Source organism: Actinoplanes sp. CA-030573 (assembly GCF_050951115.1).
Classification (GTDB): Bacteria; Actinomycetota; Actinomycetes; order Mycobacteriales; family Micromonosporaceae; genus Actinoplanes.
The window spans coordinates 7601916-8515613 of the sequence record NZ_CP192038.1 but is presented as its reverse complement, the minus strand read 5'-3'; the positions used below and the strand labels follow the sequence as shown (position 1 = coordinate 8515613).

At 71.5% G+C, this 913698-nt stretch carries 844 protein-coding genes, 7 tRNA genes, 16 pseudogenes and 4 riboswitches (2 of these 871 running past the window's edge); of the genes and pseudogenes, 469 read left to right on the top strand and 398 right to left on the bottom strand.

Annotated features, from left to right (window positions below):
* A protein-coding gene (locus tag ACQP2F_RS39290; protein WP_433307773.1) for an ATP-dependent helicase crosses the window boundary here: on the bottom strand, positions 1–2652 show its 5' portion. Its footprint begins 1872 nt before the window's first position; only the first 2652 of its 4524 coding nucleotides appear in the window; it begins with the start codon at positions 2650–2652; the stop codon falls past the left edge of the window.
* Positions 2653–2818: 166 nt separating this feature from the next.
* On the opposite strand from ACQP2F_RS39290, the gene ACQP2F_RS39285 reads away from it, so the two are divergent.
* The 6 genes from ACQP2F_RS39285 to ACQP2F_RS39260 all read left to right on the top strand — a co-directional run bounded on the left by ACQP2F_RS39285 (position 2819) and on the right by ACQP2F_RS39260 (position 9798).
* Positions 2819–3664 carry a DUF4397 domain-containing protein gene (locus tag ACQP2F_RS39285; RefSeq protein WP_433296783.1) on the top strand — a complete coding sequence of 282 codons (846 nt, stop codon included), beginning with the start codon at positions 2819–2821 and terminating at the stop codon, positions 3662–3664.
* An 11-nt stretch (positions 3665–3675) separates the two neighbouring features.
* Positions 3676–4557 carry a class F sortase gene (locus ACQP2F_RS39280; protein WP_433296781.1) on the top strand — a complete coding sequence of 294 codons (882 nt, stop codon included), beginning with the start codon at positions 3676–3678 and terminating at the stop codon, positions 4555–4557.
* Between the two features lie 78 nt (positions 4558–4635).
* Positions 4636–6309, top strand: coding sequence for a serine/threonine-protein kinase (locus ACQP2F_RS39275; protein ID WP_433296779.1), 1674 nt, complete (start codon positions 4636–4638; stop codon positions 6307–6309).
* A gap of 113 nt (positions 6310–6422) precedes the next feature.
* Entirely contained in the window at positions 6423–7709 is a 1287-nt protein-coding gene (locus ACQP2F_RS39270; protein WP_433296777.1) for a hemolysin family protein, read from the top strand.
* Positions 7706–8728: a hemolysin family protein gene (locus ACQP2F_RS39265; RefSeq protein ID WP_433296775.1), complete on the top strand. Its 1023-nt coding sequence runs from the start codon at positions 7706–7708 to the stop codon at positions 8726–8728. Before ACQP2F_RS39270 ends, ACQP2F_RS39265 begins: the two co-directional genes overlap by 4 nt.
* An 83-nt stretch (positions 8729–8811) precedes the next feature.
* Entirely contained in the window at positions 8812–9798 is a 987-nt protein-coding gene (locus tag ACQP2F_RS39260) for a sporulation protein (RefSeq protein WP_433296773.1), read from the top strand.
* A 165-nt stretch (positions 9799–9963) separates the two neighbouring features.
* Here ACQP2F_RS39260 and leuE read toward each other — a convergent pair whose 3' ends face one another.
* Both leuE and ACQP2F_RS39250 read right to left on the bottom strand, forming a co-directional pair.
* Positions 9964–10653 (bottom strand): leucine efflux protein LeuE, encoded by a 690-nt coding sequence (gene leuE / locus ACQP2F_RS39255; RefSeq protein ID WP_433296771.1) that lies wholly within the window; start codon positions 10651–10653, stop codon positions 9964–9966.
* Between the two features lie 10 nt (positions 10654–10663).
* Positions 10664–11926: a bifunctional pyridoxamine 5'-phosphate oxidase family protein/GNAT family N-acetyltransferase gene (locus ACQP2F_RS39250; RefSeq protein WP_433296769.1), complete on the bottom strand. Its 1263-nt coding sequence runs from the start codon at positions 11924–11926 to the stop codon at positions 10664–10666.
* A 51-nt stretch (positions 11927–11977) separates the two neighbouring features.
* Here ACQP2F_RS39250 and ACQP2F_RS39245 point away from each other — a divergent pair, with 51 nt between their 5' ends.
* The 8 genes and pseudogenes from ACQP2F_RS39245 to rny all read left to right on the top strand — a co-directional run bounded on the left by ACQP2F_RS39245 (position 11978) and on the right by rny (position 21039).
* The gene (locus tag ACQP2F_RS39245; protein WP_433296767.1) at positions 11978–13324 is read left to right on the top strand and encodes an aminotransferase class I/II-fold pyridoxal phosphate-dependent enzyme; all 1347 of its coding nucleotides are present in this window, start codon (positions 11978–11980) and stop codon (positions 13322–13324) included.
* Between the two features lie 41 nt (positions 13325–13365).
* On the top strand, positions 13366–14028 hold the full coding sequence (locus tag ACQP2F_RS39240) for a UdgX family uracil-DNA binding protein (RefSeq protein ID WP_433296764.1): 663 nt from the start codon (positions 13366–13368) through the stop codon (positions 14026–14028).
* A 36-nt stretch (positions 14029–14064) separates the two neighbouring features.
* The gene (locus ACQP2F_RS39235) at positions 14065–14265 is read left to right on the top strand and encodes a DUF3046 domain-containing protein (protein WP_433296762.1); all 201 of its coding nucleotides are present in this window, start codon (positions 14065–14067) and stop codon (positions 14263–14265) included.
* A 198-nt stretch (positions 14266–14463) separates the two neighbouring features.
* Positions 14464–15510, top strand: a complete 1047-nt coding sequence (gene recA, locus ACQP2F_RS39230) for a recombinase RecA (protein WP_030435981.1) — start codon at positions 14464–14466, stop codon at positions 15508–15510.
* Positions 15511–16306: 796 nt separating this feature from the next.
* Positions 16307–16672: a hypothetical protein gene (locus ACQP2F_RS39225; protein WP_433307962.1), complete on the top strand. Its 366-nt coding sequence runs from the start codon at positions 16307–16309 to the stop codon at positions 16670–16672.
* Positions 16564–17085, top strand: a pseudogene (locus tag ACQP2F_RS39220) (regulatory protein RecX); the annotation flags it as partial. The gene ACQP2F_RS39225 and the pseudogene ACQP2F_RS39220, both read left to right, overlap by 109 nt.
* Positions 17086–17175: 90 nt before the next feature.
* Entirely contained in the window at positions 17176–18939 is a 1764-nt protein-coding gene (locus ACQP2F_RS39215; RefSeq protein ID WP_433296759.1) for a hypothetical protein, read from the top strand.
* Positions 18940–19314: 375 nt separating this feature from the next.
* A complete protein-coding gene (gene rny, locus ACQP2F_RS39210; protein ID WP_433296757.1) occupies positions 19315–21039 on the top strand; it encodes a ribonuclease Y in 1725 nt (574 codons plus the stop codon).
* Positions 21040–21045: 6 nt separating this feature from the next.
* On the opposite strand, the gene ACQP2F_RS39205 is transcribed toward rny, so the two are convergent.
* Genes ACQP2F_RS39205 through ACQP2F_RS39190 form a run of 4 tightly spaced genes read right to left on the bottom strand, consistent with a single transcriptional unit; the run spans position 21046 to position 24307 of the window.
* Positions 21046–21909 (bottom strand): amino acid ABC transporter permease, encoded by an 864-nt coding sequence (locus ACQP2F_RS39205; RefSeq protein ID WP_433296755.1) that lies wholly within the window; start codon positions 21907–21909, stop codon positions 21046–21048.
* Positions 21906–22580 carry an amino acid ABC transporter permease gene (locus tag ACQP2F_RS39200; RefSeq protein ID WP_433307771.1) on the bottom strand — a complete coding sequence of 225 codons (675 nt, stop codon included), beginning with the start codon at positions 22578–22580 and terminating at the stop codon, positions 21906–21908. The genes ACQP2F_RS39205 and ACQP2F_RS39200 overlap by 4 nt, the downstream gene beginning before the upstream one ends.
* Positions 22581–22640: 60 nt before the next feature.
* Positions 22641–23510, bottom strand: a complete 870-nt coding sequence (locus ACQP2F_RS39195) for a glutamate ABC transporter substrate-binding protein (RefSeq protein ID WP_433296753.1) — start codon at positions 23508–23510, stop codon at positions 22641–22643.
* 53 nt (positions 23511–23563) lie between these two features.
* Entirely contained in the window at positions 23564–24307 is a 744-nt protein-coding gene (locus tag ACQP2F_RS39190; protein ID WP_433296751.1) for an amino acid ABC transporter ATP-binding protein, read from the bottom strand.
* A 140-nt stretch (positions 24308–24447) separates the two neighbouring features.
* On the opposite strand from ACQP2F_RS39190, the gene ACQP2F_RS39185 reads away from it, so the two are divergent.
* The 3 genes from ACQP2F_RS39185 to ACQP2F_RS39175 are packed head-to-tail and all read left to right on the top strand — an operon-like array spanning position 24448 to position 27403.
* A complete protein-coding gene (locus ACQP2F_RS39185) occupies positions 24448–24882 on the top strand; it encodes a hypothetical protein (protein ID WP_433296749.1) in 435 nt (144 codons plus the stop codon).
* Between the two features lie 20 nt (positions 24883–24902).
* Complete coding sequence (gene miaB, locus ACQP2F_RS39180) at positions 24903–26390, top strand: tRNA (N6-isopentenyl adenosine(37)-C2)-methylthiotransferase MiaB (protein WP_433296747.1); 1488 nt, start codon at positions 24903–24905, stop codon at positions 26388–26390.
* Positions 26391–26449: 59 nt separating this feature from the next.
* A complete protein-coding gene (locus tag ACQP2F_RS39175; RefSeq protein ID WP_433296745.1) occupies positions 26450–27403 on the top strand; it encodes a threonine ammonia-lyase in 954 nt (317 codons plus the stop codon).
* Here the strand turns inward: ACQP2F_RS39175 and ACQP2F_RS39170 are convergent.
* Positions 27377–28585 carry a DUF349 domain-containing protein gene (locus tag ACQP2F_RS39170; protein ID WP_433296743.1) on the bottom strand — a complete coding sequence of 403 codons (1209 nt, stop codon included), beginning with the start codon at positions 28583–28585 and terminating at the stop codon, positions 27377–27379. The genes ACQP2F_RS39175 and ACQP2F_RS39170 overlap by 27 nt on opposite strands.
* Positions 28586–28745: 160 nt before the next feature.
* Between ACQP2F_RS39170 and miaA the strand changes: the two genes are divergently transcribed.
* Positions 28746–29675: a tRNA (adenosine(37)-N6)-dimethylallyltransferase MiaA gene (gene miaA / locus ACQP2F_RS39165; protein WP_433296741.1), complete on the top strand. Its 930-nt coding sequence runs from the start codon at positions 28746–28748 to the stop codon at positions 29673–29675.
* Between the two features lie 8 nt (positions 29676–29683).
* The gene (dapF, locus tag ACQP2F_RS39160; RefSeq protein WP_433296739.1) at positions 29684–30517 is read left to right on the top strand and encodes a diaminopimelate epimerase; all 834 of its coding nucleotides are present in this window, start codon (positions 29684–29686) and stop codon (positions 30515–30517) included.
* Here the strand turns inward: dapF and ACQP2F_RS39155 are convergent.
* Complete coding sequence (locus tag ACQP2F_RS39155; protein WP_433296736.1) at positions 30514–31974, bottom strand: NAD-dependent malic enzyme; 1461 nt, start codon at positions 31972–31974, stop codon at positions 30514–30516. The genes dapF and ACQP2F_RS39155 overlap by 4 nt on opposite strands.
* A 172-nt stretch (positions 31975–32146) precedes the next feature.
* Here ACQP2F_RS39155 and hflX point away from each other — a divergent pair, with 172 nt between their 5' ends.
* Positions 32147–33568, top strand: coding sequence for a GTPase HflX (gene hflX / locus ACQP2F_RS39150; RefSeq protein WP_433296734.1), 1422 nt, complete (start codon positions 32147–32149; stop codon positions 33566–33568).
* A 71-nt stretch (positions 33569–33639) separates the two neighbouring features.
* Positions 33640–35559, top strand: a complete 1920-nt coding sequence (locus ACQP2F_RS39145) for a proline-rich domain-containing protein (protein WP_433296732.1) — start codon at positions 33640–33642, stop codon at positions 35557–35559.
* Positions 35560–35671: 112 nt separating this feature from the next.
* Here the strand turns inward: ACQP2F_RS39145 and lexA (ACQP2F_RS39140) are convergent, their stop codons facing one another.
* Positions 35672–36469: a transcriptional repressor LexA gene (gene lexA / locus ACQP2F_RS39140; RefSeq protein WP_433296730.1), complete on the bottom strand. Its 798-nt coding sequence runs from the start codon at positions 36467–36469 to the stop codon at positions 35672–35674.
* Positions 36470–36737: 268 nt separating this feature from the next.
* On the opposite strand from lexA (ACQP2F_RS39140), the gene ACQP2F_RS39135 reads away from it, so the two are divergent.
* The 7 genes from ACQP2F_RS39135 (at position 36738) to ACQP2F_RS39105 (ending at position 43325) form a co-directional block, all read left to right on the top strand.
* The gene (locus ACQP2F_RS39135) at positions 36738–37058 is read left to right on the top strand and encodes a LysM peptidoglycan-binding domain-containing protein (protein ID WP_433296728.1); all 321 of its coding nucleotides are present in this window, start codon (positions 36738–36740) and stop codon (positions 37056–37058) included.
* A gap of 338 nt (positions 37059–37396) precedes the next feature.
* Positions 37397–37846, top strand: coding sequence for a transcriptional regulator NrdR (gene nrdR, locus ACQP2F_RS39130; protein WP_433296726.1), 450 nt, complete (start codon positions 37397–37399; stop codon positions 37844–37846).
* 60 nt (positions 37847–37906) lie between these two features.
* Positions 37907–40801: a vitamin B12-dependent ribonucleotide reductase gene (locus ACQP2F_RS39125; RefSeq protein WP_433296724.1), complete on the top strand. Its 2895-nt coding sequence runs from the start codon at positions 37907–37909 to the stop codon at positions 40799–40801.
* A 272-nt stretch (positions 40802–41073) separates the two neighbouring features.
* On the top strand, positions 41074–41817 hold the full coding sequence (locus ACQP2F_RS39120) for a hypothetical protein (RefSeq protein ID WP_433296722.1): 744 nt from the start codon (positions 41074–41076) through the stop codon (positions 41815–41817).
* Positions 41814–42224 carry a phage holin family protein gene (locus tag ACQP2F_RS39115; protein ID WP_433296719.1) on the top strand — a complete coding sequence of 137 codons (411 nt, stop codon included), beginning with the start codon at positions 41814–41816 and terminating at the stop codon, positions 42222–42224. The genes ACQP2F_RS39120 and ACQP2F_RS39115 overlap by 4 nt, the downstream gene beginning before the upstream one ends.
* Entirely contained in the window at positions 42200–42799 is a 600-nt protein-coding gene (locus tag ACQP2F_RS39110; RefSeq protein WP_433296717.1) for a DUF3618 domain-containing protein, read from the top strand. Before ACQP2F_RS39115 ends, ACQP2F_RS39110 begins: the two co-directional genes overlap by 25 nt.
* A gap of 115 nt (positions 42800–42914) precedes the next feature.
* The gene (locus tag ACQP2F_RS39105; protein WP_433296715.1) at positions 42915–43325 is read left to right on the top strand and encodes an SRPBCC family protein; all 411 of its coding nucleotides are present in this window, start codon (positions 42915–42917) and stop codon (positions 43323–43325) included.
* Positions 43326–43332: 7 nt separating this feature from the next.
* Here the strand turns inward: ACQP2F_RS39105 and ACQP2F_RS39100 are convergent, their stop codons facing one another.
* Positions 43333–44235, bottom strand: coding sequence for an alpha/beta fold hydrolase (locus tag ACQP2F_RS39100; protein ID WP_433296713.1), 903 nt, complete (start codon positions 44233–44235; stop codon positions 43333–43335).
* Complete coding sequence (locus ACQP2F_RS39095) at positions 44232–44741, bottom strand: hypothetical protein (RefSeq protein ID WP_433296711.1); 510 nt, start codon at positions 44739–44741, stop codon at positions 44232–44234. Before ACQP2F_RS39095 ends, ACQP2F_RS39100 begins: the two co-directional genes overlap by 4 nt.
* A 103-nt stretch (positions 44742–44844) precedes the next feature.
* Between ACQP2F_RS39095 and ACQP2F_RS39090 the strand changes: the two genes are divergently transcribed.
* Positions 44845–45417, top strand: coding sequence for a hypothetical protein (locus ACQP2F_RS39090; RefSeq protein ID WP_433296709.1), 573 nt, complete (start codon positions 44845–44847; stop codon positions 45415–45417).
* Positions 45418–45430: 13 nt separating this feature from the next.
* Here ACQP2F_RS39090 and ACQP2F_RS39085 read toward each other — a convergent pair whose 3' ends face one another.
* A complete protein-coding gene (locus tag ACQP2F_RS39085) occupies positions 45431–46099 on the bottom strand; it encodes a metal-dependent transcriptional regulator (RefSeq protein ID WP_433296707.1) in 669 nt (222 codons plus the stop codon).
* Positions 46100–46253: 154 nt separating this feature from the next.
* Between ACQP2F_RS39085 and ACQP2F_RS39080 the strand changes: the two genes are divergently transcribed.
* From ACQP2F_RS39080 to dtd, 4 genes are all read left to right on the top strand, one after another.
* Entirely contained in the window at positions 46254–47438 is a 1185-nt protein-coding gene (locus ACQP2F_RS39080) for an acetoin utilization protein AcuC (RefSeq protein ID WP_433296705.1), read from the top strand.
* Between the two features lie 10 nt (positions 47439–47448).
* A complete protein-coding gene (locus tag ACQP2F_RS39075) occupies positions 47449–49995 on the top strand; it encodes a GNAT family N-acetyltransferase (RefSeq protein WP_433296703.1) in 2547 nt (848 codons plus the stop codon).
* A 124-nt stretch (positions 49996–50119) separates the two neighbouring features.
* Positions 50120–50470 (top strand): YrdB family protein, encoded by a 351-nt coding sequence (locus tag ACQP2F_RS39070; protein WP_433296701.1) that lies wholly within the window; start codon positions 50120–50122, stop codon positions 50468–50470.
* A 396-nt stretch (positions 50471–50866) separates the two neighbouring features.
* Positions 50867–51289 carry a D-aminoacyl-tRNA deacylase gene (gene dtd, locus ACQP2F_RS39065; protein WP_433307769.1) on the top strand — a complete coding sequence of 141 codons (423 nt, stop codon included), beginning with the start codon at positions 50867–50869 and terminating at the stop codon, positions 51287–51289.
* On the opposite strand, the gene ACQP2F_RS39060 is transcribed toward dtd, so the two are convergent.
* Positions 51286–52074 carry a sporulation protein gene (locus tag ACQP2F_RS39060; protein WP_433296699.1) on the bottom strand — a complete coding sequence of 263 codons (789 nt, stop codon included), beginning with the start codon at positions 52072–52074 and terminating at the stop codon, positions 51286–51288. The genes dtd and ACQP2F_RS39060 overlap by 4 nt on opposite strands.
* Positions 52075–52361: 287 nt before the next feature.
* On the opposite strand from ACQP2F_RS39060, the gene sigB reads away from it, so the two are divergent.
* Positions 52362–53318, top strand: coding sequence for an RNA polymerase sigma factor SigB (sigB, locus tag ACQP2F_RS39055; protein ID WP_433307767.1), 957 nt, complete (start codon positions 52362–52364; stop codon positions 53316–53318).
* A gap of 100 nt (positions 53319–53418) precedes the next feature.
* On the opposite strand, the gene ACQP2F_RS39050 is transcribed toward sigB, so the two are convergent.
* Together ACQP2F_RS39050 and ACQP2F_RS39045 are read right to left on the bottom strand one after the other, a co-directional pair.
* On the bottom strand, positions 53419–54165 hold the full coding sequence (locus ACQP2F_RS39050; RefSeq protein WP_433296697.1) for a phosphotransferase: 747 nt from the start codon (positions 54163–54165) through the stop codon (positions 53419–53421).
* A 177-nt stretch (positions 54166–54342) separates the two neighbouring features.
* On the bottom strand, positions 54343–54693 hold the full coding sequence (locus tag ACQP2F_RS39045; RefSeq protein ID WP_433296695.1) for a hypothetical protein: 351 nt from the start codon (positions 54691–54693) through the stop codon (positions 54343–54345).
* Positions 54694–54779: 86 nt separating this feature from the next.
* Between ACQP2F_RS39045 and ACQP2F_RS39040 the strand changes: the two genes are divergently transcribed.
* The gene (locus tag ACQP2F_RS39040; RefSeq protein WP_433296693.1) at positions 54780–55439 is read left to right on the top strand and encodes an HAD family hydrolase; all 660 of its coding nucleotides are present in this window, start codon (positions 54780–54782) and stop codon (positions 55437–55439) included.
* A 79-nt stretch (positions 55440–55518) separates the two neighbouring features.
* On the opposite strand, the gene ACQP2F_RS39035 is transcribed toward ACQP2F_RS39040, so the two are convergent.
* The gene (locus tag ACQP2F_RS39035) at positions 55519–57843 is read right to left on the bottom strand and encodes an FtsX-like permease family protein (RefSeq protein ID WP_433296691.1); all 2325 of its coding nucleotides are present in this window, start codon (positions 57841–57843) and stop codon (positions 55519–55521) included.
* Complete coding sequence (locus ACQP2F_RS39030) at positions 57837–58571, bottom strand: ABC transporter ATP-binding protein (RefSeq protein WP_433296689.1); 735 nt, start codon at positions 58569–58571, stop codon at positions 57837–57839. The genes ACQP2F_RS39035 and ACQP2F_RS39030 overlap by 7 nt, the downstream gene beginning before the upstream one ends.
* 121 nt (positions 58572–58692) lie before the next feature.
* Here ACQP2F_RS39030 and ACQP2F_RS39025 point away from each other — a divergent pair, with 121 nt between their 5' ends.
* The 16 genes from ACQP2F_RS39025 to ACQP2F_RS38950 all read left to right on the top strand — a co-directional run bounded on the left by ACQP2F_RS39025 (position 58693) and on the right by ACQP2F_RS38950 (position 73470).
* On the top strand, positions 58693–60003 hold the full coding sequence (locus ACQP2F_RS39025) for a sensor histidine kinase (protein ID WP_433296687.1): 1311 nt from the start codon (positions 58693–58695) through the stop codon (positions 60001–60003).
* Complete coding sequence (locus tag ACQP2F_RS39020; protein WP_433296685.1) at positions 60000–60677, top strand: response regulator; 678 nt, start codon at positions 60000–60002, stop codon at positions 60675–60677. Before ACQP2F_RS39025 ends, ACQP2F_RS39020 begins: the two co-directional genes overlap by 4 nt.
* 188 nt (positions 60678–60865) lie before the next feature.
* The gene (locus tag ACQP2F_RS39015; protein ID WP_433296683.1) at positions 60866–61435 is read left to right on the top strand and encodes an HhH-GPD-type base excision DNA repair protein; all 570 of its coding nucleotides are present in this window, start codon (positions 60866–60868) and stop codon (positions 61433–61435) included.
* A 240-nt stretch (positions 61436–61675) separates the two neighbouring features.
* Entirely contained in the window at positions 61676–63616 is a 1941-nt protein-coding gene (locus ACQP2F_RS39010) for a methyl-accepting chemotaxis protein (RefSeq protein ID WP_433296681.1), read from the top strand.
* A gap of 10 nt (positions 63617–63626) precedes the next feature.
* On the top strand, positions 63627–65213 hold the full coding sequence (locus tag ACQP2F_RS39005) for a chemotaxis protein CheW (protein WP_433296679.1): 1587 nt from the start codon (positions 63627–63629) through the stop codon (positions 65211–65213).
* Position 65214: 1 nt separating this feature from the next.
* Positions 65215–66246, top strand: coding sequence for a chemotaxis-specific protein-glutamate methyltransferase CheB (cheB, locus tag ACQP2F_RS39000; protein ID WP_433296677.1), 1032 nt, complete (start codon positions 65215–65217; stop codon positions 66244–66246).
* Between the two features lie 13 nt (positions 66247–66259).
* The gene (locus ACQP2F_RS38995; protein ID WP_433296675.1) at positions 66260–66862 is read left to right on the top strand and encodes a HEAT repeat domain-containing protein; all 603 of its coding nucleotides are present in this window, start codon (positions 66260–66262) and stop codon (positions 66860–66862) included.
* Positions 66859–67725: a CheR family methyltransferase gene (locus tag ACQP2F_RS38990; protein WP_433296673.1), complete on the top strand. Its 867-nt coding sequence runs from the start codon at positions 66859–66861 to the stop codon at positions 67723–67725. Before ACQP2F_RS38995 ends, ACQP2F_RS38990 begins: the two co-directional genes overlap by 4 nt.
* The gene (locus ACQP2F_RS38985) at positions 67725–68117 is read left to right on the top strand and encodes a response regulator (RefSeq protein ID WP_433296670.1); all 393 of its coding nucleotides are present in this window, start codon (positions 67725–67727) and stop codon (positions 68115–68117) included. The genes ACQP2F_RS38990 and ACQP2F_RS38985 overlap by 1 nt, the downstream gene beginning before the upstream one ends.
* A complete protein-coding gene (locus ACQP2F_RS38980) occupies positions 68114–70483 on the top strand; it encodes a chemotaxis protein CheA (protein ID WP_433296667.1) in 2370 nt (789 codons plus the stop codon). Before ACQP2F_RS38985 ends, ACQP2F_RS38980 begins: the two co-directional genes overlap by 4 nt.
* Positions 70464–70739, top strand: a complete 276-nt coding sequence (locus tag ACQP2F_RS38975) for a hypothetical protein (protein ID WP_433296665.1) — start codon at positions 70464–70466, stop codon at positions 70737–70739. Before ACQP2F_RS38980 ends, ACQP2F_RS38975 begins: the two co-directional genes overlap by 20 nt.
* Positions 70736–71107 carry a response regulator gene (locus ACQP2F_RS38970; protein WP_433296663.1) on the top strand — a complete coding sequence of 124 codons (372 nt, stop codon included), beginning with the start codon at positions 70736–70738 and terminating at the stop codon, positions 71105–71107. The genes ACQP2F_RS38975 and ACQP2F_RS38970 overlap by 4 nt, the downstream gene beginning before the upstream one ends.
* Before the next feature lie 27 nt (positions 71108–71134).
* The gene (locus ACQP2F_RS38965; RefSeq protein ID WP_433296661.1) at positions 71135–72184 is read left to right on the top strand and encodes a methyl-accepting chemotaxis protein; all 1050 of its coding nucleotides are present in this window, start codon (positions 71135–71137) and stop codon (positions 72182–72184) included.
* A 13-nt stretch (positions 72185–72197) separates the two neighbouring features.
* Positions 72198–72470, top strand: a complete 273-nt coding sequence (locus tag ACQP2F_RS38960) for a hypothetical protein (protein ID WP_433296659.1) — start codon at positions 72198–72200, stop codon at positions 72468–72470.
* On the top strand, positions 72467–72997 hold the full coding sequence (locus ACQP2F_RS38955; RefSeq protein ID WP_433296657.1) for a GAF domain-containing protein: 531 nt from the start codon (positions 72467–72469) through the stop codon (positions 72995–72997). The genes ACQP2F_RS38960 and ACQP2F_RS38955 overlap by 4 nt, the downstream gene beginning before the upstream one ends.
* Positions 72998–73041: 44 nt before the next feature.
* Complete coding sequence (locus ACQP2F_RS38950) at positions 73042–73470, top strand: DUF3099 domain-containing protein (RefSeq protein ID WP_433296655.1); 429 nt, start codon at positions 73042–73044, stop codon at positions 73468–73470.
* On the opposite strand, the gene ACQP2F_RS38945 is transcribed toward ACQP2F_RS38950, so the two are convergent.
* Together ACQP2F_RS38945 and ACQP2F_RS38940 are read right to left on the bottom strand one after the other, a co-directional pair.
* Complete coding sequence (locus tag ACQP2F_RS38945; protein ID WP_433296653.1) at positions 73467–74363, bottom strand: carbohydrate kinase family protein; 897 nt, start codon at positions 74361–74363, stop codon at positions 73467–73469. The genes ACQP2F_RS38950 and ACQP2F_RS38945 overlap by 4 nt on opposite strands.
* A 20-nt stretch (positions 74364–74383) precedes the next feature.
* Positions 74384–75328 (bottom strand): pseudouridine-5'-phosphate glycosidase, encoded by a 945-nt coding sequence (locus ACQP2F_RS38940; RefSeq protein WP_433296650.1) that lies wholly within the window; start codon positions 75326–75328, stop codon positions 74384–74386.
* Positions 75329–75465: 137 nt separating this feature from the next.
* On the opposite strand from ACQP2F_RS38940, the gene ACQP2F_RS38935 reads away from it, so the two are divergent.
* The 5 genes from ACQP2F_RS38935 (at position 75466) to ACQP2F_RS38915 (ending at position 78924) form a co-directional block, all read left to right on the top strand.
* Positions 75466–75690, top strand: coding sequence for a DUF3039 domain-containing protein (locus ACQP2F_RS38935; RefSeq protein WP_433307765.1), 225 nt, complete (start codon positions 75466–75468; stop codon positions 75688–75690).
* Positions 75657–76298 carry a trimeric intracellular cation channel family protein gene (locus ACQP2F_RS38930; RefSeq protein WP_433307763.1) on the top strand — a complete coding sequence of 214 codons (642 nt, stop codon included), beginning with the start codon at positions 75657–75659 and terminating at the stop codon, positions 76296–76298. The genes ACQP2F_RS38935 and ACQP2F_RS38930 overlap by 34 nt, the downstream gene beginning before the upstream one ends.
* A 44-nt stretch (positions 76299–76342) precedes the next feature.
* A complete protein-coding gene (locus tag ACQP2F_RS38925; RefSeq protein ID WP_433307761.1) occupies positions 76343–78073 on the top strand; it encodes a DEAD/DEAH box helicase in 1731 nt (576 codons plus the stop codon).
* A 117-nt stretch (positions 78074–78190) separates the two neighbouring features.
* Complete coding sequence (locus tag ACQP2F_RS38920; RefSeq protein WP_433296648.1) at positions 78191–78682, top strand: hypothetical protein; 492 nt, start codon at positions 78191–78193, stop codon at positions 78680–78682.
* Positions 78682–78924 (top strand): helix-turn-helix transcriptional regulator, encoded by a 243-nt coding sequence (locus ACQP2F_RS38915; protein WP_433296646.1) that lies wholly within the window; start codon positions 78682–78684, stop codon positions 78922–78924. The genes ACQP2F_RS38920 and ACQP2F_RS38915 overlap by 1 nt, the downstream gene beginning before the upstream one ends.
* Before the next feature lie 55 nt (positions 78925–78979).
* On the opposite strand, the gene ACQP2F_RS38910 is transcribed toward ACQP2F_RS38915, so the two are convergent.
* Both ACQP2F_RS38910 and ACQP2F_RS38905 read right to left on the bottom strand, forming a co-directional pair.
* A complete protein-coding gene (locus ACQP2F_RS38910; RefSeq protein WP_026205883.1) occupies positions 78980–79219 on the bottom strand; it encodes a DUF7455 domain-containing protein in 240 nt (79 codons plus the stop codon).
* Between the two features lie 241 nt (positions 79220–79460).
* Positions 79461–81032, bottom strand: a complete 1572-nt coding sequence (locus ACQP2F_RS38905) for an RNA polymerase sigma factor (protein ID WP_433296644.1) — start codon at positions 81030–81032, stop codon at positions 79461–79463.
* 231 nt (positions 81033–81263) lie between these two features.
* Here ACQP2F_RS38905 and ACQP2F_RS38900 point away from each other — a divergent pair, with 231 nt between their 5' ends.
* Positions 81264–82073: an inositol monophosphatase family protein gene (locus ACQP2F_RS38900; RefSeq protein ID WP_433296641.1), complete on the top strand. Its 810-nt coding sequence runs from the start codon at positions 81264–81266 to the stop codon at positions 82071–82073.
* On the opposite strand, the gene ACQP2F_RS38895 is transcribed toward ACQP2F_RS38900, so the two are convergent.
* On the bottom strand, positions 82070–82618 hold the full coding sequence (locus tag ACQP2F_RS38895; protein WP_433296638.1) for a LytR C-terminal domain-containing protein: 549 nt from the start codon (positions 82616–82618) through the stop codon (positions 82070–82072). The genes ACQP2F_RS38900 and ACQP2F_RS38895 overlap by 4 nt on opposite strands.
* Positions 82619–82960: 342 nt before the next feature.
* Here ACQP2F_RS38895 and ACQP2F_RS38890 point away from each other — a divergent pair, with 342 nt between their 5' ends.
* Positions 82961–83257, top strand: coding sequence for a DUF4193 domain-containing protein (locus ACQP2F_RS38890; RefSeq protein ID WP_433296636.1), 297 nt, complete (start codon positions 82961–82963; stop codon positions 83255–83257).
* A gap of 133 nt (positions 83258–83390) precedes the next feature.
* The gene (locus tag ACQP2F_RS38885; protein WP_433296634.1) at positions 83391–84245 is read left to right on the top strand and encodes a hypothetical protein; all 855 of its coding nucleotides are present in this window, start codon (positions 83391–83393) and stop codon (positions 84243–84245) included.
* On the opposite strand, the gene ACQP2F_RS38880 is transcribed toward ACQP2F_RS38885, so the two are convergent.
* Entirely contained in the window at positions 84205–84696 is a 492-nt protein-coding gene (locus tag ACQP2F_RS38880) for a DUF3093 domain-containing protein (protein WP_433296632.1), read from the bottom strand. The genes ACQP2F_RS38885 and ACQP2F_RS38880 overlap by 41 nt on opposite strands.
* Before the next feature lie 82 nt (positions 84697–84778).
* Here ACQP2F_RS38880 and dut point away from each other — a divergent pair, with 82 nt between their 5' ends.
* The 4 genes from dut (at position 84779) to ACQP2F_RS38860 (ending at position 87146) form a co-directional block, all read left to right on the top strand.
* Positions 84779–85261, top strand: coding sequence for a dUTP diphosphatase (gene dut, locus ACQP2F_RS38875; protein WP_433296629.1), 483 nt, complete (start codon positions 84779–84781; stop codon positions 85259–85261).
* Positions 85248–85922 carry a DUF3710 domain-containing protein gene (locus ACQP2F_RS38870; protein WP_433296627.1) on the top strand — a complete coding sequence of 225 codons (675 nt, stop codon included), beginning with the start codon at positions 85248–85250 and terminating at the stop codon, positions 85920–85922. The genes dut and ACQP2F_RS38870 overlap by 14 nt, the downstream gene beginning before the upstream one ends.
* 85 nt (positions 85923–86007) lie before the next feature.
* Positions 86008–86385 carry an OB-fold nucleic acid binding domain-containing protein gene (locus tag ACQP2F_RS38865; protein WP_433296625.1) on the top strand — a complete coding sequence of 126 codons (378 nt, stop codon included), beginning with the start codon at positions 86008–86010 and terminating at the stop codon, positions 86383–86385.
* The gene (locus tag ACQP2F_RS38860) at positions 86382–87146 is read left to right on the top strand and encodes a DUF3159 domain-containing protein (RefSeq protein WP_433296623.1); all 765 of its coding nucleotides are present in this window, start codon (positions 86382–86384) and stop codon (positions 87144–87146) included. The genes ACQP2F_RS38865 and ACQP2F_RS38860 overlap by 4 nt, the downstream gene beginning before the upstream one ends.
* A 17-nt stretch (positions 87147–87163) precedes the next feature.
* On the opposite strand, the gene ACQP2F_RS38855 is transcribed toward ACQP2F_RS38860, so the two are convergent.
* Positions 87164–87850: a potassium channel family protein gene (locus ACQP2F_RS38855; RefSeq protein ID WP_433307759.1), complete on the bottom strand. Its 687-nt coding sequence runs from the start codon at positions 87848–87850 to the stop codon at positions 87164–87166.
* Complete coding sequence (locus ACQP2F_RS38850) at positions 87847–88512, bottom strand: potassium channel family protein (protein ID WP_433296620.1); 666 nt, start codon at positions 88510–88512, stop codon at positions 87847–87849. Before ACQP2F_RS38850 ends, ACQP2F_RS38855 begins: the two co-directional genes overlap by 4 nt.
* A 113-nt stretch (positions 88513–88625) precedes the next feature.
* Between ACQP2F_RS38850 and ACQP2F_RS38845 the strand changes: the two genes are divergently transcribed.
* Complete coding sequence (locus ACQP2F_RS38845) at positions 88626–90653, top strand: APC family permease (RefSeq protein ID WP_433296618.1); 2028 nt, start codon at positions 88626–88628, stop codon at positions 90651–90653.
* On the top strand, positions 90650–91894 hold the full coding sequence (locus tag ACQP2F_RS38840) for a class I SAM-dependent RNA methyltransferase (protein WP_433296615.1): 1245 nt from the start codon (positions 90650–90652) through the stop codon (positions 91892–91894). The genes ACQP2F_RS38845 and ACQP2F_RS38840 overlap by 4 nt, the downstream gene beginning before the upstream one ends.
* On the opposite strand, the gene ACQP2F_RS38835 is transcribed toward ACQP2F_RS38840, so the two are convergent.
* Positions 91891–92751: a bifunctional 5,10-methylenetetrahydrofolate dehydrogenase/5,10-methenyltetrahydrofolate cyclohydrolase gene (locus tag ACQP2F_RS38835; protein ID WP_433296613.1), complete on the bottom strand. Its 861-nt coding sequence runs from the start codon at positions 92749–92751 to the stop codon at positions 91891–91893. The two genes, ACQP2F_RS38840 and ACQP2F_RS38835, sit on opposite strands and share 4 nt — an antisense overlap.
* Positions 92752–92765: 14 nt before the next feature.
* Positions 92766–92846, bottom strand: a riboswitch (ZMP/ZTP riboswitch).
* Between the two features lie 129 nt (positions 92847–92975).
* Here ACQP2F_RS38835 and dxs point away from each other — a divergent pair.
* The 6 genes from dxs to ACQP2F_RS38805 all read left to right on the top strand — a co-directional run bounded on the left by dxs (position 92976) and on the right by ACQP2F_RS38805 (position 100935).
* Entirely contained in the window at positions 92976–94898 is a 1923-nt protein-coding gene (gene dxs, locus ACQP2F_RS38830; protein WP_433296611.1) for a 1-deoxy-D-xylulose-5-phosphate synthase, read from the top strand.
* A 69-nt stretch (positions 94899–94967) separates the two neighbouring features.
* On the top strand, positions 94968–96284 hold the full coding sequence (locus ACQP2F_RS38825) for a PQQ-binding-like beta-propeller repeat protein (RefSeq protein WP_433296609.1): 1317 nt from the start codon (positions 94968–94970) through the stop codon (positions 96282–96284).
* A gap of 4 nt (positions 96285–96288) precedes the next feature.
* On the top strand, positions 96289–97650 hold the full coding sequence (locus ACQP2F_RS38820) for a PQQ-binding-like beta-propeller repeat protein (protein ID WP_433296607.1): 1362 nt from the start codon (positions 96289–96291) through the stop codon (positions 97648–97650).
* A gap of 7 nt (positions 97651–97657) precedes the next feature.
* Positions 97658–98956 carry a hypothetical protein gene (locus tag ACQP2F_RS38815; protein ID WP_433296605.1) on the top strand — a complete coding sequence of 433 codons (1299 nt, stop codon included), beginning with the start codon at positions 97658–97660 and terminating at the stop codon, positions 98954–98956.
* 72 nt (positions 98957–99028) lie between these two features.
* Entirely contained in the window at positions 99029–99703 is a 675-nt protein-coding gene (locus tag ACQP2F_RS38810) for a response regulator transcription factor (RefSeq protein WP_433296603.1), read from the top strand.
* Entirely contained in the window at positions 99700–100935 is a 1236-nt protein-coding gene (locus tag ACQP2F_RS38805) for a sensor histidine kinase (RefSeq protein WP_433296601.1), read from the top strand. Before ACQP2F_RS38810 ends, ACQP2F_RS38805 begins: the two co-directional genes overlap by 4 nt.
* A 106-nt stretch (positions 100936–101041) precedes the next feature.
* Here ACQP2F_RS38805 and ACQP2F_RS38800 read toward each other — a convergent pair whose 3' ends face one another.
* From ACQP2F_RS38800 to ACQP2F_RS38770, 7 genes are all read right to left on the bottom strand, one after another.
* Positions 101042–102184 (bottom strand): DUF2637 domain-containing protein, encoded by a 1143-nt coding sequence (locus ACQP2F_RS38800; protein WP_433296599.1) that lies wholly within the window; start codon positions 102182–102184, stop codon positions 101042–101044.
* A gap of 150 nt (positions 102185–102334) precedes the next feature.
* Positions 102335–103465 carry a hypothetical protein gene (locus tag ACQP2F_RS38795; RefSeq protein WP_433296597.1) on the bottom strand — a complete coding sequence of 377 codons (1131 nt, stop codon included), beginning with the start codon at positions 103463–103465 and terminating at the stop codon, positions 102335–102337.
* A 162-nt stretch (positions 103466–103627) separates the two neighbouring features.
* Entirely contained in the window at positions 103628–105691 is a 2064-nt protein-coding gene (locus ACQP2F_RS38790; RefSeq protein ID WP_433296594.1) for a 3-hydroxyacyl-CoA dehydrogenase NAD-binding domain-containing protein, read from the bottom strand.
* Entirely contained in the window at positions 105688–106878 is a 1191-nt protein-coding gene (locus tag ACQP2F_RS38785) for a thiolase family protein (protein ID WP_433296591.1), read from the bottom strand. Before ACQP2F_RS38785 ends, ACQP2F_RS38790 begins: the two co-directional genes overlap by 4 nt.
* A 145-nt stretch (positions 106879–107023) precedes the next feature.
* Complete coding sequence (locus ACQP2F_RS38780; RefSeq protein ID WP_433296589.1) at positions 107024–107395, bottom strand: hypothetical protein; 372 nt, start codon at positions 107393–107395, stop codon at positions 107024–107026.
* An 89-nt stretch (positions 107396–107484) separates the two neighbouring features.
* Entirely contained in the window at positions 107485–107769 is a 285-nt protein-coding gene (locus ACQP2F_RS38775; protein ID WP_433296586.1) for an acyltransferase family protein, read from the bottom strand.
* 51 nt (positions 107770–107820) lie between these two features.
* On the bottom strand, positions 107821–109134 hold the full coding sequence (locus ACQP2F_RS38770) for an HRDC domain-containing protein (RefSeq protein ID WP_433296584.1): 1314 nt from the start codon (positions 109132–109134) through the stop codon (positions 107821–107823).
* A 142-nt stretch (positions 109135–109276) separates the two neighbouring features.
* On the opposite strand from ACQP2F_RS38770, the gene ACQP2F_RS38765 reads away from it, so the two are divergent.
* Positions 109277–110206: a S1C family serine protease gene (locus ACQP2F_RS38765; RefSeq protein WP_433296582.1), complete on the top strand. Its 930-nt coding sequence runs from the start codon at positions 109277–109279 to the stop codon at positions 110204–110206.
* A 9-nt stretch (positions 110207–110215) separates the two neighbouring features.
* Here the strand turns inward: ACQP2F_RS38765 and ACQP2F_RS38760 are convergent, their stop codons facing one another.
* Positions 110216–110782 carry a DUF3000 domain-containing protein gene (locus ACQP2F_RS38760; protein ID WP_433296579.1) on the bottom strand — a complete coding sequence of 189 codons (567 nt, stop codon included), beginning with the start codon at positions 110780–110782 and terminating at the stop codon, positions 110216–110218.
* Between the two features lie 12 nt (positions 110783–110794).
* On the opposite strand from ACQP2F_RS38760, the gene hemE reads away from it, so the two are divergent.
* Genes hemE through hemQ form a run of 3 tightly spaced genes read left to right on the top strand, consistent with a single transcriptional unit; the run spans position 110795 to position 114104 of the window.
* Entirely contained in the window at positions 110795–111874 is a 1080-nt protein-coding gene (hemE, locus tag ACQP2F_RS38755; protein WP_433296577.1) for a uroporphyrinogen decarboxylase, read from the top strand.
* Positions 111875–111921: 47 nt separating this feature from the next.
* Positions 111922–113406 (top strand): protoporphyrinogen oxidase, encoded by a 1485-nt coding sequence (hemG, locus tag ACQP2F_RS38750; protein ID WP_433296575.1) that lies wholly within the window; start codon positions 111922–111924, stop codon positions 113404–113406.
* Complete coding sequence (hemQ, locus tag ACQP2F_RS38745) at positions 113403–114104, top strand: hydrogen peroxide-dependent heme synthase (RefSeq protein ID WP_433296572.1); 702 nt, start codon at positions 113403–113405, stop codon at positions 114102–114104. The genes hemG and hemQ overlap by 4 nt, the downstream gene beginning before the upstream one ends.
* Here the strand turns inward: hemQ and ACQP2F_RS38740 are convergent.
* The gene (locus ACQP2F_RS38740; protein WP_433296570.1) at positions 114076–114537 is read right to left on the bottom strand and encodes a GNAT family N-acetyltransferase; all 462 of its coding nucleotides are present in this window, start codon (positions 114535–114537) and stop codon (positions 114076–114078) included. The two genes, hemQ and ACQP2F_RS38740, sit on opposite strands and share 29 nt — an antisense overlap.
* 83 nt (positions 114538–114620) lie before the next feature.
* Here ACQP2F_RS38740 and ACQP2F_RS38735 point away from each other — a divergent pair, with 83 nt between their 5' ends.
* The 5 genes from ACQP2F_RS38735 (at position 114621) to ACQP2F_RS38715 (ending at position 117501) form a co-directional block, all read left to right on the top strand.
* Entirely contained in the window at positions 114621–114896 is a 276-nt protein-coding gene (locus tag ACQP2F_RS38735) for an isoamylase early set domain-containing protein (RefSeq protein ID WP_433296568.1), read from the top strand.
* 51 nt (positions 114897–114947) lie between these two features.
* Entirely contained in the window at positions 114948–115163 is a 216-nt protein-coding gene (locus ACQP2F_RS38730; RefSeq protein WP_433296566.1) for a hypothetical protein, read from the top strand.
* A 69-nt stretch (positions 115164–115232) separates the two neighbouring features.
* Positions 115233–116033, top strand: a complete 801-nt coding sequence (locus ACQP2F_RS38725; protein WP_433296564.1) for a thymidylate synthase — start codon at positions 115233–115235, stop codon at positions 116031–116033.
* The gene (locus tag ACQP2F_RS38720) at positions 116030–116500 is read left to right on the top strand and encodes a dihydrofolate reductase (RefSeq protein WP_433296562.1); all 471 of its coding nucleotides are present in this window, start codon (positions 116030–116032) and stop codon (positions 116498–116500) included. Before ACQP2F_RS38725 ends, ACQP2F_RS38720 begins: the two co-directional genes overlap by 4 nt.
* An 8-nt stretch (positions 116501–116508) precedes the next feature.
* Positions 116509–117501, top strand: a complete 993-nt coding sequence (locus ACQP2F_RS38715; protein WP_433296560.1) for a glycosyltransferase family 2 protein — start codon at positions 116509–116511, stop codon at positions 117499–117501.
* Here ACQP2F_RS38715 and msrB read toward each other — a convergent pair.
* Positions 117498–117906, bottom strand: a pseudogene (gene msrB / locus ACQP2F_RS38710) (peptide-methionine (R)-S-oxide reductase MsrB). The gene ACQP2F_RS38715 and the pseudogene msrB sit on opposite strands and share 4 nt — an antisense overlap.
* Positions 117907–117982: 76 nt before the next feature.
* Here msrB and ACQP2F_RS38705 point away from each other — a divergent pair.
* From ACQP2F_RS38705 to ligD (ACQP2F_RS38695), 3 genes are all read left to right on the top strand, one after another.
* Positions 117983–118477 carry a hypothetical protein gene (locus tag ACQP2F_RS38705; RefSeq protein ID WP_433296558.1) on the top strand — a complete coding sequence of 165 codons (495 nt, stop codon included), beginning with the start codon at positions 117983–117985 and terminating at the stop codon, positions 118475–118477.
* Positions 118478–118571: 94 nt separating this feature from the next.
* The gene (locus ACQP2F_RS38700; protein WP_433296556.1) at positions 118572–119114 is read left to right on the top strand and encodes a hypothetical protein; all 543 of its coding nucleotides are present in this window, start codon (positions 118572–118574) and stop codon (positions 119112–119114) included.
* Positions 119115–119210: 96 nt separating this feature from the next.
* Complete coding sequence (gene ligD / locus ACQP2F_RS38695) at positions 119211–120236, top strand: non-homologous end-joining DNA ligase (RefSeq protein ID WP_433296554.1); 1026 nt, start codon at positions 119211–119213, stop codon at positions 120234–120236.
* On the opposite strand, the gene ACQP2F_RS38690 is transcribed toward ligD (ACQP2F_RS38695), so the two are convergent.
* Positions 120233–120736 carry a GNAT family N-acetyltransferase gene (locus ACQP2F_RS38690; RefSeq protein WP_433296552.1) on the bottom strand — a complete coding sequence of 168 codons (504 nt, stop codon included), beginning with the start codon at positions 120734–120736 and terminating at the stop codon, positions 120233–120235. The two genes, ligD (ACQP2F_RS38695) and ACQP2F_RS38690, sit on opposite strands and share 4 nt — an antisense overlap.
* Between ACQP2F_RS38690 and ACQP2F_RS38685 the strand changes: the two genes are divergently transcribed.
* Positions 120735–121292 carry a potassium channel family protein gene (locus tag ACQP2F_RS38685; protein ID WP_433296549.1) on the top strand — a complete coding sequence of 186 codons (558 nt, stop codon included), beginning with the start codon at positions 120735–120737 and terminating at the stop codon, positions 121290–121292. The two genes, ACQP2F_RS38690 and ACQP2F_RS38685, sit on opposite strands and share 2 nt — an antisense overlap.
* Here ACQP2F_RS38685 and ACQP2F_RS38680 read toward each other — a convergent pair.
* Together ACQP2F_RS38680 and ACQP2F_RS38675 are read right to left on the bottom strand one after the other, a co-directional pair.
* Positions 121243–122811 (bottom strand): alpha/beta hydrolase, encoded by a 1569-nt coding sequence (locus ACQP2F_RS38680; RefSeq protein WP_433296546.1) that lies wholly within the window; start codon positions 122809–122811, stop codon positions 121243–121245. The two genes, ACQP2F_RS38685 and ACQP2F_RS38680, sit on opposite strands and share 50 nt — an antisense overlap.
* A gap of 66 nt (positions 122812–122877) precedes the next feature.
* A complete protein-coding gene (locus ACQP2F_RS38675) occupies positions 122878–123945 on the bottom strand; it encodes an ATP-dependent DNA ligase (RefSeq protein WP_433296544.1) in 1068 nt (355 codons plus the stop codon).
* An 80-nt stretch (positions 123946–124025) separates the two neighbouring features.
* Here ACQP2F_RS38675 and ACQP2F_RS38670 point away from each other — a divergent pair, with 80 nt between their 5' ends.
* Both ACQP2F_RS38670 and ACQP2F_RS38665 read left to right on the top strand, forming a co-directional pair.
* Positions 124026–124892, top strand: a complete 867-nt coding sequence (locus ACQP2F_RS38670; RefSeq protein ID WP_433296541.1) for a MerR family transcriptional regulator — start codon at positions 124026–124028, stop codon at positions 124890–124892.
* Positions 124893–124894: 2 nt separating this feature from the next.
* Positions 124895–125755, top strand: a complete 861-nt coding sequence (locus ACQP2F_RS38665; RefSeq protein ID WP_433296539.1) for a transglutaminase domain-containing protein — start codon at positions 124895–124897, stop codon at positions 125753–125755.
* A 130-nt stretch (positions 125756–125885) separates the two neighbouring features.
* Here ACQP2F_RS38665 and ACQP2F_RS38660 read toward each other — a convergent pair whose 3' ends face one another.
* From ACQP2F_RS38660 to ACQP2F_RS38650, 3 genes are all read right to left on the bottom strand, one after another.
* The gene (locus ACQP2F_RS38660) at positions 125886–126254 is read right to left on the bottom strand and encodes a DUF3037 domain-containing protein (protein ID WP_433296537.1); all 369 of its coding nucleotides are present in this window, start codon (positions 126252–126254) and stop codon (positions 125886–125888) included.
* Positions 126251–126973 carry a HipA family kinase gene (locus tag ACQP2F_RS38655; protein WP_433296535.1) on the bottom strand — a complete coding sequence of 241 codons (723 nt, stop codon included), beginning with the start codon at positions 126971–126973 and terminating at the stop codon, positions 126251–126253. The genes ACQP2F_RS38660 and ACQP2F_RS38655 overlap by 4 nt, the downstream gene beginning before the upstream one ends.
* Before the next feature lie 187 nt (positions 126974–127160).
* Positions 127161–127715 carry a hypothetical protein gene (locus ACQP2F_RS38650; protein WP_433296533.1) on the bottom strand — a complete coding sequence of 185 codons (555 nt, stop codon included), beginning with the start codon at positions 127713–127715 and terminating at the stop codon, positions 127161–127163.
* Between the two features lie 124 nt (positions 127716–127839).
* Between ACQP2F_RS38650 and ACQP2F_RS38645 the strand changes: the two genes are divergently transcribed.
* Positions 127840–128625 (top strand): ArsR/SmtB family transcription factor, encoded by a 786-nt coding sequence (locus tag ACQP2F_RS38645; protein WP_433296531.1) that lies wholly within the window; start codon positions 127840–127842, stop codon positions 128623–128625.
* 4 nt (positions 128626–128629) lie between these two features.
* On the opposite strand, the gene ACQP2F_RS38640 is transcribed toward ACQP2F_RS38645, so the two are convergent.
* On the bottom strand, positions 128630–129733 hold the full coding sequence (locus ACQP2F_RS38640; RefSeq protein WP_433296529.1) for an MBL fold metallo-hydrolase: 1104 nt from the start codon (positions 129731–129733) through the stop codon (positions 128630–128632).
* Positions 129734–129857: 124 nt separating this feature from the next.
* On the opposite strand from ACQP2F_RS38640, the gene ACQP2F_RS38635 reads away from it, so the two are divergent.
* The 3 genes from ACQP2F_RS38635 to ACQP2F_RS38625 are packed head-to-tail and all read left to right on the top strand — an operon-like array spanning position 129858 to position 132285.
* Complete coding sequence (locus tag ACQP2F_RS38635; protein WP_433307758.1) at positions 129858–130379, top strand: hypothetical protein; 522 nt, start codon at positions 129858–129860, stop codon at positions 130377–130379.
* An 11-nt stretch (positions 130380–130390) separates the two neighbouring features.
* Complete coding sequence (locus ACQP2F_RS38630; protein WP_433296527.1) at positions 130391–131851, top strand: deoxyguanosinetriphosphate triphosphohydrolase family protein; 1461 nt, start codon at positions 130391–130393, stop codon at positions 131849–131851.
* 35 nt (positions 131852–131886) lie between these two features.
* The gene (locus tag ACQP2F_RS38625) at positions 131887–132285 is read left to right on the top strand and encodes a DUF2809 domain-containing protein (protein WP_433296525.1); all 399 of its coding nucleotides are present in this window, start codon (positions 131887–131889) and stop codon (positions 132283–132285) included.
* Between the two features lie 21 nt (positions 132286–132306).
* Here the strand turns inward: ACQP2F_RS38625 and ACQP2F_RS38620 are convergent, their stop codons facing one another.
* The 4 genes from ACQP2F_RS38620 to ACQP2F_RS38605 all read right to left on the bottom strand — a co-directional run bounded on the left by ACQP2F_RS38620 (position 132307) and on the right by ACQP2F_RS38605 (position 135134).
* Positions 132307–132438, bottom strand: a complete 132-nt coding sequence (locus ACQP2F_RS38620; RefSeq protein WP_433296523.1) for a hypothetical protein — start codon at positions 132436–132438, stop codon at positions 132307–132309.
* Positions 132439–132586: 148 nt separating this feature from the next.
* Complete coding sequence (locus tag ACQP2F_RS38615; protein ID WP_433296520.1) at positions 132587–133573, bottom strand: tetratricopeptide repeat protein; 987 nt, start codon at positions 133571–133573, stop codon at positions 132587–132589.
* 60 nt (positions 133574–133633) lie between these two features.
* A complete protein-coding gene (locus ACQP2F_RS38610; protein WP_433296518.1) occupies positions 133634–134521 on the bottom strand; it encodes a diacylglycerol/lipid kinase family protein in 888 nt (295 codons plus the stop codon).
* Positions 134522–134555: 34 nt separating this feature from the next.
* Positions 134556–135134: a GAF domain-containing protein gene (locus ACQP2F_RS38605; RefSeq protein ID WP_433296516.1), complete on the bottom strand. Its 579-nt coding sequence runs from the start codon at positions 135132–135134 to the stop codon at positions 134556–134558.
* Between the two features lie 314 nt (positions 135135–135448).
* Here ACQP2F_RS38605 and ACQP2F_RS38600 point away from each other — a divergent pair, with 314 nt between their 5' ends.
* Positions 135449–135985, top strand: coding sequence for a DUF1697 domain-containing protein (locus ACQP2F_RS38600; RefSeq protein ID WP_433296514.1), 537 nt, complete (start codon positions 135449–135451; stop codon positions 135983–135985).
* Here ACQP2F_RS38600 and ACQP2F_RS38595 read toward each other — a convergent pair.
* Positions 135972–136451 carry a winged helix-turn-helix transcriptional regulator gene (locus ACQP2F_RS38595; protein WP_433296512.1) on the bottom strand — a complete coding sequence of 160 codons (480 nt, stop codon included), beginning with the start codon at positions 136449–136451 and terminating at the stop codon, positions 135972–135974. The genes ACQP2F_RS38600 and ACQP2F_RS38595 overlap by 14 nt on opposite strands.
* A gap of 90 nt (positions 136452–136541) precedes the next feature.
* Here ACQP2F_RS38595 and ACQP2F_RS38590 point away from each other — a divergent pair, with 90 nt between their 5' ends.
* Complete coding sequence (locus ACQP2F_RS38590; protein WP_433296510.1) at positions 136542–137087, top strand: pyridoxamine 5'-phosphate oxidase family protein; 546 nt, start codon at positions 136542–136544, stop codon at positions 137085–137087.
* A 15-nt stretch (positions 137088–137102) separates the two neighbouring features.
* Here ACQP2F_RS38590 and bioD read toward each other — a convergent pair whose 3' ends face one another.
* Together bioD and ACQP2F_RS38580 are read right to left on the bottom strand one after the other, a co-directional pair.
* On the bottom strand, positions 137103–137816 hold the full coding sequence (gene bioD, locus ACQP2F_RS38585) for a dethiobiotin synthase (protein ID WP_433307756.1): 714 nt from the start codon (positions 137814–137816) through the stop codon (positions 137103–137105).
* 626 nt (positions 137817–138442) lie between these two features.
* Complete coding sequence (locus ACQP2F_RS38580; protein ID WP_433296507.1) at positions 138443–139579, bottom strand: 8-amino-7-oxononanoate synthase; 1137 nt, start codon at positions 139577–139579, stop codon at positions 138443–138445.
* A 74-nt stretch (positions 139580–139653) separates the two neighbouring features.
* Between ACQP2F_RS38580 and bioB the strand changes: the two genes are divergently transcribed.
* A complete protein-coding gene (bioB, locus tag ACQP2F_RS38575) occupies positions 139654–140628 on the top strand; it encodes a biotin synthase BioB (protein WP_433296505.1) in 975 nt (324 codons plus the stop codon).
* Positions 140568–140855, top strand: a pseudogene (locus tag ACQP2F_RS38570) (hypothetical protein); the annotation flags it as partial. The gene bioB and the pseudogene ACQP2F_RS38570, both read left to right, overlap by 61 nt.
* On the opposite strand, the gene ACQP2F_RS38565 reads toward ACQP2F_RS38570, so the two are convergent.
* The gene (locus ACQP2F_RS38565; RefSeq protein ID WP_433296503.1) at positions 140794–141837 is read right to left on the bottom strand and encodes a GNAT family N-acetyltransferase; all 1044 of its coding nucleotides are present in this window, start codon (positions 141835–141837) and stop codon (positions 140794–140796) included. The pseudogene ACQP2F_RS38570 and the gene ACQP2F_RS38565 sit on opposite strands and share 62 nt — an antisense overlap.
* A gap of 94 nt (positions 141838–141931) precedes the next feature.
* Entirely contained in the window at positions 141932–142648 is a 717-nt protein-coding gene (locus ACQP2F_RS38560; protein ID WP_433296501.1) for an amino acid-binding protein, read from the bottom strand.
* A 249-nt stretch (positions 142649–142897) separates the two neighbouring features.
* On the opposite strand from ACQP2F_RS38560, the gene ACQP2F_RS38555 reads away from it, so the two are divergent.
* From ACQP2F_RS38555 to ACQP2F_RS38485, 15 genes are all read left to right on the top strand, one after another.
* A complete protein-coding gene (locus ACQP2F_RS38555; protein ID WP_433307754.1) occupies positions 142898–143644 on the top strand; it encodes a pyrimidine reductase family protein in 747 nt (248 codons plus the stop codon).
* A 100-nt stretch (positions 143645–143744) separates the two neighbouring features.
* Complete coding sequence (locus ACQP2F_RS38550; protein ID WP_433296499.1) at positions 143745–145490, top strand: ATP-binding protein; 1746 nt, start codon at positions 143745–143747, stop codon at positions 145488–145490.
* Positions 145491–145499: 9 nt separating this feature from the next.
* Positions 145500–146651 carry an exonuclease SbcCD subunit D gene (locus tag ACQP2F_RS38545; protein WP_433296497.1) on the top strand — a complete coding sequence of 384 codons (1152 nt, stop codon included), beginning with the start codon at positions 145500–145502 and terminating at the stop codon, positions 146649–146651.
* On the top strand, positions 146648–149134 hold the full coding sequence (locus ACQP2F_RS38540) for an AAA family ATPase (protein WP_433296494.1): 2487 nt from the start codon (positions 146648–146650) through the stop codon (positions 149132–149134). The genes ACQP2F_RS38545 and ACQP2F_RS38540 overlap by 4 nt, the downstream gene beginning before the upstream one ends.
* On the top strand, positions 149131–150093 hold the full coding sequence (locus ACQP2F_RS38535) for a hypothetical protein (protein WP_433296492.1): 963 nt from the start codon (positions 149131–149133) through the stop codon (positions 150091–150093). Before ACQP2F_RS38540 ends, ACQP2F_RS38535 begins: the two co-directional genes overlap by 4 nt.
* A 390-nt stretch (positions 150094–150483) precedes the next feature.
* Positions 150484–151158, top strand: coding sequence for a sigma-70 family RNA polymerase sigma factor (locus tag ACQP2F_RS38530; RefSeq protein WP_433296490.1), 675 nt, complete (start codon positions 150484–150486; stop codon positions 151156–151158).
* Entirely contained in the window at positions 151158–151931 is a 774-nt protein-coding gene (locus ACQP2F_RS38525) for a zf-HC2 domain-containing protein (protein ID WP_433296488.1), read from the top strand. Before ACQP2F_RS38530 ends, ACQP2F_RS38525 begins: the two co-directional genes overlap by 1 nt.
* Before the next feature lie 208 nt (positions 151932–152139).
* Positions 152140–152826 (top strand): COG4315 family predicted lipoprotein, encoded by a 687-nt coding sequence (locus ACQP2F_RS38520; protein WP_433307752.1) that lies wholly within the window; start codon positions 152140–152142, stop codon positions 152824–152826.
* Between the two features lie 101 nt (positions 152827–152927).
* Positions 152928–153653: a DUF4142 domain-containing protein gene (locus ACQP2F_RS38515; protein ID WP_433296486.1), complete on the top strand. Its 726-nt coding sequence runs from the start codon at positions 152928–152930 to the stop codon at positions 153651–153653.
* A gap of 48 nt (positions 153654–153701) precedes the next feature.
* Complete coding sequence (locus ACQP2F_RS38510) at positions 153702–154961, top strand: Pecanex-like protein 1 (RefSeq protein WP_433296483.1); 1260 nt, start codon at positions 153702–153704, stop codon at positions 154959–154961.
* Between the two features lie 239 nt (positions 154962–155200).
* Positions 155201–156097: a DNA-3-methyladenine glycosylase family protein gene (locus tag ACQP2F_RS38505; protein WP_433296480.1), complete on the top strand. Its 897-nt coding sequence runs from the start codon at positions 155201–155203 to the stop codon at positions 156095–156097.
* A gap of 67 nt (positions 156098–156164) precedes the next feature.
* Positions 156165–157451 carry a hemolysin family protein gene (locus tag ACQP2F_RS38500; RefSeq protein WP_433296478.1) on the top strand — a complete coding sequence of 429 codons (1287 nt, stop codon included), beginning with the start codon at positions 156165–156167 and terminating at the stop codon, positions 157449–157451.
* A gap of 221 nt (positions 157452–157672) precedes the next feature.
* Positions 157673–158428, top strand: a complete 756-nt coding sequence (locus ACQP2F_RS38495; RefSeq protein ID WP_433296476.1) for an ROK family protein — start codon at positions 157673–157675, stop codon at positions 158426–158428.
* Between the two features lies 1 nt (position 158429).
* Positions 158430–159158, top strand: coding sequence for an HAD family hydrolase (locus tag ACQP2F_RS38490; protein WP_433296474.1), 729 nt, complete (start codon positions 158430–158432; stop codon positions 159156–159158).
* A gap of 85 nt (positions 159159–159243) precedes the next feature.
* Positions 159244–159681: a nitroreductase/quinone reductase family protein gene (locus ACQP2F_RS38485; protein ID WP_433296472.1), complete on the top strand. Its 438-nt coding sequence runs from the start codon at positions 159244–159246 to the stop codon at positions 159679–159681.
* A 131-nt stretch (positions 159682–159812) separates the two neighbouring features.
* Here the strand turns inward: ACQP2F_RS38485 and ACQP2F_RS38480 are convergent, their stop codons facing one another.
* Positions 159813–160214, bottom strand: coding sequence for a hypothetical protein (locus tag ACQP2F_RS38480; RefSeq protein ID WP_433296470.1), 402 nt, complete (start codon positions 160212–160214; stop codon positions 159813–159815).
* A 76-nt stretch (positions 160215–160290) separates the two neighbouring features.
* Complete coding sequence (locus tag ACQP2F_RS38475; RefSeq protein ID WP_433296468.1) at positions 160291–160512, bottom strand: hypothetical protein; 222 nt, start codon at positions 160510–160512, stop codon at positions 160291–160293.
* 370 nt (positions 160513–160882) lie between these two features.
* Between ACQP2F_RS38475 and ACQP2F_RS38470 the strand changes: the two genes are divergently transcribed.
* The 3 genes from ACQP2F_RS38470 to ACQP2F_RS38460 are packed head-to-tail and all read left to right on the top strand — an operon-like array spanning position 160883 to position 162274.
* Complete coding sequence (locus tag ACQP2F_RS38470) at positions 160883–161095, top strand: hypothetical protein (RefSeq protein WP_433296466.1); 213 nt, start codon at positions 160883–160885, stop codon at positions 161093–161095.
* Positions 161096–161133: 38 nt separating this feature from the next.
* The gene (locus tag ACQP2F_RS38465) at positions 161134–162012 is read left to right on the top strand and encodes a helix-turn-helix domain-containing protein (protein ID WP_433296464.1); all 879 of its coding nucleotides are present in this window, start codon (positions 161134–161136) and stop codon (positions 162010–162012) included.
* 49 nt (positions 162013–162061) lie between these two features.
* On the top strand, positions 162062–162274 hold the full coding sequence (locus ACQP2F_RS38460; RefSeq protein WP_433296462.1) for a hypothetical protein: 213 nt from the start codon (positions 162062–162064) through the stop codon (positions 162272–162274).
* Positions 162275–162281: 7 nt separating this feature from the next.
* Here ACQP2F_RS38460 and ACQP2F_RS38455 read toward each other — a convergent pair whose 3' ends face one another.
* Both ACQP2F_RS38455 and ACQP2F_RS38450 read right to left on the bottom strand, forming a co-directional pair.
* Positions 162282–163367 (bottom strand): hypothetical protein, encoded by a 1086-nt coding sequence (locus ACQP2F_RS38455; RefSeq protein WP_433296460.1) that lies wholly within the window; start codon positions 163365–163367, stop codon positions 162282–162284.
* An 11-nt stretch (positions 163368–163378) separates the two neighbouring features.
* Positions 163379–164404 carry a helix-turn-helix domain-containing protein gene (locus ACQP2F_RS38450; RefSeq protein ID WP_433296458.1) on the bottom strand — a complete coding sequence of 342 codons (1026 nt, stop codon included), beginning with the start codon at positions 164402–164404 and terminating at the stop codon, positions 163379–163381.
* Positions 164405–164789: 385 nt separating this feature from the next.
* Between ACQP2F_RS38450 and ACQP2F_RS38445 the strand changes: the two genes are divergently transcribed.
* Genes ACQP2F_RS38445 through galE form a run of 3 tightly spaced genes read left to right on the top strand, consistent with a single transcriptional unit; the run spans position 164790 to position 166599 of the window.
* A complete protein-coding gene (locus ACQP2F_RS38445; RefSeq protein WP_433296456.1) occupies positions 164790–165020 on the top strand; it encodes a hypothetical protein in 231 nt (76 codons plus the stop codon).
* 55 nt (positions 165021–165075) lie between these two features.
* On the top strand, positions 165076–165573 hold the full coding sequence (locus ACQP2F_RS38440; protein WP_433296453.1) for a GNAT family N-acetyltransferase: 498 nt from the start codon (positions 165076–165078) through the stop codon (positions 165571–165573).
* Positions 165574–165582: 9 nt separating this feature from the next.
* The gene (gene galE / locus ACQP2F_RS38435) at positions 165583–166599 is read left to right on the top strand and encodes a UDP-glucose 4-epimerase GalE (RefSeq protein ID WP_433296451.1); all 1017 of its coding nucleotides are present in this window, start codon (positions 165583–165585) and stop codon (positions 166597–166599) included.
* On the opposite strand, the gene ACQP2F_RS38430 is transcribed toward galE, so the two are convergent.
* Positions 166540–167178 (bottom strand): class I SAM-dependent methyltransferase, encoded by a 639-nt coding sequence (locus tag ACQP2F_RS38430; RefSeq protein ID WP_433296449.1) that lies wholly within the window; start codon positions 167176–167178, stop codon positions 166540–166542. The genes galE and ACQP2F_RS38430 overlap by 60 nt on opposite strands.
* A 69-nt stretch (positions 167179–167247) precedes the next feature.
* Between ACQP2F_RS38430 and ACQP2F_RS38425 the strand changes: the two genes are divergently transcribed.
* Positions 167248–170208: a putative bifunctional diguanylate cyclase/phosphodiesterase gene (locus ACQP2F_RS38425; RefSeq protein ID WP_433296447.1), complete on the top strand. Its 2961-nt coding sequence runs from the start codon at positions 167248–167250 to the stop codon at positions 170206–170208.
* Between the two features lie 17 nt (positions 170209–170225).
* Positions 170226–171077, top strand: a complete 852-nt coding sequence (locus ACQP2F_RS38420; RefSeq protein WP_433296445.1) for an HAD family acid phosphatase — start codon at positions 170226–170228, stop codon at positions 171075–171077.
* Between the two features lie 92 nt (positions 171078–171169).
* Here ACQP2F_RS38420 and ACQP2F_RS38415 read toward each other — a convergent pair whose 3' ends face one another.
* From ACQP2F_RS38415 to ACQP2F_RS38405, 3 genes are all read right to left on the bottom strand, one after another.
* Positions 171170–172492 carry an MFS transporter gene (locus tag ACQP2F_RS38415; RefSeq protein WP_433296442.1) on the bottom strand — a complete coding sequence of 441 codons (1323 nt, stop codon included), beginning with the start codon at positions 172490–172492 and terminating at the stop codon, positions 171170–171172.
* 41 nt (positions 172493–172533) lie between these two features.
* A complete protein-coding gene (locus ACQP2F_RS38410) occupies positions 172534–173457 on the bottom strand; it encodes an SDR family NAD(P)-dependent oxidoreductase (protein WP_433296440.1) in 924 nt (307 codons plus the stop codon).
* A 72-nt stretch (positions 173458–173529) separates the two neighbouring features.
* Positions 173530–173874, bottom strand: a complete 345-nt coding sequence (locus ACQP2F_RS38405) for a histone-like nucleoid-structuring protein Lsr2 (protein WP_433296438.1) — start codon at positions 173872–173874, stop codon at positions 173530–173532.
* A 271-nt stretch (positions 173875–174145) separates the two neighbouring features.
* Here ACQP2F_RS38405 and ACQP2F_RS38400 point away from each other — a divergent pair, with 271 nt between their 5' ends.
* Entirely contained in the window at positions 174146–175276 is a 1131-nt protein-coding gene (locus ACQP2F_RS38400) for a GH12 family glycosyl hydrolase domain-containing protein (RefSeq protein WP_433296436.1), read from the top strand.
* A 79-nt stretch (positions 175277–175355) separates the two neighbouring features.
* Here the strand turns inward: ACQP2F_RS38400 and ACQP2F_RS38395 are convergent.
* Both ACQP2F_RS38395 and ACQP2F_RS38390 read right to left on the bottom strand, forming a co-directional pair.
* Positions 175356–176981: pseudogene (locus ACQP2F_RS38395) on the bottom strand (GMC oxidoreductase); the annotation flags it as partial.
* A gap of 208 nt (positions 176982–177189) precedes the next feature.
* Positions 177190–177413, bottom strand: a pseudogene (locus ACQP2F_RS38390) (winged helix-turn-helix transcriptional regulator); the annotation flags it as partial.
* Between the two features lie 10 nt (positions 177414–177423).
* Between ACQP2F_RS38390 and ACQP2F_RS38385 the strand changes: the two are divergent.
* Entirely contained in the window at positions 177424–177591 is a 168-nt protein-coding gene (locus tag ACQP2F_RS38385) for a hypothetical protein (RefSeq protein ID WP_433296434.1), read from the top strand.
* Positions 177592–177626: 35 nt separating this feature from the next.
* Positions 177627–178262 (top strand): hemerythrin domain-containing protein, encoded by a 636-nt coding sequence (locus ACQP2F_RS38380; protein ID WP_433296432.1) that lies wholly within the window; start codon positions 177627–177629, stop codon positions 178260–178262.
* On the opposite strand, the gene ACQP2F_RS38375 is transcribed toward ACQP2F_RS38380, so the two are convergent.
* The 4 genes from ACQP2F_RS38375 to ACQP2F_RS38360 are packed head-to-tail and all read right to left on the bottom strand — an operon-like array spanning position 178252 to position 183236.
* On the bottom strand, positions 178252–180960 hold the full coding sequence (locus ACQP2F_RS38375) for an ATP-binding protein (RefSeq protein ID WP_433296430.1): 2709 nt from the start codon (positions 180958–180960) through the stop codon (positions 178252–178254). The genes ACQP2F_RS38380 and ACQP2F_RS38375 overlap by 11 nt on opposite strands.
* Positions 180961–181386 carry an AfsR/SARP family transcriptional regulator gene (locus ACQP2F_RS38370; RefSeq protein WP_433296428.1) on the bottom strand — a complete coding sequence of 142 codons (426 nt, stop codon included), beginning with the start codon at positions 181384–181386 and terminating at the stop codon, positions 180961–180963.
* Complete coding sequence (locus tag ACQP2F_RS38365; protein WP_433296426.1) at positions 181387–182397, bottom strand: zinc-dependent alcohol dehydrogenase; 1011 nt, start codon at positions 182395–182397, stop codon at positions 181387–181389.
* Complete coding sequence (locus ACQP2F_RS38360; RefSeq protein WP_433296424.1) at positions 182394–183236, bottom strand: LuxR C-terminal-related transcriptional regulator; 843 nt, start codon at positions 183234–183236, stop codon at positions 182394–182396. Before ACQP2F_RS38360 ends, ACQP2F_RS38365 begins: the two co-directional genes overlap by 4 nt.
* Before the next feature lie 86 nt (positions 183237–183322).
* Between ACQP2F_RS38360 and ACQP2F_RS38355 the strand changes: the two genes are divergently transcribed.
* Positions 183323–184939: an AMP-binding protein gene (locus tag ACQP2F_RS38355; protein WP_433296422.1), complete on the top strand. Its 1617-nt coding sequence runs from the start codon at positions 183323–183325 to the stop codon at positions 184937–184939.
* A 121-nt stretch (positions 184940–185060) separates the two neighbouring features.
* Here the strand turns inward: ACQP2F_RS38355 and ACQP2F_RS38350 are convergent.
* The 4 genes and pseudogenes from ACQP2F_RS38350 to ACQP2F_RS38335 all read right to left on the bottom strand — a co-directional run bounded on the left by ACQP2F_RS38350 (position 185061) and on the right by ACQP2F_RS38335 (position 190134).
* A pseudogene (locus ACQP2F_RS38350) lies at positions 185061–186109 on the bottom strand (adenosine deaminase).
* A 54-nt stretch (positions 186110–186163) separates the two neighbouring features.
* Positions 186164–187765 carry an ArnT family glycosyltransferase gene (locus ACQP2F_RS38345; protein WP_433296420.1) on the bottom strand — a complete coding sequence of 534 codons (1602 nt, stop codon included), beginning with the start codon at positions 187763–187765 and terminating at the stop codon, positions 186164–186166.
* Positions 187766–187774: 9 nt separating this feature from the next.
* On the bottom strand, positions 187775–189442 hold the full coding sequence (locus tag ACQP2F_RS38340; protein ID WP_433296418.1) for an AMP-binding protein: 1668 nt from the start codon (positions 189440–189442) through the stop codon (positions 187775–187777).
* 83 nt (positions 189443–189525) lie between these two features.
* Positions 189526–190134, bottom strand: coding sequence for a hypothetical protein (locus tag ACQP2F_RS38335; protein WP_433296415.1), 609 nt, complete (start codon positions 190132–190134; stop codon positions 189526–189528).
* A 90-nt stretch (positions 190135–190224) separates the two neighbouring features.
* Between ACQP2F_RS38335 and ACQP2F_RS38330 the strand changes: the two genes are divergently transcribed.
* The 5 genes from ACQP2F_RS38330 to ACQP2F_RS38310 all read left to right on the top strand — a co-directional run bounded on the left by ACQP2F_RS38330 (position 190225) and on the right by ACQP2F_RS38310 (position 193922).
* Complete coding sequence (locus tag ACQP2F_RS38330; protein WP_433296413.1) at positions 190225–192189, top strand: TRAP transporter permease; 1965 nt, start codon at positions 190225–190227, stop codon at positions 192187–192189.
* 29 nt (positions 192190–192218) lie between these two features.
* Positions 192219–193187, top strand: coding sequence for a TAXI family TRAP transporter solute-binding subunit (locus tag ACQP2F_RS38325; RefSeq protein ID WP_433296411.1), 969 nt, complete (start codon positions 192219–192221; stop codon positions 193185–193187).
* A 300-nt stretch (positions 193188–193487) separates the two neighbouring features.
* Positions 193488–193560: transfer RNA gene (locus ACQP2F_RS38320), tRNA-Trp, on the top strand.
* 167 nt (positions 193561–193727) lie between these two features.
* Positions 193728–193800: transfer RNA gene (locus tag ACQP2F_RS38315), tRNA-Ala, on the top strand.
* A gap of 49 nt (positions 193801–193849) precedes the next feature.
* Positions 193850–193922 (top strand) — tRNA-Met (locus ACQP2F_RS38310).
* Between the two features lie 66 nt (positions 193923–193988).
* Here the strand turns inward: ACQP2F_RS38310 and ACQP2F_RS38305 are convergent.
* Complete coding sequence (locus tag ACQP2F_RS38305; protein WP_433296409.1) at positions 193989–194774, bottom strand: SDR family NAD(P)-dependent oxidoreductase; 786 nt, start codon at positions 194772–194774, stop codon at positions 193989–193991.
* An 85-nt stretch (positions 194775–194859) separates the two neighbouring features.
* Complete coding sequence (locus ACQP2F_RS38300; protein ID WP_433296407.1) at positions 194860–195870, bottom strand: fatty acid desaturase family protein; 1011 nt, start codon at positions 195868–195870, stop codon at positions 194860–194862.
* A 109-nt stretch (positions 195871–195979) separates the two neighbouring features.
* On the opposite strand from ACQP2F_RS38300, the gene ACQP2F_RS38295 reads away from it, so the two are divergent.
* Positions 195980–197266 (top strand): sensor histidine kinase, encoded by a 1287-nt coding sequence (locus ACQP2F_RS38295; RefSeq protein ID WP_433296404.1) that lies wholly within the window; start codon positions 195980–195982, stop codon positions 197264–197266.
* Positions 197218–197853 carry a response regulator transcription factor gene (locus tag ACQP2F_RS38290; RefSeq protein WP_433296402.1) on the top strand — a complete coding sequence of 212 codons (636 nt, stop codon included), beginning with the start codon at positions 197218–197220 and terminating at the stop codon, positions 197851–197853. The genes ACQP2F_RS38295 and ACQP2F_RS38290 overlap by 49 nt, the downstream gene beginning before the upstream one ends.
* Before the next feature lie 14 nt (positions 197854–197867).
* On the opposite strand, the gene ACQP2F_RS38285 is transcribed toward ACQP2F_RS38290, so the two are convergent.
* The gene (locus ACQP2F_RS38285) at positions 197868–198797 is read right to left on the bottom strand and encodes a DUF6282 family protein (protein WP_433296399.1); all 930 of its coding nucleotides are present in this window, start codon (positions 198795–198797) and stop codon (positions 197868–197870) included.
* Positions 198790–199449 (bottom strand): GntR family transcriptional regulator, encoded by a 660-nt coding sequence (locus ACQP2F_RS38280; protein WP_433296397.1) that lies wholly within the window; start codon positions 199447–199449, stop codon positions 198790–198792. Before ACQP2F_RS38280 ends, ACQP2F_RS38285 begins: the two co-directional genes overlap by 8 nt.
* 308 nt (positions 199450–199757) lie before the next feature.
* Between ACQP2F_RS38280 and ACQP2F_RS38275 the strand changes: the two genes are divergently transcribed.
* The 4 genes from ACQP2F_RS38275 (at position 199758) to ACQP2F_RS38260 (ending at position 203752) form a co-directional block, all read left to right on the top strand.
* Positions 199758–200792 carry an ABC transporter substrate-binding protein gene (locus tag ACQP2F_RS38275; protein ID WP_433296395.1) on the top strand — a complete coding sequence of 345 codons (1035 nt, stop codon included), beginning with the start codon at positions 199758–199760 and terminating at the stop codon, positions 200790–200792.
* 61 nt (positions 200793–200853) lie between these two features.
* Complete coding sequence (locus tag ACQP2F_RS38270) at positions 200854–201639, top strand: ABC transporter permease (RefSeq protein WP_433296393.1); 786 nt, start codon at positions 200854–200856, stop codon at positions 201637–201639.
* On the top strand, positions 201639–202412 hold the full coding sequence (locus ACQP2F_RS38265; protein ID WP_433296390.1) for an ABC transporter ATP-binding protein: 774 nt from the start codon (positions 201639–201641) through the stop codon (positions 202410–202412). Before ACQP2F_RS38270 ends, ACQP2F_RS38265 begins: the two co-directional genes overlap by 1 nt.
* Positions 202413–202732: 320 nt before the next feature.
* Complete coding sequence (locus ACQP2F_RS38260; RefSeq protein ID WP_433296388.1) at positions 202733–203752, top strand: TIR domain-containing protein; 1020 nt, start codon at positions 202733–202735, stop codon at positions 203750–203752.
* 87 nt (positions 203753–203839) lie between these two features.
* Here the strand turns inward: ACQP2F_RS38260 and ACQP2F_RS38255 are convergent, their stop codons facing one another.
* Complete coding sequence (locus ACQP2F_RS38255; RefSeq protein WP_433296386.1) at positions 203840–204877, bottom strand: YCF48-related protein; 1038 nt, start codon at positions 204875–204877, stop codon at positions 203840–203842.
* Between the two features lie 15 nt (positions 204878–204892).
* Entirely contained in the window at positions 204893–206617 is a 1725-nt protein-coding gene (locus tag ACQP2F_RS38250) for an alpha/beta hydrolase (protein ID WP_433296384.1), read from the bottom strand.
* A 191-nt stretch (positions 206618–206808) separates the two neighbouring features.
* On the opposite strand from ACQP2F_RS38250, the gene ACQP2F_RS38245 reads away from it, so the two are divergent.
* The 4 genes from ACQP2F_RS38245 to ACQP2F_RS38230 are packed head-to-tail and all read left to right on the top strand — an operon-like array spanning position 206809 to position 211772.
* Complete coding sequence (locus tag ACQP2F_RS38245) at positions 206809–208611, top strand: diguanylate cyclase domain-containing protein (RefSeq protein ID WP_433296381.1); 1803 nt, start codon at positions 206809–206811, stop codon at positions 208609–208611.
* Positions 208612–208659: 48 nt separating this feature from the next.
* The gene (locus tag ACQP2F_RS38240; RefSeq protein WP_433296379.1) at positions 208660–210384 is read left to right on the top strand and encodes an acyl-CoA dehydrogenase; all 1725 of its coding nucleotides are present in this window, start codon (positions 208660–208662) and stop codon (positions 210382–210384) included.
* Between the two features lie 9 nt (positions 210385–210393).
* Complete coding sequence (ligD, locus tag ACQP2F_RS38235; RefSeq protein WP_433296376.1) at positions 210394–211338, top strand: non-homologous end-joining DNA ligase; 945 nt, start codon at positions 210394–210396, stop codon at positions 211336–211338.
* The gene (locus ACQP2F_RS38230) at positions 211335–211772 is read left to right on the top strand and encodes a YdeI/OmpD-associated family protein (protein ID WP_433296374.1); all 438 of its coding nucleotides are present in this window, start codon (positions 211335–211337) and stop codon (positions 211770–211772) included. The genes ligD (ACQP2F_RS38235) and ACQP2F_RS38230 overlap by 4 nt, the downstream gene beginning before the upstream one ends.
* Here the strand turns inward: ACQP2F_RS38230 and ACQP2F_RS38225 are convergent.
* Positions 211757–212968: a hypothetical protein gene (locus tag ACQP2F_RS38225; protein WP_433296372.1), complete on the bottom strand. Its 1212-nt coding sequence runs from the start codon at positions 212966–212968 to the stop codon at positions 211757–211759. The genes ACQP2F_RS38230 and ACQP2F_RS38225 overlap by 16 nt on opposite strands.
* A gap of 164 nt (positions 212969–213132) precedes the next feature.
* Between ACQP2F_RS38225 and ACQP2F_RS38220 the strand changes: the two genes are divergently transcribed.
* Positions 213133–213837 (top strand): SemiSWEET transporter, encoded by a 705-nt coding sequence (locus ACQP2F_RS38220; protein WP_433296369.1) that lies wholly within the window; start codon positions 213133–213135, stop codon positions 213835–213837.
* Between the two features lie 2 nt (positions 213838–213839).
* On the opposite strand, the pseudogene ACQP2F_RS38215 reads toward ACQP2F_RS38220, so the two are convergent.
* Positions 213840–214559: pseudogene (locus ACQP2F_RS38215) on the bottom strand (lysozyme).
* Between the two features lie 48 nt (positions 214560–214607).
* Positions 214608–214733 (bottom strand): hypothetical protein, encoded by a 126-nt coding sequence (locus tag ACQP2F_RS38210; RefSeq protein ID WP_433296367.1) that lies wholly within the window; start codon positions 214731–214733, stop codon positions 214608–214610.
* Between the two features lie 93 nt (positions 214734–214826).
* On the opposite strand from ACQP2F_RS38210, the gene ACQP2F_RS38205 reads away from it, so the two are divergent.
* Genes ACQP2F_RS38205 through ACQP2F_RS38195 form a run of 3 tightly spaced genes read left to right on the top strand, consistent with a single transcriptional unit; the run spans position 214827 to position 218563 of the window.
* Positions 214827–215783 (top strand): GlxA family transcriptional regulator, encoded by a 957-nt coding sequence (locus ACQP2F_RS38205; protein WP_433296364.1) that lies wholly within the window; start codon positions 214827–214829, stop codon positions 215781–215783.
* A 30-nt stretch (positions 215784–215813) separates the two neighbouring features.
* Positions 215814–217184, top strand: coding sequence for a glucose-6-phosphate dehydrogenase (locus ACQP2F_RS38200; protein ID WP_433296362.1), 1371 nt, complete (start codon positions 215814–215816; stop codon positions 217182–217184).
* Positions 217181–218563 carry an MFS transporter gene (locus ACQP2F_RS38195; protein ID WP_433296360.1) on the top strand — a complete coding sequence of 461 codons (1383 nt, stop codon included), beginning with the start codon at positions 217181–217183 and terminating at the stop codon, positions 218561–218563. Before ACQP2F_RS38200 ends, ACQP2F_RS38195 begins: the two co-directional genes overlap by 4 nt.
* Positions 218564–218575: 12 nt before the next feature.
* Here the strand turns inward: ACQP2F_RS38195 and ACQP2F_RS38190 are convergent, their stop codons facing one another.
* The 5 genes from ACQP2F_RS38190 to cbiE are packed head-to-tail and all read right to left on the bottom strand — an operon-like array spanning position 218576 to position 222772.
* Positions 218576–219133: a hypothetical protein gene (locus tag ACQP2F_RS38190; RefSeq protein WP_433296358.1), complete on the bottom strand. Its 558-nt coding sequence runs from the start codon at positions 219131–219133 to the stop codon at positions 218576–218578.
* Positions 219130–220038: a hypothetical protein gene (locus ACQP2F_RS38185; RefSeq protein WP_433296355.1), complete on the bottom strand. Its 909-nt coding sequence runs from the start codon at positions 220036–220038 to the stop codon at positions 219130–219132. The genes ACQP2F_RS38190 and ACQP2F_RS38185 overlap by 4 nt, the downstream gene beginning before the upstream one ends.
* A gap of 18 nt (positions 220039–220056) precedes the next feature.
* The gene (locus ACQP2F_RS38180) at positions 220057–220830 is read right to left on the bottom strand and encodes a cobalt-precorrin-6A reductase (RefSeq protein WP_433296353.1); all 774 of its coding nucleotides are present in this window, start codon (positions 220828–220830) and stop codon (positions 220057–220059) included.
* Positions 220827–221570 carry a precorrin-4 C(11)-methyltransferase gene (gene cobM, locus ACQP2F_RS38175; protein ID WP_433296351.1) on the bottom strand — a complete coding sequence of 248 codons (744 nt, stop codon included), beginning with the start codon at positions 221568–221570 and terminating at the stop codon, positions 220827–220829. The genes ACQP2F_RS38180 and cobM overlap by 4 nt, the downstream gene beginning before the upstream one ends.
* Entirely contained in the window at positions 221567–222772 is a 1206-nt protein-coding gene (cbiE, locus tag ACQP2F_RS38170) for a precorrin-6y C5,15-methyltransferase (decarboxylating) subunit CbiE (protein ID WP_433296349.1), read from the bottom strand. The genes cobM and cbiE overlap by 4 nt, the downstream gene beginning before the upstream one ends.
* A gap of 184 nt (positions 222773–222956) precedes the next feature.
* Here cbiE and ACQP2F_RS38165 point away from each other — a divergent pair, with 184 nt between their 5' ends.
* The 3 genes from ACQP2F_RS38165 to ACQP2F_RS38155 are packed head-to-tail and all read left to right on the top strand — an operon-like array spanning position 222957 to position 226023.
* Complete coding sequence (locus ACQP2F_RS38165) at positions 222957–224756, top strand: ferredoxin reductase family protein (RefSeq protein WP_433296347.1); 1800 nt, start codon at positions 222957–222959, stop codon at positions 224754–224756.
* Between the two features lie 18 nt (positions 224757–224774).
* Positions 224775–225263: an FMN-binding protein gene (locus ACQP2F_RS38160; RefSeq protein WP_433296345.1), complete on the top strand. Its 489-nt coding sequence runs from the start codon at positions 224775–224777 to the stop codon at positions 225261–225263.
* 31 nt (positions 225264–225294) lie between these two features.
* A complete protein-coding gene (locus ACQP2F_RS38155; RefSeq protein WP_433307750.1) occupies positions 225295–226023 on the top strand; it encodes an FAD:protein FMN transferase in 729 nt (242 codons plus the stop codon).
* Positions 226024–226035: 12 nt separating this feature from the next.
* Here ACQP2F_RS38155 and ACQP2F_RS38150 read toward each other — a convergent pair whose 3' ends face one another.
* On the bottom strand, positions 226036–226620 hold the full coding sequence (locus ACQP2F_RS38150; protein WP_433296343.1) for a hypothetical protein: 585 nt from the start codon (positions 226618–226620) through the stop codon (positions 226036–226038).
* Positions 226621–226704: 84 nt separating this feature from the next.
* Between ACQP2F_RS38150 and ACQP2F_RS38145 the strand changes: the two genes are divergently transcribed.
* Together ACQP2F_RS38145 and ACQP2F_RS38140 are read left to right on the top strand one after the other, a co-directional pair.
* Positions 226705–227478, top strand: coding sequence for a cyclase family protein (locus ACQP2F_RS38145; RefSeq protein ID WP_433296341.1), 774 nt, complete (start codon positions 226705–226707; stop codon positions 227476–227478).
* Positions 227475–229421 carry a thiamine pyrophosphate-binding protein gene (locus ACQP2F_RS38140; protein ID WP_433296339.1) on the top strand — a complete coding sequence of 649 codons (1947 nt, stop codon included), beginning with the start codon at positions 227475–227477 and terminating at the stop codon, positions 229419–229421. The genes ACQP2F_RS38145 and ACQP2F_RS38140 overlap by 4 nt, the downstream gene beginning before the upstream one ends.
* A gap of 12 nt (positions 229422–229433) precedes the next feature.
* Here ACQP2F_RS38140 and ACQP2F_RS38135 read toward each other — a convergent pair whose 3' ends face one another.
* From ACQP2F_RS38135 to ACQP2F_RS38110, 6 genes are all read right to left on the bottom strand, one after another.
* On the bottom strand, positions 229434–230567 hold the full coding sequence (locus ACQP2F_RS38135) for an oxygenase MpaB family protein (protein ID WP_433296336.1): 1134 nt from the start codon (positions 230565–230567) through the stop codon (positions 229434–229436).
* Between the two features lie 41 nt (positions 230568–230608).
* Complete coding sequence (locus ACQP2F_RS38130; RefSeq protein WP_433296334.1) at positions 230609–231304, bottom strand: WXG100 family type VII secretion target; 696 nt, start codon at positions 231302–231304, stop codon at positions 230609–230611.
* A gap of 5 nt (positions 231305–231309) precedes the next feature.
* A complete protein-coding gene (locus ACQP2F_RS38125; RefSeq protein ID WP_433296332.1) occupies positions 231310–231621 on the bottom strand; it encodes a type VII secretion target in 312 nt (103 codons plus the stop codon).
* A gap of 122 nt (positions 231622–231743) precedes the next feature.
* Positions 231744–232844 (bottom strand): glycoside hydrolase family 11 protein, encoded by a 1101-nt coding sequence (locus ACQP2F_RS38120; protein WP_433296330.1) that lies wholly within the window; start codon positions 232842–232844, stop codon positions 231744–231746.
* A gap of 396 nt (positions 232845–233240) precedes the next feature.
* Entirely contained in the window at positions 233241–234245 is a 1005-nt protein-coding gene (locus tag ACQP2F_RS38115; RefSeq protein WP_433296328.1) for a nitronate monooxygenase, read from the bottom strand.
* Positions 234242–235180 carry a DUF2332 domain-containing protein gene (locus tag ACQP2F_RS38110; RefSeq protein WP_433296326.1) on the bottom strand — a complete coding sequence of 313 codons (939 nt, stop codon included), beginning with the start codon at positions 235178–235180 and terminating at the stop codon, positions 234242–234244. Before ACQP2F_RS38110 ends, ACQP2F_RS38115 begins: the two co-directional genes overlap by 4 nt.
* 65 nt (positions 235181–235245) lie before the next feature.
* Between ACQP2F_RS38110 and ppk2 the strand changes: the two genes are divergently transcribed.
* From ppk2 to ACQP2F_RS38095, 3 genes are all read left to right on the top strand, one after another.
* On the top strand, positions 235246–236043 hold the full coding sequence (gene ppk2, locus ACQP2F_RS38105; RefSeq protein WP_433296323.1) for a polyphosphate kinase 2: 798 nt from the start codon (positions 235246–235248) through the stop codon (positions 236041–236043).
* Between the two features lie 284 nt (positions 236044–236327).
* A complete protein-coding gene (locus tag ACQP2F_RS38100; protein ID WP_433296320.1) occupies positions 236328–237317 on the top strand; it encodes an ArsR/SmtB family transcription factor in 990 nt (329 codons plus the stop codon).
* Between the two features lie 51 nt (positions 237318–237368).
* Positions 237369–238019, top strand: coding sequence for a SanA/YdcF family protein (locus ACQP2F_RS38095; RefSeq protein ID WP_433296317.1), 651 nt, complete (start codon positions 237369–237371; stop codon positions 238017–238019).
* Here the strand turns inward: ACQP2F_RS38095 and ACQP2F_RS38090 are convergent.
* The 5 genes from ACQP2F_RS38090 to ACQP2F_RS38070 all read right to left on the bottom strand — a co-directional run bounded on the left by ACQP2F_RS38090 (position 237975) and on the right by ACQP2F_RS38070 (position 241206).
* A complete protein-coding gene (locus ACQP2F_RS38090) occupies positions 237975–238604 on the bottom strand; it encodes a hypothetical protein (RefSeq protein WP_433296315.1) in 630 nt (209 codons plus the stop codon). The two genes, ACQP2F_RS38095 and ACQP2F_RS38090, sit on opposite strands and share 45 nt — an antisense overlap.
* The gene (locus ACQP2F_RS38085) at positions 238601–239065 is read right to left on the bottom strand and encodes a hypothetical protein (RefSeq protein ID WP_433296313.1); all 465 of its coding nucleotides are present in this window, start codon (positions 239063–239065) and stop codon (positions 238601–238603) included. The genes ACQP2F_RS38090 and ACQP2F_RS38085 overlap by 4 nt, the downstream gene beginning before the upstream one ends.
* 92 nt (positions 239066–239157) lie before the next feature.
* A complete protein-coding gene (locus ACQP2F_RS38080; protein WP_433296311.1) occupies positions 239158–239709 on the bottom strand; it encodes a dihydrofolate reductase family protein in 552 nt (183 codons plus the stop codon).
* A gap of 80 nt (positions 239710–239789) precedes the next feature.
* Positions 239790–240689 (bottom strand): sigma-70 family RNA polymerase sigma factor, encoded by a 900-nt coding sequence (locus tag ACQP2F_RS38075; protein WP_433296308.1) that lies wholly within the window; start codon positions 240687–240689, stop codon positions 239790–239792.
* Between the two features lie 31 nt (positions 240690–240720).
* Positions 240721–241206, bottom strand: coding sequence for a DinB family protein (locus ACQP2F_RS38070; RefSeq protein ID WP_433296306.1), 486 nt, complete (start codon positions 241204–241206; stop codon positions 240721–240723).
* A gap of 162 nt (positions 241207–241368) precedes the next feature.
* Between ACQP2F_RS38070 and ACQP2F_RS38065 the strand changes: the two genes are divergently transcribed.
* Complete coding sequence (locus ACQP2F_RS38065) at positions 241369–244929, top strand: NB-ARC domain-containing protein (RefSeq protein WP_433296304.1); 3561 nt, start codon at positions 241369–241371, stop codon at positions 244927–244929.
* Between the two features lie 589 nt (positions 244930–245518).
* On the opposite strand, the gene ACQP2F_RS38060 is transcribed toward ACQP2F_RS38065, so the two are convergent.
* A complete protein-coding gene (locus ACQP2F_RS38060) occupies positions 245519–246904 on the bottom strand; it encodes a pyridoxal phosphate-dependent decarboxylase family protein (RefSeq protein ID WP_433296302.1) in 1386 nt (461 codons plus the stop codon).
* Positions 246905–247016: 112 nt separating this feature from the next.
* On the opposite strand from ACQP2F_RS38060, the gene ACQP2F_RS38055 reads away from it, so the two are divergent.
* On the top strand, positions 247017–247472 hold the full coding sequence (locus ACQP2F_RS38055) for a hypothetical protein (RefSeq protein WP_433296300.1): 456 nt from the start codon (positions 247017–247019) through the stop codon (positions 247470–247472).
* Positions 247473–247618: 146 nt separating this feature from the next.
* On the opposite strand, the gene ACQP2F_RS38050 is transcribed toward ACQP2F_RS38055, so the two are convergent.
* The 3 genes from ACQP2F_RS38050 to ACQP2F_RS38040 form a co-directional block, all read right to left on the bottom strand.
* Positions 247619–248419 (bottom strand): hypothetical protein, encoded by an 801-nt coding sequence (locus ACQP2F_RS38050; protein ID WP_433296298.1) that lies wholly within the window; start codon positions 248417–248419, stop codon positions 247619–247621.
* A 2-nt stretch (positions 248420–248421) separates the two neighbouring features.
* The gene (lysX, locus tag ACQP2F_RS38045) at positions 248422–251751 is read right to left on the bottom strand and encodes a bifunctional lysylphosphatidylglycerol synthetase/lysine--tRNA ligase LysX (RefSeq protein WP_433296296.1); all 3330 of its coding nucleotides are present in this window, start codon (positions 251749–251751) and stop codon (positions 248422–248424) included.
* A gap of 68 nt (positions 251752–251819) precedes the next feature.
* Complete coding sequence (locus ACQP2F_RS38040) at positions 251820–252620, bottom strand: LysR family transcriptional regulator (protein ID WP_433296294.1); 801 nt, start codon at positions 252618–252620, stop codon at positions 251820–251822.
* Between the two features lie 70 nt (positions 252621–252690).
* Here ACQP2F_RS38040 and pseI point away from each other — a divergent pair, with 70 nt between their 5' ends.
* From pseI to dhaK, 6 genes are all read left to right on the top strand, one after another.
* On the top strand, positions 252691–253740 hold the full coding sequence (gene pseI, locus ACQP2F_RS38035) for a pseudaminic acid synthase (RefSeq protein WP_433296292.1): 1050 nt from the start codon (positions 252691–252693) through the stop codon (positions 253738–253740).
* A 64-nt stretch (positions 253741–253804) separates the two neighbouring features.
* Positions 253805–254827, top strand: a complete 1023-nt coding sequence (locus tag ACQP2F_RS38030) for a LuxR C-terminal-related transcriptional regulator (protein WP_433296290.1) — start codon at positions 253805–253807, stop codon at positions 254825–254827.
* A gap of 20 nt (positions 254828–254847) precedes the next feature.
* Positions 254848–255708 carry a class II fructose-bisphosphate aldolase gene (locus ACQP2F_RS38025; RefSeq protein WP_433296288.1) on the top strand — a complete coding sequence of 287 codons (861 nt, stop codon included), beginning with the start codon at positions 254848–254850 and terminating at the stop codon, positions 255706–255708.
* Entirely contained in the window at positions 255705–256490 is a 786-nt protein-coding gene (locus tag ACQP2F_RS38020) for an HAD-IA family hydrolase (protein WP_433296286.1), read from the top strand. Before ACQP2F_RS38025 ends, ACQP2F_RS38020 begins: the two co-directional genes overlap by 4 nt.
* Entirely contained in the window at positions 256487–257122 is a 636-nt protein-coding gene (gene dhaL / locus ACQP2F_RS38015; protein ID WP_433296284.1) for a dihydroxyacetone kinase subunit DhaL, read from the top strand. The genes ACQP2F_RS38020 and dhaL overlap by 4 nt, the downstream gene beginning before the upstream one ends.
* The gene (gene dhaK, locus ACQP2F_RS38010; protein WP_433296281.1) at positions 257119–258114 is read left to right on the top strand and encodes a dihydroxyacetone kinase subunit DhaK; all 996 of its coding nucleotides are present in this window, start codon (positions 257119–257121) and stop codon (positions 258112–258114) included. Before dhaL ends, dhaK begins: the two co-directional genes overlap by 4 nt.
* A 73-nt stretch (positions 258115–258187) precedes the next feature.
* On the opposite strand, the gene ACQP2F_RS38005 is transcribed toward dhaK, so the two are convergent.
* The 3 genes from ACQP2F_RS38005 to ACQP2F_RS37995 all read right to left on the bottom strand — a co-directional run bounded on the left by ACQP2F_RS38005 (position 258188) and on the right by ACQP2F_RS37995 (position 259506).
* The gene (locus ACQP2F_RS38005) at positions 258188–258418 is read right to left on the bottom strand and encodes a hypothetical protein (RefSeq protein WP_433296279.1); all 231 of its coding nucleotides are present in this window, start codon (positions 258416–258418) and stop codon (positions 258188–258190) included.
* A 64-nt stretch (positions 258419–258482) separates the two neighbouring features.
* Positions 258483–258854, bottom strand: coding sequence for a hypothetical protein (locus ACQP2F_RS38000; protein ID WP_433296277.1), 372 nt, complete (start codon positions 258852–258854; stop codon positions 258483–258485).
* Between the two features lie 460 nt (positions 258855–259314).
* On the bottom strand, positions 259315–259506 hold the full coding sequence (locus ACQP2F_RS37995) for a hypothetical protein (protein WP_433296275.1): 192 nt from the start codon (positions 259504–259506) through the stop codon (positions 259315–259317).
* Positions 259507–259793: 287 nt separating this feature from the next.
* Here ACQP2F_RS37995 and ACQP2F_RS37990 point away from each other — a divergent pair, with 287 nt between their 5' ends.
* From ACQP2F_RS37990 to ACQP2F_RS37970, 5 genes are all read left to right on the top strand, one after another.
* Entirely contained in the window at positions 259794–260231 is a 438-nt protein-coding gene (locus tag ACQP2F_RS37990) for a DUF6196 family protein (protein WP_433296273.1), read from the top strand.
* 190 nt (positions 260232–260421) lie between these two features.
* Positions 260422–260736 (top strand): hypothetical protein, encoded by a 315-nt coding sequence (locus tag ACQP2F_RS37985; RefSeq protein ID WP_433296271.1) that lies wholly within the window; start codon positions 260422–260424, stop codon positions 260734–260736.
* Entirely contained in the window at positions 260733–264716 is a 3984-nt protein-coding gene (locus tag ACQP2F_RS37980) for a tetratricopeptide repeat protein (RefSeq protein WP_433296269.1), read from the top strand. Before ACQP2F_RS37985 ends, ACQP2F_RS37980 begins: the two co-directional genes overlap by 4 nt.
* A 46-nt stretch (positions 264717–264762) precedes the next feature.
* Positions 264763–264909: a hypothetical protein gene (locus tag ACQP2F_RS37975; RefSeq protein ID WP_433296266.1), complete on the top strand. Its 147-nt coding sequence runs from the start codon at positions 264763–264765 to the stop codon at positions 264907–264909.
* 213 nt (positions 264910–265122) lie between these two features.
* A complete protein-coding gene (locus ACQP2F_RS37970) occupies positions 265123–265320 on the top strand; it encodes a hypothetical protein (RefSeq protein ID WP_433296264.1) in 198 nt (65 codons plus the stop codon).
* A gap of 694 nt (positions 265321–266014) precedes the next feature.
* Here ACQP2F_RS37970 and ACQP2F_RS37965 read toward each other — a convergent pair.
* From ACQP2F_RS37965 to ACQP2F_RS37950, 4 genes are all read right to left on the bottom strand, one after another.
* Positions 266015–266491: a DUF488 domain-containing protein gene (locus ACQP2F_RS37965; protein ID WP_433296262.1), complete on the bottom strand. Its 477-nt coding sequence runs from the start codon at positions 266489–266491 to the stop codon at positions 266015–266017.
* Between the two features lie 82 nt (positions 266492–266573).
* Positions 266574–266648 (bottom strand) — tRNA-Val (locus ACQP2F_RS37960).
* 13 nt (positions 266649–266661) lie between these two features.
* Positions 266662–266732 (bottom strand) — tRNA-Cys (locus ACQP2F_RS37955).
* A 36-nt stretch (positions 266733–266768) separates the two neighbouring features.
* Positions 266769–266841 (bottom strand) — tRNA-Gly (locus ACQP2F_RS37950).
* Between the two features lie 173 nt (positions 266842–267014).
* Here ACQP2F_RS37950 and ACQP2F_RS37945 point away from each other — a divergent pair.
* Positions 267015–268208 carry a GNAT family N-acetyltransferase gene (locus ACQP2F_RS37945; protein WP_433296259.1) on the top strand — a complete coding sequence of 398 codons (1194 nt, stop codon included), beginning with the start codon at positions 267015–267017 and terminating at the stop codon, positions 268206–268208.
* Positions 268209–268723: 515 nt separating this feature from the next.
* On the opposite strand, the gene ACQP2F_RS37940 is transcribed toward ACQP2F_RS37945, so the two are convergent.
* Positions 268724–269320 carry a dihydrofolate reductase family protein gene (locus ACQP2F_RS37940; RefSeq protein WP_433296256.1) on the bottom strand — a complete coding sequence of 199 codons (597 nt, stop codon included), beginning with the start codon at positions 269318–269320 and terminating at the stop codon, positions 268724–268726.
* A 124-nt stretch (positions 269321–269444) separates the two neighbouring features.
* On the opposite strand from ACQP2F_RS37940, the gene ACQP2F_RS37935 reads away from it, so the two are divergent.
* Together ACQP2F_RS37935 and ACQP2F_RS37930 are read left to right on the top strand one after the other, a co-directional pair.
* Positions 269445–272327, top strand: coding sequence for an ATP-binding protein (locus tag ACQP2F_RS37935; protein WP_433296254.1), 2883 nt, complete (start codon positions 269445–269447; stop codon positions 272325–272327).
* A 96-nt stretch (positions 272328–272423) separates the two neighbouring features.
* Positions 272424–273059: a dihydrofolate reductase family protein gene (locus ACQP2F_RS37930; protein ID WP_433296252.1), complete on the top strand. Its 636-nt coding sequence runs from the start codon at positions 272424–272426 to the stop codon at positions 273057–273059.
* Between the two features lie 56 nt (positions 273060–273115).
* On the opposite strand, the gene ACQP2F_RS37925 is transcribed toward ACQP2F_RS37930, so the two are convergent.
* The 3 genes from ACQP2F_RS37925 to ACQP2F_RS37915 all read right to left on the bottom strand — a co-directional run bounded on the left by ACQP2F_RS37925 (position 273116) and on the right by ACQP2F_RS37915 (position 276580).
* On the bottom strand, positions 273116–273793 hold the full coding sequence (locus ACQP2F_RS37925; RefSeq protein WP_433296250.1) for a response regulator: 678 nt from the start codon (positions 273791–273793) through the stop codon (positions 273116–273118).
* Positions 273790–275814: a histidine kinase gene (locus tag ACQP2F_RS37920; protein ID WP_433296248.1), complete on the bottom strand. Its 2025-nt coding sequence runs from the start codon at positions 275812–275814 to the stop codon at positions 273790–273792. Before ACQP2F_RS37920 ends, ACQP2F_RS37925 begins: the two co-directional genes overlap by 4 nt.
* A gap of 82 nt (positions 275815–275896) precedes the next feature.
* Positions 275897–276580 carry a hypothetical protein gene (locus tag ACQP2F_RS37915; protein ID WP_433296246.1) on the bottom strand — a complete coding sequence of 228 codons (684 nt, stop codon included), beginning with the start codon at positions 276578–276580 and terminating at the stop codon, positions 275897–275899.
* Between the two features lie 337 nt (positions 276581–276917).
* Here ACQP2F_RS37915 and ACQP2F_RS37910 point away from each other — a divergent pair, with 337 nt between their 5' ends.
* Positions 276918–278384: an Ig-like domain-containing protein gene (locus ACQP2F_RS37910; protein WP_433296244.1), complete on the top strand. Its 1467-nt coding sequence runs from the start codon at positions 276918–276920 to the stop codon at positions 278382–278384.
* Positions 278385–278497: 113 nt separating this feature from the next.
* The gene (locus ACQP2F_RS37905) at positions 278498–278899 is read left to right on the top strand and encodes a hypothetical protein (RefSeq protein ID WP_433296242.1); all 402 of its coding nucleotides are present in this window, start codon (positions 278498–278500) and stop codon (positions 278897–278899) included.
* 115 nt (positions 278900–279014) lie between these two features.
* Here the strand turns inward: ACQP2F_RS37905 and ACQP2F_RS37900 are convergent, their stop codons facing one another.
* Positions 279015–279812 carry a hypothetical protein gene (locus ACQP2F_RS37900; protein ID WP_433296240.1) on the bottom strand — a complete coding sequence of 266 codons (798 nt, stop codon included), beginning with the start codon at positions 279810–279812 and terminating at the stop codon, positions 279015–279017.
* A gap of 459 nt (positions 279813–280271) precedes the next feature.
* Positions 280272–280724: an SRPBCC family protein gene (locus tag ACQP2F_RS37895; protein WP_433296238.1), complete on the bottom strand. Its 453-nt coding sequence runs from the start codon at positions 280722–280724 to the stop codon at positions 280272–280274.
* A 74-nt stretch (positions 280725–280798) separates the two neighbouring features.
* On the opposite strand from ACQP2F_RS37895, the gene ACQP2F_RS37890 reads away from it, so the two are divergent.
* Positions 280799–281446, top strand: coding sequence for a TetR family transcriptional regulator (locus ACQP2F_RS37890; protein ID WP_433296236.1), 648 nt, complete (start codon positions 280799–280801; stop codon positions 281444–281446).
* Positions 281447–281476: 30 nt separating this feature from the next.
* Here ACQP2F_RS37890 and ACQP2F_RS37885 read toward each other — a convergent pair whose 3' ends face one another.
* Together ACQP2F_RS37885 and ACQP2F_RS37880 are read right to left on the bottom strand one after the other, a co-directional pair.
* Positions 281477–281953, bottom strand: coding sequence for a DUF1990 family protein (locus ACQP2F_RS37885; RefSeq protein WP_433296234.1), 477 nt, complete (start codon positions 281951–281953; stop codon positions 281477–281479).
* A 177-nt stretch (positions 281954–282130) separates the two neighbouring features.
* Positions 282131–283705 carry a methyl-accepting chemotaxis protein gene (locus tag ACQP2F_RS37880; RefSeq protein WP_433296232.1) on the bottom strand — a complete coding sequence of 525 codons (1575 nt, stop codon included), beginning with the start codon at positions 283703–283705 and terminating at the stop codon, positions 282131–282133.
* A 115-nt stretch (positions 283706–283820) separates the two neighbouring features.
* Between ACQP2F_RS37880 and ACQP2F_RS37875 the strand changes: the two genes are divergently transcribed.
* Positions 283821–284666 (top strand): transporter substrate-binding domain-containing protein, encoded by an 846-nt coding sequence (locus ACQP2F_RS37875; RefSeq protein WP_433296230.1) that lies wholly within the window; start codon positions 283821–283823, stop codon positions 284664–284666.
* A gap of 101 nt (positions 284667–284767) precedes the next feature.
* On the opposite strand, the gene ACQP2F_RS37870 is transcribed toward ACQP2F_RS37875, so the two are convergent.
* Positions 284768–287188, bottom strand: coding sequence for a non-reducing end alpha-L-arabinofuranosidase family hydrolase (locus ACQP2F_RS37870; protein WP_433296228.1), 2421 nt, complete (start codon positions 287186–287188; stop codon positions 284768–284770).
* A gap of 493 nt (positions 287189–287681) precedes the next feature.
* Between ACQP2F_RS37870 and ACQP2F_RS37865 the strand changes: the two genes are divergently transcribed.
* Positions 287682–288509, top strand: a complete 828-nt coding sequence (locus tag ACQP2F_RS37865; protein WP_433296226.1) for a phosphotransferase family protein — start codon at positions 287682–287684, stop codon at positions 288507–288509.
* On the opposite strand, the gene ACQP2F_RS37860 is transcribed toward ACQP2F_RS37865, so the two are convergent.
* A complete protein-coding gene (locus ACQP2F_RS37860) occupies positions 288497–289450 on the bottom strand; it encodes a helix-turn-helix transcriptional regulator (protein ID WP_433296224.1) in 954 nt (317 codons plus the stop codon). The genes ACQP2F_RS37865 and ACQP2F_RS37860 overlap by 13 nt on opposite strands.
* A gap of 81 nt (positions 289451–289531) precedes the next feature.
* Between ACQP2F_RS37860 and ACQP2F_RS37855 the strand changes: the two genes are divergently transcribed.
* A complete protein-coding gene (locus tag ACQP2F_RS37855) occupies positions 289532–290464 on the top strand; it encodes an alpha/beta fold hydrolase (protein WP_433296222.1) in 933 nt (310 codons plus the stop codon).
* 60 nt (positions 290465–290524) lie between these two features.
* Complete coding sequence (gene codA / locus ACQP2F_RS37850; RefSeq protein WP_433296220.1) at positions 290525–291763, top strand: cytosine deaminase; 1239 nt, start codon at positions 290525–290527, stop codon at positions 291761–291763.
* Here codA and ACQP2F_RS37845 read toward each other — a convergent pair.
* Positions 291753–293174 carry a purine-cytosine permease family protein gene (locus ACQP2F_RS37845; RefSeq protein ID WP_433296218.1) on the bottom strand — a complete coding sequence of 474 codons (1422 nt, stop codon included), beginning with the start codon at positions 293172–293174 and terminating at the stop codon, positions 291753–291755. The two genes, codA and ACQP2F_RS37845, sit on opposite strands and share 11 nt — an antisense overlap.
* Positions 293175–293341: 167 nt before the next feature.
* On the opposite strand from ACQP2F_RS37845, the gene ACQP2F_RS37840 reads away from it, so the two are divergent.
* A complete protein-coding gene (locus ACQP2F_RS37840) occupies positions 293342–294304 on the top strand; it encodes an isopenicillin N synthase family dioxygenase (protein WP_433296215.1) in 963 nt (320 codons plus the stop codon).
* A gap of 144 nt (positions 294305–294448) precedes the next feature.
* On the opposite strand, the gene ACQP2F_RS37835 is transcribed toward ACQP2F_RS37840, so the two are convergent.
* Positions 294449–295390 (bottom strand): SDR family oxidoreductase, encoded by a 942-nt coding sequence (locus tag ACQP2F_RS37835; RefSeq protein ID WP_433296213.1) that lies wholly within the window; start codon positions 295388–295390, stop codon positions 294449–294451.
* A gap of 91 nt (positions 295391–295481) precedes the next feature.
* Here ACQP2F_RS37835 and ACQP2F_RS37830 point away from each other — a divergent pair, with 91 nt between their 5' ends.
* Entirely contained in the window at positions 295482–296162 is a 681-nt protein-coding gene (locus ACQP2F_RS37830) for a TetR/AcrR family transcriptional regulator (RefSeq protein ID WP_433296211.1), read from the top strand.
* A gap of 14 nt (positions 296163–296176) precedes the next feature.
* Positions 296177–296569 carry a VOC family protein gene (locus ACQP2F_RS37825; RefSeq protein WP_433296209.1) on the top strand — a complete coding sequence of 131 codons (393 nt, stop codon included), beginning with the start codon at positions 296177–296179 and terminating at the stop codon, positions 296567–296569.
* 66 nt (positions 296570–296635) lie between these two features.
* On the opposite strand, the gene ACQP2F_RS37820 is transcribed toward ACQP2F_RS37825, so the two are convergent.
* Positions 296636–297442: a transglutaminase-like domain-containing protein gene (locus ACQP2F_RS37820; protein ID WP_433296207.1), complete on the bottom strand. Its 807-nt coding sequence runs from the start codon at positions 297440–297442 to the stop codon at positions 296636–296638.
* 170 nt (positions 297443–297612) lie between these two features.
* Here ACQP2F_RS37820 and ACQP2F_RS37815 point away from each other — a divergent pair, with 170 nt between their 5' ends.
* The 7 genes from ACQP2F_RS37815 (at position 297613) to ACQP2F_RS37785 (ending at position 306162) form a co-directional block, all read left to right on the top strand.
* Positions 297613–298116 (top strand): SigE family RNA polymerase sigma factor, encoded by a 504-nt coding sequence (locus tag ACQP2F_RS37815; protein WP_433296204.1) that lies wholly within the window; start codon positions 297613–297615, stop codon positions 298114–298116.
* 9 nt (positions 298117–298125) lie between these two features.
* Positions 298126–299397, top strand: a complete 1272-nt coding sequence (locus tag ACQP2F_RS37810) for a hypothetical protein (RefSeq protein WP_433296202.1) — start codon at positions 298126–298128, stop codon at positions 299395–299397.
* A 95-nt stretch (positions 299398–299492) separates the two neighbouring features.
* A complete protein-coding gene (locus ACQP2F_RS37805) occupies positions 299493–299762 on the top strand; it encodes a YggT family protein (RefSeq protein ID WP_433296200.1) in 270 nt (89 codons plus the stop codon).
* Positions 299763–299838: 76 nt separating this feature from the next.
* Positions 299839–300954, top strand: a complete 1116-nt coding sequence (locus ACQP2F_RS37800) for a M24 family metallopeptidase (protein ID WP_433296198.1) — start codon at positions 299839–299841, stop codon at positions 300952–300954.
* Positions 300955–301026: 72 nt separating this feature from the next.
* Positions 301027–302100: a trypsin-like peptidase domain-containing protein gene (locus ACQP2F_RS37795; protein ID WP_433296196.1), complete on the top strand. Its 1074-nt coding sequence runs from the start codon at positions 301027–301029 to the stop codon at positions 302098–302100.
* A gap of 5 nt (positions 302101–302105) precedes the next feature.
* The gene (locus ACQP2F_RS37790; RefSeq protein WP_433296194.1) at positions 302106–305327 is read left to right on the top strand and encodes an AAA family ATPase; all 3222 of its coding nucleotides are present in this window, start codon (positions 302106–302108) and stop codon (positions 305325–305327) included.
* Between the two features lie 154 nt (positions 305328–305481).
* Positions 305482–306162, top strand: a complete 681-nt coding sequence (locus ACQP2F_RS37785) for a hypothetical protein (RefSeq protein WP_433296192.1) — start codon at positions 305482–305484, stop codon at positions 306160–306162.
* Positions 306163–306198: 36 nt separating this feature from the next.
* Here the strand turns inward: ACQP2F_RS37785 and ACQP2F_RS37780 are convergent, their stop codons facing one another.
* A complete protein-coding gene (locus ACQP2F_RS37780) occupies positions 306199–306906 on the bottom strand; it encodes an alpha/beta fold hydrolase (RefSeq protein WP_433296190.1) in 708 nt (235 codons plus the stop codon).
* A gap of 56 nt (positions 306907–306962) precedes the next feature.
* On the opposite strand from ACQP2F_RS37780, the gene ACQP2F_RS37775 reads away from it, so the two are divergent.
* On the top strand, positions 306963–307370 hold the full coding sequence (locus ACQP2F_RS37775) for a MarR family winged helix-turn-helix transcriptional regulator (protein ID WP_433296188.1): 408 nt from the start codon (positions 306963–306965) through the stop codon (positions 307368–307370).
* A 14-nt stretch (positions 307371–307384) separates the two neighbouring features.
* Here ACQP2F_RS37775 and ACQP2F_RS37770 read toward each other — a convergent pair whose 3' ends face one another.
* The 4 genes from ACQP2F_RS37770 to ACQP2F_RS37755 form a co-directional block, all read right to left on the bottom strand.
* Positions 307385–307999 (bottom strand): pyridoxal 5'-phosphate synthase, encoded by a 615-nt coding sequence (locus tag ACQP2F_RS37770; RefSeq protein ID WP_433296186.1) that lies wholly within the window; start codon positions 307997–307999, stop codon positions 307385–307387.
* Between the two features lie 41 nt (positions 308000–308040).
* Positions 308041–310116, bottom strand: coding sequence for an ArnT family glycosyltransferase (locus ACQP2F_RS37765; RefSeq protein WP_433296184.1), 2076 nt, complete (start codon positions 310114–310116; stop codon positions 308041–308043).
* A gap of 64 nt (positions 310117–310180) precedes the next feature.
* Positions 310181–311029 carry a class II fructose-bisphosphate aldolase gene (locus tag ACQP2F_RS37760; protein ID WP_433296182.1) on the bottom strand — a complete coding sequence of 283 codons (849 nt, stop codon included), beginning with the start codon at positions 311027–311029 and terminating at the stop codon, positions 310181–310183.
* Positions 311010–312032, bottom strand: a complete 1023-nt coding sequence (locus ACQP2F_RS37755) for a 1-phosphofructokinase family hexose kinase (protein ID WP_433296180.1) — start codon at positions 312030–312032, stop codon at positions 311010–311012. Before ACQP2F_RS37755 ends, ACQP2F_RS37760 begins: the two co-directional genes overlap by 20 nt.
* Positions 312033–312224: 192 nt before the next feature.
* Here ACQP2F_RS37755 and ACQP2F_RS37750 point away from each other — a divergent pair, with 192 nt between their 5' ends.
* On the top strand, positions 312225–313169 hold the full coding sequence (locus tag ACQP2F_RS37750) for a carbohydrate kinase family protein (protein ID WP_433296178.1): 945 nt from the start codon (positions 312225–312227) through the stop codon (positions 313167–313169).
* A 96-nt stretch (positions 313170–313265) separates the two neighbouring features.
* Here the strand turns inward: ACQP2F_RS37750 and ACQP2F_RS37745 are convergent, their stop codons facing one another.
* The 5 genes from ACQP2F_RS37745 to ACQP2F_RS37725 all read right to left on the bottom strand — a co-directional run bounded on the left by ACQP2F_RS37745 (position 313266) and on the right by ACQP2F_RS37725 (position 318625).
* Positions 313266–314087, bottom strand: a complete 822-nt coding sequence (locus tag ACQP2F_RS37745) for a carbohydrate ABC transporter permease (RefSeq protein WP_433296175.1) — start codon at positions 314085–314087, stop codon at positions 313266–313268.
* A 2-nt stretch (positions 314088–314089) separates the two neighbouring features.
* A complete protein-coding gene (locus tag ACQP2F_RS37740; protein WP_433296172.1) occupies positions 314090–315025 on the bottom strand; it encodes a carbohydrate ABC transporter permease in 936 nt (311 codons plus the stop codon).
* On the bottom strand, positions 315025–316344 hold the full coding sequence (locus ACQP2F_RS37735) for an ABC transporter substrate-binding protein (protein ID WP_433296170.1): 1320 nt from the start codon (positions 316342–316344) through the stop codon (positions 315025–315027). The genes ACQP2F_RS37740 and ACQP2F_RS37735 overlap by 1 nt, the downstream gene beginning before the upstream one ends.
* Before the next feature lie 33 nt (positions 316345–316377).
* The gene (locus ACQP2F_RS37730; protein WP_433296168.1) at positions 316378–317259 is read right to left on the bottom strand and encodes an SIS domain-containing protein; all 882 of its coding nucleotides are present in this window, start codon (positions 317257–317259) and stop codon (positions 316378–316380) included.
* Positions 317260–317332: 73 nt separating this feature from the next.
* The gene (locus ACQP2F_RS37725) at positions 317333–318625 is read right to left on the bottom strand and encodes an alpha-glucosidase/alpha-galactosidase (protein ID WP_433296166.1); all 1293 of its coding nucleotides are present in this window, start codon (positions 318623–318625) and stop codon (positions 317333–317335) included.
* Between the two features lie 106 nt (positions 318626–318731).
* On the opposite strand from ACQP2F_RS37725, the gene ACQP2F_RS37720 reads away from it, so the two are divergent.
* From ACQP2F_RS37720 to ACQP2F_RS37710, 3 genes are read left to right on the top strand one after another with little or no spacing between them, the layout of a single operon-like run.
* Positions 318732–319508: a DeoR/GlpR family DNA-binding transcription regulator gene (locus ACQP2F_RS37720; RefSeq protein WP_433296164.1), complete on the top strand. Its 777-nt coding sequence runs from the start codon at positions 318732–318734 to the stop codon at positions 319506–319508.
* A 10-nt stretch (positions 319509–319518) separates the two neighbouring features.
* A complete protein-coding gene (locus ACQP2F_RS37715) occupies positions 319519–320595 on the top strand; it encodes a sensor histidine kinase (RefSeq protein WP_433296162.1) in 1077 nt (358 codons plus the stop codon).
* Entirely contained in the window at positions 320592–321257 is a 666-nt protein-coding gene (locus ACQP2F_RS37710) for a response regulator (protein WP_433296160.1), read from the top strand. Before ACQP2F_RS37715 ends, ACQP2F_RS37710 begins: the two co-directional genes overlap by 4 nt.
* Positions 321258–322553: 1296 nt before the next feature.
* On the opposite strand, the gene ACQP2F_RS37705 is transcribed toward ACQP2F_RS37710, so the two are convergent.
* Positions 322554–323936, bottom strand: a complete 1383-nt coding sequence (locus ACQP2F_RS37705) for an acyltransferase family protein (RefSeq protein ID WP_433296158.1) — start codon at positions 323934–323936, stop codon at positions 322554–322556.
* Positions 323937–323974: 38 nt separating this feature from the next.
* The gene (locus ACQP2F_RS37700; RefSeq protein WP_433296156.1) at positions 323975–325483 is read right to left on the bottom strand and encodes a diguanylate cyclase domain-containing protein; all 1509 of its coding nucleotides are present in this window, start codon (positions 325481–325483) and stop codon (positions 323975–323977) included.
* A 123-nt stretch (positions 325484–325606) separates the two neighbouring features.
* Here ACQP2F_RS37700 and ACQP2F_RS37695 point away from each other — a divergent pair, with 123 nt between their 5' ends.
* Positions 325607–326659 carry a LacI family DNA-binding transcriptional regulator gene (locus tag ACQP2F_RS37695; RefSeq protein WP_433296154.1) on the top strand — a complete coding sequence of 351 codons (1053 nt, stop codon included), beginning with the start codon at positions 325607–325609 and terminating at the stop codon, positions 326657–326659.
* Between the two features lie 450 nt (positions 326660–327109).
* On the opposite strand, the gene ACQP2F_RS37690 is transcribed toward ACQP2F_RS37695, so the two are convergent.
* Positions 327110–328213 (bottom strand): alpha/beta fold hydrolase, encoded by a 1104-nt coding sequence (locus tag ACQP2F_RS37690; RefSeq protein ID WP_433296152.1) that lies wholly within the window; start codon positions 328211–328213, stop codon positions 327110–327112.
* A 566-nt stretch (positions 328214–328779) separates the two neighbouring features.
* Here ACQP2F_RS37690 and ACQP2F_RS37685 point away from each other — a divergent pair.
* The gene (locus ACQP2F_RS37685; RefSeq protein WP_433296150.1) at positions 328780–329331 is read left to right on the top strand and encodes a hypothetical protein; all 552 of its coding nucleotides are present in this window, start codon (positions 328780–328782) and stop codon (positions 329329–329331) included.
* 18 nt (positions 329332–329349) lie between these two features.
* Here ACQP2F_RS37685 and ACQP2F_RS37680 read toward each other — a convergent pair whose 3' ends face one another.
* The 3 genes from ACQP2F_RS37680 to ACQP2F_RS37670 are packed head-to-tail and all read right to left on the bottom strand — an operon-like array spanning position 329350 to position 332223.
* On the bottom strand, positions 329350–329964 hold the full coding sequence (locus ACQP2F_RS37680; protein ID WP_433296148.1) for a GNAT family N-acetyltransferase: 615 nt from the start codon (positions 329962–329964) through the stop codon (positions 329350–329352).
* Between the two features lie 22 nt (positions 329965–329986).
* Entirely contained in the window at positions 329987–331528 is a 1542-nt protein-coding gene (locus ACQP2F_RS37675; protein ID WP_433296146.1) for an APC family permease, read from the bottom strand.
* Between the two features lie 56 nt (positions 331529–331584).
* The gene (locus ACQP2F_RS37670) at positions 331585–332223 is read right to left on the bottom strand and encodes a GOLPH3/VPS74 family protein (RefSeq protein WP_433296144.1); all 639 of its coding nucleotides are present in this window, start codon (positions 332221–332223) and stop codon (positions 331585–331587) included.
* Positions 332224–332444: 221 nt separating this feature from the next.
* Between ACQP2F_RS37670 and ACQP2F_RS37665 the strand changes: the two genes are divergently transcribed.
* The 3 genes from ACQP2F_RS37665 to ACQP2F_RS37655 all read left to right on the top strand — a co-directional run bounded on the left by ACQP2F_RS37665 (position 332445) and on the right by ACQP2F_RS37655 (position 334796).
* Complete coding sequence (locus ACQP2F_RS37665; RefSeq protein ID WP_433296142.1) at positions 332445–333329, top strand: helix-turn-helix domain-containing protein; 885 nt, start codon at positions 332445–332447, stop codon at positions 333327–333329.
* Between the two features lie 41 nt (positions 333330–333370).
* Complete coding sequence (locus ACQP2F_RS37660) at positions 333371–333583, top strand: DUF397 domain-containing protein (RefSeq protein ID WP_433296140.1); 213 nt, start codon at positions 333371–333373, stop codon at positions 333581–333583.
* 196 nt (positions 333584–333779) lie between these two features.
* On the top strand, positions 333780–334796 hold the full coding sequence (locus tag ACQP2F_RS37655; RefSeq protein WP_433296138.1) for a LysR family transcriptional regulator: 1017 nt from the start codon (positions 333780–333782) through the stop codon (positions 334794–334796).
* Here the strand turns inward: ACQP2F_RS37655 and ACQP2F_RS37650 are convergent.
* The 6 genes from ACQP2F_RS37650 to ACQP2F_RS37625 all read right to left on the bottom strand — a co-directional run bounded on the left by ACQP2F_RS37650 (position 334793) and on the right by ACQP2F_RS37625 (position 339195).
* Positions 334793–335428 carry an HNH endonuclease family protein gene (locus ACQP2F_RS37650; RefSeq protein ID WP_433296136.1) on the bottom strand — a complete coding sequence of 212 codons (636 nt, stop codon included), beginning with the start codon at positions 335426–335428 and terminating at the stop codon, positions 334793–334795. The genes ACQP2F_RS37655 and ACQP2F_RS37650 overlap by 4 nt on opposite strands.
* A gap of 114 nt (positions 335429–335542) precedes the next feature.
* Positions 335543–336070: a YbhB/YbcL family Raf kinase inhibitor-like protein gene (locus tag ACQP2F_RS37645; protein ID WP_433296134.1), complete on the bottom strand. Its 528-nt coding sequence runs from the start codon at positions 336068–336070 to the stop codon at positions 335543–335545.
* 294 nt (positions 336071–336364) lie between these two features.
* On the bottom strand, positions 336365–336865 hold the full coding sequence (locus ACQP2F_RS37640) for a CAP domain-containing protein (protein ID WP_433296132.1): 501 nt from the start codon (positions 336863–336865) through the stop codon (positions 336365–336367).
* A gap of 113 nt (positions 336866–336978) precedes the next feature.
* On the bottom strand, positions 336979–337737 hold the full coding sequence (locus tag ACQP2F_RS37635; protein WP_433296130.1) for a M23 family metallopeptidase: 759 nt from the start codon (positions 337735–337737) through the stop codon (positions 336979–336981).
* Positions 337738–337825: 88 nt separating this feature from the next.
* Positions 337826–338956, bottom strand: coding sequence for an SPFH domain-containing protein (locus tag ACQP2F_RS37630; RefSeq protein WP_433296128.1), 1131 nt, complete (start codon positions 338954–338956; stop codon positions 337826–337828).
* Between the two features lie 17 nt (positions 338957–338973).
* Entirely contained in the window at positions 338974–339195 is a 222-nt protein-coding gene (locus tag ACQP2F_RS37625; RefSeq protein WP_433296126.1) for a hypothetical protein, read from the bottom strand.
* Between the two features lie 93 nt (positions 339196–339288).
* Here ACQP2F_RS37625 and ACQP2F_RS37620 point away from each other — a divergent pair, with 93 nt between their 5' ends.
* Positions 339289–341661, top strand: coding sequence for a hypothetical protein (locus ACQP2F_RS37620; protein ID WP_433296124.1), 2373 nt, complete (start codon positions 339289–339291; stop codon positions 341659–341661).
* Between the two features lie 23 nt (positions 341662–341684).
* On the opposite strand, the gene ACQP2F_RS37615 is transcribed toward ACQP2F_RS37620, so the two are convergent.
* Positions 341685–343682 (bottom strand): M4 family metallopeptidase, encoded by a 1998-nt coding sequence (locus ACQP2F_RS37615; RefSeq protein ID WP_433307749.1) that lies wholly within the window; start codon positions 343680–343682, stop codon positions 341685–341687.
* 289 nt (positions 343683–343971) lie between these two features.
* Here ACQP2F_RS37615 and ACQP2F_RS37610 point away from each other — a divergent pair, with 289 nt between their 5' ends.
* Positions 343972–344799: an LLM class flavin-dependent oxidoreductase gene (locus ACQP2F_RS37610; RefSeq protein WP_433296122.1), complete on the top strand. Its 828-nt coding sequence runs from the start codon at positions 343972–343974 to the stop codon at positions 344797–344799.
* Here the strand turns inward: ACQP2F_RS37610 and ACQP2F_RS37605 are convergent.
* The 3 genes from ACQP2F_RS37605 to ACQP2F_RS37595 form a co-directional block, all read right to left on the bottom strand.
* On the bottom strand, positions 344791–346206 hold the full coding sequence (locus tag ACQP2F_RS37605; RefSeq protein WP_433296120.1) for a sulfatase-like hydrolase/transferase: 1416 nt from the start codon (positions 346204–346206) through the stop codon (positions 344791–344793). The genes ACQP2F_RS37610 and ACQP2F_RS37605 overlap by 9 nt on opposite strands.
* 58 nt (positions 346207–346264) lie before the next feature.
* Positions 346265–347029 (bottom strand): polysaccharide lyase family 7 protein, encoded by a 765-nt coding sequence (locus ACQP2F_RS37600; protein WP_433296118.1) that lies wholly within the window; start codon positions 347027–347029, stop codon positions 346265–346267.
* A gap of 91 nt (positions 347030–347120) precedes the next feature.
* Complete coding sequence (locus ACQP2F_RS37595; protein ID WP_433296116.1) at positions 347121–347906, bottom strand: class I SAM-dependent methyltransferase; 786 nt, start codon at positions 347904–347906, stop codon at positions 347121–347123.
* Positions 347907–348058: 152 nt separating this feature from the next.
* Here ACQP2F_RS37595 and ACQP2F_RS37590 point away from each other — a divergent pair, with 152 nt between their 5' ends.
* Genes ACQP2F_RS37590 through ACQP2F_RS37575 form a run of 4 tightly spaced genes read left to right on the top strand, consistent with a single transcriptional unit; the run spans position 348059 to position 353266 of the window.
* On the top strand, positions 348059–350689 hold the full coding sequence (locus ACQP2F_RS37590) for a glycosyl hydrolase (RefSeq protein WP_433296114.1): 2631 nt from the start codon (positions 348059–348061) through the stop codon (positions 350687–350689).
* Between the two features lie 57 nt (positions 350690–350746).
* Positions 350747–351796: an alpha/beta fold hydrolase gene (locus tag ACQP2F_RS37585; protein ID WP_433296112.1), complete on the top strand. Its 1050-nt coding sequence runs from the start codon at positions 350747–350749 to the stop codon at positions 351794–351796.
* A gap of 31 nt (positions 351797–351827) precedes the next feature.
* Entirely contained in the window at positions 351828–352226 is a 399-nt protein-coding gene (locus ACQP2F_RS37580) for a PadR family transcriptional regulator (protein WP_433296110.1), read from the top strand.
* The gene (locus ACQP2F_RS37575; RefSeq protein ID WP_433296108.1) at positions 352223–353266 is read left to right on the top strand and encodes a hypothetical protein; all 1044 of its coding nucleotides are present in this window, start codon (positions 352223–352225) and stop codon (positions 353264–353266) included. The genes ACQP2F_RS37580 and ACQP2F_RS37575 overlap by 4 nt, the downstream gene beginning before the upstream one ends.
* Positions 353267–353312: 46 nt before the next feature.
* Here the strand turns inward: ACQP2F_RS37575 and ACQP2F_RS37570 are convergent, their stop codons facing one another.
* The 4 genes from ACQP2F_RS37570 to ACQP2F_RS37555 form a co-directional block, all read right to left on the bottom strand.
* Positions 353313–354500, bottom strand: a complete 1188-nt coding sequence (locus ACQP2F_RS37570) for an MFS transporter (protein ID WP_433296106.1) — start codon at positions 354498–354500, stop codon at positions 353313–353315.
* Positions 354501–354551: 51 nt separating this feature from the next.
* The gene (locus ACQP2F_RS37565) at positions 354552–355382 is read right to left on the bottom strand and encodes a siderophore-interacting protein (RefSeq protein WP_433296104.1); all 831 of its coding nucleotides are present in this window, start codon (positions 355380–355382) and stop codon (positions 354552–354554) included.
* Between the two features lie 93 nt (positions 355383–355475).
* Positions 355476–357026 carry a hypothetical protein gene (locus ACQP2F_RS37560; protein ID WP_433296102.1) on the bottom strand — a complete coding sequence of 517 codons (1551 nt, stop codon included), beginning with the start codon at positions 357024–357026 and terminating at the stop codon, positions 355476–355478.
* A gap of 357 nt (positions 357027–357383) precedes the next feature.
* The gene (locus ACQP2F_RS37555; protein ID WP_433296100.1) at positions 357384–358145 is read right to left on the bottom strand and encodes a glycerophosphodiester phosphodiesterase family protein; all 762 of its coding nucleotides are present in this window, start codon (positions 358143–358145) and stop codon (positions 357384–357386) included.
* Positions 358146–358306: 161 nt separating this feature from the next.
* On the opposite strand from ACQP2F_RS37555, the gene ACQP2F_RS37550 reads away from it, so the two are divergent.
* The 8 genes from ACQP2F_RS37550 to ACQP2F_RS37515 all read left to right on the top strand — a co-directional run bounded on the left by ACQP2F_RS37550 (position 358307) and on the right by ACQP2F_RS37515 (position 367865).
* On the top strand, positions 358307–359083 hold the full coding sequence (locus ACQP2F_RS37550; protein ID WP_433296098.1) for an L-type lectin-domain containing protein: 777 nt from the start codon (positions 358307–358309) through the stop codon (positions 359081–359083).
* A gap of 86 nt (positions 359084–359169) precedes the next feature.
* A complete protein-coding gene (locus tag ACQP2F_RS37545; RefSeq protein WP_433296096.1) occupies positions 359170–360015 on the top strand; it encodes a glycosyltransferase family 2 protein in 846 nt (281 codons plus the stop codon).
* Positions 360012–361136, top strand: coding sequence for a glycosyltransferase family 4 protein (locus tag ACQP2F_RS37540; RefSeq protein ID WP_433296094.1), 1125 nt, complete (start codon positions 360012–360014; stop codon positions 361134–361136). The genes ACQP2F_RS37545 and ACQP2F_RS37540 overlap by 4 nt, the downstream gene beginning before the upstream one ends.
* Complete coding sequence (locus ACQP2F_RS37535; RefSeq protein ID WP_433296092.1) at positions 361133–363055, top strand: hypothetical protein; 1923 nt, start codon at positions 361133–361135, stop codon at positions 363053–363055. The genes ACQP2F_RS37540 and ACQP2F_RS37535 overlap by 4 nt, the downstream gene beginning before the upstream one ends.
* On the top strand, positions 363052–363819 hold the full coding sequence (locus ACQP2F_RS37530) for a hypothetical protein (protein WP_433296090.1): 768 nt from the start codon (positions 363052–363054) through the stop codon (positions 363817–363819). Before ACQP2F_RS37535 ends, ACQP2F_RS37530 begins: the two co-directional genes overlap by 4 nt.
* Positions 363813–365279 (top strand): lipopolysaccharide biosynthesis protein, encoded by a 1467-nt coding sequence (locus tag ACQP2F_RS37525; RefSeq protein ID WP_433296088.1) that lies wholly within the window; start codon positions 363813–363815, stop codon positions 365277–365279. The genes ACQP2F_RS37530 and ACQP2F_RS37525 overlap by 7 nt, the downstream gene beginning before the upstream one ends.
* Positions 365276–366523 carry a glycosyltransferase family 4 protein gene (locus ACQP2F_RS37520; RefSeq protein ID WP_433296086.1) on the top strand — a complete coding sequence of 416 codons (1248 nt, stop codon included), beginning with the start codon at positions 365276–365278 and terminating at the stop codon, positions 366521–366523. Before ACQP2F_RS37525 ends, ACQP2F_RS37520 begins: the two co-directional genes overlap by 4 nt.
* Positions 366504–367865: a glycosyltransferase gene (locus ACQP2F_RS37515; protein WP_433296084.1), complete on the top strand. Its 1362-nt coding sequence runs from the start codon at positions 366504–366506 to the stop codon at positions 367863–367865. Before ACQP2F_RS37520 ends, ACQP2F_RS37515 begins: the two co-directional genes overlap by 20 nt.
* 340 nt (positions 367866–368205) lie before the next feature.
* Here the strand turns inward: ACQP2F_RS37515 and ACQP2F_RS37510 are convergent, their stop codons facing one another.
* From ACQP2F_RS37510 to ACQP2F_RS37495, 4 genes are all read right to left on the bottom strand, one after another.
* Entirely contained in the window at positions 368206–369795 is a 1590-nt protein-coding gene (locus tag ACQP2F_RS37510) for a cellulase family glycosylhydrolase (protein ID WP_433296082.1), read from the bottom strand.
* Between the two features lie 317 nt (positions 369796–370112).
* Positions 370113–371591, bottom strand: a complete 1479-nt coding sequence (locus ACQP2F_RS37505) for a precorrin-2 C(20)-methyltransferase (RefSeq protein WP_433296080.1) — start codon at positions 371589–371591, stop codon at positions 370113–370115.
* A 63-nt stretch (positions 371592–371654) separates the two neighbouring features.
* The gene (locus tag ACQP2F_RS37500; protein WP_433307747.1) at positions 371655–372272 is read right to left on the bottom strand and encodes a precorrin-8X methylmutase; all 618 of its coding nucleotides are present in this window, start codon (positions 372270–372272) and stop codon (positions 371655–371657) included.
* Positions 372262–373665 carry a precorrin-3B synthase gene (locus tag ACQP2F_RS37495; protein WP_433296078.1) on the bottom strand — a complete coding sequence of 468 codons (1404 nt, stop codon included), beginning with the start codon at positions 373663–373665 and terminating at the stop codon, positions 372262–372264. The genes ACQP2F_RS37500 and ACQP2F_RS37495 overlap by 11 nt, the downstream gene beginning before the upstream one ends.
* A 141-nt stretch (positions 373666–373806) precedes the next feature.
* A riboswitch (cobalamin riboswitch) is annotated at positions 373807–373878 on the top strand.
* Positions 373879–373930: 52 nt separating this feature from the next.
* On the opposite strand from ACQP2F_RS37495, the gene cobN reads away from it, so the two are divergent.
* A complete protein-coding gene (gene cobN, locus ACQP2F_RS37490) occupies positions 373931–377545 on the top strand; it encodes a cobaltochelatase subunit CobN (RefSeq protein WP_433296076.1) in 3615 nt (1204 codons plus the stop codon).
* Between the two features lie 400 nt (positions 377546–377945).
* Here the strand turns inward: cobN and ACQP2F_RS37485 are convergent.
* The 3 genes and pseudogenes from ACQP2F_RS37485 to ACQP2F_RS37475 form a co-directional block, all read right to left on the bottom strand.
* Positions 377946–378068 (bottom strand): annotated as a pseudogene (locus tag ACQP2F_RS37485) (IS30 family transposase); the annotation flags it as partial.
* A 104-nt stretch (positions 378069–378172) separates the two neighbouring features.
* Positions 378173–378919 carry a precorrin-6A synthase (deacetylating) gene (cobF, locus tag ACQP2F_RS37480; RefSeq protein ID WP_433296074.1) on the bottom strand — a complete coding sequence of 249 codons (747 nt, stop codon included), beginning with the start codon at positions 378917–378919 and terminating at the stop codon, positions 378173–378175.
* A 38-nt stretch (positions 378920–378957) separates the two neighbouring features.
* Positions 378958–379887: a GNAT family N-acetyltransferase gene (locus tag ACQP2F_RS37475; RefSeq protein WP_433296072.1), complete on the bottom strand. Its 930-nt coding sequence runs from the start codon at positions 379885–379887 to the stop codon at positions 378958–378960.
* 146 nt (positions 379888–380033) lie between these two features.
* Here ACQP2F_RS37475 and ACQP2F_RS37470 point away from each other — a divergent pair, with 146 nt between their 5' ends.
* From ACQP2F_RS37470 to ACQP2F_RS37435, 8 genes are all read left to right on the top strand, one after another.
* The gene (locus ACQP2F_RS37470; protein ID WP_433296070.1) at positions 380034–381428 is read left to right on the top strand and encodes an Hsp70 family protein; all 1395 of its coding nucleotides are present in this window, start codon (positions 380034–380036) and stop codon (positions 381426–381428) included.
* A 19-nt stretch (positions 381429–381447) separates the two neighbouring features.
* The gene (locus ACQP2F_RS37465) at positions 381448–382368 is read left to right on the top strand and encodes a TIGR03619 family F420-dependent LLM class oxidoreductase (RefSeq protein WP_433296068.1); all 921 of its coding nucleotides are present in this window, start codon (positions 381448–381450) and stop codon (positions 382366–382368) included.
* A gap of 575 nt (positions 382369–382943) precedes the next feature.
* Complete coding sequence (locus tag ACQP2F_RS37460; RefSeq protein ID WP_433296066.1) at positions 382944–383966, top strand: ABC transporter permease; 1023 nt, start codon at positions 382944–382946, stop codon at positions 383964–383966.
* A 32-nt stretch (positions 383967–383998) separates the two neighbouring features.
* Positions 383999–385741, top strand: a complete 1743-nt coding sequence (locus ACQP2F_RS37455; protein ID WP_433296064.1) for an ABC transporter substrate-binding protein — start codon at positions 383999–384001, stop codon at positions 385739–385741.
* Positions 385742–385883: 142 nt separating this feature from the next.
* Complete coding sequence (locus tag ACQP2F_RS37450) at positions 385884–386861, top strand: ABC transporter permease (RefSeq protein WP_433296062.1); 978 nt, start codon at positions 385884–385886, stop codon at positions 386859–386861.
* A gap of 59 nt (positions 386862–386920) precedes the next feature.
* Positions 386921–388009, top strand: coding sequence for an ABC transporter ATP-binding protein (locus ACQP2F_RS37445; protein WP_433296060.1), 1089 nt, complete (start codon positions 386921–386923; stop codon positions 388007–388009).
* A gap of 30 nt (positions 388010–388039) precedes the next feature.
* Positions 388040–389098 (top strand): ABC transporter ATP-binding protein, encoded by a 1059-nt coding sequence (locus ACQP2F_RS37440; protein ID WP_433296058.1) that lies wholly within the window; start codon positions 388040–388042, stop codon positions 389096–389098.
* 1 nt (position 389099) lies between these two features.
* On the top strand, positions 389100–389729 hold the full coding sequence (locus tag ACQP2F_RS37435) for a carbohydrate-binding protein (RefSeq protein ID WP_433296056.1): 630 nt from the start codon (positions 389100–389102) through the stop codon (positions 389727–389729).
* Here ACQP2F_RS37435 and ACQP2F_RS37430 read toward each other — a convergent pair.
* Together ACQP2F_RS37430 and ACQP2F_RS37425 are read right to left on the bottom strand one after the other, a co-directional pair.
* Positions 389704–390084: an Hsp20/alpha crystallin family protein gene (locus tag ACQP2F_RS37430; protein WP_433296054.1), complete on the bottom strand. Its 381-nt coding sequence runs from the start codon at positions 390082–390084 to the stop codon at positions 389704–389706. The two genes, ACQP2F_RS37435 and ACQP2F_RS37430, sit on opposite strands and share 26 nt — an antisense overlap.
* A gap of 147 nt (positions 390085–390231) precedes the next feature.
* Entirely contained in the window at positions 390232–392172 is a 1941-nt protein-coding gene (locus tag ACQP2F_RS37425; protein WP_433296052.1) for a S53 family peptidase, read from the bottom strand.
* Positions 392173–392619: 447 nt separating this feature from the next.
* On the opposite strand from ACQP2F_RS37425, the gene ACQP2F_RS37420 reads away from it, so the two are divergent.
* Positions 392620–392997: an STAS domain-containing protein gene (locus tag ACQP2F_RS37420; protein ID WP_433296050.1), complete on the top strand. Its 378-nt coding sequence runs from the start codon at positions 392620–392622 to the stop codon at positions 392995–392997.
* Between the two features lie 246 nt (positions 392998–393243).
* Here ACQP2F_RS37420 and ACQP2F_RS37415 read toward each other — a convergent pair whose 3' ends face one another.
* Positions 393244–393465, bottom strand: coding sequence for a hypothetical protein (locus ACQP2F_RS37415; protein ID WP_433296048.1), 222 nt, complete (start codon positions 393463–393465; stop codon positions 393244–393246).
* 135 nt (positions 393466–393600) lie between these two features.
* On the opposite strand from ACQP2F_RS37415, the gene ACQP2F_RS37410 reads away from it, so the two are divergent.
* The 3 genes from ACQP2F_RS37410 to dinB are packed head-to-tail and all read left to right on the top strand — an operon-like array spanning position 393601 to position 396775.
* Positions 393601–394569, top strand: a complete 969-nt coding sequence (locus ACQP2F_RS37410; protein WP_433296046.1) for an AraC family transcriptional regulator — start codon at positions 393601–393603, stop codon at positions 394567–394569.
* 13 nt (positions 394570–394582) lie between these two features.
* Entirely contained in the window at positions 394583–395551 is a 969-nt protein-coding gene (locus ACQP2F_RS37405; protein ID WP_433296044.1) for a helix-turn-helix domain-containing protein, read from the top strand.
* A gap of 39 nt (positions 395552–395590) precedes the next feature.
* On the top strand, positions 395591–396775 hold the full coding sequence (gene dinB, locus ACQP2F_RS37400; protein ID WP_433307745.1) for a DNA polymerase IV: 1185 nt from the start codon (positions 395591–395593) through the stop codon (positions 396773–396775).
* Between the two features lie 15 nt (positions 396776–396790).
* Here dinB and ACQP2F_RS37395 read toward each other — a convergent pair whose 3' ends face one another.
* Entirely contained in the window at positions 396791–399619 is a 2829-nt protein-coding gene (locus ACQP2F_RS37395) for a trypsin-like peptidase domain-containing protein (protein WP_433296042.1), read from the bottom strand.
* 2 nt (positions 399620–399621) lie between these two features.
* Complete coding sequence (locus tag ACQP2F_RS37390; protein ID WP_433296040.1) at positions 399622–399948, bottom strand: trypco2 family protein; 327 nt, start codon at positions 399946–399948, stop codon at positions 399622–399624.
* Positions 399949–400055: 107 nt separating this feature from the next.
* On the opposite strand from ACQP2F_RS37390, the gene ACQP2F_RS37385 reads away from it, so the two are divergent.
* Positions 400056–400367 (top strand): CU044_2847 family protein, encoded by a 312-nt coding sequence (locus ACQP2F_RS37385; protein ID WP_433296038.1) that lies wholly within the window; start codon positions 400056–400058, stop codon positions 400365–400367.
* On the opposite strand, the gene ACQP2F_RS37380 is transcribed toward ACQP2F_RS37385, so the two are convergent.
* Complete coding sequence (locus ACQP2F_RS37380; protein ID WP_433296036.1) at positions 400327–401499, bottom strand: MFS transporter; 1173 nt, start codon at positions 401497–401499, stop codon at positions 400327–400329. The two genes, ACQP2F_RS37385 and ACQP2F_RS37380, sit on opposite strands and share 41 nt — an antisense overlap.
* A gap of 315 nt (positions 401500–401814) precedes the next feature.
* On the opposite strand from ACQP2F_RS37380, the gene ACQP2F_RS37375 reads away from it, so the two are divergent.
* From ACQP2F_RS37375 to fxsT, 3 genes are all read left to right on the top strand, one after another.
* The gene (locus ACQP2F_RS37375) at positions 401815–403587 is read left to right on the top strand and encodes a discoidin domain-containing protein (protein ID WP_433296034.1); all 1773 of its coding nucleotides are present in this window, start codon (positions 401815–401817) and stop codon (positions 403585–403587) included.
* A 100-nt stretch (positions 403588–403687) separates the two neighbouring features.
* A complete protein-coding gene (locus ACQP2F_RS37370) occupies positions 403688–404734 on the top strand; it encodes a LacI family DNA-binding transcriptional regulator (protein ID WP_433296032.1) in 1047 nt (348 codons plus the stop codon).
* 204 nt (positions 404735–404938) lie between these two features.
* Positions 404939–409141 (top strand): FxSxx-COOH system tetratricopeptide repeat protein, encoded by a 4203-nt coding sequence (gene fxsT, locus ACQP2F_RS37365; RefSeq protein ID WP_433296030.1) that lies wholly within the window; start codon positions 404939–404941, stop codon positions 409139–409141.
* A 6-nt stretch (positions 409142–409147) separates the two neighbouring features.
* Here fxsT and ACQP2F_RS37360 read toward each other — a convergent pair whose 3' ends face one another.
* The 3 genes from ACQP2F_RS37360 to ACQP2F_RS37350 are packed head-to-tail and all read right to left on the bottom strand — an operon-like array spanning position 409148 to position 411776.
* Positions 409148–410404 (bottom strand): aKG-HExxH-type peptide beta-hydroxylase, encoded by a 1257-nt coding sequence (locus ACQP2F_RS37360; RefSeq protein ID WP_433296028.1) that lies wholly within the window; start codon positions 410402–410404, stop codon positions 409148–409150.
* The gene (locus tag ACQP2F_RS37355; protein WP_433296026.1) at positions 410401–411591 is read right to left on the bottom strand and encodes an FxsB family cyclophane-forming radical SAM/SPASM peptide maturase; all 1191 of its coding nucleotides are present in this window, start codon (positions 411589–411591) and stop codon (positions 410401–410403) included. Before ACQP2F_RS37355 ends, ACQP2F_RS37360 begins: the two co-directional genes overlap by 4 nt.
* Positions 411588–411776: a hypothetical protein gene (locus ACQP2F_RS37350; RefSeq protein ID WP_433296024.1), complete on the bottom strand. Its 189-nt coding sequence runs from the start codon at positions 411774–411776 to the stop codon at positions 411588–411590. Before ACQP2F_RS37350 ends, ACQP2F_RS37355 begins: the two co-directional genes overlap by 4 nt.
* 416 nt (positions 411777–412192) lie before the next feature.
* On the opposite strand from ACQP2F_RS37350, the gene ACQP2F_RS37345 reads away from it, so the two are divergent.
* Genes ACQP2F_RS37345 through ACQP2F_RS37335 form a run of 3 tightly spaced genes read left to right on the top strand, consistent with a single transcriptional unit; the run spans position 412193 to position 415169 of the window.
* Entirely contained in the window at positions 412193–413203 is a 1011-nt protein-coding gene (locus ACQP2F_RS37345; RefSeq protein ID WP_433296022.1) for an efflux RND transporter periplasmic adaptor subunit, read from the top strand.
* On the top strand, positions 413200–413892 hold the full coding sequence (locus ACQP2F_RS37340) for an ABC transporter ATP-binding protein (protein WP_433296020.1): 693 nt from the start codon (positions 413200–413202) through the stop codon (positions 413890–413892). The genes ACQP2F_RS37345 and ACQP2F_RS37340 overlap by 4 nt, the downstream gene beginning before the upstream one ends.
* A gap of 29 nt (positions 413893–413921) precedes the next feature.
* A complete protein-coding gene (locus tag ACQP2F_RS37335; RefSeq protein WP_433296018.1) occupies positions 413922–415169 on the top strand; it encodes an ABC transporter permease in 1248 nt (415 codons plus the stop codon).
* Positions 415170–415180: 11 nt separating this feature from the next.
* Here the strand turns inward: ACQP2F_RS37335 and ACQP2F_RS37330 are convergent, their stop codons facing one another.
* A complete protein-coding gene (locus tag ACQP2F_RS37330; RefSeq protein ID WP_433296016.1) occupies positions 415181–415819 on the bottom strand; it encodes a DUF2461 domain-containing protein in 639 nt (212 codons plus the stop codon).
* A gap of 227 nt (positions 415820–416046) precedes the next feature.
* Between ACQP2F_RS37330 and ACQP2F_RS37325 the strand changes: the two genes are divergently transcribed.
* Complete coding sequence (locus tag ACQP2F_RS37325; protein ID WP_433296014.1) at positions 416047–416424, top strand: hypothetical protein; 378 nt, start codon at positions 416047–416049, stop codon at positions 416422–416424.
* 203 nt (positions 416425–416627) lie between these two features.
* Here ACQP2F_RS37325 and ACQP2F_RS37320 read toward each other — a convergent pair whose 3' ends face one another.
* The 4 genes from ACQP2F_RS37320 to ACQP2F_RS37305 form a co-directional block, all read right to left on the bottom strand.
* On the bottom strand, positions 416628–416951 hold the full coding sequence (locus ACQP2F_RS37320) for a hypothetical protein (RefSeq protein ID WP_433296012.1): 324 nt from the start codon (positions 416949–416951) through the stop codon (positions 416628–416630).
* Positions 416952–417113: 162 nt separating this feature from the next.
* Positions 417114–418436, bottom strand: a complete 1323-nt coding sequence (locus ACQP2F_RS37315) for an MFS transporter (protein ID WP_433296010.1) — start codon at positions 418434–418436, stop codon at positions 417114–417116.
* Between the two features lie 165 nt (positions 418437–418601).
* The gene (locus tag ACQP2F_RS37310; RefSeq protein WP_433296008.1) at positions 418602–419690 is read right to left on the bottom strand and encodes a type III PLP-dependent enzyme; all 1089 of its coding nucleotides are present in this window, start codon (positions 419688–419690) and stop codon (positions 418602–418604) included.
* Positions 419691–419703: 13 nt separating this feature from the next.
* On the bottom strand, positions 419704–422436 hold the full coding sequence (locus ACQP2F_RS37305; RefSeq protein WP_433296006.1) for a putative bifunctional diguanylate cyclase/phosphodiesterase: 2733 nt from the start codon (positions 422434–422436) through the stop codon (positions 419704–419706).
* A gap of 172 nt (positions 422437–422608) precedes the next feature.
* On the opposite strand from ACQP2F_RS37305, the gene ACQP2F_RS37300 reads away from it, so the two are divergent.
* A complete protein-coding gene (locus tag ACQP2F_RS37300) occupies positions 422609–423397 on the top strand; it encodes a glycoside hydrolase domain-containing protein (RefSeq protein WP_433296004.1) in 789 nt (262 codons plus the stop codon).
* Entirely contained in the window at positions 423328–423861 is a 534-nt protein-coding gene (locus ACQP2F_RS37295; protein ID WP_433307743.1) for a hypothetical protein, read from the top strand. Before ACQP2F_RS37300 ends, ACQP2F_RS37295 begins: the two co-directional genes overlap by 70 nt.
* Here ACQP2F_RS37295 and ACQP2F_RS37290 read toward each other — a convergent pair.
* Complete coding sequence (locus ACQP2F_RS37290) at positions 423752–424171, bottom strand: PPOX class F420-dependent oxidoreductase (protein WP_433296002.1); 420 nt, start codon at positions 424169–424171, stop codon at positions 423752–423754. The two genes, ACQP2F_RS37295 and ACQP2F_RS37290, sit on opposite strands and share 110 nt — an antisense overlap.
* A 107-nt stretch (positions 424172–424278) precedes the next feature.
* On the opposite strand from ACQP2F_RS37290, the gene ACQP2F_RS37285 reads away from it, so the two are divergent.
* Positions 424279–425223, top strand: a complete 945-nt coding sequence (locus ACQP2F_RS37285; protein WP_433296000.1) for a hypothetical protein — start codon at positions 424279–424281, stop codon at positions 425221–425223.
* Here the strand turns inward: ACQP2F_RS37285 and ACQP2F_RS37280 are convergent.
* Positions 425203–425748: an AAA family ATPase gene (locus ACQP2F_RS37280; protein ID WP_433295998.1), complete on the bottom strand. Its 546-nt coding sequence runs from the start codon at positions 425746–425748 to the stop codon at positions 425203–425205. The genes ACQP2F_RS37285 and ACQP2F_RS37280 overlap by 21 nt on opposite strands.
* Positions 425749–425771: 23 nt before the next feature.
* Between ACQP2F_RS37280 and ACQP2F_RS37275 the strand changes: the two genes are divergently transcribed.
* Entirely contained in the window at positions 425772–426641 is an 870-nt protein-coding gene (locus ACQP2F_RS37275; protein WP_433295996.1) for a PhzF family phenazine biosynthesis protein, read from the top strand.
* Positions 426642–426658: 17 nt separating this feature from the next.
* On the opposite strand, the gene ACQP2F_RS37270 is transcribed toward ACQP2F_RS37275, so the two are convergent.
* A complete protein-coding gene (locus ACQP2F_RS37270; RefSeq protein WP_433295994.1) occupies positions 426659–427318 on the bottom strand; it encodes a response regulator transcription factor in 660 nt (219 codons plus the stop codon).
* Positions 427319–427329: 11 nt separating this feature from the next.
* On the bottom strand, positions 427330–428442 hold the full coding sequence (locus ACQP2F_RS37265) for a sensor histidine kinase (RefSeq protein ID WP_433295992.1): 1113 nt from the start codon (positions 428440–428442) through the stop codon (positions 427330–427332).
* 112 nt (positions 428443–428554) lie between these two features.
* Between ACQP2F_RS37265 and ACQP2F_RS37260 the strand changes: the two genes are divergently transcribed.
* Both ACQP2F_RS37260 and ACQP2F_RS37255 read left to right on the top strand, forming a co-directional pair.
* On the top strand, positions 428555–429082 hold the full coding sequence (locus tag ACQP2F_RS37260; RefSeq protein ID WP_433295990.1) for a hypothetical protein: 528 nt from the start codon (positions 428555–428557) through the stop codon (positions 429080–429082).
* A 57-nt stretch (positions 429083–429139) separates the two neighbouring features.
* Positions 429140–429883, top strand: a complete 744-nt coding sequence (locus ACQP2F_RS37255; RefSeq protein ID WP_433295988.1) for a DUF6082 family protein — start codon at positions 429140–429142, stop codon at positions 429881–429883.
* Here the strand turns inward: ACQP2F_RS37255 and ACQP2F_RS37250 are convergent.
* From ACQP2F_RS37250 to ACQP2F_RS37235, 4 genes are all read right to left on the bottom strand, one after another.
* The gene (locus ACQP2F_RS37250) at positions 429838–430032 is read right to left on the bottom strand and encodes a DUF397 domain-containing protein (protein WP_433295986.1); all 195 of its coding nucleotides are present in this window, start codon (positions 430030–430032) and stop codon (positions 429838–429840) included. The genes ACQP2F_RS37255 and ACQP2F_RS37250 overlap by 46 nt on opposite strands.
* A gap of 85 nt (positions 430033–430117) precedes the next feature.
* The gene (locus ACQP2F_RS37245; protein ID WP_433295984.1) at positions 430118–431095 is read right to left on the bottom strand and encodes a hypothetical protein; all 978 of its coding nucleotides are present in this window, start codon (positions 431093–431095) and stop codon (positions 430118–430120) included.
* Positions 431061–431579, bottom strand: coding sequence for a sigma factor-like helix-turn-helix DNA-binding protein (locus ACQP2F_RS37240; protein WP_433295982.1), 519 nt, complete (start codon positions 431577–431579; stop codon positions 431061–431063). Before ACQP2F_RS37240 ends, ACQP2F_RS37245 begins: the two co-directional genes overlap by 35 nt.
* A 314-nt stretch (positions 431580–431893) precedes the next feature.
* The gene (locus ACQP2F_RS37235; protein WP_433295980.1) at positions 431894–432850 is read right to left on the bottom strand and encodes a DNA polymerase domain-containing protein; all 957 of its coding nucleotides are present in this window, start codon (positions 432848–432850) and stop codon (positions 431894–431896) included.
* Positions 432851–432913: 63 nt separating this feature from the next.
* Here ACQP2F_RS37235 and ACQP2F_RS37230 point away from each other — a divergent pair, with 63 nt between their 5' ends.
* From ACQP2F_RS37230 to ACQP2F_RS37220, 3 genes are all read left to right on the top strand, one after another.
* Entirely contained in the window at positions 432914–433837 is a 924-nt protein-coding gene (locus tag ACQP2F_RS37230; protein ID WP_433307741.1) for a phosphotransferase family protein, read from the top strand.
* Positions 433838–433850: 13 nt separating this feature from the next.
* Entirely contained in the window at positions 433851–434798 is a 948-nt protein-coding gene (locus tag ACQP2F_RS37225; RefSeq protein WP_433295978.1) for a phosphotransferase, read from the top strand.
* Positions 434799–434893: 95 nt separating this feature from the next.
* Positions 434894–435325 carry a hypothetical protein gene (locus ACQP2F_RS37220; protein ID WP_433295976.1) on the top strand — a complete coding sequence of 144 codons (432 nt, stop codon included), beginning with the start codon at positions 434894–434896 and terminating at the stop codon, positions 435323–435325.
* Positions 435326–435337: 12 nt separating this feature from the next.
* Here the strand turns inward: ACQP2F_RS37220 and ACQP2F_RS37215 are convergent, their stop codons facing one another.
* The 7 genes from ACQP2F_RS37215 to ACQP2F_RS37185 all read right to left on the bottom strand — a co-directional run bounded on the left by ACQP2F_RS37215 (position 435338) and on the right by ACQP2F_RS37185 (position 441204).
* Positions 435338–435676, bottom strand: a complete 339-nt coding sequence (locus ACQP2F_RS37215) for a hypothetical protein (RefSeq protein ID WP_433295974.1) — start codon at positions 435674–435676, stop codon at positions 435338–435340.
* A gap of 99 nt (positions 435677–435775) precedes the next feature.
* The gene (locus tag ACQP2F_RS37210) at positions 435776–436660 is read right to left on the bottom strand and encodes a carbohydrate ABC transporter permease (RefSeq protein WP_433295972.1); all 885 of its coding nucleotides are present in this window, start codon (positions 436658–436660) and stop codon (positions 435776–435778) included.
* Positions 436657–437550 carry a carbohydrate ABC transporter permease gene (locus ACQP2F_RS37205; RefSeq protein ID WP_433295970.1) on the bottom strand — a complete coding sequence of 298 codons (894 nt, stop codon included), beginning with the start codon at positions 437548–437550 and terminating at the stop codon, positions 436657–436659. The genes ACQP2F_RS37210 and ACQP2F_RS37205 overlap by 4 nt, the downstream gene beginning before the upstream one ends.
* Positions 437551–437628: 78 nt before the next feature.
* The gene (locus ACQP2F_RS37200; RefSeq protein WP_433295968.1) at positions 437629–438897 is read right to left on the bottom strand and encodes an ABC transporter substrate-binding protein; all 1269 of its coding nucleotides are present in this window, start codon (positions 438895–438897) and stop codon (positions 437629–437631) included.
* Positions 438898–439017: 120 nt separating this feature from the next.
* Positions 439018–440034, bottom strand: coding sequence for a LacI family DNA-binding transcriptional regulator (locus ACQP2F_RS37195; protein WP_433295966.1), 1017 nt, complete (start codon positions 440032–440034; stop codon positions 439018–439020).
* Between the two features lie 67 nt (positions 440035–440101).
* Positions 440102–440929, bottom strand: coding sequence for a DUF1932 domain-containing protein (locus tag ACQP2F_RS37190; protein ID WP_433295964.1), 828 nt, complete (start codon positions 440927–440929; stop codon positions 440102–440104).
* A 26-nt stretch (positions 440930–440955) separates the two neighbouring features.
* Positions 440956–441204 (bottom strand): SCO4226 family nickel-binding protein, encoded by a 249-nt coding sequence (locus ACQP2F_RS37185; protein ID WP_433295962.1) that lies wholly within the window; start codon positions 441202–441204, stop codon positions 440956–440958.
* 118 nt (positions 441205–441322) lie between these two features.
* Here ACQP2F_RS37185 and ACQP2F_RS37180 point away from each other — a divergent pair, with 118 nt between their 5' ends.
* The 4 genes from ACQP2F_RS37180 (at position 441323) to ACQP2F_RS37165 (ending at position 447500) form a co-directional block, all read left to right on the top strand.
* Positions 441323–444130, top strand: coding sequence for an ATP-binding protein (locus ACQP2F_RS37180; protein ID WP_433295960.1), 2808 nt, complete (start codon positions 441323–441325; stop codon positions 444128–444130).
* Positions 444131–444207: 77 nt separating this feature from the next.
* The gene (locus ACQP2F_RS37175) at positions 444208–445005 is read left to right on the top strand and encodes a hypothetical protein (RefSeq protein ID WP_433295958.1); all 798 of its coding nucleotides are present in this window, start codon (positions 444208–444210) and stop codon (positions 445003–445005) included.
* Between the two features lie 67 nt (positions 445006–445072).
* Positions 445073–445420 (top strand): MmcQ/YjbR family DNA-binding protein, encoded by a 348-nt coding sequence (locus ACQP2F_RS37170; RefSeq protein WP_433295956.1) that lies wholly within the window; start codon positions 445073–445075, stop codon positions 445418–445420.
* A 130-nt stretch (positions 445421–445550) separates the two neighbouring features.
* Positions 445551–447500 (top strand): hypothetical protein, encoded by a 1950-nt coding sequence (locus tag ACQP2F_RS37165; protein ID WP_433295954.1) that lies wholly within the window; start codon positions 445551–445553, stop codon positions 447498–447500.
* 275 nt (positions 447501–447775) lie between these two features.
* On the opposite strand, the gene ACQP2F_RS37160 is transcribed toward ACQP2F_RS37165, so the two are convergent.
* Positions 447776–448594 carry an LLM class flavin-dependent oxidoreductase gene (locus ACQP2F_RS37160; RefSeq protein WP_433295952.1) on the bottom strand — a complete coding sequence of 273 codons (819 nt, stop codon included), beginning with the start codon at positions 448592–448594 and terminating at the stop codon, positions 447776–447778.
* A complete protein-coding gene (locus ACQP2F_RS37155) occupies positions 448591–449166 on the bottom strand; it encodes a TIGR03086 family metal-binding protein (protein WP_433295950.1) in 576 nt (191 codons plus the stop codon). Before ACQP2F_RS37155 ends, ACQP2F_RS37160 begins: the two co-directional genes overlap by 4 nt.
* A 45-nt stretch (positions 449167–449211) precedes the next feature.
* Here ACQP2F_RS37155 and ACQP2F_RS37150 point away from each other — a divergent pair, with 45 nt between their 5' ends.
* Positions 449212–449628: a MarR family winged helix-turn-helix transcriptional regulator gene (locus ACQP2F_RS37150; RefSeq protein ID WP_433295948.1), complete on the top strand. Its 417-nt coding sequence runs from the start codon at positions 449212–449214 to the stop codon at positions 449626–449628.
* Here the strand turns inward: ACQP2F_RS37150 and rnhA are convergent.
* Positions 449608–450063, bottom strand: a complete 456-nt coding sequence (rnhA, locus tag ACQP2F_RS37145) for a ribonuclease HI (protein WP_433295946.1) — start codon at positions 450061–450063, stop codon at positions 449608–449610. The genes ACQP2F_RS37150 and rnhA overlap by 21 nt on opposite strands.
* Positions 450064–450195: 132 nt before the next feature.
* Here rnhA and ACQP2F_RS37140 point away from each other — a divergent pair, with 132 nt between their 5' ends.
* The 6 genes from ACQP2F_RS37140 to ACQP2F_RS37115 all read left to right on the top strand — a co-directional run bounded on the left by ACQP2F_RS37140 (position 450196) and on the right by ACQP2F_RS37115 (position 455687).
* Positions 450196–451107 carry an ATP-binding cassette domain-containing protein gene (locus ACQP2F_RS37140; RefSeq protein ID WP_433295944.1) on the top strand — a complete coding sequence of 304 codons (912 nt, stop codon included), beginning with the start codon at positions 450196–450198 and terminating at the stop codon, positions 451105–451107.
* Positions 451104–451850 (top strand): ABC transporter permease, encoded by a 747-nt coding sequence (locus ACQP2F_RS37135; RefSeq protein WP_433295941.1) that lies wholly within the window; start codon positions 451104–451106, stop codon positions 451848–451850. The genes ACQP2F_RS37140 and ACQP2F_RS37135 overlap by 4 nt, the downstream gene beginning before the upstream one ends.
* Before the next feature lie 453 nt (positions 451851–452303).
* Positions 452304–453140: an ABC transporter ATP-binding protein gene (locus tag ACQP2F_RS37130; RefSeq protein WP_433295939.1), complete on the top strand. Its 837-nt coding sequence runs from the start codon at positions 452304–452306 to the stop codon at positions 453138–453140.
* On the top strand, positions 453137–453949 hold the full coding sequence (locus tag ACQP2F_RS37125; RefSeq protein ID WP_433295937.1) for an ABC transporter permease: 813 nt from the start codon (positions 453137–453139) through the stop codon (positions 453947–453949). The genes ACQP2F_RS37130 and ACQP2F_RS37125 overlap by 4 nt, the downstream gene beginning before the upstream one ends.
* The gene (locus ACQP2F_RS37120; protein ID WP_433295935.1) at positions 453946–455073 is read left to right on the top strand and encodes a sensor histidine kinase; all 1128 of its coding nucleotides are present in this window, start codon (positions 453946–453948) and stop codon (positions 455071–455073) included. The genes ACQP2F_RS37125 and ACQP2F_RS37120 overlap by 4 nt, the downstream gene beginning before the upstream one ends.
* Positions 455070–455687 (top strand): response regulator, encoded by a 618-nt coding sequence (locus ACQP2F_RS37115; protein WP_433295933.1) that lies wholly within the window; start codon positions 455070–455072, stop codon positions 455685–455687. The genes ACQP2F_RS37120 and ACQP2F_RS37115 overlap by 4 nt, the downstream gene beginning before the upstream one ends.
* 6 nt (positions 455688–455693) lie before the next feature.
* Here the strand turns inward: ACQP2F_RS37115 and ACQP2F_RS37110 are convergent, their stop codons facing one another.
* On the bottom strand, positions 455694–456542 hold the full coding sequence (locus ACQP2F_RS37110; protein ID WP_433295931.1) for an alpha/beta hydrolase: 849 nt from the start codon (positions 456540–456542) through the stop codon (positions 455694–455696).
* 190 nt (positions 456543–456732) lie between these two features.
* On the opposite strand from ACQP2F_RS37110, the gene ACQP2F_RS37105 reads away from it, so the two are divergent.
* The 6 genes from ACQP2F_RS37105 (at position 456733) to ACQP2F_RS37080 (ending at position 463259) form a co-directional block, all read left to right on the top strand.
* Positions 456733–457017: a hypothetical protein gene (locus ACQP2F_RS37105; RefSeq protein WP_433295929.1), complete on the top strand. Its 285-nt coding sequence runs from the start codon at positions 456733–456735 to the stop codon at positions 457015–457017.
* 1 nt (position 457018) lies between these two features.
* Positions 457019–457993, top strand: a complete 975-nt coding sequence (locus tag ACQP2F_RS37100; RefSeq protein WP_433295927.1) for an FAD:protein FMN transferase — start codon at positions 457019–457021, stop codon at positions 457991–457993.
* Positions 457994–458024: 31 nt separating this feature from the next.
* Positions 458025–458618 carry a ferric reductase-like transmembrane domain-containing protein gene (locus ACQP2F_RS37095; protein ID WP_433295925.1) on the top strand — a complete coding sequence of 198 codons (594 nt, stop codon included), beginning with the start codon at positions 458025–458027 and terminating at the stop codon, positions 458616–458618.
* Positions 458619–458667: 49 nt separating this feature from the next.
* Positions 458668–459870 carry an NADH-ubiquinone oxidoreductase-F iron-sulfur binding region domain-containing protein gene (locus ACQP2F_RS37090; protein WP_433295923.1) on the top strand — a complete coding sequence of 401 codons (1203 nt, stop codon included), beginning with the start codon at positions 458668–458670 and terminating at the stop codon, positions 459868–459870.
* Positions 459867–460076: a ferredoxin gene (locus ACQP2F_RS37085; RefSeq protein WP_433295921.1), complete on the top strand. Its 210-nt coding sequence runs from the start codon at positions 459867–459869 to the stop codon at positions 460074–460076. The genes ACQP2F_RS37090 and ACQP2F_RS37085 overlap by 4 nt, the downstream gene beginning before the upstream one ends.
* Positions 460077–460341: 265 nt before the next feature.
* Positions 460342–460421: riboswitch (cyclic di-GMP riboswitch) on the top strand.
* A gap of 15 nt (positions 460422–460436) precedes the next feature.
* Positions 460437–463259, top strand: coding sequence for a beta strand repeat-containing protein (locus ACQP2F_RS37080; RefSeq protein WP_433295919.1), 2823 nt, complete (start codon positions 460437–460439; stop codon positions 463257–463259).
* Positions 463260–463327: 68 nt separating this feature from the next.
* On the opposite strand, the gene ACQP2F_RS37075 is transcribed toward ACQP2F_RS37080, so the two are convergent.
* The 3 genes from ACQP2F_RS37075 to ACQP2F_RS37065 are packed head-to-tail and all read right to left on the bottom strand — an operon-like array spanning position 463328 to position 467669.
* Positions 463328–465289 carry an ABC transporter ATP-binding protein gene (locus tag ACQP2F_RS37075; protein ID WP_433295917.1) on the bottom strand — a complete coding sequence of 654 codons (1962 nt, stop codon included), beginning with the start codon at positions 465287–465289 and terminating at the stop codon, positions 463328–463330.
* Positions 465286–467022, bottom strand: a complete 1737-nt coding sequence (locus ACQP2F_RS37070) for an ABC transporter ATP-binding protein (protein ID WP_433295915.1) — start codon at positions 467020–467022, stop codon at positions 465286–465288. The genes ACQP2F_RS37075 and ACQP2F_RS37070 overlap by 4 nt, the downstream gene beginning before the upstream one ends.
* A gap of 2 nt (positions 467023–467024) precedes the next feature.
* Complete coding sequence (locus ACQP2F_RS37065; protein WP_433295913.1) at positions 467025–467669, bottom strand: TetR/AcrR family transcriptional regulator; 645 nt, start codon at positions 467667–467669, stop codon at positions 467025–467027.
* A 100-nt stretch (positions 467670–467769) separates the two neighbouring features.
* Between ACQP2F_RS37065 and ACQP2F_RS37060 the strand changes: the two genes are divergently transcribed.
* The 7 genes from ACQP2F_RS37060 to ACQP2F_RS37030 all read left to right on the top strand — a co-directional run bounded on the left by ACQP2F_RS37060 (position 467770) and on the right by ACQP2F_RS37030 (position 477738).
* Complete coding sequence (locus ACQP2F_RS37060) at positions 467770–470007, top strand: putative bifunctional diguanylate cyclase/phosphodiesterase (RefSeq protein ID WP_433295911.1); 2238 nt, start codon at positions 467770–467772, stop codon at positions 470005–470007.
* Positions 470008–470082: 75 nt separating this feature from the next.
* The gene (locus tag ACQP2F_RS37055) at positions 470083–471741 is read left to right on the top strand and encodes a sulfatase-like hydrolase/transferase (protein ID WP_433295909.1); all 1659 of its coding nucleotides are present in this window, start codon (positions 470083–470085) and stop codon (positions 471739–471741) included.
* 9 nt (positions 471742–471750) lie between these two features.
* Positions 471751–472290 carry a GNAT family N-acetyltransferase gene (locus ACQP2F_RS37050; protein ID WP_433295907.1) on the top strand — a complete coding sequence of 180 codons (540 nt, stop codon included), beginning with the start codon at positions 471751–471753 and terminating at the stop codon, positions 472288–472290.
* A gap of 76 nt (positions 472291–472366) precedes the next feature.
* Positions 472367–473611 (top strand): MFS transporter, encoded by a 1245-nt coding sequence (locus ACQP2F_RS37045; protein ID WP_433295905.1) that lies wholly within the window; start codon positions 472367–472369, stop codon positions 473609–473611.
* A gap of 888 nt (positions 473612–474499) precedes the next feature.
* On the top strand, positions 474500–475432 hold the full coding sequence (locus ACQP2F_RS37040) for a hypothetical protein (RefSeq protein ID WP_433295903.1): 933 nt from the start codon (positions 474500–474502) through the stop codon (positions 475430–475432).
* Positions 475429–476991, top strand: a complete 1563-nt coding sequence (locus ACQP2F_RS37035; protein ID WP_433295901.1) for a M16 family metallopeptidase — start codon at positions 475429–475431, stop codon at positions 476989–476991. The genes ACQP2F_RS37040 and ACQP2F_RS37035 overlap by 4 nt, the downstream gene beginning before the upstream one ends.
* Positions 476992–477000: 9 nt before the next feature.
* Positions 477001–477738, top strand: a complete 738-nt coding sequence (locus tag ACQP2F_RS37030; protein WP_433295899.1) for an adenosylcobinamide amidohydrolase — start codon at positions 477001–477003, stop codon at positions 477736–477738.
* Here ACQP2F_RS37030 and ACQP2F_RS37025 read toward each other — a convergent pair.
* Entirely contained in the window at positions 477647–478180 is a 534-nt protein-coding gene (locus tag ACQP2F_RS37025; protein ID WP_433295897.1) for a nitroreductase family deazaflavin-dependent oxidoreductase, read from the bottom strand. The two genes, ACQP2F_RS37030 and ACQP2F_RS37025, sit on opposite strands and share 92 nt — an antisense overlap.
* Before the next feature lie 62 nt (positions 478181–478242).
* Between ACQP2F_RS37025 and ACQP2F_RS37020 the strand changes: the two genes are divergently transcribed.
* Positions 478243–478914, top strand: a complete 672-nt coding sequence (locus ACQP2F_RS37020; RefSeq protein WP_433295895.1) for a TetR/AcrR family transcriptional regulator C-terminal domain-containing protein — start codon at positions 478243–478245, stop codon at positions 478912–478914.
* On the opposite strand, the gene ACQP2F_RS37015 is transcribed toward ACQP2F_RS37020, so the two are convergent.
* The 5 genes from ACQP2F_RS37015 to ACQP2F_RS36995 form a co-directional block, all read right to left on the bottom strand.
* Positions 478901–479485 (bottom strand): DUF1684 domain-containing protein, encoded by a 585-nt coding sequence (locus tag ACQP2F_RS37015; RefSeq protein WP_433295893.1) that lies wholly within the window; start codon positions 479483–479485, stop codon positions 478901–478903. The two genes, ACQP2F_RS37020 and ACQP2F_RS37015, sit on opposite strands and share 14 nt — an antisense overlap.
* 16 nt (positions 479486–479501) lie before the next feature.
* The gene (locus ACQP2F_RS37010) at positions 479502–480536 is read right to left on the bottom strand and encodes an ABC transporter ATP-binding protein (protein ID WP_433295891.1); all 1035 of its coding nucleotides are present in this window, start codon (positions 480534–480536) and stop codon (positions 479502–479504) included.
* Positions 480537–480603: 67 nt separating this feature from the next.
* Positions 480604–481392 carry an ABC transporter permease gene (locus ACQP2F_RS37005; RefSeq protein ID WP_433307739.1) on the bottom strand — a complete coding sequence of 263 codons (789 nt, stop codon included), beginning with the start codon at positions 481390–481392 and terminating at the stop codon, positions 480604–480606.
* Positions 481389–482159, bottom strand: a complete 771-nt coding sequence (modA, locus tag ACQP2F_RS37000) for a molybdate ABC transporter substrate-binding protein (protein ID WP_433295889.1) — start codon at positions 482157–482159, stop codon at positions 481389–481391. Before modA ends, ACQP2F_RS37005 begins: the two co-directional genes overlap by 4 nt.
* Entirely contained in the window at positions 482156–482554 is a 399-nt protein-coding gene (locus tag ACQP2F_RS36995) for a TOBE domain-containing protein (RefSeq protein ID WP_433295887.1), read from the bottom strand. Before ACQP2F_RS36995 ends, modA begins: the two co-directional genes overlap by 4 nt.
* Positions 482555–482655: 101 nt before the next feature.
* Between ACQP2F_RS36995 and ACQP2F_RS36990 the strand changes: the two genes are divergently transcribed.
* Positions 482656–483648, top strand: coding sequence for a methyltransferase domain-containing protein (locus ACQP2F_RS36990; RefSeq protein WP_433295885.1), 993 nt, complete (start codon positions 482656–482658; stop codon positions 483646–483648).
* Here the strand turns inward: ACQP2F_RS36990 and ACQP2F_RS36985 are convergent.
* The 4 genes from ACQP2F_RS36985 to ACQP2F_RS36970 form a co-directional block, all read right to left on the bottom strand.
* Positions 483585–484652, bottom strand: a complete 1068-nt coding sequence (locus tag ACQP2F_RS36985) for an NYN domain-containing protein (RefSeq protein WP_433295883.1) — start codon at positions 484650–484652, stop codon at positions 483585–483587. The genes ACQP2F_RS36990 and ACQP2F_RS36985 overlap by 64 nt on opposite strands.
* 808 nt (positions 484653–485460) lie before the next feature.
* Positions 485461–486384 carry a phosphotransferase gene (locus ACQP2F_RS36980; RefSeq protein WP_433295881.1) on the bottom strand — a complete coding sequence of 308 codons (924 nt, stop codon included), beginning with the start codon at positions 486382–486384 and terminating at the stop codon, positions 485461–485463.
* Between the two features lie 4 nt (positions 486385–486388).
* Entirely contained in the window at positions 486389–487189 is an 801-nt protein-coding gene (locus ACQP2F_RS36975) for a PrsW family intramembrane metalloprotease (RefSeq protein ID WP_433295879.1), read from the bottom strand.
* 18 nt (positions 487190–487207) lie between these two features.
* The gene (locus tag ACQP2F_RS36970) at positions 487208–488389 is read right to left on the bottom strand and encodes a multidrug effflux MFS transporter (RefSeq protein ID WP_433295877.1); all 1182 of its coding nucleotides are present in this window, start codon (positions 488387–488389) and stop codon (positions 487208–487210) included.
* Between the two features lie 238 nt (positions 488390–488627).
* Between ACQP2F_RS36970 and ACQP2F_RS36965 the strand changes: the two genes are divergently transcribed.
* Entirely contained in the window at positions 488628–489032 is a 405-nt protein-coding gene (locus ACQP2F_RS36965) for an MmcQ/YjbR family DNA-binding protein (RefSeq protein ID WP_433295875.1), read from the top strand.
* Between the two features lie 82 nt (positions 489033–489114).
* Positions 489115–489285 (top strand): hypothetical protein, encoded by a 171-nt coding sequence (locus tag ACQP2F_RS36960; RefSeq protein WP_433295873.1) that lies wholly within the window; start codon positions 489115–489117, stop codon positions 489283–489285.
* A gap of 217 nt (positions 489286–489502) precedes the next feature.
* Here the strand turns inward: ACQP2F_RS36960 and ACQP2F_RS36955 are convergent, their stop codons facing one another.
* The 3 genes from ACQP2F_RS36955 to ACQP2F_RS36945 form a co-directional block, all read right to left on the bottom strand.
* Positions 489503–489742, bottom strand: a complete 240-nt coding sequence (locus tag ACQP2F_RS36955) for a hypothetical protein (protein WP_433295871.1) — start codon at positions 489740–489742, stop codon at positions 489503–489505.
* A gap of 1043 nt (positions 489743–490785) precedes the next feature.
* On the bottom strand, positions 490786–492420 hold the full coding sequence (locus ACQP2F_RS36950) for a beta-1,3-glucanase family protein (RefSeq protein WP_433295869.1): 1635 nt from the start codon (positions 492418–492420) through the stop codon (positions 490786–490788).
* A 113-nt stretch (positions 492421–492533) separates the two neighbouring features.
* Entirely contained in the window at positions 492534–494042 is a 1509-nt protein-coding gene (locus tag ACQP2F_RS36945; protein ID WP_433295867.1) for a ricin-type beta-trefoil lectin domain protein, read from the bottom strand.
* Positions 494043–494265: 223 nt separating this feature from the next.
* Between ACQP2F_RS36945 and ACQP2F_RS36940 the strand changes: the two genes are divergently transcribed.
* Genes ACQP2F_RS36940 through ACQP2F_RS36920 form a run of 5 tightly spaced genes read left to right on the top strand, consistent with a single transcriptional unit; the run spans position 494266 to position 500047 of the window.
* Positions 494266–495423 (top strand): NAD(+)/NADH kinase, encoded by a 1158-nt coding sequence (locus ACQP2F_RS36940; protein ID WP_433295865.1) that lies wholly within the window; start codon positions 494266–494268, stop codon positions 495421–495423.
* 3 nt (positions 495424–495426) lie between these two features.
* Positions 495427–497085, top strand: coding sequence for an FAD-dependent oxidoreductase (locus tag ACQP2F_RS36935; protein WP_433295863.1), 1659 nt, complete (start codon positions 495427–495429; stop codon positions 497083–497085).
* Complete coding sequence (locus ACQP2F_RS36930; protein WP_433295861.1) at positions 497085–498548, top strand: ATP-binding protein; 1464 nt, start codon at positions 497085–497087, stop codon at positions 498546–498548. The genes ACQP2F_RS36935 and ACQP2F_RS36930 overlap by 1 nt, the downstream gene beginning before the upstream one ends.
* 42 nt (positions 498549–498590) lie before the next feature.
* Positions 498591–499349 carry a class I SAM-dependent methyltransferase gene (locus ACQP2F_RS36925; protein ID WP_433295859.1) on the top strand — a complete coding sequence of 253 codons (759 nt, stop codon included), beginning with the start codon at positions 498591–498593 and terminating at the stop codon, positions 499347–499349.
* Positions 499350–499384: 35 nt separating this feature from the next.
* On the top strand, positions 499385–500047 hold the full coding sequence (locus tag ACQP2F_RS36920) for a hypothetical protein (RefSeq protein WP_433295857.1): 663 nt from the start codon (positions 499385–499387) through the stop codon (positions 500045–500047).
* 19 nt (positions 500048–500066) lie between these two features.
* Here the strand turns inward: ACQP2F_RS36920 and ACQP2F_RS36915 are convergent, their stop codons facing one another.
* From ACQP2F_RS36915 to ACQP2F_RS36905, 3 genes are read right to left on the bottom strand one after another with little or no spacing between them, the layout of a single operon-like run.
* Complete coding sequence (locus ACQP2F_RS36915; RefSeq protein ID WP_433295855.1) at positions 500067–500567, bottom strand: mycothiol transferase; 501 nt, start codon at positions 500565–500567, stop codon at positions 500067–500069.
* Positions 500568–500572: 5 nt separating this feature from the next.
* Complete coding sequence (locus ACQP2F_RS36910) at positions 500573–501385, bottom strand: hypothetical protein (protein WP_433295853.1); 813 nt, start codon at positions 501383–501385, stop codon at positions 500573–500575.
* Positions 501386–501399: 14 nt separating this feature from the next.
* Positions 501400–502752 carry an MFS transporter gene (locus ACQP2F_RS36905; protein WP_433295851.1) on the bottom strand — a complete coding sequence of 451 codons (1353 nt, stop codon included), beginning with the start codon at positions 502750–502752 and terminating at the stop codon, positions 501400–501402.
* 116 nt (positions 502753–502868) lie between these two features.
* Here ACQP2F_RS36905 and ACQP2F_RS36900 point away from each other — a divergent pair, with 116 nt between their 5' ends.
* The 3 genes from ACQP2F_RS36900 (at position 502869) to ACQP2F_RS36890 (ending at position 505177) form a co-directional block, all read left to right on the top strand.
* Positions 502869–503549 (top strand): sigma-70 family RNA polymerase sigma factor, encoded by a 681-nt coding sequence (locus ACQP2F_RS36900; protein WP_433295849.1) that lies wholly within the window; start codon positions 502869–502871, stop codon positions 503547–503549.
* Positions 503486–503773, top strand: a complete 288-nt coding sequence (locus ACQP2F_RS36895) for a hypothetical protein (protein WP_433295847.1) — start codon at positions 503486–503488, stop codon at positions 503771–503773. Before ACQP2F_RS36900 ends, ACQP2F_RS36895 begins: the two co-directional genes overlap by 64 nt.
* Positions 503774–503884: 111 nt before the next feature.
* Positions 503885–505177 carry a calcium-binding protein gene (locus ACQP2F_RS36890; protein ID WP_433295845.1) on the top strand — a complete coding sequence of 431 codons (1293 nt, stop codon included), beginning with the start codon at positions 503885–503887 and terminating at the stop codon, positions 505175–505177.
* Here ACQP2F_RS36890 and ACQP2F_RS36885 read toward each other — a convergent pair.
* The gene (locus ACQP2F_RS36885) at positions 505171–506091 is read right to left on the bottom strand and encodes an LLM class flavin-dependent oxidoreductase (protein ID WP_433295843.1); all 921 of its coding nucleotides are present in this window, start codon (positions 506089–506091) and stop codon (positions 505171–505173) included. The two genes, ACQP2F_RS36890 and ACQP2F_RS36885, sit on opposite strands and share 7 nt — an antisense overlap.
* Before the next feature lie 94 nt (positions 506092–506185).
* On the opposite strand from ACQP2F_RS36885, the gene ACQP2F_RS36880 reads away from it, so the two are divergent.
* A complete protein-coding gene (locus ACQP2F_RS36880) occupies positions 506186–506746 on the top strand; it encodes a TetR/AcrR family transcriptional regulator (protein ID WP_433295841.1) in 561 nt (186 codons plus the stop codon).
* On the opposite strand, the gene ACQP2F_RS36875 is transcribed toward ACQP2F_RS36880, so the two are convergent.
* The 4 genes from ACQP2F_RS36875 to ACQP2F_RS36860 are packed head-to-tail and all read right to left on the bottom strand — an operon-like array spanning position 506732 to position 513934.
* Positions 506732–507784 carry a winged helix DNA-binding domain-containing protein gene (locus tag ACQP2F_RS36875; protein ID WP_433295839.1) on the bottom strand — a complete coding sequence of 351 codons (1053 nt, stop codon included), beginning with the start codon at positions 507782–507784 and terminating at the stop codon, positions 506732–506734. The genes ACQP2F_RS36880 and ACQP2F_RS36875 overlap by 15 nt on opposite strands.
* A 9-nt stretch (positions 507785–507793) precedes the next feature.
* On the bottom strand, positions 507794–509569 hold the full coding sequence (locus tag ACQP2F_RS36870; protein WP_433295837.1) for a S9 family peptidase: 1776 nt from the start codon (positions 509567–509569) through the stop codon (positions 507794–507796).
* Positions 509569–511335: an N-acetylglutaminylglutamine amidotransferase gene (locus tag ACQP2F_RS36865; RefSeq protein WP_433295835.1), complete on the bottom strand. Its 1767-nt coding sequence runs from the start codon at positions 511333–511335 to the stop codon at positions 509569–509571. Before ACQP2F_RS36865 ends, ACQP2F_RS36870 begins: the two co-directional genes overlap by 1 nt.
* A gap of 19 nt (positions 511336–511354) precedes the next feature.
* Positions 511355–513934: a glutamate--cysteine ligase gene (locus ACQP2F_RS36860; RefSeq protein ID WP_433295833.1), complete on the bottom strand. Its 2580-nt coding sequence runs from the start codon at positions 513932–513934 to the stop codon at positions 511355–511357.
* A gap of 215 nt (positions 513935–514149) precedes the next feature.
* Here ACQP2F_RS36860 and ACQP2F_RS36855 point away from each other — a divergent pair, with 215 nt between their 5' ends.
* Positions 514150–515226, top strand: a complete 1077-nt coding sequence (locus ACQP2F_RS36855) for an NAD-dependent epimerase/dehydratase family protein (protein WP_433295831.1) — start codon at positions 514150–514152, stop codon at positions 515224–515226.
* 1227 nt (positions 515227–516453) lie between these two features.
* Here the strand turns inward: ACQP2F_RS36855 and ACQP2F_RS36850 are convergent.
* Positions 516454–517281 (bottom strand): SDR family oxidoreductase, encoded by an 828-nt coding sequence (locus tag ACQP2F_RS36850; RefSeq protein ID WP_433295829.1) that lies wholly within the window; start codon positions 517279–517281, stop codon positions 516454–516456.
* 126 nt (positions 517282–517407) lie between these two features.
* Here ACQP2F_RS36850 and ACQP2F_RS36845 point away from each other — a divergent pair, with 126 nt between their 5' ends.
* Positions 517408–517977 (top strand): DUF4352 domain-containing protein, encoded by a 570-nt coding sequence (locus tag ACQP2F_RS36845; protein ID WP_433295827.1) that lies wholly within the window; start codon positions 517408–517410, stop codon positions 517975–517977.
* A gap of 150 nt (positions 517978–518127) precedes the next feature.
* On the opposite strand, the gene ACQP2F_RS36840 is transcribed toward ACQP2F_RS36845, so the two are convergent.
* Genes ACQP2F_RS36840 through ACQP2F_RS36820 form a run of 5 tightly spaced genes read right to left on the bottom strand, consistent with a single transcriptional unit; the run spans position 518128 to position 522470 of the window.
* Positions 518128–519510 carry an amidohydrolase family protein gene (locus ACQP2F_RS36840; RefSeq protein WP_433295825.1) on the bottom strand — a complete coding sequence of 461 codons (1383 nt, stop codon included), beginning with the start codon at positions 519508–519510 and terminating at the stop codon, positions 518128–518130.
* Positions 519507–520718, bottom strand: coding sequence for a kynureninase (gene kynU / locus ACQP2F_RS36835; protein ID WP_433295823.1), 1212 nt, complete (start codon positions 520716–520718; stop codon positions 519507–519509). The genes ACQP2F_RS36840 and kynU overlap by 4 nt, the downstream gene beginning before the upstream one ends.
* The gene (locus ACQP2F_RS36830) at positions 520708–521568 is read right to left on the bottom strand and encodes a tryptophan 2,3-dioxygenase (RefSeq protein WP_433295821.1); all 861 of its coding nucleotides are present in this window, start codon (positions 521566–521568) and stop codon (positions 520708–520710) included. The genes kynU and ACQP2F_RS36830 overlap by 11 nt, the downstream gene beginning before the upstream one ends.
* 22 nt (positions 521569–521590) lie before the next feature.
* The gene (locus ACQP2F_RS36825; RefSeq protein WP_433295819.1) at positions 521591–522007 is read right to left on the bottom strand and encodes a YchJ family protein; all 417 of its coding nucleotides are present in this window, start codon (positions 522005–522007) and stop codon (positions 521591–521593) included.
* A gap of 13 nt (positions 522008–522020) precedes the next feature.
* Positions 522021–522470, bottom strand: coding sequence for a methyl-accepting chemotaxis protein (locus ACQP2F_RS36820; RefSeq protein WP_433295817.1), 450 nt, complete (start codon positions 522468–522470; stop codon positions 522021–522023).
* A 255-nt stretch (positions 522471–522725) separates the two neighbouring features.
* Between ACQP2F_RS36820 and ACQP2F_RS36815 the strand changes: the two genes are divergently transcribed.
* From ACQP2F_RS36815 to ACQP2F_RS36790, 6 genes are all read left to right on the top strand, one after another.
* Positions 522726–523718 carry a LacI family DNA-binding transcriptional regulator gene (locus ACQP2F_RS36815; protein WP_433295815.1) on the top strand — a complete coding sequence of 331 codons (993 nt, stop codon included), beginning with the start codon at positions 522726–522728 and terminating at the stop codon, positions 523716–523718.
* Between the two features lie 237 nt (positions 523719–523955).
* Positions 523956–525338, top strand: coding sequence for an ABC transporter substrate-binding protein (locus ACQP2F_RS36810; RefSeq protein WP_433295813.1), 1383 nt, complete (start codon positions 523956–523958; stop codon positions 525336–525338).
* A 59-nt stretch (positions 525339–525397) separates the two neighbouring features.
* Positions 525398–526357, top strand: coding sequence for a carbohydrate ABC transporter permease (locus ACQP2F_RS36805; RefSeq protein WP_433295811.1), 960 nt, complete (start codon positions 525398–525400; stop codon positions 526355–526357).
* 4 nt (positions 526358–526361) lie between these two features.
* Positions 526362–527234, top strand: coding sequence for a carbohydrate ABC transporter permease (locus ACQP2F_RS36800; protein ID WP_433295809.1), 873 nt, complete (start codon positions 526362–526364; stop codon positions 527232–527234).
* A 78-nt stretch (positions 527235–527312) separates the two neighbouring features.
* Entirely contained in the window at positions 527313–528899 is a 1587-nt protein-coding gene (locus ACQP2F_RS36795) for a glycoside hydrolase family 13 protein (protein ID WP_433295807.1), read from the top strand.
* Between the two features lie 77 nt (positions 528900–528976).
* Positions 528977–532531, top strand: a complete 3555-nt coding sequence (locus ACQP2F_RS36790) for a discoidin domain-containing protein (protein WP_433295805.1) — start codon at positions 528977–528979, stop codon at positions 532529–532531.
* Between the two features lie 51 nt (positions 532532–532582).
* Here the strand turns inward: ACQP2F_RS36790 and ACQP2F_RS36785 are convergent, their stop codons facing one another.
* A complete protein-coding gene (locus tag ACQP2F_RS36785) occupies positions 532583–533404 on the bottom strand; it encodes a methyltransferase domain-containing protein (RefSeq protein ID WP_433295803.1) in 822 nt (273 codons plus the stop codon).
* Positions 533405–533508: 104 nt separating this feature from the next.
* On the opposite strand from ACQP2F_RS36785, the gene ACQP2F_RS36780 reads away from it, so the two are divergent.
* Entirely contained in the window at positions 533509–534387 is an 879-nt protein-coding gene (locus ACQP2F_RS36780) for an alpha/beta fold hydrolase (RefSeq protein WP_433295801.1), read from the top strand.
* Between the two features lie 4 nt (positions 534388–534391).
* Here the strand turns inward: ACQP2F_RS36780 and ACQP2F_RS36775 are convergent, their stop codons facing one another.
* The gene (locus tag ACQP2F_RS36775; protein WP_433295799.1) at positions 534392–535828 is read right to left on the bottom strand and encodes an MFS transporter; all 1437 of its coding nucleotides are present in this window, start codon (positions 535826–535828) and stop codon (positions 534392–534394) included.
* 74 nt (positions 535829–535902) lie between these two features.
* Between ACQP2F_RS36775 and ACQP2F_RS36770 the strand changes: the two genes are divergently transcribed.
* On the top strand, positions 535903–536460 hold the full coding sequence (locus ACQP2F_RS36770; protein ID WP_433295797.1) for a TetR/AcrR family transcriptional regulator: 558 nt from the start codon (positions 535903–535905) through the stop codon (positions 536458–536460).
* Between the two features lie 190 nt (positions 536461–536650).
* Here the strand turns inward: ACQP2F_RS36770 and ACQP2F_RS36765 are convergent, their stop codons facing one another.
* Entirely contained in the window at positions 536651–537682 is a 1032-nt protein-coding gene (locus ACQP2F_RS36765; RefSeq protein WP_433295795.1) for a Gfo/Idh/MocA family protein, read from the bottom strand.
* Between the two features lie 439 nt (positions 537683–538121).
* Positions 538122–538784: a YqeB family protein gene (locus ACQP2F_RS36760; protein WP_433295793.1), complete on the bottom strand. Its 663-nt coding sequence runs from the start codon at positions 538782–538784 to the stop codon at positions 538122–538124.
* A 108-nt stretch (positions 538785–538892) separates the two neighbouring features.
* Here ACQP2F_RS36760 and ACQP2F_RS36755 point away from each other — a divergent pair, with 108 nt between their 5' ends.
* Together ACQP2F_RS36755 and ACQP2F_RS36750 are read left to right on the top strand one after the other, a co-directional pair.
* Positions 538893–540344, top strand: coding sequence for a sensor histidine kinase (locus ACQP2F_RS36755; RefSeq protein ID WP_433295791.1), 1452 nt, complete (start codon positions 538893–538895; stop codon positions 540342–540344).
* Positions 540323–541033 carry a response regulator transcription factor gene (locus tag ACQP2F_RS36750; RefSeq protein ID WP_433295789.1) on the top strand — a complete coding sequence of 237 codons (711 nt, stop codon included), beginning with the start codon at positions 540323–540325 and terminating at the stop codon, positions 541031–541033. The genes ACQP2F_RS36755 and ACQP2F_RS36750 overlap by 22 nt, the downstream gene beginning before the upstream one ends.
* 330 nt (positions 541034–541363) lie before the next feature.
* On the opposite strand, the gene ACQP2F_RS36745 is transcribed toward ACQP2F_RS36750, so the two are convergent.
* The 4 genes from ACQP2F_RS36745 to ACQP2F_RS36730 all read right to left on the bottom strand — a co-directional run bounded on the left by ACQP2F_RS36745 (position 541364) and on the right by ACQP2F_RS36730 (position 546253).
* The gene (locus ACQP2F_RS36745; protein WP_433295787.1) at positions 541364–542842 is read right to left on the bottom strand and encodes a glycoside hydrolase family 130 protein; all 1479 of its coding nucleotides are present in this window, start codon (positions 542840–542842) and stop codon (positions 541364–541366) included.
* Positions 542843–542850: 8 nt separating this feature from the next.
* Entirely contained in the window at positions 542851–543933 is a 1083-nt protein-coding gene (locus ACQP2F_RS36740) for a glycosyltransferase (protein WP_433295785.1), read from the bottom strand.
* The gene (locus ACQP2F_RS36735) at positions 543930–545090 is read right to left on the bottom strand and encodes a glycosyltransferase (protein WP_433295783.1); all 1161 of its coding nucleotides are present in this window, start codon (positions 545088–545090) and stop codon (positions 543930–543932) included. Before ACQP2F_RS36735 ends, ACQP2F_RS36740 begins: the two co-directional genes overlap by 4 nt.
* A gap of 158 nt (positions 545091–545248) precedes the next feature.
* Entirely contained in the window at positions 545249–546253 is a 1005-nt protein-coding gene (locus tag ACQP2F_RS36730; RefSeq protein ID WP_433295781.1) for a glycosyltransferase family 4 protein, read from the bottom strand.
* An 82-nt stretch (positions 546254–546335) separates the two neighbouring features.
* Between ACQP2F_RS36730 and ACQP2F_RS36725 the strand changes: the two genes are divergently transcribed.
* Positions 546336–548030 carry an alpha-glucosidase gene (locus tag ACQP2F_RS36725; protein WP_433295779.1) on the top strand — a complete coding sequence of 565 codons (1695 nt, stop codon included), beginning with the start codon at positions 546336–546338 and terminating at the stop codon, positions 548028–548030.
* Here ACQP2F_RS36725 and ACQP2F_RS36720 read toward each other — a convergent pair.
* Positions 548012–548893 carry a TetR/AcrR family transcriptional regulator C-terminal domain-containing protein gene (locus tag ACQP2F_RS36720; protein WP_433295777.1) on the bottom strand — a complete coding sequence of 294 codons (882 nt, stop codon included), beginning with the start codon at positions 548891–548893 and terminating at the stop codon, positions 548012–548014. The two genes, ACQP2F_RS36725 and ACQP2F_RS36720, sit on opposite strands and share 19 nt — an antisense overlap.
* 115 nt (positions 548894–549008) lie before the next feature.
* On the opposite strand from ACQP2F_RS36720, the gene ACQP2F_RS36715 reads away from it, so the two are divergent.
* The gene (locus ACQP2F_RS36715; RefSeq protein ID WP_433295775.1) at positions 549009–550187 is read left to right on the top strand and encodes an FAD-dependent monooxygenase; all 1179 of its coding nucleotides are present in this window, start codon (positions 549009–549011) and stop codon (positions 550185–550187) included.
* Here the strand turns inward: ACQP2F_RS36715 and ACQP2F_RS36710 are convergent.
* Together ACQP2F_RS36710 and ACQP2F_RS36705 are read right to left on the bottom strand one after the other, a co-directional pair.
* The gene (locus tag ACQP2F_RS36710; RefSeq protein ID WP_433295773.1) at positions 550184–550549 is read right to left on the bottom strand and encodes a VOC family protein; all 366 of its coding nucleotides are present in this window, start codon (positions 550547–550549) and stop codon (positions 550184–550186) included. The two genes, ACQP2F_RS36715 and ACQP2F_RS36710, sit on opposite strands and share 4 nt — an antisense overlap.
* A gap of 40 nt (positions 550550–550589) precedes the next feature.
* Positions 550590–552377, bottom strand: a complete 1788-nt coding sequence (locus tag ACQP2F_RS36705; protein WP_433295771.1) for an N-acetylmuramoyl-L-alanine amidase — start codon at positions 552375–552377, stop codon at positions 550590–550592.
* Positions 552378–552735: 358 nt separating this feature from the next.
* On the opposite strand from ACQP2F_RS36705, the gene ACQP2F_RS36700 reads away from it, so the two are divergent.
* Complete coding sequence (locus ACQP2F_RS36700; protein WP_433295769.1) at positions 552736–555024, top strand: putative bifunctional diguanylate cyclase/phosphodiesterase; 2289 nt, start codon at positions 552736–552738, stop codon at positions 555022–555024.
* Between the two features lie 34 nt (positions 555025–555058).
* Here ACQP2F_RS36700 and ACQP2F_RS36695 read toward each other — a convergent pair whose 3' ends face one another.
* The 5 genes and pseudogenes from ACQP2F_RS36695 to ACQP2F_RS36675 form a co-directional block, all read right to left on the bottom strand.
* The gene (locus tag ACQP2F_RS36695; protein WP_433295766.1) at positions 555059–555481 is read right to left on the bottom strand and encodes a hypothetical protein; all 423 of its coding nucleotides are present in this window, start codon (positions 555479–555481) and stop codon (positions 555059–555061) included.
* A complete protein-coding gene (locus ACQP2F_RS36690; protein WP_433295764.1) occupies positions 555478–555726 on the bottom strand; it encodes a type II toxin-antitoxin system VapB family antitoxin in 249 nt (82 codons plus the stop codon). The genes ACQP2F_RS36695 and ACQP2F_RS36690 overlap by 4 nt, the downstream gene beginning before the upstream one ends.
* Positions 555727–555932: 206 nt before the next feature.
* The gene (locus tag ACQP2F_RS36685; RefSeq protein ID WP_433307959.1) at positions 555933–556136 is read right to left on the bottom strand and encodes a hypothetical protein; all 204 of its coding nucleotides are present in this window, start codon (positions 556134–556136) and stop codon (positions 555933–555935) included.
* A 142-nt stretch (positions 556137–556278) separates the two neighbouring features.
* Positions 556279–556407: pseudogene (locus tag ACQP2F_RS36680) on the bottom strand (IS481 family transposase); the annotation flags it as partial.
* Between the two features lie 22 nt (positions 556408–556429).
* Positions 556430–556789, bottom strand: a pseudogene (locus tag ACQP2F_RS36675) (DDE-type integrase/transposase/recombinase); the annotation flags it as partial.
* On the opposite strand from ACQP2F_RS36675, the gene ACQP2F_RS36670 reads away from it, so the two are divergent.
* Complete coding sequence (locus tag ACQP2F_RS36670) at positions 556767–556982, top strand: hypothetical protein (RefSeq protein WP_433307956.1); 216 nt, start codon at positions 556767–556769, stop codon at positions 556980–556982. The pseudogene ACQP2F_RS36675 and the gene ACQP2F_RS36670 sit on opposite strands and share 23 nt — an antisense overlap.
* Positions 556983–557502: 520 nt before the next feature.
* Here ACQP2F_RS36670 and ACQP2F_RS36665 read toward each other — a convergent pair.
* From ACQP2F_RS36665 to ACQP2F_RS36655, 3 genes are read right to left on the bottom strand one after another with little or no spacing between them, the layout of a single operon-like run.
* Positions 557503–557928: a type II toxin-antitoxin system VapC family toxin gene (locus ACQP2F_RS36665; RefSeq protein ID WP_433295762.1), complete on the bottom strand. Its 426-nt coding sequence runs from the start codon at positions 557926–557928 to the stop codon at positions 557503–557505.
* Positions 557928–558176: a FitA-like ribbon-helix-helix domain-containing protein gene (locus tag ACQP2F_RS36660; protein WP_433295760.1), complete on the bottom strand. Its 249-nt coding sequence runs from the start codon at positions 558174–558176 to the stop codon at positions 557928–557930. Before ACQP2F_RS36660 ends, ACQP2F_RS36665 begins: the two co-directional genes overlap by 1 nt.
* Positions 558177–558212: 36 nt before the next feature.
* Positions 558213–558872, bottom strand: a complete 660-nt coding sequence (locus ACQP2F_RS36655; protein WP_433295758.1) for a TetR/AcrR family transcriptional regulator — start codon at positions 558870–558872, stop codon at positions 558213–558215.
* 52 nt (positions 558873–558924) lie between these two features.
* Here ACQP2F_RS36655 and ACQP2F_RS36650 point away from each other — a divergent pair, with 52 nt between their 5' ends.
* Positions 558925–560472, top strand: a complete 1548-nt coding sequence (locus ACQP2F_RS36650) for a CocE/NonD family hydrolase (RefSeq protein ID WP_433295756.1) — start codon at positions 558925–558927, stop codon at positions 560470–560472.
* 58 nt (positions 560473–560530) lie between these two features.
* Entirely contained in the window at positions 560531–560677 is a 147-nt protein-coding gene (locus tag ACQP2F_RS36645) for a hypothetical protein (protein ID WP_433295754.1), read from the top strand.
* On the opposite strand, the gene ACQP2F_RS36640 is transcribed toward ACQP2F_RS36645, so the two are convergent.
* From ACQP2F_RS36640 to ACQP2F_RS36630, 3 genes are all read right to left on the bottom strand, one after another.
* Positions 560667–561590 (bottom strand): NADP-dependent oxidoreductase, encoded by a 924-nt coding sequence (locus ACQP2F_RS36640; protein ID WP_433295752.1) that lies wholly within the window; start codon positions 561588–561590, stop codon positions 560667–560669. The two genes, ACQP2F_RS36645 and ACQP2F_RS36640, sit on opposite strands and share 11 nt — an antisense overlap.
* A gap of 34 nt (positions 561591–561624) precedes the next feature.
* Positions 561625–562956, bottom strand: a complete 1332-nt coding sequence (locus ACQP2F_RS36635) for a serine hydrolase domain-containing protein (protein ID WP_433295750.1) — start codon at positions 562954–562956, stop codon at positions 561625–561627.
* Positions 562957–563055: 99 nt separating this feature from the next.
* Complete coding sequence (locus ACQP2F_RS36630; RefSeq protein ID WP_433295748.1) at positions 563056–563703, bottom strand: DUF4190 domain-containing protein; 648 nt, start codon at positions 563701–563703, stop codon at positions 563056–563058.
* Between the two features lie 142 nt (positions 563704–563845).
* Between ACQP2F_RS36630 and ACQP2F_RS36625 the strand changes: the two genes are divergently transcribed.
* The 6 genes from ACQP2F_RS36625 to ACQP2F_RS36600 are packed head-to-tail and all read left to right on the top strand — an operon-like array spanning position 563846 to position 568038.
* Positions 563846–564619, top strand: a complete 774-nt coding sequence (locus tag ACQP2F_RS36625) for a GNAT family N-acetyltransferase (RefSeq protein WP_433295746.1) — start codon at positions 563846–563848, stop codon at positions 564617–564619.
* Between the two features lie 42 nt (positions 564620–564661).
* A complete protein-coding gene (locus ACQP2F_RS36620; RefSeq protein ID WP_433295744.1) occupies positions 564662–565171 on the top strand; it encodes a hypothetical protein in 510 nt (169 codons plus the stop codon).
* Between the two features lie 49 nt (positions 565172–565220).
* The gene (gene lexA, locus ACQP2F_RS36615) at positions 565221–565862 is read left to right on the top strand and encodes a transcriptional repressor LexA (protein ID WP_433295742.1); all 642 of its coding nucleotides are present in this window, start codon (positions 565221–565223) and stop codon (positions 565860–565862) included.
* Between the two features lie 31 nt (positions 565863–565893).
* Complete coding sequence (locus ACQP2F_RS36610) at positions 565894–566481, top strand: hypothetical protein (RefSeq protein WP_433295740.1); 588 nt, start codon at positions 565894–565896, stop codon at positions 566479–566481.
* Positions 566471–567112 carry a bifunctional 4-hydroxy-2-oxoglutarate aldolase/2-dehydro-3-deoxy-phosphogluconate aldolase gene (locus ACQP2F_RS36605; protein WP_433295738.1) on the top strand — a complete coding sequence of 214 codons (642 nt, stop codon included), beginning with the start codon at positions 566471–566473 and terminating at the stop codon, positions 567110–567112. Before ACQP2F_RS36610 ends, ACQP2F_RS36605 begins: the two co-directional genes overlap by 11 nt.
* The gene (locus ACQP2F_RS36600; protein ID WP_433295736.1) at positions 567109–568038 is read left to right on the top strand and encodes a sugar kinase; all 930 of its coding nucleotides are present in this window, start codon (positions 567109–567111) and stop codon (positions 568036–568038) included. Before ACQP2F_RS36605 ends, ACQP2F_RS36600 begins: the two co-directional genes overlap by 4 nt.
* Here the strand turns inward: ACQP2F_RS36600 and ACQP2F_RS36595 are convergent.
* Positions 568028–569392: an alpha/beta hydrolase gene (locus ACQP2F_RS36595; RefSeq protein ID WP_433295734.1), complete on the bottom strand. Its 1365-nt coding sequence runs from the start codon at positions 569390–569392 to the stop codon at positions 568028–568030. The two genes, ACQP2F_RS36600 and ACQP2F_RS36595, sit on opposite strands and share 11 nt — an antisense overlap.
* Positions 569393–569546: 154 nt before the next feature.
* On the opposite strand from ACQP2F_RS36595, the gene ACQP2F_RS36590 reads away from it, so the two are divergent.
* The gene (locus ACQP2F_RS36590) at positions 569547–570131 is read left to right on the top strand and encodes a cysteine hydrolase family protein (RefSeq protein WP_433295732.1); all 585 of its coding nucleotides are present in this window, start codon (positions 569547–569549) and stop codon (positions 570129–570131) included.
* A 7-nt stretch (positions 570132–570138) separates the two neighbouring features.
* On the top strand, positions 570139–571050 hold the full coding sequence (locus ACQP2F_RS36585) for a GlxA family transcriptional regulator (protein ID WP_433295730.1): 912 nt from the start codon (positions 570139–570141) through the stop codon (positions 571048–571050).
* 56 nt (positions 571051–571106) lie between these two features.
* On the opposite strand, the pseudogene ACQP2F_RS36580 reads toward ACQP2F_RS36585, so the two are convergent.
* Positions 571107–571172, bottom strand: a pseudogene (locus ACQP2F_RS36580) (hypothetical protein); the annotation flags it as partial.
* Positions 571173–571266: 94 nt separating this feature from the next.
* Positions 571267–571557: pseudogene (locus ACQP2F_RS36575) on the bottom strand (IS110 family transposase); the annotation flags it as partial.
* Positions 571558–571825: 268 nt separating this feature from the next.
* On the opposite strand from ACQP2F_RS36575, the gene ACQP2F_RS36570 reads away from it, so the two are divergent.
* On the top strand, positions 571826–572182 hold the full coding sequence (locus ACQP2F_RS36570; RefSeq protein ID WP_433295728.1) for a VOC family protein: 357 nt from the start codon (positions 571826–571828) through the stop codon (positions 572180–572182).
* On the opposite strand, the gene ACQP2F_RS36565 is transcribed toward ACQP2F_RS36570, so the two are convergent.
* On the bottom strand, positions 572179–572754 hold the full coding sequence (locus tag ACQP2F_RS36565; protein ID WP_433295726.1) for an O-methyltransferase: 576 nt from the start codon (positions 572752–572754) through the stop codon (positions 572179–572181). The two genes, ACQP2F_RS36570 and ACQP2F_RS36565, sit on opposite strands and share 4 nt — an antisense overlap.
* Before the next feature lie 4 nt (positions 572755–572758).
* Positions 572759–573376, bottom strand: coding sequence for a nucleotidyltransferase family protein (locus tag ACQP2F_RS36560; protein WP_433295724.1), 618 nt, complete (start codon positions 573374–573376; stop codon positions 572759–572761).
* 127 nt (positions 573377–573503) lie between these two features.
* Here ACQP2F_RS36560 and ACQP2F_RS36555 point away from each other — a divergent pair, with 127 nt between their 5' ends.
* From ACQP2F_RS36555 to ACQP2F_RS36540, 4 genes are read left to right on the top strand one after another with little or no spacing between them, the layout of a single operon-like run.
* Positions 573504–574403, top strand: a complete 900-nt coding sequence (locus ACQP2F_RS36555; RefSeq protein ID WP_433295722.1) for a hypothetical protein — start codon at positions 573504–573506, stop codon at positions 574401–574403.
* A complete protein-coding gene (locus tag ACQP2F_RS36550) occupies positions 574400–574813 on the top strand; it encodes an ABA4-like family protein (RefSeq protein WP_433295720.1) in 414 nt (137 codons plus the stop codon). Before ACQP2F_RS36555 ends, ACQP2F_RS36550 begins: the two co-directional genes overlap by 4 nt.
* 5 nt (positions 574814–574818) lie before the next feature.
* Entirely contained in the window at positions 574819–576072 is a 1254-nt protein-coding gene (locus ACQP2F_RS36545; protein WP_433295718.1) for a sensor histidine kinase, read from the top strand.
* Complete coding sequence (locus ACQP2F_RS36540; RefSeq protein ID WP_433295716.1) at positions 576069–576695, top strand: response regulator transcription factor; 627 nt, start codon at positions 576069–576071, stop codon at positions 576693–576695. The genes ACQP2F_RS36545 and ACQP2F_RS36540 overlap by 4 nt, the downstream gene beginning before the upstream one ends.
* A gap of 103 nt (positions 576696–576798) precedes the next feature.
* Here ACQP2F_RS36540 and ACQP2F_RS36535 read toward each other — a convergent pair whose 3' ends face one another.
* Complete coding sequence (locus tag ACQP2F_RS36535; RefSeq protein WP_203382437.1) at positions 576799–576921, bottom strand: ribosomal protein bL36; 123 nt, start codon at positions 576919–576921, stop codon at positions 576799–576801.
* A gap of 83 nt (positions 576922–577004) precedes the next feature.
* On the opposite strand from ACQP2F_RS36535, the gene ACQP2F_RS36530 reads away from it, so the two are divergent.
* Positions 577005–578069 (top strand): epoxide hydrolase family protein, encoded by a 1065-nt coding sequence (locus tag ACQP2F_RS36530; protein ID WP_433295713.1) that lies wholly within the window; start codon positions 577005–577007, stop codon positions 578067–578069.
* Between the two features lie 28 nt (positions 578070–578097).
* The gene (locus ACQP2F_RS36525) at positions 578098–579726 is read left to right on the top strand and encodes a S8 family serine peptidase (RefSeq protein WP_433295711.1); all 1629 of its coding nucleotides are present in this window, start codon (positions 578098–578100) and stop codon (positions 579724–579726) included.
* 96 nt (positions 579727–579822) lie between these two features.
* Here the strand turns inward: ACQP2F_RS36525 and ACQP2F_RS36520 are convergent, their stop codons facing one another.
* From ACQP2F_RS36520 to ACQP2F_RS36505, 4 genes are read right to left on the bottom strand one after another with little or no spacing between them, the layout of a single operon-like run.
* A complete protein-coding gene (locus ACQP2F_RS36520) occupies positions 579823–580329 on the bottom strand; it encodes an NADPH-dependent FMN reductase (protein ID WP_433295709.1) in 507 nt (168 codons plus the stop codon).
* A complete protein-coding gene (locus ACQP2F_RS36515; protein ID WP_433295707.1) occupies positions 580326–581393 on the bottom strand; it encodes an LLM class flavin-dependent oxidoreductase in 1068 nt (355 codons plus the stop codon). Before ACQP2F_RS36515 ends, ACQP2F_RS36520 begins: the two co-directional genes overlap by 4 nt.
* Entirely contained in the window at positions 581394–581894 is a 501-nt protein-coding gene (locus ACQP2F_RS36510; RefSeq protein ID WP_433295705.1) for a flavin reductase family protein, read from the bottom strand. It abuts the gene before it with no gap.
* An 8-nt stretch (positions 581895–581902) separates the two neighbouring features.
* Positions 581903–582985 carry an LLM class flavin-dependent oxidoreductase gene (locus ACQP2F_RS36505; protein ID WP_433295703.1) on the bottom strand — a complete coding sequence of 361 codons (1083 nt, stop codon included), beginning with the start codon at positions 582983–582985 and terminating at the stop codon, positions 581903–581905.
* Positions 582986–583141: 156 nt separating this feature from the next.
* Between ACQP2F_RS36505 and ACQP2F_RS36500 the strand changes: the two genes are divergently transcribed.
* From ACQP2F_RS36500 to ACQP2F_RS36470, 7 genes are all read left to right on the top strand, one after another.
* A complete protein-coding gene (locus tag ACQP2F_RS36500; protein ID WP_433295701.1) occupies positions 583142–583978 on the top strand; it encodes an ABC transporter permease subunit in 837 nt (278 codons plus the stop codon).
* Positions 583975–584937 carry an ABC transporter substrate-binding protein gene (locus tag ACQP2F_RS36495; RefSeq protein ID WP_433295699.1) on the top strand — a complete coding sequence of 321 codons (963 nt, stop codon included), beginning with the start codon at positions 583975–583977 and terminating at the stop codon, positions 584935–584937. Before ACQP2F_RS36500 ends, ACQP2F_RS36495 begins: the two co-directional genes overlap by 4 nt.
* Positions 584934–585623, top strand: a complete 690-nt coding sequence (locus tag ACQP2F_RS36490) for an ABC transporter ATP-binding protein (protein WP_433295697.1) — start codon at positions 584934–584936, stop codon at positions 585621–585623. Before ACQP2F_RS36495 ends, ACQP2F_RS36490 begins: the two co-directional genes overlap by 4 nt.
* The gene (locus ACQP2F_RS36485) at positions 585620–586042 is read left to right on the top strand and encodes a cupin domain-containing protein (protein ID WP_433295695.1); all 423 of its coding nucleotides are present in this window, start codon (positions 585620–585622) and stop codon (positions 586040–586042) included. Before ACQP2F_RS36490 ends, ACQP2F_RS36485 begins: the two co-directional genes overlap by 4 nt.
* 43 nt (positions 586043–586085) lie before the next feature.
* Positions 586086–586592, top strand: a complete 507-nt coding sequence (locus ACQP2F_RS36480) for a winged helix-turn-helix domain-containing protein (protein WP_433295693.1) — start codon at positions 586086–586088, stop codon at positions 586590–586592.
* Entirely contained in the window at positions 586593–587870 is a 1278-nt protein-coding gene (locus ACQP2F_RS36475) for an FAD/NAD(P)-binding protein (RefSeq protein ID WP_433295691.1), read from the top strand.
* Between the two features lie 175 nt (positions 587871–588045).
* Positions 588046–589077, top strand: a complete 1032-nt coding sequence (locus tag ACQP2F_RS36470; protein WP_433295689.1) for a S1 family peptidase — start codon at positions 588046–588048, stop codon at positions 589075–589077.
* 374 nt (positions 589078–589451) lie between these two features.
* Here the strand turns inward: ACQP2F_RS36470 and ACQP2F_RS36465 are convergent, their stop codons facing one another.
* Complete coding sequence (locus tag ACQP2F_RS36465; RefSeq protein ID WP_433295687.1) at positions 589452–590324, bottom strand: hypothetical protein; 873 nt, start codon at positions 590322–590324, stop codon at positions 589452–589454.
* 202 nt (positions 590325–590526) lie between these two features.
* On the opposite strand from ACQP2F_RS36465, the gene ACQP2F_RS36460 reads away from it, so the two are divergent.
* Genes ACQP2F_RS36460 through ACQP2F_RS36450 form a run of 3 tightly spaced genes read left to right on the top strand, consistent with a single transcriptional unit; the run spans position 590527 to position 592800 of the window.
* Entirely contained in the window at positions 590527–591411 is an 885-nt protein-coding gene (locus ACQP2F_RS36460) for a serine hydrolase (protein ID WP_433295686.1), read from the top strand.
* The gene (locus ACQP2F_RS36455; RefSeq protein ID WP_433295684.1) at positions 591411–592292 is read left to right on the top strand and encodes a pyridoxal-phosphate dependent enzyme; all 882 of its coding nucleotides are present in this window, start codon (positions 591411–591413) and stop codon (positions 592290–592292) included. Before ACQP2F_RS36460 ends, ACQP2F_RS36455 begins: the two co-directional genes overlap by 1 nt.
* A 10-nt stretch (positions 592293–592302) precedes the next feature.
* A complete protein-coding gene (locus ACQP2F_RS36450; protein ID WP_433295682.1) occupies positions 592303–592800 on the top strand; it encodes an N-acetyltransferase family protein in 498 nt (165 codons plus the stop codon).
* Here the strand turns inward: ACQP2F_RS36450 and ACQP2F_RS36445 are convergent.
* Entirely contained in the window at positions 592797–593258 is a 462-nt protein-coding gene (locus ACQP2F_RS36445; protein ID WP_433295680.1) for a VOC family protein, read from the bottom strand. The two genes, ACQP2F_RS36450 and ACQP2F_RS36445, sit on opposite strands and share 4 nt — an antisense overlap.
* A complete protein-coding gene (locus tag ACQP2F_RS36440; RefSeq protein WP_433295678.1) occupies positions 593255–593791 on the bottom strand; it encodes a DinB family protein in 537 nt (178 codons plus the stop codon). The genes ACQP2F_RS36445 and ACQP2F_RS36440 overlap by 4 nt, the downstream gene beginning before the upstream one ends.
* A gap of 62 nt (positions 593792–593853) precedes the next feature.
* Between ACQP2F_RS36440 and ACQP2F_RS36435 the strand changes: the two genes are divergently transcribed.
* Positions 593854–594816, top strand: coding sequence for a helix-turn-helix transcriptional regulator (locus ACQP2F_RS36435; protein ID WP_433295676.1), 963 nt, complete (start codon positions 593854–593856; stop codon positions 594814–594816).
* A gap of 93 nt (positions 594817–594909) precedes the next feature.
* On the opposite strand, the gene ACQP2F_RS36430 is transcribed toward ACQP2F_RS36435, so the two are convergent.
* From ACQP2F_RS36430 to ACQP2F_RS36415, 4 genes are all read right to left on the bottom strand, one after another.
* A complete protein-coding gene (locus ACQP2F_RS36430; RefSeq protein WP_433295674.1) occupies positions 594910–595896 on the bottom strand; it encodes a glycoside hydrolase family 6 protein in 987 nt (328 codons plus the stop codon).
* A gap of 75 nt (positions 595897–595971) precedes the next feature.
* Positions 595972–596562 (bottom strand): DedA family protein, encoded by a 591-nt coding sequence (locus tag ACQP2F_RS36425; protein WP_433307737.1) that lies wholly within the window; start codon positions 596560–596562, stop codon positions 595972–595974.
* Entirely contained in the window at positions 596562–597338 is a 777-nt protein-coding gene (locus tag ACQP2F_RS36420) for an MBL fold metallo-hydrolase (RefSeq protein ID WP_433295672.1), read from the bottom strand. The genes ACQP2F_RS36425 and ACQP2F_RS36420 overlap by 1 nt, the downstream gene beginning before the upstream one ends.
* Positions 597335–597835 (bottom strand): DUF1990 family protein, encoded by a 501-nt coding sequence (locus ACQP2F_RS36415; RefSeq protein ID WP_433295670.1) that lies wholly within the window; start codon positions 597833–597835, stop codon positions 597335–597337. The genes ACQP2F_RS36420 and ACQP2F_RS36415 overlap by 4 nt, the downstream gene beginning before the upstream one ends.
* A gap of 6 nt (positions 597836–597841) precedes the next feature.
* Here ACQP2F_RS36415 and ACQP2F_RS36410 point away from each other — a divergent pair, with 6 nt between their 5' ends.
* Genes ACQP2F_RS36410 through ACQP2F_RS36390 form a run of 5 tightly spaced genes read left to right on the top strand, consistent with a single transcriptional unit; the run spans position 597842 to position 602884 of the window.
* Positions 597842–598828 carry a diacylglycerol/lipid kinase family protein gene (locus ACQP2F_RS36410; RefSeq protein ID WP_433295668.1) on the top strand — a complete coding sequence of 329 codons (987 nt, stop codon included), beginning with the start codon at positions 597842–597844 and terminating at the stop codon, positions 598826–598828.
* 32 nt (positions 598829–598860) lie between these two features.
* Positions 598861–599835 (top strand): YihY/virulence factor BrkB family protein, encoded by a 975-nt coding sequence (locus ACQP2F_RS36405; protein ID WP_433295666.1) that lies wholly within the window; start codon positions 598861–598863, stop codon positions 599833–599835.
* 9 nt (positions 599836–599844) lie between these two features.
* Positions 599845–601410, top strand: coding sequence for a phosphatase PAP2 family protein (locus ACQP2F_RS36400; RefSeq protein ID WP_433295664.1), 1566 nt, complete (start codon positions 599845–599847; stop codon positions 601408–601410).
* The gene (locus ACQP2F_RS36395; RefSeq protein ID WP_433295662.1) at positions 601313–601975 is read left to right on the top strand and encodes an endonuclease/exonuclease/phosphatase family protein; all 663 of its coding nucleotides are present in this window, start codon (positions 601313–601315) and stop codon (positions 601973–601975) included. Before ACQP2F_RS36400 ends, ACQP2F_RS36395 begins: the two co-directional genes overlap by 98 nt.
* Positions 601976–601984: 9 nt before the next feature.
* Entirely contained in the window at positions 601985–602884 is a 900-nt protein-coding gene (locus tag ACQP2F_RS36390; protein ID WP_433295660.1) for an aminotransferase class IV, read from the top strand.
* Here ACQP2F_RS36390 and ACQP2F_RS36385 read toward each other — a convergent pair.
* Positions 602881–606033 (bottom strand): NACHT domain-containing protein, encoded by a 3153-nt coding sequence (locus tag ACQP2F_RS36385; RefSeq protein WP_433295658.1) that lies wholly within the window; start codon positions 606031–606033, stop codon positions 602881–602883. The genes ACQP2F_RS36390 and ACQP2F_RS36385 overlap by 4 nt on opposite strands.
* Positions 606034–606075: 42 nt before the next feature.
* Here ACQP2F_RS36385 and ACQP2F_RS36380 point away from each other — a divergent pair, with 42 nt between their 5' ends.
* Complete coding sequence (locus tag ACQP2F_RS36380) at positions 606076–606588, top strand: DUF805 domain-containing protein (RefSeq protein WP_433295656.1); 513 nt, start codon at positions 606076–606078, stop codon at positions 606586–606588.
* A gap of 51 nt (positions 606589–606639) precedes the next feature.
* Here the strand turns inward: ACQP2F_RS36380 and ACQP2F_RS36375 are convergent, their stop codons facing one another.
* On the bottom strand, positions 606640–607983 hold the full coding sequence (locus ACQP2F_RS36375; protein WP_433295654.1) for an SGNH/GDSL hydrolase family protein: 1344 nt from the start codon (positions 607981–607983) through the stop codon (positions 606640–606642).
* Positions 607984–608156: 173 nt separating this feature from the next.
* On the opposite strand from ACQP2F_RS36375, the gene ACQP2F_RS36370 reads away from it, so the two are divergent.
* Both ACQP2F_RS36370 and ACQP2F_RS36365 read left to right on the top strand, forming a co-directional pair.
* Entirely contained in the window at positions 608157–609161 is a 1005-nt protein-coding gene (locus ACQP2F_RS36370) for a hypothetical protein (RefSeq protein ID WP_433295652.1), read from the top strand.
* Positions 609162–609298: 137 nt separating this feature from the next.
* Positions 609299–613912 (top strand): trypsin-like peptidase domain-containing protein, encoded by a 4614-nt coding sequence (locus ACQP2F_RS36365; RefSeq protein ID WP_433295650.1) that lies wholly within the window; start codon positions 609299–609301, stop codon positions 613910–613912.
* Here ACQP2F_RS36365 and ACQP2F_RS36360 read toward each other — a convergent pair.
* The 3 genes from ACQP2F_RS36360 to ACQP2F_RS36350 form a co-directional block, all read right to left on the bottom strand.
* Complete coding sequence (locus ACQP2F_RS36360; RefSeq protein WP_433295648.1) at positions 613907–614611, bottom strand: HAD family hydrolase; 705 nt, start codon at positions 614609–614611, stop codon at positions 613907–613909. The genes ACQP2F_RS36365 and ACQP2F_RS36360 overlap by 6 nt on opposite strands.
* Positions 614612–614630: 19 nt before the next feature.
* Entirely contained in the window at positions 614631–616214 is a 1584-nt protein-coding gene (locus ACQP2F_RS36355; RefSeq protein WP_433295646.1) for a GGDEF domain-containing protein, read from the bottom strand.
* Positions 616215–616316: 102 nt separating this feature from the next.
* Positions 616317–618191, bottom strand: a complete 1875-nt coding sequence (locus ACQP2F_RS36350; RefSeq protein WP_433295644.1) for a fibronectin type III domain-containing protein — start codon at positions 618189–618191, stop codon at positions 616317–616319.
* 131 nt (positions 618192–618322) lie between these two features.
* Between ACQP2F_RS36350 and ACQP2F_RS36345 the strand changes: the two genes are divergently transcribed.
* Positions 618323–619216, top strand: coding sequence for a hypothetical protein (locus ACQP2F_RS36345; RefSeq protein WP_433295642.1), 894 nt, complete (start codon positions 618323–618325; stop codon positions 619214–619216).
* A gap of 1 nt (position 619217) precedes the next feature.
* On the opposite strand, the gene ACQP2F_RS36340 is transcribed toward ACQP2F_RS36345, so the two are convergent.
* From ACQP2F_RS36340 to ACQP2F_RS36325, 4 genes are all read right to left on the bottom strand, one after another.
* The gene (locus ACQP2F_RS36340; protein ID WP_433295640.1) at positions 619218–619397 is read right to left on the bottom strand and encodes a DUF4236 domain-containing protein; all 180 of its coding nucleotides are present in this window, start codon (positions 619395–619397) and stop codon (positions 619218–619220) included.
* A gap of 76 nt (positions 619398–619473) precedes the next feature.
* Positions 619474–619929, bottom strand: coding sequence for an RrF2 family transcriptional regulator (locus ACQP2F_RS36335; protein ID WP_433295638.1), 456 nt, complete (start codon positions 619927–619929; stop codon positions 619474–619476).
* Between the two features lie 65 nt (positions 619930–619994).
* On the bottom strand, positions 619995–620846 hold the full coding sequence (locus ACQP2F_RS36330; RefSeq protein WP_433295636.1) for a helix-turn-helix transcriptional regulator: 852 nt from the start codon (positions 620844–620846) through the stop codon (positions 619995–619997).
* A gap of 196 nt (positions 620847–621042) precedes the next feature.
* Positions 621043–621474, bottom strand: a complete 432-nt coding sequence (locus ACQP2F_RS36325) for an SsgA family sporulation/cell division regulator (protein ID WP_020514863.1) — start codon at positions 621472–621474, stop codon at positions 621043–621045.
* A 309-nt stretch (positions 621475–621783) separates the two neighbouring features.
* Between ACQP2F_RS36325 and ACQP2F_RS36320 the strand changes: the two genes are divergently transcribed.
* The 3 genes from ACQP2F_RS36320 to ACQP2F_RS36310 all read left to right on the top strand — a co-directional run bounded on the left by ACQP2F_RS36320 (position 621784) and on the right by ACQP2F_RS36310 (position 623205).
* Positions 621784–622152, top strand: a complete 369-nt coding sequence (locus ACQP2F_RS36320) for a TIGR02611 family protein (RefSeq protein ID WP_433295633.1) — start codon at positions 621784–621786, stop codon at positions 622150–622152.
* A gap of 51 nt (positions 622153–622203) precedes the next feature.
* A tRNA-Val gene (locus ACQP2F_RS36315) sits at positions 622204–622275 on the top strand.
* A 249-nt stretch (positions 622276–622524) separates the two neighbouring features.
* Positions 622525–623205 (top strand): hypothetical protein, encoded by a 681-nt coding sequence (locus ACQP2F_RS36310; RefSeq protein WP_433295631.1) that lies wholly within the window; start codon positions 622525–622527, stop codon positions 623203–623205.
* Between the two features lie 56 nt (positions 623206–623261).
* Here the strand turns inward: ACQP2F_RS36310 and ACQP2F_RS36305 are convergent, their stop codons facing one another.
* The 7 genes from ACQP2F_RS36305 to ACQP2F_RS36275 form a co-directional block, all read right to left on the bottom strand.
* Positions 623262–623852 carry a DUF4304 domain-containing protein gene (locus ACQP2F_RS36305; RefSeq protein WP_433295629.1) on the bottom strand — a complete coding sequence of 197 codons (591 nt, stop codon included), beginning with the start codon at positions 623850–623852 and terminating at the stop codon, positions 623262–623264.
* Between the two features lie 41 nt (positions 623853–623893).
* On the bottom strand, positions 623894–624337 hold the full coding sequence (locus tag ACQP2F_RS36300) for a DUF6325 family protein (protein WP_433295627.1): 444 nt from the start codon (positions 624335–624337) through the stop codon (positions 623894–623896).
* Positions 624334–624567, bottom strand: a complete 234-nt coding sequence (locus ACQP2F_RS36295; protein WP_433295625.1) for an SHOCT domain-containing protein — start codon at positions 624565–624567, stop codon at positions 624334–624336. Before ACQP2F_RS36295 ends, ACQP2F_RS36300 begins: the two co-directional genes overlap by 4 nt.
* Positions 624568–624643: 76 nt before the next feature.
* On the bottom strand, positions 624644–625264 hold the full coding sequence (locus ACQP2F_RS36290) for a response regulator (protein ID WP_433307736.1): 621 nt from the start codon (positions 625262–625264) through the stop codon (positions 624644–624646).
* Between the two features lie 53 nt (positions 625265–625317).
* A complete protein-coding gene (locus tag ACQP2F_RS36285; protein ID WP_433295623.1) occupies positions 625318–626442 on the bottom strand; it encodes a sensor histidine kinase in 1125 nt (374 codons plus the stop codon).
* 197 nt (positions 626443–626639) lie between these two features.
* On the bottom strand, positions 626640–627614 hold the full coding sequence (locus ACQP2F_RS36280; RefSeq protein WP_433295621.1) for an anti-sigma factor RsbA family regulatory protein: 975 nt from the start codon (positions 627612–627614) through the stop codon (positions 626640–626642).
* Complete coding sequence (locus ACQP2F_RS36275; RefSeq protein WP_433295619.1) at positions 627614–628495, bottom strand: MEDS domain-containing protein; 882 nt, start codon at positions 628493–628495, stop codon at positions 627614–627616. Before ACQP2F_RS36275 ends, ACQP2F_RS36280 begins: the two co-directional genes overlap by 1 nt.
* Positions 628496–628689: 194 nt before the next feature.
* Here ACQP2F_RS36275 and ACQP2F_RS36270 point away from each other — a divergent pair, with 194 nt between their 5' ends.
* From ACQP2F_RS36270 to ACQP2F_RS36250, 5 genes are all read left to right on the top strand, one after another.
* Positions 628690–630096 carry an amino acid permease gene (locus ACQP2F_RS36270; protein WP_433295617.1) on the top strand — a complete coding sequence of 469 codons (1407 nt, stop codon included), beginning with the start codon at positions 628690–628692 and terminating at the stop codon, positions 630094–630096.
* A gap of 21 nt (positions 630097–630117) precedes the next feature.
* Positions 630118–631065 (top strand): carbamate kinase, encoded by a 948-nt coding sequence (gene arcC, locus ACQP2F_RS36265; RefSeq protein ID WP_433295615.1) that lies wholly within the window; start codon positions 630118–630120, stop codon positions 631063–631065.
* Between the two features lie 90 nt (positions 631066–631155).
* Positions 631156–632376, top strand: coding sequence for an arginine deiminase (locus tag ACQP2F_RS36260; RefSeq protein WP_433295613.1), 1221 nt, complete (start codon positions 631156–631158; stop codon positions 632374–632376).
* A 20-nt stretch (positions 632377–632396) separates the two neighbouring features.
* Positions 632397–633398 carry an ornithine carbamoyltransferase gene (gene argF, locus ACQP2F_RS36255; RefSeq protein ID WP_433295611.1) on the top strand — a complete coding sequence of 334 codons (1002 nt, stop codon included), beginning with the start codon at positions 632397–632399 and terminating at the stop codon, positions 633396–633398.
* 29 nt (positions 633399–633427) lie between these two features.
* Positions 633428–634729, top strand: a complete 1302-nt coding sequence (locus tag ACQP2F_RS36250) for an APC family permease (RefSeq protein ID WP_433295609.1) — start codon at positions 633428–633430, stop codon at positions 634727–634729.
* 57 nt (positions 634730–634786) lie between these two features.
* Here ACQP2F_RS36250 and ACQP2F_RS36245 read toward each other — a convergent pair whose 3' ends face one another.
* Genes ACQP2F_RS36245 through ACQP2F_RS36235 form a run of 3 tightly spaced genes read right to left on the bottom strand, consistent with a single transcriptional unit; the run spans position 634787 to position 638160 of the window.
* A complete protein-coding gene (locus tag ACQP2F_RS36245) occupies positions 634787–635470 on the bottom strand; it encodes a hypothetical protein (protein ID WP_433295607.1) in 684 nt (227 codons plus the stop codon).
* The gene (locus ACQP2F_RS36240) at positions 635467–635802 is read right to left on the bottom strand and encodes a hypothetical protein (protein WP_433295605.1); all 336 of its coding nucleotides are present in this window, start codon (positions 635800–635802) and stop codon (positions 635467–635469) included. The genes ACQP2F_RS36245 and ACQP2F_RS36240 overlap by 4 nt, the downstream gene beginning before the upstream one ends.
* Positions 635803–635805: 3 nt before the next feature.
* Positions 635806–638160 (bottom strand): glycoside hydrolase domain-containing protein, encoded by a 2355-nt coding sequence (locus tag ACQP2F_RS36235; RefSeq protein WP_433307735.1) that lies wholly within the window; start codon positions 638158–638160, stop codon positions 635806–635808.
* 184 nt (positions 638161–638344) lie between these two features.
* On the opposite strand from ACQP2F_RS36235, the gene ACQP2F_RS36230 reads away from it, so the two are divergent.
* The gene (locus ACQP2F_RS36230; protein WP_433295603.1) at positions 638345–638701 is read left to right on the top strand and encodes a VOC family protein; all 357 of its coding nucleotides are present in this window, start codon (positions 638345–638347) and stop codon (positions 638699–638701) included.
* Positions 638702–638771: 70 nt separating this feature from the next.
* Complete coding sequence (locus tag ACQP2F_RS36225) at positions 638772–639452, top strand: hypothetical protein (protein WP_433295601.1); 681 nt, start codon at positions 638772–638774, stop codon at positions 639450–639452.
* Between the two features lie 22 nt (positions 639453–639474).
* Here the strand turns inward: ACQP2F_RS36225 and ACQP2F_RS36220 are convergent, their stop codons facing one another.
* The 9 genes from ACQP2F_RS36220 to ACQP2F_RS36180 are packed head-to-tail and all read right to left on the bottom strand — an operon-like array spanning position 639475 to position 649993.
* Entirely contained in the window at positions 639475–640869 is a 1395-nt protein-coding gene (locus tag ACQP2F_RS36220) for a M1 family metallopeptidase (protein WP_433295599.1), read from the bottom strand.
* 46 nt (positions 640870–640915) lie between these two features.
* Positions 640916–642427, bottom strand: coding sequence for a hypothetical protein (locus ACQP2F_RS36215; RefSeq protein WP_433295597.1), 1512 nt, complete (start codon positions 642425–642427; stop codon positions 640916–640918).
* Positions 642424–644352, bottom strand: a complete 1929-nt coding sequence (locus ACQP2F_RS36210; protein WP_433295595.1) for an AAA family ATPase — start codon at positions 644350–644352, stop codon at positions 642424–642426. The genes ACQP2F_RS36215 and ACQP2F_RS36210 overlap by 4 nt, the downstream gene beginning before the upstream one ends.
* The gene (locus ACQP2F_RS36205) at positions 644340–645572 is read right to left on the bottom strand and encodes a hypothetical protein (protein WP_433295592.1); all 1233 of its coding nucleotides are present in this window, start codon (positions 645570–645572) and stop codon (positions 644340–644342) included. The genes ACQP2F_RS36210 and ACQP2F_RS36205 overlap by 13 nt, the downstream gene beginning before the upstream one ends.
* On the bottom strand, positions 645569–646201 hold the full coding sequence (locus tag ACQP2F_RS36200) for a 4Fe-4S single cluster domain-containing protein (protein ID WP_433295590.1): 633 nt from the start codon (positions 646199–646201) through the stop codon (positions 645569–645571). The genes ACQP2F_RS36205 and ACQP2F_RS36200 overlap by 4 nt, the downstream gene beginning before the upstream one ends.
* Position 646202: 1 nt before the next feature.
* Positions 646203–647486, bottom strand: a complete 1284-nt coding sequence (locus tag ACQP2F_RS36195; protein ID WP_433295588.1) for a protein kinase domain-containing protein — start codon at positions 647484–647486, stop codon at positions 646203–646205.
* Positions 647483–648310 (bottom strand): protein phosphatase 2C domain-containing protein, encoded by an 828-nt coding sequence (locus ACQP2F_RS36190; protein WP_433295586.1) that lies wholly within the window; start codon positions 648308–648310, stop codon positions 647483–647485. The genes ACQP2F_RS36195 and ACQP2F_RS36190 overlap by 4 nt, the downstream gene beginning before the upstream one ends.
* Positions 648300–649070: a vWA domain-containing protein gene (locus ACQP2F_RS36185; RefSeq protein ID WP_433295584.1), complete on the bottom strand. Its 771-nt coding sequence runs from the start codon at positions 649068–649070 to the stop codon at positions 648300–648302. Before ACQP2F_RS36185 ends, ACQP2F_RS36190 begins: the two co-directional genes overlap by 11 nt.
* Positions 649067–649993 (bottom strand): hypothetical protein, encoded by a 927-nt coding sequence (locus ACQP2F_RS36180; protein ID WP_433295582.1) that lies wholly within the window; start codon positions 649991–649993, stop codon positions 649067–649069. The genes ACQP2F_RS36185 and ACQP2F_RS36180 overlap by 4 nt, the downstream gene beginning before the upstream one ends.
* Before the next feature lie 261 nt (positions 649994–650254).
* Between ACQP2F_RS36180 and ACQP2F_RS36175 the strand changes: the two genes are divergently transcribed.
* On the top strand, positions 650255–653401 hold the full coding sequence (locus ACQP2F_RS36175; RefSeq protein WP_433295580.1) for a BTAD domain-containing putative transcriptional regulator: 3147 nt from the start codon (positions 650255–650257) through the stop codon (positions 653399–653401).
* A 659-nt stretch (positions 653402–654060) separates the two neighbouring features.
* Here ACQP2F_RS36175 and ACQP2F_RS36170 read toward each other — a convergent pair.
* Positions 654061–654978: a LysR family transcriptional regulator gene (locus ACQP2F_RS36170; RefSeq protein ID WP_433295578.1), complete on the bottom strand. Its 918-nt coding sequence runs from the start codon at positions 654976–654978 to the stop codon at positions 654061–654063.
* Between the two features lie 70 nt (positions 654979–655048).
* Here ACQP2F_RS36170 and ACQP2F_RS36165 point away from each other — a divergent pair, with 70 nt between their 5' ends.
* A complete protein-coding gene (locus ACQP2F_RS36165) occupies positions 655049–655879 on the top strand; it encodes an SDR family NAD(P)-dependent oxidoreductase (RefSeq protein WP_433295575.1) in 831 nt (276 codons plus the stop codon).
* A 50-nt stretch (positions 655880–655929) separates the two neighbouring features.
* On the opposite strand, the gene ACQP2F_RS36160 is transcribed toward ACQP2F_RS36165, so the two are convergent.
* Both ACQP2F_RS36160 and ACQP2F_RS36155 read right to left on the bottom strand, forming a co-directional pair.
* Positions 655930–657063: a CARDB domain-containing protein gene (locus ACQP2F_RS36160; RefSeq protein WP_433295573.1), complete on the bottom strand. Its 1134-nt coding sequence runs from the start codon at positions 657061–657063 to the stop codon at positions 655930–655932.
* Positions 657064–657076: 13 nt separating this feature from the next.
* Positions 657077–657727, bottom strand: a complete 651-nt coding sequence (locus ACQP2F_RS36155) for a hypothetical protein (RefSeq protein WP_433295571.1) — start codon at positions 657725–657727, stop codon at positions 657077–657079.
* A 168-nt stretch (positions 657728–657895) separates the two neighbouring features.
* Here ACQP2F_RS36155 and ACQP2F_RS36150 point away from each other — a divergent pair, with 168 nt between their 5' ends.
* Positions 657896–660829, top strand: a complete 2934-nt coding sequence (locus ACQP2F_RS36150; RefSeq protein WP_433295568.1) for a helix-turn-helix transcriptional regulator — start codon at positions 657896–657898, stop codon at positions 660827–660829.
* A gap of 7 nt (positions 660830–660836) precedes the next feature.
* Here the strand turns inward: ACQP2F_RS36150 and ACQP2F_RS36145 are convergent, their stop codons facing one another.
* Entirely contained in the window at positions 660837–661154 is a 318-nt protein-coding gene (locus ACQP2F_RS36145) for a DUF4242 domain-containing protein (protein ID WP_433295566.1), read from the bottom strand.
* A gap of 152 nt (positions 661155–661306) precedes the next feature.
* On the opposite strand from ACQP2F_RS36145, the gene ACQP2F_RS36140 reads away from it, so the two are divergent.
* From ACQP2F_RS36140 to ACQP2F_RS36120, 5 genes are all read left to right on the top strand, one after another.
* On the top strand, positions 661307–661723 hold the full coding sequence (locus tag ACQP2F_RS36140) for a histidine phosphatase family protein (protein WP_433295564.1): 417 nt from the start codon (positions 661307–661309) through the stop codon (positions 661721–661723).
* A complete protein-coding gene (locus tag ACQP2F_RS36135; RefSeq protein ID WP_433295562.1) occupies positions 661720–662784 on the top strand; it encodes a M4 family metallopeptidase in 1065 nt (354 codons plus the stop codon). Before ACQP2F_RS36140 ends, ACQP2F_RS36135 begins: the two co-directional genes overlap by 4 nt.
* Entirely contained in the window at positions 662785–663069 is a 285-nt protein-coding gene (locus tag ACQP2F_RS36130) for a protealysin inhibitor emfourin (protein WP_433295560.1), read from the top strand.
* Positions 663070–663177: 108 nt separating this feature from the next.
* Positions 663178–666267, top strand: a complete 3090-nt coding sequence (locus ACQP2F_RS36125; RefSeq protein ID WP_433295558.1) for a GH92 family glycosyl hydrolase — start codon at positions 663178–663180, stop codon at positions 666265–666267.
* 24 nt (positions 666268–666291) lie between these two features.
* Positions 666292–667353 carry a DUF2855 family protein gene (locus tag ACQP2F_RS36120; RefSeq protein ID WP_433295556.1) on the top strand — a complete coding sequence of 354 codons (1062 nt, stop codon included), beginning with the start codon at positions 666292–666294 and terminating at the stop codon, positions 667351–667353.
* Here the strand turns inward: ACQP2F_RS36120 and ACQP2F_RS36115 are convergent.
* Positions 667344–668330 carry an NAD(P)H-dependent flavin oxidoreductase gene (locus ACQP2F_RS36115; RefSeq protein WP_433295554.1) on the bottom strand — a complete coding sequence of 329 codons (987 nt, stop codon included), beginning with the start codon at positions 668328–668330 and terminating at the stop codon, positions 667344–667346. The genes ACQP2F_RS36120 and ACQP2F_RS36115 overlap by 10 nt on opposite strands.
* A gap of 125 nt (positions 668331–668455) precedes the next feature.
* On the opposite strand from ACQP2F_RS36115, the gene ACQP2F_RS36110 reads away from it, so the two are divergent.
* Together ACQP2F_RS36110 and ACQP2F_RS36105 are read left to right on the top strand one after the other, a co-directional pair.
* Positions 668456–669085 (top strand): TetR/AcrR family transcriptional regulator, encoded by a 630-nt coding sequence (locus ACQP2F_RS36110; RefSeq protein WP_433295552.1) that lies wholly within the window; start codon positions 668456–668458, stop codon positions 669083–669085.
* Positions 669082–669519 (top strand): acyl-CoA thioesterase, encoded by a 438-nt coding sequence (locus tag ACQP2F_RS36105; protein WP_433295550.1) that lies wholly within the window; start codon positions 669082–669084, stop codon positions 669517–669519. Before ACQP2F_RS36110 ends, ACQP2F_RS36105 begins: the two co-directional genes overlap by 4 nt.
* Before the next feature lie 61 nt (positions 669520–669580).
* Here the strand turns inward: ACQP2F_RS36105 and ACQP2F_RS36100 are convergent, their stop codons facing one another.
* Positions 669581–670882 carry a hypothetical protein gene (locus tag ACQP2F_RS36100; protein ID WP_433295548.1) on the bottom strand — a complete coding sequence of 434 codons (1302 nt, stop codon included), beginning with the start codon at positions 670880–670882 and terminating at the stop codon, positions 669581–669583.
* 236 nt (positions 670883–671118) lie between these two features.
* Here ACQP2F_RS36100 and ACQP2F_RS36095 point away from each other — a divergent pair, with 236 nt between their 5' ends.
* A complete protein-coding gene (locus ACQP2F_RS36095) occupies positions 671119–671943 on the top strand; it encodes an oxidoreductase (RefSeq protein ID WP_433295546.1) in 825 nt (274 codons plus the stop codon).
* Here ACQP2F_RS36095 and ACQP2F_RS36090 read toward each other — a convergent pair.
* Together ACQP2F_RS36090 and ACQP2F_RS36085 are read right to left on the bottom strand one after the other, a co-directional pair.
* Positions 671920–673545, bottom strand: coding sequence for a CocE/NonD family hydrolase (locus ACQP2F_RS36090; RefSeq protein WP_433295544.1), 1626 nt, complete (start codon positions 673543–673545; stop codon positions 671920–671922). The two genes, ACQP2F_RS36095 and ACQP2F_RS36090, sit on opposite strands and share 24 nt — an antisense overlap.
* Positions 673546–673570: 25 nt before the next feature.
* The gene (locus ACQP2F_RS36085; protein ID WP_433295542.1) at positions 673571–673942 is read right to left on the bottom strand and encodes a nuclear transport factor 2 family protein; all 372 of its coding nucleotides are present in this window, start codon (positions 673940–673942) and stop codon (positions 673571–673573) included.
* A gap of 55 nt (positions 673943–673997) precedes the next feature.
* Between ACQP2F_RS36085 and ACQP2F_RS36080 the strand changes: the two genes are divergently transcribed.
* The 4 genes from ACQP2F_RS36080 to thrS all read left to right on the top strand — a co-directional run bounded on the left by ACQP2F_RS36080 (position 673998) and on the right by thrS (position 678175).
* The gene (locus ACQP2F_RS36080) at positions 673998–674888 is read left to right on the top strand and encodes an RNA polymerase subunit sigma-70 (protein ID WP_433295540.1); all 891 of its coding nucleotides are present in this window, start codon (positions 673998–674000) and stop codon (positions 674886–674888) included.
* A gap of 35 nt (positions 674889–674923) precedes the next feature.
* Positions 674924–675244, top strand: a complete 321-nt coding sequence (locus ACQP2F_RS36075) for a hypothetical protein (protein WP_433295538.1) — start codon at positions 674924–674926, stop codon at positions 675242–675244.
* Positions 675241–676137 carry a hypothetical protein gene (locus ACQP2F_RS36070; RefSeq protein ID WP_433295536.1) on the top strand — a complete coding sequence of 299 codons (897 nt, stop codon included), beginning with the start codon at positions 675241–675243 and terminating at the stop codon, positions 676135–676137. The genes ACQP2F_RS36075 and ACQP2F_RS36070 overlap by 4 nt, the downstream gene beginning before the upstream one ends.
* Positions 676138–676198: 61 nt before the next feature.
* On the top strand, positions 676199–678175 hold the full coding sequence (thrS, locus tag ACQP2F_RS36065) for a threonine--tRNA ligase (protein WP_433295534.1): 1977 nt from the start codon (positions 676199–676201) through the stop codon (positions 678173–678175).
* 63 nt (positions 678176–678238) lie between these two features.
* Here the strand turns inward: thrS and ACQP2F_RS36060 are convergent, their stop codons facing one another.
* Both ACQP2F_RS36060 and ACQP2F_RS36055 read right to left on the bottom strand, forming a co-directional pair.
* Positions 678239–678736 (bottom strand): N-acetyltransferase family protein, encoded by a 498-nt coding sequence (locus ACQP2F_RS36060; protein ID WP_433295532.1) that lies wholly within the window; start codon positions 678734–678736, stop codon positions 678239–678241.
* Positions 678737–678760: 24 nt separating this feature from the next.
* Complete coding sequence (locus ACQP2F_RS36055) at positions 678761–679474, bottom strand: nicotinamide mononucleotide transporter family protein (protein WP_433295530.1); 714 nt, start codon at positions 679472–679474, stop codon at positions 678761–678763.
* Between the two features lie 43 nt (positions 679475–679517).
* Here ACQP2F_RS36055 and ACQP2F_RS36050 point away from each other — a divergent pair, with 43 nt between their 5' ends.
* From ACQP2F_RS36050 to ACQP2F_RS36035, 4 genes are read left to right on the top strand one after another with little or no spacing between them, the layout of a single operon-like run.
* Entirely contained in the window at positions 679518–680516 is a 999-nt protein-coding gene (locus tag ACQP2F_RS36050) for a magnesium transporter CorA family protein (protein WP_433295528.1), read from the top strand.
* Positions 680517–680553: 37 nt separating this feature from the next.
* On the top strand, positions 680554–683544 hold the full coding sequence (locus ACQP2F_RS36045) for an FtsX-like permease family protein (protein WP_433295526.1): 2991 nt from the start codon (positions 680554–680556) through the stop codon (positions 683542–683544).
* Entirely contained in the window at positions 683541–686546 is a 3006-nt protein-coding gene (locus tag ACQP2F_RS36040; RefSeq protein WP_433295524.1) for a hypothetical protein, read from the top strand. The genes ACQP2F_RS36045 and ACQP2F_RS36040 overlap by 4 nt, the downstream gene beginning before the upstream one ends.
* Positions 686547–686564: 18 nt before the next feature.
* The gene (locus ACQP2F_RS36035; RefSeq protein ID WP_433295522.1) at positions 686565–687218 is read left to right on the top strand and encodes an ABC transporter ATP-binding protein; all 654 of its coding nucleotides are present in this window, start codon (positions 686565–686567) and stop codon (positions 687216–687218) included.
* Between the two features lie 34 nt (positions 687219–687252).
* Here the strand turns inward: ACQP2F_RS36035 and ACQP2F_RS36030 are convergent, their stop codons facing one another.
* A complete protein-coding gene (locus tag ACQP2F_RS36030) occupies positions 687253–688095 on the bottom strand; it encodes an ABC transporter ATP-binding protein (RefSeq protein WP_433295520.1) in 843 nt (280 codons plus the stop codon).
* Positions 688096–688208: 113 nt separating this feature from the next.
* Between ACQP2F_RS36030 and ACQP2F_RS36025 the strand changes: the two genes are divergently transcribed.
* A complete protein-coding gene (locus tag ACQP2F_RS36025; RefSeq protein WP_433295518.1) occupies positions 688209–689147 on the top strand; it encodes a ribose-phosphate diphosphokinase in 939 nt (312 codons plus the stop codon).
* Between the two features lie 173 nt (positions 689148–689320).
* On the opposite strand, the gene ACQP2F_RS36020 is transcribed toward ACQP2F_RS36025, so the two are convergent.
* A complete protein-coding gene (locus ACQP2F_RS36020; RefSeq protein ID WP_433295516.1) occupies positions 689321–690415 on the bottom strand; it encodes a lytic polysaccharide monooxygenase auxiliary activity family 9 protein in 1095 nt (364 codons plus the stop codon).
* A gap of 242 nt (positions 690416–690657) precedes the next feature.
* On the opposite strand from ACQP2F_RS36020, the gene ACQP2F_RS36015 reads away from it, so the two are divergent.
* From ACQP2F_RS36015 to tuf, 8 genes are all read left to right on the top strand, one after another.
* The gene (locus tag ACQP2F_RS36015; protein ID WP_433295514.1) at positions 690658–691404 is read left to right on the top strand and encodes an SIR2 family NAD-dependent protein deacylase; all 747 of its coding nucleotides are present in this window, start codon (positions 690658–690660) and stop codon (positions 691402–691404) included.
* Positions 691401–691943, top strand: coding sequence for a GNAT family N-acetyltransferase (locus ACQP2F_RS36010; protein ID WP_433295512.1), 543 nt, complete (start codon positions 691401–691403; stop codon positions 691941–691943). Before ACQP2F_RS36015 ends, ACQP2F_RS36010 begins: the two co-directional genes overlap by 4 nt.
* Positions 691944–692010: 67 nt before the next feature.
* Entirely contained in the window at positions 692011–692748 is a 738-nt protein-coding gene (locus ACQP2F_RS36005) for a phosphodiesterase (RefSeq protein ID WP_433295510.1), read from the top strand.
* A gap of 72 nt (positions 692749–692820) precedes the next feature.
* The gene (locus tag ACQP2F_RS36000; protein WP_433295508.1) at positions 692821–694836 is read left to right on the top strand and encodes a hybrid sensor histidine kinase/response regulator; all 2016 of its coding nucleotides are present in this window, start codon (positions 692821–692823) and stop codon (positions 694834–694836) included.
* Between the two features lie 48 nt (positions 694837–694884).
* Positions 694885–695673, top strand: a complete 789-nt coding sequence (locus ACQP2F_RS35995) for a DUF998 domain-containing protein (RefSeq protein WP_433295506.1) — start codon at positions 694885–694887, stop codon at positions 695671–695673.
* Between the two features lie 144 nt (positions 695674–695817).
* Positions 695818–698499: a protein kinase domain-containing protein gene (locus ACQP2F_RS35990; protein ID WP_433295504.1), complete on the top strand. Its 2682-nt coding sequence runs from the start codon at positions 695818–695820 to the stop codon at positions 698497–698499.
* An 18-nt stretch (positions 698500–698517) separates the two neighbouring features.
* On the top strand, positions 698518–699267 hold the full coding sequence (locus ACQP2F_RS35985; RefSeq protein WP_433295502.1) for a L,D-transpeptidase family protein: 750 nt from the start codon (positions 698518–698520) through the stop codon (positions 699265–699267).
* Positions 699268–699508: 241 nt separating this feature from the next.
* On the top strand, positions 699509–700699 hold the full coding sequence (tuf, locus tag ACQP2F_RS35980) for an elongation factor Tu (RefSeq protein ID WP_433295500.1): 1191 nt from the start codon (positions 699509–699511) through the stop codon (positions 700697–700699).
* Positions 700700–700816: 117 nt separating this feature from the next.
* Here the strand turns inward: tuf and ACQP2F_RS35975 are convergent, their stop codons facing one another.
* Positions 700817–701779, bottom strand: a complete 963-nt coding sequence (locus ACQP2F_RS35975; protein ID WP_433295498.1) for a helix-turn-helix domain-containing protein — start codon at positions 701777–701779, stop codon at positions 700817–700819.
* A gap of 143 nt (positions 701780–701922) precedes the next feature.
* Here ACQP2F_RS35975 and ACQP2F_RS35970 point away from each other — a divergent pair, with 143 nt between their 5' ends.
* Positions 701923–702717, top strand: a complete 795-nt coding sequence (locus ACQP2F_RS35970; protein ID WP_433295496.1) for an alpha/beta hydrolase — start codon at positions 701923–701925, stop codon at positions 702715–702717.
* Positions 702718–703518: 801 nt separating this feature from the next.
* Here the strand turns inward: ACQP2F_RS35970 and ACQP2F_RS35965 are convergent.
* The gene (locus tag ACQP2F_RS35965; RefSeq protein WP_433295494.1) at positions 703519–705729 is read right to left on the bottom strand and encodes a carbohydrate-binding protein; all 2211 of its coding nucleotides are present in this window, start codon (positions 705727–705729) and stop codon (positions 703519–703521) included.
* A 131-nt stretch (positions 705730–705860) separates the two neighbouring features.
* Here ACQP2F_RS35965 and ACQP2F_RS35960 point away from each other — a divergent pair, with 131 nt between their 5' ends.
* Positions 705861–706304 carry a GNAT family N-acetyltransferase gene (locus tag ACQP2F_RS35960; RefSeq protein ID WP_433295492.1) on the top strand — a complete coding sequence of 148 codons (444 nt, stop codon included), beginning with the start codon at positions 705861–705863 and terminating at the stop codon, positions 706302–706304.
* Positions 706305–706392: 88 nt separating this feature from the next.
* On the opposite strand, the gene ACQP2F_RS35955 is transcribed toward ACQP2F_RS35960, so the two are convergent.
* Both ACQP2F_RS35955 and ACQP2F_RS35950 read right to left on the bottom strand, forming a co-directional pair.
* Entirely contained in the window at positions 706393–706809 is a 417-nt protein-coding gene (locus ACQP2F_RS35955; protein ID WP_433295490.1) for a PLD nuclease N-terminal domain-containing protein, read from the bottom strand.
* A 95-nt stretch (positions 706810–706904) separates the two neighbouring features.
* Positions 706905–707699 carry an SGNH/GDSL hydrolase family protein gene (locus tag ACQP2F_RS35950; RefSeq protein WP_433295488.1) on the bottom strand — a complete coding sequence of 265 codons (795 nt, stop codon included), beginning with the start codon at positions 707697–707699 and terminating at the stop codon, positions 706905–706907.
* Positions 707700–707935: 236 nt separating this feature from the next.
* Between ACQP2F_RS35950 and ACQP2F_RS35945 the strand changes: the two genes are divergently transcribed.
* Positions 707936–708319 (top strand): hypothetical protein, encoded by a 384-nt coding sequence (locus ACQP2F_RS35945; protein WP_433295486.1) that lies wholly within the window; start codon positions 707936–707938, stop codon positions 708317–708319.
* A gap of 139 nt (positions 708320–708458) precedes the next feature.
* Here ACQP2F_RS35945 and ACQP2F_RS35940 read toward each other — a convergent pair whose 3' ends face one another.
* From ACQP2F_RS35940 to ACQP2F_RS35920, 5 genes are read right to left on the bottom strand one after another with little or no spacing between them, the layout of a single operon-like run.
* Entirely contained in the window at positions 708459–710705 is a 2247-nt protein-coding gene (locus tag ACQP2F_RS35940; RefSeq protein WP_433295484.1) for an ATP-binding domain-containing protein, read from the bottom strand.
* A gap of 15 nt (positions 710706–710720) precedes the next feature.
* Positions 710721–711020 (bottom strand): DUF6510 family protein, encoded by a 300-nt coding sequence (locus ACQP2F_RS35935; protein ID WP_433295482.1) that lies wholly within the window; start codon positions 711018–711020, stop codon positions 710721–710723.
* A complete protein-coding gene (locus tag ACQP2F_RS35930) occupies positions 711017–711775 on the bottom strand; it encodes a ferredoxin reductase (protein ID WP_433295480.1) in 759 nt (252 codons plus the stop codon). The genes ACQP2F_RS35935 and ACQP2F_RS35930 overlap by 4 nt, the downstream gene beginning before the upstream one ends.
* The gene (locus ACQP2F_RS35925; RefSeq protein ID WP_433295478.1) at positions 711745–712344 is read right to left on the bottom strand and encodes a sulfite oxidase-like oxidoreductase; all 600 of its coding nucleotides are present in this window, start codon (positions 712342–712344) and stop codon (positions 711745–711747) included. The genes ACQP2F_RS35930 and ACQP2F_RS35925 overlap by 31 nt, the downstream gene beginning before the upstream one ends.
* Positions 712345–712387: 43 nt before the next feature.
* Positions 712388–714142, bottom strand: a complete 1755-nt coding sequence (locus ACQP2F_RS35920) for a S8 family serine peptidase (protein ID WP_433295476.1) — start codon at positions 714140–714142, stop codon at positions 712388–712390.
* A 90-nt stretch (positions 714143–714232) separates the two neighbouring features.
* Here ACQP2F_RS35920 and ACQP2F_RS35915 point away from each other — a divergent pair, with 90 nt between their 5' ends.
* The 3 genes from ACQP2F_RS35915 (at position 714233) to ACQP2F_RS35905 (ending at position 718268) form a co-directional block, all read left to right on the top strand.
* A complete protein-coding gene (locus ACQP2F_RS35915; RefSeq protein WP_433295474.1) occupies positions 714233–714946 on the top strand; it encodes a hypothetical protein in 714 nt (237 codons plus the stop codon).
* 103 nt (positions 714947–715049) lie between these two features.
* Positions 715050–715742, top strand: a complete 693-nt coding sequence (locus ACQP2F_RS35910; protein ID WP_433295472.1) for a hypothetical protein — start codon at positions 715050–715052, stop codon at positions 715740–715742.
* 243 nt (positions 715743–715985) lie between these two features.
* Positions 715986–718268, top strand: a complete 2283-nt coding sequence (locus ACQP2F_RS35905) for a beta strand repeat-containing protein (protein ID WP_433295471.1) — start codon at positions 715986–715988, stop codon at positions 718266–718268.
* Between the two features lie 964 nt (positions 718269–719232).
* On the opposite strand, the gene ACQP2F_RS35900 is transcribed toward ACQP2F_RS35905, so the two are convergent.
* Positions 719233–719961 (bottom strand): hypothetical protein, encoded by a 729-nt coding sequence (locus tag ACQP2F_RS35900; protein WP_433295469.1) that lies wholly within the window; start codon positions 719959–719961, stop codon positions 719233–719235.
* Between the two features lie 252 nt (positions 719962–720213).
* On the opposite strand from ACQP2F_RS35900, the gene ACQP2F_RS35895 reads away from it, so the two are divergent.
* From ACQP2F_RS35895 to ACQP2F_RS35885, 3 genes are all read left to right on the top strand, one after another.
* On the top strand, positions 720214–720504 hold the full coding sequence (locus tag ACQP2F_RS35895; RefSeq protein WP_433295467.1) for a DUF1540 domain-containing protein: 291 nt from the start codon (positions 720214–720216) through the stop codon (positions 720502–720504).
* Between the two features lie 346 nt (positions 720505–720850).
* Positions 720851–721252, top strand: coding sequence for a hypothetical protein (locus ACQP2F_RS35890; RefSeq protein ID WP_433295465.1), 402 nt, complete (start codon positions 720851–720853; stop codon positions 721250–721252).
* 3 nt (positions 721253–721255) lie between these two features.
* Entirely contained in the window at positions 721256–722704 is a 1449-nt protein-coding gene (locus tag ACQP2F_RS35885) for a multicopper oxidase family protein (RefSeq protein WP_433295463.1), read from the top strand.
* 3 nt (positions 722705–722707) lie between these two features.
* Here the strand turns inward: ACQP2F_RS35885 and ACQP2F_RS35880 are convergent, their stop codons facing one another.
* The 7 genes from ACQP2F_RS35880 to ACQP2F_RS35850 form a co-directional block, all read right to left on the bottom strand.
* On the bottom strand, positions 722708–723850 hold the full coding sequence (locus ACQP2F_RS35880; RefSeq protein ID WP_433295461.1) for a DUF5925 domain-containing protein: 1143 nt from the start codon (positions 723848–723850) through the stop codon (positions 722708–722710).
* A 102-nt stretch (positions 723851–723952) separates the two neighbouring features.
* On the bottom strand, positions 723953–724393 hold the full coding sequence (locus ACQP2F_RS35875; protein ID WP_433295459.1) for a nitroreductase family deazaflavin-dependent oxidoreductase: 441 nt from the start codon (positions 724391–724393) through the stop codon (positions 723953–723955).
* A gap of 51 nt (positions 724394–724444) precedes the next feature.
* Positions 724445–725260, bottom strand: a complete 816-nt coding sequence (locus ACQP2F_RS35870) for a class I SAM-dependent methyltransferase (RefSeq protein ID WP_433295457.1) — start codon at positions 725258–725260, stop codon at positions 724445–724447.
* An 11-nt stretch (positions 725261–725271) separates the two neighbouring features.
* Positions 725272–726462 carry a VWA domain-containing protein gene (locus ACQP2F_RS35865; protein WP_433295455.1) on the bottom strand — a complete coding sequence of 397 codons (1191 nt, stop codon included), beginning with the start codon at positions 726460–726462 and terminating at the stop codon, positions 725272–725274.
* Positions 726459–728945, bottom strand: a complete 2487-nt coding sequence (locus ACQP2F_RS35860; RefSeq protein ID WP_433295453.1) for a DUF5682 family protein — start codon at positions 728943–728945, stop codon at positions 726459–726461. The genes ACQP2F_RS35865 and ACQP2F_RS35860 overlap by 4 nt, the downstream gene beginning before the upstream one ends.
* The gene (locus ACQP2F_RS35855; protein ID WP_433295451.1) at positions 728938–729999 is read right to left on the bottom strand and encodes an ATP-binding protein; all 1062 of its coding nucleotides are present in this window, start codon (positions 729997–729999) and stop codon (positions 728938–728940) included. The genes ACQP2F_RS35860 and ACQP2F_RS35855 overlap by 8 nt, the downstream gene beginning before the upstream one ends.
* A complete protein-coding gene (locus ACQP2F_RS35850; protein ID WP_433295449.1) occupies positions 729996–732740 on the bottom strand; it encodes a DUF5691 domain-containing protein in 2745 nt (914 codons plus the stop codon). The genes ACQP2F_RS35855 and ACQP2F_RS35850 overlap by 4 nt, the downstream gene beginning before the upstream one ends.
* Before the next feature lie 69 nt (positions 732741–732809).
* Here ACQP2F_RS35850 and ACQP2F_RS35845 point away from each other — a divergent pair, with 69 nt between their 5' ends.
* Complete coding sequence (locus ACQP2F_RS35845) at positions 732810–733439, top strand: epimerase (protein ID WP_433295447.1); 630 nt, start codon at positions 732810–732812, stop codon at positions 733437–733439.
* On the opposite strand, the gene ACQP2F_RS35840 is transcribed toward ACQP2F_RS35845, so the two are convergent.
* Entirely contained in the window at positions 733432–734436 is a 1005-nt protein-coding gene (locus ACQP2F_RS35840; RefSeq protein WP_433295445.1) for a glutathione S-transferase family protein, read from the bottom strand. The two genes, ACQP2F_RS35845 and ACQP2F_RS35840, sit on opposite strands and share 8 nt — an antisense overlap.
* A 26-nt stretch (positions 734437–734462) precedes the next feature.
* Between ACQP2F_RS35840 and ACQP2F_RS35835 the strand changes: the two genes are divergently transcribed.
* Positions 734463–735563 (top strand): calcium:proton antiporter, encoded by a 1101-nt coding sequence (locus tag ACQP2F_RS35835; protein ID WP_433295443.1) that lies wholly within the window; start codon positions 734463–734465, stop codon positions 735561–735563.
* 111 nt (positions 735564–735674) lie between these two features.
* Here ACQP2F_RS35835 and ACQP2F_RS35830 read toward each other — a convergent pair whose 3' ends face one another.
* On the bottom strand, positions 735675–736703 hold the full coding sequence (locus tag ACQP2F_RS35830) for a LacI family DNA-binding transcriptional regulator (protein WP_433295441.1): 1029 nt from the start codon (positions 736701–736703) through the stop codon (positions 735675–735677).
* Between the two features lie 266 nt (positions 736704–736969).
* Here ACQP2F_RS35830 and ACQP2F_RS35825 point away from each other — a divergent pair, with 266 nt between their 5' ends.
* The 3 genes from ACQP2F_RS35825 (at position 736970) to ACQP2F_RS35815 (ending at position 739363) form a co-directional block, all read left to right on the top strand.
* Entirely contained in the window at positions 736970–738388 is a 1419-nt protein-coding gene (locus tag ACQP2F_RS35825) for a DUF1996 domain-containing protein (protein ID WP_433295439.1), read from the top strand.
* A 142-nt stretch (positions 738389–738530) separates the two neighbouring features.
* Positions 738531–738893, top strand: coding sequence for a metalloregulator ArsR/SmtB family transcription factor (locus ACQP2F_RS35820; RefSeq protein ID WP_433295437.1), 363 nt, complete (start codon positions 738531–738533; stop codon positions 738891–738893).
* Positions 738890–739363 carry an SRPBCC family protein gene (locus ACQP2F_RS35815; RefSeq protein ID WP_433295435.1) on the top strand — a complete coding sequence of 158 codons (474 nt, stop codon included), beginning with the start codon at positions 738890–738892 and terminating at the stop codon, positions 739361–739363. Before ACQP2F_RS35820 ends, ACQP2F_RS35815 begins: the two co-directional genes overlap by 4 nt.
* Positions 739364–739368: 5 nt before the next feature.
* Here the strand turns inward: ACQP2F_RS35815 and ACQP2F_RS35810 are convergent, their stop codons facing one another.
* On the bottom strand, positions 739369–739923 hold the full coding sequence (locus ACQP2F_RS35810; RefSeq protein ID WP_433307734.1) for a DUF305 domain-containing protein: 555 nt from the start codon (positions 739921–739923) through the stop codon (positions 739369–739371).
* Between the two features lie 141 nt (positions 739924–740064).
* A riboswitch (guanidine-III (ykkC-III) riboswitch) is annotated at positions 740065–740130 on the top strand.
* Positions 740131–740144: 14 nt separating this feature from the next.
* Here ACQP2F_RS35810 and ACQP2F_RS35805 point away from each other — a divergent pair.
* A complete protein-coding gene (locus tag ACQP2F_RS35805) occupies positions 740145–740459 on the top strand; it encodes a DMT family transporter (RefSeq protein ID WP_433295433.1) in 315 nt (104 codons plus the stop codon).
* 397 nt (positions 740460–740856) lie between these two features.
* Here the strand turns inward: ACQP2F_RS35805 and ACQP2F_RS35800 are convergent, their stop codons facing one another.
* From ACQP2F_RS35800 to ACQP2F_RS35785, 4 genes are all read right to left on the bottom strand, one after another.
* Positions 740857–741060: a hypothetical protein gene (locus ACQP2F_RS35800; protein ID WP_433295431.1), complete on the bottom strand. Its 204-nt coding sequence runs from the start codon at positions 741058–741060 to the stop codon at positions 740857–740859.
* 179 nt (positions 741061–741239) lie between these two features.
* The gene (locus ACQP2F_RS35795) at positions 741240–741998 is read right to left on the bottom strand and encodes an endonuclease/exonuclease/phosphatase family protein (protein WP_433295429.1); all 759 of its coding nucleotides are present in this window, start codon (positions 741996–741998) and stop codon (positions 741240–741242) included.
* Positions 741999–742011: 13 nt separating this feature from the next.
* Entirely contained in the window at positions 742012–742386 is a 375-nt protein-coding gene (locus ACQP2F_RS35790) for a VOC family protein (protein WP_433295427.1), read from the bottom strand.
* A gap of 73 nt (positions 742387–742459) precedes the next feature.
* Positions 742460–745843, bottom strand: a complete 3384-nt coding sequence (locus tag ACQP2F_RS35785; RefSeq protein WP_433307732.1) for a discoidin domain-containing protein — start codon at positions 745841–745843, stop codon at positions 742460–742462.
* 390 nt (positions 745844–746233) lie between these two features.
* Between ACQP2F_RS35785 and ACQP2F_RS35780 the strand changes: the two genes are divergently transcribed.
* From ACQP2F_RS35780 to ACQP2F_RS35770, 3 genes are read left to right on the top strand one after another with little or no spacing between them, the layout of a single operon-like run.
* Entirely contained in the window at positions 746234–746932 is a 699-nt protein-coding gene (locus tag ACQP2F_RS35780) for a response regulator transcription factor (protein WP_433307731.1), read from the top strand.
* On the top strand, positions 746925–748283 hold the full coding sequence (locus ACQP2F_RS35775; protein WP_433295425.1) for a sensor histidine kinase: 1359 nt from the start codon (positions 746925–746927) through the stop codon (positions 748281–748283). Before ACQP2F_RS35780 ends, ACQP2F_RS35775 begins: the two co-directional genes overlap by 8 nt.
* A 35-nt stretch (positions 748284–748318) precedes the next feature.
* Entirely contained in the window at positions 748319–748912 is a 594-nt protein-coding gene (locus tag ACQP2F_RS35770; RefSeq protein WP_433295423.1) for a hypothetical protein, read from the top strand.
* A gap of 114 nt (positions 748913–749026) precedes the next feature.
* Here the strand turns inward: ACQP2F_RS35770 and ACQP2F_RS35765 are convergent, their stop codons facing one another.
* Both ACQP2F_RS35765 and ACQP2F_RS35760 read right to left on the bottom strand, forming a co-directional pair.
* A complete protein-coding gene (locus ACQP2F_RS35765) occupies positions 749027–749803 on the bottom strand; it encodes a DUF5995 family protein (RefSeq protein ID WP_433295421.1) in 777 nt (258 codons plus the stop codon).
* A gap of 155 nt (positions 749804–749958) precedes the next feature.
* Positions 749959–752772, bottom strand: a complete 2814-nt coding sequence (locus ACQP2F_RS35760) for a helix-turn-helix transcriptional regulator (RefSeq protein ID WP_433295419.1) — start codon at positions 752770–752772, stop codon at positions 749959–749961.
* A 180-nt stretch (positions 752773–752952) separates the two neighbouring features.
* Between ACQP2F_RS35760 and ACQP2F_RS35755 the strand changes: the two genes are divergently transcribed.
* The 3 genes from ACQP2F_RS35755 to ACQP2F_RS35745 all read left to right on the top strand — a co-directional run bounded on the left by ACQP2F_RS35755 (position 752953) and on the right by ACQP2F_RS35745 (position 758280).
* Positions 752953–753558 carry an adenylate/guanylate cyclase domain-containing protein gene (locus ACQP2F_RS35755; protein WP_433295417.1) on the top strand — a complete coding sequence of 202 codons (606 nt, stop codon included), beginning with the start codon at positions 752953–752955 and terminating at the stop codon, positions 753556–753558.
* Positions 753559–753695: 137 nt separating this feature from the next.
* Positions 753696–755747, top strand: coding sequence for a DNA gyrase/topoisomerase IV subunit B (locus ACQP2F_RS35750; RefSeq protein WP_433295415.1), 2052 nt, complete (start codon positions 753696–753698; stop codon positions 755745–755747).
* Between the two features lie 13 nt (positions 755748–755760).
* Entirely contained in the window at positions 755761–758280 is a 2520-nt protein-coding gene (locus ACQP2F_RS35745) for a DNA gyrase/topoisomerase IV subunit A (RefSeq protein ID WP_433295413.1), read from the top strand.
* Between the two features lie 511 nt (positions 758281–758791).
* Here ACQP2F_RS35745 and ACQP2F_RS35740 read toward each other — a convergent pair.
* Both ACQP2F_RS35740 and ACQP2F_RS35735 read right to left on the bottom strand, forming a co-directional pair.
* Complete coding sequence (locus ACQP2F_RS35740; RefSeq protein WP_433295411.1) at positions 758792–759001, bottom strand: hypothetical protein; 210 nt, start codon at positions 758999–759001, stop codon at positions 758792–758794.
* Between the two features lie 64 nt (positions 759002–759065).
* Positions 759066–759887, bottom strand: a complete 822-nt coding sequence (locus tag ACQP2F_RS35735) for a class I SAM-dependent methyltransferase (RefSeq protein WP_433295409.1) — start codon at positions 759885–759887, stop codon at positions 759066–759068.
* A 110-nt stretch (positions 759888–759997) separates the two neighbouring features.
* Here ACQP2F_RS35735 and ACQP2F_RS35730 point away from each other — a divergent pair, with 110 nt between their 5' ends.
* Positions 759998–761434 carry an ROK family protein gene (locus tag ACQP2F_RS35730; RefSeq protein ID WP_433307729.1) on the top strand — a complete coding sequence of 479 codons (1437 nt, stop codon included), beginning with the start codon at positions 759998–760000 and terminating at the stop codon, positions 761432–761434.
* A 250-nt stretch (positions 761435–761684) separates the two neighbouring features.
* Here the strand turns inward: ACQP2F_RS35730 and ACQP2F_RS35725 are convergent, their stop codons facing one another.
* The 8 genes from ACQP2F_RS35725 to ACQP2F_RS35690 all read right to left on the bottom strand — a co-directional run bounded on the left by ACQP2F_RS35725 (position 761685) and on the right by ACQP2F_RS35690 (position 771218).
* The gene (locus tag ACQP2F_RS35725; protein ID WP_433295407.1) at positions 761685–763088 is read right to left on the bottom strand and encodes a GH1 family beta-glucosidase; all 1404 of its coding nucleotides are present in this window, start codon (positions 763086–763088) and stop codon (positions 761685–761687) included.
* 62 nt (positions 763089–763150) lie between these two features.
* A complete protein-coding gene (locus ACQP2F_RS35720) occupies positions 763151–764155 on the bottom strand; it encodes an ABC transporter ATP-binding protein (protein ID WP_433295405.1) in 1005 nt (334 codons plus the stop codon).
* The gene (locus ACQP2F_RS35715; protein ID WP_433295403.1) at positions 764155–765207 is read right to left on the bottom strand and encodes an ABC transporter permease; all 1053 of its coding nucleotides are present in this window, start codon (positions 765205–765207) and stop codon (positions 764155–764157) included. Before ACQP2F_RS35715 ends, ACQP2F_RS35720 begins: the two co-directional genes overlap by 1 nt.
* Position 765208: 1 nt before the next feature.
* Positions 765209–766189, bottom strand: a complete 981-nt coding sequence (locus ACQP2F_RS35710; RefSeq protein ID WP_433295401.1) for an ABC transporter permease — start codon at positions 766187–766189, stop codon at positions 765209–765211.
* On the bottom strand, positions 766186–767277 hold the full coding sequence (locus ACQP2F_RS35705; RefSeq protein WP_433295399.1) for an ABC transporter ATP-binding protein: 1092 nt from the start codon (positions 767275–767277) through the stop codon (positions 766186–766188). Before ACQP2F_RS35705 ends, ACQP2F_RS35710 begins: the two co-directional genes overlap by 4 nt.
* A gap of 63 nt (positions 767278–767340) precedes the next feature.
* Complete coding sequence (locus ACQP2F_RS35700) at positions 767341–769023, bottom strand: ABC transporter substrate-binding protein (RefSeq protein ID WP_433295397.1); 1683 nt, start codon at positions 769021–769023, stop codon at positions 767341–767343.
* 166 nt (positions 769024–769189) lie between these two features.
* A complete protein-coding gene (locus tag ACQP2F_RS35695) occupies positions 769190–770191 on the bottom strand; it encodes a LacI family DNA-binding transcriptional regulator (protein ID WP_433295395.1) in 1002 nt (333 codons plus the stop codon).
* A 181-nt stretch (positions 770192–770372) separates the two neighbouring features.
* The gene (locus tag ACQP2F_RS35690) at positions 770373–771218 is read right to left on the bottom strand and encodes an NAD-dependent protein deacetylase (RefSeq protein WP_433295393.1); all 846 of its coding nucleotides are present in this window, start codon (positions 771216–771218) and stop codon (positions 770373–770375) included.
* A gap of 95 nt (positions 771219–771313) precedes the next feature.
* Here ACQP2F_RS35690 and ACQP2F_RS35685 point away from each other — a divergent pair, with 95 nt between their 5' ends.
* From ACQP2F_RS35685 to ACQP2F_RS35675, 3 genes are all read left to right on the top strand, one after another.
* Positions 771314–771667 (top strand): hypothetical protein, encoded by a 354-nt coding sequence (locus ACQP2F_RS35685; protein ID WP_433295391.1) that lies wholly within the window; start codon positions 771314–771316, stop codon positions 771665–771667.
* Between the two features lie 182 nt (positions 771668–771849).
* Positions 771850–772563: a hypothetical protein gene (locus ACQP2F_RS35680; RefSeq protein WP_433295389.1), complete on the top strand. Its 714-nt coding sequence runs from the start codon at positions 771850–771852 to the stop codon at positions 772561–772563.
* Between the two features lie 148 nt (positions 772564–772711).
* A complete protein-coding gene (locus ACQP2F_RS35675) occupies positions 772712–773713 on the top strand; it encodes an App1 family protein (protein WP_433307727.1) in 1002 nt (333 codons plus the stop codon).
* Here the strand turns inward: ACQP2F_RS35675 and ACQP2F_RS35670 are convergent.
* Positions 773687–773854 (bottom strand): hypothetical protein, encoded by a 168-nt coding sequence (locus tag ACQP2F_RS35670; protein WP_433307954.1) that lies wholly within the window; start codon positions 773852–773854, stop codon positions 773687–773689. The genes ACQP2F_RS35675 and ACQP2F_RS35670 overlap by 27 nt on opposite strands.
* Before the next feature lie 41 nt (positions 773855–773895).
* Between ACQP2F_RS35670 and ACQP2F_RS35665 the strand changes: the two genes are divergently transcribed.
* Genes ACQP2F_RS35665 through ACQP2F_RS35655 form a run of 3 tightly spaced genes read left to right on the top strand, consistent with a single transcriptional unit; the run spans position 773896 to position 777802 of the window.
* Positions 773896–774549: a hypothetical protein gene (locus ACQP2F_RS35665; RefSeq protein ID WP_433295387.1), complete on the top strand. Its 654-nt coding sequence runs from the start codon at positions 773896–773898 to the stop codon at positions 774547–774549.
* Between the two features lie 15 nt (positions 774550–774564).
* Positions 774565–777255, top strand: a complete 2691-nt coding sequence (locus ACQP2F_RS35660; RefSeq protein ID WP_433295386.1) for an AAA family ATPase — start codon at positions 774565–774567, stop codon at positions 777253–777255.
* A gap of 34 nt (positions 777256–777289) precedes the next feature.
* On the top strand, positions 777290–777802 hold the full coding sequence (locus ACQP2F_RS35655; RefSeq protein ID WP_433295384.1) for a YceI family protein: 513 nt from the start codon (positions 777290–777292) through the stop codon (positions 777800–777802).
* Here the strand turns inward: ACQP2F_RS35655 and ACQP2F_RS35650 are convergent.
* Positions 777799–779409 carry a DEAD/DEAH box helicase gene (locus ACQP2F_RS35650; RefSeq protein WP_433295382.1) on the bottom strand — a complete coding sequence of 537 codons (1611 nt, stop codon included), beginning with the start codon at positions 779407–779409 and terminating at the stop codon, positions 777799–777801. The genes ACQP2F_RS35655 and ACQP2F_RS35650 overlap by 4 nt on opposite strands.
* 178 nt (positions 779410–779587) lie before the next feature.
* Between ACQP2F_RS35650 and ACQP2F_RS35645 the strand changes: the two genes are divergently transcribed.
* Positions 779588–780436, top strand: coding sequence for a sigma-70 family RNA polymerase sigma factor (locus ACQP2F_RS35645; RefSeq protein WP_433295380.1), 849 nt, complete (start codon positions 779588–779590; stop codon positions 780434–780436).
* Between the two features lie 46 nt (positions 780437–780482).
* Here ACQP2F_RS35645 and ACQP2F_RS35640 read toward each other — a convergent pair whose 3' ends face one another.
* A complete protein-coding gene (locus ACQP2F_RS35640; RefSeq protein ID WP_433295378.1) occupies positions 780483–781001 on the bottom strand; it encodes a hypothetical protein in 519 nt (172 codons plus the stop codon).
* Between the two features lie 161 nt (positions 781002–781162).
* Between ACQP2F_RS35640 and ACQP2F_RS35635 the strand changes: the two genes are divergently transcribed.
* The gene (locus ACQP2F_RS35635) at positions 781163–783487 is read left to right on the top strand and encodes a HelD family protein (RefSeq protein ID WP_433307725.1); all 2325 of its coding nucleotides are present in this window, start codon (positions 781163–781165) and stop codon (positions 783485–783487) included.
* 24 nt (positions 783488–783511) lie between these two features.
* A pseudogene (locus ACQP2F_RS35630) lies at positions 783512–783580 on the top strand (DUF1330 domain-containing protein); the annotation flags it as partial.
* A 65-nt stretch (positions 783581–783645) separates the two neighbouring features.
* On the opposite strand, the gene ACQP2F_RS35625 reads toward ACQP2F_RS35630, so the two are convergent.
* Complete coding sequence (locus ACQP2F_RS35625) at positions 783646–784557, bottom strand: sigma-70 family RNA polymerase sigma factor (protein ID WP_433295376.1); 912 nt, start codon at positions 784555–784557, stop codon at positions 783646–783648.
* A gap of 158 nt (positions 784558–784715) precedes the next feature.
* On the opposite strand from ACQP2F_RS35625, the gene ACQP2F_RS35620 reads away from it, so the two are divergent.
* A complete protein-coding gene (locus tag ACQP2F_RS35620; protein WP_433295375.1) occupies positions 784716–785216 on the top strand; it encodes a DUF456 domain-containing protein in 501 nt (166 codons plus the stop codon).
* Positions 785217–785279: 63 nt separating this feature from the next.
* Here the strand turns inward: ACQP2F_RS35620 and ACQP2F_RS35615 are convergent, their stop codons facing one another.
* Complete coding sequence (locus ACQP2F_RS35615; RefSeq protein ID WP_433295373.1) at positions 785280–786548, bottom strand: D-alanyl-D-alanine carboxypeptidase family protein; 1269 nt, start codon at positions 786546–786548, stop codon at positions 785280–785282.
* Entirely contained in the window at positions 786545–786973 is a 429-nt protein-coding gene (locus ACQP2F_RS35610; RefSeq protein WP_433295371.1) for a hypothetical protein, read from the bottom strand. Before ACQP2F_RS35610 ends, ACQP2F_RS35615 begins: the two co-directional genes overlap by 4 nt.
* A gap of 214 nt (positions 786974–787187) precedes the next feature.
* Between ACQP2F_RS35610 and ACQP2F_RS35605 the strand changes: the two genes are divergently transcribed.
* Positions 787188–787535, top strand: a complete 348-nt coding sequence (locus ACQP2F_RS35605; protein ID WP_433295369.1) for a histone-like nucleoid-structuring protein Lsr2 — start codon at positions 787188–787190, stop codon at positions 787533–787535.
* On the opposite strand, the gene ACQP2F_RS35600 is transcribed toward ACQP2F_RS35605, so the two are convergent.
* From ACQP2F_RS35600 to ACQP2F_RS35585, 4 genes are all read right to left on the bottom strand, one after another.
* Positions 787532–788413: an LLM class flavin-dependent oxidoreductase gene (locus tag ACQP2F_RS35600; RefSeq protein ID WP_433295367.1), complete on the bottom strand. Its 882-nt coding sequence runs from the start codon at positions 788411–788413 to the stop codon at positions 787532–787534. The genes ACQP2F_RS35605 and ACQP2F_RS35600 overlap by 4 nt on opposite strands.
* Before the next feature lie 15 nt (positions 788414–788428).
* Complete coding sequence (locus tag ACQP2F_RS35595; RefSeq protein WP_433295365.1) at positions 788429–788896, bottom strand: MarR family transcriptional regulator; 468 nt, start codon at positions 788894–788896, stop codon at positions 788429–788431.
* Between the two features lie 81 nt (positions 788897–788977).
* Positions 788978–790123 (bottom strand): PP2C family protein-serine/threonine phosphatase, encoded by a 1146-nt coding sequence (locus ACQP2F_RS35590; RefSeq protein WP_433295363.1) that lies wholly within the window; start codon positions 790121–790123, stop codon positions 788978–788980.
* 79 nt (positions 790124–790202) lie between these two features.
* Positions 790203–790595: an ATP-binding protein gene (locus tag ACQP2F_RS35585; RefSeq protein ID WP_433295361.1), complete on the bottom strand. Its 393-nt coding sequence runs from the start codon at positions 790593–790595 to the stop codon at positions 790203–790205.
* A 153-nt stretch (positions 790596–790748) separates the two neighbouring features.
* Between ACQP2F_RS35585 and ACQP2F_RS35580 the strand changes: the two genes are divergently transcribed.
* The gene (locus ACQP2F_RS35580; protein WP_433295359.1) at positions 790749–792578 is read left to right on the top strand and encodes a sigma-70 family RNA polymerase sigma factor; all 1830 of its coding nucleotides are present in this window, start codon (positions 790749–790751) and stop codon (positions 792576–792578) included.
* 10 nt (positions 792579–792588) lie between these two features.
* Positions 792589–793587, top strand: coding sequence for a glucose-6-phosphate dehydrogenase (coenzyme-F420) (gene fgd / locus ACQP2F_RS35575; RefSeq protein WP_433295357.1), 999 nt, complete (start codon positions 792589–792591; stop codon positions 793585–793587).
* Positions 793588–793605: 18 nt separating this feature from the next.
* Here fgd and ACQP2F_RS35570 read toward each other — a convergent pair whose 3' ends face one another.
* Positions 793606–795009 carry a glycosyltransferase gene (locus tag ACQP2F_RS35570; protein ID WP_433295355.1) on the bottom strand — a complete coding sequence of 468 codons (1404 nt, stop codon included), beginning with the start codon at positions 795007–795009 and terminating at the stop codon, positions 793606–793608.
* Between the two features lie 254 nt (positions 795010–795263).
* On the opposite strand from ACQP2F_RS35570, the gene ACQP2F_RS35565 reads away from it, so the two are divergent.
* The 3 genes from ACQP2F_RS35565 to ACQP2F_RS35555 are packed head-to-tail and all read left to right on the top strand — an operon-like array spanning position 795264 to position 797586.
* On the top strand, positions 795264–796130 hold the full coding sequence (locus tag ACQP2F_RS35565) for an LLM class F420-dependent oxidoreductase (protein WP_433295353.1): 867 nt from the start codon (positions 795264–795266) through the stop codon (positions 796128–796130).
* The gene (locus tag ACQP2F_RS35560; RefSeq protein WP_433295351.1) at positions 796127–796783 is read left to right on the top strand and encodes an HAD family hydrolase; all 657 of its coding nucleotides are present in this window, start codon (positions 796127–796129) and stop codon (positions 796781–796783) included. Before ACQP2F_RS35565 ends, ACQP2F_RS35560 begins: the two co-directional genes overlap by 4 nt.
* A complete protein-coding gene (locus ACQP2F_RS35555; RefSeq protein WP_433295349.1) occupies positions 796783–797586 on the top strand; it encodes an alpha/beta fold hydrolase in 804 nt (267 codons plus the stop codon). Before ACQP2F_RS35560 ends, ACQP2F_RS35555 begins: the two co-directional genes overlap by 1 nt.
* Here ACQP2F_RS35555 and ACQP2F_RS35550 read toward each other — a convergent pair.
* Positions 797572–798747, bottom strand: a complete 1176-nt coding sequence (locus ACQP2F_RS35550; protein WP_433295347.1) for an FAD-dependent monooxygenase — start codon at positions 798745–798747, stop codon at positions 797572–797574. The genes ACQP2F_RS35555 and ACQP2F_RS35550 overlap by 15 nt on opposite strands.
* An 80-nt stretch (positions 798748–798827) precedes the next feature.
* Here ACQP2F_RS35550 and ACQP2F_RS35545 point away from each other — a divergent pair, with 80 nt between their 5' ends.
* The 4 genes from ACQP2F_RS35545 to ACQP2F_RS35530 all read left to right on the top strand — a co-directional run bounded on the left by ACQP2F_RS35545 (position 798828) and on the right by ACQP2F_RS35530 (position 801871).
* Positions 798828–799508, top strand: coding sequence for a TetR/AcrR family transcriptional regulator (locus ACQP2F_RS35545; protein WP_433295345.1), 681 nt, complete (start codon positions 798828–798830; stop codon positions 799506–799508).
* Between the two features lie 50 nt (positions 799509–799558).
* Entirely contained in the window at positions 799559–801232 is a 1674-nt protein-coding gene (locus ACQP2F_RS35540) for a sodium:solute symporter family protein (protein WP_433295343.1), read from the top strand.
* A 13-nt stretch (positions 801233–801245) separates the two neighbouring features.
* Positions 801246–801527, top strand: a complete 282-nt coding sequence (locus ACQP2F_RS35535; protein ID WP_433295341.1) for a hypothetical protein — start codon at positions 801246–801248, stop codon at positions 801525–801527.
* 158 nt (positions 801528–801685) lie between these two features.
* On the top strand, positions 801686–801871 hold the full coding sequence (locus ACQP2F_RS35530) for a hypothetical protein (protein ID WP_433295339.1): 186 nt from the start codon (positions 801686–801688) through the stop codon (positions 801869–801871).
* Between the two features lie 53 nt (positions 801872–801924).
* On the opposite strand, the gene ACQP2F_RS35525 is transcribed toward ACQP2F_RS35530, so the two are convergent.
* Positions 801925–803058, bottom strand: coding sequence for a PQQ-dependent sugar dehydrogenase (locus tag ACQP2F_RS35525; protein WP_433295337.1), 1134 nt, complete (start codon positions 803056–803058; stop codon positions 801925–801927).
* A 77-nt stretch (positions 803059–803135) separates the two neighbouring features.
* Between ACQP2F_RS35525 and ACQP2F_RS35520 the strand changes: the two genes are divergently transcribed.
* From ACQP2F_RS35520 to ggt, 5 genes are all read left to right on the top strand, one after another.
* Positions 803136–804602: an alpha/beta hydrolase gene (locus tag ACQP2F_RS35520; RefSeq protein WP_433295335.1), complete on the top strand. Its 1467-nt coding sequence runs from the start codon at positions 803136–803138 to the stop codon at positions 804600–804602.
* Positions 804603–804758: 156 nt separating this feature from the next.
* Positions 804759–805826: an MFS transporter gene (locus tag ACQP2F_RS35515; RefSeq protein WP_433295333.1), complete on the top strand. Its 1068-nt coding sequence runs from the start codon at positions 804759–804761 to the stop codon at positions 805824–805826.
* A 53-nt stretch (positions 805827–805879) separates the two neighbouring features.
* Positions 805880–807658, top strand: a complete 1779-nt coding sequence (locus ACQP2F_RS35510; RefSeq protein WP_433295331.1) for an ABC transporter ATP-binding protein — start codon at positions 805880–805882, stop codon at positions 807656–807658.
* A 2-nt stretch (positions 807659–807660) separates the two neighbouring features.
* Positions 807661–809586: an ABC transporter ATP-binding protein gene (locus ACQP2F_RS35505; protein WP_433307724.1), complete on the top strand. Its 1926-nt coding sequence runs from the start codon at positions 807661–807663 to the stop codon at positions 809584–809586.
* A gap of 30 nt (positions 809587–809616) precedes the next feature.
* Positions 809617–811404 carry a gamma-glutamyltransferase gene (gene ggt / locus ACQP2F_RS35500; protein WP_433295329.1) on the top strand — a complete coding sequence of 596 codons (1788 nt, stop codon included), beginning with the start codon at positions 809617–809619 and terminating at the stop codon, positions 811402–811404.
* Between the two features lie 3 nt (positions 811405–811407).
* Here the strand turns inward: ggt and ACQP2F_RS35495 are convergent, their stop codons facing one another.
* Positions 811408–812307, bottom strand: a complete 900-nt coding sequence (locus tag ACQP2F_RS35495; RefSeq protein WP_433295327.1) for a hypothetical protein — start codon at positions 812305–812307, stop codon at positions 811408–811410.
* An 86-nt stretch (positions 812308–812393) separates the two neighbouring features.
* Here ACQP2F_RS35495 and ACQP2F_RS35490 point away from each other — a divergent pair, with 86 nt between their 5' ends.
* Genes ACQP2F_RS35490 through ACQP2F_RS35480 form a run of 3 tightly spaced genes read left to right on the top strand, consistent with a single transcriptional unit; the run spans position 812394 to position 815248 of the window.
* Positions 812394–812939 carry a winged helix-turn-helix domain-containing protein gene (locus ACQP2F_RS35490; protein ID WP_433295325.1) on the top strand — a complete coding sequence of 182 codons (546 nt, stop codon included), beginning with the start codon at positions 812394–812396 and terminating at the stop codon, positions 812937–812939.
* A complete protein-coding gene (locus ACQP2F_RS35485; RefSeq protein ID WP_433295323.1) occupies positions 812932–814206 on the top strand; it encodes an MFS transporter in 1275 nt (424 codons plus the stop codon). The genes ACQP2F_RS35490 and ACQP2F_RS35485 overlap by 8 nt, the downstream gene beginning before the upstream one ends.
* Positions 814207–814216: 10 nt before the next feature.
* A complete protein-coding gene (locus ACQP2F_RS35480) occupies positions 814217–815248 on the top strand; it encodes a pentapeptide repeat-containing protein (RefSeq protein WP_433295321.1) in 1032 nt (343 codons plus the stop codon).
* Between the two features lie 9 nt (positions 815249–815257).
* Here the strand turns inward: ACQP2F_RS35480 and ACQP2F_RS35475 are convergent, their stop codons facing one another.
* From ACQP2F_RS35475 to ACQP2F_RS35455, 5 genes are all read right to left on the bottom strand, one after another.
* Positions 815258–817384, bottom strand: a complete 2127-nt coding sequence (locus ACQP2F_RS35475) for an ATP-binding protein (RefSeq protein ID WP_433295319.1) — start codon at positions 817382–817384, stop codon at positions 815258–815260.
* A gap of 38 nt (positions 817385–817422) precedes the next feature.
* A complete protein-coding gene (gene trmB, locus ACQP2F_RS35470) occupies positions 817423–818100 on the bottom strand; it encodes a tRNA (guanosine(46)-N7)-methyltransferase TrmB (protein WP_433295317.1) in 678 nt (225 codons plus the stop codon).
* A 15-nt stretch (positions 818101–818115) separates the two neighbouring features.
* Positions 818116–818487, bottom strand: a complete 372-nt coding sequence (locus ACQP2F_RS35465; protein WP_433295315.1) for a hypothetical protein — start codon at positions 818485–818487, stop codon at positions 818116–818118.
* A 55-nt stretch (positions 818488–818542) separates the two neighbouring features.
* A complete protein-coding gene (locus ACQP2F_RS35460) occupies positions 818543–819487 on the bottom strand; it encodes a TolB family protein (RefSeq protein ID WP_433295313.1) in 945 nt (314 codons plus the stop codon).
* Between the two features lie 81 nt (positions 819488–819568).
* A complete protein-coding gene (locus tag ACQP2F_RS35455; RefSeq protein WP_433295311.1) occupies positions 819569–820213 on the bottom strand; it encodes a MerR family transcriptional regulator in 645 nt (214 codons plus the stop codon).
* 87 nt (positions 820214–820300) lie between these two features.
* Between ACQP2F_RS35455 and ACQP2F_RS35450 the strand changes: the two genes are divergently transcribed.
* Positions 820301–820783 (top strand): DUF4188 domain-containing protein, encoded by a 483-nt coding sequence (locus ACQP2F_RS35450; RefSeq protein WP_433295309.1) that lies wholly within the window; start codon positions 820301–820303, stop codon positions 820781–820783.
* A 236-nt stretch (positions 820784–821019) separates the two neighbouring features.
* On the opposite strand, the gene ACQP2F_RS35445 is transcribed toward ACQP2F_RS35450, so the two are convergent.
* The 3 genes from ACQP2F_RS35445 to ACQP2F_RS35435 all read right to left on the bottom strand — a co-directional run bounded on the left by ACQP2F_RS35445 (position 821020) and on the right by ACQP2F_RS35435 (position 823379).
* The gene (locus ACQP2F_RS35445) at positions 821020–822087 is read right to left on the bottom strand and encodes a hypothetical protein (protein WP_433295307.1); all 1068 of its coding nucleotides are present in this window, start codon (positions 822085–822087) and stop codon (positions 821020–821022) included.
* Positions 822084–822443 carry a PadR family transcriptional regulator gene (locus ACQP2F_RS35440; protein WP_433295305.1) on the bottom strand — a complete coding sequence of 120 codons (360 nt, stop codon included), beginning with the start codon at positions 822441–822443 and terminating at the stop codon, positions 822084–822086. The genes ACQP2F_RS35445 and ACQP2F_RS35440 overlap by 4 nt, the downstream gene beginning before the upstream one ends.
* A 288-nt stretch (positions 822444–822731) precedes the next feature.
* Positions 822732–823379: a hypothetical protein gene (locus ACQP2F_RS35435; protein WP_433307722.1), complete on the bottom strand. Its 648-nt coding sequence runs from the start codon at positions 823377–823379 to the stop codon at positions 822732–822734.
* 151 nt (positions 823380–823530) lie between these two features.
* Between ACQP2F_RS35435 and ACQP2F_RS35430 the strand changes: the two genes are divergently transcribed.
* Entirely contained in the window at positions 823531–824283 is a 753-nt protein-coding gene (locus tag ACQP2F_RS35430) for an alpha/beta hydrolase (RefSeq protein WP_433295303.1), read from the top strand.
* Here ACQP2F_RS35430 and ACQP2F_RS35425 read toward each other — a convergent pair.
* A complete protein-coding gene (locus tag ACQP2F_RS35425; RefSeq protein WP_433295301.1) occupies positions 824280–825185 on the bottom strand; it encodes a proteasome assembly chaperone family protein in 906 nt (301 codons plus the stop codon). The two genes, ACQP2F_RS35430 and ACQP2F_RS35425, sit on opposite strands and share 4 nt — an antisense overlap.
* A 197-nt stretch (positions 825186–825382) precedes the next feature.
* On the opposite strand from ACQP2F_RS35425, the gene ACQP2F_RS35420 reads away from it, so the two are divergent.
* Together ACQP2F_RS35420 and ACQP2F_RS35415 are read left to right on the top strand one after the other, a co-directional pair.
* Positions 825383–826009, top strand: a complete 627-nt coding sequence (locus ACQP2F_RS35420) for a hypothetical protein (RefSeq protein WP_433295299.1) — start codon at positions 825383–825385, stop codon at positions 826007–826009.
* Positions 826010–826100: 91 nt separating this feature from the next.
* Complete coding sequence (locus ACQP2F_RS35415) at positions 826101–826658, top strand: hypothetical protein (protein WP_433295297.1); 558 nt, start codon at positions 826101–826103, stop codon at positions 826656–826658.
* Here ACQP2F_RS35415 and ACQP2F_RS35410 read toward each other — a convergent pair.
* The 5 genes from ACQP2F_RS35410 to ACQP2F_RS35390 form a co-directional block, all read right to left on the bottom strand.
* Entirely contained in the window at positions 826585–827478 is an 894-nt protein-coding gene (locus ACQP2F_RS35410) for an NAD-dependent epimerase/dehydratase family protein (protein ID WP_433295295.1), read from the bottom strand. The two genes, ACQP2F_RS35415 and ACQP2F_RS35410, sit on opposite strands and share 74 nt — an antisense overlap.
* A gap of 68 nt (positions 827479–827546) precedes the next feature.
* Positions 827547–828755, bottom strand: a complete 1209-nt coding sequence (locus tag ACQP2F_RS35405) for a cytochrome P450 (protein ID WP_433307720.1) — start codon at positions 828753–828755, stop codon at positions 827547–827549.
* Positions 828756–828757: 2 nt separating this feature from the next.
* Positions 828758–830188: an AMP-binding protein gene (locus tag ACQP2F_RS35400; protein WP_433295293.1), complete on the bottom strand. Its 1431-nt coding sequence runs from the start codon at positions 830186–830188 to the stop codon at positions 828758–828760.
* The gene (locus ACQP2F_RS35395) at positions 830188–830904 is read right to left on the bottom strand and encodes a glycosyltransferase family 2 protein (RefSeq protein ID WP_433295291.1); all 717 of its coding nucleotides are present in this window, start codon (positions 830902–830904) and stop codon (positions 830188–830190) included. Before ACQP2F_RS35395 ends, ACQP2F_RS35400 begins: the two co-directional genes overlap by 1 nt.
* A complete protein-coding gene (locus tag ACQP2F_RS35390; RefSeq protein WP_433295289.1) occupies positions 830901–831896 on the bottom strand; it encodes a 3-oxoacyl-ACP synthase III family protein in 996 nt (331 codons plus the stop codon). The genes ACQP2F_RS35395 and ACQP2F_RS35390 overlap by 4 nt, the downstream gene beginning before the upstream one ends.
* A 78-nt stretch (positions 831897–831974) precedes the next feature.
* Here ACQP2F_RS35390 and ACQP2F_RS35385 point away from each other — a divergent pair, with 78 nt between their 5' ends.
* The 3 genes from ACQP2F_RS35385 to ACQP2F_RS35375 are packed head-to-tail and all read left to right on the top strand — an operon-like array spanning position 831975 to position 834739.
* The gene (locus ACQP2F_RS35385; RefSeq protein WP_433295287.1) at positions 831975–833540 is read left to right on the top strand and encodes a Na+/H+ antiporter; all 1566 of its coding nucleotides are present in this window, start codon (positions 831975–831977) and stop codon (positions 833538–833540) included.
* Positions 833537–833803, top strand: coding sequence for a UBP-type zinc finger domain-containing protein (locus ACQP2F_RS35380; protein WP_433295285.1), 267 nt, complete (start codon positions 833537–833539; stop codon positions 833801–833803). The genes ACQP2F_RS35385 and ACQP2F_RS35380 overlap by 4 nt, the downstream gene beginning before the upstream one ends.
* A 12-nt stretch (positions 833804–833815) precedes the next feature.
* Positions 833816–834739, top strand: coding sequence for a ketopantoate reductase family protein (locus ACQP2F_RS35375; RefSeq protein ID WP_433295283.1), 924 nt, complete (start codon positions 833816–833818; stop codon positions 834737–834739).
* A 15-nt stretch (positions 834740–834754) separates the two neighbouring features.
* Here the strand turns inward: ACQP2F_RS35375 and ACQP2F_RS35370 are convergent, their stop codons facing one another.
* The 3 genes from ACQP2F_RS35370 to ACQP2F_RS35360 all read right to left on the bottom strand — a co-directional run bounded on the left by ACQP2F_RS35370 (position 834755) and on the right by ACQP2F_RS35360 (position 838415).
* Complete coding sequence (locus ACQP2F_RS35370) at positions 834755–835381, bottom strand: DUF4360 domain-containing protein (protein WP_433295281.1); 627 nt, start codon at positions 835379–835381, stop codon at positions 834755–834757.
* A gap of 161 nt (positions 835382–835542) precedes the next feature.
* Positions 835543–836778: a glycosyltransferase family 4 protein gene (locus tag ACQP2F_RS35365; protein WP_433295279.1), complete on the bottom strand. Its 1236-nt coding sequence runs from the start codon at positions 836776–836778 to the stop codon at positions 835543–835545.
* A complete protein-coding gene (locus ACQP2F_RS35360; RefSeq protein ID WP_433295277.1) occupies positions 836766–838415 on the bottom strand; it encodes a glycogen debranching enzyme N-terminal domain-containing protein in 1650 nt (549 codons plus the stop codon). The genes ACQP2F_RS35365 and ACQP2F_RS35360 overlap by 13 nt, the downstream gene beginning before the upstream one ends.
* Positions 838416–838668: 253 nt before the next feature.
* Here ACQP2F_RS35360 and glgX point away from each other — a divergent pair, with 253 nt between their 5' ends.
* The 8 genes and pseudogenes from glgX (at position 838669) to ACQP2F_RS35320 (ending at position 850892) form a co-directional block, all read left to right on the top strand.
* Positions 838669–840780 carry a glycogen debranching protein GlgX gene (gene glgX, locus ACQP2F_RS35355; protein WP_433295275.1) on the top strand — a complete coding sequence of 704 codons (2112 nt, stop codon included), beginning with the start codon at positions 838669–838671 and terminating at the stop codon, positions 840778–840780.
* Positions 840781–843048 carry a malto-oligosyltrehalose synthase gene (treY, locus tag ACQP2F_RS35350; RefSeq protein WP_433295273.1) on the top strand — a complete coding sequence of 756 codons (2268 nt, stop codon included), beginning with the start codon at positions 840781–840783 and terminating at the stop codon, positions 843046–843048.
* Positions 843045–844772, top strand: a complete 1728-nt coding sequence (gene treZ / locus ACQP2F_RS35345; RefSeq protein WP_433295271.1) for a malto-oligosyltrehalose trehalohydrolase — start codon at positions 843045–843047, stop codon at positions 844770–844772. The genes treY and treZ overlap by 4 nt, the downstream gene beginning before the upstream one ends.
* A 196-nt stretch (positions 844773–844968) precedes the next feature.
* Positions 844969–845380 (top strand): annotated as a pseudogene (locus ACQP2F_RS35340) (transposase); the annotation flags it as partial.
* A gap of 156 nt (positions 845381–845536) precedes the next feature.
* Positions 845537–846646: a transporter substrate-binding domain-containing protein gene (locus ACQP2F_RS35335; protein WP_433295269.1), complete on the top strand. Its 1110-nt coding sequence runs from the start codon at positions 845537–845539 to the stop codon at positions 846644–846646.
* Entirely contained in the window at positions 846643–847665 is a 1023-nt protein-coding gene (locus ACQP2F_RS35330; RefSeq protein WP_433295267.1) for a hypothetical protein, read from the top strand. Before ACQP2F_RS35335 ends, ACQP2F_RS35330 begins: the two co-directional genes overlap by 4 nt.
* Before the next feature lie 81 nt (positions 847666–847746).
* On the top strand, positions 847747–848469 hold the full coding sequence (locus ACQP2F_RS35325; protein WP_433295265.1) for a PP2C family protein-serine/threonine phosphatase: 723 nt from the start codon (positions 847747–847749) through the stop codon (positions 848467–848469).
* 98 nt (positions 848470–848567) lie between these two features.
* Entirely contained in the window at positions 848568–850892 is a 2325-nt protein-coding gene (locus ACQP2F_RS35320; RefSeq protein ID WP_433295263.1) for a putative bifunctional diguanylate cyclase/phosphodiesterase, read from the top strand.
* A gap of 54 nt (positions 850893–850946) precedes the next feature.
* Here ACQP2F_RS35320 and ACQP2F_RS35315 read toward each other — a convergent pair whose 3' ends face one another.
* Both ACQP2F_RS35315 and ACQP2F_RS35310 read right to left on the bottom strand, forming a co-directional pair.
* Complete coding sequence (locus ACQP2F_RS35315; RefSeq protein WP_433295260.1) at positions 850947–851330, bottom strand: hypothetical protein; 384 nt, start codon at positions 851328–851330, stop codon at positions 850947–850949.
* 10 nt (positions 851331–851340) lie between these two features.
* Positions 851341–854031: an ATP-dependent RNA helicase gene (locus ACQP2F_RS35310; RefSeq protein WP_433307718.1), complete on the bottom strand. Its 2691-nt coding sequence runs from the start codon at positions 854029–854031 to the stop codon at positions 851341–851343.
* Positions 854032–854209: 178 nt separating this feature from the next.
* On the opposite strand from ACQP2F_RS35310, the gene uraD reads away from it, so the two are divergent.
* From uraD to ACQP2F_RS35275, 7 genes are all read left to right on the top strand, one after another.
* Entirely contained in the window at positions 854210–854716 is a 507-nt protein-coding gene (gene uraD / locus ACQP2F_RS35305) for a 2-oxo-4-hydroxy-4-carboxy-5-ureidoimidazoline decarboxylase (protein WP_433295258.1), read from the top strand.
* Complete coding sequence (gene uraH / locus ACQP2F_RS35300; RefSeq protein WP_433295256.1) at positions 854706–855068, top strand: hydroxyisourate hydrolase; 363 nt, start codon at positions 854706–854708, stop codon at positions 855066–855068. Before uraD ends, uraH begins: the two co-directional genes overlap by 11 nt.
* Position 855069: 1 nt before the next feature.
* On the top strand, positions 855070–855930 hold the full coding sequence (gene pucL, locus ACQP2F_RS35295) for a factor-independent urate hydroxylase (RefSeq protein WP_433295254.1): 861 nt from the start codon (positions 855070–855072) through the stop codon (positions 855928–855930).
* Positions 855927–857270, top strand: a complete 1344-nt coding sequence (locus ACQP2F_RS35290) for an 8-oxoguanine deaminase (RefSeq protein ID WP_433295252.1) — start codon at positions 855927–855929, stop codon at positions 857268–857270. The genes pucL and ACQP2F_RS35290 overlap by 4 nt, the downstream gene beginning before the upstream one ends.
* Before the next feature lie 164 nt (positions 857271–857434).
* The gene (locus tag ACQP2F_RS35285; RefSeq protein ID WP_433295250.1) at positions 857435–858916 is read left to right on the top strand and encodes a DUF1996 domain-containing protein; all 1482 of its coding nucleotides are present in this window, start codon (positions 857435–857437) and stop codon (positions 858914–858916) included.
* A 120-nt stretch (positions 858917–859036) separates the two neighbouring features.
* On the top strand, positions 859037–860584 hold the full coding sequence (aceB, locus tag ACQP2F_RS35280) for a malate synthase A (protein WP_433295248.1): 1548 nt from the start codon (positions 859037–859039) through the stop codon (positions 860582–860584).
* A 4-nt stretch (positions 860585–860588) separates the two neighbouring features.
* Positions 860589–861719 (top strand): DUF6986 family protein, encoded by a 1131-nt coding sequence (locus tag ACQP2F_RS35275; RefSeq protein WP_433295246.1) that lies wholly within the window; start codon positions 860589–860591, stop codon positions 861717–861719.
* 21 nt (positions 861720–861740) lie between these two features.
* On the opposite strand, the gene ACQP2F_RS35270 is transcribed toward ACQP2F_RS35275, so the two are convergent.
* Both ACQP2F_RS35270 and ACQP2F_RS35265 read right to left on the bottom strand, forming a co-directional pair.
* Entirely contained in the window at positions 861741–862298 is a 558-nt protein-coding gene (locus ACQP2F_RS35270; protein WP_433295244.1) for an RICIN domain-containing protein, read from the bottom strand.
* Between the two features lie 75 nt (positions 862299–862373).
* Complete coding sequence (locus ACQP2F_RS35265; RefSeq protein ID WP_433295242.1) at positions 862374–862640, bottom strand: helix-turn-helix domain-containing protein; 267 nt, start codon at positions 862638–862640, stop codon at positions 862374–862376.
* A gap of 37 nt (positions 862641–862677) precedes the next feature.
* Here ACQP2F_RS35265 and map point away from each other — a divergent pair, with 37 nt between their 5' ends.
* Positions 862678–863493, top strand: coding sequence for a type I methionyl aminopeptidase (map, locus tag ACQP2F_RS35260; RefSeq protein WP_433295240.1), 816 nt, complete (start codon positions 862678–862680; stop codon positions 863491–863493).
* A 24-nt stretch (positions 863494–863517) separates the two neighbouring features.
* Here map and alc read toward each other — a convergent pair whose 3' ends face one another.
* Both alc and allB read right to left on the bottom strand, forming a co-directional pair.
* Positions 863518–864507 (bottom strand): allantoicase, encoded by a 990-nt coding sequence (gene alc / locus ACQP2F_RS35255; RefSeq protein WP_433295238.1) that lies wholly within the window; start codon positions 864505–864507, stop codon positions 863518–863520.
* Between the two features lie 2 nt (positions 864508–864509).
* On the bottom strand, positions 864510–865820 hold the full coding sequence (allB, locus tag ACQP2F_RS35250) for an allantoinase AllB (RefSeq protein ID WP_433295236.1): 1311 nt from the start codon (positions 865818–865820) through the stop codon (positions 864510–864512).
* A gap of 62 nt (positions 865821–865882) precedes the next feature.
* On the opposite strand from allB, the gene ACQP2F_RS35245 reads away from it, so the two are divergent.
* The 5 genes from ACQP2F_RS35245 to ACQP2F_RS35225 all read left to right on the top strand — a co-directional run bounded on the left by ACQP2F_RS35245 (position 865883) and on the right by ACQP2F_RS35225 (position 869801).
* Entirely contained in the window at positions 865883–866269 is a 387-nt protein-coding gene (locus ACQP2F_RS35245) for a cupin domain-containing protein (protein WP_433295234.1), read from the top strand.
* Positions 866266–867441 (top strand): phosphotransferase family protein, encoded by a 1176-nt coding sequence (locus tag ACQP2F_RS35240; protein ID WP_433295232.1) that lies wholly within the window; start codon positions 866266–866268, stop codon positions 867439–867441. The genes ACQP2F_RS35245 and ACQP2F_RS35240 overlap by 4 nt, the downstream gene beginning before the upstream one ends.
* The gene (locus ACQP2F_RS35235) at positions 867438–868580 is read left to right on the top strand and encodes a protein-L-isoaspartate O-methyltransferase family protein (protein WP_433295230.1); all 1143 of its coding nucleotides are present in this window, start codon (positions 867438–867440) and stop codon (positions 868578–868580) included. The genes ACQP2F_RS35240 and ACQP2F_RS35235 overlap by 4 nt, the downstream gene beginning before the upstream one ends.
* A gap of 84 nt (positions 868581–868664) precedes the next feature.
* On the top strand, positions 868665–869192 hold the full coding sequence (locus ACQP2F_RS35230) for a DUF6817 domain-containing protein (protein ID WP_433295228.1): 528 nt from the start codon (positions 868665–868667) through the stop codon (positions 869190–869192).
* Between the two features lie 18 nt (positions 869193–869210).
* On the top strand, positions 869211–869801 hold the full coding sequence (locus ACQP2F_RS35225; protein WP_433295226.1) for an HAD family hydrolase: 591 nt from the start codon (positions 869211–869213) through the stop codon (positions 869799–869801).
* A 168-nt stretch (positions 869802–869969) separates the two neighbouring features.
* Here the strand turns inward: ACQP2F_RS35225 and ACQP2F_RS35220 are convergent, their stop codons facing one another.
* Complete coding sequence (locus ACQP2F_RS35220; protein WP_433295224.1) at positions 869970–870776, bottom strand: aminoglycoside N(3)-acetyltransferase; 807 nt, start codon at positions 870774–870776, stop codon at positions 869970–869972.
* Between the two features lie 59 nt (positions 870777–870835).
* A complete protein-coding gene (locus ACQP2F_RS35215) occupies positions 870836–872404 on the bottom strand; it encodes a phospholipase D family protein (RefSeq protein WP_433295222.1) in 1569 nt (522 codons plus the stop codon).
* A gap of 98 nt (positions 872405–872502) precedes the next feature.
* Between ACQP2F_RS35215 and ACQP2F_RS35210 the strand changes: the two genes are divergently transcribed.
* The gene (locus tag ACQP2F_RS35210; RefSeq protein WP_433295220.1) at positions 872503–872628 is read left to right on the top strand and encodes a hypothetical protein; all 126 of its coding nucleotides are present in this window, start codon (positions 872503–872505) and stop codon (positions 872626–872628) included.
* Here ACQP2F_RS35210 and ACQP2F_RS35205 read toward each other — a convergent pair.
* The 3 genes from ACQP2F_RS35205 to ACQP2F_RS35195 are packed head-to-tail and all read right to left on the bottom strand — an operon-like array spanning position 872618 to position 875357.
* Entirely contained in the window at positions 872618–873274 is a 657-nt protein-coding gene (locus ACQP2F_RS35205) for a class I SAM-dependent DNA methyltransferase (RefSeq protein ID WP_433295218.1), read from the bottom strand. The two genes, ACQP2F_RS35210 and ACQP2F_RS35205, sit on opposite strands and share 11 nt — an antisense overlap.
* Positions 873275–873303: 29 nt before the next feature.
* Positions 873304–874155 (bottom strand): NAD-dependent epimerase/dehydratase family protein, encoded by an 852-nt coding sequence (locus tag ACQP2F_RS35200; RefSeq protein ID WP_433295216.1) that lies wholly within the window; start codon positions 874153–874155, stop codon positions 873304–873306.
* Positions 874156–874160: 5 nt separating this feature from the next.
* Positions 874161–875357: an aminopeptidase gene (locus ACQP2F_RS35195; RefSeq protein WP_433295214.1), complete on the bottom strand. Its 1197-nt coding sequence runs from the start codon at positions 875355–875357 to the stop codon at positions 874161–874163.
* Positions 875358–875445: 88 nt separating this feature from the next.
* Here ACQP2F_RS35195 and ACQP2F_RS35190 point away from each other — a divergent pair, with 88 nt between their 5' ends.
* Positions 875446–876207 (top strand): alpha/beta fold hydrolase, encoded by a 762-nt coding sequence (locus tag ACQP2F_RS35190; RefSeq protein ID WP_433295212.1) that lies wholly within the window; start codon positions 875446–875448, stop codon positions 876205–876207.
* Here ACQP2F_RS35190 and ACQP2F_RS35185 read toward each other — a convergent pair.
* From ACQP2F_RS35185 to ACQP2F_RS35170, 4 genes are all read right to left on the bottom strand, one after another.
* The gene (locus ACQP2F_RS35185; RefSeq protein WP_433295210.1) at positions 876161–876970 is read right to left on the bottom strand and encodes a polysaccharide deacetylase family protein; all 810 of its coding nucleotides are present in this window, start codon (positions 876968–876970) and stop codon (positions 876161–876163) included. The two genes, ACQP2F_RS35190 and ACQP2F_RS35185, sit on opposite strands and share 47 nt — an antisense overlap.
* Positions 876971–877042: 72 nt before the next feature.
* Positions 877043–878008 (bottom strand): pirin family protein, encoded by a 966-nt coding sequence (locus tag ACQP2F_RS35180; protein ID WP_433295208.1) that lies wholly within the window; start codon positions 878006–878008, stop codon positions 877043–877045.
* A 1-nt stretch (position 878009) separates the two neighbouring features.
* Positions 878010–878450 (bottom strand): MarR family winged helix-turn-helix transcriptional regulator, encoded by a 441-nt coding sequence (locus tag ACQP2F_RS35175; protein ID WP_433295206.1) that lies wholly within the window; start codon positions 878448–878450, stop codon positions 878010–878012.
* 183 nt (positions 878451–878633) lie between these two features.
* Positions 878634–880028: an alpha/beta fold hydrolase gene (locus ACQP2F_RS35170; RefSeq protein ID WP_433295204.1), complete on the bottom strand. Its 1395-nt coding sequence runs from the start codon at positions 880026–880028 to the stop codon at positions 878634–878636.
* 61 nt (positions 880029–880089) lie between these two features.
* Here ACQP2F_RS35170 and ACQP2F_RS35165 point away from each other — a divergent pair, with 61 nt between their 5' ends.
* On the top strand, positions 880090–880554 hold the full coding sequence (locus tag ACQP2F_RS35165) for a GNAT family N-acetyltransferase (protein WP_433295202.1): 465 nt from the start codon (positions 880090–880092) through the stop codon (positions 880552–880554).
* A gap of 633 nt (positions 880555–881187) precedes the next feature.
* Positions 881188–884049: a discoidin domain-containing protein gene (locus ACQP2F_RS35160; RefSeq protein ID WP_433295200.1), complete on the top strand. Its 2862-nt coding sequence runs from the start codon at positions 881188–881190 to the stop codon at positions 884047–884049.
* A 120-nt stretch (positions 884050–884169) separates the two neighbouring features.
* On the opposite strand, the gene ACQP2F_RS35155 is transcribed toward ACQP2F_RS35160, so the two are convergent.
* The 3 genes from ACQP2F_RS35155 to ACQP2F_RS35145 form a co-directional block, all read right to left on the bottom strand.
* Positions 884170–884640 (bottom strand): hypothetical protein, encoded by a 471-nt coding sequence (locus ACQP2F_RS35155; RefSeq protein ID WP_433295198.1) that lies wholly within the window; start codon positions 884638–884640, stop codon positions 884170–884172.
* Positions 884641–884706: 66 nt separating this feature from the next.
* Complete coding sequence (locus ACQP2F_RS35150) at positions 884707–885945, bottom strand: enolase C-terminal domain-like protein (RefSeq protein WP_433295196.1); 1239 nt, start codon at positions 885943–885945, stop codon at positions 884707–884709.
* The gene (locus tag ACQP2F_RS35145) at positions 885942–886781 is read right to left on the bottom strand and encodes an NAD-dependent epimerase/dehydratase family protein (protein WP_433295194.1); all 840 of its coding nucleotides are present in this window, start codon (positions 886779–886781) and stop codon (positions 885942–885944) included. The genes ACQP2F_RS35150 and ACQP2F_RS35145 overlap by 4 nt, the downstream gene beginning before the upstream one ends.
* 44 nt (positions 886782–886825) lie before the next feature.
* Here ACQP2F_RS35145 and ACQP2F_RS35140 point away from each other — a divergent pair, with 44 nt between their 5' ends.
* Positions 886826–887212 carry a hypothetical protein gene (locus ACQP2F_RS35140; protein WP_433295192.1) on the top strand — a complete coding sequence of 129 codons (387 nt, stop codon included), beginning with the start codon at positions 886826–886828 and terminating at the stop codon, positions 887210–887212.
* Positions 887213–887247: 35 nt separating this feature from the next.
* Here the strand turns inward: ACQP2F_RS35140 and ACQP2F_RS35135 are convergent.
* The 5 genes and pseudogenes from ACQP2F_RS35135 to ACQP2F_RS35115 all read right to left on the bottom strand — a co-directional run.
* Positions 887248–887436: pseudogene (locus ACQP2F_RS35135) on the bottom strand (Clp protease N-terminal domain-containing protein); the annotation flags it as partial.
* A gap of 240 nt (positions 887437–887676) precedes the next feature.
* A pseudogene (locus ACQP2F_RS35130) lies at positions 887677–887814 on the bottom strand (Clp protease N-terminal domain-containing protein); the annotation flags it as partial.
* A gap of 1 nt (position 887815) precedes the next feature.
* Positions 887816–888052 (bottom strand): helix-turn-helix domain-containing protein, encoded by a 237-nt coding sequence (locus ACQP2F_RS35125; protein WP_433295190.1) that lies wholly within the window; start codon positions 888050–888052, stop codon positions 887816–887818.
* A 9-nt stretch (positions 888053–888061) separates the two neighbouring features.
* Complete coding sequence (locus ACQP2F_RS35120; protein ID WP_433295188.1) at positions 888062–888886, bottom strand: VOC family protein; 825 nt, start codon at positions 888884–888886, stop codon at positions 888062–888064.
* Between the two features lie 199 nt (positions 888887–889085).
* Entirely contained in the window at positions 889086–891188 is a 2103-nt protein-coding gene (locus tag ACQP2F_RS35115; RefSeq protein ID WP_433295186.1) for an ATP-binding SpoIIE family protein phosphatase, read from the bottom strand.
* A gap of 224 nt (positions 891189–891412) precedes the next feature.
* Here ACQP2F_RS35115 and ACQP2F_RS35110 point away from each other — a divergent pair, with 224 nt between their 5' ends.
* The gene (locus ACQP2F_RS35110; RefSeq protein ID WP_433295184.1) at positions 891413–892327 is read left to right on the top strand and encodes a mechanosensitive ion channel family protein; all 915 of its coding nucleotides are present in this window, start codon (positions 891413–891415) and stop codon (positions 892325–892327) included.
* A gap of 66 nt (positions 892328–892393) precedes the next feature.
* On the opposite strand, the gene ACQP2F_RS35105 is transcribed toward ACQP2F_RS35110, so the two are convergent.
* Complete coding sequence (locus ACQP2F_RS35105) at positions 892394–892747, bottom strand: DUF6401 family natural product biosynthesis protein (protein ID WP_433295182.1); 354 nt, start codon at positions 892745–892747, stop codon at positions 892394–892396.
* 89 nt (positions 892748–892836) lie between these two features.
* On the opposite strand from ACQP2F_RS35105, the gene ACQP2F_RS35100 reads away from it, so the two are divergent.
* The gene (locus tag ACQP2F_RS35100) at positions 892837–893241 is read left to right on the top strand and encodes a hypothetical protein (RefSeq protein ID WP_433295180.1); all 405 of its coding nucleotides are present in this window, start codon (positions 892837–892839) and stop codon (positions 893239–893241) included.
* Between the two features lie 3 nt (positions 893242–893244).
* Here the strand turns inward: ACQP2F_RS35100 and ACQP2F_RS35095 are convergent, their stop codons facing one another.
* Positions 893245–893445 carry a hypothetical protein gene (locus tag ACQP2F_RS35095; protein WP_433295178.1) on the bottom strand — a complete coding sequence of 67 codons (201 nt, stop codon included), beginning with the start codon at positions 893443–893445 and terminating at the stop codon, positions 893245–893247.
* 232 nt (positions 893446–893677) lie between these two features.
* On the opposite strand from ACQP2F_RS35095, the gene ACQP2F_RS35090 reads away from it, so the two are divergent.
* The 3 genes from ACQP2F_RS35090 to ACQP2F_RS35080 all read left to right on the top strand — a co-directional run bounded on the left by ACQP2F_RS35090 (position 893678) and on the right by ACQP2F_RS35080 (position 894907).
* The gene (locus tag ACQP2F_RS35090; RefSeq protein WP_433295176.1) at positions 893678–894235 is read left to right on the top strand and encodes a hypothetical protein; all 558 of its coding nucleotides are present in this window, start codon (positions 893678–893680) and stop codon (positions 894233–894235) included.
* A 241-nt stretch (positions 894236–894476) separates the two neighbouring features.
* The gene (locus ACQP2F_RS35085) at positions 894477–894779 is read left to right on the top strand and encodes a hypothetical protein (RefSeq protein ID WP_433295174.1); all 303 of its coding nucleotides are present in this window, start codon (positions 894477–894479) and stop codon (positions 894777–894779) included.
* On the top strand, positions 894755–894907 hold the full coding sequence (locus ACQP2F_RS35080; RefSeq protein ID WP_433295172.1) for a hypothetical protein: 153 nt from the start codon (positions 894755–894757) through the stop codon (positions 894905–894907). The genes ACQP2F_RS35085 and ACQP2F_RS35080 overlap by 25 nt, the downstream gene beginning before the upstream one ends.
* A gap of 115 nt (positions 894908–895022) precedes the next feature.
* Here ACQP2F_RS35080 and ACQP2F_RS35075 read toward each other — a convergent pair whose 3' ends face one another.
* Positions 895023–895484, bottom strand: a complete 462-nt coding sequence (locus ACQP2F_RS35075) for an SRPBCC family protein (RefSeq protein WP_433295170.1) — start codon at positions 895482–895484, stop codon at positions 895023–895025.
* A gap of 78 nt (positions 895485–895562) precedes the next feature.
* Between ACQP2F_RS35075 and ACQP2F_RS35070 the strand changes: the two genes are divergently transcribed.
* From ACQP2F_RS35070 to ACQP2F_RS35025, 10 genes are all read left to right on the top strand, one after another.
* Positions 895563–897161: a phytoene desaturase family protein gene (locus tag ACQP2F_RS35070; protein WP_433295168.1), complete on the top strand. Its 1599-nt coding sequence runs from the start codon at positions 895563–895565 to the stop codon at positions 897159–897161.
* Between the two features lie 62 nt (positions 897162–897223).
* Entirely contained in the window at positions 897224–898405 is a 1182-nt protein-coding gene (locus ACQP2F_RS35065; protein WP_433295166.1) for a glycosyltransferase, read from the top strand.
* Between the two features lie 81 nt (positions 898406–898486).
* On the top strand, positions 898487–899380 hold the full coding sequence (locus ACQP2F_RS35060; protein WP_433295164.1) for an ABC transporter ATP-binding protein: 894 nt from the start codon (positions 898487–898489) through the stop codon (positions 899378–899380).
* A gap of 1 nt (position 899381) precedes the next feature.
* The gene (locus ACQP2F_RS35055; RefSeq protein ID WP_433295162.1) at positions 899382–900116 is read left to right on the top strand and encodes an ABC transporter permease; all 735 of its coding nucleotides are present in this window, start codon (positions 899382–899384) and stop codon (positions 900114–900116) included.
* A 14-nt stretch (positions 900117–900130) separates the two neighbouring features.
* Positions 900131–901399, top strand: coding sequence for a sensor histidine kinase (locus ACQP2F_RS35050; RefSeq protein WP_433295160.1), 1269 nt, complete (start codon positions 900131–900133; stop codon positions 901397–901399).
* Positions 901396–902028 carry a response regulator gene (locus ACQP2F_RS35045; protein WP_433295158.1) on the top strand — a complete coding sequence of 211 codons (633 nt, stop codon included), beginning with the start codon at positions 901396–901398 and terminating at the stop codon, positions 902026–902028. The genes ACQP2F_RS35050 and ACQP2F_RS35045 overlap by 4 nt, the downstream gene beginning before the upstream one ends.
* A gap of 16 nt (positions 902029–902044) precedes the next feature.
* On the top strand, positions 902045–902971 hold the full coding sequence (locus ACQP2F_RS35040) for a hypothetical protein (RefSeq protein ID WP_433295156.1): 927 nt from the start codon (positions 902045–902047) through the stop codon (positions 902969–902971).
* 43 nt (positions 902972–903014) lie between these two features.
* Positions 903015–903518, top strand: a complete 504-nt coding sequence (locus ACQP2F_RS35035) for a hypothetical protein (RefSeq protein ID WP_433295154.1) — start codon at positions 903015–903017, stop codon at positions 903516–903518.
* A 53-nt stretch (positions 903519–903571) separates the two neighbouring features.
* On the top strand, positions 903572–904438 hold the full coding sequence (locus ACQP2F_RS35030) for a helix-turn-helix domain-containing protein (RefSeq protein WP_433295152.1): 867 nt from the start codon (positions 903572–903574) through the stop codon (positions 904436–904438).
* On the top strand, positions 904428–904856 hold the full coding sequence (locus tag ACQP2F_RS35025) for a VOC family protein (protein ID WP_433295150.1): 429 nt from the start codon (positions 904428–904430) through the stop codon (positions 904854–904856). The genes ACQP2F_RS35030 and ACQP2F_RS35025 overlap by 11 nt, the downstream gene beginning before the upstream one ends.
* Here the strand turns inward: ACQP2F_RS35025 and ACQP2F_RS35020 are convergent.
* A complete protein-coding gene (locus tag ACQP2F_RS35020) occupies positions 904843–906471 on the bottom strand; it encodes a RecQ family ATP-dependent DNA helicase (protein ID WP_433295148.1) in 1629 nt (542 codons plus the stop codon). The genes ACQP2F_RS35025 and ACQP2F_RS35020 overlap by 14 nt on opposite strands.
* 42 nt (positions 906472–906513) lie before the next feature.
* Complete coding sequence (locus tag ACQP2F_RS35015; RefSeq protein WP_433295146.1) at positions 906514–906654, bottom strand: hypothetical protein; 141 nt, start codon at positions 906652–906654, stop codon at positions 906514–906516.
* 147 nt (positions 906655–906801) lie between these two features.
* Here ACQP2F_RS35015 and ACQP2F_RS35010 point away from each other — a divergent pair, with 147 nt between their 5' ends.
* Positions 906802–908370, top strand: coding sequence for a glycoside hydrolase family 3 protein (locus ACQP2F_RS35010; protein ID WP_433295144.1), 1569 nt, complete (start codon positions 906802–906804; stop codon positions 908368–908370).
* A 19-nt stretch (positions 908371–908389) separates the two neighbouring features.
* Here the strand turns inward: ACQP2F_RS35010 and ACQP2F_RS35005 are convergent, their stop codons facing one another.
* Positions 908390–908677 carry a GNAT family N-acetyltransferase gene (locus ACQP2F_RS35005; protein ID WP_433295142.1) on the bottom strand — a complete coding sequence of 96 codons (288 nt, stop codon included), beginning with the start codon at positions 908675–908677 and terminating at the stop codon, positions 908390–908392.
* 39 nt (positions 908678–908716) lie between these two features.
* Between ACQP2F_RS35005 and ACQP2F_RS35000 the strand changes: the two genes are divergently transcribed.
* The 7 genes from ACQP2F_RS35000 to ACQP2F_RS34970 all read left to right on the top strand — a co-directional run bounded on the left by ACQP2F_RS35000 (position 908717) and on the right by ACQP2F_RS34970 (position 913099).
* Positions 908717–909055: a hypothetical protein gene (locus ACQP2F_RS35000; RefSeq protein WP_433295140.1), complete on the top strand. Its 339-nt coding sequence runs from the start codon at positions 908717–908719 to the stop codon at positions 909053–909055.
* Positions 909056–909091: 36 nt separating this feature from the next.
* On the top strand, positions 909092–909916 hold the full coding sequence (locus ACQP2F_RS34995; protein WP_433295138.1) for a DUF1206 domain-containing protein: 825 nt from the start codon (positions 909092–909094) through the stop codon (positions 909914–909916).
* A gap of 107 nt (positions 909917–910023) precedes the next feature.
* The gene (locus ACQP2F_RS34990; RefSeq protein WP_433295136.1) at positions 910024–911514 is read left to right on the top strand and encodes a mechanosensitive ion channel domain-containing protein; all 1491 of its coding nucleotides are present in this window, start codon (positions 910024–910026) and stop codon (positions 911512–911514) included.
* A 47-nt stretch (positions 911515–911561) separates the two neighbouring features.
* Positions 911562–911993, top strand: a complete 432-nt coding sequence (locus tag ACQP2F_RS34985; RefSeq protein WP_433295134.1) for a phage holin family protein — start codon at positions 911562–911564, stop codon at positions 911991–911993.
* Entirely contained in the window at positions 911990–912310 is a 321-nt protein-coding gene (locus tag ACQP2F_RS34980; protein ID WP_433295132.1) for a DUF3618 domain-containing protein, read from the top strand. Before ACQP2F_RS34985 ends, ACQP2F_RS34980 begins: the two co-directional genes overlap by 4 nt.
* On the top strand, positions 912307–912576 hold the full coding sequence (locus tag ACQP2F_RS34975) for a DUF4235 domain-containing protein (protein WP_433295130.1): 270 nt from the start codon (positions 912307–912309) through the stop codon (positions 912574–912576). The genes ACQP2F_RS34980 and ACQP2F_RS34975 overlap by 4 nt, the downstream gene beginning before the upstream one ends.
* Before the next feature lie 319 nt (positions 912577–912895).
* On the top strand, positions 912896–913099 hold the full coding sequence (locus tag ACQP2F_RS34970) for a cold-shock protein (protein ID WP_030440218.1): 204 nt from the start codon (positions 912896–912898) through the stop codon (positions 913097–913099).
* Between the two features lie 127 nt (positions 913100–913226).
* Here the strand turns inward: ACQP2F_RS34970 and ACQP2F_RS34965 are convergent, their stop codons facing one another.
* Both ACQP2F_RS34965 and ACQP2F_RS34960 read right to left on the bottom strand, forming a co-directional pair.
* Positions 913227–913457 (bottom strand): hypothetical protein, encoded by a 231-nt coding sequence (locus ACQP2F_RS34965; protein ID WP_433295128.1) that lies wholly within the window; start codon positions 913455–913457, stop codon positions 913227–913229.
* Positions 913451–913698 carry the end of an aldo/keto reductase gene (locus tag ACQP2F_RS34960; RefSeq protein ID WP_433295126.1) on the bottom strand. 730 nt of this gene lie beyond the right edge of the window, so only the last 248 of its 978 coding nucleotides appear in the window; its start codon lies off the right edge, out of view; the stop codon is at positions 913451–913453. The genes ACQP2F_RS34965 and ACQP2F_RS34960 overlap by 7 nt, the downstream gene beginning before the upstream one ends.

The following is a 913698-nucleotide window of genomic DNA, read 5'->3' as shown; positions in this document are numbered from 1 at the left end:
GAGCAGCGTCGAGTCGAGGGCCAGGGCCGCGGCCCGCCGCTCGGCCAGCGGCGCGTCACCCTCGTAGAGGAACGCGCCGACGTAACCGAACAGCAGCGAGCGGGCGAACGGCGACGGCCGCGGCGTCTCCACCTCGACCAGCCGCACCTTGCGCCCGGCCACCTCGCGCATGAGCCCGACCAGGCCGGGCACGTCGAACACGTCCTGCAGGCACTCCCGGGCCGCCTCGAGGGTGACCGGGAAATCGGCGAACTCGCGCGCCACGTCCAGCAGCTGGGCCGAGCGCTGCCGCTGCTGCCAGAGCGGCTGACGACGGCGCGGGTCGCGGCGGGGCAGCAGCAGCGACCGGGCCGCGCACTCGCGGAACCGGGACGCGAACAGCGCCGACGTGCCGACCGACTCCTCGACGATCTGAGCGATCTCCTCCGGGTCGAACGAGACCAGGTCGGCGCCGGGCGGCTCCTCGGCGGTGTCCGGCAACCGCACCACGATGCCGTCGTCGGAGGGCATGACCTGGCCGTCCACGCCGTACCGCTCGGACAGGCGGCGGGCGATCGCCAGGGACCAGGGCGCGTTGACCCGGGCGCCGAGCACGCAGTGCACGGTCATCCGCCAGTCGCCCAGCTCGTCGCGGAAGCGCTCGACCACCACCGTACGGTCGTCGGGGAGGTGGCGGGTCGCCTCCTGCTGCTCCCGGAGGTAGGCCACCAGGTTGTTCGCCGCCCACTCGTCGAGGCCGGACGACCGCAGCGTCTCGTTGGCCTTCGCGTCGCCGGCCCGGACCAGCGAGCGCAGCTGGGCCCCGATCGCGCGGCCGAGCTCGACCGGGCGGCCCAGCGAGTCGCCCTTCCAGAACGGCATGCGGGCCGGGGCGCCGGGCGCGGGGGTGACCAGCACCCGGTCGGGCGTGATGTCTTCGATGCGCCAGCTCGTCGAGCCGAGCAGGAAGACGTCGCCGACCCGCGACTCGTACACCATCTCCTCGTCGAGCTCGCCGACCCGGGCCGCCCGCTCGGCGCCGGCCAGGAACACGCCGAACATGCCGCGGTCGGGGATGGTGCCGCCGCTGGTCACGGCCAGCCGCTGGGCGCCGGGGCGGCCGGTCAGCACGTCGGTGCCGCGGTCCCACACCAGGCGCGGGCGCAGCTCGGCGAACGCGGTCGACGGGTAGCGGCCGGCCAGCATGTCGAGCACCGCGTGCAGCGCCGAGTCGGGCAGCTCGGCGAACGGTGCGGCCCGGCGGACCAGGGCGGCCAGCTCGTCGACCGGCCACGCGTCGAGCGCCACCATCGCCACGATCTGCTGGGCCAGCACGTCGAGCGGGTTGCGCGGGTAGCGCAGCTCCTCGATCGCACCGGCGCTCATCCGGTCGGCCACCACCGCGCAGGAGACCAGGTCGCCGCGGTGCTTCGGGAAGACCACCCCGCGCGAGACCGCGCCCACCTGGTGGCCGGCGCGGCCGATGCGCTGCAGCCCGGCCGCGACCGACGGCGGCGCCTCGATCTGCACCACCAGGTCGACCGCGCCCATGTCGATGCCCAGCTCGAGACTCGAGGTCGCGACCACGGCCGGGAGCCGGCCCGATTTCAGCGCCTCCTCGATCTGTTTGCGCTCCTCGCGGGAGACGCTGCCGTGGTGCGCGCGGGCGACCACCGGCGGGGCGCCCCCGGCCTGCCCGGCCTGGGCCATCACCTGGGCGGGCGGCTGGGTGACCGGCTCGAGGGCGACGCCGGCCCGCTCGGCCGCCAGCTCGTTGATGCGGGCGCAGAGCCGCTCGGCGCCGCGCCGCGAGTTAGTGAAGACGATCGTCGACCGGTGCTCCTGGATGAGGTCGAGCACCCGCTCCTCGACCGCCGGCCAGATCGACGGCGTGTGCCGTCCGCCGTTCGGGTCGTCGGGATCGACATCGGGCACCTCGTCGAGCCGGGTCATGTCCTCGACCGGCACCTCGACCGCCACCTCGATCGTCTTGGCGCTCGGCGGCTGGACGATCTCGACGTCGTGCGCGCCGCCGAGGAAGCGGGCGGTCTCGTCGATCGGGCGGACCGTCGCCGACAGGCCGATGCGCTGGGCCGGCCGGCCGAGCAGCCCGTCGAGCCGCTCGAGCGAGAGGGCCAGGTGGGCGCCGCGCTTGGTGGCCGCGACCGCATGCACCTCGTCGACGATCACCGTCTCGACGCCGCGCAGCGACTCGCGGGCGGCCGACGTGAGCAGCAGGAACAGCGACTCGGGGGTGGTGATCAGGATGTCCGGCGGGGTGCGGGCGAACAGCCGCCGCTCGTCGGCCGGGGTGTCGCCGGTGCGCATGCCGACCGTGATGTCGGGCGGCGGCACGCCGAGCCGCCCGGACGCCTGCCGGATGCCGGTGAGCGGGGCCCGCAGGTTGCGCTCGACGTCGACGGCGAGGGCCTTGAGCGGGCTCACGTAGAGCACACGGCAGCGGTGTTGCGGATCTTCCGGGACGGGCTCGTGGGCCAGCCGGTCGAGCGACCAGAGGAACGCCGCGAGCGTCTTGCCCGAGCCGGTCGGGGCGACGACCAGCGCGTTCCGCTTGGCGCCGATCGCCCGCCACGCGCCCGCCTGGGCGGCCGTGGGCGCGGCGAAGGCCGCCGTGAACCACTCCCTGGTGGCCTGGCCGAAATGCTCCAGCACGTCTCGCACCCGACCATCCTCTCTCGCGGGTACGACAAAAATCCGCATCGGTCAGTTGGGCACGTATGGGACATCCATCCAGCGGCATTTACTGACGCGGTGGACCATGGTGTCGTCCATGAACGAGGAATAGACGTAAGAGGCCCCTCATTCGACAGGAGGCTCCGTGTTCATCCGCGCATCACACGTCCGGCGCCTCACCAGCGCGGCCGTGATCCTGGCGGTCGTCACCCTCTTCCCGGCCCCGGCCCGCGCGGCCGGTGACGGCTACGTCCGTCTCGCCCACCTCTCCCCGGACACGCCGGCGGTGGACGTCTATCTGCGCTCCTCCGACAATGCCGTCAAACCGCAGACCTTCAAGGGCGTCGCGTACGGCGCGATGTCGTCCTACCTGCGGCTGCCGACCGGCACCTACCAGGTCGCGATGCGCAAGGCGGGCGCCCCGGCCAGCACCAAGCCGGTGATCACCACGCAGGTCGGCGTGCAGAACGGCAACGCCTACACGGTGGCCGGCGTGGGCCGGTTCGCCGATCTCGGGCTCCGCGTGCTCAACGACGACCTCAAGCTCCCCGACCCGGGCAAGTCCAAGGTCCGCATCATCCAGGCGTCGGTCAAGGCGCCGGTGCTCGACGTGGCCGGCAAGAACGGCAAGACCATCGCCGACGGCGTCGAGTTCGCCACCACCACCGGATACCGGGAGGTCAATCCCGGCAAGTGGAGCGTCCAGGTGGTGCCGACCGGTGGCGGCAAGACCAGCGTGCTGCCCTGCACCCTCGGCGCGGGCAGCGTCTACTCACTGGTCGTGCTCGACGATCGGAGCGGCGGCCTGAAACCCGAGCTGCACGTCGATGCCGAACGCCAGGGCACGGTGCCGCTGGGTGGCGTGGCGACCGGTGGCGGGGGCAGCCAGCCGGCTTCTCCGGTGCCGATGGCGCTTGTTCTCGCGGGCGCCGCGGCGGTGCTGACGGCCGGTCTCGTCCTGGTGCTGCGGCGCCGGCTGCGGGCGGCCTGAGCGGGTTGTCCATGGCGGAGGAGCTGATGGAGGAGCCGACCTTCGTGGGGGTGGCGCCGGTGCCGGGCGCGCTCTCGGTGCCCCGTCGTCCGCCGCCGGCGCCGGCGCGGTCGGTCGCGAGGGGCGTGGCGAACGTCGCGGTGGCGATCCGGCCGATCCGAGCTCCGGTTCCCGAGGAAAACCACAAGACCCCCGCGCCCGTACGCCGAAAAGCTCGTCTCGTTCCGTTCCTGCGCCGCGCCGCGTTGCCCGCCGGATCAGCGGTCCTCGCCGCCTTCGTCGTCGGCACCACCTACGTGGCCCTGGCCGGCCGCGCCACCGATGCCGGCGCCGGCGCCGATCCCGGCCTCGGACGGTGGGCGGCCTCGGCCGGCATCACACCACCGGCCGCGGTCGAGGGCGCCGGAAACGCGGGACGGCCGCCGGGAGACCCGTTCGCGAGCGCGGCGCAGACCGCCGCCGGCGTGCCCACCCGGGTGCGGGTGAGCGCGATCGGGCTCGACAGCCCGCTCGAGACGCTGCACATCGCCAAGGGCGCGCTGCAGCCGCCGACCCGCTTCGACCGAGCCGGCTGGTACGCCGACGGGACCGCACCGGGCGACACCGGTCCCGCGGTGATCGCCGGGCACGTCGACTCCAAGGCCGGTCCGGCGGTCTTCTACCGGCTGCGCGAGCTCACCACCGGTGACACGATCGAGGTGCTCCGCGGCGGCCGGACGCTGCGGTTCACGGTCACCCGCACGGCCTGGTACCCGAAGAGGTCCTTTCCGACCGAGGAGGTGTACGGCCCGACGCCCGACCGGCAGCTGCGGCTCATCACCTGCGGCGGCGTCTTCGACCACCGGCTGCGGTCCTACCAGGACAACCTGGTGGTCTACGCGGTGGCCGGGTGATCGTCGTTCCGCGAGGCGGGGCGGCTTGCTTATCCTGAGTTCGAGTCGACGGGTGGGGGCGGGATGGCGGTCAGACGCATGCTCATCGCCGGTCGGTATCGCCTGCTCGAGCCGGTGGGCTCCGGTGGCATGGGCCGGGTCTGGCTCGCGCGCGACGAGATGCTCGACCGCGACGTCGCGGTCAAGGAGTTCGTCCCGCCCGACTGGATGACCGACGACGAGCAGGCCCGGCTGCGCGACCGCACCCTGCGCGAGGCACGCAGCGCGGGCCGGCTCAACCACCCGCATGTGGTCCGGGTCTACGACGTCGTGCACGCCGACGGCCTGCCCTGGATCGTCATGGAGTACGTGCCGTCCCGCTCACTGCACCAGGTCATCAACGAGGACGGCCCCTACTCGCCGGTCGCCACCGCCCGCATCGGCCTCGCGGTGCTCGACGCGCTGAGCGCCGCGCACCGGGCCGGCGTGCTGCACCGCGACGTGAAGCCGCACAACGTGCTGATCGGCAACGACGGCCGCGTGGTGCTCACCGACTTCGGCCTGGCCACGTTCGTCGACGACGGCTCGGTCACCGGTCCGGGGCTGGTCGTCGGCTCACCGCAGTACGTCTCGCCCGAGCGGGCCCGCGACGGCGCGTCCACTATCGAGTCGGACATGTGGTCGCTCGGCGCCACACTTTACGCGGCGGTCGAGGGCCGTTCGCCGTACCAGCGGGAGACCGCGATGGCCACGCTGACGGCGCTGGCCACCGAGCCGCCGGACCCGCCGGAGAAGGCCGGCCCGCTCGGCGAGGTGCTGCTCGGCCTGCTGAAGCACGAGCCGGCCGAGCGGCTCACCGCCAGCGAGGTGGAGCGGCGGCTGCGCGGGCTGGTGGCGGCGGCGCCGGGTGGCGGCGGGGTGCCCTCGCCGCGGCGAGCCGCGCGGGTGGTGGCCTCGGTGGCGGCGATTCCCGCGGTCGTACGGACGGTGCCCGCGCAACGCGCCTCGTCGGAGCCGGTCTCGCCCGCGCCGCCGGCCCGGCCCGAGCCGCCTCGGCGCCCGCACCGGCGTCCCCGCTCGATGCTGGTCGCCCTCGGTCTCGCGGTGGTGGCGGTGGTCGGCGCCGCCGCCATCGTGGCGAGCTACCTGATCCAGCGCACCGACGTGCCGGCGACGGCCCGGCCGTCCACCGCCCGCTCGCCCGTGACCACCGCCCCGGCGCTGGTCACCGTCGGGTTCTCGCCCGCGCTCTGCGGTGGCCCGGCCCCGTCGGCGGCGCCCGCGCTGCCGCTCAAGGGCGCCGCCCGCGGCGTCAACGGCTGGAGCCTGATGGACGGCTGGTCCTACTTCTCGGACGGCTCCGGCTTCCACCTCGCGGTCCCGGACGGCTGGACCTACTCGCGGCTCGGCACGATGTACTGCTTCCGCGACCCGGCCGGCGACCGGGTGCTGAGCCTCGACACCGGGCGCAACCCGGCCGGCGACCCGGTGAAGGCGTGCCAGGCCGAGGCGGCGCGGCTGGTCAAGGCGGGCGCGCTGCCGGAGTACCAGCAGATCACCATCGAGAACCGGCCGCTGCTCAACAAGGCCGCCGACTGGGAGTACCGCTACCGGGGCGAATCGGACGCCCTCATGCACGCGAGGACCCGCTGGTTCGCCAGCAACGGGCGGGGCTTCGCGCTCAGCTGGGCCACCCGCGAGATCGACTGGACCGCCGACCTCAGCAAGATCAACATGATCCTGAGCACGTTCTACACCGATCGACCCAGTTAGTTCACAGCAACTACTCAGGCGGTGTTGTTACCGTCTGTATCCATGATCGGCAGTACCCGGCCGGGCTCGGCCCGGCCTCGTGTCTACCGTTGTCGTTCGAGACGGCTCCGGCCATGTTGATCCTCGTCGGCTTGGCGCTGGTTCTTCTCGTCACGGCCGTGACCGGCTATTTCGTGGCGCAAGAGTTCGGCTACGTGGCCGCCGACCGCGGCCGCCTCCGGGCCGACGCCGCCCGGGGCGACCAGGCCGCGGCCCGCGCCCTGCGGGTCACCGAGCGGCTCTCGTTCGTGCTGTCCGGCGCCCAGCTCGGCATCACCGTCACCGCCCTGCTCGTGGGTTACGTCGCCGAGCCGTTCCTGGGCGAGGGCTTGGCCGCGGTCTTCGGGGTGGCCGGCGTGCCCGAGGCGGTGAGCCTGCCGGTGTCGGTGACGCTCGCGCTGCTGATCGCGACCGTGGTGCAGATGGTGTTCGGCGAGCTCGCGCCCAAGAACCTCGCGATCGCCCGGCCCGAGGCGGTGGCCAAGGGGCTGAGCCGCTCGACGCTGCTGTACCTGGCCGCGTTCGGCCCGGTAATCCGGCTGTTCGACCGGGCCGCGTCGCGGCTGCTGCGGCGCATCGGCATCGAGCCGGTCGAGGAGCTGCCCGAGGGGGCGACGTCGGAGGATCTCGAGCAGATCATCTCGGCTTCGCGCGCGGACGGCCGGCTCTCCGGCGAGCTCTCGGCGCTGCTCGACCGCGGGCTGGACTTCCGGGGGCGTACGGCCGCGGAAGTCATGGTTCCCCGGGTCGACGTGCGGTTCGTCGACGCCTCCTCGCCCGCGGCCTCGGTGGTCGAGCTGCTCGACACCGGCCATTCCCGTTTCCCGGTCCGCGGCGCGACCTCCGACGAGATCCTCGGCATCGTCGCCATCGCCGACGTCCTCCCGGTGCCGCCGGCCGACCGCCTGACGACGCCGGTCTCCGCGCTGCTCCACGAGGCGATCATGGTGCCGTCGTCGCTGCGGCTGCCGGCCGTGCTCGAACGCCTGCGCGCCGGCCGCCGCCAGATGGCGTGCGTGGTCGACGAGTTCGGCGGCTTCGCCGGCATCATCACGCTCGAGGACGTCGCGGAGGAACTGGTCGGCCCGATCCGCGACGAGGACGACCTGCCCGAGCCGGCACCGGTCCGCCAGCCCGACGGCTCGTGGCTGGTGCCCGGCCGCTGGCGCCTCGACGAGATCACCGACGCGACCGGCGTCGACCTGCCGTCCTCCGACGACTACGACACCGTGTCCGGCCTGGTCCTGGCCCGTCTCGGCCGGGTGGCGAGGGCCGGTGACTCGGTGGTCCTCGACGACCTCTCCGTCCGGGTCGAGAGCGTCGACCGCCATGTCCCGCAGACGGTGAGGATCTCCCGATGAACCTCGTCTGGGCCGTGTTGCTGCTCGTCGGCAACGCGTTCTTCGTGGCCGCCGAGTTCGCGCTGGTCGCGAGCAAGAGCCACCGCCTCGAACAGGCCGCCGCCGCGGGCCGCCGCGCCGCCTCGGCCGCCCTGGCCGGCACCCGTGAGCTGCCGCTCATGCTGGCCGGCGCCCAGCTCGGCATCACGCTGTGCTCGCTGGGCCTGGGCGCGCTGGCCGAGCCGGCCATCGCGCACTGGCTGACGCCGCCGCTGCACGCGGTCGGCCTGCCCACGTTCGCGAGCCATGCGGTCGCGTTCGTGGTCGCGCTCGCCATCGTCACGTTCCTGCACCTGGTGGTCGGCGAGATGATGCCGAAGTCGTGGGCGATCACCGACCCCGAACGCTCGGCGACGTTGCTGGCGCTGCCGTTCCGCGCCTTCGCCCGCATCGTCGGCCCCGTGCTGCGCCTGCTGAACGCGCTGGCCAACGCGGTGTTGCGGCCGTTCGGCGTCCGCCCGCAGGACCAGCTGGCGGTCTCGCACGGCCCGGCCGAGATGCGCATGCTGCTGGACCGGTCGCGCGAGGAGGGCCTGCTCGAGGCCGAGCAGACCGAGCTGCTGACCAGCGTGCTCGGCCTCGAGGCGCTGACCGTCGGCGAGGTGGCGCTGCCGCTGACCGAGCTGGTCACCGTCGGCTCGTCGGCCTCGGCGGCCGAGGCCGAGCTGGCGTCGATGGGCAGCGGCCGTTCCCGCCTGGGCGTCACCGACCCGTCCGGGGCGGTGATCGGCGTCGTGCACATCCGCGAGATCGCCCGGGCCACGACCGCCGGCCGGGCGGTCACCGCCTCCGCGCTGATGGACGACGTCTTCGAGCTGTCGGCGTCGGACCGGGTCGTCGACGCGGTCGCCGCCATGCGGGCGGGCCGGGCCCAGCTGGCCCTGCTGCGCGACGGGGCCGGCTTCGTCGCCCTCGAGGACCTGCTCGAACAGGTGCTGGGCCGCTTCGACGACGAGACCGATCCCGTACCCGTCCCCTGATCTTCGCCGCCCGCCCGGATTTCCGCAGCCCGCTTGTTTCGACGTTTGCCTTTTCAAGTCTGCTTCCCGAGGAGGAACGACCGGTGGTCTTCAAGAAGATGATGCGCGCCTTCGGCGTCGGCGGCCCGTCCGTCGACACCGTCCTGGCCAACCCGAACACGCGCCCCGGCCTGACCCTGGACGGCCAGGTGCGCATCCTCGGCGGCGACCACGACGCCGCCATCGAGCAGGTGATCCTGGGCCTGGTGACCCGGGTCGAGCACGAGCACGGCGACGGTTTTGTGGAGTTCCACCGGGTCCCCGTGGCGGGCGCCTTCCAACTGCGCGCGGGCGAGCGGCGGGACCTGCCGTTCTCGTTCCCGGTGCCGTGGGAGACCCCGATCACCGACGTCTACGGCCGGCGTCTGCACGGCATGACGATGGGCCTGCGGACCGAGCTGATGGTGGCCAAGGCGGTCGACAAGGGAGACCTCGACCAGGTGGCCATCCATCCGCTGCCGGCCCAGGAGCGCATCCTGGACGCCTTCGCCCAGCTCGGCTTCCGCTTCGCCCGGGCCGACCTGGAGCACGGCGGCATCTACGGCGTACGCCAGCAGCTCCCCTTCTACCAGGAGATCGAGTTCTACCCGTCCCCCCAATTCGCGGGCGCCATCAACGAGGTCGAGGTGACCTTCATAGCCGACCCGTCGGGCGTGGAGGTGGTCCTGGAGTTCGACAAGCGCGGCGGTTTCCTGCAGCCCGGCCACGACGCCTACGGCCGTTTCCGCATAGCCCACACCGAGGTAGAGACGACCGACTGGACGGCGGTCGTCGCCCAGTGGGTGAGCGAGGCCGCCGGCCGCTACCAGGGCTTGCGCGGCGCCGCCGGCTTCGGCGCTCCCGGCGCATTCGCCGGGCACGGCGGTCACGCCCCGCACGGCTACGGCCACCACGGCCACTACCGCCGGGGATCCGGCATGGGCGCCATGGCGGCGGGCGTGGCCGGCGGCGTCCTGGGCGGCATGGCCCTGGGCGAGGTAGCCGAGGAGATCTTCGAAGACGACGGCGACAGCTTCGACTTCGACGAGTAACCCACCCGGCGGCGCAGACCGGTGGCGTTCCCTTCCTGCGGGGAGCGCCACCATCCGCCCAGCCGGACGCGCCGCTGCTTCTCCGCCCGGTACGCGCGTCCCGCCCGGGACGCGCGTACCGCCCGCGCCTCGGTGTCGGCGGTGAAGCTGTCCTCGCGCGGGCGGTCAGCTGATGCCGGCGGTGGCGAGCTTGATGCCGAAGCCGACGAAGACCGCGCCCACGCCCGTGGTCACGCCGGCCGCGAGTTTCCGACGCCGGCGGAACTGGCCCGCCAGGAACTTCCCGCCGAAGATCAGCGCCGTCAGATACAGCGAGCTGAACAACTGCACCACCGCGCCCAGCACCAGGAACGACAGGGCCGGATGCGCGTACCCCGGCTGGACGAACTGGATGAAGAACGACACGAAGAACAGAATCGCCTTCGGGTTGAGCAGGCTGATCACGGCGGCCCGCCGGAACGGATGCCGCATGTCGCCCATCCCGTCGTTCGCCGGGCCGGCCGCCGCGGCCCCGTCCTCGGTGGGAGCGCCCGCTGGCGGCGCGACGTGGCCCGACCGGATGCGCCGCCACGCGCCGCGGATGATGGTGAAGCCGATCCAGAACAGGTAACCGGCGCCCGCGTACTTGATGACCAGGAACAACGGCGGGTAGGTGCGCAACAGCGACGCCACCCCGGCCGCCGACAGCGTCATCAGCACGGCGTCGCCCAGGAACACCCCGCAGGCCGCCGTGTAGCCGGCCCGCACACCGCGTCGCGCGCCGACCGACAGCACGAAGATGGAGTTCGGCCCGGGGAGCAGGATGATCGCCACGGTGCCCAACACGTACGTCCAGAAATCGGTGATGCCCAGCACGGCGTCGACCTTAAGCCTTCGCCAGGGTGACCGGCCCACCCGCCGCCAGGCGTTCCCGAAGGCGCGCGGCGGCCGCCGGCCACTCCTCGGACGTCATCGCGAACACCACCGTGTCGCGCCAGGTGCCGTCCGGTCGCCGCCGCTGCTTGCGGATCATGCCGTCCCGGGTCGCGCCGAGCCGGGCGATCGCCCGCTGCGAGCGGTCGTTGCGGATGTCCGTGTACCAGAAGACCTTCTCCGCGCCGAGCGTCTCGAACGCGTGCTCCAGCAGCAGGAGCTTGGCCTCCGTGTTCACCCCCGTGCGCCACCACCGCCGGCCGACCATGGTGTGCCCGATGCCGAGCGACCGGTTGACCGGGTCGATGTCGTGATAGGAGGTCAGGCCGATCACCGTGCCGGTGACCGGGTCGACCTGTGCCCACGGGAGCTGGAACCCGGTCCACTGCCGCTCGTGCAGATCGGCGACGTGCGCGGCCATCTGCTCGCGGGTGCGGGCCTGCGGAAGCGGGAGATAGCGCCAGACCTCCTCGTCGGCCAGCGCCTCCAGCAGCCCGTCGACGTGTGCGTGGGTCAGCGGCTCGAGCCGCACGTGCCGGCCCTCCAGCACGACCGGCCGCGCCCAGGGCGACCCGCCGCCGGGCAGATAGGCCGGAGGGGCGGCGGTCACGCCCGCCGCGGTCGACGGCGGCCCGAACGCGCGGCCGACCGGCAGCACGCCCGCCCAGTGCGGGAGCGACAGGTCGTGCTCGTCGTCCTTCACCCCGCCCGCGCGCGAGCGCACCGACACCTCTTCCAGCGGCAGCGCGAGCACGGCGGTCTGCGCGAGCTCCTGCTTCGTCGGCGGCCGGCTCTCCGCGGCGCGCCCGGCACCGATCTTGTCGGCGAGCGCGCTCATCGCGGCCCGTTTCGCCTCGGCCGACAGCACCGGTCGCGCCACACCGTGAACGACCACCGACCGGTAGTTGGCGCTGTGGTGGAACTGCGATCGCGCGTACACGATCGCATCGAGAAGGGTGACGCTGACGCAGACCGGAACCCCGTCGCCGCGGGCCGTGAGGCCCATCCGCCCACCGCTCGAGCCGTGCAGATAGAGGGTGTCGCCCACGCGGACGTGCAGCGTGGGCAGCACGCGGGGCTCGCCGTCGACGACGAACGCGACGGAACAGTCGTAGGCCTCGTCCAGAATGGCGTGCGCCGCGGGCCGGTCGTAGGCCATGCGGTCGCGGTAACGGGTGGCGGTCGTGCGGTCGGTCTGGGGGTAGAGGTCGGACATCCCGGCTCCTCGCGCTTGCCTTTTCGCTTGTACTAGTACACGATGTCTGCTGTGCCAGCACATTATCAGGTCAGCGGCGACAGCGCCGCCTCGATTTCGCAGAGCATCGAGACCGGCGTTCTGCGGGGCGACTTCGTCTGGGGCTCGGCCCTGCCGGCGATCCGTGCCCTCGCCGCCGATCTCGGCGTCAGCCCCGCCACCGTCGCCAAGGCCTATCAGGAGCTGCGGCAACGCGGTGTGGTCGAGGCCGACGGCCGCCGGGGCACCCGGGTGCGATCACGCCCGGCCGTCGTCGGCGAGCGGTCCGCGATGCGCCTTCCCGTGCCCGCCGGAGTGCTCGATCTCTCATCCGGCGAGCCCGATCTGCGCCTGCTCCCGCCGACCGGCCCGGCCCTGCGCCGGGTGGCCGAGAGGATGGGGCGACCACAGGGGTACGCGTCGGCCATCGCCACGCCGGAGCTGATCGACCTGGCCCGGCCCCGTCTGGCCGCCGACGGCGTGCCGGTCGAGGGCGCCGCCTTCACCGCCACATCGGGCACGCTCGACGCCATCGAGCGCCTGCTCAGCGTCCATCTGCGTCCCGGCGACGCGGTGGCGGTGGAGGATCCGGGCTGGGCCAACCTCCTCGACCTGCTGGCCGTGCTGGGCCTGCGCGCGGTCCCGGTGGCCATCGACCAGGAAGGTCCCGATCCCGAGTCGCTGACCGAGGCCATCCGGGCCGGTGCGCGCGCCGTCGCGATCACCGTGCGCGCGCAGAATCCGACCGGCGCCGCGGTCTCGGCGACCCGGGCGGAGGCTCTTCGTGCCGTGCTGGCCGGTCATCCGGGCCTGCTGCTGATCGAGGATGATCACGCCGCCGAGCTGGCCTGCGTCCCGCTGCACTGCATCGGCCCGGTGACCGACTCGTGGGCGTTCATCCGCTCGGCGTCCAAGCCGTTCGGCCCCGATCTGCGCATCGCGGTGATGGCCGGCGACGAGACCACGATCGCCCGGGTGGTCGGGCGCATGCGTCTGGGCACCGGCTGGGTGTCCACGATCCTGCAGTGGGTGCTCGTCGATCTCTGGCGCGACAAACAGGTGACCGCGCAGGTTCGCGAGGCCGCGGAGGGTTACGCCCGGCGGCGCGGAGCTCTGTGCGGCGCACTCCAGGAGCGCGGGATCGAGGCCGAGGGGGCGACGGGCATCAATGCCTGGGTACGCGTACGCGACGAGACCCGCACGATCGGACTGCTGCGCGACGCCGGTTACGCCGTCGCCCCTGGCTCCCTCTTCCGGATCAACACACCTCCCGGGGTACGCATCACCGTCAGCCCCCTGGACGACGAGGACATCCCGGCCCTGGCCGAGGCGGTGGCGGCCGCGGCCCATCCCACCGGCGTCCCGGCCCCGTCCCGCTGACCGGTGTGCGTGGGTCCGGTCCATTCGGGTAAAACCATGGGATGCCTATGACGGATGCGCCCGTCGGCGCGCAGCAGTGGGTGCCCGAGCGGCCGCGCAGCATCGAGGAGCTGAAATCGGCGGCGGCCGGCTGCGAGGGCTGCGAGCTCTACCGGGACGCGACCCAGACGGTCTTCGGCCGCGGCGCCGAGCACGCGCGGATCGTCTTCGTCGGCGAGCAGCCGGGCGACGTCGAGGACCAGCGCGGGCTCCCGTTCGTCGGCCCGGCCGGGCGCCTCCTGCGCGAGGCGGTCGACGACGCCGGCATCGACCCGGCCGAGCTCTACATCACCAACGCGGTGAAGCACTTCCGGTTCGAGCTGCGCGGCAAGCGGCGCATCCACCAGACGCCCGGCCCGGCCCACATCACGGCCTGCCGCCCCTGGGTCGTCGCCGAGTTCTCGCTGCTCAAGCCGGAGCTGGTGGTGCTGCTCGGCGCGACCGCGGCCAAGGCGCTGCTCGGCCCGTCCTTCCGGGTCACGCAGCAGCGCGGCCGCCTGATGCCGTGGCCGGCCTCGGCCCAGCACCCGGAGGACTTCCCGGTGGCCGAGATCCAGGCGATGGCCACCATCCATCCGTCCGCCGTGCTGCGGGCCGACGACCGGGAGACGGCCTATCGCGGCCTGGTCGACGACCTGAAGGTGGCGGCCGCCGCGATTCGCTGAATGCCGTCGGCCGCCGCTGCTGAGTAGTGTCGTGGGGTGCGGTTGACGGATTTCTGGGCGCGGCTCGAGCAGGCATTCGGCGCGGGCTATGCGCGCAGCATCGCGGCGGACCATTCGTTCGGCGACCTCGGGAACCGGACGATCGATCAGGCCATTGCCGAGGGTGTCGATACGGCTACTATCTGGCGCGCGGTGGTCCAGGCATACCCCGATCGGGTGCCTTCCCGCCTGCGCTGACCACATTTTCGTACGCTTGTTCTGCGTGTCGCATCGATCTAGAACAGGTGTTCGGCTATTGTCCACAGCGGCCCGGTCATCCGCAGCTCACGGCAGGGCGGCGGATTTTTGTCATACCCACCGCCTACCTTGTAGCCCGTGGTGAACAGAGGCTCATCGGCGAAGACGCCTGCGAAGTCGAATACAGGGGTGGCGGACATGGTGGCAGGACCTGACCGAGACAAAGCGCTCGATCTGGCGTTGGCTCAGATCGACAAGCAGTTCGGCAAGGGCTCCGTGATGCGGCTAGGGGAGCGGCCGGTCATCCAGACCGCGATCATTCCCACCGGCTCCATCGCGCTCGACGTGGCGCTCGGCGTCGGCGGCCTGCCGCGCGGCCGCGTCATCGAGGTCTACGGGCCGGAGTCGAGCGGTAAGACGACGGTCGCGCTGCACGCGGTGGCCAACGCGCAGCGCAACGGCGGCATCGCGGCGTTCATCGACGCCGAGCACGCGCTCGACCCGGAATATGCGAAGGCCCTCGGCGTCGACACCGACGCCCTGCTGGTCTCCCAGCCCGACACCGGTGAGCAGGCGCTGGAGATCGCCGACATGCTGATCCGCTCGGGCGCGCTCGACATCATCGTCATCGACTCGGTGGCCGCGCTCGTGCCGCGGGCCGAGATCGAGGGCGAGATGGGCGACAGCCACGTCGGTCTCCAGGCCCGGCTCATGAGCCAGGCGCTCCGCAAGATCACCGGTATCCTCAACAACTCGGGTACCACGGCGATCTTCATCAACCAGCTCCGCGAGAAGATCGGCGTCATGTTCGGCTCGCCCGAGACGACGACCGGTGGCCGCGCGCTGAAGTTCTACGCGTCCGTGCGTCTCGACGTGCGCCGCATCGAGAGCCTCAAGGACGGCACCGACGTGGTCGGCAACCGCACTCGCGTCAAGGTCGTCAAGAACAAGGTGGCGGCCCCGTTCAAGCAGGCCGAGTTCGACATCATGTACGGCAAGGGCATCTCCCGCGAGGGCTCGCTCATCGATGTCGGGGTCGAGCAGAGCATCATCCGCAAGTCGGGCGCCTGGTACACGTACGACGGCGACCAGCTCGGCCAGGGCAAGGAGAAGGCGCGGGAGTTCCTCAAGGAAAACCCCGACGTCGCCGCCGAGATCGAGAAGAAGATCCTGGAGAAGCTCGGCGTGGGCCAGACCACCGGCGACGCCGCCGGCGGCCCCGAGCTCCCCCCGGTCGACTTCTGATCGAGGTAACCCCCGATGGCCGGACGGCGTGGCGCACGTTCCGGGCGGGGCTGGGACGCCATCCCACCCCGCCCGGCGCGCACCCCCGCCGATGAGCACCCGCCCGGCGAGGCACCCGGCGGCGAAGCGGAACGCGGCAACGTTCCCGCCCACCGCCGGCGCCCCTCGCCGGGCGGAAACCCCACCGACCCCACCGACCGCGTCGCCCGCGCCCCGCTCACTTGGGGGCGCTCGGTCGACGACTTCCTCCGGGAAAACTCACCCGAGTTGCTCGAGGAGACCTCACGCGCGGGCCGCTCCGACGCGGCCCCGAGTCGCTCCGACGCGGCCCCGAGCCGGCCCGACGCGGCCCCGAGCCGCCCCGACTGGGCCCCGATCCGTCCCGAAGCCGCCCCGAGCCGCTCCGACGCTGGCCCGAGGCACGCTGACGTCGACTCCCGGCGCACTGACGTCGACTCCCGGCGCACTGACGTCGACCCCGGGCGCATTGACGTTGGCCGGAGGCGCCCTGATGCCGGCCCGGGGCGCACTGACGTCGGGCTCGGGCACACCGATGCCGGCCGCAGGCGCAGCTCCGGCGGGTTTCCTACCGCCGACATCGCGGCCGACGACGAGTTCCTGCCGGCTGACTCCAGCGGCGACGACGATCCGCCGCGGGGGCGGTCCAGTTGGGCGCGGTCCGACGGTGACGGCGACGATTTTCACCGCGAGGAAGACGACTTTCACCGCGAGGAAGCAGAGCGCGGTGCGTCTGGGCGCTGGGGATCGGGGCGCGGGCGATCGGGACGCTGGGGCGGTGGTGATCGAGCCGGTGCGCGTGATGGTGCTGCCCGTGGTGATCGGGCCGGTGCGCGTGATGGTGCTGCCCGTGGTGATCGGGCCGGTGCGCGTGATGGTGCTGCCCGTGGTGATCGGGCCGGTGCGCGTGATGGTGCTGCCCGTGGTGATCGGGCCGGTGCGCGTGATCGTGCCGCCCGTGGTGATCGGGCCGGTGCGCGGGATCGTGCGGCCGGGGGCGTCGGCGGGCGGGCGCGGGCGCAGGCGGGGCAGAGTGAGAGTGAGCGCGCGCGGGAGATTTGTCTTCGGCAGCTTTCTGTGCGACCGCGGACGAGGGTCGAGCTGGCCAAGGCGCTCGCCAAGAAGGAGATCTCGGCTGAGGTGATCGCCGAGGTTCTCGATCGGTATGACGAGGTCGGGATCATCGATGACGCGGCGTTCGCCCGGGCGTGGGTGTCCAGCCGGCATCACGGGCGGGGGCTCGCTCGGCGTGCGCTGGCCAACGAGCTTCGGCAGCGCGGGGTGGATGCCGAGGTCGCGGGGGAGGCGCTCGAGACGCTCGACGACGAGGGGGAGGCGGCGACCGCTCGGGCGCTGGTTGATCGGAAGCTGCGGACGGCCCGGGGCGAGCCGGACGCGGTGTTCCGGCGGCTGGCCGGCATGCTGGCGCGGAAGGGCTATCCGGCCGGAGTGGCGATCCGGGCGGTCAAGGAGGCGCTCGCGGCGCGTGATGCCGAGGCGGCCGAGTTCGCCGAGCAGATCGATCCCGATGCCATGGCCGACGAGGAACAGTCATGATGCGTCTGAGCAGCTCTTCGGCGGGGAGCGCATCGATGTCCGGCTAACTAAGAGATCGACATTGGCCACTGGCTGCTAGCCTGAGGGGCCGTGACCGAGAACTCGCGCAACCAATTGCGGGGATACGGTTCCTTGCCGGAGGGCGTCGAACCGACCGAGCAGATCGCCGACCACCAAGCGGGCGGCGACCCGTCGAGCTTCGTGCCCGCACCGGTTTCCCCCGCGCACCACACCGTCCCCAGCCAGCCGTCGCCCGGGCGGCCGGCCCACCCCTGGAGTGCCCCGCCGGCGACGGTGTCGGGCCCCTACTTCGCGCCGCGACTGGCGCCTCCCGCCGGCGAAAGCCCCTGGGCGCAAGCGAGTCCGCGACCGGAGGCGGATCCGTGGGCCCCGCAGAGCGCCACGCCGTCGAGCGGTCCGCCGCAGGATCTCGACGGGTGGGGAGCGCAGGCGGCCCCGCCCGCGAACACCGATGACAAGTCGTGGGACGCCTATGTGGCCCAGCGCCCGGCCGCGGCCGCCGCCCAGTCGAGCGGCGCCTATGTGGCTGAGCGCCCGGCCGCGGCCGCCCAGTCGAGCGGCGCCGACAGCTGGGACGTGCTTCCCGAGCCGCCGACACCCGCGGAAGGCGCGGGCGAGCCCACCGAGTGGAACGTCCAGCCGGAAAACGCCGCCGCCGAATGGAACGCCCAGCCGCAGACCGGCAACGGTGCAGTCGACGGGCATGGGCAGCCGGGGAACGGCGGCGTTGCGGTGGAGTGGAGCGCTCAGCCGCACGACAGCGGCGGCCCAGTCGGAGGGCATGGGCAACCGGAGAACGGCGGCGCGGTCGAATGGAACGCCCAGCCGCACGACAGCGGCGGCGCCCTCGGATGGGTGGGGCAGCCGGAGAGTGGCGGCGCCGGCGGGTGGGACGCCTCGGCGCAGGCGGCCAACGCCAACGACGACCGGGATGGCGGCTATGACCCCTACGGTGCTGACTGGCCGGGGGCGGCGAGTGTGGCCGGGCCGGTCGAGGTTCGGCAACAACCCGAGGTTCGGCCACAACCCGAGGTCTATCCGGCTCGCGATCCCTACGGCCTGCCCGAGGGCGGCGCCCCGCGGATCGCGCCTACCCCGCCGCCTCCCGCGCCGACGCGGCTCTTCATGGGGCTTCTGATCGGTCTGCTCGCGGGTCTGCTTGTCTTCGGTACCGCGGCCTTCTTCCTCGGCCGCACGACGGCCGGCGGAAGCACGGCCGCGGCGAACAAGGGCGGAAGCACGACGACCGGCAAGGGCGGGAGCGCAGCGGCCGGCAAGGGCGGGAGCACGACGGCCGACAAAGGCGGAAGCACGACGGCCGGCAAGGACGCAAACACCGCCCAAGCGCTCGGCCTCTTCGAGCAGAACCAAGCGCGGCTCAACCAGAAGGACTTCAAGGGCACCCCGCTGGCGACGATCGCGCAGGGCTGGCTGCCCTACCTCTCCACCTGCGGACGCGGCACCCCGCGCGCCGGGGAGGGGGAGAAGCTGCGGGTCCGGTGCACGATCGACGGGATGAGCGCGCTCTTCATCGAGTACAAGTCGACGGCCGAGCGGGACAAGGCCCGCCGGAAGACCCAGGAGCAGGACGCCGCCGCCCTCGCGCCGGGTGCGCAGGCTCCTCGGCAGACGCGGACCCCGAGCGGCCGCACCACGGGCAACTACGTTGAGTACGCATACCGTTTGACCGAGGGTGGCGTCACCCGGACCGTCGCCGGGATCTGGTGGGATGACGCGCAAACGCCCATCGCCGGCTATCTCCTCGCGTACTGGAAAGATGGGGTCGGCGAACGCTGGGAGCCGATGCGCGATCTCTGGTCCCGGTACGCCTGAAATGCCCACCAAGTTCGTGAGCTGCGCGTAAGCGGGTCTGTGCCCTAAGTCCCATCCGCGACCAAATCATGGATCCTTGACCGAAGTGCCACTCGCGACCTAGCCTCGCGTTACAAAAGGTTTGTTCGACCATCGCATGCAACACGCACAACATAGATCGCATCACATTACGGCATCACTTGCGACCTCCTCCGTAACGGGAGGTCACCGCGACAAGGCCCGGGTCCGGCGCCCGAGCCATAACTGAAGACCAGGCGTGCCGGCTGATCGGCACGTCTCGGTTCGACGTTGCCTGCGTTTCCCAGCCTTGGTCGGGCATCCGCGGATTGCCTGCGCGCGCACAACGCGCGGGGCGGCGAAGGGAGACGCGGCGAGATGACCGCCCTGGACTGGGTGCTGGTGGTGGCGATCGTCGTTCTCGGCGCGCTCGTGGTGGCCGGCCTGGTGGTCGGCGCCCGGGCACTGCGCCAGATGCAGAGCGACCGCGCCGACGCCCAGGAGCGCGAGGACCAGGCGGTCGGCGCGGCCCAGGCCAAGGTCGCCGACGCCAATGCCAAAGCCGCGTCCGTACGCGCCGAGGCCGCCGCCGCCAAGGCCGAAGCGGCCGCCGCCCGCGCCGAGGCCCGCCGGGTCCTCGAGGCCGCGCACAGCGAGGCCGACACCATCCTCGAGCACGCCCACCGCCAGGCCGAGGCCGACGCCGAGCAGGTGCGGGCCGCCGCCCGGCGCTCCGGCGAACGCGAGGTCGCCCTCCTCAACGCCACCGTCAAGGAGCAGTCGGCCGAGGTCGAGCGCCGCGCCGCCCGGATCGACGAGCGTGAGCGCCTGCACGGCGACGAGGTCGAGCGGCTGGTCGAGCGCGAGCGCCGGCTGGTGGCCCAGGACGCCGATCTCGCCGTACGGGAAAACGCTCTCACCGCGAAGGAGGCGGCGCTCGCCGGGGTCGAGGAGGAGAAGCGGCGGGAGCTCGAGCGGATCGCCAAGCTCACCGCCGAGGCCGCCCGGGCCGAGCTGGTCGAGAACATCGAGGCCCAGGCCAAGCGCGAGGCCGCGATCATGGTCCGCGACATCGAGAACGAGGCCAAGAGCACGGCCGAGAACCGGGCCCGCCGCATCGTCGTCGACGCCATCCAGCGGATCGCCAGCGAGCAGACCGCGGAGAGCGTGGTCAGCGTCCTGCACCTGCCCAGCGACGAGATGAAGGGCCGGATCATCGGTCGTGAGGGCCGCAACATCCGCGCCTTCGAGTCGGTCACCGGCGTCAACCTGATCATCGACGACACCCCGGAAGCGGTGCTGCTCTCCTGCTTCGATCCGGTACGCCGGGAGGTCGGCCGCCTGACCCTGGAGAAGCTCGTCCTCGACGGCCGCATCCATCCGCACCGCATCGAGGAGGTCTACGACAGCGCCAAGAACGAGGTGGAGGTCCTCTGCGACCGGGCCGCCGAGGAGGCGCTCGTCGACGTCGGGATCACCGACATCCACCCCGAGCTGGCCAAGCTGCTCGGCCGGCTGCGCTACCGCACCAGCTACGGGCAGAACGTGCTCAAGCACCTGGTCGAGACCGCGCACATCGCCGGCATCATGGCGGCCGAGCTGGGCCTGGACGTTCCGTCGATGAAGCGGGCGGCCTTCCTGCACGACATCGGCAAGGCGCTCACCCACGAGGTCGAGGGCAGCCACGCGCTGATCGGGGCCGACCTGGCCCGCAAGTACGGCGAGTCGGAGGACGTGGTCCACGCGATCGAGGCGCACCACAACGAGGTGCCGCCGCAGACGATCGAGGCGGTGCTGACCCAGGCGGCGGACGCGTGCTCGGGCGGTCGTCCCGGTGCGCGACGGGAGAGCCTCGAGGCGTACGTCAAGCGCCTGGAGCGGATCGAGGAGATCGCGGCTGGGAAGACCGGGGTCGAGAAGGTCTTCGCCATGCAGGCCGGTCGCGAGATCCGGGTGATGGTCCGCCCCGAGGACATCGACGACATCGGGGCCGCGGTGCTGGCCCGCGACGTCGCCAAGCAGATCGAGGAAGAGCTCACCTACCCCGGCCAGATCCGGGTGACCGTGGTGCGCGAGTCGCGGGTCACCGAGCTCGCCCGCTGAGGCAGGCTACTGCTCGGTGGCCTCGACCAGCATCTGCGGCTGCGTGCGCCGCGGCGCCTTGCCGCTGCGCCGGGTCCGGCGCGAGAGGCAGCTCGCGACCGCGGTGAGCGTCGCGTTGATGATGATGTAGATGATCGCGGCCACGATCGCGGCTTGCACCACGTTGCCGAAGTTGGCCGCCACGTTGTTGACGCCCAGCTGCAGCAGCTCGCTGTAGGAGATGATGTAGCCCAGAGCGGTGTCCTTCACCAGGACCACGAGCTGGCTCACGATCACCGGGAGCATGGCCCGCGCGGCCTGGGGGATCAGGATCTGGCTCATCACCTGACCCTTGCGCATGCCGATCGCGTACGCCGCCTCGCTCTGACCCAGCGGCACCGCCCGCACGCCGGCCCGGAAGGCCTCGGCCAGCACCGATCCGTTGTACAGCGTCAGCGCGATCACGACCGCCCACAGCGGCGACATCGGCTTCTCGGTGACGAACGGGATGCCGAAGAAGATGAAAAACATCATCAGCAGCAGCGGTACGGCGCGGAAGAACTCGACCACGATGCCGGACGGGATGCGCACCCACCAGTGGTCGGAGAGCCGCCCGACGGCGAAGAGGATGCCGAACGCCAGCGACAGCACCATGCCGATCGCGGCCGCCACGAGGGTGCCCTTGAGGCCGGGCAGGATGTAGTCGGTCCAGGTGCTGCTCTGGGTGAACGGCTTCCACAGCACCGCCGCCCACTGGCCCTTGTCGTCGAACTTCTTGTAGATCCAGAAGAGCAGCGCCAGCAACACGATGCCGAAGACGACCGTGAGGATGCGGTTGCGGGCCCGGGCGCGCGGACCGGGGTGGTCGTAGAGGACGGCGTCGGTGCTCAACGCTTCACCGCCAGTCGGTTGGCCAGCCAGCCGAAGCCGTAGCCGGTCGGGATCAGGACGATGGCGAACGTGCCGGCGAAGACGAAGAAGATCTGGAAGACCGCGTTGCCGTTCGCGTTGATCAGGTCTTTCATCGCGTTCGACGACTCCATGAGGCCGATGGTCCCGACGATCGTGGAGTTCTTGGCGAGGGCGATGAAGATGCTGCCGAGCGGCGCGATCACGGCCCGGCCCGCCTGGGGCAGGACGATCATCGAGAGGGTCTGCCGGAAGGTCATGCCGATGGCCCGCGCCGCCTCGGCCTGGCCCGGCGGCACCGTGTTGATGCCGGACCGGATCGCCTCGCAGACGAACGCGGCGGTGTAGACCGACAGGCCGACCACGCCGAGCCAGTAGTTGTTCAGCTCGAGGTCGTCCGAGGGCGCGAAGCCCAGGGACGAGTAGAGGCCGAAGTAGCAGAAGAAGATGATCAGGGTGAGCGGCGTGTTCCGGAAGATGTTCACCCAAGCCGTGCCGAAACCGCGCAGCACCGGCACCGGGGACACCCGCATCGCCGCGAGCAGGGTGCCGAGCACGAGCGCGAAGACCGACGACGCGAGCGTGAGCTTCAGGATCCAGAGGAACCCGGTCACGTACACGTCGCGGTTGGACGGGTCGGAGAAGACTTCCATCGCCACCTCAGCAACACGAGCCGGCGGGGCCGTACCGGACGGCCCCGCCGGGAGAAGAAATCAGGCGCAGTTGGTCAGCTTGGAGGTGTCCAGCTCGGGCGCGGCCTTGCCGCTCTTGCCGAGCGTGTCGTCCCAGGCCTTCTTGTACGACCCGTCGGACGCCGCCGCCTTCAGGATCTCGTTGATCTTGTTGCAGCCGGCGGTGTCGTCCTTCTTGACGCCGATGCCGTACGGCTCGGTGCTGAACGGCTTGCCGACGACCTTGAACTTGCCCGCGTACTGCTCCTGGGAGGCGTAGCCGGCCAGGATGATGTCGTCGGTGGTCACCGCGTCGACCTGACCGCCGGCCAGCGCCGTCACGCACTTGGAGTACGAGTCGAACTGCTGGAGCTGGGCCTGCTTGTAGTCGGTCTGGATCCGCTTGGCCGGCGTCGAACCGCTCACCGAGCAGACCTTCTTGCCGGCCAGCGACTCCGGCCCGGTGATCGTCGAGTTGACCGGCACCAGCAGGTCCTGCCCGGCGATGTAGTACGGCCCGGCGAAGTTGACCTTCTGCTTGCGCTCGTCGTTGATCGTGTACGTGGCCACCACGACATCGACCTGGCCCTGCTGGATGTACGCCTCGCGGTTGGCCGACACCGTGGTCTTCCACGTGATGCCGCTCTCCGGGACGCCGAGGCCCTTCGCGATGATCTTCGAGATCTCGATGTCGAAGCCGGAGTAGGTGCTGCCGGTCTGCAGGCCGAGGCCCGGCTGGTCGGCCTTGACGCCGAACGTCAGCTTGCCGCTCGACGCCTTGCCGACAATGCCCGAACCGCCTCCGCTGCCACTTCCGCTGCCGCTGCCGGAGTCGTTGCCACCGCAGGCGGCCGCGGCCCCCAGCATCATGGTCATTGCACCGAACGTCGCTGCCAATCGGGTGATGCGCATCATTACGCTCCTCGAAATAGTTGCTTGCGTCTGGACGAAGAGGGTTCGCACGATCAATGCGTAAGGATTTTCGAGAGGAAATCTTTGGCACGGTCGCTTTTCGGACTCGCGAAGAACTCGGCCGGCGGGGCCTGTTCCACGAGTTGCCCGTCGGCCATGAAGACCACCCGATTGGCGGCGTGGCGCGCGAATCCCATCTCGTGCGTGACGACGACCATGGTCATGCCCTCCTTGGCCAGCGAGGTCATCACGTCCAGCACCTCGCCGACCATCTCCGGGTCGAGGGCGCTCGTCGGCTCGTCGAAGAGCAGCGCCTTGGGCTGCATCGCCAGCGCCCGGGCGATCGCCACCCGCTGCTGCTGGCCGCCGGAAAGCTGGGCCGGATACTTCTCCGCCTGATTGCCGATGCCGACCCGGTCGAGCAGCGCCATGGCCCGCTCCCGGACTTCGACAGGTTTCTCCCTACGCACCTTGACGGGCCCGATCATCACGTTCTGGAGGATCGTCTTGTGCGCGAAAAGATTGAACGACTGGAACACCATGCCGACCTCGCTGCGCAGCCGCGCGAGCGCCCGGCCCTCGGCCGGCAGCTGTTTGCCGTCGAAGGTGATGGTGCCGGAGTTGATCGGCTCGAGCCGGTTGATGGCGCGGCACAGCGTCGACTTGCCGGAGCCGGACGGTCCGATCACGACGACCACCTCGCCGCGGGCGACGGAAAGATTCACATCGTCGAGCACGTGCAACGGGCCGAACCATTTGTTGACGTTCTCGAGGACGATGAGAGCATCGTCGGACACTGTGAGACCACCGTCCGTTCGTTACGGATCACCCGGATGGGCCAACTCTAAGTGGACCGAAGTATCGGTTCGCCACGAGAATGGTCACGGAGCGGTAACTTAACCGATGGAAGGTCCAGGCATTGTCCACCATGTTCGGTATGGCTGACGGGGATCCGACACCCGGGCTGTGGAACTGGGCGTTCGGAAATCGAATTGACGCGGATCGGGTCCGCGGCGCTCTGGCCGGCACGCTGGAGCGCAGCGTGGTCGCGCTCGACGACAGCGACACCGACGGCGCGGTGCTCTGCGACGTCTACCAGGTCGGCGGCGACTTCCCGACGCTGGCCGACGTCTATCTGGCCCCGTCCGGCTTCGCCGAGGCGGTGGTCGCGAGCGCCGTCTCGGTCCGGCTCGGCGCGGCGGTCCTGCTCCCCGACGACTCCCTCAACCCGAGCCGGTACGTGTTGGCCGAGCCCGACGGCAGCCTGCTCGCGGTGCACGTCGACGAGATCGAGACCGACGACGGCCCGGAACGGCGCCACCTCCGGCCGTGCACCGGCACCGATCCGGCATGCGCGCTGGACGGGACGTAGCAGTACCCTGGTCAATTGCCATGACTACCTCAGCTTTGGGCGGGCCGCGCACCTATGACGTGCGCACGTACGGCTGCCAGATGAACGTGCACGACAGCGAGCGCATCTCCGGTCTGATGGAGGACGCGGGCTACGTGCGCGCCGCCGATCCGGACGCGGCGGACGTCGTGGTCTTCAACACCTGTGCCGTACGGGAGAACGCCGACAACCGCCTCTACGGCAACCTCGGCCACCTGCGCCCCACCAAGCTCAAGCACCCCGGCATGCAGATCGCGGTCGGCGGCTGCCTGGCCCAGAAGGACCGCGGCGACATCGTCAAGAAGGCGCCCTGGGTCGACGTCGTCTTCGGCACCCACAACATCGGGTCGCTGCCGGCCCTGCTCGAACGCGCCCGGCACAATGAAGAGGCCGAGGTCGAGATCCTCGAGTCGCTCGAGGTCTTCCCCTCGACGCTGCCCACCAAGCGCGAGTCGACGTACGCGGGCTGGGTCTCGATCTCCGTCGGCTGCAACAACACCTGCACCTTCTGCATCGTCCCGTCGCTGCGCGGCAAGGAGAAGGACCGCCGGCCGGGCGAGATCCTGGCCGAGGTCTCGGCCCTGGTGAACGAGGGAGTCCTCGAGGTCACCCTGCTCGGGCAGAACGTCAACTCGTACGGCGTCGAGTTCGGCGACCGCCTCGCGTTCGGCAAGCTGCTGCGCGCCACCGGCGAGATCGAGGGGCTCGAGCGGGTGCGCTTCACCAGCCCGCACCCCAAGGACTTCACCGACGACGTGATCGCCGCGATGGCCGAGACGCCGAACGTGTGCCACTCCCTGCACATGCCGCTCCAGTCGGGTTCCGACCGGGTGCTCAAGGCGATGCGCCGCAGCTACCGCCAGGAGAAGTACCTGGGGATCATCGAGAAGGTGCGCGCGGCCATGCCCGACGCGGCGATCACCACCGACATCATCGTCGGCTTCCCGGGCGAGACCGAGGAGGACTTCGAGCAGACCCTCGAGGTGGTACGCCGCGCGCGGTTCTCGAGTGCCTTCACCTTCCAGTATTCGATCCGTCCCGGAACGCCCGCCGCGACGATGGCGGACCAGGTGCCCAAGGCGGTCGTGCAGGACCGCTACAACCGGCTGATCGCCCTGCTCGAGGAGATCACCTGGGCCGAGAACAAGAAGCTGGTCGGCGAGAAGGTCGAGGTGCTGGTGGCGGTCGGCGAGGGGCGCAAGGACGAGCGCACCGGCCGGATGAGCGGCCGGGCCCGCGACGGCCGCCTGGTCCACTTCGCGACCGGCGACCTCACCCCGCGACCGGGCGACATCGTCGAGACCGTCGTGACGTACGCGGCGCCGCACCACCTGAACGCCGACGGCGCGCCGATCTCGTACCGCCGCACCCGGGCCGGCGACGCCTTCGAGGCCGGTCGCACCCCGCGCCTGCAGGGCGTCTCGCTCGGCCTGCCCACGGTCGGCGTCCCCGCCCCGCTCCCGGCCACCACCGGCGGTTGCGCGCTGTAGGGCCGGACGAACCCGATTGGCCATGGACCGCCACCCGTCGCGGCCCGGACGATCGGGGCATGGAGCTCACCCTCGACGACGTCCGGACGGCCCGCGAGGTCGTCAGCCGCTACCTGCCGCCCACGCCGATGTGGTCGTACCCGGTGCTGGACGCGGCGGCCGGCGCCACTCTGCTGATCAAGCACGAGAACACCCAGCCGGTCGGCGCGTTCAAGGTGCGCGGCGGCCTCAACCTGCTGGCCTCCCTCGGCGACGCGGCCGCGGGCGGCACCATCACCTACTCGACCGGCAACCACGCGCAGTCGATGGCGTACGCGAGCAAGGTCTTCGGCGTTCCCTGCACGGTCGTGATGCCGGCCGCCACCAGCCCCAACAAGGTCGCCGCCGTCGAGGGCTGGTCCGCCGACGTGGTGCTGGCCGGCGAGAACTTCGGGGACGCCGAGGAGCACGCCACCAAGCTGGCCGCCGACACCGGCGCGCACCTGGTCAGCCCGGGCGACACGCCGGAGCTCCTGGCCGGGGTGGCCACCCTCTACCTGGAGATCCTCGAAGCGAAGCCGGCGCTGGACGCGATCGTCGTCCCGATCGGCAGCGGCTCGGGCGCGGCGGCGGCCACGATCGTGGCCCGGGCCCTGGCGCCCGACTGCGCGATCATCGGCGTCCAGTCGTCGTCGTCCCGCGCCGCCCATGACGCCTGGCGCTCGGGCGAGCCCGCGACCCGTCCCAACCGCACCCGCGTCGAGGGCCTGGCGACCGGCCGCTCGTTCGACGTGCCGCAGCGCTACCTGCGCGGCGCCCTGGCCGACTTCCTACTAGTGACCGACGACCAGATAGCCGAGGCTCAGCGCGTGCTCGCCACGAAGGCCCACACGCTGGCCGAGGGCGCGGGCGCGGCTCCGTTGGCCGCCGTCCTGGCGAACCCCGGCACCTTCGCGGGCAAGGAGATCGCGCTGGTCTGCACCGGCGGCAACGCGTCGCCGGCGGAGCTAGTTCGCCTGCTCGGCCAGGGCTAGGAACTGCTTTTTCGACGACAACGCCTGCTCGGCCTCCTTGATGCGGCGGGCGTCGCCCGCCGCCTGGGCCCGGGCCAGCTTCTCCTCGGCCTCGGCCACCTGCTCGCGCATCTGGCGCAGCAGCGGGTTGTCCTGCGGGGTCGTCTTGCGCCAGGCCGAGTCCATCGCGAGCCGGATCCGCTCCTCGGCGGCCCGCCAGCGACGGTCGAGGGCCGCCGCCGACTCGCGCGGCACCCGGCCGGCGTCGTGCCACGCGGCCTGGGCGTCGCGCAGCTTGTTCTGCGCGGCGCGCGGGTCGGCGTCGACGTCGACGGCCTCGAGCTCGGCCAGGATCGCCTGCTTCTTGTCGAGGTTGCCCTTGTACTCCGCGTCGCGGGCGGAGAAGACCTCGCTACGCCGGGTGAAGAAGCCGTCCTGGGCGGCGCGGAAACGCTCCCAGAGGCGCTGCTCGGCCTCCTTGGCCGCGCGCGGCGCCGCCTTCCACTCGGCCATCAGCTCCTTGAGGCGGTTCGCCGTGGTCGACCACTCGGTCGACTCGGCCAGGCTCTCCGCCTCCTTGACCAGCTCCTCCTTGGCGCTCTGCGCCTGCTTGCGCTGGCCGTCGAGGGTCGCGAAGTGCGCGCCGCGGCGGCGGGTGAAGCCGTCCCGGGCGGCGGCGAAGCGCTTCCACAGCTCGCCGTCGGTCTTCTTGTCGACGCCGCGGATGGTCTTCCACTCGTCGAGGATCTCCTTGAGGCGGTCGCCGGCCGTCTTCCAGCCGGTCGCCTCCGCGGCGATCTTCTCGGCCTCCTCGACGAGCGCGGTCTTGCGGGCCAGCGCCTCGCCCCGGGCCGCCTCGCGGGCCGCGCGGGCCTCGCCGGCCTTCTCGTCGGCCACACCGGCCAGGCGGTCGAGCCGGGCCGCGAGCCCGTCGATGTCGCCGACCACATGCGCCTCGTCGAGCTGCGAGCGCAGCCGCTTCACCGTGGCGAGCGCGTGTGGCGCGTCCGCCGCGCCGGACTTGAGCCGGGCCTCCACCAGGTCGACCTCGGTGACGAGATCCGCGAATCGCCGGGCGAAGTGGGCCAGGCCCTCCTCGGGGGTGCCCGCCTGCCAGGAGCCGACCACGCGGTCGCCCTCCGCGGTCTTCACGTACACGGTGCCGTCGGCATCCACGCGCCCGAAGGCCGTCCAGTCGTTCATAACCCGTCCTCAAGTCTCCCGGCGCCGCCACCCCGGAGGGTGCCGGCCACCGCCGCAGCGCAGTCGAACGCCAAACCTTCTCAACGGCATTCTTTCTCGCGCATTGTCACAGGTCCAACCCGGTTATGGGGAAGCGCCCGCCGATGACCGTGACACAACCTTGTCCTACGGTTGCTCCGTGCCGTTCCCATTGGTCCCGCGTGTGATCACCATCGTGGGCCCGACCGCCGCGGGAAAGTCCGCCCTGAGCATCGCTCTCGCCCATGAGCTGGGCGGCGAGGTGGTCAACGCCGACTCCATGCAGCTGTACCGAGGGATGGACGTCGGCACCGCCAAACTGACCGCCGACGAGCGCGCCGGCGTTCCGCACCATCTGCTCGACATCTGGGACGTCACGGTGCCGGCGGCGGTCGCCGAGTACCAGGCGCTGGCCCGGGCCGCGATCGACGACATCCTCGCCCGGGGCCGGGTGCCGTTGCTGGTGGGTGGTTCGGGACTGTACGTCCGGGCCGTGCTGGAGGAGTTCGAGTTTCCCGGCACCGATCCCGGCATCCGGGCACGGCTCGAGGCCGAGCTGGCCGCGGACGGGCCCGCGCCGCTGTTCGCCCGCCTGCGCGGATGGGACCCGGCGGCGGCCGAGAAGATCCTTCCCTCGAACGGGCGGCGGATCGTGCGCGCGCTCGAGGTGATCGAGCTGACCGGCCGGCCCTTCACCGCCTCGCTGCCGGCGCCGACCCCGCACTACGCGTCGGTGCAGATCGGCGTCGACCGGGAGCCGGCCGCGCTGGACGAGCGGATCGGGCGGCGGGTCGACCTGATGTGGGCGAACGGGATGGTCGACGAGGTCCGCGGCCTGCTGCCGCTGGGCCTGCGCGACGGGCGGACGGCGAGCCGGGCGCTGGGCTACCAGCAGGCGATCGCGCAGATCGACGGCGAGCTGACCGAGGAGCAGGCGAAGGCCGAGACGGCCCAGGGCACCCGGCGGTTCGTGCGGCGGCAGCGGTCCTGGTTCCGGCGCGATCCGGCGATCCACTGGCTGGACGGGGCGTCGGACACACTCGTGGCGGACGCCCTCGCGCGTACGGAATGATGGGACGCGTGTTTTTCACCAAGGGCCATGGCACCGGCAACGACTTCGTGATCATCTCGGACCCGGACGGCGTCCTCTCGCTCACGCCGTCGCGGGTGGCGGAGCTGTGTGACCGCCGCTTCGGGATCGGCGCCGACGGCGTCCTGCGGGTGGTGCGCGCGGCCAAGGACCCGGACGGTGTCGCGTTCGCGGCCGACGCCGAGTGGTTCATGGATTACCGCAACAGCGACGGCTCGGTCGCCGAGATGTGCGGGAACGGCGTGCGCGTCTTCGCCCGCTTCCTGGTGGCGAACGGACTGGCCACGCCCGGCGCCGAGGGCCTGCCGGTGGCCACGCGGGCCGGCGTCGTGGTCGCGGTGGTCGAGGGCGACTCCATCCGGGTGCACATGCGGAGCCCCCGGGTGTACGCGGCGAGCACCGCGACCGTGGGACCCCTGACCTTCCCCGGTGTGGCCGTCGACTGCGGCAACCCGCACCTGGTCTGCGGCGTGCACGACGGCCTCGACCTGTCCTCGCTCGACCTCACCGCCGCGCCCGGTTTCGACCAGGGCCTGTTCGGCCAGGGCGTCAACGTCGAGTTCGTGGTGCCCGGCGACCCGGTCGAGGGCGCCGACCTGCACGTATCCATGCGGGTCCACGAGCGCGGCTCGGGCGAGACGCTCTCCTGCGGATCGGGCGCGCTCGCGGTCGGGGCCGCCGCCCTGCGCGACGCCGGCCTGGCGACCGGCGTGGTCGCCGTCGACGTCCTCGGCGGCCGGCTCACCGTCACCCACGACGAGGCCGGCCGCTGGTGGCTGGCCGGCCCCGCGGTGCTGGTGGCCAAGGGCGAGCTCCTCGGCTAGAAGGTCTCCTCCGGCGCCTCGTCCAGCTCGGCCTCGGGCATCGCGGCCGCGTTGTGCGGTGCCGCGCCGCCCTTCACGGCCGCCCGGATCGCCGAGGCCACCGCCGGCGTCACCCGCTGGTCGAAGACGCTCGGGATGATGAACGTCGGGTTGATCTTGTCTTCGCCCACCACGTCGGCGATCGCCCGGGCCGCGGCCAGCGCCATCTCCTCGGTGAACCCCTCGGCGCTGACGTCGAGCATGCCGCGGAAGACGCCGGGGAAGGCGAGCACGTTGTTGATCTGGTTGGGCTGGTCCGAGCGGCCGGTGGCGACCACCGCGGCGTGCTGGCGGGCCTCCCGCGGGTCGACCTCGGGGTCGGGGTTGGCCAGCGCGAAGACGATCGACTTGTCGGCCATCTTGGCGATGTCGGCGCCGGTGAGCAGATTGGGCGCGCTCACCCCGATGAAGACGTCGGCGCCCTCGATCGCGCCGGGGAGATTCCCGGAGTAGTTGTACCGGTTCGTGTTCTGGGCGAGCCAGTGCCATGTCGGCGTCAGATCGGGCATGCCACGATGCAGGGCACCCTTCCGGTCGTACGCGATGATGTCGCCCACGCCCTGCCGCAGCAGCAGCTTCATGATCGCCGTGCCCGCGGCGCCCGCGCCGGAGACCACCACCCGCACGTCCTCCATCCGCTTGCCCACCACCCGCAGCGCGTTGGTGAGCGCGGCCAGCACGCAGATCGCCGTGCCGTGCTGGTCGTCGTGGAAGACCGGGATGTCCAGCTGCTCGCGCAGCCGCTCCTCGATCTCGAAGCAGCGCGGCGCGGCGATGTCCTCGAGGTTGATGCCGCCGTACGCGGGGGCGATCGCCTTCACGATCCGGACGATCTCGTCGGTGTCCTGCGTGTCGAGCACGACCGGCCACGCGTCCACCCCGCCGAAGCGCTTGAACAGCGCCGCCTTGCCCTCCATCACCGGCATCGCCGCCGCCGGTCCGATGTTGCCCAGGCCGAGCACCGCCGAGCCGTCGCTGACCACGGCCACCGTGTTGCGCTTGATGGTCAGCCGGCGGGCGTCGGCCGGGTTCTCGGCGATCGCCATGCAGACCCGCGCCACGCCCGGCGTGTAGGCCCGGGACAGCTCGTCCCGGTTGCGCAGCGCGACCTTGGAGCTGACCTCGATCTTGCCGCCGAGGTGCAGCAGGAACGTCCGGTCCGAGACCTTGCGGACGTCGACCCCGTCCAGCTCCTCGAGGGTCTTGACCACCTGGTCGGCGTGGCTCGAGTCGGCGGTGTCGCAGGTGAGGTCGACCAGCACGCTGGTCGGGTCCGAGTCGACGACGTCAAGCGCCGTCACGATCGCGCCGGCCTCCCCGACGCAGGTCGTGAGGCGGCCGATCGACGAGGCGTCCGCGGTAACGGCGATGCGGATCGTGATCGAGAATCCTGCGCTCGGCAGGCGGGTGGTCACCACGGTGTGTCCTCCGGATCTGGCATGGGGTTCACCGCATTGTTGCTCTCCCGGAATAACGGGTTCCAATCCGGTGGTTACTGATGAGTCGGACACTCCCTGTCAACTGACGGCCCTGATAAGTAGATGCGCCCGCACCTGGGACGTGCCACGATCGGGCCAGGAGGTCACTTTTTTGCGAAACACTTACCAGGCACCCGTCCTCGACGAGCTCGAGGCGGACCCCACCACCGGCGAGCTCGAGCTCGAGGAGCGGCATTCGCTGCGGCGCGTCGCCGGGCTCTCCACCGAGCTCACCGACATCACCGAGGTCGAGTACCGGCAGCTGCGGCTCGAGCGGGTCGTCCTGGTCGGCGTCTGGACCGAGGGCACCATCGCGGACGCGGAGAATTCGCTGACCGAGCTGGCGGCGCTGGCCGAGACGGCCGGCTCCCAGGTCCTCGAGGGCCTCATCCAGCGGCGCTCGCGGCCCGACGCGGCCACCTTCATCGGCCGGGGCAAGGTCGACGAGCTGCGCGACGTGGTCGTCTCGTCCGGCGCCGACACGGTGATCTGCGACGGCGAGCTGTCCCCGTCCCAGCTGCGCAACCTCGAGCAGCAGACCAAGGTCAAGGTCGTCGACCGGACGGCGCTGATCCTCGACATCTTCGCCCAGCACGCGAAGAGCAAAGAGGGCAAGGCCCAGGTCGAGCTGGCCCAGCTGCAGTACCTGCTGCCCCGCCTGCGTGGCTGGGGCGAGACGCTGTCCCGGCAGAGCGGTGGCTCCGGCCGTGGTGGCGGTGCCGGCGGCGGCGTGGGCCTGCGCGGTCCCGGTGAGACCAAGCTCGAGACCGACCGGCGCCGGATCAACCAGCGCATCGCGCGCCTTCGCCGGGAGATCAAGGCGATGCGCACCGTACGGCAGACCAAGCGCTCGCGACGGCAGGCGAGCGGCGTTCCCGCCGTCGCCATCGCCGGTTACACCAACGCCGGCAAGTCCAGCCTGCTCAACCGGCTGACCCAGGCCGGCGTGCTGGTGGAGAACGCGTTGTTCGCCACCCTCGACCCGACCACCCGGCGCACCGCGGCCGAGGACGGGCGTGTCTTCACGCTCTCCGACACGGTCGGGTTCGTCCGGCACCTGCCACACCAGATCGTCGAGGCGTTCCGCTCGACGCTCGAGGAGGTGGCCGAGGCCGATCTGGTCGTGCACGTGGTCGACGGCGCGCACCCCGACCCCGAGGGCCAGGTCAGCGCCGTGCGCGAGGTGCTGGGCGAGGTGGGCGCCGACCGCATCCCGGAGCTGCTGGTCATCAACAAGGTGGACGCGGCCGACGAGGAGAGCCTGCTGCGGCTCAAGCGCACCTGGCCGGACGCGGTCTTCGTGTCGGCCCGCAGCGGCGCCGGCATCGCCGACCTGCACGCGGCCATCGCCCAGCGGCTGCCGCGCCCGGCCGTGGACCTGCGGGTCCTGCTTCCGTACGACCGGGGCGACCTGGTCGCCCGGATCCACCGGTCCGGTCAGGTGCTCAACACCCGCTACACGGACGACGGGACGGAGCTCCAGGTCCGGGTCGGCGAGCAGCTCGCCGCCGAGCTGGAGTCGTACCGCGACTGAGCGTGGGCGCGCCGCCCCGGGGTGATCAGAGCGAAACACCGCTTCGAGACGCCGCATGCGACACTGATCGGATGCGGCGTCTCGTGTTTCCGGCTATCGCGGCCCTGGGCCTGGTGATGGTCGGTCCGTCCAGTGCGTTTGCGGATGATCCGGCACCCACCGTCAGCGTCAAGGCGACGGCGGGCAAGAAGGTCTGCAAGGTGACCGACCCCAAGCTCGACGAGCTCTCCGGGATGGTCGCCACCCAGGACGGCTTCGTCGTCGTCAACGACAGCACCAACACGGACAGCCACCGCAAGATCTTCTTCCTCGACAGCAAGTGCAAGATCGTCGACACGAAGTCGTTCGGGGGGACGCCGCGCGACCCCGAGGACATGATCCTGGCGCCGGACGGCAAGACGCTGTGGATCGCCGACATCGGCGACAACAACTTCGACAAGGACGACGGCACCCGCCGGCCCTCGATCGGCGTGTGGAAGATGCCGCTCGACGGGTCGAAGAAGCCGGTCCTCTACCGCATGAAGTACCCCGAGGGCGACTACCACGACGCCGAGGCGCTGCTGATCACCGGGCAGAACACGCCGCTGATCATCACCAAGGAGATCGGCACGGCGGCCGGGCTCTACGAGCCGACCGCGGCCCTCAAGGCCAGCAGCGAAGAGGGCGTCCCGCTGAAGAAGGTCGGCACGCTCACCGTGTCGAAGACCGAGACCGCCGGAAACCCGTTCGCCCGCATCGGCAACCAGACCATCGACGGCGCCGCGATGTCGGCCGACGGCTCCAAGGTCGTGCTGCGCACGTACACCGACGCGATGGAATGGGACGTCACCAACGGCGACGTGCTGGCCGCAATCAAGGGCAAGCCGCGGATCACCGGCCTGCCCAACGAGACGCTCGGCGAGTCGATCACCTACAGCGCCGACGGCAAGCTCTTCTACACAGTCTCCGACATGAGCGGCGACCATGACGCGGCCAACTACATCCTCTCGTACGTGCCGTCGACCGAGATCGCCGTCGCGAAGAAGGGCTCGTCCAGCTCGACCGGCGCCGGCGACCACTGGTATTCGGACCTGACCATCGACCAGATCACGTACGCGGTGGGCGCGATCGGGCTGGTCGGCCTGATCCTGGTCGGCGTGGGCGTGCTCGGCATCGCCCGGCACCGCAAGCGGATCGCGCTCAACCCGCTGCCGGCGGACCGGTTCGACGACGACGAGCCCGGCGATCCCGAGACCGAGCTGATCGGCGTCGGCGGCGCACCGCAGCAGCAGCGCGCCGGGGCCGGCGCCGGCGTCTACGGCGGCGCTCGCTCCGGCCCGGCCGGCGGCCCCCGCCCGGGCGGCGGCCCGGTCTATGGCAGCGGCGGCGGTCAGCCGGGTGGCGGCCCGCAGCGAGGCGGTTCCGGCCCGGTCTACGGCAGCGGTGGTCAGGGTGGCGGCGGTCCGCAGTACGGCCGTCCGCCGCAGGGTGGCCAGCCCGCCCGTGGTCCGCAAGGCCAGCCCGCGCGTGGTCCGCAAGGCCAGCCGCCGCGTGGGCCGCAGGGCCAGCCGCCGCGTGGTCCGCAGGGCGAGCCCGCGCGTGGTCCGCAAGGCCAGCCGCCGCGTGGTCCGCAGGGCGAGCCCGCGCGTGCACCCCAGGGCCAGCCGCCGCGTGGTCCGCAGGGCGAGCCCGCGCGTGCACCCCAGGGCCAGCCTCCGCGTGGCCCGCAGCCGGGCGGCCGCGACGGAGTCTACGGCGGGCGCGATGGCGGTGCCCGTGATGGCGGTGGCCGCGATGGCGGTGGCCGCGATGGCGGTGGCCAGCCATACGGTCAGCCTCGCGGTCCGCAGCAGGGCCAGCGCCCGCAGCGTCCGCCGCAGGGCGGCCAGCCGCGTGGCGCGCAGGGCGGCGGCCAGCGCGGCGTCTACGGCCAGCCGGGTGCCCGCGACGGCTACGCGGACCGCAATGCCCGCCCTGAGGGCCGCTTCGACAACCCGGGCTATCGCCGCTGATCCCGTCTGCGCCGATCCGGTCTGCGCCGATCCGGTCTGCGCCGATCCGGTCTGCGCCGATCCGGTCTGCGCAGCCGGTCGCACCTTCCCGGAGCGACCGGCCTCGCTTCGTCTACACCCGGCGCAGGACCGCGACCACCCGTCCCATGATCGTGGCGTCGTCGCCGGGGATCGGGTCGAAGGCCGGGTTGGCCGGCATGAGCCAGACGTGGCCGTCACGCTGGCGGTAGCTCTTCACCGTGGCCTCGCCATCGATCATGGCGGCCACGATGTCGCCCGCGTTCGCGGTGGGCTGCTGGCGTACCACGACCCAGTCGCCGTTGCAGATCGCGGCGTCGATCATCGAGTCGCCCTTGACCTCGAGCATGAAGACCTCGCCCTCGCCGACCAGCTCGCGCGGCAGCGGGAAGAACTCCTCGACGGCCTGCTCGGCCAGGATCGGGCCGCCGGCGGCGATGCGGCCGACCAGCGGGACGTAGGCCGGCTGCGGACGCGCGCTGCGCAGCGTCTCGTCGTCCACCATCTCGCTGGGCGCGCGCACGTCGACGGCGCGCGGGCGGTTCGGGTCGCGGCGCAGGAAGCCCTTGGTCTCCAGCGCCTTCAGCTGATAGGCCACGCTGGACGGCGAGACCAGGCCGACCGCCTCGCCGATCTCGCGGACGCTCGGCGGGTAGCCGTAGCGCTCCACCCAGTCGCGGATGAACTCGAGGATGCGCCGCTGACGGGCCGTGAGGTCGGCGGTCACCAGGTCGGGGAAGTGGCTGACCACGGGCGTGACCGACCGCAGCTGCGGCGCCTCGTTACCGGCCCGCGCCCGGCCCGGCGTGCTGCGGCGGCGCAATGCCGTCGGCGCCGTGTCCGGTTTGGAGATCTGCTCTTGATGCCGGCTCGTCCGGTCGTCGGTCGACACGTCCGCCCTCCCTGTCGGCCAGTGCCTCGTCGGCACGTGGTGCGCTCGCGGAGCCGGGGCGCAACGTCGTGGGGATGGCGTTCGCCCGGCTGACCCCTCTTGTCGGGAAACCGTAGTGCCGGGGTGCGACATATTCAAACATCTGTACGACATTCGCGTCGGCGTGTCGCCCGCAAGTGCTCGACTTCCGTACGTGTGTTCTGGTAGACCGTCGTACGGGCGTTCTATCGAACAGGCGTCCTAACTGTGGATCTTGGGGGGACATGTCATGGTCGCGCACTCGATTCGGCCCTCCGAGCCGCCGCTGCGCCTGACTCGCCGGGGCCGGGCGGTCGTGCTCGGGCTGCTCGTCCTGGTCGCCTCGGTGGCGAGCGCCGTGTTGTTCACCACGGCGTCGCGGGCGTCCGACGACTCCTCCGCGCCGGCGCCTACCATCACTGTCCGGTCCGGCCAGACGTTGTGGGACATCGCCGCCGCGAGCTCGTCCCGTCGCGACGGCTGGGCCCGGGTGGCCGAGATCCGCGAGCTCAACCATCTGCCCGGCAACGACGTCCAGGCCGGCCAGGTGCTGGTCCTCCCGCGCCCCTGATCTGTCCCCCGCCGGTGCCGTGATCGCGCGCCCGGCGGCGCGTTGATCTTGCGAGAACGGTGCGAAGGGCGGCGTTCGGTAACCGCCGGTACACCGCACGTGTTGAGTCGGAAAATACGGCGCGTCGCCGCGCCGCTGAGCTTGCGTCCGCGTCCGCCGAGGAATAGCGTCTACCCCAACATCTAGTAGTTACAAGGGTGTAAGTCATCCACTGGTTGGGGTTTCACCTCCCCGGTTATCCACAGGCCGTCACGGCGTCGCGCTGGCAGTGACCATCGCGTCGCCGCGTTTCGGCGTGCCCGGAGAAGCCTGGGGGAGGGTCCCGGAGGGAGATCGCGGTGCGCTGCCCGTACTGTCGCCACGCCGACTCACGCGTGGTCGACTCGCGTGAGGCCGACGACGGCGCGTTGATCCGTCGCCGGCGCTCGTGCCCCGAGTGCGGCAAGCGGTTCACCACGGTCGAGGAAGCGGTTCTGGCCGTCGTGAAACGCAGCGGCGTCACCGAGCCCTTCAGCCGGACGAAGATCATGAGTGGGGTCCGCAAGGCCTGCCAGGGCCGGCCCGTCGACGAGGACTCGATCGCGAAGCTTGCGCAACGCGTCGAGGACACCGTCCGGGCCCGGGGCGCGGCCGAGATCCCGAGTCACGAGGTGGGGCTGGCGATCCTCACCCCGTTGCGGGAGCTCGACCAGGTGGCTTATCTCCGGTTCGCCAGCGTCTACAAGTCCTTCGACTCGCTCGACGAGTTCGAGAAGGAGATCGCAGAGCTGCGCGATGCCAACAAGTGACGATGCTCGACAAGTGACTGAGCGCGAGTGACGGAAGCAGTACCGACGAGGGGGAGCAGTATGGCCGGGGACGGCATCACAGCAGGGCGGCAGCGCAGTCGTGCGAACGGCAGCGCGGCCGCCGGGGGGCTGCGGGTCGAGCGGGTCTGGACGACCGAGGGCGTCCACCCGTACGACGAGGTCGAGTGGGAGCGCCGCGACGTCGTCATGACGAACTGGCGGGACGGCTCGATCAACTTCGAGCAGAAGGGCGTCGAGTTTCCCGCGTTCTGGAGCGTGAACGCGGCGAACATCGTCACCACCAAGTACTTCCGCGGCGCGGTGGGCACCCCGGAGCGGGAGTGGTCGCTCAAGCAGCTCATCGACCGCGTCGTCTCGACGTACCGCAAGGCCGGCGAGAAGCACGGCTACTTCGCCACCAAGGCCGACGCCGAGCTGTTCGACCAAGAGCTGACCTGGATGCTGCTGCACCAGGTGTTCAGCTTCAACTCGCCGGTGTGGTTCAACGTCGGCACCAAGTCGCCGCAGCAGGTCAGCGCCTGCTTCATCCTCTCGGTCGACGACTCGATGGACTCCATCCTGGACTGGTACAAGGAGGAGGGGCTGATCTTCAAGGGCGGCTCCGGCTCCGGCGTCAACCTGTCCCGCATCCGCTCGTCCAAGGAACTGCTGTCGTCCGGGGGGACCGCCAGCGGACCGGTGAGCTTCATGCGCGGCGCCGACGCGAGCGCCGGGACGATCAAGTCCGGCGGCGCGACCCGCCGGGCGGCCAAGATGGTCATCCTCGACGTCGACCACCCGGACATCGAGGAGTTCGTCTTCACCAAGGCGCGCGAGGAGAACAAGATCCGCGCGCTGCGGGACGCCGGCTTCGACATGGACCTCGGCGGCGCCGACATCGTCTCGGTGCAGTACCAGAACGCCAACAACTCGGTGCGCGTCTCCGACGAGTTCATGCGGGCGTACGAGGAGGGCACCGACTTCGCGCTCCGCGGCCGCCTGGACGGCGAGGAGATCGAGCGGGTCGACGCCCGGAAGCTGTTCCGCGGCATCGCCCAGGCGGCGTGGGAGTGCGCCGACCCCGGTATGCAGTACGACGACACCATCAACGACTGGCACACGAACCCCGAGACCGGCCGGATCACCGCGTCCAACCCGTGCTCGGAGTACATGTCGCTGGACGACTCGTCCTGCAACCTGGCCTCGCTGAACCTGATGAAGTTCCTCAAGGCCGACGGCGGCTTCGAGGTGGAGAAGTTCGTCAAGAGCGTCGAGTTCATCATCACCGCGATGGAGATCTCGATCGCCTTCGCCGACTTCCCGACCGAGAAGATCGGGATCACCACCCGCGCCTACCGCCAGCTCGGCATCGGCTACGCGAACATCGGCGCGCTGTTGATGGCGTCGGGCCTGCCGTACGACTCGGAGGCCGGCCGCAGCGTCGCCGCCGCCATCACCTCGCTGATGACCGGCACCGCGTACCGCCGCTCGGCCGAGATCGCCGGCGTCGTCGGCCCGTACGAGGGCTACGCCCGCAACGCCGAGGCGCACAAGCGGGTCATGCGCAAGCACGCCGCCGCCAACGACGAGATCCGCTCGTCGAACATCGTCGCCACCGAGATCACCCGCGAGGCCACCAAGCAGTGGCAGTCCGGCCTCAAGATCGGTGAGAAGAACGGCTGGCGCAACGCCCAGGCGTCGGTGCTCGCGCCGACCGGCACCATCGGCCTGATGATGGACTGCGACACCACCGGCATCGAGCCCGACCTGGCCCTGGTCAAGTTCAAGAAGCTGGTCGGCGGCGGCTCGATGCAGATCGTCAACCAGACCGTGCCGCGCGCGCTGCGCAGCCTCGGCTACCCCGAGGAGCAGGTCGAGGCGATCGTCGAGCACATCTCCGAGCACGGCAACGTCATCGACGCCCCCGGTCTCAAGCCGGAGCACTACGCGGTCTTCGACTGCGCCATGGGCGAGCGGGCGATCGCGCCGATGGGCCACGTGCGGATGATGGCGGCCGTCCAGCCGTTCATCTCGGGCGCCATCTCGAAGACGGTCAACATGCCGGAGACGGCGACCATCGAGGAGATCGAGAACATTCACTACCAGGGCTGGAAGCTCGGCCTCAAGGCGCTGGCGATCTACCGCGACAACTGCAAGGTGGGTCAGCCGCTCTCGGCCGCCGGGTCGTCGTCGAAGAAGGCCGTCGCCGAGACCGCACCCGCGGCCGAGGTCGAGAAGGTCGTGGAGAAGGTCGTCGAGTACCGCCCGGTCCGCAAGCGGCTGCCGAAGAAGCGCCCGTCGGAGACGGTGTCGTTCTCGGTCGGCGGCGCCGAGGGCTACCTCACCGCGTCGTCCTACCCCGACGACGGCCTCGGCGAGGTCTTCCTCAAGATGTCGAAGCAGGGCTCGACCCTGGCCGGCGTCATGGACGCGTTCTCGGTGGCGATCTCGATAGGGCTGCAGTACGGCGTCCCGCTCGAGACCTACGTCGGCAAGTTCACCAACATGCGCTTCGAGCCGGCCGGCATGACCGACGACCCGGACGTCCGCATGGCGGCCTCGGTGATGGACTACATCTTCCGGCGGCTGGCGCTCGACTTCCTGCCGTACGAGACCCGGGCCGAGCTCGGCATCTTCACGGCCAAGGAGCGTGCCGCCCAGGTCCAGGCCGAGGCGGCGGCCGAGGCCGCGGCGGCGTCGGCTGATCTCGCCGGCATGGCGGTCTCGGCGCCGGTGTCGGCTCCGGTGGGCGCGGCCACGTCGGACGCGCCGGCCCCGGTGGCCGAGCCGCAGAAGCCGGCGACGGTGTCGATCGGCTCGTCGACCGAGCTGCTCGAGGTCGTCATGGGCCAGGCGGCCGACGCGCCCCTGTGCTTCACCTGCGGCACCAAGATGCGGCGCGCCGGAAGCTGCTACGTCTGCGAGGGCTGCGGCTCCACCTCCGGCTGCAGTTAATTCCTCAGATCGAAAGGGCCCTCGGACCGTAATGGTCCGGGGGCTCTTCTTTATGCGATCAAGAATGGCGAGCGATCAATTCCTCGGTTGACCACCGTGGTGGAATGCCCTGGTTACCCTCGTTCTGAACGACGAAACTCGATGCTTGCCCTGCGTTAAGTATCAATTGGCACGTTACGCCGAAAGGATCACGGACAACCGGTCGGAAGTGGATTAGACGGCTGTCGACGGGGGATGTCGAAGCCGGAATAACCACTCACGTAGGAGGCAACGTGTCCGACCTACCGACCGGCGTCAACACGCCGGACAGATCCTCTTCAGGTGCGTCGTCCACGGCCAAGGAGGTCGCCGGGCGCGGCGCTCAGGCGGCCGGTCAGGCGGCGACGGACGTCAAGCAGACCGCGGCCGAGCAGGCCCAGCGCGTCGGCGCCGAGGCGAAGGCCCAGGCCCGCAGCCTGGCCGGCGACGTGCGGGACACGCTGACGCAGCAGGCCCGCGCCCAGAACGACAAGCTTTCCGGAACGATCCGGCAGACCGCCGACCAGCTGGACGAGATGCGCGGCGACCGCAGCGACTCGCCGGCCGCCACGGTCGTCTCCCGGGTCGCCGACGGCGGCCGTCAGCTGGCGGACTACCTGGACCGCAACGGCCCCGAGGGGGTGCTGCGCGAGGTGCAGGACTTCGCCCGCCGCCGTCCGGGCGCGTTCCTGGCGACGGCGCTCGCGGCCGGCTTCGTGGTCGGTCGCCTGGGCAAGGGCGTGGCCAAGGCCGGCTCGTCCGACAAGCCCACGGGCGACTCGTTCTCCAGCACCTACACGCCGGCCACGGCCAGCCAGCCGCCGGTGACCCCGCCGGTCTACACCGAGCCGCCGGTCTACACCGAGCCGCCGTCCTACACCGAGCCGACCGTCACGACGACGACGGCCTATCCGGAGACCACCGGGACCGAATACGCGGCGACCGGCACCGGTCAGCCTCTGGTGGTCGAGGAGTTCCCGCCGGAGACGCGGCGATGACCGCCCCCAGCGACCGCACCGACCCGGTGGCCGAGACGTCGATCGGCGAGATGATCGGCGACATCAGCAACGATCTTTCGCAGCTGTTCCGCCAAGAGGTCGAGCTGGCCAAGGTCGAGCTCAAGCAGGAGGCGACCAAGGCCGGCAAGGCCGCGGGCATGCTCGGCGGCGCCGGGTTCGCCGGTTACCTCGCCGTGGTGCTGCTCAGCTTCGCCCTGGTCTTCGGCCTGGCGAACGTCATGGACGCCGGATGGGCGGCGCTCATCGTCGCCGTCATCTGGGCGATCATCGGCGCGGTGCTCTACGCCGCCGGCCGCAAGAGGCTCAAGACGGTGGACCCCGTTCCGCGGCGGACGGTTGACACGATTAAGGAGGACGCCCAATGGCTGAAGAACCCGACCGGCTGAGGCAGAACATCGAGAGCACCCGAGCCAGCCTGACGCGCGATGTGGACCGGCTGGCCGAGAAGACGAGTCCCAAGCAGGTGGCGCGTCGCCGCTGGACCGCGATCCAGGAGAAGGTCATGGGAAGTGCTGAGCACGGCCGGCACGCCGTGAGCGAGAAGGCGAGCGCGGTCGGCGACACGGCGTCGTCCGCGGCGAGCACCGTACAGGAGAAGGCGCACGACGCCGCCGACGCGGTCCGGTCCGCGCCGCAGGCCGTCGCCTCGCAGGCGCAGGGCAACCCGTTGGCCGCCGGCATCATCGCGTTCGGGGTGGGTATACTCGCCGCCACGCTGATGCCGGTCACCGAGGCCGAGCGCCGCGTGGGCGAGGAGATCAAGGACCGCAGCGGCGAGCTGACCGACCAGCTCAAGGATGTCGCGTCCGAGGTCAAGGACGACCTGGCGGGCTCGGCCCGGCAGGCCGTGGACGAGGTGAAGTCGACCGCCCAGGACGCCGCGCAGACGACCAAGCAGCAGGCGCAGTCGTCGGCGCAGGACGTCAAGCAGGAGACGCAGGAAGCGGCCCGGAACGCCTGACCGCGCAACCGACGTCCCCCGGCGAGTGCGCCGGGGGACGTTTCGGTTCCTGCCGAAGGCCGGTGTTATCCACAGGGGTACGCAGAGATCGGCCCGCGGTGGCAAGGTGTGGCGCATGGACCACAACGAATCGGCAGTGATCAAGGCGCATCTCGAGGCGCCTCCGGAGCGCGTCTGGGCGGCCCTCACCGAGGCCCCGGCGCTTCAGGCCTGGTATTGGCCACCGTCTGTGCATCCCGCCGTCGAGTCCGATCCGGTCGTCGGCGGCCGATTCGGTATTGCGGCCGACGGCATGGGCTTCTCGGGGGAGTATCGCGAGCTCGACCGACCACGGCGGATCGTGCAGTCGTGGCGGTGGCAGGGCGACGATCGGGACAGCCGGGTGACCATCGAGCTGAGCCCGGCCGGCGACGGCACCGATCTGGTCGTCGTGCACGACCGGGTCGACGCCGCCACCGCGGAGATGTATCGCGCCGGCTGGGAGAGCTGCCTCGCGCGCCTACCAGACTATTTGTCCGGAAGCTGAGCCAAGGTCAGCGACCCCCGCCGAGGAAATCGGTGATCAGTCCAGCCAGGACGGTGGGCTGCTCGATCACCATGGCGTGCGACGCGTCCGCGAGCGAGAGGTATCGCGGGTGGGACGCCGCCGAGACCTGGTCGACCAGGTACCGCCGGTGCGCGGCGTAGAGCTCGGCGAACGGTGCCTGCTCGGGCAGGTCGCGCGTGGCCAGCACGACCAGCTCCGGGCACGTCGTCGAGGCGTAGACCGGTCCGAGGTCGAGCGTGTTCATGAGCGTACGGAGCTGGGAGGTGGTCTCCGCGGAGGGGCGAGTCGAGGTCTCGCCGTTCGCATGCACCAGGTTGCGCCGGAAGCCCTCGATCCAGACCTTCTCGTTCGCGCCCATGTCGCGCGCCGCCATCTGCTGGCGCTCGACCAGGTCGGGCAGCTGGTCGGCGGGGATGACCTGGCCCGCCATCGCCTCGAGCTGGTCGAAGATCGCGTGGAGACGGGCGAGCTCGGCCGTAGCCTTCTCCGGGTCGAGGCCGGGCAGGTGCTCGGGCTTGGTGGGCGGCGGGTTGCCGTCGAGGCTGACCACGCCCGGCGACTCGGGGTGACGCTGGCCCCAGAGCGCGGCCAGCATGCCGCCGAGCGAGTGGCCGACCACGGAGGGGCGTTCGACCTCCATCTGGACGCAGACGGCCGCCAGATCGCCGAGCGCGGCATCCCAGGTCCAGGCGCCGTCGCCGGAACGGCCGTGCCCGCGCAGGTCCACGGTGATGACGCGGTGGTTCGGGCGCAGGGCCCTCGCCAGCGTGGTCATCTGGGCGAGGTTGCCGCCGGCGCCGTGCAGCAGCAGCATCGGTGGCTGGTCACCGCCGAAGTCGCGGACCGCGATGGGCAGCTCCCCGGCGTCGATCAGGCGGTCGTTGATCACGGTTTCTCCTCGGGTTCATGGCGCTCTTCACCAAAGCCGCCGCCCGAGCCGGCGGAGTCGTTGCCGACACGGGCGCGGAGCCGATCGCGTACGGCTGCGGACGGCACGCCCCCGTCCGGATGCCGCGGCAGACGGCCGCGTTTGACCAGGTCGTGCACGCCTTGCCGGCTGATGCCGAGCATCGCCCCGGCGGTGGCGTAGGAAACCGACTCCGCCCCCGGATGGCCAGCGCGAACGGCGACGACCTGGCCGAGCGGCGTGCCCCACCACTCGGCCGGCGGATCGAAGGCGCGATCGCCCGGATAGACGGTGGCGATCAACCGCGCGGCCGTCAGCGTGGCCGCCCGGTCGTCCCCGTGCCGCATGACGTCGGCCCATCGGCGGGCGCGCAGCCGCACCAGCCGGCGCAGCGCCTCCACCGCGTCGTCGCCCTCGAGCAGGACCTCGAGCGGGTCGAGGAGGCGGATGTCGAGCAGCCGGACGATCTGCTCGACGAGGTCACTCACGGTCGTCATGCTACTTGACACCGGCCGTCAAGCAAAGAGGGGCCTTTCGCCCGATCGCCGGGCAAAGTACGGTGTGCCCCGAAACCCCTCGGGAGGACCCCTCGTGCGTTCGCGTTTCGTCGTGCTCGGCGCCGCCGCGCTCCTCGCCATGGCCGGTTGCGCCATGGCCGGGTGTGACAACAAAGCCGAGGCGCAGGCCGAGGAGACGCTCCCGCCGGTCGCTCTGGTCGAGCAGCCCGCCGCCTCGGCCGGTGGCGCCTGCATCCTGTGGAACTACGACTTCATCAAGACCAAGATCGGCGTCGCCTTCGACGTGGCCGCCTCCGACCAGGTCGACGACACCTCGACCTGCGTCGTGCAGACCGTCGGCGGGAAGTGGCCCGACCTGGCGCTCTCGGTGGTGGAGAGCACCCAGGCCGACGCCAAGCTGTTCCTCTCCGACCTCAAGCCGGCCAAGGCGACCACGCTCAAGGGCCTCGGCAAGGCCGCCTATCGCCTCAACTCGGCCGCGAGCGCCGGGCACGGGCCGGTCATCGAGATCGGCTGGCTCAGCGAGGCGAAGCAGCTGCAGACGCTGCGCTTCACCTTCGCCAAGGACGCCAAGGCGACCGACGTCAACGCGATGAACGGCAAGCTGCTCACGCTGGCCAAGGCGATGGACACCACCGCCGGGTGATACGCCGAAGGAGTTAGTGCGCCGCGACGAACACCCGGGAAGCGACCTCGCGCGGCAGGCGGATCTTGTCGCCCGAGCGGTCGATCGTGACGGCGTCGCGCTCCTGGGCCACGGTCACGGTGGTGCCGGGGTCGATGCCGGCCGCGTGCAACTGGCGCAGCACGTCGGCGTTGGTCTGCACGCTCTCGCAGATGCGCCGCACGACCACGGTGCCGGTCAGCCCCGGGAACGCCAGGTTGCGCTCGCCGGTGTTGCTCGCGGTGCTGGTCACGCCCGGCTCCTCGTCCGGCATGCCGAGCACCTCAAGACCGGGGATCGGATTCCCGTACGGCGAGCGCGTCGGCCGGTTGAGCAGCTCATAGACCTTGCGCTCGACCGAGTCGCTCATGACGTGCTCCCACCGGCAGGCCTCCTCGTGGGCCTCCTCGTAGGGCATGCCGATCACGTTGACCAGCAGCAGCTCGGCGAGACGGTGCTTGCGCATGACCGCCACGGCGGCGACCCGGCCGGCCGCCGTCAGCACGAGATGGCGGTCACCCTCGACGGTGAGCAGCCCGTCACGCTCCATCCGCGCGACCGTCTGGCTGACCGTGGGACCGCTCTGATGCAGCCGCTCGGCAATGCGCGCACGCAGCGGCGGAACACCCTCCTCCTCCAACTCGAGGATGGTCCGGAGATACATCTCCGTGGTGTCAACAAGATCATTCAAGGTGCGGCCCTCCCGGAGCGATATTACCTCGTTAACCGGCCTTGACAGCGCTCCGGACCGGTGGTGCCGGGAGCCCACCCGAACGCGTCCCCGGAAACTGTCGGTGGCGCGTGGCAGCATGACCGTCATGGCCGACCGGACGACCACCGTGGTGTGGGATCAAGCCCTGCTCGACTACGACATGGGCGATCACCCGCTCAACCCCGTGCGGGTGGAGCTCACGATGGCGCTCGCCCGCGAGCTAGGGGTGCTCGACCGGGCCGGGGTGCAGATGGTCACGCCGCGCCCGGCCACCGACGACGATCTCACCCGCATCCACCGCCCCGACTATCTCGACGCCGTCCGGCTCGCGCCCAGCGATCCGTTCTTCCGGGGCTGGGGTCTCAACACCCCCGACAATCCGGTCTTCGACGGCATGCACGAGGCCTCGGCGCGCATCTGCGGCGCCTCCATCGCCGCCGCCGAGGCGGTCTGGGAGGGGCGTACGACGAGGGCCGTGAACGTGGCCGGCGGCCTGCACCACGCGATGGCCGCCCGGGCCGCCGGCTTCTGCGTCTACAACGACCCCGCCGTCGCCATCGCCCGCCTGCTCGACCGGGGAGCCCAGCGGGTGGCCTATGTGGATGTCGACGTCCACCACGGCGACGGTGTGCAGACCGCCTTCTACGACGATCCGCGGGTGCTCACCATCAGCCTGCACGAGTCCCCGCTCGCCCTCTTCCCGGGCACCGGCTTCTCCGAGGAGGTGGGTGGCCCCTCGGCCGAGGGCATGGCGGTCAACGTCCCGCTGCCACCCGGCACGTCCGATCGCGGCTGGCTGCGGGCCTTCCACGCGATCGTGCCGTCGATCCTGCGGGCGTACGCGCCCGAGGTCGTCTTCAGCCAGTGCGGGGCCGACGCCCACCGCCTCGACCCGCTGGCCGACCTGAGCCTCTCGGTCGACGGGCAGCGCGCCGCCTACATCGCCATGCGCGACCTGGCCGACGAGCTCTGCGACGGGCGCTGGATCGCCACCGGCGGCGGGGGATACGCGCTGGTCGAGGTCGTCCCCCGGGCCTGGACGCACCTGCTCGCGGTGGCCACCGGCGAACCGCTCGACCCCGCCACCCGTACCCCCGATGGCTGGCGCGCGCTGGCCGCCCAGCGATGTCCCCGGGCCGAGGTGCCCGAGACCATGACCGACGGCGCCGACCCGGTGATCGAGCCCTGGCAGCCCGGCACCGAGCCCGACCCGGTCGACCGCGCCATCCTCGCCACCCGCACGGCCGTGTTCCCGCTGCACGGCCTCGACCCGCACGATCCTCGCGACTAGGGGGCGCGTCATGGAGAAGAGCGCGGACGTCCTGCTGTCCGACGGCACGGCCGCCCACCTGCGGCAGATCCGGCCCGGCGACGCGCCGGCCATCGTGGAGTTCCACTCCCGCATGAGCGATCGCACGCGATATCTGCGCTACTTCTCTCCCTATCCGCGCATTCCGGAGCGCGACCTCGAGCGCTTCGTCAATGTCGACCATCGCGATCGTGAGGCGTTCGTCCTGGTGAACGGCCCGCGCATCGTGGCCGTCGGCCGCTACGAGCGCTTCGGTCCCGATGCGCCCGAGGCCGAGGTCGCCCTGGTCGTGGAGGACGCCTATCAGGGCCGCGGCATCGGCTCGGTGCTGCTCGAGCATCTGGCCGAGGCCGCCCAGGAAAACGGGATCGCCCGGTTCGTCGCCGAAGTCCTCCCGGAGAACGGCGGGATGCTCCGCGTCTTCAGCGACTTCGGCTATCAGATCCAGCGCAAATACGCGGACGGCGTGGTTCACCTCGAGTTCCCGATCGCGCCCACCGAGAAGTCGCGCGAGGTGCAGGAGTCACGCGAGCAGCGGACCGAGGCGCGGTCGATCGCCCGGCTTCTCGCGCCGCGCGCGGTCGCGGTCTACGGCGCCAGCGCCAGCGGTCAGGGTATCGGCGCCGCCATGCTCGGCCACCTGCGCGACGGCGGGTTCACCGGCACGATCGTCCCGGTCCATCGCCGGGCCGATCGGGTGGCGGGTCTTCCGGCGTACCGGTCGGCGAGCGAGGCCGGGGTCGCCGTCGATCTCGCGCTGATCGCGGTGCCGCCGGAGGCGGTGGCCGACGCGGTGGAGGACGCGGCGGCCAGCGGCGCGGGTGGCCTCGTGGTGGTCTCGGCCGGGTTCGCCGAGGCGGGCGCCGACGGCGCGGTGGCCCAGCGGGCGCTGGTCGAGCGCGCGCATGGTGCGGGGTTGCGAGTGGTGGGGCCCAACAGCATGGGGATCGCCAACACCGACGCTTCCGTACGTCTCAATGCCACGCTTTCGCCGTTGCTGCCGGCCGCCGGGCGGGTCGGGTTCTTCAGTCAGAGCGGTGCGCTGGGTGTCGCCCTGCTGGCCGAGGCCGACCGTCGCGGGCTCGGCCTGTCCAGCTTCGTGTCGGCCGGCAACCGGGCCGACGTCTCCGGCAACGACCTCCTGCAGTACTGGCAGGACGACCCCGGCACCGACGTCGTCCTGCTCTACCTCGAGACGTTCGGCAACCCGCGCAAGTTCGCCCGCCTCGCCCGCCGCATGTCCCGCGTCAAGCCGGTCGTGGCCGTCGCCTCGGCGACCCGCCCGCCCGGCCTCGCCGGCGACCTACCCGGCCCCGACGCGCACGCGGTGACCGCCCTGTTCGCCCGTTCCGGCGTCATCCGGGTCGACACCGTGCCCGAGCTTTTCGACGTCGGACTGCTGCTGGCCCACCAGCCGCTGCCGGCCGGCCGCCGGGTCGCCGTGGTCGGCAACTCGTCCGCGTTGTCGCAGCTCGCGGTGGCCGCCTGCCGCGCGAACGGCCTCACCGTGGCCGAGGGCTACCCACACGACATCAGCCCGCAGGCCGGCGCCCACGACTTCGCCGACGCCCTGGCCGACGCCGCCGTCGACGACCGCGCCGATGCCCTGGTCGTGGTCTTCGCGCCGCCGCTGCCCGGCCAGCTCCCCGACGAGGACGCCGATTTCGCCGCCGCCCTGGCCGGCGTCGCGCTGGCCGGCGAGAAACCCACGGTCGCCACGTTCCTGCTGGGCAACCTGCCGCCTCGCGTCCCGGCCTACCCGTCGGTCGAGGAGGCGGTGCGTGCCCTCGGCCGCGTCGCCACCTACGCCGAGTGGCTGCGCCGACCGCCCGGCGTGCTGCCGGCTCTGTCCGATGTGGACCCGCTGGCGGCCGACGTCGAGGGCCCGCCGTCCGAGCTGCTGGCGGCGTACGGCATCGACGTCGTCCCGTCCACGCTCGCCACCTCGGTCGACACCGCGCTCGAGGCGGCGTCCACGCTCGGCTACCCGGTCGCGCTGAAGGCGGCCGGCGGCGCCCTGCGGCATCGCATCGACCTGGGCGCGGTCCGGCTGGCGTTGGCCGACGAGGACGACCTCCGGGCCGCGTACGCCGACCTGGCCGCCAACTTCGGCCCCGACGTGCTGGTGCAGACGATGGTCGCCCCCGGCGTCGCCTGCACGGTCGAGGTCGTGGAAGATCCCGCCTTCGGCCCGGTGGTCGGCTTCGGCCTCGGCGGCGTGGCCAGCGAACTGCTGGGCGACCTGGCCTGGCGCGCGGCCCCGCTCACCGACCGGGCGGCCGAGGCCCTGGTCGCCGAGCCGAAGGCCGCGCCGCTGCTGCACGGCTACCGAGGCTCGGCCCCGGTCGACCGCGCCGCCCTCATCGACCTGCTCCTGCGCGTGGGCCGCCTGGCCGACGACCACCCCCGCTTGCGATCCCTGATGCTCAACCCCGTGCTGGCCCGCCCCGACGGCATCTCGGTCCTGCACGCGGCCACCGAGATAGGACCGCCCACGTCCCGCCCCGACACCGGCCCCCGCCGTCTGCGCAGCCCATAGGAACCGAAGTCCCCGGAGGCCGAACGCCACCGCCGCCTGTAGACGACTGGATTTGGGCGGATAACCGATCGCCACGACGGCCGCGGTCTGGTGCGATGCGTGCGGCCGGATGTTGGAGGTAACCATGCGGGCGTTCAACCTGGCGCTGCGATTCGCGCTCGAGCTGTGTGCGCTGGCGGCGCTCGCCTACGGCGGGTGGCACCTGCCCGGCCCGGTCTGGTTCCGCATCCTGGCCGCGATCGCCCTGCCGCTGCTGGGCGCCGTGATCTGGGCCCGCTGGGTAGCCCCGCGCGCGAGCCACCCCTTGCCCGACCCGCAGCGCCTGATTCCCGAGTGGGTCGTCTTCGGCGGCGCGACCGTGGCCCTGATCCTGACCGGCCATCCGATCCTGGGAGCGATCCTCGCCGTGCTGGCCGCCGTGAACCGGTGGGCCTTGCACGCCCTGCGCACAACCACCGGCGGCGAGGCGAAATAGCGACCGCATCCTCGGCGGCGAGTTAGCGGCCCCACCGTCGGCGGCGAGTTAGCGGCCCCACCGTCGGCGGCGAGTTAGCGGCCGCACCCTCGGCGGCGAGATAGCGGCGCCACCCTCGGCGGCGAGAAAGCGGCCCGCCGTCGGCGGCGAGGCGGCGGCCCCACCATCGGCGGCGAGGCGAAAGGGGGCGCCACCATCGCGGCGGGGCGGGATGGCGGCGCTGGTCACGGGGGTGGTGATGACTCGTGGCGGGCGGCTGCGTGACCAGGAACTACACGCGATGGTCGCGCTGCGGCCCGGCGCTGCGGGCACCTCGCGTTGAGGAGGCGGGGACTCGTCTCGACCGCGTACCGGATGATGGTCTTGATCTGCGGTTTGAAGGGTGGAAAAACGACAATGCGGGCACTTGTGCAAACGGTCAGCCGGGCCCGGGTGACGGTCGGCGAGGAGGTCGTGGGGGAGATCGGCGACGGGCTGCTCGTGCTGGTGGGTGTCACGCACGATGACACGGCGGTGAAGGCGGCCGAATTGGCACGTAAGACGATTGAGCTGCGGATTCTTGACGACGAGGCGTCCGCGGTCGACGTGGGGGCGCCGCTGCTCGTGGTCAGTCAGTTCACGCTTTACGGCGACGCCCGGAAGGGACGGCGGCCGACCTGGAGTGCGGCGGCGCCGGCCGAGATCGCCGAACCGCTGGTCACCGCCTATGTGGAGGCGCTGCGCGGCCGGGGAGCCACCGTCGCCACCGGGCGCTTCCGGGCCCACATGCTGGTCGAAAGCGTGAACGTGGGCCCGCGGACGGTTCTCTTGGAGCTCTAGAAGAACAAACCTCGCCGCTGGGCGGACTGGCGCAACCAGTTGTCGAGCTGGCCGGCCCAGTCGACGCGGTCGACCGTCGCATAGTCGACATCGAAGTTGCCGAACGCGTCGTGGCCCTCGGTGAACAGGCCGCCCCGCTTGTCGATCTCGAGGATCACCTGGAGGCGCTGCGGGGTCGGGAGGAAGGTCAGCTCGAGCTGGTTGATGCCGTGCGCGTAGGCCGACGGCGGGTAGAACTCGATCTCCTGGTAGAACGGCAGCGTCTGCTCGGCGCCGTAGACGCGGCCCCGCTCGACGTCGGCGCGGCTGAAGCGGAAACCCAGCCGCAGCAGCGCGTCGAGGATGCGCTCCTGCGCGGGCAGCGGGTGCACGGCCACCGCGTCGAGATCCGACTTGTCGACCGCGCGCGCCACCTCGAGCTCGGTGGTCAGGCCCATGGTCATGCCGTGCAGGTGCTGGCCGTAGACCTCGGTGATCGGCGTCTCCCACGGCACGTCGAAGCGGAACGGCACGTCGTAGCGCGCGCCGGGATCGAGCCGGAACGATCCGGTGAGCCGCTGGCGGTGGAACTCCTGATCGGTGTTGTACTCGCTGTCGCCGCTCTCGACCTCGACCCGGGTGATCAGGCCGACGGCGAGATATTCCACGTCAACGGCATGATCACCGCCGGCGACCCGGATCTGGCCCTCGAGAAAGCCGCCCGGCCGGCAGTTGGGGTTGACCAGCTCCGTCTCGACCGACGGACCGCCCACACCCATCGCCTGCAACATTCTCTTGAAGACCATGAACCGATCCCTCTCGCGCGGCGTTTGGAAGACATTATCGGCCCTCCACAACAGCTCAGATCCGGCATTCCACCCAGTTGTCGGCTTGGTGACGTCAGGGTTCTCCCTGATTCATGCCACACGGACGCTTGCCTCACCTCCGCTTAACGCGTCCCGGGCCAAGCTATCGATCACCGGCGCGAATGCGGCTGGGAACGCAACGAGACGGTTATCAGCGGGGAGGGGACTGAAAGGTGGTCCTGCAGATGAAGGCGTCGGAGTCAACGGTGGCGGTTGCCGCCGACAACATGATGACGGACGGTGTCGAGCTCCTGACCGACCTGGACGCGACGGACGAGCGCGGAGTTTCCGCCGACCTGGTCCGGGCCTACTTGAACGGGATCGGTCGCACCCGCCTGCTGACCGCCGTCGAGGAGGTCGAGCTCTCCAAGCGCATCGAAGCCGGCCTGTACGCCGAGGAGAAGCTGGCCGAGGCCGCCGACGACCTCATCCCGCTGCTCGAAATCATCATCGTCGAGGGCAAGGCCGCCAAGAACCACCTGCTCGAAGCGAACCTGCGGCTCGTGGTCAGCATCGCGAAGCGGTACACCGGCCGGGGCATGGCGTTCCTGGACCTGATCCAGGAAGGCAACCTGGGTCTGATCCGCGCGGTGGAGAAGTTCGACTACACCAAGGGCTACAAGTTCTCCACGTACGCGACCTGGTGGATCCGCCAGGCGATCACCCGCGCGATGGCCGACCAGGCCCGCACCATCCGCATCCCGGTGCACATGGTCGAGCAGGTCAACCGCATGGTCCGCGCCCGCCGCGACCTGGCCGCCACGCTCGGCCGGGAGCCGAGCATCGGCGAGATCGCCAAGGCCATGAGCGTGCCGGAGTTCCAGGTCATCGAGCTCATCTCGTACGACCGGGAGCCGGTCAGCCTCGACCAGGCCGTCGGTGAGGACGGGGAGAGCGCGCTCGGCGACTTCGTGGCCGCCGTGGACACCGGCAACCCGGCGAACGCCGTCGGCCAGGGCGAGCTCCGCAACGAGGTGGAGATCGTGCTCGCCACTCTCTCCGAGCGCGAGTCCGCGGTGATCCGGCTGCGCTTCGGCCTCGACGACGGCCGCCAGCGCACGCTCGACGAGGTGGGCCGCGAGTTCGGCCTGAGCCGCGAGCGGATCCGGCAGATCGAGAAGGTCACGATGCTCAAGCTGCGCGATCCCGAGCGCGCTTCCCGGCTCGAGGCGTACGCGGGCTGATCGCTCCCCGCTCATCAACGTTCTTCATCAACGCCCGGCGGATTCGTCCGCCGGGCGTTCGCATTGTTGGTTGTTCGCCGGGCGTTCCCGTTCGTGGTTTTCAGCCGGGTTCGCGTTGCTGGTTGTTCGCCGAGGCGTTCGCGGTGCCGGGTTTCGCCGGGCGTTCCCGTTCGTGGGTGTCCGCCCGGCGTTTGCGTACCCGGGCGGCGGCCGTGCCGAGTTCGGCAATCTCGTCCGGTGACATGGTGCTTTGGGTGCGCCGGAACGCGACGGCCTCGTCGAGCATGGCCAGCGGATCGCCGGGCGCCACGTCGACGAAGTGGTCGAGCATCTCGCCGGCGCCCGCCATCAGGTCGTGCTCGATCGAGCCGATGGCGACCTGGGCCAAGATCAGCGCGGTCAGGGCCGTGTCGAGGTCGCCGGGTCCGTCGCCCGCGTTCCGCCAGTCGATCACCACCGGTCCGCGCGCGGTGAGCACGATGTTCTCGGGATGCAGGTCGAGATGGATGATCGTGCCCGCCCCGCCGGACCGCGCCGGCAGGTCGTGCAGCCGCCGGAGCAGCCCGGCCATGAGCTCGGAGCCCTCGGTCAAGCCGATCCGGCCGGCCAGTCCGGCCTGGGCCAGGGTCGGGCCGTCCAGCCGTTCCATCACCAGGTCGGCGCCCGCGGCCGAGAACACGGCCGGCACCGGATAGCCGAGGCCACCCACGTAGGCCATCACCTCGGCCTCGCGGGTCGCGTCGTCGCCGTTCCGATATCGCCGCAGCACCCGGCCGGGGCCGAGCGCGAAGACATCGGCCTCGCGACCGGCCGCGAAGGGCTCCCCGTGTGGGGGTTCGTCCGTCACGGGTGCGACCGTAGTGGGCCGGGTCCAGCTCGGTCGACCGTCTTTCATCGGCCGCGCCTGCCCCTTGACCGCGGCCGCGCCTTGACGGCGGCCGCGCCTTGACGGCGGCCGCGTCGGGGCTGCCGCGTTGGTTGGTCGTCTTGGTGGCCGCGTCGAGCGGCCACCCGGCCGATCGCGTCAGTCGACGGCGTTGCTGCTCGCGTCGCTCGTGTAGCCGTCGACCGGAGTCTCGAGCGCGCCGGTGGTGGCGTCGCCGGTGGTCGTGTTCGCGACACCGGGGCCCGACCGCGGGCGGGTCTTGAAGCTGTTCGGCCCAGCCGTGCCGCCGGTCGTGGTCATCACGCCGTGCTCGGGGTGCGGACCACCGTCCTGGAGCTGTTCGATGTCCGAGCCCGCGGGCAGCGTGCTCGACAGCCCCGGGTCGTCGTCGCCCTTCTCCGGCCGGTACGTTCCCGGCTCGTCGAAGACTCCCGGGCCGTAGTCGCCGCCGGCGATCTCCCGCTCGATGCTCTCGTCCGAATCGCTCATGGTCGTCTACTTCCCCTCGTATCGCTTCCCGAACCAGCTTTGCACGCGTCGCGCGCCCTCTCGACCGAACACGGCATGATGCGGACGTGCTGAAGGCCATCATTTTCGATCTCGACGGGACGATCCTCGACACCGAGACGCCCGAGTTCATCTCCTGGCAGGAGGCGTACGCCGCCCGTGGCGTCGCGCTCGACCCGGACATCTGGGCGCAGGGAATCGGCACCGCGGACGCGAGCTGGGACCCGTACGACCACCTGGAGACCCTGATCGGCGGCCCGATCGACCGCGCGACGCTGCGCACGACCCGGGAAGCCCGCTTCGATGAGCTGATGGACGCGGCCGAGCCGCGCGACGGGATTCTGGCCTGGCTCGACGAGGCTCGCGAGCTCGGGCTGCGGGTCGGGCTGGCGTCCAGTTCCGGTGTCGACTGGGTGACCCGCTTCCTGGAGGCGCTCGGCCTGCGGGACCGCTTCGAGTCGCTGGCCACTCGAGAACGGGTGACGCACAGCAAGCCGGCGCCCGACCTGTACGAGCTGGCGCTGAACGAGCCCGGCGTGATGGCCGCCGAGGCGCTCGCCGTGGAGGACTCGCCGAACGGCGTCGCCGCGGCCAAGGCGGCCGGGATGTTCTGCGTCGCCGTGCCCAATCCGCAGACGGCGCGGCTGCCGCTGCATGGCGCCGATCTGGTGCTGGGCTCGCTGGCGGAACGGTCGATCCGGGAGGTAGCCGAGCTGCTCAAGGCCTGACGGTCATTCCGTCGGGTGGCCCCCGCCTGCGCCGGTGGGGCGCTCCCAAGGCCCGGTCGGGGTGGCGCCTGACGGGACCTCATGACACCGGCCGGATCGGCTTGGCGCGCGTGATGCGGGCGCCGGCCGGCAGCACGCTCGCGGTCAGGGCGAGCAGCAGGCAGACGGCGAGCGCGCCGGCCGCGACCGGCCATGGCACGGTCAGCGGCACGTCGGTGCCGGTTTGCTCGCGCAGGCCGGCGACACCGCCCCACAGCGCGGCGATCGCCGCGGCGCAGCCCAGCACCGCCCCGATCGCGACCGCCAATGCCGACTCGCCGGCGACCGCCAGAAGCACCTGACGTGGGGTCGCGCCGGCCAGCCGGAGCAGTCGGTAATCGGGCGCCCGGCGGGCGGTGGCCATGAAGAGCGTGTTCGCCACCGCGAGCGCGCCGTAACCGACGGACACGCCGACGAGCAGCAGCGTGAAGATCCAGACGAGCCGGTCCTCGTCCGCGTCGGCCTCTCTCGCGTAGGTGTCCACATTGACCGTTCGCGTACCCGTTGCGGCGGGGGCCGTACCGCCGGGCAGTGCCATGGCGTCGCCCAAGGCGGACGGGTCGTGCTTCCGTACGGTCGCGCGGTCGAGCATCACGTCGGCGCGGCCCTGATCTTCGATCGCCGCTACCCGTGACGACACCCGGATCCCGTCGGCGAAGGTGAGCGGAACCGTCTCACCTGCTTTGAGCCGCATCTGGGTGGCCCAGCCCGCGGTGATGACGATCCCGGCCGTGGACCGGTCGACCCCGGCAGCGGAATGGTCGACCCCGGCCGCAGAGTGGTCGACCCCGAGCGCTGCCGCTGGGGTGTCACCGAGGTAGACCGTGGTGGACAGCGGCGCATGCGGTGCGGCCTGGTCGGTCAGTCCCGGAGTTCCGTCCGGAACCAGCACGGTGCCGGCTCCGACGGCGTCGGCCCGGCGGTCTGCATAGGCGTCGGCGGATGTTTGCACGTTGCCCGCGATGAACACCGCGAACGCGACGGTCAGCAGCACCGGGGCCGCGGTCGAGGCGGTCCGTCGCGCGCCGGTGAGCGCGCTTTCGCACATGACGGTGCCGATCGGGCCACGCGCCGGGCGCAGCAGCACCCGCACAATCAACGGCACGGCGGCGGGCGCGAGGACCGTCGCGCCGACCACCAGCGCCATCGCCCCGAGCAGCGCCAGCGTGCCGAGGTCGGCGACATCGTCGGTCATCGTGGTGGCGAAGCCGGCCAGCACGCCGCCGGCGGTGAAGAACAGGCCCACGGCCCACCGGAACCGGATCATCGGCTTCGCCTCGACCTCGGCCTCGCGCAGCGCCTCGAGCGGCCGGACCCGGGCCGCTCGACGGGCGGCGACCACCGAGCCGGCGACGGCGAGAAGCGGGCCGGCGGCGAGGCCGGCCAGGATCGGCCCGACGTGCGGGCCAACCGTGAACGAGCGCGGCTGGAAACCGGCGTCGACCAGCACCCGGCCGAGCAGGGGCGAGAGCGCGACGCCGAGCGCCGTGCCCAGCGCCCCGGCGACCACGCCGACCATCGCCGCTTCCCGGACTACCGATCGGCGTACCTGTCGCGGTGTCGCGCCGGTCGCCCGCAGCAGGCCGATCTCGCGCCGGCGCTGGTGGACGACCAGGGCGAACGTGGAGGCGATCACGAACGCGCAGGCGAAGACGGACAACGCGGTCATGGCCGTGACCACCTGGAGGCCGATCCACCTCGTACGGGCGTCGGATCTCGCCTCGAGCTCGCCCAGGGCAGGGCCGTGCAACACGGTCGCCCCGGTGGCGATCGACTCGACCTGTGCCGGATCGGGACGGCCGGTGAGGCCGATGACCCGGACGCCGGGCGCCAGACGGGCCGCCGTGGCGTCGGCCACGTAGAGACGGTCGGCGTCGATCAGGCCGGTGACGGTGAAGGTCGCCGGGCCGGTCGCGGTGAGAATCGTGACCGGACCACCGAGCGGCACGCCCGACTGTCGAGAGACGACCAACTCATGATCGGCTGTCGCCGGACGACCGGCGACCAGCCGATCGGCAGCCAACGCGGCGCTGGCCCAGCCGTGACCCTCCTGGACGGTGGACGAAGGGCGGCCGTCGAGCACCGGCTGGGCGTAGAAGCGCCGGTCGGGGATCGCGGCGGTCACCCCCGGCACCGCGGCCAAGCGGGCGGCCAGCACCGCCGCGTCGGCCGAGGACCACGGCCGGGACTCGGGGAACGGGTCGGCCGGCGTGGCCACCCGCGGATTGAGGACGGCAATCGTGGTTGCCGCATATCGCTCCGGCACCCGGGGATGCGCGGACGCGAGCAGGGTGAGGGTGAGGGCGACCACCGCCGTACCGAAAAGGACGGCGACGAATGCACCCAGCCGGTCGCGCATCAGCATTTCGCCTCCACCGCGGCCATGCGGGCCGCGATCGACTCCGCCGAGCTCGCCGCCACCCGGTCGATCAGCCGGCCGTCGGCGAGCAGCAGCACCTCGTCGGCCACGGCCGCCGCCACCGGATCGTGGGTGACCATGACGATGGTCTGGCTGCGCTCGTCGACCAGGTCGCGCAGCAGGCCCAGCACCTGCCGGGAAGTGGTCCCGTCGAGCGCACCCGTCGGCTCGTCGGCGAAGAGCACGGCCGGACCGGTGAGCAGCGCGCGGGCGATCGCGACCCGCTGCTGCTCACCGCCGGACAGCTCGACCGGCCGATGGCGGCCGCGGCCGGCGAGACCGACCCGGGCCAGCGCCGTCGCCGTCTCGGCCGGGTCGACGCGGCGGCCGGCCAGGCGGGCCGGAAGAGCCACGTTCTGCGCCGCGGTCAGGGACGAGATCAGGTTGAACGCCTGGAAGACGAAGCCCACACGCTCGCGGCGCAGCACGGTAAGGCCGGTCTCGTCGAGGCCGCCGAGCCGGATGCCGTCGAGCACCACCTCACCTGCGGTCGGGCGGTCGAGGCCGGCCGCGCAGTGCAGCAGCGTCGACTTGCCCGAGCCGGAGGGACCCATGACGGCCGTGAACGTGCCGGCCGGGAGCTCGACCGTCACGCCGTCGAGCGCCGTCACCCGGTCACGGCCGGCGCGATACTCCATCCGTAGGTCGTGGAGCGCGACCATCGCTGTCGTCATGGGCGTCGACGATGCCCGGCGGGCCGGCGGAAGTCGTCTGACTCAGGTCCACAGTTGAAGATCGCAAAGTTCAGACCGTGGTCTGACGCGCTTGGCCCGCCTCCTGATTACTGTCGCGGGCATGACCACCGCAACGCCTTCCGTCCTCCTCCGCGGGCTCAGCCGCGGCCAGCTCATCGCGTGCGACGCCGGGCTGGCCATCGGCGTCGCGGTGGTCGGCTGGATCGCGGCGCTCGAGGTCCCGGTGGCATCGTCGCACGCCTTCTGGCACGAGCCGGCCTGGGTCTCCGCGCTGGCGGGCCTGCTCCTCGGGGTGCCGGTGGCGATGCGCCGGCTGCGGCCCGAAGTGGCGGCCTGGTCGGCGATCCTCCTCTGCGCGCTCGTGTCGGCCAGCGGTCTGATACCGGATTATGCGGGGCTGGCGCCGACGCTCACGCTGGCGTTCGTCCTCTATACGGTGGGCACCGACGTGGGCCGGCGACGGTCAGTGACGATCATCCTCGTGGGCATCGCGGTGCTGGCGGCGGCGTTCGGGTCGGCGGCAGGGGACGCGTTCGAGGTCGGGCTCGTGCTGTGGGTGCTCGGCGCGTGCTGGACGACCGGGCGCACGATCCGGGAACGCCGCGCCTATGCGGCGCGCAGCGTGGCGCAGGCGACGGAGCTGGCGCTGGGCGAGGAACGGCTGCGGATAGCGCGCGATTTACACGACATCGTGGCCCACAACATGAGCGTGATCGCGGTACGGGCGACGGTGGCCGACCACATCGCCGACCTGCAGCCGCAGCAGATGCGGGAGTCGTTGCGAGACATCGCGGTGACCAGCCGGGAGGCGCTGGCCGAGCTACGGCGGGCGCTGGGGGCCCTGCGGGCGGAAGCGGTCGTGGTGCCCACGCCGGGACTGTCCGACCTGGAGGGTGTGGTGGCCGCCGCCCGGTCGACCGGATTGGTGGTCGAGTTCGAGGTGCGCGGGGATCGAGAGATCCCGGAGGGCGTGGGAGTGGCGGTCTTCCGGCTGGTGCAGGAGGCGCTCACGAATGTGCTCAAGCATGCCAGGGCGACGAGGTGCCGGATTCGGGTCGATCTCGCGCCGGGCGAGGTGTGGCTCGAAGTGACCGACGACGGCATCGGGGCGCTCGGTGAGGGCCGGGCGACGACCGATGACGGCCGGGCGGGTCAAGGGCTGATCGGCATGCGGGAGCGGGCGGCCATGTTCGGCGGCGACCTGACGGCCGGGCCGGGCGAGCCGGCGTCGGGCACAACGAGGGCGGGCGCAGCGAGGGCGGGCGCAACGAGGGCGGGCGCAGCGAGGGCGGGCGCAGCGAGGACGGGAGGGGCGAGCACGGGAGGAGTGAGCACGGGATCGGCGGCGACGGCCAACGATGGCGCGGCGGTGGGTTGGCGAGTGGCGACGACGTTGCGGTACGCGGCATGACCGGCGCGGTGGGGGAAGCGAGCGGAATGGACGTCGTGAAAGTGGCGGTCGCGGACGACCATGCGTTGCTGCGGGCGAGCTTTCGGCTGCTGATCGACAACACGCCGGGGTTGACGTGCGTCGGGGAGGCGGGCACGGGGCGGGAAGCCGTGGAGGTCGCTCGGCGGGAGGAACCCGATGTCTTGCTCATGGATGTGCGCATGCCGGAGATGAGTGGGATCGAGGCCACGCGGCTCATCTGTCAGCGGGTGGCAGGGCTCGAGACTCGGGTGATCGTGCTGACCACGTTCGACCTGGATGAGTATGTGTTCGGGGCGCTTCGGGCGGGGGCCAGCGGGTTTCTGCTCAAGGAGGTTCTGCCGGAGGAGCTGATCAACGCCATCCGGGTGGTGGCGTCGGGGGAGGCGTTGCTGACGCCGGCGGCTACCCGGCGGCTGATCACGGCCTATGTCGAGCAGCCCGAGCGGAAGGTGACGGCGCTGCGGGAGATCACGTCTCGGGAGCACGAGGTGCTGGCGCTCGTGGCGCGCGGGCGGTCGAACGAGGAGATCGCGGCTGATCTGCACGTGAGCATGGGGACGGTGAAGTCGCATGTGGGGCGGCTGCTGGCCAAGCTCGGCGCGCGGGACCGGGCCCAGTTGGTGGTGATGGCCTATGAGGCCGGCGTGCGCTGATCTTCGCCACGGGTCGAGCCTGCTCAGGTCGCGCCGCGGCGCCCGGGCGAGGAAGCGGGGAGGTGGCGAGGGAAGCGGCGACGGTTGAGGAAGCGGGAAGGAGGTGAGGAAGCGGGAAGGAAGAACAGAAGGGGCGACGAAACCACCGCACCTGGTGTCGCGAGCAGGGCGGACGGCAAGATAGGGCCATGACGCTCTCCCTGCCGATCGACCCCGAGGCCAACAAGTTGCTGTCCACCGATCCGCTGGCGCTGCTTGTCGGCATGGTGCTTGATCAGCAGATTCCGCTCGAGAAGGCGTTCAGCTCGCCCTATGTGTTGGCGCAACGGCTTGGGCACGCGCCGACTGCGGTGGAGCTGGCGGAGTTCGATCCGGAGGCGCTGGTGACGATCTTTGCGACGCCGCCGGCTCTGCATCGGTTTCCGAAGGCGATGGCCGCTCGGGTGCAGGAAGTGTGCCGGGCGCTCGTGGAGGAGTACGACGGGGAGGCGGCCAACCTCTGGAACGGCGCCGCGGACGGCAAGGAGCTGCTCAAGCGGGTCGCGTCGCTGCCGGGGTTCGGGAAGCAGAAGTCGCAGATCTTCGTGGCCCTGCTCGGCAAGCAGTATGGCGTCGAGCCCGCCGGATGGCGTGAGGCTGCCGGGGCGTACGGGGAAGTCGGGTCTTTCAAGTCGGTGGCGGACATCGTCGACGCCGAGTCGCTCGGCAAGGTGCGCGCCTTCAAGAAGGAGATGAAGGCGGCCGCCAAGGCGGGCTGACCGGACTTCGCATTCCGGACAAGGCCTCGGAGGGCGGCCGTCCACGCCTTCGGATTCCGTACAACCCGATGCGTTCGATGACGGCGCCAATCGATTCAAGTGGGTGCATATCGGCTCGCCAGGTCGGCCGCCGATGCCAGGATTTTCCGAGTAGGCGGGGGAAGCACAGAGTAACGATCAAGGGCCATGGATGGCGCGCGCGTTCCCCTACCCGTGTCGCACGAGATGGGAGCCCACTCCATGCCCTTGACCACGAGCACCTCGAACGGGCGCGCCGAGACCGTCCGGTCGGTGCGGCCCACGTCGACCGCGGTCTCGACCCGCCCGCCGCGCGGCGGGGACAACGAAGCCACCCGCAAACAGGCGCGCAGCGTCGCCAAGCAGCAGCAGGCCGCCGAGCGGATCGCCTCGGCCACCGCCGAGATTTCCGCGCAGAACGCCGAGGCCGCCGAGGCGTCCCGGCAACTCGCCGAGTCGATGCAGCAGATCTCGGCCGGCGCCGAGGAGGCCTCGGGCGCGACCCAGCAGAGCCTGGCCGCGATGAACCAGGTCGAGGAGCGCGTCGGCCGCCAGGAGCAGACCACCCGCCAGGTCGCCGAGCTGAGCCAGGCACTGCAGAACCTGCTGAACGAGACGCGGGGCGGGATCTACAACCTGCTCGCCAACGTCGACAGCGCCTCCAGCCGTCAGGCCGCGTCGGTCGTCACCATCACCGAGCTGGAGAAGCAGGCGGACGAGATCGGCGAGATCGTCAAGACGGTCGCGCACATCGCCGACCAGACGAACCTGCTCGCCCTCAACGCCGCCATCGAGGCCGCCCGTGCCCGCCAGCACGGCAAGGGCTTCGCCGTCGTCGCCGACGAGGTGCGCACGCTGGCGGAGACCAGCGAACGCAGCGCCCGGCAGATCCGCGACCTGATCGACGAGGTGCGCGCCAGCGTTACCGAGATCGCCTCCGGCGTGCAGGGCTCGGCCGACACCGCCCGCGGTGAGGTCGAGAAGGGCAAGACGATCACCGAGCAGCTCGAGACCATCCGGGCCGACATGGGCACGATCATGGCGGGCGCCCAGGAGATGGCCAAGGCCGCCGACGAGGCCAAGAGCGCCACCGCCACGGCCAAGACCCGGTCCGAGGAGATCGCCGCGGCGGCCGAGCAGCAATCCGCCGCCTGCGAGGAGTCCCTGCAGACGGTCGGTCAGCAGACCCAGGCGCTGCGGCAGAGCGAGCAAGCAGCCGAAGCACTGGCCGAGATCTCCGACACCCTGCGCACCAGCACCGACATCGCGAAGAGCGCCGAGGACGTGGCGAGCGCGGCCGAGGAGCTGTCGGCCGCGGTCGAGGAGATCAACCGGGCGGCCAACCAGATCAACACGGCCATCAACGAGATCAACACGGGGGCGCGGACGGCGGCCGAGAAGGGACAGGAGACGGCCGGGCTGGTCAACCGGATCGAGCAGGGCGCTCAGCTGTCCGAGAACCGGGGCGGCGCCGCGGTCGAGCGGGCCGACGTGATCCTGGGTCTGCTGGCCACCAACAAGGACTCGGTCGACTCGATGATCGAGGCGATCGGCCAGGCGGCACGGGACGGCATCGAGAGCGTCCGCAAGGTCACCGAGCTCGAGCAGATCTCGCGCCGGATCGACAAGATCGTCGACGCCATCGCCAACGTCTCGATCCAGACCAACATGCTGGCCGTCAACGGCTCGGTCGAGTCGGCCCGGGCCGGCGAGTTCGGCAAGGGCTTCGCCGTCGTCTCCACCGACATCCGCAACCTGGCCCGCGACTCGGCGGACAACGCCGATCGGATCAAGGACCTGGTCAAGGCCGTGCAGGACCGGATCGTCGAGGTGCGTGCCGACCTCGAGGAGACCAGCCGGCAGGCGCTGGCCGAGGTCGAGGCGGCCAAGGCGACCACGGCCCGGCTCGAGGAGATCGAGCGCGACATGCAGCAGGTCCGGGCCGGCAACGAGGAGGTACGCGAGTCGGCACAGCAGATCGCGTCCGTTCTCGGCGAGGTCAAGACCGGCCTCGAGCAGATCTCCACGGCCGCCAACGAGGCCGAGCAGCTCGCCGGGCAGGCCTCGACCGCGGCCAAGGAGCAGGCGCAGGGCGCCGAGGACCTGGCGGCGGCCGTCGAGGAGATCGCGGCGCTGGCCGACGAGCTCCAGAACGCGGCCTGAGGAGGCGCGGATGAGCGTCGATGAGGATCAGACGGTCGAGGACGACAACGCCGACTACGTCACGTTCGACATGGCGGGCGAGCGGTACGCGTTCCCGATGAGCCGCGTCCAGGAGATCATCCGGATGCCGGCCGTGGTGAAGGTGCCGCTCGGGCCGTCGAGTCTCGAGGGCCTGGCCAACCTGCGCGGCCGGGTGCTGCCGGTGGTGAGCCTGCGGGCGTGCTGTGACATGCGGACGACCGAGCACGACGAGACCACCCGAGTGATCATCGTGGACGGCGGCGTGCCGCTCGGCTTCGTGGTCGACCGGGTCTCCAGCGTGATCAGCATCGACCCGGCCGACATGGAGGCGGCCGACTCGGTGCAGTCCACGGTCCACTCCGACGTGCTGGTCGGCGTGATCAAGTCGGGTGGCGGCGAGATGACCACGGTGCTCGACGTCGATCGGCTGGTCGGCAGCCAGTTCGACCGGCTGGCCGTGGGCGCCGTGAAGAGCGACACCGGGTCCGGGCCGCGGCTGGAGGAGCCCGGCGCTGCGGAAGAGGCCGAGAGCGACGACACGCTCGAGCTGGTCAGCTTCGCGGTCGAGGGCCAGGAGTACGCGCTGCCGATCGACCAGGTTCAGGAGATCGTGCAGGCCCCCGAATCGGTCAGCCACGTCCCGAACGCGGGCAGCCGCGTGCTCGGCGTGATCGACCTGCGCGGCCGGCTGCTGCCGGTGGTGAGCATGCGCCGGGTCTTCGGCCTGCCGGTGACCGAGCTCGCGCCGCAGAACCGGATCGTCGTCGTCTCGCTGAACGACGGCGAAGGAGGCGGCGGCGTGGTCGGGGTCGTGATGGACACCGTCCGCGAGGTGCTGCGCGTCCCGCACGAGCTGGTCGCGCCCCTGCCGAACTTCATGGCCGGCGAGGGTGGCGGACGTAAGAGCGAGGTCGAGTCGGTGGTCCGGCTCGAGGACGGCAAGCGCCTGGTGTCGGTGCTGAGCGTGAACCGGATGTTCGACTCGCCCGAGGTTCGCAACGAGCTCGCCGAGCATCAAGGTGGGAAGGAGACCGCGGAGATGACCGAGGACCAGCGCGCCGACGACGGCCGCGGCGACGAGGAGTTGTTCGTGGTGTTCCGCCTCGACGAGGAGGAGTACGCGGTCGACGTCGATGCCGTGCAGGAGATCATCCGGGTGCCCGACGCGCTCATTCGCGTGCCCAAGTCGTACGACTTCGTGGAAGGTCTCGTCAATCTGCGCGGGACCGTCCTCCCCGTCGTCGATCTCCGCACCCGCCTGGGCCTGGAGAAGAGCGAGCGGGACGAGCGGCAGCGGATCGTCGTTCTGATCATCGGAGGCGTGCGCACCGGGTTCATCGTCGACTCGGTGGCCGAGGTGGCCCGGGTCGGCCGGAATGTGCTCGAACCGGCCCCGGAGCTGTCGGCCGAGCAGGCGCGCGTCGTATCGCGGGTGGCGAACCTCCCGGACCAGAAGCGGATGCTGCTCCTGGTGCAGGTCAACCAGCTGCTCGCCGCCGACCAGGCCGCCGCGCTCGAGGAGGTCCTGGGCGACGAGTGCGCCGCAAAGGTCGAGGAAGCCCTGGCCACCGTCTGAGATGCCCACTTCAGTCCTCGTCGTCGACGACTCGGCGCTGATGCGCCGGGCGATCAAGGGGATCCTGGCCGAGGCGGGCGATTTCCGGGTGGAGACCGCCCGCAACGGGACGGACGCCCTCGAACAGCTCGATCGCGTCCGGCCCGATGTGGTCACGCTCGACGTCAACATGCCGGAGATGGACGGCCTCACCTGCCTCTCCAAGATCATGGAGCACCGGCCGACCCCGGTGGTCATGGTCTCCTCCCTGACCGAGAAGAACGCGCTGGTCACCCTGGAGGCGCTGGAGCTCGGCGCGGTCGACTACGTGGCCAAGCCGGGCGGAACGGTCTCGCTCAACATCGACGAGGTCTCCGGCGAGCTGGTGGAGAAGGTGCGATCCGCGGCCGCGGCCAAGATGCGGCGGCCGCGGAGGATGATGCCGCCGATCGCCCCGATCAAGACCGAGCGAAGAGCCGGCAAGACCGATCTCGTCATCATCGGATCGTCGACCGGCGGTCCCCAACTGCTCACCGAGATATTGCCCCAGCTACCGGCGACGTTGAGCGCACCCGTCGTGGTCGCCCAGCACATCCCGGCCTCCTTCACGGCCGCCCTGGCCCGCCGGCTCGACGAGATCTGCCAGCTGCGGGTGCAGGAGGTCGACCGCATCACCACGATCCACAAGGGAAACATCTATCTGGGCAAGGGCAGCGCCGACGTGGTGATCGCCCGCCGGACCGACGGGCTGATCGTCAAGTCGGTGCCGGCCGGGTCCGAGTACCGCTGGCATCCGAGCGTCGACCGGCTGGTCGGCTCGGCCCGGCGGTACTGCGATCCGTCCCGGCTGGTCTGCGTGCTGCTGACCGGCATGGGCGACGACGGCGCCACCGAAATGGCAGAGGTCCGCGCCGCGGGCGGTCGCACGATCGCGGAGTCCGAGGAGACCGCCGTGGTCTGGGGCATGCCGGGCGAGCTGGCCCGGCGAGGTGGCGCCGAGGTGGTGCTGCCGTCCTACGAGATCGCCGCCCGCGTGGCCGACTGGGTTCGCTGAGAGGAGCGAGCACATGGGACTCGTCCGCAAGAAGACGCCCGAGCCGGAGGAACTGGAGCAGGAACAACCGTCGACCGCAGACCTTCTGGCACAGCTCGACGACCCGGACCCGGACCGGCGGCGTGAGGCGGCGCTCGGCCTGGACGGCGTGGCCGAGGCGGTGGGCCCGCTGCTCGACCGGGTCGCGCAGGAGGAGGAGGCGGCCGTACGCGACGCGATCCTCACGACGCTGGCCGCGCACGACACCGACGAGGTCGCCGCGGGTCTCGCCGTGCACCTGGCCACCGACGAGGCCGGCCTCCGCACGGCCGTGGCCGAGGCGCTGGCGACCATGCCGGTCTCGACCCCGGCCATCATCCCCCGCCTCATCCAGGACCCCGATCACGACGTACGGGTAATGACCGCGATGGTTCTGGCCGACCTGCCCCACCCCGCGTCGCTGACCTGGCTGGCCGAGATGATCCGGGACGACACCCACCCGAACGTGGTGGCGTCCGCGATCGACGCGCTGCTCCCGTCGATCGGCCCGGAGCACACCGAGCTGCTGGAGCGGGCGGTGCGCCGGTTCCCGAACGACCCGTTCCTGCGCTTCACGGTCGAGGCGGCCCTGCGATGACCTCAGCCGTCGGGACCGGGCTCACCGAGGCCGACTTCGAGAAGTTCCGCGAGTACTTCTACAAGCGGACCGGCATCCAGTTCACCGCGACCAAGCGCTACTTCGTCGACAAGCGGATCGACGCCTGCATCCGCGCCGCCGGCTTCGACACGTTCACGTCGTGGTTCGCGGCGCTGCGGCTGAGCGACCGGTCCGACCTGCTGCAGGAGCTGATCAACCAGCTCACCGTCAACGAGACGTACTTCCTGCGGGAGGACTACCAGTTCGACGCCCTGCTGTCCAAGGTGCTGCCGGACGTGCTGGCCGCGCGCGGCGGTCTCGGGCGGATCGTCGGCCCGATCAAGATCCTCTCGCTGCCGTGCTCGACGGGCGAGGAGCCGTACTCGATCGCGCTCCGGCTGCTGGAGGAGTGGCCGCACATCGACACCGTGGACGTCGAGATCCACGGCGCCGACATCGACAGCGAGGTGCTGGCCCGGGCCCGGCACGCCAGCTACGGCGACCGGTCGCTGGCGCGGGTGCCGAAGCCGTGGGTGAACAAGTACTTCACCTCGGTCGGGGCCGGCCGGTATCAGCTCGACGAGGGCATCCGCGACGCGGTCACGCTGCACCAGGTGAACGTGACCGACACCGCGGCCATGCGGGCATTCCGCGACTTCGACGTGGTCTTCTGCCGCAACGTGCTCATCTACTTCGACGAGCTGTCCAGCCGGCGGGCGGCCGAGAACCTGTACGGCGCGATGCGGCCGGGCGGCTTCCTCTTCCTCGGGCACTCCGAGTCGATGAGCCGGATCTCCCCGATCTTCACGCCGAGCCGCCTGCCGGAGGGCATCGTCTACCAACGACCGACCGGAGCCAAGTGATGACCGAGACCGAGCCGAGGGTGCTCGTGGTGGACGACGCCGCGACGGTGCGTCTCTACCACACCAAACTGCTGACCGACGCCGGCTTCCAGGTGGCCGAGGCGGCGAACGGACTGGAGGCGGTCGAGGCGGCCCTCGGCACTCCCTTCGACCTCTTCGTGGTGGACGTGAACATGCCGAAGATGAACGGGTACGCCTGCGTGGAGACGTTGCGGTCGGAGACGGTCGGCACGGCGGCGCCGGTGGTCATGATCAGCACCGAGGACCGGCCGGGCGATGCGGACCGGGCGTACGCGGCGGGGGCGAACCTCTACGTGGTCAAGCCGATCAGCGCCGATCGGCTGGCCCGGATCGCCCGGATGCTCACCGCCGGACGGAGCGTGGCGGCATGAACCCGCTGCTCGCGCAGTTCCTCGCCGAGGCCGCCGACCTGCTCACCCAGGTCGACGAGGGCCTCCTGCAGCTCGAGCGCACGCCCGGCGACCCGGAGCTGGTCAACGAGGTGTTCCGGGCCGCTCACACGTTCAAGGGCTCGTCCGGCCTGTTCGACTTCCCGGAGCTGACCAAGCTCACGCACGCCGCCGAAGACCTTCTCGACCAGGTACGCGGCGGAGCGCTGGCGCTGGACTCGGGGATGACCGACGACCTGCTCGCCGCGTTCGACCTGATCCGCGGCTGGCTGGCCCACGTGACCACGCACGAGGCCCTGCCCGCGACCGCCGGCGCCGACGCGGCCACGCTGATCACCCGGCTGCGCGCCCCGATCGGCGGCGAGGCGTCCGGCGCCGCGGCGACCGAGGTGGCGGCCGCCGCCCCGGCCCAGCGTGACGCCGCGCCCGTCTGGCTCGAGGACTTCGACGCCGACTGGCTGGCGGAGACCGCGACCTGGCTGCGCACCACGTCGTCGAGCATGCGGTTCGTGCGCTACACCCCGGACTCGGGCTGCTTCTTCCGGGCCGAGGACCCGCTGCACCTGATCCGGCAACTGCCGGCGCTGGAGAAGATGGGCGTGGTCGAGCCGGCCGAGTGGCCGGCCCCCGAGGAGTATGACGAGTACGCCTGCCTGCTGGCCTTCGTCGTGGCCACCCGCGCCGGGGCGGGCGAGATCGCGTACCTCTTCCGCTACGTCAGCGACCAGATCGAGGTCGTCGACCTCGACGGTGACACCCTGCACCGCTACGTGAACGGGGAGCCCGCCGAGGCGGCCGCGCCGGTGCCGGCGGCGGCCCGCGAGACCCCGGGAGAGGGCACCGCCGAGGATCCCGAGCTGGTCGCCGACGCCCGGGCGATCCTCACCGCCGCCCTCCGCTGCCTGGCGATCAACCCGACCGGCGAGGCGCACCTGCTCTCGATCGCCCACGCGATCACGTCGGCCGCGCACGCGCTTGGCGATCCGGTCGAGATCACCGAGCCCGAGGTCGTGACGCTCACCGCGACCGCGACCCGGCTGCTCGGCGACACCCCGCCGCCGGACGAGGCCACCGCGCCGCCGCCCGCCGCGCCGGCCGTGCCGGTCGCCGAGACGCCGGTGGACCGGGGCCGTGCCGACGATCCCGGCGGCCAGGTCGGCAGCAAGATCCTCAAGGTCGACCAGGAGAAGGTCGACCACCTGATGGAGCTGGTCGGCGAGCTCAACGTGGCCAAGAACGGCCTCACCTTCCTGGCCCAGTCGGCCGAGGAGGAGTTCGGGAACCGGGCCCTGGCGCGCCGCATCAAGGACCAGTACTCGGGTATGCACCGGATCGCCGAGGAGCTGCAGGCGGCGGTCATGGACATCCGGATGTTGCCGCTCTCGGTGGCCTTCTCCCGCTTCCCCCGCCTGGTGCGCGACCTCAGCCGGCGGCTCGGCAAGAACATCGAGCTGGTCATGGAGGGCGAGGACACGATGGCGGACAAGGACGTCATCGAGGCGCTCGCCGACCCGCTGGTGCACCTGATGCGCAACAGCCTCGACCACGGCGTGGAGACGGCCGACGAGCGGCTCGCCACCGGCAAGCCGCCGACGGCGAAGATCACGCTGGCCGCGGTGGCCGACGGCGACGCGGTGATCGTCGAGATCTCGGACGACGGCCGGGGAGTCGATCCCGAGCGGGTGAAGCGGAAGGCGTACGAGAAAGGCCTGATCACCGAGGACGAGTTGGAGTCGATGAGTGACGCTGACGCCGTCGACCTGGTCTTCCGGCCCGGCTTCTCGACCGCCGAGCAATTGTCCGACCTATCCGGCCGCGGCGTCGGGATGGACGCCGTGCGGGCCAGCGTCGAGAAGCTCGGCGGCTCGGTGACCATGCGCTCTCAGTTCGGCAGCGGCACCTCGACCCGGCTGCGGCTGCCGCTGTCGATGGCGGTCACCCAGGTGATGGTGGTCAGCGTCGCCGGTCAGCGCTTCGGCATCCCGGTCGACCTCGTCGTCGAGACCGTACGCGTGCCGGCCGACGAGATGAGCCGGGTGCTGCACCAGGACGTGGTCGTGCTGCGCGGCGAGGTGGTCCCGGTGGTCGACCTGGCCCGGGCCCTGGAGATGCCGTGGACCCCGGACGAGGGCAAGGACCGGGCGATCTTGATCGTCAGCCTGAACGGCCAGCGGGTCGGCCTGCTGGTCGAGCAGTTCCACCGCGAGGTCGACGTGATCCTCAAGCCGATGGAAGGACTGCTCGCGTACGCCGACGAGTTCTCCGGCACCGCCCTGCTCGGCGACGGGCTGGTGCTGCTCGTGCTCAACATGAAGGAGGTGCTGGGCCTTGCCGCTCGAGTTGGGTGACACCACCGCCACGCTCACCGACGTCGTCACGGTCGACGAGGTGGAGCAGCTGGCCGGCTGGCTGCGGACCACCGCGAAGCCCCGGGTCAACCTGCGCAGATGCAACCATCTGCATACCGGCGCATTCCAGGCCATGTTGCGGTTCCGGCCGAAGGTAACAGCGGCACCGTCCGACGTTTTCCTCGCCGGTCAGGTGCTGCCGCTGCTCGCAGGGGGCAACGGCGTGCCTAACCGACCAGAAAGCGAACCGCCATGACCACCGTGATGCTCGTCGACGACTCCGCCACCATGCTCATGAGCCTCAAGTCCATCCTGACCAAGGCCGGTTACTCCGTGGAGACCGCGGGGCACGGCAAGGAGGCCCTGGACAAGCTGACCAAGGGCGTGAAGCCCAACCTGATCATCAGCGACGTGAACATGCCGCAGATGGACGGGATCACCTTCGTCCGCGAGGCCCGCAAGGCCCCCGGCATGCGGTTCACCCCGATGCTCATGCTGACCACGGAGTCGGAGCAGACCAAGCGCAACGAGGCCAAGACCGCCGGCGCCACCGGCTGGCTGGTCAAGCCGGTGGCCCCCGACCAGCTCCTCGGTGTGATCAAGCAGGTTCTCCCCGGCGCCTGACGCCCCAAGAGTCAGCTGGAGGTACGCATGGCCGGTCTGCTCCGCCGATCGGACGCACCCCACCTCACCGACGAGCGGTCGCCGGTGAGTGGGGAGCTGGTGGCCGAGGCGCTGGGTCCGGTGCCCGAGTTCTGCGACGTCATGGAAGCGCACATCAAGGACGTCATCGAGCAGACCGGGGAGGCCGCCGAGTCGATCGTCCAGCAGCTTCTCAAGGTCGACTCGCTGGCCGACGTGATGGCCGGCGACGTCGCCCAGCTGGCGTCGACCCTGAGCCGCACCGAGACCGAGCTGGCCAACGTGACCGGCGCGAACGACCAGCTGGTGGATCGCCTCATCCGGTACTTCCTGTACCGCGACGAACAGATTCACCGGCTGGTCGAGGAGATGCGCGGCCTCAAGGAGTACGTGAAGCAGATCGAGGACGTCAGCCGGGCCACCAACATCCTCGCCCTCAACGCGATGATCGAGGCGGTCCGGGCGGGCGACGCGGGCGAGGGCTTCGCGGTGGTGGCCGACGAGGTACGCAAACTGGCCGACCGGTCCCGCACGGCGGCCACCGGCATCGGCAGCAGCATCGCCGACCTGACCAGCCGGCTCGACCGGGTGCTCTCCGACGACAGCACGTTCGACCGGGACGACAGCTCGCTCGAGACGGCCGGCGCCGAGACGGCGATGACCCGGCGGCTCTCCGGCATCGCCAACGCCCAGCGCGAGATGTCGGAGATGGTCTCCGGCATCCTGCAGGACACGATCCGGGCCGCCGAGCAGGTCGAGGCCAGCTCGGCCGCGCTCTCCACGGAAACCACCGGCGCGGTCGGTCACGTTCAGTTCCAGGACATCAGCCGGCAGATGCTCGAACACGTGGCCGAGGCGGTGGCGGACGTTCGCCGGCAGAACGAGGACGTGGCCGCCTACGCCGAGGGCATTCTCGCCTCCGACGCGGTGAAAGAGCGGATGATTCGAGTGGACGATCTGCGGGCACGCCACGTCATGGGACGGCAGCGCTCCACGCATGCCGCGAGCACTGGAGGACAGGCCGAGGCGGACGCCGCGCCCATCATCGAACTGTTCTGAGCGGGGGAATCAGATGACGCCGGGCAATCAGTACGGGCAGGAACGCCCGACCGAGGACGAGGCGCTGCGCGCGCTGGGCGAGCTCGTCGGCCCGCGGGTCGCCGAGGGCATGTGGGACCTGGGTGCTCGTGAGCTCGGACTGAACCGTCCGCTGGAGAACACCGCCGACCTGCGCCGGATGGCCGAGCACATGATGGCCGTGGGCGACATGATGCGGGTGGCCGGCCGGTCGACCAAGGTCCGCGTGATCACTTACGAAGCGCTGAGCCGATCGGTGTCGTCATGACGACCGGGCTCACCCTGGACGACCTCCAGCGGCCGGCCCGCGCGGTGCCCCGGCTGGCCGACGTGGCCCGCCTCGGCCTCGATCGGGAGGCCGAGCGGCCGTACCTACGCGACATCGTCGACGAGGTCGCGGTCCGGCTGGACGCCCCGTTCGCCTTGGTCGACGTGCTGCTGAACACGGCACAGATCTTCATCGCCGAACACGGCGAGCGGCCGGAGTGGCTCCTCGAGTCCGGCGGCACCCCGATGGAGTGGGCGTTCTGCCTGCCGATGATGACCACCCGGGCGCCGCACGCCGTGGCCGACTTCGCCGCCGACCCATTGTTCCGGGACAGCCCACTGGTCACGGTCGTCGGCCTCCGCTCGTACGCGGGCGCGCCGCTCATCTCACACGCCGGTCACGTGCTCGGCGGCCTCTGCGTCCTCGATGTGAAGCCGCGCCGGTTCGGCCCGGAGGAGCTGCTCTGGCTGCAGGAACGGGCGGCCGAGGCGGTCGAGCGGATCGAGGAGCGGGCGGCCGGCGACTGACCCGGGACATCTTTGCTGGGCATCACGGGTCCGGCGGTGCAAGTATGGGGGGTCGATCGGAGTACCCCACCGTGAAGAAGCAGCCGGAGCGGCCGGTCCTGATCACCGACGCGGCCCGCAGCCAGGACGAGCAGTTCCACAGCCGGCAGATCCGCTACGGCGTCATGATGGGCCTGCGCGTCTTCTGCCTGATCGTCGGCGCGATCCTGGCCAGCGTGCGACCGCCGCTGCTGGGCCTGTGGCTGATCCTGTGCGCGATCGGCGTGGTCGTGCTGCCGTGGATGGCCGTGCTCATCGCCAACGACCGGCCGGCGCGGAGCAAGGCCGAGCGGGCCGCCGACGCCGCCGCCCGGCAGAAGGCGCAGCCGTCGCTGGCCCAGCATTCCGTCGAAGAGGTGGAATACCTGACCATCGACTCCGAGGTGGTCGAGGGCGATCGCTGGGTGGCTCCCGAGCGGGATCGCGAGCGTTAGTTCCCGCGCGGCCGGGCGCCGATCTGGGCGACCGCTTCCGCTCCGAGCGCGGCGCCGGCCGCGAGCGCTTCCTCCGGCCCGAGGCCGGAACACCAGGCGGCGAGCAGGCCGGCGGCGAAGGCGTCACCCGCACCGGTCGGATCCTTCACCGGTACGCGCGAGGCCGTCCCGTGCCACCGACGGCCGTCCGAGCCGGCCCAGACGGATCCGGCCGCACCTCGCTTGACCACGGCGTTCCGCACGTGCGCGGTCAGCCGCCCCGCCTGCTCGGCCGCCTCGCCCGGACCGGCCAGCACGGCCGCCTCGTCCGCGTTGCACAGCAGCAGGTCGGCGCCGCGTACCCAGGCCAGGAAAGCGGTCGCACCCACCGACCGCAACGGCGCCGCCGAGGCCGCGTCGACGCTCGTCGTGAGTCCCCGCTCGGAAGCGGCCGCCAGAGCCGCGAGACCGGCCGGCCGGGAGCCCTCGTGCAGCAACGGATAGCCGGAAAGATGCAGGTGGGTGGCGTCCGCCCGGCGCAGCGCGGCGACCACGTCGGCCGGGTCGAGCAGCAACGACGCGCCCCGGTCGGTGACCATCGTGCGCTCCTCGGGGCCGGCCAGCACCACCACGCTTCCGGTCACCGCCCCGGCGTGCGCCCGCACCGCGCAGTGCACGCCGGCCGCGCTCAGCTCGGCCACCCGTTCCCGGCCGGCCGGGTCGTCGCCGACGGCGGCCACCAGCGTCACCCGGCGGCCGGCCCGGGCCAGCCAGGCCGCCGTGTTGGCGGCCTGGCCGCCGCCGCGCACGGTGATCGCGGCGGCGGTGTCCGAGCCGATCTGGATCGGGCCGTCGTGCGCCACCAGCACGTCGGTGACCAGGTCCCCGACGACGACAACCCCGCCGTCCGTCACGCCTTCGGCCCCGCCTCCCGTCACGCCGCGGAGAAGCCCAGCGGCGCGGGCGTCGAGGTGCTCGCCACCGCGATCCGCGCGGCCAGCGCGGCGTTGCGCAGGATGATCCGCACGTTCACCGCCAGGCTCTGCCCCTCGGTGCTCTCGTGGAAGTGCGAGAGCAGGAACGGGGTGACCGCCTTGCCGGTGATGTGATCGCGGGCCAGCAGCTCCAGGCCCTCGGCGAGGGTGCGGTCGTGCAGCGCCGGGTCGAGCTGCTCGTCGGTGGGCAGCGGGTTGGCCAGGATCAGCGCGCCCGCCCCGACGGCCTGGTCGGCCCGGGCCCGGATCACGTCGGCCACCTGCTCGGGCGAGTCGAGCTCCCAGTCGATGTCGAAGCCGCCGTCGGTGATGAAGAAGCCCGGAAAACGCTTGGTGCGGTAGCCGGCCACCGCGACGCCGAGCGTCTCGAGGCGCTCGAGCGTGGCCCCGACGTCGAGGATCGACTTGACTCCGGCGCAGACCACCACGATCGGCGTCCGGGCCAGCGTCACCAGGTCGGCCGACTCGTCGAAGGTCACGCTCGCCTCGCGGTGCACGCCGCCGAGCCCGCCGGTGGCGAAGACGCCGATCTCGGCCGCCGCCGCGACCGCGCTGGTCGCCGCGACCGTGGTGGCGCCGTCCGCCCGGCGGGCCGCCGCCACCGCCAGGTCGCGCACGCTGAGCTTGGCCACTCCCTCGGCCAGCGCCAGGTGCTCGACCTGGGCGTCGTCGAGCCCGACCACCAGCTCGCCGCCGATCATGCCGATCGTGGCCGGCACCGCGCCGTTGTCGCGGACGGTCTGCTCGATCTCGCGCGCCACCCGCAGGTTGTCCGGGTGCGGCAGACCATGCGAGATGATCGTGCTCTCCAGCGCGACCACCGGTCGGCCGTCCCGGCGCGCACGGGTCACGTGCTCGCCGTATCGAATCGCGAAGTCAGTCACGAGAGCTACCGTACGGTGCCAGGCCGTTCGGCCGACGTTGGACCGCTCCGGCGTGAGGTGTCAGACTTGCTGGCTGGAGCTTCGAACTCCCGCCGCGCTGGGGGCGCCGGCGGTTTGACTCGAATCATGAAGGGCAGATTGTCGTGAGCACCCAGATTCTGGAGCGGCCGGAAACCAAGGACGCCGACACCGGTCCGGAGATGTTCCATTACGTCCGCAAAGAGAAGATTGCGGAGAGCGCGGTCATGGGGACCTTCGTCGTGGCGCTCTGCGGCGAGAAGTTCCCGGTGACCAAGACGCCGAAGCCGGGCTCGCCCGTGTGCCCGCAGTGCAAGGAGATCTACGAGGCGATGGCCCACTGAGTGGCTATGGCCTGCTCGTCGGCGATCTGATCGGCGTCGCGGTCTTCGCCGCCTCGGGGGCGTCGGCCGCGATCGCCAAGCGACTCGACCTGTTCGGCGTCGCGTTCGTCGGCTTCGTGGCCGCGCTGGGCGGGGGCATCCTGCGCGACCTGGTGATCGGCGCGGTGCCTCCGCTGGCGTTCGCCGACTGGCGCTACCCGGTGACCGCCGTGCTGGCGTCGATGGCCGTGTTCCGGCTGCATCCTCAGCTCTCCCGGCTGCGCCGGACGGTGCTGCTGCTGGACGCGGCCGGCCTCGGCCTGTTCACTGTCACCGGCACGCTCAAGGCCCTGGACGCGAACGTCCCGCCGGTCGGCGCGTGCCTCATCGGCATGCTCACCGCGATCGGCGGCGGCCTCGCCCGCGACCTGCTGACCGCCGAGATCCCGGTCGTGCTCCAGCGTGACATCTACGCGGTGGCGGCGCTCGGCGGCGCGATTCTCGTCACTGTTCTGTACGCCTGGGGACTGGCCGGTCCGATCCCGACGGTGGTCGCGGCCGTGCTCATCACCGGTGTGCGGCTCCTCGCTCTCTATCGGCGCTGGTCCGCGCCGATCGCCGTGCCGTGAGCCGCCAATAGCTATGCTGGCGTTTCTTGTCCGGAACCGAAGGGATGTTCGTGAGCCCGCCTCTGCCGGATCTGGAGAGCTTCCCGCCGCTGCGGGCCTGGCAACGAAAAGCGCTGGTGGAGTACCTGCGGCGGCGCTCCGAGGACTTCATGGCGGTGGCGACGCCGGGCGCCGGCAAGACCACCTTCGCGCTGCGGATCGCGGCCGAGCTGCTGAACGACGGCACCGTCGAGGCGGTCACCGTGGTCTGCCCGACCGAGCACCTCAAGACCCAGTGGGCGCAGGCGGCGGCCCGGGTCGGCATCCAGCTCGACCACGCCTTCCGCAACTCCGACGTGCACTCGTCGCGTGACTTCCACGGCGCGGTTCTGACCTATGCCCAGGTCGGCATGGCCCCGGCCCTGCACCGGCGGCGGACGATGACCCGCAGCACGTTCGTCATCCTCGACGAGATCCACCACGCCGGTGACTCGCGCACCTGGGGCGACGGCGTCAAGTCCGCCTTCGAGGAGGCCACCCGGCGGCTGATGCTCACCGGCACCCCGTTCCGCTCGGACGAGAACCCGATCCCCTTCGTGCTCTACGAGCGCGGCGAGGACGGCCTCCAGCGGTCGAAGGCGGACTCCATCTACGGCTACGCGGACGCGCTTCGCGACCGGGTCGTGCGGCCCGTGCTGTTCATGGCGTACTCGGGCGAGACCCGCTGGCGCACCAACGCCGGCGACGAGCTCGCGGCCCGGCTCGGCGAGCCGATGACCAAGGACCTGGTCGCGCAGGCCTGGCGCACCGCCCTCGACCACCGCGGCGACTGGATGCCCCAGGTGCTGCGGGCCGCCGACGCCCGGCTGACCAAGCTGCGCGAGCACGGCATGCCCGACGCCGGTGGGCTGATCATCGCCAGTGACCAGCAGACCGCCCGGGCGTACGCGAAACTGATCCACGAGCTGACCGGCGAGCCGGCCGTGGTCGTGCTCTCCGACGACGAGGGCGCCTCCGGCCGCATCGCGTCGTTCGCCGCCTCCGAGCAGCGCTGGCTGGTCGCCGTGCGGATGGTCTCCGAGGGCGTCGACATCCCGCGGCTGGCCGTCGGCGTCTACGCGACGAGCGCCTCCACCCCGCTCTACTTCGCCCAGGCGATCGGCCGCTTCGTGCGGGCCCGGCGCGAGGGCGAGACCGCCACCGTCTTCCTGCCCAGCGTGCCGCACCTGCTCGGGCTGGCCGCCGAGATGGAGGCGCAGCGCGACCACATCCTCGGCGCGCCCAAGCAGAAGGACGGTCTCGACGACGACCTGCTCGAGCGGGCCCAGCGCGAGGAGGACGCCTCCGGCGACCTGGAGAAGCAGTTCGAGGCGCTCTCCGCCACGGCCGAGCTCGACCAGGTCATCTACGACGGCACGTCGTTCGGCACCGGGGCGATGACCGGCAGCGCCGAGGAGGCCGAATACCTCGGCCTGCCCGGCCTGCTCACCCCCGACCAGGTATCGATGCTGCTCACCAAGCGCCAGGCCGACCAGATCGCCGCCCAGAAGCGGCAGAAGGTGGCCGAGCCGGTGCCGGCCCAGCGCGACCCGGCGCCGGCGCCGATGAGCGCGGGGGAGCGGCGCAACAGCCTGCGCCGCCAGCTCAACACCCTGGTGGCGGCCCATCACCACCGCACCAACCTGCCGCACGGCAAGATCCACGCCGAGCTGCGCCGCCTCTGCGGCGGCCCGCCCAGTGCCCAGGCCACGATCGAGCAGCTCGAGGAGCGGATCGCGACCATCCAGACGATGTGAGCCCCGCCGCCGCCCGACCGCCCGAGGGCCGGCCGTTGCGGAGCCGCGATTCCGGCGGGGCCACCGGTGATGTTAAGTGCACTTGACGTCAAGAGGACTTAACACAATGATGGACGCATGACGACTTCGGTGCTCGACCGCGTGGTGCGGTGGAATCTCGACCTCGACGGTGACCTCTACGGCGACGAGCGGGAGCGCTACCGGTGGTACGAGGGGATTGCCACCGCCGCCTCGCTTCAGTGGGTGCTGGTGCCCTGGGCCGCGGCGATCATGGTGTGGCCGCTGGGCCGGCCGGCGGTCGTGCCGCTCGCCGTGGTCCTGGCCGTCCTGCTCGGCCCGATGGTGCTCTGCACGGTCTACGTGCAGCGCCGGCGGGTCGACACCACGCCGCGCTCCTGGCACGCCAAGCGGGTGCTGCTGACGGTGCTGGGCACCGCGCCGTTCGTGGTGTTCCTGATCGGCGCCCTCTACGCCTACGAGCCCGAGGGCGACGCCTGGAAGGGCGCGATGGTCGGGGGCGTCCTCGGCGGGGTCGGCGGCGCCGTGGCCAAGACCGTCGAGGGGCGGCGCCGCCGTCGCCGGGAGGCGCTGGCCGAGGACGAGGACTGATGGCCCCGCCGTCGGGCCCGGTCCGCGCGGCGGAGGCCGACGGGGCGGCCGGCGCACGCATCCGGTTAGCGCGCAAGGAGGCCGGCCTCACCCAGCAGGGGCTGTCGGCGACGGTCCAGGTGAGCCGGCAGACCATCATCGCGATGGAGACCGGGGACTACGCCCCGTCGGTGTACCTGGCCATCAAGATCGCCCGAGCCCTCGGGGTGACCGTCGAGAAGTTGTGGGGATCGCCGACGTGAAAAGGGACGCCCCCACACCAGGGCGTCCCTTTCGTTACGTTCGGTACCGGGGGATCTAGTTGGAGTTAGACATCATGTCCGCGCCACGCCAGGTGAACTCCGGGTCGGCCGCGTACTGAACCGCGATCTTCACCAGGTCCTCGGCGTACCGGTTGGCGTGGTGTCCGCAGAACACCAGCTCACCGCCACCAGCCAGGGTCAAACGGAGCTTTCCGGCTGCATTGCAGCGGTCGCACCGTTCATCGGCTGCGGTGCCGGCCACACTACCCGCCGGCGGCGTGAGAGTCGGGGTCATCGCCTTCCTCCTCTGTTCGAACCGATGAACATGTTCCTCGGCTACTGCTCACATCGTGCAACACCCTGCACCGTTGCAGCCTTCCCACTGTGCCCCGGAGGGACCCGAGTCACACGTGTTGGGGCTAGTGTGCCGTGGTCCAAGGGTGCCACGTCAACGATCACTTCTGCACAACGGTCTGATCACCACCCGTTGATGTACGGGTGGTGACCAAACAGACACGTTGTGTTGACCAAACGATCTAGTCGAGATAGTCCCGGAGAACCTGCGACCGGGACGGGTGACGCAGCTTCGACATCGTCTTCGACTCGATCTGCCGGATGCGCTCGCGGGTGACCCCGTAGACCTGGCCGATCTCGTCCAGCGTGCGCGGCTGGCCGTCGGTCAGGCCGAAGCGCAGCCGGACCACGCCGGCCTCCCGCTCGGAGAGGGTCTGGAGCACCTGCTGGAGCTGGTCCTGCAGGAGCGAGAACGAGACCGCGTCGACCGCGACGACCGCCTCGGAGTCCTCGATGAAGTCACCCAGCTGGCTGTCGCCCTCGTCGCCGATCGTCTGGTCGAGCGAGATCGGCTCCCGGGCGTACTGCTGGATCTCCAGCACCTTCTCCGGGGTGATGTCCATCTCCTTGGCCAGCTCCTCCGGGGTGGGCTCGCGGCCCAGGTCCTGGAGCAGCTCGCGCTGGATGCGGCCGAGCTTGTTGATCACCTCGACCATGTGCACCGGGATGCGGATGGTGCGGGCCTGGTCGGCCATCGCGCGGGTGATCGCCTGGCGGATCCACCAGGTCGCGTACGTGGAGAACTTGTAGCCCTTGGTGTAGTCGAACTTCTCCACCGCGCGGATCAGACCCAGGTTGCCCTCCTGGATCAGGTCCAGGAACGCCATGCCGCGGCCGGTGTAGCGCTTGGCCAGCGAGACCACGAGCCGCAGGTTCGCCTCGAGCAGGTGGTTCTTGGCGCGCTCGCCGTCGCGGCCGATCCAGCGCAGGTCGCGCTCCATCGTCCGCTCGAGCTTCTCCTCGCCCTCCTCGCAGGCGCGCAGGCGCTCGGCCGCGTAGAGCCCGGCCTCGATGCGCTTGGCCAGCTCGACCTCCTGCTCGGCGTTCAGCAGGGGGACCTTGCCGATCTGCTTGAGGTAGGCCCGGACGGAGTCGGCCGAGGCGGTCAGCTCGGCGTCGCGACGGGCCTGCTTGAGGGCCTCGGACTCCTCGTCGTCCCACTCGAAGTCGCCGTCGGTGGCCGAGCTCGCCGCGTCGGTGGCGGCGGCCTCGACCATGGCGGCCGGCTCCTCGACCACCACGTCCTCGATCTCGGCGGCCAGCTCCTCGGGGTCGATCTCCTCGGCGTCCTCGGGGCCCTCCTCGCCGGCGGCCTTGGCGGGCGACGCCTTCTTGGCGGGAACGGCGCCCTTGACCGGAGCGGCCTTCTTCGCCGCGACCGCCTTCTTGGCCGGGGCGGCCTTGTCGTCGGCCGGGCTCTCGGCGGCCGGCGCCACGGCGGCGGCCTGCTTCGGGGGTGCGGCCTTCTTGGAGGCCGGGGCGGCCTTGGCGGTCGTGGCCTTCGAGGCCGGGGTCGCGGCCCGCGCGGCGGCGACCTTGCGGCGGGTGCTGGCCGAGCCGTCGACGACGACCGTGATGCCGGCGTCGACGAGTCCGCGAAGAATCTTCTTGGCCTGGGGAGGACTCACCTCGGCGGACTCGAGCGTGCGAGCAACCTCCGCCGACGTGAGCTGCCCGCCGGCGCCCTGCGCATGGGCGATCAGGGCCTCGGTGAGGGAACGAACGTCGGCACCGTTCTGGTGGGCTTCTGTCACGAATGACCTTCCGAAGGCGATGAGGTTGTGAGGCGACAGCGCACGGCGAAGAGGCTGGCCGGTGTTGGTGTGGGGACCCCCGGGACGCTCTCTTGCGTTCGCGAAGCGGTGGGTAGGCGTGAATTGTAGCGCCGTCCAGCGAGATCCTCCCGCCGCAGCACGCCGCAGGGGGTCGCCGACCTCGCCGGGAAGGCGTGGCGGGAGAATGGTAACGGCGGAAAGGGCAGACAAGTGAGTGAGTTTCGGGCGGCCGGGGAGCTGCTGGCGATCGCGTTGCCGGTGGCCCGCGAGGCGGCGGCGACGGCGCGGCGGATGCGGGCCGAGGCGATCACCGACGTCGAGACCAAGAGCACGCTCACCGACGTGGTGACGGCCGCGGACCGGGCGGTGGAGCGGCAGGTCGTGGAGGCGCTGCGGTCCGTGCGGCCGGAGGACGGCGTGCTGGGCGAGGAGTACGGCGAGTCGGCCCCCACGCCCGGGGCGGTGCGCTGGATCCTCGACCCCATCGACGGCACGGTGAACTACCTGTACGGGATTCCGGCGTACGCGGTCTCGCTGGCGGCCGAGGTGGACGGCGTGGTGCTCGCCGGCGTGGTGATCAACGCGGCCACCGGCGACGAGTGGACGGCGACCCGCGGCGGCGGCGCGTGGCGGGCCGGCCGGCGGCTGCGCTGCTCCGGCCGCACCGACCTGTCCCAGTCACTGGTCGGCACCGGTTTCGGCTATGACGCCAAGCGCCGCGAGCACCAGGGCGCCGTGCTGGCCCAGTTGATCACCCGGGTGCGTGACATCCGGCGGATCGGCGCGGCGGCGCTCGACCTGTGCTCGGTCGGCGAGGGCGTGCTCGACGCGTACTACGAGAAGGGTCTCAATCCCTGGGACCACGCGGCCGGCGGTCTGGTCGCCACCGAGGCCGGCGCGGTCGTCGGCGGCCTCGAGGGCGCCGCGCCCGGGCTCGGCATGGTCGTGGCCGCCCCGCCGGCGCTCTTCGGCCCCCTGCACGACGCCCTGGTCGAGCTGGACGCCGGCGGCGGCGCCTAGGAGTCCTCGTCCTTCTTCTTGACCGGCTTGACGCAGGCGCCCGGCGGCAGCGTCGGCTCGCCCACCTCGACCAGCGACTGGTTGACCTCGGTGGTGGTGGCCAGCTGACGGAACTCGTTGCCGATCACGATGTCGATGACCGCGCCCTTGCGCTTGGCGCTGTACTCCATCTTCGACTGGGCCAGGAAGTACGCCCGGAGCAGCTGGGCCCGGCCGACCGCGTCCGGCCCGAACCGGATCTCGGCGACGCCCTTGTACTTGGTCTTGCTCTCGGCCGGCTTCTGGACGGTGAAGCGGCGGTTCTTGAACTCGTTGGTCACGCTCTCGGCCAGCCCGGCCCTGTCGGTGCCGTTGAGCACCTTGATCGTGACCTCGGCCGGATCGTCGGGGAGGGTCACGTCGGCCAGGGGCGCGCCCGCCGGGCAGTCCTGACCGTTCGTCACGCCGCCCTGGGAGTCCTTGACGAGGGCGGTGATGACGAAGACCACCGCGGCCACGGCAAGCACGCCGACGACGACGAGCGCTCGGACGCGGGCAAAGCTCATGGGGCTGGCTCCAGATCGGGTGTGCCCGGGTGGCGGGCGGGACCTGTCGAGAGGTTAGCGTCTACGCGCCAGGCATGCGGAAACAGGGAATCCTTCCGGCGCGCCGACGATGATCCAGAGCCTGGTGCCCCTACTTTGATGTCGCCTCGGTCACATCGGGAACAATGGGCCGCCTGTACGCGTACAACGATGCCGCGACGACGGTAAGGTTCCGCGCTCGCCGGGGCAGTTTCTTCCGGTACGCAAGAGTGTCAGAAATCGTCCGGCGGAAGCGGGAACCGAAACCTCGTCACCGGCGTTACTAACGCCAAGTGACTCATCGATACAGGAGAGTGAAATCCGATGGCCACCGACTACGACGCCCCGCGTCGCGATGAGGTCGACCTCGGCGAGGACAGCCTCGAGGAGCTCAAGGCCCGTCGCGCCGACTCGCAGTCGGGCTCAGTGGACGTCGACGAGGTCGAGGTGGCGGAGAGCTTCGAGCTTCCCGGCGCCGACCTGGCCGACGAGGAGCTGACCGTCAAGGTGCTGCCCATGCAGTCCGACGAGTTCCGCTGTGCCCGATGCTTCCTGGTTCACCACCGCAGCCAGCTGGCCGTGGAGCGGAACGGGGAGCTGATCTGCCGCGAGTGCGCCTGACGGCGGCTCGCGCGCAGCGCGCCACCACCCGGCCGTGGGCAGGCGGTCGGGCGTGCGGGCGTTCCCTGGTTTGGACCGGGGACACGATCGGGCATCTGGGAGAACAGATGCCACGCACGACGGGAGGACCTTCATGAGCCACCCTTCGCCGGATGTCTCGCCGGGCGCGGAGACGGGCGCGGAGACGGGCGCCGCCACGCCCGCCGCTGACGCCGACCCGGGCAAGGACGCCGACCCGGGCAAGGACGTCGACGCCGACCTGGGCAAGACCGTCGCGGCGCTGACCGCCGACGATCTCGAGCCGGCGAACCGGCGCGAGCTGCTCGGCCGGCTCGTCGGCGACATCCGCCGGCGCGGGCTGGGTCAGCTGTTCCGGCCCAAGGCCGCGCTGCGCTGGATGGCCGACGTGGTCACCGACGTGGCGCCGCACGTACCGGTCCGCGACCGGGCGACCCTGCAGCGCCACTTCCCGGGCCTGGACGACGACGACCTGGCCGAGCGCCTGATCCGCAACGCCGCGCGGGCGACCGCGGGGATCGGCGCGGTCGGCGGCGGCGTGGCCGCCGTCGAGTGGGTCGCCACGCCCACGCTGCTCTCCGCGCCGGTGCTGCTGGCCGCCGAGACGGTCGCGGTCGTGGCGATCGAGCTGAAGCTGCTGGGCGAGCTGCACGAGGCCTACGGCCGGCCGCTGGAGGGCGCCGCCGGCGAGCGCGCGCTCGTGCTGCTGCAGTCCTGGTCGCAGCAGCGCGGCATCAACCCGCTGCTGCCCGGGGTCGGCGTGGCCACCGTGCTCGGCACGGCCGCCCGCCGTGACCTGCAGCGAAGCCTGCTGCGCCGCTTCGGCCGGAGCCTGAGCACGCTGGGCCCGCTGCTCACCGGGGCGGCGGTCGCCGGCTACCTGAACCGCCGGGCCACCCGCATGCTCGGCGACCACGTCCGCAAGGACCTCAAGAAGAACCGTCCCGCTTTGCCGCCAGCAGAGCGGTAGCCAGCTCGACCGGCCGCCGGGTCGAGACCACCCAGAACGGCGTCGGGTCGGCCGGGTCGTCGAGCAGCACCTGCACCGCCGGGCCGATCCAGGGCCGCTGGATGACGAAGGCGAGCGGGTGGGCGCCGACGCCGAGGGCCTCGCGCTTGCCGGCCGCGTCGAGCGCGACCACGTCGGAGATCACCGCGAGCGGCAGGCGCGCGTCGTCCACCAGCAGCTCGTCGGCGGTGACGGTCACCCGGATGCGGCCGAACCAGATCAGCCCGGCCACGGTGAGCGGCACCAGAACCGCGAACGGGATCCAGGCCGGCATGCGGTCGAAGCCGAGCAGCACCTCGAACCCGACGATCAGCACGACGGCCAGCGCGGCCGGCCACGCCCACGGCGAAAGCCCGAGCCGCTCGGTGTAGACGGCGGGTGCGGTGCTGCGCGCGGGCGACTGCGGTGTCACCCTGGAAGGGTACGGCGCGCCTCCGGGGCCGGGCACGGCAGGATGGCAGGGTGAGTGCGCCCCCTGGAGAAGGAACTCAGCCTTGACCGAAGTAGTGATCCCCGTTCGCCGGCTGGACCCCGACCTGCCGCTGCCGGGCTACGCCCATCCCGGTGACGCCGGCGCCGACCTGGTCGCCGCCGAGGAGGCCGAGCTTGCACCGGGCGGTCGCCGGGCGGTGCGCACCGGCATCGCGGTGGCGATCCCGGAGGGCTACGTCGGCCTCGTCCACCCGCGCTCGGGGCTGGCCGCCCGGCTGGGTGTGACCGTGCTCAACGCGCCCGGTACGGTCGACGCCGGCTACCGCGGCGAAGTTCTGGTCATTCTGGTCAACCACGACCGGGAGAAGACCGTCAAGATCTCTCGTGGCGACCGCATCGCCCAGCTGGTGGTCCAGCGGGTCGAGCGGGCCGTGTTCCACGTGGTCGACACCCTCGACGACACCGCGCGCGGTGCCGGCGGCACCGGGTCGACCGGTGGGCATCAGTCCTTGATCACGGAAGGTGGCAGTGATGTTCTCCCGTAAGCGCGGCGGCCCGAAGCATGTGCGTGCGACCGACGCGCCGCCGTCCGCGGCGCTGGCGCAGAGCCTCGCGGCCGACGACGAACCGGTGGCGCCCGAGCGCGGCCCCTGGGACCAGCGGTGGGCGCCCGAGGGCGTGCAGCGGCTCGACCTCGGCAGCCTGCTGATCCCCGCGATCGAGGGCGTCGAGGTACGCGTCCAGGCCAACCCGGACGGCGCGGTCGAGCAGATCGTGCTCGTCGACGGCGACAGCGCGCTCCAGCTCGGCGTCTTCGCGGCGCCGCGGTCGGAGGGCATCTGGGACGAGGTCCGGGCCGAGATCGCCGCGGCGATGAAGGCCGACGGCGTGGCGCCGCGCGAGGTGCCGGGGCCGTACGGCGTCGAGCTCACCGCCCGGGTGAACACCCCCGAGGGCCCGGCCGACGTCCGGTTCGTCGGCGTCGACGGGCCGCGCTGGATGGTGCGGGCGCTCTACCAGGGCGCGGCGGCCGCCGACCGGGGTCGCGAGGGCGCGCTCGGCGAGGTGCTGTCCGGCCTCGTGGTGATCCGCGACCAGGAGGCCCGGCCGGTCCGTGAGGCGCTTCCGCTGCGCCTGCCCAAGGAGATGACCGAGCAGGCCGCGGCCGCTCAGCAGGAGCAGGGCGCGAACGGCCGGCAGGCGTGATTCACGGGCCCCGGCGGCGTACCGTGGATGCACGAATCCCCGTCGGGGCGGCCGTTCCTCGGAACGTGCGAGCAGGGAGAGGGTCATGACGACCGACGAGCGCACGAGCCTGCGCAAGTTCTTCGATCGGTTGACCGCGTCCGACTCCGAGCTGGATGCGGAGCAGCTGCAGCGGGAGAGCGCCAAGTGCGGCGCGATGCCGGCCGGCCAGTGCACGCGGGGGCAGGTCGTCTCCGTGTCGGGCCGGTTGCGCACGGTGGCGTACACTCCTCGCACCAACCTGCCGACGCTGGAGGCCGACCTCTACGACGGCAGCGACGTGGTCACGCTCGTCTTCCTGGGTCGCCGGTCGATCGCCGGCATCGAGCCGGGGCGGCAGCTCACCGCGCGCGGCCGCATCGCCGTCCGGGACGACCGCAAGGTGATCTACAACCCGTACTACGAGCTGGAGGCGCCCCGGTGACACCCGGCAGCGAGCCGCGTCACGCCGCGCACGAAACCGTGGAGGAACGGCTCGCCGAGGAGGTCGTCGAGGAGCTTGAGCTCCACGAGGTTCCCTCCGACGAGGAGGAGCCTCTCCCGTCGATGAGCGAGCAGATCGCCGAGCAGCTGGGCGGCGTGCGCGGGCTCATCGAGTCGAGCCTGCCCGTCCTCGTGTTCGTGCTGCTCAACGTCGTCCTCGGGGACGCGGTGGTCGGTCTCGACAAGCAGACGGCGCTCTACTGGGCGCTGGCCGGCTCGGTGACCTCGGCCGTCGGCATCGGCGTCTACCGCCTGATCCGCAAGGAGCCGGTCCGGCACGCGGTCAACGGCCTGTTCGGCATCGCCATCGGCGCGTTCCTGGCCTGGCGCACCGGCGAGGCGAAGAACTTCTACCTGCCCGGCATCCTGCTGACCTTCGGTCAGGCCGCGGTGCTGCTGCTCTCGGTGGTGGTGCGCAAGCCCATCATCGGGTACGCGTGGGGGATCATGGCGAACAAGGGCCACCAGGACTGGTTCGGCAACGCCCGCCTGTTCCGCACGTTCCAGTGGCTGACCCTGGTCTGGGTCGTCTCGCTCAGCATCCGGGCCGGCATCCAGTACTACCTGTGGGCCCTCGGCGAGGCGAACGCGCTCGGCATCGTCCGCATCCTGATCAGCTGGCCGATCTACGCCGCCACGTTCGCCTTCACCGCGTGGGCCATCCATCGTGTGACCAGCACACAGAAGGCTGCACCGGCCTAGGCCGCGGTCAACTCGGCTTAAGCGCCCATCTCCCGGCCCTCGCTGCCCAGCACGACGGCCCGGATCTGGTCCTCGACCTCGGTGGTGCAGACGAAGATCAGCTCGTCGCCGGCCTCGAGCGGGTCGTCCGCGGTCGGCACCACGACACGCTTGCCGCGCAGGATCGCCACGAGGGCCGCGTCGCGGGGCAGCGGCACACTGCGGACGGGCTTCCCCTCGTACGGTGCATGCCGGGGAAGGGTGATCTCGACCAGGTTGGCCTCGCCCTGGCGGAAGGTCATCAGGCGTACCAGATCGCCGACCGTGACCGCCTCCTCGACCAGCGCCGCCATCAAGCGCGGCTTGCTGACCGCCACGTCGACGCCCCACTGCTCGGTGAAGAGCCACTCGTTCTCGGCCCGGTTGACCCGGGCCACCACCCGCGGCACCGCGAACTCGGTCTTGGCCAGCAGCGAGACCACCAGATTGGCCTTGTCGTCACCGGTGGCGGCCACCACCACGTCGCACCCGGCCACGTCCGCCTCCTCGAGGCTGGACAGCTCGCACGCGTCGGCGAGCACCCACTCGGCCTCCGGCACCCGCTCCGGGCGCAGCTGGCGGGGCTGCCGCTCGATCAGCATGACCCGGTGGCCGTTGCCGATCAGCTCCTGCGCGATCGACCGGCCCACGTTGCCGGCCCCGGCGATGGCGATCCGCATGGTCAGTGCCCTTCCCTCTGCGAGCCCGAGGCGAGGTCGAGCACGGTGCCGACGGTGTCGTCGGTGACCAGCATGAAGACCTGGTCGCCGTCCTGGATGACGGTGGACGCGGTGCCCAGCGTGCCCATCCCGAAGCGCATCAGGTAGGCCACCCGGGCGCCGGTGACCTCCTCCAGCGCCTTGAGCGTGCGGCCGACCCAGTCGCGGTGCAGCGGCACCTCGACGATCGAGACCACGCTGGTCGGGTCGCGGAAGACCTCGACCGTGCCCTCGGGCACCAGGTGCCGGACCATGCGGTCGGCGGCCCAGCGGATGGTGGCCACCGTGGGGATCCCCAGCCGCTCGTAGACCTGGGCCCGGCGGGCGTCGTAGATGCGGGCCACGACCCGGGAGACGCCGAACGTCTCGCGCGCGAGCCGGGCCGAGATGATGTTGGAGTTGTCGCCGCTGGAGACCGCCGCGAACGCGTCGGCCCGCTCGATGCCGGCCGAGCGGAGCACGTCCCGGTCGAAGCCGATGCCGGTCACCGTGATGCCGCCGAAGTCGGCGCCGAGCCGCCGGAAGGCGTCCGAGTTCTGATCGATCACCGCGACCGAATGGCCCCGGGTCTCGAGGTTCTGGGCGAGCGTGGAGCCGAGCCGGCCACACCCCATGATCACCACGTGCACGCGTCGCGCCCTCCCGGATCAATGCTCACATGTGTGAGCGTGCCATGTGCCCGCGACGGGCGGCGGCCGGGGCGGGGTACGCGGCCCGGCGTGCGGCCGTACCCTTGGCACTCGTGGCCAGTACGACCTCCCTCGCCAAGCGGCTGCTGCTGGGCAGACCGTTCCGCTCCGACAAGCTGCAGCACACGCTGCTGCCCAAGCGGATCGCGCTGCCCGTCTTCGCCAGCGACGCGCTGTCGAGCGTGGCGTACGCGCCCGACGAGATCCTCCTGACGCTCTCGATCGCGGGCGCCGGCGCCTTCGTGATCTCGCCCTGGATCACCCTGGCCGTGGCCATCGTGATGATCACGGTGGTCGCCAGCTACCGGCAGAACGTGCACGCGTACCCCTCGGGCGGCGGCGACTACGAGGTGGCCACGGTCAACCTCGGTCCGCGGGCCGGCCTCGGCGTCGCCAGCGCGCTGCTGGTCGACTACATCCTGACGGTCGCGGTGTCGACCGCCTCGGGCGTGAACAACCTGGGCTCGGTGGTGCCCTTCGTGGCCGACCACAAGGTGCCCATCGCGGTCGGCGCCATCGCCATCCTGACGGCGCTGAACCTGCGGGGCCTGCGCGAGTCGGGGACGGCCTTCGCGATTCCGACGTACGCCTTCATCATCGTCATCGTCGGCATGATCCTCACCGGCCTGTTCCGCGTCTTCGTCCTCGGCCAGGACCTGCGCGCGCCGAGCGCCGATCTGGTGATCACCGCCGAGCACAGCAACCTGACCAGCTTCGCGTTTGCGTACCTGCTGCTGCGCACCTTCTCCTCCGGCTGCGCGGCGCTGACCGGCGTCGAGGCCATCTCCAACGGCGTGCCCGCGTTCAAGCCGCCCAAGAGCAAGAACGCGGCGACCACGCTGATGCTGCTCGGCGCCATCGCGATCATCATGCTGGTCGGCATCATCGTGCTCTCCCGCCTGACCCACCTGCAGTACGTCGAGGACCCGACCACGCAGATCGTCTCCGGGCCGCCCAACTACGACCAGAAGACGGTCACCGCCCAGCTCGGCGAGACGGTCTTCGGGCACGGCTTCCTGCTGTACGTGGTCGGCGCGGTCACCGCCCTGATCCTGTTCCTGGCCGCGAACACCGCCTTCAACGGCTTCCCGGTGCTCGGCTCGATCCTGGCCCAGGACCGGTACCTGCCGCGCCAGCTGCACACCCGCGGCGACCGGCTGGCCTTCTCCAACGGCATCATCTTCCTGGCGATCGCGGCGATCGTGCTGGTGGTGGCGTTCCAGGCCGAGGTGACCCGGCTCATCCAGCTCTACATCGTGGGCGTGTTCGTGTCGTTCACGCTGTCGCAGGGCGGCATGATCCGGCACTGGAACCGGCTGCTGCGCACCCAGCGAGATCCGGCCCGGCGGGCCAAGATGATCCGCTCGCGGGCCATCAACGCGTTCGGCATGGGTCTCACCGGCGCCGTGCTGATCGTCGTGCTGGTCACCAAGTTCCTGCTCGGGGCCTGGATCGCGATCGCCGCGATGCTCGTCATCTACGTCACCATGCTCGGCATCCACAAGCACTACACCCGGGTCGCGCAGGAGCTGCAGCCCACCGACGAGCGGCCGGTGCTGCCCAGCCGGAACCACGCGGTCGTGCTGGTCAGCAAGGTGCACATGCCGACGCTGCGCGCGGTGGCCTACGCCCAGGCGACCCGGCCCGACACGCTCACCGCGCTCACCGTCAACGTCGACGACAAGGACACCCGGGCGATCCAGGACGAGTGGGAGCGCCGGCAGATACCGGTCCCGCTCACGGTGGTCGACTCGCCGTACCGGGAGATCTCCCGCCCGATCATCGACTTCGTCAAGGGCATCCGGCGCGGCTCACCGCGCGACGTGGTCACCGTCTTCGTGCCCGAGTACGTGGTGGGCCGCTGGTGGGAGAACCTGCTGCACAACCAGAGCGCCCTGCGCATCAAGGGCCGGCTGCTGTTCGAGCCGGGCGTGATGGTGACCAGCGTGCCCTGGCAGCTGCGCTCCAGCCAGGACCGCGACCTCGAGCGCTTCGACCGCACGCTGAGCCGGGGCCCGTCGCGGGGCCCGCGGACGCATCCCACCTCAGGCGAGACCACGAACGAGGAAGCGCGCACATGACCGACCCCAGCGTGGACCTGGTCGAAGGGGATCGGGTGGAGCTGGAGGTGGGCGCGCCCGCCCACGGTGGCCATTGCGTGGCCCGGCTCGACAACCGCGTGTTCTTCGTCCGCCATGCCCTGCCGGGTGAGCGGGTGATCGCCGAGATCACCGAGCGGCATCGGAGCTATCTGCGGGCCGATGCGGTCGAGGTCCTGGAGGCCTCGCCGGATCGCGTGCAACCCCCTTGTCCCTACGCGCATCCCGGTGCTTGCGGTGGCTGCGACCTTCAGCACGCCTCCGGCGATGCCCAGCTGCGGTGGAAGGGCGCGGTGGTCCGCGAGCAGCTCGGGCGCCTGGCCGGCCTGGGCGATTTCCCGGTACGCGTGGAAGCCCTCCCCGGCGGCCTGCTGGGCTGGCGGAGCCGGGTCCGCTACGCCGTCGACGCGGCCGGCCGGGCCGGCCTGCTCCAGCACCGTTCCCATCAGGTGGTGCCGATCGACCGCTGCCTGATCGCGCACCCCGCCATCCAGGGGTTGGACCTGCTCGAGCGGTCCTGGCCGGACGACGACGCGGTCGAGGCGGTCGCCTCCGCCGGCGGTGACGTCGCCGTGCAGACCCGCCCGTCCGGCGGCGGCACCCTTCCGTTCGACGACCTCCTCGATGCGCCGGTCGCCACCCGTGGACCGTCGGCCGGGCCGGCGGAGGTCGTGGAGAAGGCGGTGGGCCGGCGCTGGTCGCTGCCGCCCGAGAGCTTCTGGCAGATCCACCCGGCCGCCGCCGACACGCTGGCCGGCGCCGTGCTCGACCTGCTCGCCCCGGCGCCGGGCGAGGTCTCCTGGGACCTCTACGGCGGCGCCGGCCTCTTCGCCGCGGCCGTGACCGAGCGGACCGGCGCCCGCACCACGCTGGTCGAGTCGTCCCCGCTGGGGTGCGCCGCGGCCCGGGCCAACCTCACCGACCTGCCCACGGTCGAGGTCGTGGAGGCCCGGGTCGAGCCCGCCCTGCACCGCCGCCGGGTCACCGGGCCGGTCGACCTGGTGGTGCTGGACCCGCCGCGCGCCGGCGCCGGCGCCCGGGTCGTGAAGGCAATCGCCGCGGCCCGGCCGCGTGCGGTGGCCTACGTGGCCTGCGACCCGGCCGCCCTGGCCCGCGACGTGGCCACCTTCCGGGCGGCCGGCTGGCGGCTGGCCGGGCTGCGCGCCTTCGACTGCTTCCCGATGACCCAGCACGTGGAGTGCGTCGCGCTGCTGGAACCCTAGTTCGCGCGCTCGGCGGCCTCGATGACGTTGCGGAAGAGCATGGCGACGGTGGTGGGGCCCACGCCGCCCACCCTAGGAGTGATGGCGCCGGCCACCTCGGCGCACGACTCGTCCACGTCGGGCAGCAGGCGGCGGCCCTCGTAGCGGACGCCGGCGCCGATGACGACGGCGCCGGGCTTCACGTGCTCGGGGCGGATGATGCCGGGGACGCCGGCCGCCGCGACCAGGATGTCGGCCCGCTGGGTGTAGCGGGGCCAGTCGGCCACGCCGGTGTGCACGACGGTGACGGCGGCGTTGGCGGTGGGGCGCTTCTGGGCCAGCAGCATCGCCAGCGGGCGGCCGAGCGTGGCGCCGCGGCCGAGGATGACGACCTCGCGGCCGGCGACCGGGATCTCGTAGTGGGCGAGCAGCGCCTCGATGCCGGCGGGGGTGCACGGGAGCGGGCCGGGCATGCCCAGCGCCAGGCGGCCCATGTTGAGCGGGTGCATGCCGTCGACGTCCTTGTCGGGGTCGAGGGTCAGCAGGGCGGCGTCGTAGTCGAGGTGGGCGGGGATCGGGTACTGGATGAGCACGCCGTGCACGGCCTTGTCGGCGTTGAACTCGGCGATCACCCGGAGCAGCTCGTCCTGGGTGGTGGCGGCCGGCAGGTGGCGGTGCGGCGAGTCGAAGCCGAGGTCGGCGGCCTGGCGCTGCTTGATGCGGATGTAGCCGGCGCTCGCGTCGTCGTCGCCGACCAGGATCGTGGCCAGGCTCGGCGTGATGCCCCGCTCGCGGAGGCGGGCCGCGCGGGCGGTGACGTCGGCGAGCACGGCCTCGGCGACGGGAGCGCCGGGCAGCAGGCGGGCGGTCGAAGGCATGAATATCTCCTCGGCACGGGAACCCAGGCGGTCGACTCCCGTGGCCGGCTCCCCGATGGTTGACCCATCCCTTGCCGCCAGTTGCGCAGGCGTTCAAGGATGCCATACCGACCGGGCTGTGAGGGAACTCACCGTTCGCGGCAATGTGCAGGTTGTGTGTAGGACCAGGCTCTGACCGTTCGCGCGGCGTGCGTGCACACGCAGCGCCGATAGACTTCGCAGCCATGAGCGAAGCCCACCCCGCCTCGACCGGCCTGCTGGCGTCCATCACCTGTCCGGGTGACCTCAAGCGCCTGACCCCCGAGCAGCTGACGCTGCTGGCCGCCGAGATCCGCGACTTCCTGGTGGCCAAGGTGTCGCGCACCGGCGGTCACCTCGGGCCCAACCTGGGCATCGTGGAGACGACGCTGGCGCTGCACCGGGTCTTCGACTCCCCGCGGGACAGCCTGCTCTTCGACACCGGCCACCAGGCGTACGTGCACAAGATTGTCACCGGCCGCCAGGACGGCTTCGACCTGCTGCGCCAGCGCGGCGGGCTGTCCGGCTACCCGAGCCAGGCCGAGAGCGAGCACGACCTGATCGAGAACTCGCATGCCTCGACCGCTCTCTCCTACGCCGATGGCATGTCGAAGGCGTACGCGCTGCGGGGTGAGGATCGCCATGTGGTGGCGGTGGTCGGCGACGGCGCGCTCACCGGCGGCATGTGCTGGGAGGCGCTCAACAACATCGCGGCCGCGAAGAACCGGCTGGTCATCGTCGTCAACGACAACGGGCGCTCGTACGCGCCGACGATCGGCGGGCTGGCCGACCACCTGTCGACGCTGCGGCTCAACCCGGGCTACGAGCGGGTGCTCGACCTGGTGAAGGAAGCGCTCGGCTCGACGCCGGTGGTGGGCAAGCCGGTCTACGAGGTGCTGCACGCGGTCAAGAAGGGCATCAAGGACGCGGTCAGCCCGCAGCCGATGTTCGAGGACCTCGGCCTGAAGTACATCGGGCCGGTCGACGGCCACGACGTGGAGGCGATGGAGTCGGCGCTGCGGCGGGCCAAGGGCTTCAACGCGCCGGTCATCGTGCACGCGGTGACCCGCAAGGGCTACGGCTACCGGCCGGCCGAGCTCGACGAGGCCGACCGCCTGCACGGCCCGGGCAGCGCCTTCGACGTCGAGACCGGCAAGCTGCTGGCCAAGCCGTCGGTGAAGTGGACGCACGTCTTCGCCGAGGAGCTGGTGAAGATCGCCGACGAGCGGCCGGACATCGTCGGCATCACCGCCGCCATGGCCGAGCCGACCGGCATCGCCGCGCTCGCCCGCAAGCACCCCGACCGGGTCTACGACGTGGGCATCGCCGAGCAGCACGCCGCCACCAGCGCGGCCGGCCTGGCGATGGGCGGGCTGCACCCGGTCGTCGCCGTCTACGCCACGTTCCTCAACCGCGCCTTCGACCAGGTGCTGCTCGATATCGCCATGCACCGGCTGCCGGTCACCATCGTGCTCGACCGCGCGGGCGTCACCGGGCCGGACGGCCCGAGCCACTACGGCATCTGGGACATGAGCGTCTTCGGCGTGGTGCCGGGCCTGCGCATCGCGGCGCCGCGCGACGCGGACACCCTGCGCGAGGAGCTGCGCGAGGCGGTCGCGGTCGACGACGGGCCGACGATCGTACGGTTCCCGACCGGGTCCGTGGCGCCCGCGACTCCCGCCGTGCGCCGCCTCGGCCAGGTCGACGTGCTGCGCGAGAGCGACCGGAAGGACGTCCTCCTGATCGCGGTCGGCTCCTTCGCCGGTCTCGGCCTCGAGGTCGCCGACCGGCTGGCCGAGCAGGGCTACGGCGTCACGGTGGTCGACCCGCGCTGGGTCCGCCCGGTCCCGGTCGAGCTCGTCGGTCTGGCCGGCGGGCACCGCATGGTCGTCACCCTCGAGGACGGCATCCGGGCCGGCGGGGTCGGCGACGCCGTGGCCAGCGCCCTGCGCGACGCGGCCGTGGATTTGCCGCTGCGCGACTTCGGCGTGCCCACCGGCTTCCACCCGCACGGCACCCGGGCCGAGATCCTGGCCGCGCTGGGCCTGACCGCGCAGGACATCGCCCGCGACGTGACCGAGTGGGTGTCCCGTCTGGAGGAGGCGGCCGAGCCGCAGACCTTGCCGTAAAAACTCCGGAAGTACCGCAAAGCGGGCGGCACAACGGCGCTTCCGTTATGCACTCGTTATTTTTAGGCGATGGAAGACACCGCCGGCATGGTCGTTATCGATCTTGGGCTCGAGCGCGGCGAACCGCCGACGTACGACTCCCCGGGCCGGCCGACGGTGCCGCTGTGGTTCCCGGCCGCGATCCTGGCCGTGGTCGTGCTGATGCTGACCGCGGGCTCGGTCGCGCCGGCCCGGTCCCCGCTGGCGACGATCTTCCGGCTCCAGGTCGGGCCGGCCGACACCTACGCGCTGAGCGGTGACGGCCAGCTGCTCGCCCAAACCTTCGGGCTCCTGACCTCGTACGACCTGACCAGCGGCCAGATGCGGTGGCAGGCCGGGCAATCGACCCCGGCGTACCGGCTGCGGCTGAGCGAAGACCTCGTCCTCATGCGCCCGTGGACGACCGGGGCCACCGAGCCGGGCACGACCGCGGTCTCGGTCTTCACCGGTGCCTCCCAGTGGGAGCGGCCGGGCAACGTGATCACCGTGGCCGGCTCGTCCCGGCTGCTCGCGGTCTCGTCGGTGCGCAGCCTCACCGGCACCGGCCGCCGGGTGCAGGGCCCGATCGAGGCCGTCGACTCGACGACCGGGCGCACCCTGTGGACGGTGCCGGTGCCGTCCACCGCCGTCCTGCTCGGCGTGCCCGGCGTCGCCGACGAAAGCTCCCGCATGCTGCTGGTGCACGACAACCGGACGTTCGCCGTGCACGACCTCGACACCGGCAAGCTGCTGGCCACGGCCAAGGTGCCGGCCGCCGACTACAACCCGGACAATCCCGTGGTGGCGGACGGCAAGATCCTGCTGCGGCACCCGGGTGAGGCGGGGGCGGAGATCTCGGCGTACGACCCGGTCACGCTCAAGCAGCTGTGGACCGAGCCGGCCGGAAGCTCGTACCAGATGCAGGCTTGTGGTGTTCTTGCCTGCCTGAGCGGCGCGGGTGGGGTGCGCGCGATCGACCCGGCGACCGGGGACACCCTCTGGACCCGGCGCGGATGGCAGGAGATCGAGCAGTTCGGGACGCTCTTCGTCGCCTACGGCGGCACCGACGGCACCATCCCGCTCGGCGTGGTCGACGTCGAGACCGGCGCCCTCCGGCTCTCGCTGCGCGGCTGGCGGCCGGTGACCGGGGGCGGGGAGGACGGCAACCTGCTGCTCGTCCGGGCCGCCGACACCCGGGGTCGTACCATGGTCGCCGTCGCCCGCCCGGGCGACGCACGGCCGCGGGTGCTCGGCGCCCTGCCGGCGGGTACCGGGGACTGCCAGGCCGCACCCAGCCGGCTGGTGTGCCGCACGATGTACGGCGAGCTGGTCGTCTGGTCGTACCAGGAGTCGTATCAGGAGGGTTGAGGCCTTGGCGTTGATCGAGCTGGACCTGACCGCCCAGCCCGAGCCGTCACCACGCCGCTCGATCCCACCCGCCTACCGCTACCGCCTGCCCGGCCTGGCGCTCGCCGCCGTCCTGCTGCTCGCCCTCGGCGGCGCCGCCCCCGCCGGACCCACGGTCTGGCGCTATCTCGGCGCCGTGCCCGCGGTCGAGAGCGGCGGCGCGCAGTCCCGGCTGGCCGGCGACCGCGTCTACACGATGACCGTGCTCGGTGCCGAGCGCAGCGCCACCGCCTGGCAGGTCGGCGACCCGCCGCGCAAGCTGTGGAGCGTCACCTATCCGGCCCGCCGGACCACCCCCGACGACGTCGGCTTCGGCGGCGCCGACGCCCATCCGGCCGGCGACCAGGTGCTCTTCACCGACGGGCCGGCGACTACGGCGGTGGACGCCCGCAGCGGCCACGTCCTTTGGCGCTCCCCGGTCACGGTCGGCGCGCTGCCCGGCAACCGGAACGGGCTCTCCATCACCCAGGTGTTCCGGCCCGGCACGGTCTATGACCAGGCCTCCGGTGACCCGGGCCTGCTCTACTTCTCGTCGACCGGCGAGCCGCACACCGAGCCGCCGGTGCGTACCGAGGTGCACGGCGTCGACCTGCGCACCGGCGCCGACCGCTGGACGGTCGCGCTGCCCGGCTCGGTGAACGTGCTGCCGGCCCCCGGGAACGACCCGGCCGTGCTCGTCGTCGCCTCCGACCGCCTCGACCGGATCGACGGGAACACCGGCGCCATTACGCGCAGCGTCGCGCTGCCCAAGATCGGCAAGGTCGGCCCGACCGGCGGCGAGCTCGCCGGCGGCATGCTGGTGGTCCGCTACGGCGCGTACGGCGCGGCCGGGCAGGAGGTCGGCTACGCGCCGGACACGCTCGAGAAGCGCTGGCAGCGCGCGGTGCCCGAGGTGCTGCTCGACCCGCCCGGTTGTGCCGGCGTGCTGTGCGCCGGGCCGCGCACGAACCTCGAGGTGCTCGACCCCGCCACCGGCCGGACCGCCTGGCACGCGCCCGCCACCGTCGACCTCACCGTGCAGAGCGGCTACGTGGTCGAGGTCGACATCGACTCCGGCAACCCGGTGCGGCTGGTCGACCCGGCGACCGGCGCGACCCGGGTCGATCTCGCCGGGTGGTTCGGCGGGATCACCGACGACGTCGAGCTGCCGCTCGTGGTCCGCCGCGCGCTCGACGCCGGGCGCAGCGCCTTCGGGGTCGTGTCCGGCGGCCGGGTCCAGCTGCTCGGGGCGAGCGCCGGGCCGGTCAGCGACTGCACGGCCGGAGCGCGCTACGTGATGTGCCGCGGCAACGAGGGTCTTCAGTTCTGGCGATACCGCGCACAATGAAATCCTCGTGAGCCACATCGTCATCGATCTCGGTGAGGTGCCGGATCACCGGGCCACGCCGGCCGAGACCCCGGCGCCCCGGCCGCCGGTGCCCTGGCGGGTGCTGCTCGGCGCGCTGGCCGTCGTGCTGGTGGCGCTGCTCGGCGGGGCGGCCGCCCGGCATCGGCCGGAGGCCCCGGTCGTCATCCCGGCCCGGCTCGGCGACACGACGTACCTCTCCGGGAATCGCTTGTTCCTGGTCGGCACCGGCGGGGTGGAGAGCAGCACCCCGCAGGCCCGCACGATCTCCACCTACCGGCTCCCGGCCGCCCGGCTGGTCAGCCGCACGACGGTGTCGATCGCGGGCGCGGTGGTCGGCGTCGAGCAGGTCGGCGACATCCTGGTGGTGGGATATCAGATCGACGCCAGTGGCAGCCAGGAGGTGGTGGCGCAGCGGGCGGGCGCAACCAGCGGCGCCCTCTGGCAGCGACCGGCCCGGCTCATCGGCGTCTCCGGAAACGGCGGCGTGGTCCTGGTCAGCGAGGAGGACGGCGATGTCGCGATCGACGCGCGTACCGGCGAGGAGCGCTGGCGGGTCGCGCGGCCGGTCGACGGCTTCATCGCCGAGACCGACAGCGGGAACGGCTATCCCGAGTGGCTGATCGTCCTGACCGGCACCGGCGCCCTGGAGACCTGGGACGCGCACACCGGCCGGCCGATCGCCTCGACCACCGCCACCGTCGGCGTCGACCGGATCAACGGGCTGATCTGGCCGGTCAGCAACCTGCTGCTGGTCGCGGCCGGGCACGGCTACGACGGATACCGGCTGCCCGGCCTCCACCGGCTCTGGCGTACCACCGCCGACCTGTCGCAGAGCTGGCTGCAGTCCGACTGCGGCACGGTGATCTGCACCTTCCACCAACAGCGGGGAATGACGGTGCTCGACCCGGGGACCGGGCGCCGACTCTGGGACTCCGACCGGTGGGGGTACGCCGAACCGCTCGGCCCCTATCTGCTGGCGACCTCGGGCCAGGTTGACGGGGGCGCCGACCTGCCCTCGCTCACCGTGCTCGACCCGGCGACCGGCCGGGTCCTCGGCGACTTCGGCGCGTGGCAGGGGCTCGGGCTCGCCCCGCACGGACTGATCTACGGCAAGCGCGACGTCCCCGGCAAGTACCAGGTCTACTACGGTCTGCTCGACCCGGCGAACCGCTCGATCGAGCCGCTCGGCCGGGCCGACCGCGTCTCCGGCGGCTGCGAGGTCGGCGGCGGGGTGATGACCTGCCGGCTGATCGACGCCTCGGTCGCCGTATGGCGCCTTCGGTAGCCTTCTCTTACGGCCTCTTCACATCGGGTCATGGAGGCTGTTGGCCTGCGGTTTGCTCGGGAGGGTCGTGCGGTGCGCGTGCTGGTGGTGGAAGACGAGCGGAACCTGTGCGACGCGATCGCCCGGGGTCTGCGGCGCAAGGGCATGGCGGTCGACGTCGCGTACGACGGATTGCAGGGCCACGAGATGGCGTACGTGACCCGTTACGACGTCGTGGTCCTCGACCGTGACCTGCCCGGCAAGCACGGCGACGAGATCTGCGCCGACCTGGTCGCCTCGGGCGCGCTGACCCGGGTGCTGATGCTGACCGCGAGCGGCACGGTCGCCGACCGGGTCGAGGGCCTCCAGCTCGGCGCCGACGACTACCTGGCCAAGCCGTTCGCCTTCGAGGAGCTGGTGGCCCGCGTGCAGGCGCTCGGCCGGCGCGCCACCCCGGCCGCCCCGCCGGTGCTCACCGTCGGCAACCTGATGCTCGACCAGACCCGCCGGGTGGTGACCCGCGGCGGGGTGCCGATCGAGCTGACCAACAAGGAGTTCGGCGTGCTGGAGGAGCTGCTCAAGGCCCGCGGCGGCGTGGTATCCAGCGAGGAGCTGCTCGAGCGGGTGTGGGACGCGAACACCGACCCGTTCACCACCACGGTCCGGGTCACGGTGATGACCTTGCGGAAGAAGGTGGGCGATCCGCCGCTGATCGAGACCGTGGTCGGCGCCGGCTACCGGGTGCCCGAGCCGGTCGGCCTCTCATGACCGTCTACCTCGGCCGCACCCGGCGCAAGCTGGAGCTCAACCTCCGGCCCACGCTGCGGCTGCGGCTCACCCTGCTCAACGGCATCCTGCTGGTCGGCGCGGGCGCGATCCTGGTGCTGCTCGCCTGGCTGCTGGTGGGCGACGCCATGCACCCGGTCGACGCGCTCAAGGACGGCTCGACGGTCACCCTGGCCAACGGCTCGACCCGCGACGCGATCACCTGGCAGACCGGGCTGGTCGACCGCGCGTCGCGCGAGGTGCTGGTCAAGGGCCTGGTGGCGTTGCTGGCCATCGGGATCATCGGCATCGCCGGGGCGTACGCGGTGGCCGGCCGCGCCCTGCGCCCGCTGCACGCCGTGACCCAGACCGCCCGCCGCCTCGGCGAGGAGACGCTCGACCAGCGCATCCGGTACTCCGGGGCGGACGACGAGGTCGCCGAGCTGGCCCGCACCTTCGACGCGATGCTCGACCGCCTGGCCGGCGCGTTCGAGGCGCAGAAGCGTTTCGTGGCCAACGCGTCGCACGAGCTGCGCACCCCGCTGGCGGTCATGCGCACCGAGATCGACGTGACCCTGAGCGACGACGAGGCCGACGTCGCCGAGTACCGCCGGATGGCCAAGGTCGTGCGCAACGCCTCCGAGCGGGCGAACGGCCTGGTCGACGCCCTGCTGGTGCTGGCCCGCTCGGAGGCACAGTCCGGCCGCCGCCTGGTCCGCAAGGTCCCGGCCGACCTGGCGACCAGCGTCTACAACGCGCTGTCGGCGGTGAAGGCGGAGGCCGAGCGCATGAAGCTGGACGTGACGACCGACCTGCAGCCGGCCCACGTGGTGGGCGACCCGAGCCTGCTCGACCGCCTGGCCGGCAACCTGATCGAGAACGCGATCCGCTACAACCACCTGCTCGGCAAGCTGTGGCTGCGCACGTCGGTGGCCGAGGGCCAGGCCCGGCTGATCGTCGGCAACACCGGCTACGAGGTCGAGCCGGCCGACGTGCCCGGCCTGTTCGAGCCCTTCCGCCGCGGTGGCTGGGAGCGCACCGGTTCCCGCGGCTCGGGCCTGGGCCTCTCGATCGTCCGCGCGGTGTGCGACGCGCACGGCGGCACGGTCTCGGCGGTGGCCCAGCCGGGCGGCGGCCTCGAGGTGACGGTCGCGCTGCCGACGGCCGACGCGACGCCGGTGGTGGCGGCGTCGGCCACGGTGCCGCGCGGCAAGAACGTAGGCCTGGCCACCTGACCTCAGCCCGGCTTCGCCCGGCTCGGCCCGGCTTGGCCCGGCTTCGCTCTGCTCACCTTGGCGCGCCCGGGTGGCCTTGCTCTGCTCACCTTGGCGCGCCGGGTGGTCAGGCGGCCTGGGTGGCCTCGCGGCGCACTGCCCGCCAGCGGGAGGCGGTGATGCCCAGCTCGGCGGCGATCTCGGCCTCGGTGAGCGACGGGCGTTCGGCCTTGATCTGGTTGGCCAGGGCGACGGTCTCGGCCGGGGTGCGTCGTGGCTTCGCGGTGCCGACCGACGCCGCGGTGGCCTTGCCCGTGGCCGCCGGCGATGGCCCGGAGACCTTGCTGGTGGCCGTCTGCGGTGGCGCGGAGACCTTGCTGGTGGCTGCCCGGGATGGCGCGGAGACCTTGCTGGTGGCCGCGCGGGATGCCGCGGAGACCTTGCTGGTGGCCGCCCGGGATGCCGCGGTGCCTCGTTGAGCCGGGACCGAGCGGGCGGCGGCGGTGGCCGGGACGGGCTTCGCGGACTCGGTCGTGCGGGAAAGCGCGGCGGCGATCTGGGCCCGGGCGCGATGGTCCATCGGGGCGTTGCGGCCGGCGGCGGGTGCGGGGACGCTGCGAACCGGCATCGGCGTCGGAATCAGGTCGGGAATCGTCGACTCGACGGGTGCGGCGTGATCGAACGCGGTGGCGGGACCGGCGGCGGGACCGGTGGCGGCCGGACGGACGGCGGCGGGCGCTGCGGTGGCCGCGGGACGGACGGTGTCGGGCGCTGCGGTGGCGGCGGGACGGACGTTGGCGGCCACCGCGGTGGCGGGCACTGCGGTGGCGGTGGCGTCGGGGGTGGCCGGGACCGGAGCTTCGGCGGTGTGCTCGAGGGTGGCGATGCGGCCGCCTAGTTCGACCAGGCAGATGCTGGCCACGACGATCAGGCCGTCTACCGAGAGGGGCAGCAAGTAGGGGGAGGCGCCGGTCTCGCCGTAGCGGGCGGCTACGCCGGCCATGTGCCAGTACGAGACCCAGGCGGCTATGCCGGCGATCGTGGCGGTGGCGAGCAGGCGGGTGGCGGCCAGCCAGCGGCGGTGGACCGGGACCCGGGAGATCAGCTCGACGGTGAGCAGCAGGGCGAGTGGGGGCCAGGCGGCGATGGCCTGGCTGATCGGGTTGTCCAGGGCGTGCAGGACGTTGGCGACGACCGACGCGGCCACGCCCAGAAACAGGGTGGCGCGAACCGCCCACCGGACGCGACGCAGGTGCTGCAGGACCACCACCGGAAGTTCTCCTCGGCTGCTCGAACGGTCTGAGGTCCGGACCATCCTGACCGAGGCTGGTTACAACAAGGCTCCCGGCACGGAACCGAGTCCGGTCCGTGCCGGGAGCGAGACGACCATGTGATCGTGTCGGGCGGCGTGTCGGCTTGACTAGCTCTTCTTCTCGACCTGGGCCCGCAGCTTCGGGAACTCGGTCTTGGCCTTGGACACCGACTTGTCGTACCAGATCAGCATGCCGATGCTGCCGTCGTCGGCCCAGCTGCACAGGGTCATGTCGGTGCCGGAGGCGTCGGCGGTGCCGCACTTGGCCGAGCCGCCGAGCGAGCCGGTCGGGGCCGAGGAGATGCTGGAGACCTTGAGCCCGCCGATGCCGAGGCTGGAGAACATCTGGTCGAGCGTCTTGGCCGGGTCGTCGACCGGGGCCTCGGCCGCGGCGACCACCACGATGTCCTGCTTGCCGACGGTGCCGTAGAGGGCGCCGATCGAGTCGGTCGCGCCCGGGTACTGGCCCAGGGCCGACTTCAGCGCGTCGGCCATGCCGGCGAACTGCTCGTCGGTCAGCTTCGGGCGGCCGCCCAGCGTCTTGGGCGCGGCGATCGTGACCTTCTGCGCCGCGGGCTGGGTGGGCTCGTCGGTCGGGGTGGCCGGGCCGGTCGGCTCGGTGGTGGCCACGGGATCGCTGCTCGTGGTGGTGTCGTCGGACTTGTTCTTGAGCGTCATCGCGGCCGCGATCGAGCCGCCGACGCAGAGCACGAGCACGATGCCGATGACGGTGAGGACGATCGGCAGCGCCTTCGACTTCTGCTTGGGCGGGGTGGGCGGCGGCGGGAACCCGGGCTGGCCGTAGTCGGACTGCGCGTACGCCTGCTGGCCGTACTCGGGCTGACCGTACTGCGGCTGCTCGTAGGACGGTTGGCCGGACGACGGGTAGGCCTGGGTCGGCGGGTAGCCCGGCTGCGGCGGCACCGAGGTCGGCACGTCGGGGTTGGGCTGGCCGTAACCGGGCTGGCCGCCGTAACCGGGCTGGCCACCGTAACCCGGCTGGCCGCCGTAATTGGGTTCGCCACCGTAATTGGGCTGGCCGCCGTAGTTCGGCTGACCGCCGTAGTTGGGCTGGCCGCCATAGTTCGGCTGGCCGCCGTAATTGGGCTGGCTGCCGTAGTCGGGCTGCTGTCCCGGGTACTGCTGGCCCTGATACGGCTGACCCGACGAGGGCTGGCCGGAGGAAGGCTGCCCGGGGTAGGGCTGGCCGGAGTATGGCGGCTGCGGGGGCTGCGACATCAGGGCTCCATCAATAGCTAGACCGTTGTCGAGCCTATCGGTAGTGGGCAACCGCCGTAGCCCCCACCACCGGGCGGTAGATCACAGCCGACCGGACAAAACCGCCGGGAAGGCGACAACGCCCCGCACCGGGCGGGTGCGGGGCGTCGTCGATCGGACTGTTCAGGCGGGCAGGCTGCCCACACCACGGGGGAGGAAGCGCTTGCCGGTCACCTTCTCGGCGATGCCGCTGCGGTCCAGGTACGGCGTGACGCCGCCGAGGTGGAACGGCCAGCCGGCGCCGAGCACCATGCACAGGTCGATGTCCTGGGCCTCGGCGACCACGCCCTCGTCGAGCATGATCCGGATCTCCTCGGCCAAGGCCGCGAGGGCTTTCTCGCGTACCTCCTCGGCCGTGAGCGGAGCGGAACCGCCCGCGACCAGCTTGACCACCTCGGGGTTGATCTCGTCGTCGTCCATCAGCGGGAGGCCGGCGTCGACGATCTTCTTGAGGTTGGGGCTGTCGAGAAAGCGGTCCGGGAACGCGTGGTGCAGCGTCTCGCCGACGTGGTAGGCGACGGCCGGCCCGACCAGCTGGAGTAGCGCGATCGGCCGCATCGGCAGGCCCAGCGGGTCGAACGCGGTGTCGACCACGTCGAGCGGGGTGCCGGCGTCGACCGCCTGGAAGACCTCGCTGGTGAAGCGCGTGAGCACCCGGTTGACCACGAACGCCGGGGCGTCCTTGACCAGCACCGACGACTTCTTCAGCTCACGACCGACGGCGAAGGCGGTGGCCAGCGTGGCGTCGTCGGTCCGCTCACCCTTGATGATCTCGAGCAGCGGGAGTACGGCGACCGGGTTGAAGAAATGGAAACCGACGACCCGCTCGGGGTGCTCGAGATCGGCCGCCATCTCGGTGACCGACAGCGAGCTGGTGTTGGTCGCGAGGATCGCCTCGGGGGAGACGATCTTCTCGAGCTCGGCCCAGATCTGCTTCTTGAGGTCGAGGTTCTCGAAGACGGCCTCGATCACGAAGTCGGCGTCGGCGAAGACGGACTTGTCGACCGAGCCGCTGACCAGGCCGCGCAGCTTGGCCGCGGTGCCCTCGTCCATCCGGCCCTTGGCCACGGTCTTGTCGATCTGGCCGAGCACGTAGCCGACGCCCTTGTCGACCCGGGTCTGGTCGAGGTCGGTCATCACGACCGGCACCTGGAGCCGGCGGGCGAACAGCAGCGCGAGCTGGGACGCCATCAGGCCGGCGCCGACGATGCCGACCTTGGTGACCTTGCGGGCCAGCGACTTGTCGGGCACGCCGACCGGGCGCTTGGCCCGGCGCTGGACGAGGTCGAACGCGTACAGGGAGGCCCGCGCCTCATCGCCCATGATCAGATCGGCGAGCGCCTCGGTCTCGGCCGCCGTGCCGTCCTCGAACGTCGCGTCCTTGGCCAGCGCGAGCAGCTCGAGCGCCTTGTTGGCGGACGGGACCGCGCCGTGCAGCTTGGCGTCGAGCTGCTGCTTGGCGAAGAACAGCACGCCGTCCCACATGTCCTTGTCGACCTCGGGACGCTGCGGCGTCACGTCGCCCTTGACCACCGAAGCGGCCCAGGCGAGCGAGCTCTCCAGGAAGTCGGCGGCCTCGAAGAGCTCGTCGGCCACGCCCAGCTCGCGGGCCTGCTTCGGCCGGAGCACCTTCTGGGTCAGCGGGTTCTGCAGGATGACCTGGGCCGCGCCGGGCGCGCCGATCAGGTTGGGCAGCAGCTGGCTGCCGCCCCAGCCGGGCACCAGGCCGATCGCGACCTCGGGCAGGCCGAGCGCGGCCGCGCCGGTGGACACCGTGCGGTAGTGGCAGTGCAGCGCCACCTCGAGCCCGCCGCCGAGCGCCGCGCCGTTGATGAAGGCGAACGTCGGGATCTGGCTGTTCTTCAGGCGGGCGAAGACCCGGTGCCCGAGCTCGCCGAGCTCAAGGGCCTGTTCCCGGGACGTGAGATGCGGAATGCCGGTGATGTCCGCGCCGACGCAGAAGATGTACGGCTTGCCGGTCACGGCGATGAAGGCCGGGTCGCCGGCCGTCGCCGCGGTGATCGCCTCGTCGAGCGACGCCAGGCCGCCGGGGCCGAAGCTGTTCGGCTTCTTGTAGTCGAAACCGTTGTCCAGGGTGATCAGGGCGGCCTTCTTGGCGAGCCCGGGCACCTGGACGAAACGGACGAGAGCCTTGGTTACTACCTCGTTCGGGTGCGCGATGGTCACTTCGACTCCCAGTTCGGGTTCTCCCAGATCACGGTGCCGCCCATGCCGATGCCGATGCACATGGCGGTGAGGCCGTAGCGGACCTCGGGGTGCTCGGCGAAGTGCCGGGCCAGCTGGGTCATCAGCCGCACGCCGGAGGAGGCGAGCGGGTGACCGATGGCGATCGCGCCGCCCCACGGGTTGACCCGCGGGTCGTCCTCGGCGATGCCGTAGTGGTCGAGGAAGGCGAGCACCTGCACGGCGAACGCCTCGTTCAGCTCGAACAGGCCGATGTCGTCGATCGTGAGGCCGGCCTTCTTCAGCGCCTTCTCCGTCGACGGGATCGGGCCGTAGCCCATGATTTCCGGCTCAACGCCGACAAATCCATAAGAAACGAGTCGCATCGCGACCGGCAGGCCGAGCTCACGGGCCGACTCCTCGTCGGCGAGCAGGGCCGCGGTGGCGCCGTCGTTGAGACCGGCCGCGTTGCCGGCGGTGACCCGGCCGTGCGGGCGGAACGGCGTCTTCAGCGTCGCCAGCTTCTCCATCGAGGTCTCGCGGGGCGCCTCGTCGACGGTCGCGAGGCCCCAGCCCTCCTCGGCACTGCGGATCGCCACGGGCACCATGTCGGGCTGGAGCTTGCCGTCGGCGTACGCCTTGGCCGTTTTGATCTGCGAATTGAGGCCGTAACGGTCGACCCGCTCCTTGGTGATCTCGGGCAGGCGGTCGTGCAGGTTCTCCGCGGTCGAGCCCATGACCAGCGCGGACGGGTCGACGAGCTTCTCGGCCAGGATGCGCGGGTTGGGGTCGACGCCCTCGCCCATCGGGTGCCGGCCCATGTGCTCGACGCCGCCCGCGATCGCGAAGTCGTAGGCGCCCATCGCGATGCCGCCGGCCACGTTGGTCACCGCGGTCATCGCGCCCGCGCACATGCGGTCGATCGCGTAGCCCGGGACCGTCTTGGGCAGGCCCGACAGGAGTGCCGCCGTGCGCCCGATGGTGAGGCCCTGGTCGCCGATCTGGGTGGTGGCCGCGATCGCCACCTCGTCCACCCGCTCGGGCGGAAGCTGAGGATTGCGCCGCATCAGCTCCCGAATGCAGCGAATGACCAAGTCGTCGGCGCGGGTCTCGGCATACATGCCGCCCGCCTTGCCGAACGGGGTGCGGACGCCGTCGACAAAGACGACCTCACGTACTTCACGGGGCACAGCAAGCCTCCTCGCAAGCCAGTTAAGGCGATGCTACTCGTCAGTAACTAAGGCGTGCCACCGCCCCCGCGAAATGTCACAGGCGGTTTTGTCGCGCTACTCCACCCCACCCCGTTCACTGGGTGGGGCGGACTCTAGGGCTCGCCTACGACATTCTGTGCGCGTCGTCCCCAGGCGGGGTGGACCATTCGCCGGGATCGGATGGCGGCCATGAGGACTTCGGGACAGCGGACGGCTGCGCTCCCGGGTGCGGCCAGAGGTCGCCGTAAGGGAGGCCCACGGCCTCCGGATGGGTGGCGGCGGGTGCGGGCCGCGGCGGTGCGGTCTCCGGCTGCGGGGCCTCGGCCGCCGGTCGCGGCGAGGCGGCCGCCGGCCGGGCGGGCCACGTCGCCTCCCTGATGGCGGCGAAACTGGCCTTGAGGTGCCGCTTCAGATATCCCGCGAACGGCGGCTCGACGAAGCGTTGCGCCGCCCAGGCGAGCAGGAGCACACCGGTGATGACCAGCGCCAGCAGCACCCAGGCCGGAACGACTCCGTGGCCGTGGGTGATGGCGATGCGGCCGCCGAGCAGGCTCCAGAGCAGCAGGTTCGGCCCGAAGCGGTGGATCAGGTAGAGCGCGAGTCCACGTTCGGCACGCCGCTCATGAAGCCGGTCAGCATGGTCAGGTTGTAGAGCACGTCGGCCTTGGCGGGGCCGGCCGACTTGAGCGGCCAGATCGTCAGCGCCGCCGCGGAGACGACCACCGCCACGACGTACAGCGGCATCAGCCGGGTGACCCGCGAGAGGAAGAACTCCGGCAGGGTCCGTCCCCAGCTGCTCATGCAGATGACGAACCCGCTGATGACGAAGAAGCACTCGACGCCCATCCAGCCGAGCCCGAGCCCGGACACCAGGGCGCCGCCGAAGAGTTCGCGGGTGTCCGTGCCGTAGAGCGGGATCGGTCAGGCCGGAAGGTCGGGAAGCACCTCCGCGAGCTGTACGGCGAGCAGCGTGACCTGCCAGTTCCGGGCGCCGAAGCCGCGCAGCGTGTCGCCGACCGTCTGGGCCGAGACCTCGTCCGGCGGTGACCAGGCCAGCCGCCGGATGTAGTCGGGGCTGATCAGGTTCTCGGGCGGCAGGTTGTTGGCCTCGGCCGTGGCGATCACGACCTGACGGCAGCGGGCCAGCCGGGCGGCGGCGACCGGGTCGCGCTCGGCCCAGCGGTGCGGTGGCGGCGGCCCGTCCATCGGCTGGTTGACCGGGAGGGCGTCGTCGGGCAGGGCGCGCGCCTCGTCGAGCGCGTCGAGCCAGACGCGGGCCAGGCGGCGGACCGAGCGGCCGCCGAAGCCGGGGATGGCCAGCAGCGTGCGCTCGTCCTTGGGGTCGAGCTCGGCCGCGGCGACGATCGCCGAGTCGGGCAGCACCCGGCCCGGCGCCGAGTCGCGGCGGGCGGCCACGCCGTCGCGGGCGAACCAGAGGGCCCGCACCCGGGACTGGGCCCGCGCGCCACGCACGCGGTGTATTCCGGAGGTCCGGCGCCAGGGGTCGGGGCGGACCCGGGGCGGACGGTCGGCGCTGGCCACCAGCGCGGCGAACTCCTCGGCCGCCCACGCCGCCTTGCCCTGGCGTTCCAGCTCGGCGGCGAGCAGGTCGCGCAGGTCGGTGAGCAGCTCGACGTCCAGGGCCGCGTACGTCAGCCACGACTCGGGCAGCGGCCGGGTCGACCAGTCCGCCGCCGAGTGGTGCTTCTCCAGCGAGTACCCGAGCAGCTGCTCGGTCAGCGCGGCCAGCCCCACCCGCTCGAAGCCGGCCAGCCGGGCGGCCAGCTCGGTGTCGAACAGGCGGCGCGGCTTCATGCCGAGCTCGGCCAGGCACGCGAGATCCTGGCTGGCGGCGTGCAGGACCCACTCGCTCTCGGCCAGGGCGGCGTCGAGCGTACGCAGATCGTCCAGCGGCAACGGGTCGATCAGTACCGTGCCGGCGCCGGCCCGGCGCAGCTGCACGAGGTACGCGCGCTGCGTATAGCGGTAGCCGGAGGCGCGCTCGGCGTCCACGGCGACGGGGCCGCTGCCGGCCGCCATCCTGGCCACGACCTCGGCCAACTCGGTGTCGGACTCCACCGGGCGGGGAGTGCCCTCGCGGGGGGCGGTCAGCGGGACGGCGGCGGGCAGGGGGTCGGGACCGCCAGACGTCGGGTCGGGCGGCTCGGGGAGCGGTCGTCCGTCCCCTGCCGGCTCTGGCTCGTCCCGACGGCGCAGGGGTGCTTCGTCGGTCACTCCGTAACCGTACGGGTGCGTCACCCCCGCATGATGCAGCCGGGTACCGGCGCGTCGGTTCTCGATCGAAATCGGACTCATCCGCAGCGGCCTTTCGTCCGTACTACCTCTCGCAGCGCCGAGACCCGGGAGGCCGTGCCGGATGACCACCACGTACGACCCGTTCATCCCTGCCGACGGCACCGACCAGCGCCGATACGACGGGCGGCGGCGGGCCGAGGAGCGGGATCCGTGGGGTGCCGAGCCGCAGTATCAGCAATATCAGCAGTTCCAGCACTACCAGCAGCCCTGGCCGACGGTGGCGGTCGATCCCGAGCCGGCGCCGGAGAGATCGCGGGGTCGGGTCAAACCGGTGCTGGCCGGACTGGTCGCCGTTCTGGTCGGGGTGGCGGCCTGGCAGGCGTACCGGATCGAGTCGATGAACACCGACAACGCCGCCATGCACTCGGTCCTCGCCGCCGAGAAGGACCGCACCGACCGGCTGGAGAAGCAGCTCGCCGGGGTCTTCGATCCGGAGGCGGTGAGCTCGCGCGTGCTTCCGAGCGTCTTCCGGGTACGCGCGGGGGAGTTCACCGGCACCGCCTGGTCGGTCGGCCGGAAGGCCGCCGGCAACCAGTCCAACCTGCTCACGAACTATCACGTGGTCGCCGAGGTGTGGACCGGCGGCGGCCGGTCGGTGACCCTCGAGCGCGGCAGCACGAAGATCAACGCGACGATCGTGAAGGTCAGCAAGGGCAAGGACCTGGCACTGCTGCGCGCCAACCAGGCGATCGCCGGCCTCCCCACGGCGACCGCCCAGGTCAAGCCGGGCCAGCAGGTGGTGGTGGTCGGCGCGCCGCTCGGCCTCGACGACACGGTGACCACCGGCGTGATCAGCGCCTACCGTCCGGACGACCCGGACGGGCCGACGATCCAGTTCGACGCGCCGATCAACCCCGGCAACTCGGGCGGTCCGGTCGTCAACGCGAACAACCAGGTGGTCGGCCTGGCGACGGCGAAGGCGAAGGACGCCGAGGGCATCGGCCTGGCCATCCCGGTGAAGACGGCCTGCGCGACGTTCGATGTGTGCTGAGAGAAGGACCTAGCCGACCCGGTGGCGGTCGTTGAGGGCGGTCACGCCCGGCGGCGGCAGGCCGGCCGTCGACGCGAGCATCGCGCACCACCCCAATAGGTGCGCGGCCGTGTCGGTGGAGGTGGGCGTCCAGGACGCTCGTACCTCCAGGTCGGCCGTCGGCGCCGGGCCGGCCAGCTCGCCGAACCGGGTCGAGGCGGTCTGCGTGATGGTGCCGCCGATCGCCGTGTAGGCCGCCTCGTGCTGCTCGAGGCCGTCGGTCAGCCAGGTCCAGGCGACCGCCGGCAGCAGTGGGTCGCCGGCCATGTCCGGCTCGAGCTCGGCCGTGACCAGGGTGACCAGCCGCAGGTCGCCGCGCCAGGCCTCGTGCCCGGCCGGGTCGTGCAGCAGGATCAGCCGGCCGCTGGCCACCTCGTCGCCGGCCCGCAGCACGGTGGCGCTCAGCGCGAACGAGAACGGCGCCAGCCGCTGCGGCGCGGCGATCTCCTCGAGCAGGATCTCCGGCCGGGGCGCGGCCGCCCGCAGCCCGTCGACGGCGCGCGTGAACGCCTCGGGGGTAGCGGAGGGGGTCGCCATGCCCGGAAGCCTATGCCGATCACCGGGGTTACTCGTCGATCGCCGCGCCGTGGTGTCTGGCACGATTGCCCGGTGACTGCGAACGATTCAGCCCTCGTGCGGGCGTGCCGCGGCCTCGACGTGCCGCACACCCCGGTCTGGTTCATGCGGCAGGCCGGGCGTTCGCTGCCCGAGTACCGCAAGATCCGCGAGGGCATCGGCATGCTGGAGTCCTGCCGGCGGCCCGACCTGGTCACCGAGATCACCCTCCAGCCGGTCCGGCGGCACAACGTCGACGCGGCAATCCTCTTCAGCGACATCGTGGTGCCGATCGCGGCGGCCGGCGTCGACCTCGACATCGTGGCCGGCACCGGGCCGGTGGTCGCCGATCCGATCCGGAGCGAGAACGACCTGCGGCGCCTGCGCCCGATCACCGCCGACGACGTCTCATTCGTGGCCGAGTCGGTGCGCCTGCTGGTCGGCGAGCTCGGCGCGACCCCGCTCATCGGTTTCGCGGGCGCGCCCTTCACCCTGGCCAGCTACCTCATCGAGGGCGGTCCCTCGCGGACCTACACCAGGACCAAGGCGATGATGTACGGCGAGCCGGGCCTCTGGCACGCCCTGATGACCCGCCTCGCGGGGATCACGCTGGCGTTCCTGCGCACGCAGATCGCGGCCGGCGTCAGCGCGGTGCAGTTGTTCGACTCGTGGGCGGGCGCGCTCTCCGAGGCCGACTACCGCGAATACGTCCTGCCGCACTCGCGCGAGGTGCTCGCCGGGCTGGCGAACGAGGACGTCCCGCGCATCCACTTCGGCGTGGGCACCGCGGTGCTGCTGCGGGCGATGGGCGAGGCCGGCGCGGACGTGGTGGGCGTCGACTGGCGTACGCCGCTGGATCAGGCCACCGAGGTCATCGGCCCCAAGGCCGTGCAGGGCAACCTCGACCCGGCCGTGCTCTTCGCGCCCTGGGAGGTCGTCGAGCGGGAGGCCCGCCGGGTGGTCGAGCAGGGCCGCGCCGCCCCAGGCCACGTCTTCAACCTCGGCCACGGCGTGCTGCCGGAGACCGACCCCGACGTGCTCACCCGCCTGGTCGAGCTCGTCCACTCGCTGTAGGGATCACACCGGCGGACCCCGGTGGCCGCCGGGGCGTCCCGCCTGGGATGGTGGACTACGTGCGGAAGCGGGTTGCGGTCATCGGCGGAGGCATCGCCGGCCTCGCCGCCGCCGTGCGTCTGCGCGACCTGACGCCGGCGACGACCGACATCATCGTGTACGAGCAGAGCGGCGTTCTCGGCGGCAAGCTGCGCACCGGCGAGCTCGGCGGCCTGCCCGTCGAGCGCGGCGCCGAGTCGTTCCTGACCTCGGCCCCCGACGGCGGCGAGTCGGCGGCCGTGGCGCTCGCCCGCCATCTCGGTCTCGACCTGGTGCATCCGGCCCGGGTGCCGGCCGCGCTGGCGGTCGGCGGCCATCTCGCGCCGATCCCGGCCGGCACCCTGATGGGCGTGCCCGCCGATCCCGGTGCCGTGGCCGGCATCGCCCGGGCCACCGCGCACGACGCCGACGAGGGCCGTCCGCTGCTCGCCGAGGGTGCCGACGTGGCCGTCGGCGACCTGGTCCGCGCGCGGTACGGCGACCAGATCGTGGACCGGCTCGTCGACCCCCTGCTCGGCGGCGTCTACGCCGGCCGCGCCGACCGCTTGTCGCTCGAGGTGACCGCGCCGCAGCTGGCCCGGGCCGCGCGGGTGGAGCACACCCTGGGCGCGGCCGTGCGCGCCGTCCAGCGAGCCAAGGCGCCGACCGGCCGCCCGGTCTTCAGCGCGGTCCGTGGCGGCATGTCCCGGCTGGTCTCGGCGGCGGCGACGGCATCCGGCGCCCGCATCAGCCTCGGCCTTCCGGTGCGCGACATCGCCCGCACCGCCCACGGCTGGCGGCTGTTGCTGGGAGCCGCCGCGTCCGCGCCGTCCGCCGGGCCGGCCGCCCGCAGCGGCACCGCGCCCATGCCGCAGACCGACGACGTCGACGCCGTGATCATCGCGGTGCCGGCCCGTCCCGCCTCGCGCCTGCTGGCCGGCATCTCGGCCGCGGCCGCGGAGGCGGTCGGCGTCCTCGACTACGCGAGCGTGGCGCTGGTCGGGCTCGCCCTGCCACCGGGCACGCCGCTGCCGGCGCTGTCCGGCTTCCTGGTGCCGCCGAGCGAGGGCACCCTGGTGAAGGCCGCCACCTTTTTTACGCAGAAATGGCCACACCTGACCCCGCGGCGGCCCGGATTCTCCACGCCGGGCGCCGGTAGCAACCGGACGCCGGAGAGCGGGCCGGTGATCGTGCGGGCCTCTCTGGGCCGCGCCGGGGAGCAGGAGCGCCTCCAGTTCGACGACGAGGTGCTGCTCGAGCGGGCCCGCCGCGAGCTCGGCGAGCTGCTCGGCGACGAGCTGCCGCCGCCGGCCGCGGCCTGGGTCCAGCGGTGGGGCGGCGGCCTCCCGCAGTACGCGCCGGGCCACCGCGACCGGGTGGCGTCCGCGCGGGCCGCGCTGCCGCCGGGGCTGGCGCTGGCCGGCGCCGCCTTCGACGGTGTCGGCATCCCGGCGTGCATCGCCAGCGGCGAGAAGGCCGCCGAAGACGTGAGCAAGTCCTTGGAGGAAGCATGAGCGAGCAGACGAACGCGGCCCGGATCAACGAGCTGAACGCCACCATCCGCTACACGATGTGGTCGGTGTTCCGGGCGTCCACCCCGCTGCCGGCGTTGCGCGACGAGCTGGCGAGCGAGGTCGACGGGCTCTTCGAGCAGCTCGCGGGCAAGGACGTGACGATCCGCGGCACGTACGACGTCTCCGGCCTGCGCGCCGACGCCGACGTGATGATCTGGTGGCACTCGGGCTCGTCCGACGCGCTGCAGGAGGCGTACGGGCTGTTCCGCCGCACCGGCCTCGGCCGGCACCTGAGCCCGGTCTGGTCGCAGATGGCGCTGCACCGCCCGGCCGAGTTCAACAAGAGCCACCTGCCGGCGTTCCTGGCCGGCGAGGAGGCGCGGCCGTACATCTGCGTCTACCCGTTCGTCCGCTCCTACGAGTGGTACCTGCTCCCCGACGAGGAGCGGCGGCAGATGCTGGCCGAGCACGGGCGGCTGGCCCGCGGCTACCCGGACGTGCGGGCGAACACGGTGGCGTCGTTCGCGCTCGGCGACTACGAGTGGATGCTCGCCTTCGAGGCCGACGAGCTGCACCGGATCGTCGACCTGATGCGTGACCTGCGGGCGTCGACGGCGCGGCGGCACGTGCGCGAGGAGGTCCCGTTCTACACCGGCCGCCGGCGCTCGGTCAGCGAGCTGGTGGCGGCGCTGCCCTGAACATCGGAATGTGCGGAATGCCGTCTTCGATGAACTCCGGCCCGGTCTGTTGGTATCCGAACTTGGCGTAAAAATTCTTGAGGTACGCCTGGGCGTCCAGAACGCTGGGCTTCGCGCCGATGATCGTCAATGCCTCGGCCATCAACCGGGCGGCCAGGCCGTTGCCCCGCGCCTTGACCGCGGTCACGACGCGGCCGATGCGCAGCACGTCGCCGTCGTCCAGAACGCGGAGATATGCCCCGATCTCGCCGTCGTGATTTATCCAGATATGGCGGGTTGAGGGCTCGGTGTCCCGGCCGTCCGGATCGAGGTAGACGCACTCCTGCTCGACGACGAAGACCTCGCTCCGCAGCTTCATGATCGCGTAAAGAGTGCCGGCGTCGAGCTCGTCGAACGAGGAGGTTCGCACGCCGTCGCGGGGTCCCGGTCGCATGTGGCAGATCGTATGGCGGCGCGCCGTCACCCGTATCGGGGCCGCCCGTTGTACGGATGGAAGCCCGAGCTGTGGAGGTCTTCATGATCAAGCGAAGCAGGCTCTTCGGCAACAAGACCCGGGTGACCTTCTGCCTGCCCGCCGACAACCCGGCCGGCACGGTCAGCGTGGTCGGCACCTTCAACGGGTGGACGCCCGGAGAGCACGAGCTGAAGCTGCGCCGGGACGGGACGCGCACGGTCAGCGTGCCGCTCCCGCCGGGTCACTATTCGTTCCGCTACCTGGCCTCGGACGGCGTCTGGATGGACGACGACCACGCCGACTCGGTCGGGCCGCACGGCAGCGAGCTGCGTCTCTAGGCTTAATCCGAAAAAGCCGGAAAAACCCTCACTTATGGCTAGTCTGGGGCCATGACCACGTACGAGGCCTCGGATCTGCAGAAGCGCATCGCCCGGTACGAGACCGCACTGGACGAGTTGCGGGCGGCGCATCAGGACGTCCGGAACATCCTGCACGATCAGGTGCTTTACGAGCGCTGGCAGCTGGTCGGCGCCGACCTCGGGTTCGTCGCGCCGGCACAGGCGCCGCCGGACCAGCCGCGGATGGCCGAAGCCTGGGCCGGGTGAGCACTCCGCCGTCGTCGCCCCCGCTGCCACCGGGGTGACGCCGGCGGAGCCACCTGTAGGTTTGCTGCCATGGCTGTCGACACCCAGTACGAGGACCTCCTGCGCCGCGTCCTCACCACCGGCACTCCGAAGACCGACCGGACCGGCACCGGCACGGTGAGCCTGTTCGGCGAGCGCCTGCGGTACGACCTCTCGGCGGGCTTCCCGCTGATCACGACCAAGCGGGTGCACTTCAAGTCGATCGCGGTCGAGCTGCTCTGGTTCCTGCGCGGCGACAGTAACACCGGCTGGCTGCGCGAGCAGGGCGTCACCATCTGGGACGAGTGGGCCGACGCCGACGGCGAGCTCGGTCCGGTCTACGGCGTGCAGTGGCGTTCCTGGCCCACGCCCGACGGCGGCCACGTCGACCAGATCTCCGGCGTGCTCGACACCCTGCGCAAGGACCCGGACTCCCGCCGCATGATCGTCTCGGCCTGGAACGTCTCCGACCTGCCGCGCATGGCGCTCGCACCATGCCACGCGATGTTCCAGTTCTACGTGGCCGACGGCCGGCTCTCCTGCCAGCTCTACCAGCGCAGCGCCGACCTCTTCCTCGGCGTGCCGTTCAACATCGCCAGCTACGCGCTGCTCACCCGCATGGTGGCCGATCAGGTCGGCCTCGTGCCCGGTGACTTCATCTGGGTCGGCGGCGACACCCACATCTACAACAACCACGTCGATCAGGTACGCGAGCAGCTGTCGCGTACGGCGTACGAGTTCCCGAAGCTCGAGATCGCCCCCGCCGCCTCGCTGTTCGACTACTCCTACGAGGACTTCACGCTCGTCGGCTACCAGCACCACCCCGCCCTGAAGGCGCCGGTGGCCGTGTGACCGTGCACATGATCTGGGCCGAGGCGCACGACCGCGTGATCGGCCTCCGCGGTGACATCCCGTGGAAGCTGCCGGGGGAGCAGTCCCTCTTCAAGGAACGCACCACCGGCGCGACCGTGGTGATGGGCCGGGCCACGTGGGAGTCGCTGCCGCGGCGGCCGCTGCCCGGGCGCCGCAACGTCGTCCTCTCCCGTGATCTCTCCTGGCGGTCGCCCGGCGCCGAGGTGATCCACAGCCTCGACGAGGTGCCCGGCGGCGAAGTGTGGATCATAGGCGGCGCCGCGATCTATGCGGCATTTCTCCCGAAAGCCGACCACATCGTGCGTACCCGTATAGATCTGGACGTGGAGGGGGACACGCGCGCGCCGCTGCTGGGCGACGAGTGGGTCGTCTCCGCCGATTCGGGCTGGATCACCGCCCCGAACGGCCTGCGCTACGTCGTGGAGGACCTCCTCCCGGCCCGCTAGGGGGAGTCATGGTCACCGTCTCGGTCGTCACGCCGATGTACGACGAGGCGGCGGCCGTCGACGGGTTCGCGGCCCGGCTGCGGCCGGTCCTGGACGAGCTCGGCCTGCCCTACGAGGTCGTGGCGGTCGACGACGGCAGCCGCGACGCGACCGTGGCCCGGCTGCTCGCCCTGCGCGCCACCTGGCCGTCGCTGCGGGTCGTGGCGCTGCGGCGCAACGCCGGGCACCAGGCCGCGCTGGCGGCCGGGCTGCGGGCGGCGCGCGGCGACTACGTGGTCACGATCGACGCCGACCTCCAGGACCCGCCGGAGGTGATCGCCCCGATGGTGTCCACGGCGGTGAGCCGGGGCGTCGACGTGGTCTACGGCGTGCGGGCCGACCGGCGGGCGGACTCGGGCTTCAAGCGCCGCACGGCCGGGCTGTACTACTGGCTGATGCGCCGGCTGGCCGGCGACTTCGTCGGCGGTCAGGCCGGCGACTTCCGGCTGATGAGCCGGGCCGTGGTCGACGTGCTCAACGGCCTGCCCGAGCAGCGGCCGGTCTACCGCCTGGTGGTGCCGTCGCTGGGCTTCCCGAGCGCCGCGGTCGAGTACGCCCGGGCGGCCCGCGTGGCCGGCCGCACCAAGTACCCGCTCGGCAAGATGATCAGGCTGACCGTGGACAGCGTGACCAGCTTCTCGGCGGCGCCGCTGCGGGTGGCCACCTGGCTCGGTCTGGTCAGCTTCGTGGCGTGTCTCGCGCTGATCGTCGGCGGCCTGCTCGCGTGGTCGCTGGGCGGCACCGTACCGGGGTGGACGTCGCTCTACATCGCGGTGTTGCTGCTGGGCGGCATCCAGCTGATCTGCCTGGGTCTGCTCGGCGAATACGTCGGCCGCATCTACGCCGCCACCCAGAACCGCCCGGCCTTCCTGGTCGCCTTCGACACCGGCGGCGACGTCACCGAGGGAACCGCGCCGGCCTCGTCGGAAGCCGGCGCTGACACCGGGACCAGGGCCGCTTAGGCCTTGGGGTCGAGCCTGATCGACAGGCTGTTCACGCAGTGCCGGGTGTTCTTCGCGGTCATGTGCTCACCGCGGAAGACGTGACCCAGATGCGAGTCGCAGCGGGCGCACCGGAGACCCGGTGCGGACCATGCCGTGGCTGTGATCGTCGATCTCCTTGACCGCGCCGGGGATGGCGTCGTCGAAGGACGGCCAGCCGCAGTGCGAGTCGAACTTGTAGTCACTCGGGTAGAGCTCCGCACCGCACGCGCGGCACGCGTACATGCCCTCGGTCTTGGTGTCGACGTACTCGCCGGACCACGGCGCCTCGGTGCCGGCCTGGCGCAGTACCCGGAACTCGGCCGGGGTCAGACGGACCCGCCACTCGTCCTCGGTGGTGGGCAGGATGGTGTCGTTTGTTGCCATGCTCCAAATCTACGTCGGTGAGCGCCGACGCACCCTGAGTGCGGCCGTTGCCGTCACCACATCCGTTTGACCCGACATGGAAGATGCATCGCCCGCTACGTTCCGGCCCACCTGTCAGCAGGCTCTCGGCCGCGGCCTCTACCTCGGCGCGCTGGTCTCGGCGGTGGGCATCACCGCCGCCGTGCTCGCCGCGGCCGTTCTGGCCTGGGTCGACGCCGAGGCGCCGCCGCCCTGGCTGTGGCCGCTGCTGATCGTCGGGCCGCTCGGGCTCGGCGCGGTGACCGGGCTGCTGGTCGGGCGATGCACCGGCACCGAGTTCTGCCCGGGCGGCATCCGCACGCGATCGCTCTTCGCCCGCGGCCTCGCGCCCTGGCACCGGGTCGTGGACATGCGAGCCGAGCGGCGGGGTGGCCGGACGGTGGTGTCCGTCTATCTGGACTCGGGCGCGAGTGTGCAGCTCAACGCCCCGTACAGCGGTGGCCTGCTGACCGCCGACCCGCAGTTCGAGGTAAAAATGTTCGCTTTGTCCTATATATGGCGGAGTCACCGTTTCGGTGGTCTTCCGGGATGATGACCCGCCGAGGGGCATTAACGGGTAAATCGGGCAATTGCCGCTATGCTGCCCTGCGGACCTGGAAATACCGCAACAGAACGGAAAACTCCTCATGAGTGCAACTCGCCGAATTCTCGTCGCCGGACTGCCCGCGGCAGCCGCTCTGGTCTTCGCCGGCGCGCCGGCCCTGGCCGCGCAGAGCCACGGTGTCCGGCCGGTCGCGGCGGCGTCCCCGTGCGCCGCCGACCAGCGCGACAAATGTGACTACGGCGCTGCCGGCGCCGGCGACACCGCCCCGGCCACGACGGCGGCCACCACCGCTCCGGCGTCGGGTCAGGGCCAGCACACCCGCGGCCACGGCGGCTACGGCACGCCGACCACCCCGGCAACCACCCCGGCGACCACCCAGCCGTCGAGCCCGGCCCCGGCCACCACCACGCCGACCGCGCACGTGGACACGGTTCCGCCGGTCAGCCCGAGCGTCCAGGGCGCCATCACGCCGTCGCCGACCACCAGCACCGGTGGCGGGGTCAGCGCCGGTCACGCCCTTCCGGTGACGGGTGCCCCGATGGGTGCCGTCATGTCGCTGGGCGGTCTGATGGTGGCGGGCGGCGCGGCCGCCGTCTGGTACACCCGTCGCCGTCGCGCGGCCTGATCCAGTCCGATTTATCGGCATAAAAACGGCGTGGTCGTCCGGGCTTACCGGGCGGCCACGCTGTTTTTGGGTCGCCGCCCCGCATAGGGTCGACGCATGCCGAAAGCCGCAGCGGAAGAACACGAGATCGCCGGCCACACCGTCCGGCTGAGCAGTCCCGACAAGCTGGTCTTCCCGAGCAAGGGCTACACCAAGCGCGACGTCTTCGAGTACTACCTCTCGGTCGGCGACGGCATCCTGCGCGCGCTGAAGGACCGGCCGACCACGCTGCAGCGCTTCCCCGACGGCATCGAGGGCGAGGCGTTCTACCAGAAGCGGATGGCGACCCGGGGCGTCCCCGACTGGGTTCAGTCGGCGCGGATCACCTTCCCCAGCGGCCGCCCCGCCGACGAGCTGTGCCCGGCCGACCTCGCGCACGTGGCCTGGGCCGCCCAGATGGGCACGATCGTCTTCCACCCCTGGCCGGTCCGGCGCGCGCACGTCGACAACCCCGACGAGCTGCGCATCGACCTCGACCCGCACGCCGGCACCGGGTTCGCCGAGGTGGTGGCGACCGCGAACGTGGTCCGCGAGGTACTGGCCGACCTCGGCTGGACCGGCTATCCGAAGACCTCCGGCGGGCGCGGGGTGCACGTCTACCTCCGGATCGCGCCGCATTGGTCGTTCGTGCAGGTGCGGCGGGCGGCGATCGCGCTGGCCCGGGAGGTCGAGCGCCGCAGCCCCGACCGCATCACGACGGCCTGGTGGAAGGAGGAGCGCGGCGAGAAGGTCTTCATCGACTTCAACCAGATGGCCCGCGACCGCACGATCGCCTGCGCCTACTCGCTGCGGGCGAACGGCCGGGCCACGGTCTCGGCCCCGGTCACCTGGGACGAGCTGGCCGATGTCGAGCCGGACGACTTCGACCTGCGCACGATGCCGCCGCGGTTCGCCAAGATCGGGGACCCGCACGCCGCCATCGACGACCTGGCCCACGACATCACGCCGCTGCTGGAGTGGGTGGAGCGCGACGAGAAGAACGGCCTGGGCGACATGCCCTATCCGCCCGACCACCCGAAGATGCCCGGTGAGCCGCCGCGGGTGCAGCCGAGCAAGATGAACCACGCGAACTGGTCCTCTTAGAGCGCCTTCTTCATGCCCTCGTGGGAGGAGACGAAGCCCAGTCTCTCGTAGAAGCGGTGGGCGTCGGCGCGGCGCTTGTCGGTGGTGAGCTGGGCGAGGCGGCATCCGCGTTCCCGCCCACGACCGAGCACGTACGCCATCAGCTCGCCCCCGACGCCGCTGCCGCGCCGGTCCGAGCGCACCCGGACCGCCTCGATCGTCATCCGCCAGCCGCCGCCCCGGCTCAGCCCGGGCGTGAAGGTCAGCTGGCAGGTGGCGACGACCTCGCCCCCGTCCTCGGCCACGATCAGCTCGTTGTTCGGGTCGGCGTCGATCGCCTCGTAGGCGGCCCAGATCGCGGCGTCGACCTCCTCGGGCACCACGCCGAAGCCGCGCTCCCGGCTGATGTCGTCGTCGGCGAGCAGCTGCAGGATCGAGGGCACGTCCGCCCGGGTGGCCAGTCGGAAATCCAACGCTCGTTCCTTACCGTGTGTGCGCCGCTCGGGCACGATGTTGGCCATGCACGTCCTGCTCACGCCGTTCCGGATGATCTACCGCGGTCTGGTCTGGCTGGCCAACTCGCCGCGGACCCTGATCCTCGCCTACGCCATCTTGATCGTGGTGTGCGGCGCGCTCTACCACCACTTCGAGCGGAGCGCGTCCTTCGGCGACTCGCTGTGGTGGGCGATCGTGACCGCCTCCACCGTCGGCTACGGCGACATCTCGCCGTCGACGTGGGAGGGCCGGGTGCTCGCCGGCATTCTTATCTCGGTCATGGTGCTGGTCGTGATCCCGCTGATCACGGCGCACTTCGCCAGCAAGCTGATCGTCGATCAGGACGCCTTCCGCCACGAGGAGCAGGAAGAGCTCAAGAACAACCTCCGGCGCGTACGGGCGCTGCTCGAAGCCTTCGCCGAGCGTGAGGGTGTCACGCTGCCCGCTGGGTCCGCTTCGCCTTCGCCGTCCCCGTCCCCTTTCCCTTCCCCTTCCTCGTCCCCTTCCCATTCCCCTTCCTCGGCCCCGGGCGTCACTTCGCCGGGCAGCGCAAGCCCTCCGGCGGCACCTGCAGATCGATGAGGTAGTTGTCGACGGCCTGCACGATGCAGCGCGTGCTCGGGTAGGCGGTGTGGCCCTCGCCCTCCCAGGTCAGCACGTGTCCCACGCCCAGCATGTTCGCCAGGTCGGCGGTGTTCTCGTACGGCGTGGCCGGGTCACCGGTCGTGCCCACCACCACGATCGGCGGGGCGCCGGTGGCCGCGCCGGCCGGGTAGGGCTCGCGCTCGCCCGGCCAGAACGCGCAGGGCAGCATGCCGACCGCCAGCGACGCCCCGAACAGCGGGTATTTCGCCCGCCACTCGCCCTGCAGCTTCCGGATCTCGTCGACGCCCGGCGCATCCTTGGTGTCGGCGCAGTTCACCGCGAGGTTGGCGTCGAAGAGGTTGCTGTAGGTGCCGTTCGGTTTTCGTTCCGCGTACTGGTCGGCGAGCGTGAAGATGCCCTTGGCGTCGCCCTGCTTGAGCCGCGCCACCGCGGACGCCAGCGTCACCCAGCTCGACTCGGTGTAGAGCGATGAGATCACGGCGAGGAAGATCCAGCCCGAGGTCGCCTTGCGGCCGTCGGTGTACGGCACCGCGCTCTTGTCGGCGGCGGCCATCGCGTCGGTGACCGCCTTGCGCGCGTCCGGCGCGATCGGGCACTTCGCCGGCGTCGCCTTGCACCAGTTGCTGAAGTTGGTGAACGCCCGCTCGAAGCCCTTCGCCTGCGACTCGGAGCCCTGGACGTAGCTCTGCTTGGGGTCGACCGCGCCGTCGAGCACCATCGCCCGGATGTTGCCCGGGAACTCCTGCGCGTAGGTCGCGCCGAGCAGGGTGCCGTAGGAGAAGCCGAGGTAGGTCATCTTGCTGTCGCCGACCGCCTCGCGAATGGCGTCCATGTCCTTGGATGCCTGCACGGTCGAGAAGTTGACCAGCTCGTCGCCGTACTTGGCGCCGCACTCGGTCGCGATCTTCTTGTTCAGCGCGACGAAGCTGTCGAACGCGGCCTGGCTGACCGGGTCGGGCGCGGCGCCGAAGCTCGCGTCCTGGTCGGCGGCGCTGATGCACTTGATCGGGTCGGACCGGCCGACGCCGCGCGGATCGAAGCCGATCACGTCGAACTGGTCGGTGACGGCCGTCGGCAGGCCGCCGAGCGCCTCGCCGTAGGACAGGTAGACCGCGGTGTCGATGCCCGAGCCGCCGGGGCCGCCCGGGTTGATCAGCAGCGAGCCGATGCGGTTCTTCTGGGTCTTGGACCGGACCCGGATCAGGGCGACGTCGTACGTCTCGCCGGAGGCCTTGTCGTCCCAGTTCTTCGGCACCTGGATGGTGGCGCAGTCGTAGCTCATCCCGGCCGCACCCCGGCCGACCAGTTCCTCGGGGACGTTGTCGCAGTTGCGCCAGTCGGCGGTGCCGGCGCCGGGGCTGGGCGCGGCCGAGCCGTTGCCGGCCGGGGTGCCCTCGCCCGAGCCGTCCGGTGCGAACGTGGGCACGGTGCAGCCCGCGACGGCGAGGACCGTCGCGAGGAGGATCCCGGCGACCAGGCGGAGACGACGCGGCACGATGACGGCCTTTCGATGGCTGGGGTTGCTGGGATCGAGGCTAGCCGGTCGGTCCGACAACTTCGGTCAGCGGCTGCTCAGCACCTCGGCCAGATTGAACTGCACGGGCCGTTCCAGCTGCTCGTACGTGCACGAGTGCGGATCACGATCGGTGCGCCAGCGCTCGAACTGGGCGGTGTGCCGGAACCGGGCACCCTCCATGTAGTCGTAGCGCACCTCGACCACGCGCTCGGGCCGCAGCGGCGTGAAGGACAGGTCCTTGCCGTTGTTCCAGCGGCTGTACTCGTTCTTGCGCGGGGTGCGCTCGCCCTGCTCGTGCGCGGCCCAGTCCCAGGGGTGGCCCTCGAACGTGGTGACCAGCGGCTGGAGCTCGCGGAACAACTCTTCCCGCACGGCGACGGGGAAGGCGCCGATCACCCCGACCGAGACCAGGACGTCCCTCTCGTCGTACAGGCCGAGAAGAAGTGATCCGATGCGGTCCTCGGCGGATTTGTGCACCCGGTAGCCGGCCACCACGCAGTCGGCCGTGCGCTTGTGCTTGATCTTGGTCATCACCCGCTTGTCGGGCTGGTACGTGAGGTCCCGGCTCTTCGCGATCAAGCCGTCCAGGCCGGCGCCCTCGAACTCGGCGAACCACCGCTGCGCGGTCGGAAGATCATCGGTGGCCGGGGTGACGTGCACCGGTGGCTGCGCATCCTTCAGTACGTCGAGGAGCCGCTCCCGGCGCTCGGCGAAGGGACGCTCGCTCAGGTCCTCGTCGCCGAGCGCCAGCAGGTCGAACGCCACGAAGCTGGCCGGCGTCTGCTCGGACAGCAGCTTCACCCGGCTCGCCGCCGGATGGATGCGTTGCTGGAGCGCCTCGAAGTCGAGAGTGTTGCGCGCGGTGTCGGCCACGATCACTTCACCGTCGATCACCGCCCGCTCCGGGAAGTTGGCCAGCACGGCCCGCACCACCTCCGGGAAGTAGCGGGTCATCGGCTTCTCGTTGCGGCTGCCGATCTCCACCTCGTCGCCGTCGCGGAAGATGATCGAGCGGAAGCCGTCCCACTTGGGCTCGTAGACCTGACCCGGCGGTATCTCGGCGACGGGCTTGGCGAGCATGGGCTTGACCGGCGGATTGATCGGCAGATCCATGGCACCCAGTGTGCCGCTTCCGGTGCTTTCCGGAAGCCCCTCTTGACTCTCCCCCAAGGGGAGACTCCAAGCTCCCCGGCATGAATCTCTCGCGTCAGGGCGGCGGCTCGGGTCTGGGCGGCGGCTCTCTTCTGGGCATCGGGGAGTTCGGCCGGCTGGCCGGGCTCTCGGTCAAGGCGCTGCGTCTCTACGACGTGTCCGGCCTGCTGCCGGCCGACTCGGTGGACCCCGACAGCGGCTACCGGCGATATCGCGCCGACCAGGTCGAGCGCGCCCGCCGCATCGCCCTGCTCCGCCGGCTCGACATGCCGCTCGCGGTGGTGGCCGAGGTGCTCGACGCCGGCGACGACGAGCAGGCGCTGGTCCGGCTCGACCGGTGGTGGGTCTCCCAGGAGGCCGCCATGCAGGCCCGGCGTGGGAGCTTCGGCTGGCTGCGAGCGCAGGTCGCGGATGGTGCGGCGCTTCCCGAGCTGCGGTACGAGGTGGGTGTCCGCGACGTCCGGGACACCAAGGTCGCGGCCATCCGCACCGAGGTCTACCAGCAGTCGCTCGTCGAGGCGATCCGCCTGGCCGAGTGCGCGATCCGCTGTCACCTCGACGACGAGCGGGCGGTGCACACCCCCGAGCACTGGGTGATCTACCACGGCCCGGTCACACCCGACACCGAGGCGACGATCGAGGTCTGCGTCCCGTTCTCCGGCCGCGTCGAGCCCGAGGGCGACATCGTGATCCGGCTCGAGCCGGCGCACCGCCAGGTGTTCGCCACGGTCGCCCGCGACGACTGCTTCTACCCCCGCATCATGCGCGCCTACGAGGCCGTCGCCACCCACATCTCGGTGCACGGGCTGAGGACCGCCGGGCCCGAGCGCGAGATCTACCTGAACTACTGGGACCGCATCGGCGGCGCCGACCCGTTCGCCCACGTGGCACAACCGATCGAGGAGTGACGATGATCGACTACACCGGCCAGACCAGGTTCTCCGACCCCCGGGCACACGCGCCGCTGTTCGACCCGCTGCCCGCCGACCCGGGCGGCATCGGGGAGGTGATCCGCAACCTGGTCGTGCACTACCGCGCCGCCGGCATCGACTTCCCGCCCGACCGGCTCGCCGAGATCGACAGTCGCTGGGCCGACCGGCTGCTCGACGCCGACCGGCGGCGGTTCGACACCCCGCTGGCCGAGCCGCGCCCGCCCGAGCGGCGCATCGTCGGCTGCTGCCGCGACTTCACCCTGCTCACCGTCGCGGCTCTGCGGCACAATGGCATTCCGGCGCGCAGCCGGATCGGCTTCGCCGACTATCTCGACCCGCACTGGCACTACGACCACGTCATCACCGAGTATTGGGACGGCGCCCGCTGGGTGGCCGACGACACCCAGGTGGACGCCACCGATCTGCGGCTCACGCCGGGCGGATTCCGGCCCGCGGCCCAGGTCTGGTCGGCCTACCGGCGCGGCGAGCTCGACCCGGCGACCTTCGGCGTCGCCCCCGCCGTCGCCGGCCTGCACGGCGACTGGTTCGTCCGCAACTACGTCATCTACGAGGCGGCCCACCGCCTCGGCGACGAGCTGCTGCTTTGGGACATCTGGGGCAACGTCTCGCTCGAGCTCGGCGACGACCTCGCGCTGATCGACGAGGTGGCCGACCTGCTGCAGTCGGCCGACGCGGGCGACACCCGCGCCGAGGAGAAGCTGGCCGGCCTCTACGCCGACGACCCGCGCCTGCACCCCGGCGACCGGATCCGGTGCGTGAGCCCGCGCGGCCGCGACTACCAGGTCGACCTTCGCCAGCGCGCGGCGGTGACCACCTGACCGGCGGCGTCGGCGGGTGCTCGCGCTCGGCCGGGTGGGCGGCGCGCTGACCGCGGCGCCGGCGGGCGCTCCCGTTCGGCCGCGCTGAGCGGCGGCGCCGGCGGGTGCTCGCGTTCGGCCGGGTGGGCGGCTACCTGACCAGGAGCTCCAGGAGGCGGTCGAGCTCGGCCGCGGGGTCGGCGGCCAGGCCCATGTGGACCGGGCCGGCCCGCAGGATCGTGCTGCGTGGGGCGACCAGCCAGCGGAACCGCTCGCCCGGCTTCATCTCGGCGGCGGCGCCGGCGCCCGTGCAGGTCGCCTCCCACGACGCGAGCGCGGCGGCGATGGCGGGCACGTCGGCTTCCGGGTCGAGCGCGCGCAGCCGGTCCTCGTGCAGGTGCGTGCGGGCGGCCAGGAAGTCGGTGCGCTGGCTGTAGAGCACCACGCCGACGTTGATCAGCTCACCGCGCTCGATGCGAGGGACGGCCTGGATGACGGCATATTCGTAGGGGAGTCTCACGGCAGCCACGCCTCCGGCCGCTCGGCCCGCCGGGTCAGGTGGCTCAGGTAGGCGTCGCGGCCGCCGTCGTCCAGCCATTCCTCGGGGACCTTGTCGATCGCCTCGGCGAGCAGGGCCGGGGTCAGGCGCTCGGCGAGTGCCGGCCCTTCCGTGGCGAGCTCCGTCGCGTACGGCTTGAGCACGTGGTCGTCCCACTTGTAGGCGCGGTGCACCACCGTCTCGGCGCGCGGCCAGTTGTGGTGGAAGTAGAGGGTGGCCCCGTGGTCGATCAGCCACAGACCGTTGTGCCAGATGAGGAGGTTCGGGTTACGCCAGCTGCGGTCGACGTTCTCGACGAAGGCGTCGAAGGCGATGACCCGTGAGGCCAGCGCATGGTCGACGGCGTGCGCGACCGGGTCGTAGCCCAGGGCGCCGGGCAGGAAGTCCATGCCGAGGTTCGCCCCGGCGCTCGCTTTGATCAGCTCCTGGACCTCTTCGTCGGGCTCGGCGCGCGCGACGACCGGGTCGAGGTGCACGACCGCGAGGTCCGGCACCGGCAGCCCGAGCCGCCGGCCGAGCTCGCCCGAGATCACCTCGGCCACCAGCGCCTTGGGTCCCTGTCCCGCCCCGCGGAACTTCACCACGTACGTCCCGAGATCGTCGGCCTCGACGACGCCGGGCAGCGACCCGCCCTCCCGCAGGGGCGTGACATACCGGAGAGCGGTCACCTCACGAAGCACGACGCTCACCCTACGGCTGATGATCCGCCCCGGGCGGGCCGGTCCCCGTCGGCGTAGGGACCGGCCCACGTGCGGGCGGGGGCGGGTCAGACCGTGGTCGGGCCCGGCCGTGCGGGCGGTCAGACCGTGGTCGGGCCGCGGACATGCGGGCGGTCAGACCGTGGTCGGGCCTTGGCCGTGCGGGCGGTCAGACCGTGGTCGGGCCCTGGCGGCGGAGCTCGTCGACCTTGGTCATGGCCGATCGCAGCTCGGCGAGCCACTCCTCGGTGTGCTGACCGACCAGCTTGACGCACCAGGCCAGCGCCTCGGAGCGGGAGCGGGCCACGCCGGCGTCGACCAGCGTGTCGAGGATCTGGCGCTCGGGCTGACGCAGGCGCGTCATCACCGGAGCGGCCAGGTGGGTGAACAGCTCGTTGGTGTCGCCGCAGCGGATGCCCCACGCGACCTTCCGCTGGTAGCGGTGCTCGACCTGGCGGGCCACCCGGATGCGGTCCTCCCGGGTGTCCTCGCGGAACTGGTTGATCCGGCCGGCCTGGGCGGCCGCCTTGTCCGCCTCGGTGACGTCGGCGCCCAGATCGGGCTCGCCGATCCGGCCCCAAATGATGATCTCGTCGCGGTCGATGACCACCTCGGGCCGCTCGGTGAACCACCCGTCCGGGATCGCGCCGGTCACCCAGGCGGCGGCGTCATCGGCGTTGGGCGGCTCGGCACGGCCTCCCGGCGGTGCTGGACGAAAACGCATCTCCAACCTCCCCTAACTTCAGTGATTACAGAATTACACCGTTGCAGGGCTGACGCCATTACGTTCGCCGCGGGCGAACGAGCTCACTTGACGTTATGCAGGTAACTGCCTGCATAATGATGCCGTGCGGAGCGACATGGATCTGGTCTTCAAGGCGCTCGCCGATCCCTCCCGGCGGCGCCTGCTCGACAGCCTGCGCAAAGAGGACGGCCAGACGCTCGGGCGGCTCTGCTCGCAGCTCGACATGGCCCGGCAGTCGGCGAGCCAGCACCTGGCCGTGCTCGAGGAGGCAAACCTGATCAGCACCGTGCGTCGCAGCCGGGAGAAGCTGCACTACCTCAACCCGGTGCCGATCCACGACATCCAGCAGCGGTGGCTCGCCCCGTTCGAGCAGCCCCGGTTACGGGCGCTGGCCGCCATCAAGCAGAACGCGGAGGACGCGATGACCACCGGCAAGCCGAGCTTCGTCTACGTGACCTACATCGAGAGCACGCCCGAGAAGGTGTGGCACGCCCTGACCGACGCCGACCTGACCGCCGCCTACTGGGGGCACAGCAACGTCTCCGACTGGCAGCTCGGCTCGCGCTGGGAGCACGTGCGCACCGACGGCTCCGGCGTCGCCGACGGCGTGGGCACCGTGCTGTCCGCCATCCCGCCCACCCGGCTGGTGATCACCTTCGAGTCACCGGACGAGCAGGTCGAGGAGCCCTCGACCGTCACGTTCGACATCGAGCGGCACCACGACATCGTGCGCCTGACCGTCACCCACGAGAAGCTCGCGGGTGCCGAGGAGCTGGACGCGATCGCCCAGGGTTGGCCGGCCGTCATGGCGAACCTGAAGTCGCTGCTCGAGACCGGCCACGTGCTGCCGCAGGCCCCATGGGAGATGCACGCCGACGCCGGCCGCTGAGCGGTCAGGCGATCTGCTGCCACCAACCGTCGACGGCGGGTGGGTTGTCGACGTCTACGCGCTCGCCGGGACGCGGGATCGCCAGGCGCACGTCGCGGGCCTTGGCCTCGGCCCAGGCGCGGTCGGCCGGCTCGGACCAGTCGTGGAGGGCCAGGTTGAAGGTCGCCCAGTGGACCGGGATCATCAGGCCACCCCGTACGTCCACGTGGGTTGCCACCCCGTCCTCGGGAATCATGTGAATGTCGGGCCAGGCGTCACCGTACGCGCCGACCTGCACCAGCGTGACGTCGAACGGGCCGTGCTCCTCGCCGATCTCGGCGAAGCCGGGGAAATAGCCGGTGTCGCCGGAGTAGAAGGCCTTGCGGGTGGGCCCGTTGATCACCCAGCTGGTCCAGAGCGTCTCGTCGCGGGAGAAGCCGCGGCCGGAGAAGTGGCGGGCCGCCGTCGCGATGAACTCCAGGCCGCCGACCTTTGCCCGCTCGTTCCAATCCAGCTCGATGATGCGGGTGGGCGGCACGCCCCAGCGCTCGAGGTGCGCGCCGACGCCCAGCGGCACCAGGAAGGGCGCGGCCTGCAGGTCGACCAGGTTCTGGATGGTCTCCATGTCCAGGTGGTCGTAGTGGTCGTGGGAGATCAGCACGGCGTCGAGCGGCGGCAGGTCGCGCAGGGCCACCGGCGGCTCGTGCAGGCGCTTGGGGCCGGAGAGGCGGCTGGGGGAGCAGCGCTCGCTCCACACCGGGTCGAGCAGCACCCGGCGGCCCTCGATCTCGACCAGCGCCGAGGAGTGGCCGTACCAGGTGACGTGCAGGCCTTCGGCGTCCAGGCCGGGGGCGGGCGTGACCAGGGGGATCGGCTGGTGCGGGTGGCGGGCCTCGCGGTCGCGCATCGCGGCTAGCGCGAGCCGGGGCATCGAGGCGGGCGTGACCTCGGTGGCGGGGACGGTGTTGCGGAACTTGCCGCCGGAGAACTGCGGGGAGGCCAGCATGCGGGCCAGGCGGTCGCCCTTGGCCTTGGCACCCATCTGACGCGGGATGTCCCGCGCGATCCACGCCGCCGCGGCGCCCACTGCCAGCGCGACCAATGCTCCGGTACGTCCTCGCTTCGCCATCAGACCAGTTTGACGAACGAACCACGGGTACGGCCAGCGAGCCGCTGACGATCTAGACTGCGCGGCCGTGACTATCGACACCCTTCAGATCCAGCAACAGCTCATAGTCCGCCAGCGGATTCGCATGACGGTCAACCAGTACGAGATCCACGCGGTCTCCCCGGACGGGCAGGAAGCGGGCATTCTCGCCTTCGCTCAGCAGAAGCGGATGGCGTTCAAGGAGCAGGTCACGCTCTACACCGACGACACCAAGCAGAAGCCGGTGCTGGGCTTCAAGGCCCGCCAGGTGCTCGACCTGGGCGCCACCTACGACGTGACCGACGAGTTCGGCTCGGCGATCGGGCTCTTCCGGAAGAACTTCAAGGAGTCCCTGCTCCGGTCGACCTGGCACCTCGAGCAGCCCGGGTACGCCGACATGGTCGGGCGCGAGACGAACATGACCGTCGCGATCCTCCGGCGTTTCATCGACTCGCTGTCCTGGCTCCCGTACCACTTCGAGTTCCTGATCGGGGATCGCCCGGCGTTCTCGGTCGTCAAGAAGTGGGGCCTGCGGGACCGGTACCTGGTGACGATCCACGACCCGCAGATCGACCGCCGCCTGGTCACCGCCATGGCCGTCGCGCTGGATGCGCTGCAGGCCCGGTAACCTTGCCTCGCATGGACGATTCGCGGGCTCAGCGCCTTTTCGGAGACAGTCTGGTCGCTCCCGGTGACCTCGCCTCCAGCCCGTTCCGGGTCGATCGCGACCGGATCGTCAGCTCACCGTTCTTCGCGCGGCTGGCCGGCGTCACCCAGGTGATCAGCCCGGGTGGCGCCGGCCTCCTGGTGCACAACCGGATGACGCACAGCCTGAAGGTCGCGCAGGTGGCCCGGGCGATCGCCGAGCGGGTCACGGCCGGCGGCGGCAAGGCCGACCTCGCGGAGAAGCTGGGCGGCTGCGATCCGGACGTGGTGGAGGCGGCCGCGCTCGCGCACGATCTCGGGCACCCGCCGTTCGGCCACCTCGGCGAACGCGTGCTCGACCAGCTCGCCCGGCATCGTCTCGGTGTGCCGGACGGGTTCGAGGGCAACGCGCAGTCGTACCGGATCGTCACCAGCACGGAGATCCGCGGCCAGGCGACCATCGGCTTGAATCTGACCAACGCCGTACGCGCGGCGATCCTCAAATATCCGTGGACCCGCCATGGTGAGGCCCGTTTCATGGACCCGCCGCCGCGCGGAGCCACGCCCACGCCGGACGACGCCGAGGGCGGTTCCGCGAAGTTCGGCGCGTACCTGACCGAGGCCGACGACATGGTCGCCGCCCGGGTGCCGTTCGCCGGCCGGGTCGCGGACTGGCAGCAGACGGTCGAGGCGTCGGTCATGGACACGGCGGACGACATCGCGTACGCCATCCATGATCTTGAAGATGTCTATCGGGTCGGCGTGCTCCAGCAGGGCGCCGTCGCCACCGAGCTGATGGCGTGGCAGCGCTGGGGGCACGAGTCGGACCCGAACCGGGCCGGCGGCGCGATCGAGTCGTTGCGCCGGCAGCTGCACCGCAAGGACGGCTGGATGGCCGACGACGAGGCGTTCGCGGCCGCGGTCGAGCTGGTCCGCGCCGAGCTGGTCGACGGGCTGCTGGCCCGGCCGTTCGACGGCTCGCTCGAGGCGGAGGCGCAGGTGGCGGCCTTCTCGGCGACCTGGACCCGGCGGCTGGTGGAGTCGGCCGAGCTGATCGAGCAGCCGGCGGTCCGCTCCGGGCACGTCCAGCTGGCCACGATGCAGTGGCACGAGGTGCAGGTCCTCAAGTTCGTGCAGAACCGGTTCGTGCTGGCCCGGCCCGATCTCGCGCTGCACCAGCGCGGCCAGGCCCGGCTGCTGGCGTCGCTGGTCGAGGCGCTGCTGGCGTGGCTGACCGACCCCGACGAGTCCGAGCGCATCCCGCGGCGCCTGGGGGACCTGGTCGAGCTGGCCGACGCCGAGCTGCCGGACGGCACGCCCGACCGGCTCGCCCGGGCGCGGGGGCGGGCGGTCATCGACTTCGTGGCCGGGCTGACCGACAACCAGGCGGTCGGCTTGATGGAGGCCCTTTCCGGCCGGTCCCGCCAGCTGTGGACGGATGCGTTCGTGCTCTAGCTTTTCCGGGTGTGACAAACGGTGTGACACGCGGTGTGACAAGGGTTCGGCTGTGGGCGGTCGCCCTGGTGGCGGGGTCGCTCGCGGTGGCGTTCGGGATCCGCGCGTTCACCGGCACCTTCGTGGAGTCGAGCGGCGCCCTGGAACAGGTCAGCGGGACGGCGCTCTATGCGTCGGCGGTGTACGGCACGGCGAGGTTCCTGTGGCCGCGCGGGCCGGTCGGGGCGGTCGCGGCGATCGCGCTCGGGTTCTGCTGGGCGGTGGAGGTCTTCCAGCTGACGCCGGTGCCGGCCCGGTTGTCCGACCACAGCGTGGTGGCGCGGTTGGTGCTGGGGCGGGCGTTCGATCCGGCGGACCTCTTCTGGTACGTGCCGGGGGTGGCGATCGCGGCGGCGTTGGACCGGTGGTTCGATCCACGCGGGAATCGCCGTTGACTCCCGCGTGGGGTGACCCGGTCAGCGGGCCGCGTTGAAGGCGGCCGCGAAGAGGACGGCCAGGATCACGACGGCGCTGGTGAGGAACTGGACGGTGCGGGCCAGCGCGTCTCGGCGGGTGGGGCGGAGCGCTTGGCGGGCGCGGTACGTCATGCCGAACCCCCTGGAGATGCGTAGTGGTGCCGGTTGGGAAGCCAGTGTGCGGGCGCCGGGGAGGAAAATGCCAGGGGATAAGCCGCGTTATACCGATATAAACGGCTCAAGCGGACGCAAGGGTTGATGTCGGTAATTTGTCAGAAGGTCAGGCCAGCCAGGATTCGATCGAGTCCTTGATGTCGGCTACGTCGTCGCGACCGGCGTTCAGCAGGGTCTCGATCTCGGCCAGCAGGGCGCGCATCTCGGCGGTGGCCGAGGGGGAGATCTTCGCGCGCATGTCGAGAGCCACGAAGCGTACGGTCAAAGTGTCGTGATGGGTCGGGCCGAGCACCCGCCGATAGTCGTCCACCAGGCGTGCCATCCGCACCAGGGCCTCGTCCAGGGTGCCGGTCGCGGCCAGCCAGCCGCACAGCTCGACCTCGACCTCCAGCACCTCGGGATCGTCCGGGCCCAGCTTGCGGCGGAAGTCGGCGAGCAACGGGCGCAGCTCGGCCACGGCGCCGGACGGTGACTCGCCGCCGAGGATCTCGGCCAGCGCGATCCGGGTGTTGAGCGTGTCACGATGGTCGGGCCCGAGGATGCGCTGGTAGTCGGCGACGAGCTCGCGCAGCAGCGCCACGGCGCCGGCGCGGTCCCCGGCCTCGTCCAGCCAGGTCGCGAGCGCGTGCCGGGTGGCCAGCGTGTTCGGGTCGGTCTCGCCGAGCACGCGACGCCTCGTGGCAAGAAGATCCCGGAAGCCGGTCAGCGCCCGATCGACGTCACCGGATCGCCCGTACGCCCAATAGAGGTTGTTCTTGATCGTGAGGGTGTCGGGGTGCTCGGGGCCGAGTCGTTCGCTCGCGGTCGGGAGCAGGCGTTCCCAGTACGTCACCGCGGCCGCCAGCCGGCCCTGGTGCGGCAGGCTGTTCCCGGCCCGGAAGACCACCTGATGCAACCCGTCGCGCCACAGCTCGCCGCCCGAGTTCTGCAGCAATGCCTCGGCGTCGGCCCGTAGGAGATCGACGAGCGCGGCGTCCCGCTCGACCTCCGGCCACACCGCGAGCAACGCGTCCGCCGCGCCGCCCGGGTCGTTGCGCATCAACACTTCGAAGTCGCGCTGCCACGACTCCCGGTCCAGATCCGGGTGCGTCATAGCCGAATGTGATCACACGACCGCGCTCTGTGTCGATAGCTTTTGTCTAAGTTGGACGTCTCATTGCCGTGGGACACAGATCTTCACGGCACCGGGCTGGACCGCCGCCGTGAAGCGCTTGGTCTTCGTCCGGGCGCCGCCGTCCAGCTCGTACTCCATCTTGGTCTGGAGTTTGACGTCGATGTGCCGGGCCCGGGTGGTACGCACGAACGGCGACCGATCGGAGCGGCCGACCGCCATCGTGCCCAGCGCCCGCGCCCACTGCAGAGCGCCCTGCGCGGTGGCGACGCCGACGTCGAGCCAGCCGTCGTCGGGCTCGGCGTCGTCGAACGCCTTGATGCCGCCGGTGATCGTGCCGACGTTGCCGATCAGCACGCAGCTGGCCTCGTCGTCGAACCACTTGACGCCGTCCACGGTGATCCGGGCGGTCGCCGCCTCGCCGTTCACGTGGCGCAGGCCGGTCCATACGTACGCCAGCTTGCCCAGCCGGTCCTTCATCTTCCGGTCGGCGTCGTGGATCATCGCGCCGTCGAAGCCGACGCCGGCCATCACGCCGAAGTGCTCGCCGGCCAGCTTGCCGAGGTCGATGCGCCGACGTCTGCCGTTGAAGGCGATGTCGACCGCCTGCTCGAGGTCGTGCGGGATGCCCAGGTTGGTGGCCAGCAGGTTTCCGGTGCCGGCCGGGATGATCGCGACCGGCGTCTTGGAACCGGCGACGACGTCGAGCGTGCGCTGGACCATGCCGTCGCCGCCCCAGACGACCAGCAGATCGGGGTCGTTCTCGAGGGCGCTCCTGACCTTCTTCGGCGCCTTGCGGCTCTTGGGAACCTCGTGCCAGATCAGGTCGTCGACGCCCGCGCCGGTGATGCGCCGGCGCAGCTCATCCAGGCCGCCGTCGAGCGTCTTGCGCTGGTGGGCGACCACGGCGATCTTTCGGGGGGTGCGCATGTGCTGCGCACTACCCGATATCGGCTCGCGGTAATCAGTTCACGGTTTCGCGCATGCGCTGCTCGGCGGCCGCGCTGCGGATGACCATGAGGCGCAGCTCGAGCTCGTCGGAGACCATCGCGGCCAGGTGCTCGAGGGCCCGGAGCTGGCGCGGGGTGGCCTCGCGGGGGCGGTTGTCGATCACGTTGACGGTGCCGAGGCGGTAGCCGTCGTGGGTGCGGATCGGCGCGGCGGCGTAGAAGCGGAGGCCCAGCTCGCCGCGCACGAGGGGGTGCTCGAGCGTACGGGGGTCGACGGCCGCGTTGTTGATGACGTAGACGTCGTCCTGGGCGATCACCGAGGCGCAGAGGCCGGGCTCCTTGCCCACCTCGCGTACGCCGCTGAGGCCGTTGCACGCGGCCAGCCATACGCGGTCCTGCTCGACCAGGCTGACCGTCGCGATCGGAGTATCGAAGATGGCCGCCGCGACAAAGGCGATGCGGTCGTACGCGTCCTCGACCGGCTGATCCACGAGGCGGTACCGCCGGACGGCCTCGAGACGGGCCCGTTCCTCCGGGCCGACATTGTCGAGATATTCGTACGCGTTTGTCGAAACCGGGTTGCTGTTGGTCATCGCGGATCTCCCCCAGGCCTTTGCGAACCGCTCACGGACACGAGGAAGCCTAGAAACCGCCTTGGTGTCCCGCAACGCTCCCGATGGCCCATTTGGTGCCGGTCGCCGGGACCGAACATGAAAGTCGCACATGGTGTGTGGGTCTCAATCGAGGGCGCGCGGGGCGGCTTCGATCAGCTCGGCGCGCTCGGCCGGGGTCGGGCGGGCGCCGGTGGCCGCCATCAGGGCGAGGGTGCCGTTCTTGATGCCGGCGAACCGGCCACGATGATGGAGATGATCAGAGTCGCCGAGGTGTGGGGCGTGAGCAACCTGCGATGGAGACGAACGGGATGACGGTGTGGGTCGCGCTGCTGCGGGCGGTCAATCTCGGTGTGCGCAACAAGGTCCCGATGGCCGAGCTGCGCGAGCGGCTGGCCGAGGCCGGCCTGCCCGGGGCCCGCACACACCTGCAGAGCGGCAACGTGGTGGTCGATTCCGACCTCGAGGTGGCGCCCGTCATCCGGGCGGTCGTCCGCGAGAGCTTCGGCGTGGACGAGCCGGTCCTGGTCCGCAGTCGCGATCGCTTGGAGGAGATCCTCGACGCCAATCCGTTTCCCGCGGCCGCGAGGGAGCGCCCGACCCTGATGCGCGTGGTCTTCCTGGCCGAGCATCCGTCACCCGAGCGCGTCAAGCGGCTCGAGGAGCACGACGACGTCCGGGTCCGCGACCGGGAGGTCTACATCGACTATCGAACGGGGGTGCACGGCAATCCACTCAATGCGGCCATGGTCGCCCGACGGCTGGCTTTGCACGGCACCGAGCGCAACTGGACGACGCTGACGAAGCTGAGTGAACTGGCTAAGACCTTCTGACGGTTGCGCCCGCCGGTTCCGGGGCCCCGGGGCCGGGCAGCAGGTCGACGTCGGCGGCGTGCATCGGCTCGCCGCAGTGGCGGCAGCGCAGGTCGACGGTGGCGATCTCGCCGCAGGCGTGGTGGCGGTACAGCACCGGCGGCCCCGCCTCGCCCGCCTGCCACCGGTCGCCCCACGCGGCCATCACCATCAGCACGTCGACGAGGCCGCGGCCCTTCTCCGTCAGCACGTACTCGTAGCGGGGGCGGCGGTCGTAGGGGCGGCGGTCGAGGACACCCTGCTCGACCAGGACGGTCAGCCGCTCGGTCAGGACCTTGCGGGAGATGCCGAGGTCGGCCTGGATCTGGTCGAAGCGCCGCAGGCCCGCCCACACGTCGCGCAGGATCAGCGGCGTCCACGGCTCGCCGAAGACGTCGAGCGTGCGGGCGATCGAGCAGACCATCGCGCCGAAGTTGGTGCGTTGCATGAGAGGAGTCTAGCGGCTTGGGTTCCCTGAAGGAACTCTGACTGCTACGGGCGCGGAGTCACTTGAAGGAACTCTGATGGGAGAAGCGCGATGCTGGAGCCCGACGTACGCCGCATTCTCGACACCACCGTCGTCGCCCACCTGGCCAAGGTCTCGCCGGACGGCGCGCCGCATTCGGTGCCGCTGTGGGTGACCACGCGGGGCGACCAGATTCTGTTCCTGACCGGGCCGGAGTCGCGCAAGGCCCGCAACCTGCGGCGCGATCCCCGGGTGGCGTTATCGCTGACGCCGGCCGACAACCCGTTCCTGCCGGTGGTCATCCGGGGCCGCGTGGTCGAGTGGATCGAGGGCAACGCGGCCTGGGCGGTGGCCGACGAGATCGCGATGAAGTACATCGGACAGCCGTATTCGCGCGAGCAGGCACGGGTCATCGGGGTGATCGAGCCGAGCGCCAGACCGTCGGCGTCGGCTGACCGGGGGCCCGGCCTAGGGCCTGTCCCGTGGATCACGCGGGGCTGCGGCGAGGCCCAGGCGGCGCCTGACGGCGTCCGCGAAACGCCCGAATCCAACACCGGGATGCGGCCGCTTCGCGGCCGACGCCAGCCACCACCTGGACCGCGCCTCGCACTCGCGTGATCCGCGGGACAGACCCTAGTGGTTCTCGGTCTCCTCGGCCCAGACGCGCCAGTTCTCGATTACGCCGTAGAGCGGTGGGGTGAGCCAGCCGGGGGCCGAGCGGCGGAAGACGCCGGGGTCCATGCTTCCGGCGCCGGCGGGTAGGGCGCCGATCAGGTGGGGGGCCAGCTCGCTGAGGTTCGCCCAGTGGACCAGCTCGGGCTGCGGGGGCCAGGCGCCGATCACGACGCCGGCGGGGACGCCGCGGCGGCTCAGGGCCTCCAGTGTCAGGGCGGTGTGGTTGAGCGTGCCGAGGCCGGCCCGGGCCACGACGATGGTCTTGACGCCCAGCGTGATGGCCAGGTCGGCCACCGTCCACGGTTCGCCGGACGGGCGCACGCCCATCGGCACCAGCAGGCCGCCGGCGCCCTCGACCAGGACCAGGTCGTGCTTGTCGGCCTCGGCGCGGATGGCGTCGACGACCTCGTAGAGCTCCAGCGGGGGCAGCTCGGCCACGGTCGCGGCGGCCAGGGGCGCCATGGGCTCGGGGTACTCGGCCAGCACCCGGGTGGTCTCGGGGGCGGCCAGGCGGGTGATCACCTCGATGTCGGTGGGCGCGCCGGTCACCGTGCCGGTCTGGCCGGGTTTGATGACGGCGACCCGCAGGCCGGACGCCTGGGCGGCGGCGGCCACGGCGGCGGTGACGATGGTCTTGCCGACGTCGGTGTCGGTGCCGGTCACCAGGACGATGCCACGCCATTCGCCGGTGTCGGGACGCTGCGGCGCGGCCTGCGCGGCGGGGGCCTGGGCGGAGAGCTCGGCGGCGATCTCCTGGCCGAGTGCCTCGCCGGTGGGGAGGTCGTCGGCCGTGAGATCGGGGGCCGCGGCGGGGGCGGCGGGCACGAGATCGGGAGGCGCGGCGGGATCGGCGGGCGAGACGGGGGCGGGCGAGATGGGACCGGCGGGCGAGACGGGGGCGGGCGCGGGCGAGATGGGACCGGCGGGCGAGACGGGGGCGGGCGCGGGCGAGATGGGGGCGGCGGGCGCGGGAGAGATGGGGGCTTCGAGCGGGACGTCCTCGCCGGGTTCGGTGGGCGGCGCGGTGTCACTCCGGACGGGTGGGACAAATGCCGCGGGCGAGGAAGAGGCGGGCGCGGGGCTGGTGGAGATGCCGTCGCCGCCCAGGAAGTCGTCCTCGGGCAAGTCGGTGGGGGCGGTGAACGCGGCCATGGCCGGCTCGAGCGGGGGAGCCAGGGCGGCGGGCGGGGGACCGGGGAACGGTGGCAGGTCGAAGCCGGCGGGGCCGGCGGTGAAGACCACGTTGGCGGCGGGCAGGCGGCCGGCTACCTCGGGCGAGCTGGGCGATGGCTTGGTGCTCATGGTGCGCACTCCACGATGACGTCGAGGGCGTGGGCGAAGGCGTCGTCGGGGACGCCCGCGTTCAGGGTCAGGCGCAGGCGGGACGTGCCGTCGGGGGTGGACGGCGGGCGGAAGCAGCCGACGGCCACGCCGCGGTCGCGGCAGTCGGCGGCCCACGCCACGGCGGCCTCGGGGCCCGGAGCCAGCACCGACATGACGCCGGCGGCGGGAGTGGCCACCGGGAAGCCGGCGGCGGTCAGGCGGGCGACGGTGCGGGCGGCGCGGGCCGACAGCACGGCGCGGCGGTCGTCGGCGGCGACCGCGACCGACAGGGCGGCGCGGACGCCGGCCACGACCGCCGGCGGCAGGGCGGTGTCGTAGATGAACGTGCGGCCGGTGTCGATCAGGTGGCGGATGAACGGCGCGGGGGCGGCCACGACGCCGCCGGCGCCGCCCAGGGACTTGGAGAGGGTGGCGGTCACCACCACGTCGTCGCGGCCGGCCAGGCCGGCCGCGTAGACGCCGCCGGCGCCGGTCGGGCCGAGGATGCCGAGCGCGTGCGCGTCGTCGACCAGGAGCAGGGCGCCGCGGCGGGAGGTCACCTCGTGCAGCTCGGCCAGGGGCGCGAGGTCGCCGTCGACCGAGAACACCGACTCGGTCACGACCACCGCGGACTGGCCGGGGTGGGCATCGAGGATCGCGGCCACCCCGCCCGGATCGTTGTGCGGCGCTATCACCGTACGGGCGCCGGAGATCTTGCAGCCGTCGATCAGGGAAGCGTGGTTGTACGCGTCGGAGACGACCAGGTCGCAGACCGCGGCGAGCCCGCGCACCGCGGCCAGGTTGGCCAGGTAACCGGACGAGAACACCAGCGCCGCCGGGAAGCCGAGCCACGTGGCCAGGGCCGACTCGAGCTGCTCGTGGGCGTCGGTGGAGCCGCGCACCAGCCGCGAACCGGTCGCTCCCAGCCCGTACCGCCGCACGGAGGAAGCGGCCGCCTCGATCACCGCGGGGTGGGCGCTCAGGCCGAGGTAGTCGTTGCCGGCCAGGTCGACGACGACGTCGCCGGCCGCACGCGGGCGCAACTCACGGGTGAGACCGGCCTTGGCCCGGCTCCCGGCTAGGCGCTCCAGCGCTTCCAACCAGCCCGGCAACGAACCTCCAACGACGTGCGACCAAAGACAAGAGCGAGAAAGGGAACCTATCAACAGCCCTGTAGGGTACGGGCATGCAAGACCAGGTGCTGTCGACCGGCGTGGGCCTCGACGAGGCGGGAATTCTCGAAGTCCTCCGCACGCCCGACGAAGATCTCCCCGAGCTGCTCCAGCTGGCCCACGACGTCCGCATGAAGTGGTGCGGGCCGGAAGTCGAGGTCGAGGGCATCGTCTCGCTCAAGACCGGCGGGTGCCCGGAAGACTGCCATTTCTGCTCGCAGTCGGGCCTGTTCGCCTCGCCGGTGCGCTCGGTCTGGCTGGACATCCCCTCGCTGGTCGAGGCGGCCAGGCAGACCGCCGCGACCGGTGCGACCGAGTTCTGCATCGTGGCCGCCGTGCGCGGACCCGACCGGCGCCTGATGGACCAGATGCGGGAGGGCGTCAAGGCGATCAAGGAAGCGGTCGACATCCAGGTCGCGGCCAGCCTCGGCATGCTCACCCAGGAGCAGGTCGACGAGCTGGTCGAGATGGGCGTCCACCGCTACAACCACAATCTCGAGACCTGCCGCTCGTTCTTCCCCAACGTGGTGACCACCCATTCGTGGGAGGAGCGCTGGGGCACGCTGAAGATGGTGCGCGACTCGGGCATGGAGGTCTGCTGCGGCGGCATCCTCGGCCTCGGCGAGACGATCGAGCAGCGGGCCGAGTTCGCGGCGCAGCTGGCCGAGCTCGACCCGCACGAGGTCCCGATGAACTTCCTGAACCCGCGCCCGGGCACGCCGCTCGGCGATCAGCCGGTGGTGGAGGGGAAGGACGCCTTGCGCGCCATCGCCGCGTTCCGCTTGGCGATGCCCAAGACCATCCTCCGGTACGCCGGGGGCCGCGAGATCACGCTTGGTGATCTGGGTACGCGCGATGGCCTGCTCGGCGGCATCAACGCGGTGATCGTGGGGAACTACCTCACCACGCTGGGCCGTCCCGCCACCGAGGACCTGGCCCTGCTCGAAGACCTGAAGATGCCGGTCAAGGCCCTGTCGGCGACGCTCTGATGTACTGCGACCGATGCGGCTCACCGGCCGCCTCCGGAGACCACGCGGCGTGCGAGGCGGCCCGCGAGCTGGAGCCGCCCCGCTACTGCGCGCAGTGCCGCCGCCGGATGAAGGTGCAGGTCGTGCCGGCCGGCTGGACGGCGACGTGTGTGGAGCACGGCACGATCAGACCGGCTCCCCCACCTGCTCCTTCTTCTCCTGACCCGCGACCGGCAGCGTCACGCTGACCATCGCGCCGTCCCGCTCGGCCGGGCCGGCGCCGAGCCGCCGCAGCGTGCGCAGCATCGCCACGTTGTCGGCGGCGGTGTGCGCGACCAGCGCCGCGAAGCGGCCCTTCGCGGCCCACGCCATCAGGCGGCGGACCAGCGCGGTGCCGATGCCGCGGCGCTGCCACTCGTCGTCGATGAGCACCGCGATCTCGCCGAGGTCGCCCTCGGCCAGCAGGTTGGCCATCGCCACGACCCGGCCGTCGGCCGTCTCGGCCAGCAGCGTGCGACCGCCGGCCGGCTCGAGCAGCCGGCGCAGCCGTGACTCGGCCGGTGCGCCGCCGCCCAGGTAGCGGCTCCGCAGCGAGGCGGCCGAGACGCGCCGGTGCAGGGCCACGACGGCCTCGGCGTCGGCCGGCGTGGCGGTGCGCAGGGTCAGCTCGCGGCCGTCGGGCAGCAGCAGCGTGATGTTCTCCTGCCGGTGCCGCACCGCCGTGCCGGCCACCTCGGCCAGGGCACGGGCCCGCGCGTGCTCGGCCGGGGTGAACGCGGGACGGGCGCGCAGCACCTCGTACGAGCCACCGGCCGGGTCGGCCAGCGTCATCCGGGTGTCGTCGTCGCCCGGCGGGCTGGTCAGCGGCTCGGGCCGCCAGCGCACCTCGGCCTCGTCGAGCAGGGCCACCAGCGCCTCGCCCAGCGCGTCCGGTTCGTGCACCAGCCGGCCGGCCAGGGCCAGCGCGCGGGTCGGCTGGTCGGCGAGGCCCTCGGCCTCGGCCCGGGAGACGAACGCGTTGCGGCCGCGACCCTTGGCGATCGCCGTCACCAGATCGGACTCGCTCAGCGCGTCGGGCGCGTCGACGAGGAAGTCGTCCACCGCGCCGGCCTCGGTGGTGTGCACCTGGACGGCGAGGATGTTCACGGATTTCAACGCGAGGCTCGCGGTCAACACGGAAAGGTAGCCAGGCCGGTCGTCGACCGTCGCCCGGATCCGCCACAGCGCCATGACTCGGCACCCCTTTCAGTTCCTACCGAGCTCCATCCTCCACTCCAGGTGTTAACCGGACATTGCCTGAGCTGGGCTTTCCCCGCGATTCCCGTCACATGACGGCGGGCACACCGGCGGTGTCGAGGCGGTCGCCGAGGATCACCGCGGCCGCACGGACCAGCTGCGCGACCCGGTCGACCTCGGTCACGTGGAAGCCGGCCGCCGGCAGGTCGTCCTCGTCCTGCCGGGCGATCACCAGGACCAGGCCGGCCCGGCCGAACGGCGCGACCGCGTAGCGCGTGCCGTCGGCGGCGGTGAGCGGACGGGCCCGCAGCGGGGTGATCTCGGGCAGGGCCAGCGGGCCGGGCGCGCGCCATGACGCGTAGACCACAGTGGCGTCGCTGCCCTCGCCGGGCACAAGGCGGGGCGCGCCGCTGCGGGCCGCCCAGTCGGCCGGGACCACCGCGGCGGCGGCCCAGTCGGCGGCGAGCAGGCCGGGCACGGCGTCGACCAGGGTGGCGAGGCCGTCGGCCGGGTTGGCCGCGATCTGGGCCAGCAGTTCGGCGTCGTGACCGCCGGTGACCGGGGCGCCGATCGCCTTCCACACCCCGTCGACCTGCACGCCGGGGATGGCGGCGAGACCGGCGAGGAGCCGCTCGACGCGGGAGGCGCCCGGCCAGACCACGGTGAAGTCGTCGACGGCTCGGCCGCCGAGCCGCTCCAGCACGACGACCTGCACGATGTCCGCGCCGGCGACGCCCAGCGTGCGCGCCACCTGGCCGAGGGCACCGGGACGGTCCGGCAGAGTGACTCGAACGCGCAGCAACATGCGGCTCCTCCCGTCGGGGCGACGGCACGCGGAGGCCGTCTGGCTTGATGTCGTACACCCTCCCAAATCGGCGTTTCGCTCGGGTTGCGCCGCCGTGTCCCGCTGGTCAAGGCGGCCCAGTAGGGTCGGAGGGGTGATCTGCCAGGCCTGCCGGGAGCGCCGCCACGAGGAGTGCCGCGGCGGTACGTGGTGCGACTGCCAGCATCGGGCGCCGGAGCCGACGCCCCCGGTGACCGGGCCGCCGGGCCCGTGATCTGCCGGCCGTGGCCGGCCGGCGTGGACGAGCTGGTCGCCCTCTATCCCCGCAATCCGGAGCCGACGCTTCGGGTCAACTTCATCGCGAGCGCCGACGGCGCGGTCTCGGTCGACGGGCTCTCCGCGGGGCTGCAGGGCCCCGGAGACAAGCGGATCTTCGACTCGCTGCGGATGGTCTGCGACGCTTTGATCGTCGGGGCCGGGACGGTCAAGAAGGAGAATTACGACGCACTGCGGCTCACACCCTCGGCTCGCGCCTGGCGGATTAATAGCGATTTGCCGGAATTTCCGCTCATGGTGGTGGTGTCGCGCTCGCTCGACCTCGACCCCGGCCAGCTGGTCTTCAGCGACGCGCCGATCCGGCCGATCGTCCTCACCCACCGGGGCGCGCCGGCGGCACGGATCTCCGAAGTGGCCGACGTCATCGCGGTCGGTGACGGCGAGGTCGACCTGGCCGCCGGGATCGCCGCGCTGCACGAGCGGGGCGCGACCCAGTTGCTCAGCGAGGGCGGCCCGGCGCTGTTCGGCTCCATGATCGCCGCCGACCTGGTGACCGAGCTGTGTCTGACGGTCTCGCCGTTGCTGGTCGGCGGCGGCCCCGGCCGCATCGCGACAGGGACGCCGGCGCCGGCGCGGAAGATGGCGCTGCGGCACATCCTCTCCCTCGAGGACATGCTCTTCCTGCGATACGCCCGCCGGAGTGAAAGCGATTCGACTCCGGGGCGCGCCTCCACAACTTGAGCAAGATCTTGTGGATAAATCTGTGGATGGCCACCAGAAGTTGTGGACAACCCGTGCCAACCCCCGCCACCTGCCGGTTCTGTCGTACCCCTGGTGCACGATGATCGGCGTGTCTGACGAAACTTCCCCCGTCGGGCGGGTGCTCGGGACAGCTGATGCCACGCCGCTCCAGTTCTGGACGGCCGTGACTCCCGGCAGCTACCTGCAGCTCGACGACGTCGTGGTGACCAAGCGCGAGCTGCCCGACCGCGAGCCGGTGACGATCGCCGGCGTGGTCACCCAGGTGCGCGCCCGGCACGAGGGCGCCCAGTTCGACTCCGACGTCTTCGCCATCGCCGACGGCACGCTGCCGGCCCTGGTGCAGGAGGCGGCCGAGATCACCACGACCCGGGTCGACCCCGAGCTCTACGTGCCGCCGGCTCCGGGCGCGATCGTGCACCGGGCCGAGGGCGAGGCGCGCGACGCGGCGCTGCACTTCGACCGCATGGAGCGGCGCATCCCGATGGGCACCGGCCGCGACGGCGTCCCGGTCTTTCTCAACGCCGACTTCCTCGACGGCACCCGCGGCGCGCACGTCTCCATCTCCGGCATCTCCGGCGTGGCGACCAAGACCAGCTTCGCGACGTTCCTGCTCTACTCGGTGTTCCGCTCCGGCCAGCTGGGCGCCGACGGTGCCAACGCCCGAGCGCTGATCTTCAACGTCAAGGGCGAGGACCTGCTGTTCCTCGACCACGCGAACACCAAGCTCGACGAGGCGACCACGGCGGCGTACAAGCTGCTGGAGCTGCCGGCGACACCCTTCGCGGACGTACGCGTCTACGCACCACCCCGGGCCGGCGACTCCTCCGGCGCTCCGGACGTCAGCAGCCGCCTCACCGGGGTCGACGCCTTCTACTGGACCCTCGAGGAGTTCTGCGACAAGAAGCTCCTGCCGTACGTGTTCGCCGACGCCGACGACGAGCGCCAGCAGTACACGATGGTCGTCCACTCGGTGACCGCGCACCTCAACCGGTTCGCGGTCCCGGCCGAGGGCGGCATCAGCATCGACGGGCGGCGCATCTCGTCTTACGGCGACCTGGTCGACCACATCGTCGAGCAGCTGACCGACGACGAGACCCGGTCCACCTGGGCCGGCAGCGCGGTCAACATGGGCACGGTCAACGCGTTCGCCCGCCGGCTGATCGGCAGCAAGCGCGACCTGGCCCGGCTGATCCGCGGCGACCTCGCCTCGCGCCGGCCGCACCAGATCAAGACCGCCGAGTCGGCCCAGGTCACCGTCGTCGACCTGCACAACCTGCCGGACCGCGCGCAGCGTTTCGTGGTCGGCGTGACGCTCAAGACCGAGTTCGAGGAGAAGGAGAAGGCCGGCACCGGGCGCCCGCTGCTGTTCGTGGTGCTCGACGAGCTCAACAAGTACGCGCCGCGCGAGGGCAGCTCCCCGATCAAGGAGGTGCTGCTCGACATCGCCGAGCGCGGCCGCTCGCTGGGCGTGATCCTGATCGGCGCCCAGCAGACCGCGAGCGAGGTCGAGCGCCGCATCGTGACCAACTCGGCGATCCGGGTCGTGGGCCGGCTCGACCCGGCCGAGGCGGCGCGGCCGGAGTACGGGTTCCTCCCGCCGGCCATGCGGCAGCGGGCCCTGCTCGCCCGGCCGGGCACGATGTTCGTCAACCAGCCGGACATCCCGGTCCCGCTCTGCGTCGAGTTCCCGTTCCCGGCCTGGGCCACCCGCAAGTCGGAGTCCGGGCCCCCACCGGCCGGCTCGATGCGCTCGATCGTCCAGGGAATCGATCCGTTCGCCGTGGTCGGACAGGCCTCCGCCGCCGACGACGACATTCCGTTCTAGGGTTCTGCGATGCGCATCCTGCACACCTCCGACTGGCACGTCGGCAAGGTCCTCAAGGGCCGCACCCGGCACGAGGAACACATCCGGGTGCTGGCCCAGGTCGTCGAGATCGCCAAGACCGAGCGGCCCGACCTGGTGATCGTGGCCGGCGACCTCTACGACACCGCCGCCCCGACGGCCGAGTCGACCCGGGTCGTCACGCGGGCGCTCTCCGCTCTGCAACGCACCGGCGCGCAGGTCGTCGCGATCGGCGGTAACCACGACAACGGCGCTGCGCTGGATGCGTTGCGGCCGTGGGCCGAGGCGGCGGGCATCGTCTTGCGGGGATCGTTCCGGGAGAAATTGGACGATCTGCTCGTTGCCGGCACGACCGCCGGTGGCGAGCGTTGGCGATTGGTGGCGGTGCCCTTCCTGTCTCAGCGCTACGCCATTCGCGCTGCGGAAATGTACGACTTGTCGGGCGCGGAAGCGAACCAGACCTACGCGGACCACGTGGCCCGGCTGATCGAGAAGCTGAGCGAGCCGTTCGCCCGGCCCGGCGTGGTCAACCTGCTGACCGCCCACCTCACGATCGTGGGAGCGGCGGCCGGCGGCGGGGAGCGCGAGGCGCACACCATCATGGGGTACGCGGTGCCGGCCACCGTCTTCCCGAAGAACACCCACTACGTCGCGCTCGGCCATCTGCACCGGGCGCAGTCGGTCATCGCCCCCTGCCCGACGCGCTACTGCGGCAGCCCGTTGGCGGTCGACTTCGGCGAGGAGGAGAACGTCCCGTCGGTCGCGATCGTGGACGTGGCCACCGACAAGGCGGCCCGGGTGCGGGACGTGCCGGTCAGCGCGGCGCGCGCCCTGCGGACCGTGCGCGGCACGCTCGACCAGCTCACCAAGGTGAACCTCCCGGATGCCTGGCTCCGTGTCTTCGTGCGGGAGACGCCCCGGGTCGGCCTCCGCGAGGACGTGCAGGAGCTGTTGCCCAACGCGCTCGAGGTGCGGATCGACCCGGAGATGATGCCGAGCAAGGCGGGTGAGCGGATGGCGCAGCGGGCCGGCCGGTCGCCGCGCGAGCTCTTCGGCGACTACCTGGACAGTCGCGGTAACGCCGAGGACGGCGTCCGCGAGCTCTTCGACGAGCTGTACGACGAGGTGAGCAGCGCTTCATGAGGCCCATTCGGTTGGACATGTCGGGGTTCACGGTGTTCCGCGACGACACCACGGTGGACTTCACCGACACCGACTACTTCGCGCTGGTCGGGCCGACCGGCTCGGGCAAGTCGACGGTGCTCGACGCGATCACGTTCGCGCTCTACGGCACGGTCCCGCGCTGGGGCGGCGCCCGCGGCATCACCAACGCGCTCGCGCCCTCGGCCGCCGAGGCCAAGGTGCGGCTGGTCTTCGAGTCGGCCGGCGACCGATATGTCGCGACCCGGGTGGTGCGCCGCGACGGCCGGGGCAACGTCAAGACCGCCGGGGCCGGCCTGCAGCTGATGCCCAAGGGCTTCGACGTCACCAAGCTCGACACCGGCATGGACCTCGACGACCTCGGCGAGGTGCTGGCCGGCACCCCGGCCGAGATGGACGAGGCGGTGCTGCACGCGGTCGGGCTGCCCTACGAGCAGTTCACCAGCTGCGTGGTGCTGCCGCAGGGCCAGTTCGCCGACTTCCTGCACGCCAAGCCGGCCACCCGGCAGCAGATCCTGGTCAACCTGCTCGGCCTGCACGTCTACGAGCGGGTGCAGGCCCAGGCCACCGCCCGGTCGAACGCGGCCGAGGCCAAGCTCGGCGTGGTCGACCAGCAACTGGCCGGGCTGGCCGACGCGAACGACGAGGCGGTGGAGGCGGCCGAGCGGCACCTGACCCGCATGCGTGAGCTGACCGCGGCGGTCGAGGCGGCGGTCCCGGGCCTGCGCACGGCTCGCGAGGCCGAGGCCGAGGCCGCGGCGGCCCGCGATGCGCTGGATGCCGAGCTGCGGGCGCTGGCTTCCGTCCGTACGCCCGAGGGAAGCGCGGAGATCGCCGGCGCGACGGCGGCCGCCCGGGCGAGCGCCACCGAGGCCGCCGAGGAGGTGCGCACCGCCGAGGAGCGCGAGGAGAAGCTGCGCGGCGAGCTCGCCGCCGCCGGCGACGCCGGATCGCTGAAGCTGCTGCTCGACCGGCACGCCGAGCTCGATCGGCTGGTGGAGCAGGAGGAGTGGTTCGCCGGTGAGGTGCAGGTGGCCGAGGTCGAGTTCAAGGACGCGCAGGCCGCGGCCGAGCTCGCGCACGGCGCCCACCTCGGCGCCACCCAGCTGCTGGAGCAGGCCCGCCTCGACTACACCGAGGCCCAGCGGATCGACCGGGCCGCCGCCCTGCGTGCCCACCTGAGCCCCGGCGACCACTGCCCGGTCTGCGAGCAGACCGTCACCACCGTGCCCGAGATGCCGGCCGGCTCGGCCGTGCGCGAGGCCGAGGCAACCGGCAAGGCCGCCCGGGCCGCCGCCGAGGTCGCCGAGTCGGCGTGGAAACAGCGCGACGCGGTGGCCCGCAAGCTGGAGGGCAACCTCGAGCGCAAGCGCGCCCAGCACGAGCACCACGTCGCCCGGCTGGGCGAGGTGCGCGCGGTGGTGGCCGGCTCGCCCGGGGTGCCCGCGCTCGAGCGGCAGCTGGCCGAGCTCGATCGGCTGCAGCGCAACCTGGACCGGGCCGGCGTCGCGGTGCGCACCGCCCGCGAGGCCCAGCGCCGGGCTCAGCAGGCCGCCCATCAGGCCGAGGAGCGGGAGCGGGCGGCGTGGCGCACCTTCGACGGCGTACGCGACCGGGTGGCCCGGTTCGCCCCGCCGCCGGCCGAGCGCGACGACCTGGCCGCCGCCTGGGCGACGCTCGTCGACTGGGCCGAGGGCGAGCACCGCAGCCGGGCCGCGGCCCGCCAGGCGGCCGAGGTCGCCCTGACCGCCGCCCACGAGGCGACCGTCCACGCGCACGCGGCCGTGGCGGCGCTGTTCACCGCGGCCGGGCTGACCGCGCCGGCGCACAGCGAGGCCGACCTCATCCGCGCCGCAGCGGTCGCCGCGACCGCGGCCGAGGGCGACTGGCAGAAGGTCGTCGACCTCCGCGAGCGGGCCCGCGAGCTGAGCGAGCAGCGGATCACGTTGCAGCGCGAGGGCCGGGTGGCCAAGGCGCTGGCCGGGCACCTGCGGGCCAACAACTTCGAGCGGTGGCTGCTCGAGGAGGCGCTCGACCTGCTGGTCGACGGCGCGTCGCGGATCCTGCGGGAGCTGACCGGCGGGCAGTACGACCTGATCCACGACAAGGGCGAGTTCTACGTGATCGACCATCACGACGCCGGGCTGCGGCGCGCGGTGCGCACCTTGTCGGGCGGCGAGACGTTCCAGGCCTCGCTGGCGCTGGCTCTGGCCCTCTCCGAGCAGTTGGCCGGCATGTCGACCACGGCCGCGAGCCTCGAGTCCATCGTGCTCGACGAGGGCTTCGGCACGCTCGACGCCGCGACCCTCGACGTGGTGGCCGCGACGCTGGAGAACCTGGCCGCCCGCGGCGACCGCATGGTCGGCCTGGTGACCCACGTGAGCGCGCTGGCCGAGCGGGTGCCGGTGCGGTTCGAGGTGAGCAAGGACGCCCGGAGCGCCCGCGTCGAGAGGGTCGGCCTGTGACCCGGATGTATGTGGACGCCTGGGATCCGTCGTACGGCTCGTCGTTCGAGGGCGGCGGCGAGGATGGGCCGGCGTCGCCGTCGAGCGCGCAGGTCGACACCGACGTCGAGGTCCCGGCCGCCGAGTGGGCGCCGATCGACGTGCCGGCGTCGGCGCCGATGCCGGACGTGGTGTTCCTGGTGGACGGCGTGCGCCGCAACGACGCCGGACTGTGGACGGCCGAGGAGGACGGCACGTCGTACGCGGGACTGGCCGCCTCGTTCGCGGCCGGGGTGGTCCGCTGCGACCTCGCCCGCGGGTCGGCCGAGCTGGTCGACGCGCGGGTCGGGCGTGGACTGTTCACGGCCAGCCCGTCGGCCGGCGACCTGCAGGCCGGTTCGGTGCGCTACGAGGTGCACCGGGTCTCCGGCACCGGCGAGGCGAGCAAGCTGCCGGCGGCCGTCCAGCCGTCCCTGACCGCCCTCGAGATCGACATCTCCGGCACCGCCCGCGACGGCGGCGACGACCTGCTGGTGGTGGACGGTCCGCTGCGCAACCGGCGTCAGCTGCCGCGCACCATCGGGTACGTCAAGACGCAGCAGAAGCAGTACCTGCCGGCCGCACTGACCGCCGTCGTCACGGCGTTGCGCCCGGGGCAGCGCACCCCGGTCTTCCACCTCGGCACGGTGTGGGGCGGCTGGTCCTGGTACCTGCGGCTGCCCGGCGGCTCCGGCGCGCCGTGGTCGGGCATCGTCCGGGTGGAGTGCTCACCCGACCTCACCCCGGAACAGGCGATCGAGCTGGCCGAGTTGTCCGGCGCGACTTTGCCCCGTTTCGCGTCCTCGGCGTACAAGGACCCGCGCGCACCGCAAAATCTTGTGCCGATCGCCGGGCTCGAGCGCCGGCTGCGCGGGATGCTGGGCGACGCGCGCGTGCTGCACCGGGCGTTGACCCTGGCCACGGCGCGAAATCGGGCATAGCGGCCGCCCGCCGCCGAAAGGTCCGACCGGCTCCCGAGGGTCCTCCGATCGGGGTGACCGGCGCTGTGGGAGCGCTCCCAGATGCTGAGACCGGAACGCTCCGAGAGCGCTTGCCTACGCTCGGGTAATTTCGCACCGCCAGTGCGTCGCGCCTGCTCAGAACGGCGTTTTCTGGGACGCCTGTGGCTGAGTATTATTCGGCTGCCCTGGTAGGTATATCGGTGTTGATGGATGTATTTGATCGTCCCCGATGTGCCCCGTGACGCCCCCACACGACACCGGAGGACAGTTGATCACCCGCGTCCCGGAAATTTTCGCGCCACCGTTGATCCCGGCGGCCGTCCCCAGCCGTATCTCAGGCGACGGGGAAAGCGCCGGGCGGAGGTATCAATGCATGCGGTGGTCGCGGAACGACGCGCGCCGGACAGGGAGCGCCTGATGACACAGCAGCGTTCCGGTGGTCATTGGCAGTCCCTCGACGGAGGCCGCGGCGTGCACGACAGCAGTTCGGTCATCCCGCGACAGGCACCCCGGCACGGCGCGACCGAGCCGAGCCACGAGGACACCCTCGTCAAGATGCTCTACGAGGAGCACGCGGGCCCGCTGCTGATGTTCGTGCTGCGCCTGACCGGTGGTGACCGGCAGCGCGCCGAGGACATCGTGCAGGAGACCCTGCTGCGGGCCTGGCGCAACGCGCACCGGCTCGGCGCCCAGGGCCAGCAGTCGCTGCGGCCGTGGCTGGTCACCGTCGCCCGCCGCATCGCGATCGACGACCACCGCAGCGCCAGCGCCCGCCCGGCCGAGACCTACGACCGTGAGCTGGAGAGCTTCCCCAGCACCGCCGACGACACCGACCGCGTGCTGCAGTCGATGACCGTCTCCGACGCGTTGCGCGAGCTGTCCCAGTCGCACCGTGAGATTCTGATCGAGACTTATTTCCGGGGCCGGACGGTGCCGGAGGCGGCGGAGAAGCTCAACCTTCCGTTGGGTACCGCCAAGTCACGCGTGTATTACGCTCTGCGTGCGCTTCGGACGGCGCTGCAGCAGCGGGGGGTGACCGAGTAATGACGCAGGAAGAGCACTACGACGTCGCGTCGTACGCGCTGGGCGTGCTGGACGACCACGATGCCGCGCGCTTCGAGGACCATCTCATCGAGTGCCCGCGATGCGCGTACGAGCTGGAGTCGTTCGTGCAGGTCGCCGACCTGCTGGCCGATGTCGACGCGAGTGCCGTGGTCGCCGCTGAGGAGGTCAAGCAGGACGGCATCGTGCTGCACAAGATGCTCGGCGAGGTCCGCCACGAGCGCCGCCGGGCCAACAGCCGCCGGCTCTACTCGCTGGCCGCCGCCGTGGTCATCTTCGCGATGCTGTCGATCGGCGCGCTGTTCGCCGGCGGCAAGTGGTTCGCGCCCGATCAGAAGGCGACGACCCCCACCGCGCAGCGCGGCAGCAGCCAGCTCGACCCGCTGCCGAACACGGACGACGGCGGCTTCGGCGGTCCCGACCTGACCGGCCAGCGCTACAGCGGCAGCGACCCGCGCACCGGCGTGCACCTCGACGTGGCGATGGAGAAGAAGGACTGGGGCACCCAGATCTCGTTCGCCATCTCCAACATCAAGGGGCCGAAGGAGTGCCGGCTGCTGGCCGTGCACACCGACGGCACGACCGAGCCGCTCGTCTCGTGGAACGTGGGCGAGCAGGGCTGGGGCACTGCGGCCAAGCCGGAGCCGCTGATGCTGCAGGCGATCACCGCGACCCCGCGTGAGGACATCGCGCACATCCAGGTGCAGGAGGTCGCGGCGAACGGGGCCGGGGACACTCTGGTACGCGTACCGTAAAGACCTCGAAGTCAGCAGGGCCCGGCCGGGACGGCCGGGCCCTTTTGTGTTCGGCCGACCACGCCCTGTCCTTGAAACAAAATTAAGGGAATTGATTGGGCCGATTGTTCAACCGACCCGACTTCGCCCTCGTACTACAGCCCGGAAACGCCAGATGCACTGAATCACTGGAGGGCTCGTGGTACCGCAGAAGCGAAAGTTGACGGTTGTGGGCGCCGGCATCGCAGCCGCGTTCGCGCTTGCTGCCTGTGCCCCGTCCGGATACAACGCCGCCGACTACGGAAACGCCGCCGAGCCGGCCTCGAACGACGTCGCCGCCTCGCCGGGCGCGACGGCGGACCCGGCGGCCACGAGCGACCCGGTTGCCCAGGCCGACCCGGACGCCACCGCCCCTCCCGGTTCGGAAGAGGGCACGGAGCTCACCGACTCCCAGGTCACCAACAAGCTGACCGGCACCGCGGTCAAGCGCATGGGCGAGGTCGTCGAGAACGAGGACGGCTTCGTCCTCTACCGCTTCGACGGCGACTCCAACGACCCGGCCAAGTCGAACTGCAGCGGTGACTGCGCCGCGATCTGGAAGCCGGCGCTGACCAACGACGGCAAGCCGACCCTCAAGGGCGTCTCGGCCAGCGTCGTCGGCACCGTCACCCGGGCCGACGGCACCAAGCAGCTGACCCTCAAGGGCTGGCCGCTCTACTCGTACATCGGCGACAAGCAGCCCGGGCAGTGGAAGGGCCAGAACGTCTCCGGCAAGTGGTTCGTGATCAAGCCGGACGGCGCCAAGAACCTGACCTGCCTGCCGGCCATCTCCAAGCCGGTCGCGCCGCCCGCTTCCGAGGGCTCCGAATCCGATTCCGCCGATACCGGCAGTTCAAGTGGCGATTACAGCTACTGACTTAAGAACCCGTTAAGAAACTGCTGACCCCGGAGGTTGAAAGAATGGTTGCCGCCCGCTCCTCTCGCCGGCTGTCGCGCTGGCTTGTGGGCATTTCGGCAATGGTCCTCACGGTCCTGCTGGCGCCCGTCTCACCGGCCCGCGCCGACACCGGCATCCCGGTTCCGGCGACGTCCTTCAACGCCAAGGGCGCCGGTTCGGTGAGCGCCGCCGACCGTGACTTCGTGGTCAAGGTCCGGCTCGCCGGCCTGTGGGAGATCCCGGCCGGGAACATGGCCCAGGAGAAGTCGGACGACCCGCGGATCGTCACCATCGGCAAGTCGATCTCGGCCCAGCACGTCCTGCTGGACAAGCTGGACCGCGAGGTCGCCAAGAAGCTCGACATCGAGCTGCCCAACCAGCCGAACAAAGACCAGCAGTTCTGGCTCAGCGAGATGCGGAACGCGAACTCGACGACGTTCGACCAGATCTACGTAGACCGGCTCCGCGCGGCGCACGGCAAGATCTTCCCGGCCATCGCGACCATCAGGGCGAGCACCCGCAACGACTCGGTCCGCCAGCTGGCGCAGCAGGCCAACCAGTTCGTCATGACGCACATGACGCTGCTGGAGTCGAGCGGGATCGTCGACTACGGCGCGCTGCCCACGGCGGCCGCCCCCACGACTCCCGGCTCGGGCCCGGTGCCCGTCGACGGGCAGATGATCGCCGCCGCGCACAGCAGCACCGGTGGCATCCCGGGCGTCAACACCACGGTGATCCTCCTAGTCCTCGCCGCCGCACTCGTGGCCGGCGTCATCACGACCATGCGCATCTTCCGGACGAGGTAGTCCCCGAAACCCCGTCCAGGTCGACGAGACAGAGAAAGGTGTCCCCCCATGCGAAGGTCCAAGTACCGGCGCGCATCAAGCAGGAGTTCAGGCTGGTTCAGCGGCCGACGCCGGATCATCGCGGTCGCCGCCACCCTGGTGGCGTTCGGCGGCATCGTGACCGTCACGCAGGTCTCGAACGCGTCGACCAACCGGACGCAGAAGAAGGCCCTGTCGGCGTGTGACCGCGTTGCGACGCCGCCGCCGGCCAAGCTGTCCACGAAGACCCGCAAGGGCACCTGGACGCAGGACAACGGCACCGTCACGCAGCACGCGGACGACGGCGCCGGCGACGTGGCGACGACCGCCGAGCTGCGGGCCCGCTGCCGTCGCTGGGTGATGAACAACGTCGGCAACAACAGTGGTGGCGGGGAAGCCACCAGTGCGCCGGCCACCGCCGCGACCTCGGCCGCGGCCGAGCCGAACGCCGGCGACCCGTCGGCCGACCCGAGCGCCTCCGGCGACACCGGCAACAACGGTGCCGGCGACAACAACGGTGGCGGCGCGAACAACGGTGGCGGCGACAACAACGGTGGCGGCGCGAACAACGGTGGCGGCGACAACAACGGTGGCGGCGCGAACAACGGCGGTGGCGACAACAACGGCGGCGCCAACAACGGCGGTGGCGACAACAACGGTGGCCAGCAGACCACCGCGCCCGCGCCCGACCCGTCGGCCACCAACGGTGGCACCACGCCGCCGCCCGGCGCCGGCCTCGGCGTCCTGACCAACAACTGCTCGACGAGCAAGCTGGAGCTGCACGACGGCTTCCAGAAGGGCGACCGCTGCGTCACCACCGAGTTCGGTGAGGTCTCCAGCGCCGCCAACAACTCGTCGCTGCTGATCACGCAGGCGCCGCGCTCGGTCGCCGTGAACACCCCGTTCACCCTGACCGTCAGCACCCGCAACCTGATCCGCGACCGCTTCCTGGCGGCCGGCAAGGGCGGGTACTACGTGGAGAGCTCGGTCCTGCAGGACGGCATCGTCCGCGGTCACTTCCACACCGCGTGCCGCATGCTGCCGAACCTCAACGAGGCGCCCGACCCGTCGCCGGTTCCCGCGTTCTTCGTGGCCACCGAGGACGCCAAGGGCGGCAAGGCCCCCGACTCGGTCGTCATCAACGTGCCCGGCATGCCGACCACCGGTGTCGCGCAGTGTGCCTCCTGGGCCGGTGACGGCTCGCACCGCATTCCGATGATGGAGCGGGCCAACGAGACGCCGGCGTTCGACGCCGTGAAGATCCAGGTCCGGGCCGGTCGCGGAAACTAACCGAATCTAGGAGCGTTGCCGCAAAAGCCGGAGCCGAACCCGGCGGGGCAGGGTCGCCGACACGACCCCGCCCCGTCCGGGACCCCCCGTCGGCACCGGTGGTCGCCCTTCCCCCTGACGGACGACGCCAGCGGCCGGCTCCACCGGCGACCAGGATCACTCGGGTGTCCGGTCGCCCCACCGATGGCCCTGACCGGGAGCGCGGTCAGGGCCATCGGCCTGTCGCTACAGTTGGCCGCGTGAACCGCCGCCTGAGCCCGCCCGAGCGCTACCTCTTCGGCGGCTCGCTGTCGGCCCTGGTCGTGCCTCGCTTCGATCCCTGCGTACGGCTGACCGCCGGCGAGCTGTGGATGGCGGCGCGCACCCCGGCCGGCCCCGGCACCCTTCACCTGACCCGGGTCGCCGGCGAGCTGGAGGCCGAGGCGTTCGGTCCCGGCGCCGAGTGGCTGCTCGACCGCGCCGACGCGATCGCCGGCCTGCGCGACGACCTGAGCGGCTTCCCGGCCCTGGCCAAGGCCCATCCGCTCGTCCACCGGCTGGCGCACACGTTCGCCGGCCACCGGATGCCGGCCACCGGGCTGATCTTCCATCGCGTGCTGCGGGCCATCCTCGAGCAGAAGGTCACCGGCATGGAGGCCTTCCGCGCGTACCGCCAGATCTGCCGCAAGTTCGGCGAGCCGGCGCCGGGCCCCGCCGATCTGCTGCTCCCACCCGATCCCGCCGCGATCGCGGCGACGCCCTACTGGGTCTTTCACCCGTTCGGGGTGGAGCAGCGCCGCACTCAGACCCTGCTGCGCGCCGCGACCGAGGCCGGCCGCCTCGAGCGCAGCGCCGACGCGGCGGAGGCCACCCGCCGCCTGACCGCCCTGCCCGGCATCGGGCCGTGGACGGCGGCGGAGGTGACCCGGGTGGCGTTCGGCGACGCCGATGCGGTCAGCGTGGGCGACTACCACGTGCCGAACACGGTGGCCTGGGCCCTGGCCGGCGAGGCCCGCGGCACCGACGAGCGCATGCTCGAGCTGCTGGAGCCGTTCCGGGGGCACCGGGGCCGGGTCTGCGACCTGCTCGCCCACGGCGGGATCGGAGCGCCCCGGTTCGGGCCGCGTATGCCGATTCGGTCCTTCGCGAGGTTCTGATGGGCGTATCGGTGCCAGTCTGGGTACGTTGATCCCTCGTGATCGCTTTGGCCCGGGAGAGCTGACGATGGGTGGCACAGGCGGAGAGATCGTCCTGGTCCTGGTGCTGGTGCTGGTGAACGCCGCCTTCTCGGGCAGCGAGATGGCGCTGGTGTCGCTGCGGGAGAGCCAGGTGCAGCGGCTCGAGCGGCAGTCGCGCAGCGGCCGGGTGCTGGGCCGGCTCACCCGTGACCCCAACCGGTTCCTGGCCACCATCCAGATCGGCATCACGCTGGCCGGATTCCTGGCCTCGGCGGCGGCGGCCGTCTCGCTGTCCAAGCCGCTGCTCGGCCCGCTGAGCTTCCTCGGCACCGCCGCCGAGCCGGTCGCCATCGTGATCGTCACGATCGCGCTGACCTTCGTGACGCTGGTGATCGGCGAGCTCGCGCCCAAGCGCATCGCCATGCAGCGCACCGAGGGCTGGGCGCTGGTGGTGGCCCGGCCGCTCGACGTGCTCTCGATGATCTCCCGCCCGGCCGTCTGGCTGCTCGGCGTGGCGACCAATCTGATCGTACGGCTGGCCGGGGGTGACCCGGCCGCCCAGCGCGAGGAGGTCACCACCGAGGAGATCCGCGACATGGTCGCCGCCCAGCAGGACTTCTCGGCGGAGCAGCGCACGATCATCAGCGGCGCCTTCGAGATCGCCGACCGGATCCTGCGCGAGATCCTGGTGCCCCGGCGGGACGTGCTCACGCTGGCCACCGGCACGCCCGCCCACGAGGCGCTGCGCACGCTGATGGCCGGCGGCCACTCCCGGGCCCCGGTGGTCGGCCCGGCGGGGCTCGACGACGTGATCGGGGTCGTCCACCTGCGCGACCTGATCGACGCCGAGGGTCCGGTCGACGGCCTCTGCCGGCCCGGGCTGTTCCTGCCCGAGACGCTGCGGGTCTCCGACGCGCTGCGGCAGATGCGCGGCGAGCGCGTCCAGCTCGCCCTGGTCGTCGACGAGCGCGGCGCGATCGACGGCATCATCACGATGGAGGACCTGGTCGAGGAGATCGTCGGGGAGATCTACGACGAGACCGACCGGGACGTGGCGGCGGTGGTACGCGAGGCCGACGGCGCCCTGCTGATGGCCGGCTCGTTCCCGATCCACGACCTGCCCGACATCGGCCTGCACGACGAGTCGAACGCGCACGAGGACGGCGACTACACGACCATCGCCGGGATGGTGCTGGCCGCGCTCGGCCACATCCCGACGTCGCCGGGCGAGATCGTGTCGCTGCCGGGATTCACGGCCGAGGTGGTCGAGATCACGGGCCGGGCGATTACCCGGGTCAGGTTGCGCCCGCTTGAAAGGGCCTCGTCCGATTAGGGTGCGTCCTGCCGGTCACGCGGGAGCGAGGCGCGGTCCAGGTGGTGGCTGACGTCGGCCGCGAAGCGGCCGCATCCCGGTGTTGGATTCGGGCGTTTCGCGGACGCCGTCAGGCGCCGCCTGGGCCTCGCCGCAGCCCCTCGTGACCGGCAGGACACACCCTGACGGCATACGGGTCACAATTGCTGTGCGAGGAGGTGACCTCCATGCAGACTGGCGGCGTGGCTTTCACCCTGACGATCGACTGCGGCGGCGGCGGCATCAAGGGCTCGGTGCTCGACGAGGCCGGCACGATGCGCGCTCAGCCGTTGCGCGTGCCGACGCCGTACCCGTTGCCGCCCGACCTCTTCGTCAAGACGCTCGTGCAGCTGGGCGAGCGCCTGCCGACCGCCGACCGGGTCACCGTGGGCATGCCCGGGATGCTGCGTCACGGCGTCGTGGTGGCCACCCCGCACTACGTCACGCGATCGGGGCCGCGTACGAAGGTGGACCCCGAGCTGGTCGACGCCTGGCACGGCTTCGATGCCCGTACGGCGCTGGCCGAGGCGTTCGGGCTGCCGACGCTCGTGCTCAACGACGCCGAGGTGCACGGCGCCGGCGTGGTGGCGGGCACCGGCTGTGAGTTGATGCTGACCCTCGGGACCGGCCTCGGCTGCGCGCTCTTCGACGGCGGGGTGCTGGCCCCGCACCTGGAGATGTCGCAGGCGCCGGTGCGGTGGGGGATGTCCTACGACACGTACATCGGGGAGCACGAGCGTCGCCGGCTGGGCGACGCGCTCTGGTCCCGCCGGGTCCGCAACGTGGTCGAGGGCTTGCGGCCGGTCTTCCTGTGGGACCGGCTCTATCTGGGCGGCGGCAACTCGCGCCTGATCACCCCGACCCAGCTGGCCCGGATGGGCGACGACGTGGTGGTCGTGCCGAACACGGCGGGCATCGTCGGTGGGGTCCGCGCCTGGCAGTTGGGCACCGCCCGCTGAGATGCTTCCCGGGGCACTGCTTCTCGACTTCGGCGGCGTGATCGCGGAGGCGCCGCCGCAGCGGTCGGCCCCGCCCGCGCTTGTCCTGCGCGTCTACAACCTGGTGCGGGGCGCGCTGACGCCGGGGGAGATCCAGCGGTCGCTGACCGAAGGCGCCGCGGCCTGGGCCGCGTGGCGGGACGAGGACTGGCCGGACGAGTTGACCCAGGCCGAGGTGTGGGAGCGGTTCGTGCTGCCGGGTTGGCCGCCGGCGGCTCAGGTGCCGGTGCGCGGGGCGGTCAAGAAGCTCAGCTACGAGTGGGCGTGGCGGGACAGCTGGAAGGTGCGGCCCGGCATCCGGGAAGCGTTGGTGGCCGCTTCCGAGCGGTCCGTCCCGGTCGGCGTGGTGAGCAACACGCTGTCGGGTGCGGCGCATCGCGACTTCCTCAAGAAAGCCGAAATAAACGGATTTTTCCGGGTGCAGGTGTACAGCGATGAGGCCGGCGTGCGGAAGCCGAACCCGCAGATGATCTGGAACGCCACCGACGAGCTCGGGGTCGCGCCGGAGAGCTGCTGGTTCGTCGGCGACACCCCACGGCGTGACATCCTCTGTGCCCGGCGGGCCGACGTGGCCATGGCGATCCTGATGCGGTCGGCGCGCACCGATGCCGAGCCGTCCGGACCCGAGCCCGACGAGACGATCGGCGACGGCTTCGCCCTCCGGGACCTGCTGCTGTCCGCGGAAAAGTGAGAGCACTGCTCTTGACTGCGTGCGGCCGTCCGGTGTTCACTGTTCCTATCAGAGAGCACCGCTCTCGTTTCCCGAAGGAGCAGTCATGCGTTACCTCGCCCCTCACCGTGCCGCCGCCATCTTCAACGCCGTCACCAAGTGGCTCACCGCCCGCGGCATCAGCCTGATGGGCAGCCGAGTCCTTGCCGTCCGCGGCCGAAAGTCCGGCGCCGTGCGCACGACGGTCGTCAACCTTTTCACGTACGAGGGGGCGCAGTACTTGCTGGCGCCCCGAGGCCACACGCAGTGGGTCCGCAACCTCCGCGCCGTGGGCGAGGGCGAGCTCCGCCTGGGCCGCCGCAGCGAGCGCTTCATCCCGGTCGAGATCGCCGACGCCGACAAGTCGCCCCTGATCCGCCTCTACTTGCGCAAGTGGGCATGGGAGACGGGCGCCTTCTTCGACGGCCTGAAGGCCGACTCGCCCGAGGCCGACATCAAAGCCGCGGCGCCCGGCTTCCCGGTGTTCCGCATCGACCCCGCCTGAGGCCGCGCCGTTCCCGGCTGAGGCCGCATCGACCCCGGCGGGGCCCGCATCGACCCCGGCTGAGCCCGCGTCGACCCCGCCTGAGCCCGCGTCGTTCTCCGGCTGAGGCCGCATCGCGGCCGCGGCGCCGGTCAGCGCCGCGGCGCCTCCCGCGCGGCCGGCTGATACGGCCGGCTGTTCCACGGCCCGCGATCGGCATCCGCCGCCCACTCCCAGTTGGAGTCGTGCGACGCCGCCGGGGGTTTCGTCCCACCGTCGTCCGGCGTCGCCGCGGCTTGCTCGGCTCGCGTGACGGTCGGGGTGACCTTGCCGGCGCGTAGTCGGCGCGCCTTGACCGCCACATCGAGCGCGGTCCAGAAGCGCAGCTTGCGCGAGCTGTCACAGGCCGCCAGGAGCCCGGCCAGCTCCTGCCGCTCATGAGCCGGAACGAGGGTGATGACGATCAGAAGCGGGAGCGCCGCCGCAATGATCTCGGTGAGCACGATGACAAGCACGACGGCGGCCACCGCGAACGGCAGAGCGGGGTTGTTCATGGGGTACCTCCAGACCATAGGTGCGCCGATCGCGCCGTCCGATACACGGGCGGCGCCTGGGTGCGAGAAAGCCGGCTCAGAAGGTGGTCAGCAGCGCGGCGGCGATCAGAGCGACGGCGAGCGCGACGGCCAAGGCCACAATGACTGCGGCGGTGATCACCTGAACAACCGCCTCGATGGGCGCGAACGCGCGCTTCATGAAACGCAGCGCGGTCACGAGCGCGAGCACGGCTAGGACCAGATAGAGGGTCCGGAGGCCGGCGAGATGAGCCGGCGAGGCGAGTGCCTGAACGAACATCGTGCACCTCCAAGTCTGGCCGGCGACACCGGGTTTCGGTGTGCCGGCCGGAGAGGATGGCCGCCGGGGGTGGGCGGGTCCCCTGTGCGGAGAGCCGGTGGACGGGAGCGTCGTAGGTCGCGTCCTCCTGATATTCATCATGGACCCGGGTGGCCATGAATCAAATGAGTATTCATCAGGCGTGAATAGTTCTCGCCCCCGCTCCGTACCGGCGCCACTAGGATCGTTACTGAAGGGTGACGTATGCGTGTCGCGCCTGAGCTGGCCTTTGGCTCGTTATCCGGTTGGATAATCGCGACTCGGTGAATGCCGAGCGGAGAGCCCGGAAGTCGCTACCGGCTTGCGGGCTAGGACCCTGACGGGAGCACTTGTGACGAATCCCAGCGGGCCGGTCGCACTGACGCAGCTGGCCACCGTTTGCGGCAACGGATCTTGCCCGACGCTGTACCGGACGAACCGCGGAACGTACGTCGTTCAGGGTTACGTGATCGATTCGGACGCGGGCGTCGATGTGCCGAAGGGCGAGTCGCTCGTCGAGATCCCTGCTGAGCTCTTGGCGGAGGTCGTCCGTACGCTGCGATGATCGGCCAGGAGCCGACGGACTTTCGAGGGAGGGGTGGGATGGTCGAGAAATCGTCGGACGTCTCATCCACGGGCGAGACTCTTGGTTCCATCCTGGCTCGTCTGCGACGTGACGCCGGTTTGACCGGTCAAGAGCTCGGGCGACGGGTCAACATGAGCCAAGCCAAGATCTCACGACTGGAGAACAACGTCGGCCATCCCTCCACTGCGGACATCCGTCATGTCGCCGAGTCGCTGCAGGCCCCTCCCGATCTCATCGAACGGTTGGTGGAGCTGACCGAGCGCCTTCGGAGGCAACCGGCGGGCCCCGCCTCGCTCGGCGACACCGAAGTGGTGAATCTCCAGCGGGAACTCGAGGCTCTCGAGGCGGCCACGCGCGTCTACCGGGTGTTCCAGCCCGCGGTCATCATCGGGCTTGCGCAGACGGACGCGTACATGCGCGCGATCTTCGAGACGAGCCCGAGCGGTCACAGCCGACGCGTCGCCGAGGCGGTGTCGATCCGGGTCCGCCGGCAGGAAGCGCTGTGGGATCCGGACCGTGAGTTCCACTTCCTGATGATGGAGTCCGTTCTGGCCAACCGGGTCTGCGAGCCGCAGTACATGTCCGCTCAGCTGCTGCGGCTACGTGAGGTGGCGGCCATGCCGAACGTGTCTTTACGGGTGGTCCCGCTGGATGCCTCGCTGGACGTTCCGCCGTACCACGGATTCGAGCTTCTCGATGACCGCGTCGTCACCGTGGATCTGTACCACTCGGTGCTCCGCAGCGACCGGCGCTCGGACATCGAGCTCTACCAAAGCGTCTTCGACCGGTTGGAAAGCAGCTCGACCGAGGACATCGATCCGATCCTCGAGAAGTACTTCGACCGCTACCGGGACCTCGCGCGCCCGAGCCCGCGCCAGCGGGCCGCGACGGAGTAGGCAACCGCGCCGTCTTGTCGCGTCGGCCGGCTTTCCTTAACGTTGGTTCATGACGACGGATGACGATCGCGACCGGGAGGTCACTCTCCGGCTGATCGCGACAGTGTGTGGGGGCGGGTCGTGCCCGACCGTCTACCGCACCGATCGGGGGACCCTCGTGATCCAGGGATATCCCGTTTCGGCCCAGGCGGTCGGTGTCGATCTGCCCGATGGTGAGGTGCTTGTCGAGATCCCTGAGGAGCTTCTCGGCGGGGCCGTCTGAGGGCGAGCTACCCGGCGTAGAGGCCCAGCTCGGCCAGCGCCTTCCCGAGGTCACCCACGGTGGGGTGGCGGTCCAGGAACGCGTCCCACGTTCGCAGGTCCTGGGTCCACGCCGAGACGAAAGCCTGGCACAACTGCGGGGTGATGAAGGCGCTCGCGCCCTGGGCCGCTCGCAACGCCGCCTTGATGTCGGCGGCCTTGGCCGGGTCGGGTACGTGCACGTCGACCTCGGCCAGGACGTGGTCGAGCAGCGCGCGCCGGCGGTAGAGGAAGTCGCCCCAGAAGGCGCGGTCGCACGTGGTCGGGTCCTGTCGGTTGTCGAGCATCCAGAAGAGACCCTCGGCCAGCGTGTCGCCCAGTTCCTCGTTCGCGGCGCGGCGGGGGGTGGCGAACGGGTCGTACGAGCGCTGGATCATTGTGCCGGAGCGGGCCGCGCGGAACGGGACGCCGTCGCCCAGCAGGAAGAACCAGTCCTCGTTGTAGAGGTTGGGGAAGAACGATCGGGTGGCCGGCGGATTCACGATCATCGCGCCGCCGCCGATGAAGCTGTCCTGGGCGGCGCCCACCGCCCGGTACGCGTGGCAGACCACCGAGTTGTCGGGATAGCCGCCGTTGCGCAGGCCGACCGCTCGGTAACGGCCCGAGTCGAGCACCGCCGCGGCGCCCTCGAGCTCGTCACCGCGTACGCCGAAGATGTCGTCGTCGAGGAAGAGCACGCGCTCCCAGCCGGTCAGCCGGGCGATCAGCAGGCCCAGGTTGCGCTTGAGGCTCAGATCGCCGGTCGGGCCGAACCCGGCGTCGCGCAGCACCGCGTCGGCCCGGAAGGCGGGCATCCGCGGGTGGCCGTCGTGCAGGTCGACCGCGTGCACGTCGGCGCCGAAGAACCGGGCCAGGGCCGACACCTGCCCGGCCTGGGCCTGGCCGCTGCACAGCGCCACCAGCGGGCGCGCCAGCTCGGCCGCCAGCGCCAGCGAGTCGCGCAGCGCGTCGGCGGCGCGGAAGGTCGGCACGATGATCGCGTCCAGCCGGCCCGACGGCAGCGGCGCCACGTCGTCGAGCAGGTGGTTGTGCGAGGCGTGGTGTAGCTCCGACATGGTCACAACCGTCATGTGGTCTTCTCCGACCAGGTGTGCAGCACGGTTCCGGGAGCGGTCCAGTCGGGGGTCACCACGACTCGTTGGTCGATGATCGGGACCCGGAACAGGATGCTGTACGAGTCGTGGTCACCGAAGGCGCGCGAGATGTACTCCGCGTTGCCGTCACGAAGTTGCTTGTCGGTGAGCGCGCGCACCGCGCCCAACACTCCGCGACTGAACATGCCATTGCACAGCGTAACGGTTCGCTGCTGGTTGAACGGGTTGGGTCCGCGGAAGAAGTACCCGACGTCCTCCAGCAGCACGTCCTCGCCGCCGATCTCGTCGACCACCGGCGGGAACGATGTGGTCTCGTCGCCGGCCACCTGGAAGTAGCCGCGGCGCAGCGGGTCGTCTCTGGAGACCTGCTCGACCGGCGCGTCGATGCGCTTCATGACGAGCCGCTGCGCGGGATTCCAGTCCACGCCTCCGAGAACGACGAGATGCCCGGTCGAGTCGTCCCGGCGCATGTTCTTGACACTGCGGTACTCCACCCGTACGTCCGGGTTGACCGCCCGGATGTGGCCGTGGAGCTCGAACAACGCGTCCAGGTCGGTGAGCCGGGACAGCTCCGAGTAGTCGAGGTCGGACTGGTGCGCGTGCGGCATGTGCGCGAGCACCGGCGGCGGGAGCTCGGGGCACACGATGACGATCGGCCGGTCGTCGTCGTGGTCTGGGAAGTGCCACGGGCCGTGACCGACCAGCGTCTCGACGGCGGCGACACCGTTCGTAATCGACTCGCGAAGCCCGAGCAACTCGTCACGCAGGGTGTTACGGGTGGCGAGCTCGGTCTGGTTCAGCTCGTCCTCCTCCGGCACCCGATAGGGGCGCCCGGCGACCGACCGGGTCGAGCTGAAGAACGTCGCGTACTTGATCAACTGCTCGGCGGGCGGGGTGACCGGGTCGGTGCGACGCTCCCACGAGGAGATCAGCGCCTCGCTGCGATCGAGCGCCTCGGCCAGCTCGGCCTGAGTGATCTTCACTCGGAGCGCCCGCACCCGGAGAGACCGTAGGCGTTGGGCCAGCGCGACGGCGGCATCTTCAGTCGGCTGCACCACGCCTCCCTTGAACTTCAGTTACGGCCGGAGAAGGTATATCGCAGGTGACCGGCAAAGTCGAGTATCACGATTGCCTAACGGCTCACCTGAAGTCTAGCCTTATCTCAAGCCGTAGGGCTGAGGAACTGAATTTCTAACTGAAGTTCATCCCCGGAGGTGCACATGCCGCACCCGCTGACCGGACCCCTCATCCGCGCTCCGACCGCACGGAAGCGAGTCGTCGAGCCGCCACCAGCCGCGTGAAACGGCGAAGCACCCCCGGTCGGCCAACCGGAGGTGCCTCTGAATGCGAGCAGTCCCTCTCGGCATGAAAGGCGCTACCCAAATGCACACTCTAGCCCTTTTTCTCAGCACGTCGACCACCGCGGCCCAGCCCGGCACCGGCAAGGTCTTCGCGATCCTCGGCGCCTCCGGCGTGCTGGTCTTCGCCTTCGCCTCGATGCGCAAGGCGGTACAGCCGTTCGCCGAGGTACTGAAGGCCGCCTTCTTCGCGGTCTCCACCTTCCTGCTCATCGGACTGGCCGTCGTGCTGCTGCTGGTCTCCCTCGTCAAATAGGGGAGGATCGAGTTCGCGGCGGTTGATGGGGGAGGACGGGCGGACCTTGACCAAAGTGCGCATTGAGACGGCGACCAGGAAGGAGGTGCTCGAATGCGTCACCGACGAGGCCGATCGGCGATTCTTCTCCGATCGGCTCCGGCGCCGGGCCCTCCGGCGCGGCCGGGTCTACCTCGCCTTCGACGGTTCCCTGGTGGTCGGCTACGTCTACCTGCGGCTCGAGGACGCCGAGGAGGCCGATCTGCGCGACCGTCTCCCGCGTACCCCCTTGCTCCAGCGCCTCCGGGTCTTCCCCGGGTACCGCCGGCAGGGCATCGGGCGTGAGCTCGTGGCGGCGGCCGAGGAAGGAGCCCGCCGCAAGCGTCGCCGGAGCATCGCGCTGGGCGTTGATGAGGACGAGGCCGAACCGATCGGCTTCTACCTGCGTATCGGGTATCGAGAATGGCCGCACGGCCTGGTCGAGACGTTCAAGGAAGAGCGGCGAGACGATGGCACCTGGACACGCAAGACCGAGTACTGCCGGATATTCGTCAAGGACCTTCCGCGCGCGTAAGTTACCCCGGTGACCTGGATCGTGACCGGCGGCGCCGGTTACATAGGCGGGCATGTCGTGCATCGGCTCCACGCCGCCGGGCACCACGTGGTCGTGTTCGACGACCTGTCCACCGGGCGTCCCGAGCGGCTCCCGGCGGGCGTCGAGCTGGTGCGGGGCTCGGTCACCGACCCGGCGAGCCTGACTCGTCTGTTCGCCGGCCGGGAGGCGACCGGCGTCGTCCATCTCGCGGCGCTCAAATCGGTGGCGGAGTCGGTCGCGGTTCCCGAGCGCTACCTCACCTGCAACGTGGGCGGCGTGCGCAACCTGCTGCGGGCGATGGGCGATGCGGGCGTACGCCGAGTGCTGTTCTCCTCCTCGGCCTCGGTCTACGGTGAGCCGGCCGGCGAGACGGTCGCCGAAGACTTCCCCACCGAGCCGGCCAATCCGTACGGCGAGACGAAGCTCCTCGGCGAGCAGGCCATCCGGGAGGCGGCCGTCGACCACGGCGTCCGGTCCGTGGTGCTGCGCCAGTTCAACGTGATCGGGGCCGGGCGGCACCCGTACGCGGCCGACACCGGCGCCACCAACCTGCTCCCGGCCGCCTTCCGGGCGCTGACCGGCGGGCCGCCGGTGGCGGTGCTCGGCGTCGACTACCCGACCCCCGACGGCACCGCGGTCCGCGACTATCTGCACGTGGAGGACGCCGCCGAGGCGTACCTGCGCGGGGTCGAGCACCTGCTCTCGGCCGCCGCCGAACCGCAGCTCGTGGTCAACATCGGGGCCGGCGCCGGTCGCTCGGTCGCCCGGATGCTGCGCGACGTCGCCGCCGCGGCCGGCCGCCCGGTGCCGCACGTCGCCGCCGCCCGGCGGCCCGGTGACCCGCCCTCGGTGATCGCCGACGCCACCCGGGCGATGTCGCGGCTGAACTGGAAGGCCGGCCGGGACGTCGCCGACGCGGTCGGCTCGGCCTGGCGCGCGTGGGAGTCAGCGGCCGCCGGTCACTTGCCACACGGTGGTGTGCCGCACCGGCACGCTCTCCAGTGACTCGATGACCGGCACGTCGTACGACCGCTGCTTGATCATGCCGTCGATCGGGAGATAGGCCCGGCCGGGATCGCCGACCAGCACGAGGCACCCGCGCCCGGCCGCCCGGCGCAGGAACGGCAGCACCCGCGCGGCCATCGCCCGGCTGTAGAAGACGTCGCCGGCCAGGATCACCTGTTCCTCGGGGTCGGTGTCGAGCACGTCGGCCTCGACCGTGCGCACCTCGACCCCGTTCGCCTCCGCGTTCGCCGCCGCCGCGGCCAGCGAGTACGGGTCGATGTCGTTGGCGACCACCGGCGCCGCCCCGGCCAGTGCGGCCGCGACCGCCACCAGCCCCGAGCCGGTGGCCAGGTCGAGCACGCCGCGGCCGCCGACCAGCTCCGGCCGGTCGAGCACGTGGCGGGCCAGCGCCTGGCCGCCCGCCCAGGCGAACGCCCAGAACGGCGGCGGCTGCTCGTCGCCCGCCGCCTCCGTCTTCTCCCAGAGCTCGATCGGCTCCTCGGCCTGGAACAGCCGGACCTCGGGCACGAACGGGACCGGCGCGAGCGTGGTGTGGGTGCGAATGAACTCCAGGAGCACGGGCCGATTCTCTCAACCGTCGCGCCCGCCTACCGAACAGGTGACGTCAAGGAACTCGAAGGGAGCAGGATGCCGGTCTTCGGCGGCTGGATGCTGGCGTTGACGCTGGCCTTCGGCCTGGTGCCCGACGCTCGCCCGGCCCTGCGCCTGGCGGCGGGTCTTTCCGCGGTGGTGGCGATCGCATGGGGCGTACGGCGCCACCGCGCACCCGACCGTACGCCGTGGTGGTGGCTCGCCGCGGCGGCCGGCGCCTCGGCCGTGGGCACCTCGATCTGGTTCGCCCTCCCCGAGCTGCGGACGCTCGCCTCGGCGCCGATCGTCGCCGCCTACCCGGCGATCGCCGCCGCGCTGCTGATCTTCATCCGGCGGCGGACCGGAGGCGGGCGGGACCGGGCGGCGCTGCTCGACGCGCTCGCCGTGACCGCCGCCGCCGGCCTGCTGGCCTGGACGTTCCTGCTCGGCCCGAGCGTGGCCGACCGCGACTGGACCATCTTCGCCTGCACGCTCGGCGACCTGCTCTGCCTCGGCGTGCTGGCCCGGCTGCTCACCGGCTCCGGCCGGCGGGTGCCGGCCACCCGTCTGCTCGGCGCCGGCCTGCTGCTCATGCTGCTGGCCGACGTCGCGTACGAGCTGTCGTGGCTCGGCGACAGCGCCGGGCTCGGCCGGTTCGCGTTCTACGCCGGTGCCGGCCTCGCCGCCCTGCACCCGTCGATGGCCACGCTGGCACTGCCGGCCGATCGGTCGCCGACCGAGATGGGCCGCTGGCGGGTGGCCCTGCTCGGGCTGGCCTCGATGGCCGCGCCCGCGGTGCTGCTCGGCGTCGGCGGCCCGGCCGTGGTCGGCGTGCTCAGCGGGCTCACCGCCCTGCTGATCCTGGCCCGGATGGCCGGGGTCGTGGCCAACCACCGGCTGGCCCTGGCCCGGGAGCGTGGCCTGCGCCAGGCGTCGGCCGAGCTGGTGTCGGCCACCGACGTCGAGGCGGTGGGCGACGCCGTACGCCGGGCGGTCGCCCAGCTGCTGCCGGCCGACACCCCGCACGGCGTCGTCCTCGCGCTCGCCATCGAGCAGGACGGCCCGCTCGCGGCCGAGGCCGCGGCCCAGGCCGCCGTCGACCGCGAGGCCGGCACCGCGGCCCGGCTCGTCGCCACCCGCGACGTGGACTGGGCGGTCTCGGTGCGGCTCACCCAGTTCAGCACCACCCTGCGCTGCCCGATGGTGCTCAGCGACCGGCCGACCGGCGAGCCGCTGGTCGGGGTGCTGCACGTGGGCGCGCCCGCGGAGACGCTGCCCGGGCTGCGCCGCGCCATCGAGGTGCTGGCCGGGCAGGCGGCGCTCGCGCTCGAGCGGATCCAGCTCAGCCACGAGGTGATCCGCCGCAACAGCGAGACCTATTTCCGTACGCTCGTGCAGCACACCGCCGACGTCATCCTGATCGTGGACGACGCCCTGACCATCCGGTACGCGAGCCCGTCCGCGCTGCGCGTCTTCGGCGCCGACCCGACCGGGTCGCCGCTGCCCGACCTGATCCACCCCGAGGACCGGTTGCTGGCCTCGCCGCACGCCGGCTCGCTGCGCCCGGGGGAGACCGTCGACCTGCGCGGGCCGCACGACGTGCTGCTCGAGGCGCAGTGGGAGGACCTGCGGGCCGAGCCGACGGTGGCCGGCCTGGTGGTCACCCTGCGGGACGTCACCGAGCGCCGCCGGCTCGAGAAGGAGCTCATCCACCAGGCGTTCCACGACTCGATGACCGGCCTGGCCAACCGGGTGCTCTTCCACGACCGGCTCGAGCACGCGCTGGCCCGCGGCGCCCGGGACGGCTCGGTGGTCGGCGTGCTCTTCATCGACCTCGACGACTTCAAGATCGTCAACGACACGCTCGGCCACGCGGCCGGCGACGCGCTGCTGATCGGGGTGGCCGACCGGATCGCCGGCGCGCTGCGGGCCGACGACACGGCCGCGCGGCTGGGCGGCGACGAGTTCGCGGCGCTGATCGAGAACGTGCAGGACCCGGGCGCGGTCGAGGAGACCGCGGCCCGGATCCTGGCCGCGCTGGCCGAGCCGATCGTGATCGACGGCGAGACCTCGCTGACCGCGGTGGCCAGCATCGGCATCACCACGACCCCCGAGGCCGACACCGCCGACGAGCTGCTGCGGCAGGCCGACCTCGCGCTGTACGTGGCCAAGGGCGCCGGCAAGAACCAATGGCGCCGCTACCAGGCCCACCTGCACGGCGCCATGGTGGAGCGGCTCGAGCTGCGGTCGGCGCTGGATCACGCGGTCAACGAGGGGCACTTCCTCCTCGCGTACCAGCCCATCGTCGATCTCTCGCTCGGCGAGCCGGTCGGCTTCGAAGCCCTGGTGCGCTGGTTCCATCCGACCAAGGGCGTGGTGTCGCCGGCCGAGTTCATCGAGGTCGCCGAGGAGAGCGGGCTCATCGTGCCGATCGGCCGCTGGGTGCTGCAGCAGGCCCTGCACACGGTCGCGCAGTGGCGGCGAGTGCTCCCCGCCGGCCGGCTGCCCTACGTGAGCGTGAACGTCTCGGTGCGGCAGTTCCGCGAGACCGGCTTCGTCGACGAGATCCTCCAGGCGCTCGCGTACGCCGAGGTGCCGCCCTCGGCGCTGATGCTCGAGCTGACCGAGACGCTGCTGGTCGGCGAGCACGAGACGGTGTGGCAGGACCTCGCCACGCTGCGGTCGCACGGCGTACGGGTGGCGATCGACGACTTCGGCACCGGCTATTCGTCGCTCGGATATCTGCGCCGGCGGCCGATCGACGTCGTGAAGATCGACAAGGTCTTCATCGACGACATGGTCGAGAGCCCGCAACAGCTCGCCCTGGTCACCGGCATCGTGAGCCTGGCGCAGTCGCTGGGCCTCACGGTGATCGCCGAGGGCATCGAGTCGGCGCTGCACCGCGAACTGCTGGCCCGGCTGGGCTGCCCGCTCGGCCAGGGCTACCTGTGGTCCAGCCCGGTGGACGGCACCGAGGCGCTGTCGCTGCTGACCTCGGGTAATTTGATGGCCGCCTAAGGTCTACGTTGCGAGGTATGAATATCTCCGCACTCCGCACACCCCGGCGGATGGCCGTGGCGGCGGCCGCCATCACGGTCGCCGTCCTCGGTGGCGCCGGCGTCGGCTGGGCCGCCGCCGAGACGACCGCTCAGCCCGCGATCAAGACCATCACGCCGCGCTCCGAGAAGGATGTCACCAACATCGACGTCCTCCGGCAGCAGCTGCGCAACTACTACGGCGACGCGCTCGGCACCGGCACGTTCGGCGCCGACAGCAACTACGCCCGCGAGGCGAGCGGCGTGGCCCGCGGCGGCGACCGCTACCTGAGCCACTACCGGTCGCACGGCCACGCCACCAAGGCGATCGTGCTCGACGTCGACGACACGACGCTGGCCACCTGGAACTACGAGGTGTTCAGCAACTGGGCGTACAACCCGGCGACCAACGCGGACTACGTGACCGGGCAGAAGTTCCCGGCCGTGCCCGGCATGGTCGCGACCGTGCAGGCGGCCGAGCGCGAGGGCTACGCGATCTTCTACCTGACCGGCCGCCCGGCCGCCCAGGAGGCGGCGACGCTGGGCAACCTCACCGCCGACGGGGTGGGCGTGGACGCCGGCTACCCGAAGCCGACGACCCTGCGCGACGGCGAGGACGGCCTGTTCACCAAGCCGGACGTCGCGGCGTACCCGGACTACCTGCAGACGGCGTGCGCCGCCGACCCGGGCGGCAAGTGCACGACGATCCACTACAAGTCGGCGACCCGCGCGCACATCGAGTCGCTCGGCTACGACATCGTCGCCAACTTCGGCGACCAGTACAGCGACCTGAAGGGCGGCTACGCGGACCGCACCTTCAAGCTGCCGAACCCGAACTACTACCTGCCCTGACGGCCGGCTCCCGGCGCGGCACCGCCGTGCCGGGGTCACCGGCCGGCCGGCGGCGGCGGACGCGCCGCCGCCGCGCAGGAGTCGGGCGAGCGTCAACGCCGGGTGCCGCTGAGCTTCCCGGCGTCGTATCGCCACAGGTCGGGCACCGCCCGGACCAGCAGGGCGACGGTCAGCACGGTGAGCGCGCCGCCGAGGACGATCGCCGGCCGGGCGCCGATCGAAGCGCCGCCGAAGCCGTGCAGCGCGTTGGCCAGTTGCGGGCCGCCCATCAGGACCACGGTGAGCGAGCCCTGGATCCGTCCGCGAAGGGCGTCGTCGGTGTGCGCCTGCGAGATCGCGTTCCGGAACGTGCTCAGCACGAAGTTGACCGCGCCGCCCGCGACCGTCGCGGCCAGGGCGATGCGCAGGTCGGCGGTGAGGCCGAGCAGTATCACGCAGCCACCCCAGGCCATCGCGGCCGACGCCATGAGCGCCCCGTGCCGCCGGGCGCGGCTGAAGGTGCCGGACAGGAGGCCGGCGAGCAGAACACCGGCCGGGTAGGCCGCGAACAGCAGGCCGAGCTCGCGGCCGCCGCCGGGTGGGCCGCCGTAGGTGCGCTCGGCCAGCTCGGGGAAGAGGGCGTGCGGCATCGCGAAGACCATGGCGGACAGGTCCACGGCCAGTATCGCGACGAGGATCCGCTGCCCGGCGAGGTAGCGGAAGCCGTCGCCGAGCCGGCGGAGAGTGCCCCGCCGGCGGCCGGCCGGTGCGGCCGTCGTGATGCCGGCCGGCGATCGCGTCGCGGCATCGATCGGTGGGGCCGGCGCGGTTCGGCCCGGGGGCATCGCGGGCAGGCGGGCCACCGCCCACAGCATCAGGCCGATCGCCAGGGCGTCGAACAGATAGAGCGGGCCGAGGCCGACGACCGGGATCAGCACGCCGGCCAGCAGCGGGCCGGCGACGGCGCCGCTGTAGCGGGTCAGGGCGCTCAGGCTGTTGGCCGCGACCAGTTGCTCGGCCGGCACCACCCGGGGCACCGCGGCGCCCGTCGTCGTCATGGTGGCGCCGAAGCTCACGCCCTGCGCCGCCACCAGCGCGAGCAGCACCGGGACCGACGCGACCCCGAGCAGCGTGGCCAGCCACAGGCCGAGGTAGGTCAGCCCGAGTCCGGCGTTGCCGGCCAGCAGCAGCCGGCGGCGGTCCATCGTGTCGGCGAGGGCGCCGGACCACAGGGCCGAGACGACGAGGGCGCACACCGACACCGCCGCCGAGACGCCGACCACCGCCGACGAACCGGTCCGGGTGAACAGCTGGGTCGGGACCGCGATGACGCTGAACGAGCCGCCGACGGCCGAGACCGCCGACGCGACCCACAGGCGGCGGAAGGCGGGAATCGTCAGGGGACGGCGGTCGATGAGGTAGGAACCGAGATTCACCGCCCGATCGTGTGGCTTCCCCTTGGGGGAAGGTCCAGCCCTCAGCGCTTGGGCGCGGCCTTCCCGGCGTAGATGCGGTCGGTCAGGAACGGCAGCGCGTTCGACAGCGTGATGGCCGCGCGGTACTTGACCGGGACCACGATCCGGCGCCGGGGGCGGCGCAGCGCGCGCTCCACGGCGGCGGCGACGATCTCGGGGCCGGGCAGGTTCGTGCGGCTGTTGAAGCCGGTCCGGATGTAGCCGGGCTCGATCAGCGTCACGCCGATGCCGGTGCCGGCCAGCTCCCGGCGAACCGAGTCGGTCAGGCCGCGCAGGGCGAACTTCGTGGCCGAGTAGGCGCCGCTGATGCCGACCTCGCCGGCCACCGAGCCGATGTTCACGATCGAGCCGGCGCGCTGCTCGCGCATGATCGGGACGACCGCCCGCATGAGCCGGATCGGTGCCATGAGGTTCACATCGATCATCTGGGCGACCGCGTCGTCGTCGGCCAGGATGGACGCCTTGCCGCCGACGCCGGCGTTGTTGACCAGGCCGTCGATGCGGCCGTCGATCTCCAGCGCGCGGGCGACGAGGGCCGCGATCGCCGCCGGGTCGCGCACGTCGGTCGGCACCGCCAGGGCGGCGCCTGCTGCCACGGCGGCGTCGGCTGCCGCGGGGGCGTCGGCTGCCGCGGGGGCGTCGGCTGCCGCGGGGGCGTCGGCTGCGGCGGGGGCGTCGGCTGCGGCGGGGGCGTCGGCTGCCACGGCCGCGTCGGATCCGGCGGCCGCGTCGGCTACCACGGCCGCGCCCGATCCGGCGGCCGGCGCGGAGGCGGGCGCGGCGGGCGCGTTGATCTCGGCGGCGACCGCGCGCAATTCGTCGGCGCGGCGGGCGGCGAGCACCACCGTGAAGCCGGCGCGGCCGAGGCGCAGGGCGGTGGCGCGGCCGATTCCGCTGGACGCCCCGGTGACGATTACGACCGGCATGGCCGCCCCTTTCTGAAGAAAACGGCGCCGCCGATACCGGCGGCGCCGTTTTATCCGGCGATGGGGATCAACCTATCGCTTGCTGTGGTACGCCTCGACGATGTGGCTCGGGATGCGGCCGCGCTCGGACACCTCGTAGCCGTTCTTGTTGGCCCACTCGCGAATCGCCTGATTCTGGTCACGGCTGGCCCGCCCGGTGCCGGCCACGGCGCTGCGCCGAGCAGGCGAGACGACCCCGCTGCGCCCGACCCGGGTGGCCGCGTTCAGAAACGGGTCGAGCGCCTTACGCAACTTGCCGGCGTTCTTCTCGGAGAGGTCGATCGTGTAGTTCACACCGTCGAGTCCGAACTCGACGGTGCGGTCGGCCTCTCCGCCGTCGAGGTCGTCGGTCAGAAGGGTTATTACCTGCTTGGCCATGGTGTGCCTGCTCCTACAGCGATGTCATTTGAGTGACGACTATGCGCACGCGGCGTGGCGCCGCGAATGTCGATACGCATTCATTCTGTCTGCCGTCAGTTCTCAGTGCAAATTGCCGCAGCGCATGTCGCAATTGAAGTCTTGGCCGAACCGGCCCCGGGCGTTCGTGCCCGTCACACACTTTTTCAGGAAGGTCAATGTCATGTAACGTGTCGTGGGAGCGCTCCCAGCACCCCGTCCCCGCGGGAATCCCCTCTCAAGGAGCTTCGCAATGAGACGTGCCATCCGTGCCATCATGGCCGCCGGACTGCTCGCCGGTGCGGCCGTGACGGCCTTCGCCGTCGCCGGACCAGCGGTGGCCGACACGCAGATCTGCGACCAGTACGGCTCCACCACCATCGGCGGCCGTTACGTGGTCATGAACAACCGCTGGGGCACCTCGGCCCAGCAGTGCATCAACGTCACCAGCACCGGCTTCACGATCCAGACCCAGCAGGGCACCGGCAGCACCAGCGGCGCGCCGGTCTCGTACCCCGCCGTCTACTACGGCTGCCACTACACCAACTGCTCGCCCGGCACCAACTTGCCGATCCAGGTCAGCGCGATCTCGAGCGCGACCAGCAGCATCAACTACCAGTACGTCTCGGGCGCCACCTATGACGCCGCGTACGACATCTGGCTGGACCCGTCGCCCAAGAAGGACGGCGTCAACCAGCAGGAGATCATGATCTGGTTCAACCGGCAGGGCTCGATCCAGCCGATCGGCTCGGTCGTCGGCAACGCCACCATCGGCGGCCGCACCTGGCAGGTCTGGCAGGGCAGCAACGGCTCCAACGCGGTCGTCTCGTACGTGGCGCCCTCGCCGATCACGAGCTGGAGCTTCAGCGTCCTGGACTTCATCAACGACGTGAAGAACCGCGGCGCGATCACCAGCTCCTGGTACCTGACCAGCATCCAGGCCGGGTTCGAGCCGTGGATCGGCGGCGCCGGCCTGGGCGTCTCGAACTTCTCGGCGACGGTCAACGGCGGCGGTTCCACCACCCCGCCGCCGACGACGCCGACCACCCCGCCGGCCGGTGGCAACACCGCCTGCCGGGTCAGTTACGCGACGAATGTCTGGAACAGTGGATTCACCGCGAACATCACGGTGACGAACACCGGAAGCAGCGCGGTCAACGGATGGTCCCTCGGCTTCACCCTGCCGAGCGGCCAGTCGATCACCAGCTCGTGGAACGCGACCATCAGCGGTTCCAGCGGCGCCGTCACCGCCCGCAATGTCTCCTACAACGGCGGCATCGCGCCCGGCGGCAACCAGTCCTTCGGATTCCAGGGGACCTACTCCGGCAGTTTCGCGAAGCCGTCCTCTTTCACCCTGAACGGATCGACCTGCACCACCGCCTGAGCACTCAGGCTCGCCAGACCCGAGCCGCCTCGTCGCCGATTCTCCGGTGCCGGGGCGGTTCGTCCAATTCGGCGGAAAGGCGCAGGGCGCCCGGCGCCCCGTCCGGGACGGCCGGCGTTCGCGGCGCGATCGGGTCGAGCCGGCGATAATCTTCGCCGGCCGGTGGGCGTACGTCCGCATCGCCTTTGTTGGGCCATAGCGACATTGCCCGCTCGGCCATCGCCGTGATGGTCAGCGACGGATTCACGCCCAGATTGGCGGGCACCGCGGAGCCGTCGACGACGTGCAATCCGGGGTAGCCGTAAACGCGGTGATAGGGATCGACCACGCCCGACTCCGGGGAATCGCCGATCGTCGCGCCGCCGAGAATATGGGCGGTCATCGGAATGTCGAAGATGTCGCCGACCGTCCCGCCCGGAAATCCACCGATCTTGTCGGCGATCCGGCGCACCGCCTCGTGTCCCTGCGGAATCCAGGTCGGATTGGGCTCGCCGTGGCCCGGCCCGGTGGTGAGCCGCCCGCGCCGGGTGCGGCGCACGGTCAGCGAGTTGTCCAGCGTCTGCATCACCAGCGCGATGATGGTGCGCTCACTCCAGCGCCGCACCGAGAGCGAGCGGAGCAGCACGTACGGGTGACGCAGCGCCTGACCGAGGAACTTGACCGGTCTCGGCAGCCGGCCGCCGCCGTCGACGAGCAGGGTGGCCAGCAGTCCCATGGCGTTGCTGCCCGGGCCGTACCGCACCGGCTCGATGTGGGTCGTCCCGTCCGGATGGAACGAGGACGTGATCGCCACGCCGCGCGAGTAGGGCTCGGCCGGCACCGAGCTCGCCTGGGCGCCGAGCAGCGCCTCGGAGTTGGTGCGGGTGAGCGAGCCCAGCCGCGCCGACACCTCCGGCAGCACGCCGGTGTCGCGCATCGCGTGCAGCAGCCGCTGGGTGCCGAGCGCGCCCGCCGAGAGGATCACCTGGCCGGCGTGGAATCGGCCGTTGGTCGTCTCGACGACCCAGCCCGGCCCGGACGGCCTCAGCGCGGTGACCTCGGTGTCCGGGTGGACGGTCGCGCCCGCCTTCTCGGCCAGATACAGGTAGTTGACGTCGAGCCGGTTCTTGGCGCCGACCTTGCAGCCGATCATGCAGTTGCCGCACTGGGTGCAGCCGGTGCGGTCGGGCCCGGCGCCGCCGAAGAACGGGTCGGGCACGGTCTTGCCCGGTTCGCCGAAGAAGACGCCCACGGGCGTACGCCGGAAGGTCGCACCAACCCCCATGTCCTCGGCGACCTGCTTGATCACCACGTCGGAGGGCGTCATCGCCGGCTGCTGCGTCACGCCGAGCATGCGCGAGGCCTGGTCGTAGTGCGGGGCGAGCTCGGTCGCCCAGTCGGTGATTCCCGACCAGTGCGGATCGTCGAAGAACGTGGCCGGCGGGCGGTACAGGGTGTTCGCGTACACCAGGGAACCGCCGCCCACCCCCGCCGCCGACAGCACCACGATGTCCTTGAGCAAGGTGATCCGTTGGATCCCGTGCAGGCCGAGCTTCGGCGCCCAGAGGAAGTTGCGCAGGTCCCACGAGGTCTTGGGCAGCGTTGCCGAGGTGAAGCGCCGGCCCGCCTCGAGCACGCCGACGCGGTAGCCCTTCTCGGTGAGACGCAGGGCGCTGACGCTTCCGCCGAAGCCGCTGCCCACAATCACGACGTCGTAGTCCGCCATCGACACACCCTGTCATTACCGACCGGTAACCGGAAGGGGTGGAGGCCCTCATTTCCACGATCCGCGGCACGCCTGTGGACAAGGCCGGAAAGATGTCGGACCCGGGCGCTCTACTGGCCCCCACCCAAGAACGGGGTGGGCCATGCGCGGCAACCCGGGAGTCGCCGAGAGCCGTCGTGGCGGGCGCGACTGGTGAAGACGTCGTCCACGTCTCGTGCAAGGACAGGCCCAGCTCGGTCAGCTCGTAGGTGACGGTGACCGGCACGGTCGGCGTCACGGTGCGGCTGACGAGACCATCGCCGCTCCAGCGAGCGCAGCGTCTGCGTGAGCATCTTCTGGCTGACGCCGGCCAGCAGGCGGGACAGCTCGGAGTGCCGCATCGGTCGGGGCGGCCCGCGCAGTCGGGCCGCTGCCGAGGGCGGCCAGGATCAGGGCGACCCGCTTGCCCCTGACCGTCACCAGGTTTGGCTACGGCGCCATGCAGCGGGCCGGGCCCGGCGTCATGGGGCCGCCCGCCGACCACGCCGGCGCGCTCGCCGTGCTGCGCGCCGCGATCGAGCTCTCCGCGGATGACCTTGCCGCGCTCGATCCGGCGTTAAGTCAGCGTTAGGCGGACCGCAGGCGGCGGGCCGCACGGTGTACGCCATGAAGAACGAACCGCATGGACTGCTCCTCGCCCACCGCGCCATGGTGCGCGACCTCGACCGGCTCGCCGAGCTGGCGAGCGGCCTGACCACCGGCCGCGAGCGGCTCGACCGCAAGCGGGCCGCGGCCGTCGCCGCCTATCTCGGCGACTTCTGCGACAGCATCCACCACCATCACGCGGCCGAGGACGAGGTGCTCTGGCCCGTGCTCGAGCGGTCGGCCGGTGCGCACGTCGACCTCACCGAGCTGACCGACGACCACGCCGTGCTCGACCCCAAGCTGGCCCGCATCCGGGCCGGCGCCCGCGAGGTGCGTGACCGGCAGACGGTCACCGCGGAGCTGGCCGCCGACCTCGCCGACCTGCGGGACACCCTCAAGGAGCACATCGCCGACGAGGAGCGGACGATCGTTCCCCTGATCAAGCGGTACGTCTCGGACGAGGACTGGGCCAAGGTCGAGGCGACGATCCGCAAGCGGGGCGCCAAGATGTCGTTCGAGGTGCCGCGGATCCTGGCGGTCAGCACCGAGGAGGAGCTGGCCGAGGCGCGCAAGGACGGCGGCATCCCGGTCGCCCTGATGATCAAGATCATGCCGCTGTCCTTCCGGCGGCGCGAGAAGCTGGTGTTCAGCGCCTGAGCGAGGCCAGGAGGGCGTCCGCCGCATCGCGGTACGAGGGATCGCCGGTGAGCGCGAACAGCGCCGCGTCCACCGGCCCGGCGTAGAGCGAGCCCGAGTCGAGCCCGGCGATCCGGCCGGTGAACGGCAACAGCTCGGCGAGGATCCGCTGCCCGGTCTCGGTGTCGCCGAGCCGGGCGGCCGCGTGCGCGCGCAGTGTCGCGAAGCCGAGCCAGTAGTAGTTGCGGTCGATCGGCTGCCGGCTCCGCCACACCTCCGCCGCCTCCTCCGGCCGCCCGGCGTCGAGCAGGGCCAGCACCAGCGGATCGGTGACCCGGCCGGGATAGGCGGCCTCGACCGCGCGCAGCTCGCCGACCAGGGGCGCGAGGTCGCCGCGGAACATCGCGGCGCTGCACCGGCCGACGGTCGCCATCAGGGCGCCGTTCATCGCGCCGTGCTCGGTCAGCCGGTGGCCGACCTGCTCGTAGCGGGCGAGCGCCTGGTCGACCCGGCCGGCCAGCAGTTCCAGCAGGCCCTCGAAGATCGACACGACGGCGAGCAGGTCGCCGAGCTGGCCGGTGGTCGAGCACGCCACGGCCCGGCCCATCTCGGCCCGCGCGCCGTCGAGGTCGGTGCGGGCGGCCGACTCCAGGAACAGCAGCCAGTGCGCGACCGCCTCGTGGTCGATCTCGCCCGCCTCCACCGCGACCGCCAGGTACTCCTCGGCGGTCGCCCGGCGGATGTCGCGCAGGTCGGGACCGAGCGAGGCATAGCAGCGTATGTTCAGCGCCGCGCAGAGCAGACGCGGGTCGTCGACCGTGCGCGCGAGCGCGAGCGCCTCCTCGCTGACCGTGGCGGCGGCCGCGTCGTCGAAGCCCTCCAGCTCGCGGAAGAGCGCCAGCAGCAGCCGCACCCGGGAAGCCGGCCCGACCGGCCCGGACAAGAACGAACGCAGCGCCGCAACGACGCCGGAAGCCGGCTCCCGGCCGTCCCGGGTGGTCCACACCAGCGGCGCGTCCCAGGAAGTCAGCACGGCCAGGTCGGGCGGCGCGGACAGGTAGATCTCGCGGGCCCGGATCACGTCGCCGGCCCGGGCGTGCGCGTTGACGGCCGGGGCGAGCAGCTCGGTCTCGGGGATGGTCGCCCGGGTGCCGGCCAGCGACCGCAACCGCAGGGCCGAGCGCCACTGGGCCGCGGCCTCGCGCCAGGACCCGGCCACCTCGGCGGCGCGGGCGGCTTGCACCGCGTACGGGATCGCCTCGTGCGCGGTGGCCGGACCGGCCGCCGCCGAAGCATGCCGGGCGAGTGTCGCCGCGTCCGCCCGGTCCTTGAGAACGCCGAGCGCGCGGCTGTGCAGCCGAGCGCGCCGCAGCAGGGGTGTGTCCTCGTAGAGCGTGTCCCGCACCAGCCCATGGGTGAACCGCACGAGCCCCGGCGCCGGCTCGTCGAGCAGTCCGGCCAGCACCGCCGCCTCCAGCGCGTCGAGCAGCTCGTCCGGATCGTGCCCGGCCACCTCGGCCAGCACGTCCACGTCGGCCTCCCGGCCCAGCACCGCCGCCTGCCGCAGGGCCGCCGTCACCGGGTCGGGCAGGCGGGCGACGCGCCGGCGCAACACCTCGCGCACCCCGGCCGGCACCGCGGTCCCGGCCGTCCGGGTGCCCTCGGCGGCCAGCAACCGGGCCAGCTCGCGCACGAAGAGCGGGTTCCCGCCGGTGCGCTCGGCGATCAGCGTCAGCACGTCGGGACCGGCGTCGAGGCCCTCCCGCCGGGTCAGCGCGGTCACCGCCTCCGCGTCCAGCCCGCCGAGCAGCAGGTGCGCGGCGGTCGAGGTGAGCAGCGCGCCGACCGTCGCCTCCAGCTCGTCGCCGCGGTCGGTGGTGCGGTAGGTGATGACCACCAGCAGCGGCCGGCCGGCCTGCTGGGCCACGACCTGCCGCAGCAGCTGCAGGGTGAGGTCGTCGGCGCGGTGCACGTCGTCGAGCAGCACCACGGTCCGGCCGCCGTCGAGCGCGGCCGCGATCGCCCGGCCGAGCCGGAACGGGTTGGGCGCCCCGCCGTCGGAAACCAGGTCCGAGCCGAGCACCGGGTCCGAGCCGAGCGCCTCCGACCACGCCCATCCCGGTGGCGCGCCCTCGACCTCGGGACACCGTCCACGATGGACGTGCCAGCCGTCCTCGGCCAACCTGCTCAGGGCGGCCTCGGCCAGGGTGGTCTTCCCGGCGCCCGCGTCACCACCGATCAGCACCACCTGCGCGCCGCGGCGCGAGGCTTCGCCGGCGGCCGCGACGATGGCCGTGATCTCCGCTTGCCGTCCGATCGCCGCGATCGGGGACGGACCGGCCGGTCGCCGGGAGACGGGCGGCAGGGGTGCCGGCGCCGGCGCCGGCTCGTCCAGCTCCGGCGCCTGGGCCAGGATGCCGGCCTCGAGCTGCCGCAATGCCGGGCCGGGATCGACGCCGAGCTCATCGGCCAGATAGGCGCGGGTGCGCCGCAACACCCCGAGCGCGTCACCCTGCCGGCCGCTGCGATAGAGCGCGAGCGCCAGCAGCCGTACGGCTTCCTCCCGCCCCGGATGGTCGTGCAGGTGCCGTTCCAGCTCCGCCACCACGATCGCGGGCCGCCCGAGCGCCAGTTCCGCCCCGGCCCGGGACTCGACGGCGGCCAGCCTCAGCTCGTCCAGCCGGGCCGCCTCGGGCCGGGCCCAGGGCTCGTCGGCCACCTACGCGTACGCGCCGCCCCGCCACCCGTCGAGCGCCTCGCTCAGCAGCCGATGCCGCTCCGCGGGCCCGGCGGCGGCCGCGCGCCGCACGAGGTCGTCGAACCGCCAGGCGTCCACCGCCTCGGCCGGCAGCCGCAACGCGTACCCGGGCGCCGCGCTCACCAGCACCGTGGCCGGCGTCCGCCGCTGCCGCCCCGGCTCCAGCGCCCGCCGCAGATGCGACACGTGCACCTGGAGCGTGGCCAGCTGCTTGGCCGGCACGTCGGCGCCGCCCCACAGGTCCTCGATGATGCGATCGGCCGACACCACCTCGCCGCCGGCCACCGCGAGACGCGCCAGCACCGCCCGTTGCCGTGGCCCGCCCAGGTCCGCCGCCCGGCCGTCGACGGTGGCGCGCAGCGGTCCCAGCACCGAGAGCGTGACCACTCAGCCTCGCAGCAGCACTTTGATGTGCTCGCCGGAGGCGGCGTCGGCGAACGCGGCGGCCGCCTCGTCGAGCGGCCGCTCGGCGGTGACCAGCGCCGAGACGTCGACGGCCCCGGAGACCAGCAGCTCGATCGCGTCGGCGAAGTCCTCGGGCAGATAGGTGGCGCTGCCCTGGATGCGCAGCTGGCTGTCCTGGATGGTCGGCAACGGGACCGTCACCGGCGCCGGCGGCACCCCCACCACCACGACGGTGCCGCCCTTGGTGGCCATGGCCAGCGCCTGGTCCATGGTGGACTGCTCGGCCACGCAGTCGAAGACGACGTCCGCGCTCTCGCCGAGGGCCGCGAAGACCAGCGGCACCGCCTCGGCGCTGGTCGCGTCGACCACCGCGTCCGGGCCGAACGCGGCCGCCCGCTCCCGGCTGCGCGCCGACCGGGCCGTCATCACCACCCGCTTGGCGCCCTGGGCCCGGGCCACCAGCAGCGTCAGCAGCCCGATCGTCCCGGCGCCGAGGATCGCCACCGTCCGGTCCCGCAGGCCGCCGGCCAGCCGGGCCGCGTGCACCGGCGTGCCCAGCGGCTCGATGAAGGCGGCCGTCCGCCAGTCGAGCGCATCCGGGATGACGTGCAGTCGGCGCTGGTCGACGGTGAAGTAGTCGGCCATCCCGCCCTGGTCGTGGGCGCAGCCGAAGAAGCGCAGGTTCTCGCAGACGTTCTGCCGGCCGGCCACGCACTGCTTGCACCGCCAGCAGGGCAGGAACGGCTCCATCGTGACCCGCTGACCGGCCCGTACCGCGGTGACGCCGGGACCGAGGGCCTCGACCGTGCCGCTCACCTCGTGGCCGGGCGGGTAGGGCAGCACGATGAACGGATGCTTGCCCTGCAGCGCGTGCACGTCGGAGCCGCAGACCCCGGCCGCCGCCATCCGCACCAGCACCTCGCCCTCGCGCGGCTCCGGAACATCGGCCGACGTCACCGAGACCCCGGCCGGGGTCACGACGACCCGCCTCACGGCAGATATCCCAGGCGGCGTGCGGTCACTATCGTCTCCATCCGGCCATGTGTGCCCAGCTTGCGCATCGCGTTGCGAAGGTAGCTCTTCACCGTTTCCGGCAGTAGTCCCAGTCTGCGGGCCGCTTCCGCGTTGCCGCAGCCGACCGCCACCATGGCCAGCACGTCGAGCTCGCGCGGGGACAGCGGGTTGGGCGCGGCGCCTCTGCCTTCCCCGGCACAACACGCGATCAAGCGGTCGGAGATCTGCTCGAGACGCGCCTTGAGCTCGGGGTCGGCGGTCTCGGCGGCGAGCGTACGCAGATCGGCGTGGGCCAGCCGCACCTCCTCCCACTCGCGCGCGCCGGCGTCGGCCGAGCTCCGGGCGGCGGCGGTGGCCAGCTCGGCCATCCGCCGGTCGACCTCGCGGCGCACGGTCGCCTCGGTGCTCAGCCGCAGCGCGACCCGGCTCATCGACTCGAGCGCCCGGCCGCCGACCGCGATCGGCTCGCGCGTTCCCGCGTACAGCACCGCGAGCACCGTGCCGCCCACGGCGACCGGCACCGCGGCAATCGCGCGCAGGCCCTCGGCGGTGACCGGTCCGTCGTATTCATGACTGATCCGCGGGTCGGCCGCGTAGTCCTCGACCCGGCCCGGCCGCGCCGAGGCGACCACCCGGCCGCCCAGCCCGTTCCCGGCGCTCACGATCAGCCCGTGCAGGGCCGGCGTCGCCGTGCCCGCGAAGTCGCTGAGCCGCAGCTGCCGGGCGTCGGCCGTCACCAGTCCGCCGAAGGCCACCGGAAGGCCGGTGATCCGGCGGATCCGGCCGAGCGCGGCGGGCAGGTCGGCTGTTTCGAGCACGTGGACAGCATGTCACGGCGACCCCGGTCGGCTCCTACCCCCGAACAGGGGTGGCGGTGCTCGGCCGAGCGGCCCATGCTGCGGAAATGTTGTCCTACGGGTCCGGCACCAGCACCGCGCCCCTGCTCGGCGAGACGATCGGGGCCAACTTCGAGCGCGCGGTCGCCCGCTTCGGCGATCGGGAGGCGCTCGTCGATGTCGCGGCGGGGCGGCGATGGACGTACGCGCAATTGGACGCGGAAGTGAATCGCCTGGCTCGCGGCCTGCTCGCCCGCGGAATCGCCAAGGGTGACCGGGTCGGGATCTGGGCCTCGAACTGCGGCGAATGGGTCATCACCCAGTACGCGACCGCGAAGATCGGGGCCATCCTGGTCAACGTGAACCCGGCGTACCGGACGCACGAGCTCGAATACGTCGTGAAGCAGTCCGGGCTCTCGCTGCTGATCAGCGCCGTCTCGTTCAAGACCAGCGACTATCGCGGCATGATCGAGTCGATCGGCTTCCCGGACGTGGCCTACATCGGCGAGAGTTCCTTCGCGGATCTGTCGCTCGACGGCGACATGTCCGAAATATCACGACGAGCCGCCACATTGGCGTTCGATGACGCGATCAACATTCAGTACACGTCGGGGACGACCGGCTTCCCCAAGGGCGCGACGCTCTCGCACCACAACATCCTGAACAACGGGTACTTCGTGGGCGAGCTGATCGGCTACACGGAACGGGACCGGGTCTGCCTGCCGGTGCCGCTGTACCACTGCTTCGGCATGGTGATGGGCAACCTCGGCGCGACCTCGCACGGTGCCTGCATCGTGCTGCCCGCGCCGGGCTTCGACCCGGCTGCCACGCTCGCCGCCGTTTCGGCTGAGAAGGTCACGTCGCTCTACGGCGTGCCGACGATGTTCATCGCCGAGCTCGGGCTGCCCGATTTTTCGGATTATGACCTGTCATCGTTGCGCACCGGGATCATGGCGGGCTCGCCGTGTCCCGTCGAGGTCATGAAGCGCGTGGTCGCCGAGATGAACATGGCCGAGGTGGCGATCTGCTACGGCATGACCGAGACGTCACCGGTCTCCACGATGACCCGCCCCGACGACAACCTGGCCCGGCGCACCGAGACCGTCGGCCGGGTGATGCCGCACCTGGAGTCCAAGGTCGTCGACCCGGCCACCGGACTGGTCGTCGAGCGCGGCGAGCCCGGCGAGCTGTGCACCCGGGGCTACTCGGTGATGCTCGGCTACTGGGAGCAGCCCGACGCCACCGCCGAGGCGATCGACGCCGCCCGCTGGATGCACACCGGCGACCTGGCCACCATGGACGACGACGGCTACCTCAACATCGTCGGCCGCATCAAGGACCTGGTCATCCGCGGCGGCGAGAACGTCTATCCCCGCGAGGTCGAGGAGTTCCTGTACGGCCACCCGGACATCGCCGACGTGCAGGTGATCGGCGTGCCCGACGCCAAGTACGGCGAGGAGCTGATGGCCTGGATCGTCATGCGGCCGGGGGCGGAGCCGCTGACCACGGAGGCGGTCCGGTCGTATTGCGCGGGCCGCCTGACGCACTACAAGATCCCGCGGTACGTGCACGTGGTGGACGGCTTCCCGATGACCGTGACCGGCAAGGTGCGCAAGGTCGAGATGCGGGAACGGGCCGTCGAGATCCTCGGCCTCGGTGACGCCGCCGCGATCCGTAACGCTTGAGGTAGCCCTGCTGGTCCTGGCCCTGTCCTGTCCTGTCCCCCACCCCGTTAGTGGGTGGGGGACAGTAGAGCACCCGGCTACGACAGTTTTGCGCCGTCGTCCACAGTTGGTCGGCCATCGCTCACACCGCGCGGCCCACTTCGCCCTCCGAACCCCCGCTGCGCCGGGCGAGGTAGGCGTCGATCTCGGCGAGGATGCCGGCCTTGCCCGGCCCGTCGAGGAACGAGTACCGCACAGCCTGGCGCGCCAGCTCGGCCACGCCACGCTCGTCCAACCCGAGCAGATCGGCCGCCACCTGGTACTCCCGGTTCAGCGTGGTCGAGAACATCGGCGGGTCGTCGGAGTTGACGGTCACCGGCACGCCGGCCGCCACCAGGGCCGGCAGCGGGTGCTCGGCCAGGGACGGCGCCGACCGGGTGCGGACGTTGGAGGTTCCAGCGCGATGTCGTGGTCGCGCAGGTACGCCATCAGCTCCGGGTCGCGGGCGGCGGCGATGCCGTGGCCGATGCGCTCGGCGCCGAGGTGACGCAGCGCGTCCCACACCGTCTGCGGGCCGGTCGACTCGCCGGCGTGCGGCACGCTGTGCAGCCCGGCGGCCCGGGCGGCGGCGAAATGGCCGGCGTACCGCTCGCGCGACATGCCGGCCTCGGGCCCGCCCAGCCCGAAGCTGACCAGCCCGTCCGGCCGCTGCTTCAGCGCCACCTCGAGCGTCACGTCGGCCGACGTCATGGTCGGCTCGCCCGGGATGTCGAAGCACCAGCGCAACTGAACGCCGTGGTCATGGGCCACCCGGTGGCGGGCGTCCTCCACCGCCTCGCAGTACGCCTCGGCCGGGATGCCGCGCGCGACCGACGAGTACGGCGTGAGGGTCACCTCGGCGTACCGCACCGACTGGGCGGCCAGCCCGGCGCCCACGTCGTACGTCAGGGTGGCGATGTCCTCCGCGTCCCGGATCAGGTCGACCACCGACAGGTAGACGTCGACGAAGTGCGCGAAGTCGGTGAACGTGAAGTATTCGGCCAGCAGCGCCGGGTCGGCGGGCACCGAGGTGGTCCCGGCGTGCCGGGCGGCCAGCCGGGCCACGGTCTCCGGCGTCGCCGACCCGACGTGGTGGACGTGCAGCTCCACCTTGGGCAGATCGGCGATGAAGTCGGTCAGGTCGAGTGTCATGTGTGCGCCCCCCACGGATCCAGGACGCTACAACGCCGGCCGGGCGAGCGGAACTCAGCGCCGATAGATCGTGATCGAGTAGCCGACGTTGTCGATCTCGGTGCTCGAGTCGATCAGCTGCCGCAGCTTGCCGGACGCCAGCGCCACCCGCGAGTCGGAGACGACCAGCAAGCCGCGCACCTGGTCGTTCGGGACGGTCAGCGGGTTGCGGCCCTCGATGCCGTAGTAACCGGGCACCCCGCTGCCCTTGTAGACCAGCCACACCGGCTGGCCCGGGTAGCGGTCATGCAGCCGGGTGCCGAGCCGGGCCAGGTCCTGGCCCCAGTCGACGTTCGAGTCGTGCAGCCGCAGGTGGGTCTTGGAGGTTCCGCCGAAGGCCTCGTTCGAGTAGGGCAGGTAGTACGGGAACGTCAGCGCCGAGCTCACCGCCACCCAGCCGACCAGTGCCGCCGTCGCCACCCGGGCCCAGCGCAGGCGGATGAGCACGACCGTGCCGGCCACGACGGCGCCGAAGATCGGCATGAAGATCACGTAGCGGCTGCCGTAGTCGCGCGCCCCGGTCATCGCCACCAGCATCAGCACCCCGGCCGGCACGATCAGGTAGAGCGTCGCCACCCGCAGCGCCGGCCGGACGAGCATGGTGATCGCGCCGGCCAGCCAGAGCGCCATCATCCCGAGCGGCGTCTTGATCACCAGCGCGGCCGGCGCGTAGTACCAGAGCGATCCCCGATAGGCGTGCCCGAGGAGGAACCCGTTGAAGGTGCGCGACTCGAAGGCAAACTGAATCAACACCCCGTCCCGGTACGCCTTCGGCAGTGGCAGCAGATCGACGGCGAGCCCCTTGAGGCCGCCGGGATCGGCCGCCAGCGCCGGCGTGGTCCAGCGCAGCCGCGGGTCGACGGCCAGATAGACCACCCAGACGACGGCGACCGCGATCAGCCCGACCCCGACCGCCCCGGCGACGCGCCAGGCCAGCGTCTTCCACCGGCTGCTCGGCACACCGATCGCGAAGGGTGAGAGGAGCGCCAGCAGCATGACGATCGGGACGGCGGGCAGGACGCTCATCCGCGTGGCCAGAGCCGCTCCCAGCGCGATCCCGGCGAGGGGCAGGTAGAGGCGGGGTCGCCGGCGGGAACGCCACAGCATCCAGAAGGCGGTCAGCAGCATGCCGGCGGCCGGGACGTCGAGGGTGGCCAGCGAGCCGTGGGCGATAGCGTCGGGGGAGAAGGCGTAGAGGGCCAGCGCCACCAGGCCTCCCCACGGGCCGGCCAGGTCGCGGGCGAAGCCGAGCACCACCAGGCCGATCGCCAGGGTCAGGACGATCATCGGGATCCGGGCGGCGAGCATCAGGCGGTACGGGTTGTTGCCCGTCTCGTACAGCAGATGGCGGCCGAGCAGGGTCTGGTCCTGGTTGTAGGCCGGATCCAGGTAGGGGTGCTCGAAGGCGAGACCGGCCGCCATCACCAGCTTGCCCAGCGGCGGGTGCTCGGGGTTGTAGCGCAGGCTGTGCTGCTGGGTGAGCACCTGCGACGTGGCCACGTAGACCGGCTCGTCGATGGTCGGCGACTGCTGCAGCGCCGTGGTGACCATGGCGAACGCCATCCCACCGAGCAGCGCCACCACAACGAGCAGGTAGATCAGGCGTCGGCGCGGCACTGCGCAAACTTAGCCGGTGAACTCGCCGTCCGGTCGCGAAGCCGGGTCGGCGTGCTTCTCCCGCTCGGCGGCGCGCAGCTCGACCCGCCGGATCTTGCCCGAGATCGTCTTGGGCAGCTCGGCGAACTCGAGGCGGCGGATGCGGGCGTAGGGCGGCATGTGCTCCCGCGCGTACGCGAAAATGATCTCCGCCGTTGTCTGGTCCGGCGACCAGCCCGAAGCCAGCACCACGTACGCCTTGGGCACCGCGAGCCGCAGCGGGTCGGGCGAGGGCACGACCGCCGCCTCGACCACCGCCTCGTGCTCGATCAGCACGCTCTCCAGCTCGAACGGCGAGATCCGGTAGTCGGAGGCCTTGAAGACGTCGTCGGTGCGCCCGACATAGGTGATGTAGCCGTCCTCGTCGCGGGAGGCCACGTCGCCGGTGTGGTAGTAGCCGCCGGACATCCGCTCGACGGTCAGCTCGTCGTCGCCGTGGTAGCCGACCATCAGGCCGGTCGGCCGCGGGTCGAGCGCCACGCAGATCTCGCCCTCGTCGGCCGGCGAACCGGTCTGCGGGTCGATCAGCTCTATCGTGAAGCCGGGCACCGGGCGGCCCATCGAGCCGGGCTTGACCGGCTGGCCCGGCGTGTTCGCCACCTGCACGGTCGTCTCGGTCTGGCCGAAGCCGTCCCGGATCGTCACCCCCCAGGCCTTGCTCACCTGGTCGATGACCTCGGGGTTGAGCGGCTCGCCGGCGCCGACCACCAGCCGCGGCGGGGTGGCCAGCGCGGAGAGGTCGGACTGGATGAGCATGCGCCAGACGGTGGGCGGCGCGCAGAAGCTGGTCACGCCGCAGCGCTGCATCTCGGCCATCAGGCGGCCGGCGTCGAAGCGGGTGTAGTTGAAGATGAAGACGCAGGCCTGCGCGTTCCACGGGGCGAAGACGTTGCTCCAGGCGTGCTTGGCCCAGCCCGGCGACGAGATGTTGAGGTGGACGTCGCCCGGGCGCAGGCCGATCCAGTACATCGTCGAGAGGTGGCCGACCGGGTACGACTGGTGGGTGTGCTCGACCAGCTTGGGCCGCGCCGTCGTCCCGGACGTGAAGTAGAGCAGCAGCGTGTCGGTCGCCTTGGTCGGCTTGTCGGCGACAAACCCGGCATCGGCCGCCGAGGCGTCGGCATAGGAGAGCCAGCCGTCGACCGGGTCGCCGACCGCGATCTTGGTGGCGTCGACATGGACGAACTTCGCGGCGGCGGAGGAGGCGGCGATGACGTGCTTAGCGCCGCCCCGGGCCACGCGCTCGGCGGAGTCGGCCGGCCCGAGCAGGGGAGTGGCCGGAATCAGCACGGCGCCCAGCTTCATCGCGGCGAGGATCGTCTCCCACAGCTCCACCTGGTTGCCGAGCATCAGCACGATCCGGTCGCCGCGGGCCACGCCCCGCGCCCGCAGCCAGTTCGCCACCTGGTTGGACCGGCGGGACATCTCGGCGAACGAGACGCGCTGCTCGGAGCCGTCTTCCTCGACGATCCAGAGCGCGGGCGAGTCGTTGCCCTCGGCGATCACGTCGAACCAGTCGAGCGCCCAGTTGAACTCGTCGAGCTCGGGCCAGGCGAACCCGTCGCGGGCCGCCTCGTACCGGTCGGAGTGGGCGAGCAGGAAGTCGCGCGCCGCCCGGAATGCCGTGGTGCCGTCCATCCGCCCAGCTTGCGCCGTGCCGCGTCGCCGACGCCACCCCCGGACGGGGGTGGATCGGATCGGGTGGATCGGATCGAGGTGGATCAGATGGCGATGGTGCGGGTGGCGACCAGGCCGCGCCGGACGTCGCCGGTCATGCAGGCCATCTCGAGACGGGCGCCGGGGTGGACGTGGGCCTTCTCGTAGACATCGGCGGGCAGCGTGATCGCCGCGGTGTGCAGCGGCCGGTCGAGATCGTGGAGGCCGGCGTACGCCTCGACGTGCAGGTGCGGCCAGCGACCGTCGTGCGAGCCGGGGAAGACGCTGGTGAAGCGGACCCACCCGGCCGAGTCGGCGAGCTGGATCCCGCGCAGGTAGTTCTCGCCGGCCAGCTCGGGCGTGACGAGCGAGTAGTTGCCGTCCCGGTCGGCGTGCCAGAGGTAGACGGCGTGCCCGGTCAGCGGGCGGCCGGAGTTGGCGCTCGTGAGCCGCAGCCGGATGTCGAGCGGGACCCCGCGGGCCACGCCGTGGGCGGTGCCGAAGCCGCGCCGGATGTCGCCGCGCACGATCCCCGAGCGGGCGATCGCGGACCCGCCGCCGGCGGCCAGCGCCGCGACCGTGGTGCCACCCGCGAGACCCATCATCCGGCGGCGCCGCATCAGCGGGAAGTCGGTCGCCAGGCCACCCTCGGGCCGCGTCTCCAGCTCGATCATGCCGCCCATTCAGCCAGCCGCCGGTTGCGCCGTCCGGCCGGTTCCTGTTGCGGGACAGTTGCAACGCGCCCGAGCCGGTAGTGTCCTTACATGGGCGACGATCAATATATTGCCTACGACGACGAGGAGCGGCCGGCGCGCGACCTGACCGGCCGCATCGGGCTCGGCGTCTCGATCGTCGCGTTCCTGGTCGCCCTGCTCGTGCTCTGGCAGGTGTTCCGCCCGCTCGCCCGGGGCAGCCAGTTCTACCTGATCATCTTTCTGGCCGGCACGCTGCCGCTGATCTTCCTCGCGTACCGGGCAAGGCCGCGCTCCACGGCCCGGCCGACGCTGCCCGACTGGCTCCTGGCCGGCGCCGCCCTGATCGCCTGCCTCTACCCGGTCAACCCGTTCCGCGGCGGCTACGACGGCTTTCTCGATCGGCAGAGCCTGCTCGAACCGGTCGACGTGCTCTTCGGGGCGGTGCTGCTGGTGCTCGTGATCGAGGCCTGCCGGCGCACCACCGGGCTCGCGCTCCCGATCGTCTGTCTCGCTTTCCTGGCGTACGGGTACTACGGCGGGCTGCTTCCGCAGGACTGGCCGATCGCGCACGCCGGCCTCGACTTCGCCCAGATCGTCGACGCGCTCTACAACTCCGGCAGCGGGTTCTACGGCACGCCGCTCGACGTCGCGGCCACGTACATCGTGCTGTTCACCATCTACGGCGCGGTGCTCGACCTCTCCGGCGCCAGCCGCTTCTTCGTCGACCTGTCGGTGGCCGCGTTCCGCAAGTCGCGCAGCGCCGCCGGTCGCACCGCGGTGGCGGCCGGCTTCCTGCTCGGCACCGTCTCCGGCTCGGGCACCGCCACCGCGGTCAGCGTCGGCGCGGTCACCTGGCCGATGCTGCGCCGGGCCGGCTATCCGGCCGAGCAGGCGGGCGGCATGCTGGCCGCGGCCGGGGTCGGCGCGATCCTGTCCCCGCCCACCCTCGGCGCCGCGGCCTTCATCGTCGCCGAGTACCTGGACGTCTCCTACCTGACCGTGCTCGGCTGGGCCACCGTCCCCACGCTGCTGTACTACCTGGGCATCCTGCTCGCCGTCGAGATCGACGTGCGCCGGTTCGGGGTCCGCGCCCTTTCGGTCGGCGACCTGCGGGCAAGCCGGCTGCTTCTCCGCTTCGGCTACCACTTCTCGTCGCTGATCCTCATCGTCGTGCTGCTCGCGCTGGACGTGAGCGCCCAGCGGGCGGTGGTCTACGCGACGCTGGCCGCGTTCCTGCTGTCCTTTCTGGACCGGCGGGCGTGGCTGACGCCGAGGCGGATCTTCGAGGCGCTGTCGGCGGGCGTGCGCGGGGTGCTGCCGGTGGTGGCGGTGTGCGCGGCGGCCGGCATCATCACCGCCGTCACCACCAAGACCGGGCTCGGGGCGCAACTGGCCTCGCTGCTGGTCTCGGGGGCGCGCGCGATCACCGCGAACCCGGCCGCGGTGCTGGCGCTGACCGTGGTGCTGGCCGCGGTCGCGCTGGCGATCCTCGGACTGGCGGTGCCGGTGACGGCCAGCTTCATCATCGGCTGGGTGATCATCGGGCCGGCGCTGCTGGGGCTGGGCGTGCCGGCGCCGGCCGCGGCCATGTTCGTCTTCTACTACTCGGTGCTCTCCGAGGTCACCCCGCCGACGGCGCTGGCCGCGGTGGGCGCCTCGGCGATCACCGGCGGCCGGACCGTGCCGACGATGTGGCAGGCGCTGAAGTACGCGTTGCCGGCGTTCCTGGCGCCGATCGCGTTCGTCCTCACCGACGCCGGGTCCTACCTGCTCGGGCGGGGCTCGTTCGTGGACATCCTGTGGGCGACGGCGGTCGCGATGCTGGCGGTGGCCGGGCTGGCGATCGCGACCGGCGGCTGGGTGTTCGGCTTCGGAGCGGCCGGTACGCCCGCGCGGGTCTTGGGCGGCGCCGCCGGCCTGTTGCTGCTCTATCTGTCACCGGTCGCCATCACGCTCGGCCTGGTCGCCCTGGCCGGCGCCGTTCTCCTGACCGCCCTTCCGAAGATCACCTCTACCGAAGCGGGGACGCTATGAGACGTACGGCCGCAATTGCTTGTTCCTTCGTGCTGTTCGGGAGCCTTTCCGCCTGCGGTGGCCGCCAGGACGCCGCCTCGACCGACGCCGGCGGAGCCGTCACCTGCGAGGTCACCAAGGACACCCGGGTCGGCATCGCCACCGGCAACGCGACCGGCGTCTACTTCGCGCTCGGCAACGCCTACGCCGAGCAGATCGGCGAGGCCGGCGGCAAGCTCAAGGCGACCGCGGCCGAGACCGGCGCCTCGGTGCAGAACATCCAGCAGGTGGTGGCGGGCACCTACAACGTCGCCTTCGCGCTGGCCGACACCGCCGCCGACGCGGTCAACGGCAGCGGCAGCTTCACCTCGCGGCAGCCGATCGCCGCGCTGACCCGCATCCACACCAACTACACCCAGGTCATCGTGCGCAAGGCGGCCGGCATCAAGGACGTGGCCGGCATGAAGGGCAAGCGGGTCTCCACCGGCTCGCCCAAGTCCGGCACCGAGGTCATCGCCAACCGCGTGCTCAAGGCGGCCGGCCTCGATCCGGCCACCGACATCAGCGCCCAGAAGCTCGACCTCACCAAGACCGTCGACGGCATGAAGGACGGTTCGATCGACGCCCTCTTCTGGTCGGGCGGCCTGCCCACGCCGGGCATCACCGACCTGCTCACCACGGCGGCCGGCAAGGTCGAGTTCCTCGACATCACGTCCGTGCTCGGCGACCTTCAAAAGATCAATCCGGTGTACGAGACCGGCACCATCCCCGCCGCCACCTACCGCATCCCGGCCGACGTCGCCACCATCGTCGTGCCCAACATGCTGCTGGTGCGCGACGATCTCGACCCGGACGTCGCGTGCGTGCTGACCCGGGTGCTGTTCGACCGCAAGGCACAGCTCGTCCAGGCCAACGCCGCCGCCAAGGAGATCACCCTGGCGAACGCCCGCAAGACCGAGCCGGTCCCCCTCCACCGCGGCGCGGTCAAGGCCCTCGACGACCTCGGCGCCCCCAAGTAACAGCGCTCAGAAAAGGTGTTGTCATTTCCGCCGGCGGTGTCCTATTCTTTTAACCGTCACTCGCAAGCGCGCACGAAAGGGGATCGAGATGATGTGGCAGGCCGCCATCGGCGCAAACCTCGCCGCACATGTTGCGACGTCCGACCGTGCCCGCACGCGATGGGCCACGAAGTGGCCCTCCCCGGGAGTGAGCTGGCGAAACGGCTGAGGCCGCCCAGGTTTTCGCCGCCGCCCTCCCTCTGTCGGGAGGGCGGCTTTTTCGTCGGCGGCCCCGTTTCGCTCAACCGCCGTATTCGTCCCGCGGGCGTAGCTCAATTGGCAGAGCAACGGTTTCCAAGTCCGTGCGTTGTGGGTTCGATTCCTGCCGCCCGTGCATTCAATTTAATAGCGTTCCACCATTTCCGGAGATAGGGGCGAGGAGCGGCGGTCACGCGGGCCGGCTGCGGCGGGTGTTCCGACCGCCGGGCTAGCTGGACGGGATTACTTGCGCTACCCGGCCAACGCGCGGCCCGCCGCCCTCGCCCACGCCGTCGGCACATCGGGCTCGTAGCTCATCGGGAAGAGCACCCGTCTTGCAAACGGGAGGTGGCCGGTTCGAGCCCGGCCGGGTCCACGAGGGGCGGGGCGCTGCCCTGCCCCTCGCCACAACTCCGGAGCACCACGTCGTCGTAGCCCAGCGGTAGAGCGCCGCCCTCATAAGGCGGAGGCCGGATGGTTCGACACCACCCGACGACATCACGCCCCTGTAGCGCAACGGACAGCGCGCCGGACTACGACTCCCACCCCTGCCACCAACTTCGGTCAGGTCGTCACATTCAGCCAGCCGCCGTCGATGTAGTAGGTGGAGCCGACCGCGTAGGTCGCCCGCGCCGAGCTGAGGAAGACGAACAGGTCGGCGATCTCCTCCGGCGTGGCGAACCGCCCGATCGGCGCGTTGTCCTCGGCGATCTTCTGCAGGTACTGCTCCCACGTCTGGTCGGTGCCCTCGGTCAGCAGCTTCGCGGTCTTGACCCAGTCACCCGTCATGACCAGCCCCGGATTGACGGCGTTGACCCGGATGTTGTCCCCGATCAGCTCGTTGGCCAGGCACTTCGAGAACATCACCAGCGCCGCCTTGGTCACGTTGTAGATCGGCTCGTACCCCAGCGGCTGCGTCGCGCAGATCGAGGCGTTGTGCAGGATCACGCCGCCGCCCCGGGCCTTCATGCCGGGCGCGATCGCGCGGGCCAGCCGGACCGCCGCCATCACGTGCAACTCCCAATAGAGCTGCCACCGCTCGTCGGGCGCCGTGAGGATCTTCTCCTCGCTCCCGGTGCCGGCGTTGTTGATGAGGATGTCCGCGCCGCCGAACTCCTCCCGGACCGCGGCCGCCAGCCGATCCACGCCGTCCTGACTCGTCAGGTCGGCCGCCACGCCGATCACGCGCACTCCCGGGATCTCCGACGCCGCCTCCCGCAGCCGCTCCTCGTCCCGGCCGCACAGCGCCAGATGAGCTCCCTCGGCCGCGAGCCCGCGGGCAATGGCCAGGCCGATCCCGGCGCTGCCACCGGTGACGACGGCGACCTTCCCGGTGAGATTCAGGTCCATCGGACACTCCGTTCCTGCTGAGACGGTTACCGAGACCACCGTTTCACGAGCTGGTCCCGCCCGCGGCCTTTCGATGCCGCCGGCGCTAGCGGTGGTCGCGGAGCTCGGCGCCCACGTCGTGCAGGTGGCGCAGGGCTTGCGCGTATGAGTCGGTCAAGGACGTCATCTCGTAGGGCACCCCGATCTCGGCGCAGTACCGCTGGACGATCGGCTGCGCCCGGCGCAGGTTCGGCGTCGGCATGGCCGGGAACAGGTGGTGCTCGATCTGGTAGTTGAGGCCGCCCAGCGCCGCGTCGACCAGGAGACCGCCGCGGACGTTGCGGGACGTCAGCACCTGCTTGCGCAGGAAGTCCTCGGTGCCGTCCGGGTGCGGCATGCCCTTGTGGTTCGGCGCGAACGTCATGCCCAGGTAGACGCCGAACAGCGCCTGGTGCACCACGAGGAACGCCAGCGCCTGGAGCGGCGTCAGCACCAGGAGGAGCGCCGCGGCGTACCCGATCAGATGTGTCGCCAGCAGGAAGCTCTCGAGGCCCCGGCGTTTGACCGTGCCGTCCCGCAGCGCGCGAATGCTGTCGCGTTTGAGCGACAGGCCGAGCAGGGTCAGCAGCGGGAAGAAGAAGTAGGCCTGGTAGCGGGTGAGAAAGCCCTTGCCGCGGGCGGCCTCCCGACTCCAGACCAGCACGCCGGGGCCGACGTCGGGATCGAGGTCGTCGTGGTTGGGGTTGGCGTGGTGCTTGGTGTGCTTGTCCATCCAGTAGCCGTAGGACATGCCGATCGCCAGGTTGCCCGCGATCAGCCCGGCCCGGCGGCTCGGGGTGTTGGTGCGGAAGACCTGGCGGTGGGCGAGGTCGTGGGCCACCAGCGCGACCTGGGCGAACACCACGGCCAGGAAAGCGGCCACGGCAAGCGTCCACCAGGAGGCGCCGATCGAGAAGAACGCCGCCCAGCCACCGACCAGGGCCGCCGCCACCAGACCGAGGCGCAGGGCGTAGTAGGCCGGCCGGCGCCGGAGCAGGCCCGCCTGGTTGATGCGCCGGCTCAGCTCCGCGAAATCACTCCCGGCCGCCGTGCGCGGCCGCTCTGCCGTTGTCGTCATGCGTCCAGGGAACCGGTTCGCGGGCCTTGCGTCAGGAGAGCCAGGACCACATCCGAGAGTAGTGCTAGCCCTACTGAGTTCTGGTCCGCCGCGGGCGAGGATGGTGGGCATGGAGACGCGGGACTGGATACGAGACGGGTTGCGGGCGGTGGCCGGCGGCACGCTGGCGATCGTTCTGTCGATCGCGAACATCGTGCTGTTCGTGCTCTTCGTTCTCGCGCTGGCGTTGACGCCGGTGTGGGGTCTGGGGCTGATCCTGCTGCCGCTGGTCACGATGCTGGTGCGGGCGCGGGCGGAGGTCGGCCGGCGCGTCGGCGGCTGGTGGGGGGTGCCGGTGGCGCGACCCTACCGCCCCCGGCCGGAGAAGGCGCGGATCTTCGGCTGGCGCTACTACAAATGGATCGTCGGCGATCCCGCGACCTGGCGCGACCTGGCCTGGCTGCTGCCGGGTGCGATCGTGGGGCTGACGCTCGGGATCGGGTCGCTGCTCATCCCGCTCTACGGCGTCGAGGGCATCGTTCTGCTTCCCTTGTGGATCTGGCTGGGCACGGGGTCGTACGGCTACGGCGTGATCTGGCCGATCGAGAGCGTCAGCGACGGGTTCCTCTCGCTGCCGCAGGGCGCCTTGATCCTGGCCATCGGCCTGGCCGCCGCGCCCTACCTGCGACGGGTCGACGCGCGGTTCGCGCGGGTGTTCCTGGCGCCCACGCGCAATGCCGAGCTCCGGCTTCGGGTCGACCAGCTGACCGTGACGCGGGCCGACGCGGTCGACGCGCAGGCGGCCGAGCTGCGCCGCATCGAGCGCGACCTGCACGACGGCGCCCAGGCCCGGCTGGTGTCGCTGGGCATGACGATCGGGCTGGCCGAGGAAATGGTGGACCGCGATCCCGGGAAGGCGCGGCTGCTGCTGGCCGAGGCCCGGGAGGTGAGCTCGACCGCGCTGGTGGAGCTGCGCCATCTCGTACGCGGTATCCACCCTCCGGTGCTGGCCGAGCGCGGGCTCGACGGGGCGGTTCGGGCACTCGCGCTCAACCTGAGGGTGGCGACGAGCGTCGACTCCGACGTGACCGAGCGGCTCGACACGCCGGTCGAGTCGGCGGCCTACTTCGCGATCGCCGAGGCGTTGGCGAACGTGACGGTGCACAGCGGCGCGACGTTCGCGTACGTGAGCATCAAGCGTGGTGCGGATCGGCTGTTCCTGGAGGTGGGCGACGACGGGCACGGCGGGGCCGACCCGTCCGGTGGCACCGGGCTGCGGGGGATCGAGCGCCGGCTGGCGGCGTTCGATGGGACGATGGCGCTGTCCAGCCCGCCGGGTGGGCCGACCATCGTGACCATGGAGCTGCCGTGCGCGTTGTCATCGCCGAGGACCACGCTCTCCTCCGGGACGGATTGACCCGGTTGCTGGAGGCGTTCGACTTCGAGGTCGTCGCGACGGTCGACAACGGGCCGCAGCTGCTGCCGACGCTGATCGAGCAGAAGCCCGACGTGGCGGTGGTCGATGTGCGGCTGCCGCCGACGTTCACCGACGAGGGGCTCCAGGCGGCGATCGCGGCGCGCACCGAGGTGCCGGGGCTGCCGGTCCTGGTGCTGTCGCAGCACGTCGAGCCGCTCTACGCCCGGGAGCTGCTCGGGGACAGCCGGGGCGGGGTGGGCTACCTGCTCAAGGACCGGGTGTCCAATGTGGCGCAGTTCGTCGACGTGGTGCACCAGGTCGCCGGCGGCGGCACGGTGATGGACCCGGAGGTGGTGGCCCGGCTGCTCGATCGGGGCGGACCGCTGGACGCGCTGACCGTGCGCGAGCGCGAAGTGCTGGGGGAGATGGCGGCCGGGCGGTCGAATGCGGCCATCGCGGGAAAGCTGTTCGTGACCGAGAAGGCGGTGAGCAAGCACATCAACAACATCTTCATGAAGCTGGGCCTGCCGCCCTCGGACGACGACAACCGCCGGGTGCTCGCGGTGCTGGCCTACCTGAACGGCTGATCCGCGCTTCCCGGTCACGCCTTCCGGGGCTGGGCGGCCACGAAGCGGGAGTTCTCCACGGCCATGGTGCGGACCTCGTCCGGGGTGAAGCCGGCCTCCAGGAGACGATCGGCGAAGAGGGCGAGCCCGTCCTCGACCGGCGGGTTGAACGGCTGGCCCAGGTCGCTCGACAGCACGGAGTGCTCGATGCCTACCGCGCGGATGTTGGCGAACAGGTCCGCCCACGCGACCTTGCCGGTGAACGGGGTGGTGAAGCACCGCTCGAGCAGCGCGCCCTCGGCGGCCAGCTCGCGCTGCTGCTCCACGGTCAAGCGCTGGGAGGTGAACTCGGGGTGGGTCACTACCACCCGGCGTACACCCTCGGCTCGTGCCGCCTTCACCACCGCGAGGATCTCCGGGCCGGAAAGGTGTCCGGTGGCCAGGACCATGTCGTGCTTGGCGATCACGCGCAGCACCTTGCGCACCTGCTCCAGCACGTCGCCGTCGCCGGACACGACCTCGACCACATCGGGCACGATGCCCTGGGCGTGCAGATCCGCCTGCAGTGCGCCCCACATCGCGGGCTTGCTGCCGGGCAGGTCGGTGGCGGTGGTCGAGCGCTGGTTGCGGGAGTCGACGGTCGGCATCCAGACGATGCGCGCGCCCAAGCGGCCGGCGATCTCCACGGCCGCGGGGTTCATGCCGCCCATGGAGCCGTTCAGCGTGATCGCGCCGAGAACATCAACACCGGGGACCGCCGCCCGTACGACCGAAGCGCGCTCGGCCGTCGTCACGTAATGAGATTTCAGAATAAATCCGGAAAGTCCGACGGAGGCGAACCGGCGGGCCAGGGAGAGGTCGTCGATGCGGCGCTCCATCACGTCCGGCGCGATGTGCACGTGGGTGTCGTAGGCGCCGGCGACCAGCGTGCGAGCCGAATCGGACGGAACCGGATGGTCAGCCATGAGTCTCCCCGGGGAATCGACGGTTGGTGTGGGACAGTGCGTCCGATACGTGCCCGAGGTGCTCCCGCATGGCCTTCTCGGCCGCCGCCGGGTCTCGCGCCGCGATCGCCGAGACGATCGCCGTGTGCTCGGCCAGCGAATGCGGCGCCCGCCCCGGCACCAGGATCGTGCGGAACTGGAAGCGCACCAGCTGCGCCCGCAGCCCGGTGATCAGGCGCGCCGCGGTCTCGTGCCGGGCGGCCTGGATGATCGCGGCGTGCAGGGCGGCGTTGCCCTCGGAGTAGCCGAGCAGGTCACCCTCGTCCAGCCTGCGGCTCATCCCGGCGAGGATGCGGCGGATCCCGGCGATCTCCTTGGCGGTGGCGCGCTTGGCCGCCTCGCTCGCGGTCAGCGCCTCGAGCACGGCGCGGGCCTGGAGGATCTCGACGGCCTCGGCGTCGGTGACCACGCGGACCCGGGCGCCGCGGTGCGGGGTGAGGATCACCACACCGTCCTGACCGAGACGGACCAGCGCCGTACGCACGATGGCCCGGCTCACCTCGAGCCGCTGGGCGAGGTCGGCCTCGACGAGCCGCTCGTTCGGCATCAGGTGGCCGCTGTAGATGAGATCGCGTAGCCGCAGGTAGGCGTCGTCGGCGGCGGGCGACGTCAAACGGGCACTCCTAGCAGCGGGGCGGACGGACTACGGATTGCTCACAATCTTGTGCACAGCATCGCTTTCGGCCCGAAGGCTGTCAACCATACCTTGACCTGCATGGATGTCCATTTCGGACCCGTTACAGCATTATTCGAGGGTCTATTTAGGCCGAAATGAGCGCGATGACAGGTCATCCTTCCTGCTCTACGATCTCGACCGGACGCGGGGCCGGACGGATGGGTGTCGATCGACGCAACGTCCACGCGGGTCAGACGAACAGTCACCTCCGCCGGCTGGACGGGCGGATTCTCAGGAGGATTTGGATGATCAGACGCTCTCGTGTGCTGGCGGTGACGCTGCTGGCCGCCGTGCTCGTCACGGCCGGTGCGTGCTCCAGTAAGGACGACAAGGGCAGCACGACCGGGGGCGCCTCCGGCTCGGGTGGCGATCTCAAGAAGGTCACCTATGTGACCGCTTTCGGCGCGGTGGGCCGTGACTCCTTCGTATGGGTGGCGAAGGAGAAGGGCTTCTTCTCCGACGCCGGGATCGACGTCGACATCCAGAAGGGCGCCGGCAACGTCCAGAACCTCACGCTGATCAAGTCGGGCCAGGCGCAGTTCGCCGCCCTCGACTTCACCGGCGCCGAGATCCAGGCCGGCCTCGGCAAGTTCACCAACTGGCGCGCGGTCGCGGCGATCCACCAGCAGACGCTGGTTTCGATCATGACCACCGCCGACACCGGCATCACCAAGCCGACCGACCTGACCGGCAAGACCGTGGCCACCGCCAAGGGCTCGGTGAGCGAGCTGCTGTTCCCGGCGTACGCCAAGCTCGCCCAGCTCGACCCGAAGACGGTCAAGCTGCAGGGCGCGCAGACCACCGCGCTCAACGGCCTCATGGCCCAGCGCAAGGTCGACGCGCTGAGCACGTTCCTGCTCTCCAAGAAGGCGCTCGAGACGGCGTCGAAGAAGCAGGTCACGGTGCTGCCCTACAGCGAGTACCTGTCCGACCTGTTCGGCAACGCGATCATCGCCCGCGAGGAGCTGATCGGCAGCGACAAGGAGCTGGTCAAGAAGTTCACCGGCGCGGCCATGAAGGGTCTCCAGTACACGCTCGACCACCCGGACGAGGCGGCGGCGATCCTGAACAAGGCCGAGCCCACCGCGGCGGTTCCGGCCGCGATCGGTGAGATCAACGCCATGAAGCCGTACGTGTCGCCGCCCAACGGCGCCCCGCTCGGTCACCTCGACCAGGAGCGGGTGGCGCGCAGCATCGCGATCCTGCAGGGCAACGGCCTCATGCCGGCGGGCCTGACCCCGGACAAGGTCGTCGACTTCAGCTTCGTCCCGGCCAGCTGACGCCGGACGCGGGGCGGGAAGCGTCCCGCCCCGCGTCATCGATCAACCACGGAGTCACGACATGACGGACGTCCCCGGGCCGCAGAGCAGGGTGTGGTCCAACGCGGTGCTGCCCACGCTCGGCGTGGTCATCACGATCGCGGTCTGGTGGCTGGCGACCACCGTGTTCCACATCGACCCGTTCTACGTGCCGTCGCCCGCCGACGTCGTCGACTCGTTCCTCAAGACTCCGTCGTTCCTGCTCCAGGAGACGTGGACCACGCTGCAGCGGGTCCTCGTCGGATTCGCGATCGCGGTCGCCGCCGGCCTGGTCATCGCGGTGGTCCTGGCCGCCTTCCGTACGGTCGAGCGGATGGCCATGCCCGTCCTGGCCGCGATCAACGCCATCCCCAAGGTCGCGCTCGCCCCGCTGCTGCTGGTCTGGATGGGCTTCGGCGACTCCCCGAAGATCGTCATGGTGGTGCTGGTCAGCTTCTTCCCGGTGATCGTCTCGACCATGGCCGGCCTCACCTCGACCCCGGCCGACCTGCGCGAGCTGGCCCGGTCGCTCCGGGCCTCGTGGTGGCAGACGTTCGTCAAGGTGCGGTTGACCTGGGCGCTGCCGCAGGTCTTCGTGGGCCTGAAGGTCGCCACCCCGCTCGCCATCATCGGCGCCGTGATCGGCGAGGTGGTCAACCCCGATCACGGCCTCGGCTCGGTGATCGCGGGCTCCGGCGCCTCCAGCGACACCCCGCTCGCGTTCTGCGCGCTGGTGCTGCTCGCGCTCATGGGCGTCGTCCTCTTCTACCTGGTCGCCGGGCTCGAGCGCCTGCTCGTCCCGTGGGCCCGAGCGGTTACGGGGAACTGATGATCACCATCGAGGGCGTCTCGCAGACGTTTCGCGGCAAGGCCGGCCCGGTCGAGGCGATCCGGGAGATCGACCTGACGATCGGCGACGGCGAGTTCCTGACCGTCATCGGCCGCTCGGGCTGCGGCAAGTCCACGTTGCTCCGCATGATCGGCGGTCTCCTGACCCCGACCGCCGGCGCCGTGCAGATCGACGGCGTCCCGGTGCGGGAACCGCGCCGCGACGTCGCCATGGTCTTCCAGAAGCCGGCGCTGCTGCCCTGGCGCTCGGTGGAGGACAACGTGCTGCTCCCGGTCGAGATCTTCGGCTGGAAGAGGGCCGAGTACCGCCCGCGTGCCGAGCAGCTGCTGGAGATGACCGGCCTGTCCGGCTTCCGCAAGCGGCTGCCCCACGAGCTGAGCGGCGGCATGCAGCAGCGGGTGGCCCTCTGCCGCGCGCTGATCCAGAGTCCCAAGGTCATGCTGATGGACGAGCCGTTCTCGGCCCTGGACGCCCTGACCCGCGAGGAGCTGGCGGTCGAGCTCCAGCGCATCCACATGGAGCTGGGCACCACGATCGTCTTCGTCACGCACTCGATCCAGGAGGCGGTGCTGCTCGCCGACCGCGTCGCCGTTCTGAGCGCCCGCCCCGGCCGCATTCGCCGGCTCGTCGAGATCCCCATTCCGCGGCCGCGCAGTTTCGGCCACAACGCGCACATGGAACAGGTGGCCGCCGTGAGCGCCGAATTGCACACGCTGCTGCTCAGCGACAATCATTTGCCGGCGCATTCCTGAATTCGCCGGATCGCATTCCCGATACCCGAAGGGTGACGAGCACGCGACGGCGCCGGGGAACCTGGCGCACTGAGGTTCCGGTTCCCAAGATCCATATTGGATAATGTACGGGTGAGCGACCCGTCCGGGCAGCCTGCCCGGGTGAGGGTCCGCTTCGCGCTGCGCACATTTGAGCGAACGCCTGGCCGCGGACGTAACCGAGGTCAGGCGCAGTCGTCACCGTCGCCGGCCTGCCCGGGGCAACCCTGGAGCGGCCGGACGCCCCGCGTGTGTGGGGCGGCGTACCAGCTCGGAACCCCGACTTCACCGGCCGCGAGGTCTTGCTCGAGGAGCTGCGGCGCAGCCTCGAGTCGGCTCCGGACTCCCCGGTGCTGCCGCAGGCGCTGCACGGCTTCGGTGGCGTCGGCAAGACCCAGCTGGCGGTCGAATACGCATACCGGTATGCCGACGACTACGACGTGGTGTGGTGGATTCCCGCCGAAGATCCGTCGCTCGTCGAGCGATCACTGGGCGACCTCGGCCGGCGACTCGGCATACCGATCCACGGCGATCCGGACGACGCGGTCGCGGCGCTGGAGTCGACGGGCCTGAGCTGGCTTCTCGTCTTCGACAACGCCGACGACCCGGACGACCTGGCGCATCTGGTGCCGGCCGGTGGCCACGTGCTCATCACCTCGCGCAACCCGAAGTGGTCGGACGCGGTGCACGGGTTCGAGGTCGACGACTTCGACCGCCGGGAGAGAGTCCCGGACACGATCGCCTCCCTGGTTCCCGGGCCGCGACCACCGGAGATATACGTTTCCTACAAATGGGGCGGCGCGTCGGAGGCGGTCGTCGACCACCTGGTTGCCACGCTGGCCAAGCAGGGCCTTCCGGTACGGCGCGACAAACACGAGATTCCTTATCGCGGATCCATTCAGGAATTCATGCGCCGGGTCGGCAACGCCGAATTGCTCATCGTCGTCCTCGACGACGCGTATCTGCGGTCGACGAATTGTATGTTCGAGCTCACCGAGATCGCCGGCCGCGAGAATTTCGCCAAACGGCTCTTCCCGATCGTGCTGCCCGACGCGGACATCTTCCGGGCACGCGGACGGGTGCGGTACGTGAAGCACTGGGAGGCCCAGCGGGCGGAGCTGGAGGCGGAGATGCGCGAGGTGGCGCTGGAGCATCTCGGCCCGCTCCAGCAGGATCTCGACCTGGTCGCCAAGATCTGTGGCACGGTCGCGCGCATCACCGACGTGCTGCGGGACATGAACACGCTGACCGAGGCCCAGCACTCGAACGGCGACTTCGCCGAGCTGATCCGGGCCATCCGCGAGCAGCACGCCCGGCGGTAGAGCGGGTCTACCGCCGGCTGCGAGGAGCGGCCGGCGGTAGAACGGATCGGGCCGGCCGCGAGGAGCGTCCGGCCCTGGAAAACCGGGTCAGAAGGCCAGCTTGGCGACCCGGCCCTGCTCGCCCGACGCCCAGCACGCGCCGTCGCGGGCGCAGAGCACCGCGTCGAAGCTGCCGGTGTCGAAGCGTTTCCAGTCGCGGCCGCCGTTCCAGGTGATGTCGCTGCCGGTCGGCCCGACCGCCAGCGCCACCGGGCCATGGCCCAGCCAGGCCGCGCCCGAGCGGTACTCGCCCGGGACCGTGCGGGCGACCGTCCAGGTGTGGCCCTTCAAGAACGCGGCACCCGCGGGGGCGACGGTCGGGGCGGCGTAGTCGCCGCCGACGGCCAGGCCGTGGGACCGGTCGCGGAAGGCCAGGCTGTAGATGCCGGCGCTCGGCCCGCTCGGGACCGGGGTCGCGACCGCCGACCAGGTGCGGCCGAGGTCGGACGACGTGAAGACGCGGGCGGCCGCGCCGCCGCCGGTGGCGAAGAACGCGCGGCCCTGGGCCGAGACCAGGCAGGTGCCGCTCGCGGCGAACGCGAACTCGCCGTCCAGGGCCGGCGGCATGCCGGCCGGCGAGGTGACCCGCCAGCTGCGGCCGCCGTCCGAGGTGGCCAGGATGCGGAACTTGCCGCCGACCGGGTCGGACAGGGCCAGGCCGTGCCGGGCGTCGAGGAACGTCAGGCAGTCGTAGAAGGCGTCGGCGTCCTCGTTCACGAACGCCGACGCCCAGGTGCGGCCGCCGTCGGACGTGCGGTAGATGCGGGAGTCGGTGCCGTTCCCGATGGTGAGCGCCACCGCCGTGCGGGCGTCGAACGCCTCGATGTCGCGGAACTGGAGGGCGGCCGCGCCGGCCGGACCGACCGACGCCCAGGAGCGCCCGCCGTCGAGCGTGCGCAGGATGGTTCCCTCGCTGCCGGCCACCCACGCGACCTTGGCGCTGACCGGGGCCAGGCCGCGGAACCGGGCGGTCGTGGACGTGTCGGTGAGCTTCCAGTGCGGGCCGCCGTGGCCCGTGAAGCCGGCGGTGGCGGCGACGACCGCCATCCCGGCCAGCGCGATCGACAACTTTCGCTGCAACCTCATCCGGCGACGCTACCGCTAATGATCGAGGAGAGCACGCAGTCGTACGGTGTTCGCGGCCGTCCACCCCGGCGGCGCGGCGACCGCCGCCCAGCCGTCGACCGTCCCCGACTTGTAGACGTGCCCGCGCCCGATCGGCACCTTGTTCGCGAAGATCAGGTCGGTCGTGGTCTGCCAGAACGTGATCAGCGGGTACCAGTGCATGGCCGGCGAGACCTCGGGCCCGCGCTTCCCGCGCAGCCAGTCCGGCCGGTGCCACAGCAGGCTCGGATTCCACCAGACGACCGGGTCGGACGAGTTCTGCATGTAGACGACCTTGGGCGGCGGCCCGGTCAGCGAGCGCAGCTGGTCGGCGCGGTTGGCGAACTCGACCGGCAGCGACGGGTACGACGGGTCCCAGACCGGGCTGCCGGCCGCCCGCTGCTCGGTGAGCCGCTGGTGGATCGGGTTGGCGAAGGTCGGCCCCTCGAGCAGGATCCCGTCGGCGCCGGCCACCATCTTCTCCGCGGTGCCGAAGGTTTTCTCGGTCCCGTACGTCCCCAGGCTCTCCCCGAAGATCAGCAGCTTCGGCCGGGACGACTCCGGCATCGCCGCCCATCGGTCGTGCACCGCCGTGATCAGGGCGGACGCCGCCGCCACCACCTTCGACCGGTCGACCATGAAGGAGATCCAGCTGGGCAGGTACGAGTACTGCATGGAGACCAGCGCGGTGTCGCCGCCGTACATGTACTCGAGCGAGTCGGTGACGTCGCTGTCGACCCAGCCGGTGCCGGTCGGCGTGAGGACCGCGACCACGGCCCGCTCGAACGCGCCGGTGCGGTCCATCTCGCGTACGACCAGGTCGGCTCGCTTCTGAATGTCGTCGGCCGAGGCGAGACCGGCGTAGAGGCGGATCGGCTCGATCGACGGCCGGCCGGTGAAGCCGGTGATCTGCTCGCGGCTCGGCGCCTTGGCCACGAAGTTGCGCCCCTGGCGGCCGAGCGAGTCCCAGCCGACCAGCGACGCCGGGCCGCCCGAGCGCAGGTCGGTGAGCGGCCGCTCGACGCCGCGCCCGGTGCCGCTGTCGGTGACCGCCGCCGACCGGTCCGCCGTCGTGTAGAGGTTGTCGAACAGCAGGCCGTCGGCGGCGCCGTAGCTGAGCATGGTGACCACCACGAAGCCGGCGCAGTAGGCCGCCGACTCGGGCACGACCCGGCCGAGCACGCGTGCCACGCCGTAGGCCGCGAACCGCAGCAGCCGGGCGGTCAGCAGCAGCAGGCCGAAGGTGAGCAGGCTGATCCCCACGGTGCGCAGCGCGTCGTACTCCTGCTGCGGTTGCATGCCGAGCCGTACGCGCAGGTCCCGCTGCCAGCGGACGCCGAGCCACAGGAAGACCGCGATGAGCACCGGTACCAGGGCGAAGAGCAGGCGCCAGGCGATCAGCTCGGCGCGGCGCGACGGCCACCAGCGCAGCCGCACGAGCGCGCCGGCGGCGGTGCCGACCGCGTACCCGATGGCGGCGGTCAGGCCGGCCACCACGCCCTGCAGGAACCACGGCCGCGGCAGCAGGGAGGGGGTGAAGGAAAGACAGTAGAAGACGGCGGACAGGCCGAAGCCGGTGACGCTCAGGCCGCACCGGATGACCCGGCGGCGCGGCACGACCGACCGGGGGGCGGGGTTCTCGGGACTGCGCCGCGGTGCCGGGATCCAGCTGCGCCACGGCGCGGATCTCTCCGGTAGCGCCGTCACCACCGACCTGCGCATAGAGCCCCCTGCCGCTCGCACCAAGAACCGGCTCCTTCATCTTGGGCCACTGCCGCCTCCAGCGCACCACCTCAAAACCGCCGATTCCCGACATCACGCGCATCGATGGGGGATGTTCCGGGGTAGATCCCTAGGGAAAACCGTTCAGCTACCGGCCCGCCTGCCGATGACAACGGCGAGGAGGGTGAGCGATGCGGCTGCGCAACTGGACTGCCGTGCTGGTCAGCGTGTTGTTGCTGGCCGCCGCGGGCACGATCGGCATCTTGGTGAACAGGTCGGCGCTGCGGGCGGCCGACGCCGTCCACCGTGCCGACTCGCAGGCATTGGCGGTCAACAATGGCACGCTCACCCGGCAGCTCAAGCTGCTCTCGGCGAGCGAGCTGAACGACTTCGCCACCGAGCACGTGCTGCACCTGGGCCGGAACAGCGCCACCGACCGGCAGGCGCTCAACACCCTGGTGGCCAAGAGCGCGACCTTCGCGTACGGCGCCCTGCTCACCGATTTTCAAGGCAACGTGCTCAACGCGAGCCGCACCGACGGCCTGCCTCCGGCCACCGACCCGGGCTGGGCGTCGCTGCGGACCGGGCTCGCGGCCGGCCAGCCCGGGTTCTCCTCGGTCATGACCGTCGACGGGGTCGCGCTGGAGGCGGTCGCGGTGCCGGTCATGGTCGGCGGTTCGCCGGCCGGGATCCTGATCGGCCTCGATGCGGTCGCCTCGACGTCCCTGCAGCAGTACCTGCTGACACTCAAGGACTCCACCCACAGCACCAACGTGGTCGACGCCGGCGGCGTGATCGGGGCGACCGACGACGCGGCCAAGCTCGGCACGAAGGTCGACCCGGCGATCCGGGCGGTGCTGGCAACCGCGCCCCGGTCCGGCATATTCGTCGAGTACACGGCCGGCGGTACCCCGATGATCGCGACCGTGGTCGGCGGGCTGCCCGGCGGCTGGTCCTACATCCGGATCCAGAGCAAGTCGTCGTTCGACGGCGCGGTGCACACCAAGAGCCAGACGCTGAACCTGACGCTGCTGGCCATCATGCTGATCGGCGTGGCCGCGATCTTCATCCTCGGCTACCGCACGATGCTCCAGCGCCGCCGCAACGACGAGCGCTTCCAGGCCCTCTTCCAGCACGCTCCCGACCTGGTGACGGTGCTCGACGACAAGGGCAAGATCGCCTACTCGAGCCCGAGCGCGTCGACCGTCCTCGGCTTCGAGGCGGGCCAGCTGGTCGGCACCACCGTCTTCGACATCGTGCACCCGGACGACCGGCCGTACATGATCCACCACTTCTCCGCGCTGCTGGCCGAGCGGGACGCGGTGGTGCGCCTGCAGTGCCGGGTGCGACCGGCCGCCGGCGAGTGGCGCTGGTTCGAGTTCACCGCCTCCAACCAGATGCACAACCCGGCGCTGACCGGCGTCGTCATCAACGCCCGCGACATCTCGCAGACCCGCGCGTTCCAGGAGCAGCTCGCCCACGAGGCCGCGCACGACGCGCTGACCGGCCTGCCCAACCGCCGGCGCATGCAGGACGCGCTGGACGCCTCGCTGCGCGACGACGCGGTGGCGGTGCTCTTCGTCGACCTCGACGGCTTCAAGCCGGTCAACGACGCGCACGGCCACGAGGCGGGGGACGAGCTGTTGCGCCAGGTGTCACACCGGCTGAGCTCCTGCGTACGCGAGAACGACGTCCTCGCCCGGGTCGGCGGCGACGAGTTCGTGGTCCTCATGCCCGGCGTGCTCGACGAGACCGACACGGCCGCGATGTGCGCCCGCATCCGGTCCGCGATCGAGACCCCGTTCCTGATCGACGGCAACGAGGTCGTCATCGGCGCCAGCGTCGGCGTGCACCTGGCGCCGCACTCGTGCGACCCGGACGAGGCGCTGCGGGCCGCCGACCACGCCATGTACACGATCAAGAAGTCGCGCACGGCCGTCGCGGCCGTCGCGGCCGGGCCGGCCCGGGCCGGGAGGCACCGCGCCGAGCCCTGAGCGGGCACACTGGAGGCCCTGCCCCTCGACGAAACGGCGGTGCCCGGAGTGTCCCGGATCCTGTCCCGGCGCGACCTCGACTTCCTTCTCTACGAGTGGCTCGACGTCGAGGCGCTGACCGCCCGGGAGCGTTACGCCGAGCACTCGCGCGAGACGTTCGACGCGTTCCTCGACCTGTCGGCGCAGATCGCCGAGCGCGACTTCGCCCCGCACAACCGGCGCAACGACCTCGAGGAACCGACCTTCGACGGCGCGGCCGCGCACGTCAACGCCGAGGTCGGCGCGGCGCTGAAGGTGTTCGCCGAGAGCGGGCTGATCTCCGCGACCCTGGACGAGGAGCTGGGCGGCATGCAGCTGCCGGCGGTGGTCGCCCGGGCCTGCTTCATGTGGTTCCAGGCGGCGAACATCGCGACGTCCTCGTACCCGATGCTGACCATCGGCAACGCGCACCTGCTGCTCGCGCACGGGACGCCGGAGCAGGTCGAGACGTACGTGAAACCGATGCTCGAGGGTCGTTTCACCGGCACCATGTGTCTCTCCGAGCCGCAGGCCGGCTCCTCGCTCAGCGACGTGCTCACCCGGGCGGTGCGGCAGGAGGACGGCAGCTACCTTGTCACCGGCAGCAAGATGTGGATCTCCGGCGGCGACCACGACCTCAGTGAGACGATCGTGCACCTGGTGCTGGCCCGGGTGGCCGGCGCCCCGGCCGGGGTGAAGGGGCTGTCGCTGTTCGTCGTGCCCAAGCACCACGTCGCGGCGGACGGCACGGTCGGCGAGCGCAACGGCGTGCACCTGGCCGGTCTCAACCACAAGATGGGCTACCGGGGCACGACCAACGCGGTGCTCTCCTTCGACGAGGCGACCGGCTACCTGGTCGGCGAGGAGGGCAAGGGCCTGGCCTACATGTTCCACATGATGAACGAGGCGCGGATCGGGGTCGGCTCGGGCGCGGTGGCGCTGGGCTACACCGGCTATCTGCACGCGCTGGACTACGCCCGCGAGCGCCTGCAGGGGCGGCCGGTGGCGGGGAAGGACCCGCTGGCGCCGCCGGTGCCGATCATCGAGCACCCGGATGTCCGGCGGATGCTGGTCGCGTCCAAGGCGTACGTGGAAGGCGGTTTGGCTCTGGTGCTCTTCGCGGCGAAGCTGCTGGACGAGCCGTCGCCCGAGAACGCCCTGCTGCTCGACGTGCTGACGCCGATCGTGAAGGCCTGGCCGTCGCAGTGGTGCCGGCTGGCCGACGACCACGCGATCCAGATCCACGGCGGGTACGGCTACACCCGGGAGTACCCGGTCGAGCAGTTCTACCGGGACAACCGCCTCAACTCGATCCACGAGGGCACCGACGGCATCCAGGCGCTCGACCTGCTCGGCCGTAAGGTGATCATGAAGGACGGCGCCGGGCTCGCGCTGTTGATCTCGCGCATCAAGGCCGCGGTGGCGGGTGCCCCGCCGGAGCTCGGCGAGCCCGTGCTGGCCGCGGCGGACCGGCTGGCCGCCACGACCGCCAAGCTCTGGGCCGGCGGCGACCCCACGGTGGCGCTGGCCAACGCGACGACGTATCTCGATGCCGCCGGGCACCTGGTGATCGCCTGGATGTGGCTGGAGCAGCTGAACGCCGCGGGGGACAAACCGGGCGCCTTCTACGACGGCAAGCGGGTCACGGCGCGCTACTTCGTCACCCACGAGCTGCCCCGGATCGGACCGCTGCTCGATCTGCTGGACTCCCGGGACACCCTGTTGGTCGATCTCCAGGACGCCTGGTTGGGCTAGGTTGAGCCCATGGCTTCTCCGGCGACCGTGGTCGAGGTCGGTGACTACGAGGTCCGCGTCTCGAACCCGGGGCGGATCTACTTCCCCGACCTCGGGCTGACCAAGCTCGACCTGGTCAACTACTACCTGGCGGTGGGCGACGGCATCGTCCGGGCGCTGCGCGAGCGCCCGTGCATGCTGCACCGCTTCCCGGACGGGCTGGCCGGGGAGAAGGTCCACCAGAAGCGGGTGCCGCACGGCGCGCCGCCCTGGCTGGAGACGGTCCGGATCAAGTTCCCGCGCTACAACCGGACCGCCGACGAGCTGTGCGTGACCAAGCCGGCCGACGTGATCTGGGCGGTGCAGATGTCGACGGTCGAGTTCCACCCGTGGAACTCGCGCCGGGCCGACACGGAGAAGCCGGACGAGTGGCGCATCGACCTCGACCCGATGCCGGACTGCCCGTTCGAGCGGGTTCGCCGGGTGGCGGGAGTCGCCCGGGAGGTGCTCGACGAGCTCGGCATCACCGGCTACCCGAAGACGTCGGGCGGCCGGGGTCTGCACATCTACGTGCGGATCCGGCCCGAGTGGGGCTTCGCCGAGGTACGCCGGGCCGCGCTCGCGTTCGCCCACGAGGTCGAGCGGCGGGCACCGGACGACGTGACCACGACCTGGTGGCGCAAGGACCGGGACCCGGAGAAGCTGTTCGTCGACTACAACCAGAACGCGCGCGACCACACGATCGCCAGCGCGTACTCGGTGCGCGGCGTGCCCACCGGGACGGTGTCGACGCCGATCACCTGGGACGAGATCGCCGACGTGGACCCGCGCGACTTCACGATCAAGACGGTGCCCGAGCGCTTCGCCCGGCTGGGTGACCTGCACGCGACCATCGACGACGACGCGTTCTCGCTGGAGACGCTGCTCGAGTGGGCCGACCGGGACGGCCTCGACCTGACCGAGGAGGACGCGTGAGGATCACCCTCGAGCTGCAGAGGACCGGCGGCAACACGACCGGCTTCCACGTCCCCGACGACTTCGTGACCGAGCTCGGCGGCGGGGGCCGGCCCAAGGTCGTCGCGACCGTGAACGGCTTCAGCTTCTCGTCGTCGATCGCGAAGATGGGCGGCAGCTACTGGCTCGGGGTCAGTGCCGCGCGCCGGGCCGAGGGCGGGCTCACCGGCGGGGAGACGTACGACCTCGACATCGAGCTCGACACGGCGCCGCGGGTGGTCGAGGTGCCGGACGACCTGCGCGCGGCCCTCGATGCGGAACCGGCGGCGGAGGCGGCCTGGCGCAAGCTCTCCTACTCGCACCAGCGCCAGCACGTCGAGGCGATCACCTCGGCCAAGGCCCCCGAGACCAGGGCCCGCCGGATCGAGAAGGCGATCGCTCAGCTCGGCCGGTAGGCCACCTCGGGGTCCAGGAGCGCGACCCAGGCCGGTCGCCAGGCGCGGCCGCGGGTCTCCATCTCCTCCTGGAGATTGGTGCGCCACGGGCCGGAGACGCCGTCGTCGTCCCACCACTCGGGCCACGAGTCGTAGCGGCGCTCGATCCGCATCCCGTTCGCGGTCGTCTCCACCCGCAGGAACAGCCAGCGGCCGTACCGCGGGTCGGCCTCGGCGTGCCGCAGCCGCCGCACCAGGTCGTTGAGCTCGTGAAACGCGTGGTAGCGCCCCTCGCCCGGCCGGTCCGCGGGCGGCCGGTCACCGGACTGCACGCTCATGCTGGTCGCGTCGGCGTAGGCGAGCACCGTGCAGTGCCCGTCGCCGGCCGGCGACCGGTCGCGCATCCACGCGGCCAGCGCCTCGAGCTCGTCGGTCGCCGGGGGAGCGGGCCGGCGCAGCTCCTCGGCCTCGTGCATGGCCGCCCAGACCAGCCGGTCGTGCTCGCCGCTGCTCAGCCGCCGGACCCGCCGCATCGGCGGCCGCTCGCCGGGCTCGATCCGGGGCGGCCGGGTGCCGGCGGTGATGCCGCCGCGGGCGGCCGCGGCCAGGGCGGCCCGCAGGTCCAGCGCCGGGTCGGTGAGCCGGCCCAGCAGCCGCTCGACCGCGTCCCCGTCGACCTCGCCGCGCACGGCCGCGAACAGTAGCTTCTCGGCCGCCTCGCGGACCTCGTCGCGCTCGGCCGGGGTCGACAGCTCGTGCTGACCCCACTCCTCGACGATCTCGCTCAGCTCGGCCAGCGTGTTCTCGGTGCTGAGCACGGCGCCGACCGTGTCGACCAGGCCGTCGGCGATGCTGTCCGAGTAGCGGGCGCGGGACCAGCGGCCCTGATCGTGCCAGACCACGAAGCCGAGCCGCTCGGCCTCGGCCGGCGCGGCCAGGTCGGACCACGGCAGCCAGCCCGGCGCCCCGGTGAGCAGGTCGATCGGCGGGTCGGCGGCGGCGGTCGCGCTGTGATCGCGGTCATAGCCGTAGAGCACCGCCCGCGCGCCGTCGAGCAGCGCGAGGCGGGCCCAGCTGCCCCCGTGATCGTCGTGGTGGGCGCCGCGATCGTCGACGAACCACACGTCGGCGTAACCGATGCCGGTCAGCGTCGCGGCGAGAGTCGCCCAGCGGGTCCACAGCAATCCGGGCGCGGGGAGGTCCACGTCGGTCAGCATTCGTCCACTGTGCCAAATGCCGCGCGGCCGATGTCACCCCACCCGTTCGAGGCTTGCGCAGTGCGAAAGGTTGCAGCTCGGTGGTAGCGAGCCGATCACGGTAAGGACGGCCGGTCCGGGGGCGATGGGACATGCGGCCCTGAACCCGAACACGGAAACGGATCATGCTTACCCACGCCCTCGGCTGCACCGGCGCCGCGCTGTCCATGTCCCTCTCCTGGCCGCAGGTCTACAAGTCCTGCGTGCAGCGCCGCACCAGCGGACTGTCGGCCACGGCAACCGCGCTCGGGGTGGCCCTGCCGCTGGGCTGGATCACCTATGGCCTGCTCAGCGGCGAGCGACTGCAGATCATCACCAACGTCGTCACCGGCGCGGCGGGCCTGGCGATCATGGTGGCGCTGCTCGCGACGCAGCCGGCACTGCGGTCCCGGCGGGCGCTGGTGTCCAGCGCGGGCGCGGCCGGAGCGCTGGTGGCGGTGCTTGTGCTGAGCGGTCTGGTGGCGGCCCTTCCGTCCGTACGCGGTGCGCAGATCGCGCCTCTTCTCGGCCTCGTGCTGGCCGCCGTCTCGGTGATCTCCGCCGTCCCGCAGCCGCTGGCCCTGCTGCGTGACCGCACGCAGGACCTCTCCGGCCTCTCCCCGCTGCGCTGGCGCCTGGGCGCGGCCTCGGCCGCCTGCTGGCTCTCCTACGGCCTCGCCACCGGTCAGGCCGGCGTCCTCATCTCGGCCTCGGTCGGCCTGGTCAGCTCGCTGATCGTCTGCGCCGTGCTGTACCTGCGCAGCGAGCCGTCCGCGGACTCGATCGACCACGGAGCGGCCCGCTGGCGCGACGGGATCACCACGCGCAACCTGGCGATGGCCGGAATCTGATCTCAGCAGCTTCCGTTGCAGGCCAGCACCTTCAGCCGATCGAGCGACCCGTTCCACTGGTTCGAGTCGCCGGCGAACGGCCCGGAGGATGAGTACTGCCAGAACGACCAGGTGGGCGCCCCGGCCGGCAACGTGCCCGGGGCGCTCGCGTAGCGCGCCAGCCAGAGCGGCGAGTTCGCCCAGAACCCGCTGTAGTTGCCGGTGCAGGTGGTCCACCAGTCGGTCGTCGTGTAGATGACCGCCCAGCGGCCGGTCCGGTCGTGGTACCGGTTGAGGAAGCTCGAGATCCAGGTGCGCATGCTCGCCTGGGAGAGGCCGTAGCAGGTGGCGCCGTACGGGTTGTATTCGATGTCGAGCGCGCCGGGCAGCGTCCGGCCGTCCTTCGACCAGCCGCCGCCGTGCGCGATGAAGTAGTCGGCCTGGGTGACCGCGCTCGCGCCGTTCGGGATGGCGAAGTGGTACGACCCGCGGATCATGCCGACGTTGTAACTGCCGTTGTACTGCTGGGCGAAGCTCGGGTTGGTGTAGTAGTTCCCCTCGGTCGCCTTGATGTAGGCGAACCGCGAGCCTGCGTTCCACTGCGCCGACCAGTTGACGTTGCCCTGCTAGTTCGAGACGTCCTGGCCGTAGGTGACGGTGGCGGCCTGCGCGGGCGCGGCGACGACCAGTCCCACGAGCAGGGCCGCCACCGCGGCGAATACGGTTTTTGTGATGGATGTCATGGCTGAACCTCCGTTAAGGAGGTATTCAGCCATAGAGATCAATGGATATCAAGTGGTGTGGCGGAAACCCTCGTTGGTGGGTTTCCAGTCGGCGCTGTCGCGCGTGTCGGCGGTCCGGCCGGCCATCGAGGCGAGGGTGATGAGCAGGAAGAAGATTGCGATTCCGAGTGCCATGCCGACAAGTCTTCGCCGCGCGCTCCATGGTCGACAGTGGCAGTGATGCCACACATCTTCAAAATCCTGCCAATCGGCCGTATGCTCCGTCACATGCTGCGCAACGTCGCCGTGATCGCCCTTCCCGAGGTGGCCGTCTTCGAGCTGGGGGTGCTCTGCGAGCTGTTCGGTTACGACCGCACCGCGGACGGACTGCCCGGCTACGACTTCGCCGTCTGCTCGCTCGGCGGCAAGCCGGTGCCGACCCATGCCGGCTTCGACATCGACGTCCGGTTCGACCTCTCCCGGGTCGAGGACGCCGACCTCGTCGCGGTGGCGCCCTACTACCACACCGGTTTCGAGGTCGACCCCGCGGTGATCGGCGCACTGCGGCGGGCCCACGAGCGCGGCGCCTGGGTGATGAGCGTCTGCACCGGCGCGTTCGCGCTCGGCGAGGCCGGCCTGCTCGACGGCCGGCGCTGCACGACCCACTGGCGGCACACCGCCGACCTGGCCCGGCGCTACCCGGCCGCGCTGGTCGACCCGGACGTGCTCTACGTGCAGGACGACAAGATCTTGACCAGCGCGGGCACGGCCGCGAGCGTCGATGCGGGCCTTCATCTCGTACGCCAGGAGCACGGCTCCGCGGTCGCCACCATGCTCGCCCGGCGGATGGTCGTCCCGCCGCACCGCGACGGCGGCCAGGCCCAGTTCATCGAGACGCCGCTGCAGCCGGTCCAGTGCGAGACCCTGCAGCCCGTGCTCGCGCTGGTGCTGGAGACGCTCGACCGGCCGCACAGCGTCGAGACCATGGCCGAGCTCGCCCACATGGCGCCCCGCACGTTCGCCCGCCGGTTCCGCAACGAGACCGGCGCCACCCCGCACGACTGGCTCACCGGCCAGCGCCTGCTGCTGGCCCGCCGCCTGCTGGAGGACTCCGACCTCGGGATCGACACCATCGCCGAGCGGTGCGGCTTCGGCAGCGCCGCGACCCTGCGCCACCACTTCGCCCAGCGGCTGAGCACGACGCCCCAGGCCTATCGCGGGACGTTCCGATCACACCCGGTGTGAGGGCGCGCGCGGGCGGGCACACTCGGGTCCATGACGGTCTTCGTGCTCTTCGGCGCCACCGGTGACCTCGCCGCCCGGATGGTGCTGCCGGCGTTCTGGACCCTGCACACCGAGGGCCTGCTCCCGCGGGAGTGGATCCTGATCGGCAACGGCCGCGGGGACGTCTCGCACGAGAACTTCCGGGCCCGCGTGCGCGACACGCTCGACTCGCCCAAGCCGGGGCCGTGGCGTGACTTCGCGAAGCGGCTGCGCTTCGCCGGCGGCGGCTTCGGCACCGACTCGCCCGGCAGCCTGCTCGACGTGATCGACGAGGCGCGCGCCGAGGTCGGCCAGGACGCCCAGCTCGTGCACTACCTCGCGATCCCGCCGGTGGCCTTCCCCGAGATCACCAAGGCGCTCGGCACACACGGGCTGGCCAAGGGCGCACGGGTCGTCTACGAGAAGCCGTTCGGCACGTCGCCGTCGTCGTTCCGGACGCTCAACCGCCAGGTGCACTCGGTGCTGGACGAGTCGCAGGTCTACCGGATCGACCACTTCCTGGGCAAGGAGGCGACCCAGCAGCTGCACGCGATGCGCTTCGCCAACGAGGCGGTCGCCGCGATCTGGAACCGGGACCACGTGGAGAGCGTGCAGATCGACGTGCCGGAGACGCTCGACGTGGCCAACCGGGCCACGTTCTACGACGCCACCGGAGCGGTGCTCGACATGCTGGTCACCCACCTGTTCCAGGTGGCGGCCGAGGTAGCCATGGAACCGCCGGCGTCGCTGGCCGCGGCCGATCTCCAGGCGGCGCGGGAGACGGTGATCCGTCGTTTCCGCCCGATCGACCCGGGCGAGGCGGTCCTCGGCCAGTTCGCCGGGTACCGCGACATCAAGGGCGTCGCCAAGGGGTCGCGCACGGACACCTACGTGGCGGCCAAGCTCTGGATCGACTCCCCGCGCTGGAAGGGCGTGCCGTTCCTGCTGCGGACGGGCAAACGGATGGCGGCCAGCGAGCAGCGGGTCAGCCTGGTGCTGCGGACCCCCACCAAGCCGTTCCCGAAGCTGCCGCCGCAGGCCAACGTGCTGTCCTTCTCGCTGGCCGGCGACGGCGAGGTCGACCTGTCGCTGCTGGCCAAGAAGCCGGGCATCGCCGAGGACCTGGAACCGGCCTCGGTCGGGCTGCCGCTGGCGCAGCTGCCGGACGCGGATCCGCTTCCGCCGTACGCCCGGTTGATCCACGACGTGCTCGAGGGTGACCGCGCGCTCTTCACCCGCCCCGACGGCTTGTCGGCCGCCTGGAAGGCGGTCCGGCCACTGCTCGACTCGCCGCCGCGGCCGATCACCTACCAGCCGGGCTCCTGGGGGCCGCCCAAGGCTCGCAAGCTGGCGGCTCCGCATCGGTGGTTGCTCGGCCAGTGACTTCCTCGGTCGCCGACCGGGGCGGGACGCCACCGCGCACATTCGACCGGCGGCTGATCCTCCCGCTGGTCCTCGGGGCGATCCTCAACCCGGTCAACTCGTCGATGCTGGCGGTTGCACTGATCCCGATCGGGATCACGTTCCACGCGCTGCCGGCGCAGACCGCGTGGCTGGTCTCCGGGCTCTACCTGGCCACCGCGACCGGGCAGCCGGTGGTGGGCCGGCTCGTCGACCGGTACGGGGCCCGCCGGCTCTACCTGGCCGGCGCTGCGCTGGTCGGTATCGCCGGCCTGATCGGCGTGCTCGCCCCCTCGCTCGGCGTGCTGGTGCTGGCCCGGGTCCTGCTCGGGCTCGGCACCTGCGCCGGCTACCCGGCCGCGATGTACCTGATCCGCCGGTCCGGCGTCGAGAAGCCCGGCGGCGTGCTCACCGCCCTGTCGGTCTCGGCGCAGACCGTCGTGGTGGTCGGGCCGACCGTCGGCGGCCTGCTGATCGGGGTGGCCGGCTGGCGGTCGCTGTTCGCCGTGAACATCCCGCTGGCGCTGGCCGCCATCGTGCTCGGCTGGATCCGGCTGCCCCGCGCCGACGGGCGGACCGGCTTCGAACACCGGCTCGACCACCTGGGCATCGGGCTGTTCGCCGGGTCGCTGACGGCCCTGATGCTGTTCCTGATGGACCCGGCGGCCGGGACGCTGTGGCTGCTGCCGCTGACGGCGGCGCTGGCCGGCGGCTTCGTGTGGCGGGAGCTGCGCTACCCGGACCCGTTCCTGGACGTACGCGTGTTCGGGGGCAACGCGCCGCTGATCGCCACGTACGTCCGCGCCTTGCTCGCGCAGACGGTGGCGTACGCGTACCTCTACGGCTTCACCCAGTGGCTGGAGGCGGGCCGCGGCCTGAGCGCGTCGGCGGCCGGCCTGCTCCTGCTGCCGATGTCGCTGGTCGCGATCGGCGTCTCCACGGTCACCGGCCGCCGGGCCGAGTTCCGCGGCAAACTGCTGGCCGGCGCGATCAGCCAGGTGCTGGCCTGCGCGCTGATGCTGACGCTGAGCTCGGCGAGCGCGCTGTGGATCCCGGTCGTCATCTCGGTGATCTTCGGGCTGCCGCAGGGCCTGAACAGCCTGGCCAACCAGAACGCGGTGTACTTCCAGGCGGACCCTTCGCGGATGGGTGCTTCGGCCGGCCTGCTGCGCACGTTCTCGTACCTCGGCGCGATGGTCTCGTCGGCCGCCACCGGCGCGTTCTTCCGGCACGGCGCCGACACGGCCGGCCTGCACGACCTCGCGATCTTCCTGATCGTCGTCGCGACGCTGCTGCTGATGCTCGTTCTGGCCGACCGGTCGCTGCGGGGGCTCGGCGCGTCCGCCTCGGCCGCCGGATGACGCCCATCCCCGTCAGCGTCTGAGCATGGCGTCGCGGACCTCGTCCAGCCAGGCGATCGCGACCTTCAGCTCGTCGGCGGCTCCGGAGGCCGCCGGGTCCGGGTCGCTCCGGGCCGCCGCCGCGCACGCCTCCAGGCGCCGGGTCAGATCGGCATGCACGAGCGGGTCGTCGATCGGCGCCGGCCCACTGCGCGCCCGCCGGCGGCGAGCCCACTTCACCGAGCCGCTCCCGGCCTCGCCGACGAGCAGGGCGCCGGCCAGCGTGAGGGCCAGCGTCAGCGGCGCGGCCGGATCGTCCACCAGCAGCAGCGTCAGCACGGCGAAGACGACCGAGGTCGCCGCGCCGACGGCGGCCGCCGCGACGTCGAACGACATCGGCACCGACCTCCCGTAGCGCTTGGCCGCCAGCACGACCTGGTGCCGTGCCTGCCCGAGCCGCGCGAAGCCGACCCGGTCGGGCCGCTCGGCCGTCCAGTCCCGGCACTGGGCGTCGACCATCACCGCGTAGATCCGCCGGGCGAGCCGATCGAGCCGGTCGCCGACCGGGCCGTCGAAGATGTCGTCGCTCATCCGGCCCGCCTCGCCTCGTCGTGGGCCGCCCGGGCCGCGTCGATCTGTCCGTCGTGGGCCGCCCGGCCGGCGTCGGTTTGCCCGTCGTGGGGCGGCCTACCGGCGTCGGTCTCCTCGCCGTGGGCCGCGCCGATCTCGAGGAAGTCGATGGCCTGACAGAGCAGCAGGTCGGCGTGGCTGATCCGGTTGATCGACGGGTCGTTGCGCGCGAGCCCGGCCAGGTGCGCCGCCTGCCAGTACCGCGATGGCACCTGCCGCAGCGCCGACGACACCAGCCGCACGCGCGCCCGCAGCAGCACGTCGACGACTTCGTCCTTCTCGGACACGATGCTCGCCTGCGCCGCGACCCCCGCCGCCTGCGCCGCGACCCCCGCCGTCGGCTGCGCCGCGACCCCCGCCGTCGCCTGCGCCGCGACCCCCGCCGCCGAGGGCGCCGCGACCCCCGCCGCCTGCGCCGCCACACCCGCCGCCGAGGGCGCCGCCACACCCGCGGCCGGTGTGGACGTCCGTGCCGTCGCCCGTGCGGTGGCCCGGCGCATCCGCCGCCGGTCGACGGCCGCCGACAGCCGCTGGTTGAGCGCCGCGATCGGCAGCGTGGCCGCCACCAGCGTGACGACCGCCGTCACGATCACCCAGGCCGGCCCGAAGCCGATCGCCCGGGCGCCTGTCGCCGTCGACCAGACCAGGGGAAACACGATCACCGCGCCGACCAGCGCCCGGCTCCACGCGGAGAGCCCGCCCGCGGCCGACGCCAGCACCTCGTCGAGGCCGTGCAGCCGCAGGCGTGCCGACTCCACCCAGTACGGCGCGTCGCCGGCCGCCCGGTCCCGCTCGAGCCGCTCGAGCCCGCCGGCCACGAGCGCCCGTACGGCCTGAAGCTCCGCACTCACCTGCCGCCGTGACATGTGCCCGAGGATGTCACCTCAGCGCAACGTTTCGATCACCTTGAGCAGCTCCTCGACGGTCGTCGCCGTCGCCGTTCCCGGGGGGCGTTCGACCAGGACGACCGGTATCCCGAGCGTCCGCGCGGCGTCGAGCTTGGCCGTGCTGCCACCGCTGTCCTTGCTGACCAGTACGTCGATCCGGTGATCCCGCATGACCCGGAGCTCACCGTCGAGAGTGAACGGCCCCCGGTCGAGAAGCACGTCCAGATTCCGGGGTCGGGGCCCGGCCGGCGGTTCGACCGACCGGGCCAGGAACCAGCATTCATCGAGATGTGCGAATGCGGCAAGGCCCTGGCGCCCGGTGGTGAGGAAGACCCGCCGCCCGGCTTCCGGAAGCGCCGCGGCCGCCGCGTCGAGATCGGGCACCCGGCGCCAGTCGTCCCCGGGTCGTTCCGTCCAGCCCGGTCGCCGGAGGACGAGCAGCGGGATCCCGGCGGCTCCGGCGGCGACGGCGGCGTTGGCGCTGATCCGGGCGGCAAAGGGATGGGTGGCGTCGATCAGGATGTCGATGCGCCGCTCGCGGAGGAAGCCGGTGAGTCCCTCCGCGCCGCCGAAGCCGCCGATGCGCACCTCGCCGGCCGGCAGCAGGGGAGAGGAGGTGCGGCCGGCCAGCGAGGTGATCACGGCAAACCCGGTGAGGGCGCCGGCGAGGGCGCGGGCCTCCGTGGTGCCGCCGAGGATGAGGACCGTCCCGTCCGGCGTGCCGGATTCTTCGGTGGTGCCCGGCGGGGAGGGTGGGGGCGAGGCGGTCACGGGCGGCATCGGGCGGCGGAATACAGGTGGCTGTCGGGGAACTGGGCCGCGGTCAGGGCCTTCCCGACGACGATCACCGCGGTGCGGCGGATGCCGGCCTCCCGCACCTGGGCGGCTATGTCGCCGAGGGTTCCGCGGAGGATCTGCTCGTCGTCGCGGCTGGCCCGGGCGACCACGGCCACCGGGCAGTCCGGGCCGTACGACGGCAGCAGCTCCTCGACCACCGCGTCGATCCGCTGGACGGCCAGGTGCAGCACCATCGTGGCGCGGGCGGCGGACAGGGTGGCCAGGTCCTCGCCGGGGGGCATGGCGGTGGCTCGCTCGGCGGTCCGGGTCAGGATCACGGTCTGGGCCACGCCGGGGACGGTCAGCTCGCGGGCCAGCGAGGCGGCGGCCGCGGCGAAGGCGGGGACGCCGGGTACCACCTGGTAGGGGACGCCGGCGGCGTCGAGGCGGCGCATCTGCTCGGCGATCGCGCTGAACACCGAGGGGTCGCCGGAGTGCAGGCGGGCCACGTCCCGGCCGGCCCGGTGGGCGGCCAGCAGCTCGGCCTCGATCTCGTCCAGGGTGAGGCCGGACGTGTCGACCAGGTGGCAGCCGGGCGGGCAGGAGTCGAGCAGCTCGGCCGGGACGAGACTGCCCGCGTAGAGGCAGACCGGCGACGACTCGATCAGGCGCCGGCCGCGGACCGTGATCAGGTCGGCGGCGCCGGGACCGGCGCCGATGAAGTGGACGGTCATTTCGTCACCGACCAGATGGTCACCGGCATCATCGTCCTCCAACCCGTGAAGCCGCCGACCGGCGAGCCGCGGCTCACCGTGAGGCGGGTGAGCGAACCGCCGAGCTCGGCGTGGGCGGCGGCGATCGCGGCCTCGGACTCGACCGTCACCGCGTTGGCGACCAGGCGGCCGCCGGTGGGCAGCGCGTCCAGGGCGGCGTCGAGCACGCCGTCGACGGTCAGGCCGCCGCCGATGAAGACCACGTCGGGGGTGGGCAGGCCGGCCAGCGCGGCCGGCGCCCGGCCCTCGATCACCCGCAAACCGGGCACGCCGAGATTCGCGGCGTTCGTTCGGATGGTCACCGCCCGGGACGGGGACGACTCGACGGTCACGGCGCGGCACGACGGATGGCTGCGCATCCACTCGATCCCGATGCTGCCCGAGCCCCCGCCCACGTCCCACAGCAGCGCGCCGGGCGTCGGGGCGAGGAGGGCGATGGTCACGGCGCGTACCTCACGCTTGGTGAGCTGACCATCGGTCTCGTACGCCTCATCGGGCAGCCCCGGCACGATCGAGGTCGCCGGGCCGTCCGCGCACTCGACGGCGATCACGTTGAGCGGGTCGGCGGTGGACCGAACCCACGATGCGGCCGTCTCCGAGACGCGGCTCTCGGCCGGGCCGCCGAGCTGGCCGAGCACGGTGAGCCGGGCCGAGCCGAAGCCGGCCTCGACCAGCAGCGCGGCCACCCGGGCCGGGGTGGCGCCGTCGCGGGACAGCACGAGCAGCCGCCGACCGGGGTTGAGGCAGCGGCGCAGCACCTCGAGCGGCGACGTGACCAGGCTGATCACGTCGACCTCGGCCAGCGGCCAGCCCATCCGCGCGGCGGCCAGCGAGGCCGACGACGGGTGCGGCAGCACGCGTACGCGATCGGCGCCGAGCAGCCGCACGAGCGTCGCCCCGATGCCGTGGAACATCGGATCGCCGCTGGCCAGCACGCACACGGCCCGGCCGCGATGGGCGTCGATGAGCCCGGGAAGCGCCGGCAGCAGCGGCGACGGCCAGGCGATCCGCTCGCCGGGCACGGAGCCGGGCAGCAGGGCGAGCTGGCGATCGCTGCCGAACGTGATTTCGGACGACTGGAGAGCGGCCAGCGCCGTACGGGAAAGATCGCCGCCGGCGCCGATGCCGACCACCGTGACCAGGTCGGGGTTGTCGGCTCGCACAGCGAGACGCTATCGCGGAGGCCCGCGCCGAGATTTTCCGGATCCGGTTGAGCGATGCCCGCGCCGGTTGCGTATCTCCACCCGACGGCTCCCCGAGACCGGGTCGTCACGCCGGCCGCAGGGGGTGGCCGACGCCGCAGGACGACGGCTGGACGGGTGAAGGACGATGGCGCAAGGACCGCCGATGTTCCAGACCTCTCGAGAACAACGCTATCCGCAGGACGACGACGCGCAGTTCTTCGCCGACCTGCGGGCGATGCCGGACGAGGAGGACGCCTGGGGCGCGCCGCCCCAGCGCGACAACTACGAGCCGCCCCAGCGTGACACCTACGACATGCCACCGGTCGAGCAGCATTCGCGGTACGAGGAGGACGTGCGGGAGGCACGCCATTCGCGGTTGTCGGACCCGCGGATGCCGTCGCCCGCGGATCCCTGGGACGGCGACCGGGACGACCGGGCCGCCGACGCGCACGCCATCCCCGAGATCGACGACCGGCGTCCGTCCGCGCCGACCTGGGACAGCTACCTCGACGACGGGATCGCTCAGCCCGAGGTCGACGACCCCTACCGGCGCAGCGACATCCTGGTCGAGTCGCAGACCGACCCCACCGGCTGGAAGGCCACCGGCCCGGCCCAGCCCCCGATCCCGGACGACCGGCCGCCGGCCGAGGCCGTCTCCGGCAACCGCCTGCTCGTGGTCCTGCTGTTCTTCTCGGGCCTGGCCACCAGCGTCTCGCTCTGGCTGTTCGACACGCAGGCCGGCGCGGTCAACGACACCGCCACGCTGATGCTCGCGGCCGGCCGGATCACCGGGCTGGTCGGCGGGTACATCCTCTTCATCCAGCTGCTGATGATGAGCCGGGTCTCCTGGCTCGAGGAGTGGGTCGGCGCCCGTGACCTGCTGCGCTGGCACCGCTGGCTGGGCACGTCGCTGGTGGTCTCGGTGCTCGCGCACATCGTGCTCATCGTCTACGGCTACGCGCTGACCTCGGACACCGGCGTGGTCGACCAGGGCTGGACGATCATCACCACCTTCCCGGACATGCTCAAGGCGGTGGCCGCCACGATCATCCTGGTGGTGATCAGCCTGATCTCGATCCGGGCGGCGCGGGCCAAGCTGCCGTACGAGCTGTGGCACCTGATCCACCTGACCGGTTACCTGGTCCTGCTCCTCGGCTACGGCCACCAGGTCGCGACCGGCGCCGACCTCAGCGGCAAGTTCGCCTCGGTGTTCTGGCCGGCGCTGACCGCCCTGGTGATCTCGGCGCTGGTCTGGGGCCGGCTGGTCGAGCCGCTCTGGCTCAACGTCCGGCACCGCTTCGAGGTCGCCGAGGTCGTCTCCGAGGGCGCCAACACGTTCTCGATCTACATCGACGGCAAGAAGCTGGAGAAGCTGCCGGCGCAGGCCGGGCAGTTCATGCGGTGGCGCTTCCTGACCCGCAACGGCTGGTGGCAGTCGCACCCGTTCTCGCTGTCGGCGGCGCCCAACTCGGAGTGGCTGCGGCTGACGGTGACCGCGGTCGGCGGGCACACGCTGCGGCTGGGCCAGATGAAGCCGGGCACGCCGGTCTGGGCCGAGGGGCCGTTCGGGGTCTTCACGGCCCAGCGGCGTACGCGTCGCCGGGCCCTGCTGATCGCCGGCGGCAGTGGGATCGCCCCGATCCGCGCCCTGCTCGAGGACATGCCACCGGACACGATCGTGATCTACCGGGCCTCGCGCCCCGACGAGCTGGTGTTCCGGGGCGAGCTGGAGGAGCTGGCCGAGCGGCGGGACGCCTGGGTCCGCTACATCGTGGGGTCGCGCAACGATCCCGGCCCGAGGCGGCTGTTCACCCCGGCCGGGCTGCTCGGCCTGGTTCCGGACGTCTCGCGCCGGGACGTCTACCTGTGCGGCCCGCCCGGTCTGGTCGAGGCGGCCGTCGGCACCCTGCGCGAGCTGGACGTTCCGGACAGCCAGCTGCACCTGGACCCGTTCGAGTTTTAATCGGACTTCGGAGGAGTAATGCGACGTAGTACCGCAGCGGCCGTGGGCACGCTGACCGGCGCCGCCCTGATCGTCGGGGTGCGCCTGAGCGTGCAGCCGCCGGCGGCGCCCGCCGCCGCACCGCCCGCGGTCGACCTGGTCGACAGCACCCCTTCGGCCAAGCCGTCATCGTCGGGGAAGAAGCCGGGCGCGTCCAAGACCTCGGCCGCGCCGCCGAAGGCCAAGACCGGCCTCAAGGACGGCGTCTTCAAGGGCAAGGGCGTGACCAACCCGTACGGGACGGTCCAGGTCTCCATCAAGATCGAGGACGGGAAGATCACCGCGGCCGAGGCGACCTACCCGACCGCGGGCGAGAGCGCGACGATCAACCCGGTCGCGATCCCGAAGCTCAAGCAGGAGACCCTGCAGGCGCAGAACGCGAACGTGTCGGCGGTCTCCGGCGCGACCTACACCAGCAAGTCGTACCGGGAGTCGTTGCAGGCGGCGTTGGACTCGGCCAAGGCGTAGGGTCCTGTTCGTGCGCCACGTCGAACAGGTCATGGGTACCGCGGTCAGCATCGAGCTGGCCGACGACCGCCCGGAGTCCTCGCTGCGCGAGCTGATCGACGACGTGTGCCGGTGGCTGCACGAGGTCGACGCCCGCTTCTCGACCTATCGGGACGACAGCGAGGTCATGCGGATGCGGCGCGGCGAGCTCACGGTCGCCACCTGCTCCGACGACCTCCGCCACGTCCTCGACGCGTGCGCCGACCTCTGGCGGGACACCGACGGCTATTTCGACGCGTACGCGGGCGGGCCGCTCGACCCGTCCGGCTACGTGAAGGGCTGGTCGGTCGAGGTCGCCTCGGCCCGGCTGGCCGCCGCCGGGTCGACCAACCACTACATCAACGCCGGCGGCGACATCCGCATGCGTGGCCTGCACCCGGACGGCGTGCCCTGGCGGGTCGGCATCCGGCATCCGTGGGACGCCGGCAAGGTCAGCTGGGTGCTGGCGATGACGGACGGCGCGATAGCCACCTCGGGGACGTACGAGCGGGGCGACCACGTGATCAACCCGCGCACGGGACAGCCGGCGCGGGGACTGCGGTCGGTCACGGTGGTCGGGCCCGATCTGGCGCTGGCCGACGCGTACGCGACCGCCGCCCTCGCGATGGGCGAACCCGGCCTGACGTGGCTCGCCAAGCTGGCCACCGACGGTTTCGAGTCGGCGGTGGTGACCGACGACGGCCGCGCGTTCAGCTCGGCCAACCTGCCGGCCGCCGTCTAGTCGCGCCGCGGTCTAGCTCTCTCGCCACTCGCGCAGGCGCCGCGCTGCCTTCTTGCCCAGCGTCAGGGCGTCCGCCTCCTCGGCCGAGCACGACTCCCACCCGGCGATGCTGACGAACGCCACCGCCTCGCCGACCCGGGCCGCCGCCCAGAAGACGCTGTGCAGCGTTCCGTCGTCGAGCGGCGTGCCGGTCTCGTCGGTGGCCGGCCGGGTCTGCTCGACCACGACCGAGTCGTCCGCCTCGCCGAACGGCCCGTGCAGGTGGTTCCGCAGCTCGACGCCGTCCTCGTTCTGCGACTTGCACCCGGTCACGCAGGTGCGCAGCCCGTCCATGAAGTCGGTGGCGCCCCCGTCCCGGTAGACCAGCACCTGGTGGTGCACCATCGCCTTCGGGGTCGCCTCGGCCGGCGCTCCCGGGCTCGAGAAGTAGTACCGCAGCGTGCCCCGCGCGTCGATGCGGTCGGCCTGCTCGAAGCCGGCGCCGCAGAAGGTCGGCAGCGGCACCTCGCCGTCGCCCAGCCGCCGGGGCGCACCCTTGATCACGCCCGGCATGTCGGCGGCCCGCAGAAATGCCCTGTCCGGAATCGCATTCGCCATCGTCAACCTCCCCCGAAGCTGGCACTATGACGAATTCTCACCCCTGACGCGTCCTTTGTGGCGTCAATCCGACTGGAGGCGGCGATGAGCATTCTGCGAGACCTGGTTTCCGCGCTCGACGGGGGCACGATCGAGGTCGTCGACCTCACCGCGCCGCTGTCCGGTGAGACGCCGATCCTCAAGCTGCCGCCGCCCTTCGCCGACACGATCACGTTCGGCCTCGAGGAGATCAGCCGGTACGACGACCGGGGTCCGGCCTGGTACTGGAACAACATCCACACGGGAGAGCACACCGGCACTCACCTCGACGCGCCCATCCACTGGGTGACCGCGAAGGACGGCGAGGACGTCTCGCAGATCCAGGCCCGGCGCCTGATCGCACCGGCCGCCGTGATCGACGTCTCCGACCGGGTGGCGGGCGATCCGGATTTCCTGCTGACGGTCGACGACATCAAGCGGTGGGAGACCTCGCACGGCCCGCTTCCGGCCGGTGGCTGGCTCCTGGTCCGTACGGGGTGGGACGCCCGCTCGTCCGACCAGGAGGACTTCCTGAACGCCGACGAGACCGGCCCGCACACGCCCGGCATCTCGGTCGAGGCCGCACGCTGGCTGGCGTCCGAGGCGCCGGTGATCGGCGTGGGCGTGGAGACGGTGGGCACCGACGCCGGGGCGGCCCACTCGTTCGACCCGCCGTTCCCGTGCCACGCTTTCGTGCTGGGCGCCGGCAAGTACGGCCTGACCCAGCTGCAGAACCTGGCCCAGCTCCCACCCGTCGGCGCCGTGGTGATCGCCGCGCCGCTGCCGATCGTCGGCGGTTCCGGCAGCCCGGCGCGCGTGCTGGCCTTGGTCGAGCGATGACCTCCCCGCCGCCGTCGTCCTCGCCGTCCTCGCCTTCCTTGACGCCGTCGTCCTCGCCGTCCCCGCTGCCGTCGTCCTCGCCGCCCTCGCCGGCGTCGCGCTCGGTCGCCGAGGCGGTCGGCGCCGCGCTGGCCGCCCTCGGCGCCGACCAGGTCTTCGGCGTGGTCGGCAGCGGCAACTTCCACGTGACCAACGCCCTCGTCGCCCACGGCGCCCGCTTCATCGCCACCCGCCACGAGGCCGGCGCCACCACCGCGGCCGACGCCTACGCCCGCCTGACCGGCCGGGTCGGCGTGGTCACCGTCCACCAGGGCTGCGGCCTGACCAACGCCATGACCGGCCTGGCCGAGGCGGCCAAGAGCCGAACCCCGCTGATCGTCCTGGCCGCCGAGGCCACCGCGCCGCGTTCCAACTTCCGCGTGGACCAGGACGCCTTGGCCGAAGCGGTAGGCGCCACCTCCCGCCGGATCGAGTCCGCCGAGACCGCCGTGGCCGACGCGACGAGCGCTTGGCACGTGGCCGCGAACGAGCGCCGCACCGTGGTCCTGAACCTCCCGCTGGACATCCAGTCGCAGCCCGTTCCGGCAGCGGGTCCGCCGGGAGGTCCCGCGTCGGCCGCTCCCGCGCGGGCCGCCGCGTCGAGCGCCGCCGTGGCCGCGGCGAGCGCCGCCGTGCCCGCGGCGAGCGCCGCCGTGCCCGCGGCGAGCGTCGCCTTGCCCGCGTCGAGCTCCGCCGTGGCCGCGTCGAGCTCCGCCGTGGCCGCGTCGAGCTCCGCCTTGGGTGTCGCTTCGGACTTGTCGGTTGTCGCGCTGGCGTCGCTGCTGGCCGAGGCCGGCCGCCCGGTCTTCATCGCCGGCCGGGGCGCCCTGCATGCGGCCGCCGAGTTGACCGCCCTGGCCGAAACCTGCGGCGCCCTCCTGGCCACGTCCGCGGTGGCCAAGGGCCTGTTCACCGGCAATCCCTGGAACCTCGACGTCTCCGGCGGTTTCGCCACCCCGGTGGCGGCCGACCTCATCGCGGGCGCGGACGTGATCGTGGCCTGGGGGAGTTCGCTCAACATGTGGACCACCCGCCACGGCGCCCTCCTGCCGCCGACCGCCACCGTGGTCCAGGTCGACCTCGACGAGTCCGCCCTCGGCGCCCACGGCCGCGTCGACCTCGGCATGGTCGGCGATGTCCGGGCGACCGCCGAGGCCGTGCGATCCGCCCTGCGCCGAACCCAAGCCGAGAGTCGCTCGGCGCAGAAGGGCAGCGCCGAGGAGCCCGGGCACGCCGAGGCCGGCCGTGGTTATCGCACGCCCGAGGTCGAAGCCCGCTTGGCCGCCGGCTCCCGGTGGCGCGACGTCCCTTACGAGGACGACGGTGACGCCACCCACGTGGACCCGCGCACGCTGACCATCGCGCTCGACGATCTGCTGCCCGCTGAGCGGGTGGTGGCGGTCGACTCCGGGAACTTCATGGGCTATCCGGCCATGTTCCTCTCGGTTCCCGACCACCGGGGCTTCTGCTTCACCCAGGCGTTCCAGTCGATCGGGCTGGGGCTGGCGAGCGCGCTCGGCGCGGCGCTCGCGGTGCCCGGACGGCTGCCGGTGGCGGCGTGCGGCGACGGCGGGTTCCTGATGGCGATCGCGGAGCTCGAGACGGTCGCGCGGCTGGGGCTGGGCATGCTGATCGTGGTCTACAACGACAACGCCTACGGGGCCGAGGTGCATCACTTCGGGCCCGGCGGTCACCCCCTTTCCACCGTCGTCTTTCCGGACACCGACATCGCCTCGATCGCCCGCGGCCACGGGTGCGCCGCGGTCACGGTGCGGGCGGCCGCGGATCTCGGCCCGGTCGCGGCCTGGCTGGCCGGTCCCCGGGACGTGCCCATGGTCGTGGACGCCAAGGTCTCCGCCACCCGGCCGTCGTGGTGGCTGGAGGAGGCCTTCCGGGGCCACTGAGACCGGGAGAACCTACGACAGCTCCCCGCCCCAGCGCGCGAACTGCGCCCGCGCCTGCCGTTCCCCGCGGGCGATCAACAGCGACCGCCCGCCCGGCAACCGCCCGAGGCCCTGACTGAACAGCAGGTTCGACGCCACCCGGGAAAGCCCGTACCACGGAACCCGATACGGCAGCCCGAGGTCGCGCATGGCGGCCGGCCCGAGCAGCCACGAGCTCACCGAAAGGGCCCGCTCCCGGTCGTAGACGCGCCGGAGACCCGAGGCGTTGCTCATGTCGATCAGGGCCCGGGCCAGCGAGCGGCTGTTCCGGTCCGGCGGCGGGTCGTACGCCAGGAAGTGGTACAGAAGCCGCCGGCCCCGGAGCTCGGTGTGGGGCAGCCACCGTTCGTCGACACCCATCAGCCAGCCGACGTAGGACCAGAGGTGCATCACCGCCGCCGCGTCGGCACGCGATACCCGTACGCCCAGAAGCCGCAGGTGAAGCAGGAAGCTGGTGCTGAAGACCCCCAGCGTGCTCGCCTGGTCGTATTGGTTGATCGGCACGCCGCGAAAGGCGTGGTCCCAGGTCGGATCGGCCTCGAGACGGGCGTTGACCAGCGCATGCATGACGCGCACGTGCAGCGAGAGAAGCCAGCCCTCGCCGCCGGTCGCGAGTCCGCCCGGCGCGGTCACCGCCCGCCACCACAGCGAGGTCTCCATGATCCGCCGCAGTGTCTCACCGCCGGTCAGCCGCCCGGTGCGCACCAGCGGTTCCAGCGCGGCGCCCGTCCGGTAACCACCGAGAAGCGAGCCATAGGCCAGAACCAGACCGGCATCCATCCCGTACGCGCGGCAGGCCGTCGCACCTCGCGCCAGCAGCGCGTCGTCCACCCACCCGGGCCGCGCGGTGACGACGTCGAAGAACCTGCGGATCGGCTCGGGGTGATCGGGCGAGGGGCCCCGAGCCAGCGCCCGGCGCAGCTCCTTGATCGAGCCCGACTCCCGGACCAGCTCCGCCGCCACCTCGTCGCGCCGATCGAGGCCGGCCCGCAGCGCCGCCAGCTCGTCCTCGGTCGGCGCCGCGCCGGGCCCGGCGAGCAGCCGCAGTGGCCGGGCCGCCCGCTCGCCCCACGCACGGTCGGCGCCGAAGCGGCCCGGCGTCGTCATACACCGATTCTAGATATCGCCGGCGGTGCGTCCCGGCGGCGCTATCCCTCGAGCAGGTGGGTGAGGTTGGCCAGGCTGGTGACCAGCGCCGAGGTGTAGCCGAGGATCCGGCCCGCCCACTTGACCACCGCCGACGCGATCTGGGCGGCCACCACCGGGATCGTGACCACCAGCAGCGACTCGGCGGCCCAGACGATCACCCGCGCCACCAGGTCGGCGATCAGGTCGCGTACGAGATCGCGGGTGAACTGCACCAGGTTGCCGGCCGCCTGGGTGGAGACCGCCATCGCCGCCGCCAGCGCTCCGAGCCCGTCGAGCGCATCGACGTTGTTGGCCATCAGGCTCTGGTACGTCTCGGCCGCCGCACCCTGCCAGTCCGGCACTCCCGAGGCCAGGCTCGCGTGCAGGTCGGCCGCCATGCCGGACAGCTCGCCGGCGATGTTTCCCCAGGTCGCCGCGTGCGAGGCGACCCGGTCCGGCATCCCGGCCAGGTTGTCGAGCATCTCCCGCAGCGGGTCGAAGTACTCCATCGCCCAGCTCAGCCCGCTCGCGAGCAGCGCGCTGAACGGGTCGAGCACGGTGGACGCCACGTCGAGCGCGAACGCCCCGCCGGCCAGGGCGCCGTCGACCCAGCCGCCCCCGGCGATCGCCTGGTGGACACCCGTGAAGCTGTCGGCGAGCGAGAAACCGGTGGAGGACGTGCGGGTGGTGATGACCGGCGCGACCAGATCGCTCACCGTCGTCACATCCGGCCGGCCGCGCGGATGCGCTCGGCCGCGGTGCCGTCCACGTCGGCGTACTCCCGGCCGGTCTGCACCAGCGCCTCGGCGGCGAGCCGGAGGTTCTCCTCGAGGTAGGCGAAGAGCTGATCCTGGCGGGCATGCCGGCGTTCGAGAACCGCCGGCATCCAACCGCACAGCAGCCCGTACGCCCCATCGTCCTGCGTGATCGCCGCGCTGGCCGCCGTCACGGCGCCAAAACGCTGCCGTATCGCGTCGATCCTGGTCGCTTGGTCGCGAATCTGCTGCGCGTCGACGCCGAACCCGTCCGCCACTCCGTCTCCCGAACCAGAGATCCCCGTGAATGGGTCGAAGTCTACCAATGCGTGACAAGCCCGTCGCCGGTCGTTCTCCCGGATTCCTTCCGGGCTCCTTCCGGCGGCGGGCTTGCCTTCGGTCAGCTGCAGGTTGCGCCGTTCAGGGTGAAGCCGCTGGGTGCGGCACTGTTTCCGGTGTGGTTGGCCTGGAAGCCGATCGTCGTCGAGCCGCCCGGCGGTATCGAGCCGTTGTAGCTGGCGTTGGTCGCGGTGACCGAGCCGCTGTTCGGCGAGTACGACGCGTTCCAGCCCGACGTGATCGTCTGCCCGGACGCCAGGTTGAACTTCAGCGACCAGCCGTTGATCGCCGACGAGCCGGTGTTGGTGATCGTGATGTTGTCGGTGAGACCGGTGTTCCAGGCGTTCACCGCGTTGGTCACCTTGCAGGCGCCGGAGCCGGGGTTGGGCGGCGTGGTCGGCGGCGTGGTCGGCGTGGTGGGCGTGGTCGGCGGCGTGGTCGGGGTGGTCGGGGTGGATCCCTCGCTCACGGTGATGTTCGAGCTGACGTTGCTCTGGTAGCCCTCGGTCGCCAGGATCTGATAGTCGTGCGAGCCGAGGTTGAGCCCCAGGTTGGCCCACGCCCGGAAGTGGTTGGCGGTGGTGATCGTGCCGCCGGTGCGGTGCTGCTGCCGCACGCTCCAGTACTGGTAGAACGTCGCGGTGCCGATGATGGACGGCTGGTTCACCCGCTGGGTGCGATAGATGTCGTACGTGCTGCCGTCGGTCGTGACCGAGCCCAGCCGCTGGGCGCCGGTGCTCGGGTTGTAACTGCCGAAGTTCTCGACGACGTAGTACTCGATGAGCGGGTTCGTCGTCCAGCCGTACAGGGCCAGATAGCAGTTGCCCCCGCAGTTGAAGCTGCCCGAGTAGTTGACCGTGTGGCTCGAGCCCGGTTTCCAGCCCTTGCCGACGACCGAGTTGTTGATGCCGTTCATCTGGACGCTGTAGCTGCCGCCGGCGCCCAGCGTCATCGTGACGTTGCCGCTGTCCTTCCAGTACGAGAAGAAGTAGCCGTTGTGGGTGCCGGTCGTGTTCGAGGTGACGGTCCGGTCGGCCTCGGCGTGGGCCACGCCGGCCAGCCCGACCGTGGTGACCGCCAGCGCGACGGCGCCGGCGGCGGAGATGAGGAGCCTCAGACGGTTACGCCCGCGCCGGGACGGGGGGACGGGGGAGTCGTTCACGCGCGTGCATCCTTCCTCGTTGAGCGAAGCCCAGCGAGGCGGCCCGGGCCGGCGGTGGAACCGGCGGCGGCCCGCCCTCCGGGCACGGCGATGAAGTTCATCGATGGATGAAGTATTGAGCGACCCCCGGAGGGTGTCAACAACTTCCGGAGAGCCCCCGAAAGAACCGACGAAGATTTGTCCTGGTTGAACGCTTAGCCGAGCACTTGAGCGCGTGCTGTTAGCAAGCGGCAGCGGTTACTTCTCGCCTTCGGACCGAAAGTTTCGGCCCTCCGGATGCGGCCGGTCAGCGCCCGCCGACCGCGGAGAGCGAGCCAAGGGTGCGGGCCGGCCGGAAAGCGGCCGCCGAACGGAGAAGATGGGCCGACCAGAGCAGGCCGGTCGGAGGTCTTCACCTCACGGGAGGAGGTCACGGATCAGCTCCGCGACCGGGGCGGGACGGGCCGACGCGAAGCCGGTTCCGGCCCACAGGTGGAGCGCCCCGGGATCGTTCCGGGCTGCGGCGGCCGCTCGGATCGGGGCGGTCAGGTAATGGATGGCCGGGTAGCCGATCGGGGCCGCCGCCGAGTAGGCGTCGGTGAAGCGGTTGCGCAGGCCGCGGGCCGGCTGGCCGGTGAAGGCCCGGGTCACGACCGTCTCGGTGAAGTCGCCGCCGGCGATCGCGGCACGATGGGTGGGACGGGTGCCGGCCTCGTCGGCGAGCAGGAAGTACGTTCCGACCTGCACCGCCGCGGCGCCGGCGTCGAGCAGGGCCCGCACGTCCGCGGCCGAGGAGACGCCGCCGGCCGCGACGACCGGCACGCCGCCGGTCGTCTGGACCTCGGCCAACACCTCCGCCGCCGTCGTCGTGCCGCGGTAGGTCGCCGGGTGGGTGGTGGCCGAGTGGGCGCCGCCCGTGCCGCCCTGGGCGATCAAGCCGTCGGGAGCGGCCGCCACCGCCCGGGCGGCCTCGGCGGCCGACGTCACGGTGATCAGCACGGCCGAGCCCGCCTCCCGCAACGCCCTCACCACGGCCGCGTCGGGCACGCCGAACGTGAAGCTGACCAGCGGCGCCTGGTAGCGGATGGCCAGCTCCACCTTGGCGGCGAAGTGGTCGTCGTCGGCCAGGCGCAGCGGCGGCAGCTCGACCCCGTAGCGGTCGGCCTCGCTCTGCAGCAAGCGGCGGTAGCGCTCCAGCGGCGCGGGGTCGCCGGGCGGCGGCATGGGCACGAAGATGTTGAGGCCGAACGGCACCCCGGCGACCGCCCGCAGCTCGGCCTCGACCGCCTCGGGCGACTTGTAGCCGGCGGCCAGGAAGCCCAGCGCCCCGGCCCGTGCCGCGTTGACCACCAGCGAAGGCGTCGTGGGACCGCCGGCCATCGGGGCGACGACGACGGGAGTCAGCAGGTCGCGCACGCTCATGCCGCGAACCAGCTCAGGCCCTGCCCGTGCGGGCGGCACCAGGCCAGCGGGCGGCCGTCGAGGGCCATGATGTTGTGCAGCGTCTCGTCCGGCGGGTTCGGCAGCCCGGCGTACCGGATCACCGTCGGGTTCTCGATCGAGATCAGGTGCGCGGGCATCTCCCGTACGAGCCGAAGGAAGCTCTCGCGACGCGGAGCGGGCACCTGATAGAGCACCGACGTATGGAAGATCACCAGCGTGGCGTCGCGCGGCGCCCGCCGAGCCAGCGCCGGCAGGTCGTCCACCAGGTCGCCGCGCACCAGCAGCGGCGGGTCGGCGGATGCGACGCGCGCGGCGGCACGCAGGCGCTCGCGGCGGTGCTCGTGCTCGGGCCAGATCAGCGACTCGAGCCAGCGCGCGTCGGCCGGGTCGGTGATGTCGAGCGGGTTGAGATCGAGGCCGGCCCGCCAGACCACCTCGGGCAGCGCGGCCGGCGGCTGGTGGCCGGTCAGATCGCAGTCGAGCACCGGGCCGGACCGGCCCAGCCGGTGGTCGCCGTAGCGGTACGAGTACCGGTCGGGGAACAGGTTGAGGCCGGCCGAGGCGCCGATCTCGAGCAGGGCCAGCGGCTGCGGCAGCGCGGCCAGCACGGGCAGCAGCAGGGCGCAGCGGCCGATCTCGTTGGTCTGGGTGGCCCGGGTGCGCATCTCGGCCTCGATCGCGGGCCAGTTCGCGGCGGTGAACGCGAGGAACTCGCCCGGCTCCGCGACCGGGCCGCCGAGGAAACGGACCGCGGCGTAGAGCAGGTTGGGCTGGCGCTTGGGCTCGGGCAGGGCGTCGAGGCGGGCGAGCAGCCCGGGGCTCCGCGAGACGGCGACGGACAATCTCTCGTACGCGGGTGAGACCTCATGTGCCTCACGGGCGGCGAACTCGCCGTACACCATCGCGGTCGTCATGGGTTTGATTCTCATCCATCCGCCCGGGGTGATGGGGGAACGGCCGCCGCGTGCCACGGTGGCCTATGGAAACCGACAAAGAGGTGCTCCCCCGCATGAAGGAGAAGGAGTACCAGCACGAGCTGCGGCGGCTGCACGGCGAGCTGGTGGCCATGCAGGAGTGGGTCAAGGACACCGGCGCGAAGGTCTGCGTGGTCTTCGAGGGGCGGGACACGGCGGGCAAGGGCGGGGTGATCAAGGCGATCACCGAGCGGGTGAGCCCGCGTACGTTCCGGGTCGTCGCGTTGCCGGCGCCGACCGACCGGGAGAAGTCCCAGATGTACCTCCAGCGCTACGTGCCGCATCTGCCCGGCGCCGGGGACGTCGTGATCTTCGACCGCAGCTGGTACAACCGGGCCGGCGTCGAGCGGGTGCTCGGCTTCTGTACGCCGGAGCAGTCCGCGCAGTTCCTCCAGCTCGTGCCCGAGGTCGAGCGGGCGATCGTCGACTCCGGGGTGATCCTGCTGAAGTACTGGCTGGAGGTCAGCCCCGAGGAGCAGACGCGCCGGCTGGAGAACCGGATCAACGACCCCCGCAAGTACTGGAAGCTGTCGCCGATGGACCTCAAGTCCTACAGCCGGTGGTACGACTACTCGCGCGCCCGGGACGAGATGTTCCGCACGACCGACACCGCCTGGGCGCCCTGGTACGTGGCGAACACCGACGACAAGAAGCGTGGGCGGCTGAACGTGATCACGCATCTGCTCGACAACGTGCCGTACCAGCCGCTCGCCCATAAGGACGTGAAGCTTCCGAAGCGCCAGAAAGCGGACGGCTATCGCGAGCCCGTGCTGCAGGTGCGGAGAATTCCGACGCCCTATTAGTTTTGGGGCGATTCTGAATGGTAAAGACAGCTAACTATTCAGCGAGGAGTTAAATGTCTTGAGGCAAGTGGCCTCCTCCGGCGATCGTCGTCTGGTCGAGCCGGCCACCGGGCGAGCTGACCGCCGTGGCGGTTAAGAACGACGGGGGATCGTCCCAGCGGGGGCACGTGCGGCGGCGGCTCGGCACCCTTTCTCCCCCTTTCTTGCCTTTCGGGCGAGTGGGTGGATGCGCCATGCCCGGTTAAGCTCGCAATCCGAACGCGAGGCTAGCCGGAGGGGCCGACGTGTTGCGCGTCCACTTCACGCCGGAGGACATCGGCCGGGTCCGCATGGCCGCCGAGCCGCATCCCATGTGGGAGACGGTGTTCAGCGTGTTCCGGCTCACCCGCCCGGGCCAGACGCCGATCTTCGGCCCGTGGCGCGAGCAGGTGGTGCGTAGCGCCCGCCGGGCCGACCTCGACATCCTGCTCCCGCTGGTGCGCGGCGCCTACTACCCCGACTTCCTCACCCCGGCCGAGGGCACGCAGGGCTTGCCGTACGCGATCGAGGCCATCCTGTCGACCCCGGCCACCCGCCTCCGGCACGACATGGCCGAGCTGGCCCGGCTGGGCGAGCCCACCCCCTCGTGGATGCGCCGGCTCGCCGAGGGCGACCGCCCGGTCCTCGAGCGGGTGGCCGCCGCCATGCGCTCGCACTACGAGGTGGCGGTGGCGCCGTTCTGGTCCGAGGCGCAGGCCCACGTCGAGGCCGACCGGTCCCGCCGGGCCCGCGCCCTGTTCGAGCACGGCGCCGAGGGCCTGCTCGAGAGCTTCCGGCCGATGATGCGCTGGAACTCACCGGTGCTCGAGGTCGACACCCCGTTCGAGCAGTCGATCGAGCTCGAGGGCCGCGGCCTGATCCTGGTCCCGTCCTACCTGTCGTGGGGCGCCCCCGACGTGTTCCGCGACCCCGAGCTGACGCCGGTGCTGGTTTACCCGGTCGAGCGCGACCCGGCCACGTTCTGGGCGCAGCGCCCGGCCGCGAACGGCGGCTCGGTGGCCGCGCTGATCGGCCAGACCCGCACGTCGGTCCTGGAGTCGATCGGCGACGGCTCGACGACATCGGAGCTGGCCCGCCGGGTGGGCGTGAGCGCCGCGTCGGTCTCCCAGCACACCTCCGTGCTGCGCGAGGCCCGGCTGATCCACACCAGCCGGGTCGGCAAGGCGGTGCTGCACACGATGACCCCGCTGGGCGCCGCCCTGCTCGGCGAGAAGCCGGGCCCGCGCACCGATTGAGCCGCGGGCTGGCGGGGTGTCGCTACGCTCGCCGCCGCCATGAGACCCGCCATGAGACGTCGCCTGCTTCGCGCCCTCCTCGTCCTCGTGATCCTGCTGCTGCCGGCCAGCGCGCCCTGGGCGTGGACGACCCTGGCCGCCCGCGGCCACGTCGCCGACGCCGGTGACGCGCCGGCCGCCGGCGTGGCGATCGTCCTCGGCACCGAGGTGACCGTCGCCGGGCAGCCGTCGCCGCGCCTGGCCGGCCGCCTCGAGACCGCGGCCGGCCTGGTCAAGGACGGCAAGGCCCGGGTCGTGCTGGTCTCCGGCGACAGCCGCGGCGGCTCCGGCGACGAGCCCGCCGCCATGGCCGCCTACCTGGCCGGGCTCGGCGTCGACCCGGCACGCATCGTGCGCGACCCGTACGGCCTGGACACCTACGACACGTGCATCCGCGCCCGCGACGTCTACGGAGTCAAGCAGGCCCTGGTCGTGACGCAGTCGTACCACGTGTCCCGGGCCGTGGCCCTGTGCCGGCACCTCGGCATCGACGCGACCGGGGTGGTGGCCCGGTGTCACTGCCCGGCCTCGCTGCTGGTGTCGAAGTCGGTCCGCGACTACTTCGCCAGCGGCAAGGCGGTGTGGGACGTCGTGCGGGGCCGCCCGCCCGCGGTCACCTCACCGCCCGACCCGGCCGTCGAGAACGCCCTCCGCGCGCCCTGAACGCGGTCGCCGGTCCGCGCTCACCCCGACGGCGACCACCAGGACCAGGAACGCGAACGGCGCCACCGTGCCGAGCACGCCCTCCCGCTCGGCGACGCCCAGCACGCCCCGGAGCAGGCAGACCACGCTCACCGCGGCCGCGAACCAGCGCAGCACCGGCCGGTACGCGCCACGCGCCGACCAGACCGTCGCGGCGAAGCCGGCCACGCTCAGGAACAGCAGGTCGTCGGCGATCGCGGCGGCGGCGTTGAGACGGCCGGACGTCGCTGGGTGCGCCGGGTCGGCGGCGAGCGCCAGGACGGCGGTGACCAGGCCGGGCAGCAGCGCCACACCGGCCACGCCGAGCAGCGCGTACCCGCTCGCCCGGTCGAGCTCGCGCACCCGCAGGGCGAGCATCGCGAGCAGCCCGGCCGCGACGAAGCCGAGCAGCTGCATCGCCACCACGACCGCCCGGTGCCCGGCGTAGAAGTCGGCGACGTGCTGGTCGGTCGCGTCGAGGTCGGGCAGCGTCACCGCGACCTCGCTCACGAAGAGCACCACGACGAAGCCGGCGGCGAGGACCGTCCCGGAGCGCCCGGCCCTCATGACGTCAGGTAGAACGTCACGTCCCCGGTACCGTCGCCGTGCTCGACCAGGACGGCCTCGCCGCGCGCGCGGCGGTAGGCGCCGGTGCCACCGGTCACCGCGAAGTGCTTCACCGCGGGCGGCGTGTTCAGGAACTGGGTGGCGAGCTGGCCGCCGGGCAGCGCGAACGTCCCCGTGCACTGCGCCTCCGGGCCGCCCTCGGGATCGGTGACGGTGCAGGCCACGCCGTCGTGCCCGACCTGGTGGCCGGCGGCGTCGAACAGCAGGTCGTGGGCGAGGATCTGGTCGCCCATGCTCGGCCCGGGCGCACCGAGGTCAAGGTAGGAGAACGGGCTGAACTGCACGTGGAAGTGCAGGGGCGGTCGCCCGCCATCGGTCGCGGCCGCCGGTGTCGATCCGGCGACCGCGGCCAGGCCGGCGGTGGTGGATGCGGCGAGAATGATCAGGAGCGGACGCTTCATGACGACCTCCTCGGGTCGATACGACCGGCTTCACCCGTTCGGGATGCTCCGCCTCGGACACCGACCCGGCAATTAGCCGATCATCCGAGCCGTCACGCGCGCCCGTAGCGGGTCAGCACCGCGGCGCCGGCCGGATCGGCCGAGAGCGTCCGCAGGTAGGTGGGCGCCGCACCGGCGGCGAAGAGGCGGCGGCCGGCGCCGAGCACGGTCGGGAAGATCAGCAGGCGGTACTCGTCGACCAGGCCGGCGGCCATCAGGGCGTGCGCGACGCCGATGCTGCCGGCGACGATCACGTCGCGCTCCTGCCGCTTCACGGCGTCGGCCAGGTCGCCGTCGAGCACGCGTGAGTTCGCCCATGCGCCCGGGTCGATTGCCGTACGCGTGGCGACCAGCTTCGGAATGGCGTTCATCTTGACCGAGAACGGGTCGTCGCGGGTGGGCCACAGCCGGGAGAACAACTGCCACGTGGCCCGGCCCAGCAGCAGCACGCCGTCGTCCAGCAGCGGGCCGAGCCGGAACTTGTCGCCGGCGACCGATTCCGGGCCGTGCCGGAAGGCCCAGCCGCCGTGCGGGGTGCCGGCTGACCCGTCCGGATCCTCGACGACTCCGTCGAGGGTGATGAATTCGATGACGATGACGCTCATGGCGACGATCCCTTCCTGTCGGTGTCCGGCGGTACCTACCGGCGACATCGCGCGGGCTCATCGCGTACGGGCGGAATCTCTCAGGAAATCTCGGCGGGCAGGTCGAAGGCGGCGAACACCGACGGGTCGGCGAAGACGACGTTGTGCGACACCAGGCCGCCGGTGACGGTCAGAACCTGAAGCGTGTGCAGCCGTTTCCCGCCGCCGGGCGAGGGAGCGTACGCGGCCAGCGCCGGCTGCCCGTTGGCCTCGAGCCGGGTCATGGCCCAGCCCGCGCCCCGCATCGCGAAGACGCGCTCCATGAACCGGCCGTAGTCGGCGCGGCCCCGGTACCACAGGGGAACCGGCGGCATCTCGAGCACGGCGTCGGCGGTCAGCAGGCGTACGAGCGCGGGAACGTCGGCCGCCTCGAACGCCCGCACGTAGCGGTCGACCGCCGTCCGGACCGCCGGGTCGTCCGGCTCGGCGATCTCGGCTTCCCGGGCGCCGGCGACGGCCGCCCGCGCCCGTTGCAGCGCGCTGTTGACGGCCGGAACCGTCGTCCCGAGCTGAGCGGCCACCTCGGCCGCGCTGAACTGGAGAACCTCGCGGAGGACGAGCACCGCGCGCTGCTTGGCCGGCAGGGTCTGCATCGCCGCGACGAACGCCAGCCGCAGGCCGGCCCCCGAGTCCGGGCCGGGAAAGGGCTGCAGCCACGGAATCTCCGGGGCCGGCGTGAGCGGCGCGGACGGGTCCTCGCTCGGCGCGCCGAGGCCCGACGGCAGCGGGCGCCGCCGCCCGCTCTCGAGCGCCGTCAGGCAGACGTTGGTGGCGATGCGATAGAGCCACGTCCGCACCGAGGCGCGCTCGCGGTCGTACCGTTCCCGCGCCTTCCAGGCGCGCAGCATCGTCTCCTGGACCAGGTCCTCGGCCTCGTGGAAGGACCCGACCATCCGGTAGCAGTAGACGACTAGCTCCCGCCGGTACGGCTCAAGGTCCATGCCAGGACGATGACACATCGCCCGTCGCCGGTCACTCGCCGGTGGCGCCGTCCACGGCCTCGCGCAGCAGATCGGCGTGACCGACGTGCCGGGCGTACTCCTCGATCACGTGGGTCAGCACGAACCGCACGCCGGCGTCGCCGAACTCCGGGTTGGGCACCGTACGCCCGAGGTCCGCGGTGACTTGCGCGAAGACGCCCCGGGACTCGTCGCAGGCCGCCAGATAGTCGGCGTAGAGGTCGGCGGCGCCCGTGGGCTCGGCCGCGCGCGCGGGCGCCGTGCCCGCCAGCCGCACCTGGAACCAGTAGCGCTCGACGCCGCGCAGGTGACGCAGCAGCCAGAGCAGGGACAGCTCCGACGGCAGCGGGCGGCGCCGCAGCTGGGCCTCGGTGAGGCCGGCGCATTTCCAGAGGAAGGTCGCCCGGTGGTAGTCCAGGGTGGAAGCGATCACTTCCGGCCACGAACCGGACAGCACGCGTTCCGGCCGCACGACGTTCTCGATGACGATGTCACTCATATCCCACCGACGAACGGTGCCGGCCCCGGATCGACAGCCGCGGCCGCGTCGCTGTCGGTGATCCAACACTTCCTGCCTGCCCGCGTGGAGTTGATTCCCGCTTTGATGGGAGCGATGCGTCCGGGCGACGTCGGTCGATGATTCCGGCGCGAGGAGGTTGGCGTGCGCCGCTGGACCCAGGTCTCGCTGATGGTCATGGCCGCTGTCATCGCCTCGGCCGCCGCGGCCTTGGCGACGGTAGCGGGTAACGCATCGACGGGAAGTCCGGTGGCTTGGCTTCCGTCAATGAGCAGGCACTATCTGTTGTGGCTCGTGGCCTCCGTCCTCGCCATGGCCGGGGCCGCCCTCTTCGGATGGTGGACGCAGCGCCGCTACGAGCGCGGACTGCGGGACTTGATACCGGCGGCGCAGCAGCCGGAGTCGTGGATGGTGGACCGCCCGGCGGAGATCGGCGCGGTCGTGCGAGCCCTTTGCCGGCGGCACGGACCGTCGACGGTGGGTGTGACAACGGCTGTTCAGGGCGCCGGTGGTTTTGGCAAGTCCACGGTCGCCCGGATGGTGCGGGCGGATCGCCGACTGCTGCGCACGTTCGGCGGACGCGTCTACTGGGTCACCGTGGGTCGTGATGTCCGGCGGGGTGCGTTGGCAGAAAAGGTCAACGACCTGGTCCGGCAGATCGAACCAGCGCAGGCGCAACCCTTCACCGATGTCGGGCAGGCGGCGGATCATCTGGCCAAGGTGCTGGCCGACGGACCGCGGCGACTGATCATTCTCGATGACGTGTGGTTCAGCGACCAGCTGGCGGCGTTCCCGGTCGCCGGCCGATGCGCCCGCCTGGTGACGACTCGGGTCACCTCTCTGATCGCCGCGGCGGGCGTCACCGTCCGGGTCGATCAGATGCCGGTCGGCCAGGCCCGCAGGGTGCTCACGGCCGACCTGCCGCCGCTGCCGGCGCGGGTGACCGATGGGTTGATGGACGAGGCCGGCCGGTGGCCGCTTCTCCTGCGGCTCATCAACAAGATCTTGGTCGACCAGACTCAGCTGCGAGACGCTTCGGACGCCGCCGGCGAGCTGTTGAACCGCCTGCGCCGTGATGGTGCCCTGCAGGTCGACGCGTGGACCGGGGCGGCCGGCCGGCAGGTGGACGTGACCGATCCGGAGCAGCGGCGATTGGCCGTCGCGGCGACGATCGAGGCAAGCGCCGGCCTGTTGGATGCGCAGGGCCGGGACAGGCTTGCCGAGCTGTCGATTTTCATCGAGGACGAGACCATCCCGATCGCTCTGGTAGCGGCACTCTGGAAGGCGACAGCCGGCTCGGACACCATGGTCGCGACGGCGTTGTGTGCGCGGCTCGGCGACCTCGCCCTGCTCACCGTGAGCCAGGCCGACGGAGCGGGAACGGTCGGTCTTCACGACGTGGTTCGAGATTACTTCCGCGGCGAGCTGGGCGAGGAGAGGCTGCGAGCCCTGAACGACGTTCTGCTCCAGGCTGTCGCAACCGATCTTCCCCGGGAGCGACCAGTGATCTCTGAAGGCGAGAGTGCCGGTGCGGCGGTGATCGCCTGGTGGCGGCTCCCAGAGTCGGCCCGCTACCTGTGGGATCATTTGATCGGTCATCTGAAGGCGGCGAACCGTACGGATGAGGCCGAGGCAACGGCGGCGGACCTGCGATGGATCGAGGGCCGCCTGGAGCAGTCCGACGCGACCGGACCGTTCGTCGACCTCGCGCAGTTCGGCACCGCCCGGGCCGTCCGGCTGGCACGGCTGTTCGGCCAGATCGCGCATCTGCTCGGGCCGACCCGACCGGCGCATTCGCGTGCGGATATCCTTTACAGCCGGGTGGCGCACGACCCTGACTGGGGCCGCCAGTCCGCCGCCCTCGCCGTCGAGCGGGCTGGACCCGCGCTGAGAAACCGATGGGCGCTGCCCGACCTCGCGCCTTCCGACCTGCGCCGCACTATCACCGGCCACGGCGGTCGAGTGGCTGCCGTGGTCGTCTCGCCGGACGGTTCCTGGCTTGCCAGTGGCGCCCGCGACGGTTTGGTGCGCGTCTGGGATGCGGCCACCGGTCAAATGCGCACGGTGCTCGAGGGCCACACGAGCGGCGTCACCGCCTTGGCAATGTCACCCGAGGGAACGTGGATCGCCAGCGGCGCCCGCGACGGACTCGTGAGCATCTGGGATGCGGCCACCGGTCAGCAGCGCACGGTGCTGGACGGCCACTCAAGCGGAGTCACCGCCTTGGCGGCGTCGCCTCACGGAACCTGGTTGGCCGCCGGAGAGGCCGATGGAACCCTGCGTATCTGGGATATCGTCACCCGGCAGCAGCGAACCGAATGGACGCGTCGCGCCAGTAGCGTGACCGCGTTGGTCGTCGCACCGCAGGGTTCATGGATAGCCATCGGTGCGAGTGATGGCTCCCTTTGGATGCTTGACGTGGCGACCGGACGGCAACGGGGCGCTTTGACCGGCCGCCCCGGCAATGTCAACGCTATCGCGGTCGCACCCAACGGTGAATGGCTCGCGACCGCCGGAGATGACGGGCCGATAGAGGTCTGGGACCTGGCCACCGGTCAGCAGCGCACAACGCTGACCGGTCATAGCGGTCACGTGCGTGCCATGTCGGTGGCACCGGACAGCAGGTGGCTGGTCAGCGCCGGCGACGACGGAGTCTGCGTCTGGGACATCGTGACCGGCAAGCGGCACACGATGTTGGCCGGCGGCACCGAAGTGGTGACCGCCGTCGCGATCGCCGCCGATGGAGCGTGGATGGTGACCGGAAGCGCCGATGGGCTCCTTCAGATCTGGGACGGCATCACGGGGCGACCGAGCGAGGCGCTGACCAATCATGCCGGCCGCGTGACGACGGTGACGGCAGCACCGGACGGCTCCTGGATCGCTACAGGTGGTAGTTCGTTTCTACGGATCTGGGATGCGGCCAGCGGATTACTGCGTACGGCGGTGACCGGTCATACCGCCACCGTGACCGCAGTGGCACCGGCCCCCGACAGCACCTGGGTCGTCGGCGCCTGTCGTGACGGCTCCGTAGGGATCTGGGACGCGGCCACCGGACAGCTCCGAATCGGCTTGGCCGGTCACGCCGGCGAGGTCACCACGGTGGCGGTATCACCGGACGGCACCTGGCTGGCAACCGCCAGTCGCGCCGGATGGATACGGATTTGGGAAGCCGCCACCGGCCAATTGCGATCGGCGCTGGGGCCTCATCCGAAAGGGGTGAACAAGATAGCCGTCGCCCCGGATGGCGCATGGCTCATCGCCGTCGGCAACGACGGGTCGGCACAGATCTGGGACGTGGCGACCGGCCGGCCGCGTACGCGACTGATGAACGACACGAGACGGGCGTACTGCGTGGCGATCGCTTCCGACGGCACGTGGCTGGCGATCGGCGGCGACAACGGCTCGCTGTGGGTCTGGGAGACCGCTACCCATCGGAGGCGCGTCCAACTCCTCGGCCACGCCGGGCGAGTGAACTCGGCCGCGATCGCCCCTGACGGCTCCCGGCTGGCGACCGTAAGCAATGACCGGACGATACGAATCTGGGACAGCAAAAGCGGTACGGCCATTGCCATGATGCGAATCGACGCCCGGCCGCGCGATTGCGCGTGGAGCCCCTGCGGCCGCCGGCTCATCGTCGGCGGTGAGGCGGGAGTTTACAACTTCGATCTGCAGATCAGGGCCGCGATGAGCTCTGCGGGCGCCTAGTGAAAGCGGCACGTCCGTCGGTCGCCGGATGTTGTCACGGACCGAATTGCACCGGCGCGCTTCCCCACTGGTCCGGCCATCTCCGCTTCGGCTTCTCCACGCCGGCCACGTGGCGCAGGCAGGTCGTACCGGGCAGCTCGTGGCACTGGCCGCGCCCGCCGCAGTCGGCGAGGTAGCGGCGGCCGCCCGGCACCGCCAGCGCCCGGTCGACCCGGAAGAGCAGGGGCAGCTCGGCCGGACCGCAGCCCTCGTCCGCCCGGGCCCGGCGGAACGTCTCGGCCAGCCCCGGGTCCGGAGCAGTCGAGTGTGTAGGGCCACGGACGCCCGAACGCGGCGGCGCAGAGCTCGGCGTAGCCCTGGGCGTCGCGGGTCACGTCCCGCCACAGATCGCCGGCCACCACCGACGGCATCGACATCGCCGCTCGGGGGTGGCGGGCGGCGAGCCGGAACCACTGGCGCACGGCGTCCTCTACCAGCGCGACCGCGGCGAGGTCGAGGTCGTGCTCGACGATGAAGCGATGGCGTACCCCGGCCGGGAACCGGTAGTCGCCGACGGCGGCGAGCCGCTGCGCGGTCGCCCGGTGCCGGGTCATCGGCCCGTGGCCGCCCGCCGGATTGCGGCCACCGTGCGATCGACGTCGTCCTCGTCGGTCGACCAGTTCGACACCGAGATGCGCACGGCCGCCGTCCCGTTCCAGGTGGTGCCGCTCATCCAGCACGTGCCCTCGCGCTGCAGCCGGTCGAGCACCTGCCGGGTGTGCGCATCGCCCTGGTCGAAACGGATGAGGACCTGGTTGAGCACGACCTCGTTGAGAACCTCCACCCCGGGGACGGCCGCGAGCTGGTCGGCGAAGCGACGCGCCAGCGCGCAGGACCGCTCGACCAGTTCGGCGATGCCGGTGCGGCCCAGGGCGCGGATGGCGGCGTAGACGGCGAAGCCCCGCGCCCGGCGGGAGTGCTCCGGGTTGTAGTCGAGGGCGTCGCGTTCGTCGCCCGCGGCGTGGACCAGGTAGCTGGCCCGCACGCCCATCGCGGCCCGGTGCGCCGCCGGGTGTGCGCAGAACACCAAGCCGGAGTCGTACGGCACATTGAGCCACTTGTGCGCGTCCATCGCCCACGAGTCGGCCCGTTCCACCCCCGCCACCAGCGGCCGCAGGCGGGGACTGGCCGCCGCCCACAGGCCGAACGCGCCGTCGACGTGGACCCAGGCGCCGGACCGATGCGCGAGGTCGCAGATCTCCCCGATCGGATCCACGGCGCCGCTGTTGACGTTCCCGGCCTGCGCGCAGACGATCGTCGGCCCGTCGCCGCCGGCCAGCGCCCCGGCCAGCCCGGCCACGGTCATCCGGCCCTGCTCGTCGGCCGGGACGGCGACGATCGACCCGGTGCCGACGCCGAGGAAGCGCAGCGCGCGGTCGATGGTGCCGTGCCGTCCCTCGCCGGCGATCACCCGTACCCGCGGCGCGCCCCAGAGACCGGCGGTGTCGAAATCCCATCCGGTACGGCCCAGCACGTCCCGGACCGCGATCTCCAGCCCGGTGAAGTTCGCCATCTGGCCGCCGGTCACGAACCCGGCCGAGGTGCCGGCCGGCAGCCCGAGCAGCTCGACCAGCCAGGCGCCGGCGGTCTCCTCGACCACGCCGGCGGCCGGCCCGAGAACGTACAGGCCGGCGTTCTGGTCCCACACCGAGGTGAGCCAGTCCGCGGCGAGCGCGGCCGGAGTGGCGCCGCCGACCACGAAGCCGAAGTAGCGGCCGCCGGACGAGGCGACCACCCCCGGCCCGGCCGCCGCGGCGAGCTCGGCCACCACCCGCTCCGGCGCCTGCGGGCCCGGCGGCAGCGGCCCGCCCAGCGCGGCGCGAAGCTCGGCCAGCGAGGCGCGTGCCGCCACCGGCCGCTCCGGCAGTCCCTGCAGATAGGCGATGGCGTGCTCGAAGGCGACTCCGAGCGGTCCCTTCCAGTCCGGGCGGTCCATCGCGTGCCTCCCTCCGGCCGGTTGCCGCTCAGCGTAGATCCGGTGCCGGCCCGAACGGGGTCCCGAGTCCGGTGTGTGACCGTCGCGCCGCCGCCGGTGGCATGCTGGTCGCATGGCCGACGCGGACCGGCTGCGACCGGTGCCCCGGTGGGTGGCGCCGGTGTTCGCCGTGCTCGGCCTGGCCACGGTGCCGTGGATCATCTATCTCGCGGCGACGCTGCCGGCCGAGTCGACGACGCAGCACTACCGCGCGACCTGGGTCGGTTTCGACGTGCTGCTCGTCGTCGTCCTGCTGGCCACCGCCCATCTCGCCTGGCGGGGGTCGCCCCAGGCCGGGCTGCTCGCCGCCGCCACCGCGACGATGCTGGTCGTCGACGCCTGGTTCGACGTGACGACCTCGCCCCCGGACGACGTACCGGCCGCCGTCCTGTCCGCCCTGTTGCTCGAGCTGCCCCTCGCCGTCGTCTGCGGCTGGATCGCCCTGCACGTCGATCAGGTGATCGAAAGCCGCCTGCGGCGGCTGGCCCGGCGGGCCGCGCGGGCCGAGCGGGACCGGGTGGGCCGGTGAGCGCACACCCCACCCCGTTCACTGGGCGGGGCTGGTAAGCCACCCCACCCGTTCACTGGGCGGGGCCGGTAAGCCACCCCACCCGTTCACTGGGTGGGGTGAGACTAGCGGCCGGGTACGACGATTTCGGACCGCAATCCACAGCCTCACACCGGCGGCCGGTGCTCCGGAGGCTCGGCCCGCGCCGCGACACGGACGAGATGCGGCTTGCCGGCCACCCCGTCGGCCAGGCGGCGCCGCATCCGGGTGGCCCGGCCGTGCCATCGCCGGTCGCGGCGCACCGCCCGCCGCAGCTTGCGGGAGCCGGGCCGGTAGAACCGCCGCGCCCACGGCGAGGAGGGGCGGGCCAGCCGGACCGCGCCGACGAACGCGAACACCGGCGCGAGGACGCCGATCAGCCCGGTCCAGATCTTGCCCTTGGCCAGCGTGATGAGCACCAGCAACGCGTTGAGCAGCACGGTCGTGGTGATGTCCCAGCGGCTCGCCCGTTCACCGGCGGAGAGGTCGTCGATGCCCAGCGGCGCGGCGCCGAGCACGAGCATGCCGATCAGCGCGACGGCCAGGAACACGGCATCGACGGATCGGCGCCCGGCCTCGGTCCAATAGACGTCCTCCAGGTGCAGCACCAGGGCGAACTCGTCGAGCACGAGTGCCGTGCCGACGCCGAACCCGGCCGCGATGCAGCTGCGCCAGGGCAGCGTCGCGGTGAACGGCGCGAACGACGCCACACCGCACACGGTCATCAGGCCGACCCCGAAGACGACGTGGTGGATGTGCACCCCGCCGCGGCTGATGTTGCCGGGCCACCAGGAGACGCCGGCCCGGATCATCCGCACGCTGAGGCGGATGGCGAGGAACGCGATGATGAAGCCGGCGAACAGGAACAGCAGCGGCTGTTTGCCCGTCGCCAGGACGTGGTCGTGGTAGCCGTCCCGCAGCCAGTGCATGGCTAACCCGGGCGAACCATCGGGAAGAGCACCGTCTCCCGGATGTTCTTCCCGGTGATCATCATGATCAGCCGGTCGACGCCCATGCCGAGACCGCCCGACGGCGGCATCGCGTACTCCAGCGCGCGCAGGAAGTCCTCGTCCAGCTCCATCGCCTCGGGATCGCCTCCGGCGGCGAGCAGCGACTGCTCGGTGAGCCGGCGGCGTTGTTCGACCGGATCCACGAGCTCGGAGTAGGCCGTGCCGATCTCGGCGCCGAAGCAGACCAGATCCCACCGCTCGGCCAGACGCGGGTCGGCGCGATGGGCCCGGGTCAGCGGCGAGACCTCGATCGGGAAGTCCCGGTAGAAGGTCGGCTCGACGGTGCGGCCCTCGACCAGCTCCTCGTACATCTGCAGGAGCAGGTGGCCCGCTCCCCAGCCGGGCGCGTACGCGACGGCCGCCCGCTCGCAGTGTTTCCGCAGTTGCTCCACCCCGGTGTCGGCGGTCACCTCCTCGCCGAGCGCGGCCGAGATCGCGTCGTTGACCGTCGTGCTGCGCCACGTGCCGCCCAGGTCGTAGGCGGTGCCGTCCCGGACCACGGTGGTGCCGCCGGAGACCGACCGCAGCACCCGCTGGATCATCGCCTGGGCGAGCGCCTGCATCCGGTCGTAGTCCCAGTACGCCGCGTACGCCTCGACCATGGTGAACTCCGGGTTGTGGGTGGCGTCGGCGCCCTCGTTGCGGAAGTTGCGGTTCAGCTCGAAGACGCGCTCGGCCCCGCCCACCATCAGCCGCTTGAGATAGAGCTCGGGGGCGATGCGCAGATAGAGACCCATGTCGTACGCGTTGATGTGGGTGAGGAACGGACGCGCGTTGGCGCCCCCGTGCACGCTCTGCAGGATCGGGGTCTCGACCTCCAGGAAGCCGTGCTCGTGCAGGTGGTCCCGCACCGCGCGCACGGCGGCCGGTCGCAGGCGCAGCATGCGCCGGGCATCCGGATTGGTGATCAGGTCGAGATAGCGCTGGCGCACCCGCGCCTCCGGATCGCTCAGCCCGCGGTGCTTGTCGGGCAGCGGCCGCAGGCACTTGGCGGTGATCGCCCAGCGGTCGGCGAACACCGACAGCTCGCCCCGGCGGGAGGTGATCACCTCGCCCTCGACGCCGACATGGTCGCCCAGATCGACGTCGCGGCGCCAGCAGCGCAGCGCGTCCGCGCCGACCCCCTCGAGCGCGATCATCACCTGCAGATCGCCGCTGCCGTCGCGCAGGGTGGCGAAGCACAGCTTGCCCGCGGTCCGGTAGAGCGTCACCCGCCCGGCCACGCCGACCCGGTGCCCGGTCCGGGTGTCCGGCGGGAGGCCGCCGAACCGCTCGCGGATCTCCAGCATCGTCGCGGTGCGCGGGAAGCCGGCCGGATACAGCTCGGCGCCACCGGCCCGGAGCCGGTCGTACTTGGCCCGCCGGACCCGCACCTGCTCGGGCAGTCCGGCGAGCTGCCGGGCCAGTTCCGCGGCCACCGGGTCCCGGTCGCCGTCGGCGGTCGCGGCCATCAGCGCCGCGACCTCGGCGCCGCCGGCCGTCGCCGAGGTCAGCGGGCTCACGTCCGGGTGGGCCGGGCGGCGGATGCGCAGCCGCATCGGCGACACGAAGCCCTCCGCGACCGCGAAGGCCACGCCGATGCGCAGCAGATCGCGCCGGTCGGCGTAGCACAGATAGCGCGGGTACCAGACCGGCTGATACTTGGCGTTCGCGCGGTACAGCGACTCCAGCTGCCACCAGCGGGAGCCGATCAGCAGGAAGCCGCGCCACAGCCGCAGCACCGGCCCGGCGCCGATCCGCTCGCCCTGCTCGAACGCGGCCCGGAACATGGCGAAGTTCAGCGAGATCCGCTCGACGCCGAACAGGCGCGCCTGCTGGACGAGCGACGTCACCATGAGCTCGTTGACCCCGTTCTCCGCGGTCCGGTCGCGTCGCATCAGGTCGAGTGACAGCCCCCGGTCTCCCCACGGGGCGAAGGACAGCAGCGCCCGCCGGGTCCCCCCGGCGTCCAGGCACTCGACCAGCACGCAGCGTCCGTCGGCCGGGTCGCCCAGCCGGGACAGCGCCATCGAGAAGCCGCGTTCGGTCTCGGTGTCCCGCCATCGGTCGGCGTCGTCCACGACGGTGGCCATCTCGGCGTCGTCGATGTCGGCGTGGCGCCGGATGCGTACGGTGTGACCGGACCGCTCGACCCGCTGCACCGCCTGCCGCACCACCCGCATGGCCCGCCCGTCCAGGCGGAAGTCGCGGACGTCGATGACCGCCTCGTCGCCGAGCTCGAGAGCGCCCAGGCCGGCCGACACGTACGCCCGCGCCCCCGCCTCGCCGGCGCCCAGGACCGCCGGCGCCCACCCGAAGTACCGCGCCTCGGTCAGCCAGGCCTCGATCGCGCCGGCCCAGCCCTCGGGGGCGCCGATCGGGTCGCCGGCGGCCAGGCTGGCCCCGCCCACCACCCGGTAGGCGACGGCCGCCCGCTCGCCCGGCGACCACATCACCGTCTTGTCCCGCCGGGTGGCGAAGTAGCCGAGGGAGTCGTTCTCCCCGAACAGCGCCAGCCGTTCCCGGATCCGGGCCTCGTCGTGCGGGCCCAGCGAGCGGCGTGCCTGCCGGGGCCGCAACAGCACGGCGACCGCGGTCAGGAAGGCCAGGCCGCCCATCAGGCCACACAGGAACGTGACCCAGCGCGGCCCGCGGCCCACGATCCCGGTGGTGTCGGCGTCGCCCAGGCCGCCGAGCACGTGGTTGACCGACCAGGCCAACCGGTCGCCCTCGGTGGCCAGGGTGCCGGGCGCGACCCGCAGCAGCAGCCAGCCGACGAGGACACCGAGCGTGAGCAGCCCGACCAGGACGCCGAGGGCCTTCCAGCCGTTCCCGCGCTCGATCCGGGCCGTGAACTGGCGCCGGGCCGCGATCAGGACACCCACCGCGCCCCCGGTGACGAGCAGGGCCGGCAGGTAACCGATCTCCCCGCTCACGGTCTGCCCGAGCCGGCTCAGCGCCGCCGGGACGGCAAGCAGGAGCAGCACCAGCCACCACGCGGCACGCAGGCGACGGCGACAGGCGCCGGCGAGCAGGGAGAGCACGATGGCGTACGCGAGATTGGGCGTCACCGTGATCGAGACATACTCGACGGCGACGCGCAGCCAGTGCAGTGGCGCCCGCAGGAACGGGAAGACCGCCAGCAGCGCCGAGAACGCCGCCACGAAGCCCAGGTAGTACGCGAGCAGGTCGGGAACGCGCTCGAGCCGGCGGCCGCGCCGTTCCAGACGCGGTCGCGTGGCCGCCGGGACCCCGCCCGGCGGGATTGCCATGGACGCTTCCATTCGCGCCTCCTCGGCTGACTACGCCGGGCGGATGGGCACGGCGGCTCCTTGCCGATTCATGACTGCGACCAGCCTGACAGATCGTCGGGGTCCGGTCGATGGGCCTGTCGGCTACCGTCGGCGGCCGCTCGCAGCCAGCCCAGCGCGACGTCGCCGGTCCGGTCGCGGTGCCAGACCATGACCCAGGGATAGGTGAGCTCGGGAACAAGGCGCAGGCGCGCCGTGCCGGCGGGAAGCGGCGTGGAGCGCAGGCTGACGGTGACGCACCCGCCCTCGGCCACCAGTTCCAGCGCGGCGGCCGCGCTCGCGGTCGAGACCGGATAGCGGGCCGGCGTGAAGCCCGCCGCCCGGCACGCGGCGAGGACGAAGGCCGTCCACTCGGGCGCCAGCGTCTCGTGCGGAAGGTAGAAAGCCTCGCCGCGGAAGCCCGCGTCCAGCTCCCCGGACAGGATCCGGCGGCGCTGGCTGACGCTGCCCTCCGCGGTGACGGTCAGCCGCAGGTCCCGGTGCGCGAGCCGGAGCCGCTTGAGCACCTCGCGGGGCAGCGCCAGCTCGGCGTCGAGCACGTCCACCCGCAGCAGGGGCCGCGGGGCGACCGCCGCGACGCCGGCCCGGATCGCCACGGTCGCCTGCCGCGCGTACGGCAGAAAGGCCCGCCCCGCCTCGGTGAGCGCCACCCCGCGGCTGGTGCGGTCGAACAGCGCGACGCCGAGCTCCTTCTCCAGGCGCCGGATCTGGTTGCTCAGGGCCGGCTGCGATACGAACAGCAACCGCGCCGCCCGGGTGAAGTGCAGCTCGTCGGCGACCGCGAGGAAGTACGTGAGCAGGCGCAGATCGATGCCGCCACCTGGGTTCATAACCGGATCCTGTCACCGCACCGGAACGGTGTCTTGGACCGGCGCCGGGCCGCCCGCCGAGACTCGGGCCATGACCAGCATCGAGATCGGCAGCCACCGCATCGGGCCGGGGCACCGCCCGTTCGTCATCGCCGAGATGTCCGGCAACCACAACGGCTCGCTCGAACGGGCGCTGCGCATCGTGGACGCGGCCGCCGCGAGCGGCGCCCACGCGCTGAAGCTGCAGACCTACACCCCGGACACCATCACCATCGACTCCACGGCACCCGAGTTCCGCCTCTCCGCCGACCACGGTCTCTGGGGCGGGCAGACCCTGTACGAGCTCTACCGGAAGGCGCACACCCCGTACGCCTGGCACCGGCCGATCTTCGAGCGAGCGGCCGAGCACGGCCTGACCGTGTTCGCCGCGCCCTTCGACCCGACCGCGATCGACCTGCTCGAGTCGCTCGGCGCGCCCGCGTACAAGATCGCCTCGTCCGAGCTGGTGGACCTGCCGCTGATCCGCCTGGCCGCCGCCACCGGCAAGCCGCTGATCCTGTCGACCGGCATGGCCCGCGTCGCCGAGATCGCCGACGCCGTCGACGTCGCCCGCGGGGCCGGCGCCACGCAGATCATCCTGCTGGCGTGCACGGCGTCGTACCCGGCGCCGCCCGAGGACACCAACCTGCGCCGCATCCCGGTCCTGGCCGAGACGTTCGGCGTCCAGGCCGGGCTCTCCGACCACACCCCGGGCCTGGGTGCGGCGATCGCGAGCGTCGCCCTCGGCGCGACCGTCATCGAGAAGCACCTGACCCTGGCCGGCGCGGACGGCGGTGTCGACTCGGCGTTCTCGCTGACGCCGGCGCAGATGCGCGACCTGGTCGACGAGACCGGCCGCGCCTGGCGGGCGCTCGGCGCCAGCCGCATCGGGCCCACCCCCTCCGAGCTCGAGGGCCTGCGCTTCCGCCGCTCGCTCTACGTCGTGGCCGACGTCCAGGCGGGCGACGAGGTGACCACGGCGAACGTACGCTCGATCCGCCCCGCCCACGGCCTGCCGCCCGTCGAGCTCGACCGCCTCCGCGGCCGCCGCTTCACCCGCGACGCGGCCAAGGGCACCCCGATGACCTTCGACCTCGTCTGAGCCTGGCCGGCCCGCCGGGACCGGGACCCTGTCGATCCGCGCGCCGGGAATCTATGTTCGGGGGGTGACTCCCGGCGGCGACGGGTTCCGGCTGGCCGAGGCGGTTGCCGACGTCTACGGCGACCTGCGCCTCGAGCCCGTCCTGCGCCGCCTTCTGCGGCACACCGCCCGCCTCACCCGCTCGGCCGCCGGCAGCATCTCGCTGATCGACGCGGCGGCCGGGCGCTACACCAAGGCCGCCGAGTACGGCGCCTTCTGCCGGCTGGGCGACTCGTTCCCGCTCGACGAGGGCGCCACCGGCCGGGCGTTCGGCAGCCGGCGGCCGGTCGTCATCCCCGAGTACGGTCAGCTGCGCGCGGGACATCTCGCCGGGGCCGACCCGGTTCGGCGTGGGCCGGCCGCCGCCGTGCCGATCTGGTGGCGCGGGGAGGTGATCGCGGTCAGCGTCACGTTCGCGCCGGCCGCCGGCGCCTTCTCCGCCCGTGACGTCGACGACCTGGAGATGCTGACGCAGACGGCGGCGGGCGCGATCGTCCGGACCGGGCGCTTCGAGTCGCTGGCCACCGCGCTGCGGCGGACCGGAACGGTGGTCACCGAGGCCGGGGCGGTGCGGCCGGTCGCGCCCGAGGTGGCGCGGGTGGCGGCCGATCTGGTGGGCGGCGCCGGGAGTGGACTGCGCGTCGGCATCGTCTACCGGCCCGAGGGTGTGCGGGTCATCGTGCAGGACGGGACGGACGGCGCGGCCTGGGCGGATCGGCCGCCGCGGATCGCGGGCGGCGAGGTCACCGTCGAGAAGGTGCGCGGGTGGGGGGTCATTCTGCGGGCCGACATCCCGTACGCGATGCCGGCCGCGCCCTCGCCCTTCACCGCGCGCGAGTCGGAGGTCCTCGAGCCGCTCCGCCAGGGCCTCACCTACCGGGAGATCGCGTCGCGCCTGGGCATGTCGCCGAAGACGGTGGAGAAGCACGTCGGCGCGATCATGCGGAAGACCGGCGCCTCGAACCGGACGGCCGCGGTCGTCACCGCGCTCGACAACGGCTGGCTCGGCATGGGCCTGGGGGATTCACCCCATACCGCGACCGGGTGACGCGTGGCTTGACTGGGCGCATGCCCGTCGTGTCCATGAAGGAGATCCTCGACCGCGCCCTCGCCGAGCGCTACGGGGTCGCGGCCTTCAACATCGTCAACGACCTGACCATCGAGGCGGTCCTGGCCACCGCGGTCGAGGAACGGGCGCCGGTCATCCTGCAAACCTCGGTCAAGACGGTCAAGATGTACGGCCGGAGCCAGCTCTTCGGCATCTTCGGCGCGCTGATGCGGGACGTCGACGTCCCGGTCAGCCTCCACCTCGATCACTGTCCCGACCGTACGGTCATCTCGGATTGTCTCGCCGGAGGCTGGAACTCGGTGCTCTTCGACGCCCACGAGCTCCCCGTGGCCGAGAACCTGCGCCAGACGACCGAGGTCGTGGCCGAGGCCCGCCGCACCGGCGCCCACGTCGAGGGGGAGATCGAGGGCATCCAGGGCGTCGAGGACGACATCGGCTCGGACGAGGCCTCGAAGATCCAGTCGCTCGAGGTCGCCGTCGACTTCATCAAGCACACCGGCGTCGACTGCTTCGCCCCGGCCATCGGCAACGCGCACGGCCAGTACAAGCAGGCGCCCACGCTGGACGCGCAACGGGTCAGCGACCTGGTGGCGGCGACCGGCGTGCCGATGGCTCTGCACGGCGGGACCGGCCTGACCGACGAGCAGTTCACCGATCTCATCGCCCGCGGCTGCGCCAAGGTCAACATCTCGACGGCGCTGAAGGAGAGCTTCATGAAGTCCGGGCTCGCCCATCTGCAGGAGGCCGCCTCGACCGGCAAGTGGGATCCGCCCACGTTGTTCCGCCGGCAGCGGACCGCCGTGATGGAGATGGCCCGGCGGCACATCCGGCTGTTCGGAAGCGCGGGGAAAGCGTGGTGAGCGCGCTCGTCTTCGACTGCGACGGCGTGCTGGCCGACACCGAACGGTACGGCCATCTGCCCGCCTTCAACGCCACCTTCGAGCGGTTCGGCCTGCCCGCGCACTGGAGCGAACAGGAGTACGGCGCGAAGCTGCGGATCGGCGGCGGCAAGGAACGGATGGCGAGCCTGTTCGACGATCCCGCCTTCGCCGCGGCCGTGCCCGGTGACCGGGCCGATCTGCTGGCCACCTGGCACAAGGCCAAGACCGCCACGTTCAAGCAGCTGGTCGCGGACGGCAAGTTGCCGCCCCGGCCGGGAGTCGCGCGCATCATCCGGGAGGCGCTGGCCGCCGGGTGGACGGTCGCGGTCGCCTCGACGTCGGCCGAGGAATCGGTGCGGGCCGTCCTGGAGAACGCGGTCGGCGCCGCGACGGCGTCGAAGGTGCCGGTCTTCGCCGGTGACATCGTGCCCGCGAAGAAGCCGGATCCGGCCATCTACCAGCTGACCGTCGACCGGCTCGGGCTGAACCCGGCGGAGACGCTCGTGGTCGAGGACTCCCGCAACGGCCTGCTGGCCGCCACCGGCGCCGGACTGCGCTGCCTGGTGACCGTCAACGGCTACACCCGCGACGAGGAGTTCACCGAGGCCGTGCTCGTGGTCTCGGAGCTGGGCGACCCCGGCCGCCCGCCGATCGAGGTGCTGGCCGATCGGAGCGCGGCCCGGCCGGGCGACTACCTCACGCTCGACGACCTGCGCGCATGTCTTTCGGTTCCGGATTCGTCTTCGGGAGAGGGCAGATGACCATCGACGCAACCGAGCAGGTGGTCCGGACGATAGCCGAGACCGCCATCGACAACGAGAAGTACTTCGGCGACCTCGACTCGGTCGTCGGCGACGGCGATTTCGGCTATTCGCTGGCCCGGGGCTTCGAGAAGCTGCTGGAGGGCTGGGACGACCTGGACCGGTCGAACTCCGGGACGTTCTTGAAACGTACCGGCATGGTGATCGCCTCCCGGATCGGCGGCACGTCCGGACCGCTCTGGGGAACCGCCTTCATCCGCGCCGGCACCGCCGCCGGCGACGCCGACCTGACCGGCGAGCGGGTCGTCGCGATGCTGCGCGCGGCGATCGAGGGGATCAAGGCGCGGGGCCAGTCGGACGTCGGCGACAAGACGCTGCTCGACGCGCTGGTCCCGATGACCGACCGGCTGCAGCTCGCGCTGGACGATGGCGCGTCGCCCGAGGAGGCGGTCCGGGCCGCGGCGGCGACCGCGCGGGAGGCGGCCGAGGCCACGAGCACGATGGTCGCCAAGCGGGGCCGTGCGTCGTACACGGGCGAACGCAGCAGGGGGTCGGTCGACGCCGGCGCCATGGCGGTGGCCGTCATCGCCGAACGGATCAGCGAGACCTGGCAGAAGGGAGCGGCGTCATGAAGAAGTTCGTCAACGACCCGAAGAGCTACGTCCCGGAGATGCTGGAGGGCGTCGCCCTCGCCAACCCCGGCACCCTCAAGTACGTCCCCGCCTACAACCTGATCATGCGGGCCGACGCGCCGCGCGCCGACAAGGTCTCGATCGTGCAGGGCTCCGGCTCCGGCCACGAGCCGGCCCACGTCATGGCGGTCGGCAAGGGGATGCTCGACGCCGCCTGCCCCGGCGACGTCTTCGCGGCGCCGCCGATGGACTACGTCTACGAGACCGCCAAGCTGCTGTCCTCGCCCAAGGGCGTGCTGCTGCTGGTGAACAACTACACCGGCGACCGGATGGCGTTCGACATGGGCAAGGAGATGGCCGAGGCGGAGGGCGTACGGTGCGAGATCCTCACCGTCAACGACGACGTCGCCGTGCAGGACTCGCTCTACACGGTCGGCCGCCGCGGCGTGGCCGGCAACTTCTTCGTGATCAAGGCCGTCGGCGCCGCGTCGGAGAAGGGCGCCGACCTCGACGAGCTGCTCCGGATCGGCCGCAAGGTCAACGACGTGACCCGCACGATGGGGGTGGCGCTGACCGCCTGCACGCCGCCGGCCAAGGGCTCGCCGCTGTTCGAGCTGGGCGGCGACGAGATGGAGTTCGGCGTCGGCATCCACGGCGAGCCCGGCCGCGAGCGCCGCAAGCTGGCCTCCGCCGACCAGATCGTCGACGACCTGCTCGAAGCCGTGGTGCCCGACCTGCCCTACAACTCCGGCGACCGGGTGGCCCTGATGATCAACGGCCTGGGCGGCACCCCCGTCAGCGAGCTCTACATCCTCTACCGCCGAGCCCACCAGCAACTGGCCGAGCGCGGCATCACGGTCGGCCGCAGCTACGTGAACGAGTACTGCACCTCCCTCGACATGGCCGGCGCGTCCCTGACCCTGGTCCGCCTCGACGACGAGATCGAGGGCCTGCTCAACGAACCGGCGGAGGCCGCCATCCGCGTCTTCTGAGGGTTAGGGGCCCCGCGCCCGCCGAGACCGGGATCATCGCGGGCGCCGCGGCCTTGGCCGGGCTACGACGTCATCAACGGGGGACCGGGTCGGCCCAGGCGGCCCGTAGGAGGCCGACCAGACCGACGTTCGCGGAGCGCCGGGCCGCCGACAGGAGCGACTCGGCGCCCCGCGCTTCGGCGGCGAGAGCCGCGGCGCTGGCGGCCGTCCGCCGAGCCTCGTCCTCGGCCCGTTCCGCTTCCGCCGCCGCCTGCTCGTACCGTCGCTGGCTCTCCCGCACCCGCAACTCCCATCCGAGAGGCACCGCGGCGTGGCTCGGCGTGGGCTCCGCCGTCATTTGCGCGTGCCGCCAGATCCGGTTGAGCTCGTCAACCGACAGCTGTCCACGCTGGTATGCATCCAGAGCCGCGCGCTGCACGAGCTGATGAGTTTGGCCGGCCGCTTCGGCGGCTTTGAGCACCTGCCGGTGGTGTTGCTCCGCAATGTCGCGTCTCGTGGAGGCCCACGGCCCGATCCTGCGCCTGGTCGGCCTCGTCCAACGCCCGCAGCGCTGCCGAAGTTGCCAACTCGGCGTCGGCAGCAACCACGTCCACCTCGTCGGTGATGAACACCGACCCACCGTGCTCCGCTTGCCGGTCGGCGAGTTCGCGTTGACGGCGGGCCGCGATCCCCAGCAGCGCTACAGCCAGCAGCAAGGTGGCCTGGATCGAGCTGAAGACGAACATGGCAAGTGTCGACACTACTGTTCCTTTTCCGCCGTCTCGCGATGGTTCACGCTCCGCTCGACCCGCGTTGCGGAAGTTCGAACGGCGCATGGCGGAACATGCCCAATCGGGCGGCAAGGAACACTCGGATGGCCGCGTCAAACGGAGGCCGTCGCCACGCTGTCATCAGCCACGTCTTCAGCGTGCTCGGTGTCCACCGGCCGCCTCGCCGGTGAGCCTGCGCTGAACCTCCGCCAGCACCACGTCACGATGGCAACAATCCTGATCGGCCTCGAAGCAGAGCACCGCCACCCGGCCGAGACCATCGATCTGGTGTGCAGATCAGGGGACAACAGAGCGACGTCGTCCTCGTCCCGCCACGTCGTCCACTGCGGCATTCGGCCCTCAGTCACCGTCAGGCGCAGGAAGTCCAGCCGCTCGGGCGACGCGGCGGCGTCGATCCGGTACCGGAAGCCAGTCGCGCGTCGACGAACAGTCACCCGGCGACCGGACGCCGAGCCACTTGCACGACGGTAGGAAGGAACAGGCCGGCATTGCTGTGCGCGACCAGGAACACCGGTTGGCCCTGCGGCAACCGGGAGACAACGTCGTTGGCTCTGTCGGCGACGCGTGGCCAGAACGGCGAGTCCGCATCGGTCACGTCGACCAGCGACGGCACCGCCGTCACTGCACCCAGGGTTGTCAGCCTGGCTGCTACAGGAGCCCACGTCGGAGGACCCAGCAATAGACTATGAGAAATACGAACGCAGAATCCATCCATTTGCCACTCATGAGCCAGACTGCGGGCCGCTACACGAGCCGTTGCGCTCTGGGCGAACTGGGCTACGTTCGCGTCGTTCCCGACCGATGGCCGCTATCCGAGTAGCGGCATGCCGCGCTTTCATCGAGGCTCCAGAGACGTATGCGCTCGAGCAATCAACGATTTGCGCAGTGCCGTTGATCTACGGTGGGTTCGTGGTCGACATCAGTCAGGAGACCGAGGAGCAGACTGACCAGCGGTTGCGCCGGGTCATCGCGCTCGCCGAGTTGGTCGTGCACGACGGGGTCTGGTGCTTCCAGGAATCCCCGATATCGAACCCTCCGGCGCTCTCGGAGCAGACGCTCGCCGTGGTGCGGGACGAGGACTCGTGGAGCGCTCTGGCACGGCTGGACCAGGAGCCGGCCGAACCGCTCGAGCGTTTCGGGGTGTTCTCGTTCCATTTTCCGCCCGGAATCGACAACAGCGGCTTCGTGGGCTGGCTGGCCACCCATCTCAAGCGCAGACTCGGCACGGGCGTGTTCGTTGTATGCGGCAGCAACCGCGCCCGCGGCGGCATCTACGACCACTGGGGTTGCCCACACTCCCTGCTGCCAGAGGTCGTTGCAGTGGTCCGGCAACTCTCCGCGCCATGACGGGCTAAAGCGCGACTCGCGGCATGACAAAGATTGATCTTCGTGGCCGCGTATCAGTGTTCTTGGTATTTGTCGCTCGTCGTTCCGGCTGGTTGGGGTTGCTGGTCGGTGCGTGCATTCCGGCTGCTGGTGGTTTTGGTTTTGGGTTGTGGATGGTTGCTGTCACAGTGGTGCGATGAGTCGGCTTTTGGTGGCGGTCGATCCGTCGGTCGGTGTTGATGCGGCGGCGTTCGCGACAGCGTGGGGCGAGGAGCCTGAGGCTGCGGAGGTAGGCCCGGCGAAGGTGCAGGAGGCGCCGGCGGGCTCGTTCGTGCCGGGTGTAACGGAGTTCATCCTTGTGCCGCTGGCAGTGAACCTGGTGTCCTCGGTCGTGTACGACATCATCCGGCGAGTGTTGCGGCGGGCCTCCGGTGGGCGTCAGGTGTCCGAGGTGGAGATCGCGGAGTTCACCTCGGCGAACGGGGATCGGGTGGTGGTTGCCCGGGCGCGGCGGGAGGTCTCGTGACCGAGATCGTGGTGCGGGAGATGTCGGCCGCCGCCGACGGTTCGTTCGGTGTCCGGGTCGATTTCGGCGGTGAGGGCGGCGCCGACGTGATCGTGTCCGCGCCGGTCGAGGAGAGCGCTGAGAAGTTGCTGGCGTGGTATTTCGAGGAGCATTTGCGCTACCCGTTCCTGGACCAGGATTTGGCAGCCCGGGCGGTCGGTCTGGTTGGTAAGTACGGGCACCGATTGTTTCGGCAGGTGTTCGCGGGCGAGGCCGCATTCGGGTATCGGCGGGTTCGTGATCGTGGGTTCGAGGGCTGCCGGTTGGTGGTGCGCGGGTCGGCGGCGTTTCATCGTCTGCATTGGGAAGCGTTGTTTGATCGTGATGCTGGTATCCGGGTGGCGTTGCGGATGCCGGTGGTCCGCCAGGATGCCCGGGTTCCGCTGCGGTACGAGCTGCCGGCGGCGGCACCGACGCTGAACATCCTGGTGGTGACGGCCAGGCCGTTCGGACCCCGGGACGTCGGCTACCGGACGATCTCGCAGCCGTTGCTCGACGCGATCGGCCGGGCCGATCTGCCGGTGACGGTTGATCTGGTCCGGCCGGGCACGTGGGAGGCGCTACGCGACGCGTTGCGGGCGGCCGAGCGTGACCCTCAGCGTGGCCAGGGCTGGTACCAGGTCGTGCACTTCGACGTGCATGGCGGCTTCGGCACGCCGGCCGCGGTGGCAGGCGGTGACGGCACCGGCCGCTACCTGTTCGACCCGGCTACCGCTGCTGCCGATCTGAAGCAGGGCTTCCTCTACTTCGAGACGGCCAACGCGGGCCAGGCCAGGCCGGTGCCGTCTGCGCAGGTGGCGCAGGTGCTGGCGGAGCATCGGGTGGCGGTGGCGGTGCTGAACGCCTGCCAGTCCGCGATGCAGACCGGCAGCGAGGCGAGCCTGGCGCAGGCGCTGGTCGCGGCGGGCGCTCCGGTGGCGGTCGGGATGGCCTATTCGGTGACGGTGTCGGCGGCCAAGCAGGCGATGCCGGTGTTGTACGGGCGGTTGGCCGTCGGTGACGACCCGGTGGCCGCGGCGTGGGAGGCCCGCCGGAGCTTGAACGACGAGAAGACCCGGCGCGGCTACTTCGAGCAGGACCTGGAGTTGGAGGACTGGATTCTTCCGGTGGTCTTCGCTCAGCGTGACTCCCGCCTGACCCTGCGGCCGATGACGGCGGCCGAGCAGGAGGTGTTCTACCGCCGGCGTGAGCAGGTCGGGTCGCCGCCGGCGGTGGAGTACGGGTTCGTCGGCCGTGACCTGGACCTGCATGCTCTGGAACGGTTGCTGCTGTCCGGCCCGGACGCGGGTCAGGTGCTGGTGCGGGGGATGGCCGGGGCAGGTAAGTCGACGTTGCTGGCGCATGCCGGATGGTGGTGGCAGCGCACCGGTCTGGTCGATCAGGTGTTCGCGTTCTCCTACGAGCAGCGGGCTTGGACCTTCGAGCAGGTCACCCGGCACATCGCCCAGCGCCTGCTGAGCCCGGTCGAGTTCGCCGGTTGGGAAGCGATGAGCGAGGCCGCACGAACCGGGCTGGTCACCGACCGGCTCCGGGCGCAGCGGCATCTGATCGTCGTGGACAACGCCGAGTCGATCACGGCGAGTCCGGCCGCGATCCCGCACGCCCTGGCTGAGCCGCAGCGCGGCCAGCTGGCCCGGTTCCTGTCCGGGCTGCGCGGCGGCCGGACCTTGCTGCTGGTCGGCTCCCGCGAGGCGGAATCCTGGCTGGCGCCGTCCACGTTTGCCGGCAACATCTATGACCTTCCCGGCCTGGACCCACAGGCGGCCACCGACCTGCTCGACCGGATCCTGACCCGGCACGGCGGCATCCACTGGCTCACCGAAACCGCCGACGAGCACCAGCGACAAGCCTTGACGAAGCTGATGCGACTGCTGGACGGCTACCCGCTACCCATGACCGTGGTCCTGCCGCAACTGGCCACCACACCGCCGGCACAGATCCTCGCCGAGTTCGACACCGGCCAGGAATCGGCCGATCCCACCATGGCAGCACGGCGAGCGATCGAGTACAGCCACGGCAAACTCGACCCCGCCCTGCAATCATCCATCCTGCTGCTCGCGCCGTTCACCGCCAGCATCCCGGTTCCGGCCCTGGACGGGTATGTCGAAGCTCTGACCGGTCAGGAGGCGGTAGGCGCGCTGGGTGAGGTTGATCTGAACGCTGCCGTCGCGGAACTGCAACGGGTCGGTCTGGCCGGCCCGCACCCCACCCTGGTCGGGTTCGTGGAGGTGGTGCCGATTCTGCCCTACTTCTTGCGTAACCGGCTGCGCGAGCGGTCCGACCTCACCTCGGCTCCCGCCCACGCCCACTACACCTTCTACACCGAATTTGGCCCCGCGCTGTATCACATGCTGACCAGCACCGACCCACAGCAACGGCTGACTGGCCGGGACGCGGTGGCCGCCGAGTACGCCAACCTGACCGCCGCGCTCGCCTACGCTCAACACATCAACCAGCCGGTCGTCGGCATCGTTTACGTTTTGGCGGAGTTCCTCGGCCAAGCCCAGCAGCACGACACCCGGCGGCGACTGCTCGATGACGCCATCACCGCCCACCCCGCGACTGACGACCCGGACCGGCAATGGGAGCTGGCGGTCCTGCACAACCTCGCCGGGAACACCGCGCTCACCCAGCACCGCCTCGACGACGCACGCCGGCACCACGAGGCCGAACTCGCCATCAAACAGGCCCTCGGGCGACGGCAGCAACAAGGTGTCACCTACGGCCAGCTCGGTAGGGTCGCGCAGGAACAGCGGCGCCTCGGGGAGGCCGACCGACACTACCGGCGAGCCCTCGACATCTTCCTGGAGTTCGACGACCGGCCGAGCGCGGCCCGCGCTTATCACCAGCTCGGCATGGTCGCGCAGCAGCAGCGGCGCCTCGAACAGGCCGAACAGCATTATCGGCAAGCCCTCGACATCTTCCGCGAGTTCGACGACCGGCACAGCGCGGCCCTCACCTACCACCAGCTCGGCATGGTCGCGCAGGAAGAGGGGCGGTTCGAGCAGGCCGAACAGCATTACCGGCAAGCCCTCGACATCAAGCTCGAGTTCGGCGACCGGCACAGCGCGGCCAGCACCTATCATCAGGTCGGCATCGTCGCGCAGGAGCAGGGGCGTTTTGTGCAGGCCGAACAGCACTACCGGCACGCCCTCGACATCCTCCTGGAGTTCGGCGACCGGCACGGTTCGGCCCTCACGTACCACCAGCTCGGCATGGTCGCGCAGGAAGAGGGGCGGTTCGAGCAGGCCGAACAGCAGTACCGGCAAGCCCTCGACATCAAGCTGGAGTTCGGCGACCGGCACAATGCGGCCAGCACCTACTATCAGCTCGGCATCGTCGCGGAGGAACAGCGGCGGTTCGAGCAGGCCGAACAGCAGTACCGGGAAGCCCTCGACATCTACCTGGAGTTCGGCGACCGGCACAATGCGGCCGACACCTACCACCAGCTCGGCATCGTCGCGGAGGAACAGCGGCGGTTCGAGCAGGCCGAACAGCAGTACCGGGAAGCCCTCGACATCTACCTGGAGTTCGGCGACCGGCACAATGCGGCCGACACCTACCACCAGCTCGGCATCGTCGCGCAGGAACAGCGGCGGTTCGAGCAGGCCGAACAGCACTACCGGGAAGCCCTCGACATTTACGTGGAGTTCCGCGACCGGCGCAGCGCGGCCAGCACCTACCACCGGCTCGGTGTCCTGCTGTCGCAGCTCAATCGACACCCCGAGTCCGTCGCCGCATTGCTCCAGGCCGCAGTGAACTGGCACACGAGCACGGGCGCATGGCCCAACGAGACTTTTGAAGAACTTCGGCAGGAAAAGCCGCACCTTCCTGAACACGAATTCCAAGCGGCAATAGCCGAAATCATCCCAGCGAACCTGCACCATGAAGTCAGCAACGCACTTGACGGCAGCGGCGGCGGTAGCGGGGATCAACAGTGAATCGGCCCCGGTTTCTCGGCTGGCATGATCTAACAGGGAGAGGAACATGCCAGCACCGAAGAAGTACGACGATGAGACGCAGGCTCGCGCGGTCCGGATGTATTCCGACCGGGTCGCCGGTGGTGATGTTTCGAAGTTGAAGGGCCGCCAGGAGGTAGGCGAGCTGCCGCGCCCCGGCCGGGCCGGCTGGTAATGCACAGCCGATCGTCGCGTTCCGGCCCGTGGATTGGCTGATCCCGGCGAGCCCGATCAAGAACACCCTCTCGACGGCGGAAGCGCCACCTGCTCGGCCGACCCGCGCGACGCGAACGGCGGGTCGCCGCCCTCGAGGCTGAGATCGCTCGCTTGCGTGGGCGACGAGCCGGCTAAACCTCGACTACCTCACCCGGGGCCCGAGACCGTCGGGATGCTCGCATTCGAAGCGGGCTATCAGGACGGCGAGCGTCGCGACCGCGTCGCAGTCCTACTTCGAAGTCATCGGGACAGTCTCGATGTGGTCGACACGGATGTGGTGGATGGCTCCCCGGCGCCGGGGCACTCCGGCCGCATCGGCGCGACGTTTCCCTACATGAGGTTTTCAGGCTTCGGCGTTCTTCCGGTTTGAGCGGAGTATGCGCCGCAGTCGGGAAGCGAGGCGGCCCAGGGCCTCGTCGCGCTCGCGTTGTACGGCATTGCCGAGGTTCGTGTCGGTCGAGTGACTACCGGTCAGGTACGGAAACATCGGTTGCCCCCTGTCGCCGGAGCACCCCCGGTGGGCGCTCTCACCAACATGTCGAACCTGATCCGCGAAATCGGACACGGACGAGGTGATGAATTCGGCACCTTGATCGAGCACCGGCAGGACGTTGGCCCGGCCATCACCGGCTAGGTAACTGCTTACGCCGAGTTGCCGGGCGAGATCGATCGCCGCGCGCCCCGTGCCAGATGACGATCGGGACGGGAGGTCTCATGATCGATCGATCACGAGTTCGAGTCCCGCCGGCTCCAGCCTGGTTCGAGGGCCGCCCGGGATCTTCGATGTGGCCGGAGCCGCCGCCTCGGTTGACCTGGTCGGAGTGATTGCGTCAGTGCGGGGAGGCGCAGTACGTAGACCGCAAAGGTGTGCGGGCGGGCAAGGTGCCATTGCGGCTAGGCTGCCGATCATCCGGCGCAAGCCGAGGGTTCATCAGAAGGCGACGACTTCCACGGCAAGCACCGCGTCGATCCCAAAGCGGGGGTTAAATGGGGCACGATCTTGGTAAGCCAATGTCGCCTTCTATGTTGGCAGTAGGCCAAGCGTGCCCATGTCTTCAACATGCTCAAGGTGTACTGGCCGCCTCGCCGGTAAGCCGGCGCTGAACCTCCGCCAGCACCACATCGCGATGACAACAACCCTGATCGGCCTCGAAGCAGAGCACCGCCACCCGCTCCTGACGCCCCGCCTCCGCCAGCGCGTCCAACGCCTCACTCGCGCTCACGTCCAGCAGCAGCTGCGCATACCGCGCACGGGCATCGGCCCGCTGCCGCCCGTCGGCCGCGAAGCCGGCCCGGTTCGACTTCGGGTTACCCAGCTCGCGGCGGTGCTCATAGACGATGCCTGCCGCGGCCAGCCGGCGGCCGAGAGCCGTCTTGCTCAGCCCCGGCTTTCGGGAGATCGGCGTCAGCCGGATGTCGACCAGCCGGGTGACGCCCATCGCCGCGAGCCGAGTCACCAGCTCGTCGATCGTGAGCCCTTCGTAGCCGACCCCGAGCAGCCCCACGGGACCGGGCGCCGCAGCCGTCACCACCACACCCACCCCCCAACGCGCAGGATCTGGCGAAACACAAACGGCCCGTTACCCAAGATCTGGTAACGAGCCGTTGACCTGCGAAAACTCTTGGTGGGCGATACTGGGATCGAACCAGTGACCTCTTCCGTGTCAAGGAAGCGCGCTCCCGCTGCGCCAATCGCCCTAGGCTTTCGCCGAGGTGGAGACGGGATTTGAACCCGTGTACACGGCTTTGCAGGCCGTTGCCTCGCCTCTCGGCCACTCCACCGAGTCGGCCCCGCACTAACCTGTGAAGGCCTCTCCGAGCGGACGACGGGATTCGAACCCGCGACCCTCACCTTGGCAAGGTGATGCGCTACCAGCTGCGCTACGTCCGCTTGTCTCTCCGGGGGGCTTGCACTCCCTGGCGACGGATGAAACCTTAGCCTGTCGGCCGCGAGCTTGCCAAACCGGGGTGCCCCGGCGCGTCGCGAACTGCGATTTCGCCGGTTGTCCACAGGCCGGAAAACAACCGAGCGCCCCGTACGGCCGCCGGTGTTGGATGGAGTCCATGAACTTCCGGCAGATCAGCGCGGCGGAGCGCACGGCGACGATGTTTCCCCTCCAGGCGTACGCGTTCATGTCCTCGCCGTGGCCGGCCGGGGAAGAGGAGAGCTATCGCCGCCGCATGCGCTTCTTCGAGACGGCGGTGAGCCTGGTCGCGGAGGAGGACGGGCGGGCGCTGGCCGGGGTCGCGGCCCTGCGCATGCGGCAGAACGTGCGCGGGCTCGTGCACGACATGGCCGGCGTGGCCTCGGTCTCGTCCCACCCGTCGGCGCGGCGCCGGGGGCTCGTGCGCGAGCTGTTGCAGCGGCTGTTGCGGCAGATGAAGGACGAAGGCGCCGCCGTCAGCGCGCTTTATCCGTTCCGGGCGAGCTTCTACGCGCGCTTCGGCTACGTGGGCATCCCGCGGCAGCGCACGGCCACCTTCGCCCCCGAGGGGCTTCGCGAGCTCGTGCGGGCCGAGCTGCCGGGTGAGGTCGAGCTTCTGCCGATGAGCGAGGGCTTCCGGGCGTACGACGATCTGACCCGTGAACTGGTCGGGCAGGTGCACGGGTTCGCGGTGTTCGACGAGGTGCGCACGGCCGAGTTCCGTGACGACAAGCTGTGGGTGGCGGTCGCGCGGGCCGAGGGCCGGGTGGTGGGCGCCGTCCGCTATCGGGTCGATTCCTACGGCGGTGACCTGGTCGCGTCCGATCTGCTCCACAGCGGGCCGTTGGGGCGGGCGTTGCTGCTCCAGTTCTTCGCCCGGCACGTCGACCAGGTGGCCCGGGTCGTGGTGCGGCTCGGCCCCGACGAGGTGCCCGACCTGTGGGCCACCGACTTCGCCGTGGTCACCGAGGGCCGGGTGGAATATCCGCGGCAGGGCGGCCCGATGGTCCGGGTGCTCGACATGGAGGCGCTCACCGGCAGCCGGGCCGGCCCGGGCGCGGTCACGATCGAGATCGCCGACGACGACCTGATCGGCGGCATCTGGCACCTGGAGAGCGACGGCAGCGACGGCAGAAGCTGCACCCTGGCCGTCACAAAAGGAACAAATCCGGCAGCAACGCTGAGCGCGGCCGGGTTCAGCGCGTTGCTCTACGGCGTGCTCGACCCGATCGAGGTGGTCACCCGGGGCTTGGGTCAGGTCTCACCGGCGGCAATCCCGGCGCTGACCTCGATGTTCCCGCGGCAGATGCCCTACTTGTTCGCCGACTTCTGAGAGCCGGCCACTCGAAGCGCAACGGAAAGGAGGTGGTGCGGGCGGCCGCGAGATCCGGTTGCACCAGCGTGGGAGGAGCGCGCACGTGATCATGGCTGACTTCCTAGTAAGCCTGCCGGTCGTCGGTGTGGCAGCGGTCCACGGCCGCCTCGCCCGGGCCGCTCTCGCGCCGCCTCGCCCGGGCCGCTCCCGCGCCGCCTCGCCCGGGCCGCTCCCGTGCCGCCTCGCCCGGGCCGCTCCCGCGCCGCCTCGCCCGGGCCGCTTACGACATGCCGCCCGGCCCGGGCGAGCGATGAGTCGCCCGGGCGGCGCGGCCGATATCGGACGCCGGCTGTCAACCGGTCAACGGCGCCCACGATCAAGTGCAGCTCGTTGACCGGTCCGGCGGCCAGCAGTCCGTTGCAGCTGATACGGCTGCCGTTCGTCACGACGTCGCCTGGTTACCGTCGGTGGCGGCGGAGCAGCCGTCCAATACCATGAGATTGCAGACGATCAAGCGGCCCGAGACGTTCTCCTTACTCCTCGCGGCTGCGGTCGTATAGCAGGCACATGGCCCCGCTGTCGGTCACGGTGCTGTCGGTCAGCTTCCACGAGCCGGCCGGGCCGTCCTCGAAGAGACGGGCGCCGCCGCCGACGAGCTCCGGGCAGAGGGTGATGCTGAGCTGGTCGACCTCGTCCGCGTCGAGCAGCTGGCGGATGACGCTGCTACTGGCGAGCACGATGATGTCGCCGCCGTCCTGCCGGCGTAGCTCCCTGACGGTGGTAGCCGGGTCGGATGAGGCCAGGCGGGCGTTGTCCCACTCGACCTCGGTGAGCGTGGTGGAGAAGACGACCTTCTCGACGCCGTTGAGCCACCCCGCGAAGGTGCGGTCGTCCGGGTGGGCGTTCTCGTCGCCGGCCACGGCCGGCCAGAAGCCTGCGAAGCCCTGGTAGTTCTTACGCCCGAGCAGGGCGGTTGTGGCCGGGCCGGTCACCCGGACCATGTGCGCGCGGGCACCGGCGCTGAGCGCGTGCGGGACGATCCAGCCCATGTCGTACTCGCCGCCGGGCCCGGTGACCCGGCCGTCGAGCGACAGCGCGATGTTGGCGACGACGCTACGTTGTGGTGACATCGTGACTCCTGGTGGTCGTGGTGTGCGGTCGACTTGCCGCCCAGGTAGGTTCTCCTGCGGGGCGGCCCGGTGTCGTCGCCAGACCTGATGACATCGGGCCCGGGATTGGGGGGTACGGCGGGGGATGACGGTCGTCAGCCCGGTGCTGGTGGGCCGAGAGACCGAGACCGCCGCGCTGCGTTCGGCGTACGAGCGGGTCCGGTCGGGGCGGCCGGCCACGGTACTGGTCACCGGCGAGGCGGGCATCGGCAAGTCGCGGCTGGTCGCGGACGTGCTGCGGGACTTGCCCGGGGAACCGCTCGTGCTCACCGGTGCCTGTCTGGAGCTGGGCGCGGAGGGCGCCCCGTACGTACCGTTCGTCGCCGTCGTGCGTGGCTTGGTGCGCCGCATCGGCCGCGATGCCGTGCTGGAGCTGCTGCCGCCCGGCGGGTCGGCCCTCGGGGACTGGCTGCCCGAACTAGGCCCGGCGCCGGCCCGGTACCCGCGGACCCGGCTGCTCGAGGAGATGCTGGGGTTGGCCGTTCGCGTCGCCGAGACCCGGCCGCTCGTGCTCGTCGTGGAGGACCTGCACTGGGCCGACGCGTCCACCCGGGAGCTGTTCGCGTACCTCGCGCGTAATCTTGCCGGCGGCCCGGTCCTGCTGGTCGGCACGCTGCGCACCGGCGAGCTGCCCGCGACCGACACGAACCGGCGGCTGCTCGCCGAGCTCGGCCGCCGCGAGGACGTACTCCGCGTCGGCCTCGAGGCGCTGACCGGGCGGCAGGTGGCCGATTTGCTCGCCGCCATCGACGGCCGACCGGCCGAGCCCGAGCGCAGCCGCCGGATCCACCGGCGCAGCGGCGGCAACCCGATGTTCGTGGAGGCGCTGAGCGAGGCCGGCGAGGCGCCGGCCGAGGACCTGCGCGGGCTGCTGCTCGCCCGGACGGCCGAGCTGCCCGAGCCCGCCGGCGAGCTGCTGTCCGCCCTGGCGGTCGGCGACGGTACGGCCGAAACGGTGCTTGGCGCGGTATGCGCCCTGCCGGAGCAGCAGGTGCGGCGTGCCCTGCACGACCTGGCCGAGCGGCGGTTGGTGGCGGTGCGCGACGAGCGGTACACCATCCGGCACGACCTGATCCGGGAGGCCGTCTACGACGCGCTGCTGCCCGGCGAGCGCCGCCGGCTGCACCGCCGCTTCGCCGTCGCGCTGTCCGAGCACGATCCCGTGGGCGTGGGCACCGCACTCGCCGAACACTGGACCGCCGCCGGTGAGGCGGACGCGGCCCTACCGGTGGCGTGGCGGGCCGCGGCCGGCGCCGCCCGGCAGCACGCGTACGACGAACAGCTGCACCTGCTCGGCCTGGTCCTCGAACAGTGGGACCGGGCCACTGATCCGACCGCCCTGGTCGGCGCCGATCACCCCACGGTGCTGGAGCACGCCGCCCGGGCGGCGTTCGCAGCCGGCCACTCCGGCCGTGGGGTGGCGCTGAGCGCGACGGCGCTGGACGAGCTCGACCCGACCGCCGAGCCAGAGCAGGTGGCCCGGCTGCTCGGCCTGCGCGGGCAGCTGCGGCACCGCGTCGACGGTACCGGCGCGGAGGACCTGGCGGCCGCGGTGGCGCTGCTGCCGCCGGGAGCGCGGATGGAGCTATGCGGCCGGCTGCTGGCCGCCCTCGCGTTCGTCGGCGTCGGCGCGCACCGGCACGACCAGAGCCGACGGTACGCCACCGAGGCGCTGCACCTCGCCGACGAGCTCGACGACGACGGCCTGCGGGCTCCGGCCCTGCTGGTGCTGGCCACGCTGCGCGGCGCGGAAGGCGACCCGGACCGGGCGAGCGACGACTTCGCCGCCGCCCGCCGCCTCGCGTGGCACGAGGGCGACGAACACACCTTCCTCACCACGTTCCAATGGGAGGCGCTGATGCTCGGCGCCGCCGGCCGCTACGCGGCCGCGGCCGACCTCGCGAACGAGGGCCAGCGGACCGCCGAGCGGCTCGGCCACGCCCGCTCGCGTGGCACCATGCTGGCCGTGGCCCGCGGCATGAGCCTGCGCTCCCTCGGCCGGTGGGACGAGGCCATAGACGTCGTCGAGGAGGCCCTCGCGGACGGTCCCCCGCCCATGTACGCCGCCGCGCTGCGCCTGATCAGCGCAGACATCGCCCGCAGCCGCGGCGAGACGGACCGCTTCGAGCTCTTGCTGCGCCAGCTGGTCGAGTTCGCGCGGCACGCCCTCGCCGCGGAGGAGGTGAAGGCCGAGATCGCCGTCCAGCGCCTGGAGTGGGCGACCGGCCAGGGCGAGCACGAGGCGGCGGACCGCATCCTCGCTGAGCACCTTGCCGCAGCGCGGGCCGCCTGGCTGCCGCCGCAGGCGATGCGGCTCGCGCTGGCCGGGGCGCGGCTGCAGCGGGCCCGCCGGGCCGCGGCTCCGCGCAGCCGGCCGGTCGCCGCCGCGGTCGCCGCCCGATTCGCCGAGCTCGCCGCGCTGGCCGGCGCCGTGCCGGGCGCCTCCCCGGGCCTGGCCGCGTACCGCCTAGCGTGCGCGGCGACGGCGGGCGACGACCTGCCCGCCTGGGACCGGGCCGCCGCGGCGTGGCGAGAGCTCGGCAACACCTACGAGACGGCGCTGGTACTGACCGATGCCGCCGGCTCAGCGCTGGCCTCGAACAACCGCCCTGGCGCGCGGTACCGGCTGCGCGAGGCCCGCGCCTTGGCCGGCGAGCTGGGCGCCGCGCCACTGCTGGCGCGGATCGACGACCTGCTGCACCGCGGCCGGCTAACCGATGTCGCCGCCGCCGGCTCCGCGGCGGCCAACGAGTTCGGACTGACCAGCCGGGAACTCGACGTGCTGCGCGTACTGGCCCGCGGCCGTTCCAACGCCCAGATCGCCGCCGAGCTGTTCGTCAGCGCCAACACCGTGGCCACCCATGTCGCACGCATCCTCGGCAAGCTCGGTGTGACCAGCCGTACCGAGGCGGCCGCCAAAGCCCACGAGCACGGGCTCGTCGCACCGACCGGCCCGCGCGGCGGCTAGACGCCCAGGACGCGCGGCGATGTTTCGCGCATCCGACCTCGGTGGCCGATGAGAATGGCCGGTGACGCTGGTCAACCTCTCCAGAAAGGAGCGCGGATGTCACTCACCCGGATTCACAACATGTCCATCTCCCTCGACGGCTTCGCCACCGGCGAGCCGCAGTCCGCGGACGCACCGTTCGGCCATGCGGGCGAGCGTCTGCACGAGTGGATGTTCGGTACCCGGTTCTGGGACGCGGGCGGAACCGCCGGCGTCGACAACGCCTTCGCCGAACGCCACAGTCACGGCATCGGCGCCGAGATCATGGGCGCCAACAAGTTCGGCCCGCCCGGCTGGCAGGACGACAGGGAGTGGCAGGGCTGGTGGGGGCCGAACCCGCCGTTTCACACCCCGACCTTCGTGCTCACTCACCATCCTCGGCCCGCTGTCGAGATGAAGGGTGGCACCACCTTCCACTTCCTCGACGCCACCCCGGCCGAGGCGCTCGAGACCGCCCGCCAAGCAGCCGATGGCCAGGACGTTCGAATCGGCGGCGGCCCCTCCGTGGTACGCGACTTCCTCGCCGCCGGGCTGGTCGACCACATGCATCTGGTCCAGGTGCCGATCGTGCTCGGCCGCGGCGTCCGCATCTGGGACGGTCTGGAGGCCCTCGAGGATGTCTACGAGATTGAGGCGGTCTCGTCGCCCAGCGGCGTCACCCACCTCACGTTCACCCGCAAGGCCGGCTCGTGAACGCCGAGACACAACCGCGGCCGTGTCCGCACAGTCGGCTCGGTAGAGCACCGGCCCTAGTCAAATCCGCCCGGCGGGGGAGCAGGTCGGTGGCCGAGGCCGGCTTGTTGTGCCCGTACGATGGCTTGTGCTCGATCTTCGACGCGTAGCTTCATCACGACGTTGGAGGTGTGGTTGCGGATGGTCTTCTCGCTGAGGTGGAGACGGCGGGCGATGTCGGCCGTGGTGAGGCCGTCGGCGACGAGTTGGAGAACTTCCATCTCCCGGTCGGTCAGCTCGGGGAAGGGTCGCGCCGCGCGGGTGCCCGACGGTGCGGCGGTGAAGTAGGCGAGGGCGCGTTCCGCGATGCCGGCGCCGAAAACTGCCTCTCCGGCGGCGACGGCGATGATCGCTCGTACGATCTCGTCTTGTTCGGCGCCTTTGACGAGGTAGCCGCGTGCGCCGGCGCGCATGGCGGTGAACAGCGACTCGTCGTTGTCGAACATGGTCAGCACGAGTACGGCCACCGCCGGCGCGACGCGGCGGATCTCCCGGGTGGCGTCGATGCCGGTCATGCCCGGCATGTGCAGGTCCATGAGGACTACGTCGGCGGTGTCCTCGAGCGCGGCGGCGACGGCTGCGGCCCCGTCGGTGACCTCCCCGGTCACGGTGACCGCGGGGGCGTCGGACAGCGCGGCGCGCAGGCCACGCCGAAACACGGGGTGGTCGTCGGCTATGACGACTCTGACGGTCATGTCGCGGTCCGCAGCGGGAGTTGTGCCCGGACGACCGTCCCGCCGGCCGCGCCCGCCTCGACGGTGGCCGCTCCGCCCAGTTCGGCTGCTCGCTCCGCGATCGACCGCAGCCCCAGTCCCGGTGGCGGGGTGCTCGGGACGCCGACGCCGTCGTCGCAGATCTGGATCACCAGATCGTCGCCGGTGACGCATACGGACACGGCGCATCGGGTGGCTCGGGCGTGCCGGGTGACGTTGGTGACCGCCTCCAGGGCGATCCGGTAGGCGGCGACTTCCACCTCGGCGGACAGGCGCAGCGCGTCGGGCGCCTGCACCGTGACGTGCAGGGCACCGCCGCTGCGGATGGTGACGGTGTCGGCATAGCCGTGCAGCGCGGCGATCAGTCCGACTTGTTCGAGCGCGGTGGGATGCAGGTCGGCGACCAGCCGCTTGACGTCATCCAGGCTGTCCTTGACCTCGGCTTCGAGGCTGCTCAGCAGTTCCCGGCTCGCCGGCGTCGTGGCGGCGCGCCGGGCGGCGCCGAGTCCGAGTGCGACACCGGCGAGCGTGGGCCCGAGCCCGTCGTGCAGGTCGCGCCGGATCCGGTGCCGTTCCTCGTCCCGGGCGGTGGCGAGGCTGTCCCGGGATCGCCGTAGGTCGTGGGTGAGCTGAACCCCGTAGGCGGCCGGCCCGATCTGTTGTGCGAAGCCGTGGAGCAGCCGTTGATCCTGCGGATCGAGGAACGAACGGCCGCCGGGCGGCCCGACGCGCAGGGTACCGACCGCCGTGCCGGCGTGCAGCAGGGGCAGGTCGACGGTGACCACCGGCGCCGTACCGCGGGCGGCGGCCGGCCGGGCCTCCCCGGTGAGGGTGACCGCCACGTACGGCAGGCGCAGCGCATCGGCGACCGCGTCCACGACCACGGGCAGCACCTCGTCGGGTGCGATAGTCGTGGCCAGCTGCCGGCCGAGCCGGGTGAGCACGGTGTACGGGTCGCGGGGCCGGCCGTAGATCAACCGGTCGACGCCGCGCTGGACGAGCTCACGAGCCGGTGCCATGCCCAGTGCGATCACGACCGCGGCGGCCACGGCCCCGGCACTCTCGCCACCGAGCCAGTTCGACCCGAGCCCGATGGCGAAGCCGAACACGCCGGCGATGGCGACGGTCAGCACGATCGAGACCAGTGTGCGGCTGAGCAGTCGGTCGCCGTCGAACAGGCCGTAACGCAGCATCGCCACGCCCAGCCCGACCGGGAACAGCGCCCAGGCCACCAGCGGGATCGCCGGGCTCACCGAGTCGAAGAGCTGGCCGGTCACACCGACCAGGAACGCGACGAAGAACCACCCGAGCCGGCGTCGGTGCGCCGGCGTTCCGCGCCGCATCTGGATCAGCAGAGCAATGCCGCCGAGGAGCCCGCAGGCAGCTGCGGTCAATTGGAGGACCGTGACGGCTGCGACCAGGGCGGGCTGGGCCGGGGACGGCAACTCCAGTGGGCTGTCCCACTGCGGATAGCGCCCGGCCGGGAGGTCGACGAGCCAGACTCCGGCAAAGGCCAGCGCGGAAACGGCCACGCCGACCCAGATCAGCGGCCGCCACCGTTTCGAGGCCGCTCGTCCGTCCGGGAACAGCGGTGTCACCAGCGCGATGGCAACGATCGCGCCGGGAAACCAGATCCGGTCGCCGATCAGCCCGGCGAGGCCCGCGAGCGGCGGCGTCGGCCGACGCGCAGCGTACGCGGCGCCCAGTCCCGCGATCGCCTCCAGCAGTGCGATGGACAGGAACACCCAGCCGAGGGCGTGCGTGGGATGCCGGCGCAGCACTGTCGCGCCGACTGCGCCGAACGACAGGGCGACCACGGCGCCGACCAGATCATGGCCGGCCACCAGCGCATCGATGCCAGGCCGGTTGGAGACCATCAACACCACCGACAGCAGCACGGCTAGGCCGGTGATGCCGGCCAGCGCACCCGCGGCCCGCCGCGGCGCCACAACGCCGGTTCGCGTCGGGGCAACCGAGGCGGGGAGCGGGATTGCGGTGTTCACGCCGACTCCATCTCGCGTCGGCAGGCCATCCGAGCGGACGCGTACCGCCGGCGCGCCACCCGCAGGGTACCGCGGACACCGCTCATCGCGACCTCGTCGTTCCGGCCGGCGGCGAGGAAGCAGGCGCCGCAGCGGCGGTAGGCGTGGCGGGTCGGGCCAGGAAGCGGCCGGCAATTCCCCACGCCCAAAGCATCGGCAACAGCGCCGCCCCCATCGCGATCAGGGCGCTGAGCACGAAGAACAACGGCAGCCAGGTGGCCAGCAGCCAGGCCGTCGCCGGCGGCCGGAAATCTCGGCGCAGCAGGACGATGCCGAGTACCGCCGAACCCAGAATGCTGGTCAGGATGGCGGGGATGCCGACGAACGCGAACGTCTGATCCATCCACGGCGTGTAGTAGTCACCCACCGTCGACAACGTAGCGACGACATAGCCGACCAGCGTGATCCACCATCCCCAGCGCTCCGCACCGCGCGGTTCACGGCCCCGCCGCACAACGATGGCGGCCGCCGTGGCGACCAGGATCAACGGAAACCACACGCGCCCGTACGTCACATAGACCGTGTCGGCGTCCGACCAGGACAGCAGTGGACGGAGCAGTCGTGCGCCCGGCTCCGCCCAGGCCCGTACCACCGAGCTCTCCAGGTCCCCCGCACCGTCGGCCGTGGCGAACCGGCTCAGCGCGTGGATCGGCGCCAGTACCGACCCGACCCAGGCGCCCGTCCATGCGGCCATCCCCACCGCGCGATTGATCGTGTTCGTTTGCATGGCAGCCTCCCGGCGTCGTCGCGACGCTCCGCGCCGCGTGCGTCCCACCGTGCGAGGGGAGCTGTCCCGGGCACATCGGCGCTCGTCCCGACTCGGGTCGGGACGTCAACGGCAGCGCCCGGCCGCTCTCGTACTTTCGCGAGAGCGGCCGGGCGCCAGCAACGGGCCGAGCGCCTAGAAGGGCGGACCTCGGCGTCGGGATAGCCCAAACCGGTAGACCCCACGATTCGCGGATCTGCCGCCGATAACGTGTCGACGGATGGTGCGCGGCGCAGGTCGGCGCCGCGGGCATGGGCTCCGGTACGATCCGCGCACACATCGATCCTTCGGGGGAATCGTGAAGCGGACGCCGCGTCTGGCTGTCTCTGTCGCCGCGCTGGTCGCCGTGCTGGTCGTCGGTGTCGGTGCGGCGCCCGCGCGGGCGGCCGAGTCGCCGGTCGTGAGCCTGGGTCTGGCTCCCGGGCAGCGCATCAACAAGACCGTGGTCGTCCAGCCGACCATCGCCCCGGGGACCGACGTCCAATCCGTCATGCTGTTAGCCAACGGGAACCGTGCGGCAACGGCTGTCGCGGCGCCGTGGACCCTCTCGTGGAACACCAGGGACATCGTCGACGCCGACGTCATTGTCAGCTTGCGCTTGACCGACTCACACGGGGCCTGGACGACGAGCGAGCCGGTGACCGTGCGGGTCGACAACTACGCCCCGCTGGCCGACTTCCCCTGGCCCAGCAGCACCTATCCGAACAAGGACAACAGTTTCCGCGGCGTCAAGCAGTTCAACCTGACGCCTCGTGAACAACCGCAAACGGTCCGGCGCATCGACCTGCTGCTCGACGGCCGGGTGATCGACTCCGCTACCACGGCGCCGTGGACCGTCACCTGGGACACCAGCGGCCGCACCGGCATGGTGCTCCTGCAGTCCCGGACCTACGACCAGCTCGACAACGTCACCGTCAACCAGGCACACGCCCACGTCGACAACACACCACCCAGCCTGGATCTGGCGTGGGACGAGACCGACGGCTACGTCAGCAGGACCGGCCGCGGCGTCCTTGTCGACTCCCGTGACCCGGCTCTGGTCGACCGCGTCGAGCTGTGGGTCAACGGCAAGCTGATCCGTACCGACCGGTCGATCTGCTGCAACGGCACTGACGCGGTCTGGCTGAAGTGGGACCCGGCGGCGGTCAACGGCCGGGCGACGATGACGATCCGCTCCTACGACTCCCTGGGCAACGTCGCCGAGCACACCCGCTCGGTGATCGTCGACAACGACCGCCCGGCGATCACGTTCACCCCCGCGGCGAACGCGTACGTGCATGGCGTCTTCACGAATGCCGTCACGGGAGTCCGGGACGCGACCGGCCTGGTCTACATGAGCGGCTACATCAACGAGCTCGCCTATACCCATCAGGCGCCGTGGCGCGTCCGCATCGACAGCCGCCGGGTCGCCGACGGACGCCGCACCCTTGAGGTCACGGTCATGGACAAGGCCGGCAACGTCACCACCGTCAAGCGGGCGATCACGGTCGACAACACGCTGCCCGCGGTGAAATACCAGCAGGCGCCCAGCAACAACGCGAAGCTGACCAAGAAGTTCAAGGTCACCGCGAAGGCCAGCGACCGGTTCGGTGTCGCCCGTGTGCAGCTGCTGGTCAACGGCAAGGTCATCGCCACCGACACCAAGGCGGCGTACAGCTTCACGGTGAACCCGAAGAAATACGGAAAGAAGTTCACCGTGCAGATCCGCGCCTACGACAAGGCGGGCAACGTCAAGTACACGGCCAAGCGAACCTACCGCCGCTGACCGCACACGAGCCGGATGATCAACGTCCGGATCTGCCAAGTTGAGTACGTCTGATCTGCCCGGGCCACCGAGCGACGTTCGGCCGTTGGTCTGCGACACCGGAGGAGTTGTCGATGCCCCACGTGACGCTGTACGCGCTCGAGGACGAGCTCGCCGGGCGTGAGCCCGACCTCATCCGAGAGCTGACGGCCGCCGTCGTGTCCGTGTACGGGGAGTGGGCCCGCCCGTCGGTGGAGGTCAGGCTCGTCGGGATCCCGGCCGGACGGTGGGCTCGCGGCGGAGCGGCGGTTGCCACGGCCGCGCCGGCGGTCACCTTCGGCATGCGCGAGGAGGTGTTCGCCAGGGCGGACGCGGCCAGCGTCGTGTCGCAACTGGTCTCCGCGTTCACCCAAGCAGTCAGTTCGGTGTTCGGCGAGCAATGTCGCGACGAGGTTCTCGTGGAACTGATCGGCCAACCCACGTCCCGGTCCGGACTCGGCGGCAAGGTCATCAGCGAGCGCCACGCCCCCGACTGATCAACGGTTTCGCCATCCGGATCTGCGGTGGCGTAAAAAGTCGGTAAGCCGCCGCATCCGAAGAGACAGCCCACCGAAATGCAGATCAACGCCGGCGATGGTGACGGGGCAGGGGCTATTTGACGGGTGCTTGGGCGCACACGTTGATCAGGGCTTGGGCGCGCGACAGTTCCGTAGGAGTGAACGCGAGGGCGGGGCGCGAGACGTACAGCGGATGTCCGTCGGGGTCCTGCAGTTTCGCCGTGGTGGCCGGGTCGAAGCCCTCGGGCTCGACCGCCGTGGCGTCGGCTGACAGCAGGCTGAGCAGGGCGGGCTGCAGCATGCTCGGCTCGCGCAGCACGCGTGCGGTCAGGCTCAGGGCGCGGGTGGCGGGGTCGATGAGGTCGTGTGCGTCGGCGTGACCGGCGCGGGTCCGGGTGCCGCCGCCGGCCTCGACCGCCGCGACGACCTGCTGCGAAGTCACGGCGCGGGGAGCGGCGATCAGCAGGTCGTCGACCGCGCTGTCGTTGTCCGGGTGCACCTGGATGGCGAGGATGTTCACGTCCAGGCGTGCGAGCTGCCCGCTGAGCGCGGCGAGGCTGCCCGGTCGGTCCGACAGCGTCGTACGCAGCCGTAACAGGTTGCGGTCGCCCGCCGGGACGGACAACAGGTCTTGCATCATCGCCCCCCGCGCCGGCGTGGCGGCGTTCTTGGTGCGGCGGCGGGCACCCCACCATCGGTGCAGGAGCATCGCGGCGATCAGGGCGGCGCCACTGACGATCAGCATGGCCGCCCCGTCGGCGTGATGACCGACCATGCTGACGAACAGGTGCGCAAGACCGACAGCGAAGAACACCGCACCCAGCTCGATGACTTCGGCCGCCCACGACACGTGCGAGTCCGGGCTTTCGGGAGTACGGCGAAAAGGCCTCATGGCAAACAACCCTGGAGCAGTCACATGTCGATTACGCGCAGCGAATGTATCCAGCGGGAAAATCCTCACCGGCTCGCGAATTGTCGGCCGCCGGCGTGATGATAGGCACTCTTGCGATGGCGTGATGAGAATTGCAGAAAATGGCGTGTGATCCTCGCCGCTCCCTGTCATGCACCTCACGGCGTCACGCCTTTGACGCTCGCGGCGTGGTGGGCCCACTTCTGGATGAAGAAAGGCGAGGGCGGAGCTGCTCTCGTCAGATCTCCACCGGCCGCGCTGCGGCATTCGGACGGGAATGTGGCGCGGCTATGAAGGCGCACCCGTGCGCGCCAGACGGGACCCCGCGGTGCCAGGTCGGCAGGTTCGCCGCTTGGCGCCGGTCCGGCTGGCGGCATCTCGCCGGGCTCAAGGACGGGGAACGTCTCGTCCTGGTAGCCATGCCGTGCCCGCGTGAGCTCGTCACGGGCTCGCTGCTGGTCGATAGGTCTGCTCAAGGACGGCCGGAACGGCGACCGTCAGCATCTTGGTCCGCACCGACCGCAGCAATTTCGCCATGAAGAAGCCGCCGACGCCTGCGAAACCGGTGTGCTCCCAGGTGAACCGGGTGCCGGTCGGCGACTCCTCCAGCCGGTACGCCACGAAGCTGGGCGCCGCACCCTCGTCCCCGACCCAGGTGTAGCGCAGCAGCCGGGGCTCGTCGACCTCCAGAACCTCGCAGTCGACGATCCCGCGCCAGCCCATCACCGGCTTCGCGACCAGCCGGAAGTGGTTGCCGGCGACGGGCTCGAAGCCTTCCGGCCGCCCGCCCTGCCCGGTGACGGTCCACTGGGCTACGAGTGCGGGCTCGGTCAGCACCCGCCAGACGTGTTCGATCGGGTACGGATAGTCACGTACGATGCGGAACTCACTCATGATCCCTCCTTTTTTACTGCCTCTGTAAACTTACAGTAGCAGTAGTTTTTCTGAGACTGTACTAAGCTGGGCGCATGACCGAAGGGCTCCGCGAGCGCAAGAAGCGCGAGATGCGCCGTCGGCTGTCCGATACCGCGGCGCGGCTGTTCCTGCGGCACGGGTTCGACGCGTTCCGGGTGGCCGACGTCGCCGAGGCCTGCGGCGTCTCGGAGAAGACGGTCTTCAACTACTTCCCGACCAAGGAATCCCTGGTTCTGGACCAGCTCGAGACCACCATGTCGGCCCTGCGCGCGGGCCTCGCCGACTCCTCGGTGCCCCCGGTACGTGCGGCGCTGCGCATCCTCGACGCCGAGCTCACCGCCATCACCGCGGGCGTGGCCGCCAGCGGCGACCCGGGCTCAGCGATCGCGGACTACCGGCGCTTCGGCGCGTTGATCGCCTCGACCCCCTCGCTGCGGGCCTACCAGAGCGACACGATGGACCGCTTCGTGACCGTGGCCGCGGAAGTGCTGGCCGAGCGGGCCGGCCTAGGTCCCGACGACCCCGAGCCACAAATTGCGGCGGCGGCGCTGCTCGGCCTCTGGCGAGTCCAGTTCCAAAGCCTGCGCCGCCATCTGGCCACCACATCCGATCCCGCGAAGTTGCACGACGAGGTCACGACCGACGTCCAACGCGCGGCCCGGCTCATCGAGGACGGCCTGACCTCGAGCTGGCCATCGTGACAGCGGCTAGCGCCGGGTAAGGGTTACCGGCTACTCGAAGGTCCGCTCAGGCCGGGCCTGGTGGCGGAGCGCGTTGACGTAGCGGTCCGTCGCATACTGCTGCACCAAGCGACTGAACGGGCCGCCGGCCCGCGCAAGCAGCGACGCAGGGCGGCTGAACGCTCGAATCCGACCCCGCACATCACCCGTCGCGGTCATGACAACCGTGAACGCCTCCTCGCCACTTTCCGGATGACCGGGCAAAGTTCCGTAGGCGAACCCACGACGATCGGCTTCCTCCACGGTGTAAACGACTCGGCAGGGAATCCTCAGACTCAGCGGGCCCCAACCGGCCCGCAGGACGACCACGACGCCCGGTGCCGGTTTGCCGCCGGCATACACAACGGCGAGCCCAGCCTCCTCATGCATCCGCCACTCGAACAATGCGGCAGCCGCGCGCTCGAAGAGCTCACGTCCATTTCCCAGACTGACATCTCGGAACACATGTCCGTACGCGCCCGCGGGCATCGGCCCGAGCCGGGTGGCACCGACCTCGCGGTACGTGAATGGGGCAGCGCCCAACTGAGAGGGGGACTCCCGTGAAGCACGCCGCACCCGGGCCACGGTAACCGAACTTGCCTGCGTGATGCCGGCATCGCAGCCCCTTAGGGTCAGGCTCGAGGCCTCTGAGGTGCGACGGCATGCTCAATGCCGGAAGCGGTCGGCGACCCGGCGTAGCTGCTGTGAGAGCGACGCCAGCTCGAGGGCGGCTGACTCGGTCTGTGTGGCGGCTTCGTGCGTCGAAGTCGTCGTGTCGGCGACGCGGTTGATCGAGCTGGAAACTCCGGTCGCTGAGTGCACTGCGGAGCTCACGCTAGCGACGATCTGCCCGGTGGCGCGCGTTTGGACCTCGACCGCCGCCGAGATCGAATGCTGCAAGGTATTGACCCGCTCGATCACCTGATTGATTCGGCTGATTGCGGCGAAGGCGCTCGCGGTGTCGCGTTGCATGGCCGCGACCTTCGCGGAGATGTCACCCGTGGCTGAGGCCGTTTCCTGGGACAGGTCCTTGACCTCGCCGGCGACGACGGCGAAGCCTTTACCCTGCTCACCGGCCCGGGCCGCTTCGATGGTGGCGTTGAGGGCGAGCAGGTTCGTCTGCTCGGCGATCGCGGTGATGATGCTGACCACGGCGGACACCTCCTCGCTCGAGATGCGCAGGCGTTCGATGGTCTGATTGGTGGCTACCGCAAGATCCACCGCCTCGGCGGCGACGTTGCCGGCCTCGTCCACGGCTGCGCCGATGTTTTGAATCGACGACTCGAGGCCTTGGGCAGCCGCGGTGGCTTCGTCGACGCCGGCGGTGACATCTCTGATGTCTCGGCTGGCCCGCGCAGCCTCGGACGAGGCCGTGGCCGCGCCTTGGGACAGTTGACGGCTGGTGGCGGTGAGTTCCTCGGATGCGGCGGCAACCGCGTTCGCGTTGCCGCCGATCTCTGCCATCGCGGTGCGCAGCGACTCGACAATCTTGTCGAGGCTGTTGCCCAGCTGCGCCAGTTCGTCGCCTCCGGGCAACGACGCGTCCACGGTCAGGTCGTACCCGGCGATCGCTTCCGCCGTGGTGAGGCTGTGGCTCATCCGCTGAGCGATCCGGCGGGCGAGCCCCAATGCGGCCCCACCCAGCAGCAGAGCGGACGCGACGCAGGTGATCAAGGTGAGCAGTTGTGCCTGGTCGGCGACTGAGGCGGCGCGGTCGGATGAGCGTTTGACCTGCTGGTCGATGGCCGTGGTCAATGCCGCGACCGCGCGGGCGGCTTTGGCGTCGACCGCGTCGTAGGCCGGACGGGCGGCCAGAGCGGCCGTGCGCCGCGGATCAGAGGCGACGCGGCTGGCCAGCGTGACTATCCGCTGACCAGACGCGATCAACTGATCCAGCCCCGGCAGCACAGCGTCGGCGGTGGGCCGCAGCTCGGGCACATATCGGATGACCTGGTCGACGCCGGAGCGGGCAGCAGCGACGTTGTCGCCGAGGCGGTCAAGGACCGTTTGCCGTTCGGCGGCGTTGTTCGTGACCACTGTGGCAAGCACGTTGCCGCGAAACAGAGCCCGCGCGATGTCCACCGACTGCGCCGCCTGCAATGCTGCCGCCGCGTTCCGGGCGGTGGTCTGCTGAGCCGCAATGGCCGACGTTCCGCGATAGCCGATGGCCCCCGCGGCGATGACCAGGACGAACCCCGCCACGGCAAGGACCCCGATCTGACGCCGAATGGTGAACGTCATGACGCCTCCCGGCCAGCTCCCACATAACTCGCGATTGCCGCATGGCGGACGAATCTACGCTAAGGCGTGACCGTCTGCCGCCGATGGGATAACCGGGAAATCACGAAGGGTCATCATGCGACGTCTTCTCTTGGTGCTCTCGGCCGGGATCATCGTTGGCGGCGGAGCCGCGTGCTCCACGCCGTCCCCGCAGACCGTGACGTCCGTTGACCGGCTCGCCGAGGCCCGGGCCGCGCTGCCCGAGTCGGTCAGAGCGGGCAACGTTCTTGTCGTCGGCACCGATCCGACGTTCGAGCCTATGACCTTCAAGCGCGGTTCCACCTACGCCGGACTCGACGTCGACATAGCCGAGGCTATAGCCGCCCGGCTCGGAACCCGGATCCAATGGCGGACCGTGGCGTTCGGCGATCTACTCGACCAGGTCAAGGCACATACGATAGACGCGTCTATCTCATCCATGTTCGATCGGGCCGCACGCCAACAGAAAGCCGACTTCGTCGACTACCTCAATGCCGGTACGTCGATCGTCGTGAACAAGGGCGTGGGCGATGTCGGTGGCATGCCCGGGCTGTGCGGCCGACGGGTTGCTGTCCAGCCCGACACCGTGTTCGTCGACATGGCCGCTGCTCAGAAAGAGGCCTGTGGCGCCAAAGGCCTGACCCTTGTGCTCAGCAATACTCCGTCGGCGTATGTGCGAGACAAGAAAGCCGACGCCGCTCTCAATGACTTTCCGATTGCCGCGCTCGATGTGCAGAAGATGACCAGCCTGGAGCTTTCCGGCCCGCAGATCGAAGCCATCCCGTACGGCATCGGTGTTGCCAAGGACCGCAAGACGCTCACCGCCGCAATCCAAACCGCGTTGTACTCCCTGATCAACGACCGGACCTACGACGCACTGCTGGCCAAGTGGAAAGTCAAGGAGGGAGCGCTGCGCACCGGCGCCGTCAATGGCGGTGCGTGACGCGGGGATACCGAGCTGCGGGGGAGGACCTGGAGGGTCGCCGCTGCCGGCAGGCGGAGTTCGCCTGCCGGCAGCGGCTCAGCAGTCGGGGCCGGAGGCCGCTAGCGCTGCAGCGTGAGCAGGCCCGGACGCCACGGCAGGTTGTTGTAGTCGCCGCCCGCACTGGGGTCCTTGCCCTGGTAGAGCAGTTGCAGGTTGCACGGGTCGACGGTCTTGGTCTGATCGGGATTGTTGCGGACCAGGTCACCGTGGCTGATGTCGTTGGTCCAGGTGGCTCCGCTGTTGGCCTTGCCCGCGAACGGGTTGCTCTCGCTGGCCGCCTGCGGCGTCCACGAACCGCTCAGACTGGACGAGGTGAACGAGCGGAAGTAGCGGCCCTGGCTGCCGATCGCCTCGACGATCATCAGGTACTGGTTCTGGCCCTGGACCTTGTAGACCTCGACCGCCTCGAACAGGTTGTTGGTCGAGTCGCTCATGACCGTGGTGTACGACGAGCCGAAGCTGCCCGGGAAGTTCCCGATCGGCATGCTGGCCCGGTAGATCTTGCCGTTGTCGCCGGCGAAGAACAGGTACATGTTCTGGTCGTCGCCGATGAGCGTCTGGTCGATCACACCGTACGGGGCGTCCGCGATCGTCCCGGTGAACAGCGTCTGCACGCCGGACCAGCCGTTGGCGTTGGTGGGATCGGTGGACGTCTTGTAACTGAACGACGTGGGACCCCACTGGTAGGCCAGCACCCAGATGTTCTTCGGGGCGAAGTAGAGCAGCGTGGGCGCCACCGTGCCCTGGCTCATCCCGTTCTGGCCGGCCGAGGCCATGTCCGACCAGTTGGTGAACGGGGTGAAGTTCATCGAGCCGTACGAGCCGTTCGACACGTTCGACGCGTACACCAGGTGCTTGCCGTTGTAGACGACATTCGTGAAGTCCTTCAGCGAGGTCCAGCCGTTCTTCGGGCTGGCCAGCGAACCCGTCGAACTCCACCGGTACGACGACGGAAGCGTGCACGTGCTGCCGGTCGGCGTCGGTGTGGGCGTGGTCGGCGTCGGTGTCGGTGAGGTGGTGCCGCCGAGGGGCACCAGCTGGAACTGCTGGTTCGCCTGTCCGTTGCAGTCGTAGATCTGGACCTGCTGGCCGTTGGCGGTGCCCCAGACGTCCAGGCAGCGTCCGGACTGTACGCCGGTGATCGTGCCGTTCGAGTTGACGTTCCACTGCTGGTTCGTCTGCCCGTTGCAGCTGTAGATCTGCACGGCCGAGGCGTTGCCGGAGCCGGCGGCGTCCAGGCACATGTTGCCGTACACCATCAACTGCTTGCTCGAGGTGTACGTCCACTGCTGGTTGGATTGGCCGTTGCAGTCCCACAGAGCAACCCGCGTGCCGTTGCTGTGCGAGACGCTCGGCACGTCGATGCACCGGCCGGACTGCGTACCCCTGATCTCGTTCGCCCCGCTCGGCGCGGTGGGCGTCGGACCGGTGGGTGTGGGCCCGGTCGGCGTCGGGCCGGTCGGGGTGGGCGTGGCGGCGTTGAGCGCGTTGAGGACCGAGGTGTACGCGGCCTTCTTGTTGCCGCCACCGTCGAACAGCAGCGGGCTCTCGCTGGAACGCCACGAGTCGCTGTCGCGCACTCCCCACACGGTGATTCCCAGGCAGCGCGCCACGTTCATGCACGCTTGGGTCAGCCCGGCGTACTGGGAGGTGGCGGCGTTGGTGACGTCGACCTCGGTCAGCGCCACGTCCACGCCGGCGTTGGCGAAGTTGGTCAGCGTCGTCTGGAAGTTGCCGGGCAGTGAGCTGCCGCCGGTGAAGTGGGTCTGCAGGCCGACGCAGTCGATGGGTACGCCGCGGGACTTGAAGTCTCTGACCATGTTGAGCACGGCCACGGTCTTGGCGTACGTCGCGTTCTCGATGTTGTAGTCGTTGTAGCAGAGCTTGACCGACGGGTCGGCGTTGCGGGCGGTCCGGAACGCCACCTCGATCCAGTCGTTGCCGGTGCCCTGCAGGTTGGAGTTGCGGCGGCTGCCGTCCTCGTTGAAGGCCTCGTTGACCACGTCCCATGCGGCCAGCTTGCCCTTGTAGTGCGCCATCACGCCGTTGATGTGGTCGATCATCGCCTGGCGCAGCGAGCTGCCGCTCAGGCTCTGCATCCAGCCGGGTTGCTGGCCATGCCACGCGAGGGTGTGGCCGCGTACCTTCATGCCGCGCTGGGTCGCCCAGTTGTAGATCTGGTCGCCGGAGCTGAAGTTGAACTGACCGCGCTGGGGCTCGGTCGCGTCCGGCTTCATCTCGTTCTCGGCCGTGACCATGTTGAACTCGCGCCCGGCGATCGTGGTGTAGGTCGAGTCACCCAACCGGCCGGCGGCGATCGCGGTGCCGAAGTAGCGGCCCGACTGGGCCGCGGCGGCGCCCAGCGTGCCGGCCGCCGCTTCCGCGGAGGGGATGAGGACCGCGGTGCCGGCCGCCGCCAGCAGACCCGTCGCGGCGGCTGCCACCCATCGGTACCGGCTGGATCTCTTCAAGCGATTCATGACACTCCTTGTGGCCTGTGCTCGGGGGACGGTGAGGGGCCGCCTTCGCGAGGCTCCTGCGGGGTCGGATGAGCCACGGGTCGGTCAGTGATGATGCGGACGTGAATCCGAAACATTCCGAAACATTCTGGCAACTTTCGGCGAACGCTACCGCGGGATATGGCGAGTGGTCAATGTCTGGTAAGGCGTTCCGGATTCTCGGCTCGGCAAGGGATTGGGCAGGCAATCAGTGCCGCGAGGACGAAGGATGCCATCGACTTAGAGCAATGGCTGCGACGCGCGATGCGCCCCGGCGAGGGGAACCGTGAGTGAAAGTACCGGGTCGGCGCTGGAACTTTTACTGGTCGACATCGTCAGGCAGCAGGGCTCCGGATCGACGACAGCGACCAGGCAACGCGGCCACGTATAACGCTTTTACGGCAGCGAACTGCCGGTCCTATTGACCGATGATGAAAAGTCGCCGCGAGAAGATTTGTCGAGCTACGGTGCTTCGATGCAGGCGGATGAGGCCCGGCGGGCAACCGAGGCGGCCATCTCGAGCGCCTCATCGCTCGGCCTGGCCGCCCACGACGCCGCCGTCCTGCACAACTCGAACAAGCTCAGCCTGCGTTTGCGGCCCTGCGACGTGCTGGCCCGAGTGGCCCCGGCGGCGCACGGGGGCGCCGCGTTCGAACGGGATGTCGCCCAGCGGCTGGCCGAGGTCGGTAGCCCGGTGGCCGCATTGGCATCGCCCGAGGTCTTCGTCCGCGGCGACTACGAGGTCACGCTCTGGGCCTACTACGAACCAGTGACCACCCAAGCGATCCCCGCCGCGGACTACGCCGAGGCGCTGGAACGGCTGCACGCCGGAATGCGCATGGTCGACCTGCCCACCCCGCACTTCACCGACCGGGTTGCGGAGGCGCAGACGCTGGTGGCCGACCCGTTCCGCACGCCGGCGCTGGCCGACCCGCAGCGAGCCTTCCTCGCCGGCACGTTGGACCGCTTGCGACGAGCGGTCAGCGAGAGCCGCCGGCCCGAGCAACTCCTGCACGGCGAACCTCATCCGGGCAACTTGCTCCCGACTCGGGCGGGCCCGCTATTCATCGACTTCGAGACCTGCTGCCGGGGACCCGTCGAGTTCGACCTGGCCCACGCGCCCGACGAGGTCGCGGACCACTACCCGGGCGTCGATCACCAGCTGCTGCGGGACTGCCGGACGCTCGTACTGGCGATGATCACAGCGTGGCGGTGGGACCGCGACGACCAATTCCCCGACGGCCACCGGCTCGGCATCGAGTGGCTGAACGAACTCCGGAAGGCAGCGGCTCAGTCCGGATAGACGCCGTATCGCTCGGCGAGCGCGTTGCCGATCGAGGCCAGGTGATCGCGCACCCCCGGCGGCCCGGTCACCTCGAGGTAGGCGACCAGCCCGGCGAGCTCGCCGGCGAGGAGGTGTTCGTCGTTGCCGCGGATCACCACCTCGACGCGGCCGTCGGGCGTAGGCCCTCCCACTACGAGCCGGGCGCCGAATCCCATCCGGAGCACGTCTATCCCGTGGGGCGCGCAGATCGCCCGGGCCTCGAGGGGTGTTCGCTTGCGTTCGACCTCGTCGGCGATCGCGCGCCAGCTCTGCGCCAGGTCGAAGTCATCGGGCCGGTGCACGGGATCGCCGGTCGGGTCGACGGACGAGACGCGGTCGATCCGGAAGGTCCGCCGGCCGGTCCCGGTGTCGGCGACGAGGTACCACGACGGGCCTTTGGCGACGATGCCCAGCGGGTGGACGGTCCGCTCGGTTTCGCTGCGGTCCCGGTCGGTGTAGCCGAGCCGGACCTGGACGCCGCGGATCACCGCATCCTGGAGCTCGTCGAGGAAGCGAGGCGGTCGGGGCTCGACCCGGCGGGACCCCCATCGTTGCGGGTCCGTCACGAGTGATGACGCCGCCGCCTCGGCCTGCGCCCGGAACGGCTCCGGCAGGGCATGGACGAGCTTGCGCAGCGCCGCTTTCAGGGCCGGTTTCAGGGCCGGCGTGACCGACGAGGCGGGGCCGGCGACCAGGAACAGGGCGCGGGCCTCACTCGCGGTCAACCCGGACAGGTCGGTGCGGGCGCCGCCCACGAGGCGCCAGCCACCGCGCCGGCCCTGCACGGAGTACACCGGCACGCCGGCCATGCCCAGGGCGTCGAGGTCGCGGCGGGCGGTGCGCTCGGAGATCTCCAGCTCGCGGGCGACCTCCGCCGCGGTCACCTGCTCGCGGTGTTGCAGCAGGAGGAGGATGGCCATCAACCGGTCGGCTCGCACCCGGGCAACACTTCCACCAAAACCGGTCAGGAGGTGACCGGTATGGGTCGGCACGATGCCGGCATGACAATCGATTTTCCCGAGCCCACCCGCATTTCGGTCAACGGCGTCGAGCTCGAAGTCTTCGAAGCCGGCCGGCAGAACGCGGGGAACCCGATCGTGCTCTGTCACGGCTGGCCGGAGCACGCCTTTTCCTGGCGCTATCAGGTGCCGGCCCTGGCGGCGGCGGGCTACCACGTCATCGCCCCGAACCAGAGGGGGTACGGCAACTCGTCCCGTCCCGCCGCGGTGACGGACTACGACATCGAGCACCTGTCGGGTGACCTCGTCGCGCTCCTCGACCACTACGGCTACGAGGACGCCACCTTCGTCGGCCATGACTGGGGCGCCTTCGTCGTCTGGGGCCTGACCCTGCTGCACCCGAACCGGGTCAACGGCGTGGTAGCGCTGAGCGTGCCCTACCAGGAGCGCGGAGAGACACCCTGGATCGAGCTCATGGCGGCCGTGCTCGGCGCCGACTTCTACTTCGTCCACTTCAACCGGCAGCCGGGCGTCGCCGACGCCGTGTTCGAGGAGAACACGTACCAGTTCCTCCGGAACCTGTACCGGAAGAACGTGCCCCTCGCCCCGCCTCAGCCGGGCAATGCGTTGATCAACCTGGCCCGAGCGGGGGCCCCGCTCGGCGAGCCCATCATGAGTGACAGCGAACTGGCCGTCTTCGTCTCTGCCTTCGAGTCGACCGGGTTCACGGGCGGACTCAACTGGTACCGGAACCTGGACCGCAACTGGCATCTGCTGGCGGACGTGGACCCGATCATCCGGCAGCCTGCCCTCATGATCTACGGCGACCGCGACACGGTCGCCAGGGCGGAACGACTGACGGAGTTCGTGCCGAACGTGGAAGTGGTCAATCTGGACTGCGGTCATTGGATCCAGCAGGAGAAGCCGCAGGAAACGACCGAGGCGATCCTGAAGTGGCTGGCCCGGCGGGGCTGACGCCACCAACCCGCCGGGGCGCGCCTTCCGCGCGTAACGTACGTCGGCCAGACTCGGGGCATGATCGATCTGCTGCTCACCAACACCTCCCGCGGCGACATCGGCATCGACGGCGGGCGGATCGTGCCGGCCGGCCCGGCGAAGGAGACGCGCGACCTGGGCGGCCGGCTGGTCACCCCGCCGCTGGTCGAGCCGCACATCCACCTCGACGCGGTGCTCACCGTCGGGCAGCCGCGGCCGAACCGGTCCGGATCGCTGTTCGAGGGGATCGCGATCTGGGCCGAGCGGGTGCGCGACCTGACCGTCGAGGATGTCAAGGACCGGGTGCGGCGGGTGCTGCGCTGGCAGCTTGCCTGCGGGGTGCAGCACGTGCGCAGTCATGTCGACGTCTGCGACCCGCAGCTGCGGGCGCTGCGGGCGCTGGTCGAGCTGCGCGACGAGGTGCGCGGGATGATGGATCTGCAGCTGGTGGCGTTCCCGCAACAGGGGATCCGGTCGTTCGACGGCGGCGAGGATCTGATGCGCCGGGCGGTCGAACTGGGCGCGGACGTGGTCGGCGCGATCCCGCACTACGAGCTGACCCGGGAGGACGGCGTCGAGTCGGTGCGGTTCGCGATGGCGCTGGCCCAGGAGCACGGGTTGCGCGTCGACATCCACTGCGACGAGACCGACGACGAGCACTCCCGGTTCCTGGAGACGATGGTGGCCGAGACCATCCGGCGCGGGCTGGGCGGGCGGGTGACGGCCAGTCACACCACGGCCATGCATTCCTACAACGCCGCGTACGCGTCACGACTGATCGCCAACATCGCCCGGGCCGGGCTGCACATGGTGACGAACCCGCTGGACAACGCGGTCCTCCAGGGGCGCTTCGACGCGGGACCGATCCGGCGCGGGCACACCCGGGTGAAGGAGCTGCTCGCGGCCGGGGTGAACGTGGCGATCGGGCACGACTCGGTGATGGACCCGTGGTACCCGCTGGGTTTCGGCGACCCGTTGCAGGCCGCGTTCGTGCTGGCCCACCTCGGCCACATGAGCGGCGACGACGAGCTGCGCACGCTGCTCGACATGATCACCAGCGGGCCGGCCGCGGCGCTCGGGGTCGAGGACTACGGGATCCGTCCGGGCGGCCCGGCCGATCTGGTGGTGTTCGACGCGACGAGCGCGGCGGAGGCGCTGCGGTTGCAGCGTCCGCGCCTGCTGGTGCTGCGGGCGGGCCGGGTCGTCGCCGAAACCCAGCCCGCCCGCAGCACCGTGGTCTGGAACGGCGTACCGGAGGAGGTCGGTTTCACTCGATGACGGCGGCCTCCTCGGCGTCGCGGTCGCGCTGGAAGCGGAACAGGATGACGAAGAGCACGGCGGCCAGGACGAAGCCGACCTCGAAGGTGATGTCGCCGAGTGCCGGCGTGTGCTTGGGGACCAGCCCGACGTACTTGGTCTGGTTGGAGAACAGCCAGATGGACACCACCATGCCGACGCCCATGGCCACGACACCCGCCCACGGATTGTGCTTCTTGTCGTAGAGGAAGCCGTCGACCCGCTTGCCGCGCCGCAGGTACCAGTCGGCGAAGTAGACGGCCAGCCACGGGCCGATCCAGTACGAGATGATCAGCAGGAAGCTCTCGTACTTCTCGCCGGCGTCGCTGAGCCCGGACCAGGCCAGCAGGAAGCCGAGCACGCCGAAGACCCCGGAGACGATGGCCCGGCGCAGGCCGAGCGGCACGTTGACACCGAGCGCCAGGAACGACATCGAGCCGGAGTAGATGTTGATGGCGTTGGCGCTGATCGCACCGAGCGCGATGGCCAGCAGGGTCAGGTTGCCGACGAACGAGGGCAGGTGGCTGGTGAACGCCTCGGTCGGGTTCTCGATGCCGGGGGCCGCGATGGTGGCCGAGGCGGCGCCGACGATCTCCAGGAATGCGCACGAGACGAAGACGCCCAGGCCGGCCCAGACTCCGGTGGCCACTTTGCTGGTCGTCGGGGCGAGATAGCGGGTGTAGTCGGTGGCGTACGGGTTCCAGCCGGCCGCGTACCCGAACGACGCCCCGACGGTCAGCAGGAACCCGCCGGTGCCGCCGGTGCCGCCGGCCACCGCCGACGGGGTCGCCTTGCTCAGCGTGATGATCGAGGTGATCAGGAAGATCACCGCGAGGATCGGGAACGCGTACCGCTCGAACGCCTGCACCAGGTTGTGCCCGAAGAACGCGATCGCCACCTGGGCGATCACCACGATCACCAGGCAGAGCAGGTTGGGCAGGTCGGTCAGGGTGGCCAGGGCGAGCGCGCCGCTGACGCTGTTGACCGCGAACCAGCCGATGCCGGCCACGATGGCGTTGAGGCCGGCCGGCAGGATGTTGCCGCGGTAGCCGAAGCCGATGCGGGAGAGCGCCATCTGCGGTACGCCCATCGACGGCCCGCGCGCCGAGAGAATGCCGTGGGTGGCCGACCCGAGCGCCGTGCCCAGCACTATCGCGGCCACCGCCTGGCCGAACGTCTGCTGGAAGTACAGCACCGAGATGACACCCACGAAGACGGTCGCGAACTCGAGGTTCGGCGACATCCACGTCCAGAACAGGTTCATCGGCCGGCCGTGCCGCTCGCTCAACGGAATGAAGCCGGCGCCACCCGGCTCCACCGCGGTCAGCCGGGCGCCGTACGTGCCCTCCCGGACCTCGGCCGATACCTCGGCCGGTGTTCCCAGCGTTGTCATATGTGTCCCGCCTCCGATCCTGACGGACCTCGATCGTTGGAGTACACAGCCGATCTGCGCCGGTCGCATTCCGGGTGTGTTTCGGGCCGGTTGCGCGCCGCCCGGCAGCCGGTTGTAACAGACGGCACGTACGGTCAGGGTCTTCCTCCGAGGCTGGGATGTGAATGATGAAGACACCCGACATTCCGCTGTTCGACATCGGCGCGTGGCGGGCCGCCGGCCGCGAGGAGCGCGCCGCGCTGGCCGCCCGGCTCGACCGGGCCATGCAGGACTCCGGGTTCTTCCTGGTCAGCGGGCACGGTATCGACGATTCGGTCAAGGAGCGCATCCGCGAGTCGTCCCGCGCCTTCTTCGCGCTGCCCGAAACCATCAAGCAGGCGTACGCGACGGGCGTCGGGGGGCGGGGGTGGATAGCGTCCGGCCGGGAGGCGAACGCGTTCTACGGGGAGGTCGCCGACGCGGAGAAGGCCGACCTGAAGGAGACCTTCACACTCGGGCGTGCCGACCCGGCCGGCGACCCCGCGTGGTTCATGGCGAATGTCTGGCCGGCCGAGGTGCCCGAGTTGCGCGAGCCGGTGACCGCGTACGCCGCCCAGGTCCAGGACCTCTATCGGGAGTTGCTGGAGGTGCTGGCCACCGCGCTCGGGCTGGAACCCGGCTACTTCGTCGAGCGGACCCGGAACGCGCCGTATACCTTCAACATCAACCGCTATCCGGCGCTGGCGGTCACCGGTGCGCCGCTCGACGGGCAGTTCCGGGTCGCACCGCACACCGACTGGGGGATGCTGACCATCCTCGACCGGCAGCCGGGCTACGGCGGGCTGCAGGTGCAGACCCGCGACGGCCAGTGGGCGGACGCGCCGTACGTGCCGGGCGCCTTCACGGTCAACATCGCCGATCTGCTCGCCCGGTGGACCGGCGACCGGTGGCGTTCCACCCGGCACCGAGTGCTGCCGCCGTCGGACGCCGATCCGAACGAGGAACTGATCAGCCTCATCGTCTTCTGCGAAATGGACATGGACCGGGTCGTCACGCCGCTCGCGCCGCCGGTCGGTGGCGGCACGGAGTATCCGTCCGTGGTGGCCGGCGACTACTACCGGGAGCGGGAGGCCGCGGCCTCCGTCAGCTGAGCTCGGTGGCGATGAGAATCTGCGGTGACCACCTCGCAAGCGGCCCGGCACCTCGCCCGGGTGCCGGGTCCTGACCGGCCCCATCTGGCGTGCCCACCGTGCGCGTGCCCACGACCGAGGCCGGCGAGCCCGGCCGGATCGCCGTCAACGCGGGCTGGAGCCGACGGGAAAGGTGACCCGGGCGAGTCGTTCGGAGACATCCCACAGGCGGCTCGCCGTGTCCTCGTCGAGTGCGCGGGCCGGAACCCGGGCCGGTTTGACGCCGCGGGTCAGCTCGAACACGCCGGCCGGCCCGTAGTAGCCGCCGCCCTCGGCCTCGGGGCTGGTCGCGGCGTAGAGAGCGGGCAGGATGCCGGTGTCGACCTGCTGCCACATGAAGGGCAACCGGTAGGTCAGACGGCCGAGGCGGGTGATCAGGGTGTCGCCGGGGCCGGTGGTCTGCAGGTTCGTGACGGTGCCGCCGGGGTGGGCGGAATTGCTGCGGATGCCCCAGCCGCCGGCCAGGCTCCGCTTGTTCAGTTCGCGGGCGAACATCAAGTTCGCCAGCTTGGACAGCGCGTACTGCCGCTGCGCGTCGTAGTCCTCGCCGTTGAGGTCGTCCAGGTCGATGCGGCCGCTGCGGTTGTAGAGGCTGCTCAATGTGACCACCCGGGAGGTGCCCGCGGCCCGCAGCAAGGGCAGCAGGTGCGCGGTCAGCGCGAAGTGGCCGAGGTAGTTGCTGCCGAACTGGAGCTCGAAGCCGTCCTCGGTGAGCTCGCGCCGGGGCGGTTTCATGATTCCGGCGTTGTTGATCAGGAAGTCCAGCGGCCGTTCTTCGGCGGCCAACTCCTTGCCGAGGTCGGCTACCGACGCCAACGAGGCGAGGTCGAGACGACGCAGCTCCAGCTGGGCATGCGGAGTCGTCGTACGGACCTGATCGAGGGCGGCCAAACCTTTCGCATGATTCCGTACGGCGAGGATCACCTCGGCACCGGCGGCGGCGAAACGACGGGTGAGCCCGAAGCCGATGCCGCTGTTGGCGCCGGTGATCAGGACTCGTTTGCCGCTCAGGTCTCCGACCGCAACGTGAGTGTGGGGAAGCGTCATGAGTGTCCCTTTCTTAACAGACCGTCGTTCCGCAAAGATAATGGACCTGCGTTCTGCTGTCAACGGAACGCCGGTCTGCTAACCTGCTGGCATGGCGGCGGACGTGGAGTTTCAGCGCGCGCGGCGGCCGGCGCATGTGGATGCCCGGCGGGCCGTGATCCTGGATGCCGCCGAGCACCTGCTGGCCGAGCGGTCGGTGGACGATGTGACGCTGGTGCAGATCAGTGAGCGGAGCGGCCTGGCGAAGTCCGGTCTGCTGCGCTATTTCGACAGCCGCGAGGCCATCTTCCTGGAGATCCTCGACCGCAACCGGGAGGCGTGGCTGGAGCGCCTGACCGCCGAGCTGCCCGGCATCCCGCCTCGCGCCGGCCGCTACGGAATCGAGACGGCGCTGGCCGCCGCCATCGCTCGTAGCCTGATCGACACCCCGTTGCTGTGCGACCTGATCGCGGCGATGGCCGGTGTGCTGGAACGGAATGTCTCGGTCGAGTTCGCCCGTTCTTTCAAGGCGCGGGCCGCCGCCCACCACGACCGGCTGGCCGATCTCATCCGGGCTTGCCTTCCGCACATGGACATCGCCGGCGCCCGCCACTTCGCCGGGGCGGTCTTCGTCATCACCGCCGGCCTCTGGCCGTACGCCCGCCCTACCGCCGCGGTCGCCCAGGTCATGCAGGAAATGCGGGTTCCCGCACCGCAGGAGATGTTCGCCCACAATCTCACCGAGGGACTGACCAGCCACCTTGTCGGCGTGGTGGCACGCCTTGAAGCCTGAGCGGATGTGCCGAGGTGCAGATCGACCTGGTTGCCTTGATCGTGGACGCGTACGACCCGGCCATCGAGTTCTTCACCGGCGTACTCGGGTTCGACCTCGTCGAGGACTCGCCATCGCTCACCAACGACGGGCGACCCAAGCGCTGGGTGGTCGTCCGCCCGTCCGGCGCCCAGACCGGCATCCTCCTCGTCCGGGCGGACGGCGAGCGCCAGGCCGGGGCGGTTGGTGACCAAGCGGCCGGCCGAGTCGGGTTCTTCCTCCGCGTCGATGACTTCGACGCCGCGTACCAACGGATGACCGAGGCCGGGGTCACGTTCGTTCGTGAGCCGCGCACCGAACCGTACGGCCGCGTCGCGGTTTTCCTCGACATCGCCGGAAACCGGTGGGACCTCCTGGGAGCGCCGTAAGCCGAACACCGTCGCGGAGGCAGCTGCGCCGAGGAGGCACCCTCGAACCGCCGATGATCTCCGGCTCTAGCGCGCGACGGCGCCGGCCGGCGGCTGGAACTCCGGATAGCGGGCCAAGCACTTCTCGAGCTCCTCGCTCGACTCCGCGGCGGCCGCGAGACGGGCCAGGACGTCGAGTGACTCGTCGAGCTCATCGTGCGGCTGGTCGAGGGGCTCCACCTGGAGGCGGTCGCACCAGTACCAGCCGGCCACCTCGACCTTGCCGAGGGCGGCCACGTCGTTGATCAGGCTGCCTCGCAGCTCATCCCAGCCCCACAACTCTCCGTTGCCGTAGGCGGCCGGCGGCGAAGCGCCATCGCGACAGAGCTGCCACGCGGTGACGCCGTCCTGGAAGTCGTCGCGCGTCAAGCCGCTGCGCCCGGTTTGCGGGTCGGTCAGCGTCCAACCGGAACCATCCCAGTACTCGACGACCCAGTGGTCGATCCAGCGTTGCGCCACGAAGTAGCCGGCGAAACCGCATCGGATGCGCGCCGGAGTGCCGGTTACCCGCAGCAACGCGCAGTGCAGCAGCGCGAAGTGATAGCAGAAGCCGTACATTCTCCGCTCGACAGGACGCTCGCTCGCCAGAGGCGCCGGGTCGATGCCGATCACGTTGTCCAGGATCGCTTCGGCGCCGACGGTCTCCTTGTGGGCCATGCGCTCGGCGGAGAACCGCAGGCCCTGAACCCGCGCCGTGTAGTCGTGAATCAGCAGCCCGCGCACGATGGCGCCGAGCGCCTCGGGGCCGGTCGGGAGGCCGAGCGCTCGGTGCCGGTTCCGCCCGAGATCGGAGGTCCGGCTCGGCTGCCGGTAGAAGCGTGCCATGTCGTCCATGGGGGCAGAGGGTACAAAATTCGCAGGTAGCCAGGCCCCCGCCCGTTGGGTGGGGGTGGAGTCAAGCACGGGCCTACGACAACTTTCCCCCGCTTTCCACAGGCCTCGTGACAACCGAAGCGCCCGCCGGCCCCGTCTCAGGGGTGATGAACCGGCGGAGGGACGCGGCGATGGCGGACGGCTCGGACGAGGAATACGTCGACTACGTGGCGGCCCGCATTCCGGCGCTGCGGCGGCTCGCGTACCTCCTGGTCAACGACCCGCATCGCGCGGATGACCTGGTCCAGCAGACGATCACCACGCTGTACGTGAAATGGCGGCGGGCCCGGCAGGCCGACAACCTCGACGCGTACGTGCGCACCATGCTCGTCCGCACCTTCGTCGATGAGCGGCGGCTGGCCTGGACCCGGGTCCGGCTGTTCCGGGACATGCCCGAGCCCCTGCCGGCCGAGGAGCACGGCGTCGAGGACCGTCAGGTGGTGCGGTCAGCGCTGAGCCGGGTTCCGCGCCGGCAGCAGGCCGTGCTGGTGCTGCGGTTCTTCTACGACCTGCCGGTCGAGGAGGTGGCCGGGATGCTCGGCTGCTCGGCCGGGACGGTCAAGAGCCAGACCTCCCGGGGCCTGGCCACCCTGCGGCGACTGCTCGGTGAGCGGCAGTTCGCGAACTACTCCTAGGAGCCGGCCATGCCTTCGGAAACTGATCTTCTGCGCCACCTCGACGACGAGCCGGGCGTCCCGTCGACCGTCAGCATCGAGCGGGCGATCGCCGCCGGCCGTCGCCGGCGGCGGCGCTGCCGGGCGACCGGGTACGCGGGCGCGGCCGTGCTGACCGCGGCCGCCGTCGCCGGGGGCGTGGCCCTGGCCGGCGGTCCCGCCCGGCACACCGCGGTGACCGCGACGACACCGAAACCGTCCCCGTCGCGGACCACGGTGGCGCCGAAGCCGGCGTACCACATCCCGGGCACGACCGGCTTCGTGGCGCCGGCCGCCGAGGCGCCCACGAGCTGCGCGATCGAGCGGCTCGCGGTGCCCGGCAACGTCTCGATGGCGCTGATCTCGGGTGCCGACCCGACCGGGCAGTACCTGGTCGGCCGCTCCTACCCGCACGACGGCTACCAGGCCGTGATCTGGCACAACGGCACGGGCCGGAACGTCATGCTCCCCGGCGACCTTGAGGAGGGGCTCAACGACGTCAACTCGGCGGGCGAGGCGGTCGGCTTCAGCTATCTCGACGACGGCAACGGTGAGGCGATCTCGCTGCCGTACGCGTACCGGAACGGCAAGGTCGTCAAGCTCAAGGGCGTGGAGCAGGGCCACGCGAACGCGATCAACAACGCCGGCGCGATCGTCGGCGATGACGACGGGCGGCGGGCCGCGGTGGTCTGGCCGTCGTCGTCGGCGGACCCGGTCCGGCTGCCGGCGCCGAAGGGCACCGGAGAGGCGACGGCGAGCGACATCGACGAGGACGGCACCACCGTCGGCAACCTGGACCTCAAAGTCCCGTACGTCTGGTTCCCGGATGGCACGCACCACGCGCTCCCGCTGCCCCGCCATAACGGCGCCAAGGCGGTCAGTGCGCGCGTCTTCAGCATCCGCAACGGCATCGCGGTCGGGGTGGCCGACCGGACCGACCAGAGCCGGACCGGCGCCGGCAAGCCCGAGGACATGTGGGTCGTGCGCTGGAACGTGCGCACCGGCGAATCGGCGATCGTCACCGACGTGGCGCCCCCGCCGAACGGCTCGAACGCCCACGGCTGGCTGGTCGGCACCGACCGGAATGGCCGCGCGGTGCTCTCCACCGGCGGCCGTACGGTGGTGCTGCCCGAGCTGGTGCAGCGCAAGCCCGACGGTCTCTCCACCATCCCGAACCAGGTCAGCGACGACGGCCGGCTGATCGCCGGGCAGTCCGACGATGCCGGCGGCACGATCCACGCGGTCATCTGGCGCTGCCGGTAGCTGGCCGATACAGAAACTCTCCAGCGACCTCACAGAAATCCGACGCACAGTGTAGGAGCCGCCGCGTTCGGTGGCTTTCGGTGACTGGAGGAAAGATGCTCGCCCTCGTCAGCCTGGTTTTGCTGCTGGTGCAAGTACTGCTGGTGGCTCGCGCGCTGCTCGACTGGAGCGTCGCGCTGGCCGGCCCGTCCATGGCCGGCTCGTTCCGATACCGGTTGACCCGGGGCGTGACCGCGGCCACCGAGCCCATCCTCGCCCCGGTCCGGAAGCTGGTGCCGCCGCTGCGGGTCGGCGGGATGTCGATCGACCTCGCCTTCATCATCGTGTTCTTCGCGATCGTCCTTATCCGCTCGCTGATCGCCTGACCGGTCGGCGCCGCCGCGCCTCCCTCCTTCCCGGGGGATGAGGCGCGGCGCGCTCTCCGGGCCCGATACTGATCCCATGTCCGTAGAGTTCACTGCCGACGACTACGCGGCCCGCATGCGGCACACCGTCGACTCGGCCACGGCCGCCGGGCTGGCCGGGGTCCTGGTCGGGATCGGTCCCGACCTGAGCTGGCTCACCGCGTACAAGCCGACCGCGGTCACCGAGCGGCTCACGCTGCTGGTGCTCACCCCCGACCGGCCGCCCACGCTCGTGGTGCCGGCGCTCGAGCGCCCGGACGCGGCCGCGGCGGTGGGTGCCGGCGCGCTCACCCTGGTCGACTGGGCCGACGGCAACGATCCCTACCAGTCGGTCGCGCCGCTGCTGCGGTCCGGCGGCCGGTACGGCATCTCCGACTCGACCTGGGCCATGCACCTGATCGGCCTGCAGAAGGCGGTGCCGGGCTCGTCGTACGAGGCGCTGTCGGACTGCCAGCCGATGCTGCGGGCGATCAAGGACGAGCACGAGCTGGCCCGGCTGGCTGCCGCGGGTGCGGCCGCCGACGCGGCCTACGGCGAGATCCTGGGCGTACGCTTCGCCGGCCGTCGCGAGACCGAGGTGGCCGGCGACCTGGCGTCGTTGCTGCGCAAGTTCGGCCACGAGCAGGTCGACTTCACCGTGGTCGGGTCCGGCCCGAACGGCGCCAACCCGCACCACGAGGCGGGGGAGCGGGTGATCCAGGAGGGCGACGCCGTGGTGCTGGACTTCGGCGGGCTCCTGGACGGCTACGGGTCGGACACCACCCGTACGGTCGCGGTGGGGTCGCCCTCGGACGAGGTGCGTGAGGTGCACGAGATCGTCCGCCGCGCCCAGCAGGCGGCTTTCGAAGCGGTCCGGCCCGGTGTCGCGTGCGAGGAGATCGACTGGGTGGCGCGCCAGGTCATCCGGGACGCGGGCTACGGCGAGTACTTCATCCACCGCACCGGGCACGGCATCGGCGTCACCACGCACGAGCCGCCCTACATGGTGGCCGGCGAGAAGCAGCCGCTCGTGCCGGGCATGTGCTTCTCGATCGAGCCCGGCATCTACCTGCCCGGCAAGTTCGGCGTACGGATCGAGGACATCGTCACGGTCACCGCCGACGGCGGCCGCCGCCTCAACAACACCGACCACGGCCTGGGGATCGTCGCCTAGCGATGCGTGCGCGGGCGCGGTGTCAGAGATCTGCCATCGCCAGGCGCGGTCCTGTCATCGACCATGGTGAGTATGCGTCCGTCTCAGCTCACCGGCCCGGAGATGGGCGAGCTCCAACGACTGCTCGCGGCCGCGTTCGGCCGCGAGCGGCTCGGCCAGCTGCTGCGGTACCGGCTCGACCGGGACATCGAGCACCTTGTCGCGCCGTCCGACGATCTCCTGGCCGCGCTCTACCGGGTGATCGACCACGCCAACCGCGAGCGCTGGTGGCCGGCCCTGGTCGCGGCGGCGCGGGCGGCGCGTCCCTCCGACCCGGCGCTACAGGCGTTCGGCGAGCGGTTCGCGCTGGCGCCGGCGGTCGACCTCGACGATCGGCGTCTGGAAGCGCAGATCAGAAAGGCGCGGTCCACGTACTACGTGGCGTCGTGGCGGGCCCGGCTGGGCGAGATCGAGGGCCGGGTCTGCCACGTCGGCCTCCCGACCGGCGGCGGCACCGGTTTCCTGGTCGGCCCCGACCTGGTGATGACCAACTACCACGTGGTCGAGCCGCTCCTCGACGGCCGCGTCCGGCCCGCCGAGGTGGTCCTGTGGTTCGACTACGCCTATCCCTCCGACGGCGCGACCCGCCATCCCGGCACCCCGCACCGGCTGGATGCCGACTGGTGCCTGGCCGCGAGCCCGTACCGCCTGCCGCCCCCCGCCACGCCGGCCGCCGAGCCCGGTGACGGCGAGCTCGACTTCGCCCTGCTGCGCGTCGCCGGCCGTCCGGGCGAGGAGCCGGTCGGCGGCCCGTCGCCCGATCCGGCGCCACCTCGCGGCTGGATCGCGATGCCGCCCACCGACCACGACTTCACCGCGAACCCGGCCCTCCACATCGTCCAGCACCCCGGCGGCGGTCCGCTGGTCGTGGCGTTCGACACCGAGGCGGTCATCGGCGTCAACCGGACCGGCACCCGGGTCCGCTACCGCACCACCACGTCCCCCGGTTCGTCCGGCGCCCCGTGCTTCGGCCCCGACTGGCAGTGGATAGCTCTGCACCACGCCGCCGACGGCGCGCACCCGGCCGCCTTCAACGAGGGCATCCCGGTCGCGGCCCTGCGCCGAGCCACGGCGCGGTGGAACACCGGCACCGCGCTGAGCGGCTGACCGCCATGCGCAAGCTCATCCTCACCGGCCCTCAGCAGGCCGCCCTGCAGCGCCTGCTGGTGCGCGACTACACCGACGGCACCCTGGCCGACCTGCTGCACGAGTGTGACCAGGACTACGACGAGATCCGGCTGGCCAAGGGAAACCGCCGGGAGAACGCGGCCGAGGTGGTGAAGACGGCCCAGCGGCAGAACTGGCTGGTCACCCTCCTGGTCGAGGCGAGCCGGAACAACCCGGACGTCAAGGAGTTCTACGACACCGTCACCCGGGCGCGGGCGGCAGCCGACCCCGATCCGAGGGCGCGCGGCGACCACGTCGTATTCGCCGTCGCCTGCACCGACCGGGGACGGGAGACGGCCGACGAGTTCGCCGCCCACCTGCGGCGCACGGGCACGCCGGCCCAGGCCTGGCGCGGCGACGGCTACAAGCTGCGGGCCTCGGAGGTGCTGGTCTTCATCGCCACCCCGGACGCCTCGACGCCGGACTCGGCCTGCCGGGCGGAGGTCGAGGAGGCGCTGGCCATGGGCCTCGACGTGGTCGCGCTGGCGCCCGGTTCCCGATCCGCTCCCGCCGACTGGATGCGAGCGCTGGACACGGTGGGCGGGTTCGATGCGCTGACCGATCGGCTCCGGCTCGCCGGCCTCCCGGAGCGGCGCCTGCAGAAGCTGCTCGACCGGCGGGAGCGGATCCGGCGCAACCGGCACGGCGCGGATGCCGCCGAGATCGCCCGGATCGACAACGAGCTCGACGACCTCGATGCGCTGATCGACGAGCTCAACCTGCGGGGCACGCGGCGGCCCGGCGGCGTACCGGCCGGCGTGCGACCGTCCACCGCGCCCGCCCCGGCGGACGAGCCGGTGTGCCACGGCGAGCCGCCGGCTTCGCCCCCCGGCGAGTTCCAGGACCGCAAGCCTTATCGCGACGAGATCGTGGAGCTGCTGACCCGGACCGGCGTGCGAATGGTCGCGCTCATCGGCCCGGCCGGGATCGGCAAGACCGGCCTGATCGCCGAGCTGCTGGCCGGTCTGCGGGCGAAGGTCCTGCCGTGGCGGCTCCGCGGCTTCGTCTACCTGCCGGTCTTCGGCTTCGAGCCGGTGAACGCCGCCACCGTGGTGCTGGCCCTCCTGCCGATGGTGCGGGACGAGGACGCCTGCCGCCGTCTGGAGACCGCGCGCCGCCAGGGGATCGGCTGGCGGGATCTCCTCGACCGGGTGCTCGACGAGCTGGCCGGCTTCCCGGTGCTCGTAGTCATCGACAACGCCGACGAGCTCTTCGAGACCGTCGACGGCCGGACGCGGTTCGCCGACGAGGAGCTGCGCGAGGTCGTCGACATGATCCGGGAGCGGGACGACCGGGACGTACGCGTGCTGCTCGTCTCGCAGGCCGATGCCGTGCCGGCCGGCAGCGAACCGGTGCGGCTGGGTCATGGTCTGGATCGCGACGACGCGCGGGCGTTCCTGCTCGCGCTCGACGGGGACGGGCGGCTGGGCCTGTCCGGCGTGCCGCAAAGCCGGATCACCTACCTGTGCAGCCTGCTCGGCGGGCAACCGCGAGCGCTGGAGCTCCTGTTCGCCTGGCTGAGCGGAGGGTCGGACCGATCGATCGCCGACCTGATCGGCCGGCTCGAACGCGACCCGGTCGAGAACCTGACCGAGTTCCTGCTGAACCGGACCTTCGACGGGCTCGACCGGGAGGATCGGCGGATCCTTCAGATCCTGGCGGTCTTCGGGCGGCCGGTGCCGCTTGCGGCGATCAAGGAGCTGTTGCGGCCGTACGTCCGGGACGCCGCCACCGACCTGCGGACGGCCCGCCTGACCCGGCTCCGGCTGATCCGGCGCGACGCCGGCGACCGGTACTACGTCCCGCCGCGACAGGACCGTGACGCCCTGCTCCGCACGCTCGACCCGGGCCGGGGAGTGCCGCTCGGCCAGGTGCGGCTGGCCCATCTCGCGGCGGAGTACTTCGCCCGCCGCCCGAATACCCCCGAGAAGATTACTGAGCTCGGGGATCTCGCCGACCACCTGGCCGAGATCGACCTGCGCATCCGGGCCGGCGAGCACGGCACCGCCCTCGACCTGATCGCCGACCTCAACGATCGCTACCTGCTGCGCTGGAACTACGCCGACGTCGCCGTGCGCGCCCTCGCCCAGTTCCCGGCCGAGATGTCCGTGCGCCGGCGACGATGGCTGGAGAGCCAGCTCGCTTGGGCCTACAGCAAACAACGGCGTCCCGACCTGGCGGCCGCGCACGCCCGCGCCGCCCTCGACCGGGGGCCGCGCGCGGACCATCGGGCCGGGTTGATGGCGACCCTGGGCGACGCCGCCTTCGATGCCGGCCGGTACGACGAGGCCGCCGAGTGGTTCCGGTCGGTGCTGGCCGCCACGTCACGATGGCGGCCGGGGGCCTGGGCGTCGCGGGCGTCGGCGTACATCGGACTCGGCACCGTCCGCGCCCGCGCCGGCGACTTCGACGGCGCGCTGGCCATGCAGGCGAAGGCCGCCGGCCTGCTGCCCCGGCGGTCGAGCACCGAGAAGAGACAGCTGCTCGTCGCGATCGCGGGCAACGAGGGCCGGCTCCACCGGCTGATCGGCGACTATGCCGTGGCCCGCGATCGGCTCGACGAGGGGATCCGGATCGGGCGGGACGCGGCGCTGGGCCTCGAGCTCGCCGAGTGCTACCTCTACCGGGCGGATCTCGCCCTGGCCGCGGGCGACACGCCGGCGGCGGTCGACGATGCGCGCGAGGCGGCGCGGATCGGGTCCCGGACCGGCGACCGGCAGATGCAGCGCGACGCGCGGGCGATGCTCGCCCTCGCCGGCCTCGCCCGGCGCGATCTCAAGGACGCGGCCGACGCGGTCCGGCGCGATCGCACGGCGACCGGCCGCACGCTGTGGGGGATGATCGCGTACCGCGACGGCGACCGGTCCGCCGCGGCGGAGGCGTTCGAGCAGGCGCTCGCGCTGCTGCCGGATCGTGCCGAGTTCGAGATCCTGGATCACCGGGCGCTGATCCTGGCCGGGCTCGCGCTCTCCCGGCCGGACGAGAGCCTGGTCGACGCGGCCGCCGCCGCCTACCGGGCGGCGCGGGACATCACCGGCGCGCGCGGTGTCGTGCAGCGGATCAACTCGATGATTGACTCGTTGGACTCGGACTCTGGTTTCGCCCACCGGATTGGTCATCTTGCGCTTGGTAAGAAGCCCAGAGGGCCAGAGCCAGGAGGACGATGATGATCAGCGCGACGACGCTCGCCACGCCGGAACCCCCGGAGTCCCTGCCGCCGGGGTTGGTCCTGCCCTGGATGTAGCGCCGGTGGAACATACGTCTTCGACGCTAGGTGGGCGCCGCGACGCCGGTCCATGACGCAACCGGGCGGTCGCGAGCGTGACGCCCGGTGGCGCGACCACGACACGCCACCTCGATGCGCTGGTCAATGTGGAGACGGTGGACGACTATCAATCGATGGTTCTCCGGGTCGCCGTCGTCGATCCGTTGCCGTTCTTCCGGCTGGGGGTCATGGCGGCGGTGGCGGACGCGGGATATGCGGCCGAGGAGACCGACGATGTCGTCGCGTGGGCGGCCGTGCCGGAGGCTCGGATCGCGTTGCTCACCGTCAAGGAACAGGACGACTGGGCGACCCTCGACGCCGTCTGCCGTGGCTCGGGCGGCAACCCGGTCATCGCGCTGCTCGATCAGCCGAGTCTGGCCGCACACGTACGGGCGCTGGCGGCGGGAGCGGTCGCGGCGCTGCCCCGGGACGCGGCGCCGGATCTGCTGCGCGAGGTCTTCGCGGCGGCGGCCGGCGGGAAGAGCCTGCTGCCGACCGAGGTGCTGCGGGCGCTGCTGCGGGCGGGGCCGGACGGCGGGGCCGGCGCCGGACCCACGGCCGACGAGCTCTCGTGGCTGCGGCAGCTGGCGCGGGGGGCAAGCGTGGCGGAGGTGGCCGGGCGGTCCGGCTACTCCGAACGCATGATGTTCCGCCTGCTGCGCGACCTGTACGGGCGGCTCGGCACGCGCAACCGCACCGAGGCGCTCATCCACGCCAAGGAGCAGGGCTGGTTGTGACCAGATCGGCGGGTAGCGGGCGAAACGGCGACGAGATCACCGGCTGTGATGGCTGGCGAAGGTCGTGACCAGGGGCAGGAGCAGCTCCGGGGACTCGATCTGGGGCAGGTGGCCGGTGGCCGGCAGCTCCGCGAAACGGGCGCCGGGGATGGCGTCGGCGAAGGCGCGGCCGTAGGCGGGATCGGCGATGCGGTCGGCCTCGCCCCAGATCACCAGCGTGGGCAGGCGCAGGCCGGCGAGGCGCGCGCGGAGCGTGGGGTCGGTCATCGACGGCTCCCCGGCGTACACCCGGAGGGTTTCGCGGTTGGTCTTCGCGGTGGGTGGCAGGGAGGCGGGATCGATGGCGAAGCGGGCGGGGTCGGCGTAGCTGAGCTGCGCGACTTGCGGGAGCGTGAGGGCGAAGAAGTCGGCGACCGGATGGCCGGGCACCTCGATGCCGACGGCGTCGACGATGACCAGGCTCGAGACACGCTTGGGGTGCAGCAGGCCCAGCTCGGCCGCGATCCAGCCGCCGATCGAGTTGCCCACCACGCAGACGTCGTCGAGGCCGAGCTCGTCGAGCAGGTCGGCGTAGTGCCGGGCGAGGTGCCCGATCGTGGTCAGCGCGGCCGGCCGCTCGGTGCCGTCGAACCCGGGATGGGCGGGTGCGACGACGCGGGCCCCGGTGTCGGCGGCCAGGCGGTCGGCGAACGCCCGGACCGAGGCGGGACCGGCGCCGCCGTGCAGCAGGAGGAAGGAAGTCATGCCGGCCACGCTATAACAACATGTTGATATAAACAACCTGATGTAGCGTGTACGGCATGACGCGTCCCATCGGCCAGATCGGCCTCGCGGTGAAACGGCTGCAGGTCCGGCACCTGAGGGCCGGCGACACGGCCCTCGCCGAGCTGGGCATCTCGCTGGTGCAGTGGGACGCGCTGCGGCACATCGCGGAGAACCCGGGCGCGTCCCTGCACGACCTGGCGCGGCTGACGTTCCAGAGCGACCAGGCGTTCGGGACGCTGGCGACCCGCATGCAGGAGCGCGGGTTCATCGAGCGGGTGGCCGGGCCGGGGCGGGCCGTACGGCTCCGGCTGACCCCGCACGGGGAGCGGTTGCGGGCCGAGGCGGCGAGGATCGTCGAAGGGGTGCTGGCCGAGTCGTTCGCGCCGTTGAGTCCGGCCGAGCTGGCGACCTTCGATGGGCTGCTGCGGAAGCTGGGGCTGTAGCACGCGGCTTGGGATCACGGCTGCAGGCGGCACGGCCGCCAGCCCTCGGGTGCGCGGTCGTAGCGGAGGCGGCGGTGCAGGCGGTCGTCGCTGCCCTGCCAGAACTCGATCGCGGCCGGCTCCAGGCGGTAGGCGAACCAGTCACCGGGGCGGGAGACACCGGTCTTCAGCAGGGCGGCCGCCCGGCGGCGGAGCCGGTCCTCGCTGTCGAGCGGGCGGCTCTGGGCGGAGGCGGCGGTCGTGGCCCGGGCGGCCGCCGGGCGGTCGGCGAACAGGCGGTCGGACGCGGCGTCGTCCAGGCGGCGGACCGGGCCGGCCACGTTGATCTGCTGGACCGTCTCGCGCCAGTGGAACGTGACGCTCGCGACCGGGCGGGCGGCCAGGTCCGTCCCCTTGCGACTGCCGGCCTGCGTACCGAAGACCAGCCCGTGGTCAACGGCCTTGAGCAGCACGACCCGGGTCGACGGGGTGCCGTCGGCGGCCACGGTCGCGAGCGTCATCGCGTACGGCTCGCGCACCCCGCGCTCCGTGGCCGTGTCGAGCCAGGAGCGCAGGAGCACGATCGGGTCCCGTGGCGGAGCATCGAACTCCGCCAGCCGCAGGGTGGTGTCTCCGCTGAACGTCATCATGACGGTCATCGTCGACCCGCACCCCGGGGTACGGGTCAACCTCAGCTGGTGGGTTTGGTCAGGTCGTAGACGGTGGTGCCGCCGACCGTCGTCGCCGTGTAGTTGTCGGCCACCCACTGGCTGATCTCCGACCCGCCGCCGCCCCGGCCGCCGAAGCCGCCGCCGGCGATGTAGTAGCGGACCTCGCCCGCCTTCACGTAGGCCTGGAACTGGGCGAGGGTCGGTGACGGGTCGCTGCCGGTGAAGCCGCCGATGGCCATGACCGGGCGGCCGCTGGCGAGCTGGAGCGGGGCCGCCTGCATCGAGCCGGTGGTGGCCGCCGCCCAGCGGGTGCCGGTCGCCTTGAGCAGGGCCACGAGCTCGGAGTTCGCCTGCTGGCCGTCGCCGCCTCCCATCCCGCCGCCGCCCGGGAAGCCGCCGGCCGCGCCGTTCGGGTCGCCGGTCGCGCCGCTCGTGCCGCTCGGGTCGCCGGTCGCGCCGCTCTGATCCTCGCCGCCGGGGAAGCCGCCGCTGGGGAGGCCGCCGCCGGGGAAGCCGCCGGGCAACTCGCCGCCGGGCAATTCGCCGCCCGGGAAGCCGCCGTTGCGCCCGCCGTCGAATCCGCCGAAGCCCTCGCCCCGGCCGAATCCCCCGCCGGTCGACACCCCGGCCGGCCCCGCGGTCGGGGTCGATCCGGTGTGCGCCACGCCCGCCGTGCTCACGCCCCAGGCCGCGCTCGCCGCCCCGGTCGCGCCGATCGCCACCGCCGCGACCGTGACGAGCCCGGCCCGCCGCAGCACCGCACCCGGCACCAGCAGCCCGGCCGCCGCGACCAGCCCGACGACCAGCACGCCCCACCGCAGCGCGGGCGCCCACGACACCCGGCCCAGCAGCTCGAAGTCCCAGATCGCCGTCACCGCGACCATCGCCGCGAGACCGGCCCGGGCCACGACGGCGGCCCGCATTCCCCACATCACCCGGGCGCCGATCGCCACCAGTGCCGCGATCCCGGGGGCCAGCGCGACCGCGTAGTACGGGTGCACGGTCCCGCTCATGTAGCTGAACGTCAGTGCCGTGACGACCGTCCACCCGCCCCACATCACCGCCGCCGCCCGGGTGCGGTCCGTGCGCGGCGCCCGCGCCGACAACACCAGCAGGCCCACGAGCGCGACCAGCGCCGCCGGCAGCAGCCAGGAGATCTCCAGCCCGAACGCGTCACCGAACATCCGGGTGAGGCCGGGCGACCCGCCGAACATGCCGCCGCCGCCACCGCCACCGCCGCCGCCGCCGCCGTTGCCCTCGCCGCCGAAGATCCGGCCGAGCCCGTTGTAGCCGATCGCGAGCTGCCACAGCGTGTTGTTGGTCGAGCCCGCGATGTAGGGCCGCGACGACGCCGGCCACAGCGACACCAGCAGCACGAACCACCCGCCCGAGACGATCAGCGCGAGCCCGCCGATCAGCAGGTCGCGCACCCGCTTGGCGACCGACGTGGGCGCCGCGATCAGGTAGACCAGCGCGAACCCGGGCAGCACCAGGAACGCCTGGAGCATCTTGGTGAGAAAACCGAAGCCGAGGAGTACGCCGCACAGCGCCAGCCACTTCCAGGAGGCCTTCTCCACGGCGCGCACGGTCGCGTACGCCGCCCCCGTCAGCAACAGCACGAGCAGCGCGTCCGGGTTGTCGAAGCGGAACATCAGCACCGCCACCGGCGTCACCGCCAGCGTCGCGCCGGCCAGCAGCCCGGCCGCCGGGCCGAACCAGCGACGCACCGCCGCGTACAGCAGCGCGACGCTCGCCACCCCCATCAGCGCCTCGGGCACGAGCAGCGACCAGCTGTTCACCCCGAAGATCCGCATGGACAGGCCCATCACCCACATCGCGGCCGGCGGCTTGTCGACCGTGATCGCGTTGCCGGCGTCGAGCGAGGCGAACAGCCAGGCCTTCCACGACTGGGAGCCGGCCTGGGCCGAGGCGGCGTAGAACTCGTTCGCCCAGCCGGAGGCCGACAGGTCCCAGAGATAGAGCACGGCGGTGGCGACCAGCAGGGCCACGAGCGCGGGCCGGTCCCATGCGCGGCGTCGCCGGAGCGTGGTGGCCGGCGCGGCCGAGGCGTGCGGAGGGTCGAGCGTCAAGGTCATGCCGCCACTGTCGCGGGGCGGCCTACGCGGACTCTAGGTACAACCTGTGCGCGGACTGTGGATCTTACGCGGTGGTTACACCCGAATTGAGCACCCGCAGGGCGGCCCGGACCGTCTCGGCCATCGCGATGCGCGCCGAGGCCAGGTAGCGCCGCGGGTCGACGAGATCAGGCTGCTCGCCGAGCGCCGAGCGGACCGTCCCGGTGAACGCGGTGTTCAGCGCCGTCCCGATGTTGATCTTCGCCATCCCGCCCCGGACCGCCTCGCGCAGTTCCTCGTCCGGCACACCCGACGAGCCGTGCAGCACCAGCGGCACCGGCACGGCGACGGCGAGCCGGCCGATCAGGTCGTGGTCGAGCCGGGCGCTGCGGGTGGTCATCGCGTGCGACGAGCCGACCGCGACGGCGAGCGCGTCGACGCCGGTGGCCGCGACGAAGGCGGCGGCCTCGCCCGGGTCGGTCCGGGCGCCGAACGCATGCGCGCCGCCCTTGCCGCCGATCTCGCCGAGCTCCGATTCGACCCACAGCCCGGCGGTGCGGCATCGAGCGACGGCGGCGGCGGTGGCGGCGACATTTCCCGCGTACGGGAGGCGCGACGCGTCGTACATGACCGACCCGAACCCGTTCGGCGCCGCCTGGGCGAGTAGCTCATCCGACTCGACGTGATCGAGGTGCAGCCCGACGGGCACGTCCGCCGCCTCGGCGATGCTCCGCGCGGCGGCCGCGATCGGCGCGAGCCGGCCGTGGTGGAACCGCACGGCGTTCTCGCTGACCTGCAGGATCACCGGCAGCCCGGCGGCCTCGGCCCCGGCCACGATCGCCTCGGCGTGCTCGATGGTGATCACATTGAAGGCCCCGATCGCGGTCCGAGCCGCGGCGGCGGTGGCGACCAGGTCACCGGTGGGTGCGAACACGGGAACCTCCAGCGGAAGACGTGGCGACGGCGGCCCGGACGCGGCGGTAGACCCCGGGATCGAAGGCGCCGGCCACCGGCGCGGCGACGGCGGCGGCGGACAGCGCCACGGCGTCGGCGAGCAGGCCGGGCCACGGCGTGTGGTCGCGCAGGCCACGGGCGAGCGCGGCGACGCACGCATCGCCGGCGCCGGTGGGGTTGCCGTCGATCGGTTCGGGTGGGACGCACTCCCAGACGTGCTCACCGTCCACCGCCAGCAACCCGGCCGCGCCGCGCGAGACGACCACCGGGCCGGCGGCCAGCGAGCGCACCGCATCGGCGAGCCGCAGCGGCCCGGCCCGGCGTCCGCCCCTCGGCCCGGCGCCATCGCCCGGCGCGGAAGAAGGCGGTGCGGAAGAAGGCGGCGCGGAAGAAGGCGGCGCGAAAGCAGGAAGCAGGGCGGCGAGCTCGTCGGCGTTCGGCTTGGCGATGGACGGCGTCGCGCGCAGGCCGGCGCGCAGGGCGGGGCCGCTGGTGTCGAGGACCGTCGGCACGCCGGCCGCCGTGGCCAGGGCGATCAGGGAGGCGTACCCGTCGATCGGCACGCCCGGCGGAAGCGAACCGCTCAGCGCGACCACCGTCGCCGGGCCCAGCAGCTCCCGGAACTCGGCGAGGAACAGCGACCACTCGGCGCCGGTCACCCGCGGGCCGGGCTCCCAGAAGCCGGTGGCGTCGCCCCGATCGACCACCGCGACCGTACGCCGCGTCTCGCCGGCGATGCGCACGAAGCTCGACCGCACCCCTTCGTCGGCGAGCAGGCCGGCCACTCGATCGCCGGTGGCGCCGCCGAGCAGTCCGGTCGCGAGCACCGGCTCGCCCAGCGCCTGCAGCACGCGGGCGACGTTCAGGCCCTTGCCGCCGGGGCGCTCGGCCACCGTGACGACCCGGTGCGTGCCGTGCGGCACCAGCGCGTCGACCGCGTAGGTGAGGTCGAGCGCCGGGTTCAGCGTGACGGTGACGATCATGACGAGGCTCCGGAAAGGATCTGCCCCGCCTCGGACCCGGGAACGGCCCTGGCGACCCTGACTGCCGGACTGGATACCGGCTGGGCTCGATCGCGTCGCACTCGATTCCAACTGATCGAACGCGCAGGTGTCAATAGCCGATCATGCGCGTATCGTGCTTGCGGATTGTTCATATGGACAGCGGAGGCGGCCGTGGCCGAGTTCGACGTTCTCGTGGTCGGTGACGCCAACCCCGACCTGTTGCTGCGCGGCGACGTGCGCCCCCGCTTCGGCCAGGCCGAGCAGCTGCTGACCGCCGCCGATCTGGTGCTGGGCGGTTCGGCGGCGATCACCGCGGTCGGCTGCGCCAAGCTCGGCTTGCGTACGGCGTTGCTCGCGGCCGTGGGCGACGACGTCTTCGGCGGCCTGGTCCGGGCCGAGCTCGACCGGGCCGGTGTCACGCTGCTGACCGCCGACCCGCACGGCGCACCGACCGGCATCACGGTCGTGCTGTCCGAGAAGGACGACCGCGGCATGCTGACCCTGCTCGGCACGATCAACGCCCTGCGCCCCGGCGACGTCACCGACGAGCTGCTGTCCCGGGCCCGGCACCTGCACGTCGCCTCGATGTACCTGCAGCCGGCGCTGGCCGCCGGCCTGGCCGGCGTGATGAGCCGGGCCCGGCGGCAGGGCCTGACCACGTCCCTCGACACCAACTGGGACCCGGCCGGGAAGTGGGAGTCGATCACCGAGGTCCTGGCGCACACGGACGTCTTCCTCCCCAACGCGAACGAGCTGCGGGCGATAGCCGGAGTCGACGACACCGATGAAGCAGCCAAAATCCTGATGAAAACCGGCGGCACGGTCGTGATGAAGGACGGCGCCGAGGGAGGGCGGGCGTGGTGGCCGGGTGACGGCTCGTCCGAGACGCCGGGCGGTGACTCAGGCGTCGCGTCGTGCGCGGCGCCGGGGTTGGCGGTCGACGTGGTGGACACGACCGGCGCGGGCGACAGCTTCAACGCCGGCTTCCTCGCCGCCCGGCTCAGCGGGAAAGACATGCCGGAGTCGCTGCGCTGGGCCGCGGTCGCCGGCTCGCTGAGCACCCGCGCCCCCGGCGGCACGGGCGCCCAGGCGACGCGGGCGGACCTCGCGGACTGACTGCCGCTCAGCCTCCGCCTACTCAACCCCACCCGTTGCGGGTGGGGTTGAGTAAAGCGACCGGGTACGACAGAAACACATGGCCGTCCACAACCCTCAGCCCTTGATGCCGGTGAAGGTCATGGTGGCGATGAACTTCCGCTGGGCGAACAGGAACGCCAGGATCAGAGGCATCGTCGCCAGCACGTTGCCGGCCATCAGCTGCGACCACTCGGTGCGGCGCATGCCCTGGAAGTTGGCCAGCCCGACCTGCAGCGTGAAGCGCGTGTCATCGGAGATGGCGACCAGCGGCCACAGCAGGTCGTTCCAGCTCCACAGCAACGTGATGATGGCCAGGGTGGTCAGGGCGGGGCGGGCGAGCGGCAGCACGATGCTGCGGAACGTGCGCCACCGGCCGCAGCCGTCGATCAGGGCGGCCTCCTCCAGCTCGACCGGCAGGCCGAGGAAGAACTGCCGCATGAGGAAGATGCCGAAGGCCGAGGCCAGCCACGGCACGAAGGCGGCGGCCAGGGTGTCGACGATGCCGATCCGGGCGAACATCAGGTACGTCGGGATCATCAGCAGCTGGATCGGGATCATCACGGTCGCCAGGATCAGCACGAAGGCCAGGCCGCGGCCGGCGAACTTGAGGCGGGCGAAGCCGTAGCCGGCCATCGAGCACAGGACCAGGTGGGCGACCACCGCGACGCCCGAGACGATGACCGTGTTGGCGAACCAGCGCAGCGCGTGGGTCTCGGCGAACAGGTGGCGGTAGCCCTCCAGGTGCAGGCTGGTCGGGATCAGCTTGGGCGGGAACTGGTTGATCTCGGCGCTGCTCATGAACGAGGTGAGCAGCATCTGCACCAGCGGCAGCACGAAGATCAGGGCGAGCGGCATCAGCAGCAGGTGCCACGGGCTGAACGGAAGACGCCAACGCATGATCAGAACACCTCCGAGCCGCGGCGCCGGCCGTAGAGGATCACGGCCAGGCTGAGCACCAGGGTCGCGATGAACAACAGGTACGCGGCCGCCGCCCCGTACCCCAGTCGCTGGGTTTGGAAGGCCAGCTCGTAGATGTAGTAGACGATGGTCTGGGTGCTGTTCAGCGGCCCGCCGCGGGTGGTGGTGTAGACCAGGTCGAACAGCTGCATCGCGGTGATCGTCTGCCAGACGGCCACGAACACCGTGACCGGCCGCAGCTCGGGCAGCGTGACGTGGCGGAAGACCTTCCATTTCGAGGCGCCGTCGACCACCGCCGCCTCGACCAGCTCGCGCGGGATGTCCTGCAGCGCGGCCAGGTAGATGACGGTGGTGAAGCCGACCTCGCCCCAGAGCAGGATCAGGCAGATGATGTAGAGCGCCTGGTGCCGGCTCTCCAGAAACTGCTGCTGCGGCAGCCCGAGGTGGCGCAGGATGTCGTTGGCCGCGCCGAACTGGGGGTTGAAGACGAAGCCGGCCAGGATTCCGGTGGCCGCGGCCGACGCCACGTACGGGACGAAGATGCAGGTGCGGTAGAAGCCGATCAGCCTGATCTTCTGGTTGAGCGCGACCGCGATGAGGATGCCCAGCGCGATCGAGCCGGGCACGAAGATCGCGGTGAGGATCAGCGTGTGCCGGGTTGCCGCGATCATGTCCGGGTCCTGGACCAGCTGCTGGTAGTTGCGCCAGCCGACCGGAACGCCGGGCGAGATGCCGTTCCACTTGGCCCGGGAGATGAAGAACGCCCAGATCGCGGGGAAGACCGAGAGGCCGACGACGATCACGGTGGCCGGGCCGGCGAACGCCCAGCCGGTGAGGTTGCGGCGCAGGCGGCGGGGCCCGCGGCGAGGCGGAGCAGCAGCCTGGGTACGCGGCGTGGCCGCGAACGTGACGGCCATCAGGAGCCGATCGAGTTGGCCGACTTCTTGGCCGCCTCGTCCAGCGCCGCCTTCGGCTCGGCCTGACCCTGCAGCACCTTCGCGATCGCGTCGCCGACGTTGCGGGACATCTCCTCGTAGCCGGGCAGCGTGGGCCGGGCCTGCTTGGCGTTGGCCAGGTTGTCGAAGAACTTCTGGCCGCCCGGGTACTCCTTGACGTAGTTCGCGAACTCGGGGGAGTCCTTCTCGGTCGTACGCAAGGGAAGGTTGCCGACCGCGAGGTTCCACTTCGGATCGATCTCGGCGCTGGTCAGCCACTTGGCGAAGTCGCGCGTGGCGCCGGCCCGGTTCACGTCCTGATGGTCGAAGAGCACCCACAGGTCGGGACCGGAGACGGTCTGATGGTCGCCGTTGTAGCCGGGCAGGTCGACCACGCCGTAGACGAGCTTGGCCTCCTTGAGCTCGAGCAGCGCCCACGGCCCGGAGAGCATCATGCCGATGTGCCCGCTGTTGAACAGGGGCGCGTACTTCTCGTCGGTCTGGTCCAGGTACATCGACTTGTCGTCGACGGCGATCTGGCGCAGCGTCTCGAGCGCGGCCACCCCGGCGTCGGAGTTGAAGGCCGGCTTGTTCCCGTCGAGGATCTTGCCGCCGTGCTGCCAGAGCATCGGCCACAGGTGCCAGGTGGTGTCCTCGCTGCCGGAGACCGAGTACGCGGTGCCGTACTGGTTCGTCGACTTGTCGGTCAGCTTCTTTGCCGCCGCCCGGAAGTCGTCCCACGACCAGTTGTCGGTCGGGTAGGCCAGTCCGGCCTTGTCGAACAGCTTCTTGTTGTAGATCAGGGCCAGGTTGTCGACCAACGCCGGGATGCCGATGACCTTGCCGTTGGTCGTCGCCACCTCGCGAGCCGCGGCCGGCATCTCGTTCCATTGGAAGGACGGGTCATTGACGTACGAGGTGAGGTCCTGCGCCTTGCCGCTCGCGCCGAGATCACCCGCCCAGTTCCCGTACGCGTACGAGATGTCGGGGTAGCTCCCGGCCGTGAAGCCGGCGGAGAGCTTGGTCAGCAGGTCGTCGGTGGTCGGCGCGCCGGGCGAGACCTTGATCGTCACGTTCGGATGGGCGGTGTGGTACTCGGCGGCCAGCTGCTCGGCCACTTTCTCCTGCTCTTGCGGCTGTCCGGTCCACCAGGTGATCTCGACGTTCGCCTTCGGGTCGTAGCCCGCGGCGGCGTCCTTGCCGTCATCGGTCGTTCCGCCCATGCAGGCGGAGAGCACCAGAGCGGCGCCGGCGCCGCTAGCCAGCAGCCGGAACGCCCGGCCGCACCGAAGGGATGTCATGGTCAAGCACCTCGATGTTCGTCTCGGGTGGACTCAGGGGGTCAGCACGACGGATCGGGTGAGCAGCCGGGGCTGGTCGGGGTCGAGACCGCGGTGGGCGGCCAGCGCGAGCGCGAAGCGCTGGGCGAGCACCAGCTGGGCGAGAGGATCCAGGCGGTTCCGGTACGCGATGGCGCCCGCGGCCCGGGCGACCTCGTCCAACTCGGGATCGGTGTCGCCGAGCGACCAGACCAGCGAGCGGGGCCCGGCCACGGCGACCGGGCCGTGCCGGAAGTCCTTGGCCGGGTAGGACTCCGAGTGGGCCTGGGCCGCCTCACGCACCTTGAGCGCGGCCTCGTTGGCGAGCCCGAACGTCCAGCCGGTGCCGAGGAAGACCAGGTGGTCGACGCCGGCCGGGTCGGCGGGCAGCGCCTGGGTCAGCGCCGCCCGGCCGTCGGCCACGACCGGTTCGAGGCTCTCCCCGAACGCGTGCCGGGCCAGCGCCAGCGTGGTGGTGGGAAAGCGGGTCTGCACGACGCTGCGCTCGTCGGCGAAGTCGAGGACGAGCTGAGCGTTCGTGAGGCCGTCGACCGGCTCGCCGCGGACCGCGGTGATCGCGACGGTGCGGGTCGACGGCGGAATCAGGCGGAGCACCTCGAGCACCTCGGTCGAGGTGCCGGAGCGGGTGACCGCGACGATCCGGTCGTAGCGCCGGCGGGGCGCGAACTCCGAGGCGCAGATCGCGTCCGTCTCCCCGAAGCCCGCTCGCTCGCGCAGCTCGGCCAGGCTCTGCGCGACGAACCACGAGGTGCCGCAGCCGAGCACGAGCATCCGCTCGCCGGGGGCGATCAGCTCGTCCTGGGCCTGGCCGGTGAGGGCCAGGCTCTGCAGCCAGACGTCCGGCTGGCTGGCGATCTCGGCCGCGGTGTCATTCATGTTCGAGGATTATGCTCGTTTGCGCTCGCTTCACAAGATGTGCGCATCAAACGAACAGTCCAGAGTGCGCGGTCTAGCGGAGGGCTTCCGGCATCAGGTCGCCGTGGGCCGCGGTCAGCTCGTCGCAGAGCTCCCAGATCTGGTCGACGGTGAGCGTGGCGGCGGTGTTCGGGTCGACCATGGCCGCCTGCCGCACCATCCGCTTGTCGCCGGTGATCGCGGCCTGCACGGTCAGCTGGCCCACGCTCACGAAGCTCCGGTTCAGGGCGGCGCACGGGGCCGGCAGGTCGCCGACGCGTTCCGGCCGCACGCCGAGCCGGTCGACCACGCACGGCACCTCAACCGCGTAGCCGTCCGGCAGGTTGCTGATCAGGCCGCGGTTGGCGACGTTGCCGTGGATCCGGCGCATGGTGCCGGTGACCATGCTGTGGATGACCTGCGGCGCGTACTCGGTGGCCTCGCGGGTGAGGTCGAGTTTCTCTCCGCGTCGCAGGGAATCGCGCGTGTTCTCGTACTCGGCGACGTTCTCGGCGCTGATCCGCAGGTAGTCGCCGACCGGGATGCGCAGGCGGGCGATCTCCTCGTCGTGGTGCAGGTACCAGGGGACGTACTCGGAGGAGTGCTCGCTGGTCTCGGTCGGGAAGTAGCCGAGCCGGCGGTACATGTCCATGCGTACCCGGCGGCGTAGCTCGGGGTCGCGGTCGAGCAACTCGTCCAGCTTCGGATAGAGGGATTCGCCGCGGTGCTCGAACCGCAGCAGCCAGGCCTGGTGGTTGACGCCGGCGCCCAGGTAGTCGATCTCGTCGAGCGGCACGTCCAGCAGCTGCGCGAGATCGTGCACGGTCCAGAAGACGGAATGGCAGAGCCCGACGGCTTTCACGGACGGTGCGACGGCGGCCAGATAGGCGACGTTCATCGCCATCGGGTTGGTGTAGTTCAGCAGCCAGGCGCCGGGGCAGACCTCGGTCATGTCCCGCGCGATGCCGTCCAGGACCGGGAAGGTCCGCAGTGCTCGGAAGATGCCGCCGACCCCGAGCGTGTCGGCGATCGTCTGCCGCAGGCCGTACCTGGCCGGGATCTCGAAGTCGCGCACGGTCGCCGCGTACATTCCGACCTGGATCGAGTTGATGACGAAGTCGGCGCCCTCGAGCGCCCGCCGCCGGTCGAGGCTCGTGGTGATCACCGGACGGCAGCCGAGCTGGTCGGCGGTGCGCCGGGCGATCGCCTCGGCCGTCTCCAGCCGCTCGGCGTCGATGTCGTGCAGGGCCAGCGTCACGTCGCGCAGCTCGTCGAAGGAGAGGATGTCGGCCAGCAGCTCGCGCGTGAAGACGACGCTGCCCGCGCCCAGGAAGGCGATCACTGTCATGGCCGGATTCTTGGCTTCGCGTCAGGACCGCGCAATACCAACTGGTGTATCGCTTGGAAACGAACTACATTGACTGCGCGTTTGATCAATACCGTTAAGAGGCACCATGAGTTCCCTACGCCGGGCCGACCGGGTGTCGGCCATCCTCGAGCGCGTCGCCAGCCACGGCTCGGTCGACGCCGGCCACCTCGCCGACGAGTTCCGGGTCTCGCCGGCCACCATCCGCCGCGACCTGCAGGTGCTCGAGGACCAGCGGCTGCTGTCGCGCACCCACGGCGGCGCGGTCGCCGTCGACGTCGCCTACGAGCTGCCCGTGCGCTATCGGGTCGGCCAGCACCGCGAGGAGAAGGCGCTGGTCGCCAAGACCGTCGCCGACCTGCTGCCGCGCGGCCCGCTCACCCTCGGCCTGACCGGCGGCACCACCACCCACCTGCTGGCCCGGCTGCTGGCCGAGCGGGTCGACCTGACCGTGGTCACCAACGCGCTTAACATCGCGGCCGAGCTGGCCCTGCGGCCCCGGCTCAAGCTGATCATGACGGGCGGCGTGTCCCGCACCCAGTCGTACGAGCTGGTCGGTCCCATCGCCGACCAGGCACTCAAGGGTCTCAACATGGCGGTCGCGGTGGTCGGCGTCGACGGGATCAGCGCCCGGGGCGGCCTCACCACACACGACGAGATCGAGGCGAACACCAACGCCACGATGATCCGCCGGGCCGACCGGGTGATCGTGGTGGCCGACGGCTCCAAGGTGGGCAAGGTCTGCCTGGCCGGGATCTGCCCGGTCACCGACGTCTCCGCGTTGGTCACCGATGCGAGTGCCGACCCGGCAGGCGTCGAGGCGATCCGCCGAACGGGCACCGAGGTGATCGTCGCCGGCACCTAATATCGGCCGCATGTATACCGCCCGGCTGTCCCGCCGCTGGCGCGTGATCTTCACGGTCGCGTCGGTGGCGGCGTCGGCACCGGTCCTCGCCGTTGCGCCGGGGACGATCAAGGTGCTCGCCGCGGCGCTGATCGTCGTGCAGGCCGCCGCGGTGTGGTGGCTCGACGAGCGTCCGGCCCTCGGCACGGCGGTCGTGCTCCTGGTCAGCGGCGCGTTCCAGCTGATGGTCCCGTCGTTCGGCCCCGGCATCGCGTTCGTCGTTCTCTGCACGTACGCATGGCTGCGTCCCGCGGGCGAGACGCTCTGGATCCTCGGGCTGGCCGTGCTCACCGTGTGCGGGCCGCCGCTGGCTGACCAGCGCTGGGTCGCGGCGGCGCTGTGGCTCGGCGCGGTCCTGCTCGCCTGGAGCTGGGGCGCGCTGGTGCGGGCGCGCGGCGAGCGGCGGGTGGCCGAGCGGCGGCAGGCGGTGCTCGAGGAACGGGCCCGGATCGCCCGCGACCTGCACGACATCCTGTCCCACACGGTGTCGGTGATGGTGGTGCAGGCGGCCGCGGCCGACGACGTCTTCGAGTCGAACCCGGCGCGGGCCCGGGAGGCGCTGCGGCGTACCGAGGAGGCGGGCCGGCAGGCGCTCGCCGAGCTGCGCGGTTTCCTGCGCACGGTGCGCGCCGAGAACGAGGATGACGCGGCGCCGCAGCCGACACTGGCCGATGTGGACCGCCTGGCGGCGTCGATGAACGAGTCGGGCCTGCGGGTGACCGTGCGGCGCGAGGGCGCGTGGGGCGAGGTGCCGCTCGGGGTGCAGGTCGGCGCGTACCGGATCGTTCAGGAGGCACTGACCAATACGCTGCGGCATGCGCGGGCCTCGACGGCCGAGGTGCTGGTGCGGATCGACGAGGCGGAGGTGCGGGTGCGGGTGCGCGACGACGGACGCGGCGGTGACGGGCGGAGCTCCGGCGCGGGCCACGGGCTGGCCGGCATGCGGGAGCGGGCCGAGCTGCTGGGCGGCGCGCTCGCGGCGGGACCGCGGGCGGACGGTGTCGGCTTCGAGGTGGACGCGCATCTTCCCGTACGGGCGGAATCGTGACCATCAAGGTGCTGATCGCCGACGACCAGGCCCTCGTGCGCTCGGGGTTCCGCATGATCCTGGAGTCCCGTGACGACCTCGAGGTGGTCGGCGAGGCGAGCGACGGCGAGCAGGCGATCCGGGTCGCCGGGCAGACCCGCCCGGACGTGGTCCTGATGGACGTGCGGATGCCGGGGCTCGACGGCGTCGCGGCCACGGCCCGGCTGACCGCGGCCGCCGATCCGCCCAAGGTGATCATCCTGACCACGTACGACCTGGAGGAGCCCCTGTACGCCGCGCTGCGGGCCGGCGCCAGCGGCTTCCTGCTCAAGGACGTGCGCCCGGCCGACCTGGTCGAGGCGATCCGGGTGGTGGCCGGCGGCGACGCCCTGCTCGCGCCGACCGCGACCCGCAAGCTGCTCGACCGTTTCCTGGTCACCGACGTGACGCCGGCCGCGCCGTCGGGTGTCGTCGACCGGCTGACCGAACGCGAGCGTGAGGTGCTGACGCTGCTGGCCCGGGGCTCGTCCAACGCCGAGATCGCCGAACGGCTGGTGGTCACCGAGGCGACCGTCAAGACCCACGTCTCGGCCATCCTGCGCAAACTCGGGGTGCGCGATCGGGTGCAGGCGGTCGTTCTCGCGTACGACCTGGGCCTGGTCCGCCCCCGACCCTCCTCCTGAAGTCGTAGACGCAGGACCCGTCTCGCGCCGGACGCTCGCGGCCGGCCGAGTTCCTACCGTCGGTTCATGACCTCTCCGCAGCAGCTCAAGGCCATCCGCCTCGTCGTGGCGCTGCTCGTCGCCGGCATCGCCACCAGCCTCGCCTTCACCGCTCTGGCCCTGGCCACGCACGCCGCCGAGCTCGGGACCGATCAGATCCTGATCCCCCTGGTGGCGATCCTGTACGTGTGGGTGATCCGCCGCCTCCGAGCCGGCTCGCGCGGCGCCTACCGCCGGGTCCGGATCGTCTCGGTCGCCGGCTTCGCCGCCGTGGCCTGGCAACTGGTCGCGGGCACGTACCCGCTATGGCTGCGCCCGATCGAGGGCGTCCAGCTGGCGTTGCTGGCCGCCCTGGTCGTGGCGGTCAACCGGCCGATCGTGCGGTCGGCGTTCCCGCCGGTGCCGGACCGCCGCCCGCGCCACCGCCGCGCCGCGCTCGCCCTGGTCGTGCTCGCGCCGGTGGTCGCCGAGATCACGCTGGGCACGGTGTCCCTGCGCGAGGCCTGGGTCTGGCCGATCTTCGTGCCGATCTACGGCGCCGGCGCCCTCTTCCTCCGCGAGATCGTCCGCCGCACCGGCGGCGGCCTCGGCCACCTGCTGATCGCCGGCGTCGCCTACGGCCTGGTCGAGGAGGGCTTGGCGCTGCAGAGCCTGACCAGCCCGCACCTGTACGACGCGGCCTCGTGGGCGCCCCGGCTGCTCGGCGTGAACACCGCCTACACCGAGCTCAACCTGATCTACCACCCGGTCTTCAGCGTCCTGATCCCGGTGATCCTGGTCGAGTCTCTCTTCGCGGCCCACGGCCGGGCGCCGTACCTGCGGCGCGGCGGCCTGATCACGACCGGAATCGTCGCCCTGCTCGGCGCGGCTCTGCTGAGGCTGACCGTCCCGCCGAACGAGGACCCCGGCTACGTCATGCCGGTGGCCGCCATCGTGATCGTCGCCGCGCTGGCCGCCGCGGCCCTGGTCCTGTCCCTGCGGTTGCGCCTCCGGCCGGCCGCTCGTATCACCCCACTCGCGCCGCCGGTGCTGGCTGTTTCCTCGGCCGTGGCGACTTTCGGGTTCTTCGCGATGCTCTGGCCGTTCGGCGCGGCCCATCGCCCGCTCTTCACCCACGGCGCCTGGACCCTGCTCCCGATGACCGGCGCGGCCCTCATCGTCGCCGCCGCTCTCCACGCCGGCCGGGTCTTCCGCTGGACACCCCGTCACCTGGTCGCGGCGAGCTTCGGCGCCCTGGTCGCGCACACCTTGTTCGGCTTAGTCAGCAACGCGGAGACGCTCGCCGACCGCCTGTTCCTCGGCGGCATCGCGATGCTTACGCTGCTGGTCGGCGTCGTCCTCGTTCGTCGCGAGCCCCGGGCCGGGCGCGAGCTTTTCGCCGGGCGCGAGCCTGTGGCCAGGCGCGAGCTTCAGGCCGGGTGCGAGCTTCAGGCCGGGCGCGAGCCTCTGCCCGGGCGCGAGCTTCAGGCCGGGCGCGAGCCTTTGACTCGGTGCGAGCCGGCGGCCGAGGCGCTGGCCGGGGAGCTCGATGTAGCGGTGCGCGAGCCAGGACAACCCGAGGAGCAGCCCCAGGAAGCCGGCCACCGCGAACAGCTCGACCGGGCCTCGAAGTCGATCGCCTAGCGTGGTCAGCGCCGGCGCGAGCAGGCCGATCAGCGGCACGTGGATCAGGTAGATCGAATAGCTGATCACGCCGACCCAGGCCAGCCGGCGCGGCACCCGGCGATGGCGGCAGGCCATGCCGATCGCGAAGGACCCGCCGATGACCAGCAGCGTGATCACCGACCGGGCCATGTACCGGGGTGTGAGGGCGTGCAGCGACACCAGCTCGGCGAACCAGTTCACGAGCAGCGCCGCCGCCACCACTCCGGCCGCCGCCGCCGCCCGATATTTCGGTATTTGACGGTTCTCGGCTCGGTAAATGGTCGTGCCCACGAACATCACGGCCGGGATGAGCAGGCCGTCCCACACGTGCGACCGGTCCTGGCCGGCGACCAGCAGCGTCCCGGCCAGGGCCAGCAGCACCACCGCTCCGGCGATCATGGCGAGCCGGCGGCGGGAGACCAGGGCCACGAGCCCGGCCGCCAGCATGACGGCGACCAGGAGCGGCGGCGCGGCGATCGCGTGCGCGGAGAGCGGGGCGAGCACCACGCCCGCCACGGCCAGCACGATCGCGGCCGTGGCGCTGGACCGGTGCCAGTTCAGGGCGAACAGCGCGGCGACGACAAGATAGAACGCCATCTCGAAGCCGAGCGTCCAGACGACCGGCGTCACCAGCGGCGCGCCGAGCAGCTGGGGGAGCATCGTCAGGTGGGCGATCATCTGTCCGCCGGTCAACGGCACCGGCATCGCCACCGCCACCGCCGCGCAGACGACCAGGTAGAGCGGGTAGAGCCGGGCCAGCCGGCCGATCCAGAACCGGCGCAGGTCGCCGTGCCGCTCCAGCGACGCCGGGATGATGTAGCCGCTCACGAGGAAGAACAGCATCACCCCGGCCGGGCCGGCATGCAGCCACTCGGCACTGACGTCCCGGGCGCCGCGCAGCAGGTAGTGGCTCAGATGCGCATAGACGACCAGCAGCGCGGCGACGGCGCGCAACGCGTCCAGCCACGCCATCCTCCGCGGCGGAGCGTCAGGCATTGGCGAAGGGTACTCGCGATCGCGACGGCGCCCACCGGTCAATGGAACGAGACGGCGTGCTCCATCTCCGCGTCGTAGCGCAGCCAGCGGCCCTTGCCGGCCGACTTCGCCGCGTACATCGCCATATCGGCGCGGCGCATCAGCGACCCGACTTCATCGCCCGGCCGAGCCCCGGCGGCGCCGATGCTGGCCTGGGCGCAGACCGGGGCGCCCGCCAGCTCGACGGGCCGGGCCAGCGCGTCCAGGATGCGCTGCGCCGTCTGCTCGGTCTCGGCGGGCGGGCAGCCGTACAGCAGGATCGCGAACTCGTCCCCACCCAGCCGGGCCGCCACATCGCCGTCGCGCAGCGCGGCGCGCATCTTGTCCGCCACCGAGACCAGCAGGGCATCGCCGGCCGCATGGCCGAGCGTGTCGTTGACGCCCTTGAACCCGTCGAGGTCGACGAGCAGAACCGAAACCCCCTCCGTGCCCGGCGCATCCAGCGCCGCCGCCAGCTGGTCGTGAAAATGGTTGCGGTTGGCCAGGCCGGTCAGGCCGTCGGTCTCGGTCTGGCGGCGCAGCCGGGCCTCGTGCTCGCGCAGTCGCTTGATCAGGTCGGTGTTGTCGTGGAACGCGGCCAACTGCCGGCCGGCCACCAGCGCGCAGATCAGCCCGAGGCCCACGACCACGCCCCACATGCGCGCGCTCACCCCGTCGGGCATGATCACGATCAGGGTGACAAAGGCGATGACGATCGACCCGTACGGCAGGAGGCTGTATGGCTTGCGTCGGCGCTCGCCGAACGGCACCGGGTCGAACCGCGCGATGATCTCCTGGGTCCGCGGTCCGAGGGCGATGAGCAGCGACGGCATCAGCCGCACCACGTAGACGTAGGCCGGCAGCGCCTCGACCGTGGGCGGGGCGATGAAGAGCCCGATCAGCGTGAACCCGGCCGACGAGATCATCGAAATGGCCGCCGACTTCCGCATCGGCGCGTTCCCGCTCAGGATCATCTTCACGGCGGCGAAGGTTGAGGTGACGGCCACGGCCGAGGCGCCGAGCGTGGACAGGATGTCGGTGCGGCTGGCCTGACCGGGCTGAACCGCGAAGCTCCAGGCGATGACCGCGCCGCCGACCAGCACGGTCGCCGAGTCGAGCCAGAACGCCAGCCGCTCGCGTCCGGAGCGGCCCGGATGCGGGTGCACGAGCATGGCGATGACGATCGCGGCCAGCCCGACCATGAAGCAGGCCGACTGCACTATCCCGCCGGTCGTCGACCAGATGCCCGGCCCCATAGCGAAGACGAGCACGGTCTGGAACGAGTCGCCCACCAGGAACAGCGATCCGACGGTCCCGAGCACCGCCCAGAACCGGCGGGTCGGGCCGGTGGCAATCCGGAAAACCCGCCAGGACGAGTACGCGAGGAGCCCGTCCAGTGGCAGCTGAAAGAACCAGAAGGTCCGGACCTGCCAGGTCGTGCCGGCCAAACAGAACAGGATCGCTGCCACGGCGGTCCAGGCCACGGCGCCGATGAGCACCGGGTCCTTGCGCAGCGCGGGAGCCTCCACGGCGGTTCTGATCGACCGGCCGGCCGCGGACATGAGCGCGTACCGGCACAAGTCTCGCCCCGACCGGCGTGGCCTGCGGCTCAGCCGAGCGCATCGGAATTAGTGAAGCGTTATTGTGACCGCATGCGTGCACGTCTCTCGGATATCGCCCGGCAGGCGGGCGTCAGCGAGGCGACGGTGTCGCGCGTCCTCAACGACCGCCCCGGCGTCTCGGCCGACACCCGCCAGGCCGTCCTCACCGCGCTCGACGTCCTCGGCTACGAGCGTCCCGAGCGCCTCCACAAGCGCAGCGCCGGCCTGGTCGGCCTGATCGTCCCCGAGCTGGAGAACCCGATCTTCCCGGCGTTCGCCCAGATCATCGAGTCGGCGCTGGCCCAGACCGGCTACACGCCCGTGCTGTGCACACAGACCCCCGGCGGCGTCACCGAGGACGAATATCTCGAGATGCTCCTCGACCGGCAGGTCAGCGGCATCGTCTTCGTGGCCGGCCTGCACGCCGACACGACCGCCGACCACGAGCGCTACCAGCGCCTGATCGACCGCCCGATGCCGATCGTCTTCGTGAACGGTTTCGCCGAGGGCATCGCGGCCCCCTTCATCTCCTGCGACGACAAGCAGGCCGCCGAGTCGGCCGTGGCCCACCTGGCCGCGTTGGGTCACGAGCGCATCGGCTTCGTCTCCGGCCCTGAGCGGTTCCGCGCCGTCCAGCGCAAGCTCGACGGCTACCACAGCGCGATGCGCCGGCACGTGCCCTCGTACGACCATCGCGCTCCCGACGACCTGGTGGCGCTCACCCTCTTCGGCGTGGAGGGTGGCGAGGTCGCGGCCGGCCAACTGCTCGACCGCGAGGTGACCGCCCTGGTCTGCGGCTCCGACCTGATGGCCCTCGGCGCGATCCGGGCCGCACACCGCCGCGGCCTCCAGGTGCCGCGCGACCTCTCGGTGGTCGGCTTCGACGACTCCCCGCTGATCGCCTTCACCGACCCGCCGCTGACCACCTTGCGCCAGCCGGTGGCCGCCATGGGCAACGCCGCCGTCCGAGCCCTGGTCGACGAGATCAACGGCCACGCGGCGCCCCGCTCCGAATACATCTTCCCGGCCGAGCTCGTCGTCCGCGGCTCGACGGCGGCCGCACCGACCCGCCGCCTCACCAAGCCTCACGTCCCGGCGGCGTAGCGACGCCCGGCCGATTCGCCGAGCGCCGCCGCGCCGTACCCCTCCGCATCATTGGGGTCATGCGGAGGGTCGCGCTCCCGCCCTGGGGACAATGCCCGAGAACTGTCGTACCGGGCCCGCAATCTCACCCCACCCAGTGACGTGGGTGGGGTGGGTGACGCCTTGGATCTGCGTCACCGTATGGGGCTGCGGGTCGCGACGGCGCCGGTGTGACTGGATGGGGCGAAGTGACGATGGGCTACGCGACCGGGTGGTTGCCTGGCCGGATGAGCCGCGCGACCGGATGCCTGTGCCACCGGATTAGCCGCGCGACCGGATGGGACTACGTGACTCCCCGAGCTTCATGACTCGAAGCCGACCAGCCACGGTGAAGGCCGATCAATCCGGCCCGGGCACCAGCAGGCGCATATAAGTAAGCAGAGCAAACGACCCAAACGCCGCCGGGTTACCTCACGCGAGGCGGGCCGCCAGCCAGTTGGCCACGTCGCCGGCTGAGAGGACCACGGCTGAGTCGTGGGTGGCGCCCGAGATCTGGTTGAACTGGACGGGTTGGCTGTACGCCTGCAGCTGGGGCAACAGCAGGTCGTGGGTGACGAAGAACGGCACGGCGTCGTCGTCGGTTCCCTGCACGATCAGGATCGGGGCGCTCGGCGCGGACTGTGCGGGGTTGTCGAAGTGGGCGAGCTCGGCCACCACCGGATCCGGCAGCGCGCCGCCGATCAGCAGCTGCTCCGCGGTCAGGTCCTGGTACGCGGCGAGGATCTCCTCCAGGCAGCCGGTGGTCAGGACGGTGGTCTTGGCCTTCGCCTCGGTGCCGAGGACCGTGTTCGGGTTGAAGGTCGCGTCGACGGCGGACAGGCCGTACAAGCCCATCACCAGATAGCCCTGGCCGGGCGTGCCGGGAATGATCGGGGCCAGCGCGTCGACGTTGGAGACCGGTGCGATCGTGGCGGTGCCGCGCAGCTGCAGGTTGCCGTCGTAGGACGGGGCGATCTGGTTGGCGAACAACGCGCCCTGCCCGCCCTGGGAGTGACCGTCGATCGCGTACAGGACGGAAAGGTTTTGATCGAGGTTGCGCGCCGCCTTGACGCTGTCGATGATCGAGCGCGCCTCGCTGGCGCCGATCAGGTACGGGTGCTGCTGCGGCGTGCCTAGGCCGGGGTAGTCGGGGGCGGCGACCGTCCAGCCCTTGCTCAGCAGCGCCGCCACCGCGGTGCGGGCCTCGGGCCAGAACACGTTCTGGTTGGTCGAGGGCGCGCACTGGTCGGCGAGCCCGGTGGTGCCGTGTGCCCAGGCCACGGTCTTGTTCTTCTTGTTCGACCTCGGTGTCATGATCAGCCCGGTCGCGGTGATCAGGGTGCCGTTGACGTCGGTCGAGACGTACTGGATGCGCTTGCCGGTCGCCAGCGAGGCCAGCTCGGGCGGCAGGGTGGCCGTCGTCGAGCTCAGCACCATCCCCGGCAACGAGGCGGCCGAGGCCGGTCCGCCGGTCGCGACGACCACGCCGCCGAGGCACAGCAGAACGGCCAGAACTATGCGCGAGCCTGTTTTCATGCGTGCTCCCTTTCCGATGGAGAGCCCTGTGGGGAAGAACCGCGGCCAGCGTATGGGGATAACCGGAGCCGGTTGAAGTACGCAGATGCGTAGGACTCGGAGACCAATACAAGAAGTCCAGTTCACGGAGCCGGTCCGAAAAGGCCGGGAGGAAACGACGCTGAACGCGTACTCGAAACGCCCCGTGTCCGATTCGGACAACTCGGGCCAGGGGCCTCACCTGCGGAGGGTGCCGGGGAGGTGCCAGGGGAGTCCGGCGGTGACCGCACGACAAACCGCCGGCCACCAAAGGGCGGCCGGCGGCGGAGGGGACACATTGATCTTCGAGCTGGTCAGGGGGGATTCGCTCGATCGAGTGCAATGTGTACGGTGCTGGTTTATCGGCTGTCACCTCGCAACTTGCACACTTAAGGGTGGTCGGGAGCCGGGTCGCCGACATTTGGCACACTCAATTGGCGAACACGCATTGTGTTCGGGCCATCACTGTTCGTACTCTGTTGAACACAGATCATTGATCAGTGTGAGTGCGAGCAAGCGGGCCGCCCTGTCCCGCGGGGGAGCAGAACATGCTTATCAAAGTTGTCGACCAGATCATCGATGAAGATCTGCACAGTGCTGCGTGGCAGCTCTACCAGGCCGCGTTCGAGGAACTTAACACCCTCGCGGTCCAGCGGCACATGATGTACAGGTCCGAGTTCGACGAGGTCATGCGTGACACCCGCGTCGACAAGTACCTTGCCCTCACCGACGAAGGCACACTGTGCGGAATCACCACCTACACCAACGACCTCGACGCCGTTCCGTTGATCTCACCGCAGTACTTCGAACGCCACTGGCCTGAGCACTACGCGGCTCGCAAGATCTGGTACATCGGGTTCATTGCCGTGGGCCCCGAGCACCAGGGTCGCGAAGCGTTCGTCCAGATGGTCGAGCAGATGTACCTGGTGGCGTCGATCCAGAACGGGCTCGTCGGACTGGACATCTGCTCCTACAACGACGATGTCCGCCACATGTCCCGCGTCTTCCGCCTGATGATCAGCCGGAACTCGGAGAGCATGAAGTTCAGCCGGATCGACCAGCAGTCCTTCTGGCTGTACGAGTTCCCGACCGCCGCCTGACGAGCGATCCGGCCGGCCTCATCCCATAGGCGTCCTCCACATCGTCCAGATCGGGGGCCCGTCGGGAAGGTCGATCACGGACCGGACCCGGTATCCGTGTCGCAGGTACAGGTCCCGGTTCCGCGGCTCGTTGGCCTCGAGGTACGCCGGAACGCCGGCCGCGTCGATGCGGCGGTGGTGCCGGTCGAGCAGGGCACTGCCCAGTCCCTGCCCCTGCTGGTCGGGTCGCACGGCCAGGAAAGCAAGGTAGTGGTGCGGTCCCCTCGGGTGCTCCGACTCGAGGGCCGCGTCCAGAAGGCATGCCCGGTCGTACGCGTCGCCGGCGATCTGTCTCATCCGGCGGTCGTAGTCGACCGGCGTCGGCATTGCCACGGTGAGTGGGAACCAGAGGGCGACACCGGTCAGGTGGCCGGTGTCGCCCTCGGCCGTGGCGTAGACCTCGCCGTACTTTGCCGCGTGTTCGGCGAAGACGGTGAAGTAGTCGGCGCTTCCCCGGTGACGCACCGCCGTGTCGGGCTCGAGCCAGCGAGCGACCGCGCCGTCCTGCATGGCGGCGGCCACGAGCCGGCTGATCTCATCGGTGTCCACCGGCGCGACATCGCGGACCACGAGCTCCTTCACGGCGTACGTCATGGGATGTCCTTGAAGTGGTCCGTCAGTAGGGGTAACCCCGCGCGCCCACTGGTTCCTGGGCGTGCAGCGGCTTGGCGAAGCCGGCGTCCTGCAGGATGCTGACCTTGCCGTCGGTGCCCCGGCCGATCTGCTGGTAGACCTCGGGCCGCGCGGCCCGCATGATCGCCGCCCAGCCCATGCCGATCGCGGCGACGCCCAGATAGAGGACGGGAATCAGCCACTGGAACGGCGAGTCCCCGTCGACCTGGAGCAGCTCGCCGAAGCCGATCACGGTGGCGGTCAGCACGACGGACAACAGTAAGAAGGAAAGAAACGGTGCGAGGTACGCCCGCCAGACGTTCTCCCGGCGACGGCCGCGGGCGAAGAACCCGATCACGGCGGCCGACGTGGCCCACATCAGGATCAGCACGCCGAGGCCGCCGATCGTGGTCAGCCAGGCGAAGACGTACCGCACCGGTTCGAGGCCGGAGACGGCGTAGGCGCTGAGCACGATGATCGCCAGCACGCTCTGGGTGATCGAGCCGGCCAGCGGCGCGCCGGTACGCGGGTGGGTGCGCCCGTACAGCGACGGGAGCACGCCCTCGCGGCCCAACGCGAACTGATACCGGGCGACCGCCGCGTGGAAAGCGAGCAACGCCGCGAACACGCTGGTGAGGAACAGCAGGTAGCCGATGTCCACGAGGGCGGCCGGCACGTGCTTGCCGACCAGGAAGAAGACCAGGTCGGTCTGGTGCTCGGCGGCGGTCGCGGCGATGTTCTCGGGACCGGTGGTCACCGTCATCGCCCAGGCCGAGACGCTACACAGCAGGCCGGCCAGCAGCACCGCCCAGTGAGTGGCCCGGGCGATCGTGCGCTTCGGGTCCTTCGCCTCCTCGGAGAGGACCACGGTCGCCTCGAATCCGACGAAGCCGGCCACCGCCAGCACCAACAGTGATCCGACGACGGGGGTGAGAAGCGGCGCCGGGTTGAAGGTGGAGAACGTGACGTGACCGTCGGCCGGGTGGGCGACCATCACCGCGTTGTAGATCAGCACCACGCTGATCTCGGCGACCAGCAGGATCGCCAGCACGCGGCCGCTGAGGTCGACCCAGAGCAGGCCGAGCACGGTGACCACCAGCCAGGCCGCGATCGCGCACATGTACCAGGGCGCCTTGACGCCGAACGCGGCCAGGATGCCGGACGCGGCCGAGCCGAAGAGCCCGAACAGGCCGATCTGCATGAGCGAGTAGGCCGGGAGCGCCACGAACGCGGCGCCGACGCCGATCACCCGGCCGAGACCATGGGAGATGTACGAGTAGAAGGCTCCCGAGTTGACGATGTGCCTGCTCATCGCCACGAACCCGACCGTGAAGAGGGAAAGGATCCCGGCCACTGCCACGTACGCGATCGGTACTGCCGTGCTTCCGATGATCGCGTAGATCGCGGAGATCGAGCCGATGATCACGGTCAGCGGGGCCGCGCCCGCCACACCGAAGAACACCACCGACGGTACGCCCAGCCTGTTCTTGGCCAGCGCCCGTGCGACGATATCCGGCTCGACGGGGTCCTTCTGTGCCATCAACATCCTCCCGGCCCAATGGTCGAAGTTGGTCCGCCGGAGTTGATGACGCCCGATGGCGCTCACCGCCGACCGACGGTCAGGACCGAGCCCACGGAGGCCTCGGTGTACTCGATGAGGTCCCGTAGATCGCCGGACAGCGCACTGACCGCGCTCGGCAGGGACTGGAACGCTTGCCGGTGCATCTCGAAGTCGTAGAGCACGTGCCGGGTGAGCCCGGTCGCGGCCACCAGGCCGACCAGGACCCGGTCACTGAGGCTCAGCTCGATGCCGCGGACAAGAAGATTGGCCAGTCGGGCCGGAGCCCAGGCCGCGGCGTTGCGCTGCTCCGCCGTGTTCGGCATGAAGACGGTCTCGGTCGACAGCATCCTCCGCCGGGTGATCAGGTCGACCGCGCCCAGGCGTACCAGCCGCTCGCCCACCCGGACCTCGGCGTCCTGGGAGAGGAAGGCCAGCCACGTGCGCACCTCGCGATGTTGCGGCTGCGCCACGAGCAGGTCGAGAATGTCGTGCGCCAAGGCATCCGCCGGGGGATGCCGGTCCAGGATGATGAGGTCTCCGTCGGCTATGCCGACACGGCCCTCGAGGATCAGCTCCCCCAGCAGAGCTGCGGCCAGACCGAGGCCGGTCGCCCGCGGGTGCAGGCGAGAACGTCCGGTTCGGTCCTGGTGTGCGATCAGGAAATACTGGTCAGCCAACACGCTGCCACGCCCCTTAGAACCCAAGTAGACCCGAGTACGAGCATCGTTACTGTAGGTATAGGTCGTCATAACTCGATGTCCGCCGCATCATGTACCCAACATCAAGGTCAATACAAGAAGTACTAGACTTCTTGTTCAGGGCTTCAGTCCAAGTTGGATCATGAGCACGCCGGTCGTAGGATCGGCTACCTGAGGAAACCTGACGGCCAAGGGGAGTCCAGGTGTCCGTTGATGAGGGCCCGACGCTGCGACGCCGGCGACTGGGCGCGGAACTCAAGCGTTGTCGCGAGGCCGCGGGATTGACGCAGGAAAATGTCTCGCGTCATTTCGAGTGGCATGCTGCCAAGGTCACGAGGATCGAGACGGCGCGCGTGGCGGTCACCGCCCGCGACGTCCGCGACCTTCTCGATCTCTACCACATCCGGGACGACGCCTACCGCGAGGCGCTGATCGAGCTCGCCCGCATGTCCCGCGAGCGCACGTGGTGGAGCGACTATCGCGACGTCATCCGCCCGGGCAACTTCGTGGGCCTCGAGGCCGGCGCCTCGGCCATGTTGACCTGGGAGCCCGTGATCGTGCCGGGTCTGCTGCAGACCGAGGCGTACATCCGGGCGCTGATGCGCACCGGGCGCTCGTTCGATCCGCCGCACGAGATCGACCGCCGGGTCCGGCTCCGGGTCACCCGTCAGGGGCGCCTGAAGGAGCCGCGCCCGCTGCAGTTCTCGGCGCTCATGGATGAATCGGTCATACGGCGCACGGTCGGCGGCCCGGAAGTCATGAAGGAACAGCTTCTGCACCTAATAGAAATGGCTCAATTACCGAATGTGAACCTGAGGATCCTGCCGTTTGGCTCGGGTGAGCACGGGTTCCTCGGTGGACCGGTGGCGCTATTAGAGTTCCGAACTGCGGACGGGCAGGTTAACCAAGGGAATTCGGGCTCCATCACCCATCTGGATGTTGTCTATCTTGAAGGTCTTGCGGGAGACTCTTATGAGGAGCAACCGGCCGAGGTTGCTCGTTACCGGAGAGAGTTCGAGCGATTGAGCGCACAGGCGCTCGACCAACGACAGACAATCAAGATGATCGAGAGCCTGCTGGTCGCTTAGGGCTCCGAGACAATCACATAATTGAAGGGGGGTGCTTGAGTATGCTCTCGCACCATCTCAACGGCGCTGTCTGGAAGAAGGGCAGCCGCAGCAACGGCAGTGGCGGCAACAACTGCGTCGAGGTCGCCATCCTCGACAACGGCGTCGCCGTCCGTGACAGCAAGGACCGGTCCGGACCGGCTCTCATGTTCACGCAGGCGGAGTGGGTTGCCTTTGTGGACTCGGCCAAGGATGGCGAGTTCGACCTTTCCTGACCCGAGAGCCTACCGATAGGCACGCACCGATGGGAAGTGCTTACGCAAAGTCAACTTCTCCGATGCGAGCGATCGCAGCCGCAACGTCCCTCACGGGGCGTTGCGGCGCCGTTGCCTCACGTCAAGGTTTCTAAAATCGGCCGAAATTAACGTGAGAATACTTTTGGTTCCGCATCGACGACTCTAAGTTCGTCGTGTGGAGCTCGAGCTGCGCCATCTCCGAATGGTGCTCGCCATCGCCGAGGCCGGCAGCGTCACCAAGGCCGCGGCGTCGCTCGGGCTGGCCCAGCCCGCGCTGACCACGCAACTGCAGCGCATCGAGCGGATCCTCGGCGGTCCGCTGTTCACCCGCGACCGGCGGGGTGTCGCGCCGACCCCGCTCGGCGATCTCGTGCTGGCCCGCGCCCGGGTGCTGATCCCGGCCGTGACCGGCTTGCACGACGAGGCCAGCGAGCTCATCACCGCCGGCGGCGACGCCCGCTACCGGCTGGGCGCCACCAACGGCCCGATCGTGGCCGGGCTGGTGCGCCGGCTCGGCGACGCGCATCCCGGCGGCCCGGTCTCGATCCACTCGACCTGGTCGGAGAACGAGGTCGCCCAGATGACCGTCGCCGGCCGCCTCGACTACGCGGTGGTGGGCGCCTGCTCCACGCCGCCGGGCGTGCTGCCCGCCGGCCTGACCTGGCGGGCGATCTCGATCGACGCCGTGTGGGTGCTGCTCAACGACGAGCACCCGCTGGCCGGGCGGGACGAGGTCGGCCTCGGCGAGCTGGCCGGGGAGGCCTGGATCACCGCGCCCGGCGACGGCTGTTTCCTCGAGTGCTTCGCGGCCGCCTGCGCCCGGGAGGGGTTCGCCCCGCGCTCGCCCACGTCGATCGACGCGAGCAGCGCCTTCGACATGGTCGCCGGCGGCTCGGCGGTCGCGCTCTGCCAGGGTCTCGTGCGCTCGGCGCCGGGCACGGTCGCGGTGCCGCTGCGCGGTGTCCCGCTGCGCTGGCGTCACCTGCTGGGCTGGGATCCGGACGGCCCGGCGGCGGCACATGCGGCGGAGGTCTTCGGGTACGCGGTCGAGGCGTACCTGGAGATCGTGGGACAGCGACCACGCTATGAGCGCTGGCTCGCCACCCAGCCCTCGCTCGGCGTGCAGAAGTCGGTGTCGCTGCTGCGTCGCCCCGGCCGCGCGGGCGGCCGGGGCGACGCGATGATCGCCTAACAGGTGCCGAGCATGCTGGTCAGGGCCGACTTCTCGGCGCTGGTGACGGTCAGCGACCAGACGTACTTGACCCGTACCCACATCCGGGCATAGGTGCAGTAGTAGCTGGTCAGCGGCGGCTTCCAGGTGTCCGGCGACTGGTCGCTCTTGGACTGGTTGACGTTGTCGGTGACCGCGAGCAGTTGCGGGTCGCTCAGGTCGTTCGCGAACGACTCCCGCTTCGAGGTGGTCCAGGCCCAGGCGCCGGAGACCCACGCGTTCTTCAGCGGCACCATGTGGTCGATGTCGACGTCGGAGGCGGCGGTCCAGGTGGCGCCGTCGTACGGGCTGTACCACCGGCCCGAGGTGGCGGTGCAGGCGGAGTTGACCACGACGCCGGTGCCGTCGCGCTTGAGCACGGTCTCCCGCGTGTTGCAGCTGCCGGAGATCGTGTCCCAGGTCGGGAAGAGATCGCGGTCGTACGTGGTGGAGTGCGTCCGGGCCGCCACGGTCAGGGCGGCGAGCTGGGTCCGGGCGGCCGATGCGGTGGGGATGCCGGGCGGGGTCGCGTACGCCGGCGCGCCGAACCCGAACGGGATCAGGGTGGCCAGCAGGGCGACGATCAGGGTCGCGGGCAGAAGGCGTGACTTCACGGGGGCCTCCGAGTCGCGTGTGCGGCTGTTGCCCGTGAGTCTCGGCGGCCTGGGCGATCTCCCGCCAATGCCAAAACATCCATAGACGTACGGCTATGGGAAGCTCCGGTGATCTCAGTGCGTGACGATGCCGGTCAGCGTGCCCTGGGCCGTGGTGGTCTTGGTGATCGCGTCGAACGCGTCGCCGACCGAGGTCGCGTTCGTCGACTCCGAGAGCGCGTAGACGGTGAACTGGTAGTGGTGGGTGCCGGACGGCGGGCAGGGCGGCGTCCACTCCGGATGGCCGGCCGAGTTGTCCAGCTGGCGGGCGGGCGACGGGAGCGTGTCGCCGGCCTCGGTGGCGCTCTCCGGCAGGTCGACCACGACCCAGTGGTAATAGTCGCCGCCCGGCGCGTCGGGATCGAGGACCACGATCGCGTACGCCGGGGCGGTCGCGCCCGACCAGCGCAGGGGCGGCCGGTGCCCGGCGCCGGCGCAGGTGAACTCGGCCGGGATGACGCCGCCGTCGGTGAAGGCGGTCGAGGTGACCATGAGCTTGGAGGCGGCGGGCGGCGCGGGCGGCGACGGGTGGGAGTCGCCGCAGCCGGTGGCCGTCACGACCAGCAAGGCGGCGCCGGCGGCGAGGAGCGCGCGGCGGTCCACGACCGCCAGTTTATGACTTCGGCGCCGCGTGGGCTCTGCTCGTCCACCGATCCGCCGCGACGGCGCCGCACCGGGCGGGGAAGGCGGAATGGGCAGATGGCGATGGTGGCCGCGAACGCAGTGTGATGGGCGTGCGCCCGTGGCGCCGGCCCTGTGGACAGCCCTCGAAAAGTGTCGTAGGCGGCTGCTCTACTCACCCCACCCAGTGAACGGGGTGGGGTGAGGTAACCGGGGTGAGGTAACGGCGCGGCCCCCACCCTCCGGGAGCGAGGTGTGGGGGCCGGCACGTTCGGCTCAGCTGCGGCCGAAGTCCTGGGTCCAGTACGGCGCGCCGCCGCCGGTGTAGGCGACCCCTACGCCCACGGCCTTGCTCGCGCAGTTCAGGATGTTGGCCCGGTGGCCGGCGCTGTGCATCCAGGCGTTGACCACGTCGGCCGGCGTGCGGTAGCCCCAAGCGATGTTCTCGGCCGAGGCGCTCTTGCGCGGGTACCCGGCCGCCGCCTCCCGGTCGACGAAGTTGCTGCCGTTCGAGCCGGTGTGGCTGAAGAAGTTCTCGGCGATCATGTCGCTGCTGTGCGCGCGGGCGGCGGTGATCAGCCGGTCGTCGATCCTCAGCGCGGCGCACCCGTGGGCGGTGCGCTGGACGTTGGTCAGGCGCACGACCTCGGTCTCGTAGCCGGCCGCGACCGTGGCGGACGGAATCTTCGAGGCGGCCGCCGACGAGGCTGCGAAAGCCGGGGCACCGAACAGGGTCGGAACGGCGACAAGGGCGGCGATGGCGACGAGACGCTTCAAGTGGTGACTCCTCCTGCGATCGGTTGCTGACGCGATACCGATCGGGGCGGAGCCGCCGCCCGTGAGCGGGCGAACCACCCTGCACCCGGGGCGAACCGAGGTGCTACCGAGGCTTACTTATCCACGGTGGGTTTCTTCGGGCAGCCGTTCTTCTGCTGCCAGGCCTTGACCGCGGCGACCGGGGACTTCTGTCCGCCCTTGCGCCAGGAGTCCAGGTACGGCCAGGGGTAGAGGGTGCCGCGCTGGTTCCACCAGTCGGTGGTCTTGTAACACGGCGGGGAGATGCCGAAGTGCAGATGGCAGGCGCTGGCGTCGCCCGTGTCGCCGGTCGTGCCGAGCTTCTGCCCCTTCTTGACCCGGGCGCCGGGATCGATGCCGGCGGCGACCGCCTTCAGATGGGAGCCGTAGTAGCGCACGCCGTCGTCGCCGAGGATCGCGACCGACAGGCCGCCCCGGGTCTCGCCGGCGTTGACCTTGGGCGACCAGGTGTCCTTCTTCCGGGTGGTGAGCACGACGCCGCTGGTCACCGCCACGAACGAGTTGCCGCAGGCGGTCATGAGGTCGGTCGCCGGGTAGTCGTGGTGGGTGTGCGCGTACGAGCTCTTGCCGCCGGTCACCGGAAAGGTGTAGCCGACCTTCACCGCGGTCGCCGCCGGCTTCGAGGGCGTCACCCTGGGCTTGGCGGACGGGCTCGGCGCGGTCGCCTCGGGTGTCTCGCCGGTCGCGGCCGGGGTCGCGGCCGGCGTCTCCAGTCCCTGGACGGAACCGGCCCAGACCGGCTCTTCCTTGGGCTGACCGGAGCACGCGGCGGCCGATGCGGCGACCGCGACACTCAGACCGGCGAGGACGACTTTCCGGATGGAGGGAAGCAAAAGATCATTCTTCCTGTTCGACGACGACGCATGAGGGACCGACGGACCAATATAACGGCCCGGCCGCAAACCGGCCGGGCCGTGAGCGTCAGGCGACCGACCGGGGACTGATCGGGGCGATCGAGTCACCGGGCTTGACCGGCTGAACCGGCTCGATCCGCATGCCGTTGCGAATCGTCTCCAGCATGGTCATGCCCTGGGCGGCGAGCGACGCGACCACGCTGTTGAGGCCCTCGGCGCCGTCCAGCACGGTCACGTTGGCGCCCTGCAGGCCCTCGGCGGCGGCCCGCAGCATCTCCGGCAGCTTGTCGATGATCGCCTGGTCGAGCGCGATCCGGTCCTGGGCGGCGGCGGCCTCGGCCGAGAGCTTGGTGGCGTCGGCCTCGGCCCGGGCCAGCGCCCGGATCCGCTCGGCCTCGGCCTCGGCCGGCCGGATCACCTCGGCGATCAGCTCGGCCTCGCGCAGCGCCGCGTTCTTCTGGGCGACCAGCGCGCGCTCGCTGATCACCTCCTGGGCGGCGCGGGCGGCGGCGAGCGGGCCGGACTGGGCCGCGGTCTGCTGGGCCTGGTCGATCTCCGCCTGGTACCGGGCCTGGGCGATGGCGGTCTGCCGCGCGTACTCGGCCTGGTGCCGGATGCTCTCCTGCTGGGCCATCGCGCTCTCCCGGTCGGCTTCGGCCTGCGCGACCTTCGCCTCCTGGTTGACCCGCGCCTGGTGCGGCGCGGCCAGCGCCCGGATGTAGCCCACGCCCTTGTCGTCGATGCTGCTGATCTGCAGCGAGTCGACGGCGAGGCCGATCCGGGCCATCTCGGTCTTGCTGGCGTCGACGATCGCGTCGGCCAGCGTCTGCTGCTCCCGGATGATCGCCTCGACCGTCATGCTGCCGATGATGCTGCGCAGGTGACCCGAGAAGATCCGGCCGACCAGCGTCGGCATCTGGCCCTGGTCACCCTGGAACCGGCGGGCGGCGGCGGCGATCGACTCGTGGTCGTCGCCGACCTTGAACGCGATGATCGCCTGGACCGACAGGGTGAGGCCCTGCTTGGTGTAGCAGTCCTCGACGACCTCGGCCTCCTGCATGGCCAGGGTGAGCCGGGTCGCCTTGGAGAAGATGGGCATGACGAACACGCCGTGCCCCGTGACGATCTTGAACGGCAACGCGTCCGCACCCCGCTGCTTGCGGCCGCTGATCAGCAACGCCTCGTTGGGGGCGGGCACCCGATAACCGAACACTTCTACAGCCCTTCTTCGACGGGCCATGGCTCGACGTCGATCTGGCGCGCGCCACGGTTGTTGATGACGAGGACCTCTGCCCCGGCGGGGACGGACGTGTGGGCGTACGCCAGGTAGTAATGCGCGATGCCCTGCACCAGCAGGCGTACCTCTCCTGCGCGCTCCCCGCCGCGGATCGCCGTGATCACCGTGCCGACCCGGCCGACCAGCGTCTCACTCGTCACGCCTGCATTGTGCTCCTGCCGCGCCCGCGTTCGCCGTCCCGGGCGGACGGGTAGCCGACACCACGGCGGGGCCGGGGGATCTACGGTCGCGGGATGGCGGAACGACTCCGCGCGGCGGAGGAGCTGGCGGACGAGAAGGCGGCCGATCCGGTCCGGGTGCGCCCGGCGCCGGCGAGCAACCGGGAGGCGGTGGCCGCGCTGGGTGGTCCGGCCGCCGGCCCGGTGGCCACCGACGAGGTGGCGGGACTCTCCGGCCGGGCGGGCAACCGCGCGGTGACGCAGTGGCTGGGCCAAGGCTCCGGCGCCGGTACGGGGTCAGCGGCGCCCGCGCCGGGACCGGTCACCGCGCCAGGGCCGGCTCCGGGCAAGACGCCCGCGCCGGGGCCGGTCACCGCGCCGGGGCCGGCTCCGGGCAAGACGCCCGCGCCGGGACCGGTCACCGCGCCGGTCGCCGGTCCCGCCGTACCGCAGAAGCAGCCGGCGCCGGATCCCGCCGCGCAGGCCACCACCCCGCCGCCGCCGAAGAAGGCGGTCGAGCCGCCGCCGATCGACTGGATCGACAGCCTGCCCGCGCACATCAAGATGCAGATCGACACCTTCGACGCGGCGCAGGAGAAGCTGGCCGACGAGGGCAACAAGGCGCTGTCCGACGCGCGGGCCCGCAACCGGGTGACGTTCATGCACACGATGCGCTGGTGCATGGGCGACGACGACGCGGTGATCCAGAAGCACTTCCAGGAGATCGCGCCGATCGACGTCGGCGACGGCGAGCAGCTGTGGGCGCACATCTCGACCCGGGAGAAGCTGGCCGAGGTGAAGAAGGACCTGGAGGCGCTGGGCGTTCCGATGCCGCAGACCGACGTCGGACTCGGCATGCGCGGCGACCACCTCAACCCGGGCAAGCACGGGCGTACCTGGTTCACCCACGCCGTCGGCTTCGCCGTGGACTGGCGGGCCTACCAGACACCCCGGATCACCGACGACCGCCTGATCAAGCTCTTCGAGATCGTCACCGGTGGCCGGCCGGACATGAAGACCAGCGTCGAGGGCGACACCCGGCTCGACCTCGAGATCCAGATCGGTCAGGGCAAGGCCGACGCGAACGAGCAGAAGAAGCTGCTCGACTCGGTCGAGTCGGAGTACAAGCGGCTCTCCGAGGGCTCCGAGAAGTTCAAGACCGACCTGCCGGCGGCGACGCTGGACCGGCTGCGCGAGGTCGAGCAGAGCCGGGTCGCGGTGGTCCGGGCGCAGCGCGCGCTGACCCAGCTCACCGCCCCGAAGAAGGGGAAGAAGGCGACCCCCGAGCAGGTCGAGGCGGCGAAGAAGGCGGTGGCCGACGCCAAGGAGAAATACGACAAGATCGTCGCCGCGGTCGTGCCGGACCTGCCGAAGCTGTTCGAGCCGTGGGTCAAGAAGATCGACGCCCTGATCGCGCCCCTCGACCGGCATTTCAAGGACCTGAACGTCGACGTCGACATGCTCACCAGCGACTACGGCTTCGGCGAGCGGCAGGCCCGGATCGAGCAGATGCAGGCGGCCCAGGCCAAGATCGTCAAGGCGGCCGGCGGCGACCTGCCCAAGGTGCTTCAGCTGCACCGCGACGCCCTCGATCTGCAGGCGCGGATCGACGCGGCCAAGGGCGCGCTGCCCGACCCGGACAACGGCTGGCGCAGCGACCTCGAGGCGATCGAGAAGGCGACCGGCGGCGTGCTGACCGGGCTCGGCCCGGTCGAGGACGTGCTCGGCGACCTGCTGCCGAAGGCGAAGCTCGAGGTCAAGCCGGCGACGCCGGTCAAGCCCGGCACGCTGAAGCAGCCGACGATCGACGCGCTGCGGACGGCGGCGGCCAAGCTCGGTCCGCGCTTCACCGCGCTGGCCGCCCGGATCGTGCCGTCGGCGGCCACCTACGGGCTGACCGACGCCGACATCACGGCGGCCAAGGAGGACGTGGCGGCGCGCCGCAAGTACCGCGAGGACAAGACGGCGGAGCTGGGCGGCGGGACCGACAAGGCGTCGATGGCCAAGGGCCGCAAGACCATCCAGGACCTGATCGACGAGAAGTTCCAGCTGCTGACCCTCAAGGGCCTGAAGGACGGGCTGATCACCAACGCGAACGGCTTCGTCTTCCGGAGCAAGCTCGCCACCGACGACCCGACGATCGACCAGCTGCTCGGGCTGATGCCGGAGAACAAGGGCGGGTTCTTCACCCCGGACGCCGAGGGCGGCGAGGCGGAGGCGAAGAAGGGCAAGTTCAGCGGCGAGCACGGGTACGGGCTGGCCTTCATCAAGACGATGGTGAGCCACGGCTTCGAGGCCGGGATGGCGTGGCGGGGCGGCTCCGACCCGATGCACTTCGAGCTGGCCGAGGGCCGCAAGTTCCTGAAGAGCGCCGGCGCCAGCCCGGTCACCCTCGGCGCGACGCTGCGAGCCGAGGAGGAGGCGAAGAAGAAAGGGCCGGCGCCGTAGCGCCGGCCCTTTCCGGTGGAAGGTCAGCTCACGTTCAGAGCCGTGTTGTCGATCTGGAACGAGGTCGCCAGCGAGGAGTCCTCGGTCCCGGTGAAGCCGATCGTCACGGTCTGGCCCTTGTACGCGGCCAGGTTGAACGACTTCTGCGCGTAGGCGCTCTTGTTGAGGTTGGAGTACGTCGCGAGCGTCGTCGAGCCGACCTTGACCGTCAGCTTGTCGTACGCCGTGGTCGTCGTCGTCTCCGAGGACGTGATCTTCAAGTAGAAGCTCAGCGTCGCGTTCGTACAGGTCGACGGGATCGTCACCGACTGGGACAGCGTGTCGGTGTGGGTGGTGCCGTAACCGTCGAGCCAGGCGAAGTAGCTGCCCGCGTACGGGACGTTGGTGCCGGAGGCGGTGGAGATGACGCCCGAGGTCTGCGACCAGGTCGTCGCGCCGCTCTCGAAGCCGGAGTTGCCGAGCAGCTGCGCCGAGGTGCAGGTGCTGGGGCCGGTGGTCGGCGGGGTCGTCGGCGGGGTGGTCGGCGGCGTGGTGCCGCCCGAGCACGTCGGGTCGCCGGACTGGGCCGGTACGCTCACGGCGTCCCACGCGGCCTTGACCGTGTTGAACGCGCTGCAGTCACCCGGGTACAGGTTCTTGGCCGCGGTCAGCGTCCAGGTCCGGTACTTCAGGTAGGACGAGCTCGAGGTCTTCAGCAGCATCGCGTTGTACATGATGGTGATGGCCTTCTGGATGCCCAGGCCGGTGACGCTCGAGCCGTTGCAGGTCGTGCTGGCGGGCTGGCCGTTGCCGCTGGAGCCCTGCGCGAGCAGGTAGAACCAGTGGTTGCCGGGGCCGGCCGCGGCGTGCACCTCCTGCGACGGGACGCTGCTGGAGTAGCAGTTCGAGTCGCCCAGGGCCGACGGGTTGTACATGTTGCGGATCGGGCCCGAGCCGACGAGGTTGACCTCCTCGCCCACCAGGTAGTCCGGCGGGTCGTTCGGGTTGTTGATGTACCACTCGGTCGCGGCGCCGAACGTGTCGGCCACGAACTCCTGGGTGTTGCCGTTGGAGATGCCACCCGGGGTGTTGTCGTCGATGCCGTGGCCGAGCTCGTGGCCCACCACGTCCGCCGAGGAGATCCACTGACCGGCCGTGTTCTTGCCGATCTGCACCTGGGTGCCGTCGTAGTACGCGTTCTGGTCGTTCAGGCCGACCCGCAGCGGCCACGCGCCGTTCGAGCCGTTCTGGCCACTGCGGCCGAGCCACGCCTGCAGCATCGAGGTCTGCTTCTCGGCCACGTAGAGAGCGTCGACGCAGCCGGTCTCGCGGTTCGTGCCGGTGCCGTTGCCCCAGACGTTGTCGGAGCCGCTGAACGTGGTGTTGTTCGCGGCGTCCTGGCACTTGAGCGTGGGCTGGGTGGAGGACTGCATCGTGTACGTCGAACCGGACTGGGTGGTGTCGATCGAGACCGACCCGTTGATCCAGCCGGTGCCGGTGCCGGTCACGTCGGTGACGTGCTCCTGGGTGCGCAGCACGGCGCCGGTGAGCGCGTCGACGTCGACCGTGAGCCGGCTCGGGCCCTCGGCGCCGATCCCGTTCACGGTGGTCGACCAGGCCAGGCGCGCGGCCTTGCCCTCGGCCGCGACCACGACCAGGTTGGTGCCCTCGACCTTGCTGACCGACTTGAGCTGCTTCTTGGCGGTCGCCGCGGCGGCCGTGTCCGCGATCTTCGGCGTCGTCGAGAGCTCGCCGATCGGGCTCGACTGCGCGACCGAGGTGTATTTCGTCGCCCCGTTCGCGTCGGTCATGACGACGAAGTCGCCGCCGCGGACCGGGAGGCCCTTGTACGTACGGGTGTAGGGCACGTAGTGCAGCCCGTGCGAGGTGATCACCGGCTTCTGCTGGAAGGTGTCGTTCGAGCTCGCCTGCAGGACCGAGGGCTTGCTCGCGACGAGGGCGTCGGCCTTGGCGGCGGCGGTCTTGGCGGCCGCGGCCGGGTCGGCCGGCTGCGCGGTGGCCGGTCCGGCCACGGCGATCATCGCCGACGCGGCCGCGGTACCGGACGCGATCGCGATGATCAGGGGGGTTCGACGTTTCACGCGGGTGCTCCTTTCCTGCCCGGGGGTCTGGGCAGGCTCAAGATCCGGTGGACGATGAGTCACACAGGATGACTTGACGAGGACGCTAGGCATCGACGCGCGTCTTTCGAAACAGGGAAAACCCTTGCGCCGGGCGTGAGAACGCTTTCCGGCCATACGACCTGGGTCGTACGAGAGATGTAGACCGTGGTCGGACGCGTTCATGAAACCGTCCCGGAACGATAACGCCATGACTGACCGCGAGTTCCGTTTCGGCGTCGTCGCCGGCAAGGCGCCCTCGGGCGCGGAGTGGGCCGCCACCGCGCGGCGGGCCGAGGAGCTGGGCTACGACACCCTGCTCATCCCCGACACCCTGCACACGTACGCGCCGTTCCCGGCCCTGGCGGCGGCGGCCGCCGTGACGAGCACCCTGCGCGTGGGCACCTACGTGCTGAGCGCGCCCAACCGATCGCCCGGCCTGGTCGCGTGGGAGGCCGGCACTCTGCAGCAGCTCTCCGGCGGCCGGTTCGAGCTCGGCCTCGGCGGCGGCCGCCCCGGCGCCGAGCGCGACGCCGAGGCGCTGGGCGGCGCGTTCGGCAGCCCGGCCGAGCGGCTCGAGCGGGTGGCCGAGACGGTCGCGGCCGTCCGCAAGCTGGAGGACGCGCCGCGCGTGCTGCTGGCCGCGAGCCGCCCGCGCATGCTGCGGCTGGCCGCCCGCCAGGCCGACATCGTGGCGTTCGGCCTGCCGCCCCAGGCCACCGAGCCCGAGCTGGCGCGCACGGTGGCCGCCCTGCGCGAGGCCGCCGGCGACCGCTTCGAGGCCATCGAGCTGCACCTGAACGTGGCGGCCGTGGCCGAGACCGTGGACGACATCCCGCCCTGGCTGTCCCGCATGGTCGGCGGCGACCCCCGCGCGATGGCAGCCGGCGGCGGCATCGCCTTCCTGACCGGCTCGCCCGAGCGCATCGCCGACCAGCTGACCCGCCGCCGGCGTGAGCTGGGCGTCTCCTACGTCGGGGTGAGCGGCCTGTTCATGGAGCAGTTCGCCCCGGTGCTGAGACGGTTGCGATCAGCATGACCGGTGGCACCCGACCAGCCCGGTCAGGGTGGCGTGCAGGGCCGCGAGCCGTGCCGCGTCCAGCTCGCCGGCGGTGTTGCGCAGCTGGTCGGGGTCTGTCGCGTGGTCGTAGTACTCCTTCGTGCCGTCGGCGTACTCGACGTACGTGTAGCCGGTCGTCCGGATCGCCGAGTAGGTCGGCGGGTTGCCGCTGTTCTTCGCCGGGTGGTCCGGGTCGGCGGGGTCGGTGTCCGGCCCGTGGTGTTCGACCAGGGCCGCCTCCCGCCAGTCCGCGGGCGTCTCGCCGCGCAGCAGCGGCGCGAGGCTGCGGCCGTCGGTCGCGGGCGTCCCGGTCCCGGCCAGGTCGTCGAAGGTCGCGCGCAGGTCGATGTTCTCGGCCGGCGCGGTCACCGTGGCGCCGGCTTTCACGCCGGGACCGGCCATGACCAGCGGCACCCGCACGTCGGTGTCGAAGGCGGTCTGTTTGCCGGGCGTGAGCCGGTGCTCGCCCATGTGGTAGCCGTTGTCCGAGGTGAAGACGACCAGCGTGCGGTCGGCGACGCCGGCGGTGGCCAGCGTCTGCCGCAGCGACGTGATCATCCGGTCGACGGCTTGCACCGACTGCGCCCGCTTGCGGAAGTCGCGGTCGATCTGCTGCTTCTCGGCGTCGGTCAGCGGCGTGCGGCCGGCCAGCCACGTCGGCGCGGTGGCGGGCAGCGTGTCGTAGGCCGGCGTCCGGGGCGCCGTCAAGCCGGGGAAGGCGTCCCGGTCCTGGTCGGCCGGCGTGTACGGCGCGTGCGGGGCGAAGGTCGCCACCTCCACCAGGAAGGGCTTGCGGGCCGCGGCCGAAGCGGTGATGAAGCCGGCCGCCTTCCTGCTCACGACGTCGGTCAGGTAGTCGTGCCCGTAATGGACGACCTTCCCGTTCTCGAGCAGGTTGTAGTTGTACTCCCCGTAGCCGTTCCCGGCGACGTCCCACTCGTCCCAGCCCGGCGGCACAAAGGTGTCTTTGGGCAGGTAGCCGTTGAGGTACTTGCCGAGCATCGCGGTGCGGTACCCGGCCGCGTGCAGGTCGGTGGCGAAGGTCGACGACTCCTCGCCCCGCTTGTGGAAGGTTTCGAAGCCGCCGTCGGCCCCGCCGTTGGTGAAGATGCCGGTGTCGTGCGGGAAGTTCCCGGTGAAGATCGACGACCGCGACGGGCAGCAGAGCGAGTCGGTGACGGTGTAGTTGGCGAACGACGTTCCCTCGCTCGCCAGCGCCCGCACCGACGGCAGGTACGGCAGCAGGTTCGTGGAGAGGTCGTCGGTGAGGACGAGGACGACGTTCGTCTGTTCCGCTCGCGGCTCGGACGCGGCCTTGGTGGTGCACGCCCCGGCGACCAGTACCGAGAGGACCGCGGTGGCTGCGGTGATTGTTCGGGGAATCATGCCGCGAACGGTAGGGCGGGCGCACCCGCCCTTGCGTTCGGGCGATGTAAGCGTTCCGTCAGCTGTGCGAGATGGTCAGGGCGTAGAACTTCACCTTCGCGCCGTTGGTGGTGCTGTCCGATGAGGACTGGTTGTAGGAGCCGGCCTTGAAGTACTGCTTGTAGGGATTGAAGCTGGACGGGATGGTGTAGCTGGTCTTCGTCCCGTTGACGGTCAGGTTGATCTTGTTGCCGGTGACGTTGATGACGTACGTCCATTTGACGCCGAGGGCGACGTTGCCGACCTTGTGCAGGGTCTGCCCGCCGTCGGGCGAGTTCTCGGTGCCGAGGTAGATGTCGCCGTTGGGCCGGTAGTAGAGCTCGAGCAACGGCTTGGTCGACGAGCCGCCGGAGCCGAGGTGCACCTGGCCGACGCACACGTTCTTGGTCACCGAGGGGATGCGCAGCTGGGCGCTGAGGGTGTGGTTGCCGGCCAGCGCCCACTCACCGTTCTCGCGCAGCTCGGAACGGGCGTAGTGGGAGTTCGGCGTGGTGACGCCCTTCTCCGGGGCCCAGAAGGTCATCGAGCCGTCGTTCTTGTCGGTGAAGAAGTAGGCCGGGTTGCGGTAGCCGTTCGCACCCTTGAGCTGCGCCGAGGAGATCGTGTCCGGCTTGCCGGGGGAGCCGGTGGGCAGCTGCAGGGACCAGACCGACAGGTTGAAGTTGCCGCCGGGTGCGACCTTCGGGTCGAGCGTCGCGGCCGACGCGTTGGTGATGCCGAGGACGCCGAGCGCGCCGACGACCGCGGCCGACACGGTGATCGCGAGAAGCTTGCGCTTGTTCATGGGGGATGACCTCTGTAGCCGTCTCGGGGGATTGGCAAGGCGGCTAACAATAAAGCGATCCCCGCCGATCTGGCCTTAAACACCTTAAATCTCAGCGCGGCCGTACGCCCCGGACCGCCCAGGCCCGCGCCGTCATCGCGATCGAGCCGTCGGGCCGCCGATCCAGCCGGTCGTCGAGCAGGTCCCGGATCGCCGCCCGCCGGTCCTCGGGCAGCCGGGCCAGGTAGGCCGGCGCCGCGCCCTGGCCGCCGAGGAACGGCCGCCAGTAGTCGTCGAAGCCGGCGAACACCGTGGGAACCTCGATCGGCCGGGTCGCCACCGCCGCCAGGCCGGCCCCCGCCCACGCCGCCGCCAGGGCCGCCGGGTGGCAGATCGGGAAGCGCGGTCCCTCGTCGGCGGCCGCCGCGCCCGGATCGACCTCGACCGCCGCGTCCCAGAAGTGCCGCATCATCGCCATGCCGTCGGTGTAGTCCCAGACGTAGGCGGCCACGACCCCGCCCGGCGCCGCTACCCGGGCGAACTCGTCCACCGCCGCCTGCGGGCGCGGCACGAAGTTCAGCGCCAGCCCGCTCACCACCGCGTCGAAGACCCCGTCCGGCAACGGCAGCGCCGCCGCGTCGGCGACCGCGAACCCGGCGCCCGGCAGGTGGCCGTGGGCCTGGCGCAGGAAGCCGGGCGACGTGTCGACGCCGACCGCCCGATCCGGCGCGGCCGCCGTCAGCACCGTCCCGGTCAGCGCGCCGGTCCCGCAGCCCGCGTCCAGCCACCGCCGGCCGGGCGCGACGCCGAGCCACCGTACGAACTCGGTCGCCACCGGCCGGCTCCATCGCCCTACGTAAGCCTCGTATTCGTCCCCCGCCGCCCAGACGTCTCCCATGTGGAGGAAGGTACCTCTCACTTCGTGCCGATTTGGCTACAGGGTTTTCCCTACAACTCGTAGGGACATCTTGATCAATCGACGAGTTTCGAGAAACATGCGCGCGAGCGCGTGGTGATCAGCCCGCAGCGCAGTGTAGCCAAGGAGGGGCAATGCAGCCTCGTCTCGTCGCCGTGGCCGCCACGGCTCTGATCCTGGTGATATCGCCGACGGCCGCCTCGGCGTCGGCGACCGGATCGGATGCCGCCGGCCGCCCGATGCAGTACCGAAATCTCAAGCAGACCGCCGCCGACCGCGCCGCGCAGGCGCGGTCGTTCTCGTCCAAGGCCAAAGCCGCGGCCGAGGCGGACGGCGAGGAGGGCGAGGACCCGGAGGAGATAGCCGAGCAGGCCGAGCAGTGGGCCGAGGCCCGCTCCGCGCCCGGCATCGTCGCGCCCGGCGCCTACTCGGCAGCCTGGCAGCAACAGCAGAGCCTGCCGCACACCCCCGGCAGCTGGACGCATGTCACCAACAAGCCGTACAACTCCGACGACCCCCGCTATCGCGACATCGACAGCAACTCCTCCGGCGGCTCCGGATTCGTCACCGGGCGCGTCACCGGCCTGGCCGCGGACAACTACGGCTATGTCTACGCCGGTGCGGCCAACGGCGGCGTGTGGCGTTCGTCGAAGGGTGGCGGCCACTGGCAGCCGATCTCCGAGAAGCTGCCCTCGCCGTCCACCGGCGACCTGCGGCTCGACCCGCGCGGCCGGCTCTGGTACGCGACCGGCGAGGCCAACACCAGCGCCACCTCGTTCGTCGGCACCGGCGTCTACGTGCTGAGCAACCCGCGCAGCGGGACGTTCACCCCGGGCACCCGGGTCGGCGGCACCGAGCTGGAGAGCACGATCATCCGCAAGCTGCGCTTCATCGGCAACACGGTGTGGGCGGCGACCAGCAGCGGCGCCTGGACCCACTCGCTGAGCAACCTGCACGGCCCGTGGACCAGGGTGTTCGCGCCGAACCCCGCCTTCCTGGCCGGCGGCGCGAGCGCGGCCGACCCGAGCGCGCCCTACAAGAACATCGCCAACGACTTCGCCGCGGACCCGAAGGACCCGTCGAAGGTGATCATCGCGGCCGGCTGGCGCAGCGGCGACACCTACAACGGCTTCTACACCCAGGTCGGCGGCACGTGGCAGCGGACGACGCCGGCCGGACTGCCCTCCGGGCCCGGCGACGTCGGCCTGGTCACCTTCGCGGCGGCATCCGACGGCTCCCGGCTGTACGCGATCGAGCAGTCGCCGACCCAGCTGGCCACCAACCCGGACAGCGCGCTCGGCGGCATATTCGTGTCGCTCTCCGGCTCGCCGGCCGGCCCGTGGACGCTCGCCGCCGACTACCACAAGCTCGCGGCCTCGGGCTCGGCCCTGACCGATCCCGGCTACATGCCCGGCATCCAGGCCTGGTACAACCAGTTCCTGCAGGTCGACCCGGCCAACCGCGACCACGTGTGGGCCGGTCTCGAGGAGGTCTTCGAGACGACCGACGCCGGCGCCAGCTGGACGACCCCGGGCCCGTACTGGAACTTCGGCTTCCCGTGCTGGAACATCGACCCGGCCAAGCAGACCGGCGACTGCCACCAGACCACCCACGCCGACCAGCACTCGGTCGCCGTCGGGCGGGACCACGGCAAGTCGTACGTCGTGGTCGGCGACGACGGCGGCGCGTACCGGCGGCCGGTCCGCGGCCAGGCCGACGCCTCCGGGCACGCCACCGACTGGACGTCGCTCAACGACGGCAGCATGGACGTCCTGCAGTACTACTCGGCCGACGCCGGGCGCGACCGGCACGGCCTCGCGATCTCCGGCGGCCTGCAGGACAACGGCCAGTCGATCCTGCGCCCGGGCGACCGGGTGATGGGCTCGAACTTCGGCGGCGACGGCGGCGACACCATCGTCGACCCGGCCAACGGCTGCAACATCGCCGAGGAGTACGTCTACCTGACCATCTGGGTGACGAACAACTGCGCGGTCAACGACGGCTCGTGGACCGAGAACCCGGCCCTGGCCACCAGTTACGAGGTGGCGCCGCCGGACGCCGACGACGGCCTGGCCCGGTTCATCGCCCCCATCACCCAGGACCCGCGCAACAGCAAGGTCTGGATCGCCGGCGGCCAGCACGTCTGGCTCAACACGCTCGGCTACGCCATCCGCTCCGGCGAGCAGTGGACCTCACTGGCCGACCTCGGCGCCGGGCACGTGGCCACCGCGGTGGCGACCAGTGGCGGCCTCGTCTACGCCGGCTGGTGCGGGCCATGCAACAACCAGGGCTTCACCCGCGGCATCGCGGTCGGCCGCACCGACGGCACCGGCTGGCACCAGCTGACCCTGCCGGTCGACGGCACGCTGCCGAACCGGTACGTGTCGGGCTTCGACGTCGACCGGACCAACCCGCAGCACGTGGTGGTGTCGATCAACGGCTTCTCCCGGAAGTGGACCGAGGGTCCCGGCGCCGGCGTCGGCCACGTCTTCGAGTCGCGGGACGCCGGCGAGCACTGGACCGACATCTCCGGCAACCTGCCGGACATCCCGGCCAACGCGATCCGGCTCGTGCCCGGCATCGGCGGCGTCGCGGTCGGCACCGACTCCGGCGTCTTCTTCCGGCCGCCCTGGGGCGGCACCTGGTACACGCTGGGTCGCGGCCTGCCGACGACCACCGTCACGCAACTGAAGTTCGACCCGTACGGGCGGCTGCTCGTCGCCACCCACGGGCGCGGCATCTGGGCATTCTCGCTGCACAGATAGCGGGTTATGTGGTCCGGACACACTGACGGCCCGGGCCGGTGGTGGGACGCTTCGGCGATGGAAGAGGTAACCGTCGCGGTACCCGGCATTGCGCTGAACGTCCTGCTCACCGGCCCGGCCGACGGCACCCCGGTGCTGCTCGTGCACGGAAACTGCTCGTCCGCCGACTTCTGGCGGCCGCTGCTGCGGCACCTGCCGCCCACGCTCCGGATCGTCGCGCCCGACCTGCGCGGGTACGGCCGGTCCGAGACCGCGCCCGTGGACGCCACCCGTGGCCTGCGCGACTTCGCCGACGACGTGGCCGCGCTGCTCGACGAGCCGGATCTCTTCCCGGCCCTCGCTCCGGGCGGGGCGGTCACGGTCGCGGCGCACTCGATGGGCTGCGGGGTGGCGATGCACCTGCTGATCGACCACCCCGGGCGGGTGTCCTCGCTGCTGCTGGAGGCGCCGCTCAGTCCGTACGGCTTCGGTGGCACCCGTGACCTGGAGGGCACGCCGACCTCGCCCGACTTCGCCGGCACCGGCGGCGGCACCGGTAACCCCGACTTCGTCCGCCGGATCGCCGAGGGTGACCGCGGCGCCGAGGGACCGACCAGCCCGCTCACCGTGCTGCGCACCGCCTACGTCGCCGACCCGGCCTCGCTCGGCGAGGATGAGCAGCTGCTGCTCGACACCGTGCTGTCGACGGCGATCGGCGACGACAACTATCCCGGCGACAGCAAGCCCAGCGAGAACTGGCCGGGCATGGCCCCCGGCGACCGAGGCGTGCTGAACACGATGGCGCCCAACCACTTCAACGTCGCCGACGACCTGGTCGCGGTGGCCGTCAAGCCGCCGATCACCTGGGTGCGCGGCGACCGGGACGCGATCGTCTCCGACACCTCCTTCTTCGACCTGGCCTATCTGGGCTCGCTCGGCGCGGTCCCCGGCTGGCCCGGCGCCGAGGCGTGCCCGCCGCAGCCGATGGTGAGCCAGACCCGGGCCGTCCTGGATCGCTACGCGGCGGCCGGCGGCGCGTACCGGGAACTGGTTCTGGAGAATTGCGGGCACTCGCCGCACGTCGAGCGACCGGCCGAGGTGGCCGCGGAGCTGCTGAAGCTCGTTTGACCGATACTCAGATCATCTTTATATTCGTCGCATGGCCAAGGCGATGCGCGAGCCGACGTTCTGGATCCTGACCGCCCTGGCGCAGGCCGCCCGGCACGGCTACGGGATCATCCGGGAGGTCACCGTCCTGTCCGGCGGACTGGTGACGCTGCAGGCCGGCACGCTCTACGCGGCCCTCGACCGGCTCACGGCCGAGGGCCTCGTCGAGGTCGACCACGACGAGAAGGTCGACGGGCGCGACCGCCGGTACTACCGCCTGACCAGCGGCGGGGTGGCGGCGCTGAACGCCGAGGTCGCCCGCCTGGAGAGCAACGCGCGCACCGCGGTCCGGCAGCTGGCCGCCCGTCGTCCCGATCTCGGCCCGGCGACCGCTTTCCGGGCGGCGACCGCTCTTGGGCCGGCGACCGTCTTCGGGGCGGCGACCTCGTGACCGGTTACCGCCTGCTGGTTCGGGCCTATCCGCCCGGCCGCCGTCGCGCCGAGCTGCTCGACACGCTGATCGAGGCCGGCCGCACCCACCCGTCCCCGCGCGAGGCCGCCAACCTGCTGCGCTGCGGCCTGCGCGCCCGCCTCGGCCGCCCGGCCGGCCGCGGCATCGTGGTGCTGGCCGCCCTGATCGCCCTGATCTCCGGCTTCCTCGGCGCGGCCATCGCCGCCCGCGCCGCCTGGGAGGCCGTCCCCGGCTATCCCACCGGCGCCGCGCTCGCCGAGATCACCGGGACCCTCTTCCCCGGCACCCCCGCCTTCGCCGACCGCAAAGGCGAAGGCCTGTTCTTCGACATGGCCGACCGATCGACGGCCCAGGTGTTCCTCCACGGTCACGACGAGGACTTCGAGTTCTCCACGCTGATCCTCGGCCCCGAGTCCCGCTTCCTGCCCGGCAGTTACGCGACCTGGACCCTTGCCGCCCAGGCCCGCCTGGCCGCCGCCGGTTGGCAGGTGACCGCCGCGGAAGTGACCGGACCGACCGACATCGCTTCCGGAACGGTCGACGACACCGGCCGCACGTTCGAGGCCACCCGCGGCGGTTACGCCCTGCGCATCGACACCACCATCGACGTGGTCGACACGCCGCCCGGCTCCTTCGACGCGACCGCGACGCTGGACCGCCTGACGCCGTGGTACGTCACCGCGTTCACCGCGGTCGGCCTGCTCGTGGGCGCCCTGATCGGATGGCTGGTCACCGGCTGGGCGAGCCGTCGCACCGAGGCAGCGACGGCCGCGGTCCGCACCGTGAGCGGCACGTCGGCCGTGATCGCGCTGGCCCTGCTCGTGCCGCAGGCCGTCCTCGGCTTCCTGTTCCTGGGAAGCCAGCTGACTCGGACCGGGGCGCCGGGCAAGCCGTTCTGGACGCTGTCGCTGACGTACGGCTTCGGGTGCGGTTTCCTCGGCTACCTGCTGCTGGCCGTAGCGCTGGTGGCGGCCGCAACATCCCGGCCGGCCGAGGAGTCGACAATCGCTCTCGGCTAGCGTCATCGCGGTGCGAGCCCGGGGTGTGAAGCCGGCTCGCGACCCCTCAGACCTGCCTATCCCGCCCCGCCGCCACGCCCGCGATGATCTGCGGGATCATCAAGCCGACCATCAGCGCCAACGGCACCCGCCAGCCGTCGGTGTGGTCATGCAGCACGCCGATCAGGATCGGTCCGGGGATGGCCAGCAGGTAGCCCACCCCCTGGGCGAACGCGGACAACCGCACGACCGTCGCCGGCGAGCTTCCGCGCAGCCCGATCATGGTCAGCACCAGCGGAAACGCGGTGTTGACGACGCCCAGCAGGACGGCCCACAGCCAGGGCGCGGCGGCCGGGTCCCACCACAGGCCGAGGTAGCCGGCGATGCCGAACAGGCCGAGGACCAGGGCGATCCCGCTCTGGCTGCGCATCTTGCCGGCCAGGGCGGACAGGGCGAACCCCAGCGGCACCCCGAGGAACGAGGTGGTGGCGAACAGCAGACCGGCCTTGTCGGCGGACAGGCCGGCGTCGCGGTAGATCTGGGGCAACCAGCCGATGATCACGTACGCGGAGGTGGACTGCATGCCGAAGTAGACGGCCAGCGCCCACGCTACCGGGTGCCGGCTCACGCGTACGAGATCGGTGGGGTTGGTCTGTGCGCTCGCATGCGTCGTCGTGCGCGCGAGCGGCAGCCAGGCCGGCAGCGCGATCAGCGCGAGCAACGCCCAGCACCCCAGGCCCAGCCGCCAGCTGCCGAACGCGTCGGTGAGCGGCACGGTCGCGGCCGCCGCCAGCGTGGCGCCCAGGTTCAGCGCCACCGAGTAGAGGCCGGTCATCGAGCCGACCTGGGTCGGGAACTGCTCCTTGACGATCATCGGGAGGAGCACGTTGACGACCGCGATGCCGGCCAAGGCCACGACGCTGAGCAGCAAGAACAAGACCGAGCCGGGAGCGTACGGCCGCAGCGCCAAGCCGAGCGCCAGCACCGCGAGGCCGGCGATGATCACGCGGGCCGCGCCGAAGCGCCGGGCCAGCCGGGGGGCCGCGAGGCCGAGCACGGCGAAGCAGAAGGCCGGCACCGAGGTCAGCAGGCCGGCCATCGACGAGCTCATGCCGAGCCCGCCCCGGATCTCGCTGAGCACCGGGCCGACGCTGGTCACCGCCAGCCGCAGGTTCACGGCGGCCAGCAGCAGCGCCAGCACCGCCACGACGCGGGCACGAACCGGGCTGGTCAGCTCCTGAGGGGCAGTCACCACTTACACATCATCGGCGTTGCGGGCCCGGAGCGCGCGGCCGAGTGCGGGCCCTCACACCGTTTCTTGCTCGCGTTCCACCTGCTGGTTCCACTCCCGCTTCGACGACTGCCAGCCGTCCTCGTTCAGGCCCAGCCGCCAGTAGCCGGAGATCGACAGCTGCTCGAGCGGGATCGCGCACTCCTTGCGGAGGAAGCCGCGCGCGTCCTTCACGAAGTTCGCCTCGCCGTGCACGAACGCGTGCACCCGGCCCTCGGGGAACGTGGCGCCGCGGACGGCCCCGGCCAGCAGCTCGCCGACCGGCCGGGCGCCGCGGTGCAGCCAGACGATCTCGGCGTCCGCCGCCGTCTCCAGCTTCTGCTCCTCGTCGGGGCCGGCGACCTCGAGGAACGCCCGGACCGTGGCGCCCGCCGGCATGCCCTCGAGCGCGGCGGCGATGGCCGGCAGGGCGCTCTCGTCGCCGGCCAGCAGGTGCCAGTCGGCGTCCGGGCTCGGGGCGTAGGCCCCGCCCGGGCCGGAGAAGACGATCTCGTCGCCCGGCTTCGCCCGCGCCGCCCACGGGCCGGCGATGCCGGCGTCGCCGTGCACCACGAAGTCGAGCCACATCTCGGGGATCTCGGGCAGCCACTTGCGGACCGTGTAGGTGCGGGTCACCGGCCACGCCTCGCGCGGCATGGTCTCGCGGACCGCGGCCGGGTCGAACGGCTGCGGATAGGTCACGCCGGGCGCCGGGAACAGCACCTTCACGTAGTGGTCGGTGTAGTCGCCCGCGGTGATCGCGCGCAGTCCCTCGCCGCCCAGGACGACCCGGACCATGTGCGGTGTGAGCTGCTCGACCCGGGTGACGGTGGCCCGATGTGCGGGACGCGCCGGCCTGTTGGGCATGCTGTTCCTCCCTCGTCGCCGGTAAGGCTACCCTCACCGCAGACAGGGAAGCGGCCCGCACGCACGGTGCGGGCCGCCATCATGCCTTACTACTCACTCCCAGGGCGTTCCCGGACGCCGGCGCCGGGTCAGCGCCATGACCGTCAGGCCGGCCAGCATCAGCACGACCGCGCCGCCGAGGAAGGCGACCGTGTTGCTGCCGGTCAGCGCGAGCACGCCGCTCTTCTCCTGGGTGGTCTGGGCGGCCACCTGGTCCACCGTCGGCGGCTTCTCGCCCGAGTTCGGCACGCCGTCGTCGTTCGAGTAGGTGTAGTCGTCGCCCGCCGCGGCGGCCTCGGTGCTCTTGCTCGCCTTCGGCTTCGCCGCGGGCTTCTCCTGCGTGGTGTCGCTCTCGGTGGTGTCGGCACTCTCGGTGTCGTCCGAGGCCGTTTCGTCGCCGGCCGTACGGGTGGAAGCCGGCTCGGCGTTCTCGTCGGACTCGGCCTTCTTGGTCGTCGAGGTCGCCGGCTTGGTCGTGCTCGGCTTGGTGGTGCTGGGCTTGGTGGTGCTGGGCGTCGCCTTCGGCGTGAAGTCGTCCTTGGTCGTCGGCTGCGTGGCGCTGCCGGCCTTGGTCGGCGACGTCGTCGGCGCGGTGGTCGCGTTCTGCCCACCGTCGTTGTTCCCGCCACCGGTGTTCCCACCGTTGTTGCCGCCGGTGTTCCCATCGCCGGCGTTGCCCCCGCCGGTGTTTCCACCCGTGTTGCCGCCGGTGTTTCCACCCGTGTTGCCACCGGTGTTCCCGCCGGTGTTCCCACCCGTGTTGCCACCGGTGTTGCCGCCGGTGTTTCCACCCGTGTTGCCGCCGGTGTTTCCACCCGTGTTGCCGCCGGTGTTTCCACCCGTGTTGCCGCCGGTGTTCCCGCCCGTGTTGCCGCCGCCGTTGTTGCCGCCGGCCGCGCGAACCGTGATGCGGACCGCGTCGATCGCGGGCGTCTCGTTGGCGCGCTCCATCATGGGCACCCGGTGCGAGCCGTCACCGGCCCACGAGGCGCACTGCGCGGTGCCGATGCTCGGCATGCCCGGCACCTGGATGACCACCGAGTCGGGCGCCTTGCCGCCCTTCTGGTCCTCGGTGGCCACGAAGAACGCGGGAACCGGCGACGGGTCCGGCGCCTCCTTCGTGTTCGGCAGCATCCGGCAGGCGGTGTGGAAGTGCCCCCGCTCGATGCCACCCTGCAGGACCGAGCTCTCCACGTAGTACCCGCCCTTGCCCGCCGCGAGGAAGCGGTCGCGGATCAGGTTGCGGGTGCTGACCGTGAGCGTGAACGGCGTGTTGACCGTGACCTGGCGCGGCGCCCGCGTGATCAGCAGCGACGAGTTGTTGGCGGCGGAGCTGACCTCGCCGAACTCGGTGGAGACGCAACGGTCGCCCTTCTGGAAGCCGTCGTGGCCCTCCAGCTTGCTGTCCACGCACGTGTCGGTGAGGATCACCTGCCCGTTGACCACCTTGCCGGCGCCGCTGCCCGCCGGCTTGTCGTTCTCGGCGGCGCTGGAGATCGTGGTGAACGCGACGACCGCGCCCAGCGCGGCGATGACCGCACCGACCGCGAGTAGCCGCCGGTTGCCGCCTGGTGCGGCAGCGCGGCGGTAAGCCGACCTACGCATGCGCGATACCTGCCTTCGAAGAATTCGTCCGGCTCCCTGCAACCGGCCCTCGAACGGTAAGAGGCAGGCCGCGAAATAGCAATTCGCGCAGCGACTTTGATGAATTCTTATCCCAAACTTAAAGAAGAAATATGCCGATCGATCCGAACCCCGAGCATCGTCCGAACGGAGGATGCTCGGAGTTCAACAAGATCCGGGAAATTTCCCGCTGACCAGCGGCTTTCCCGAAACGCCTCGGTGGGCGCCGGTGACCGGACGTGTCGTGGCCGTGACCGGGCCGGTCTCGAAAGAAATGTAAACCATGGCGACGCCGGCCGGGCTGAGAAAAAGCTTGGAGTCGGAATTGAGGCGCCATTTTCAGCGCCACACGCCGCGCGCCAGATAGGTGTCGCGCAGCGCGTCGAGGTCGTCGGTCATGATGCCGTCGACGCCGAGGTCGAGCAGCCGCGTCATCTCGGCCGGGTCGTCGATCGTCCACACGTGAACCTGCAGGCCGATCCGGTGGCAGTACCGGACGAACCGCCGGTCGACCACGGTCACCGGTCCGTGCCGCACCGGCACCTGGGCCGCGACCACCGAGGCGGGCGGCCGCAGCGGCACCCCGCACCAGGCGGCCAGCCGCAGTCGCGTCACCCAGCGCATGCCGGCCGACGTCGCGACCCGCGGCCCGGCCAGCGCGCGCAGCCGGGCCAGTCGCGCGTCGCTGAACGACGCGAGCAGCACCCGGTCCTCGGCCTTGGCCGCGTGGACGACCGACACGGTCGGGGCCGCGCCGCCGTCGGCCTTGATGTCGATGTTGAACCGGACGTCCGGCCAGGACCCGAGGATCTCGTCGAGCCGGGGGATCGCGGCCGCGCCGCCGACCCGGACCGTCGCGAGGTCGGCCCAGCGCAGATCGGCGATGCGGTCGGGCCGGCCGGCCACCCGGGACAGGGTGTCGTCGTGGAAGAAGACCGGGATGCCGTCGGCGGTGGCGTGCACGTCGGTCTCGACGTACCGGTAACCGAGCTTCACCGCCCGCTCGCATGCCTCGGCGGTGTTCTCGTCGCCGGTGGCGGCGCCGCCGCGGTGGGCGAACGCGAGTGGGGTGGGACCGTCCAGGTAGGCGTAACCGGTCACGGCCGCATCCTACGGCCGGCGATCTTCCCTGAGAATTTGCTGCGGGCGGTTTAAGTCCAATTTGAGGTAAATAAACGCGACTCGCTTACACGGCTCTGCGGGCTGTCCTACCTTGGGCCACGTCCAAGTGGGGCAAATCATCCGAAATGGAGCGCAGAACCGTGTCCTCTTCACGTTCCTCCAGAACCGCCCGCGGCGGCCTGGTGGCGGCCCTCGCCTTCGCCATGGCGACGGGCGTATCGCCGTCCAGCGCGTTCGCCGCCGACGAGCCGCCGGTCGACTTCCCGACCTTCGCGGGCGCCTCGCACCAGCTGGACCGCAACGGATCGGCCGACATCATCACGTCGTCCGGGCGGCTGCATCAGCGCATCCTCCGGCTGACCGCCGGCGGCTTCCGCCAGATGGGCTCGGCCTGGGCCAAGCCGAAGCTCGACCTGACCAAGTCGTTCGAGTCGACGTTCAAGGTCTACCTGCACCACGGCAGGCCGGGTGCCGACGGCATGGCGTTCCTGGTCCAGGCGGACGGGCCGCGCGCACTCGGCGGCTGGGGCGGCGGCCTCGGCTACCGCGGCATCAAGAACAGCGTGGCGGTCGAGTTCGACACGTTCCAGAACGGGACCGACCCCAACGACAACCACCTGGCCGTGGTCCTGGGCGGTAACCCGGACAAGCACTCGGCCGTGGCCGAGCCGTCGATTCCGCTCTACGGCCGGCCGTTCACGGCCCGGGTCGCCTACGACGCGGGCACCAACGACCTGCGTGTCTACGTCCGGTCACTGCGCGCGGGCGCGACCGAGGAGCTCGCGCTCCGCACCACCGTCGACCTGGCCGGCTCGGTCGGCGCGGGCTCGGCCTGGGTCGGCTTCACCGCCTCCACCGGCTCCGCTCTCTCAAAGCAGGACATCTACTCCTGGACGGTCCAGGCGCCGCGCGCCTGACCGAGTTCGCAGCGGCCGGCGCCGCGTCTCTTTCCCGCGGCACCGGCCGCGCACCCGCCCGCACCACCGAGCCTTGGAGAACAGTCATGTCCACGGTCCCCTACGTTCGCCGATCGGCCGGAACGGAGACCGAACTGCCCCGGGTGGTCGTCCCGTCGGGCGAGCCACTGGTCAGCGTCATCGTGCCGGCCCTGAACGAGGCGCGGAACCTGCCGCACGTGCTGGCCCGCCTGCCCGAGGTCGACGAGGTGATCCTGGTCGACGGCGGCTCGACCGACGACACCGTCGGCGTGGCCCGCCGGCTGATGCCCGGCATCCGGGTCGTCACCCAGAACCGCCGCGGCAAGGGCAACGCGCTGGCCTGCGGCTTCGCCGCCGCCACCGGCGACATCCTGGTGATGATCGACGCCGACGGGTCGACCGACCCGAAGGAGATTCCGAGCTTCATCGCCGCCCTGCGCGCCGGCGCCGACTTCGCCAAGGGCACCCGGTTCACCGGCCCGGGCGGCAGCGCCGACATCACCCGGTTGCGCCGGGCCGGCAACAAGTGCCTCAGCATGCTGGTCAACACCATGTTCCGCACCGGCTACAGCGACCTCTGCTACGGCTACAACGCGTTCTGGGCCCGGCACCTCGACGTCTTCGGCCTGGACAGCACGTCCCCGGCGCCGGCGGGCGGCGACGGGCGGCTGTGGGGGGACGGCTTCGAGATCGAGACGCTGCTCAACCTGCGCGCGGCCCGGGCCCGTCTCAAGATCGTCGAGGTGCCGAGCTTCGAGCAGGCCCGGATCCACGGCGAGAGCAACTTGAACGCGATGACCGACGGCATCCGGGTGCTGCGGACCATCGCCCGGGAGTGGCCGCGCCGCCGGTCGGCCGAGCGCATCGCAAAAGGCGCGCGCGCCGAAAGAGCCGCGGGGCGCGCCCGGTGAGGATCGGCGTCGTCACCAGCGCGTACCACCCTGACGTCGGCGGGGTGGAGACGCACTGCCGCCGGCTGTGCGCGGCCCTGGTCGCGGCCGGCGACCGGGTCGAGGTGCTCACGCAGCACGCCGCCGGGGCCGAGGAGACCGTGGACGGCGTGCTGGTCCGGCGCTTCCCGCTGACCGTCGCGGCCCGCAACTACCGCTTCTCGACCGCCCTCTGGCAGTGGCTGCGCGCCCACGCCGGCCGCTACGACGTGCTGCACGCCCACAGCTACCACGCCCTGGCCGCCCTGCCCGCCGCCCTCACCAACGCGACCCCGCTGGTCTTCACCCCGCACTACCACGGCACCGGGCACAGCCGGCTGCGCGCCGCGCTGCACCCGATCTACCGCCCGGTCGGGCGCCGGATCGTCGCCCGGTCCAGCCGGATCATCTGCGTCACCCACGCCGAGCGCGAGCTGCTGGTCGGGCACTTCCCGGAGGCGGCCGACCGAATGGTGGTGATCCCGAACGGCACCGACCCGGCCCGCGCGGCAGTGCCGGCCGCCGAGGGCGAGCCCGGGCGCGGCATCGTCTGCGTCGGCCGGCTCGAGCGCTACAAGCGGGTCGACCGGGTGATCCGGGCGATGGTCCACCTGCCCGCCGACCACCGCCTCGACGTGGTCGGCGCCGGCCCGGCCCGGGACGAGCTCGAACAGCTCGCCGGGCGGCTCGGCCTCGACGCCGGCCGGGTGCGGTTCCACGGCCGGCTGCGCGACGCCGAGTTCGCGGCCCGGATGGCCGGCGCCGCGGCGGCCGTCTCCGCCTCCGCCCACGAGGCGTTCGGCATGGCGGTCGCGGACGCCCTCAACGCCGGCGTGCCGACCGTCGCCTCGTTCATCCCGGCCCACCGCGAACTGGCGGTGATGGCCGGCGACGGCGTCCCGCTGTGGCTGGTCAACCCGGACGACGAGGCGGCGCTGGCCGACGCGCTGCGGGTCGCGGCCGGCACGCCCCGGGCCGCCTACGGCCGGCACGCGCTGCCGACCTGGAGCGACGTCGTCCAGTCCACCCGGGAGGTCTACGCGACCGTGGCGCCTCCCGTGCGGCTCATACAGCAGAGCGGAGCGGGAGCCACCGACCGATGACCCTGACCGCGCCGCCCGTCGCCGTCCGGCCCGGGAACGACCCCGCCCACACCGAGGCCCGCCCGGACCGCGCGCCGCTGTGGTGCGCCGCGACCCTGACCGTGGCGGGAGCGGCCGGCGCGGCCTCGCTGGTCGCCGCCGACCGGGCCGCGGAGTGGGGCCGCGGGCCGGTGTTCGAGCTGTTCTGGCTGGGGATGCTGCTCTTCACGGCGCCGGCCGCGTACTGGGCGGTCCGCCGCGGGTCGGGAGCGCGGCTGCGGCTCGCGGTGCTCATCGCGTACGCGGGCTTCACGTATCTGCCGAAGTTGTTGCGCAACCCGACCGGCCCGCTGTACCACGACGAGTTCGCGCACTGGCGGCAGAGCCGCGAGATCCTCCTGGACGGGCGGCTCTTCGAGGCCAACCCGATCGTGCGGGTGATCGGCGACTTCCCGGGACTGCACGCCACGGTGGCCGCGATCTCGGCGATGACCGGCCTGTCGGTGTGGCACGCGGCGCTGGTCGTGCTGGTCGTGGCGCACGCGCTGGTGGTGCTCGGCGTGGCGGTGCTGGCGGAGCAGATCTCCGGGTGCCGGCGCACGGCCGCGACGGCGGCCATCGCGTACGGGCTGAACAGCTCCTTTCTCTTCTTCGACACCCAGTTCGGGTACGAGTCCCTGGCCATCCCGCTGATGATCTGGGCGCTCGTGAGCCTGCAGCGGGCCATGCGCGCCCCCGATCGGCCGGCGCGCGCCGGCTGGGCCGCCGTCACCGTGCTGCTCTCGGCCGCCACCGTCGCCACCCACCACCTGACCGCGCTCGGCCAGGTCGCCATCATGCTGGTCATCTCGGCCGTGGTGACCGTCCGCGCGCTCCGCCGCCGCGACGCCGGGCCGGCCGCCGCGACCGCCTGGGCTCTCACCGGCGTGGCCGCGATCCTGGTCGTCGGCTGGCTGTGCTGGGTCGCCCCGAAGACGGCCGGCTACCTCGACCCGTACCTGGGCAAGGCGCTCGGCCAGTTCGCCGGGCTGGCGGGGGAGGGCGGCACCGGCGGGCGCACCCTGTTCAAGGAGTCGGTGGCGCCCTGGTGGGAGCAGAAGGCCGCGTTCGCCGCCCCGGTCGGCGCGTTCCTGGCGATGGCGGCCGCGGCCTGGCGGCTGCGCACCCGTCGCAACGCCGACCCGGTCGACCGCAGCCTCGCGCTCGCCATGTTCGTGGTCGGCGCCTGCTACTTCCCGGCGGCGCTGCTGATCCTCACCCCGTCCGGGGCCGAGGGTGCCCGCCGCACCTGGGCGTTCAGCTATCTGGGCATCGCGCTGGCGGTCGCGCCGGTGGTGGTCGCCCTGCTCGACCGCTTCGCCCGGATCGCTGGGCCGGCCCTGATCGCCCTGCTGGCCGTGATGATGGTCGGCAACACCGCGGCCGGCATGAATCCCTCGTACCGCTTCCCCGGGCCGCCCGTCTACGGCTCGGACACCCGCGCGCTCACCCCCGAGGTGCGGGCGGCCGCCGCGTGGCTGCGCGCCACGCAGGGCCGCGACCTGCGGATCGTCGCCGACCGCTACTCCGGGCTGGTCTTCGGGTCGCTCGGCGGCCAGTTCCCGGTCACCGGCTCGGTCACGTTCCCCACCTACGACATGTATCTCGCCCCGCCGGGGCGGCCGGTGCCGCCCGCGCTCATCGACCAGCTCCGGTCGTGGAACTTCCGCTACCTGATCGTCGACCGGCGGATGGCCGAGGAGGTGCCCGAGATCGGAATCTACTTCGAGACCAACGAGCCGATCCCGCACGACGGGCGGCCCGGGTTCACGCTCGCCCAGCTCACCAAGTTCGACCGCACGCCGTGGAGCATCAAGATCTACGACAGCGGCGACATCGCGATCTACCGCTTCGACTTCGCCTCGCTCGGCTTCGTCCCGCGGGGAGGCAGCAAGTGGTGACCACCCCGCGCCTGCTCGGCGCCGTCGCGGTCGCGCTCGGCGGCCACGCTCTCGGCATGCTTACCCCGTTCCCCGGCCGGCCCCTGCTGCTGGGGCCGCTGCTGCTGGTGGCGCTGGCCGCGATCGGCGAGCTGTGGCTGCGCGCGCTGGTCCGCGACGAGCCGGCGGCGGTCACCCGGATCGGCCTGGCCGTGACCACCGGCCTGCTCAGCCTTCCGCTCGCCGCCCTCGCGCTGCACCTGGCCGGCGTGCCGATCCGGGCGCTGTCCCTGACGGTCGCGTTGGCGGTGCTGGCGGCGTCGCTCGGCGGGGCGGCGCTGCTGCGGCCGCGTTCCCCGGCGGCGCCGGATCTCGGGCGGACGCTCGCGGCGCTCGCGATCCCCACGGTGGTCGCGCTGGTCATCGGGGGTGCGGCGACTTTCGCGTACGCCCGGATGCCGCACCCGCCGCAGCCCGGATACACCAGCGTGGCCCTCGAGGGCTGGGCCGCCGGCATCGACCACCCGGTCACCATCCCGGCCCGCGGCCTGGTCGTGCCCGTGCGGGTGCGTAGCGCCGGCGAGCCGAGGGCCGTCGTCCCGCTCGCGGTGACCGTCGGCGCCCGGCCGGCCGGCCCGCCGCGGCCGGTCGCGATCCCGGCGAACACGACCCGGGTCCTCGACGTGCGGGTGCCCGCCCCGCCGGACGGCTGCCTGCACCGCATCGCGATCAGCCTGGGCGCCGCGAGCACCGTCTTCTACGGAAAGGGACCTTCCGCGTGCTAGCCCGCGTCGGACGTGACTCGCTGGCCCGCAACAGCGTCCTGATCATGGCGAGCACGGTCGGGACCAGCGGGCTCGGCTATCTCTACTGGATGGTCGCGGCCCGCGAGCTGCCCCGGCCGGCGATCGGCACCGCCACCGCGCTGATCTCGGCCGCCACCGTGGTCAGCATGGTGGCCAACCTCGGGCTCGGGCACATGTTCATCCAGCGGCTGCCCGGCGCGCCGGCCGCCGCCTGGTCCCGGATCGTCGGCGCCGGCCTGCTGCTCGGCTGCGCGGCCACGGCCGCGGCGGCGGTCGCGGCGGTGCTGGTGCTGCCCCGGATCGAGCGCAACTTCGGTTTCCTGAACGGCCCGGTGGCGGCGGCCGGGCTGGTCGCGACGGCGGTGGCGCTGACCGCGTCGATGCTGCTCGACTACGTCTTCGTCGCCCACCGGGCGAGCCAGGGCATGCTGTGGCGCAACCTGGCGCTGGCGGTGGGCAAGGTGGTGACGCTGCTCGGGCTGACCGCCTCGGGGCTGACCGCGGGCCGGCTGAGCGGCTCGGCCGCGGTGGTGCTGGCCTGGACCGTGCCGTCGCTCGCGGTCACCGTGGTCACGCTGCGCTGGAGCCTGTCCCGGCTGCGCCCCGGCTACCGGCTCGGCGGCGCCCTCGCCGGGGCCGGGCTGGCCGGCGAGCTGGCCCATGTGCGCGGCTCGCTCACCGGCCACCACCTGGTCAACCTGGCCCAGGCCGGGCCGAGCGCGCTGCTGCCGGTGCTGGTCACGGCCCGGCTCGGCGCGGCCGACAACGCGCACTTCTACATGGCGTGGATGACGGCGTCGGTGCTGTTCATGGTCTCGCCGGCGGTGGCGGCCGCGCTCTACGCCGAGCGCACCAACGCGGCCGGCCGGTCGGCGTCGCTGCCCCGGGCGTCGCTGGTCACGCTGGCGGTGATCGGGCTGCCGGCCGCCGCGCTGTTCCTGTTCGGCGGCCGGATCCTGGCCCTGTTCAGTCCCGGCTACGCGGCCGGCGGCGGTCCGCTGCTGAAACTGCTGGTGCTGGCCGCGCTGCCGGACGCCATCACGAACCTGGCCGTCGCGCACTGGCGGTCGCAGCACCGGTTGCGCCGGTGCCTGCGCCTGAACCTGCTGATGGCCGCCGCCTGCCTCACGCTCACCTGGTTGTGGCTCCCGTCGCGGGGCATCGAGGCGGCCGGCTTCGCCTGGCTGGCCGGCCAGTCCGCGGGCGCGCTGATGGTCGCCGTGCTCGCCCTCCTCGGCCGGCTCGGCCCTCTCCGCCGAGACGCCGCGCCGGCGGGCGCCGCTCTCGTCCGCCGGCTCGCCCCGCCGCACCCCCGCGGCGCCGACCGCCGGCCGCTGCTGCACCCGGTCATGCGCGGACGGCCGGCCGCGCGCCTCGGCCACCGCACCCGTCCGGCCCCGCACGCCCGGCCCCGATCTCGATCTTGGAGAGTTCCGTGAGGATCCTGCACCTGGCCAACCTCTACGCGCCGGTCATCGGCGGCCTCGAGCGCAGCATCGCGACCAGCGGCGAGGAGCTGGTGCGGCGCGGCCACGAGGTCACCGTGCTCACGCTGGCCACGCCGATGGCCGGGGCGTCGGCGGCGGTGGAGGACCGCAACGGCGTCCGCGTGGTGCGCGTCCGCAGCGTCGCCACCACGCTGCTGCCGGGAATGAACGAGGACCCGGCCAAGCCGTTCCACCCGACCGCGCCCGACCCGCTGACCACCGCCGGCATCCGGGACGAGCTGCGGACCGGCCGGTACGACCTGGTGCACAGTCACGACTGGCTGATGTACTCGTACCTGCCGCTGCGGTTCGGCCGGTACGGGCGGCCGCACGTGCACACCGCGCACGACTTCGGGCTGTCCTGCGTCAAGAAGACGTACGCCCGGCCCGGCGGCAGCTGCCCGACCGGTCCCCGCTTCGCCCGCTGCCTGCGCTGCGCGACCCCGCAGTACGGCCGGCCGCGGGCGGCGGCGCTGACCGCGGCGCTGCGATCGCACCGCCACCGGGGCATCGACGCGGTGATGGCGATCTCGCCGTCGGTGGCCGAGGCGCTCGAGCTCGCCCGGCTGCCCGAGGGAGTGCCGGTCTCGGTGGTCTCCAGCCTGGTCCCCGACGGCCTGGACGAGCTGGCCCGCACCACACCCCGCCCGTCCTGGTTGCCGGGCCGGCCGTACCTGCTGTTCGTCGGCGCGCTCGGTCCGCACAAGGGCGTGGACGTGCTGTTCACCGCGTACCGCCGCCTGGTCGAGACCTGGAGTGGCAGTGAGCCGCCGCCGGACCTCGTCTGCGTGGGCACCCCCCGCGCCGACACCCCGCCGATACCGCCCGGGGTGCATGTCCGGCACGACGTGCCGCACGCCGAGGTGATGGCCGCCTGGCACGGAGCCGCCGCCGCCGTGGTGCCGTCCATCATGGAGGCCATGGGCCAGGTCGCGGTCGAGGCGCTGCTCGCCCGCACCCCGCTGATCGCCTCCCGCACCGGCGGGCTGACCGACATGATCCGCGACGGGGAGAGCGGCCTGCACGTGCCGCCCGGCGACGCCGACGCCCTGTACGCCGCCCTCAACCGCCTGCTGACCGACCGGTCGCTGGCCGACCGCCTGCGCGCCCACGGCTACCAGCGCGGGCTCGACTTCACCGCGGCCCGCGTGGTGCCGCAGATCGAGGAGATCTACCGTGCCTGCCTCGCCTCCTAAGATCGTCGTGGTCGGCTCGGGCTGGCGCTTCCTCTCCGGGATCAGCTACTACACGTGCCGGCTCGCGAACGCTCTGGCCGGCCGCTACGACGTCGGCGCGATCCTGATGCGGCAGCTGCTGCCGACCCGGCTCTACCCCGGCCGCGAGCGGGTCGGCCGGCGCCTGAACGACCTGTCCTACCGCGACGAGGTGGCGGTCTTCGACGGCGTCGACTGGTGGGCGCTGCCCAGCCTGGTCCGCGCGGTGCGGTTCCTGCGGCGGGAACGGCCGGACGTGCTCGTCCTCCAATGGTGGACGGGGGCGGTGCTGCACTCGTACCTCGTCCTCTGCCTGGCGGCCCGCTTGCTCGGCGCGCGGGTGGTGATCGAGTTCCACGAGGTGCAGGACACCGGCGAGGCCCGCCTACGCTGGGCGGCGCGCTACACCCGGTGGCTGATCAAACCCCTGCTGGCGGCCACCGCCGGCGTCGTCGTCCACTCGCGCTTCGATCAGGAGACACTGCGGCGGACGTACGCGCTGAGCACCGTCCCCCAGGTCATCGCGCGCCATGGCCCGTACGACCACCACGACGCCGCCCCCCGGCAGCGAACCGCCCCCGGTGACCACCGCCGGTTGTTGTTCTTCGGCACCATCCGCCCCTACAAGGGCTTGGAGGACCTGATCGAGGCGTTCGCGCTGCTGCCCGCCGACTTCCGGCTGACCGTCGTCGGCGAGACCTGGGAGGGCTGGACGTTGCCGGCCTCGTTGATCGCTTCGTCGCCCGCGCGGGACCGCATCGAGTTCGTCAACCGCTACGTCACGGATGCCGAGGTAGACGCCTTCTTCGCCGCCGCCGACATGGTGGTGTTGCCTTACCGGCGCAGTTCCGCGAGCGGGCCGTTGCACATCGCGATGAGTCACGGCCTCCCGGTCGTGGTCACCGCCGTGGGCGGTTTGGTGGAGGCAGCGGGCGATTACCCCGGCGTGCGTTTCACCCCACCGGCCGACGCGGCGGCCCTGGCCGAGGCAATCGTGGATGCGACAAAGCTGACCGACCGCCGGCACGCGGACCCGTCATCGTGGGAGCAGACGGTGGCCGCGTATGACGAGTTGTTGACCCAGATAGGCGTTTTCGCGCCCGTGCCCGCGCCCGCCTCTGCGCCCGCCTCTGCGCCCGCGTCCTTGCTCGCGCTCGCGTCCTTGCCTGCGCCCGCGTCCCTGCCCGCGCCCGCCTCTGCGCCTGCGCCCGCCCCTACTCAGCCCTCCGCGTCCGCTTCGGCCCCGGCTCCCGCTCCCACCTCGACGCCCGCTCCCGCTCCGCGATCCCAGCCCGCCACGCCGTCGTCGCTCGAAGGCCGCTGACCTGTGGACAACCGCGGAAAAGTGTCAGAGGCGGCCGCTTGACTCGTCCCCACCCAGTGAACGGGGTGGGGATGAGTAGGCGGCGGGTTGTCGGGCGACGGCGACGCGGGCCTGTGGATGACTGCCGGAAAGTGTCAGGGGCGGGTGCTTGACTGATCCCCACCCAGTGAACGGGGTGGGGATCAGTGGGCGACGGCTACCGGGCGGGTGGGGAAGAGAGGCAAGACGCCCGTGACACAACCGGGCCGGCTCCTGTGGACAACCACCGGAAACTGTCGGCCGCGAATGCCAAACTAGCCCCACCCAGTGACGAGGGTGGGGGCTAGGCAGGGGAAACCGATCAGGAAGCGCTGATCACCACGTCGTCGAACCACACGGTGCCGGTGTTGGCGCCGGACTTCAGGTGGACCTGCATGCTTGCCGAGCCCGCCGGGGCTACCCCGTCGACCGTGAGCTTCGTCCAGCCGGTGGTGCCGGTCCGCAAGGACGCCGAGGACGTGCCGCCGAGCCACTTGTCGTTGATGTCGAACCAGCTGACGGCGATCTGCGACTGGCCGGTCGCGGCATTGCCCTTGGCCCACACCTCGCCGTGCCACTTCTGGCCGGGCTGGACGGGGGCGATGGGGGAGAAGCGGTACGACGGGGAGCCGGCCGTGGTCTTGCCGGTGTTGGTGAGGCTGACCGACCACTTGCCGGAGTGCGCGGCGCTCGTGGTCTTGACGGCCAGGCCGAGCTCGGGCATGAAGGCACGCCACGGGGTGAGGCCGGCCGCGTTCTCGAAACCGTAGTCGGTGAGCGTCGACGGCATCGCGGTGCCGGTCCAGGCGGCCTTGACCACGGCGGCGGCGGCCTTGGCGGCGCCGTTCGTGCGGTACAGGCCGTAGTTGTACTGCGCCTGGATCTTGGCGACCTGCGACTCGGGGATGGCGCCGGCGGCGAAGTCGGTCAGCGTCCACGGGGCCACCGACTGCACGCCGGCCACCGTCGCGGCCTGGAAGACGCGGGCCAGGAAAGCGGCCTGCTCGCCCTCGGTGTTCTGCAGCGTGTTGAGGCCGACCTCGCCGATGACCATCGGGGTCGGCGCGACCGTCGCCTGCGCCTGCTTGATCAGCGCCAGCGCGCGCTCCGAGTTGCCGTAGAAGTGGTAGTCGTAGTAGTCGATCGGGGTGGCGGCCATGGCGGCCTTGATCTTCGCCATGCCGGTCGCGCCGGCGCCGCCGTCCACCGAGAACGTCAGCGGCATGGTCGGGAAGTCGGCGCGGACCAGCGGGACGATCTTCTTGGCCCAGATCATCGTGTCGGCGTCGTCGACGTTCAGCTCGTTCTGGAGCTCGACCGAGATGACGCGCGGGTCATCGGCGTACGGGCGCAGGACCCGGTTGGCCCAGTTGCGGCTGTTGGCCACCTCGGAGTAGGCGTCCCACCAGTCGAAGAGCGTGAACTTGACGGTCAGCCCGCGCGCGTCGGCCAGCTTCACGAACGTGGCCAGCTCGTCGGTGTACTTCGTCTGCGGCTGCGGGTACCCGAACGTGGTCGGGAAGATGATCGCCCGCACGCTGGTGGCGCCCAGGGCGCTGGCCTTGGCCATGTCCGCGTCGATCTGCGTGGCGTTGAAGTTCGTCCACATCTTTGACCAGCCGGCGGCCGACGGGTAGTAGTTCAGCTGCTTGGCCGTCTTCACCGCGGCGAGACGGGAGTCCAGCGTCGGAACCGTCTTGGCCGTGACGGCGGCCGCGGTGGCGACGGCCTTGGCGACCGGCTTCTTCGCGACCGGCTTGCGAACGGCCGGCGTCTTGGCGACCGGCGTCTTGGCGGCCGGCTTCGCGACGTGCTTGCCGTGCGACTGCGCCACGGCCGGGGAAGCCGGGACGGTGAGGCCGACCAGCAGGGCGGAGGCGATGACGGCGGCGCGGCGGCGGGAGAGCTTCACGGGGGATCGGTCCTTCGTCAAGTATCTTTTCGGGTGCGGCGTGGCCCTTCACTTCGGCGGGTTGCATCTGAGGTGTCACGGTTCTTTGATTGCATTGCCGGTGTCTCTCGGTCACACCTCGGTTGCCGCCCCATTGGACATTGACGTCTGCTTTTGTTTTGTGCGCCCTGAGCTGCTCTTTCGCTTCTGGCAGGGTACTTTTCCGGCCCATTTCCAAAGTTGCGGCCAGGTAGTGGGAGGACCAGAACGGCCCGGACCGCTTTCGCGATCCGGGCCGGTGAGCGGCGCGCTTTCGGTGGGTGGGTTGCGAGCCGGTTTCAGGCGTACGGGTAATGCCGTGGCGTATAGACGCGGGCGGACCCGTCGGCGGCCGTCACGGCCCGGGTCTGCGTGGAGCCGACCAGCAGCAGACAGCGCATGTCGACCGTCGCCGGGTCCATATCGGCGAGCGTGGTCACCCGTACCGACTCGGCCGGCCCGCCCACGTCCCGGCCGATCACCACGGTCGTCTCCGGGTCGCGGTGCTCGAGCAGCACCTCCCGGGCGCGTACCAGCTGCTCGGTGCGCGACTTCGACGCCGGGTTGTAGATCGCGATCACCAGGTCGGCGGCGGCCGCGGCGGCGAGCCGGCCCTCGATCACCGTCCACGGCTTGAGCCGGTCGGAGAGCGACAGCACGCAGAAGTCGTGGCCGAGCGGCGCGCCGACCCGGGCCGCGACCGCCTGGGCCGCGGTCAGGCCGGGCACGACCCGGACCGGGACGTCCTTCCACTGCGGGTCCTCGGCGACCTCGAGCACAGCGGCGGCCATCGCGAAGACACCCGGGTCGCCGGCCGAGATGACGGCCACCCGGCGCCCGCGCTTGGCCAGGTCGAGGGCGAAGGCGGCGCGTTCGGCCTCGACCCGGTTGTCCGACGGGTGGCGGCGCTGCCCCGGGCGGATCGCCACCCGGTCGAGGTAGGGGCCGTAGCCGACCAGGTCGTCGGCGGCGGCGATCGCGGCCCGGGCCTCGGGGGTCAGCCAGCGCGGGTCACCCGGTCCGAGCCCGATCACGGTCACCTCGCCGCGGGCGTCGGGCTCGGGCTCGCGTCCGAAGGCGGCGGCGGCCGGGCTGGGAAGAAGAGCGAGCGAGAAGTACGGGACGGAGTCCGCGTCCACCTCGCGCAGGGCGGCTGTGCGCTCGTCCGTCATGGTGGCGCGCTCGACGTACCAGGCGTCGGCGAGCCGCCCGGACCGCTCGAGGGCCTCCCGGACGTTCGGGAACGTGCGCCCGAGCTTCATGATCGCGGCCGACTCGGTGCCGGTGAGGTGGGCGGTGAGCTCGGCCGCGGGCAGCGTTCCGGGCAGGATCGTGAGCACCTCGTCGCGCTCCATGAGCGGCCGTCCGAGGGCGGCCGACGCGGCGCTCACCGACGTGACGCCGGGGACGACCGTCGTGTCGTACCGGCCGGAAAGCCTTTTGTGCATGTGCATGTAGCTGCCGTAGAAGAAGGGGTCGCCCTCGGCCAGCACCACCACGTCGCGCCCGGCGTCGAGATGCGCGGCCAGCCGAGCCGCCGACTCCGCGTAGAAGTCGTCGATCGCGCCCTGGTAACCGCCCGGGTGATCGGTGCCCTCGGTGGTGACCGGGTAGATCAGCGGCTCCTCGATCTGCCCCGGCCGCAGATGGGCCGCGGCGATGGCCCGCGCGTTGCTGCGACCGTGCCGGGCCGCGTGATAGGCCACCACGTCGGCCGCCTCGATGAGCCGCGCCGCCTTCACGGTGATCAGCTCCGGGTCGCCGGGCCCGACCCCCACGCCCGCAAGTTTGCCTGCCACAGGTTTCACTCCGCTTCCGAACTCACTCCGCAATCACTGCGATCACTCCGCTTCCGACGCCAGCGCGTTGACCGCGGCCGCCGTGATCGCGCTGCCGCCGCGCCGCCCCCGGACGATCAGGTACTCCAGGTCCGAGCCGGCGAGCGCCTCCTTCGACTCGGCCGCCCCGATGAACCCCACCGGGATCCCGAGCACGGCCGCCGGCCGGGGCGCACCCGCCTCGATCATCTCGAGCAGCCGGAAGAGGGCGGTCGGCGCGTTCCCGATCGCCACGACCGCCCCGCCCAGCCGTTCGCCCCAGAGCTCGAGCGCCGCCGCGCTGCGCGTGGTGCCGAGCTGCCGGGCGAGCTCGGGCACCCGCGGGTCACGCAGCGTGCAGACGACCTCGTTGCCGGCCGGGAGCCGCTTGCGCGTGACCCCGGAGGCGACCATCTCCGCGTCGCACAGGATCGGCGCCCCGCCGAGCAGCGCCTTGCGCGCGACCGCGGCGACGCCCGGGCTGAACCCGATGTCCGCGGTCAGATCGACCATCCCGCAGGCATGGATCATCCGTACGGCGACGCGGGCCACGTCGTCGGGCATGCCGGAAAAATCCGCCTCGGCCCGGATGGTGGCGAACGACCGCCGGTAGATCTCGGCGCCGTCGCGCTCATACTCCAGGTGCATCGCTGACTCCTCGCGCCGCGGCAACGACCGCCGCGAGCGCTTCGTGGGTGGGCCGCGTGTATTCGACCGTGCGGTCCGGTTGAGCCGCGCGGTCCGGCTCAGGCGGGCGGTGGCGCTCGGCCGGTGTCGTCACCGTGTAGCCGCCGGGCGTTGCCTCCACCCGGACGTGCGGGCCCGGGGGCGAGCCGCAGCCCCGAGCGCAGCCGATCCAATGCACCGGCAGGCCGTCGACGTAGCGGGTGGCGGCCAGCGCATCGGCGCGGATGTCGGCCAGCGATTTGGCGCACCCCGGCCGGCCGGCGCAGGCGGTCACTCCGGACCAGCGCGAATCGGCTTCGACCGGGAGCCCGGCGGCGGCCAGCGCGGTCATCCAGGCGGCGGCCTCTGCGGGCGACAAATCCGGAATTATCACGTTGCGGGCGGGGGTCAGCACCAGACGGTCGGCGCCGGCCAGCAGGGCGATCTGGGCCGAGGTGAGCCGTCCGAGAGGGACGATCGCGCCTACCGCCAGCCGTCCGTCGGGCTGCGGCAACAGACCGACCTCCGCCTCCGCCACCTCGCCCGGGATCGGCGAGGCCGCGAGCGGGGGCGCGGGAAGACCGAGGGCGGCGGCAACGCGGGCGGCGACGCGGCGCGGGCCATCGGGCAGCTCGGCCAGGCGCCAGGCCTTCCCCACCGCGGCAGCGCGCTGGGCGGTGCGCTCGGCGGCCTCGGTGGTAGGCGCCGCGGCGGACTCGGCGGTGCGCTCCGCGGCAGAATCGGCGGCTGACTCGGCTGTGCGCTCCGCGGCAGAATCGGCGGCGGCCTCGGCGGCCTCGGCGGCGCGCTCGGCCAAGAACGCGTGTGCTCCCGCCAGCAGGGCGGCCACCACCCGGTCGGCGGAGACGCGGAGGCCCTCGTCGTGGCCGGCGAAGACGATCGCGAGACCGTCCGCCGCCGGCAGCGCGGCGACGTCGGCGGCCAGTTCCACCGTGCCGATGGCGAACAGGAAACGGCCGGGGAGGGCGGCCAGGGCCGGGTCGGCGCAGAGCGCTCGGTCCAGGGCCCGCACCAACTCCCGCAGCGGCGGGCCGGCCAGGGGCGGGGCGGCTATGTTGCGTACGACCTCGTGGGTCGCCGAGGGCAGCAAGCCGGCGGCGGACAGCCGGGCCGCGAGAACCGACGGGTCGGCGCCGGTCAGCGCGCGCAGCTGGACGTTCGCGCGCGAGGTCAGCTCGAGGCCGCCGTCGCCCAGCTCCGACGCCACCGCGCCGAGCTCGGCCAGCTGCCGGCCGGTCAGCATGCCGCCCGGCAGCCGGACGCGCGCCAGCGGACCGTCGGCCGCGGCATGCAGCCGCAGCGCGCCGGGGCAGGCGTCGGTCGGGGAGACGCGGGGTGGGCGGGGCACGGCCCGGATACTACGGAGGCGCACCCGGCCGGACGCAGCCTCGGGTCGGGATCATCACATCCGCCGTGGCGAGACCGGGGACGGCTTGACGGCGGACGGCGCGGGCCGGAAGGCTGGGAGCCCACGAGCGGCGACGCCGCGGAGGAAGCCGGTGCGAATCCGGCGCGGTCCCGCCACTGTGACCGGGTTGCAGAGCCCGGGAGCCAGGAACTCCGGTCGCCGCGATTCCGGCTATCCGGGGCGCGGACCCCGGTGGGGAGTACGCGTGTTCCTGCTGCTGTCGACCTCCGACACCGACCTGCTCAGCGCTCGCGCCGGTGGGCGCGCCTGGCGCCTGGCCAACCCCGCCCGCACCTCCGTCGACGACCTGCCCGGCCTGCTCGACGGGGTCGACCTGGTCGTCGTGCGGATCCTGGGCGGGCGGCGGGCCTGGGAAGAGGGGATCGACGCGCTGCTGGCGGGCGCCGTGCCGGTCGTGGTGCTGGGCGGCGAGCAGGCGCCCGACGCCGACCTCATGAAGCTGTCGACCGTGCCGGCGGGCGTGGCGGCCGAGGCGCATCGATATCTGGCCTTCGGCGGGGGCGCCAACCTGGCCGCGCTGCACGACTTCCTGTCCGACACGGTGCTGCTCACGGGGCACGGCTTCGCCCCGCCGGCGGCCTCGCCGGACTGGGGGACGCTGCCGCGCGAGGCGGCCGCGAACGACGGGCCCGTGGTCGGGGTCCTCTACTACCGGGCCCACCACATGGCCGGGAACACCGCCTTCGTCGAGGCGCTGTGCCGGCAGATCGAGGCCAAGGGCGCGCGCCCGCTGCCGATCTTCACGGCTTCCCTCCGTACGGCGTCATCGGATCTTCTCGCCGAGTTGCGCAAGGCCGACGCCCTGGTCGTCACCGTCCTCGCCGCCGGCGGCACCAAGCCGGCGACCGTGGGAGCGGGCGGCGACGACGAGGCGTGGGATGTCGGGGTGCTCGCCGACCTGGACGTGCCGATCCTGCAGGCGATGTGCCTGACCAGCGGGCGCGCGGCGTGGGAGGCGAGCGACGAGGGCCTCTCCCCGCTCGACGCCGCGACCCAGGTGGCGATCCCCGAGTTCGACGGCCGGATCATCACGGTGCCGTTCTCGTTCAAGGAGCTCGACGAGGACGGCCTGTCGGTCTACGTCGCCGACGACGAGCGCGCCGCGCGGGTGGCCGGCATCGCGGTCGCGCACGCCCGGCTGCGGCACATCCCGCCCGCTTCACGACGCGTGGTGCTCATGTTGTCGGCCTATCCGACAAAGCACTCCCGGATCGGCAACGCGGTCGGCCTCGACACTCCGGCGTCGACCGTCGCGCTGCTCGCGGCGCTTCGCGCGGCCGGCTACAAGATCGGCTCGTTCGGGGACTACGACGGGGACGGTCTCATCCACGCGCTCATCGCGGCCGGCGGGCAGGATCCGGACTGGCTGAGCGAGGAGCAGCTGAGCGGCAATCCGGTGCGCATTCCCGGTTCCGCGTACGCCGAATGGTTCGCCACGCTTCCGCAGGATCTCCGGGACAGCGTCACCCGGCATTGGGGGCCGCCCCCGGGCGAGCTCTACGTGGACAACGGCGACATCGTCCTGGCCGCCCTGCGCGACGAGAACATCGTGGTCATGGTGCAGCCGCCCCGCGGGTTCGGCGCCAACCCGGTCGCCATCTACCACGACCCCGACCTGCCGCCGTCGCACCACTACCTGGCGGCGTACCGGTGGGTGGCCGACTCGTTCGGCGCGCACGCCGTGGTGCACGTGGGCAAGCACGGCAACCTCGAGTGGCTGCCCGGCAAGAACGTCGGCATGTCGGCCTCCGACGGCACCGACGCGGCGCTGGGCGACCTGCCGCTGATCTACCCGTTCCTGGTGAACGATCCGGGCGAGGGCACGCAGGCGAAACGGCGAGCGCACGCCACGCTGGTCGACCATCTCATTCCCCCGATGGCCCGGGCCGAGTCGTACGGGGACATCGCCCGTCTCGAGCAACTGCTGGACGAGCACGCGACGATCGCCACCCTCGACCCGGCCAAGCTGCCGGCGATCCGCGCGCAGATCTGGACCCTCATCCAGGCCGCCCGGATGGACCACGACCTCGGCCAGGAGCTGCGCCCGGCCGACGAGGAGTTCGACGAGTTCATCCTGCACATCGACGGCTGGCTGTGCGAGGTCAAGGACGCGCAGATCCGCGACGGACTGCACGTGCTGGGCGCCGCGCCGGTGGGTGAGGCCCGGGTCAACCTCGTGCTGGCGATGCTGCGGGCCCGGCAGATGTGGGGCGGCCAGGTCGCGGCGCTGCCCGGCCTGCGGGAGGCGCTGGGCCTGGCCGAGGACGCGTCGCTCGCCGAGACGGACCGGGTCGAGGAACGGGCCCGTGCCCTGGTCGCCGCGATGGAGGAAGCCGGCTGGCCGGTCGACTTCGCTGTGGACGGCGCCCGGATTCTGTCGTACCCGGATGCTCTACTCAACGCCCACCCAGAACAGGGCGGGGGAGGTGGCGGAACCCCCGAAGATCCGAAAAACAAGAAAGACGTCGAACGGGTGCTCAAGTTCGCGGCGACCGAGATCGTCCCCCGGCTGGCGCGCACCACCGACGAGATCTCCCACGTGCTGCACGCCCTCGACGGCGGCTACGTGCCGGCCGGGCCGAGCGGCTCACCGCTGCGCGGCCTGATCAACGTGCTCCCCACCGGCCGCAACTTCTACTCGGTCGACCCCAAGGCGATCCCCAGCGCGCTGGCCTGGGAGACCGGCCAGGCGATGGCCGACTCGCTGCTCGCCCGCTACCGCGCCGACCACGGCGACTGGCCCCGCTCGGTCGGCCTCTCGGCCTGGGGCACCAGCGCCATGCGCACGGCCGGCGACGACATCGCCGAGATCTTCGCGCTGATCGGCGTCCGCCCGGTCTGGGACGCCGCCTCCCGGCGGGTCACCGGCCTCGAGCCGATTCCGGCCGGCGAGCTGGGCCGGCCGCGGATCGACGTCACGGTCCGCATCTCGGGCTTCTTCCGCGACGCGTTCCCGCACGTGGTGGCCCTGCTCGACGACGCCTTCCGGATGGTCGCCGAGCTCGACGAGCCCGGCAACTACGTGCGCGAGCACGCCCTGCGCGACCGGGAGCAGCACGGCGACTGGCGGCGGGCCACCATGCGGATCTTCGGGTCGCGGCCCGGAGCGTACGGCGCCGGGATCCTGCCCTTGATCGACAGCCGCAACTGGCGCGACGACGCCGACCTCGCCGAGGTGTACGCCGTCTGGGGCGGCTTCGCCTACGGCCGGGACCTCGACGGCGTGCCCGCCCGGCCGGACATGGAGAACGCGTACCGCCGGATCGAGGTCGCCGCCAAGAACATCGACACCCGCGAGCACGACATCGCCGACTCGGACGACTACTTCCAGTACCACGGCGGCATGATCGCCACGGTTCGCGCGCTGACCGGGCGCGCGCCCGCGGCGTACGTGGGCGACTCCACCAACCCGGACCAGGCACGCACCCGCAGCCTGACCGAGGAGACCGCGCGGATCTTCCGCGCCCGGGTGGTGAACCCGCGCTGGATCGCGGCGATGCGCCGGCACGGCTACAAGGGCGCCTTCGAGCTGGCGGCCACCGTCGACTACCTTTTCGGGTACGACGCGACGGCCGGCGTCGTGACCGACTGGATGTACGAGCAGCTGGCCGCCACCTACGTCCTCGACCCGGAGAACCAGAAGTTCTTCCAGCAGTCGAACCCGTGGGCGTTGCACGGCATCGCCGAGCGCCTGCTCGAGGCCGCCGACCGCAAGCTCTGGTCGGCGCCGGAGCCGGCGACGCTGACCGCGCTGCAGGAGCTCTACCTGGCGACGGAGGGCGACCTCGAAGAGAGCTGACGGGGTCGTAGGCCGATACCCGGGCGCCCTCCTCGTCTCGGCCGGCGGTGGTTGGGGCCCTTTGCTCTGCTCACCAATACGCGCGTCGCGGTCCGCCGCTTGCTGAAGGCTGATGAGTTCCGCATGCCCGCCGCACAGCGGTTCTTCAAGGTCGCGCCGGCGGGCGCAATGCCGGCTTCAGGCCGCGGGCACTCGATGACTCGTGTCTGCTCCGACGCGTCAGAGCCGAGCGCGCGGGGCGCCATGCCCTGGGTCCACTACAACGGTGAAGAGTTTGTGCGTCCCACGCGCAGAATCTCTACAAGATCTGGGCAGTCCGACCGCCGCGAGCCGCCGATAACCCCGGAAAGCCGGCAAACCGTCAAGATCGCCCCCACCACGGAGCCCACCCTCGGCGGTTTCAAGGAGTCGTTGCAACACGGTCGGTGGTCAGGAGTTCAGCGAGGCGTTCGGCGGGGCTGTCCCAGCCGAGGGTCAGGCGGGGTCGGCCGTTGAGTTCGGCAGCGGCGGCGGCTAGGTGCTCGGCGCGCGGCCGCCGCCGCCCGTTCCTGCCGCTGCCGAGCCTTACGCGAACCTGTGGACAACCGCCCGCCTGTGCAAAAGCGGCCGACCACCCAGCTACGTGTGCTAACCGCGCCGCAGCAGGTACGTGTCCATGATCCAGCCGTGGCGCTCACGGGCCTCCGCCCGTACCCGCAAGATCTCGTCGCCCACCTCGGCCACCACCCCCGACATCAGGATCTCGTCCGGCGTGCCGATGTAGGCCCCCCAACAGACGTACGCCTCCGGATAGGCCGCGAACGCCTGCCGCGCGTCCAGCATCACCACCACGTCGTCGACCCCGGCCGGCCACCCCTCCGCCAGCCGGCGCCCGGTGGTGACCTCGAACGGCTGCCCGACCCGGTTCAGCCCGGTCCGGTGCTTGGCCGCCAGCGCCGACACGCTGCTGATCCCGGGCACGACCTCGTACTCGAACAGCGTCTGTCCCCGGGCCAGGATCTCGTCCAGGATCGCGATCGTCGAGTCGTACAGCGAAGGGTCGCCCCACACCAGGAAGGACCCGGTCTCGTCGGCCAGCAGGTGCTCGGAGATCAGCGCCTCGACGACCTCGGAGCGGCGGCTGCGCCAATCGGCCACGGTGCCCTCGTAGTCGGCGGGCGTGCGGTCGCGGGCCGGGTCGGTTCCGGTGACGACGCGCCGGCTGGGCCGGCCGTACGCCTTCATCAGCCGCCGCCGCAGCTCGATCATGCTCTCCTTCTCCTCGCCCTTGTCGAGGAGGAAGAAGACGTCGGTCCGCCCGATCGCCTTGGCCGCTTGCAGGGTGAGGTGGTCCGGGTCGCCCGCGCCGATCCCGATCACGTAGATCTTCCGCACGATCGATCAGGTTAGCCGGGGCGGCGTGGCCGGTTCGCTCACAGGTCCTTGACCATCTGCTGGGAGACCAGCGGCAGGCCGAGGGCGGACGCGAAGCCGAGCGCCTCGGTGCGGCCGGGCACGTTGAGGCCGACCCGCGGCACGCCGTGGCGGGCCAGCTCGGTCTCGGCGGCGGCGACCAAGCGGCGGCCGAGGCCGCGGCGGCGCAGCCCGGTGTCGACCTCGAGGTAGACGATCAGGCCGATGGTGGGCCGCTCGGCGCTGGGCCGGGCGATCCACAGCCAGCCCACCGGCTTGCCCTCGTCCTGTGCGGTGAACAGCAGCACGCCCTCGCTGGTCACGCCGTCGGGCGCGAGCCGGGCGGCCGTGCGGCGGGCCTGGTCGGGGGTGGCGGCGGGGTCGCGGACCAGGGCGAAGGGATCACCGGCCACCAGCGTGGCGATGCGTTCGTCGTACTCGGCCGGGGTCATCGGCGTCAGCTCGAGCGGATCGTCGCCGGGGTCGAGCGGCCGGGAGCGCACCTGGGACAGGATCCGGTAGCCGAGCCGGTCGTAGAGGCGCTGGGCGACCTCGTTGTGGCCGAAGACGTGCAGGCCCACCCGGCGCACTCCGCGGGCGGCCAGGTCGGCCTCGCCGGCCTCGACGATCCGGGCGCCGTAGCCGCGGCCGCGCAGGTCCTCGGCGACCTCGAGCTCGGAGATCCAGGCCATCTCGGTGTAGACGGTGCCGGGCATCGAGATCCAGAGGATGCCGACTTCCCGGTCGCCGTCCATCGCCTTGCGCAGCAACTGCCCTTTCGTCCGTACGCCGTCGGGCAGCCCGACGTGCAGCTGCTCGGCCGACTGTTTCCGCGCGTCCGGCAGTGGCACGCCGAAGTTGCGGGCGATGTCGTGCGCGTAGCCCTCGGCCATCCGCTCGCGGCGGGCCTCGTACTCGGCCTGGGCGAGGTCGATCAGTTCAAGCCCCATGACCGAGAACTGTGTCACGTCCGCCGGACGGCGGCGAGCGACCTGTCCAGCGTTCGTCGGATGTCCGACGGATCGACGACGATCATTTCTGTCGGCTACCCGACCGGTGTAGTTTGACCGCAAAAGCCTGGTCACAGGGGGCGGCCTTGACCGAGCACGGCGATTACCACCGAGTGATCGGCATCGACCTCGGCACGACCTCGTGCACGATGGCGGTGTGGGACGGCGCCGGGCTGGTGGTGATCCCCGGGCCGATGCCGTCGGTGGTGACGCAGAACCCGGCCGGCCAGATCGTGGTCGGCCGCGCCCCGGCCGGCGACTCCCAGCCGGTGATCTCCGGCATCAAGCGCGAGCTCGGCTCCGGCGAGCGCCTGCGGCTGCGCGGCCGGCAGTATCGGCCGCCGGAGATCTGCGCCTTCCTGCTGATCGAGCTCAAGCGCCAGGCCGAGGCGTTCCTGGGCGCTCCGGTGCACGACGCGGTGATCACCGTCTCCGGGTCGGCGGGCGAGCCCGAGCGGCGGGCGATCCGGGAGGCGGCCGGGCTGGCCCAGCTCAACGTGCGGCGGCTGCTGGACGACGCGGTGGCGGCCGCGGTGGCGCTGGGCGCCGACGACCGGGAGCGGACCTACGCGATCTACGACCTGGGCGGCGGGGCGTTCGACTCGGCCATCGTGCGGATCGGGCCGGAGGGCATCGCGGTGCTCGGCGCGGCCGGCGACCCCCGGCTGGGCGGCGACGACTTCGACGAGCACATCGTGGGGTACGCGTTGCGGCAGATCCGCGAGCGGCATCACGTCGACCTCGGCCGCGACGAGGACGTGCGCACCCGCATCCGCCGGGAGGCCGAGCGCGGCAAGCGGGAGCTGTCGGCGGCCGAGACCACGGTGCTCGAGCTTCCGCTGCTGACGGCCACGGTCAGCGCGAGCGTGACGCTGTCCCGCCGGGCGTTCGAGGCGATGATCGAGCCGGACGTGACGAAGTCGCTCGGCCACCTGACCGCGGCCCTGGCCGCCGCCGAGGCCGAGCACGGCGTCGGCCGGGGCGCCGTCGACCGAGTCGTGCTGGCCGGGGGCTCGACCCGGATCCCGTCCGTCCGGGCGCGGCTGGCCGGGTACTTCGGCCTCGGCCCCGGGGACATCCGGGCCGACCTCGACCCCGGCGAGCTGAGCGCGCGGGGCGCCGGCCTGATCGCCCGCGAGTTCGAGCCGGCCCTGACCTTCGAGGGGCTGCGTCCCGGCCTGCTCGGCGCGAACCTGCGGCTGCGCGCGGAGATGGCCGACCCGAGCCCGCCGGGGCCCGGCCCGGCCGCCGCCGATCCGGCCGACCTGCTGCCGGGGGTGCCGGCCGAGACGCCCGCCGACTTCCGCCGGGTCGCCGACGCCAGCCACCAGCTGCTGGCCGCGACGCTGGACGGCGCCTGCCCGCGGCTGCGCTCGGCGTACCTGAGCTTCGTCGGCGCCGTCCAGGCCGCCGCGTCCGACGTCCGCCTGGCCGAGCTGGGCCGGATGCTCTCGGAGGAGTACGTCCGGATCGCGGCCTGACGCCCGATACCGTTGGCCCATGCTGATCAGCTGTGGCCTGCCGGTCTCCGGCGCCTGGGCGACCCCGGCGTCGCTCGCCCGATTCGCCGTCCGGGCCGAGGAGCTCGGCTATCACGGCCTGTGGTCGTTCCAGCGCCTGCTGGTCGGCGACGGGCAGGAGATGGCGCCGGTCTACCGGAGCGTGCTCGACCCGATGGTGGCGCTGGGCTATGCCGCGGCGCGCACGGAGCGCATCCGGCTCGGCGTCGCGGTGATCAATCTGCCGTACGTGTCACCCGCGTACCTGGCCAAGCAGGCGGCCACCCTCGACGTGCTCTCCGGCGGCCGGCACGACCTCGGCCTCGGCACCGGCTGGTCGGAGCCGGAGTTCGCCGCCACCGGGTCCCGGCCCGAGCCCCGCGGCCGCCGGATCGAGGAGTACCTGGCGGTGCTGCGCACGCTCTGGAACGACGAGATCGCCTCGTTCGACGGCGAGCTCTACTCGGTGCCGCCGAGCACGATGGCGCCGCCTCCGGTCCAGCCCGGCGGCCCGCCGGTGCTGCTGGGCGGCACGGCCGACGCCGCGCTGCGCCGGGCCGGCCGGATCGCGGCCGGCTGGGTCAGCAGCAGCCGGGCCCGGCTCGCCGACATCCAGCGGGGCGTCCAGCTCGTCCGCCGGGCGGCCGAGGAGCACGGGCGCGACCCCGACCAGGTGCGGATCGTCGTGCGTGGCGTGGTGGCGGCCGGGCGGCGGGACGACGCGATGCCCCTGTCCGGGGACTGGGCGCAGATCCGGGGCGGCGCCCAGGCGTACCGGGAGGCGGGCGTGACCGAGCTGTTCTACGACCTCAACTGGGATCCGCTGATCGGCGGCCCGGACGCGGACCCGGCCGCGGCGGCGGAGCGGGCCGAGGAGATCATCACGGCTCTGGCGCCCACCGCGTACGGCGCGTCCGGATGACGCCCGTCGAACTCCCGGAATGGCGGGGAATGGTGGTCGATTCGTAATCAGAATGGCGTGGGGGATCCGTTCCGGCGGCTCCGTTGAGTGACGGAGATCAACACAGAACCGTCTCCCGGCGGGCCGGGCGGCCGTCGATCCGGCCCTCGAGGGCACGATCGACCGTAGATCTTCCGGGTTGGAGCGCTCTCTGCCGGAGGATCCGACGGTGGGGGTCACTCAAGATCGACATGACGGCGAAACGGCGACGAAACACCGGGGCGCGAACCCCGGAACGTGTCTTCGATAACTTTGCGCAACAGTACGATTGCCCTTTGGGTTGTTATTTCGGACATATGGCACACTCTTGATCGTCGAGATGGGCGTTTTCATCCGTCAAGGTCCAGTTCGTGCCCTGCAAGGGGTGCACCGGATGTGACGCCGTCGGACGGCGGCTTTCAGCGGGCCGTTATTCATTCGATGCGTCAACTCATTTCCTACGGCCAGATTCCGGACTACCTTCCCAACCGCAGCATCCGAATACCTCTCGCGCACGGCGCATGTGAGGGTGTGTCGTTCGATGGAGGTGATTGAGCGTGGAACCGCTGATCGAAGAGGCGGCCCATGACCGCGAGGGCATCCCGCTCGGCACGATGGTCGCGCCCCCCGGTGAGGGCAAGAAGGTCGAGACCCGGCACAAGTCGCCGACCCAGATCGCCCTGGCCCGCCTGCGCAAAGACCGCCTGGCGATGATCTGCCTGGGCATCTTCCTGTTCTTCGTGGCGATCGCGGTCTTCGCGCCGCTCCTGGCCAAGCTCGAGGGCCAGGACACGACCACGCTGCACCAGGATCTGCTCGACCAGTACGGCCTGCCGACGATCTCGTTCACGTCCGACCATTGGTTCGGCATCGAGCCCCGGCTCGGCCGCGACCTGTTCGCGCGCTTCGTCTACGGCGCCCGGCCGTCACTCATCGTAGCGATCTCGGTCACCCTGATCACCGGCGTCGTCGGCGTCGTGATGGGTCTGCTCGCCGGCTTCATCGGCGGCTGGGTCGACCGGGTCATCTCCTGGATCATCGACTTCGTCCTGTCGCTGCCCTACCTGCTGTTCGCCATCGCGGTGCCGGCGGTGCTCCTGACGATCTTCGTCGGCGACGCCACCACGGCGGGCACGTCCGACGTGACGAAGGCGCGGTTCGCCTCGCTGATCCTGGTGCTCTCGTTCTTCGGCTGGGCCAGCCTCGCCCGGCTCATCCGCGGTGAGGTCCTGTCGCTGCGCGAGCGCGAGTTCATCGCCGCCGCCAAGGTGCTGGGCGTGCCCACCCGCAAGGTCTTGTTCAAGGAGTTGCTGCCGAACCTGGTGGCGCCGATCATCATCTCCACCTCGCTGGCTCTGCCGACCTACATCGTCGCCGAGGCGGGTCTGACCTTCCTCGGCGTGGGTCTGGTCGAGCCGACCCCGTCGTGGGGGCTCACGATCGCCTACGCGACGACCTACTACCGGGCCGACCCGCTCTACCTGTGGCTGCCCGTCCTGGCGATCAGCATCCTGGTGCTGGCGCTGAGCCTCCTCGGTGACTCCATCCGAGACGCTTTCGATCCCCGCACCCGACGGTGACCCCGTCGACGCCCTGTAAAGAAAGAGGAGAAATGGCAAGGCGCTTCAAGGTGGCCGTGGCGGCGACAGCCGCCGTGGCCCTTGGGCTTGCGGGCTGTGGCAGCCCGTCGTCCAAGAATGATTCGGGCAAGGCCGACACCGGCGCGATCAAGGCTCAGCAGGCAGCGACGGACCCGAACGCCAAGGGCCCGGCTCCCGAGCCGGCCGGCGTGCACAAGGGCGGCACGATCAACATCTACGCCCAGTCGACCCCGTCGACGCTCGACCCCACGGACACGTACTACACCGACTCGAACGAGATCGAGAAGCTGACGTTCCGTACCCCGACGCAGTACGCGGTCCGCAACGGCCAGCCCGTGCTCGTCCCCGACCTGACCGACCTCGGTACGGTCTCGGCGGACAAGCTGACCTGGACGTTCAAGTTGACCGGCCAGTACAAGTACGAGGACGGCACGCCGGTCAAGGTCGAGGACATGGCGTACGCGATCAAGCGTTCGTTCGCCCACGACGTCTTCCCGAACGGCCCGGCCTACCAGCTGAGCTACTTCAAGGACGGCGACAAGTACAAGGGCCCGTACAAGGACGGCGACACCTACGCCGGCGTGGAGACCCAGGGCACCGACACCCTGATCATCCACCTCGCGAAGCCGTTCGCGGACCTGCCGTTCTACATGACCTTCCCGATGTTCACGCCGATTCCCAAGGCGAAGGACACGAAGCAGGACTACAAGAACCACCCGCTGTCGACCGGTCCGTACATGTTCGACCAGTACGTCGCGGGCACCTCGCTGACCCTGAAGAAGAACCCGAACTGGGACCCCAACACCGACCCGGTGCGGCACCAGTACGCGGACGCGTGGAGCTTCAAGTGGGGCGGCGAGATCGTCTCCACCCAGCAGAAGGTCCTCAACTCCTCGGGTGACGACGCCAACGCGATCCAGTACGAGGAGATCGACGCCTCGCTGATCCCGCAGCTGACCGGCGACAAGGCCAACCAGCTGATCAAGGGTGAGAGCCCCTGCCTCTACGTGCTGAACATCGACACCCGCAAGATCACGGACATCAACGTCCGTAAGGCGATCGCCAAGGCGATGCCGTGGGACGCGATCTCGAAGGCGAACGGCAACAACGACTACACCGCCGAGGCCGCCAGCACGTTCCTTCCGCCGGGTGTTCCGGGCTACACCAAGTACACGCCGTACCCGGACCTGACCGGCACCGGCGCGGGTGACCCCGAGGGCGCCAAGAAGCTGCTCACCGACGCCGGCAAGCTCGGCTTCGAGGTCAGCTGGTACTACGACAACACCAAGCCGCTGCCGCAGCAGATCTCGAACATCCGCGCCGACGCCCTCACCAAGGCCGGCTTCAAGGTCAAGGCGATCGGTGTGGCCACGGCCGACCTGCGCGCCAAGATCTCGGACTACAGCGCCCCGGTCAACCTGGCGCAGGGTCCGCGCGGTTGGTGCTCCGACTGGCCGACCGGCTCGTCGTGGCTGCCGGTGCTCTTCGAGTCCCGGTCGATCGCCGACGGCATCAGCTGGGGCTTCCTGCAGGACGCCGCCCTCGACAAGAAGATCGAGGACGTCGCCCAGCTGCCGACCGACCAGGCGACCAGCAAGTGGGCCCCGCTCGACCAGGAGATCATGGGCCAGTACGTCGCGCTGCCTTGGTACTACACCAAGATGGCCGTCATCCAGGGCACGAACGTGGGCGGCGCCGTCGGCGACGCGACCATGGGCATGCCGTTCTTCCCGGAGCTCTACCTGAAGAGCTGACCTCGGTCAGATCTTCCCGGTGGCCCGGCCGCTCCGGCGGCCGGGCCACCGGTCCACCGAGTCACCCGGTAATCGCCCGGTTCTCGGCGCCCGCTCAGCGATCTCCTGTTCAAACGGTCTTCTATCTTCAGAGGTGCTCGTCGTGCTGCTGTACATCCTGCGACGCGTGATCAGCGCGATCTCGGTCGTGATAGTCACAGTGGTGGCCAGCTTCATGCTGTTCTTCCTGGCGCCGACCGATCCCGCCGGCGTGATCTGCGGCCCGCGCTGCACGCCCGAGCGGCTCGACAACATCACCAAGAGCCTCGACCTCGACCAGCCGCCGATCGAGCAGATCGCGCTCTACTTCAAGGGCATCGTGGTCGGCCGGGAGTACACCACCGGCGGCGTGACGCGCCACTGCGACGCACCCTGCCTCGGCTACTCGTACGTGCTCGGCGTCCCCGTCACCGACCTGCTGGCCAAGGCGGTCCCGGTGACCCTGTCGATCGTCATCGGCGGCGCGACCATCTACCTGCTGTTCGGCGTCCTGATCGGCACGACCGCGGCGCGGCTGCGGGGAACGACCCTCGACCGGATATCGGTCGGCGGCTCACTGGTGCTGGGCTCGGTCCCGTACTTCGTGGTCGCCCTGATCATCGCGCTGTACGCGACGTTCCTGCCGAAGTCGCAGTACGTGCCGTTCTTCGACAATCCGGCCGAATGGGCCGCCGGCCTGCTCGCCGCCTGGCTCTGTCTGGGCCTCACGAACTCCGCGTCCTACACGCGGTACTCGCGCGCCTCCATGATCGAGGCGCTCGGCCAGGACTTCACCCGGACCGCCCGGTCGAAGGGCATCTCGGAGCGACGGGTGGTCTACCGGCACGGCCTGCGCGCGGCCATGACCCCGGTCATCACGATCTTCGGCGTCGACGTCGCGTTCCAGCTGGTCAACACGATCTTCACCGAGCGCATCTTCCAGCTGCCGGGCCTCGGCCTGCGCCTGCTCAACGCGTTCAACCAGTACGACCTGCCGGTGCTGATGGGCGGTGTCGTCGTCGGCGCCACGGTGCTGGTCACCATGAACCTGGTGGTCGACATCTTCTACACCGTCCTCGACCCCCGGGTGCGGCTCGGATGAGCGAGACCGGCGCCGGCACCCCATCAGTCCCGCCCCCATCAGCCTCGCAAGGCGGCAACATGACCGACTCACCCGTCCGGGCCCCGCAGACCGTCACCCGCACCGCCCGCGAGCGCAGCGCGAACGACGAGGCCTACCTCGAGGTCAGCGACCTGCACGTCCAGTTCCCCACGGCGGACGGCAAGGTCAACGCCGTGCAGGGCCTGACCTACTCGCTGCCGCTGCGGCGCACGCTGGCGATCGTCGGCGAGTCCGGCTCCGGCAAGAGCGTCTCGAGCATGGCGATCATGGGCCTGCACGACCGGAAGTCGACCTGGATCTCCGGGTCGATCAAGGTCGGCGGCAAAGAGGTCGTCGGCATGTCGGAGAAGGACCTGATGAGCTTCCGCGGCGCCGACGCCGCGATGATCTTCCAGGACCCGCAGTCCTCGCTGCACCCGTTCTTCACCATCGGCGACCAGATCACCGAGTCGTACCGGGCGCACCACGACGTGTCGAAGCGGGTCGCCAAGGCGCGGGCGGTCGAGATGCTCGGCCGGGTCGGCATCCCGAACCCCAAGCGCCGCGTCGACCAGTACCCGCACGAGTTCTCGGGTGGCATGCGGCAGCGCGCGATGATCGCCATGGCTCTGGTGAACGACCCGAAGCTGCTGATCGCCGACGAGCCGACCACGGCCCTCGACGTGACCGTGCAGGCGCAGATCCTCGACCTGATCGCCGACCTCCAGCGCGACTTCGGCTCGGCGGTCGTGTTCATCACCCACGACCTCGGGGTGGTGGCCGAGATCGCCGACGACATCCTGGTGATGTACGCCGGCAACGCGGTCGAGCACGGGCCGGTCGACAAGATCCTCGGGACGCCCCTGCACCCGTACAGCTGGGGCCTGCTGGAGAGCATCCCGGCCGTGTCCGGCACGCCGGGCCCGCTGCACCCGATTCCCGGCTCCCCGCCGAGCCTGCTGGCCGTGCCCAGCGGCTGCGCCTTCCACCCCCGGTGCGAGTTCCGGGAGCGGGTGGGCGGCGACCTGTGCCGGACCCTCAAGCCCGAACTGATCCCGCGGACCGCGGACCTGGGACGCACCTCCCGGTGCCACCTGAAGGAACCCGACAAGGTGTTCGAGACCGAAGTCCTGCCCCGGCTGCCGTAAGAGGCTGTTGTTACCCGAGAGATGGCGACGATGACCGCTGCTACCACCACCGCCAAGTCCGGCGTCCGCGTGGTGGAGGGTGCCCCCCTCCTCCAGCTCGACGACGTCAAGATGCACTTCCGGACGAAGGGCGACGGCCTCCTGGCCCGCGGCACCAAGTGGGTGCAGGCCGTGGACGGGGTCAGCCTGACCGTGCAGCCCGGCGAGACGCTGGGCCTGGTCGGGGAGTCCGGCTGTGGCAAGTCCACGACCGCCCGGCTGATCACCCGGCTGCTCGAGCCGACCGCCGGCCAGATCCGCTACCAGGGCGTCGACATCGCGCACATGTCCGAGCGGCAGCTGCGCCCGTACCGCCGCGAGATCCAGCTGATCTTCCAGGACCCGTACTCGTCGCTGAACCCGCGGCACACGGTCGGCACGATCGTCGGCACCGCGCTGCGCACGCACGGCATGGTGCCCAAGAGCGGCGAGCTCAAGCGGGTGCAGGAGCTGCTCGAGGTCGTGGGCCTCAACCCCGAGCACTACAACCGCTACCCGCACGAGTTCTCCGGCGGCCAGCGGCAGCGCATCGGCATCGCCCGCGCGCTCGCCGCCCGGCCGAAGATCATCGTGGCCGACGAGCCGGTCTCGGCGCTCGACGTGTCGATCCAGGCCCAGGTCATGAACCTGCTGGAGAACCTGCGCAAGGAGCTCGGCATCGCGTTCGTGTTCATCGCGCACGACCTCGGCGTGGTGCGGCACTTCTGCGACCGGGTCGCGGTGATGTATCTGGGCCGCGTGGTCGAGGAGGCGCCTCGCGACGTGCTCTACGAGAAGCCGCAGCACCCGTACACCCAGGCCCTGCTCTCCGCCGTGCCGGACATCGCCGTGGTCCGCGGCGTGCCGCCGAAGCAGCGCATCCGCCTGGTCGGCGACGTGCCCAGCCCGGTCGACCCGCCGTCCGGCTGCCGCTTCCGCACCCGCTGCTGGAAGGCGCAGGACATCTGCGCCACCAACGACCCGGCGCTCGAGGAGAAGGCCCCGCAGCAGGAGGTGGCCTGCCACTTCGCCGAACCGCCGGTGGAGTCGATCGTCGCGGAGACGGTCTGATTTGGTCGCTCCGCCGCCGTCCCCGTCCGTCTATCGCACCCGCGCCTACCGCACGCGGCAGCGGGTGCTCGTCGGCCTCGCCGCGGTGGGCCTGGTGCTGCTCGGCTACCTGATCGGGCGGTGGCAGGACACGCCGGCGCCGGCCGCGGCGGCCGTGGCCGCGTCGGCGCCGGTGGCCTCCGCGCCGCCGGCCTCACCCTCGGCCGCGCCGACCACCCCGCCGCCGTCGCCGACGGTCTACCCGACGCTGCAGGCCGAGGATGCCGCCGCCCTCAACGGCATTCAGTCGCAGGACACCGAGGACGAGGGCGGCGGCAAGAACGTCGGCTGGATCGCCAACGGCGACTCGCTGCGCTTCGACAACATCGACTTCGGCGCGGTGCCGGCGACCAAGCTCGACGTGCGGGTCGCTTCCGACGCGGACCAAGGCCGGATGGACGTACGCCTGGACGCGCCCGACGCCCCTCCGGTCGGCACGATGCGGGTCACCCGGACCGGCGGCTGGCAGTCCTGGCGCACCGACGAGGTGACCCTCACGCCGGTCACCGGCGTGCACACGGTCTTCCTGACGTTCGCGAACGACGGCGACGGCGAGTTCGTCAACGTCAACTGGCTGCAGTTCGGGCACTGAGCGCTTTCTCCCGCACGGGAATGCGCACCGTCAGCACGCCGCTCTCGTAGCGGGCGTCGAGGCGATCGGTGTCCAGCGCGTCGTCGGTGTCGAGCGCGTCGGCGAGGGAGACCTGGCGCTCGCCCTCGCAGCGTTCGCCCTCGACGCGCCGGCGTTCGCAGCGGACGGTCAGGGACTCGTCGTCGGCCGAGATGTCGATGCCGGCCGGGTCGATGCCGGGCAGGTCGATGTCGATGTGGAAGGTGTCGTCGATCCGGTACGCGTCGAAGCGTGCACCGGAGGTCCGGTTCGCGGAGTCGAAGACGCGGGCCGTGAGCCGGTCGAGGTCGCGCGTGGTGGCGCTACCGAGCAACATGGGTGGTTCCTCCAGCTACAGCTTTCGCAGGTTGAGCATGGGTGGCTCAACCTCGTCTCCAACGGAGATTCTCGCTGGGGAATTCCCTCGACATGACCGTGGGGCGGGCCATCATGGCCCGCCCCACAGTCCCTGCGAACGCGGTCGTTACCTCAGGAAGTTCGGACCGGGGACGCCGACGCCGGTCTCGGCGTCATAGCCCCGCGTGCTGTGGATCGTCGTCGACTGCACGTCGACCCACTGCAGCTGGTACGTGCGGCCGTCCGAGGCGTCCAGGCTGTTCGCGAAGTTCGCCCGCACCTGGTTGACCGGCTTCTTCGGCGCCACGATGTCGGTGATCTTCTTGGTGTTGATCGCCCGGTAGTACGCCGGGTTGGCGAACCCGACCGGGTGGTGCTGCTTCTGGCTCTGTACGGCCTGCAGGCCGGCCAGCAGCGGGGACGCCAGGCTCGTGCCGCCGATGCGGTACTCGTCGTAGTACGTCCCGTCCGGGAACTCCTGGGTCTGGCCGACCCGGAAGCCGGTGTTGGGGTCGCCCGGCATCGAGATGTCCGGCACGGTGCGCATGCGCGTCGCGCCGAAGTACTTCGCGATCGCGTCCGGCACCACGCCCCGCTGGTAGAACGGCTGTCCGAACAGGATGCTCGTGCCGCCGCCACCACCGGAGGAGTAGACCGGGGCGCCCCACGACTTGCCGTCGGCGGAGAGCTTGGAGTACGCGTTCTGCCAGCCGTACTCCCACACCCGCTTGCCGTGCTTGTCGATGCCGACGCTGGTGCCGCCGACCCCGGTCACGTACGGCAGGTCGGCCGGGAAGTCGACCGTCTTCAGCTCGGGGTGGGTGCCGCCCTGGGTCTCGTCTCCGGCGTCGCCGCTGGAGAAGTCGACCGTGATGCCGGTCAGCGCCGCCTCGAGGGAGAACTGCTGGTAGAAGTCGATGTACTCCTGACCCAGGTCGGCCACCTTGTCGGTGCCGGTGCCCCACGAGTTCGTGACGATGTCGGCCACGTGGTTGTCGATCGTGGTCGCCCACGCCTCGTCGAGACCGGTCGAGCAGTCCGCGCCGCCCACGTAGACGATGTTCGCGCCCGGGGCCATGGAATGCACGGCCTCGATGTCCAGCGTCTCCTCGCCGTACCAGCCGGCGCCGCCGCACTCGTCGATCAGGTCGTAGCCGTCGGCGGGCGGGGTGATCTGCGTGAACTGGTGACGCCCGAACGCCGGGAGGCCGTGCAGCCGGTTGTAGGTCCGGGTGTCCTGCACGATCGTCGGCGAGGCGAACGCGTCGGTCACGGCCACGGTCACGCCGCGCCCGTTGATGCCGTGCTTGATCAGGTCGCTGACGCCGTACGCCGACTGGTACTGCTTCGGCTCGTACCCGCGCACCACGTACGGCTGCTTCTTGCCGTTCACGGCCGGCTGCGCGGTCGCCAGCTTCTCGCCGTAGTACCGCGACGACGGCGTGCCCGGGCGGGAGCCGGTGTCCGGGCCCGGCAGGGTGTCGGCCGGGGTCTTGAGGGCCTGGCCCTGGTCGAGGCCGAGGACGCCGGAGACGACGCCCAGCACGGCGGCCGGGGTGTTCTCCGGCAGGGACAGCGCGGTGCTGTTCGCGTGCACCGTCTTGCCCTGATACGAGTAGTTCTTCAGCGTGGTGCCGAAGACCTTGTCGATCTGCGCGGTGGTGCCGGACGCCTCGACGTACATCCCGCCGAGGGTGCTCCGCAGCCCGAAGCCCTGGCCCTTGAGCCAGGACCGGACCGCGTCGACGTCGGCGGCCGCCGGCGCGAACCGCGACTTGAACTGGCTCGTGCTGAGCCATTTGCCGTAGGACGCGCTGGACGGGTCGGAGATCGAGGCCAGGGTCGCCTCGGCCGACGCGCCGTCGCGCAGCTTGAGCAGCACGCCGAACGGGATCTGGTCGGCGGCGGCCGGTGCGCCGCCGGTGGCCCGTGCCCGGGTCAGCCACCGTGGTTGACTGCCGGAGAGGACGTGCCGTCCGGGACGGGCCGCGGCGGTGGCCGGGCCGGCCCCGAGGACCGAGGCAGCGGCGGTGCCGAATGCGACAGCCAGCGCCAGCCGCGACCTCACGGTCGAACTTCTGATCACTTCGCCTCCACACTGAGTGGCCAGTGAATTAGTGGATGGACCTCCCCACATAACTCGTAGTGCTGACTCTTGGTCAATATCTTGAGTGCAAAAACTTAGATCAATTGCTGTTGTCTTGATGAATGTCTTCGCAGCTCACGCGGCATGCGTCGGGTCGGCTGCGGAGGGTTTGCGAGGGCGTGCGGGTACCGGCCCGTGGTCGGTGAACCGCAGGGTCGGCCCGCTGCCTGGCGGGCCGTCGGCGACTTGAGTCTTCCTCACGGCTAGCTCGCACGATACGGTGACCCACTTCGCGCAGCGCACAGAAAGTCGCCTCGACGTCGCAATTCGTAGTAGTGCCTCCGGCCCATCGGGACCAGGATGGAAGGACAGATCTGGTCTATCACCATGTGCGCCGTCATGGCCGGACGCCAAGCGGTGGGAGTAGCCATGGATGACAAAAGCGGCATCGGCGGCGACTGGGTGGCCGCATTCGCCCAGCCGCCCGGGAGCATCCGCATCGCCGGCACCGATCTCCCGGAGACGGCCCGGCTCCGCGCGCGCGGCGAGTTCGACCACGACAACTGCGACCTCGTCCCCGCCGTGGTCACCGAGGCGATCGTCACCGGCCACACCAGGATCATCCTCGACCTGGCCGAGGTCACCTTCATCGACGCCGCCACCGTGAAGGCCTTGATGGCCGCCGGTGATCTCGCCGCCAGCGCCGGCGCAACCGTGCGCTTGGAGAATGCCGCCGGTATGGTGGCGCGCGTTCTCGCCATCACCGGTGTCCCGCACGCCGTGACGTTCGCCGGCCGGCCTCTTTGACCGGACCTGCCGTGGCATGGGCCGACGACCGAACCCCGGTCGGTGAGGGTCACCGATCAGTGGTTGAGCGCGGCGATGATCCGGCGGGTGCCGGTGTGGATGGCCCGGGCGTGCTCGATCAGAGCGGCTGATGTCGCGGCGGGTTCGGCGAGCGAGGCAGGGCCGTGCGACCTTCGCGGGCGCTCGTGGCGAGATCACCGGCAGCCGCTATGGCTCGCACGGTGGCCCCCGGTGATGTTCTGTGCGCTAGGCGAAATCGGTGACCGTACGGCGGCTCAGTTGGTGGGCGTGCAGGTGAGCGGCGCGGTCGCGGGCAAGGTCGGCGTGGCGCCGCGCGGTGCCGGCCCGCTTGGACAGTTGCCCGGCGGTAGCGGCGCACTGGTCGGCGCGGTCACGGGCCCGCGCGGCGTAGGCGCGCAGAGCATGGGCTCGCTCGAGGAGCGGGGACTGGCCGTTACCGTCTTCCACCACTTCATGCACACGCCTGGGTGATGCGACGTCAACACCGGCCAGTTTGAGGCATCGTTATCCGGGGCAGCCGTGACGGAATTCGCGCAAGCCGACGGCGCCGGACCTGCCGAGGGCGCATGACGGAGGACGGTCGTGGTGACAGCGGTACCGGTCGCGCGCGGCGCGATGCACTCACGCGATCTGGACGAGGTCCAGGAGCTGATGAGCCAGCGGTACGTCGAGCACCGCACCCGGGTGATGGGCAGTGCCGATGGGTTCGTGTTCCGCTCCGTGTCGGCCGTCGCCGGCCCATTGACCGTGGATCAGCTCACCTATCAGGCGTGTCTGGCGATGGGAACGCAGCCGTTCGCGTCGCTGCTGGTGGTCAGCGTCCTCGACGGCCGATTCGAGGTGACCGCCGGCCGGCAACACGCGCGGGCCGGACGAGGCGAGGCGCTGCTGTACCCGCCCGACGTCGGTCTGGAGGTGGTGATGGACCGGATGACTCACCAGGTGTTGCACCTCCCCCTGTCAACGGTGACCCGCCTCGCGGCCCGGGCCGGCGTGGCGGAGGCGGATTTCCGGTTCGAGGCGATGACCGCCACCACACCAGCCGGGAACCGGCAGTGGCTGGCCACCGTCGCCTACCTGACCCGGCTACTGTCCGGCTCGGACCAGACGGCCATCCCCGCGCTGCTGCTCGACGCCGTCATCGACACCACCGCCACCGCCGCGCTCAGCGCGTTCCCGAACACCACCATGACCCTCGGCTACACCCCCGGACCCGGCCGGATCGCCCCGGCCGCGATCCGCCGCGCCGTCGCCTACATCGACGCCCATGTCGCCGAAACGATCACTCTCGACCAGATAGCCACCGCCGCCGGGCTCAGCCCCCGCGCCCTGCAAGCCGGATTCCGCCGCCACTACGACACCACCCCCATCGGCTATCTGCGGAAGGTTCGCCTCGAACACGCCCACCGCGACCTGCAAACCGCCGACCCCACCACCGGCGCCACCGTCGCCGGTATCGCCCGCCGCTGGGGCTTTGCCGACCACAGCCGGTTCACCGCCGCCTACCGCACCGCCTACGGCCGGCCACCCAGCCACACCCTGCGCACCTGACAGGAGGCACCCCATGACCACAACCGATCAGGCCGCCCTGCAGACCAGCACGCACATGCTCACCGGCGCGGATGCGATCGAACAGTTCCTCAGTAACGCATACACGAGCATGCGCCTGCGCAGCGACACCGACCGGCCCCGGCTGCGTTACGACCGCACCGACGCCGGAGCATTCACCCTCGACACCCTCGAACAGACCGCCGCCATCCTGGACATCCGCGCCGCACCGCTGCACACCGTCGCGATCAACCGAATGGCCACCGGCCGCATGCAGCGCACATGTGGCGGCGTCGAGCAGCGCTACGGCCCCGGGGACCTGTACATCGCTACCGACCCCGACCAGCCCTACACGGTGCGGTGGCTACCCAGCGAACTCCACTCCGCCGCCCTCGACCCCGGCCTGCTGGCCCGCGTCGCGGCCACCGCCCCCGGCCGCCGACCCGCACCGCTGCGCTTCACCAGCCTCGACCCGACCACACCCGCGGCCGCCGCGCACTGGTGGGACACCTACTGCTACATCGCCCACACCGTGCACAACCCCGAAGCCGCCACCCCGCTCGTGCTCGGCGCCGCCGCGCGACTTCTCGCCGCGGTCACCCTGACCACCTTCGCCAACACCGCGCTGACCGACCCGACCATCGAGGACCGCCACGACGCCCACCCCGACTGCCTGCGCCGCGCCATCGCCTTCATCGACGACAACGCCCACCGCGACATCAGCGCCGCCGACATCGCCGCCGCCGCCCACGTCACCATCCGCACCATCCAGGTCGCCTTCCGCCGCCACCTCGACACCACCCCCACCGCCCACCTGCGCCGGGTCCGCCTCCACCACGCCCACCGCGACCTGCAGGCCGCCGACCCCACCACAACCACCGTCTTCGCCGTCGCCAGCCGGTGGGGATTTCCCAACCACAGCCGCTTCACCGCCAGCTACCACCAGACCTACGGCACCACCCCCTCCCAAACTCTGCGCGACTGACCCCATAGAGACCCCAGTTAGTCGCACACTTGTTCTAAACTGCTCTGCGTGACGATCCTGCATGCCGACCTGGACGCGTTCTACGCGTCGGTCGAGCAGCGGGACGACCCGGCGCTGCGTGGCCGGCCGGTGCTGGTCGGCATGGGCGTGGTGCTGGCGGCGAGCTACGAGGCCAAGGCGGCCGGCGTCCGCACCCCGATGGGACTGACCCAGGCCCGGGCGCTCTGTCCGCGCGCCGTCGTGGTCCCGCCGCGCATGAAGGCGTACGCGGAAGCCAGCAAGAAGGTTTTCGAGATCTTCCGGGACACGACCCCGATCGTCGAGGGCATCTCGATCGACGAAGCGTTCCTCGACGTCACCGGGCTCTACAAGATCCGCGGTCCGGCCCGGCAGATCGCCGAGAAGCTGCGGGCCGACGTGCGCGAGCGGGCCGGCCTGCCGATCACGGTCGGCATCGCCGGCACCAAGTTCCTCGCCAAGGTCGCGAGCGGGGTCGGCAAGCCCGACGGCCTGCTCGAGGTGCCGCCCGGCCGCGAGCTGGAGTTCCTGCATCCGCTGCCGATCGAGCGGCTGTGGGGCGTCGGCCCGGTCACCTCGGGCAAGCTGCGCAAGCATCAGATCACCACGGTCGGGCACGTGGCCAAGGTCGGCGAAGCGGCGCTGGTCGCGCTGCTCGGCGCCCACCACGGCCGGCATCTGCACAACCTCGCGCACAACCGCGACCCCCGGCGCGTACGGGTGGGGCACCGCCGCGGCTCGATCGGCTCGCAGTGCGCGCTGGGCCGCCGGCCCCGGCCGTTCCACGAGATCGACGCGACGCTCGCGGCGCTGGTCGACCGGGTGACCCGCCGCATGCGAGGCGCCGCCCGGGCCGGCCGCACCGTCACGCTGCGCCTGCGCTTCGACGACTTCGGCCGCGCCACCCGCTCGCGCAGCCTGTTGAAGGCGACGATGCAGACGCGGGCGATCCTCGAGACCGCCCGCGAGCTGCTGGCCGAGGCCCGTCCCCTGATCGAGGAGCGTGGGCTGACCCTGGTCGGCGTGGCCGTGAGCAACCTGGAGGGCGACGGCGCCGTGCAGCCGTCGCTCTTCGACGAGCTCACCGACGACCGCCTGGACGTGGCGATGGACGCGGTGCGCGACCGCTTCGGCTCGAAGTTCCTGACCCGGGCCGCCACCCTCGGCCGTGACCTCAATCCGTCGGTGCCGATCCTCCCCGACTGATCCCGTTACTGACGGTCAGACGGCGGTGTTCAGGATGCGGTCGGTCCAGCAGGACCGGACGGCGTCCTCGGAGCCGCCCGCGGCGGCCGCACCTATCGCGTGGAGCCGGCGCTCGTCCGCTTTGGCCTCGCGTCGCCGCCGGAGTGCCCGCTTGGCGACGACTGTTCCGCGGAGCGCCAGAGACTGCGCGGCGAGGTAGCCGCGGCGCGCGAAGTACGGCTCGCAGAGGTCGAAGAACGTCAGCGCTTGGCCGTGCCGGCCGGCGGCCGAGAGGGCGAGCGCCAGCTGGAGGCCGGCTATGCTCGAATCATCACGGTGATGCAGCTCCGCGTAGGCGTTCATGGCGTCGTAGACGGTCTCCAGCGACTCGTCGGGATCGCCCGCCTCGAACAGCAGACGACCCGCATGTAGTTGGAGGTCGGCGTGCAGCACCGCCGGGCATTCGCTCGGATTCTCGTTCACGATGTGGGCCGCGGTGGTGAGGTGCGTTATGGCCTCCGCCAGGTCGTCGGCGAGCACGCAGGACATGGCCCGCGCGTCGAGCACCTGAACCCGGAGCGACGGCAGTAAGTCGTCGTCCAGGCCCGTCGGTTCGGCGACCGGAATCCCCGACTCCAGGCCCCGGCGGAACTGCTCGAGGCGTACGCGCGCCCGGAGATTCCGGTCGTCGGTGCTCTCGGCCAGAGCCTCCGCCTCGGCCAGCAGGTCAGACGCGAAGCTCTCGCCGAGCATATGGAGGGCGCGATGTTGGGCGAGCAACCCCTCGACCGTCGCGGCCGGATCCTTCGTGATGGTGGCGGCGGCGGTCACCAGCTGACCGATGAGCCTCAGCTCGAGGGGGTCCGGGTCCCGGCTGATCAGCTCCACGACGGCCTCGGCCAGCATCGTGGTGATCCCGTGCAGGCCCTCGTGGTTCAGCAGGAAGAGATCGCCGGCGAGGTTGGACCGCTCGATGTCGAAGTTCGCGCGGACCAGCCGGATGACTCGGTCGCCCTGCTCGGCCTTCGCCTGTGCGATGGTCGGTGTCACGACGTCGCGCCACCCCTGCACGGTCCCGTGCCGCCATTGGACGTACTCGGCGATGGCCACGCGCAACGCCGTCTCGTAGGCAGGGTCTCGGCGATGCTCGCCGAGCAACTCGCGACCGAACCCCTGGACGAGGTCGTGCATCCGGTAATAGCCGCCGCCCATCGGTTCCAGGAGTTGCGCTTCGGCGAGGTTGTCCAGCAGCACGGTGGCGTCGTCCATCTTCTGATAGCCCAGCAGCGGGAAGACCCACATGTCGGCGAGCTGCCGCCAGGAGGGGAGGCAGAGTCGCTCGAAGGCGACCTGCTCGGCTCGGCTCAAACCGTCATAGGTGAACCGGATGCTGGCGCGAACCGCCCGGTCGCCCACCGAGAGCTTGTCGAGCAGATTGTCCGTCCGGGTCAGCGAGTTGAACACGTCGTCCGCGCTCCGGTGCGCTTGACGGCGCCACTGGGCGCCGACGATGGATAGGGCGAGCGGGTTGCCGCCGGCCATGGCCGCGATCTTCCCGACGTCCTCGCGATCGCCGACGAATGCGGTCAGCAGGGCAGTGGAGGCCGCCGGCGGCAACGGGGGAACCTGCAGCTGGAGTGCGTTCCCGAGGGTCAGCACCGGACGGCGGGCCGTGACGAGGGTGGCCGTTCGCGGGCCGGCGAGCCGCAGGTGTCGCACCTGCTCCTCGTCGGCGACGTTGTCGAGAACCACCAGCAGCCGCATCCGGGCGGTGCGCGAGCGGTAGAGCGCCACCATGTGTTCGAGGGACCGGCTCAGCACCTCCTCGGCCAGCCCTAGGCTGAGCAGAAGGTAGGCGAGCGCGGCTTCTTCGGCGAGCGGAGCGCTGCCGTCGCCGCGCATGTCGATGTAGAGCTGACCATCCGGGTAGCGGTCGGTCATCGAGTGTGCAGCCCGCAGAGCCAAGGCCGACTTGCCGGCACCCCCCATCCCGGTGAGCACCACGCAGGCCGCGTCGTGCCCGACGAGGTGATCGCGGATACGGCTCAGCTCGGCTTCCCGGCCGACCAGCGCGGTGCCCTCGGGCGGGAGCTGAAACAATGCGGTCTCCGGGCTGCCGACGGTGAACTGCGGCCGCTCGTACAGGGCTGCCTGGCCGGAGAGGGAGGTCATCGCGGCAGCGGCCGGCAGCCCCAGGGCATCGGCGACCGCCCGGGTGCCGGCGTCGGCCCGCTCGGCCAGCACGTCGAACGGGGCCAGGCGTACCGAGGAATTGCCCTGTGCCGGATTGTGCTGCACCACCACGCCGATCCCACGCCCCTGGTAGAAGACCAGGGCGCCGGACATGCCCGCCCACGGCGACGTGCCGCGCGAGGCCACGCCCTCGAGCAGCTGATCGCGCAGCAGCAGGTGCTTGGCGTCGGCGCTCTCCGTCAGTCGGATCGTCCCGTGCAGCTCGGTGGTGCTGCGCTGGCCGTCGACCGGATCCAGCTGCCAGGCGGGAAAGCCGATCGCCACGCAGTCGAGAAGCTGGCCCGAGCGGCTGCGGTCGACCCGGGCGAACGCCGGCGACTCGCTCGTATCCGGAATCGGCCGGTCGGCCAGCTCGAGCAGGGCGACATCGGCCGAGGCCGCGGCGGCGTGCACGGTCGCCGTCACCCGTACGCCGTCGGCCGCGCCCACCACCGCGAGCGACACCGCGGCGGCGCCAGTGGTCTTGTCACGCGTGCAGTGCTCGGCGGTTATCACCAGGCGATCGCGGACGAGATAGCCGGATCCGATCTGGACACGGCCCTGGCCCAGCTCGGCCAGAACGGCGACGACCCGGCTCAGCGGCACGCCGGAGCGCACGACCTCACCGCGCACGGTCAGGCCTTGGGCCCGAGCCGGCCCACCGCGCCACCGGCGTCGGCGACCGTGAGATCCACCAGGCCGGTGTCGGTCTGCTGCACGGGCTTCAGGGTGAGCTTCAGCGTCTGGGTGATCGCCGCTTCGTACTTGGCTCCCACGCCCAACGCACCCCAGCCGATGCGGCCGTTGACGTCCTTGGTCACCACGGCCTGCAGCGTGAGCTCGACCGGTTGCACCTGGAAACGGATGGCGCTCGCGCCGCCGCGCTCTATGGCGTCGGCCAACTCCGCGCGCAACGCCTCGATGGCATCCGACAGCTCGACGATGTGATCGGACCCGGACATGGCCTCATCTCCCTACCGTCCATGCCTGCCTACCACCACTGCCGGGCGTCGGCGATCGGGTGGCCGACATCGTCGGGAACGTCGAGCGGGACTGTAGCGTGGCGGCCATGGAGAGCGAGGTCGTCAAGTACACCGCCGACGATGTGACCGTGTCGTTCGAGATCGAGCCGGTCGCCGGCTTCGTCCCGGCGACCTCGGCCGAGGAGGTCGTGGGCCGCGTGCGCGAGGCGGTCGGCCCCGCGATCGCGGCCGCCCGGGTCGTCCTCGAGCAGGTGCGCGAGATGAGCCCCGACAAGGTCGAGGTGAAGTTCGGCATCAAGGCGACCGGCACGATGAACTGGCTGGTCGCCAAGGCGGCGACCGAGGGCAATTTCGAGGTCACCCTGTCCTGGGAGCCGTCGGGAGCCCGGAGGGGCTGAGCTCGGGGCGGGGGAGAGCGGCCGTCGCGACCGCGCTCAGGGCGGCCAGGGTCAGCCACGGCAGCAGTCGGTCCGCGGTGAAGAGCAGGGCGAAGCCGGCCGGGGCGACGATCGTGGCGAGGGTGAAGCCGTATTGGAAGACGGCCAGGTACGAGCCTCGGGCGTGCTCGGGGGCCAGCTCGGCGGCGAGGGCGTTCGAGACCGGGGCGTGGATCAGCTCGGCGGCGGCGTAGAGGACGGTCACGCCGATCAGATAGGCGACCAGCAGGGGGCCGGCCGGTACGGCGACGGCGGCGGCGGTCAGGGCGGCCCATGCTGTCCACAGAAGACCGGCGATGGTCAGCGCCCGGGTCCGCGGCAGCGCGCGCACGACCCGGACGGCCCCGAGCTGTCCGGTGGCGAGCAGAGCGACGTTGGCGGCCAGGATCGGCCCGGCGAGCCATGACGCCGCGTGCAAGCCGTCGGCGAGGTAGACCGGCAGAGCCACCCCGAGCATGACGCTGCACAGGCAGAAGACTCCGTTCACGGCCGTGAACCGGAGGAACCTGCGGTCCGGAAGCAGCCGGCGACCAGGCTTCGGCGAGCCGGATCCGGCGGAACGGCCGGAGGGGACGCGCAGCATCAGGGCGGCGGCGACCACGAACGAGAGCGCGTTGGCGGCGGCCAGGGGGCGGTAGAGGCCGGTGGCGAGGAGGGCGCCGGCGGTCAGCAGGCCGGCGCCGGCGCCGGCCGCCTGAAGCATCCCGGTGACGGCGAAGCGGCGGTCGTTGCCGCCGGTGCCGGTCGCGGCCACCAGCGTGAACAGCGAGGACCAGAAGAGACGCTGGCCGGCGGCCACGGTCGCGATCACGAGCAGGACCGTCAGCGGGGTGCGGGCGACCAGGAAACCGGCGAAGCCGGCCGCCTGCAGCAACTGGCCGGCTGTCACCACCGTACGCGGGGAATGCTTGTCGGAAAGGCGGCCGGCGAGCAGCGGGACCGGCAGGGACGCGAGGGCGCCGGCCGTGGTCAGGATGCCGGCCAGGGCCAGGGGGAGACCCGCGACGTGCGGGAAGTAGAGGAGCGAGACCGGGACGAAAGCGCCGGTGCCCAACGCGTCGATGGCGATGGCCGCGGCCAGGAAAAGTGGCATGGTGAACCGACCCTCGGTGCTTGATCGGCCCACGCGCGACCTCGATCGCGCGACCACTCCACCAGGGCGGCGCCCTGCCTACAGTTGGGGCTGCTGAGGCCCGAGCCTATCGGCCGCCCGGTTCCGGAACCAACTCCTTTCCCCGCGCCGACCTGCGTCTATCCGCCGACGAGCGCCGGGAAGCGCTTCCCGAGCTTCTACCAGGCATTGACAGGGCTTTGAGTGGCGGTTCACAGTGTCGTCACGAAGAGCGCTTTCACGGCCTGTTCCCCGACGGGTCACTTCTTCGAAACAATCCCCAAACAGGAGTCGCCCATGACCTCCCCAGTCCTGGACGGGCTCGCGCCGCGCCGACGCCGGCTGTCGCCTGCCCGATTCCTCGCCTTCGCCGCCGGGCTCGCCGGCCTGCTGGCGACCTTCCTCATCACCACGACCAACGCCGAGGCCGCCGAGGTGGTGGTCTCGCAGGGCAAGCCGGCCACGGCGTCGTCGACCGAGACCGCCAACGGCTATCAGCCGGGCGAGGCGGTCGACGGCAACAACGGCACCCGGTGGGCCAGCGCCTGGTCGGCGTCGCAGTGGTTCCAGGTCGACCTCGGCGCGACCACCTCGGTCAGCCGGATCGCGATCAACTGGGAGGCGGCGTACGCGACGGCGTTCACCATCCAGTTCTCGACGAACGGCTCGACGTACACCAACGCGTACTCGACGACCACCGGCACCGGCGGGCAGCAGAGCATCGCGGCCACCGGCAGCGCGCGCTATGTCCGGATCAACCTGACCACCCGGGCGCTGGCCAACTACGGCTACTCGTTCTGGGAGTTCCAGGTGTTCAGCGGCGGCACGACGACCACGCCGCCGACGAGCCCGACGACCCCGACGACGCCGCCGACCTCCTCGGGCGGGGCGAAGCTCCTCTCGTACAACAAGCCCGCCCGCGCCTCCTCCGAGCAGAACGACGCGCAGTGCAACCCGTGCACGGCGGACAAGGCGTTCGACAACGACCCCGCCTCGCGCTGGGCCACCAACCCGACCACCGGCTGGGTCGACCCCGGCTGGATCTACGTCGACCTCGGGGCGACCGCGCAGGTCAGCCAGGTGGTGCTGCAGTGGGACCCGGCGTACGGCAAGGCGTACCAGATCCAGGTCTCCGGTGACGCCGCCAACTGGACCACCATCTACTCGACCACCACCGGCGACGGTTTCAAGGACGTCATCAACGCCACCGGCTCCGGGCGGTACGTGCGCATGTACGGCACCGCGCGCAGCAGCACCTACGGCTACTCGCTGTGGGAGTTCAGCGTCTACGGCACCGGCGGCAACCCGACGACCCCGCCCGCCAAGCCGGCCGACCCGACCTTCCCGGCCACCCGCCTGGTCTTCGCCGACGAGTTCAACGGCGCGGCCGGCTCCGGCGTCGACACGTCGAAGTGGACGATCGACTACGGCACCGGGCAGAACGGCGAGCAGGAGTACTACACCAACGGCCAGAACGCGGCCATGGACGGCCAGGGTCACCTGGTCATGACCGCGCGCAAGGAGACGTCGAACGGCCGCGACTACACCTCGCACCGGATGAACACCGGCGGCAAGTTCACCTTCCAGTACGGCCGGGTCGAGGCCCGCATCAAGGTGCCGAAGGGCCAGGGCTTCTGGCCGGCGTTCTGGATGATGGGCGCCGACTTCCTCACCGGGCGGCCGTGGCCGTACAACGGCGAGGTCGACATCATGGAGGTGCTGGGCAAGGACACCTTCACCAGCTACTCCACGCTGCACGCCCCGATGTACAACGGCGGTGGCGGCTACGGCCAGTCCTACAAGGCCGCGGGCGGCGCCGACCTCTCCGCCGACTTCCACACCTGGGCCGCCGAGTGGGACAGCAAGGGCATCAAGTTCTTCCTCGACAACACCCAGGTCTTCTACGCCAGCAAGGAGACGGTGGAGAACACCAGGGGCGCGTGGATCTACGATCACCCGTTCTACATCATCCTGAACCTCGCGGTCGGCGGTGACTGGCCCGGCGCGGTGGACGCGACCACGCCGTTCCCGTCGCAGATGCTCGTCGACTACGTCCGCGTCTACCAGTAAGGAACCGACGATGACCACGGGCGCCGCCGCTTCCCGCGACGGCGCCCGTGGGCCTGAGAGCGCTCTCCGCGCACTTCGGCCCGGTGCTATAACAGACCGCATGAACTCCCGGCCGGCCCGCGGTGGCCAGCACCCGACCATGGATCAGGTGGCCGAGGCCGCCGGCGTCTCGCGGGCCACCGTCTCCCGCGTGATCAACGGCGCGCCCAGCGTCGACGCCAAGATCCGCGAGATGGTCCAGCGGGCGATCGCCGAGACCGGGTACGTGCCGAACGTCGCCGCCCGCAGCCTGGTGACCCGCCGCTCGAACTCGGTGGCCCTGGTGATCAGCGAGCCCGACCGGCCCGACAACCACTCGTTCCTGAACCGCATCTTCACCGACCCCTACTTCGGCCGCATCACGGCCGGCGCCACCAGCGCGCTGCGCCCGCACGACATCCACCTCGTGGTGATCCCGACCGACTCGACCGACCACCACCAAGTAGTGCGCTACCTGCGCCAGGGTCACGTCGACGGCGTGCTGCTGATCAGCAGCCACGAGCAGGACACGCTGCCGCGCCAGGTGCACGACCTCGGCATCCCCGCCGTGGTGTCGGCCCGGCCGACGTCGCCGATCGCGGTCAGCTACGTCGACGTCGACCAGAAGCTGGGCGCTCAGCTGGCGGCCGAGCGGCTGCTCGCCCGCGGCTGCTCCCGCCTGGCCACGATCAGCGGGCCGCTCGACATCCCGTCCGGCCTCGATCGGCTGGACGGCTTCCGGTCCTACCTGACCGGGTGCGGCTTCGCCGCGGTGCCGACCGTCGAGGGCGACTTCACCCGGGCCGGCGGCGAGGCGGCCGCGCGGCAGTTGCTCGCCACCAACCCCGACATAGACGGGCTGTTCGTGGCGAACGACCTGATGGCCGAGGGCGCGCTGCGCGCGGTGCAGGATCTGGGTCGCCGCGTGCCGGACGACATCGCGGTGGTCGGCTTCGACGACAGCAGCGCGGCGCTCGACTGCCGGCCGCTGCTCACCACGGTGCGCCAGCCGGTCGAGGAGATGGCCGCGGAGATGGCCGAGGTGTTGCTGGCGCACATCGCCTCGCCGGGGCGGTTGCCGCGCTCGGTGACGTTCCAGCCCACGCTCGTCATCCGCGAATCGGCCTGACCCGCGTCCTAATCGGACTGAAATCGCCGCGTCCATTCTTGCAGGCCAGAAACGATCTTGCCCAATCGGTGAACGTAGGGCCGGTTGCGAGCCGTACCCGTGGGCGGGAAGAATCGGCCCGGTCGTGACAATCGGTCTTTCCGGGTTCCGAGGTGATCATTCGGTGCGGCGTAGACCAGACGAACGGCCTGGGGGATGCGGCCCATGAGCGGGCAATACGATCAGCACCACGTTCTCGCCGTCTGCAGTGAGTGGGACTCCGAACGGGGAGGGCTCACCACCTTCAATCGTCAGCTGTGTTTCGCGCTGGCCGCGCAGGGTGCGAGGGTCGTGTGCCTGGTCCTGACCGCGACCGACGCCGAGCGACGCCATGCCGAGCAGGGTGGCGTGACGCTCGTCGACACCCGGAAGAACGGGGAGTCGACGCAGGCTCTGGCGCTGGCCCGCAAGCCGTCACTGCCCGCCGGCTTCGCCCCGTCGATCATCATCGGACACTCCCGGGTGACCGGTCCGTCCGCGAAGGCGCTGCAGGAGGATCACTTTCCCGAGGCGCAGCGCTTGCACATCGTGCACACGTCACCGGACGAAATCGAATGGCACAAGCTCGACCGCGTCGACGACGCGACCACCCGCGCCGAGGTGCGGACGGAGGAGGAGCTGCGGCTGTCGCGCAATGCGTACCGGGTGGTCGCCGTCGGACCGCGCATCTACAACCGGTTGCTCAACGACCTCCTGCCCGAGGATGTCCAGCCGATGCAGCTGAGCCCGGGCTTCGACGGGAACGGCGCCGAGGGGGTCGGAAAGTTGACACCGGCCGGACTGTGCCGGGTGCTTCTCTTCGGGCGGATGGAGGACGCCCATCTGAAGGGCCTCGACATCGCGGCCCGGGCTCTGGGGCAGGCGCTCCGGTGGCGGGGGCGGCCCGTGCCGGAGATGGAGTTCGTGGTGCGCGGCGCGCCGGCCAGCGCCGGTGAGCAGCTGCGGATCAAGGTGCAGGAGTGGGCCCAGATGCCGGCGCTCAACGTGGTGGTCCGGCCGTACACGGCCCAGGCCGAGCGCCTGTCGGCCGACCTGCGGCGCGCCAGTCTGGTGCTCATGCCGTCGCGGGCCGAGGGCTTCGGCCTGGTCGGCGTGGAGGCGATCACCGCCGGGACGCCGGCGCTGATCAGCTCGACGAGCGGTCTCGGCATGCTGCTCGAGGAGCTCCTCGACCAGGAGGACGCGCAACGGATCGTGATCCCGACGGCCGACGACGGCGACGAGCTGGTCGATCGCTGGGCGCGGGCCATCGACGCCGTGCTGCGTGACCGGGATGCCGCGTTCCGCCGGGCGGAGGAGACGCGGTCGCTGCTCGCTTCCCGCAAGACGTGGGCGACGGCCGCCCGCGAGCTGCTCGACGCGGTGGGTCCGCCGAGCCGGCCGACGCCCGTGCAGGCCCTCGAGCTCCAGCAGGAGCACCGGCGGTCGCTCGTCGAGCAGCTGGCGCGGGTGTCGCCAGGCGCTCTGGCGGAGGCCTACCGGGCGATCCGGCCCGACGACGAGGCCGACCTCGACTGGAGCGACGTCCCGTCCGCGGTGCGCCGGGTGGAGCAGCTTCCGGTCACGCCCGGCCAAACGCCAATGCTCTTCATATTCGTGGAACATCTCTCGCATCAGAGCGGCCGTGACCGCGGCGAATTCAAAATGCTCCACGAATGGACCGATCAAGCGGCCAGCGCGGTCGGGATCAGTCAGCGCGCTATCCGCGACATATGCCTTCAAGAGCAACAACCGTACAGTACGATCGGCCCGGAAATTTCTGCCGTTGACGGTCCACTCGTGGGCGAGATCATAACACCCGATGGAGATGCTGTGGTGAAGACAACAGTACTGGATAAAACGGCTATCGACCCGTTAGGTATTGTTGAGGGCCGACAGCATATTCGTGGAAATATTCCGATCCGGAACCCGGACTTCACCGGTCGCGAGGATCTTCTGAGTGCGCTGCGCACGGCGTTGGTCGAGAGCTCCAAGGCCTCGGTGCTCCCGCGGGCGCTGCACGGCCTGGGCGGTGTCGGCAAGACCCAGCTTGCGCTGGAGTACGTGTACCGGTTCGCCGATCAGTACGACCTCATCTGGTGGATCCCGGCCGATCAGAAGTCCCTGGCGCTGACATCGCTGGCCAACCTGTGCGACGAGCTGGGGCTCACGCAGAACCAGGACCAGCAGCAGACCGCGAACACCGTGCTGCGCTACCTCGCCAACGGCAGCCTGAGCTGGCTGCTGGTGTTCGACAACGCGGACGAGCCGGAGGAGATCCTGCCGCTGGTGCCCTCGTCCGGCGGCCACGTCGTGATCACCTCGCGGAACCAGGCGTGGTCGGAGTCCAGCGACGCGATCGAGGTGAACGTCTTCGCCCGCGGCGAGAGCATCTCGCTGCTCCGCAAGCGCAGTGAGGCGATCTCGGTCGAGGACGCCGACCGGCTCGCCGCGACCCTCGGCGACCTGCCCCTCGCGCTCGACCAGGCCCGCTACTGGCAGACGGCGACCGGCATGCGCGTGGGTGAGTACCTGGAGCTGTTCGCCACCCACGTGCGGGACCTCATGTCGGAGGGCAAGCCGCCGCTGTACCCGACGACCGTGGCCGCCTTCGTCAGCCTGGCGTTCGACCGCCTGCGCCGCGACAACCCAGCGGTGGCCCAGTTGCTCGAGCTGTTCGCCTATCTCGGTGCCGAGCCGCTCTCCGTGGGCATGCTGCGCCGGGCCCGCGAGGCGGCTATCTCCAACCCGTTGCGGTCGGTGCTGCGGGACCCGATCCGGCTCAGCCGTACTATTCGCGACCTGCGCAAATACGGACTGGCGAAGGTCGATGCCGATCAGCGCATTCAAGTGCACCGCCTGGTGCAGTTGGTGTTGCGCGAGGATCTGGGTGCGGAGCTATTGGCGAAAAGCAAGGAAAATGTACAGCGGATCTTTGCGACGGCCAATCCGGTGCAGCCCGACGACACTCGCCGCTATGCCATTGTCTATCAGGAGATCGGGCCACATATCCTCGCCGCCGAGCTGGTCGACTCGGAAATCAGCGGGGCACGCCAGGTCGTACTCGATCAAATTCGTTATCTGTACGTCATCGGCGACTACGAGGGAAGCCGCCGGCTCGGTGAGCTGGCGGTGGAAGCGTGGTCGGCCGCGCAGCCCAATGAGGACGTCGGGCCCGAGGGCGAGTTGACGCAGATCGCCAAGCGTCATCTGGCCAACGCGCTGCGGGACCTCGGTGAGCGGCAGCGGGCCCGGGCATTCGACGAGGAGGTCTACCGGAGCCTGGAGGCGAGTGCCGACTTCGGCCCCGAGCATGAGCACACGCTGGCAACCGCCATGAGCGTCGCCGTGGACCTCCGGGTCGCCGGGGAGTACCGCGAAGCGCTGGCCATCGACGAGCTGAACCTGGCCCGCCATCGCGAGGCGTTCGGCGACGAGGACGAGCTGACCCTGCGGGCGCGCAACAACCGGGCGGTCAACCTGCGCATCCTCGGCGACTTCGGCGGCGCGCTGAAGGTCGACGAGGAGCTGATGGATGAGTGGCGCAAGGCGGTGGGCGAGGACGACCCCCGCTACATCGTCTGCGTGGTCAACCGCGCGCTCGACCTCAACGGCCGAGGACGGTACACCGAGGCCCTGGAGTCGTTGAACCGCGTGTACACGCGGTACCGCACGTTGCTCGGCAGTGGACACACGCGGGTGCTGTGGGCGGCGCGGGCACTCGGCGTCGCCCTCCGTAAGACCGGCCAGTACGAGGACGCGCTCAAGTGGGCCGACGAGAACTACCTCGAGACCGAGTCCCGCCTCGGGCCCAACCACGAGCTGACGCTGGCCGCGGCGATGACCTACGCCAACACGCTGCGCGTGAACGGCCGCCTCTCGGACGCACGGGAGCTGGCCGCGGGAACGGCGCAGCGGTACGGGAAGACCTTCGGCGTCCGTCACCCGCTCGCCCTGGTCGCCCAGTCGAACCTGGCGATCATCTACCGGGCGCTCGGCGAGAGCCGGGAGGCCCGCAAGATCGGCGACACCGTGCTGGACGACATGACCGAGCTGCTCGGCGCCACGCACGGGTACACGCTGTGCGCGGCCAGCGGCGTCGCCAACGACCGGGTGCTTGCGCACGACGTCAACGGCGCGCGTGAGCTGTCGGTGCGGACGCTGGAGGTCTCGCGGGAGGTGCGCGGTGAGCACCACCCGTACACCCTGTCCTGTGCCGTGAACGCCGCGCTCGACCTGCAGGCCACCGGCCAGGAGGCGAACGGCCTGGCGCTGTTCGACGCCACGATCGCCGACTTCGCCGCGGTGCTCGGACCCAAGCATCCGGAGACCGTCGACGCCGGACGGTTCAAGCGTGCGGAGTGCGACATCGAGCCGCCGCCCACCTAGGCCGGATCACGACGGGCGGCCGCGCGGAAGTGATTCCGCGCGGCCGTTTCTTCGCTGCCATCGCGCCCGGTCGTCGTTCATCGAGCGGGTCGCGAAATCGGCCGCTTCCCGGGAGACCGGGACCATCTCCAGCCGCGACAGCTCTTCCTCCATGCCTTTCGCGAATTGCCGACCGGGCTCGGTCAAGCCGGGCGCGTCCCGCAGCGAATCCAGTGCGGGACGAAGTTGCCGGCAAATCTTCGCGAACTGCTTTTCGGCCGCCCGTTCCTGCGCCGGGTCGGCCCGCAGTCGGTTCATGAGATCGGCTGTTCCCAAAAATGCATAAACACCGTGTAAAAGGCCCCTAATCGGACGCGGATCGCGACGCCAGGGCGCGAAGTAGAGGGTCGGGTCTTTCGGATCGAACAACGCCTCCAGCTGAAGCACCCCATTCAGGATGGAGTGGTGCCCCTCATGCACCAGGGTGACCCCCAGCGTGGCCGCCGAGGCGGGCATGGTGGCGCCCAGAGCGCCGAACACATGCCGTGCCGTGGCGCTGAGCATCAACGGGCCCTTGTTCCGGCGAAGCGGCACTATCGTGCGCACTACAGCGCCCGCTCGGGCCGCCCGCTCGCCGGCATAGCGGAAAAGAATCCGGCCGGCGCCGGTGAACAGGTGTTGCCAGCGCTCGGCGTCGGCGTCGCTCAGCCGCCGGCGGGCCGGTGCATGGAAGACGTCCCGGTACGGGCTGAGGGCGTCCAGCACCACCGGTTGCGGGCCGCCGGTCAACCGTCGCAGGTGCTGCCATCGGCCGTCGCTCGCCTCGACACGGCCGCCGCGGACCAGGAGCCGCACGGTCCCGTCGGGAGGCAGGCCGCCGACCAGGCCGATGGTCGGAAGCATCGCGGTCGAGCCGTGATAGGTCATGGGCAGATCGGCGTCGGCGCCGCACCGGGCGGCCGCGACGGCGGCCAGGGCCGCAAGCTGGCCAAGATCCGCCTCCGTCGGCTCCGCCGCCCGCAGCCGGCGGACGGCGCTCGCCAGCCAGGCACCGGCCATCGGATCGGTGATGACATCGGTGGCCGATTCCCGGTCTCGTTCGCGGGCCATGTCGATGACGGCAACAGCGTCGTCGTTGCCCGGCGCAGTGTCGGCGATGTGCCGGATCAGCAGCAGGCGCCGGCTGAGCTCGGCTTCGCGCAGCAGGTGGAGCGTGTCCGGCGCGCAGGTGCCGGAGGCCAGGTCGGTCAGCTGGGCCTGGCTCACCCGGTGGCGCTCGGTCATTCGCCGCGCCGTCCGGTCTGATCGACGAGGTCCGCGGCCACTCTCCGGCGTACGTGGGTGATGATGCGAGCCAGGTCCGCGCAGTAGACCGAGCGGTTTCGGAAGCCGCTGCCGGGACGATATCGGTGGGCGTAGTGTCCCGCCCCGCACCACTGGTGGATGGGACAGCTCACGCAATCCGGGCCGAGGGCGGCCGCTCCGAGCTGACGGGCCACGATGCCGGGATGACGCAGCGCCCGGTCGAAGGAGTCGGTCGCCACGTTGAGACCGGTGGCGCACGCGCCGGGATACGCCGACTTCAGGGAGTCGACCTGCTCGATGTCGCCGTCGGACTCGATCACGGCCACCGTCACCGGGCTCAGGCCGATCTGCTCCGACCGGCTGGCGCCGCCGAGAACCAGACTGATGATCTCCTCCAGGATGCGGACCCGGGTATCGATCCGGGGCGCGTCGTACCAGCGGTCGAAAATCGACACCAACCAGTCGCCGTACGCGGTCTCGCCCGCCTCGGCCGGACGGACCGGTGGCCGGGCCCAGTTGGCGTGGGGCAGCAGGAAGTCGATCAACTTCGGTCGGTAGCGCAGCAGCGTCTCGTACGTCTCGAGGGGATCGGCCGCGATGTCGACGGTGCAGAGAATTCCGGCGAAGACCGCCCGGTAGCGCTCTGCGGCCAGGAGTCCGAGGGCCCGCTCGACGGCAACGGCGCTGCCACGGCCGTCGGCGTAACGGCGGTGGCGGTCGTTGTCGGCGCCGGTGCCGTCCAGGCTGATGCCGACCTCGACCCCTTCCGCCCGGAACAGGTCGAGCATCGCCTCATCGAGCAGCACGCCGTTGGTCTGCACGGCCAGCCGGAGCTCGCGGCCGATGGTCCTCTTCAGCGTGGCGATGATCTCCACGAGCCGATCCCGGCCGGCCAGCAGGGGCTCGCCGCCGTGCAGGACCACGCGCACCGACCGCAGATCGTGCGCGTCCGCGTGCTCGGCGATCCGCGCTGCCGCGGTGCGAACCACATCGACAGACATCCGTGTCGGGCGATCCCGCCAGGTGTCGTCGCCCATCGTGTAGACGTAGCAGTAGTCGCAGGCGAGATTGCAACGCTGATGAATCTTGAGAACGAACTCCCGGAACGCGTGCGGCCGGAAGTCGTCCGCGACCTGCAGGTTCGCCGGCCACTCCCGCGACGTCATGGGACGTTGGTGAAGCCGGCCGTGATGTCGGCCGCATCCGTGAGGTCATCGACCAGGCGATCGATGGCCGCCTTCAAGGCGGGCCGGTTCTCGAGCGTGAGCCGGCGCAGGGGAATCCGGGTGACGTCGGGAAGTGCGTCGTCACGGATCGGGGCGTCATCCGGCTCACCGGTCGTAGCGTTCATCCACCAGCCTTCCGCGTCCGCGGCTTAGATAAGTCACGGTCGTGCCAGCCGGCTGCGCCGCCGGTCCCCGCGCTCGGTGCCGCGCGACCGGCGTCATCCGGGTGACGGACGTCCTCCGGTGACACCACAGCCGCAGGGATCTCGAGGGAGTGTCTCGGGCCCCCACCGAGATTCTGCAGACACCATACTTCGACGCGGATCAGTTTCCCAAGGCCAGTATTGGACACTTCGGACGTGACGACGGAATGCGAGTTCTTCAGATCAATGTCATGCCCGGTAGGCCTCAACAAATAGACCTCGATCTATGGATAAGGTCGCGGTCGGGCGGGGTGAACGACCGGTTGCATGATCGATGTAGCCTCTGCTCCGCCGGGCCGATCGGAGATCCTCACTGTGCCCGCGGGAAGGGGAGAGCCGTGGGCGGACGACGGTTTGTGCGCGTCGGAGTCGTCTTCGCGGCCGGTGTCGTGGTGTGCGGGTGCAGCTCGTCCGGCGAAAAGGCGGAGACGCCCGGGCTCGCCGACCGCGGCACGGTGTTCACCACGGTCAAGCCGGCCCGGCAGGATCTGACCAACCGGATCAGCCTGAGCGGCAAGGTGACCATCAACCCGGTCTTCGGCGTCGTGGCGCCGGTTGACGGGGAGCTTCGGTGGCTCGACAAGCGGCCGTCGAAGACGCCGGCCACGCGGCCGCTGTGGGTGGCCTCGGTCTGGGACGACGGCGTGCCGCGGCGGGTGGAGATTCCGAAGGACTCGACGCTGGCCGGGCGGCTCATGGACGACCATGCCGACGTCACCAGGGGCATGCCGGTGGTGTCGGCGCGGTACGCGGGTTACGGGATCGTCGCCGACATCGACAGCGGTCAGGCGTACCGGATCTCGGGCGCGGTGCAGAACGTGCGCGGGCAGATCAAGAACGGGCCCGGGCCGTTCGACTGCGAGGCGCTCGGGACGATCGCGGCGCTGCCGGCCGGGACGATCCCGGAACCACCACCCCCGGCCACGACGGCGCCGGCCGCGAACCCCTCCGGCGCGCCGGCCGTGGTGACCGAGCCGGAGCCGGAGGCGCCCGGTCAAGATGCGGGGTCCGAGGCGACCGGCCTGCGCCTGGTCTGCACGGCCCCCGAGGACGTCAAGCTGATCAACGGCGCGGCGGTCACCCTCGACGTGGTCACCGCCAAGGCCTCGCACGTGCTGGTGCTGCCGGTCGAGGCGGTGGCCGGCATCCAGGGCAAGGGCAAGGTCGACGTGGTCGGGCCGGACCAGACCCGCAAGACCGTCGACGTGACGCTCGGCCTCACCGACGGCAAGGTCGTCGAGATTCGCAAGGGCCTCAAGGGCGACGAGACCATCGCCGTGCCCGGTCCCGATCTGCCGACCGCCGCGCCGCAGCCGGACGACCAGGGCGGCTCGGGGGCGCCGGGATGAGCGACGAGCTGATCCGGCTGACCGGCATCACGAAAGTGCTGAAGGGACAGAAGGAGCCGCGCACCATCCTCGACGGCGTCGACCTGACCGTACGCCCGGGCGAGAGCGTCGCCATCGTCGGCCGCTCCGGCTCGGGCAAGAGCACGCTGCTCAGCGTCATCGGCCTGTTCGACCGTCCGGACGCCGGCAGCTACCACCTGGCCGGGCAGGACATCAGCCGGCTGCCCGAGCGGCGGGCGGCCAAGCTGCGCAGCTCCCACTTCGGCTTCGTGTTCCAGCGGTTCTTCCTGCTCAAGCACCTCACCGCGGCGCAGAACGTGTCGATGGCGCTGGTCAACGGCCAGGGCTGGCTGCCCCGGCGGGAGCGGCGGCGACGCGTGCTCAAGGCCCTCGACCAGGTCGGCATCGCGCATCTGGCGAAGAGCCGCCCGGCGAAGATGTCCGGGGGCGAGCAGCAGCGGGTGGCGATCGCGCGGGCGCTCGTACGGGAACCGAAGATCTTGCTGGCCGATGAGCCGACCGGAGCGCTGGACACCGAGACCGGGACCCTGGTGATCGATGCGCTGCTGGGAGCGACCGAGCGCGGGTGCGGCCTGGTGCTGGTGACGCACGACCGGGATCACGCCGCACGCATGGGCCGGATCCTCGACCTGGTGGACGGCGTGCTCACGGAACGGGTCCCGGCATGAGGCGGCTCTCCGGGCGTACCCGATCGTCCTTGATCATTGGCATCCAGGGCATCCGGGCCCGCAAGCTTCGCACCCTGCTCTCGATGGTCAGTCTGTTCCTCGGCGTTCTCGCCGTGGTGGTCGTGCAGGCCGGCGCCAGCATCGCCGAGCACGCGCTGCTCGCCGACGTCGAGCTGACCGACGGCATCGAGGGCACGCACGTGATGGACATGGGTCCGCAGCCGGGCGTCACCGACATCGTGGTGAGCACGGTGGCCGGCCGGTCCGACGCGGTGGCGGCGATGGGCACCCAGGCGATCATCGGCGAGCCCGGCGTCCGGCCGGTCAACGAGGGCGGCTCGCCGATCGACGAGGACTGGGGCTCGCCGCAGACCTGTGACGCGGCCGGGAACTGTCAGGGTCCGAGCGGACCGAAAGGCGAGGCGGTCGAGGTACGCCTGACGGCGCTGACCGGGGACATCCGGGTGTTCCGGCCCTTCCGGCTCGAGTCCGGGCGGTGGCTCGACTTCGGCACGCTGCCCGCGATGGCGCCGCATCTGGTGCTCAACAAGGAGGCGGCGAAGGGGTTCGAGCGTCACCACGTGCCGGCCGAGATGCGCGTGGGCGGGGCGGCCGCGAACCTGACGCCGCAGTTCATCGGCGTGGTCGACGACGGAGATCAACAACCCCGGGCTTACGTACGTCTTGACGAGCTCACCAACTGGCTCCCGCCGGCCGGCTTCTCCGACCCCACCTACGGCGGCGGCGAGTTGCGGGTGCTGATGACGCCCGCGACCCCGGCCGAGAAGGTGCTGTCGGCCAAGCTCAAGGGCATCGGCGCCGAGCCGTACGTGTCGACGATCAACTCCAAGAAGGAGCGTGAGAAGGAGCTCGCGCTGATGCGGCTGATCTTCTTCTCGATGGCCGGCCTGGTGCTGCTCATCGGCGTGGCCGGCATCCTCAACGTCGGCCTCGCCACGGTCGGCGAGCGGGTCGAGGAGTTCGCCCTGCGCCGGGCCGTCGGCACGCCGCGTGCGCTGCTGGCCGGCATCGTGCTGTCCGAGACCCTGCTGACCGGCCTGCTGACGGCCGCCGCGGCGATCGGCGTGAGCGCGGCCGGCCTCAAGGTCGTCTCGTCGCTGGTCGGCCATTCCGAGCCGCTGCTGCAGAACGTGCAGTTCCCGTGGGAGGCCGGCGTGGCCGGCATCATCGCCGGGATCGTGGCCGGCATCCTCGGCGGCTTCGTCCCCGCGTTACGGGCGGCCCGCATCCCGATCGCAACGGTGATGCGCGCCTAGGCCGCTGCTGCTCAGCGTTCTGCGGTGGAGGGGCCGACGTTGCGGTCCAGCCACTCCCGCAGCGGCCGGCTCGCCCGCAGGAACTCGACGATCCGCTTCTGCGCGGCGGCCGTGCCCAGCCAGGCGGCCGGCTCCCAGTCCTTCCAGGTGGTGAGGCCCTTGTGGCGCAGCAGGTCGATCCGCGGGTGGTCCTTCGGATAGCCGCGCGGCGCCGTCTTCAGGCTGCCGTGCCCGACCACGTCGATCCGCTGCGCCGCGATCGACTCGATCAGCCGCTCCAGCTCGGCGCCGACCACGTCGTTGGCGACCGCCCGCCGATAGCGCTCCAGCTGGTCGGGCGCCATCTGGTACATCCCGCTGCCGGCCGCCAGACCGTCGCCGGACAACTGGATGTATCCGCCGTACGAGAGCCAGGCGCCCATGTGCGTCTTGTACGGCGTCTTGTCGGCGCTGAACCGGACGTCGCGGTACGGGCGGAAGATCTTGCCCGGGCCGAACTCCGGCTCCAGCGCCGCCAGCAGCGCCAGCATCGGCTCGCGCACCTGCTTCTCGTACAGCTCGAGGTGCGCCGTCCAATAGGTCTTTGAATTGTCCGCCTCGAGCCCGTCGAAGAACTCGAGCGCCTCACTCGGCCACCCACGAAATGTCACGGTCGAATTCTAGGAGTCGCTAGGGTTCTGCCATGTGGGCCGAACCGGAGCCGGACTGCTCGCTCGGGCGGCGACCCGAGTCTGTGGTGGGGTGCGCCGTACACGCCGGTGGTCCGCCGCGACATCGCGACCAGCACGGGCGAGGAGGACTTCGTCATGGACTGCAATTGCGGGAGCTCGCTGTGCCGCGACCACTGGGTGCCCGGGCTGATCGAGCGGATGCGCCCATGCTGACCGGCTGCCTGATCGCCGAGAGCCTGCGGGTCGGATCGGAGCTGTCGCTGCCATCCGGCGTACAGATCACCCGCATCTCCCGCCAGGACGTATCGGGCTCGACGACCGCGGCCCAGCCCGACCTCTGGACGCTGATCTACTTCGCCGCGCCGGCCGAACGGGCGGGGGAGCTGGCCGAGATGCTGGCGGCGGCGCTGTCGGGCGACCATGGGGGTTGGTACGCCGATTTCAGCGACGGGCGTACGCACACGGTCGTCTTCCCGGGCCGTGTTTTCACCTACCGGGTCGGAGATGCGGAGGGTCGCGCGGAGGCGGTCGACTACGGGCGGCGAGCCGGAATCCCGGAGAGTCAGCTCGATTGGGGAGATTAGCTTGTGGACGGCCCCCGGGAATTGTCGTAGCCCGGCCGTATAGTCGCCCCACCCAGTGAACGGGTGGGGTTTGGTAGGGCGTGGGTGGGCCGGCTGGCGGTGCGCCGGCGACCGGGTGCGGGCGGGACTGGCGGAACCGGCTGGCCCCGCGCGCGCCGCAGGGCGGAGCGGACGCGCATGCGGGGCAGGCGCCGGCGGGTCGATCAGCCGGCGACGGTCAGGTGGAACGGGACCGATGCTGCCTCGGGTTCGCCGGAGATCGGCCTGGCGGTGATGATGACCGGGGCGGCGTCGGCGCGTGCCACGCGGGACGTGGTCAGGATCAGGACTGCTACGCCGCCCAGTCGGGGCGTCAGAGGGTAGAACTCGACGGCCACGCCGCGCGGCAGGCCGTCTACGCCCAGCCGCACGCGGGTCTGCTGTAGGCGGGGCGGGGCTCGGAACGTGACCAGCACAGCCGCCATCGCGCCGCTGGAGACCTCGGCCGCTGCGGGGTCCAGGGCCATCGTGTACTCGTCGTGCCGCACGGCAGCTCCCGGGAGGGTGCGCGAGACGGGCGGGTGAGCAGCTGGAACGGGCGGGTGAGCAGCTGGAACGGGCGGGTGAGCAGCTGGACGGGCGGGGTGAGCAGCTGGAACGGGCGGCCGGCACCCCAGGCCGGCCGCCCGAAGGGTCGCGCGCAGGCAGAGTTAGCCGTGTGCGGCGGTTGAAACCTCTACTGCCGGGCGATTCTCGGCGACCGGTGAGCGGCGTGCCGCCCAGCCGAACAGGGCCATCGCCGGCAGCAGGAACAGGCCCGCCACCGAGATGCCCGCGCCCAGCGATGTGCGGGCGGCGACCACGCCCACCGGCGGGCCGCCGGCGATCTGGCCCAGCGCGTCGGCCTGGGACTGGATCGAGAAGACCGTGGCCCGCGAGGACGGGGCCGTGGCCGAGACCAGCCAGACGTTCAGGATCGGGGCCGACGTGTCGCGCAGCAGGCGCACCAGCAGGTAGAGCGGCACCGCCACCCACCACTGGCCGGCCAGGCCGAAACAAATCATGCCGGCCGCCGTGACCGCCTGGACGACCGCGAGCAGCCGGCCGACCCGGCGCGGGTGGGACATGTCGAGGCGGCGACCGATCAGGCCGGTTGCGCCGATCGCGCCGAGCGACGCGATCACCGCCAGCGCGCCGAAGACCACGGGGCGGTCACCGACGTACGGGATCAGGAACGGCTGGCTGAGCCGGTCGAAGCCCTCGCTGCTCAGGCCCGCGAAGAACGTGCCCGCCACCAGGCCGGTCAGCAGCGCGCTGCCCCGGACGGCACGCCCGCCGGCGACGACCTGGCGGCCCATCGAGCGCCACGCCCCGACGGCGACGGAGCCCGGAGAGCCGGCAGAGCCCGGAGAGCCGGCAGAGCCCGGAGAGCCCGAGCCGGCAGAGCCCGGAGAGCCCGAGCCAGCAGAGCCGGCGGAGCCGGGCGACCAGCGGTCCTCCGTCATGAAGAGCATCAGCAGTGCGCCGAGAGCCAGCGTCAGCACGCCGCCGGCCACGATCGGCACGGCCAGCCCGAAAGTCGCCAGCCCGACCGCCGCGAGGATGCCGAGCAGCGAGCCGGCCTGGTTGATCTGACCGCCGCGCACGAAGGCGGACGTGACCCGGCCGGGTTCGATCTCGTCGGCGGCCCAGGCCTCCTCGGCGCCGTCGACGCAGACCGCGCCGATCGACCAGATCACGGTGGCCGCGACGATGCCGGCGAACGACGGGACGAGGCCCCACACCAGCAGGCCGGCGCCCATCAGCAGGTAGCCGATGATGACCGACAGCCGGCGGCTGACCACGTCCGCGATCACGCCGGTGGGCACCTGGGCGATGAAGCAGACCGTCTCCATCACGGTGCCGACCAGCACGAGCTGCAGCGGCGACAGCCCGACGACGGTGGCCTGATAGATCAGGTTGAGGGTGAAGGCGACCTTGCCCGCGAACGAGCCGAGGCCGCAGATGAGCAGATAGAGCCGATAGGACGACATGCGGGAACTCCGGGATCGAGATGTCCCGGCGCCTGGAGGTACGCGTCGCTCGCTAGAGGGTCATCAGCCCGGCAGACCGCGCACAGCACCGGAGGGACACACGATGGAGTGCGCAGTTGTCATGGCCGAGAGTCTCCCGGCGGCTCGCGGCGGCTGTCAAACGAATTACGAGCCGACGAAGACCTGCGTGGGCGGCGGGAAGGCGTTGAACGAGGTGGCGTACGAGAGCGTGTACGCGCCGGCCGACCCGAAGTACACGACGTCTCCCACCGTCAGCGTGCCCGGCAGCAGAACACCGTGCGCGAAGGTGTCGGCGCTGTCGCACGTCGGACCGCACAGCGTGTACGGCAGCAGGTCGTCCGAGGGCCGGGACGTCCACATCGGATAGGTCCAGCCGCCCGGGATCTGCAGCGGCTCGGCCATCCCGTGAAACGCGCCGACCTCGAGGTAGAGCCAGTTCTCGTCGCCGCGCTCGGCCCGGCCGACGACCGCGGCGGCCAGCACGCCGGCCTCGGCGACCAGGAAACGGCCGGGTTCGGCGGCGATCAGGTCGGGCCGGTACGGCAAGTCGACGATCTCCTTGGCGATGATCTCGCCGATCTCCTCGATCGGGGGAGCGCCGGCGACGTACGAGGCCGGGAAGCCCCCGCCGAGGTCCACCATCTCCAGCTCGATGCCGTCGGCGAGCAGCATCTCCATCAGGGTTCCGGCCGCGCGGATCGCGGTCCGCCAGGCCTCGGTGCTCTCGCATTGGGAGCCGACGTGGAAGGTGACCCCGTACGGCCGGAGGCCGAGCCGCTGAGCGAGAAGCAGCAGGTGGTACGCGTCCTCGACGTCGGTGCCGAACTTGCCGGACAGCGGAAAGTGGCTGGTGCTGTCGTCGACCCGCAGGCGTACGTAGACGGCCGCCCCGGGCGCGAGCTCGGAGATCTTGGCCAGCTCGCCGGGGGAGTCGGCGCCGAACCGCCACACGCCGGCGGCGGCCGCGGCCTCGATGTGGGCCGGCGGCTTGATCGGGTTGCTGTAGAGCACGCCGGCCGGGTCGACGCCGATGGCCTGCAGCGCCCGCAGCTCGCCGAGCGAGGCGATCTCGAAGCCGGCGCCACGGGACCGCAGAGCGCGCAGGATCTCCGGGGCCGGGTTGCACTTCATCGCATAAAACACCGAAATTTCGGGCAGGGCGCCCACTAACTGGTCGTATCGGGAGCCGACCTGGGAAAGATCGGTCACCAGGCAGGGGGTCTCCGGAGACACGGGGGCAAGCTCCTTACTGAGTGGAAACGGCGAGGAACAAGGCTCCAGCCTCATCGGCCGGCACCGGGCGCGAGAAGTAGTAACCCTGCGCGAAGTGGCAGCCCATCTCCCGCAGCGCCGCCAGCTGGCCGAACTCCTCGATCCCCTCGGCCACGGTGGCCATGCCGAGGCTCTTGCCCAGCTGCACGATCGTGTCGGCGAGCGCGGTGTCGTCGGTGAGGGCGCCGAGCCGCTCGACGAACGACCGGTCGATCTTGAGGGTGTCGACCGGGAACCGGCGCAGGTACGCCAGCGACGAATATCCCGTACCGAAATCGTCGATGGCCAGCGTGATGCCCAGCGCCTTGAGCCGCAGCAGTTGCTCGAGGTTGTCGTCGGTGTCGGTCATCAGCACGCTCTCGGTCATCTCGAGGCAGAGCTGGTCGGCCGGCATGCCGGTCTCGGCGAGGATGCCGGCCACCACGTCGACCAGGTCGGCCCGGTCGAACTGGCGCACCGACACGTTCACCGCCATCTTCACCGGGCGGCCGCCGGCCCGTGACGACCACTCCACGGCCTGCCGGCACGCCTCGCGCAGCACCCAGCGGCCGAGCGGCACGATGAGGCCGGTCGCCTCCGCGATCGGGATGAACTCGGCCGGTGGGATCATGCCGCGCGACGGGTGCTGCCAGCGGGCGAGCGCCTCGAAGCCGATCACCTCGCTGCTGGCCAGGTCGACCGTGGGCTGGTAGTGCAGGTGCAGCTGGCCGCGTTCGAGGGCGACCCGCAGGTCGGCCTCGAGCTCGAGGCGGGAGACCAGGCCGGCCAGCATGTCCGGGTGGTAGGTGGCGAAGCATCCGCCGCCGGCCGACTTCGCCTTGTACATGGCCAGGTCGGCGTTGCGCATGAGCTGCTCGGCGCCGTCGCCGCCGGTCGCGCCGAGGACGCGGGCCGAGGCCAGGCCGATGCTCGCCTGCACGTGGATGTCGCGGGTCTCGCTGCCGAACGGCTTCTCGAGCACCTCGACGATCCGGCGGGCGACCTGCTCGGCGTCGTCGGCGTCGCCGACCGCCTCGATCAGCACCGCGAACTCGTCGCCGCCGAAGCGAGCCACCACGTCGCCCTCGCGCACCGAGGCGCGCAGCCTGTCGGCGACCTGCACCAGCAGCTGGTCGCCGGCGAGGTGGCCGAGGCTGTCGTTGACCTCCTTGAAGCCGTCGAGGTCGAGGAAGAGCACGGTGACGTCGTCCTCCGGGCCGCGGCGGCGCAGCGCCTCGGCGACCCGCTCGCGGAACAGGGCCCGGTTGGCCAGCTGGGTGAGCGCGTCGTGGTACGCCTCGTGCACCAGCTGGTCCTGCAGTTGCTTGCGCTCGCTGATGTCGCGGGTGTTGAGCACCAGGCCGGCCACGCTCGGGTCGGACAGCAGGTTCGTGATGGTCATCTCGGCCTGGCGCAGGCGGCCGTCCCGGTGCTGCACGGACAGCTCGAGCACGGTCGTCGCGTACGGCCGGCCGGCGACCTGCCGCAGCGCCTGGGCGAGCCGGACGGCGGACTCGGGGTCGACCAGCTTGGTCAGGCGGCGGCCGGTCAGCACGTGCGCCGGGTAGCCGAAGACGCGCTGCACCGACTCGCTCTGGTAGAGCACGTCGGCCTCGGGCGAGACCACGGTGACCACGTCCGAGCTGTGCTGCACGAGCGCGTGGAACCGCTGCTCGCTGGCGAACAGCTCGGCCGTGCGGTCGGCGACGCGGGCCTCGAGCGTACGGGTGAGGTTGCGGTTCTCGCGCAGGGTTAGCAGCTGACGGCCGACGATCAACAAGATCAGGGCGGAGCGGGTGTACGCGACGAAGAGGCTGCTGTGCCCGGTCTTGGCGTACCAGACGACGGTGGTGAGCAGGGCCGCCAGCACGGCGACGTAGGGCAGCAGGATGCCGACCGGCTGACCGTCGGCCGCGGCCGGCCCGTCACCCTCGGCGCGGGCCGGGACCGGCTTGGCCGCCGCCAGCAGGATCAGCATGAAGCCCGTGAACCAGCCGATGTCGGTGACGCCGCCGGACGCGTACATGCCGATGAGGTTGAGGTAGGCGTAGCAGATGTCGGAGGCGGCGAAGGCTACCACCCCGCCGCCGACCAGGACCAGCTGACCGAAGGTCCGGCCGTCCCGGCGCTGCTGGGCGAGCATGTAGATGACGATCGTGATGGTCACGATGTCGCCGAGCGGGTAGGCCAGGCTCACGTAGAGCGCGACCGCGGTGTCCTTGCCCTCGCTCAGCAACGGCGAGACGACCCAGATCCAGGCGATCAGGCTGAGTGACGCGGCGACCATCAGGCCGTCGAGCACGCTGCGGACCCGGTTGGCCAGCGCCTGCGTGCTGCTCGGCAGGATCAGCAGTCCGGCCGGGGTGAGCAGGACCATGCCGATGTAGCCGAGGTCGGCGGGGGAGGGGAACGGCGCCGCCTCGCCCCGGAACGTCTCGAGGTAGACCCAGGTCCACTGGCCGAGGCCCCAGCTGAGCACGCCGAGGCCGACGAAGGCCCAGCCCCAGCGCATCCGGCCACGGAACGAGCGGGCGCGGCCGAGGCAGGCCACGGCCGCGGCGAGCGCGCCGAGGCAGAGGCCGAAGTTGGAGACCGACTGCGAGAACCGGGGCCCGCCCACCGCCGTGCTGAGCAGCAGCGCGAACAGGAGAACCAGCGTGCCCACGATCAGGCACAGCCGCGGCCAGCGGCCCAGCGCGACCGGGGCCGTGGCCCGCGGTTCGTTCATGCCTGCCATCAGACTCGTCTCCGGTCAGCCCTTGGTCGTTGTCTTCGAGATCGGGATCACGCGCCCGGCCTTGAGGATTTCGGCGGGCAAAGCCGGTGCGGCCGGGTGCAAATCGGGAGTGCTTCATTGACTTCGGTCACTGGCTGGCGACAACGTTGTCACCGGGAGATCAATGCCGTCACAGGCAACACCTTCCCGGGGGGCGAGCGCGCCGTTCGGCGTGGTGCAGGTCAGCCGGACACCGGCGAACGCCGAGCTCACCGCGACGCCGCGCACCGGCTGGCAGCGCTACACCTTCCCGGCCGCGATCGAGGGCCGGGTGCACGCCGGCAACTTCTGCGCCGGCAAGGACGACTACACCGTCTTCTTCACCGCCCGGTTCGACCGCCCGTTCGCCTCGTTCGGCACCTCCACTTACCGCGACGTCGTGCTCAAAGCCGGCCGCTCCTACACCGGTCCGGCCGGCGCCCGGGCCAATCTCGCCGCCGAGACCGGCGACGTCGACGGCTCGTACACCGGCTTCGACCGCAAGGTGCACCGGGCCGAGGGCTACACGCCGTACCAGAACCTCTCGCTGTGGGAAACCTACCGGCCGCAGAACCAGCTGCTCGAGCTGCTGACCCCCGCGGGTGGCGCGGGACGTGGCGCTGTCCGTGGTGGCGATCGGGCGCGACGGCGGATGGCTGCCGCGGTGGGCGCTGGCCGACAGCGACACCAACATCATGACCGGCTATCCGGTGACCCCGTTCCGGCCGCCCGCGGACTCGCCGTACAACGGGCGGACCGCGCTCTTCGCGCGGCGTGGCCAGCGGTGCCGCAGGATCGGGCGGGACTGGTGGGGCTGACGGGCGGGCGGAAGGCCACCGAGAAGAGGCTGGACGGCAGCTCACGATCACCGGGCCCGGCGCCTCCGACACCAACCGCTACATCCAGCGGGTCCGGGTCAACGGCCACTCGCTGACCCGGAGCTGGATCCCGTGGTCGGCGATCGCCTCGGGCGGCGCGGTCGCGCACACGGTCGGCGACCAGCCGTCGTCGTGGCGCACGGCGGCGGCCGACCAGCCGCCCTCGGTCAACCGGGCGCCCGCCGACGACCGCACCCGCCTGGACGCGTCGCTGCGGCCGGCGAGTGCGGCGCTGCCGCCCGGTGGCAGCGCGACTCTGACCGTCGACATCGTGGGCCAGGCGCCCGGCGTCCTCTTCCCGCGCGTGTCGGCGACCGCGCCGGCGGGCTGGACGGTCTCGGTCGAGCAGCTGAAGCCGATCGTCTCGCGGCCGCGCCGAACCTCTACCTGTACGCGCTTTCGCCGGTCGGCTAGGAGACCCAGCCGTACAGGTGCTCGACATGGATGCGGACGACCAGCCGGCCGTCCGCCACCATGGCCCGGCGGTAGTCGTCCCAGTCCGGGTGCTCGTGGCCGGTGATCAGCCGATAGACCTCGATCAGCTCCTCCACGACGGCGTCGTCGAGGGCCCAGGAGACCGCGCTGAGCTCGGCGGTGCCCTCGGCGACCGCGTAGCCGTGCCCGTCCGGCGCCGTGACCTTCATGCTCACCCGGGGATCGCGGCGCAGGTTGTGCACCTTGGCCAGCGCCGTACGGGTGGAGAAGCGAACAACCCGATCGGCGGCGAAGTAGCTGACGTCCGACAGCTGCGGCCGCCCATCCTTCTTGATCGTCGCCACCGTACCCAGCCGTCCCGCGGCGATGACGCCCCAGAGCAGATCCTCAGCCATGATCCGACCTTACGGCAATCGCCCCTTCTGTCCCGCGGGCGCCGGCATAGTGTCGGGGCGGACGGATCGGGCCTCTCCCGGTCGGTGTGCGATTGCGTGTGTTGGTCATGGCCTCTCCGGCGGTTCCCGAATGGCTCGTGGCGTGGTGCCGCAAACATCTCGGCTCGGTGCCCTCCGACGTGCTGCTTGTGTCCGAGCACATGTCCGAGGTCTACGGGCTGCGCCTGGCCGACGGCCGCGAGGTGGCGGTCAAGGCCCGGCCCGACCAGAGCGGGCGCGAGGCGACCTGCGTCGAGGTGCAGCGCTTCCTCGCGCTCAACGGCTATCCTGCCGCCGCGCCGGTCACCGGCGTGACCGTGACCGGCGGCCGGGCGATCCACGCCGAGGAGTGGCGGCCGGGCGGTGAGCTGTCGCGCGATGACTCTCCCGCGGCCGCGGTCCGCTACGCCACCGGGCTCGCGCGGCTGGTCGGCCTGGCCGCCGGCGTCGAGGTGGGCGGTTCGGCGCCGGGCGCGGTCGAGCCGCCGCTGCCCAATCCGGAGTGGACCCGCTGGGACCACGACGAGCCCGGCCCGTGGCCGCGCAATCCGCACCACGACGGCCGTGACGAGAGCCTGGTTCCGGCGTACGTGGTGGACGCCGCCCGCCGGGTGCGCGAGCGGCTGGCCGGGACGTGGCTGCCGCGCGTGCTCGGGCACGCCGACTGGGAGTCGCAGAACATCCGCTGGGACGGCGACCGGCTGCACGCGGTGCACGATTGGGACAGCCTGGCCTGGCTGCCCGAGGCCGCGATCGCCGGGGCCGCCTCCGGGGCGTTCGGCAGCTACGCCGAGCCGACGCTGACCCCGGTCGAGTCGTCGGCGGCGTTCCTCGATGCCTACCAGAAGGAGCGGCGCGGCTTCTCGGACGAGGAGATCGAGGTGGCGTGGGCGGCGAGCCTCTGGCTCGCGCTGCACAACGCGCGGGGTGAGGCGTTGCACCGTCAGCCGCCGGTGGCGCTCATCGCCGTACGGGAACAGGTCGATGAACGCCTACGCCTGGCCGGCGCCTGAGGTCCGGTCCGGCAGCGACGCCAGCCACCGCTCGACCTCGCGCGGCGAACGCAGCAGAACCGTTTCCGGGAAATCCGGGTGCGCTGCCCACAGCCGCATCCGCGCGCGCTTGCGCTTGAACGACTTGAAGTGCCACAGCAGCAGCGACTCGCGGTCGAGGAACGTGCCCCGCCACGACTCGGTGTTGCCGTTGCAGATCGGTTCCCGGGTGACGAGCCGGACCAGCGTGCGCCGCAGCAGCCGCCCGAACGAACGCCAGCGCGGCAGATCGAGACCCACGATCAGGTCGGCGCGGCCGAGCGGGATGTCGACCCAGATCCCGTACGCGGAATCGATCACCCACTCCGTGCCGGCGCAGATCTCGCGCACCCGGTCGCGTTGCAGCTCCTCGCGCACCGGCACCCAGCCCGGCTCCCAGGCCAGGTCGTCGATCGAGTGATAGGGCAGGGCGAGCCGCCGCCCGAGGCGCCGGGCCAGGGTCGACTTGCCGGAGCCGGTCACGCCGTAGACCAGAATCCGCCGCACCCGGCCACCTTACGATCGGACGCGTGACCGTGGTGCACGCATGCCTACGCGACGGCGAAGGTGGAAGCCCGACCGTCGTGCTCTTCGAAGACGAGGGCGAGTGGTCCGATGTGGACCGTTGCCGGGAGCCGGTCGTGGCCGGGACCTCGCACGCGGTGTTCATCGGCCCCGATCTCTCGTTGCGCTTCTTCACCGCCGCGGGGGAGTTGCCGGCGTGCGGGCACGGGACGGTCGCGGCTCTGGCGCTGCTCGCCGATCGAACCGGTCGCCGTGAGCAGCTGCTGAAGGTCGGTGGCCGCAGCTTCCGGGGCCACGTGGATGCTGCCGATGGCGCCGACCGCGCCGACCGCGCCGACCGCGCCGACTGCGCCGACTGCGCCGACCGCGCCGGCCGCGCCGACCGCGCCGGCTCTGTCGGCCGCGCCGGCTCCGTCGGCCTGGTGGCCGCCGGCTTCGACCCGGGTCCGATCGGCCTCGCCCCTCCGCCGGACATTTCCGAAATATCCGCGGCAATCGGCTCGAAGGCGGCGGGCGAAGTTCGAATGGCCACGCTCGGGCGGCCCCGCATCCTGTTTCCGGTGGCCGACCCCGCCGCCGTCGCCGCGCTCACGCCCGACCTCGACCGGCTGCGGGCCGAGACCGACCGGCTCGGGCTGCTGGGCGTCTATGTCTACTCGGTGCCCGACGGCGGGGGCCGGGTCGCCGCGCGGATGTTCGCGCCGTCCATCGGCGTACCGGAAGACATCGCCAACGCCAACAGCACCGCCTGCCTGGCCGCCCACCTGGGTTGCGCCGTGCGCGCGGACATGGGCGACGCCCTCGGGAGCCCGGCCACCGTGACCGCCGCACCCGGCCCGGAGGGAGTCCGGGTCGGCGGCATCGCCCGCTGCTAGTGGGCTACCGGGCGCGATCAGGAGCCGGCCAGGCCGTCCTCGAAGGCGACGATCACCAGCTGGACCCGGTCGCGGACGCCGAGCTTCGCGATCGCCCTCGTGATGTGCGTCTTGGCCGTCAGCGGGCTGATCACCAGCTCGCGGGCGATCTCCTCGTTGGACAGTCCGGCCGCCACCAGGCCGACCACCTCGCGCTCCCGGTCGGTCAGCACCGCCAGGCGGTCGCCGCCGGGGGTGGCGGCGGCCAGGACCGGGCGGTGCGCGAACTGGCCGACCACCCGGCGGGTCACGCTCGGCGACAGCAGCGCATCGCCCGCCGCCACCACCCGGACCGCCTGGCGCAGGCCGTCCGGGCCGATCTCCTTGGTCAGGAAGCCGCTCGCGCCGGCCGCCAGCGCCTGGAAGACGTACTCGTCGGTCTCGAACGTGGTGAGGATGATGACGCGGGTCCCGGGCAGCTCGGCCAGCACCGCGCGGGTGGCCGCGATGCCATCGAGGCCGGGCATCCGGATGTCCATCAGGATCACGTCGGGGCGCAGCCGGCGGGCGGTACGCACGGCCTCGTCGCCGGTGGACGCCTCGCCGACGACCACGATGTCCTTGTCGCGCCGCAGCAGACTGCGGAAGCCGGCGCGGACCAGGTGCTGGTCGTCGGCGAGGAGAACCGAGATCGTCATCGGGTTGCCTTTCAGGTGGCGATGGGGATCGTTGCGCGTACGGTGAAACCGGTCTTGCCCGGACCGGCCGTGAGCGCGCCGCCCAGCGCGGCCACCCGCTCCCGCATCCCGGAGATGCCGTGGCCGTCCGCCGTCATCTCCGCGCCCGTGCCGTCGTCCTGCACGTCGACCACCACGCTGGCCGGCGCATAGCGCACGGTGACCGCCACCCGGCTCGCGTTCGCGTGCCGCACGGTGTTGGTGAGCGACTCCTGCACGACCCGATAGACCGCGGTGGCCACCGGCGCCGGGACGTCGGCCGGATCGCCGAACTCGTTCACCGACACCTGTACGCCCGCCGCCCGCACCTGCTCGGCCAGCCGCTCCAGGCCGGTCAGGTCGTCGGTCGGCGCCGCGATCGCCGAACCCTCGCGCAGCACGCCGACCAGCGACTTCAGGTCGGTCATCGCCCGGCCGCGCACCTCCTGCGCCAGGCGGAGCGACTCGCGGGCCTCGGCCGGGTCGGAGTCGAAGGCGTCCAGCGCCACGTTCAGGTGCACGCCGACCACCGCGAGCGTGTGCGACACGACGTCGTGCAGGTCACGGGCGATGCCGACCCGCTCCTCGGCCCGCCGCCGCCGGGCGTCCAGCTCGCGCTCGTGCTCGTCCTGGGCGAGCCGGTGCGCCACCTCGCCCTGCCAGCGCAGCGTGTTGCGATAGGCGGTGGCCGCGCCCAGCACCGCGGCCAGCCACAGCGCCTCGCCGCCGACATGGCCGATCGCCCAGTCGACGCCGTGCTGCTGGTCGGCGAACCCGTCCCAGGCCAGGCCCACGAGCAGCCCCAGCCCGGCCGTGATGACGGCCGGTCGCAGCCGGCCGGCCAGCGCCAGCGCCACGAGGGCGGCCGTCGACGGCCACACCCAGCCGGACTCGACCAGGCTGCCGCCGCGGAAGGCGGCCACGCACAGGATCTGCACGATGAGCACGGTCAGCGGCCACCGGCCGATCGCGAGCGTGAACAGGGCGAGCCACAAGGCGAGCGTCGTGGTCATGACCGTCTGGGTGTTGCCGCCGGTGATCGCCAGGCCGGCGGGCACACCCACGAGAGTGAGCAGGGATGCTACGACCGTCGATGTCCTTGTCATGACCGGAACGTTATTTTCCGAGGTGGCAGCCCCGCGTCGTCCCGCGGCGGTCACTGTCATCGACGCCTCCCGACTACGCGCGTACACCGTTCGATGTAGTTAAGGTAGCGGGGTGACCGCCGCGGACATGCTCAGCGCATCCGGACGATTCCGCATCGCGACCGGCCTCACCGAGGACGAGATCGCCGCGACCGAGGCCGAGTTCGGCTTCCGCTTCGCCGACGACCACCGGGCCTTCCTCGCCGGCGGCCTGCCCACCGGCCGCGGCTGGCCCGATTGGCGCGGCCCCGACCGCGAGGCCTTGCGCACGCTGCTCGCCGAGCCGGTCGAGGGTGTCCTCTTCGACGTGGCCGAGAACGATTTCTGGTACGAGGGATGGGGTCCCCGCCCGACGTCCGCCGGCGCGGCGCTGGCCACGGCCCGCGGCTACCTGATGACCGTGCCCCGCATGATCCCGCTCTACGCGCACCGCTTCCTGCCGGCCGCGACGACCGGCCACCCGGTGCTGTCGATCTACCAGACCGACGTGGTGCAGTACGGCAACGACATCTCCGACTGGCTCAACCGGGAGTTCGCGCTGGGCTCGCCAGCGGCCGTCGCGAAGCGACCGACCGTCCCCTTCTGGCGCGACCTGGTCTGAGGTGGACGGGAGGGCAGACACTCCAGGTGTCCGGCGCGCCGAGTTAGGGAGAGCCCGATGTCGCTGCCGCCCATCCCCCCTCGAAACGCCTTGGCAAGTCTGCTCAGCGGTGCCGCGAAGTTCATCTTCGCCCTCGCCGGGCTGGGTTTGATAGCCGGGGCGATCTTGGTCTCGCCCGCGGTCCTGCGGTTCGTCCAGAATGACGAGTCGGACTGGCACGAGCTCGGTGATATCGGCCAGGCATATGGCCCGGTGTCGGCACTGCTCGCGGCGCTCGCCCTCTGCGTCGCCGTCCTCGTGCAACACCGTCAGCTACGGCAGGAGCACATCCTGCGGGCCCGCGAGATGCACTCGGAAGCGCTGCGGCGAGCCATGGATAATCCGGCATATTGCCAGTGCTGGGGGCCGCGGGTATCGCCGGAAACGATAGACGAGCGGCTCTTCTATCAGACCAGCTCGATCATCACGTCGTGGATGTACTCCTGGCATTGCGGCGACCTGAGTGACAATGCGGTTCGCTCGTATGTGCGCGCGATGGCCGGCAGCGAGGTCCCGCGAGCGTACTGGCGGATGCACGGCGCCTGGCGCCTGCAGGCCGCCCGCGGGTGGCGGGCCCGGTTCTACCGCATAGTTGACACCGAGTTCCGGCTGGCCGAGGCCGCCGGTGCGCCCGAGCGCGCCGCGGAGCTGTTCCGCGACGAGCCGGGTGTCGCACCGGCGACCGGCGGGCGGAGCCGCGCTCGACGACTACGTCATCATCGGGCCGCCGAGCGGGTGCGGGCCGTGAAGTCGCGCCATTGACACAGGCCGAACGTCAACACGACGGCCGGGTTCTTGGAATCGCGCATCATGACCACGTCGCCTGCCCGGGCGACCTCGACACAATGATTTTCGCCGACGCATCGGCTGCTCCGCTGCCAACGGAGGTCGCCGTCGAACGGGTCGGGCATGGCGGTTCACCTCTTTCCGGGCACGAGAAAGGGCGGCGTCCGGAACTTGATTCCGGACGCCGCCCCAGGGAATGAAGCAGCTAACTCATGAATTCGCCGGGCGGGGAGTCGGTAAGGGCCCGGGAGCGCTGATCCGCGGATCGGCTACCGACGCTTCGGCGGGGATGACCGCCCGGTCGGACGACGGTGACATCGGCTTGAGAGCCGTGGCCGCCGGAACCGACATTACCCGCCCCTGATCGGTTCTTCCACCGATTACCGAACAATTACTGGATTGATCCTGCGGATCGGCATAGACGGCGAGGCTCGACCATTTTCCGGCCATTACCTTCACCTCCTGCAGCTCGCCCGGGCGGAGGGCGACCGATGCGGTGCTGGGCGGACCGTGCGAGGACGTTCCGACGATTCGCCACATGCACGGCTGCTTTCCCCGGGCCGAATGCAGGGTCACCACGTAATGGTCCGCATCGGCCGGGGGCACGAGCTCGGCACGAAACTCGGCCGCGCCGGGCAAAGTGGACGACTTCGCCGGCGATTGCCCGCTCGGGCCGGGCCGCAGCCGGACGTTGACGGCTCCCAAGAACCGGATCTCCTCGCCGGTGGCGGTTGGTGCTGGTCGCGGCGCGAGTGCTTCGAGGCCGGCGAGCGGGACCCGGACCAGCAGGCCAAGGGCCAGGCTGAGCAGGCAGGCCAGGACCAAGGGCGTATGCATGACCGCTTGCCGGCCGCGTTGGCAGGCGGCACGCATCAGGTAGAGGCGAGAGGCCGGGGCGCTCGGGCCCGAGGATGCCTCGGGCCCGAGCGGAACATCGGCGCAACGGGCGATGTCGCTGCCTCGCGTCATGCGCAACGTGAGCAGGTCGGTCTCGGCCTCGGCCAGCTCGCATCGCGCGGCGACGCGAAGGCAGTCGCGCGCGACATCCCGCTCGCCCTCGGCCCAGAGGCGATGAGCGATGCGGTGCAGACCCAGGCCGGCCTCGATGTGCAACAGCCGGAACCGGCCCTCGCGCGCCGCGCTCCGGACGTCGTCACCGAAGACAAGACGTCTTGATTTTAGTTGCACTGTTCGGTTCCCCCTTTTTCGGATTTTCCGTCGAGTTCCGCACGATTTCCTTGCGGGCCGACTGGTGCAGGCGTTTGACCTTGCGAATGCTGAGATTCAGGATCGCGGCCGTCTGGCGGCTGTTGAACCGGTCGTTCTCGCGCAACAGATAGACCCATTGCTTGACCGGCGCCAGTTTCTTGAGCAACAGGTCCACGTTCGGGCAGTCGCCGTCGTGCAGCTCGTGCAGATGCCGCAGTGCCTCTTCGCGCTTCACCGGGTCGACGTAGTGCTCACGCCAAAGCGGAATCACCAGCTCCCGGGTGTCGATGATCCAGGCCGTGATCTCGTCCCGGCGGTGGCCCGCGTCCGCCGGCGGCACATACTCGATCGCACGCCCGAGGGCGAACCGGTCGGGCTGTTCACCCGGCGGCATGCGTGGTGTCAGATCCCGGCGGATGGCGCAGTACATGTTCACCTGCTCGATGGGCAGGTCTCGCTCCAAAGACGACTCTCGCAAGGTGGTTTCCTCGTATGTGGTGTGGCGCCGGAAAAGGGAAAGAAAAAACCCGGCACAGGGGGCCGGGTGGAAACTTTGTGGGTGACGTACCGCTGGCGGTAGACAGGTACGGCTCATCGCGAGAAGTGCGCTTGCTCACCGGGGTCGCGACGACGCTTCGGTGGCCAGGCAGGTCGGGCGTTGCCTGTCAGCGACTGGGCGAACTTACCATACCCGAAATTTACGGACAGTTCCGCGCATACTTACGAACGCCAGTCATGCCTTCAACGAGTCGCCGACCGGTGGGGTTACGCGAGGGTCTAGCTTTCGGCGCGCTTGGCGCGGGCCCGGCGCTTGCCCTCGTGCATGGCCTGCACGCGAGCGACCGGGATCGTGTGGCCCTCCTCGATCAGGCCGCGGTCCAGCGGCTGCGGCGCCGGCATCGAGCCGGCCCACGGGTCGCCGTCCCCGAGCAGGGCGGGGGCGGTGTGGATGGTGAAGTCGGCCGGCGTGACGTCGTCGAGGTCGTCCCACCCGATCGGGAACGAGACGCGCACGCCCTCGCGGATGCGCGGGCTGTAGGCGGCGACGACGGTGGCGCCCCCGGACCGGGTCGCGTCGAGGAAGACCTTGCCGTGCCGATCCTCACGGATGAAGGCCGTGGTCGCCAGCTCGGGGTCGAGCTTCTCCGCGCGTACCGCCAACGCCCTGGTCGCGGCCGCGACCTCCTCGGCCTCGGCGGTGCCGTCGAGGGGAACGAAGATGTGTACGCCCTTGGAACCGCTGGTCTTCACCGCGCCGGCCATGCCGATGTCGTCGAGCACCCGGTGCACCAGCTTGGCCGCCTTCGCGACGGCATCGAAGCCGGCGCCCTCGGGCGGGTCCAAATCCATGATCATGTGGGTCGGGTGGTGGTCGCCCGCGAGCATCAGCGCCGGGTGGTACTCGATCGCCCGCTGGTTGCCGAACCAGAGCAGCGTCCGCCGGTCGTTGCACAGGCCGTAGGTGACCTTGCGGTGCGAGGCCTCCGCCCACACCTCGGTGCGCGGCACCCAGTCGGGTGTGTATTTGGGCAGGTTCTTCTGCATGAACTGCTCCTGGCCGCGGAGCAGACGGATGACCGACAGCGGCCGGTTCGCCAGCACGGGCAGGATGCGCCCGTGGACCGCGTCGAGGTAGTCGATCAGGTCGCGCTTGGTTGCCCCGGCGCCCTCGAAGAGCTCCTGATCGAGGTTGGTCAGCGCGACCCCGTCCCGTTCCTCACCCTTTTCCGCCACGGACCCATCCTGCCCTACGGACCGGACTTGTCCGGCCCCCGCGCCGGGTAGGAGGCTGCCGTGATGACGAACGCGGGGGAGCTGGAGCCGTCGCTCCGGAGCTGGGTCGACGAGGTCGCACTGCCGGGCCGCAAGGTGGTCGCGGCGCGGGAGCTGACCGGGGGGTACAGCAACCACAACATCCTGATCACCACTGCCGAGGGCGACTCGTACGTCCTGCGCCGTTACCTCGGCAGCAACAAGAGCGCGGTCGAGGCCGCCCTGATGCGGCGGCTGGCGGGTGTCGTCCCGGTCCCGGTGGTGGTGGCCGCCGGCGACGTGATGCTGTACGAGTTCGTGCCCGGCTATCCGGTCGGCGAGCTGATGTCCTCGCTGGACGAGGTCGGGGTCGCCGAGCTGGGCCGGTCGGTGGGCGAGACGCTGGCCGCGATCGGCTCGGTCGAGTTCGAGGCGCCCGGATTCTTCGCCGATGAGACCCTGACGCCGGGGCCGCCCGCCGCCGAGCCGACCGCCGGTCTCGACCAGTTCGTGGCGCGCTGCCTCGAGGAGGGCAACGCGGCCGGCCACCTGAGCCACGACGAGCAGCGGGCCCTGCTGCGCTTCGCCGGGTCGGTGACGCCGGCGCTCGGGGTGCTGGCCGGCAGCCGGCGGCTCGTGCACGCCGACTACAACCCGAAGAACCTGCTCGCCGCCCGGCGCGACGACCGCTGGCAGGTGGTGGCCGCGCTCGACTGGGAGTTCGCGTTCAGCAGCGCGCCGCTCTTCGACGTCGGCAACATGCTGCGCGACCCGCGTCCGGCCGGCTTCGAGGAAGCGTTCCTGGCCGGTTTCCGCGCGGGCGGCGGCGACCTGCCCGACGACTGGCGGCGCCTGAGCCGGGCGCTCGATCTCTACTCGCTGGCCGACTTCCTGACCCGCCCGGCCGGCCACCGCTACTTCGCCAAGTCGATCGAGCGCATCCGGGCCCTCCTGCGCGAGCCGGCCTAGCACCATGGACCCGATGTCCCGCGTCGCGGCGGCCTTCCAGCTGGGTGAGGTCGTCGACTGTCGTCCCGTGACGACCGGCGTCATGAACCAGAGCTGGCGACTGAGGACCACCATCGGCACGTACGCGATAAAGCAGCTCCGTGATCGCCCGGTGGCCGACGTGCGCGCGGCGCAGGCCCTGATGCCCCCGCTCGCCGCCCGCGGGTTTCCGGTCGCCGAGGGTTCGGTCGCGCGCGTGGATTCCGATTGGTACGCCGCTCATGCCTGGCTTCCGGGATCGCACTTCCGTGGCTCGTCGTTCTCCCTGGAGGCCTGTGCCCGCTTCGGGGAGATGATCGGCCGCCTGCACCGGGAGCTCGGTTCGCTCTGCTCACCGCCGCCGGCCGCCGTGCCCGACTCTCCGCCGGCCGACGCACGCCTTGCGCTGGAGAAGTACGCCACCATCGCGCCCGTCGACGACTTCGATCGGCTCGCCCGGCGGGAGATCGCCTGGCGGCGCGAGCTGCTGCTGGAGCACGCCGCCGGGCGGCCGCCCGACCGCGAGATCGCCCCCGGCGGCTGGACCCACGGCGACCTGCAGCCGTTCAACCTGCTGACCGTCGGCGACCGCATCACCGGCATCCTCGACTGGGACCGGCTCGGCGTCCGCCCGTACGGGCTGGAGGTGGTCCGCACCGCCACCATCTGCTTCAGCACCGGTGACCAAACCGGCCTCGACCTCGGCCGGGCCGCCGCGTTCGCCCAGGGTTACCGCCGCCGGATCCCGCTGACCGACGCGGAGCTCGCGGACGCCGCCGACCGTCGCTGGTGGACGCTGCTGACCGAGACGTGGCCGCTGCGGCGCCACTACGACGAGGGCGACCGCAGCTGCGACCACCTCTTCACCCGGCGCGGTGCCTTCCTGCGCTGGTGGACCGCCCACCGCGCCGAGGTGGTGGCCGCGCTCACCACCCCGGGCTGACCGAGTGGCGCAACCGCGGCCCATCGACCGCCGTGCTTTCCTCACTCCGGTCGAGCGCATCCCGTCGGCATGATCATCCGGGGTAGGGTGCCCGCGTGCCGATTCCCGCTTCCTTCGCGCGCCGTCTCGCGCGGCTGCCACGCTGGCTGATGTACGCGTTGCCGGTCGTGATCGGGCTGGCCGCCGGTCTCGGTTACGGCCGGTTCGCGGACGATCCGCACACGGCGACCGTCGAGCGGCTCGCCGGCACGGTGACCTGGTCCAACGCCGAAACCCGGCTGATCGCCTTCGAGGCCGACGGCGAGGTGCGCGACCCGTTGGCCGGCGACACGACCTATCAGGTCACCGGCCAGTGGGAGGATGCCGCCGGCACTCTTCACGGCGAAGGGTTTCCGCACTGTCTCGCCGGCACCGAGGCGGACCCGGTCAGCATGGAACGTCGCCGGATCGAGCTCGATGCCGTTCACGTCGATTACGGCGGCCCCCAGCGCACGAACATCGCCACCTTCGTCCGCTGCGCCGGCTGACCGGGGCCGGCGTCAGAGGCGGGTGATGTAGGCCGCCGGGAGGACCATCAACAGGGTGAGCACCACGTAAGCGCCGCCGAGGCCGAAACGGCGGTTCTTGGTGGCGATCACGGCGGCCACGAACGGGCCGAGCAGCGTGACGAAGGCGGTCAGGTCGAAGACGCTCTCCGGATGGCGGGGACTGCTCACGCCGTACACCAGAAGCAGGGGAACCGCGACCAACCAGGCAAGAGTGACCGCCACCAGCTTGAGATGCAGGTGCGTGCGCCGGGCGGGCTCGGCCGGGTCCTTCTGCCGGGCGAAGGCCATGCGTGCGCTGAAGCCGTCGGCCGGCCGGTCCTCGGTGGTCACGTGGACAACCCTATTGTTCGGGCCCGGCGGACGCCTCATCCGGAGCGGACAATTCACCCTTCCCCGGCACGTCGTTGCCGACGTGCCGGGGAATCGATATCAGCTCTTGACCGAGCCGGCCATCAGGCCGCCGATGAACCAGCGACCGAGCAGCACGTAGACGATCAGCGTGGGCAGCGACGTGATCAGCGCGCCCGCCATCGAGGCCGCGTAGTCCGGCGACTGCGCGCCGGCCAGGGCGTTGAGCGCGATCGTGATCGGCCCATTGCGGGTGTTCGACAGGAAGATCGCGAACAGGTAGTCGTTCCACGCCGACGTGAACTGCCAGATGATCGTGACCACGAAGCCGGGGATCGAGATCGGCAGGATGATCCAGGCGAACGTCCGCAGCAGCCCGGCGCCGTCGACGCGGGCCGCCTCCACGAGTTCCTCGGGGACCGTGGTGGCGTAGTAGTTGCGGAAGATCAGCGTGCAGATCGGGATGCCGTAGATGCAGTGCACGAAGACCAGGGTCGGGATGCCGGGCGGGATGCCGATCGTGGTGACGATCTCCCGCAGCGGGATCATGACCGCCTGGTACGGGATGAACATGCCGAACAGGATCAGCGTGAAGACGACGTCGGCGCCCGGGAAGCGCCAGCGCGACAGCACGAAGCCGTTGGCCGCGCCGATCACCGACGAGATCACCGCGACCGGGACGGCCAGCTGGAACGTGCGGAAGAACGATGGCTTCAGCGACGTCCACGCCTTCGCCCAGGACGAGGTCGTCCAGTGCTCGGGCAGGTTCCACTGGCTGGTGACGCCGATGTCGGAGCCGGACTTGAAGCTGGTCACGATCAGCACGTACAGCGGCATCAGCACCAGGATCAGGAAGAGGATCGCCAGCGCGTACTTGACGATCGCGCCCGGGCCGGACGAGCGGCGCGGCCTGCGCCGGGGCGCCAGCGTCTCGACCGGAGCGGGCGGTGCGGCAACCGTGGTCATGAGTTCTTCTCCGCCCGGTTCGTGTAGATCAGGTAGGGGACGATGACGACGGCGACCAGCAGCAGCAGGACGATCGAGATCGCCGCCGCCTTCGCGTAGTCGCTGGTCAGCAACGTCTGCCAGACGTAGACGGCGGGTACCTCGGTGAGCCACTGCGGGCCGGAGACGCTCATGATCAGGTCGAACATCTTCATCGACATGTGCCCGAGGATGATCAGGGCGGAGAGCGCGACCGGCGTCAGCTGCGGGAAGATCACGTTCCGGTACAGCCGGTAGGTGCTCGCGCCGTCCACGGCCGCGGCCTCGCGGAGCTCCTGCGGTATGCCCCGGAACCCGGCCAGGAACAACGCCATCACGTACCCGGAAAGCTGCCAGATGGCCGGCATCGCCATCGCCGCCATGCCCCAGTTCGGGTTGGTCCACCATTTGTTCTGCAGGAAGTCCAGGTGCAGCGCCGCGAAGAGGGCGTTGATGCCGCCGGCCCCGTCGCCGATCACCGGGTTCATCAGCCAGCGCCACACCACGCCGGAGGCGACGAAGCTGACCGCCATCGGGAAGAGGTAGACCGTACGGAAGAAGCCCTCGGCCCGGATGCCCCGCTCGAGCAGGAACGCCCATAGCAGGCCGAAGAACATGGCGCCGACCAGGAACACCACCGTGAAGATGAGCAGGTTCTTCAGCGAGTGGGTGAACCGGTCCTGGATGTCGTTGGTGAACAGGTTCTTGTAGTTCTCGAGCCCGACGAAGCCCTTCGACTCCAGCGCGGTGTGCTGGTCGGAGACGGAAACCTTCGTGGTCCAGGCGATCAGGCCGTAGACGAAGACGGCCAGCAGAATGAGCGAGGGGGAGAGCAGCAGCAGGCCCGGTCCCCAGTGCCGGAGTCGGCGCATCAGGGCTCCTTACGCGAACGCGCGAACGCACCTCGGGCGGGACGGCGCTGGCCGTCCCGCCCGGGCTTGCAGATTTACCTACTTGGCGAACTGCGAGGCGGCGGTGGCCATCGCCTTCTGCAGACCGGCCACGTCCTGGTTGGTGGAGAAAGCGCCCAGCGCCGAGTTGGCCGCGCCCTGGAAGCCCTGCGAGCAGGCCGAGCCGTGGGCGCAGGACGGCGCCTGCTTGAAGGTCTTCCAGTCGGCCATGGCGGCCTGCTGGTACTTCGGGTAGTCGGCCGGGGCGGCGTCGGTACGGGCCGGGATCGAGCCCTTCTTGGTGTTGAACGCCTTCTGGCCGTCGGCCGAGCCGACCGTCTTCAGCCAGCACTTGGTGCCGTCGACGTTCTTGGCGCCCTTGGGCAGCACGAACGAGTCGGCGAGCCACTGGAAGGTCTGGCCGTTGCCCGGGAAGGTGAACCAGCCGTAGTCCTTGAAGCCCTTGGCGTCGAGGTCGGCGGCCTCCCAGTCACCCATCAGCTGGTAGGCGGCCTTGCCGTCCATGACCAGCTTCTCCGCGTCGGTCCAGTCGAGGGCGTCGCGGTCGGTGTTGGTGTAGGTGAGCAGCGTCTTGAAGTCGTTGATGCCCTTCGTGACGTCCGCGCCGTTCCAGTCGGTCGAGCCGTTCCACAGGCCGGTGAACTTGTCCGCGCCGAGGTCGGTGATGAGCACCGACTCGAGCAGCATCAGCATCGTCCAGTCCTTGCCGACGGCCAGCGGGGTCTTGATGCCCTTGGCCTTGACCTTGTCGAGGTCGGCGATGAAGCCGGCCATGTCGGTCGGGTCGGAGGTGATGCCGGCGTCGGACAGGACCTTCTTGTTGGTCCAGACCACGTTGGCCCGGTGGATGTTCGCCGGCACCGAGTAGATCTTGCCGCCGACGGTCAGGTTGTCGATCAGGCCCTGCGGGAACGCGCTCTTCAGGCCCCAGGTGTCGTAGTCGGCGCTGATGTCCTCGATCTGGCCGGCGTTGATGTAGTCCTTGAGCTCGGCGCCGGCGTGCGCCTGGAACGTGTCCGGCGGGTCGCTCTGCTGGAGCCGGGAGGCGAGCACGTTCTTGGCGTTCGCGCCCGCGCCGCCGGCGACGGCGCCGTTGACGAACTCCTGGCCGGCACAGTCCTTGCCGAACTGCGCGACGAGGCCGTCGAGACCGGCCTTCTCGCCGCCGTCGGCCCACCACGTGAAGACTTCCACCTTCTTGGAGCCGGAGCCTCCGCCGTTGCTGTCGTCGCTCGACCCGCAGGCCGTGGCCGTCAGCAGCGCGGCGACACCGACAACCGCTACAGCGGCCCGCCGAGTGAAACCCATAAGCCATCTCCCCATTCAGAGATTGACATCGTTGTCAAGTACGTCGGGGAGTACCGTGCCGCCTGAACCGCACAAGTGTCAACGGCTGTTTCCGTGTCGTTACGTGTGGACCTTTGTGGATCAGTGTGGTGAACGTTCACCACTACCGCGAGCGATCACGGAAGTCGAAATCACGATGGTTCGCGCCGGGCCAGTATGGCCGCTGATCCGCTCGTAGGCGAGCCGTGCCGCCTCGCGCCCGATGGCCGTCATGTCGTGCGCGACCACCGTTATGCCGAGCACGTCGGCCAGGTCGAAGTCGTCGAAACCGACCAGGGCGGGCGGTGTTCGCCGGTCACGCAGGGCGCGCAGGGCACCAGTGGTGAGCCGGTTGTTGGTGGTGAAGATCGCGGTCGGCGCCGGGTCGAGGGCGAGCAGTTCCCGGACCGTACGCTCGGCGTGGCGCACGTCGTGCACATCCGTCCGGAGATAGGGCTCCCACTCCCTGTTGCCGGCCGCCCGCATCGCGCTCACGAAGCCGTCGATCCGGCCCCGCTGCGGCGCCATCCGGGCCAGGTCGGCGACCAGCGCGATCCGCCGGTGCCCGTGCGCCAGCAGGTGCGCGCCGGCCGACCGGGCGCCGCCCACGTTGTCGATCAGCACGGCGTCGGCGGCCAGGTCGTCCGGCGGGCGGTCGAGGAAGACGAACGGGACGCCCCGGTTGCCCTCGATCGAGAGATACTCGTGGTCGTCGCCGCTCGGGATGATCAGCAACGCCCGCACCCGCCGCTCGAGGAACGCGTCGATCTGGCTGCGCTCGAGCTCGGCGTCCTCGTCGTTGTTGGCCGTGATCAGCAGCAGGCCGTGCTGGCGCAGCTCGCGCTCGATGCCGCTGGCCACCGCGGAGTAGAACGGGTTGGCCAGGTCGCCGCTGACCAGCCCGACCAGCGCGCTGGTGGCCCCGCGGCGCAGCTCACGGGCGATGCCGTTGAGCCGGTAGCCGAGCGAGTCGGCGGCGTCGCGCACCCGGCGCCCGGTCGACGGTGCCACGTTGGGCTCGCGGTTGAGGGCGCGCGATGCTGTCTTGAGGCTGACCCCGGCGAGGGCGGCCACCTCCGTCAGCGTCGGCCGGCGAACGGTTCCATCGTCGGCGGGCATGGCGCTCCGGAGGCTCGGGCGGGCGGTCGGTCGACTCAGATTATGACATCGATGTCGTCCCCGCCTATCAGGCAAGTCGCGCCACTATCTCGGCGGGTGACAGGTCGGTCACCTCTTCCGGGTAGCCCTCGGCCAGCCGGGTGCGGGCGATCTCGGCGTAGACCTCGGCGATGCTGGTGAACAGCTCCGGGGTGAGCCCGGCGGCCTCCTGGGTGGCGGCCACCTCGCGCATCTCGGCGACAAAACGATGCGCCTTCGGCGCCGATCGCGCAACACCGGCGACCTGGGCGAGACGGTTGCGATCCAGATCCCGTACGACGTGAGCCAGCACCCCGTTGGCTTCCGCCGTCCGCAGAGCCTGTGTGATCAGCGCGGTCAGCCCCTTGTACACGCTCCCGGTGCACATCTTCACGGCGCTCGCCGACCCGATGGCCGCACCCACGACGACGGTCTCGACGCTCGCCGCCCATGGCAACGCGGCGACCAGCCCGGCGTCGGCCCCGGCCAGATAGATGGTGGTCTGGCCGCCCGGCGCCGGCGGCGGTCCACTGATCGCGCCGTCGACGACCCGCCGGCCGGCCAGGTCGTCCGCGATGGCGGCCATCGTCGTGGGGGAGACCGCGTTGAGGTCGGCCACCACCGTGTTCGAATCTGTTGATTTCGCAAGCAAGCGCGCGGCCGCCCGCGCCTGCCCCGGCGGCGTCACCGAGAGCACGACGTCGGCCGCCTCGGTCACCGCCCGCAGCGTCGGCAGGACCTCGAGCCCGGCCGCGCCCGCCAGCCGGGCCGTGCGCTCGGAGCGGCCCTCGAGGGTGGTGACGACGCGGACGCCGTTGAGGGCGGCGCCGAGCGCCGCCCCCATCTGCCCCGCACTGACGATTCCGACGATCGGCATGGCCCGACAGTACGTCGGGCGTCCGCTCACACCTCGGTGGTCAGCTCGTAGATCTCGGTCGTCGGGTGGCCGGCGCGCTCGTGGATGCGCAGCACGGCCTCCTTGCTCGGTCCGGTGCTCAGGCAGAACACCTTGCCCGCCTCCGGGTCGAGCCAGGCGCGCTCGAAGGTCACGCCCTCCTCACCCTCGATCTTCTGGTCGGCCTGGTGTGCCTCCAGCAGCTGCTCCGGCGTGACGCCGTGGAACCCGCTGTGCACGTCCATGAACTGAGCCACGACTGTGCCCCTCCTCGGTCGCGATGGTGCTGACATGCGAAGACTGCCCGGCGGGGCGCAGTCGGACATCGGTCATTGCACCTAGGAAGGCCCGGTCGGGTGACCTAAAGTCGCGGGCGTGGACAGCGCGCTGAGCAGTCCGGTGCTGGTCGGGCGGGACGATCTGGTCGCCCTGGCCGAGCGCCGTCTGGCCGCGGCCGCCGACGGGCGCGGCGAGCTGCTGTTCCTGGCCGGCGAGGCCGGGATCGGCAAGACCCGGCTGCTCGCCGAGATCCTGCGCCGGGCCACCGGGTTCACCGTGATCACCGCGGGCGCGTCCCCCGGCGACTCCGAAGTGGCCGGTGGGATGCTCGCCGACCTCGGGGTGGAGCTGCGCCGGTGCGCGGCGGTCGCGGAGGTCGGTGCCCGGGTCGCTTCCCGGCTGCGCGAGCTCGCCGACGGGGACGCCGACCGGCAGCGCCGCCTGCTGGTGGCCGACCTGACCGAGATGATCTCGCGGGCCGCGTCCGGGCCGCTGCTGGTGGCGCTGGAGGACCTGCACTGGGCCGACGAGCTGACACTGGACGTGCTCGGGCGGCTGGGCCGGCGCGCGTCGTCGTTGCCGCTGCTGCTGGTCGGCACGTACCGCAGCGACGAGCTCTACCCGCGGGTGCCGATGCGGGCGTGGCGGACCAGGTTGCTGACGCAGCGGTACGCGGAGGAGGTCCGCCTGTCCCGGCTCTCGCGCGCCGACACGGCGGTCATGGCGTCGGCCATCGCCGGTGACGCGCTGCCCGGCGGCGTGACCGGGGCCGTCTTCGAGCGCAGCGACGGGATCCCGTTGCACGTCGAGGAGTTCCTGGCCGTCCGCGACCGGGTGCCGGACACGCTGGCCGACGCGGTCCTGGCCCGGGCTTCGCAGTTGTCGCCGTCGGCCCGGGAGCTGGCCGGGGTCGCTTCCGTGCTGGGGCGGTCCTTCGACCTGGACCTGCTGACGGCCATCACCGGGGAGGGGCCTGCCGCCGTTGACTCCGGCCTCCGGGAGCTGAGCGAGCGGTTCTTCGTCCAGATAAACCCGGACAACTCGTCATTCGACTTTCGGCATGCGTTGATCCGCGATGCGCTCTATGCCGATCTACTGCCGCACCGGCGCCGGGAGCTGCACGCGGCCGCGGCGGCCGCGGCGGTGGAAGCCGGCTTTCCGGCGGCCTTCGTCAGCGGCCAGTTCGAGCGGGCGGCACTGCCCGTGCCCGCTCATCGGTACGCCATGACGGCGGCGGCCGAGGCGATTGCGATGTCGGCCCATCGGGAGGCGGTCGAGCTTCTCCGGCGTGGGCAACGGACCCAGCCATCCGACCTTTCCGATTTGTCGGCCGCGGAGCTGTTGACCTCCCTCGCCGGGGAGCTGGCCGCCGTCGACGACAACGAGGCGGCGGCCTCCTGCTACGAGGAGGCGTACCGGCTGCGGCTCCGGCTCGGCGACCCGCTCGCGGCGGCCGCCCTGGTGCCGGCCTGGGTCGCCGTGCGGCATCTGCTGGGGGCGAGCCTCGACGAGCGGGCGGCGGCCCTGCGCGGCGCGCTGCCGCTCATCGCGTTCCGCACCGACGACCAGGCCCAGGAGGTGCGCGCCGACATCCACGCGGCGCTGGCGGCGGCGTACATGCTGGATCGCCGTCTGGCCGAGGCGATCGAGGACGGTGAGCTGGCCCGCTCGATCGCGGTCGAGGACTGCGACCGCGCGATGCGCTGCAACCTCGACGCCACGCTCGGCTCGGTCTTCCTCTTCGCCGGCCGGCACGACGAGGGGGTCGCGCTGCTCGAGGGCTCGATCGAGCGGGCCAAGGCGTGGCGGTTCGAGGGCCAGACCGCGCGCGGCTACCGGATGCTCGGCTCGAGCGCGTCGGTGCTGGTGGAGTACGACCTGGCGATGCGGTGGCTGCCCGAGGGCATCGCGTACGCCGAACGGGTCGAGCAGTTCAACGACCGGCACTATCTGACCGCCCACCTCGGCCACGTGCTGTGGGCGACCGGCGACTGGCCGGCGGCGGAGGCGGCGGCCCGGCAGGCGCTGGCCGACGGTGGCGGCATCACGACCCGGATCACGGCGCTGCACGTGCTCGGTTACGTCGCGATGGGCCGCGGCGCGCCGGCGAGCGCGGTGGAGCATCTGGACGAGGCGGCGTCGCTCGGCGCCGGCATGCGGGAGCTGCAGCGCATGTCGCCGGCCTGGTGGGGGCTGGCCGAGGTGGCCCTGCTCGGCGGCGACCTCGACACGGCGATCGCGCGGTGCGAGGAGGGATATGCGGCGTCGGCCCGGGTGCGTGATGCGGCCTATCTGTTCCCGTACGTCGTGACGGGCGTCCGCGCTCATCTGGCGCGTACCGGGGGCACGGCCGCCCGCGAATGGCTCGGACGCGCCGGCGACCTGCTCGAGGAGCGGGGGATTCCCGGGACGCTGGGCGCCCTGTCCCACGCTCGCGGGCTCATCCACCTCCACGAGGGGCAGACCGGCAAGGCACGGGCCGAGCTGGCCGCGGCTGACTCGTTCTGGCGCTCGCGGCGGCGGTTCTGGGAGGGCGCGGCCGTGCTGGTGGACCAGGCCCGGTGCGCGGCACGCAGCCGGCGCCCGGCCGAGGCGGCGGCGTTCTGCGGATCGGCCCGCGACGCGTACGCCGGAGTCGGCGCGCGCATTCCCGAGCACCTCGGGCCGCCGGGCGTGGACGCTCTTCCGTCCGTACCCAAGCCGGATCTTTCGTCTTTTCCCTCGTTGTCGTCGCGGGAGGTCGAGGTGGCTCGTCTCGTCGCGGCCGGGATGACCAACCGGCAGATCGCCGCCGAACTGACCATTGCGCCGAAGACGGCGGCCGCGCACGTCGAGCACATCCGCACCAAGCTGGGCGTTTCCCGGCGCGCGCAGATCGCCGCGTGGATGGCCGCGCGCGGCTGATCCGGCGCGCTCATTCGATCGGGGTACGTCAAACGGGCCATAGCTGCCGATCGATCAAGTTGGCCACAATCGGAACCATGACCGCGCCCGGCAACTCCGCTCTGCTCTTCACCCTGATGGCCGTCTTCGTCGCCTGCTGCGGCTACGCCGCCGGCCGGATGCACCAGAGGTATCAGATGGAGCAGGATCGCGAGGAGGCGTACCGGGACGGCTACGACACCGCCACCAGAAGCATCTTCAGCCTGGCCGCCCGCCTGATCGCCCCGCGCCGCGGCGTGCGCGGCTCGGCCCCGGTCCAGCCCGTCCTGGACGGCGCCCTGGTCGCCGAGCGATCGGTCTTGTCCGCTTCCCCTTCGTCCTCCCCCTCGTCTTCGTCGCCCTCCCCTTTCTCGCCGTCCTTGTCGCCCGCAGAGCCCACCGTGCCGGTTGCGGCCGCGCTCCCCGGCTCGGCGGACCTCCCGTCGTCCACAGCTCCGAACCTTCCCCCGGCGCTGTTGCGACGTTCCGCCGCCCCCGGCTCTTCTCCCGCCGCCCCCTCCTCTCCCTCGTCTCCGCCCGCCCCGGAACCCGCCGCGTCCATGGGGTTTCCCGTGCCGCCCCCGCCCTCCTCGCACATCGTCGGCGAGCCGCCGGCGGTCGGCGGCCTCACCTACCGGACCTTTCCGGATCCGCGCCCACCGGCCGATGCCGAGCCCCAGCCGTCCGCACCGGCGTCGAACGGTCGCCACACCGTGCCCGACGAGCTGGTGCAGGCCGCGACCTACCGGCTGCCGCCCGACCGGGTGTTCCGCGCCAAGATCCCGGACGCCGACGGCCCCGGCCTGCCCGAGGAACCCACCACGCGCCTCTCCGTGCCGAAGCCCCGCCAGTCCTGACCTTTTCCCGCCCTTTGCTCTGCTCGCCGGGCGGGAAAGTGTCGTACCCCCGGCGTAGCTTTCCGGCATGGTCACCGTCGACGACGTACGCGCGATCTGCCGCGATCTACCCCGCAGCAAGGAGCATCTGATCCGCGACCGGGTCAAGTTCCGGGTGGGCAGCATCGTCTATGTCGCGTTCTCCCGCGACGAGACGGTCATGGGCTTCGGCTTCCCCAAGGAGGAGCGGGCCGCGCTGGTCGCCGCCGAGCCGCGCACGTTCCACCTGCCCCGCGAGTCCGACATGCGGTTCAACTGGGTGCAGGCCTGGATGGCCGAGCTCGACGAGGAGCAGATGACCGAGCTGGTCCTCGACGCGTGGCGCATGGTCGTGCCCAAGAAGGTGTGGGCCGCCTACCTGCCGAGGCTGGCATGAGCCCCCCGTTTCCCGACGACCGAAGCCCGGTGGCTCGCGTCGCAGTGATCCCCGAACCCACGCACGTGTACTCTCCCGACGCCAACCCACCGGCGCGGCCGGTCCACGAGCGGCACAATCGGGGGACGCCATGCCGGAGGACGACGCACCCGGACCGCCAAGCATCCCAGCACAGCGCCCACCGTCGGAGGATGCCAAGGCGCCGCTGAACGCCGTCACACCGGCCGGCGTTGGTGCGCCGGCCGGTGGCGCCCTCGCGGACGCCGCGGGCGTGCCCGCCGCCGTCTTGCCGGCCGAGAGCGTCCCCGCACCGGCCGATGCCCCGCTCGCGCCCGCTTTCGTCGCTCAGGCCGATGCCGCGCTCGCGCCCGCTGTCGTCGCTCAGGCCGATGCCGCGGTCGCGCCTGCTTTCGTCGCTCAGGCCGATGCCGCGCTCGCGCCTGCTTTCGTCGCCCCCCTCGTGCCCGCTTCCGTCGCACCCCTCGTGCCCGCTTCCGTCGCACCCCTCGTGCCCGCTTCCGTCGCTCAGGCCGATGTCCCGCTCGCGCCTCCCGATGCTCCGCTCGCGCTTGCCGATGTCACGCTTCCGCCCGCCGACCACGCGCTTTTCCCGCCCGAGCCAACCAATTGGTTGCCCGCCGTGATGGCTGGGCACCCGGCACCCTACGCGCTCGGGGCCGGGCCCTCGGCGCTGCGCGTGAGCGAACCCGCGGTGGGCCCGGGCGGGCGGCTCGCGGCAGTGCGGATCATGCTTGCCGGGGCCGTTGCCGTTGCGGTGCTGGCCTCGATCGGGTTCATCTTCGGGGATGGGCGCGAACGATCCGCCCAGGCCGAAGGAGCGTCCAGCTCGGCGCGGCCCGGCTCGGTGGCGCCCGGATCGGGGGCGGCCGGCTTGGCGGGGCACGGCTCCGTGGCGCCCGGACTAGCAGGGCCGACCGGTGAGTATCGCTACCCGCCGGTTGCGGAGAGGCCGTTCGAGGCCGCGGCTCGGGAGCTGCAGCGGCACGGGGCCGCCCTTGTCGACGGGGACGAGGCCGGCTGGATGGCGGTCGTCGATCCGGGGAAGCCGGCCCTCGTGGCGCAGTACCGGGGACTCTTCCGGACACTCCGGGCGCTGGGGGTGACGCGCTTCTCGTACACGCCGGGCATCAGCGTCATCGACAAGAAGGACCCGTCGGCGTTCACGTTTCCGGCTCGGGTCGACTACTGCTTCGGGGCCGACACGTGCGGCGGGGGTGATCCGGCGGCCATCGGGCTCTCGCTCACGATGAAAAACCTTGGCGGCCGGTACGTGATCACGGCCGTCCGGGACCGTCCCGAGGCGGACAACCTCGGGCCCGTGCCCTGGCAGGACGGCAAGCTGCAGGTGGTCAAGGGGCAGCGGGTCGTCGTCGGGGCCGATGCGAGCGAAGCACCGTACCTGGCCCGGATCCTTCCGATCGCCGAGAAGGCGGCGGCCGCCGACGAGCCGTTCGCCGGCATGCTGCTCGCGCGGCAGAGCCGATACCGCGTGTTTCTCGCCGGCGAAGAGCAATGGCGGCGATGGTACGGCGGGAAGAACGACAAGTGGGTGATCGGATACGCCACCCCGATCAGTCAATACGGCTATGACGTGGTCTTGCGGGTGCGCCGCATCGAGTCGCCCACCGAGTTGCGGGTGACGTTGCAGCACGAGTTCGGCCACGTGATCACCCTGACCGGCACGACGACTTACCACGATCGCGACGAATGGCTGCGCGAGGGCGTCGCCGAGTACATCGGCTGGTCGCCGAAGCACGCCACCGACAGCTACCGCCGGCGCAGCGTCGAATGGTCGATCGCCGGCAAGCGCCCGGCGTCGATGATCCCGGCCCAGCCGCGCAGCGACGCCTCCGCCCGAGCCGGCGACGCGTATTACGGCCTGAGCCACTTCGCGGTCGACTGCCTGGCCCAGAAGTATGGGCAGCCGAAGATGTTGCGCTTCGTCCGGCTGGTCCTGCTGCGGGACGAGTCCTATGAGGACGCCGCGAGGGACGCTTTCGGGCAGCCGTTCGCGAAGGTGGACAAGGCCTGCGCCGCCTGGATCCGCCAGAAGGCCTGAACGACGGTAGGCAAGGGCGAACCGGCAGCAAGAGGCGCGGGCTTTGCACGCGGGCGGTCGCAGGCCGGGGCCGGGGCCGGCGCCGGGGCCGGGGCGGCCGGCGGGGGCGCAGGCCAGAGCGCAGGAGTGGCTGCGGGCGCGGGCGGGCGGAGGTGGCGGGGCGCGCGGAGGTGGCGGGCGCGCGGAGGTGGCGGGCGCGCGGAGGTGGCGGGCGCGGGCGGGGCATGGCCGGCGGGCGTGGGCGCCGGGCGTGGGTCGGCGGGTGCGGGCCGCCGTCATGACGGGGCCTGGGGTGGGCCGGCGGCTATCCGGGCCTCGATCTCGGCCATGCGGTCCGCCGAGTTGTGTGGCATCTCCCAGCGCGTCTCCATCCACCACGTGGCGCCGGCCTCGGCCCACGGCGCTACGGTCGCGCTGGCGGCTGCGCGGTCGTCGGGCGGCGTCTCGCCCTCGGCCAGGATGTCGAAGCCGGCGGGGGCGCCGTGCTCGGTGAGCCAGCGGCGGATGTCGCGCACCGCCGACGGGGACGGGTCGTGACCGGGGATGAGGCCGTCGCAGCGCAGCACCCGCCGCATCGACTTGGGGCGCGGCCAGACGCCGACCACCCAGATGGGGATGCGCTCCTGCACCGGTCGGGCCACTTCGCCGAGGTCGTCACGGTCCGTCACGTACGTGTAATGCTCGCCCTGATAGACCCGCGCCCCGGACCAGACCGCGCGGATCAGGTCGATGCCCTCGTCCATCATGGCGGCCCGCAAGCGCAGGTCGGTCGGCTCGCCGGTGACCGGCAGGTCGGTGGTGACGGCGCCGACGCCGATGCCGAGGACGGCCCGGCCGCCGGAGAGCTGATCGAGGGTGGCCACCTGACTCGCCACCTTCCACGGGCGGCGCCAGGGCAGCGGGGTCAGGATGGTGCCGAGGCGCACCCGCGTGGTGCGGGCCGCGATCGCGGAGAGCAGGGACCACGCGTCGATGCCGTAGGCCGCCTCCCACACGAAGACGCCGTCCCAACCGGACCGCTCGGCCAGGACCGCCTGGTCGAGCTGCTCGCGGGCGGTGCCGCCCGGGAGGATCACGCCGAACCGTAGGGTCATGCGTCCTTCGTAGCAGCACCCCCCGACACTTTCCGGCCGAGCCGCAGGAGGATCTCGGTGAGCGTGTCGGCCCCGGGCGGCACGGGCAGCGCCGGCGCGAAGGCGGGCGAGCCGGGCGGCACGGCGCGCGCCAGCGGGAGGGTCGCCTCGAGCACCTCCGGCGACGGCTCGAACGGCAGGCCGGCGGCGGTGGCCACGTCCCACCCGTGCACGACGTAGTCGACCAGATGGAAGCCGATCGCAAGCGAGCCCGGGAACGTGCGGACGGTGCTGATCTCGGGCAGCTCGAACTCACGGTTCAGCACATCGGGGTCGGCGAAGGCGTCGATCACCTGGTCACAACTGGCCAGATACGACCGTACGGGATCGGGAATCCGCGGGGTTGACCAATCGGCCGCCAAGCCCGCCGCGGCCAGCGCGAACCCGCGGTTCTGCACGGTCATGTGGGTGAGCAGCGCTGCCAGGTCCCACTCGGCGCAGGGCGTCGGCCGGGACAGATCGGCGGGGGTGAGCTGGGCGACGAGCCGCACGGTCTCCTTCACCGCGAGCGCGTCCAGGGAAATAATACTCATTCGCTTATCATCTACATGAGCTTACGGTTTCGCAAGAGTAGGAGGATGCCGGATGTGGAGAGCGACCGACCCGACCTGGGCGCGATGGTGCTGCGGCTGGGCCGCCGCCTGCTCGCCATGGAGCAGCCGATCCTGGAGCGCCACGGGGTGACCATGTGGGCGTACATCGTGCTGACCGCGCTGCGCGAGCGTCCGGCCCGCGCCCAGGCCGCGCTCGCCGCCTCGATCGGCGCCGACAAGACGCGGCTCATCCCGGTGCTCGATGACCTGCAGCGACGTGGTCTGATCGAGCGTGAGCCGGATCCCGCCGATCGCCGGGCCCGCCTGCTGGGGCTGACGCCGGCGGGGGAGGAGCTGCAGCGGGCCGTTCAGGCCGAGATCCGCCGCGGCGAAGAGGCGCTTCTGGGCGATACCGAAGACAAAGACCTCTTCATCCGTACGCTACGCGCGCTCAGCGGCTAAAGCTTCCTGCAGCCCCCGGGCCGCCAGCCGATCGGCCCGCTCGTTCTCCGGATGGCCGGCGTGGCCCTTGACCCAGTGCCACTGCACGTCGTGCCGGCGGACCGCCTCGTCGAGGCGCTGCCAGAGGTCCACGTTCTTGACCGGCTGCTTGGCCGAGGTCTGCCAGCCGTTCGCCTTCCACCGCGGCAGCCACTTCGTGATCCCGTCGCGCACGTAGATGCTGTCGGTGTAGAGCATGACCGTCATCGGCGCCCGGTTGAGCGCCTCGAGCGCGCTGATCGGGGCCAGCAGCTCCATCCGGTTGTTCGTGGTGGACTCGGCCGTACCGCCGCAGAGATCTTTTTCCCGGGTGCCGTAACGCAGCACCGCACCCCAGCCGCCGGGGCCGGGATTGGGCACGCAGGCCCCGTCGGTGTAGATCTCCACCACGCTCATGCGAGCACCTTACCGACCGTGATTTGCTCACCCTTCCGGTCATCCGGAGTGAGACCGGCCATGCCCGGTGCCGCCCTCAGCGGGGTGACAGCGAGTGGCACGTAAGGTGGCCGGGGCGGAAGGGGTCCACGAGTGAGTGACGGCGCGGTCGAGTGTCGGGACGTCGTCGTGCGCTACGGCGCCACGGTGGCCGTCGACGGAGTGTCGCTGACGGTGCCACGCGGCCGGGTGCTGGCCCTGCTCGGGCACAACGGCGCCGGCAAGACCAGCCTGCTGCAGGTGTGCGAGGGCTTCCGGCCGGCCGACGGCGGCGCGTGCACGGTCCTCGGCCTCGACCCGGTCCGGGACCACGACGAGCTCATGCCCCGGCTCGGCATCATGCTCCAGTCCGGCGGCATGTACCCGTGGGCGACCGCCGGCGAGCTCCTGCACCTCTTCGCGTCCTTCTCGGCGAACCCGATCGACCCCGGCTTCCTGATGGAGCGCCTCGGCCTGCACAAGTTCGCCAAGACCCGGTACCGCCGGCTCTCCGGCGGCGAGCAGCAGCGCCTGTCGCTGGCGGTGGCCCTGGTCGGCCGGCCCGAGCTGGTCTTCCTCGACGAGCCGACGGCCGGCATGGACACCGAGGCGCGCCACACCACCTGGGACCTGATCGAGGAGCTCACCCGCGACGGCGTGTCGGTCCTGCTCACGACCCACCTGCTCGACGAGGCCGAGCGCCTCGCCCACGACGTGGTGATCATGCGATCGGGCCGGGTGGCGGCAACCGGCACCCCGGCCGAGCTGACGGCCGCGGCGGGCATAGATCTCTTGGAGGTACGCGCGGAGCCGGCCCTGAAGCCGCAGCTGCCCGGCCTGAAGATCGCCGAGCGCAACCCCGGCGAGTACGAGATCACCGGCGCCCTCGACGCGGCCGCGATCGCCGACGTGCTGGCGTGGTTCGCCCGGGCCGGCGCCCAGGTCACCGCCGTGAACACCCGCCGGCGCACCCTCGAGGACGTATATCTGGCGCTGTCCAGCGACAAGGCGGGAGTCACCCGATGAGCACCTTCGCGCCGGCGCCCGCGCGCAACAGCACCAAGGCGATCCTCCGCAGCCAGGTCCGGATGGAGCTGACGCTGACCGCCCGGCGTGGCGAGGCCGTCGTGCTGGCCATGGGCGTACCGCTGCTGGTCCTGCTCGGCGCCGGCCTCACCAAGGTCACCAACGTCCCCGGGGGCGACCGCCTCGCGTACGTGGTCCCCGGCGTCCTCGCTCTCACCGTGATGTCCACCGCCTTCACCGGCCAGGCCATCACGACCGGTTACGAGCGCAGTTACGGCGTTCTGAAGCGACTGGGCGCGTCCCCGCTGAGCCGGCCCGGTCTGCTGTTCGCCAAGACCGCCGCCGTCCTGGCGCTGATCGTCGTGCAGTTGCTGGTGCTGGCCGCCGTCGGAATGGCCGTCGGCTGGCGCCCGCACGCCGGCCAGCTCCTCCCGGCGCTCGGCGTGACCGTGCTGGCCACCGCGGCGTACAGCGGTCTGGCCCTGTTGCTGGCCAGCGTCCTGAAGCCGGAGACGACGACCGGCCTGGCCACCTTGATCTACGTCCTGATGCTGGCGGCGGGCGGCATCATGTTCGCGGCGCCCAGCCAGATCTCCGAGTTCCTGCCGCTGGCCGCCCACGCCGAGGCCTTGCGGGCGACGCTGTCCCACGATCAGCCGGTGCCGCTGGGCTCGTGGGCGAGTCTGGCGGTGTGGGCAGCGGTGTGCCTGGTAGCGGCGGCGAAGAAGTTCCGCTGGGAGTGAGCAAGTCGCGTCGGGCTTGAACCGGGCGTCCAGCCGCTTTCCATGCGCGCGGCTCGGGCGGGCGTGCGGCCGCCTCTCCTTGCTTGCGGGTCGGGATGGGCAGATCTTGATGATTCCGTGCTCGCTGGCTGTACGAAGTCTTCAACGCTCTGCGTTCGAGGTCGCTGGAGCGCGCATACGTAAGCAGAGCGAAGCGGGCGGTCGCGCGATCGCGATGACTCGTTCGTGGCGGCCCGACGGCGCCGCCGCTCTCCACAGCGGCAGCTGTCAGCCGCTCTCTCCAGCCGCCGGGACCTGCAAGCCGCCTTCCACACCCCGGCCACCCCAGGAGCCGATCCCTCACCGCCGCTCAAGCCACCACCTTCCCCCCAGCCTGTCCATCGATCGGTGGACAACCGCTGACCGCCTCCCAGTCGTCCCGCTCACCACCCCCGAACCACCACCATCATTTGCATGAACGCCATCGAAGTCAGGGGACTTCGCAAGAGCTACCGCGGCCACGAAGCGGTCCGCGGCATCGACCTGAGCGTCACCCGCGGCGAGGTGTTCGCCCTTCTCGGGCCGAACGGCGCCGGCAAGACGACGACCGTGGAGATCCTCGAGGGGCATCGGCGGCGGGATCACGGGGAAGTGCGCGTGCTCGGCGGCGATCCCGGCACGGCCGGGCGGGGCTGGCGGGCCCGCATCGGGGTCGTTCTGCAGGATGCCGACGACGGTGCCGACCTGACCGTACGGGAGATGGTTCGGCACGTGGCCGGCTTCTACCCGGAACCGCGGCCGGCCGACGAGGTGATCGAGCTGGTCGGTCTCACCGAGAAGGCGGGCAGCAGGATCCGGCAGCTGTCCGGCGGGCAACGCCGGCGGGTGGACGTGGCGCTGGGCATCGTGGGGCGGCCCGAGCTGCTCTTTCTGGACGAGCCGACGACCGGGTTCGACCCGGCGGCCCGCCGGCGGTTCTGGGATCTGATCCGGGGCCTGGCCGCGGAAGGCACCACGATCCTGCTCACCACGCACTACCTGGAGGAGGCCGAAGCCCTGGCCGACCGGCTGGCGGTGCTCGCCGGGGGGCTCGTCGTGGCCGAGGGCACGCCGGCCACGCTCGGCGGGCGGGCCGGCCGCGGCGCCAAGGTCGGTTGGCGGGAGGTCGGCGTCGCGCGGAGCGAGCAGGTGGCCGACCCGACCGAGCTGATCACGCGGCTGGTCAAGGACGGCGCCGATCTCACCACGCTCACCGTCACCCGTCCCACGCTCGAGGACGTCTACCTCAACCTGATCGGAGCGACCCGATGACCACCACGATGATCCTGCCGTCGACGGTGAACGTGGGCTTGCGGCGGGGAGGGGTGGAGCTGCTCCAGTTCCGGCGGGACCGCACGGCGGTCGTCTTCACGTTCGCCTTTCCGGCGATGTTGCTGCTGCTGTTCGGCACGATCTTCGGCGACTCGTACGACGAGACCGGCGTCAGCGCGAGCCAGGTCTACTCGGCCAGCATGATCGCGTACGGGATCCTTTCCACCGCGTTCGTGACGATGGGCTCGGGCGTGGCGATGGATCGCGAGGACGGCACCCTGAAGCGCCTGCACGGCACGCCGATCACGCCGGCGGCGTACCTGCTCGGGAAGTTGATCCTGGTCTTGGTCCTGAGCGTGGCCGAGGCGGCGCTGCTGATCCTGGTCGGGGTGCTGGTCTTCGGCATGCCGGTGCCGGATGCGGCGCACTGGGTGACGTTCGCCTGGCTGTTCCTGCTGTCGACGTTCGCCTGCACCGCCTGCGGCATCGCGGTCAGCTCGATCGTCAAGCACGCCCGCACGGCCGGCGCGATCCTCAACGTCCCGGTGGTGGCGCTGCAGTTCATCTCCGGCGTCTTCATCCACCCGATCACCCAGCTGCCGTCCTGGCTGATCACGGTGGCGTCGTTCTTCCCGGTCAAATGGATGAGCCAGGGCTTCCGGTACGTGTTCCTGCCCGACCGCATGAAGCAGTTCGAGGCGGCCGGGCAGTGGGAGCTGGGCCGGACCGCCTTGGTGCTGGGCGCCTGGTGTGTGATCGGATTGGCGCTGTGCCTGGTGACGTTCCGCTGGACCGAGAAGGACCGATGACCGAAGCCCACATGCGGTATTCGCAGTGGTGGGACGTGTACTTCGGGGTGGTCGCGCTCGCGGTGGCCGGAGCGGTCCTGATCGGCGATCATCACGCGCTGTGGCGCCGGCTCGTCGCGGCCGGCGTCATCGGCGTGATGATCATCGTGCATCTCACGGTCGACCGCCGACAGATCCGGGTAAATCGGGAAAATCCGACGACGGCGATAGTCCATGTTGTCCTTTTTGCCATCGCGGTCACGCTTATCCCCTTCGCCACCTGGCTGCTGTTCGCGATGATCCCGCTGATCTTCCAACTGGTCGGCATGCGGGTCGCGATCGTGCTGGTCATTGTGGTCAACCTGGTAACACCAGCGGTCGATCTGTTCACGGCGCCGGAGATGTTGCGCTCCGACCTGATCATCGCGCTGATCTCCGCGGCGACCGGCATCTGGCTCGGCTTCTGGATCATCCGGGTGATCGAGCAGAACGTCGAGCGCGGCCAGTTGATCGCCGAGCTGGAGGCGAGCCGGGCCGAGGTGGCGCGCCTGTCGCACGAGGCGGGGGTGTCGGCCGAGCGGGCGCGCCTGGCCGGCGAGATCCACGACACGCTGGCCCAGGGCTTCACCAGCATCATCACGTTGCTCCAGGCCGCCGACCCGGCGCTGCGCGACGAGCGGCTGGCCCTCGCGGTCCGCACCGCGAAGGAAAACCTGGCCGAGTCGCGGGCCCTGGTGGCGGCTTTGGCGCCGGCCGCGCTGGCCGAGGGCTCACTTCCCGATTCCGTACGCCGGCAGGCCGCCCGCTTCTCGGCGGAGACCGGCACGCCGGCGACCGTCCGGGTGACCGGCGACGAGCGGGAGCTGCCGACCAAGGTCGAGGTCGTGCTGCTGCGCGCCGCCCAGGAGGCGCTGACCAACGTGCGCCGGCACGCGGGCGCCCACGAGGCGGCGGTGCTGCTCGCCTACGGCCCGGCGTCGGTGCGGCTCGTGGTCCGCGACGACGGCCACGGCTTCGACCCGGCGGCGGCCGACGGCTTCGGGCTCAACGGCATGCGCGCCCGCGCCGACCAGGTGGCGGGCTCGCTGACCGTGCTCAGCGACCCGGAGATGGGCACGACGATCGAGCTGGAGGTGCCGGCATGATCCGGATCATCCTGGTGGACGACCATCCGGTCGTACGGCATGGGCTGCGCGGCATGCTCGACGCCGAGCCCGACCTCACCGTGGTGGGCGAGGCCGGGTCGGGCGACGCCGGCGTGGCGCTGGCCGCCGCCGAGCAACCCGACATCGTGCTGATGGACCTGCGGATGCCGGACGGCGACGGCGTCTCGGCGACCGAGCGGATCCTCAAGAGCGTCCCCGGCACGAAGGTCATGGTGCTCACCACATACGAGTCGGACCGCGACATCCTGCGCGCGATCGAGGCCGGCGCCTGCGGTTACCTGCTCAAGGACGCGTCGCCGGCCGAGCTCGCCGACGCCGTGCGGGCCGCGGCCCGGGGCGAGACCGTGCTCGCGCCGAGCGTGGCGTCCACTTTGGTCCGTCAGGTGCGGCAGCCCGCGCCCCCCGCGTTGTCGGCCCGCGAGGCCGAGGTGTTGCGGCTGGTGGCGAGCGGGCTGACCAACGCCGACATCGGCAAGCGGCTGTTCATCTCGGAGGCCACCGTGAAGACCCACCTGCTGCGCGTCTTCAACAAGCTGGACGTGGCCGACCGCACCGCCGCGGTGACCACGGCGATGCGGCACGGCCTGCTGTAGCAGGCGTCAGCGCTCGCTGAACCGCTGCACGAACGCGAGCGCGGTGTTGGCGACCTCGAGCCAGCCCCTGTCGATGGTCAGCGAGTGCCCGCGGTCCGGGATCGAGGCGAACTCGGTGACCCCGCTGTTCTTCTGCTGGATCTTGTAGTTGGCCTCGACGATGGCCGGCGGGACGGTGTGGTCCTTGGCGCCGGAGATGATCAGAAGCGGGCCACGGTACGCGTTCTCGTGGTCGACCTTGACCTCGCTCCACGGGTTGAAGTTCGCCACGGCGCCCTGGAAGAGCGGCGCGCCCGGGGCCGGCACGGCGAACTGGTCGTACAGCTCGTGCGCCTCCTCCTCGCTGACCGCATTGGCGAAGGCGTACCGGAACTGCTCGTAGGTCAGCGGAATCGCCTTGCTGTAGTTGGCCGGGTTCTTCAGCACCGCCGAGGCGGCGCGCAGCGTCGAGATCGGCAGCGGCAGGACGCCCTGGAACGGCGCGGCGTCGATGGCCACGGTCGCGTTGGACAGGCCGCGCCCGGCGAGGATCTGCGCGAGCAGGCCGCCGAACGAGTGGCCGATCACGGCCGGCTGCTTGTCGAGCTTGCCGATCACCTCGGCGTAGTGGTCGGCGACCTGCCCGACCGTCTTGCCCGCGAACACCTCCGGATGCGCCTTGGCCTCCTCGACCGTCTCCGGGTCGTCGGGCCAGCCGGGGGAGATCGGGGCGTAGCCGGCCGCCTGGAAGACCTCGGCCCAGCGGTCCCAGCTACTCGGCAGCAGCCACAGTCCGTGGATGAAGACCACCGGGGTGAGGCCGGTGGCGTTGACCCGGTCGATGTCGTCGAGGGTGTGCTGCGGAATGACGGACATTGTGGAGTTCCCCCTAGGTCGTCAGCGCTTCGGAAATCAATCTAGGGAGCAAGCAGCCTTCGCCGATACGGCCGATCGACTTACTTCTTGTTACATCTGAGTTCACAGGAACCGCGAAGGATCGGCACAGGTCAGAGCCAAGCCCGCGCCCCACGATCGGTTGAGTGGTCAACGAAGGGGGAGCGACGGGATGAAGCGGGACACCGGACTGCGCAGGACGACGCTGCTCACCGGCGCCTTGGTCGCGGCAAGCCTGGCCGGGACGGCCGCCGTCGGCGTGGCCGCCTACGCCGCCGACTCGGGTTCGGGCGGGACCAGCGCGACGACCTCGGGAAGCGCGACGACCTCGGAGAGCTCGACGACCTCGGACGGCTCTTCGACGACGTCCGGCTCGAGCGGCGACCAGAGCGCCGGCACCTATCCGAGCCTGAGCGGCAGCAGCGACGGCGGCCAGGCCACCTCGGGAGGGTCGTGACATGCCACTCGTGGAGACCCTGCCGATCGGCGCCGACACCGCACAGTGGCCGGTCTGGGGCACGACCGCCCGGATCGTGGTCACCGACCCGGCCCGGCTGGCCGAGGCCACCGACCTGGTCGCGCGCGAGCTGGCGGCCGTGGACGCGGCGTGCAGCCGGTTCCGCGCCGACTCCGAGCTGCGGCGGGCGTGCCGGTCCGGCGGGCGGCCGGTGCCGGTCGGCCCGCTGCTCGCCCACCTGGTCGGCGCCGCCCTCGACGCGGCCCGGGAGACCGACGGCGCGGTCGACCCGACGGTGGGCGCGGCGCTGTGCGGGCTCGGCTACGACCGCGACTTCGCGGCGATCACCGGACGGGCGGTGGCGCCGGCGGTGCGGGTCTTCCCGACCCCCGACTGGCGAGCGGTGCGGCTCCAGACCGCGTCAACGACCGTCGGCGCGCCGGCCGGGCCCGGTGCGGTGCCGGCCGGGCTCGGCGGGGTGCTGACCGTGCCGGATGGGGTGCTGCTCGATCTGGGGGCGACGGCGAAGGCGGTGGCGGCCGACCGGGCCGCGGCCCGGGTGGCCGAGCGGCTCGACGTCGGCGTGCTGGTCGCGCTGGGCGGCGACATCGCGACCGCGGGGCGTGCCCCGGCGGGCGGTGCGTGGCGGGTGCTGGTGCAGGACCGGCCGGGCGACCCCGCGGCGACCGTACGCCTGCCGGCCGGCACCGCCCTCGCGACCTCCAGCACCGCGGGCCGCACCTGGGGCCGCCCCGGCGAGCTGCTGCACCACATCGTCGACCCGCGCACCGGCCGCCCGGCCGCGCCGGTCTGGCGCACGGTGTCGGTGGCCGCCTTCAGCTGCCTGCGGGCGAACACGCTGAGCACCGCGGCGATCGTCCGCGGGCACGCCGCCCCCGACCTGCTCGGCCGCGCGCCGAGCCGGCTGGTGACCCCGGGCCTCGACGTGCTCACGCGGGGCGGGTGGCCGTCGTGAGCGGCGGGCTGACGCGGGGCGGGTGGCCGTCGTGAGCGACGCGCTCTGGTACTTCGCCCGGGGCTCCGGCGTCGTCTCGCTCGTGCTGCTCACGGTCGTGGTCGCGCTCGGCATCGGCGCTCGGTCGGGGCGGCCGGCGTTCGGGCTGCCCCGGTTCGCGGTCTCGTTGCTGCATCGGAACGCGGCCCTCCTCGCGGTCGTATTCCTGGCCGGCCACGTGATCAGTCTGCTTTTCGACCCGTACGCGCAATTGCGAGTCCTTGATCTGGTCTTGCCGTTCGCCGGCAGTTACCGCCCGCTCTGGCAGGGGCTCGGGACGCTCGCCCTCGACCTGGTGCTCGCGCTGGTCGTCACGAGTCTGCTGCGGCACCGCCTCGGCGCCCGCACCTGGCGAATCGTGCACTGGCTGGCCTATCTGTGCTGGCCGGTGGCCCTGGCGCACGGGCTCGGCACCGGCACCGACCGCGCCGTCTGGTGGTTGTGGACGATCGCCCTGACCTGCGCGGCCGTCGTGGCCGCGGCCGTGATCTGGCGCATCTCCCCGTCGTTCGCCCGTTTCCCGGCCCGAGCCGAGCGCCGCATCGCCCCGCGCTTGCGGCCGCACCTCGAGGAGGTCTCCCGATGAGAGCGATCCATCCGGCGCGCATTTGTGAGCAGAGCGGGGAGGCCCTGCGATGATCAGCCGGACCGAGGCACCCAGCCGGCTCCTCGACGGCGACGGCACGCTGGACGGGCACCTCGGCCGGTACGGGCGCCTGCCGTCGCTGGACGCCGGCCAGATCATCGGCCTCGCCCGTGATTCGGGTCTGACCGGCCGGGGCGGCGCCGGCTTCCCGGTCGGGCGCAAGCTGAGCGCGGTGGCGGCGGCCCGGCGCTCGAAGACCGTGATCGCCAACGGCGCCGAGGGCGAGCCGGCCAGCGGCAAGGACCGCGCGCTGCTGCTTCGTCAGCCGAACCTGGTGCTGGACGGGCTGCAGCTCGCGGCCCGGGCGACCGGCGCCGCTCACGCCCACCTCTACGCGCCGGCCGGCGTGCTCCCGCGGCTGCGCGACCTGCTGGCGGCGCGCCGGGGTGCGGGCCTCGACGCGCTGCCGGTGGGGCTGCACGCGGCGCCGGATGCCTTCGTCGCGGGGGAGGAGACCGCCGTCGCCTCCTCGGTCGCCGGGCACGGCGCGGTCCCGGCCGACAAGCGGATCCGCCTGGTCGACACCGGCACCCTCGTGCAGAACGTGGAGACGCTCGCCCGCCTCGCGCTGATCGCCCGCCTCGGCGCCGGCTGGTTCCGCTCGGCCGGGACCGCCGAGGAGCCGGGCACGTTTCTCGCCACGGTCAGCGGCGCGGTGGCGCGGCCGGACGTGGTGGAGGCCGGCTACGGCGTTCCCCTCGGCGACCTGATCTCGGCGGCCGGGGGCGCGACCTCCCCCCTCCAGGCGGTGCTGGTCGGCGGATATCACGGCGGCTGGGTTCCGGCCGACCCGGCGCTACCGGTCAGCCGGCGGGCCCTCGAGCCGCTCGGCGCCTCGCCGGGTGCGGGCGTGATCGTCGCGCTCCCGGCCGATGTCTGCGGCCTCGTCGAAACCGCGCGGATCGCGAACTATCTGGCCGGCCAGGTCGCCGGCCAATGCGGGCCGTGCGTGAACGGGCTGCCCCGGATGGCGGCCACGCTCGCCGACCTGGCCGTCGGCCGCCCGCGGGCCGGGCTGCCGGGCGAGGTGGCGCGGCTGGCCGCCCTGGTCACCGGGCGCGGCGCCTGCCGGCACCCGGACGGCACGGGCCGGCTGGTGCTGACCGCGATGCGGGCGTTCGGGGCGGACGTGGCCGCGCATCTCGGCGGGCGGTGCCTGGCCACCGGAGCCGCGACGGAGGGCTGGCGATGAGTCGCTTGCACATCGACTGGACCGCCTGCGACGGCCGTGGAGTCTGCACCGAGCTGCTGGAGGAGCTGCTGGCCGAGGACGACTGGGGCTACCCGGTGGCGCGGGGCGGCCACCGCGAGCCGGCCGTGCCCCGCCCGCTGGAGGGCGCGGCACGGCAGGCCGTGGACCGCTGTCCGATGCTGGCGTTGCGCCTGGTCAGTGGTTGAGAGAGCCGGTTGCGCTCTTCGCTCTGGGCGTAACCGCCCGCACCTTCTCCGCCGGGCTGGCATGGTCCGTTCGGTCCACCCGAAGCGCGCGGGCTGCCGCGCGGCCGTCTTGCCCCGATTTAACCCGGAAAATTGCGTTCCGCCAGTAACGCTCATATTCGCCGGTTAGATTACGGAAGGCGCGACATCATGCCGGATCTTCGACATCCGGTGTTGGCGCTGCTCAGCCGGGTTTTCCGGCGCCCCGTTCCGCCCTCGTGTGCGGTACCCGAACAGGCAAACCCGCCGTAAGGCGGGGACGCAAAGCCAGGGGCCTCCCCCGACGGAGGCAGCCCAGCCGCCGAAGGAGAAAGAAAAGACATGCGCTATCCAGAAGCCCATGCGGCCAAGAGCGGCTCGGTCCCGTTCACGCTGCGTGGCAAGAAATCCGCGCGGACGCTGCTCGCCTCCGCTGTGGCCGGCTTCGTCGGCCTGGTGCCGACCTTCATGGCCACCCCGGCGATGGCCGCTCCGAGCACCAACGGCCTCATCGTGTCGACCGCCTCGGCCACCGAGGGCGACACCATGACCTTCACCATCCGCTGCACCAGCGGCGCGGACTGCGTCGGCGCGACGTACTCCATCGCCTACGACTTCGGCAGCCCCAGCACCGCCGACTCGACGGACGTCGCGGCGCTCACGCAGGCGCAGTCGAGCCTCACGTTCACGGCGGGCACGCTCGTGCAGACCATCGCCGTCAAGGCCGTCAACGACCAGGTCTACGAGGGCACCGAGAAGTTCACCCTCACCGCGGACGACGGCAACGGCGACACCGCGAGCGGCGTCGGAACGATCCTCGACGCCCAGCAGATGCCGTCCTACACGCTGTCCGCCTCGCCGGCCACGGTGACCGAGAACCGCGACGGCAGCACCGACGTGACGACCAACATCACCGCCACGCTCAGCGGCAAGTCGGCGACCGACACCGTCATCAACATGACCAGCGGTGGCGGCACGGCGACGGCGGACACCGACTACACGGCCGTGACCGGCCAGCTCACCGTCCCGGCCAACAGCCTGAAGAACACCGTGACGTTCCCGGTCACGGTCAAGAGCGACGGCACCAAGGACGCGGCCGACCTCGAGACGTTCAACGTCAACGGCACCGCGGTCAGCGGCGTCACGCCGAAGACAGCGTCGACGACGGTCAGCATCAAGGACGCCGAGACCACGCCGGTGGTGACGCTCTCGCAGAGTGCCGCAACCGGGGCCGAGGGCGACACGATCACCTACACGGTGACCGCCAACCCGCCGTCGGAGCTGCCGATCACGGTGAAGTGGAGCGCGGGCGACCCGACCACGCTGCCGACGGGCGACGACAAGGCCACCCCGGGCAGCGACTTCACGTACCCGACCGACCGTACCGTCACCATCCAGCCCGGATCGGCGACCGGCACGTTCGACGTCCCGCTCACCGCGGACAACCTCAACGAGAACACCGAGGCCTACGGCGTCACGATCTCCGACCCGACCAACGCCGTTCTCGGCGCGACCGTCAAGCGGGACACCGAGATCACCGACGCCGACCAGGCGCTGGTGCCGACCGTCACCGTCGACCCGACGTCGGTCACCGAGGGCAACAACGGCCGGCAGGCCCGCACCTTCACGGCGACCCTCAAGCCGGCCTCCGGCCGCGCGGTCACCGTCAACTGGGCCGCCGAGGCCTCCGGTGTGACCGCCAGCGACGCGACGGCGGGCGCCGACTTCGTGCTGAAGAGCGGCAAGCTGGTCTTCCCGGCCGGCACGACGAGCCAGACCTTCACGGTCGACGTCATGGGCGACACCCTCCACGAGGGCGACGAGACCTTCAACGTCACTCTCGGCCAGGCGCAGGGCGACACGTCCGCCGACGTCAGCAACTCGCCGGTCGCGGTCACGATCAAGGACGACGACCCGCTGCCGACGCTCTCGGTCGGCGACGCGAAGGTCAAGGAGGGTGACGACGGCACCACGCCGGTGCTGATCCCGATCAAGCTCAGCTCGCCGAGCAGCGAGCCGATCACGGTCGACATCAACGACAACACCAGCGGCGCGCAGCCCGGCGCCGCCGACTACACGGCGGTCACCCAGCAGGTGACCATCCCGGCCGGCAAGACCAGCGCGGACGCGGTGGTGCTGGTCTACGGTGACGGCCTCTACGAGTCGGACGAGGACGTCTCGCTGCAGGCGGCGGTCACCTCCGGCACCGTGTCGGGTGCGCAGTCGAAGAACGTCACGCTCACCATCCAGAACGACGACAAGCCGCCGGCGCTGAAGATCGACAACGTCACCGCCAAGGAGGGCGAGACCGCTCAGGTCACCGCCACCGTGACGGCCGGCTCGGAGAACGACGTCGTCTACAACATCTCGTTCGCCGGTGGGTCGGTGGGCGGCAGCAAGGCCGCCGACTCGTCCGACTTCACCAACCCCGGCACCCAGTCGGTCACCATCCCGGGTGGCACCGAGGCCGGGACCGTGATCCCGATCGCCGTGGTGCCGCTGCTGGAGGACAAGTCCGACGAGGGCAACGAGACGGTCATCGTCTCCGGCACCTCGCTCAGCGGGGTCGGCGCCGTCACGTCCGGTGCGATCGTCATCGGGACCGGCACCAGCAACCCGACGCCGACCGCGCTGACGCTCAACGTCGCGGCCAACGTCACCGGTGGCATCAACACGCCGATCTCCGGCAAGGCGACCGCCGGCGCGACCGTCGAGCTCTGGGGCGCGCCGATCTCGGCCGCCAACGCGGCGCTGGCCAAGCTGGCCACGACCACGGCCGGCGCGAACGGCGCGTTCACCTTCACCCGGACGCTGAGCCAGGGCTACCGCTTCGCGGTCCGGTCCGGCGACGAGACCACCGCCGAGAAGCGGGTCACGGTCACCCAGGCGCCGGTCTTCGTGGCCAGCTCCACCGCCAAGGGCGTCGTGAGCTTCGCGGTTCAGGGCACCCCGCGCGGCGCCGGCCAGTCGGTCATCGTCCAGCGCTGGGTCGGCGGCAAGTGGGTCAACGCCTGGAAGGGCACGACCGGCGCCAACAACCAGTGGCGGGCCACCGCGAAGCTGGCCTCCGGCACCGCCGTGGCGGTCCGGGCGTTCGTGGCCGGCTACACGCCGAACGGCCTGGCGGGCGGTTACTCCGACGTCAAGCGGTTCACGGTCAAGTAAGTAACACCTGACGGAACGAAGGCGGGGGCGGCCCACACGGGCCGCCCCCGTCGCTTTGTCACCGAAGCTCAGTCGACCTCGGCGACGGCCTGGGCGAACTGCGCCGAGTACAACCGGGCGTACGCGCCGCCGGCCGCGATCAGCTCGTCGTGCGTGCCCTGCTCGACGATGCTGCCGTGCTCCATCACCAGGATCACGTCGGCGTCGCGGATGGTGGACAGCCGGTGCGCGATCACGAAGCTGGTCCGGCCGCTGCGCAGCGTGTTCATGGCCCGCTGGATCAGCACCTCGGTACGCGTGTCGACCGAGCTCGTGGCCTCGTCGAGGATCAGGATGCTCGGCTCGGCCAGGAACGCCCGGGCGATGGTGATCAGCTGCTTCTGGCCGGCGCTGACGTTCGAGCCCTCCTCGTCGATCACCGTGTCGTAGCCGTCCGGCAGCATGCGCACGAACGCGTCGACGTGCGCCGCCTCGGCCGCCGCCCGCACCGCGTCCATGTCGAACGAGTCCGCGCCGTACGCGATGTTCTCCGCGATCGTCCCGCCGAACAGCCAGGTGTCCTGCAGCACCATGCCGATCTGCTCGCGCAGCTCCTCGCGGGTCATCGCGTTGATGTCGATGCCGTCGAGCGTGATCCGCCCGGAGTCGACGTCGTAGAAGCGCATGATCAGGTTGACCAGCGTGGTCTTGCCGGCGCCGGTCGGCCCGACGATCGCGACCGTCTGGCCGGGCGACACCGACAGCGACAGGTGGTCGATCAGCGGCTTCTCCGGCACGTACCGGAACGACACGTCCTCGAACGCGACCCGCCCCTCGACCCGGCCGACGTTCGCCGACGGCGGCTCGGCCGACTGCTCGGGGGCGTCGAGCAGGGCGAACACCCGCTCGGCCGACGCCACGCCGGACTGGATCAGGTTGGCCATCGAGGCGACCTGGGTCAGCGGCTGGCTGAACTGACGCGAGTACTGGATGAACGCCTGCACCTCGCCCAGCGACAGGGTGCCGGACGCGACCTGGAGGCCGCCGACCACGGCCACCAGCACGTAGTTCAGGTTGCTGATGAACATCATGCTGGGCTGGATCAGGCCGGAGATGAACTGGGCGCGGAAGCTCGACGCGTACAGCTTCTCGTTGTGCTCGTCGAACTTGGCCTGAGCCTCCTGTTGCCGGCCGAAGACCTTGACCAGCGAGTGCCCGGTGAACATCTCCTCGATGTGGCCGTTGAGCTTGCCGGTCGTGCCCCACTGGGCGACGAAGTTGGGCTGCGAGCGCTTGCCGATGAAGGTGGTCACCAGGATCGACACCGGCACCGTGATCAGCGCGATCAGCGCCAGCATCCAGGAGATCCAGAACATGAAGCCGAGCACCCCGACGATCATCAGCAGGGCCGTGATGAGCTGCGCGAACGTCTGCTGAAGGGTCTGCGCGATGTTGTCGGTGTCGTTGGTGGCCCGGCTCAGCACCTCGCCGCGGGGCTGCTGGTCGAAGTACGACAGCGGGAGCCGCGACAGCTTCGCCTCGACGTCCTGCCGCAGCCGGTAGACGGCCCGCTGCACCACGGTCGCGGTCAGCCGGCCCTGGAGGACGCCGAACAGCCAGGCGCACAGGTAGACGACCGCCACCCAGCCGAGCAGGTGTGCCAGCCGGGTGAAGTCGATGCCCTGGCCCGGGACGAAGTCGATCGACGACAGCAGGTCGGCCCGGGTGTTCTCGCCCTGGGCCCGCAGCCCGTCGACGATCTGCTGCTTGGTCGCGCCGGCCGGCACCTGCTTGCCGACCACGCCGGCGAAGATGATGTCGGTGGCGTGGCCGAGCAGCCGCGGCCCGGAGACCGAGAGCGCGACGCTGCAGATGCCGAACAGCAGCACCAGGCCGACCAGCGCCCGCTGCGGCTTGAGCAGGCTCAGCAGCCGCTTGGTCGAGCCCTTGAAGTCCTGCAGCTTCTCGGGCGGCGCGCCGCCGCCCATCATCATCCGGGCGGCGGGCGGTCCGCCCACCGGCGGCCCGGGCCTGCGAACGGGCGCGGTCATGCGGCGGCCTCCTGCTCGGTGAGCTGCGACAGAACGATTTCCCGGTACGTCGGATTGCGGTCCATGAGCTCGGAGTGCGTGCCGCTGCCGGCCACCCGGCCGTCGTCGAGCACGATGATCCGGTCGGCGTCGCGGATCGTGCTGACCCGCTGGGCGACCACGACCACGGTCGCGTCGGCGATGTGCCGGGTCAGCGCGGCCCGCAGCGCGGCGTCGGTGGCGTAGTCGAGTGCCGAGAACGAGTCGTCGAAGAGGTAGACCTCGGGCTTGGCGACCAGCGCCCGGGCGATCGCGAGCCGCTGCCGCTGGCCGCCGGAGACGTTGGTGCCGCCCTGCGCGATCGGCGCGTCGAGGCCGCCGTCCATCCGCTCGACGAAGTCCCGGGCCTGGGCGACCTCGAGCGCCTCCCACAACTGCTGGTCGGTCGCGTCCGGGTTGCCGTAGCGCAGGTTCGAGGCGACGGTGCCGGTGAAGAGGTATGGCTTCTGCGGGACGAATCCGACCGTACGGGAAAGAAGCCCCTCGTCCAGATCGCGCACGTCGACGCCGTCCACCAGAACCTCGCCCTCGGTCGCGTCGAAGAGCCGGGGAATGAGGTTGAGCAACGTCGTCTTCCCGCTGCCGGTGCTGCCGATGATCGCCGTGACCTCGCGCGGCCGGGCGGTGAGCGACACGTCGCACAGCACCGGCGCCTCGGCGCCCGGGTAGCGGAAGCCGACGTTGCGCAGCTCGAGGAAGCCGTGCCGGCTGAGCGTGGTGACCGGCGCGCGCGGCGGCTCGACGCTGGACTCGGTGGTCAGGATCTCGCGGATGCGCTCGGCGCAGACCTCGGCCCGCGGGATCATCACGAACATGAAGGTGGCCATCATGATCGACATGAGGATCTGCATGAGGTAGCTGAGGAACGCGGTGAGCGCGCCGATCTGCATCTCGCCGCTGTTGATCCGGTGCCCGCCGAACCACAGCACCGCGATGCTGGACATGTTCACGATCAGCATGACGGTCGGGAACATCAGCGCCATCAGCTTGCCGACCCTGAGCGAGACGTCCGTGAGCTCGTCGTTGGCGCCCTCGTAGCGGGCCCGCTCGCGCTCGTCGCGGACGAACGCGCGGATCACCCGGATGCCGGTGATCTGCTCGCGCATCACCTGGTTGACCTTGTCGATCCGCACCTGCATCGAGCGGAACAGCGGCCGCATCCGGCTGATGATCAGGGCGACCACGATCACCAGGAGCGGCACGATGACCAGCAGCAGGGCCGAGAGCGGCACGTCCTGCCGCAGCGCCAGCACGATGCCGCCGACGCACATGATCGGGGCCGAGACCATCAGCGTGAAGGTGAGCAGTACCAGCATCTGGACCTGCTGCACGTCGTTGGTGGTCCGGGTGATCAGCGACGGCGCGCCGAACTGCCCGACCTCGCGGGCCGAGAACTGCTGGACCCGGGTGAAGATCGAGGAGCGCACGTCGCGGCCGACCGCCATGGCCGTACGCGCGCCGAAGTACACCGCGACGGCCTGGGCGAGGATCTGCAGGACCGTGATGCCCAGCATGCCGGCGCCGATCCGCATGACGTAGCCGGTGTCGCCCTTGACCACGCCGTTGTCGATGATGTCGGCGTTCAGCGTGGGCAGGTAGAGCGTGGCCAGGGTCTGGATGAACTGGAAGAGCACGACCAGGGCGATCGCGTTCTTGTACGGCCGTAGATGACTGCGTAGCAGTTGGATGAGCACTTCTACCGGTCCCCCCGTTTGTCCTCTTCGTCGTCGTTTTCGTCGTCCTTCTCGTCCCGGACGAGCAGCCCGTCCAGGAGCAGCGAGACCAGGTCGGCCCCGCGGAAGCCCTCCGGGTCGCCGAACGGCCCGAAGGTGTTGGCGCCGCAGAACAGCAGCAGCATCTGCGCCACCGCCCGGGGAGAGCGGCGCAGCCAGCCGGCGTCCGGCTCGATCACCGCGGCCAGGGCGGCGCTCAGCCGCTCCCGGCTCGACGCCATCCGCCCCTGCGTCTCGGGGTCGCTCTGCCCGGCCAGGATCAGCTTCCGCGCCGCGGCCATCAGCTGCGCGTTCTCGGCCATCCGGGCGTGGATCAGATCGGCCGCCTCGGTCATCCGCTCGCGCAGCGGCAGCGACCGGTCGATCGCGGCCAGCCCGTCCAGCGTCGCCTGCGGGTCGAGCGCCTTGATCACCGAGCACACGACCAGCGAGTTCTTGCTCTCGAAGACGCCGAAGATGGTGCCCTCGGCCACGCCCGCGGCGGCCGCGATCTGCCGGGTGCTGACCTCGAGCCCGTGCTCGTGCAGCAGCGGGATGGTCGCCGCGATAAGGGCCGCCCGGCGCTCCTCCGGCGCGAGCGCCGGGACCCGTCTACGCCTGTTCTCCACGAGAGGGAACTCTAACTGAGCGAGCACTCACTCAGCCACTGACATTTGTCATGGGTGGCGTTCCGCTCAGGTCCTGCGAGGCCCGGCCGATGGACGGCCCGTGCGGAGACTGGAGTTTGACGATCACACTGCGGACTACTGGGCCCGCCAGATCCGCATCGGCACGTGGATCGCCGCCGTGCTCACCTCGATCGGTGGCCTCCGGATCGCGCTGAGCTGGCCCGCGAACCGGCATTGGTGGCTGATCCCGGTCGCCGTGGCGGTGGTCGTCCAGCTCGCCGCCGTGCGGCTGCCGTGGAACCGCCTGGTGCGCCGGCCCGGCTTCCGCTCGCGGCTGCTGCTGTGGTGGTTCGGGCAGCTGCCGGTCATGTTCCTGTTCGGCGTCGGCGACTCCCGGGGCATGACGCTGTACCTGCCGGCCGCCGTCCTCCTGCTGATGACCGCGGCCGCGGTCTGGCCGCCCCGGACCGTCGTCCTGCTCGGCTGCCTCAGCGGCATCGGCTACGCGGCGCTGCTGCCCGGGCAGGCCAGGCTCGGCGCGGCCACCGCCGGGGTCGTGCTCGCCATCTACTGCTGCGTCATCGTGCTGACCGCGGTCAACGCGCAGAGCCGCGGCCGCCTCGACGCCCGCCGCCGCGCCGCCGAGCAGCGGGCCGAGACCCTGCTCGAGGCCTCGGCCGACGCCGTGCTCGCGGTCGGCCGGGACGGCACGCTGAAGTACGTGAGCCCGTCCGTCGAGCAGCTGCTCGGCTACCGGGCGAAGGACCTCACCGGCAAGCGCCTCCACGAGCTGATCGGCGAGGACCGCCTCGGCGGCGTGCACGACTTCCTGAACGGCATGCTGGCGCTGCCGATCGGGCGCAGCGACCGCACCGAGTCCAAGCTGCGCCACCGGTCCGGCGAGTGGGTCTACGTCGACGTCATCGGCACCAACTGGATCAACGACCCGGACCTGCAGGCCGTGGTGGTGAGCCTGCGCGACATCGGCGCCCGGCGCGAGCTCGAGCAGCAGCTCAGCCGCCAGGCCTTCACCGACTCGCTGACCGGCATGCCGAACCGGGCCATGTTCCGGCGCACGCTGGAGGAGGCCGTGGCCGCCGGCGGCATCGGTCGCCCGGTCACCGTGCTGCTGCTCGACCTCGACGACTTCAAGCTGGTCAACGACAACCTCGGGCACAGCGCCGGCGACGAGCTGCTGACCACGATCGCCGAGCGGCTGCGCGGCCAGGTGCGCCCCGGCGACGTGCTGGCCCGGCTCGGTGGCGACGAGTTCGCCATCCTGCTGCGCGACCTCGACCCGGCCGACGCGTCCCGCCTCGCCGACCGTCTGCTGGCCACCGCGCACGAGCCGATCCGGCTCGCCAGCCGCGACATCACCTGCTCGCTGAGCATCGGCATCGCCAGCTCGGCCGCATGCGAGCCGGGCGAGGCCGGCATCGTCTGCGCCGAGCAGCTGCTCGGCAACGCCGACCTGGCCATGTATGCGGCGAAGCGGGCCGGCCGGAACGGGTACGCCATCTTCGACCCGACCATGACCATGTCGGTGCTCGAGGAGGCGCAGCAGCGGGCCGACCTCGAGCACGCGCTCGAGCACGAGGAGTTCCGCGTGCTCTACCAGCCCGTCGTCGACATGCACACGCAACGGCTGACGGCGGTCGAGGCCCTCGTCCGGTGGCAGCATCCGCGCGATGGGCTGCTCGGCCCGTACCACTTCATCGCCGGCGCCGAGGCCAACGGCCTGATCGTCCCGCTCGGCCGCTGGGTGCTCCGCCAGGCCTGCGCCCAGCTGGCCCGCTGGCGGGCCGAGACGCCGGACGCGGCCGGGCTGCACGTCAACGTCAACCTGTCCGCCCGCCAGTTCCAGTACGCGGGCCTGGTCGACGACGTCGCCGCGGCGCTGGCCGACGCCGGCCTCGACGCCGCCTCGCTGACCCTGGAGATCACCGAGTCGATGCTGATGGCCGACATCGAGGCGGCCAAGGAGACCCTGCACGCGCTGCGCCGCCTCGGCGTCCGCCTGGCCATCGACGACTTCGGCACCGGCTACTCGTCGCTCAGCTACCTCAAGCAGCTCCCGGTCGACGTCATCAAGATCGACAAGACGTTCGTCGACGAGGTGCACATCGACGAGGACGACGTCGCCCTGGTCGACGCCGTGGCCGGCCTCGGCCAGGCGCTGAAGATGAAGACCGTGGCCGAGGGCATCGAGTCGGCCGAGCAGTGGGAGACGCTACGCCGGATCGGCATCGACCACGGCCAGGGCTATCTCTTCGGCAGGCCGGCGGACCCGTCCGGCATCACCGCCCTGCTTGCGCAGAAGCAGAGCGTGGGGGCGTAGCCTCGGCTTGAACCGAAGCCCCGCACCCGCCGTGTACCTGGAGGCAGGTCGCTCACGGCGGTTAGGAAACCCGAGTTGTCCCAGATCAAAAACCATCTGCGCCATGTCGGTGGCGCGGTGGTCACCAGTCTCGCCGCGTTGCTCGTCTTCCTGGCGCTGGTCCTCCCCGACCAGATCACGCGGTTGCCACCGGGGAACTTCTGGCTGAACGCCCTCGTCCGCATCCCGATCGAGGCGATCGTCGCGATCGCCGTGCTGCTCGCGCTGCCGGAGCGGCCGCGGCGGTGGACGGCGACGATCCTCGGCTTCACGCTCGGCGTGCTCACCGTGGTGAAGATCGTCGACATCGGCTTCTTCTACGTGCTGGCCCGCGAGTTCGACCCGGTGCTCGACTGGGTGCTGTTCAGCGACGGCTACCACTTCCTCGAGGACTCGATCGGTAAGCTCGGCGCGTTCGGGGTGGCGGTGGCGGCCATCGCGTCGGTCGCGGCGCTGCTCACGTCGCTGACTTTCGCCGTACGGCGGATAAGTCGCCTGCTCGCGCGGCATGCCCGCCCCACCCGCCACGCCGTCTTCGCCTTCGCCTCGGCCTGGATCATCCTTGCCGTCTTCGGCGTGCAGATCGTCGGCGGCGTCCCGGTGGCCGCCCAGGCCGCCGCCGAGCTGGCCCGTGACACCGCGCTCAAGGTGCCGCAGGACATCGAGGACCAGAAGCGGTTCGACCGCGAGGTGCAGGTCGACGCGTTCCGCAACCTGCCCGACGACCAGCTGCTCACGGCGCTGCGCGGCAAGGACGTGATCATCGGCTTCGTGGAGAGCTACGGCCGCGACGCGGTGCAGAACCCCGAGTTCAACGGCACGGTGCTCGCCCAGCTCAAGGCCGACGACGCCAAGCTGGCGGCGAAGGGATTCGCGGCCCGCACCGGCTTCCTCACCTCGTCGACCGCGGGCGGCGGCAGCTGGCTGGCCCACTCGACGTTCCTCTCCGGACTGTGGATCGACAACCAGCAGCGCTACCGGAGCCTGGTCAACACCGACCGGCTCACGCTCACGAGGGCCTTCAAAAGAGCGGGTTTCCGTACGGTGGGGATCGAGCCGGGCGTGACCTATGCCTGGCCCGAGGGGCAGTTCTACGGCTACGACCAGGTCTACGACGTGCACTCGCTCGACTACCACGGCCCGATGCTCAGCTGGTCGACGATGCCCGACCAGTACGCGATGCGGCAGCTGGACAAGTTCGAGTACGGCAAGGCCGGCCGCGGGCCGCTGCTGGCCGAGGTGACCCTCACGTCGAGCCACACCCCGTGGGCGCCGCTGCCGAAGACGCTCGACTGGGACCAGCTCGGCGACGGCTCGGTCTACGGGCCGATCATCAAGTCGGCCGAGGGCGCGGGCAGCGTCTGGAAGGACGGGCACCGGGTCAAGGAGGCGTACGCCACGTCGATCGCCTACTCCGTCGACACGCTCATCTCGTACGTGCAGAAGTATGGGAACGACAACCTGGTGATGGTCTTCCTCGGTGACCACCAGCCGGCCTCGGTCGTGGTCGGCCAGAACGCCGTCAAGGACGTGCCGATCTCGATCGTCGCCAAGGATCCGAAGGTGCTCGACCGGGTCAAAAGCTGGGGCTGGACGAACGGGCTCACCCCGGCGCCGGACGCGCCGGTGTGGCCGATGAACGAGTTCCGCGACCGCTTCCTCACCGCGTTCGGCCCCGACGGCGAGGCGCATTAGGCTTCCCGGGTGTTCACCGTCGATCTCGGGGGCGGCGCCGCGCTGCGACCGCTCGAGCCCTGGCACGCTTCGGAGTTCCTGGCGCACATGGACCGCGCGCGCGAGACCGTCGATCCGTGGATCCCGTGGGCGAGCCGCAGCGCCGACCTCGAGGGCGCGCGGGCGACCCTGCAGAGGTACGCCGACATGCAGGCCCGCGACACGGGCCGGCTCTTCGGCATCTGGCTCGACGGCACCCTGGTCGGCGGCACGATGTTCGTCTCGTTCGACACGTTCTTCGGCGTCGCCGAGATCGGCTGCTGGCTGGAGCCGGCCGGCACCGGCCGCGGCCTGATCACCAAGGCCGCCCGCCACCTGATCGACTGGGCTTTCCGCGAGCGCGGCCTGCACCGGGTCGAGTGGCACTGTCGCACCGACAACAAGGCGAGCTCGGCCGTGGCCCGCCGCCTCGGCATGACGCACGAGGCGACCCTGCGGCAGAACTTCTTCTGGAACGGCGTCCACCACGACTCCGAGATCTGGGCCGTGCTCGCGCCGGAGTGGGCGTAGGCTCTCGGTCATGTCTCCCACGCGGCACTAGGGGTCCGGGATTTTCCGGACATCCCCGCCCTCTTGAGGAGACTTCATGCCCGCCCCCGAATCGGCGGGGAGCTACCGTGCCGTCCTCCGGCTGCCCTCAGCGTTGCGCGCCTTCGTGCCCGCGCTCGGCGGCCGGCTCGCGTACGGGCTCCTGCCGCTCGCCACCCTGTTCACCGTCCAGCAGACCACCGGCTCGTACGCCCGGGCCGGTCTGGCCCTGGCCGCCTTCGGCCTGGCCTCGATCACCCTGCCGCTGAAGTCCCGCCTGACCGACACCCACGGCCAGCGCCGAGTCCTGCCGTGGCTGGCCCTGTTCTGCGCAGGCTTTCTCGCGCTCGCCGCGCTCACCCCGTGGCCGGTCCCGTTCGTGGCGCTGGCCGGCCTGGCCGCGCCCCCGCTCGGTCCGGCCATGCGGTCCACCTGGCGCTCACTCACCGACGGCACGGAGCTCAAGCAGCGGGCGTACGCGTTGGACGCCGTCGCCGAGGAGACCCTCTACCTGACCGGCCCCCTCCTGGCCGGCGTCGGCCTGGCCCTGGCTCCGGCCCGCTGGACCTTGCTGGCAACGGCCGCCCTGCTCCTGCTCGGCACGCTGGGCATGGTCGCCGCTGCGCCCCCCACCATTGCGACAACCGCCCGGCTCTTCACCGCCGGACCGCTCCGATCGCCCGGCCTGTTGCGGGTCTTGGCCGCCCGGCTCTTCACCGCCGGACCGCTCCGATCGCCCGGCCTGTTGCGGGTCTTGGCCGTCCTGCTCGTGGCCGGCGCCGCCATCAGCGCCGCCTACACCGGCATGGCCGCCGAAGCCCAGGCCGCCGGCCACCCCGGCGCCGCCGGCCTGCTCGAGGCCGCCGTGGCCACCGGCAGCGTCGTGGGTGGACTGTTGTGGTCCCGCCGGCACCACACCCGCCCGCGTACGCACCATTTCGCCGGCCTGCTCGCGTTGCTGGCGGCCGGTTTGCTCGCCGCATCCGCCGCCCCAGACCTGATCTCCCTCGGCGTGGTGATGGGGGTGGGCGGCCTGGCGGTGGCGCCGCTCTATGTTGTCGCGTATCTGGCCGCCGATGACCTGAGCCCGCCCGGGTATGGCACCGAGGCCGGCACGTGGATCAACGTGGCCGCCAATGCAGGCAGCGCCCTGGGCGCCGCGGTCGCCGGGGTGGTGACCGACCGGTCGGGGCCGGGCCTGGCGTTTTTGATCGCGGGGGTTGTGGTGATTGTGGCCGCGGGTTGGGCCGTTGTGTGGTCTTGGGGCCGGCCGGGGGGAGAGGCTGGGCTGCTTGCGGAGTAGGGCTTGGGTTTTGCTGCTCAGTTGGCGCGTGGTCGTGGTGGTGGGCCGCGGCGCCGGCGGTGTTTGCGGGCCGGTGCGATGTGTGCGGGTCGGGGGCGGCCCAGTCCTACTCCGGGCGGCCCACTGCGCGCGGCCTGCCCCACTGCGCGCGCCCCGCTCCGCGCGCCGTGTCTCGTCCGCACGCCCGGCTCCGCATGCCGTGCTCCACTGCGTGCGTCCCGGTCCGCTCGACGTGTCCCGCTCCGTGCGCCCCGGTCCGCGCGCCCGGCCCGCTCGTCCTGTCCCGCTCCGTGCGCTCCGGTCCGCTCGTCCTGTCCCGCTTCGTGCGCCCCGGTCCGCGCGCCCTCTCCACTTCGCGCCCCATTCCGCCCGCCCCACCCCGTTTCTGGGTGGGGTCGAGTAGAGCAGCCGGGTGTGACATTTCCGCGGGGCCGTCCACAGACTTTGGGCGCCTACCGGCGGGTGCCGGGAAATCGGACAGAAGACGGCCGAGAAGGCGGCGCGGGATGGCCCGGGAGGCGGCCCAAGACGGCCGGTAAAGCGGTGAAGAGACGGCCGAAAGCGGTGCCGGGACGGCCTGGAAGCACTAACGGGACGGCCGGGAAGCGCCAACGGGACGCCCGATAAGCGGCCACGAGACGGCCCGGGGGAAGCGGCCCAAAACGCCTGGGGGAAGCGACGCAAGACGGCCGGGCGAGCGAACAAGCGAGGCCAAGAGACAACCAGACAACCGACCCAACACGGACCGCGCAAGCAGCCAAGAAACCACCGAAAACGCCCCAACCCCGCACACCAAAGCACCCCCCAAAAACACCCCCACAGCCACCGCCGCCCACACCCCAAAATGGGGACTCCAGAAATGATCTTCTTGATTTATGCTTCCTGGCCATGTCGGACCGTGTGCTGCTCGATGCGGCGGACGCCTACCCGGAGGTGGCCAAGGTGCGCGCCGCGCTTGCGGTGCGCGACTGGCCGGCCGTTCGGGAGCTCGTCGATGCCGCGGGGGCGGCCGGGCGGTCGATGCTGCTGCGCTACGGCGCCGACGGGGACGACCTCGAGGAGTTTCTCCGGGCCGTGGTGGCCGGCGATCCGGAGGACACCGCCGCCGTCGCCATGCTGGGCATGCATCTGATCGGCGTGGGGTGGGCGGTGCGTACCGGCTATCGCGCCGAGCATGTGTCGCGCGCGCAGTTTGCCGCCTTTCACGGGTGGTTGCGCAAGGCGGAGGTGGTCCTTCTCGACGGCGTCGCCCGCCGGCCGGGCGACCCGGCTTTGTGGGTGGCGCGGCTGACCTCGGCCCGCGGCCTCGAGCTGGGCCAGGCCGAGAGCGGGCGCCGGTACGGGAAACTGGCCGCCCTCGACCCGCACCATCTGCCCGGTCAGGTGCAGTTCCTCCAGCAGCTCTGCCCGAAGTGGGGCGGCACGTGGGAACGGCTGCACGAATGGACCCGCGAGGCGATGCTCGCCGCCGAGCCGGGCTCGCTCCAGGCGTACCTCGTCGTGGATGGGCACTGGGAACGCTGGCTGGACCTGGGCGACGGCGGCACCGCCTACCTGCGCTCGGTCCGGGGTCAGATCGAGGAGGCCGCCGAGCGGTCGGTGCTGCACCCCGATTTTCGCCGCGACTACGGCTGGGTCTCGGTGGTCAGCGGCTTCGCGATGGCGTTCTGCCTGCTGCGCGACCGGGAACGGGCGGCGGCCATGTTCCGGATGCTCGGCGACCTCGGCACCGAGCTGCCGTGGGCCTATCTGCACCACGACGTCGCGGCGACGATCCGGGCCCGCCGGGCGTGGGCGCTGCGGGACGAAGGCAAGCGATGATCGAGCGGCTCGAGGTCGACGGCGTGCCGGTGCTGCTGGCGCCGACCACCGGACCCACCCACGCCGGCCTGGCCTTCCGGGTCGGGCTCGCCGACGAGCCGATGGCCCGGCGCGGCATTACCCATCTGGTCGAGCACCTGGCCCTGCACGAGGTCGGGATCACCGACTACCACTACAACGGCGCGACCGGCGTCGAGTTCACCTACTTCCACATGCAGGGCGACGAGAAGGACGTCATCGCCTTCCTGAACGGGGTGTGCGCGTCGCTGCGGGAGTTGCCGATGCGGCGGCTCGCCGTCGAGAAGGACCTGTTGCAGGCGGAGGCGAACGGCCGCAACCCGGGCGTGGCCGAGCCGCTCGCGCTGTGGCGGCACGGCGCCCGCGACCACGGCACGGTCGCCTACCCGGAGTGGGGACTGCCCACGATCACCGAGGACGATCTGCGCGCGTGGGTGGCCCGCTACTTCACCACGGAGAACGCGGTGCTGTGGGTGGCCGGCGACGCCGTCCCGGCCGATCTGCGGCTCGACCTGCCGCGTGGCGAGCGCCGCCCGGCGCCCGAGCCGTCCTCGGCGCTGCCGGTCACGCCGGCCTTCTTCCCCGGCGGCCCGGGCGTGCTGGCGTGGGACACCATCGTGCCCCGCTCGACCACCGCCGCCGTCTTCTGCGGGCTGCTCGAACGGGTCATGTTCCGCGAGCTGCGGCAGGAGGCCGGCCTCTCCTACACGATCAAGACCGACTACCGGCCGATCGCCGGGGACCGGGTGGTGATCACCGCCGTCGCCGACGCGCTGCCCGAGAAGCAGGGCGCCGTGCTCGGCGCGTTCGTCGACCTGCTGGCCACGCTGCGGGTGGGCCGGATCGACGAGGCCGACGTGACCGCGGTGGTCAATCAGCGGGTGGAGACCCTGCGGCGCCGGGAGGAGACCGGCGCCCGGCTGCCGGTCCAGGCGATGGCCCTGCTCGGCGGGCGCGAGGTGCGGGACGTCGAGGACGTCGTCGCCGAGTCCAAGGCGGTGACCGTGGCCGAGGTCGCCGAGCTTGCGGCGCGGGCTTGGTCGGCAGGCCTGCTGATGACGCCGTGCGACGCGGAGTGGGCCGGCTTCGCGGTCGCGCCCCGGGAATCGGAGTCGGCGGTCAGCGGTACGGCGTACCGGTCGCTGGCCGATCCGGACGAGAAGCTCGTGGTCGGCCCCGACGGGATCAGCGCGTTCGCCGACGGCACCATCGCCACCGTGCGTTTCGACGACTGCGTGCTCGTGCGCGCCTGGCCGGACGGCGCCCGCCAGCTCTTCGGCGCCGACGGCATCGTGATCCGGGTCGAGCCGACCCTGAACGCCAAGGGCGCCCGGGCGGTCGCCGACATCGACGCCCGCGTGCGGCCCGAGCTGCGGGTCGACCAGCCCGCGCGCGACCCGGCCCAGATCCCGAAGCCCCAGCCCCGCGGTAAAGCGACGAAGACCAAGGCGACGAAGACGAAGGCGGCGAGGAGGCGGATCACCGGTCCGGCCCCGGCGCAGCTGCTGCGGTCGGTCATCCGGGCCCTCCGCAGGTCCTAGAGTCGACCGGTGATCGCCGAACCGACCCTGACCCACCGCGCCGAGGACGGCCACGACATCCCGCTGCTGGTCTGGCGGCTGGCCGGGCCGGCCCGCGCGATCTCGTCGGCGACCCTCGGCGGCGGCCTGGGCGAGTGCCGGTGGGTGATCAACGCGAGCGTCCCGATGTCGTACGACCGGGACGATCCGGCCGACCACCTGGCCGCCATCGCCCGGGGCCAAGGGCTGGCCGGCCCCGGCGTCGGCCTGATGACCGGGGTCGACGTGGCCGACGTGGTGACCGAGGAGGAGTCCGGCGTCCGGCTGTGGGCGACGGTCGGCCTCGGCGCCCCGATCCAGGCTTGCGACCCGGCGGCGGCGAGCGGAACGACGAAGACGCCCGGCACGGTGAACGTGGTGGCCTGGATCCCGCGCCCGCTGAGCGACGGCGCCCTGGTCAACACCGTCGCCACCGTCACCGAGGCGAAGACGCAGGCGATCCGCGACCTGGGCCTGGCCGCCACCGGCACCGCGACCGACGCCGTCTGCGTGATGTGCCCGCTCGAGAGTCCGCCCGGCAGTCCGGTCGCAGCCTACGGGGGTCCCCGCTCGGAGTGGGGGGCCAAGCTGGCCCGGGCGGCCTACCGGGCGGTCATGGCCGGGGGAGCGGTCAATCTCACCGGGATCCAGTCGTGGTCGGAGCGTCAGGAACGGTCCGCTGCGAAGCACGCGCGGCAGCCGGGGCCGGATCGGCGACGGCCGGGCTGAGCACGACGACCGCCGTCTCCCGGCCCCGGCGGGCGGCGAACGCGTCGATGTCGCCGTAGCCCTCGTAGTCGTGCAGGGCCGCCCACAGCCGCTCCCGCTCCTCGCCGGTCGCGACGGCGGCGGTCACCGGGCGGGAGCCGCCGCCGGCCAGGTCGACGGTTGCCGACCCGTTCGCCCGCAGGTTGAGCCACCACGCCGGGTCGGCGCGGTCCCAGCCGTTCATGGCCAGGGTGACCAGGCGGTCGCCGTCCTCGATGTAGCACAGGACGACGGCCCGCGGCTCGCCGGAGCGGCGCCCGGTGGTGGTCAGCCGCAGCATGCCGCAGCGGCCGGGCACGGGCGGTCGCAGGCCGACCCGGTCGCCGGTGGCGCGCAACAGCAGACGGTGGGTGCGCCAGGCGCCGCGGACGAACCATCTCGGGGGAAGGAACGGCTTCTTCATGGTCTCTCTCCTACGCTGTAGGTCTACGTCGTAGAGTAAACCCTACGGCGTAGGATCCGGGAGTGCCGAGACGTGCCAAAGAAGAGAGCCCGACCCGGGAGAAGCGCCTGAGCCGCGCGGGGATCATCGCGGCGGCGGTCGAGCTGGCCGATCGCGACGGCCTGGCCGGGCTGAGCATGCGGCGCCTGGCGCAGGAGCTCGAGGTCGACCCGATGTCGATCTATTACCACGTACGGGACAAGGACGCCCTGCTCGCCGGGATGGCCGACGCCGTGGTCGCCGGGATCGAGGTCCCGGAGACCGGAGGTCCCTGGGCCGAGCGGCTGCGGGCCCTGATCATGGCGGCCCGGGCGACCATGCTGCGCCACCCGTGGGCGGCCCGGGTGATCGAGGGCCGCGACACCCCGACGCCGGCCGCGATGATGCACCTCGAGCGGGTTCTCGCCATCCTGCGCGCCGGCGGCTGCTCGGTCGGCCTCGCCCACCACGCGCTGCACCTGCTCGGCAGCCGCATCCTCGGCTTCAGCCAGGACCTGTTCGACGACAACCCGGACACCTCGCCGTCCCCGGAGGCGGTGGCGGCGTGGGCGGAGACGATGCCGCACATCGTCGAGCTCGCCACCGCCGTCACGCACGAGGGCGCGCTCGGCGGCTGCGACGACGACGGCGAGTTCGCGTTCGCGCTGGATCTCCTGCTCGAGGGCCTGGAGAAACGGCGCCTCAGCGGTACGTGAGCTCGCCCGCCTCGATCGGCGCGGACACCCGGTTCTCGGGCGGCGCCAAGGGGCAGAGCCACGCGTCGTCGTACGCGCAGGAGGGGTTGTAGAGGTAGTTGAAGTCCAGGCGCACCCGGTCGCCGCCCAGCACCTCGAGCCCGCGCCCGTGCGTCCCCTTCACGGTGTCGGTCAGGTAGCGGCCGCCGCCGTAGGTGGTCGAGCCGCAGGTGCCGTCGCGCACCGGCAGGAACAGCCCGCCGCCGTACGCCGAGATCCACCAGAGCGACAGCGGGCCGAACGTGGTCTCGATGATGCCGGCGCGCTTGTAGTGCACCACGCCGTCCGGTCCGCCCGTGTCGATGTCGATCTCGCCCTCGGCCGGGGTCACCACCGCCTCGACGATCGCGCCGGGCCGCGCGGGGTAGTAGCGCAGACCGGCGAACGACGGCCGTTCGGAGACCGGGATCGGCGACTGCGGGTGGGTGGCGAACAACTTGTCGCGCCGCGCCCGGAAGTCCGCGAGATCGGAGGAATCCAGGTAGATCCGGGCGACGGCGGCGCGGTAGTCGGTCAGCTCGAGTGCCTCCATGCCGCAAACGTAACCGTCAGGCCGGGTAGGACGTGGTCTCTGTGGCCTTCACCGTGGCCCACACCTCACGGCCGGGCGCGAGCTCCAGCTGCACCGCGGCGGCCGGGGTGACGTCGGCCGCGACGGCTACCGGTCCGGCCAGCTCGACCCGCAGCGCGTCGCCGTGCGGGGCCATCGCGGTCACCGTCGCCGGCCAGGTGTTGCGGGGGCTGCCGTCGGGGCGGGCGGCGAAGAGGGACACGGCCGCGGGCGGAAAAGCAACGAAGACCTCACCGGCTTGCGGTACGGAGGTGACGATCGTGAACCCCTCGGGGAGGACGACGCTGGTGCCGTCCGCCCGGCCGCGGTAGAGGTTCAGCCCCACCAGCCGGGCGACGTAGTCGGTGCGCGGCTGCCCGGTGATCGTGGCGGCGTCCCCGGTCTGCACGATCCGGCCGTCCTCTACGATGATCAGCCGGTCGGCCAGCATCATCGCGTCCAGCGGGTCGTGGGTGACCAGCACGGTCGCGCCCGGGAACGAGGAGAGGTGCCCGCGCAACCGGGCCCGGGTGTCCAGCCGCGTGCGGGCGTCGAGCGCGGCCAGCGGCTCGTCGAGCAGCAGCAGCTTGGGCTCGGCGGCGAGCGCGCGGGCGAGGGCCACGCGCTGGGCCTGGCCACCCGACAACTGGCGCGGCTTCTTGCGTACGTGCTCGGAAAGCCCCACCCGCAGCAACCACTCCCGGGCCTGCTCGCGGGCCTCCCGGCGCGGCACGCGGCGGCAGCGGGGACCGAAGGCCACGTTGTCCAGGGCCGTGAGGTGCGGGAACAGCAGGTAGTCCTGGAAGACCACGCCGATCCGGCGCCGCTCGGGCGGTTCCCGGTCGAGGCGGGCGCCGTCCAGCGTGACGTGCCCGTCGTCGAGCCCGGTGAGCCCGGCCAGCGACCGCAGCGCCGTCGTCTTCCCGGCGCCGTTGGGCCCGAGCAGCGCGACCACCTCGCCGGCCGCGACCGCGAGCGCGAGATCGAGCGTGAAGCCCGGCCGCCGGACGACCAGCCGAGCGTCGAGCATCATGCCGCGCCGTCCCTGCGCGCGCCCGCCCGCCGTGCCGCGCATGCCCGCCCGGCGCGTGCGGCGGCGGTCATGCCGCGACCCACTTGTCGCGGAGGGCGGCGAGGATGCCGACCGAGACGACGAGCAGCAGCAGGCTCAGCACGATCGCGGCGTCGACGTCCTGTTCGAGGGCGAGATAGACGGCCAACGGCATGGTTTGCGTACGCCCGGGGAAGTTGCCGGCGAACGTGATCGTCGCGCCGAACTCGCCGAGCGCCCGCGCCCAGCAGAGCACCCCGCCGGCCGCCACCCCCGGCGCGATCAGCGGCAGCGTCACCCGGCGGAAGGCCGTCCAGCGGCTCGCGCCGAGCGTGGCCGCCGCCTCCTCGTAGCGGGCGTCCGCTCCCCGCAGCGCGCCCTCCACGCTGATCACCAGGAACGGCATCGCCACGAACGCCTCGGCCACCACGACGCCGGCCGTGGTGAACGGCAGCGTCACCCCGAACGTCGAGTCCAGCCACCCGCCGATCAGCCCGCGCCGGCCGAAGACCAGCAGCAGCGCGACGCCGCCGACCACCGGCGGCAGCACCAGCGGCACCGTGACCAGCGCCCGCACCAGGCGCCGGCCGGGAAACTCGACGCGGGCCAGCAGCCAGGCCAGCGGCACGCCGAGCACCAGGCAGCCGGCGGTCGCGATGGTGGCGGTCAGCAGCGACAGGCGCAGCGCGGCCAGGATGCCGGGCTCGGTGAGCCGCTCGGGCAGCGTCGACCAGGGCGCCCGCACGAGCAGCCCGGCAAGGGGGAGGACGAGGAACGCCAGCCCGGCGATCGCGGGGATCGCCAGGACCGGCGGAACCTTGGGCCGGCGCCTGCTCAGGGCTTCTGGAACCCTGCGTCGGTCAGCACCTCGAGCTCGGGCCCGGTCTGCACGAAGGACACGAACGCGGCGGCGGCCGCGGCGTTGGGGGCGTTCTTGAGCGCCACGATCGGGTAGTCGTTGACGGCGCCGGCCGACTCCGGGAACTCGATGCCCTCGACATCGGAGGCGGCCGCCCTGGCGTCGGTGCGGTAGACCAGGGCCGCGTCCACCTCGCCCAGCTTGACCTTGGCGAGAGCGGCCTTCACGTCCTGCTCCTGGGTGACCGGGGTGATCTTCACGCCGGCCGCGCCGAGGGCCTTCCCGGCCGCGGCGCCGCACGGCACCTGCGCGGCGCAGAGCGCCACCTTGGTGCCGGGCGCGGTCAGGTCGGCCAGGGCCCGGACGCCCCCGGGATTGCCCTTGGGCACGGCGATGACGAGCTGGTTCCGCACGAAGACGGCCGGGGTGCCGGTGGCGTCGCCGGCGTCGGTCACCGTCTTCATGGTGGCCGGGCTGGCGGCCGCGAACACGTCGGCGGGTGCGCCCGAGGTGATCTGCTGAGCCAGGCCGGAGCTTCCGCCGTACGAGAAAGTGATCTTGACCTTGGGGTTGGCGGTCTCGAAGTCCTTGCCGATCTTGTTGAAGGTCTCGGTCAGCGATGCCGCGGCCAGCACCGTGAGGCTGCCGCTGAGAGCGCCGGACGCGGCTTCGCTAGTTCTGCCGGAATTGTCGCCGCAGCCGGCCACCAACGCGATGGCGACGATCACGGCCAGAAGCTTCCTCATCTGTCGTCCCCTCGCTCCACCACCACCGTGGTCGACTTGATCACGGCGACCGCCGTCGAGCCGACCTCCAGCCCGAGCTCGTCGACCGCTTCCCGGCTCATCAGCGAGACCACGCGGAACGGGCCGGCCTGGATGTCGACCTGGGCCATCACCGCGTCGCGGGTGATCGCGGTGACGATGCCGGGCAGGCGGTTGCGCGCCGAGGAACGACGGGCGCCGGGGTCCGGATCGTCGGCCAGCGACCGGGCGAACGCGGCCAGGTCGGCGCCCGCGACGCTGCGGTGCCCGTGATCGTCGCGGCCGGCCGCCAGCCGTCCGGAGTCGACCCAGCGCCGCACGGTGTCCACGCTGACGCCGAGCAGGTCGGCCGCCTCCCCGATGCGGTAGGTCGTCACGGGATCACTCTAGGGCCGCAGATGCGAGGCTTCACAGGAGGAACGACTCGCAGATGCGGAACCGTTGCCGAGGTCACACTCGCGGCGGCATGCTGGACGGCGTGCCGGAACGGATCCGCGAGGTCATCGCCTTCCTCGCCGAGGTGCTAGCTCCCCGCGCGCCGCTCACCGTCATCGTCGACGGGGGCGACCACGGTGCCGCCGCGTCCTTCGCGGCCCGGCTGGCGGTGGCGTTCCCGCCCTCCGCGCGCGCCTGGACGGTCGACGCCGTGCTCGGCCTCAGCGGCCCGGCCGGCGGCCGCTCCGACTCCGCGCTCAACGTGCTCGAGCCGGCCGCCGACCGCGTCATCGTCTATCTGCGCTCGGGTCCGCGCGGCCGGCGCACCAACGGCGACGGCGAGCGCCGGGCTCAGGTCGTCATCGACCACCACGATCCCGATTGGCCGGTCATCCGGCACGTACACCCGCGGCTGGCCGACCCCGAGCGGTGGTACCTGACCGAGAGCCGGGCGTTCTTCGGGGCGCGGGCGGCGGACTGGGACGCGAAGTTCGGGGACGATCTGCCGGCGTACGCGAAGGCGGTCGAGACGGCCGAGCCGCGCCCCGGCGACCTCGCCCTCGACGTGGGATGCGGCACCGGCCGCGCGCTGCCCGCCCTGGCCGCCGCCGTCGGGCCGACCGGCCGCGTGATCGGGCTCGACCTGACGCCGGCGATGCTGGCGGCGGCCAAGGACGCCGGCCGCGACGGCGGCGCGGCCCTGGTGCTGGCCGACGCCCGCCGCCTGCCGCTGCCGGACGCGGTGGCCGGCCTGGTCTTCGCGGCCGGCCTGGTGCAGCACCTGCCCGACCCGGCGGCCGGCCTGGCCGAGCTGGCCCGGGTCACCCGCCCCGGCGGCCGCCTGATGCTCTTCCACCCCGCGGGCCGGGCCGCGCTGGCCGCCCGGCACGGGCGCGCGCTGCGCCCCGACGAGCCGCTGAACGAGGACAACCTCGGCCCGCTGCTGACCGCCGCGGGCTGGGAGCTGGCCCGCTACGAGGACCCGGACGACCACTTCCTGGCGATGGCGGTGCGGGCGGTGCGGTCCGCGCAGTAGCGGCAGGCCGGGCGCCGCCGCAGGTAGTAGGCGAACGTCGCGGCGCCGAGCCCGGCGCCCCACGCCAGCCACAGCAGGCTCGGCACATAGAGCGCCCAGCCGTCCCGCACGTCCATGGTCCACAGGATCATCAGCCCGGCCGGGATGACCGTGACGGCCACGATCGAGGCCGGCACGATCGCCAGCGCCGGCGGCACCGGTTTGCCGGCCTTGAACCAGATCCACCTCGGGTAGACCTCACCCCAGCGGCTGACCAGGCCGTGCGTGAGCACCCCGCCGATCGTGGAGGCGACCGCGCAGCCGAGGCCGACCTCCAGCATGCCCGGGGTGCCCTGCATCATCCGCAGGAAGTCCCGGCCGATCCCGAGCGGGAAGCCGAGATACCAGGAGACCCGGGTGATCTCGTACGGCAGGGGAGCCAGCACCGCCACCGCGACCGCCCACCGACCCCGGCGCAGCAGCGTCGCCCTGTCCTTCTCGCCGTCGCCCGGGCGACGTCCGCAGTGCTCGCAGGAACCGCGTGCCCGCCGCCGGCAGGCGAGCGTGGCCAAGGTCCAGAGCAGACCGCCGACGAAGATGATGACCAGGTTCGTGCGATGCCAGTAGAGGATGTCGCCGATGCCGTCCTGCGGGCCGGGCACGCCGGTGAACGCGAACACCAGCAGCAGCGGTGCGAACGCGATGAGGGCCAGCATCGTGTAGTCGGGGATGAGCAGGGTCAGCGTCGCGGCCATCGCCCAGCCGAAGCAGACGAGCAGTGTGCTGGGCCGGCGGCGCGCCATGAGGAGCGCGACCACCGCTCCGGCCAGCGCGATGGCGGCGATGACCGGCGCGACGACGGTGGCGCTGCTGCCTTCGAGGATCGACCCGGACTGGCGATCGTCGTCGACCGGGGCGAAGGGGAAGCCGCCGCCTCCGAAGGCCCAGTAGAGGCTGATACCGCCGTAGAGGAGAGACCAGGTTGCGGCCGCGTAGGGTGCCCAGGTTGGCCATCGCTTGATCATCGGGTCGGTCCCGGGGTGCGCTGGTGTCGCGGTTTCCGCGCTCCCGGGGTTTGTCGCATCTGCGGCCGCGGTGGCCGCAGTGGCCGCAGTGGCCGCAGTGGCCGCAGTGGCCGCAGTGGCCATCGTGGCCGCGGGGGCCGCCGCCTCCCCCACCCTGTTCTGGGTGGGTGGCAGTAAAGCACCCGGCACCGACAATTTTCGGGCGTCGTCCACAGGTTCGTCATGGCGAGAGCATCGATGACCGCCGCTGTGGCCGATCTGAGGGCAACTCAGACGGCGCACAGCCGTTACGCGTCGTGGGGGCGGGCCGTCGTCGGAGCGGCGCCGGCCGCCGGTCATGACGTCACGCTCTTCGACCGCGGCCGGACCAACTTCGGGCTTCACCTGTCGGGCCGGTCGAGGCGGCGGCGCTGTCCGACTCCTACTGCGGCGGAAGGCGGCCTTTGAGCAGGTGGTGCTCGACGCGGTGGGCGAGCGCGCGGTGATCGGCCAGCGGGGATGATCGCCCGGACCGGACAATCCGACCGAGCGGCTGGCCTAGTGACCGCGACGGTTCGTGCGCGGAGGGCGGGTGCCGGCGCCGGGGCGATCCGGGTGCGCCGGCGCGTGCCGATGTGGATCGCCGGGCCGGGGTGGACGGCCGTCAACCGGGTCGACGGGGGCCGCGCGTGGTGGGCTGTCGGGGCCGGCTCTCAGGGGGCCGGCTCTCAGGGGGGCCGGATCTCAGGGGGGCCGGCTCTCAGGGTGGGCTGGCTCTCAGGGTGGGCCGGCTCTCAGGGTGGGCCGGCTCTCAGGGTGGGCCGGCTCTTCAGGGCAGGTCGGCGAGCTCCCGTGTGAGCAGCCCGGTCAGGTGGTCGTGGCGGCCGTCGGCGATCGCGATGCCTCGGCTCGGGCCTTCGGTGATCATGAGCACGTAGAGGTGGATGCGGTACAGCGACAGCCGGATGCGGGCCGGCTCGTCGAATGGGGCCGGCCGGTATCCGGCCAGGAACGGGTGGTCGGGCAGCTCCTCGATGCGGCGCATGAGGGCGGGGGAGACGAAGTCCAGCAGCGGGTCGCCGTAGAGGTAGCGCTCGCCGTCGACCAGGCCGGTGAGCTCGCCGTCCGGGCCGGCCAGCACGTTGCCGTCCCACAGGTCGAAGTGCAGCAGCGCCGGGCGGGTCACCGCGGCCAGCGCGTCGTGGTGGCGCTCGACCACGCCGTCCAGCGGCGGCAGCGGCACGTCCCACTCGGCGGCGTCGGTGCGCAGCGCCCGGATGATGGCGCCGAACGCGGTGGGCCAGTCGCCGCCCGCGGGCCGGTTGCCGGTGTAGCCGAAATGCGGCCCGGTGATCTCGTGTACCCGGGCCATGACCGCGCCGAGCTGCTCGCGGGCCCGGGGCGAGTCGGCCTCGGTCAGCGGGCGGCCCGGCAGCAGCGACGTGACGATCCACGGACGGTCGGCGTCGTCCGAGACCGCCAGCACCTCGGGGACGGGCGCGCGCCCGGCGACCATGGCGAAGTACTCGGCCTCGGCCGGGATCAGGCCCTCCTCGTACCGCAGCATGCGAGCCGACGGCGGTGGACCCACCTTGACCACCACCGGGCGTCCGTCGTCGAGCTCGGCCCGCCAGACCGCGGCGAACGTGCCCCCGCTCAGCTCGGCGGCGCCGGTGATCCCGGCGCCCAGGCCGTCCGACACGATCTCGGCGATGTCCTTCTCGGACAGGTGGCGCTGGGTGGGACTCCGCATGAGATCAAACGGTAAGGGATCCGAGCCGGGGCTGGTGTTCGGCGAACGTGCGGTAGCGGGAGAGCTCGAGGAAGAGCCAGCCGATGCTGATGACGCCCAGGATGACGTACGCCCAGAGGTTGTTGAAGGTGTCCCAGGCCGCATGCAGCGCCACCGCGCCGGCGAAGGTCCCGATGAAGATCAGCGCGCGCTTGCCGGTCGGCGCGGCCAGCAACGCCCACAACGCCCCGGCGGTGAGCCCGGTCCACGCGGTGTGCCCGGCCGGCGACGTCAGGCCGCGGATGAACAGGGTCTGCTCGACCGCGCCGATGTTGCCGTCCGAGCTCAGCAGCGACGTGAACGCGTACCCCATGGTCTCGAGCGCCGCGAAGCCCATGCCCGACGCCACCCCGATGATCAGGCCGTCCGAGGGCAGCCGCCGCTCGTGCCGGGCCATGATCGTGAAGAGCAGGGCGACCGGGACGATCAGCTTCGCCGACTCCTCGATGACCGCGACGAAGACCATCGGCAGCATGCCCAGCCCGCGCAGGGTGTTGTACTCCAGCGTGCCGGCCACCACGATGCCGATCACCCCGCCGAAGAACGCGGCGATCGCGAGCGCCGAGGCCGGCACCTGCCAGCGGCCGGTACGGGCCTGGGCGAACGTGAGGAACGACAGGGGCACGACCGTCGCGCCGAGCAGGATCAGCGACGGGACGAAGTTGGGGTTCTGTGTGTGGACCAGGGTCCGCAACACGACGACGTAGAGGATCAGCCCGACGACCAGGACACCGAGCCACGCCCACCGGCGACTGCGATCATGCATTTACGCAGTCTGGTGGTTTCAGTGCGCCACGACCAGTGCCGGTTCCGGCTCCTCCACCGGCAGCCGGCCCGGCCGGACGACCACGTAGAAGACCAGCGTCGCCGCGACCATGCCGCCGAAGACGACGATCGCCATCGCCGAAGCGCCCACGCCGAGCACGCCGACCAGGGGAGCGGCCAGGGCGCCGACGCCGAACTGCACGGCGCCGAGCAGGGCCGCCGCGGTGCCGGCCGCCTCGCCGTGCCGGGAGAGCGCGAGCGCCGGGGCGTTGGGCATGGCCAGACCGACCGTGGCCAGCACGAACCACAGCGGGACCAGCACCCCGGCCAGCCCGCCGATGCCGGTGGTGGCCAGCAGCCACAGGACCAGACCGCCGCCGACCCCGGCCAGCAGCGCGCCGCCCAGGATCTGCTGCGGCGTCCACCGGCGCAGCAGCCGCACGTTGAGCTGGGTCGCCCCGATCAGGCCCACGGCGCCGCCGGCGAAGACGTAGGCGAACTGCTGCTCGCTCATGCCGTACTGGTCCTGAAAGACAAAGCTCGATCCGGAGACGTACGCGATGAGCGCCGCCATCGCCAGGCCGGCCACCAGGATCAGGCCGACGTACGCCCGGTCGCGGAACAGCCGCGCGTACCCGCGAACCGCGTTCTGCCGTCGGCGAGCCGCGACCGGCAGCGTCTCCGGCAGCACCAGCGCGGTGGCCGCCATGATCGACGCGCCGGCGAGCGTGAGCACCACGAACACGCCGTGCCAGGACGACACCCGCAGCACCAGCCCGCCGATCGTCGGCGCCAGGATCGGCGCGACGCCCACCACCAGCATCAACCGGGACAGCAGCCGGGCGGCCGCCAGCCCCGAGTAGAGATCGCGCACGACCGCCAGCGCCACCACCGAGGCCGCCGCCGCGCCCAGCCCCTGCAGAACCCGCAGCGTGCCGAGGACCGCGAGGTTGGGCGCCACGATGCAGAGCACCGACGCGAGCACGTGCACCCCGATGCCCGCGAGCAGCGGCAGGCGCCGTCCCCAGGCGTCCGACAGCGGGCCCACGATCAGCTGGCCGAGCGCCAGCCCGAGCAGCGTGCCGGTCAGCGTGAGCTGCACCGACGCGGCGCCGGCGTGCAGATCCTCGGTGATCTTCGGAAGCGACGGAAGGTACATGTCGATGGTCAGCGGCCCAAGGGCGCTCAGGAAGCCGAGCACGAGGACGACTGAGGGTCGCCGAGATCTATCCACAACTCAGGTCAAGTCTGCTCGCGTCGGCATTCTTCCGGCTCGTCTCTCTCCGTAATCCTGATCACAAGCTGGTTTGGGTTGTTCGTTGTGCTTCCGGTTGTTGCGTCCGCCGCCTCCCCCGCCCTGTTCCTGGGTGGGTGGAGAAGTTAGCGCCCCCGTACGACATTCCTCGCGCGTTATCCACAGGAGTCGCTAGTGTCGGGCCATGTCCAGCCCCGGAGACGTGCCGCCCGAGATCCTCGATCGGTTACGCGCGATCTGCCGCGGGCTGCCGGAGGCGTACGAGGAACCGGCTTGGATCGGCATCCGCTGGCGGATCCGCGCCCGGACCGTCGCCCACGTCTACACGCCCGACCCGGAGCGCTTCCCGGTCTACGCCCGGTACCTGGTCGCGGGGGAGGCGCCGACGGTGATGACGTTCCGGGTGCCGCTCGACGACCTGCTCGGCCTGACCGCCGACGGTTTCCCGTACTTCCGCGCACCGTGGGGCCCCAACGTCGCCGCCGCCATCCTCGGCGACCACACCGACTGGACCGAGATCGCCGAGCTCGTCACCGACAGCTACTGCCAGATGGCCCCGAAGTTCCTGGCGGCCCGGGTCGGCCTCTAGGGTTGGCCGGTGAGCAACCCTTTCGACGACGATTTTCGCCCCTTCGGCCGCGGCCCTGAACACGTTGCGCTGGGCGTACGCGATGGGCGCGACGACGTTGGGTGAGGCCTACGACATGCTCGACCAGCTGGAGATCAGCAACGACGTGCCCGAGGTGCTGGGCGAGGACGACACCATCGAGGGCGTACGCGAGGAGCTCGAATTCGGCCTCGAGACGGCCGGCGCCGATACGCCGCTGGGGTCGCTGCTTTAGTCGGTTCGTGGTTTTGTGTTGTTTACCCTACCCCACCCCGTTCACTGGGTGGGGTGAGATTACGGCTGCGGTACGACACTTTCTCTGCGTTATCCATAAGGCGTTGGCTGATTCGCCTCGCCAGGTCGATCTCGAGCGGCGCTGAGGCGTGTATCAGCAGCTGAGAGCCTCGGAGCGCCGGTCTTGGGCAGCCTCTGAGGTTGGCATGATCGAACGCTTACCGCGGGCCTTTAATTGCCGGGACAATGGATTCATGCGGCAGGGGCAGTTGTTCACCGAGGCGGAAATAGCGACGATGCGCGACCGCACCCGTGCCCGCAATTATTCTCCGGCGCGTGCGGCATTTCGTCGCGACCAGCGATGCCGCCGCGACTTCGGGCTGATGAGGCGTCATGCGGAGCGACTGCGCCGGCTGCGCGAGGGCATCCTGATCCGTGAGGACGGCTTCCTCGTCCACCGGCGGGCCGGTCCTCCGGCCGACAGGGTGGACCGCTCAGGCGGTGAGGCCTCGGCTCGTGCTCGGGTATCGAACGTCGCCCCGGCGGGGACTTCCGCTCCGGCTGGTGGTCCCGCCTCCGCACCGGCTCCCGCTTTGGCGCCGGCTCCGGTTTCCCCGCCGGCTCTGGTTTCCGTGCCGGCTCCCGTTTCTGCGCCGGCTCCGGTTTCCGTGCCGGCTCCCGTTTCTGCGCCGGCTCCGGTTTCCGTGCCGGCTCCCGTTTCTGCGCCGGCTCCGGTTTCCGTGCCGGCTCCCGTTTCTGCGCCGGCTCCGGTTTCCGTGCCGGCTCCCGTTTCTGCGCCGCCTCCGGCTTCCGTGCCGGCTCCGGTTCTTGCGCCGGCTCCCACTCCCGTGCGGGCTCCCGCCTCAACCTCGACCCAGACCGAAACCCGGACCCCGACCTCGGCTGTGGTTTCGATTGGGACCTCGGCCGCCGAGCGGAACTTGGCTACGGCTCTGGATTCGGTTTTGGCTCCGACCTTGAACGGGCTCGGCGGACGGCGGTCGCGGGGGGCCGCCGTCCGAGTGGGAGTTCGGCTGGTATGCGTTGCGCGGTGGAGGAAGGCGGGCGTGCGTATTGCCGTGGGACGGAGCCGGCCTGCGTCGCACGGTGCGGGAGGTCGGCACAGGTCTACGTGGCGGGGCGGCGCCGGCATGCGGCTCACGGTGGGGACGGCACGCGTCGGCGGTCGGGTGGGGTCGGCACTAGTTGTGCAGTGGCTGGTTCTGTCGCGCGCCGCGGGGTGGAGGGCGGTGCCGGCGCGTGCCGCTGGCCTCGATCGCCGGCGGCGGCCAGCTTGTCGGCGCTGCTGGCGGTGCCGACGTTGCGGCGGTGCGGCAACTGCCGACGGGCTCGGCCGAGTGCGGACAAGGGGATCAGGCGCGGGCAAAGTGCCGCGGCCTTCCGGCTGGTGCTTGGGAAATCCATTGCACACCGCACTCATTACTCGGCCCGGGCGGTATTGCTACCGCCCGGGCCGGTTACTCCCCCGAAGAAAGTCCTGTTAGAAGGGCGTCATGGTGATGGAGGCCAGCCGTGGGTCGCCGTCGTGTACCAGGGACTCCTGGTTCTGGACGTCGTCGAAGGCGAAGGCGTACGCCTTGCCGTCGACCATGTTCTGGTGGATGGCCCTGGCGTAGAGGTTTGCCGGGTCGCCCTGGTAGAAGTCGGCGCCCGTGCCGCTCGGCTGGGTGTCGAGCCGGCCCAGCGTGCCCCGGCTCAGCGCCGCGCACAGCGTCCGCGCGATCGGGCCGACTACCTGGTCGTTGGGGGCGCCCAGCGCGCCGTCACAGCCCCAGACGTTGGCGGTGGAGGGCTTGTTGAACGAAGCCACCACGTTGCCGCTGGTGTCGGTGAAGTTCATGACGTTGCCGGCGGTGCGGCCGAAGAACTTGGTGTCGGGGCGGTCGCCGAACGGCACCACGGTCAGGGTCTTGCTCGCGTACGCGCTCCAGGCGCTGTTGATGTAGGAATCGAGGTAGGTGGGGCTCATCAGCCCGGCGTCGGCGGCCTTGCCCGGCGCCAGCACCCGCAGCACCGTGCCGTCCGCCCCGGTGACCACGCTCTTGGCGAAGTCGGGCGAGCCCTTGATCGTGTCGATCACCTTCTGCCGGCCGCCCGCCTTGAGCTCGCCGGTGGAGAGCACGGCCCCGTTGCCGCCGGTGACGCTGACGATGTGCGGCACCGCGAACATGTCGACCTGCGAGCTGTTCAGGAACAGGCCGCCGTCGTCGAGGGTGAACTCGCTCCAGTCGAAGAGGATGTCGTGGTTGGGATCGCCGCCGGCCCACGGCGCCGGCTGCACCAGGCCGTCGGTGGACAGCCGGAAGTCGAGCTTCTTCCCGAACGACATGTAGAGCCGGCCGGAGAGACCGCGCGGGATCTTGATCGTGGTGCTGGCCCCGGTGAGCGGGATCGAGACGTCGGGGGCCGGCACCGGCACGGCGGCGCCCCCGGTCCAGTTCGTGAACGCCCCGGCCGCGTTGACGTAGCCGAGCTTGCCGGTCTTCAGGTTGGTGCCGAGCACGTACAGGAAGACGGTTTCGTTCCGCCCGGTCTTGTTGCTGACCGTCACCGGAAGCGTGTCCGAAGCGGGTGGAATGTCGGCCTTGGGGGCGTCGGCGGTGGGCGCGGCCGACGAGGGGGCGGGAGCGGCGGTGGTGGGCCGGACCGTGGTGGGCGCAACGGTCGGCAAAGCGGTCGGCAAAGCGGCCGGCACGGCGGCGGAGGTGGGCGTCGAGACCACGGTCCCGTTGCAGGGGAGGCCGTTGATCTTGCAGTTGACGGGCTGGCCGCCGGCGCCGACGAACCCGAAGGTCGTCGTGGCGCCGACGGCAACCGACCCGTTCCAGTCCCGGTTCGCGAAGGTGACGTGTTGCCCAGACACGGTCGCCTGCGCGTCCCAGAAGCTGCCGATCTTGGCACCCGCCGGCAGATCGAACTCCACCTTCCAGGACGACATGGCGGCAGCGCCCGAATTACTGACCGTCACCTCGTCCTGCCAGCCGCTGCCCCAGTCGGACACGACCCGCACGGACGCGGTCGGTGCCGCGGCCGAGGCGGGAAGGGCGAACCAGGTCGTCGCCGCGGCCGCCACCGCGGCACCGGCCGTGAGGAAGAGAGTTCGTTTGCGAGGCACGCTTGCTCCAGGATCGGGGGACAGGGACCTCGCAATCTTGAAAAAGAAGCGACGCCGGCGAACAGGTCTTTACAGTTCCTTTAAGGTGCATGTGCCCCTTTGTGCAGCCACCCTTACCCCCGGTGCCACTTCTGGTTGGCGGTCCCGCCGCAGTCCCAGGTCTGCAGCGCCGCGCCCCAGTTGCCGTTCCAGTCCTTGATGTCCACGCACTTGTTGGCCTGCGGATTCACCAGGTCGCCGGCGGCCGAGAGCACGAACTGCTGGGCCGGGTTGCCGCTGCAGGTGGCGATCTGGACGACCGCGCCGTTCGCGGTCGAGCCCCACGCCACGTCCATGCACTTGTTGTTCGAGGTCTGCAGCGTCCCGTTCACGAATGTCCACTTCTGGGCGCCGGACCCGTTGCAACCCCACATCTGCAGCGGTACGCCGTCGGCGAAGTTGGAGTTGGGCACATCGATGCACAGTCCGTTCCAGTCGCTGATCACCGCCGACGTGGATCCGCCGCCGCTCGTGGTCAGTGACAGTCCGTAAGCGCCGAGGATCTCGTTGACCGGCTGGAACCACATCGTGCCGCCGGACGTGCAGTTGCCCGAACCGCCCGAGGTGACCCCCTGCGCCTGGTTGCCCGAGATCCACGAGCCGCCGGAGTCGCCCGGCTCGGCGCACGCGTTGCTGCGGGACAGCCCGGAGACCGAGCCCTGGGCGTAGACGACCGTCTCGTTGCGGCCGAGCAGCGTGCCGCAGCGCCAGCCGGTGGTGCGGCCCGAGCGGCAGATCGAGCTGCCGATGGCGGCGTCCTGCGAGCCCGCGACCACCACGTTGCCGCCCGCGTAGTTGTTGACCCAGGGCTGCGGCGTCCAGTTGCCGTTGGTCCGGATCCAGGAGTAGTCGTTGCCCGGGAACGACGAGCCGGCGAACGTGCCCTGGCTGACGTTGTTGTAGCCGAGCGTCGGGCTGCCGGCGCCGCCGCAGTGCCCGGCGCTGACGAAGCCGCCGGCCACCGCGAAGCCGACCGAGCACAGCGTGTTGCCGTTGATCACGTACTGGTCGCCGCCGCGGATGTCGTACATCGTCCGCGGCTGCTCGGCCATCGTCTCGACGGTGACCGCGCCGGCCCCACTGCCCTGCGCAAACTGCCGCGCCGCGCGCTCGGCGCCGGGCTTGGCCAGCACGACGACCCGGTTTCCGGGCACATCGACATACCAACCCCGGACGGAGGCCCGCGCCGCTTCGGGGGCGTGGCGGTCGAGCCGGGTGCGTGCGGAGGCGAGGTCGGCATCCGAGCGGCCGGCCAGCACCGGCGTGGCGCCTTCCGCTCGTACGGCGGCCTCGGAAGAAGCGGAAGTCACCGCGACCGTGAGTCGCGTCGCCCCCGCGGGGATCCACGCGCCCGCGAAGGAGGAGCCGAGCCGGGCGCGCAACCGCTTCTCCACCACCGGGGCCGCCGCCTCGGTGCGCAACCGCACGGCGATCTGGCCGTCGTCGAGCTTGAGGTCGCGGCGCATGGCGGCGAGCATGCCGGGCGCGAGATCGAAATTTACCCCCGCCGCTGGGGCGGGCTGGGGAGTCAGGGTCACGGCCGCGATCACCGCAGCGGCGGTCGCGAGCATTCTTCGGCTCATCGGGGGAGTCCTTCCACACGCGAGAAGCAGGGGAAACGGAGGAAGGAGAGCGCTCTCTGCATCGGAGTCTGTCTATCCGTGACAACGCTGTCAAGAAACCTTCCGGAAACCTGCCCGGACGCACCGGCGTGTCCTGTATCGCCTGCCCTCGCCGTCACCCCGGGGACCGTGCAAGGCTGGGTCTTTCCGTCCGGCGCGAACGATGGGACACGGGGCCATGGGCATGATCAAAGTCGTCGGGCTGGTGCTGCACCCGCGCCGCGACTGCGGCTCGGCGATCGACGCCATCGTGGCGTGGGCCAACCGGCGCGGGGTGACCGTGCTCGGCCTGCACGACGAGATCAACCGGATCGACTGCGAGGCGGTGGCCGTCACCCAGGAGGAGATGGTCGAGCGGGCCGGCCTGCTGGTCAGCCTGGGCGGCGACGGCACCATGCTGCGCACGATGCGCCTGGTCGAGGGCCGCAAGACCCCGGTGCTCGGCGTCAACGTGGGCCGGCTGGGCTTCCTGGCCGAGGTCGACCTGCCCGATCTGGCCGGCGCGCTCTCCGCGATCGACGAGCACCGGTTCACCATCGAGTCGCGCACGGCGGTGCGCACGGTGCTGCCGGACGGCAAGGAGGTCTCGGCCTTCAACGACATCGCGCTGGTACGGGTGCCGGGCGACGGACTGGCGGCGGTCGGCATCTGTGTCGAGGGCAAGAGCTTCGTCAACTACGCGGCCGACGCGGTGATCGTGTCGACGCCGACGGGCTCCACCGCGTACTCGTTCTCGGCCGGCGGCCCGATCGTCTCGCCCAACGTCGAAGGCCTGATCGTCAGCGCCTCGGCCGCGCACTCCTCGTTCAACCGCTCGCTCATGCTCGCGCTCAGCGAGCGGCTCGAGCTCGCGGTGCTCTCGCCGAGCGGCCGGCTCGCGATCGAGGTCGACGGCATCATCGAGGGCCACGCGGGGCCGGAGGACAAGCTGGAGATCGAGCCGGTGCCGGCCGCCGCCCAGGTGGTACGGCTCGGCAACACCTCGTTCTACGAGCGGGCCCGCCGCAAGCTGCGGGTCGAGGGCAGCGCCCAGGTCGGCCCGGCCGACCCGGCCGACAGCGCGGTGGTGGTCGACAGCTTCGAGCGCCAGCGCTACGAGATCCTGCTCGGCGGCGAGGTCGCCGGGGTGCTGCACTACCGGCGGCACGGCGGCCTGATCGAGCTGATGCACACCGAGATCGAGCAGACCTTCTCCGGTCAGGGGCTGGCCGGCCGGCTCGCCTCGGCCGCCCTCGAGGACGCCCGCGCCCGCGCCACCCCGGTCATCGCCACCTGTCCGTTCGTCACCGGCTACCTGGAACGTCACCCGGAGTACTCCGACCTGCTATCAGATGGGGTTTGACACATGGGCCATCCCGCCATCCTGACCGTCGACGACGACCCCTCGGTCTCCCGGGCGATCGCTCGCGACCTGCGCCGCAAGTACGGCGAGGAGTACCGCATCCTGCGGGCCTCCTCGGCGGCCGAGGCGCTGGAAGCGCTCCGCGAGATCAAGCTGCGCGGCGGCCGGGTCGCCGTCATGCTCGCCGACTACCGGATGCCGCAGATGAACGGCATCGAGTTCCTGGAGCAGGCGATGGACCTGTTCCCCAACGCCCGGCGCGCGCTGCTTACGGCGTACGCCGACACCGACGCCGCGATCCAGGCGATCAACGTGGTCGACGTCGACCACTATCTGCTCAAGCCCTGGGACCCGCCGGAGGAGAAGCTCTACCCGGTGATCGACGCCCTGCTCGACGCCTGGCAGGCCACCGGCGACCGCGAGGTCGAGGACATCCGCGTCGTCGGGCACCGCTGGAGCGAGCCGTCGTACCAGCTGCGCGACTTCCTGGCCCGCAACCTGGTGCCGTACCGGTGGCTCGCCGCCGACGAGCCGGAGGGCCGTCGTCTGCTCGAGGCGGCCGGCGTCGGCCCCGAGTCGGTGCCGCTGGTGGTCACCGCCGACGGCCGGGCGATGGCCCAGCCGAGCACGACCGAGGTCGCCGAGGCGGCCGGGCTCACCACCACGCCGGGCCGCGACTTCTACGACCTGATCATCGTGGGTGGCGGGCCGGCCGGGCTCGGCGCCGCGGTGTACGGCGCCTCCGAGGGTCTCAAGACGCTGCTGGTCGAGCGGCAGGCGGTCGGTGGCCAGGCCGGCCAGAGCTCGCGCATCGAGAACTATCTGGGCTTCCCGGACGGCATCTCCGGCGCCCAGCTCACCGACCGGGCGCGGCGGCAGGCCGGCAAGTTCGAGGCCGAGGTGCTCAACACCCGCGAGGTCACCGGCCTGCGGCTGGACGGCTCGGCCCGCACGCTGACGTTCGCCGACGGCGGCGAGGTGTCGGCGCACTCGATCGTGCTGGCGACGGGCGTGGCGTACCGCCCGCTCGCGGCCGACGGCATCGCCCGGCTCACCGGCTCCGGCGTCTACTACGGCTCGGCCTCGACCGAGGGCCCGGCCTGCGCCGGCGCCGACGTCTACATCGTCGGCGGGGCGAACTCGGCCGGCCAGGCGGCGCTGTTCTTCGCCCGGTACGCCAAGAAGGTCACCCTGCTGGTCCGCGGCCAGTCGCTCGAGTCGTCCATGTCGTACTACCTGATCCAGCAGCTGAACCGCACCGAGAACATCGAGGTGCGCACCAACTGCGAGGTGATCGCGGCGCACGGCGAGGGCCACCTGCAGGCCATCACCATCTGCGAGAACAAGGGCACGCTGGAGACGACGGTCGAGTGCGGGGCGCTGTTCGTCTTCATCGGCGCCGAGCCGCGCACCGACTGGCTGGGCGAGACCGTGGAGCGCGACGGCAAGGGCTTCGTCTACACCGGGCCGGACCTGCTCGCGAGCGGATCCCGGCCGAAGGGATGGGATCGGGACCGCGATCCGTTCTACCTGGAGAGCAGTGTTCCTGGCATCTTCGCCGCCGGCGACGTCCGGGCCAACTCGGTCAAGCGGGTGGCCTCGGCGGTCGGCGAGGGCGCGATGGCCGTCACGCTGGTCCATCGTTACCTGGAGGCGCAGTAATGACCGACGAAACCCCCGTCCTCGTCCCGTGCGACCCGGGCGCGCTCACTCCGGACGAGCTGCGCACCCTGTTCCTGTTCGAGAAGCTGACCGACGAGCAGCTGGCCTGGATCGCCGCACACGGCTGCACCATGCACATGCCCGCGGGCGGCGTGGTGATCCGCGAGGGCGACCCGGCCGACCAGTTCTTCGTGCTGCTCAGCGGCACCATCGCGCTGACCCGCAAGGTCGGGCAGGACGAGGTGCAGACGACCCGCACCGAGCAGCGCGGCGTCTACATGGGCGCGACCCAGGCCTACCTGCGCGACGACGGCGTGCCCCGCAACTACATGGCGTCCATGCGCGCGCTCGACGACGCCGACTTCTTCGTGATGTCGGCGGCCGACTTCGGGCACATGATGCGCGAGTGGTTCCCGATGGCGATCCACCTGCTCGAGGGCCTGACCCTGGGCATGCGCAGCACGGCCGCGGCGATCAGCGAGCGGCAGCGGCTGGCGGCGCTCGGCGCGCTCTCGGCCGGGCTCATGCACGAGCTGAACAACCCGGCCGCGGCCGCCTCCCGGGCCGCCGCCGCCCTGCGCCAGCGGGTCGCCGGCATGCGGCACAAGCTCGGCATGCTGGCCGCCGGCAAGGTGCCGACCGACCGGCTCGTGGCGCTGGTCGAGCTGCAGGAGGACGTGATCGAGCGGGCGGCCAAGGCGCCGTCGCTCACCGCCATGCAGACCGCCGACCGCGAGGACGAGCTCGGCGACTGGATGGACGAGCACGACGTCACCGGCGGCTGGGACCTGGCGCCGGTCTTCGCCCAGGCCGGGCTCGACATCGACTGCCTCGACGAGATCAAGACCCGGGTCGGCTCGCCCGAGCTGCTCGACCAGGCCATCCACTGGCTCGGGTACGCGCTCGAGACCGAGCAGTTGATGAGCGACATCGAGGACGCCACCGGCCGGGTGTCGTCGCTGGTCAACGCGGCCAAGCAGTACTCGCAGATGGACCGGGCCGCGCACCAGTGGATCGACGTGCACGGCGGGCTGAAGTCGACGCTGGTCATGCTCAACCACAAGATCGGTGAGGGGATCAAGGTCGTCAAGGACTTCGACCGGTCGCTGCCGCAGATCCCGGCCCACCCGGCCGAGCTCAACCAGGTCTGGACGAACCTGATCGACAACGCGGTCCAGGCCATGAACGGCGTCGGCACCCTGACGATCAAGACGTACCGGGAGGACGACCACGTGGTCGTCTCGATCGGCGACACCGGCCCCGGCGTACCGGAGGACCTCAAGAAGCGGGTCTTCGAGCCCTTCTTCACCACCAAGCCGGTCGGCGAGGGCACCGGTCTCGGCCTCGACATCTCCTACCGCATCGTGGTCAACGGCCACGGCGGCGACATCGTCCTCGACTCGAAGCCCGGCGACACCCGGTTCATGGTGCGGCTTCCGGTGGCCGAGCCGGCGTCGGCCTAAATCGTTGGACCTTGCGCGTACGGCCGGGGGATCGTGAACGGCGTGCGACAGGACCTGCTGTGGGACGCCGACGCCGCCCGGCGCTACGACACGCCAGGCGAGGGCATGTTCGCCCCCGAGGTGCTCGGGCCGACGGTCGATCGGCTCGCCGCGCTGGCGGGGGCGGGCGCCGCGCTCGAGCTGGCGATCGGCACCGGGCGGGTGGCGATTCCGCTGGCGAACGCCGGGGTGCCGGTCACCGGCATCGAGCTCTCGCCCGCCATGATTGACCAGTTGCGGACCAAGGTGGGCGAGGCCGAGATCCCGGTGATCGCCGGCGACATGGCCACGGCCACGGCGCCCGGCCGTTTCACCCTCGCCTACCTGGTCTTCAACACGATCTCCAACCTGCTGACCCAGGCCGAGCAGGTCGCCTGCTTCCGCAACGCCGCGCGCCACCTCGAGCCGGGCGGCCGTTTCGTGATCGAGCTGTGGGTGCCCCAGCTGCGTGAGCTGGCGCCCGGCCTCGGCGGCGTGGCGACGGTGACCGAGCCCGGTTACATCCTGGTCGACACCTACGACCCGCTGCGGCAGCACGTCGTCTCGCATCACTTCCGCTTCGACGAGCGGGTCGACGGCGGCCGCGAGGCCAAGGTCTACCGCACCCCGCACCGCTACATCTGGCCGGCCGAGCTCGACCTGATGGCCCAGCTGGCCGGCTTCGAGCTGGAGTCGCGGCACGCCGACTGGTCGGGCGCGGAGTTCACGGCGGAGTCCGGCTCGCACGTCTCGGTCTACCGGCTCGTTGGCACGAACGTGTGAGGGAGCGCTCCCGCAAGATTCCTACGCTGTGCGGCATGAAGCGCGTTCTTCCCCTTGCCGCCCTTGTCCTGCTCGCCGGCTGCACCACCCAGGCGACCACCTCGCCGTCGGCCACCACGGCCGCGCCCGCCGGCTCGTCGAAAGCGGCCGCGACCCCGACCTCGGATCCCGGCGACGGCGAGGGTGACGGCGCCGGCGGCGGAAAGCCGGTCGCGAGCCCGACCCGGACCTCGGACCCCGGCGACGGCGACATGCTGGCCGGCCTCGGCACCGACGCCGACTGGAAGAAGCTGGTCATGCCCTGCCCGAACGCGGGCCAGAAACCGGTCGTCCAGAAGGTGATCACCGGGGACGTCAACCGCGACGGCACGCACGACGCCCTGGTCGCCCGCAGCTGCGAGGCGCAGACCTCCTACTGGCCCTCCACCGTGGAGATCTTCGACGGCGCCTCGCCCGCCACCTCGCCGAGGCGCCTCGCCACGCTGCTCGCCGACGTCGGGCCGGACGACCAGCCGTGGGTGGTCTCGCTGCGGGTCGACGGCGGCGCGGTGGTGATCAAGGCGTACGGGGTCGACGAGCACAGCAACAACGCGTGTCCCGATCTGACCTTCACCTACCGCTACCGCCTCGACGGCAAGGGCGCCCACCGGGAGCAGCGACAGGTCGCGAACGCGAACAAGTGCCTCCCGGTGGGCTGACCCGTGGGAACCGGCCCGCTCAGAGCAGGCCGCGCACGTAGGCGGCCTGGCCCGCGTGCTGCGCGTCGTCGTCGATGACGCTGACCAGCCGCACGCCCAGCGTGACCGGCGGGTCCCAGGCGGTGTCCACCACCCGGTCGAGGTCGGCCTCGCTGAGCCCGGCGATGTACGAGAGCGTGCGCTCGTGGACGGCCCGGTAGTAGTCCTCGAGCACCTGCGCGCTCTCCGGGACGACCTGCGTGATCTGGTTGGGGCGGTGACCGTAGCCGGTGTCGGACGGGTCGGCCTTGAGGCCGAACCGGGGCGCCCAGTCACCGGTCAGGTAGATCTGCTCGTCGCCGATCAGGTCGGCCACGTGATCGTCCTGCACCCGGGTCAGATGCCAGACCAGCCAGCCGATCGAGTTCGCCCCCGGCGCCGGCGACCAGCGCAGCTGGTCGGGGGTGAGGTCGTGCACGGCGGTGTGCACGAGATCGGGAATCCGCCCGAGCCCCTCGGTCAGGATGTCCTTGGCATTCATGCTGCTTACTCCGTCCCGTTGTCCGGGTTCTGAGTATCCGCGCCCTTCTGGGGCGCGATGCCGGAACCGGAGCCGCTACCGGAGCCGGAGCCGCCGCCGGAGCCGGAGCCGGTCCCGCTGCCGGTGCCGCCGCCGGCGTCTCCGCCGCTGGTGCCGGTCGGATTTTGGGTGGGCGCATCGGTCGCCGGCGCTTCCGTGGAGGCGGGGGCCGGGCTCGTCGCGTTGCCGCTGGGCGTCGGCGCCTCGGTGGTCGCCTGCTGGCCGGGCTGGTCGGTCGACGTCGCGCTGGGCGAGGCCGACTCCGACGGCGTCGGCGTCGACTTATCTGATTTGTCGGACTTGCCGCTGTCGTCCCCCAGGATGCTGGAGATCGTCGAGCGGTCTCCCGTCCCGCCCCGGGTCGCGTCCGCGATCGACTTGCCGGAGATCAGCTCCGCGACCGTGAGCGTGCCCAAGGCCAGGACGAACAGTGCGCCCGCCACCAGCGCCACCCGCTTCCAGCGGATCTTCTTGGGGGACGCGTCCATGGCCGGCAGGGCGACCGTGGTGTCGGCGGCGGCCGCGACCGGCGGCGTGCCCACCGCGGCCGGAGCCGCCGTGAACGTGCCGACCAGCTTCTGGTGGCCTCGCTGGATCGAGCGTTGGTAGATCTCGGTGCCGACCGAGCCGATCAGGCTGGCCACGGCGGCCCCGGCGAGCGTGCCCGCGACGCCCAGGAACGAGCCGATCACCGCCGCGGACAGCGCGGCCAGCACACCGGCGATGGTCTTGGGAATGTCGATGCCGGACCAGATCCGGTCCGGTGCGTGCTCAGTCATGTCCTCCTCGGCCCTTACTTCGGTCTCCCCGGTGAGCTACTCGCCTTTACCGCACGGCCGCTTGCTAAACCCCGGCGCTCGGCCAGGACCTCGCGCAGCGGCCGCACCACGATGCCCTCGGCGGCCAGGTGCCGCCGGGCCAGCCTGCGGTTACGCAGGATCGCGACGAGCCCGATCGCGAAGATGAGATATTGCGCGCTCATCGCGATCTTGAAGTCACCGATGTCGTAGTCGGCGTGTCCGCCGGTGCGGGCGTCCAGGATCAGCCCGATCAGCTCGATGCTGACCAGCGACGCCACGAAGCCACCGACGTTGACCACCCCGGTCGCCGTCCCGAGGCGGCTCGGCGGGTTGAACGTACGCGCATAGTCGAAGCCGATCATCGAACCGGGACCGCCGAGCCCCAGCGCGACCACCAGCGTCACCAGCACGGCCAGCGGCGCGTGACCCGGCCACGCGAGCACCATCGCCCACGCGCCCGCGTTCATCCCCACGATGCCCAGCACCAGCCACGACCGGCGCAGCGGGTGCCTCTGCACCATAACCCCGATCAGCGGCCCGGCTGCCATACCGACCAGCACGAACAGCGTGAGCAGCGTGCTGGCCGTCTCCCGGTCGAGGCCCTCGCCGGCGATGAGGAACGGGAAGCCCCACATCAGCGCGAAGACCGTGCCGGTGAACTGGGTGGTGAAGTGCGACCACAGCCCGAGCCGGGTGCCCGGGTGCCGCCACGCGCCGGCCAGGTCGGCGCCGAGCTGACGCATGGTGATCGGCGCACCCCGGCTGATCTTCCGCTCCGGCGTGTCCCGCAGGGCGGCGGTCGCGGCCAGCACCACGAAGACGCCGGTGCCGGCGGCGCCGAGAAACGCCGTGGTCCAGCCGGGACCGGCGAGCAGAGCCGCCAGCGGTACGGCCGAAAGCACCTGCCCGGCCTGTCCGACGAGCCCGGTCAGCTGGGTCACGACCGGGACGCGCCGGGCCGGGAACCAGCCCGGGACCAGGCGCAGCACGCTGATGAACGTCATCGCGTCGCCCGCGCCGACCAGCACCCGGGCCAGGACCGCGCCGCCGACGCCGTCCGCCGTCGCCATCAGCGCCTGCCCGACCGCCATGATCAGGCCACCGGTCACCACCAGGCGCAGCGAGCCGAACCGGTCGAGCAGAAGCCCGACCGGCACCTGCAGGCCGGCGTAGACGAGAAGCTGCAGCACCGCGAACGAGGCGAGCGCGCCGGCGCCGATGTGGAACCGCTCCTGCGCGTCCAGCCCCGCCACCCCGAGCGAGGTGCGGTGCAACACCGCCATGATGTACGCGGCGAGCCCGGCGGCCCATACCGCCCAGGCCCGTCGGCCGGGTCGCAGGGGCATGGTTCGCCTTCCATCTCGCTGGCACTCGCGTACCGGGCCAAGCCTTCTCTCCGGTTCGCGCCGGGGCAACGGATCGCGGCCCAGGCCACACGTGCGCCTGCTCACGTACCGAACGGGTGACCCGATTCCTTTCGCGGTCCCGGCCGGTCTGCACCACCATGGATGCCATCGACGAGGCCACCACCCTGACCGACGCGTTCGAGCGGGAACGACGCGGGTTGCTGGCGCACGCGTACCGGATGCTCGGCGTGCGCGACGACGCCGAGGACGTGGTGCAGGAGACCTATCTGCGCGCGCTGCGGGGGTGGCCGGGCTTCGACGGGCGGGCGTCCGTACGCACCTGGCTGTACCGGATCGCCACCAACGCCTGCCTCACCGCGCTCGACGGCCGTAAGCGGCGCGCCCTGCCGTCGTCGGAGGCGGTGGCCGACGCCGTCGACTGGGTCGGCCCGTTCCCGGCCGACCCCGCCGACTCGGTGACCGCCCGCGAGGGCGTCCGGCTCGCCTTCATCGCCGGCATCCAGCACCTGCCGCCCCGCCAGCGCGCGGTGCTGCTGCTGCGCGAGGTGCTGGCGTTCTCGGCGGCCGAGACCGGCGAGATCCTCGAACTGTCGGTCCCGGCGGTGAAGAGCGCCCTGCAGCGGGCCCGGGCCCGGATGGACGCGGTGGCCCCGGCCGCGACGACGTGCTGGAGCCGGACGACCCCCGCTCGCGCGAGCTGCTCGGCCGCTACATGGCGGCGTGGGAGGCGGCCGACCCGGTCGCGTTCCGCGAGATCCTGCGGGCCGACGCCCTGATCGAGCAGGCCGGCTCGCCCGTGGTGGCCCGCGGCCGCGACGCCTGCCTGGCCTTCGCCGGCCCGTCGATGGGCGCCCCCGGCGATTGGCGGATGACCCCGGCGGTCGTCAACGCCCAGCCGGCCGCGCTCGCCACGTGGCACGGAACGCCGTACGGGATCGCGGTCCTGACCACCACGCCGACCGGAATCCTCGCGGTGACGCTGTTCCCCGCCGCCACCTGAGGGCGGCCCCCACGCCGGGTCGATCTTGATCTACTGTCAGGCGTCCACCTCAAGATCGGCAGTCGGGGGAACCGCATGCACCTCAGGCGCTCGGCTGGTGCCGTCTTCGCCGTGACCGCGCTGGGAGTAGCGCTCACGCCCACTCCCGCGCTCGCCGCCACCACGTCGATCGCCCGGCTCTACGGGCCCGGGGACATCCGGCTCACCGCCGGGGACGGGCAGCGCAACACCATCCGGATCACGGCCGCCGGCCGGGTCGTGACGTTCGACGACGACTTCCCGATCACGGCCGGCACGGGCTGCGCCGCGGTCGCCGGCGACGCCACGAAGGTCACCTGCACGTTCACCGGCACGCCGGCCGCGCTTCCCGTCGTCGTCTACGCCGGGGACGGCGATGACGTCATCACCGACGACAGCGGCTACGGCATGCTGGCCTACGGCAACCGCGGCGACGACACTCTCGTCGGCTCCCGGACGGCGGGCGACCGGCTGGCCGGCGAGGGCGATGCCGATTTCCTCCAGGGTCGCGGGGGTAACGACCAGGTCGAGGGCGGCACCGGGAACGACCGGGTCTACGGCCATGACGGCGACGACACCGTCAGCGGCGGCCCCGGCAACGACTTCGTCTCCGGCGGCAACGGCCGCGACAGCGTCGCGGCCGGCACGGGTAACGACAATCTGCACGGCGACCTCGGCAACGACAGCCTGACGACCGCCGACGGGGGCGACAGCCTCCACGGCGACGGGGGCGACGACGGCATCTCCGGCTCCGACGGAGCGGACAAGCTTTACGGCGAAGACGGCAACGACACCATCCTGGGCGGTGCCGGGGACGACGCCGTGAGCGGGTCGGCCGGTGACGACTACCTCGAGGGCGACGGCGGTGACGACACCATCGACGGCGGCGCCGGCAACGATCTCGTGAAGGGCGACGGCGACGAAAACGCGCTGTACGGCGGCGACGACATGCTGTACGGCGGCGACGGCGACGACACTCTGACCGGCTCGACCGGCGCCGACTACGCCGACGGCGGGGCCGGCGCCGACCGGTTCAACTACGGCGGCCGTACCGCCCCGGTGACCGCCGACCTGGACGACGAGCTGGGCGACGATGGCGTGGCCGGTGAGCACGACTCGCTGATCGGCATCGAGAATCTCAACGGCGGCCTCGGCGACGACCTGCTGACCGGAAACGACGCCGCGAACGAGATCTTCGGCGGCCACGGCGACGACCGGATCGCCGGCTTGGGCGGCGACGACCGCCTGCTCGGCGACACCCCGCTCTTCCCTACCGCGTCGGAGGTCGACGCCCTGGACGGCGGCGACAACGGCACCGACGCGGGTGACTACTGCAAGCTGTCCGACGCCCGGGGCACGACCGTCAACTGCGAGACCGTTCAGTAAGCGCCGGAGCTGCCGCCGGCTGCCGGCTCGGCGAGGCCGGCCGTCGACCCGGTCGACCAGCCCACCGGCCGGATGAGCTCGTCCGCCACCCAGCGGGCGACGCCGGCCGGGTAGGGCGGCTCCAGGCTCAGCACCAGGTGGTCGAAGCCGGCCTCGAGCGCCCGGCTCATCGCCTCCCGGGTCGCGGCCGGCTGGTCGTAGGAGGCCGGCAGGACCATCGCGCGGGTGATCGCGGCCGGGTCGCGGCCGATCTCGGCGCAGTAGCGGTCGAGCAGCGCGCTGCGCTCGATGCAGTCGTCGAGGTCGCCGCCCGGGACGTTCCACAGGTCGGCGTGCTCGGCCACCACCCGCAGCAGCTTGGCCGACCGCCCACCGATCATGATCGGCGGATGCGGCCGCTGCACCGGCTTGGGATTGCCGAAGGCCCCCTCCAGCCGCACGAACTCGCCGTCGAAGTCGAACGGCTCGGCCGAGGTCCACAGTTTCCGGATCACGGTCAGCCCCTCGGCCAGGGCCGACACCGAGTGCCCGAAGTCGTGGTAGGGCAGCCCGTAGCCGGCGTACTCGCGCCGGGCCAGCGGATGACCCGGCCGCGAGCCGGCCCCGATGCCGAAGTCGAGCCGGCCGCCGGAGACCACGTCGACGGTCGTGGCGATCTTCGCGAGCACCGCCGGTGGCCGGAAGCGGTTGCTGGTCACCAGCAGTCCGAGGCGCAGCCGCTCGGTCCGGGCCGCGAGCGCCGACAGCAGCGTCCAGCCCTCCAGGATCGGCCCATCCGGGTCGCCGCCGATCGGCATGAGGTGGTCGAAGAGCCAGGCGTGCTCGATCTCGGCGATGCCGTCCGCCTCCGCCCAGACCCGCAGGATGTCCTGGTAGCCGACCTGCATGGGCGCCGTCATGATTCCGATCCGCATGGATCGTCCCTCCGGGTTAGCATGTCCTGAAGCGGAACCTCGTTCCGTTTCGACAATACGGAACCAGGTTCCGTTTTGTAAAGAAGGGGTCCGGGTGAGCGAGGAGCCGAAGCGGAAGGACGCGCGCCGCAACAAGCAGTCGCTGCTGGACGCGGCCGCCGCCGAGTTCGTGGCGCAGGGCGTCGGGGCGCCGGTGCGTGACATCGCCGCGCGGGCCGGTGTCGGCGTCGCGACGATCTACCGGCACTTCCCGACCCGGGCCGACCTGGTCGTCGCCGTCTACCGCCACCAGGTCGAGTCGACCGCCGAGGCCGGGCCGGCGCTGCTGGCGGCGGGCCCGACCGCGCACCGGGCGCTGGCGAAGTGGATCGACTTGTTCGTCGACTTCCTGGTTACCAAGCACGGCCTGGCCGAGGCGCTCCAGTCCGACGACGCCGCCTTCCAGAGCCTGCACGCGTACTTCCTCGACCGGTTGGTGCCGGTCTGCGCCACGCTGCTGGACGCCGCGGCGCGGGCGGGAGAGATCCGTCCCGGCACCGGCGCCTTCGAGCTGATGTACGGCGTCGGCAACCTCTGCATCGGCGCCGGCAAGGACCCTCGCTACGACGCCCGCCGGCTGGCCGGTCTGCTGGTCGACGGCCTACTCGTCCACTAGCCGGACCGGCGCGCCGGGTGCCAGGAAATCGCGCAGGCGGGCGGCTTCCGCGAGGAGCGGATCAAAATCCACGCGCCCGTACGGCCGGAGCACCATCTCCCGGTCGAGCAGCTGCCACGTGCCCTGCCACTCGCCGTCGACCAGGAACGTGCCGGTCGTGGCGCCCGGCCCCGGCGGCAGCGGGACCCGTCGCCGGGCCGGGTTGAAGCGCGTGCGATCGGCGTGGGCGAGCAGCAGATTGTCGTACTCGGGCAGGAACCGGGGCGGCGCCGGCACGTCCTCGTCCGGCCGGGGCGCGTCCGGCAGGTCGAACACCGCCCGGCCGTCCTCGGTCGTGAACCGGATCAGCGGCAGCCGCGCGACCACCTTGGCGAGGCGGGTCAGCCCCGACCACATCTGCAGGTCGGCGACGCTCGCCGGTCCGAACGCCGCCAGGGCCCGCAGTACCAGATCGTCGACCGGGGTCACCCGCAGCGGCTCGCCCAGCCATGACTCCACCGGCGTCCACGCCGCCGGCCCGGTGCGCCCCCACACCCCGCGCGGCGGCACCTGGGAGATCGGCACCTCCTGCGCCGCCGCGAACGCCAGCGCGCCCGGTTCGGCGTCCGGCCATCGAGTCCGCAGCAGCCGGCCCAGCTCGGCCCGCGTGCGCGGCCGCGCGGTCAGCAGCCGGGTCGCCTCCGCGCGCAGCTCCGCGCGGTCGACGTCGAGTCCGCGGACGAGCGGGGCGATCGAACCGGCGTGCCGGGCCCGGAAATGGAGCTGCCAGTCGAGGCAGTCGCGGGCGCTGACCAGGTGGACGGTCGCCCGCATGAGGTGGGTGCGGACCACCCGGCGTTCCTCGGTCAGCTTCGACAGCTCGGCGGGGTCGAAGCCGGCGAGGCGGGTCCACAGGCCCACGTACGGAGCGAGCGGGGCCTGGGCCTGCATGCCACCCAGAGCCTCGATCGCGTCGAGGACGGGCCGGGTGTGCCGTTCCAACAGGAGCTGCCGGGCGAGCGTGGCCCGGCCCAGGGCCCGGCGGCTCAACGTGGTCATGCGGCCAGGCTAGAACCCTTTGCGGTCAGGTTCCGGCCGCAAATAGCGGGTCAGCCACTCGACGGTCTCGTGCAGGAACTCGGCCCGGGACGTGCTGTTCAGCAGCTCGTGGCCCTCGCCGGCGAAGAGCAGGTACCGGTGCGGCACGTCGCGCTCGGCCAGGGCGGCGGCGACCTGGGCCGCCTCGATCACCGGCACGTTCGAGTCGTTCTCGCCGTGGACGATCAGCAACGGCGCCCGCAGGCGGTCGATGTGGGTGAGCGGGGACAGGTCGCGCAGCAGGTCGGCGTCGGTCACCGGGTCGCCGTACTTCGACACCGCGGCGGCCGCGATCCACGGCTCGGTGAACTGGTAGAACGTCGCGAAGTTCGACATGCCGCAGATGTCGACGCCGACCGCGAAGAGCTCGGGGAACGTGGTCAGCGCGGCCAGCGTGAGGTAGCCGCCGTACGACCGCCCCATGCACCCGACCCGCGATCCGTCGGCGACCTCGGAGTCGATCAGGTAGCGCACGCAGGACCGGACGTCCTCGATGGCGGCATACCGGAGAGCCCCGTTGTCGGCGTTGACGAAGGTCTTCCCGAAGCCCGACGAGCCGCGCACGTTGGCCGCGAAGACGGCGATCCCGGCCCGCACCAGGGCCTGGAACAGCGGACTGTGCCCCGGCCGCTCCTGCGCCTCGGGGCCGCCGTGCAGCCAGATCACGGCCGGATGCGGCCCGTCACCGGCCGGCCGGAACAGCCAGCCGCTGAGCTCGAGCCCGTCGTGCCCGGGGAACGTCTCCAGCGTGGGCGGCACCGACCCGGCCGCGGCCGGCGCCGCCGACACCGCCCGCACCTGCTCGCCGGAGTGCACCCACACCCCGTACGGCTGCCCCGGCCCCTCGGCCGCGAAGGCCAGCCCCGACCCGTCGAAGCTCCACCCGATGTCCGACACCACCGTCCCGGGCCGGGGCGTGACCCGGCGCCGCGTCCCGGCCGGCAGGTCGATCAGCTCGACCTCGCTCTCGCCGCCGCGCACGTTCCACAGCACCGCCACCGCCGACCCGTCCGGCACCAGCGCGAACGCCTCGACCTCGGCCCGCGCCGCGGCCGCCACCACCTGTACGCCACCGTCCGGCGCGACCCGGATCAGGGCCGGGAACTCGCCCGCCTCCGACCGCGCGTAGACCGAGCCGTCCGGCGCGAACACCGCCTGCTCACCCAGCGCCACCGGGGTGTCCTCGCCCGACCGCAGGTCGCGCACGACGATCCGGCGGGCGCCCCGCGGCCCGAGCCGCAGCAGCGCGCGGTCGTCGGCCACGTCGAGCAGCGAGATCAGCCGGCCCTTCGCCACCACCGTGCGCGAGCCGGCCACCGGGTCGACGAGCCGGGCGGTCGCCAGGTTCTCGGTCACCGCCAGCAGCGAGCGGCCGGGCAGCCAGCGCATGTTCCCGGCGGTGTCGGCGTCGAAGCCGGCCACCTGATGCAGCTCGGAGCCGTCCGGGCGCACCAGCCAGACCTCGTGCCGGGGCGCGCCGCCCGGCGCCAGCTCGCACGCCAGCCAGCCGCCGCCGCTCGACCACTGCACGCCGACGACCGCGGCGGGCCCGGTGTCGACCAGGAACGCGAGATCGCTGCCGACCGGCTGCACCCACACCTGCGGGCGCCCGCCACGGTCCGACACGTACGCGCAATGCCCGCCGTCGGGGGAGAGGGCCGGCGACCAGCTGCCACCGGCCTCGGGCGGGAGAGTCCAGCTCACCGGCAGCACGGCGACGTCCATCCGGTTGAGCGCACCCGCCATCAGATCCCCTTGTCCTGCAACCACATCTCCAACAGGGCCAGCTGCCACAGCTGGTTGGCGCCGAGCGTGGTGCGCGGCGTGTTCGGGTCGGCCAGCAGCCGATCGACGTACTCCGGCCGGAACAGCGCCCGCTCGCGGGCGGCCGGCGCGTGCAGCGCGTCGCGGACCCTCTCCAGCATCGGCCCGGCCAGGTGCCGGATGCCGGGCACCGGGAAGTAGCCCTTGGTCCGGTCGATCACCTCGTCCGGCACCACCCCACGGGCCGCCTCCTTGAGCACCCCCTTGCCGCCGTGCGCCAGCTTCAGCTCGGGCGGGCAGGCCGCGGCCAGCTCGACCAGCTCGTGGTCGAGGAACGGCACCCGGGCCTCGAGCCCCCACGCCATCGTCATGTTGTCGACCCGTTTGACCGGATCGTCGACCAGCATCACCTGCGAGTCCAGCCGCAACGCCGCGTCGACCGCGGTCTCGGCGCCGGGCCGGGCGAAGCTCGCGGCCACGAACTCCCGGCTGACGTCGTCGCCGAGCAGCCATTCCGGGTTGAGCTGGGTGGCCAGCTCGGCGTGCGGGCGATCGAAGAACTCCCGGGCGTACGCGTCGACGGCCGCGTCCCGGCGCACGCCGGCGAGCGGGGGATACCAGCTGTACCCGGCCAGGATCTCGTCCGCGCCCTGACCCGACTGCACCACCTTGACCTGCTTCGCCACGTCCTCGCTGAGCAGGTTGAACGCGATGCAGTCGTGGCTGACCATCGGCTCGCTCATGGCCGCGACCGTGCGATCCACCGCCGGCAGGAACCGGTCGCGGCCGATCCGGATCTGGTGGTGGTCGGTGTCGAACTGCTTGGCCACCAGGTCGGAGTAGGCGAACTCGTCGCCGCTCTCGCCGCCGGCCGCCTCGAACCCGATGCTGAACGTGGTGAGCCCGCGCTGACCCTGCTCGGCCAGCAGCGCCACGATGTAGCTGGAGTCGATGCCGCCGGAGAGCAGCACCCCGACCGGCACGTCGGCCACCATCCGCCGGCGTACCGCCTCGGCGAGCTTCTCGTGGATGATCGCCGGCCAGTCGTCGGCGGACACCGAACGGGTGAAGGACGCTTCCCAGTAGACCTCCTCGGTGAAGGTGCCGTCGGGGCGAACGGTCCGAATGGTGGCGGGCGGCAGCTTCCGGACCCCGTTGATGATCGTCCGCGGGGCGGGCACCACCGAGTGGAACGTCATGTAGTGCTGCAGCGCCACCTTGTCGATCGACGTGTCGACGTCGCCGGCGGCCAGCAGGGCGGGCAGCGTCGAGGCGAACCGCAGCCGGCCCGGCGTCTCGCCGAGGTAGAGCGGCTTGATGCCGAGCCGGTCGCGGGCCAGCGTCACCTCGCCGGTCTCGTGCGACAGGATCGCGAACGCGAACATCCCGAGGAAGCGCCGCACGCACGCGGAACCCCATCGGTGGAAGGCCTTGATGATCACCTCGGTGTCCGACGTGGAGAAGAACCGGTAGCCGTACGAGGTGAGCTCGTCCCGAAGCTGCCGATAGTTGTAGATGCAGCCGTTGAAGACCAGGGTCAGCCCCAGCTCCGGATCGGTCATGGGCTGCCCGCCGGCGTCCGAGAGGTCGATGATCTTCAGGCGGCGGTGGCCGAACGCGACCGGGCCGCGGGCGAACCGGCCTTCCCCGTCCGGGCCGCGCGACTCCAGGCGGGGCAGCATCCGCCGTACCGCCTCCTGGTCGGCCGGCCGCGAGTCGAACCGGATCTCACCGGCGATTCCACACATGTCTCTCCTTCGGCGATGGTCAGTGGGACAGCAGCCAGGTGTCCTTGGAGCCACCCCCTCGCGAGGAATTGACGATCATGCTCCCGGCCGGGGCGACGCGGGTGAGCGCGGCCGGCGCCACCACCGACTCGCGGCCGCTGAACACGAAGGCGCGCAGGTCGACGTGGCGGGCCGCGAGCTGGTGGCCGTCGAAGACCGGGTGGGTGGAGAGCCGGACGACCTCCTGCGCGACCCACCGGTGCGGGGCGGTGACGATCTGGCGGCGTACGGCCGAAAGGTCCTCCGGGGTGGCATGCGGACCGATCACGATGCGGTCGCCGCCGTAGCCGTCCACCGGCTTGCAGACCAGCTGGTCGAGGCGGGCGAGCACCTCCTCCCGCTGCTCGGGGATGCCGCAGAGATAGGTCGGGACGTCGGACAGCAACGGCTTCTCGCCGAGGTAGTACTCGATCAGGCGCGGCACGTACGCGTACACCGCCTTGTCGTCACCGATGCCGTTGCCCAGCGCGTTGGCCAGCGTGATCGTGTCCGCGTGCAGCGCGGCCACCAGGCTCGGGCCGAGCGGCATGCCGTCCGCGCCCGGCGAGTGCACCAGGCTGTCCTCGTCCGTCCGCAGGTAGATGACGTCGACCGGGTAGCGCTTGCCGTTCCGCAGCCGGAAGACGCGGGTGCCCTCGACGAACAGCTCGGTGCTGCGGATGACCGGCACGCCCATCTCCTCGGCCAGCATCTTGTGCTCGAACCACGCCGAGTCGTCCGGTCCCTGGCTCAGCACCACCACCGCCGGGTCGTCGCCCGCCGACGGCCGGGCCGAGTCGCGCAGCGCCCGCAGCAGCAGCCCGGGCGTGCCCTCGATCGAGAGCAGCCCCTCCGGCATCGGCAGCTCGGGCAGCACGCTCTCGGTGAGCCGCCGGTTCTGCATGGCGTAGGCGATCCCGGAGGGCACCCGCAGGTTGTCCTCGAGCACGCACCAGTTGCCGTCCACATCCCGCACCAGGTCGACGCCGGCCACCTGGGCCCGCACCCCGTCGTGCCCGACCAGCGCGCCGCTCGGCCGCAGCTCGGGCGAGCCGTCGATCACCCACTCCGGCACCACGCCGTCGCGGACCACCGCCCGCTCGCCGTAGACGTCGCTCACGAAGCGGTCGAGCGCCCGCACCCGCTGCACCAGCCCGGCGCCCAGCCGCTCCCAGTCGCCGGCCGGCACGATCCGCGGCACCAGGTCGAACGGGAACAGCCGGGTCGAGGCCTCGCCGGCCACGCTGAAGGTGATGCCGCGGGCGCGCTGCTCGTCGTCGCGGACGTCCTCGCGGCGGCGCAGGCCGGCCGAGCCGAGGGCGGTCAGGACATTCAGGATTCCCGCGTACGCCGGGGAGACGTCACCGCCCGGGAAGGCCTCGTCGCCCTCCATCCCGTACGGGAACAGCCCCGCCGGCACCGACTGCCCTTCCGGACCGATCCCGGTCGCCCCGCCGCGCGTGTCCGCCACCAGCAGGTCCACCACGTCGGAGATCCGGCCGCGCCGGGTCATGGCCCGGCGCTGCCGCGCGGCCGAGCTTCCCCGGCTCAGCGCCCGCACCGACAGGTCGAACACCTGGTCCCAGTCGCCCAGCTCCTCCAGCTGCGGCCGGAGGTCGCCGACCAGCCGCTCGACCGCGGTCGCGGCCGGGACCGGCGCCGGGCTCCGCGGCAGGTCGAGCAGGTCGCCCTCGAGACCCGACCGGGCGGCCCGCCACATCGCCGCTCGATGCAGGGGAGGGTGGGTCTTCTTGAGGATCTCTCCGGATCGGTGCTCCTGCCGGGCGCGCAGCACCAGGGCCCGGAACAGGCCGGCAATCAGCACCACCGTGTCCACGTCCGGGCTCGAGTCGGTCACCCGCAGCTCGACCGTGGGCAGGTGCGCCGACGGCCGTACGTCGAAATAGACCATCTTCGGGTCGGTGATCGTGCCCGAGGCGATCAGGTCGGCCACCAGCTCGTCGTGCTCCTGGGCGGAGCGCAGCTCACCCGGGTCGCCGGCGGTCGGCCAGCGCATCCAGACCAGCGACCGCACGCTGGCGTAGCCGGAGTCCTCACCCATCCAGTACGGCGAGCTGGTCGACAGCGCGAGCAGCACCGGCAGCTCGCTCGTGACCCGCTGGGTGACCGCGACCGCCTCGTCCCGGTCGGGCACGCCCACGTGCACCTGCGCGCCGCAGATCAGCTGCTCGCGGGCCAGCAGCTGGTAGTCGTCGAGCATCCGCCGGTACCGCGACGTGGGCGTCACGGGGAGTGACTCGAGGTCGACGAGCGGGACCGTGCCCGCGGCCACCAGGCCGAGCCCGAGCGACTCGGCCACGCCGATCGCCTCGCGCCGCAGCCCGGCGATGCCGTCGCGCAGGTCGTCCAGGGTGGTCGCGACCGGGGTGTTGGTCTCGACCACCGAGCGGTGCAGCTCGGCCGAGAAGTGGTCGGGGTCGAGCCGGGCCAGCGCCTCCGGTGCCCGCGGCACCAGCTCGCGGGTGACCAGGTCGACGACGTGCAGCTCCTCCTCGACGCCGAGCGTGAGGTCGTGCTCCTTCGCGGAGGCGCTGCGCTCCTGGGGAAGAGACTCCGTCATGTCGATCCCGCCTATGTGTGCCGGTGCTGGCTGCTCTTTCGTCCGGAGCCTCGCCATCGAATGTGCCGAACATGTGACGTGCCCATTTCCTGCTCCGACCAAGCATCGCCCCGGGCGAGTCCTCGCCCACCGACCGGCCGCCTCGCGTACACCCTGTAACCTCGGGCCGTTCCGATGCAACGTTGGCTCCGATCCGGCTTTCCGCGGAGGTCTTGATGAGCAGTGTGGTCGTCGTCACCGGTTCCGCCGGCCTGATCGGTTCCGAGTCGGTCCGGCACTTCGCCGGTCTCGGCATGGACGTGGTCGGTGTCGACAACGACATGCGCGGCTACTTCTTCGGCAAGGACGGCTCCACCAAGTGGAACCTGGACCGCCTGCAGAAGGAGGTCGGCGAGCGCTACACGCATCACGACATCGACATCCGCGACCGTGCGGCGCTGCTTCGCTTGTTCGCGTCGCTGGGCAAGAACGTCGGCCTGGTCATCCACTGCGCCGCGCAGCCCTCGCACGACTGGGCGGCCCGCGAGCCGTTCACCGACTTCGACGTCAACGCGGTCGGCACGCTGAACATGCTCGAGGCCGTCCGGCAGCACAGCATCGACGCGCCGTTCATCTTCACCTCGACCAACAAGGTCTACGGCGACCTGCCCAACTCGCTGCCGCTGATCGAGCACGAGACCCGTTACGAGCTGCCCACCGACCACAAGTGGTACGGCGGCATCGACGAGACCATGTCGATCGACCAGTGCCTGCACTCCGTCTTCGGCGCCTCGAAGGTCGCGGCCGACGTGATGGTGCAGGAGTACGGCCGCTACTTCCAGATGCCGACCGCCGTCTTCCGGGGCGGCACGCTGACCGGTCCCGGCCACTCGGCGGCGGAGCTGCACGGCTTCCTCGCGTACGTGATGCGCTGCGTGATGGAGCAGCGGCAGTACCACATCTACGGCTACAAGGGTAAGCAGGTCCGCGACGCCATCCACTCGAGCGACCTGGTCTCCGCCTTCGAGGCCGTCCACCGGGCCCCGCGGATAGCCGAGGTCTACAACATGGGCGGCGGCCGCCACTCGAACTGCTCGGTGATCGAGGCCTTCCAGCTGGCCGCCGAAATCACCGGCCGAGAGGCCCGGACCGACTACGTAGAGGACAACCGCATAGGCGACCATCAGTGGTGGATCAGCGGCCTCTCCCGTTTCGAGGCCCACTACCCCGACTGGAAACTGACCTACGACGTGCCCGCAATCCTCCGCGAGATGTACGAGGCCAACCAGGAGGTCTGGAAGCCCCAGGCCTGAGGCCCGCTTCCGCCCGCCGTCTCCTCACGTTTCACGGCCCGGAACGCATTCCGCCCAGCAATTCCCGCTGTTATTGATTGTTTGCTTCCGCCGTTCTCGACGGCCGCACTCGAGCATTTCCTGACGCAACTCTCGCCCATTCCGGCGCTGTCCTGCGAAGCGGGAATGTAAGCCATTCCGCCCCATCACAGCGGATGAAAGTGCGTCACCCGGCGGCGCCCGCACTCGCGTCTGATCGACAGTAGATCGCGCTCCGCCGGCACCACCGAATCGGCACACGCTCGACAGGCCTCCGGCCCGCAGTTGTCCGGCGCGGCCGCGTTCAAGCTGTCCCATTCCGGGATGCTCGCTTTGCGCCGGCTCGGGTTCGGGCCGCTTCGGTTCTGGGTGCGCCGGTTGAGGATGCTCGGCTCCGGGCGCTCAGGCTTGGCGTGCTCCGGGTTGGCGTGCTCCGGGTTGGGGTGCTCCGGCCTGGGGCGTTGCAGCCGCGAACTTACAGACTGAGGGCGCTGCCCTTCGAGACGCCGAGGTTCGCAGTTGGCAAGCGCGGAGCGCTGGAGTTCAGAGTGCGCAGGCTCGGAGCGCTGGAGTTCAGAGTGCGCAGGCTCGGGGCGCTGGAGTTCCGAATGCGCAGGCTCGGAGCGCTGGAGCTCCGGACGCGCAGTTGCGGAGCACCCTGTGTCGGGATGCGCGGGTGCGGAGCGCTGCATATCGTGATGCACAGGCGCCGAGGGCCGGACCTCGGGATGCGCGGGTGCGGGACGCCGCGTTCCGGGGCTGTCGGGCCTCGGGCCCTGACATCGGCGACGCATCCGTTCGGCATGACGGCGCGCAAGACCCCAAGCTCGATGGCGCTCGTGTGCGCGACGAAACTCCTCTCCCGCAGGCGAATAGGAACGCGACGCACTTCGATCCCGCATGCCGGCCATTTCGGCCCGGGAGAACAACTGAAGCTGTCGCATGACCAATTATCCCGCGCCGGCATATCGTCACATCAGTATTCGATCATGCCATTCTCGCCTGCGGCAACGGAGCCGACCTGTGGACACAAGGCCGATTTCGGTGGACAGGGCCGGAAAATGTCGTAGGCAGCCGGTACGTTCAGCCCCACCCAATTAGGGGTGGGGCCACTCGCAGCGAGCGGCGGCCCGATCCGATCACCCCCGATCCGATCACCCGCGACCGATCACCCCGACCGGTCACCCCCGACCGATCACCCCCGACCGGTCACCCCCGGGCCAGAAGCTCCGCCAAGGAGGTCGCCGGGTGGCCGGTCAGCGCCGCCACATCTCCGGTCACCGCACCGAGCTCGCCCGCCGCAATAGCCGTGTACGTGCTGACCCAAGCGTCCACCTGCCAGCGAGGTGCCTGGTAGCGCTCCCTCGACGCGTACGCCTCCTCGATCGTCTCGGCCCGATAGCGCACCTCCCGCCCCGTGGCCGCCGAGATGATCGCGGCCGCCTCGGTCAACGACAGCGCCGATGGGCCCGTCAGGTCGTACGTCGGGCCCACGTGCTCCACCGGCGAACGCAACACCGCGACGGCTGCGTCCGCGATGTCGTCCTGGACCACCACCGCCGCTCGCCCGTCGCCGGCCGGGCCGCGGATCACGCCGTCCGGACCGGCCATCAGCGGCAGGAAGTCGGCGTAGAGGTTGTCCCGCAGGAACGTGAACTCCAGCCCACTGGCGCGGATGTACTGCTCGGTGGCCCAATGGTCGCGCGCGAGCGTGAAGGTCGCGTCCGGCGCCGCCCCCGCGAACGACGTGTAGACCAGGTGCCCGACCCCCTCGGCGACCGCCGCGTCCACGAACGTCCGGTGCTGCGCCACCCGCTCCGGCGTCTCGGCCCCGGAGACCATCAGCACCGTCGAGGCGCCGCGCAGCGCCGACCGCATGGCGTCGAGGTCGGCGTACTCGGCCACCGCGACCTGCGCGCCGGGAACCGAGGGCGCCCGCGCCGGGTCGCGCACAAGAAGCCGCAGGTCACCGCCGAGCCGCAGCGCCACGCGCCCGCCGAGCCGCCCGGTTGCGCCGGAGACAACGATCAAACCCATATGCCCTTTGTACGCGAGTTGCCGGCCACCAGGTGACATTCGGTGCCCGGATGCCGACTGAACGTCCGACAACCATGATCCGGATGGGTGACTGTGCGAGATCAATGTTGGCCGTTGGGTAGTCCCATGTCGATCTCGACTCGCTCCCGGTCGAAATGGCCGATCGTCGCCGTCGTCGCCGTGGTCGTCGGCGTGCTCGGGTTTGCCGGCCTGCTCACCTACCTGCTCGGCGGGGCCGGCGCCGTGCTGGACGCGTTCGGCCGCGACACCAAAACCGAGAACGCCGTCGACGCCCGGGTCGGCCAGACCGCGACCGACGGCCGGCTCAAGTTCACCGTCACCGGCATGACCTGCGGCACCAAGCAGGTCGGCGAGGGCTCCGGCGCCGGCCAGGGCAAGAAGGCGCAGGGCCAGTACTGCCTGGTCGACGTCGCGGTGACCAATGACGGCTCGTCGCCCGCGGCGTTCTCCGACCTCTCCCAGAACGGCTACGACGCCACCGGCGCCGAGTACGCCGTCGACTCCACGGCGGGCGCTTACGCCAACAAGGATTTCGAGGGCTTCCTGCAACCCATCGAGCCCCACGAGACCGTACGCGGAAGGCTGGTCTTCGACGTGCCCGTCGGCCGCCGGTTGACCGCCGTGGTCCTGCACGAGTCGGTGTTCTCCACCGGCGTCAAGGTACCGCTGCAGTGACCGGCCGATTCTCGCCGCCCCTGTCGGTCATCCGCACGCTGACGGTCACCCACCCGCCGCCGGCGAACAGGACGATCCTGAACGTGCTCGGCCCCGAGGCCCGGTTCACTTGCCGACCCCGCCGACGCCGACGCCGATGACCGTGACCAGCTAGCGTGGCCGGACCGAGTCGTCGAGCACGCGGGCCGTGGCCAGCACGTCGGCAAAGCGCGCCGGGTCGAGGTCGAGGCCACCCGGAATCCAGCAGACGTCGGCGGCGGTCGTCGTGGAGTTGTCGCCCGGCGTCGTGGGCTCGATGCCGGTCATCGCGGCGAGGATCTCGGCCGGGTTCAGGCCGGCCGACTGCAGCGCCCGGATCTCCCGCGCGTTGACGCCCGGGATCAGTGGCCCGTTGCCGAGGTCGGTGCCGTAACGGACGCTCCCGCCGTACTCCAGGAACCGCCGCAGATTCCCGACGGCCGTCGCCTGCTCGGGTGTCGGCGTGCCCCAGCCGTGGATGTCGAGCGTGCTGATCCACCGCATCCGCTCGGCGCACGACCGCACGAGCCCGCCGTCGAGCGACTCGGTCCAGGGCGTGTGGGCAAGAAAATCCGCACCGGCCTCGTACGCCATGACGACCGCCCCCGGCCCTTCGGCGTGCACCACGACCGGCAGCCCAAGATCATGCGCAGCCCCGGCGACGGCGGTCATCGTGGGAAGGGACAACAGCGGACCGCCGGCGTGCGCGGTCATCTTGATGAGCGTGGCCCCACCGGCGTGCGCTTCCCGCACGGCATCGGCCCCCTCGGCGGCCGAGTCGATCGCGCGCCAGCTGCCGGGAGCGGCCCAGGAGCGGTCGCTGGGATAGCCGCCGGGAGCGATCAGAAACGGTCCCGCATACCGAATGCTGGGGACAGCCCACGAAAACTGTCGTACCCGGGCCGTATCTTCACCCCCACCCAGTGACGGGGTGGGGGAGAGTAGGGCGCCGGCCGAGCCACCCGCGGGCGCTGCGCCGCCCACGGGCGCCGCGCCTGCGCCACCCGCGCGAGCAACACCGGTGGCCGCCGCGTGCGCTGCGCTTGCCTCATCCACGCGCGCGGCAGCCGAGGGGTCCGCACGGCCCGCGTGCCCGGCGCCTGCACCACCTGCGCCACCCGGGTGAGCGGTGCCTGCCCAACGCGCCTGCGCGGCGCCCGCCTCACGCGGCTGCGCGGCGCCCGCCCCGCGCCGCCGGGCGGCGTCGGCCCCACGCGCGACGCGTGCGCCGGCCGCGCGGGCGGCAAGTGCTGCGATGGCGGTGGGGACGCTGCCCAGATCCCAGACCCCGGCGATGCCGCCGGCGCGGACGGTGGCCAGGTCGACGAGGCCCGAGTGCACGTGTGCGTCGACCAAGCCGGGCAGCAACGTGCCCGGCAGCCGCCGCATAACCGATAAATCGGGTATGCGGTTTAGCGGGACCGGCGTGGCGCCGGAAGCGGTGAGGCGCAGGGCCATGCCGGTGCGGAACTCGCCGTCCCAGAAGAGGGCGTCCGCCTGTACGTAGGAAGTCACTTCTCGAGCAGCGAACGCAACACTGACAGCCCCCGATGCACCTCGGCGAAACTGGTGCTCAGCGGCGCCGGGCCGATGCGCAAGCCGTCGGGGCGCCGGTAGTCGGGGATCACGCCGCGCTCCCAGAGCGGATCGAGCAGCTTGTCGAAGCCGGCCCTCTTGAGCGTGATGTGACCGCCCCGCCGGGCCGGGTCGCGCGGGCTGACGACCTCGACGCCGTGCGGCGCCAGCCACTCGTCGGCGATCTCCAGCGCGTACCCGGTGAGCAGCAGCGACTTCTCGCGCACCGCGCCGATCCCGGCCTCCTCGAGCATGTCGAGGTTCGCGTGCAGCGGCACCATCGCCAGGATCGGCGGCGTCCCGCTCAGCAGCGCCCGGCTGCCGGCCGCCGGCTCGTAGCCCGGCCCCATCTCGAACGACGCCCGATGCCCCATCCAGCCCCAGATCGGCTGCCGCACGCTCCCGAGCAGATGAGATGCCAGGTAGGCGAACGCCGGCGCCCCGGGCCCGCCGTTGAGGTACTTGTACGTGCACCCGACCGCCATGTCCACGCCCCATTTGTCCAGAAATATCGGGACTGATCCGGCGGAGTGGCACAGGTCCCACATGGCCAGCGCGCCGGCGTCGTGCGCGATCCGGGTGATCTCGGGAACCGCGGCCAGCCACCCCGAGCGGTACGCGACGTGGCTGAACAGCACCAGGGCCGTCCGCTCGTCGACCACCTCGGCGACCTGCGAAGGCTCGATGCCGGTGACCGGGTCGGTCTCGATCCACACCAGCTCGAGCCCGCGCTCGGCGGCGATGCCCTCCAGCACGTACCGGTCGGTGGGGAAGTTGTCGGTGTCGAGCACCACGCGGTTGCGCCCGGGCCGGGCGTCGACGGCGGCCCGCGCCAGCTTGTAGATCAGCACGGTGGTCGAGTCGGCGATCACCGTCTGGCCGGCGGCCGCGCCCAGCGCCACCCGGCCGAGCCGGTCGCCCAGCGTGATCGGCCACTCCAGCCACTCGTCCGTCCAGCCCCGGATGAGACGCCCGCCCCACTGGTCGCGAACGAACGAGGCAAGCAGCGCGGCGGTCGCCTTCAGCGGCCGGCCCAGCGAGTTTCCGTCCAGGTACGAGATCACGTCGAAGTCGTCGGGCGCCAGGAACTGCTCCGAGAACGCGGCGAGCGGGTCGGCGGCGTCCAGCGGGGCGGGATCAAGACTCACGGGGCGCTCCGATCTCGGTGCGTACGGCGTACAGCTCGGGGAAGAACGTCAGGTCGAGGGCCGCCTTGAGGAAGCCGACCCCGCTGGAGCCGCCGGTGCCGCGCTTCCAGCCGATGGTCCGCTCGACCGTCTTCATGTGCCGGAACCGCCAGAGCTGGAAGTTCTCCTCCAGGTCGACGAGCTCCTCGCAGGTCTCGTACGCGGCCCAGTGCTTCTCCGGGTCGGCGTAGATCCCCACGAACACCGGCACGAGATCCTCGCGGAACTCCCACGGCCGCGTCACGTCCCGCTGGAGCAGCTCGACCGGTACGTCGTAGCCGTGGCGGCCCAGGTAACGCAGGAACTCGTCGTACACGCTCGGCTTCTCGAGGGCCTCGGTCAGCATGGCGTGGGCCGCGGGGTCGTCGTTGAAGATTGACAGCATCCGCCGGTCCTTGTTGCCGAGGGTGAACTCGACCGTCCGGTACTGGTACGACTGGAAGCCCGAGGAGGTGCCCAGGAACGAGCGGAACTCGGCGTACTCGCTCGGGGTCAGCGTCGCCAGCACCGACCACTGCTCGGTGAGCGTGCGCTGGATGTGCTTGACCCGGGCCAGCCCCTTCAGCGCCGGGCGCAGCTCGTCCGAGGCGAGCTGGCGCTGCACCGCCCGCAGCTCGTGCAGCACCAGCTTGAGCCAGAGCTCCGAGGTCTGGTGCTGCAGGATGAACAGCAGCTCGTCGTGGTGCTCGGGCGTGCTGACCGGGTGCTGGGCGTTGAGGATCTCGTCCAGGTGCAGGTAGCGCCCGTACGAAAGATTGACCTTGAAGTCGCGGACGATGCCGTCCTCGAGGTGCCGGCGGTTGCTTTCCACCCTCGGAGGAAATCACACCTGGTCAGATGTTGGCGAGTGAGCCGTTGGTAAGGATCGGCCCCCAGTAGACCCACTGACCGTCGTGGCGCACGAAGCGGCTGCGCTCGACCATGTCTCCGGGCTTGCCGTGGTCGCGGTAGTGCGCCCGGAACTCGACCTGCCCCTCGGCGTCGAACATGCCGCCGCCGCTGGTGGAGAGGATGTCGAGACCCACCCAGCGCAGGTGCGGGTCGGGCTCGATCGAGGCCGGCCGGGTCTCCGGGTGCCAGGAGCCCAGCACGTACGCGTCGTCGTCGAGCGCGAAGGCGCTGTACCGCGACCGCATGAGCGCCTCGGCCGTGGCCGGCGCGTGGCCCCGGTGAGCGGGCGCGCAGCATTCGTCGTAGGCCAGGCCGCGCCCGCAGGGGCAGTCGGTGACCGTTTTCGTCCGTCGAGCCATGCCGTCGATTCTGTCAGCCGGCCTGCTGCTCGGCGACGATCCCGCTGATCACCTGCTGACAGCGGTCGAGCTCCTCGATCAGCGACTGCATCTCCTCGATCGCCTCGACCGCGTTCTGCGTGTTCGAGCGGATGCCGCCGACCTGGGTGTCGATCTGGTTGGTGGCGGTCGCGGTCTCGTTGGCCAGATCCTTGACCTCGCTGGCCACGACCGCGAAGCCGCGGCCCGCCTCGCCGGCCCGGGCCGCCTCGATCGTCGCGTTGAGCGCGAGCAGGTTGGTCTGCTTGGCGATCGTGGCGATCAGCTGCACCACGTTGCCGATCTCGGTGCTGCTGGTCTCGAGCCGCTGGATGACCGACACCGCGGTCTGGGCCGCGCGCACCGCCGAGCGGGTGGCGGTGGCCATGTCGTTGCTGACACTGGCCAGCCGTTGGACCGAGTCCCGCTGATCCCCATCGGTCACGACGCCTACCCCCGTCCACCACTTCCGTGCCCTCCACCAACATCGCACCATCGCGCCCCACGCGCGCCCCATATCGATCGCCGTTATGTAACCGTGGCGTAAGGCCGACTTAATCGCTTCACCCCAGGCCCGGCGGCCGCACCCGGAGCCGGCCGATGCCGGGGTATGACGCCGGCTGCAAGCACAACCGGCCCGGAAAGACCGGACTGCAAGACCGAGTTCAGTTCTTGCGCGAATCTGGCGTACGATTCCGCCGTGACCAAACGTCTGGCCGAGGTGGCCAAGAAGGCGGGCGTGAGCGAGGCGACGGTCAGCAGGGTGCTCAACGGACGCAGCGGCGTCTCCGAGGCCACCCGCGCGTCGGTGCTCACCGCGCTCGATGTCCTGGGCTACGAGCGACCCACCAAGCTGCGCGGCGAGCGCGGCCGACTGGTCGGGCTCGTGCTGCCCGAGCTGCAGAACCCGATCTTCCCGGCGCTGGCCGAGGTGGTGACCGCCTCGCTCGCGCAGCGCGGCTTCACCCCGCTGCTGGCGGCCCGCACGATCGGCGGCGTCCCCGAGCGCGACTACATCGAGATGCTGCTCGACCACCAGGTCTCGGGCGTTGTCTTCGCCGGTGGGTCCTATGCGCTGGCCGAGGCCGAGCACAGCCATTACCGGGCGCTGACCGACCGCCGGATGCCGGTCGTCATGGTCAACGCCGGCGTCGACGACCTGGGGTTCCCGCACATCAGCACCGACGACGCGGTGGCGGTCGAGCAGGCGTACGGGCATCTGAAGTCCCTCGGCCACCAGCGGATCGGCATGGTGATGGGCCCGGAGGACCACATGCCGTCCCGCCGCAAGCTGGCCGCGGTCGAGAAGATCGCGGGCGACGACTGGTTCGTCGAGCGCACCAACTTCTCGATGGAGAGCGCGCGCCTGGCCGCGGGCCGGCTGATCGAGCGCGGCGTGACCGGCATGATCTGCGCGTCCGACGTGCTCGCGCTCGGGTCGATCCGGGCCGCCCGGCGCCTCGGCCGCGACGTGCCGCGCGACGTCTCGGTCGTCGGCTTCGACGACTCGGCGCTGATGACCTGCACCGATCCGCCGCTGACCACGGTGCGGCAGCCGATCGAGATGATGGGCCAGGCCGCCGTCGACCTGCTGGTCAACCAGATCGAGGGCAGCGGCGTCGCCCCCGACGAGCTGCTGTTCGAGCCGGAGCTGGTGGTGCGCGGGTCGACGGGACCAGCTCCACAGGGCTGACCAGGTAATACTCCTGAGCGAAGGGCGGGCCGACGGCCCGCCCTTTGTCGTGCGCGGCATTCCGGAGAGAAGTCGCGTTTTTTCTTCTTGCAGTCGGCTTCTTGCGGGGAACCGTTTGACTTTGTATCGTCACCTCCACGAAACATGGCGACGAGACCCAGGTCACACCGGGCTCGCGCGGTGACCTCGCAGATCAGTGAAGTTCCTGGATACTTTCGTTCCCGAAGGGATGGACAGATGTCCGTACCGCACTACCGGAGGGCCGCGGCCGTCGCCCTCGCGGCCGGCCTGGGGTTCAGCATCGCGGCGTGTTCCACGAAGGGCAGTGACGACTCGGGGAAGGACGCCGGCGGCAAGACGGTCATCACCGTCGACTGCCAGCCGGACGGTTCCCAGAAGGACCTGCTGAAGAACTGGAACGACGACGTCGCGGCGTTCGAGAAGGACAACCCCGACATCACGATCAAGAGCGTCAGCGTCGGCCAGCAGTGCAACAACCCGCCGGACTTCACGGCGCGGCTCACCGGCGGCACGATGACCGACGTCTTCTACGGCTACATGACCGACCTCCAGCAGGTGCTGGACTCCGGCCAGGCGATGGACATCACGCAGTACGCGACCAAGGACACCATCGCGAACTGGGACAGCATCGACCCGGCGCTGAAGAACGTCTTCACCGACAACGGCAAGGTCTACGCGATCCCGACGAAGAACTACTCGATGGGTCTGCTCTACAACAAGACCCTGTTCCAGAAGGCCGGGCTGGACGTCGCCAACCCGCCGAAGACCTGGGCCGAGGTGCGCGCGGCGGCCAAGAAGATCGCGGCGCTCGGCGGCGGCGTCGCCGGTTACGCCGACTACAGCGCCGGCAACACCGGTGGCTGGCACTTCACCGCCGAGCTCTACTCGCAGGGCGGCGACATGCTCTCCGCCGACGGCAAGAAGGCGAACTTCAACAACGCGCAGGGCAAGCAGGTGCTGCAGAACCTCAAGGACATGCGGTACGGCGACAACAGCATGGGCTCCCGCCAGTTGCTGCAGTGGGCCGACCTGCTGACCAACGCCGCGGCCGGCAAGGTGGGCATGTTCATCGGCGCGCCCGACGCCACCACGGCGATCGTCCAGCAGTTCCAAGGCAAGTACCAGGACTGGGCGATGGGTCCGCTGCCCGGCCAGGACGGTGCGGCCAAGGGCACCCTGGGCGGCGGCGAGGGCTACTTCTTCCGCAAGGACCTCACGCCCGAGCAGGTCAAGGCCGGCCTCAAGTGGATCGCGTACGAGAAGCTGACCGTCGGCAAGGGCCAGTTCGACTACGCCCGGGCCAAGCCGCAGAACCAGCCGGTGGGCCTGCCCCAGCCGCTGCTGTTCACGGCCGGCAGCGAGCCGCAGAAGGCGGAGGCCGACCTGCGCAAAGCCAACCAGAACGTGCCGAGCGAGAACTTCGCGCTCTTCGAGCAGAACCCGGTGACGATCAAGGGCGAGCCGAAGAACGCGCAGGCAATCTACGCGGTGCTCGACAGCGCGATGTCCGGGGTGCTGACCAACCCGAACTCGAACATCGACGAGCTGCTCAAGACGGCCGAGACCAAGGTCAACCAGCTCCAGGCCTCGGGTAGCTGACCGCCGAGTGCGGGGGCCGCGACGCGGCTCCCGCACTCCCACCAACACAGGAGTCTTCGTTGGCGACGACGATCAGCTTCCAGGACACGAAAGGGAAGCAGCGAGGCCCGGCGGGGGTGAATCTCTCCGGGCCGGCGCGGACCCGGCGGGGCCGCAAGCTGCGCGACAACCTGACCGGGTACGCGTTCCTGGCCGGAGCGATCTTCTGCTTCGCCCTCTTCTCGTGGTTCCCGATGATCCGCGGCATCGTGATGAGCTTCCAGCACACCAAGCGGGGCGTCACGACCTGGGTCGGCTTCGACAACTACACCCGCATCATCCACGACCCGAGCTTCGGGACCGCCTGGAAGAACACCTTCTACTTCACGGCCCTCGCGCTCGTCCTCGGCTACGCCGTGCCGTTCGTGGTGGCGATCCTGCTCAACGAGCTCCGGCACGGCAAGGGCTACCTGCGCATCCTGGTCTACCTGCCGGTCATGCTGCCGCCGGCCTCGGCGCTGTTCCTCTTCAAGTTCTACGCGTACGACCCGAGCGACGCCGGCCTGTTCAACGCGGTGCTCAAGTTCTTCCACCTGCCGACGTCGGAGTGGATGCAGTCGCCGACCGCCACGATGCCGGCCATGGTGATCGCCTCGACCTGGATGAACATGGGCGCCGCGGTGCTGATCTACCTGGCCGCCCTGCAGAACATCCCGGGCGAGCTGTACGAGGCGGCCGAGCTCGACGGCGCCGGCCTGCTGCGCCGGATCTGGAGCGTGACGATCCCGCAGACCCGGCTCATCCTCGCGTTGCTGGCGATGCTGCAGATCGTCGCCACCATGCAGGTCTTCATCGAGCCGCTGATCCTGGCCAACGGCGCCGGCACGCAGGACTCGGCGACCTCGGTGGCGTACCTGATCTATCAGCACGGCTTCTTCCAGAACGACCTGAACGGCGCCGCGGCCCTCGGCGTGATCGTGCTCATCGTGCTGGCCGCCTTCTCCGCCGTGTACGTGCGGCTCACCACGAAACAGGACTGAGACGATGACCCGAACCCTCATCTCCGAGGCGCAGATCCGGCGCGGCAAAGGCAAGTACCTCTACTGGGCGGTCCTCGTCGCGGTCGTGGTCGTCTTCACGCTGGTCTTCATCGGGCCGCTGTACTGGATGGTCACCGGCGCGCTCAAGTCGGGCCAGGAGATCGCGCAGACGCCGCCCACCCTCTTCCCGAAGCACCCGGAGACCGACAACTACGCCAACGCGTGGAACAACCTGAACCTCGCCAAGCTGATGTTCAACACGTTCTACTACGCGGTCGGCGCGGTGTTCTTCCAGCTCGTCTTCGACACCGCCGCGGCGTACGCCCTCTCCAAGCTCCGCCCGATCTTCGGCAACGTGGTGCTGGCGCTGATGCTGGCCACCCTGATGATCCCGGCCATGGTCCTGATCGTCCCGCAGTACGTGACGGTGATCGACCTGCCGTTCGTGCACACCAGCCTGCTCGACTCGCCGTGGGCGATCTGGCTGCCCCTGGTCGCCAACGCGTTCAACATCTTCCTGCTCAAGCGGTTCTTCGACTCGATCCCCGAGGACCTGATCGCGGCGGCCATGGTCGACGGCGCCTCGCCGTTGCGCACGCTCTGGTCGATCATCCTGCCGATGTCCCGGCCGATCCTCGGTGTCGTGTCGATCTTCGCGGTCACGTACGTCTGGAAGGACTTCCTCTGGCCGAAGCTGGTGATGCCGTCGCCGGAGACGCGCACGCTCAGCGTCGGCATCTACGCCTTCTCCGGCGGCACCCCGATGAACGTGGTCGTCGCCGCCTCGGTCATCGCCGCGGTCCCGACCGTGATCATCTTCCTGATCTTCCAGCGCAACATCATGTCCGGCCTCACCGCAGGCTCGGTCAAGGGTTAACCGCCCTATCTCGAAATATCGCCAGATTTCTGGTCCGGTGACCCCGGGCTTAGCTACCCATGCAGAAAGCAGGTGCTTGTGTCCACAACAGACGGTGGTCCGTGGTGGAAGAGCGCGGTGATCTATCAGGTGTACCCGCGGAGTTTCGCCGACTCGGACGGCGACGGGATCGGGGACATCGACGGCATCCGCTCGCGTCTGGGGCACCTGCGCGACCTCGGCATCGACGCGATCTGGATGAGCCCGTGGTACCCGTCGCCGATGGCCGACGCCGGCTACGACGTGGCCGACTTCCGCGACATCGACCCGGTCTTCGGCACGCTGGCCGGGGCCGAGGCGCTGATCGAGGAGGCGCACCGGGTCGGCATCCGCATGATCGTCGACATCGTGCCCAACCACATCTCCAGCGAGCACCCGTGGTTCAAGGCGGCCCTGGCCTCGCCCGCCGCGAAGGAGCGCGACTACTTCTGGTTCCGGCCGGGCCGGGGCGAGAACGGCGACGAGATGCCGACGGACTGGCGAGGGGAGTTCGGCGGCACGACCTGGACCCGTACGCCCGATGGCATGTGGTATTTGCACCTGTTCACGCCCGAGCAGCCGGACCTCAACTGGGACCACCCCGACGTGCGGGCGGAGTTCGAGAGCATCCTGCGGTTCTGGTTCGACCGCGGCGTCGACGGCATCCGCATCGACTCCGCCGCACTGCTGTTCAAGGACGGAGACCTTCCCGAGGTACGCGAGGGGGAGCCCCACCCCTTCCACGACCTCGACGAGGTGCACGACGTGTACCGGGCCTGGCGGCGCGTCTCCGACTCGTACGACGGAGATCGCGCTTTGATCGGCGAGGTCTGGATGCCGGAGGTCGAGCGGTTCGCGAAGTACCTGCGGCCGGACGAGCTGCACGCGGCGTTCAACTTCGACTTTTTGGGCTGCGCCTGGGATCCGGCGCTGATGCGTCAGTGCGTCGACCGCACCCTCGACGCGCACCGGGCCGTCGGCGCGCCCGCCACCTGGGTGCTCTCCAACCACGACGTCACCCGGCACGTCACCCGGTACGGCCGCGAGGACACCACGTTCAGCTTCGAGAACAACCTCGACGGCGTGCCGGTCGACCTCGAGCTCGGCACCCGCCGGGCCCGGGCCGCCGCGCTGCTGTCCCTCTCGCTGCCCGGCGCCACCTACATCTACCAGGGCGAGGAGCTCGGGCTCTGGGAGAACGAGAACATCCCGCCTTCGTCCTATCAAGATCCGATGTGGGCGCGGCGCGGGCACAGCCGGGACGGCTGCCGGGTGCCGCTGCCGTGGAGCGGTGACGAGCCGCCGTTCGGTTTCAGCGCCGCTCAACCGTGGCTGCCGCAGCCGGCCGAGTGGAAGGACCTGACCGTCCAGGCCCAGACCGGCGATCCGACGTCGATGCTCGAGCTCTACCGCGAGGCGATCCGCCTGCGCCGCGATGAGCCCGGCCTGCATCGGCCGTCGTTCGGCTGGCTCGACGTACATCCGCAAGTGCTCGCTTTTTGCCGTGGCGCGCATTTCGCCTGCGTCGTCAACATGTCCGGCGCCCCGATCACCCTGCCGGACCACGAGACCTCCCTGCTCGCCAGTGGCCCTCTCGACGGTGACCGCCTCCCCCCGGACACCGCCGTCTGGCTGCGCCTCCAGTAGAGCCGTCCTCTTCCCTCAGAGCAGGAGGAAGCATCATCCCCGGGGGCTTTTCACCCGAGAAAGGCACCGCTCCCACCATGCCTCGATTGAGAAGACGCCTGCTCGCGGCCGCCGCGGCCGTGGGCGTCGTGGCCGCAGTCCTCTCCGCACCCACCGTCGCGTCGGCGGCCGGCCCGAACCTGGCCGCCGGCAAGACCTTCAGCGCCAGCAGCTTCGCCGACGTCTACGGCGCCGGCAACGCCGGCGACGGCAACGCCAACAGCTACTGGGAGAGCCAGAACAACGCCTTCCCGCAGTGGCTGCAGGTCGACCTCGGCTCGGCCGTGGCGGTCAACCAGCTGGTGCTCAAGCTGCCCCCGGCGACCGCCTGGGCCACCCGCACCGAGACGCTTTCGGTCACCGGCAGCTCGGACGGCTCGTCGTTCAGCACGCTCAAGGCGTCGGCCGGCTACACCTTCAACCCGGCCTCCGGCAACACGGTCACGGTGGACCTCACCACGGCGACCACCCGCTTCGTCCGGCTGAACTTCACCGCCAACACCGGCTGGCCGGCCGGGCAGCTCTCCGAGCTGGAGGTCTACGGCCCGGTCACCGGCGATACCCAGGCCCCCTCGGCGCCGTCGAACCTCGCCTACACCCAGCCGGGGAGCGGGCAGATCAAGCTGACCTGGTCGGCCTCGACCGACAACGTCGGCGTCACCGGCTACGACGTCTACGCCAACAACGTGCTGCGGACCAGCGTGGGCGCGGGTGTGCTGACCTACACCGACAGCCAGCCCGACTCGGCGACGGTCGCCTACTACGTCAAGGCGAAGGACGCGGCCGGCAACGTGTCGGCGGCCAGCAACACCGTCACCCGTAACGGCACCGGCGGCACCGGCACCAACCTGGCGCTGAACAAGCCCATCGACGCGTCGTCGACGGTGTTCACGTTCGTGGCGACCAACGCCAACGACGGCAACACCGCCACCTACTGGGAGGGCAGCGCGTACCCGGCCAACCTGACGGTGCAGCTGGGCGCCAACGCCTCGCTCCAGCAGGTCGTGATCAAGCTCAACCCGGACAGCGCCTGGGGCACCCGTCAGCAGACGTTCTCGATCCTCGGCCGGGACCAGGGCTCGTCGTCGTTCACCACGCTGGTGGGCTCGGCGACCTACACGTTCAACCCGGCCACGGGCAACACGGTGACCATCCCGGTGAGCGGCACGGCCGCGGACGTCCGACTCTCCTTCACCGCGAACACCGGCGCGCCCAGCGGTCAGGTGGCCGAGTTCCAGGTCATCGGCGTCGCGGCGCCGAACCCGGACCTCTCGATCACCGCCATGTCGTCCTCGCCGGCCGCGCCGGTCGAGACCGACGCCGTCACGCTGTCGGCGACCGTTCGCAACGGCGGGACGGCCGCGTCGGCCGCTACCAACGTCAACTTCTACCTGGGTACGACCAAGGTCGGCACGGCTTCGGTGGGTGCTCTGGCCGTGGGAGCCTCTGCGACCGTATCCGCCACCATCGGGGCTCGGGACGCCGGCACCTACGCTCTGTCCGCCAAGGTGGACGAGTCGAACACCGTGATCGAGTTGAATGAGGCCAACAACTCGTACAACTCGCCCAATTCGCTCGTGGTGACACCGGTTTCCAGCTCGGACCTGGTGGCGTCGGTGGTGTCGTGGTCGCCGGGCAACCCGTCGGCCGGGAACACGGTCACGTTCTCGGTCACGATCAAGAACCAGGGGTCGGCCGCTTCGGCTTCCGGTGCCCACGGTGTAACTCTGAGCATTTTGTCCGGATCGACCGTGGTGAAAACTTTGTCCGGCTCCTACAGCGGCACGCTCGCGGCCGGCGCCTCGTCACCCGCTCTGTCCCTGGGGACCTGGACGGCCGTAAATGGGAAATATACGGTTCGTACCGTTATTGCGGTCGATGCCAACGAATTGGCGGTCAAGCAGGCCAACAACACCGCCGACAAGCCGTTCTTCGTCGGTCGCGGGGCGAACATGCCCTACGACATGTACGAGGCCGAGGACGGCGTGCTGAGCGGCGGCGCCGCGATCGTCGGTCCCAACCGCACGGTCGGCGACCTGGCCGGCGAGGCGTCCGGCCGCAAGGCGGTCACGCTCAACCAGACCGGCGCCGCGGTGCAGTGGACCACCCGGGCCGCCACCAACACGATCGTCGCCCGGTTCTCGATCCCGGACGGCACGACGAGCTCGATCAACGTGTACGTGAACGGCTCGCTCAACAAGACGCTGCCGCTCACCTCGAAGTACGCCTGGCTGTACGGCAACGAGACGTCGCCGCAGAACTCCGGCTCCGACCCGCGCCACATCTACGACGAGGCCAACATCATGCTGACCGGGTCGTTCCCGGCCGGCAGCACGGTGCGCCTCCAGAAGGACTCCGGCAACTCGGGCAACATCGCGATCGACTTCATCAACCTCGAGCAGGTGTCGGCGCTGGCCAACCCGGACTCGTCCAAGTACGTGGTGCCGACCGGCTTCGACCAGCAGTCGGTGCAGAACGCGCTGGACGCCGCCCGGCAGGACACCACCAAGCTCGGCGTCTACCTGCCGGCCGGTGACTACCAGGTCTCCAGCAAGCTGCAGGTGTACGGCCGGCCGATCGTCGTCACCGGCGCCGGCCCCTGGTACACCCGTTTCTTCACCCCATCCACGCAGACCGAGACCGACGCCGGCTTCCGGGCCGACAACGGCGCGAACGGTTCGACGTTCAAGAACTTCGCGTTCTTCGGCAACTACACGATCCGCATCGACGGCCCGGGCAAGGTCTTCGACTTCGCCAACGTCTCCGGCATCACGATCGACAACATCTGGACCGAGCACGTGGTCTGCCTGTACTGGGGCGCGAACACCGACAACATGGTGATCAAGAACTCGCGCATCCGGGACACGTTCGCCGACGGCATCAACATGACCAACGGCAGCACCGGCAACCTGGTCGACAACAACGAGGCCCGGGCGACCGGCGACGACAGCTTCGCGCTGTTCTCGGCGATCGACGCGGGCGGCTCCGACGAGATCAACAACACCTACTCGAACCTCACGTCGATCCTGACGTGGCGGGCGGCGGGCGTCGCGGTCTACGGCGGGTACGCCAACACCTTCAAGAACATCTACATCGCCGACACGCTGGTCTACTCGGGCATCACGATCAGCTCGCTCGACTTCGGCTACCCGATGAACGGCTTCGGGGCGTCCCCGCCCACGACGTTCGACAACATCTCGATCGTCCGGGCCGGTGGCCACTTCTGGGGCGCGCAGACGTTCCCCGCGATCTGGCTGTTCAGCGCGTCGAAGGTGTTCCAGGGCATCCGGATCAGCAACGTCGACATCGTCGACCCGACGTACTCCGGGATCATGTTCCAGACCCAGTACATCGGTGGTCAGCCGGTCAACCCGATCAAGGACACCGTGCTGACGAACATCACCATCAGCGGTGCCGTCCGCTCCGGCGACCAGTTCGACGCCAAGTCCGGCTTCGGCGTCTGGGCCAACCCGCTGCCGGAGGCGGGCCAGGGCCCGGCGGTGGGCTCGGCCACCTTCACCAACCTGCAGTTCAGCAACAACTACCGGGACATCGAGAACCAGACGTCGACGTTCACGATCGTCCGCAACTGAACCCGCTCCCGAGGTAAGAGGGGGGTCCGCGTCGTCTCCGCGGGCCCCCTTTCACCTGGTTCCGGTCACCACCCAGATGGTCAGGATGGCCAGGAAATCCCCGCGGGCACCGGCCTCCTCGACATGCGAGAACCACTTCTCCCGTACGCCGGGGGGCGTCATCCAGGACTCCGCGGGAATCCGTGGGTTGACCATCGGCAGCACCACCGCGGCCGACGACGGCGTGTCGAAGACGCAGGTCACCGGCGTCGCCGTCACGTCGGTGAGGCCGGCGGCCAGCAGCCGGCGGCGCAGCGTGCGGCCCATGTCGAGCTGCTGCGGCGTGAGTCGGCCGTGCATGTGCGCCACGATCGAGTCGCCGAGCCGGGCCGGCACGCCGTCGAAGGCCAGCGACTCCCAGTCGGTGTCGATCAGGCAGATCCGCCCGCCGGGCCGGGTCACCCGGGCCAGCTCGCCGATCGCGACGTCCGCGTCGTCTACGTGCTGGAGCACCCGCTCGCACCAGACGCCGTCCACGCTCGCGGCCGGCAGGTCGATGGCCGAGACATCACCGATCCGGTACCGCACGTTGCTGCCGTCGTGCCGCCGGACGGCCGCGGCGATGGTCGCGGCCGAGGAGTCGAGCGCGATCACCTCGCCGTCCGGCCCCACCTCGGCGGCGAGCCGTCGCGCCACGTCGCCCGCGCCCGAACCGGCGTCCAGCAGGCGCGCGCCCGGCTCGGGGCGGAGCGCCATCATCGCCGTACGCCGCACCCGCTTGATCTCCGGATGACGGCCCATGGCCTCGAGCGCCGCCAGCAGCATGGCGGTCATCTCGCTGGTCTGGCCGTCGAGGTCGGAGAACGGCGTGCGTTCCATCTGCGCGGGCTTCATGAGCCAAATGGTGACGCACGGGGATCACATCTCACGGGTAGTGGTCACCCATCCGACAGGCCGTACGGGACGGTTCCCACCCGCCCGGCGTAGGTTTCTGGGTCATGGAGTTTCTGACGCTGCCGGACGGCCGCACGCTGGAATATCTGGTCGACGGGCCGGCCGGGGCCGTGCCGCTGGTGCTGCACCACGGGACGCCCTCGGGGACGGTCCTCTACCGCCCGATCGTGGACGCCGCCGCCGAGCAGAACTTCCGGGTTGTGCAGGCCAGCCGGCCCGGCTACGGCGCCTCCACCCCGCACCCGGGCCGGACCGTGGCCTCGGTCGCCGGCGACACCGCCGCCCTCCTCGACGCGATCGGGGCCACCTCGTTCGTGACCGTCGGGTGGTCGGGTGGCGGCCCGCACGCCCTGGCCTGCGCGGCGCTGCTGCCCGGGCGGTGCGTCGCCGCCGCGACCATCGCCGGCGTGGCACCCTACGGCGCCGAGGGACTCGACTGGATGGACGGGATGGGCGCCGAGAACGTCGAGGAGTTCTCGGCGGCCGTGGCCGGCCCGGCGGAGCTCGACAAGTTCTTGACCGAGGCGGCGAAGCCGCTGGCCGGCGTGACGGCCGCCGACATGGTGGCGGCCTTCGGCGACCTGATCTCCGAAGTGGACCGGAACGCCCTCGTCGGCGGCTTCGCCGACTATCTGGCGGAGTCGATGCGGGCCGCGGTCTCGCACGGGATCGCGGGCTGGCGGGAGGACGACCTCGCCTTCGCGGCGGACTGGGGCTTCGCGCTCGGCGGCATCACCGTGCCGCTCGCCCTCTGGCAGGGCGACCAGGACCGGATGGTCCCGTTCGCGCACGGCCGGTGGCTGGCCGAGCATCTGCCGTCCCCCGAGGTGCACCTGGCGCCGGGCGAGGGGCACCTTTCGCTGATGGACAACTTCGGGACGATCGTGGCGGGTCTTCGCCGGCACGTGGACCGCTTGTCGTAGCCGATCAAACTTCCACCGGAGTCAGGTCCGGCAGCACCTCGGGTCGCTCGGCGGCGGGAGCCTGGGCGCGGCCCGAGGGCACCAGCAGCGCGACGCCGATAGCAGCCACCGCGACCACGGCCAGGATCAGGAACGACTCGGTGTAACCGGACTCGGCGGGCAGGCCTTGCACGCCGGGGTGGCTGGTGACCACCGAGCTGACGATCGCGGTGCCGATGCTGGCGCCGATCGTGCGGATGTTGGTGTTCATGCCGGAGGCGGCGCCGGTCTGGTGCATGGGCACGCTCTGCACGATCAGGCTGATCATCGAGGAGTAGACGAGGCCCAGGCCGATGCCGAAGATGCCGCCGGCCAGGGCGACCATCGGCCGCGTGCCGTGGGCGACGGCCAGCGAGAAGCAGGAGGCGGCGGCCAGCGCGGAACCGAGGATCAGCTGGGCCTTGCCGCTCACCCAGCGGGTCAGCGGGCCACTGATCGAGCCGAAGAGCGCCATCGTGACCATCATCGGCAGCATCAGCAGGCCGGCCTCGGTGACACTCGCGCCGAAACCGTAGCCGGACGCCGTCGGCACCTGCATGAGCTGCGGCAGGAACGCGAAGATCCCGAACATCGAGGCGCCGAAGAGCAGGGCCACCAGGTTCGTCGTCCAGACGGCGGGCAGGCGCATCATGCGCATGTCGATCAGCGGGTTGGCCGAGCGGATCTCGGCGACCAGCCAGGCGGCGAGAAGAACAACGGCAAGAGCGAGCAGCCCGACCGTACGGAATGAGCCCCAGCCCCAGGTGGTGCCCTTGCTCAGGGGCAGGAGCAGCGCCACCAGCCAGCCGGAGAGCAGCACCGCGGCGATCCAGTTGACCCGGCCGGGGCTGCGGTGCGGCGACTTGGGGACGACGAACCAGGCGAGGACGCCGACGGCGGTGACCACGAACATCGGGATCCAGAACAGCCACCGCCAGTCGAGGGCACCCACGATCGGGCCGGCCAGCACGATGCCGAAGCCGCTGCCGGCGGCGATCACGGCGGCCATCACGCCGACCGCGGAGGTGACCCGGTGCGGCGGGAACTCGTCGCGGATGATGCCGAACGAGACCGGGAAGATCGCGCCGCCGAGGCCCTGCAGGACGCGAGCGGCGATGAGGATGCCGACGGTCGGCGCGATCGCGGCGACCAGGCAGCCGACGGCGATCGACGCGAGGGCGACCAGCAGCGCGCGGTCCTTGCCGATCATGTCGGCGACCCGCCCCATGAGCGGGGTGGCCACCGACGCGGCGAGCAGCCAGGCGGTGAGCACCCACGTGACCGTGCCGGTGTCGGTGTGCAGGTCGCGCTGTATGACCGGCAGAACCGGCGTCACCAGCGACTGCATCAGCGCGAACGCGGCAGCGGCGGCCGCGAGCACGGCAAAGGTCACTCGCGGCGAGGTCTGATAAAGTCGAGGCATGCCTCCACATTAATGGAGGGGTGCCTCCGGTTCGCAACCGAATAAGCGGGCGGAGTGGTGTGAGGAGGATCTCCATGACGGAAGTGCCGGTCGGCGTGCGGCGGCCGCAGCGGGCCGACGCCGCGCGGAACTTCGACGCGCTGATCGCCGCGGCCCGGGAGGCGTTCGCCGAGAACGGGACGGATGCCTCGCTCGAGGACATCGCCCGGCGCGCGGGCGTCGGCATCGGCACGCTTTACCGCAACTTCCCGGCGCGGCAGGACCTGTTCGAGGCGGTCTACGTCGAGGAGATCAACAAGCTGAACGGCGTGGCCGAGGCCGTCGCGTCGCTGCCACCATGGCAGGCGCTCACCACATGGCTGCGCCAGTTCGTCGAATACGCGGCGACCAAGCGCGCCATCATCGAGGCGATGAACCGCGAGTCGCCCATGTTCGCGGCCTGCCGCAAGTCCATGTACGCGGCCGGCGAGCCGTTGCTGACCCGCGCCCAGGCGGCCGGCGAGGTCCGCCCCGACGCCACCTTCGACGACGTGATCCGCCTGGTCTCGGGCCTGACGTCAGCCGCCTTCATCGACGCCGCCCAGCGCGACCGCGTACTCAATCTCGCCCTGGACGGTTTGAAGGTCTTCTGAGCCCCCGGGCCGAACTCGCAGGTCCCTCACCAGGCTGAGGCTCTGACGCGCCGGCGTCTTCAGACCGCTTCGCCGCGCTGGGCCCACTCCCGCGCGAGGTGTGCCGACGGCCCCGGTCCGTTTGCTGGAGCGCGCCGCCGCCCTCCAGTCCCTTACCGCGCTGGAGCCTTCGCCCGGATCGCGCCGGTTTTCAGAGCCGGACCGCGTTCCCCGTGCGAGCGGATTCCCGGGCCGCGTCGAGCACAGCCATGTTGCGCACGACGTCGGCCGGATCCACCGGCACCGGCCCCTCGCCCCGAACCGCCCTCGCGAACGCCGGGTAATAGGTGTCCCATCGCCCGCGCTCGGTAGGCACCGGCGCACTGGTCGGCCCGTGATAGAGCCGCCCCCATCCGTGCTCGGGCTCGACTCCCCACCGCTCTCCGAGACCGGACGGCGCCTTACCCGCCTTGAGCAGCGCCTCCTGGTGGTCCATCCCATCCACGCCGTTGACGATGTAGGTGCCCGTAGTACCCGAGACCCGGAACCGCGGCCCCGGCGCCGCCTGCCGCCAGCTACCCCACAGGTGCGACTCGACCCCGTTGACATGGTGAATCGCGACGAAGAAGTCGTCGTCGAGCTCGCCGCTGCCCCGAATCTCGGCGTACACCCGCCCCGCCGGCCCGTGCAGCAGAAGCGCCTGGTCAACGAGATGCGACCCGAAGTCGAGCAACGTCCCGCCGCCCGCCGCCGGCACCTGCCGGTCCGGAGCCCACCGCTCGAACCGCGACTCGAACCGCCGCACGTTCCCGAGCGTCCCCTGGCCGATGAGCTTGCGAACGGTCAGCAGATCGGAGTCCCAGCGCCGGTTCTGATACACGCTGAGCAACACCCCCGCCGCATCGGCCGCGTCGACCACCTCCTGCGCGCTGGCCGCATCGAGCGTGAACGGCTTGTCCACCACCACGGCCAGCCCGAGCCCAATGGCCTCCTTGGCAACCGCGGCGTGGGTAGCCGCCGGCGTCGAGATCGCCACCGCCTCGGCCCCCGCCGCCTTGAGCGCCGCAAGGTCGTCAAACGCCGTCAGCGTAGGCCGCTTCGCCGCCAGCTCGGCCCGCCGCTCCGCCGACCGGGTCACCACGCCCAAAAACTCAACGTTCCCAGCCGAGGCGATAAGCGGGGCGTGAAAGATCCGTCCGCCGGTCCCATACCCGACAAGCCCGAACTTGACCGCGTCACTCATTCCGAAGAGCCTGCCACAACCACCCACCCTTCGCCGATCAAGGGTCCACCAACCGGCCCCGCGATCCACCTCCTCACCAGCGTCCCCACCAGCCCAGCCGCGGCCGCGCCGGACCGAACGTTGCGCGCACGGCGCCCCGGCGCTATGGACCCGCCCTGCGGCGCGCCTGCCCTGCGGCGCGCCTGCCCTGCCGCCCGTCCTGCCGCGCGCTCGCTGTGCTTCGCGCCCGCTGCGCCGCGCTTCCGCACCGAGCGGTCCCATCCGCGCTGCGCCCGCCGTGCCGGGCTCCTCCCGCGCCCTTCTCGCTCCGCGCGGTCCCTCGCCGCGCGCGCTCGGGGCGTCGCAGGCTTCCGGTCCTGGTCCCGGTCCCGTCCAGGCCGGGCGCTATGGGCCTCGCGCCATTCGGATCTGCGCCCGCGAGCCTCGGGAGACCGTGCGCCTAACCATCGGCCCGGCGCCAATGCTGTCGCTTGCGGTCGTCACGAATCACGTATCCGAGCCGTGCCAGCTCCCCGCGAAGGTCGCGCTGGTCGTTCTCGTCGCCGGATTCGATGGCCTTCTGTCTGGCCGCGAGCAGAGCGTGGGCCGTCTCAGGCAGCTCGGGCAGACCGGGGACCCACCGACGGTAGGAAGCCAAGTAGGGATCCTGATCCGCCCAGGCGATGCCATTGCCGGTGAAAGCGGCACGCAGGCGCCTCGCGGACAGATGACTGGGCTCCCGCGCCAACTCCCGGCCCGTGCGGCCCAGCAGGACCAACCGGTCGCGATCGGGGAACGCCACCGCGATGTCGGGCCGCGGCACCGCTACGGTCGAGCCGGGTCGGGTCAGCATCACGTCGGCCCGGGTGATGCGGACGGTCAGCGACTCGCGGTCGGCCAGGCCGGCCAGCACGAGACCAAGTAGAGCCCCGGCCGCGGCGGCGGCAATCGTGGCGGCCGTGCCGGGCAGCTCGCGAATAAGGCTGAGCGGCCCCGGCAACGGAAGCCACCAGACCACGCGAACGGCCAAGAAGAGCAGCGCCGCGCCGGCCAGCGGAAGGCCGAGCCACGTGAGCAGTCTGGCCCACCACGGGGTCGGCACGGTTGTCGTCTGTTCGAGCACGGGATCGAGTCTTCGCCTCGGGCGGGCCGGTCCGATACCGACCAAGGGCGATATCCCGTAGACCAAAGTCGACTGCCCGCCGAGGCCGCCCGCCGGTAGCTTCGAGGCATGAACCGACGAACGGCACGGACCTGGCTGCTGGAGGGCTCCCTCGCAGCCGGTGCCTTGCTGCTCGGGCTGTTCTTCACCATGCAGTCGGTTTCGGAGGGCGACGGCGCCCCGATTCCTCTAGAGGCCGTCGCGGGGCTCGTCTCCGTAACCGCGCTCGTGCTGTTCCGCCGCACCCGGCCGGTCACCCTGACGCTTGCGCTCATTCCGCTCGGCATCACGCTCGGGATGCCGATGGGCGTGCTGCCGTTCGCATTGTTCTCGGTCGCCCTGCATCGTCCGGCCCGGGTCACGATCGCGGTCGCCGCCGCGCATGCCGCCGCCGTGTCCGTCTTCTACGGGCTGGCGCTGGGGTTGACACGTACTTATTACGAGACCGTCGCTTTTCTTGTTCTCCTGCACGTGAGTCTGGTCGCGGTGGCGATGCTGATCCGCGCGCATCGGCTCCTGGTGGCATCGTGGGCTGATCGTGCGCGCCAGGCCGAGGAGGGTCAGCGGTTGCGCATCGAGCAGGCGCGGCTGGCCGAGCGCGAGCAGATCGCTCGCGAGATGCACGACGTGCTCGCTCACCGGGTGTCGCTGCTGGCGCTGCACGCTGGCGCCCTCGAGGTGCGGCGTGACGCTTCGGCCGATGAGCGCCAGGCCGCGGGCGTGATCCGGCAGTGTGCGCACGACGCGCTCGAAGACCTCCGAATGCTGCTCGGCATGCTTCGTGCGCCGGCCGAGGATCGGCCGCAACCGACGTTGCAGGATGTGCCGGCGCTGGTCGAGCAGACCCGATCGGCCGGTGCCGACGTGGTGTTCATGCTCCACGGCGATCGCCCGATCAGGGCTGACGGGAAGGTAGCGGTCCAGCCGGGATCGGGCTTCAACCGCGATTCCGAAGAGGACGGAGAACTCTCTAGCGGCTGGGAGCGCGCGGATGATCGTGAGCTTGCCGGTGACCCGCTCGCTGGGGTCAAGCTCGACGGCGGGCCAGACGGTGAGGGCGGGCCAGACGGTGAGAGCGAGCGGGGCGGTGGCGGCGAGCTGGACGGCAAGGGCGATCTCGACGACTACGGCGGCCTCGATCTCGACGACTACGGCGGACTCGATGATGAGGACTACGGCGACTTCGGCGAGGTGCCTGATCAGACCGGGCGGCACGCGTACCGGATCATTCAGGAGGCGCTCACGAACGCGCTCAAGCATGCGCCGGGTTCTGCGGTGCGGGTGAAGGTCGACATTCGGTGGTTCCGCGGGCTTGATGTGCGGGTCGACAACGACCTGGTGTGGGAGCGTGCGGATCTTGCCGTCCGTCCTCGGCTGGTTCATGCGGAGCCGATCCCCGGGGCCGGTGCGGGGTTGGCGGGGCTGCGGGAGCGGGTTCAGTTGGTGGGCGGGAAGCTGGAGCACGGGCCTACGGCGTCGGGGGAGTTCAATCTGCGGGCATGGCTGCCATGGAACACCTGACGTCGGCGGCGACGGTGGATGGGAGCGCATCCGTGGGCGCGGCGCCGGTGCGGGTGTTGATCGTGGATGACGATGCGCTTGTGCGCCAAGGGCTTGCGATGTTGCTGGGGGCGTTCGACGAGATCGAGGTGGTCGGGGCGATCTCGGACGGGACGGAGGTGGCGGCCGCGGTCACCAAGTACCGGCCGCAGGTGGTGTTGATGGACATCCGGATGCCGCGCATGGATGGGCTCACGGCCACGGCGCAGTTGCGGAGTCGGCGGGATCCGCCCGAGGTGATCGTGCTGACGACGTTCGACACCGATGACCATGTGCAGCGGGCCATGCGGGCGGGGGCCTGCGGGTTCCTGCTCAAGCATGAGCCGCCGGGGGACATCGCGCGGGCGGTGTGCCGGGCGGCGGCGGGGGAGCCGATCTTCACGCCGTCGGTGCTGCGGCAGGTAATGGGGCTTGCGGCGGCGGTCGACGAGAACCCGCGGCGGGATCAGGCGCGGCGGGCGCTGCGGCAGCTCAGCCCCAGCGAGCGGCATGTGGCGCAGCTGATCGCGGATGGGCGGACCAACCACGAGATCGGCGTGGAGCTGCGGATGAGCACGGCGACGGTGAAGGCCTACATCACGCGAATCTTCACGAAGCTGGAGCTGAGCAACCGAGTGCAGGTGGCGGTCATGGTCCTCGACTCGCGCTGAGTGGTGGAATGGCCGCGGCGGGCAGAGCGGCGCGGGTGCGGCGGAGAGGCGGGGCGAACGGCGCGGAAGAGCGGCGCGGGCACGCGCGCGGGCGAGCCTAGGCGGCGCGGGCGCAGGCGGCGCGGGCGCAGGCGGCGCGGGCGCAGGCGGCGCGGGCGCAGGCGGCGCGGGGACGGGCGGCTCCGGCGCGGGGACGGGCGGCGCGGGCGGGCACGGCGGTGGGTGAGCGAAGGCCCGCCACCGGAAGTGGGCGGCGGGCCTTGCGGTCGCGGTCGGGCCGAGCGGTAGGGCCGAGCGGCCGGGCCCAGCGAGCGAGCCGGGAGCGGTGGGCTAGGCGGAGGCCGGGACCATGCGGCTCAGGAGCTGGTCCAGGTCGATGCTGGCGAAACCAACCCGGACGTCGCTGGCGCCGTAGGGGAGCCACAAACGGCCGTCGTGGACTATGCCTCCGCAGGAGTAGAGGACGTTGGGGACGTAGCCCTCGCGTTCCACGTCGTCGGGGAAGAGCAAGCCGTCTGGTAGGTCGGCTATGACGCGCTCGGGGTTTTCCAGGTCCAGGAGCATGGCGCCTATCGCGTAGCGGCGCATGGGGCCCACGCCGTGGGTCAGGACCAGCCAGCCGGCCTCGGTCTCCACCGGCGAGCCGCAGTTGCCGACCTGGATCAGGTCCCAGCCGCGGTGGGGGACCAGCAGTGGGGCGGCGTGCTGCCATCGGTGCTGGTCGTCGCGGACGCTCAGGCCCAGCGTCTCGCCGTCGGAGCGGCACAGGGCCAGCTTGCGGCCGCCCACGTAGCGCGGGAACAGGGCCATTCCCTTGTTTCTTGCGGCGGGGCCGTGCAGCTGGGTGACCTCGAAATGGCGCAGGTCGCGGGTGAAGATGACCCGGCCCGAGATCTGCCGGCCGTCGTACGCGGTGTACGTGGCCTGATAGGCGAGCCGGCCGTCGGGGTCGAGGACCTGCACGAAGCGTGCGTCCTCCATGCCGTTGCTCTCGGCCCGGGTCGCCGGCCACATGATCCGTTGGTGCAGCGGGGTCGCGCACGGGAACGTGACCGCGTAGTCCTCGCTCACGATGTGGCGGATGCGGTCCAGGGTCTCCTGCGTCGTGGGCCGCGCCAGCAGCTCGGCCGGCACGTGACCGATGACGTCCTCGAACTCCTCGTCGTTGTAGCGCTCGGGGAGGGCCGACACGACGTACGCGGAAGCCTCGTTGTCGATCTCCGCGTCGATGAGCGCCGCGGAGAGCTGGAAGCGCATGTGCATGGCGCCCACGCGCTGGCCGGTCATCAGCGGGCCGGTGCGGTCCTCGAGCCGGATCTGCTCGCCGGGGCCGAGGATCGCCGAGCAGAAGCCGACCGACGAGATGTGGCCCTCGCCGATCTGGCGCATGCTCATCGCCACCCGCAGCTCGCCCGTCTCGAGGCCGGACTGGTCGGGATGCGGCACCATCGACGGGTTGCAGAGCGCGGCGGCCTCGACCGAGAACTCGTGGCTGAAGTACGCGCCGATCAGCGTGCGGGCCGTCGGGGAGAGCTCGATCTCCGCCGGTACGCGGTGCTGCACCAGCTCGTAGTGATGCTGGAACACCGACAACAGGTCGTGATGCCGCCCGGCGAACCGGCTCAGCACGTCGTCGAGCAGCCGGCCGGTCTCCTCCTCGTCGAGCCGCAGGATGCGCTCGATCAGGCTGGACGTCCGGTTCTGCACGATCTGGGCATCCTCGCCGGGCACGAACAGCTTGATCACCACGCGCCGGTCGTCCGGCTCCATGACGATGTCGTGCCGGGTGAGGAAGGTCTTCGTATTCATGGTTGCGGTCACGCTAGGCCGCCTGACGGTCGGGTCGCGCGGGAGGCCGCCAGCGTGCGGGCATGCTGCAGCGTGGAGACCAGCGCGAGGGTTGATTCGGCTCCTTGGTTCACATTAGGACCATCTGCCGTCAATCCGTCATAACATCCGCCGGTTAGGGGGTCGTACATGACCGTCTGCGTGTCGTTGTCGCCCAGGAACCAGGCGATCGCCCGGAACAGGGGCGCGTCCCAGCGGTCGTCCCCGGTGATCGAGGCGGCCGTGGCGCAGGCGTCGGCGACCGCCGCGGCCTCGATCGGCTGCTGGTCGAAGCGATGCTTGGGCACGCCGGGACGCCAGCCGCCGACCGGGACCGTCGACAGGTGGCCGTCGTTGTCCTGCTCCCGGCACAGCCAGGCCAGCATCCGCAGGCCGGCCAGCAGGCGCGGCTCGTCGCCGAGCAGGTCCCCGGCCGCGATCACGACCTCGGCCACGGTCGGGTTGGCGTAGGTGAGCTCGGGCTCCGGCCAGACCCACGCCGGGTCGGGGCCGGGCAGGCCGACCGCCTCGGCGGCATCGCGCAGCAGGGCGGCCGCGTCGGGGCAGTGCGGGTCGCATCGCAACACCTCGGCGGCGCCCAGTCCGGCGTACGCCATGGCACGTGGCCACGGAGAGCGCTGCCGCGTCCCCAAGCGGAAGGCCAGTCGCGCCTCGCGGCGGATCCACGGCACGCTGGAGCGCGCCGCGGCCGTGCCCAGTCCCCAGAGCGCACGCCCCCACCAGTCGCCGAGACCCGGCTCGTCGGTCCAACGGCGGTCGAAACTCATCCGGTTGCGGAAGGCGCCGTCCGGCCCCTGCGCGTGGGTGAGGAACGCGAGATAGCGCTCGGCGAGCGCGACGATCTGCGGCGTGGGACGAGGTTCGCGACTGGCGACGAGCAGCCCCCGCGCGACGTCGTCGACGCAATAGCCGTGTTCGCGCCGCACGATCGCGTTGCGCGAATGCTCGAGCAGCCCGGTGTCGTCGGACATCCGCGCGATGTGCGCGAACGAGGGGGCGGGAGCGTCGGAGAGCTGGATCGGCGGCGGGACGAGCCGCAAACCAACACTCATGCCGGTACGGCCGAAGCAGCGACCGTGGCGGCGGGGGTGTGCGCGGCCAGGAGACGTCCGGCCAGAGCCTGGTACCGCGCCGCGACGGCCGGCCACCGCAGGGTCGGTCCGCCCGCGATGCCGGCGAGACGGTTGGCCAGGCCGGGCCGGTCCAGCAGGTGCCGGATCGCGGCGGCCATCGCCTCCGGGTCCTGGTGCGGCACGAGCAGCCCGGGGCCGTCGGCCAGCAGTTCGACCGCGTGCGGGAACTCGGTCGCGACCACCGGCACCCCGGCCCCGACGGCCTCGATCAGCACGCCGGAGGTGACCTGCTCGGTCGAGTCGTAGGGCAGCACCACCACGTCGGCCGAGCGGATCAGCCGGGAGAGCTCGGCCTCGTCCAGGTACTCGTCGCGCCAGGCCACGGCCTCGGTCACCCCGAGCGACTCGGCGAGCGCCTTCAAGCTGTCCCGGTACGCGTCCCCGAACTGCTCCAGCACCTTGGGGTGGGTCCGGCCGGCCACGGTGTAGACCGGCGCCGCCGGCGAGTCGCGCAGACGGGCCAGTGCCCGCAGCGCCCACTCGATGCCCTTGCCCGGCCCGAGCAGTCCCCAGGTCAGCAGGTGCGGCCGGTCGTGGTCCTCGCGCGGCGCGGCGTCGTGGCTGCCGGCGCCGTGCGGGATGACCGAGATCTTCCGGGCGTCGACGTCGTAGCCGGCGATCAGCCGCCGCCGGGCCGTGTCGGTCATCGTGACCAGGGCGTCCGCGGCCACGGCGATCCGCTCGAGCACCTGCCGCTGCAGCGGGTCGGGGTTGCTGAGCACGGTGTGCAGCACGACGATCGACGGCACCTTCAGGGCGCGCAGCAGCGGCAGCACCTCGGCGCCAGCGTCGCCCGGGTAGATCCCGTACTCGTGCTGCACGATCGCCACGTCGAACCGGTTGAGCGCATTCGCCGCCGCCGTCCAGCCGCCCGGGTTGTCGGTGTGCCAGGTGTGCACGACCCGGGGTGCGGCCCGGTCGAGGTCGATGCCGCCGCTCACGTTGTCGCTGGCGAGCAGGCGGACGACCCCGGCGCCGCCCCCCGCATTCAGCTGGGTGGCGAGTGCGGCATTGAATGTGGCCAAACCGCATTGGGTGGGCGGGTAAGTGCTCAGAAAGCCGTACGTGGCGGGCATGACTGGCCTTTCTCAGGTTCGCGGCTGCCTCCCCGCAGCACGACTCAGCACGCCCGGGAGAAACTGTTCTGAGCGCGCTTAAACGCCATTGCGACGTTTCGGGAAATTGCCCCGGGCAACGTGCAATTCACATTGGGACGTTAACAAGAAACGCCTATTCACCTGACGATTTTGCGGTAAATCGCCAGGTAGTCGTCGACCATCCGGTCGGCCGAGAAGCGCTCGCGGGCCCGGGCCGCGCACCCGGCGCGGTCGATCATGCCGATCTCGGCGACCGCCGCCACCGCCTCGTCGACGCCGGCGACCAGGCGTCCGGTCACCCCTTCTTCGACGACCTCCGGCATCGAGCCTTTCCGGTACGCGACGACGGGCGTCCCGCAGGCCATCGATTCGACCACCGAGAGGCCGAACGGTTCGGCGAACCGGATCGGGTGCAGCAGCGCCGCGCAGGACCCGAGAAGCCGCGCCCGATCGGCCGGCCCGACCGATCCGAGATAGACGACCCGGTCGCCGTCGATGTGCGGCTCGACCCGGGCGGCGAAGAACTCGTGATCCTGCACGATCCCGCAGAGGATCAGGCGTCGCCCGGCGCGGCGAGCGATCTCGAGGGCGAGGTCGGTGCCCTTGTCCGCATGAATGCGCCCAAAACATATTAAATCGGGCGAGGACGAGCCCACGGATACCGGTAGTAGAGACAGGTCGATCCCGTGGTGCACCGTGCCCACGTAGGAGAGCGCCGGGGACCGGTCGCTGTCGGAGATGGAGACGAACAGGGACGAGGAACGTTCGTACGCGGGAAGGATGTTGGGTCCGGAGAAGCCGTGGATCGTCGTCAGCAGCGGCGACGCGCAGAGGCTCGAGAACGCCAGCGGCAACCAGTCCAGGTGGTTGTGCACCAGGTCGAACTCGCCCGACCGGGAGAACGCGTGCGCGACGTGCAGCGCCTCCCAGACCCGCCCGTCCAGCTCCGGGCTCTCCTCGTAACCGGCCGGTGCCACCCCGTCGAGCGCGGCCTTGGTGATCGAGTCGAGCGTCGCGAACAGCGTCACGTCGATGCCCCGGGCGGTGAGACCCTCGGCCAGCAGGCTGGTGATCGTCTCCCACGGGCCGTAGTGCACCGGCGGCGTACGCCAGGCGATCGGCCCCAGCAGCGCTACCCGCATGACAAACGCCGGAAATCGGTAGTTAACACCCGTTTAGTATGCCCAGCCGTCCGCGCGTCCGAGAACGTGTTAGAGAAGACGCATGACGGATCTTTGGTGGAAAAGCGCGGTCGTGTACCAGATCTACCCCCGCAGCTTCGCCGACGCCGACGGGGACGGCATGGGTGACCTGGGCGGCATCATCGACCATCTGGACCACCTGGCCGAGCTCGGCGTCGACGTGCTCTGGCTGTCGCCGATCTACAAGTCGCCGCAGGACGACAACGGCTACGACATCAGTGACTACCAGGACATCGACCCGCTCTTCGGCGACCTCGAGACGTTCGACAAGCTGCTGGCCGGCGTGCACGACCGGGGCATGAAACTGATCATGGACCTGGTCGTGAACCACAGCTCGGACGAGCACCCCTGGTTCGTGGAGAGCCGGTCGAGCAAGGACAACCCGAAGCGGGACTGGTACTGGTGGCGGCCGGCCCGGCCCGGGATGGAGCCGGGCACGCCGGGGGCGGAGCCGACCAACTGGGGCTCGGCGTTCGGCGGGCCGGCCTGGCAGTACGACGAGACGACCGGCGAGTACTACCTGCACCTGTTCTCGCCCAAGCAGCCCGACCTCAACTGGGAGAACCCGGAGGTCCGCGAGGCCGTCTACGCGATGATGCGCTGGTGGCTGGACCGGGGCGTGGACGGCTTCCGGATGGACGTCATCAACATGATCTCCAAGGTGCTGCCGCTCACCGACGGCCGGGCCACGGCCGGCGCCGCCTATGCCGACGGCTCCGCCTCGTACATCAATGGCCCGCGCAACCACGAGTTCCTGCGCGAGATGTACGACAAGGTCTTCGCCGGCCGGACCGAGATGCTCACCGTGGGGGAGATGCCCGGGGTGACCGTCGACGAGGCGATCAAGTTCACCGACCAGGACCGGCACGAGGTCGACATGGTCTTCCAGTTCGACCACGTGTGGGCCGACCGCGGCGGCGACCCCTGGAAGGTGATCCCGCTGCAGCTCACCGTGCTCAAGGGGATCTTCGGCCGGTGGCAGGCGGGCCTGGCCGAGGTCGGCTGGAACAGCCTCTACTGGAACAACCACGACCAGCCGCGGGTGGTCTCCCGCTACGGCGACGACTCGCCCGAGCACCGGGTGGCGGCGGCGAAGATGCTCGGCACGGTGCTGCACCTGCACCGCGGCACGCCCTACGTCTACCAGGGCGAGGAGCTGGGCATGACCAACTTCCCGTTCCGTACGATCGCCGACTTCCGCGACATCGAGGCGCTCGGCCAGTTCCGCCAGGCCGTCGAGCTGGAGAAGAAGAATCCCGAGGACGTGCTGACCGTGCTGCGGGCCCGGGGTCGGGACAACGCGCGCACGCCGATGCAGTGGGACGACTCGCCGAACGCCGGGTTCAGCTCGGGTACGCCGTGGCTGGCGGTCAACCCCAACTACCCCGAGATCAACGCGGCGGCCGAGCGGGCCGACCCCGACTCGGTCTTCCATCACTACCGCAAGCTGATCCAGCTGCGGCACGAGGAGCCGGCGGTGGTGGACGGCGACTTCACCATGCTGCTGCCGGCCGACGAGCGGCTGTACGCCTTCACCCGCCGCCTGGGCGACACCGAGCTCCTGGTGATCGGCAACTTCTCCGGCGACACCGTACGTGCCGAGATCGACGACGCCATCGCCTGGGAGGACGCGGAGCTGGTCCTCACCAACGTGGCCGAGCCCCAGGGCCTGACCATGGCGCCGTGGCAGGCCGTGGTCTACCGCCGCACGACGTAGGGAACCAGGCCGTCGAGCAGGCGGGCCAGGCCGAACTCGAACAGCTTGTCGAGGTCGAAGTCGAAGTCCTGGCTCGTCAGCTCGCGGAAGTGCGACATGGCCCCGGCGTCCAGGGTGGCCAGGAACGTCCCGGTCTGCGACTCCACCCACTGGTCGTTGGTCAGCCCGCTCTCGCGGATCGCCTCGGCCTCCGGCTCCAGCGCGCTGGCCACCCCGCGCACGAAGGTGAACAGCAGGATCTGCACATACATGCGCTCCTGCGGGCTGAGGCCGGTGCCGTCGAACGCGGCCAGCACCCATTCGCTGAGCCGCATCGCGTTCGGCGCGAGCTGCGGCCGGGTGATCGACATCGTCGGCCCCAGCCACGGATGCCGCTGGAACCCGGCCCATTCGAGCCGGGCGACCACCTCGAGCGCCGCCCGCCAGCCGCCGGGTGGGTGCCGGGCCGGCAGCGGCAGTTCGCCCATCGCCGCGTCGATCATCGCGAGCGTCAGCTCCTCGCGGCTCGGCACGTGCCGGTAGAGCGCCATCGTCGAGACTCCGAGCCGGCCCGCGAGGCGCCGCATCGACAGCTCGGCGAACCCCTCCTCGTCGGCGATCGCGATCGCGGTGGCCACGATCCGCGGCCGGGTGAGCTCGTGGTCGCGGCGCGGGACGGGACCGGCCACCACGGTGCCGACGCCGGGGCGGCTGATCGTCAGGCCCTCCTCGCGCAGCGCCGCGTGGGCCCGGGTGGCGGTGGCGATCGCGACGCCCCACTCCTTGGTGAGCTGCCGGGCCGACGGCACCCGGTCGCCCGGCCGCAGCTCACCGGCCTCGATGCGACGCCTGATCCCGTCGACGATCTGTTGATACGGATGCACTAGTACACCTCGTCCTCGTCCGGGTTCCCGTACTAGTGCAGTTTGCGCGCTCGCAAAAGGCACTCCTACGCTCTCACTAGTACACAGTTTACGACGTACACGAGGGAGCGGGGAAATGCGTGTTCTGATCTCCGGCGGGGGCATCGCCGGTCCGGCCCTGGCGTTCTGGCTGCACCGGGCCGGAGCCGACGTCACGATCGTCGAGCGAGCGCCGGCGCCACGTCCGGGCGGGCACGCGGTGGATGTTCGCGGCGTTGCCCGGGGCGTCGTCGAGCGGATGGGCCTGCGCGAGGCGATCCGGGCGCGGCAGGTCGACGAGCGGGGGTTCGCGCTCGTCGACGCCCGGGGGCGGAAGCTGGCCACGATGCCGGCCGATCTCTTCGGCGGTGAGGGCATCGTGGCCGAGATCGAGATCGCCCGGGGCGACCTGGCCGCGATCCTGCGCGAGGCGACCGCCCGTGACGTGGACTGGCGGTTCGGCGACCGGATCACGGCACTGACGCTCGACGGTGACGTCACGTTCGCGAGCGGTGGCCGGGAGCGCTTCGACATCGTGGTCGGCGCCGATGGGGTCCGGTCGGGCACGCGGAAGCTGGCGTTCGGGCCGCACGAGGAGTTCGTCCGTCCGCTCGGCGGCTGGGGGTCGTACTTCTCCGTGCCCGACCCCGGGGACCTGGGAGGCTGGTTCGAGATGTTCAACGCGCCCGGCGGCCGGGTCGCCGGCATCCGTCCCGAGCGTGGCGGCACGGCCAAGGCCAGTCTCAGTTTTCGCACCGATGAGGCTTTTGTCAGAATGGCAAAAGATGATCAGATGAGGGTTCTGGAGCAGCGCTTTGCGGGCGTCGGCTGGCGGGTTCCCGGCATGTTGTCCGGAATGTCCGACGCGGACGACTTCTACTTCGACGAGATCAGCCAGGTGCACGTGGAGAAGTGGTCGCGCGGGCGGGTCGTGCTGCTCGGCGACGCCGGCTACTGCGGCTCCCCGCTGGCCGGCCTCGGCAGCAGCATGAGCCTGGTCGGGGCGTACGTGCTGGCCGGCGAGCTGGCCGCCGCGAGCTCGCCCGAGGACGGGTTCGCGGCGTACCAGAACGAGATGGCGGCCTACGTCGCCGACGGGACGCGGCTGCCGCCGGGCGGGATCGGCGGTTTCGCCCCGAACGGCCGCCTGATGATCCGCATGCGCGCGACCTCGATGCGCATGATGGGCCGGTGGCCGATGAAGGGCATCCTCGCGAAGCAGTTCGCGAAGTCCGACGCCATCACGCTCAAGGACTACGCGTTCGCCGCCGCCTAGCTCTTGAGGCAGATGTCGAACGGGTGGCCGGCCGGGTCGAGCAGCACCCGCCAGCGGTCTGGGGTGGGTTGCTCGGCCGGCTTGGTGGCGCCCAGCGCGAGCGCCTGCTCCTCGGCCTGGTCCAGGTCGTCGACGTAGAGGTCGAGGTGGTAGCGCTTCGGGGTCTTCTCGTCCGGCCAGCCGGGCCCCGAGTAACCGGGCACCCGGCCGAAGCCCAGGCTCGTCGTGCCGTCGCCGATCATGGCGTAGTCGCCCTCGCTGTGCAGCACCTCCCAGCCCAGCACCCGGGAGTAGAAGGTGGCGAGCGCGCCCGGGTCCTCGGCGTCGAGGCTGATCATGGCAAGTGTCGCGAATCCAGTCATGCCGAGCATCCTGGCGGCCAAGGCTGACACCTTCTGTCAGTCACTTCAGAAAGACCAGCCCGTCGAGGACGACGCCCGGGCGTTCCACGCTGATGCGAACCGTGTGCGTGCCGCTCGACGACCAGTACCGGGTCCAGACCGCCTCGCGATACCGGGTTCTGGGGGCGCGTAGGTCGATCGCACCTTGGTCCGCGCCGTCCACCCGGATCCGCATGCGCCCGGAGCCCGTGGCCCGGCTCACCGCGAGCGCGGCCGACCGTCCGGTGAAGGTCCAACTCGCGGTGGAACCGGCGGTCGTGCTGCCGAGCGCCACGCCGCCGAGATGGCGGGGGTTGCGCAGGGCGTGCCAGATCCCGGTGCGCCGGGCCACGCCCTCCGACACGACGATCGGCGTGCGGGTGACCGAGGCGCTCACCGCATTGCCGGCCCGGTCGGTGGCCCGCAGGCCGAACGTGGCCGGAACCGCCGGCTTGACCGTGCCGGTCCGGCTGCGTGTCGCGACGCCCAGGTTGATCGAGGCGGGCCGCAGCAGCCGCACCGCCGACAGCCCGTTCACGTCGGTGGCCCGCCAGCCGAGCCGGATCGGCACCGAGCCGTCGAGCGAGCCGGTCCGCAGGGCGACGTCCGGCCCGTACGTGAAGACCGGCGCCTTCGCGTCCGACACCACCCGGACCGCGGTGGTGACCGCCCGGCCGGAGAGGTGCACGGCCCGCACCGCGACGGTGTGCCCGCCGGGCGCCAGGCGCAGCGCGGTGGTCCGGTGCGAGCCCGGCGCGGCGATGGCCAGTTTGCCGTCGACCCAGATCTCGAACCGGGCGATCAGCGCGCTCGGCGTCGCCACGGTCCAGAGCGGCCGGATCGCGCCGCGGGTGTAGAGCAGCGGCCCGAGCTTGACCGCGCCCGGCACGCGCAGCAGCCGCAGCCCGATCGGCGCCGCCCCGGCGATCGCCCTGATCTGCGGGAGTTGGCGGTAGAGGGAGTCGCCCGGGCAGTCGGTGCGGCCGGCGTCCCGGTGGCCGGAGATCCGGTACATGGTGACCCGCCGCCCGAGCGGGTACCGGTCGCCGCCGCCCGAGGTGTAGACGACCTTGCCGTTGGGCGGGTTGCCGGCGGCCCCGAGCTTGTAGGCGGCCACGGTGGCGATCGCGGTGCGCACGGCGGGGGAGACGCCCACCGCGTCGTACGTGCCGATGACCGCGACCGCGCTGGCGTCGGTGTTGAAGCCGAGCGTGTGCGCGCCGAGCACGTTCCGGCCGACCCCGCCGCCGCGTCCCTCGAAGATCGTGCCGCACTTGTCGACCAGGAAGTTGTAGCCGATGTCGTCCCAGCCCTTGATGCGGATCTGGTAGGCCTGGATGCCGCGGACGATGGCGGCCGAGTCCCGGCAGGAGTAGCCGTTGCCGGTTGCCGTGTGGTGCACGAAGAAGACCTGGACCGGGCCGGTGTAGGCGGGGGCGGACCGGACGATCGTCTCGTTCGCGCCCCAGCCGGCCCGGGTGACCATGCGCGGGACCGGCCGGGCCGGCATCGGCGCGCTCGTCATGGCCGGCGCCGACTCGATCCGGCCGCTCGGCCGCTCGGCGTCCGGGTTGATCAGGTCGACCCGCAGTCCGGCCGGGAGGGCGCCGCGGTCGCCCGCGATCCGGGCCTCGACCCCGTTCGACCGACCCACCCACAGCGGGTCGGTCGAGCCGCGCCGGTCACCGGCCGCCGTGCCGTCGGCCTCGAGGGTGCGCCAGCCGGTCCAGCGGCCGGTGCCCAGGTCCCGCGTGCGGACCTGAATGGTTCCGTCGATTCGTGCATTCGGGTCGGTCCAGGTGACTCCCACCAGACCGAATGGTTTCGTTCCGCGCGCGACGGCCGGGAATGCCAGCGTCTGCAATGGCGGATCGGCGGAATCCGGGGCCGCTTTCGCGGGCGCCGGCGCGGGTGCAAAAATGATCATGGCAAGGAGCGCGGCGAGGCGCTTCGTCCGATTCCGGCGCACGTAGTCCCCCGTGGTACAGGTTGATCGGCCACGTGCCAGGTTGCCGTCTTCGTCGATCGGTGTCCGGCAAATTACGCACTATGTCTTGTTATTTGGGCATCCAAAAACCGACAAACAACTCAACCAATCAATTTCGGGTACGGGCTGGACCTGCGCCCCCGTTCGATAAAGAATGCATCCGTTCCGCCGATGGAAGGATGTGACCAGAGTCGACGCCACCGCCATGCGCCGCGCGCCGTTGCGTGCCCGGGTTGCCTGGCTGCACGTCGTTCTCGGCCTCGGCGCGGTCGCGGTCTTCTTCCTCGGCCCGGCCGGCCTGCAGACCCCGATCAGCGCGCTCGTGCTGATCGCGGGCATGACGGCGATCCACCTCGGCCCGCGGTTCAACCTCGGGCCGGCCGACCGGACGCCGTGGCGGTTGCTGATCGTCGCGGGCTACCTCTACATCGTCGCGGCCCTGATCCGGGTGGCCGTGCCGGAGACGCTGACGATCCCGCCACCGCCGATCGCGCTCGTGCCCGATCTGATCACGGTTCCGGCGTACCTCTGCATGGGTTATGCCCTCGCCGTGATGCTGCGCCGGCGCCGCGCCGCCGAGGACGACCCGGCCCGGGTCGACGCCGTGCTGATGGGCCTCGCTTTCGCCTTCCTGATCTGGTCGTTCGTGATCGCGCCGTCGTTCGCCGACAAGCACATGTCGGTGATCCAGCTGATCGACGCGCTGTTCCCGGTCATCGACGTGGTGCTGGTGACGCTGGTCGCTCAGCTGATCTTCGCGGGAGGCGCGCGCACCGCCGCGCTCTGGCTGATGATGGCCGGCTCGACCGCCATGTTCGCCGCCGACCTGCTGTTCAGCCTGCGTGACACCGGCATCCTGCAGCTCTCGCAGCGGCCGATCGACGGGCTGTTCCTGGTCATGTTCGTGCTGATGCCGGCGGCCGCCTGGCACCCCTCGACCCGCACGCTGGTCGAGCCCCAGCAGGTCGTCGTCCACGAGATGAGCCGGCTGCGCCTGGTCGTGATCGGTCTCGTGGTCGTGGTCCCGACGATCGTGACCTCGCTGATGCCGCTCGGCGCGACGGCCTACGACCTGATCCGGGCGATCCTCTGCGCGCTGATCGTGCTGAGCGTCCTGGCCCGGGTCGTACGCTCGAACAACTCCCGGGTCCGGGCCGAGCGGGCCACCCGGCGCCGCGCCACCCACGACGGGCTGACCGACCTGCCCAACCGGGAGCTGCTGTCGGAGACCATCGCGCGCTGGGCCGAGCAGGCGGTCGACGAGCACCTCGAGGTGAGCCTGCTCTTCATCGACCTCGACCGGTTCAAGATGATCAACGACCACTGGGGTCACCAGGTCGGCGACGAGCTGCTCTGCTCGGTCGCGTCGCGGCTCAGCGAGCAGGTGCGGTCCGAGGACGTGGTGGCCCGCATCGGCGGCGACGAGTTCGTGATCGCCCTGGCCAGCCCCTCGCACCTGCGCCTGGCCGAGTCGCTGGCCGACCGGCTGCTGTGCGAGTTCGCCCGGCCGTACGCGCTCTCCGTCGGCGACGTGGTCATCTCGGCCTCGATCGGCGTGGCCAAGTCGACCGGCGGCGCGCACGCGCTGGAGCTGATCCGCGACGCCGACACCGCGATGTACAAGGCCAAGGGCTCGGGCCGCAACTCGTACGCCCTCTTCGACAACTCGCTGCGCGAACAGGTGCGCGACCGGGTCAAGCTCGAGCAGTCGCTGCGCGGCGCGCTCGAGCGCGGCGAGCTGGCCGTGCACTTCCAGCCGATCGTCGACCTCCGCGGCGAGCAGCTGGACGGCTTCGAGGCGCTCATGCGCTGGGACTCGCCCGAGCTCGGGTCGGTCTCGCCGATGGAGTTCATCCCGATCGCCGAGGAGACCGGGATGATCGAGCAGATGGGCGCCTGGCTGCTGCGCGAGTCGGCCCGCCAGCTGCTGGCCTGGACCGACATCCGCGGCCCCGGCGCGCGCCCGTTGCACGTCTCGGTGAACGTCTCGGTCCGGCAGCTGCGCGACGGCGCGCTGGTGCGGATCGTCGACGAGGTCCTGCGCGAGACCGGCCTGCCGCCGGAGGCGCTGTGGCTGGAGATCACCGAGTCGGGCGTGATGGCCGACGTCGACGCGGCGCTGCTCACCCTCAACGCGCTGCATGCGCTGGGCGTCACCCTCTGCATCGACGATTTCGGTACGGGATATTCGTCGCTCTCCTACCTGCACCGGCTCCCGGTCGGCATCGTCAAGATCGACCGCTCCTTCATCCGAGACTGCGGCCAGGCCGGCACGAACGAGCCGATCGTCCGCGCCGTGCTGGCGATGACCCACGCGATGGGCCACCGCGTGGTGGCCGAGGGCGTGGAGACCGAAACCCAGCGCGACTGGCTCCGCGAGCAGGGCTGCGACCTGGTGCAGGGCTGGCTCTACGGCAAGGCCGACCGCCCGGCCAACCTGGCGCACTGGATCGAGCGCGTCCCCGCCTGAGGATTTCGGCTCCGCGAACGACGGGCGGTGGCGGTCACGTGGACCGGGGAAGCGAGTGGACTCGTCGCTCGGTCAGGTCGGGAAGGTGCCGTGCGGCCGTCGCGAAGTCGTTGTCGTCATGGAGGATCACGACTCCGCGGATGGCGGCGCAGGCGCAGATCAGCAGATCTACGCATGACAACGCTCGATGCGCTCCGGCGCGCATCAGGCGATATTGCGCGGACTCGACCCATTGCCATGCGGACTTGGGCACCGGCACGTCCGGATAGAGATCAACGAACATGGAGGTCATCTGCTCGTACTCGTCAAGGTTGCGGGCCGAGCGGCGAAACTCGGTGCGTTGGGGCTGGCATGATCCGATCGCGTGGCCGGAGATCACGTCGGCCCAGCCGGACCGCACCTCGGCATCGCGTAGCAGCCGCCACAGTGCCGACGAGTCGGCGAGATAGCGGATCACGCAGTAGGCGCCTTGCCCGCTGCGTGCATGTCCTGCCATCCCTCGTAGTCCCACGTCTGAGCGGCGGCGGCGTAGTGATCGAGTGCCGCGATGCGGCGGTGCCGAGCTGCGTACTCCCGCAGGGCGAGGTTTACCGTCTCCTTCTTGCTTCGCGCACCGGAGAGCCGCATCGCCTCGGCGAGCGCGTCATCATCAAGATCGATTTGAGTTATGGCCACAGCAGCTCCATTGTTGGTGATGTACAAAGCTCCCGTACATCTTCACCATAGCAAGCGGGGGCGCCAGCACACCTGCTCGGCGGTCGACCTCGACCGGCCGAGCCGCCCGCAGCCGGCCCCGGCTCAACGCGCACTACTGGTGTGCTGTGAACGGTTCGCGTCATCCCTCCACCTGTTCTGTCCCGAGACATGTGTCAAGGGGAAGTCCCGGTAGATGTGTCACGGGTTGTTGATCATGGTGTTGGGGTGAGGGTGATGTAGGTCTTGTCGGGCTGCAGGGTGAGGTGGCCGATGGGGTGGCCGTCGGGGTCGTAGACGGTGACGCGTGTGCCGTCGCGGATGGCGGTGACGGTGGTGCCGGCGTAGGGCGTGCCGACGCTGGTGCGGTGCCCGGCGATGCCGATGGCGCCGTTGCTGGCGACCAGGCAGTGGTGCACGGTGGCGTCGGTTTGCCGGGGCAGGGTGGTGGGTCCGCCGAGGCTGGCCGCGGTGGTCCAGGCCTGGTGGGGGGGTGGCCCGGTGGGGCAGGGCGCTGTGCCGTCGGGTGTTGTAGTGGCCGCGGTAGGTGTCGAGCAGGGTTTGCAGGTTGGTGATGGTGTCGGGGATCGGGTGGCCGGCCAGCCATTTCTTCAGTGTTTGGTGGTGGCGTTCGACCTTGCCGCAGGTCTGCGGGTGATTGGGGGCTGGAGTGGATCGGCCGGACCCCATGATCGAGCAGGCATTGGGTGAAGGTGGAGATCGAGCCGGGTTGGGTCAGCCGGCTGGTGAACGCGCTGCCGTTGTCCGACAGCACGATCGCCGGGACCCCGTAGCCGGTGAACGCCTGTCGGATCGCGACGATGGCGTCCTCGGCGGTCTCGGCGGGCGCGGCCCGGCAGGCCAGCAGGGTGCGGGTGCAGTCGTCGAGGACCTCGAACACCGCGGCCAGGCTGCCGTCGGTCAACCGTACGTTGGTGGCGTCGATCTGGTAGCAGTCGCGGGGCCGGGCATAGACGAACCGCCGCAACGAGCTGCGCGGCCGTTTCGCCGGGTTCCGCTCGAGCAGATCATGGCGGGCCAGGACCCGGTTGATCGTCGAGCGGGACGGCACCCGCCAGGCCGGACCGGTCCGCTCGTGCAGCTCGATCAGCGCGTCACGGATGAAGTCAGCGCCGTTGTCCGGGGCCAACTCGACCCGCAACTTCACGATCCACGCGTCCAGCTCCGGCGGCGTCACCTGCGGACTCGACCGCGGCCGCCGGGACCGCTCCTGCCACTGGCCCTCGGCCCGGGTCCGGGCCTGATGCCGGTACACCGTGCGGACCGACACGCCGTGTCCCCGCGCGAACTCGGCCGCGTTCACCGGCACCCCGGCCGCGAGCTGGGCATCCAGCAGGTTCATCACATGCCGCCGAGAAGCCATACCCGATAGCACGGACCAACCCGGCCATGATCGCAGCCAGGTGACGCATGTATCGGGACTTCAGCACTGACACATGTCATCGGACTGAATAGTCATCCCTCCACCGGTATAGACGCAAGGCGCTCACCTACCGCCGTTCCGACGGCCCGCTCCGCCGCGTCCCTCGCCGCTCCGGTGAACGCCGATCCACGCTGCCACATCCGCAAGCATCCAGATCTTGCCCTGGGACAGTTCGGCGATGGGCTCGGGAAAGTCGGAGCGTCACGCTGCGGTTCGCATGGTGCAACGTCCGGTCCACCTCTAGCTCACCTTCGCGGGCGCCGGCGTTGAATGAGGTATCGCGCGAACCACGCTTTCGCCGAGTGGGCACGTGCTGGCTGTTGACGATCGAGCTGGTGGCCTCAGGCGGTTGTTTCCTGCCAGGGGTCGATGAGCGAGATTCCGGTGTCGGTGAAGTCGTTGGTGTTGCGCGTGGCCAGGGTCGCACCCTGCGATCGGCAGATAGCGGCGATCTGGCCGTCGAATCCGCTGATCGGGTTGCCGTCCGCTTCGCGGCCGGCGACCACGTCCGCATAGGCGGTGGCCGCTGCGAGGTCGAAGGGCAGGACCTGGTGGGGGAAGGCGGCGAAGATTTCGTCGGCCGCCTGATGCAGGTCATGCTTACGGCGGCTGTCGGGGAGCCGTGCGATGCCGTAGCGGATCTCGGCGACCGTGACCGCCGTGGTGTAGAGGCCGGTGCTGGAGGTTTGGTGCAGCCAGGCGAGCACGGCCGGAGCCGGGGCGGAACGCATCAGTTCGGATACGACGTTGGTGTCGAGGACGATCATCACTCGCCGAAGTCCGCCGCTCGGGGTGGGGCGGTGCGAGCCGGAATGTCCAGGTCGACTCCGCCCAGCTGCGCGAAGCGGTCGGTCAGCGCGCCGAACAGGTCGGTTCGCGGTCCGTCTTCCTCAGTGGCGGCGGCGGTGAGGATCAGGCGGATCTCGGCCTCCATGGAGCGGCCGTTCCGGGCCGCCCGGAGGCGCAGCTTCTCTTTGACGGAGTCGTCCAGGTCTCGGATGCTGAGAGCCGCCATTGTCTCATCCCCCTGTCACTCGGGCTGATAGCAATGCTAGCGCGCCCCCTCCCCAGGCGCGCCGGCCGCGCGCATCGCCTGCTCTACCAGGCCGGTGATCGTCCAGCCGGCGATGCGCTCGAACGACGGCTCGCGCGCGGTCCCGCCCTCGGCCAGCGCTGCCGCCAAGTGCGGGAACTCGCCGCCGGCGATCGCGGACGTGATCAGGGCGACCTGCTCGGGGACCGGCGTCGCGTTCGCCCGCTCGCCCATCACGAACGCCGCCACGAAGCCCGTGATCAGCGCGATGATCTCCATCTTGGTCGGCCCGTCGAGGCCGGTCGGCGCGAGCGCCGCCAACCCCTCCTCGAGGTAGGCGAGCATGTGCGTGCCGGTCAGCCGGCGGTCCGGCAGCGCCGCCGGCAGCCACGGGTGGGCCAGCATCAGCTCCCGCTGCGCGCCCGCCAGCGCGAGCAGGTCGGCTCGCCAGTCGCCGGTCGCCGGCACCCGCCGGGCCGCCGCGCCGACCCGGTCGACCATCAGGTCGAGCAGCCGGTCCCGGTTGTCGACGTACGTGTAGAGCGACATCGCGCCGGCGCCGATCTCGGTGGCGATCCGGCGCATCGTGACGGCGGCCAGCCCCTCGGCGTCCGCGACCCGGATCGCCGCCTCCACGACCTGGTCACGGGTGTGCTGCGGCGGGCGTCCGCGGGCCATCGATGCCTCCTGCTACTATTTTCGGTACGCCGTACGATAAAGGAGCCGCACGATGCGAAGACTCCCACTTCTTGTCCGGATGTTGCGGCGGCGGACCCGCAAGGGACCGTCCGCACGGTACGACGTGCGCTGGGAGCGGGCGCTCCCGGTGCCCGCGGCCGACGGCAGCCCGCTGCTCACCGACCACTACGCACCGGTCACCGACGACCCGTGCCCGACCGTCCTGATCCGCGCGCCCTACATTCGCGCCGGCTTCCCGTTCAACTACCTCTACGGCGCGCTGGTCGCCGAGCAGGGCTTCCACGTGGTGCTGCAGAACTGCCGGGGCACCGGCGGGTCGGGCGGCCGGTTCCATGTCTGGCGCAACGAGCCGGCCGACGGGCAGGCGGCGGTCGCCTGGCTGCGCGGTCAGGCGTGGTTCACCGGCGAGCTCTACACACTCGGTGCGAGCTACATGGCGTACGCGCAATGGGCCTTGGGAATCGATCCGCCGCCGGAGTGGCGCGGCGCCGTCATGCAGATCGGCATGGCGGACCTGCGGGACTTCTCCTGGCCGGGCGGTGCGTTCGCGCTCGAGCGCTCGCTGGTCGGCGGCATCGCGCTGTTCGGGCAGGCGCGCACCGCGCGGCACTACGCGTGGGCGATCGCCCGCATGCAGCGCAACTGGAAGAAGGCGGTCGGGCGGGTGCCGCTCCTGGACGCCTATCCGGCGGTGTTCGGGGGTCGCCGGCCGGCGTTCGAGGAGTGTCTTGCCCACCCCGAACCGGATCACTGGGCCGACGGCGACCTCATGCCGGTCGCCGACAAGCTGGCCGTGCCGGTCAGCCTCTGTACCGGCTGGTGGGACCTGGCGCCCGGCCAGGTGATCGAGCAGTACCAGCGGCTGCGGGCGGCCGGGCACGACCCGGACCTGCTGATCGGGCCGTGGACGCACACGTCGTCGCTCGAGGACGGGTGGGACGAGATCTTCGGCCAGGCGCTGCGGCGGCTGCGCGGTGAGCGGCCGGCCGCCCCGGTGCGGGTCTTCATCGGCGGGGCCGAGGAGTGGCGCGACCTGCCGTCGTGGCCGCCGCCCGGGCGCGAGGAGCGGTGGGCGTTCACTCCGGACAAGACCCGTTTCCGGTACGACCCGGCCGACCCGACCCCGTCGATCGGGGGAGCGCTGCAGTCGAAGACGCAGGGACGGCACGACAACGCCGGGCTCGAGGCCCGCGCCGACGTGCTCACCTTCACCGGCGAGCCGCTCGCCGAGGCGGTCGAGGTGATGGGCCCGGTGCGGGCCGAGCTCGACGCGTCGACCACGGCGGCCAGTGGCGATCTCTTCGCCCGCCTCTGCGACGTCGACCCGGCCGGCCGGTCGGTGAACGTCTGCGACGGGCTGACCCGCTTCACCGGCGCCGGCCGGGTCGTGGTCGAGATGGGGCCGGCCGGTCACCGGTTCCGGCCCGGCCATCGCCTGCGGCTGATGCTGGCCGGCGGCGCGCATCCGCGCTACCTGCGCAACTACGGCACCGGCGAGCCGCCCGGGCCGGCCACCCGGATGGTCGCCACCGAGACCGCGATCGAGCCCACGTCGGCCCTGGTGCTGCCCATGGTTTAGCCGCCGTCGCCGGAGGGGTAATGCGGGTCGCCGCATCCCCACCGATCGAGGAGTGACTATGCCCATCCAGGGTGTCTTTTACGTGATCGCCGTCATTCTGCTCGCGCTGGCGGCGCTGCCGATCCCGGCCCGGGGCATCAGCCTCGCCCTGCTCGGTGCCGCCTTCGCGCTGCTCGCCTACTCGTGGGACACGATCACGAGCTGACCGGCCCGCCCGGCTCGATGATCAGGACCACCTTGCCGCGGCCGTGGCGTGACTCCACGGCCGCGTGCGCCGCGACGACGTCGGTGAACGGGTAGGCGCGGACCGGCATCGTGACCCGACCCCGGGCGGCGAGGTCGATCACCCGGGCGAGCCGCTCGGGACTTCGACCGGCCCGGACCACGCGGGCGCCGTGCTCGGCGGCGGCCTTGTCGTCCACGATCGTGCCGACGCGGTCGGGGGCGATGCCGAGCGACACCGACTGGGCGATCGCTTCGCCGCCGGCCGCGTCGAGCGCGACCGTCGGGGTGAGCCCCCGGGCGCGGATCTGGGAGACCAGACCGGGCCCGTACGCCACCGGGATCGCGCCCAGCCGGCGCAGGTAGTCGTGGTTGCCCGGGCTCGCCGTGCCGATCACGGTGGCGCCCTCGGCCCGGGCCAGCTGCACCGCGACCGTGCCGACGCTGCCGGCGGCCGCGTGCACCAGCAGCACGTCGTCGCCGCGCACACCGAGCTCCAGCAGCGCGCCGCTCGCCGTCTGCGAGGCCGCGACGAGCGCGGCGGCGGTGGGCAGATCCAGGCGATCCGGTTTCCGCACCACATTCGATGCGGACGCGACGACCAGTTCGGCGTACGCGCTCATCATCGTGGAGCCCAGGACCGCGTCACCCACCTCGAGTCCCACGACGCCCGCGCCGACGCTGTCGACCACGCCGGCGTACTCCTGGCCGATCTGCTGCGGGAAGCTGACCTTCGCCCACGGCATCCGGCCGCTGCGGACGGCGACGTCGAACGGCTGTACCCCGGCCGCCCGCACCCGGACCCGCACCTCGCCCGGCCCCGGCTCGGGATCGGGCAGGTCGGCGAGGTGGAGGACGTCGGGAGGCCCGAAGCGGTCGAAGACGGCTGCTCTCATGGCGAGCACTCTGCAACTTCAAGTGCGCTTGAGGTCAAGCGAGCCGGGGCGCGGCCCGCCCGTCGTGCAGGAAACGGCCGTCGCCGACGAAGGTGATCGTGCGGTAGGCGCCCTCGAACGGCTCGCTGGTCACGAACGTGTCGCCGGTCAGCGGCACGCAGCGCATCGTCGCCGGCGGCACCCCGTTCTCCGCGGCGACCCCCTGCGCGGTGACCGTGACGTCGAGCCCCTCGTCGGCCACGGCGACGTCGTAGCGGTTGAGCCCGTAGGCGTAACTGCCCGCGAAGCGCTCGGGTCCGGGGCCGGCCGGGGTGCCCGACGGGGCCGGTCGCGGCGGCACGGTCACGCCGGTGGCGTCCTTGATGATCCGGTCGAGCAGCGTGTCGAAGACGGCGTCGGCCTCGCCACCGTTGGCCGTCATCGCGACGACCAGGTCGTGCCCGGGAACGACCCGCCAGAGGGTGCTCTGCCCGATCGTGCCGCCGTCGTGGCCGATGACCGGGGTGCCGTTCCAGTCGAAGAGGGCGATGCCCAGCCCGTACCGGTCGGCCGTTCGTCCCGGCACGCCCGGGATCGAGACCTGCGCCGTGGTCATCGCCGCGACGGCGTCGGCCGAGATCGGGCCGTTCTTCGGGGACAGGAGGGCTCGTCCGAACCGGACCAGCTCGCGTGGTGCGGCGCTCGGTGCGCTTCCGGCCGGGCCGAGCGAGCGCGGGAGCAGCCACTCCCGGTAGATGTCGCCGCGATGATCGTGGCCGGCCGACGCGCGGAAGAGGATCGCCTCCTCGGGCAGCAGGGCCATGTGTGTCACGCCGAGCGGGGTGATGAGCCGATCGCGCAGCGCGGTCTCCCAGAGGGTTCCGCGCAGGCGGGCGACGAGCGCTCCGGCGACCGCGAAACCCGAGTTGCTGTACGAGTAGAGCGCGCCGACCGGGTGCACCTGGCCGGCCGCCTCGGCGAGGTAGGCGAGGTAGCGCTCGAGGGCGTCGTCGCCCCGGCCGGTGTCCTCGAACAGGTCGCCCTCGAAGCCGGCCGTGTGGGTCAGCAGGTTGCGGACCGTGACGGTCTCGGTCGCCTCCTGGTCGGCGACCGCGAACTCCGGAAGGTAGCGGCGGACCGGCTCGTCGAGGTCGACCCGGCCCTCGTCGACCAGCTGCAGGACGAGCGCGGCCGTCCAGACCTTGGTGACCGAGCCGATCTGGAAGAGGCTGTCGGGCGTCGCGCGTACGCCGGTGTCGCGGTTGAGGACGCCGGCGGCGGCTTCGGTCAGCTTGCCGTCGTGGCCGACGGCGACCGCCGCGCCGGGGACGTCGTGCGCGCGGATCGCGTCGTGCAGGAGCTCCTGGAGCTCGTTCCCCGTGGTCATGGAGAGCACTCTATGTTTTTCGGCGGCGCGGCTCGGCCATTTACGGCGGCGCTTTACGGCGGCGCCGCTCGGCTTTGAGCGGCGCCGCCGGAGCGTCGGTCAGGAGCCGATCGTGCAGAGGTTGTCGACCTCCTGGCCGTCCTTGGCGATCTTGTCCTCGATGCCGGGCGGGACCTCGCCGGTCTTGACCGCGTTGGCCAGCTTGGCGTAGTCGTCGGCGACGGCGTTGAGCGCGTTCTTGACGTTGTCGTGCTTGGCCTTGGCCGCGGCCGCCTTGAGGTCGTTGGCCGTCTTGGTCAGCGACGCCTCGTCGACGTTGCTGCCGCTGGCGAGGATCGCGGCCTTGCCCGAGACGCAGCCCGGGTCGGCGACGGTCGATTGCGAGAGCGCGGCGATCAGGGCGATTCCGGCGCCCATGATGATCACCGAGATGATCACACCGGCGATCGCCAGACCGCGGCCCTTGGCCTTGCCTGCGCCGGTCTTGAAGATCGCGATCAGGCTCAGGATGAAGCCGATCAGCGGCAGGAAGAACGCCAGGATGAAGCCGGCGATGGCGAGGCCGCTGCGCCCTTGCTGCGGGGGCGGCGGCGCCTGGAAGTTGGACGGGTAGCCGGGCTGCTGGCCCGGGTACTGCGACTGGCCCGGGTACTGGGACTGATCCGCGTACTGCGGCTGGCTCGGGTACTGCGGCTGGTCCGGCTGCGGCGGGAACTGCTGCTGGCCGGGCGGCGGCGGGTACGACACGGTCGAGGTCCTATCAGGAAAAGTTCAGGTTTGGAGCTTCGAGACAGTAGCCGGTGCTGGCCAGGGGTGCTGTCGCGTATCTCAATCGTTATTGCCGGGTGGTCGTCGGCAAGCCGACAGACCGGGCTGATCTACTTCCCCGGTGACTGACCTGCCCGATCTCATCGTCCGATGGCAGCGCGGCTGGAGTGTGGCCCGCGGGCTGCCCGCCGCCGACCCGGTCCCCGGCGGCCTGCGCGTGCGGTGCCAGCAGCCCGGACGCGACGTGGAGTACGTCGCGCTCGACCCTTCGTCGCTGCCCGCGCTGGCCGATGCGGTGCTCCGGGAGGACGAGATCACCTGGCTGACCGTGCCGACGACGACGCCCGAGGCGACTGCGGCCGTACTGCGGGATTCCGGGCTCGTTCTGCTCAAACGCGCGGAACAGCTGATGGCGGTCAAGCTGCGTGAACAGCCGCAGAGCGCGCTCGCCGGACCGTACCGCCTGGAGGGTCACGTATCCGGTCAGGTCGCCACCGTCACCGTGTGGTTCTCTCCGCCTCCGGTGGATCCGCCCGCTTCGCCGGAGACGTCGCCCGTCACCGCTGTGGACAGCCCGGGGAAAGTGTCATACCCGGGCCCTAACCTGACCCCACCCAGTCGAGGGTGGGGTGGAGTTGAGGCCGCGCACGGCACCATGGGCCTGAGCGGCCGCGACGCGGTGGCCGACCGCATCCTGACCGCGCCCGGGCACCGCCGCCGTGGCCTCGCCCGCGTGGTGATGGGCGCCCTGGCCGAGGCCGCCGCCGCCGCGGGCGCCGAGCACGGCCTCCTGATCGCCAGCGAGGAGGGCCGGCACCTCTACGCCGCGCTCGGCTGGCGCGCGGTGGCCGACGTCCTGATCGCCGCCCCGCCCGGGACCGACTATCCGGCCTGACGTGTCGTATCCTTCGCCAGCCGATCAAGGACGGGGAGGAACATGTCGTACCAGCAGCCGGGCTACCCGCCGCCGCCTCCGGGCCCGCAGCAGGGTGGCGGTGGCGGCGCCATCGCGCTCACCTTGAAGTACCACCCGCTGGCCTTCATGCTCGCCCTGTTCAAGCCGCAGACCGAGATCAACGGCCACGTGGTGGCGAACGCCTGGGGCCGCCAGGTGATCGCGGTGCCCGCCGGCCAGTACATGCTGCACGTGCACATCCCGTACTTCCTGCCGCCCCGGATGGGCCCGGCCGACCTGCCGGTGAACGTCTATCCGGGCCAGACGGTCGAGCTCGAGTACCGGGCCCCGATGGCCATCTGGTACAAGGGCGCGCTGGGCGCCCCACCGCAGAAGTGGCCGGGCGCCGTCTTCCAGATCATCTTGCTGGCCATCGTCGGCGTCATCCTGCTGTGCATCTGCGGCGGCGTGCTGGTAGGCATCCTGAGCGGCGGCGACAGCAGCACGTCGCTGCCGGTCCTGCACCAGGTTGCCGGGCATCTGCGTAGTTAGGCTCGGCGTGGCTCCGTGAGCGGGCCCGACGGTCTGGCAGGATCTTGGGGTGCTGGAGGAACTTGACACGTCCGTGCTCGGCGAGCGCCAACGCCAGATTCTCGGCGTCATTCAGAAATGGGCGCTCCGGTACGGCTACTCGCCGTCCACCCGGGAGATCGCCGACTCGCTCGGGGTCGTCTCGGTCTCGACCGTCGGGCGGCATCTGCGGGTTCTCGAGGAGCACGGCTACCTGCGCCGCGGGCGGGCGGCGACCCGGCCGGTGGACGTGCGCTCGTTCCTGCGGCCGGACGACAGCCCGCGGCCCGACGCCGCCGCGACCACCACGGTGCCCGTGCTCGGCGACATCGCCGCCGGGACGCCGATCCTCGCCGAGCAGAGCTCGGACGAGGTGCTCAGCCTGCCGCGGGACCTGGTCGGGCGGGGGCAGCTCTTCGGGCTGCGGGTGCGCGGGGACTCGATGATCGACGCGGCCATCTGCGACGGCGACATCGTCGTCGTCAAGCAGCAGCCGGAGGCCTTCAACGGCGACATCGTGGCCGCGATGATCGACGACGAGGCGACGGTGAAGGTGTACCGGCGACGGGCGGGACACGTGGTGCTCGAGCCGCGCAACCCGGCGTACGAGAACATCGACGGTGACCGGGCCGTCGTGCTCGGGAAAGTTGTGTCGGTTCTGCGCCGGACATGACCCCCGGGCGCGGCCTCGCTACCGTTATCGCGTGTCTCAGATCCCGTGGTGGGGCCTTCCCCTCATCGCCCTGCTGTTCGCGCTGCTCGGAGCGGCCGCGGCGATGCTCGTCACCGCGCGTGACGAGCTCGTGCGCAGCCGCCGCAAGCGGACCAAGCGGTGGTACGAGGAGCGTAAGGACGCGTACGTCGGCCTGCTCTCCGTCTTCGAACGCGATACCTACCGCTTGCGCGCCGCCTACGACGCCGGGGGGAAGCCGACCCCGGCGCTGGCCTACGTCGACGAGGTGGGACCGGCGTTGATGCGGGTCCGGCTGCTGGCGTCGGGACCGGTCCGGAGCGCGGCCCTCGCCGTACATGTGCTGCTGCAGAAGTTGCACGGTGAGATGAATCCCGCCGCGGTGCCCGGCGTGCAACCGCAGATCCATTTCCGCGAGCTGCTCACCCAGGTTCCGCTGGTGATGCAGCAGTTCGAGGCGGCCGTACGCGATGAGCTGGGCATCGATACCGAGGCGCCGGCCAAGGCGCCGTCACACAACGGCCGCACCCGGTTCCTTCGCAAGCCGCCGCCCCTGGATGATCTTGCCGATATCGGGCAGGATCTAAGTCGTGACCGATGAGAAGCTCGACGATGTGTCCGCCGCGGTCGTGCGCAGCGGGATCGTGGCGATCCTTCGCGCACCGACCGCAGACAGCTTTGCCGCCGTCGCCGACGTCCTGATCGGCGCGGGGATCACCGCGCTCGAGGTCACGCTGACCTCGCGGGGCGCGATCGACGCGCTCGCCGGCCTGCGCCGCCAGCTGCCCTCGACGGTGGCGGTCGGCGCCGGCACCGTGCTCACCGAGGACGACGCGAAGGCCGCGATCGACGCCGGCGCCGCCTTCCTCGTGTCCCCGGTGCTCGACCCGTCGCTGGTGGCGAGCACGCCGGTGCCGTTCTACCCGGGCACGTCCAGCCCGACCGAGATTTACGAGGCGTACAAGGCCGGCGCGCCCCTGGTGAAGTTGTTCCCGGCGGCCGGGCTCGGCCCGCGTTTCCTGCGCGACGTGCGCGGCCCGCTGCCGCAGATCAACGTGATGCCGACCGGTGGCATCAAGATCGAGGACATCGCGGACTGGCTGTTCGCGGGGGCCAAGGCGGTCGGCATCGGCAGTCCGCTGATCGGCGACGCCGCCCAGGGCGGCAGCATGAAGGCGCTCGCGGCGCGCGCCCGGCACGCGGTCAGCGCGGTAGCGTTCGCCCGGTCATGACCGGCGGCCTGTTCACCTTCGGCGAGGCGATGGGGCTGGTCGCCGCCGACGGCGTCGGCCCCCTCGCGTACGCCCGCAGCTTCTCCTTCGGCATCGGCGGCGCGGAGAGCAACGTCGCGATCGGCGTCGCCCGCCTCGGCGGCAGATCCACCTGGCTCGGCCGCGTCGGCCCGGACGCGACCGGCGCGCTGATCGGCCGCCGCCTCACCGACGCCGGCGTGCGCGCCCTGACCATCCCGGACGACATGTTCACCGGCCTGATGGTGCGCTACCGGCGGTCGGGCGAGTTCATGCACGTCGACTACCACCGCGCGGGCAGCGCCGGCTCCCGGCTGACCCCGCACGACATTCCGGGCGTGGAGCTGCGCGAGGCCGGCATCGTGCACGTCACCGGCATCACCCCGGCGCTGAGCGAGACCTGCCGGGCCGCCGTCTTCCAGTCGGTCGAGACGGCGCTGGCCGCGGGCGTGCCGGTGTCGGTCGACGTGAACTACCGCAGCAAGCTGTGGTCGCGCTTCGACGCCGCGCCGGTGCTGCGTGACCTGGTCTCGATGGCCGACATCGTCTTCGCCGGGCCGGAGGAGGCGGCGCTGTTCGTCGACGGCGACGATCCGCTCGGCGGCCTGGCCAAGCTCGGCCCGACCGAGGTGATCGTCAAGGACGGCGGGCGCGGCTGCGTCGCGCAGATCAACGGCGTACGCCACGAGGTCCCCGCGCTGCCGGTGACCGTGATCGACCCAGTCGGCGCGGGGGACGCCTTCGTGGCCGGCTATCTCGCCGACCGGCTGGCCGGCGCCGCGGCCGATCAGTGCCTGCGCACGGCGATCGCGGCCGGCGCGTTCGCGGTCACCGTGCCGGGCGACTGCGAGGGCCTGCCCGACCGGGCCGAGCTGGCGGCACTGACCGGCGGCGACATCAGTCGATAGGGCAGGTCTTGCCCCGCGGCGGCACGGTCAGCGAGACGAGGTAGTCGTCCGCGGTCTTCTTCATACATTCATTGAGCGTGTACGCCCCATGGCCGGCGCCGTCGTAGGTGACCAGGACCCCGTGCCGGCCCAGTTGCCGCTCCACGGACTTCGCCCAGTTGAGCCCGGTGGCCGCATCGTGGCGGGAGTTGAGCAGCAGGATCGGCGTTTTGGTGTGGACGTCGAGCGGGTGCTGCGTGTTTACCACCGGTCTCCAGCCGAGGCAGTTCGTCAGCGCGAAGACTTGCGGCGGATAACCGGTGTCGTTGGCAATTTTGGCCGTCTTGTCGAGCAAGGCGCGGTATTCCGCGTAATTCCGCACCGGAAGCGACCAATCCGCGCAGAAGGCCGGAGTCACCACGCCCAGATCGGTGATGTGCAGCGCTGGCCCTCCGTCGTCCACGCCGGAGAGATAGTCGGCCAGGACGGCGTAGTCGGCATCCTTGAGCCGTTTCAGGCCGACCGCGAGCAGGTCGAACTGGTTGTGCGTGCCGATCAGCCGGTGCCACACCGTACGGGCGCCGCCGCGCTCGTCGTTGTTCAGCGAACAGGCGGCGCCGGCCTCGTCACACCAGCCGGCGAAGTCGTCGAAAGCGTCCTCGAACGCGGCCGCCTGGCTGGTCAGGAACGCGGCCGTGGTCGGCACGCTGTGGTCGTCGACGCTCTCCAGCACCATGGCCCGTACGCGCTGGGGGTAGTGCTCGGCGTACTGCTCGCCGAGCAGCGTCCCGTACGAGCTGCCGTGGAAGCTGATCTGCCGCTCGCCGAGCGCCGCCCGCAGCGCGTCCACGTCGCGGATGTTGCTCAGCATGTCGGCGTGATCCCAGAGCGGTCCGGTGAGGCTCCGGCAGCCCGCCCAGAGCCTCCGGTTGTAGTCGAGCGTCGCGTCGAAGTCCGCCTGGCTGGTCAGCACCGGCGCGGGCCGGGCGCCGGCCGCCTCGGGATCGCATCGCACCGGGTGACTGCCGTTCGAGCCGCGCGGGTCGAAGCCGACGATGTCGAAGCGGCTCCGGATCGTCGTGCTGAACCTTTCGTAGCCGTTGACCACCCGATCGGCGCCCGGGTCCCAGGGTCCGCCCGGCCCCCAGACCAGCGTGCCGAGCTTGTGGGCCTGGTCGGTGGCCGGGCGGCGGGCGACGGACAGCTCGATCGTGCCGCGGCCGGGACGGGCCCAGTCGATCGGCACGGTGAGCATGGCGCACCGGACGTCGGCGTTCTTGGCGTCGCCGCAGTCGTGCCAGGCGAGCGCGGCCGCCGCGGGCGGAGCGGGAACCGGCAGCGCGGCGGCTATCAGCAGGGGGAGCAACAGGTTCATGGGTTCGAGCCTGGTCGATCGGTTGGCTTTCGTTGATCAGGCGAATTCCCCCACCGAACCCCGATCTTTTCCCGGCGTGGTGTGACCGGATCGTTCCGGCCTCGGTCGCGATGGTGTCTTTCCGGCGGCGGGGCCGCGCGCGTTGAATCACCTTATGACAAACGCGCTGATCGTGATCGACGTGCAGGAATCGTTCCGGGCCCGCCCGCTCTGGGAGACGCTCGACAACCCTTCGCTGATCGCCAATGTCTCCCGCTTGGTCGAAGCGGCCCGGGCCAACGGCGAAACGGTGGTCTGGGTGGTGCACTCGGAGCCGGGAACGGGCGGCGAGTTCGATCCGGCGAACGGGCACGTACGGGTGGTGAGCGAGCTCGAGCCGGCCAAGGACGAGCCGTTCGTGACGAAGACCTCGCACAACGCCTTCACCACCACCAACCTGGGTCAGGTGCTCACGATGGCCGGCGTGACGTCGGTGACGGTCTGCGGCCTGCGCACCGAGCAGTGCGTCGAGACGACCGCGCGGGTGGCCTCCGATTTCGGGTACGAGGTCACGTTCGTCACCGACGCCACCGGCACCTTCCCGATCCCGCACTGGGACGCACCGGCCGACCAGACGGTGGCCGAGCTTCTCGGCGACCCGCGCACCCTTTCCGCGGCCGACGTCGTGGCCCGCACGGAGTACGCTCTGGCCGGTCGTTTTGCCGCCGTCCGCACTACGGACGACTATCTGGGGGTGTGACCGGATCGTGACCCGGGTGGTATTCGTGCTGACGCCGCAGGTGCATCTGCTCGACCTGGCCGGCCCCGCGCAGGTGTTCACCACCGCCGAGGGGTACGAGGTCGGCTACGTGGCCGAGGCGTCACCGGTGCCCACCTGGCAGGGCGTCTCGCTGAACGCGCCGGCCGACTGGCCGGCGCTCACTCCCCGCGACCTGGTGCTGGTCCCCGGCTGGCGCGACGGGTACGGCGCCTTCGCCGCCGGCACGCTGAGCCGGATAGCCGGCCATCACGCCGCCGGTGGCACCGTCGCCAGCGTCTGCGCGGGCGCCGACGCTCTGGGGCGGGCCGGCCTGCTCGACGGCCGCCGCTGCACCACCCACCACGATCTGCAGGACCGCCTGGCTCGCACGTACCCGAAAGCCACGGTCGTGCGCGACGTGCTCTACGTCAGCGACGACCGGGTGGTCACCTCCGCCGGCATCGCGAGCGGCATCGACCTGGCCCTGCACCTGGTGGCCCAGCACCGGGGCGCGGCCGCCGCCGCCCGCGCGGCCCGCGAGATGGTCGTCTACGGCCGGCGCAACGGCGACGAGCCCCAGGACAGCGCGATGCTCCGGCACCGGGCCCACCTGTCCGACGTCGTCCACCGGGTCCAGGACCGGATCGACGCGGCGTTCGCCTCCCCGCTGCCGCTGGCCACGCTGGCCGCCGCCGCGGGCGTCAGCGAACGCACCCTGACCCGCCTGTTCACGTCCGCAACGGGCCGCACCCCGCTGCGCTACCAGCAGCTGCTGCGCGTGGAGCGAGCCGAGTACTTGATCGGCCACGGCGCAACGGTCGAAAGCGCGGCGCGGGCGGTCGGTTTCGCGGACGCCCGCATGTTGCGCCGTTTGCGAGCCCGTTTGGTTCTGCCTTCGGTGGTGCGGCGGGTCATGTAGTCGCGAGTGGGTTGGTGGGTGGCGAGTCGGGTGAGGGCGATGGTGTAGAGGGCTCGGTTGGCTTGGCGGTCGCCGCCGCGGTTGAGTCGGTGGCGGTTGGTTTTGCCGGATGAGGCGTTGATCGGGTTGCTGCCGCAGAGGGCGGCGAACGCCGGTTTCGGCGTCGATGGTGTCGGTTTTGCCGCGGCGTCGCCGGTCGTGGCGGTCGGGCTGGTTGACCTCGATAACCACGATCCCGTGGGTGTGCAGGTGCCGGGTGAGGGCGGCGCCGTAGGAGTGGCTGCCCTCCATACCGGCCCGCCAGATCCGGCCGAGGGTGTCCGCCCAGGCGTGCAGGGCTTGGTAGCCGAGGCTGGTGGCCGGGAAGGTGCGGGTGTCCAGCAGGGCGCCGTGGTGGTCGAGGACCGCGCCGGTGTGGGTGTCGGCATGGGTGTCGATGCCAAGAACGATTTCTCCGGTCCGGGGGTGGTCCTGGCCGGCGGTGTGGTGGTGGGTGATGCTGGGCATGGTTGTTCGGCTCTCCTGACGGCTCAGGCGGACGGACGCCGTCGCCGGGCCGGCCCGAAGCGGTCAGGACTGTGACGGTGCCTTGTTAGCGGCAAGGCCCCTATCGGGACACGCTCGTGTGCCGGTCCGGCGGCAGTAAGCGCTGCCCGGGACGGAAGCCGACAGATCATTTTCAAGGCATCACAGGCCTGTCGTACCCCGGGTCAGACCCCAGCCCCGAGCAGCACTCAACATCCTCACAGTCGTAGCCGGCCCGTAAGCTGCGCTGATGTGGACCCTCGGATGCGACGCCACTGATCCGCGCAAGCTGGCCGAATTCTGGGCGCTCGCCCTCGGCTACGTTCCGGAGCCCGGCTACGCCGACCCCGACGGCGCCTCGATCATCGACCCCGCGGGCAACGGGCCGGCCATCGGCTTTCTACGCGTTCCCGAGTCCAAGACCAGCAAGAACCGCGTACACATCGACATCCGGCTACCGGATGAGGCGGCCGTGCGGGCGAAGGCGGCCGAGTTGGAACAGGCCGGCGCCACCTCGATCCGGGAGGAGCGCTACGACGGGCACTTCGGGCACGTCGTGATGCTCGACCCGGAAGGGAACGAGTTCTGCGTGGCTCGGCACGGCTAACGATCCGAGACGGCCACGAACAACCCCTTCCCGACCGCCACCGACGAGCCGGTGAAGGTGCGGTCGGCGTTGACCAGGGCCAGGAACGGCGCGACCTCGCCCGGGTGGGACAGGACGTTGTCGATCGCCAGGACGGCGCCGGGGCGCAGGACCCGGCGGATGTCGGGCCACCACGCCGGGTACTCGGGGCGCTCGGCGTCCAGGAACAGCAGGTCGACGCTGGCCGGAGCGCGCGAGGCCAGGAAGTCGCCGCCGTCGGCGGTCTCGAAGACCACGTGGTCGGCCAGGCCGGCCCGGGTGACGTTCTCGAGGGCGGCCGGCACCTCCTCGACGTCGACCGTGGTCACCGAGCCGCCGGTGGTGCGGGCGGCGTCGGCCAGCCAGATCGTGGAGTAGCCGTTCGACGTGCCGATCTCGACGATGTCGCGGCAGTTGCCGATCCGCAGCACCAGGGCGAGCAGCTCGGCGGCGTCGGGCGACAGGTTGCGGCGGCGGGAACGGCGGTCGGCCTGGGCCGCGTCGAACGCCTTGCCCTCGGCGTACAGGTGGTCGAGCAGCGAGCGCAGGTTCACGGGATCACCGTCCTTTCTCACAAACGGGCACGTCGAGGTCGAGGTCGTCGGCCACGTCGCCGACCGGCACGACCCGTACCTCGGCGGCGTGGGCGCGCAGGTAGTCGCGGGCGCCGTGGTCGCCGGACGCGGACTCGATCACGCCGGCCCAGTGCGCGCGGCCGAGCAGCACCGGGTGGCCACGTCGCGCGCCGTAGCCGCCCATCACCAGGGCGTCCGGCGCGGCGAGCCCGGTCACCCGCCGCACCGCCGCCGCGGTCACGCCGGGCATGTCCACGAGCAGGATGACGGCGGCGGAGGCCGAAGTGCCGAGAAGCGTCGTCAATCCGACCCGCAGCGACGAGGCGAGCCCGCTCTCCCAATCGGGATTGATCACGGTGCGCGGCAGGGCGACGGCCTCGGCGATCACCCGCGGCGCCGAGGCGCCGAGGACCACCAGGCCGGGTGCGACGCCGGCTTCGCGCAGGACGAGCGCCGCGCGGTCCACCAGGAGCATTCCCCCGTACGCGACCAGGGCCTTGGGCATGCCGTAACGGCGCCCGCCACCGGCCGCCAGCACGAGCCCGGCGACGCCGCCCGGCGAGGCGCGCATGGGTGAGCAGAGCTGCGCGTCGGTCTCCATTCGCGGAGGCTATCGCGCCACTAGGGGGTGGGGCTCCTACCTGGGGAGGAGGCGGGCTCGGACCGCAGGCCGGGAGTGCGGACCGCGGGCGGACGAAATGACCGCGCTCGATGCCGAGGCTGCTGGTATGACTACCGCGACCGCTCTTCGCACCGCCGCACGCTGGCACCGGCCGCTGCTGGTGCTGACCGCCGGAATGGCCGTGTTCGCCCTGGTGACCGCCGTCGGCATCGTCGCCGACCACCGGGTGATCACCGGGGCCCCGGCCTGGCTCAAGCCGTTCAAGTTCTCGGTCTCGTTCGCCGTCTACGGGCTTACCCTCGCCTGGATGCTGTCGATCCTGCCGCGCCGCAGCCGGGCCGGCGAGTGGGCGGCGGTCGCCATCGTCGGCGTCGCCTTCGTGGAGGTGGGGATCATCGTCCTTCAGGCCGCGCGGGGCACGACCAGCCACTACAACGAGACCTCGCCGTTGAACGCGGCGCTCTGGCAGGCCATGGGCATGGCGATCCTGGTGCTCTTCCTGGCCCACGCGGTGATCGCGATCGTCGCGGTGCGCCAGAAGATCAAGGACCGGGCCAACGCGTACGCCATCCGCCTCGGCCTGGGTTTGTCGCTTCTCGGCATGCTCGCCGCCGTGCCGATGGTGCTTCCGGGCCAGGCGCCGGCCGGCGTCGACGACATCACCGGAGCGCACAGCGTCGGCGTGCCCGACGGCGGCCCGGGCCTGCCGCTGACCGGGTGGAGCACGACCGGCGGCGACCTGCGGATCGGGCACTTCGTCGGGCTGCACGCGCTGCAGGCCCTGCCGCTGCTGGCGTTCCTGCTCGGCCGCACGTCGCTGGACGGCATCCGCCGGGCGCGGCTCCTGCTGGTCGCGGGTGGCGCCTACGGCGTACTGACGGTGCTCCTGACCTGGCAGGCCCTGCGAGCGCAACCGCTGCTCCACCCGGATGCCCTCACCCTCGGCGCGTGGGCGGCGCTCGCCGCCGCGACCGCGACCGCCACCGCGCTGGTGCTGAAGAAGTGACCGGCGCGCTCTTCAGCCTCACGTTCACCCTGGCCGCGCCGTTCTGGGCGCTGATGATCCTGCTGCCGGGCTGGACCTGGACCGAGCGGATCGTCCGGAGCCCGCTCATCGTCGTCCCGGTGCTGCTCATCTACGCCATCCTGGTGATTCCGTCGCTGCCCGACCTGCTTCCGGTCGTGCTCGGCCCGTCCCTCGGCGGTGTCCGCGACCTGCTCGGCACCGCCGACGGCGCGGCGGCCGCCTGGGCGCACATGATCGCCTTCGACCTGTTCGTGGGCCGCTGGATCTGGCTGGATGCGCGCGAGCGCGGGATCCGGCACCTCGCGCTGGCGCCGATCCTGCTGCTGACGATCCTGTTCGGTCCCCTCGGTCTCGGTGTCTACCTGGCCGTCCGCGAGCCCCTAAGCTGACCGGCATGGGGTGGGTGGGGCGGCTGTTCGACCGGCGGGACGCCTGGGTCCGCATGGTGCTGCTCGACCTGAGCGGCTTGAGCTACCTGGTCTTCGGCGGTGACCACGGCCGCCACCCGACCGCTGCCCAGTGGGTGCTCGCGGTCGCCGCGTTCGTGGCCATCGTCGCGTTCTGCCGCTGGCCGGTGGTCAACCTGATGATCCAGCTGGCGCTGCTCGCGGTGGCCCTGTGCGTGCTCGACGACCCGACGATCAACCAGGTCGGGTCGAGCTGGGCGCTGGCCGAGGTGGCGGTGTGGGCGGCGCGCACCCGCACGATCTGGCTGTGCGCCGGCGCGGTCCTGGCGGTGTACCTGGCGTTCGACGTCATCGGCGCCTCCGACATGCGCGGCGAGCTCTTCGGTGTGCTGGTGCTCCCGGTCGGCCTGCCGTTGCTGCTCGGGCTGGTCATTCGCACCACCCGCGAGCTGGGTCGCCAGGCCGAGCTGCGGGCGCAGTCGGAGAGCCGGGCGGCCCGGGCCGACGAGCGCGGGGCGATCGCCCGCGAGCTGCACGACGTGGTCGCCCATCACGTGGCGTCGATGGTGCTGCGGGTCGGCGTCGCCCGGCACGTGGTGCCCGACCTCGACCCGCGACTGGCCGCCGTCCTCGACGACTTGCACGCGACCGGCACCACCGCGCTCACCGACCTGCGCAAGCTGGTCGAGGTGCTGCGCGACCCGGACGGGGTGAGCGGCGACGCGGCGATCACCGCGATCGAGCCCGGCTCGCTGCCTGCGGCGCTCGGCGCGGCCGTCGACACCGCCCGGCGCACCGGGCTGACCGTGGAGGCCGACATCGACGAGGCGGTCGGCGGGCTCGACGCGGTACGCGGCCTGGCCGTGCTCCGCCTGACCCAGGAGGCGCTGACCAACGTGGCCAAGCATGCCGGGCCGACCGCCCGGGCCCGGCTGCGCGTGGCCGTCGAGGGCGACGCCGTGAGCTGGGAGGTCGCCGACGACGGCCCGGTGGGCGCGTCGTCATCGGCGCCGCCGGGGCCCGGGTTCTCCGTGCCGTCCGGAGGACCGGGCGCCGGTAGCGACCGGGCTTCCGGAGGACCGAGCGACCGGGCTTCCGCAGGACCGGGCGCCGGCCGCGGCACGGGCCACGGTCTGATCGGCATGCGCGAGCGGGTCGAGGTGCTCGGCGGCCGGTTGAGCGCGGGCCCGTCGGGCGCCGGCTGGCGGGTGCGCACGACGCTGCCCAAGGCGCTCGCGTGATCCGCGTCGTGCTCGTCGATGACCAGCAGCTGATCCGGGCCGGGCTGCGGATGCTCTGCGACGCCGAGCCCGATCTCGAGGTGGTCGGCGAGGGCGGCAACGGCCGGGAGGCGATCGAGCTGGCCGAGCGGCTCACGCCCGACGTGGTGGTGATGGACCTGCGGATGCCGGGCGTCGACGGGATCAGCGCCACCAGCCGCATCCTGGCGAGCCGGCCGGCCACCCGGGTGCTGGTGCTGACCACGTTCGGCGACGACGACCATCTCTATCCGGCGCTGACCGCGGGGGCGTGCGGGTTCCTGCTCAAGGACGCCCCGCCGGCCGAGCTGCTGGACGGCATCCGGCGGGCCGCGGCCGGGGACAGCCCGTTCAGCCAGGACGTGTTGCGCCGGCTGGTCGATCGGGCGCTGTCGAGCCGGACCGATGCCGCCCCGCCGGTCGCCGGACTGACCTCGCGCGAGCAGGCGGTGCTCGCGCTGGTCGGGGAGGGACTGTCCAATGCCGAGATCGGGGATCGGCTGCACATCGGCGTGACCACGGTGAAGACGCACATCACGGCGCTGATGACCAAGACCGGCAGCCCTAATCGCGTACGGCTGGCGCTGCTCGCGCATGGGCGATAGCGCACAGAGAAAGGCCGGAGATCCGTGGCGGCGGGTCTCCGGCCTTTGCTGCTGTCACAGGTTATCGCGTCATCCGGGTTTCACCGGTGATCTCCGCGGCGTGTCAGCCCTGCCGGCCGTTCCAGCGCGGGTTCTTCCGGTTGATCACGACCTGCCGCCCGCGACGGCGGGTGACGACGGAGCCGGGCTTGCTCTTCAGCGAGCGGAGCGAGTTACGAACCTTCATGGTGAACCTCCCGCGCACCGGAACGCCGGCCGGTCCTCGCATATTTCCGGTCCGGATCGCCGCCCGCCGTTCGTCATGGATGCATGGAGACCTTTCGCATCGACGTTCCGCAGCGCGATCTCGACGACCTGTACGACCGGTTGGACCGCACCCGGTGGCCGGACGAGATCCCCGGCGCGGGCTGGGACTACGGCGTTCCCGGCCGGTACGTGCGGGAGCTGGCCGAGCGGTGGCGGCACGGTTACGACTGGCGGCGCACCGAGGCGCGGCTCAACGCGTACCCCCAGTTCCGCACCGTCATCGACGGCCAGCCGATCCACTTTCTGCACGTCCGGTCGGACCGGGCGGACGCCCTGCCGCTGATCCTCACGCACGGCTGGCCGGGCACGGTCGCCGAGTTCCTCGACGTGATCGAGCCGCTGTCCCGGCACTTCCACCTGGTCGTGCCGTCGCTGCCGGGCTTCGGCTTCTCGGGGCCGACCGCCGAGCGCGGCTGGAACACCACCCGGATCGCCCGCGCCTGGGTGGAGCTGATGGGGCGGCTGGGGTACGAGCGGTTCGGGGCGGCCGGTAACGACTGGGGCTCGACGATCTCGCCCGAGGTCGGCCGGGTGGCGCCGGAACGGGTGACGGGCGTGCACGTGACGCAGCTCTGGACCGACCACGACGGGCCGATCGAGGACCCGACCCCGGAGGAGCGGGCGGCGCTCGACGACCTCGCCTGGTTCGAGGCGACCATGAGCGCGTACCAGCGGGTGCAGGCCCAGCAGCCGCAGACGCTCGCCTACGCGCTGACCGACTCGCCGGCCGGGCTGCTCGGCTGGCACTGCCAGATCTACCGGGAGGGCGTCGACGCCGGCTACGTGCTGGACAACGTCTCGATCCACTGGCTGACCGGGACGGCCGGGTCCTCGATGCGGCTGTACCGGGAGTTCGCGCTGATGGACAAGCCGGACGGGCCGACCACCGTGCCGTTGGGTGCGGCTCAGTTCCGCGACGATTACCGGCCGGTTCGCCGGCGGGTCCCGGGGCTGCACTCGCGCCTCGTCCGCTGGAACAAATATGACGTTTCCGGGCACTTCGCGGCGCACCAGACGCCCGGGCTGCTGGCCGACGATGTGATCGACTTCTTCGGGAACCTCAAGTAGGGCCCGGTGGCGGCCGATCGGGGGCGCCATGCGAATGCGAGCCTTCGGCACCCTGCTCACCGCGGCGGCGATCGCCGCCGCCGGTACCGCCGTTCCCGCCCAGGCGGCGACGGGGACCGTCATCGGCGCCGGCCTTCCGGGCGCGATCCCGGGCCGGTACATCGTCACGTTGAAGGCTCCGCGGGCCGGGATGTCGGCGCAGGAGGTGGGCTCGACGTCGTACAGCGCCACGATGACCGCCGAGCAGGCTCGCAAGCTCGCGGCGAACCCGGACGTGCGGTTCGTCGAGCAGGACCGCGTCATGCACATCGAGTCGACCCAGAAGAACCCGGCCTGGGGACTCGACCGCATCGACCAGCGGACGGCCAAGCTGTCGAAGACCTACACGCCGATGGACGACGGCAGCTCGGTCCGTGCGTACGTGATCGACACCGGCATCCGGATCACGCACAGCGAGTTCGCCGGCCGGGCCACCTACGGCTACGACTTCGTCGACGGCGACGCGACCGCGGCCGACTGCAACGGGCACGGCACCCACGTGGCCGGCACCATCGGCGGCGCGCACTACGGCGTGGCCAAGAAGGTGCGGATGGTCGCCGTCCGGGTGCTCGACTGCGACGGCGAGGGCACCCTTTCCGGCGTGATCGAGGGCGTCAACTGGGTCACCGCGCACGCCGTGAAGCCGGCCGTCGCCAACATGAGCCTCGGCGGCTCGTACAGCGCGTCGCTCGAGGCGGCCGTGCAGAAGTCGATCAACTCGGGTGTCACCTACGTGGTGGCGGCCGGCAACGAGAGCGTCAACGCCGGCAACGAGAGCCCGGCCGGCCTGCCCGCGGCGATCACCGTCGGCGCGACCGACGCCCGCGACCGTCGCGCGTATTTCTCGAACTACGGCAGCGTGCTCGACCTGTTCGCGCCCGGCGTCGGCATCCGCTCCTCGGTGGCGAACAGCGACACCGCGACCGCGATCTACAGCGGGACCTCGATGGCCTCCCCGCACGTGGCCGGCGCGGCCGCGCTCGTGCTCGACGCCGCGCCCGGATACACGCCGGCCCAGGTCCGCAACTACCTGGTCGCGCACGCCACCACCGGCAAGGTGACCGACCCCAAGGGCTCACCGAACCGGCTGCTGTTCGTCCCGGCGCCGGCCAAGGCCCCGATGATCAAGACGTCGGCCATCACGGTGACGGCCGGCGCGGCGTACCAGGGCACGATGGCGCTCTCGACGAGCCGCCGCGGCACCTGGAGCCTCATCACCGGCGCCCTGCCGCGCGGCCTCAAGCTGGCCGCGAACGGCGTCATCTCGGGCACGCCGGTCGCGCCGGGCACGGCCGCGGTCAAGGTCCGCTTCGTCGACTACGTGCCGAACACGGTGACCAAGGTCGTCACGGTCACGGTCCGCAAGACCGTCCCGGTGATCAGGACCACGACGCCGCCGGCGGCGACCGCGGGCGCCGACTACTCGACGCAGCTGGCCGCGGACCGGGTCGGCACCTGGGCGCTCACCGGGGGCGCGCTGCCGGCCGGGCTGACGCTGGCCTCGAACGGCGCGATCACCGGCGTGCCGGCCGCGGCGGGCACGGCGACCTTCACGGTCACCTTCACCGACGGCTGGGCCATGAAGAAGGCGGCGACGCTCACCCTGACCGTCGCGTAACGCATGATCGGCCCCGCTCGACGACCCGGGGGCACGGGGACCGTCGGGCGGGGCCGAGTCGTGCCCAGAATAGACCGGGCCGATGTCAATTCACTGTCATCGTCCTGAGTGACCGCTGTGTGCCGTCCCGGCGTACCGCTCGGCGTACCGTTCGGCGATCTCCTTCGTCTCCGGCAGGTCGGCCTCGACCACCGGCAGGCCCGGCGCGACGTCGGCGCCGAGCTCGGTCAGCAGCTGGCGCAGCAGGGCCTCGGCCGCCCCGGCCTGCGGCGCCACCCCGGCGGTCACCACCGGCACCGCCCGCTTGCCGGCCAGCGCCTGGGCCGGGAGCTGGTCGAGCAGCACCTTGAGCACGCCGGTGTAGCTGCCCTTGTAGGTGGGGGTGGCCACGACCAGGACCTCGGCCTCGCGCAGCAGGCTCACCGCGGCCGCGGTCGCCTCGTCGCCGGGGGTGAGCAGGCCCGGCCCGAGCTCGCCGACCTCGATCACGGTCGGCGGGAGCCCGCCGGTGCGGGCCGCGACGGCCTCGCCGACGGCGACGGCCAGGGTGGACGTGCGCGACCCCGGGCGCGGGTTGCCGGACACGACGACGATGCGGCTCATGACTCTCCTGAAGTGAGAAGTGGCAGGACGTTCTCGCCGACGTTCAGCGCCTCTTCGAGGTGCGGCTGGCCGGAGAGGATGAAGTGGTCGATGCCGATCGCGCGGTACTCGGCGATCCGGGCCGCGACCTCGGCGTGGCTGCCGACCAGGGCGGTGCCGGCGCCGGGCCGGACGACGCCGAAGCCGGCCCACAGGTTGGGCGACACCTCGAGGGAGTCGCCGGCGCTCAGCTCGGCCATCCGGCGCTGGCCCTCGGACTCGGTGCGGGCGAAACGGGCCCGGGCCGCCTCGATCTCGGCCGCCGGCACCCGGTCGAGCAGGCCGCGGGCCACCCGCCACGCCTCGTCGGCGGTGTCCCGCGCGATCACGTGCAGGCGGATGCCGTACGTGAGCTGCCGCCCGGCTTCTTTGGCGAGAGTGCGCACGGCATCCAGTTTGGCCGCCACCGCCGCCGGCGGCTCGCCCCAGGTCAGATAGGTGTCGGCGTGGTGCGCGGCGACCGGCAGGGCGGCGGCCGAGGAGCCGCCGAAGAAGATCGGCGGGACCGGGTCGGGCGCGGCGCGGACGGTCGCGCTCTCCACGTCGAAGAACTCGCCCCGGTACGTGTACGGCGTACCCGACCAGGCTCCCCGCACCACCTGGAGGAACTCGGCCGTCCGCTGGTACCGCTGGTCGTGCGGCAGGTGATCGCCGAAGCGCCGCTGCTCGTCCGCCTCGCCGCCGGTGACCACGTTGAGCGCCAGCCGGCCGCCGGAGATCCGCTGGTAGGTGGCGGCCATCTGGGCCGCGAGCGTGGGGGAGAGCAGCCCCGGCCGGAAGGCGACCAGGAACTTCAGCCGGGACGTCTCGCCGATCAGCGCGGCGGTGGTGAGCCAGGCGTCCTCGCAGAACGTGCCGGTCGGGGTGAGCACCGCCTCGAACCCGGCCCGCTCGGCGGCCCGGGCGACCAGCGCGAGGTAGCCGAGCTCGGGCGGCCGGGAGGTGTCGGCGGTGAGCCGGGCCTGCCCGCCGCTGACGATGTCGCGGCTGTCGCCGGCGGTCGGCAGGAACCAGTGGAACGGCATCTAGGCGGCCCTCCGCAGGTGGGCGTAGTGCCCGTCGTGGTAGACCAGCGGCGCGGCGGTGAGGTCCTCGTGGTGCACGCCCTCCTCGGGCGAAGCCAGCACGATCGTGTGGTCGCCGGCCTCGACCCGGCGCTCGATCCGGCAGACGATCCGGGCGAGCACGCCGTCGAGCAGCGGCACCCCGCCCGGGCCCGGACGCCAGGCGCCGTGCGCGGCGAACCGGTCGATGCCCCGGGTGGCGAACGTGCGGGCCACGTGCTCCTGCTCCTGGGTGAGTACGTGCACGGCGACCAGGTCGGCGGAGGCCACCGCGGGCCAGGCCGAGGCGCTGTGCGCGAGGCAGAACGAGACGAGCGGCGGATCCAGCGAGACGGAGGTGAACGACGTGGCGGTGAAGCCGGCCGGTGGCTCTCCGGGCGCCGTGATGACCACCACGGCGGCGGCGTGGCGGCGCAGCAGCGCCCGGAACAGATCGGCGTCCACGATCGAGGTCACGGTCACGGGCCCTCCTAGCGGGCGACGCCGGCGAGGGCGCGGTGGCGCAGCTCCTGCCGGACGAGCGGGATCAGGTGCCGGCCGTAGTCGACGGCGTCGTCGACCGGGTCGTAGCCGCGGATGAGGATCGTGGTGACGCCGAGGTCGACGTAGTCGAGCAGGGCCCGGGCGACGGTCTCGGGCGAGCCGACGAGCGCGGTCGAGTTGCCCTGCGCGCCGCTGGCCGCCGCCGTGGCCGTCCAGAGTGCGCGGTCGTGCCGGTCCTGCTTGGCCGCCGCGGCCAGCAGCCGCTGGGAGCCCACGTTCTCCGGGTTCCGGCCGCCGAGCACGCCCTGGAACGGCCCGTTCGACTTGATCCGGGCGAGGATGCCGGCCGCCCGTTCCCAGGCCAGATCGTCGGTGGCGGCCAGGATCGGGCGGAACGAGACGCTGATGCCGAGCGGTCCGCGCCCGGCCGCGGCCGCCGCCGCCTGGACCGAGGCGATCTGCTCGGCGGTCTCGGCCAGCGGCTCGCCCCACAGCGCGAAGGTGTCGGCGTGCGCCCCGCCGACCCGGTAGGCGGCCGGCGACGACCCGCCGAAGTAGAGCGGGATGCGATGGGCGGGCTGGACGCCGGCCGAGAAGTCCTCGAACTTGTAGAAGCGGCCCTCGTGCGAGAACGGCTCGGGCGACGACCAGGCCCGGCGCAGGATGCCCAGGTACTCGCCGGTCCGCTCGTACCGGTCGTCCTTGCCCAGGTAGTCGCCGTCGCGGCGCTGCTCGGCGTCGGAGCCGCCGGTGATCGTGTGCACCGCCACCCGGCCGCCGGAGAACTGGTCGAGCGTGGCGAACGTGCGCGCGGCCAGGGTCGGGAAGACGAAGCCGGGCCGGTGCGCGATCAGCAGGCCGATCCGCTCGGTCTGGGCGGCCGCGTACGCCGCGACCTGGGTGGCGTCCGGCGTCGACGACCCGTACGCGATGAGGATGCGGTCGAAGCCGCCGTCCTCGTGCGCCCGGGCGAAGCGCCGCACATAGGCCGGGTCGACCGGCGGCCCCGCCGGTGGCCGGGTCTCGGAGACGTCGCGGGTGCCGATCATGCCGACGAACTCGACAGTCATGCCTGGTTCCTTTCCGTTGTCCACTTATTGGGAAAGAGGACAACCGTGAATCACGATCCGTCGCGAAACCGGCCCGAGTCAATGGCCGTCCCATATCCTAGTAAACCTAGGGAGTATGGTTGACATGCGGGAGATAGGGCAGTCAGAGTTGCGGCCATGTCCACTACCGCGATCGCCGGCCCCGCTGTCGCCGACCAGACCGGTGCGACGCCGCGCAAGAGGCGTTCCCTGCCCTATCGGACGATCTCCTGGGTCGTGCCGATCCTGCTGCTCATCGCCTGGGAGCTGGCTTCTCGTGCCGGCCTGATCGCGTCCAACGTGCTGCCCGCGCCGAGCTCGGTCGGCACGACCGCGTGGCATCTGACCGAGACCGGCGAGCTGCCGCGGCACCTGTGGGAGAGCCTCAAGCGGGCCGCGATCGGCCTCGCCATCGGCGGCTCGGCCGGCCTCGTGCTCGGCGTGCTGACCGGCTTCTCGCGGCTGGCCGAGTCGCTGATCGACCGCAACATCCAGATCATCCGCGCGATCCCGTTCCTGGCGATCCTGCCGCTGGTCATGGTCTGGTTCGGCGTCGGCGAGAGCGGCCGCTACTTCCTGGTCGCGCTGGGTACGAGCTTCCCGATCTACCTGAACACGGTGCTCGGCATCCGGCAGGTCGACCCGAAGCTGCTGGAGATGGGCCGGGTCGCCGGGCTCGGCCGGCTCGACCTGATCCGCGCCGTGGTCATTCCGGGCGCGCTGCCGTCGATCCTGCTCGGCGTCCGGCTCGCGCTGACCAACGCCTGGCTCGCGCTGGTGATCGCCGAGACCGTGGGCGCCCCGGCCGGCATCGGCTTCATGGCGACCAACGCCCGCGAGTTCCTGCAGACCGACGTGATCGTGCTGGTCATCGTGCTCTACGCGCTGATCGGCCTGTCCACCGACCTCATCGCACGAGGTCTCGAACGCCGGCTCCTGGCCTGGCACCCCAATTATCGAGGAGATAAAAAGTGAGTCTGTCCCGTCGCAAGCTGCTCGGCGCCTCCCTCGCCCTGCCCTTCCTTGCGGCCTGCGGCAACGACGCCGCCGCCAGCGCGAGTGGCCGCAAGAAGGTCCGTCTCACCTACGGTGCGATCTCCGTTCCCAAGTCCCGGGGCGTCTTCGAGAAGACCCTCAACGACCAGGGCATCGACGTCGAGTGGGTGGGCCCGTTCCCGAACCACGCGCCGACCCTGCAGGCCGTGGCCACCAACACCGCCGACTTCAGCTTCGGCGGCAGCTCGACCCCGGCCGACCAGGCGCTGCTCTCCGGCAACAAGCTGGTCTACGTCGCCTGGGCGTCGTCCAAGCCGCGGACCAGCTCGATCATCGTGCGGCCGGAGAGCGGCATCAACTCGGTGAAGGACCTGGCCGGCAAGAACGTGGCCGTCAACAAGGCCGGGCTCGGCGAGTTCCTGCTGGTGGCGGCGCTGGAGAAGTACGGCGTGCCGCGCGACTCGGTCACCTTCACCTACCTGAACCCGCCGGACGCCGCGCCCGCCTTCGGCAGCGGCAAGGTCGACGCCTGGTCCATCTGGTCGGGCCCGCTGGAGCTGGCCGAGGTCCAGTACAACGCCAAGCGGATCTTCACCGACGGCGAGGAGCTGGACAAGCAGATCGACTTCTCCAGCTATCTCGTACGCGAGGACTACGCCAAGAAGGAGGCCGACACCATCCGCAAGGTGATCGCCGCCTACAAGGCCGAGCAGGACTGGGCCAACGCGAACCCGGCCGACGCCCAGAAGATCGGCAACGCGGTCTCGAAGTACCCGCAGGCGGTGGTGGACAAGCTGGTCAAGCAGAACGTCCAGGTGACCTGGAGCCTGATCAACGACGAGGGCATCGCGCAGCTGCAGGCCGGCGCCGACTGGCTGACCGACCACAAGGTGCTCAGCGGAAAGATCAATATTGCCGATCACGCGGTGAAGCTGTGACCACCGTCCTCCTCGAGAAGATCACGCGGCGGTACGGCGACCGCGTCGTCCTCGACGGGCTGGATCTCGTGATCGAGCGCGGCGAGTTCGTGGCCCTGCTCGGCAAGAGCGGTTGCGGCAAGACGACGCTGCTGCGGGCGCTGGCCGGGCTCGACCCGGTCGACGGCGGCCGGCTCGCGGTGCCCGAGCGGCGCACCGTGGTCTTCCAGGAGCACCGGCTGCTGCCCTGGTGGCGGGTCTGGCGCAACGTGGCGATCGGGCTGCCGCGGGCGACCGCCCGGGCCAAGGCCCAGTCGGCGCTGGAGGAGGTCGGTCTCGCCGATCACGCCGACGCGTGGCCGGTCACCCTCTCCGGCGGCGAGGCCCAGCGGGTCGCCCTGGCCCGGGCGCTGGTCCGGGAACCGGAGCTGCTGCTGCTCGACGAGCCGTTCGCGGCCCTGGACGCCCTCACCCGGATCCGGATGCACGGACTGGTCCGCGACCTCACCCGCCGGCACCGGCCCGCCGTTCTGCTGGTCACGCACGACGTCGACGAGGCCATCCTGCTCGCCGACCGGGTGCTTACCATGCGGGACGGCCGGATAGCGGCCGTGCACGAGGTGCCGGCCGGCGCCCGTGAGCGGGGCTCGGCGTCGTTCGCCGGGCTGCGCGGCACCCTGCTGGGCGAGTTGGGAGTCACCGAATGACGTTTCACCCGCAACTGCACCACATCGTGCCGACCGGGTTGTCCGGGGAGACGGCGCAGACCTCGGGCATGACCCGGGTCGAGGCGATCAGCGGCAAGACCGTCGGCAGCGAGGCCCTGTGGATGGGGGAGACCCACGTCTCGGCCTCGACGGCCAGCGACAACCATCACCACGGCGAATCCGAGACGGCCATCTACGTCGTACGGGGAAATCCGGTCTTCGTGTTCTATGACGAGGAATCGGGCGCCGAGAAGCGGCTGGAGACCAAGCCCGGCGACTACGTCTTCGTGCCGCCGTGGGTGCCGCATCGCGAGGAGAACCCCGACCCGGAGAACGAGGCCGTGGTCGTGATCGCACGGACCACGCAGGAGGCCATCGTGGTGAACCTGCCGTCTCTGCGTGTCGATAATCCCATCTAACAGATGGGAGATGTATTGTTCGGCCCATCCACGAGGAGGAGCCATGTCCGCACTAGCCGTCGCTCACCCGCGCCGCGTGCACCTGCGACCCGTACCCGACCTGCCGGCCGAAGCACCGGTGACCGTGACCATCAGCGTCTCCCCGGGCGCGGCTCCCGGCCGCGACCGCGTCCTCGCCGCCCTGCGTGAGCTGGTCGCCGTGGCCGGTGGCACGGTCACCGCGGTCGAGACCGCGCCGGCCGCGCCCGAGCAGCAGGGCATCCGGCTCGACCCGCGGGCGCGGACCGCCCTGCGCGACGGGGAGCGGCTCGACCTCAGCCGGCTCGAGTACGACCTGCTGCTGTTCCTGGCCCGGCACCCGCGCCAGGTCTTCAGCCGCAGCCAGCTGCTCGCTCAGGTATGGGGGCACACGCACACCACCAACCGGACGGTCGACGTGCACGTGAGCCGGCTGCGCACGAAGCTCGACGACCCCGAGGTGGTCACCACGGTGTACGGACTCGGGTATCGGCTGGCCGACGAGGCGGCCGTGACGGTGACGGAGGGCTGAATGGCACGGCGGCGGACGGTCGCGGTGGTGGGTGGCGGCGCCGCCGGCGTGCTGGCCACCCGGGAGCTGCTGCGATGTAGCGACGATCGGGTGATCGTGATCGAGCCGGGGGAGCCGGGGGGTGGGCTGGCCTACGGGTCGGCCCGCCCCTGGCACCTGCTGAACTCCCGGGCCGGCGCGATGAGCGCGGACGCCGCCGACCCCGGGCACTTCGCCCGGTGGGCGGGATGCCGGCCGGAGGAGTTCCGGTCGCGGGTCGAGTACGGCTCGTATCTGCGGTCGGTCTTCGCGTCCGCGGCCGCGGACCACGGGGATCGTCTGGAGGTGGTGCGCGATCGGGCGACCCGGTTGGGCCCCCGCGGAATTTATACCGAAAAATCGGGCGAAGTCCGTGCGGATGAAGTGGTAGTGGCGACCGGCAACCCGGCGGCCGCGCAACCGGCGGGCCGGCCCGACCATCCCGACTACATCGCCGACCCGTGGCAGCCCAGCGTGCTCGACGCCATCCCGTCGGACGTGCCGGTTCTGCTGATCGGCGCCGGGCTCACCGCCGTGGACGTGGCCCTCACACTGACCGTCGACGGCAATCGCGACGCCCCGATCACCGCCGTCAGCCGTCGTGGTCAGCTGCCGCTCACGCACGCCGCCGAGGCCCGGCCGCCGGCCACCCTCGACCTCGACCGGCCGCACACGCTGCGCGACCTCGTCCGGCACGTGCGTACCGAGGCCGAGCGGGCCGGGGACTGGCGCACCGTCGTCGACGGGCTGCGGCCGAACCTCGACCGTTTGTGGCGAAATTTGACGACAAAGGAGCAGGAGGCGTTTCTGCGGCATCTGGCGCGGCCGTGGGAGTGCCACCGGCACCGGATGGCGCCGTCGGTGGGCTCGCGCATCGCGGCCCTGCGCGAGGAGGGCCGCCTCGAGGTGCGGGCCGGCGGCGTACGGTCGATGATCGCGCCCCCGGCCGGCGGCCTGCTGGTCGAGCTCGAGGCCGGCGTGCAGTGGTTCGGCGCGGTGGTCAACTGCGCCGGGCCCGGCCGCCTGCCCGGCGCCGCCGGCTCGTTCGCGCGCAGCCTGCTCGACGACGGTCACGCCCGGGTCGGCCCGCACGGACTCGGGCTCGACATCGACGCCCGTGGCCGGCTGGTCGGCGCCGGTGGCCGGGTGCGGGACGATCTCTGGCTGATCGGGCCGCTGCGCCGCGGCGCCCGCTGGGAGACCACCGCCGTACCGGAGATCCGCTCTCAGGCTCTTGCGTTGATCGACCGTCGTAAATAATTCATCCCGGTTCAGTCATAATCCGGCGATATGACGGGGCTGTTTTCGCTGGTCAAGGCTGGATTGATGGGCTTCGTCGAAACAATCGCCCTGTCTTGTGTGCATATTGAGAACTCTCGATACTGCGGAGGCAGGTACGCCACCGGCGTACCACCCACCCCCCTGGGAGGACCAAGTGCTCACTCGGAAGCTGCGCCGACCGATCGTCGGCCTGGCCGCGTGCATGCTCGTCGGCTCCGCGCTCGTCGCGTCACCCGCGTCGGCCGCCCCCGCCGGCGACGCCTCATTCGCACCCTCCGCCCTCGCCTCGAAGATCGACTCGCAGTTCGGCTCGCAGACGGCCGGCTCCTACGTCGACGCCTCGGGCAAGGTGGTCGTCAACGTCACCGACGCCGCGACCGCCCGCTCGGTCACCGCGGCCGGCGCGACGGCCCGGTTCGTGGCCCACACCGGCACCGAGCTGGCCGCCGTCGACTCGGGCCTGAAGTCGAGCCTGAAGACGCCGGGCACCGCCTTCGGCGTCGACCCGATCACGAACCAGATCGTGGTCTCGTACGACAGCACCGTTACCGGCGCGAAGCTGGACGCGGTGAAGGCCCTGGTCGCCCAGTACGGCGACAAGGCCCGCCTGGAGGCGACCCCCGGCACGCTGACCACCAGGATCTCCGGTGGTGACGCCATCTACACGGGCGGCGGCCGGTGCTCCCTCGGCTTCAACGTGCGCAGCGGCTCGACCTACTACTTCCTGACCGCCGGTCACTGCACGAACATCGGCTCGACCTGGACCAACGGCTCGACCACGATCGGCACCCGCGCCGGCACCAGCTTCCCGGGCAACGACTACGGCATCGTCCGATACACCAACACGTCGATCACCCACCCGGGCGCCGTCGGCTCCCAGGACATCACCTCGGCCGGCACCCCGGCCGTGAACTCGACGGTCTACCGCCGCGGCTCCACCACCGGCATCCACTCCGGCCGCGTGACCGCCCTGAACAGCACGGTGAACTACGCCGAGGGCTCGGTCTCCGGTCTGATCCGCACCACGGTCTGCGCCGAGCCCGGCGACTCGGGCGGCAGCCTCTACTCCGGCACGACGGCCCTGGGCCTGACCTCCGGCGGCAGCGGCAACTGCTCGAGCGGCGGCGTGACGTACTTCCAGCCGGTCGTCGAGCCGCTGAGCGTCTACGGCGTGGCGGTGTACTGATCGACGTAGCTCATCGGGTTGCGCAGGTCTGTCGCCTGTAGGCCCTGCGTCGTCGAAGTGGCCAGTGCGTCGTCCCGTGCGTCGCCGCTAAGTCGCCCCACCCCGTCACTGGGTGGGGCGACTCTACGGCCCCGCCTACGACAATTTCCGCAGGTAATCCACAGGCGCCGCACCATTTCAGTTCTCCGAAATCGAACGAGGGTGGCCAAGAACCCGACAGCCACCGGCCGGCGGCGGTCGCGACTATCTCGTCCGGGTCTCGCACCAGCAGCTCGTGGACCGGGCGCGTCGAGCCGGGCAGGTCGGCCACCCGGTAGCGAGCCCGCCCAGCGCCGCCGTCCGCGAGCCGGGTCGACCGGCGACTACGCGGCGGATCAGCGGCCCTCGGCCTCCTTCTCCTCGCCCCGGCGGCGGAGCATGCGCAGGCCCGGGATGCCGGCGATGGCCAGGTGCAGGTCCTCGGTCACCTCCAGCAGCTTGTGCAGGTCCGGTCCGACCTGGTCGAGCTTGCCGAGCAGCGGCATCACGTCGTTGATCAAGTGGTCGCGCAGCTGGGGCAGGGTGTCGACGAGGCGGATCGCGGCGGTCACCTCGTCCGGGGACAGCTCGGCGACGAAGCGGGCGGCCAGCGGCGCACCCTTGCGCAGCGTGTCCGCGTACCGGTCGAGGAGATCGGCCGCGTCGGCCGCCGCCGTCTCCGCCTGCCGGACCACCGCGGTCGCATCGTCGCTGACCACCGTCACCCGGGCGATCACCCGGTCGGCCGCGCCGGTGAGCGCCGACGCCTGGCTGACCACCCCGGACGCCGCCTCGGTGATGCCGCCGGCCTGGCCGACGACCACGGACGCCGCTTCGGTGATGCCGGTCGCCTGGCCGACGACCACCGACGCCGCCTCGGTGATGCCGCCGGCCTCGCCGACGACCACGGACGCCGCCTCGGTGATGCCCCCGGCCTGGCCGACGACCACCGAGGCCGCCTCGGTGATGCCGCTCGCCGCCCTGGTGAGCGCCCGCGCGTCGGCGGCCGTCCGTTCGGCGTCGTCGACGACGAGGTTGACCCGGCGGATCAGCGCCTCGGCCTCGTCCGCCAGCATGGTGATCCGGCTGACCAGCAGCTCGGTCTGCCCGAGCAGGCCGAGCATTCGCACCGGCAGGGTGGCCGCGGCCGCCGCTCTCTCCACGATCTGCCCGATCGTGGCGCGGGTGAGATCGACGACGGCGGCCGGTGACACCAGGGGGAAACGCATGCTCTCATCATGCGCCCGGCCGGCACGCCCGGCGATCGCTGGCGGCCATGATCACTTGCCCCGGTGATCACTCGCCGTGAGGGAAGCTTTCCGGTAGGTCGAAAGTCTCTGTCAACTTCGTATGTACCGGCGGTGGGGGCGGGCATCATTTGCCTGGGGACGGCAATATGGCTCAGTGCGTACTCGAACTTGGATCTTGGCGGTGGCGGCTGTGGGGATCCTCGGTGGTGCCGGTCTGGTCGGCGCGGGCATGACCCACGGTGACAGCGCGAGCGGCAGCGTGTTCGCCGGGGCGTTCCAGACCGAGCCGAAGAAGGCGTCGCCGACGCCGACCGGGCCGAGCCCGGAGGAGCTGGCCGCCCGGGAACGGGCCAAGCGAACCACGGCGCTGGACGCGGCGCTGAAGAAGTACGCGGCCACGGTGCCCGAGTTCTCGGTGGCGGTGCTCAACCGGAAGACCGGGCAGAAGTACTCGTTCCGCGGCACCGAGAAGTACGAGACGGCGAGCGTCGTCAAGGTGCAGGTGCTGGCCTGCCTGCTGCTGACCGCACAGGACAAGGACCGCGACCTGACCTCGACCGAGCTGGCGCTGGCCAAGCGGATGATCCGGCTCAGCGACAACGACGCGACCACCTCGCTGTTCTCGAAGCTCGGCAAGGCGCCCGCCGTCAGCGCCTGCAACAAACGACTCGGCCTGACCCGTACGACGGTCAGCAGCGCGTGGGGCCTGACCCGCACCACCGTCGACGACCAGGTGAAGCTGCTCTCCGAGCTGGTCGACACCAAGGGCCCGCTCGACGAGGACTCGCGCGAGCTGGCGTTCACGCTGATGAACACGGTCGACGAGGCCCAGGACTGGGGCGTCCCGGCGGCAGCCCGCACCGGCGAGAAGTTCACCGTCAAGAACGGCTGGCTGCCGCGCTCGACCGAGAACAACCGCTGGATCATCAACTCGGTCGGCCGCATCACCGACGACGACACCGACGTCTCGATCGCGGTGCTGTCGCACGGCCACGCGACGATGTCGGACGGCATCGCGGTGGTGCAGAAGACGGCGAAGCTCACCCGGCAGTACCTGAAGTACTGATGGTCACCCCGCTGCCGCTGGGCACGTTCCCGACGCCGCTCGAGGAGGCGCCACGCCTGGCCGCCGAGCTCGGCCTCGCGCAGCTGTGGATCAAGCGGGACGATCTGATCGGGCTCGGCGGGGGCGGCAATAAGGCCCGCAAGCTGCGCTACTCCGCCGCGGAGGCGCTGGCAGCGGGCGCGACGACGCTGGTCACGACCGGCGCGCCGCAGTCCAACCATGCGCGGGCGACGGCGGCGGTGGCGGCCCGGCTCGGGCTGGGATGTGTGCTCGTGCTGGCCGGCGAGCCGGACGAGCGGGACACCGGCAACCTCCTGCTCGACCGGCTGGCCGGCGCCGAGATCGTCTGGGCCGGGGAGCGACCCACCGGCGAGGTCGCGGCCGAGGAGGCGGCGCGGCGGGCGGGCGCGTTCCGGATTCCGTTCGGGGGCTCATCCCGTACGTCGATGGCCGCCTACGCCGAGTGCGGCCGCGAGCTTGCCGGCCAGGCCGAGTTCGACCGCGTGGTGGTGGCCGTCGGCTCGGGCGGGACGATGGCCGGCCTGGTCGCGGGCCTCGGCGCCGAGCGGGTCCTGGGCGTCGACACCGGGGCCACGCCCTCGGGCGAGGAGGCCGTGCGGGCGCTGCTGCCCGAGGGCGCGGGTGTGCTGACCGTCGACCGCGGGCAGATCGGCGCCGGCTACGCGAGCGTGACCGAGCCGGTGCGCGCCGCGTTGCGGCTGGCGGCCCGCACCGAGGGCCTCTTCCTTGATCCGATCTACACCGGGCGGGCGCTGGCGGGGCTGGCCGCGGCCCGGCCCGGCGGCCGGGTGGTGTTCCTGCACAGCGGCGGGTTGCCGGGGCTCTTCGCGACGGCGCACGAATTTCGCGGCATCGGCTAACGTCCGGCGGATGGACGTTCGGGAGCTGGACTCGGATGACTGGCCACAGGTGTGGATGATCATCCGCGATGTGGTGCGGGCGGCGGAGACCTTCGTCTACGACCCGGGGATGACCGAGGAGCAGGCGTACGCGATGTGGGTCGAGCAGCCGCCGGGGCTGACCGTGGTGGCGGTCGACGGCCGGCGGGTGCTCGGCACGGCGAAGATGGGGCCCAACCGGCCGGGGCCGGGCGCACACGTCTCGACGGCGAGCTTCATGGTCGCCGCCGATGCGCGCGGCGGCGGCGTGGGCACCGCCCTCTGCCGCTATGCGCTCGGCTGGGCCCGCCGCCGTGGGTACGCCGGCATGCAGTTCAACGCGGTGGTGGAGACCAACCTGACGGCGGTCGACCTCTACCGGCGGCACGGCTTCCGGATCGTCGGGACCGTTCCGCGCGCCTTCGAGCACCCCACCGAGGGCCGCGTCGGGCTGCACGTGATGTACCACGAGTTCCCGCACCCGAGTTAGTCCAGGCAGAACTCGTTCCCCTCGGGGTCGGCCATCACGATGAAGCCGAGGCTCAGCGGCGGGGCCGGCTCGTCGCGGCGCAGCCGCTTGGCGCCGAGGGCGACCAGCCGCTCGCACTCGGCCTCCAGCGCCGCCATCCGCTCGTCGCCCTGCAGGCCGGGCGCGGCGCGCACGTCCAGGTGCAGCCGGTTCTTGACGACCTTGTCCTCGGGCACCCGCTGGAAGAACAGGCGCGGCCCGGTGCCGTCCGGATCCTCCAGCGCCGACTGGTTGTTGCGGTCCTCCTTGGGGAAGTCGATGCGGTCGAGGAACTCGTCCCACGCCGCGAGCGGGTCGGCGCCGGGCGCGAGCTCGACCCCGGGCGGCCCGGGGTGCACGTAGCCGAGGGCGTCCCGCCAGAACAGGGACAGCGCCTGGGGGTCGTGGGTGTCGAAGGTGACCTGGATTACCCGGCTCATCGGATTTCCTTTCGCAGGTAGAGGTCGCGCAGCAGGCAGACCTCGGACAGGTGGTGGATCAGCTCGCGGTGGATGTGCAGGACCAGCGCCGCCATCGGCGCCTCCGGGAAGGGCTCCTTGTCGCCCACCGGCACGCGCAGGCCATCCTCGCCGAGGCCGCGCACCCCCGCGACCCAGGTGCCGAGTTGCTCTTCCAGCTGCGCCATCGCCTCGGCGGCGCTTGCGGCATAGACCCAGCGGTCGTACGAGGCGGGAGCCGCCCCGAAGTGCGCGGCGTTCCGCATGGCGAGGACGCCGACTATCACGTGGGCGAGCCGCCAGGCGATCGTGGTGAAGGGCGCGGGCACCGGCTGTGGGAAGGAGAAGTCGGCCATCAGCGTCCCGTCGCCGCGCGGTCGCAGGGTCCAGGCGTCCGGCACCGGCGACCAGAAGTACTCGTCGTCGGTGAGGCCGTCGAGCCGCGCGCGGATCTGCTGGTCCCAGTGCCATTCCCACTGCTCGAGCAGCGTTTCGTTCCAGTCCGGTTCGGGCATGGGTCCACCCTCGCACGCATAGCGGACAGCTTCGGTCCGCTATCTCTGGCAGAGTGGCCGGCATGACCGACCGGGGCACGACCGAGCGGGTGCTGGCCCTGCTGGGGCTGCTCCAGCGCCGGCGGGTGTGCACCGGGCCGGAGCTGGCCGAGCGCCTCGGGGTCACCGCGCGGACGGTGCGGCGGGACGTCGACCGGCTGCGCGCGCTGGGCTATCCGGTGCACGCGAGCCAGGGTGTCGGCGGCGGCTACCAGCTCGGCGCCGGGCAGGACCTGCCGCCCCTGGTGCTCGACGACGAGGAGGCGATCGCCACCGCCGTCGCCCTGCTGGCGGGCGCGGGCGGCGCGGTGGCCGGGGCCGGCGACGCCGCGTTGCGGGCCCTGACCAAGCTCGACCGGGTGCTGCCGGCGCGGCTGCGGCACGAGGTGCGAGCGCTCGCCGGCTCGGTCGAGTCGTTCGGCGACGGCGGCCGCCCGCTGGTCGATCCGGCGGTGCTCATGACCCTGGCCCGGGCCTGCCGGGACCAGGTCGAGGCCGCGTTCGGCTATCCCTCGAGCGGCACGGTCAACGAGCGGCGGGTGGAGCCCTACCGGCTGGTCGCCTCCGATCGGCGGTGGTACCTGCTGGCGTACGACCTCGATCGCACCGATTGGCGCACCTTTCGCGTCGACCGCATGTCCGGCGTGGCCGCGCGCACCGCGCGCTTCCGCCCCCGGGAGGCCCCCGACGCCGCCACCTACGTGCAGGAGAGCGTGGCCAGCCGGGTCTACCGCCACCAGGCCCGCTTCGTGGTGCACGCGCCGGCCGCCACCGTCCGCGAGCAGATCCCGGCCTCCGCCGCCCTCGTCCGCGAGCGCGACGCCGACAGCTGCGAGGTGCTCAGCGGCGCGGCCAGCCTCGATTTCGTCCTGCTGCACATGGCCCTGCTCGGCCACGACTTCGAGGCGGTCAACCCGCCGGAGCTGCGCGAGCGCTGCCAGGTGCTGGCCGCCCGCCTGCGCGCGGCCGGCTCCGCGCTTGCCTAGCCGCCGCTCCGCCCTGTGGACAACTCCGTTTTCTTGTCGTACCCGGACGCTCTACTGACCCCCACCCGTTACGGGGTGGGGAACAGTAGAGCGTCACCCGCCCCCGATCAGGCGCTGGGCGAGCGCAGGGTCGAAGACGCCGGCCGGGACCGCCGGCGCGACGCCGCACCGGCCGTCGGAGTTGCCGGGGTTGGCGATCCACAGCTCGAGCGCGGCCGGATCGGCCGTCGAGATCCGGCCCAGCCGGCGGCCGCCGGGATTGCACCACTGCCCGTTGCCGCCGTTGCCGTTGCGCCCGGTGTCGATGACGTAGGCCGCCGGCCGGTGCAGGGCGGCCCGCAGCCGCGCCGCGTACCGCCGGGACTCGGTCGTGCCGATGTAGTTGGAGACGTTCACGGCGAAGCCGCGGACCTGGGCGATGCCGGCCGCCCGCAGCCGGCCGGCCATCGTCGCCGGGCCGGTCCAGTCGGCGTGCCCGGCGTCGAGGTAGGTCCACGTGTTCGGCGCGTACCCGGCCAGCGTCCGGGTGGCGGCGTTGAGCAGGGCGAGCCGGTCGTCGATCTGGGCCCTGCTCATGCAGCCGAAGTCGCCGAGCGCGTCCGGTTCGAGGATGACGATCGCGGGCCGGTCGTGGATCCCGGCCGCGAACGCGGCGATCCACTGCCGGTAGGCCGACGGTCCGGCCGCGCCGCCCGCCGACTCGGCGCCGCACGCGTCGCGGCCGGGCAGGTTGTAGGCGACCAGGACCGGCAGCCGGCCGGCGGCCTCCGCCGAGCGGGTGTAGTTCGCCACCGCCAGGCCCACGTCGGCGTCGCTGGTGCCGGTGAACCAGTGCGCCATCGGCCGGCTGCTGACGGCGGTCCGGATGGCGGCCGCCCGCGGGTCGGCGGGATGGGCGGCGACCCAGCGGGCGGCCGGCAGGCCGGGGTCGGCGAAGAGCCCGTGGGTCCGGCTCAGCGGGTCGCCACCGGCCGGCGCCGGGACCGCGGGCGCGGAGTCGGCGGCGGCGGTCGGTACGAGGGCGAGCGAGAACACGACGGCGGCCGCCGTCATCAGGGCACCGGTCGCGATACGCCGCACAGCGGTCAATCGTCGGCCGGGCGGCGGCAAACCTGAGGAGATGCCGAACGGCGGCGAACCTGAGGAGATGCCGAATCAGGCCTCGGACGGGGATCCCGCGGCCGCGGCCCGGGCCTCGCGGCGCTTGGTGATGAACGAGATGAGCTGGTTGACGACCAGGATGAGGATCACGGCGGCGACCACGCCCTCCCACGGGCGGGGGAAGATCGAGCCGCCGGCGACGCCGATGCCGGCGTAGACGCTCGACCACAGGGCGCAGGCCGGCAGGTTGGCGACCACGAACGTACGCCAGGAAAGGCCGACGAACGCGGCCGCGAGCAGCACCGGCACCCGGCCGCCGGGGATCAGGCGGGAGACCAGCAGCACCGGGACCTGCGACTTCTCCAGGCGGTGCTTGACCGAGGCCAGGTGCTCCTCGTCGCGCAGCCAGCGCAGGCGGCGGGCCAGCTGCTCGCCGCCGAGCCGGCACATCCCGTACATGACCAGGTCGCCGGCGTAGGCCCCGGCCGCGCCGAACGCGATCACCAGCACGATCGTCAGCGGGTGGTGCTCGTGGAACGCGAGGGTGGCCGCGCCGCTGACCGCGGCCCCGGTCGGCACGACCGGGATGATGGCGCCGAACGCGACCACGGCGAACAGCCAGGCCAGCGCGCCCAGGTAGGACATCACCGGGCGCGCTCCACGGTCAGCGACTCGCCCTGTGCCAGCACCGTCACCCGGGTGTCGGGGACGATCCGCGCGGCCAGCTCGGCGAACCGCGGGCCGGGCTCGCGGAACATGTGCGTACGCAGCCGGCCCATCCCGATCGGCCAGAGCGAGCCGTAGTGCACCGGCACCGCCTGGGCGGCCTTCGCCCGGCGCACCGCCTCGGCCGCGTCGGCGGCGTCGAGGTGGTGATGCGAGCCGAGGGTGGGACCCCAGCCGCCGACCGGGATCAGCGCGAGGTCGAGCGGCCCGATCCCGGACATCTCGTCGAACAGGCCGGTGTCGCCGGCGAACCAGGTGCGGGAGGCGCCCTCGATCACGAAGCCGATCGCCAGCGCGCGCTCCCGGGACCACGGGCCGCGGCCGCCGTCGTGGGCGGCCGGGACGGCCCGGACCCGGACGGCGCCGATCGTGGTGTCGTCGCCGGGGGCGAGCTCGACGCAACGGGCCCCGTACGCCGGGCCGAGCGTCTTGGCCACGAACGCGGCCGCGCCGCGCGGGACGACCAGCATGGGCTCGCCCGGCACGAGGCGGAGCGAGGCCAGATGGAAGTGGTCGGCGTGCAGGTGCGACAGCAGGATCGCGCCGGGCGCGCCGGGGAGCACCGGTGTCGGCCCGGCCATCCGCCGCAGGTGGGCGACGCGGTCGGTGAGCACGGGATCGGTCAGCAGCGTGACGCCCGAGTCGGCGAGCCACACGGTGCTGTGCCCCCACCAGGTGACGGACGTCGTGCTCACGCGTTCACGGTACAGATGCGTTTGAGCGCCCGGCCGAGCAGACGCGCGTACGTCTCCTGGGCGAGAACGGCGAACGGCCCGGCGAGCTTCATCGGCAGGCGGGCCGGCCGGCTGTACGCCACGACGCTGAACCAGACCCGGTCCCGCTCGTCGCGTTCGACCACGAAGGCCTCCTCGCCCGACGCCTGGTGACCGGGCAGAGTCCCGTACCCCCAACCGGTCTTGTTCTCGCTCTCGAGGGACCAGACCACCTCGCACGGAACCATCAGCGGGCCGGCGCCGACGCGCAGCCGGACGCCGGGTGAGGCCGCGCGCGCCGAGGCGACGACGCGGGCGCCCATCGCGCGGTGCATGCGGAACGTCAGCACCGCCTCCCCGGCTTGCTTGTGCAGCTCGGCGCCGGAGCCGAGCGGCGTGCGGTAGTGCAGATGCCGGAAACCGGGCGGCCGCAGCCCGGTCGCGGTGCCACCGACGGGCGTGTACGTCAAGTCACTCACTCTTTCATGATTCCCCGGCTCGCCCCCTGCTCACTCCTCGGGCACACTGACGGCGTGACTGGTCCCCGCAGCGCGGTCGTGATCAACCCGGCCAAGGCCCCCGACGACCTGCGCCCCGCCGTCGAGCGGGCGCTGGCCGACGCCGGCTGGCCCAAGCCCAAGTGGTACGAGACGACGCCCGAGGACCCCGGCCGGGGTCAGGCCGGGCAGGCGATCAAGGACGGCGCCGAGCTGGTCTTCGCGTGCGGCGGCGACGGCACGGTGATGGCGGTGGTGACCGCGCTGGCCGGCACCGACGTGGCGATGGCCGTGCTCCCGGCCGGCACCGGCAACCTGCTCGCGGCCAACCTCGGGCTGGCCGGCGAGCCGGCGACCGGCGTGCAGGTGGCGATCGAGGGCGGCCGCCGCCGGATCGACGTGGGCGTGGCCGGCGACCGCTGCTTCGCGGTCATGGCCGGCATGGGCTTCGACGCGCAGATGCTGGCCGGCACGTCGGAGAAGGCGAAGAAGCGGCTCGGCTGGATCGCGTACGTCGGCGGCGCGGTCAAGCACCTGCGGGACCGGCCGATGCGCGCCCGGATCGTGCTCGACGGCGGCGCGCCGATGCCCCGCCGGCCGCGCACGGTGATCGTCGGCAACGTGGGCCGGCTGCAGGGCGGGGTGCGGCTGCTCAGCAAGGCCGACCCGGCCGACGGCAAGCTCGACGTGGCCATCCTCAGCCCCAACAACCTCGGTCACTGGGCGAGCCTGGCGTGGGCGGTGGTCCGGCGTCGCGAGCGGGTCCCGCTGATGGAGACGTACACCGCCTCGCGCGTGGAGATCTACGCGCGCAGCACCCAGCCGCGCCAGCTCGACGGCGACCTCATCGAGCCCGGCCGGGCGCTGAAGATCTCGATCAAACCCCGGGCGCTGCTGCTCTGCGTGCCGCTTCCGGACGGCGATCCCGATCTGGCGTACGACGCGAAGGCCGCGGCCGACCGCGCGAAGTCGTGAGCTCGACCGAGCCCGTCCCCGAGACGCGGGACATGAGCGGGGACGAGCTCTCGGCCGACGACGCGCTGCTGGCCCTGCGCCGCTACGGCCGCTGGCCGCTGTTCCGTGACGCGTTCGTCCGGTTCCGCTACGGCGACGGGTTCAGCCACGCCCGCGCGTTCGGGTTCCAGCTCTGCCTCGCCGTCGTCCCGTTCATGATCGCGTTCGCCGGCCTCGCGGCCGACCTCGGAGCGGCGGGGCCGGGCCAGGTGGTGGCGGACACGATCGGGGCGATCACCCCGGGCGCGAGCGAGCCGCTCGTCCGGGATCTGCTCGCCGACACCGACCGCAGCCGCGACGCCGGCGAGCTCGCCCTGACCCTCGGTCTGATCACCGGACTGGTGGCGCTCACCACCGCGATGGCCCAGATCGAGCGCGGCGCCAACCGCATCTACGGCGTCGAGCGGGACCGTTCGGCGCTGGAGAAATACGTCCGGGCCGCGATCCTGGCGCTGGTGGCCGGCCTGCCCGCGCTCTTCGGCTTCCTGCTGCTGGTGGCCGGGCACCCGTTCAGCGAGTCGGCCGAGCGGCACTGGGCGTGGGCCCGGCACCTCAAGACCACCTGGGACGTGGTGCGCTGGCCGGTCAGCCTCGGCCTCATCGTGGTCGCGGTCGGCCTGCTCTTCCGGTACGCGCCGAGGCGCCACCAGCCGGCGCTGTCCTGGCTGATGTTCGGGGCGGTGGTGGCGACCGTCCTGTGGTGGCTGGCGAGCCTGCTCCTGGCCGGGTACGTGAAGGTCAGCGGCGGGTTCGGCGCCACCTACGGCCCGTTGACCGCGATCATGGCGTTGCTGCTGTGGGCCAACCTGACCGGCATCGCGATCTTCCTCGGCATCGCCTTCGCGGCCCAGCTCGAGGCCCGGCGGGCCGGCACCCGCCGTCCGGCCAAACAAGACTCGTGGAAGCCGGGCGCCACCGATGTGCCGAAGCCGCGGCGGCGCGGTGTACGCGTTCTTCCGCCTGGGTAACGAGACGGCGTGACCGACGACAACAAGGTGGTGGAACGGGCCGGCTGGCGGCCCGTGCGGCACTTCGCCGAGCGCAGCGTGCTCGGCCTGGCGGCGGTGGTGGCGGCCGGCCTCGCGTTCGGCGCGCTGCTGCTGCTCGTGCGCTACCACTGGACCCCGCTGCAGCACCTCGATCAGTCCATCGCGAACGGGCTGAACGGCCTGGTCGCCCCGCACCCGCCCGCCGTCGCGGTGCTCAAGGGCATCTCCACCGCCGGCGGGCGGAGCTTCCTGATCCCGTTGGTCGTCATCGTGGTCGCTCTTCTGCTGATCCGGCGGCGGCCCCGGCTCGCGATCTACCTGTCGGTCACCGGGATCGGCGCGTTGCTGCTCGACCCGTCGCTCAAGACGCTCGTCGGCCGGGTGCGGCCGGTGGTGGCCGACCCGGTGGCGGTCGGCGGCGGCAACAGCTTCCCGAGCGGGCACACGCTGGGTTCCACGATCGTGTACGGGGCTCTGACCCTCGTCTTCCTGTCGGTGGCTCGCGGCCGATGGCGCTGGTGGCTGGTCGGCGTCGCGGGACTGCTGGTCTTCGCGATCGGGCTCAGCCGCATCGCGCTCGGCGTGCACTTCCTCTCCGACGTCCTGGCCGGGTGGGCTCTCGGCCTCGCCTGGATCAGCGTCACCGCGTACGCCTTCCGGGTCTGGCGCCGCGAAGCCGGGCATCCCACCCCGCCGATCGCCGAAGGTCTCGAGCCGGAGGCCGCCCCCGATCTCGCCCCCGCGCCCGGCGAGGCGCAGCTCCTGCCGCACCCGTGGGCCAAGGGCGCCGAGATCCTGGTCGGCTGGACGCTCACCTTCGGCCTGCTCTACCTGGTCGGCTACGCGGTGACCCGCTGGTCGCCCGGCTTCGACGATGCGTTCCCGCGGTGGCTGCAGACCTTCCGCACGCCCTCGCTCGACCACCTCAGCTGGTACTGGAGCAAGGCCGGCGACACGCACGCGATCCTCGCCGTCTCGCTGGTCTTCTGCCCGCTCGCGCTGGCGCTCTGGCGGCAGTGGCGGCCGGTGCTGTTCCTGGTGCTGGCCATGTTCGGTGAGCTCACGCTGTTCCTGCTCAGCGCGGCCGCGACCGGCCGGCCCCGGCCGTACGCCGAGCACCTGGACGGGCAGCTGCCGACGTCCTCGTTCCCGTCCGGGCACATCGCCGCCACCATGTGCCTGTGGACCGCGATCGCGCTGATCGTGACCGCCCGCACCCGGGCCTGGTGGCGCTGGATCTTCGTGGCACTGGCCGTCATCATGCCGGTCGGCGTGGCCGTGTCCCGGATGTACCGCGGCATGCACCACCCGACCGATGTCGCCGGCGCGCTGCTGCTCATGGTGTGCTGGCTCTCCGTGCTGTGGTTCACGGTGCGCCCGAACGAGGGGGCCTACCTGCGTGCGAATCTTAACGTGGAACATCCTGAACGGCGGCCGGAACCGGCTGGACGCGATCGTGACGGTGCTCCGGCGCGAGCGGCCGGACCTGCTCGCGCTCCAGGAGCTGCGCGGGTGGGACCGCCGGCACCGCGAGCGCATGCGGACGGTCGCTGACGCCACCGGGATGGTGCCACACCTGGCCCGGTCGGTGTTCGGGCAGCCGGTCGCCGTACTGGTCCGGCCGCCGTTGCGGATCGTGCGGCGCCGCTCGTTCGCCTGGCGGATGCATCACGCCGCCGCTGCGGTCCGCCTCTCCAACGGCCTGACCTTCGTCAGCGCCCACCTCAACCCCTGGTCGGGCGAGCGGCGCCGGCGCGAGGCGGTCTGGCTCTCGTCGTTGTTCCCCGGCGAGGTGATCATCGCCGGGGACATGAACTCGCTCGATCCGTACACCGACCACTCCGCCGCTCTGGCCGGGATCGACGCTCGCCGTCACCTGCTGCCGTCCGGGGAGGTGGACACCCGGGCGATTGCCTCGTTCCGGCACGCCGGATTCTCCGATTGGTGGTGTCTCTCGGGCGTCGGGGAGGGGCGGACCGTGCCCACGTCGATCGGCGGGGCGGAGTTCGGGCCGATGCGGCTCGACTACATCCTGGCCCGCTCCTCGCTGGTCCCCCGCGACGTGCGGGTGCTGTGCGACGAGGCCTCGGACCACTATCCGGTGCGCGCCGACCTATGATCGTCCGCGATGCTGCAGACGTATGACGAGCGCAATGCCGACATCCGCTACTGGGTCAACGGCGAGCTGCTCCACCGCGACCAGCCCGGGCTTTCCCCGTTCGACTCGGTGGTGCAGGGCGGCGACGCGGTCTGGGAGGGCCTGCGCCTGTACCGGGGCGCGATCTTCGGCCTGCACGAGCACCTCGCGCGGCTGCGCCGCTCGGCCACGGCGCTGAACTTCGCCGACATTCCGGCCGACGACGAGATCATCGCGGCGGTGACGGCGACGTTGCGCGCCAACGACATGCGGGACGGCGTGCACGTACGGCTGACGCTGACCCGCGGCGTCAAGGTGACCAGCGGCATGGACCCCCGGCTCAACCGCTCCGGCTCCACGCTGATCGTGCTGGCCGAGCACAAGCCGCCGGTCTACGACACGACCGGCCTGCGCCTGGCCACCGCGAGCGTCCGCCGCCCCGGCCCCGACGTGCTCGACCCGAAGATCCACCACGCCAACCTGCTGAACTCGATCCTCGCCAAGATCGAGGCCACCGCCGCCCGCGCCGACGACGCCCTGATGCTCGATCAGCGTGGCTTCGTCGCCGAGACCAACGCGACGCACCTGTTCGCGGTGTCCGCCGGCGGCTTGCACACGCCCACCACGGCGTCGTGCCCCGAGGGCATCACCCGCGAGACGGTCCTGGCGCTGGCGGCCGCGGACGGCATCCCGGCAACGGTTCGCGACATCTCGTTGACCGAGATGTACAACGCCGACGAGGTCTTCTGCACCGGCACGATGGGCGAGATCGCCGGCGTCACCGTCATCGACGGCCGCCCCATCGCCACCGGCGCGGTAGGCCCGGTGACGACCCGGATGGCGACCCGCTACCAAGAGCACGCGGCGGCCAACGGCGTACGCGTGCTCTAGGCGTCTTCGAACAGCGGTGGGAAGTCGGCGGTGCGTATCACTCGGCCCCGAAAGGCCGCGCCACCCTGGATCGCGACCCGGTCCGGGACGTACAGCTGCAGGCCGGCGCTCTTGTCGCCCAGCGAGCCGAGCTTGACGAACCGCGCGGCCGGCTGGGCGAGCTGCAACCTCCGCAGTTTCTTCAGGCGGCCCACGAAGGCCAGGTTGACCACCAAGTCACCGGCGTAACGGATGCGTAACGCCGTCAGGTTCTCGAGCCCGGCCAGCGGCGACGGATCCAGCCAGGACCGGCCGACGTTGATGTCGAGGTGCGTGACGCCGCCCCACTTGATCACCTCGGCGAGCGTGCCCTTGCCGCAGGACTCGATGGTCAGGCTGCGCAGCGCGGGCGGCTGCGGCGTGTTGTTCGCGTCGAAGTCGTTGACCTGGAGGTGCTCCAGCCAGTCCAGCAGGTGGGCATGGCGCACGAGCGCGGGATCGGGCAGGTTGAGCCGCCGTGTCGCGGTTGAGGTCAGTCGGGCGCCGTGGCGGGACATCACCTCGGTGGCGAACGGGACGGCTTCCAGATTGCTCCAGGCTCGCACGAGCTCGTCGGACAGGCCGTCGAACCGGCCGGCGATCTCCGCGATGATCGGGATCGCGTCCGGGCCGCCGACGGCCGAGGCGATCCGCACCGAGATGCACGCCTGCTCGGTTGTCTTCGGCGGCCGTTGCACCAGGAGATCCAGCACCATCTCGCCCACCGCAGCCAGCGCCGGGACCTCCTCCATGGACCGCGGCGGGAAGAGGTCGGCGGCCATTGCCTCGATCTCGGTTCGCTGGTCCGGATCCAGTTGCGGCGCCGCCTGCATGCACGCCAGCAGGAGCAGCTTGAGCCGCTGGGGCTGGGCCGACCGCGGGACCCGGCGGATCATCTGAGCGAGCAGTTCGGTGCGCTGCCGCGGCTGAGCGTGCGCCGACGCCATCACGATGACCTCGCGGAACTGGTCGTCCTCGGCGTGCTCGGCGAGGTAGCCGATGTCATCGGCGTCGACCGCGGCCTTGCCGGCCAGGTACTCCTGGAACGTGCGGTGGATGAAGTCGACGCGGTCGACCACCGGCCGGCGCAGGAGCCCGCTGCGCTCGATCAGGTCGGCGAGAACGGCCGGCGGCTCGTGGTACAGCGGCGGCAGCACCTTCGTCGACCGTTTGACCTGCTCGACCGCGCGCTCGATCGTCGTGTCGGACCAGCCGTTACGCACCAGGAAGAGGGCGAGGTCCTGCAGGACGACGACCCGTTGCTCGTACGTCATCTCGACCGTGCCCTTGACGTCGCGGGCACGGTCGCGCAGGTCGAGCAACATCTCCAGCGCGGCCTGATAGACGCCCATCCGGTTGCGGGGGAGGACCCGGTTGCGGTCGCGGTTGAGCGCGCAGAGCAGGGCGCACAACAGCGGATTGATGCAGAGCGCGCGCAGGAACCGGTCGGTCTCGATGAAGCCGATCAGCGCCTCGCGATCGCCGTCGATGCGGTCGAGCTCGGCCTTGTCGCGGACCATTTGACGGACGGCCTCATGCCAGCGATTAATGAACGCCCGGATCTCCCGAACCTTCATCGGCTCCAGTTGCGAGGGCTGGAAATCCGCGAGCATCCAGCCGTCGTCCAGGGCGGCCGGCCGCGACGTGACGACGAATCGGCAGGAGGGGAACTCCTCGACCAGGTCCTCCAGCCACCTGCGAGCCTGCGTGCGCCGCTCCTCTGGCAGCTCGTCGACGCCATCGATCAGGATGAGCCCCTGTCCGGCGTTCAGGATGTTGAAGACCCAGCCCTTGGGCATGTCGTCGAGGATGTTGCGGGCCGCCTCGGCCGGGAAATCCTCCGGGCCGGGCAGCGAGCCGTGCGCGTAGCGCCGCAGCGGGATGACGAACGGGATCAAGCCGTTCCAGCCGGCAATGGGCTCCGCGAAGTCCAGCTGCGCCGCACGCACCGCCAGCCAGTGCAGAAGGGTGGTCTTCCCCGAGCCGGCCTCACCGACGAGCAGGTGGCGGTCGGCGCGGCCGAGCAAGTCTTCCACCCGCACGTCCGTGGTCTGGTCGCCAACCGGCGACGGCTCGACCAGCAGGTAGGCCGAGCGCGGGCCGGTGGCCGGCGATCCGGCCACCGCCTCCGAGATCCGCAGCCCCGTCAGCGAGCTTCCCGGATAGTCGTCTCTCCAGCGCAACGACTCATACACCTGTTCAAGCGCCTTCTGGTAAAAGCGTTCGACATCGTCCCCCGGGATCGGCCGCCCGAACGGGTTGACGAGCGATGGTTGGCCGGTCGAGCCGGCCCGGCGCGGACGCCGCCAGGCCGCGAATTCCAGCAAGAAGGGCTCTCGCTTGCGTCGCTGCGACGGCGGAGCCGGCTCGGCCTTCGCCGGCGCTTCCACCGTCGGCGGCGGTGGCGGCGGAGCCGGCCAGCGCCAGGCATCCAGGGCGGCCAGGCTCACGTACGCCACCGACAGCGGATACCGTCGCGACGACTGCTCCGACAGCGCCGCCCCGAGGATCTCCAGCCGATCGAACTTGCGGGCGACCGCGCGTAGGTACCGCCCGGTGAACTCGTCCACGCCGGTCGCCGACGGCAGCCGGTCCAGGACATCCCGCAGCTGCTCGGTGATCGACGCGGATCGCTGCAGGAGGGCCGCGAACACGTTTTTCTCGAACTTCGGCAGCGTGGAGACGGCCTCCACGACGTACGCGCACGTCTCCGGGAGCAGACGCCGGTAGAAGGCCTCCGCGTCCTCGTCCAGCGCGGCCGCCTCGAGCACCTGGGCCGACACGCCGGTCAGGCTGCGCTCGAGCTGCTGTGCGTCCAGGTTGGTCTGGACGATCAGGTCGGCGCTGATCGCCGCCCGCTGAAGAGTGTCGGTGACGGCGTCGACCGCGGCCCGGCGCTCGTTCTCGGAGACCTGCCGTTCGCCCTGGAGGAACACCTCCATCCGCTCGGCGATCGTGTCTGCGCACTCGTCGAAGAATCGGCGCGCGCGCCGGCGTTCGATGGCGTCCTGGGTGCGGCCGGCGATTACGCTCGTCAATCCGTCGGCGGCCCCGGCGGCGGGACCGGCCCACAGCCGCAACACCGTACGGAGCACCGCTTCGCTGATCTTGATGGCTGCGTCGCTCGTCATGCGGCGGCCCCTCGGATCCACAGTGTCGATGTCGGAGGACCGATGATCCCACGCGGCGGTCCCTACCGGGGCCGCCCCGATACCCCTACTATCGACCGCATTCAAACCCTCGACGACTTCGAGAGGTGCGTCATGTCGTTCCAGGACGCCGTCAAGATCTGCCTGCAGAAGTACGCGGACTTCCGCGGCCGCGCTCGTCGTTCGGAGTACTGGTTCTTCGTCCTGTTCACCGCGATCGTCAGCATCGTCGGTGGCATCATCGACACGATCCTCGGGTTCCGCGGATCGGCCTACAACACCACCGGACCCATCCAGGGCATCCTCCAGCTGGCCCTGCTCCTGCCGGGCCTGGCCGTCGGCGCGAGGCGCCTGCACGACACCGGCAAGTCCGGCTGGTGGCTGCTCATCGGCCTCGTCCCGATCGTCGGCTGGATCGTCCTGCTCGTGTTCTTCCTGCAGGACAGCCACCCGGCCAACGAGCACGGCCCCAACCCCAAGGCTCCCGCCGAGGGCTACGGCCCCGGCTACCAGCAGGCGCCGCCGCGGCCGTACTGAGCTCGACCGGGGCCGCCGCGCGGTGACGGCGGCCCCGGAGCGGGGCTCGGGTCAGGCGGCTCGCTTGCCGGCCGGTTCTCGTGCGAAGCGCTCCAGCTGGGCGACGTCGACGGCGCCGGCCATCGCCAGGAAGCCGGCGCGGTTCGGGTGCAGGTGGTCGCCCGGGCCGCCGACCGTGCTGTTGGTGTCGTACTCCGGTCGCAGGTGGCCCGGGTTGGCCGGGTCCTCGATCACGGCGGAGAAGTCGGCGACACCGTCGAACACCCCACTCGTACGGATGAAGTCGTTGATCGCCCGGCGCTTGGCGTCCGTCTCCGGGGTGCCGTACAGGCCGAACGCGGTCCCGCCGGACGGGGTCAGCGTGGCGCCGATGATTTTGATGCCCCGGGCGTGCACCCGGCGGACGATCTCCCGGTACCCGGCTATCACCTGGGCCGCGGTGGCGTTGCCGCCGCCCAGGTCGTTGATGCCCTCGAGGAGGATGACGACCCGGACGCCGGGGCGGTCGAGGACGTCGCGGTTCAGCCGGTCCACCGCGGGCGGCCCGTCACACGGGGTGCAGCCGCCGGGGGTCCGCCCGATCCGGGTGACCATGTTGCCGCCGATCGCCTCGGTGACGACGGAGAGGTGCCGGTGGGACGACCGGCGCTCGTCCAGCCGGCGCTGGAGGACGTCGGGCCAGCGGTCGTTGCCGTTCAGCGTGGAGAAGAAGCCGTCGGTGATGGAGTCGCCGAACGCGACGACCGTCGCGGTGTCCCGGCGCTGGGCCTGGACCTCGGAGACGAAGAACCACGAGGTGGTGGAGTACGGGAACGCCGTGTCGGCCAGGTCGGCGGTGTGGTCGCCGGCGTTCCGGCCCGAGACGTACGACGTGGTGAAGGCCGCCGCGTGCCAGGTCATCGGCCCGCTATCGCCGGCGACGTGCAGGCTGACCGCGAGGCGCTGCGACCACGCGTCGGTGACCTTGACCGACACCGGGTCGCTCAGCGTCGTCCGGCCCGCCGGGACGGTCACCGACCGCCGGCCGCCGAAGGTGAGCGCGCGATTGCTGCCGGGCGCGACGTTGGCCCCGCTGGACTGCAGGCCGGCGTACGCGCGCCCGAAGGTGACCGGCCTGGTGCCGAACTCGTTGGTCAACCGGATCCGCCAGCTCGTGCCGGTCACGCTCGGATGCACGATCAGGCGCAACGTCTGGTTTCGGGCCTGGTTGTCCGGGAACGCGGCGGTCAGCAGCGGCGCCGTGTTCCCGGGGCCGGCCGGCCCGACCGGCCCGGGCTGCGCCACCGAGTAGCCGACCGGGTAGACGCCCTGGGCCGACCCGGTCCAGGCGTCGGCCCAGCGGTTCGCCGAGCCGTTGGTGTCCGCCGCCACGGCGGCGACCGGCGTGAGTGCCACCCACGCGAGGGCAGCGATGACAGCTCTGCTCGTACGGGTAACTCGCATCGTCACTCCCTTGTGAACGTCGAGCAATCCATCGATCGTCATCGTTTCTACGCTCGTCCGCAAGCCACCAGGCGCCGGACGGGAATCCGACTGTTCCGGTTCGTCCGAAGGGGGATGATCCAGGGATGAGCCTTGCCGTACGCGCCCTGTTCCAGCAGCGCATTGCGGGCGACGACGCGCTGTTGCGGCTGGCCGCGTTGCGGTTCGCCGAGGCCGGGATGCCGGCCGAGCTGTACGCCGACCACCCCGGCGACCTGGAGCGGCTGCTGGGCTATGTGCCCGAGCACGAGACGGCCCCGGTCGTACACCTGAACCGGCACGTCGACATCCTCAGCGAGGACGGCCGGGCCACCGTCGAGGCGTTCGCCTCCCGTTTCGCCGGGCGGATCGCCGGCCTGGTCGTGCACGACAAGGCCGCCATGCGGGACCGCATCGGCGACGTCGTGGCCGCGCTGCGCGAGCTGGGCCGGCCGCGTGCCCGCCATCCGATGGTGTTCCTCGAGTACGCGACCGGCCTCGGCCCGCCGTGGTACGCCGACCTCGCGCACCGCATCGCCGGCGTGGAGCTCGCCTCGATCTGCGTCGACGTCGGCCACATCGGCATCGAGGCGGCGCGCCGGGCCTTCGCCGAGGCCCGGCCGGACGCGGGTCCGGGCCTCACCGCCCGCTCCGAACGGCTGCCCGAGTTCATCACCGACCTACGCGACGCGACCCGCGCGGCACTGCCCGCCGTGCTCGGCCTGATCGAGGCGGCCGGGCCGCTCGGCAAGCCGGTGCACCTGCATCTGCACGACGGCCACCCGCTGAACGCCGGGCTGCCCGACCACTTCAGCTTCCTGACCCGGGTTCCGGTGGCCGCCGAGGTGGACGGCCGGCGTTCGCTCGACCCGATGTACGGCCCGGCCGGCCTGGCCGCGATCCTCCGTACGGCCCGCCGGGTGTGCGCGCCCGGCGCCGCCTGGGCCACGCTGGAGATCCACCAGGCCGAGGGCCGGCTGCCCCTGAACGACACCGGCCTGTTCCGCCATTGGCGCGACCTGACCAACGCCGAGCGGATGAACTACTGGCTCGCCGTCCTGGCCGACAACCACCTCCTGGCACGATCCTCCATCCATCCCATGGGCGATTGACACGGTCCAACGTCCGGTGGACGTTGAGATTCGATGTTGTACTCCCGACCGCGCGGTGGCAGAGGGGCAGGGTTCCGTCGAGTGGCTGATCGATGACCGAAAGTCTTCCTCAACTCCTGAGGCGAGCCACCGTTCAAGTGGTCGACCGTGACGGCGAGACGTACGGCAGCGGGTTCTTCATCGCTCCGGGCCGGGTGGTGACGGCCGCCCACGTGATCGCGCGGTTCGGCGGCGACCAGGTCTTCATCCGGCGGGACGACCGCGAGCCGCAGCCGGCGGCGGTGATGTGGCTGGAGCCCCGGGAGAACACCGCGAACGAGTCGATCTACCCGCTGCCCGACCTCGCGGTGCTGCGGGTCGACGCTCCGGAGAACGAGTCGCATGTCTGCGTGCTGCTGTCCGATCACGAGTGTTCCGGCGGCCCGATGCTCGCCCAGGGTTTCACCGAGGGCGTCACCTCGCAGCAGTCGGCGCCGGACCCGGTGCGGGTGGAGTACGAGGGAGTCCGCGAGCATCTCGGCGGGGACCTGATCAAGTGCAAAGGGGCGATCGTCGACCCCGGCATGAGTGGTGGCCCGCTGCTCGACCTCGCGACCGGGACGGTCGTGGGCGTGGTCAAGGCCCAGCGCTCGACCGACCTGCCGCACGGGCTCTACGCCGTCTCGGTCAACGCGCTGCGGCTGCACCAGCCCGACATGTGGACCAGCAACCAGCTCTTCCACCGCGCGGACAAGACCTGGCGGCTCGCGGTACGGCCGGAGCTCACCGTACGCAACGTGGGAGCGGCGACCCGCGATCTGCTCGGCGTCACCCTCGAGATGGTCGACAGTCGCGCCCGTCACCTGCCGCCCATGGTGGACCGCGCTGCGATCCACCAGTCGACCTGGGTGCGCTACGTCTCCCGGGCCGTCGCGTCGGACGGCAACGAGGTGGGCAGCCGGGCACAGGGCTGGCGCACCGTCGGCGAGCGGTTCCGATGGGATCCGCGCCGGGCGGAGAACCTCACGACCGTGATCCGAGGTCTCCCGGGGTACGGCAAGAGCTGGCTTCTGGCCCACCACGCGGAGACGATCGCGCATGACGCCCGCCGTGCCATCGACGACGGCGCCGACCCGGAGCAGCAGGGCATCCCGCTGATCCTCGACGCCTCGGCGCTCGGCACGCGACTCGACCAGGACCCCGACCGGCGTGGCGTTGCCGAGGCGCTGACCAAGGCGGTCCGCCTCGAGAAGCTGCCGGTGGACGCGGCGGCGGACTGCGCCGCCCTGATCCGGCAGGCGTTCGAGATCGGCCGGCTGGTGGTCTGCCTGGACGGTCTGGACGAGGTTCCGCGGCAGCTTCGCCGTGGGCTTCAACGAGCCCTGTCGATCCTCGCGGCGAGCGCCAATACGGTTCTGGTTTCGACCCGGCCGTCGGCCCTCCCGCTGCTCGACGAGATCGTCCCGGACGGGCGCATCGACGTGGAGGTCGTCGGCTTCTCGTCCCGTGAGGCCTCCGCCTTCATCGCGGCGTGGCTGCAGCGGCAACCCGACCGCCGCAAGTCCCTCGAGGACGCCCTGCACGAGAGCGCCACCCTGCGGCAGATCGCCACCGTCCCGTTGCTGCTGTCGTTCCTGTGCCGTCTGGCCGGGACGATGTCGCGGACCGAACGCTTCCCGACCTCGCGGACGACTCTCTACCAGCAGGTGATGAGCCGGCTGCTGTCCGGTCGCTGGCGGGAGGCGAGCCGGAGCGCCATCGACGTCGACGGGCCGCCCGATCCCGACCGGCGCATGCGGCTGCTCTCCGACTCCATGGGCGCGCTGCAGGACACGTGGCGTTCATCGGGCGTGACGATGGCGCGCGGGGAGCTGACCGCCCAGCTCCGTCGTCATCCCGAGTACGAGAACGTACTGCCCTCGTCGATCGCCCGCTGGGATGCCTGGCAGCGGGTGAACCACGCGGAGCCGACCAAGCCGCCACCCGACCCGGTGCTGTGGGAGTTCACCTTCGACGGGCTGTTGATCGAGGACGACACCGACTCGTTCGAACCGCTGGTACGGGTGCTGCACCCCTCCCTCCGGGACTACCTGCTGGCCGGCTACGTCGCCCGCCTGACGGACGCCGGCGTGGCCGAGGCGCTCGAGCGACACCGCTGGTTCGACGTGGAGTGGCAGGAGATCTTCGCTCTCGCCACGCCGCTGATGAGCGAGGCCGACTTCCTGATCGAGGCGATCCTGGCCGCCGAGCACGATCCCTGGTCCAGCCAATTGATCTTTGCGGCGCAGTGCCTGGGCGAAGGGCGCGGCGCCGTCAGCCGCGACGTGTCCCGCCGGGTCATCGACCGCCTGCTCGAGGACGAGCCGCGCAGCTCTGACCGGCGACGCCGGAATGCCGCGTTCGGCGCCCTCATCCGGGCCTCGGTGGCGGGTGCGGCGGAGCGGGGCCTGGAGATCTGTGCGGCCGAGGACGTACGCGGCAGCGATCGTTATCACGAGGTGGTCTGCGCGCTGGCCGAGGCGGGCAACGAGGCCGGTATCGAGCTAGGCATCCATGCACTGGAGACCGAGGTTCCCCAGCGATACCGCCGGCGGCTCATCCCGGCGCTCGCCGCGACCGAGCAGGACGCCGCGCTGGAGGCCGTGTGGCAGGTTCTGAGCACCCGTGGGAAGCTCGGCGACCTCGAGGCGTTCCTGGCCACGATCCGGCCACAGGACGGCCCCTTGATGCGGCTGGGCATCCGGCTGCTCCGGACCCGCCAATTCTCGGTGACGGCCCGGGTGATGGTCGCGGCCACTCTCCTCGAGTGCGGCGCCGACGCGGTCGAGGCCGCCGCCCACGACCCGACGATCGAGTGGACGGTGCGGTGCCGACTCATCCAGCTGCTGGTCAACTCCGGCGTGGAGGGTCTCACGCAGGAGGCGACGAAGCTCCTGCGTGACCCGAGCGTCCTGGCCGAGGACAAGTCGTTCGTCGCCGAGGCGATGGTGCGCAAGGGCGAGTTCGAGTGGCTACCCTCGGCCCGGCAGCTGCTTCTCGGGTCGCGGCTGTCCTGGAGCCGCCAGATGGCGCTGTGCCGCGCGGTCCGTGACATCGGCGACGCAGGCGTCGAGCTGATGCTGGAGCACGTGTACCGGGGGCTTCCCCTCACCCTCACGCTCAGCCAGCTGATCTCGCTCTCCGAAGCCAGGAACGAGCACTCGCTGCAGATCCTCTCGGCGATCGTCGCCGACGACGGCCTGCGGATCAGCATGCGCGGAACGGCACTTCTCGCCCTGCTCGACATCGACCCGACGAGGGTTGACGCCGGCGTGGCGCTCGGCATCGCCAACAGCTCCAGCCTCTCCGTCCGGGACCAGGTACGCGTGGCGGTCGCCCTCGCTCGGGCCGGCGTGGAGGGCGTGAGCGGATCGATCCAGGCCCTCTTGCGCGACTCCGGGGACGAGGTTGACTGGCCGCTGGCCAGCCGGCAACTCGCGGAGGCCGGCCATGTCGGCCGCGCGACGCTCGAGGAGATCGCCGGCCAGGCCGAGCACTCCTGGGCCATCCGGGTCGAGAGCATGATCGCGATCGGCTCGATACACACCCCGGAGACGCGCGACTTCCTGGCCGCGGTCGAGGTCGACGAGATGCCCGACCTGTGGCGCAACCGTCTCATCCTGGCGCTGACCTCGTCCGGGCATCAGCGGTTCGCGGAGCGGGCGCTGGACCTGCTGCCCGCGATACCCGGCGCGTACGAGGCACTGCGCCGGTACATGCTCGGCCAGAACGCGTCGCTGGACTTCTTCGAGCGGGCGCGCGAGCGGATCGCCACGGCCGACGTGGACGGCGCCGGCGAACGGATCAAGGTCGATGACGAGCTGCTCACCGGGCTCGGGCTGAGCTGGGACTCCGAGGCGCGCCGGCACGAGGTCTTCGCCTGGTTCCACGAGCAGCTGGAGCATCGGGTCGGCATCCGGCTGGCGTCGCTGATGCTCCCGCACCAGCTGACCGAGTTCGAGGCGTACATCGACGACGGTGACGACTCGGGCGCCTTCCGGTGGCTCGAGGAGGAGTTCCCCGAGCACGCCGCCTTCATCCAGGACGAGTTCACGCATCTCACCGAGGAGATCAGGAACGGGGATGCCGCCCCGCCCGACGTCCTCGTGCCCGACCCGCACAGCGGCGCGGTGCTCGGCAACATGATCCGGGTGCTGAACGAGCTGCGCGAGCTGATGGAACAGAGCGCCACCGACAACTGGCGCCGGTTCTTCGAGCTGCTCGAGGCGAAGAAGCAGTTGTTCATCAACGACTACGCGGTGAGCCTGCTCGACCTCGCCGGGAGGCTGGACGCGCAGTGGCCGCTGCACGAGGCGCATCTCTTCCTCCTGCTGCAGTGCCGGTCCCGCGACACGGCCGACCTGCAGAAGCTGGTGCACGACGAGAGCTACCTCCTCGAGATGACCCGATGGTTCCTCGACAACGGCGACTTCCGGGGCCTGTTCCTGGCCGGTTCGCTCGGCAGCTACCGGTTCACCCGCTCGGCCCCGTGCTACTTCTACGCCGCCCTGGGCGCCGCGGGCCTGGGCCTGACGCAGTTCGCCGTCAGCCTGATGCGCCTGTCCGGTGGCCGCGCCCAGCCCGGTCAGCTCAGCGACGGACGCCAGACCGTCCTGACCGTCGGCGGTCGGTTCGACTGGGATCCGGAAGTCATGGAGGAGCTGCGCCAGGGCCTCCAGGAGGGTTTCGATCGCGAACGCGTCGAGGGCACCGATGACGCCGCCCCCTCATAGCCGGTGGGCGGCCAGCTCGTCGTAGTAGGGCTGGGCGGCCTCGACCAGGGGCCGCAGCCGCTCGGGGACGGCGGCCGGCGACGGGTCGTACGGGGCGAAGCCGGTCGACCTCTCGACGGCCGCGTACCAGTGCGGTGCCCAGACGCCGTCGGTGTCTCGCGGGCCCGGCTGCCAGGCCAGCATCGCCTGGTCGAACGGGATGCCGAGCGCCTCGCACAGGCGGGTCAGGGTGGCGGCCGGGTCGCGGAGGATGTCGGCGGCGTCGACGACCGGGCCACCGTACGCGCGAAAGATCTCCGCCTGTTGGGGGTATCCCAGGTCCTCCAGCGTGGGCTCGCCGCGCACCCGGGAGTATGAGGCGACCACGTGCGCGGGGTCGCGGATCAGGAACGCGTGGGTGAGCGAACCCAGCCAATTGCGGCCGATGACCGGGAGCAGGTGATGGGTCATGTGCTTCTGGTAATGCACCGCGGGATCGCCGGGGATCGGCCCGGTCAGCCCGGCCGCCACCTCTTGCCAGCTCGTCGGCTGACTGTCCAGGATCTGGTCGCGGCCGGGGTGGTCGATGCCGGTCGCGGCCAGGTAGTGGGCGTAGAGCGGCTCGTCGACCACGACGGTGTCGGAACGGGCGCCGAAGCTGCGCATCATCGCGGTCGAGATGTTGCGCGGCCCGGACCACATCGCCACCCGTGTCGTCATGTCCCGATCCTCGGCGGCGTCAGGCCAGGTCGGCAACCACCCGGTCGCGGCCGGCGCGCTTGGCCGCGTAGAGGTTGCGGTCGGCCTGCGAGAGCAGCGCCGAGACGGTGGACCGGCCCTCGATCGCGGTGGTGACCCCGATGCTGGTGGTCACCGGCAGCGCGCCGGTCACCGGCTGCCACGCGTGCGTGCGGATGCGCAGGCGCAGCAGCTCGCAGCGGCGGGTCGCCTCGGCGCCGTCCATCCCGGGGAAGATCAGCAGGAACTCCTCGCCACCCATCCGGGCCGCGATGATCGCGGGGTCCGTCGCCGCCTCCTGCAGCAGCGTGCCGATGTGCTGCAGCACGCTGTCGCCGGTGGCGTGCGACAGCGTGTCGTTGATGCGCTTGAAGTGGTCGAGGTCGGCGATCGCCACCGAGATCGGGCCGCGCCGGGACGCCGCCTCGCTCAGCAGCGCAGGCAGCCGCTCGTTGACGTACCGCCGGTTGTAGAGGCCGGTCAGCGCGTCCCGGTGGGCCATCTCCCGGAAGTGCTCGCTCGCCTGGCGCGCCTCGTTGGCCTCGAAGACCGCCTGCATGGCCCGGGCGCGCGACTCACGCTGGACGGAATGCAGGGCCGAGGAGTCGGCATGGAAGAGCTGATGTTCCTCGTACGCCTCCCGGTAGCGCCCGGCCGCCGCGAAGAGCGCCGCCTGTTCCTGCCGGGCGCGGGCGCGGAGACGGGCCAGTCCATTGGCCTCGCACTCGCGGATCGCCCGGTCCAGGACGGCCTGGGCGTCGGCGTACCGGCCGGCGAGCCGGCGCGCCTCGGCCAGCGTCAGCAGGCACTCGGCGCCGGCGTCGCCCTCGTTGGCCGGGATCGTGCCGTCGAGCACGCCGGCCAGCGTCGTCTCGATCGAGTCGAAGCGCCCGCCCAGCATCTGCACGCGGGCCACGGTGTCCAGCTCGTTCGCGGCCAGCGGGCGGCCCGAGCGGGCCGACGCGGCGTACATCCGGTCGGTGAGCGCGCGGGCGGCGGGTTCATCTCCGTTCTCGTACGCGGTGTAGGCCATGTTGTTGAGGATCAGCAGCGTGAGCTCCTGGTCCCCGGCCGCGGCGGCCAGCTGGAGGGCCTCGCGCGAGCGGCGGTCGCCCTCCTCGGTCGAACCGCTGTCGTCCAGGGCCACGGCCAAGGTCATCATGTGGCGGGCGCGCAGGGCCGGACCCACGTCCTCGGTGAGGTTCGATACGCACTGCACGCCGTGGGTCAGCGCGTCCGAGAGGTCGCCCACGAGCCGGAAGAAGATCGACAGCTCGCGGTGGGCGCGGGCCTTCACGTACCGGCTGTCGTGCCGCTCGGCCCAGGCCAGCGCCTGGTGGGCGAGCCGGCCGCCCTCGCCGATCCGGCCCTCGCGCATCATCACGTCGGCGCGCAGCAGGGTGGCGCGCTGGCCCAGCTCCTCGTCGCCGAGCACGGCCGCCGCCGCCTGGGCGCGGGCGGCGGGAAGCCCGACCGTCCGGAACTTGGATGCACCCACCAGTTCGAGCTCGAGCAAGTCGGCCGCGAGCGCCGCACGGGCGTCGGTGGCCGTGGCGCTGTCGCGCTCCGCCGCCTTCGTCGTCACTGCTTCCTGCTTCCTGCCGGAGGGTGCCGTGACGCATCAGAGTGGGGACGCCCGGGAGCATCGACGGTTCCGCCCGGTTGCGGGAAGGTTGCTATCGCGCGTTCATCGCTTGGTGCAAACCGGGGCGGAGGAGGGGATCCGATCGGTCGAGTACGCGACGGAGACCGTGAAGCAGTAGTTCTGGGTGTCGTTCAGGCCGTAGACCATGTAGTCGTTCGTGCCCGCCGGGAGCTGCTGGAACGCCCGCAGCGGCTGGCCGGTGCGCCCGCCGGAGATCAGCACCGGCCCCTCGGCGCCCTTGGGATAGGTCCAGGTCAGGTGCACGCTGTCGCGGTTGTCGCGGAGTTTGACGTCGGTCGGCGCACCGGGGGCGCCGGCCGGCGCGGTGGTGGTCGCCTCGGTCGGCTTGGGCGCGGTCGAGGCAGCGCCGCCCGGGTTGGTGGCCCCCGGGTTCGCGGATCCGCCCGGCTTGGTGGCCCCCGGGTTGGTGGCCCCCGGGTTGGCGGCCCCTGGGCTGGCGGCCCCTGGGCTGGCGGACCCCGGGGTGGCGACGGTCGGCTGCGAGCTGGTGGCGCCGTTCGCGTCGGGCAGCGTCAGCGCCACGATGGCGATCGCCACCGCGATGCCCGCGATCAGCACGGCCACCAGCAGGAACGGCTGCCGTCGCCGTCCGGTGGCGGGCGGCTCGGGGCGCACCGGCAGCAGGCGTTCCGAGTTGGGCGGGGTGGCCAGCGTGTCTGCCGGAGCCGAGCCGACCGGGAGGGGCCGGCCGTCCGGGCCGAGCTCGGCCGCCCGCATGCCCGGCATCGGCGGCGGCGTGTCGGCCCGCGCGTGCCGCCCACTCGGATCGCCCGGCGTCTGCCGGAAGTCGGCCAGGTAGAGAGGCTGCTGATAGACGGTGCCGTTGGGGTCGGTGGGCCGGTTGTCGGGCGGCGGCCGCAGCGGGTCGTCGGGCGGGAAGTCACCACCGTGCTCGGGATCGGGCACCGTAGGCCGGCGCGGAAAGGGCATGGTCGGCCCGGCCGCGGATATCCCCGGCCCGAGAGGCGGCAGGCCACGCCCGTCCGGACCGCCCGCCGGTGGCCAGGCCGGCCCGTCCGCCTGAGCCGCGCCCGCCTCAGCCGCGGCGCCCGCGCTCGCCTGTCCCGCGCCCGCCTGAGCCGCGGCGCCCGCGCCCGCCTGAGCCCCCGCGCCCGCCTGAGACCCCGCGAACCCACCTGTCTGACCGGCGGCGGGGGTGCCGGGCGGCATGGCGGGGCCGGCGGGCCGGGCGACCCGGCCGCAGACGTGCCGGCCGGTGGCCGGGGCGACGGCGAGGCCGGCCACCTGCCGTACCAGCGGATGGTCGGCCGGCAGATAGCGCGCGCACAGCTCCTGGGCCAGGGCCAGGTGCTCGCGGGACTCGGCGTCGCGGGCGCACTCGCGCTCCATCGCGCCCAGCCGGGCCAGCATCTTGATGCCGGCCGGGGAGGCGTCGCCGTGGTGATGGCGGTGCCGCACCCAGGCGCCGGCCAGGCGGGACCGGGCCGAGGTGCAGTGCCCGGCCGCGTGCTCGGCGGTGGCGAGGTCGGCCTCGGCCGCCAGCACCCGGGGCGAGTCGGGGCCGTCGAGCTCGGTGAGGTCGGCGACCAGGCGCTCGTAGACCTGCGCCGCCCGCTCGACATGGCCGACCCGCTGCAGGACGGCCGCGTGTGTGGCGGCGGCCGCCACCGTGCGCTCGTCGTGCCGCCCGTGCAGGCGCTCCTCGGCCTCGTGCGCGAAGCCGGCCCACAGCCGGGCCGCGTGCGCGTCGCCGAGCGCGATCAGGATGCGCGCGTGCAGGGCGGCGGCCACGGCCAGGTCGGGAGTGGCGTGGCCGGGGTCGGTGTCGGCCGGGTCGAGCGCACCGGCCAGCACTCGCCGGGCGCCCGCGAGGTCGCCCGCCGACGTCAATGTCTGCGCGCGCTGGGTGAGCTCGGCGAGCGGGGCCGGAGGCATGTGTCCCATAGTGCTCGTTCGAACACGTTAGGTACAACCCCGCCGCGACAGCGCGAAACGAGTGTCGCGGTTGTCCACAGGTTTCGGCCGGCCGGATGCGCGAACCGGCCCGGGCACTGTAGAACTCGGATATGTCCCCATCGGAGATCGCGACGGTCAAGCGAGAGCTGCTGGTTCGCCACCTGGAGGCGTGGGCCCCGGCCGCGCTGCACCGGGCCCGGCGAGTCACCTACGCGCACGGTTACGCCGACGCCGACGGGGGAGACCTGGCCGAGGCGGCCGCGCGGGTGCTGGGGGAGCAGACCGATTTCGTACGTGGCCGGGAGCTCGCGATGCTGCTGGTGGGCGACGACGTGGGTCCGGTCTCGGCCCGGCTCGGCGCGTTGCCCGAGATCGGTGGGCTCGCCGTGCACGCCGTCTCCGGGGGGACGGAGGAGCGGCTGGGGGTCGCGCTGAAGGCTGGGGGAGCTTCGCGCGTACCGCTGCTGGGATTTTTGGATGCGTCGAGCGCGAGTGCGCCGCCCGGCCGGGAGACGGTGGCCGCGCTGACCGCTGGGAAGCCGGCGGAGGTGCTGCTGGTGCTCGCGCCCGGGGTGCCGGCCGATGCCTATCGGGCCGAGTGGCCACTGTTTACGCAGGTGGAGCTGGCGACGGGGGAGGAGCCGGGCGAGTTGCTGGCGTTCGGCACCACGTCGGGCAAAAGCCTCGAGGGCTTCAAGGAGGCATTGTGGGCGGTCGATGAGTTCGCCGGCGTGCGCTACCGCGATCCCGGCGATCCGGAGCGGCATCTGATCGACATCTCGCTCAGCCCGCATCCGGGCCCGCTGCGCCGGGAGATCCTCGCCCACCTCGGCCGGGTCGGTTCGGCGACGGTGACCGAGTTGCGCACGTTCGCGCTGACGTCCACGGTCTATCGCGCGGCCGATGCGACTCGCGTGCTGCACACGCTGGCCGATTCGGGGGCGGTCACCCGCCAGCCGCCGGGGGGACGGCTGGGCGGGGACGTCGTGATCAGCCTGCCGTGACTCAGCGGCGCGCCTTGTCCTGCTTCCAGGAGAGCGGGCCGGGGAGGTCGACGCGGTGGGCGCGGGTGCGCGAGTTCCACGACCAGCGGCCGATCTTGATGCTCCAGGACGAGAAGCCGTGCTCCGTGAAGTTCAGGATGAGCGGCCCGAACTTCTTGCGACTGCGGAACATGAGGCCCATCGGTACGTCCCTCCTGAGGTGGCGTGCGTGATGGGCGATCGGTTCCCGATCCGGCGGATTTACAAACTCCGCTGCCTCAGCGCGGCTGCCAGGCGTCGGGGCGGGTCGTCAGCTTGCGCACGTGGGCCGGCATCCGGCCGTTGATCACCTCGGCCAGGCTCACCTCGTCGACCACCTCGCGGACCGCGGCACGCAGCGCGACCCACAGGTTGGGCAGGTTTTCGGCGGCGCCCGCATATCGAGTCTCCTCCGGACGGAGGCCGCGCACCCCGGCGAGCGGGCCGTCGACGGCGCGGAGGATCTGGCCGATCGTCACATCACGCGGAGGTTGTGACAATGTGTAGCCACCCTCGGCGCCGCGCTGGGCTCGCACGACGCCGGCGCGGCGCAGGTCGGCCAGCACCGCCTCGAGGAACTTGCGGGGCATTTCCTGATCCTGGGCGATGGCCTGGGCGGACATCAGCGATGGGTAGGCCTGCGCCAAGCTGAGGGCGGCCCGGACCGCGTAGTCGCCGCGCGCGGAGATCTGCACCTACCCATAATGCCCCCTCGACGCCAGCTTGCCGCACATACCCCACGGATTTGTGGGAATTACGCTCAGTCAGCAGGTCGTCGCTGGGTGGGAATGCCGTTGCCCTGGTGCCGGCCCATGTCGGCGCGGAACTGGCCGGGGCTCATGCCGACCTCGCGGTGGAAGAAGCGCCCGAAGTTGGTCGGCTCGGGAAAGCCCAGGTGGCGGCCCACCTCGGCGACCGAGAGCGGGGTGCAGGCGAGCAGCCGGCGGGCTTCGAGGGCGACCCGGTCGTCGACCACCTGCTTGGCGGTACGGCCGGTGACGGCCAGGCTCGCCCGGGTCAGGGTGCGCACCGAGCACCCCATCTCCTCGGCGTAGTCCTCGACCCGGCGGCTGCGCGGATGGCCGGACTCCAGCCGGCGGCGGAACCGGGCGAACGTGCGGGCCTCGGCGCCCAGCGGGGCCGGGTCGTGGGTGAGCAGCGCGATCCGCAGCAGCACCACGGCGAGCTGGTGACGCAGCAGCTCGGCCGCGACCGGGCCGCTGCGGTGCCGCTCGCAGTCGACCGCCAGCTGGGCGAACTCGGTGATCACCGCGTCCTCGTCCTCGCCCTCGAGCTGCCAGCGGGAGGGCGACTCCGGATGCTCGGGCCAGTGGTCGCCGGCCAGCTGGGAGTCGAAGGTGACCACCGAGGCGGCCAGGCCGTTGGCGCCGATGCGCAGGGCCTGGCCGGGGCGGATCCAGAGCAGGGTGCCGGGGCGGCACGGCTGGGCCGCGAAGTCGACCTCCACCGTGCCGTGCCCGCGGGTCGCGAGCAGCAGGGCATGGTACGGCGGGCGCCAGGGACCGGCCGGTTCGACCTCGCTCAGCGCGCACGTCGACACCCCCGCCCAGCCGGGCGGGGTCAGCGGTGCGGCCTGCACTACAGAGGTCATCGCGCCGACGGTAACCGCCCATGACCAGCAGCGCACCTGCCAAAACGCGGGTTGACGGGAATGTGTCGGATAATCGGGGTCAATGTCCGTTTTATGCATGTTTTGTGCCGCGACTTCATTTCCGTACGGAAAAAGACGGCCCGCGCGGATCGGCAGTGTCCGCGCGGGCCGTCTTTTGTTTGCTGCTATCCGGCTCCTATCGACCTGCCAGGAGCCGGTTGACCGCCGCGTCGACGTCCAGATGTTCGGATTCCCGGCCCCGCGGCACCACGACATAGGTGCGCCGGAGGAATCGGACAAGAACGCTGCGAGGCACTTCGAACAGCGCGTTGCCGTCCGGAGACGACAGCGCGAGGGCGACGAAATCCCCCCGTGGCGTGGCCCATGGCCACACCCGGACGTCGCCGATGCCCGCGGGCTCATCGAGCCCGGTCACGAGCAGTTCCCGTGCGAAGGACCAGCTCACGGCTTCCCCACCGGCTGATTCCGCATGGAACAACACGTGGACCGCATAAGGGTCGGCTGGGTCGTAGCGGAGACTGGCGCGCACGGGCAGAGCCGTGGCGTCAGGCGCTACGAGCCGCAGCGAGGTCTCGACCTCGACGGTCGTTGGACGAATGGTACTCATGGACGAACTCCCCCCGGCACCGCTGCGAGGCTGGTGAACCCCGCGTTTCCCATACTCAGGTGATCCCTGTCGTTACGCTCCGCCATACGCTGATCTCACCCAGTAGTGGGAAGACGGTTCCGAAAAGCTCTTCGCACAAGACGTAAAGCGATATCTTGTCCTGTTCTGCCCAAGTACTCGGTTCCGCCCGGCGTCGGGTGGTCCAGCAGTTGACTTACTCCGGTAACGTCCATTCCTCCCGGGTAGTGACGGGGCTCCGGGACACTGGGGGATGAAATGAGCACGAAAGCGGACGAGGATCGGGCACCGATGGGTGTTTTGGACAAGATCCGGGCAAAGCCGACCGGTCGTCTGGCTCTCAAGATCGGAATAGGCGTCCTGGGCTCTCTCGTGATCGCCCTGGGCATCGTCCTGATCCCGTTTCCCGGGCCGGGCTGGGCGATCGTGATCCTCGGCCTCGCGATCTGGGCCGTCGAGTTCGCCTGGGCCAAGAACCTGCTCGAGTTCACCAAGCGGCACGTGAAGGCGTGGACGAGCTGGATCGGCCGGCAGAGCCTGCCCGTCCGGGCGGTCATCGGCATTGTCGGCATGATCTTCGTGGCCGCGATCGTGTGGGCGTCCGTACGCGTCAGCTTCGGTGTCGACCTGATCGAAAAGACGCGCGAGTGGCTGAGCTGACCCCTGGTTGGCCCCGGGAGGGCCCCGTCTAGTACAGTCTGTCTCGCTGAAGGGCGATTAGCTCAGCGGGAGAGCGCTCCGTTCACACCGGAGAGGTCACTGGTTCGATCCCAGTATCGCCCACGAGTCCCGAGGCCCCCCTGTCCGCTGAGAAGCGCGGACCTGGGGGCCTCGTCATGCTGGCTCAGGGGGCCGAGCCCCCTGAAACCCCACGAAAACCCGGCGGGTCGTGCTGCGTCTGCGTGAGGCCCATGCTGGCTCAGGGGGCCGAGCGCCTGAAACCCCACGAAAACCCGCGGGCCGGTGTGGTCGCGTCGCGGTCGGTAAGGGGCGGGCCGTCGGCAACATGATCCGTGACGGGGGGTCCTCTGTGTGCGGGTAAAACCGCAGCTCGTCGGGTTGATGACAGAAGAAGCGGCGGGATTGTTCCCGGGCATTACCTTCGCGCTCAGCAGCCCAGTCCCGGAGGCCGTCATGCGCCCGCGATTCGTCTTCGTCCCCTGCTTTCTTCTGGCGTTGGCCGCCTGCAGTGGCCATTCCGGCGGCGCCAAGACCGCGGCGCCGCCGGCCGCCGATGCCACCACTGCGGCTGCCCCGGCGGCGACCACGTCGAAGGCGACGGCGACCGCGACCGGGTTGCCGGAGAAGCCGGCCGGCGTCTCGACGGCGGCGAAGGCCAAGCCTTCCGGATCCGGGGATCCGCGCTCGGGCACCCAGTACGCGATCCTGGTGTCCAGCAAGCTGTCCGCCCGGCAGATCACCTACGACTTGATCGAGTGGTACGACGGCAAGGAAGCGGTGAAGGCGTGCGCGGAGGACAGTGTGAAGCCGGCCGAGAACGACTACTGCACCGGCTACTACAGCCGTAACAACAACAAGAAACTGCGCACGCTCACCGTTTCTCCCGACGCCCCGATCCGCGTGGGTCCCACGCCCGAGGCGAAGTCGGTCGACCTGAAGACGTTCCTGCGCGAGGTCGTCAACGGCAGCGTTATCACCTTCGACGTCGACGCCAACCGCATCATGAGACTCGATCAGGTCTACCTGCCCTGACGGTGACCACCGCCCGAACCGGCACCGTCCGGTCATCGGCGAACGACTCGTCGCGGTCAAGGCCGGTTACGGGACCGGCGGTGACGTTCGCCTTCGATGGCGGGGACGGCGTGGTCCCGAATCGCGGTCATCAGGTCGGCAGCCACATCGTCGGTCGGGAATCCCGCCCAGACCGACCACCAGTGGTCGCCGCCATGGTGGCTGATCGAACCGAGGCGGGCGGTCCACCCAGAGGGCGACGCCACGCTGACGTCGGCAGTGAACTTCACGCCCATCCACGTATTGCCCTGCGACTGCTGAAACACAATTGTCCCCTGGTGCCTCGGGGTCTGCAGGACGAACCGACGCCCCGAGCCGGTGAAGCCGAGCCGCCGCAGTTCCGGTACCACCGTTGTCCGCATCATCCGCAAGTAGCCGTCCCTGGCCGACGGACCGATTTGCGGCACGACGCCGGCCTGAACGACCCCGGTTGCCTTGTCCACCCGTACGCAGAATTCCCCGAGGTGAGTTCCCGGCTTACCCGCTACTGCCCGCCAGACCGGACCGCCGTCGGCAACCGCTTTGACCAAGAACCTGCCGTCCGCCTCGGACAGCGTTTCCAGCCAGCTCTGGACGGCCGCCGAAGCCGCCTCCTCCGTGTCGATCACGTTCGGTATTGTGCCGTCACCCACCAACCACATGGTCGCCGTCATCGCTGGTGGATCAGGGCCTCGAGTGTCGCCAGGTCGTCGGGTGCCAGCCAGGTCTCCTCCAGCGGGGTGCCACCCGCCTTCTGAATCGCCGCGGTCAGCGGCCCCGCCCAGAGGTGCTCGATCAACGCGACCGCCGCCACGGAGCCGGGCGGCACGGCATCGGCCAGGGACCACACCGAGTCATCGGCGACCTCCATGCCGCCCTCGTCCTCTCCGTCCGGCTGGCCGAGGAGCGCGGCCGCCAGTCCGCCGAGTCCCGCGTCGGCGCCGGCCGGCGCGGCCAGCGTCTCGACCGCGCCGTCCTCGGCGCGCGAGACGAGGAGCAGGTCGACCAGGCGGACGATTCCGGCCGCACGGAGCCGGGTGAGCTCGGCGAGTATCTCGCCGGAAAGAGCCGGCTGGTCGAAACCGACGACGAGCACCTGTACCGGCCCCATCATCGGTTCACCCGGGCCCGCAGGTCCTGATACTCCTCGGCGGTGATCACCCCGGTGTCGAGCAGCTGCTGCAAGGCCGGCATCGGATCGGGCTCCGGTGTCGCGGTCGGCCGAGGCCGCGGGCGGGGCGGATGAGAGGCCGCGTAGGCCTGCGCCGGCGTGAACCGGCCACCGTAGTACGGCACGTCGCCGGTCATACCGGAACGCCGCAACTGCTTCGGTACCAACAACATCGGTCCTCCTCTCGACCTGGCGCCAGTCTTGCCCGCCGACCCGGGGCCACACCTCATCCCCAGCGGGCCATGGGGGTCAGTCGCCGGGGCGGACCAGGCCCGACTCGTACGCGTAGATGACCACGTGCACCCGGTCTCTCAGGTGCAGTTTGGCCAGGATCCGGGCTACGTGGGTCTTGACGGTGCCGGGGCCCACGTTGAGGTGCTCGGCTATCTCGGCGTTGGAGTGGCCGCGGGCCAGGGCGGTCAGCACCTCGCGTTCGCGGGTGGTCAGGCGGTTCAGCGGGTGCCGGCGGTCGTCCTCGGGCGGCGTGCGGCCGGGAGCGGGCAGGTGGCGGGCGAAGGCGTCGATCAGGCGGCGGGTCACGCTGGGAGCCACCACGGCGTCGCCGGCGGCTACGGCCCGGATGGCGGTGAACAGGTCGGCGGGCGGAACGTCCTTGAGCAGGAAGCCGCTGGCGCCGGCTCGCAGCGCGGTGAAGACGTACTCGTCCAGGTTGAACGTGGTGAGGATGAGGACCCGGGTGGCCACGCCGGCGGCGGTGATCCGGCGGGTGGCCTCGATGCCGTCCATGACCGGCATGCGGACGTCCATCAGCACCACGTCGGGAGTCAGCGCTCGGGTCATGGTCACAGCCTGGGAACCGTCGCCCGCCTCACCGACGACCTCGATGTCGGGCTGCGACTCCAGCGCCATGCGGAAGCCGAGCCGCAGCAGCGCCTGGTCGTCGACGAGCAGCACCCGTACGGTCACGACGGCTCACCCCCGCTTCCGAAGTGGAGGCTGGCGTAGACACGCCAGCCGCCGGTCGGCAGCGGTCCGGCGTCGACCCGGCCGTGGTAGGCCGCCACCCGTTCGAGCATGCCGGCCAGTCCCCGGCCGGCGCGTGGTCCGGCGGTCTGCCCGGCCCGCAAGACGGCGGCGGGCCGACCGGCCCGGGCGCTGCCACCGCCGTTGATGATCTCCAGCTCGGCGCCGTCCTCGGTGTACCGGAGGGTGATCCGTGCGGTGGCCGCGGGTCCGGCGTGTTTGAGCGTGTTGGTGAGCGCCTCCTGGACGAGCCGGTAGATCGTCAGCTCGGCGCCCGGTCCCCACCGGCCGGGCGTGCCCTCGCGCACCAGCGTGGTCTCCAACCCGGCCTCGCGGACCTGGGCCACGAGCTGGTCGAGGTCCCCGAGACCCGGCTGCGGGCCGGGTTCGGCCCGCTCGGACGAGTCGCGAAGCAGGCCCAGCAGCCGGCGCATCTCCTCGAGCGCCTCGCGTCCGGTGGCCGAGATCGTCCCGAGCGTGTCGGCGGCCCGCCGGGGCGCGGCGGCCGCGGTGAGCGCCGCCCCGTCGGCGAGCGCGATCATGACGGCCAGGTTGTGGGCGACGATGTCGTGCACCTCCCGGGCGATCCGGGTCCGCTCGGCGGCGGCGGCACGCCGCTCGACCTCCGCGACGTACGCCCGGCGGGTGCGCACCGTGATGCCGAGAAGCACAGCCGCGGTCAGGGCGGCGGCCAGGGCGGCCAGATCGCCGAGCCGCAGGCCGTGCTGAGACCACCCGGTCGCCAGGACGGCGGCGACCGCGGCGACCGCCGGCCACCACCACCGCCAGGTCCGGTGCCGGGCGAGCGTGGCCACCGCGGCCAGCAGCACCGCGAACGGGTAGAAGGCGTCGATCCCGGCCACCGTCCACGCCGCCAGGGCGATCGCGAAGACGGTCCAGAAGACCGTCACCGGGAACCGTCGCCGCACGACGAGGGGCAGGTGGATCGCGGCGAACCACAGCCAGCCCACCCCGGTCGTGCCCGCCGCCGCGCCCACCGCGTCGGCCAGCGCCAGCAGGGCGGCCGGTCCGGCGTCCACCCCGAGCTGCCGCACCCGTCTCATCGCGTGCAGCCTACGGTTCGACGAGCTTCATTGTCCGTGCCATGCGCAGGGCAGCGGCGGCGATGATCGCTTGCGGTCATGCCCCGGACGCTAGGGACGGCGCGCGCCCGCCACGACAGCCGCGAGGCAGACCGGGCGTCGTTGGCGTGTATGCCGTCCGGCATACGGGGCGGCAAGGGGCCCGGCCGCCGGGACGGTCAGTTCGGGAAGATCGGCGGGCCGGCTTCCGGTATCTCGACCCGTAACCGGACGGCGAACCCGTCACCGGTACGGATGATCGTCGTGTCGATGTCGAGCTGGTGGATCAGCCAGAGTCCCCAGCCCCGGGCCAGGGGGTCCGGCGTCGCCGGGACGAGGCCGGCCAGCGGGTCGGCGGGGCCCGGGCCGCGATCGTGGACGCGGACCACGATGCGCCGCGGTGAGGCCCAGATCCGGACGGTGACCGGCGGTTCGCCGTGGTAGATGGCGTTGCCGGCCGCCTCGGAGACGCCGTGGATCAGTTCCTTGAGCGTCCTGACCTCGAGCCGGCCGGCGGCGATCCGGATGACGGCGCGGCGGGCCTCGAACGGAGGGCGGTCGACCAGCTCCACCATCGGTGTGGAGGTCTCGAGCGGGTCCGGCGGGGGCGGCAGCGCCTGGAACTCGGAGGTCTGCTGGAAGCGTCCGCTGGCGTAGCGCGATCCGTCCGGCGAGAGGAGACGCGGGTGGGTGCGCTCGACGGCGTCGAGTACGGCCGCGGAAGCGGTGCTGGTGTCGTACAGGCATCGGCCCCAGACCGGGAAGTCCTGCCAGACGGTGTTGACCGCGCTCTCGTAGCGGTCCCAGCCCTCGAACTCTCGCCCGTTGCCGGGATGCGGCACGTCCCCGGCGATCCGGATCTGATCGGCGCCCATCGCGAGGTGGAACTCGAACAACCGCCGATAGGTGGCGATCGCCCGGGCCGGCGTCGAGTACAGCCCCCGGTCGATGATGAACTCCACCGGGGAGGCGTCCGCGAGTCGCGCCCGCAGCAGGTCGGACTTGCGATCGTCGTAGCCGATGACCACCGGATCGCCGGCGGCCAGCCCTTCCTCGACGAACGGCACGATCAGGCCGAGGAACTCGGCGTCCGAGCGGTAGAAGCCGGCTTCGTGGAAGTGGCCCGTACAGCCGCGGGCGGCTCCCGTCCTCATCACACCACCTCCGTGCCGAGCGACGAATCCTCGACCGGTGGATCGATCCCCAGGTTCGGATGTCGCCACCCCAGAATTCCGATCATGCGGTGGAGCTCCGGTGACACGTGTGCCAGCGTAATCCGGCCGCCCGCGGGCAGCCGATCGGCGATGGCGTACAACCGGCGGAAGGTGCCGATGTCGAGGAAGGTGACGCCGCCGACGTCGATCACCAGACGCGGAATGGCCGCCAGGCGAGCCTCGACCACCCGCGCGCACCCGTCCAGATTGGTTCCGTCCAGTTCGCCGGTGATCCGCAAGCCCGGTGGCGTGGCACGGAAGCTGGCCCGCGGCGGCGCGACCCGGTCCGGCGCGGCTCCGGCGTGCTCGGCCGCGAGGAGCCGCACGTGTTCACCGTTGAAGTACCGCTGGTCGTACTGGCAGACGGAGGTGACGCCCTCCTCCTGGTGGAGCCGGGTGGTCAGCCGCTCCCAGGCCAGCACCTCCCCGAAGGGCCCGAGTGCCTGGGTTTGACCCACCTCGGTGACGATCCGGAGGCCGGGGAACCCGTCCGAACGGGCCAGCTCGGCGGTGGCATGGAACCCGTCGGCCGCCGCTCTCCGGTCCGGACCGTACGGCAGGCCGTAGACGTCGGCGAACCGGCACACCGAGAACTGCCCGGCGACGGTCGCGGCCTCGGCGTTCGTGTCGTCGGCCGCCAGCGTCGCCCGGACGGAGGGCGGGGGCCGTTCATCGACCACGTACAGCACCCGGTCGCCGGCCTCCAGGCCGGCGGCGATGAACGCGGCGGCGGTCCGCGCCATCTCCGCCTCGCTCCGGTAGAGAGCGATCAGATGGGTGCCGGGCGCGAGGGTGCACAGGTCCACCGGGGCGTCGGTCACTTCTCCGCCCCCTTCCACATCGGGCGCTGTGACCGTCGCGCCCCGCATACCCGCTCAGCCGGCGCCGTAACGGTTCGTCTCGACGTCTTCATCCGTCGGGGAGGAGGCAGGACGGGCGACGGCCGGGGGATGGTTTCTGCAGACTCGGGTGCTCCTGCGTCCGACGTGATCATTGACCTTGCTGAGGAGGGGCCGTGGTCGACGTCAAGAAGACGGGGTCTCGAAGCGGAACCAGTCCCGTTCCCAGCCTGGGGTTGCCGCAGGCCACCGCGCTCATCCTGGGCAGCATCATCGGGGTCGGCATCTTCAATCTGCCCTACTCGCTGGCGTCGATCGGGCCGATCAGCATCGTCGCGATGGCGCTGACCACGGTGGGTGCGGTCGCGCTCGCGCTGATGTTCGCGGCTCTGTCGCGGCGGCTTCCGGCGGACGGTGGGCCTTACGCGTACGCGCGCTCGGCCTTCGGCAACGGCATGGGCTTCACCAACGCGTGGTCGTACTGGATCACCGCCTGGGCCGGTAACGCCGCCATCGTCACCGGCTGGGTCTTCTATGTGGAGAAGTTCCTCAACAAGGGGCATCTGGCCGGCTGGTCGATCGTCATCGCCCTGGTTGGCCTCTGGATACCGGCGGCCGTCAATCTCAGCGGTGTGCGGAACATGGGCGCGGTCCAGCTGTGGACGTCGATCATCAAGTACGTCCCCCTGGTCCTGATGTCCACCCTCGGCCTGCTCACCATCAGCACCGGCAACTTCACGCCGTGGAACGTGAGCGGCGGGTCGAACATCTCGGCGATCGGCAGCGCGATGGCGATCTGCCTGTTCAGCTACCTCGGCGTCGAGACGGCGGCGGTGGCCGCGGCCAAAGTCCGCAATCCGGAGCGCAACATCCCGCGGGCGACCGTTCTCGGCACCCTGGCGGCCTCCGTCGTCTATCTGCTGTCGATGGTCGCGGTCTTCGGCTCGGTGGCCACGACCGAGCTGGCCAAGGACGAGAACAAGGCCTCGTACTCGGTGGCCGCGGACGCCATGGTCGGTGGCGGGTCGTGGGCCGGGACGCTGGTCGCGATCGCCGTCATCATCTCGGGCTTCGGCGCGCTCAACGGCTGGACGATGATCTGCGCCGAGATGCCGTTGGCCGCCGCCCAGGACGGCCTGTTCCCGGCCGCGTTCGGGCGGCTCTCCGGCCGCGGGGTGCCGGCCGTCGGCATCATCGCCTCGACCGTCCTGGCCAGCATCGCCATGGCCGTCAGCTTCATGGGCACCAGCGGCGCGGCGGTCTTCAACACCCTGGTGCTGATGACCGGCATCACGGCCGCCATCCCGTACGCGTTCTCCGCCCTCGCTCAGCTGAAGTGGCGCATCCGGGACCGCCGCGAGCTCCACACGCCACGCTTCGCCCGGGACGCCACCGTGGCGGTCGTCTCGCTGATCTTCTCGATCCTGTTCATCTGGTACTCACGCAACACCGGCCAGGACCACTGGTACCAGGTGTGGGGCCCGTTCCTGATGGCCGGTGTCGCCATGGCCATCGGCATTCCGGTCTACCTGCTCATGCGTACCCGGATGACCGAACCGCCGCCCGTTCCCGACTATCACTGATCGAAAGGACGCGCCGCGACCATGCGCATCGTGATCGCCATCGGCGGAAATGCCCTGCTCGAGCGCGGGCAGAAGCCCGACGCCGCGGTCCAGCAGGAGAACGCGACAAGGGCGGTGGAGGCGCTCGCACCGCTGGCCGCCCGGCACGAGGTGGTCGTCACCCACGGCAACGGCCCGCAGGTCGGCATGCTCGCGCTGGAGAGCGCGAGCGACCCGAACCTCACCCGGCCCTACCCCCTCGACGTGCTCGGCGCGCAGACCCAGGGGATGATCGGCTACTGGCTGCTGCAGGGCCTGCAGAACGCGCTGCCCGGCCGTCAGGTCGTGGCCGTGGTCAACCAGACGCTGGTCTCCGCGGCCGACCCCGCCTTCGCCGACCCGTCCAAGTTCGTCGGCCAGGTCTACGACGAGTCGACCGCGCGGAGGCTGGCGGCCGAACGCGGCTGGGACGTCAAACCCGACGGCACGCACTGGCGCCGTGTCGTGCCCTCCCCGGCGCCCAAGCGGATCATCGAGACTCGGGTCATCCGGCAGCTGCTCTCCTCCGGCGCGGTGGTGGTGTGCGCCGGCGGCGGGGGCGTGCCGGTGATCCGGAACGAGTCCGGCCACCTGCAGGGCGTCGAGGCGGTCGTCGACAAGGACCTGGCGACCGCCGTTCTCGCCGAGTCGCTCGACGCGGACGCCCTGATGCTGCTCACCGACGTGCCGGCGGTGTTGCGCGGGTTCGGAACCGACAAGCAGGAGGCCATCTCCCGGGCGACCCCGGCCGAGCTGCGGCGGGAGGATTTCCCGGCCGGATCCATGGGGCCGAAGGTCGAGGCGGTCTGCCGGTTCGTGGAGATCACCGGCGACATGGCCGCCATCGGGGCGCTGGCCGACGCGGAGCTGATCCTGGCCGGCAAGGCGGGCACCGTCGTGACGCCGGGCGGCGACTACGGCGACCCGCACGACCTCCGGCCACCGGCCTGACGCCGTGAATCATCCGCCATTGATGAGGAACGACGTCGCTTCGCCGCCGAAACTTGTCCTCAATTCGACACATCTGACGAGGTGACCGGCATGTCGCTAGGCGTTCATTCCGAGGTGGGCAAGCTGCGCAAAGTCATGGTGCACCGCCCCGGGCTGGAGCACACGAGGCTGACGCCGTCGAACGCGGAGGAGCTGCTCTTCGATGACGTCCTGTGGGTCGAGCGGGCCGAGGCCGAGCACGACGCGTTCTGCGCCGTGATGCGCGAGCGGGGCGTCGAGGTCTTCGAAGCGGAACGCCTGCTCACCGAGGCGCTGGCCGAGCCCGCGGCCAAGGACTGGGTGTGCGACCACGTGCTCAACGAGCGCGAGGTCGGCATCACGGCCGCCACGCGGGCCCGCGAGTGGGTCGGCGAGGCCGGACCGTCGGTGGTCGCCGACTTCCTCATCGGCGGGATCACCAAGGCGGACGTTGCCCAGCCGCTCGGGCTGGTGTGGGAGTCGGCCGCGTCCACGACCATGCTCCTGCCGCCGCTGCCCAACTTCCTTTTTCAGCGGGACCCGTCGTGCTGGATCTACGACGGCGTCACGCTCAACCCGATGACCAAGCCGGCCCGTAAGCCGGAGACCATGATCATGGAAACGATCTACCGGTTCCACCCGATGTTCACCGGGGAGAAGTTCTCCACCTGGCTCGGTGGGGCGGACGAGGACTGGGGCCGCTGCCACGTCGAGGGCGGTGACGTCCAGCCGATCGGCAACGGGGCCGTGATGATCGGCATGGGGGAGCGGACCTCGCCGCAGGCGGTGCTGTGGATCGCGCGTTCGCTGTTCCGGGCCGGCTCGGCCCGGGTGGTGCTGGCCGTGCTCCTGCCGAAGTCGCGCAGCTACATGCACCTGGACACGGTGATCACGATGTGCGACCGGAACGTCGTGACCGCCTTCCCGCAGGTGGTCGACGGCGCGCGGGTCTGGTCCATCCGGCCCGGCGACAACCCGGACGACCTGGTCGTCGAGCGGTCGGACGGCTCGCTGCCCCAGATCATGGCCGGCGTCCTCGGCGTCGGCGACATGCGGGTCATCGAGACCGGTGGCGACACGTTCGGCGCCGAGCGGGAGCAGTGGGACGACGGCAACAACGTGGTGGCCCTCGAACCCGGCGTCGTCATCGGCTACGAGCGCAACACCGGCACCAACGCGGCGCTGCGCAAGGCCGGCGTCGAAGTGATCCCGATCGAGGGCTTCGAGCTCGGCCGCGGTCGCGGCGGCTCGCATTGCATGACCTGTCCCCTGCAGCGTGATTCGGCGTTCTGATCCGAACGGGAGCCTGTTCCATGGCGTTCAACCTGAAGAACCGCAGTTTCCTCAAGGAGATCGACTTTGAGCCCGCCGAGCTTCGCTACCTGCTGAAGCTGGCCGAGGCGCTCAAGCTCGCGAAATACGCGGGCACCGAGGTCAGGCGCCTCGAGGGCAAGGAGATCGCGCTCATCTTCGAGAAGACCTCCACCCGTACGCGATCCTCGTTCGAGGTGGCCGCCTACGACCAGGGCGCGCACGTCACCTATCTGGACCCGTCCGGATCGCAGATCGGGCACAAGGAGTCCGTCGCCGACACCGCCGCCGTCCTCGGCCGCATCTACGACGCCATCGAGTTCCGCGGCAACGCGCAGACCGACGTCGAAGCCCTGTCCGAGCACGCCGGCGTGCCGGTCTACAACGGACTGACCAACGAGTGGCACCCGACGCAGATGCTCGCCGACTTCCTCACCATGCACGAGGTGAGCAACAAGCCGTACGACGAGCTACGGTACGCGTACGTCGGCGACTGCCGCTTCAACATGGGCCGCTCGCTGCTGGTCATGGGCGCGCTCATGGGCAGCGACGTGCGGCTCGCCGGTCCGGCCGACCTGCATCCGCCCAAGGACGTTGTCGAGCTCGCCGAGGACATCGCCCGCCGCACCGGCGCCCGGATCACCGTCACCGACGACGTCGACGCGGCGGTCGAGAGCGCCGACTTCATCCACACCGACGTGTGGGTCTCGATGGGCGAGTCCAAGAGCGTGTGGACGGACCGGGTGCAGCAGCTCACCCCGTACCAGGTGAACGCGGGTCTGCTGGAGAAGACCGGCAATCCGAAGGTCAAGTTCATGCACTGCCTGCCGGCCTTCCACGACAACAAGACCGTCGTCGGCGCCGAGATCATGGAGCACACCGGCATGTCGGCGGGCCTCGAGGTCACCGACGAGGTCTTCCAGTCGGCCGCCAGCATCGTCTTCGAGCAGGCCGAGAATCGGCTGCACACCATCAAGGCCATCCTGGTGGCCACCCTGGCCTGACCTCCCAGGAGGGGGAAGAGGTGGCGGCGATGACGACTTCGGAGACGACGTCCCTGTCCGTACGTCAAGCGGCGTTCATCGGCGTCGGCGCGATGGTCGGCGCGGGGATCTTCGCGCTGCTCGGCGCCGCCGGCGAGGTGGCCGGCGCGGCCGTCTGGCTGTCCTTCCTCATAGCGGGCGTCATCGCGGCGTTGCAGGGCTATTCGTTCGCGAAGCTCGGCGCCCGCTACCCCTCCGCCGGTGGCCTGCTGGAGTACGTGAGCAAGGGCTTCGGCCCCGGCCACGTCACCGGGGTCACGGCCTGGCTGACCTACGCGGCGAACGCGATCGTGACCGCGATGGTGGCGGTCTCCTTCGGCAGCTACGCGAGCGCGATGTTCGCCGACGAGAGCGCGGCCTGGTCCAAGCTCTTCGCGGTCCTGATCATCGTGGTCATGACCGCGGTGAACATCGTCGGATCGAGTCTCGTCGCCCGTGCACAGACCCTGATCGTGTACGTGGTGCTGGGCATCCTGGTCGTCTTCGCCGTCGTCACGCTGGCGAACATGGATCCGTCGCTGCTCGCCTTCTCCGGATACCCGTCGTTTCAGGACATCGTCTCCAGCGTCGCGCTGACCTTCTTCGCGTTCCTCGGGTTCGGCATCATCACCTTCACCGCCAAGGACCTGAGGGAGCCGGCGCGGCAGCTGCCGAGGGCGATGTTCCTGGCCCTGACCATCGCGACGGTGATCTATGTGGCCATCGCGCTCGGCGTCTTCGGCACGCTCACCGTCGAGAAGGTCATCGAGTCGGGTGGTACAGCGCTGGCCGTGGCGGCGCAGCCGTCGCTCGGCGATGCCGGCTACTGGCTGATGGCAATTACGGCGCTGTTCGCCACGGCCGGCGCCACCAACGCCGGGCTGTACCCGGCGAGCGGACTGTCCGACCGGCTCGCCGAGACGGGGCTGTTCCCCGGGCTGATGGCGCGGCGGATCGGCGGCCGTGCCTCGGCCGGCCTGCTGATCGAGGCGGCGGCCTGCGTCGTCCTCGCCGCGCTCTTCGAACTGGACGCCATCGCCTCGATCGGCAGCGCGGTGGCCCTGCTCATCTTCACCTTCATCACCGCGGCGCACTTCCGCGTGCGGTCCGAGACCGGCGCGAACGTCTTCGTCCTGACGCTTGCCATCGGCTCGGCGGCGGTCGTGCTCCTGACCTTCGTCTTCACCACGCTCATCCACGAGCCGGCCTCGATCATCACCCTCGTGGCGATCCTCCTGCTCAGCATCGCCCTGGACTACGGCTGGCGGCGTTCCGCGGCGGCCAAGGCCGCCGATCTGGGGGCCGCACCCTGAATCGGGTCGCTCCGCGGGCGGGCCCGGACCGTAGGGACCGGGCCCGCTGTTGTTCGGTCAGCGCCGCTGGGCGCGGGCCAGAGCGGTCGCGGCCGCCCGGCGGGTGGGCGCGGTCGGGTCGGGAGTGGTGCCGGGGCCCTGGCCGGGGGTGCCGCTCCACGCGGTGAGCGTGGCGGCCAGGCGGGCGAGACGGGCGTCGGTGGGCCGGACGTCGATCTGGAAGTGGCCCTCCTTCGGGGTGGTCTTGTCGTCGCCGCCCCAGCGGACCACGCCCTCGCACTCGGCCAGGATGTCGCGGATCGTCAGCAGCTGGGCCGGGAACAGGTTCCCGGCGGAGCCGGCCGGGAACTCCCGGGGGCGGACGGCCAGGGCGGTGCCGGAGAGGTAGTTGGACTCGAACGGGGCCTGGACCTGGTGATCCGTGCGGTGGCCGTGTGCGTCGCCGCTCGCCAGCGGCACTACCTCATAGTTGAGGCGGCGGGCCACGTGCATCAGAACGGTGGCCACGTCGCCGGAGAGCAGCGCGACCGTGGCGTCGCTTCCCTCGATCCGCAGGGTGGTGGTGCGGGCGGCGGTGACCGTCGGCCAGCCGTTCTGGGTCTTGCGCTTCGTCCAGGCGGGTACGGTCCCGGCGGCCTCGGCGGTGGTGGGCGCGGCGGCCAGGCCGACGGCGGCGCCGGTGGTCACGGCGCCGGCGGTGACCAGCAGCCGCCTCCGGGTCAGTCGTGCGGTGTCACTCATGTGGTGGTCTCGCTTTTCGTTCGAAGAGGTCGCAGCCTCGCCCGGATCGCCAGCACGGTCAGGACCGCCGCGAGGCCGAGCAGGCCGAACAGAAGGACGTTGAGGTACCACGGCACCAGGTTCGAGGTCGTGCCATCGCTCCAGCGGCAGCGCTGGGACGGGGGGAACAGGCTCCACTCGAGGGGACGGCTTGCCAGCGTCTTCCCGGTGCAGAACTCGTCGGCGGGGCGCAGATCGTAGAAGTGGCCGGCCAGGATCGCGTACACGTAGGCGGCCAGGGCGCCGATCAGCGAGAGGAAAGCACCTAGCCCGTACCGGGTCGACGTCTTCATCGGTCAGATTTTGCCTTGCGCGCGCAGCGCCTTGGCCTTGGCGTTCTCCTGGCCGACCCGGGCCACGATCACGTCGGTGAAGCCCTGGAGGAACTCGTCGAGCTTCGACGGCGGGATCAGGTTCGGCAGCAGCGCGCCGTCGCCCGCGGTCGACTCGACCAGGAACGTGCGCCCGAGCAGGATGTCCAGGTCGTTGTCGGACAGCAGCATGCTCTGCGCGATCGCCTTCAGGTTCACCGCGCTGCCGAACCGCCCGAGGTAGAAGTCCTTCATCCGGGAGAGGTAGCCGCCACCCTTGTAGTAGCTGGTGACCGCGGTGACGATGTCGACGCCGGAGCGCAGGCGCATGGCGATGTTGTAGCCGTCCGCGTCCTCGGTCAGGTCCCGCAGCTCGAACGTGGTGTTCGCGTTGACCTTGGCCAGTTTCTCCTGGCAGTACGTGTATCCGGACGAGTACGAGTCACTGTCGCGGCGCCACTCGCCGTAGAAGGTCATCAGGTCGCCGCCCCAGCCGGCGACGTCGCCCTTGCCCGAGGTCACGGTGGCCGGCTTGCCCACGACGTAGACGCCGTTGCAGGTGGCGCCCAGGTGGTTGACGTGCAGGTCGACGCCGTAGAAGGGATCGCGCAACTCGTAGATCTTCTTGATCCCGGAGCCGTCGACCTTGTCGATGAAGCCCTGGTCGATGCCGCCGATGAGCTTGGTCCAGACGAAGTTGTCGTACTTGTCGTGGCGAAGGTACTCGAGGACGAGCTGGCTGGGGTTCTTCGAGCCGCCGTAGCTCACCGCCAGGCTGTAGAGCTGGCGGATGTACGCGATGAAGTCGTCGACCGGTGTGCTGGGGTCGTTGACCGAGGACACGCCGGGGTCGCTGCTCGGCCGCCAGACGTCCTTGTCGATCTCGATGGCGCCGGAGCCGGAACCGACGGTCAGCGTCTGCACCTGGTTGAAGGCCCAGTTGTCCGGCAGCGGGAAGCCCATGTTGCCGGAGAAGCCGTAGGACATGCCGGACACGAACGACCAGCGGGCGAGCGTACGGCTGGTGACCTCGGCGCAGACGTTGCGGGAGCCGTAGACGCCGTGCACGTACTTCTTGCCCTTGGACGCCAGCCCGGCGACGACGCCCTTGAAGTACGGGACGATGGCGGAGTTGATGTCGTCCTGGGTGGCGTCGTAGTCGACCGCGAAGTAGATGACGGTCCCGGTGTTGAAGCCGTAACCGACCGCCTTGGCGTGCGCCTCGAGGGCGTCCTGGAAGCCCTGGCTGTAGGTGAAGTACGACAGCGACCCGCCGTCGTACTGCGAGATCGGGAACACCTTCAGCCCGTTGCGGAAGATGGTGTCCAGCTCGCCCGGCTGGATCCACTTGTTGAGCGGGACCCGCGGCGGCCTGATGTGCTCGTCCAGGTAGCGCCCGACGATCTTGTAGCCGGCCGCCTTGAGCGCCTGGGCGCGGGCGTCGGTGATGGTGGTGATGCAGTCGAGGGCGGTGCCTTTGCGGTCCGGGTCGCCGGTGGACACCAGCGCCTGGCACCAGGTGGCGAAGTCGGCGTTGCCGTTGACGTCCAGCGCCGAGAACTTCTGGAACGTGCGTACGGCCGCGGTCAGATCGGCGGTGTAGTTACTGGTGAAGTTCGTGTAGAAGTCGGCGTCCCCGGTGCGTACCCGGTTGAAGACGATGGCCGCGCTGAAGAGCTGGACCCAGACCCCGGAGGAGCCCTGGGAGAGCGGATGCGCGCGCAGCCCGGCCTGCGTCTTCGGGCCGAAGATGCCGGTCGCCTCGTCGTCGGTCATCCCCAGCTCGAACTGGATCGCCAGGTACATCGCCTTCTGGACGTCCCGCGAGAAGATGCCGTCGCAGGGGATGATGAAGAAGTCGCGGCGATGGATGTAGTTGTGGTTCAACGTGGCCTGGATGGCGCGGACGGCCTCCGACCCGCCCGCGACGACCACGTAGGCGTCCATGGTCAGGAGCGCCTTGAAGATCTTCGGCGACACCCCGGCGGTGGCCAGCACGCCGGCGTTGCCGCCCATGTCCTGGATAGCGCCGTCGGTGGCCTCGGCGTACCTGCCGTCGATCGGGCCGGCGTCGTAGCCCTTGCACCACAGGCCACTCTGGACGATCTTGACGATGTTGGCGTTGGACTCCTGGAAGGTGATGTTCCCGTGCGCCGCCAGCTTGCCGAGCGTGGTGGGCCCGAACGCGTCGGACAGCGCGGTGATGCCCAGCTCGTGCTGCAGGGCGCGGGTCAGGGCGTACATGGTGGGCCAGCCGGTCTTGCCGTTCTCCGGCGCCGGGTTGAAGCCCGCCACTCCGCGGTAGGTGGAGTTGACCCATCTCTGGGCCTCCAGAACCATCTCGTCCAACGTTTTCTCCCGTGAGACGCCCGGGACCTCACGGAGTTCATCGATCGATGGCTCGCCCCGGTCCCCGTCGCGCCGGGACAGGATATAGATCAACTTCTACCGGCGCTGACCGTGAGAATGTGACAAGTGGCACCGCTTTCCATCGAGGCAGCCCGATGGTGTGAGGATCGGCGGCATGGCGAACGTGTGGTCCGGCGTGACGATCGACTGCCTCGACCCCGAGCGTGTGGCCCGGTTCTGGAGCGCGTTGCTGGGTCGCGAGCCGGGCCCGTCGGAGGAGGGCTGGGTCTATCTCGGCGATCGGGGCGACCCGCAGCCGCGACTGGTCTTCCAGCCGGTCCCCGAGCCCGCGACCGGAAAGGTGCGCATCCACCTCGACGTCACTGTCGACGACATCGACGAGGGGATCGCGACGGTGATCGCCCTCGGCGGCCGCGCCACCGGCGAACGTCACGACTACGACGCGGGCGTGGTCGTCGTCATGGCCGACCCGGAGAACCACGAGTTCTGCCTGGTCCAGTACTACGAATAGCCGGCGTTTCGCACGGTCGTGATCCGGTCACTCGAAGAAGTCCGGCCGAGTCCGGTGCCACGCTGGAAACATGGGCGGCGAAGCCTTCTACACCACGGCGGCACAAGTCCTGCCGGCGCTCTTGATCGCTATCAGCGTCGAGGCTTCCCTCATCTCCAAAGAGTTCATCCAGGAGTCGAGAAAGAGGCATGACGTCGCGAATCAAACGCTCCTCCCGGACTTCATGCCCATGGTGGTGCTGGTAAGTGCCACCTTCTTCGTGGGCGAGACGGCGGCCCTCGCGGCACTGATATTGCGGGCCGACGGCTGGCGTGCGTGGGCGTTCGGACCGGTGACCATTGCCACGCTGCTTGTTTTGTGCGCGTACGCCGCGGTTTTGCCGCTGGCTCGACTCAGATGGACGGTACGTGGATTCGCCGACGGCTTGGCCTATGTCCCTCGCCTGCCGCCCGATCAACGCCTGACCTTGCGGGAGCTTGCCGCCGTCGTCCACCGCTACGGGGCCGGCGAGATGCGGGACGCCCCTCGGGACGAGGCGTTGGCCGCCATCGCGGAGGTCACGCGCGACCCTGTCCTACTCGGAATTCAGGCGGGAACGGAAGCGGCCGACCCGCGCGGCGTCGCCGGTCGCGTGGCCGAACTGCTGCGTGACGCGGGTGCCGACATGCAGGTTGCGTTGGACCAGGAACTCAAAACCCGCCGGCATCATCGTCGGTTGGGAATCCGCGCCGCGTCGACGGCAGAACAGTAGTCCGAGCGGCACCCTTGCCGGGTCAGCCGCCGGCGGCGGTCGGGGGCACGGACGGCTTGGCCGGCGTGAACAGCCACGCCTGGAAGAACGCCCGCAGCTGCTTGCCGGAGACGCGCTCGGCGAGGGCGATGAACTGGGGAGTCGTCGCGTTTCCGCCGCGATGTTCGGCGTACCAGGTGCGCAGGATGGCGAAGAACGCGGCGTCACCGACCGTCCGGCGCAGTTGGTGCATGGTCATGGCGCCGCGGAGGTAGACCTCGTAGGTGATCGGCGGGACGCCGGGGTCGCCGATCGGCAGCAGCCACATCGGGTCGTCGGCCGGGATGCCGTTGTAGAGCTCGTCGAAGTTCTGCTGGGCCGAGATCGAGCCCTCGTGCTCGGACCAGAGCCACTCGGTGTAGGTGGCGAAGGCCTCGTTCAGCCAGATGTCCTGCCAGCGTGACAGCGAGACGGCGTCGCCGAACCACTGGTGGGCGTTCTCGTGCGCCACCACCGCGGTGTCGGGGCCGCGCTGGAATTCCTTGGCCGCGTAGGTGGGCCGGGTCTGGTTCTCCAGGGCCCCGAACCAGACGCCGGGCGGGGGAACCACGCCGCCCTCGGCGTCGAACGGGTAGGGACCGAAGAGGGTGGACTCCCACTGGACGATCTCGGCGGTGCGGGACACGCTCTGCCGGGCGGCGGCGGCCAGCTCGGGCGTCAGCAGCCGGGAGTACGCGTAGATCACCGGCCGGCCGTTCGGCGCCCGGGTCTGCTCGATGTCGTACTGGCCGATGGCGAGCTGGGCCGCGTACGTGGTCATCGGGCTCGACTCGTGCCAGGTCCACGTCGTCCAGCCGGGGCTCGCGGGGGCCGGTGGCCGCGGCATCGTGCCGTTGCTGATCGCCTCGACGCCGTCGGGGACGGTGACCGCGACGTCGAAGGTGGCCTTGTCCTTCGGGTGGTCGTTGGACGGGAACCACCACCAGGCGATCTCCGGCTCGCCGGCGGCGAGGGCTCCGTCGGGCGTACGGTTCCAGACCGTGAAGCCCTCACCCAGCGCGGTGGAGGGGACGTCGGCATACGTCACCCGGACGGTCATCGTGTGGTGCCGCGGCAGGGGGCGGGCGGGAGTGACCACCAGCTCGTGGTCGCCCTGCCGGGTGAAGCGGGCGGGCCGGCCGTCGACCTGGACCGCGCTGACCTGCAGCACGAAGTCGAGGTCGAAGCTGCTCAGGGCCTGGGTGGTGGTGGCCCGGAGGGTGGTGGTGCCGGCCAGCTCGTCGGTGGCCGGCTGGTAGTGCAGGCGGATGTCGTAGTGATCGACGTCGTAGCCGCCGTTGCCGTAGTCGGGGTAGTAGGCGTCGCCGATGCCGGCGGCGCCGGGTTGCGGCGCCGCGAGGAGCAGGGTCAGTGCGGCCAGTGCGCTTGTCACTCCCATGCCGGGACGTTAGCGAAGTTTGTTGATCGATTTTGTCCCGTGGACCTCAGGCGCCGAGGGCCGACTTGATGGCGGCGGTGGCGGCCGCGACGCCGATCTGCTCGGCGATCTGCAGGGCCCACTTCCCGGCGTCGGCCAGGTAGCGGCGCATGGTCGGCTCGTCGCCCCGGGTGGCGGCGTCCTGGGCGGCCTCGACCGCGGCCACCGCCGATTGCTCCTGCGGGGTGCGGGCGGCCCCGGCCAGCAGGTCGCGCAGCTCCCGCAGCTGGGCGGCCAGCTCGCGCAGGTCGGTCCCGCCGGCGACCTGCTGGTTCGCGGTGGCGTTCTCGATCCGGTTCTCGTTGCCGATGCTGGTGGCCGACACGGGTGCGTTGAAGGTGAAGTCGCTGGGTGCCACGGCGCGTCCTCCCTGGTTTTGAATGACGATGGTGGCGGCTCGGTCGAGCTTGGCGTTCAGGGCCTCGATCTCCTTGCGGAACTGCAGCTCGCGGTCGCAGCGGCGGAGCGTGTTCTGCAGCAGCATCTCGGTGTCGCCCGGCTCGGGCCGCTGGGCGACGATCTCGTGATAGACGGTGCGGGCGGCGATGTGCGCGGCCTGCTTCCACTGGGTGCGGGCCAGGCGTACCTGGTCGCGGCAGTCCTGCCAGCGGGCCTCGTCCACGGCCAGCTCGGCCGTCGCCCAGCTCAGCCAGCCGTTCACCCGGGCCAGGTCCATCTCGTACAGCAGGCGGGCAGTCCGCGGCGCCTGCTGGGTCACCGCCTCGCGGACCAGGCGCTGGTAGCGGTCGACGGCCTCCTGACCGGCCAGGACGGCGTCGCCGTAGCGGCCGGACTGGGCCTCGCGCAACATCTCCACGAAGCTCTGCACGGCTTCCAGGTAGCGCCGGCCGTCGACCAGGCGGTCGCGAACCTCGTCGTACTGGGCGTGGGCCGGGAGGTCGGGCGGCTCCTCGCCGATCCGGTCCAGGAGCTCGCCGAAGGCGACGTACGCGTTGTCGAAGCTCTGGTGCGCGCCGCGGAAGTCGCCGGCCCGCATGTGACCGAGCCCGGTCATCAGGTCGGTGGTGGCCCGGGTCAGCGACAGGCGCCACGCGCCTATCCGGCGCAGCGGCAGCGAGCTGGCGGCCAGCTGCTCGAAGCACTTGGTCGCGGTCGCCAGGCAGCGCAGGGCGGTGTCGAAGTCGCCGGCCAGGCGGCGCTCGTCGGCGCGGCACACGTGCTGCAGGCCCTCGGCCAGCAGCACGTCGGCGGCGGCCGCGTCGCGCAGGCCGGCCAGGTGGGCCGAGTCGTCGTCCTGGTGGCGGCGGGCGCGCTCGCACCGCTTCCGCTTGGTCTCGTTCAGCTGCAGGAACTGGCCGAGCAGGACCTCGGCGTCGGCGAAGCGCAGCTCCTTCTGCCGCCGGACCGCCTCGGCCATGATGAGGTCGCCGAGCGCGGCGGCGGCCCGCAGGTAACGCTCCAGCTCGCCGGCGTCGAGCCCGGGCCGGCTCTCGTAGTAGTCGACCTCGGCCAGCAGGCTGGTCAGGTCGTCGAGCGCCGACATCTCCGGCGCGGTCACGACGGCTCCTCGGCCGGCAGCGCGTCGACGGCGAACGGTGGCGAGCCCTCGGGACGGCGGTGCACCAGAATGCGGGTGCCGGGCGGCGGCTGATTCTCCAGGATCCACCGGTTGAGCGGGACGCGGACCCAGCGCTCGAGCAGCGGGCTGCGGATCTGCCGGGCGCCGAGGGCGGCGCCGCCACGGAGGATCTCGTCGGCCACGGCGCGGCCGATCGCCGTACGGTCGAAGGTCAGGTCGTAGCCGCGCGCCCTCGCCGCCGTCGCGATCTGGTCCAGGAACTTCGCGGTGATGTCCATGATGACGTTGCCGCGCAGCAGGTCGAAGACGACGACGCCGGTGCCGAGCCGGCCGAGCAGCTCCGGCCGGCGCAGGCGGCCCGCGAAGTGCTCGGTCACCGCCTGGCTGAAGTGCTCGTGCACGGCCTCGTAGGACAGGGCCGGCTCGGTGAAGACCCGGCGTAGGTCACCCACCCCGATGTTGGATGTGAAGATCACGATCGAATGCGAGAAGTACGCCGTACGCCCCTGGCCGTCGGTGAGCCGGCCATCGTCGATGAGCTGCAGGAACTTGTCCATGATCTTCTCGTGGGCCTTCTCGATCTCGTCGAACAGCAGGACGCTGAACGGCCTTTCGAGGACCCAATTGGTGAGCGTGCCGCCGTGCTCGTGCCCGACGTAGCCCGGTGGCGCGCCGGTCAGCCGCTCGCTGGTGTGCTCCTGGCTGTACTCGCTCATGTCGAAGCGGCGCAGCGCCGACTCGTCGTCGAAGACCAGCTCGGCCAGGGCCTTGGCGAGCTCGGTCTTGCCCACGCCGGTCGGGCCCACGAAGAAGAAGACGCCCTTGGGCCGGGCGCCGGTCTGCTGCCCGGCGGCGACGAAGTCGAGCCCGACCCGGGCGTTCACCAGCACGTCGGTCACCGCCCGCACGGCCGCCGGCTGGCCGATGACCCGGCGCGACAGCAACGCCTCGGCATCCTTGATCTTGGCGATGTCGAGCTGCTCCCAGGGGTCGTCGCGCAGGCCGAACCGGTGCCGGGCGACCAGCCGGCGCGGCATGGTCGGCGGGATGCGGGCGACCTGCGAGGTCACCCGGAGGGCGCCGAGGTCGAGGATCGTCATGCCCTCGGTGATGCTGGCCAGCGTGGCGATCGCCTCGGCCCGCTTGTCGCCGGTCAGCGCGTCGCCACCCCAGTAGCCGGCCAGGTCCTCGTGCAGGAACGCGGCCCGCTCCGCGGTCGCCGGCCGGTCGGCCAGGACGGCCGCGACGTGCGGGTTGTCGCGGTGCAGCCAGGCCGGCAGCGCGGACAGGTCACGGACGACGAAGACCATGGTGTTGTGGTATTTCGGGGCGCCGCCGGCCGCCACCCGGTCGGTGCGCAGCAGCCGCCGCACGTACGCCACCTGGGTCACGTGGTCGTTGCTGATCTGGGACGGCACGCCGACGAGCAGGTCGGCGTTCTCCACGATGAAGACGCAGGGCCGCTCGTTCTGGTTCATCAGGCGCAGCGCCACCGCCAGCACGTCGACCGGGGTCCGGGGCTCGGCCGACCGCGCCGCCATCAGTTGCTGCTCGAGGACGTCGGCCGAGGTGACCAGCGGGTTGCGGCGGGCCGCGCCGTTGCCGGGGGACGGCGGCCGCGGCGCGGGGACCGGGGCGCCGGGGCCGGCCAGGAAGCGCTGGACGAACTCCCGGGCGGCGTCGTCGTGGTAGCTCAGGCCCTCGACCAGGTTGTAGCGGACGATCACCGGGAACCCGGCCACCGCCAGGAACTCGGCCAGGGCGGTCTCGAACGGCTGGTAGCGGTCGTTCCACCGGATCAGGTCGTCGACGTTGCCGTGCAGCACGATGTGCCGCCGGCGCTGCAGCTCGTGGTAGGCGCGGACCAGCCAGGGCGCGCCGCGGGGCGCGGTCACGGTCGCCATGACCGGTTCTCCTCCTGCCGTACGGTGCCGGCGGCCGGCGGCGTCATCCGGCGGGGCGCGTTGCGTGCCGGGCCGCGGCGGGCGTCGCGGCCCTCCCAGGTGACCGGGCTCAGCACGACGCCGGCCCGGTCGGCCGACTCGTGGAGCACGTCGATGACCTCGAGCAGGTTCCCGCAGGCGGTGTCGCCGTGCCCGAGCCGCTCCTCGCGCTGGACGGCCTCGGAGGCGTACAGGATCCGATGGCTCGTGTCGGCCTCGGTCTCGGCCTCGACGATGACCGCGACGGTGTCGCCGCCGGGCCGGGAGGCCCGCAGGCCGATCGCGCCGTCCCGGCTCTCGGTGACGCTGCCGGCCTCGACCGCGAAGCCGACCTCGGGCAGCGCGCGCACCAGCGAGGTGAGCACGGTCCGGCGCTCGGCGATCTGGTCGATCACCGTGTCCAGGCCGCTCTCGATCTCGTCGATCCGCCGTTCCAGCGCCGCGCCGAACCGCAGCACGTCGGCCAGCTCCCCGCGGGCGAACTGGGCCCGCAGCATGGCCAGCGCCTCGCCCGCGCGGTCACCGTCGCGCACCGGCACCCGCATGGTCCGGCCGTCGGCCAGCAGGCCGTCGAGGCGTTCGGCGAGCAGCTCGATCCGCGCGGCCGCCCGCCGGCGCTGCTCCTGGTGCTCGGTCCGGCGCGCGGCCACCCGGTCGAGGTGCTCCAGGATCCGGGCCGCGAGCCGGTCGACCTCGGCCGCGCCGGGATCGGACCGGCGCAGCGCGGCCAGCCCGGCGAGCAGCGCGGCCGCGTCGCCGTCGTCGTACCGGACGAGCTCGGCGTCGGCCTCCGCCATCATCGCGGCCAGCACCGCGGTCCGGTCGGCGGCGGCCCGCAGGCGCAACGACCGGACGCTGTGCTCGGCCCGGTCGAGGTCGCCGGCCACGGTGGCCAGCTCGGTGAACGAGCTCGCCGCCCGGATGGTGCGCAGGGCGTTCTCGAGCGCGGCGGCGACGGCGTCGGCGCCGCCCTGCTGCGATCCCCGGCCGAGCGTCGCGAGGGTGGCCTTCAGCGTCCGGTACCGCTCCACGATCTCGGTGCGGCCCTCGGCCAGGACCCGCTCGCGGATCCGCGTCTCGGACGCCTCCCGCCGCGCCTGCCGGCTGTCCCGGTCGTGCTGCACCTGGTCGCGGAGCTCCTTGCCGAGCTGCGCGAAGCTGTACTTCGGCGATCTGCTCATCCGCCGCCGGTCCCTTCCCGGACGCCCAGGCCCCGCTCCAAGATCTCCCGGAAATGCGGGACCGGCGGCACGCCCAGCCATTGCAGGCCGCCGGCCGGGGTGACCTCGAACTGCAGGCCGGCGCCCGGCTCGGTGCCGTCGCCCAGGTCGCGCCGCCCGTGGCGCGCGGTGAGCCGGTGGATGCGCTGGTTGTCCGAGCCGCGCCAGCGCAGGTCGGCGTGCCGATGGGCGAGATAGGGGCCGTCGACCAGGATGTCCAGCCGGCCGAGCAGGGCGCGCTGGTCGGCGGTGCCGTGCCGGCGCAGGTGGCGCAGGGTGAATCCGGTGTACGACATCGCCGACAGGTCGCGTCGCTCGCGGACCAGGTCGATCAGCGCGCGGACGGCGGCGGCCTGGGCGAACGGCTCGCCGCCGGAGACGGTCAGGCCGTCGACGGCCTCGTCGGCGATCCGCCGGGCGAGCTCGGCCACGGCCACCGCCCGGCCGCCGCGGCGCGAGATCCACTGTGGGCTGACGCAGCCGGTGCAGGACAGCGGGCAGCCCTGGACCCAGACCGCGAACCGGTTGCCGGGCCCCAGCACCTCGCAGGCCGGATGCGTCTCGGCGATCAGGATGGTTCGGCTGCTCATGTCAGTGTCCGAAGATGGCGATCAGCAAGCAGATGGCCAGCACCACCGCGACAGCCCACACCACGATGCGGAGCGCCTGCTTGCGAGACGAGCGGGGGGCGGGCGCCGGCGGCGCGGCCGGCACCGGGACGAAGGGCATTCGGGGGTACGGCCAGGGCGGCGCCGGATAGGTGACCGGCGGCCGGGTCATGACCGCGCCGGCGGTCTCCACCGGCACCAGCGGGAGCGGGCGGGCGCCGGGCGGCGGCACCCAGTCGGCCGGGGGCGGGAAGTGGTCGCCGAAGCCGCCGGCGATCCGGGCGCACCAGATGCATTCGGGGGCCGAGCGGTGGTACGCGTGCCGCGGGTTGTACCGGCAGCCCATCAGCTCGAAGCTCGCCTGCTCGAGCACGTGCGACCAGGCGCGCCCGCTCGGGCGGAGCAGCGGATCGTCGTACCCGTCCTCGAAGCACTGCTGAATGAGGTCGCGCACCTTCGGCGGCAGGATCTCGGCCGAGATGCTGTCGGCCATCGGCACCAGCCGGTCCGGGTGGGTGAGCCGGTTGTTGCGCCGCTTGATGTTCTCCTCGACGCTCGTCGACGGCGGCACCGCGGTGGAGACGCCGCCGAACGGGTGCTCGCCCTCCATCATCAGCTGGCAGATCACCACGCCGAGCCCGAAGAGGTCGTGCTCGCGGGTCAGTCCCTTGACGTCGAGCGCCTCCGGTGCGCCGTACTCGGGCGTGAACTTCTCCCCGGCGAACCGCGTGCCGGTCGCCGGATCGGTGAACTGCACGCCGTCGCAGTCCAGCAGCGTCACGTGCCCGTGCCGGTCGACCAGGACGTTGGCCGGGCTGACGTCGCCGATCACGATGCCGGCGCCGTGCAGCATGTCGAACAGGCGCCCGAGCCGGGCCGCGATCGCGAACGTGGTCCGCCACGTGGGCTCGTCCAGCAGCTCGATGCGGGCCCCGGCGTCGAGCAGGCGCAGCAGCGGCGTGCCCTCGATGCGCGGGACCACGACGCCGCGCAGCTGGCCCTTGCCGTCGCGCAGGGTCGTCCGCGGCCAGGCCACGTGCAGGTGCTCCGGGCAGTCACCGCCCCAGGTCACCGGCTCGAGCGCGGTCAGGGCGTCGAGCCGCGGCCCGGAGGCGGCGGACCGGTCGAAGTCGGAGTAGATCTTGGCGCAGACGTGCGGCGAGTCGGCCACCGGGTAGACCACGCCCTCGGCGCCGCTGCCGATCTCCTGGTCGACGACGATGTCGACCGGCCGGCCGCCGGGGGTGTGCAGCCGCCGCGTCCTCATCGGAGCACCGCCATCAGCATGGTCTTGTCGTCGCCGGAGGAGGCCGCGAACTCCCGCGACTGGAGCTTGCGGCTGAGCTCGCTGCCGTCCACGCCGGGCGTGCGGAAGGCCGCGAAGTACGCGTCGAAGTCCTCGGGGGCGCAGAGCAGGCCGATGCCGTCCGGTCCGCGGCCGACGTCGAGCATCCCGTCGATCAGCCCGTCCGTGCACAGCGCGAGACCGCGGGCGCCGGTGTCGACGATCAGGCCGCAGCGCAGGTCGCGGTCGCGGCCGGGCGAGGTCATGAAGACGGTCTCGTTGGCCGCCTGCCGGCCGGACGGGGGCGGGATGACCAGCCGGGAGCCGCCGGGCGAGCGTTCCATCACCAGGAACCCGTCGCCCACGCATACGTACGCGAACCAGGGCGGGTCGGCGACGATGGCGAGCAGCGTGGTGGCGAACTCGGACCGCGACACGCTGGTGACGCCGGTCGCGGTCGGCCGGTTCCGCAGCGGCGTGATCGCCCGCTCGACCAGCTCGTCGAACTGGGTCAGGCAGGCCGTCGCGTACCGGCGGGTGGTCTCGTGCCATTGGTCGAGCGTGCGCGGCGCCTTCACGAACGTGCGGTCGGCCGCCTCCCACGCCGCCTCCACCGACAGCCGCGAGCCGTGCGCCGACCGCGGTTGCGAGCCGGCGCCGTCGGCCACCGCCAGCAGGTGCAGCCCGTCGCCGACCGGGCCCTGCCGCAGGTTGTCCTGGTTCTCGATGCCCAGGCTGGTGTGGTTGGGCCCGGCCACCGACGCCGAGATGACCCGCCAGCGGGTGTCGAACCGGCTAGCGGCCATCGGAGCTCGCGCCCTCTTCGTCCAGCCAGCGGCGCATCTCCTCGTTCTTCCGGTTGTCCCGCTGGAAATGCTCGTAGACGGCGTCGGCCGGGGCGTCGCGCGACTCGGCCTGTGCCGAGCCGATGCTGGTCGAGACCAGCCGGAGCACCTTGCTGAAGTCGGTGTCGCCGAGCAGGTACCATGACTTGGGGGCGAGCCCGCGCAGCACCTCCTGGTCGGCGCCGCGCACGCCGAGCGCGAAGAACAGCAGGTGCTTGCCCGCCTCGTGCTGGCGCAGCATGGCGGCCACGTCCCGCCACCGGTCGGTGCGGTTGCCCTCCAGGTCGGTGGGCACGCCGTCGGTGATCAGATACATCATCGGCCGGTACGCGAGGCCCAGCCCCTCCGCGGTGAGCTCGCTCTTGCGCACGCTCAGCACCTCGAGCGCGTACTGGATCGCCTCGACCATCGGGGTGAGGCCGTCGGCGGCCAGCTCCGGCGGATGGAACTGGCGCAGCGGCACGAACGGCCGCCGGGCCTGGCCGGCCGCCTGCCCGCTGGGGTCGACGGCGACGACGTGGTCCTTGCCGAACGTGATCATCGCGATCTCGCCGGACATCTGGAGCGCGTCGTTGCCGCGCAGCTCGGCGCACCACTTCTGCAGCGCGTCGTTCAGCTCGTCGATCGCGCCGGTCTGGCGCATCGAGGACGAGGTGTCCAGGACGAGCATGATCAGGGTGCGGTTACGGGCCTGCCGGACGGGCAGGGCATCGACGGTCACGGCCGGACCTCCTCGCTGACGCGGCTGGAGACGACGAGCGAATCAACGCCCGCACTCATGGAGAGGACGGACAGGCGGCGGCCTGGATACACCGGCTCGCCGGGTTGTTCCAAACTGGCCCACACCACCACTCCGCCGATGTCGACGAAGCCGCCTCCGGGACCGAAGTGGGTGCGGGCCACGACCTGCCGGCCGATCGGCACCGCGCCGACGACATCGGCGGGCAGGGGGCCGGGCGGCGCCGGCGGATCGGGCCGCGGCGGCGGGCGGCGGCGGGGAGCCGGGCCGGCCGGCGGCGCGGCGGACGGCACGGCCACGGACCGGGATATCTGCGGCTCGGGCCGGGACGCGTCGGTCGGGGGCGGCGGGACGCTGTAGGCCGGTGCCGTGACGAGACGGCGGCGGCGCGCGGAACGATCGAGGAAGAAGAAGGACCCGGCCGCGATGATCGTCATGAGCAGACCAACCTCTAGCGCCGGCCACCAGCCGAAGGCGTGGCCCTGGTGAAGGTGCACGATGGTGACGCGACTTCGGTCGACTTCTGGCGATCCCCCGAAGGCGGCCAGGACGGCGATCGGATCGGTATCGGGCGAAACCGTGGTCGTGCGTTCTTCGATCTCCTTCATCAATGCACATGACTTCGGAAGATCGTCGCTCGGGCAATACAGCTTTTCGCCGTTCTCCGATCCGGGCCGGATGACGATCACGCGACCGGCCTCGGACACTTTCTTCTTGTCGAGTTGGTCGCTCAATGCCTGATCGTCCGCCAGTCGGTATTGGCGCAGATCGACCACGGCGGCGTCATTCGCGAGATCGCTGCCGTTCCAGACGGCGCCCGCCAGCAGCGGGCCGAGCACCAGCACCGCGGCCACGCCGAGCGCGATGCCGGCGGGCCGGGACGGGGTGGCGGCTCCAGCCTTCATGGCGGAAACCTAGCGCTTCGGCAAGGTGCCGAGATCGCTCCGGAAAGATTCCGACACGCGCGCGGGGGACGTCATCATTTTCGGCATAAGCGATTTCGGGCCAGTCGTTTGGGAGCGCGTACCGAAATTGTTGCTCGCAAATCGGGAAAGGGCCGCTATTTCGGTCCGGCCGATTGCCGGACCGGTAAGATCTACGACTCTTGTCCTTGGGAGCTGCGCCTACATTGGAGCCGCTTTCGGGACGGGGGAAAGGTGCGGCCGATGCGAGTTCGGCTTCTGGGGCCGGTGGACGTCGTCGTGAGCGGGCAGCCGCGGGCGGTGCGCGGGGCGCGCCGCAAGGCCGTCCTCGCGGCGCTCGCCCTGCACCGCGGCGAGATCGTGAGCACCGATCGGCTCGCCGACGTGCTCTGGGGCGAGGACCCGCCGGCCACGCCGCTCAACACGGTGCAGAGCCATGTCTCCTACCTGCGCGGCGTGCTCGGCCACCGGGACGCGATCGTCCGGCAGCAGCCCGGATATCTGCTCGACCCGGGCCGGGTCGAGACCGACGTCGCCGACTTCGAGCGCCTGATCCGGGACGGGCGGCAGGCCGGGGCCGAGGCGGGTGAGTCGCTGCTGCACGAGGCGCTGTCGCTGTGGCGGGGGCGGCCGCTGGCCGACACGGTCGCCGCGCCCTGGCTGGGTGAGCAGGCCGACCGGCTCGACCAGCTGCGCGGGCAGGGGTTGCGGGCGCTCGGCGAGACCCAGCTCCGGCTGGGCAAGCACGCCGAGGCGGTGGTGTCGCTGGAGGAGCTGGTCGGCGCCGACCCGCTCGACGAGCAGGCGTGCGCCCTGCTGATGCTGGCGCTCTACCGCGGCGGGCGGCAGGCGGAGGCGCTGGCCGCCTACCGCCGGCTGCACCGGGCCCTGCGCGACGATCTCGCCGTCGACCCGTCGCCGGCGCTGCGTGACCTGGAGACGGCGATCCTGCGGCAGGACCCGGCGCTGCTCGGGCTGGAGGGATCGACGCTGTCCCCGCGGCCGGAGCCATCGGTGCGGGCCGAGGCGGCGTATGACCTGGAACCGCCGTTGGTCGAGCGGGAAGCGGCCCTGGCCGCCCTGATCAGCCTGGCCGGGGAGGCGCGCGAGAGTGGCGGCCGGGTCGCGTTGATCGCCGGCGAGGCGGGCGTGGGCAAGTCGGTGCTGGTCGAGCGGCTGCGGCGGGAGCTGCCCGGCGCGCGGTGGCTGTGGAGCGCCTGCGAGGGATTGTTCACCCCGCGCCCGCTCGGGCCGCTGCACGACCTCGCCGACCAGCTCGGCGGGGAACTGCTCGAGGCCTGTGCGCGACCGGGCGCCGACCGGGACGTGGTGTTCCGGGCCCTGGTCCGGCAGCTCGGCGCCGGCCCGGGGCTGGACGTGCTGGTCGTCGAGGACGTGCACTGGGCCGACGACGCCACCCTCGACCTGCTGCGCTACCTCGTCCGGCGGTTGCGGGACACCCCGGTACTGCTGGTCGTCACGTACCGCAACGACGGGCTGAACAAGAGCGCCCGGCTCTGTGTGACGCTCGGCGACCTCGGCTCGCACCGCTCGGCCCGGCACGTCGACCTCGAGCCGCTCTCGCCGGCCGCGGTGCGGGCGCTGGCCGAGGGCAGCCGCTGGCAGCCGGCCGAGCTGCACCGGCTCACCGGCGGCAACCCGTTCTACGTGACCGAGATCCTGCGCTCGGGCAGCGCCGTGGTGCCCACGTCGGTGCGCGACACGGTGCTCGCCCGGGCCGCGCGGCTGGACCGGGCGCCGCGCGAGGTGCTCGAGGTGGCGGCGCTGATCGGCGCCCGGGTCGAGCCGCGGCTGATCTCGGCGGTCGCCGCCCACCCGGGCGGGCTCGCCGACGACCTGCTCGACTCCGGCCTGCTGATCGCCGACGGGTCCCGGGTGCGGTTCCGGCACGAGCTGGCCCGGCTGGCCATCGCCGAGTCGGTGCCGCCGCACCGGGCCCAGATGGTGCACGCCCGGGTGCTGGCGGCGCTGAACGAGCAGGGCTGCGACGACGACGCGCGGATGGCGTTCCACGCCGAGGCCGCCGGGCACGCGGGCGCGGTCCTGCGGCACGCGCCGGCGGCCGCGCGGCACGCCCGCGACATGGGCTGCCACCGGGAGGCGGTGGCCCAGCTGCGGCGGGCCCTGCGGTTCGCCGGCGCCGCGCCCGCCGGCCTGCGGTCGGGGCTGCACGACCTGCTCGCCGACGAGCTGGTGATGCTCGACGAATGGCCGGAGGCCGAGCGGGCCGAGGAGCGCGCGCTCGGGCTGTGGCGGGCCGAGGGCGACCGGCGCCACGAGGGTGACGCGCTGCGCCGGCTGTCGCGCATCCGCTGGAATCTCTGCCGCGGCCGCGAGGCGCTCGCGACGGTGGCGGCGGCCGTGGACGTGCTCGAGCCGCTCGGCCCGAGCGTGGAGCTGGCCTGGGCCTACGCGACGTTCGCCAACCAGCGCATGCTGTTCTCCGACTACCCGGGGGCGGAGTCGCTGGCCCGGCGGGCGGAGCGGCTGGCGGAGGAGATCGATGCGACCTGCGTACGCAGTGATGCGCTGGACACCCGGGCGGTGAGCGCGCGGGGGCAGGGCCGGGAGTGGACCGTGCTGATGCGCGAGGCGCTCGACCTGGCGCTGGCCGACCGCCACCAGGACCAGGCGGCCCGGGCCTACACCAACTTCAGCTCGCTGTACGTCGACGAGCGACGGTTCGCCGAGGCCGAGCTGTATCTGGCCGAGGGCATCGCCTACTGCGAGGAGCACGACCTGACCTCGTACGCCATCTGCCTGCGCGGCGAGAAGGCGAACATGATGCTGCGTCAGGGCCGCTGGGACGAGGCCGCCGCCCTGACCCGCGAGCTGCTCGCCGACGCCGGCGCCGGCCGCTCGGCCAGCCGGCTCTGCGGCCTGATCCGGCTCGCCCTGATCGCCGTCCGGCGCGGCGAGCCGGAGGCGGCGGCGCTGCTCGACGAGGCGACCGCGCTCGCGCAGGCGACCGGCGAGCCACAGCAGATCATCGCCGTCCGGCTCGCCCGGACCGAGGCGCACTGGCTGGCCGGCCGCACGGCGGAGGCGGTCCGCACCGCGGAGCTGGCCGACGACGCGGCGGCCGGCGCGGACCCGTGGCGCCGCGGCGAGGTCGCTTCCTGGCTGCGCCGCACCGGCTCGCTCCGGCCGGCGCGGGGACGGCCGCTCACTCCGTACGCGATGGTGCCCGCGGATGCCGCCGCCCAGCTCAGCGTCCTCGGTTGTCCCTACGACGCCGCGCTCGCGCTGCTCGACGCCGGCGACGACGCCTCCCTGCGCGAGGCGCAGCAGATCTTCACCGACCTCGGCGCCGAGCCGGCCGCGCGGCGCACCGAGTCGCTGCGCACGCCCGTGTGCACCGGCTGCTGAGCGCTTTCAGCGCCGTTTCAGACCCGCATCAGACCTTCCCGGCATGCTGTCGGACATGCCGTTGCTCCACTCACTGTCCGGCCACCGCTGGGCCGCGCTGCCGGCGGTGGCCGGCCTCGCGGTGGCCGCCACGCTCCCGGGCGGCGCCGCCCCGGCCGACGCCGCCGTGTCGGGTGCTCGCCGGCCGCCCCGACGCCGCCGTGCCGGTAGTTGGCCGACTGGGCCGCCGCCTTGCCGGCAGCTCGCCGGCCGGGCTGACGCTGCCGCGCTGACAGCTCGCCGATGGTGACCGCGCGGGGCGCCTCCAGGTTCGAGCGGTGGGCTTCACGCCTTCGCGGTGCAAAGCCCCAGACAGCCCACCGCCCGCAAGCCGTCGTGCCGGGGATGGCGGTCCCCGGCACGACGGCCTCTCCCGCGCACGACGCCTCCTCCCGCGCACGCCTCCTCCCGCGCACGACGACTCCTCCCGCGCACGGCTCCTCCCGCGCTGCGGCCTCTCCCGCACGCTGCGGCTCTCCCGTGCGCTGCGGCCTCTCTCGTGCGCTGCGGCCTCTCTCGTGCGCTGCGGCCTCTCCCGTGCGCCGCTGCGGTCTATCGCGCGCTGCGGTCTATCGCGCGCTGCGGTCTATCGCGCGCTGCGGCGAGGCCGCGCGCCAGGGCTAGCTGGGGCTGTCGGTGACGGCGGCGGCCCGCAGGGCCTCGGCCAGGCGGAGGACCGGCTCCGGTGGCGGGGTGGGCAGCCGGGCCAGCAGCAACCGCCGCTGCTCGCGCGGGCCTCCGCGGACCGGCAGGATGCGCACGCCCTCGGGAGCCGCGCGCGACATCGCCGCCGGGACCGTGGTGAGACCGCAACCGGCCGCCACCAGCTGGAGCTTCGCCAGCCAGTCCCGGGCCGTGTGGGCGACGACCGGGCGCTCCCCGAGGCCGGGCCAGACGCCCATCAGGCGGTCCTCCGAGGCGGGACCGGCGATCCACTGCCGGCCGTGCAGGTCGGCCACGTCGATGCTCTCGCCCCGGGCCAGCGGATCGGTGGCCGGGACGGCGACGCACAGGCTGCGCTCAGCGAGCGTCCGCAGCGACAGGGCCGGGGACTCGGCGTCGGGCGGGCGGAAGGGTGGCGCCGAGGCCAGCACGGCCAGGTCGATCGTGCCCGCGCGCAGGGCACGCACCAGGGCCGGGGTGCTGCCCTCGCGGGTGACGACGGTGATGCCCGGGTGCGTACGCCGCAGGTCGGCCAGGGCGCGGGGGAGCAGCCAGGCGCCGGCGCTGGCGATCCAGCCGAGGCGGACGGTGGCCCGCTCGTCGGGCAGGCCGGCCAGCTCACGGGCGGCCGCGTCGATCTGGTCGACGACGATGGCGGCGCGCCGCAGCACCAGCCGGCCGGCGGCCGTGAGGCGTACGCCATCATGCCCTCGCCGCAGCAGCGGGGTGCCCGCCGCCCGCTCCAGGGAGGCGATCTGCCGCGAGACCGCGGACTGGGTGTAGCCGAGCGCGACCGCCGCGGCGGTGAGCGTGCCCCGCTCGGCCACCTCCCGGAACACCCGCAGCGCGGTCAGCGACGCGTCGGTGAAGGCCATGACAGATACGCATACCACGCCTGAGTCTTTCTCGTTGGCAGCATGACCGGCCGCTGCCTAGCGTCGAGGCATGACTTCCCAGGTTGCCCTGATCACGGGGGCCACACAGGGGCTGGGCCGCGCGCTGGCCGAGGGGCTGGCGCGGCGGCTAAGCCCGGACGACACCGTCTACCTCACCGGGCGCGCCCCGGAGCGGATCGCCGCGGCCGTCGAGGCGATGCCGGCCGGTGGCGCGCGGGTACGCGGCGAGGTCCTCGACGTGGGCCGCCCCGAGGCCGCCGCGCTGGTCGCCGACCGGATCGCGGAACGGCACGGCGGCGTGGACATCGTCTTCGGCAACGCGGTGATGCGCGTCGGCCCCGAGGACGACCCGCGCGTGATCGCCGACGCCTACACCGAGGTGAACAACTTCGGCACCACGCGGCTGCTGCGAGCGTTCGGGCCGCTGCTGCGCGACGGCGGCCGGATGATCGTCGTGGCCAGCTCGCTCGGCACCCTGCACTACCTGGCGCCCGTGCTGCACGACCGCTTCGACGGTCTGTCCTCGCTGGACGAGGTCGACAAGCAGGTCGCGGCCTGGCGCGACGCGGTCAAGGACGGCAGCGCCCGGGGCGGCCCGTGGCCCGGTTTCGTCAACATTCCGTCGAAGATCGGGCAGGTCGCGGCCGTACGCGCCATCGCCGCCCAACGACGCGAAAGTGACCGGGGCCGCGGGATCCTCATCGCCGCCGCCTGCCCCGGCATGATCAACACACCCACCTCGGCCCTGTGGTGGGACGTCAGCGCCGCGCCCAGCCCGGCCGAGGCCGCCGTCGCCCTGCTCGGACTGGCCCTCGACCCGATCGACCCGGCCCATTACGGCGAGCTGGTCCGCCACGGTCGCGTCCTGCCCTGGAAGTGAGCAGTGCCTTGTCGTGCCGGGGATGGCGGTCCCCGGCACGACGGTCTCGCTCAGCTCAGCCAGCAGGGCTGCGCGGCCTCGGATCGGGGCCGGGACTGCAGGCTGACGGTCACCCGGCGGGAGTTGTTGGTCTCGTACTGCTCGGGGATCTCGTTCCGAGGGTCGGCCGTGATGGTGAACCGGTGGGATCGGTGGTAGTCCCCGGGGCTCAGGTCCACCTGCATGCCGGTCACGCTGTCGCCGGCGGCGGGCGCGGCCGTGTTGCCGCTCCCGGCGAGGCCGGTGTCGCTGGTCAGCCGGAACGGAACCAGCCGGTCGACCGGGCCGGGGCCGGCGTTGCGAACCGCGAGAAAGATGGTCAAGTTGTCGGCGCCGGTCAGCGAGCCGTTACGGATGACCGAGCACTGTGGCGTTCCGCTGATGGTCAGGTCAGGCAGGGCGTCGGGGCCGGAATCGGTGGACGGCGACGGGCCTGGCTCGCCGATGAGCGCGACTCGCGACGCGGGGCCTTTCAGGTTCTGATGGATGACGAGGGTCGCTCTGCCGGCGGTCGTGCCGGTGAAGGCAACCTCGATCCGGCACGGCTTGCCGGCGGGCACCTCGTCGCCGGTGCAGCCGGCGTCATAGCGGAAGTCGGCCGCGTCCGGGCCGACCAGTTCGAGCCGGGTGACCCGGAGGGCGCGCCGGCCGCCGGGGTCGGACACCGTCACCGGGAAATCGCACGCCGTGGGCGTGCAGTGCAGCGTGGCCGGCTGCACCAGGATGCAGACGCCGCCGCCGCACGTGCCGTCGCCGGTCGGGGTCGCGCTCGGCGCACCCGTCGTCGGTGGAGTCGTCGGCGGGTCGGCCGCACCGGACGATCCCGGCCCGGCAAAGATCTCCGTGCTGGGCTTGGCGACCGCCTCGGCGACCTTCGCGCCGCTGTAGGTGATGGCCAGGGCCAGGACCGTGACCAGGACGCCGGCCGCGGCCCGCAGATGCAGGTATGGCCCGGTCACGGAGAAGAGCGCGGCCACCGCCGCGGCCACGGCCGCCCCGACCAGCCTGGTGGTCGGGGTGCCGTGTCCGAACGCTTCGGCGAGCAGCGCGCCACAGATCGATGCGACGACTCCGATGAAGGTCGCGATCGTGAGGTCTCGTCCGGCCGTCGGCTGCGGGCCGGTCGCAGGGCTCTCCGCTGTCATCGCCGGAGACCGGTCAGAGTCCGAAGGCGGCCAGCACCGCGGCCCGAATGGCCCGGTCGATGCCCTCGGGGAGCAGCTTCTTCAGCTCCTGCTCCAGTTGGTCGAACCAGGACGGGCTCGTCGTCCACCCGATGTTGGCCCCGATCTGCCGCTGGAAATGGACGAAGAAGTCGCCGTGCCCGCCCTCGACGTCCACCCGGGAGTTGTAGATGGCGACGTTGTCGGCGGTGTGCACCGGCTGCCCGGCCTTTCCGCCGGCGACCTTCCATTCGAATACCGGGTCGTGCGACCAGTCCAGGTTGATGCCGAACTGACGGGTCTTGTAACGCAGGAACGAGGGATCCTTTCCGTTCGCGAGGGCCACCGGCTCGCCGTAGAGCAGCGGGCCGTTCGCGGTGCCCGGACGGGCGAGGAACCAGCGCGCCACCCGGCGGGCGGTCGCCGGCTCGGCGTCGTCGGTCCAGCCCAGGTTGATGCCGAACTGCTGCTCCTCGTACTGCAGGAACTTGCGCGGTTTCAGGCCCTTGAGGTTGTAGCTGCGGTCGGGGTAGTCCTCGAAACGCCGTTTCGGCAGAACGTTTCCGGGCCGATCCACGCCGATGCGCCATTGCTTGAGCTCGGTGGCGACGAGTGTCACCGCCGAGGTGGCTGCGGTCGTCGACATTTCCGTTTCCTTTCGTCGTATCGGAGGTGCCGATGCCGTCGACCGTACGAACCGCGAATTCTCGATCGCATGACCAGAATTGCCGGTACGGCGAAATGCCGGCCGCCTGGTCAGATCTGACTATCCGGCCCGGTCGACCCGGCCGGTACGCGCGGTTAGCGTGAGGTGGTGACCGGGTGGATACCGCCACCGTTGCCGGAGCAGTGGAAGCGCGCCGCGAGCCGCCCGCTCGTCGGCCGGGAGGGCGCGCTCGCGGTGCTGGACGAGGCCTGGACGGCCGTGCTCGCCGGCGCCCGGCAGGCGGTGTTCGTGGGAGGCGACGCGGGCACCGGCAAGTCGCGGCTCGCCGCCGAGGCCGCCGTCGTGCTGCACGATGCCGGTGCCACCGTCCTGATCGGGGCGTGCGTCGCCGATCTCGGGCATCCGTACCAGCCGTTCATCGAGCCCCTGGCGGGCGTCCTCGAGGCGTACGACTCGGGCGCCCTGGCCGAGTCGCCGCCGGAAATCGCGCCCGGCGGCCGGCCGGTCGTCTCGTGGTTGCACGCGCTGGCGAGCGAGGACCTGGACGTGGCCGACACGACTCGCGCGTTCCAGCGGCAGCTGTGCCAGGCCGCGGTCCTGGCGATCAGGACGATGGCCCGGGCCGGCCCGATCCTGATGATCCTGGAGGACCTGCACTGGAGCGGGCCGGCCGGCCAGCAACTGCTCACCTACGTGGTGCAGCACACCGCCGATTGCCGGTTGCTGATCCTGGCCACCTATCGGGACGCCCCGCCCGACCGGTCGGCGCCCCTGGTGCAGACCGTCGCCGCGCTGCAGGGGGCCGGGGGCGTCCGCCGCATCGACCTCGAGCCGTTGCGGGCCGAGGACATCGCGACCTGGCTCCGAGGCGAGGGCGGTCTGACCGGTGACCGTGCCGAGGAGACGGCCGGCTACCTGCGCCGGCAAACGGGCGGGAACCCGTACTTCGTCCAGGAGCTCTGGCGCGATCTGCGGAGCCGACGCACGATGCGCCCGCTCGACGAGACGGCAGCGCCCCCGGTTTCCGTCCGCGATGCCTTACAGAGCCGCATGCACCGGCTGCTCCCGGAACAGGTCGAGGTCGCGAGCCTGGCCGCGGTCATCGGGGAGGAGGTGGAGCCGGCGATCCTGCTCGCCGCCGGGAGATGGCCGGAGCGGACGGTGCTCACGGCCGTGGACGCGTGCGTCCACGCCGGGCTGATGCTGCCGATCGCCGACGACGGTGTCTTCCGCTTCGCGCACGCGCTCGCCCGGCAGTCGGTTCTGGACTTCGTGCCGGCGTCGGTGCGGATGCAATGCCACGCAAATATCGCCGTGGTGATCGAGCGAATGCCGGCGATCCGGCATCGGGTGCGTCGCCTCGCACATCACTACGCCAGCGCGCATCCGCTGGGCTTCACCGAGCAGGCGGTGCATTTTCTGATCGAGGCGGCGAAGGCGGCCGCGGCGGGCCTCGCGCATCGCGACGCCGGACGCCTGTACGAACGAGCGGCGGCCCTGATGACGGCTCCGGCCGACCGGGACGAGGCGCTTCTGGAGGCCGTCACCCAGCACGTCCATGCCAACGATTTCGTGCGCGCCCGCGAGCTGGCCGAGCAGGTCGCGCGCACCGGCGAACCGCGTCAGCGACTGCGGGCGGCGATCGCCTTCGAGGCGGCCTCCTGGCGGCCGGGGCTGCCCGGGCACATGGCGGTGAATCTCCTGCGACGGGCGCTGACGGCGGTTCCGGACGATCCGGCCGACCACGACCGGGTGCGGGCCACGGCCGCGCTGGGCCGGGCCCTTGCGTTCACCGGCGAGCGAGAGCTGGCCTCCCGCAGCATCACCGCGGCGATCGACATGGCTCGGGCGACCGGGGATGAGTCCCTCGTCATGGAGGCCCTCTCGGCCGGTCTGTGGGAGCGCCGTTCGGTACGGTTCGCGCGGACGGTCCGGGAGCGGGCGGCGGAAGTGTCGGAGCTCGCCCGCGCCCGCGGCGATCTCGTCACGCTCGGGCCGGGCGCGCATTACCTCGCCATGGCGGCTTACCTCGCCGGCGAGCCCGACCAGATGGACGCGGCCTACCGCGAGCTGGCGTCGGTCGCCTACTCCACGGGCCAGGCTTACTTCGAGTACTTCGCCCACGGCGTCGAGTACGGCCGGCAGTTCATCCGGGCCGACTTCGCGGCCGCGGGACGTACCTGCGCGGCGCAGCTCAAGCTCGGCCTGTCTTTCGGCACCGACGAGACCAACGGGCCGTTCGGCGTGCAGACCTTCATGCTGCGCCGCGAATCGGGCGGCCTCGACCGCGTACGGGCGATGATCAACGGCGACGAGGATCCGGCCGCGTTCTGGGCGCCCGGCCTGCTCGCCCTCTACACCGAGTTCGGCATGGACGATGCGGCCGGTCGCCTGATGCGCTGGATCCTCGACCATGAGGCCCTGTGCGATCCGCATTCGGCGCAGTGGCCGATGGTCCTGGTCTTCCTCACCGAGGCGGCGCTGGCCCTGCGCGACACGTCGACGGCGGCCGACCTGCGCCCCGCGCTGGCCGAGTACGCGGGCCTCAACCTGGTCGCCGAGCCGTTCGTCGCGCTGTTCGGCAGCGCCGACCGGTACATCGGCGCGGTCGACTCGTTGCTGGGCCGGGGCGACCCCGACGAGTCGCTGGCGGCCGCCCTGCGGCTGGACACCCGCACGGGCTCGCCGCTGCACGTGGCGCACACGCTGGCCGCGACGATTCACCACCGTCGGCGGGCAGGAAGCGACGAGTCGGCGATCCAGCAGATCGCCGACCGCGCGCGCGGCATCGCCGAGCCTCTCCGCCTCCGGCGGGTGCTGCGAGCTCTGCCCGCGCCGGTCCGCGAGGAACGCCCAGTCGATCGTGTCGCCCGCGGGTCATATCCGGCCGGCCTGACCGCCCGTGAGGTCGAGGTGCTGGCCCTGATCAGCACCGGCCTCGGCAACCGCGAGATCGCCCGGCGGCTGTTCATCACCGAGAACACCGCGGCCAACCATGTGCGCAGCATCCTGAGCAAGACCGGCGCGCGGAACCGGACGCAGGCGGCCCGCTACGCCGCCGACCACGGTCTGTTGTCGTAGCCGGCGCTCAGACCGCCGCGACCTTCACGCCGGTGCGCAGCACCTTCTCGGTGATCTCGACGACCACGTCGGCCGGTAGGCCGGCGCGCTCGGCCGCCCGCTTGATCGCCTCGGCCGACGGCGCGTCATACAGGCAATACGTCTTGCGCAGATCGGCCGACAGGAAGGAGTACAGCCAGTTGACACCTTCGTCGTCGTTGATCAGATTGATCTCGGCCGCCGCCGTCTCGTTCACATCCAGCTGCTCGGCGTAGTTCCGCTCGATCATGAAAATCGGCATGGCATCCTCCCGCCCTCTGTCTCGACGGTAGAGCCGTGCCGTCATGACCGGAAGGCTCACCCGTTCGGGCGGTCCGGGGCAGCCGATCCGCTCGTCCGGGGGTCTTGCACTGTCCGGATCGAGACTCGATGGTCGACCGGGAAGATGATCACTGAGAGTATCTGCCGTCTAGCTGCTGGTGAAAGCTGGTGCGCGACGTGATCACCATTCTTCTGGTCCGCCATGCGGACATTGACCTGCCGCCGGCCTCGGCCGATCCGGGACTCAACGACGCCGGGCGCGAGCGGGCCGCCGCGCTCGCGCATGTGGTGCGGGGCGCGGGGGTCAACCGCGTCTTCACCTCGGCCTATCGGCGCACCAAGGAGACCGTGGCCCGGGTCGGGGTCGAGGCCCGCGAGATGCCCGACGCGGTCGCCAAGGAGCTCGTCGACGGGGACGTGGTCCTCATCGCCGGGCACAGCAACACCGTTCCGGCGGTGATCGGCGAGCTCGGGGTGGACGGGCCGCTTCCGGTCATCGGGGAGACCGAGTTCGACAACCTCTTCGTGGTCACCGTCGGCGACAGCGCCGGGCTGGTGACGCTCAAGTACGGGAAGGAACCAGGCACGCCATGAGACTCAACTGCATCACGCCGCCGTACATCCTCAGTCGGCTGCTCGACAGCGACAACCAGGCCATCCGCGAGGCCGCGCTCAACACTCTGCTCACCACCGCGCGGCTGCGCGGCCAGCGGGACGTGCGCGGCCCGATGGCGGCCGCGGTGGCCACCCCGGGGGACGGGCGTCGCACGATCTTCGACTGCAAGCACGGCACCTACCTGCCGCGGGCCCGGATCGCCCGCTCCGAGGGCGACGAGCCGGTGAGCGACGCGCCGGTCAACCGCGCCTACGACGGCTTCGGGGCGACCAAGGACTTCTACCACGACGTCCTCCAGCGCAACTCCATCGACGACCGGGGCATGCAGCTGCTGGGGTACGTCCACCGCGGCACCCGCTACAACAACGCCTTCTGGGACGGGCAGGAGATGGTCTTCGGCGACGGGGACGGCCAGGTCTTCACCGACTTCACCGGGTCGCTCGACGTCATAGCGCACGAGCTCGCGCACGGCGTCACCGAGCACACGGCCGGCCTCGAGTACCACAACCAGTCGGGCGCGCTCAACGAGTCGCTCTCCGACGTGGCCGGCTCGATGGTCAAGCAGTGGAGCCTCAAGCAGACCGCCGACCAGGCCGACTGGCTGATCGGGGCGGAGGTGTTCACGCCGGACATCGACGCCGACGCGCTGCGCTCGATGAAGGCGCCGGGCACCGCGTTCGACAACAAGCTCTTCGGCAAGGACCCGCAGCCCGACCACATGGACCGGTACGTCGACCTGCCCGACACCGACGAGGGCGACTACGGCGGCGTGCACATCAACTCGGGCATCCCGAACAAGGCGTTCTACCTGGTGGCCAGCGGCATCGGCGGCAACTCGTGGGAGGCGCCCGGGCACATCTGGTACGAGTCGCTGAAGGCGTCCACCGTGGACACCCAGTTCCAGGACTTCGCCGACACGACCTTCGCCAAGGCGGGGGAGCTGTACGGCGTGGGCGGCCCCGAGCAGGAGGCGGTCCGGGCGGCCTGGGACGGCGTCGGGATCACCTTGACCCCGCCCAAGAACCCGCGTGGCCGCTAGATGCGGGTGACCCTCGCGACGCACGGTGGTCTGGCAGCCGCGCTCAACCGGCGGCTGCCGCCCCGTGTCGTGGACGTCGACAAGCCCGGTGAGATCGCCGAGCTGCGCAAGTTGATCAACGAGGCCGAGCGGGAGGGCGAAAGCGCGGCAGGAGCAACAAGCGACGCGATGACCTACACCGTCACGGTGACGGACGGAAACCGCGAAACCGTTATCAAACGCTCCGATGTGGACATGACCGAGGCCTTCGCTGCCCTGTTGGACTTCGTCGAGCGGCGTTCATGAGCGTGAACGAGCAGTAAACCCGTTTCCGGAACTCCAGGACATTGACATTGGTGTATGGCAACCGACAACGTTGTCATCCCATGTCCTGGATCGAAGGGACGGCTTCCCATGCTCCGTACCCTCGCTGCGGCGGCTCTCCTCACCGCCGCGGCCCTCACCGTTCCGCAGGCGGCGCTCGCCGCCGACGCCAACCTCACGCAGTACGTCAACCCGTTCGTGGGCACCGACGACTCCAACTCCCCCAACCCGGTCGGCGGCGGCGCCGGCGGCAGCACCTACCCGGGTGCGACCGTGCCGTTCGGCATGACCCAGTTCAGCCCGGACACCCCGACCGGCTCGCCGTCCGGCTACCGCGACCGCGACCGCACGATCGAGTCGTTCAGCCTCACCCACTTCAACGGCGCCGGCTGCCCGAACAACGAGGACCTCCCGATCCTGCCGATCACCGGCAACCTCGGCTCCTCGCCCGGCTCGGCCTGGACGTCGTACGCGAGCGCGTACACCAAGAGCAACGAGAGCGCGGCGCCCGGCTACTACAAGAACAAACTCGACAAGTACGGGGTGACGGCCGAGCTCAGCGCCACCACCCGCACCGGCGTCATGCGCCTGACCTACCCGTCGACGACCACCGCCCGGGTGCTGGTCAACGACAGCCGCTCCGCCACCGGCGACCGGGCCGGCACCGTGACGATCACCGGCAACCGGGTCTGGGGCGAGCACACCGCGGGCGGCTTCTGCGGCGGCCGCACGTACAAGGTCTATTACTCGATCCTCTTCGACCGCACCCCGACCGGCGCCGGCACGTTCAGCGGCTCGACGATCAACGCCGGGTCCACCAGCGCGAGCGGCACGCAGACCGGCGCGTACGTCACCTTCGACACCACCTCGAACCCGGTGGTGAACGCGACCGTGGGCATCTCGTTCGTGAGCGTGGCCAACGCCCAGAACAACGCCACCGCCGAGGCCGCCGCCTTCGACACCGTACGGGCGAACGCCGACGCCGCCTGGAACGCCGCGCTCAACCGGGTCCAGGTCACCGGCGGCGGCACCACCGACCTGCAGAAGTTCTACACGGCGCTCTACCACGTGCTGATGAACCCGAACATCGCCAGCGACACCAACGGGCAGTACATGGGCTTCGACGGCGCGGTGCACACGTCCAGCTCGCCGATCTACCAGAACTACTCGGGCTGGGACATCTACCGGTCGTGGGCGGCGCTGGTGTCGCTGGTCGCGCCGGATGTGATGACCGACATCGTCAAGTCGATGGTGCTCGACGGCCAGCAGGGTGGCCTGCTGCCGAAGTGGTCGCAGCAGAGCATCGAGGACTTCGTGATGCCCGGCGACCCCGGTCCGATCATCGTGGGCAGCGCGTACGCGTTCGGCGTCCGCAACTTCGACACGGCGGCGGCGCTGGCGCTGATGAAGAAGAGCGCGACGGGCGGCTCCACCCAGGGTTACGTGCTGCGGGGCAACCGGGCTACGTACGAGGCGAACCATTTCATCCCCGGCAATCCATCGGAGACCCTCGAGTACGCGTCGAGCGACTTCGCGATCAGCCGCTTCGCGCAGGCCCTCGGTGACACGGCGACCTACAACACGTACGCCGCGCACTCGCAGTATTGGCGAAGCCTGTTCAACGGGGAGTCGGCGTACATCCACACGCGCAACAGCGACGGCAGCTTCCCCTGGCCGCTCAACCCGGCCACGGAGAGCCCGTACACCGAGGGAAACGCCGCCCAGTACACCTGGATGGTGCCGCACAACCTGGGCGCGCTGGTCACGCTGATGGGCGGCAAGGGCACCGCGACCCAGCGGCTCGACCACCACTTCACCCAGCTCAACGGCGGGCTGTCGCTGCCGTACTTCTACGTCGGCAACGAGCCCGAGCACGGAGTGCCGTGGACGTACAACTTCGCCGGGAAGCCGGCGGGCGCGAGCGATGCGGTCCGGCGGGTGATGAGCGAGTCGTTCACCACCGGCGCGGGCGGCCTGCCCGGCAACGACGACCTGGGCGCGACCTCGGCCTGGTACGTCTGGGCGGCGCTCGGCCTCTACCCGGTGACCCCGGGCGCCGACACCCTGGCCGTGCACGGCGGTCTGTTTCCCTCCGTCAAGATCGGTGGCCTGACCATCAGCGGCGGCAGCGCGACCAGCAAGTACGTGCAGTCGCTCTCGGTCAACGGCACGTCCACTTCGCACAACTACCTGCGGTATTCGGACATTTCGGGCGGTGGCACCATCGCGTACACCATGGGGTCTTCGGTTTCGTCGTGGGGAACCGGCTCGGGTGACGTGCCGCCGAGCTTCGGTGATGGCGCCACGCAGCCCGTCGCCGAGCCGGACCTCGGGCCGAACCTCGCTCTGGGCAAGCCGGCGACCAGTGGCTCGGCGGAATGCGGCAGCAGCGAGACGGCGGCCAAGGCCTTCGACGGACATCTCGACGGCAACAGCAAATGGTGTACGGGTGGAACGCCGCACACCCTGACGGTGGACCTGGGCTCGGCGCAGACCGTCTCGTCGTTCGTGATCAAGCACGCCGGCCTCGGTGGCGAGCAGACCGGCTGGAACACCGGCGCGTACACGATCGCCACCAGCACCGACGGCAGCACCTGGTCGACCGTGGTGTCGGCGTCCGGCGTCCGGAACAGCCGCACCTACGCGCCGATCCCGGCCCGCTCGGCCCGCTACATCCGGCTGGACGCCTCGACGCCGACCAACAACGGCAACAACGCGGCGCGCATCTACGAGCTCGAGGTGTACGGCTCGTCGAGCGCGCCGGCCGACCTGGCTCTGCGCACGACCGCGACCGCCGACTCGTCGTGCGGCTCGGGTGAGGGGCCGGCGCAGGCGTTCAACGGCAGCTGGCTGGGCGGCTGGTCGGACAAGTGGTGCTCGCAGGGCTCGTCGAAGTGGCTGCAGACCGACCTCGGCGCGGTCAGGCACGTCGGCTCGGTGGTGCTGCGGCACGCCGGCGCGGGCGGCGAGTACCCGGCGTGGGACACCCGCGACTTCGACATCCTGACGTCGAACGACGGGTCGACCTGGACCACGCGCGCCTCGGTGCGCGGCAACACGGCCGACAACACGACCACGACCGTCAACGCCGACGCCCGGTACCTGCGGCTGAACGTGGTCACGCCGACGCAGGACGGCAGCACGGCGGCGCGCATCTACGAGATGGACGTGCGCGGCTGATCCGTTGCCGCTTAAGGTCGCTGCATGACGTGGGTCTTCGCGGTGGACCGGAACGACCTGGAACAGTGCGCTGTCTCGCCCTCGGCGACGCCCGAGCCGGCCGAGGGCGAGGCGGTGCTGCGGGTCGACCGGGTCGGCATGACCGCGAACAACATCACCTACGCGGTGCTCGGCGAGGCGATGCGCTACTGGGAGTTCTTCCCGCCGGCGGCCTACGGGCTCGGGCCGGAACGGGGGCTGCCGCCGCTGTGGGGCTTCGCCGACGTACTTTCCTCGACCGTGCCGGGCGTGTTCCCGGGGCAGCGTTTCTACGGCTATCTGCCGCCGGCCGCGCATCTGGTCGTGCGGCCCGGCCGGGTGGACGCGACCGGCTTCCACGACGTCTCGCCGCATCGGGCGGAGCTGCCCTCGCCGTACAACTCCTATCGCCTGACCACCGGTGACCCGGCCTATCGCGCCGACCGGGAGGATCTGCTGATCCTCCTGCGGCCGCTCTTCTACACGTCGTTCATGCTGGCCGACCAGATGGCCGACCGGGGTTTCCTCGGCGCCGCGGCGGTGGTGCTCTCTTCCGCTTCGAGTAAGACGGCGTACGCCGCGGCGGCCGAGATGCAGGGGAAGGGTTCCCGGATCATCGGACTGACCTCGCCGGCGAACGCGGCCTTCACCCGTTCGCTGGGCTGCTACGACTTCGTGGTCACCTATGACGACCTGGCCGTGCTCCCGCCGGTGCCGACCGCGTACCTCGACTTCTCCGGCTCGGCGGACCTGCGGCGGGCGGTGCGCGACCACCTCGGCGACCAGCTGGTTCGGGACATCGCGGTCGGGCTCACCACCCGGACGCCGAACACCGGCGCCGCCGACGAGTTCTTCTTCGCGCCGGTGCAGATGCGCAAGCGCCGCCAGGACTGGGGACGCGAGGAGCTGGACCGCCGGTTCGCGGCGGCCTGGGACCGGTTCGCCGGCCGGGTCTCCGGGTGGCTCGACGTGGAGGCCGGCGACGGGCCGGAGGGCCTGCGCGGTGCGTGGCTGGACGTGCTGGCCGGCCGGGTGCCGCCGCGCGTCGGCCGGGTGGTTCAGCTGTAGGCGCGCAGCAGGCTCGCGGCCTGGGCGGTCATGTCGGCGATCACCGACTCGGCGCTCTTCACCGCGTCGACCAGGCCGACGCCCTGCCCGGCCAGCAGCGGCATCTCCTCGAGGTCGCCGGTGGTGGCGTCGCGCATCGGCACCAGGTTGGTGAGCCGCCGCAGCTCCACCGTCTCGCCGCCGAGCCGGGCGTGCCCGATCACCGGGCGCGGACCGTCCGCGCTCGGCTGCTCGTCGACGACCCGGTTGCGCAGCACCCGCATCGGGTTGAACTCCGGCATCTCCGGGCCGAACAGCGACGTGCGCACGGTGCCGGTGGCGTCGGCCGCGATCAGCCGCTCCTTGTATCCCTCGTGGGCGGCCGACTCGTCGGTGGCGACCAACCGGGTGCCCACCCAGGCGCCGTCCGCCCCGAGCATCAGGGCGGCGGCGAGACCGCGGCCGTCCGCGATGCCGCCCGCGGCCAGCACCATGGCCGGCGCCACCGCGTCGGCGACCAGCGGCACGAGCACGAAGGTCGGCAGCGTGGCGTAGTTGTGGCCGCCGGCCTCGAGTCCCTGCGCCACCACCACGTCGATGCCGTCGCCGACCGCCCGCTTGGCCGCATCGACGGAGCCGACCTGCTCGAAGACCCGTACCCCGCAGCCGTGCAGCTGGTCGATCCACTCCCGCGGCGGATGCCCCCAGTGGAACGACACGACGGCCGGCGCCGCCTCGCACACGGCGTCGATCCGCTCCTGGTCGGTGAACACGGTGATGAAGTTGACGTTGAACGGCCCGGGCGTGCCGGCCCGGATCCCGGCGATCATCTGCCTCATTGCGGGCGGCGGCAGCAGCCCGACCCCGAGCGATCCCAGCCCGCCGGCGTTGCTCACGGCCACGGCCAGATCGGGGGTCATCCCGACGAAGGCCATCCCGGCTTGCGCGATCGGCGTCCTCAGCCCGTACGCGCGGGTGAATCTCGTGGTTAGCTCCATGCCCTCGACCTTCGCCGGTCGCGGGCCCGAGCCCTGTCACCCGCCGGACTTTCGGCGTCGTCAGCCGAAGTAACCGAGGCCACACCAATATTTACGACCGGTCGGTCTTTTTGTAGGGTCCGGGTATGACCATCGACGGCCGGATCGTCCGGGGCGAGCGCACCCGCGTCGCGGTGCTCGACCGCGCGCTGCCGCTCGCCACGTCGGAGGGGCTCGACGGCCTGTCGCTCGGCAAGCTCGCCGACGCGCTCGGCATGAGCAAGTCCGGTCTCTTCGCGCACTGGCGATCGAAGGAGGCCCTGCAGCTCGCCGTCATCGGGCACGCCCGCCGGCAGTGGACGCACGAGGTCATCGAACCGGCGATGGCCGCACCCCGTGGCGTGCCACGGTTGTGGACGGTGCACGACCGGCGGCTCGGCTTCTACGAGTCCGGCCGGCTGCCCGGCGGCTGTTTCTTCGCCAACGCGCACTTCGAGTTCAACGCGCGGCCCGGCCCGATCCGCGACCGACTGGCCCAGGAGCTGCGGGACTGGATGACGTTCCTGACCAGGCTGGCCGCCGACGCGGTCGAGGCCGGTGACCTGCGCCCGGGGACGTCGGCGGCCGCGCTCGCGTACGAGGTGGAATCGCTCGGCGTATGTGCCGTCATGCAGTCCGCCGCGCTCGGTCCCGGCACCTTCGGCAATGCCCGTCACGCCCTGCGCGAGCACCTGCGGGCGCTCGCGACCGACCCGACCCGCCTGGAGCTGAGATGACCGCCACCGCCGTCGAATACGGACACACCACTCGCATTCCGGTGCACTTCGACGACCTGGACGCGCTCGGCGTCCTGCACAACGCGCGCTATGCCGTGCTGATCGAGCGCGCGATGATCAATTGGTGGGCCGAGCGCGGCGTCTCCTTCGCCGGCGGCAAGCCGACCACGCCGGACGCGTTCAACGTGGTGCGCGAGTATGCGATCACGTTCCACGTCCCGGTGCGCGGCACCGGCGAGATCGCCGTGCACTTCTGGGTGGAGAACCTCGGCAACACCAGCGCCGACTACCGCTTCCGCTTCACCTCGATCGACGGCCAGACCGTGTACGCCGAGGGCCGCCGCGTGAACATCCACCTCGACCCGGCCACGATGCGCCCCTCGCCGTGGTCCGCCGAGGGGCGCGCGCTGGCGTCCCAACTGCTGCGCAACTGACCCGGCGCCGCCCACCTGGCGGGTCCTCGGACACCAGGCGGACGGGCCGGAGTTTGTGGTGTCAGGCGGTGGCTGCCCCCGCCGCGACGCTGGAGGCGTCGACCGCGGTCGCGCCGGTGCCGGTGCCGGTGGTACCGGTGCCGGTGCCGGATGTGCCTGCGGTGCTGGTGGCGGTGCCGGACGTGCCCGCGGTGCCGGTGGTGTCGGTTCCGCTTGTGGTGCCGGTGGTCGCGCCGGTGGTGGCGGTGCCGCCCGTGGTTCCGGTCGTGTCGGTCCCGCTGGTGGTTCCCGTCGTGCCGGTGGTGGTGCCGCCGGTTGTGTCAGTGCCGGTGGTGGTGCCGCCGGTGCCGGACGTTCCTGCCGTGCCGGTGCCGGACGTTCCTGCGGTGCCGGTGCCGGTGCCGGTGCTGGTGCCGCCGGTTGCGTCAGAGCCGGTGGTGGTGCCGCCGGTGCCGGTGCCGGACGTGCCTGCGTTGCCGGTGCCGGTGTTGTCGGTGCCGGTGCTGCCGGTGCTGCCGGTCGTTCCAGTTCCGGTGGTGTCAGTTCCCGTCGTGCCTGTCGTGCCCGTCGTGCCGGAGCCGGTGCCCGTTGTGTCGGTGGTGCCGGTGCCGGTGCCGGTCGTGCTGGAGCCGGTGCCCGTGGTGCCGGTGCCGGTGGTGCCGGTGCCGGTGGTGCCGGTGCCGGTGGTGCCGGTGCCCGTTGTGCCGGTGCCGGTGCCGGTCGTGCCGGTGCCGGTCGTGCCGGAGCCGGTGTCAGAGCTGGAGCCGGTGCCGGTGGTGCCGGTGCCGGTCGTGCCCGAGCCCGCGCCGGTCGTGTCGGTGCCGGTTCCGCCGCCCGTGCAACCGCATGTCGTGCTGCCGGCGGAGCTGCCGGAGCCGCTGGAGCCGGAGGTGCTGGAGCCGGAACTGCCGGAGCTGCCGGAGCTGCCGGAGCCGGAATTATCAGAGCCGGAGCTGGCGGAGCCGCCGGAAGTGTCGGATCCGGAGCTGCCGGAACCGCCGGAGCCGGCACCGCCGGAGCTGCCGGAGCCGGAGCTGCCGGAGCCGGAACCGCCGGAGCCGGAACCGCCGGGAGCTCCCTGGCCGCCGCCGGGTGTGGCGCCCGGCCAGAGGAGGTTGGTCAGCACCAACCGCAGCAGGGACTCGTCGCCGATGGCTATGACCAGCACGTGTGCGGGGTTCATCGGCATGCCGGGGCCGCATTGTTGGTCGTTCGCGGCCGCGTTTGCCGAGCCGGGCAGGCAGTCCTGGGTGGCGAAAGTGGGGCGGGCGGGGGCCGCCTGGGCCGGAGCCGCGCCGAGCAGCGTCACGCCCGCCACCATGCCGGCGCCGAGCAGGGTGAGGTTCCGCGTGGAGTTCTTCATTGTCGAGCCTTTCCGCAAGGACGGTTACGCGGATCAGCAGAGCACGCGGTTTCAGATCATTTCCGCTGGTCGGAGCTTTGCGAAGAAAGTCGTCGGAAGCCCGGGAGGCACCCGATCCCCGGGCTGTCCGAATCTACATTGGACGATCGTGGGGAGGGGCGCGAAGGGGCGCGAACCGGTGGCTGGAGTCCCCGGTTAAAACGGCATTAAACGCCGGACGAGGGAAGAATGACGTCATGACAACGTGGCTGATCACCGGATGTTCGACGGGGCTGGGCCGGGCGCTGGCCGAGGCCGTGCTCGAGCGGGGGCACAACGCGGTCGTCACCGCGCGTGATGTCGCCTCGGTCGGGGACGTCACGAAGGCGTACCCGGAAACCGCTCTCGCCCTTGCTCTTGATGTCACCGACGCCGGGCAGATCGCCGCCGCCGTCCGGGAGGCGCGGGGCCGCTTCGGCGGGATCGACGTGCTGGTCAACAACGCCGGCTACGGCTATCGGGCGGCGGTCGAGGAGGGCGATCCGGAGGACGTCGGACGGCTGTTCGACACCAACTTCTTCGGGGCGGTGGCGCTGATCAAGGCGGTGCTGCCGGAGATGCGCGAGCGGCGGTCCGGGACGATCGTGAACGTCTCCTCGATCGGCGCCCGGATCTGTCCGCCCGGCTCCGGCTACTACGCGGCGGTCAAGTCGGCGCTCGAGGGCATGACCGGCTCGCTGCGCAAGGAGGTCGGTCCGCTCGGCATCACCGCGATGGCCGTGGAGCCCGGCGGCTTCCGCACCGACTTCGCGGGGCGCTCGCTGGCGCAGTCGGAGCTGGCCATCGAGGACTACGCCGAGACCGCCGGCAAGCGCCGCAAGGAGCACGACCGGGCGCACGGCAACCAGCCCGGCGACCCGGCCAAGGCGGCCCGGGCGATCATCACGGCGGTCGAGTCGCCGGAGCCGCCGGGCCTGCTGCTGCTCGGGAACGACGCGCTCGAGGCGTACGGCGCGGTCCTCGACGCCCAGCGCGCCGAGATGGACAAGTGGCGGGAGCTAAGCGCCGGAACTGATCTTTAGCACGAGACGGGACGGGCCGAGGGTGATGGTGTGCCGGCTGGGCCGCAGCGTCGTGCCGGTGCCCGGGTTCTCGTCCGTGCCCAGGTTGCGGGTGAACTGCGGGTAGCACCCGCCCGCGATCAGCACCCGGATGCGGTGACCGGCCGCGAACCGGTGCGCGATCGGCAGCAGCGGGAGCCGCACCAGCGCGTTCTGGTCGCGGTCGGGTGCCAGCCGCCGGTAGCCCTCGGTCACGTTGCGCGAGCGGCCGCGGGCGTCCACCTCGCTGATCCGCACGAACAGGTCGGCGTGCCGGTTGTCGGTGCGGTGGGCGAGCTCGATCACCGGCACGCCCTCGGCGGTGATGGCCACGGTCAGCGGGGAACCGGTGAACGCGAGCACGTCGGGGCGCGCGGCCAGCGCGGAGTCGTCGACATAGCCGCCGCCGTCGAGCAGCGGGCCACCCGTCGCCGGCGTCGGGTTCGCCGGATCGAAGCCGAACGCCGCCTCTCCCTCGGCCGGCGTCTCCCCGAGCCCGCCACCGGGCCGTAGATGCAGGATCAGGTCGGTGGTGGGCGGCGGCCAGGCGTCCACCTCGCGCCAATCCTCGGTTCCGGTCACTTGCAGCCGTACGCGCGACTGCCGCCGCAGTGGCGCACCACCGAGCTTCGCCGCGAGCCAGTCGAGCGCCTCCGGGATCAGGATGGACGCGCCCGCCCCGATCACCTCGGTGTGCGTCCACGGCCCGACGGTCAGCGCCACGTCCACGCCCCGCTCGCGCAGCCGCTGGTACTGCTCGTACGTCTGGCCGAGGAAGAGGTCCTGCCAGCCGGAGTGCAGCAGGATCGGGATGCCGGCCCGCTCGAGCGCCGCCGGGTGCCGCATCGGCGCCCAGTACGGGTCGTTGTCGATGTCGGGCCGGGTGACCCGGTCGCGGAACCAGGGCGCCCGGCCCGCGTAGTGCCGCTCACCGGCGTCGGCCAGCGGCAGGTCGGTGAAGACCGGCCGCAGCGCCCGCTTCTGCGCCGGGCCGGTCACCACCTGCCGCACGGCCGCGGTCAGCGACGGCTTGTCCGACCGCGGCAGCTGGGACACCATGTCGCTCCACCCGACCAGGTCGAGGTTCATCGCCCCGGTGCCCCACGAGTGCCGGGCGAAGTCGTGCGGGCCGACCGTGATGACGGCGGCGGCCATCTCCGGCGGCGGGTCCTCCAGCAGCGTCCACTGCGTGTACCCGAGGTAGGACGGCCCGATCGTGCCGAACGTGCCGGTGAACCACGGCTGGGCCACCAGCCACGCCACCACCTGCCGGCCGTCGTCCCGCTCGTTCCGCATCGGGTCGAAGTCGCCGCCCGAGCCCGCGGTCCCGCGGCACGAGACGAAGAGCACGTGGTAGCCGCGGGCCGCGTACGGCCGCGCGTACAGCTGGTCGAAGGGGAAGCGCCGGCCGTACGGGCCGCGCACCAGCAGGGTCCCGGCCGGCTCGCCCGCGGGCACGTAGTGATCGGCGGTCAGGACCACGCCGTCGCTCATCGGGATGCGCAGGCCGCGCTCGACCCGGAAGCCGCCGGCCGGCCCGGGCAGCTTGAGCGCCCTGGTGACGATGCTGTCAAGCAGTGCCATCGGCGGCCTCCGGGGTCGTGGATGATCACACTTTGCCACGCTCCGCCGCGGCCCGCCTCGCCTGCTCGAACGGCAGCCGGTCGAACAGGAACCGGCTGTACGTGATCCGGCCGTCCACGACCGTGACGCACTCGGCCCCGGGCGCGCTCGCCACCAGGGGCGACGACGTGTCGTACATGATCAGCGCCTGCTTGTCGTCACCGTAGGCGGCGATCAGATCGGCGCCGGTGAGCGTGCGGGCGAACGGCTCGAGGAAGTTGCGGTAGGCGGCGACGCCCTCGATCCGGCCGGCCGGGGCGTCGCAGACGATGTCCGCGGCGACGTAGGTCATGGCGCGGTCCAGGTCCTTGCCCGTCCACGCGTGGTAGTAGTCCAGTGCGATGCGCAATGCGTCCATGCCGGTACTGACAACGCCGCGCCCGCGAACGGAACGGTCGTGCCAGGATCGCGGCGTGGACGATGAGGCGTTCGCGGAGCTGGTCGCCCCGCACCGGGGCGAGCTGCTGCTGCACTGCTACCGGATGCTGGGCTCGCGGGCCGACGCCGAGGACGCCCTGCAGGAGACGCTGCTGGCGGCCTGGCGGGGAATCGGCGGCTTCGAGGGTCGCTCGTCGCTGCGTACGTGGCTCTACCGGATCGCCACCAATCGCTGCCTCAACGCCCGCCGCCGGGTGCCGCCCGCACCGGCGCCGCCGTTCACGCCGCCGGCGCCGACCCGGCTCGGCGAGGTGACCTGGCTGCAGCCGTTCCCGGACGAGCTGCTCGCGGCCGTGCCCGACGACGCGCCCGGTCCCGAGGCCCGCTACCAGATGCGCGAGGCGGTCGAGCTGGCCTTCGTCGCGAGCCTGCAGCGCATGCCGCCGCGCCAGGCCGCCACCCTGATCCTGCGGGACGTGCTCGGCTATCCGACCGACCAGACCGCATCGCTGCTCGACCTGACCCCGACCGTGGTGAAGGGCCTGCTGCAGCGGGCCCGGGCCGCGCTCGCCACCCCCGCCTCCGCTGCCTCCCGCCCGGCCGACCCCGAGCTGCCCGCCCGGTTCGCCGCCGCCTTCACCGCCCGCGACCTCGACGGTCTGCTGGCCCTGCTGACCGACGACGCGTGGCTGTCGATGCCGCCGGCGCCGCACGAGTACCAGGGCCGGAAAGCGATCGGCGCCTTCCTCGCGGCGAGCGAGACCTGGCGCGACGACCTCGCGCTGCGGCTGTCACCCACGAGCGTGAACACCCAGCCCGCGTACGCCTGCTTCCTCGACGACGCGCCGGCCGGCCTGATGGTCCTGACCGTCCGTGGGGACCGTCTCGCGGCGCTCACCCGCTTCCTGCCCATGGTTGTTCCGTAGCGGTACCGTCACGATGAGTGCCGATGGGAGGGGCGATGGGCGAGATCACCAGCATTGACGTTCCCGCCGTGACCGCGATGGCCGGCGCCGTGCGCGAGGTCGCCGGCCGGCTCGAGCAGATCTCCCGGACGGTCGGGGCCTTCCCGGAGCCGGCCGTCGAGGGGTCGACCACCTGCGCCGACGGGATCCCGGAGGCGGCCTACCGCTGGCGGGGCGCGCTCGGGCGGCTCGCCGACGACCTGACCGGGTTCGGGGACGGGCTGCGCCGGGCCGCCGCCGACTACCACCAGGCCGACATCGAGGCCGAGGAGCGCGTGCGGGCCTCGGGGCATCCGGCCTTCGGGACGTATCGATGAGCGGCATCACGCTCGAGGGGCTGATGCACGCCGACACCGCCGGGCTGTGGGCGGCGGCGGCCGACTGGGACCGGCTGGTCGAACAGATCGACGACACCGTCGAGGATCTCGTACGCGGCACGCGTGACCTGCCGCATCACTGGCTCGGGGACGGTTCCCGGGCCGCGCTCGACCGCAACCACGAGCTCCAGCTCGAGATCGGCAACGCGCACCTGTACTGCGGGCAGATCGCGGCCGCGATCCGGCGCTTCGCCGAGGACCTGGACCAGTGCCGGCGGATGCTGCGGGCCGTGGTGGCCGAGGCCGAGGGCGACGGGATGCGGATCGACCTCGCCGGCGGGCTGATCACGGCCGGGTTGGAGAGCGCGGGCGCCGTCGACGCGTACGTCGCGCAGATCGACCAGATCCTGGCCCGTGCCGACGACGCCGACCTGCGGGCCCGCGAGGCGATCGAGCGCAACGTGCTCCGGGAGGAGGACCGGCCCGAGGGCGAGCTGCCCGAGCTGTACACCGACTTCCTCGTGCTCGAAACCGCGCCCTCGTTCAAGGCCGCCACCTGGCACGAGATGCATCCGCTCAACCGCGACCGGCTGATCGAGGAGCACCCCGAGCTGGTCGGGCCGGCGGTGGGCCTGCCCAGCGACGCGCGCGACCGGGCCAACCGGCTGCTGCTGCGGCGGGCCAAGGCCGATCTGCTGGCCCGCCGCGACCGGCTCGACGCCGTGCGGGACGGCGCGGCCGGCCGGGCCACGATGAACGTCGACGCCGGGCTGGCCGCGATCGCCGCGGTCGAGCGGAGGCCGGGCCGCCTGCTGAGCTACCCGCCGGCGGTGCTGGCCGAGGGCGATCCGGCCTGGGACGACTACGTCCCGCCGGTCGAGCGGAGGAAGTGATTTCGGGCCGGATAGCATCGGGAACGGCCCGAATCCGCCGAACCCGCTGAAGGAGAATACCGTGTCCGACCCGCTCGTCGTCCCGGCCGGGACCACGGCCGCCGACGCGGTGGCCAAGGCAGGCCTGCCCACGTCCGGGCCCAAGGCGGTCGTGGTGGTCCGCGACGCGTCCGGCCGCCTGCGCGATCTGGACTGGCAGCCCGAGCTCGACACCGACGTGACCGCGGTCGCCATCGACGAGCCGGACGGCCTCAACGTGCTGCGCCACTCGACCGCGCACGTGCTGGCGCAGGCCGTACAGGACGTCTTTCCCGAGGCCAAGCTCGGCATCGGCCCGCCGATCCAGGACGGGTTCTACTACGACTTCGACGTGCCCAAGCCGTTCCAGCCGGAAGACCTGTCGAAGCTCGAGAAGCGGATGCAGGAGATCGTCAAGGCCGGCCAGAGCTTCCGCCGCCGCGAGTACAAGTCGCTGGACGAGGCCAAGGTCGAGCTGGCGAGCGAGCCCTACAAGCTCGAGCTGGTCGACCTCAAGGGCGACGTCGACGCCAACGAGGTGATGGAGGTCGGCCACGGCGAGCTGACCCACTACGACAACGTCGACAAGGACGGCAAGCGCGTCTGGGGCGACCTGTGCCGCGGCCCGCACCTGCCCACCACCCGGTTGATCCCGGCGTTCAAGCTGATGCGTTCGGCCGCCGCCTACTGGCGCGGCAGCGAGAAGAACCCGCAGCTGCAGCGCATCTACGGCACCGCCTGGCCGTCGCGGGACGAGCTCAAGGCGTACCTCAACCGGCTCGCCGAGGCCGAGCGTCGCGATCACCGCAAGCTGGGCACCGAGCTCGACCTGTTCTCCTTCCCCGACGAGATCGGCTCCGGCCTGGTCGTCTTCCACCCGAAGGGTGGGGTGATCAAGCGCGAGATGGAGGACTACGTCCGCGCGCGGCACATCGAGGAAGGCTTCCAGTACGTCGGGACGCCGCACATCACCAAGGAGGGGCTGTTCCACACCTCCGGGCACCTGCCGTACTACAAGGACACCATGTTCCCCCCGATGCACATGGAGGGGAGCGACTACTACCTCAAGGCCATGAACTGCCCGATGCACAACTTGATCTTCAAGTCGCGCGGGCGGTCCTACCGTGAGCTGCCGCTGCGGTTCTTCGAGTTCGGCTCGGTCTACCGCTACGAGAAGTCGGGCGTGGTGCACGGCCTCACCCGGGTGCGGGGGCTGACCCAGGACGACTCGCACTCGTACGTGACCGCGTCGCAGGCGGCGGACGAGATCAAGCACCTGCTGAACTTCGTCCGCTCGCTGCTCGACGACTTCGGCCTCGACGACTACTACCTGGAGCTGTCGACCCGGGACCCGCGCAGCGACAAGTTCATCGGCTCGGACGAGCAGTGGGCGGCCGCCACCAAGGTGCTGGAGGACGTGGCCACCGAGTCCGGCCTCGAGCTGGTGCTGGACCCGGGCGGCGCGGCCTTCTACGGACCCAAGATCTCGGTGCAGGCGAAGGACGCCATCGGCCGTACGTGGCAGATGTCCACGATCCAGTACGACTTCAACCAGCCGGCCCGTTTCGGCCTGGAGTACCAGGCGGCCGACGGCACCCGCCAGGAGCCGGTGATGATCCACTCGGCGAAGTTCGGCTCGATCGAGCGCTTCTTCGGCGTGCTGGTCGAGCACTACGCGGGCGCGTTCCCGGCGTGGCTGGCGCCGGTCCAGGTGGTCGGCATCCCGATCCGCGACGAGCACGCCGGCTATCTGGAGGAGTTCGCCGCGCGCCTGCGCAAGGAGGGCATCCGGGCCGAGGTCGACCACGGCGACGACCGGATGCAGAAGAAGATCCGCACGGCCCAGCAGCAGAAGATCCCGTTCATGGCCATCGCCGGGGACGAGGACGTCAACGCGGGAACGATCTCGTTCCGCTACCGCGACGGCTCCCAGCGCAACGGGGTGTCGCTGGACGAGGCGGTCGCGCACGTGGTGGAGATCGTGCGGTCACGGGTGAATGCGGGGCCGTCCGCGGCGTGATCGACAGTGGCTCGACGGCGTGAGTGAGGCGGTGCCGGTCAGGCGCCGCCTCGCCGCGGGCGACTACACCTCGCGCACCATGCGGATCTCCCGCACGCCGTCCGCCACCTGGGCCGTCCCGTCGGCGGCGAAGCCGTGCTTGCGGTAGAACGCCTGCGCGCGGGGGTTGGGATCGGCCACCCACAGCGCCGCCGACTCCGTGGCGGCTATGACGGCCCGCAACAGCGCCTCGCCCGCGCCCGTTCCATGGTGGGCCGTCAGGACGTAGAGCACATAGAGCTGCCTTGCCCACGGCGCCGGGGAGTCAAGCGGCGGACCCGACATCGCGACGCCGATCAGCTCGCCTTCCCGCTCGGCCACGGCCGCCCGGTTCTCGCGGTAGCGCTCGTCGGTCAAGGCCGCGGTCCAGAAGCGCTCGCGGGCGGCCGGCAGACCCGGATCGTCGAGCACCGCATCGGGCATGAGCCCCCGGTACGTCTCCTGCCAGCACCGGACAAGCACCCGTGCCATCCGGGCGACGTCCTGCACCCGGGCCGGGCGAACGGTCAGTGGCGAGCCCACCGCCGAATCGTATGCGGCGGCACGTCAGGCGGCGGCCGGGGCGGGGGTGGCGGCGCGCGCCGGGGACTCGACGCGGGAGATGCGCAGCCAGACCACGAAACCCCAGATGACGAAGGCGGCGTAGACGGCGTACAGGATGGCGGACGGGTAGTAGCCGAAGTGCAGCAGCTCGGGGACGCCGACCAGGTCGACGGCGATCCAGCAGAGCCAGAACTCGACCCAGCCGCGAGCCATCGCGTACGTGGCCAGCATCGAGCCCACGAAGATCCAGGAGTCGGCCAGGTAGTACCACCAGGGGACCGGGAAGCCGGCCCCGACCGCGCGGAACACGAAGAAGCACAGGACGACCGCCACCAGGGCCGCGGGCAGGAAGATGGCACGCTGGCGGCCGCTCGCCCAGTGCGGGGTGACGGCCGGGCCGTGGGTGCGCGCCTTGTTGCGCTGCCAGCGCCACCAGCCGTACACGCTGGTGATGATGAAGAAGACCTGGCGCGAGGCCTGTCCGTAGAGCGGGGTGCCCTGGTCGTTGCCGATCGCCTGGCCCATGAAGACCGTGAACAGCAGCACGTTGCCGACGATGCCGACCGGCCACGCCCACGCGCTGCGGCGCAGGCCGAACAGCGCCGAGCCGAGGCCGAAGGCGTTGCCCACGATCTCCCGGTAGTAGATCGCCTGGCCGGGGGTTACCTGCCATTTGGCGGTGTAGAAACTCGTCAGCAGATGATCGAACCAGGCCACGGCTCATCGTATGGCCGCCCGCATTGTGGGGCATAGTGTGACGGTGACCGCCCCCTCCTGTCCGGTCGAGACCCGCCTCTACGAGCACGGCCGGGTCATCGCCGAGGACTTCCCGGCCGAGCAGGTGCACGAGAAGCTCGCCGGGCACCCCGAGGCCGTGCTCTGGCTCGACCTCTACAAGCCCAGCGCGGGCGACCTGGCCGCGGTGGCCGCGCAGTTCCATCTGCACCCGCTGGCCGTCGAGGACGCCACCCAGGAGCACGAGCGGCCCAAGCTCGACCGCTATCCGGAGCATCTTTTCCTCAACGTGTACGCGGTGGACGTCTCGACCGAGCCCGACCGGCCGCCGTTCGGCAAGACCGAGATCAGCGCCTTCGTCACCGACCGGGCCCTGATCACGGTGCGCAAGGCGCCCAGCGACACGGCCAAGTTCATCGAGCGGTGGGACGCGGACGCCAAGCTGATCGACGAGGGCCGGGTCGCGTTCCTGCTGCACGGCCTGATCGACGTGGTGGTCGACGGGCACGTCGCGGCCGCGCAGCAGCTGGACGTGGCGACCGACGGGGTCGAGGACGTGCTGCTCGAGGAGGGCGGGGCGCCCCGCGACGTACGGATGAAGGGGGTGCGCCTGCGCAAGACGGTGGCCGCGCTGCGCCGGGCGCTCGCCCCGATGCCCGAGCTGGTGTCGCAGGCCATGCGCAAGGAGCTCGGGCTCGTCGACGATCAGCTGGCGCCCTACTACCGGGACGTGGAGGACCACGCCAAGCACGCGTTCGACCAGGTGGAGCACCTGCGCGAGCGGATCGAGGGGCTGCTGCAGGCCGACCTGGCAGAGCAGGGCAACGTGCTCAACGACATCACCCGCAAGCTCGCCGCCTGGGCCGCCGTGATCGCCGTGCCGACCGCGCTCACCGGCTATTTCGGACAGAATGTGCCCTACCCGGGTTTCGCCCGGCACTGGGGCTACGTGCAGAGCATGGTGCTGATCGTCTTCTCGGCCGGCGGCCTTTGGATCTACCTGCGCAAGCGCCACTGGCTCTGAGCGCGTAACCTCCCGGGTGATCTCGGGGGAGGCGTGGATGCTGGCACTCGTCTGGGGCGCGGTACGCACTCGCCGCGCCCAAGTGCTGACCGTGCTCGTGCTCACCGCGCTCGCCGCCGCCGTGGCCGCGGCCGGCCCCTGGTTCGCGATCGCCGCCGGCACCCGCGCCGCCGTCACCGACGTCGCCTCCGCCCCGGCCGGCGAGCGCACGCTCTCGGTCCGGAAGATCGTCGACACCCAGGGCGACGCCCGGTCCACGCTCGACCAGTTCGGCCACACCGCGACTGGGCTGCTCGAGCTGCCGGCGAGCACCCCGGTGAACGGCATGGTGGTGCCGATGAACGCCAGCCGCGGCGGCGAGACCCCGACCATGGCGGCCGCCTACCGCGACGACTTCTGCGCGCACCTGCTGCTCGACGGGCCCTGCCCACGGCGCGACTTCGAGGCCACCGTCAGCGCGAGCGCGGCCCAGCAGCTCAACCTCGCGCCGGGCGGCGAGCTGGTCCTGCGCAACACCCCCACGACCGAGCCGATCAAACTGCACATCGTCTCCACGTACGCGTTGCGCGACCCGGCCGGCGCCTACTGGAGCAACCCGCTGTTCACCGCCAACGGTGGGCTCGACCCGGCCTTCACGCCGATCGGCACGTTCCGGATCCGCCAGTTGTGGAACCCGACGGTCACCTATGACGTGCAGGTGCCCGACCGGCTGTTGCGCGGCGACGACGGCTACGACCTGGCCGGCGTGCTGCGGGCCGCCGACAAGAACCTCGGTCTCGCCTCGCTGCGGCTGGTCAACTCCTCCGGCCCGCTGCTCGACGCGATCGAGCGGGACCGGGCCGGCATCACCCGCGGCGTGCTCGTCGCCATGGTGCAGGTGCTGGTGCTGGCCTGGTTCGCGATCGGGCTGGCCGGCCGATACACGGGACGCGACCGGCACGGCGACGCCGCCCTGCTCAAGCTGCGCGGCAGCACCCGGGGTGCGATGCTGCGCCTGGCCTGGGGCCAGCACCTGGTGCCGCTGGTGATCGGGTCGCTGCTCGGGCTGCCGCTCGGCTACCTGCTCGCCCGCGGGCTGGCCGGCCCGGTGACCCGCGCCGCCGACCAGCGGACGGCGCTGGCGCTCTCGGTGGGTGCGGTCGCCCTCGTGCTGCTCGGTGGTCTCGTCGTGCTCGTGGTGATCGAGGCCGCGGCCCTGCGCCGGCCGGTCGGCGAACTGCTGCGCCAGGCCGGCACGGGCCGCGGCGACTGGCGGTCCGGCCTGGCCGACCTGTTGCTGCTGGCGGTCGCGGTGGCCGCCGTCTACCAGGCCCGGGCGGCGGACGGCGGCACCGGGCTCGCGCTCGCCGCGCCCGCCCTGGTCGCGCTCGCGGTGGCGCTGCTGCTGGCCCGCCTGCTCGGCCGGGTCGCCGACCGCGGCGGCGGCGCGGCCGTGCGCACCGGCCACCTGCGGGTCGGACTGACCGCGGTCCAGGTGTCCCGCCAGCCCGGCGCCGACCGGCTGTTCGCCCTGATCGTGGTGGCGGTCGCGGTCTTCGCCACCGCCGCCGGCGGCTACGCGGGGGAGCGGGCCGCCCGGTTCGCCCGCAGCGGCGCCGAGCTCGGCGCGGCCCGGGTGCTGACCGTGCAGGCGCCCAACCGCACCGCCCTGCTGGCCGCCGTCCGCCGCGCCGACCCGGAGGGCGACCGGGCCATGGCCGTCGCCGTCGACACCACCAGCGAGCCGCCCGTGCTCGCCGTCGACAGCACCCGGCTCGCCGCCGTGGCCCGGTGGCGCCCCGAGTTCGGCCCGGCCGGCGCCCTGGCCACCGCCACCGCCCGGGGCGACCTGCCGCCGGCCCTGCCCGCGATCACCGGGACCGGGCTGGCCGTCGACGTCCGCTACGACGGCGCCGCCACCGCCACGCTCTCGCTGATGCTGCAGCACGAGGCCACCGGCGCGCCGGTGCCGGTGCGGTTCGGCGTGCTCGGGCGGGGCGAACGGACCCTCACGGCGCCGGTCGACGGCTGCGCCGAGCCGCCCGGCTGCCGGATCCTGCGCTGGGAGCTGGCCGGGCCGATCGGCCACGACGGCAAGCCCGAGGCGCTGCCGGCCGGCGCCGAGGTCGTCGTGCGGGGGCTCGACCAGACCGGCCCGGCCGCCACCGTGCTCGACGCCGCCGCGCTCGGCGACATCGCCCGCTGGCGGCCCGGCACCGAGCCCACCGCCCTCGACCTGGCCGCCACCGGCGGGGCGCTGCACCTGTCGGTCGACGCCAACCGGGCCGGCATCGCCGCCTACCCGGTCGACACCGAGCTGCCGCTGCCGGTCGTGCTGGCCGGGCCGGCCCCCGCCACCTGGCAGTTCGGCGCGCCGGTGCTGCATTCGTTCGGGGCCACGCCGACCCCGGTGCGGGTCGTCGCGGCCGTGACCGCGCTGCCGGTGCTCGGCCGGGCCGGGATCCTCACCGACCTCGAGTCGACCCGGCGGATCATCGGGGACGCCACGCCGGCCGGCGACTTCCAGGTGTGGCTGGCGCCCGGCGCCGGGCCCGGGACCCTCCACGCGCTCACCGGCGCCGGCCTGCGGATCAGCGGGGACGTGACGGACGGCGACCGGGCCGGCCGGCTGGCCGACCAGGCGCCGGCGGTGACGACCGGGTTCGCGCTGATCGCCGGGGCGGTCGGGCTGCTGCTGGCGGCCGCCGCCATCGCGGTCGCCGGGGCGGTCGACCGGCGCACCCGGCTCGAGCATCTGACGGCCCTGCGGCGGCAGGGGCTGAGCGGCGCGGTCGCGGTCTTCACCGCGTACGCGGGAATCGCCTCCCTGCTCCTGACCGGTCTGCTCGGTGGGCTGGTCGCCGCCGTGCTCGCGCAGCCGCTGGCCCGCGTCGCCGTGCCCGCCTTCACCGACGGCTGGGACGTGCTGCCGCCGCCCGGCGCCCTCGGCCCGCTCGCGCTGCTCGCCGCCGGCCTGATCGCGCTGGTCGTGCTCGGGTTGACCGGCTGGCTCGCCGTCCGCCCGCTGGCCCGGGAGATCGCCCGATGATCTCCCTGGTCCTCGCCATGGTCTGGACCCGCCGCGGCCAGTCCCTGACGCTCGCGCTGCTCGCCCTGTTCGCGGTGGCCGCCGCCGTCGCCTCGCCCGCCTACCTGGCCGCCACCGACCGGGCCGTCGCCGCCGGGCAGATCGCCACCGCCACGACCGCCGAGCGGAGCCTGTCGCTCAGCGCCGTCGAGGACGCGCGCGTCTCCGACGGCGGCCCCCAGTTCACCAACCTCGGCGCCGCCCTGGTCGACCTGCCCGGCTTCGACTACGTCTTCTCGGCGCAGTACCCGGTGATCGGGCTCGAGACGGACAACGTGATCGCCTCCCAGGTCGTCTTCCGCCAGGATGTCTGCGCGCACCTGCGGATCGTCGCCGGCCGCTGCCTGATCGGCGAGGGTGACGTGGTGCTCGGCGCGGAGACCGCGCGCCGGCTGCGGCTGGACGCCGGCGACCCGATCACGGTGACCTTCGCGAAGTTCAACAACAACGACGCGAACCCGCTCTACCTGGCCGACGGCACACCGAAGCGGCTGACCGTCGCGGGCACGTACGCGGTGCCGGCCCCGGACGACGGCTACTGGGGCGAGCACGGCTACTTCACCGCCGTGCCGGGCCGCGGTCCGGGCGAGCCGCTCTTCCTCGACCGGCCCACGATGGACGCGACCGACCACGGATTCACCCAGATGGCGATCGACGGCACCGCCGGCCCGGCCGCGCTCGACGTCGACCGCCTCGGCGCGCTGCGCGACGGCCTGGCCGTGCTCGGCGAGTCGGCCTCGAAGCTCGGTCCCGCGGTGCAGGTCAACACCGATCTGCCGGAGCTGCTCGACCGGATCGACGCCGGCCGGCGGGCGGCCCGGGCGCTGGTGCCGGTGCTCGCCGTGCCGCTGGTGCTGCTCGCCTGCTTCAGCATCTTCCTGGCGGTCAGCTACGGCGCGCAGGGCCGGCAGCCGGAGCTGGCCCTGGTCGCGCTGCGCGGGAGCCGCTGGTGGACCCGGTGGTGGCTGGCGACCGGCGAGAGCCTGGTGGCCATCGTGGCCGGCGCGATCGCCGGGTGCGTCGCCGGGCAGCTGCTGGTCGACGCGGTGGCGGCGGCCCGCTTCCCGTCGGTCGGCGCGGCGGCCGGGTGGGGATCACTGCGCTTCGCCCCGTACGCCACCGTGGCCGCGCTCGCCGCCGCCGTCCTGGCTCAGCGCCGGCAGTTGGCGAGCCCGGTCGCGACCCTGCTGCGGCGCAACCCGGCCCCGGTCAACGGACCCCGGGCGCTGGCCATCGAGGCGGTCGTCGTGCTGCTGGCCGTCGTCAGCGGCGTCCAGCTCGTCCTCTCCGGCGGCACGCTCACCGGGCTCGGCCTGCTCGCTCCCGCGTTCCTGGTGCTGGCCCTGGCCCTGGTCGCGGCCCGGGCCCTGGTGCCGGCCGTCACGTCGTACGCCGCCCGGTCGCTCACCGGCGGCCGCCTCGGCCCGGCCCTGGCCGCCTTCCAGCTCTCCCGCCGGCCCGGCGCCCAACGGCTGTTCGCGCTGCTGGTCGCGACCGTGGCGGTGGCCGGCTACGCGGCCTGTGCGATCGACGTGGCCGCCCGCGGCCGGGACGTGCAGGCCGGGCTCGGCATCGGGGCCGACCGGGTCCTGACCGTCCAGCCGGTCTACCGCAGTCAGCTGCTCCACGCCGTACGGACGATCGACCCGGACGGCCGCTTCGCGATGGCCACGGTCCGGCTGCCGAGCTCGGCCGCCGACGAGTCGCTCGGGCTGGCCGTCGACTCGCCGCGCCTGGCCGCGGTGGCGACCTGGCCCGGCGGCGGCCCGTCGGCCGCGTCGGTGGCGACCGCGCTGCGCCCGGCCGCCGGTCCGCCGGTCGAGTTCGCCGGGCAGGACGTGACGGTCGTCGCCACCACCACCGGGGTGACCAAGGGCCGGGAGCTGCGGCTCACGCTGGCGGTGTCGTCGCTGGCCGGGCTCGGCGACGCCCGGGTCGGCCTCGGCGAGCTGCAGCCGGGCCGCTTCACCTATCAGCAGCGGGTGCCGGCCTGCCGGCAGGGCTGCCGGCTCGACGGCATCCAGGTGACCGTGGCCGCCACCGTGACCGGCGTGACCGGCCGGGTGGTCATCGACTCGCTGGCCGAGCTCAAGAGCGCCGGCAAGTGGCGGGGCGGCGGGCTGGTCGTCGACGCGAACGCGCCCGGCGGCATCCCTGACGGCATCTGGCTCCGGCCGGACGACGCGCCCACGCCGCTGCCCGCGGCGTACTCGGGCTCGGCGCCCCCGACCGGCTCGGTGACCGGCCCCTCGGTGACCGGCTCCTCGGTGACCGGCTCCTCGGTGACCGGCCCCTTGGTGACCGGCCTCGACGGCAAGCCGATGCCGGTGCGCCTGGCCGGCAAGGTGACGGCCGTGCCCCGGCTCGGCGAGGACGCGGTCCTGGTCGACCTGGAGTACGCCGACCGGCTCGCGGCCGACGCGTCGCCCGCGCTCGGCCCGCAGGTGTGGCTCAACGCGCTGGCGCCGCCCGACATCCTCGAGCGGGTGGCCGCGCAGGGCCTCACCGTCGTCGGCGACACCCGCTCGGCTCAGGTCCGCCGCCAGCTGGGCGAGCAGGGCCCGGCGCTGTCGGTCTGGTTCTACGTGCTGGCCGGCGGCCTGGCGGTGCTGCTCGGCGCGGGCGCGCTGGTGCTGGCGGCGGCGGTCGACCGGGCCCGGCGGGTCGAGGACCTCACCGCGCTGCGAGACCAGGGAGTTCGCCGTACGGTGGCCGGCCGCGCGACCCTGTGGACCTATCCGACCCTGGTCGCGATCGCCGCGGTCGCCGGCCTGCTGGTCGCGATGGTCGCCTGGGCGCTGACCGGGTGGGCGCTCCCGCTCGCCGGCCTCGACCCGCCGGCCCTGCCGCTGCCCGGCTGGCCCCGCCCGCTGACCGTCCTGGCGACCGCGGTCGCGGTGTTCCTGGTGCTGGCCGCCGTCGCCGTCGCCACCGGTCGTGACCTCTATCGCCGCATCCGTTAGCCGTTGAGGAGACCCACGTTGAAGACGCTGACCGTCGACGCCGCCGACCTGGCCTGGAACGGGGATCGTCCGGTGCTCACCGGCGTCTCGGTGACGGCCCGCCCGGGCGAGATCCTGGCCGTCACCGGAACGTCGGGCGCCGGCAAGACCACGCTGCTGAGCGCCATGGCCGGCCTGCTGCGCCCGGTCGCCGGCCGGGTGCTGGTCGACGAGGAGCAACTGGCCGACCGCGACCGGGCGGTGGCGCTGGGCGTGGTGCTGATCCCGCAGGACAACGGGCTGGCCGCGATCCTGACCGCGGCCGAGAACATCTCGGTGGCGGTGATCGCCACCGGCGGCACGCCGGCCGAGGCCCGCCGCCGGACCGCGGAGTCGCTCGAGCCGCTCGGCCTCTCCGGCCAGGCGAACCAGCTGATCGAGGAGCTGTCCGGCGGCCAGCAGCAGCGCACGGCCATCGCCCGCGGCCTGGCGCTGCGGGGCGACGTCCTGCTGGCCGACGAGATCACCAGCGAGCTCGACGCGGCCAACCGCCAGCGGGTGATCGAGCTGCTCAAGGCCGAGGCCGCCCGCGGCGCCGCGGTCGTCTTCGCGACCCACGACCCGGAGGCCGCGGCCGCGTGCGATCGCGAGCTGCACCTCGCCGACGGCGCGGCCTCGTGGGTGCGCTCCTGAGCCCTCTGCTCACGCATGCCGCCGGGCGGGCGGGTCAGGCGGCGTGGTCGGTGCCGCCGGGGACCAGGGTGACCTCGCCGTCGATGTGCTGCACCGTGAAGAGCGTGCCGGGCGGGTAGCTCCCCAGCACCTCGGGCGGCAGCTGCACCGTGCCGTCGCCGGCGACCACGGCGAAGTCCTGACCGTCGCGGCCCTCGGCGCCGACCCGGCCGTCGCGGATCGTCACGGCGCGGCCCAGGCGGGCGCCGACCTCGTTGTCGTGGGTGACGACCACGATCGTGGTCTGGCGCTCGGCGTTCACCGTCTCCATGGCCGCCAGCACCTCGTCGCGGCCGGCGGTGTCGAGGCGGCTCGTCGGCTCGTCGACCAGCAGCAGGCCCGGGCCGGTGGCGATGCCGACGGCGAGGGCGGCGCGCTGGCGGCCGCCGGGGGTGAGGTCGCTGAGGCGCTGACGGCCCTGACCGGGGAGGCCGACCAGGTCGAGGATGCGATCGGGGTCGTCGAGCTTGATCCCGCGGGTGTGTGCCGCCCGGCGTTGCGCCAGCCATATGTTGCGGTGCAGGGACGCGTACGGCAGGAGGTTGCGCGAAGCGCCCTGCAGGACCACGCCGATCTCGGTGCCGCGCAGGCGGGACACCTCGCCGTCGGAGAGCTTGCCCATGTCGTACGTGCCGATGTTGATCCGGCCCGCGGAGGGCCGCATGAGACCGGCCAGCAGGGCGATCAGCGTGGATTTGCCGGAGCCGGACGGGCCGACCAGCGCGATGGTCTCGCCGGGCGCGATCGAGAGGTCGACGCCGGCGAGCGCGACCACGTCGCCGGCCTCGGCCCGGTAGATGTGCACGACCCGGCGGCACGCCACGGCAAGTCCGTTCATGGGGTCACGCTAGCGAAGATCCGGGCATGGTGACGACCCACGTTCGGTCGCGAAGGGCAACGGACCAAAGGTCGCCCGTACGTGTCTCCCGGCCGCCTCTTAGGGTGGTTCCCGTGCGTGACATCGCCGTATTCACCGGATCCGCCCATCCCGAGCTCGCCGCCGAGATCTGCCTGCATCTGGGCGTGCCGCTGTTGCCCACCCGGACGTCCCGGTTCGCCAACGACTGCATCGAGGTGCAACTGCAGGGGAACTGCCGGGAGCGGGACGTCTTCCTCATCCAGCCGCTGGTCCCACCCGTACAGGAGAATCTGGTCGAGCTCTTGTTCATGCTCGACGCGGCGCGAGGGGCGAGCGCCGGGCGCATCACCGTGGTGCTGCCGCATTACGCGTACGCCCGCTCGGACAAGAAGGACGCCCCGCGCATCTCCATCGGCGGGCGCCTGGTGGCCGACCTGCTCACCACGGCCGGCGCCCACCGCGTGCTGGCCATGACCCTGCACTCGCCCCAGGTGCACGGCTTCTTCAGCATTCCCGTCGACCATCTGCACGCGCTGCGCGAGCTGGCACACCACTTCCGCGGCTACGACCTGTCGAACACCGTGGTGGTCTCGCCCGACCTCGGCAACGCCAAGGAGGCGGCCGCCTTCGCCCGGCTGCTCGGCGTCCAGGTCGCGGCCGGCGCCAAGCAGCGCTACGCCGACGACAAGGTGGTGATCAGCACGGTGATCGGTGACGTGGCCGACCGCGACGTCATCGTGCTGGACGACGAGATCGCCAAGGGCAGCACCGTCTTCGAGCTCCTCGCGCGCCTGCGGGAGCGGAACGTGCGGAGCGTACGGGTGGCGTGCACGCACGGGCTGTTCTCGGGCGACGCGGTCCGCCGGCTCTCCGACGAGAAGGAGATCGAGGAGATCGTCTGCACCAACACGGTGCCGATCCCGAGCCGGAGCCACACCGAGAAGCTGACGATCCTCTCGGTGGCGCCGGCGCTGGCCGAGGCGATGCGCCGGATCCACAACGGTGAGTCGGTCAGCGCGCTCTTCGCCTGAGATTCTTGGTTGAGCGGGGGACGGGGAGGGCGTCCCGACCCCCGCTCGCAGTGTTCCGGAACCGGTGTCACGCGGAAGATTCGGCAGGACCTCCTTTCATCTACCGGCATTGATGTTGGGAGCGCTCCCAAGCGACTCTAGCCGGGCCGGCCGGCGTTGAGAAGAGAGCGTCCTCAGGTCGTGGCGGAGCAGGTGGCGGTCGGTGTCGTGGCCGTGCCCGAGCCGAGGAACCCGAAACTGGCACTGGCTCCGGCCGCCAGCGCGCCGTTGTAGCCGACATTGGTCGCGGTCAGGACATTGCCGCTGACCGTGGCGGTCGCGTTCCAAGTCTGTTGCACCGACGGCGCACCGGGGTACGTCAGGCGTACGGTCCAGCTCTTGATCGCCGCGGAGCCCGCCGTGACCGTCACGCCCGCCTGGTAACCGCCGTTCCAGGTGCTGCTCAGCGCGTAGGTCGCCGTGCAGGAACCGGAGCCCACCGGAGGCGTGGTCGGCGTGGTCGTCGGCGGTGTGGTGCTCGGCGGGACGGTGGTCGGCTGGGTGGTGGGCGGCGTGGTCGGCGGCGTGGTCGGCGGCGTCGTCGTTCCGCCGCCGCCGAAGTCGATGTCGCTGCACCAGTAGTACGACTGATCCAGGTGACTGGCCTGCCAGATCGTGTAGACCATGGCCCGGCCCGTGCGCCCGGTGACCGAGACCGGGATGTTGAGCTGCACGCCGCCGGTGACCGGGGTCCACTGCGAGGCGGGCGTGTTGCCGACGACCGCGACCCGGGTCAGGTCGGACCACTTGAGCGCGGTCGTCACCGGGTTGAAGCCGGGGTTGGTGACGTAGACCCACAGATAGTCCGCGCCGTGCAGCGCCTGGTCGAAGACCTGGACCGTGAAGTTGTTGCCGACCGTGGTCGCCTTCCAGTTGCCGACCGCGTCCAGCGCGTTGTACCGGCCGCTCTGCGTGTGGCCGGCGCTGCACAGCTGACCGTCCGGGACCGCGGCCTGGTGGTTGCCGGCGACCTGCTCCCGGAACAGGCCGTTCCAGTTCCACATCGCGTTCGGGTCGGCCTGCCACGCCTGCCAGCACATCGGGTCCTGGGTGGCCATGGCCGGATCCTGGAACTTGTCGCCCCAGCGCTGCCAGCACCCGTAGTTGCGGGAGGCCGGGCTGATCACGTTGCCGTGCGCCTGCGCCGGCCCGGGCGACAGGCCGACGACCGAGACGGTGGCGACGACCGCGCCGACGACGGCGCTTATGAACAAACGTCTGATTCTCATGAGGGCTCAGTACTCCGCGGGTGATCTCGTGCGAACAAGGGAAAGGGTGGCGAAGGCTGCCCTCGGCCTTCGCCCGGCGTGACCCGGCGGTGACGCCAACCATCCCTGTTGAATAGACATCTGTCAATAATGAACAAGCGGTGAAGCGGGTACGGGGAGGCGGACGCGGCCGGTGATGCGGAAGAATGCCGGAGCGTCGTGGCACTGGGGCCGCGGCCGGAAGCGGGCCCGGGAGGTCGGGGATGCCGGAGCGGGACGCCGCGGAGCTGCTCCGCGACGCTGAGCGGGTCGTGGTCTTCACCGGCGCGGGCATGTCGGCCGAGTCCGGCGTTCCCACCTTCCGGGAGGCGTTGACCGGCCTGTGGTCCCGGTTCGACGCCAAGGCACTGGCCACCCCGGAGGCGTTCGAGGCCGATCCGGCGCTGGTCTGGGGCTGGTACGAGTGGCGCCGCGCCCTGGTGCAGCGGGTGCGCCCGCACGCCGGCCACGAGGCGGTCGCCGCGATCGAGGCCCAGGTCCCGCAGTCGGTGGTGATCACGCAGAACGTGGACGATCTGCACGAGCGGGCCGGGTCCCGTTCCCTGATCCATCTGCACGGCAGCCTCTTCGCCCCGAGGTGCGCCGCCTGCGGGTCCAGCGCCGCGTTGCCCCCTTTGCCGGAGAAATCGGACCGGGTGGCGCCGCCGCGCTGCGATGACTGCGACGGGCCGATCCGCCCGGGCGTGGTCTGGTTCGGCGAGGACCTCCCGTCCGGCGAGCTCTCCGCCGCCACCGAGGCCGCGTTCGGCTGCGACCTGCTCTTCTCCGTCGGCACGTCCGGCCTGGTCTACCCGGCGGCCGAGATCCCGTACGTGGCCGCCCGCTCCGGCGCCACGGTCGTGCAGATCAACCCGGAGCCGACCACGCTCGATGCGGTCGCCGACATCAACCTGCGCGGGAAGGCCGCCGAGATCCTTCCCGACCTCGTACGAAAGGCGTGGCCACGGTGAGCCTGACCACCGACCGTCTGATCCTGCGTCAGTGGCGGGCGGCCGACCGCGAGCCGTTCGCCGAGCTCAACGCCGACCCGGTCGTCATGCGCCACTTCCCGGCCACGCTCGCCCGGGCCGACAGCGACGCCTTCGCCGACCGCATCGAGGCCGGCATCATCGAGCGCGGCTGGGGCCTGTGGGCGGTGGAGATCAAGAGCTCCGGCGCCTTCGCCGGCTTCATCGGCCTGCAGCCGCTGCGACCCGAGCTTCCGTTCGCGCCGGGCGTGGAGATCGGGTGGCGGCTGGGCGCGTCGTTCCATCGGCGGGGGTACGCGACGGAGGGCGCCCGCCGCGTGGTGCTCTACGCCTTCGAGACCCTCGGCCTGCCCGAGATCGTCTCCTTCACCACCGCCGGCAACGCCGAGTCGCGGCACGTGATGGAGAAGCTCGGCATGACCCGTGACCCGGCCGAGGACTTCGACCACCCCGCGGTGCCGGCCGACTGGCCCGGGCGGCGTCACGTCCTGTACCGGCTCGCCGCGCCGGCCCGACCCTAGACCGAAGTCGCCACCCGTCGACCTTTGGCCGTCGAGGCGGATCTCCCCGCGGGCATAGCGTCGACGCATGGTTCTGATTGCGCACGTCAGCGATGTCCATGTCGACGCGGGTGACCGCAGTGCCGACCGCACGAGCCGGGTCTTCCGCTATCTGGCCGGTCTCCCGTCGCCGCCCGACGCGGTGATCGTGACCGGCGATCTGGCCGACCACGGCGCCGAGGCGGAGTATGAGCGGCTTCGCGGCCTGGTCTCCCTGCCCGGCCCGGTGCTCTGGTGCCCGGGCAACCACGATGCCCGCGAGCCCTACCGCAAGGCGCTTCTCCAGGAGGAGCCGCACGGCAGGCCCATCAACCGGGCGTACGAGATCGCCGGCACCTTGATCCTGATGTGCGACTCGAGCATCCCCGGCCACAACGAGGGCCTGCTCGCCGACGAGACGCTCGAGTGGATCGGCGCGACCCTGGCCGGCCGGCCCGAGCTGCCCGCCCTCGTGTGCTTCCATCATCCGCCGGTCACCCTCGGCATCCCGTTCGTCGACGGCATCCGGCAGTTCGGGGCCGACCGGCTGGCCGCCGTGGTCGAGCGGCACCCGCAGGTGGTGGCCCTGCTGTGCGGGCACGCGCACACGGCGGCCGTCACCACGTTCGCCGGGCGCCCGCTCCTGGCCGCCCCCGGCGTGGTCTCGACGTCGGTGCTGCCGTTCGAGGGCGAGGGGCCGATCGACCCGGCGTTGCCGCCGATGATCGCCTTTCATCTGCTCGACGACGACCGCCGCATCACCACCCACTACCGCGTCATCCTCTGAACAACGGTTGCAAACCTGGCGAACCGGCCGCACGCACCCCACTGGACACGGATCATGGGCGACATGGGTGTCATGGCTTACCCCCTCCGGTACGCGCTCGCCGATCTCGCCCTGGCGCTCAGCCGGGTCGCCGACGATCCGGCCGAGGTGCGCTCGACGGCGGCGCGCGCGGCGGCCGACATGATCGGCGACGGCGCCGGTGTGCAGCTGCTGCGCGACGACGGCCGGTACGACGCGATCACCTATCGGCACATCGACGACGAACGCTCGGCGGCCCTCGGCCGGGTGCTCGACCACGTGGGGCAGCTGCCCGACGACGACTTCTCGACCGCGCTGGCCGCGAGCCGGCGGCCGGTCGTGCTGGCCGGGGACGGGGTCGAGCCGCTGGCGGGCGACGAACACGAGATCCACGCGGCCGTGCTGTGCCCGGTGATCGTCGACAACACGTACGCGGGCTATCTGGTGCTGACCCGGGAGACGCCGGGCGCCTTCTACTCGACCGCCGAGGTCGAGCTGGCCCGCGACATCGCCGGCGAGCTGGCCCTGGCCGTGTCGAGCGCGCGGGCGCTGGAGCGGCTGCGGGCGAGCGAGGAGCGCTACCGGCGGGTGCTCGAGACGATCCCCGAGGGCGTGCTGCAGCTCGACCCGGAGGGCGTCGCGACGTACGCCAACGAGCCGATCGGCGTCGTGCTCGGCATGCCGCGGCACCAGCTGGTCGGCGTCTCGCTGCGGGGCTTCCTCGACGACCAGGGGCAGAAGGAGCTCACCCGCCGCCTGGCCGAGTGCAAGGCGGGACGGTCGACGGTCGGGGCCACGCGGCTGATGCGCGCCGACGGGTCGCGCCGCAGCGTACGGATGAGCATGATGCCGTTGATGGACGACCACGGCAGCTTCAACGGGGTCGTCTGCATGGTCACCGACACCACCGACCACATCGACGCGCGCGGGCTCAAGCGGCAGCTCGACCATCTGCGCCGGCTCGACAGCCTCAGCCAGCTGATCGGCGGCATCTCGCACGACTTCAACAACCTGCTGACCGTGGTCGGCGGCTCGGCCGACATGATCCTGTCCAGCAGCGAGGAGGGGTCGCCCCAGCACAGCCTGGCCAACGACATCCTCGAGGCGGTCAACACCGGCCGCACCCTGACCCACCAACTGCTCGCCTTCGGCCGCAGCGAGGGCAACCGGCCCGAGATCATCCCGATCCCCGACCTGCTCACCGACGTGCAGTCGCTGTTCAGCCGCACGCTAGGCGAGCACATCGGGCTCGACCTGGCGTTCGGCCCCGACGTGTGGCCGGTGCGGGCCGAGCGCGGCCCGCTCGAGCAGGCCCTGGTCAACCTGGCCGCGAACGCCCGCGACGCGATGCTGCGCGGCGGCATGCTGCGGGTCGCCGCCGTGAACGAGGTGCACGAGGAGGGCGAGCCGCCGGAGGCCGCGCCCCGGGGCCGGCTGGTCCACCTGGTCATCACCGACACCGGCACCGGCATGACCGACGAGGTGCGCGAGCGGGCGCTCGAGCCGTTCTTCACCACCCGGCCGACCGCGGCCGGGCTCGGCCTGGCCACCACCGCCAGCATCGTGCAGGGCATCGGCGGCCACATCGAGCTGGAGTCGCAGCCGCGCATCGGCACGACCGTCCACCTCTACCTGCCGGCCGCCGAGGAGCGCCAGCCGGCCGAGGCGCGGCAGGGAACCACCCAGGTGATCGGCAACGTGCTGATCGTCGAGGACCAGCCCGAGGTCGCCCAGCTCGTCCAGCGGCTGATCGCGCCCGCCGGCTACTCGATCACGGTGGCGACCGACGCGCTGATGGCGGTCACCCAGGTCGCGGCCGGCGCCCACCCCGACCTGCTGATCACCGACGTGGTCATGCCGACGATGACCGGCCCCGAGCTGGCGTCGGCATTGCGCACCCACCACCCCGACCTGCCGGTGCTCTACATGTCCGGCTACACGGCGGCCTCGCTCGGCCCGCAGCTGCACCTGGACGACAACAGCATGCTGATCGAGAAGCCGTTCACCCGCTCCACTCTGCTCGGCGCGATCCGCACCCTCTGCGGCCCGCAGCCGGCGCCGGGGGAGTAGCGCGCCACGCTCAGGGTCGCCTCAGGGATCGACGCCTATCGTCCGGGTATGACCCGGCAACGGTTCCTGCTCTGGTGCGGGGTGGTCGGCGGCCCGCTGTTCATCGCGGTCTTTCTCGTCAACGACCGGATCCGGGCCGGCTACGACCCGGTTCGCGACTTCGTGAGCGAGGCCGCGATCGGTGCGGGTGGCGGCTTGCAGATCGCCAACTTCCTCGTCACGGGGGCGCTGGCAGTGGCGTTCGGGGTCGCCGCCCGCCGGGCCGTCTCGCCGTGGACCGGTGCGCTGATCGCCGTTTTCGGCCTGGGCCTGATGGTGGCGGGCGTCTTCGTCAGCGACCCGGCGCCGTACGTGACCGCCCGCACCGCCCACGGGATCATCCATGACGTCGCCTCGGCGTTCGTCTTCGGTTCGCTGACGGCGGCCGCGTTCGTCGCCGCCCGCTGGCGTCCGGCGGCGCGTTGGCGGTGGTACTGCCGATTGGTCGGCGTCGCGGTTCCGGTGCTGTTTGTGCTGGCCGGCGGGGTGCAGGCGGCGACCGGCGTCTTCCAGCGGCTGGCCATCGCGATCGGTTTCACGTGGCTGTCGGTTCTCGCCTTGCGGGCCTTGCGGTGGCTTAGTGTCGATCTTCCCCAGCCGGCTGGTCGTCCCGGTGGCGGTCTTCCCCGGCCGGCTGGTCGTCCCGGTGTCAATCTTCCCCGGCCGGCTGGTGGTCCCGGTGTCGATCTTCCCCGGCCGGCTGATCGTCCCGGTGTCGATCCTCCCGAGCCGGTGGCGCCGCCCGATGTCGATCTTTCCGAGCCGGGCCTCGACGGGGTGGAACCAACGCGTTCCTGAACCCTCGAACGAACGCCGCCCCCGCCGGTGACGCGAATCCGGCGACTCCTACCAAAGGTGCGAACTTGGGCGCACAGGCTTGCGGTCGATCCGGACAAACAGCAGGATTCCGGGGCATCGCTGACTGTCCGGAAGGAACCCCGAGTGACCAAGGATCGCACGAGCAGCGTCGCACGCGCGGATTCCGTCGGCGCGTCGACCATGGATCTCAGCGGGCGATGCGTGGGGAACTCGTACGTCCTCCAGCATCCGATCGGGCAGGGCGCGACCGGCACCGTGTGGCGCGGGGTCGACCGAGCCTCCGGCACGCCGGTCGCGGTGAAGCTGCTGCACGAGAGCCTGCTGCGGCAGCCCAAGCTGGTGACCCGCTTCGTCCAGGAGCGGACGATTTTGCTGATGCTGCGGCACCGCAACGTGGTGCGGGTGCGTGACCTGTTCAGCGTCGGCGAGACGCTCGGGCTGGTGATGGACCTGGTCGACGGCGGCAGCCTGCGCGACCATCTGCGCGAGCACCACACCGTGCCGGCCGGGGAGGCGGCCCGGCTCGCCGCCCAGGTCGCGGCCGCGCTGGCCGAGGCGCACGAGCTCGGCGTGATCCACCGGGACCTGAAGCCGGACAACATCCTGCTGCTCGTGGAGGACGGCAGGCTGGACACCCGGCTGACGGACTTCGGGGTCGCCCGGATCCTGAACACGCCGAGCATGACGACGCCGAACGCGGTGGTCGGAACGCCGCACTACATGGCGCCGGAGGCGTTCCACGGGGTGACGGCGAGCCCGGCCACCGACGTGTACGCCCTCGGCGTGCTCCTGTACGAGCTGGTGACCGGGCGCCCGCCGTACGACAGCGACTCGATCCCGGACCTGATGCGCCGGCACATGGAGGGCAACCCGGAGCGCCGGCCCGGCATCCCCGAGGACATCTGGCAGCTGATCGCGGCCTGCATGTCGACAAAGCCGCGCCTGCGACCGACGGCGGCCGAGATGGTCGCCGACCTGTCGGACGCGGCGCGCCGATTCGGCAACGTCCCGGCGCTGCCGAGACCGGAGCGCCCGGTCTCCTTGGAGATCGACCCGGACAAGTCGGTGGTAGGCCTGGACCGCGTGTGGCGACCGAGCGAGCACACCGGCGGCGGCCCCGCGCCGATGCAGCGCGGCCACGACCAGGGCCCAGCCCGGCGCAACGCCCGGTGGCCCGACCGCCCGGCCGGCGACCGACCCGCAGCCGACCGGCCCGCTGGTGACCGGCCAGCTGGTGACCGGCCGGCTGACCGCCGACCCGCTGACTACTGGCCGGGTGGTGACCGGCCAGCTGGTGACCGGCAGGTTGACCGCCGGCCCGCTGACCACTGGTCGGGTGGTGACCGGCCCGCAGCCGACCGGCCCGCTCGTGACCGGGTGGTTGGTGACCGGCCCGCTGGCGACTGGCCGCCTGACGATCGGCTTGCCGACGGGCTGGCCACCGGCGACCGGCTGGCTGGCGACCGGCTGGCTGACGACCGGCTGGCTGACGACCGGGCGGACGACCACCGGACAGACGGGTTCCTGGACAACCGGTCGAGCGCGGGCGGCGCCCAGCCGGCTGGTGGAGGGATCGGCCGGGTGGACGCCGGCTTCGGCCACATCAACCGTGCCGACGCTGGTAGATCGGCCGGTAGCGGGATGCGTTCCGATAGCGGACAGCCGGCGAGCGGGTGGTCGGGGAGTGACCGGCCGGCAAGTGGACAGCCGGCGAGCGGGCGGACAGCTGGTGGACAGCCAGCGGGCGGGCCGACAGCGAGCGGACAACCGGCAAGCAGGCGGCCAGCGGGCGGGCCGACGGCGAGCGGACAACGGGCAAGCAGAGGGCCAGCGGGCGGGCCGACGGCGAGCGGACAACCAGCGAGTGGGCGGCCAGCAGGCGGCCCGACGACCAGCGGACAACCGGCGAGCAAACGGCCAACCAGCGGACAACCCGCTGGCGGCCAAACCGGCAGCGGGATGCGGTCCGAAGGCGTGACCCGGCCCGACGCCGGGAAACGGACCGGTAGCGAACGCCCCGAAGACAACCGGGCCGTGGGGGATCCCGAGGCGGTCAGCCTGCTGCCGCTTCCGCGGAACCACGACAAACGGAACGCGGCGCCCAAGTGGCGGTGGGTGCGGCCGGGGGCGACCATGGCGGTCATCGCCGCGGCGATGATTGCTTCGGCGGTCGCTACCACCGTCTGGCAGGTTCGGGGTGGGGGCGGCGAGCAACCGCGGGCGCAGGCCTCGGCGCCGGTACAGGCGGCGCCGACCGCGGACCGGCGGCAGATCCGCGGGACGGCCGCGACCCGGCCGCCTCGCCGGGCCGCCGCCGCGACCGAAGCGCCGGCGCCGGCCCCGCAGAAGGGCGGTCAGGAACCGTCACCGGTGACGACACCGCGCGTACGGACGGAACCGAGCGTGAGCAAGCCGCGGTCACCGCAACCGGAGGCGAAGCCCTATGGGCCCTGGCAATGCACGCAGAGCATCGCGTTCGACTTCAGCAGCGGGACGCCGCTCGCGCCCAAGCCGTGCCAGATGACCGGCCGTGACATCCAGTACCAGGCATCCCTGACCGCGCCCGGCGGTGGCACCGGCAGCATCACCGTGACGCTGCAGGACGCCGGCAGCGGGCGCACCGTGGCCGGGCCTAAGACCTGCGGCAAGCTCACGTTCGGCGGGAAGGCGGCGACGCAGGGATGCGGGCCGGCGGGAGCGGCGCCGGCACGCGGCCACACGTACGCGGTGGTGATGTCCTTCCGCTACGTGCGTGACGGGCGCACGATCGCCAGCACCGCGAAGGGCTCCACCTTCAGCTGGTGATCGGCCTACCGTAGGCGTGTGACCTGGGGATCCCTGCTGGCCGGGACAACGGCGGCGACAACGGCGGCGACGATGGCAGCGACGATGGCCGGGACGACGGCGGCGACCGTGCCCGTCCCCGCCCCGGGTGACGCTCGGCAGGTCATCGTCGTCACGGGGCGTTCGATGACCTCCAGCTATGCCACGCTGCGTGCCTACCAGCGCGGTGACGACGGGCGATGGCACGCGGCGTTCCCGGCGATGGCGGCGCGCAACGGGTACGCGGGATGGGCGCCGGCCGCCAAGCGCGTGCAGGACACCGGGACCACGCCGATCGGCACGTTCCGGATCACCGAGACGTTCGGCCTCGACGCGAACCCGGGCGTCCGGCTGCCGTATCGAAGGGTCGACGGCAACGACTACTGGGTCGGAGACCAGCGCGATCCCCGCACGTACAACCTGTTCGAGCCGTCCCTGAGCCCGAGCCGGACCTGGCGGAAGACCCAGGCCGAGCGTCTCGCCTCCTATCCGGTGCAGTACGCGTACGCCGCCGTGATCGATTTCAATCGCCCCTCCTCAGTGAGCTGGAACGCGCAGCTACACGAATATGTCGCGAAAAATCCGGCGGATACCGCGCGCGGCTCGGCGATCTTTCTCCATGTCAACGGCAAGGGATCGACCGCGGGCTGCGTGAGCGTCGCCCGGCCCGACCTGATCAGGCTGTTGCGCTGGCTCGACCCCGGCGCCCACCCGCGGATCGTCATGGGCCCGGGTGCGGAAATTAGTTAGGGCCCGATCGCGTTACCGGCTACCGTGATCCGCATGTTCGCGCCCGGTCTGCAGCTGCCCCTCGTGGTGGCTCCCGCATGCGCGCACATCGTCGATACCCGACTCTGACCCTTCCCCATCGGCAGCAGAACCCGGGGGAGGGGTAGCCGCCGCATGGGTTCTGACGCGTCCCGGCTCCAAGGCAGACGGGATTCCGCGTACCACCAAACGCAGCCTTACCTCCAGTAAGGATTGACAAGACATGGCCAAGAGCCAGTTCATCCGGAACAAGCCACACGTCAACATCGGCACGATGGGTCACGTCGACCACGGCAAGACGACCCTGACCGCCGCGATCACCAAGGTCCTCGCCGACCGCGACCCGGCCGCCAACCGGTACGTCGCGTTCGAGGGGATCGACAAGGCGCCCGAGGAGGCCGCCCGCGGCATCACCATCACCATCGCGCACGTCGAGTACGAGACCCCGAGCCGCCACTACGCCCACGTCGACATGCCCGGCCACGCCGACTACGTGAAGAACATGATCACGGGAGCGGCGCAGGTGGACGGCGCGATCCTCGTGGTCTCGGCGCAGGACGGGTCGATGCCACAGACCCGCGAGCACGTACTGCTCGCCCAGCGGGTCGGCGTGCCGTACCTGGTGGTGGCGCTCAACAAGAGCGACGCCGTCGACGACCCCGAGCTGCTCGACCTGGTCGAGCTCGAGGTGCGTGAGCTGCTGTCCGAGTACGGGTTCCCCGGCGACGAGGTTCCGGTGGTCCGGGTCAGCGCGCTCAAGGCGCTCGAGGGCGACCCGCGCTGGGTGGGATCCATCGTGGAGCTGCTCGACGCGGTCGACGACTACGTGCCGGTGCCGCCGCGCTCGCTGGACGAGCCGTTCCTGATGCCGATCGAGAACACCCTCTCGATCAGCGGGCGCGGCACGGTGGTGACCGGCAAGGTCGAGCGGGGCACGCTGCGCGTGGGCGAGCCGGTCGAGGTGGTCGGCCTCGGACCGACGGTCGCCAGCGTCGCGACGGGCCTGGAGATGTTCGGCAAGTCGCTCGATTCGGCGCAGGCCGGCGACAACGCCGCCATCCTCCTGCGGGGGGTGAAGCGCGAGCAGGTGCAGCGCGGCCAGGTGGTCGCGGTGCCGGGCAGCGTGACACCCCACAAGACCTTCAAGGCGCGCCTGTACGCGTTGACCGCGGCCGAAGGGGGACGGCACACGCCGTTCGCCGCCGATTACCGGCCCCAGTTCTACTTCCACACGACCGATGTGCCGGGCGGACTGGACCTGGGCGACCGCGAGCTGGTCATGCCGGGCGACACGCTCGACGCCGTCGTCGTGACGCTGGGCAAGCCGATCGCGCTCGAGCCGGGGTTGGGCTTCGCGGTGCGCGAGGGCAACCGTACGGTCGCGGCCGGCACCGTTACCGAGGTGCTCGACTGAGATCGCTGTTGCATTGACGGTGGCCCGGCTGTTCGCAGCCGGGCCACAGTTGTTTCGGCCGCGCGGTTGTTTCGGCCGCGTGGTTGTTTTGGCCGCGCGGCCCCGGCTGTGCGGCCGTCAGCGTTCGCCGTGGTCGGCGGTCAGCTGCTGCCACTCGGTCGGGCTCAGGTGGTAGGCCTCCCGGAAGCGGCGGGCGAAGTGCCGCGCGTCCTTGAACCCCCAGGAGTGGGCGATCCGGCCGATGGATCCGGCGCCGGCCGGTGTGCGGGCCAGTTCGGCCCGGGCGCCCTCGAGCCGTCCCCGGATGACCCATTCGGCGAGCTGCTCGCCGTGCGCGGCGAAGCAGGCGTAGACGGCCCGCACCGAGACGGCGTGCGCGGCGGCGAGCCGGGCCGCGCCGAGGTCGCGGTCGCGCTGGTGGGCGCGGATGAAGGCGGTCAGCCGGAAGAAGAGCGTCCGGTTGACGGCGTCGGCCGTGGACGCATCCTGTCGCGGGGCGGCCGAGGCGATCAGGGCCCGGATCAGATCGGTGGTGGACGATCCGAGCATGGACAGGGCGGGGCCGGGCGCCATCGCGTCGATCACGGCCGGGAGATCGCGTACGTGCCGCCGGGTCATCTTGTACAGCGGGCTCGACTCCAGCCGGGGCAGGGCCGCGCGTACGGTGTCGACGCCGAGGCCGAGCCGGCGGTAGTCGAGGATCACCGCCTGGTTGGTGGAGTGGCCGTCGACGAAGAACGCGTACGGCGAGGTCAGGTCGACCAGTTGCAGTTCGCCCAGCCGATCGCTGCCGGTCGTGTCGCGGTGGGCGAGGCGCACCGATCCCGATCGCGGCAGCCCCAGCGAGATCTGCTCGGGGTCGTCGGAGCGCAGGTGCCGGCCGGTCCGCGCCATCCGGTGCCCATCGGTCACCGTGTGCAGGACCGTGGCGCCGGGCGCCAGCGCCCAGCTGCTGATGCGGCATCGCGAGCCGGGCGGCGCCGACACCGTGGCCAGCGCGCCGGCGGTGGAGAGCGCCGCGCACAACGCGTCTGCCCGCTCGCGCCACGGCAGATCGGTCGTGTCGAGAACAACCGCCATGCGGGGCCTCCGTCCGTGCGCCGTCAGCGTAGGACCTTCCGAAAAGCATGCACAGTCAGCCCGATCCATGCACGCACGGACCACCTCCCGGGACGGGCGCGCGCATAAATTCGCGACCAGCTTGCCTTTCAGGGAGGAAACGCATGAGCACCATCGTCCTGGTTCACGGCCTCTGGGTCACCCCGCGCAGCTGGGAGTACTGGGTGCCGTACTACGAGGCCAAGGGTCACACCGTGCTGACGCCCGCGTACCCCGGCTTCGAAGTGGAGGTCGAGGCCCTGCGCGCCGACCCCGCCCCGATCGCCGCCCTCACCGTTCCCGAGACCATCGCCCACCTCGAGAAAGTGATCGGCGCGCTGCCCGAGAAGCCGATCATCATGGGGCACTCGTTCGGCGGCACGCTGACCCAGCTGCTGCTCGACCGTGGCCACGGCGCGGCCGGCGTGGTGATCGACTCGGCGCCGCCCGAGGGCGTCCGGGTCAGCCCGCCGTCGCAGATCAAGTCGCTGTTCCCGATCCTCAACAACCCGGCCAAGCGACACCAGGCAGCCGGGTTCACGCCGGAGCAGTGGCATTACGCGTTCGCCAACACGCTGTCCGAAGAGGACTCGCGGGCGGCCTACGACCGCTACGCCATCCCGGCGCCGGGCAGCTGGGTGTGGGCGTACGGGCTGCTGGCCAACTTCACCCCGGGCAAGCAGGAGACCTGGGTCGACTTCGCCAACGAGAACCGCGCCCCGCTGCTGTTCATCGCCGGCGGCGCCGACCACATCATGCCGCCGGCGGTGAACAAGTCGAACGCCCACCACTACAAGGCCGCCGGCACCGTGACCGAGTACCGCGAGTTCCCCGGGCGCTCCCATTGGACGTGCGCCGAGCCCGGCTGGGAGCAGATCGCCGACGCGGCCCTGGAGTGGGCGCTCGCGCACGCCCGCTGACCCCTTGCGGCCGGCCTTGTGGATGGCGGCCGGAAGTTGTCGTACCCGGTCCGTAATATGTCCCCCACCCAGTGAACGGGGTGGGGGACAGAGGGCGCCGTTCTGGATCGTGGCCGAGGCGGCCTGCGGTTGACGGCCGTTGCGGCTGCACAGGCCGCTGGGGCGTCTCTGCTCTGCTTACCAATACGCGCCACGAGTGGATCAGTCGTCGGCGCGCTCGCCGGGCCGTTCGCTGCCGTTCGTTCTGCCGCCCGTTCGCTGCCGTTCGTGCGCAGCCCGGCCGCTCGGCCGCCTGTTTGCTCGGCCGCCTGTTTGCTCGGCCGCCTGTTTGCTCGGCCGCCTGTTTGCTCGGCGCCCGTTCGGCCGTTACGTCGCATCAGCTGCCCTGATGATGTGGCGTGCCCTAGATGCTCGACCTCATCAAGATTGACGGGTCGCGGGGGCGAACGTGATGGCGCCGCGCAGGGTGAGACTTGCCGTGCTGTGTAGGCGGCAAATCATCAAGTTCTAGCAGTCACGGGCGTTGGTCAGCGGTGGTGGGGCGGCGGCGATGACTTTGGCGCGCCGGGAGAAGCAGGACAGCGCCGGAAGAACGGCGACCCACCAAGATCCACCGACAGGGTGCGCGGGCAACGGCGCGGGAGGGCGGCGAGCGGGAAGAGCGCCGATGGGTAACGGCTGATCACCGCTGTGGATATCGACCGGAAGTTGTCGTACCCGGTTGGCAATATGTCCCCCACCCAGTGAACGGGGTGGGGGACACGTTGCTCACTCGACGACCGAGCGCACCCAAAAACCGCGTCAGCCCAGCCGGAAATAGTCGATGTTGAAGCCGCCGGTCTCGCAGTAGACGGTGACCAGCTGGTCGCCGGCGGCCAGCGTCACCGGCACGTGGACGGACTGATAGGTGCCCCAGCCGCCGGTGTCCGGCACATCCGCCGTGGCCAGCTTGGTGCCGGCCGCGTCCCGCAGCGAGACGGCGCCGGCGGCCACTGCGCCGGTTCCGTTGGCGACCCGCAGCTCCAGGTCGTAGCTGCCGGCGGTGGCGACGTCCAGGCGGTACTGCAGCCAGTTCCCGGCCGCGGTCCAGCCGACGTTCTTGCCGCCGCTGGCCGCCGCGTTGGACTCGATGAAGTTCACGCCCTCGGTCCAGCCGTGCTGGGCCACATAGGACTCGGCCTCGACCTTCTCGCCGATCGGCGCGCCGTGCGGGGCGACGGTCAGCTGAACGGTCGTCTTCGCGCTGGCTGCTCCGTCGGTGACGTAGAACGTGAGGCTCTGCGTGCCGGCGCTCGTCGGGTGCACGGTGACGACGCCGGTGCGCGCGTCGAGGGTGACGCCGTCGGGCAGGTCGGTGGCGTAGAAGGCGAGCCGGTCGCGGTCACGGTCGGTGGCGGTCAGCCGGAACGTGCTGGTCACGTACTGGTCGGCGGTCACCGCGCCGGCCGGCGCGAAAACCGGGGCGTGGTTGCGGTGGGTGCTGGGGACGTGCGCTTTCCAGGTGTACGTCGCATAGGCCCCGGCCGGAACGGGCACGACGAAGCTCTCATCACCGAGAACAATGCGAACCGACTTGGCGGCACTGTTCGCGTTTCCGAGAATGGCCGTGAAGTGGCTGCCATCGCGGTAGACGACGTTGCTCACGCCGCCGGTGGTCGCGCTCGACTCGACGCGGGTGTCCCGAGGGGACAGATAGCGGGCGAACTGGCCGAGCGGGTAGAGCTCGTCGCGTACCGAGAACGTCTTGGTGTTGGTGTTGACCTTGACGAGCCGATCGGGCCACTTGGTCGTCGCCGCGACCTGGTCCCAATCGACGTTGTTGTCGCGCTTGTCGGTCCAGTGCAGGGTGCCGCCGTCCTGATCGGTCGTCTGTGCCCAGAGCACGTAGGAGCCGGCGTCGAGGCGGAAGTAGCTCAGCACGGTGACCGGATTGAGGTCGCTGGTCTCGGTCATGTGGACCGGCTTGCCGTACTCCTCGTAGGCGTCGCGCATGACGCTCGGGTCGCCCCAGTAGGGGTGGAAGGCGATCGCGTCCGCCGCCTGCCGCGCCGCCGGGTCGTTCATGATTCGGTAGTAGTTCTTGGTGGCGGTGCTGTTCGGGTCGCGCCAGTCCCAGAAGTTGAAGTCGTGCACGTAGAGATCGGTGCGCAGGCCGGCCTTCCGGGTCTCCCGTTTGATCGCGACGGCGAGCTTCTGCTGCTGCTCGACGCTGATGTCCATGGCGGGGTAGACCACGTCCATGCCCGGCTCGTTCAACAACGTCAAAGCATCGACATGTACGCCCTGACGCGCGTACGCCTGCAGATACTTGACGTAGTAGCGGGCGAAGACGTCGATGCAGTCGTCGCGCAGCTTGCCGACCTGGTAGTGGTCGGTCGTGCTGCCCGGCTTGAGGGCGACCTCGCCGAGGAACTTGTTGTTCGTCTTCATCCAGGCCGGCGCGCTCCAGGCCGAGGCGAAGAACGTCGCCTTCGGGTTGTACTTCAGGATGAGCCGCGCCGTGTCGACGATGTGCAGGTCGATGTCGCGCTGGATGGAGAAGTGCTGGAGGCCGAAGTCGTCGGTGACGCCCGCCGGCAGGTCGTCGTAGGACCAGAACGGCAGGTGCTCGATGAGGTCCGGGCTGCCGATGGTGAGCCGGAACCGGTCGAGCCCGGCCCCCGTCTCGGGGTCGGCGAGCAGCTTGATCGCCTTCTCCCGCTCGGCCGGCGTCAGCTTCCACAGGTTGGAGACGCTGGTCTCGTCGAGTGAGAAGCCGACCCCGCTGTACCGCTGCCTGGCCTGGCTCGGGTCGACCACGACGGTGGCGTCGGCGGCCTGGCCGCGGTCGTCGCCGACCCGGGTGCCGGGCAGTCGTTCCCAGGTGTGCGCGGCCCCGGCCGAGTAGGTGCCGCTGACGATCTCGCCTCTCGGGTGGCGGTGTGATCCGCCGGCCGACGCCGGCGGGGCCGCCGCCAGCACCAAGGTTGCCGTCGTTGCGACAGCGAGCGCCGCGGTTGTCGATCGCCTCACGAGACCTCCCGCTGAGATAGATCAGCTGCTATCCCCCGGGAGTTTATTAAGTGCTTTAACTAAGAGGCAACATCTGCGGAACCAAATCGACATCGGTGGCCGGCTTGGCCGGTCGTCGTAGGGTCTTCGGCATGAGTGTCGAGATCGAGGCGGTGCGCGAGGTCACCGACGAGGTGGTCAAAGCCTTCGGGCGGTTGCTGCCCCAGCTGTCGCGGTCGGCTCCGGCGCTGGACGTGCAGGGGATCCGGGAGCTCGTCGCCTTTCCCGGGAACCGGGTGCTCATCGCCCGGCTCGACGGCGAGATCGTGGGCACGCTGACGCTGGTCACGTTCCCGATCCCCACGGGACTGCGGGCCTGGGTCGAGGACGTGGTGGTCGACTCGTCGGCGCGGGGGCACGGGGTCGGTGCGGCGCTGACCCGGCAGGCGGTTCGGCTCGCTCAGGCCGACGGCGCGCGCACGGTCGATCTCACGTCGCGGCCGTCGCGGGCCGCGGCCAACCGGCTCTACGAGCGGCTGGGCTTCGAGGTGCGCGACTCCAAGGTGTACCGGTTCGCGGTGCCGGCCGAGGACTGACCGGCGAGACCTCGAGGCGTGCCGGTCCGCGGTGCGAGGCGAGGAGCTCAGCGACCGCGGCGCTTCCGTCGTCGGCGTCGCGGCCGCGCTAGTCCTTCTCGTTGTCGGACTCGCGGCGGCGCAGCTCCTCCTCGCGGCGGCGGAGATCGGCCTCCCACTTCTTCATCATCGACTCGTCGTCGCGCAGGGACGTGGCCAGGTTGCGCAGGAACTCGGGGTCGTCGTCGGGCGCGAGCCGGGCGCCCGGCTGACGGGGGCGCTCGCTCTCCGGGAAGCCGCTGCCGGGGCGCCACACCGTGCCGTTGCTCAGGCGGACCGGCGACGCGGGGCGGCCGGCCACGAACCAGGCGATCGCGCCGACCGGGGAGAACAGCAGGATGATGAACACCCACGCCACCCGCGGCAGCGCCCGGATCGCGAACTCCTCGGCCGAGAGGCAGTCGATGAGGGCGACCACGAGCAGCGCCAGGTCGAGGAGTACGAACAGGGAGTAGAGGCGAACCATGGCGGTAGATGATGCCCTACCGCGGGCGATCCTGTGGTCCCGGAAATGGTGCAAATCGGTAGTGTGGCCCGGCCCCCGGAAGGGCCGGGCTCCGGTCAGCTCACGGCGGCGGCGAAAGCGGGCAGATACCCGTACGTGTAACCGGTTTTGTTGGGGTGGAAGGAGTTCTGCGGCGGGATCACGGTGAGGCCGTTGAGGTACGCGGTGGCGGCGCAGATCCCGTGGCCGGTGAACTCGTCGCGCACGTCGGAGAAGGTCAGGCCGGCCGCTTGCGAACGGGCCTTGATGAGGTCGTCGAGCACCTGCGCGCCGTGGTTGAGGACGCGGCGCTTGGCCAGGCTCATGCCGGTGATGCCGCAGTAGGACGACGATGTGTCGAACAGCAGCGGATAGTCGAGGACGACGATCTTCGCGTTCGGGGCCTTGGCCTTGATCGCCGCGTAGGTGGCGTCGAGCTTGGCCGGCAGGGTCGCGCTGATGTCCGCCTCGGCGTCGGCGACCTTCTGGGCGCAGGCGGCGTCGCTCGAGACCTGGCAGCTCAGCACCGTCGGCGCGAAGCCGGCGTCGTTGCCGCCGATGGTGATGCTGATCAGATCGGCGCCGCCGGGGACGAGCGGCACCTGGAGGTTGCGCACGTCGCCGGTGACCGCGCCGCCGCAGGCGAGGTTGGTGAACGACCTGGGCGCGTTGCGGCTGACCCACTGGCCGGGGTAGCCGTTCGGGCTCTGCAGGCACAGCCCGGTCTGTCCGGGCGCGCCGACGCCCGAGGAGTAGGAGTCGCCCAGCGCGACGTAGTCGACGCTGGAGGCGGCCGCGGCGGGAGCCGCGACGCCGAGGGTGGCGAGTGAGACGGTGACGAGACAGCCGAGGACGAGGTGGGCTCTGCTCATCGGATGGCCTCCGGTCCGTGGGGGAGGGAAGCCGAAGCGCTCCGGTTACCGCACGGTATGTCAAGGCCCTGGGAAAAGAAACATCGTGTTTTTCTTGTTACGGCGTAGTAATATTCGTCGATGTGACCTGCGTCTATGTCGCGCAGTGATGTTACGCGTACCGCGCGTGGTGACCTTTCATGGGTGCCACAGGCGGTACTCAGCGTGCACACAGTTGATCGCACTACCGTCTTCACATGGAAGAAGAACGGGCACGTCGAGTCGTTGAAACGCTTCGGGCACGCAACGTCTTCGCCCATGTCAAGCTGCCGCAGGCCGGCATCACGCAGTACGGCATTCGCGTGGTGCTGCCGGACGGCCGCGAGGCCATCTGGGACAACGACGGCACGGCCGGTCTCGAGGCGCAGATCATGCTGAACGGGATCCTGGTCGGGTACGTCGCGTCGATCCCGGACTCGGAGAACTTCGGCGACGGGCAGATCGTCGAGGCCATTGCCACGGCCGACTACGACCGGCCGGTGGGGCGCTCGCGCCCGTCCACGCCTCGGCCGCCGGCGGCGACCGTGCCGCGGTCACCGTCGTCGTTCGCCCAGCGCTTGCGGGGGAGCTTCCGCGGCTAGGGTCTGTCCCGCGGTCCAGGTGGTGGCTGGCGTCGGCTGCGGAGCGGGCGCATCCCGGCGTTGGATTCGGGCGTTTCGCGAACGCCGTCAGGCGCCGCCTGGGCCTCGCCGCAGCCCGGCGTGATCCGCGGGGCAAACCCTAGCTGTCGTAGGTCGGGTTGATCAGCTGCTCGAGCCGGTGCATCGCTACCGGCCAGAGCTCGGGGGTCAGGTTGGCGAGCAGGGTCTCGGCCAGCGACTGCACCACCATGTTGATCGTCTCGTGCGTGGCCGGGTCGAGATCGGGCTCGACGTAGGCCGGTCGCGCGGGGGATATTTCGGATAAATCGGGTGAGGGTGCGGGCTGAGGCTCGGGCTCGGATGGGTCGTGCTCGGGCGCGAGGAGGTCGTGCTCGGGCGCGAGGGGGTCGTGCTCGGGCGCGACGGGCGCTGGCGGCGCAGCGGTGAGTGCACCGGGCGAGGCCGGTGCCGCTGAGGCGGGCGGCTCCGGCGAGGTCGAGGTCTGCGAGGCAGGCGAGGTGGCCGACGCAGGCGAGGTCGGCGACGCAGGCGAGGTGCGCGACGCAGGCGAGGTAGGCGGCGCAGGCGAGATCGGCGACGCCGGCGAGGTCGGTGCGGTAGAGGCGGGCGAGGCCGGGGTGAGCGCGGTCAGGCCTGGCGGTGCGGGTGCCGGAGAGGGCGATCTGGGCGCGGGCTGGGCCGAGGCGGGCGCGGGCAAGATCGAGGCGGGCGGTGCCGCGGCGGGCGCGGGCCGGGTGGTGGCGTGCGCGGTCGGGATCGCGGCGGGTGCCGGCGAGGCCGATGCGGGCGCGGGCGGCAGCGCGGCATGTGCGGCCGGTGGGGAATCGGCGGTTACCGGCAGGTCCTCGGCGGCGCCTATCAGGTGCAGGTGGGCGGTCGCGCGGGTCAGGGCGATGTACAGCAGCCGGTGACCGCGCGGGTCGTCGTCGAGGATGTGGCCGGGCTCCACGACCACGACGGCGTCGAACTCGAGACCCTTGGCCTCGTGGGGCGCGAGCAGGGCGATCCCGGCACCGCCCGGCTCGTCCTCGCCGGCCGGGTGCCAGGGCAGGTCCTCGGCGTCCAGCGCCGCCTCGATCTCGCCTCGGCAGCGGGCCGGGCAGATGACGGCCACCGAGCGGCCCTGCTCGGCGTAGCCGGCCGCGGCGGCGGCGACCAGCGAGGAGCGGATGACCGGGTCGGAGGGAACGATCACCGGGTCGGAGCTTCCGTCCCGTACGGTCGTGGGAGCCTGAACGCTCGGCGCCGCCATCGGCAGGAGCTCCGCGGCCAGATCGAAGATCTGCCGCGGGATGCGGTAACCGAAACGCAGCTCGCGATGCTCATGTGACCGCGCCGACGGCAGCTGGGCGAGCAGATCGTGCCAGTCGTCGCGCGCCCACAGCCCGGTCGACTGGGCGATGTCGCCGACCACGGTCATCGAGCCGGTCGCCGAGCGCCGGGCGATCGCGCGCAGCTGCATGGGGGAGAGGTCCTGGGCCTCGTCGACCACCACGTGCCCGAAGCCGGCCGGCGCGCCGTCGATCAGGAAGGCGGCCTCGTCGAGCAGGGGCAGGTCGGCCTCGCTCCAGCCGTCCTCGTCGTCCGGGCGGTAGAGCGACGCGATCTCGCGGTCGGTGAACTCGCCGCCGGCCGCCTCCGCCAGCGCCTCCCGCGAGCCGAACAGGTCGTGCAGGAAGCCGGGCGCGTCGAGCTCCGGCCACAGCAGGTCGGCGAGCCGGTCGGCCGCCTCCAGCAACAACCGCGGATCCTGCGTGGCGGCGACCATCGTGGCCCGCAGCAGGATCCGCCGGGCGGCCGGCGGCGCCTCGCTCGCCCGCGCCGTATCGATCACCCGGCGCAGCGCGACCGGATCGAGCGGGACCGCCCGGCCGTCGACCTCGATCATTTCCGGCAGATCGCCGGAGTCGAGTCCCCGGTGCGCCTCGAACGCGCGGGCGAGCAGGCCCGCCATCCGAGCCTCGCCCTTGAGCCGGGCCACGTGCGGCGCCTCGTCGAGGGTCTTCTCGATCTCCGGCAGCAGGCCGCGCACCGACCGGTGCCGCACGCCGTCGTAGCCCCAGCCGGTCAGCACGTCGTCGGTGTAGCGCGCGAACGCCGCCGACGGGCCGACCACCAGCGTCTCGGCGTCGTCGAGCAGGCCCTCGTCGAGCAGCCAGGCCACCCGCCGCAGCGCGGTCACCGTCTTTCCGGTGCCCGGACCGCCCTGGATGATCAGCAGCCGGTCGAGCGGGGTGTGCACCACCTCGTCCTGGGCGGCCCGGATCGTGCCGACCATGTCCGGCCCGGCCGCGGTGCGATCGCGGCCGAGTGCGACGAGAAGATCGTCGTCGACGGGTGCGCCCGGGTCGGCGGGGCGGAACACGCTCGGCCCGCCGGTTCAGGCGCCCGCGAGGGGCGCTTCGGAGGGCGCCCCGAGGGGCGCCTCGAGGGGCACTTCGAGGCGGAGCGCGCCGCGCAGGTCGAGGAAGACGCGGTCGGCGGCGCGGACCATCCGCAGCACCACGTCGTCGCAGTGCGGGCAGCGGGCCACGCGACCCATCTCCTGCCCCCACAGCATGAGCGTGCCGATCGCCTCGGCCCGCCCGCAGCCGGCGCACGTGAAGCGGGCCTCGGTCATCTCCACCGCGAAGATCTCCCGCAGGTCGCCGGCCATCGCGTTGCCGTCGAGCTTTCTCATGAGGTGCCTCCGAAGCGTTCCGTCCGGATGCGTTTGGGGTCGTGCCCGAGCGCGACCAGGATGTTGGCCGCCGCTTCGACGAACGTGGTCGGCCCGCAGACATAGCAGTCGGGCGCGAAGTCGGGCGGCCACCCGTGGGTGTTGATGGTGGCCACATCGATGCGCTTGGGCGGGTTCGGCGAGCCTTCCGGCGCCTCGCGGGTGTAGACGAACTGAAGATCAAAACCGGGATCATCCCGTACGTGCCGGGGAAGCTCCTCGCGGTAGAGGACATCCGCGGGCGTACGCACCGAGTAGATCATGCGGAATGGCTGCTTGGCCCGGATCAGGCCGCGGGCCCGCACCATGGCCATCAGCGGCACGACGCCCGACCCGCCGGCCAGCAGCAGAACCGGGGCCGGCTGCTTGTCCCGCCACACGAACCAGCCACCGACCGGGCCGCGCAGCTCGAGCTGCTCGCCGACCCGCAGCTCGTCGGTCAGATAGGGGGAGACCTCGCCGTCGTCGAGCCGCTGGACGGTCAGCTCGACGGTCTGCGGATTCGTCTCGTCCCACGCCGACGCGATCGAGTAGCTGCGCTGGGCGGTGTAGCCGTCGGGCGCGGTGAGCCGGACGTCGACGTGCTGGCCGGGCAGGTGGCCCGGCCAGCCGGGGACGTCGAGCACCAGCGTGCGTGCGGTCGGCGTCTCCGGCCGCGCGCCGCTCAGCGTGGCGGCACGCCAGATCAGTCGCCCTGGTAACGCTGCTCGAGCCATGGGTCTCCGTACATGTGGTATCCGGCCGCTTCCCAGAAGCCGGGCTCGTCCTCGTGCATCAACGTCAGGCCGTTGACCCACTTGGCCGACTTCCAGAAGTACAGGTGCGGGATCAGCATCCGGGCCGGGCCTCCGTGCTCCGGATCAAGATCCTCGCCGTCGAACTTATAGGCGATCCACGCCTTCCCGTCCAGCAGATCCTCGAGCGGAACGTTGGTCGTGTAGCCGCCGAAGCTGTGCACCATCGTGTAGTCCGCAGCAGTCTCGACGTCCTGGAGCAGCGTGTCCAGAGATACGCCACGCCAGGTCGTGCCGAGCTTCGACCACTTGGTGACGCAATGGATGTCCACCGTCACGTCCTGATATGGCAATGCGGTGAATTCCCGCCAATCCCAGCTTTTCTGCTCGCCGGTCTCGGAGGTGACGGTGAAGCGCCACCGGTCGAGCGGGATCCGCGGTGTGGGTCCGGCCGAGAGCACCGGAAAGTCGTGCGTCAGGTACTGACCGGGTGGCAGGCCCGGAACCGACTCGCGTCGCCTGCCCCCGAACCCCCGGGAAATGATGCCCATAGCTGACGAGTAAACCGCACGATCATTTCCGGGCCTAGCGCCCTTACATCTGAACCGGACCGCGAGACCCGCCCGCGAATCGGTCGTTCTCGGGCACGACGATGCGATACGTCGCGTTCGGGACGAGATCGTCGATGGTGTGGGTGCGGGCTGCGGTGTAGGTGCGGACGGTGGTCCAGCCGGCACCGTCCTGCTGCTGGACCTCCACCGTCTGGTCGTCGACGCCGTCGATCGCGACGAGGAGCTGGGTCGGGCCGGTGCGGACCGCGTAGATCCGCACGGGCGGCTTGGCCGGCCGGGCGGGCGCTGGGGTCGGCGTCGCGTTGGTCGTGTTCGGCGCCGGGTTCGTCGCGCTCGGCGTCGGCGTCGACTCCGTCTGCCTCGGGGCCGGGGTCGCCTCGGTCGGCGTCGGCGTCGGCGCGGCGTCCGTCGGCGCGGCGTCCGTGGGCGGGGCGTCCGTCGGCGTGGGCGGCGCCTCCCTCGGCGCGGTCGGTGCTGTCGGTGCGGACGGCGTCGCCGAAGCGGGCGCCGGCTCACTGGTGATCGACTCGGAGGGTGCCGGGCCGGGCGTGGTGCTCTCGCCCGGGTCGGCGGTTGCCGCCGGCGCGCTCGTCTCCGCGGGCGCCGCGGGCTGGGCGACCACATCGAGGGCGGCCGCCGCGTCCACCCGGCCGTAGCCGAAGTCGTCGTCGCGGCCGGGGGCGCCGAGGTCGACGGCGGTGGACTCGATCGCCTTCTCGACCGCGTCCGGGCCGAGGCCGTGGTCGGCGGCCCGGATCAGCGCGGCCAGGGCGGCCACGTGCGGCGCCGCCATCGAGGTGCCCTGCATCGACCGGTAGCCGCCCGGGAACGTACTGATGATCGAGTTGCCCGGCGCCGCCACGTCCACGTAGTCGCCGGCGTTCGAGTAGAAGGCGATCCCGTCGCCGGGGGTGGTGGCCGCGACGCCGATGACGCCCGGCTCGGCGGCCGGATAGGAGACCGGGCTGCCCTGGGCGCGCATGTTCCCGGCCGCGGCGACAACGACAACACCAAGGCTGCGGGCGTACGCGACGGCGTTCGTCACGGCGCCGAAGCGGGCGCTCGCGCTGACCGACAGATTGATCACGTCCGCACCGCGCCCGGCGGCGTAGACGATCCCGTTGGCCACGTCGGAGAGGTAGCCGCTGCCGTTGGCGCCGAGCACGCGTACCGGCAGGATCCGGGCGTCCGGCGCGACGCCGGCGATGCCCTGCCCGTTGCCGGCGGCGGCCGCGATGACGCCGGCGACGTGGGTGCCGTGACCGTTCGGGTCGATCGACGGGCCCTCGGTGCCGGTGATGAAGTCGCCGCCCGGCAGCACCTGGCCGGCCAGCTCGGGATGCGACGAGTCGACGCCGGTGTCGACCACGGCCACGGTCACGCCCTTGCCGGTGGAGCGGGACCAGGCCTTGTCGGTACGCATGGCGTCGAGGTCCCACTGCTGCGGGCGGTACGGGTCGGCGTCGGCGGTGCGGACCGGGACGTCGACCTCGACGCTCACCGCGTTCTTGGCCCGCTGCGCCCTCGTCACGAGCCGGGTGGCGGCGTCCCGGTCGGTGGCCGTGCCGACGGTGCTGACCGGGCGGCCCTTGTCGTCCAGGGTGGTGCTCACCACCCGTACGGGATGGGTCCGGGAAATGACCGCGGGCAGAAGGCGCGCCGGTGAGGTCTCGAGCCCCTGCTCGATCGGCCGGAAGGCCGGGTGGTGATGCGCCAGGGCCGGCGCGGAAACGGTCGCGCCGATCAGCACGGCGCCCAGCAGCAGCTTCGTCTTCATGGTCGGACGCTTCGGCCGGCCCGGGTGCCGAGCGGGTTGCGGAATCGGTGAATCGTCGTTTTAGCGGAAAATGTCGGATACCTTCGGTGCGTGGACGACGGGCTCTACGTCTCGGCCCTCCGGCGGCGCCGCAAACGCCGCCGCGTCGGGACCGCGATTGCCGCCGCCGCGCTGGTGGCCGGCGCCGGGGCGTACGTGGCGACCGCGTGGGCGATGAACCGCTCGTCGCAGGTCTCCGGCGTGGCCCCGCTCGCGCCGCTCCTGTCCCCGTCCGCGAGTGCCGCCTCGGCGTTGCCGTTGCCGTCCGTCACCGCGGCCAGCGTGCCGGCCCCGCCCACCCCCGGCCCGCCGCCCGGCACGATGTCCGCCGCCCGCCGCTCGTGGCGCCCCTCGCCGGTGCCGTCGCCGAGCGGCCTGACCGACGCCGAGCTCGCGGCCCAGCAGGTCAGCCGCCTGCTGACGCCGCGTTCGCTCGCGCCCGGCCAGGCGATGGCGGACGACGCCGCGATCGTGCGCAACGAGCTCACCCCGGACGGCACCCAGCTCCGCATCGTCTCGGCCCGCACCGACCTGACCGACACCCTGGGCGCCGCCGACGCCGGCCAGCCGATCGGCGCGGCCCGTTGTACGCAGACGTTCCGCCTCGACGACGTGCCGTCGCCCCAGGTCCGCCCGGGCTTGCTGGTGTGCTGGCGGATGTCGGCCGCCAAGAGCGTGGTCGTGGTCGCCACCAGCACGTCCGGCCGCCCCGCCCCGGCCGTGGGCGAGTCGGTGATCCGCCGCGAGTGGCTGAGTATGGGCTGAAAGGGCGCTCGTTTTAGCCCGGTTTATCCGCTCTTTTGCAACCATGGGTGCTCGGGGTCCGCCCTCTCGGGCGGGCCGACGCCGAGACTCATGGGGATTCCGAATGAGCTCTTTTGACAGTCGCCGCACGAAGATCGTCGCAGGGGCGGTCGGCCTGGCCGCCGTGCTGGGCGGCGGCGCCTACCTCGTCACGGACCAGGTCATGGATCACCGTGCCTCGACCACCGGCGAGACCGGCGCGCTGGCGCCACTGCCGTCGCCGGCGGCGTCGAGCGTGGGGACGGCGCAGCCGGACAGCGTTCCTCTCGCGTCCGCCTCGTCCTCATCCCCGTCCTCGCGAGGCACCACGCCGTCACCGTCGTCCTCTTCCTCCTCCGCCGCCTCCTCCTCCCCCTCCGATGACGCGGTCCGGAAGGCGCGGGACAAGGCGCAGCGAGACGGAGTCGCCCTGCAGCGGCCGCTCACCGCGGCCGGCCCCGAGCCCGGCAAGGTGAGCGAGCGCAACCAGGCCATGCCGAACGGCTCCATCCGCATCATCACGGCGCGCTTCGACCTGACCGGCCACCGCGAGCTGCTGTGGGCGGGCGACGCCGGCAAGTCGGTCGGCAACGCCAGGTGCACGCAGAAGGTCCGGTTCAGCCAGTCGAGCGCTCCCACCGTCCAGCCGAACCTGCTGCTCTGCTGGCGCACGTCGAACCACAAGAGCGTCGCCACCGTCCTGGTGAACCAGAGCGGCCACCCGTCGACCGCGGCGAGCGTCAAGGTCATCGACCAGGAGTGGGCCAAGCTCCGCTGATCACCGTAAGGCACCGCTCGTGTCGCTCGCCGGAGGTTCGGCGAGCGCGCCCGAAACTCTTCGTGCCCGACGGCGGTACAACATAACCGATACAGACGGTTAAACAACGATATTTATGACTCTTCGCAATTGGTCCGCTACGAGTAGTTACGCTTCCCGCGAGACGGCCCGCGACGGTTCACCCGGACGCCGGGCCCCACCATCCAGCGACGCGGTCCGCGCGGACCCGTAGGAGGACCTCGCATGCGCAAGTCCAAATCCAGTTACAAATCCCGACTTTTGGGTGTCGGGATCACGGCGACGACGGTCGGCGCCGTCGCGCTCCTCGCCCCGACGGCCGCCTGGGCGGTGGCCGCCACCGCAACCCCGAACATCGTTGTGCCGAACTCCGCGGTCACTCTCGAGAACAGCACCTACACGTACGGGGCGGGCCACTACGCCCAGGTTCAGGCAGGTACGGCATGCACCACCCGCTACACGGCGGCCAACAACACCACCATCTGGGACGCAACCCAGGCGGCGGGAGCCGCGCACCAGATCGTGGTCACCGTGCCGTCGTCGGTACCGGCCGGTGATCGCGGGGCTGCCAAGGCGTACAACCTTTGCGTCTTCGACACCAACAACACCACCAGCAGCACGCAGTTGCTTAACGCGACCGCATATGTGACAACCTCTCCGACGCTCAGCACGACGGCCGGCCCGACCGGCGGCGGCAACCAGCTGACGCTGGTCTCGGGCGACGCGGTGTTCACGGGCCTGTCGGGGCTCGGGGCGATCTTCGTCTCTTCGACAGCCAACTGCCCCACGACCTACGGCACCACGCCCCCGGCGAACATGTTCGCCACCGACGCCACCAGGGTGTCGAACACCCAGGCGACGCTGACGGTGCCCACCGGCGTCACTGCTCCCAACAGCAGCGTTGCGCCGGTGGCGTACAACATCTGCCTCTTCAACGGCACCACCGCGACCAGCACACTCCTCACTGACGCGAACTACTCCGTCAACCGGATCGTGCTGAACCAGAACAGCGGCCCCTCGGGCGGCAACAACGGTCTGACAGTGCAGACCGCGGATCCGAACTCGACCTTGTTCGCGACGACACCGGGTGTGGTGCTCCGGACCGCCACGTGCACGGGTACGCACTACTCGACGGCCGGTGCTACGACCGGCGTTGTGCCCGTTCCGACGGCCAATCTGCGCAAGCTGTCGGACAACCAGATTGCTTTCAGCGTTCCGAGCGACGCCACCAACCTGACGGCGGGGACGTGGAACATCTGCATTTACGACAGCACCACTAACGGTGCCGGCAACGTCATCGCGAGCGCCACGTATGTGCTCTCGCCGGCGGTCACTCTGACGAAGATCTCGCCGGCTGCCGGCACGACCAACGGTGGTACCCGCATCACCGTGTACGGCAGCAACTTCCCGCTGACGGCGGGCTCGATCTCGGCCTCGCTCGGCGGCGTGCCGCTGTCGAACATCCAGCCCAACAGCACCGGCGCCTTCTATGCCACGACTCCGGCGCACAGCCCGGACAATGCCGCGACGCTGGTGGTCACCACGTCGACCGGCACGGTGTCTCTGCAGAACGCGTTCTCGTTCCAAAACGCGATCTCGGTTACGCCAAAGACGGCACCGAACACCACGCCCACAACCGACGTGCAGGTGACCGGCTCGGGCTTCCTCAACTACAACTTCGGCAGCAGCGCCAGCGTCTACCTCGTCGATGGAACGTACAACCCCGCCAACGACGGCTCTGGGAACAAGGCCAACGGCCCGATTCAGGAGTGCGCGAACGTCCTGCGAGTCAGTGACACGTTGCTGATTTGCACGCTGACGTTGAACCGGCGGTTTGACGAGACGGGTGCGGTCTTCGACCCGACCGGCTATACGGTCGCCTTGGCCGGTGGGGCAACCGCCGACGTCACCACCAAGGTGCTTACACTGGCCGCGCAGACGGTCACCTGGAAAGCCGTTGGTCAGGCGATCACCGACGCCGGCAACGACCAACTCGCGCCCAACACCATCATTACGGCGGTTCTGAGCCCCAGCCGCATTCTGCTGTCGAACTATCCGATTGCCAATGGTGCGACCGGTGCCCTTACCGTTGGTGGCGCCACAGGCGCTGCTCCGGTACACACCATCACAGGTAACGCCACCCTTGGTGTCAGCGCGTCCGTGGCAGGCGGAACGACGCTCACAGTTGTGCCCGGCAGCACCGGTGCACCGCTGACCCAGGCAGATGTCGGCCGGGTCATCTCCGGCGCCGGCACGTCCTCCGCCATCGCGAACGGGACGACTATCGTGTCGGTCGCTCCCGACGGGATGTCAGCCACCATGTCGGCGGCGGCTACCGGCACTTTGACCGGCGTGACGCTGAAGCTTTACCCGGCCGCGCCCGTACCGAACGGCGCCTACACTCTGACCGTCGTTAATGACAACACGTTGGGGGCCGACACCACCAACGCGAACTACCAGCAGTCCGCCGTGACCAGCGGCGCCACCTTCACGGTTGCGCCTGCCTGATCGGTAAGTAGTGGTCACCAAAACCGGCGGCCCGGAGCACGAGCTCCGGGCCGCCGGTCCTTTGCTACTGAGAATGCCGACCGGCCGCCACAAGATGGCGGGCCGTCAAGAGGTCAGGCGTCTAGCGCAATCGGCGCCAAGCGGCATCCAGTGCGGCGACACTTTCTCGAGCGGACGGTCCTCGTCTCACATCCACCATGACCGTATAGGCGCTGCGGTGCGCGCTCGTACGCCAGCACAGCAGCAGCGTCGGTTGACGTGTCGCGGGAACATCCGGTGACAGCCGGATGGTGTTGGAGCACCACGCCCGGCCCACCCGCCAGCCGCGATCGGCGACCCAGGCGAGCTCCCGTTGACCGGTCAGGTCACCGCGGGCCGAGACGATCCGCAACGTACGTCCGCTGCTCGGTGATCCGCGCTCCACGACTGTCAAATCCCGCAGCTGCGCGGCCGGCGGCGGCGGGAGCGGACGGGTGATGGGCGCGGTGTTCCGAGAGGCTGCCCGGACGGCGTCGAGCCGTCGCTGTTGATCCGGCGTCAATGAGGCCGAGGTGGTCGGCGCGGGTGAGGCGCTCTGCTCAAGGGCGACGCGGGTCGTCCCGTCGAGAGCGGCGACAGCAGCAGAGCCGTCGCGAGTCGGACTACGGGAACCGTCGTCGACCGCGGCTGCGAGGGCTACGACGCCTACCGTCGCCGCGCCGGCCAGGGCGAAAGCGCCGTGGGTAGTGATCCGTCGCAACCGGCCGTCGTCCTGGTCGGGATTAGCCATGGTGAGTTCCTTTCGTTCCGCACAATTCGACGATTGGCACGTATGTGGCCAAGAACTCATGCTCTCGCTTTGCCTTGCCGTCTACCGCGGAATGCTGCGATGAGGGAGATCTCGGGCTCTGCGGCGTTACACTCGCCACCCCGAAAGCAATGCGGCGCCACCGAGACCGGTGACGCCGCACTTTCGATCGCCTCGTCAGAGCTTGGCCCACTCGCGGTCGAGGATCGCTACGGTTTCGGTCGCTTGAGGCTTGCCGTGGAAGCTCACTTTCACAACGACCACGCTCTTGGCCGAGGAGGTGCGCCAGCACAACAGCATGGTGGGCAGCACGTGCGGCTTCTCCGCGTTGCTGAAGTGAAACTTGTCGGTGCATCGTGCGCTACCGACCGGCCTGCCGCCATCCGCCGCCCACAGCATCTCGCGCTGACCGGACAGGTCGTGCTTGGCGGTAAGAATGCGCACCGAGCCCCTCTTGTCGCTGGTGTTACGCACATCGACCGGTCCCATGACCGCATTTGCTGCCGGGGTCAGAGGGCGCAGTACCGGATAGCCGTCTTTCTCCGACTGCTCTCTCGCCTTCTTGATCTCCGCCGCGACGCTAGGGGCAAGCGTCAGCAGCGGAGCCGATGGTGACGAGGAGGTGGACTGGCTCGGCGCGGTCGAAGGTGACGGCGCGATCACCGAATCGGCGCCGGCATCGGCGGACGCCGCCGAACTACGGGCTCCCGACGAACTTGTGACGAGCGGTCGGACCGCTCCGGCTTCCGGCGCCCGCGTCGATCCGTGGTCGGTGAGGTGAGAGGTCAGCAGGTACGCTCCGCCGCCGAGCAGCGCGGCCAGGCCGACCACGCCGGCAGCGACCCGGTGACTGCGCCACCATCCGCTTGCCATCCGGACCGGCCGGTCTTCGTCGTGAGTGCTCATCTTGGTTCATCCCTTGCTCACTAGGCACACGGCGGCCCGTCCTGAGGCGGGTCCGCACGTTCATGGTCCCAATGGCAAGGGACATAGCGGGGCAAAACGATCCGTTGATCTCTGAGAGTTTGCCGAGAACGCCTTGGCGTGGGTTGCTCGAGGATGGAAGCGGTTCAACTTCATTCGTGCCTCCTGAAGAAAATGGCGGGCGCTGGCCTATTCTCAGAAGTGACCGCGTAAGAGATGTGAAATGAGGCCGCCATGACGCAGATGTTGGAAATGCCCCGCGTGCAGACCTGTTCGGTAAGCGCATGCAGTTACAACCATGATGGCTGTACGGCGTTCGCGATCACCATCGGCAGCATGAACTCCGAATGTGACACCTTCGTCGACAGCGGCGCCAAGGGGGGCATCGGGCAGGCGTTGGCGCAGGTCGGGGCCTGCAAGCGGGCCGATTGCGTGCACAACTCCGACCTCGAGTGCCATGCGCCGGCGATTGTTGTCGGGCCCTCGGTGGACAAGGCGGACTGCCTTACGTACGAGGCTGAGTAGGCCTTTCCTCAGTTTTGGTGCCCGTCGCCTGGATCGTCAGGACGGCGGGCGCTTCCCTTTCTGTTTTCCCGCATTTCTTAGGCAAGGCTTCCCTGCCGGAAGAATCGGTCGCCCGGACGGATGACTAATCGCGGAATCCCCGCGGCATGGCCGGGCGGGTCGGGCGCCGCCGAGGGGTGAGGGCGGTGGCGGCGGCTTCGGCAGCCGGTCAGCCGCACGGGTCGATACTGAGGGTTTCCTGAGGGCGCAAGTGCTTCTTGTCGTACCGGAGAGGCAGGATGTGCACACGGAAACGTAGGGACACTGGAGGGGGAGCGTCGTGCGCGCTGTGTACCGGGTTCTCGCCATGTTGATCGCCGTTGGGGTTGTGGTGCAGGCGTGCGCCATCGCCTACGCGCTGTTCGACATCCTGCACAAGACCGACGACGGGCAGGTCTTCACCAAAGACTCCGACAACGCCGGCATCGCCGTGCACGCGGTGGTCGGCGAGATGGTCGTGCCGCTGCTGGTGATTCTGCTGCTGATCGTGTCGTTCTTCGCCGGCATCCCGGGCGGGGTCAAGTGGGCCGCGATCACGTTCGGCGTGCTGGTGCTGCAGATCGTGCTGGCGTACGCGAGCTTCCCGGTCCCGATCCTCGGCGTGCTGCACGCGATCAACGCGTTCGCGCTGGCCGCGGTCGCCTCGATCGCGATGCGCCAGGCGCGCGTGGCCGGCTCCGCACAGGCGAGCGCGCCGGTCGCGGCCTGAGCCGTGCGCCGATCTGTCAAGATCGCCATCGCCGTGGGGGCGACGGTGGCGATCCTCGGACCGCTGGGCTACTTCTGGCAACAGAGCCTCGTCCCCTCGACCTACAACATGGCGACCATGGGGTACGCGGACTTCGGCGGCGGTCCGCAGACCGGTCACGTGCACAGCGCCGGCGGGCTCGACGTCTCGACGCTGACCGGTCCGAGCACCGGCGACCCCGACGTCGCCGTCACGCTGACCGCTCGCCGGGAGAAGAACGGGAAGTACACGCTCAACGGCGTCACGCCCGGTCCCGAGATCCGGGCGGTGAAGGGGCAGCTCGTCCAGGTCACGCTGATCAACGACAACGTGACCGACGGTGTCACCCTGCACTGGCACGGCGTCGACGTCCCGAACGCGGAGGACGGCGTCGCCGGCGTCACGCAGAACGCGGTCCAGCCCGGCGAGCAGTTCGTCTACCGGTTCGTGGCGCAGGACGCCGGGACGTTCTGGTACCACTCGCACCAGGTTTCGCACGAGCAGGTCAAGGGCGGCATGTTCGGGGCGCTGGTGGTGACCGAGCCGGTGTTCTCCGAGGGGATCGACCAGGTCGTCGCGGTGCACACCTACGACGGCCGCCGCACGATCAACGGCCGGCCGGGAGAGTCGGCGCTGGCGGCGCGGCCGCAGCAGGTGGTGCGCGCTCGGGTGATCAACACGGACGCCCAGCCGCTCCGCGCATGGGTGACGGGGGCGCCGTATCGGGTCGCGGCGATCGACGGTCGCGAGGTGCACGGGCCGACCGATATTTCGGATAAATCCGTCGTGGTGACGGCGGGTGGGCGGGTTGATCTGAGCTTTACGGTGCCGGCCTCGGGCTTGGCGCGCCTCGATGTGGGCGCGGGGGCGGCGCTGACCACGGCCGCGGCCGGTGGGGGAGCGGGTCCCGCCGGGGGTGGGGCGACCGGTGAGCCGAAGGCGACGATTGACTTTCTGTCGTATGGGGCCAAGGCGGATCTCGGGTTCGATCCGGGCAAGGCGAACCGGAACTTCGACTACCGGATCGGGCGGCGGGCCGGCTTTCTCGACGGCAAGCCGGGACTCTGGTGGTCGATCAACGGGCACCTCTTCCCGGACGTGCCGATGTTCATGGTCACCACCGGGGACATCGTGAAGATGACGATCGCGAACAACAGCGGCGAGGTCCACCCGATGCACCTGCACGGGCACCATGCCGTGGTGCTCAGCCGCGACGGGGTGGCGGCGACGGGCAGTCCGTGGTGGTTCGACTCGCTCGACGTGGGGGACGGCGAGACGTACGAGATCGCGTTCGTGGCCGACAATCCGGGCATCTGGGTCGACCACTGCCACAACCTGCAGCACGCGGTCGACGGGCTGCTGGCCCACCTCGCCTACACCGACGTGCGCACGCCGTTCGAGGTCGGCGGCGAGGCGGGCAACAAACCGGAGTAGCGCCTACAGGTACATGCCGGTCGTGGGGGTGGCGGTGGGGACGGTGACCGGCTGGGCGCCCGTGCGCAGGGCGTACAGCTCGGCCAGCGTGGCGCCGTCGGGGCCGATGCCTCGGGAGGAACCCAGCCACGCCACCGCCTCGGCGTACGGGAGACGGCCGACCTCGATGCTCGCCAGGCACCGCCCGGGCCGGATCACCGCGGGGTGCAAGGTTGCCAGGTCCTCGTTCGTCGTGATGGCGATCAAGGCGTTGCGGCCCTGGCCGAGCAGGCCGTCGGTGAGGTTGAGCAGGCGCGACAACGACTGGCCGGCCGACGCCTTGGCCTCGCCGTTGATCAGCTCGTCGCAGTCCTCGAGCATGAGCAGACGCCAGCGGGGCTCCTCCTCGTCGCTGCCCAGGGCCACGCTCATCAGGTACGCGGGATCGCTGAACAGGCGCTCGGGGTCGAGCACGCAGTCGACCTGGCACCACGAGCGCCACTGCTGGGCCAGGGCACGCAGCGCGGTCGTCTTGCCGGTGCCGGGCTCGCCGTGCAGCAGCAGGAGCCGGCCGTTGACCACCGAGCCGTCCAGCGCCATCAGCCGCTCGAGGGTCTGTGCGACCGGGCGCGCGTAGTTGGCGCTGATCTTCTCCCAGGGCGCGGCGTCGATCTCGCGCGGGACCCGTCGCGGTCCGTGCGGACCGAAATGCCAGAAGCCGATGGGTACGCTCTCGCCCGCCGGCGCCGGTTCCTCGACCGCGCCGGTCGTGGCCGCATCGAGCACGGAGTCGGCCAGCTCGGCCGTGATCGCGGTGACCGTGACCCGGGCCCGGCGGCTCTGCTTCCAGCGCATCACGTGCAGGGTCCAGCCCTCGCCGACCGCGAGCCGGGCCTGGCCGTCGTCCTCGACCGCGTCCCGCACGAAGCGGGCGTCGTCGGTGGTCAGCGACGCGTCGGCGCGTACGTTCTCGAGGTATTTGCTGCGCCCGAAGGGTTCGCGACCGGTCACGAACCCGTCGAGCGCGAGCAGGTCGACCACGTCCACCAGGCGGTCGCCGTCATCGACGGCCCCGGACAGCGGCACGGCGGCGGGAGCGGGCGACGGTGCCGCCTGCTCCACGGCGCGGCCGGCGTGCCGGTCGACGGACTGATGGGGCGTACGCATGATGCCATGATCGACCATCGATGCTCGTGAGGCAGCCGATTTTCCCGAGGTTGGCCCGATCGAGCGGGTCTCCCGACGGTCGGAGCCGAGGTGCGGCCCGGGCTAGGCGTCGGTCCGGGTCAGCACGAACACCGGAATGATCCGCTCGGTCTTCTTCTGGTACTCGGCGTAGTTGGGGAACGCCGCGACCGCCCGCTTCCACCACAGCTCGCGCTCGTCGCCCTCGGTCTCATGGGCGACGTAGTCGTGCCGCTCCGGCCCGTCCTGCAGCTCGACGTGCGGTTCCTTGCGCAGGTTGTAGACCCAGACCGGATGCTTGGGCGCTCCGCCCAGCGAGCCGACGACCGCATATTGCCCGTCGTGCTCGACCCGCATGAGCGCGGTCTTGCGCAGCTTGCCGGACTTCGCCCCGCGCGAGGTCAGCACGACGACCGGCATCCCCTGCAGGAGCCCGCCCTCGGCGCCGTTGGTGGACTCGATGGTCTCGGCTTGATCGCGCGCCCAGGCGCTGGTGCTGGGGGCATATTCACCGCTCAATGGCATGTGCTCACTTTAGGCCGGTTGTGCGGCGATTGTGGCGAGAGCTACCTCACCTCACCGCAGCCCGGCCACCGCCGCGTCCGTGCCGCCGCGCCAGAGGATGCCGGCCTCGCGGAAACCGGCCACCCGCAGGGCGTCGACGTGCCAGAGCGCCGGCGGCGTCCACTCGTGGTTGTGCACGGCCGACGGGTAGATGCGCTCCCGCTCGGCCACCTTGGGCCCCAGGAACGCATCGGCCGCCGCCCGCTGCCACCAGTCACCCCAGGACGTCGCGGCGCCCGAGGCATAGCGCGCCTCCCGCTCGGCGCGGGCCCGCGCGCGGAGTCGTTCGGAGAGCGTGGGCAACGACTCCTCGGGCATGTGGTCGGCGTTCACGAAGATCCCGCCCGGCCGCAGCACCTGGAGAACCTCGCCGTAAAGGGCCGCCACCCGCTCGGCCGGCAGCCAGTGCAGCGCCGTGGCCGTGAGCACGGCGTCGAACCCTTCGCCCGGCAGCTTGGCCCGCCACGACGGATCACCGAGGTCGGCGTCCACCACGGTGGCCCGCGCGCTGTCATCCCCGCTCGCGCTGTCGTGCCCGGTCGCGCCGTTATCCCCGCCCGCGCCGAGGGACGCCCGCGCGATCGCCAGCAGCACCGGGTCCTGGTCGAGGACGGTCACCTCGGCGCCGGGATAGCGGGCCAGCGTGCGCAGCGAGATCGTGCCCGTGCCGCCGGCCAGGTCGAGCAGCCTCGGCGGCCGGCCGTCGGTGACCGCGCCGACCGCATCGAGCATCGCGGCGAACCGCTCCTCGCGGTCGGGCATGAACGCCTGCTGCTGCCGGTCCCAGCTTTCCTGCCAGATCCGCGGGCTCTCCAGGTAAGCACTCATACCGTCATACGCTAGTTACCTTTCGGCGCCGACTCAAGACGCTCGGCGAATGCTCGGAGATCACGACGCTCGATGGCCGCGGCCATCAGATCGGGGAACGCATCGGGCGTGCAGGCGAACGCCGGGACACCGAGGGCGGCGAGCGCGGCGGCGTTGTCGTGGTCGTACGCCGGTGCGCCCTCGTCGGAGAGCGCCAGCAGCACCACGACCTGGACGCCGGCCGAGGTCATCTCCGCGACCCGGCGCAGCATCTGCTCGCGGACCCCGCCCTCGTACAGGTCGCTGATCAGCACGAAGATGCTGTCCCGGGGCCGGGTGATGAGCTGCTGGCTGTAGGCGATCGCCCGGTTGATGTCGGTGCCGCCGCCCAGCTGCGTGCCGAACAGCACCTCGACCGGGTCGCTGAGCTGGTCGGTCAGGTCGACCACGGCGGTGTCGAAGACGACCAGCGACGTGCGCAGCGACCGCATCGAGGCCAGCACCGCGGCGAACACCCCGGAGAACACGACCGAGGCCGCCATCGAGCCGGACTGGTCCACGCACAGCACGACGTCGCGCTGCACGGCCGTGGTCCGCCGGCCGTAGCCGACCAGCCGCTCGGGGATCACCGTGCCGAGGTCGGCCTGGTAGTGCTTCAGGTTGGCCCGGATCGTACGGTCCCAGTCGATGTCGGAGTGCTTGGGCCGGTTGATCCGCGCCGCCCGGTTGAGCGCGCCCGAGACGGCGGCCCGGGTCTTCTGCGAGATGCGCTTCTCCAGCCGCTCGACCACGGTGCGGACCACCTGCCGGGCGGCATCCTTGGTCTTGGCCGGCATCACCCGGTTGAGCGAGAGCAGCGTGCCGACCAGGTGCACGTCGGGCTCGACGGCGGCCAGCATCTCGGGTTCGAGCAGCAGCCGGGTCAGGTCCAGCCGCTCGATCGCGTCGGACTGCATGACCTGCACGACCGTGCTCGGGAAGTACTCCCGGATGTCGCCGAGCCACCGGGCCACCTTGGGCGCCGATCCGCCGAGCCCGGCCGACCGCTTGCTGCCCGGCGGCCCGTCGCCCTCGCCGCCCGCGTCGTAGAGCGCGGCCAGCGCGGCGTCCATCTGCCCGTCGCGGCCCTCGGCCTTGCCCAGCGCCTCGTCGGCCGGCCCGCCGAGCACCATCCGCCACCGACGCGAACGCTCGCGCGTGGCCTCGTCGATCTCCTCGCTCACGGCGTCTCCCCGGGGCCGATGATGTGGATCTTGGCGGCGGCGGTGCTCCCCGCGGCGATCGCGGGCGCGGCTTCGGTGATGATGTCCGGCCCCGACAGCACGCCGATCTCCCGCCCGAGCAGCACGGACAGCGTCGGCAGCACGAGGTCGGCGCGGGCCGGGTCGAACCCCAGGCCCCCGCGATCGGCCGTGGCACGCTTCCCGGCCACCCGCTCGCCGATCGCGCGGCGCTCACCCGCGTCGAACGCCCCGAACGTCCGGCGCAACAGGGGCAGCACGTCGTCGAAGGCGTCGGCCGGGATGTCGGCCAGCCACCCGTCCAGCAGGTCGAGCAGCGCGGCGTCGTGCACGAGCAGCAGGCCGCCGCCGGAGAGGAACCCCTCGACCCACGCCGCCGCGTGCGCCGGCGCGGTGCCGACGGTCAGCGGAAGCCGCATCCGGCGCCGGGCCTCGGCCGCGTCCAGCCGGCCGGCGTCGAGCAACAGGCGGGTGAGGCGCCCGGCCAGCAGCCCGTGCAGGTCGGCCCGGCCGGCCAGCGACGACAGGGTGGCCAGCCATCGGGACCGCAGGTCGTCGTCGGCGAGCAGGCCGACCGCCGCGTGCACCCCGTCGATGCGATCGCGCAGCACCTTGGCGGCCTCGTCGGAGAGCGAGCCCACCGCCGAGGGCAGCCCCGCACACACCCGGCCGAGCAGCGACGCGGTCACCGCGGCGAGCCCGGCGACGTCGGTGCGGCGCACGTCGCCGTACCGCAGGGTGCGGGCGAGCGCCGGGATCGCGGCCATCAGGTGCCCGACGTCGGCGTCCAGCGCGGCGCGCACGTCGAGGGCGGCGAGCACCGGCCCGTACGCGTCGGCCAGATCCGCCAGCAGACAGATCTCCACCAGGGCCGTCACGTCGGCGAGCGTCTCGGCCTCATCGGCGGCCTTGGTCACCTTGGCCGTGGCCGCCGACGCGACCGTGGTGCCGTACATGCTGCCCTCGACCAGCCGCACCGCGAACTCGGGCTGCCACCGCAGCTTCCACTCCTCGCGGAACGTGCCCGTGCCCCGGCCCGACGCCACCGGCTCGCCCCACGGCACGTCGAAGGTCCGCAGCCGGTGCAACAGCCGGCTGCGCCGCAGGTCGGTCTCCTTGCGCAGGTCGAGGTCGAGCGCCCGCTCGAGCGCCTCGGGCTTGAGCCGCACCGACCGCTGCTCGGCCGCCAGGTCCTTGGCCAGCGGCACCGCCGGCATCTCGTCCGGCACGCCGCCCAGCCGTTCGCCGACCACGAGCCGTTTGTTGATCAGCTCGACCCGCAGCGGCTCGGCGTCGCACATCACGGCCTCGGCCGCCTCGGTGACCTCGGCCAGCCCGGCCAGCGGCCGCCCGCGCATCGTGGCCAGCGCCTCGGCCAGCCGGGTGGCCTCGATGACGTGCGCCGACGAGGTGGGCACGCCCTCGGCCCGCAGCACGCCGGCCGCGTCGACCAGCCAGCGCGGCACGACCTCGTCGGTGTGGGTGAACAGATGGTGGTACCACCCCGGCGACCGCACGCCGGCGCCATAACCGGACCAGGAAGCCAGGCGCCCGTACGTCCAGGGCACCCACGTGAACGCGACCTTCCCCTTGCGGCGTCCCTTGAGCAGCGCCGCGTCGTCCTTGATCGCGACCTTGCGGGTCAGCGCCGGCACGTGCCAGGCGCCGCAGACCACCGCGATGTCGTCGTGCGTCTTGCGCACCTGCCGCAGCACGGTGCGCATGTAGGCCTCGCGGACGAGGTCGTCCGGCTCCTCGGGCGAACCGTCGCGAATCTCGGCCATCGCCTCGGCGATCGCCTCGAAGGCCGGCATCCCGCGATGCTCGACGACGTCCTCCCACCACCGCTCCGGGTCGTCGTAACCGGCCGCGTGGGCAAGCTCCCCGATCGGATCGACCGGCCGCGCGGGCTCGGCCGGAGGCGAAATTTCCGACGAAGGCGAAATGTCCGGCGGGCTTGGCGGGAGCGGCGCGTCGGAGGGCGAGGGAGCGGGCGCCGGCGTGCCGGACGGTGGAGGAAGGGGCGTGTCGGAGGGAACGGGCGCCGGCGTGCCGGACGGTGGAGGAAGGGGCGCGTCGGAGGGCGAGGGAGCGGGCGCCGGGGAGTTGGGCGGTGCTGGCGAGGGCGACGGCCGGGATGGCGGCGAGCCGCCGAGGCGGTAGGCGAAGGGCAGGTCGAAGAAACGGACCGGCACGCCGTTCGCCACCGCCCAGCGGATCGCCTGCCATTCCGGCGAGAAGACGGCGAACGGCCAGCACGCCGCCCGCCGGGGGTCGTCGGCGGCGTAACCGAGCAGCGCGACCGGAGGCTCGAGACCGAAATCGGCCACCCAGCGGACCAGATCGTCGGCCTCGGGCGGGCCCTCGACCAGCAGGATCGAGGGCGGCTGCCGCGACAGCTCGGCCACCACCGCGCGGGCCGAGCCCGGGCCGTGGTGGCGGATGCCGTAGAGGCGCTCAGGCATCGCGGGCGGCCCGGTAGAAGTCGAGCCAGTCGGGGCGCTCGCGCACGACGGTCTCCAGGTATTCGCGCCAGACCACGCCGTCGGAGACCGGGTCCTTCACGACCGCGCCGACGATGCCGGCGGCCACGTCGCCGGGGTGCAGGGTGCCGTCGCCGAAGTGGGCGGCCAGCGCCATGCCGTTGGTGAGCACCGAGATCGCCTCGGCGGTGGAAAGCGTGCCGGTCGGCGACTTCAGCTTGGTGCGGCCGTCCTCGGTGAGGCCGCTGCGCAGCTCGCGGAAGACGGTGACCACCCGCCGGATCTCCTCGAGCGCGGTCGGCACCTCGGGCAGGTCGAGCGACGCGCCGAGCTGCGCCACCCGGCGGGCGACGATCTCGACCTCCTCGTCGGCCGAGGCCGGCACCGGCAGCACCACCGTGTTGAACCGGCGGCGCAGCGCGCTGGACAGCTCGTTGACCCCGCGGTCGCGGTCGTTGGCGGTGGCGATCAGGTTGAACCCGCGCTGCGCCTGGACCTCGGTGTTGAGCTCCGGCACCGGCAGCGTCTTCTCGGACAGGATCGTGATCAGCGCGTCCTGCACATCGGACGGCACCCGGGTCAGCTCCTCGAGCCGGGCGATCGTGCCGGTGCGCATGGCCCGCATGATCGGGCTCGGCACGAGGGCCGCGTCCGTGGGCCCCTCGGCCAGCAGGCGGGCATAGTTCCACCCGTACCGGATCGCCTCCTCGGCCGTGCCCGCCGTGCCCTGCACCAGCAGGGTCGAATCGCCCGAGATCGCCGCCGCCAGATGCTCGGACACCCAGGTCTTGGCCGTGCCCGGCACGCCGAGCAGCAGCAGTGCCCGGTCGGTGGCCAGCGTCGCGACCGCGACCTCGATCAGCCGGCGCGGTCCCACGTACTTCGGGGTGATCTTCGCGCCGTCGCCGAGCAGGTAGGTCACGACGGCCTGCGGGGACAGCCGCCAGCCGGGCGGGCGAGGCCGGTCGTCGGCGGCGGCCAGCAGGGCCAGCTCCTCGGCGTACTGATCCTCGGCGTGCGGGCGCAAGGCGGTCACTCGAACTCCTGAAACATCTCGTGGCGGAAGGTGAGCGTGCGGGCGAGCTCGGCCACCGGCCGCACCCGCGACGAGGCGGCCGGCTCCTGGTCGAGCTGCTGGGCCAGCCGGCCGACCGGCTCGGCCCACTTCGGCGGCATGGACAGCGACGCGGCCCGGCAGAGCTCGCCGAGCTGCCAGGTGTGCCGGTCGGTGCGGGCCCGGTGGGCGATGGTCTCGAAGACGGCGGCCGACAGCTGGTCGGACCAGTTGCCGGGGTGGATGGAGAGCAGCCGGTGGGCGAGGCCGTCGTCGCGCAGCAGCGCCTCGCCGGCCAGCCGGGCCAGCTCGTCGGGCGGGAGGACCAGGTGCAGGTCCCACCGGACGGACTCACGCAACATGTCGGCCCGCTCGTCGATCAGCGCCGTCGCCCACGCCGCGTCGTTCTGGGCGACGGCGGCCTTGGCCCAGCCATGCATGAGCGCCGACTCCCAGTCGTTGCCGCGGGCCAGCCGCAGCATGGTGACCGGGTCGGACCAGGTCGCCAGCGGCGCGCCGGCCAGCGTCTCCTCCAGCAGCCAGGCGCTGACGCCGAGGCCGCGCGCGGGCGTGGCGGCGACACCGTCGCGGCGCAGGCCGGCATCCAGCTCCTCGGGCGGCGTCACGACCAGGCGGCCGCGCGTGTCCAGCCGCACGGCGTCGGCGGCGCGAGCGGCCATGCGCCGGCCGAGCGACGAGCCGGCCAGGCCGCGCAGCAGGTCGAGCGCCGCCTCGCGCACCTCCTTGCGCCGGTCGTCGAGGGCCTGCTCGAGGAACGGGTCGTCGTCGAGGGACAGGCCGGTGGCGAACGCGGACAGGAAGCGGGCGCGGTCGTCGGACGACTCCTGCTCCCAGGTCGTGGCCAGCAGCTCGCGGGCCCGGGCCGGGTCGGCCCGGCGCAGCTCGGTGAGGTAGCCCAGGCGCTCGCCGGTGGTCCCGGTCGCCCAGATCGCCGGCGACTCGGGGACGACCACGGTCTCGTCGCGCAGCCAGCGCCAGTCGCCGCGCATGCCGGCCAGCCACACCCCGCGGCGGCCCGCGACCCGGGCCAGCGCCGGGCGGATCAGCGAGTTGCGCCGGCCCGCGTCGAGCAGGGCCGGCAGGGCGACCGGCGGCACGTGGCCGCCCTTGGCCGCGGCGGCGGCCAGCCACTGGGCCAGCAGCTCCTGGGCGATCTGAGCGCCGACCGACGCGCCGTCGGAGAGGATGCGGATCAGCCGGACCCCGGTCGCCGGCGGCAGCGGCGGCGTGGTCTCGGCCGGCGCGGCCGGCACCGGCGCGTGCCCGGCGGCCGGGGTGACGCCGGCGCGGTGCCGGGTGAGCGCCACGGCCGCCGACTCGAGCAGGCCGGCCTCGCCCGGCCAGGGGCGGCGGTTGGTGCCGACCAGGGCCGCGGCCAGCAGGTCGGGCGGGAGCTCGGGGCGGCGCGGCGCGCCCGGGTCGGGCATCGGGGGGCCGGCCGGGACGAACCCGCCGGCGGTCCACGCCGCGAGCGGGCGCAGGCCGGCCGGCGACCACTCGGCGGCGACCGTCGCCGGTGTGGCGCCGGCCGCGGCGAGCAGCCACCACGGCTCGCGGTGGCCGGGCGCGAGCGGCAGCGCCCCGCCCGACTCGTCGACCAGCCAGCCGTCGTCGCTCGGGGTGACCCCGGCCAGCAGCACCGGCGCGTCGAAGCGCCACGGCTCGCCGGCGACGGTGGCCGCGTAGCCGGCGAGGGCCTCGCTGAGCGGGACGGCGCCGTCGGGACAGCGGAACGGCTCGGCGGCGCTGGCCCGGTCGGCGATCAGCGCCCGCAGCGGCGCGTTGCCCGGATAGAAGGCGAGGTCGCCGCGGAACTCGGTGCCGGGCACGAGGTCGGCGACCATCGGCTGCCCGGGCGCCGCGAACGACAGGACCAGCCCGAACCGGCCGGTGCCGGCGCCGCGCAGCCAGCTGCGCCGGGTGGTGAGCGCGCCGTCGTCGGTGTCGACCTGGCCCAGCACCTGCCAGCGGTCGGTGACCCGGGGGCCGGACAGCACCTCCTCGGTGCCGACCGGGAAGCCGATGCGGCTGCGCACGGTGGCGGCCAGAGCCGGTGGCAGGTCGGCCAGCCGCTCGTGGCCGGAGACCAGCAGGCGGAGCAGGGCCAGCTCGCCGAGCAGGCGGTCGGCCCAGTGCGGCCCGATGCCGGCGACCATGCCGAGCCGGCGGACCGCGCCGGCCGCGGTCGGCGCCTGGGCGTCGACCAGCCGGGCGGCCATCGCCTCGAACGGCTGCGGGCCGCTGCGCTGGGCGCCGGCCAGGCCCTGCCGCACCTGGTCGTCGAGCCAGCGGCTGAGCTCGGCCATCCCGGAGGCGACGCGCTCGGCCCGGCGAGCCGCGGTGGCCGGGTCGGGAACCGCGGCCGCGCGCGGTTTCGCCACCGCCTTCGCCGCCCGGGCCGTCTGCCACTCCCGGGCGAAGTCGGCCGGCGGCGCGGCGGACACATCGGACTCGGCCCAGAGCAGCAGCAGGCCGAGCGCGTGCTTGCAGGGAACCTTGCGGCTCGGGCAGGAGCAGCGGAACGCCGGGCCCGCGAGGTCGACGCAGACCTGGTAGGACCGGCACAGTCCCCAGAGGATGTCGTCGAGCCGGCCGGTCGCCGACCAGGACACGGCCGTGGACAGCCCACGCGCGGCCTTCACCGACGAGGCGTCGGGGGCCAGCGTCTCGACCTGCGCGGAGGACCATCGCTCAACGGGCACGGGCAAACCCTAGACGCGCGGTACGACATTTTCGGCGACCCGGCGGAGGCCCGTGAGAGAGTAGGTCCCGTGAAGGTCATCATCTTCGGCGCGACCGGCATGGTCGGGCAGGGCGTGCTCCGGGAGAGCCTGCTCGCGGCCGACGTCGAGGAGGTCCTGGCGGTGGTCCGCACACCGACCGGCGTGCGTCATCCCAAGCTGCGCGAGGTGCGGACGGACGACTTCACCGACTTCACGACGATCTCGCTCAAGGGCTACGACGCCTGCTTCTACTGCCTGGGCGTCAGCTCGGTGGGCATGGACGAGGCGGCGTACACACGGGTCTCGTACGAGCTCCCGATGGCCGCCGCCCGCGCGGTGGACCACGACGCCTGTTTCATCTACGTCTCCGGCGCCGGCACCAGCGCGACCAGCCGGCAGATGTGGGCGCGGGTCAAGGCGCGCACCGAGCGCGAGATCATCGAGCTCCTGCCGAACGGTTACGCCGCGCGGCCGGGGATCATTCAACCGACCCACGGCGTACGGTCGAAGACGCGCCTCTACAACGCCATCTACACCGTCGCCGAGCCGTTGTTCCCGCTGGTCGAGCGCGTGGCGCCGAAATACGTCACCAGCACCGACCGGCTCGGCCGCGCGATGCTGCAGGTGGCGAGGGTGGGCTTCCCCCGCCACATCCTGGAGAACGCGGACCTCAGATAGCACCGTGCCCGGCCGGCACCACCTCGGCCGGCTTGGGCGGCGGCGGGGGAGTCCCGTCCCCGAACGGCCGGCCGCCGAGCTTCTCCCGGCCGTGCTCGGTCAGCCAGGTCGACAAGTCGGGCCCGGCCGGCACGATCTGCGTCGGGTTGATGTCCTTGTGCACCACGTAGTAGTGCTTCTTGATGTCGACGAAGTCGATCGTGTCCCCGAAACCGGGCGTCTGGAACAAATCGCGCGCGTACCCCCACAGCACCGGCATCTCGCTGAGCTTCGACCGGTTGCACTTGAAATGGCCGTGATAGACCGGGTCGAAGCGGGCCAGCGTCGTGAACAACCGCACGTCCGCCTCGGTGATCGTGTCCCCGACCAGGTAACGGTGCGAGGCGAGATGCTCCGACAACGCGTCGAGCCGGTCGAAGAGGCGGTGGTACGCCTTCTCGTACGCCTCCTGGGAACCCGCGAAGCCGGCCCGGTAGACACCGTTGTTCACGTCGGCGAAGACGAAGCGGTTGACCTTGTCGATCTCCTCCCGCAGCTCCTCCGGGTAAAGCTGGGGCGCGCCCTCGCGGTGGTATTTCGCCCACTCCAGCGACAGGTCGATGGTGATCTGCGCGAAGTCGTTGGTCACCACCTGCCCGGTCGGCACGTCGACGATGGCCGGCACGGTGATGCCCTTGTCGTAGTCGGGGAACCGCTTGAGGAACGCCTCCTGCAGCCGTTCGATGCCCAGCACCGGATCCCGGCCGCCGGGGTCGAGGTCGAAGGTCCAGCTGCGCTCGTCGTGCGTGGGCCCGGCGATGCCCATCGAGAGGACATCCTCGAGACCCAGCAGCCGGCGTACGATGATCGACCGGTTCGCCCAGGGGCAGGCGCGACTGACGATCAGCCGGTACCGGCCGGGCTCGACCGGGTACCCGTCGCGGCCGTCGGCGGTGATGCGCGTGCCGATGTAGCGCTGGTCGCGGTTGTATTCGCCGGTGGGATTCACGTAGGCCATGCCATCCAATCTGGCAGAGTTGCCGGATGGGAGCCAAGATTCGTGACTATCTCGCCCGCTGGACCATCTATGTTCCGATCGTCGCCGTCGCGGCTCTGATCCTCACCTGGGGACGGGATCTGCCACCACCCGGCGTCGTCGCGATCGCCCTCCTCCTCGGCCTGGCCGTGCTCGCCGCCGTGCACCACGCCGAGGTCGTCGCCCACCGGGTGGGCGAGCCGTTCGGGTCGCTCGTGCTGGCCGTGGCCGTCACGATCATCGAGGTCGCCCTGATCGTCACCCTGATGATCAGCGGCGGCGACAAGACCCAGGCCCTGGCGCGGGACACCGTCTTCGCCGCCGTGATGATCACCTGCAACGGGTTGCTCGGCCTGTCCCTGCTGGTCGGCGCCGCCCGCCGGCACGTGGCCGTCTTCAATCCCGAGGGCACCGGCGGCATGTTCGCCACGGTCGCCATGATTGCGACCCTTTCGCTGGTGCTGCCCAGCTTCACCACGAGCCGGCCCGGCCCGGAGTTCTCGCCCGCCCAGCTCGGCTTCGCGGCCGTCGCGTCGCTGGCGCTGTACGCCCTGTTCGTGACCGTGCAGACCCGCCGGCACCGGGACTACTTCCTGCCGATCACCACCGCCGGCGAGGTGATCGACGCCGAGGAGCACCTCGACCCGCCCTCCGGCCGCGCGGCGCTGACCAGCCTCGGCCTGCTCCTGCTGGCGCTGGTCGGCGTGGTCGGCCTGGCCAAGGGCGTCTCGCCGGCGATCGAGTCGGTGGTGAACGACGCCGGCCTGCCCCAGGCGGTGGTCGGCGTGGCGATCGCCCTGCTGGTGCTGCTGCCGGAGACCATCGCGGCCTTGCGGGCGGCCGCCCGCGACCGGGTGCAGACCAGCCTCAACCTGGCCATCGGCTCGGCCATGGCCAGCATCGGCCTGACCATCCCGGCGATCGCGATCGCGATGATCTGGCTGCCCGGCCCGCTGGTGCTCGGGCTCGGCGGCACCCAGATGGTGCTGCTCGCGCTGACCGTGGCGGTGGGGACGCTGACCATCGTGCCCGGCCGCGCGAACGTCCTGCAGGGCGGCGTGCACCTGTCGCTGCTGGCGGCGTTCCTCTTCCTGGCCGCGAGCCCGTAGACGTGCGGGGGGCGAGGCGTCGCCCCGTGATCGACGCCTCGCCCCGGTCTCCGGGCGGCCGGTCTCCGGGCGGCCGCTCTCCGGGGCGGCCGGTCTCCAGGCGGCCGGTCTCTAGGCGGACTGGCGGCGGACCAGCGTCGGCTCGTAGATCACCGACGAGACGCGCATGCCGGGGTCGTCGATGCGGGCCAGCAGCAGCCGGGCCGCCTCGGCCGCCATGTCCTCGAGCGGATGACGCACGGTGGTCAGCGGGGGAGCGGCCGCCGTCGCCGCGCTGCTGTCGTCGAACCCGACGATCGCCACGTCGTCGGGCACCCGCCGGCCGGACTCGCGCAGCGCGAGCAGGGCGCCGACCGCCATCAGATCGTTGGCCACGAAGACGCCGTCGAGGTCGGGATGGCCGCCGAGCAGGGACCGCATCGCCGCCTCGCCGCTGGCCTGGGTGAAGTTGCCGGCCACGATCGGCACCCAGCCGTGCCCGTGCTTGGCCATGGTGCGGCGGAACCCGGACACCCGGTCGAGGCTGGCCGGCACGTCGGCGGGCCCGGAGATCATTCCGACCCGCTGGCAGCCGCGCCCGAGCAGGTGCTCGGCGGCCAGCGTCGCGCCCGTCTCGTTGGCCAGGTCGACGTAGTTGATCGGCACCGGCTCGGCCGGGCGGCCGATCATCACGGACGGGACGCCGCCCTCGGTCAGCATGCGTGGCAGCGGGTCGACCGGGGGCAGGGACAGCACGATCGCGCCGTCGGCCTGGCCGTTGCGCAGGTCGCCGACCAGGCGTTTGCGGCCCTCGTCGCTGCCGACGATCTGCAGGGCGAGCTGGACGCCGGTCTGCCGCAGCACGCTCATCAGGCCCCCGACGACGCGCCCGAAGTAGGGATCGGCGAAGAACCGGCCCATGAACGGGTCGTCGTCATGACTCTCGGAATCGGAGACGACCAGGGCGACGGTGCCGGTGCGGCGGGTGACCAGGGATCGCGCGAGGCGGTTGGGGACATAGCCGGTACGCCCCACCGCGTCCCAGACGACCTCGTGCAGCTGGGGATCGACGTTGCGGATCCCGTTGATCACCCTCGAGACGGTCGCCCGTGAAACCCCAGCGACACGCGCCACGTCCTCGAGCGTCGGCAGGCGTTCCATGTGGACTTTATAGCACACGTGGAGAGCGCTCTCCCGACGGGTTTGGGCCACCTCACCGCGCGAGAGCCGCGTCGCGGCCCGGGTGGTCGCGCCGGCGACGGCGGAAGTGCCTCGTCGTGCGGGAAAGGGGATTCCCGTACGGGCGCATCGGGATTTTGAAGTTCCGGAACCGCAGGCACATTGACGCGCGTGACATCCCGGCGTAACACTTCGGAAAGCGCTCTCCAATATAGCCCCCATCCCCGTGGAGAAACGTGGAGATCCCCGTGAAGACCCACAAACCACCCCAGCGCCGCCGATGGTTGCGCAACGTAGTCGCGCCGATAGCGGTCGCGACGCTCGCCGGAGCGCTCACCGCGTTCGGCATCCAGTCCGCACACGCCGCCGATTCCCTTCTCTCGCAGGGCAAACCCGCGCTCGCATCGTCGACGGAGAACGGCGGCGCCCCGGCCGCCGGCGCCTTCGACGGCAACGCGTCCACCCGCTGGGGCAGCGCCTGGAGTGACCCACAGTGGTTGCGCGTCGATCTCGGCGGCACCGCGACGATCACCTCGGTGCAGCTGCAGTGGGAGGCCGCTTACGCCAAGGCGTTCCAGATCCAGACCTCGCCGGACGGCAGCGCGTGGACCACCGTCTATTCGACGACCACCGGCGCGGGCGGGAACCAGACGCTCACGGTCAGCGGTTCCGGGCGCTATGTGCGGATGTACGGCACGCAGCGTGGCACCGGCTACGGCTACTCGCTGTACGAGTTCAAGGTCTTCGGCAGCCTGGTCAACCCGCCCGCCTCGGACGGGCCCGGATACATCATGGCCAACCCGCCGGTGACCGGAGTGGTGCCGTCGACCGCGACCCCGCCGGCCACCAACCCGCCCACCACGCACCACGAGTTCCAGGCCAACTGCTCGGTGAGCCGGTCCAACCTCAACGACGACCCGATCGTCTTCCCGAACATGCCGGGCGCCTCGCACTCGCACACGTTCATGGGCAACGTGACGACCAACGCGGCGACCACGCTCAGTAGCCTTCAGGCCGGTGGAACGTCGTGCATCACGCCCGGTGACAAGACCGGGTACTGGATGCCGACGCTGCTCAACGGGACGACCGCGGTGCAGCCGGTCGGCCGGCAGGTCATCTACTACAAGAGCGGCGTGATCGACTACCGCAGCGTGCGGCCTTTCCCGGCCGGTCTGCGGTACGTGGTGGGCAGCCCCGCCGCGACCATCGACGACTTCCGGAACAACCCGGGCGCCGTCGAGGGCTTCGAGTGCGGTGACAGCACGTTCAACTGGGACATTCCGGCCACCTGTCCGGCCGGCACCCAGCTCAACGTGCGCCTGCAGGCCCCGAGCTGCTGGGACGGGCTGCACCTGGACACGCCGGACCACAAGAGCCACATGGCGTACCCGGTCATCGGCGTCTGCCCCAACGATCACCCGGTCGCCGTGCCGATGATCGAGTTCAAGATGGCGTGGCCGGTCAGCGGCAACATGTCGCAGGTGCACTTCGCGAGTGGGCGCGGGTTCAGCTTCCACTACGACGTGTTCAACGCCTGGGACGCGCCCACGCTGGCCGCGCTGACCACGCACTGCATCAACGGCGGGCTGCAATGTGACCCGCGTGGATTCGACCAGTACAAGCCGGACCGTGGGGCGGCGCTCAACGAGAACTACGAGCTGCCGTAAGCGTTTCCGGTTCGGCTTCTCTGGTTCGGCTTTTCCGGTTCGGCTTTTCGGTCGGCAAGGGAGGGGGCGTCGCCTTCGGGGCGGCGCCCCTTTTGCTGCTCTTGCTTGCCAGACGCGTAACCTGTTGGTTACGCTTCCCGGCGTGGACGAGGTGGCGGGTGCGATCGCCGATCCCGTACGGCGGGAGATCCTGCTGATGCTGCGCGATGAGCCGCGGTCGGCCGGGCAGATCGCCGAGCGGTTCGCGATCAGCCGGCCCGCCGTCAGTCGCCATCTGCGCGTCCTGCGGAGCGCCGGCCTGGTCGCGGACGCGGCCGACGGGCGGCGCCGGGTCTACACGCTGGTCACCGCGCCGATCGACGAGCTGGCCGGGTGGCTGGCGCGGCTGACGGCGCCGGCCGGGTGGCAGCACCGCCTCGACGCGCTGGAGACCGAGGTTCACCGCACCCGTCGCGAGCGGCAGAACGCCGCCCGGCACATCCGTTCCGAGAAGGAGAGCGCATGACACCGACCGGCCGGCTGTTCGGCAACGACCTGGTGCTCACCCGCACCTTCCGCGCGCCGATCGAGGACGTCTGGGCGAGCCTGACCGAGCCGGAGCGGACGGCGCGCTGGTTCGGCCCGTGGGAGGGCGAGCCGGGCGCGGGCCACATCGTCAAGGTGCAGATGGTGCAGGAGGAGGGCACGCCGTGGATGGACATGACCATCGACGCGTGTGAGCCACCGCGGCGGCTGGCGGTCTCGGCCGGGGACGAGAACGACCTCTGGCGGCTGGAGGTGGTGCTGAGCGAGAGCGCCGGCGTCACCGAGCTGCGGTTCACCCAGCACCTCGGCACCACCGACAACGTGGGCGAGGTCGGGCCGGGCTGGGAGTTCTATCTGGACGCGCTGGCGGCCGCACGCGAGGGACGGCCGGCGCCGGATTTCCACGACTACTACCCGGCCATGAAGGAGCATTTCGAGGCGCAGCGATAAGGCTCTCAGGAAATGCTATTGATGGTCGACATGACCTCGGCCCGGGTACGCAGGACCTGTAGCGCCAAAGTGCGGGTCTGTGGTTCCACGCCGGATTTGTCTTCGCTTTCCGCCAGGTTCTGACTCTGCTCCACGTGGGCCTCGATGGCCTTGACGACGAAGGCGTCGAACTCCTTGCCGGTCAGCGACTGGGCCTTGGCCACGTCGTCCGGAGTGACCATGCCGGGCATCGGCATGCCCTCGTGCGGGTTGGCCGACGGCAGGCCGGCCTGGTCGTGCAGCGCGCGCAGCTCGGTCAGCTCGGCCGTGGTGACGGCCTGCACCTGCGACGCCACCGCCTGCACGCCGGCGCTGCCGCTGCGCGAGGGGACGAGGCCGAGCAGGGGAAGCAGTTGCTCGTCCATGGCGATGTTGATCTCGATCCAGGCGAGGTCGGTGCCGCCGAACTGGGTGGCCGCCGTCGGGGTGGGCGCGGTGGCCGGCTCCGCGCTCCGGGCGCACCCGCTCACCGCCGGGCCGCCGAGCGCCAGCATGAGGCCGAGCAGGAGGCGGGCCAACATTTTCACGTCGCAAAGTCTTACTTTTCGGCGCGGGCATGTCAACGATTCGATATTGATGGAGGGCATCACCTCCGTAACAATGGGCGGTGCAATTCGTGACCGAACTTTCGGTTATCCGAATACGGCGTGCTACGGTTGCGGGCGATGCCGCATAGGGGGACATCCCGGACGAGGTGCGCCGTACCCGGCCCGACAAGACGACGCCGAAGAGGTGACTCGTCGTGGCATGGGTGATTCTCGTCCTTTCCGGCATGCTCGAGACCGTCTGGGTGCTCGCCCTCGACCGCAGCGCCGGCTTCAGCCGCCCCGTCCCCGTGGCGATCTTCATCACCGCGCTGGCGGCGAGCATGGGCGGCTTGGCGTACGCGCTGCGCGACATCCCGCTCGGCACCGGTTACGCGGTCTGGGTCGGCATCGGCGCGGTAGGAACCGCACTCGTCGGCATGGCGGCGCTCGGCGAGCCCGCCAGCTTCCCGCGCGTGCTGTGCCTGTTCCTGGTGATCGCCGGCGTGGTCGGCTTGAAGGTCTTCCACTAGGCCGCGGCCGGGGTTGTGGATACCCGCCGGAGATTGTCGTACCCGGGCGTTACGTTCGGCCCCACCCAGTTAGAGGGTGGGGCAGGTCACCGCGGTCGAATGCGGTCACGTCGGGCTCGGGCGGTCAGGTCGGGCTCGGGCGGTCAGGTCGGGCTCGGGCGGTCAGGTCGGGCTCGGCGGTCACGTCGGGCTCGGGCCGTCACGCCGAGCTGGCACCGTCGCGTCGAGCTGGCGCTATCGCGCCGAGCTGGCACCATCGCGCCGAGCTGGCGCCATCGCGCCGAGCTGGCACCATCGCGCTGAGCTGGCGCCATCGCGTCGAGCTGGCACCGTCACGTCGAGCTGGCACCACCATCGCGCCGAGCTCGCACCGCGTCGAGCTTCGACCGCGCCGAGCTCAGACCGTCACGTCGACCACCGTCCCGCGTGCCGAGCGGGACTGCAGCTCTCGCCGGGCGGCCTGCTGCACCCGCCCGACGGTGTCGGTGTCCTGGTCGACCGCCCGCTGCGCCGCGTCGCGTGTCGAGATGTCCGCGTCGAGGCGTGCCTGCGCCCGGGTGAGCTCCGCGCGGGCGTGGGAGCTGATGGTGCCGATGGCCATGGTGACCCCCTGGTCGGTAGCAGTTCCGTTGCAGCCGCCTATCGGCCGGGTTGCGCCCGGCTGGAGAACTTTCCGCCGGCAATCGCCGACGCCCATAACCGGAACGACGACGAACACATGCGTCGAACCGCGCCGGCACGGCGGCGCAAGGCGCGACCCCGCAACCCGCGCAATCGCGCTCAGAGATCCACGCCGACCGCGTAATGGTCAGACGGGTACACACCGCCGACCGGGCGATCCCCGGCCAGGAACGCCCCGCGCACCGCGAGGGGCGCGCCAGGGCGGCCGGGGCGGGCCAGGACGTGGTCGATCCGGCGGTCCACCAGGTCGGGCATGTCGGCCGCGGCCGGGGTGTACGGCATGGCCGAGTCGAAGGTCACCGCGCCCGGGTCGCCGCCGCCCAGGGGCCACGTATCGGCCATCACGCCGAGCAGCGGGCCCAGCGCCGGGCAGTCGACCGAGGCGTTCAAGTCGGCCAGCAACAGCACCGGGTGCGGTCCGTCCAGGCGCCGGTCGGCGGCCAGGGCGGCCAGCTCACGGCACTGGACCGGGCCGCCGTCGGCGGTGCCGACGATCACGTGCAGCGGGCCGCGCGGGTGGTCCAGGGTGGCGAGCAGCGCGACCGGGCCGGGTGCACCGGTCAGCTCGTGCGGCTCGACCGCCAGGAACGGCCATCGACTGAGCAGCCCGACACCGAACTCGATGCCGGGCTGTTCCTCGTACCGCAGCTGGGGTGGGAAGGGAGACGGCGCGAAAGTCGCGTGCATGCCGCACGGGGCCGCCAAGCTGTGCGGCTGGTCGGTGCCCTCGCCGGACCAGCTCTCGACCAGGCCGAGCACATCCGGCCGGTACGCGTCGAGCGTCGCCCGGATGCTCTCCTCGCGCCGCCGCCAGTTGCCACCGAAGCGCCACCAGACGTTCCAGACCATCACCCGCATCGATGTAACATACTCAGGCGTTCTGCCAGAGCCCGATGAGATTGCCCTCGGTGTCGTGGACGTAGGCGCTGAAACCCATGGTGCCCACCGGCTGTTTCCCGATCGCGACCTTGCCGCCGAGCTTTTCGATGCGGGCCGTCGTCTCGTCGATGTCGTCGACCCCGATCGTGATGACCGGCGCCGTGATCGGTCCCTGCCGCTTGAGCATGCCGCCGTTGATTCCGCCGGGCTCGCGAGGGCGGCCCTGCTCGTCGGTTTCCGTCGTGGCGACCATCGTGTACTGGAACTGCGGCATCGAGTCGAGCCGCCAGCCGAACGCCTCGCGATAGAACGTGGTTGCCCGTTCTCCGTCGTCGAACGGCACTTCGAAATGAACGACCTTGTCCATGCGTACAGGCTAGACCCGAAAACCGGGGGCACCCCTTCCCCACAAGGAGTAACCCCCGGTCCCTTTCCGGATATCAGCTCCGATAGACCCCGAACTCCCACAACGAGTACCCGTAGCCGGTCGCCCGGCTGGTCCCGTTGACCCGGACATAGCGCCCGGAGCCGGAGATGTTCAGATCGTCGAAGCCGCCATCCCCACTCGAGGTCGAATAGACCGTGGTCCAATTCGATCCGTCCGAAGAGGTCTGCACCTGGTAGCCGGTCGCGTAGGCCGCCTCCCAGGCCAGCTGCACGTGGTTGAAGGACTGCACCGAGCCGAGGTCGACCTGCAGCCAGGCGGTGTCGACCCACTCGCTGGCCCACCGCGTGCCGTAGTCGCCGTCGGTGGCGTACTGCGGCAGCTGCGGGCCGTTGGTGCCGGTCGGCTGGTAGGTGGAGGCCGTCGTGGTCTTACCCTTGGCCAGGTTGGTGCCGGGCACGGTGGGCGGCACCACCTTGATCGACTTCTGCTCGATGCCGACGTTGCCCTGGCCGTCGAAGGCGTACACGTACACCTTCCAGACGCCCGTGGACTGCGGCGCCGTGGCGGTGAACGAGCCGTTCCCGTTGTCGGTGAACTTCACGTTGGTCAGACCCGTACCGCCGCTGATGTGTTTATCGGAATACATCAGGTTGTAGCGAATCAGATCCCCGTTCGGGTCGGACGCCGAGACGTTCACCGTGAACGTTCCGCCGGCCGGCACCGCGGTCTGGTTCGAGACCGACATCGAGGAGATCACCGGCGGCGTGTTGGCCGGCGTCTGTCCCGAGTACGCCTGGGAGAGCGCGTAGTAGCCGAGCCGCCGCCAGCCACCGGTGAAGGTGTTCAGCCAGACGCCGCCGAAGTCGTTCTCGAGGCCGTAGTGGAACTCGGTGACGCCCAGCGCCACGCCCGGATGTGCGTTGATGGCGGCGACGCTGTTCGCGTACCCGTCCCGCTTCTGGATGTCGGTCGGCTCGGTCGGCACCCCGTTCACGTCGTTGGGCACCTCCCACTCGCCGGCCGGGCCGCCCTCGGTGACGATGTACGGCTTGGTGTAGCCGCCGGCCACCCAGTCGTTGTAGACGTTGCCGATCGCGCCGTACGAGTTGACCGCCAGCAGATCCAGATCGGGCGAGTACTGCTTGTAGTACGGCCAGGCGCCGGTGTACGCGTCGGTCGAGGTGACCGGGTGGTTGGGGTCGGCCGCGTGGATCGCCTGGGCCAGCTGGTTCACGAACTTCGCGTAGCCGACCCGCCGCGCCTCGACCTCGGCCGCGCTCAGCCCGTGGTCCTGCATGGTCAGGATCACCTCGTTGCCGACGTCCCACATCAGCACGCCCGGGTTGTTCTTGAGCGCGTTGACCCGGTTCACGATCTCGGTCTTCACCGAGTTCATGTAGGCGGTGTCGTTGACGTAGTCGGCGCCCTGGTTGAGCCAGTGCCCGACGACCACCTTGATGCCCTGCTGGGCCGCCCGGTTGAGCAGCGTCGGCGTGTTGGCGTCGTCCACGCCCCAGATCCGGATCGTGTTGACACCCATGTTGTGCAGATCGCGCATGTAGCCGTCGGCCGCGGCCTGCGGCGGGCCATAGGTCAAACCCTTCAGCCGGTACGCGCTGCCGTTGACCTGAAGCTGCCAGTTCCCCTGGGAGCCGGTCACCTTCACCACGCTCGGGCCGCCCGGGGTGGCCGGGTCGGTCATCGCGGCCGGCGTCGTCCCGGTCGCGCGGGCCACGCTCACCGAGTCGACGCTGAGCACACCGCCCGACGTGGTGTCCGCGGTCGGGGTGGTGCGGCCCGCGATCGCGTTCGGCAGCGAGCCGCCGATCGCCAGATCCAGGCGCAGGAAGAAGCCGTGGTGCACGGCCGCGTTCCAGGCCGTGACGCCGACCTGCGACTCGCGCACTATCCAGGTCTGCCGGCCGTCGAGGTAGAAGCGGATCTCCTCGTCGGTCTTGGTCCGGTCGATGACCTGGGTGTACTCGTGGTAGCCGGTCTGGCAGCCGGTGCAGCTCGCGAAGCCCGACTGCCGGCCGTTGTACTCGGCGCACGGCCCGTCCGGCGCGGTGCCGCAGTGCAGCGTCTGCGACAGCTGGCTGCGGCCGTTGACGTCGGTCATGATGTCGGTCTCGCCGACGCCCGGCCAGTTGTTGTAGTTGCCGCGGTAGGCGGCGCCGGTCGCCCGGAAGCCCGGCCAGTAGCCGAGTCCGTTCGCGACGTCGGGCTGCTTGAGCACGGCGGTGAACTTGGTCTGCGTGCCGGCCAGCGGCTCGAAGTCGGCGCGCTGGGTCTCGAGCCGGCCGGACGTCCAGTTGCCGGCGCCGTCCCGGATCGCCTTGATGTTCAGCTTGCCGGCCCCGTCGAGCGAGACGTTGGCCGTGCTCGCCGACGCGGTCTCGACCTCGCCGGTGCCCCAGTTCGCGGCGCCGCCGGGGTAGGAGGTGCCGGTGCGGAGCAGCCAGTTGGCGCCGCTCGGGGAGGTATTCGCCGCGCCGTCGAAGGTGTCCGACCAGATCGTCGTGAAGTCGCCCGGCACCTGGGTCGGTGCGGTCGTCGGCGGGGTGGTCGGCGGCGTCGTGGTCGTTCCGCCGCTTCCCGTGAAGATCTTGAACTCGAACAGCGAGTAGCCGTAGCCGCCCGGGCGTTGCGTTCCGTACATCCGGACGTATCGGCCGCTGCCGCCGACGTTCAGCGTCTCGGTGCCGCCGGTGCCGGTGGTGGTCGAGTAGATGCTGGTCCAGGCGTTGCCGTCGGGTGAGGTCTGGATCTGGTACGCCTTGCCGTACGCGGCCTCCCACTGCAGGACCACCTGGCAGATCGGCTGCGTCGAGCCGAGGTCGACGCGGATCCACTGCGGGTCGCTGAACTGGCTGGACCAGCGGGTGCCGGCGTTGCCGTCGGTCGCGTTGGCGGCCGCGGTGTCGGCGCCCTCCTGCGAGCTCGCCGTGGTCGGCTGTCCCTGGGCGGCGTTCGTGGTGCCGCACGCCGCCGGCGTGGAGCCGGCCGAGCCGTAGACCTTGAACTCGAACAGCGAGTAGCCGTAGCCGCCCGGGCGTTGCGTTCCGTACATGCGCACGTATCGCCCGCTGCCGTTGACCGTCAGCGTCTCGGTGCCGCCGGCGCCGGTGGTGGTCGAGTAGACGCTGGTCCAGCCGTTGCCGTCGGGCGAGGTCTGGATCTGGTACGCCTTGCCGTACGCCGATTCCCATTGCAGGACGACCGAGGTGATGGTCGCCGTGGCGCCGAGGTCGACCCGGATCCACTGGGGATCGCTGAACTGGCTCGACCAGCGGGTCGCGGCGTTGCCGTCGGTCGCGTTGGCGGCCGCGGTGTCGGCGCCCTCTTGCGAGCTTGCGGTGGTGGGCTTGCCCTGCGAGAGCAGGGTGTCGGCGGCGTGCGCGCCCAGCTGCACGACCGCGACGTAGGCGACGACCATGGCCGCCACGACGATGGGGACGAGGCGCCGCCACGCGGAGCGCGACGGCGAGATGGCCCTGTTCACGGACAACTCCAGGGGGATAGAGCGGCGGCGCCGGGGAAAGCGCTCTCCGTCAATGCGCGAAGTGTTACGCCGCGGTTTTGCCCGTGTCAAGGGAAGCGCATGGTTCCTGCCTGCTTGGCTCCCACAAAGGCCGCATATCGGTAGCCACCGCTTGACAGAGGCCAGCGATGGGCGTCATGGTTGCACTGGTTTGGAGAGCGCTCTCCAATCCGAGGGCGCCGCCGGGGGCCCGCACCCTGTCACCGGCGGCGCCTTCCTTCACGCCAGGGCGGCTGATGCACCGCGGAGCAACTCTTACACTGCCCGAACAGTAAGCCGGGCATGATGGGACCCGTGACCGACGCCCCCGCCAAGGGCCTGGTCCTCGTGGTCGAGGACGAGCGCCCGATCGCCGACCTCGTGCGGCTCTACCTGAGCCGCGACGGCTTCGGTGTGCACGTCGAGCACGACGGCGTGGCCGGGCTGTCGGCGGCGCGGCGCCTGCGGCCGGTCGCCTGCATTCTCGACATCGCGCTGCCGGGCATCGAGGGCACCGAGATCGTGCGGCGGTTGCGGGCGGAGGGTGACTGGACGCCGGTCATCTTCCTCACCGCCCGTGACGACGAGGTCGACCGCATCCTCGGGCTCGAGATGGGCGGCGACGACTACGTGACCAAGCCGTTCAGCCCGCGCGAGCTGGTCACCCGGGTCAAGACCCTGCTGCGGCGGGCGGCGGGCCCGCCCGAGCGCGAGACGATCAAGCAACTCGGCCCGGTCACGCTGGACAACCAACGACGCCTGGTCACCGTCGACGGCGCGCCGCTGAGTCTCACCCCGACCGAGTTCGACCTGCTGGGGCATCTGCTCGGCCGGCCGGGCCGGGTGTTCACCCGCGAGGAGCTGCTGGCCAGCGTCTGGGGGTACGCGTCGGCGGCCGGCACCCGTACGGTCGATGTGCACGTGGCCCAGGTCCGCGCCAAGCTCGGCGGCGCCGCCTCGCTGATCCGCACCGTGCGCGGCGTCGGCTACACCGCCGATGCATGAGTTCTTCCGCTCGCTGACCGGTCGCGTCGTGCTGGTCACGGCGGCGACCGCGGTGGTCAGCGTGATCGTCACGGCGCTGGTCGCGATTCCGGTCGCGGTCCGCTCGGCCGAGACCCAGGTCCGGGACGAGCTGGTGGAGAAGAGCAAGATCGCGGTGGAGCTGCTGACCACCGAGAAACAGCCGGCCCGCGAGCGCATCGTGACCGACCTGCGGGCCGAGAAGATCGAGGTCTATCTGGTACGCCGGGGAGCCGTCGACCGGCCGGGACTGCCGCCGCGGATCGTGCAGCAGGTCGCGGCCGGCCTCCAGGTCAACACCCGTGGTCAGGTGGACGGGCGGCCCTCGTTCATCGTCGGCCGTCCGCTCAGCGGCCAGCGCAGCGGCGTCGTGCTCACCCGCCCGGTCGCGACCGGGACCGCCCTGACCCTGCTCGGCCGCACCTGGATCGCGCTGCTCGCCGGTCTCGCCTGCGGTGCGCTGGCCGGCGCCGTGCTGGCCCGGTTCATCGCGCGCCCGATCCGGCTGGCCGCCGCGGCGGCGGGCCGTCTCTCCGCGGGCGACCACTCGGTGCGCATCGCGCTGCAGGGCCCGATCGAGTCGATCGACCTGGCCGACGCGATCAACTCGTTGGCCGCGGCGTTGCAGGTGAGCGAGGGCCGGGAGCGCGAGTTCCTGTTGTCGGTCTCCCATGAGCTGCGTACGCCACTGGCCACCATCCGGGGGTACGCGGAGGCGCTCGCGGACGGCGTGGTCGGCGAGGGCGGCGGCGCGGAGAAGGCGGGCGCCACGATGCTGGCCGAGGCCGAGCGGCTCGACCGGCTGATCTCCGACCTGCTCGTGCTGTCCCGGCTCGAGGCCGCCGACCTGCCGCTCGACGTGGTCCCGGTCGACCTGGCCGAGCTGGTGCGGGCGGCGGGGGACGCGTGGGCGGCGCGCTGTGCTCCGGACGGGCCGCTACTGCGCGTACAGCTGCCTGCCTCACCGCTCGTGGTGGAGACCGATCCGGGACGGATCCGCCAGGTGATCGACGGTCTCTGTGAGAACGCCCTGCGGGTGGTTCCGGCGGGCGCGCCCCTCGTGCTGGCCGCGCACCCGGGGGAGCAGGCGGCGATCATCGAGGTACGCGACGGTGGCCCCGGGTTCACCGACGACGACCTGCTGGTGGCCTTCGACCGGGGCGCGCTGAACCGCCGCTACCGGGGCGTCCGCAAGGTGGGCAGCGGTCTCGGCCTGGCCCTGGCGGCGCGGCTGGTGTCCCGGCTCGGCGGCCGCATCTCGGCCGGGCACGCCCCCGAGGGCGGCGCGATGTTCACGGTCGAGCTTCCTTACCCTTCCCGAACATTGCCCTGACGCTGCCTTCGCGTGTCGCGGCCAGGATTTGCGGCATGAGACGAACCCTTCTGGCTCTCGGCATCACCGGCGCGCTGGCTCTGGCCGGTTGCGGGCTGAACGGCGGCGCCCCGGCCGCGACCGCGGAGGGCGCCCCGGCCGGCGCCACGGCCGGCGCCCCGGCCGGCGCCGCCTCCGGCATCGGCTCCGACATCGCCTCCGGCGTCGCGGAGGAGGCGATCGCGCTTCAGCAGGTCGGTTTCGACACCGGGCTGGTCGACGAGGCCCCGCAGGCGGCGGGCACGCCGTCGCCGGGCGCCTCGGCCGGCAGCGGTGACGCGCCGCGCAAGCAGCTCCGGAGATACCTGCGCCACAACACCCTGCACGGCGAGGTCACCATCCAGACCAAGAAGCAGGGCGCGAAGACGATCGTCGTGCAGCGCGGGTCGGTCACCGCGGTGAGCGGCGACCAGATCACCGTCAAGTCGGCCGACGGGTTCACGCTGAGCTGGACCTTCGGCGGCAAGCTGCGCGTGGTGCAGGACAAGAAGAAGGTCGGGACGTCGGCGCTCAAGACCGGCGAGGAGATCGGCGTGGCCGGCGTGAAGAGCGGCGACGCCACCGAAGCCCGCCTGATCGCGATCAAGTAGGCGCCCGCGCGGGCGCCGCGAGCCGGCGCAGGCCGGTGAGTCGCCGGCGACGAGGTGCCGGTGATGAGGTGCCGCGGCCCGTCTCCCCCGGGACGGGCCGCGGCCGGGTAATGCCTACTGGAGGAACTCGCCGAGCGGGGAGAGCAGCAGCTTGCCCAGGTCGGCCGAGATGCGGTCGAGGTGGGCCCGCTCCTTGTCGGTCGCGGCCATGTCGTGCCGGATCCCCCACAGCTTCTGCGCGTTGCGCCAGGCGACGTTCCGGGTGTATTCGACCGCCTCGCCCTGCCACCAGTCGTCGAGGCAGCCGTTCATGGTGTCGATCAGCAGCTGCCACCGGTCGAGGTAGCCACGCCGCAGTCCCGGGATCGCCTCCGCGAAGATCTCGTTGATCTGCAGGTAGTCGTGATGCTGGTCGCTGTCGTCGATCGGGTCGGAGCCCAGGTGGTCGAACGTCGTCACGAGGGCAAACGGCAGGTCGAAGTTGATGTGCGCGTTCACGCCGGCGCAGGCGGCCGGGAGCGGCCGGCAGTCGGGGCCGGGGATGCGCAGGAACAGGCCGGACCACACCCGCGGGCAGTGCGGGCTCGCGTCGGGGCCGGCCCAGGCGCGCAGTGCGTCGAAGTACCGGGCCGCGAACTCCACGTCCAGGCGGGCGAGGAACGCCGGGTCCTTGAACCGTCCCGCGTAGAGGCGTTCGAGCACGCTCTCGGTGATGGTCAGGTACAGCTTGTTGAAGTCGCAGAGCGGGTTCTCGCCGAGCAGCGGCGGCACACGGCCCAGGATGTCCTGCAGCTTCGTCAGCTGGTCGACCACGGCGGGGACGTCGTCGGGATGCGACTGCAGCAGGTCGGACATCTCCTGCCGCACCGGACCCCAGACCGACTGAGTCATCGGTTCCTCCAGGTGCTGATCACGCGGAGGGCCCCCAGCACCGGCCGGCGACGGTGGTCGCCGGCCGGTGCTCCCCCGTGGGGGAAGCCTTTCACCGACGACCTACGCAGGGATCGGTAGAACGACGTATCTCGCGTTCGTAGGTAACGAAAAGGTCACGCCGCGGTCAGGAACACCCGGCTGGCCTGCACCCTCGTCCGTACCTGCAACTTGTCGAAGATGTGTCCGACATGTACGCCCACGGTGCGCTCACTGATGAACAGGCGTTCGCCGATCTCGCGGTTGGTCAGGCCCTCGGCCACCGCGGCCAGCACCTCGCGCTCGCGCTGGGTCAGCACCGACAGGCCGTCGTCCTCGGCGCCGGGCATCTCCATCTCGACCGTGTCGGCGTCGTCGGCCAGGGCCACGCGGAACCGCTGGGCGGTCGAGACGATCTCGGCCGCGAACGGGCGGGCGCCCATCGCGGTCGCCGTCGCGTACGCCTCGCGCAGCGCCAGCACGGCGGCGGTCTTGCGGTTCTTGCGGGTCAGCGCGGCCTCGGCGCGGCGGAGGCGGGCGTACGCGGCGGGGTAGGGCTGGTTGCGCCGGTCCCAGGCCACGGCCGCGCGCACCCACGGCTCGGGGTCGTTGCGGTCCTCGACCCGGCTGATCTCGGCGTTGCACAGGTCGATGTAGCCGTCGATGACCGCCCGCACCGGCGCGGCGGCGTTGCCCACGCCCTCGGCCATGCGCCCGACCACGGTCTTGAGGCGGCGCAGCGCGCCCGGGTCGACGGGCTCGCCGGCCGAGCGGGCCTCGGCCTCGGCCCGCAGGCCGTGCCAGGCCAGGACGCCGAGCAGCACCAGGTCGTCGGAGCGGGTCTCGGTCAGTCCGCGCTGGACGGCGGCCCGGGCCTGGGCGTGCCGGCCCAGCCACATGGCCAGCCCGGCCCGCAGGGTCAGCATCGGCAGTACGTGCCGGGCGCCGCCGCCGGCCAGCAGCGTGGCCACCGCGTCGAGGTCGCGCTCGGCCGCCTCCATGTCGCCGAAGCCGACCCACAGCCGGCAGCGGGCCAGCAGCAGCTCGACCGCGTCGGCGCCGGACGGCCGGTAGGCCATCGCCGCCTCGAGCACCTGGTCGGCCTCGGCCCACTGGCCGATCCGGAACAGGCCGTTGCCGGCGATCGCGAGCAGGCGGGTTTGATAGGTGCGGCCGGCGCCGAGCGAGGCCAGCCGCTCGGCGCCGCGGCGGGCGACCAGGATGCCCTCCTCGGGGCTGTTCAGCGGGCCGGTCAGCAGCTCGGCCAGATGCAGGTAGGCCACGCCGAGGTCGTCGGGGTGCCCGGACCGCTCGGCGATGTCGACCGCGTGCCGGATGACGGCGAGCCCGGCGTCGGGGTCCTCCCGGAAGGCGGAGCTGAAGCCGAGGGCGGCGCTCGCGCGTACGAGATCGCGGGTCGAGCCGTTGCCCGCCGCCTGGCCCAGCGCCTCGGTGGCCCGCGCATTCGCGTCGGCGTACCGGCCCAGGTGCAGCAGCAGCTCGGCCAGGTTGGCCGCCGCCGACACCCGCTGCTCGGGCGTGCAGTCCGGCGCCTGGAGGGCCAGCTCGTACTCGGTCTCGGCGGTGGCCGACCGACCGGCCGCGGCCAGGTAGCGGGCGCGGCGCAGGTGCAGCTCGCCCTCGCCCGGCGCGTCCGGGCGGCCGGCCAGCTCGGCCAGGCTGGTCAGGGCCCGCTGGTGCTCGCCGCACATGTGCGCCGACTCGGCCGCGTGCGCCAGCAGCTCAGTTCGTTCGGGAGCATCCTCCGTGGTGAGACTGAGGGCCAGCGACCAGTAGCGGTGGGCCTCGGTGAACCCGTACAACTTCTCGGCGCTTCTCGCGGCCGCGACCACCGACGGCAGTGCCCGGGCCGGCTCGCCGGCCCGTTGCCAATGGTGCGCGAGACGGGCGTGATCGACCGTGCCCGACGACTCCAGCGCCTCGGCGTAGCGGCGGTGCAGCGCGGTGGCCTCGGCCGGCAGCACCTCGGCCTCGAGGATCTCGGCGACCAGGCGGTGCCGCAGCCGGTAGCCCTCGGGCGCGCTGGCCACGAAGCGGTGGGCGACCGCGGACCGGATCGCCTCGATCAGCTCGCCCTCGGCCAGCTTGGTGACCCGGGCCAGGATCGCGTGGTCGACCGGCTCGACGCCGGCCGCCACCGCGTGGACCACGGCGTACGCGTTCGGCGGCAGCTCGTCCACCCGGGACAGGAAGATCTCGCGCAGCGTGTCGGACAGCTCGACCCGGCCGTCGCGCAGGTCGCGGGCCAGCTCCTCGACCACGAACGGGTTGCCGCCGGAGCGCTTGAAGACCCGGTCCGAGTCCTCGGGCTCGATGCCGCCGCCGGCGATCGCGTTGACCAGCTCGAGCGTCTGCTCGCGGTCGAGCGGCGCGAGGTCGACCACCTTGACCGAGCGCAGCCGGCGCAGCTCGGCCAGCACCCGGCGCAGCGGGTGGGCGCCGTGCAGCGCCTCGGCCCGCACCGCGGCCAGCACCGACAGCCGGATGCCGCCGAGGCCGGCGAGCAGGTAGAGCAGCAGCTGCCGGGTACTGCGGTCGGCCCACTGAAGATCGTCGAGCACGAGCAGCAGGTGCTTGTCGCCGGCGACCGCGCGCAGCTCTCGGGACACCCGCTCGAGCAGGGCGTCGGCGCCCGCGGTCTGGTCCCACTGCTCGAGGTCGGGCTGGTATTGCCGCAGGGCCTGCAGAACCGGGTGCAAAGGGGACGCATCGCCGATGTCGAGGCAGGTGCCGGACAGCACGGCGACGCCCGCGGCGTTCATCGCCCGGGCGGTCTCGCGCAGCAGGCGGCTCTTGCCGACGCCACTCTCGCCGGTGACGAACACCGCCGCGGTGCCGCCGGCGCCCACGTTGCGCAGGTCGGACTGGACCCCGGCAAGCGTGTCGGCGCGCCCGACAAGCGGACCGTCGTCCCCTTCCTCGCTGGCCATGAAGGGCAGCCTAATGCGAAGACACCTAGCAGGTTCTCGTCGGTTCGGTCTGTTCTGCGTCACAAAAATGACGGGAGGCCCGGCTGTCAGAGATACGTCGTTCTGACGATCCAGAACTGGACGGCGGCTGGCACCGTTCTGACCCGGGGCAGAACTGAAAACCTTGGGGGAGTGTGAGTCATGACCGCGATCGCTATGGCGGAGCAGGAGCGGCGTCAGACCGTCACGGTTCTCTTCATCGACATCGTGGGCTTCACGTCCCTCGTCGATGACCTTGACTGTGCGGTGGTACGGGCATTGCAACGCGACTACTTCACGACGGTGTCCGACATGGTGCGCGACGGCGGCGGGGTGGTGGAGAAGTACGTGGGCGACGCGGTCATGGCGGTTTTCGGGACCGGACCGGGGGGATTCGGTCCCGAGGCGGCCGCTTCGGCGGTACGGGTGGGCCTGTCGGTCCAGGAGGCGTTGAGGGGGCAGCTCCTGGCCGGCAGGTTCGCTGTGCGCACCCGGGTCGGGCTGGCGACCGGCGACGTGATCGTCGACCTCGCGGCCGCCCGGGAGTACGGGCACGGGATGGTCAGCGGCAGCGTGGTGTCGACGGCGGCGCGGCTGCAGGCGTACGCGCCGCACGACACCGTGGTGGTCTGCGCCGCCACCCAGGCGGTGACCGGCGCGCTGATCGACTACCAGGAGCTGCCGCCGGTGCGGGTGGCGGGCAAGCCGTACCCGCTCGACCTGTGGCGCGCGTTGCAGCCGCAGCGGGTCCTCTGCGCCGTGTCATAGCTCACCGGCTGGGGTATAAGCGGCTATTATCCGGCATCTTCCCGGCGGTCCATCGGCTCGGTGCCGAAGAAGTGTCGGAGGGTCCCGGTAGGCTCGCGCCGTCTTGACCACCTAGGCCCGATGGGAAGTGCCACCTCGTGACCGCGGAAATTCTGTACGGGGCCGACGACCTCACGCACCTCGAGGGGCTGGATGCCGTCCGGAAACGCCCGGGCATGTACATCGGCTCGACCGACAGCCGCGGCGTCAACCATCTGGCCAACGAGATCATCGACAACTCGACCGACGAGGGCGTGGCCGGCCACGCCACCAAGGTGTCGGTGATCCTGCACGCCGACGGCTCGGTCCAGGTCGACGACGACGGCCGCGGCATCCCGACCGACATCAACGCGAAGTCCGGCCTCAACGGCGTCGAGCTGGTGCTGACCCGGCTGCACGCGGGCGGCAAGTTCGGCGGCTCCGGCTACAAGACCTCGGGCGGCCTGCACGGCGTCGGCGCCTCGGCGGTCAACGCGCTGGCCCTGCGGTTCGACGTGACGGTCAAGCGGGACGGCAAGGTCCACGAGATCTCCTTCCACCGTGGCGCGCCCGGCCGCTTCGACGGGCCCGGGCCCAACGCCCGCTTTCATCCCGAGTCCGGGCTGCGGGTGGCCCGGCGGATGAAGCGCGGCGAGCCGACCGGCACCTCGATCCGGTACTGGTACGACGCGCGTTACTTCGAGACCGGCGCCCGGCTCGACGCCGAGTCGGTCCGGGCCAAGCTGCGCAACACGGCGTTCCTGGTCCCCGGCGTGATGTACACGCTGCGCGACGAGACCGCCGAGGAGCCGGTCACCGAGACCTTCCACTTCCCGCGCGGGCTCACCGACATGGTCGAGTTCCTCACGCACGCGGGCGACAAGCCGGTCTCGGGCATCCTCATGGTCACCGGCGAGGGCACCTACAAGGAGAACGCGGCCGACGCCAACGGCGTGATGCAGTCCAACGTCGAGCGCAAGGCCGAGATCGAGGTCGCCTTCCGCTGGGGGACCGGCTACGAGCGCACGATCGAGTGCTTCACGAACACGATTCGCAACATGCACGGCGGCACTCACCGCAAGGGCTTCGAGCGGGCTCTCGTACGCGCATTGACCGAAGCGATCCGCAACACCCGCGGCCTGCTGCGCCCCAAGGAGGACCCGCCCGTCCTCGACGACCTGCTCGAGGGCATGACCGCGGTGATCCACGTGCGGGTGCCGGAGCCGCAGTTCACCTCCCAGACCAAGGACGAGCTGTCCACGGCCGGCATCACCCGGGTCCTGCAGAGCCTCGTCGAGGCCCACCTCAAGGAGTGGATCGACGGGCGCAGGACGAGGACCGAGGCCCGGACGGTCCTGCAGAAGGTGGTGGATGCGGCACGCGTACGGCTGACGCAGAAGCAGCAGAAGGACGCCGCCCGCCGCAAGACCGCCCTCGAGGGCGCCTCGATGCCACCCAAGCTGGTCGACTGCCGGGCGACCGGGATCGCGCGATCCGAGCTCTACATCGTCGAGGGTGACAGCGCGCTCGGCACCGCCCGGATGGCCCGCAGCTCGGAATACCAGGCGCTGCTGCCGATCCGCGGCAAGATCCTGAACGTGCAGAAGGCGTCGCTCCAGCAGGTCCTGGACAATGCTGAGTGCTCGGCGATCGTGCAGGTGCTCGGGGCCGGCTCCGGGCGCACGTTCGAGCTGTCCGCCCTGCGCTACGGCCGCGTCATGATCATGGCCGACGCCGACGTCGACGGCTCGCACATCCGCACCCTGCTGATCACGCTGTTCGCGAAGTACATGCGGCCGGTGATCGAGGAGGGCCGCCTGTTCGCCGCCATGCCGCCGCTGCACAAGGTGGTCACGAAGGGCCGCAACGCCGAGACCGTCTTCACCTACACCCAGCAGGAGATGGAGGCGACCGTCGCCCGCTTCGAGAAGGCGGGCCGCACGGTGCAGAAACCGGTGCCGCGGTTCAAGGGCCTCGGCGAGATGGACGCCGACGAGCTGTGGGAGACCACGATGAACCCGGCCACCCGCACCGTCCGGCGGATCACGCTCAACGACGCCGAGAAGGCCGAGGCCACCCTCGAGCTGCTGATGGGCGAGCGGGTCGAGCCCCGGAAGAACTGGCTGATCGAGGCGGCGGGCCGCATCGACGAAGAGACGATCGACGCCTGAGAGGTCTTGTTTCATGGCACGCCGCAAGAACGAGAACAACCGCGTCGACCCGTCCGCTTTCGACCAGGCCGGCGCGCGGGTTATCGACAACCCGCTGACCACCGAGGTCGAGGACTCCTACCTGGAGTACGCGTACTCGGTCATCCACTCGCGCGCCCTGCCCGACGCCCGGGACGGCCTCAAGCCCGTGCACCGGCGCATCCTGTGGTCGATGTCCGAGCAGGGCCACCGGCCGGACCGCGCCTACGTGAAGTCGGCCCGGGTGGTCGGCGACGTGATGGGTAAGTACCACCCGCACGGCGACGTCGCGATCTACGACGCGCTGGTCCGCCTGGCGCAGGACTTCTCGCTGAACGCGCCGCTGATCGACGGCCACGGCAACTTCGGCTCGCCCGACGACGGCCCGGCCGCCGCGCGATACACCGAGGCCCGGATGTCGCGCGAGGCGATGCTGCTGGTCGGCGAGCTGGGCGAGGGCACGGTCGACTTCAAGCCGACCTACGACGGCGACGACGTCGAGCCCAAGGTGCTGCCGGCCGCGTTCCCCAACCTGCTGGTCAACGGCACGTCCGGCATCGCCGTCGGCATGGCGACCAACATGATCCCGCACAACCTGGGCGAGGTCGTGGCGGCCGCCCGGCACCTGATCACCCATCCCGACGCCGATCTCGACGAGCTCATGCGCATGGTGCCCGGGCCCGACCTGCCCACCGGCGGCCAGCTGCTCGGCCTCGACGAGGTGCGGCGGGCGTACGAGACGGGCCGTGGCGTGGTGCGCATGCGCGCCCGGGCGCAGACCGGCCCGCTCGAGGGCGGCCGCGGCCGGCAGGCGATCACGGTGACGGAACTGCCGTACGGCGTGGGCACCGAGAAGATCATCGAGGCCATCACCGACGAGGTGAAGGGCAAGCTGATCGTCTCCGGCCCCAAGCGCGGGCAGCGGCAGGCCGCGCGTCTGCAGGGCATCGCCGACGTCAAGGACCTCACCGACCGCGAGCACGGCATCCGGCTGGTGATCGAGTGCAAGGTCGGCGTCAACCCGCAGGCGCTGCTGGCCGACCTCTACCGGCTGACCCCGCTCGAGACGTCGTTCGGCATCAACAACCTGGTGCTGGTCGACGGGCAGCCGCAGACGCTCGGTCTCAAGGCGCTGCTCGAGGTCTTCGTCCAGCACCGCTACGACGTGGTCACCCGGCGCACGACGTACCGGCGCACCAAGCGGCAGGACCGGCTGCACCTGGTCGACGGCCTGCTCATCGCCCTGATCGACATCGACCGGGTGGTCGCGATCATCCGGGGCAGCGACGACGCGGCCGCGGCCAAGGCGGCGTTGATGGCCGAGTTCGGGCTGTCCGACATCCAGGCGACGTACATCCTGGACACCCCGCTGCGGCGGCTCACCCGGTTCGACCGGATCGAGCTCGAGACCGAGCAGGAGCGGCTGCGTTCCGAGATCGCCGAGCTCAGCCGCATTCTGGACAATTCCGACGTATTGAAGCAGGTCGTGTCGGACGAGCTGGCCGAGGTGGCCTCCGAGTTCGGCGGGCCGCGGCGCACCACGCTGATCGACGGTGACCTGAAGGAGGTGCTGGCCGCCTCGGCGCCGGCCGGGCCGCTCGAGGTGGCCGACGATCCGTGCCAGGTCATCCTGTCGGCCACGGGGCTGATCGCGCGTACGGCCGCGGAAAGTGAGGAAGCCACCGAGGCCCGCAGGCGCTCCGGCCGGGTCAAGCACGACGTGGTCCGCGCGGTCGTTCATTCCACCGCCCGGGGGCGCATCCTGCTGATCACCAGTCGCGGCCGGGCGTTCAAGACCGACGTGCTGCCGCTGCCGGTGCTGCCCGAGCAGTCGGGGACGGTCTCGCTGCGCGGGGGGATGTCGGCGTCGGAGCTGATCCCGCTCGAGCGCGGCGAGAAGGTCGTCGGGATCGCGCCGCTGGCCGACGGGTCGCCGGGCATCGCGATGGGCACCCGGCACGGCGTGGTCAAGGTGTGTGCGCCGGAGTGGCCGGTGCGGTCCGACGAGTTCGAGGTGATCACGCTCAAGGACGGCGACGAGGTTCTGCAGGCTAGCTGGCTCACCGACGGCAACGAGACGCTGGCGTTCGTCACGTCGGATGCGTCGATGCTGCGGTTCCCGGCCAAGCTGGTGCGGCCGCAGGGGCTGAAGGGCGGCGGCATGGCGGGCATCAACCTGGCCGCCGGCGCCGAGGTGATCGCGTTCAACGTGGTGAACACGGCCGACGCCGAGCACGGCGAGCCGATGGTGGTGACGTCGACCGGCACCCAGGTGAAGGTGACGCCGTTCGCGCAGTACCCGGCCAAGGGGCGGGCGACCGGTGGCGTACGGGTGCAGCGGTTCCTCAAGGGCGAGACGCAGCTGACCGTGGCCTGGGTGGGCCCGCGCCCGGTCGGCGCCAGCACCACGGGCGACCCGGTCGAGCTCCCCGACCCCGACAACCGCCGCGACGGCTCGGGCGCGGCCGTGATGATGGGCCCGCAGATCATCGGTCACCTGATCGAGCGGGGCTGACGGTTGGTTCCGGTGGCCGGTGCGCGTCCGCGCGGGCCGGCCACTTGCTTTGTCTACACCGCGTCCCGGCGCCCCACCGCGTAAGCGTAGCCGGCTGGCCGCCACTCGCGCGGCGCTTGTGCTTTTCGTTCATGCCGCGCCTCTGCCGCCGCTTGGGCTGCGTCCTGCTGCTCCCTTGCGTCGCGCTGCTGCCGTTTGCGCCGCGCCCCGCCGCCGTTCGCGCCGCGCCCCGCCGCCGTTCGCGCCGCGCCCCGCCGCGTGGGTCGTCCGGCCACCGCTCGCGCCGCGCCGCCTTGCCTCCGCCCGGTCCGCTCGGTCGGCGTCCCCCTTGCGATCTTGATGAGTCCCGTTACCCGTTCTGCCGCTCTTCATCAAGGTCGCGGCGGAGACGGCGCGGCGGGGTGTGCGGCGCGGCGGCCTGGCGCCGGGAAACGAAAGAGGGCGGCGGCGGAGGTGGTGGGTCCTGCGCCGCCGCCCGGTCACACGGGGGCCTTTTTGCGTGCTTGCCGGCTTACTTGCTCGGCTCGGGGATGTCGCACTTGATCTTGGGGTTGACGCCCAGCCAGTTCAGCGGACCGGCCACGATGGTCACCATCACCGTGCCGGCCTTGGCGCAGCTGGTGTCGCCGCTGTCCTTGAAGTAGCCGCGCTGGTTGGCGGCGACGACGCCCAGAACCAGCCAGATGATCACAATGACGGCGCCGATGGAACCTGTACGCATCGGGGGTCTCCTCGGTCGTGGGGATGACCGGGAGTACCCCGGGTGCGCCGATCTTTAAACGGTGTCAGGCGTTGCGCACGGCCTGCAGCGTGTACGAGTGGGCCAGCCGCTCGGGACGGTCGGTCAGCTGCCACTCGCCGCCGGGCAGCTCGCGCATCTGGCCCGGCAACGCCTCCCACGGCACGGACCGGTGCTCGACCAGGCCGGTCAGCGTCATCCCGGCGTAGAGCACCGCGCTGACGATCTCGCCGATACCGTGGTTCCACTCGTGGGTGGTGCTGGGGCCCAGCGGCTCGGCGGTCTCCACGTAGCTGCCGTCGGACGTGAAGACCATCGGCTCGGCGCGCTCGAAGTACGGATAGCGCAGCACCAGACCATCGTCGACCTCGTCGTCCAGGGCCCAGAGCATCGGGTGACCCTCGCGGATGAACAGTCGCCCGCCCGGGCGCAGCAGCGACGCGACCACCCGGCCCCAGCGCGCGATGTCGGGCAGCCAGCACAGCGCGCCGCAGCCGGTGTAGACGAAGTCGAAGTCGCCGCCGGCCGCGGCCAGCGCGTCATAGACGTCGGACTGCACGAAGCGCACCCCGGCCTTGACGTCGGCGGCGATGCGGCGAGCCTCATCGAGCGAGTTGCCGGAGAAATCCAGACCGGTCATGGTCGCGCCGAGGCGGGTCAGCGAGATCGTGTCGGTGCCGATGTGGCACTGCAGATGAATGCCGCGTTGGCCGTCGAGCCGGCCGAGCCGCTCACGGTCGAATGCGATCGTGTCACTGAGGGCGGCCGGATCGCTCCTCAGCCGGGCCACCGGGTAGCCCGGCGAGGCGGCGTGCGCGGCCGCGCGACCGTTCCAATGGGCCAGATTGACATCCCAATAGTCGTTCACGGGGGCACCATAGACGCCGGCGGGCCCCCGCGCCGTAGAGTTTCCGAGCGGGCGGCGAAGCTAGCGATCGGAGCGCGAGGTTGGAGAGCAGGCGTACGACGGTGCGTGACGTGCGCCGGGCGAACCGGTCCAGCCTGCTCACGGACCTCTTCCACGGCGCGTTGCAGAGTCGCCAGCAGCTGGCCTCGTCGACCGCGCTGAGCCAGGCCAGCGTCAGCAACCTGATCGGCGAGATGCTCGAGGAGGGCCTGGTCGAGGAGGCCGGCCTGGTCGGCTCGGACGGCGGCCGGCCCCGCGTGCTGCTGCGGGTGCGCCCCGGCTTCCGCTACGTGGTCGGCGCCGACGTGGCCGAGACCCGCATCATGGTCGAGCTCTACGACCTGTCGATGGCGCGCCTGGCCGCCGCCGAGTTCGAGCACGACGACGACCCCGAGCAGGTGGCCGCGCTGCTGCTGACCGGTCTGAACGCGGTGATCGCCGAGGCCGGGGTGCGGCCGGCCGACGTGCTGGGCTTCGGCGTGGGCGTGCCCGGCGTCGTCGACCGGGACGGCGTCGTCGACTCGCAGTCGACCGGGTGGGACGCGGTGCCGCTGGGCGCGATGCTGCGGGCCGGCACCCCGGTGCCGATCTTCGTGGAGAACGGCGCCAAGACCTTCGGCCAGGCCGAGATGTGGTTCGGCGCCGCCCGCGGCGCCCGGCACGCGGTCATCATCATGATCGGTACGGGCGTGGGCGCCGCCGTGGTGATGGACGGCCGTAGCTACCGAGGAGCGAACAGCAACGCCGGCGAGTGGGGCCACACGACCCTGGTCTACGACGGCGAGCAGTGCCGCTGCGGCGCACGGGGTTGCCTGGAGGCCTACGTCGGCGCCGGCGGCATAACCCGCCGCCTGGCCGCCGCGACCGGCCGCCCCGAGACCCCGCACCTGCTGGCCGAGATGCTGACCGCCACCGCCACCGCCACCGCCACCGCCACCGCCACCGCCACCGCCACCGCCACCGCCACCGCCACGGCCACCACCACCGCCACCGCCACCGGCGCCGGCGACGTCGGCGATGGCGCGGGCGGCGATGGCGCTGGCGGCGATGGCGCGGGCGGCGATGGCGCTGGCGGCGGTGGCGCTGGCGGCGATGACGCTGGCGGCGATGGCCGCGCCGACGATGTTGGCGGCGATGGCGACGTCGGCGATCGCGCCGACTATGTCGATGCGGCCGCCGCTGTCTTCGCCGAGACGGCAGGTTTCCTGGGCGCCGGCATCGCCGACCTGATCAATCTGTTCAGCCCCGAGCGCATCGTCCTCGGCGGTGTGGCCGGCGCCGACCTGGGCCGGCGTTTCCTGCCCGAGATCCGCGAGGCGGCGGCCCGGCACGCCCTGCGCCGCCCTTACTCGCAGACGAGCATCGACCTGTGCACCCTCGGCCCGGACGCAGTGGCCATGGGCGCGGCAACCCTCCCGATAGCGCAGCTACTGGCCGACGGCGGCCTACCGGAGCCGGACGAACCGCCGATGATGGCCCTCCCGCCGCGGAGCCGTTCCCGCCGCTGACCCTGTGGACGGCCACCCCAAATTGTCGTACCCGGGCTGTACTTTGACCCCCACCCAGTAACGGGGTGGGGGACCGGGACCAGTCCGGCCGGCAAGCGCGGAAAGCCACAAATCGGCCGCGACGGTGAGCGCCGGGGCGGGGCGGGGCGAGCGGCGCGCGCGGGGCTAAGTGGGCTAACTGGACAGAGTTGGAGTCCGCCGACGGCCCCGGGGTGACCCACGAAGCCGCCGGCGGAAGTGCGAAAAGGACCTACTGCCCCGAGCGCGTCCGGGCGATCGTGTCCCGGAACCAGAGGGCGCTCTGCTTAGGCGTCCGCGCCTGCGTCTCGTAGTCGACGTGCACGATGCCGAACCGCTTGGCGTATCCCTCGGCCCACTCGAAGTTGTCCAGCAGCGACCACGCGAAGTAGCCCCGGACGTCCGCACCCTGGGCGCGGGCGTCGGCCACCGCGGCGATGTGAGACGACAAATACTCGGTTCGGTCGCCATCGGCGACAAATCCGGACTCGTCGGGCTGGTCGGGGAAGGCGGCGCCGTTCTCGGTGACGACCAGCGGCAAGCCCGGATAGTCGTTATGCAAGCGCAGCAGGAGCTGGGTGAAACGCGACGGCGTGATCGGCCAGTCCATGGCCGTGCGCGCGCCGTCGGGCAGGACGGCCCGCACCACCGGCTCGCCGGCGGCGTCGTGCGTGTTGCCCTGCTCGTCGGTCCCGGCGAAGTTCTGGCCGAAGTAGAAGTTCACGCCCAGCACGTCGAACGGCGTGGAGATGATCTCGAGGTCCCCGTCGCGGACCGGGAACGCCGACCCCCGCGCCGCGAGCTCATCCACCATGTCGGCGGGATACCGGCCGTACCGCAGCGGGTCCAGGTAGATCCGCAACCCCATGCCGTCGGCCCGCCGTGCCGCCTCGCGGTCTTCCGAAGAGTCCGAAGCGGGGTCGGCCGTGCCCATGTTCAGCGTGATCCCGTACGTGTGCGGCCGCGTCTCCAGAGAACGCATCGCCTGCGTCGCCAGGCCGTGGCCGAGCAGCAGGTGGTGCACCGCGAAGAGGGCGTCGTCGAAGTTCTGCCGCCCGGGCGCGTGCACTCCCACCTGGTAGCCGAGCCACGCCGAGCACCACGGCTCGTTCAGCGTCGTGAAGGTCTGCACGCGATCCTCGAGCCGCGAGAAGACCAGCGAGGCGTAGTCGGCGAACCGGTACGCCGTGTCGCGTACCGGCCAGCCCCCGGCGTCCTCCAGCTCCTGCGGCAGGTCCCAGTGGTAGAGCGTGACCCACGGGTCGATCCCGTTGGCCAGCAGCTCGTCCACGAGCCGGTCGTAGAAGTCGAGCCCGGCCGGGTTCGCCGGACCGCGGCCGCCGGGCTGCACCCGCGGCCAGGAGACCGAGAACCGGTACGAGTCCACGCCCAGCGACTTGATCAGCGCCACGTCCTGCGGCATCCGGTGGTAGTGGTCGCACGCGACGTCACCGTTGTCGCCGCCGACCACGGCGCCGGGCGTGCGGCTGAACGTGTCCCAGATGGACGCCGTCCGGCCGTCCTCGAAGGCGGCGCCCTCGATCTGGTACGCGGAGGTGGCGACGCCCCACTGGAACGTGGGCGGCAGGCCGGCGACGGGCACGGCGGCGAGAGGAGCGGTAGATGTGGGGTTCATGATTCTCCAGTAGGGGATGTGGCGGGGGCCGGTCCCCGGAAAGAAGGACCGGCCCCCGTTCGTCATCCGACGGGCTGCTCGGCCGGATGCAGCCAGCACGCGACGGAACGGCCGGCTCCATCCGGGGTATCCGGACGGCCGAGCACCGGGATGGCGGTGGAGCAGGGCTCGAATGCCTTGGGGCAACGGGGGTGGAACGAGCAGCCCGAGGGCATGCCCGCGAGGTCCGGTGGGGAGCCGGGGATGCCGGCCAGCTCGCGGCGGGGACCGCGCAGCGCCGGGAAGGAGCCCAACAGCCCTTTGCTGTACGGGTGCAGAGCGTCCCGGTAGATCGCGGCGGCCGGGGCCTCCTCGACGATCCGGCCGCCGTACATGATGGCGATCCGGTTGGAGAACTCGACCAGCAGCGACAGGTCGTGCGTGATGAAGATGACCGAGAAGCCGAGCCGCTCGCGCAGCTCGATCAGCTGGCCCAGGATCTGCCGCTGCATCACCACGTCGAGCGCCGTGGTCGGCTCGTCCATGATGACCACCTGCGGCTGCAGGATCAGCGCCATGCCGATCATCACGCGCTGCCGCATGCCGCCCGACAGCTGGTGCGGGTAGGCGTCCATCCGGTCGGGGGAGATGCCGACGAGCTTGAGCATCTCCCGGGCCCGGGCGTTGCGGGTGTGCTCGCTCATCTTCGGCTCGTGCGCCTTGAGCACGTCGGTGAGCTGGGTGGAGATCTTGTGCACCGGGTTGAGCGAGTTCATCGCGCCCTGGAACACGATCGCCGTCTGGTCCCAGCGGAACTGCCGCAGCTCGCGGTCGCTCAGCGAGAGGACGTCGTAAGGCGCGCCGTCGGCGGGGTGGTAGACGACCTCGCCGCCGGTGATCACGCCGGGCGGCGGCAGCAGCCGGGTCATCCCGTACGCGAGCGTGGACTTGCCGGAGCCGCTCTCCCCGGCCAGGCCGAGCACCTCACCCTTGTGCAAGGTCAGGTTCACCTCGCGTACGGCGTGGACCGCCTGGTTGCCGAGACCGTAGTCGACGTTGAGGTTGCGGATCTCGAGTACCGGTTCCATCACTTGGCCTCTCGTGCCACGGGGGTGGCCAGCCGCGCCGGCTCCTCGACGACCGGCGCGCTGGACAGCACCGGGGTGAAGCCGATCCGCATCCGCACGGTCCGGCCCGACGTGGTCTTCACCTTGGTCTTGCCGGCCGACCGCAGCCGCGGGCTGACGAACTCGTCGATGCCGAAGTTGATCAGCGAGAGCGACATGCCGAGCAGGGCGATCGCGAGACCGGCCGGCACGAACCACCACCAGGCGTCCTGGCCGAGCGCCTGCTGGCCCTGCGCCCAGAACAGGATCGTGCCCCAGTTCCAGCCGTTGTTGACCACGCCGATGAAGGCCAGCGTGATCTCGGACAGCACCGCGAAGATGACCGTGCCGACGAAGCCGGACGCGATGACCGCCGTCAGGTTCGGCAGCAGCTCGAAGCCGATGATCCGCCAGGTGCGCTCGCCCGACGCCCGGGACGCCTCGACGAAGTCCCGCCGGCGCAGCGACAGCGTCTGCGCCCGCAGCACCCGGGCGTTCCACGACCAGCTGGTGAGACCGATGATCAACGCGATCAGGGTGTCGCTGACGTTGTTCAGCGTCGAGGTGATGATGATCATCAGCGGTACGGCCGGGATGACCAGCACGACGTTGGTGAAGACCGACAGTGTGTCGTCGGTCTTGCCGCCGATGTAGCCGGCCGTGACGCCGACCAGCACGCTCAGCACGGTCGCGATGATGCCGGCCAGGAAGCCGACGTAGATGACGCTGCGGGTGCCGACCAGGATCTGGCTCAGGATGTCCTGGCCGAGGTGGGTCGTGCCGAACCAGTGCTCGGCCGACGGGCCCTGTACCAGGGCGTTGCTGCGCGCGCTCGGGTCGTACGGCGCGACCCACGGCCCGATGATCGCGAAGAGCACGTAGAGGCCCAGGATGATCAGGCCGGCCGCCGCCTTGCGGTTGCGCACGAACCGGAACCGCTGCCGCTTGACCTTGGCCGGCTTCGCGCTCTCCGGCTGGGCCATCGAGCCTTGTCCGGGGATGACCTGCTCGATGCTGGAGGTGGGGATCGTCATCTCAGCCCTCCTTGCGGGTGCGCGGGTCGAGGAGGATGTACGCCACGTCGGCCAGCAGGTTCGCCAGCAGCACCGTGATCGTGATGATCAGGAAGATCCCCTGCATGAGCGGGTAGTCCTTGGCCCCGACCGCCTGCAGCAGCGTGAAGCCCAGCCCCGGGTACGAGAAGACGATCTCCACCAGCAGCGTGCCGCCGACGATGAAGCCGAGCGCCAGCGCGAAGCCGGAGATGTTCGGCAGCAGCGCGTTGCGGGCCGCGTAGGAGAGTGCCACCCGCCGCTCGGGCAGGCCCTTGGCGTGCGCGACGGTGATGTAGTCCTCGGAGGAGACGGTCACCATCATGTTGCGCATGCTCAGGATCCAGCCGCTGACCGAGGAGATCAGGATGGTCAGGGCCGGCAGCAGGCTGTGCTGGATCGCGCTCGGGATGAAGTACTGGTCCCAGGCCGGGACCAGGCCCGAGTCGAAGCCGCCCGACGACGGGAAGAAGCTCCCCGGGCCGGCGAGCAGGTAGATCGCGATGATGCCGAGCCAGAAGTAGGGCACCGACGAGAAGAACGTGGTGACCGGCAGCAGGCTGTCGGCCCAGGAGCCGCGCCGCCAGCCGGCGACGACGCCGAGCCCGGTGCCGAGCAGGAAGCTGATCACCGTGGTGATGCCGACCAGCATCAGCGTCCAGGGCAGCGCCTGGCCGATCACCTGGGAGACCGGGGCCGGGAAGAACGTGAACGACAGGCCGAGGTCGCCGTGCAGCAGCTGCTTCCAGTAGTCGATGTACTGGTCCCACAGGCTCTGCTTCTTGTCCAGTCCGAACAGGACGTACAGCGATTGGATCGACTTCGTGCTCAGCTGACCCTGGTACTTCGAGATCAGCGACTGCACCGGGTCGCCCGGCACCAGGCGCGGGATGAAGAAGTTCAGGGTGATCGCGGCCCAGGCGGTGAAGAGGTAGAACGCGATCCGTTGCAGGAAGTACTTCACTGGACGGCCTCCCCGGAAACCGAGCGGGCGGCCGAGCCGGGCTGCTCAGCGGCCACCGTCGCCTCGTCGAACAGCCAGCACGCGGCCCAGTGGCCGGGGCGGTCGCCGATCTCGAGGCGTACCGGCAGGTCGGTGGTGCACCGCGGCATCGCCATCGGGCAGCGCGGGTGGAAGCGGCAGCCGGACGGCGGGTTGATCAGGCTCGGCGGCTCGCCGTTACCCCGGTCCTCCTCGAGCGGGTCGGCGGCGCCGGTGAGCCGGTCCGGGTCCGGCGCCGAGTCGATCAGCAGCCGGGTGTACGGATGGGCCGGAGTCTGGGTCACGGTCTCGCTGTCGCCGCCCTCGACCATCCGGCCCGCGTACATCACCAGGGTCTCGTCGGCGAAATAGCGGGCCGACGCGATGTCGTGGGTGATGTAGAGGATCGCCAGGTTGAGGCGCTCCTTGAGGTCGCGCAGCAGGTTCAGCACGCCGAGCCGGATGGAGACGTCCAGCATGGACACCGGCTCGTCGGCGAGCAGGGCCTCGGGCCGGGCGCCGAGCGCGCGGGCGATGGCCACCCGCTGGCGCTGGCCGCCGGAGAGCTCGTGCGGGAACTTGTCCAGGTACCGCTCGGGCGGGGTGAGGCTGACCCGGGTGAGCAGGTCGGCCAGGGCCGCGTCGAGGTCGGCGTCGTTGTGGTGGATCCGCAGGGCCCGGGTGAGGTGGTAGCGGATCGTGTGCACGGGGTTCAGCGACGCGAACGGGTCCTGGAAGATCATCTGGACCTGAGCGGCGTACGCGCGGAACTGGCTCCCGCCCTTGACCTTGGTCGACTTGCCGTGCAGCTGGATGTCGCCGCCGGTGCGCGGGTAGAGCTGGGCGAGCAGGCGGGCCACCGTGGACTTCCCGGAGCCGGACTCGCCGACGAGCGCGACGACCCTGCCGCGCCGGAGGGTGAGGTTCACGTCATCGACGGCGTGCACCGCCGAATGTTGTCTGCGGACCAGATCACGCAGTGACCGGCGGACGGGGAAGTGCTTGGTGAGCCCAACGGCCTCCAGCACCACCTCACCGGCCGGGGCTTTGGCGTCTTGAACCGCCGTCATGCCACGTCCTTCAGGGGGTGAGGTGCCGCTCCCCCGGCGAACCGGGGGAGCGGCGTCGTGCGATCAGGAGTTGGCGGCCTTGAGGTGCAGGACGACGTCGAGCGCGTACGGCTGGGTGGGCTGCATGCCCGCGTACGGGTCGGCGTCGGACGGCCAGCCGGTCCAGTTCTTGGTGCTGTAGGCGCCACCGACGTTGTCGGAGCCGACCGGCAGCATCGGCGCCTGCTCGACGAAGACCTTCTGGATGGCGTTCATCGCGGTGGTGCGGTCGGCGTCGCTGGTGGCGTTGGCGTAGGCCTTGAGCGCGGCGGTCGCCTCCGGCGACTTGAACCGGCCGAAGTTGCCCTGCTGGGCCGCGGTGCCGATCGGCTTCATCAGGTCACCGTCCATGACGGTCTGGTAGATGTCGTACGGCGTGGCGCCGCCGTTCGTCCACCGCATCGTGGCCTGGAAGTCGCCCTTCTGGACGTTCTGGTCCCACTTGTCCTGGTTGGCCTTGTCGACCGTGGCCGCGATGCCGATCTCGGCCAGGTTGGTCTTGATGATCTCCAGCGTGGTCTGGTAGTCGGACCACGGCGCCGGGTCGGTCAGGGTGATCTTGACCGGCTTGCCCGACGGGTCGGTCAGCGTGTTGCCGTTGAGCTTGTAGCCCGACTGCTGGAGCAGCGCCTTGGCGCCGGCCACGTCCGGGGTCAGCGTCTTGCCCTTGTACTCCGGCGCGATGAACGCGTCGCCGGCGCCGGCGGGCAGGCCGGTCACGCTGTCGATCTGCGGGTGGAAGTAGCCGGCCTCGGCCTGGGTGAAGATGTCCGCCCGGTTGATGACCATGTTCATGGCCTTGCGCAGGTTCGCGTCGTCGAACGGCTTGATCGTGGTGTTGATGTAGAGGCCGTGGATGCCGAGCACGCCGGGCGCCCAGATCTTGTGGTTCGCCGGGTCCTTCGAGATGAAGGTGGCCTGGTAGTTCGGGATGAAGACGAAGCTCCACTCCGATTCACCGGAGGCCAGCGCCGTGGTCTGCGCGCTGTTGTCCGCGTAGGACGTGTAGCGCAGCTCCTTGACCTTGGGCAGGTCCTGCCAGTACCCGTCGGTCCGCACGTCGAGCACGACGCCGGCCTGGGTGAACGACTTCAGCGTGTACGGGCCGGAGCCGATCGGGTTCTTGTTGATGTCGGTGGCCGGGTCCGCGATCTTCTCCCAGATGTGCTTGGGGACGATCGGGGTGCTCGCCATGATCTTGTTCTGGTTGACGAACTGCGCCGACTTGAAGGTCACGTGCACGCTGTTGCCGTTGACCGTGATCTGGTCGAACGGAATGGCGTTGGCGTTCAGCGCCTCGTTGCTCTTCAGCAGGTTGAAGGTGTACGCGACGTCGTCCGCGGTCAGCTTCTGCCCGTCCGACCAGGTGGCGTTGTCCCGGACGGTGATGTCCGCCGACTTGTAGTCCGACGCCCACTTGACCTCGCTGGCCAGCCACGGCTTCGCGGGCTCGGCCGGCTTGACCGGGTTCCACATGGTCAGCGGCTCGTAGATCATCCACTTGTAGCCCAGGGCGTTCGCCGAGGAGGTGCCGGCGAACGGGTTGTGGTTCTCGGTCTGCGTGCCGTTCGGCATGCCGATCTTCAGGAAGTCCACCGACTTGCTCGCGGCGTCCTTGTTGGCGTTGGGCGAGTCGCCGCACGCGGCCAGACCGCCCGTGGCGAGAGCACCCGCCAGGGCCACCGCGAACAGTTTCCTTCTCTGCATCAATGTCTCCTCTTGAGGTGACGGAATCGGGTGAAGAGGGGTGCCCGGAGGCATGCGCCATCGCGGTGCCGGCCAGGGTGACCGACTCCGTGATCTCGCCGTGGTGCGAACAGAGTGGTGCGAACTTCATGTCGCCGGGGCGCGGCGACCGGGAAAAGCTATGGGATCAGGCGACTGTCGAGCCGCGGGTCACGAACGAGGTGGGAATGACGGTCGGGCGGGTGGGCAGGGGTGTGCCCTCGAAGTGGGCGAGCAGCGTGCGTGCTGCCGCCTCGCCCATCTCGCGCAGTGGTTGGTGCACTGTGGAGAGCGACGGCTGGGTGTGCGCCGCGGTCGGGATGTCGTCGAAGCCGACCACCGCCACGTCCTGCGGGGTGCGGCGGCCGCTGTCGAGCAGCGCCTGCATCGCCCCGATGGCGGAGAGGTCGTTGTGGGCGAAGACCGAGTCGAACTCGACGCCGGCGGCCAGCGCGGTGTGCACGGCGCCGGCGCCGCACGCGACCGTGAAGTCGCCGAGCGAGACCCGCTCGGGCGGGATCGCCTGGCCGGCCTCGGCGAAGACCGAGGCGAAGCCGTCGAGGCGCTGGTGCGTGCAGCCGAACTTCTCGGGACCGGTGATGACCAGCGGCTTGCGCCGGCCGATCTCGAGCAGGTGGCGGGCGGCCGACCCGGCGCCGTCGTGGTTGGTCGTGCTGACGCTCGGGATGTCGCCCGAGGTCTGGTCACGGTCGTCGATCAGCACCACCGGCAGGCCCCGGCGGTGCAGCGTGTAGATGTAGTCGAGGGTGCCCTCGGGCTCGATGACCAGCAGGCCGTCGAACGACTTGGCGGACACCTGGGCGCCGAACTGGCGCATGGACTCGTCACCGCGGTTGCAGGTGAACAGCAGCAGCCCGTACCGCTCGGTCTCCAGCACGTCGACCGCGCCCTGCAGGACCTCGCCGATCCACGGCCAGGTCAGCGACGGCACGAGCATGCCGACCACGCGGGTGCGGCCCCGGGCCAGCCCGACCGCGCGAGCGCTGGGCACGTAGCCGAGCTCGTCGATCACCGCCCGGACCCGCGCCGCGGTCGACTCGTCCAGCTCACCCTTGCCGTTCAGCACCCGGGACACGGTCGTCTTGCTGACCTTCGCCCGGGCCGCCACATCGGCGATGGTGATCGGCACTGGTCCTCCTGTCTGACGCATACCGCGATTGTCGCCCCTTTGTTTCGGGACGATGGCGGAACCGGTTTCGGGACCGGTTCCGGCAGTTAACGACAGTGCCCTGCGTCACGTCAATGAGAAGCAAACTTTATTTGTGTATCGAGACGGTAACCTCGCCGAAACCAACCGAATAAGTCCGGATTTATCCGGTCGGCTGGGCGGCGAGGCAGGGCAGCACGATGCCCAATGGGGCATCGACGACGATTCCCGCGTACGGCTCGCCCCGGGTCACGCCGCGATTGACGATGGCCACCCGGATGCCCAGCTTCGCGGCCCGCAGCACGAAGCGGCGGCCCGACATCACGGTCAGCGAGGAACCGAGAACGAGCAGCGTGCGGGCGTTCTCGACGAGCTCGAAGCTGCGCGCCACCCGGTCCGCCGGCACGGTCTCGCCGAAGTAGACGACGTCCGGCTTGAGCATGCCCCCGCAGTCCAGGCAGTCGACCACGGTGAACCCGTCGAGCGAGGTGTCCGCCAGCTCGGCGTCGCCGTCGGCGTTGAACGCGACCGCCTCCCCGGCGAACGTCGGATTGGCCGCGTCGAGCCGGGCGCCGAGCTCCGCGCGCGGCGTCCGCGCGCCGCATCCGAGGCAGACGATCCGGGCCAGGTTCCCGTGCAGCTCGACCACGTCGCGGGCCCCGGCCGCCTGGTGCAGCCCGTCCACGTTCTGGGTGATGATGCCGTCGAGCAGGCCCATCCGCTGCCACTGCGCCACGGCCCGGTGACCGTCGTTCGGGCGGGCCTGCCCGATCGTGCGCCAGCCGAGGTGGCTGCGGGCCCAGTACCGGCGGCGCGCGATCGGGTCGCGGGTGAAGGTCTGGTAGGTCATCGGCGTGCTGCGCCGCGCCGATCCGGACGGCCCGCGGTAATCCGGGATCCCGGACTCCGTCGACAGCCCCGCGCCGCTCAGCACCGCCACGCCACCCTCGGCGACCCATTCGCCGAGCGTCTCCACCTGCTCCACCACCTGAAGGTCCACGCCGTCCATCGTCCCTCGCCGGCGGGCGTACACGAAACGCGCCGCAACCCGTTCAGGTCGTGCGCACCGGGGACGAATTCGGGTAAGTTGATCCCGTGACGGCTGTGGCGCGTGTGCTTCGCAGTCACTGGATTCTCAGTGACTGGGACACTCGGCGCCTGCTGCGCTTCCTCGCCGGCCTCGCGCTCCTCGCCCTCGCCTTCACCACCCCCGCCCCGGCTCCCGCCGATCACTCGGTCGCCCTGACCGAGTCGGTTGCGGTGAGCGGGTCGGTCGCGGTGCGTGAAGCCGCGCCGGTCACCCCGAGCGAGACACTTGCGCTTCCGGCGGAGGTACGAGCGGCGACCGCGCCGGCGTCGTCCGAAATCACGCCGGCCCTGGCCCTCGGCTCGCTGGTCATCCTGCTGACCGGCGCCGCCCAGCGGGTCCGCGGCAAGCGCGGCCCGCCCACCGCCTGATCCTTTCCGCCGTACCGAGGGCGGTCGCCACCTCTCCGGGATGAGGAAACGATCGCGCTCCCGCGGAAGACTCGGCTGGATCCGGCGTACGGCCGCCAGCGGGTTTGTCCGCCGCGTGCCGCACGGCGCGCCACTCAGCGCAACCTCCCACGAAGGCCGCGAGTTCGCAGTGAGGTGTTCCCGTGGAAACCGCTTTGCACAGCTTCCTCGTCTCCGTCCCGCAAGCCGCCGCGCTCTGGCTGCTGATGCTGCTGGGCGTGTTCCTGACCGCCGGCGCGCTCGCCCGCAGCAACCGCGCCAAGTCACCGGCCGTCACCGAGGCCGAGGCCGACGACCTCCGCTTCGCCGGCGAGGTCGCGGTGGCCGCCGACCGCGCCGCCGCCACCGCCGAACGGCACCGCGCCGCCTGGTCCCGCGCGCAGGAGGAGCTGGACGCCGCCTGGGCCGCGTTCGACGCCGCCGACCAGGCCGCCCGCCAGGCGGCCAAGGCCGCCGCCTACCCGTTGATGAGCCGCCGCCGCAAGCCGGGGGAGAACGCCGACCGCCGCCGTTATCTCCATCACGCGGCCAGCGCCGCCTGCCGCAACCGGGAGATCTCCATCGCCCAGCTCAACGACGTCTACGCCGAGCGCGGCTGGAACTCCCGCCTGCACCCGGTGGTGCAGGAGTCGATGCTGCGGCAGGCAATGCGCGCGCACCGGCTCGAGCAGTACCAGAAGGCGGTGGCCAAGGAACGCACCGCCTGGCAGCGGGCCGAGACGTCGGCCGAGGCGCTGCGCAGCCTGCGGGTCGAGGCGGCCGCCGCGATCACCCGGGCCACGGCCGGGCAACCCGCCTCCGATGAACAGTGGTGGGCCGAGCAGTGGACCACGGCCGAGCTTCCGGCGGCGGCCTGAAAGTCCTGACCGGCGCGGTCGCGCATTACAGGGCGACTGTCGTACCGGGCGGGTACCGTAACCGCACGGAACGACCGCCGCACCTGAGGACGGTTAGGGGGCCAGCGTGACGCAGACTCCGGCGGGTGCTTCTCCGCCCGCTGTCCGGATGCACCGGGCCGCGGTGGTGGAGGACGCCTTCCACGAGGTCATCGAGCGGCGGCTGCGCGGCCGCGGCTGGCGCCCGGTGATCACCGCCTACACGGGCTACGGCGCGCCCGGGTGGGCCCGCGTCATGGCCCGGGTGGTGCTCACCCGTCCCACCCGGTCCCGCAAGCGGCTGGAGAAGGTCCGTGGCTGGCGCAGCTTCATGAGCTCGCCGGTCAGCAACGCGCCGGTGATCATCCGGATCGGCGGCAGCGCCACCGAGACCCGCACCGACCGCAGCGGCTATGTGGACTGCCGGGTGAAGGGCGATCTGGAGCCCGGCTGGGGCAGCGCGCGGCTGTCCATCGACGGCGGCGCCTCGGTCGACGCGCCGATCCGGGTGGTCGACCCGGCCTGCCGCTTCGGCCTGATCTCCGACATCGACGACACGGTGATGGTCACCGCGCTGCCCCGCCCGCTGCTCGCGGCGTGGAACACGTTCGTCCTCGACGAGCACGCCCGGATGGCCGTGCCCGGCATGGCCGTGCTCTACGAGCGGCTCATCACCGCCAACGCGGGCGCGCCGGTCTTCTACCTCTCCACCGGCGCGTGGAACGTGGCGCCCACGCTCAACCGCTTCCTGTCCCGGCACCTCTACCCGGCCGGCCCGTTGCTGCTCACCGACTGGGGACCGACCCCCGACCGCTGGTTCCGCAGCGGCCAGGAGCACAAGCGCTACACGCTGCGCCGGCTGGCGGCCGAGTTCCCCGACATCCGCTGGCTGCTGATCGGCGACGACGGGCAGCACGATCAGGAGATCTACTCCGAGTTCGCGCACGCCCACCCGGAGAACGTGGCGGCGGTGGCGATCCGCCGCCTGTCGCCGACCCAGTCGGTGCTGGCCGGCGCCGTCCCCGGCCCGTCGGGCACGCCGGAGGCGGTCGGCTCCGGCGGCAAGACCTGGTTCGCGGCGCCCGACGGCGCCGGTCTATGGTCGCTACTCCGCGACACTGATGTTGTCTGAGGCGGTGGAGGGCTGCTCCGCCGCCTCCGCGACCCGCTGGTGCAGCCGGTCACGCACCTCCTCCGGCGTGTACGCCCGGCGCTTACGCTCCGACCGGGCCACCACGACCCCGGTGGCCGCTACCCCTGCCAATCCGGCCAAGCCCACTAGTTTCCACCAACGCATCTCACGAGGATAGACACGTGGACGCCGCTATCAGCCTCGATCAGGCCCTCGACCTGACGCGCACCGGTGACATCTGGATCTTCCGTGGCCGCTCCGGCCCCGACCGGGCGATCCAGACGCTGACCAACAGCCCGGTCAACCACGTCGGCATGTCGCTGGTGGTCGAGGACATGCCGCCGCTCATGTGGCACGCCGAGCTCGGCAAGTCGCTGCCCGACCTGTGGTCCGGCACCTTCCAGCGCGGGGTGCAACTGCACGACCTGCGCGACGCGGTCACCGTCTGGGCCCACCGGTACGGCCAGCGCGGCTGGTTGCGCCAGCTCGAGCCGGGGGTGACCCGCGCGATGGAGGACAAGGCGCTCAAGACCGTGGCCCGGCTCGACGGAACCCCGTTCCCGTCCTCGGCCCAGCTCGCCTGGCGCTGGGTGCGCGGCCGGGTGCCGCAGATCCGCCCGCGCAAGTGGCAGCACGGGCCGGCCGGCGACGCCGGGCTCGAGACCGCCTACTGCGCCGAGGTCGTCGCGGTCACGTACGAGGACATGGGCCTGCTGCCCGGCAAGCGCCAGCCCAACTGGTACGACCCGGGTCGCTTCTGGAGCGGCGACGGGCTGGAGCTGTCTGCCGGTTTCACCCTCGGCGACGAGATCGAGGTGGACATTCCCGAGAAGTAGCGCCAGGTTGTCCCCATGAGCACCGTGCTGGTGGGCCGGGTCGCCGAGGTGGTAGCGCTGGACGCGCTGCGGGCCGGCGCCGTGCGCGGCTCGGGCGCGGTGGCGCTGCTGATCGGCGAGGCCGGCATCGGCAAGACCGCCGTCGTCGAGGAGGCGGTGGCCCGCGCGGCGGCCGCCGGCCTGACCGTGCTGACCGGCCGCGCCGACCCCGACGAGGGCGCGCCCGCCTTCTGGCCGTGGCTGCGCCTGCTCGACTCCGATGTGGACGGACTGTCGCCGTCCCTGCTCGCGCTGGCCGACGAGGGCGAGTCGGCCGCCGCGGCCCGGTTCCGGGCCGGCCGTGACGTGGTGACGGCCCTGGCCGCGGCGGCCGAGCGGGCCCCGCTGCTGCTGGTGCTCGAAGACCTGCACTGGGCCGACCCGGCGTCGCTGGCCCTGCTCGCGGCCGTCGCCCGCGAGGTGGCGAGCCACCCGATCCTGGTGCTCGGCACGTCCCGTACCGCGATCGACCTGCCCGACGCGACGGTGCTGCCGCTCGGCCCGTGGGACACCGCCGCCGTGGCCTCCTACCTGAGCGGTTTCGGCGCCGCCCACGGCACGTGGGCCCCCGTCGTGCACGACCTCGGCGGCGGCAATCCGCTCTACACCCGGGAGCTCACCCGGCTGCTGGTCCGCGAGGGCCGCCTGACCCGCCCGGCCGGCGCCATCGACCTGCCCGACGGCCTGCGCCGCCTGGTCTCGCGCCGTACCGCCCGCCTGAGCCCCGGTTGCCGCTCCCTCCTGGGCCTGGCCGCCGCCGGCGGCGCCGAGATCTCCACGCCGGTGCTGGGCGCGGCGTTCGACGCCGCCTCACCCGACTCGGCCCCTCCGCTCGATTCGGCCGCGCTTCTTTCCGAAGCGGTCGACGCGGGCGTGCTCGTCGACGACCCGTGGGCGCCCTCCCGTCTCCGGTTCGCCCACGAGCTCGTCCGCCAGGCCTGCTACGCCGATCTCGGCCGGGACGCCCGCATCCGCGCCCACGCCCTCATCGCCGACGCCCTCGCCGCCACCGGCGGCACCCCGATCGAGATCGCCCGCCACCGGGTCCGCGCCGCCGTCGACCCCGCCTCGCGCGTGGCCGCCGCCGACGCCTGCGTGGCCGCGGCCCGGCAGGCGACCGCCGCCCTCGACCATCGCGAGGCCGTCCGCTGGCTGACCCGGGCCCTGGAGAACGCGCCGTCCGCCGCCCTCCGGCTCGAGCGGGCCGGCGCCGCCTACCGCGACGGCCGGCTCGACCTCGCCATCGACGACTGCGAGGCGATCGTCGACGAGATCGGCGCGCCCGCCGCGCTGGCCGTCCGCGGCGTCGGCGGCCTGGGCGGCACGGTCGGCCCGCGCCTGATCCGGATCTGCGAGCGGGCGCTCGCGCTCGATCTCGACGAGGCCGACCGCGCCCAGGTCCTCGCCCAATACGCCTTCCTGATCGCCGAGATGCACGACTCGCCCCGGGCCGAGCCGTTCAGCCGCGAGGCGATGGAGCTCGCCGAACGCTCCGGCCACCCCGGCGCGCTGGTCGCCGCGATCCACGCCCGGCACGAGGTGCTCGACCCGGTCGTCGACGTCGTGGAGGTCCGCGAGCTGGCCGGCCGCTGCGTCGAGCTGGCCGGGCCTAGCGGCCGCCCCGACGCCGAGCTCTGGGTCCGGGTCTGGCGGCTGGACACCTGCCTCGCGACCGGGGACCTCGGCGAGTACGACGCCGAGTACACCCGGCTCGCCGACCTGGTCGACCGCCTCGGCTGGCCGATCGCCCGCTGGCACCTGCTGCGCGCCCGGGCCGCCCGCGAGCAGCTCTCGGGCCGGCTCGCCGAGGCCGCCGCCACCGCGGTCGAGGCGCGCGACCTGGCCCTGCGCGCCCAGGACCCGTCGGCCGGCCTGCTGCTGCAGGCGTTCCTGAACGGCATCTCCCAGCTCACCGGCGGCGCCGAGTGGCCGGCGGACATGGCCGCGCTGAGCGATCGCTACCCCGGCGTCCCGATCGGCGTCGTCCAGCTCGGCCGGATAGCCATGGACCTGGGCGACCGCGACATCGCCACCGCCCAGACGGTCAAGATGCGCGCGCTGATGCCGCGCCTGCCGGTCGACGGCCGGCGCCCGTACATCGTGGTCACTGCCGGCGAGGTGGCATCGTGGGTCGGCGACCTGGCACTGGCCGCCGACTGCTACCGGCTGGCGCTCCCGTACTCGGGCCGTTTCCTCAACTCGATGTCCGCCTGCTTCGGCGCGTACGACCGTTCCCTGGGCACGATCGCCGCCGCGCTGGGCCGTCCCGAGGCCGACGCCCACTTCGCCGCCGCGGTCGCCGCCGAGGAGAGGCTGGGTTGCCCGCCGTTCCTGGCGCTGGCCCAGCTGGCGTACGCCCGCTTCCTGCGCACCGCCGCCGAGTCCCGCCGCTCCCGTGAGCTCGCCGCCCAGGCCCTGGCCACCGCCCGCCGCCTGGGCATGTCCAAGGTCGCAACCGAGGCCGCCGCCCTGGCCGGCGACGACGTCCTCACCGCCCGCGAGCGCGAGATCGCCGTGCTGGTCGCCGCCGGCCTCGCCAACCGCGCCATCGCCGGCAAGCTGTTCCTCTCCGAGCGTACGGTCGAGACCCACGTCCGCAGCATCCTGCGCAAGCTCGGCCTGACCAGCCGCGCCGATCTACGTGGCGATCCTCAGTACCGGCACTGAGGTTTCCCGCCCCCGCTTCGCCGACGCTCGACGCATGACAACGAACCTGAGCACCAGCATCCGGCCCGGCACCTACACCCTCGACCTGGCCCGCTCCACCTGCACGCTGAACGCCGCCCACGCCTTCGGCCTGAAGCCGGTCACCGCGACCGTCTCCGTCCTCGGCGGCACCGTCACGGTCGCCGCCGACCCAACCGCCTCCAGCGCCTCGGCGCGCCTGGACGCGGGCTCGTTCACCAGCGACGACCCCAAGCGCGACAAGGACATCCGCGGCAAGCGCTTCCTCGACGCGGCCGCTCACCCGGTGATCGGCTTCCGCAGCACGGCGTGCGCCCGCACACCGGCCGGCTGGTCGATGACCGGCGTCCTCTCGGTGCGCGGCACCGACAGCACGGTGACCCTGACGCTCGACGAGCTCGAGCCGATCGGCGATGGCTTCCGCTGCGTGGCCCGCGGCACGATCGACCGGGTGACGGCCGGCGTGAAAACGGGCCGCGGCATCATCGCCCGGCCCGTCCACATCACGCTCGACGTCTACGCGAGCTAGCGGCCACCGCCGCGGCGTCCGCCGACCCGGCTCGACGCCGAGAACGCCGCCGCGCCCGAGGGCCGGCCCGTCGTTGCCGCGCCGGCCTGGCCGACGCCGCCGCGGCGGGTACGGCCGGCGCCGCCGGCGCCGCTTCCGGCCGGGCGGGCGTTGACCACCGGCGCCTCGACCGTGTGGCCGGCGTGGTTGGCGTGGCCCGAAGCCCGGCCTCGACCGCGCGACCGGCCGGACGTCGCCCGCTTCGGCTCCGGCGCCGTGGCGGGCTGGCCGCTCGGGGAGCCGGCCCGGCCCGGCCGGGCCACGGACTGGCCGGACCTGGCGGCTTGGCCGGCTTGAGCGGTGGGCTTTCCGGCCTGAGCGGCCGGGCGGCCGGACTGGGCGGCCGGGCGGCCGGAGCGGGCGCCCCGGGCGGGCTGGGCCGGTGCGGCCGCGGGGGGCGCCACGAAGCGGCGCTCGCCCGGGGCCAGCTCGGACAACAGCGGGTCGCCAGGGCGGGTGCGCGAGGTCGTCGGGCGTACGCCGGCCTTGCGGGTCAGGTCGCGGACCTCGGCCTGCTGGTCGTCGGTCATCAGGGTGACCACCGTGCCCTGCGCGCCGGCTCGGGCGGTGCGGCCCGAGCGGTGCAGGTACGCCTTGTGCTCGACCGGCGGGTCGGCGTGGATCACCAGGGTGACGTCGTCGACGTGGATGCCGCGGGCGGCGATGTCGGTGGCGACCAGGGTCTCGGCGCTGCCGTCGGAGAACGCGGCCAGGTTGCGGTTGCGCGCGTTCTGCGCCAGGTTGCCGTGCAGCTCGACGGCCGGCACCCCGGCCGCGACCAGCTGGCGGGTCAGCACCTTGGCGCGGCGCTTCGTGCGGGTGAAGACAACCGTGCGGCCGGGCGCGGCCAGGAGGTCGACCAGGACGCCGAAACGGTCGTCACCCCGTACGTGCAGGACGTGGTGCTGCATTTCCACCGGCGCCTCGGTGGCCGCGTCGACCGCGTGCGTGACCGGCCGCCGCATGAAGCGCTTGACCAGCACGTCCACGCCGTTGTCCAGGGTCGCCGAGAACAGCAGGCGCTGGCCGTCGCGCGGGGTCTGGTCGAGCAGGCGGCGCACCACCGGCAGGAAGCCCAGGTCGGCCATGTGGTCGGCCTCGTCGAGCACGGTGATCTCGACGGCGTCGAGCGAGGCGTGGCCGTTGCGCAGGTGGTCGTCGAGCCGGCCGGGGCACGCCACCAGCACGTCGACGCCGGCGGCCAGGCCCTTGATCTGCGGGTTCGCGCCGACGCCGCCGAAGACGACGAGCGTCTTGAGGCCGAGCGCGGCGGCCAGCGGCGCCAAGGCGGCGTCGATCTGGGTGGCCAGCTCCCGGGTCGGCGCCAGGATCAGCGCGCGAGGCGAACGGGGGCGGCGCGGCTTGCGCGAGGCGGCCAGCCGGGCGAGGACGGGCAGCGCGAACGCGTACGTCTTGCCGGAGCCGGTGCGCCCGCGGCCCAGCACGTCCTTGCCGGCGAGCGAGTCGGGCAGGGTGGCGGCCTGGATCGGGAACGGGGTGGTGATGCCGAGGCCGGCGAGCGCCTGCGTCAGTTCGCGCGGCACGCCGAGCTCGGTGAAGGTTGTCATGTAGCGGGAGCTCCAAAAATGGTCCGGGAAATGTCCCAAGTGATCGAGCATAACCCGAGTTCGGGGTGCAACCATTCCGCACCCGTACGAGACCTGTATCGCACTCGATGCCGATCACCGTTCTCCTCAGTGCCCGGGAATCCCCCCTCCGGGCGTTACCGCGAGGAGACCCCCCATCATGAGCGGTGCACCAAACGTCGACCGCCGCCGCGAGGACGTCGTCCAGGAGCACATGCCGCTGGTCGGCCACCTGGTCCGCGAGATGCTGGCCCGGGTGCCGTCGCACGTGAACCGCGACGACCTGATGTCGGCCGGGTACGCGGCGCTGGTCCACGCCGCCCGCGGCTTCGACACCACGCGCGGCGTCCCGTTCGCCCGGTTCGCGGCGGCCCGCATCCGGGGCGCGCTGCTGGACGAGCTGCGCGGCCTGGACTGGGCCAGCCGCTCGGTGCGGCAGCGGGCGCGGCGTACCGACTCGGCCCGCCAGGAGCTGACCGCCGAGCTGGGCCGCACGCCGACGATCCAGGAGGTGGCCGAGCGGCTGGGCTGCACGGTCGAGGACATCGAGACCGCCGACGACGACGTGCACCGCGCGGTCGTCTTCAGCCTTCAGGGCTTCGCCACCGCGGCGGCCGACGACATGGTCACCGAGCCGAGCGCCGGCCCCGAGGAGATGCTGATCCGCCGGGAGCGGCTCGGCTACCTGCAGAACGCCGTGGACGCGCTGCCCGAGCGGCTGCGCGTGGTGGTGCAGGGCTACTTCTTCGACGAGCGGCCGATGGCCCGGATCGCGGAGGAGCTCGGCGTCACCGAGTCGCGGGTGTCCCAGCTGCGGGCCGAGGCGCTGAGCCTGCTCCGCGACGGTCTCAACACGCACCTCGAGCCGTCGCTGGCGGCCGAGAACCCGCCCAAGGAGGGCTGCGTGGCCCGGCGCCGCGCCGCCTACTACGACCAGATCGCCGCCCGCGGGACGCTCCGGACCCGGCTGGCCCTGACCGGTCCCGACGGGCTGCCCCTGGCCGCCTAGCAGCAAGGAAGTGCCCGCCGCGGTTCGCGGCGGGCACTTCGCTGTGTCACTGGCCGGCGCAGGTCCCGGCCTTCTTCTGGGCCGCGATCGCCTTGGCCGCGCCGAGCTTGTAGAGGGCGAGACCCTCCTTGGCCGGCTCCAGCTTCCAGGCGTTGTTCTCGTACACCATCGTGTACGACTGGGCCGCCACGAGCTGCTTGGCGATCACGATCGCCTTGTCGGTGCCGTCCATCCGGGCGCTGGTGAGCTGGATGGCCAGGCCCTTGCGCGAGCACGCCTGGTTGAGCTTGACGTAGTCGTCCTTGCTGATCGCGGCCTTGCCGGCCGCGGTGTACATGTCCCAGGCGCCGGCGAAGTCGCCGCCCGCGAAACGGTCGAAGACGGTCTGGGCCGCGGCCCGGGCGCCCTCGATGGTCTTGGGCTCGGGCCCGCCGGCCGCGGCCTGGGCGGCGTTGCCGGCCGGCGCGTCGTCGTCTCCGCCGGTGCACGCCGTGGCGAAGGTGAGGGCGGCGGCCGCGGTGAGGGCGAGCGCGCCGAGACGTCGGATCGGGTGGTTGCGGTTCATGCCGGGACTAATGTCGATCGGCCGCCGCGCGTAACGGCTCGCCGGAAACATTGACGGATGGGCGACAGAGCCGTCACCTGTTGGGGCACGCCAATCGATGGGCTATTCTGGCCGTTTGTCGAGCACAAAAAAAGCGACCATCAATGGCCGCTGACTGGCGAATGTTACCACAAAGGGGAGTGGCATTGTCAAGCTCCGCCGCGGACGACCTCCGTTCCGAGCAGGCGTACCTCACCACCCTCTACCAGCGTCTCGATCACCTCCGTGCGCAGGCCGATCACCGTTTGAAGGGCATTCTGCTGGAGGCCGGCGGCACGCCGCAGGGCCGCACCCAGCGGGAAGCCACCCGATCCCACTACGCCGAGCAGCTCGCCCAGATGAATGCGGTCGAGAACGGCCTTTGTTTCGGCCGCCTCGATTTCCACGACGGCGAGCCGCGCTACATCGGCCGGCTCGGGCTCTCCGCCGAGGAGCACGACCGCGACCCGCTGCTGGTCGACTGGCGTGCCCCGGCGTCGCGCCCGTTCTACCTGGCGACCGCGGTCTCGCCGGACGGCGTCACCCGCCGGCGGCACCTGCGCACCCGGGGCCGCACCCTGACCGCCATCGACGACGAGGTGCTCGACCTCGGGTCGGGAGCGGCCGCGGGCGGCCGGGAGGACGTGACCGGCGAGGCGGCGTTGCTGTCGGCGCTGACCGCCACCCGCACCGGCCGGATGCGCGACATCGTCGAGACCATCCAGGCCGAGCAGGACGAGGTCATCCGGGCCGGGCTCAACGGGGTCATGGTCGTGCAGGGCGGGCCGGGCACCGGCAAGACCGCGGTCGCGCTGCACCGGGCGGCGTACCTGCTCTACACGTACCGCGCCCAGCTCACCAAGCAGGGCGTGCTGATCCTCGGGCCGAACACCACCTTCCTGCGCTACATCTCCCAGGTGCTGCCGTCGCTGGCCGAGACCGGCGTGCTGCTGGCCACGCTCGGCGACATGTACCCGGGGGTGCGGGCCCGTGGCGTGGAGCCTCCGGCGGCGGCCGCGGTCAAGGGCCGGCTGGCGATGCTCGGCGTGCTCGAGCGGGCGGTCGCCGACCGGCAGACCGTGCCCCGCGACTACGTCGAGGTCGACCACGACGGCTACCCGCTGCGCATCGAGCGGGCGGTGCTCGAGGACGCCCGGGCCGCGGCCCGCCGCTCGGGGCGGCCGCACAACGTGGCCCGGCAGATCTTCGTGACCGAGGCGATCCACGCGCTGTCGCTGCAGATCGCCGAGCGGATCGGCGCCGACCCGCTGGGCGGGGAGAACCTGCTCTCCGAGGCCGACCTCGCCGAGACCCGGCGCGAGCTGCGCGAGGACATCGACGTCCAGCAGGCGCTCTTCGACTTCTGGCCGGTGCTGACCGCGCGCACGGTGCTGCGCGACCTGCTCGGCGACGCCGACCGGCTGGCGTCGGCGGCGGCCGATCTGACGGCCGGGGAGCGGGCGCTGCTGCTGCGCGATCACGACGCCCGGTGGACGCCGGCCGACGTGCCGCTGCTCGACGAGCTGGCCGAGCTGCTGGGCGCCGACGAGACGCTGAAGAAGCGGCAGGCGGCGATGGAGCGGCGGGAGGCGATCGAGTACGCGGAGGGCGTGCTCGAGATCGTCGAGGGCTCGCGCTCGCTGGACTTCGAGGACGACGCCGAGGAGGAGATCCTGTCGGCGATCGACGTCGTGGACGCGAGCGCCTTCGTCGAGCGGCACGAGGTGCTCGACACGCGGACCGCCGCCGAGCGGGCCGCCGCCGACCGTACCTGGGTCTTCGGGCACGTGATCGTCGACGAGGCCCAGGAGCTGTCGCCGATGGCGTGGCGGCTGCTCATGCGGCGCTGCCCGAGCCGCTCGATGACGGTGGTCGGCGACGTGGCGCAGACCTCGGAGCTGGCCGGCACGACCGGGTGGGAGCAGGTCTTCGAGCCCTACGTCGCGCAGCGCTGGAACCTGGTCGAGCTGACCGTCAACTACCGCACGCCGGCCGAGGTCATGGCGGTGGCGGCGGACGTGCTGGCGGCGGTCGACCCGGCGCTGCAGCCGCCGCGGTCGGTGCGGTCCGCGGGCGTCGAGCCCTGGTCACTGCGGGTGCCGCGGCCCGCGCTGGCGGCGGAGGTGATTGCGGCCGTACGCGTGGAAGCCTCCGAAGTCGGGGAGGGCCGCGTGGGCGTGCTCGTCCCGGAGGGGCTGGAGGACGAGCTCGGCCGGCACCTGGTCGAGGCCGTGCCCGGCGCGGCCGTGGGTGAGCAGCCGGACCTGCTGAACCAGGTGGTGCTCATGACCGTACGGCAAGCGAAGGGTCTCGAGTTCGACTCGGTCGTCGTGGTCGAGCCGGAGGAGATCATCGCGGAGAGCCCGCGGGGTCTGTCGGACCTGTATGTGGCCGTGACGCGCGCGACGCGACGGCTCGGCGTGCTGCACACGACCGATCTGCCCAAGGTTCTGAACGCGCTCGCCTGAGCTCGTCCTTCGTCCCCGCTGGACCAGGAGGCGCTGGCCGCCCTGTCCGACGGCGTCGAGCGCGACTTCCGCATCGTCGAAGGCATCGACTGACGATTTCGCGGCCGTACACGGAAGGGCCCGGCACGTGAGTGCCGGGCCCTTCGGGCGTGCGAGCGTCAGGCCGCCGAGGCGGGCACGCGACCGTGGCTGTACGAGGTGTGCCCGTGTGCGTTGGTCATCGCGAGCCGGCTGCGCACCGACGTGCTGTTCGCGATGTTGGCGTAGTAGTTGGCGCGGCGGCGGGCCGTGATGCTGTCCGGGTTGTCGGGAACCGGCGCGAGCTCCGGGTTGAGGTGCGTGTTCAGGCCGTCCTTGAGCAGCGACAGCGCCTCGGCCCGCAGCTGGCTGATCCGGCTCTCGGTGACGCCGAGATCGGCGGCGATGTCGGCCATCGGGCGCTCGTGCAGGAAGTACTCGGTGATGACGGTCTGCAGCCGCTCGGGCAGCGAGCCGATCGCGTGGTGCAGGTAGCCGATCTGCTCACGGCGCAGCAGCATGTCCTCCGGGCCCGGCGTCTTCTCGGTGACCAGGTCGTCGGCGCTGCTGGTGGTGAAGCCCTGCAGCGAGAGCACGGTGGCCCGCTGCACGTCGGTGTCGGTGCGCTGCAGGTCGTTGGTCGTGGTGCCGAGCGCCTGGGCCAGCTCGTCGGCGGTCGGCGTGCGGCCGAGCGTGGTGGTCAGCTGCTGACGGGTGGTGTCGGTGGCGCGGGCCTTGGTCCGCACCGAGCGGGTCGCCCAGTCGAGCGAGCGCAGCTCGTCGAGGATGGCGCCGCGGATGCGGGTGCTCGCGAAGCGGTGGAACGGGATGCCACGGTCCGGGTCCCAGCCACGGGCCGCGGTGACGAGCGCGTGCAGGCCGGCGCTGGTCAGGTCGTCGCGGTGGATGTGGTTCGGGATGCGGGTGAGCATGTCGCGCACCAGGTGGCCGACCAGCGGCATGTGGGTGCGGATCAGCTCCTCCTGCTCGGCGGCGGAGAGCACAGTCGCGGCGGGCGCGGACTCGGCGGCGTTCGTCACGGTCGTGGTCATGTTGTTCCCCCGTTGTGTTGTCGGCGGCCCCGTTGCTGGGGGGCTCACCGGCTGACAGGAGAAGACTTTGGGTGACCAGGGGTACGACTTACGGTCACGCTGAGGTGCCGCCAAGTTGCGGTGTTTAGAGCCGGCGCCCGACCGGGCACGCTGGTCCCATGGACCTCAGTGACACCGGTGGCAGCATCACGCTGATCGCCGGGATCGCCGTCGCGCTGGGCGTGGTCGGCGTGGTGATCCCGGTGCTGCCCGGTCTGCTGCTGAGCTGGTGCGGCGTCGCCCTGTGGGCGTTCCTCGGCGACGCCCCGGGCGCCGTGAAGTGGGTGGTCCTGGTTCTCGCCACGCTGGTGGCGGTGCTCGGCGCCCTGGTGAAGTACCTGGTGCCCGGCAAGCGCCTGAAGGACGCCGGCATCCCGAACGCGGCCCTGTTCGCGGGCGGCGTGCTGGGGCTGGTGGGCTTCTTCGTGGTCCCGGTGATCGGCCTGATCCTGGGCTTCGTGCTCGGTGTCTACCTGGTCGAGCACCTGCGCGTCGGCGCCGCCCAGGCGTGGCCGTCGACTCGGAAGGCGCTGGGCGCGGCCGGTATGTCCATGCTGATCGAGTTCACGGCCGCGCTCGGGGTGGCGGTGGTCTGGGTGCTCGGGTTGCTGCTCAGCTGAGCGAGATGGTTGCTGCTCAGCTGAGCGAGATGGTTGCTGCTCAGCTGAGCGAAATCGCTCTGCTTACCGATACGCGCCCTGGCCGCCGGGCCGGCGGACCGGCCGCCGGCGGCGGCGCTGGGTCAGCAACAGCAGCAGCGGGGTGCCGGCCAGCAGCAGGGCCACGCCGGCCGCGGTGAGGATGGTCGTCATGTCCTTGCCGCCCGAGCGGAACACCGGCGCGGCCTTCGCCTTGCCGGTGGCGGTGGTCGACTCGGCGCGGGCCTGGGCGTTCGACTGCTCGGCGGCCACGTCCTCGGGCGTCACCAGCTTGCCGACCGCGGCATCCTTCGGCAGCGAGAAGCCCCAGTCCAGCAGCGCGGCGCCCTGCTGCCAGCCCCGCAGCGGGTGGGCCTCGGCGCCGAGCAGGGTGACCACCAGGCGGCGGCCGTTGCGCTCGGCGCCGCCGACGTAGCTGTGCCGGGCGACCGTGGTGAAGCCGGTCTTGCCGCCCATCGCGCCGGGGTAGTTGTAGATCAGCTTGTTCTCGTTCTGGAACTGGAAGCCCTTCTGCTTCAGCTGCGGCTGGGCCGGCATCTGGGCCGACTTCGTCAGCACGTACTTGCGGAAATCCGCGTTGGCGAAGTCCTTGCGGGCGATCAGCGCCAGGTCGTACGCGCTGGTGAACTGACCCTTGCCGTCCAGGCCGCTGGGGGTCACCGCGTGCGTCTGGTAGGCGCCCAGCCGCTGGGCCTCGGCGTTCATCGCCGCGACCGTCTTGGCGACACCGTCGGAACCGCCGCCGCCGGCCATCCGGGCGAGCGCGTTGGCCGCGTCGTTGCCCGAGTTGAGCAGCAGCCCGAGCCAGAGCGTGGAGATCGGGTACCGGCCGCCGACGACCAGTCCCACGGCCGAGCTGTTCACCTCGATGTCGAGGTCGCTGCGTACCACCGTGATGGTCTGGCCGGGGTCGAGCTTGTCCATCACCGTGGCCGCCAGCAATGTCTTCTGCACGCTCGCCGGGGTCTGGTATACGTGCGGCCCGCAGGCGCCGAGCACCTGGCCGGAGTCCAAGTCGGCGACGATCCAGGTGGTCGCGGTGACCGCCGGCGGCTGCTTCGCGCCCGGCGGGATGACCAGACCGTGGGTGGCCAGATCGTCGCCGCCGACCACGCTGTTCGCCGGGTTGTCCGGCGGCGGCACCGGGCGCGGCGGGATGCCCTTGGGCTTGGCCACGTTCGGCTTGGGACACGGAATGTCCGCGGCACGCGCGGGGGACGCGGCCGTGGGGATGACGGCCACCAGCGCGGTCAGGACGGAGGCGAGCAGAGGGCGAGGGGTGAGAAGGGTCAAGGCCAGGAGACTCCCGCGTCGAGCCGCTGGTCGAGGAGTCGGGCCAGCGGAATGGTCTCGCCGTCGCCGCCGCCCGCGCCGACGATCAGCCGGGGCTTGCTGGGGGAAAGATCGGCGCCGGTGAACCGGGCGCGCAACGATGACGGAACGGTCAGGACGTAATACTCGCCGTGTTCGCCGACCGCGACCGAGCGATTCGACTTCAGATACCAACCACGGACCTTGGTGCGGTACGTGGCGCGGCCGTCGAAGCTGCGGGCGGACAACGGATGCGGCGGCAGACCGCGCTCGGCGGCCCGGCGGACGAACGATGTCAGCAGGTCGGCGGCCTGCCGGGCCTCGGCGTCGCGGCCGGCGGCCAGTGCGGCGGCGTGCCCGTCGATGGCTCGGCGGCGCTGTTCCTCCCACGCGGCCCGGTCGTCCATGCCTGCGACCCTAGGTGATCCGCGTGGCCCCCGGCCACCCGGTCTTTCCGCACGGATTGCTGTGAATGCCGTCCCGTCATTTGAATAACGGACCGGCCACAGCGGGAAAGAATTGCTAATTCTGGCGCGATGAGTTGCGCAACAAGCCCCTTACGAGCAACACTGGGCCCGGCTGTTCGGATTGACTCGGGATCTGATTTGTTCGGGAGCAGTTATGGCGCGGCAGGTCATCACCACGCTGATCGACGATCTGGACGGAAAGAAGGCTGACCGCACCGTCGAGTTCAGCCTCGACGGCATTAACTACACGATCGACCTTTCCGAGGCCAATGCCGGGAAGCTGCGCAAGGCGCTCGACCCGTTCATCAACGCCGGCACCCGTCTCGGCCGCGGCTCCGGGCGCATCCCGGCCCGTCGCGCCGCCGGTGGCCGCACCGCCACGTCCCGCGACGAGAACCGGTCGATCCGCGAGTGGGCGCAGGCCAACGGGCACCAGATTTCCGAGCGGGGCCGCATTCCGCAGAGCGTGACCGACGCGTACCGCGCCGCCAACGGGCGCTAGTTTCCCGCCGGCAAGCGCGGTAACCGCGCGGCGACCGATTCCAGGACCTTTTCGTCTCCCGCGTACCAACTCGAGGCCCGCGGCCAATGGGTGATGGCATCGGTGAAGCCCAGGGCCGCGGCCCGTCCGGCCGCATCGGTGAAGGCGTCGACGCTGGTCATCGAATACACCGGTGACGAGTCCAGGTTCAGATAGCGGGGGATCGCGTCCAGCGGGCGGCCGGCGGCCGTCATCGCCTCCTCGAACCGCGCCACGATCTCGCCGACCGCGCGCCACCACGACTCGGCGTCGTCGGCCTGCGGCCCGGTGGTCACCCAGCCGTCGCCGTGCCGGGCGGCCAGCGCCAGCATGCGCGGGGCGTTGGCGGCCAGGATGAACGGCGGGCGCGGCTGCTGGACCGGTCCCGGGATGCTGCGCGCGTCGACCGCCCGGTACCACTCGCCGTTCCAGGTCGTCGCCGGGTTGGTCAGGATCGTGCCGAGCAGGTCGACGAACTCGGCGAAGCGGTCGACCCGCCGCCGCGGGGTCAGCTCCGGCTCGCCGAGCACGGCGGAGTCGAACCCGGTGCCGCCCGCGCCGATCCCGAGCAGCAGCCGGCCGCCGGAGATGTCGTCGAGCGCGGTCACCTCGCGGGCGAAGTGCACCGGGTGCCGGAAGTTGGGCGACGCCACGTAGGTGCCGAGCTTGATCCGGCTGGTGACGGTGGCGGCCGCGGTCAGCGTCGGCACCGCGTCGAACCAGGGGCCGTCGGCGAGATCACGCCAGCCGAGGTGGTCGTACGTCCAGGCGTGGTCGAAGCCGTACTCCTCGGCGCGACGCCATCGCTCGGCGGCGACGGACCAGCGTTGGTCGGGCAGGATCACGATGCCGATGCGCATGAGGCGGACGCTACCTCACGCCGTACGCAAGCCCTGCTCGTTGTCCTCGTCCTGCGCATCGGCGACCGCCGCGAACGACTGGAGTGCCCGCAGCAGGTCGTGCCGGGCCGCCGGCGTCATCCGGTCGAGCACGTCGGCGAGGGCCTCGCGACGCCGGTCGCGCAACTGGTCGAGCAGCCGGCGGGCGGACTGGGTGATCATCAGCCGCACCTCCCGGCGATCGCGCGGATCGGGAACCCGGCGCAGCAGGCCGGTCGCCTCCAGGCGGTCGCAGAGCCGGCTCGCCGACGACGGCACGACGTCGAGCGCCTCCGCCAACCGGCTCATGTTGGTGTGCCGGTTGCTCGAGACGATCATCAGAACGCGCAGCTGGGCGGGCGGCACCGCGGGGGAGTGGGCCAGGCGGGCGGCGTCCAGAACGGACACGAGCGACTCCACCGCTGCCTCGATGGCCGCGGCGACGTCGGTGACCCGGTCGTCCATGTCGGATATATCCCTGTTCTGCGGCGTGGCAAGCCGATGTCGCCCTGCCGACTACCCCCGGGACGACCGGTTCAAGCCCCTCTAGCGCATCCAATCCAAGCAGACGATGACGGCGTCATCGCCGGCCTCGATCCCGTCGTGGTAGGCGCGCAGCGACCGGATCACCGTGCCGACGGCCTCGGACGGCGGCTGCAGCCGCGTCCGGCGCAGGGCCGCGAGCAGTGCCGACGAGCCGAACTCGGGCCGGTCGCCGGGCGCCGCGGCATGCACGCCGTCGCTGACGACCAGGAGGCGGTCGCCCTGCTCGAGCTGGAACTTCTGCGTCTCGTACCGGTTGTCGCCGAACATGCCGAGCGGAAGCTGCTGATCGAGGGTGAGCGGCCGGATCTCGCTGTGGTGCGCGATCATCGCGCGCGGCGAGCCCGCGTCCACCGCCTCGACCACACCGTCGGTCAGACCGATCTCGAGCAAGAGCGTGGCCACGTACGCGTTACCGCCGTTGCGTGAGTAGACCGCATCCGACGCGAGCTCGGCCTGTTCCACGATGCCCGCCCCGGACCGCCGGGCGTTGCGCATGGCATTGACCGCGATCGCCGTCAGCAGCGTCGCCTCGATGCCGTCGCCGTGCCCGTTGAGCACCGTCACGGTGAGCCGGTCGCCGGTCACCGCCCAGTCGTAGTGATCGCCGTAGACGGCGTACGCCGGCTCGAGCGCGCCGGCCAGCCGGAAGCGCTCCCCGCTCAGCGACCGGCCGGGCAGCAGGTCCCACTGGAGCTCGGCGGCCATCGTGAGCCGTTCCCGCCGGCGGATGCGGTGGTAGCGGTCGGTGTCGTGGTCGGCCGTGCGCAGCGCCATGGCCAGCTCACCGGCGAGGGCCGTCAGCTCGGCGGTCAGCTCCGGCGTGACCGGCTCGGCGGTCTCCAGCCGCAGCACGCCGATCCGGTCGCCCCAGACGGTGAGCGGCAGCACGACGCGGGCCGGCCCGCCGTCGGCGCGCGGCTCGACGACCGACAGCTGGCTGCCGAAGCAACGCTGCTCGAGGGGGCCGCCGGACGGGCCGTCGGGGTCGAGGACCGGCCGCAGGACGGAGAGGCTCAGGTCACCGAGCAGCACCTCGATCCGATTCGCGGCGTAGCGGCTGCGCAGGTGCTCCGCGGTCACCTCGGGAAGGCGATCGGGCGGCGCCGCGCGCAGCAGCGCGCCGACCGTCAGCGGGCCGTCGGACACTCGATCTCCTTTCGCGGCCGGCAATAATTGCTGGGCGGCAAGCATGATATGCGCTGGCCTCCGATGCGGGTGACGCGCCCTAGGCGAAAGACTTCTCGAAATGAATGAGGCTGCCGCGGCGGGGCGCGGAGTGCATCCGGACGTTCTCGGCGAGCGCCTTGATCAGGAAGAGGCCGCGTCCCCGTTCGCTGCCGGCCTCCGGCGTCCCGACGGCGGTGGGGTCGAAGCCGGCCCCCTCGTCACGGACGTCGATCGCGCAGTGGTCCTCGGCGACCTCGAGCAGGACCTCGAAGCTCTCCGTGCCTGACGCGTGGTGCACCACGTTGGCGCAGGCCTCGGTGATCGCCAGCTCCAGGTCGTCGCCGGACTGGCGGTCCACGTGCAGGACGGCGAGGGTGCTGCGCAGCAGTCGGCGCACGGCGGGAACGCTGCCGGCCTCACGCGGCAGATCTAGCCGGACTGTCATACGCATGACATCTTCTGTGCCCGGAGCGCGGCGTCCCTAATCGTGGCCTCGCTCATCCGGGTGCTTGTGAGAAACGTGTTATCCATGGACGGCGCGCACGTCTCCCTCCTCGTGGCTGCCGAAACCCGCGGCCGGGACGTACGACGAAAGGCAAGGAACATGGCGGACCAACCCGACGTCGCGACGGTCGTCGCGGCCCGCGCCGGTGACCCGGCCGCCGTCGACCGGCTCGTCGCCGGCTACCTGCCGCTGGTCTACACGATCGTCGGCCGCGCGCTCGAGGGCCACGCCGACGTCGACGACGTGGTCCAGGACGTGATGCTGCGGGTCCTGCGCAACCTCGGCGACCTGCGCGAGCCCGAGTCGTTCCGGTCCTGGCTGGTGGCGATCACCGTGCGCCAGGTGCGGGAGCGGTTCCGCGCCCGTCGCGGCGCGCCCGACGCGCTGGTTCACGAGGACGTACGCGATCCCGGCGCCGACTTCACCGACCTGGCCATCACCCGGCTCGAGCTGTCCGGGCAGCGCCGGGAGACGGCCGAGGCGACCCGCTGGCTCGACGAGGACAACCGCGAGCTGCTGTCGCTGTGGTGGCTCGAGGCCTCGGGCGAGCTGACCCGGGACGAGATCGTCGAGGCGACCGAGGTCAGCCGTCAGCACGCGGCGGTCCGGATCCAGCGGATGAAGGGTCAGCTCGAGACGGCCCGCGTCGTCGTACGGGCGCTGGCCGCCCAGCCGCCGTGCCCCGATCTGCGCCTGATCACCGTGCACTGGGACGGCACGCCGAGCGCCCTGTGGCGCAAGCGCATCGCCCGGCACACCCGCGACTGCCCCTACTGCATCCCGGCCTGGGACAACCTGGTGTCGGCCGAGCGCCTGCTGGCCGGGATGCTGCTCGTCCCGGTTCCGGCCGGCCTCGGCGTGAAGATCGGCGCGGGCGCCGGCGCCGCCACCGCCCTCACCGGAAAGGCCGCGGGCGCGCACCTCTTCGCGAAGATCAGCCTGGGCGTCTCGCAGAAGGTGCTCACCGCCGCGCTCGCCACGACGGCCGTGGCCGGGACCGCCGCGGCCGTCGTGGTGTACCGCAGCGACCCGCCGCCCCGGACACCCACCGCCGCCGTCGTCACCACGCCCGCCCGTTCGGTCGCTCCCACCAGCGCCCGGCCGTCGCCGTCGCCGTCGAAGACCTCCGTGTCCCCGTCGGCCGGCCCCTCGCGTACGCCCTCGAAGAAGCCGGTCGTGGTGGTCACGGCCAAGGCGAGCAAGAAGAAGGGCGTCGGCGTCTGGCAGTTTACCGGCCTCAAGGCCGCCCTCGCCGACGTCGGCGCCGGCTGGTACTACAACTGGAGCTCGAACAACAACGACATGCCCGGCCCGGCCGGCGTCGCGTTCGTGCCGATGATCCGGGCCAAGGGCGACGTCACCGACGCGAAGCTGGCCGAGGTCAAACGGGAGGGCGACACGCTGCTCGCGTTCAACGAGCCGGACATGAGCGGCCAGGCGGACATGAGCGTCGAGGACGCGCTGGCTCAGTGGCCCCAGCTCCAGGCGACCGGCCTGCGGCTGGGTTCGCCCTCCGTCGCGTACGGCGGGGACACTCCCGGCGGCTGGCTGGACCGCTTCATGACCGGCGCCAAGGACAAGGGCTACCGCGTCGACTTCATCACCCTGCACTGGTACGGGTCGGACTTCTCCCCGGCCGCCGTCAACCAGTTCCTCGGCTACGTGGACGCCGTGCACAAGCGCTACAACAAGCCGATCTGGGTCACCGAGTTCGGCCTGATGAACTTCTCCGGCTCGCCGAAGTACCCGTCCTCGTCCCAGCTGGTCACGTTCATCAACGGCAGCACGTCGGGCCTGCAGAGCCGGTCGTACGTCGAGCGGTACGCGTGGTTCGGGCTGCCGGCCGTGGGCGACAGCGTCGACTTCGGGCTGTACAAGGACGGGGATTCTCCGACGGCTGCGGGTGAGGCGTACCGGGCCGCGGGCTAGTGTCGGGGACATGATTCGGTTCGGGTACAAGGCGTCGGCCGAGCAGTTCTCGCCGGCGGAGCTTCTCGGTTACGGCGAGCTGGCGGAAAAGCTCGGCTTCGACTCGGTCTTCATCTCCGACCACCTGCAGCCGTGGCGGCATGACGGGGGCCACGCGCCGGCCGCCCTGCCGTGGCTGGGTGCGCTCGCCGCCCGTACCGAGCGGGTGCTGATCGGCACCAGCGTGCTCACCCCGACCTTCCGTTACCACCCCGCCGTGGTCGCCCAGGCGTTCGCCACCCTCGGCTGCCTGGCGCCCGGCCGGGTGGTGCTCGGCGTCGGCTCCGGCGAGTCGCTCAACGAGGTGCCGCTCGGCACCGAGTGGCCGGACGGCAAGGAGCGCTTCGCCCGTCTCAAGGAGGCGGTCCAGCTCATCCAGAAGCTGTGGACCGAGGACCGGGTGACCTTCGAGGGCCAGTTCTACCGGACCACGAACGCCACGATCTACGACAAACCCGACACGCAGGTCCCGATCTACATCGGCGCCTCGGGCCCCGCCGCCACCCGCCTGGCCGGCCGCATCGCCGACGGCTTCATCACCACCAGCGGCAAGGGCCACGAGCTCTACACCGACACCCTGCTGCCGGCGGTCGCCGAGGGCGCGTCGAAGGCCGGGCGCAAGCTCGACGACCTGGACCTGATGATCGAGGTCAAGGTCTCCTTCGACGAGGACATGGAGCGGGCCCGCAACGACACCCACTACTGGGGCGCGCTGGCCCTCTCGCCGGAGGAGAAGACCGGCGTCGAGGATCCGATCGAGATGCAGCGCCGAGCCGACGCCCTGCCGGTCCACCGCACCGTCACGCGCTGGATCTGCTCCGACGACCCCGACGAGCACGGCGCGCGGGTCGCGGAGTACCTCGACATGGGCTTCAAGCACCTGGTGTTCCACGCGCCGGGGCCGGACCAGGAGCGCTTCCTGCGCCTGTACGCCGACCAGATCCTGCCCAGGTTGCGCGACCGCGCCTGATTTCGTCGCCCTGGGGGTCTAGCTCTCCCGCGGGACCGGACGCAGGCGACCGCTTCGGGTGCGGCCTCCGCCGGTGCCCTCCCCGTTGATGACGCGCAGGTCGGGGCGCTGGCGTAGGCCTTCGATGCGGCGGCGCTTGGTGCCTACCTCGCGCTGGGCCGGGGGCTGCGGCGGCGCGGACGGGTCGGGACGGCCGTCCTCGGCTGAGCGCGGCTTCGTGTCCGGGCCGGTCGTCCGGCCGGTGTGACCGAGGTGCAGCGGGTCGGGTGTGCCGTTGGCGATCGGGCGCGGCGACTGGTGCGCGATCGGGTTGTCGCCGGCCCGCCACAGGTCGCGCGCGGGGGACGGGCGGCGGCGGGGCGGGCCCCAGAGCGGCTCGGCGGAACCCTGCTGGTCCGATGCGGGCCGGCCCGCGGGTCCCTCGCCGCTTCGGGCGGCAAATCCGATTTGCCGGGGTGGCGGGAGCGAGGGCGAGGACGAAGGAGGGGTGCCGGGACCCGCGGCGGCAGCGGACTCGGGACGGCCGGCCGCGTCGGTCCAGCGACGGCCGCGGGCGCGCCGCTTCGGCTCGGCGGGAGCGTCGGCCCGCCGAACGGGCAGTACATCGACCCCGTCGGCCCGCCGAATCGGTAGTTCATCGAGCCCGTCGGCCCGCCGAACCGGCAGTACATCGACCCCGTCGGCCAACGGACCGCCCGCGGTGCCGGCCGACGAGCCAGGACCGGGATCGGCAACCCCGGCGGCCTCCGGAACCGGAGGCCGCCAGTGCCGGCCGCGGCGCCGGCGGTGTTCGGCGGCTATCACGCGCAACCAGTGCCCGGCGCCGGGCCGCTCGGCCCGCAACGCGCGGCCCATGCGCGGATAGGCCACGCTTGCGACCTCGGCCACCCGCAACCCCCGGGCCGCCGGCCGCAGCGCCAGCATCGGCAGCAACTCCGGCCCGTCCCCCCACGTCGCGCCCAGGCGGCCGGACGGGTCGGGCAGATCCAGGCCGCCCAGCACGTCGCGCCACAGCGCGGCATACCCGAAGCCGACGTCGGTGCGCCGGGTGCGGAACAGCATGTTGACGATCCCGACCAGGAGCAGGGCGGCCCACCGGCGGAAGCGGCCCCCGGTCAGGTCCCGGCCGCCGGGTCGGTAGCGGGACCCGAGCACGACGTCGGCCCCGGCGACCAGGGCCTCGACGTAGCGCGGGATCTCGGCCGGATCGGTCGAGCCGTCGCCGTTCAGCGTCACGATCACGTCGCCGGTCGCGGCCGCCAGGCCGGTGGCCAGGGCGTTGCCGGGGCCGGGGCGGCCGGGACGGATCACGCGCGCGTCGGGGCACGCGGCGAGCGAGACGGGGGCCGGGGTCACGACGATGACCTCGTCGACCACGGGCAGGCCGCGGAGCATCAGCGGAAGGCCGCCGGGGTCGCGCACCGGAATGATGACGCTTACGGAGGGTGACGATCGGCGGTGGGGGGTCGCTGCTGGTCCGAGCGGCGAAGGAGGCATGGCGGTGGCTCCTCACGTCTGCCTTGCTGATCTTTGAAACTACCGGCCGGCAACCGAACGGCAACTCACCGGAACGGTGGAGTGCGGCCGTACCGGCGGCTCGAAAGGGACGCGTTCGTGCGACCTATGCGTCGCTACTGTGCGTACAAGAAGAAAGGGGTGGGAGTAGGGTTTTGTCTGTGAAAATTGGCCTGCACATCTCGAACTTCACCTGGCCCGAGGGCGCTCCGCGGCTCGGCGCCGTGCTCGCCGAGGTGGCCTCCGCCGCCGACGAGGCCGGCTTCGACCGGATCAGCGTCATGGACCACGTCTGGCAGATCGGCGTGATCGGCCCTCCCGAGCACGAGATGCTCGAGGCGTACACCGCGCTCGGCTATCTGGCCGCACACACCAGAACCGCCAAGCTGTTCACCATGGTCACCGGCGTGACCTACCGCGACCCGGGCCTGCTGGCCAAGGCCGTCACCACGCTCGACGTGCTCTCCGGCGGCCGTGCGATGCTCGGCATCGGCGCCGCGTGGAACGAGGAGGAGTCGCGCGGCCTCGGCCTCTTCTTCCCGCCGACCAAGGAGCGCTTCGAGCGCCTCGAGGAGACCCTGCAGATCTGCAAGCAGATGTTCGCCGGCGACGAGACGCCCTTCCACGGCAAGCACTACCAGCTCGAGCGGCTGCTCAACTCGCCGCTGCCGCTGAGCAAGCCGGCCCCGCGCATCCTGATCGGCGGTGGCGGCGAGAAGAAGACGCTGCGGCTGGTCGCGAAGTATGCGGACGCCTGCAACCTCTTCCCGAGCCCCGAGGTGGGTCACAAGCTCGACGTGCTCAAGCAGCACTGCGAGGACGTGGGCCGCGACTACGACGAGATCGAGAAGACCTGCATGTTCCCGTTCGACCTGACCACCAGGAGCCCGGGCGAGATCATCGACGGCCTGCGTCATCTCGCGTCGCTCGGGTTCCAGCAGGCGCACGGCGGCCTGGTCAACGCGTACGACACCAAGCAGTTCGAGATCTTCCAGAAGGAGATCATCCCGGCGGCAGCCGCGCTGTGACCATCCAGGCGGTCGTCTTCGACCTCGACGGCGTGATCATCGACTCCGAGGAGGTCTGGGAGGAGGTACGCCGGGGGTACGTCGCCGAGTTCGGCAAGCAGTTCCTGCCCGACTCCCAGGACCGGATGATGGGCATGAGCACCGGCGAGTGGTCGCGGCACCTGGCCGACGAGGTCGGCGTGCCGCGGTCGCCCGAGCAGGTCGCCGCCGACGTGCTGGGCCGGATGGCCGAGCGCTACCGCTCCGACCTGCCGCTGATCCCCGGCTCGGTCGAGGCCGTCCGCCGGATCGGCGAGCGGTTCACCCTCGCGCTGGCCAGCTCCAGCGCGCGGATCCTGATCGACCAGGTGCTGGCCACGGCCGGGCTGACCGACGCCTTCCAGGTCACGCTCTCGACCGAGGAGGTGCCGCGGGGCAAGCCCTACCCGGACGTCTATCTCACCGCGGCCGAGAAGCTGGGCCTGAGCCCGGCGGTCTGCGCCGCGGTCGAGGACTCGAGCAACGGCCTGCGCTCGGCCGGCCGGGCCGGCATGGCCGTGATCGCGGTGCCGCACGGCGTCTATCCGCCGGCGCCCGACGCGCTCGAGATGGCAAGCCTCGTCGTGTCCAATATCGGTGCCCTGAGCGTGGAAGAGATCGATAGGCTCCGCTGATGGGGGACTTCCGGTCGGCCGCGGGCACTCGACTGCACTACGAGTTGCGCGGCGCGGGGCCGCTCCTGGTCTGCCAGCCCGGCGGGCCGGGGCGGCCCGGCGGCTACCTCGACGATCTGGGCGGGGTGAGCCGCAGCCTGCTGCTGCTCGACCCCCGCGGCACCGGAGCGTCCGAGCCGGCCGCGTCCTGCGCCTTCACCGACCTCGCCGAGGACCTCGAGGAGCTGCGGCGGCACCTGGGGGCGGAGACGATCGACCTCCTCGGCCATTCGGCCGGCGCCTGGGCGGTGCTCGCCTACGCAGCCCGGCACCCCGCGCACGTCGAGCGGCTGGTGCTGCTCACCCCGTCGCGCAAGCCGATCCCGCAGGGTGTCGACGAGCCCTCGCAGGACGTGCTGCTCAAGCGGTGGTTCGCCGCCGAGCCCTGGTACCCGGCGGCGAAGGCGGCCTGGGATGCCGACGACGACGATCGCGAGGTCGATGCGGCGCTCATGCCGCTCGTCTACGGCGCCGACACCCCGGCGGTGCGGGCGCACGCGGCCCGGCCGGAGGTCACCGGCGACTATGCCGACTACTGGTCGGGCACGCTCGACCCCGGCGACCTGGCCGCGGTGAGCGTGCCGGTGACGATCATCGCGGGCGAGCGGGACGCGATCACCGGGCTGGCCGCGCCGCACGTGCTGACCGACTGGCTGCCGAACGCCGCGATCATCTGGCTGCCCGACGCCGGTCATTTCCCGTGGGTCACCCACCCGGAGGCGACCCGCGAGGCGATCGACGCCGCTCTCTCATCGCCCGCCTGACGTGGCGTAGTCGGGCAGCACGACGTCGGTGCTCCGGTCACCGGCGATCTTGAAGGTCAGATCGATGAACCACTTCTGGTTGTTCAGGTAGTTGCGCAGCCGGATGCCCGTCGCCGTCTTCGGCGCCAGGAACTTCCCGGTGGTGTCGCCGCCCTTCTGCGTGCCGCGCGCAAACTTGCCGATCCGCTTCTCGTACGCCGGAAAGGCCACCCGATGGTCACCGCGGGCGGCGGCGAGCTCTCCCGCCAGCACGTACGCCGAGACGACCGCCGTGCCGTTGCCTTGGCCCCCGATCGTGGCCCCGCAGGCGGCGTCGCCCACCAGGGCGACCCGCCCCTTGGTCCAGCGGGGGTTGTCGACCCGGCAGATCTGGTCGAAGTAGACATCGGAGGCGGTGTCGAGCCCGGCCAGCAGCCGCGGCGCCAGCCACCCCATCCCCGCACAGCGCGAGCGCAGCAACCGCTTCTGCTCGCCGGGGTCGCGCCGGTCGTACCGCAGCGGCGGCGAGGCGAAGCAGACGAACGCGGCCGCGCGGGCCGCGTCGCGGTGGTCGCCGCCGACGCTGATCATCCGGCCCGGCTCGTTGTGCAGCAGCATTGTCCGGCCGAGGCCCCACTCGTTCGGCACGTCCCAGCCGCCCACGTAGTAGCCGAGGTGCTTGACGAACTGCTCCTCGGGCCCGAACGCCAGCCGCCGCACCCCCGAGTGCACCCCGTCGGCGCCGACCACCAGGTCGAAGACCCGCTGCCGGCCGCTCGCGAAGGTCACCTCGACCCCGTCCGGCGTCTCGGTCATGGCCGCGATGCGGTCACCGAACAGGAACTCGGTGCCGCCGCCGGCCTCGCACAGGATGCGGGCGAGGTCGCCCCGCCGCACCTCGAGATCACCGCCGGCCAGCCCGGCCGGCCACTCCATCAGCCGCGCGCCGGCCTCGTCGACGAAGCGCATCGCCGTGCCGTGCGTCTGCACCTCGCGCAGCGCCGGCAGCACGCCCATCCGGTCGAGCACGCCCATGTGCAGCGGCCCGCGGAAGTCGACCGCGCTGCCGCCGGTGCGCACTGCGGGCGCCGCCTCGACGATCGCCGGCTCGAACCCGAACCGCCCCAGCCAGTAGGCGAGCGCCGGACCCGCGATGCCCGCACCCGAGATCAAGACCCGCATGACCATCCCCGTCCCGTAACTGTGTCCGTCGTACTCAATTATTTCTGTGTACGGTAGACGCTGTTTGGAGGCACGGCAAGATGACCGCTGATTTCTTCTGGAACGCCAAGCGCCCGCCCACCCGGGGCCCGAAGCCGGCGCTGACGCTCGACCGGATCGCCGACGCCGCCATCGCGATCGCCGACGCCGAAGGGCTGGCGGCGGTCTCGATGCAGCGGGTGGCGGCCGACCTCGGGTACACGAAGATGTCCCTCTACCGCTACCTGCCGGGCAAGACCGAGCTGGTCGCGGCCATGCTCGAGCGCTCGATCGACGAGCCGCCGGCGATACCGGACGGCCCCTGGCGCGAGCAGCTCACCCACTGGGCGGCCGCGCTGCTCGCCGCCTACACCGGCCACGCCTGGGCGCTGGAGGCGACCAGCGGCCGCCGCCCGGTCGGCCCGAACGAGATCGCCTGGATGGAGGCGGCGCTGCGGTGCCTGCCGCCGGGGCTCGACGGCGCCGAGCGGTTCGACCTGGTGGCCACCGTCGCCGGGCACGTCCGCATGATCGCCGGGCAGGCCGGCGGCGCCGAGGCCGACCTGACCGCGGCCATCACCGCGGTGGTGCGCGACCACGCCGGCGAGTACCCCGCGGTGGTCGCGGCCATCGGCGAGATCGGCGAGCGCGGCGGCGGCGACAACGCCTTCGCGTTCGGCCTCGAGCGCATCCTCGACGGGCTGGAGGCGTTACTGGACCGTCGAAGATCGCAACGTGTGTGAAACATGTTCATGCTGGGTAGTCCGTGGCCACTTCGCCTTGGAGGTGGCCCGTGGAGGTCCTTGCCGCGAGCGGACTCAGGCTCGATCTGAACATCGTCGACTACCTGATCCTCGCGCTCTACTTCATCACCGTGCTGGGCATCGGCTTCGCTGCCCGCGCGGCGATCCAAACCAGCGCCGACTTCTTCCTCTCCGGCAGATCGATGCCGGCGTGGGTGACCGGTCTCGCGTTCGTCTCGGCGAACCTCGGCGCCCTCGAGATCATCGGCATGGCCGCCAACGGCGCCCAGTACGGCCTGCTGACCCTGCACTACTACTGGGTCGGCGCGGTGCCGGCCATGGTGTTCCTCGGCATCGTGATGATGCCGTTCTACTACGGCTCCAAGGTGCGCAGCGTCCCGGAGTTCCTGCGCCGCCGGTTCAACAACAGCACGCATCTGTTCAACGGCGTCAGCTTCGCCGTGGCCCAGATGCTGATCGCCGGCGTCAACCTCTACGCGCTGGCCCTGGTCCTGCAGGCGCTGCTCGGCTGGCCGCTGTGGCTGTCGATCGTGCTCGGCGCCGCGATCGTGCTGGTCTACATCACCCTCGGCGGCCTCTCCTCGGCGATCTACAACGAGGTGCTGCAGTTCTTCGTGATCCTGGCCGGCCTGATCCCGATCACGGTCGTCGGCCTGGTCAAGGTGGGCGGCATCAACGGCCTCTTCGACAAGGTCCGGTCCAGCCCGCTCGGCGACGCCGCCCTGCACACCTGGTCCAACACCGGCAGCGCGGGCGACAACCCGCTCGGCGCGAACTGGATCGGCATCATCTTCGGCCTCGGCTTCGTGCTCTCCTTCGGCTACTGGACCACCAACTTCGCCGAGGTGCAGCGGGCGCTGAGCGCCAAGGACATGAGCGCCGCACGCCGTACGCCCATCATCGGCGCGTTCCCGAAGCTGGTGATCCCGGTGATCACCGTCATCCCCGGCCTGATCGCGATCGTCACGGTCAAGGGCCTCGGCGCCGACTCCGGCGACCTGGTCTACAACAACGCCATCCCGCTGCTGATGCGAGACCTGCTGCCGAACGGCGTGCTGGGCGTGGCGGTGACCGGCCTGCTGGCCTCCTTCATGGCGGGCATGGCGGCCAACGTCTCCGGCTTCAACACCGTCTTCACGTACGACATCTGGCAGTCCTACATCCGCAAGGACCGCGACGACGCGTACTACCTGCGGGTGGGCCGGCTCGCCACGGTGGCCGGCATCATCGTCGGCATCGGCACCGCCTTCATCGCGGCCGGCTTCAGCAACATCATGAACTACATCCAGGCGCTGTTCTCGCTGTTCAACGCCCCGCTGTTCGCGACCTTCATCGTCGGCATGTTCTGGAAGCGGATGTCGGCGTGGGCGGGCTTCTGGTCGCTGCTGCTCGGCTTCCTGGCGTCCCTGGCGCTGTACATCATGCACCTGACCGATGTGATCCACTTCAACTCGGACCTCGACGAGAGCTTCTGGGGCGCCGGCGTCGCGTTCGTGGTGGCCGTCATCGTGGCGGTGATCGTCACCCAGTTCACCCCGCCCAAACCCGAGAACGAGCTGCGCGGTCTGGTGTACGGCCTGGGCGGCCCAAGCACCTCGAGCGATGTGATCATCTCGGGCGAGAAGGTGTGGTGGCGCAACCCGGTCCTGCTCGGCTCGATCGCGCTGATCCTCGCCGTCCTCCTGTACATCCCGGTCTGGTGAGGGGAGAACCGACATGACCGACGAACCCGAACCCAAGGTCTCCCGGCGCACCACCCGGCTGTTCGACGTGCGGCTGGTGATCGGCGGCCTGTTCGTGATCTACGGCGTGATCGTCACGCTGCTGGGCATCTTCGACTCGTCCGCCGAGATCGACAAGGCGCAGGGCGTGCGCATCAACCTGTGGAGCGGTCTGATCATGCTCGCCTTCGGCCTGCTGATGCTGCTCTGGCTGAAGCTGAGCCCGCCCGATTCGCCCTCCGAGCCGGCCCCGGAAAGAGAAGACGATCTGCGCTGATGGTGGGGAGGTTGTGCGACCGGTGCGGTTCGGTTGCACAGCCTCCTCATATCTTCCAGTCATGGGTCTGACCTTCCGATAGACAGGGCATGGAACCCCTCGCAGCAGTCAGCCTCGCCACGTCCGGAGGTAGCCGTCCCGCCGGCTGGCAGGCTCAAGTGAGAATCGACTACGTCATCAACAAGGTCGCGCAAACCCACCGCGGACAATCCGAGGACCAGGTTGCGCAGGCGATCCACGATCAGCTCCGCGCCGTCGGAGTAGTCCCCAACGGGCGTCAGATCGCGCAGTACGCGACGGCGATCTCCGCCCTGCCCTCCCTACCGCCCAACAACCGGAAGTGAACGTGAAGTGGCCCGGTCGGTGAGCCCTCACCGACCGGGCCACTGCGTACCCCCTAGGACGCCGGGAACCTGATGATCCGGTCGTCGGCGGACGAGGGATCCCCCCGCCCGTCCCGGTTCGACGTCATCACCCACAGCGCGCCGTCCGGTGCGATCGCCGCGGTGCGCAGCCGCCCGTACTTCCCGGTCAGCTCCGCCTTCGGCGCGCCGCCGCCCAGCGGCACCGTCCACAACCGCTCGCCCCGCAGGGCCGCCACGTAGAGCGTGCCGCCCGCGATCGCCGCGCCCGACGGCGAGGCGTCGTCGGTGTGCCACTGCACGATCGGGTCGGCGTACTTCCCGTTGCCGGCCTTGCCCTCGACGACCGGCCAGCCGTAGTTCCGGCCCGGCTCGATGACGTTCACCTCGTCCCAGGTGTCCTGACCGAACTCGATGCCGTACATCGTGCCGCTCGCATCCCAGGCCAGGCCCTGCACGTTGCGATGGCCCAGGGACCAGACCGGCGAGCCCGCCCTCGGGTTGCCCGGCGCCGGCTTGCCGTCCGGCGTCAGCCGCAGGATCTTGCCGTTCACGTCGTCCGGGTCCTGTGACTGGTCGCCCTCGCTGGCGTCGCCGGTGCCGACGTAGAGCATCCCGTCCGGCCCGAACGCGATCCGCCCGCCGTTGTGCCGGCCACCCCGGGTGATGCCCTGGAAGATCACCTCGGGCGTCTTGTCGTCGAGGGTGAACCTGGCGATCCGATTGTCGTCGTCGGCGGTGTAGTACGCGTACACCATCTTGGTGGTCCGGTAGTCGGGGCCGACGGCCAGGCCGAGCAGGCCGCCCTCGCCGCCGGACCGCGCGGCTTCGACGCGATAGACCGTGCGCGGATCGCCGCCGCCGACCGGGATGTGCACGATGTCGCCCTTGTCCCGCTCGCCGACCAGGGCGCTGCCGTCCGGCAGGAACGCCAGGCCCCACGGCACCTCGAGATGGGAGACGACGACCTGCGGCTTGCTCAGATCGGGGGCGCCGGGGCGGGGTGCGGCGGCGGGGCCGGAGGCGGACCTGCCGGCCGACGGCGTGGCGGCCACCGAGGGAACGGTCGCCTCGGCCCGGGGCGGCGAGGGCTCGTTCGACGAGCAGGCGGTGAGCAGGGCCGCGCCGGTCGCGGCGACGAGCAGGCGCGTGCGGGAGGCGGTCGTCATCGATCAACCGTGCCACGGCCCGGCGAACTTCACCGGTTTCGCAGACGGGTGATCATGAAACGTCTGAAGATGGCGCGGTGCGAGCTTTCGCGGTCACGGTCCTGCTTCTCCTGACGTACGCGGTGCCGCCCGCACAGGCGCGGGAGGTGACCCCGCCGGTGATCCTCTGGGCGAGATGTCCCGAGGACGCGACGGTGCAGTGCGGCACGATGCGGGTCCCGGCCGACTGGGCCGACCCGTACGGCCCGACGATCCTCCTGACCATCGCCCGGCGCCCGGCCACCGACCCGAAGCAGCGGCTCGGCGCGCTGCTGGTCAACCCGGGCGGGCCGGGCGGGTCCGCGGTGGACTTCACGTTCGACGCGACCACGTTCTTCTCGGCCGAGCTGCGCAAGCACTTCGACATCGTCGGGATGGACCCGCGCGGGGTCGGCCGCAGCAGCCCGGTGCTGTGCTCGCAGGACCTGGTCGACGCCAAGCCGAACCCGCTGGTCACGAGCGAGCGCGACTATCTCGCCGTGATCGGCTACAACCGGCGGCTGGCCGCCGACTGCGCCGCCCGCTCCGGCCCGGTCTTCGGGCACGTCGACACGCTCAGCGTCGTGCGCGACGTCGAGGCGGTCCGGGTCGCGCTCGGCGACGAGAAGATCAGTTTCTACGGCGCCTCGTACGGGTCGCTGATCGGCGAGCAGTACGCCGAGAGGTACCCGCAGCGGCTGCGCGCGCTGGTCCTGGACGGCGTGATGGACCACAGCGCCGGGCTCGCCACGTTCCTGATCCAGGAGACCGCCGCGGCCCAGGATTCCTTCGACGAGTTCGTGAAGTGGTGCGCCCGCGACGCCCAGTGCGTGCTGCGCGGCCGTGACATCCCGGCGCTGTGGGCCACGTTGGTTGCCCGGGCCAAGGCGGGCACGCTGCGGAACCCGTACGACAAGGCGGACAAGCTCAACGTCGCCGACCTGGCCGAGGCCGCCTTCGCCGCGTTCTACGAGCCGCAGTGGTACTCGTTCGCGTACTACCTCAAGGACGCGGCCGGGCTCACGGCGAAACGGCGGATCGCGCCGCCGCCACCACCGCCGTCGGTCGACATCACCGACCACAGCTTCCCGGCCGTGATCTGCTCGGACTGGTACCTGCCGATCACCGGCTTCCGCGACCTGCGCCGCCGGCTCGACATCCTGGCCGGGCGCGCGCCGCAGATGCTGGCCTCGCCGCTGGCACTTGCCGCCACCGTCGGCTGCCTGGGCTGGCCGGTCGCGCCGGCCAACCCGCAGCGCCCGCTGGTCGTGCCGCCCGGCTCGCCCCCGATGCTTCTGATCGGCTCCCGGCACGATCCGGCCACCGCCTACATCTGGGCCCAGCGGGTGGCGCACCAGCTGCGCCCGGTCGCCGACCTGCTCACCTACGAGGGCTGGGGACACGTCGTCTACAACCGCAGCCCGTGCGTGGCGGCGGCCGCCGACGCGTACCTGATCTCGCTGAAGCACACCCCGCCCGGCACCGCCTGCCCGGCGATCGAGCCCAGCCCGTTCGGAGTCGGCTGATCGGGGTAGGTAACCCCATATGCTCGTCCTGAGCCGTTACGTCGCGGCCGCCGTCTGCGCCCGTCTGGCCGACGAGGGCGCCCGCGTCGCGTCCTCCTGCTCGCCATCGAGCGCACCGGCCGGGCGAGCGCCGGCGGCCTGCTGGTCGCGGCGCTCATGGTCCCGCACGTCCTGGCGGCGCCGCTGGTCGGCGGCGTGGCCGACGCGGCCCGCCGGCGCCGCGCGTTCTACCTGGCCGCGTTCCTCGCCTACGCGGCCCTGCTGGTCACGGCGGCCCTGCTGATCGGCCGCCTCACCGTGGTGGCGGCGGTCGCCCTGCTGGCCGCCGGGTGCGCCGCGCCGCTGCTGATCGGCGGCCTGACCAGCCTGCTCGGCGAGCTGGCCGGGGATCGCCTGGAGCGTGCCTTCGGCCTGGACGTGACCACCTACAGCATGGCCGGGATCGCCGGTCCGGCGCTGGCCGCGGTCCTGGCCGCCGCGCTCGGCGCGTCGTGGTCGGTGGTGGCGCTGAGCGCGCTGGCCGTGGCCGGCGGCGTGCTGGTCGCGTCGCTGCCGATCCGCTCCCGCGCGGCCGCAACGGACCGTGTGCACCGGGCCGATCCGCTCGCGGCGCTGCGGGTCATGCGGCGGGACCGGGAGCTCGGGGCGGTCACCGCGGGGTCGGTGTTCAAGGAGATCGGGGCCGGCGCCCTGCCGGTGATCGCGGCCCTGCTCGCGGCCCGGGTGGGCGACACCGCGTACACCGGCCTGGTCCTGTCCGTCGCCGCCGCCGGGGGGCTCGCCGGCTCGCTGCTCACCACGGCGTTCCCGATCCGGCGCCGCTCACCGGTCGCGGTCGTGCTGCTCTGCGTGACCGGCATCGCGGCCGCCTTCCTGCTCGTCGCCGCCGTGCCCGGGCTGGCCGGCGTCGCGCCCGCGGGGTGGCCGGCGCTCGCGCTCTTCGCGGTGGCCGGCGGGCTGGGCGCGCCGCTGGTGGTGGCGGTCTTCTCGGTCCGCGACCGGGCCGCGCCCCCGCACCTGCGGACCCAGGTCTTCACCCTCGGTGCCGGGCTCAAGGTGACCGGCGCCGCACTCGGGGCGGCGGTGGCCGGCCTCGCCGCGCCGGCCGGGGTGACGGCGCTGCTGCTCGGCGTCGCCGGCTGTCAGGTGCTGGCCCTGCTCGCCACCGCCGTGGTGGCCCGCGTCACTCCCGCACGGCGCCGGGTCGAGAGTATCGTTAGCTAAGCTAAATACCTCGCCGGGAAAGGCCCGAACTCGCGTGGGAAAGGGAGGCGCCGTTGAGCCGCCGCGCGCCCAAGGCGTCCATCGATCCCGATGTCCGCAAGAGCTGGCTGCGTCGCGCGCTGCCGCTCGTCAAGGCCCATCGCGGGCTGCTGATCACCTCGCTGGTGCTGTCGTTCGTCGGCCTCGTCGTGCAGGTGCAGATCCCGAACCTGGTGCGGATCGGCATCGATGACGCAATCGTCGACCGGTCCGGCGACCTCGCCACGTACACCTGGGCGATCATCGGGCTCGCCCTGCTCCAGGGCCTGATCAACTATCTGGCCCGGCTCTACCTGCTGCGCACGGCGTACGAGATGGAGTACGACCTGCGCAACATCGTCTACGCCCACCTGGTCCGCATGCCGTTCGGCTTCTACGACCGGGTGCAGTCGGGCGAGCTGATGTCCCGCTCCGGCTCGGACATCCGGGCCGTGCAGATGTACCTGTCGTTCGGCCCGTCGATCCTCGTCCAGTGCCTGATCGCGGTGGTCGCGTTCATCCTGATGCTGTCGATAAACGTGCCGCTCGCGATCGTCGCCATGGTGACCATGCCGATCATCGGCGTGCTCGGCGTCAGCATGCGCAAGGCGATCTTCCCGGTCTCGTGGATGATCCAGGCCCGGCTCGCCCAGCTGGCCACCGTCGTCGACGAGAACATCCAGGGCGTCCGGATCGTCAAGGCGTTCGCGGCCGAGGGGCGCCAGCTGCGGTCGCTGGCCGAGAGCGCCGACCGCATCCGCTGGGCGTACCGGCAGGACGCGCGCATCCGCAGCCGGTGGAACCCGATCCTGGACAACCTGCCGCGGCTCGGGCTGGCCCTGGTGCTGCTCGTCGGTGGCCTCATGGTGATCAACGGGAACACCACCGTCGGCACGATCGTGGCCTTCAACTCGTACGTGCTGATGCTGCAGCCGCCGTTCCGCATGCTCGGCATGATGATCATGATGGGGCAGCGGGCGTCGGCGTCGGCGCGGCGCATCTACGAGATCCTCGACACGCCGAGCGACGTGGTCGACGACGCGGACCCGATCGAACGACCCCTGCGCGGCAACCTGGTGTTCGACGACGTCAGTTTCGCGTACCCCAACGGGACCGTCGCTCTTGATCATCTGAACTTGGCCTTGCGGGCGGGGGAGACGGTGGCCGTGGTCGGCGGCACCGGATCGGGCAAGTCGACGCTCGGGCGGCTCGCCGCCCGCTTCTACGACGTCACCGGCGGCCGGGTGACCATCGACGGCGTCGACGTCCGCCGGATCAAGCTGTCCGCGCTGCGCGAGCAGGTCGGCATCGTGCCCGACGAGCCCTTCCTGTTCTCCCTGTCCATCCACGACAACATCGCGTACGGGCGACCGGAGGCCACCCGCCGCGAGGTGATCGAGGCCGCGGTCGCCGCCGGCGCCGACGAGTTCATCCTCGAGCTGCCCGACGGCTACGACACGATCGTCGGCGAGCGCGGCTACACGCTCTCCGGCGGGCAGCGGCAGCGGATCGCGATCGCCCGGGCGCTGGTGGTCGACCCGCCGATCCTGGTGCTCGACGACGCGACGAGCGCTATCGACGTCGGCGTCGAGCAGCGCATCCACGGCTCGCTGCGGGAGCGCATGCAGGGCCGCACGACGCTGATCGTGGCCCACCGCCTCTCCACGATCAGCCTCGCCGACCGGGTGGTGCTGATGGCCGGCGGCCGGGTGATCGCCGACGGCACGCACGCGTCCCTGCTCGCCGGCGAGCCGCGCTACGCCGAGGTGCTGGCCGCGGCGACCGAGGACGACACCGCGGAGGTGCCGGCGTGAGCATGTTCGGCGGCGGCTTCGGCGGCTTCAACGTGGCCGGGCGCCCGTCGGTGGGCGCGGCCGGCAAGAACGGCAACGGCCTGCCGTTCGCCGGCATCCCGGCCGACCTGGCGGCCGGGGTGGCGAAGCTCGAGGCGCGGGAGCCCGACCACGGCGACCCGCACGCGCCCTTCGACCCGGTGGCGGACTCCGGCGGCCGCATCTCGCTCGGCCGGCTGCTGGTCCGGCGGCCGGGCCTGCTGATCACCGCCTCGCTGGCGATCCTGGTCGAGACGCTGTTGCTGCAGGCCGGGCCGTACCTGGTGCAGGTCGGCATCGACCACGGCATCGCCCAGCGGAACCTGCGGGTGCTGCTGATCGCGACGATCTGCTTCGTGGCGGCCGTGCTGCTCACCGGGGTGGCCACCGCGATCCGCATGCGCAAGACCGGCATGCTCGCCGCCTCGGCCACGCGCGACCTGCGCATCCGCATCTTCGGCCACCTCCAGCGGATGTCGCTGGACTACTACACCGAGGAGAAGGCCGGGGTCACCATGACCCGGATGACCTCCGACGTGGAGGCGCTGCAGAACCTGCTGCAGGACGGCTTCGCCCAGTTCCTGATCCAGGGGCTGACCATGGTCGTGGTCACCGCGGTCCTGTTCCACTACAACGTGCCGCTGGCCCTGCTGACGCTGGCGCTGGTGGTGCCGCCGCTCACCGCCTCGTCGCTGTGGTTCCGGCACGCCGCCGACCGCGGCTACAACCGCCAGCGGGACACGATCGCCGCCATGTTCGCCGACCTGGCCGAGAGCCTCAACGGCGTACGGGTGGTGACCGCGCACAACCGGCAGGAGCGCAACGTGGTGGCGCACCGCTCGGTGGTCGGCGCCTATCGCGACGCCAACGACTGGACCGGGCGGATCAACGCCATCTACGGGCCGTGCACGTCGGTGATCGGCCTCGTCGCGATGGCGATCCTGCTGCTGGTCGGCGGCCGGATGGTGCTGCGAGGCTCGCTGACGATCGGGGAGCTGACCGCGTTCGTGCTCTACATCAACGCGTTCTTCCAGCCGGTGCAGCAGCTGGTCCAGCTCTACACGCAGTACCAGCAGGGCAAGGCGGCGATCGGCAAGATCCGTGCGCTTCTCGAGACGGCCCCGTCCGTACGTCAATCGCCGTCCGCCGTTGTTCTTCCGCCCGTCGCCGGGGAGATCGTCTTCGACGACGTCACCTTCGGATATTTGCCCTCTCGTCCAGTCTTATCGCATCTGTCGCTCCGGATCGCGCCCGGGGAGACGATCGCTTGCGTGGGCCCGACCGGCGCCGGCAAGTCCACTTTGGCCAAGCTCGTCACCCGGTTCTACGACGTTGATTCCGGAAAGATCACCATTGACGGGTACGACCTGCGGGACGTGACCCTGGCGTCGCTGCGGACCCAGATCGGCGTCGTCCCCCAGGAGCCGTTCCTGTTCGCCGGCACGCTCCGGGACAACATCGCCTTCGCCCGCCCCGGCGCGACCGACGACGAGGTCTGGGCGGCGGTCGACTCGGTCGGGCTGCGCGAGCTGGTCGAACGCTCGCCCGACGGCCTCGACACCCCGCTGCACGAGCGCGGCCAGTCGGTCTCCTCGGGCGAGCGGCAGCTGCTGGCCCTGGCCCGGGCGTTCCTGGCCGAGCCCCGGGTCGTGGTGCTGGACGAGGCCACCTCCAGTCTCGACCTGCGCTCCGAGCTGCGCGTGGAGGCGGCGCTCGACGCGCTGCTGGAGGGCCGCACCGCGATCCTGGTCGCGCACCGGCTCTCCACCGCGATGCGGGCGGACCGGATCATCGTGGTGGACGACCACGGCATCGTCGAGTCCGGCTCGCACGCCGAGCTGGTCGCCGCCGGGGGTCGATATGCCGCGATGTTCGAGACGTGGGCCGCGACTTCTGGTAGGCAGGGATAGACAGCAGCCTCTGCCTACCTCGGAGGATCGATGCGGATCTTGCCGGTTCTTGCTGCAGTTTCCCTCTCCACGGTCGTCGTCGCGGCACCCGCGTCGGCGTCGCCGCCGACCCCCGCGCTCGGCCCGACCGCCACCGGCTACGGCGGCGCGGTGTCCACGGTCGACCCCACGGCCACCGCGGTCGGCCTCGACGTGCTGCGCCACGGCGGCAACGCGGTCGACGCCGCGGTCGCGGCCGCCGCCACGCTCGGCGTCACCGAGCCGTTCTCGGCCGGCATCGGCGGTGGCGGCTTCTTCGTCTACTACGACGCGAAGCGCCACCGGGTCTCCACCATCGACGGCCGCGAGACCGGGCCGGCCACGATGACCTCCACCTACTTCATCAACCCGGAGACCGGCAAACCGTACGACTTCCAGGAGGCCCGGGTCAGCGGTCTTTCCGCCGGTGTGCCCGGCACGCTGGCCACCTGGGAGGCGGCCGCCCGCAGCTGGGGCACCCGCCCGCTGTCGCGTCTGCTCCGGCCGGCCGCCGCGGTGGCCGACCGCGGCTTCCCGGTCGACGCCACGTTCCGCCAGCAGGTCACCGACAACGCGGCCGCGTTCGGTCAGTTCGACGCGACCAGCGCCATCTACCTGCCCGGCGGCCAGCCGCCCGCCGTGGGGTCGATCCTGCGGAATCCGGATCTGGCCGACACGTACCGGCTGATCGCCCGCAAGGGCACCGATGTCTTCTACCGCGGCCCGATCGCCGCCGACATCGTGCGGACCGTCCAGCATCCGCCGGTCTCGGCCCATCCGATCGGCACCTGGGCCTACCCGATCCGGCCCGGCCGGTTGACCAGGGACGACATCGCCTCCTACCGGGTGCGCCGGCCGGCGCCGACCCGGTCGGACTTCCGGGACCTCACTGTGTACGGCATGTCGACGCCGTCCAGCGGCGGCACGGCCGTCGGCGAGGCGCTGAACATCCTCGAACAGAGTCGTCTGTCCGGGGCCGACGTCACCCAGGTGCTCCACCACTACCTCGAGGCGTCCGCGCTCACCTTCGCCGACCGGGGGCGCTACGTCGGCGCGTACACGCCGCAGTGGATTCTCGACCGGCTCATCTCCGACCGCTGGGCCCGGCAGCGCGCCTGCCAGATCTCGCCGTCGGCGGCGATGACCAAGCCGGTCCCACCGGGTGACATCACCGCTTCCGGCTGCACGCCCGCCGCCGTCGGCGGACCGACCGAGCAGGGCCGGAGCACCACCAACCTGACCGTGGCCGACCGCTGGGGCAACGTCGTCGAGTACACGCTCACCATCGAGCAGACCGGTGGCAACGCCATGGTGGTGCCGGGGCGGGGCTTCCTGCTCAACAACGAGCTCACCGACTTCAACTTCACCGGTACGCAGGGCGACGCGCCCGACCCCAACCTCCCCGGCCCGGGCAAGCGGCCGCGCAGCTCGATGTCGCCGACCATCGTCCTGTCCGGCGGCAAGCCGTTCCTGGCGCTCGGCTCGCCGGGCGGCGCCACGATCATCACGACCGTGCTGCAGATCCTGGTCAACCGCCTGATCCTGGGCATGCCACTGCCGGCCGCGATGGCCGCGCCGCGCGCGTCCCAGCGCAATACGGCGGGCATCCAGGCCGAGCCCGCGTTCCACACCCGGTATGGCCCGGCGCTCACCGCGTTGGGTCACACGTTCGGCCCGGACACCCCCGAGCTGGGTGCGGCCACGGCCATGGAGTTCACGTCGCACGGCGGCATCATCGCGACCGCCGAGCCGGTACGCCGCGGGGGCGGCGCGGCCGGCGTGGTCCATCCCGCCCGGTAGGTCCTACGTCAGCTCCCAGTCCTGCGACTGGGAGCTGACGCCGGCCCAGGCGCCGAGCCGGAAGCGGATCAGCCGGGCCGACGCCTTCACCTCGAACACCATCGGCCGCGAGATCTCCCAGGCCGGTTCGAGCGGAGCGGCGGGAAACGCCTGCATCGCGGCGGTCATCGTGGCGTTGCGCTCGTACGACCGGCCCTGGTCGTCGATGACCCAGGCAGGGCTCGTCTCGACGTCGTCCGGGAACGGCGTCGAGCCGGTGTTGCTGACGTGCACCTGGATCGACATCAGGCGGTTGCCGGCGGCCGGCTCGAGCTCGGGGAAGGACGACAGCTCCGGGTCCTCGATCCGCCCGAGCGACACCTGCATCCGGTCGCCGTTGTCGCGCCGCAGGACGACGGTGCCGTCGCGCGGGACGATGCCGCCGGCCGGCACCGCCGCCGGGCTCGACGGCCCGGGCGCGGGTGTCCAGCTCGGCGGTGCCGGCGATGCCCACGGGTCGACGGGTGGGATCAGGACCGCCGCCGACGGCGTCGTCGGGGCCGTCACGATCCGGGCCGCTTGCGCGACGATGGGCGCGGGACGGTGGGCGGACTGGTACGTGACGGTGGCGACCACCCCGCCGGCCGCGGCGACCGCGGCCACCGAGAGCAGGGCGGCCCAGCTTGCGCCGCGAGGGGCGGTCGCCCTTCCGGCCGGCGGCCCGGCGACAGGGGCCGTTCCGGTCGGTGATCCGGCGACCGGCGGCGCCGTTGTGGCCGGCGTCGCCGCTGTGGCCGACGGCGCTTCTATTGCCGGCCGTGTCGCCGGACGCCGGCGGGCCCGGGCGAGGACGAAGGCCCCGACGGCCGCGGCGGCGAACACAGCGGTGGTCACCCAGCGGGAACGGTCGCGCGGTTCGGTCACGGTGGGCGCTTCGGCCGAGCGGGACGAAAGCTGAGCCGTCCTCGCGGCAGTTGCTAGAGATATCTTTCTAAAGTAATCTCTAGCGTATGCGCGAGATCAAGCTGACCGACCCGCGGGCGATGCGGGCCTACGCTCACCCGCTGCGCCTGCGCCTGATCGGGCTCCTGCGCACCGACGGCCCGATGACCGCCACCCAGGCGGCGGCGCGCCTCGACGACAACGTGCCGAACTGCTCGTTCCACCTGCGGCAGCTCGCGAAGTACGGCCTCGTCGAGCGGGCCCCCGCGGCCGACGGGCGGGAGCGGCCCTGGCAGGCCACCGCCCAGCAGACCTCGTGGACCGACGACTCCGACGACCCGGCGGTGCGGGCGGCGACCGACCAGCTCAACAACGCGGTGCTCGGCGGCTATCTGCAGCGGGCTCAGGAATACCTCGCCGTCCGCGGCGACGAGCCGGTCGAGTGGCGCCGGGCGGCCGGGTTCAACGACTACCTCGTGCACGTCACGGCGGCCGAGCTGACCGAGCTGACCGAGCGGATCGAGGCGCTGCTGGCGCCCTACTCCGATCCGGCGAGGCGGCCGTCGGGGTCGCGGCCGATCCAGCTGATCAGCATGGCGGTGCCGCGTGACTGACCCGCTCCTGGCCCGGCCGGCGTTCCGTCGCTACTGGTCGGCGCAGACCGTCTCGCTCCTCGGCGACCAGGTCACGGTGCTGGCCATGCCGCTGCTCGCGGTCCTGGCGATCGGCGCCGGGCCGGCCGAGATGGGCTGCCTGACGGCGGCCGCGCTGCTGCCCAACCTGTTCTTCTCGCTGCCGGCGGGCGCCTGGGTCGACCGCCGCGCGCACAAGCGCCGCCTCATGATCGCCGCCGATCTCGGCCGGGCCGTGCTGCTGGTCGCGGTGCCGGTGCTGTGGTGGGCCGGCGCGCTGACGCTCGACCTGCTCTACCTGGTGGCGTTCGGCACCGGGACGCTGTCGGTGCTGTTCGAGGTGGCGCACAGCAGCCTGTTCGCGTCGCTGGTCGCGCGGCCCGACTACGTGCGGGCCAACAGCCTGGTCAACGGCAGCCGGGCGATGTCCTTCGTGGCCGGTCCCGGCGTCGGCGGCCTGCTCGTGCAGGTCTTCACGGCGCCGTTCGCGCTGCTCGCCGATGTGCTCACGTTCCTGGCGTCGGCCGCCTTCCTGCGGCGCATGCGGGTCGCCGAGCGGCCGGTCGCGCCCGGCCAGGCCGCGGGCATGGCGGCAGGCATGGCGGCCGGGATGCGGTTCGTGATGCGCTCGCCGGTGCTGCGGGCAATCCTGCTCGGGGCGACGACGCTCAACCTGTTCAACTACGTGTTCGCCGCGCTCTTCGTGCTCTACGCGACCACGAGCCTGCACGTGGCGCCGGGCACGCTCGGCCTGATCATCGGTGCCGGCGCGGTCGGCGGCCTGCTCGGCGCGGTGGTCGCGGGCCCGGTGAGCCGCCGCATCGGGATCGGCCCGGCGCTGATCGTCGGCCTGGTCGTCTTCCCCGCGCCGCTGATCCTGGTCCCGCTCGCCGGCGGTTCGAAGACCGCGGTGCTCACCATGCTGTACGCCGCCGAGTTCGTCTCGGCGCTGGGCGTGATGCTGCTCGACATCACCGCCGGCTCGATCCAGACGGCGGCCACCCCCGACCACAAGCTCGCCGTGGTCGCCGGCTTCAAGCGCACGGTCAACTACGGCATCCGCCCGATCGGCGCCCTCCTCGGCGGCTGGCTCGGCACCGCGATCGGCGTGCGCCCGGCCCTGTGGGTGGCCACCGTGGGCGCCCTGCTCGGCGTGCTGTGGGCACTCTTCTCACCGCTGCGCACGATGCGCGAGCTGCCGGCCGGCGAGCCCGAGCCCGCCTTGTGCGCGGCCCCCGCGGTGGGATAGAAGTGCGGCTGTGCCCCTTCGCCGCCGGATAGCCGCCTCGTCGGGATTGGTCTACCGGGAGAAGCGGCCGAGCCGCGTGCGGCCCCGCTCGTTCATCCTCCACATCGGTGTCGTCCTGCTGCTCGCCGCGGTCACGGCGGGCGTCGCTGCCGTCGTCGTCTGGCTGATGCTGGCCCGGCCCGACCTGTCCCGCACGCCGCCGCGGCCGGCCCCGTCCGGCGCGGCCCCGTCCGGCACGGCCCCGACGGGTGCGACGTCGGCCGGCACCCTCACCGTCGCCGAGCGTCTCGACGCCGTGAAGATCGTGCTGGCCGTGGTCGGCGGCATCGGCGCGATCGTGGTGCTCACCGCCGGCTACCGCAAGCAGCGCAACGAGGACGTGGCCGCCTACTGGGAGGAGACCAAGGCCTTCTCCGACCGCTTCGCCAAGGCGGCGGAGATGCTCGGCAACGACGAGTGTGCGGTCCGGATCGGGGCCGTCGCCGCCCTCGCTCAGCTCGCCGACGAATGGCCCGGCGGTCGCCAGCAGTGCATCGACACGCTGTGCGGATATCTGCGCCTGCCCTACGCGTCTTCGTCGCCGCCGAGCGGCAATGCCGAGGTCCGCCGGTCGATCATCCGGGAGATCCGCAACCATCTACGCGACGAGTGGTCGGGAGTGTCCTGGCGGGGACACCGCTTCCGCTTCGCGGGCGCCTACTTCGACTCCGGCGAGCTGACCGGGGCGGTGTTCGAGGGCGGCAACGTGAGCTTCCACGGCGCGACGTTCGCGAACGACTGGTTCCTTTTCCACCGGGTCGAGTTCCGCCGGACGAACCTCTCCTTCGCCGAGGCGGAGTTCAAGACCAAGGTCACTTTCACGAAGGCGGTGTTCGAGAACAGCACCGTCTCGTTCAAGGATGCGAAGTTCGAGGGGGAGATCGCGTTCACCGATGCGGAGGTTCGGGGTGCCCGCCTGGACTTCGGCGGGGCGAGCCGCGACCCGGCCGCTGTCATCGACTGGGGGCCGCTCGCGCCGTACGTGCCCGTAGCGCTGCAGTGAGTGAAGCGGTCAGCGCGCGTCCATCGGCAGCCGGACCAGCACCGTCGTGCCCGCGCCCTCGTGGTCGACCAGCTCGATGCTGCCGTGGTGCCGGCTGACCACGGCCCGGCTCAGCGTGAGACCGAGGCCGGTGCCGGGAATCGCCTGGTCCCGCGCGCGGCTGGTCCGGTAGAGGCCGGTGAACATCTTCTCCCGCTCGTCGGTGGAGACGCCGAGCCCGGTGTCGGAGACGGCGAGCTCGGCGGCCCGCCCGGCGGCCTTGAGCGAGACCTCGATGTGGCCACCGTCGGGGCTGTACTTCACCGCGTTGCCGAGCAGGTTGTCGACCACCTGGCTCAGCCGCTTGCGGTCGCCGGGGAGCACGAGCTGGTCGGGCAGGTCGTCGTCGATGACGAGCGCGTCGCCGTGCACCGCCGCCCGCGCCTTGGCGAGCGAGTCGCGTACCACCTCGGCCAGGTCCATCGGCGTCAGCTGCAGGTCCGCGTGCCCGGCGTCCAGCGCCGAGAGCTCCATGAGCTCGTTGATGATGTAGCGCAGCTGGTTGGTGTTGCGGTCGATGACCTCGAGCAGGCGCGGTCCCTCGGCGAGCAGGGTGGCCTCGTCGGCCTCGCGCAACAGCTCGGTGTACGCGCTGATCGACGTCAGCGGCGTGCGCAGCTCGTGCCCGATCAGCGCGAGATACTCGTTCTTCGAGCGGTTCAGCTGCCGTTGCAGGTCGTCGACCATGCGCCGCTCGACGAACTGGCCGATGTGCGCCGCGATCCCGCTCATCAGCGCCAGCAGCTCGTCCTCGGGATCCTCGACGGTGTCGGCGAAGACCGTCAGAACCCCCAAGGTCTCGAATCCTTCCCGTACGGGCACAGCCAGCGCCGCGTGCAGCCGGGAGCTCGCGGCGGTCTCCTCGGAGATCAGGCTCTGCGGCTGGCCGACGTCCCGGATCCACAGCGGCTTGCCCACCTGCCAGGCCCGCCCCGCGAGACCCTGCCCGAAGGGAAGGTCGACCGGCACGTCGATGCCGGCCTGCCAGCCCGGCGCGCTCCACCGGGCCGCCGAGCGCACCACCCCGGCGGCCGCGTCCACCAGCCACAGCTCGGCGTGCACCCAGTCGAGCGTGCCGACCACGGCCTCGAGCACGCGGGGCCCGGCGGCCTCGATGCTCGGCGCCTCGGCCAGCGCCGTGGTGACCGCGAGCTCACAGGTGCGGAACCGCTCGACCCGGCGGCGGCGGGTGACGTCCTGCACGGCCTGCACCGCGCCGACCGTGCGCCCGTCCGGCCCGGTGATCGGGTGCGCATCGACCAGGTAGTGCCGGGTCCGCCGGTCCGGCCCGTGCAGGATCACCTCCTCGTCGCGGAGGTGATCGCCGCGCAGCGCCCGGAACAGGCCGAGGTCGTCGCGGGTCAGCGGCCGGCCGCCGGCGTCGGTGAGCCCGTCAGCGGCCGGGATCTCGCCGGGCAGGCCGGCCTCGCCCCACATGGCCCGCATCCGCTCGTTCACGAAGACGACCTTGCCGTCGGCGTCGCAGGCGGTGACCCCGTCGTGCAGGCTGTCGAGCACCGCGTCGAGGAAGCGCCGCTGCTGGTCGATCTCGTGCCGGGCCAGCTGCTCGGTAATCAGCAGGGTGCAGACCTGCGCCGCCTCGGCGACCGCGGCCACCTCGTCGGCCGACCACTCGCGCGGCCGGCGATCGCAGGCGCAGCAGATGCCGAGAACCGCGCCGTTCCGGTCGCGTACGGGTTGACCGAGATAGGCCCCGGTCTGGCCGGGCGGCACCCGGTCGTCGGCGGAGAGGTCGGTGACCAGGACCGGCCCGTCGGTGCGCCGCACGATGGCGGCGAGCGACTCCTCGATCGGCACGTCGGCGATCTCGTCCCAGAAACCGGACATGCCCCAGCCGCCGTAGAGCCGCAGCCGCCCCTGCTGCACGAAGTGGATGAGGCCCATCGGCGCGTGCGCGGCCCGGGCGACGAGGGCGGCGAGCTGATCGGCGGCGCCGCTGGTGAGCACGCCACGGTGCGGCTCGGCCGAGCCGGTGAGCAGACCACGCTCGAGCAATCCGGGCCCGGCCCCGCCCTCGACCGTCGCGAGAGAGCCCCACGCCCGGGCCGCATCCGGGCCGGGGTCATTTCGCCGCATGGCCTACCTCCGGCCTTCAGCGTACGGGAGATACCCGGTCAGAAGCGGCGCAGATACCGCAAATCAGAGATCATCCGACCGGCCAGGACGCCGCGCCGCTCGAACTTGGTCTCGGGCCGCCCGGCCCGGTCCGCGCCAGCCCGTTCCAGCCCCGGGTCGGCGTCCAGCACCTCGGCCATCGCCTCGGCGTAGTGCGGCCAGTCGGTCGCGCAGTGCAGGACCCCGCCCGGGCGCAGCCGGTCCCGCAGCAGCGCCACGTTCCCGGCCCGGATCAGGCGGCGCTTGTGGTGGCGGGCCTTGGGCCAGGGGTCGGGGAAGAACACGTGGACGGCGTCGAGCGCGCCGGGCGCGATCTTGTGCACCAGCTCCATCGCGTCGCCGCGTGCCACGCGTACGTTCCGGAGGTCCAGGTCGCCGACCAGCGCGAGAAGGTTCGCGATACCCGGCGTGTGCACCTCGGCGCCGAGATAGTCCCGCGCCGGATCGGCCGCCGCCATCGCGGCCAGGGTGTCGCCCATGCCGAAGCCGATCTCCAGCACCACCGGCGCCGTCCGCCCGAAGAGAGCGGGCAGGTCGAGGGGCGTGCGGTCGCCGTCGGGAACGGTCAGGCCGAAACGGGGCCAGAGGGCGACGTGCGCGTCGGCGTGGCGGGCGCTCATCCGGCCCCGGCGCGGGTGGAAGCTGCGGATCGGGCGGTGCTCGGCGGTCTCGGTCATAACCGCTCAAGGGTATTAGGCGCTGACGTCGATCCGCTTCGGGCCGCTGCGGGAGAGGTAGTCGAGGGCCTTCTCCAGGTGCGGCGCCAGCGGGTTCGGGCCGCCCGCTCGCTCGTACCGGCGATTGAGGTCCTTGAGGTAGACGCCGGTGACCGGCTGCCCGGTCGTGAGGTGGCCGGCCGCCCGCTCGGCCGCGATGGCCGCCGCGAACGGGTTCATCGAGTCGCGCCCGACCCGCCGGCCGGTCGCCTGGAAGATCAGCTCGCGGTCGGCGGCGGTGAGGTGGTCGAAGTCGGTCCGCTCGGTTCGCTCCGCGCGGGGCGCGCGGTGCGGCGTGGTGACGGGCAGGCGCGGGGTGCGCGTGAAGCCCAGGCCGGAGACAGTCATCGGCGTTTCCCCCATAGCTGGTCTGTCTTACCCTTCGGCGCGGGGGAGAAGCGGCTTAGCGCGTGGGACGGACGCTCGGCTGCGAGCCGGAGTGGAACGGCTGGCGCTTCCCGTCGGTCAGCCCGACCAGGGTGATCCATGATCCGCCGCGGTACTGGCCGGTGACGACCCCGTGGGTGGCGTCCAGGTAGGCCAGCTCACGGTCCTGGGCGGCGCCGACCGTACGCTTGGCGCCCGTCGCCGGGTCGAGCTCGACGACGTGGACGGGCTGGTTGTCGGCGGTGGTCTCGCCCTGCTGGTAGGCGGTCCAGGAGAGGCGGGCGCCGTCGGAGCGCCAGCACGGCACGACGGCGAAGCCCTGCGTCTCGAGACTTCCCCCGCCGTACGCCGCGACGGTCGTCTCCCCGCCGGTGGCCACCGTGCCGACCGACAGGCAGGAGTCGTAGATCGACTCGCAGTCCCCGCCGCGGAACGCGATCTTCTTGCCGTCCGGGGACCAGGCCACCGCGTCGTCGGTACGCAGCCGGTCGGTCAGCGACCCGGCGCGGGCGGCCGTGGTGGCCGGCTCGGGCGGCAGCTCCTCGCCGCGGCAGTCGCGGGGCAAGAGCACCTCGGGTGTCGCCGGCTTGGCCGCCGGCACCCGGTAGACGCCCGGCCCGCCGGTGCAGGACAGCGAGGCGAAGGCGATCCACTTGCCGTCCGGCGACCAGGCCGGGCCGCCGGCCGCCCGGGTGGTGAGCCGCTTCGGGCCGGTCCCGTCGGCGTTCATGGTCCAGAGCTGGGTGCCGGTGAGGTAGGCGATCCGCTTGCCGTCCGGCGACCAGCGGGGCCGGGAGTGGTTGCCGCCGGTGGTCAGCCTCGTCTCCTTCGCCCCGCTGCTGACGTAGATGTCGCCAGATCGGACATAGGCGATTTGCCGGGCCGTGGTAGCGGCCGGCGCGGGCTGCCCCGTCCCCATGACGAGCATGGCTGCTGCTGTGGTTGCGGTGATCATCTTCATGCCCTGCATAACGGAACGCCCCCCGACGCGCCTCGCCCCTTGCGAGCTACACCTCAGTCATCGTCCGCAACCGTTCTGCACCTAAGCGATTTCCGGATTCTCACCCAGACCGAGCTGTCGCGCGCTCTCGTGCTGGTGCGCGAGCATGCGCAGCGCGTTGAACAGAGCCTCGCCGAACACGGTGCCGAGCACGACGAGCTCCATCCGGCCGGCCGGGTCGGGCCGGTCCAGCACCGCGCGCACCTCGACCGCGGCCAGCTGGTCGGCGGCCGTCGCGTACTCGTGGAGCAGCTCGAACAACTCACTAACGCCGAGCGCTTCCCCGGCGGCGAGCGCATCGGCGACCAGGTCGATCTGCGGGCTCTCCGGCGGCACGAGCCACCCGCGCTCGGCGATCAGGGCGCCGACGCGCTCGCGAGCGGCTCGCCACTGCGGCGTCTCCCGATCGAGCCGGTGCCGTGGGGTCACTGCCGTCTGCGCCGATCCGAGAAGCTCAAACGGATCATCGGCGTACGCCCGGAGCGCCGCGACCACCTCGCGCGCGCCGGCCACCGACACCCCGCCGACATCGATGAGCGCCCGGACGAGCGCGAGTCGTCGCAGGTGCTCCTCGTCGTAGTCGGCCTGGTTGGCGGCGGTGGCCACGCCCGGCGGAAGGAGTCCTTCCCGCAGATAGAACTTGATCGTCGGGATCGGCACCCCACTGCGCCGGCTCAGCTCACCCATTCGCACCTTGCGATCACCGCCCTTCGAGTGGATAGTGTAACTATCGAAAGCGGATAGTACTGGTATCTATGATCGGGGGAGTCAGAGATGGCAAAGGTCGTTCCCGGCTACACCACCGCCGAGCTCGAGGGCGACTTCGTCGTCTTCCTGATCGGCATGCGCGTGAACAAGTGGTGGAAGCTGCACAAGTGGGTGCCCGTCGCCCGCGCGATGGGCCCGATGCTGCGCGAGCTGATGCGCCGCAAGGAGCTGGGCCTGCTGCACTTCACCACGTGGGTCGGCCCGCGCGGCCCGATCCTGGTGCAGTATTGGCGATCGGTCGAGCACCTGGAGGATTTCGCCAAGGACGCGCGGCTGCCGCACCGCCCCGCGTGGAAGCGCTGGAACCAGGCCGTGGGCGACAGCGGCGACGTCGGCGTCTGGCACGAGACATACGTGGTCCGCGACGGCACGTACGAGGCCCTCTACGGCAACATGCCCACGTTCGGCCTGGCCGCCGCGGGCAAACCGGCCACGCTGAGCCGAGCCACCCGCACCGCCGCCGGCCGCCGAGCCGCCAACGCCGCCTGACCGCCCACCCGGCAGCGCCCGTCGGCTGCGCCGCCTGACCGCCCCCAGCTGGCGGCGCTCGCGCCGCCAGCGCCGCCCCGGGGGTTGGCGACGGCCGCGCGTAGCGCTCGCTGCCCGCCGTCGCGCTGCCCCGGCCGCGCTGCCCCGCCGTCGCACAGCCCCTCTCCGCCCCTCCGCGCCGCCTCCCTCGCGATCTTGATGAGTTGCGGCGCGGCGGGTGCGGTGAATCCCCAGGGTCAGTGCGTCGTCGGGATCTGATCGACCGCCGGCTCGGCCCACGGCCGCCGCATCGTCACCGCCCACGCCGTCGCGGCCAGCGCCAGCCCCGCGATCGTGAGCACCAGTAGCATCCAAGGTGTCGCGTACGACCAGTAGGGAGTCGCATTGAGCGCGCTGTGCACGGTGTTCACGATGCTGCCGTGCGCGTGCAGGACCCGCATCACGTTCACCCAGAAGGCGAACGCCGGTGTGGCCAGCGCCGCGATCGACGCCGTGGTGAGCGCCACCGCGACCCGGCGCCGTCCGGGCGGCAGCGCGCGTACCCGATAAGCACCGGCCGCCGCGATCAGCCAGCCGCCGACCAGCCCGATCACGATTCCCGCCGTCATCGCCGGTCGAAGCGCCCCCGTGCCGCCCGGCCACAGCATGATCGACACGGTCCCGTGCTCGGCCGAGACATAGCCCGTCACCTGCATGCGAAGCCCGTCCCGCGCGGCCTCGAACTCGCTGCCCCGCGACGAGACCCGAACCATCGTCCCGTCGGCCCGCTGCTCGTAGGCCGCCCCGTCGCGATCCTCGATGCTCCCGACCTGCCAGCCGTCGGCCGCGAGCCGTGCCCGGGCCGCTTCCGGGGTCCAGCCCGGCGCGTCCGCGACACCCAGGACGTTTCCGGTCCACCAGGGCGACGTCGACCGGACCATGGAGAAGTCCCGGTCCGAGTCCGCCACCTGCCGGGTCAGTGCCGCCACCCGGGCGTCACCCGGCAGGCCGGTGAAGGTCTGCTCCGCCACCCACGACCCCGCCGCCGCCCCGAAGGCCCCGCCGATCACCGTGATCAGCACGGCCGCCACCAGTGCGAGAGGCCGCCGCCCGGGAAGCCGGAACCGTTGCCTGATCCCGCTGGCGACGAGATGCCAGGCGTCCGAGACCCCCGGCCGGGTCTGCCCGTCGTCGGCCAGCTCCATCAGGGTCGTCACGATCTCCGCGCCGTGCCCGCGCCGGTACCGCCCCGGATAGGCCAGAAGCAGCCGCCGATAACGCCGCTCGAGAGCGCTCGAGCCCCCGGTCCAGGCGACCCCGCTCAAGCCGCACCGCCCGCGATGCCGAAGGAGAGTCCCGGCACGATGCCGCCACCGCTTCGCCGGCTGAGCTGCCGTTCGGCGGCCGCCGCGTTCCGCCGCAGGCGATCGACTTCGCCCGCCAGCGCCCCCGCGCCGCTGTCGGTCAGCCGGTAGTACCGCCGCAACCGCCCGTCGACCGCCTCCTCCCGGTCGACCTCGATGAGTCCCTGCTCGGAGAGCCGATCGAGTGCGCCGTAGAGCGTCCCGGCGCGCAACTTCACGTCGCCGCCGGAGAGCTCGGCGACCGACTGGATCACGCCATATCCATGCAGCGGCTGTTCCGCCAGCGCCGCAAGGATCAGAAAAGTAGGTTCCTGCATGCCGGCACTGTACTGGCTCCGATATATATCGGCAACCTGACTATGCCAGCGATGAGTGGGTGCGGCGCGGGCGTGGGCAGCGGGGGAGAGGCGCAGGCTGACGTGCGGAGCGAGGCGACAGCGGCGGCGCGGGCGGGATGCCGAGATGGCATCGCGGAGGCGCAAGACGTGGGCGAGGCGCGCGCCGCGGCCGCCCCTGCCCCTCGTGGCGGCGAAGGTCGGGGCGGCCGCGGCTCGCGGAGAAGGGCGGCGCGCCGGCATGGCCCGGCGCGCCGCCGGAGTGGTGGTCTAGGAGGCCGCGGACGTCGACCACATGGCGGTGAACGCGGCCGCCTCGCCGGCCAGCCAGGTCTCGACGTCGGCGGGCCGGGCGGCCGGGTCGATGCGGTGGGTCACACCGCGGCGCAGGTCGACCAGGACCGGCTCGGCGTTGGGCAGGATCTGGTCCATGTGGCGGGCCATCAGGTGCAACGTGGCGGTCACGGCCTCGGCGGTGGGCGGCGCCTCGTCGAAGTGCAGGCGGACGGCCTCGCGGCGACCATCCTCGTAGCGCAGTCCGAAGTGCGGGTTGATTTTGACGGCCAGCGGGCCGACCGAGGCCAGGGCGTCGCGGGTCTGGGCGAGGCTGACCTGCTCGGGGTCGCCCAGCGAGGCGAGATAGGTCAGGGCGCCGGCGCTGACCGCCTCGTACAGCGGCTTCCATCGGTCTTTCACGAGGTCGGTCACGCCGTTGAGGTAGCTCCCGCCGGTGCGGAACGCAATGTCGGCCTTCAGGGCCTTCACCAGCTGGCCGTGCGGGTTGAAGCCGGACCGGCGCTCGCGGGCGCGCCGCAGACCGCCGACGAACGTGGCCTTCGCGGGGCCGGTGCGGGTCACGTAGCGGGTGAAGCCGAGCATCGTCGCGTACGGCGGGATCGTGGGCACGGAATCCGACAAAACAGGCGCGGTCACGTTGATCTCCTCGCAGGTCACGGCCCCTTTTAGTACACACATTCTAATCGACGGGTACGACATTCCCAACCCGTCGTAGTGCCGCCGCGACACTACGAAACGGGCCGGTCCCGCCGGGATGGGCCACACTGGGCCGATGGCGATGATCCGGGTCAGCTTTTCGTCCGAGACACTCGAGTTGGACACCTCGATGACGGTGGTGCTGCCGCAGGAGGGCGAGGGGCCGCCGCCGGTGCTCTACCTGCTGCACGGGCTCACCGACGACGACTCGGCCTGGACCCGGTTCACCTCGATCGAGCGCTATGCGACCGAGCGCGGGCTGGCCGTGGTGATGCCGCAGGTGCATCGCAGCTTCTACGCCAACGAGGCGCACGGCATGCGGTTCTGGGACTTCCTGTCGGCCGAGCTGCCGGCCACGGTCGAGCGCTTCTTCCGGGTGTCGACCCGGCGCTCGGACACGTACGTCGCGGGGCTGTCGATGGGCGGGTACGGCGCGCTGAAGTGGGCGCTGCGCGAACCCGGCCGGTTCGCCGCGGCCGCCAGCCTGTCCGGCGCGCTGGACCTCGCGTACATCCAGGAATTCGATCTGAGGCCGCACATGCGCGCCCTGGTCTCCCGGGTCTTCGCCGACCGCGCGGTGGCCGGCGGCGACGAGGATCTGCTGCACCTGGTCAAGAAGGCGGACAAGAGCGCGTTGCCGCGGCTGATGCTGCGGTGCGGCACCGAGGACCACCTGGTGAAGCAGAACGAGCGGTTCGTGGCCGCGTGCGCGGCGGCCGGCGTGCCGCTCGACTCGGGGTTCGGGCCGGGCGAGCACGTCTGGAGCTACTGGGATGAGCAGATCCAGACCGTGCTCGCGTGGCTGCTCGGAAAAAGCCCGAAAAGCTAGGAGTCGTCGCGGGACTGCTCGGCCAGGAACCGCTCGAGCTCGGCCCCCAGCTCATCGGCCGTCGGCAGCGGGTCGCCGACCTCGGCCAGCAGGTTGCTCTCGCGGCCGCGCAGGAACGCGTCGTACTGCTGCTCGAGCGAGGTGACCAGGCGGGCGGCCTGCTCGTCCTCGGCGATCTGCTTGTCGACGTCGGCCCGGACGATCTCGGCCGCCTTGCGCAGCTCGCCGGTCGGCAGGGCGAGGCCGGTGCTCGACGAGACCGAGTCGGCGAGCAGCTCGGCGGCCGCCGGGAAGGTGGTCTGGGCCAGGTAGTGCGGGACGTGCGCGGCGAACCCCATCGCGTTCTTGCCCGCCTGGCCGAGCCGGAACTCCAGCAGGTTGCCGACGCTGGCCGGCACCTGGACCCGCTGCAGCCACGACTCGCGGTCGCCGAGCAGGCTCTGGTCGGTGGCGTGCGCGGTGACGCTGACCGGGCGGGTGTGCGGCACAGCCATCGGGATCGCGTTGAGCCCGACGGTCAGCTTGATGCCGAGCCGTTCGATCAGGCCGGTGACGGCGGCGATGAACCGCTCCCACTGCAGGTCGGGCTCGGGGCCGGCAAGCATGTAGAACTCGGTGCCGAGCTGGTCGCGCAGCAGGTGCAGGGCCAGGCTGGGCTGCTCGTAGCTCTCCCAGTGGTCCTCCACGAAGATCATCGGAGGACGCCGGGAGCGGTAGTCGAGAAGCTGGTCGAGGTCGAAGGTCGCGACGACGCGGCTCTCCAGGCCGTCCAGCAGGGTCTCGCGGAACAGCTGGATCGCGCTGCCCGCGTCGACGAACCCGGTGAGCGCCTGGACGAGAACGGGTTCGTCCAGGGCCGGCAGGTCGTCGACCAACTCGTAGAGCTCGTGTGGATCGAGCACGTCGAGGACCTCCTGTGCAGAAAGCGGGGTAACTGCCCATAACAACGGCCGCCCGCCGTTCATTCCGGTCGTGCGTGATCTTGCCAGATGCGATCTAGGTCTCAGCACGGACACAACCGATCTTCACCCCTCGCGTGCACGTGCATGTGCACGCCACAATGAGCGAGGATCCTTCACATCCCCCCAGGAGTGATCTGGTGAACGAAACCGCCATCCCCGTCACCGAAACACTCGCACCGCCCGGCACGCTGTGGTCGCGGATGAAGTCCGACCCGCAGTACGCCCCCGAGCACCTCGCGCTGGAGGCCGTCCGCCGCCTCGGGCCCGAGGCCGCGCGGTGGGCCGAGCGCTGCCGGGTGAACAACCCCGGCATCACCTGCGACGCCCTCGCCGAGCTGGCGGTCAAGCGGTTCACCACGCTGGCCCGCATCTCCGGGTCCGCGTCGGGGGCGTCGGGACTGCCCGGCGCCGTTCTCGACGTCGGTGTCCTGGCCTGGACCCAGTCCCGGATGGTGCTGCACGTCGCCGCCGCGTACGGCCACGACCCGGTGGCGCCCGAGCGGGCGACCGAGCTGCTGATGCTGCAGCGGGTGCACAAGGCCGCCGAGCCGGCGCGGGTCGCGCTGGGCGTCGCGGCCGGACGCGACCGGGCGAGCCGGCTCTTCACCGAGACCACGGCGCGGCCGCTCACCGGCGTGATGCTCAAGCTGGCCGTCCGGTTGCGGCACATGGCGGGCGTACGCGCGGCGCGCCGTGCCTGGGTGCACTCGGCCGCCACGCGAGACCTCGCCGTACGCTCCCGCCTCTGGTTCCGCACCGCCTAAGGCCCTCGGCGCCGCCGCCGATCTGATCCGCGAGAACACGCCGGATCGTTACGGGGGAGGGTGGCCGGTGCGCCGTCGTTGGCTAGGCATGATGATCCTCGCGCCGCTGGCGCTGGCCGGTTGCGGCAAGGCGGCCGCCGTCGCCACCGCGGTCCCGTCGCCGAGCGGGTCACCGTGGGTGGTCACGGCCGCGGGCAGCGCCACGCCGTCGCCCGCCCCGAGCGGCGCGACCGTGACGCCCAGCACGTTCCCCACCGGCTTCCTGCCGCTGCCGTCGGGCGGCGCGACCGGAACGCCGGCCCCGAGCGGCTCGTCGTGCGTGCCGGACAGCGGCCACGGCCTGAACGCCGCCACCGTCGTCCCCGGCCCCACCAGCGCCGCGGTCACCTTCTACAACCCCGGCGGGCGCTACCTGGTCGAGTACCGGATCACCGCGATCTCCCAGGACCTGGTCGTCGGTCAGCAGCGCGACGTGGGCTGGACGGTCGTGACGCCCGGTTCCGGCTGCGGCTTCCTGACCGCGACCGTGACCGGCCTCGACCGCAAGACCCACTACACCTTCTCGGTCGACGCGGTCACCACGATCCTCGGCCGGGACGGGACGCAGGCGGCGACGGTCGCCCGATCGGGCGTGGTCCAGACGACGTGACCGGTCGCCAGCCGGCCCGCCGCGCCTTGCCGATGTCGAGCACCATGCCGTCGGTGAGCTGATCTATCCCGTACGGCGTGAGCGTCCCGCCCGGCAGCCGGGCGACCGCCCGGACCGGTCCGACCGGCACGTGCCGCACCGGAGCCCCGAGCACCGCCTCGATCGTCGCGTCCCGCCGGTAGACCACGTCGTCCGCGATGTTGTAGGCGCCCGGCGGCCAGCTCAGGGCGGCGAGGCAGGCGTCGGCGAGGTTCTCCACGGCGGTCAGGCTCAGCGGGACGTCCGGCCCGGGAAGCCAGGCCCGGCCACCGCGCACGATCCGCCGCAGGCGCGGCATCAGGTGAGGGTCGCCGTCGCCGTAGACCGCGCGCGGCCGGAGCACGACGGCGCCGGCGGCGAGGGCGAGGTGCTCACCCGCCGATTTCGTACGCCCGTAGGCCGTCCGCTGCCGATCGGCCGGGTGATCCTCGGTGAGGGCCGTCGCATAGGGTCCGGGCCGGTAGACGCTGGCGCTGCTGACCCAGACGACCGGTTTGCCGGTCGCCGCGCCCAGGATCCGGCGGGTGCCGTCCACGTTGACCGCCCGGAAGGCCGCTTCCGCCTTTCGCCCCGCCCGCGGGTCACCGACCGCCGCCGCCAGGTGCACCACGGCGTCCACTCCCGACAAATCCGGTATTTCCGGATGGGTGGCGTCCCAGAAGCGGTGATCGCCGACCGGCCCGGGGCGGCGTCCCAGGCAGATGACCTCGTGGTCCCGGGCGGCCAGACGGGCGACCGCGCCGCCGCAGAAGCCGCTCGCCCCCGTGATCGCGATCCTCATCCGCCGCACCTTGTCGCCGTGGCTCATTCGCCGGCCCGGCTCAGCCGCCGCACCTTTGTCGCCGTGGCTCATTCGCCGGCCCGGATGATCAGTGAGCGCCACCCCGGCAGCGCCGACCCCCGGTCCGCCCGCGCACGCACCACCACCGGCCGATGCGGAGCGAGAGCCGCCAGCAGATCGCCGAGCTGCCGCCGGGCGAGCCGGGCACCCGGGCAGGCGTGCGGCCCCGCGCCGAACACCAGCTGAGCCGTGCGGGCCGGCGCCGGCCGCACCGGATCCGGGTCCCGCCGATGCGCGTCGACGGCGTGCCGCGTGATCAGCAGCATCCGGTCACCGGCGCGCACGGGGCACCCGCCGGCGAGCTCACCGCCGGCCGCGGCCACGCGGGGCATCAGCGGCGTCGGCGAGGTGACGCGCAGCAGCTCATCGACCAGGACGGGATCTTGCGCGTACGCCCACAGCCGGTCCCCGCACATCCAGGCCGCCGCCCGCGGCAGCGCCGCGACCGTCGTGTTGACCGCGGCCACCGCCAGCGCCGCCCCGAGCCCGCCGCTACTCTTCCCCACCCCGGTAGTGGGTGGGCCGAATCTACGGCCCGGGTACGACATTTCCGCGTCGTCCGTCCACAGCCCGCCCGCCCTGCTGGTCCCCACCCCATCACTGGGTGGGGCGACGATACGGCCCGGGTACGACATTTCCGCGTCCGTCATGCACAGGGCGACCAACCTCGCCGCCGCAACCTCCGCCCGAGCCCCCGCTCGCCGTCTTCCCCACCCCGGCAGATGAGCCCGCGCCGCCGCCGCTCCCGCCGCCCGGGCGACCTCTGCCAACTCCATCGGATCCACTCGCAGGTCGAGCAGCGCCGCTGCCGTGACCCCCGCGACCTCCATCGCGACCGGCACCAGATCCACCTCGCCGCCGCGAGCCAGCGGCGCCAGCCGTTGCGACAGCACCGCCGTCCAGACCGGCCGCAACCGCTCCACCCCGGCCGCGCCCAGCCGGTCGGCCACCTCCCGCCGGCCGCTCCGGTGCGCCTCCCCGTGCTGGTCGAAGAGCCCGCCCGCGCCCGCCAGCCGGTCGACCGCGCCGCCCGTGGTGCCGTCGGCGGTGCGGTCGAGCGCGATCCGGGTCAGCGCCGACAAGAGGGCCTCCCGGTCGTTCACGATCAGCGTCCCGCCGAGCCGCCGGACCGGCCGCCCGCGCAGGGCGGCCAGCAGCGCGAACAGCACCGGGTGACTGCGCAGGTAGACGCGGCGATCGAGCGCGCGGGCCGACATCGTCACGCGTGTGCCACCAATCGAGCGGCCGCCGCGCGGTCCGGCTTGCGGGACCGGCCGGCCAGCGGGATGCGGGCGAACACCACCGCGTCCGGCCGGGCCGCGCCCATCCGGTCCAGCGGCTCCCGCAACGCCGCCCGCACCGCCTCCGCGTCGGCGCCGGGGGCCGGCTGGACGACGGCGACCACCCGCTCGTCGCCGTCGCCGGCCGGCACGCCCACGAGCAGCGCCAGCTCGACCCCGGGCACGTGCAGGGACGGCTCGTACAGGCCGGGATAGATGTTCTCGGCCCGCCGCAGGATCATGTCCTTCATCCGGCCGCCGAGGATCACCCGGCCGTCGGTGACCCGGCCGCGGTCGCCGGTCGCCACCCGGGTGAACGGCGCCTCGCCCAGGTAGCGGTCGGCGGCGGTGGGGCCGCTCAGCAGCAGCTGCCCGTCCGCGTCGATCTCCGCCGACACCCCGGGCAGCAGCGAGCCGGCCAGGTCGCCGTCCCCGGCGAAGGCGTTCTTCGCGGCCGACTCGACCGCGGCCGCCGGGAAGACCTCGGTCAGCGCGTAGACGCCCCAGGCCTCCCGCGCCCCGGCCGCCCGCACCGCCCCGAGCAGGGCCGCGCTGACCGGCGCCGACCCGCTGTAGACGCGGCCGGTGAACCGCACCCCGGCCGCCAGCGCGGCCCGCAACTGCGGCGGCGTCAGATAGGTGGCCTGCGGTGACAGCGACCGGATCTGCCGGGCGAGCCCGCGGCGGGCCGGCAGCGCGACCGGCGCCCCGCTCGCGAGCGACGGCAGCAGCACGAAGAACGTCCCGCCGAGCACCGGCACGCCGGGCTCCGGGCGCACGAGGTCGCGCACCGCCGCCATCCCGGCCGAGAGCGACCGTCGCGTGTGCACGACCGCCCGCGGCCGGCTGGTCGTCCCCGAGGTGAAGACGATCACCGCGTCGCCGTCGCCGTCGAAGGCGGGCGGGGGCGGGCCGTCGAGCGGGCGCAGGGCGGCGGGCGCGCCGGGCAGGCGGCGGCCGACGGTGACGACCGGGGCCAGGGAGCCGAGCGCGGGCAGGGCGAGGTGGGCGCGGCGGGCGAGCGGCGCGAGCGGGCCGGCCACCGCCTGCGCGGCGGCGTCGGCCAGGATCAGGCGCGGCGAGGCGAGGGCGAGACGGGCCGAGAGCACGTCCGGGCCGGCGGTCGGGTCGAGCACGGCGATGCGCAGCCCGAGGTGGTACGCCGCGAGCATCGCCGCCAGCGAGCGCGGTCCCGGGCGTACGGCCAGGCCGATGGTCTCCCCGGCGGCCAGCCCGCGCCGATGCAGCGCCCGGGCGTAGCCGAAGGTGAGCCGGCCGAGCTCACCCCGCGTGATCTGCCCGGCCAGCGCGGGCCGGTGATCATCGAGAGACAGCGACGAGATCAGTGACGCGATCAGGGATGGGCCCATCAGCGCGGATCCGCCGTCAGGGGGCCGCTTCCGCGGTCGAGATACCACTTCGCCGTCCCGACCAGACCGTAGGCACGGATGCGCCGGGTCGAGTTGGCGACCACCATGTGCCGGCTGTGCACGATCGCGGGCGTGGTCCGGCGTACCCGGTTGAGGAAGGCCCGGTCGGTGGGTGACGGCCGCCGCGGCATGCCGCCGCAGGCCAGGTAGAGCTCGGCCGTGATCGCCATGTTGTTGCCGGCGTGCATCCGGTAGGGCGCCAGGAACTCGACGCCGCGGTGAGCCGGGCGCACGCGGCCGAAGAACGCCGCCGCACCGACCAGGACCCGGAAGAAGGCGCGACCGGCGGGACCGTGCTCGTCGCGCCGGGCCACGATGCGGCCGTAGGCGAAGTCCGCGCCGGACAGCGCCTGACGGGCCGCCGCCACCCAGCCCGGCGCGGGCAGGCAGTCGGCGTCGGTGCGCGCCAGATGGACGGCGCCCCGCGCGATCGCGTGCCGGAAGCCGGTGTCCACCGCGCAGCCGACACCCTTCTCCGGCTCGCGCAGAACCGTGGCGCCGAAGGAGCGAGCCACCCGGACCGTGCCGTCGGTGGAGCCGTTGTCGACCACCAACAGGGTGAAGTCGCGGTCGGTCTGTGCGGCCAGCGCGGCCAGGGTGTCGCCGAGGCGGGCCTGCTCGTTGTACGCCGGGACGATGACCCACAGGGAGCTCACGAGACCTCCCAGACCATGGTCATCAGGCTGACCCCGCCGCCGAGGCCGACCAGCAGCACCCGGTCGCCGGACTCCAGCGCCGGCCGCACCCGGGCGAGCTGGACGCCGAGCGTGGCCGAGGCCATGTTGCCGAGCTCGTCGACGGTCACCTCGAGCTTCTCCCGGGGCACGCCGGTGGCCCGCACGAAACGGTCGAGGTAGGGCAGCGTCACCTGGTGCACCAGCACCTTGGCGTAGTCGTCCCAGCCGTACCCGGTGCGCAGCGCGACCCGCTCGATCAGCCCGGCCCCGATCCGCTCGAAGATCCGCCGCAGCCGGTGCCCGTCGCCGGTGAAGTACGTGTGCTCGTCGCCGCGCGGGTGCCGGGATCCGCCGCCGAAGATGCCGCCGGCGGCCCAGTGCTCGGAGTGCGTCTCGGCGTCGACGTCGACGATCCCGCCGGTCGCCACCGGCTCGACCAGCACCGCGGCCCCGGCGTCGCCGAAGGTGAACCCGGCGAACGCCGAGCGGGCCTGGCCCAGGCCGGAAACCCGGGGCCGCATCGCCCGGGTCGGCGTCTCGCCGGTCACCACCAGCGCCCGCCGGGCCCGGCCGGCCAGGATCATCGAGCGGGCCAGATCGATGCCGTTGAGAAAGCTGTTGCAGGCGTTGGTGACGTCCATCGCATGGGCCCGGCCGCCGAGCGCGGCCTGCACCACGTGCGCGGTGGCCGGCTCGGCCATGTCCCGGGTGGCGCTCGCGAACAGCAGCAGGTCGACGTCGAGCGGATCGGTGCCGGTGTCGGCCAGAACCTTGGTGGCGGCGTCGATCGCCAGGTCGGACGCGTACTCGCCGTCGGCCGCCATCCGGCGTCGCCGGATGCCGGTGGCCTGCTCGAACATCCGCGGTGGCAGCGACAGGCCGCTCGCCACGGCGATGGTGCGCTGCAGCTCGGCGGTCGCCACCTCACGGGCCGGCAGGGCGTACGCGATCCCGGTGATCCCCACATTCATGCCCGACAGCCTCTCGTACGTGATCCACCCGCCGCGTGAGTAGAAAGGCTCAATTTCGATCTTCAGTAAGCTTTCCGCATGAGCAGCATCGTCGACGTCGTGGTCCTGGTCGCGATCTCGGTGCTGGGTGCGGCCCTGGCCCGCCGGCTCGGCTTCGTGGCGCCGCTGGTGCTGCTCGTCGCCGGTCTCGGCCTGTCGTTCGTGCCGGGCTTCCCGGAGGCGCACCTCGAGCCCGAGCTGGTGCTGATCGGCATCCTCCCGCCGCTGCTCTACGTGGCCGCGCTGCAGACCTCGATCCCGGCCTTCCGCCGCTGGCTGCGCCCGATCCTGCTGCTGGCGGTGGGCCTCGTGCTGGTCACCGCGTTCGCCGTGGGCACCGTCGTGCACCTGATGCTGCCGAGCGTGCCCTACGCCGCCTGCGTGGCCCTCGGCGCGATCGTCGCCCCGCCCGACGCGGTGTCGGCCACCGCGATCGCCCGCCGGGTCGGCCTGCCCCGCCGGGTGGTGACGATCCTCGAGGGCGAGAGCCTGCTCAACGACGCGACGGCCCTGGTCGTGGTGCGCATCTCGGTCGGCGCCATGTCCGGCGTCGCGGTCGGCTTCTGGCCGATCCTCGGGCAGGTCGCGCTCAAGGCCGGCGGCGGCGTGCTGATCGGCCTGGTCGCCGCGATCGCCGCGGCCAAGCTCCACCGCAAGATCGAGGACCCGCTGCTGGACGACGCGGTGTCGCTGCTCACCCCGTTCGTGGTCGTGATCGTCGCCGAGGAGGCGCGGAGCTCGAGCGTGGTGGCGGTGGTGATCGCCGGGCTCTACCTCGGCCACCGCATCCCGTACCTGCTGTCCCCGACCTCGCGACTGCAGATGGACGCGGTCTGGCGGCTCATGACCTTCCTGCTCGAGGGCATCGTGTTCCTGCTGGTCGGCCTGCAGCTGCGGGAGATCGGCGGCGGCATCACGACCAGCGTGGGCACGACGGTCGCGGTCACGGCCGCGGTGATCGGGACGGTCGTGGTGGTGCGCTTCCTGTGGATGTATCCGGCGACCTATCTCGTACGGGTGATTCCGCGCATCCGGGAACGCGAGGAGCGCCCGCCGATCGCCGTCCCGACCGTGATCGCCTGGGCCGGCATGCGGGGCGTGGTGACGCTGGCCGCCGCGCAGACCCTGCCCGACCACGGCGTCCCGCCGTACAACCGCGACCTGTTCATCTTCGTGGCGTTCGCGGTAATCGTGTTCACCCTGCTCTCCCAGGGCTTGACCCTGCCCTGGCTGGCCGTGCGTCTGGGCGTGCGGCAGGACACGACCACCGCCGACGCGCTGGCCGAGGCCGGGGTGCAGCATCAGGCCGGCCGGGCGGCGCTGCAGGCGCTCGAGGAGAACGCCGACGGCGCGCCCACCGAGGTGGTCGAGCGGCTCCGGGCGCTCATCGACAGCCGGTCCAACAACGCCTGGGAACGGCTGGGCAATCAGCAGCAGGAGACCCCCTCGGCGGCGTACGGTCGGCTGCGGCGCGAGATGATCAGTGCCGAACGGCACGTCTTCAAGATCGCCCGCAACGAGGGGCGGATCCCCGAAGAGGTGCTCACCCGGGCTCAGCGCGAGCTCGACCTGGAAGAGTCCCAGCTGCAACGGAGTGACGATTGACCTGCCAGCACCTGGCGGAGGCCGGCGATCCGGCGCCGCAGTCGGCATATGAGGACGGGTGCCCGCAGTGCGTGGCCGCCGGCTTCACCCACGGATGGGTGCACCTGCGGCGATGCCTCGAGTGCGGGCTGGTGGCCTGCTGCGACTCGTCGCCGCGCCGCCACATGTCCGCCCACCACGACGAGACCGGCCATCCGGTGATGGCCTCCTACGAGCCCGGTGAGAAGTGGCGCTGGTGCTTCACGGACGAGATGCTCGGATAGTTGGATAGGGGAGTGCGAACTCTCTTCGTGGGCGCGGGGGCCACCGGCGGGTATTTCGGCGGCCGGCTCGCGCAGGCCGGCAAGGACGTGACCTTTCTCGTACGGCCCGGGCGCCGGGCCGTGCTCGAACGCCGGGGACTGCGCATCAAGAGCCCGTCCGGCGAGACCGTGGTGCGGCCGCGGCTGATCACCGCGGACTCGGTCGACGGGACTTACGACCTCGTCGTGCTGGCGGTCAAGAGCTACACCCTCGAGCAGGCGCTCATCGACATGGCGCCGGCGGTCGGGCCGCGTACGGTGATCGTGCCGCTGTTGAACGGCATGCGCCACGTCGACGAGCTGGTCGGCGCGTTCGGGCCGGAGCGGGCCTGGGGCGGCGTCTGCATGATCCTGGCCACCCTCGACGCCGACGGTGACGTGGTGCAGATGAGCGGCCTGCACCGGATCGGCTACGGTCCCCTGGACGGCGAGGACGACGAGCGCTTCCCCGAGGTCACCTACGCGCTCTCCGGCGAGGAGTTCGACTCCAACCCGTCGCACACGATCACCCAGGACATGTGGGAGAAGTGGATCTTCCTGGCGAGCATGGCCGCCGCGACCACGCTCATGCGGGCCAGTGTGGGGGAGATCAACGCGGCGCCGGGCGGGCTCGACTTCGGCGCCCGGATCGCGGCCGAGGCGATGGCGATCGCGGCCGCGGCCGGGCATCCGCCCCGCCCGGGCGCCGTCTCGGTGGTGCAGTCCACACTGGCCACCAAGGAGCCGATGACGTCCTCGATGTACCGCGACATGATGCAGGGCCTGCCGGTCGAGGCCGACGCGATCCTCGGCGACTTCGTGGCCGAGGCGGGCAAGTACGACGTCCCGGTGCCGATGCTGTCGGCGGCGTACACGAATCTCGCGGTCTACTCGGCCAAGCGGACGTCGGCCGAGTAGACCGCGAGCATCAGTTCAGCACTTCTTCCAGGCGACGTGGTAGATCGTCGAGATGCTGGTGTCGGTCGAGTCCATGGTCAGCTGGCTGTTGAGCCTCGGGTCGGAGGTGCCGATGCCGACCCGGAGCTCGGTGTTGATGTTCAGGTAGCGCACGGCGCCGCACTTGCGCCACACCAGCGACTCGAGGCCGACGGTGTCGCTGACCTGCCAGTCGTTGTCGTAGTAGCCCCGGAAGTCGTGCCGGGACCGGGCGGTGTGCGAGTCGCCCTGGAAGTAGTAGTTGTTCTGCTCGTAGCCCCACGCGCCGTCCTGGAGGCGGGCGTAGCCGCGGTAGTCAGCCCGCGCGATCGCGAACGTGTAGCCCTGCGGCACCAGCACGTTCAGCGCGAGCTGACAGTTGCGGCGGAACTCGTCGGACTTCGCGCCGGCGCCGACCTGGGCGATGTAGCTGTTGTAGGTCACCGTGAACGCCGTGTTGTCCGGCGAGGGCAGCACGTAGGCGGTGTCCTTCGGGCAGCCGGAGCCGTTCGCCATCACCACGTCGATGACCATCTTGTCCGTCGGCGGCGGCACGTGCACGGGTGCGCTCGGCGACACCAGGGACGACAGGAACAACGCGCCGGCGGCCAATGTCTGGAACATGGAATCTCCTCCGCTAAAACCGGTCAAATCGCCAGTTAACGTACTTTTAGCGGATGGGCCACGTCGGGAAACGACTCCGAAGAGGGCGGGTCCGGCCGGGACTTCAGTCCGACCGGACCATCACTGCTCGGCTAACCGGACATAAACGGACGATTAGCCCATCAAGCCCGGGTTGGCAGTGGTAGGGGAGCGGCCAGGACGCTCTCCGCCTCACGGGCCACCCGGCTGGCGTCGTGGGCACGGGCCGCCTCGTAGACGCCGGCCGTCCGGGCGGCGATGCCGGGCCAGGCGAAGTCGGCCCGGGCCCGGTCGCGGGCGTCGCGGGCCAGCCGCCGCGCGTACTCGCGGTCGCCGAGCACCGACGCCAGCGCCTCGGTCAGCGCGGCCGGGTCGCCGGGGCGGAACGTCACACCGGTCACGCCGTGCTCGACGATCTCGGCGAGGCCGCCGGTGGCCGCGACGGCGACCGGGGTGCCGGCCGCCGCGGCCTCGATGGCGACCATGCCGAACGGCTCGTAGATGCTCGGCACGACGTAACAGTCGGAGGCGCCCATCAAGGCGGTGAGGTCGTGGCCGCCGAGGAAACCGGCGAAGTTGACGCCCTCGGTGGCGAGCGCCTCGAGCGCGGGCCGGTGCGGGCCGTCCCCGGCGATCACCACGCGCAGGCCGGGGAACCGGGAGCGCAGCGCCGGGACGGCCGCGAGCAGGTGCTGCACGCCCTTCTCGTAGACGAGCCGGCCGGCGTACGTGATCAGCGGCCCGTCTCCGGCGTAGCGCCGCCGGGCCGCCTCGATCGCGCGCGGCCGGGCCTGCCAGCGCAGCGCGTCCACCCCGTTGGCGACCACGTCGATCCGCTCGGGGGCGACCGCGAAGAGCCGCTCGACCTCGTCCCGCATGTATCCGGAGCAGACGATGGTCCGCACCGCCTCCTGGGCCAGCCACCGCTCGATGCCGTCGATCGTGCGGTTGTGCGGGTGCGGCAGGAAGCCCTGGTGCCGGCCCGACTCGGTGGCGTGGACGGTGGCGACCAGCGGCACGTCGAGGTGCTCGCGCACAGTCATGGCCGCATGCGCCACCAGCCAGTCGTGCGCGTGCACCACGTCGTAGCCGCCGGTGCGGCAGGCACGCAGGGCGGTCCGGGTCAGCGTGTGGTTGAACGCCATCGCCCAGGCCAGCAGGTCGCCGTCGCGGATCTCGAAGGCGGGCGGGTCGTCGGGGGCGCGGACGATGCGCACGCCCTCGGTGTACTCCTCGAGCAGCGCGCCCGGCGCCCGGCGGGTGACCACGGTGACCTCGTGCCCGGCCGCGGCCAGGCTGGTGGCGAGCGCGTGCACGTGCCGGCCGAGGCCGCCGACCAGCAGCGGCGGGTACTCCCACGACAGCATCAGGATTCGCAACGGGACGCCTTCCGGACTCGCAGGACCTCGGCGACCGACCGCGCCGAGAACGGGCAACCCAACGCTCGATGCGGCGGCTCGCCGTCGGCCGCGTCGCTGACCGACCCGAGGCCGTACTCGCCCAGGTGCGCCTCGAGGCCGCCGAGCAGGCCCTCGGTCGGCAGGCCGGCCGCCGCGCAGGCGTCCGCCCAGGCCCCGATCAGCCAGGGCGCCGCCGCGCCCTCCCGGCCGTCGTAGCCGTACTCCCGGGGCGACAGGGTGCGCGGGCCGAGGGGGGTGAGCAGGGCCGGGCCGAGCGCGCGCAGCGCCGCGGCGTCGCCGGCCAGCGGGGCGTGCGGCAGCGACCAGGCCAGCAGCTGGCCGGCCCGTAGCGTCGGGTCGTCCTGGCTGGCGCCGCCGCCGAGCGGATAGGCCGACGGCGGTCCGTCGACGACGTCGTAGAGCCAGCCCTCGGGGGCCGGGAAGCGGGCCGCGAACGCGTCCCGGACCCGGGCGTGCCGGGCGCGGGCGGCGTCGTCGTCCCGGCCCGCGGCGGCGAGCAGGGCGGCGTGCGCGGCGAGGGCGTTCACCCACAGCGCGTTGAGCTCGACGGGCCGGCCGCGGCCGAGCCGGAGCAGGCCGTCCTCCGGGCCGAGCAGACGGCCCAGCGGCCCGGCCAGCTCGGCCGCCAGATCGGTGTCCCCGGTCGCCGCGACATGCCGGTCGGCGGCGTGCGCGAACCACAGCGGTGAACCGCCCCGCAGGTCCCCGGCGCGGGCACGCAGCAGCTCGCGGCCTTCGTCGTGCCGGCCGGTTGCCAGGAACAGGCCCTCGTAGCCGGCGAGCGGGTCGCCCCCCGAGGCGAACGGGTAGCCGGTCAGCAGATCCGGGCCCCGGGTCACGAAGGCGTCGGCCGCCAGGGTCAGCGTGGCGTCCACGCCGCCGAGCCCGGCGGTGATCCGCCGCGCCCGCTCCCGGGCCTGGTCGACGACCAGCCGGGCCGCCGGTGGTCGCCGGCCGAGATCGCCGGCCCAGGCCGAGATCTCGAGCGACTCGCCGGGATTCACCCGTTCGACGTACGTGCCGGCCAGCCAGAGATCCTCCGCGCCGCCGTCCGCGCGGGTCCGCGCGCCGAGGTGCCATTCGCCGCCGGCCTGCCAGCCCGGCCCGGAGATCCGGTACGCGTCCTCGACGGTGACCCCGCCGGCGACCTGCTCGACCTTGAGCGCCGGCCCGGACGCGTCGCGCGAACCGCCCGACTCCCGCCAGGTGCACATCGCCGACACGGCCAGCCCGACCGGACCCGGCGCCGACACGACCCGGTGCACGACAGCGACCGACGGATGCCCGTGCCGGGCCGCGACCTCGCGCTCGACGACCACGTCCCCGACCCGCCAACGCCACCGTGGCACGCCGTCCACCAGGGAGAACGTCTCCAGGTAGCGATGGCCGCCGGGCGCGTTCGCGCCGGAGACCCAGTCATGCGTGTAGAGCTGTGCCCGCGCCCCGGAGGGCAGCGTGAGGGTCAGATCGAGGGCGGCGAGCCCGACGTGACGAACGGCACTTCCGGCTTCGGCGACCACCAGCAGGCCGTGCTCCCGGCGGGTGCGCAGGCCGCTGACGGCCGTGCTCGCGTACCCGCCGAGACCGTCCGTCACCAGCCATTCGTCCTCCGCTGATGCGCTGGCACGCGGACCCAGAACGATCGGCGGGGTAATTGACACGGGGCAACTATGCTCATTTGCGAACTCGATCAAACCACTCTTGTGTCGCGGATTCGTGGGTATCCGGGCCGTCACGCGTACGTGATCGGCCGCATCGGTGAGAATGACCGCTGACGCGAGCCGCACAGGATTACGCCGGACCGAGGGCGGGCAAACTCCGTGCGCCGACGAGGGGTGGGAGCTCGAAATGCAGGTTTGGCCTGGTCACCGGTACCCGTTGGGTGCCACGTACGACGGGACGGGCACGAACTTCGCGATCTTCTCCGAGGGGGCCGAGGCGGTCGAGCTCTGTCTGTTCGACCCGTCCGGGAACGAGCGCAAGGTTCAGCTGCACGAGCAGGACGCCTTCGTCTGGCATGCCTACCTGCCCGGCGTCGAGCCGGGCCAGCGGTACGGCTACCGCGTCTACGGCCCGTACGAGCCGGCCCGGGGACTGCGCTACAACCCGCACAAGCTGCTCCTCGACCCGTACGCGCGGGCGGTCGACGCCGACGTCCAGTGGCACCCGTCGCTGTACGCGTACGACTTCGCGGACCCGGACCAGATGTCGGATCTCGACTCGGCGCCCTACATGGCCAAGGGCGTGGTCGTGAACCCGTACTTCGACTGGGGCAACGACCGGCGGCCGGACATCCCGTACCACCACTCGGTGATCTACGAGACGCACGTCAAGGGCCTGACCGAGCGGCACCCGGAAGTGCCCAAGGACATGCGCGGCAGCTACTCGGCGATCGGCCACCCGGCGATCATCGAGCACCTCAAGAGCCTCGGCGTGACGGCGGTCGAGCTCATGCCGGTGCACCAGTTCGTGCACGACAACCGGCTGCACGACCTCGGGCTGCGCAACTACTGGGGCTACAACACCCTCGGCTTCTTCGCGCCGTACCAGGGCTACTCGTCGACCGGCACGCTGGGCCAGCAGACCCAGGAGTTCCGCGGCATGGTCAAGGCCCTGCACAAGGCCGGCATGGAGGTCATCCTCGACGTGGTCTACAACCACACGGCCGAGGGCAACCACCTGGGGCCGACGCTCAGCCTCAAGGGCATCGACAACCGCACGTACTACCGGCTGGTCGACGACCAGCCGCAGTTCTACATGGACTACACCGGAACGGGTAACAGCCTCAACGTGCGCAGCCCGCAGAGCCTCCAGCTGATCATGGACTCGCTGCGCTACTGGGTCACCGAGATGCACGTCGACGGCTTCCGCTTCGACCTCGCCTCGACGCTGGCCCGCGAGTTCTACGACGTCGACCGGCTCTCCACCTTCTTCGAGGTGGTGCAGCAGGACCCGGTGGTCGGCCAGGTGAAGCTGATCGCCGAGCCGTGGGACGTCGGCCCGGGCGGTTACCAGGTGGGCAACTTCCCGCCGAACTGGACCGAATGGAACGGCAAATACCGCGACACCGTACGGGATTTCTGGCGTGGCGAGCCGGCGACACTGGCCGAGTTCGCGTCGCGGATCACCGGTTCCGCCGATCTCTACCAGGACGACGGCCGCAAGCCCTTCCACTCGATCAACTTCGTCACCGCGCACGACGGGTTCACGCTCAACGACCTGGTCTCGTACAACGACAAGCACAACGAGGCCAACGGCGAGGAGAACCGGGACGGCGAGAGCCACAACCGGTCGTGGAACTGCGGCATCGAGGGCCCGACCGCTGATCCCAAGGTGTTGGCATTGCGTGCCAAACAGCGCCGGAACTTCCTGGCCACGCTGATGCTCTCGCAGGGCGTGCCGATGATCTCGCACGGCGACGAGCTGGGCCGCACCCAGCAGGGCAACAACAACGCGTACTGCCAGGACAACGAGATCTCCTGGATCGACTGGGACAACGCCGACGAGGTGCTGCTCGAGTTCACCCGGAAGCTGACCGCGTTCCGCCACCGGCACCAGGTGTTCCAGCGCCGCCGGTTCTTCACCGGGCTGCCGGTGACCGCGCGCGGCGGCGGCGACCCGCTGCCCGACCTCGAGTGGTTCACCCCGGACGGGCGGCAGATGGCCGGCGACGACTGGGGCAACGACTTCGGGCGGGCGGTCGCGCTCTTCGTCAACGGCGAGGGCATCCGCGAGCGCGGGCAGTACGGCCAGCGGCACGTGGACAGCTCGTTCCTGCTGTTCTTCAACGCGCACGACGCGCCGATCGAGTTCGCCACTCCTCCCCAGGAGTACGGGGAGAAGTGGGAAAAGGTCATCGAGACGGCCGAGCCGTCGCCCGATCGCCCGTCGGTCGTGGAGGCCGGCAGCAAGATCTGGGTGCCGGACCGGTCGCTCATCGTTCTCGACAGGACGGTCTGAATGCTCCCCTCCGGAACCTATCGAGTCCAGGTCCGCCCCGACTTCCCGCTGTCCGCCACCGCCGCGCTCGCCGACTACCTGGCCGACCTCGGCGCCAGCCACCTCTACACGTCGCCGCTGCTGACCGCGACGCCCGGCTCCGAGCACGGGTACGACGTGGTCGACCACCGGTCGGTCAACCCGGAGATCGGCGGCGCCGACGGCCTCCGGGAGCTGTCCCGCTCGCTGAAGAACGCCGGCCTCGGCCTGGTCGTGGACATCGTCCCGAACCACGCCGGCGTCGCCGTCGCGGCCGCCAACCCGACGTGGTGGGACGTGCTCAAGAACGGCCAGAAATCGGAGTTCTCCGACTTCTACGACATCGACTGGTCGCGCGGGCGGCTGCTCATCCCGGTCCTGGCCGACGAGCCGGACGCGCTGGACCAGCTGACCGTCGACGGAGACGAGCTCCGCTACTACGACAAGCGCTTCCCGATCGCCGAGGGCACCGGCGGCGGCAGCCCGCGGGAGATCCACGACCGGCAGCACTACGAGCTGGCCAACTGGACCCGCGGCGACCGCGAGCTCAACTACCGGCGATTCTTCGCGATCGTCGACCTGGCCGGCCTGCGCGTCGAGGACCCGGCCGTGTTCGAGGCCACGCACGTCGAGATCCTGCGCTGGGTCGGCGAAGGCGCGGTCGACGGCATCCGGGTCGACCACCCCGACGGCCTGCGCGATCCGGGCGAGTACTTCACCCGCCTGCGCGAGGCCGCGCCCGGCGCGTGGCTGGTGGTCGAGAAGATCCTCGAGCCGGGCGAGGAGATGCCGCCCTGGCCGGTCGACGGCACGACCGGCTACGACGCGCTGGCCGAGGTCGGCGGCGTCTTCGTCGACACGACCACCGAGGCGTTCTTCGACACGCTGCAGCACCATCTGACCGGCACCGAGACCTCGTGGCAGGACCAGGTGCACGAGGCCAAGCTGGCGGCCGCGACCACGTTGCTGGCGGCCGAGCTCGCGCGCATGGCTCGACTCGTACCCGAGATCGAAGCCGCGCCGAAGGCCCTCGCCGAGCTCGCCGCCTGCTTCCCGGTCTACCGCTCCTACCTCCCGTTCGGCGGGCGGCACCTCGCCCGGGCGCGAGCCGAGGCCGGTCGCCGCCGTCCCCAGCTGATCCCGGTCTTCGACCAGCTCCTTTCCCGGCTGCGCATCCCCGGCGACGAGCTGGCGATGCGCTTCCAGCAGTACACCGGGGCGGTCATGGCCAAGGGGGTCGAGGACACCGCGTTCTACCGCTGGACCCGCTTCACCGCGCGCAACGAGGTGGGCAACGACCCGGCCAAGTTCGGCGTCACCCCGGACGAGTTCCACGAGCTCAACGAGGACCGTCAGCGCGACTGGCCGCAGGCGATGACCACGCTCTCCACCCACGACACCAAGCGCAGCGAGGACGTGCGGGCGCGGCTGGCGGTGCTCTCCGAGGTGCCGGGGGACTGGACCGAGGTGGTGCGCCGGTGGGTCCGCGTCGCTCCGCTCCCGGACCCGGCGCTGGCCCATCTCATCTGGCAGGCCGCGGTGGGTGCCTGGCCGATCTCGCGGGAGAGGCTTCAGGCGTACGCGGTGAAGGCCGCACGCGAGGCCGCGAGCTCCACCACCTGGCAGCACCCCGACGGGGGTTTCGAGTCCCGGCTGCGCGAGATGGTCGACAAGATCTACGACGACCCGGCCCTGCACGGCGAGGTGGCCGGGTTCGCCGAGTCGATCACGGCGCCCGGCTGGTCCAACTCGCTCGGCCAGAAGGTCGTGCAGCTGACCATGCCCGGCGTGCCCGACGTCTACCAGGGCAGCGAGCTGTGGGACCTCTCGCTCGTCGACCCCGACAACCGCCGCCCGGTCGACTTCGACGCCCGGCGCGAGCTGCTGGCCCGCATCGACGACGGGTGGCTGCCACCGATCGACGAGTCGGGCGCGGCCAAGCTCCTGGTCACCGCCCGCACCCTGCGCCTGCGCCGGCAGCGCCCGGAGCTGTTCGGCGGCTACCGCCCGCTGTTCGTCGAGGGCCGAGTCGGCGAGCACGCGCTGGCCTTCGACCGTGGCGGCGTGGTGACCATCGCCACCCGCCTGCCGGTCGGATTGTCACGCCGTGGCGGCTGGGGCGACACCAGCCTGTCACTCGACGGCCACAGCTGGACGGAAGTGTTCACGGGGACGAGCTACGGCGGGAACCGCTTGGCACTGGCCGAAATTCTGCGTACCTATCCCGTCGCTCTCCTGGTGAAAGAATGAACTTCGAAGTCTGGGTCCCCGAAAAGACGGTCAAGCTTCTCATCGCCGGGGAGGAGCGCGCGATGGAGCGCGGCGACGACGGCTGGTGGCGGCTGTCGGCCGACGCCGCCCCCGGCACCGACTACGCGTACGTGCTTCCCGACGCGCCCTCGCCCCTTCCCGACCCGCGGTCGCCGTGGCAGCCCGAGGGCGTGCACGGGCCGAGCCGGGTCTACGACCACTCCGCGTTCGAGTGGACCGACCAGGCCTGGACCGGCCGGCAGCTGCCCGGCTCGGTCCTCTACGAGCTGCACATCGGCACGTTCACGCCGGCCGGGACGTTCGACGCCGCGATCGAGAAGCTCGACCACCTCGTCGAGCTCGGCGTCGACCTGGTCGAGCTGCTGCCGGTGAACGCCTTCAACGGCGAGTACAACTGGGGCTACGACGGCGTGTGCTGGTACGCGCCGCACGAGCCGTACGGCGGTCCCGACGGGCTCAAGCGGTTCGTCGACGCCGCTCACGCCCGCGGCCTGGGTGTCGTGCTCGACGTCGTCTACAACCACTTCGGGCCCAGCGGCGCGTACGCCCCGATGTTCGCCCCCTACCTGAGCAAGCACGGGTCGAACCCGTGGGGCGACTCGATCAACCTGGACGGGCCGCTCTCCGACGAGGTCCGCCGCTACATCGCCGACAACGTGCTGATGTGGCTGCGCGACTACCACGTCGACGGCCTGCGGCTGGACGCCGTGCATGCGCTCACCGACCACTCCGCGATCAACCTGCTCGAGCAGCTCGCGGTCGAGGTCGAGTCGCTGTCGGCGCACGTCGGCCGGCCGCTCTCGCTGATCGCCGAGTCCGACCTCAACGACCCCAAGCTGATCACGCCGCGCGAGGCCGGCGGCTTCGGGCTGAACGCGCAGTGGGACGACGACGTGCACCACGCGCTGCACACGCTGCTGACCGGGGAGCGCCAGGGCTACTACGGCGACTTCGGCTCGCTGGACTGCCTGCAGACCGTGCTCGAGGGCGCGTACTTCCACGCCAACACGTGGTCGAGCTTCCGCCAGCGGCGGCACGGCCGGCCGGTGAACCGCTCGTCGGTGCCTGGTCACCGTTTCGTGGCGTTCCTGCAGAACCACGACCAGATCGGCAACCGGGCGGTCGGCGACCGGCTCTCCGCGCTGCTCTCGCCCGGGCTGCTCAAGGTCGGCGCCACCCTGCTGCTGACCGCGCCGTTCACGCCGATGCTGTTCATGGGCGAGGAGTGGGCGGCCAGCAGCCCCTGGCAGTTCTTCACCAGCCACCCCGAGCCCGAGCTGGCCGCGGCCGTGCGCAACGGGCGGCGCAGCGAGTTCGCGTCGCACGGATGGGCCTCCGACGACGTGCCCGACCCGCAGGACCCGGCCACCTTCGAACGGTCCAAGCTCGACTGGAACGAGCCCGGCAAACCGGGGCACGCCGAGATCCTCGACCTCTACAAGCGACTGATCGCGCTGCGCCACAGCCGGAGCGACCTCTCCGACCCGTGGCTGGACAAGGTCGAGGTCTGGCACGGCGACCAGTTCGTGGTGATCCGCCGCGGCGGCACGGTGGTGGCCGCCAACCTCGCCCCGGTCGCCCAGACGGTCAGCCTGCGGTCGACGCCGAGCAAGGTCCTGCTGGCCACCGAGCAGGGGGTCGTCCTCCAGCGTGACCGGGTCGAACTACCCCCGGAGAGTGCCGTGATCGTGGCCGCCCGCTAGGCCTTGTTTCGTAGGCGTCGATGTTGCGGCGTGGCGTGATCGATAGCTGAAGAGGTCTCCGGTATTTGGTTCAGGCGACCAAGCCAGAACTTCATAACCGGAGACCTCGTGCCGAGCGTGGCGGCAGCGAGGCGACACGACGTGACCGACGTGCAGTGGGTGGCGCTTGAGGCGTTGCTGCCTGCGGGAACGGGCCGCCGGACAAGGCGGCGACAGCCCGCAGTTCATCGCCGTGCTGGCCAAGGTGCGTGTCACCCGTGTCGGTAGTGGCCGCCCCCCGGACCCGGCCGGACACGGTGCTGGCCGATAAGGCAAACACGTCCAAGGCCAACCGCGCCCACCTGCGCCGACGGGGTATCCGAGCGTGTATCCCGAGCAGGACCGGCCAGGACGCGCACCGCAAGGCCAAAGGGTCGAACGGCGGGCGTCCACCCGCCTTCGACCCCCAGGTCTACCGCCTGCGCCATGCCGTCGAGTGCGGCATCAACCAGCTCGAACAACACCGCGCCATGGCCACCAGGTACGACAAGCTCGCCGTCCGCTACGAAGCCACCCTCACCATCGCCGCCATCAACCAGTGGCTGCGCGCGCTACGAAACACGGCCTAGGGGCGATACCGTCCCGTCGCATTCATGCGGCACCATGGGCCTTTCCAACCTGTGGACAGCTTGCGAGTTCTTGTCGTAGGCGGTCTGTAGTTTCCACCCCCCACCCAGTGACGGGCGGGGGTGGGCCGGCGGGGTGCGAAGGCTTTGGGGGACGAGATGACCGAACGCGGTACCGGCCGTTTCACGTGGCCGGTGCGGCGACGCGTGCCGGGTCCGGAGGGCACCGCCGAGGACATCGCGGTGCAGGACATCGCCGAGCGCGAGGCGGCCGACCGCCGGCTGCCGCCGCCCGAGCCCGAGCCGATCCTCAACCCGCCGCCGCGCTTCAACCTGGCCGCGTTCCGGCTGGCCGCGCTCGGTCTGGCCCTGGTGCTGGCGTTGGCCCTGGCGATCACGAAGGTGTTCGTCGGCGGGCCGCCGTCGGTGGCCCAGCTGCGCGCCGAGGCCGGGGTCGACGGCTGGTCGGTGCTGACCGTGGGCGTCAAGGACGACCAGCCCGGCGTCGCGTATTACGACAAAGACACCAAGATCTGGAGCGGCTTCGACGTCGACATCGCGTACATGGTCGCCGAAGATCTTGGTTTCCGCCGGTCCGAGGTGCAGTTCTACGGCATCGAGAGCGAGGACCGGGCGCGCATGCAGGCCACCAACGCCAACGGCGGGCGGGTGCCGGTCAAGATGGTCATCGCCAGCTACAGCATCACCGCCGACCGGGAGAACATGGCCGGCGTGACGTTCTCGGCGCCCTACCTCTACACCGAGCAGTCGGTGCTCACGCTCACGGGTCACTCGCCGGTCGCCAGCTTCCAGGATCTCAAGGGCAAGCCGGTCTGCACGCTGTCGGCGTCCACCAGCCAGACGGCGCTCAAGGCTGCCGACGTGCCCTGGACCAGCCGGAACAAGGTGAGCCAGTGTGTCGCCGACCTCCGCGCACACAAAGTCGACGCGATCAGCACCGACGCCGCGATCCTGGCCGGCTTCAAATACCGCTTCCCCGACGAGTTCGACCACTGGGATCTCGGCTACGACAAGACAGAGGCCTGGGGTGTGAACGTGGGGGAGAACGAGGCGCTCGAGAAGCTGGTCGATCTCACCCTCTACCGCTCGCTCAAGGACCCCAAGGACACCCGCTGGGAGCAGGCCTTCCAGAACAACTTCCAGGTCGAGACGGCCAAGAACGGCACGACCCCGATCGCCGTCGCCGCCCAGCCCGACGTGCCCAAGCCGGACGTACGCGACCTGCCGTGGGAGGACGTCTTCCCGTGACGGACATCTTCGTCAAGGGCGGCCCGATCCCGCCGCGCCGCCGCCGGGCCCAGCTCAACTGGCTGCTCACCGTCCTGCCCGCGTTCCCGCTGGTGCTGCTCGTGCTGCGGCTGTGGTACCTCAGCCGGCAGAACCTGCCCACGATGCTGCTGCTGGTGCAGTACATCAGCCCGCTCGGCATGATCAGCGCGCTGTTCATCACGCTGATCTGGACCGTGCCCGCGGTCATCCTCGTGCTGCGCGTGCTCGGCGGCATCCTGCTGGTCAGCGCGCCCGACGACGCCGGCCGGTCGCTGCTGGCCGTCACCGCGCTGCGCATGCCGGACTGGGTGGTGCTGCTGGCCACCATGCTGGCCGCGTTCACCTGGCAGCTGCGCCTGCTGCCGACGCTGGGCATGCTGGTCGTCGCGATTCTCGGACTCACCGCGGTGCTGCGGTTCCGCACCGAGCGCTGGCTGATGCTGTGGATCACCGTGGGCGTCCCGGTGGTGGTCGGCCTGCTCGTGCTGATCTTCGTGTGGCCGGGCATCGTCTCCGCCCTGCGCGCCGGCGAGATCACCACGGCGCTGCTGCTGGCCGTGCCGCCGCTGCTCGGGCCCCTGCTCACCGGCCCGGTGCCGGCCTGGTCCGCGCGGCTGGTCACGCACTGGCCGGCGGTCGGCGCCGCGCTGCTCGCCCCGCTCGCGGTCGGCGTGATCTTCCTGCGGGCCCCGGTACTGCCGAACAGCGCCGTCGAGGTGGGCACGCCCGGCGGCCCGGTCACGGTCGTCCGGGGTCAGCAGATCTCGGTCGACGACACCTCGACGACGGTGCTGCACGGCAACGGCGATGTCCAGTTCATCCCGAACGGCGACGTGCGATCCAAGACCCTCTGCCCGGAGCCGGTCCGGCCGCCGAACAGCTCGGTGAGCGTACGGGGATGGCCGGTCGAGGAGTCCGCACTCTCCTGGATCGCGCCCACCCACCGTGACACCACGATTGATCCGCGATGCCTCGGACGCCCGCTGAATCCCGGTTAGCCACCACTCATGGGAGCTTTTGGGCGACGCGCCGCCGCCCGCGTGCAGACAGGGTTGCGCTGATCTGGGAAGCTACCCGCCATGACCTTGCACCTCCGGTGGGCGGCTGTCACCGACCAAGGACATGTCCGCAGCAACAACGAGGACTGTTACTACGCCGGTGACCACCTGCTCGTCGTCGCCGACGGCATGGGCGGGATGGCCGCCGGCGATCTCGCCAGCCGCCTCGCGATCGAGTCGATGTGCGTCCTCGACGTGCCGATCGACAACGAGCACCAGATGGACTCGTTGCACCGGGCGCTCGAGGTCGCCAACGGCCGGATCGCCGAGCAGGTCGCCGCCGACCCCGAGCTGCAGGGCATGGGCACCACACTGACCGCGGTCATCTTCTCCGGCAGCCGGGCCGCGATGGCCCACGTCGGTGACTCGCGCGCCTATCTGCTGCGCGACGGGCGCCTCAACCAGCTGACCAAGGACGACACGTACGTCCAGATGCTCGTCGACCAGGGACTGATCCGCCCGGAGGAGGCCGCCGGCCACCCCCGCCGCTCGGTGGTGACCCGGGTGCTGCAGGGCGAGCCGGTCAGCCCGGCCTACGTCATCGTCGAGCCCGAGCCCGCCGACCGCTGGCTGCTGTGCAGTGACGGCCTCACCGCGGTGGTCACCAACGAGACGATCGAGCAGGAGATGCTCGCGGCCGCCGACCCGAAGTCGTGCGCCGAGCGCCTGGTCGACCTCGCACTGCGCGGTGGCGGACCGGACAACGTGACGGTGATTGTCGCCGATCTGACAACCGGCGACTGAAGCCATCCTTTCGAAAGTCGTCACCCGCGCTGGGCTGCGGTACCTTACTCCGGTCGCGGATCAGGGGGCCCGCGGCACATTTCGCGGGTGGTGAATGGATGACAGCGCGACTGTTCGTCACGCTGACGCTCGTCCTGGGGTCCGTGGCGCTCGGCGAGCTGGTCGGGCCGCGGGGTTGGCGGCTCTACGACGATGCCGCGCAAGCGGTCGCGGGGGCGGCCGCGGCCTGGGTGTGTCTCGCGGCGGCCTCGCGGCGGACGGGCGTCCAGCGTCGATGGCGCCTGCTCGCCGGCGTCGGCCTGGCCTGCTGGTCGGTGGTCCGGCTCTGGTGGGTCGTACGCGACATCGCCGATCCCGATCGGGCCACCGGCTCGATCGGCGACGTCGGCTTCTTCGTGCTGCCCGTCTGCATGCTGCTCGCGCTGCTGAGCGTGCCCTATAGCCGACCCCGCCCGGTGCCGACCTCGGCCCGGCGCGACCAGATCGCCCTGATCATCGACAGCGTGCTGATCGCCGGCTCACTGCTGGCGCTGACCCTGTCGGCCGTGCCCGAGCACCTGGTCAGCTGGGAGGGCCTGCGGCCCGCGGTGGTCGGTCTCGCCGCCGCCTATCCGATCGCCGACCTGCTGCTGTTCACCATGGTCGTGCTGCTGCTCGCCACCCGGCCCGGCTCGCCCGCCGGCCGCTATCCCATGCACCTGGCCGGGATCGCGCTGATCGGCTTCGGCGTCAGCGACACCCTCCGCCTGATCCACCTCGGCGACGGTCCGCTCACTCCGCTGCAGTCGGCCGGCTACCTGATCGGCTGCAGCTTTGTGGCGCTCGCCGCGGTCAGCCGCCCCGCCCTCGCCCTGGCCGGCACCCCGGACCTGATGGTCGCCGAGCGCGATTGGCTTCATCTGCTGCTGCCGTACGTGCCGGTGACCGCGACCGGCGTCGTGATCGCGATCAGCACCGGGGCCGGCCACCAGCTGTCGCCGTTCGAGGCCTACCTCGGCTGGCTCGGGCTCGGCCTGGTCGTGGCCCGGCAGATGTTCACCATCGTGGACAACACCGTGCTGCTCGACCGGGTCTCCGAGGGACAGCAGCGGTTGCACCATCAGGCGTACCACGACCCGCTGACCGGCCTGGCCAACCGCGCGTTGTTCCGCGAGCGGCTGGTGCGGGCGCTCGACGCCCATCGCCACCGGGGCAAGCCGCTGGCCCTGCTCTTCGCCGACCTCGACGACTTCAAGCTGATCAACGACAGCTTCGGCCACGCGATGGGCGACCGCGTGCTGCGTGCCATCGCCGAGCGCCTGCAGGGCTGCGTGCCGTCCGAAGAGCTGGTGGCCCGCCTGGGCGGCGACGAGTTCGCGGTGGTGCTCGACCGCCACCCCGCCGACGCCGAGCCGATCGGTCACCGCATCCTGGCCGCCCTCCGCGAGCCGTTCGTCATCGACGGCCACCGCGTCGGGGTCGGCGCCAGCATCGGCCTGGTCGTCCCCGAGCCGGGCGAGCCCCTGTCGGCCGACGCGCTGCTGCGCCGGGCCGACGCGGCGATGTACTCGAGCAAGCGCCGCGGCAAGGGCGCGCTGGCCCGCTACGCCGGCGTCGCCGACGGCGCACCCCATGCCGACCTGCCGCACCTGCTGGCCCAGGCCCTCGGCCGCCCGGCGGCGGCCGGCTTCGAGGTCTACTACCAGCCGATCGTGCAGCTGGCCGACGGCGTGACGGTCGCGGTCGAGGCCCTGGCCCGCTGGACCCTGCCGGCGGCGGGCGGCGCCGTGCACCCCGACGTCTTCGTCACGGTGGCCGAGCGCACCGGCCAGGTCGCCGCCATCGACGACTTCGTCCTCGACCAGGCCTGCGCCGACGCGTCCCGCCTGGCCCTGGTCTTCGGCCGCCCGATCGACGTGCACGTGAACGTGTCGGCGGCCCGCCTCGGCCAGCCCGGCCTCGAGGAGGCGGTGCACGCCGCCCTGTCCCGGCACAGCATCCCGCCGTCCCGCCTGATCATCGAGATCACCGAGACCCACCGCATCCAGGACCTGCCCGCGGCGGCCGCCGCCGCGACCCGCTTGCGCGCCCTCGGCCCGCGCATCGCCCTCGACGACTTCGGCAGCGGCTTCAACGCCCTGGCCCAGCTGCATTCGCTCCCGGTGGACATCGTCAAGCTCGACTCCACCCTCACCGACGTCGACGTGGAGCCCGACCGGGCCGGCGCCGTCTGCCGCTCGGTGCTGGCCATCTGCGACGAGCTGAACATCACGGTCGTGGCCGAGGGCATCGAGACCCCCGCCCGTGCCGCCGCGCTCGCGAAGCTGGGCTGTCCGCTGGGCCAGGGTTACCTGTTCGGCCAGCCCGGCCCGCTGCACCGCCTGAAGCCGCCGGAAATCCCCGCCCAGCCCGACCCCGAGTCGATCCAGCAGCTCACCCAGTAGCGCTCCCCGCCCCGCGCCGCTCCCGCTTGCCGCGCTCACTCCACCCCGCGCCGCTCACCCCTCCCTCTCGTAGCGCGTGTTCGTCCCGAACTTCTCGTCGCGCAGCTGGACAAATGCCACCTGCGGCACCCGGCGCGCCAGCCGGCCGAAGAGATGCCGGGCCACCACCTCGAACGTCGGCCGCGACGGAAACTGCTCCACCCACGGCCTTTCCTCCAGCTCGGTGCACGCCGACGCCAGCTCTTCCTCGACCGCGTCGGTGTCCACGAACCGTCCCCGCTCGTCCAGCTGGTCGTCGGCAAACGCGATCCCGACCGTGACCAGCACCGGGACCCCTTCGCCCGCCGGAACCAGCGGCAGCCCGCGCCGCGCCCGGACCGGCGACGCCAGCCCTTGTACGACCTTGATCCGGTGCTCGACCTCGACGGTGAAGCTCATGACGGTCCTCCTAGCGCGAGCGCGGATTGGTGCGCCGGGTCGGTTCGGCGGTCGTCGGATCCTCCGGCCAGGGATGTCGCGGATATCGCCCCCGCAGCTCGGCGCGCACCTGCGGATAACCCTGCCGCCAGAACGACGCCAGGTCTCGCGTGACCGCGACCGGCCGCCCCGCCGGCGACAGCAGATGCAGCAGCACCGGCACCCGTCCCTCCGCCAGCCGCGGCGCGTCCTTCCACCCGAACGCCTCCTGCACCTTCACCGCCAGCACCGGCGCCGCCGGGTCCGAGTAGTCCAGCCGAACCCGCGACCCGCTGGGCACCGGCAACCGCTCGGGCGCGACCTCGTCGAGCCGGCCCGCCACCGACCACGGCAGCAGTCGCCGCAGCCCCGAGGCGACGTCGAGCTTCGCCAGGTCGGCCCGCCGCCGGGCCGACCCGAGATCGAGCCATTCGCCGGCCCGCGCCAGCAGGGCCTCGTCCCCGACGTCGGGCCAGGGCTCACCGAGCGCCGCGTGCGCGAACCCCAGCCGCTCACGCAACTCGACCGCACTGCGGCTCCACGTCAGCAGCCCCAGTCCTTCCCGCCGAAGGCCGTCGACCAGCGCCGCCCGCACCAGCGCCGGGTCGGGCCGGTCGATCCGCCGCTCGACCAGCGTGATCGCGCCCAGGCGCCGCACGGTGCGCGCCACGACGTCGCCGTCCACCCATCCGATCTCGGTGGCGTCGTCCACCATCGCCGCCGCGGCCTCGACGGCGGTGGCCTCGTCGAGCGGCGCCGCGCTCCGGATCCGCGCGGTCCGCGCGCCCGCGTCCCGATCGGCCGCCGCGACCGCCAGCCAGGCCACGCCGGCCAGCCCACTGCCCATGCCGAGCTCGGCCGCCGTCCCGCCGGCCATGAGATAGGACCGGCCGCCGGCCTCCCGCACCCGCGCCACGCGCTCGGGATAGGCCATCCCCACGATCAGCCCCGCCGCCAGGTCATCGGGCAGCCGCCCGGCCGGCGAGGCCGTGCCGCGCGTTCCGACCGGCACCTGCACGTCGGCCCCGGCCGCGGCACCCCGGTCGGTCGGGCCCGCGCCACTGACGGCGCTCTCGGTGGGGCGCACGGGGATGGTGGCATTGGCCGTCCCGGGCGGCGCCGGGAGGTCGGGGGCGAGGTCCTCGTTGTCCGCCGCGTCGTTGTCCGCCGCGTCGTTGTCCGCCGCGGCGGCGTCCGTCACGTCGGGGACCTCGACGTCGGCCGTGGGAGCGGGGGAGCGGTTGATCGCGGCGGTCAGGCGACGCACCTCGCCGCGCCACGACGGGTCGGCCGAGGTGCGGGCGCGGCGCCAGGCGGCGACCAGGTCGTCGGGGGCCGGGCGGGTGTCGTCGAGCAGGGCCACGATCTCGGCGGCCCGGCGGGCGCCGACGATCGGTGCGCCGTCGAGCAGGGCCCGGGCCAGGCGGGGGTGCAGGCCGGCGTCGGCCAGGGCGCGGCCGCGGGGCGTGACCCGGCCGTCGGCGTCGACGGCGCCGAGGCCGCGCAGGGTGGCCACGGCCGTCTGCAGCGGGCCGGGCGGTGGCGGGGACGGCAGGGCCAGGCCGGTGCCGTCGGGGTGGCCCCACAGCGCCAGGTCGAGGGCGAAACCGGTCAGGTCGGCGGCGGCGATCTCGGGGCTCGGCCGGGCCGGCAATCGGTCGTGCTGCGCCTCGGACCAGCAGCGGTAGACCCGGCCCGGCGCCTCGCGGCCGGCGCGGCCGGCCCGCTGGGTGGCGGCGGCCTGCGACACCGGCACGGTGACCAGGGCGCCGAGGCCGCGGGCGTAATCCATGCGGGGCTCGCGGCTGAGCCCGGCGTCGACGACGGCTCGCACCCCGGGCACGGTCAAGCTGCTCTCGGCCACCGCGGTCGCCAGCACGACGCGCCGCCCGCGGCCGGGGCGAAGCGCGGCATCCTGAATGGACGCCGGTTGGCGCCCGTGCAACCGCAGGACCTCGACGCCGGACAGCTTGGCCGCGACCGTGTCGATCTCGCGGGCGCCGGGCAGGAAGACCAGCACGTCGCCGAAGTCGAGCGCCCGCCTGGTCGTCGCGGCCACGTGGTCGAGCAGCTTGGGGTCGACGCGCAAGCCGTGCGGCGGCGTGATCGGGCCCGGCGGCGGCGACCAGTGCACCTCGACGGGGAACAGGCGGGACTCGGCGCTGACCGTGGGCGTCCCCTCGCCCAGCACCGCCGTGTCGGCCGTGGCCGAGGCCGCCAGCAAGCGCAGATCGGGCCGCAACGCCGCGCGGACCTCGGTCAGGAACGCCACCGCGAGATCGGTGTCGAGGTGGCGCTCGTGGCACTCGTCGATCATCACGACGGCCGTGCCGGCGAGCTCGGGATCGCGCTGCAGGCGGCGGACCAGGACGCCGGTCGTCACCACTTCCACCAGCGTGTGCTTCGAGACGCGGCGCTCACCCCGTACCGAAAAACCGACCCGGTGACCCACCTCCTCGCCCAGCAGGGACGCCATGCGCCGGGCCGCGGCTCGTGCCGCGAGCCGGCGTGGCTCGGCGACCACCACCTTTTCCCGCGTGCCCGCGAGCGCGAGCGGCACCAGCGTGGTCTTGCCCGTGCCGGGCGGCGCCACCAGCACCGCGGCGCCCGGGCCGGCCAGCGTCTCGCGCAGGTGCGGGAGGATCGGCCGGATCGGCAGATCGGGCAGGGCGTCGTCGGTGATGAGCACGGGACCATCCTGGCCCACCGGTACGACAAAACTTCGGTTGTCCACAGGCCCGAGAAATCTGTCGGCCCCCCATGGCAAGGTGTCAGCCAACCGGAAGGGCCGGAACATGCAAAGGACTGCATCGGCGCGACCGGGCCTGCTTGACTGATCGACACCAGGAGGGGGTTGCCGGATGGACGCGGTCGAGGTCTTCAACTCGCTGCCCGCCGCTCGCCTCGAGGAGGATCTCCGAGCGTGCTGCGCCGCGCCGGGCTGGGGTGCCGCGGTCGCGGCGAAACGGCCCTACCGGGAGCGACACGAGATCATCTCCGCGGGCGACGCCGCGGCCCGGGCGCTGAGCTGGGACGAGGTGCGGCTGGCCCTCTCCGCGCACCCGCGAATAGGGGAGCGTCCGACCGGCGCGTCCCGGGAGGCCGCCTGGTCGAGACGCGAGCAGTCGGCGGCGGCGGCGACCGCCGGCGAGCCGGCCAAGGCCGCGCTGGTCGCGGCCAATCAGGCGTACGAGAAACGGTTCGGTCATGTGTTCTTGATCTTTGCTAGTGGCCGGACGCAGGAGGAGATCTTGGCTGAGGCTCGCAAGCGGCTGGCCAACGACGAGGGCACCGAGCGGGTGATCGTGGCCGAGGAGCTGCGCAAGATCGTGCTGCTCCGGCTGGAGCGGGTGCTCGATGCCCTCTGACAACGGGACCGAGCCGGAGTTCCACGCCAAGATCTCCACTCACATCCTCGACACGGTGAGCGGCGATCCGGCCCGCGACGTCTACGTGCGGCTCGAGCGGCGCGACGCCGACGGCTGGCGCACGATCGCCGAGGGCCGCACCGACCAGGACGGCCGGCTGCGCTACCGGGTGCCGCTGCACGAGTGGCAGGCCGGTGGTTACCGCCTTTTCTTCTACGTGGAGCCCTACCTGGGCGACGAGGGCTTCTTCCCCGAGGTCACCGTCGCGTTCCACGTCCGCGACCCCGAGCGGCACTACCACGTGCCGCTGCTGCTCAGCCGTTACGGCTACACCACCTACCGAGGGAGCTGACGTGGCGATCGTTCTCGGACCCAACCGTTACGGCAAGGCGGAGACGCGGCTGGTCCGCGTGGTCCGCGACGGCGACTCGCACTCGCTGACCGACCTCAACGTCAGCGTGTCACTCTCCGGCGATCTCGCCGCGACCCACCTGACCGGCGACAACTCGGGTGTGCTGCCGACCGACACGATGAAGAACACGGTGTACGCGTTCGCGAAGGAGCACGGCGTCGGCGAGCCCGAGGAGTTCGCGCTGCGGCTGGCCCGCCATTTCGTGACCACGCAGGGGCAGATCCGGGCGGCGCGGGTGAGCATCGAGGCGTACGGCTGGGATCGTCTCGGCCCGCACTCCTTCCGCAAACAGGGGTCGCACATCCGGCTCGCGTCCGTGGTGGTGACCGCCGAGCAGGAGCAGGTCGTCTCCGGCGTCACCGGCCTGACCCTGATGAACACGACGGCGTCCGAGTTCCACGGCTTTCCGAAAGATCGCTACACGACATTGCCCGAGACGCGCGACCGCATCCTCGCCACCGCTGTCGACGCCCGATGGCGGCATCTGAGCGCCGGCGGCGACTGGGCGAAATCGTTCGAGGGCACGCTCGAGGCGCTGGTCAACGCGTTCGTGAACACGTACAGCCACTCGCTGCAGCAGACGCTCTTCTCGATGGGCAGCTTCGCGTTGTCGCAGCGGCCCGAGATCGCCGAGATCCGCCTGGCGCTGCCCAACAAGCACCATTACCTGGTCGATCTGTCGGCCTTCGACCTGGCGAACGACAACGAGGTGTTCATGGCGGGCGACCGGCCCTACGGCCTGATCGAGGGCACCGTGACCCGCGACGACGCACCCCCGGCGGCCGCGGAGTGGTACCTGTGATCGTCATCGAGAACGCGGCGGTCGCCACGGTCGACGCCGAGGACACGTATCACGAGAACGGTCACGTCGTGGTGGACGACGGCCGGATCGTCGCGGTGGGCGCCGGCAGTCATGCCGGGCCGGCGGACCGGCGGATCGACGGCGACGGCTGCCTGATCACCCCGGGGCTGATCAACACGCATCACCACCTGTACCAGTGGGCGACCCGCGGGCTGGCCGTCAACGACACCCTGTTCGGCTGGCTCACCACGCTCTACCCGATCTGGGGCCGGCTCGACGCCGAGATCGTGGGCGCCGCGGCCGGGGCCGGGCTCGGCTGGCTCGCGCTCTCCGGCTGCACCACGACGATGGACCACCACTACGTCTTCCCGCGCGACGGCGGCGACGTGCTGGCAGCCGAGATCGAGGCGGCGGCCCGGATCGGCGTGCGGTTCCACCCCACCCGCGGCTCGATGGATCTCGGCCGCAAGGACGGCGGCCTCCCGCCCGACAACGTGGTGGAGGAGACCGACGAGGCGCTCGCCGCCACCGAGCGGGCGATCGACCGCTGGCACGACCCGTCGCCGGAGGCGATGCTGCAGGTCGCGGTGGCGCCGTGCTCGCCGTTCTCGGTGACCAGCAAGCTGATGAGCGAGGCCGCGACGCTGGCCCGCCGCAAGGGCGTCCGTCTGCACACCCACCTCGCCGAGACCGACGATGAGGAGGATTTCTGCCGGGAGCGGTTCGGCTGCACGCCGGTGGAGTACGCGGAGAGCCTCGGCTGGCTCGGCGACGACGTCTGGCTCGCGCACGGGGTGCATCTCGGCGACGACGCGATCGCGAGGCTGGGCGCCACCGGCACCGGCGTCGCGCACTGCCCGAGCTCGAACGCTCGTCTCGGGGCCGGCATGGCTCGCGTGCGGGAGCTGCTCGATCACGCCGTGCCGGTCGGGCTCGGCGTCGACGGCGCCGCCTCGCAGGAGGCCTCGCACCTGGGCGGCGAGTTGCGGCAGGCGCTCTACACGGCCCGGCTCCGGGGCGGGCCGACGGCGCTGACGGCCCGGGAGTCGCTGCGGATGGCGACCATGGGCGGGGCGAGATGTCTCGGCCGGGAGGGGCACCTGGGATCCCTCGAGCCGGGTAAGCTGGCCGACCTGGTGATGTGGCGGCTGGACGGCCTCGGTCACGACGGCATCGACGATCGCCTCGCGGCCCTGGTCCTGGGGCCGCCCGCGCCGGTCGAGCTGTCGCTGATCGGCGGCCGGCCGGTGGTCGAGCGTGGCGCGCTGGTGCACGCCGATGCCGAGGCGCTGACCCGCGAGGCGCGACGCGCCCACGACCGGCTCTTAAGCAAGACTTAAGGTTCCGATTCCGAAAAAGCGTTATCGGAAAGCGGGATCGCGTCTACCAGGAGGCCTGCGGAAAGCAATTCATAAGTCTTTCTCCACGCGTTGAATCATGGGTCTGAGCTGTGCATACTCTTTTTCGATCCGACCCCACCGGTCAGCGAAAAGGTGAAGTAAAAATGCGCAGCGATGCACAACACGTCGCCCCGGTCACCCCGCGCGCCCGTCGTCGCCGGACCCGCGTCGTTCTCGCCTCGGCGGTTGCCGTGGCGCTCGGCGGTAGTGCCGTCTACATCGCCACCGCCGACGCGGCCGAGACCGACGTGGCCGGCCGTCTGCAGGCCGAGGCGTACAGCGCCCAGAGTGGCTCCGGCACGGAGACGACCTCCGACACCGACGGTGGTCGCAACGTCGGCTGGCTCGGCAACGGCGACTGGTTGCGGTACGACAACGTCCGGATCGGCTCGACGGTCACCGCCCGGATCGCCTCGGCCAGCAGCGCGAGCGGCTCGGTCGAGCTGCGGCTCGGCTCGGCGACCGGCACGCTGCTGGCCAGCTTCCCGGTGGCCAAGACCGGCGGCTGGCAGAAGTGGGTCACCGAGACCGCGACCGTCAAGCAGCCGCCCACGGGCAACCAGACGCTGGTCGCCGTCATGAAGAGCCAGGAGAATGCGGACTTCGTCAACATCAACTGGTTCACGCTCGGAGCGAGCCCCGCCAGCTCGACAAGTCCTACAAACCCGACAAGTCCGGCGGGCGGACCGAGCGCGACGCCGACGACGTCGACTCCGGCGACGCCGAGCGGCAACGGCTGGGTGACGATGGACCAGGCGAAATGGGCCAAGCAGCTGGCCGACTTCAATGCCATGACCTTCCGCCCGATCACCAACAACCCGGTCCGGGTCTCGGAGTTCAACGCCTCCTGCACGGTGAGCCACGACAAGACCGACGACCCCATCGTCTTCCCGAACATGCCGGGCGCCTCGCACATGCACTCGTTCCTCGGCAATGACAGCACCGACGCGTACAGCACGACCGACACCCTGCTCAAGAACGCGGGTTCCAGCTGCAAGCCGCTCGAGGACCACTCGGCGTACTGGATCCCCACGCTCTATGAGAACGGCAAGGCGGTCGAGCCGCACGGCGTGACCGTCTACTACGGATCCCGTCTCCCGGACCCGAGCAAGACCGTCCCGTTCCCGCAGGGCTTCCGCATGATCGCCGGCGACGCCAAGCGGCAGGTCGACACGCCCAAGGGCGCGCCCGGCCAGTTCTGGTGCGCCGGTCAGGGCGGGGAGACCGGCCGGAGCACCGACGGCAACTGGCCGGTCTGCGCCAAGACCGCCGAGCTCACCTTCCAGCTGACCTTCCCCGACTGCTGGGACGGCGTCCACCTCGACAGCCCGGACCACAAGTCGCACGTCGGCCCGGCCGACGCCAAGGGCGAGTGCAGCGGCAAGTTCCCGGTGGCGATCCCGTCGATCTCCTTCGTGATCGGCTACCCGACCTCGGGCTCGGCCGCCGGCTTCAAGCTCAGCTCGGGCAACGCCAGCTCGATGCACGGTGACGCCTTCCTCGCCTGGAACGACGACGCCCTCGGCCACCGGGTCAAGGACTGCGTGGTCCAGCACGCGAAGTGCAACACGGCCGGAACCTTCTAGAAGAGCTCCGTCCCCCCGTCTACGGCGGCTGCGCAAACCCGCGATCCCCGACGCGGAGCAGCCGCCGTAGACGTCCACTACGGTGGAGAGCGCAGGGAACCCGAGCGCAGGAGGCCGTCGATGACCGAGATCCTCAGCGATGACGCTGTGGCCTTTGTTACCGAGTTGAACCGGCGATTCCGGGGGCGGCGCAACGAGCTCCTGGCCGCCCGGGCCGCGCGACGGGCCGAGATAGCCGCCGGGAAGTCGCTCGACTTCCGGCCCGAGACGGCCGAGATCCGCGCCGCCGAGTGGTCGGCGCCGGACGCGCCCGAGGACCTGAAAGACCGCCGGGTGGAGATCACCGGGCCGACCGAGCGCAAGATGACCATCAATGCGCTCAACTCCGGGGCCAAGGTCTGGCTGGCCGACCTCGAGGACGCGAACACACCGCACTGGGCCAATGTCGTCGACGGGCAGCAGAACCTCTACGACGCTGTCCGGCGCACCATCACGCTCGAGACGCCGCAGAAGAAGTACGAGCTCAACGGCGGCCCCTACCCGACGATCGTGGTGCGGCCGCGAGGCTGGCACCTCGACGAACGGCACCTGCCGGTGGACGGCGAGCCGGCCGTCGGCGCGCTTGTCGACTTCGGCCTCTACTTCTTCCACAACGCGGCCGAGCTCATCGCCCGCGGCAGCGGCCCCTATTTCTACCTGCCGAAGATGGAGTCGCACCACGAGGCGGCCCTCTGGAACGACGTCTTCGACTTCGCGCAGGACACTCTCGGCATTCCGCGCGGCACGATCCGGGCCACCGTGCTCATCGAGACCATCCCGGCGGCGTTCGAGATGGAGGAGATCCTGTACGCGTTGCGGCCGCACATCTCCGGGCTCAATGCCGGCCGGTGGGACTACCTGTTCAGCATCATCAAGTACTTCCGCGACAACCCGGCGATGATCCTGCCCGACCGGGCCGCCGTGACGATGACCGCGCCCTTCATGCGGGCCTATACCGAGCTGTTGGTCTCGACCTGTCACCGGCGCGGCGCGTTCGCGATGGGCGGCATGGCGGCGTTCATCCCGAGCCGCCGCGACCCGCAGGTCAACGAGGTCGCCCTGGCCAAGGTCCGCGACGACAAGGAGCGCGAGGCCGGCGACGGCTTCGACGGATCCTGGGTGGCGCACCCCGACCTCGTGCCGGTCTGCCGGGAGATCTTCGACCGGGTTCTCGGCGACAAGCCCAACCAGCTCGACAAGCAGCGCCCCGACGTCTCGGTGACCGCCGCCCAACTGCTCGACGTGGCGTCGACGCCGGGCGAGGTGACCGAGGAGGGCCTGCGCAACGACGTGTCGGTCGGGCTGCAATACCTGGAGGCGTGGCTGCGCGGCAACGGCGCGGTCGCGATCAACAACCTCATGGAGGACGCGGCGACGGCGGAGATCTCGCGCTCGCAGGTGTGGCAGTGGATCCACAATGACGTACGCCTGCCCGACGGCACCCCGATCACGGCCGAGCTGGTGAAGACGATCGAGGACGAGGAGCTGGCTGCGATCCGGAAGGCGATCGGCGACGAGGCGTGGGCGGGCTCGCGCTTCGACGACGCGCGCCAGCTGTTCGAGCGGGTCGCCCTCGCGGATGATTTCGCCGACTTCCTGACCACCGCGGCGTACGACTCGATCGACTGATTACATGGGGTTGAGCGAGGAAGACTACGCGGAGTTCGACGTACGGCTGGCCGCTCACGATGCGTTCCTGCGTGACCGTTACCCAGGAGAGCGGCCGGGCCGTCAGCCGATCCACACGGTCTACATCCCGGCCGACAAGCTGGACAGTTTCCGCGAGTGGGGCGACGTCGCGATGGACGACTTCCCCTGGCCCGAGCTCGCCGGCGACGTGCGGGCCAAGCTCGACCGCGAGCCGATCGAGGACCTGCGCGTCGACTTCGAGGACGGCTACGGGGTGCGCGCCGACGACCAGGAGGACGCCGCGGTCAAGCGAGCGGCCCAGATCCTCCGGGCGGGCCCGTTGCCGCCGTTCGTCGGCATCCGGATCAAGTCGCTCGAGGCGGCCACCCGCCGGCGCGCGCTGCGTACGCTCGACCTGTTCCTCGAGTCCTATCAGGACACCTTCGCCATCACGTTACCCAAGGTGAGCGGTCCCGATCAGGTGAGCGCGATGGTCACGCTCTGCGAAAAGCTCGAGAAGTCGTACGGGTTGAGCGCCGGCACCCTGCGTTTCGAGATCCAGATCGAGCTGCCGGCCGCGGTGCTGGGCGCCGACGGCACCGCGACGGTCGCCCGCCTGATCACCGCCGCCGCCGGCCGCTGCATCGGCCTGCACTACGGCACCTACGACTACAGCGCCGCGGCCGGTGTCGCCGCCGCGTACCAGTCGATGGAGCATCCGGCCGCCGACTACGCCAAGGCGGTCATGCAGGCCGCCGCCGCCCAGACCGGCGTGCGGCTGTCCGACGGCTCGACCAACATCCTGCCGGTCGGTTCGCCGGCCGAGATCCGGTCCGCCTGGCAGCTGCACTACCGCCTGGTGCGCCGATCCCTGGAACGCGGCTTCTACCAGGGCTGGGACCTGCACCGCGCGCAGCTGCCCACGCGCTACGCCGCGACCTACGCCTTCTTCCGTGAGGGCCGCGACGCCGCCGTCGAGCGCCTGCACCGCTACCTGTCCCGCCAGCAGTCGGGCATCGCCGACGAGCCGGCCACCGCTCGCGCGCTGGCCGGCTACCTGCTGCGCGGCCTGGACTGCGGCGCCCTCACGGACGCCGGCCTGCCCCGCAGCGACCTGCTCGAGCTGGCCCGTTAGGACGTTGCCGGGCGAGGTCCGTCACGGGTAGAAGCGGTCGACCCACCACCACTGATCGTCGTACTCCTTGTGGCAGCCGTACTGAATGAGCTGGACGCCGTCGTTGCCGCTGCTGCCGGGCACGGCCAGGCACAGTCCGCTCTTGCGGTTCTTCAGCATCCAGCCGTGGTGGTTCGCGTAGGACAAGAACTCCCACTGCTGATCCCAGAGGGACGCGGTGCGGTCGTACTGGATCGCGCCGGCTCCCGCGTCCGTGCGGCCGTTGGGAATGGCGACGACTTTTCCGGACTTGTCGTTCTGGATGTTCCAGTAGTCGCCGTTCTTCCGGAGGATCCACGACTGGTCGGTGATCGGGCGGGTGGCATCGGGGGTGTTGAGGATGTGGTACTGGATGATCTTGGCACCGTTCTGCGTCTGCCCGCCGTTCACCGCCATCCGCTTGTCGGCGTGCGCGTAGCTGTAAATCTCGAAGAAGCCGCCGTCAGCCAGGGCGTCGTCGGCCCGGGCCGGCGCCTGCACGGCAAGGGTGACCAGCAGGGCGAGGGCTGAGCTCGTCCCGAGCATGCGTCCTATCCGCATCTGACCTCCACTGTGGACGTCAGGTCATCTAAGGACGGTCACCCAAGGGTGTCAAGGCGTGCCGGCGAGTGACGTCTAGGACGCCTGGCGGACGGGGGTCTCGGCCAGCCACACCTCGGCCAGGTCGGCGAGCGGCACCTCGAGGGCCTGGCTGAGGCCGACCACGGTGCCGAAGGCGGGCGCCGGGAGGCGGCCTGCCTCGATCTTGCGCAGCGTCTCGGGCGAGATGCCGGCCGCCAGCGCCACCTCCACCAGGCTGCGGCCGCCCCGCGCGGCCCGGAGGGCGACGCCGAGGCGCCGGCCGGCGGCGATCTGTTCGGCGGTGAGCGGCTGGCGAACCATGGTATAAAAATACCGCATCGGGGAAGGGAAGACTGTCGTGATCGAGCTCAAGTCCGCCGACGAGATCGGCAAGATGGCGGTGGCCGGCCAGTTCGTCGGCGAGCTGCTGGCCGAGCTGAGCGAGGTGGCCGCGGTCGGGGTCGACCTGATGGACATCGAGCACCACGCCCGCCGACGGATCAAGGAGCGCGGCGCCGAGTCCTGCTACTGGGACTACGCGCCGTCGTTCGGCCGTGGCCCGTTCCGCAACGTGCTGTGCCTGTCGGTCAACGACGCGGTGCTGCACGGCCTCCCGCATCCGTACGTGCTGCGCGACGGTGACCTGCTCAGCATCGACATGGCGGTCGGCATCGACGGCTGGAACGCCGACTCGGCGCTGTCGTTCGTCGTCGGCACGCCCGACCCGGCCGACCTCCAGCTGATCGAGGCCACCGAGGTCGCCCTCGAGGCCGGCATCGCCGCCGCTCAGCCCGGCGGCCGCATCGGCGACATCTCGCACGCGATCGGCGAGGTCGCCCACTCCTACGGCTACGGCGTCAACGGCGAGTTCGGCGGCCACGGCATCGGCCGCACCATGCACGAGGCCCCGCACGTCGCCAACAGCGGCCGCGCCGGCCGGGGCATGCGGCTCGACCCCGGCCTCACCATCGCCATCGAGCCCTGGTTGTGCCGGACCACCGACAAGATCAAGTTCGACCCTGACGGCTGGACGATCCGCTCGGCCGACGGCTCCCGCACGGCGCATTCCGAGCACACGGTCGCCATCACCCCGGCCGGCCCGCGGGTGCTGACCGGTCGCCCGGCCCCGGTCGGCAGCGCGCGGCCGGACTACTCGGACGACCGGAACTCGTAGGTCTTTCCGCCGGCGGAACCCGACTCAGCCCTTCCCGGCGTGGCGGCGGAACTTCTCGTCGAGGAACTTCCGGTCGGGCCGGCCGATGATGCGCAGCCGGGCCATCCCGCCGTCCGGATAGATGTCGAGCCGCACCCGGTCAGCCGGCCGGCCCGGGCGCACGGGGAACCGGTGCGGGGTGTCCGGCGCGAGCGCGACCCGCGGCAACACGTCGAACCACGGCCCGCCGCCGAGCGAGCCATGTACGGCGGCGGCGCCGGGCGCGTTGCCCTTGAAGTGGCTGGTGTCGAGGTCGACGAACGCGATCTCGGCCGGCGCCGCGAGCGTGACCTCGGCCCACTCGTTGCCGTCGGCGCGGCGGCGGGCCGTCTCCCAGCCGTCGCCCATGTGCTGCGCCAGGCCCGGCATCAGCACGTTGTGCGGGCGCCCGAAGAACATGTTCGAGCAGCCGGAGATCTGCCCGCCGGCGGCGATCGCGGCCACGTCGAACACCTCGGGGAGCAGCGACGGGTCGGGCACCACGTCGCCGTGCACTCGCAGCCGGGCGACGCCGCCGTCGGGATAGATCGTCAGGCGCACGTGCGTGAAACGGCGAGCGTCGTCGACCGGGAACAGGTTGCGGGTGTCGCCCTCGAGCGGCGATCTCGGCACCAGCGGCACCCATTCGGCGGCCTCGAGCACGGCCGGGGTGGGGTAGCCGTCGACGGCCACCGCGTCGATCGAGGCGTGCGTAGGGTAGTTGCCGACGAAGAACGCTGTGTCGATGTCGACGCCTCGGATAACGCCGGGCGCCCCCAGCCGTACGATCGCCCGATCCTGCCCCGGTGAGCGCCGGCGCCGGGTCTCCCAGCCGTCGTAGACCTGGCCCTTATGGTCGAAGGTGCGGGGCGTGAAGGTCGGCGCCGAGGGCAGGACCAGGTGGTCGGCGGCCGCGAAGAACTCGTCGTCGGCGAGGACGACACCGCCGCCGAGCGCGCGCGAGGCCAGATCGGTTCGGGTGGTGAACTCTTCCACGGTCAGGCCTCCCGGGTCAGAAAACGGCCCGCGGCCGCGTCGTTGGTCACTCTGCGTCCGCGCAGCCAGGTCGTGCGGACTACTCCGTGCAACTTCCTTCCCGCGTACGGGGTGACCGGGTTCTTGTGGTGCAGCAGGCGCGCGTCGACCACGAAGGTCTCCTCGGGGTCGAACGCGACGAGGTCGGCATCGGCCCCCGGCTCGATCCGGCCCTTCCGCGACAGGCCGGCCAGCCCGGCCGGGCGCCGCGCCATCCAGTCGACCACGTCGGCGAGCCGGTGACCACGGTCGCGGGCCGCCGTCCAGATCACCGGCAGGCCCAGCTGCACCGACGCGATGCCGCCCCACGCCGCCGCGAAGTCACCGGTGTCCCGGCGCTTCAGCTCGGGCGTACACGGCGAGTGGTCGCTCACCACGCACGTGATCAGGCCGTCGGCGAGCGCCCGCCAGAGCTGGTCGGCGTTCGCGGCGTCCCGGATCGGCGGGCAGCACTTGAACTCGGTCGCGCCGTCGGGGATGCGGTCGGCGTCCAGGGTCAGATAGTGCGGGCAGGTCTCGGCGGTGACGCGTACGCCCGCCGCTTTCGCCTCGGCGATGAGTGGCAGCGCGCTCGCCGCCGAAAGATGAAGGATGTGAATGCGGGCGCCGGTCTCCCGGGCGGCTTCGATCGCGGTGGCGATCGCGGCGTTCTCGGCCGACGGCGGACGGGTGGCGAGAAAGTCGGCATAGGCCGCGGACGATGCCGCCTCGTGCAGGTGCCCGGGGTCCTCGGCGTGCACCACGAACAGCGCGTCGACGGTTTCCAGCGCGGTTCTCAGCCCGGCCGCGGAGACCGGCGGGAACTCGGGAACGCCCGAATCGGCGAGGAACGCCTTGAAGCCGAAGACGCCGGCCTCGTGCAATGCCGGCAGCGAAGCCGCGTTGCCCGGGACCGCGCCGCCCCAGAATCCGACGTCGACGTGGATCTGTCCCTTCGCGGCCGCCTGCTTGACCCGCAACGCATCGACGTCGATCGTCGGCGGCAGGCTGTTCAGCGGCATGTCGACGATCGTGGTGACCCCGCCGGCCGCGGCCGCTTTCGTGGCGCTGGCGAAGCCCTCCCATTCCGTACGACCGGGCTCGTTGACATGCACATGGGTGTCCACCAGTCCCGGCAGCAACGCGGTGTCGCCGAGGTCGATCTGCTCGTCGGCGTCGAAAGCGGCGTCGTAGCCGGCGACCGCGACGATTCTTTCCCCGTCGACCACGACCGTCGCGGGGTGTTCCCGATCGCCCACGACCGTGCGGCGGGAGCGGATGACGAGATCGGCCATGCCCCGACCTTAAACGGAATCTCGCTTCGGCTGATCCCTTTGCCCGTGGCAGGCTGGCGCACATGGAGCAGCCCGTGAACCTGACCGCCGCGCTGGCCTCGTTCGACGACGTCTACAGCCCGCGGATCGTGACCCGGATGAATGACTACGACGTGCGGATCGCGCACACCCGCGGCGAGCATCTGTGGCACGTGCACGAGCACACCGACGAGTTCTTCCTGGTGCTCGACGGTCAGTTCGACATCGCGTTGCGCGACCCGGCCGAGCGGACGGTCACCCTGCACAAGGGAGATGTCTTCGTGGTGCCCAAGGGCGTCGAGCACAAGCCGTCCTCGCCCGGCGGGTCGATCCTGATGTTCGAGCCGAGCGGCACGGCGACCACCGGCGACCGGCACGAGGGCGAGATCCCCGACCACGTCGACTCGACCATCGGGCACGAGCTCACGTGAGGCGTACGGTCGAGCTGGTCCTGGTATCGCCGGAGGGCGAGTTGCTCGGCGCGCTTCCGCCCGTCGCCGCCTCCGCGCCGTGGTGGCAGGAGGTCGGCGAGGTCGCCACGCCCGCGTGTCAGGTCCTCCGCCTGCTGTACGCCGACCGGCCGGCCCCGCCCGGCGGCCATGTCACCTACCTGGCCGAGTGGTCGCCCGGCGCCGGTTCGCCACCCGCCGCCCTCGTGCCGCTCGACGCGGGCGTCGATCTCGCGCCGCATCCCTTGCGTGCCCCCTACGCCGAGGTCGGCGGGCCGGCGGCGTCGCTGGCCTGGGCCCTCGAGGCCGCCGGCGCTGCGCACGCCCGCCAGATCCGGACGTGGAACCTCTCGGCGATCTGGCGGCTCGACGACGCCGGTGAGCGGCCGATCGCGTGGCTGAAGCAGGTCCCGTCGTTCTTCGCGCACGAGCCGGAGGCCATCCGCCTGGTCTCGTCGATCGTCCCCGGGCTGGTCCCGCCCCTGCTGGCGGCCGGCGACGCGGGCCGCATGCTGCTGGGCCACGTCGAGGGCGCCGACCGTTACGAGGCCGGCGCCGAGCTGTGCGGGCGGATCGCCTCGGCGTTCCATCCGATTCAGGTGGAGCTGGCGCTTGACTCTCCCCCAGGGGGAGACCCCAGTCTGAACGCCATCCCGGACGGGAGCATCGATCCACAGCGGATCGCCCGCCTCGCGGAGCCGTATCTTGACGACATAAAGGGCTTGGGATCGTTGGTCGACGGCTTGCCGGCACGGCTCGCCGCGGTCGAGGAGTGCGGGCTGCCCGTCACTCTCGTCCACGGTGACCTGCACCCCGGCAACGTGCGCACCGACGATGCCGGCCGTCTGACCATCATGGACTGGGGCGACTGCTTCCTCGGCAACCCGGCCTTCGACATCCTGCGGCTGACCGGCTGGATGACGGACGACTCCGAGCCGGTGCTGCGTGCGTGGGCGCAGCGATGGGAGCGGGACCGGCCGGGCAGCGACCCGATGCGCGCCGTCGAGCTGCTGCGCCCGGTCGCGCAGTTGCGGGCCGCCGCCACCTACGCGGCCTTCATCGCCGCGATCGAGCCATCGGAATGGCCCTATCACGCGGACGACATCCCCGCGTGCCTCACGGCGGCCGTCTCCGCATCTATCGTGAAGGAGTGACGGACCCGCGCCGGGACTATCTCGACCAGATCCTGCGGAGCGGCGTCTCGCTTCCGCCGGCGCTGGCCGCGGCGTTCGCGAGCGTGCCGCGGGAGGCGTTCGTGCCCGAGGGCTTCCAGCGCCGCGACGGCAGCTGGGTGCACCCGGCCGACCCCGACTTCCTCGCCACCGTCTACCGCGACGACGTGCTGATCACCAAGGTCGACGGCAAGGTGCCGATCAGCTCGTCGAGCCAGCCGTCGCTGATGGCCATCATGCTGATGGCGCTGGGGGTCACGCCGGGCATGCGGGTGCTCGAGATCGGCGCTGGCACCGGCTACAACGCCGCCCTTCTCGCTGCGCTCGGGGCGACGGTGACGAGCATCGACGTGCAGGCGGACGTGGCCGACCGGGCGCGCTCGGCGCTGGCCCGGGCGGGTGTGGCGGGCGTACGGGTGCAGCACGCCGACGGTTATGCCGGACTGCCGGGGGAGCGGTTCGACCGGGTGATCGTCACGGTCGGGATCGGTGGGCTGTCCCCGCACTGGCTCGAGCAGCTCGACCCCGGCGGTCTGGTGATCGCGCCGGTGAAGCAGGCCGGCACGCACCCGGTCCTGGCCGTCGCCGACCCGTCCGACGCCCGGGTGGTGTGCGCGTCCGGCTTCATGGCCGCCTCCGGACCGCTCAACGCCGACCATCCGTACGCGTTCCCGGCTCCCGCCCCGGCCGGCGCGCTGACCGGCCTGGTGCAGGCCGCCCCGTCCCGCTTCGACCCGCCCCTGACCGAGATCGCCTACCGCGACCTGTGGTTCGCCGCCGGCGCCTGGTCGCACCGCGCCACCCACGCCCTGCTGCCCAGCACCGCCCTGCTGCCCGGCACCGCCGTCCCGTCCGGCGTCACCGCCGTTCCCGGCCGCGACCAGAGCTGCCTGGCCCTGCTCGACGAGCCCCGCACCGGCGGGGCGGTCGTCCTCCCCGACGGCACCGTCCTGGCCGGCGGCCACGCCGCCCTGCGCTACGGCGCCATGGCCGTCGAGATCATCGACCGCTGGATCGCGGCCGGCCGCCCACCGATGCAGGCCTGGCGGGTGGGCCTGACCCTCACCGGCGAGGACAAGTCCCCGATCTGGGCGCCGCACACCTGGGAGCTGCGGCCGTGACCACCCCGTCCCCGCCTCCGCCCCCGCCTCCGCCTCCGCCCCCGCCTTTGTCGCCGTCGCCGTCCTCGTTCGGGAGCCACGACCATGACCGACACCGTTCTCGCCTGGCTCCGCGACCGGGGCGCCGAGTCGATCCCGCACGCCGGCGGATCGCTCTACGACCACCTCGGCCGGGTCGCCGACCGCCTGGCCGCCCACGGCGCCGGCCCCGCCCTCCGGCTCGCCGCGCTCACCCACGCTGCCTACGGCACCGACGGGTTCCCGACCTCGCTGCTCGACGTCGCCCGGCGGGCCGAGCTGCGGGCGCTGATCGGCGACGAGGCCGAGGAGCAGGTCTACCGCTATGGGGGCTGCGACCGGGGCCGCACCTGGCGGGCGCTGCCCTCGTCCGGGCTGATCTGGAGCCGCTTCACCGGGCACAGCGAGGCGCCCACCCCCGAGGCCCTGCGCGCCTTCGCCGACCTGAGCATCGTCAACGAGCTGGACGTCTACGAGCGCTCGCCGGAGATCGCCGAGAAGGCCGGCGACTACTTCCGCTCGCTCTTTCCCACCTGGTCGCCGGTGGCGTCGGAATCGGTGCTGGCCGACGCCCGCGACGTGCTGAAACTTTGATCACGTAACCTGCGGTACGTGCGGCTACCCCTTCCCGACGGCGACTTCAAGGCCTACCTCTTCGACTGCGACGGCACCATCACCGACTCGATGCCGGCCCATTACCGGGCCTGGACGGGCGCGCTGGCCGAGTGGAACTGCGACTTCCCCGAGGACCTCTTCTACGACTGGGGCGGCCGCCCGGTCGTAGAGATCATCGAAGACCTCAACCGGCGTCACGGCCTGGCCATGCCGGTGGCCACGGTCGCCGCCCGCCAGGAGGCGCTGTTCAAGACGGGCCTGGCCGAGATGCGGGCGGTGCCGGGCGTGCTGGCCCACATCCAGGAGGCGTACGAGCGCATCCCGTTCGCCGTGGTCTCCGGCAGCACGCGCGACTCGGTCACCGCGTCCCTGACCGCCCTGGGTCTGCTCCATCACTTCCCGGTGATGGTCTGCGCCGGTGACTACGCGCGGCCGAAGCCGGATCCCGAGGCGTACCTGATGGCCGCCCGCCTGCTCGGCGTGGCGCCGGCCGAGTGCCTGGTCTTCGAGGACACGGCCCTGGGCGTCCAGGCGGCCACGGCGGCCGGCATGGCGTCGGTCCGCGTGCCGCCACCCTGGCTGCGCTGATTCCGCCACCCTCGACCGGGGCGTCGATGCCCCCGCAACGAGGTGCCGGTCAGGGAAGACGACCTCCTGCGCGGGCGCCCATCGGTGCGGGGTGCCGTTCATGGGCGCGTGTCGTTCATGGGCGCATGCCGTTCATGGGCGCATGTCGTTCTGCGCGGCGGCCGGCGATCACCGGCGGTGGGTGCGCATCCACTCCGTGGCGAAGTCGACCAGGCCGGCCTGGGGCATCAGCCGGGCCTCCGCATCGCCGACCGGGCCGATGCTCACCGCGCCCGTTGCCTCGAATGCCTTACCTATTTCGGAAAAGTCCGAAGTGTCGGTGTCGGGAGCGATCCAAGTTATCCAGCGGGCCGAGCCGTCGGGCCGGCGTACGGCGGCGCCGAACTCGGTCAGCGGCGGGTTCGGCTGCCGGAACTCGGCCAGATGCAGCGACGTGTTGCGGTCGTGCCCGCAGCCGATGAGCAGCACCTTGCCACGCTCGCGGTAGATCGCGCCCAGCGGCGACGCCTCCCCGAGCCCGTCGTCGAGCCGATGGTCGGCGACCACCTCGGCCGCCTTCGCGCCCAGCGCCGCGAACGACACCTCGGGATGCGAGCTGCGCAGCGCGCCGGGCCAGCTGCGCACGATCTCCGGCAGCACCCCGACCCACCAGCTGGGCGTCCGCCGCGGGTCGAAGCCGGGGCTCTGCTCCCGGATGACCGGCCACCACTCGGCCGGCACCGGGGGATTGCGCCATCCGGCCGGATCGGAGTTGAACGACGTGTGGGTGGGCACGACCACGGTCCCGCCGGCGCCGGCGCCGGCTTCGGCGCCGACGACGTCGATCAGCGCCTGCACCACGGCCTGCGCCATGCCGGCTACGAAGCCGATGGCCCGCACCGACGAATGCACGATCACGACGTCGCCGTCCGTCAGCCCGAGACGGCGGAGATCCGCGGCCAGCGATCCCACGGTATGCGGCTGCCTCTGCGTCACCGCGCCAGTATGGCGTCTCACCCCACCCGTCAGGCGAGCCGTTATCCGCGCCGCGAGCTCTAGAAGGTGTTGTTCCGCCGGGCCCGCAGTGGGCGGCCGTCGGGGTCGTACATGAGGCGATACACCGGCAGCGCCCACATGCGGCGGTGCCAGGGCATGCGGGAGACGGAGTGCGGGAAGAGGCGGCCGGGCGGGCGGTCGCCCCGGCGGCCGGCCTCGCGCCAGGCCTGCAGGCGGTCGGCGGCGGCGGACATCTCGCGGACGGCCGATTCCGGGTCCAGCAGCAGTGTGTCGTCGTCGGTGTCGAGGTGCTCGCGCATCAGCGCCAGGCGGAGGTCGCGGGCGAAACGCCGGGCGCGGTCGCCGGTGCCGGCCGGATCCAGCGGGGCCCGGTCGTCCTCGGCCGTGTCGAGGATCGCGCACGAGAGCTCGCTGTCGTGGGTCCAGGAGCGGCGGTTGAAGTTGTCGCTGCCCACGCTGCACCAGACGTCGTCGATCACGCAGACCTTGGCGTGCACGTAGACCGGCGTGCCGGCGTGGTTCTCCAGGTCGAAGACGTGCACGCGGTCGCCGGCGGCGGTCTTGCATAGCTCGATCGCCTGTTCGCGGCCGATCTCGTTGGGGGGCAGGGCGAACCGGCCGTCGACGTCGGGGTGGCGGGGCACGACGGCGACCAGGTGCAGGTCGGGGTTGGCGCGCAGCGCGTCGGCGAACAGTCGGGCGACCTCGGTCGACCACAGGTACTGGTCCTCGAGGTAGATGAGCCGGCGGGCGTTGCGGATGGCCTTGATGTAGCCGCGCGCGACCGTGCGCTCGCCCTTGGGCGCGAACGAGTAGGCCGGGCGCATCGCCGGATAGGTCCGCAACACCTGGATGGCCAGCGTGCCGCACTCGGGCGGGTCCGGCGGCTGGTCCGGCAGGCCGTCGGCGTTCTGGTCGGCGTGCTTGACCCGGTCGACCAGCGTCGCGATCGGGCCGTGCTGGTCGAGCGGCACGGGATCGTTCCAGCGCTCGCGGAAACAGAGATCGAGGGCCCCGACCACCGGGCCACGCAAGGCCATCTGCACGTCGTGCCAGGGCGGGGTCTTCCCGTACGCGGCGGCCATGCGCAGGGCTTGGCGATCACCCCCGTGGTCGGCGTCGTCCCGGCGGCTGTGGCACAGGTCGATGCCGCCGGCGAAGGCGATGTCGAGCTCGGGGCGGCCCGGGTGCCGCAGGACGACCAGCTTCTGGTGGTGCGAGCCGCCCCGGCGTACCCGCTGGTCGAGAAGGACCTCCCCGCCGGCCTCGCGGATCTCGTCGCCCAGGTTGCGGTTCTCCTCCTCGCTGTAGGAGAGCTTGTCCCAGTGCGAGCGCCAGAGCAGGCCCTTGACGATCACGCCGCGTTTGGCCGCCGCCGCGAAGAGCTGGGCGATCGTCGGACCCTCGTCGCGAACCAGCTCGTCCGGGTCGCCGCGCCAGTCGGTGAAGAAGAGGTGGTCACCCGGTTGGAGGCTGTCCACCTCGGCCGCCAAGCGGTCAAAATACGTTATTCCGTGAATTAGTGGTTCGGCCGTGTTTCCCGTGCTCCACGTGGGTATGGAGGAGCTCGGGTTGCCGCGCTCACGCGTACTGAGGAACCAATCCACCGCAGCCCCATCGAGGTCGACGAAGCCCTCACGCTATGCCCCTTGACGGGCGCCCGCACGCTGAAGGCGCTCAGTGATACTCCGGAGGGACCCCGCTCATGAGCAGCGAGCCGCTCACCACGACTTCCGACGCCGTCACCGCCGACTCCGCCGAAAAGGGCCTGCTCATCGCGGTCCTGCTCCTCGTGCTCCTCGGAGTGGGCGGCATGCTCTTCATGGTCTGACCGCACGCACCGAGAACGTCGTGGGGGTGGGCCCGCCGCCCTCGGCGAAACGATCGAGGATCAGCCCGGCGTCCAGGAATGACCGCAGCAGGACGGGCAGGGGGAAATGGGTGGCGCCGACCCGGTTTCGTACGCCCTCGGTGGTCCATGAGTCCTTGGTCCAGTGCCCGTCCAGGTAGCCGGGCCTGATGATCACGGCCGCCGGATCGCTGCGGTCGGCGAAGCCCCCGCAGAACGCGGGATGCACTCCGACGTGGACGAACACGCCGCCCGGACGCAGGATCCGGGCGGCCTCCCGCACGACGTCCGGGTAGGCGGGCATGTCGGTGTGCACCATGATCGAGATCACAGCGTCCAGCGCGGCGTCGGCGACCGGCAGGCGGGTGGCGTCACCCTGGGCGATGGGGAGACGACCCCGGGCGTACGCGAGCATGCGTCCCGAAAGATCGATGCCCAGCGGTTCCCGGCCGAGCTCGCGCAGTTGAGCCGCGTGGACGCCGGTTCCGCAGCCGAGCTCGAGAACGGGCCCGCTCCCGGCGCCGAGCAGCGTGGCGATCGACCGCCGGATGCCGATCGGATCGCCGGGCGTGCTGCGCGGCAGGAAGTCGGTCTCGTACCAGTCCGCGATCTCGTCGTATACCGCCATCACGTCATCGTGCCCGGCGGCCTCCGGGACTATCGCCCCGCGCGGTTAGCTGTCAGCGAACGCAGCACGTCGCGCGCGGTGGTCAGCAGGGGAGTGACGGGACCCATCTCGGGCGCCGGCGTGCGGTGCAGCGTGGGCCAGAGCTCCCGCGGCCGGGCCAAGGGCACCTTATCCGGAAGTTTCGGCACAACCTCCACGATCGTTCCGGCGGCCTCGGCGCAGGTCTCGATCAGCCCGGTGAAGGACGTCTCCTCGCCGGCCGCGGTGAATGCCCCACCTCGGTCGTTCGTCAGCACATTGACGATCAACCGGGACAGGTCGCGGGAGTCGACCAGCTGGATCGGCTGCCGCGGATCGGCGGCCAGCTCCACGACCCCGCCCCGGGCCGCGGCCAGCACCCAGTGGTTGAGGCCGGGCTGGGTGTCATGCGGCCCGGCCACCTTGCACGGCCGCACGATCGTGGCCCGCGAGCCGTAGCGGGCCGTCACGTCCTGCTCGCAGGCCACCTTGGAGGGACCGTAGGTCTCGTCGGTCAACGGCCACACCGCATCCCGCCGGGGCGGCCGCAACCCCGGCCCGGCGCCGTCGAAGACGACGTGACTGGAGACGAGCAGATAGCGCCCGACCCGATCGCCGAGCACCGACATGGCCTGGGCCACGTCCGCGGCCACGTACGACGTCACGTCGACGACCGCGTCCCAGGAACCGGTCCGCAGCGCGTCCCAGTCGCCCGCGTACCGGTCGCCGATGCGCTTCTCCACCCCGGGGAAGAGATCGTTGCGTCCCCGGTTGAAGAGCACCGGCTCATGGCCGTCCACGAGCAGACGCTCGACCGCCGCCCGCCCCACGAATCCGGTGCCGCCCAGCACCAGCACCCGCATCGTGCTCAGAGCACCCACTCGTCGTCGCGGATGATTTCGACGGTGCCCTTGGGGCCGGTGCCGGTGACCGTGATGCCGTCGCCGCCGATGACCACGTCGGTGTGCACGCCGGACATGTTCAGCCCCAGCTCGGCCCGCTCCGGCTCGCTCAGCGTCATGCCGCCCTCGACCGCGAACGGGAAGCTCTGCCCCCACGCCACGTGGCAGCCCGCGTTCTCGTCGAAGAGCGTGTTGTGGAAGACGATGCCGGCCTTGGCGATCCGGCTGTCCTTGTCGACCAGCGACACCTCGCCCAGCCGGGACGCGCCCTCGTCGGTGCGGACCTGGGCCCGGACCACGTCCTCGCCCTCATCGGCCCGGATGTCCGTGATCTGGCCGTCGGCGAAGGTCACCCGCAGGCCGGTGACGAGCTGGCCGAGGATCACCATCGGCTTGGTCACCCGCATCACGCCGTCGGCACGGCGCCGGTCGGGGCTGGTGAAGACCTCCTCGGTCGGGATGTTCGGCATGTACGCGATGCCGTCCCCGTCGATCATGCCGCCGCCGGTCCAGCGCGCGTTCGCGGGCAGGCCCACGGTCAGATCGGTGCCCTCGCCCACGTAGCGGATCTCGGTCAGCTCGAGCTGGTCGAGCTCTCGGGCGCGGGCGCCGAGCGTGGCCGACCGCCGCTGCCACTCGGCGGCCGGGTCGGCCGCGTCCAGGCGCATCGCGGTGCCGACCGCCGCCCACAACCGGTCCATGTCCGGCTCGCCGAAGATCTGGGTGGCCCAGCCCGGGTTCGGGGCGGCCACCACGCTCCACCGCATGCGGCCGAAGAGCGCGCGGCGCCGGGCCTGCATCTCGCCGAGGCGGCGGGCCGCGACCTTGGCCGGGTCGGCACCGTCGAACAGATGCGGGTTCGCGTCGCCGACCAGGGCGATCGAGGCGACGCCGGCCTCGGCCCACTCCTCGATCCGGGCGAGCGCCCACGGCCGGCTGCGGCTCAGCTCCTCGACGCTCGCGTGGTCGACGGCCGAGCGCAGCATCGGCCCGTCCGTCCAGTTCGTCTCGACCCAGGCCGCGCCCGCCGCGTAGGCCGCCTCGACGACCGCCCGGGCGATCTCGATGTGTGCCGTGTCGGTGTCGACCACGACCCCCTGCCCCGGCTGCACGTTGACCCCGGCCCGAACCACCAGCTCGGCGAAGCTCTCGATCTGTCCCATCCGGTCAGCGTAGATCAGACGTCCGCACGCCGAGGCCCCGTGCAACGAGGGTGCGGCGGGCGCGGGGAATGCCTATAGTCACCACCCGATGACTCTTGCTCATGATGTCGCGGGCGACGGCCCGCTCGTGGTTCTGGTGCACTCGTTCGTCTGCGACCGCCGCATGTGGGATCCGCTGGTTAGCGCCCTGGTGGACGCCGGCTGTCGGGTGCTGCGGTGCGATCTGCGCGGGTTCGGCGAGTCGCCGATGCCGGTGGCGGCCTACAACGACGCCGACGACGTCGTGGCGCTGGTCGGGGACGAGAGCTTCGCGCTGGTGGCCGCGTCCGGCGGGGGACAGGTCGGGCAGGAGATCGCGGCTCGCTGGCCCGAGCGGGTCACGGCCCTGGTGCTGCTGTGCAGCGCGACCCGCGGCCACGAGCCGAGCAAGGAGCTGCGCGCGTTCGGCCGGCGGGAGAAGGAGCTGATGGAGGCCGGCGATCTCGACGGCATGACCGAGCTCAACGTCGAGATGTGGCTGGGCCCGGAGGCGGACGAGCAGACCAGGGCGGCCGTACGCACGATGCAGCGCCGGGCCTTCGAGGTGCAGATGGCGCAGGACGACGAGCCCGAACCGACCGAGTACGCCTACGAGCTCGAGTGGATCACCGCGCCGACCCTGCTGATCACCGGCGGCCACGACGTCCACGACTTCCGCGAGATCGCCGACGAGGTCGCGAAGACCATCCCCGGCGCGACGCGCAAGCACCTGCTCTGGGCCGGTCACCTGCCGAGCATGGAACGGCCCGATCTGACGAACCCGATCATCCTCGATTTTCTGGCGACGACCCGGCCGGCGCCGACGCGATGAGGTCCGACACCGTGGCGAAGCCGTAGCCGCGCTCCTTCAGCCCCGCAATGATGCCGGGCAGAGCGTCGAGCGCGATCAGGCGGCGCGGATCGCCCACGTCATGGGAGAGGACGATCGATCCCGGCCGTACGGAATCGGCTATGTCCTTCGCCTGGCCGCCCGGATCGCGGCGGAAGCGCCGCTCGTGCATCTGCCGGTCCCAGAGGATCACGTCGTAGCCGAGCGAGTCCGCCGCCAGCACCGTCGACCCGCCGAGGTGGCCGTAGGGCGGGCGCATCAGCGTCGGCGTACGCCCGAGCTCGCCCTGGATCATCTGGTGGGTACGCCAGAGGTCGTCCCGCACCGCCCCCAGGTCCATGGTCGCGAGATCGTGATGGGCCCAGGAATGATTGCCCACCTCGTGACCGGCCAGCCGGTCGCGCACCAGCCCGCCGTGCGCCCGCACGTTGCGGCCGACCATGAAGAAGGTCGCCGGGACGCCGGCCTCCTCGAGCACGTCGAGGAAGCGCGGCGTCCAGTTCGGACCGGGGCCGTCGTCGAAGGTCAGCGCCACGACCGGAGCCGAGGTCGACACGAAGTAGCGGACCGTCACCGACGAGCGCGCGATCGCCGACGGCGTGTCGGCCGCCGACGCGTAGCCCCCGCCGAGCGGCGGATGGTGCGGGATCTCCGACGCGCCGAGCAGCCCGGCCGCCGCGCCCATCATCGTGAGTCCGGCACCGCGTAGCAACGCGCGCCGATTGAAGCGATCCCCCGTGATCATCTGCACAGGGTGATCTATCCGCGCCACCCCGGGCATCTGACGGAAGACGGAATGCGATAGCCGAAAGTCGGATCAGGTGTGCGGGACCCGGCCGGCCGGGATGACGCCGAGGCGGCCCTTCTGGAAGTCCTCGAACGCCTGGGCCAGCTCCTCGCGGGTGTTCATGACGAACGGCCCGTAGTGCGCCACCGGCTCCCGGATCGGCCGGCCGCCCATGATGAACAGCTCCATGGCCGGGATGTTCGAGTCCTGCGCCGGGTCGGCCTCGACCCGGATGGCGTCGCCGGGGCCGTGCGCCGCCAGCTGCCCGATGTGCAGCGGGCGCTTCTCGACGCCGACCGTGCCGCGGCCGGCCAGCACGTACACCAGCGCGTTGTAGTCCGGCTGCCACGGCAGGTCGAGCCGGGCGCCCGGCTGGAGCGTCACGTGCGCCAGGTTGATCGGCGTGAACGTCGAGCCCGGGCCGTCGTGGCCGTCGATCGAGCCGGCGATGACCCGGATCAGGCTGCCGCCGTCGGGCGAGGTCAGCAGCGCCGCCTGCTTGCCCCGGATGTCCTGGTACTTCGGCTCGATCATCTTCGCGGCCCGGGGCAGGTTGACCCACAGCTGCAGGCCGTGGAACAGCCCGCCGCTGGTGACCAGGTGCTCCGGCGGCGCCTCGATGTGCAGGATGCCCTGCCCGGCGGTCATCCACTGGGTGTCGCCGTTGGTGATCGTGCCGCCACCGCCCATCGAGTCCTGGTGATCCATGATCCCGTCGATCATGTAGGTCACCGTCTCGAAGCCGCGGTGCGGGTGCCACGGCGTGCCCTTGGGCTCGCCCGGCGCGTAGTCGACCTCGCCCATCTGGTCGAGGTGGATGAACGGGTCGAGCTCGTTGAGCGGCACCCCGGCGAAGGCGCGCCGCACCGGGAAGCCCTCGCCCTCGTACCCGGAGGGAGCGGTGGTCAGCCGGCGGATCGGGCGGAACTTCGTGTCCGCCGCGAGCTGGGGCAGCCGCGGCAGAACCAGGACGTCGTCGACGGTGATGGCGGGCATCTCAGGCCTTCCTTACTTTGTCGAAAACCCGGTGGATGACCTCGAGCTCGTCGGGGTCGAGACGATCGATGAACCGGTCGCGGACCGTGACCAGGTGCAGGGGAGCCGCGTTCTCGAGGGCGGTCATGCCCTCGTCGGTCAGCACCGCTTCCTGGCCACGCCCGTCCTCGGGACACGGCTGCTTGCGCACGAGGCCACGCTTGACCATCGAGTTGATCTGGTACGTGATGCGGCTGGGCGAGAACACGAGCCGGCCGGCCAGCTCACCCATCCGCAGCCGCCGCTCGGGCGCCTCGCTGAGCACGACCAGAACGTGATAGTCGTTCATGCTGAGACCGGTCTGCGCCCGCAGCTCATCCTCGAGGTGCGTGTGCAGCGCCCAGGAGCTCTCGATGAACGTACGCCAGGCGCGCATCTCGTCCTCGGTCAGCGGTTCGGCCATGACCGCACTCTAACTCTTTCAAATCTGAAATAACAAGGTTCTGAAATAACAAGGTGCCGCCCATCACGCTTGCGACCGGAGAGGACACGCGGCGTGGGGCTGCGCGTCGTGGGAAGGCGCGCGGGGAGGGGTTGCGGCGTCGGAACGGCGCAACCGGGGGGCGGGCGCGCGGCGCGGGGTTTGTCATGGTGTGGCACCCGGGATGGTTTCGGCTCGGACGCGGTCCAGCAGGGCGGCGAACGCGGCGGGCTGGTCGAACATCGCGCGGTGGCTCGCGTTCCGGAGCGTGACGATCTCTTTGTGCGGCGCCTTCAGGCCGGCGAACCAGGCATTCAGGTCGCGTACGCGCGCCGGCACCTCGCGGTCTCCGATGACGAAGTAGGTCGGCACCGACAGGGCCGGCACCTGGGCGGCGAAGTCGACCGTGCGGACGCGAGGGTAGTAGGCGTCGAACGCGTCGAGGAAGCCGGAGATCACGTGGACCTTGTCGAGCGGGGACAGCTCGGGGGCGCCCGCGTCGGCCAGCAGCGCGCCGGCGTTGTCGGAGCCGTAGACGCGGTCCTCGTTGGCGATCATCGGCTCGTACCCGTAGATGGTCGGGTAGGGCGGCCGGCCCGCCTCGGTCAGCCGCGCGACCAGGGAGGCGTCGCCGTGCTCGCGCGCCCAGGCCAGCGTGTCGTCGTACTGCGTGCGGTCGCTGGCGGTCGGATCCGCCACCTGGCCCACCCCGACATAAGCCGCGAAAAGGCCGGGCTCATCCTGTACGGCGAGGGTCGCCCCGATCGTGCCACCGGAGTGCGCCACCAGGTAGATCTTGTCGCGGCGGAACCGGCGGCGCAGGTAGTCGGTGACGTCGAGGACGTTGCGCTTCTCGTCCTCGACCGTGAACGTCGGGGTGGGATCGAGCGCGCCGAACGACCGGCCGCCGCCGCGCCGGTCCACCGTCACAACCAGGAAGCGCTGCTCGAGCCCGCCCAGCCGCTGACGCATGGCGGCCAGCTCGGAGCCGCCGGGCGAGCCGGGGACGAACAGCAGGAGGGGGAGATCGGCGCGGGCCCCTCGGATCATCAGGCCGAGCTTCCCGGCGTACGTCAGCTCGGAGATGCCACCCGGAATCGGCGTGACGCGCCCCGGGAGGGCGACCACCACCGCGGTCGCGAGAACCACGACGGCCAGCACCCCGGTCAGGAAGCGCCCCACCCACCGGAAGGGGTTGCGGCTGTGCCGCCGGGAGCCGGCGCCGTAGGCCGCGGCCACGCCCATCGGCAGCAGCGTGAGCAGGGCCAGGAAGCCGCGGCCGACGATGAGCGCGAGCACGCCGAGGTCGCTGGGGCGCGGGAAGTCGACGGTCGGCCCGGTGAAGCCGACCCGGGTGATCTCGGCGGCCACCACGAACAGCAGCGGGGCCAGAAAGATCGCCGAGCGTGAACGGTAGACGCGCCCGGCCACCGCGCCGACCGCGACGCTGACCGCGATGAGGATGACGGCCTCGTAGCCGAAGATCGGCCCGCGCGGCCGCCAGAACGCCGCGAGCACGCCCCAGACCAGCGCCGGAAGCAACCCCACGCCGCGGACCATGGTGGGACGGTAGTGGAAAATCGATGCCCGGCGCTGCCCCCGGGCGGTTAACGTGCGTGCCATGATTGCGCGCGCCGCCGGCCCCGATGACGCTGACGAGTTGGTCCGGCTGCGGGCGGTGATGTTGACGAGCATGCCCCGCGACGGCTGGAGCGACGACTGGCGCGAGCCGGCCCGCGAGATCCTGGTGAAGCGGCTGTCCGAGTCGTCCCCGGTGATGGTGGCGTTCGTGGTCGATCGGCCGGACGGCGCGGGGCTGGCCTCGTGTGCGCTGGGCACGGTCGAGCAGCGGCTGGGCGGCCCGGGTGACCCCTCCGGCCTTGCCGGATATGTCTTCAGCGTCGCCACCGACTTGGACATGCGGCGGCGCGGGTATTCGCGGGCGTGCGTGACGGCGTTGCTCGACTGGTTCCGTTCGGCCGGCATCCGCAAGGTCGACCTGCGTGCCTCGGCGGACGGGGAGCACCTCTACGAGTCGCTGGGCTTCAAGCGGACGCCCGACCCGGCCATGCGCTTGAGGTTCTAGCCGCTCTCGGCCCACGGAACCAGCCTGGGAGCGACCCCCAGACCCCGCGTTACCGTGGGCGCGCCGGGCGGTCCGCTCGCGCGCTGCGGTCGTCCGAATCGCCGGCGCCGTGACCTGCTCGAGAGCCGCCGGCGACGTTCGGTCGCGGGCGCAACGCCATGCTCGGCCCATCTTCGATGATGTTGGCGGTCTTGGCCCGCCGCCCTCTCAAGGCGTCGATTTCGGCGCGTATCAGCATCGGCAGATGGCGGGGCGAAGGCGGCGAAGATCTCGTTGGCCGCCTGATGCAGGTCATGCTGACGGAGCCGTGCGATGCCGTAGCGGATCTCCAGGTGGGGTGATTCCGGCGGGAAGGTCCAAGTCAACTTCGCCGAGCTCCACGAACCGCTCGAATCAGCGCGCTGAACAGGTCGGTTCGCGAGCGTTCTTCCCCGGTGGCGGCGGTGAGGGTCAGGCCCACGGAGCGGCTGCGCCGGGCAGCTCCACCTCCGCGTACCGGAAAAATCAGCCTTTCGCCGGTTTTCTCCGAGGTCCGTCTGCCGCTTGAATAAGCCGCTGACCTGGGACCTTGGGGGATGTGTGCGAGGGCGTAACAGCTGGCGGTCGCGGCTCGCGGCCAGTGCGGTGCTTTCGGTGCTCGCCGGGACCGCGATCGTGCTGCACCAACGATCCGTCCCGGCCACGGATGCCGCGGACGATCCCCATGCCGGTCACGTCATGCCCAGCGCCGTCCCGGTCGCGGTCACGCAGGCCGCGCCGCTGCCGACGAGCGGCTGGACGGTCACGGCCGACAGCAACGGCGCGACCGCCGCCAACGTGCTGGACGGCAAGCCGGCGACGCTCTGGCGGACCGCGAACACCGCGATGCCGCACCTGCTGACGATCGACACGCACAACCGGATCGCGCTGAGCGGGCTCACCTATCTGCCGCCGTCCGACTCGGCCAACGGGCGGATCGGCCGGTACGAGGTGCTGGTCAGCGACGACGGCACGACCTTCACGACGGTCGCGACCGGGACGTTCGCCGACGACGCCACCCAGAAGTCGGTGACGATCGCGACGACGGTGACGCGCTACGTCCGGCTGCGCGCGCTCACCGAGGCCGGCAAGCGCGGCCTCTGGAGTGCCGCGGCGGAGATCAACCTGCTGGGCGGGACCGACCCGGCCCTTTCCCGTACGGGGTGGACCGCCGTCGCCGACAGCCAGGAGACCGCGGAGGAGGACGGCCGGGCGCAGAACGTGCTCGACGGCGACACCAACTCGATCTGGCACACCGCCTACAGCGCGTCCGAGCCGGATCTGCCGCACACGCTGACGATCGACATGAAGAAGGCGTACCTGGTCTCGGGCCTGAGCTACCTGCCGCGGCCGACCGACAGCGCCAACGGACGGATCGGCCAGTACTCGATCGCGACCAGCTTCGACGGCACCACCTGGGGCGATCCGGTCACCGCCGGCGCGTTCGAGGACTCGGCGGCCGTGCAGTCGACGACCTTCAACCCGCAACTGGCCCGGTACGTCCGGCTGACCGCGCTCTCCGAGGCCGGCGACCGGGGACCGTGGTCGTCGGCGGCCGAGATCAACGTGCTCGGGCGTACCGACCCGTCGCTGACCCGTACCGGCTGGACCGCCACCGCCGACAGCCAGGAGACCGCCGGCGAGGACGGCCGGGCGCAGAACGTGCTCGACGGCAACGCCGCCACCATCTGGCACACCGCGTGGAGCACCACCAACGCCGCGCTGCCGCACACGCTGACCATCGACATGAAGAAGTCGCAGGCGATCGGCGGCCTCACCTACCTGCCGCGGCCGGCCGACTCGGGGAACGGGCACCTCGGCCGCTACTCGCTGGCCGTCTCGGCCGACGGCAAGACCTGGACGAGCAAGATCGGGGACGCCGCCTTCCCGGACACGACCACGATCCAGACGGTGGTCTTCCCGGCGGTCACGACCCGGTACGTACGCCTGACCGTTCTGTCGGAGGCCGGCGGCCGTGGTCCGTGGTCGTCCGCCGCCGAGATCGGCCTGCTCGGCCCGAGCGGCTCGGTCGTCGCCGGGCGCGGCAGCTTCAGCGCCCCGGTCGGCTTCCCGCTGGTGCCGGTGGCCGCCGCCCAGCTGCCCAACGGCAAGATCCTGACCTGGTCGGCGTTCCAGGCCGACGACTATGTCGGCGGCTACGGCCGGACCGTCACCGCCACCTACGACCCGGCCACCGGCGTCGTCACCCAGCGGACCATCACCACCACCGGGCACGACATGTTCTGCCCCGGCATCTCCACCCTGCCCGACGGCCGCATCCTCGTCACCGGCGGCAACGACAGCGAGAAGACCAGCATCTACGACCCGGCCACCGACTCGTGGACGAGCGGGCCGGACATGACGGTCGGCCGCGGCTACCAGGCGAGCACGACGCTCTCCGACGGCCGGGTCTTCACCATCGGCGGCTCGTGGAGCGGCGGCTACGGCGGCCAGAACGGCACCCCGCACAAGAACGGCGAGGTGTGGTCGGCGGCGGCCGGGTGGAAGGCGCTGCCGGGCACGAACGTGGTGCCGATGCTGACCGCCGACGCCAACCCGAACGGCGACTACCGCAAGGACAACCACGCGTGGCTCTTCGCGTGGACCGGCGGGTCGGTGCTGCAGGCCGGACCGGCCAAGGCGATGAACTGGTACGGGACGACCGGCACCGGGTCGACAACGGCGGCCGGCACGCGGGGCGACGCCGGCGACCAGATGAACGGCAACGCGGTCATGTACGACACCGGCAAGATCCTCGCGGTCGGCGGCTCGCCCAGCTACGAGCAGAGCTATGCGACCGCCGACGCGTACGTGCTGACCATCAACGGGGTGAACAAGGCGGTCACCACCAAGAAGGTCGGCTCGATGGCCAACACCCGGGCGTTCGGCAACGCGGTGGCGCTGCCGGACGGGACGGTCGCGGTCTTCGGCGGCCAGAACTACGCGGTGCCGTTCTCGGACAACACCTCGGTGCTCAACGCCGAGCTCTACGACCCGGCGACCGAGAAGTTCACGACCATGGCCACGGCTACGGTGCCGCGCAACTACCACTCGGTGGCGCTGCTCATGCCGGACGGCCGCGTCTTCACCGGCGGGGGCGGGCTGTGCGGCACCGGCTGCGCTACGAACCACTTCGACGGTCAGGTCTTCACGCCGCCGTACCTGCTGAGCTCCGACGGCACGGCGGCCACCCGACCGGTCATCACGTCGGCCCCGGCGACCGCCGCCAACGGCGCGAAGATCACCGTCAAGACCGACAGCGCGGTCACCGCGTTCGCGATCGTCCGAATGGGCACCGCGACCCACACGGTCGACACCGACCAGCGCCGCCTGTCCCTGACCCCGACCGTCGTCACGGGCGGCTACCAGGTGACGATCCCGGCCGACGCCGGCGTGGCGCTGCCCGGTTACTGGATGCTCTTCGCGCTCAACGACAAGGGCGTGCCGAGCGTCGCCAAGACCGTCAAAATCGGCTGACCTCAGCCCGGCCGAGGCCCGCGGGTTACCGCCGCCGCCATGACCCGCCGGCCTCCGCGCCGTGGTGGGGCCGCATGGGCGTGATGCCGGCGGCCGGCGTTTCCGCGGCGGCGGCGCCCGTCAGGCCGCGTGCTCGAAGGGACGCTCGGTGATCGGCTCGGCCGCGTGCTCGAAGGGACGCTCGCTGATCGGCTCGGCCGGCGGCTCGGCGACCGCGAGCCGGGCGACGACCGGCGGCTCCTCCGGCAGCGGGATCGCCGCCGCGCCGGCGCCGGCCGGGCGGGGCTTGGGCTTCCGGGCCCGGGCCGAGGCGCTGCCGCCGCGACCGGGGTAGACGTAGAGCCCGTTCACCGGGTCGGGCGTGGCGTCGAGCGCGGCCTGCACGACCGGCAGGGCGCGGAAGCGATCCCAGTCGTCGGTCTCCTTGAACGCCACCTCGAGCACGACGCCGCCGGGCATGAGCGTCCACTCCCAGCGCTTGGCCCCGTTGGTCACGGCCGCCTCGAGCAGCGCCTCGCCGTAACCGTCTTTCCACCGCTGCGCCGGCAGCACGCCGTCGCGCACCTCGATCGTCCACCACCGCAAGCTCATGCCATCGAAGGTACGCCCCCCTGGCGACCCCGTGTGGTCCCGCACGTCCTGGCAGTTCCCTTAAAGCTAGGGCGCCTCGATCGCGCCGTCCGGGCGGCGGACCGTGCCGGCCCAGCGCTCGTGGCCGCCGACCACCGGCGGGTGCTCGGCGGCCAGCTTCTCGTCCAGCTCGATGCCCCAGCCGGGCGCGTTCGAGGGCTGCGCGTAACCGGCCTGCACCACGGGCGTGCCGGGGAAGATCTCGTGCACCACGTCGGGGTAGACGTGGCCCTCCTGGATGCCGAACGCCGGACTGGTCAGGTCCAGCGCCAGGTTGGCGGCGGCGCCGACCGGGGAGACGTCGGCGGGCGCGTGCCAGGCGGTCTGCACGCCGCTCAGCTCGCACAGGTCGGCGAGCTTGCGGGCGGGGGTCAGGCCGCCGATCGCGGAGACGTGGCAGCGCAGCAGGTCCACGCCGCCGGCGCTCACCAGGCGGGCGGCCTCGGGCACGGAGACGGCCAGCTCACCGCAGGCGATCGGCACCGGCGAGGCGGCGCGCACCTCGGGGAGGCGGTCGTAGTGCTCGGGCGCCACCGGGTCCTCGAGGAAGAACAGCCGGTAGGGCTCGAGCGAACGGGCCAGCACCACCGCCTGTTTCGGGGTCAGCCGGCTGTGCACGTCGTGCAGCAGTTCCACGTCGTCGCCGAGGCGCTCGCGGGCGGCGGCGAACAGCTTCGGCGTCTGCGCCAGGTAGTGCTGCACGCTCCAGCCGTCGGGATAGGGCGCGAGCGGGTAGGCGCCCCGGCTTCCGGGGGCGCCATAGGTGCCGAGACCGGGCTGACCCGTCTGCAGCCGTACGTGCGAGAAGCCCGCCGCGATCAGCGACTCGGCGTGGTCGAGGGTCTCCGCGACGGTCGCCCCCGAGGCGTGCACGTACACCGGGACATCGCCGCGCAGCCGCCCGCCCAGCAGCTCGTACACCGGCATCCCGGCCCGCTTGCCGGCGATGTCCCACAGCGCCATGTCCACCCCGGACAGTGCGCTGTTCAGCACCGGCCCGCCCCGCCAGTACGACGAGAAGTGCACCAGCCGGCCGATGTCCGAGATGTCCGCGGCGGACCGGCCGACGACCAGCTCGCGGACATGGGTCGTCAACGCCGACACCACGGCGTCGTAGCGCTGGTGGAAGGTCGCGCAGCCGAGCCCGGACAGCCCCGGCACCGAGGTGTCCAGGCGGACGACGACGAGGTTCACGCCCTCGGGCGCGGTGACGATCACCCGGAGGTCCGTGATCCGGATGTCCTCCCGGGCCGGCCACGGCGTCACGCTCGTACCTCGAAGGGGTGTCGGGCCCGGAATCCCAGCAGATCCTCGGCCGGCCGCAGGTCGATGGGCACCTCCCGGCCCGGGAACGACGGCCGCGGCACCCCGGGATGGAAGGTCTCCAGCAGCCACTCGGTCGGCTGCGGCGCGAGCGTCTCGGGGGCCGCCACGTAGACGACGTGGAAGCCCGGCGCCTTCGGCCGCAACGCCGCGACCAGCGCCGACGCCGCGTCCCGGTCGTCGAGGTAGCTCCACACGTCGGCCGCGCCCGCCCCCGGATCGCCGGCGAACCGCGCGGACGTCGACGCCAGCCGCCCGCCGGCCGTTCCCACGAAGGGCAGTCGCAGGGCGACGACGCTCATCCCGTACTGCCGATGAACCATCGCGGCCGTCGCCTCGTCGGTCTGCTTGGACAACGCGTACGGGTCGGTGATCTGCAGTGGCAGTTCCGTGTCGATCGGCAGGTACGGCATCCGCAGCCCGGTCCGCGCGAACGGCAGCCCGCAGATGGCATAGCTGCTCGCGATGGCCGCACGCCGGACGCCGGCCTGTCCCGCCCGGTCGAGCACCGTGAACGTGGCCAGCGTGTTGCGGCCGAAGACCACCTCGCCCGGATCGTTCAACGGGTTCGGGATCGCGGCCAGATGGATCACGTCGGTCACGTCCCGCAGGGCCTCGCCGACCACCTCCGGGTCGCCCGCGTCGCCGACCACGACCCGATCGGCCTTCAGCGACGCCGGCTCGAGCACGAGCGCGGTCACCGCCACCCCGCGATCCGCCAGCAGGTCGAGGACGGCCGTGCCGATCAGTCCCGCCGCTCCTGTCACCAGCACCCGCATGATCTCTATTATCATCGACCGGGGTTCGGGCTGGGAGCGGCGCCATGGCTTACCGGGTGGAGTACAACGGCGAGGACATCGAGCTCGCCACCCTGGACGACGCCCTCGACTGCGCCCGGACGGCCATCGCCAACGACGTGGACCGCTTCGACGGCTGGGCGGTCGAGCACGACGAGCAGACCGACGACTGGTTCGTGCAGGCCGTGCGCAACGGCCGCCGGATCGGGCCGACCGCGCTGATCACCGGGCCGCGCGCGGGTGTGGTCGAGGACTGGGAGCGGCGGGTCGCGTTCGTGGGCCGCACCCCGGCCGAGGCGTTCGCGATGGCGGCCGACTGGCTGGAGCGGCGCCCCGACATCGACGTGCTCGGCGACGTCGGGTGGCACCACACCGCCAGCGGCCACCAGCTGCGCATCTACTACAAGGGCTAGGCCGCTTCCGTCTTGAGGGACGCGGTCAGGTCGGCCCGAAGCTTCGCGAAGTCGACGTCGTGGTCGGCCAGCACCCGCGCGCCCAGCCCTTCGCCCTCGCGCAGCATGCCGAGCATGATGTGCTCGGGCGCGATGAAGTTGTGCTTGAGGTGCAGCGCCTCGCGCAGGGACAGCTCCAGCAGCTTCTTGGCCCGCCGGGAGAACGGGATGTGCCCGGCGTTGGCGTAGAACCGGCCGAAGAGGCCCTTCTTCCGGGGCGCCGCCTTGGGCAGGCGCAGCGACCCGGCCCCGAAGCTCTCCTCGATCGCGGCCCGCACCTTGTCGAGGTCGATGCCGATCGCCTTGAGCGCGGCCGCGTCCTCCTCGTCGGCGTCGGCGAACGACAGGTCGGGCTCGACGTCGCCGACGTGCCGCAGGATGTCGCCGGTGGCGGTCTCGGTGTCGATCCCGTACTCGCCGAGCAGCCGGGCGACCGGACCTTCGCCGTCGAGCAGCGCCAGCAGCACATGCTCGGTGCCGATGAAGGGATGGCCGAGATCGCGCGCCTGCTCCTGCGCGTCGACCACGACCGCCCGGGCGGCGGTGGTGAACCGTTCGAACATGTCAGTCCTCCCGTGGGTCGCGCGCCGGCATGCGGCTCGCGTGCTTCTTGTGGACGCCCTGGCGGGTCACCTCGAGCGCGTCGGCGATCTCCTGCCAGGACCAGCCCCGGCGGCGGGCATTGGCCACCTGCAGGTGCTCGAGCCCCTCGAGCAGGCGGCGCAGCGCCACGACCGCGCGGAGGCCGACCCGTGGATCGGCGCTGCCGGCGGCGGCGGCGAGGTCGGTTGCCTCAGTCATGCTGTCAACTTACGTTGACAATCGCCCGGCCGTCAACCCCGGTTGACACGCGAGGCGCAAAAAAGGGGGGCCGTCGTCCGGCCCCCCTTCGGAAAACCCGTTCACCCGCCCGTACGTGAGCTCCAGCCCGGTGATGTCGTTGTACGCGACGGACAGCTCCACCGCCCGCGGCACCGGCGCGGTGATCGCGAACGGCGCGCCCATCGGGTCGAGGATCTCGACGTACCGGCCCAGGCCCATCTCCACCGGGCCGGCCGTGACCCGGCCGCCCAGCCGCTCGACGTGCCGGGCCGGCTCCGGGCAGTCGGCCACCTGGAACGACGGCTGCCAGCGGCGGTCGTACCGCCCGGTGATCAGACCGGCCACCGAGTCGTGTGCCTCGGTCAGCCACTCGCCGCTGCCGAACTCGTGGGTCAGCGTCCACCCGAACACCGAGCCGTAGAACGCGGTCGCCCCCGCCGCGTCGCCGGTCAGCAGGTCGGCCCACGCCATCGTGCCCGGCTCGCCGCGCAGCTGGGCGCCCGCGAACCCGGCCGCCTGCCACAGGCCGAACATCGCGCCGTCGGCGTCGGCCACGATCACGCTGCGCGCGCCGGCCCGCTCCTCGGGCCGGGTCAGCACCCGGCCGTACGCCGCGCGCACCCGCTCGGCGGTCGCCTCGAGATCGGGCGCGGCCAGATAGGTCAGCCAGCCCTCGGGCCGGTCCGGCCGGCTGCGGGTGATGCCCGCGACGGCCCGTCCGTCCACCTTGAACACTTCGCCGTCGACCTGCCAGCCGAACAGCTCCGCATAGAACGATGCCGCGCGCGCCGGATCGCCGGTCGCCAGCTCCACCCAGCAGGGTGTCGATGGCGCAAAGCCCCGAATCCTCATGTGCCGCTCCCACATGGATGTCCCCGAATTGCTGAACACCTTACGACACCCAATACGCTTCGTCACTAGGTGCGGGTTCAATGTCCGATTTAACGCGTGTTGCCGCTACCAGGCGTAATCGGTTGAGGGTTTGAATGTAACGCGATAGTTAACCAGTTGATCAGTCGCAAGTGGATTCGCGGGCGCCCGGGATGAGCAGCTCGAACCACACCGTCGTGCCCCGCACGGACGGGTCGGTGCCCCAGGAGTCGCTCAGCTCGTCGATAAGCCCGAGCCCCCGGCCGCGGCTGCTGAGGCTGCCCATCGAGTCGGCGCGGGAGCGGATCACGCTGCCCCGCGTGCCGGTGTCGGAGACCGCCACGAGCAGCCGCTCGGCGTTGAGGTCGACGTCCACCTGGGCCGGTGTGCCCGCGTGCAGCAGCGCGTTGGTGGTGAGCTCGCTCGTGCACAGCACCGCCGACGAGATCACCGCCTCGGGCACCGACCACTCCCGCAGCCGGGCCGTCATCCAGTGCCGCACCCGGCTCGGCCCGCTCGGGTCGGCCGCCACCCGCATCGTGTCCGACCGGCTGCGGGTCACCGCCCGCTCGACCGCGAGCACCGCCACGTCGTCGTCGGTCGGCGGCCCCGGCACCGCGGCGGTCGCCAGCGAGCACAGGTTGCGCGGGTCGCCGCTGTGGGCCGCGGCGGCCGCCGCGACCAGCGCGTCGAGCCCGTCGTTCAGCGCCATGCCGCGGCGCTCGACCATGCCGTCGGAGAACATCAGGATCGTGTCGCCCGGCTCGAGCCGCACCTGCCCGGTCTGCCACCGGCCGCCCAGCCCCAGCGGCGCGCCCGGCGGCACCTTGACCAGCTCGGCCGTCGGCGGCCCGCCGGCCAGCCCGGCCCGGCGCAGCACCGGTGGCGGGTGCCCGGCGCTGGCCAGCGTGATCGTGCCGTCGGCCGGATCGAGCACGCCGTAGACGACGGTCACGAAGATCTCTTCGTTGCGCGACTCGGCGCCGAGCGAGCCGACCAGCCGGTCGAGCCCGGCCAGCACCGCCGGCGGCTCGGGGTCGGTGAGCGCCATCGCCCGCAGCGCCGCCCGCACCTGGCCCATCACCGCCGCCGCCCGCACGTCGTGCCCGGCCACGTCGCCGAGCACGATGGCCAGCCGGTCGTCGCTGAGCCGGAACGCGTCGTAGAAGTCGCCGCCGGCCGCGTTCCCGTCCACGCCCGGCTGGTAGCGCGCCGCGATCCGGAAGCTGTCCAGCTCGGGCAGGTGCTCGGGCAGCATGCTGCGCTGCAGCAGCTGGGCCGTGCCGTGCTGGGCCTCGAACCGGCGGGCCCGCTCGGCCGCCTGCGCCACCAGCTGGGTCGCCGCGTTCAGCAGGGCGCGCTCGGCCGGCAGCCAGGCGTGCGGGTCGCGGTAGCCGATGCTCAGGCCGCCGGTCAGCGAGGGCGTGTCGAGGGGCAGCGCGGCCAGCGCCCGGATGCGCCGCTCGTGCCGGTCGGAGGCGACCTCGCGCAGCGGCTCGCCGTCGGGCACGAACGAGGCCCGGCCCGACCGGGCGGCCGCCACCAGCGGCGCGCGGTCATCGTCGGCCAGCCGCTTCCACACCGGGGGCAGCCGCTCGTCGGCCTCGTCGAGCACCTCGCCGCGGATCCGCCGGACCATGCGGAACGCGTTGCCGTCGTCGACCGCGAAGACGCAGTGGTCGGCGTCGAACGAGGCCAGCGCGTAGCCGAGGACGACCCGGGCCACGTCGTCGATGGTCAGGGCGATGGCGAGCCGGGACGTCAGCTCGCCCAGGCTCTGCAGGCGCCGGGTGACCTGGGTGGTCTCGGCCGCCACGGTCAGCACCCCGGCCACGGCGCCGCGCGAGTCGCGGACCGCCGAGTGGCCCCGGGTGAAGAAGGCCTGCTCGGGGTGGGCGCCCTCGGCCCGCACCACGGTCAGCTGGGTCTCCGGCTCGAGGAACGGCTGGCCGCCGGCGAAGACGTGGGCCACCGCCTCGCCGATGCCGGAGGCGGTCCACATCTCGCCGAACGCCTCGAGGGCCGGTCGCCCGAGCGCTGCCGGGTGCAGGGTGCCGATCAGGTCCGCGTACGCGTCGTTGTAGATCTGAATGAAGCCCGGCCCGAATCCGAACGCCATCGGCATCGGGGACGCCAGCAAGAGCTCGACGGTGGCGGTGATCGCCGGATCCCAGCGGTCGCGGGGGCCGAGCGGCGTCGCCGACCAGTCCCGGCCGTACACCAGATCGACGCATGTCGAAGGCATGGGCAGGGCGGGTGGCGCCACCTGACTCACTCCACCCGTTCCGGACATGAACAAAAGCGTAGCCCGACTCGGTCGTTCGGACGATGCCCAGCCGTCCATACGTCCGATTCTTGACGGTACGCGTTTCTCCCCGTACGCCCTGTGTCCGGTCGATGCGCTCAACGGGCGGGTTCGATCGTTTAGCCCTAGGGTCAGGTCACCGGACCGATGACAGGGAGTGAGCGATGACCGGGAACGGGTTGGGGCAGGGACTCAGCGACATGTGGCGGTCGGTGTTGTTGTTCGTCCCGGCCGCGCTCGCCTTCGTCGCGATCCTGGTGGCCGGCTACCTGGTGGCGCGGGTGCTGCGCACGCTGGTCACCAAGGGCCTGCGCCGGGCCGGCTTCGACAAGGCGGTCGACCGCGGCCCGGTCGGTCGCGCCCTGAGCGGGCAGGTGAGCGCCACCGACGTCTGCGCGAAGATCGTCTTCTACGGTGTGCTGCTGTTCGCGCTGCAGCTCGCCTTCGGCATCTGGGGCCCGAACCCGGTCAGCGACCTGCTCACCGCCCTGATCGCGTGGCTGCCCCGGCTGCTGGTGGCGATCGTGATCGTCGTGGTCGCGTCGGCCATCGCCGGCGCGGTGCACGACCTGATCGCGAGCGCGCTCGGCGGCCTGCCGTACGGGCGGATGCTCGCCCGCGTGGCGGCCGCCGTGATCGTGGCGCTGGGCGTGATCGCCGCCCTCGACCAGGTGCGCATCGCCACCTCGGTGACACAGCCGCTGCTGATCGCCGTGCTCGCCACCGTCGCCGGGATCCTGATCGTCGGCGTGGGCGGCGGCCTGGTCCGGCCGATGCAGCACCGGTGGGAGACCTGGCTGGAGCGCGCCTCGGCCGAGTCGTCGAACATCCGCGAGCACGCCAAGGCGTACGCGGCCGCGCAGTCCTCCTCGCCGGCGCCGGCGCCGGACGTCGTGGCCGAACCGCACGGCCCGGAGGAGACCCAGGTCATCACGCCGCGCCGGTCCGACGACCCCGACGCCACCACCGTGATCCGGACCGGCACGGCCGACACCACGATCGTCAACCCGGCCGCGGACCAGACCGTGGTGATCGGCACCGGCACCGAGGAGGGCGAGCCGGAGAAGCCGGCGAAATAGATGAGGCCGGCACCAGGAAGATCCTGGTGCCGGCCCCGAATGGTCGTCAGCCGGTATGGGTAGCGGTCAGCTCGGGTCCGGAAGCGTCCGGGCGAGCGAGCACACGCCGAGCAGGCGCAGCATGACCCAGTCGTTCTCCGACCAGTCGATGCCGACCGGCGGGCGCCAGCCGTGGGTGAACGCGGCGTCGCGCACACCCTCGGCGTAGGCGGCGAGGATGACCGCGGTCAGCGGGCGGACATCGGCCGAGAGGCTGTCGCGAATGCCGGCGGCGTGCTGGTCGACGACGGCCATCAGACCCGGGTTGGCGTCGGCGGCGGCGAGGCCGCTGACTCCCACGGTGTCGTGGAGCTCGGCGAGGCAAGCGTAGGCGGAACGGAGGGCAGCACGGGCGGCGGCGCCGCTGAACAGGCCATTCATGAGGAGAAAGTTACGGACGACGGGGTATTGAACGGTTCTCCGTCGAGGTGCAGGACGGTTTCTTGCTTCGGGTTTGATGGGAGACAGGCGTGGCCGACGAGAAGGATGTGCCGGACGAGCTGACGATCCAGGCGCTGGGCAAGCTCAGCGAGGCCCTGGAGACGACCGAGCGGGCCCGGGGTCATCTCTACGAGATGCACCAGCTCACCGGCACCGCCGACTTCCAGCTCGACGAGGCGGTCTCGCTCTTCATGCAGGCCGGCCACGAGAAGATCGCCCAGCGCATCCAGCAGGAGCTGATCGGGCGCAACGTCACGCCCGGGCACTGGACCTTCCAGCTGATCGAGGAGTACGACGACGGCTACTGGTCCGAGTTCCGCGCGCTCGAGAAGGCGGCCCGCGACGAGCTGGCCGGCGGCCGGCGCCACCTCCACGAGGCCGGGCTGAAGGAGCGTCGCCGCACCCACGGGCGCCCGGGCCACGAGGCTCGCTAGGGGTTACTCCACCATCTCCGGGCGGCGGCGCTGAGCGTCGTCGGCGAGGATCACGGTGGCCACGCACATCGCCACCACGACGGCGAAGAGCCAGGAGGCGTCGTCGATGACCTTGGCGGCGATGGGAGCCTGGCAGGCGGCCAGAAGGAAGCCGAGCCAGGCGAACCGACGCTGGCGCTCGGACAGGAAACCGGCAGATCGCATTCGGACAGTTTTGCTCGATCGGGACGGATCGCCGTCACCCGTTCGGCCGATTCTCCGTTGTCCGATGGTGCATCCAGAATTGCGTCGACGTGGCTCAACGATCCGGGCTTTCGCCGCATTCGCGCTGGTCGCCTGCTTGACGGGCTGCGCTCCGGCGCCGCGCCCGCCCAGTTCTGCGCAAGATCATGTTGCGGCCGGCCCGCTACTCGGGCGTACCGGCGGGTTCCTCACCGTGACCGACGCCGCCTCCCGGGTGCGGATCGTGCTCGCCGCGCTACCCGGGCTCCTCTACCGCATCACCACGCCCGCCGGCTCCGGCCTCGCGCCGCGGGTGACCGGCGCGAACGGCCGGATCCGCGCGGCGCTGCTGCCGACCGGGGCGGACGGTCCGGACGAGGTGCTGATCGTGCTCAACCGCGACGTGCGCTGGGACATCCGGCTGCCGCGCGGCGCCGGTGAACAACAGTTGGACCTGCGCCGGGGCCGGGTCACCCGGGTCGAGGTGGGCGCGTCCGGCCTGGTCGAGATGAGCTTGCCCGCGCCGGCCGGCACGGTTCCGGTCACGCTCGGCGGCCCGGTGGGCAGCGTGGTGCTCGGCGCCGACCCGGGCGTGCCGCTGCGCCTGACGCTGGGCGCGGGCGCCGGCGCGGTCCGCACCCCGTGGGGCGCGAGCTTGGCGGCGGCGCCGGGCGCCGTGGTGCAGGCGCCGGGGTGGGTCGAGAGCGTGCGCCGGTACGCGGTGAGCGCCCGCTCCCCGGTCGGAAGGGTGCTGGTGCGAGGACCGTTCTGAGGCCGTTTCCCGGTAGCGCGAAACACCGCCGTCCGCACACTGAGATCATGCAGACGGTCGACATCCGATCGCGCTTCGAGGCCACCGGCGTCGTCCACCTGCCCGGCGCGTTCCGTGCCGGCGAGGCCGCCGCCATGCGGGACGCCCTGTGGCGGCACGCCGAGCGCCAGGCCGGCCTCCGGCCCGGTGACCCCGCCACCTGGGCGAGCCGGAGCCCTGGGTCCTGCCCGACGGCTGGCACATGGACTGCGGCTTCGACCACGAGACCTGGCCGGCGCCGGCGGTCAAGCTGTTCGCGTTCGCCGGCGAGGTCGGCCCGCGCGGAGGCGGCACGATCGTGCTGCCGGGCACGCACCGGCTCGTCGACCGCTACCGGAAGGCATTGCCCGCGCCGGTCGGCGCCGGTAAGCAGAACTGGCGCGCGTTCCTGCGCCATCACCCGTGGCTGGCCCGCCTCCTGGACGGCGCCGGCCGGCCCACGGCCGGTCGCTGGTCGGCGAAGCGGCCGAGATCGACGGCGTGCCGGTCGAGGTGCTCGAGCTGACCGGCGCCCCGGGCGACGTCGTGCTCATCCACCTGCATGTCTTCCACGCCCGCTCGCCCGACACCGGCAGCGCACCGCGCCTGATGCTGGCCCGGGAGATCCGCGGCGTTACGCCACCCCACCCCTGAACTGGGTGGGGCGACAGTACGGCCGGGGTACGACATTTCCGGCCGGTCGTCCACAAGCCGCGGCGGCGGGCCCGAAGGCCCGCCGCCGCTCGGTCTCGCTGGTGATGCGGTCCGGTCAGAGACCCGGCCGGTCCACCTGGCCGCGCCACGCGCCCGACTCGCTGCCCTGCGCCTCGATGAACTCCTTGAAGCGCCGCAGGTCGCCCTTCACCCGGTGGTCGATCAGGCCGAGCGCGGAGCCGGCCTTCTCGACCGCGTCCTGGGGCTCGAAGTCCATCTGGACGGTGACGCGGGTGTGCGCGTCGTCCAGGCGGTGGAAGGTCACGACGCCGGCCTGCTTCTCGCCCTCGGTCGACTTCCAGGCCACACGCTCGTCGGGGAGCTGCTCGGTGATCTCGGCGTCGAACTCGCGCTTCACACCCGCGATCTCGGTACGCCAATGGAGATGCGTCTCGTCGAGCTGACGGATCTCCTGCACGCCGTCCATGAACCGCGGGAACTCCTCGAACTGGGTCCACTGGTTGTAGGCGGTCCGAACGGGCACGTCGACGTCAACGGACTCGGTCACGGTACTCACGGTGGGTATCCCTCCTTGTCGCGTGTTATTCAGAGACGTGCCCGGGCAATCGAGGGCCAAACGTGGCGAGGGGAACACATGGACACCGCGGACGCGATCGTCATCGGCGCGGGCCACAACGGCCTGGTCGCCGCCAACATGCTGGCCGACCAGGGCTGGGAGGTGCGCGTTTTGGAGGCGACACCCCAGCCCGGAGGCGCCGTACGCTCAGGTTTTGTCACGGCGTCGGGGTATTTGTCGGACTTGTTTAGCTCGTTCTACCCGCTCGGGATCGCCTCCCCGGTACTGCGCAGCCTCGACCTGGGGATCGACTGGCGGCACGCCCCGGAAGTCTTCACCCACCTGCTCCCGGACGGCCGCACCGCGACCGTGAGCCGCGACCTCGCCACCACGATGGCCTCGATGGAGCAGTTCGCCCCCGGTGACGGAGAGCGATGGCGCTCGGCGTACGAGGAGTGGAGCCGGATCTCCGACTACCTGATCGACGTGGTCCTCACTCCGTTCCCGCCGGTGCGCGCCGGCCTCGGCCTGCTCGGCCGCCTGCGCACCGCCGGCGCTCTCCGCCTGGCCCGCCGGCTGCTGCTGCCGGTCCGCCAGCTCGGCGCCGAGCTGTTCCGCGGCGAGGGCGCGACCCTGGCCCTGGCCGGCTGCGCGCTGCACACCGACCTCGGCCCCGAGGACGCGGCCGGCGGCATCTACGGCTGGCTGCTGGCCATGCTCGGCCAGGAGATGGGCTGGCCGGTCCCGGCCGGCGGCGCCCAGCAGATCACCGACGCCCTGGTCGCCCGGCTGGAGAAGCGGGGCGGCCAGATCCTCTACGACACCCCGGCCGAGCGCATCCTGATCGCCCGGGGGCGGGCCATGGGCGTACGGGACCGGCTCGGCCGCGATCACAAAGCGCGCGTGGTGCTCGCCGACGTCCCCGCGCCCGCCCTCTTCCTCGACATGGTGGGCGAGCGCTGGCTGCCGCCCCGGATGGTCGACGATCTGACTCACTTCCGCTGGGACGGCGCGACCGTCAAGATCGACTGGGCGATCGACGGCAAGATCCCGTGGTCGACGCCGATCAACTCCGGCACCGTGCACCTCGGCGCCGACCTCGACGACCTCACCCGGTACTCCGGCCACCTCGCCACCAACGAGATCCCGCCGAAGCCGTTCCTGCTGCTCGGCCAGATGACCACCGCCGACCCGCAGCATTCCCCGCCCGGCACCGAGTCGGCCTGGGCCTACACCCACCTGCCGCACCGCCCGCACTGGGCGGCCGACGAGATCGCCGCGCACGTCGAGCGCATGGAGGCCGTCGTCGAGCGGCACGCGCCCGGCTTCACCGGCCTGGTCAAGGGCCGGCACGTCTTCTCCCCGGCCGGGCTCGAGGAGGCGGACCCGTCGCTGGCCGGCGGCGCCCTCGGCGGCGGCACCGCGGCCGCCTTCCAGCAGCTGTTCCTGCGCCCGATCCCGGGCCTCGGCCGGCCCGACACGCCGGTCGACCGGCTCTACCTCGCCAGCGCCTCGGCCCACCCCGGCGGCGGCGTGCACGGCGCACCGGGCGCCAACGCGGCCCGGGCCGCGCTGGCCCGTGATCGGTTGCTGTCCGGCAACCTCTATCGAACGGTCATATCCGCAGCTCACCGAGCGGTTTACGCCTCCACGGACCGGTATCCTGATCAGCGGTGATGTTTACCGATTTGGGCGTCGGGCATCAGGCAACGTCACCGACGCCCGACCGGAGGGACCCCGTGCGCATCGCGATGATCTCTGAGCACGCCAGCCCCCTGGGTGATGGCGGCCAGCAAGCCCACGTCGCCGACCTGTCCGCCGCCCTGGCCGAGCTGGGGCACGAGGTCCGCGTCTACACCCGCCGGGACGACCCGGCCGTGGCCGAGGAGGTCACCACCCGCGGCGGCATCCGGGTGGTGCACGTGCCGGCCGGCCCGCCCCACGTCGTGCCGCCCGACCTGTTGCTTCCCTACATGGGCGAGTTCGCCCGGTGGCTCGGCGACCAGTGGGAGGCCGGATGGCAGCCCGAGGTCGTGCACGCCCACTTCTGGACCAGCGGCCTGGCCGCCGTGACCGTGGCCCGCCGGCTCGGCATCCCGGTGGTGCAGTCGTTCCACGAGCTCGGCGAGGTCCAGGCGGGCGACGGCAAGCCGTCGCGCACCGGCTACGAGCGGGCGCTCGGCCGCGCGGTCGACCGGGTGGTGGCGCAGACCCAGGACGAGGTACGCGGCCTGGTCCGCATCGGCGTTCCGCGGGCCCAGCTCACCGTCGTCCCGGCGGGCGTCGACTCGGAGCGGTTCTCGCCCGACGGCCCGGCCGTCGAGCGCGACCCCGAGCGCCCGCGCATCCTCTCGGTCGGGCGTCTCGTCGAGCGCAAGGGCTTCGGCGACGTCATCCAGGCCATGCGCTGGGTGCCCGGCGCCGAGGTGGTCGTGGTCGGCGGGCCGCACCCCGACCAGCTGCCGGCCGACCCGGGCGCCCGCAAGCTGCGCGCGCTGGCCGAGAAGCTGCAGGTCGCCGACCGGTTCCGGCTGGTCGGCCGGGTGCCGCAGGCCGACATGCCGCGGTGGTACCGGTCGGCCGACCTGCTGGTGGCCGCGCCCTGGCAGGAGGAGTTCGAGCCGTCGACGCTGGAGGCGATGGCCTGCGGCGTGCCGGTCGTCGGCACGGCGGTGGGCGGCCTCACCGAGACGATCGTCGACGGGCTGACCGGTGACCTGGTGCCGGCGCGCGACCCGCGCGCGCTCGGCGGTGCGCTGCGGCGGCTGGTCAACGACAAGGTGCGCCGGTTCGCGTACGCGACCGCCGCTCTTGATCGTGCCCGTCAGGCGTATTCCTGGCGACGGGTCGCGGCCCAGGTCGGCTCCGTCTACAACGCCGTGACCGGGGCCCGCCGCAAGGACTCGGAGGCGGTGGCGTAAGCCCGCATCCACCAACCGGTTGACCGGAAGGCTCGCTCGCCGGTCGATTCGCCGTCCCCGCTCCGCTGCGACGCTCGATCCATGGCAGTCATCGAGGTCCAGAACCTGCGGAAGCGCTACGGGGACACGGTGGCGGTGAAGGACGTCTCCTTCACCGTCGACCGTGGCGAGATCTTCGGCATCCTCGGCCCCAACGGCGCCGGCAAGACCACCACCGTCGAGTGCGTGTCCGGCCTGCGCACGCCCGACGCCGGCACGATCACCGTCCTCGGCCGCCCGCCGCGCGACCCGCAGTTGCGCACGCTGGTCGGCGTTCAGCTCCAGGAGAGCCGGCTTCCCGAGAAGATGACCGTCCGGGAGGCGCTCGAGCTCTACGGCGCGTTCTATCCCGAGCCGGCCGACTGGCGGAAGCTCGCCGCCGATCTCGGCCTCGACGACCAGCTGCGGACGCGGTACGCGAAGCTGTCCGGCGGCCGCAAGCAGCGTCTGTCGATCGCGCTCGCCCTGATCGGCAACCCGCGTATCGCGATCCTCGACGAGCTCACCACCGGGCTCGACCCGCAGGCCCGCCGCGACACCTGGGACCTGATCGAGTCGATCCGGGACCGCGGCGTCACGATCGTGCTGGTCACCCATTTCATGGCGGAGGCCGAGCGCCTCTGCGACCGGATCGCGGTCATCGACAAGGGCGCGGTCGCCGCCCTCGACACCCCGGCCGGCCTGGTCAGCGCGGTCACCTCCGAGCAACGCATCCGGTTCCGGCCGTCCGCGCCCCTCGACGACGCCCTGCTGCTGGCCGCTCCCGAGGTGACCGCGGTGCGCCGGCACGGCCCGCAGGTCGAGGTCGTCGGCGCCGGCAACCTGCTGCACGCGGTCACCTCGGTGCTGGCCGCCCACCAGATCATCGCCAACGACCTGCGGGTCGAACAGGCCAGCCTGGACGACGCGTTCGTCCGGCTGGTGGGAAGGGACTGACATGTTCGGCAAGCTGACCCTGAGCGAGCTCAAGCTGCTGGCCCGGGATCCGGTGCCCGCGTTCTTCTCGCTGTTCTTCCCGGCGCTGCTGGTCGTGATCCTCGGCTGCGTCCCGGCCTTCCGGGAGCCGAACGCGGACATCGGCGGGGCGCGCGTCGTCGACCTGTACGTGGGCATCGCCGTCGCACTGACCCTCGCCATGCTCGGCCTGCAGGTCACGCCGGCGGTGCTCGCCGCGTACCGGGAAAAGGGCATCTTGAAGAGGCTGGCCACCACGCCCGCCCGGCCCGCGCTGCTGCTGGCCGCGCAGCTGGCCGCCGCCCTGATCGTCGCGACCGTCTCCAGCGGCCTGGCCATCGCCGTCGGCCGGATCGCCTTCGACGTGCCGCTGGCGGACAACCTCCCGGGCTTCGTGCTCGCCTTTCTGCTGGCGGCGCTCGGCGTCTTCGCGATCGGCCTGTTCATCGCCGCCCTCGCGCCCACCGGCAAGGCCGGCAACGCGATCGGGACGCTGCTGTTCTTCCCCTCGATGTTCTTCGCCGGCCTGTGGACGCCGCGCGAGGTGTTCCCCGAGGCGCTGCAGCGGGTCGGTGACTTCACGCCGCTGGGCGCGGGGGAGCGGGCGTTGCACGACGCGATGACGGGACACTGGCCAAGCCTGCTGTCGGCTACCGTGCTGGTGGGCTACCTGGCGGTCTTCGGGTTCGCTTCGGCGCGCCTGTTCCGCTGGTCCTGAGAGGGGGTCGGGGCATGTCGGAGGTCGCGCGGCTGGAGACGTGGCGGCAGCGCCTGGACGGCTGGATGATGTACGTGCCGTTCGGCGCGCTCCTCGCCTCCTCGGCCATGGTCCCGATCGCGGCCGCGGCCGGCCTGCCCCACCTGCCGTTCCCGGTCACCGCCCTGGTCGTGCTGGTCACCGCCGGCTGGCTGCTGTGGTGGGTCAGCCTCCATCCGCAGTGGAGGAACGACCGCGGCCGGATGACGGTGTTCTTCGCCGGTCTGGTCGCGCTGATCTTCCTGCTGGTGTGGTGCAGCTCGTTCTACGGGTTCTTCGCCTGGACCGGCTACCTCTACGCCGGCTACGCGCTGCGCGGGCGGCTCGCCCGGCTGGCCGGGGTCAGCGTGATGGCGGTCGCGACCGCCCTCGCCCAGGCCGGCGGCTTGTCCGCGCTGGCCGAGCCGTCGTCGCGGATCTTCTTCGCGGTGCTGCTGTTCTTCAACCTCCTCGTCGCGAACGCCCTGACCCTGATCGGCGCGATGAACGACGAGCAGTCGGCCAAGCGGGTCGAGATGATCGACGAGCTGGCCCGGGCGAACGCCGCGCTCGAGGAGGCGATGAGGGAGAACGCCGGCCTGCACGCCCAGCTGCTGGTGCAGGCGCGCGAGGCGGGGGTGCACGACGAGCGGCAGCGGATGGCCGGCGAGATCCACGACGTGCTGGCGCAGGGCCTGACCGGCATCGTCACCCAGCTCGAGGCGGCGTCGGCCACTCCCGGTCCGGCCTCCGCGCGGCACATCGACGCGGCCCGGAAGCTGGCCCGGGAGAGCCTGGCCGAGGCGCGGCGGTCGGTGCAGGCCTTGCGGCCGCAGCCCCTCGACTCCGCCGCCCTGGTCGACGCGCTCGGCGAAGTCGTCTCCGGCTGGTCCGCGCTGCACGGGGTGCCCGCCTCCCTGATCACGACCGGTGTGCCGCGTTCGCTGCTGCCGGAGATCGAGACAACCCTGCTGCGGACGGCTCAGGAGGCGCTGGCCAACGTCGCCCGGCACGCCGCGGCTGGGCGAGTTGTCCTGACTTTGTCGTATATGGAGGATGTGGTGACGTTGGACGTCCGGGACGACGGGGCCGGCTTCGACCCCTCCGCCGTTCCGGATATCTCGGAAGAAGGCGGGTTCGGGCTCGTCGGCATGCGGGAGCGGCTGGGGCGCATCGCCGGCACGCTCGAGGTCGAGTCGGAGCCCGGCGCCGGGACGGCGTTGTCGGCCGCGGTGCCGGCCATCGCGGTCGGGGCGGCGGCGTGATCGGCCTGCTCATCGTCGACGACCATCCGGTGGTACGGGACGGGCTGCGGGGCATGTTCGCCGGGGACGACCGCTTCGAGGTGCTGGGCGAGGCCGGCAACGGCAAGGAGGCGCTGGCGGTGGCGGCCGCGGTGTCGCCCGATGTCGTGCTCATGGACCTGCGGATGCCCGAGATGGACGGCGTGACCGCGATCCGGGCGCTGCGGGACCAGGGCTCGCGGGCCCGGGTGCTGGTGCTGACCACGTACGACACCGACCGCGACGTGCTGCCCGCGATCAAGGCCGGCGCGACCGGCTACCTGCTCAAGGACACCCCGCGCGAGGACCTCTTCCGGGCGGTCACCGCGGCCCACCGGGGCGAGTCGGTGCTGTCGCCGGCCGTGGCCGGACGTCTCATCGGCTCGTTGCGCTCGCCGGCCCGCGAGCCGCTGAGCCAGCGCGAGATCGAGGTGCTCACGCTGATCGCGCGGGGCAGCAGCAACCGGGAGGCGGCGGCGCGCCTCTACATCAGCGAGGCGACGGTCAAGACCCACCTCCTGCACGCGTACGCGAAACTGGGCGTCCGCGATCGGGCGGCCGCCGTGGCGGCGGCCCTCGAGCAGGGCCTCATACCAGGGTCGTATTCGTAAGTACGACCGTGGTCCGATGACCGCCTTGCGCGGTTCCGGAAGGATCCTCGGCATGGCCACCGACACCAGCCCACGCCCGATCGAGCGGGCGTGCTACCGGCTAGGCGCCGTTCTGATCGCGAGCGGCCTCTTCCACGCCGCCGTGCTGATCACCTCCGGCGGCACCTGGGAGGGCCCGGTCTCGTGGCGAAAGCCCACCACCTTCGGCCTGTCCTTCGGCCTGACCCTGATCACCCTGGCCTGGGTCGCCTCCTACCTGCCGCTGCGCGACCGCACGAGGCGCCTGCTGCTGGGCGTCTTCGCCCTGGCCTGCCTCACCGAGGTCACCCTGATCACGGTCCAGGCGTGGCGGCACGTGCCGTCCCACTTCAACATGCAGACCTCGCTCGACACCGCCGTCTCCCGCGTCCTGGCCGCCGGCGGCGGAGTCCTGATCGTGGTGGTGACCGCCCTCACCGTCGCCGCGTTCCGCCCGCTGCCCGGCGTCGCCCCGTCGATGCGCCTGGCCCTGCGGGCCGGTTTCCTCGCCCTCGTCGTGGCGCTGGCGATCGGCGCGGTCATGGTCGTCATCGCCGTCCTCGACGTCACCCGCGGCGACCAGCTGGCGGCGTACGCGGTCGGCGCCCGGTGGAAACCGGCCCACTTCGTGCCGATGCACGGCGTGCTGGCCCTGCCCGTGCTGGCCTGGCTGCTGGCGCACACGCCGCTGCCGGAGCGGTCCCGCCTGCAGACCGTCGCCGTGGCCGCCGCCGGCTACGGCGTGCTGTGCGCGCTCTCGGTGATCGAGGCCATCTCCCGCATCGACCCGCTGCGCGCCCCGCTGCTCGCCGACGCCGCCACCGCCCTCGCCTCGGCCGCCATCGTCGCCGCCGCGGCCCGGGCCCTGGCCCTGTGGCGCCGAAAACCCGCCGACGCTGGTACTTTGCGGACGACTTCGGGGTAAGGAAGCGACCCGTACCCGATTGCCGAGACCAAAGGACACACCCGTGACCGACGAACCGCTGTACTCGACGCTGGGCTTCACCGACTCGGAGTGGGGTCTGCTGGTCGGCCTGCCGCAGTCGGTGGCGACGGCGGCCAGCGCCGCCACGCCCGACAGCGCCCGCAAGACCCGGGCCGAGAGCGAGGCCGGCCTCGACGTCATCTCCGACGGGCGCGGTTCGGCCAGCAGGCTGGTGTCGGCCGTCGCCGCGGCGCTGGTCGCCGAGGTGGGCGACCCCGAGCTGGGCGAGGAGGCGCCGGTGATCGAGCCGGGCGACCCGATCGCGTACGCCGAAGACGTGCTCCAGCGTGCCGCCGAGGCGAACGCGCTGCTCGCCGCCAAGGCCCACCAGGCCGACGCCGAGACCTACAAGCACTGGCTCGTCGAGATCGCCGAGAGCGTGGTCGGCGCCGCCTCCACCGGCGGCGTCCTCGGCATCGGCGGCGAGACGGTGACCGACACCGAGCGGGCGTTCCGCGACGCCCTGGCCAAGGCGCTGACCGACTGACACCGCCCGGCTGACCCTCTCGGGACGCCCTCACCCCGTGCGATGCTGGCGGGGTGGGGGTGAACGAGTACGCCCAGGTCCGGCCGTCGCCGGGGCTGCGGCCCTACATCGGGTTCTACTCCGGGTACCGGCAGGTGGACGTCGCGCCGGCCCGGCATCGGGGGCTGCCCTCGCCGTACCTCACCCTGATCTTCACGCTCGACGACCCGCTGGAGATCGCCGCCCACCCGGACCCGCGCCAAGGTCCCGGCCGTTACGACGCGCTGATCGGCGGCCTGCACCTGACGCCGGCGCTGATCACCCACCCCGGCCGCCAGTCCGGCGTGCAGGTGGCGCTGCGCCCGCTCGGCTGCCGGGCCCTGTTCGGCCTGCCGGCCGCCGAGCTCGCCCACCTGGACGTCGACGCCGCCGCCGTGCTGGGCGCCGCGCTCGTCGACGAGGTCCGTGACCGCCTCCGCGCCGCCGCCGACTGGCCGTCCCGCTTCGCCGCCCTCGACGCCGTGCTCGCCCGCCACCTGCCCGCCGACCCGTCTTCCGCCGGCCGGGCCGCGGTGCCCGCCGAGGTCGGCTACGCGGTGGGCCGCCTGCTCGAGCCGGGTGACCCGGGCGCCGTCGCCGCCGTCGCCGCCGAGGTGGGCTGGAGCGCCCGCTACCTGACCGACCGTTTCCGGGCCGAGGTCGGGCTGCGTCCCAAGGAGGCCGCGCGCGTGGCCCGCTTCGACCGCGCCCGCCGGGCCCTCACCCGCGAGTGCCGCCTGGCCGACGTGGCCGCGCGGCACGGCTTCGCCGACCAATCCCATCTCGTACGCGAGTTCCGCGCCTTCGCCGGATGTACGCCGACCCGATGGCTGGCCGACGAGTTCGGTTTCGTCCAAGACGCCATGGCCGGCGCCCGCGATGATCGGCTGCATGACCGATGACCGAACACCGCCACCGCAGGTGTGGCCCACCCTCCGGGCGAACGATGCCCGCGCCCTGATCCGATTCCTGGTCGACGCGTTCGGCTTCGAGGAGACGGCCGTCTACGGCTCCGGCGACCAGGTAGATCACGCTCAGCTGTCGTGGCCCCTGGGCGGCGGCATCATGCTCGGCTCCGCCGACCGCGGCCCGGACGACGAGTGGCCGCTGCGGCCCGGCACGTTCGGCGCCTACGTCGTGACCGACGACGTCGCCAAGCTCCACGCCCGAGCCGCCCACGCCGGCGCGGTGATCGTCCGCGAGCCGCGAAAGACCGACTACGGTTCGGAGGAGTTCACGGCCCGCGACCCCGAGGGCAATCTCTGGTCGTTCGGCACCTACCGCGGGGAGCCCCGCCGAGCGGCCGTCATTCGGCGGTGAGCAGCTGGTTTTCCAGGACGACGGGCACCGACAGGGTCTTGTAACCGAGTTCGTCGAAGAGCACGGTCATCCGGTCCTCCTCGTAGCCCATCACCATGCCGCTGCCCCACTCGTGGTGACGCACCTTGCTGTGCACGGCGAAGGGCTCGTCCCCGGGTTTTTCCTCGGGAATGCCCTCGACGCAGTTGTCGCAGTGCCCGCACGGCCGGGACAGGTCCTCGCCGAAGTAGGCGAGAAGCACCTGGCTCCGGCAGCCCCGGCTCTCGGCGAAGCCCCGCATCATGTCCGTCCGCGACCGCATCACGACCTGCTGCCGCTCGTACTCCTTCACCGCCGCGGTCGCCGCCGCGGCCGGCAGCGGCGCGAACATCGGAACCGTCATCTTGTTGCCGGCGCCGGAGGTGGCCGCTCCCACCTGCTCCAGCAGCCCCAGATACTGGCCGATCTTCCGCGGCCCGAGCCCCGTCTTCTCCTTGAGCGCGGTCTTGGTGATCGGGCCCGACCGCAACGCCGCGGCCACCGACCGCAGCTCGGCCTCGTCGGGCGACCCGCCGGTGAAGAAGCGCTGGATCGCCTCGTCCTCGGCCCGCCACAGCAGCATCGCGTGGGCCGGCGAGCCGTCCCGGCCCGAGCGCCCGATCTCCTGGAAGTAGCTGTCCGGCGAGTCCGGCAGCGCCACGTGCGCCACGAAGCGGATGTTCGCCTTGTCGATGCCCATGCCGAACGCCGACGTGGCGACCATGATGTCGATCTTGTCGGCCGCGAAGTCCTCCTGGCGCTGCTCGCGCGCGCCGCCGGCCATGCCGCCGTGGTAGAAGGCCGCGTTGTAGCCGGCGTCGACGAGCCGCTCGGACAGCTCCTCGGCCGCGCGCCGGGTGGCGACGTAGACGATCCCCGGCGGCTGGGCCGCGTCGAGCAGGGCGGTCAGTCGCCGCCATCGGTAGTCCTCGTCCGGGCAGTAGGCCACCTCGAGGAACAGGTTGCGCCGGTCCAGACCCGAGACGTGGATCTCCGGGTCGCGCAGCCGCAACCGGGAGACGATGTCCTCGCGTACGGGCGGGGAAGCCGTCGCCGTCAGCGCCAGCACCGGCGGTCGGCCCATCTGCTCGATCATGTCGCCGAGGGCGAGGAAGTCGGGCCGGAAATCGTGGCCCCACGCCGAGATGCAGTGCGCCTCGTCGACGGCCACCAGGCCGGGCTTCAGCGCCTTGATCTCGGCGAGCCGATCGGGGTCGGCCAGCTGCTCGGGCGTGGTGAAGAGGAACTCGGCGCGCCCCGCGCGTACCTCCTCGATCGCCTCACGCTGCTGGTTGGGCGTCTCGGCCGAACTCACCCGCACCGCGCGGATCTTCCCGTCGCCGCGCTCGTTGAGCGCCGCGATCTGGTCCTGCTGAAGGGCGAGCAGCGGCGAGATGACGATGGTCGGTCCGGGCAGCAGCACGGCCGGGATCTGGTAGATCGCCGACTTGCCGCCCCCGGTGGGCAGCACCACCAGCGCGTCGCGGCGCCGCAGCACCGCCCGCATCGGCTTGAACTGGCCCGGGCGCAACGAGGGCCACCCGAACTGCTGACGGGCGACCCGGCGCAGACGTGGTCCGTACACGGGAATCTTCATCGAGCCGCCAGTGTGCCCCGAGGTGCCCACCCGCAAACGGTGCTACTTCTTTCCGCCGAACATCCGGCGAATCGCCCAGAGAAGAAAAATCACGGCAAGAGCCACACCGAGCAGGCGTACGGCGTGGACCTGCGACCAATCGACGCCGGAGCCCGCGGCGAGCGTCGTAGGGGGGATCGGCACGTCGTCATCGTATCGGCACCCGATCGGGTCCCATCAAATAGAAAGGTTTGTTGACTAAATCCCGGACCGGGTGTGACCATAGGTCAGCACAACGGGGGGCGCGCTCCCATGGCGCGCGCGACGACGTCACCGGAGGTACGGGGGCCCATGCCCAACCACGAATTGCCGGAGCTGGCCGCGACCGTGCTCCAGCCCGGGTTCGTCGGCACCAGCGCGCCGGACTGGGTCCGCCGCCGGCTCGGCGAGGGTCTCGGCGGGGTGGCGCTGTTCGCCCGCAACGTCGAGTCACCGGCGCAGGTGTCCGCGCTCACCGCCCAGCTGCGGGCCGAGCGGCCGGACGTGATCGTGGCCATCGACGAGGAGGCCGGGGACGTCACCCGCTTCGAGTCGCGGCGCGGAAGCTCCCGGCCGGGCAACCTGGCGCTGGGCGCGATCGACGACCCGGCGCTGACCGAGGCCGTGGCCTGCGACCTGGGCGCCGATCTGGCCCGCGCGGGCATCACCCTCGACTACGCGCCCGACACCGACGTCAACAGCAACCCCGACAACCCGGTGATCGGCGTACGCGCCTTCGGCGCCGAGCCGCTGCTGGTGGCCCGCCACTCGGCCGCCTTCGTCCGGGGTCTCCAGCAGGCCGGCGTCGCCGCCTGTGCGAAGCACTTCCCCGGCCACGGCGACACCAGCGTCGACTCGCACCACGACGTCCCGCTGATCGCCCGCGACCGGGCCGAGCTCGACGCCGTGGAGCTGCTGCCCTTTCGGGCCGCGATCGAGGCCGGCGTCCGCGCGGTGATGACCGGCCACCTGCTCGTCCCCGCCTACGACGACGAGCTCCCGGCCACCCTGAGCCGCCGCATCATGACCGACCTGCTGCGCGGCGAGCTCGGCTTCGACGGCCTGATCGTCACCGACGGCATCGAGATGCAGGGCGTACGCCGCAAGTACGGCCTGGCCGGCGCGGCGGTGCGCGCGCTGGCCGCCGGCGTCGACGCGATCTGCGTGGGCGGCGACCACGCCGACGAGCAGACCGCGACCCTGCTGCGCGACGCGATCGTGGCCGCCGTCCGCTCCGGCGAGCTGCCCGAGGAACGGCTGGCCGACGCCGCCGCCCGGGTGCGCGCCCTCGGCGCCTGGACCACCCGCGTACAGACCGAAACCGGGTCGCGCCTCGCGGACGGCGCGGATCACCCGGTCCTACGCCCGGCCGTGGAACTGGTGCGCGACGGCTCCCAGGTCGGCTTCGAGGCCGCCCGCCGCGCGATCCGGGTGACCGTGGCCGACGGCGCCACGGCGCTGCCCATCGACCGCCCCGCGCACGTGGTCGAGTTCGCCCCGCCCCGCAACATCGCGATCGGCGCCGAGACCCCGTGGGGCGTCGGCGCCCCCCTGGACGACCTGCTGCCCGGCACGACCTCGGTCCGGCTCACCGCCGACGACCTCGACGGCGTGGCCGACCCCGCGGCCCCGGTGCTGTCCGGCGCGGAGGGCCGAGCCCTCGTGCTGGTCGCCCGGGACGTGCACCGGCACCCGTGGCTGGCAACGGCGCTGGCCCGGGTGCTCGAGGCACGCCCGGACGCGATCGTCGTGGAGATGGGCGTCCCGGTGGCGGTTCTGGGCGGGGTGCACATCGCGACTTACGGCGCTACACGTGCGCTGGGGCAGGCCGCCGCCGAGCTGATCGCGGGAAGCGCGGTCCCGGCACCGCTGGCCGCCTAGCGGCCGGGATGTCCCGGCGCTACGGCTCGACGACGATGTCGTCCCATTCGCGGTGGTCCTGGACGTAGCGCGCGAAGAACGGGCAAAGCGTGATGACCTTCTCGCCGCGGGAGCGGATCAGGGCGAGCGTCCGGGCGGCCAGCTCGTTGCCGTAACCGCGGCCGCGGAACTCGGGGCTCACCTCGCTGTGGGTGATGACGATCGCGCCGTCGCGGAGGCGGTACATGGCCAGGCCGGCGATCTCGCCGTCGGCCAGCAGCTCGAAACGGTGGTCGGCGGCGTTGTCCCGGACATCGAAGTCGCTCACACCTGCCACTTTAGGGTGGAAGACCACCCGTACCCTCGAATGGTGCTCAAGCCCACCCGGCGCGTCGCCGCCGCCCTCAGCTCCGCCGCCCTCGGCATCGCGCTCCTCGGCGCGACGGCCGCCTGCAGCAGTGACAACGTCGACTGCGGCGTCGACCAGTGCACCGTGACCGTCGAGCGCGAGGTGAACGCGAGCGCCGGCGTGCTCGGGGTGGAGGCGAAGTTCGTCAGCGCCGACGCCGACACGGTGACGCTCGAGGTGGCCGGCAAGCAGGTCACGCTCACCAAGGGGCAGCAGGCCGTGCAGGTCGCGGGCCTCAACGTGTCACTCGACAGCATCACCGGCGACACCGTTACTTTCCAGGTGTCACGCAACTGAGGTTTGTCAGAAGTCAAGACGGGTCAATGAGGGAACATGTCCTCCGCGACCTCGAACGTCAAATACACCGCGTCACGCGCGGCCGACAGCAAGCCGCTCGAGTACGTAGCTCGGGCCGGCTTCGTCGGCTACGGCATCATTCATCTGCTCTTCGCCTGGATCGCGTTCCAGGTGGCCTTCGCCGGAAGCAGCAAGGAGAGCGACCAGTCCGGCGCCCTGAAGAGCCTGGCCGGCAACGGCTTCGGCAAGTTCCTGTTGGTCCTGATCGCGATCGGCATGGTCGGGCTGGCGATCTGGCAGGCGTTCGAGGCCGTCATCGGCGAGAGCGGCCCCCGCGACAAGTCGGCCATGGCCGAGCGCGTCGTCTCCGGCGTGCGCGCGGTCCTCTACCTGGTGCTGGCCTGGTACGCGGTCAACGTGCTGCGCGGCGCCAACGCGTCGATGGCGCAGAGCCAGGAGAACAAGTCGGCCGGCATCATGGCCCACTCCGGCGGCCGCTGGCTGATCGGCTTCGTCGGCCTGGTGGTGCTCGGTGTCGGCATCGGCATCTTCGTTTACGGGCTGCGCAAGAAGTTCCTGAAGCACCTGAACACGCAGGAGATGGCCGCGTCGGTGCGCAAGTCGACGACCCGGCTCGGCATGCTCGGCTACATGGCCAAGGGCGTCGCGTACGCCATCGCCGGCGTGCTGGTCATCACGGCCGCCGTGACCTACGACCCGGACAAGGCCCGTGGTCTCGACGCCGCGCTGAAGACGCTGGCCGGCCACCCGTGGGGCGTCTGGCTGCTGGCGCTGATCGGTCTCGGGATCGCCGCGTTCGGCATCTACTGCTTCGCGCAGGCCCGGTATCGGAAAGTGTGAGCCAACGCCAAACTTCCGCGCGAGAGGGTTGCGGGGGCCGGTGACCTGGGCAAGCTGGGTCGCTGGTCCCCGTTTTGTCACCCGGAATGCGAGAGGGAGTACGGCTGGTGCATGACCTGATGACCGCAATCCTCGCGGTCGTGGCGTCGGCGGGCGTCGCGATCGTCCTGGTCGAGGTGCTCCACTGGGTGGTCGTCCGGATCGGCCGCCGCTCGGCCCTGGCCGCCGATCTGGCCCGCACCGCACACCACCCGTTCCTGGCCACGTTCACGTTGTTCGCCGTCCAGCAGGCCATCCGCTGGCGGGCCGGCGACTTCACCGGCCGCGGCCCGCTGCTGCACGTGCTGGTGATCCTGTTCATCGCCGCGTTCGCCTGGCTGGTGGCGGCTCTGGTGCTGGTCCTCGAGGACGCCGCGCTGGCACGCTGGCGCACCGACGTGCCGGACAACCTGAAACGCCGCCGGCTCAAGACCCAGGTCGTGATACTGCGCCGGGTCACCGTCGCCACGATCGTGGTGATCACGCTCGGCGTGGTGCTGATGACGTTCCCCGGCATCCGGGCGCTCGGCGCCAGCGTGCTCGCATCGGCCGGCCTGGTCAGCGTCATCGCGGCCTTGGCCGCGCAGAGCACGTTGGGCAATGTCTTCGCGGGCCTCCAGCTTGCCTTCAGCGATGCCGTACGCGTCGACGACGTCGTCGTGGTCGAGGGCGAGTGGGGCCGGATCGAGGAGCTCACCCTCACCTACGTGGCCGTGCAGATCTGGGACGACCGCCGCCTGCTGCTCCCGACCTCGTACTTCACCACCAAGCCGTTCCAGAACTGGACGCGGACCGGCTCGGCCGTGCTGGGCACCGCCGAGCTCGACGTCGACTTCGCGACCGACGTCGAGCCGCTGCGGGCCGAGCTGCGCGCGGTCTGCGAGGGGTCGCAGCTGTGGGACGGCCGGGTCTGCGTGCTGCAGGTGACCGACGCCGTGGGCGGCAACGTGCGGCTGCGCGCCCTGGTCAGCGCCCACGACGCGGGAGCCCTGTGGGATCTGCGGTGCCTGGTGCGGGAGCGCCTGGTGACCTTCGTCTGGCGGCACCAGCGCGACGCCCTGCCGCGGGTGCGGGCCGAGCTCTCGCCGGACAACGTCCCCGGCGCTCGCGAGCCGGACGGCGTCGCGCGGAGTCCCCAGCCGGACGGTGTCGCGCGCAGTCCGCAGGCGGACGGCGTCGCGGGCGGTGCCGAGCCGCACGGCGTCGCGGGCGGTCCACGGTCGCGGGGGCCGGTCACCGCGCGGCCGAGGCCCAGGCCACGCGACGACGGCGACGCCAAGGACGATGCCCGTGTCTTCTCGGCCGGCCGCGACGGCGACGAGCGCGGCGCGCGCTTCGCCGGGCCGGACGGAGATCAGGCGGACGGTGCCCGGGCGGACGGTGCCCGGGCGGACGGTGCCCGGGCGGACGGTGCCCGGGCGGACGGTGCCCGGGCGGACCGAGACGCGGTGGACGGAGCCCGTCCGGACGGAGACGCGGTGGACCGGGATGGCCCGCAGCGTGATGACTCCGGTCGTCTGATCCATGCCCGTCTGCCGGGTTTCGTGCGGGAGGATTGACGATCAGTTGATCAGGGCATAAACCGGTGAAGGGAAAGGGGGCGACCATGGCCGATGTCCTGAACGGTAAGCAGGCCCGTCCGGTGGCGGAACAGTCCACGGCCGAGCTGGTGCAACGGGCGAGTGAACAGATATCCCGGCTGGTCCGCGACGAGCTCGCACTGGCCAAGGCCGAGCTGGCGGAAAAAGGCAAGCACGCCGGCATCGGGATCGGCCTGTTCGGCACGAGCGGCGTCCTGGGCCTCTACGGCATCGGGGCCACGATCGCCACGCTGATCATCGTCTTCGACATCTTCCTGCCGCTGTGGCTGGCCGCGCTGATCTGGACCGTGGTGCTGTTCGCGGTCGCCGGCGTGCTGGCGCTGGTCGGCAAGAGCCAGGTGACCAAGGCGGTTCCCCCGGAGCCGATCGCCGCGATCGAGAGCGTCAAGGCCGACGTGGACGAGGTCAAGCAGGCGGTCAAGGGGGCCCGTTCATGAGCGACCAGCAGCAACAGCAGCTGCCGCAGCAGCCGCCGGCCCCGAAGCCGACGGTCGAGGAGCTGCGGGCCGGCATTCAGCAGACCCGGGCCGAGCTCGGCGAGACGGTGTCGGCACTGGCCGCGAAGGCCGATGTGAAGGCCCGCGCTCGCGACGAGGTCGAGCGGGTCAAGGTGCGCGCGCTCGACCAGGTCGGGCAGGCGAAGGTACGCGTCCGCGACGCGGTGCAGTCCTCGCCGGTGCCGATGGCTCTGGTGGTGGCCGGCGTGGCGGCGGTCGTCGGGATCATTCTGGTGGTGCGGGGGAGTCGGCGTTGAGCAAGGCCGGGAAGATCGCGTACAAGCCGGTCGGCATGCTGCTCGGCGTGGCCGCCGGTGCCATCGCCGGGTTCGCCTTCAAGGAGGTCTGGAAGGCGGTTTCCGGCGACGACGACGCGCCGGACGCGACCGATGAGGACCGTGGCTGGGGCGAGATCCTCGCGGCGGCCGCGCTGCAGGGCGCGATCTTCGCGCTCGTGAAGGCGGCCGTCGATCGAGGCGGCGCCACCGGCGTGCGACGACTTACCGGTCATTGGCCCGAGTAGTTCGCACCCGGCAAGGTCGGCCTCCCACATCGCGAGAGCGAAGTGGGGGGCCTTTTCCGCATCAGCGGACGTTTATTCGATTCACGCCGGGGGGAGCTTTCCGCGCCGATTTTCAGGTACAGTGTGCCCAGTTTTTGCGTACGTGGTTCGCTGCTTCCGCCAAGACCACGGGATGCCGGCCGATAGAGGATCGGGTAGGCGTCACCGGGTGGTGGCGGATGGGACGTCCTCTGGAAGGGCCGCCTCACGGCGCCGCTGCTCGAAAACGGTCATAAGCCCGGGCTCAGCAGGGCTGGCATTTTCAGAGGGAGAGTTCAGTATGGCGCAAGGAACCGTGAAGTGGTTCAACGCGGACAAGGGCTTCGGCTTTATCACCGTCGATGGCGGGGGTGCTGACGTGTTCGTCCACTTCTCGGCCATCCAGATGAGCGGTTACCGCAGTCTGGAAGAGAACCAGCGGGTCGAGTTCGAGATCGCCCAGGGCCAGAAGGGCCCGCAGGCGGAGCAGGTTCGCCCGCTCTGAGACACCACGCCGGTCATCGACCGGCTGCCGATCGCCTGGCGGAGGTCGGCTTCCGATCAACACAAGCCCCGCACTCTGCCGATCGCATGATCGGGAGGGTGCGGGGCTTTTCTTGTTTTCCGGTTATTTATCTTTTGGATCGAGATCGGACACGCTCGCCGATCACGACGAGGATCAGGCCGAACACGGCAACGCCGCCGCCGATGATTGCCCAGGGTTCTTTACCACTCATCTTGCTGTCGGACAGAATGTCGAGTCCCTGCAGTGTCCACAGAGCACCCAGCACGATCGCGAGTAACCCGATGGTCATGGGCAGCCACCCCTTGAGGCGCGGCGGCGATGCCGGATCGTTCACCATTTGTCATGCACCGCCGGGCGGATCAGTTCGTCGTAGACCTCGGTGACCGCGGCCAGCGTCTCGGGCGGCAGCGGTGCGAGGTCGGCGGCGGCCGCGTTGGCCCGGGCCTGGTCGCCGTTGCGCGCGCCCGGGATGACGACGGTGACGCCCGGCTGGTCCATGATCCAGCGCAGCGCGAACTGCGCCATCGTCGCACCGGCCGGGATGAGCGGGTGCAGCCGGCGCACGGCCTCGAGCCCGG

Coding starts and splice junctions, on each gene's coding strand:
- codA (WP_433296220.1), top strand. CDS start 290,525: ATGATCGATCTGCTGCTCACCAACACCTCCCGCGGCGACATCGGCATC.
- ACQP2F_RS36360 (WP_433295648.1), bottom strand. CDS start 614,611: ATGACGACACGGGTGGCGATGTGGTCCGGGCCGCGCAACATCTCGACC.
- ACQP2F_RS35770 (WP_433295423.1), top strand. CDS start 748,319: ATGAGACGAACCCTTCTGGCTCTCGGCATCACCGGCGCGCTGGCTCTG.
- ACQP2F_RS37660 (WP_433296140.1), top strand. CDS start 333,371: ATGCTCTCGCACCATCTCAACGGCGCTGTCTGGAAGAAGGGCAGCCGC.
- ACQP2F_RS37690 (WP_433296152.1), bottom strand. CDS start 328,213: ATGAAAACAGGCTCGCGCATAGTTCTGGCCGTTCTGCTGTGCCTCGGC.
- ACQP2F_RS36070 (WP_433295536.1), top strand. CDS start 675,241: ATGAGCGGCATCACGCTCGAGGGGCTGATGCACGCCGACACCGCCGGG.
- ACQP2F_RS36590 (WP_433295732.1), top strand. CDS start 569,547: ATGACAAACGCGCTGATCGTGATCGACGTGCAGGAATCGTTCCGGGCC.
- ACQP2F_RS35550 (WP_433295347.1), bottom strand. CDS start 798,747: ATGCGGGTCTTGATCTCGGGTGCGGGCATCGCGGGTCCGGCGCTCGCC.
- ACQP2F_RS36465 (WP_433295687.1), bottom strand. CDS start 590,324: ATGCGTTTCCCCCTGGTGTCACCGGCCGCCGTCGTCGATCTCACCCGC.
- ACQP2F_RS35810 (WP_433307734.1), bottom strand. CDS start 739,923: ATGTTGGCCCGCCTCCTGCTCGGCCTCATGCTGGCGCTCGGCGGCCCG.
- ACQP2F_RS35385 (WP_433295287.1), top strand. CDS start 831,975: ATGAGCAGCATCGTCGACGTCGTGGTCCTGGTCGCGATCTCGGTGCTG.
- ACQP2F_RS34965 (WP_433295128.1), bottom strand. CDS start 913,457: ATGGTGAACGATCCGGCATCGCCGCCGCGCCTCAAGGGGTGGCTGCCC.
- ACQP2F_RS35195 (WP_433295214.1), bottom strand. CDS start 875,357: ATGGGACAGATCGAGAGCTTCGCCGAGCTGGTGGTTCGGGCCGGGGTC.
- ACQP2F_RS37560 (WP_433296102.1), bottom strand. CDS start 357,026: ATGCGTAGGTCGGCTTACCGCCGCGCTGCCGCACCAGGCGGCAACCGG.
- ACQP2F_RS38465 (WP_433296464.1), top strand. CDS start 161,134: ATGGTCGAGAAATCGTCGGACGTCTCATCCACGGGCGAGACTCTTGGT.
- ACQP2F_RS38915 (WP_433296646.1), top strand. CDS start 78,682: ATGGCCCCGCCGTCGGGCCCGGTCCGCGCGGCGGAGGCCGACGGGGCG.
- ACQP2F_RS38960 (WP_433296659.1), top strand. CDS start 72,198: ATGACGCCGGGCAATCAGTACGGGCAGGAACGCCCGACCGAGGACGAG.
- ACQP2F_RS37790 (WP_433296194.1), top strand. CDS start 302,106: ATGCGCAAGCTCATCCTCACCGGCCCTCAGCAGGCCGCCCTGCAGCGC.
- ACQP2F_RS38765 (WP_433296582.1), top strand. CDS start 109,277: ATGACCACCACGTACGACCCGTTCATCCCTGCCGACGGCACCGACCAG.
- ACQP2F_RS36555 (WP_433295722.1), top strand. CDS start 573,504: ATGACTACCGCGACCGCTCTTCGCACCGCCGCACGCTGGCACCGGCCG.
- ACQP2F_RS37285 (WP_433296000.1), top strand. CDS start 424,279: ATGGCCTCTCCGGCGGTTCCCGAATGGCTCGTGGCGTGGTGCCGCAAA.
- ACQP2F_RS38355 (WP_433296422.1), top strand. CDS start 183,323: ATGTTGTCCTACGGGTCCGGCACCAGCACCGCGCCCCTGCTCGGCGAG.
- ACQP2F_RS38480 (WP_433296470.1), bottom strand. CDS start 160,214: ATGAACAACCCCGCTCTGCCGTTCGCGGTGGCCGCCGTCGTGCTTGTC.
- ACQP2F_RS38255 (WP_433296386.1), bottom strand. CDS start 204,877: ATGAGGTTGCAGCGAAAGTTGTCGATCGCGCTGGCCGGGATGGCGGTC.
- ACQP2F_RS35105 (WP_433295182.1), bottom strand. CDS start 892,747: ATGAATGGCCTGTTCAGCGGCGCCGCCGCCCGTGCTGCCCTCCGTTCC.
- ACQP2F_RS37935 (WP_433296254.1), top strand. CDS start 269,445: ATGACGGTCGTCAGCCCGGTGCTGGTGGGCCGAGAGACCGAGACCGCC.
- ACQP2F_RS36655 (WP_433295758.1), bottom strand. CDS start 558,872: ATGGCCCGCGGACGCCCGCCGCAGCACACCCGTGACCAGGTCGTGGAG.
- treZ (WP_433295271.1), top strand. CDS start 843,045: ATGAACTTCGAAGTCTGGGTCCCCGAAAAGACGGTCAAGCTTCTCATC.
- ACQP2F_RS38210 (WP_433296367.1), bottom strand. CDS start 214,733: ATGGCACTCGGAATCGCAATCTTCTTCCTGCTCATCACCCTCGCCTCG.
- ACQP2F_RS35525 (WP_433295337.1), bottom strand. CDS start 803,058: ATGACGACCGCCTCCCGCACGCGCCTGCTCGTCGCCGCGACCGGCGCG.
- ACQP2F_RS38615 (WP_433296520.1), bottom strand. CDS start 133,573: ATGACGCACCCGGATCTGGACCGGGAGTCGTGGCAGCGCGACTTCGAA.
- ACQP2F_RS36390 (WP_433295660.1), top strand. CDS start 601,985: ATGCTGCAGACGTATGACGAGCGCAATGCCGACATCCGCTACTGGGTC.
- ACQP2F_RS35140 (WP_433295192.1), top strand. CDS start 886,826: ATGGCTTACCGGGTGGAGTACAACGGCGAGGACATCGAGCTCGCCACC.
- ACQP2F_RS37040 (WP_433295903.1), top strand. CDS start 474,500: ATGTCGGACCGTGTGCTGCTCGATGCGGCGGACGCCTACCCGGAGGTG.
- ACQP2F_RS35905 (WP_433295471.1), top strand. CDS start 715,986: ATGCGCAAGTCCAAATCCAGTTACAAATCCCGACTTTTGGGTGTCGGG.
- ACQP2F_RS35410 (WP_433295295.1), bottom strand. CDS start 827,478: ATGAGGATCGCGATCACGGGGGCGAGCGGCTTCTGCGGCGGCGCGGTC.
- ACQP2F_RS38640 (WP_433296529.1), bottom strand. CDS start 129,733: ATGGCGAAGCGAGGACGTACCGGAGCATTGGTCGCGCTGGCAGTGGGC.
- ACQP2F_RS36015 (WP_433295514.1), top strand. CDS start 690,658: ATGCCGGAGCGGGACGCCGCGGAGCTGCTCCGCGACGCTGAGCGGGTC.
- ACQP2F_RS36545 (WP_433295718.1), top strand. CDS start 574,819: ATGGGGTGGGTGGGGCGGCTGTTCGACCGGCGGGACGCCTGGGTCCGC.
- ACQP2F_RS35230 (WP_433295228.1), top strand. CDS start 868,665: ATGACCGACACCGTTCTCGCCTGGCTCCGCGACCGGGGCGCCGAGTCG.
- ACQP2F_RS39280 (WP_433296781.1), top strand. CDS start 3,676: ATGGCGGAGGAGCTGATGGAGGAGCCGACCTTCGTGGGGGTGGCGCCG.
- ACQP2F_RS36045 (WP_433295526.1), top strand. CDS start 680,554: ATGCTGGCACTCGTCTGGGGCGCGGTACGCACTCGCCGCGCCCAAGTG.
- ACQP2F_RS37975 (WP_433296266.1), top strand. CDS start 264,763: ATGCCAGCACCGAAGAAGTACGACGATGAGACGCAGGCTCGCGCGGTC.
- ACQP2F_RS35635 (WP_433307725.1), top strand. CDS start 781,163: ATGTTACCACAAAGGGGAGTGGCATTGTCAAGCTCCGCCGCGGACGAC.
- ACQP2F_RS37340 (WP_433296020.1), top strand. CDS start 413,200: ATGAGCGACGAGCTGATCCGGCTGACCGGCATCACGAAAGTGCTGAAG.
- ACQP2F_RS38690 (WP_433296552.1), bottom strand. CDS start 120,736: ATGGCCAACATCGTGCCCGAGCGGCGCACACACGGTAAGGAACGAGCG.
- ACQP2F_RS38740 (WP_433296570.1), bottom strand. CDS start 114,537: ATGCGACCGGGACCCCGCGACGGCGTGCGAACCTCCTCGTTCGACGAG.
- ACQP2F_RS39240 (WP_433296764.1), top strand. CDS start 13,366: ATGCCTATGACGGATGCGCCCGTCGGCGCGCAGCAGTGGGTGCCCGAG.
- modA (WP_433295889.1), bottom strand. CDS start 482,159: ATGAGGAAGCTTCTGGCCGTGATCGTCGCCATCGCGTTGGTGGCCGGC.
- aceB (WP_433295248.1), top strand. CDS start 859,037: ATGACCGAGATCCTCAGCGATGACGCTGTGGCCTTTGTTACCGAGTTG.
- ppk2 (WP_433296323.1), top strand. CDS start 235,246: ATGGAAACCGACAAAGAGGTGCTCCCCCGCATGAAGGAGAAGGAGTAC.
- ACQP2F_RS38025 (WP_433296288.1), top strand. CDS start 254,848: ATGCCCGTCGTGTCCATGAAGGAGATCCTCGACCGCGCCCTCGCCGAG.
- ACQP2F_RS35535 (WP_433295341.1), top strand. CDS start 801,246: ATGACCGACGAACCCGAACCCAAGGTCTCCCGGCGCACCACCCGGCTG.
- ACQP2F_RS35765 (WP_433295421.1), bottom strand. CDS start 749,803: ATGACTCAGTCGGTCTGGGGTCCGGTGCGGCAGGAGATGTCCGACCTG.
- ACQP2F_RS36790 (WP_433295805.1), top strand. CDS start 528,977: ATGCCTCGATTGAGAAGACGCCTGCTCGCGGCCGCCGCGGCCGTGGGC.
- ACQP2F_RS36595 (WP_433295734.1), bottom strand. CDS start 569,392: ATGAACCTGTTGCTCCCCCTGCTGATAGCCGCCGCGCTGCCGGTTCCC.
- ACQP2F_RS37735 (WP_433296170.1), bottom strand. CDS start 316,344: ATGACATCCCTTCGGTGCGGCCGGGCGTTCCGGCTGCTGGCTAGCGGC.
- ACQP2F_RS38275 (WP_433296395.1), top strand. CDS start 199,758: ATGATCAGACGCTCTCGTGTGCTGGCGGTGACGCTGCTGGCCGCCGTG.
- ACQP2F_RS36940 (WP_433295865.1), top strand. CDS start 494,266: ATGATCAAAGTCGTCGGGCTGGTGCTGCACCCGCGCCGCGACTGCGGC.
- ACQP2F_RS39110 (WP_433296717.1), top strand. CDS start 42,200: ATGGCTGAAGAACCCGACCGGCTGAGGCAGAACATCGAGAGCACCCGA.
- ACQP2F_RS37010 (WP_433295891.1), bottom strand. CDS start 480,536: ATGATGCTCGACGCTCGGCTGGTCGTCCGGCGGCCGGGCTTCACGCTC.
- ACQP2F_RS39135 (WP_433296728.1), top strand. CDS start 36,738: ATGGTCGCGCACTCGATTCGGCCCTCCGAGCCGCCGCTGCGCCTGACT.
- ACQP2F_RS35055 (WP_433295162.1), top strand. CDS start 899,382: ATGTTCGGCAAGCTGACCCTGAGCGAGCTCAAGCTGCTGGCCCGGGAT.
- ACQP2F_RS36090 (WP_433295544.1), bottom strand. CDS start 673,545: ATGGCACTGCTTGACAGCATCGTCACCAGGGCGCTCAAGCTGCCCGGG.
- ACQP2F_RS37695 (WP_433296154.1), top strand. CDS start 325,607: ATGCGTGCACGTCTCTCGGATATCGCCCGGCAGGCGGGCGTCAGCGAG.
- ACQP2F_RS35780 (WP_433307731.1), top strand. CDS start 746,234: ATGGGACCCGTGACCGACGCCCCCGCCAAGGGCCTGGTCCTCGTGGTC.
- ggt (WP_433295329.1), top strand. CDS start 809,617: ATGCGGATCTTGCCGGTTCTTGCTGCAGTTTCCCTCTCCACGGTCGTC.
- ACQP2F_RS37015 (WP_433295893.1), bottom strand. CDS start 479,485: ATGGAGGCACTCGAGCTGACCGACTACCGCGCCGCCGTCGCCCGGATC.
- ACQP2F_RS35325 (WP_433295265.1), top strand. CDS start 847,747: ATGACCTTGCACCTCCGGTGGGCGGCTGTCACCGACCAAGGACATGTC.
- ACQP2F_RS36030 (WP_433295520.1), bottom strand. CDS start 688,095: ATGAACGGACTTGCCGTGGCGTGCCGCCGGGTCGTGCACATCTACCGG.
- ACQP2F_RS34985 (WP_433295134.1), top strand. CDS start 911,562: ATGGCCGATGTCCTGAACGGTAAGCAGGCCCGTCCGGTGGCGGAACAG.
- ACQP2F_RS37565 (WP_433296104.1), bottom strand. CDS start 355,382: ATGCCCAACAGGCCGGCGCGTCCCGCACATCGGGCCACCGTCACCCGG.
- ACQP2F_RS38445 (WP_433296456.1), top strand. CDS start 164,790: ATGCACACTCTAGCCCTTTTTCTCAGCACGTCGACCACCGCGGCCCAG.
- ACQP2F_RS36775 (WP_433295799.1), bottom strand. CDS start 535,828: ATGCCTCGACTTTATCAGACCTCGCCGCGAGTGACCTTTGCCGTGCTC.
- ACQP2F_RS35430 (WP_433295303.1), top strand. CDS start 823,531: ATGGCGATGATCCGGGTCAGCTTTTCGTCCGAGACACTCGAGTTGGAC.
- ACQP2F_RS35585 (WP_433295361.1), bottom strand. CDS start 790,595: ATGCGTATGACAGTCCGGCTAGATCTGCCGCGTGAGGCCGGCAGCGTT.
- ACQP2F_RS37580 (WP_433296110.1), top strand. CDS start 351,828: ATGGCCAAGGCGATGCGCGAGCCGACGTTCTGGATCCTGACCGCCCTG.
- ACQP2F_RS37595 (WP_433296116.1), bottom strand. CDS start 347,906: ATGGGAGACGTCTGGGCGGCGGGGGACGAATACGAGGCTTACGTAGGG.
- ACQP2F_RS37600 (WP_433296118.1), bottom strand. CDS start 347,029: ATGAACAAGCGCAAGCTTCTCGCGATCACCGTGTCGGCCGCGGTCGTC.
- ACQP2F_RS36380 (WP_433295656.1), top strand. CDS start 606,076: ATGATCCCACGCGGCGGTCCCTACCGGGGCCGCCCCGATACCCCTACT.
- ACQP2F_RS38190 (WP_433296358.1), bottom strand. CDS start 219,133: ATGAGCGACGACATCTTCGACGGCCCGGTCGGCGACCGGCTCGATCGG.
- ACQP2F_RS36320 (WP_433295633.1), top strand. CDS start 621,784: ATGGGTGTTTTGGACAAGATCCGGGCAAAGCCGACCGGTCGTCTGGCT.
- ACQP2F_RS36520 (WP_433295709.1), bottom strand. CDS start 580,329: ATGAGCCGCATCGTCGTCGTGTCCGGCAACCCGCGCCCGGGGTCGCGC.
- ACQP2F_RS35815 (WP_433295435.1), top strand. CDS start 738,890: ATGACACCGACCGGCCGGCTGTTCGGCAACGACCTGGTGCTCACCCGC.
- ACQP2F_RS36100 (WP_433295548.1), bottom strand. CDS start 670,882: ATGAAGAACTCCACGCGGAACCTCACCCTGCTCGGCGCCGGCATGGTG.
- ACQP2F_RS37360 (WP_433296028.1), bottom strand. CDS start 410,404: ATGACCGAGCGCCACCGGGTGAGCCAGGCCCAGCTGACCGACCTGGCC.
- ACQP2F_RS38060 (WP_433296302.1), bottom strand. CDS start 246,904: ATGGACCGCCCGGACTGGAAGGGACCGCTCGGAGTCGCCTTCGAGCAC.
- ACQP2F_RS39070 (WP_433296701.1), top strand. CDS start 50,120: ATGCGGGCGTTCAACCTGGCGCTGCGATTCGCGCTCGAGCTGTGTGCG.
- ACQP2F_RS36770 (WP_433295797.1), top strand. CDS start 535,903: ATGACGGAAGTGCCGGTCGGCGTGCGGCGGCCGCAGCGGGCCGACGCC.
- ACQP2F_RS38055 (WP_433296300.1), top strand. CDS start 247,017: ATGGCCGACGCGGACCGGCTGCGACCGGTGCCCCGGTGGGTGGCGCCG.
- ACQP2F_RS38990 (WP_433296673.1), top strand. CDS start 66,859: ATGACCTCAGCCGTCGGGACCGGGCTCACCGAGGCCGACTTCGAGAAG.
- ACQP2F_RS36300 (WP_433295627.1), bottom strand. CDS start 624,337: ATGATGGGGCCGGTACAGGTGCTCGTCGTCGGTTTCGACCAGCCGGCT.
- ACQP2F_RS36435 (WP_433295676.1), top strand. CDS start 593,854: ATGACCGACCGGGGCACGACCGAGCGGGTGCTGGCCCTGCTGGGGCTG.
- ACQP2F_RS38500 (WP_433296478.1), top strand. CDS start 156,165: ATGGGTGGCACAGGCGGAGAGATCGTCCTGGTCCTGGTGCTGGTGCTG.
- ACQP2F_RS35440 (WP_433295305.1), bottom strand. CDS start 822,443: ATGCAGGAACCTACTTTTCTGATCCTTGCGGCGCTGGCGGAACAGCCG.
- ACQP2F_RS37475 (WP_433296072.1), bottom strand. CDS start 379,887: ATGGGGCTTGAACTGATCGACCTCGCCCAGGCCGAGTACGAGGCCCGC.
- ACQP2F_RS35745 (WP_433295413.1), top strand. CDS start 755,761: ATGGCACGCCGCAAGAACGAGAACAACCGCGTCGACCCGTCCGCTTTC.
- ACQP2F_RS36385 (WP_433295658.1), bottom strand. CDS start 606,033: ATGACGAGCGACGCAGCCATCAAGATCAGCGAAGCGGTGCTCCGTACG.
- ACQP2F_RS37290 (WP_433296002.1), bottom strand. CDS start 424,171: ATGGCTGAGGATCTGCTCTGGGGCGTCATCGCCGCGGGACGGCTGGGT.
- ACQP2F_RS37885 (WP_433296234.1), bottom strand. CDS start 281,953: ATGCCCGCGGGCGCGTACGGACATGTGTTCCGAGATGTCAGTCTGGGA.
- ACQP2F_RS38730 (WP_433296566.1), top strand. CDS start 114,948: ATGACCACGTACGAGGCCTCGGATCTGCAGAAGCGCATCGCCCGGTAC.
- ACQP2F_RS37840 (WP_433296215.1), top strand. CDS start 293,342: ATGAAGACACCCGACATTCCGCTGTTCGACATCGGCGCGTGGCGGGCC.
- ACQP2F_RS35935 (WP_433295482.1), bottom strand. CDS start 711,020: ATGAGAAAGCTCGACGGCAACGCGATGGCCGGCGACCTGCGGGAGATC.
- ACQP2F_RS37270 (WP_433295994.1), bottom strand. CDS start 427,318: ATGACGATCTCGGTTCTCCTCGCCGACGACCAGCACCTGGTCCGCGCC.
- ACQP2F_RS35040 (WP_433295156.1), top strand. CDS start 902,045: ATGACCGCCTTGCGCGGTTCCGGAAGGATCCTCGGCATGGCCACCGAC.
- ACQP2F_RS38870 (WP_433296627.1), top strand. CDS start 85,248: ATGTTCTCCCGTAAGCGCGGCGGCCCGAAGCATGTGCGTGCGACCGAC.
- ACQP2F_RS37880 (WP_433296232.1), bottom strand. CDS start 283,705: ATGACGTTCACCATTCGGCGTCAGATCGGGGTCCTTGCCGTGGCGGGG.
- ACQP2F_RS36645 (WP_433295754.1), top strand. CDS start 560,531: ATGCCCATCCAGGGTGTCTTTTACGTGATCGCCGTCATTCTGCTCGCG.
- ACQP2F_RS35265 (WP_433295242.1), bottom strand. CDS start 862,640: ATGGTTCGCCAGCCGCTCACCGCCGAACAGATCGCCGCCGGCCGGCGC.
- ACQP2F_RS36730 (WP_433295781.1), bottom strand. CDS start 546,253: ATGCGGGTAGCGCTGCTGGGGCCGATCGCCTGGCGTACGCCGCCGGTG.
- ACQP2F_RS37225 (WP_433295978.1), top strand. CDS start 433,851: ATGTCCCGCGTCGCGGCGGCCTTCCAGCTGGGTGAGGTCGTCGACTGT.
- ACQP2F_RS39015 (WP_433296683.1), top strand. CDS start 60,866: ATGACGCTCTCCCTGCCGATCGACCCCGAGGCCAACAAGTTGCTGTCC.
- ACQP2F_RS36445 (WP_433295680.1), bottom strand. CDS start 593,258: ATGAGCCGGGTAATCCAGGTCACCTTCGACACCCACGACCCCCAGGCG.
- ACQP2F_RS37970 (WP_433296264.1), top strand. CDS start 265,123: ATGCTCGCATTCGAAGCGGGCTATCAGGACGGCGAGCGTCGCGACCGC.
- glgX (WP_433295275.1), top strand. CDS start 838,669: ATGCAGGTTTGGCCTGGTCACCGGTACCCGTTGGGTGCCACGTACGAC.
- ACQP2F_RS37900 (WP_433296240.1), bottom strand. CDS start 279,812: ATGAGGCCTTTTCGCCGTACTCCCGAAAGCCCGGACTCGCACGTGTCG.
- ACQP2F_RS37720 (WP_433296164.1), top strand. CDS start 318,732: ATGAGTTCCCTACGCCGGGCCGACCGGGTGTCGGCCATCCTCGAGCGC.
- ACQP2F_RS35455 (WP_433295311.1), bottom strand. CDS start 820,213: ATGGGTGAGCTGAGCCGGCGCAGTGGGGTGCCGATCCCGACGATCAAG.
- ACQP2F_RS37195 (WP_433295966.1), bottom strand. CDS start 440,034: ATGCCCGCCGACGATGGAACCGTTCGCCGGCCGACGCTGACGGAGGTG.
- ACQP2F_RS37835 (WP_433296213.1), bottom strand. CDS start 295,390: ATGACGCTTCCCCACACTCACGTTGCGGTCGGAGACCTGAGCGGCAAA.
- ACQP2F_RS36245 (WP_433295607.1), bottom strand. CDS start 635,470: ATGAGTGACACCGCACGACTGACCCGGAGGCGGCTGCTGGTCACCGCC.
- ACQP2F_RS37800 (WP_433296198.1), top strand. CDS start 299,839: ATGTCCGTAGAGTTCACTGCCGACGACTACGCGGCCCGCATGCGGCAC.
- ACQP2F_RS38525 (WP_433296488.1), top strand. CDS start 151,158: ATGACGCAGGAAGAGCACTACGACGTCGCGTCGTACGCGCTGGGCGTG.
- ACQP2F_RS38135 (WP_433296336.1), bottom strand. CDS start 230,567: ATGACGACGCCGGGCCGCTTCGGCGCCGACCGTGCGTGGGGCGAGCGG.
- ACQP2F_RS37905 (WP_433296242.1), top strand. CDS start 278,498: ATGCCCCACGTGACGCTGTACGCGCTCGAGGACGAGCTCGCCGGGCGT.
- uraD (WP_433295258.1), top strand. CDS start 854,210: ATGGACGCGGTCGAGGTCTTCAACTCGCTGCCCGCCGCTCGCCTCGAG.
- ACQP2F_RS36200 (WP_433295590.1), bottom strand. CDS start 646,201: ATGAGCAGCCGAACCATCCTGATCGCCGAGACGCATCCGGCCTGCGAG.
- ACQP2F_RS37110 (WP_433295931.1), bottom strand. CDS start 456,542: ATGTCCGTCATTCCGCAGCACACCCTCGACGACATCGACCGGGTCAAC.
- ACQP2F_RS37190 (WP_433295964.1), bottom strand. CDS start 440,929: ATGCCGATCGTCGGAATCGTCAGTGCGGGGCAGATGGGGGCGGCGCTC.
- argF (WP_433295611.1), top strand. CDS start 632,397: ATGGCGTTCAACCTGAAGAACCGCAGTTTCCTCAAGGAGATCGACTTT.
- allB (WP_433295236.1), bottom strand. CDS start 865,820: ATGGCCGATCTCGTCATCCGCTCCCGCCGCACGGTCGTGGGCGATCGG.
- ACQP2F_RS39080 (WP_433296705.1), top strand. CDS start 46,254: ATGGCCGACCGGACGACCACCGTGGTGTGGGATCAAGCCCTGCTCGAC.
- ACQP2F_RS35125 (WP_433295190.1), bottom strand. CDS start 888,052: ATGACTGAGGCAACCGACCTCGCCGCCGCCGCCGGCAGCGCCGATCCA.
- ACQP2F_RS36855 (WP_433295831.1), top strand. CDS start 514,150: ATGAGCAGTGTGGTCGTCGTCACCGGTTCCGCCGGCCTGATCGGTTCC.
- ACQP2F_RS35705 (WP_433295399.1), bottom strand. CDS start 767,277: ATGACGGCGGTTCAAGACGCCAAAGCCCCGGCCGGTGAGGTGGTGCTG.
- ACQP2F_RS35655 (WP_433295384.1), top strand. CDS start 777,290: ATGACAACGAACCTGAGCACCAGCATCCGGCCCGGCACCTACACCCTC.
- ACQP2F_RS37375 (WP_433296034.1), top strand. CDS start 401,815: ATGACCTCCCCAGTCCTGGACGGGCTCGCGCCGCGCCGACGCCGGCTG.
- ACQP2F_RS36005 (WP_433295510.1), top strand. CDS start 692,011: ATGGTTCTGATTGCGCACGTCAGCGATGTCCATGTCGACGCGGGTGAC.
- ACQP2F_RS37915 (WP_433296246.1), bottom strand. CDS start 276,580: ATGCAAACGAACACGATCAATCGCGCGGTGGGGATGGCCGCATGGACG.
- ACQP2F_RS37780 (WP_433296190.1), bottom strand. CDS start 306,906: ATGACTTCCTTCCTCCTGCTGCACGGCGGCGCCGGTCCCGCCTCGGTC.
- ACQP2F_RS35200 (WP_433295216.1), bottom strand. CDS start 874,155: ATGCGGGTGCTGGTGCTGGGCGGCACCGGATTCGTGGGGCGGGCGGCG.
- ACQP2F_RS35050 (WP_433295160.1), top strand. CDS start 900,131: ATGTCGGAGGTCGCGCGGCTGGAGACGTGGCGGCAGCGCCTGGACGGC.
- ACQP2F_RS34980 (WP_433295132.1), top strand. CDS start 911,990: ATGAGCGACCAGCAGCAACAGCAGCTGCCGCAGCAGCCGCCGGCCCCG.
- ACQP2F_RS37035 (WP_433295901.1), top strand. CDS start 475,429: ATGATCGAGCGGCTCGAGGTCGACGGCGTGCCGGTGCTGCTGGCGCCG.
- ACQP2F_RS38335 (WP_433296415.1), bottom strand. CDS start 190,134: ATGATCGAGCTGGAGACGCGGCCCGAGGGTGGCCTGGCGACCGACTTC.
- ACQP2F_RS36020 (WP_433295516.1), bottom strand. CDS start 690,415: ATGAGAATCAGACGTTTGTTCATAAGCGCCGTCGTCGGCGCGGTCGTC.
- ACQP2F_RS38250 (WP_433296384.1), bottom strand. CDS start 206,617: ATGCGCAGGTCGGTGGTGACGGCGCTACCGGAGAGATCCGCGCCGTGG.
- ACQP2F_RS35830 (WP_433295441.1), bottom strand. CDS start 736,703: ATGGAACGCCTGCCGACGCTCGAGGACGTGGCGCGTGTCGCTGGGGTT.
- ACQP2F_RS37315 (WP_433296010.1), bottom strand. CDS start 418,436: ATGTCGTCCTATCGGCTCTATCTGCTCATCTGCGGCCTCGGCTCGTTC.
- ACQP2F_RS37100 (WP_433295927.1), top strand. CDS start 457,019: ATGCCACTCGTGGAGACCCTGCCGATCGGCGCCGACACCGCACAGTGG.
- ACQP2F_RS35180 (WP_433295208.1), bottom strand. CDS start 878,008: ATGCCCGCCATCACCGTCGACGACGTCCTGGTTCTGCCGCGGCTGCCC.
- ACQP2F_RS35060 (WP_433295164.1), top strand. CDS start 898,487: ATGGCAGTCATCGAGGTCCAGAACCTGCGGAAGCGCTACGGGGACACG.
- ACQP2F_RS38890 (WP_433296636.1), top strand. CDS start 82,961: ATGGCCACCGACTACGACGCCCCGCGTCGCGATGAGGTCGACCTCGGC.
- ACQP2F_RS37075 (WP_433295917.1), bottom strand. CDS start 465,289: ATGACCGCGCCCGTTCGCAGGCCCGGGCCGCCGGTGGGCGGACCGCCC.
- ACQP2F_RS35025 (WP_433295150.1), top strand. CDS start 904,428: ATGACCGATGACCGAACACCGCCACCGCAGGTGTGGCCCACCCTCCGG.
- ACQP2F_RS38925 (WP_433307761.1), top strand. CDS start 76,343: ATGTTCGTGAGCCCGCCTCTGCCGGATCTGGAGAGCTTCCCGCCGCTG.
- ACQP2F_RS35620 (WP_433295375.1), top strand. CDS start 784,716: ATGGACCTCAGTGACACCGGTGGCAGCATCACGCTGATCGCCGGGATC.
- ACQP2F_RS36810 (WP_433295813.1), top strand. CDS start 523,956: ATGTCCGTACCGCACTACCGGAGGGCCGCGGCCGTCGCCCTCGCGGCC.
- ACQP2F_RS38455 (WP_433296460.1), bottom strand. CDS start 163,367: ATGTCGGAGCTACACCACGCCTCGCACAACCACCTGCTCGACGACGTG.
- ACQP2F_RS37945 (WP_433296259.1), top strand. CDS start 267,015: ATGAACTTCCGGCAGATCAGCGCGGCGGAGCGCACGGCGACGATGTTT.
- ACQP2F_RS37925 (WP_433296250.1), bottom strand. CDS start 273,793: ATGACCGTCAGAGTCGTCATAGCCGACGACCACCCCGTGTTTCGGCGT.
- ACQP2F_RS38590 (WP_433296510.1), top strand. CDS start 136,542: ATGCTGGAGCCCGACGTACGCCGCATTCTCGACACCACCGTCGTCGCC.
- cheB (WP_433296677.1), top strand. CDS start 65,215: ATGCCCACTTCAGTCCTCGTCGTCGACGACTCGGCGCTGATGCGCCGG.
- ACQP2F_RS35785 (WP_433307732.1), bottom strand. CDS start 745,843: ATGGTCGTCGCCTACGTCGCGGTCGTGCAGCTGGGCGCGCACGCCGCC.
- ACQP2F_RS37845 (WP_433296218.1), bottom strand. CDS start 293,174: ATGACAACGCTGGGAACACCGGCCGAGGTATCGGCCGAGGTCCGGGAG.
- ACQP2F_RS38595 (WP_433296512.1), bottom strand. CDS start 136,451: ATGCAACGCACCAACTTCGGCGCGATGGTCTGCTCGATCGCCCGCACG.
- ACQP2F_RS36660 (WP_433295760.1), bottom strand. CDS start 558,176: ATGGCGGCTCTCAGCATCCGAGACCTGGACGACTCCGTCAAAGAGAAG.
- ACQP2F_RS38405 (WP_433296438.1), bottom strand. CDS start 173,874: ATGGCCAAGCAGGTAATAACCCTTCTGACCGACGACCTCGACGGCGGA.
- ACQP2F_RS37230 (WP_433307741.1), top strand. CDS start 432,914: ATGACGAACGCGGGGGAGCTGGAGCCGTCGCTCCGGAGCTGGGTCGAC.
- ACQP2F_RS37350 (WP_433296024.1), bottom strand. CDS start 411,776: ATGAACGCTACGACCGGTGAGCCGGATGACGCCCCGATCCGTGACGAC.
- ACQP2F_RS38950 (WP_433296655.1), top strand. CDS start 73,042: ATGGGGGGTCGATCGGAGTACCCCACCGTGAAGAAGCAGCCGGAGCGG.
- ACQP2F_RS38760 (WP_433296579.1), bottom strand. CDS start 110,782: ATGGCGACCCCCTCCGCTACCCCCGAGGCGTTCACGCGCGCCGTCGAC.
- ACQP2F_RS38530 (WP_433296490.1), top strand. CDS start 150,484: ATGCATGCGGTGGTCGCGGAACGACGCGCGCCGGACAGGGAGCGCCTG.
- ACQP2F_RS38610 (WP_433296518.1), bottom strand. CDS start 134,521: ATGCGCACCCCCCGAAAGATCGCCGTGGTCGCCCACCAGCGCAAGACG.
- ACQP2F_RS36115 (WP_433295554.1), bottom strand. CDS start 668,330: ATGGAGCTAACCACGAGATTCACCCGCGCGTACGGGCTGAGGACGCCG.
- ACQP2F_RS36475 (WP_433295691.1), top strand. CDS start 586,593: ATGGCACGGCGGCGGACGGTCGCGGTGGTGGGTGGCGGCGCCGCCGGC.
- ACQP2F_RS38220 (WP_433296369.1), top strand. CDS start 213,133: ATGCTTACCCACGCCCTCGGCTGCACCGGCGCCGCGCTGTCCATGTCC.
- hemG (WP_433296575.1), top strand. CDS start 111,922: ATGGTGGACTACGTGCGGAAGCGGGTTGCGGTCATCGGCGGAGGCATC.
- ACQP2F_RS36480 (WP_433295693.1), top strand. CDS start 586,086: ATGTCCGCACTAGCCGTCGCTCACCCGCGCCGCGTGCACCTGCGACCC.
- ACQP2F_RS39030 (WP_433296689.1), bottom strand. CDS start 58,571: ATGACGACAGCGATGGTCGCGCTCCACGACCTACGGATGGAGTATCGC.
- ACQP2F_RS35515 (WP_433295333.1), top strand. CDS start 804,759: ATGGTCCCGCACGTCCTGGCGGCGCCGCTGGTCGGCGGCGTGGCCGAC.
- ACQP2F_RS37805 (WP_433296200.1), top strand. CDS start 299,493: ATGCTCGCCCTCGTCAGCCTGGTTTTGCTGCTGGTGCAAGTACTGCTG.
- ACQP2F_RS36715 (WP_433295775.1), top strand. CDS start 549,009: ATGCGTGTTCTGATCTCCGGCGGGGGCATCGCCGGTCCGGCCCTGGCG.
- ACQP2F_RS37080 (WP_433295919.1), top strand. CDS start 460,437: ATGCGCTATCCAGAAGCCCATGCGGCCAAGAGCGGCTCGGTCCCGTTC.
- ACQP2F_RS37795 (WP_433296196.1), top strand. CDS start 301,027: ATGCGTCCGTCTCAGCTCACCGGCCCGGAGATGGGCGAGCTCCAACGA.
- ACQP2F_RS38145 (WP_433296341.1), top strand. CDS start 226,705: ATGAGCATTCTGCGAGACCTGGTTTCCGCGCTCGACGGGGGCACGATC.
- ACQP2F_RS35760 (WP_433295419.1), bottom strand. CDS start 752,772: ATGGCCAGCGAGGAAGGGGACGACGGTCCGCTTGTCGGGCGCGCCGAC.
- ACQP2F_RS35600 (WP_433295367.1), bottom strand. CDS start 788,413: ATGCGCATCGGCATCGTGATCCTGCCCGACCAACGCTGGTCCGTCGCC.
- ACQP2F_RS35115 (WP_433295186.1), bottom strand. CDS start 891,188: ATGCCTTCGACATGCGTCGATCTGGTGTACGGCCGGGACTGGTCGGCG.
- ACQP2F_RS35165 (WP_433295202.1), top strand. CDS start 880,090: ATGATTGCGCGCGCCGCCGGCCCCGATGACGCTGACGAGTTGGTCCGG.
- ACQP2F_RS38285 (WP_433296399.1), bottom strand. CDS start 198,797: ATGGCTGACCATCCGGTTCCGTCCGATTCGGCTCGCACGCTGGTCGCC.
- ACQP2F_RS36195 (WP_433295588.1), bottom strand. CDS start 647,486: ATGAGGACGCGGCGGCTGCACACCCCCGGCGGCCGGCCGGTCGACATC.
- ACQP2F_RS38805 (WP_433296601.1), top strand. CDS start 99,700: ATGACCGTCTACCTCGGCCGCACCCGGCGCAAGCTGGAGCTCAACCTC.
- ACQP2F_RS38545 (WP_433296497.1), top strand. CDS start 145,500: ATGCGCATCCTGCACACCTCCGACTGGCACGTCGGCAAGGTCCTCAAG.
- ACQP2F_RS38985 (WP_433296670.1), top strand. CDS start 67,725: ATGACCGAGACCGAGCCGAGGGTGCTCGTGGTGGACGACGCCGCGACG.
- ACQP2F_RS36825 (WP_433295819.1), bottom strand. CDS start 522,007: ATGGCTCGACGGACGAAAACGGTCACCGACTGCCCCTGCGGGCGCGGC.
- ACQP2F_RS38910 (WP_026205883.1), bottom strand. CDS start 79,219: ATGACCCCGACTCTCACGCCGCCGGCGGGTAGTGTGGCCGGCACCGCA.
- ACQP2F_RS36290 (WP_433307736.1), bottom strand. CDS start 625,264: ATGGCGCTGGAGTCGCAGCCCGACATCGAGGTCGTCGGTGAGGCGGGC.
- ACQP2F_RS38410 (WP_433296440.1), bottom strand. CDS start 173,457: ATGCCGGTCGTAATCGTCACCGGGGCGTCCAGCGGAATCGGCCGCGCC.
- ACQP2F_RS39115 (WP_433296719.1), top strand. CDS start 41,814: ATGACCGCCCCCAGCGACCGCACCGACCCGGTGGCCGAGACGTCGATC.
- ACQP2F_RS36450 (WP_433295682.1), top strand. CDS start 592,303: ATGGACGTTCGGGAGCTGGACTCGGATGACTGGCCACAGGTGTGGATG.
- ACQP2F_RS37325 (WP_433296014.1), top strand. CDS start 416,047: ATGCTGACCGGCTGCCTGATCGCCGAGAGCCTGCGGGTCGGATCGGAG.
- ACQP2F_RS36105 (WP_433295550.1), top strand. CDS start 669,082: ATGACCGCCACCGCCGTCGAATACGGACACACCACTCGCATTCCGGTG.
- ACQP2F_RS36330 (WP_433295636.1), bottom strand. CDS start 620,846: ATGACCTCTGTAGTGCAGGCCGCACCGCTGACCCCGCCCGGCTGGGCG.
- ACQP2F_RS37875 (WP_433296230.1), top strand. CDS start 283,821: ATGCGACGTCTTCTCTTGGTGCTCTCGGCCGGGATCATCGTTGGCGGC.
- ACQP2F_RS38305 (WP_433296409.1), bottom strand. CDS start 194,774: ATGGACCTGAATCTCACCGGGAAGGTCGCCGTCGTCACCGGTGGCAGC.
- ACQP2F_RS35795 (WP_433295429.1), bottom strand. CDS start 741,998: ATGCGGGTGATGGTCTGGAACGTCTGGTGGCGCTTCGGTGGCAACTGG.
- fxsT (WP_433296030.1), top strand. CDS start 404,939: ATGAGCGGGCAATACGATCAGCACCACGTTCTCGCCGTCTGCAGTGAG.
- ACQP2F_RS35285 (WP_433295250.1), top strand. CDS start 857,435: ATGCGCAGCGATGCACAACACGTCGCCCCGGTCACCCCGCGCGCCCGT.
- ACQP2F_RS35475 (WP_433295319.1), bottom strand. CDS start 817,384: ATGCGGCGAAATGACCCCGGCCCGGATGCGGCCCGGGCGTGGGGCTCT.
- ACQP2F_RS38070 (WP_433296306.1), bottom strand. CDS start 241,206: ATGAGTGACATCGTCATCGAGAACGTCGTGCGGCCGGAACGCGTGCTG.
- pseI (WP_433296292.1), top strand. CDS start 252,691: ATGACCAGCATCGAGATCGGCAGCCACCGCATCGGGCCGGGGCACCGC.
- ACQP2F_RS39085 (WP_433296707.1), bottom strand. CDS start 46,099: ATGTATCTCCGGACCATCCTCGAGTTGGAGGAGGAGGGTGTTCCGCCG.
- ACQP2F_RS37585 (WP_433296112.1), top strand. CDS start 350,747: ATGGAAGAGGTAACCGTCGCGGTACCCGGCATTGCGCTGAACGTCCTG.
- ACQP2F_RS35955 (WP_433295490.1), bottom strand. CDS start 706,809: ATGGTTCGCCTCTACTCCCTGTTCGTACTCCTCGACCTGGCGCTGCTC.
- ACQP2F_RS39005 (WP_433296679.1), top strand. CDS start 63,627: ATGAGCGTCGATGAGGATCAGACGGTCGAGGACGACAACGCCGACTAC.
- ACQP2F_RS35465 (WP_433295315.1), bottom strand. CDS start 818,487: ATGACTGTCTCCGGCCTGGGCTTCACGCGCACCCCGCGCCTGCCCGTC.
- ACQP2F_RS36870 (WP_433295837.1), bottom strand. CDS start 509,569: ATGGCGGGTGCGCTCAACCGGATGGACGTCGCCGTGCTGCCGGTGAGC.
- ACQP2F_RS36740 (WP_433295785.1), bottom strand. CDS start 543,933: ATGAGTGTTGGTTTGCGGCTCGTCCCGCCGCCGATCCAGCTCTCCGAC.
- ACQP2F_RS35110 (WP_433295184.1), top strand. CDS start 891,413: ATGACCGGGAACGGGTTGGGGCAGGGACTCAGCGACATGTGGCGGTCG.
- ACQP2F_RS38200 (WP_433296362.1), top strand. CDS start 215,814: ATGACGGTCTTCGTGCTCTTCGGCGCCACCGGTGACCTCGCCGCCCGG.
- ACQP2F_RS35875 (WP_433295459.1), bottom strand. CDS start 724,393: ATGCCATTGAGCGGTGAATATGCCCCCAGCACCAGCGCCTGGGCGCGC.
- ACQP2F_RS35000 (WP_433295140.1), top strand. CDS start 908,717: ATGGTGCTCAAGCCCACCCGGCGCGTCGCCGCCGCCCTCAGCTCCGCC.
- ACQP2F_RS35505 (WP_433307724.1), top strand. CDS start 807,661: ATGTTCGGCGGCGGCTTCGGCGGCTTCAACGTGGCCGGGCGCCCGTCG.
- ACQP2F_RS36640 (WP_433295752.1), bottom strand. CDS start 561,590: ATGAGAGCAGCCGTCTTCGACCGCTTCGGGCCTCCCGACGTCCTCCAC.
- ACQP2F_RS35190 (WP_433295212.1), top strand. CDS start 875,446: ATGACTCTTGCTCATGATGTCGCGGGCGACGGCCCGCTCGTGGTTCTG.
- ACQP2F_RS35725 (WP_433295407.1), bottom strand. CDS start 763,088: ATGAACCCCACATCTACCGCTCCTCTCGCCGCCGTGCCCGTCGCCGGC.
- ACQP2F_RS39035 (WP_433296691.1), bottom strand. CDS start 57,843: ATGCTGATGCGCGACCGGCTGGGTGCATTCGTCGCCGTCCTTTTCGGT.
- ACQP2F_RS37380 (WP_433296036.1), bottom strand. CDS start 401,499: ATGCCACTTTTCCTGGCCGCGGCCATCGCCATCGACGCGTTGGGCACC.
- ACQP2F_RS35595 (WP_433295365.1), bottom strand. CDS start 788,896: ATGGACGACCGGGTCACCGACGTCGCCGCGGCCATCGAGGCAGCGGTG.
- ACQP2F_RS38040 (WP_433296294.1), bottom strand. CDS start 252,620: ATGAACCCAGGTGGCGGCATCGATCTGCGCCTGCTCACGTACTTCCTC.
- ACQP2F_RS35870 (WP_433295457.1), bottom strand. CDS start 725,260: ATGAGTGCTTACCTGGAGAGCCCGCGGATCTGGCAGGAAAGCTGGGAC.
- ACQP2F_RS37775 (WP_433296188.1), top strand. CDS start 306,963: ATGACGCGTCCCATCGGCCAGATCGGCCTCGCGGTGAAACGGCTGCAG.
- ACQP2F_RS35580 (WP_433295359.1), top strand. CDS start 790,749: ATGGCGGACCAACCCGACGTCGCGACGGTCGTCGCGGCCCGCGCCGGT.
- ACQP2F_RS37465 (WP_433296068.1), top strand. CDS start 381,448: ATGCTGATCAGCTGTGGCCTGCCGGTCTCCGGCGCCTGGGCGACCCCG.
- recA (WP_030435981.1), top strand. CDS start 14,464: ATGGTGGCAGGACCTGACCGAGACAAAGCGCTCGATCTGGCGTTGGCT.
- ACQP2F_RS38340 (WP_433296418.1), bottom strand. CDS start 189,442: ATGGACGGCACCACGGCATTCCGGGCGGCGCGCGACTTCCTGCTCGCC.
- ACQP2F_RS37455 (WP_433296064.1), top strand. CDS start 383,999: ATGGCAAGGCGCTTCAAGGTGGCCGTGGCGGCGACAGCCGCCGTGGCC.
- ACQP2F_RS38970 (WP_433296663.1), top strand. CDS start 70,736: ATGACCACCGTGATGCTCGTCGACGACTCCGCCACCATGCTCATGAGC.
- ACQP2F_RS36735 (WP_433295783.1), bottom strand. CDS start 545,090: ATGCCCGCCACGTACGGCTTTCTGAGCACTTACCCGCCCACCCAATGC.
- ACQP2F_RS36225 (WP_433295601.1), top strand. CDS start 638,772: ATGGGCGGCGAAGCCTTCTACACCACGGCGGCACAAGTCCTGCCGGCG.
- ACQP2F_RS38840 (WP_433296615.1), top strand. CDS start 90,650: ATGACCGACCCCAGCGTGGACCTGGTCGAAGGGGATCGGGTGGAGCTG.
- ACQP2F_RS37815 (WP_433296204.1), top strand. CDS start 297,613: ATGGCGGACGGCTCGGACGAGGAATACGTCGACTACGTGGCGGCCCGC.
- ACQP2F_RS36370 (WP_433295652.1), top strand. CDS start 608,157: ATGAGCCTTGCCGTACGCGCCCTGTTCCAGCAGCGCATTGCGGGCGAC.
- ACQP2F_RS36125 (WP_433295558.1), top strand. CDS start 663,178: ATGCTCCGTACCCTCGCTGCGGCGGCTCTCCTCACCGCCGCGGCCCTC.
- ACQP2F_RS36000 (WP_433295508.1), top strand. CDS start 692,821: ATGGCTTACCCCCTCCGGTACGCGCTCGCCGATCTCGCCCTGGCGCTC.
- ACQP2F_RS36920 (WP_433295857.1), top strand. CDS start 499,385: ATGAAGCGCGTTCTTCCCCTTGCCGCCCTTGTCCTGCTCGCCGGCTGC.
- ACQP2F_RS36235 (WP_433307735.1), bottom strand. CDS start 638,160: ATGGTTCTGGAGGCCCAGAGATGGGTCAACTCCACCTACCGCGGAGTG.
- ACQP2F_RS38075 (WP_433296308.1), bottom strand. CDS start 240,689: ATGGACCTTGAGCCGTACCGGCGGGAGCTAGTCGTCTACTGCTACCGG.
- ACQP2F_RS38865 (WP_433296625.1), top strand. CDS start 86,008: ATGACGACCGACGAGCGCACGAGCCTGCGCAAGTTCTTCGATCGGTTG.
- ACQP2F_RS39185 (WP_433296749.1), top strand. CDS start 24,448: ATGGCTGACGGGGATCCGACACCCGGGCTGTGGAACTGGGCGTTCGGA.
- ACQP2F_RS37255 (WP_433295988.1), top strand. CDS start 429,140: ATGTCGCTGCCGCCCATCCCCCCTCGAAACGCCTTGGCAAGTCTGCTC.
- rnhA (WP_433295946.1), bottom strand. CDS start 450,063: ATGAGCGTGGTGGAGATCTACACCGACGGGGCCTGCGTGCCCAATCCC.
- ACQP2F_RS39145 (WP_433296732.1), top strand. CDS start 33,640: ATGCGGCGTCTCGTGTTTCCGGCTATCGCGGCCCTGGGCCTGGTGATG.
- ACQP2F_RS35975 (WP_433295498.1), bottom strand. CDS start 701,779: ATGGCGGTTGTTCTCGACACGACCGATCTGCCGTGGCGCGAGCGGGCA.
- ACQP2F_RS38895 (WP_433296638.1), bottom strand. CDS start 82,618: ATGAGCTTTGCCCGCGTCCGAGCGCTCGTCGTCGTCGGCGTGCTTGCC.
- ACQP2F_RS37685 (WP_433296150.1), top strand. CDS start 328,780: ATGCTTATCAAAGTTGTCGACCAGATCATCGATGAAGATCTGCACAGT.
- uraH (WP_433295256.1), top strand. CDS start 854,706: ATGCCCTCTGACAACGGGACCGAGCCGGAGTTCCACGCCAAGATCTCC.
- ACQP2F_RS35275 (WP_433295246.1), top strand. CDS start 860,589: ATGGGGTTGAGCGAGGAAGACTACGCGGAGTTCGACGTACGGCTGGCC.
- ACQP2F_RS37860 (WP_433296224.1), bottom strand. CDS start 289,450: ATGGCCATCCTCCTCCTGCTGCAACACCGCGAGCAGGTGACCGCGGCG.
- ACQP2F_RS36875 (WP_433295839.1), bottom strand. CDS start 507,784: ATGACCACGTTGAGCCGCCGGGCCCTGGGCCGGGCCACGCTCGCCCGG.
- ACQP2F_RS37535 (WP_433296092.1), top strand. CDS start 361,133: ATGACCCTGACCGCGCCGCCCGTCGCCGTCCGGCCCGGGAACGACCCC.
- ACQP2F_RS39270 (WP_433296777.1), top strand. CDS start 6,423: ATGTTGATCCTCGTCGGCTTGGCGCTGGTTCTTCTCGTCACGGCCGTG.
- ACQP2F_RS38885 (WP_433296634.1), top strand. CDS start 83,391: ATGAGCCACCCTTCGCCGGATGTCTCGCCGGGCGCGGAGACGGGCGCG.
- dhaK (WP_433296281.1), top strand. CDS start 257,119: ATGAAGAAGTTCGTCAACGACCCGAAGAGCTACGTCCCGGAGATGCTG.
- ACQP2F_RS38715 (WP_433296560.1), top strand. CDS start 116,509: ATGGTCACCGTCTCGGTCGTCACGCCGATGTACGACGAGGCGGCGGCC.
- ACQP2F_RS36345 (WP_433295642.1), top strand. CDS start 618,323: ATGTCCCCATCGGAGATCGCGACGGTCAAGCGAGAGCTGCTGGTTCGC.
- ACQP2F_RS36570 (WP_433295728.1), top strand. CDS start 571,826: ATGTGGACCCTCGGATGCGACGCCACTGATCCGCGCAAGCTGGCCGAA.
- ACQP2F_RS36620 (WP_433295744.1), top strand. CDS start 564,662: ATGTCGTACCAGCAGCCGGGCTACCCGCCGCCGCCTCCGGGCCCGCAG.
- ACQP2F_RS36440 (WP_433295678.1), bottom strand. CDS start 593,791: ATGCCCGAACCGGACTGGAACGAAACGCTGCTCGAGCAGTGGGAATGG.
- ACQP2F_RS36340 (WP_433295640.1), bottom strand. CDS start 619,397: ATGGGCCTCATGTTCCGCAGTCGCAAGAAGTTCGGGCCGCTCATCCTG.
- ACQP2F_RS39170 (WP_433296743.1), bottom strand. CDS start 28,585: ATGAACGACTGGACGGCCTTCGGGCGCGTGGATGCCGACGGCACCGTG.
- ACQP2F_RS37820 (WP_433296207.1), bottom strand. CDS start 297,442: ATGGACGACATGGCACGCTTCTACCGGCAGCCGAGCCGGACCTCCGAT.
- ACQP2F_RS35460 (WP_433295313.1), bottom strand. CDS start 819,487: ATGAAGATGATCACCGCAACCACAGCAGCAGCCATGCTCGTCATGGGG.
- ACQP2F_RS35925 (WP_433295478.1), bottom strand. CDS start 712,344: ATGGGCATCATTTCCCGGGGGTTCGGGGGCAGGCGACGCGAGTCGGTT.
- ACQP2F_RS36040 (WP_433295524.1), top strand. CDS start 683,541: ATGATCTCCCTGGTCCTCGCCATGGTCTGGACCCGCCGCGGCCAGTCC.
- ACQP2F_RS35605 (WP_433295369.1), top strand. CDS start 787,188: ATGGCGCGGCAGGTCATCACCACGCTGATCGACGATCTGGACGGAAAG.
- ACQP2F_RS36405 (WP_433295666.1), top strand. CDS start 598,861: ATGAGCGGGGACGAGCTCTCGGCCGACGACGCGCTGCTGGCCCTGCGC.
- ACQP2F_RS35835 (WP_433295443.1), top strand. CDS start 734,463: ATGGGAGCCAAGATTCGTGACTATCTCGCCCGCTGGACCATCTATGTT.
- ACQP2F_RS35650 (WP_433295382.1), bottom strand. CDS start 779,409: ATGACAACCTTCACCGAGCTCGGCGTGCCGCGCGAACTGACGCAGGCG.
- ACQP2F_RS39175 (WP_433296745.1), top strand. CDS start 26,450: ATGGAGCTCACCCTCGACGACGTCCGGACGGCCCGCGAGGTCGTCAGC.
- ACQP2F_RS38725 (WP_433296564.1), top strand. CDS start 115,233: ATGGCTGTCGACACCCAGTACGAGGACCTCCTGCGCCGCGTCCTCACC.
- ACQP2F_RS36130 (WP_433295560.1), top strand. CDS start 662,785: ATGCGGGTGACCCTCGCGACGCACGGTGGTCTGGCAGCCGCGCTCAAC.
- ACQP2F_RS36285 (WP_433295623.1), bottom strand. CDS start 626,442: ATGAGACGGGTGCGGCAGCTCGGGGTGGACGCCGGACCGGCCGCCCTG.
- rny (WP_433296757.1), top strand. CDS start 19,315: ATGACCGCCCTGGACTGGGTGCTGGTGGTGGCGATCGTCGTTCTCGGC.
- ACQP2F_RS37610 (WP_433296122.1), top strand. CDS start 343,972: ATGACTGACCGCGAGTTCCGTTTCGGCGTCGTCGCCGGCAAGGCGCCC.
- ACQP2F_RS37590 (WP_433296114.1), top strand. CDS start 348,059: ATGCAGCCTCGTCTCGTCGCCGTGGCCGCCACGGCTCTGATCCTGGTG.
- dhaL (WP_433296284.1), top strand. CDS start 256,487: ATGACCATCGACGCAACCGAGCAGGTGGTCCGGACGATAGCCGAGACC.
- ACQP2F_RS37740 (WP_433296172.1), bottom strand. CDS start 315,025: ATGGCCGTCACGTTCGCGGCCACGCCGCGTACCCAGGCTGCTGCTCCG.
- ACQP2F_RS38510 (WP_433296483.1), top strand. CDS start 153,702: ATGCGAAGGTCCAAGTACCGGCGCGCATCAAGCAGGAGTTCAGGCTGG.
- ACQP2F_RS37105 (WP_433295929.1), top strand. CDS start 456,733: ATGAAGCGGGACACCGGACTGCGCAGGACGACGCTGCTCACCGGCGCC.
- ACQP2F_RS37405 (WP_433296044.1), top strand. CDS start 394,583: ATGACCACAACCGATCAGGCCGCCCTGCAGACCAGCACGCACATGCTC.
- ACQP2F_RS35390 (WP_433295289.1), bottom strand. CDS start 831,896: ATGAATGTGGGGATCACCGGGATCGCGTACGCCCTGCCGGCCCGTGAG.
- ACQP2F_RS36240 (WP_433295605.1), bottom strand. CDS start 635,802: ATGAAGACGTCGACCCGGTACGGGCTAGGTGCTTTCCTCTCGCTGATC.
- ACQP2F_RS36190 (WP_433295586.1), bottom strand. CDS start 648,310: ATGGCCGCTAGCCGGTTCGACACCCGCTGGCGGGTCATCTCGGCGTCG.
- ACQP2F_RS36895 (WP_433295847.1), top strand. CDS start 503,486: ATGGCGGCGTGGGAGGCGGCCGACCCGGTCGCGTTCCGCGAGATCCTG.
- ACQP2F_RS38665 (WP_433296539.1), top strand. CDS start 124,895: ATGATCGACTACACCGGCCAGACCAGGTTCTCCGACCCCCGGGCACAC.
- ACQP2F_RS35675 (WP_433307727.1), top strand. CDS start 772,712: ATGCACCGGGCCGCGGTGGTGGAGGACGCCTTCCACGAGGTCATCGAG.
- ACQP2F_RS35790 (WP_433295427.1), bottom strand. CDS start 742,386: ATGGACAAGGTCGTTCATTTCGAAGTGCCGTTCGACGACGGAGAACGG.
- ACQP2F_RS36915 (WP_433295855.1), bottom strand. CDS start 500,567: ATGAATGCCAAGGACATCCTGACCGAGGGGCTCGGGCGGATTCCCGAT.
- ACQP2F_RS39105 (WP_433296715.1), top strand. CDS start 42,915: ATGGACCACAACGAATCGGCAGTGATCAAGGCGCATCTCGAGGCGCCT.
- ACQP2F_RS36980 (WP_433295881.1), bottom strand. CDS start 486,384: ATGCGGAGTCCCACCCAGCGCCACCTGTCCGAGAAGGACATCGCCGAG.
- ACQP2F_RS39200 (WP_433307771.1), bottom strand. CDS start 22,580: ATGGAAGTCTTCTCCGACCCGTCCAACCGCGACGTGTACGTGACCGGG.
- ACQP2F_RS36205 (WP_433295592.1), bottom strand. CDS start 645,572: ATGAGCAGATCGCCGAAGTACAGCTTCGCGCAGCTCGGCAAGGAGCTC.
- ACQP2F_RS38540 (WP_433296494.1), top strand. CDS start 146,648: ATGAGGCCCATTCGGTTGGACATGTCGGGGTTCACGGTGTTCCGCGAC.
- ACQP2F_RS35880 (WP_433295461.1), bottom strand. CDS start 723,850: ATGCGTACGCCCCATCAGTCCGTCGACCGGCACGCCGGCCGCGCCGTG.
- ACQP2F_RS36155 (WP_433295571.1), bottom strand. CDS start 657,727: ATGTCGACGACCGCAGCCACCTCGGCGGTGACACTCGTCGCCACCGAG.
- ACQP2F_RS39010 (WP_433296681.1), top strand. CDS start 61,676: ATGCCCTTGACCACGAGCACCTCGAACGGGCGCGCCGAGACCGTCCGG.
- ACQP2F_RS36785 (WP_433295803.1), bottom strand. CDS start 533,404: ATGAAGCCCGCGCAGATGGAACGCACGCCGTTCTCCGACCTCGACGGC.
- ACQP2F_RS36325 (WP_020514863.1), bottom strand. CDS start 621,474: ATGAGTACCATTCGTCCAACGACCGTCGAGGTCGAGACCTCGCTGCGG.
- ACQP2F_RS38080 (WP_433296311.1), bottom strand. CDS start 239,709: ATGAGCGTCATCGTCATCGAATTCATCACCCTCGACGGAGTCGTCGAG.
- ACQP2F_RS36745 (WP_433295787.1), bottom strand. CDS start 542,842: ATGAATACGAAGACCTTCCTCACCCGGCACGACATCGTCATGGAGCCG.
- fgd (WP_433295357.1), top strand. CDS start 792,589: ATGATTCGGTTCGGGTACAAGGCGTCGGCCGAGCAGTTCTCGCCGGCG.
- ACQP2F_RS39020 (WP_433296685.1), top strand. CDS start 60,000: ATGACCGGCGCGGTGGGGGAAGCGAGCGGAATGGACGTCGTGAAAGTG.
- ACQP2F_RS39025 (WP_433296687.1), top strand. CDS start 58,693: ATGACCACCGCAACGCCTTCCGTCCTCCTCCGCGGGCTCAGCCGCGGC.
- ACQP2F_RS36930 (WP_433295861.1), top strand. CDS start 497,085: ATGACCGACGAAACCCCCGTCCTCGTCCCGTGCGACCCGGGCGCGCTC.
- ACQP2F_RS35740 (WP_433295411.1), bottom strand. CDS start 759,001: ATGCGTACAGGTTCCATCGGCGCCGTCATTGTGATCATCTGGCTGGTT.
- ACQP2F_RS38115 (WP_433296328.1), bottom strand. CDS start 234,245: ATGAGCGTGCGCGACCTGCTGACTCCCGTCGTCGTCGCCCCGATGGCC.
- ACQP2F_RS36765 (WP_433295795.1), bottom strand. CDS start 537,682: ATGAGTGACGCGGTCAAGTTCGGGCTTGTCGGGTATGGGACCGGCGGA.
- ACQP2F_RS34970 (WP_030440218.1), top strand. CDS start 912,896: ATGGCGCAAGGAACCGTGAAGTGGTTCAACGCGGACAAGGGCTTCGGC.
- treY (WP_433295273.1), top strand. CDS start 840,781: ATGCTCCCCTCCGGAACCTATCGAGTCCAGGTCCGCCCCGACTTCCCG.
- ACQP2F_RS37715 (WP_433296162.1), top strand. CDS start 319,519: ATGTATACCGCCCGGCTGTCCCGCCGCTGGCGCGTGATCTTCACGGTC.
- ACQP2F_RS36410 (WP_433295668.1), top strand. CDS start 597,842: ATGATTCCCCGGCTCGCCCCCTGCTCACTCCTCGGGCACACTGACGGC.
- ACQP2F_RS38670 (WP_433296541.1), top strand. CDS start 124,026: ATGAATCTCTCGCGTCAGGGCGGCGGCTCGGGTCTGGGCGGCGGCTCT.
- ACQP2F_RS35175 (WP_433295206.1), bottom strand. CDS start 878,450: ATGGCCGAACCGCTGACCGAGGACGAGATGCGCGCCTGGCGTACGTTC.
- ACQP2F_RS35930 (WP_433295480.1), bottom strand. CDS start 711,775: ATGGCTCGAGCAGCGTTACCAGGGCGACTGATCTGGCGTGCCGCCACG.
- ACQP2F_RS36910 (WP_433295853.1), bottom strand. CDS start 501,385: ATGACTGAGCACGCACCGGACCGGATCTGGTCCGGCATCGACATTCCC.
- ACQP2F_RS37085 (WP_433295921.1), top strand. CDS start 459,867: ATGAGTCGCTTGCACATCGACTGGACCGCCTGCGACGGCCGTGGAGTC.
- ACQP2F_RS35010 (WP_433295144.1), top strand. CDS start 906,802: ATGCCCAACCACGAATTGCCGGAGCTGGCCGCGACCGTGCTCCAGCCC.
- ACQP2F_RS37745 (WP_433296175.1), bottom strand. CDS start 314,087: ATGCGTTGGCGTCTTCCGTTCAGCCCGTGGCACCTGCTGCTGATGCCG.
- ACQP2F_RS38400 (WP_433296436.1), top strand. CDS start 174,146: ATGAGACGTGCCATCCGTGCCATCATGGCCGCCGGACTGCTCGCCGGT.
- ACQP2F_RS35450 (WP_433295309.1), top strand. CDS start 820,301: ATGGCAAAGGTCGTTCCCGGCTACACCACCGCCGAGCTCGAGGGCGAC.
- ACQP2F_RS35085 (WP_433295174.1), top strand. CDS start 894,477: ATGGACTGCGGCTTCGACCACGAGACCTGGCCGGCGCCGGCGGTCAAG.
- ACQP2F_RS35095 (WP_433295178.1), bottom strand. CDS start 893,445: ATGCGATCTGCCGGTTTCCTGTCCGAGCGCCAGCGTCGGTTCGCCTGG.
- ACQP2F_RS38620 (WP_433296523.1), bottom strand. CDS start 132,438: ATGACGTACCGCGCCCGCCAAGCGCTCCGCCCCACCCGCCGAGACGCG.
- sigB (WP_433307767.1), top strand. CDS start 52,362: ATGATGACGGACGGTGTCGAGCTCCTGACCGACCTGGACGCGACGGAC.
- ligD (WP_433296376.1), top strand. CDS start 210,394: ATGGCTTCTCCGGCGACCGTGGTCGAGGTCGGTGACTACGAGGTCCGC.
- ACQP2F_RS35690 (WP_433295393.1), bottom strand. CDS start 771,218: ATGGACGGCGTGGACCTTCAGGTGGTGGAGCAGGTGGAGACGCTCGGC.
- ACQP2F_RS36885 (WP_433295843.1), bottom strand. CDS start 506,091: ATGCGGATCGGAATCATGACGGCGCCCATGCAGGTCGGCTACCAGGAC.
- ACQP2F_RS35415 (WP_433295297.1), top strand. CDS start 826,101: ATGATCCTCGCGCCGCTGGCGCTGGCCGGTTGCGGCAAGGCGGCCGCC.
- ACQP2F_RS36845 (WP_433295827.1), top strand. CDS start 517,408: ATGTCGATCTCGACTCGCTCCCGGTCGAAATGGCCGATCGTCGCCGTC.
- ACQP2F_RS37770 (WP_433296186.1), bottom strand. CDS start 307,999: ATGATGACGTTCAGCGGAGACACCACCCTGCGGCTGGCGGAGTTCGAT.
- ACQP2F_RS35645 (WP_433295380.1), top strand. CDS start 779,588: ATGAGCGGTGCACCAAACGTCGACCGCCGCCGCGAGGACGTCGTCCAG.
- ligD (WP_433296554.1), top strand. CDS start 119,211: ATGCCGAAAGCCGCAGCGGAAGAACACGAGATCGCCGGCCACACCGTC.
- hemQ (WP_433296572.1), top strand. CDS start 113,403: ATGAGCGAGCAGACGAACGCGGCCCGGATCAACGAGCTGAACGCCACC.
- ACQP2F_RS36780 (WP_433295801.1), top strand. CDS start 533,509: ATGGAGTTTCTGACGCTGCCGGACGGCCGCACGCTGGAATATCTGGTC.
- ACQP2F_RS38490 (WP_433296474.1), top strand. CDS start 158,430: ATGCTTCCCGGGGCACTGCTTCTCGACTTCGGCGGCGTGATCGCGGAG.
- ACQP2F_RS35405 (WP_433307720.1), bottom strand. CDS start 828,755: ATGTCGGCCCGCGCGCTCGATCGCCGCGTCTACCTGCGCAGTCACCCG.
- ACQP2F_RS37855 (WP_433296222.1), top strand. CDS start 289,532: ATGACAATCGATTTTCCCGAGCCCACCCGCATTTCGGTCAACGGCGTC.
- ACQP2F_RS39195 (WP_433296753.1), bottom strand. CDS start 23,510: ATGCGCATCACCCGATTGGCAGCGACGTTCGGTGCAATGACCATGATG.
- ACQP2F_RS35960 (WP_433295492.1), top strand. CDS start 705,861: ATGAGTGTCGAGATCGAGGCGGTGCGCGAGGTCACCGACGAGGTGGTC.
- ACQP2F_RS37120 (WP_433295935.1), top strand. CDS start 453,946: ATGACCGAAGCCCACATGCGGTATTCGCAGTGGTGGGACGTGTACTTC.
- ACQP2F_RS39275 (WP_433296779.1), top strand. CDS start 4,636: ATGCTCATCGCCGGTCGGTATCGCCTGCTCGAGCCGGTGGGCTCCGGT.
- ACQP2F_RS36085 (WP_433295542.1), bottom strand. CDS start 673,942: ATGGACGCATTGCGCATCGCACTGGACTACTACCACGCGTGGACGGGC.
- ACQP2F_RS36260 (WP_433295613.1), top strand. CDS start 631,156: ATGTCGCTAGGCGTTCATTCCGAGGTGGGCAAGCTGCGCAAAGTCATG.
- cobM (WP_433296351.1), bottom strand. CDS start 221,570: ATGACCGTCCACTTCATCGGCGCCGGTCCCGGCGCCGCCGACCTGATC.
- ACQP2F_RS36110 (WP_433295552.1), top strand. CDS start 668,456: ATGACCATCGACGGCCGGATCGTCCGGGGCGAGCGCACCCGCGTCGCG.
- ACQP2F_RS38605 (WP_433296516.1), bottom strand. CDS start 135,134: ATGACCAACAGCAACCCGGTTTCGACAAACGCGTACGAATATCTCGAC.
- trmB (WP_433295317.1), bottom strand. CDS start 818,100: ATGACCGAGACCGCCGAGCACCGCCCGATCCGCAGCTTCCACCCGCGC.
- lysX (WP_433296296.1), bottom strand. CDS start 251,751: ATGGCAATCCCGCCGGGCGGGGTCCCGGCGGCCACGCGACCGCGTCTG.
- bioB (WP_433296505.1), top strand. CDS start 139,654: ATGCAAGACCAGGTGCTGTCGACCGGCGTGGGCCTCGACGAGGCGGGA.
- ACQP2F_RS37675 (WP_433296146.1), bottom strand. CDS start 331,528: ATGTTGATGGCACAGAAGGACCCCGTCGAGCCGGATATCGTCGCACGG.
- ACQP2F_RS35920 (WP_433295476.1), bottom strand. CDS start 714,142: ATGAAGACGAAGCTGCTGCTGGGCGCCGTGCTGATCGGCGCGACCGTT.
- ACQP2F_RS37175 (WP_433295958.1), top strand. CDS start 444,208: ATGACCGCGCCCGGCAACTCCGCTCTGCTCTTCACCCTGATGGCCGTC.
- ACQP2F_RS37090 (WP_433295923.1), top strand. CDS start 458,668: ATGATCAGCCGGACCGAGGCACCCAGCCGGCTCCTCGACGGCGACGGC.
- ACQP2F_RS38835 (WP_433296613.1), bottom strand. CDS start 92,751: ATGCCTTCGACCGCCCGCCTGCTGCCCGGCGCTCCCGTCGCCGAGGCC.
- ACQP2F_RS36170 (WP_433295578.1), bottom strand. CDS start 654,978: ATGGCCTTCACCGACGCGTCGCTGACCGCGCTGCGGGTGTTCCGGGAG.
- ACQP2F_RS36650 (WP_433295756.1), top strand. CDS start 558,925: ATGCGAAGACTCCCACTTCTTGTCCGGATGTTGCGGCGGCGGACCCGC.
- ACQP2F_RS36975 (WP_433295879.1), bottom strand. CDS start 487,189: ATGCATGATCGCAGTCGCCGGTGGGCGTGGCTCGGTGTCCTGGTCGTC.
- ACQP2F_RS36230 (WP_433295603.1), top strand. CDS start 638,345: ATGGCGAACGTGTGGTCCGGCGTGACGATCGACTGCCTCGACCCCGAG.
- ACQP2F_RS36505 (WP_433295703.1), bottom strand. CDS start 582,985: ATGACTGTCGAGTTCGTCGGCATGATCGGCACCCGCGACGTCTCCGAG.
- ACQP2F_RS37385 (WP_433296038.1), top strand. CDS start 400,056: ATGGAGAGCGAGGTCGTCAAGTACACCGCCGACGATGTGACCGTGTCG.
- ACQP2F_RS38380 (WP_433296432.1), top strand. CDS start 177,627: ATGAAGAACGAACCGCATGGACTGCTCCTCGCCCACCGCGCCATGGTG.
- ACQP2F_RS35640 (WP_433295378.1), bottom strand. CDS start 781,001: ATGAACCGCAACCACCCGATCCGACGTCTCGGCGCGCTCGCCCTCACC.
- hemE (WP_433296577.1), top strand. CDS start 110,795: ATGCCGATCACCGGGGTTACTCGTCGATCGCCGCGCCGTGGTGTCTGG.
- ACQP2F_RS36960 (WP_433295873.1), top strand. CDS start 489,115: ATGGGCGCGACGACGTTGGGTGAGGCCTACGACATGCTCGACCAGCTG.
- ACQP2F_RS36905 (WP_433295851.1), bottom strand. CDS start 502,752: ATGCCCCTGCGACCCGGCCGACGGGCCTGGGCGGTATGGGCCGCCGGG.
- ACQP2F_RS38155 (WP_433307750.1), top strand. CDS start 225,295: ATGGGTACCGCGGTCAGCATCGAGCTGGCCGACGACCGCCCGGAGTCC.
- ACQP2F_RS36095 (WP_433295546.1), top strand. CDS start 671,119: ATGACAACGTGGCTGATCACCGGATGTTCGACGGGGCTGGGCCGGGCG.
- ACQP2F_RS36860 (WP_433295833.1), bottom strand. CDS start 513,934: ATGACGGAGTCTCTTCCCCAGGAGCGCAGCGCCTCCGCGAAGGAGCAC.
- ACQP2F_RS38110 (WP_433296326.1), bottom strand. CDS start 235,180: ATGACGACCGCGATGGTGTACGGCGAGTTCGCCGCCCGTGAGGCACAT.
- arcC (WP_433295615.1), top strand. CDS start 630,118: ATGCGCATCGTGATCGCCATCGGCGGAAATGCCCTGCTCGAGCGCGGG.
- ACQP2F_RS35155 (WP_433295198.1), bottom strand. CDS start 884,640: ATGAGCTTGCGGTGGTGGACGATCGAGGTGCGCGACGGCGTGCTGCCG.
- ACQP2F_RS38245 (WP_433296381.1), top strand. CDS start 206,809: ATGCGGCTGCGCAACTGGACTGCCGTGCTGGTCAGCGTGTTGTTGCTG.
- ACQP2F_RS35715 (WP_433295403.1), bottom strand. CDS start 765,207: ATGACGATCCCCACCTCCAGCATCGAGCAGGTCATCCCCGGACAAGGC.
- ACQP2F_RS37305 (WP_433296006.1), bottom strand. CDS start 422,436: ATGAACGAACCGCGGGCCACGGCCCCGGTCGCGCTGGGCCGCTGGCCG.
- ACQP2F_RS35625 (WP_433295376.1), bottom strand. CDS start 784,557: ATGACCACGACCGTGACGAACGCCGCCGAGTCCGCGCCCGCCGCGACT.
- ACQP2F_RS36180 (WP_433295582.1), bottom strand. CDS start 649,993: ATGAAGGCTGGAGCCGCCACCCCGTCCCGGCCCGCCGGCATCGCGCTC.
- ACQP2F_RS37165 (WP_433295954.1), top strand. CDS start 445,551: ATGCCGGAGGACGACGCACCCGGACCGCCAAGCATCCCAGCACAGCGC.
- ACQP2F_RS37440 (WP_433296058.1), top strand. CDS start 388,040: ATGACCGCTGCTACCACCACCGCCAAGTCCGGCGTCCGCGTGGTGGAG.
- ACQP2F_RS38265 (WP_433296390.1), top strand. CDS start 201,639: ATGATCACCATCGAGGGCGTCTCGCAGACGTTTCGCGGCAAGGCCGGC.
- ACQP2F_RS38560 (WP_433296501.1), bottom strand. CDS start 142,648: ATGTTGCTGCGCGTTCGAGTCACTCTGCCGGACCGTCCCGGTGCCCTC.
- ACQP2F_RS38735 (WP_433296568.1), top strand. CDS start 114,621: ATGATCAAGCGAAGCAGGCTCTTCGGCAACAAGACCCGGGTGACCTTC.
- ACQP2F_RS36165 (WP_433295575.1), top strand. CDS start 655,049: ATGACTTCCCAGGTTGCCCTGATCACGGGGGCCACACAGGGGCTGGGC.
- ACQP2F_RS36665 (WP_433295762.1), bottom strand. CDS start 557,928: ATGATCGTCCTCGACACCAACGTCGTATCCGAACTGATGCGTTCCGCC.
- ACQP2F_RS37445 (WP_433296060.1), top strand. CDS start 386,921: ATGACCGACTCACCCGTCCGGGCCCCGCAGACCGTCACCCGCACCGCC.
- ACQP2F_RS38705 (WP_433296558.1), top strand. CDS start 117,983: ATGGAAGATGCATCGCCCGCTACGTTCCGGCCCACCTGTCAGCAGGCT.
- ACQP2F_RS37940 (WP_433296256.1), bottom strand. CDS start 269,320: ATGTCACCACAACGTAGCGTCGTCGCCAACATCGCGCTGTCGCTCGAC.
- ACQP2F_RS35315 (WP_433295260.1), bottom strand. CDS start 851,330: ATGAGCTTCACCGTCGAGGTCGAGCACCGGATCAAGGTCGTACAAGGG.
- ACQP2F_RS35970 (WP_433295496.1), top strand. CDS start 701,923: ATGAGCACCATCGTCCTGGTTCACGGCCTCTGGGTCACCCCGCGCAGC.
- ACQP2F_RS35860 (WP_433295453.1), bottom strand. CDS start 728,945: ATGCCTGAGCGCCTCTACGGCATCCGCCACCACGGCCCGGGCTCGGCC.
- ACQP2F_RS36525 (WP_433295711.1), top strand. CDS start 578,098: ATGCGAATGCGAGCCTTCGGCACCCTGCTCACCGCGGCGGCGATCGCC.
- ACQP2F_RS36485 (WP_433295695.1), top strand. CDS start 585,620: ATGACGTTTCACCCGCAACTGCACCACATCGTGCCGACCGGGTTGTCC.
- ACQP2F_RS36710 (WP_433295773.1), bottom strand. CDS start 550,549: ATGACTGGATTCGCGACACTTGCCATGATCAGCCTCGACGCCGAGGAC.
- ACQP2F_RS38550 (WP_433296499.1), top strand. CDS start 143,745: ATGATCGGCGTGTCTGACGAAACTTCCCCCGTCGGGCGGGTGCTCGGG.
- ACQP2F_RS36530 (WP_433295713.1), top strand. CDS start 577,005: ATGGAGACCTTTCGCATCGACGTTCCGCAGCGCGATCTCGACGACCTG.
- ACQP2F_RS38425 (WP_433296447.1), top strand. CDS start 167,248: ATGCCGGTCTTCGGCGGCTGGATGCTGGCGTTGACGCTGGCCTTCGGC.
- ACQP2F_RS35775 (WP_433295425.1), top strand. CDS start 746,925: ATGCATGAGTTCTTCCGCTCGCTGACCGGTCGCGTCGTGCTGGTCACG.
- ACQP2F_RS38965 (WP_433296661.1), top strand. CDS start 71,135: ATGGCCGGTCTGCTCCGCCGATCGGACGCACCCCACCTCACCGACGAG.
- ACQP2F_RS35900 (WP_433295469.1), bottom strand. CDS start 719,961: ATGAGCACTCACGACGAAGACCGGCCGGTCCGGATGGCAAGCGGATGG.
- ACQP2F_RS35145 (WP_433295194.1), bottom strand. CDS start 886,781: ATGCGGGTGCTGGTGACAGGAGCGGCGGGACTGATCGGCACGGCCGTC.
- ACQP2F_RS37615 (WP_433307749.1), bottom strand. CDS start 343,682: ATGATCGCCGTGGCCGGACCGGCCACCGCGCAGCCGGCCGACCCGGCC.
- ACQP2F_RS35270 (WP_433295244.1), bottom strand. CDS start 862,298: ATGCGGATAGGACGCATGCTCGGGACGAGCTCAGCCCTCGCCCTGCTG.
- ACQP2F_RS35660 (WP_433295386.1), top strand. CDS start 774,565: ATGAGCACCGTGCTGGTGGGCCGGGTCGCCGAGGTGGTAGCGCTGGAC.
- ACQP2F_RS36600 (WP_433295736.1), top strand. CDS start 567,109: ATGACCGGCGGCCTGTTCACCTTCGGCGAGGCGATGGGGCTGGTCGCC.
- ACQP2F_RS35910 (WP_433295472.1), top strand. CDS start 715,050: ATGAGCTCTTTTGACAGTCGCCGCACGAAGATCGTCGCAGGGGCGGTC.
- ACQP2F_RS38675 (WP_433296544.1), bottom strand. CDS start 123,945: ATGGATCTGCCGATCAATCCGCCGGTCAAGCCCATGCTCGCCAAGCCC.
- ACQP2F_RS38185 (WP_433296355.1), bottom strand. CDS start 220,038: ATGTCACGGCGGCAGGTGAGTGCGGAGCTTCAGGCCGTACGGGCGCTC.
- ACQP2F_RS36350 (WP_433295644.1), bottom strand. CDS start 618,191: ATGCCTCCGGCCCCGCTCGCCGAGCTCACCCAGCGCGCGCAGACATTG.
- ACQP2F_RS38295 (WP_433296404.1), top strand. CDS start 195,980: ATGGAGACGCGGGACTGGATACGAGACGGGTTGCGGGCGGTGGCCGGC.
- ACQP2F_RS35950 (WP_433295488.1), bottom strand. CDS start 707,699: ATGAGCAGAGCCCACCTCGTCCTCGGCTGTCTCGTCACCGTCTCACTC.
- ACQP2F_RS35185 (WP_433295210.1), bottom strand. CDS start 876,970: ATGATCACGGGGGATCGCTTCAATCGGCGCGCGTTGCTACGCGGTGCC.
- ACQP2F_RS37620 (WP_433296124.1), top strand. CDS start 339,289: ATGGCGGAACGACTCCGCGCGGCGGAGGAGCTGGCGGACGAGAAGGCG.
- ACQP2F_RS37265 (WP_433295992.1), bottom strand. CDS start 428,442: ATGACAAGGACATCGACGGTCGTAGCATCCCTGCTCACTCTCGTGGGT.
- ACQP2F_RS36210 (WP_433295595.1), bottom strand. CDS start 644,352: ATGGCGACCGTGACCGCGCCCCGCGGCGCGCCCTGGCTGGTCCGCGCC.
- ACQP2F_RS38330 (WP_433296413.1), top strand. CDS start 190,225: ATGGGCGACGATCAATATATTGCCTACGACGACGAGGAGCGGCCGGCG.
- ACQP2F_RS35370 (WP_433295281.1), bottom strand. CDS start 835,381: ATGTTCCAGACATTGGCCGCCGGCGCGTTGTTCCTGTCGTCCCTGGTG.
- ACQP2F_RS36250 (WP_433295609.1), top strand. CDS start 633,428: ATGACGACTTCGGAGACGACGTCCCTGTCCGTACGTCAAGCGGCGTTC.
- ACQP2F_RS35245 (WP_433295234.1), top strand. CDS start 865,883: ATGGAGCAGCCCGTGAACCTGACCGCCGCGCTGGCCTCGTTCGACGAC.
- ACQP2F_RS36515 (WP_433295707.1), bottom strand. CDS start 581,393: ATGCCGTTCCACTGGTTCCTGCCGACCGCCGGCGACAGCCGCGACATC.
- miaB (WP_433296747.1), top strand. CDS start 24,903: ATGACTACCTCAGCTTTGGGCGGGCCGCGCACCTATGACGTGCGCACG.
- ACQP2F_RS39265 (WP_433296775.1), top strand. CDS start 7,706: ATGAACCTCGTCTGGGCCGTGTTGCTGCTCGTCGGCAACGCGTTCTTC.
- ACQP2F_RS36560 (WP_433295724.1), bottom strand. CDS start 573,376: ATGGAGACCGACGCGCAGCTCTGCTCACCCATGCGCGCCTCGCCGGGC.
- ACQP2F_RS38920 (WP_433296648.1), top strand. CDS start 78,191: ATGACGACTTCGGTGCTCGACCGCGTGGTGCGGTGGAATCTCGACCTC.
- ACQP2F_RS37890 (WP_433296236.1), top strand. CDS start 280,799: ATGACCGAAGGGCTCCGCGAGCGCAAGAAGCGCGAGATGCGCCGTCGG.
- ACQP2F_RS37430 (WP_433296054.1), bottom strand. CDS start 390,084: ATGTTGCTCGGTAGCGCCACCACGCGCGACCTCGACCGGCTCACGGCC.
- ACQP2F_RS38600 (WP_433296514.1), top strand. CDS start 135,449: ATGGAGACGAACGGGATGACGGTGTGGGTCGCGCTGCTGCGGGCGGTC.
- ACQP2F_RS39250 (WP_433296769.1), bottom strand. CDS start 11,926: ATGTCCGACCTCTACCCCCAGACCGACCGCACGACCGCCACCCGTTAC.
- ACQP2F_RS38150 (WP_433296343.1), bottom strand. CDS start 226,620: ATGGCGAATGCGATTCCGGACAGGGCATTTCTGCGGGCCGCCGACATG.
- ACQP2F_RS37830 (WP_433296211.1), top strand. CDS start 295,482: ATGGCGGCGGACGTGGAGTTTCAGCGCGCGCGGCGGCCGGCGCATGTG.
- ACQP2F_RS38205 (WP_433296364.1), top strand. CDS start 214,827: ATGCTGCGCAACGTCGCCGTGATCGCCCTTCCCGAGGTGGCCGTCTTC.
- ACQP2F_RS38980 (WP_433296667.1), top strand. CDS start 68,114: ATGAACCCGCTGCTCGCGCAGTTCCTCGCCGAGGCCGCCGACCTGCTC.
- ACQP2F_RS39045 (WP_433296695.1), bottom strand. CDS start 54,693: ATGAGCGATTCGGACGAGAGCATCGAGCGGGAGATCGCCGGCGGCGAC.
- ACQP2F_RS37210 (WP_433295972.1), bottom strand. CDS start 436,660: ATGACCACGGTTGCCGCACCGCCCGCTCCGGTCGAGACGCTGGCGCCC.
- ACQP2F_RS37895 (WP_433296238.1), bottom strand. CDS start 280,724: ATGAGTGAGTTCCGCATCGTACGTGACTATCCGTACCCGATCGAACAC.
- ACQP2F_RS36935 (WP_433295863.1), top strand. CDS start 495,427: ATGGGCCATCCCGCCATCCTGACCGTCGACGACGACCCCTCGGTCTCC.
- dtd (WP_433307769.1), top strand. CDS start 50,867: ATGCGGGCACTTGTGCAAACGGTCAGCCGGGCCCGGGTGACGGTCGGC.
- ACQP2F_RS35840 (WP_433295445.1), bottom strand. CDS start 734,436: ATGGCCTACGTGAATCCCACCGGCGAATACAACCGCGACCAGCGCTAC.
- ACQP2F_RS36120 (WP_433295556.1), top strand. CDS start 666,292: ATGACGTGGGTCTTCGCGGTGGACCGGAACGACCTGGAACAGTGCGCT.
- ACQP2F_RS37115 (WP_433295933.1), top strand. CDS start 455,070: ATGATCCGGATCATCCTGGTGGACGACCATCCGGTCGTACGGCATGGG.
- tuf (WP_433295500.1), top strand. CDS start 699,509: ATGGCCAAGAGCCAGTTCATCCGGAACAAGCCACACGTCAACATCGGC.
- ACQP2F_RS36160 (WP_433295573.1), bottom strand. CDS start 657,063: ATGACAGCGGAGAGCCCTGCGACCGGCCCGCAGCCGACGGCCGGACGA.
- ACQP2F_RS36725 (WP_433295779.1), top strand. CDS start 546,336: ATGACGGATCTTTGGTGGAAAAGCGCGGTCGTGTACCAGATCTACCCC.
- ACQP2F_RS36750 (WP_433295789.1), top strand. CDS start 540,323: ATGGCTGCCATGGAACACCTGACGTCGGCGGCGACGGTGGATGGGAGC.
- ACQP2F_RS38095 (WP_433296317.1), top strand. CDS start 237,369: ATGAGACGTCGCCTGCTTCGCGCCCTCCTCGTCCTCGTGATCCTGCTG.
- ACQP2F_RS38085 (WP_433296313.1), bottom strand. CDS start 239,065: ATGAAGCGTCCGCTCCTGATCATTCTCGCCGCATCCACCACCGCCGGC.
- ACQP2F_RS36175 (WP_433295580.1), top strand. CDS start 650,255: ATGCGAGTTCGGCTTCTGGGGCCGGTGGACGTCGTCGTGAGCGGGCAG.
- ACQP2F_RS36850 (WP_433295829.1), bottom strand. CDS start 517,281: ATGGGTTTGATCGTTGTCTCCGGCGCAACCGGGCGGCTCGGCGGGCGC.
- ACQP2F_RS36425 (WP_433307737.1), bottom strand. CDS start 596,562: ATGTCCTACCTGGGCGCGCTGGCCTGGCTGTTCGCCGTGGTCGCGTTC.
- ACQP2F_RS35755 (WP_433295417.1), top strand. CDS start 752,953: ATGACCGCGATCGCTATGGCGGAGCAGGAGCGGCGTCAGACCGTCACG.
- ACQP2F_RS37870 (WP_433296228.1), bottom strand. CDS start 287,188: ATGAATCGCTTGAAGAGATCCAGCCGGTACCGATGGGTGGCAGCCGCC.
- ACQP2F_RS36220 (WP_433295599.1), bottom strand. CDS start 640,869: ATGGGAGTGACAAGCGCACTGGCCGCACTGACCCTGCTCCTCGCGGCG.
- ACQP2F_RS36800 (WP_433295809.1), top strand. CDS start 526,362: ATGACCCGAACCCTCATCTCCGAGGCGCAGATCCGGCGCGGCAAAGGC.
- ACQP2F_RS37605 (WP_433296120.1), bottom strand. CDS start 346,206: ATGATTCCCCGAACAATCACCGCAGCCACCGCGGTCCTCTCGGTACTG.
- ACQP2F_RS38090 (WP_433296315.1), bottom strand. CDS start 238,604: ATGAGGGCCGGGCGCTCCGGGACGGTCCTCGCCGCCGGCTTCGTCGTG.
- ACQP2F_RS37545 (WP_433296096.1), top strand. CDS start 359,170: ATGTCCACGGTCCCCTACGTTCGCCGATCGGCCGGAACGGAGACCGAA.
- ACQP2F_RS37045 (WP_433295905.1), top strand. CDS start 472,367: ATGCCCGCCCCCGAATCGGCGGGGAGCTACCGTGCCGTCCTCCGGCTG.
- ACQP2F_RS36965 (WP_433295875.1), top strand. CDS start 488,628: ATGTCCAGCCCCGGAGACGTGCCGCCCGAGATCCTCGATCGGTTACGC.
- ACQP2F_RS35995 (WP_433295506.1), top strand. CDS start 694,885: ATGACCCGGCAACGGTTCCTGCTCTGGTGCGGGGTGGTCGGCGGCCCG.
- ACQP2F_RS35555 (WP_433295349.1), top strand. CDS start 796,783: ATGGGGGACTTCCGGTCGGCCGCGGGCACTCGACTGCACTACGAGTTG.
- ACQP2F_RS37865 (WP_433296226.1), top strand. CDS start 287,682: ATGCAGGCGGATGAGGCCCGGCGGGCAACCGAGGCGGCCATCTCGAGC.
- ACQP2F_RS37680 (WP_433296148.1), bottom strand. CDS start 329,964: ATGACGTACGCCGTGAAGGAGCTCGTGGTCCGCGATGTCGCGCCGGTG.
- ACQP2F_RS35070 (WP_433295168.1), top strand. CDS start 895,563: ATGGACACCGCGGACGCGATCGTCATCGGCGCGGGCCACAACGGCCTG.
- ACQP2F_RS36755 (WP_433295791.1), top strand. CDS start 538,893: ATGAACCGACGAACGGCACGGACCTGGCTGCTGGAGGGCTCCCTCGCA.
- ACQP2F_RS37370 (WP_433296032.1), top strand. CDS start 403,688: ATGAACTCCCGGCCGGCCCGCGGTGGCCAGCACCCGACCATGGATCAG.
- ACQP2F_RS38995 (WP_433296675.1), top strand. CDS start 66,260: ATGGGACTCGTCCGCAAGAAGACGCCCGAGCCGGAGGAACTGGAGCAG.
- ACQP2F_RS37250 (WP_433295986.1), bottom strand. CDS start 430,032: ATGCCCGACCCGTTCGACGGCGACCTCCGTTGGCAGCGGAGCAGCCGA.
- ACQP2F_RS38140 (WP_433296339.1), top strand. CDS start 227,475: ATGACCTCCCCGCCGCCGTCGTCCTCGCCGTCCTCGCCTTCCTTGACG.
- ACQP2F_RS36075 (WP_433295538.1), top strand. CDS start 674,924: ATGGGCGAGATCACCAGCATTGACGTTCCCGCCGTGACCGCGATGGCC.
- ACQP2F_RS38420 (WP_433296445.1), top strand. CDS start 170,226: ATGAATATCTCCGCACTCCGCACACCCCGGCGGATGGCCGTGGCGGCG.
- ACQP2F_RS34995 (WP_433295138.1), top strand. CDS start 909,092: ATGTCCTCCGCGACCTCGAACGTCAAATACACCGCGTCACGCGCGGCC.
- ACQP2F_RS37705 (WP_433296158.1), bottom strand. CDS start 323,936: ATGCCTGACGCTCCGCCGCGGAGGATGGCGTGGCTGGACGCGTTGCGC.
- ACQP2F_RS38300 (WP_433296407.1), bottom strand. CDS start 195,870: ATGACGACAACGGCAGAGCGGCCGCGCACGGCGGCCGGGAGTGATTTC.
- ACQP2F_RS38825 (WP_433296609.1), top strand. CDS start 94,968: ATGGAAGACACCGCCGGCATGGTCGTTATCGATCTTGGGCTCGAGCGC.
- ACQP2F_RS37300 (WP_433296004.1), top strand. CDS start 422,609: ATGCCGTCACAGGCAACACCTTCCCGGGGGGCGAGCGCGCCGTTCGGC.
- dxs (WP_433296611.1), top strand. CDS start 92,976: ATGAGCGAAGCCCACCCCGCCTCGACCGGCCTGCTGGCGTCCATCACC.
- ACQP2F_RS38630 (WP_433296527.1), top strand. CDS start 130,391: ATGGACGATTCGCGGGCTCAGCGCCTTTTCGGAGACAGTCTGGTCGCT.
- ACQP2F_RS39125 (WP_433296724.1), top strand. CDS start 37,907: ATGGCCGGGGACGGCATCACAGCAGGGCGGCAGCGCAGTCGTGCGAAC.
- ACQP2F_RS35400 (WP_433295293.1), bottom strand. CDS start 830,188: ATGGGCCCATCCCTGATCGCGTCACTGATCTCGTCGCTGTCTCTCGAT.
- ACQP2F_RS38270 (WP_433296393.1), top strand. CDS start 200,854: ATGACGGACGTCCCCGGGCCGCAGAGCAGGGTGTGGTCCAACGCGGTG.
- ACQP2F_RS37155 (WP_433295950.1), bottom strand. CDS start 449,166: ATGAGTATTATTTCCCTGGACGCGCTCGCGGTGAAGGAGACCGTGCGG.
- ACQP2F_RS35890 (WP_433295465.1), top strand. CDS start 720,851: ATGTTGATCGCCGTTGGGGTTGTGGTGCAGGCGTGCGCCATCGCCTAC.
- ACQP2F_RS37725 (WP_433296166.1), bottom strand. CDS start 318,625: ATGACAGTGATCGCCTTCCTGGGCGCGGGCAGCGTCGTCTTCACGCGC.
- ACQP2F_RS35335 (WP_433295269.1), top strand. CDS start 845,537: ATGACCGAACGCGGTACCGGCCGTTTCACGTGGCCGGTGCGGCGACGC.
- ACQP2F_RS38050 (WP_433296298.1), bottom strand. CDS start 248,419: ATGCACTGGCTGCGGGACGGCTACCACGACCACGTCCTGGCGACGGGC.
- ACQP2F_RS37730 (WP_433296168.1), bottom strand. CDS start 317,259: ATGAATGACACCGCGGCCGAGATCGCCAGCCAGCCGGACGTCTGGCTG.
- ACQP2F_RS36280 (WP_433295621.1), bottom strand. CDS start 627,614: ATGAGGACGGGAGCCGCCCGCGGCTGTACGGGCCACTTCCACGAAGCC.
- ACQP2F_RS37355 (WP_433296026.1), bottom strand. CDS start 411,591: ATGACGTCGCGGGAGTGGCCGGCGAACCTGCAGGTCGCGGACGACTTC.
- ACQP2F_RS36295 (WP_433295625.1), bottom strand. CDS start 624,567: ATGTTGTTGGTACCGAAGCAGTTGCGGCGTTCCGGTATGACCGGCGAC.
- ACQP2F_RS35945 (WP_433295486.1), top strand. CDS start 707,936: ATGGAAGAAGAACGGGCACGTCGAGTCGTTGAAACGCTTCGGGCACGC.
- ACQP2F_RS37025 (WP_433295897.1), bottom strand. CDS start 478,180: ATGAAGAAGCCGTTCCTTCCCCCGAGATGGTTCGTCCGCGGCGCCTGG.
- ACQP2F_RS36535 (WP_203382437.1), bottom strand. CDS start 576,921: ATGAAGGTTCGTAACTCGCTCCGCTCGCTGAAGAGCAAGCCCGGCTCC.
- ACQP2F_RS37200 (WP_433295968.1), bottom strand. CDS start 438,897: ATGGGTTTCACTCGGCGGGCCGCTGTAGCGGTTGTCGGTGTCGCCGCG.
- ACQP2F_RS38650 (WP_433296533.1), bottom strand. CDS start 127,715: ATGCGTTTTCGTCCAGCACCGCCGGGAGGCCGTGCCGAGCCGCCCAAC.
- ACQP2F_RS36865 (WP_433295835.1), bottom strand. CDS start 511,335: ATGTGTGGAATCGCCGGTGAGATCCGGTTCGACTCGCGGCCGGCCGAC.
- ACQP2F_RS37810 (WP_433296202.1), top strand. CDS start 298,126: ATGCCTTCGGAAACTGATCTTCTGCGCCACCTCGACGACGAGCCGGGC.
- ACQP2F_RS38160 (WP_433296345.1), top strand. CDS start 224,775: ATGCGACGTAGTACCGCAGCGGCCGTGGGCACGCTGACCGGCGCCGCC.
- ACQP2F_RS37390 (WP_433296040.1), bottom strand. CDS start 399,948: ATGTCCGGGTCCGATCACATCGTCGAGCTGTCGGATGCCATCGAGGCG.
- ACQP2F_RS36455 (WP_433295684.1), top strand. CDS start 591,411: ATGGTCACCCCGCTGCCGCTGGGCACGTTCCCGACGCCGCTCGAGGAG.
- ACQP2F_RS35170 (WP_433295204.1), bottom strand. CDS start 880,028: ATGGTCCGCGGCGTGGGGTTGCTTCCGGCGCTGGTCTGGGGCGTGCTC.
- ACQP2F_RS37150 (WP_433295948.1), top strand. CDS start 449,212: ATGCCGGATGTGGAGAGCGACCGACCCGACCTGGGCGCGATGGTGCTG.
- ACQP2F_RS38475 (WP_433296468.1), bottom strand. CDS start 160,512: ATGTTCGTTCAGGCACTCGCCTCGCCGGCTCATCTCGCCGGCCTCCGG.
- ACQP2F_RS39075 (WP_433296703.1), top strand. CDS start 47,449: ATGGAGAAGAGCGCGGACGTCCTGCTGTCCGACGGCACGGCCGCCCAC.
- ACQP2F_RS38955 (WP_433296657.1), top strand. CDS start 72,467: ATGACGACCGGGCTCACCCTGGACGACCTCCAGCGGCCGGCCCGCGCG.
- ACQP2F_RS37765 (WP_433296184.1), bottom strand. CDS start 310,116: ATGACCTTGACGCTCGACCCTCCGCACGCCTCGGCCGCGCCGGCCACC.
- ACQP2F_RS37160 (WP_433295952.1), bottom strand. CDS start 448,594: ATGACCCTACGGTTCGGCGTGATCCTCCCGGGCGGCACCGCCCGCGAG.
- ACQP2F_RS38635 (WP_433307758.1), top strand. CDS start 129,858: ATGACGGTCAACCAGTACGAGATCCACGCGGTCTCCCCGGACGGGCAG.
- ACQP2F_RS35490 (WP_433295325.1), top strand. CDS start 812,394: ATGCGCGAGATCAAGCTGACCGACCCGCGGGCGATGCGGGCCTACGCT.
- ACQP2F_RS38225 (WP_433296372.1), bottom strand. CDS start 212,968: ATGCTGACCGACGTGGACCTCCCCGCGCCCGGATTGCTGTGGACCCGC.
- ACQP2F_RS36635 (WP_433295750.1), bottom strand. CDS start 562,956: ATGACCACGGGGAACGAGCTCCAGGAGCTCCTGCACGACGCGATCCGC.
- ACQP2F_RS38685 (WP_433296549.1), top strand. CDS start 120,735: ATGCACGTCCTGCTCACGCCGTTCCGGATGATCTACCGCGGTCTGGTC.
- ACQP2F_RS36945 (WP_433295867.1), bottom strand. CDS start 494,042: ATGAGCCGAAGAATGCTCGCGACCGCCGCTGCGGTGATCGCGGCCGTG.
- ACQP2F_RS37205 (WP_433295970.1), bottom strand. CDS start 437,550: ATGCGCCGACTCCGGCACTGGGGACCGGGCCTGCTGCTGCTCTCCCCC.
- ACQP2F_RS37755 (WP_433296180.1), bottom strand. CDS start 312,032: ATGATCGTCACCGTCACGCTGAACCCGGCGCTCGACCTCACCTACGCG.
- ACQP2F_RS35800 (WP_433295431.1), bottom strand. CDS start 741,060: ATGGCCATCGGCACCATCAGCTCCCACGCCCGCGCGGAGCTCACCCGG.
- ACQP2F_RS38165 (WP_433296347.1), top strand. CDS start 222,957: ATGTTCCAGACCTCTCGAGAACAACGCTATCCGCAGGACGACGACGCG.
- ACQP2F_RS37135 (WP_433295941.1), top strand. CDS start 451,104: ATGAGCACCTTCGCGCCGGCGCCCGCGCGCAACAGCACCAAGGCGATC.
- ACQP2F_RS35205 (WP_433295218.1), bottom strand. CDS start 873,274: ATGGCGGTATACGACGAGATCGCGGACTGGTACGAGACCGACTTCCTG.
- ACQP2F_RS38460 (WP_433296462.1), top strand. CDS start 162,062: ATGACGACGGATGACGATCGCGACCGGGAGGTCACTCTCCGGCTGATC.
- ACQP2F_RS35320 (WP_433295263.1), top strand. CDS start 848,568: ATGACAGCGCGACTGTTCGTCACGCTGACGCTCGTCCTGGGGTCCGTG.
- ACQP2F_RS35720 (WP_433295405.1), bottom strand. CDS start 764,155: ATGGAACCGGTACTCGAGATCCGCAACCTCAACGTCGACTACGGTCTC.
- ACQP2F_RS38565 (WP_433296503.1), bottom strand. CDS start 141,837: ATGGCGCTGTGGCGGATCCGGGCGACGGTCGACGACCGGCCTGGCTAC.
- ACQP2F_RS36500 (WP_433295701.1), top strand. CDS start 583,142: ATGTCCACTACCGCGATCGCCGGCCCCGCTGTCGCCGACCAGACCGGT.
- ACQP2F_RS35895 (WP_433295467.1), top strand. CDS start 720,214: ATGACGCAGATGTTGGAAATGCCCCGCGTGCAGACCTGTTCGGTAAGC.
- ACQP2F_RS38795 (WP_433296597.1), bottom strand. CDS start 103,465: ATGTCGCAGCCCCCGCAGCCGCCATACTCCGGCCAGCCCTACCCCGGG.
- ACQP2F_RS38485 (WP_433296472.1), top strand. CDS start 159,244: ATGCGTTACCTCGCCCCTCACCGTGCCGCCGCCATCTTCAACGCCGTC.
- ACQP2F_RS35020 (WP_433295148.1), bottom strand. CDS start 906,471: ATGAAGATTCCCGTGTACGGACCACGTCTGCGCCGGGTCGCCCGTCAG.
- ACQP2F_RS36145 (WP_433295566.1), bottom strand. CDS start 661,154: ATGACGGCACGGCTCTACCGTCGAGACAGAGGGCGGGAGGATGCCATG.
- ACQP2F_RS38515 (WP_433296486.1), top strand. CDS start 152,928: ATGGTCCTCACGGTCCTGCTGGCGCCCGTCTCACCGGCCCGCGCCGAC.
- ACQP2F_RS36135 (WP_433295562.1), top strand. CDS start 661,720: ATGAGACTCAACTGCATCACGCCGCCGTACATCCTCAGTCGGCTGCTC.
- ACQP2F_RS35545 (WP_433295345.1), top strand. CDS start 798,828: ATGACCGCTGATTTCTTCTGGAACGCCAAGCGCCCGCCCACCCGGGGC.
- ACQP2F_RS35210 (WP_433295220.1), top strand. CDS start 872,503: ATGAGCAGCGAGCCGCTCACCACGACTTCCGACGCCGTCACCGCCGAC.
- ACQP2F_RS38700 (WP_433296556.1), top strand. CDS start 118,572: ATGAGTGCAACTCGCCGAATTCTCGTCGCCGGACTGCCCGCGGCAGCC.
- ACQP2F_RS37125 (WP_433295937.1), top strand. CDS start 453,137: ATGACCACCACGATGATCCTGCCGTCGACGGTGAACGTGGGCTTGCGG.
- ACQP2F_RS37930 (WP_433296252.1), top strand. CDS start 272,424: ATGTCACTCACCCGGATTCACAACATGTCCATCTCCCTCGACGGCTTC.
- ACQP2F_RS36985 (WP_433295883.1), bottom strand. CDS start 484,652: ATGATCAAGCGATGGCCAACCTGGGCACCCTACGCGGCCGCAACCTGG.
- ACQP2F_RS37130 (WP_433295939.1), top strand. CDS start 452,304: ATGAACGCCATCGAAGTCAGGGGACTTCGCAAGAGCTACCGCGGCCAC.
- ACQP2F_RS37420 (WP_433296050.1), top strand. CDS start 392,620: ATGGATGACAAAAGCGGCATCGGCGGCGACTGGGTGGCCGCATTCGCC.
- ACQP2F_RS35610 (WP_433295371.1), bottom strand. CDS start 786,973: ATGGACGACCGGGCCGCGTGGGAGGAACAGCGCCGCCGAGCCATCGAC.
- ACQP2F_RS39060 (WP_433296699.1), bottom strand. CDS start 52,074: ATGGTCTTCAAGAGAATGTTGCAGGCGATGGGTGTGGGCGGTCCGTCG.
- ACQP2F_RS37170 (WP_433295956.1), top strand. CDS start 445,073: ATGGTCACCGTCGACGACGTACGCGCGATCTGCCGCGATCTACCCCGC.
- ACQP2F_RS35700 (WP_433295397.1), bottom strand. CDS start 769,023: ATGCAGAGAAGGAAACTGTTCGCGGTGGCCCTGGCGGGTGCTCTCGCC.